Source organism: Novosphingobium sp. (genome assembly GCF_039595395.1).
GTDB lineage: Bacteria > Pseudomonadota > Alphaproteobacteria > Sphingomonadales > Sphingomonadaceae > Novosphingobium.
In genome coordinates this window covers 677,681-1,586,437 of record NZ_JBCNLP010000001.1, presented here as the reverse complement: position 1 = coordinate 1,586,437, position 908,757 = coordinate 677,681, and the positions used below count along the sequence as shown (strand labels likewise).

The window sequence follows — 908,757 nt, the reverse complement described above, 5'->3', positions numbered from 1 at the left end:
GCGCATCATGGTGGGATAGGCCAGATCGGGCTTGCCCAGATCGGGCGCCAGCATCACGGCGGCGATGCCCGGCAGCACGATGATGACCGGCATGATCAGCTTGAGGAAACCGGCCAGCACCATGCCGCGCTGCGCTTCCTGCAAGCTCTTGGCGGCCAGACCACGCTGGATGATGTACTGGTTGCAGCCCCAATAGGCGATGTTGGCAATCCACATGCCACCGATGATCACCGACAGGCCCGGCAGATCCTTGTAATGCGGATCGCCCGATTTCAGGATCATATGGAAGTGATCGGGCACCTTGTTCACCAGCGTGTGCCAGCCATGGAACACATCGCCGCCGCCGATCTTGCCCAGCGTCAGCCAGGCGATGATCAGCCCGCCCGTCACCAGCAGCGCGACCTGCACGATGTCGGTCAGCGCCACGGCCTTGAGACCGCCACGGATCTGATAGAGCAGCGCGAAAATGCCCAGCCCGGCCAGAGCCAGATCCTGATTGACGCCCGCCACCTGCACCACGGCAATCGAACCCAGCCAGATGATCGAGGTCAGGTTCACGAAGACATAGAGCACCAGCCAGAACACCGCCATCACCGCGCGCAGGCGGGGCCCGAAGCGCTGCTCCAGAAACTGGGGCATGGTGGTGATGTCGTGCTTGAGGAAGATCGGCAGGAAGAATTTGGCCACGATCAGCAGGGTCGCCGCCGCCATCCATTCATAGCTGGCGATGGCCAAACCGATGGCATAGCCGGAGCCCGCCATGCCCACGATCTGCTCAGCGGAAATGTTGGCCGCGATCAGCGAGGCGCCGATGGCCCACCATGGCAGGGCCTTACTGGCCAGAAAATAGTCGGTGGTGTCGGTTTCATGCCCGGCCTTGCGCCGCGACACCACTTGAGCCAGCACGAAGATGAAGACGGCATAGGCCCCCACCATCGCCAGATCCAGGCTTGAGAGTTGCATCCCCTTTTCCCTTCGATCGACGCGGGGGCACTGGCGCGTGCCGTGCCTCCCTGCGCATTATGGTGTTTTCAGGCAGCGAAAGTGTGAGGCGGCAGGCCAGTAAAGCCGGTCTCCACCTCGAACAGGCAGCCGGCGTGAGGTTCGTTCTCCACGCCATCGGCGGCGCTGGTTACGAACATGCGGTCCAGATTGTCGCCCGCGAAGACGCATTTGGTGATCTGGCTGGCGGGCAGTTCGATAAAGCGCTCGCGCGTGCCATCGGGCAGGAAGCGGCTGATGCAGGCCGCGCCCCAATGCGCGATCCAGATGCCGCCCGCGCTGTCGCAGCACATGCCGTCGGGCGAGCCCCATTCTTCCGGGAATTGCAGAAAGGTCTCGCGCGGGCCGAGTTCGCCATCAGCGCCGATGGCAAAGCGATAGACGCGGCCCAGCAGGCTGTCGGTGTGATAGAGCGTGGCGCCATCGCCGCTGATCGTGGGACCATTGGCGATATGATAGCCTGCATCCACCTGCCGCACCGAAAGATCGGCATCAAGGCGGTAAAGGTGACCACCCGCCCCCTGCCCGTCCATCTGCATCGTGCCCGCCCAGATGCGCCCGCGCGCATCGACGCAGGCATCGTTCATGCGGTTGCCGGGCCGGTCGGGCTCGGGCGCATGGATGCGCTCCAGCGCGAAGGGTTCGAGGGTCAGCGTATGAAAGCCGCTCTTGAGCCCGGCGATAAAGCCGCCTTGCGCGCGGGGCAGCAGCCAGCCGATCATCTCGGGGCAATCCCAATCGACCAAGCCCCCATCATCGAGCCCAAGGCGATTGACCTTCTGCCCGATGATATCGACCCAATAGAGCGCCCGATCCTGCGGGCACCACACCGGCCCCTCGCCGAGGCTATCCCGGCGAGAGCGCTCGACGATGCGCAGCTTTGCTGGTGTGGGCTCCATATCAGTGGCTGTCGCGCGGCACGCCGTGGACCTGGGCCACGCGCTGATATTTGACCGCGCTTTCCAGCACGGCGCCTGTCGCGAACTGCCCGGTCTCGCGGCGGTGGATGTCCTGCCATGGCGTCTGGCTTTCGGGGAAAGCGTAAGGCGCATCGACCAGAGCGGCGCGGCGCTCGGCCAGTTCGGCATCGCTGACCAGCAGATTGGCGCTGCGGTCCTTCAGGCTGATACGGATGCGGTCGCCCGTCTTCAGCAGCGCCAGACCGCCGCCCACCGCCGCCTCGGGGCTGGCGTTGAGGATCGAGGGGCTGCCTGACGTGCCCGACTGACGCCCGTCACCGATGCAGGGCAAGGCATCCACCCCGGCGCGGATCAGCGCGGCAGGCGGGCGCATGTTCACGACTTCTGCACCGCCCGGATAGCCGATGGGCCCGGCGCCGCGGATCACCAGAATGGTGTTGGCGTCGATCTCCAGCGCGGGATCGTCGATGCGGTGATGGTAATCCTCGGGGCCCTCGAAGACCACGACCTTACCCTCGAAGGCCTCGGGATCGTCGGGGTTGGAGAGGTAACGCTTGCGGAAGTCTTCGCCGATCACGCTGGTTTTCATCACCGCCGCATCGAAGAGATTGCCGGACAGCACGGTCAGGCCTGCGGCAGGCTTCAGCGGGCGATCGAGCGGACGGATCACATCCTCATCCTTGATGCGCGCTTCGGCCACATTTTCAGCCACGCTGCGGCCATTCACCGTCAGCGCATCGCCATGGAGGAGCCCCGCGCGCTGCAGCTCGCCCATCACGGCGGGGACGCCACCGGCGCGGAAGTAATCCTCGCCCAGATATTCGCCCGCCGGTTGCAGATTGACCAGCAGCGGCACATCGGCGCCATGCTCTTCCCAGTCGGAGAGGCTCAGCTCGACGCCGATATGGCGGGCGATGGCGTTCAAATGGATCGGGGCATTGGTGCTGCCACCAATCGCCGAATTGACGCGGATCGCGTTGAGGAAGGCCTCACGCGTCAGCACATCGCTGGGCTTGCGGTCGGCGCGGACCATTTCGACGATCTGCTTGCCGGTGTAATAGGCGCATTCCTGACGGTCGCGATGCGGCGCGGGGATCGCCGCCGAGCCGGGCAGGCTCATGCCCAGCGCCTCGGTCAGGCTGTTCATCGTGGTCGCGGTGCCCATCGTGTTGCAGAAACCGGTCGAGGGCGCGGAGGAAGCCACCAGCTCGATAAAGCCCTTATAGTCGATCTCGCCGGCGGCCAGCATCTGGCGCGCCTGCCATACGATGGTGCCGCTGCCGGTGCGCTTGCCCTGATGCCAGCCGTTGAGCATCGGCCCGACCGACAGCGCGATGGCAGGCAGATTGACCGTGGCCGCCGCCATCAGGCAGGCGGGCGTGGTCTTGTCGCAGCCGATGGTCAGCACCACGCCGTCGATGGGATAGCCAAACAGCACTTCGGAAAGGCTGAGATAAGCCAGATTGCGGTCGATACCCGCCGTGGGGCGCTTGCCGGTTTCCTGGATCGGATGGATCGGGAATTCGATGGGGATGCCGCCAGCCTCACGGATGCCGTCCTTCACGCGGTCGGCCAGCACGAGGTGGTGGCGGTTGCACGGCGACAGGTCACTGCCGGTCTGGGCGATGCCGATGATCGGGCGATCGGACTGCAACTCCTCGATCGAAAGACCGTAATTGAGGTAGCGCTCCAGATAGAGCGCCGTCATGTCGGGCGATTCAGGGTTGTTGAACCAGGCGCGTGAACGCAATTCTTTGGGGCCCTTACCTTCAGTCACAATCATCCTCGATCCGCTACATGCCTGGCGCCTTGCTGATCCGGTCGAGCGGCGCACCAAGCTCATTGACCTGATTGAGCGCATATATCATATAAAACGGACATGGAAGAGGAACATCATGTGAACGGCACCCCAATCCGCTTGGCACTCGTTGGAATCGGCAAGATCGCCCGCGATCAGCACATCCCCGCCATCGCCGCCAACCCCGCTTTCGATCTGGTCGCCACGGTCAGCCCCTCCAGCCGTGTGGAGGGCATCACGGCCTTTCACGACCTGCCCTCCCTGCTGGCGGCGGGGCTCGACGTGCAGGCGGTCAGCCTCTGCACCCCGCCCGAGGTGCGCACCACCATCGCCCGCGAGGCGCTGGCCGCCGGTCTGCATGTGATGCTGGAAAAGCCTCCGGCAGTGGCGCTGTCGCAGGCGCAGGTGCTGGTGGCGGATGCCGGAAAAGCACAGCGCGCGCTGTTCGCAACCTGGCATTCGCGTGAGGCCGGGCATGTCGATGCGGCGCGCGACTGGCTTTCCGGACGCAGCCTCAAGAGCGTGCGAATCGCCTGGCGCGAGGATGTGCGGCGCTGGCATCCGGGGCAGGAATGGATTTTCGCGGCTGGTGGATTCGGGGTTTTCGATCCGGGAATCAACGCTCTGTCGATCCTGACGCGAATCATGCCCGGCGCGGTCGCCATGGACGCGGCGTCGCTCGATATCCCGGAGAATCGCGAATCTCCCATCGCCGCCAGCCTGTCCATGCGCCATGCCTGCGGCGCGCCGATCTCGGCCGAGTTCGACTTCCTCCAGACCGGGCCGCAGACCTGGGAAATCGCCATCGAGACCAGCGACGGCACCCTGCTGCTGCGCGATGGCGGCAGCAAGATGCTGATCGACGGCGAAGCCCAGCCCGATCATCCCGATGCGGAATATCCGCGCCTTTACGCCCGCTTTGCCGAATTGGTGCGCAGCGCCGCCGTCGATGTCGATCTGGCGCCGCTCACGCTGGTGGCCGATGCCTTTATGGTCGGGCAGCAACAGCGGGTCGCGCCTTTTGAATTTTAAACGCAGCGCAACCGGGGAAAATCGCGATTTTCCCATATGGTGAGATCACTTGCGAGTGCCTCGCAGCATTCCCCGGTTGCATCCGAAGCCAAACTGCTATTTATCGTACAATATGACATGGGCAGAGGCCTGCACCGATGGAGAGGAAAGCCGACATGCGAAAGACAATGGGGTCGGGCATTGCCCTGGCCGTCCTGATGGCCGGGCCCGCCCTGGCAGGTGACGTGCAGCGCAAGCCTTTCGGCACCATGCCCGACGGCAGCGCGGTCGAGGCGATCACGCTGGACAATGGCAAGGGCATCAGCGCCACGATCCTGACCCTTGGCGCCAGCGTGCAGGCGTTGATCGTGCCCGACCGCAATGGCAAGAAGGCCGATGTGGTGCTGGGCTATGACGATCTGGCCGGCTATCTTGCCAAGCCGAACTATTTCGGCGCCACGGTCGGCCGTGTCGCCAATCGCATCGCCAAGGGCCAGTTCACGCTCAACGGCAAGCGGTACCAGACCCCGGTCAACGATGGCCCCAATGCGCTGCATGGCGGCACCAAGGGCTTTGACAAGGTCGTGTGGTCGGTGGTCTCGACCAAGGGCGGCGCCACCCCCAGCGTGACGCTGCGCTATGTCAGCCCCGACGGCGATCAGGGCTATCCCGGCACGCTGACTGCCACGGCCACCTACAGCCTTGACGACAAGGGCAATTTCGCTGTCGATTACGGCGCCACCACCGATGCGCCGACCGTGGTCAACCTCTCCAACCACACCTATTGGAACCTCAATGGCGAGGGCTCGGCGGCGGGCGCGATGGGGCATCTCATGATGATCCCGGCCACCACCTATTCCCCCACCGACGCCACCGCCATCCCCACCGGCGAGTTCCGCCCGGTGGCCGGCACGCCCTTCGATTTCCGCACCCCCACCGCCATCGGCCTGCGCGTGCGCGATGGGCGCGACGAGCAGATCCGCTTCGGGCGCGGTTACGATCACAATTGGGTGGTCAGCCGCACCAAGCCGGGCGCCATGCAGACCATGGCGCGGGTCGAAGATCCGCTTTCGGGCCGGGTGATGGAGGTGCTCTCCGATCAGCCGGGTATCCAGTTCTATTCGGGCAATTTCCTCGACGGCACGATCACCGGCAAGGCAGGCCATATCTATCGCGAGGGCGATACCGTCGTGCTGGAGCCGCAGATGTTCCCCGACACGCCCAACCGTCCGGAGTTCGGTTCGGTGCGGCTCGATCCGGGCCAGACCTATGCCAATCACATCATCTATCGCTTCTCCACAAAGCGCTGACAGCAAGACATAATCACGGAGTGATGCAATGAAGAAACTGATCCTCGCCGTGCTTGCGGGCACGGTGGCCTTTGCCACGCCCGCCGCCGCCCGCGACCGCTGGACGCCCGAGCAGGCCAAGAGCTGGTACGGCCCGCAGCGCTGGCTGGTGGGCGCCAATTACCTGCCCGCCAACGCCATCAACCAGTTCGAGATGTGGCAGCCCGAAACCTTCGATCCGGCGCGCATCGATCTGGAGCTGGGCTGGGCGCAGAAGATGGGCATGAACACCATGCGCGTCTTCCTGCATGACCAGCTTTGGGAAAAGGACCCCAAGGGCTTTGCCAAGCGCATCGACACCTTCCTGACCATCGCGCACAAGCATGGCATCAAGCCGCTCTTCGTGCTGTTCGACAGCTGCTGGGATCCCGATCCCAAGATGGGCCCGCAGCATCCGCCGATCCCCGGCGTGCACAATTCGGGCTGGGTGCAGGCGCCCGGCACGACCGCCCTGCAGGACCCCAAGCAATATCCGCGCCTTGAGGCCTATGTGAAGGGCGTCGTCGGCGCCTTCGCCAAGGATGACCGCATTCTGGGCTGGGATGTGTGGAACGAGCCCGACAATGGCGCCGATCAATACCCCGGCCAGCCCGCCAACAAGACCCAGCTCGTCACCCAACTGCTGCCCAGCGTGTTCCAGTGGGCGCGTTCGGCCAACCCCACCCAGCCGCTGACCAGCGGCGTATGGCTGGGCACCGACTGGGCGCCGAATGAGAAGCATCGCCCGATCGAGGACGTGCAGCTCAACGAATCCGACGTCATCACCTTCCACGACTACAGCTGGCCCGAGACCATGGAGCTGCGGATGACCAAGCTGGAGGCCTATGGCCGCCCGATCATCTGCACCGAATATATGGCGCGCGGCGCGGGATCGACCTTCGACGGATCGCTGCCGCTGGGCAAGAAGCACAAGATCGGCATGATCAACTGGGGCTTTGTCGACGGCAAGGAGCAGACCCGCATGCCCTGGGACAGCTGGCAGCGCCCCTATGTCGGCGGCGTGACGCCAACCCTGTGGTTCCACGATGTGCTGCACACCGATGGCACGCCCTACCGTCAGGCCGAGGTCGATCTGATCACCAAGCTGACGTCCAATTAAATGATTATTGACCCCGGCTTTTTACGAAAAGCCGGGGTTTTTCAGACTTCCTGCCGCTCCGCATCGGCGATCAGCAGCATCACCTCGCGGATGATCAGGCTCATCGCCGTATGAGCGCCCGCGCTGTCGCGCGCCTCGATGGCCACTTTCACCGCGCGATGCGCCGGAAGGCTGGCGGTGCGCCCCTTGAAGCGGTTGGTGAAGCGGATCGAGGTGCGCAGCGCCGTCTCCACCACATCGCGGAACTGGGCGTAGAACGGATTGTTCGAGGCCGCGAGAATGGCAACATGGAAGGCGATATCCGCATCGAGCGGATCGTCATGCCCGGCCTCGGCCGCGACCATGCGCTGATAGCCCGCCTCGATCATCGCCAGCCCTTCGGGCGTGGCCTTGCGGGCGGCAAGTTCTGCGGCGGCAGGCTCGATCGAGACGCGCAATTCGCTGAAATGACGCAGGAGGTTGATCGAGAACTTCCGCTCCAGCAACCAGCGCAACACATCGGGGTCGAACAGATTCCATCCGGCCTCGGGCTGGATGATCGTGCCCTGCCGAGGGCGGGCGCTGAGCAGGCCCTTGGTGGTCAGCATCTTGACCGCCTCACGCGTGACCGAACGGCTGACGGCATAGGACTGGGCCAGCTCGGCCTCTGTCGGGAAGCTTTTGCCGGCGAACTCGCCCGTGACAATCGCCCGGCCCAAGGCGTCGAGCATGCTATATGTCAGATTTTTGCCCAAATGAGATTGTTCCACAATCACCCCACCAGTATCCACAGTATCGGGCTAGCAACCATATCGACCAATGCAATCCTTTGCGTTGCCTATTCGGGTATCAGTCAAGGCCAGCAGCCATACAGCAAAGTGACACTTAAAAACCACCATAAGCAAATTTTATCTGTTCAATGCCTTTTTATCGTACAAATGGCTTGCGCCTGCCGCGCTCCATGCTATGCCCATTATATAAGATAAATGCAATGGCGAGATCGTGGCGGGCCAACCCGCACGATGATGCAGGGACAGAATAAAAACACATAAAAATCAATTTATTGAATCAAAATATCACCACATCGGTGCATGGCGACACGCGTCGCCCAGGGCCTTTCCGTGCCCAATGATCAGCTAAAAACAAAGAAAATCCGAGGAGAAGGCGTGTGATCTTGAAGCGTGAATTCCTGTTGGCCGCATCCACCACCGTGCTGGCCCTGGCATCGCCGGGCCTGGCACTGGCGCAAACGGCCCAGCCCGTCAGCCCCGCAGCGGCTGCCCCCACCGCACCCGACAGCCAACCGGCCGCCGCCGACATCATCGTGACCGGCCAGCGCGCCGCCCTGGCCTCGGCGCAGAACATCAAGCGCCTTGCCCCGCAGGTCGTCGACTCGATCGTCGCGCAGGACATCGGCAAGTTCCCCGACAATGCCGTGTCGGACTCGCTGCAGCGCATCACCGGCGTGCAGGTGTTCCGCGATTCCGGCGAAACCAACCGCGTCGTGATCCGCGGCCTGCCCAATGTGGTCACCACGCTCAACGGCCGCGAGATCTTCACCGGTTCGGGGCGCGGTTTCGCCTTTCAGGATCTGCCCGCCGAAGCGGTGTCGGAACTCAATGTCTACAAAACCAGCAGCGCCGATCTGATCGAGGGCGGCATCGCCGGGCTGGTCAACATCAACCTGCACAAGCCCTTTGACTTCAAGGGCTTTTCGCTCGGCCTGACGGCGCGCGGCGAATACAGTGAATATGCCAAGAAGGTGAACCCGATTGTCGGCCTGCTGGTCAGCAACCGCTGGGACACGGATATTGGCGAGATCGGCGTGCTGGTCGATGTCTCCTACCGCAAGCAGTATTACAACCAGCCCGCCAGCTTCTCCGATCCGCGTTACGAGCAGAACATCAGCGGCAACAACTTCCTCGTTTCGAACGCGGTCGGCGGCTTCTACACGCGCGGCCATCGCGAACGCCCGCAGGCGAACTTCGCCCTGCAGTGGAAGCCCTCGCCCAATGTCGAGATCTATGTCGACGGCATGTATGCGCATTACAAGGAACAGCGCGAGATCGACTATTACTTCGGCGTGCCGGGCTCGGCCTCGTCGGTCAGCAATCTGCAGCTTTACTCGCCCTCTCAGGCCGGCGGCTGCGAGAACATTCCCGCCAGCGGCACGGTTGCCGCGCATCAGTCCTGCGAACTGGCCTCGGGCACGTTCAACAACCCTTATGTCGCCACCAGCACGCAGGCCTTCCGTCAAAGCTCGCATGACGCGCAGATCGCCACCGGCGCCAAGGTCACCAGCGGCAATCTGAAGCTGACGACCGATGTGGCCTACACCGACTCGGCGTTCAACGAAAACATCTTCATCATCGACACCTCGCTGCCCAACCAGACCTTCGATCTTGTCAGCAACACCGGCGGCCACATCAACTGGAACCTGCGCGGCAATGACAAGATGAACGCCAATCTGTTCCAGCTTCAGGGCCTGTTCCAGACGGGTGACAGCAATTACGGCAATTCGATCGCCTGGCGCACCGATGCCACCTATGATATCGACCATGGCTTCCTGAAGAAGATCGCGGGCGGCTTCCGCTACGTCAACCGCAATGCGGGCGCGACGGGCGAGACGCAGATCTCCACCCCCTATTCGAAGAATGGCGCGCCGCTGGTTTCGGCCACCAGCGTCTTTGGCCAGAACTTCTTCGAAACGCTGCCCAACCAGTTGGGCTTTGCCGGGATCAGCCCCGCCGTCACGCCCGACATCAACTATCTGTTCAACAATCAGGCGCAGATCCGCTCGGCCTATGGCCTCTCGACGGGTGATGCGGCGCAGGATCCCTCGCGCTTCTATCGCGCCGTGGAGAACAGCTTTGCCGGTTACGTCCAGGCTGGCTACGGCTTCGATATCGGCAACATTGCCTTCGACGGTCAGGCTGGCGTGCGCGTGGTGCAGAACAACCGCACGATCAACGCTTTCGCCACCACGGTGAACCCGGACAACACCACCTCGATCGCTCCGGTCACGGCGCGCAGCACCGATACGGATGTGCTGCCCAACGCCAGCGTCCGCGCTCATTTGACCAACAAGCTGCAGGCGCGCTTCTCCTATGCCAAGACGGCGAGCCGTCCTGACTTCGGCAGCCTCAACCCCTCGCTGACGCTCAATCCGCCGACGCTCAACCGCCTTGGCTTCGGCTCCTCGGGCAATCCGCAGTTGAAGGAAATCAAGTCCGACAACATCGATGCCACTCTGGAATGGTATTTCAACAAGTCGGGCTCGCTGACGGCGGCCTATTTCCACCGCAAGATCGACGGTTACATCCAGACCTATGGCGTGCAAACGACCATCGGCGGCGTGCCCTACACCATCAGCCAGCCGCAGAGCGCGGGCAATGGCACGCTGCAGGGCGTCGAAGTGGGCTATCAGCAGTTCTATGACTTCCTGCCGGGCGCGCTGAGCGGTCTGGGCCTGCAGATGAACTACACCTACATCACCGGCAGCACGCAGGCACCGCTGGTGTTCGGCGGCGCGGCGGTGAACACGCCGCTGGGCAATGTGTCCAAGCATAATGGCAATGCCGTGCTGATGTATGAAAAATACGGCGTCTCGGCCCGCCTTGCCTACAACTATCGCGGCAAGTTCATCGACTCCTTCAACCCCGGCGGTCTGCAGCTCCCCGCCTACAACGTCATCAAGGCGCAGAGCCATCTGGACCTCTCGGTCTCCTATGATGTGAAGAAGTATCTGACGCTGACGGTCGATGCCACCAACCTGACCAAGGCCAAGGCCTATGAATATCTGGGCACGCCGCTGCTGCCGCAGAATGTCCGGCTGGAGGATCGCACCTTCTCGATCGGCGCGCGGATGAAGTTCTGATGCGCTTTGCTCTGACGCTCATCGCCCCCGCGATGATGCTGGGAGGGGTGGCTCACGCCGCCCCTCCTTCGCCGCCCGCCGGGCAGATCCTGTTCCAGCCGGATCACACCACCAATCCGGAGGAAACCGGCGGCTATCCCCGCGTGATCCGCCTCGCCCATGCAGGGGCGGCGAATGGCACGCTGCTGGCCACTTTTGCCCATGCCGGGGTGAAGGGCGAAAAGGGCAGTCTGCCGATCTACCGCTCGACGGACAATGGCAAGAGCTGGTCCCCCCAGCCCATCGGCGTGGTGCGCGACACCGTGCATGGCTGGGATATCGAGGCCCCCGCCCTCTTCGAGCTGCCCGAGGCGCAGGGCGACCTGCCCGCAGGCACGCTGCTGGCGGCAGGCACCGCATGGAACCGCCCCGATTTCCGCCAGCAGGCGATGGAAGTCTTCATCAGCCGCGACGGCGGTGCCAACTGGACCTATCGCAGCAGTTGCGCCTCCGAAGCCCTGCAGGTCAACAATGAGGGCCACGGCATCTGGGAGCCCTTCTTCGCCATCACGGCGGATCACAGCCTCAATTGCTTCTATTCCGACGAACGCCCCTCGGCGGACGGGCTGGCACAGGTCATCGCCCATGTGCGCAGCACCGATGGCGGCGCGACCTGGGGCCCGGAGATCTTCGATGTCGGCATCCGCGATGGCCTCGCCCGTCCCGGCATGCCCACCGTGCTGCGCCTGCCCGACGGGCGCTACGCCATGAGCTTCGAGAACTGTCAGGCCGGGGCGGATGCCGATCATGTCTGCTCGGTCTATCTCAAGACCTCGCCCGATGGGCAGGACTGGACGCCGATTGCCAGCCTCGGCACGCAAATCGCCAGCGCCGATGGCCATCGCCTGCTCCACACGCCGACCATCGCCTGGACGCCCTATGGCGGGCGCAATGGCACGCTTGTTGCGGTGGGCCAGCGCGTCGTTTCGGGCCCTGAGAGCCATGTCACTGTGGAACCGGAATCCGGCCGCGTGCTGATGATCAACACCCAGCTTGGCGCCGGCCCGTGGAAGCAGCTCCCCGCCCCCCTGCTGGTCGACCCGACCGGCAGCTATGCCCCCAAGGCCCCGGCCTGCCCCGGCTACAGCTCACCCTTGCTGGTCTCGGACAATGCCAAAGACCCGACCATTGTGATGCTGGCGGGTACGCTGGCCTCTGGCACCACCTGTGCCGTCCGCGCGGCGCGCGGCACCCTTGGAGAGAAATGATGATACGCCCCCCGTTTCGCACCATCATGGCCACGCTGGCCCTCTCGCTGTCGGCGGCGGCTGTCGCCGCGCCAGCGCCTTTCACCAATCCCCTGCTCCCCTCCGGCCCCGATCCGTGGATCGCGCGTGAGGGGCAGGATTTCTATTTTATGAGCACCGAGGGCAACCGCCTCGTCATCCGCAAGACGCGCAATCCCGGCGAGATGCATGCCGCCACGCCGGTGACGGTCTGGACCCCGCCCGCGCACGGGCCCAATGCCATCTCGGTCTGGGCGCCGGAGCTGCATCGCATTCACGGGCGCTGGTTCATCTATTACACCGCCGCTCAGGACGGCCATGACGATGACGATCATCGCGGCATCTTCGTGCTGGAAAACGACAGCCCCGATCCGACCAAGGGCGCGTGGACCGATCGTGGCCAGTTGAAAACCGCCCATCACGGCATCGACGGCACCGTCTTCGAACATGGCGGGAAGCTCTATTTCGTCTACTCGCCCTATGTCGGGCCCGAGAGCGATCTGGCCATCGCCCCCATGGACAATCCGTGGACCCTGGGCGCGCCCGAGGTGATCATCGCCCGGCCCGATCAGCCCTTCGAACAGCAGGGCGGGCGGCAGATTCTGGAAGGGCCGGAGTTCCTCCAGGGGCCCAAGGGCGATCTGTTCCTCACCTATTCGGCCAGCGCCTGCTGGTCGGACGATTATGCGCTGGGCATGCTGCATGCCGCGCCGGGCAGCAATCCGCTCGACCCCAAGGTGTGGCAGAAGTCGCCGAACTCGGTGTTCCACAAGGATGCCGCCAACAGCGTCTATGCGCCGGGGCATAACGGCTTCTTCACCTCGCCCGACGGGAAGGAGAACTGGATCGTCTATCATGCCAATCCGGCGGCGAATATGAAATGCACCGCGGCGCGCTCGCCGCGCATGCAGCGCTTTACCTTCGATGCCGCCGGGCGCCCGGTCTTTGGCCGCCCCGTTGCCTCCACAACCAAACTCGCCCCGCCGAGCGGCACGCGCTGAAGCAGGAGACCCAGATGACAAAGCCACGCATCATGGCCGCAGCAGTGCTGTCGGCCCTTCTTCTGCCCGGCGCCCTGTCAGCGCGGGAAGTCGGCCCCGGCAACGTCCCGGCAGGCGCGCATGAGGCGCCCTATGTCGACCCGGCCAAGGCCTATCTCTTCGCCCATATGAACCGCGAGCATTACGGCACGCTCTATTATTCAGTCAGCCTCGACGGGCTGCACTGGCGCCAGATCAACCATGGCCAGCCGATCTCCGCCGATTACCACGGCCATGCCTCCATCGCTCAGGGGCCGGACGGGCGCTATTATCTGGTCGGCAACAAGGGTGATGACGATCCGCTGATCCGCTTCTGGGTTTCCGACGATCTGATCAGTTGGAAGCCCTTCGGCACCTATCAGCCCGATCTGAAGAACATCGCGGGCATGCCCCATGCCCTGCAGCGCATCGGCGCGCCCAAGCTGTTCTTTGACAAACCCTCGGGCCAGTTCCTGCTGACGTGGCATACCCCCACCGTCGAGGGCGTTCCGGAAGACCCCGAACGCTATTGGGGAAGCCAGCGCACGCTCTATGTGCAGTCGAAGGATCTGAAAAGCTTCGCCGAAAAGCCCAAACGCCTCTTCCCCTGGGAGATGGCCACGATCGACACCATCCTGCGCCCCAATGATTCCGCGCCGGGCTATTGCGCGATCCTGAAGGACGAGCGCTACCCCTCCTATGCCTGGACCACCGGCAAGACGGTGCGCATCACCTGCGCGCCCACGCTGCTGGGCCCTTATCCGCTGCCCGGCCCCTCGCTCAGCCCCAATTTCCGCGAGGCGCCCACCATCATCCGTGCGCCCAATGGCAAGGACTGGCTGCTGTGGTATGAACAGTATGCCGGGGCCGGCTATGGCCTCTCGATGGCGCCGCGCCTGACGGGGCCGTGGTTCCAGGTGTCCGGCAACAGCAATGTGGCTGAATGGGATCGCTATTCGATGCCCGCCGGGCTGCGCCATGGCTCGATGATCGAGATCAGCCGCAAGGAATATGACAAGATTGTCGCGGCCTTTCCTGAATAAAAGAATGGGGGGCGGATCGCTCCGCCCCCCGGTATTTTCATCAGAAGTGGACGCCCACGCCCGTCATCAGCTGATTGCGCGAGAAGTTGTCCTGATAGCTGGTGTAGCGATACTCAGCCAGAACATAGATGCGCGGAGCAATCGTCTGCTGCACGCCCACGCCGAAGCGCACGCCATCGCCATTGGTGCTGGCGCTGTAGACCGGCAGATTGGCGTTGATGCGGCCATTGGCGTAACCAACCTTGGCGTAGACATGCGTCAGCGGCGACACCGACAGGGTGGCGCGGCCGCCGAAGTAGAAGTCACGACCGGCGCTCAGGGTCGAGTTGCCACCGCGATAGCGGGCGGTCGAACCGGTCAGTTCGGCATCGGCGCCGATGCTCACCAGCGGGGCGATCTGATAGTCGTAACCCACGGCGCCGCCATAGGTGAAGCCGCTCTTGTGGTAGGTGCCCAGACCATACTGGCCCTCGTCGAGCGAGATGCGGTCCCAGCCCACCAGTGCTTCGGCGCGGGGGCCGGTTTCGGCCTGCGCGGGCGCGGCGGCCAGCAGCGAGGCACCCAGAACGGCACCGGCCAGCGCGGCGGGGATCAAGGAATGACGCATAGGTAATCTCCAGAATTGGGGGGAGGCGCCGGTTAGGCAGACACCCCTCCCCGCGCAACAGCGCCTCTGGCATCACGACAAGAATGTAACAAAACTGTTACATTTACACAACATCACCATGCCCCAGATGATGCGCCGCACCATGCCTTGGCCCCGCCCCGCCCTCAAGCCGGTGCGACACTATCTGTCCCGTTCTGGCAACGTACTGTCTGGCGCGGAGTTTCATCGACCATCAATGTGAACACATCGGGCCGCGCATAATGGCCCGAGACATCCAGATCGTAGCGCGCCCGCACGATATCGTCGGTGTCGATCCGCGCCGAAACGATCGCCTCCTCGCCATAGACCGGCCCGGCCAGCACATCGCCCATGGGACCGATGATGACACTGCCGCCACGGATCAGCGGCTGATCGGTCACGGTGGTGGCATAGCTTTCCGGCAGATCGGCGGGCGTCAGATATTGGCAGGCGCCGACCACGAACATCCGCCCCTCATAGGCGATATGGCGCAGCGAGGACTGCCAGATCTCGCGCTCATCGACGGTGGGGGCGCACCAGATCTCCACCCCCTTGGCATACATCGCCTGACGCAGCGCGGGCATGTAATTCTCCCAGCAGATCGCGCCGCCCAGCACACCCATCGGCGTCTGCACCACGCCGAGACCCGCCCCATCGCCCTGCGCCCAGACCAGCCTTTCGGTGGCGGTGGGCATCAGCTTGCGATGATGGTTCACAATCTCGCCCTGCGGGTTGAACGTCAGCGAGGCGCAATAGAGCGTGGCGCCCACCTTCTCGATCACCCCGGTCACCAGCCATGCGCCCATCGCGGCGGCCATGACGCCGATGCGCGCGGTCTCCTCGCCCGGCACCACGATGGCCGAGCGCCAGTAGCGCAGATAATCCTCCCGCCCCTCCGCCGTGCGCGAGCCCAGCCGAGCCCCGAAATCCAGCCCCTTGGGATAGCCCCCGACAAAGGCCTCGGGAAAAACCACCAGATCGAGGCCCTGCCCTGACGCGCGCTGGCACAAAGCCTCCATGCGGTCGAGCGTGGCGGGCGTGTCGAACAGGATCGAACCGGCCTGAATGGCGGCGATATGGAACTGGGGCATGGGATGGTCTCCGCAGGGATACGGTGCCAGCTTGATCGCCAGGCCTTCATCGGGCAAACCGCATTTCATGATGCCCACTATTGGTTTGAACGATATTGCCCGGCTCGACCTGTCGCTGGCTGTCGCCTTTCTGGCGATCTTTCAGGAAGGCAGCGTGTCGCGCGCCGCGCAGCGCCTCTCGCTCAGCCAGTCCGCGCTGAGCGGATCGCTGGCACGCCTGCGCGCCATCACGCAGGACCCGCTGTTCATCCGCCGCAACGGCGGCATGGAGCCCACCCCACGCGCCATCGCCATGGCAGGCGATCTGGAGGGCGTGGGCCTGATCGCGCAGGCCCTGCGCCCGCAGCCCGCCTTCGACCCCGCCACCAGCAGCGCCCGCTTCGCCATCGGCATGTCCGACGATTTCGAGCTGGCCATGGGCCCGGCCATCATGCGCCGCGTGATGGCGCAGGCCCCCGGCGTCACCATTGCCTTCCGCCAGACCAACCGCCACCTTGTCGAGCAGGCCTTCACCGCAGGCGAAATCGACCTCGCGGTGGTCGCCGATCCCCCCGCGCGCTCATGGCTGGCCGCGCAGGAGTTGGGCCGCTCTGCCTATGCCTGCCTCTACGATCCGCAGGTGATCGAGGGGCCGCTGACGCTGGAGATGTTCCTCGCCCTACCCCACGTGCTGGTCGCCTTCAGCGCGCACCAGGGCGCGGTGGACCAGGCCCTGCGCCGCATCGGCCACCAGCGCCGCGCGGTGACGGCCCTGACGCATTTCTCGGCGCTGCCCGGTTTTCTGCGCGGCACACGGGCGATTTCGACGATCCCGACCCATGCGGCGCGGGCTTTGGCTCGGGATCACGGGCTGGTGTGCAACCCGGTGCCGGTGGAGATGGGGGATTATGGCGTCTCGCTGCTGTGGAAGCGGGAGGCGGGACATGAGTGGATCAGGGGTGTGGTTGAAGACGCGTTCAAGGGGTAAAAAGAAGATGCGAGGGGGTTACCCCCTCGCGCTCCCGTGACGTCTTCCGACGAACCGGCAGAGTAGACCGCAGCTTCACGCCACGGTTCACCGTCGGAGGCAATTAATCCCTGCGGGGCGGAGAGGTCGGGCGCCACGCCGCAACCAAACACCCCCTGGCGCCGGGAGACGTAACCGGGGGTGCAGGGGGCGCGGGCGTCCCCTGCTTTATTCTTTCTGCCTGCTTCCCTGATCCGCCCACCAAACCACCAGCCACCCGCAGACCATCGCGGCGAAAGGCATCACCGGATAGTGGAACCGTGACTGCCCGGAAAACACCACGGCAATCGCGCTGACATAAGCGGCGATGCCATAGGGCAGCATCCACCAGTCGATCAGGCGCGCCTTTTCCCGCAGCCGGCGGCGCAGTTCCACGAAGGCAAATGCCACCATGCCCAGCAGCAGCGCGGTGTAGAAACATTCCGTCATGGCCAGAGGCACATAGAAGGCATTGTTGGGATAGAGTGCGATCAGCAGCAGCGCGATCCGCCCGGCCAGCACGCTATGCCCGATGCGCCGCGCCAGATCCTGCATCACCCAGGCCGACACGGCATTGCACAGCAGGTTGAACAGCGCCACCACCAGCGTCGAAACGCCAAAGATGCGGAACAGCACCGTCATCGTCAGCGGCCAGCCGGGCGGCCAATAGGCGGTGGGGCCGCCATGGTCGCGATAGCCCAGCCCCTCGGACATTTCGCGCGCACGGTCGAAATACCATGCCGCGTCGGAGGACGGGATCACCGTGCTGAAAGCCAGCAGCAAGCGCGGCGCCAGCCAGATCAGCCACAACAGCACCAGGCTCCCGCGCGCCGTGCCAAACCATGCGATAAACCGCGTCAAGGAATGCCCCTTCCCCTTTGGTGATCGCCGCTGCCTAGCCGACAAAGTTTAAGATATGGCGCAAAGCCTTACGCAGGCAGTCTCAGAAAGAAATCATCCACCCGCGCATCGCATTTGCGGGCGAACCATGCGCCACTCTGGCGGATGGCGCCTTCGTCCTGCGCGCGCAGCAGCTTGGGGTGGGAGGCGTTGCCGCTCCAGTCGATGTAGCGGCGCGCCGGTTCGATGCGATCAGCAAAATTCCGGGCGAAGACGGAAGGCGCGACATGCTCGTCGGCGCATTGCGTGAAGCGCAGCCGCCCCTCGCCCATCAGCCGGTCATACTCCGCCAGCAGCACGCGGGCCGCATCCTGAGGCACCGAATACCACGAACTGCCCTTCATCCAGGGCTGCCCTTCATAGGTCGAGCGCTTCAGCCCCAGCTTCTTGCCCCAGCGGGTCAGTGCCCAGCTTGCCCGCACCTGAGCCCGCGCGATGTTCTCATTCAGCCGCAGCACATCGGTGAGATTGATCTTGGGATGCTCGAACCACCAGTCATCCATGCGGTTCAACTGCAACTCGCCCCACAGATCGGTGAAAACCGGGCGGCGCTCGCCATAGGCGGCGATATCGCGCGCGATCTGCGGCAGGGGGCAGGCAGGCCAGTCGGCGCCGCTGATCAGATGGACATAATCGAAAGGCTCGGCCAGCGCCGCGCGCAGCAGAGGGCGCTGGCAATCGACCTGACTGTAATGGCCCCACAGCACCTTCAGCGGCTGCTCGATCAGGGTCAGCCGCCCGCTGGGATGGCTGGCAAAGCGTTCGCGCTGATGGCGCCACAAGGTGCTGCGCGCATCGAGATGCAGCACCACCCGGTCCGCGCTGCCGGGGGGCAGCAGGCGGTCGATCAGTGCGGCCAGTTGCTCTGGCATGGCATGGGCCATCACGGCATAGACATTGATCATGCCGCGCGCACCATGCGGTTCATCACCGGGCCCACCACCGGCACGCGCGCGAAAATCCCGGCGAACTCCCTGAGGATGGGGTGGCGCACCAGCACCAGCGCGCCCAGCCACAGCACCCCGCCCAGCGCCACCGCGCCCAGCAGCACCGGCATGGCGATCTGCGAGGGCCCCTGCCAGAACAGATAGGTCGCGCTCAGCGGCGCCAGAGCGGCCAGCGTCGCGACAAAGCTGCGGGCATAGACCTTCGCCATCTCGCCCCAGTCGAACTGGGTGATATCATGCAGGAAACGCGCATAGAGCAGCACATAACCGGCTGCATAGGCCATGCGCGAGATCGCCGCCCCCTGCACGCCCCAGCGCGCGCCCGCCGCCAGCAGCGCCAGCGACATCACCGTGTCCACCACGCAAACGACCATCAGCTTGTTCATCCGCCCCATCAGGATCGGCAGATCGGTGTTGAGCGGGAAGAGGATGAACAGCAATTCGCTCAGCGCGATCCATTGCAGCAGCGGCACGACGCCATTCCACGCCGGGCCATAGAGCAGATGCACCACAGGCTCCGCCGCCAGCGCAAGGCCCGCCATGCCCGGCCAGATGATCGCGCTGTATCCGCCGCAGACGCGCAGATAGGCGGGCCCAAGCGGCTCGCCCCGATCGCGGATGCGGGCAAAGGCGGGGAAGAACACGCTGCCGATGGCGCCCGCGATCAGCATGCGGAACTGGTCCGAAAGGCTGACCGCACGGCTGTAGAGCCCCACCGCCGTCAGGCTGAGCAGCTTGCCGACGATCAGATCGGGCGAGCGCGTGCCCAGCGCGCCGGTCAGATACAGCAGGCTGGAGCGCGAGCCGAAAGCCAGCACCGGCTTCACCCCGTCGACGCGCAGCGGCCATGGCGGCGCGCGGCGCAGGCTCTGCGCGATGAGGCCTCGGGCGATGGCCGAGCCCACCGTGCCCCAGGCCAGCGCCAGCGAGGAATAGCCCGCCCATGCCAGCGACACCGCCACCGCCGCCTGCACCGCCGCCCCGCCGACATTGACCGCGAAATGGCTGTGAAACTGCATCGAGCGCGCCATCAGCGCCATCGGCACCACGGCCAGCGGCAGAAAGAGATAGCTGCTGGAGATGATCAGCAGGATCTTGGTCAGCGCCGGTTGATGATAGATCTGCGCCAGCGGCCATGCCGTCAAGGCGATCACCGAGGCGACCACCAGCGAGAAGAGAAAGGCCACGCTGCTGCAGCGGGCGATTTCCTCGCGGCTGAGCGTGGGCTGCGCCGAAAGATAGCGCGACAGGCCGAAATCCTGCAAAATCGAGACCAGCAGCGCGGCGGCCAGACCGACCGAGAACAGCCCCACCTCGGCGGGCGAGAGGAAGAAGCGGGAGATCACCACCGAACTGACGAACTGGATGGCAAAGGACATATATTGCCCCACCATCGCCCAGGCGGCGGCGCCGCGCACGCTCATGGCGGCGGGTTCGCGACCACCTTCGGTTTTGGCTTCGGGCTCCGGCGTGGGTGCGGTGTCGCTCACGCGCGGCATCCAAGGGGCTGTGATGTAAGGCAGATCATCGGTGAAGGCGGTCCCGCTTGCATGCCCGGCTTATGCCGCAAGGTTTCGCAAAGGACCATAGACACAGGGCGTAAACAAATGCTTGGGGCAGGCGTTTGCGCAGGCCTGCCCCAGGCGCAGGATCAATGCGCCACTTGCGCGATCACCGCCTTGCCTTGACGGATCGCCTCGTCGGCCTTGATCTTTCCAGCCTGAATATCCTGCGCCAGATCCATCAGCCTTTCGGCGCCTGCCGAGCCGGTGTCGGCCACTTCGGCCACGGTCACACCCTTGTTGCGGGCGATGGTCTCATCCCATGCCGAGCGGATCGCGGCCCAGTAATCCCTGGTGGCGCTCCAATAGGCATCGGCGGCATTCACCGCATAATTGCTGTCGCGCTGATAGGTGTTGAGCACAGATTCCTGCACATAGGGCACTTCCTTGCCATTCGCATCGGGCCCCATCTTGATGTTGTCCTGCCAGTGGATCCACCCCGTCGGCGTGGGCGAATGGCGGTTGATGCCGAGGTAACGGTCATAGGGCGGATGGCGCGTGGCATCGCGGCGGGCGAGCGGACGCCAGGTCCAACTGCTGCGCCAGCGACGCACGCCACCCTCATCGGTCCACTGGCCCCAGCCGCCATAGCGCGGGGAATCGTCGGTCTGCCACACCGTCTGCGACCAGCGTCCGGCGCGGAATTTCTCCGGCACCGGCTCCAGCTTCCAACTACCCTTGCCGGCATAGGTGAGGACGCTTTCGGGCTCATAGGTCCAGTCCTGCCGCCAGTGCTTGATGACCATTGTCTTGCCGCCCTTGTCCTTCGGCATCGTAACAACCAGCAGATGCTGAAGCACGATATGGCGGCCCGTGTCCTCGACCACGCGGACGCTTTCATGGCCGCCGCTCAGCGCTGCCGGGATGGGCGTGTAATCGGCGCGCCAGCTTGTCGTCTCGCGCATGTCGAAGGTGACCTTGTAGTCGCCTGCCATATTGAGAATATCCGCCCGGTCGGCCTTGAAGGAGGCGTCCTGCTCGGCGGCGCTGCGCGGGGCGACCGGCGCGTCGGCCAGAACAGGCGTCGCGAAGAGCAGCATGGTGGAGGCCAGCAAGGGCCGGATCAAGGTTTTCATGATGATACGTCCTTCAAAACTGGAAACTGGCGGTGACTTTGGCGTTGCGCCCCGGCTGGGTGTAATAGGCCTTGGCCATGGTCGAGCTGTCGGGGATATTCAGCGCATCGTAATAGGTCTTGTTCAGCAGGTTGAAGACGCCCGCCTGTATCTTCACGCCATGCAGGAAAGCAGGCTCCCACCAGCCCGACAGGTCGAGCAGCGCATAGGGCGGCGCCTTGTTGAGGTCCGAGGTCGGCGTCGCCACGCGGCGGCGCGGCCCGGCGATGGTGCTGGTCAGATCCGCGCCATAGCTGCCCGCGCTATAGCCCACGCCCAGCACCGCCTTGAAGGGCGGGGTCGAGTTGAGCCAGCCTGGCATCGACGTATCCTGCGCATGGACATAGGCCAGCGAGCCCCATGCCCGCCAGTGATCGTCCAGCGCATATTGCGCGCTCGCTTCGATGCCATAGATCCGCACACGGGTGCGGTTCACATACTGGAACACGCCGAGCGGATAGTTCCCGCTGATCCCCGCTGCTGCTGCCGTGGTGGTGATGGTGTCGATGAAGTTGTGATAGATGTTGTCGTAATAGCTCAGCTTGAAACCGCGCTTGGCCGTGCCGCTCTTCACGCCCAGCTCGTAACCCTTGCTGGTTTCCGGCTTCAGGCTGGGTGTGCCGATGTTGGCATAGCTGCCCGAGCCGCCATAGAGCAGGTAAAGCTCGGTGGCGGAAGGCGCGCGGAAGGCCTGAGCATATTGGCCATAGAGCGTCATGCCGGGCACCACATCGGCCTCCACCAGCACCTTGGGCGACCAGCGGCTGCCATGCGAGCCCGTCAGCGGGCCGGTGTAGGCATCATTGGCCTGAAAACCGGGGGTGTTGATCGGAGTGCGGCGGAAATAGTCATAGCGGATGGCAGGCGTGATCCTCACGCGGTTGTCGGCCAGCGCGATGCGGTCCTGCAGCGTGATGCCCAGATCGGTGCCATGCACATTGGGCATATCGGCCTGATTGGTATGGTAAAAGGCGCAGGCGAAGATGGCGGGCGTGCAATTGTCGATGCCGACCGTATATTCCTTGGTCCGCGTGCCATAGAGTTCGCCCGAGAGGGTGAAGGTGTTGAGCAGACCACCCGCGCGCAGCCCATAGCTTATGTTGCCCGTACCACCGAACTGATCTGAGGTCAGGGTGCTGATACGATTGTAGGTGCCCGCAGGCGTGGTCGCGCGGTTGGCATAGGTCGCCAGCCCCAGAATGGTGCGCTGCCAGTAACCGATCAGATGCGCCTGAGTAACGCCGGTCTCCCCCTGCCCGGCATAGTCATAGCTGGCCGAGACACGGCGACGGCGGTTCTGCGTCTCGGTAAGGTAGGAGGTGTAGGTGGAGGACAGGCTGGTCAGTGTGTTCTCGGTGTAGTCGCGGTTGAAGATTTCGCCCGCCAGACCGATGCGATGGCCATTGCCCAGATTCTGGTACAGCTTCACCAGCAGGCTCTTCTGATCGTAATCGGCGGGGTTCTTTTGGGTGCGGGCGGTTCCGGTGCCGCCGATCTCGCCCTTGTTGCGGGTTTCGTGGCCCACACGCAGGCCGCCCTGCACCAGCAATTCGGTGTTGTTGTGCCGGAAGGCCAGCGCCTGATTGACATAGGTGCTGTGGCTCAGGCTGTCATAGGTGGCCTTGGACAGGCCGCCGAAATTCTTGCCGTCCTTCAGCAGATCGGCGGGGTCGAGCGTGCGAAGCGCCACCACGCCGCCCATCGCACCCGTGCCGAAAAAGCTGGAGTCGCCTGACTTCACGATGTCAATCGCCGATAGCCCGTTGAAATCATAGGATGATACCCCGCCCTGCGCATTCCACACACCATCGGTCAACCAGGGCTGGCGAATGCCATCGACGGTGGTGAGCAGGCGGTTGGCATCCAGACCGCGCATGGCGATGCTGTCATTGCTGGACCGCACATTGACCGAGGCATCGATGCGGCGCGCCACATCGGAGAGGTCGTCGGCCATCACCCGGCGCAGGGTTCCGGCGTCGATGGTGGTGGTCAGCACGCGGGGCTTGCCCTGTTCACTGCGGTCGGCCTCATCACCCAGAGCGGTGCTGGTCACCGTGACCGAGCCCAGATTGGCAGCGTGCTCATCCTGAGACGCGGGGGCCGTCTGGGCGCTGGCAAGCTGCGACAGCGTCAGGCCGACAAGCAGGGCGGCAGAAGAGACAGCAGGCCGAAGAGGCGGACGGGATGACATGTGCGATCCTTTTCAAGAGCATGGCCCGCATGGACGGGCCCTGCGGTTGGCATGGCTTTGTGAGCCGGACGATGCCCCCCGCACCCCGGCCTTGCCGCTCCATCCATTTATTGCTCTTGCGAGTCAATTGCATTTATAGTGATTTTGCACAGCAGGCCCACCTGAGCGCCGCAAGTCCCCCATCACGGATCACCAAAAGAACCGCGCTCGAAACATGTTGAATGCAAAAAAAGGCGCAGAGCCAGCCCTTTTGAGGCCAGCCCTGCGCCGGATCACATCACACCTGCTCTGCTCAGGGCTTGGCGGGTTCCGCGTCGATCTGCGCGCCCAGCGGATCGCGCCCGGCCTTCGCCTTGCCGTCTGCCGCAAAGTCCATCAGCACATCCTGCGCCTTGGCATAGCGCGGCCAGGCGGGCAGACCCGCAGCATCGGGGCGGCCCGTCCTGGCGAAATTCACCAGATAGGCACTGATCGCCTTGCCCATCCCATTGTCGCGCGGCGTGGTCGCGGCGCCATATTTGATCGCCTGCGTGTCGAAGAAGAAGGGAATGTCGGTGGCATGCCCTGCCCCCGGCTTGCCGATGGAATCCGCCACATAGGAGAAGCGATACTCCCACACCGGCACGCCCTGCCCCGCCAGCGTGCCCGCGATCTGACGCGCGCCGCTGACCATATAGCCGGTCGGCCCGCCAATATCGGCACTGGTCGCGCCGATCAGCACCGGCACCTTGGCATAGCGGCCCGCCGCAAAGGCAGCGGCCGGCTCCACCGCCACCGTGCCATCGGCAAAGGGGCTGGCAAAGGTGCGTGGCGCGGGGCCGAACAGCGCCATCATGTTCAGCCCGTCGGTCACGGTGTCCGCCGAAAGGGCCCGCAGCTTTTCCAGCGCCTGCGGATCATCGGGCGACACGCCCTTGGACTGGCCGAAATCGGCGCCGATCTTCTCCACGCTCTGCAGGGTGGAGGCGGTCAAATTCTTGCCATTGCCGCCCGACATCACCACCGCGCGCTGAAACAGCCCCTGCGCCAGCGGGGAGGTCAGCAGCATGTTCACCGACATGCCGCCCGCGCTCTCACCCAGCAGCGTGATGTTGGCCGGGTCGCCGCCGAAACGCGCGATGTTGCGCTTCACCCATTCCAGCGCGGCGATCTGGTCCATCGTGCCGTAATTGCCCAGCTTGCCGCCATCCTCATGCGCCCTGGTCAGCGCGGGATGCGCAAAGGTGCCAAAGCGCCCGACGCGGTAATTGAAGCTGAAGAACAGCACGCCCTTCTTCGCCAGCTCCGCGCCCGAATAGGTCGGCGGCGAGGCGCCACCATTCACAAAGCCGCCGCCATAGATCCACACCATCACCGGCAGCTTGCCGCCCGCTTTGGCCGGGCGCCAGACATTGGCGTAAAGGCAATCCTCGGCCGGCGGCGTGCCCAAGGGCGCGGCATCGCTGGGGAACGGCACCTGCATGCAGTCATGGCCATAGGCGGTGGCATCGCGCTCGCCCTGCCAGGCGGCGGCGGGCTGAGGCGCGCGCCAGCGCAAGGCCCCGACCGGCGGCGCGGCGAAGGGAATGCCCTTCCAACTGGCCACCCCATCCTCGATGCTGCCCTTGAGCGCGCCGGTCTCGACGGTGACGCTGACCGGCGTGTCCTGAGCGCTTGCCGACAGGGGCACGGAGGTCAGAATGAGGCTGGACAGAATGAGGCTCAGGCGCATGGATGTTCTCTCCCCTATCGGTATCGTTGATAGCGATCCTATCGAGGGCTTGGCAGCGCCGCAAGCGCCTGCGATTCATACCTATTCAGGCAGATTCTTAAGGAAATTATCGATCTGGTCGACCACCGTCGGCAGCCATGGCTCGAACAGCCAGACATCGTGCGGAGCCTTTTCGAAAGCATACCAGCGCACAGGGATATGGCTGGCCTGCAGCGTGGCGATCACCTGATCCTTGCCCGCCGTGAAATGGGCATTGCCGCTGCTGATGATCAGCGTGGGCGGCGATGTCGGCCCGACATAGGTGGCGGCGGAGGCCTCCTTCCAGCGGGCGGGCACCTGCTCATAGGCGCCGCCCAGCCATTTGGCCGCCGAGGATGCGGCGCCACTGGCGTTCTCGAACTGCAAGGCCTGAGGCGTGGTGAAATCGAGCACGCCGTCAATGTCGATCAGCGCATTGGCGCGGCGATCGTCATCAGGCTTCGAGCGAAACAGGCCAGCAGCTTGGGAATAAGCCACCAGAGAGGCCATTTGCCCGCCCGAGGACGCGCCCCCCAGCGCGATCCTGCCGGGCGAGAGGCCAAACTCGGCGGCATGGCTTTTCACCCAGACCATGGCGTCGTTCACATCGATCAGCCCAGCGGGAAAAGGCGCCTCGGGCGAGAGGCGGTATTCGGGCAGAAACACCGTATAGCCGCGCTGCGCAAGACGATCCGCCAGAACATAGAAATGCGCCTTGCTGCCTGAGCGCCACGCTCCGCCATGCACCAGCACCAGCCCCTGATGCCGGGCGTGATCGGGCGCGGGGCGAAAGATATCGAGATGCAAGGCGCGGTCGGGCAGGGTTTTATAGGCACGATCAAACAGCATGGTCTCGCCGGGGACAGGCGCCACCGCTGGCCAGGCGATGCCGGGGTAGAGGCTGCGATAGCGCTCGAAACGGCTGGCGATGGTGTAGCTGTCGTCCACCGTCCTTGCCATCAGGGGGCAGGCAAGGAGCAGGCCGATCAAAGCCGCACAGCGCAACACAGTCTTCATGGCTCTCCTCCCCTTTGATCTTGCTCTGCTACCGGCGCGGCGGCCATGGCTTCAAGCCGTTCCGCGCATGCGGTCCATGCTGATTGCGCAAGGATCGAAAGCAAAACGGACTTGGACTTGAGCGACGGCGCGCCGATGATCTGCGCCATAACAATCACAATCATCGGAGCGAGGATCATGGCATTGCATAGGATGCGTTACGCCCTGCTGGGCGCGGTCTGTCTGGGTGTGGCCGGGATTGCCGCCGCGCAGGAAAAGGCCCCCATCGCCTATCCCTCGCAAGCCAGCTTCCCGCATGAAAACCGCGAGGCCGTCGCCCGCCATCTGGCCGAGGGGCGCAAAATCGCCGGTTCCGATCTGGAGGCCGATTTCAACTGGCGCTGCCTGATCAGCCCGCTCGACAAGAAGATCGTCGCGGGCGTGCAGCATGACGGGCTGGTGCCCGCCACGAAGGTTTTCGACAATCTCTATTCCATTGGCCAGAATGCGGTGTCCGCCTGGGCGATTGACACCAGCGACGGGATCATCGTGATCGATGCGCTCAACAGCCCGGAAGAGGCGCGCGATATTCTGGTGCCCAACATGCGTGCACTGGGGCTGGACCCGGCGCGCATCAAATATGTGCTGCTGACCCACGGCCATGGCGACCATTGGGGCGGCGCGAAATATCTGCAGGACACCTTCGGGGCGAAAGTCGCCCTCTCCGAAACCGACTGGGGCATGATCGAGAGCCCCGGTCGCGGCGGCGGGCCCTTCGCCAATCTGGTGCCGCCGCGCCGCGATCTGGTGCTCAAGGATGGCGATGTGGTGACGCTCGGCAAGACCAGCGTGAAGATCTATGTCACGCCGGGGCACACGCCGGGCGCGCTCTCGATGATTTTCCCTGTATTCGATCATGGTCAGCGGCACCTTGCCGGGCTGATGGGCGGCACGGGCGGCGGGCAGGATTCGGTTTCGGCGCATAAGCAGATCGTGTCGCTGGCGCGCTGGCAGCAGATCACCAGGGCGGCGGGGGTCGATGTGCTGGTCACCAACCATCCGGTGCATATGGCTGCCACCGAGAAGGAAGCGCTAATCCGTTACGGCGCGCCCGGCCCCAATCCCTTCATCTACGGTGTCGATAAATATCAACGCTATATGGGGGTGATGAGCGCCTGCTCGCGCGTGCAACTCGCGCGGTTGGGCGAAACCGGTGACTGATCCCGATCTTCGCGCCATCCATGCCGCTTTGGCATGGATGGCGTCTCCATACGGCTTGGAATGACACCGGTTTCCGCGCTAGTCTCTGCCCAAAGCCGCCCAAGCGGAACCTTTTGGGGAGAGATCACCATGCCGATGCCACGCAGGCAATTCCTGACGCAATCCACCTCGCTGGCGACAGCCCTGTCGGCCACGCTGATGGCCGCGCCCCGCGCCATGGCTGCACCGGTGGCACCCGCCGCCGCGCCAAAACTCGCCATCACCACCCCGATGGCCCCGCCCGAATGGGCCCTGCTGCAGCGCGCCGTGCTCTCCGCCCATACCGACGCCTGCGAGGCCTTCTTCCGCCGCTATTACGACGCCAACGGCTTCCTGCTCGCCCGCGAGCGCTGGGGCGGCGACGATGGCCCGGACGATGCCATCGAGAACGTCAACGACTGGCCCCAGCTCTATGCTCTGGGCGCCGATGAGCGCATCCGTACCATGTATGAACATGCCTATGAAGGCCATGTCCGCCAATACACGCTGGCGAAAACGACGCAGGTGCCCTTCGCCCGCGAAGGCATGTATTTCCGCGAATTTCCCGTGATGATGGACTGGCAGCACAATGGCGAAGGCCTGACCGTCTTCAACAACATGGGCCTCGGCAATCCCTATTCGCAGGCCTATCGCAACCGCGTGCGCCGCTTTGCCGGTTTCTACACCGGGGAAGACCCCAGCGCCCCCAATTACGACAAGCAGCACAAGATCATCAAATCGATGTTCAACGGCAGCCGTGGCCCGCTGATGCGCAAGGCCAACGCTCTGGACTGGGCGGGCGATCCGGTGGAGCTGGCGGGCGTCGACCAGAACGCCCTGCTCCATGGCGAGCATGATTACGACCAGATGCTGGCCCACTTCAAGGACTACACCGACACCACCGGCGACACGCCGCTCAACCTTGAATCGACCAGCCTCGCCTTCAACGCCTATATGCTGGCGGGCGAGGAAAAATACCGCAGCTGGATGCTGGAATATGTCGACGCATGGGTCGAGCGCGCCCGCGCCAACAACGACATCATCCCCACCAACATCGGCTATGACGGCAAGATCGGCGGCGAGGCGGGCGGCAAATGGTATGGCGGCGTCTATGGCTGGGCCTTCAGCCCCGTGGTGCCCCAGACCGGCCAGCGGCAGGATCGCAACCGCATCGGCTTCACCCTTTCGGCCTTTATGAACGCCTATGTCATCAGCGGCGGCAACGACAAATATCTCGACGTCTGGCGCAAGATGACCGACCGCATCAACGCTCAGGCCAAGACGGTGAACGGCAAGCTGTCCGCCCCGCGCATGTATGGCGACAATGGCTGGTACTCCTTCCAGCCGGGCAAATGGCTGCTGGGTGCGCAGGATATCTATTACCTCACCATGAAGCCCGCCGACCGCGCGCGCATGCCCGATCACCCCTGGATCAGCTACCTTGAGGGCAAGAACCCCTCCTACCCCGTGCAGGCCCTGCGCCTTGCGCTGGAGCGTATCCGCAACGCCCATGCCGCGCTGCTGTCGGACCAGTCCACGCCGGATACGCGCTTTGCCGATACGGTGATGGACCAGAACCCGGCCAACATCGCCGCGCTGGTCGAGCTGATGCAGGGCGGGATCTATGTCGGTCGGCCGGGCTGGTCGCGCTATTCGCCCAATGTCGGTGGGGCCTTCCAGTTCGTGCGTCTGCGCTACTTCGATCCGCTGAACCGCCGTCCCGGCCTGCCAGAGGGCGTGAGCGCTCTGGTCGAGGGCATCACGGCGGATGAAACGGTGGTCACGCTGGTCAACACCAACCAGAGCGCCAACCGCAGCGTCATCCTGCAAGGCGGCGCCTATGGCGAGCACCAGATCCTGAGCGCAAGCACCGATGGCAAAGCGGTTCCGGTCAATGGCCGCATCGTCGAGGTGCAGCTTGCTCCGGGCGCCGGGGCCAAGCTGGTGCTGAAGATGCAGCGCTTCGCCAACCCGCCCCGGCTGGATTTCCCCTGGGCCGCCCCTATCATGGACAGCACCGAAGGCATGCGCACCATGAGCGCGGAAGAGCGCGACGCCATGTTGTGATGGAGGTAGGGATTTAGGGAAAGGGGCGTCCTTTGGGGCGCCTCTTTTTTAGGAGAAGTGTGCCTCCGGCGGGCAAAGGGCCATCGCCCTTTGCAATCCCTTTATTGTCTGCCTTATGCTTGATGGGCAAAGTTCAATGCAGTACGCAATGTGTCAGCTATTGAAGGCTGCTTCGCAGCGGTGGAATGGTGAAAAGTTGGGGGGAGCGGACATTAACTCAAGTGAGATTGATCTGTTCTAGGGCACGTAAACGAAGTGAACCTTGTACTCGAAACTGTCACCTTTCTCGAACACGTTCACGTGCAGAACCAAGTCACTCTGGCCTTCTTCGACTGAGAACAGGTCCACCAGCACCTTCCAGTATTCATACTGCCACTGGCAAACTGACGTCTTCCAGCTGTCGTCCGGCAGCGCCGCCAATGTGCAGCCGTAAGCACTGATATTTCGTGCTATCCCAACTGAGGTATCCTCGTCCAATGGCTCGACACATTCAAGGTCGCGCAGATTGAAGTTCCCGGTTTTGAACGCGTCAACAATCTCGCGAAGTTTGGGCCTCCATGCGGACGGAACAGGATGCTCCTGAACTTCATCCTTCAGAATAGGCAATGTCACGCTCACGAAGCGAAGCTCCTCGACGGGTTTTTGGACGCATGAAAGCAGACAGGTGACACCGTTTCGGATTGGCAGCAATGTTGTCGGCACCGGAAAGGCGGATTTTTCCCGCAAGTTAGGGTTTGCGGACATGCGGCGTGACCACTGGACGAAGAGGTCTAGTGGAAAGCGGATCTATGGGGTGGTTTGAACCCAAATGACAGGAACGCTGTATTTGGCGGCCCATTGATCCGCCGCTGCCAAGGCATCGGCAAGCGCACCGTCATTTTCCGGCAACGAGCAATAGCCGACCCATTCACCGCTCGGCTTCCAAGTCGCACCGGTCCCGAAGAACCGGCCATCTTCCGTTGCCTCCACGATGAGCCACGGTTCGTCGTCCCCGCGATCCGGCATATGCTCGCCGGGTGATAGATAGATGATCTCTGCCATAGGTACTATTATGCCGCGACTGTAGAATGTCGGCCAGGTTGTCGGTCCGGGAAGGCCGCTTTTCCCACGGGAATGCCGATAGCTGACCTCCGCTACAAATCTGATCTACGGGCAGCTTTCAGCGCATCCGCCCGGCGGGGCCAATGGCGGCAAGGTTGGAGAAAGCTGCCGTCGCAGATGACGTGGAATTCTTAAGCAATTCCGAGAGTCTCTGGAAGGTCTGACACAAATTCGACGCGGTCAGGATAAGACCCAACCAAGGATCGGATACCCTGCGTGAGTTCGGCGCGAGTTTCCGGTGTCGCCATCTGTAAATTGGCTGCCAAATCTTCCAATGCCGATACCGCAGCGTCAGGGTCGATGATCCGATCGTCCGAAAATTCCAAGAAAATCGCGATGTCGATTAGCGCCTTCATCACCTGCGGATCGAACATATGCAAACTCCTGCTCATGAGCCGTCACAAGGCGCTGGCAGAGGATTTCAATGACGGCAACGTTGTCGTATCCGGAAAGACTGCTTCCGGTTTGAAAATCGGCTTAACGGTCGTCGATGGCCCACGCGCAACCACCAAAGCGCCGCAAGCAAAACCTCATCGCAACACAGCAAACCGCACCCAACGCCGAACCTGTTGCGCAAGGCAGACAGTAACGGGAGCGCGAGGGTGTAACACCCTCGCACCTTCCCTTCCTTCTTAACCTTCGGCTTCCCCGATCCGCTCGATCTTGCCCACCAGCAGCAGGAAGCACAGCGCGGCGGCCAGAGCACACCCCGCCACCACCAACAGCACCAGATTGAAGGAATGCGTCTCTTTCAAAATATAGCCGATCACGATGGGCGTCAGGATCGAGGAGATGTTCCCGAACATGTTGAAGATGCCCGCCGACAGCCCCGCGCTGTCACGCGGAGCAACGTCGGCCATCACCGCCCAGCCCATCGCGCCCACGCCCTTGCCGAAGAAGGCCAGGCTCATGAACAGCAGCACCATCGTATCGCTGGTGGCATAGTTGCAGGCCACGATGATCAGCGCCATCAGCATGCCCGAGACGATCGGCACCTTGCGCGCCACGGTCAGCGAGACGCCCCGGCGCAGCAGCCAGTCCGACCAGATGCCGCCCAGCACGCCCCCGGCAAAGCCGCAGATCGCGGGCAGCGTGGCGAAGATGCCCGCCTTCATCACGGAAAGCCCCCGCTCCTGCACGAGATAAACCGGGAACCAGGTGATGAAGAAAAAGGTCAGCGCGTTCACGAAAAACTGGCCCAGATACATGCCCCACAGCGTCGGCGTGCAGAGCAGCACGCGCATCTTGCGGCGGGTTTCATTCTGGTCCTCGCGCGGCTTGTCGGCGGGGGGATCGACCAGCGCTCCACCCTCGACGATCAGCGCCATTTCGGCCTCGCCAAGTCGCGGGTGATCGCGGGGCGCGCGCACCACCGAAGGCCAGATTCCGGCGGCGAGCAGGCCAAAGCCACCCATCGCCACAAAAACCCAGGGCCAGCCAAAATCGGCGACGATCCAGCCCATCAGCGGCGCGAAGAGCACCGTGGCGAAATATTGCGCGGCGTTGAAGATGGCGCTGGCCGTGCCGCGTTCGCGCGCGGGGAACCAGCTCGCCACGATGCGGGCGTTGCCGGGGAAGGACGGCCCTTCGGCAAAGCCCACCAGAAAGCGCAGGGCAAACAGCACCGTCACCGCCGTCGCGCCGCTCATCCAGACCACCGCGCCATGCGCGGCGGTGATCAGCGACCAGATGACGATGGCCCAGAAATAGACCCTCGGCGCTCCGAAACGATCGAGCAGCCAGCCGCCGGGAAGCTGCGCCACCACATAGGCCCAGCCGAAAGCGGAGAAGATCCAGCCCAGTTGCAGGGCGTCGATCCCCAGCTCCCTGGACAAAGAAGGCGCTGCCAGAGACAGCGCCGCCCTCACCGCGTAATTGATGACCGTGACGGCAAACAGCATCGCCAGAACCGTCCAGCGTACCTTGCCTATCTGCTGTTTCGTCAAAGCCACCCAAACACCTCTTATCGTTTTGACCCATCATGCAGAGGCAAGCGAGGCAGGGAAAGGGCCTTTCCCTGCCTCGCCGTCATTCATCAGTAGCGAAAGCGCACGCCCACGCGGAAATTGCGGCCCAGCGTATCGTAAAGCACCGGGTTGGTCTGAAGCGTGGAGGAGGCGATACCCGCCGCGATCGGCGGGTCCTTGTCGAGCAGGTTCTCGATCTTGAAATAGAGTTCCGCCTTGCGCTGGCGGTCGCCCCAGACGGTCAGATTGCCCGCCAGATCGAAATAGGTCGCCCCGGCGATGTAATTGTTGTCGATATCGACGCCCGACTTCCAGGTGTTGTCATAGACGCCCGAGGAAATGCTGCGCATCGTGGCCTGCAGCGAACCGCGATCATTGTCGTAACCCAGCGTGGTGTAGGTGCGCCATTTGGGGATGGGATAGGTGGCGTTCGGCCCGCCGTTCTCGCCCACATATTCGGTGGTGTTGCCCGCATTGGTGTAGGCATAGTTGAGCGCGCGCGTCGCCAGGAAATGCAGCGAGAAAGCGCCGCTCATGCCATGGATCAGCTTGCCCGCCTCGACGCGGTAGGAAGCATCGAAGTCGATGCCGCGCACCCGCACCGTCGCCAGATTGACCGGGATACGCAGGATCGAGGTGATGTTCTGATTGGCATCGCGCGTCACATAGGAGCAGATCGCCGTCTCGCCCGCCGCGCAGCGGTTGACGATATCAGCCACCGCCAGCGTGGTGATCGCATCCTTCAGGCGGATGTTGTAATAATCGACCGAGGCCGAGAAGCCGGGAATGAAGCGCGGACGGAACACGCCGCCAAGGCTGAGCGTATCGGCCTTTTCGGGGCGCAGATTGGTGTTGCCGTTGCTGACGGCGGTGGTGCGCACCGTCACGCCCTTGACCGGATCGGCGACGTCGGTCGCCTGCGTGGCGCCGGCGATATACATCTCGCTGATGGAAGGCGCGCGAATGTCGCGGCTCAGCACGGCGCGCAGCTTGATGTCGCTGATCGGCTCATAGGTCAGGCCCGCCTTCCACGTGGTGACCATGCCCGAGGTGGAATAGCTGGTGACGCGCACCGCGCCGTTGAAATCGGCCGACTTGCCCAGCTTGCTGTTCTTCAGCAGCGGCACCACCGTTTCGGCAAAGCCCTCGGTGACGTTGTAGCTGCCCGCATTGGTCTTGTAATTGCCGGTGTACCAGCCATTGGTCTGCGAGAGCGGATCGCCCACAGCCGTGGCGCTTTCGCTGCGATGTTCGGCACCGGCGGCCAGCGAGACGGGCCCGGCCCAGTTGTTGAACAGCGTGCCACTGACCGAGGCGGCGCTCACCTGTTCGGTGATGCCCTGAGACTGCCAGGCGGTGCCCTTCACATAGTTGATCGCGGCCTGCGACGCCACGCCATAGCCGAAGATGTTGAGCGGCACACAGCCATTCGAAGGATTGGCAATGCTGGAGCGGCAGACGATCTGGCCGCCGCTGCTGACGGCATCGATGGCATTGGCGAAATTGGCGACATTGGTGGTGTTGAGCAGCTTGATGCTCAAATCGGTGTGGCCGTACTGGTAATAGGCGTTCCACGTCCAGTTGCTGCCGAACTTGCCTTCCAGCGAGCCGACGATGCGGTAATTGGTGCGCGAAATATCGCTGACCGGGCGCCCCAGATCATAGGTCGAATAGCCATAGCCAAAGGAAGTGACCCCGGCGGCCGCAGCCTGCTGGCGCACGGCGGCAGGCAGGAAGGCATTGCTGGCCGACATGGTCAGATTGCCCGCATAGCGCTGATAGGCGGCGCTGTTGCGCGCACCGCTGGAACCATAGGAGCCTTCCAGCGAGGCGGTGATGTTGTCCGCCACCTCATAGCTCAGGCGGCCCCAGGCGTTGTCACGGTCGATGCGCGGCGACAGGGCGATGGTGTTGCCCTCGTTCCAGGTGTTGCCGCCCAGCATGAAATTGCCCGCGATGGTGCCATACTGGAAGGGCGACACCGCCCCGCCCGCGAGGAAATTCGTGCCCTTCAGCGCCGTGTTGGTGATCACGCCGCCCTGCGAGACATTGTTGTAATTCACGTTCGAGGCCACGATCTGGCGCGGCTTGCCATTGCCCGCCACATAGGCCGGATTGGGCACCAGATAGGTCGCGGTGTACCAGGGACGGTTCAGCGCATCGACGCCGTCCTGATGCTCATGCTCATAGCTGAAGAGGACATGACCCTTGCCGCCCGCGAAGCTCTTGCCCGCGGCGATGCTGGCGTCATAGCTCTTGTTGTCGCCGCTCTGGGTGACGCCGCCGTTGATGTTGCCCTTGATGCCGGTGAAGGTGCGATCGATGATGAAGTTGACCACGCCCGCAACCGCGTCCGAACCATAGGCCGCCGAGGCGCCGCCGGTCACGATATCGACGCGCTTGATCAGCGCGGTGGGGATGTTGTTGACGTCCACCGCGCCGGTCTGGGTGGAGGGCGCGACGCGCTGATTGTCCACCAGCACCAGCGTGCGGTTGGGGCCAAGCCCGCGCAAATCGAGCAAGTTCAACCCGTTAACGCCGGTCGAGGTGTTGCCATTGCCCGTGCGCGAGGTCTGACTGGGCGTGAGCTGAGGCATCTGGTTGACGTAATCGGCCAGATTGGCGGGCGCGGCCTTGTTGATGGCATCGGCACTCACCACGGTCAGCGGCGTGGGCGCGTCATAGCCGTCGCGCTTCACGCGCGAGCCGGTGACGATGATGTCCTTGTCGCTGACGGCATGGGGCGCTTCGGCGGCCGGCGTGTCGGCGGCGGGCGCAGCGGCCTGATCCTGGGCCTGTGCCGCCGAGGTTGTCACGGCCAGCATCGTCATACCGGTGGTGGCCAGAGCGGCAAGCCGCAGTCGCTTGAATGTGTAAGCCATATCTTCCCTCCCAAGAGCCGTTCCCGCTGCGGGGTGTTCTTCGGCACTTCTTTCACCATCCGGTGTCGGTCATTCGGCTGGCCCCGTCCAATGCCCAGCGGCGATTGACCTATTCGCAGCCGGTATTGATGCCACCGGTGTCAAAACTTGCTTTATGGATCTTTTGAACGCGCATGCTGCCGGGAGGACCGGCATTCCGGCCCTCCCGATCCTCTCGATCAATGAGTGTGGTCGACGCAGCCCCTGGCATCGACGCGGCACGAGGCCTCGGTCCAGGCGCGGGCCTGATCGGACAGGGTAACGCCCAGACCGGGGCGCTCCGAGAGCATCATCAGGCCCTTGTCGAGAATCTGCCGCTCGTTGAACAGCGGGTCGAGCCAGTCGAAATGCTCGACCCAGGCGTTGTGCGGATAGGCCGCCGAGACATGGACATGGATTTCCATGGCGAAATGCGGCGCCATCATCAGCCCGGCCTGCTCGGCCCGCGCCGTCACGCGCTGGAACTGGGTGATGCCGCCCACGCGCGCGGCGTCAGGCTGGATAAAGTCCACGGCGCGCGCGTCGATCATCGCGAAATGTTCAGGCGCGGAGACCAGCATCTCGCCCGAGGCGATCGGCGTGTCGATGGCGGCAGCCAGCGCGGCATGGCCCTCGATATCATAGGCGTCGAGAGGCTCCTCGATCCAGACCAGACCATATTGCTCCATGGCGCGGCTCATGCGCAGGGCGGTGGGACGGTCCCACTGCTGATTGGCGTCGACCATTAGCGCCACGCGGCCATTGATCTGCTTGGCCACCGCATCCAGACGCGTCAGATCGACCTTGGGATCGGGGTGGCCGACCTTGATCTTGATGCCGCCAATGCCGCTCTCGATGCTCTTTTCGACATTCTCCAGCACCTCTTCGAGCGGCGAGGACAGAAAGCCGCCCGAGGTGTTGTAGCTGGGCACGCCATCGCGCCAGGCCCCCAGCAGGCGGCCCAGAGGCAGGCCGGCGCGCTTGGCCTTCAGATCCCACAGCGCGATATCAATGGCGGCAATGGCCTGCGTCGACAACCCCGAACGGCCAACGGAAGCGCCAGCCCAGACCAGCTTGTTCCAGATGCGGCCGATGTCGGCGGGGTTCTCGCCAATGATGCTGTCGGCCACCTCGCGGGCATGGGCATACATGCCGGGGCCGCCCGCGCGCTTGGAATAGGAGAAGCCGAGGCCAGAATGACCCTCTTCCGTTTCGATCTCAGCGAACAGCATCGCCACGCGGGTCAAAGGCTTCTGGCGCCCGGTGAGCACCTTGGCATCGGAAATCGGCGTGGCCAGCGGCACCCACGCCAGGCTGAGCGTGATGGCGGAGATACGATCGTTGGGCATGCTGATCCTCGTCTCGATTCTGACTTTGTCGGCTGCACCAATGCGGGGGGCGGCAAAAGGGATCAACGCCCAAGGCGGCATCGGTCGATAGTGGATGGGCATTGGTCTTGCGCGGCCCGCCGATCCATGCCCCGATCAAAGCCATACGGGGGAGAGCCCAGACCATGACCATCAAGATCACCGGTGTCCGCGTGACGCCCATCGCCTTTCGCGACCCGCCCTTGCTGAATGCTGCGGGCATTCATGAGCCTTATGCGCTGCGCTCAATCATCGAGGTCGAAGCCGGAGAGTTGCTGGGCCTTGGCGAAAGCTATGGCGATGCACCCGTGCTGGCGGCGCTGACGGCCATTGCCCCGGCGCTGGCGGGGCTGGAGATCCACGATCTCAATGGGCTGGAGCGCGTTATCAAGGAAGAACTGGCCAAGCTGCCCGCCGCGAAAGCCGGGGCGGAGCTGGCGCCGGGCTCGCAACCCTCGCGCTTGCTGGCCAATTGCTTTTCCGCTTTCGAAGTGGCGTTTCTGGACCTGCAGGCCAAGGCCGCAGGCCTGCCTTTGCATGCCCTGCTGGGCGGCGCGGTGCGGCGCGAGGTGCCCTTCAGCGCCTATCTCTTCTTCAAATACGAACGCCACATCGAGCCAGAAGAAGCCCCCGACGAGTGGGGCGAAGCCATCACCCCCGAGCAAATCGTGGCGCAGGCCAAACGCATGATCGACATGTATGGCTTCGGCTCGATCAAGCTGAAAGCAGGCACCCTGCCCCCCGAGGTGGAAATCGCCAGCATCGAAGCCCTGTCCAAAGCCTTCCCCGGCTTGCCGCTGCGCATCGACCCCAATGGCGCCTGGTCGATGCAAACCGCGCTGGATGCCGCGCAAAAGCTGGGGCCGCTGATCGAATATTACGAAGACCCAGTGGCCGGGCTGGACGGCATGGCGCAGCTTCATCGCGAAACCGGCCTGCCGCTGGCGACCAATATGGTGGTCATCAGCTTCGACGGCTTCCGTGAGAGCATCAAACGCAATTCGGTGCAGATCGTCCTGTCCGACCACCATTATTGGGGCGGGCTGCGCGCCACGCAGCATCTGGCAACGATGTGCAACACCTTCAATCTGGGCCTGTCGATGCATTCCAACTCGCATCTGGGGATCAGCCTGATGGCCATGGCGCATCTGGCCGCCGCCACACCCAACCTCTCCTATGCCTGCGACACGCATTATCCATGGGTTGAGGATGCCGATGAGGTCGTGGTGGGCGGCAAGGTGGCAATCAGCGGCGGCTGCGTGCGTGTCGGCGATACGCCGGGCCTTGGCGTGGAACTGGACCGCGCAAGGCTCGCCCGCGCCCATGCCACTTTCAACCGCATCTCCATCCGCACCCGCGACGATCTGGGCCAGATGCGCAAATACGATCCCGATTTTTCCGGCAAACAGCCCAGATATTGAGACATATGCCCCTTCCCCATACCGGCAATACCATCCGAAAGGCTTGTATCCTGCCCGCGCTTGGCCGATGGTGTTCCAAAGGGTGAGGAAGGGGCGCATGTGTTTGAACTGATCCAGCTCCGCTGCTTTGTGGCAGTGGCGGAAGAATTGCATTTCGGGCGCGCCTCGCAGCGGCTCAACATGACCCAGCCGCCGCTCTCGCGCCATATTCAGGTGCTGGAGCGGATCATGAAGGTGGAGCTGTTCCACCGCTCCAGCCGTTCGGTGAAGCTGACGGCGGCGGGCATGGCCTTTCTGCCCGAAGCGCGCCGCGTGGTCCATCTGGCCGACAGCGCCATCGCCACCGCCCGCGCCGCCGCGGAGGGCAAGCAGGGGCTGGTCAGCCTGGGCTTCACCGCCGCTTCGGGCTACAGCTTCCTGCCGCGCTTTATCGCCAATGCCCAGCAGGCAGCGCCCGATGTGCGCTTTGTGCTGAAGGAAATGGTCTCGGGCGAGCAGCTTGACAGCCTGCTGGCCGGGCGCATCGACCTGGGCTTCCTGCGCCCGCCCGTGCGCCACCCCGATCTGCAATCGCTGCCGGTGCTGCGTGAGCGCTTTATCGTCTGCTCCCCCGCCAGCGTGCCCGAGGCCGACCGCCCCCGCCGCCTCGCCGATTTCGACAATCTGCCCTTCATCATGTATGCGCCCGACAAGGCGCGCTATTTCCACGATCTGCTGGTGGGCCTGTTCACCGGCGCAAGGGCCGAGCCGCGCCATGTGCAATATCTGGCGCAAATCCACACGATCCTGATGCTGGTGGGCGCGGGCCATGGCTATGCGCTGGTGCCCGAAAGCTCTCGCCGCCTGCATCCCGATGGCGTGGTCTTCTCCGAGATGGAGGAGGCCGAGCCGGTGGTGGAACTCCACGCCGCCTGGACCCGCGATGCCGACAATCCCGCCCTACTGGCGCTGGTGCCCAGGCTGGAGGAACTTTGCTCCTCTGACTGATCGATAGCGCAGCCGCATCGCTTCATGCCCAGTCGCGATTGTTGGCGCGCGCCGCGTCGACCTAAAGTCCTCCCATCAAAACAGGAGAGGACTGATGGATCGACGCGACTTTCTGGCCGGCATCGGCGCGGGAGCAGCCGCCGGCAGCGCCGTGGGCGCGGGCCTGCCCGCTTATGCGGCCACCGCTGTAAAGCATGCCCCCCCCGGCGCCCGCCCCAAACTGCTGATGAAGCTGGGCTGCCAGAGCAGCCCTTCCACCGACGAGCACTTCGCCTTTCTCGCCCGCTATGGCGTCACCCATATCGCGGCGGAAGGGGAACGCTCGCAAGGCCGCCTCTATTCCACCGCCGATGAGGTGAAAGCGGTACGCGAGATGGCCGAAAAGCACAGGCTGACCCTGGCCATCTTCCACCCGCTGCTGCTGCCATCCAGCCATATCGACAAGGAGGCCCATGGCGGCATCATGCTGGCCAGCAGCCCCGAGCGCGAGCGCGAGGTGGAAGCCTTCCAGAACCAGATCCGCGCCTGCGCCGCAGCGGGCGTGCCCTGCATCAAATACAACATGAGCCTGCTGGGCGTGCTGCGTAACCACCACGAGCAGGGGCGGGGCGACGCCATGTTTTCCGCCTGGGACGAGGCCAGCGCCAAGCCCCAGCCGCCCCTCACCCGCGCCGGCCCCGTCAATGCCGAGCAGTTCTGGGAGCGGATCACCTGGTTCCTCGACCACGTCGTGCCCGTCGCCAATGAGTACAAGGTGCGCATCGCCTGCCACCCGCAAGACCCCGGCGTGGGACCCCAAGGCTACCAGAGCATCAACCGCGTGCTGGGCACGGTGGAAGGCCTCAAGCATTTCATCTCGATCCGCGAAAGCGCCTATCACGGCCTCAACTTCTGCCAGGGCACCGTCAGCGAGGATCTGGAACGCCCCGCCGAGCAGATCTTCGACGTGATCCGCTATTTCGGCACCCGCAAGAAGATCTTCAACGTCCACTTCCGCAACATCGTGGGCCATCGCGGCCACTTCCGCGAGGCCTTCCCCGACGAGGGCGATGTCGATCTCTACAAGGCGCTGATGACCTATGCCGAAGTGGGCTACGACGGCATGCTGATGCCCGATCACGTCCCCGAAGTCCCCGGCCACCCCGAGGCCGCGCTGCAAAGCTTCGCCTTTGCCTATGGTCATATTCGCGGGTTGATGCAGGCCGCGCAGCACGCGTAAAAAGACGGGCTGGAGGCCGGGAAGGCTTCCAGCCCGAAGGCAGGGTTTGGAACTTGTTAGAAGAAGGGAAGGTGCGAGGGGGTTACCCCCTCGCGCTCCCATGACGTCTTCCGACGAAGCGGCAGTGGCGCCCGTTCGTTGCGCCCCGCCTCTCCACCTGCGCCACCTAAGGCGCCGCAGGCTCTCAATCCGCCAGCACTGCGCGGGGAATACTGCCTGCGGCGCCGCAACCTTAGCGCTTTGGCCGAACCCTGTACGCAACGTAGACATTAATGGGAGCGCGAGGGTGTAACACCCTCGCACTTTCCCTTCCTAAAACCTTCAACGCACCAAAGCCGGCTTCTTGTTATCGAAGGTCCAGCCCGGAATCAGATATTGCATCGCCGCCGCATCGTCGCGCGCGCCGAGGCCATGGCGCTGATACAGCTCATGCGCTGCTTCCAATCGATCTTCATCCAGCACCAGACCGAGGCCCGGCTTCGCAGACAGATCGACATGACCATCGACGATCTTCGGCGGCTCCTGCGTCAGGGCCGCGCCATCCTGCCAGATCCAGTGCGTATCGATGGCGGTCACCTTGCTGGGCGCGGCCGCCGCGCAATGGGTGAACATCGCCAGCGAAATGTCGAAGTGATTGTTCGAGTGGCTGCCCCAGGTCAGGCCGAAGGCATCGCAGATATGGGCGACGCGCACCGCGCCTTCCATCGTCCAGAAATGCGGATCGGCCAGCGGGATGTCCACCGATTGCAGAGACAGCGAATGCGCCATTTGCCGCCAGTCCGTGGCGATCATGTTGGTCGCGGTGGGCAGGCCGGTGGCGCGGCGGAACTCGGCCATCACCTCGCGGCCGGAGAAGCCGTTCTCCGCGCCGCAGGGGTCTTCGGCATAGGCCAGCACATCGCCCAGCGGCTTCATCAGCCGCACAGCCTCGGCCAGAGACCATGCGCCATTGGGGTCCAGCGTGATGCGTGCCTCAGGGAAGGCCTCTTTCAGGGCCCGCACCGCCAGCACTTCCTCATCGCCGGGCAGAGCGCCGCCCTTCAGCTTGAAATCCCGGAAGCCATAGCGCGCCTGAGCCGCCTTGGCCAAAGCCACCACGCCCTCGGGCGTCACGGCCTCGCGGTTGCGCAGGCGGTCCCACGCATCGGCGCTGCCGCTTTCGTCGCGATAGGCCAGATCGGTCTTCTTGGGGTCCGCAACGTAGAACAGATAGCCCAGCATCTCGACGCGATCACGATGGCGTCCAGTGCCCAGCAGATCGGCCACCGCCACGCCCACATGCTGACCCAGCAGGTCGAGCATCGCCGCCTCGATGGCGGTCTGGGCGTGGATCGTCGTGCGCAGATCGAAGGTCTGAAGGCCGCGCCCGCCCGCATCACGGCTGGCGAAGGTTTTGCCCACCTGCGCCACCACGCTGGCATGGGTGCCCAGCGGCCTGCCCACCACCAGCGGGCGCGCGTCTTCCAGCGTCTGGCGGATCGCCTCGCCGCCGGGGACTTCGCCAAGGCCGGTGCGCCCGTCGCTGTCGGTCAGGATCACGATGTTGCGCGTGAAGAAAGGCCCGTGAGCCCCCGACAGGTTGAGCAACATCGAATCCTGCCCCGCCACGGGCACGACACGCATGGCAGCAATAACGGGCGCAGTACCCATCAGACCGAAGCCCGCGCCTTGCTGACCAGTTCGGCCAACTGATCCATTTCCTCGGGCAGCAGCCCGGTCAGCGGCGGACGCAGCGGACCGGCGGGGCGACCCACCACATCCATACCCGCCTTCACGATGGAGACGGCATAGCCACGGCCCTTGTCGCGCAGGGCGATGTAGGGCAGCACGAAATTGCGCAGCATGTCATGCACCAGCGCGTGATCGCGGGCGCGCACCGCCTTGTAGAACTTCACCGCCCATTCCGGCATGAAGTTGTAGATCGCCGAGGAATAGGTCGTCACGCCCATTTCCAGATAAGGCAGAGCAAAGGTCTCTGCCGTGGGCAGGCCGCCGACATAGGTCAGGCGATCACCCAGCTTGTTGTAGATCCGCATCATCAATTCCACGTCACCGACGCCATCCTTGTAGCCGATGAGGTTGGGATTGCGATCGCAAAGACCGGCCAGCGTATCCTCGTTCACCGTGGCGGTGCCACGGTTGTAGACGATCACACCCAGATTGGTCGCCTTGCAGACGGACTCGATATGCGCGGCCAGGCCTTCCTGCTTGCCGCCCACCAGATAGGGCGGCAGCAGCAGCAGGCCATCGGCGCCGGCCTTCTCTGCCCCGCGCGCGATCTCCAGAGCGATGGCCGAACCATAGCCGCAACCGGCGATCACCGGCACGCGGCCAGCGGTTTCCTCGGCCGCCGCGCGGGTGACATCGAGGATCTCCTGAGGGCTCAGGGCAAAGATCTCGCCCGTGCCGCCCGCCGCGAACAGCGCCACAACCTCATGCTCAAGCATATAGGCGCAATGATCGCGATAGGGCGCTTCCTGAAACTGCAGTTCGGAATCGAAATGCGTGACGGGGAAAGACAACAGCCCCGAACCGATTTTTGCGGCCAATTCCTCCAGGCCCACTTTACCTGCCGAAGTCATCGCTTCTTCCCATTCCTGTGATGTAATCCTGATCCTGTAGCTAGTCGTCCGGTTCGCCCCGGTCCAAGTCCGTTCCGGTTTCAAGTCATGTCAGTTCAGCATCGCCGGGATGAATGAGAGGTATAAGAAGGAAGATGCGAGGGGGTTACCCCCTCGCGCTCCCATTCCATCTCCCGACGATGCGGCAGTGGCGCCGCAGGCAGCTCCATTTATGTTGCAGCCTGCGGCGCAGCAAATCTAGCGCTTCGGCTGAACCCTGAGCACAACGTAGACAGTAAAGGGAGCGCGAGGGTGATAACCCTCGCATTAACCTTCTTCCCCTTTCCCGAACCCACGTCCAGCCGCACACAAACCACAAAGGTTCCCTCCCCGGCGACGGAATGCCCGAACAACAAGACGAGCCGCGACGGCTGATCGCAATCGATTTGCACATTGCCCCGATGCCTTGATAATCGGCCCTCAGATCTGCATGGGGGTTTCTTAACGTGAAAAAGGCTTTTCTGCTGGGCATGGTTCTGGCCACGGTGGCGCTGCCCGGCGTGGCTCTGGCCGATGACCCCAACGATCCGGCGATGCGCAGCTCGGCCGCCCGCGCGCGGGACCGGGAGGCGATCCGCCAGCTCAATCTGCGCGAGGCCGCAAGGGTGCGCGAGCGCGACGCCCGCTACGCCCAGGGCTGGGCCGACACGCGGGCCTATGGTGCCGGATCGCGCGGCGGCTATGACGATGACGGCGGCGCCAATGCCAGCTACGCCCGCAGCCGCGCACAATATGAGCGCGAACTGGCAAGCTGGCGCCATGCCGTGGCCGCCTGCCAGGCCGGTAATTACGACTATTGCGCGCGCTGATCCCCACTTCGGGCTGACATCATCATCGACGCCCCGATCGCCCTGCGGTCGGGGCGTTGTGCTGCCCCCTCACTCCATTTAGCAACATTACATCCATCCATAGGCCACCCCTATGGATAGCCCAAATATGGCGATTTGACCGCCCCGCCCCCCTGCCTATCCTGCCCGCCAAGCCGCGCGACAAGCCAAGCGGCATCGGTCGAGAGGCAAGCATGCAAGCCTATATCCTTCGCGAAACCATCATCAGCATGGTGATCAACAGCGGCTTTTCGCTGGCATTTTTCCTGCTGGTCTTCGGCCATGCCTCGGCGGTGCCGGTGTGGGGCATCGGCGCCTATGCCTTTGACGCCCTGCCGCAAAGCATCGCCATCGCCGTGATGAGCACGCTGGTGCCCGGCGCCATCACCATCAAGCGCCTGCGCAGCGGCAGCATTGCCGCCCCCGCGCAGGTCGCCCTGCTCTCGGGCCCCATTCTGCCGCGCAACATCTGGCTCAGGGCTGTGGTCATGGCGATGCTGGCGGCCGTTCTGGGCGGTCTTTTCAGCAGCACCATCCTGCTGGTGCTGGGGCAGGAGAGCCTGCCCTGGTGGCCCGCGCTGCTGGGCAAGCTGGCCTATGGCGCGGCGCTGGCGGGCCTTGTCACCCCGCCTGCCCTGAGGGCCGCCCTGCGCGGCTGACCGCCTCGACACCCCATATGCTGAGACGATAGAATATTATCTGAAAAACAGATGCCTATTGCGGCATCAACCCATGTATGACCGCTTCACAATCGCTTTCCGGGAGACCCTGATCCATGTCCCTCCGCTCTTCGGCTCGCCTGCTGCGCTGGGCCCTGTGCGGCGCCAGCGCCCTCACCGCACTGCCCGCCCTCGCCCAGACCGCGACCGATACGTCCGCGGCGCCCGCCTCCCCCTCCAGCCTTGAGCAGCAGTTCCGCGATCCACCGCAATCGGCCCGCCCGCGCGTGTGGTGGCACTGGATGAACGGCAACATCACCAAGGACGGCATCGCCAAGGATCTGGCCTGGATGAAGTCGGTGGGCATCGGCGGCGCGCAGACCTTCGACGTCAATCTGATGACGCCGACCATCGTGCAAAAGCGCCTCGCCTATATGACGCCCGAATGGAAGGACGCCTTCCGCTTCGCCGCCAGCGAGGCGGACAGGCTGGGGCTGGAGCTGGGCATCGCCTCCTCGCCGGGCTGGTCGGAGACGGGCGGGCCATGGGTCAAGCCCGAGGATGGCCTGAAAAAGCTGGTGTGGAGCGAGACGCGCATCGCGGGAGGCAAGCCCTTCACCGGCAAGATCGCCGCGCCGCCCTCGATCACCGGGCCGTTCCAGTCGCTGGCCAAGCCCATGGGGCTGGACGATGTGGTCACCACCGGAAAGAAGGCCGGGGAAGGCCCGCATCTCTATGGCGATATCGCCGTGCTGGCGGTGCCCGATCAGGCCCCGGCCGATGCGATGCCCAAGGCCTCTGTCACCGGCGGCGCGGCGGTGGATGCCGCCCCCTTCCTCGACGAGGATCTGATGAGCGGCGGCGCCGTGCCGCGCGGCTCGGCGGAGGCGCCCGGCGCGCTGATCTACAGCTATGACCAGCCGCAGACCATCCGCAGCGCCAGCCTCTTCCTGCCCGGCGCCAAGGTGATGTTCCGTGGCCCCAGCGTGGCCCCGGTGCTGGAATCCAGCAGCGATGGCACCAACTGGCAGCGCGTGGCCGATATTCCGGCCTCCGACACGCTTTCCACCGTCAGCTTCGCGCCCGTCACGGCGCGCTGGTTCCGCGTGGTGCTGCATCCGCTGCCGCCCACCGCCAGCAATATGGGTGAGCCCGGCGCGGGCACGGTGATCCCCGATCTCTTCGGCAAGATGGAGGCCGATCCCAGCAAGCCGTGGCAGGTCAACAGCTTCCGCCTCTCCGGCGAGGCGATGGTCGACAAGTTCGAGACCAAGGCCGGTTTCAATCTGGCGCTCGACTATTTCAAGCTGGCCGCGCCCGAGGATGGCGCCAAGGGCCCCGCGCCCGCGCAGGTCATCAATCTGACGGACAAGCTGCGCCCCGATGGCTCGCTGGACTGGACGCCTCCGAAGGGCAACTGGCGCGTCATCCGTCTGGGCTATTCGCTGCTGGGCACCACCAACCACCCCGCCCCCGCCGAAGCGACCGGGCTTGAGGTCGACAAGTTCGACGGCGATGCGGTGCGCCGCTATCTCGACCATTATCTGGCGATGTATGACGATGCCGCCGGGCCCGGCATGATCGGCAAGAAGGGCGTGCGCGCGCTGTTGACCGATTCCATCGAGGTCGGTGCCGCCAACTGGACGCCAAGGCTGATCGAGCAGTTCAAATCCTTGCGCGGTTACGATCCCACGCCTTGGCTGCCTACGCTGGCGGGCGTGCTGGTGGGCAGCCGCGCCGATGCCGACAGGTTCCTCTTCGACTGGCGCCGCACGCTGGGTGATCTGATGGCCTCGCAGCATTACGGCACGGTGGCCAAGGTGGCGCATGAGCGCGGACTGACGCTCTATGGCGAGGCGCTGGAGGATCATCGCCCCTCGCTGGGTGACGATATGGCGATGCGCAGCCACACCGATATCCCGATGTCGGCGATGTGGACCTTCGGGCAGAAGGCGGGGCCCAATCCCTCCTACATCGCCGATATCAAGGGCGCGGCCTCGGTGGCGCATATCTATGGGCAGAACCTCGTGGCGGCCGAGAGCATGACTTCGGCATTGAATTATTGGGGGGATTCGCCGCGCACCCTCAAGCATGTGATCGATCTGGAGTTCGTCACCGGCGTCAACCGCCCGGTGGTGCACACCAGCGTGCATCAGCCGGTGGACGACAAGGTGCCCGGCCTGTCACTGATGATCTTCGGCCAGTTCTTCAACCGGCATGAGGCATGGGCGCCGCTGGCCAAGGCCTGGGTCGATTATCTGGCGCGCAATGCGCTGATGCTGCAGCAGGGCCGCAACATCGCCGATGTCGGCTATGTCTATGGCGAGGAAGCGCCGCTGACGGGCCTCTATGGCGACAAGCCGGTGTCCGATGCCCCCCGCACCCACGCCTATGATTTCGTGAACAATGCCGCTCTGACCGGCGCCTTGAGCAACGATGGCGCCGAGGTGGTGACGCCGGGCGGCGCGCGTTATCAGGCGCTCTATCTGGGCGGATCGAGCCGACATATGACCCTGCCCACCTTGCGCAAGCTGGCCGCTCTGGTCGAGGGCGGTGCCAATGTGGTGGGTCTGCCCCCGCTGGCAGACCCCGGCCTTGGCGACAATGCGGGCGAATATCGCGCGCTGGTCGCGAAACTGTGGCCGGGCAGTGGCGATGCTCGCGTGGGCAAGGGCCGCGTGATCGCTTCGGACAAAATTGAAAGCGCGCTGGAAACGCTGGGGCTGGCCTCTGACTTCCGGATGGTCGATGGCGCGGCGGATGCCGAGGTGCCGTTTATCCATCGGCGCTGGGCGGAAGGCGATGACTATTTCCTCGTCAACCGCAAGACCCGGCCCGAGCGTTTCGAGGCGCATTTCCGCGTCACTGGCAAGCTGCCCGAACTGTGGCATGCTGAAACCGGTACCTTCGAGCGCGTCAGCTATCGCATCGTGAACGGCGAAACCGTGGTGCAGATGGCGATGGAGCCGGAGGACGCGGTGCATGTCGTCTTCCGCCAGCCTGCCCCGGCCGATGCGATGATGCTCAAGAAACTCGTCCCCACCCCCATCGCCACCGTCGATGGCGCATGGCAGGTCGCCTTCCAGAGCGGACGCGGGGCGCCGGCCAGCACGACCCTGCCCAGCCTCCAGCCGCTGAACGAAAATGCCAACCCCGGCATCCGCTATTTCTCGGGCCTGGCGACCTACACCAAGGATATCGCCGTGCCCAAGACCTGGCGCGCCGGGCAGAAGCTGTGGATCGATCTGGGGCAGGTCAATGAAGTGGCGCAGGTCACCGTCAACGGCAAGGTCGTGGGCACGGCATGGCATGCGCCTTACCGCGTGGACGTGTCGGATGCCGTGCATGCCGGGACCAACCGCGTCGAGATCAAGGTGGCCAATCTGTGGATCAACCGCCTGATCGGCGATGCCCAACCGGATATGCAAAAACCGGGGGCCCAGAAGGTGACCTTCACCGCCCTGCCCACCTATCGCGCCGATGCGCCTTTGCGCCCCTCGGGCCTGATCGGTCCGGTGGTGCTGGAAGGAGCGGGCAAATAAGGCTAAACTCTTGACGATGATCGATCCGCGCGCCCTCCGCACCTTCCATCAGGTCTGCCAGACAGGCTCGATCAGCGGGGCGGCGCGCAGTCTCAACATTTCCCAACCCTCCGTATCCGCCGCCATCGCGCAGCTCGAAACCAGGCTGGGGGCCAAGCTGTTCGAGCGCACCCGCGCCGGCATCGTGCTGACCCCGGCCGGCGAGGCGCTGGAAGCGCGCGCGCGCATGCTCGACCATCTGCTGCGCGATGCCGAGCATGAGGTGATCGCCGCGCAAAAGGGCCTTGGCGCGCCCCTGCGCGTGGGCGGCACACCGGGCGCGCTGGTCAGCCTTTTGCCGCGCGCGCTGAGCGTGATGGAGATGCATCAGCCGCATCTCACCCTCAATGTGGTGGAGAGGCCCGACCGCGAGCTGATCGCCATGCTGCGCGATGGAGAAATCGATCTGGCCTTCGTCACCACCGCCATCGAGGCACCGCCCGCCGATATCGATGAGCAGACGCTGGGTCGCGACCCCTTCGCGCTGATCGTGGGGCGGGCCAACAACAGCCTGCCCGATCATTTTTCCCTGAAGGATGCCGCCCGCCTGCGCTGGGTTCTGCCCGAAGCGCAGGGAGCGTTTCGCCGTCAGGTCGATGCGCTGTTTCTGGCGGCTGGCGCGGCGGTACCGTCCGATGCGATCCGCTGCGACTCCCTGCTGACCACCAAGGCCATTGTGCGCGGCGGCACGCGCGTCACCATTCTGCCGATGCAGGTGGCGGCGGCGGAACTGTCGATCGGGGTGCTGCGCGCGATCCCGCTGCGGGAAGCGAGCTTTGAACGCTCGATCGGCGCGCGCTGGGTGAAGGGGCGCCCGCTGCATCCGCTGGCCTCCATGCTGCTGGAGCAATTGGCTCCCTGATCCATAGGCCTGCCCTATGCATACCCCAAAAACGCATATTTTACCTGATGCAAAAAAGGCGTCAGAACCGTCTTCAAGACAGAGCGCCGCCGATCAGGGTCGCGCCGCAAACCAGTCCTTGGGAGAGGCTTCGTGAGCACGCTTTTTCACAACATCCGCGTCTTTGACGGCACCCCCAATCCGGCCCGCGAAGGCAGCGTGCTGGTCGACGGCAACACCATCGCCAAAGTCGCCTATGCGCCCGAAACCATCAACGCCAGCGAAGCCGACACCGTCATCGACGGTCAGGGCGGCACGCTGATGCCCGGCATGGTCGAGGCGCATACCCATCTCACCTGGGCCTCCAGCGTCGAGAAGATCTATCACCAGTTCATCCTGCCGCCCGAGGAACTGGAAGTGGCCGCCACGCGCAATGCCCGCGTGCTGCTCGATCACGGTTTCACCAGCGCCTATTCCGCTGGCGCATTGGGCGACGGCATCGAGGCCCGCCTCAACCCCAAGATCCTGGCTGGCGAAGTGCCCGGCCCCCGCCTGATCCCCTCCACGCTGGAGCGCAGCCCCGATGGCGACGACACCGGCGATGTCTTCAACGGCCGCGGGCCGGAGGCGATGCGCGCCTTCGTGACATATTGCGCCGATCAGGGTCTGGGCTCGATCAAGCTGGTGATTTCGGGCGAAAGCGCGCTCAAGCCCGGCAGCCATGGCGAAGTCCTCTACACCGAAGAGGAAATGGACGCCGCGCGCGAGGCCACCCGCGAACACGGCCTGTGGATCGCCTGCCACGCCTACACCGATGCGGCGGTGGATCTGGCTCTGCGCGCTGGGGCCCGCATCATCTACCACGGCAGCTACATCAGCGACGCCATGGTTGAAAAGCTGGCCGCCCATAAGGACGAGATCTTTTACGGCCCCGGCTGCGGTGTGTCTGTCGCCGCGCTGGAGGCCACCCCGCCCCCGCATATCGACATGAGTTCGATGAAGAACTCCGCTGCCGAGCGCATGGAGCTGGAAACCGTGCTGGTCCCCAAGATGAAGGCTGCGGGTCTGCGCATCCTGATCGGTGGCGACTATGGCTTCCCCTTCAACCCCAATGGCCGCAACGCCCGCGATCTTTCGCATTTTGTGCAGTATTTCGGCTTCTCTCCGGTGGAGGCGCTGAACGCCGCCACCGCGCTGGGCGGCGAATTGATGGGCCTGAAGGTGGGCCAGGTGAAGGAAGGCTATCTGGCCGACCTGCTGCTGGTCTCCGGCGATCCCACGCAGGATGTCGCCATCCTTCAGGACAAGGACCGGCTGACCGCAATCATGAAGGATGGCCAGTTCCACAAGGCGCCTGCCGAGGCCGCCGTGGCGTAAAACAAACCGCATACAGGCCGGGCGCCGGGGACAGGCGCCCGCCAACAGGGATAGAAACATGTTTGACGTGGCAATCATTGGCTGCGGGCCTGTCGGCGCGCTGGCGGCGAACCTGCTTGGCCGCGAGGGGCTGAGCGTGGTGGCGCTGGAAAAGGAGCTGGCGCATTACCCGCTGCCGCGCGCGGTGCATCTCGATCACGAGATGATGCGGCTGTTCCAGTCGGCGGGCGTGATCGACCGGGTGCTGGGCGATATGGCCGATACCGACGGGCATCTGCATGTCGGTGCCTCGGCTCAGGTCATCCGCTATATGGGCACGGTGGGCATGGCCCGGCCCTTCGGCTGGTCCAACGATTACTTCTTCTATCAGCCCGAGCTGGAAGCCCATCTGCGCGCGGGCTTTGCGGGCATGCGCCATGTCGAGCTGAAGCTGGGCGCGGAATTTACCGGCCTGACTCAGGAGGATGGCGTCGTCCACATCGCCTACACGCAGGGCGGCAAGCCCCAGACCTTGTCGGCCCGCTGGGTGATCGCCTGCGACGGTTCGCGCAGCCCGGTGCGCAAAGCCTTGGGCGTGGCGCTCGACGATCTCGATTTCGAGGAACCCTGGCTGGTGGTCGATGCCGAGGTCGAGGGGCCGGTCAGCTTCCCCGCGATCAGCGGCGTGCCTGCCGCTGCCGATCTCCAGCGCCTGTCGGTGATGATGTGCGATCCCAAACGCCCCGCCACGGTGGTGCCCGGTCGCGGCAATCACCGCCGCTGGGAATTCATGCTGCTGCCCGGCGAGGATGACAGTGCCATGATGCAGCCCGAGGCTGTCTCCGCGCTGGTCGAGCCCTGGATGCAGGGCGTGCCGCACAAGGTGGTGCGCGCCGCCACCTATCGCTTCCACGGGCTGGTGGCGCATCAGTGGCAGGTCGGGAATGTCTTCCTGGCGGGCGATGCCGCGCATCAGACCCCGCCCTTCTTCGGGCAGGGCATGTGCCATGGGCTGCGCGATGTCGCCAATCTGGCGTGGAAGATGGCCGCCATCGCCAGGCAGGGCGCGGACGCCGCGATCCTCGACACCTATCAGCCCGAGCGTGACCCGCATGTGCGCGGCGTGATCGGCGCGGCGGTGAATGTGGGGCGCTATATCTGCCAGCTCGATCCCGCTCTGGCGGCGCAGCGCGATGCGGAGATGGCCCTCCGCGCGGCTTCTGCAACCAAGGAAACCGCCGCCGATCTGATCCCGGCGATCAGCACCGGCCTCATCGCAGAAGGCACCCAAGGCGCGGGCGAGCGCTTTATCCAGCCCGTGCTGGCCGATGGCAGCAAGCTGGACGATGTGACCGGCGATGGCTGGCGGCTCTTCGCACAGGGCGCGGAGCCGGTGGCGGGCGTCAATGTCGTGGATCTCGCCACGCTCGGGGACAAGGGCGCCATTGCCGCATGGCTGACCGCTCGCGATGCCCCCGCCGTGCTGGTCCGCCCCGATCACTATGTCTTCGGCACCGGTTCGGCGGAAAGCCTGATTGCCCGGCGCGCCCAACTGCTGGGCCTCACCATGGAGAAAGCCGCATGAGCGCCCTCACTCTTGCCCAGGCTCAGGCGATCCTCGCCGGGGCGCTGGCCGATGCCCGCGCGCAAAGTCTCAAACCGCTGGCCGTCATCGTGCTGGACAAGGGCGGCCACCCCATCGCCTTCGCGCGGGAGGATGGCGCCAGCTTCGCCCGGCTCGACATCGCCCGCGCGAAAGCCGCCGGCGCTCTGGCCATGGATGCCGACACCTCGGTTCTGGCCGAGCGCGCCAAGGGCAATCCCGTATTCTTCCAGAGTGTTAGCGTTGTGCTGGATGGGCGTATCGCCTTCTCGCCGGGCGGCGTGCTGGTGAAGACCGGTGGAGAGATCGTGGGCGCCGTGGGGATCAGCGGCGACACGGGTGAACATGACGACGTGGCGGCCAAGGCGGGCATCGCCGCCGCCGGTTTTTGAGGGACACAGTGATGATGAAACTTCGCAGCATCGAACTGGCCCTGCCTGACGCGGCACATGCCCATCAGTGGATGATCGACATCTGGGGTTGCGCCGATGGTGGCCAGCAGGATGGTACCTACTATCTGCGCGGCAGCGGGACCTTCCCCTATCTGGTCTCCTTCAGCGAAAACGCAGAACGTTTTGTGCGCTCCACCACCTTCGTCTGCTCGCAGGACCGGCTCGAGCAGATCGCGCATGTCGCCGCAGAAAAGGGCCTGAACGCCGCCCCCACCATCAGCCGCGATCCGGGCGGCGGCGCGGGTCTGGTGGTCGAACTGGCCGAGGGCGAATTGCTGCGCTTCCTCGTCGGCGCCACCGAGGTCGAGCCGCTGGCCAGCCACCCCGCCTATGCCCTGCGCGATGTGCCGGTGAAACTGACCCATGTGGTCTTCAACGCCGCCGATGCCGAGGCCAGCGGCCATCTGGTGGAGGATGTGCTGGGCTTCCGCGTTTCGGACCGCACCAAGGGCATGGTCTTCGTGCGCTGCAACGATGCGCATCACTCCACCGCCTTTGCCCGCGCCGGTTTCTCCAGCCTCAACCATATCGCCTTCGAGATGGAGGATCTGGATGCGGTGATGCGCGGCATCGGCCGCATGCGCGACCACAAGTTCGCCCCGGCATGGGGCCCCGGTCGCCATGGTCCGGGCGACAATGTCTATGCCTATTACATCGCGCCCTTTGGCCCGGTGATCGAATACTCCACCCCGGTCAACAAGGTGGACGAGACCTATCCCACCGGCGCGCCCGACGACTGGACCTGGCCGGAGAACCGCATCGACCAGTGGGGCATCTCCGACAAGGATTTTGCAGGCCTGCGCACCGCCGAGGAGGCCTTCCGCTTCCGCCGCGAATGGGAACCGGCCCCGATCCTCTCCGCCTGATCGCCAGCTTCGAACGAAAGAACAGACCCATGCGTTACATCAGCTTCCGCCGCCCCGATGGCACTCCCTCCTACGGTCGTCTTGAAGGCGAGACCGTGGTCGATCTGGCCAGCGCCGCCACGCCTGATCTGAGGGCAGCCCTCGCCCAGAACGCGCTCGCCTCGCTCAAGGATGGCGCCAGTTATCCGCTCAAGGATGTGGTGCTGCTGCCCGTCATCCCCAATCCCGACAAGGTTCTGTGCGTCGGCCTCAACTACGCCAGCCATGTCAAGGAAACCGGGCGCGAACAGAAGGAGCATCCCGCGATCTTCCACCGCTGGAATGACTCGCTGATCGCCGATGGCCAGCCGATGGTCCGCCCGCCCGAAAGCATCCGCTTCGACTATGAGGGCGAACTGGCCGTCATCATCGGCAAGCCGGGCCGCCGCATCGCCAAGGAAAACGCGTGGGATCATGTCGCGGGCTATGCCGCCTTCAACGATGGCAGCGTGCGCGACTGGCAGCGCCACAACATCCAGTTCCTGCCCGGCAAGACCTGGCCCGGCACCGGCGCTTTCGGCCCCGCGCTGGTCACCCCCGACGAGATCGAGGATCTGGGCGCGATCCGCGTGCAGACCCGCCTCAATGGCGAGCTGGTGCAGGACCAGCCGGTCTCCGACATGATCTGGGATATCCCCACGGTCATCGCCTATTGCTCCACCTTCACCCAGCTCAACCCCGGTGACGTGATCGCCACCGGGACGCCGGGCGGTGTCGGCGATAAGCGCAATCCCCCCCTCTACATGAAGGCGGGCGACATCGTGGACATCTCCTGCGGTGTCATCGGCACCATCACCAACCGCGTCATCGACGAAATCTGAGACCTGCGCGGAGGCGCTCTTCCGCAGCGCCTCCACCTGCCCAACGACAAAAATTCAAGGGAGAGACCTATGATCACCATCAAGCATGCCGCCATGCTGTCGAGCGTCGCACTGAGCGCGTTTGCCCTGCCCGCCATGGCCCAGAACGCTGCCGCCCCTCAGGCCGCCGACACCCCCAGCCTGGGCGAGATCGTCGTGACCGCCCAGCGCCGCTCGGAAAGCGTGACCAAGGTGCCGATCTCGATCACCGTGGCCGATTCCAAGCAGTTGGAGCGCCAGCAGGTCAACACCATCACCGATCTCAGCCGCATCGCCCCCAGCCTCGAAATTCAGGCCGCGCCCGGCCAGAACACCGGCGGCGGCGGCTCGATCCGCGGCATCGGCACCCAGACCTTCTCGGCGGGCGCGGTGGCCTCGGTGGGCGTCGTGGTCGATCAGGTCAGCCAGGGCAATGCCAACATCTCCAACCTGTTCGACGTGGCGCGGGTGGAAGTGCTCAAGGGGCCGCAGGGCACGCTCTTCGGTCTGACGACCTCGGCGGGCGTCATCAACATCACCACCAACAAGCCCGAGTTCGACAAGGTGAGCGTGCGCGTCCGCACCGAACTGTCGAACGCCGGAACCGCCGGATCGAAGTCGGGCAATCAGGTGATGCAGGGCGTGGTCAACCTGCCGCTGGCCAGCAATGCCGCGATCCGCATCGCCGGTTTCGGCAATCTGCGTCAGGGGCCGGACTACAACCTCACCAGCGCCAAATACACCGCCAATGACACCTGGGGCACGCGCGGCCACCTGCTGTGGCAGCCCACCGAACGGCTGACCGTCAATCTGATCGGCGACTACACCCAGAGCCGCGTCACCAATGGCGGCGACTTCTTCACCTTCGTGAAAGCCAGCGGCGCGGCACCATTCCCGCTGGCGGCGGGCGTGCCCGACAATGTCTCGGCCAATCTGGCGAGCTGCGGCATCACCGCGGCGGAAGGCAACCGCAACTTCTGCACCAGCGCCAACTATGTCGATCACACCTACAGCGGCGGCGCCTCGCTGCAGGTCGACTATCAGGCCGATCCCTTCACGATCACCTCGATCAGCGCCTATCGCAAGAGCCTGGAATCGGGCAGCGCGGCAGCCACCAGCGTGTTCCGCGCCGACCCGCTGCTGCTGCAGGTGGCCAATGGCGACGTGCACCGCCCGATCGACCTGTTCACGCAGGAACTGCGCATCTCCTCGCCCTCGGGCCAGACGGTGGAATACACCGGCGGCCTGTTCTACTCGAACCAGATCCAGAGCCGCACGCCCGAGCCGCTGACCGTCTCGATCCATCCGGCGCCCGGCGTGTTCATTCCCGTGGCTTCGGGTGGCACGGGGGCCTTCCGCGTCACCGACACTTCGATGGCGATCTATGGCCAGACCACGATCCATGCCAGCGACAAGCTGCGCCTGATCGCGGGCGGCCGCTTCACCTGGGACGGGCTGAAGCTGGACACCTGGGCGGGCAATGTGGCCGGTTCGCTCAACAGCCACACCGGGCTCGATGTGAACCGCTTCTCGTGGAAGGCGGGCGCGCAATATGATCTGGCCCGCAAGACGATGGTCTATGCCACCGCTTCGCAAGGCTTCAAGGGTGGCCAGATCGCCACGCCGACCGGCGCCGCGCCCTATGTGGTGCAGCCCGAAATCCCCACCTCCTACGAGTTGGGCCTCAAGAGCACGCTGCTGGGCGGCTGGGTGCTGGACACCAGCCTGTTCTACTCCACCATCAAGAACTTCCAGGCGCAGCAGTGCACCACCTCCAACCTGGGCTCGATCTCCTGCGTGCAGACCAACATCGACGGCGTGAAATCGCGCGGCGCGGAAATCAACCTGTTCGGCAAGGTGACGCAGAACCTGTCGCTCAACACCGGTTTCATCTGGGCCAAGGCGACCTATCCCAAGGGCTATCTCGGCACCGACGGCACCAACATCGGCGGCACGCAGTTGGCCTATGCGCCCGAATACAAGTTCACTTTGTCGGGCGAATACACCCAGAAGCTGACCGAGAACGTCAACGGCTTCTTCGCTCTGGATACGGTGTGGAAGTCGCGTCTGCGCTATGAGGCGAACTCGTTCACCGAAAGCACCTTCCGTCCGCACTGGACGGTGGGTGGCCGCGTGGGCGTGCGCACCGCCGACGATCGCTTCACCGTGGCCGTCTTCGCGCGCAACCTGTTCAACGTGCATGAGCCCGCGCTGATGCAGACCAGCTTCCCCTACAGCAACGGCGCCAATGTCGGCGCGATCTATGGGCCGCAGTCCTTCCGCTCGGTGGGTCTGTCGCTCGACGGCAAATTCTGATGAAACGGGGCGGAGTGCGGCAAGCGCTCCGCCCTTTTGCCGAATGACAGGATGCCAAGCCATGAGCCAGCGTGACATTGCCCAAGCCATCACCGCCATGGGGACGGGACTGGGCCCCGATGTGCTGACCGCCTGCCGCGCGCTGTTCGATGCGGAGCAGCGCGCGGGGGCGGTGGCGCCCAGTGCCGGCGATATCGCCTATGGCCCGCATGAAAGGCACAGGCTGGATATCTATGGGGCGCAGGACGGGGCTTTGAAGCCCGTGCTGCTGTTCGTCCATGGCGGCGGCTTTGTCTTGGGTGACAAGGGCTGGAAGGAGCCCGGTGACTGGCCCAATGCCGCTGTCGGCATGATGGCCGCGAAGCTGGGTATGGTGGGCGCGGTGATGAACTATCGCCTCGCCCCCGATCATCCCTGGCCTGCGGGCAGCGAGGACGTGGGGGCCGCCGTCGATTGGCTGCGCGCCCATGCTGCGCAGCATGGCGGCGATCCGCAGCGGATCGTGCTGCTCGGCACCTCGGCGGGAGCGGTGCATGTCGCGGGCTTTTTGCGGCTGAGGCCCGATCATGGCGAGCTGGTTCGCGGGGCTGTGCTGCTCTCGGGACTCTATGGCTATACATCGCTCGATCCCAGGGATGAGCGCTATTATGGCAGCCCCGAGGATTACGCCGACAGAATGCCGCGCGAGGCCGTTGCCGGCACCGCCCTGCCCCTGCTGCTGGCCTGCGCTCAGTTCGACCCACCGCGTTTTCAGGCCGAATTTCTGGGCCTGATGGGGGAAAGGCTGAAGCGCCATGGCGCGATGCCGCGCTCGGTTACGCTTTCGGGCCATAATCATTACACCATGGCGATGCATCTGGGCACGGCGGACCGCCGTCTGGCCGATGAGATCGCCGGTTTCGTCGAGGATATCACATGATTGACCGCCGTACCTTGATCGCCAGCGCTGCCGCTCTGGCCGCCACGCCTGCCTTTGCCGCCACCACCAAACTGCCCGGCAAGGCTTTTCCCAAAGGCTTTCTGTGGGGCGCCGCTACCGCCGGTCACCAGATCGAGGGCAACAACACCAACTCGGATCAATGGCTGCTGGAGAATGTCCAGCCCACCATCACCGGAGCGCCCTCGGGTGATGCGGTGAACAGCTTCGATCTGTGGCGCGACGATCTCGATCTGGTGAAGAGCATCGGCCTCAACGCCTTCCGCTTCAGCCTTGAGTGGGCGCGGATCGAGCCCGAGCCCGGCATGTTCTCCCGCGCGATGCTGGACCACTACAAGGCGATCATCGATGGCTGCCATGCGCGCGGCATCGCGCCGGTTGTCACCTTCAACCATTACACCACGCCGCGCTGGTTCGCCGCGCAGGGCGGCTGGCTGCATCCTCAGGCCGCCGACCTCTTCACCCGCTTTTGCGACCATGCCGCCAAGCATCTGGCGGGCGGCATGGCCATTGCCCTGACACTGAACGAGCCCAATCTGCCGCGCCTGCTGCCCTTTGTGCTGCCGCCGCAGTTCATCGGCGGGCTGCGCGCCAATCTGGCGGCGGCGGCCAAGGCGGCGGGCGTGCCTCGCTATGTGGTGGCCAACACCGTGCTGCCGGAAGACGTACCGGCCCTCACCGCCGCGATGATCAAGGGCCACCATGCCGCGCGCGCGGCCATCAAGGCGGTGCGTCCCGATCTGCCGGTGGGCTTCAGCCTGTCGATCGCCGACGATCAGGCGGTGGGCGAAGGCTCGATCCGCGACAAGATGCGCGGTGAACTCTACGGCGAATGGCTGGAGGTTGCGCGCGGCGACGATTTCGTGGCCATCCAGAACTATGAGCGCATCCTGTGGGGCAAGGATGGCCGCCTGCCCGCGCCCGAGGGATCGGTGCGCAATTTCCGGGGCGCGGAGGTCTATGCTCCCTCGCTGGCGGGCGCGGCGCGCTACGCGCATCAGGTGACGGGCAAGCCGGTGCTCATCACCGAACATGGCGTTGGCACCGACGATGACACCATCCGCGCCAACCTCATCCGCGATGGGCTGCGCGATCTGCGTCAGGCCATGGCCGAGGGTCTGCCGGTGCAGGGTTATATCCACTGGTCGCTGATGGACAATTATGAGTGGGGCGCCGGTGTCGGCCATGCCAACTTCGGTCTGGCCAGCGTCGATCCGGTGACCTTCAAGCGCAGCCCCAAGCCCAGCGCCGCCGTGCTGGGCGCCATTGCTCGCAACAATTCGCTGTAAGCTGCAGACCAAGATGGATCAGGGGGCGGAGGAGATGATCCTTCCGCCCCCTTTTTCTTCCGGCGGCGCGCAGGTTCTCCGAGGAAAGCTGCGCCGACTCGATGCGCCACATTGTCATATGATGAACATATATTTCACCATGAGACCTTTTCATAAAAGGTCAGCATAGGCCTTTCGTCGCCTTTGCGCTGCGCTTGACCCCATCCGCAACAACATCACAAAGACCTGAAAATATACACTTAAGTCAGGCGCGATGCATCACCCATGCGCGCCCTTTCGCGTGTCATCTCCCGGTCGCCACCGCTTGGCGCGCGCAACACCCAGTGCTCTTGCCAATCTCCATCCGGCTTGATAGAAGTTCACAAATAGAATGTTGGTCTCATATATTGATACATCAAGATGAGACATGTCAGGGGATGGGACTGAAAGAATGAGACTGGGAACCTTTGTCCGCAGCGCCGGCGCATCGACGATGGCCATGGGGGTCGCGCTGCTTTGCCACGCCCCCGCTTTCGCGCAATCGGCCCCGGCCGCTCAGCCCCAGACCAATGTGTCCGACAAGGACATCATGGTCACCGGCATCCGCCAGAGCCTGGCCAATGCGCTCAACGCCAAGCGCAGCTCCGATCAGGTGATCGACGCCATTTCGGCTGAAGATGTCGGCAAATTCCCCGACAAGAACGTCGGCGAAGCGCTGCAGCGCGTGACGGGCGTGCAGATCGGCCGCGCGGGCGGCGAAGGTTCGTCGGTCTCGATCCGCGGCGTCGATCCGGGTCTGGTGCGCGTCGAGGTCAACGGGCAGTCGATGCTCTCGACCTTCGCTGCCGCCGCCAATGGCGCGGCGACCAATCCGGCGGTCGAATTCCGCGACATTCCGGCCGAATTCATCAGCCGCCTCGAGGTCGTCAAATCCGCTACCGCCGACATGACCGAGGGCGGCCTGGGCGGCACGGTGCGCATCATCACCCGCCGGCCTTTCGACAGCAAGAAGGACTATCTGGCCGGCTCGATCCAGGGCGTTTACGGCACCACGGCGGGCAAGGTGGACCCCAAGGCCTCGCTGATCGCCAGCCATCTTTTCGCGGATGGCACGCTGGGCGTGCTGGTGTCTGGCACCTATGAAAAGCGCAGCATGTGGTACGATCAGGCCAAGACCACCGGCTGGCGCCAGATCAAGAAAAGTGCCACCTCCACCTGCACCAACCTCGTGCAGAGCGGCTGCGTCGATCTGAACGGCGATGGCGTGGGCGATTTCTATCCCGACATTCCGCGCTATGCGATGTATCGCGAAACCACCCAGCGCTATGCGGTGAACAGCATCATCGAATGGCGCCCCTCCAGCACGTTCAAGCTCTATCTGGACACGACCTACACCCGTGGCCGCCAGACCGAGAACGACCAGTTCATGCAGATCACCACGTCATCTGCCCTGAGCCCGACGTCTTCGCTCGGCAGTGACACCGCTATCAATGCCGGCAATGCGGCCAGCAACGTCACCTTTCTGCAGCCCGCCACCACCAACCCCACCAGCGCCAGCGGCCTCGGCGTCACCTATCGCAACGTGCTGGGCACCATTGACCGCCAGACCTTCACCGGCGTCTTCGGCGGCGAGTGGCAGGCCAGCAGCCGCCTGAACATCAAGGCGCGCGCGGGCTATTCTTGGGCCAAGGCCTACAATGACGAAATCGATGCGGTGGCCAACCAGTATGGCCTCACCTCGGTCGGCGTGAATTACAACAACTCCTCGGGCGCGCCCAACATCACCATCTCGGGCGACCCGACCAACCCTGCGGGCATCAACAACTTCCAGATCCAGCACAAGCCGCTGGTCAACACCCAGACCGAGAAGAACTTCCAGCTCGACGGCCAGTATGACGTCGGCGGCATCCTGCAATTCATCAAATTCGGCGTGCAGCGCCGCCTGCAACGCCAGAGCTCGATCTTCCACGACGCCACCATCACCTATGACGGCTATGGCACCACGCCGGGCATCGGCGACATCAAGACCCGCAGCTATGTGACCGGCACCGGGGTCGACAACATCACCTCGACCGCCAGCAATGCCGCGATCCTCTCGCAGATCCAGTCGATCGTCAGCCATTACGACATGGGTGACCACAACTTCTTCAGCACCGGTAATCTTGGCTTCACCGCCTATCCGCGCTGGATGAACATGGGCATGGCCGTGGCGCAGGCGGCGGGCATTCCCGATGCCACCACCGCATCGAGCTGGTCGCCGGGCAACACCTATGATGTGCGGCTGAAGAACTGGGCCGGTTACGTGTCTACCAAGTGGCAGCTCCACCCCTTCAGCCATGATCTGGACATTGTGGCAGGCGTGCGCGTGGTGCAGATGAAGACCGTTTCCTCGGGCTACAGCATCAACACGGCGGCGGGCACCTTCTCGCCCGTCACCTATTACGGCAGCAACACCTTCGCCCTGCCAACGGCCAACCTGCGCTACGATCTGGTGCACAACAAGGTGCTGCTGCGCGCCACGGCCACCAAGGTCGCCGCCCAGCCCGATCTGTCGAAGGTGGCGCCCTATATGTCGCTCAACTCGACCTCGCTGACCGGCTCGGTGGGCAACCCCAACCTCAAGCCCTACACCGGCCAGCAGTATGACCTTGGCGCAGAATGGTATCTCTCCAAGATCAACTATCTGTCGGCCACGCTGTGGCGCAAGGATATCACCGGCTTCCCGCAGAAGATCGCCACCACGCAGAACTTCTTCGGGCAGGACTATGTGATGACGACCTATGTCAACAGCCCCGCCCCGGTGCATATCACCGGCTTCGAGGCCGGTTCGCAGTTCGGCTTCAGCTTCCTGCCGGGCAAGCTGAAGAATCTGGGCATGCTGGCCAACTACACCTACGCCAAGGACAGCGGCTATTCGGTGACGGGCTATTTCTCGGGCGCCAAGCTGGGCTTCCCGGGCCTGTCGCGCCACAGCGTCAATGGCTCGCTCTACTATGAGGACAGCAAGCTTTCGGCGCGCATTTCGTACAACTGGCGCTCGCGCTACAACATCGGGCCGGATCGCGACAACCTCAACGCCTTTGGCGAGGCCTTCGGCCAATGGGATGGATCGTTCAGCTACAAGTTCAACGACCATGTCAGCGTGTTCCTGGAGGGCGTGAACCTGTTCAACGCCCAGCGCAAGGAGGACGAGGAAAGCCTCTATCGCGTCAGCACGGTGGAAACCTATGGCCGCCGCATCTACTTCGGCGTGCGCGGCAAGATGTGATTGCGGTTACGGGAGGACGGGGCATGTCACCGTGGCGACTGATGCTGATGGCCCCCGTCCTGCTGGTGGCTTTGCCCGCCAGCGCCGCCCCGCCCAAAGGCTGGGTGGTCGAAGCGGAAGACCCAAACGCCACAGTCAGCGTAACCCACGGCGTGATCGATATCGACAGCGCCAAGGGCATCACTCTGTGGTCGCCCCAAAAACTGTCAGGCCCCACCACCATCCGTTTCGAGACGATGGCGGTGGCGGCAGGCGGGCCCAACGACAATGTCAGCGATCTCAATGCTTTCTGGATGGCACATGAGAAGGACGGCATGTCCCCTCTCGCGCACCGCTCGGGCAAGTTCGAGGATTATGACACGCTGGCGATGTATTATGTCGGCATCGGCGGCAACCGCAACACCACCACCCGCCTGCGCCGCTATGTCGGGCAGCCGGGCGTGCGCCCCCTGCTCCCCCAGCACGACCGCGCCGACGCCCCCGCCATGCTGCGCCCCAACATCTGGACAAGCATCACCCTGACCGCCGATGGCCAGCACATCACCGTACTGCGCGACGGCCAGATGCTCTTCACGCTCGACGATCCGGCGCCCTACACCAGCGGCTGGTTCGGCCTGCGCACCACCTTCAGCCATCTGCGCATCCGCAGGCTCACCATCTCAACCGGGACCCCTCGCCCATGATCCTTTCCCGCCGCGATACGCTGAAACTCTCCAGCCTGCTGCCCGCCGCCGCAGCCGCGCCTTCCGTCGCATGGAGCGCCCCCGCCAAAACCCCCGCCCCCGTCGCGCTGCACTGGCTGGAGGGCACACCGCACATGGATCTGGGCCAGACCCTGGGCGTGGCTTGGCCGCGCGGCGCACTGCCCCGCAACACCGGCTTTGCGGTGCAGGCCAACGGCACGCCCATCCCCGCGCAAAGCTGGGTGACGGCGACATGGCCCGATGGCTCGGTCAAATGGACCGCCCATGCCCTGCCGATCCCACAAGGCCCCACACCCGATGGCCTGCAAGTGGTCCCCGCTGCCCGCCCGGCAGCGCCGGTCGAGCGCGTGGTGGTCGAACAGCATGCGCAAGGCGCCCGCGTCACCTGCGGCGGCGTGGTCTGGGACTTCGCCACCAGTGGACAGGCGCTGATCCGCTCGGCCAGCATCGGCGGCAAGCAGGTTCTGGGCCCGCTGACACTGGTCGGCGCCATGGCGGAGGGCCCGGATGGCCCACGCACGCCCTTCACCGGCACCGTCACCCGGCTGACCGTGGAACAGAGCGGCCCCATCCGCGCAGTGATCAAAGTCGAGGGCCTGCACCGCCCGGATGCCAAGGCCACCCTGCCCTTCACCCTGCGCTTCTACGCCTATGCCGGGGCGCAGCATCTGCGCATCGTCCATAGCTTCATCTACGACGGCCTGCCCGCGTCCGACGCCATCGCGGGCCTTGGCCTCTCTGCCGCCGTGCCGATGCATGACGCGCCGCATGACCGCCATATCCGCATTGCAACAGATGGGGCCACCGATGGCGCGCTGTTCGCCGAAGCCGTCCGCCCGCTGACGGGCCTGCGCCGCGACCCCGGCGCCGCATTCCGCCATGCGCAGACCCATGGCCAACCCGTCCCGCCGCTCGCCCAGATGAGCGCCGCCGTGCGCGACAAGCTGCAGTACATCCCGACATGGTCGGACTTCCGCCTCGAACAGGCGAGCGCCCATGGCTACACCATCGAAAAGCGCACCGAGCCGGGCCATGCCTGGGTCGGCTCGCAGGAAGGTGGCCGCGCGCCCGGCCTTGCCTATGTCGGGGGAGCCAGCGGAGGCGCCGCCATCGCAAGGCGCTGGTTCTGGGAAACCTATCCCTCGGCCTTAGCCGTCGAGCATGCCGCCAGCGACACCGCTACCCTCACCGCATGGCTGTGGAGCCCGCAGGCCGCCCCCATGGACCTGCGCCCCTGGCGCGGCGTCAACGGCATGGAGGGCTATGACGCGCAAAACGCCGGGCTCGATATCACCTATGAGGATTACGAACCGGGCTGGGACAGCGCCACCGGCATCGCCCGCACTGCCGAGCTGACGCTTTGGGCCTGCGCCGCCACGCCTGCGAGCGACACCATTGTGGCGATGGCGCAAGCCAACGCCGCCTCGCCTCGGCTGATGGCCGATCCGGCGGCTCTGCACGCGGCGCAGGTCTTTGGCGACTGGTCGCTGCCCGACCGTTCCGGCCCCAACCGCACCGCCATCGAAAACCAGCTCGCCAATCTGGTCGATTTCTACAGCGGAGAGGTCGATCGCCGCTCGTGGTATGGGTTCTGGAACTTCGGCGATGTGATGCACACCTATGACAGCGACCGGCATGTCTGGCGCTATGACATCGGCGGCTTTGCCTGGGACAATTCGGAACTCTCGCCGGACCTGTGGCTGTGGACGCAGGCTTTGCGCACCGGCGCCGCGCAACCATGGCGCCTGGCCGAGGCGATGACCCGCCACACCAGCGAGGTCGATACCTATCATCTGGGCCGCTTCGTGGGCCTTGGCACCCGCCACGGTGTGCAGCATTGGGGCGACAGTTCGAAACAGCCGCGCGTTTCCAACGCCATCTATCGCCGGATCTATTACTACCTCACCGCCGATGAGCGCGTGGGCGATCTGATCGCCGATATGGCCGATTCAGACCACACGCTCGATCATGTCGATATCGGTCGCAAGGTGCCCGGCGCCAAGGCCTACAGCGGCCCGGCAGGCACCTTCGACATGGGCTTCGGCCCCAGCTGGACGGCGGTGGCCGGAAGCTGGCTCACCATGTGGGAGCGCACCGGGGACAAGCAGTGGCGCGACCGTCTGGTGGCGGGCATGAGCAGCATCGCCGCGCTGAAATTCGGCTGGATGGCGGGCGGCGCGCCCTATGATCCGAAAACGCATAAGTTTTCCGGCCCCGGCGACCATATCGCGCTCCAGCATCTGTCCGCCGTCTTCGGCGCGGTGGAGGTCAATGCCGAGCTGATCCAGCTCATCGACCTGCCCGCCTACAAACAGGCCTGGGTCGATTTCTGCCAGTGGTACAATGCGCCCAAGGAAGAGTTTCTCGCCAAATTCGGGCCTCCGTTTGGCGCCCGCAACCTGCGTGAGGCCTATGCCCGCATGACGGCCTATGCCGCGCGCGCCAGCGGTAGCAAGGCGCTGATGCAGCGCGCGGTGGCAGAGTTCTACTCCGGCGATCAGGGGCTGGGCACATGGGATCACGATCCGCGCCATATGGTGGACGGCGTGCTGGAATGGCCGCAGGTGTCCACCAATGCCTCGGCGCAATGGGGGCTGGCGGCGATCCAGATGCTCGCCATCGCCCCGCAGGAGCTGGAGGCGATGGCCATCCCGCCGCATCATTCCAGCGCTCAGGAACCGCGCCACTGATGGCAAGCCCTGTCGGCCTCGCACTGGCCGGCAGGGCCTCACGCTTAACGCAGCAGGTTGAGCGGCACGGCCTTGGCCATGGCGGTAAAGCCCACATCATTGGGATGCAGATGGTCGCCCGAGTCATAGGCCGGGGCAAAGGCCTGCGGGTCAGCCGGATTGCGCACCGCCGCATCGAAATCGACCACGCCATCCGCCTCCTTCTGGCTGCGGATCCAGGCATTGACCTTGGCGCGCTGCTCCTCGCCCCAGGCCGACCAGTAACCCGCGCCCTTGTAGGGCAGGATGGTGGCCAGCAGCACTTTCACCCCATGGTCATGCGCGCGCAGCACCATCTGGCGATAGGCGTTGATCAGCCCCACCGTGTCGAAACTGGCCTGCTGGTTATCGCGCGAGGCGCCGCCGATATCGTTGACCCCCTCCAGCACGATCACATGGCTGACGCCCGGCACGCCCAGCACATCGCGGTCGAACCGCGCCAGAGCGCTGATCCCCACGCCATCCTGAAGCACCTTGTTGGCCGAGATGCCCTGATTGGTCACGCCGACCTGAACCATCCCCGCCTGCTGCAGCCGACCGGCGAGCTGGTCGGGCCAGCGGCGATCCGAGTCCACCGTGGCGCGCACACCATCGGTGATCGAGTCGCCCAGCGTCACCACGCTGCGCAGCGGCCGGGCCGAGGTGACATCGATGCCCGAGACCAGAAAGCGCCGCTGCATCGCGTTCACGCTGGTCATGTCCGGCGCGGTGGTCTGGTCGCCGGGGGCCAGCAGCGTGTTGGCGGCGGCATAGCCATGGAAGGACCAGGGCTGCTGCCCGGCCGCCAGATGGATCGAGATCGCCACGCGCGCCAGCGGCGCCACCACCATCTTCACAGGGTCGCTGACCATCGGCGCATGGGCCGGGATCACCACCGCCGGGCGGTCGCCCACGGTCACGCGCTGGCTGGTGCCCGGCAGGATGCGCCCGGCGGCATCGACCTGCGCCACCTCAATATGGTCGATCAGCAGCGGACCCGGCGAATCGCTGTTGTCGAAGGTGAGGCGCAGGCTGTCGCCACCAATGGACAGGCGCATGATCTGGCGGATGGTCGTATCGCCCAGCGGCGGCAGCGACGAAGCCCCGTTCACGGCGGGAACTGCCTGCATGGCCGCGCCCCAGCTGCGCGCGGTCCCGGCCAGCGCGGGATTGGCGACAGCCAAAAGAGCCATTGTTGTCAGAGTGGTGGTGATGCTGCGCATGGGTTTTCGTCTCTCCTGTGCGGGGGCACTTGCGTGGCCTCTTGTGCCGCATCGGGCCTTTACCCGCAAAGCATATCCCGCAAGATGTTGACGGAACCCGATGTATCATATATCGCAACAACGTATCACATATAACAATAACGATCCAACCCCACCGGCGGATCGCGCATCGATCATACCAGGCCAGGAGCTTCCCTCATCGTGACGCAAGAGAGTTTGAACCGCCCCCATCTGGTCGGCCTGATCGACCGGTTGATGGACAATCTGGTGTCGATCGAGGACACGACCGGAGAGTTCCTGCTGCGGCTGGAAGACGGGCGGATCATCGATACCAAGGGCTGGAACGGCTGGGAATGGACCCATGGTATCGGCCTGTTCGGCATGTGGCGCTATGTGGAACAGACAGGCGATGAAAAGGCGCTGGGCATCATCCATCAGTGGTTCGCCGACCAGCTTCCGCGCGGCACCACCAAGAACATCAACACCGTCTCGCCCTTCCTGACGCTGGCCTATCTCTACGAGCGCGATCCCCGCCCGGAATGGCGCGCGCATCTGGAGGAATGGGCCGCCTGGCTGATGGCGCCCGACGGCCTGCCCAAGACCGAGGATGGCGGCTTCCAACACATCGTCTACAATGACGAGAACCCCGGCGAGCTGTGGGACGACACGCTGATGATGAGCGTGCTGCCGCTGGCCCGCATCGGCCTGCTGCTCAACAAGCCCGACTATGTGGAAGAGGCGCGCCGCCAGTTCCTCGTGCACATCAAGTATCTCTTCGACACCAGGACCGGCATGTGGTTCCACGGCTGGGACTTTGGCGGGCGGCACAATTTCGCCCGCGCGCTGTGGGCGCGCGGCAATTGCTGGATCACGGTGGCCATCCCCGAGATCATCGAGATGCTGGCCCTGCCCGAGGGCGATGCGTTCCGCACGTTCCTCGTCGATACGCTGGCGGCGCAGGTGCGCACGCTGGCCGCCACGCAGGATGAGGCAAGCGGGCTGTGGCACACGCTGGTCGACGACCCGACCTCCTATCTGGAGGCCTCGGCCACGGCGGGCTTTGCCTATGGTATCCTGAAGGCGGTGCGTCTGGGACTGCTGCCGGGCTCGTATGAGGCTGTCGGGCTAAAGGCCGTGCAGGGCGTGATCGACCATATCAACGAGGCGGGGGAGCTGACCCAGGTCAGCTTCGGCACAGCGATGGGGGATAGTCTGCAGTTCTACAAGGATATCGCTTTGACCTCGATGCCTTATGGGCAGTCGCTGGCGATTTGCGCCTTGGCCGAGGCGCTGCATCGGGTTTGAGGAAAGAAGAGCAGGTGCGAGGGGGTTACCCCCTCGCGCTCCCATGAATGTCGGCGTTGCGCTGCGGCTTGCGGCGTCAGAACACTGGCTCGGGAAAGCCTGAAAAAGGCTGTTTGGCGCAACCGGCGCCGGTGAAGGCCGAAAAAGCGGCATTCTGCTGCTTGAAACCATAGGATCCGTTGACCCGGTTGATGAAGCGATAGCGCTTGTTGTCCTTCTCGTTAAAGCGATCATTTTGCTTCTCGAGCACAATGAAATAAGGCGAAACGTGCTTGATATGGGCGACATACCGGCACGCCTGCCCCTTCTCATACAAGCACCATTGTTTGTGCTTGAGATCGAGAATGATGGTTGCTTCGAAAGCTGCCCGGCCAGGCTTCGCCCCGGACAAAGTGTCGGCGTAACCGGAACAGACCAGATTGAACATAAGCGCCGCTGAAACTGCCGCCGACATCAGAACATCCCAAGACAATGCCTCCCGGCAGCCTATCACGTTGCTGACTTTTCCGCGAAGCGGCTTTCAACAATTTTACAGGCCAAAGCCCTCTCCAGCACAAGACAAAAAAAAGGATTGCAAAGGGTGATGACCCTTTGCCCGCCGGAGGCAAAACCTCCTTCGCTTGACCACCTTCCCTTTCACACGTTACGGCTCATGCCCCCTTCCTTGCGAGCCGACATGCCATGGGCCAAGCCGATACGATCGTTGCCATCATCGCCATGCTTGGCTCGCTGTTTCTGGTGACGCGCGGCACGCGGTTTCGCGGCATTTCGCTCGACAGGCGGATCAAGCTCGCGCTGGTCTGGGGGGTGATCTTTCTCGCGGTGATCCTGCTGGTGCGTGTCATCGGCCTGCATGACCCCAGGCCGTAAAGGACAGACCGTGCCCCGCCAGAGCCCCGAGCTGCTGACCCTCGACCGGATGGAGACGCCCATCGGCACCGCTTTGCTGGCGGTGGATGCCGGGGGCTATCTGCGCGCTTTCGACTGGGCCGATTATGCCGATCGCCAGCTTGCCCTGCTGAAGCGCTTCACCGGCGCATTCGAACTGGTCCCCGGCACCGCGCCCGAGGCGATGCGACGCGCGGTCGACGCCTATTTCGCGGGCGATCTGGCGGCGATTGACACGATCCCCTGGCGGACGGGCGGCACGGCGTTTCAGCTCGAATGCTGGCATGCCCTTTGCGCCATTCCCGCCGGCGGCACCTCGACCTATGCGCGGCAGGCGATCGCCATCGAGCGGCCCAAGGCGGTGCGCGCGGTGGGGCTGGCCAATGGCGCCAATCCGGTGGGCGTGATCGTGCCCTGCCATCGGGTGATCGGGGCGGATGGGTCGCTCACCGGCTATGGCGGCGGGCTGTGGCGCAAGCGCTGGTTGCTGCGTCATGAGGGGGTGACCGGTTTTCAGGACCATGGCGACCTGTTCGATTTCGCCGAAGATCTGGAGCGCGCCCGCGCTGCGGGATAGGCCGGTCACGGCATGCCCGGTTGACAGCAAATCTTTCGGAAAACCACGCATGTATTACGGCAAAACCCGCAGCCGCCGCTGATTTGGCAGGCATTTTTTGTGAAAATATCCTTAAATATAACCGCTTTGGCGTTACTTTCGATCAAGCAATAAACTTGAGACGAGATGCCCGCATGCTACGATAAGGCGCATAACATAAGAGGATTTCGAAAGGTACCGATCTCGACGCCGTCATGTCCGTTTCAGGAGCAAAACCATGCGCATTCGCCGGATCATCGAATCTCTGCTTGCCATCGCCCTGTCCTTTCCTCTTGTCGCCGCATCCGCCGCGGGTGAAGACCTTCCCAAGCTTGGTGCCGATGCGAAACGGGTCTCTATTTCGGGACTGTCGTCCGGGGCCTTTATGGCGGTCCAGTATGATGTCGCCTTTTCCGCCAGCACCATCGGGGTGGGCGTGGTGGCGGGCGGCCCCTACAATTGCAGCTATGTCAATATGGGCGGCATCACCACCTGCATGCAGGGCAGCCCGCTGGGCGCGGCATCCTACAATGCGGCCATCGGTTTTCAGACTTTGGGCAAGATCGACCCGATTGCCCATGTCGCGAAACAGAAGGTCTATCTCTTCAGCGGCACCAGCGACAGTGTGGTGAAGCAGAGCGTGATGGATGCGGTGCGCGACTTCTATCAGATGCTCAAGGTGCCTGCCGCCAGCCTGATCTATGTGAACACCACCGATGCCGGGCATGCCTTTATCTCGCAGGATTTCGGCAATGGCTGCAACACCAATCAGGCGCCCTATGTGAATGAGTGCTCGGTGGGAGGGGCGCTTTACGATCAGCCCGCGGCGATCCTCGGCCATATTTACGGCACGCTGAAACCCAAGGCCAATGCGCTGTCAGCCCAACCCATCGCCTTCGATCAGACGCCCTATGCGGGGCCGACGAGCAGCATGGCATCGACGGGTTATCTCTATGTCCCCGCCGCCTGCCGGGGTGCGGGCGCGAAATGCGCGGTGCATGTGGTGTTCCACGGCTGCCTGCAGAGCGCGGAAAGCGTGGGCGATGCGGTCTATGCCAAGCTGGGCTACAATGAATGGGCCGACACCAACGGGATCATCGTGCTCTATCCGCAGGTGAACAAGAATGTGGTGCCGGTGAACCCCAATGGCTGCTGGGACTGGTGGGGCTATAGCGGGCTGGATTTCCAGACACGCAGCGGCACGCAGATTGCCGCCATCCACGCGATGGTAAAGACACTGACCAGCCAGTAATCACGCAACGTTCCGGCACAAGCTGCCTTACCGCCGGGAGACGTCATGGGAGCGCGAGGGTGTAACACCCTCGCACTTTCCTTGCTTTTTAATGACAGGCGTAAGTCCCCAAAGCCGCCTTCCGCTCCAGATCCGGCCTCTGAGCCATGACCAGAGAGGCCGCCGGAACACTGAGCCCAGCCAGTTGCTCGGCCACCAGATTGGCCATGGCGCGGGCGCCCAACTCGTTGAAATGGGTGTCGTCATGCTGGCCCTGCGGGAAGGCGGGATAGGCGCCGACGGCAAGGTTCATGTAGAACTTGCGCGCACCCTCAGGGCCCATGCGATCGATCATGTTGCGGGATGCGCCTTCCAGATCGATCAGCGGCGTGTTGGTGCTGGCGGCCAGTTCGCGCATCACGGCGGAATAGTCGGCGAAATCGGCTTTCGACTTGCCTGCCTCGTCGAAATTGCGGCGGGCGACGGGGGTCACCAGCACCGGGTTTGCCCCGGCCCCGCGTGACTGCCAGATCATGCGCAGCAGATTGTCGCGGAACATCGCCGGGTCGGCAAAGCGCTCGGGCTTGGCCTTGGTGGCGTCATTGTGGCCGAACTGGATCAGCACTGTGTCGCCGGGCTTGATCTCGGCCATCAGGCGGTCCCAGCGGCCCTCGGCGATAAAGCTCTTGGTCGAGCGCCCGCCGATGGCACGGTTGAGCACCACGGCGCCCGGCTTCATCCCGCAGGCGAGGAACTGGCCCCATCCCGCTTGCGGATAATGCACCACATCATAGGTCTGCACCGTGGAATCGCCCGCGACCAGAATGCGCGGGGGCGCGGCCTCCTGAGGTGTTGTTTGTGCTTGCGCAGTACTTGCCAACAGCGCCAGAGCGCCAAGCCAGATCCTCATACTTTCACCTCATTTTTGCCCCATAGCTGGTCATAGGACCAGCCGGAGAGATCCTCGACGATATCCCGGCTTTCCGGGCTGATCGGTTCGCGATGACCACTGCGCAGATGTTCGATTTCCTCCATCAGCACGGCATGGGTCGCGCGGCTGAGGCGGAAGCGGCGCGAGATCACCACCCCCAGCACCAGCATCGCCCATGTGCCCAGCGCCATCACCAGCACCACGGTGAGGACGGCGCCCGGCGTCTGCACATCGGCCTTGGGTGCAAAGCCGCCCCAGTCCATCAGCAGGCCGACAAAGGCGACGGCGGCGGCTTGGGTGGCCTTGCGGATAAAGGTCATCACACCGGCAAAGGCGCCCTCGCGGCGGCGGCCCGTGACGATTTCATCGACATCCGCCATATAGTTGTAAGTGGCCCATGGGATGTAATTGAGCGCCCCGCGCCCCAGCCCGACCAGCCCCATGCCAATCCAGATCCAGCCCGAGGTGGCGGGCAGTCCGGCGCGCCACAGCAGCACCAATGCGCCCACGCCCAAAGCAAAGCTGAGCGCGGCGATCCGGTAAGCTCCGGCAGGTGTGGCGCGCAGGGCCATGCGGATCGCCATCAGCACCGCCACAAGCTGCACGATATACATCGTGCCCAGCAGCGCCGAGGCCGTCTGCGTGCTGCCCGCCAGAGCGAAGATCACAAAGAAGGTGAAGGCCGCGTTGAAGATGTCCTGGCTGATATAGCCGCCCAGATACATGCCCAGATGCAGGCGAAAGGCGCGGATGCGCAAAGTAGAGGTGAGGTTCTTCCACAAGCTGGGGCGGGCCGTCACCACGCGGGCGCTTTCGGGGCGATGCCGCTCCCAACTGAAGGCATAGAGGAATCCCGCCGCCGCCATAAACAGCAGGGAGAACAGCCCCCCCATGGCAAAGAAGGTCATCGGGCTGTCGCGCCCCAGCCAGTTGATCAGCCACAGCGGGAGAAATCCCGCTAAAATCGCAGATCCCTGCGCGAACAGGATGCGGATGCCCGCGAATTTGGCCTTGGTGGCAAAGTCGCTCGACATTTCGGCGGCCAGCGTCTCGTAAGGGATCACCTCCAGCGCATAGGTCAGCTCGAAGAGCACATAGGAGACGAGGTAGAACCAGAAATTCTGCCCCGGCCACCACATCAGCGCAAAGGAGGGCAGCAGCGGAATCGCCGCCAGAATGAAGAAGCGCCGCCGCCCGAATTTCTGCCCCAGCCAGAAGCGGTCGAAGCTGTCCGACAGATGGCCGATGGTGGGCGAGGCAAAGGCATCCAGCACCCGCGCCACGGCGAAGATCAGCGCCGCCTCGCCCGCGCTCAAGCCGCAGAATTTGGTGTAGAAGATCAGCACCCAGGCGGAGATCACCGCCATCGATCCCGCGCCCAGCACGTCATTGGCACCATAGGCCAGATAGTTGACGGTCTTCACCTGTCTGGGGGTGGGTCCACCCATGCTGCTCGATCCTCTTGCCCGTGGCTTGGTCTGCGACAGCATTGCGTCGCAGGTCTGTGACATTTTTCACATTGAGGGATCAATACATACTATGTAAAACAAAACCGACAAGCGGCAAATGACGTGCGAACCGCTTTCTAAGGGAGATGACCGAATGCGTTTCAGTTCCTTGGGTAAATCTCTGATGGTCAGGGCCCTTCTTGCGGGCAGCGTCCTGCTGGCCACCCCTGCCCTCGCCAAGCCCCAGCGCGAATGGATCGATCCGCTGACGCATCACCGCGTGCTGCGCATCAGCGATATGCCCGGCACCTCCAGCCTCTATTTCACCCAGAGCGCCTTCACGCCGCAAGGCGACAAGATGGTGATGAAAACCCCGCAAGGCATCGCGGTCGTCACGCTGAAGGACTGGAGCGTCAAGCTGCTGGTGCCCGGCCCGCAGCTCAACCTGCTGTTTACCGGCCACAAAAGCCGCAACGTCTATTACGCCAGCCGCGCGCGCGACGATGCCGGGCAGACGTTCCAGGTCTATGCCGCCGATGTCGACACCGGCAAGGTGAAGAAGGTGGCCGATGTGGCGGGCGGCTCGATCGGCTCGATCAACGCCGATGAGACGATGCTGCTGGGCCAATACACGCTGCCCCCCGCCAATGTGAACCCGGATGGCACGCTGAAACACCCCGCGCAAAAGGGCGGCAATGAGACCCCCGGCGGCTACACCTATGCCGAAAACCGCCCGGACGGCACCCCCTACACCTATGCCGACGCCAAGACGCGCGCCCTGCACCGCCGCCTGATCGCCAACATCCCGATGGAGATCTTCACCCACAATCTGGTCACCGGCGAGCGCAAGGTGATCGTGGCGTCGAGCGACTGGCTCAACCATGTGCAGTTCTCGCCCACAGATCCGGGGCTGATCATGTATTGCCACGAAGGCCCGTGGCATGAGGTCGATCGCATCTGGACCATCCGCACCGATGGCACCGGCAAGAAGCTGGTCCACACCCGCACCATGAACAACGAGATCGCGGGCCATGAGTTCTTCTCGCCCGATGGCCACACCATCTGGTACGATCTGCAAACCCCGCGCGGCGAGGTCTTCTGGCTGGCCGGTTACGATATCAACAGCGGCAAGCGCACATGGTACAAGGTCGATCGCAACCAGTGGTCGGTGCATTACAACCAGTCGAACGATCTGAAGCTGTTCACCGGCGATGGCGGTGACAGCGAGATGGTCGCCCATGCGCCGGATGGCAAATATCTCTACCTCTTCACGCCCAAGCCCATCCCCGACGATGCCGAAATTCCCACGGCGGATGCGGAGAAGCTGATCGTGCCGGGCACCTTTGCGCAAGAGAAGCTGGTCGATATGCGCAAGCACAATTACAAGACCGAGCCGAACATGACTTTCACGCCCGATGGCAAATGGATCATCTTCCGCGGCCATTTCGAGAATGACCCGGATGAACACGGCACGCATGTCTATGCCGTGGAGGTGGCCAAGGCGCAGTAACAACAAAGGGGCGGCTCGGCAGGCCGCCCCTTTTCACATCAAGGCGTTGGAGGCAGGCTGGCCGGAGCCTCGACCATCCGCACCGGCAAACCGCCCAGCCGGTTCTGCATCGTCACCAGCCTGACCGGCTCGGGCGCATTAGCCGCCTGCCCATCACTGGTCACCGCCAGAGCGATCACATTCGCCCCATGGTGATTGAGAATGCCTTCCGGGATAGGGAAGGTGCGCTGCGGGCCGACATGGGCGATAAACTGCCCCATATTCCAGCCATTGACGAAGATCAGCGCGCGATAATGCTGCGCGGAACGCGGCGTGGACGGATCGCCCATCTGCACCCCGATGGTGGCGTCCTGCCCCCTGGGCACATTCAGGGTAAAGCTGCTGCGATACCAGTTGGTGCCCGCCGGGCCCTGAGCCAGACCCTGCACGCTCTTCCATGCCGCATCGTTGAAGGCAGGCAAATGCCAGCCCATCCTCTCGCCATATTGCCCACCATTGTTGGCAACGCCGCGCGCGCGATCGACGAAATCCTCGCCCCCGGCGCGGCCCTGAATGCGCCATGTGATCGGCACCGAGAAAGACGGCCCGGTCAAAGGCTCGACCGAAGCGGCGATCAGCCCGCGCGCCTCCTTATGCTCATCCGAGGCGGTCAGGTCCCAATTGTGCCCATTGTTGCGCACCATTACCGCCAGCACATGATCACCCGGCGTGCGGGCGCTGTCAGGCAGGTTCAGCGTCAGGCTGCCGGTGGTGATCGGGCGCGGCATGCCCGCAGGCAATTCGCCCTGCCCGATCAGCGCCCCATCGAGGAAGACCTGAGCCATCCCCGCCCCGCCCGCGCCATAGGCCAGCGTGATCTTCTGCGCTTTCGCATCGCCTGCAAAACGCCCGCGATACCAGACATCGCCCTCATGGAAGCCATAGGGGTCCATGGTCATGGTGGGCTGGCCATCGGGCTTTTGCGACTGGGTAGCGTCGCGGCGGTGGTCGATGGTCTGCCAGTGGCTGTCGTCGAAACTGGGCGAGGCCTCGGGAGAACCCGCCATGCTGCGCCATGCCAGTTGCGGCAAAGCCACCGGCGCCGGGCCCGGCAGGCTCCCGACCAGCGCCCCATCCTGCACCTTCATCGCCACCGGGGCGCCATTCCATGTCACCCGCGAGGCCTCGCCCCAGACCCGCAAAGGCCCAGCCGCAATGGTATCGCCCGTCAGCGCCAAAGTGCCGCCCTTCGCCGCCGCATGGCGCACGAGGTTCGGCCCGCAGGCCAGCACGCCATCGGCGTTCCAGCAGGAAGCCCCCACCGCGTCATCGCCCAGCAGCAGGGTCAGCGGCGGGCGGCCGCCTCCGCTGATCTCCACGCTGGCCAGAGCGCCATGGGTGTAATCCAGCACCAGATCGCCACGCGCGGCATCGAAATGGCTCTCCGCACTGCCGTTTACCTTCACCTGAGGCGCGCTGGCATAGCGCAGCACGGTGCGCCCGGTCTCGCCCTTGCGGCCCACCATCAGCAGCAAATCACGCGCGCCTTGATGGATATGGCTCTGGATTTCACTGGTGGCATAGACCAGCCGTTGACCGCCAAGATTCACCCCCGCCACCAGCCATTTGGCATCGTAACCGTTCAACCGCATCTGCGGGACCTGATAGTGCCCATCGGGCAGATCGGCGCTGAAGGTGAAAGGCGTGTCCTCGGTGAGATGACCCTCGGCATGGGCCACCAGCAGGAAGCGCGCATCGCTCTTGGGATTGCGGTTGTGATAGAGGCGGATCGCCTCGGAACTGGTCTTGATCGGCGTGGCCGGAACCATCCCCGCCAGATCTGGCACAGCGGCAATCGTGCCGCCGATCAGCTTCAGCTCGGAAGCCTTGTCGCGCAGAGACCGATCCTCGGCAATGGCCGCGCCATAGTCATAGCTGGTGAAGACCACCGGCGCGGGCAGCCAGCCCCAGCTCGTGCCGCCATAGCCCATATAGATGCTCTGCAGGCTGATGCCGTTGGCCAGATTGGTGCCGTAGAACAGCTTCTGATAGCCAAGCCCACGCTGCACCGCATTGCAGGCATAGTTCCCGTTCGAGCCCCAGTAATCGAACCAGCCCCCGCCGATCTCGGCCAGAAAGCCCGGCGTGTCCGGAGAGGCCGAGGCGCCGCCTTTCGCCCCGCCCTCGCCATAAAAGCCCCAGTCGGGCGCGGGACTGCTGCGCACCACATGGCCATCCGCGGTGCAGGCGCCGCCCGGATAGGCATCGAAGGCATACATATCGTTGGGGCCATGCACCACGCCCGGCACGGGGCTGGCATCGGGCACCCAGCGGCCCTGCCGGCCCGGATCATTGTGAAAGATCGGCACATTGATGCCATCGGCCCGCGTCTTGGCGTAAAGGTGATCCATATAGCGCCGATGCACCGCCGAGGTCTGCGACAGCTCATTCTCGATCTGGTGCAGGATGACGTTGCCCTTGTGGCCCTTCCCATCGCCATTGATCTGATGGCGCGCGACGATGGCATCGATGGCGGTCAGCCACTCATCAGCGGCGGCCATATACTCCCGGTCATCGGTGCGGGCCTGGGCGCGCTGGTTCTGCAACCATCCCGGAAAGCCCCCGCGCGCCAATTCGGCGTTCACATAGGGTCCGACGCGGGTGATGACATAGAGCCCCTCCTCATCGGCCATGGTCAGCAGACGGTCCATATCGCGGATGCCGCTGAAATCCTCCACGCCCTGCTTGGGGCTGTGGTAATTCCAGTCGAAATAGAAGGTGACGGTGTTGAAGCCGCTGGCCTTCATCTTCTGCAGGATATCGCGCCAGAGATCGGGGCTCGGCAGGCGGAAGGGATGGAATTCGGAGGCCCAGATCAGCTTGCGCTGCCCGTCGATCATCAACGAATGGCCATCGAAGGAGACGCGGCCAAAGGTCTTGACCGGAGCCTTGTCATTGACGGTCGGCCTGGCCTGTTGAGCAGCGGCGGGCGAGGCGATCAGGGCCAGAGCGGCGGCTGTCGTCATCAGAATGTTGCGCAAGGTTTTGCCTCCTAGCGAGGGTCAAAAAGAGGGGAAGCAGCGATGGAGAGGCCTTCAACATCGCTTTGGATCAAAGCCGGGCGGGCGTCTGGCGTGGCGTGGCCGGCGTGGAAGCTCTCGATGGTCAGGCCGCGCACATGCCGCAGCCACAGCGCCCATGCGGGTAGCGTGCCGAACATGCTGGGTTCGGGATAGGCATCGGGCACCTCGGGGGGCTGGCGCCGGGCATCTTCAGTGGTGCCGCCGCCCTGATAGGTGAGATGGATGTTGCGCATCGTCACCTCTTCCACCGGATGGCCGGGCAAGCCGGCGATGGCGGCGGGAAAATGGTGATTGATCCCGCTCGCGGTGATCCCGTCCAGCAGGATGCGCCGCATCGCGCCCACTTTGGTGCCCGCAGGCCCGCGCAGCCTTGCCCCCAGCCGCAGGAAGATCGGCGCGGTGGTGACCTCTTCCATGGTCAGGCGGCGGGCGGCGATGTCCTCCACCACGGCGCCGTCGACGCTTTCGATGGCGAGGCCCCGGCTACGCTGGAAGTGGCAGTCCTCGATGCGCACGCGCCGGATATCGCCGTTGGTTTCGGTGCCGATCTTGATGCGGCCTGTCACATGGTCCTGATCGGGTGCCAGTTCCTGCGTGCGCCCATGCGAGCCATCCAGCATCGTGCCCGGATCGAAGCCGGACACCGTGCAATGGCGCACCGCAATATCCTCGCTGGGCATGATCCGCCCAAGGCCAAGGCTGGTCTTGATGACGATGGCATCGTCATTGGGGCTGTTGACGCGGCAATGCTCCACCACGCAGCGCTGCACGCAGTCCAGATCGATGCCGTCGCGCTGGGTGTCGATGGTCAGGTCGCGCAGCACCATATCACTGCAGCCGGTGGCCAGAATGGCGAAATGGCCGCCCCGGTCGATGGTGAAATCCGAGAGCGTCACCTGTCGACATGCGCGCAGAGCGATCGCCTTGTTGCCCAGCCCGACCATCCCGGCGTGGTCCGTTTCCAGAGCGGCGACCTGCGTATCGCTCATGCCCTGCATCGAGAGGGGCCGCTCACCCGACTGCGCCCGCCAGCGCGATCCGGGGCCGTTGCGGGTCAGCCCCTTGCCCTCGATACGACCCGGCCCGGTGATGGCGATCTGAGTGAGGTTGTCGCCCCAGATCAGGCTGTTGTGCCAATGGCTGTGGCCAAAGTCCTGATAGAGCTGCTCCCCATTGTCCTCGGGCCGATCGTAAGCGCCGCCATGCTGCGCGGGATCGGCAGCCTCGATCACCGCGCCCGCCTCCAGATGCAGCGTCACCCCGCTGGCCAGCCGGATCGAGAAGCAGAGGTAGCGCCCCGCAGGCACCACCACCACGCCCCCGCCCGCCTCATGCGCGGCGCGGATCGCGGTGTTGATACCCTGATGCGCCAGGCTCTGCCCATGGTTGGCAGCGCCATAAGCGGTGACATCGAAGCGCTTCATCAGCGCAGATCCAGCACCACCAGCGCCTTGGACGGAACATCCAGCGAGAGCTTGCCATCGCGGATCGTCGCCCCAGTGAAGGCGGCGGGCGCAACACGCGCAGGGGTGCTGAAATCATTCACATCCTGCACCCGCCCGGCGGTAAGAATGCGCCCGGAAACCTGCGCGGCATTCACGCCGGTCAGCGCGATCTCAAGATGGTGCGGCTGGCTGGGATCGATGTTGACCAGCGCCACATGCACCGCGCCATCCTTGCCGCGCACCGCAGAGCCCGTCACGGCGGGCGCCGTCCATTCCTCGCGGTTGTACCATGTCTTGGGCAGGTCGAGCGGCAGGGCCGTGCCATCCTGCCATGGGCGGTAGAGGTCGAAGGCGTGATAGGTTGGGGTCAGCACCATCTTGCCCCCATCGGTCAGGATCATCGACTGGAGGACGTTCACCATCTGGGCGATGTTGGTAATCCGCACGCGCTCGGCATGGTGGACGAAGATGTTGATGTTCACCGCCGCCAGCAGGGCATCGCGCAAGGAGTTCTGCTGATAGAGGAAACCGGGATTGGTGCCGGGCTCCACATCAGTCCAGATGCCCCATTCGTCCACCGCCAGATTGACGCGGCGGGCCGGATCATACTTGTCCATGACGGCGGAATGCGTGGTGAGCAGTTCCTCCATCTTCCATGTCTTGGCCATGGTGGCGGCATAGTCAGTCTCGGTAAAGGCCGTGGCCGAGCGCGAGCCCTTGGGCCCCGCCGGCACGGTGTAGTAATGCAGGCCGATGCCGTCGATCTGCTTGCCGGCCTCGCGCATCATCACTTCGGTCCAGTTGGTGTCGGGGCCGTTGGCGCCGCTGGCCACCTTCTGGATCTTCACCCCATAGGGCGCCTTCACAAAGGTGGCATAGCGCCGCGTGATCCCGGCGGCATCGTCGGGCCGCATATTGCCGCCGCAGCCCCACAGCTCATTGCCGATGCCAAAATAGGGCAGCTTCCATGGCTCCTTGCGGCCATTCTTCGCCCGCTCCTGCGCCAGAGCGCCTTCGGGAGCCGTGATGTATTGCACCCACTCCTCCATGGCCGAGGGTGCATCGCTGCCGACATTGCCCGAGACATAGGCGTCGGCCCCGATCAGCTCGGCAAAGTCCATGAATTCATGGGTGCCGAAGCTGTTGGGCTCGGTCACGCCGCCCCAATGGGTGTTGATGCGGACCGGGCGGTTGGCACGCGGGCCGATGCCGTCGCGCCAGTGATATTCGTCGGCAAAGCAGCCGCCCGGCCAGCGCACCAGCGGCACATGCAGCGCGCGCAAGGCCTCGACCACATCCTTGCGGTAGCCTTTGATGTTGGGGATCTTCGAATTGGGGCCGACCCAGATGCCGCCATAGATGCCATAGCCCAGATGCTCGGCAAACTGGCTGAAGATATGGCGGTCCACCACCGGGCCCGGCGTATCGGCGTGGAGCGTGGCGGTGGTCTCGCTCTGCGCCTGGGCCGTGGAGGCCAGAGCGCTGCCACCCAGCATCAAGGCCATGGCAAGGCGCGCCATCCAGCGTGAGGCAGGACGAATCATGGGGTTCCCCTCTCCAGGATTTATTTTCATATATAGGTATGCTGTCACGTATATTGAAAATCAAGTGTATGTATTGCATAGTCATCGCATGACCTTGACCCGCAAGCTCGCCACAGGAATGATGACGGCCATGCTGTCGATCACTGCCACATCGCTGCATGCCCAGACGCCGCCGCGCCTCTGGCGACTGGACGGCCCGGCCAAGCCCGGCGAGCAGGCGATTGCGCCCGCCGCGCCATGGAACGCGGCGACCGGAGGGTACGAAAGCGATGGCGCGCTCTCCCTGCCGGTGGCGGAGGGCAATTGGCTGGTCACGGTGGATATCGGCAGCGATGCCCATGCGGGCACCACCACCATCAAGGCCGAAAACCGCCGCCTGATGCTCGACCGCATTGCCAGCACCAAGGGCCAGCATGTGGTGAGGCGCTTTGTGGTGCATGTGCATAATGCCACGCTCGGCGCGGTGCCGCTTAATGCGCCGGGCGGGGATCATGTGCGGCTCACCCCGGCGCAGGCCGCGCAGCGCAATTGGGACGACAGGTTGACGCTTGAAGTGCTGGGTCCCGGCGCGGCGGTCCGCTCGGTGAAGGTGGAACCGGCGCAGGTGCCCACCATCTTCACCGTAGGCGACTCCATGGTGGCCGACCATCCCACCGAGCCCACCGGCAGTTGGGCGCAGTTCCTGCCCGCCATGCTGGATGACGGGATCGCCGTCGCCAACTATGCCGAGAGCGGGGCGACGCTCAAATCCTTCCTTGCCGATCTGCGGCTGGACAAAGCGCTCAGCCTGATGAAGCCGGGCGATGTGCTGATGATCCAGTTCGGCCATAACGATCAGAAGGCCAACTGGCCCCAGACCTATGCCGAGGCGGGCACCACCTATCGCGCTTACCTCGCCGCCTATATCGCCGAGGCGCGACGGCGCGGCGTGTCGCCTGTGCTTGTCACCAGCCCGGAGCGGCGCAATTTCGATGCGCAGGGCCATATCGTGCCCTCGCTGGGCGATTACCCCAGGATGATGCGCGAGTTGGCGAAAGAGCAGAACATTCCGCTGGTCGATCTCAACCGCGCCAGCGTCATTTTGTACGAGGCTCTGGGGCCGGAACACGCGCCCGCCATGTTCAACGACGAAGGCCGCGACAAGACCCATTACGACAATTGGGGCGCATGGATGGCCGCGCGCATCGTGGCCGATCAGTTGCGCGGTGCCCTGCCCGCTCTGGCGCGGCATATCACTTCGGCGCCTTTCGATCCGGCGCATCCCGAACAGGCCGATATCGCGCCCAGCGCCGCGCATTCCAGCCAACGCCCTCTCGGCAACTGACGACAAAAAACCGCCGGGAGTTGCCTCCCGGCGGCATAGTTCCACGCAGGGAGCGTGATCTTAGAACTTGGCGTTCACACCAAAGGTAATGGTGCGACCGGTGCGCGTGTCGAACAGCGGGTCCTGACGGCCGCTGTCGATGTAGAGCACGTTATGCGTGTCGGTGATGTTCTGGACATCGACCGTCAGCTTCACGATCTTGTTGAGATTAAAGCTGGCCGAGGCGTCGATATAGGTCGTGCCATGGTTGCCCAGAATGTCGCTGTCATTGGCGCCCGAGGGGATCTGGCGAATGAAGGGCCCACGATAGCTGACCGTGCCGCGAATGCTGAACAGCTTGTTTTCATAGAACAAGGTGCCGCTGGCCGTATCGGGCGACATGTTGACCAGATTGGCGGTGGTCGAGAGCGTCGATGTGGCGCTGCTCTGCAGCACGTAATTCACCCGCGAGGCGACATGGGTGTAATTGGCCAGCAGGCCGAAGTTCCTCGCAAAGCCCTTCAGGAAGGTGAAGGGCAGTTGCAGATTGGCCTCGACACCGTTCAGCGGCCCGCCCGGCGTGTTGACCGAACGCGTCACGGTGAACAGATCGGTCGGCAGCGTGTTGGAATTGAGCAGCAGCGTGTTGGGCAGACCCAGTTGGGTATAGGGCACCAGCGTGTTGACCGACTGGATATAGGTGCTGATCTGCTTGTGGAAATAGGCCACCGACAGCAGCGATCCGGGGCGGAAATACCATTCCAGCGCGGCATCGAAGGTCGTCGCACGGATCGGATCGAGATAGGGGTTGCCGATGCTCGCCGTGCGCGTCGTGGCATTGACCGAACCGCCCGAGGGCAGCACCGCCAGTTCGGGGCGGCTCATCACCTTGGCGGCCGACAGGCGCATCAGCAGGCTGGGGCGCAGCTCCAGCACGATGTTGGCCGAGGGCAGCCAGTCGGAGTACTGCCGGTCGACGATCGCCGGGATCGCCACGGTGGGATAGGCCCCGCCGGTGGTGGCGGTGGGAATATAGCCCACCGTATGCTGGCGCGTGTTGACGAAGCGCACGCCCACATCGCCGCGGATGGGAATGGGCAGACTGTCAGGCAGGTCGAACTGCTGCATCACGAAGGCGCCCAGCTCCTGCTCGCGCACCTCGGGCGAGCCATTGCCGCATTCGATGCCGCAGAAGGTGAAACTGTTGTAGCCGACCGCCTGCTTCCACTTCTCGATATCGGTGGCGGTGAAGCTGGAGAGCGCGCCGGGATTGAGCAGCGTGTTGAGCCCGGTGATCTGATAGGTGAAGGCCGAGGTGCTGACGCCCGCCGGCAGCGCCGTGGTCGCCTGATTGGCGGGCGCAATGCCCAGCACGCGGTTCTTGAAGGCGCTTTCGCGGAACTGGCCGCCGAACTTCAGCTTGAAATGGTCGCTCCAGGCCCAGGTGAAGCTGGTGTCATAGGTCAGGTTTCGGGTGGTGACGTACCAGTTGCGGGTGTTGAAATTGCCCAGCACCGTGCCGTCGGCCTTGCCCGGCGCATAGGAGAAATTGGCCGGGTTCGAGACATCGATGCCGTACTTCAGCACCGGGATGGAGCCACCGCCCCGGAAATCGATCGAGAAGGGCGCGTCGATGGCGTCGAGGTTCACCGTCAGTCGCTCGGGATTGTCGAAGATCGACTTGGACCAGCCGCCCATCACATCGACGGTCAGCCTGTCGCTCAACTGATGATGCAGCGTGATGTTGGCCTGACCGAAGGTGGTGGTGAAGCGGTCCACCAGACTCTCGGAACGCAGATCGACGCCATTGAACGCGCCATAGAGCAGCGAGCCGTTCGACTTGAGCTGAATGTCCGTCACCGAGGTCATCGGCTGGCCATTGTTGCTGCCGTTGCGCGCGAAGGAGAGCGCATCGATGTAATTGTCGTGCCGCGTGACCTTGTAGCGGCTGAACAGACCGTCGATGACGATCTCGGTGCGGTCATCGGGTTTCCACTGCAGCGAGAGCGATCCGCCCATGCGCGTGGCATCCTGCACCGAGTTCAGATAGCGCGGAATGCGCGGCAAGAACACGCCGCCGCCCGGCAAGCCCGAAGGCCCCGTCAGCGACTGGATCTGATTGTAGGCCGAAACGCTGCCAGTGCGCGGATTGCCGGTGGAGCAATTGGCGGCATCGGTGCCCTTGAGCGCGCTGGTCGCCGGGTTCTGCGGGGTGACGCCGATGGGCGAGCAGAAGCCGCCGTTCACATAGGTCGGCAGGATGTTCACCGCCGAATAGCCGACCTCGCGGATGTTGCGGTGGCTGTAGGAGAAGGTGCCCAGAATGCCCAGCGTGCCATCGCTGTTCTGCTTGGAGATCAGCAGCGAGACGCGCGGATCGACCTTGCGGCTCACCTCGTTCCACACGCCCTTGGCCGAGATGGTGGCGACGAAGCTCTTGTGGAAGTCGAGCGGATGCGGGGCCTTCAGATCGACCGTGGCACCCAGCGAGCCTTCTTCCACGTCGGCCGAGGGCGTCTTGCGCACCGCCAGTTCGGAGAAGATTTCGGTGGGGAAGACGTTGAAGTCGAAGCTGCGCCCGGTGTTGCCCGCGCCGTAAATGTCCGAGGAGCCGGTCTGCGCCGTGCCCTCCATGCCGTTGAGGCGCACGCGGGTGAAGGCGGCGCCAAGACCGCGCACGGCGATGTTCTTGCCCTCGCCGCCGTCGCCGCGGGCCAGAGCGATGCCCGGCACGCGCTGCATCGATTCAGCAAGGTTGGAATCGGGGAACTTGCCGACATCCTCGGCCTTGATCGCATCGATGGCGGCGGCCGACGCGCGCTTTTCCTGAAGCGCGGCGGTCAGCGAGGAGCGGAAGCCGGTGACGACGATATCACGGTCGCTCACCGTGGAGGGCGCCGTGGCCGGAGCCTGCGCTTCGGCCTTGTCCTGCGCCATGGCCGGTGCGGCCAGCACGGTGCTGCCGGCCAGCCCGGCGATCACCAGTGCGATGCGTGAAATGGGCGCCATACGGGAAATCGTCAGGCCTGTCATGGCCCGGCGGCCGGTGGATGGACGGAATCCCCCCTGTGTCGATTGCCCCAAAACATCCTCCATTTTTATGGCCTCTTTTATGGCCTTGCCCCCGGCGCGTACCCCCCTGTTGAGTCGCGTCCGGCAGTCCGGCATCACCATGAATAGGTATGAAAATCTGGCGATGTCAACGCATATGTTGCAACATGATTTCACATTGAGGAACGCAAATGTGAAACTGTTGACGTTGCAGGAGATATTTTTTGCCTCCTTTGCGTGACAGCATTTCACATAGCGCGCACCGCCGCATTTTCAGCCCGATTGCCGTCCCCGCAGAAACGCCCTATATCCGCCACCATGAGCGACAAAGACATCTCCCCCCAGTCTGAGGCCGGGGACAGCAGCGAAACCACCATCAAGGGCGCCCAGACGCTGATGCGCGCCCTCGACATTCTCGACGAGGTGATCGACAAGCCGATCCGCGCCGCCGATCTGGCGCGCAAGCTGAACATGAACCGCACCACCGCGCATCGCCTGGCCCATGCGCTGCGCATGCGCGATTACCTGTCTGTCACGCCCGAGGGCTTCACGCTGGGGCCCAAGCTGCTGCAACTGGGCGCCTCGGCCAGCGAGCAGACCGATTATGTCCGCATCGCCCGCCCCCGCATGGAGGCGCTGTCGAACAGCACCGGCTTCTGCGTCTTCATCGGCAACCGCGAGGGCAACTGGTCGCGCCATCTCGACCGCATCACCGGGCGCCAGCGATTGCGCGTGGCAACGGCGCCGGGCGACCGCCGCCCCATCGCGGAAACGGGTCTGGGCAAGGCGCTGCTGCTCGACGACACCGAGGCGAGTTGGAAGAAGCTGTGGAAGCAGGCCCATGCCGATGCCGTCAGCGACGAGCAGATCGCCGATTTTCTGGAGCGCATGCGCCGCTACAAGGCCGACGAACTGGTCCGCCATGACAGCGAGCTGGGCGATGGCGTGCGCTCGATCGCGGCGCCGGTGCGCAATGCGCGCGGGGCGATCGTGGTGGCGATCAGCATCGCCAGCGCCGCGACCTATCTCACCGACGACATTGCCGAGGATCTGGCCGAAGGCGTGCGGCAATGCGCTCAGGAGGTGAGTGCGGCGATCGGCTGGCGCCCCGACCGCTGAACCGGGCCCTGCCCTGTTTCGAACGGTTTTTGAATATCTTGCGGGGTGGATCGATGATCTCCCCGCTTGCCTCGCGCCGATAAGGGGCGCACACCTCTGCGCATCAAGCGTTGCCAGACCGGGGGAATCACCCGGCCACCCATGGCAACGCGATAAAACACATATGTGAAACGACGCGAGCGGAGAGGAGCCACATGCGTTTCATCGATCATCTGATCGCCGGGGGTACACCCGGCGAGGGCGCCGTGCATGGCGCCAACGACAAAGCCGCCGTGCATGGCGCAAACACCACGGCCACGCGCAAGGGCCCGGTCTTCAACCCCTCGACCGGGGCGCTGCAAGCGCAGGTCGCGCTGGGCGATGCCAAGCTGCTGGACCATGCCGTCAAGCAGGCTTTGGCGGCGCAACCCGCCTGGGCCGCCACCAACCCGCAACGCCGCGCCCGCGTGATGTTCGCCTTCAAGCAACTCATCGAGCGCGACATGCAGTCGCTCGCCGAATTGCTGGCCAGCGAGCATGGCAAGGTCGTCGCCGACGCCAAGGGCGACATCCAGCGCGGCCTTGAGGTGGTGGAGTTCGCCTGCGGCATCCCCCATGCGCTGAAGGGCGAATACACGCAGGGAGCCGGGCCGGGCATCGATGTCTATTCCATGCGCCAGCCCGTCGGCATCGGCGCTGGGATCACGCCCTTCAACTTCCCCGCGATGATCCCGATGTGGATGTTCGCCCCCGCCATCGCCTGCGGCAATGCCTTTATCCTCAAACCCAGCGAGCGCGATCCCTCGGTCCCCGTGCGCCTCGCCGAGCTGATGCTGGAGGCCGGCTTGCCCGAGGGCATCCTGCAGGTGGTGCATGGCGACAAGGAGATGGTCGATGCCATCCTCGACCATCCCGCCATCGGCGCGGTCAGCTTCGTGGGCTCCTCCGATATCGCGCATTACGTCTACGAACGCGGCGCGCATAATGGCAAGCGCGTGCAGGCGATGGGCGGCGCCAAGAACCACGGCATCATCATGCCCGACGCCGATCTGCCCCGCGCGGTGGACGATATCGTCGGCGCGGCTTTCGGCTCGGCGGGCGAGCGCTGCATGGCGCTGCCCGTGGTGGTGCCGGTGGGCGCAGGCACCGCCGAAAGGTTGATCGACACGCTGCTGCCCGCCATCGAGGGGCTGAAGATCGGCACCAGCCTCGACCCTGCCGCCCATTACGGTCCGGTGGTCTCCGCCCAGCACAAGGGCAAGATCGAGGACTGGATCGAGCGCAGCGCGGCAGAAGGCGCGAAGATCATCGTCGATGGGCGCGGCTTTACCCTGCAGGGGCATGAGGAAGGCTTCTACCTCGGCCCGACGCTGATCGACCATGTGACGCCCGACATGGACTCCTATCACAATGAGATCTTCGGCCCCGTGCTGCAGATCGTGCGTGCGCCCGATTTCGAGAGCGCTCTGGCCCTGCCCAGCCGCCACCAATATGGCAATGGCGTGGCGATCTTCACCCGCAACGGCCATGCCGCGCGCGAATTCGCCGCCAGGGTGAATGTCGGCATGGTGGGCATCAACGTCCCGATCCCGGTGCCGGTGGCCTATCACACCTTCGGCGGCTGGAAGCGCAGCGCCTTTGGCGACACCAACCAGCACGGCATGGAAGGCGTGCGCTTCTGGACGAAAATCAAGACCGTCACCGCGCGCTGGCCCGACAGCACGCCCGAGGGCGGCAACGCCTTCATCATCCCCACCATGAGCTAAGGAGAACCATCATGCGGATCGGTTTTATCGGCCTTGGCAATATGGGCGGAGGGATGGCGGCCAATCTGGTGAAGGCAGGGCATGAGGTTCATGCCTTCGACCTTTCGCAGGCGGCGCTGGATCATGCGCATCAATCGGGCTGCATTGTCGCGGCCAGCACGCGCGAGGCGGTGGCTCAGGCCGATGCGGTGGTCACCATGCTGACCAATGGCGCGACGGTCAGCGCGGTCTATGGCGCCGACATCATCGGCCATGCGCCGACCAGCGCGCTGCTGATCGACTGCTCGACCATCGATGTCGCCGCCGCGCGCGAGGTGGCCAGGCAGGCGCGGGAGACCGGCTATGCCATGATCGACGCGCCGGTTTCGGGCGGGATCGCCGGGGCTCAGGCAGGCACGCTGACCTTTATGGTCGGCGGGGATGAAGAGGCTTTCGCCGTCGCCTCCCCCCTGCTGAACGCCATGGGCAAGACGGTGATCCATGCTGGAGACAGCGGCACCGGCCAGGCCGCGAAGATCTGCAACAACCTGTTGCTGGGCGCCAGCATGGCCGCCACCTGCGAGACTCTGGCGCTGGCCGCAAAGCTGGGGCTGGATCTGCAGACCTTCTTCGACATTGCCTCGAAGGCGTCTGGCCAGTGCTGGTCGCTCACCACCTATTGCCCGGTGCCGGGCGTGGGGCCGGTGACGCCTGCGGACCGGGACTATCAGGGCGGCTTTGCCAGCGCGCTGATGCTCAAGGATCTGCGGCTGGCCCTGGCGGCGGCGCAGGATGCGGGCTCCAGCGTCCCCATGGGACAAAAGGCCGAGGCGCTTTACGCCGCCTTTGCCGAAGGCGGCCATGGCGGCGAGGATTTTTCGGCGCTGATCAAGACCTTCTGAGAAGGTAGCGCCGAAAACCATCGCTTTCCCTTGCTCGATACCCCGAGTCATGCAACACAATGTGAGATAGTATTTCACATTGTGTTGCATTCGGCACATATGCCGGAGCGGGGAGAACAAGGCGATGCCGACATTCGACAAGCGCTCCCTGCTGCTGGGCTCCGCCGCGACGGGGCTGTCGCTGGCCCTGCCGGGACGGGCATGGCCTGCCGTCTTTAAACCCCACACCTATGGCCTCGGCAAGGATGGCGCGCCTGCGCTCAATCTGATCAGCCCTCCCGCCGCCCAGACTGCCGACAGCATCGCCCTGCTGTGGGACAAGCCTGCCGGGCTGTCGGTCGAGAGCTATGAGGTCCATCTGGGCCCAAGGCTGGTGGCGACCACACCCCATACCGATCACACGCTGCATGGGCTGGAGCCGGGCAAGCTCCATGATTTCCAGATCCGCGCCCGCCTTGCCTCGGGCAGCGTGCTGCGCAGCGATGTGCTGCAACTGGCAACGAAACCCAAGCCCATCACGCTCGACATCACCCGCTTCGGCGCCATCGGCGATGGCAAGACCCTCAACACCAAGGCCATCCAGCAGGCGATCGATGCCTGCCCGCAAGGTGGCGTGGTGAGGATCCCCGCTGGCACCTTCCTCTCCGGCGCGCTCTTCCTCAAAAGCGCGATGACGCTGCATCTCGACAAGGGCGCCCTGCTGCTGGGCAGCCCGGAGGCGAGCCATTATCCGATCATCACCTACCGCTATGAAGGCATCGAGAGACCCTGCCACGCCAGCCTGATCGGCACGCCCGAGGCCAAGGGGCAGCGCTGGCACGACATCGCAATCACCGGCGAAGGCACCATCGACGGCAACGGCATCGCCCTGAGGCAAAGCCAGAACGCAGCCCAGCAAGGCGGGAAAGGCCGCGTCATCTCCATCCGCGACACCGATGGCGTCTATCTGCAAGGCGTCACCGTGAGGCAGTCGCCCTTCTGGTGCGTCCATCCGGTCTATTGCACCGGCCTCACCGTCAACGGTGTGAGCATCCATACCAAATATGACGCCTCGGGCACGCCCTACCCCGGCATGGTCAATGGCGACGGGCTGGACCCGGATTCCTGCCGCGACGTGTTCATTGTCAATTGCCATATCGCCAGTCAGGACGATGGCATCGCGCTCAAATCGGGCCGTGATGCGCCGGGGCGCGCAGTGGGCATCCCCACGCAGAACGTCCGCATCAGCCATTGCCGCTTCACCAGCGGCTTCGGCGTGGCGATGGGCAGCGAGATGGCGGGCGGCCTGCGCGACGTGCTGGTCGAGGATTGCCAATTCGAGAACACCTTCAGCATCGCCAGCGTGAAGGCCCCTCGCCCGCGCGGCAATGTGATCGAGAACATCACCTATCGCGACTGCACCCTGGTCAACCACAGCACCGAGCATCACGATGGCCGCTATTTCCGCGGCGCGCTCTATGTCGACCAGTTCTACGGCGTGGCCGAGCCCGACCTCCACACGCCCCAGCCCATCGACGAGGGCACGGCACTGATCCGCAATGTGCTGTTCCAGAACATCACGCTGGAGACGGTGGGCGGCCATGCCATCTATCTGGCGGGCCTGCCCGAACGCCCGCTGGAGGGCATCAGGCTGGAGAATGTCACCGCCAAGGGGGTCTATGGCCTCTTCGCCTGCAACATCCGTGGGCTGAAGCTGGACAAGGTCTCGGTCGAACCGCGCTTTGGTCAGGCGATGCAGATGATCAATGTGGAAAGCTGACCTTCACGCATCTCTCAGCCGGATCGTGTTGCGCCCCCCGCTCTTGGCTTCATACAGCGCGATATCCGCGCTGCCGAGCAACTGGGTCCAGCCTTCCGGTTCGGGGATGGCGGTCCAGCTTGCCCCGATGCTGACGGTCACCCGCCCGCTCGGAGCAGGGGATGGCAGGTCGAGGTTGAAGACGGCGGTGCGCATGATCTCGGCCAGACGCCCGGCCTGAGCAGCATCGCTGGCGGGCAGGATCGCCACGAACTCCTCGCCGCCATAACGCGCCACCAGATCGGAGGCACGGGTCGCGCAGCCCGCCAGGGCACGCGCCACCTCGCGCAGGCGACGGTCGCCTTCGGGATGGCCCAGCGTGTCGTTGAGCAGCTTGAAATGGTCGATGTCGATCATCAGCAGCGCCAGACCATAATTCATGCGCCGCGCCCGCGCCCATTCGCGCTGCAGTGTCTCGTCGAACAGGCGACGGTTGGGCAGACCGGTCAGCGCGTCGATCTGCGCCAGATTTTCCAGCCGGTCGCGCTCCTCCAGATTGCGCAGATGGGCCAGCACATTGCGCAGGCCATAAACCAGCGTGGCCATGGCAAAGCCCGCCACCGCCCAGTCCGAATGCCGCCGCAGCAGCGCCGAGGCCACCGCCAGCAGCATCGCGGGCAGCATCAGCGGGCTGAGCGCATGGACGATCCGCTCCAGCCGCAGCGGCACTTCGGCGTTGCGGCCCGGACGCCGCCGGATATGCGCCACGGTCAGCATCAGCCCCACGAAGGGCAGATCAATCACCAGATCGGCCAGCCCGCCATATTCGGCGCTTTCCTGCGTGTGATTGATAAAGCCCGCCGCCGCCATATAGAGGAAGGCAAAGAGGGTCAGCGCCCCGAAAATCTCGCGCTCGGCAGCGCGGCGGCTGGCACAGAAACGGGCCAGAGCAAAGAGCGCGATAAACAGATTTTCCAGATCGAGGATCAGCAGCAGGCTGGCCAGCCCTTCCGGATTGGTGCCCGCCATGGTGGCGACATTGAAGATATAGGCAAAGAACAGCAGCCCCAGCGACAGCGCCAGCGCCGCATCGACCAGCCGCACCGGCCAGCTTTCATCGGCGGGGCTGGCGGTGACGAAGATCAGCGGCACGCCATACAGCACGAAGCACAGCAGGCTCAGGCTGGATTCGTCATTGGCATGGCCCAGCATCAGGCGAACCAGCAGATTGCTGAGCATGCCGCAAGACCACAGCATCAGCCCCGCTGCGAAGATCATCCAGCGCCGCGTGCCGCTCTCCCGCGCGCGCTTCACGCAGACAAGGGCTGTCACCAGAGGGATCAACATCAGAAAGGCCAGCGAGATCGTCTCGCCGCGTGACGGGAAGAGCTGCGACAGCAGGCCATGGCCCAGCAGCAGCAACGCCGGAAGGCACCATTCGGCCGATCGGCTTCGGAGCACCGATCCGGCACCGTCATGGATCAGCGGTGAAGATACATCCATGCCTGCAGCCTATCCCGTCCCCTGTCTGCCTCGACTAGCAGCAAGGGGTAACGAAAAGGTGCATGGGCCATGGGGCCTTTGCCCGCCCCTGCGCCGCTCAGGGCTTGAATCGCATGGCTTTGAGCGCGGCGGGGTCCTCCGGCAGAGGGCGCGGCCCGGCAGGCTCGCCATTGGCCTGAAGGAGATAGGCGACGATAGCGATATTGTCCGCCGCGCTCAGCGAACCGGGCGCGAAAGCGGGCATGGCGCGATGGAGGTAACCGGCAAGGCTGGCCAGATCGCCCCCAGCCCAGTTGCGTGCAAAGCGCCCCACCAGCGCGGGCGTATCGAAATCCCCCGCCAGATCAGCCTTGTGGCACATGGCACAGGCCTGAGCATAGACCTGAGCGCCATGCGCGGCCTGCTCGGCAGTATAGCGCCCCGGTTGCGTGTCCGGCCCCGCCATCACCGCCCCTGCCCCCATCAGTCCGGCCAAGGCGGCCACGATCATCATGCCCTGTCGCATCGCGCTCACCCTTGCCTGAAGCCTGCGAAGGCCTTGCGGATCACCTCGACGGCGGCCTCGCTTTCGGCGCGATCGGGCAGTTCGGAGCTGTTGCCCAGCCCTTCCATATCGCCCAGCCCGTGGAAGGCCTGGATCATCAGCCCATCACTCTTCGAGAGCGCCGAGACATTGTTGGTGTAGAGGCCGTAATGCACCTCGGCCTGAGGGATCAGCCATGCCGTCTGGCCGCGCACCGGGATCAGCGTGGCATCGCGCCACCAGTCGCGCGCGGCATAGCCGGGGCAGTTGATCACCACCTTTTCCTTCAACTGCGCCAGTTCGCCGGGCTCGTGGAATTCGCGGATTTCGATCCTGCCGCCGTTCTCCAGAAACTCCTGCATCAGATAATGGCCATAGCTGGCGAAGTTGAAGAACATGTTCGAGCCCCGCCGCACATAGGGCGCGGCAAAGGGCGTGCTGCCCGGCTCCATGGTTTCGACGGCGGGGGTGATGTCCTCGATCCGATCAGAGTAGCTGGCGAACTCGCTGCTGTCCTGAGGCATGCCGGTGGAGGCGTAATCGCCCTTGCCCGGTGGCGGCGCTTCCTCCTCATGGGCGACATGCGGCCTGTCTGACAGGCGGTAATTGTCGGAAAAATCGACCGGATTGCCCGGCAGGCCGAGATAGGAGCGGAAGCTCTTCCAGGAAAAACGCGCCATCCGCTCCCACAGCGGGCCGAAATTCTCTCCGGCAGGCTTGGTCAGCGCGATGCGCGAATCCGGCGTCCAGCTGCCATTGGCCCGCACCGAGCGGGTGCGCGAGAAGACCTCCTTGGTGTAGATCGTCACCTGCATGCCCGCGCGTTGCGCCATCACCGCGCTGGTGAGGCCGATGATACCGCAGCCCACCACCGCGACACGATCCGGCAAAGCCGCAGCCGCCTTGGCCACGGCCACCTCCGCCGATCCCCAAGACAGCGACCAGCCGCTGCCGCCATGGCCGTAATTGTGGATGACCAAAGTGTCGCCCAGCCGCTCGGCATCCAGACGCGGCCCCTGCGGGCGGAAGGGGCGCAGGCAGACCTTGATGTCGGTGATGCGGTCGACGCTGGCGCGCATCGGCATCAGCACCTCGCGCCCGCCGATGACTCTGGCCGTGGCGAGACCCGGCCCCGCCCCGGCACAGCCCGACAGCGACATCAGCCCTCCCGCCGCCAGAGAATGCCCCAGAAGGCGGCGGCGATCGAAGGGCCTGTCGAAGGGCATCGGCATCCTGCTTTTCATGAGCGTCCCCTGTGGCCGCTCCGCCGGTATAGTGCCCATTTGCATGATGGGCAGCAAGGGACGGAATACTTATAATTATTCCGCCGCCTCGACCTCCAGCAACATCGAAAGCTGCGCCTCATCCATATGCTGCGGATTGGCGCCGCGCATGCGCTGGCGGGCCAGCGGCTTGATGGTGACGCTTTCGGCGCTGGCGCTGTCGCCATAGCGGAAGACGTCGATCACACTGTCGAGATTCTCATAGACCACCGCCCGCTTTTCCGATGGCGCGGCAATCACCACCTGCAGGCCGATGTCCTCATAGAATTTGAGCAAGGTGCGCTGGTTGGGCCCGTCCATCTTGCTGAAGGCCTCGTCGAAGACGGCAAGGCCCAGACCCAGTTCCTCGGGCTCATACTGGCGGCGCGCGCCGTGATAGATGCTGGCCAGCGCCGCGCCGATGATGACGTAATAGGGCACCTGCCGCTCGGCGCCGCTGGCCGTGCCCTTGCGCCGGTCATAGCTGGTCTGGCGGCCCGAGGTCTGATCCTCCATCCGCAGATCGAAGGTGAAATAGTTGCGGTAATCCTGCCATGCGCTGAAATCGAGCGTCTCGTCGCTCAGCAGCCTTTCGACCTCGGCCAGGGCGCTGGCATGCTCGGCATCGCGCGGGGCGGCGCGGCCGAAGAGCGCGCCCAGCAGCGTGTCATCCTCCTCGCTCTCGCGCGCCAGACGGTGGAGCGCGGCGAACTCCTCGCGCGGGGAGGCCTTGAGCGTGTAGATCTCATTGTGCAGCGGGCGGTTGCGCAGGGCCAGAGACAGCGTCTCAAGTTCGGCGCGCAAGCTGTTGAAACGCGCGTTGAGTTCATGGATGAAGGCGGTGCGGAACAGGCGCCCGATCTGGTCCGCCGCCTCATCGGCCTGACGGCGGTACTGGATCAGCTCATTGTCCTCCAGCGCGGCGACATTGGCCTCGACCCAGGGCTGCACCTCGCTGAGGATGGTGCTTTGCGTGCCCAGCGGGGCGGTGCCGTCGAAGCTCACGCGATAATGGCCCAGCGCCTCGCGGATCTCGCCCTCGCGGCCGCGCCAGGCGTCGCGGGTTTCGTCGGCCTGCGCGGCCATATCCTGCATGATGCGGCCCGGCGCGCGGCCCTTCTGAGTGCGATAGGCGGCGCGCAGCTTGGGCAGCGATGCGGCAAGACCCACCCTCTCGCGGAAGGCGCGGCGGCGGAAGGACAGGCAGGCCCATGATCCGGGCGCGCCCTCGGCGGCGGCCAGGCGACGGTCGATTTCCAGCGCGACGCGGCGCAGATCGCCTTCGCTCTTGGCCAGATCGATGCGGCTTTCCTGAATCTCGCGCAGTTGCAGCCGCACCGCATCGAGCCGCTTGCCGATCGCCGGATCGACGGTGGCGGCGATGCGCTCCAGACCGGCGCGCAGATCGGCGCGCTGCTGGTCGAGCCGGTCGAGGGCATCGACCAGCAGATCGAGCCGCACCTCCGGCGCGGGTTCCTCGGCCAGCAGCGGCTCAAGCTGGCGCAGCATGGTCTGGTGGAAGGTCTGATGGTCGGCCTGCGCATCGCGCCATTGGCGCAGCTCGGCGATGCGCGCTTCCAGCTCGGCCTGCATCAAGGGGGCGGCGGCGCGGCCGATCTTCATATCGCGGCTGCGCAGCACCTCGACGATGAGGCCGCTGTTGTAGGCGCCGTCGCGCATGATGGCGCGCCCGCCCTCCAGCAATTGCGCCTGCGTGTCGGCCAGCCGCACCTGCCCGGTGCGGAACTGGATGAAGGCCAGCGCCAGATCGTCGCTGCTGGCAAAGACGCTGGCGAGCGTATCCGCCGCGCCCCCCTGCCCCTGAGTGCCAAGACGGCGGGTGTTGACCACACGGCAGCCACGATAGGCATCGCGTTCGCGCCGCAGGATCTCCACCGCGCGGGCGGCGTGCTGCGGATCGACCAGAATCGCCTCGCGGTCGCGGCCCAGCAGCGCCTCGGCGGCCTCGCGCCAGTCGGGTTGGGTGATTTCGGCGACCTGACAGAGGGCGCGCGGGTTCATGCCTTCGGCGCGCAGCACCTCCATCAGGGCGGCCACCCGCGTATCGAGCCTCACCTGCCCGGCGCGGGCCTGTTGCAGCCTGTCGCTTTCGGCGGCGATCTCGCCTTCCAGCCGGATACGCTCGGCGATGGCGGTTTCCAGGCGGGCGCGGATCTTGTCGGCGGCGGGCGTGGCGGCCTTGCGCGCCGATGCGATCAGCCCTTCCATGGCGACGGGGTCGCGCGGCCATTCCGGTGGGGTTGCGCCATTGCTGGCGTCGGCGATCTCGTCGAGCGCATGGAAGAAGACGCCCAGCTTCAGGGGCGCCAGCCGCTCGCGGTGATCGAGCAGCCCGGCGGCCAGAGCGATGGTGGAAAAGCGCCCCTCAAGCTGGCGCACCACGCGCTGGCGGTCCTGCTCGGTGCCCTTGAGCTGGCCTTCGACCACGGCGCGACGGCTGGCGGCATCCTGCGCCGCGAGTTGCGCCAGAAGGTTGCCCTCTTCCTCGCGCAGGGTCAGGCTTTCGGCATCGTGGCGGGCGATATCGGCCTTCACATCCTCCAAAGCCTGCGCCGTCTCGCGCTTTTCGCGCAGATTGGCGAAGAGCGCCCCGCCCGCCTCGACCAGCGCGGCCAGACGCGAGACACCGCGCGCGGTCTCCTCGCGCTCCAGCAGGGCAACGAAATCCTGCACCAGCAGGGCCAGAGCGCGCAGCATCTCCAGCCGCTTTTCCAGCTCGTGAATGTCCTTCTGCACATCGCGGTAGCGCTGGATCGAATCGCGCAATTCGCCGATGTCGATGTCGTTCTTCGCCAGCAGGAAGTTGTGCACGAAGCCCTCGACCGAGCGCATATCCTCGAAGGACAGCGCCATGACGAAGGCGCGGATAAAGCGCTCCGGATCGCTGAAGCGCCGCCCGGTGAAGAGATGCCGCATATAGTCGCGGATATGGTTGCGCGGGCCATCGGGGCGCAGCACTTCGCTGCCCTCCGCCGCGCAGGCCTCTTCCAGCCGCTGACGCACCAGCGACCATGGCGCCGAACGACGGGCGCCTTCACCCAGTTCCTCCACCAGCATCTGCGTGGTGACGCGGATGCCCGGCGCGACATAGCGCCCCACGACCTGCGCATCTTCGCCGACCGAAGCCTCGATGCACAGGCCCACGCTGACGGGTGGACGGGCGCCGGTGGGGTCCTCGAAGGTCAGGGCGATATGGGTGACGGCCTCGCGGCGCAGATACTCATCCTCGCTGAGCTGGCCGAGGCAATAGCCGCGCAGGGTGCGCTCCGACTTGCTGCCGCCCGTCTCGCCCGCCGAACGGTTAAAGCGATACCAGCGGCTGGAACCGCCCGCCATCACCGCCTGAACAAGGTCGATCAGCGTCGACTTGCCCGAGCGATTCTGCCCCAGCACCGCCGTATCGCCATGGATCGCCAGATCCTCCGCGGCGAAAAGATGCCATTGCACCAGCGCGATATGGGCCAGCTGCATCATGCGGCGATCTCCTCGTCCTGCGTTTCGTCCTCGGCTTCGGCGCCATCCTGCTGGCTGAGCAACTGTTCCAGATGGGCCAGCACATCGTCGCCCGTCACCGTGACGATCAGCGCGCGGATGGTGAGCGGAATGTCCTCCAGCTCCTCATCGGGTTCGCCCAGACGGACCAGCGCGCGGCGCTGCATGGTCAGCAGCAGCGCACGGAACTCGGCGATGGACAGCGCGGGGCGCCGGGCGCGGGCCACCATCTCCTGATAGGCATCATAGGCCGCGTTGAGCGAGAGCAGCACGCTGCCATAGCGCTCGACATGGCCTTCCTGCACCATCTCCTCCCACAGGCGGCGCAGCAGGAGCAGCATCAACGTTTCATCGAGGCGCATGCGCGGCAGGCGGATTTCCTCCAGATCGGGCAGGATGCCCGCCCAGCCCTCGGCCTCGCGCACAACCAGATGGTATCCGGCGACCGCGAAATAGTCGGAGAGCAGCTTTTCGATTGGCCCCTGGGCCAGCAGCTCGAACAGATTGGCCGAGCCGCGATCCTCGACATGCAGGAATTGATGGCGCAGCAGATGGTTGATGATCTGCGTCACGCGCTGGCGATGGCGCGGGTTGCGCGCTTCGAGCGCCTCGAATTCAGCGAGCATGGGTCTCTCCGCCGGAGGTCCGGCCAGTTTTGCGGGTCACCTGAAAATCGCTGCAGGTGAGCCAGTCATTGTCGATCCGCCGCCCAGGCAGCGCCGCAAAGGCGAAGTCCGGGGCCAGATGGCGGGATAGGGGGTTCTGGCGCTGGGCTGGCGTGATGCCGGAAAACACCGCGAGGCGCAGCGCCTCGAAGGCAAGGAAATCCTCGACCGTCGCGATGGTAAAGTCGCGGGCATCGGCCTGCGCGCCGGGCGCGATGCGCGCTTCGAGAAAGGCGCGCACCTGCTCGGGCTTGACCGCCAGCAGGTCGAGATAGCCCTTCTCCAGCCGCTTGCGCAGCTCCCGCAGGGGATCGGGCGGGGGCAGCACCAGCACATCGCCCGCCACGATGGGGCGGCGGTGGCGCGGGCGGGTCAGCAGAGCCGCGCAGATCGGCGCGGGGCGATCCTCCAGCAGGCCGTCCACCTCAAGCGGTTGCAACAGCAGCTTGTCCAGCTTCAGCAGCAAAGGCGCGCTGCGCTGAAGGAAGCCGCCGCTGCGCCGCCCGGCATAGCGCACCGTGTTGCGCAGCCGCGTCTCCAGCCGCGAGCGGTGCTGCTGGATACGCTCGAAAGCGTCCTCGATCTGGTCGAAGACACGGCGGATCTTGGAGAGATCATCGTAAACACTATCGCGCGCGCCGTGTGCATCCGCTGCCAGATGCGCCTCGACATAGGCCTCGGCGATCGCCTCGACGTCGCTCAGCGATTCCTCGATGGCGCCGATCGTGCCCAGAATGCGGTGGCGGAAGCGATAGGGATGCGAAGTGGTCGTAATCGCCACATAGTCCTGAAGCAGCAAGCGCTCGACGAAATCCTCGAAATAATGGCGCAGCCGCTCGCCCACGCTTGCGGCATCGACGACCTGCTTGTCGATCTCGCGCAGGGCGCTCAGCACGCTGCGCAAGTATCGCCCGAAGGTCGCGGCATCACGCGCCGCCTTGTGCAGCCCCAGCGCATTGTCGCGCGCATCGCGCTGCAGCGCCTCCAGCCCGTTCTTGATCTGGATGACGATGCCGCCGATCTGCTCGGAGACGCCCTCACGCAGGCCGCACAGGAACTCCACCAGCCGCATCGCGCCCGACGGCATATCGACGGTGACCTTCAGCCCGTAATGGCTTTCCTCCAGCCAGCCGGTGGCGTTGAGCCGGTTGTAGATATGGCGTGCACGGGCCATCGCCTCACCGGTGGCCTGGCTGTCGGCGGCCTCATGCCCCTTGCGGCGGATGCGGCGCCCACGGCGGGTGGAGAGTTCGTCCAGCACCACCGCGCTTTCATCCTCGCGCCACAGATCGGGGTGGTTGGCCAGTTCCTCATAGATGCGCCCGACGACATCGTTCTCGCCCGGAAAATGCAGGTCGGAGCGGAAGAAACCCTCATAGATGCCTACCAGCACCCGCTCGTAGAGAAAGCGGTTGGAGCCGGAAAACAGCGTGAAAGCATCGGGATGGAGCTGGCCGAACAGCATCAGGCCATAACCTGCGCCCGGCGGGATTTTCGCTTTACGACATGCACCTGAATAACGACCTTGACCGAGCCTTCCAGACCAACCCACGCACCGGGGTCAGCGGGGGCGGCGCCTTAGGCCCGCTGCATTTGGCCCCGCAAGCACGCCCTGGTTTTGATCCACAGGATTGATGCGCGCCTGCCCGCCCGGCACGACGAGCCGATGGTTGCGCCGGTCCGGCAGCGATCTATACCGTCCCGTATGAAGCCTTTGCTCCTTGCGCTCGCCATGCTCGCCGCCGACCCCGCGCCGGAGCCCGATCCCGCCGCCATCGATGTGGCCGATGCCATCGCCTGCAAACTGGATGCGCCGACCTACACCGGCTTTGCGCTGGCGCTGGCCAGCGGCGGGCCGGATGCGCCCGACGCGAAAAAGGGATGGCACAAGGTGGACTCGCACAATCCCTATATGAATGAATATGCCCTGCCCGCGCCGATCACCGTGGCGGGGCATTACAGCACCTCCCATATCGGCTTTACCGCCTCGGGGGTGGTGGCCATCCTCGATCTGCCCGACCCTGCGGTGATCGCGCAAGAGGAAGGCATCGCCAATTCCATGGACGCCGAGCCGCTGATCGACAGCCTGGTCGCCGCCGGCAAGGGCACCCGCGCCGAGATCGAGAAAAAGCTGACCTTCCGCAAATTCCTCGGCAACAAGGTGGTGGCCGAGCACCGCATCCCGCCCGCCGCCGGGGAAAGCTTCGGCCTGCACACCACCATCACGCGCGAGATTTCCAACGTCAGCACCGCGCCGGGCAAGACGCTCTATGGCTGTTCCTACAGTCAGGAGATCACCGACAAGGACGGCAAGCCGCTCTAAAACCGGCTGAGCCTTCGATCGGCCATGGCCGCGCGCAAAATGGCCTTTGCCAACGTTAGCAGCTTGTGCCAATCGCCCGAAGATTGTATATGACACCGCATGACAGAAACGGCTCAGGCGGCGATCCCGCAGTTTTTCAGAGTGGCTCAAGAAGATGACGTGGCCGTCGCGCTGACCGCGCTGGACAGCGGCCAGAGCGTCGAAATCGACGGGCAGGCCATCACCCTGCGCGATGCAATTCCGCGCGGACACAAATTCGCGCTCCACCCCATCGCCGCCGGGGAGCGGGTGCATCGCTATCGCGCGCCCATCGGCCTTGCCACCGCCCCCATCGCCACGGGCGAGCATGTGCACAGCCACAATCTGCGCACCGGCCTCTCGGGCGAGGTCACCTACACCGCCAGCGACCACCCCGCCGCCCGCCATGCGACTGCCCCTGTGGTGAAGCGCACATTCGAAGGCTATCTGCGCCCGGATGGCCGCGTGGGCACCCGCAACGAGATCTGGATTCTCCCCACCGTCGGCTGCGTCGGTCGCCTGGGCGAGCGGCTGGCCAGCAAGGGCGAGGCGCTGTTCGCGGGCCGCATCGATGGCATCAACGCCTTCAACCACCCCTTCGGCTGCTCGCAGCTTGGCGCGGATCTCGACGGGACGGCGGCCATTCTGGCGGCTCTGGCGCAGAACCCCAATGCGGGCGGCGTGCTGCTGCTGGGGCTGGGCTGCGAGTCGAACCAGCTCGACGGCATGCTGGCACGCATCCCCCCCGAGCGCCGCGAGCGCCTGCGGGTCTTGCGCGCCCAGAGCGAGAGCGACGAGTTCACCGCTGGCATGGCGCTGCTGTCTGAACTGGTCGATCTGGCTGCTAACGACAAACGCCAGAGCGTGCCCCTGTCCGCCCTGCGCCTCGGCGTGAAATGCGGCGGATCGGATGCGATGAGCGGCCTCACCGCCAATGCGCTGATCGGGCGGATGGCCGATGCCGTCACCAATGCCGGCGGCACCGCGATCCTCACCGAAATCCCGGAAATCTTCGGCGCCGAGCAATTCCTGATGGAACGCGCCGACAATGCGGAGGTGTTCAACCGCCTCGCTGAAGTCACCAACCGCTTCAAACGCTACTTCCTCGAACATGGCGAGCCGGTCTCGGAAAACCCCAGCCCCGGCAACATCGCGGGCGGCATCACCACGCTAGAGGAAAAGTCGCTCGGCGCGATCCAGAAGGGCGGCCTCGCCACGGTGATGGATGTCATCGACTATGGCGAGCAGACCCGCGTGAACGGCCTCACCGTGCTGGAGGCGCCGGGCAATGATGCCGTCTCGACCACCGCTCTGGCGGCGGCGGGGGCGACGATCACGCTGTTCTCCACCGGGCGCGGCACACCGCTGGGCAGCCCGGTGCCCACACTCAAGATTGCCTCCAATTCGGCGCTGGCCACCAACAAGCCGGGCTGGATCGATTACGATGCGGGCCAGGTCTTCGAAACGGGCATGGAGGCCTGCGCGGATGACCTGCTCGACCTCATCATCGCCACCGCCAGCGGCAAACAGGCCCGCAATGAGGTGAATGAGGAACGCGCCATCGGCATCTGGAAACGCGGCGTGACGCTTTAATCCCCCTCACCCAAGATCCCAACCTTCCACAGCAGGTATCCACGATGCGCAAACTTGCCCTGAATCCTGACCGTCTGTTCTCCAGCGACCCCACGCAGCGCGCCATCGCGCGCGAGCTTTACGGCAGCATCGCCGACCTGCCGATCATCAGCCCGCACGGCCATACCGATCCGCTGTGGTTTGCCGACAACCACAATTGGACCAACGCCACCGAGCTGTTCCTGGCGCCCGACCATTACGTCTACCGCATGCTCTACAGCCAGGGCATCGCGTTGGACGATCTGGCCATTCCGCACCGCCAGGGCGTGCCCGCCACCGATCCGCGCAAGGCGTGGAACCTGTTCGCCGCCAATTATCACCTGTTTCGCGGCACGCCCTCGCGCCTGTGGCTCGACCATGTCTTCGCTTCGGTCTTCGGGATCGAGGTGGCGCTGGAGGCCGCTTCCGCCGACCTTTATTTCGACACGATCAACGAGGCGCTGGCGACCGAGGCCTTCCGCCCCCGCGCCCTGTTCGACCGCTTCAAGATCGACTTCCTCGCCACCACCGAGGGCCCTCAGGACGACCTTTCGGCGCATCATCGCATCCATCAGTCGGGCTGGAAGGGCCGCGTGGTCACCACCTATCGCCCCGATGCGGTGATCGATGTCGAGCATGAGAAATTCGCCAAATCGATGGCCCGTTTCGCCGACCTCACCGGCGAGGATGTCTGGAGCTGGAAGGGTTATCTGGCCGCCCATCGCAAGCGCCGCGCCGATTTCCGCGCGGCGGGCGCCACCGCCACCGACCACGGCCACCCCACCGCGCTGACCGCCAACCTCTCCCCCGCCGAAGCCGAGGCGCTGTTCGCCAAGGTGACCAAGGGCGACTGGACGCCAGCCGATGCCGAACTCTTCCGCGCCCAGATGCTCACCGAAATGGCGGGCATGTCGGCGGAGGACGGCATGGTGATGCAGATCCACCCCGGCGCCTGCCGCAACCACAATGACGGCCTGTTCCACAGCCATGGCCGCGACAAGGGCGCCGACATTCCCACCCGCACCGATTACGTCCATGCGTTGAAGCCCCTGCTCGACCGGCATGGCAACAATCCGGACCTGTCGATCATCCTCTTCACGCTGGATGAAAGCGTCTATGCCCGCGAACTGGCGCCGTTGGCCGGGCATTACCCCTGCCTCAAGCTGGGCCCGGCATGGTGGTTCCATGACAGCCCGGAAGGCATGCGCCGCTTCCGCGAAACAACCACCGAGACGGCGGGCTTCTACAACACCGTAGGCTTCAACGATGACACGCGGGCGTTCCTGTCGATCCCCTCGCGCCATGATGTCGCGCGGCGGGTCGATTGCGCCTTCCTCGCCCGTCTGGTGGCCGAGCACCGCCTTGAGGACTGGGAAGCCGCCGAGCTGGCCCATGACATGACCAACGGGCTGGTCAAGCAGGCCTATCGCATCGAGGAGCCGCTGAGCGACAGCAAGGCCGCCTGAGCGTCTGTTTGAAAATCCGGCAGAAGAGCCGGATTTTGCGGCACCAGCCCTCTTCCCCGCCCGGCCACCCACAGGATACTGCCGATGAGTGGCCGGGCGGGGAAATGGGCAGGCACCGCCAAGACAATGCCTCCCTTCTCAGTCACCCGAAAGCACGACCATGACGGCCATCTTCCAGTTCGGCACCAGCCGCTTCCTGCAGGCGCATGTGGACCTCTTCGCATCGCAGGCGCGCGAGGCGGGGCAGAGCGTGCCCCCCATCACCGTCGTGCAGACCACGATGGACCCGCAGCGCGCGCGCCGCGTGGCCGCTTTCGGCGCGCCCGAGGGCTATCCCGTCATCCTGCGCGGCCTTGCCGAGGATCACACCCCCGTCGAGCAGACGGTCACCGTGCGCAGCGTGGCGGCAGGTCTCGCGGCCTCCACGCAATGGGAGGCTTTGAAGGCCCGTTTCGGGCAGGAGGCGACCTATGTCATCTCCAACACCGGCGATCAGGGCTACAGGCTGGCCGACGAGGACCGCCAGCTTGACCTGAACAGCGACACCCGCCCGCACAGCTTCCCCGCCATGCTGCTGGCGCTGCTGCATCACCGCTGGCAAGATGGCGGCTCGCCGGTCACGATCCTTCCCTGCGAGCTGGTGCGCCGCAATGGTGAGGTGCTGCGCGGCATCATCGGCGATCTGGCCAGGCAGGCCGGAGCCGAACAGGCCTTCCTGACGTGGCTGCTGGAGGATTGCCTCTGGATCAACACGCTGGTCGACCGCATTGTCTCGGAACCCATCGAACCGATCGGCGCCATTGCCGAACCCTATGCGCTCTGGGCGGTGGAGCGCCAACCGGGGCTGGCCATGCCCTTCACCCACCCCGATGTCGTGCTGACCGACGATCTTGAGCCTTACGAGAGGCTCAAGCTGCATATCCTCAATCTGGGCCACACATGGATGGCGCAGCGCTGGCTCGATGCGGGCAGCCCAGCCGGGCAGACAGTGCGCGAGGTGATGCAGGACCCGCAAACGCTCGCCGCACTCAAAGCCCTTTACGCGCAGGAAGTCGTGCCCGGCTTTACCGCCCATGGTCTGGGCGATCAGGCGGCAGCCTATGTCGAGACGACGCTGGCGCGTTTTGCCAATCCCACGCTCGATCACCGCCTTGCCGACATTGCCTCAGGCCATGCGGCCAAGCTGGACAAGCGCGTCGCGGGGTTCATCGACTGGGTCAGCGAACGCGACCCCGCCCTCGCCCTGCCCCGATTGCGCCATCTGAGCGGGGAGAATATTTCCGCCTGAAAAGGCTTGCTCCTGACGCCGCCCTCATCTAGTTAAGAATCAATCGCAACAAGCGACATTCACACAGCATGAGGGCTGCTCAGGAAGGACCATCCATGACCCGTCACGTCTCGCCGCCGATCCACCAGACCACCGCGCCCACCCCCATGCTGGTCGACGCGATCCGCTGCTGGAGCGAGGCGCGGCTGACCGGTCAGGCGGTGCAGCCCAGCCTGACACGCGTGCTGGGCGACCATGACTGCATCATGCTGACCCCGGTGCTGGACAGCCTGATCCATCTCTATGAGATCGGCCTTGGCCGCCCGCTGCGCGCCGGGGACGGCCCGGATATCTCCGAGGACGAGCATCTGCTGCTCGACCTGATCGATGGACGCTTTTCGCGCAAGGCCTGCCTCTCCTGCGACAAGGAGATCGCCAGCGCGCTGGATTGCGCGATCTGCTCGACACGGATCATGATGGCGCTGAGCATTCCGGCGCATCGGCCTGCGCCGTCGCTGCTGCTGCAGTAGCGCTGCCCGGCACCAGTCCGCTTCCTCGCCCGGTCACGCATCGGTCGTATCCTGTGGGTGGCCGGGCGGGGGAGCGGGCTGGTGCCGCAAAATCCGGCTCTTCCGCCGGATTTTCAAACAGACTCGCCCTAACGCGCCCGCGCCGACGTTGCCCATTGCATAATCGCGGCGCTCAGCGCATCGGCCAGCGGATGGTGCCCGCCCGGCCCGATCATCACGAACTCCACCATCGGCAGGGCGGGCAGCCCGGCCAGCACCACCGCCAGCCCCGGCGGCATCAGCCGCGCCGAATGCGGCATCACCCCGATCCCGGCGCGCGCCGCCGCCGTCAGCCCGGCCAGGCTCGCGCTGGTGAGCGCGATATGCCAGGGTTGTCCGATGCGCTCCAGCACCTCCAGCGCGCGGGCGCGGGTCACGCTGGGCGGCGGATAGAGCAGCAGCGGCAGAGGTTCGCCAACCGGCGGGCGGTAATCGGGGCGGCCCACCCAGACGATGGGCTCGCTCCACACAGTGGTGCCGCGCGTATCGCCCCGGCTGCGTTTGACCAGCAGCACATCGAGCAGCCCAGCATCGAACTGCTCATAAAGCGTCTCGCTCAAACCGGCGGTCAGCTCCAGCGTGACCTCGGGCGAGCGCCGCACGAAATCGGCCAGCACATCGGGCAAAGCTGAGAGCACGAAATCCTCCGAAGCGCCGATCCGCAGCCGCCCGCGCAGCCGTGTTCCCGACAGGTAACGCCCCATCCGCTCATGCGCATCGAGCACACGGCGGGCATGGTCGAGCATCGCCTCGCCCTGCGCCGTCACGCTGACACGATGGGTATCGCGGTCGAAAAGGCGGCGGCCGGTCAGTTCCTCCAACCGCTTGATCTGCTGGCTGATCGTCGACTGGCGCAAGCCCAACGCGCGCGCGGCACCGGTAAAGGTGCCCGCCTGAGCTACGGCGACGAGCGCACGCAGCAGGTCGGGCGGGATCATTCCGCTCTGGTTATCATAATCCATGATGACTGTTACCACGGTCACCAGAATTGTGCATCACCCTTTGCAGGCCTAATTTCCGAAGCAACCAACAGGGAGTTTCGCCATGATATCCACCCTCCGCAACATGATCGCCCGCCTGCCGATCGATCCCTATCTGCTGCTGCTCATCGGCACGGTGGGTCTGGCCGCACTGCTGCCCGCGCAAGGCTCCGGCAAGGTGATTGCCGATGCGGCGGTCAACGTGGCGGTGGCGCTGCTGTTCTTCCTCTATGGCGCGCGGCTTTCGCCTCAGGCGGTGTGGTCGGGGCTGGCGAACTGGCGGCTGCAGGGGCTGACCTTTGCCAGCACCTTTATCCTCTTCCCGCTGATCGGCCTTGCGCTGCAAGGCACGCTGCGCCCCTTCCTGCCGCATGATCTGCTGGTGGGGATGCTCTATCTCTGCCTGCTGCCCTCCACGGTGCAAAGCTCGATCGCCTTCACCTCGATCGCGCGCGGCAATGTGCCCGCCGCTTTGTGCAGCGCCTCTGTGTCCAACCTGCTGGGGGTGGTGATCACCCCGCTGCTGGTCTCGCTGCTGCTGCCCGGATCGAGCGTGGGCTTTTCCACCAAGGCGCTGGAGGACATCGGCATGCAGATCCTGCTGCCCTTCGTGGTGGGTCAGGCCGCGCGCCCGCTGATCGGCGACTGGCTGCTGCGCCATCGCACACTGACCTCGGTTGTGGATCGCGGATCGGTGCTGCTGGTGGTCTATGCCGCCTTCAGCGCGGGCATGGTGGCGGGCGTGTGGTCACAGCTTTCGGCCTGGGATCTGGCGGTGGTGCTGGGGCTGTGCCTGCTGGTGCTGGCGCTGGTGATCGGCGCCACGACATGGGCCAGCCGCCGCTTCGGCTTCGACATTCCCGACGAGATCGCCATCGTCTTCTGCGGTTCGAAGAAGAGCATGGCGGGCGGCCTGCCGATGGCGACCATCCTGTTCCCCGGCCATGCGGTGGGCATGATCGTGCTGCCGCTGATGCTGTTCCATCAGGCCCAGCTTTTCGTCTGCGCCACGCTGGCCCGGCGCTATGGCGCCCGCGACCAGCAAGCCGCCGCCATGCCCGGCAACGCCCTGAACGCCTAAATAACCCCGCCTTCCGCCACGCAGCGATAGAGTTCTGCGGGGCGGAAGGCGGTTTCGACCTCGCGCTCACCGGTGGGTGCGATCCAGCCGCTGTCCAGCATGCGGCGGCGGAAAGCGGGCTTGTTGAGCGAGGTGCCCAGAATGGCCTCATGCACCGCCTGCAGATCGCGCAGGGTGAAAAGCGCGGGCAGCAGGGCGAAGGCCAGCGGCGTATAGTCCAGCTTGCCCTTCAACCTTTCATGGGCCAGCGCGACGATCCCAACGTGGTCGAAGGCAAGCGCCTCCTCCATCGCGGCCAGCGGCATCTGCACCAGCCCCTGCCCCGCCGCCACGGCCTCCGCCAGTTCTCCCGCAGGCAGAAGCGCGAAATAGGCCACGCTGACGATACGCATGCGCGGATCGCGCGCGGGGGCGCCAAAGGTGTAGAGCTGCTCCAGCCATGCCTGCTTCCCGCCGAAACCGGCCTTGCTGGAAAGCACCCGCGCGGCGGCCTCACCCAGCCCTTCCGCCGGGCCGACGAAGCCGCCCGGCAGCGCCAGAACGCCCGCGAAAGGCGGCTGGTCGCGCCGCTGGAGCAGCACCGTCAACTGCCCTTCCACCACGCTCATCAGCACCAGATCGACGGTGACGGCCATGGGCGGATAGGCTGAAGGATCATAGGCTTGAAGGTCATGCTGGGTCATAGGCAAAACTTATGTCTTGACTGGATATATGTCAAATGGATATAAGGTCCCTACAGCGAGTCGGGGAGTCCGCCTCGCATCAGCTTTCGAGGGAGCCTCGGATATGAACGACACCATCGATTTCGGCGTCTTTATCGGCCGCTTTCAGCCGCTGCACATCGGCCATGAACATGTCATCACCCATGCGCTGGAGCGGGTCAATCGCCTGATCGTGCTGGTGGGCTCGGCCAATATGGCGCGCGATCCCCGCAACCCCTTCACCTATGCCGAGCGCGAGACCATGCTGCGCGCCGCCTTCCGCCATGAAGTGGCCGAGGGCCGCCTGATCATCGCCCCGCTCGACGATCACCTCTATTCCGACACCGCCTGGGTGACGCAGGTGCAGCGCACCGTGCGGGCCATCGTGCTGGATCACGGCAACCACCATGGGTTCCAGAGCCACGGCCTCAGCGATTTCCGTGTGGCGCTGGCGGGCTATGGCAAGGATGCCTCGTCCTATTATCTCAAGCTCTTCCCGGAATGGGAGAATCTGCAGATCGACAGCCAATACGGCACCTTTTCCTCCAGCGATGTGCGCCAGCGCTATTTTCAGCGCATTCCCGATGTCGCAGGCTCGATCCTCTCGACCGGCGTGGCGGAGTTCCTGCGCCATTTCATGCTGGGCGACACCTTCCGCGCCCTGCTGGAAGAGGCCGAGTTCCTCGCCGCCTATCCCGCGCAATGGGGCAAGGGGCCTTTCGTCACGGCGGATGCGGTGGTGGTGCAATCGGGCCATATCCTGCTGGTCGAGCGGGGCCGCGCCCCCGGCAAGGGCCTGCTCGCCCTGCCCGGCGGCTTCGTGAACCCGGCCGAGCGCATCCGTGACGCCGCGATCCGCGAATTGCGCGAGGAAACCTCGATCAGCGACGGCAAGGGGCAGATCCCCCCCGCCATGCTGGCCAGCTTTATCGAGGACTCGCGCAGCCGCGTTTTCGATGCGCCGAACCGGTCCTTGCGTGGGCGGATCATTACGCACGCCTTCCTCTTCCGCCTGCCCGAACGGCGCAAGCTGTTCAGCGTGAAGGGCGGCGACGATGCCGCCCATGCCCGCTGGTATCGCTTCGGCGACCTCAGCCCCGAGATGCTCTTCGAGGACCACTGGTCGATCATCGAGGAGATGGCGGACCTTTAACCCGCCCCTGACTGCCCAAAACTGAAAGAGGTCTGCCGCGCAGGGGAGCCCTGCGTCCGGCGTCACTGTGAGGAGTTCACATCATGACCAATCTCATCCTGGCCACCGACAGCTACAAGCACAGCCACTTCCTGCAATATCCGCCCGAGGCCCGCGCGATCAGCGCCTATGTCGAGGCGCGGCCCAATGACTTCGCCGATGAGGTGCTGTTCATGGGCCTGCAGCCCTTCCTGATCGACCTGCTGGCCCGCCCGATCACCAACGCGGACATCGACGAGGCCGAGGCCATCTGCACCGCCCATGGCGTGCCCTTCAATCGCGCGGGCTGGCAGATGATCGTGGATGACCACAAGGGCTTCCTCCCTATCGAGATCCGCGCTCTGCCCGAGGGGATGATGGTGCCCACCGGCGTCCCTCTGCTGCAGGTCGAGACCACCGATCCGCGCCTGCCCTGGCTGGCCACCTTTGTCGAAACCGCCCTGCTGCGCGCCATCTGGTACCCGACCACGGTCGCCACGCTGAGCTGGCAGTGCCGCCAGATCATCCGCGCCGGGCTGGAACGCACCAGCGACGATGTCGCGGGCCAACTGCCTTTCAAGCTGCACGACTTCGGCGCGCGCGGCGTCAGCAGCGGGGAAAGCGCCGCGCTGGGCGGCATGGCCCATCTGGTGAATTTCATGGGCACCGACACGATGGAGGCCCTGCTTGCCGCCCGCCGCTATTATGGCGCGGATATGGCGGGCTTCTCGATCCCCGCTGCCGAGCACAGCACGATCACAAGCTGGGGCCGGGCCCGCGAACAGGACGCCTATGCCAATATGCTCGACGCCTTCGAGGGCGAAGGGCGTCTGGTGGCAGTCGTCTCGGACAGCTACGATCTGGATGCGGCCATCACCGGCATCTGGGGCGGCGCGCTGCGCGAGAAGGTGCTGACGCGCAAGGGCACGCTGGTCGTCCGCCCCGACAGCGGCGATCCGGTCGAAACCCCGATCCGCGCGATCAAAACGCTGTGGGAGGCCTTTGGCGGCACGATCAATGGCAAGGGCTTTCGGGTGCTCGATCCGCATGTCCGGGTGATCCAGGGCGACGGCATGACCATCAAAAGCATCGCCCGCCTGATCGACCGTCTGGGGGAGGAAGGTTTTGCCATCGACAACATCGCTTTCGGCATGGGTGGCGGACTGCTTCAGCAGGTCAACCGCGACACGCTGCGCTTTGCGATGAAGGCCAATGCCATGCGCGATGCCGATGGCCTGTGGCGCGATGTGAACAAGCAGCCCGCCACCGATCTCGCCAAAGCCAGCAAGGCGGGCCGTCAGGCCGTGGTGAGGCGCGATGGCAGACTGGTCGCCGCGCGGCTCGATACGGTGGAAGCGCAGGAGGATCTGCTGGTGCCGGTGTGGCGCGACGGGCAGATGCTGGTGCGCCACAGCTTTGCCGATCTGCGCGCCAGAGCGGCGGGTGAAGCGGTTCTGCCCGCCACGCTGGAAACGGCTGCGGCCTGACGAAAGGATGATCCCATGATCGATCTGCAAACACAGGACCGTGCGCTGGGCGCCTTGCTCGGCCTTGCCACCGGCGATGCTCTGGGCACCACGCTGGAGTTTTCCACCCGCGACAGCCTGCCGCCGCTCACCGATATCGTCGGCGGCGGCCCGTTCCAGCTTGAGGCCGGGGTCTGGACGGATGACACCTCCATGGCGCTGGCTCTGGCCGAAAGTCTGGCGCAGCGCGGCTCGCTCGATCCGGGCGACCTGATGCGGCGCTTCGTCAACTGGTGGCGTTGGGGCGTCTACAGCGCCACGGGTGAATGCTTCGATATCGGCACGGCCACGCGGCAGGCCCTCGCCCGCTTCGAGGCGGATGGGAACCCCATCGCCGGTTCGACCGATCCCTTCAGCGCGGGCAATGGCTCGCTGATGCGCCTCGCGCCCGTCGCCATCTGGGGCGTGAAGCATGGCGAACAGGCGATGCGTGACGCCGCCCGCCTGCAAAGCGCAACCACCCATGGCGCAGAGGCCTGTCTGGATGCCTGCGAAGGCTATGCGCTGATCCTGCATGCCGCCATTCTTGGCGCTGATTTCGAAACAGCGGTCAAGGCAGTCGAGGGCATCGGCGGCGATCCTATCGCCGCCATTCTCGCCGGAGGATGGCGCGGCAAGGATCGGGTCGCGATCCGGTCCTCAGGCTATGTCGCGCATAGTCTGGAGGCGGCCCTGTGGTGCGTCGACCAGACCGGAAGCTACCGCGATGCCGTGCTGCTGGCCGCCAATCTGGGCGACGATGCCGACACCACGGCCGCCATCACCGGCCAACTGGCCGGAGCGCTTTACGGCATGAGCGGCATTCCGGCAGAATGGCTGGCCACACTGGCCTGGCGGGACCGCATCGCCGAGATGGCGCAAGCTTTGCTCACCCCGTAACTTTGACGGCGCTATCGCGGCTAGATATCCCCCAGCCCCTCCAGCTCGCGATCATGCGCGCCCAGTTGCACGAACTGGTCAAGCAGCCATGAGGCAGCGGGGCCCGGCGGCGTATCGCGCCGCCACACACCCGCGAAGCGATAGGTGCCGCCCGGATGATCGGGCATATGCAGCTTGACCAGAGTGCCCGCCGCCAGATCGCCCTCGATCATATGCTGCGGCATATTGCCCCAGCCGATCCCCTCGCGCAGCAGGGCATGCTTGGCGCCCAGATCGGCCAGACGCCAGGTGCGCGGGCTCATCACCGAGAAATCCTGCCCTTCGGTAAAGCGTGAACGGTCAGTCAGCACAAGCTGCACATAGTCACGCCCCGCCCCCGGAGTGATCCGCTCCATGCAGCCGAGCGGATGATCGGGCGCGGCCACCGGCACCATCGGCACCGATCCGGCGCTCAAGGCCTCGATGCCCTTGACCCCTGCCGCCAGAGGCCCGGAAATCCCCACCACCGCGATGCGGTCCAGCACCATCGAGGGCACCGCCCCCAGCGCCTCGGTATGCAGGCGCAACTGCACGGTGGGATAGGTCTGGCGGAACTCGCGCAGCACGCGTCCCAGCCTTTCGGCGGGCAGCATCACGTCCACGGCCAGATCGACCTCGGCCTCCAGCCCATCGAGCAGGCCCTTCACCTTGGCGCGCAGCCCGTCCATGCCCTGATGGATGGCGCGGGCCTCGGCCAGCAGGGCGCGGCCTGCCGTGGTCAGCACCGGCTTGCGCGATCCCTCGCGCTCGAAGAGCATCACGCCGAGCTGGGTTTCCAGATTGACCACGCCATAGCTGATCACCGAGACCGCCCGGCCCAGTTGACGCCCGGCGGCGGCAAAGCTGCCCGTATCGACCACAGCCAGAAAGATGCGCAACTGATCGAAGGTGGGGGTGCCGGGATTGCTCATGCGTATCGGCCTATCCAGCGGGTTGGAAAGGGTCAATCCGCTTTCGGGCCAGCTTTCGGGTCAGAGCCATCCCCGCCCAGCATCCAGGCGCGGGGCATGCGCTTGCCCTTGATGCGCCCGGTCAGGTGAAAGCACCGGCAACGGTCGCAAAGGTAGGGGCGCAGGGGAAAGGGCGCGCCAAGAGCGGCCTGCAGGGCCTCCTCCTGCGTGGCATAGCGGATTTTTCTGAGGCAGATGCTCAGGCGGGTTCTCATGAAGACGGTTCTGGCGGCAAGGCCCTGCGCGGGCAAGAGATTTGGGATCGCAGGCCCGGAAATCTGGTGTATCAGCCGGGGGATTTTCCGCCGCAACCTCGGGATAATTTGGGTCTGTCATGGCAAGAACCGCATTGATCGCCGCCGCCGTTCTGGCCCTGACAGCATCACCGGGGCAGGCACAGACCGCCGCGCCCACCCCTATATCCACTATCGCCAACCGGGTGCTCATGCAGCTTGAGGAAGCGCTGTTCCCCACGCTCCGCACCCGGCCGGTGCAAAACGCCCTGCGCCCGGTGATCGAGACGCGCAACGCCCGCTATGACGCCTGCGGCAATGCTGCCCCCTGCCGGATCGAGAGCGCGCTCTGGACGCCCGAGGAGCTGGCACAGGCCACATCGGGGGCCAGTCATGGCGATGCCCTGACGCGCGAGCTGGCCGGGCTCAACGGCATCATCCATGTCTATGGGCAGGGTCAGCCGCCCGCCTCTCCCGCCATCGACGGGCCCGATCCCAAGGCCACATTGAGCAATCAGGACACCATCAGCGCCGCACTGGAACGGGTCGATCTGCTCAAACAGCAGGCGCCCGCCGCCGATCGCGGCCTGTTGCTGGCCCTCACCCTGCTCGATGGCGCCGACCGGCTCGATGCCATCCGCTTCGGCCCCTTGGCGCGCACCGAGAATGCCGCCGCCTTTGCCCGCGCCCGCCGCATGAACTGGGCGCGCTATCGCTACACCGCGCTGATCGTGCCGGGCATCGGGCCGGAGGATCTGGTCACCCCGCTCAGCGCCAGCGGCAAGGCCAATGTCGATCTGGCGGCGGCGCGCTATCGCGCGGGGCTGGCGCCCTTCATCATCCTGAGCGGAGCCTCGGTCCATCCGCGCGGCACGCGCCGCGTCGAGGCCATCGAAATGCGGCAGGCGCTGATCGAGCGCTATGGCATTCCTGCCGACGCTCTGGTGATCGATCCCTATGCGCGGCACACCACCACCAATCTGCGCAATGCTTCGCGCCTGCTGATCGCGATGAAGGCGCCGGTGACGCGGCCCGCGCTGATCGTGACGCATGACTATCAGTCGACCTATGTCGTCACCGAAGCCTTTGCCAGGCGCAATCAGGCCCAGCTCGGCTATCAGCCCATGGTGCTGGAGAAGGCGACGGTCCGCAACGAAATCCCCGCCCGGCCCGACCGCCAGTCGCTGCAGGTCGATCCGCGCGACCCACTGGACCCTTAACCGACCAAACCGGCACCGGCCCACTCCTCCGCCCGGCTACCCTGCGGTGGTATCCTCTGGGTGGCCGGGCGGGGGAGCGGGCCGGTGCCGCAAAATCCGGCTCTTTCGCCGGATTTTCCTAGAGCGCACCCTCGGGCACATGGTCGACGATGGCGGCGTTGCGATAGCGCCGGTCGCCGGTCACCTCGCGCCCGATCCAGTCGGGCAGATCCACGCGCTGGCCCACCTCGGTCAGCTCGACCTCGGCCATGATCAGCCCTTGCGCATGGCCCGCAAAGACATCGACCTCCCACACCAGCCCGCGATAGGGCACGCGGTAACGGGTCTTGTCCAGCACCGGCCGGGCGCAGAGCCGGTCGAGCAGATCCTGTGCTTCCTCGACAGGGATGGCATATTCGAACTCGAGCCGCGCCGGGCCGGCATCGCCGCCCTTCACCGTCAGCCACGCGCGGTCGCTGGCCAGTCGCACGCGCACGCTGCTGTCGTCACTGCGCGAGATATAGCCCTGGCAGAAACGCTGCCCCGGCTCCGCATCGTGGCGCCACCGGTCATCCGCGACCAGAAATTTCCGCTCGATCTCGATGGGCATAAAAGCTCTGGATGGCGTGCTCCGGGGAGTGAAGCGCCTGCCGATAATCCCACAGCTCAGCGAGGCTGTCAAAGCACGATCCGACGAAGCGCCGCTTTTGCCTGACCGAAACATGCATAATGGCTGGAGCATCGTGCGAAAAAGCGGGAACCGGCTTTTGCATAAAACGATGCGACAACAAAAAGTTAGAGCATGCGGCGTGATTTCTGAATCACGCCGCATGCTCTAGGTAATCGCGTGTAAGCTGACATCAGCGTTTTTTGACCCGGCTGCTCTATCACAGGCCCGCAAACGGCATGAGGGACCCGAGACCATGTTCTGGAGACGGCGCAAGGAGGAAGCATGGCAAGAGGATCCGTCGCCATCCTTCGGCGCATCGCCCGAGGACGAGTTCCCCTCCGCCGCCAAAGCCGAACCGGCCACCATGCGGGTGATCCGCAGCGACGCCTCGCTGGGCAATCTTTCGCCCGAAAGCTTCCGCTTTGCCGGGGCTCCGGCGATGCTGGTGATCGCCTATGTCTCGCCCCATGTCGATTTCCGACAGGTGGTCGCCCGGCTGCGGCTGCTGAGCGCACCGGCAAGGCTGATCGCGGTCACCACCGCGGGCGAGCTGTGTGATCCGGGCGACAGCAGCGGCCATGCGCCATCCCAGCTCTATTGCTCCGCCGATGGCGACTGGAACAATCTGGTCGTGCAGATCTTCGGCGCCGATCTGCTCAGCGCCGTCAGCGTCCACAGCGTGCCGCTGGCCAATGAGGACATTCGCGCGGGCCATCCCCAAAAATCGATCCACCAGCGACTGGAGGAAATCTCCGCCCATCTGGCGAGGGTGACCCCGCCCTTCCCCATTCATCACGAGGATACGCTGGCGCTCACGCTAATCGATGGCCTGTCAGCCTCGGAAAACTTCTTCATGGAAGCGGTGTATCAGAGTCAGCGCTTCCCCTGCATCTTCATCGGCGGCTCCTCGGCGACCGAGACCGGTGCGAAATTCCGGCGGCAGGACGGCACGTGGCTGTTCGACGGCAGCGATTTTGTGCAGCATTGCGCGCTGGTCGCCTTTGTGAAGATGCAGGAAGGCGCCCGCTTCGGCATCTTCAAGACCCAGAATGTCGCGCCGGTCGGCAAAAGCCTGGTGGTGATGGAAGGCACGGTGGAAACCAGGCAGGTCACCTCCGTGGCGCAGGAGGGCACGGTGGACATCGTGCCGGTGATCGATGCCATGTGCGAGATGATGCAATGCCGCCCTCACGAGCTGAAGGCGCGCATGAAACACCATGATTTCGCGATCATCATGAATGGCGAGCTGTTCGTCCGCTCGGCCTCGAACATCGATGTCGAGCGCGGGGTCGTCACCTTCTATTGCGAGGTCAATGCCGGCGACGTGCTGCATCTGGTGCGCACCACGGATTTCCTCCGCCAGACGCGGCAGGATCTGACCGCCTTCCTGCAGGGCAAACCCGATCCGGTGGGCGTGGTGCTCAACGATTGCGTGCAACGCCGCACCAAGAACCCGGAGCGGCTGCGCGACCTCGACGGGCTGTGGGGCGACGCGCCGGCGGCGGGCTTTTCCACCTTCGGCGAATTGCTGGGCATCAACCTCAATCTGACGCTGACGGCGGCGGTGTTCTTCCGTGTGGCGCCGGGCGAGGCCTTCCACGATCCCTATATCGACCACTTCCCGATCTATTACGCCGGTTTCGCGCGTTATTTCGTGGAGACGCGGCTCAACCAGCAGCGGCTGGTCAATGCGCTGCGCCAGAAGCTGATCGGCGGCCTCATCGATTTCGTCACCCGCGCCAGCCGCCTGACGCTGGAGCTGGATCAGGCCGTCAGCGGCACCGATGAGGCGCGCCGCAATGTCGAGAGCATGCGGGTGCAGGCGCAGGCGCAGATCCATGAGATGGCGCAGAACGACCGCACCGGCTTGCTCGATGCCGAGTTCCGCAAGGTTTCGGCCACCACGCGGCGCCTGCGCGAGATCGTCGAGGTGATCGACAACATCAACATGCAGACCAATCTTCTGTCCCTGAACGCGGGGATCGAGGCGGCGCGCGCGGGCGAAGCGGGCCGCGCCTTTGCCGTGGTGGCCAATGAGGTGCGCAATCTGGCCAATGTCACCAGCACCACGCTGGACCAGAGCAAGGGCTCATTGGGCGAGGTCGAGGAGTCGATGCGGCGGCTGGGCGACCATGTCGCGGAATCGGAGAGCAAGCTGCTGGGCGCGCGCGACGGGCTGAGCGTGATCGCCGGTTCGCTCGACGAGATGTTCGGATCGTTCCAGAGCATCACGGCCCTGCTGGGCATGGTGGAGCAGATGGCGCAGCAGCAAAGGACGATGATGAACCGCATCGAGCAGGACACCGAAAGGCTGCGGCATATCGAAAGGTAAAGGGTTCAGCGCCCCGCTGTCGGCAGGTTCCAGCCGTAATGCACCGAAACCATGCGCAGGGTGAAACAGGCCAGCCCGCCCGCCAGCGCCACCAGACGCGGATCGAGCTTCATCGCCCGCCCGGCCACCACCACCAGCGCGCCCAGCAGTGCCGCCACGGCATAGATATCGGTGCGCAGCACGCGCGGCACCTCATTGAGCACCAGATCGCGCATCGCTCCGCCGCCCACGCCGCTCAGCGTGCCGAGGAAGATCGCGGGGACGGCATGGACGCGGTGCTCCAGCGCCTTTTGCGTGCCCGCCACCGCCGCCAGCGCCAGACCCGCGGCGTCCAGCGCCACCACCAGCGGCATCGCGCCCTGCCTGAGGGCGGTATGCAGGAACCATGCCGCCAGCGCCGCCGCGATCACCACAAAGCTGTAATGGCCGTCGCTGACCGCCGCCGGTCGGCCCGAAGCAAGCAGCAGATCGCGCAGCAGGCCTCCGCCAAGGCCCGTGAGGAAGGCCACCACCAGCAGGCCGACCGGATCGAGCCCCGCCGCGACACCGGCCAGCGCGCCTTCAGCGGCGAACACAAAGGTCGCGCCAAGATCGGCGCTGCGGACGACGCCGCGAATAAGTGTCGATTGCTTGGTCATGGGCGTGGCCGATCCGGAGTTTGCGCCAACCTTCTAAAGCAGTTGCGCCAGCAGGTTAAGCCTGTGCCCCACACAGCACAAAGGCCGGACCCGAAGGCCCGGCCTTTTCCGATCACCCAGCCGGTTCTTACCAGCAACCGTGCCAGCGGCACCATTCGTGGCGGCGCCATTCGTGGTCGCGACGCCAGTCCTGCTCGCGGCGCCATTCCCAATAGCGGTGGCGCTGCCAGTCATCGTCGTAACGCGGCGGCGGCGGCGGGGGATAATCCCGGCCCCAACCCGGCGGCGGAGGCGGCGGCGGGCCGCCCCACTCCTGAGCGCTGGCGGGCGTTGCCGCCAGCGATGCGAAAACGGTGCCAATCCCCATGGCTGCAATCCAGAACCTGCGCATGATGAACCTCCAATTCCATCAAACTGTGCAGTGGGATGTGCCATGGCGGGACTGAATGCATGGTGGCTTTGCCGATGCCCAAGGTTCAGCTTGGTTGGGCATCGGCAAGGTTACGCAGGTCAGAATTTGGTGCGCAGGGTTACGCCATAGGTGCGCGGATCACCCAGAGTGGCGCGCTGCGCACCGAAATTATCGGCCGATAGCGTGAGAAAATAGGTCTTGTTGGTGATGTTGCGCCCCCAGAACTGGATATCATAGCGCCCATCCCCCGCCCGGATGCCGAAGCGCAGATTGAGCAGGCCGTAAGCCGGGATCAGCGAATAGATCGAATCATTGGCCGTGGTGTAAATGGACGAACGATACGAATAATCCGCCCCCAGATAGCCTTCCGTATCATGGCCGAAGTTGCGGCCCAGCGGGGCATGCGCCTCGCCGCCGACAGAGCCGGCCCATTTCGACACGCCGGGCAATTGGCGCCCGCTCATGTTGCACAGCGTCTGGCCGGTCACCTCGATGGGGCACGGCGAATTGGCGTAGGAGACATATTTGGCATCGTCATAGGTGCCCGAGGCATAGAGCGAGAGCCAGTCGCCCACCGTCCCGCGCAGATCGGCCTCGACCCCGCGCGAGCGCACCTTGCCGACATTGGTGAAATAGCTCTGATTGTTGCGCGTCACATCGACGATGGTGGTCTGGAAATTGCTGTCGTCGGTCCAGAAGCCGTCGATGTTGGCGACCAGATGGCCGCGCAGCCAACTCGTTTTCAGCCCCACCTCATAGCTGTTGATCGTCTCGGGCCCGATCACCGGATTGGCGGCATAGGCCCCGGTGGTGACGATGTTGGCCAGATTGAGCCCGCCAAACTTGTTGCCGCGCGAATAGGTGGCATAGGTCAGCACATCGGGCGTGATCTTCCACGAGAGCGTCGCCTGTCCCGACAGGCGCCCGGCGCTGGTGCGCGCCGTGAAAGAATTGGCCACACCATAACGCGCGCGCAGGGTCTGGGCGATGGTCTGCTGCGCGAGGGTGAGGCCCGAGAGATCGGCGCCGCTGGCGGTCTGGTCGAACCAGCCGGTCTTGGTCTCATAGGTGTAGCGCAGGCCGGTGGTCAGATCGACATTGGGCACCACATGCCACACCGTCTGGGCGAAAGCCGCGTAAGAGTTGGTGACCGGCGAGGAATGGCTCAAGATGGTGTAATTGTTCAGCCCCGCCGCTGCGGCTTGTTGATCGCTGGTCGGCGCATACCATGCACCCGCCTGCGCGCCATAGGCGTTCAGCGCCTCGGCCTTGATCTGCTGATAGAGGTAATAGACCCCCGCGACATAATCCAAGCGATGCGCGCCTGCAGAAGCAATGCGCAGTTCCTGACTGAACTGCTTCTGGTTGTTGCTCTGGTGGAAATCGCGCCCGGCATCGAGGCTGGTGTTGTCGCCATCATTGTGCGGATACCAGTTCCACGCGCGATAGGCGGTGACCGAGGTGATGGTCGCATTGTTCAGGCTGAGATCGGCGGTGGCCGACACGCCATGCTGGTTCATCCGGTAATTCTGTAGCCCGTCATTGTCGACCAGCCGCGCGGAAGGGTCTGCGGTGATCGGGCTGTAGCCCACCGCCTTCGCCCGGTCGGTGAAGTTGTTCGCGAAATTGGTGCCGTTGGTGTAGCTGCGGATCACCCCGGTCAGCACGCTGGCGGCGGTGTTGCTGTGCTGGTTGCCATAGTCGCCGATGATGCGCAGCTTGAAGTTATCGCTCGGCGTGAAGAGCAACTGCCCGCGCAGGCTGAAATCGTGATAATCCTGCCCATGGCTGCCGTCATGAATGTTGGTCGTGTAGCCATCACGGTCGGTCTTCGACACGAACAGCCGCGCGGCCAACTTATCGGCAATCAGCGGCCCGCTCAGATAGGCATGGACCTGCGTGTAATCGTAATTGCCCCGGCTGACATCGCCGCCCGCCTCGGTTTTGAACGTCGGCGCCTTGGTGTTGATCACCACCGCCCCCGCCGAGGTGTTCTTGCCGAACAGCGTTCCCTGCGGCCCGCGCAGCACCTCGATATGGTCGAGGTCGGCCATATCGAACACCGCCTGCCCCGGGCGCGCCAGATAGACGCCATCCTGATAGACGCCGACGGCCGGCTCCAGCCCGTCATTGTAGACCGAGACATTGTTGCCCAGCCCGCGAATGTTGATGCTGGTGTTGCGCGGATTGGTGACGGTGACCACCAGGCTGGGGGTCAGCGATTGCAGATCGCGCAGATTGTAGGTGCGGGTCGCCTCGATCTGCTTGTTGGAAAAGGCGCTGATCGCGACGGGCACGTCCTGGCTCTTTTCGTTGCGGCGGCGCGCGGTGACCAGAATGTCATCCACCGGCGCGGCGGCATCGGCCTCAGCGGGCGCAACAGGCGCGGTGTCCGCATGGGTCAGCACCGGCACCAGCAGCGCGGGCAGCACACAGGCGGCCAGCGCCAGACGCGACAGATCGCCCCGGCAGCGGGCGTGAAAAGCATTCTTGGCCATGATCCCTCATTCTCGGCTTTGTCTCTATGGCCAAATGCCTATGGATTTTATGAGGCATGGAACAACATATAAAATCTACCAATATGGTGGAGTTTTCCTGTCTTGCCCCTTGACCGGGCGACAACGCATACGGGCGCATCCCTGAACGGAGCGAACGGAGCATCCGGTGACATCACGCAGATCCCTCAAATCCCTGGCGCTGACCCTGCTGGCCGCCTCCAGCCTGAGCGTTGCTGTCGGCGCCGCCCCCGCGCTGGCCCAGGCGCCGGTCAGCCCCGCCGCGCCAGCGCCCGCACCGCAGGCGCAGGCCCGACCCAACTTTCTGGTGATCGTCGCCGACGATATCGGCTGGTCGGACCTTGGCGCTTTCGGGGGCGAGATCCGCACCCCCAATCTCGATGCGCTGGCCAATGCGGGCGTGCGCTTCACCGGCTTCCACACCGCGCCGACCTGCTCGCCCACGCGTTCTGAACTGCTCTCGGGGGTGGACAATCACGAGGCCGGGCTCGGCTCGATGGCCGAGTTGCTCGACGAGCATCAACGCGGGCATGACGGCTATGAGGGCGTGCTCAACACCCGCGTCGCCTCGATCGCCGAGCTGCTGAAAGCGGGCGGCTATCACACGCTGATGGCGGGCAAATGGCATCTGGGCCTGACCGAGGCGACCAGCCCGGCGGCGCGCGGTTTCGAGCAGTCCTATGCGCTGCTTCAGGGGCTGAGCAACCATTTCGGCAAGGACCAGACCGAGGCCTGGGGCAAGGCGGGCGAACGCTCGACCTGGCGCGAAGGGCTCAAGGAAGTCCATTATCCCGAGGGCAAATATGTCGACGACCAGTTCGGCGACCGGCTGATCGACTTCCTCGGCCAGAGCGCCAAGGCGGGCGACACGCGCCCCTTCTTCGCCTATCTCACCTTCACCGGCCCGCACTGGCCGATGCAGGCCCCGCCCGAGGATATCGCGCGCTACAAGGGCCGCTATGACGCGGGCTACGATGTGCTGCGCGCCGAGCGCCTCGCCCGGCAGAAGGTGCTGGGTCTGGTCCCGCAGGACGCCATCGCCCATGCCCATGAGCTGGCCAAGCCGTGGGACCAGCTGACGCCGGAAGAAAAGGCCCTCGAATCCCGCAAGATGGAGGTCTATGCCGCGATGGTCGACCGGCTCGACCAGAATGTCGGCCGCGTGGTGGCCGAGCTGAAGCGCACGGGCCGCTATGACAACACCGTCATCATCTTCCTGGGCGACAATGGCCCCGAGGGCAACACGATCAACGGGCCCAAGGGCGGCAGCTTCAATGCCTCGCTGAAGATCGACAACTCGCTCGGCAACATCGGCAAGGCCAATTCCTATGTCGGCTACGGCCCCGGCTGGGCCGAGGCCAATGCCACCCCCTCGCGTCTGGTGAAGTCCTATCCCACCGAGGGCGGCATCCGCACCACCGCTTTCGCCACGGGCTTCGGCGTGAAGGGCGGACGCATTTCGGGGGCCAATCTCAGTGTCACCGACATCGCCCCCACCCTGCTGCAACTGGCCGGCGTGACCCAGCCCGCCAGCTTCAACGGCCACCCCATCCTGCCCCATGAGGGCCATAGCTGGAGCGCGCTGCTGGCCGGCACCGCGCAGACCGTGCGTTCGCCCGAGGAGCCGCTGGGCTATGAGCTGTTCTACCGCCGGGGCCTGCGCAAGGGCGACTGGAAGCTGGTCTATCTGCCCGCCATCAAGCCCGAGGGCGCGGCCTATCTCAAGGCCGGTGTGGGCGACAATCAGTGGCGCCTCTACAATCTGGCGCGCGATCCGGGCGAGACCACCGATCTGGCCGCCAGCGAGCCCGCCAAACTGAAGGAGCTGCTGGCCGATTGGGATGTCTACGCCAAGCAGAAGGGCGTGATCCCGCTGGCCCAGAAGTAAGGCGAACCATGCCGCATCGCGCCCCGGCGGGGTGCGGCATGGTTTTCGTCAGGCGCGGCTCAGCAGCTTTGTCGCCTGCACGAGATGCGGGCGATCGACCATCCGCCCATCCAGCGACAACACCCCCGCATCGGGCTGCGCGGCAAAGGCATCGACGATGCGCTGTGCCTCGTCGATTTCTTCGCCGGTGGGCGTAAATCCGGCATTGATGATAGCGATCTGCGCAGGATGCAGCGCCAGCATGCCGGTAAAGCCATCCCGCCGCGCCCGCGCCACATAGGCCGCCAGCCCCGCCTCATCACGGATCGCCGGAAACACCGTTTCGATGGCAGCGGTTTCGGCGGCATGCGCGGCAAACAAAGTGAGCCCGCGCAGCATCTCGTAAGGCGGGGTGTAGCGACCATCTTCCTCGCGCGAGGTGGCGGCCCCGATGGCGGCGGGCAGATCCTCCGCTCCCCATGTCAGCCCCAGCAGATGCTTGGCGACCGCACCATAGGTCCCAAGCTGGAACACCGCAGCCGGGGTTTCCGTGGCGATGGGCAGCACGGGCACGGCGCCCTCCCCCATGGCCTCGATCAGAGCCGCAAGGCTGGCCGCGCCTTCTGCCTTGGGCAGTACAATGCCATCGGGGCGGGCGGACAACACCGCTGCCAGATCGGCCGCAGCCATGGCCGTCGCCAGCGGATTGATCCGCACCAGCACCGGCAGATTGCGCGGCCCGGCCAGATAGTCCGCCACCGCCGCGCGTGCCCTTGCCTTGGCGCTTAACCCCACCGAATCCTCCAGATCGAGGATCACCGCATCGGCCCCGCTCGCCGCCGCCTTGGCGAAGCGTTCGGGCTGGTCGCCGGGGACGAAGAGCAGCGAGCGCAACCTCATGCCGCGCGCCTCTGGATCAGCGCGCTGCGCTGGCAGGAGAGCACCGTCTCGCCGCGCTGGTTGGTCAGCCAGTGGCGGAAGATGACGATCCCGGCCTGCGGGCGCGATTTCGATTCACGCAGTTCCAGAATTTCGCTGTGGCAGGTCAGCGTGTCGCCGATAAAGGTCGGCAGCGGGGTGACCACCTTGTCGAAACCCAGATTGGCGACCAGCGTGCCCACCGTGGTATCCCCCACCGACAGCCCGACGCACAGGCTGAAGGTGAAGGTGGAGTTGACCAGAATCCGCCCGAACTCGCTGGCCCTGGCCGCCTCGGCATCGAGATGCAGCGGCTGGGTGTTATGCGTCATGGCCGAGAAGAGCAGATTGTCGGTCTCGGTCACGGTGCGGCTGGGCTGGTGAGTCAGCGTGTCGCCCACCTGCCAATCCTCGAAACAGCGTCCACCCATCAGGCTTCTCCCTCGGCTTTGACCTCGATGCGCGCCAGCAAGGCATCGGCGGCGACCTGCTGCCCCACGCGGGCGGACAGGGCCGTCACCACGCCATCGAAGGGCGCCAGCAGAGCCTGTTCCATCTTCATCGCCTCCAGCGTCAAGAGCTTCTGCCCCTTGCGCACCGTTTCGCCGGGGCTGACAAACACACCGATCACCAGACCGGGCATCGGCGCCTCGATCGCGCCGGAGCCTGCCGCCCCCTCGCCCGCTGCCGGGCGCCATGGGGTGAGATGAAACGTCTCGCCCCCCTCGCTGACCAGCCAACCACTGCCCTGTTTCAGCACCGGCATGGCAGGCTGCCGCGACGACAGCGTCACCGGATAAAGCCGGTCCCCCTGCGCCAGACGGACCACGGTGGGCGCTGGCTCTGCATTGGCGCGCAGCCCCCGCACCTGCCAGGCCCCCGGCAACAGCGGCCCCGTCAGTGTCATGCGGGCCACGGCCTGCAGCGCCGCCTCGGAAGGTTCGCCCGAGGGCATCCATGCCTCCCCCTTGCGCGCGATGAGGCCGGTATCGACCTGCCCTGCGGCGAAATCCTCATCCGCCAGCGCCCTGGTCAGGAAGGCGGCATTGGTCTTCACCGGCCAGCATTCGACCTTGGCCACCATATCCTCCAGCCTTGTCCGCGCAGCATTGCGCGTCGGAGCATGGGCGATCAGCTTGGCGATCATCGGATCGTAATGCGGGCTGACCGCCAGCCCCTGCGCCACGCCAGTGTCCACCCGCCCCTGATTGTCAGGCAGGGCAAGCCGCGTCAAAGGCCCGGTGCTGCGGCAGGAAGCCGCGCGACGGATCCTCGGCGTAGAGGCGCGCCTCGATCGCATGGCCGGTGATGGCCAGTTCATCCTGCCGCAGCGGCAGCGGCTCGCCGCTCGGCGACGCGCAGCTGCCATTCGACCAGGTCCTGGCCGGTGATCACCTCGGTGACCGGGTGTTCGACCTGCAGGCGGGTGTTCATCTCCATGAAGTAGAAGCGGTCATGCCCTCGCCGGGATGAACTCGACGGTGCCGGCGCCCACGTAGTTGACCGAAGCCGCGGCCTTCACCGCCGCCTCGCCCATGGCGCGGCGCAGGTCGCCATCCAGCACCGGCGCGGGGGCTTCCTCGATGACCTTCTGGTGGCGGCGCTGCACCGAGCAGTCGCGTTCGAAGAGGTAGAGCGAGGTTGCCGTGGCGGTCGCCGAACACCTGGATCTCGACATGGCGCGGGCGCGCAACGTATTTCTCGATCAGCACGTGGTCGTTGCCGAAGGACTTTTCCGCCTCGCGCTGGCAGGATGGCCAGGGCATCGGCGAAATCTTCCGGCTTTTCGACCAGGCGCATGCCCTTGCCGCCGCCGCCCGCCCCCGCCTTGATCAGCACCGGGTAGCCGATGGCCTCCGCCTGCTGGGCGCAGGAAAGCCGCATCCTGCTGGTCGCCCTGATAGCCGGGGGTGACGGGCACGCCGGCCTTGGCCATCAGCGCCTTGGCGGCATCTTTCAGCCCCATGGCGGCGATGCTGGCGGGATCGGGGCCAATCCAGACCAGCCCCGCCTCGGTCACGGCCTCGGCGAAGTCCGCATTCTCCGAAAGGAAGCCGTAGCCGGGATGGATCGCCTGCGCGCCGGTGGCCAGCGCCGCCGCGATGATGCGGTCGCCGCGCAGATAGGAATCACGCGCGGGCGCCGGGCCGATGGCGACGGCTTCGTCGGCCTGACGGACATGCAGCGCCTGAGCGGTCGGCCTCGGAATAGACCGCCACGGTGGCGATGCCCAGGCGGCGCGCAGGTGCGGATGACGCGGCAGGCGATTTCGCCGCGGTTGGCGATCAGGATCTTGCTGAACATGGCCATCACATCCTGAACACGCCAAAGCGGGTGGCTTCGGGCGCAGGCCCTTCCATGCAGACGCCCAGCGCCAGGCCGAGCACGTCGCGGGTCTGCGCCGGGTCGATCACGCCGTCGTCCCACAGGCGGGCGCTGGCGTAGTAGGGATGGCCCTGGCGCTCGTACTGCTCGCGGATCGGCGCCTTGAAGGCCTCGGCTTCTTCCGCCGCGGCTGGCCAGCTCCTCGGGGCCGCCGCCTGCTCGCGCTTGACCGTGGCCAGCACGCCGGCGGCCTGCTCGCCGCCCATCACGCCGATGCGCGCGTTCGGCCACATCCACAGGAAGCGCGGGTGAGTAGGCGCGGCCGCACATGCCGTAGTTGCCGGCGCCGAAGCTGCCGCCGATCAGCACGGTGAACTTGGGCACCTTGGCGCGCAGGCCACCGCGGTCACCAGCTTGGCGCCGTGCTTGGCGATGCCACCGGCCTCGTACTTGCGGCCGACCATGAAGCCGGTGATGTTCTGCAGGAACAGCAGCGGGATGCCGCGCTGGCAGGCCAGTTCGATGAAGTGCGCGCCCTTCTGCGCGGCCTCGGCGAAGAGGATGCCGTTGTTGGCCAGGATGGCCACCGGATAGCCGTGCAGGTGGGCGAAGCCGCAGACCAGGGTGGTGCCGAACAGCGCCTTGAACTCGTCGAACTCGCAGCCGTCGACCAGGCGGGCGATCACCTCGCGCACGTCGTAGGGCTGCTTGCTGTCGGCGGGAATCACCCCGTACAGCTCCTCGGCGGGGTAGAGCGGTTCGGCCACATCCTGCGGCGGGGTGTGGGGCTTTTGCTGCGGCCCCAGTTGAGGTTGGCGATGCAGCGGCGGGCGATGGCCAGGGCATGGTCGTCGTCCTCGGCATAGATGGTCGGCCACGCCCGAGCGGCGGGCAGTGCACGTCGGCGCCGCCCAGTTCCTCGGCGCTGACCACCTCGCCGGTGGCGGCCTTCACCAGCGGCGGGCCGGCGAGGAAGATGGTGGCCTGTTCGCGCACGATCACGGTCTCGTCGCTCATCGCCGGCACGTAGGCCCCGCCGGCGGTGCAGGAGCCCATCACCACGGCGATCTGCGGGATGCCCTGGGCCGACATGTTGGCCTGGTTGAAGAAGATGCGGCCGAAGTGCTCGCGGTCGGGGAACACCTCGTCCTGGTGCGGCAGGTTGGCGCCGCCCGAGTCCACCAGGTAGATGCAGGGCAGGCGGTTTTCCTCGGCGATGTCCTGGGCGCGCAGGTGCTTCTTCACGGTCAGCGGGAAAGTAGGTGCCGCCCTTCACCGTGGCATCGTTGCCCAGGACCATCGCCAGACGGCCAGAAACGCGGCCGATGCCGGCGATGACGCCGGCGCCGGGCACGGCATCGTCGTACATGCCGTCGGCGGCCAGTTGGCGGAAAGCTCCAGGAAGGGCGAGCCGGGGTCGAGCAGGCGCTCGATGCGGTCGCGCGGCAGCAGCTTGCCGCGCGCGCTGTGCTTGTCGCGGGCCTTCTCGCCGCCGCCCAGCGCGGCCTTGGCGACGCGGTCGCGTAGATCCTGCGCCAGAGCACGGTTGTGCGCCTCACGCGCCTGTGTCTGCGGATCGTTGCGATCGAGCAGCGTCGGGAGGATGGGGCCGGTCATGCGCCCAGCGAACAGTTCGCGGCCGATCAGCATGCGGCGGATCTCGCTGGTGCCGGCGCCGATCTCGTAGCAGCTTGGCGTCGCGCAGACAGCGGCCGGCCGGGAACTCGTTGATGTAGCCGTTGCCGCCGAGGATCTGGATCGCCTCCCCGGCCACGCGGGTGGCGTTCTCGCTGGCCAGCAGGATCGCGCCCGCCGCATCGAAACGCGTGGTCTGCCCGGCATCGCAAGCCCGCGCCACAGCGTAGACATAGGCCCGCGCCGATTGCAGAGCGACGTACATGTCGGCCACCTTGCCCTGGATCAGCTGGAATTCGCCGATGGTCTGGCCGAACTGCTGGCGGTCGTGGATGTAGGGCACCACCACGTCCATGCAGGCCTGCATGATGCCCAGTGGGCCGCCCGGCGAGCACCACGCGCTCGTAGTCGAGGCCGCTCATCAGCACCTTCACCCCGCCGTTGACCGCGCCCAGGACGTTCTCCTCGGGCACCTCGACGTCCTGGAACACCAGTTCGCAGGTTGGGTTCGAGCCGCGCATGCCCAGCTTGTCGAGCTTCTGGCCGATGGAGAAACCGGGGAAGCCCTTCTCGATCAGATGAAGGCGGTGATGCCCTTGCGCCCGGCCGTCCGGGTCGGTCTTGGCATAGACCACCAGCGTGTCGGCATCCGGGGGCCGTTGGTGATCCACATCTTGCTGCCGTTGAGCACGTAAGCGGTCGCCGACCCGCTTGTCGGCGCGCAGCTTCATCGAGACCACGTCGGAGCCGGCGTCCGGCTCGCTCATCGCCAGCGCGCCGATGTGCTCGCCGCTGATCCAGGGCCGGCAGGTAGCGGGCCTTCTGTTCGGCGTTGCCGTTGCGCTTGATCTGGTTGACGCACAGGTTGGAATGCGCGCCATAGGACAGGCCCACCGAGGCCGAGGCGCGCCCCACCTCCTCCACCGCGATCACATGCTCCAGATAGCCGAGGCCAAGCCCGCCATCTTCTTCCTCAACCGTGATGCCATGCAGGCCAAGCTCGCCCATCTGCGGCCAGAGCTCGCTGGGGAAGCGGTCCTCGGCATCGATGGCGGCGGCCAGCGGCGCGATTTTCTGGTCGGCGAAACGCGCCACGCTTTCGCGGATCATCAGCGCGCTCTCGCTCAGGGCGAAGTCGAAATCGGGGGTCGCCTTCATGCTGTCCTCTCATCTTTTGCCGGGAGGATAAGCCAGAGACGTTAATATGAAAAATTGAAAACTATCGCCTTTCAGGATAGATTTTTTCTATGATCAAGCGCAACCATATCCGCCACTTTCTGGCGCTGGCCGATGCGGGGAGCTTTGCTCAGGCCGCAGCCCGGCTGCATATCACCCAGCCCACGCTTTCCTCAGGCATCGCCGAGTTGGAGCGGCTGGTGGGCACGCGCCTGTTCCTGCGCGACCGGCGCCATGTCCGCCTGACCGAGACCGGGGGCGCCTTCCTGCCCATCGCCCGCGATCTGGAGCGCGGCTTTCGCGTCGCCGACAGTTTCGGCGCGGCGCCCGCCGTCGAATGGCCAACCCTGCGCCTTGGCGTGCTGCGCACCGTGGCGAACCGCGATCTGGGGCGGATCGTGGCGGCGCTGGGCGCCCATTACGGCATCGAAGTGATCGAGGGCACGGACTATGACCTGCGCGCCGCGCTGACGGGCGGGCGCATCCATCTGGCGCTCACCCTGCTGCGCGAGGCCGAGCATGATCTGGTCGCCCATCCGCTCTGGGAGGAGGCCTATACGATGCTGGTGCCGCAAAACCACCCGCTGGCCGGTCGCGACCATGTGGCGCCCGAGGATCTGGCCGGAGAGATCATGATCGCCCGCCGTTCCTGCGAAATTCTGGAGGACACCAGCCGCTTCTTCACCGGCGCCGGGGTCCGCCCGCGCTTCGCCCTGCGGTCGGAGAGCGATGAGCGCTGTCTGGCGATGGTCGCGGCGGGGCTGGGCATCACCACCGCCCCCGCCTCGCTGGCAATTGATGGAACCGTGCCGCTGGCGGTCGATGGCTATGCGTTCCGGCGCAGGATCGGCCTGCTGCATGATCGCCAATGGTCGCCGGGTGGCGGCATGACGCTGGATCAACTGATCGACCCCGCCCGTCTCAGCAGCGCCACGCCTTAACCTTTCGACAACGGCCTGCCGCAAACGCCCCTTAACCCCTTGCTCCCGCCACCGTCCTGCCTGTGTGGACGGGTATTACGTCGCATTGGAGAGCAGTGATGAGCATTCAGATTGGCGCCGTTGGTTCCAGCACCGCCGCCGCCTGGCAGGCACAGTTGCAGGCCTCGCCTCCCGCCGCCCCCGCGATTGCCGCAAATGCCGCCGCGGAACAGCAAGTCGCCACCGCCTCGGCCGCGATGGCCACGGGTAGCACCTTTTCCATCATGGCCTGACCCAAAGGCTACGAGTTTCGGCTCGCCGGTCTTGCGTGTCCTGCCCGACTGGGGTCCGGCAGGAGCATCTTGCGCCCTAACCCTGCCGGTCTTTGCTCTCACGCAAAGGCCGGCATCCCTGCGTCTGCGTCAGTCCTCGCCGCCATGGTCGGGCCCGGCATAGCCCGGCAGATAGGCGGCCTCGGGGATGCGCGCCAGTTCCACGCCCTTCACCAGCGCCTTGTCGAACTTGTCCGCGATCTGGCCGCGCTTGATGCGGCTGCGGAAGTAATCGGCCCAGAGGAACTCGGTGTAGGGCGTCACGCTTTTGGCATAGCCGCCCGCGCGCCTCACTTCGCCTGCCAGCGAGCGATAGGGGTCATCCTCCAGCTTGCCGACGTGGCGGGGCAGGTCCTTCCAGTCGCGGCGCTCACCCTCGCCATCATAGGGATGCAGCCAGTTGTGGCTGTCCATAAAGGCGAAGAAGCGCTTCTTGGGCAGATGCTGCAGCTTGGCGATCACCGAAACCAGCACCTTTTCCTCCCCTGCCTCATGCAGCGCGAGCGCCAGATGATGGTGGTCGACCAGCCAGTGCAGCCCGTCCGGCCCCAGCACCGTGGGGATCATATGGGTGCCCAGAAAGGCGCCGCCCTTGCCTTCCGCATTGGCTTTCAGCTTCTCCCACGCGTCGCGCTTGCGGCGCACCTCATGCATGCCCACCGTCATTTGCGTCGGGCGCAGATCCTTGATCGGCACGGCGTGAAGGACGGGTTCGATCGGATGAGACAAGGCCATTGGGTCATTCCCCCTCAGTTTTGACGAGCTTGCAGCACGGCATCGGCCACGCTGTGCGTTGAATGCACCGCCAGATCGCCCATACCGGCGGCGACCAGCACATCGCGCACCCGGTCATGCGCGCGGGCCAGCACCAACTGCTTGCCGATAGCGGTCAGCCCTTGCGCGAACTCGGCCAGCGCATCGATGGCGGTGCTGTCGAGGTCATTGCTTTCCTCAAGGCTGAGCACCACCAGCGGCGCGGCACTGGCGCGGGCCAGCGTATCGATGGCGCGCAGGGCGGTTTCGGCATTGGCGAAGATCAGCGGCGCATTGGGGCGGAAGATGGCGACCTGCGGCAACGCCTGCGCATCGGGATGCCGGGCGATATCGACGAAATCATGGCTCTGCCCGATGCGCCCCAGCGCGCTGATCGAGGGATGCGCCAGCACATAGAGCAGATGCGCCACCGACAGGGCAATCGCCGCCAGCATGCCATTGAGCACCCCCAGCCCCAGCACCCCCAGAGCGGCGACCAGAGCAATCCAGCCATCGCGCTGAATATGGAAAAGGCGCAGCAGCGGCGCGGGCGACAGCGCATGGGTCAGCGCCGCAATCACCACGGCGGCCAGCACAGGCTCGGGTATGCGCGCGATCCAACCCGCCGCAAACAGCGCCAGCAGCAGCACCGCAAGCGCGGCCATGGCGGCGGCGGCGCGACTGGTGGCGCCCGCCGCCTCATTGGCGGAGCCTGCTGAAAAGCCCGCCCCCACCGGCATGCCCTGCGCCACGGCGGCGGCAATGTTGGCCACGCCCAGTGCGCCCAGCTCGCGGTTGGCATCGATCGCATCGCCATGCTTGAGCGCCAGCGAGCGCATCGTCCCCCAGCTTTCGGCAAAGAGGATCAGCGCAATCGGCGCGGCCAGCTGGAACAGGCGCGGCAACAGCGCCAGCGGCGGCAGATCGAGCCTGGGCATGCCGAGCGTCACCGGCCCGGCCAGCGCCACATGCCACAATTCCGGCGCGGCGGTGGAGCCCAGCGCAATCCCCCCCACGATCACCAACAGAGCTCCCGGCACCTGAGGCATGCGCCGTAACGCAAGAATGGCGCCCAGCGCGATCAGGCCGATGGCGGCGCTGGGCCAATTGGCGCGCGGCAGAGCCTCGACCAGATGCGGCAAAGCGGTCCAGATCGGGCCGCTGATGCCAGAGATGCCGAGCAGCGGCGGGATCTGTTTCAGGATGATGGTGATCGCCAGCCCGAAAGCAAAGCCATGCAGCACCGGGCGCGAGATAAAGGCCGAAAGGCTGCCCAGCCGGAACGCCGACAGCCCCAGAAAAATCACCCCGACCAGCGCCACCAGCATGGTCGCCAGCGCATCGCGATCGACGCCGCTGGCCAGCTCATTGGTGGCAAGGCCGCCGATGGCCGCCGCCAGAATCGCCGCCGAGGAGGAAGTGGGCGAGACCACGGCAAACCGGCTGCGCCCGGCCAGAGCATAGGCGAGGCCTCCCGCGATCCCCGCCTCCAGAGCGCGGCCCGGCGGCAATCCGGCAAGCCCGGCATAGGCCACGCCTTCCGGCAACATCAGCCCGGCCACCGCCAGAGCGGTCAGCAGATTGCGCGGATCGAAGCGGATAGCCCCCTCCCCCTTTTGCCCTGACGCGCCCTAATCGCGCCGAGCCCGCCACTGTGGCGCCAAACCGCCGCCAAGCCAAGCCCTGATCAGGCGGCGATAAAGCGGCGCCCCAGCAGGGTCGTCAGGCCGGTGATGGTCAGGCCGGCGGCCAGATGCATCACGAAATCCATCGGATGCAGCGTGCCGGGATGGCAAAAGCCCAGCAGCCCGGCGACGGAAAAGGCAATGCCTCCCCCCGCCAGCGCCAGCACCCGTCCGGGGCGCAGCGCGCGCGTGCGGCGCAGCGCCAGAATGACCATCGGCATGATCGGCGCACTGGCCAGCATCATGAAGGTGTAGCAATACATCCCCGCTCCGGGCCGGATGGGATGCGGCGGCGACTGCGCGATTTTGGCAAGGCTGATCGCCAACCAGACCAGCGCCAGAGCCGCAGGCAGGCGCAACCCGCGTGTATCGCGCCCCGGAATGCTGCCCGCAAAGGCCTGCACCATCACCGTCAGCCCCACGCCCAGCGCCAGTGCGATCTCCACCATGGGCCAGACCATGCCGGGCGCGCTCCAGTCGGGCTGGTAATGCGGGATCAGGCGGGTCATCAGAAAGCCGCAGGGCAGCGCCAGCGCCATCCAGCCCAGCGCGCGCAAACCCGCAGGCCGGGGCCGCTGCACCGGCGCCAGCGAGGCGCTAAGCTGGTCGATCAGCAGGTCGTGATCAGCCATTGTCGCCCACCCCCTTCTCCTGACGCAGCCGGGCAAAGGCCCGATGCAGCAAGGCTTTCAAGGCAGGCACCGACTGGCTAGTGGCCTGAGCGGCGGAATCGAGACTCATCTGTTGCAGCTTGACCATCTCCACGGCCTGACGTTGCCGGGCAGGCAGGCAGGCGAGCAACTGGCTCACCTCGCCCTCCACGGCGAAATCCTCCATGCGGTGGGTGGCATCGGGGTCCAGCTCCATCGCCAGCACGGTTTCATCCCATATTTCACGGCGCTGGATGCGCCCTTGCCGACGTAGGCCATCGATGGCGCGGGTGGCGGCAATCGCCGCGATCCACGGCATGATCGGCCGCGCCGGATCATAGGTGTGGCGCACGCGGTGCAGCGTCATCAGCGTATCCTGCACCACATCCTCGGCCAGCGCCTCGTCGAAGACGCGGCGGCGCACCAGCGACTGGATCGCGGGCGTGATGCTGCCCAGCAGCAGGCGATAGGCCTGCCCGTCGCCATCCTGCGCCTTTTGCATCAGAGCGGGCCACAGGGCAGGTTCGACCCTTGCGGTGCGCGGCGGTGCGGCCCTGCCATGTCCTGCGTCATTTCGTGCCGACACTTTGCCCATCCTGCCCAGCCGCCCGGTCGGAGCATCTGCGGCAAGTCGCAGGGCTGATGCAAGCGCCATCTGAACTCACGCCTTTCCGGAGGCCTTGTCCAGCGCCTCGACCAGCAAGCCCTTGCTCAGGACCTGAGGCAGGATCACCGGCTCCTTGCCATCGGCGGGATAGATCACCGTCAGCGGCAGGCTGTCGCGGCCATAGGCGGCCATGGCATCCTGAATTTTCGCGTCGAATTTGGTGGAATCGGCCACCAGAAAGGTCGTGCCGGTGCGGGCCAGAGCGGTCTTCACCTCCTGCGTGGACAGGGTGGTCTTTTCATTGACCTGACAGGTGATGCACCAGCTTGCGGAAAAATCGATCAGGATCGGCTTGCCCTGCTTGCGCAGCGCCGCGACCTTTTCGGGCGACCATGCGCTGGGCGCGGCATCGGCCAGCGAAGGCGCCGCCTCGGCATGGACGGGAATGCCGCCCGCCGGGCGCAGGATGGCCACGGCGATCAGCGCAGCGACCGCGCCCGCAGCGCCATAGAAGCCGCCAAAGCCCTGCCCCATCATGCGGCGCTTCTGCCCCAGCCCATAGAGCCAGGCCGCAAAGCCCAGCGCCACAAAGCTGGCCAGCAGCACCGCCAGCCCGCCATTGCCAGCCTGCTGGGCCAGCACCCAGGTCAGCCAGGCCGCCGCGCCGAACATCGGGAAAGCCATCACGGTCTTGACCGTGCCCATCCACGCGCCGGGCTTGGGCAGGCGCCTGGCCAGAGCGGGAACGAAGGAAATCAGCGTGAAAGGCGCGGCAAAGCCCAGCCCCAGCGCGGCAAAGATCGCCAAAGCAACCAGCGGCGGCTGCACCAGCGCATAGCCCAGCGCGCCCGCCATAAAGGGCCCGGAACAGGGCGTGGCGACCACGATCGCCAGCACGCCGGTCAGCGCCGCGCCCAGCGGGCCGGACGCCTTGCCGCCGCTCTGGCCAATGCGCTGGATTGCGAGGCCAAACTCGAACAGGCCCGCCAGATTGAGACCCGCTCCCAGCATCACCAAAGCCAGCACCGCGATGACCAGCGGCGACTGGAGCTGAAAGCCCCAGCCCACCGCAGCGCCGCCCGCACGCGCCGCGATCAGCGCGCCCGACAGCGCCAGCATGGCCACCATCACGCCTGCAAAAAAGGCAAGCCCCTCGGCCCGCAACTGTCCGGGATGCTCGTCACCATGGCGCACCAGCCCCATGATCTTGAGCGAAATCACCGGAAACACGCAGGGCATCAGATTGAGGATCAATCCGCCCAGAAACGCGGACAACAGAGCGATAAGCATAGGGGCCTGCCTTCTTTACCAACCGGGCCTGGAGTCTGATTGGACATGCGCAAAGCGCATGTCCTGGGCGGCGCCAGCCCTCTCCCCCACCCGGCCACCCATATGATACTGCCGTTGGGTGGCCGGGTGGGGGAGAGGGCTGGCGCCGCAAATCCGGCTTCGCCGGATTTGCAAACGAACTCTTACGAGTGCTTCGCGCGCCAGGCCTTCACGGCTTCGAGCGACTTGGTGATGTGCTGCTCGGGATTGCGGTCGGAGTAGGCCATCAGGATCTTGCCATCGGGCGCGATCACGTAAGAGGTGCGGTCCGACAGGGTCTTGCCCATCGCCTGCATCTGGTTCTTGTATTCACCGGCGATCTTGGCGTCGGGATCGGCGGCCACGGCAAACTTGTTGCGGCATTCCACCTTGGAGAATTCGGCCACGCGGTCGATGTTGCCCGAGGTGACGCCGATCACCGTGGCATGCAGCTTGTTGAAGCTGTCGGTCGCCTCGGCGAAGGAATGAGCCTCGATGGTGCAGCCGGGGGTGAAGGCGGCCGGGAAGAAATAGAGCACCACAGGGCCCTTCTTGAGCGCCTGCTTGAGCGAGAAAGGCATTTCCTTGCCGCCCAGCGCGGCCTTCAGCGTGAAATCGGGGGCCTTTTCGCCAACCTGCAGCGCGGCCGAGGCAGGCATGGCAGCCAGCAGCGCCAGCGAACCACCCAGAGCCAGAGCGAAACCACGGGCCATTTTGGCGCGATTGAAACCTGTCATCACGTGTGCTCCCATCAAGCGGATGGGGCCGGCATCGCGCCGGCCCCCATTTCCGTTTTCGATGGCAGCGCGGGAAAAGTTGCGCGCCCGATGGAATTTTTTCGCGCGCGGCGCGCTTTTATCCCTGAGCCGCCTTGATGGCGTGGAAAGCACCGCCCATCAGGCGGGTCACTTCCTCGCTGCTCAGCACATAATGCGGCTCATAGTTGAGGCCGAGGCGCGCGGCATGCTTCCACAGATCGACGAACAGCGCCTTGCCGGGGCCGAACGCCAGATCGACATGGCGCGACAGCACGGCAGGCCCCTCCGCCGAATAGGCGAGGCGGAACAGCGCGATATCGATGATGATATCACCCACCATCAGCCAGACATGGCCGTTGAAACGCGGTGCCTCCCCGGCAAAGGCAATGGCCGGGTCGAAAGCCCTGCGATCCCCCAGCACCGGCGTGCCCTCCACCGCCAGCGTCCCGGCCACGACATAGGCAGGTGCAGAAAGCGCACCTTCCAGACGCACCGCCAGAGCCGCGCTCATCAGCGGCGCCTCATCGGGCGAGGCCGGGAAGACGCGCAGCAGGTCAAGGCCCGCTTTCGACACCGCCACCCCGTCATCATGGGTCATGGTCGAGGATTTGAAGGCTTTGGCGGCGGCCCAGCCGTGGTTCTGGGCGACAAGTTTGCCCATTTGGGCGAGGTCTCGGGCGATCGGGGCTTTGTTCATGGCGCGGGGCTCTAGCGTCCCTCCCCGCATGACGCCAGAGCCTCTCTGCCCGGCCCGGCCCCTTGTTCCGATTTGCGCATCGACTGTTTCGTTTTTCGCATTTGCAACATCCATGCTGCGCTGCAATAAGAAACTCGCCTTTCAGGCATCCTCTCCCAAACTTTCCAAGGCCCGGTCTCACGATCGGGCTTTTTTTTGGCCATCGACAGAGGCGAAGGCCTGAGGCATGCGGCCCGCTCGCTCTCAAAGAAAAGGCCCGGCTCATGAGTTTCTGCGACACCATCTGGCAAGAGCTGGCCCCGCTGCGCCGCGCCATCCTCGCCCAGCCGTTCCTGAGCGAACTGGCCGATGGCACGCTCAGCCCCGACAGCTTCCGCCATTACATCCTGCAGGACAGCCTCTATCTGGCCGAATATGCCCGTGTGCTGGCCATCGCCGCGGCCCGCGCGCCCTCATCCGCCGGGCGGCTGGAGTTTTCCGACGGCGCCAAGGTGGCCGTGCAGGTCGAGGAAATCCTCCATCAGGGCTTTTTCGCGCAATTCGGTGTCACCCCTGCCATGGTTCAGGTCGCAGAGCCCTCGCCCGCTTGTCTGGGCTACACCGGTTATCTGGCGGGTCTGGCCGCCACACGCAGCTATGAGGAGCTGATCGCGGGCATCCTGCCCTGCTTCTGGGTCTATTGGGAGGTCGGTTGCGCGATCAAGCCGCAGGCTGTCTCGCCCAATCCCTATGCGGCATGGATCGACACCTATGCCGCCCCCGACTTTGGCGCGGCCACGGATCGCGTGCGGGCTCTGGTCGATGAAGCCGCCGCGCAGGCCTCGCCCGCGATTCGGCAAGGCATGGCCACCGCCTTCCGCAATGCGACGCGCTTTGAATGGATGTTCTGGGATTCGGCCTATCGCCAGGCAGAGTGGCCGGTAGGGTTTAATTGAAGAAAGACAGGTGCGAGGGGGTTACCCCCTCGCGCTCCCATAACGTCTCCCGACGATAACACATTGTTTCCCGAAGGTTGTGCCGGAACTCTCCAACTGCGCTTAAATCAGGCGACTCGCTTGCTCTCGCCATCATCCACAGCGTAGAGCCGGAAGAACAGATCCGCGATCTTCTCGGGCGGCGGCGGCTGCATCATGCCCTGCGGGCAATTGAGCCCCAGCAGCACCCGCTGATGCGAAATGCCAGTGCACAGCGAGATCAGCACCTGCGCCATTTCCAGCGCCGTGCCGCCGCTCAACCGCCCGGCCTCGACATGGCTGCCCAGAAAACCCACCAGCAGCGCCTGCACCACGCCGGGGCCGCGCTCATAGAAGATGCGACTCGCCTCTGGAGCCCGCGTGCCCTCGCCGCACAGCAGTTGATAGAGCGCCACCGATTGAGGCTCGCGGATCTTGGCCATGAAGCGGCGGCAGAACCCCTCGATCGCGGTGCGCAAGGGCGCGCCTGAATTGAGCACCTGCACCAGTTCGGTGCGGAACAGCTCGGTCTTTTCCTCGACACAGGCCGCAAACAGCTCTTCTTTCGAGGAAAAATAGCTCCACAGCGTGCCCTTGGAACCGCCCAGACGGGCCGCCACGGCAGACATGGTGGTGCCCGCATAGCCGTGTTCAAAGAAGCACTTGCCCGCGATCTCCAGAATGGTGGCGCGCCGTTCACCCCGGCGCTCTTCTCTCTTGCTCATGCCATTATCCATACACTCAATATGTCGTACTGTACAGTATGGTAATGGGTTGACAAGACCCTTCTACAAGGCGATATGCAGCGTACCCAACAGTACGGTAAAAATTATGAAGCACCCCCCACTTCGCACCACGACCATCCTAGCCGCCCTGCTGCCCGTGCTGCTGGCCGGCTGTGTCAGCCCCCCGCCGCTCGGCCCCAAGCCCACCCCGACCGCCGTATCCGACTATGCCTCTCAGCAAACGCTGGGCGCCGCCACGCGTTCCGATGCGGCATGGCCCACGCAGGACTGGTGGCATGCCTATGGCGACCCCCAGCTCGACGCGCTGATTGCGGAAGGGCTGTCCGGCTCCCCCGATGTCGCGACCGCCGTTGCCCGCCTGCATCAGGCGCAAGGCTATCAGCAGCAGCAGCACGCCCCCCTGCTGCCCAAGCTGGACGGCCGCATCATCGGTCAGGAAACCTATGCCAAGGACTTCCCCGGCGGGATCCTGTCCGACGGCTGGAGCGGCGTTGGCGCCGATGTGCTCCAGCTCAGCTTCGATCTTGACCTCTGGGGCAAGAACCGCGCCGCCCTGCGCGCCGCCAAGCTGGAAAGCACCGCGGCCGAGCTGGATGTGGCGCAGGCCCGCCTGACGCTTTCGACCGCCATCGCCAGCTCCTACGCCGATCTCGCCCGTCTCTATGCCGAGCGCGATGTGCAGGAGGCCTCGATCAGGCTGAAGGAAACGCAGGCCCAGCTCACCAGCGAGCGCGTCACCAACGGCCTCGATACGCAGGCGGAGCTGAAGCAGGCGCAGGCCGCCGTGCCCGCCGCCCGCGAGCAAATGCTGCAGATCGACGAGAACATTGCCCTCACCCGCAATGCTCTGGCCGCGCTGCTCGGCAAGGGTCCGGATCGTGGCCTGTCCATCGCCCGCCCCACGGTGCAGATCGCCGCGCGCGGCCTGCCCGAGGGCGTCACCACCGATCTGATCGCCCATCGCCCCGATGTCGCGGCCGCTCTGGCCCGCGTGAAGGCCGATGACGAGCAGATCAAGGTCGCCCGCGCCGGTTTCTATCCGGCCGTATCGATCTCGGCACTGGCGGCGCATCCCGCGATCGGGCTGGAGAACCTCGTGCAGGGCAGCACCGTGCTGGCCGGCATCGGCCCGTCGATCTCCATGCCGATCTTCCATGCCGGAGAGATCAAGGGCAAGTACCGCTCGGCCCGCTCGACCTTCGACGAGGCGGTCGCCGCCTATGACAAGACTGTCGCGGGCGCCTTCCATGACGTGGCCGACGCCGCCGCCAGCCAGTCGATGCTGACCCAGCGGCTGGAACAGAGCGGCCAGGCCCTCACCCAGTCCGAGGCGGCCTATGAGATCGCCAACATGCGCTACAAGGGCGGGCTCTCCACCTATCTCAATGTGCTTTCGGCGCAGGAGGCCGTGCTGACCGCGCGGCGCACCCATGCCGATCTTCAGGCGCGTGCCTTCACGCTGGATGTCGCGCTGGTGCGCGCTCTGGGCGGCGGGCTGAGTGCCTCTGTCGCCAACAACACCCCCCCTTCAGCGGCCGCAGCCGCAAATGCCCCCAAGGATGCAACCCATGGCTGAAGCCGATCTCAACTCCGTTTCGCAGTCGCAGGAAGACGCGACCCGCTCGAACCGCCGCAAGAAGCTGCTCACCGGCATCGCCATTGCCGTCGTCGCGGCAGGCGTGGTGGCCGGGGGCTGGTATGTGCTGATCGGCAGCCGCCATGTCACCACCGACAACGCCTATGTCGGCGCTGACACCGCCACCATCACGCCGATGGTCGCCGGGCAGATCGCCGAGGTCGATGTGCAGGATACGCAGGTCGTCCACAAGGGCGACGTGCTGGTCCGCATCGACCCGCGCGACGCCCAGATCGCCCTCAACCAGGCCGAGGCGGATCTGGCCAAGGCCAAGCGCCAGTATGGCCAGACCACCTTTGCCGGCAAGGCGCTGGCCACGCAGATCAAGGCCCGTCAGGCCATGATCGTCAGCGCTCAGGCCCAGCTCTCTTCGGCGCAGGCCGCCTATGACAAGGCCAAGATCGATCTGGATCGCCGCCGCACGCTGGCCCCGCATGGCGCCGTCTCGGGCGACGAGCTGACCTCCGCGACCAACGCCTTCGCCGCCGCGCGCGCCAGCCTCGAACAGGCCCGCGCCTCGGTCATGCAGGCCGGATCGGACAAGGGCGTGGCTCAGGGCAACTTCTCGGCCACCGATGCGCTGATCGCGGGCACCACCGTCACCAACAACCCCGATGTGCTGGCCGCGCAGGCCAGGGTCGATCAGGCGAAGCTGGATCTGGAACGCACCGTCATCCGCGCGCCGGTCGATGGCGTGGTCTCGGGCCGCAGCGTGCAGGTCGGTCAGCGCGTGGCCGCGGGCAACACGCTGATGCGCGTGGTGCCGGTGGGCGCGCTCTATGTCGATGCCAATTACAAGGAAAGCCAGCTCCAGAAGGTCAAGGTCGGCCAGAGCGTGGAACTGACCTCCGATCTCTACGGCAGCGGCGTGGTGTTCCATGGCAAGGTCGCCGGTTTCTCGGGCGGCACCGGCAGCGCCTTCGCGCTGATCCCGGCGCAGAACGCCACCGGCAACTGGATCAAGATCGTGCAGCGCCTGCCCGTGCGCGTGAAACTCGATCCCAAGGAGCTGGCCGATCACCCGCTGCGCGTCGGCCTGTCGATGGATGCTGACATCAACCTCTCCAGCGGGGACTGACCATGGCTGAACCGGCTTCCAAGAAGCCGGCGCTGCCGCCCGATCAGGTTCTACAGGGCACATCCCTGCTGATCGCGGCCTTCGCGCTGGCCCTGAGCAACTTCATGGTGGTGCTCGACACCACCATCGCCAACGTCTCGGTGGAGCATATCGCGGGTGGCCTCGCGATTTCCGCAAGCCAGGGCACCTGGATCATCACCTCCTATTCGGTGGCCGAGGCGGTCTGCGTGCCGCTGACGGGCTTCCTGTCGCTGCGCTATGGCGCGGTGAAGACCTTCATCATGGGCATGGCGGGCTTTGCCATCTTTTCCGCGCTGTGCGGCATGTCCACCAACCTGCCCATGCTGGTGATCTGCCGCCTTGGCCAAGGCTTCTGCGGCGGCCCGCTGATGCCGCTGACCCAGACCCTGCTGCTGCGCATCTTCCCCAAGGAGAAGCACGGCGCGGCCATGGGCATGTGGGCGATGACCACGGTGACGGCGCCGATTCTGGGCCCGATCCTTGGCGGCACCATCTCCGACAACTGGTCATGGCACTGGATCTTCTTCATCAACCTGCCCGTGGCGGCGGTCTGCCTGTTCATTTCCATGCGCTATCTGCGTGCGGCCGAAACGCCCACCAGCCAGCCGCGCATCGATGTGGTGGGTCTGGGCCTGCTGGTGGGCTGGGTGGCCTGCCTGCAGCTCATGCTCGACCTTGGGCATGACCGCGACTGGTTCAACAACAACTTCATCCTCGCCCTGGGCATTCTGGCGGCGATCGGCTTTCTGGTCTTCTGCGCCTGGGAGTTCACCGACGCCCATCCGGTGGTCGATCTGCGGGTGCTGCGCCATCGCGGCTTCACCGTGGCGACGCTGGCCATGGCGGCCTGTTTCGGCACCTACTTCACCTCGGCGGTGATCATTCCGCAGTGGCTGCAATCCTCTCAGGGCTACACCGCGACCTATGCCGGTTACGTAACTGCCTTCTCGGGCATGTCGGCAGTGGTGATGTCACCCTTCGTGGCGCGCTGGGTGACGCGGGTCGATCCGCGCCTGCTGGTGTTCCTGGGCATCACCTGGCTGGGCGTCACCACGCTGATGCGCGCCCATTGGAACAGCGGCGGCGATTTCTGGACCTTCGCCTTCCCGCAATTGCTGCAGGGCATCGGTCTGCCGCTGTTCTTCGTGCCGGTGACGACCATTGCGCTGGGCGCGGTGAGCCCGGAGGAAACCGCCTCGGCCGCCGGTGTGATGAGCTTCCTGCGCACGCTGTCGGGCGCGGTGGCGACCTCCATCGTCACCACGGCATGGGACAGTGACTCGCGCATTTCGCGCAACGAGCTGGTCTCCCAGATGAACACCGGCCCGACGCGTGACGCGCTGGATACGGCAGGCTTCTCGCTCGGCCAGATCCGCGGCGTGATCGAGCAGCAGATCGCGACGCAAAGCACGGCGGTGGCCACGACGCATATCTTCCTGGCCTCCTCCTTCCTGTTCTTCGCCTCGGCGCTGATCATCTGGCTGGCCCCGCGTCCGCGCGGCAAGGTGGACACCAGCGCGGCGCATTAACCCAAACAAACAGCCCCCCCGCGTCAGGCCCGGTTCCGCATCTGCGGTGCCGGGCCTGATTGCGTTAAGCTGTGCGGAACTTCTCCCCGCCTCCGTTCGTACTTGAAGGAGCAAGCGGACCACCGCAGCCACCGGGATGCCTCGGCCTCCCCAAGCAGAAAGCGCATGGCATGCCCGATCTGATCGACGTCCTCTCCCAAGACACCGCTCTCCAGATCCGGCCTGACCATCCTGCCCCCCCGCCCGCCCCCTTCCTCGAAGCGCTGCTCGCTGGCCTGTCCCGCCCGGACAAGGCGATCCCCTGCCGTTTCCTCTATGACGCGGCCGGATCGAAGCTGTTCGACGCGATCTGCGAGCTGCCCGAATATTACCCCACCCGCACCGAGATGGCGCTGCTGCGCGCGCATGCCCCGCAGATGGCGCGGCGCATCGGCGCCAATGCCCGCTTTATCGAGCTGGGCGCGGGGTCTGGCGGCAAGGCGGAGTTCCTGCTCGACGCGCTGATGGCGCAGGGCCTGCCGCCGGCGGGCTATGTCTGTCTCGATATCTCGCCGGTGCCGCTGGCGGCGACCGCCGAGGCGATCGAGCAGCGCTATCCGCACCTTGCCGTCACGGCGGTCTGCGGCAATTATCTGGGCGATGTCGATCTGCCGCCCTCAACCGCCCGCGATGTCTGCTTCTTCCCCGGATCAACCATCGGCAATTTCGAGCGGCATGAGGCGCGTGCTTTCCTCGCCCAGTGGCGGCAACGCCTCTCGCATTTTGACGAAAGGGGCGCCATGATGCTGATCGGCGTCGATCTGAAGAAGGACGTCCCCACGCTGGAGCGCGCCTATGACGATGCGCAAGGCGTCACCGCGCAATTCAGCCTGAATGTGCTGACCCGCGCCAACCGCGAGCTGGGCGCCGACTTCAACATCGACCAGTTCCGTCACCGCGCCCGCTTCGTGCATGACCCCGGCCATATCGAAATCTCGCTGGTCAGCCAGAGCGACCAGACCGTCACCGTCGATGGCCAGCGCTTCCACTTCGCGGCGGGCGAGGCGCTGCATATCGAAAACTCGCACAAATACAGCCTGAGCGAATTTGCCGCTCTGGCCGCCGATGCGGGCTTCAGCGTGGATACGGTGTGGACCGATCCGCGCCGCTGGTTCAGCCTGAACCTGCTGCGGGCGGAACGCTGACCCCATGGCCTCGACCCTGCCGCGCCCGGCAACGGCCCCGCTCCACACGGCGGAACTCTATGCGCAGGTCCGCACCCTGACCGAGGCGCTGGCCGCGCCTTTGTCGGATGCCGATGCCACGATCCAGTCGATGGAGGATGCCTCCCCCGCCAAATGGCATCTGGCGCATACGACATGGTTCTTCGAAACCTTCGTGCTGCGCGACCATGTGGCCGACTATCGCCTGCATCACCCCGACTGGCCCTTCCTGTTCAACAGCTATTACGAAGCCGAAGGGGTGCGCCTGTCGCGCGCGGCGCGCGGCATGCTCTCACGCCCCTCGCTGGCGGAGGTGCTGACCTATCGCGCGGCGGTGGATGAGGCGCTGCTGACCGCCCTGCCCACGCTGTCCCCTGCCGCGCTCGATCTGGTGCGGCTGGGCTGCCATCATGAGCAGCAGCATCAGGAACTGCTGCTGACCGACATCCTCCACGCCTTCTCCACCCATCCGCTCGAGCCTGCCTTGTGGCCGCAGGATGCCCCCGCCCCCGGCACCGCCAGACCGCAAGGCTGGATCGCCGGGCGCAGCGGTCTGATCGAGATCGGCCATCTCCCCGCCCCCGAAAGCTTCGCCTTCGACTGCGAGGGGCCGAGCCACACCGCCTTTCTCGCACCCCATGCCCTGGCCGACCGCACCGTCACCAATGGCGAATGGATCGCCTTTATCGAAAGCGGCGGCTATGACGACCCGCGCCTGTGGCTCTCGGACGGCTGGGGCTGGCGCCAGACGCAGGCGATCACCGCCCCCCTCTATTGGCGGCGCGGGGAGGACGGCTGGAGCCAGTTCACGCTGGCGGGACGCAAGTTGCTCGATCCGGCGGCGCCGGTGTGTCATATCAGCTTCTATGAAGCCGACGCCTTCGCCAGTTGGGCCGGAGCCCGCCTGCCCACCGAAGTGGAATGGGAGGCCACAGCCATGGGTGACGATCCGATGAGCGGCCACCAGCTCGACGCGCCCGGCGCGGTACGGCCCGTCGCAGAGCCTAGCCCGGCCTTCTTCGGAAACGTGTGGGAATGGACCGGCAGCGCCTATCGCCCCTATCCCGGTTTTCGGACCGCTCCGGGCGCCGTGGGCGAATACAATGGCAAGTTCATGAGCGGCCAGTTCGTGCTGCGCGGCGGCAGTTGCGCCACACCGCGCGGCCATCTGCGCGCCTCCTACCGCAATTTCTTCCACCCCGAGCAGCGCTGGCAATTCATGGGCCTGCGGCTGGCACGGGATTTGGCGTGAACCCAAAACCTCCGGCCTTATCCCGGCGATCCATGGCGGTGGCGGCGCTCTCCACCGTGGTGGAGTGGTATGATTTCACGCTCTATCTCTATTTCGCGACGATCCTGTCGCGCAGCTTTTTCGGCTCCGGCGCACAGGCCTTGGGCGAGGTGCTGGCGGGCTTTGCCATCGCCTATCTGATGCGGCCTTTGGGCGCGATGGTCTTTGGCCATATGGGCGACCGGCATGGGCGGCGGCAAACCCTGCTGCTTTCGATGGCGATGATGACGCTGGCCATGCTGCTGACGGCCTGCCTGCCCACCCGCGCGCAGGCCGGGCCGCTGGCGGGCGGGCTGCTGCTGGGGCTGCGCTGCGTGATGGGCTTTAGCGTGGGCGGCGAATACACCGGCGTGGTCGCCTATCTGCTGGAGGGCGCGCCCGAACACCGCCGGGGCCTTGTCGCTTCACTGGCGGCGGCGGCCAGCGAGGTCGGCGGCCTGCTGGCGGTGGCGGTCTGCGCAGTGACGGCAGGCGCGATGGATCAGCCCAGCCTCGACGCATGGGGTTGGCGCATCCCCTTCCTGATCGGCGCGCTGCTGGCGGGCGGGGTCTGGCTGGCGCGCTCATCCCTGCCCGAGCCGCCGCTGTTCGAGGAAGCGCGCCGCAAGGGGCAATCCGCAACCTCGCCCCTGCGCCACGCCTTGCGCCATGAGCGGGCCGGGATCGCGCGGGGCTTTGCCATTTCAGCGCTCGGCTCGATCACCTATTACGTGGGCATCACCTATGTCCCGGCCTATCTGGGCAGCGTGGGCTGGCGCCAGGACAGCAGCGCGCTGGGCCTCTCCACCCTCGCCGCCGTGGTGGTGATCGCGGTAACACCGCTGATCGGCCTGCTATCAGACCACTGGGGGCGCAAGCCGGTGCTGCTGACGCTTTGCGCGGGCAGCGTGGTGCTGCCCGCCGCCATGTTCACCCTGATGGCCTCGGGCGACCCGCTTCCCGCCGCTGCCGGCGCCTGCGTGCTGGCGGCGCTGGCAGGCGGGGTCAGCGCGGTGGGCGCCGTCGCCACCGCCGAGCAATTCTCCACCTCAACACGGCTGAGCGGGCTGGCGCTGGGCGCCACCAGCGCCACGGCCCTGTTCGGCGGCGCCGCGCCCTATGCCGCCCATGCGCTGCTGGCCGCCACGCATTGGCCCGCCGTGCCGGGAGCGCTGATCGCTCTGGTCGCGCTGGGGGTGGCGCCGGTGCTGCTGCATGCCCCCGAAACCGCCCGCCGCGCGTCTGGCGGCATGATGAGGACATCGCATGGCTGAGTATGACCTCTATTACTGGCCCGTGCCCTTTCGCGGCCAGTTTATCCGGGCGATCCTGTCCTTTGCGGGCAAGGATTGGCGCGAGCATGACCCCGAAGAGATTGTCACGCTGATGGAACAGGCCCCCGGCGAGCAACCCTGCCCTTTCGTGGGGCCGCCTCTGCTGATTAACCATGTGCATGATGTCGCCCTGGCCCAGATGCCCGCGATCGCGCTCTATCTGGGTGAGACGCTGGGCCTGCTGCCTGCCTCGCCCGCTGGCCGGGCGCTGACGGCCAAGGTGGTCAATGACGCCAATGATGTGCTCGATGAGATGACCCGCGACGGCGGCAGCCAGATGTGGGACCGGGCCTCATGGGATGCCTTTGTGCCGCGCCTGCAGCGCTGGATGGCGATCTTTGCCGCGATCGGTGAGCGCCATGGGCTGAAGAACGATGCAGGCTTCCTGCTGGGCACGCCCGAGGCAGGCGTCGCCGATATCGTCACCGCCACACTCTGGGCGACGATGGGCGAGCGTTTTCCCACGCTGGCCACGATGCTGGAGCAGAGCGCACCGCAGATCGCGGGCCTGACTCGCCGCATGCAGGCCCTGCCCGCGCTGGAGCGCCTCGGCCGGACCAGCCGCGCGCTTTACGGCGATGCCTGGTGCGGCGGCCAGATCGAGGCTTCATTGCGCAAGGTGGTGGGTTAGAGCATCGTGCGAAAAAGTGGGGACCGGAGGCGGGAACAATCTTCGCCGCGATGCGTCTCTTCCCCGGATGCTCTGCATCCATGCGACCCGATCAAGCGAAACCCTGCGTGCCGGGATCTGGCTCAGCGCCACCTCCGGGCACGCTTTTTCCGGTTTTCTTCCGCTTTCGGCTCGGTGCCTCACTCCATCGCGATTCTCCGCTGGCTCTTGCGCAGGCGGCCAAGACCGCACAAAACCGGGCTTGAGCCTGTCAAGCACGGGTTTGGCTTGCATCGCCCCGAGCTGGGCGCATATCGGCAACCGACATCGCCGCGCTGAATCTGCGTGGAACGGGCGATGCGAAGGGAAGAAGCATGTTTGGTTTTCTGAAGCGACTGTTTGCAGGCTGGGCAAAAAGCGACCCCACGCCGCAGGTTCCAGAGCCGACACCGCAGGCCCCCGAGGCCCTGCAACCCCATGACGAGCCGCTGGCCTTCGAGCAGCCCGCTTTCGAGCAGCCTGTCATCGTGCAGCCGGAGCCGGTTCAGCCCGAGCCCATCGCGCCTGCCCCGGTCTTCACCCCGGCGCCGCCCCCGCCCGAAGCAGCGATGCCCGAGGCCGAGTTCCCCGCGCCGCCGGTCTTCACGCCCGCCCCGGCTGCGGCACCCGCGCCCGAACCCCAGCCCGCGATGCTGCTGGGCGCCGACGAACCGCTGCTGCCCGGCGATTCGGAAAGCTTCGGCATGGTGCAGAGCATCGGCAACCCCAACGCCTTCATGATCGGGCTGACCGGCGAGCAGGATCACCAATGGGCCATCAATGCCTTGCGCGAAGGCATCCCCGTCACCCTTGAGCTGGAAGCCGACAATCCGCACGACAATGCGGCCATCGCCGCCGTCGACCTGCATGGCCGCGTGATCGGCTATATCGGGCACGATAGCTGGCTGCGCGAGGCGATCTATGGCTCGGGCGTGGGCTTTACCGCGCGCGTGCTGGCCACCGAAATGGGCTCGCAGGGCTATCGCGAGGTGGTGCTGGAGGTCGAACCCAGCGAGGAGCCGCTGCGCGAAAGGCGTTACCAGCGCCCGCCCCAGCCCTGAGGCGCCGGAGCCCCTTTAGACCGGGGCAACCCCTTCGCGCAGCCATGTCCGCGCCGCGCTGTCCTGCCCTTCGGGGAAATGGCGCAGCTCCATCTTGAGCAGCGGATTGGCGCGTGTCGCCAGCCGCCCCATCCAGTCCGGCCCGCCCACCAGCGCATAACGCGCCACATGGCTGAGCAGCGACAGTTTCAGATCCAGCGTGCGCGGATCGACCAGCAGCGCCGGATCGAAACCGTCGTAACGGCGGATGCGCGCCAGCACCCGCAGCGAGCGATCCGCCAGCGCCAGCCCGGCGATATGGGCGGCAAAGGCCTCGACCGCTTCCGAGGTGATCCGCCCGTCGACCTCGAAGGTGAGGATGCCGTCCGGCTCAGGGCCCGTGATGGTCAGCACCGGCGGGGTGGGCTCGGGCACCTCACCCTTGGCCCAGGCGAGCGCATGGTCGCGCTGCTCGGGCATGTAGACCTGATAGGTGACGAAAGGCAGCAGCATGCTTTCCAGGCGCGAGGTGGCCCTGATCCAGTTCTGGTCGCTGACGATCGCCACCCGCCCGAACTGTTTCAGCCGCGTCAGATAACGAAACCCATGCCCCAGATCGGCGAGCCACGCATCCAGCGGCATGCCGGTAAAGCCCTTCACCTCGACAAAGAGATGGACCTTCCCCCCACGCTCCAGAGCGGCGTCGAGCAGGGCCATCGCCCGCTCGACATCCGCTTTGTCCAGCCCGCCCTCGATCGAGAGGGCAATCAGATCATCCGTTCCGGGCAATTGGGTCAACATGACACGCACCTTTCCTCCACTCCCGAGATGGAGGTCATGCCGGGGCGGGAAGTTCCATAGACCGGCAGCTTTCCCGCCCGGCGCCTACCAGCGCAGACCGAAGCTGGCATAGAGTTGGTCGATCGCCGGGTTGAGCAACCGGGCCGAGGCCAGATCGCGTTTGGCCGCCTCGCCATCGCCCGCCTCACGCCGGGCCAGCGCCCGCATGAAATAATCGACCGCATTGCCGGGCCGCTGGTCAAGCGCCTCGGTGAAATCGGCCACCGCCTCCTTGGCGTGATGCTGGCGCAACTGGATCAGCCCCCGGCTGTTGAGCGGCGCGGCAGTGTTGTTCACGCCAATCTGGATCGCACGGTTGCAATCACCCAGCGCATTGTCGAGATCGACATTGAGCAGCGCCTTCACCCAGCAGCGATCCGCCAGCAGCACCGCATTGCCCGAGCGCCGCTCCAGCGCGCTATCCATCGCCGCCACCGCGCCCGTGGCATCGCCGCGCCGCGCCAGCACCTCGGCCTTGCGGGCGAGATAGAAGGGCTCCTTCTCGCCGCCATTGACCAGCAGGCCGTCGAGCCGCGCCAGCGCCTCATCGGCGCCGCCCGCCCAGGCCTGAATGTAGGACAGGCGGCTGACGGTCACCAGATCCGAAGGGTCGAGATCATAGGCCGATTTCAGGTCGGCGACCGCATGCTGCTTGTCGTCAAGCTGTTCATGAAGAATGGCGCGCTGCAGATAGAACTGCCGGTCGCCTTTCAGCGTCAGCGCCTTGTCGAGATCGGCGATAGCCTTCTGCCGCTCGAAAATCTCGCTGTAGAAAGCGGCGCGCAGGCGATAGCGCTCGGCCTCATCGGGTTTTTCCGCGATCCAGCGGGTCAGCAGCCCCTCGGCGGTGTCGAAGAGATGGTCACGCTTGCCCGACTCGACCGCCTGCCATGGCGCCGGATAGCCCGCATCGGTGCGCAGGCGCGGCAGGCGGGCGATGAAATCGGCATCCTGACGGCGCATGGCGGGAATGTCGGCGGCAGGCATCTCGCCTCCGCCGCGTTGATGCTCCATCGCCAGATGCCATACCCCGTCGCGCAATTCGGCATGGACCCGGCTGCTGCCTCCCGAGGGGAAAGGCCGCTTCACATCGGCCTCGCCCTGCATGACGATGCCCTTGCCCTGGCCGGGCAGCACGAAAGTCTCCTCGGTCAGGCCATATTGCGGCTTGCCCAGCGAGACGGGGATCGCCTGCCAGATGGTGCGCGAGCGGTCGGGAAAGCTGTCGGGCTGCACCAGCCGCGGATCGAAGCTGTAGCGGCTGTCGGCGCGGGTCCAGTTCGAGAGCACCACGCCGCTGGCGGTGATCGTGCCGGTTCCGGCAGCCGCGTCATAGCTGAACTGCGGCTCGACAAAGATACGGCGGCTCTGCGTGTTGCCCTGCACGCCGGTCAGGATGGTGCGCAGGATCTGCGCCCTGCCCTCCTGATCCAGATTGGCCAGCGCCGTGCTGATGACGCCGATCCCGCCGCCGCGCATCACCAGGCTGACCTTGAAGGTTGAAAGCATGCCGATGCCGGAGCGCATGTCGACATCGTAATGCACCTGCGCCGTGGGCCGCGCGGGCGGCCGCGCCGGGGCCTGAAGCAGATCGGCACCCTTGGCGCGCACCGGCAGCACCCAGCCATAGGCGGGCACATCGTCGAGATCGGCCTCGCGGCTGCCCAGCCCGGTGCCGTCGAGCCACAAGGTCGCGCCGCCGACATGGGCCAGCACCATCACATGGTCGAACGCCGTCACGGTGGGCAGGCTGCCCTGGATGCGGTCGCCATTCTGCAGACCGGCCAGGGCCGCCTCCGCCTCGATGCCCAGCTTGTGGAGCACCGCCAGCAGCAACAGCGTCTTGGCCTTGCAGTCGCCATAGCGCAGCGCCCAGCTCTGCTCGGGGGTCTGGGGCACCAGATTGCCGCCATTCATCGAGACCGCGAAATAGCGCACCTTGTCCTGCACCAGTTGCAGCGCCAGAGCCGTGCGGCGGCGCGGATCGGTGCTGGCCGCCGCGATGCGGGCGATTTCCTGATCCAGATCGCCGCCCGGCTTGATCGCGGCGGAGGGCGTGTCGATCCGGTAGAGCGGCGCCATGGTGCGGCTGATGTCCGCCCAATCGGCGAAATCGGTGAAATCGGCGGCGGTCTGGATCTTGTAGCGGTCGGGCGCCTGCGGGGCGGCATCGGGCTGTTTGGCGACGGGCAACGACACCTGCCATTCGTGCCAGCCGGCCCCGTTGTTTTTGATCTCGCTTTCGGTCGGCGTGACGCCTTCCAGATAGGTCTTCCAGCGGACCTTGTCGCCATCCCTCCACAGCACCCGCGCCCGCCCGAAGCCAAGTTGCATCGGCTGAGGCAGCAGTTGCGTCGCCGTGCTGACATGGCCCTGCAGCGCGGCATCCTTCTGGGTGGTGGAGAAGCGGGTCTCGACGATATCGCCCACCTGCAGCCCCTCGATCGAGAGCGTCGCGGTCAGCGTGCCGTCAAGCTGCAGCGATTCCAGCTTCGCCTCACGTCGCAGCACGGTGTAGCGCGCGCCCGAGGCCATCACATCGATCCGCTTGCCCCCGCGCAGGATGGTAACGCCATGGATGATGAGATCGCCATGATCAGGCGACCATTGCAGCTTGGAGGTGCCCATCGAGGCCAGTCCCTCGGGCGTGTCGACATGGAAAGCGGTGACGACATAGGTCCAGACCTCGCCATGATCGATGCGCTTCTGCACATCGAAGGTGCGCAGCGTGGGCTGGCCCGGCGCGGTGCCCGCGGCATCGGCCTGAGGCGTGGGCACCACCCAGTCGGGCGCAGGCTGGTAAAGCGGCTGGTCTCCCGCCCATGCCGCCCCCGCGCCGGACGCCAGCAGCATCGGCAGCAGCGCCATGCGGAAAGCGGATCGTCTGGATCGGGGTGTGGTCTTGGGGAAAGCGGAGGCAGTCGAGGGACGCAAAACCGGCAGGCTCATCGCAAACTCTCCGGGACAAGGCGATGACGGGCCGCACAGCGCCCCACCTATCCCGCGCCGGAGATCATATCATTTCAGAATGTTTTTCAAGTCGTTTCAGAGAATATCATCGAGGTGTGCGGCATCTGTTCATGGTATTAACCAACCGCCGCGCACCGTTTCAGGTCGATAGGCGGGGGACGCCGCATGACGCCCCCGTTTCTGTCAGACCGGCAGGCCCACGTAATTTTCCGCAATCGAGGTCTGCGCCGCCTTGCTGGTGGAGATATAGTCCAACTCGGCCACCTGCATGGCGCGCTCGAAGGGGCCATCCTCGGGGAAGCGGTGCATCAGCTTGGTAAGCGACCAGCTGAACCGCTCCGCCTTCCACACGCGGGCCAGCGCCTTGTCGGAATAGCGCGCCACACCCTCGCCATCCTGCTTGCGGAAGAAGGCGGTCAAGGCCTCGGCGGCGTAATGCACATCGCTGGCGGCCAGATTGAGGCCCTTGGCTCCTGTGGGCGGCACGATATGCGCGGCGTCTCCGCAGAGCAGCAGGCTGCCATGGCGCATCAGCCCGAAGACATAGGAGCGCAACGGGGCGATCGACTTCTCGATGCTCGGGCCGCGCGTCATGCCCGCAGCGGCCTGAGGGCCAAGGCGGGTGGCCAGTTCGTCCCAGAGGCGGTCGTCGGTCCAGTCCTCGACCTTTTCGGTCAGCGGCACATCGACGTAATAGCGGCTGCGCGTCGGGCTGCGCATGCTGGCCAGAGCAAAACCGCGCTCGTGGTTGGCATAGATCAGCTCATGATAGCAGGGCTTCACATCGGCCAGAATGCCCAGCCAGCCGAAGGGATAGACCCGCTCGAACTCCTGCGCGGCGCCGGCCGGAATGGCCTTGCGGCTGGGGCCGTGATAGCCGTCGCAGCCCACGATAAAGCGTGCATCAAGGCGCTTTTCGACGCCGTCTGCCGTGAAAGTGACATAGGGCGCATCGCTGTCGATCCCGTGCAGCGCGACATCGCCGGCCTGATAGATCACCTCCAGCCCGCGCGAGGGGGCCGCTTCCATCAGGTCGCGGGTGATCTCGGTCTGGCCATAGACGGTGACGTGCTTGCCGGTCAGATTGGCAATATCGATGCGGATTAGCCGCTCGCCATCGGCAAGGTTGAAGCCGTCCTCCACCAGACCTTCGGCCTTCAGCCGCTGGTCCAGCCCCAGCCGCTGCATCAGGCTGACGGTGATCTCTTCCAGCACGCCCGCGCGGATGCGCCCCAGCACGTAATCGCCGGTCTGACGCTCCAGCACGACGCAATCGACACCCTCCGCCTTGAGCAGATGGCCCAGCAACATACCGGCGGGCCCCGCGCCAATGATGGCGACCTGGGTCTTCATATCCTCTCTCCTGCCATGCCGCCGTATCGAGGCAGCGCTTGCCCAAAACTTGACACCGCGCAGCCACAGGCAGAAGGGATGAGACAGACATTGTATTGGTACTTTCCGGACATGCGACCAACGTCTCCTCCCATCCCCACCTATGGCCTCTACAGCGACGCGGAAGCGCAAAGCAGCGCCGGTTTCGTGCATATCGAAACGATTGCGATCCGCTCCAGCCTGCATGACTGGGAGATCAAGCCGCACCGCCACGACCATGGAATTCAGGTGCTTATTGTCACAGAGGGCCATGCCGATGTGACGCTGGATGGCGAAGGTTTCGCCCTCTCCCCGCCCGGTTTCGTCACCCTGCCGGTGGGCAGCGTGCATGGCTTCCGCTTCCGCCCCGATACGGTGGGCCATATCATGACGCTCTCGCAGGACTTCCTGGCACGCGCGCATGGCCCGGAGGACCCGCTGCGCCGCTGGCTGACCTCGGGGGGGCATGGCGCCCTGCCCCCCGCCGCCATGGCCCGCATCGCGATGCTGGCGGGCGAGATGCTGGCGCTGATGCAGGACTGGCAGACCCAGCCAGCGCTAATCCACGCCCTGGCCGAGGCGCTGGTGCGCAGCCTCCCCGCCCCCGAGCACGCCGATCCACACAGCCGGGACGACCGCCGTCTGACGCAATTCCGCCATATGATCGAGACCCATCTGCGCGACCATCGCCCGCTGGAGTTCTACACCACCAGCATCGGCTGCACCCCGCGCACCCTCAGCCGCTTGTGCCGGGCGCGGCTGGATTGCAGCCCGCTCGATCTGATCAACCGGCGACTGACGCTGGAGGCCCAGCGCCTGCTGCGCTACACCAGCGCCAGCGTGGAGCAGGTGGCGCAGGAGCTGGGCTTTGGCGACCCCTCCTATTTCTCGCGTTTCTATCTGCGCATGACCGGCCATCGTCCCCGCATGGAGCGCGACAAGCCCGCAGCCGACAGTTCATCGCAAGGCTGAAACAACCCTCGCAAAAAGGGGCTAGGCGCGGCCTTAAATTAAGCTATCAATCATAGCTAAATGAACTCTGGGAGAGTCGAGATGGAATTCACGCGCCTTGATCCGCTGACGGGGGCCGTTGCCTCCACCGCCACGGCGATGACTGCGGCCGATGCCGCCGCCATTGCCGCCAAGGCTGGGGCCGCGCAGCCCGCTTGGGGCGCCATGGGGCCCAACGCCCGCCGCGCCGTGCTGGCCAAGGCCGCCGATGCGCTGCTGGCCCGCAAGGATGCCTTCGTCGAGGCGATGATGGGCGAGATCGGCGCCACCGCCGGTTGGGCCATGTTCAACCTGACCTTGGCCGCCAGCATGGTGCGCGAGGCTGCGGCCCTCACCACTCAGATCCGCGGCGAGGTGATCCCCAGCGACAAGCCCGGCTGTCTCGCCATGGCGCTGAAGGAGCCGGTGGGCGTGATCCTGGGCATCGCGCCGTGGAATGCGCCGATCATCCTTGGCGTGCGCGCCATCGCCACGCCGCTGGCCTGCGGCAATGCGGTGATCCTGAAGGCCAGCGAGATCTGCCCGCGCACCCACGCCCTGATCATCGAGGCCTTTGCCGAAGCCGGTTTCCCCGAGGGCGTGGTCAATGTCGTCACCAATGCGCCTGCTGACGCCGGAGAGATCGTCGGCGCGCTGATCGACGCGCCTGCAGTGAAACGCATCAACTTCACCGGCTCCACCACCGTGGGCCGCATCATCGCCAAGCGCGCCGCCGAGCAGTTGAAGCCTTGCCTGCTCGAACTGGGCGGCAAGGCGCCGCTGCTGGTGCTGGATGACGCCGATCTGGATGAGGCGGTGAAGGCCGCCGCCTTCGGCGCCTTCATGAACCAGGGCCAGATCTGCATGTCCACCGAGCGGATCATCGTGGTGGACGCCATCGCCGATGCCTTTGCCGAGAAATTCGCCACCAAGGTCGCTTCCATGACCACCGGCGATCCGCGCGAGGGCACCACGCCGCTGGGCGCCGTGGTGGACATCAAGACCGTCAACCACGTCAACGCGCTGATCGGGGACGCCACCGCCAAGGGCGCCAAGCTCCTCACCGGCGGCCAGGCCGAGAGCGTGCTGATGCCCGCCACCGTGGTCGATGGCGTGACCGAGGCAATGAACCTCTACCGCGACGAAAGCTTCGGCCCGGTGGTCGCGATGATCCGCGCCCGCGACGAAGCCCATGCCATCGAGATCGCCAATGACAGCGCCTATGGCCTCTCCAGCGCGGTCTTCACCGGAGACGGCGCGCGCGGGCTTCGCGTGGCGCGCCAGATCAAGGCAGGCATCTGCCATATCAACGGCCCCACCGTGCATGACGAGGCGCAGATGCCCTTTGGCGGCGTGGGCGACAGCGGCTATGGCAAGTTCGGCGGCATGCAGGGCATCGACAGCTTCACCGAGACCCGCTGGATCACCATGGAAACCCAGCCCGGCCACTTCCCGATCTGATCCGCGAAAGGACAGCCCCATGAGCAACAGCCTTTCGATGGCCGCCGCCCTGCTGGCCTCATCCGCTGCGGCGGGGGAGCCTGCCCCGCCCCCCGCCCCTCAGCTTGAGTATGCCTTCAGCGCCCAGATCACCCTCGATCCGCCGCTGGAGATGGGCTCGGTCGATGGTGCGCGGCGGCGCTATATCGGCATCACCGGGGGCACGATCACCGGCCCGATGCTGCAGGGCACCGTCCTGCCCGGCGGCGGCGACTGGCAGAGCATCGAGCCCGATGGCCTCACCCATGTCGAGGCGCATTATGCGCTCAAGGCTGCGGACGGCACGGTGATCGAGATCAGCAATCCGGGCGTGCGCGTCGCCAGCCCTGAGGTCAGCGAGAAGCTGGCGCGGGGTGTGGAGGTCGATCCTTCGGCCTATTATTTCCGCACCACGCCGCGCTTTACCGTCAAGCCGGGCCCGCATGACTGGCTGACCCGCCATGCCTTTGTCGCACGCGGCATCCGCCTGCCGCATGAGGTGCGGATCGACGTGTTCGTGGTGCGGTAAGCGGCAAATATCGCTATTGACTATAACATCATGATTGATATCAATCATAGCATTCATAAGCATTCCGGAGAGTCCCCATGACTGAACGCACCGAAGAAGAGACCGTCTCGCTGGTGGTTGAAAACCGCATCGCCTGGGTCTCTTACAACCGCCCCGAAAAGCGCAACTGCATGAGCCCCAAGCTCAACCGCCAGATGATGCGCGTTCTGGAAAGCGTCGAGTTCCGCGAGGATGTCGGCGTGGTGGTGCTGACGGGCGAAGGCAGCGCGTTCAGCGCGGGCATGGATCTGAAGGAATATTTCCGCGAGAACGAGGAAAAGGGCCTGGGCGCCACCCGCGCCGCCCAGCGTGAGGCCTATGGCTGGTGGGAGCGCCTGCGCTGGCTGGAAAAGCCCACCATCGCCATGGTCAATGGCTGGTGCTTTGGCGGCGCCTATGGTCCGCTCTTCGCCTGCGATCTGGCGGTGGCTGCGGAAGACGCCCAGTTCGGCCTGTCGGAAATCAACTGGGGCATTCTGCCCGGCGGCGGCGCCAGCAAGGTGATTGCCGAGCTGACCGGTTTCCGCAACGCCATGTATCACGCCATGATGGGCGAGAATGTCGACGGCAAGAAGGCCGCCGAATGGGGTCTGGTCAATGAGGCCGTGCCCGGCGACAGGCTGAAGGCCCGCGTCACCGAGATGGCCAATGTGCTGCTGGGCAAGAACCCGCATGCCCTGCGCGCCACCAAGTGGGCCGTGCGCCGCGTGCGCGAGATGACCTATGACAATGCCGAGGACTATCTGATCCGCACGCAGGAAGCGGCCAATTACTTCGACAGCGAAGGCCGCAAGGAAGCCACCCGCCAGTTCATCGACGACAAGACCTTCAAGCCGGGCCTTGGCGCTTACGATCTGAACAAGACGCGCGACTGATAGAGACCCTGAGCGCATCCGCCGAAACAGGGATGCGCTCAGGCCCAGGAAACTTGCGCCGCCTCGCCAGAGCGACACAGGCTTCACCGTGCCCAAGAATGCTCGGGAAGGCGGCCATGGGAGAGTTTGGATGAGCACGACCTATCCCGATCGGGAGCATATCGCCCGCCTTCTGCGCCCGGCCAGCGTCGCCGTGGTGGGGGCCAGCGACAAGCCCGGAGCGCTGGGCGCCAGCGTGCTGGGCAATCTGCTGCGCAATGGTTTCGCGGGCAGGATTTACCCGGTGAACCCCAATCGCGAGACGATCGGCGACCTGCCCTGCCTCCCCTCTGTCGATGCCTTGCCCGAGGGCGTGGATGTGGCCGTGCTGGCCATCCCTCAGGCCTTTGTGCTGGATACGGTGCGTGGCCTTGCCGCGCGCAAGGTCGGCGCGGCGATCATCTTTTCGGCGGGCTTTGCCGAGGGCGGCCCCGAGGGTCTGGCCCAGCAGGCCGAGATCGCCCGCATCGGCCGTGAAAGCGGCATGGTGATCGAGGGACCCAACTGCCTTGGTCTGGTCAACCATGTGAACAATGCCGCGCTGACCTTTGTGGAAACCGCGATCACGCCGCCTGCGGGCAAAGCGCTGGCGGTGGTGTCGCAATCGGGCGCGATGGCGGCGGTGCTGTGCACCACCATGCTGGCGCGGCAGGTGCCGGTGTCCTATTCGGTCTCGACCGGCAATGAGGCCGCCAGCGGGGTCGAGCATTACATCGACTGGCTGGTGGAGGACCCGCACACGCAGGTCGTAGCGATGATCGTCGAGCAGTTCCGCGCGCCCGCCGCCTTTCTTGCCGCTGCCCGCGCGCTGCATGCGGTGGGCAAGCGTATCGTGCTGCTTCACCCCGGCAAGTCCAGCGCGGCGCGGGAATCCGCCGCGACGCATACCGGCGCCATGGCGGGCGATTACGCCCTGATGCGTGCCAAGGTGGAGCGCGCCGGTGTGATTTTTGCCGAAACGCTGGAAGAACTGGGCGATATTTCCGAAATCCTGCTGCGCAGCCCCGTACTGGCCTCCCGCGAGGTCGCGGTGCTGGGCGAGAGCGGCGCCTTCAAGGCCCTCACCCTCGATCTGGCCGAGGAACTGGGCCTGCCGCTGGCGCAGTTGCATGATGAGGACAGCCCGGCCCTGCGCGCGGCCTTGCCGGTCTTCGTACCTGTGTCCAATCCGCTGGACATCACCGCGCAGGGCCTGTCGCAGCCCTCGATCTATACCAACACGCTGGGCGCTTTGTTGAACGATGACCGCATCGGCGCCGTGGTCGCCGGGATCATTCAGGGCGATCCGGTCACCGCGAAGATCAAGGTGCCCGCCATCCTCCCCGCGCTGGAAGGTGCCACCAAGCCGGTGATCTTCGCCGGGCTGGACGAAGGCGCCGAGATCCCCGCGCAGTATATTGCCGATCTGCGCGCCGCCGGGGCCACCTATTTCCCCAGCACCGAGCGGGCCCTGCGCGCCCTCACCCGCATCGGCCTTGCCGCCATGCGCGATCTGGCCGACCATACGCCCGCGCCTTTCGCCATCCCCGCGCTGGAGGATGAGGCGGGCGTCATCCCGGAATATCGCTCCAAGGCGCTGCTGGCGCCCTTGGGCCTTGCCTTCCCGCGCGGCGGTTTTGCCGCCAGCGCCGAGGAGGCGGTCAGCGCCGCTCAGGCCGCCGGTTATCCGGTCGCCATGAAGGCGCAGGCCGCCGCGCTCAGCCACAAGAGCGATGCGGGCGGCGTGATCCTCAACCTGCCCGACGATGCCGCCGTGCGCGCCGCATGGGAGCGCATTCATGCCAATGTCGCGGCCTATGACGCGGGCATCGCGCTGGATGGCGTGCTGATCGAGACCATGGGCGCGCGCGGTCTGGAAATGATCGTGGGCGCCAAAAACGATCCCGACTGGGGCCCGGTGGTGCTGGCCGGTTTCGGCGGGGTGACGGCGGAAATCCTGAAGGATGTCGCCCTCATCACCCCCGATCTTGGCGAGGAGCAGATCGTCGCCGCGCTGATGGGGCTGAAGAATGCGCCGCTGCTGGCCGGATGGCGCGGCGCTCCGGCGCTCGATGTGCAGGCTCTGGCCGGTTTGATCCGGCAGGTGGCGGCTGTGATGGTCGCCAATCCGCGCCTGCTTGAACTGGACCTCAATCCTGTCATTCTGGGTCCGAAGGGTCATGGCCTGCTGGCGCTCGACGCGCTGATGCTGGTTGGTTGATACACGATAAAACACGATAGGGTTGAGAGAGTATGATCGACACACAGACCGGCGCCGACCCACGGCGCCTGATGGCCATGGCCTCCATGCGGTGGCAGCAGGTGATGGCTATCGCGGTCTGTGTCGCGCTCAATGCTCTGGACGGTTTCGATGTGCTCTCGATCAGCTTTGCCTCGCCGGGCATCGCCGCCGAATGGGCCATCGACCGCAAAGCGCTGGGCTTTGTGCTCTCGTTCGAGCTGATGGGCATGGCGCTCGGCTCGATCCTGCTGGGCCAGGTGGCCGACAGGATCGGGCGGCGCGCCACGGTGCTGGGCTGTCTGGCGATGATGCTGGCGGGCATGGGCGCCACATCTTTCGTCCATTCCCTGCCAGAGCTGGCGATCACCCGCGTGCTGACGGGCCTTGGCATCGGCGGCATGCTGGCGGTCACCAATGCGCTGGTTGCCGAATATGCCAATGACCGCTGGCGCAGCGCCGCCGTCACGGTGATGGCGGCGGGTTACCCCATGGGCGCCATCGCGGGCGGCTCGATCGCCAGCGCCATGCTGGCCACCCATGGCTGGCGCGATGTGTTCCTGCTGGGCTGCGGCATGACGCTGCTGCTGCTGCCCTTCGTGGCGATCTTCCTGCCCGAGCCCGTCAGCGCCGTGTTGCTGCGACGCGATGCAGGCACGCTGGGGCGCCTCAACCAGTCGCTGCGCAAGCTGGGGCATGACACTGTCTCGGCCCTACCCCCGCAGAGCGAAGCACCGCGCAAGACCACGCTGGCCGATCTGTTCTCGCCCGATCTGCGCCGCCTGACCGTGATGCTGACCATCGCCTATTTCATGCATATCCTCACCTTCTACTTCATCCTGAAATGGGTGCCCAAGGTGGTCAGCGATATGGGCTTCACCCCCTCGGCGGCGGGCGGCGTGCTGGTCTGGGCCAATGTCGGCGGGCTGATCGGCGGACTGGTGTTTGCCGCGCTCAGCAGCGTGCTGCCGCTGCGCAAGCTGATCGTCGGCGCCATGCTGGCCTCGGTGGTGACGGTGACCTGGTTCGGCCAGCCGCACGCGGGCCTGCATGCGCTGGCATGGGCGGCGGCCATCGGCGGCTTCTGCACCAATGCGGGTGTGGTGGGGCTCTATGCGCTGGTCGCCTCTTCCTTCCCCACCGCGACTCGCGCGGGGGGCACGGGCTTTGTGATCGGCGTGGGGCGTGGCGGCGCGGCGCTGGGCCCGGTGATCGGCGGCTTCCTGTTTCAGGCGGGCTTTACCCTGCCGCTGGTCGCCGCGATCATGGCATGCGGGGCGCTGATCGCCGCTCTCGCGCTGACGGTCGGGCCGCGCGGTTTGGCCGATCCGCTGCCGGCCTAAATCTCTTCCAGCCGCCGCGCGTCATAGCGCTGCTGATTGGCACTGACATGGCCCATGCGCGTTTCAGCCCAGTCGATCAGGAACCCAAGCGCATCGAGCAATTCGCGCCCGAGCGGCGTGAGCGTATAGGTCACGCTGACCGGCACGGTGGGCTCGGCATGGCGGGTGACCAGCCCGTCGCGCTCCAGCGAGCGCAGAGTCTGGCTCAGCATCTTTTGCGAAATGCCGTCCACCGCGCGTTTCAACGCGCTGAAACGCTGCGGCCCGTCGCCCAGCAGGCGCAGCAGCAGCACGCTCCATGTGTCGCCGATGCGGTCGAGCAGCTTGCGGGTGGGGCAGTCGCGCGCAAAGGCATTGCCGCGCGGAAAGGCCGACCCGGTTTCATCAGGGTAACCTGGTGAGAAAAAAGTGCCGTCTTGCATGGATCGTTTCCATAGCACACCTGGTTACCAGAAGAAACCACAGGAGGTCTTTATGAAGGTAGCAGTTCTGGGCGCCAGCGGCCGCGCCGGTTCCGAAATCACCAGGGAGCTGGCCAGCCGGGGCCATCAGGTCACCGCCATCGCCCGCAAGCCCGAGGCGATTCCCTCGGCCGAGGGTGTCACCGCCGTGCAGGGCGATGCCAGCGATCCCGCCGCTCTGCCGGGACTGATCGCGGGCAGCGATGCGGTGATCAGCGCTCTGCATTTCGATGTCGGCGCCGCCACCCTGCTCGACGCGCTCAAGCAGGCCGGTGTGCCCCGTCTGCTGGTGACAGGCGGCGCGGCCAGCCTGACCCTGCCCGACGGCAGCCGGGTGATCGACTCGCCCGATTTCCCCGAAGAATGGAAAGGCCCCGCGCAGGGCGGCATCGCCTTTCTCGACGCACTGAAGGGCGAGAGCGAGATCGACTGGACCTTCTTCTCCCCCGCCGCGCTGATTTTCGAAGGGCCGCGCACCGGCCATTACCGCGCGGGCGGCGATGCCCTGGTGCTGGATGACAAGGGCGACAGCAAGATCAGCTTCGCCGATTACGCCATCGCCATGGTCGACGAACTGGAGCAGCACAAGCACAGCCGCGCCCGCTTCACCGCCGCCTATTGAGCTTGAACGCGAAAGCGCCGCCGGGCCTGCCCCGACGGCGCTTTCGCAGGTCCTGCCAAACTCAGGCCCCGACGCGCAGTGCCGCCGCCAGCGCCGTCCAGCGCGCCTGAGAGGCGATCTGGGCGTGAATGACCGGCAGCACTCCGGCCTTGCGCAGTTCCAGAAACACATCGTCACTCAGCGCCTCGACCCTTTCAGGCGAGACGGAGAAGAACTCGAGCGCCAGATGAGGCGTGCTCGCGCCCGGCGAGGTGTGCTGGACGCTCTTGGCTTCGAGCAGGCCATGCGCCTGCAACAGGGTAAGCACCAGAGTGGTGCGCGCCTCCGCCGCCTGATAGCTGCGGCAGAAGCCCACCGCATGGCGCGTCAGATCGGTGACATCGCGGTTCTGGAACAGCGGCACCGCGCCTCCTGCCCCCACCGGCGCCACCCGGCGCGAGGCATGGTCGAGGTAAAGCGCGGGCCCCTCGCGCCCCTGCGCCGGGCCGAAAGCGAAAGGATAGCGCCGCAGATAGCCGGGCACATAGGCATCCACACGATAAACACCGTTGTGGATGAACTGGTTATGCCCCGCCTCCAGCCCGGCCACGGCATAGGGCTGACGTCCGTCACCCAGAAAGACGATGGGATAATCCAGCGAGGCGCGCGGAAATTCATCCGCCGTGAGCGGGATCAGCGGCGCCTTTTCGGCAAAGCTGTAATCCGTCACATGAGCCAGCACCCCCACCCCGCCATGCGAGGCCAGAGCGATGAGATGTGGATTCTGATAAAGGGGAAGGCCGAGCCTGGCGCGCGCAGCCTGTGCTGCCTGCTCGGCCGCGATCCGCGCTGCCACCTGCGACGCGACGACTCCTGCTGGAACGCCGCCCGCGCTTGCCACGCGCTGCTGATTGCTGCCGTACTGGTTGTTATCCGCCATCGTGTCCCTGCCAACTGACATGAAAATGCCGCGCCATGACCGCCATGGGCACGGACGCGGGAAGATCAGACAGCAGAAGGATAACACAGCGAATCTGTACCGATGAAAGCAGAGCCCCCTCCGCAAATCACCGTAATCAGCGCGCGCGGGACAAGGCGCGCGCCGTCATGACGAAGTGCCGATCAGTCGGCTTCGTCCTTGACCAGGGCATCGACGATCATCGCGGTCAGGCTTTCTTCGGCACGCAGGCGCGTGTTGTCATCCTTGGCCGCCAGATCATGACGAATCCATTGCGGCGCGCGCTGAAGCACCGCGAGAATAAGCGCACCATGTTCACTGTTCATTCCGCTTATATGATCCATCCATCGCGCCTGTGCAACCGGTCTGCGACGAATGGCCTATATTGATTGCGTCGGCCTTATGAAGATGTGGATCAATCAAGAGGTTGAAGGAATAATCGCAGGGGGGTTACCCCCCTGCACCCCATTTCGTCTCCCGACACTGAGGGCGGACATGAGATCACCTGCAGCGCCAACGTCCCGCCGGGAGACGTTATGGGAGCGCGAGGGCCCGGAGCATTCCTCTTGAGGAATGCGACCAACCAAAAACGCCCCCTCGCATTGTCTTTTGACTGCCAATCAGCCCTTCCGTCCGCGCAACAGATGAATCGCCCCGCCAAGCAGGTTCCAGCACAGGCAGGCGATCAGCGTCTTGGTCGGCAGGTTGAGGAACAGATAGAGGCACCCCGCCACGGCGCCGCTCGCCACCAGCATGCCAGCGGGAACGCGGAACGGGCGAGGCATATCGGGCGCGCGACGCCTCAACACGATCAGGCACAGACCCACGGCGGCAAAGGCGATCAGCGTCCCGGCATTGGCCAGCGCGGCGATCTCGGAGATCGGCAGCACGCCAGCCAGAACGGCGACGATCACCGCCGTCATCGTCGTCACCCGCAGCGGCGTCCCGCGTGAGGACAGCTTTGCCAGCGAAGCGGGCAGGAAGCCGTCACGCGCCATGGCAAGGAAGATGCGGCTCTGGCCATAGAGAAAGCCCAGCAGCACCGTGGGCAGAGCGATAACGGCGGCAATCGCCACGATCCGCGCGATGGAGGCCTGCCCCATTTCGCGCAGGATCAGCGCTAGCGGCTCGGGGCTCTGCGCGAAATGGGTGAAGGGCATGGCGCCGATCGCCGCCGCGGCCACCAGCACATAGACCAGCGTGCAGATCGCCAGCGAGCCGATGATGCCGATCACCAGATCGCGCCCCGGATTGCGCGTCTCCTCGGCGGCGGTGGAAATGGCGTCAAAGCCATAGAAGGCGAAGAAGATGATCGCGGCGGCGGCCATCACCCCGCGCTCGATGCCATCGGGGCTCATATGCTTGCCGAAGCCATAGGGCATGAAGGGCGAGAGGTGCGACGCATCGAAGGCGGGCAGCGCCACCGCCACGAACAGGCTGAGCGTCAGGATCTTGATCAACACCAGAATCGTGTTGATCCGCGCGCTTTCCCGCGTGCCGAAGCTGAGCAGCCCCGCAATCACCGCGATGATGAAGATGGCCGGCAGATTGATGATGCCGCCCAGTTCGGGCCCGTTGGTCAGCGCCTTGGGGAAGCCCACCGCCTGCAGCAGCGGCGTGGCATAGCCCGACCAGCCCACCGCCACGGTAGAGACCACCAGCGAATATTCCAGAATCAGGCTCCAGCCCACGATCCAGCCCACGGTCCGCCCCAGCACCTTGTGGCTGTAGCTGTAGGCGCTGCCCGCCGTTGGCATCATCGCGGAAAGCTCGGCATAGGCCAGAGCGGCGCAGGCGCAGATCGCCCCGGCGATCGCGAAGGACAGCAGCACGGCGGGCCCGGCGCGATCCGCGCCGACGCCGATCAGCGTGAGAATGCCCGTCCCCACGATCGAGCCCACCCCAAGGGCCAGCAAATGAGGCCAGGACAGCGTCCGGGGCAGCGCCGCCGGAGCGGAATTTTCAACAGATGACATGGCCGCTTACTCACTCAACATCATGGTCAGAGGCCTCGCCGAAGCCAGGGATTTCCCGGCGGCAAAGGCTCTGGATCGCCCCGCATAGCGGCAAAGCGGCGCGTGGAACAGAGCCGCGAATGCGCCATGATTCTTGTCCTTTCCGCCGCCCGATCGAGACTGGAGGCAACAGCTCACCGATTACACTGCACTGCACAACGAGACGCTGCGCTGCAGAAATTCTTTGTTACGAAAGCAGAATTTTTCCGAAACGTCCTGTCTCCACAATGGGGTCGAAAGCGCGCCTCCCCCTGCGCATCGATCACAGGAGTTCATTATGGTCCGCCCCCGCACCTTTCAGGCCCGCCGCACGGCGCCCCAGAACCATGCCTCGCAGGAGGCCAGCCACCGGCTGAAAGGCACGATGGCATTGCTCGGCGTGGGTCTGGCCATCCTGGCCTTTCTGGTCGCAATCGACCGCCCGCAATGGTTCCATATCCGCCCGGCCACCGGCACCTCGCTGGCGATGTCGCATGCGATGGGCGGCAAGGCCGCGGACAAGAACCATCAGCCGACAAAACCCGCCACGCCGCGCTGATCCGAAAGCGCGCCAACTCTCCCTTGCTTTCAGGCCCTTTGCAGGACAGTCTGCCGCCCCATGATCGTGATTTCCAAATCGAGCTACCAGACCATCGTCGGCGGCATCAAAGGCCCTTTGCTGCTGCTGTTCGTGTGGGATGTGATCGTCACCGTCACCTATTACCACTTTCCCTTTCAGGCGCCCGGCCTGCCGCTGACCTTGTTCGGCAGCGTGCTGGCGCTGATTCTGGGTTTCCGCAGCACATCGGCCTATCAGCGCTGGTGGGAAGGGCGCGGGCTGTGGGGGTTGATGATCAACGCCAACCGCAATCTGGCACGCGCCGCAGCCAATTTCCTGCCCGAGGGGGCTGATGCTACCGGCCAGAGCCAGGGACTGCGCCGCGCCATCGTGCTGCGCCAGATCGCCTATGTGAATGCGCTGCGCAGCCAATTGCGCCGCACCCCCATCGACACGGCGCTGCTGCCCGATCTGTCACCGGGCGAGGCGGAAACGGCGATGGCCCGCGCCAATGTCGCCAATGCCATTCTGGACGGCACCGGGCGGCTGATTGCCGAGGCGAAGCAGCAGGGGCTGATCGACACCATCCAGCAGACCCATATGGAAGGCATTCTGGTCGATATGGCCAATGCCCAGGGCGGGATGGAGCGGTTGAAGAACACGCCCCTGCCCGCTCAGTTCCGGGTGTTTCCCAAGCTGTTCACCCATCTGTTCTGCCTGCTGCTGCCCTTCGGGCTGGTCGAGGCGCTGGGCGTGGCGACGCCGCTGGGCTCGACGGTGGCGGGCACGATGTTTCTGGCCGTTCTGGCGATCGGTGACGATCTGGTCGATCCCTTCGCCAACACGATCCACGATCTGCCGCTGGAGGCCATGTGCCGCACCATCGAGATCGATCTGACCCAAGGCCTTGGCGATGTCGCCCCGGCCCCGATCACGCCCGACGATGCGGGTGTGCTGTGGTGATTGCCAAAAGGTGAAGGCGGGGGATAGGCCCCCGCCGACTTTTCAAGGGCGCCGCGTGATCCGTCCATGATGCGCGGTGCGGGCATGCAAGGGACGCGGACGAAGCCGCCGCGCCGGACGCGCTGAAACATCCTCGTCCGGCGCCTCGCTCCGATCCAGCACGGTGACCGAGAGCAGCAAGCCACCCACCACCAGAAACACCGAGACCATCCGGACGAACAGGCTCTGCTCCAGCGGGCTGACCAGCAGGCCAGCGACCACCACGCCCAACAGAACCAGCGAAACCCAGCGCCGATGCAATTTGTCGGCGGCCACCCAGGCCGCGATCGTCAGCAGGACCGCGACCAGCAAACTGCCGATCATCAGTGCCGCGCCATCGGCGAAAAGCGAAATCATACCCATCGCAACCCCTTTCAAGCATCCTCTCCGGCGTGCCGATCTATGGTGTCGGTCTTCGCCTGATGCTGATGAAAGACATATCGCAATACGATGTTCCTTGCGAGTCCTTCTTTCTACCCCGCGCAAGGCCCGGTTGATGGAGACATGCCCGCTGCCTGCGGTCAGGCCCCGCCGCGCCGCCTGGCGCGTGTGACCCAGGCCCAGAGGCTGGCTCCCGCCACCAGCACCGCGCCCGGCACGGCCTTGCCCCGCTGGCGCAGGAAGGTCAGGCCCGTCATCGCCATCGCAAAGGGAATGATTCCCGTCTTGCGCAGCGCCTGCGTGCCCACCTGCCCTGTCACCAGTTCGGCCAGTTGTTCAGGAGCACTGTTCTTGGGGTCCTGCGACGCAACGATGGGCTCAGCGACGGCAGGCGGCGGGGCAATCGGGGCGGGAGGCTGCTCCATGGTCCGCCGGGCGCGCAGGTCGAGGGCGGAATTCAGCTCGGCCCCCAGCAGCAGGACATAGCTCGAAAGATAGAGCCAGGTCAGCACCGCCACCATCGCCCCCAGCGAGCCATAGGTGGCGTTATAATGCCCGAAATGAGAGATATAGAGGTCGAAGCCGAGAGACAGCACGAGCCACCCCAGCGCCGTCAGCGTCGATCCGGGGCTGATCCACGCCTCATGCGGGGTGGAGCGCGCCGGGGCATAGCGATAGAGCGTGGCCGCCACCCCCGCCCCGCCCAGCCCGATAAAGAGATAGGACAGAGCCTTGCCCAGAAAGCTCAACCCGGCGGGCATCTGGGGCAGCCAGTGCCCCCAGCTCCCGACAAAGGCCATCGCCGCCAGCGCGACGATCACCACCACCACGCCGCCGCCGGTGACCCCCAGCGCCATGCCATAGACGGCGAAAAATCCTCGCCTTTCCTTCACTTCATAGGCGATGTTGAGAGCCACGATCAGCGATTGCGCACTGTTGCGCGCGCTGAACAGCGCCAGCAGCAGGGCGCCCACCGCGCCAAGCCCCTTCTTGCCGCTGGAGGTGCTCACCACCTCCATCAACTGCTTGCCGACCAGCCTTGCGGCATCCTCGGGCATCACCTCGGCCAGCACGCGGGCGTGATGCAGCACGGTCTCGGGATCGGCCAGCAGGCCATAGCCCAGCACGATCGCACCCAGCAGCGGCACCAGCGCCAGAAAGGCATAGAAGGCCACACCCGCGGCGATCAGCCCGACATTGTCCTCATCGGCCTCACGCCAGGCATAGAGCGCCGCATCCTTGCCATGCGCGCGCAGCATGCCCCAGCGCGAGGGTCCCCAAAGCGAGGATATCTTGCCCGCTCCAGCCGATTTGCTGCCTGTACTCATCCGTGAGGCCCCCGCCGCGCCAGCAACGCATGTCTGGCCTTGTGAAACGGAACGTCGCTGGGCCGGGATAGGTCCGATCAAAGGAGCCGCCACCACCAAATCGCGGATCAACAACGTAAAAACCCGGAGTCACATTTCCCCTAGTCCCACGTCGATTTTTCGGGAACCATCCCGAATGAAGGCCGTTAGTTGGGCAAGACGCTGCGGCTAGCCCGAAGATGTATACATCCTACGGTTGCTTGTGCCGAGCATCATTTTGAGCGCCTGGGCCTGGTAACGCAGCCCAGGCGCTCAATTTGTTTTCAGAACCCTTTATTCATTCTGCATTCAGAATTCTTGACCGCCCGTTAACTTTTGATTTGTTTGATTCACAAAAAAATAAAGCAAGACTCTGATGAATCGAAAAATCTTTTCGGCACTACTCTTAAATTCGTATCCTTAACGCCGTTCTTATCCGAAAATTTACGGAGTTATGGGAAAAACCGTAAAGGCGCTTCGGCTGTTCCGAATGGTCCTTCCGCTACGGATGTGCCGAGCGCCACCCTTCCCCTTACCGGGGACGAGGGGAAACACCTCAGGGCTGGCGCATCAGGCGCGGCGGCTTCTCGGCCAGATCGGCCAGCGGCGTATCCACGCTGACATGCAGCCCTTGCGGCGCATAATCGACGAACAGCCGCCCCGTCACATGCGCCAGCAGCACCCGCTCGATCATCCGGCTGCCAAAACCGCGATGCTGCGGCGGGTGGACCAGCGGCCCGCCCTGCTCCTGCCAGTCGAACAGGAAATGGCGTTGTCCCTCGCGCTCCTCCACCGCCCAGCGCAGGGTGATCGATCCGGCATCATTGCTCAGCGCGCCATATTTGGTGGCATTGGTCGCCAGCTCATGCACCGTCAGCGTCATCGCCAGCGCGGCCTGCGCCCCGATCCGCACCTCGGGCCCTTCCAGCGCGATGCGGTCGCCATAGCCCAGCACGCAGGAGAGGCCCGCCTTGACGATATCGCTCAGGCTCCCTTCTTTCCACGCACCGCCGGTCAGCCCGTCAGTGGCCTGAGCCAGCGCCAGCAGCCGCGAGGCGATCTTGGCCGAGGCATCGCCCAGATCATCGGCATGGCGCAAGGTCTGGCTGACGATCGACTGCGCCAGCGAGAGCAGATTCTTCAACCGGTGGCTCAGTTCGCCATTGAGCATCCGCTGATGCTCCTGCGCGTCGCGGATCTCGGTGTGATCGCGCGAGACCACCAGCACCCGGCTGACCGCCCCGCTCTCGTCATGCAGCGGCGAGGCGGTGACATGCCACCATTTGGTCTGCCCCAACCATGTTCGCCCCTCGCCCTCGAAATGCGACGTCTGCCCCAGCGCCGCCGCCACCAGCGCCGCGCGGGCCAGCTCGCGGCTTTCCGGCGTGGTCATATAGTCGGGCCAGTAACTGCCCTTCACCTGCGCCAGATCGGCGATCTCGGCGGTGCGCATGCCACCCTCGTTGATGTAGGTGAGCGTGCCGTCCAGCTCGATCAGCTTGATGCAATCGCTCGATGCCGCGAGGATCTTCGAGAGCAGCGCCTCGCGCCGGGCCAGCCGCGCCCGTGCCGCCTCGGCCTCGCGCTGGGCCAGCACGCGGGCAGTGACATCGCTGGCCATGCCGAACCATTCGACGATGGCGCCATCGGCATCGAATTGCGGAATGGCGCGGGATGACACCCACCCCTCGCTGCCATCGGCCCGGCGCACGCGATGCTCCAGCGCGAAGGTGCCGCCGCGACGGATCGCGTCCTCGATAGCAGCGCGGATTTGCGGCTGATCCTCGGGGAAGATATAGTCCTCCAGCCAGCGGATGCTGGCGGCGGCGGTGTCGACCAGCATGTCGCGGCCATGGAGCTGGCGCATCTCGCTCCAGTCCGCGCTCATGCTGTAGATGATGTCCGAGCTGGCGCGCAGCAGCGCATGCATCTGCGCCTCGCTGCGGCTGAGCGCTTCCTCGGCCCGGCGGCGCTGGGTGACATCCCGTGTCACGATCAGCACCTGCCCCGGCGCATCCTTCAGCGGCGAGATCGCCATCGCCAGCATCATGCCGTGCGGCGAAACCTCGCGCTCGCAGCGGAAGGGTTTGCCGCTGGCCAGCACGCTGTCGCAATCGGCCTGCCAGTCCTCGCTGGCGCCGGGGAAGGCATCGCGCAGGATCTGGCCGGTCAGATCGCCCAGGCCGAACATCACGCACATGGCCGGGTTCATCGCCAGACAGCGATAGGTGCCTTCAGGCAGTCGCTCGATGATGCAGGCGCCTTCCTCGATCGCGTCGAAAGCGGCGCGCAAACCTGCCGCCGCATCGAGCCCATCGCTGATCCCGGCCGGAACCGGCCGCTTTCCCTCCATCATGCCCGCACTTGTCCCCACAGATCCGATGCAAGCGCGCGGAGTCCATCCCCCCGAGCGCCCCGTTTTACCACTTCGCGTCGGGTGAAGGAAGGTCGAGCCTTGCCAGGGCGCCTCCAAGCAGGATGCGGGCCACGAAACTTGGCGCTTTCCGTCAGCATGCCCAAAACATGCCGGTCACGATGCCTTGGCCCCCGCCCCGGCCTCGCCTATAGCCCTGCCATGAGGAGCGAGGAGCAACGCCGCCTGCTGGGCCAATTCATCCGCTCGCATCGTGAAAGCATGGCGCCCGACATGCCCACGGCGCGCCGCCGCACCCCCGGCCTGCGCCGCGAGGAGCTGGCCGCCCGCGCCGGGATCGGCGCCACATGGTGCGCCTGGATCGAGCAGGGCCGCGACGTCAGCGTCTCGCCCGAGGCGCTGCGCCGCCTCGCCATGGCCCTCGCCCTGACCCCGGCGGAGCGCGCCTATCTCTTCGAACTGGCCGGGCGCCGCGACCCTGACGCGCCAGCGCCAGTGCCCGTGTCGGACGCGCCCGATGCGCTGCAGGCGATGGTCGGCCTGCTGGAACACCCCGCCTATGGGCTCGACCGCCTGTGGAACGCCTGCTGCTGGAACGAGGCCGCGCAAGGGCTCTTCGCCCATTGGCTGGGCGCGAAGGGCCCGAAGAACCTGCTGCGCTACGTCTTCACGGCGGACACCGCCCGCGAGCTGATCCCCGATTGGGAAAACCGAGCCACCCGTCTGCTGGCCGAGTTCCGCGCCGATTACGGTCGCACGCTGGATGATCCGCGCGCTCAGGCGCTGGTGGAAGAGCTGAAAGCGCAAAGCCCCTTTTTCGCGCAAGTGTGGGACCGGCAGGCGGTGACGGCGCGCGAAGGTGGTCTGCGCGGGTTTGTGCATCCTGTGGAGGGGTTGATCGCCTATCGGCAGCACACGCTCCATCCGGCGGAGCGGGGCGATTACAAGCTGGTGGTTTTGGTGCCTTCAGAAGGGGAAGAATAAAAGCAGGGGACGCCCGCGCCCCCTGCACCCCCGGTTACGTCTTCCGACGATCAGGCAGTGGCACCCGATCCTTGTGCCCGGACTATCCACCTGCGCGACGTAAGGCGCCGCAGGTAGAAAAATACAACAAGCATTTAAAGCCTGCGGCGCGGCGAACTCACGCCAAGGCCGAACCCTTTGCGCAAGGCCGACAAAAAATGGGAGCGCGAGGGGGTAACCCCCTCGCACTTTCCCTTTTCCCCTTAATCCTTCCAACGCGCAGCCTTGACCTTCACGGTCACGACCTGCCCCAGAGCCTCGGCGTTCTCGCCCAGAGCAAAGCCATACTCACCGGCAGGCAGCGACCAACCGCCATCCTTCCAGTCAGCCAGCAGACGCTGATCGATCGACACCGCCACCGGAGCCGAAGCCCCCGCCGCCAGATCCACCCGCTTGAACCCGACAAGGCGGCGCAGCGGCTGGCCGTTGCGGCTCACCAGATAGACCTGCCCCACTGTGGCGCCCGCGCGCTGGCCGGTGTTGGCAAGGGTGAAGCTGGCTTTGTGGCCATCGGTCTTCAGGCCGCTGCCGGTAAAGCTGGTGTAGCTCAGGCCGAAGCCGAAGGGGAACAGCGGCGTGGCCTTCTGGCGGGCGAACCAGCGATAGCCGACGTCGGAACCCTCGATGTCGTAATCGACGTGGAGTTGGGCGTCCTTGCTGGGTGCATCGCCGGAGAAGTTCGGGTCATACTTGTCGTAGCCGTCGACCTTGGCGCGGGGGAGCTGGCTCTCGCTGGCCGGGAAGGTGATCGGCAGGCGGCCCGAGGGGTTGGTGTCACCGAAGAGCACGCTGGCGATGGCCTCGCCGCCACGCGCGCCGGGGAACCATGCCTCGACCACGGCGGCGGTCTTGTCGAGCCAGGGCATCAGCACGGGGTTGCCGGTTTCCAGCACGACGATGGTGTGCGGATTGGCGGCGGCGACAGCCTCGATCAGCGCATCCTGACCGCGCGGCAGGGTGAGGTCGGCCTGATCGAGGCCTTCGGACGCCCATTTGGTGGCGAAGACGATGGCGACGTCAGCCTTCTTGGCGGCGGCGACAGCGTCGGAAATGTAGGTGCCGGTGCGGAAGTTCACCTCGGCCTGAGGGGCCAGCGCCTTGATCGCATCGACCGGGGCCGAGCGGTGATACTGCTCGGCGATGAAGGACGCCCATGGGCCGGTGCCGCCCAGCGGGATGACCGCTGCGGGGCCATCCTTGCCCTGCACCTGGCTGGAACCGGCGCCCGACAGCACGCCGGTATCGGCATAGCCGCCGATCACCGCGATATGCTGCGCCGTCTTGGCCAGCGGCAGGGCATTGCCCGTGTTGCGCAGCAGGACGATGCCCTGCTTGGCGGTTTCCAGCGAGACGGCGCTGTTGGCCTTGAAGTCGATCGCGCCGCCGGGGGTGGCCGGGTTCTTGTCGAGGCCGTTGTCGTAGATCGCCCAGAGGATGCGCTTGTTCATGTCGTCGAGGCGGGCGGCATAGGCCGGATCGCTTTTCGCGGCGGCGGCCAGCTTGTCGGCAAAGAAGACGCCCGGATCGAGCTGCTCGCCCGACTGCTGGTCGAGGCCCTTGATCGCCGCATCCAGCCCCGGCACCGCGCCCCAGTCGGACATGACGAAGCCCTTGTAGCGCCAGTCCTTCTTCAGCACGGTGTTCAGCAGATAGTCGCTGGCGCAGGCCTGCTCGCCGCGCACGCGGTTGTAGGAGCACATCACCGAGCCCGGATTGCCGGTCTCAATGCCGATCTTGAAGGCCAGCAGCTCGCTTTCGCGCGCGGCGGCCTCACCGATCTTCACATCGGCGAATTTGCGGCCGGTTTCCTGACCATTCAGCGCGAAGTGCTTGATGGTGGAGATGATGTGGTTCGACTGGATGCCCGCGATGGCATTGCCCACCAGCACGCCCGAGAGCAGCGGATCTTCCGAGAGATATTCGAAGGTGCGGCCATTGCGCGGATCGCGCGTCAGATTGGTGCCGCCCGCCAGCAGCACGTTGAAGCCCTTGGCGCGGGCCTCGCCGCCGATCATCGCGCCGCCTGCGCGCAGCAATTCGGGGTTCCAGCTTGCGGCCATGGCCACGCCGCTGGGCAGAGCGGTCGCCCCATCCTTGCGCAGGCCCATCACATAGGCAACGCCCAGCGAGGCGTCGCTTTCCTTCAGCGCGGGCACAGACAGGCGATCAATGCCGGGCACAAAGCCCGCGCCGATGATCGCGCCCGGAGGTGGCGGCGGCGCATTGGGCACGATGGGCAGCGGCATGATGCCGTGAGTCAGCACGGTCTTTTCTTCAGGCGTCATCGCCTTGACCGTCGCGGCGGCGCGCTGCTCGGCATCACTGGCGGCGGCCATGGCCACGCCCGCGCTGGCCAGGGCGATCAGCGCCACACCGAAACGCGCGGCGTGAGACACATGCTTTTTCATCATGCTGCAATCCTTATGTCGAGACGTGACAGCGCGGAAAAGGGACGGCCCGGCCGCGCCGCATGGGCGCGGAGAAGCCCGCCGATCTCTCCCTTGTTATGTCTTGCCGACAGAAATCATCCAGTCGGATGATTTTGTCAACCGGCCTTGCTCAGCCTTCGTTCGGTCGCAGCAAAATCGCCAGAATGGCATCGGCATGGCGGTTGATCGCCTGCTCGTCGGTGAAGTCATAGCCAAAGGCGCCCTGCGCCTCATGCGCCAGCACAAAGGGCAACTGCGCCATGCCGACAATGGCGTAATGCAGCGATTCCGGCTGCACCTTGGGCAGCACTCCGGCCTCCATCAGCGCATGAAGCTGAGGGGTGAAACCGGCGTGGTTCTGCTTCACGAAAGTCTCGATCATCCATTGCAGGCGCGGCCCGCCCCGGATGGTTTCGGCGATGGTGATGCGCGCATGCTCGGGATGCTGCGCGCAATAACGCGTGTAGCGGCGCATCTGGCGGCGGAAGCGCTCCACCGGATCAAGGTCCGCCTCATAGATGTCCTCGGCGGTCACCTGCTGCTCGATCAGGGCGAACATGTCGCGCACCGCCTCGCGCCACAGCTCGTCCTTGGTGCCGAAATGATAGGTGATCATCGAATGGGTCACCCCCGCCTCGCGCGCGATGTCGCGGATGCTGGCGCCCTCGAAGCCCAGCTCGGCAAAGGCATCGCGTGCCTTTTGCAGGATGCGCGCGCGGGTCTCCTCGGCGCGCAATTGCACGGGCTGGCGCCGGCGAGGCGCGGTCTGCTCCGGCTTGGCGGGCTTGGCTTGGGTCATGCCGCGAACTGTGGCGCTTTGCGGCGCGCGGCGCAAGATCATCACGCATCTGCGCCGCATGCCTATTCATATGCCGGGCAGCTTGCGAGAGCCAGGCCCGGCCCTTATCGCCCACACCATCACCATCAAGGATGCCGTCACCATGAGCCTGCTGCCCCCGCCCCCCGCCTCGCGTCCGCTGGGTGACAGCGGCCTTGCCATCTCCCCCATCGCCTGGGGCATGTGGCGGCTGACCGAGGGCGGCACCACCGCAGAGCAGGCCGCGCGCCGCGTGCATGCCGCGCTGGATGCCGGGATCACCCTGCTCGACACGGCGGACATCTATGGCTTCAACGGCCAGAGCGGCTTTGGCGACGCCGAAAGCCTGCTGGGCGAAGTCCTGCGCGCCGAGCCCGCGCTGCGTCAGCGCATGGTGCTGGCCAGCAAGGGCGGCATCCGCCCGCCGCTGCCCTATGACCAGAGCCCGGCCTATCTGGCCGAGGCGATCGATACCTCGCTGACGCGGCTGGGCGTTGAGACCATCGACCTGTGGCAGGTCCACCGCCCCGATATCCTTGCCCATCCGCAGGAGGTGGCACGCGCGCTCGACGATGCGGTGGCCGCGGGCAAGATCCGGGCGCTGGGCGTGTCGAACTTCACCGTGGCGCAGACGGCGGCGCTCAACCATTTCCTCGGCACCAAACTGGTCGCCACCCAGCCCGAGATCAGCCCGCTGCGCCTCACCTGCATCGAGAATGGCGAGCTGGATCAGGCCATGATGCTGGGGCTGACCCCGCTGGCCTGGTCGCCGCTGGGCGGCGGGCGCCTCGCCGATCCGCAAACCCCGCGCGAACAGGCCGTGGCCGCCGCGCTGGATGTCGTGGCGCGGGATCAGGGCGTGTCGCGCATGGCGGCGGCCTATGGCTGGCTGATGGCGCATCCTTCGGGGATCGTGCCCATCGTCGGCTCGCAGAACCCCGCGCGCATCGCTGAAGGCATCGATGCGCTGAAGGTCCGCTGGACCCGGCAGGACTGGTACGCCGTGCTGGTGGCGGCGCGTGGCGAGGCTTTGCCCTGAACAGCACGCGCCCTGCCTGCTTCGATTTTACCGCAAGGAAACTCTGGGGCGTCTCAGGCGTAACCGACATGGAACCTGTCGGGAGGCATGTGAGGAGACGTCCCATGCAAGGCGACGACAATCAAATCCATATCGAGACCGATAAGGCACGTGGCGGCTCAACGCCGGGTGTCGTGCGATGGATGCTGCTGGTCGGGCTGAGCGCGACCATTGTCGGCATGGCACTGATCTGGGCGCTGGGCAGCGGCGGACACTGACCACCCGCGGCCCGGCCCGGAAAGCGCCACAGGCCGGTTGAAAAACACCGGGACCAATTGGCCCTCACGTCCATTGAACCATCATGCCTTCGGGACCTGCATCGAGCCCATCACCCTGCAGCATGCCACGCAGCAGGGGTGCAGCATTGCGCCCTGCCCCGACGCCCGACAACGATAGGAGAGAGTGATGAACAAGTCCCTGATCCGGTTCACCCTGCCCGCCATTCTGCCCGCGCTGGCTCTGGCAGCCTGCCAGAAGGCGCCCTCCACCGCCGATGCGGTGAGCAGCGGCGTGGTGCTCGACAATCCTGCCGCCGTCTCCAGCAGCGATAGCGGCAGCGACACGGCCCCGGTGACGGACGCCAAAACCTATCTGGAGAAGGCGGGCGCGGGCGACAAGTTCGAGATCGATTCCTCGCGCGCGATCCTCAAGACCACCAAAAACGCCGAGATCGAGAATTTCGCCAAGATGATGATCTCAGCACACACCGAATCGACGGAAAAGGTGAAGAAGGCGGCCATGGCGGCGGACATCAAGGCGCCGGCCCCCGTGCTGCCGCCCGAACTTCAACAGAAGCTCGACGCGATCAAGGCCGCCAAGGGCGAGGATGCCGACAAGCTCTATCTCGAAGCTCAGAAGGAAGGCCATCAGGCCGCGCTGGCCCTGCACAAGAGCTATGGCGCCGGTGGCGATACCCCCCAGTTGAAGGTCGTGGCCGACAACATCGTGCCGGTGGTGCGCGACCACATCACCATGCTCAACAAGATGACGAGCTGACGTGGTTATGGCCGGGCATCGCGCCCGGCCATCCTTCCCGGGCCAGACGTTCAGGCAACCCTGGGCGCCAGATGCCATTGCGGCGGGGCTTCCTGCCCGATCAGCCGCTGCATTTCGGTGGCGATGTAATCGCGGGTCATCGGCAGCACATCCTGACGCTTCACGCTCTGGATATGGAAATTGACCATCTGGTCGTTGCGGAAGGCCTGCTCGGCCCCGGCCAGATAGAACTGCCACATGCGCAGCAATTCCTCATCATACAGTTCGATGATCTCCTTGGAATGCAGCGTGGTGCGGCGATACCATTCGGCCAGCGTATGGCCGTAATGATAGCGCAGGATCTCCACATCGGCCAATTGCCAGCCGCTGCGCTCGATGGCTTTCACCAACTCGCTCATCGCCGGGATATAGCCGCCGGGGAAGATGTAGTTGCGCGTCCAGGCATCGGTGAAGCCCGGCCCGCCCGTGCGCCCGATGGTATGGGTCAGCATCACCCCGTCGTCCTTCAGCCGGTCGAAGGTATGGCCGAAATATTCGCCGAAATGGCGCGCGCCGACATGCTCGATCATGCCAACGCTGGTGATGCGGTCGAACTGGTCCTTCAGATCGCGGTAATCGATCAGCTCGAAACGCACCTTGTCGGCCACGCCCGCCGCCTCGGCGCGTTCCTGTGCGAATTTCACCTGATCGGGCGCCAAAGAGATGCCCAGCACCTCGCAGCCGTAATGGCGGTTGAGATAGAGCCCCAGCCCGCCCCAGCCGCAACCGATGTCCAGCACCCGCATGCCCTGCGCGCTGCCGTCGGTGGGCAGATTCAGCTTGGCGGCGATCAGTGCCTTTTTCTCAAGCTGGGCGCGTTCCAGCGTGGCTTTGTCATCGGCGAAATAGGCCATGGTGTATTGCCGGTCCTCATCGAGGAACAGCTCATAGAACTGGCGATTGAGGTCGTAGTGATGGCGCACATTGCTGCTGGCGCGCTTGCGATAGTTGAACTGGTCAGCCCACCAGCCGATCTTGTCGACCAGACTGCGCAGCTTGCCCGGCGCTTCCATATGGGTCTTGGCGGCGCGCGCCTCGGCGCTGAACATCAGCACCAGATCGCGGATGTCATGCGGGCATTCGACGACCATCCAGCCGCGCATATAGGCCTCACCCGCGCCCAGCGAGGGATAGCGGGCGATGTGGTTAGCGGTGCGCTTGTCGGTGAAGGTCAGGCGGATAGGGTTCTGACTGGGTTGCCCGTAATCGTAAACGCGGCCGTCCGCATTGGTGATCTGCAGCGATCCATTACGGATCAGACGGCGCAACAAACGATCAAGCAACCACATGCCTGTTCCCTTCCTTTCCAAAACCCCCAGTGAACAACGATGAAAAAGATGATCCGTTCCCGGTGAACGTCAACGCCTACCTAAGTATCACCCACGTATTTTACGGGCAAAGATCAACTGCACCGCCGCCGCTCCACCCGAAGCGGCCAGCCCGATCAGCGCAACCCCCGCCCAGCCGGCATGCTCCCAGCCCCAGGCGGCTCCCGCCGAGCCCAGAGCACCGCCCAGAAACATCACCGACATGAAGACCGTGTTGAGCCGCGAGCGCGCCTCGGGCCGCAGCGCATAGACGATATGCTGGTTCGAGATCAGCGCGATCTGCACCCCGAAATCGAGCAGGATCACCCCCACGACCATCCCCGCCAGCGTGTCCCACAGGCGCAGGATAAGCCAGCCACCCAGCACTGTCAGCGCGCCCGCCACGATCATCGGGCGGGGCCCGTGCCTGTCCGCCACGCGCCCGGCCAGAGGCGCGGCGCCCACGCCGACCAGCCCTATCACCCCGAACAGCCCCGCCGTGGCTGCGCCCAGCCCATAGCGCGGCTCCTGCAGATGCAGCGCCAGCATCGACCAGAAGGCCGAAAAGGCACCGAAAATCAGCGCCTGCGTGATGGCGCTGATGCGCAGATCGGCAAATTCGCGCCACAGCTTCTCCATCGAGATCAGCAGCGCGCCATAACCCAGCCCGGCCTCGGGCTGGCTGCGCGGCAGGCGCCAGCGCATCAGCCCGCCAGCCAGCAGCGCCACCGGCACCGCCAGCACGAACATCGCCCGCCACCCCGCATGCGCCGAGATCACCCCGGCCAGCGTGCGGCTGAGCAGAATGCCCGCCAGCAGGCCCGACATCACCGTGCCCACCACCGCGCCGCGCTTCTCCGGGCTGGCCAGATGCGCCGCGAAAGGCACGATCTGCTGCGCCACGGTCGAGAGCGCCCCGACCGCCGCGGCCGCCACCAGCAGCAGCCCAGCATCAGGCGCCGCCGCGAGCAGGCCCAGCGCCACAGCCAGCGCCAGAAACTGCACGACGATCAGCCGCCGCCGCTCCAGCAGATCGCCCAGCGGCACCAGCAGCACCAGCCCCAGCGCATAGCCCAACTGGGTCACCATCGGCAGCATGGCCGACAGCGGACCGGGCATATCGCGCTCGATCAGGCCCAGCATCGGCTGGTTGTAATAGATGTTCGCCACCCCCATGCCGGTGGCCGCCGCCATCGCCAGCGTGGGAAGCGCCGAGGCGGCAGACGAACGGACGGCGGGGGGACCGACCAGAGTTTCGGACATGAAAGACATTTCCTGACAGACTTTTTGTTTAGCCGCCCCATAGGCCCCCTACCCCGCCCAAGGCAATGGCGCCAGGGCAGCCCCTTGGCCGCCGCCCGGCCCGCCAGCCGCACAACCGGGCTTATGCAGGCGGGGCGCGGCGCGGAACACCGCCGGGTTTCAGTCATTTTCCCTCCATGAACGAGCTTTCGCCCTCATCCCCGCTGATCCCCATCCTGCCTCGGGAGGCGCCCCCGGCCGATCTGGTCAACATCGGCGCGCCCGGCGGACTGGACGCCGCGATCAATCTGCAGGGCGCGGAACTGTGGTTCCTGCGCGACCGCAACGGCGGCCATCTGCTGTGGCACGGCACCCCGGACATCTGGCCGCATCGCGCGCCGATCCTGTTTCCCATCGTCGGACGGTTGCGTGACGACACCTATCGGCTCGACGGCCACACCCACCGCCTGCCGCGCGACGGCTTTGCCCGCAACGCACGCTTCACGCTGGCCGCGCATGGGGATGACCATGCCCTGCTGCGGCTGGAGGACGATGCCGCCACCCGCGCGGTCTGGCCCTTTGCCTTCGCGCTGACGCTCAGCTTCGCGATCTCGGGCAACACGCTCACCATCGGCGCCGAAGTGGCCAATCGCGGCGAGCAGACCATGCCGGTGAGCTTCGGCTTCCATCCCGCGCTGCGCTGGCCCCTGCCGCAAGGAGGCCTGCGCGCCGCGCACCATATCGCCTTCGACAAGCCCGAGGCCGCCACGATCACGCGCCTCGACGGCAATGACCTGATCGCGGGAACGGCGCCCTCTCCGCTGGAGGGACAAGACCTTCCCCTGCGCGATGCCTTGTTCGAGCAGGGCGCGCTGGTCTTCCCGCAGGTGAGCAGCCGCGCGCTCACCTACACCTCGCCCGGCGGCCCCTCGATCCGCGTGCAGACCGAGAACCTGCCCGACCTGATGCTGTGGACCAAGCCCGATGCCGACTTTATCGCCATCGTCCCGTCACAGGGGCTGGCCGATGCCGGGGATTACGCCGGCGATATCGGCCAAAAGCCCGGCATGGTGGCGCTGGCGCCCGGTGAGGTCTGGAAGGCCAGCATCAGCTTGACGCATGAGCGGGCTGTTTGAAGGGGTTTAAAAAGGAAGATGCGAGGGGGTTACCCGCTCGCGCTCCCAATACGTCTTCCGACGAAACGGTAGTGGCGCCCGATCCGAGTGCCCCACCTCTCCACCAGCGCCACTTAAAGCGCCGCAGGCATCAAATTCCCTGCCTGCGGCGCAGCGACGTTGCTCTTTGGTCGAACCCGAAGCGCCAACGCAGACAATAAAGGGATTGCAAAGGGCGATGGCCCTTTGCCCGCCGGAGGCCCCCCTTCATTTCCCCGGAACGTAAGAAATGCTCGCCTGCCCCCGCAACCATACCGGCATATAGAGCCCGTTGGCATAGGGCACCATGCGCCCGTTCTTTGCCTCATCCAGCCGTGCCTTGATGCGGAAATCGCCTTGCTGGCGCTCATCGATGGCGCGCTGGATCTTGGCGAGCAGCTTGTCGTAGTCGTGGGTGAAGTTCTGCTGCAGTGCCTCGGCCACCGCGCCGGAAAAGCCGGGCGAGTTGGCGATGGCGAGCAGCAGGTCTCCCCCGGCATTGTCGGTGCCCCCGCTGACGGAGAGGTCGCTGAAATGGACAAGCTGGCTACCGTCGGCATTGTCGGGCCTTGCGGCGAACCAGATGCGGCCGTGGGTGGAGCCCGCCGTACCGGAACCGGCAAAGGCCGTGACATCGGCGCCCACCGCGATGCGGCCATGGGTGGCGCCGAAGACATCGATGTTGCTGAAGCGCGCCGTGACCGGGCCGATGCCGGGCAGCACGAAAGGCTTGGCCGAGCGTTTCGCCAGCGCCTTGTCCAGCACCGGCACCAGTTGCGCGTAATCGGCGATGACAGGGGCGAAGATCTTCACCTGCTGGTCCTGCCCCTTTGGCTTGCCCATGGGCGGCAGCGGGGTGGGCGTGGGGTTCTCCGGGCGGTTGCCGACCACGGCCTGGGTCAGCGCCACCATGCCCAGCTTCAGCGTCAGCCGGTTGCCTGCGATCGTGTAGCCGCCGTATTCGATCTGCTGCGGCACGATGCGCATCCACACCGGCGGATTGTCCTGATTGAGGTTGAGCACGGCAAAGCCCTTGGCCCAGAGGCCCTGCACCTGAGCGCGCAGGTTCAGCTTGTCGAGTTGCGCGGGCAGCTTGGCCTGCAATTTGGCGATCAGCGGCTTGAGCTTTTCATCGGCCTTGTCGGTGAAGGTCACGCGCTGGCCCAGCAGGTCGATGCCGGGCGGCGTGGACCAGTCATAGGCCAGAGCGATCGTGCCGCGCGCCCGCCAGTCCGGCGTGAGGGAGAGGCTGATACGCGCATGGGCCATGGCCTTGCCGGTGGCATGGGCATTGACCAGCCCGCCGACATTCTCCGCGCGCACATCGGCGGTGATCGGCAGATCGGCGACGATCACCTGCCCCTGCCCGTGCAGCGCGATGGCGCCGCGCCGCGCAACGCCCACGATATGGCATTTCAGCTTGGGCGTAACGCCGATCTGCGCACCGAACAGCTTGACCTTCTGCGGCCCGGCGCAGGTGGCATCGGGCTGGTCGATGGTCCAGAGATCGCGCGGAATTTCCTGCTCCAGTAGCCTTTGCAACACGCCAAGATCGCTGGAAAGCGGCACGGCGATGGTCGAGCTGATCGCCGGGGGGACCGCCATCTCGGTTGCGCGCGTCGGCGGGGCGGAAGGGGCGCGGTGTTGCCACAAGGCATACCACAGCCCGCCGCCGCCAGCGACCAGCGCCGCGCCGAACAGCAGCAGCGCGCGCTTGCCCGTCAGGATGCGTCGGGGCGGTTGCTCCCCGGCGTCAGATGCCATCGCTCAATTCTCGAGCAGGTCACGCAGCTCGTCGGCGTGTTCCTCTTCCTGCGCCAGTATGCCCTCCAGCAGCACGCGGGTCGTGGGATCGCGGTCACCGATAAAGCGGATCAGCTCGCGATAGGATTCCACCGCGATGCGTTCGGCGATCAGGTTCTCGCGGATCATCTCCTCGATGGAATCGCCGGTCTTGTATTCGGCATGCGAGCGCTGGGTCAGCGTGGCCGGGTTGAGGTCGGGCTCACCGCCAAGCTGGACGATGCGTTCGGCCAGTTTGTCGGCATGGGCCTGCTCCTCGCGGGCATGCTCAAGGAAATGGGCCTTGATCGGCTCGGCGATGACCCCGGTGATGCAATAGGCATGGCGCAGATAGCGCAGCACGCAGACCCATTCGGTCGCCAGAGCGCGGTTGAGCTGCTCGATGATGACCGGGCGATCCTCGGGATAGCTTTCGGTGATCGGCCCCTGCTCGACATGCTGGCGGGCCTGGGCACGCAGCGTTTCGGTGGGGGTGAAGGTATCGTTGAGAAGCGTGGCCATCCTCGGCTCCTTTACGGTGTGCCCTGATGCAATGCGCGGGACAGCACTGTGTTCCCCGGCAAGAAAAGGGGGCGGGCCGCCTTGGGAAACGACCCGCCCGGCCACGCCTTAAAGCGTGGGCGCGACGACCATATTGGCGGTGGCCTCGTCGAGCAGTTCCTGCCGTGTCGGGCCTTCGTTGAGCACGATGCCGCTGCCTTCCAGAAAGGCGATCAGATCGTTGGAGAGGCGCCGCGCCTGCGTGGCGAAGACACCGTGAGGCTCCCCATCATACTCCACCAGCACCGCGCGCGGCAGGCGGCGGGCCACCTCATGCGCGGTGGCGGCAATGGGAACGGTCTTGTCCGCCGTGCCATGGACGATAAGCGTGGGCACATGGATGCTGGGCAGATCGCCGCGGAAATCGGTGGTGGCAAAGGCGCGCGCGGCCTGAAGCGTGGGGCGCAGACCGGCCTGCATCGCCATGCTCCAGGCATGGTCCAGCATCTCCTGGCTGACCGGCTTTTCCAGCAGGCCGACGCCGAAGAACTGCTTAAAGAAGCCGGTGAAGAAATGCGCCCGGTCGGCCAGCAGGCCCTTCTCGATCTCGTCGAAGACCTCCAGCGGCACGCCATCGGGATTGTCCGAGGTCTTGGGCATATAGGGCACCACCGAGCTGATCAGCGCCACCTGGCTGACACCCTTGCCCTGATGGCGCGACATGTAGCGCGCCACCTCGCCCCCGCCCATCGAGAAGCCGACCAGCGCCACATCGCGGCTGGCGCCGACATGGGCCATCACATCGGCCAGATCGTCGGCGAAAGTGTCGTAATGATAGCCGCCCGAAGGCTGGTCGGAACGGCCAAAGCCGCGCCGGTCATAGGAAATCGCCTGAAACCCCGCATCGGCGAGGCGGTTGGCGATGGGGTCCCAGCTGTCGGAGGAGAGCGGCCAGCCGTGGATCAGCACCACCGGGCGGCCCTGCCCCCAGACCTTGACGAAAAGATGCGTGCCATCGCGCGTTTCGACCCTGTTCATCGGCGTGTCTCCCATCGGCGCGCCGGTTGGGGCGCGGCATCTGCAACCATGCCTGTTCAACCCGTCGCGGGGCGATTGGGTCCATCAAACGGGCCGGGTTACGGCGGGTGACAGCGACCAAGCGGCGGGGCGTGTTATCGCAAAGCCCATATGGACAACGCCGCCGCTCCGCCTTGATGCGGAACGGCGGCGCTGCTGCGCTCTCGATGGCCTAAATCAATCGCGCAGTTTCGAGGAGGCCTTGGAAGCGGCGGTGCTGGCATCGCTGGCGGCATCGGCGGCAGCCGCCTTGCCCTGCTTGGCCAGTTCCTTGCCGGAAGCCTCGATGCCATCAGCCGTGTGGCTGGCGGCATCACCGATCTTGCCGAGGCCCGCCTTGAGATCCTTGCCCGCACTGTCCAGCGCGGCATCGGCGCGTGCCGAATCCGCCGCCTGGGACTCCGTGTCAGGCTTGGAACAGGCCGAGGCCGCAGCGATCAGCGTGCCGGCCGCCAGCAGTGTGATCAGCTTTTTCATACGCCCGCTCCCTTACGTCAAAGAGCCGCGACGCAGCAGATTGACCACCGCCAGCAGCACGATCGCACCCAGCAGCGACACCGCGAAAGTGGTCACCGTCAGCGGACTGTTGTTGATGTCGCCGCGCGCGAAGATCATGCCGCCGATCGCCGAACCGACGATGCCGACCACGATGTTGCCGATCAGGCCGAAGCTTTCACGCATGATCATCCCGGCCAGCGAGCCGACCACGGCACCGATCAAAAGCCAGATAAGGATACCCATCGCCCGTCTCCTGAAATTGGCGTTTCCTGAAAGTTGCGCCAAACCTTGCCATGCCCGATGGAACAGGTGATCGTGAGCAATGTTCCATCCATCGATTAGGGGATAATAAGGATGAACCTGTGACGATCGGCCAGCAGCCAGCCCGGCAACAGGCAGGGCGCGTGACGCGCGAAAAGCGGTGGCAACTGTTGCCGCTGCCTGCCCTGCTGTTGGCCATGGCGGGCTGCTCTTCGTCCGACGCGCAGGACTGGCGTGGCTATGCCTATCCCGATCTGATGGGCGGCACGCAGGTGCAGGTCAGCGGGCCCTATGCCAGCGGTCCGCAATGTCTCGCCTTCATGCGCGCCGCTCAGCAGGGCAAGCCGAGAACCGCCGGTTTCGCCTGCGCGCGCGGGTGCAAGCTTTCCAAGCTGGATGAAGCCTCGGGCGAGCGTCTGCTGGCCGATTGCGACGAGGTGCTGCGCTGATGCCGCAAAGTCAGTCCGAACAGCGCCGGTTTCGCCGCTCGATCATGCTGTTCATGGCGCTGGGCTTTGCCGCGCTGCTGGGGGTGGTGGTCTCGGCCGGGCTGCTGATGGTGATGAACCAGCGCGAAAGCCGCCTCATCACCCATACCTACCGCGTGCAGCGTGAGATCGCCGCGCTGCGTTTCGCCTCGACCCGGCTGGTGGCCGCCAATCTGCGCCACAATCAGGAGCTGACCATCGAGAGCGAGGTGCCCCTGAGCAATGCCCGCGCCCAACTCGACAAGAGCATCGCCCAGCTTTCCGCGCTGACCCGCGACAACCCGCGCCAGCAGGCCCGCTTTCCCCTGCTGATCGCCATCGCCGCGCAGATCGAGCTGCAGGCCGGGCTGCCTGCCCAGGGCGCGCTCGGCCCGCCCGCGCAGGGCGCGACCAGCGGCGACCTGCTGATCGAGCGGCCCAACGATCTGGTGATGCGCCTGACCGGGGCGATGCAGGCCGATGAGGAACGCCTGCTCGCCGCCCGCACCGGCCAGCAGCGCAGCATCGAGCGCGGCTTCTATGTTGCGCTGGGGCTGACCGGCCTGTTGCTGGTGCTGGTGGGCACGCTGACCTTTGTGACGATCTATGCCTATACGCGCGAACTCAATGCTTCGCGGCAGGCGCTGCGGCAGGCCAACACCGGGCTGGAGGCCGCCGTGCAGGAACGCACCGCCGAGCTGAAACGCGCCAACAGCGAGATTCAGCGCTTCGCCTATATCGTCAGCCATGATCTGCGCTCGCCGCTGGTCAATGTGATGGGCTTCACCGCCGAAATGGAGACCGCGACGCAGACGCTGACCGGCCTGCTGGACAAGGCGCAGGAGGAACGCCCCGACACCATCGCCCCGGCCACCGACACCATCATCCGCGAGGACCTGCCCGAGGCGATCCGCTTCATCCGCTCCTCGACCGAGAAGATGGACCGGCTGATCAATGCCATCCTTCGCCTCTCACGCCTCGGCCGGCGGGACATCACGCCGGAATGGCTGGATATGGACAAGGTGGTGCAGGGCGTGGTCGACACGATGCATATGCGCATCGAGGAGGCGCGGGCGACGGTCGAGATCGCCTCCCCCCTGCCCCGCGTCTTCAGCGACCGCATGGGTCTGGAGCAGATGCTGGCCAATCTGATCGAGAATGCGCTAAAATATGGCGCCGGAAGCGAGCCGCCCGACATTCGCATCTCTGGCCGGAGCATCGGCGACCGCATCGAGATCAGCGTGGCCGACAAGGGGCGCGGCATCGATCCGCGCGATCATGAGCGGGTGTTCGACCTCTTCCGCCGCTCCGGCCAGCAGGATCGGCCCGGCGAGGGCATCGGTCTGGCCCATGTGCGCGCGCTGGCCTATCGGCTGGACGGCACGGTCACGCTTGATTCCGCGCTTGGCAAGGGCGCCACATTCACCATAAACGTGCCGCGTCAGTATTCAGCAGCGCAGAGCCAGTCATGACCCAGCCCCATCAAAGCGTCACCATCATCATGATCGAGGACGATGAGGGCCATGCGCTGCTCATCGAGAAGAACATCCGCCGCGCCGGTATCTCCAATGAGATCATCCATTTCACCGATGGCCATTCGGCGCTGGAGTTCATCTTCCACGCCGAGCGTGGCCCGGTGCGCAACGGCCCGGCGCTGATCCTGCTCGATCTCAACCTGCCCGATATGAGCGGGATCGACATTCTCGCGCAGATCAAGTCGGACGAGCATGCGCGCCGCACCCCCGTGGTGGTGCTGACCACCACCGACGACAAGCATGAGATCGAGCGTTGCTATGATCTGGGCTGTAATGTCTACATCACCAAGCCGCTGAATTACGAGAATTTCGCCGCCGCCATTCGCCAGCTGGGCCTGTTCCTGTCGGTGATCCAGGTGCCGGACGCCGGGGCCTGATGACGCAGCCAGCCCCGCGCCTGCTGTACATCGACGATGACGAGGGGCTGTGCCTGCTCGCCAAGCGCCGGCTGACGCGCGAGGGCTTTGACGTCACCACCTGCGACAGCGGACAAAAAGGCGTGGAACTGGTCCGCGACGAGACCTTCGATGTCGTCGCGCTCGACCATTATATGCCGGGGCAGAACGGGCTGGAAACGCTCGACCAGTTGATGGCGCTGCCCAATCCGCCCGCCGTGATCTATGTGACCGGTTCGGAGGAGACCAGCATCGCGGTGGCGGCGCTGAAAGCGGGCGCGGTCGATTACGTCATCAAGACCGTCAGCGAGGATTTCTTCGATCTGCTCACCCGCACCATCGGGCAGGCTTTGGCCGCACGGCAGACGCTGATCGAGAAGGAGTTGGCCGAACAGCGCCTGCGCGAGACCAACACCAAGCTGGAAGCCATGCTGGGCGAGATGAACCATCGCGTCGCCAACAGCCTGCAGATGGTCTCCGCCGTGGTGACCCTGCAGTCACGCATCGCGCAGGGGGACGAGGCCAAGGCCATGCTGCGCGACATCCGCCAGCGCATTCATGCCGTGGGGCGCGTGCATCGCCAGCTTTACGTGGGCGGCGCCTCGACCTCGATCGTGATGGACAGCTATGTGCTGGGTCTGGCCGAGGATCTGGCGGGCAGCTTTTCCAGCGAAGCCTCGCCGCGCGTGATGCGGGTCTTTGTCGATCCGCTGGTGCTGCCGGCCTCGGTGGCGGTGACTTTGGGTATTCTGATCAACGAGCTGGTCAGCAATGCCTGCAAATACGCCTATGACGAGCATGAGCCGGGCGAAGTGCGCATCCATCTGCAGGCGCATGGCGAAGACGCCTATCGTCTGGCGGTGGAGGATGACGGGCGCGGTTACGATCCCGACGAACCGGCCAAGGGCACGGGGCTTGGCTCGCAACTGATCCGCACCATGAGCGAAGCGCTGGGCAGCAAGCTGGCCATCACCAACACCGCACCCGGCCTGCGCGCCGAGTTGATCGCGCCGCTGCGCTGACAGTTTGCTCTGGCCACTCCCCCGCCCGGCCACCCATCGGCAGCATCCTATGGGTGCCCGGCGGGGGAGAGGGCCGGTGACGTAAAAATCCGGCTCTTTCGCCGGATTTTCAAACAGATGCCTTTAAACAAACGCAAAACCGGCGGCACACCGTAAGGCATGCCGCCGGTTGCGCTGGCAGGGAGGGTCAGGCTGCCAGTCGTGCGATGATATGGGGCGGAGCAACCTTGCGCAGCTCTTCAAGGAAGGCATCGAGCACTTCGCCCTTCAGGACGAAGCTGCTGCGCGCATCGGGCAGCACGCCGCTGTCGATGGCCGCCGAAAGCGCGGCACGGGCGCGGGCGATGCGGCTCTTCACCGTGCCGAGGGCGACGCCGCAGATTTCGGCGATCTCTTCATAGCTGACGCTGCCGATCGAAACCAGCACCAGCACCTCGCGCTGGGCGGCAGGCAGGGTGGCCAGAGCGCGCAGCACGTCGGCAGCCTCAAGGCGGCCTTCCTGCGAGCCCTGAATGTTCAGGATGCGCTCGGCCTCGGTCTCGTCATATTCGCCCACGAAGCGCTCGCGGCGGACCTGACCGAAATAGTGGTGGCGCAGAATGGTGTAAGTCCAGGCGCGGAAGCTGCTGCCCGCGACATAGCGGTCACGCGCGGCCCAGGCCTTCATCAGCGTTTCCTGCGCCAGATCGTCGGCGCGGTCGCGGTCGCCGCAGAGCATGCGGGCGAAAGCGCGCAGGTGAGGAATGGCCGCCGTCAGTTCCTTGTGGAAGTCGGCATCCGAAAGCGGGTCGCCTTCGATCTTGCCCTGAATTTTCGGCGTGCCGCTCGGGGCCGAGGTGCTCTGCTGCGCAGCAATCACGCCGTTGTGCTGGGGAGCAAGCTTCTGATTCTGTTCGATCGACTGTCCGATCATGGGGCATCTCCCGTCATCTGTGTTACCCAATCAATGGCCGGGATCGAGGAAGGTTCCGCCGCCCATCCAGCCTGTTGCACAGTCCATCGCCATGCCCTCTGCCGCCGAAAGCCTGAAAAACCGGGGCTCCACAGCACGCGCACCCCGCAACAAAAAATAATTTTTCAGCCCGCCTTTCGCCGATGACGGAACAAGCACGCAGCGGAAGCGTAAAGCATCAGGACAGCGCCCAGGCGCGCAGGGGGAATCCCGCTGGTCGGCAGGCACACACAGGCACTGAACGATCCGCAGACACCTGATGCGCCCATTCGGTGCGTGGCTGTCTGCCTGGACCAAGGATCGTTTGATGCCGCTTACTTCGGATCGCCCCCACCTCAAAGACCAGCCATCCAAAACCCAGGCCCTGGCATCCTCGCTGCCCTATCTGCGCCGCTACGCCCGCGCCGCCACCGGCTCGCAGTCGATGGGCGACAATCTGGTGCGCATGACGCTGAACGCCGCGCTGGAGGATGCCGATCTGCTGGAACGCATTTCGGAAAGCCGCGTCGGACTTTATCATGCCTTTACCGGCGTCTGGACCTCGGTCGACCCCGATGTGGGCCGCGATGGCGCCGGGCCGGAGGATGGCAGCCCCTCGCAGCTTGGCCGCGTTTCCACGCTGCGGCGTCAGGCGCTGCTGCTCAGCCAGCTTGAGGATTTCCCGATTTCCCAAACCGCGCAGATCCTCAGCGTCTCCGACGAGGAGGCCGAGGAGCTGGTGAAGGAAGCGCTGGCCGATATCGCGCGCGACAATGTCGCCGATGTGCTGATCATCGAGGATGAACCGCTGATCTCCACCCATCTGGCCGATATCGTCAGCAGCGCGGGCCACCGCATCGTCGCCAGCGCCACCACCGCCCAGCAGGCGCGCGAGGCCTATGCGCTGCACCGCCCCACGCTGGTGCTCAGCGACATTCAGCTCGCCGATGGCAGCTCGGGCATCGATGCCATTGAGGACATTCTGAAAATCGGCCCCGTGCCGGTGATCTTCATCACCGCCTTCCCCGAAAAGCTGCTGACCGGCGAGGGGCTTGAGCCCACCCTGCTGATCAGCAAGCCCTTCCGCGAGGAAACCGTGCTGACCACCATCAGCCAGGCGCTGTTCTTCGGCTCCAATCTGAATGCCTGAACCCATGTCGTCCCGGCATGTTTCAGCCCGGCCCGATGGAGGCGCAAGTGGAGCCTCTCATCGAGGCGGAGGGCGGAACATTCACCGGGCGACACCATTACGAATTCAGACCATGACATCATGGGGGCGCCCCGGATTTTCGTCGCCTTACCGCACTGCGGCATTCGCCCGGCGGCCCCGCCATGACACGTTTTCGACTGGAAGCTGACCGTGCCCGATACCAGCCCTTCCCTGTTTGGCGACAAGCCTCCTGAAAGCTCCGACAAGCTGCTCGAACAGACCGGCTGGGGCAAGGATATCCGCGACTTCTACAATGCCGCGGTGGATGAGGGCGTGCCGCCCGAATTCGAAAATCTGATGGCCAGGATCGCCAGGAAGATCAAATGAGCCCGCAGCGCTGACCGGACCCTGACCTCCTTCCACCGCGCGCGGCAAGGCATCGCTTGTGCCGCTTTCCCCATCGCTTTCCGGCTGGTCGCACAGGCCGGACATCACCCCAAAACCGCGTCGAAGTGATGCACTAAACGGCTCATCTGAAAGGTTACAATTTTGGGTCGATCCGGCGCCAGACAGGTGGAACTCCTGTCAAGCTGACCCATTGTTCAGGTGAGCCCCGGATGAACCGGACAGTGCCGCCCTGAGGGAAGCCCCCCGCCATGACCACCTTCTTCCCTGACGCGAGCAACACGCCCGGCATAAGCGGCCCTGCGGATGTGGTCGATCTCTTCGCGCATGAGCCGCATACCCGCCGGCTGCGCGTCGCGCTGATCGGCACCTACACCCCGCGCCGCTGCGGCATCGCCACCTTCACCTGCGACATCAGCGAGAAGCTGGCCGCCTATGTCCCCGACATCGACGTCGACGTCTATGCGCTGGACCAGCAGGACTCCGGTCTCACCTATGAGCCCCACGTCCACACCATCGAGGCCGACAATGCCGAGGCCTATGCCCGCGCCGCGCGGCTGATCAACGAAAGCGGCGCCGATGTGGTCTGGCTGCAGCATGAGTTCGGCATCTTCGGCGGCCCCGACGGCGATATGGTGCGCGCGCTGGTCGATGGCGTCGCCGCCCCGCTGCTGGTCACCTTCCACACCGTGCTGGCAAAGCCCTCCGCAGGGCAGCGCGCGGTGACCGAGCATCTCGTCAGCCGCGCCAGCAAGGTGATGGTGATGTCGCGCCATGGCGCCGATCTGCTGACCTCCAGCTACCATGCCCGCCCGGAGACCATCGAGATCATCGAGCATGGCGCCCCCGACCGCCCCTTCGGCGGCGAGGAAGGCGCCAAGGTCCGCATGGGTCTGGAAGGCAGGCAGGTGCTGACCACCTTCGGCCTGCTGGGCCCCGGCAAGGGGCTGGAGCAGGTGATCGAGGCGCTGCCCGCCATCATCGCGCGCCATCCCGATGTGATCTATCGCATTCTGGGCGCCACCCATCCGGTGTTGCTGGCCCGCGATGGCGAAACCTATCGTGAAGGGCTGATCGCTCGCGCTCAGGAGTTGGGCGTGGCGGATCATATCGTCTGGGAAAACCGCTTCCTCGACACCGATGAGCTGCTCGACCAGCTTGAGGCCTGCGACATCTACATCACGCCCTATCCCAATCTGGGCCAGTCCACTTCGGGCACGCTCAGCTATGCGGTGGCGCTGGGCAAGGCGGTGGTGTCCACCAGCTATGTCCATGCCAGCGAGCTGCTGGCCGATGGCGTGGGCCGCCTGATCCCCAGCAATGCGCCCGAGGCGATCGCCCAGGCCGTCAATGCCCTGCTCGACGATCCCAAGGCGCTGATGGCCACCAAGCTGCGCGCCTATCAGCGCGGCCGCCAGACCATCTGGCCGCTGTTTGCGCAGGCAGGGGCCAAGCTGGTGCGCGAGACGATGGCGCCCTCGCCCCGCCCCGTCTCGCCGCAGATGGTGCCGGGCCTCTCCGCCGTCTTTGCCATGAGCGACGCCACCGGCATGCTGCAGCATTCGGTCGGCATCGTGCCCGATCGGCACCATGGCTATTGCCTCGACGACAACGCGCGCGCGCTGATGCTGATGAATGTCTCGACCTCGCTGAGCGAAGCGGAACGCCTGCGCTGGAGCATCTGCTACGCCGCCTTCGTGCAATATGCCTGGAATCCGGAAAAGGGCCGCTTCCGCAACTTCATGAATTTCGACCGGACATGGTGCGAAACCGAGGGCTCGGAGGATTCCAACGGTCGCGCGCTCTGGGCTTTGGGCCATACGGTGGAGCATTCGCCCCTGCCCGACATTCGCGCCTGGGCACTCGACCTGTTCGACCGCGTGCTCGACAGCATGGAGCCGCTGCAGAGCCCGCGCGCCATGGGCTTTGCCGCGCTGGGCGCGCTGGCGCTGATGCGCGCGGGCAAGCAGCACGACGGCGCGCGCGACATGGTGATCGACAGCTGCAACATGCTGGCTCATCTGCTCGACAAGACGCGCCGCCCCGACTGGGCCTGGTTCGAGGCGGTGCTGGGCTATGACAATCCGCGCCTGTGTCAGGTGCTCATCGAGGCTGGGCACCGGCTCGGCGAAAAAACCTGGCTGGCAATCGGCCTGGAAACGCTCGACTGGATCAGCCGCTGCCAGACCGGCATTCAGGGCCATTTCCGCCCCATCGGCTCGGAAAGCTTTGGCCGTCAGGGCACATGGCAACCCTTTGATCAACAACCGCTTGAGGCTCAGGCCGCCATCGAGGCTTTCCATAGCGCCTTCGTCGCAACCGCTGACAAGGGGTGGACCGATCAGGCCCAGCAGGTGTATCAATGGTTCTTCGGCGCCAATGACCGCGGCGTCGTGCTGGCCGATATCGCCACCGGACGGTGCCGTGACGGTGTAACGCCGCGAGGGCGTAACGAAAATTCGGGTGCGGAATCGATTTTGGCCTTCCAGCTTGGCCATCACAGCTTGTGCCAACTGCTGCGTCGCCTTGCGCCGCCCCAGTTTCAGCAGAGCACGCATCTCTCACAAGCCGTTGCCACGGCCAGCCAGACGCCCATCAAGGGGATCCAACTTGGACAAACAGTTGCACGTCCTGTCGCGCAATCCGCTGCATATTCTTGATGAGAGACTTCATGCCGACCCCACACGGGTCGTTCTGCGCCCCTTCCACCTGGGGTGGCAGGGAGCAGGCGCGCCCGAGGGGCGCGCCTTGCGGCTTGTGCGCGATGTCGTCTCGCTGGACGAGGCACAGGTGGAGCGCGAATATGCGCTGGTCCTGCACGACTTCCTCGACCGCCACTGGCAGACCGAACACATGTTCGAGGCCCGCTTCGAAGAGGTGGCCAATGCGCTGGAACTGGGCCGCCGCGATGTCGGCGTGGCCAATTTCTCGCCGACGCGGCGCAAGCTGATCGGCGCCTATTTCTGCCATGAATACACCTATGCCGCCGCCGCCTTGATGAACCCCTCCATCGTCCCTCACCCGGACCAGAGCGGGATGAAAGAGGGCACGGTGCGCTTCATCCTCTCGCTGCGGGCGGTGGGCGAAGGGCATATCAGCTCGGTCGCCTTCCGCGAGGGGATCGCCAGCGATGATGGCAGCTTCTCCCTGTGGCCGGAATCCGCCTTTGCCACCGCCGTGCAGCGCTGCGACCATGGGCTGGGTGTGCAGGATGACGAGGCCCCCGTGCAGGTGGAGCGCCACCCCGAAAGCAGCCTGTCGAACACGGTGATCTTCCCCATCACCGAACAGCAGGCCAATGGGCTGGAGGATCTGCGCCTCGTCCGGCTCGACCATGGCGACGGCGACATCGAATGGGTCGGCACCTACACCGCCTATTCGGGCCGCTCGATCCGCAGCGAATTGCTGCGCACCCGCGACTTCCACCGCTTCACGCTGGAGCCGGTGCAGGGCCGCGCCGGTCGCAACAAGGGCATGGCGCTGTTCCCGCAAAAGATCGGCGGGCAATATCTGATGGTGGGCCGTCAGGACGGCAAGAACCTCTACCTCCTCAAATCGGACCGGCTTGATCGCTGGGACGATGAGGGCGTGCTGCTGATGGAGCCCGAATATCCCTGGGAGTTCATCCAAATCGGCAATTGCGGCAGCCCGATCCTGACCGATGCGGGCTGGCTGCTGTTCACCCATGGCGTGGGGGCGATGCGCAAATATGCGCTGGGCTGCGTGCTGCTCGACCGCGACGATCCCTCGCGCGTCATTGGCCGCGTGCGCGAGCCGGTGCTCACCGCCGAGAATGCCGACCGCGCGGGCTATGTGCCCAATGTGGTCTACACCTGCGGCGCGCTGCTGCTGGGCAAGGACCAGTTGCTGATCCCCTATGGCATCTCGGACATTTCGGTGGGCTTTGCCAAGGCGCGGCTGGAGGATCTGCTGGCGCTGATGATCTAAGCCCTCACTGCTTTTCCGGCAGTTTGTCCTTCACCTCCTCGATCACCTTTGCCGCAGTTTCGATCGCTTCCTCGACACCCTCGACATCGCATTCCTGCTCGATGGCGTCGCGGATGGCCTCGATCTCGGCATCGCTCTTGTGCTCCAGCCCGACAAGCTGGTTGCGCGCCTTGTCGGCGGAGCGCAGGATCTCGTCGATCTTGGAATGCAGCGCCACAATGTCGCGGTTCTGCGAATTCTGGATCACAAAGACCATCAGGAAGGTGATGATCGTGGTGCCGGTGTTGATCACCAACTGCCATGTGTCGGAATAATGGAACAACGGCCCGCTGGCGGCCCAGATCACCACCACCGCCACGGCAAGCGCAAAGGTAACCGGCCGCCCCGTCCAGACGGAGACTCGTTCGGCGAAGCGGGAAAAGGCGCTGGGCATGGGTGGCGATAGCTCCGGAAAAGGGGCGATGGCCTGTCTTCCTGCGAGACAGCAGCGCTCTGATCTCCTAAGCCGTCGGCCCCGACGATGTTCCCTCTCCGGAAATTTGCGCAGATTGCAGCGAAGGAGGGAGCCTTGGGGCTCCTGATGCATTTAGCATCAGATACGGTACCGAAAGCGAAGGTTGCAATGCCCGAAAACCCGATGCCCACCATGGCGCCAGAGGATTTGCGCCATGTCCTAAGGCAGGGCACGCGTGAAGATCATGAGCGGCTGGACGCCCTGCTGGGCGCCTGCGACCTGTCGACCCACGCAGGACTGACGCGCTTTCTGCAAGCCCATGCCATCGGCCTTCAGGCGGTGGCCCCCTTGGCAGCACGCTTTGTTCAGGATGAACTGGGGCTGGCCATGCCCGATGTCGAGGCCATGGTCGCGCGCGATCTGGCCGATCTGGGCTGCAATGCGCCTCTGCCCGCTGTCCCCGCCCTGCCGACCGAAGGTCCTGCCGGGGCTGCCTATGTGCTGATCGGCTCGCGGCTGGGCACGGCGGTGCTGCGCTCACGCGGCTATTGGTCGCCCGGCACGCCCGGTTTCAGCCATTATATGGAAGACAACAGCCTGCGCGCGCTGTGGCAACCTTTGGTCAAGGCCCTGCGCGACCTGCCCGAAGCCCGGCACGCGGCCGCCCTCGACACCGCCCGCGCCAGCTTCGCCGCTTTCGAGCAGGGCCTGCATCTGGCCGAAACCATGCCTTTGCCCGACCATGCGAGCGCGCTTCCCTCATGACCCTCACCTATCCCGACCAGGGCGTCGATCTCAACAGTTGCGATCTCGAACCGATCCACATCATCGGGGGCATTCAGCCTTTCGGCTATCTGGTGGCGCTGTCGAGTGACTGGATCGTGGCGCGCGCCTCGGCCAATTGCGGGGCTCTGCTGGGCCGCCCCGCCGATGAGGCGCTGGGCCATCCCGCTTCCACCTTCTTCACACCCGCCGCCGTCGAGCAGATCCGCCAAAGGCTGGCCGAACTGCCCGCGGGCCAGGTCGAGCGGCTGTTCAACCTGCCGCTGACGCCCGACTGGCGCCCCTTCGATGTCGCCGTCTATCGCGCCGGGCGGCAATTCGTGCTGGAGATCGAGCCCTCGCATCCCGGCACGCCGCGCGACTATCTCTCGCTGGTGCGCCCGATGTTCGATGCCGCGCGTCAGGCCTCCAGTCTGGAGGATCTGTGCGACATTGCCGCGCGCCAGATGCGCCGCCTCACCGGCTTCGACCGGGTGAAGGTCTATCGCTTCGACGAGACCGGCGCGGGCGAGGTCGTGGCCGAAGCGCGCGGCGACCAGATCGACAGCTTTCTGGGCCTGCATTTCCCCGCCTCGGACATTCCGAAACAGGCGCGCAAGCTCTACACCCAGAATTTGCTGCGCATCATCGCGGACATCGACGCCGTACCAGTGCCGATCCATCCCGCTCTGGATGCCGATGGCGTGCCGCTGGACCTGAGCCCAAGCGGGCTGCGCGCGGTCTCTCCGGTGCATATCGAATATCTGCGCAACATGGGGGTGAAAGCCTCCATGTCGGTGTCGATCCTGCGCGGCGGACAATTGTGGGGCCTGTTCGCCTGCCACCATTACGCGCCGCTGAGCCTGCCCTATGCCACGCGCACGGCGGCCGAACTGTTTGGCGAGTTCTTTTCCGGCCTGCTCGAGCAGATGGAAATCCGCACCACGCTGGCCCAGCACGAAACCGCCACGCGGCTGCATGACGATCTGACGGCGCAGGTCGCCCATGGCGGATCGCTGCTGGCGAATTTCGACCGTTTCGCCGATCTGATCCGGCAGGTGATCCCCTTCGACGGCATCGTCGGCTATGTCGCGGGCGATTATGTCTCGCTGGGTCAGACACCCAGCCAGGCGCAGTTCCTCGATCTGGCGCGCTTTCTCAACACCACGGGCAATGGCGCCTGCTGGTCGACGCATCATCTGGCACGGGTCTATCCCCCCGCGCAGGCCTTTGGCGACAAGGTCTGCGGGCTGCTGGCCGTGCCGGTGTCGCGCGTGCCCCGCGATTTCCTCGTGCTGTTCCGCCGCGAATATGCCCATGAGGTGCTGTGGGCCGGTGACCCCGGCGCGCCCAAACAGGCGCCCGGTCCTTTGGGCGACCGCCTGACCCCGCGCAAAAGCTTCGCCCTGTGGAAGGAAGAGCGCCGCCGCCAGTCGAAACCATGGTCGGGCGATGAAAAGGCGATTGCCGAAAAGCTGCGCGTCACGCTGATCGAGGTGATCCTGCAACTGCTCGACGCCTCCAATGCCGAGCGTGAGGCCTCCGCCCGCCGCCAGCAGGATCTGATCGCCGAGCTGAACCACCGCGTGCGCAATTCGCTCAACATGATCGGGGCGATGGTCAGCCAGGGCCAGCGCAGCGCCACTTCGCTCGCCGATTTCTGCAGCCGGGTCAGCGCGCGCATCGCCACGCTGGCCCGGGCGCACGATCAGGTCAATGCCACAAGCTGGGCGCCCTTTCCGCTCGGCCCGCTGGTGCATGAAACGGTGCGCGCCGCCTTCCCCGAAAGCCATGGCGCGCTGACGATCAGCGGCCCGCAAGTGCTGATCCGCCCTTCGGCCTTCACCACGCTGGCGGTGGTGATCCACGAGCTGGTCGCGCACAGCACCGCGCTCGCCACGCCCGAGGGGCAGGTGCAGATCACCCTGGCCCAGACCGCGACGGGCGCGCTCACCCTCTCATGGCGCGAGAGCGGCGGCGCGGCGACCAGCCCCTGGCAGGACCGGATGGCGCTGGCGATCGTCGAACGCTCGATCCCGCATGAGCTTTCGGGCGAGGCCCGTGTTACCTTTCACACCGAGGGCCTCGAGGCCTTTTTCTCCATTCCCGCCGAAAGGGTGCAGTTCATGAATGATACGCCTCCCCCCTCGCCTGCGGGATCGCAGGCCGGTTCCGGCCCTGCCGCCGCCAGCCTGCTCTCACAGCGCGCGCTGGTGGTGGAGGACAACATCATCATCGGCATGGAGGCCGAGGATCAGCTTCTGGCGCTGGGCGCGCATACGGTGGATCTGGCCAACAATGTGGCGCAGGCCCTCAGCCTGATCGCGGCGAATGTCTATGAATTTGCCCTGCTCGACGTCAATCTAGGCAATGAGAGCAGCCAGCCCATCGCCGAAGTGCTGCAGGGCAATGGCACGCCCTACGCCTTTTCCACCGGCTATGGCGAGGTGCCATGGGCGCATGGCCCCAAGGTGCCGGTGGTGACCAAGCCGCTCGATTCCATCGCGCTGGAACGGGCGATCGTGGCCTCACGCCTGCCCTGAAGGGTTCGGACCTGCGCTCGGCGCGAGGGACCTGCTCCCCATGCAATCAGGCCCCGCCATGGTGATGGCGAGGCCTGTCGAGACCTTACGGTCCGTTGCTGATGCCTGCCGAAGCCGGGCGGGCGTGAAGGGGGCACACGCCCAACGCCCGGCCTGTCGGCCAACCGTTACCGGTCGACGGCATCCTTGATGGCATCCTTCGCCTTGCCCGTGGCGCTCTGCACCTTGCCCTTGGCGTCCTGAGCGGCGCCCTTGGCGGCCAGGCTGGCGTCACCGGTTTCCTTGCCGATGGCTTCCTTCACCTTGCCGATGGCGGAATTGGCAGCACCCGAAATACGGTCGGTGGTCGAACTCATAGTCTGTCTCCTCATGGACTTGCGGATCGGACGAAGGCTCATCCTTCGGGTTAGGAAAGAGCCCGGCGGCAGCCATGTTCCATCGTTCCGCTCAACTGGTCGCAAACCGGCCGCCATCAAGCGACGGCCTCTAAGCCAACCACCTCTTGCCAGCCGAAAGCCGATGCCCCACGGTGCGCCCGGATCATCACAGGGGGCATCGATGCGCTTGGTTCTTCTTCCTTTTCTGCTGGCCACATCGGTCATGGCCCCAATCCCGGCAATCTGCGCGCCAGTGCCCGCCGCCATCGACACCGATCCGCCGCGCGATGCCGCCCATCCCGCCGCCATGTCCGCCTTTGTCATTCCCGTGCCCGAAGGCGCGCTCAATGCCGTGATGTACACCGCCGCCGGAACCGGGCCGCATCCCACGCTGCTGCTGTTCCACGGCTTTCCGGGCAATGAGCAGAACCTCGATCTGGCGCAGGCCGCGCGCCGCGCCGGATGGAATGTGCTGACGCTGCATTATCGCGGATCATGGGGCAGCCCCGGCAGCTTCTCCTTCGCCCATTGCGAGGAGGATGGCGCCCATGCGCTCGCCTTCGTTCGCCAGCGGGACACGATCATCAAATTCCGCATCGATCCCTCGCGCATCGCGGTGGCCGGGCACAGCATGGGCGGCATCGTGGCCGCACGCGTGGCGGCGGACGACCCGCAGGTGCTGGGCGCATTCCTGATCGACCCCGCCGATTTCGCCGCCATCGGGCGCAGCTTCTCCAAGCCCAGCGCGCGCGAGGAGTTCCTCACCAGCGAGGTGCGCGGCGATATGCCCCCGCTGGCCGGCACCAGCGAGCAGGCGATCATGGATGAGGTCGAGCATGCCGGGGCCAACCTCGATCTGGTGGCGACCGTGCCCGCTCTGGCCGGACGCCCGCTGGCGCTGATCGGGGCGCAGCGCGGGATCGGCTTTATGGCAGCGGCGGCGGCTCAGGCCGCGCGCAAGGCAGGGGCCAAACAGATGGACGCCGAAACCCTGCCCACCGATCACAGCTTTTCGGATATGCGCATCGCGCTGGCGACACGGCTGGTGACCTGGCTCGACAGGTTCCAGCACTGATGCGGACCATCGGCCTGATCGGCGGTATGAGCTGGGAAAGCTCGGCCGAATATTACCGCATCCTCAATGAGGGCGTGCGCGACGCGCTGGGGCCGACCGCCTCGGCGCGCTGCCTGCTGTGGTCCTTCGATTTTTCCGAGATCGAAAAGCTGCAGCACGACGGCCACTGGGCTGCGCTGGGCGAGAAGCTGGCCGATGCGGCGACACGCCTTGAAGCAGCAGGCGCCGACCTGCTGCTGATCTGCACCAACACCATGCATAAGCTGGCGGGCGCGGTGGAAGCGGCGGTGAGCATCCCCCTGCTCCATATCGCCGACCCCACGGCAGAGGCGATCAAGGCTCAGGGGCTGACCAAAGTCGGCCTGCTGGGCACCGCCTTCACCATGGAGCAGGATTTTTACAAAGGCCGCCTGACAGACCGTCACGCCCTCGACGTGATCGTGCCCGAGGAGGATGACCGCGCCACCGTTCACCGCATCATCTATCAGGAACTGGTGGCGGGTCAGGTGCTGGAGGAATCGCGTCAGGCCTATCGCGCGGTGATCGCCAGACTGGTGGAGCGCGGCGCCCAGGCCATCATCCTTGGCTGCACCGAGATCATGCTGCTGGTCGGCCCCGAAGACAGCGCGGTGCCGGTGTTCGACACCACCGCGCTGCATGCCGGGGCCGCCGTGCAGGCCGCACTGGGTTAGTCCAGCCAGCCCTCCAGCACCAGCTTGCCGCGCATCCGGTTGCTTTCCAGCAGGGCATGGGCCTGCTTGAGGTTGGCCGCGCTGATGGGGCGCATCACCTCGGTCAGCGTGCTGCGGATTTTCCCGCTATCGGCCAGATCGGCCACCGCATCGAGCAATTTGCCCTGCTCATCGATGTCGGCGGTTTCGAAGAGGGGCCGGGTGAACATGAACTCCCAATGCACCGAGACCGCCTTGCGCTCGAAAGGCGCAATGTCGAGCACATCCGGATCGTCGATCAGCGCGAAACGACCCTGAGGCGCGATCAGTTCAACCACCTCGGCCAGATGCTGGGCGGTATGGGTGGTGGAAAAGACCAGCCCCGGCGCCCCCAGACCCAGCGCCGCAACCTGGCTGGCCAGCGGCTGGCTGTGATCGAGCACATGATGCGCGCCCAACTCCTTCACCCACTCGCCCGTTTCCGGGCGCGAAGCGGTGGCGATGACGGTGAGATCGGTCAAAGCCCGCAGCAACTGGATCGCAATCGAGCCCACCCCGCCCGCGCCGCCAATCACCAGCACCGCAGGCGCCGCGCCGGGCACGGCATCGCGCACACGCAGCCTGTCGAACAGGGCCTCCCATGCGGTGATCGCCGTCAAAGGCAGAGCGGCGGCCTGTGCCCAATCCAGACTGGCAGGCTTGCGCCCGACGATCCGCTCATCGACCAGTTGATATTCGGCATTGCTGCCATCGCGTGAGAGGCTGCCCGCGTAATAGACCACATCGCCAATCGCGAAGCGCGTCGCCAGCGGCCCCGCCGCCTCGACCACACCGGACGCATCCCAGCCCAGCACACGCCAGTCCGCATCGCCGAGCGGCCCGGCGCCACCGCGCACCTTCGTATCGACCGGATTGACCGACACCGCCTTCACCCTGACCAGAATGTCGCGCCCCTGCGGCGCCGGCCTTGGCAGGTCGATATCGATCAGGGCATCCGCTCGATCGAGGGAACCGGGTTGGGCATAACCGATGGCACGCATGGGAACGACTCCTTCATCTGACTGTGAAAGGATCTTACCGACGGCATCGGATCATGTCATAAGCACAAAAAACGCTTATAGTGTCGAAAAGGATACTGTCAGATGGTCGCCGCAAAATGGTAAAAGCCCGCCATTCCCGCCTCGATTGCACGCCCGGCTGCTCGGTGGAGGCCGCGGTCAGCCTGATCGACGGCAAGTGGAAGGCGGTGATTCTCTATCACCTGCTCGACGGCCCGATCCGCTTCAACGCGCTGCGCCGCATGGTGGGCGATGTCACCCAGCGCATGCTGACCAACCAGTTGCGTGAACTGGAGGCCGACGGGCTGATCCTGCGCGAGGTTTTCGCTCAGGTGCCGCCGCGCGTGGATTACTCGCTGTCGGATCGGGGACGGACGCTCTCGCCCATCATTCTGGCGCTGAAGGATTGGGGCGATGCCAATATGGACCTGTTCGGGCGACGACTGGTCGCCTGATTACAGGTGATGCATCAAAGATGATGCAGGGCGGCGATGGCAATGCCCGCACCAAGGGCCCACAGGCCACCGCTGATCGCAATGGCCAGCGGCAGGGCACGCCACAAACCGCTCTCAGGCCGGTTGGCACCGTGACGCAGCACCATCACCTTGGCACCAGCGGCATGGAAAGGGCGGGCTTGCATGGTCATGCCAGAAGGAAGGCGGTTCATGGTCTGAAGTTCCATCATATGTGTGATGAAACCTCTCTACCGCCCGCCCACTGATCTGCAAAATTGCCTAAAGTGCACTCTGTGAGCACTTTTACCGATCAACAGGCCACCACATTCACCGCCAGACCGCCCAGCGAAGTTTCCTTGTAGCGGTCCGACATATCGGCCCCGGTGCGGCGCATCGTCTCGATCACCTCATCGAGCGAAACGCGGTGCGTGCCATCGCCCAGCAGCGCCAGCCGCGCCGCCTCGATGGCTTTCACCGCACCCATCGCATTGCGCTCGATGCAGGGCACCTGCACCAACCCGCCGACCGGATCGCAGGTGAGGCCAAGATTGTGCTCCATGCCGATTTCGGCGGCATTCTCGATCTGGGCATTGCTGCCGCCCAGCACGGCGGCGAGCCCTGCGGCAGCCATCGAGCAGGCCACGCCGACTTCGCCCTGACAGCCCACTTCCGCGCCCGAGATCGAGGCGTTTTCCTTGAACAGCGAGCCAATCAGCGCCGCCACCAGCAGAAAGCGCCGCGTACCGCGATCATCAGCACCGGGCACGAAACGGCGATAGTAACGCAGCACCGCCGGAACGATCCCCGCCGCGCCATTGGTCGGCGCGGTGACGACGCGGCCACCCGCCGCATTCTCCTCATTGACCGCCAGCGCCCAGAGGTTCACCCAGTCCAGCACCGACAGCGGATCGGCCAGCGCTCGCTCTTGCCGCGCCACCAGCGTGGCATGCACCGTGCCCGCGCGGCGCTTCACCTTGAGGCCGCCGGGCAGAATGCCGCCGCCCTGCATGCCGCGCTCGACGCAATCCATCATCGCCGCCGCGATGGTGTCGAGCCGCTGGTCGACCTCGCCCTGCGTGTGCATCGCCAGTTCGTTCGCCATCGCCAGACCGCACAGGCTGAGCCCCGCCGCCTCGGCTTTCTCCAGCAGATCGGCGCCCGAGCGGAAGGGATAGGGCAGCTCCACCCCATCACCGACCGGGCCGTTGGGACCATTGGCACCGACCTCGCCCTCCTCGACGATGATGCCGCCGCCGGTGGAGAAGAAGGTCGCCTGAGCGACCGGCACGCCTTCTGCGTCAAAGGCCGTGAAGCGCAAGCCATTGGTGTGATAGGCCAGCCGGTCACGCTGATGCCACTGGATATCGGCGTAATCGCGAAAGGCGATCTCCGCCCCGCCGTTCAGCGGCAGGCTTTCCTGCGCCGCGATGCGCCCCAGCACCGCCTCGGCCGCATGGGCATCGAGCGTTTCGGGCACCATGCCCGCCAGCCCCAGCATCACCGCGCGGTCGGTGGCGTGGCCCTTGCCCGTCAGCGCCAGCGAGCCATAGAGATCGACCACTACCCGCGCCGGCTCCAGCGGCGCGACCCGCTCGGCAAAGCGCGCGGCGGCCAGCATGGGGCCCATGGTGTGGCTGCTCGAAGGGCCGACACCGATCTTGAAGATCTCGAAAACGCTGGCGGTCATGCCCTCTGCCCTCCGCCGCTCAGAGCGGCACGAAGGCGTTGGCGGCACGGTCCTTGCGGACCTTTGCGGCGTCGAACACCGTGCCATTCATCGCGATGTAGATGCCCGGCGGCGCCACCTGCACCGTGGCCAGCGCCATGCCCAGATTCATCGTGGCATCGCTCTCGGCGAAGCGCGCGGGGCTGAGCGCCCCGAACATGCAGACGGTCTTGCCCGCGATGTCCTTCAGCACGGCGGCGGTGTTGGTCATCGTATCCGTGCCATGGGTGATGACGATGCGGCTTTCCTCGGCGGTCTCGATGGCATGGCGGATCGCGGCACGGTCGGCGTCATCCAGCTCCAGACTGTCCTTGCGGCAGATTTCCTGCACGCGGACGTCCTGCTTCACCAGGCCGATCTCCATCAGGCGCGTGACCATCGTGTCGCCCACCTGAAACTCCGACAGAGCATCGAAATAGACCTTGTCGATCGTGCCGCCGGTGGTGAGGATCAGGATGTCTGCCATGGTTGCGCCTGTTTTGTGGGTTTTCAGGCGGCTGAGGTAGCTTGAGGTTGGGGAGAAAAAAAGGGGTTGAAGGGAGGAAAATGCGAGGGGGTTACCCCCTCGCGCTCCCATGAATGTCGGCGTTTGTGCATCAGCTATGCCTTGCGCATGGCTTGCCGCGCCGCAGGCAAGCAATCCTGCGAGAGCGGCACGACATTCGTAATTTTATTGCCTACGGCGTTTTTGCGATGCCTGCAGAAAGTTCGCGCAAACTCGCCCCAAACTCGCCCTATCGTCGGGAGACGTAACGGGGGTGCAGGGGGCGTAACGCCCCCTGCTTTCAACCTTACTTACTTCTCGATCTGAGTCACATCCCGCACCGCGCCCTTGTCGGCGCTGGTGGCCATCGCGGCGTAGGCGCGCAGGGCGAGGGACACCTCACGCTCGCGGCCCACCGGCTTCCATGCCTTGGCCCCGCGCGCTTCCATCTCGGCGCGGCGCTCGGCCAGCTCCTTGTCGGGCAGGTCCAGGTTGATGCCGCGGTTGGGGATGTCGATCACGATCATGTCGCCGTCCTGCACCAGGGCGATCGGGCCGCCTTCGGCCGCTTCCGGCGAGGCGTGGCCGATGGACAGGCCCGAGGTGCCGCCGGAGAAGCGCCCGTCGGTGAGCAGCGCGCAGGCCTTGCCCAGGCCCTTCGACTTCAGGTAGCTGGTCGGGTAGAGCATTTCCTGCATGCCCGGCCCGCCCTTCGGGCCTTCGTAGCGGATGATCACCACGTCGCCCGCCTTCACCTCGTCGCCGAGGATGCCTTCGACCGCGGCGTCCTGGCTTTCGAAGATCTGCGCGGTGCCTTCGAACACGTGGATCGACTCGTCCACGCCGGCGGTCTTCACCACGCAGCCGTCGAGAGCGATGTTGCCGTACAGCACGGCCAGCCCGCCTTCCTTGGAGTAGGCGTGCTCGACGCTGCGGATGCAGCCCTCGGCGCGGTCGTCGTCCAGGCTCGGCCAGCGGGTGTTCTGGCTGAACGCGGTCTGGGTCGGGATGCCCGCCGGGGGCCGCGCGTTGAAGAAGGTGCGCGACGGCTCTCGTCGTGGCTGCGGCATGATGTCCCAGCGGTCGAGCGCCTCGGCCATGCGTCGCGCGCTGCACGGTGGGGACGTCGGTGTGCAGCAGGCCGGCGCGGGCCAGTTCGCCGAGGATGGCGAAGATGCCGCCGGCGCGGTGCACGTCTTCCATGTGGTACTTCTGCGATGTTCGGCGCCACCTTGCACAGCTGCGGCACCTTGCGCGACAGGCGATCGATGTCGCCCAGGTCGAAGTCCACCTCGGCCTCCTGGGCGGCGGCCAGCAGGTGCAGGATGGTGTTGGTCGAGCCGCCCATGGCGATGTCCAGGGTCATGGCGTTCTCGAACGCCTTGAAGCTGGCGATGTTGCGCGGCAGCACGCTGTCGTCGCCTTCGCCGTAATAGCGCTGGCAGAGTTCCACGGCCAGGCGGCCGGCGCGCAGGAACAGTTGCTCGCGGTCGGCGTGGGTGGCCAGGATCGAGCCGTTGCCCGGCAGCGACAGGCCCAGCGCCTCGGTCAGGCAGTTCATCGAGTTGGCGGTGAACATGCCGGAGCAGGAGCCGCAGGTCGGGCAGGCGCTGCGCTCGAACTCGGCGACCTTCTCGTCGGAGCAGCTGTCGTCGGCGGCGACCACCATGGCATCGACCAGGTCCAGGCCGCGGCTGGCCAGCGTGGCCTTGCCGGCTTCCATCGGGCCGCCGGAGACGAAGACCACCGGGATGTTCAGGCGCAGCGCGGCCATCAGCATGCCGGGGGTGATCTTGTCGCAGTTGGAGATGCAGACCATGGCGTCGGCGCAGTGGGCGTTGACCATGTATTCCACGGAGTCGGCGATGAGCTCGCGGCTCGGCAGCGAATAGAGCATGCCGTCGTGGCCCATGGCGATGCCGTCGTCGACGGCGATGGTGTTGAATTCCTTGGCCACGCCGCCGGCCGCCTCGATCTCGCGCGCGACCAGTTGGCCCAGGTCCTTCAGGTGCACGTGGCCGGGCACGAACTGGGTGAAGGAGTTGGCGACGGCGATGATCGGCTTGCCGAAGTCGTCGTCCTTCATGCCGGTGGCGCGCCACAGGGCGCGGGCGCCCGCCATGTTGCGGCCGTGGGTGGAGGTGGCGCGAACGGTAATCGGGCATGGGATCAAAGACTCGTCTGGCTGAATGTGGGTTGGGCGCGCCTTTACCAGCTTGCCTCGGCAGGGGGAACCGCCTGCATGCGGGGCAAATGGCCAATGCGCGAAATCTTGTTACTTCACCGCAAGATCAAAAGCAACATTCAATCAAACAGGAGGCTTCAACAGATGCGCCTGTGCCGCAAACTCCGCGTCGAGCGCTTCGATCACCGCGCGGATGCGGGGCATGTGGCGCAGGTCCGGATGGACCCCCAGCCAGATGTCGCGGGGCGGCGATCCTTCGGCGAGCACCTTCTCCAATCCGCCATGCCAGTCGCCCAGATAGCAGGGCAGCACGGTCAGCCCCAGCCCTCCCATGGCCGCGCCCAACAGCGCCTCGAAGCTGTTGCAGCGCATCGCCACCCGCGCCTGAGGCGCCACCCCGGCCAGCCAGCGCGCCTCGGGCATATGGCCCTGATCGTCCAGCACGGTGACCACGCTGTGATCGGGAGAAGCAAGGTCGCGCCCATGGCGGGCCAGATAGTCTGCGCTGGCATAGATTGCGGAGGATGACCCGGTGATGCGGCGGCTGACCAGCTCGCGCCCTTCGAAGGGCACCATGCGGATCGCCAGATCGGCCTCGCGGCGCGACAGCGAAAGCGAGCGCCGCTCGGACATCACATCGACGCTGATCCCCGGATAGCGAGCCTGCAGCCGCGCGACAGCGGCGGGCATAAAGCGGCTGGCGATCACATCCACCGTCGTCACCCGCACCACGCCCGAGAGCGCCACATCGCGCCCCTGCACCGCACGCTCCACCGCGATGGCCTCGGCCTCCATGCGCTCGGCATTGCCCAGCACCGCCTCGCCCAGCGCGGTGAGTTCGTAACCGGCGGGGGTGCGTTGCAGCAGGCGGGCCCCGGCGCGGCTTTCCAGTGCCTCCAGGCGGCGGCTCATCGTCGATTGCCTCACCCCCAGCGAGCGCGCCGCGCCCGACAGCGTGCGCATCCGCGCGATGGCCAGAAAGCTGCGCACATCATCCCAATCCATCAGACTATCCGTTTTCGCATATCCACAATCACGATTTAGCAGATTTCCATGCGAAGATCATTACCCTATCTCACATCTCAAGGCGGCGCGCCTCTCCCCCCATCCCCCCAGCGCGCCGCCACCCCTTTTCGCCGGAGCCTGTCTCATGCAGCCCACCTTGTTCCTTTCGCATGGCTCGCCGATGATGCCCTTCGAGGACATTCCGGCGCGCAGCTTCATCGCCTCGCTGGGCCAGACGCTTGAGCGCCCGAAAGCCATCCTGCTGGTCTCGGCCCATTGGGACAATGACGTGCCCACGCTGAGCGCCGCGGACAATCTGGACACGATCCATGATTTCTACGGCTTCCCGCAGCAGCTCTACGCCCTGAGCTACCCCGCCCATGGCGACCCGGCGCTGGCCGAAAGCATTGCCGACACGCTGGGCGATGCGGGTCTGCGCGCCTACACCGATGCCGCACGCGGCCTCGATCATGGCGCCTGGATCCCGCTGATGCTGATGTATCCGCAGGCGGATATTCCGGTCATCCAGCTCTCGATCCAGAGCGCGCTGGGGCCGGGCCATCACCTGCAACTGGGCCGGGCGCTGGCAAGCCTGCGCGAGCAGAACATTCTGGTGATCGCCAGCGGCGGTTTCACGCATAATCTGCGCAGTCTGGACCGGCGTCCTTCGATTCTGGGAGGCGGCAATGACGAGCCCGCCTGGGCCACCGAATTTGCCGACTGGATGCACAATGCGCTGATGGCGAACCGCACCTGCGATCTGGTGTCCTATCGCCGCCTCGCCCCGCATGCCGCCATGGCGCATCCCACCGACGAGCATCTGCTGCCGCTTTTCGTGGCACTGGGCGCCGCCGGGCCCGATGCGCAACCGCAACGCCTGCATGTCAGCACCACTTTGGGCGCATTGCGCCTCGACGCTTACGCTTTCAACTAAACCCTATCCTTACAGGAGCCTTCACATGACCAAAGTTCTTGTTATCCGTTCTTCCGCCAATGGTGCCAATTCGGTCAGCAACAAGCTGATCGACAGCTACCTCGCTGCCCTCCCCGCCGGTTCGACCGTGGTGCAGCGCGACCTCGACAAGCACCCCGTGCCCCACGTCACCCATCAGAGCCTCGCCGGCATCGGCCGCCAGGCCCCCGAGGGCGGCGCCTTCGCCGAGGCCCGCGCGCTTCAGGACGAGATCATCGGTGAAGTCTTCGACGCCGACGTGCTGGTGATCGGCCTGCCGCTCTACAACTTCGGCATGCCCTCGACGCTGAAGGCCTGGTTCGATTACGTCGGCCGCGCCGGCACCACCTTCCAGTACACCGCCGAGGGGCCCGAGGGTCTGGTCAAGGGCAAGAAGGCGATCATCGCTCACGCCCGCGCCGGCAAGTATGACGATGCCAGCGGCTTCCCCTTCGCCGTGCCGCATCTCAAGTCGCTGCTCAGCTTTGTCGGCATCAATGACGTGGACGTGGTGACCGCCGAGGGCATGGCCTTCGGTCCCGAAGTCGCCGAGGCCGCTGTCAGCGGCGCCACCGCAACCATCGCCGCCCTCGCCCATTAATATCTTCAGGCGGGGCTCTGTCTTCCCCTTCGGGGCCCCGCCACCCCATCCCCCCACATCCCCTGATCCCTTCGAAAGGCCCTGCCATGCGCCCGATCCATGCCCTGCTGCTTGCCGCCGCCGCTCTTTCCGTCACGCCTGCCACGCTGCAGGCCCAGGCCCCCGTCGCCAACCCCAACCCCGCCGCCGTTCAGGCCGGCACTTACGGCGTCGAGCCTGCCCACACCCGCGTGCAGTTCACCGTCAGCCACATGGGCTTCACCGAGTGGTATGGCGATTTCACCGGCGCCTCGGGCGAGCTGACGATCAACCCCAAGACCCCCGCCGCCGCCAAGGTGGACATCACCATCCCCACCGCCAGCGTCGTGACCACCAACGCCAAGCTGGATGAGGAGCTGCGCTCCGACCAGTGGTTCGATGCCGCCAAGTACCCGCAGATCCACTTCACCTCGACCAAGGTGACGCCGACGGGTCCGCGCACCGCGCTCATCACCGGCGATCTGACGTTTCATGGCGTGACCAAGCCCGTCGTGCTGAAGACCAGCTTCAACGCCAGCGGCGTGAACCCGCTCGACAAGGGCAACACCGTGGGCTTCAACGCCACCACCACGATCAAGCGCAGCGACTTCGGCGTGAAGACCTATGTGCCGCTGATCGGCGACGAAGTGACCCTGCGCATCAGCGCCGCCTTCGAGCGCAAGAACTGATCGTAGCGCCCAAGGCGAATACGTAACGAGCCCCCGGCGCCCAGCGTCGGGGGCTTTGCCGTGTCTTGGCAGGCTCCTAGAAGGCATTGCTGAAGGAGACATCAGCCATGACGAGCACCGCACCCATCCGCACCGGCATCATCGGCTTCGGCCTTGCCGGACGGGTCTTTCATGCCGGACTGATCCGCGCGGTGCCGGACCTCGCGCTGACCGCCATCGCCACCTCGCGCAAGGATGAGGTCGCCGCGCTCGATCCCGCGATCCGCGCGATTCCCGACCCGCAGGCCCTGATCAACGACCCCGAAATCGATCTGGTGGTCATCGCCTCGCCCACCGCCACCCATGCGCAGTGGGCCCGCGCCGCGCTGCTGGCGGGCAAGCATGTGGTGGTAGACAAGCCCTTCGCCCTCTCGCTGGCCGAAGCGCGCGATCTGGCCGATCTGGCGCGCGAGACCGGGCGGCATCTGGTGGTCTTCCACAACCGCCGCTGGGACAGCTGCTTCCTCACCGTGCGGCAGGCCATCGAGGACGGCGCCATCGGGCGCGTCACCCGCCTGTGGTCCTGCTTCAACCGCTTCCGCCCGGAAGTGCGCGACCGCTGGCGCGAGGATGGCTCGGCGGGCTCGGGGCTGCTTTACGATCTGGCGCCGCATCTGATCGATCAGGCGCTGGTGCTTTTCGGCAAGCCCGAAGCCGTCAGCGCCGATATCGCCATTCTGCGCGAGGGCGGCGCCTCCGACGATGAGGTGGCGATCACCCTGCGCTACCCCGGCCTGCGGGTGCAGTTGGGCGCCAGCATGAACACGCCCGATGCCACCGCCGGTGGCCTGCCGCGCTTTGCAGTGGACGGCACGCAAGGCCGTCTGGTGAAACGCCTGCTCGACCAGCAGGAGGCGCAACTCGTGGCGGACCTGCACCCCGGCGCGCCGGGCTGGGGCGAGGACAGCGATCCGCTGGAGGTCTATGACGCGCAAGGCGCGCTCTCCACCCGTCCCGCCATCACCGGGCGGCAGGAAAGCTTCTATGCCGGGCTCGCCGCTTTCCTGAACGGCACAGGCCCGACGCCGGTGCCGCTGGAGGAAGCCGTCGCGGTGCAGGAGGTGATCGAGGCCGCGCAAATCGCCGCGCGCGAGGGGCGGGTGGTGGCCCTGCCCCTGCCCTGAAACGCGGCAAGGCGGTTGGCGGCAAAGCCGCAGGGCGGGGCGGTCAAAACGTCCAAAATCGGCACAAGCATCACATTTCTTGCGTGAAATCGATGGTCGGTCGCAGGATGACTCGCTTTTTCCTGCCATTTCGGGCAATCCTTGTTCACATATGTATCGCCCCGCCTTTCCCCCTCACCCCGCCGCCATGGCGAGGAGTTGATAGTGTCATCCGACCAGACCGCCGATCATACTGTCGATCCCGCTGCCGAGACCGCGCAACTGCGCGCCCGTATCGCCCAGCTTGAAGCACAGGCCGCCCAGCAGGCGCTCGACCTTGAGGACATGGCCCGCGCCCGCGAAACCGCCGAGGCCGCCAGCGCCGCCAAGAGCCGCTATCTCGCCAGCGTCAGCCACGAAATCCGCTCGCCGCTCAACTCGATCTACGGCTATGCGCAATTGCTGGAGCGCGGGCACCATATCGCCCCTGCCGAAGCCGCGCGCATCATCCGCCGCAGCGCCGAACATCTCACCAATCTGGTGGAAGGCCTGCTGGACATCAGCCATGTCGAAAGCGGGGTGCTGCGCATCTCCAACGACACGGTGCGCATCGCGCCCTTCCTCGACCAGATCGCCAACATGTTCCGCCCGCAGGCCAGCGCGCGCGGCATCGAATTCATCTATGACAGCCAGGGCACGCTGCCCGAATTCGTGCGCACCGATCAGAAGCGCCTGCGCCAGATCCTGATCAACCTGCTGTCGAACGCGGTGAAGTTCACCCGCGCGGGCCATGTCGCCTTCAAGGTGCATTTCCGCGCCTCGCTCGTCACCATCTCCATCGAGGACAGCGGCATCGGCATCGCACCTGAAGACCGCGAGCGCATCTTCGCCCCCTTCGAACGCGGCAACCAGCCCGAGGTCAACGCGCAGCGCGGCATCGGCCTGGGTCTGGCGATCACCCAGGCGCTGGTGCGCATCATGGGCGGCGACCTCTCGATGGAGTCGGTGCAGGGCAAAGGCACCACCTTCACCCTCAAGCTGATGCTGGGGCAGGTCAATGTGCCCACGCAGGATGGGCCGCGCACCGAAACCATCACCGGTTACGAAGGCCGCGCCCGCTCGATCCTGTGCATCGACGATGATGCCAACCAGTTGGCGCTGCTGCGCGGGCTGCTGGGGCCGCTGGGCTTTGTGATCCATTCCGCGCTGGATGGCACCTCCGGCCTCGCGCTGGCCGATATCTATCGCCCCGAGCTGGTGCTGCTCGACATCACCATGCCCGGCATGAAGGGCTGGGAAGTCGCCCGCCGCCTGCGCGAGAAATTCGGCGCCGACATCCGCATCGTCATGGTCTCGGCCGACGCGCATGAGTTCCAGCGCGCCGGATCGGGCTTTGTCGCCCATGACCAGTTCCTGCTGAAGCCCATCGAGCTGAACGCGTTGGTCGATGCCGTGGGCGGCTTGCTGCGCCTGCGCTGGCAGGGCCCCAATGTGGAGCCCGCCGAACCGCCCGCCCCCGCGCCCGATGCCATCAGCCTGCCCGCCGAGGCCTCACCGCTGCTCGCCCAGCTTGAGCGCGACATCCGCATCGGCCATCTGCGCGCGGTCGAAAAGTCAATACGCGACTTGTCCGAGCAATTTCCGCAATCCGCACCTATTATTCCACGATTGCACGCCTGCCTCGACCGGGTCGATCTTTCGGGGCTGGCCGCAGCCGTCAGACAGGCACAACAGGGGACAACATGAACACAGCCACTTCCGCACCTGTCTCCACCGCCAATACGGCCGACGTCGACACCGTTCTGGTCGTCGACGATACGCCTGAATCGCTGCGCTTTCTGGCCGATACGCTGGAGGCCGAGGGCATGCGCGTCCTGATCGCCACCAGCGGCGAGGCGGCGATTGCCCTGCTCGATCACGTCACGCCCGACCTGATCCTGATGGACGCCATCATGCCCGGCATGGGCGGCTTCGAGGCGACTCGCCTGATCAAGCGCGCACCGCGCACCACCCATATCCCCATCGTCTTCATGACCGGCCTGACCGAGAGCGAACACGTCCTGGCCGCGCTGGAAGCCGGCGGCGTGGACTATGTACGCAAGCCGCTGATCGTCAACGAACTGGTCGCCCGCGTGCGCGTCCATATGGCCAATGCCCGCAAGGCGGTGGGATCGCAGGCCGCGCTGGATGCGTCCGGCCGCCATCTGATCTCCGTCGCCCGCGACGAGACGCTGGTGTGGTGGACCCCGCAGGCCGGCGAACTGATCTCCCAGTCCATCCCCGACTGGAGCCGCACCCCCGGCCCCTCGCCCGCCGCGCTGCGCCCCGCGCTGATCCGCGTGCTGCAGAGCGAGGAAAGCGGCACCTCCGCCCGCGTCGAAGTGGGCGGCGCCACGCTGGAGCTGGTGATGGTGGCCAAGCTGCGCGGCGAGGAAACGCTCATCCGCGTCAATGACGTGAACCCCGCCGCCACCATCGCCCGCCTGCAAAGCCGCCATGCGCTGACCACGCGTGAGGCCGAGGTGCTGCTGTGGGTCAGCTATGGCAAGCCCAACCGGGTGATTTCGGATATCCTCGCGATCTCTCCACGCACCGTGAACAAGCATCTGGAGCAGATCTTCGAGAAGCTGGGCGTGGAAACGCGGGCTGCCGCTGCAGCCCTAGCCGTGCGGAGTATGGAAGGGTAATAAGAAAAAAGGCAGATGCGAGGGTGTTACACCCTCGCGCTCCCATGACGTCTTCCGGCGATAGGGCTGGAATGATCCTTCTGCCGCTTTCGCCTTCCTGCGTCGCCTGCTGTTTTTGCAGCCTTACGAATAGAACGGGATGCGGGCCAGTTTCCAGGTTCCACCAACCGGCACGAAGACGCGCTGGTCGCCGGCTTCTTCCGCGTTCAGCAGATATTCGCCCTTGCTGATGGGGCCGCCTATCTCGCCGTCATCATCGCCATGCTTGAAGCCGCGCACCTTGCCCGCACGGATCGCGGCCACGACCGCAGGGGTGAAGATGCGGTCATATCGGGCCAGAAACTGGGCACGATTGCGGCTCGCCGCCGTATCGGGGCTGACAGTGCAGTCCTTGAGCCCCGGCTCGCAGTAATGCCCCGATCTGAAATCCTTGAAGGGGAACAGTGTCATCTCCGCCACGGCATTCCGATCGCCCGCCAGCACGGCCTTGCGGAAGGTTTCAAAGAAGGCATGAAAACGCGCCGCCTGCGAAGGGGCGGCACTGGCCGGTGCCGCAGCCTGCGCCGGCGTGACCGCCACCTGCAGCGATGCCGTCATCAGAAGCGTAACCGTCACGGTTTGAATGAAGCGTCGCATGAAACCGGGATCCTTGACCGAACAACAACGGCAAGGATTGCTAATGCACAACAACAAGCCACGCAAGCTCTTCACCCACGTCGCTCTGAATCCGCGCCCAACCGATAGAACTGGCCATGACGTGGACATTCATGGGAGCGCGAGGGTGTAACACCCTCGCACTTTCCCTTCCTTCTTTACTTCACCACCGGCAACCACACCGCGCTGGCATCCTTACCGCCCCAGTGAATGGTCTCGGTCGCCTTCACGTAATCCTCCGGCTTGGCATCCATGATCGAGGGCACCCAGCTCTGCGGGTTGCGATCATAGACCGGGAACAGCGAGGACTGCACCTGCACCATGATCCGGTGCCCCGGCAGGAACACATGATCCACCGTGGGCAGCAGCCACTGGAAGGCATAGGTCTTGCCCGGCACCAGCGGCGCGGGCGTGGCGTAACCATGGACATAGCGGCCACGGAAGATCTCGATCCCCACGCCCAGCTCATAGCCGGCCATCACCGGATTGGCGGTGTTCTGCGAGGGGTAAACGTCGATCAGCTTGACCACATAGTCGCTGTCCTTGCCGCTGGTGGCGGCGCGCAGGTCGACCTTGGGGGCGCCCCGGATATGGACGGGCGCACTCAAAACGCCGGTCTTGAAGGAGAGCACATCGGTGCGGCCATCGGCAAAGCGCTGGTCCTGCACCAGCCAGGTGCGCCATTCCTCGCCGCCCAGCGAGACGGGGCGCGGCACGCTGGGCACCGGCTTGGCGGGGTCGGAGACGTAGCTTTCCACGCCCTCGCCGGCAGGCTTGTCGAAGCTCGCCTCGCCATGGCCGCCCAGATAGAGCGGGGTGGTCGAGGGAGAGAGATCATCCGCCTCCTCCCAGGTGTTGGTGCCCGTGGCGTAGGTGATCACGCGGGGCGTGTGGCAGGGCGCGGGGTTGGTCTTGAGGTGGCAGTCGAAGAAGGGCTTCATGTAGTTGAGGCGCCATTGCAGCGCGGTGTCGCCCTCGAACTTCAGATTGCCCAGCGAGGAACCCTCGTAATTCACCCCCGAGTGGCGCCACGGGCCGACCACGATGCTGACGTTCGCGCGCTTGGCCGGATCTGCGGACAGGGCGCGGTAAACCGCTGGCGTGCCCCAGGAATCCTCCTGATCCCACTCGCCGACGACCAGCATGGTCGGCACGGTCAGCGGGCGCTTGGCCAGCAGCTTGTCGAGCGCCTGCTCCTGCCAGAACTGGTCATAGCTGGGGTGCTCCAGCATCTTGCGCACGCCGGGCAGTTGGTCGACGCCCCATTTGCGCGCGTAATCGCCCGCCGAGCCCGCCGAGAGATAGGTGTCGTATTCGTCTTCCTTGCCGGTGGGCAACCCGCCCTTGCCGCCCTTCTTCACCGTCTGGCCCAGCACGTAATTGTAGCCGAAGACGCGGAAGGCGCCATTGTGGAACCAGTCGTCGCCCATCCAGCCATCGACCATCGGCGACTGCGGGATCGCGGCTTTCAGCGCCGGATGCGGATCGATCAGCGCCATCAGCGAGGTGAAGCCCAGATAGGACGACCCCGTGATGCCGACCTTGCCGTTGGAATTCTTGAGGTTCTTCACCAGCCAGTCGATGGTGTCATAGGCATCGGTCGCGTGGTCGACCTCGGTATGGTTGAGCGGCCCGCGCAGGGGTCGCGTCATCACATAGTCGCCCTCCGAGCCATGCAGGCCGCGCACGTCCTGATAGACGCGGATATAGCCATCGTTGACGAAGGGCTTGTCGACGATGGGCAGCAGCTCCTCGATCTTCTGGCTGCGGTTGCGGCTGGTCGAGGCATCGGCATCGTAAGGCGTGCGCGACAGGATGATCGGTGCGTCGGTGACGCCCTTGCGATAGACGATGAAGGTGTGCAGCTTCACCCCGTCACGCATGGGGATCATCACCTCCTGACGGACATAATCGGCCTCGGGGCGGACCCAGTCGTAAGAGGCGACCTTGTCGGACGTCATGGCGTCAAGCGGCGCCTCCTTGGCGACAGCCGTGGTCGCCATCAAACCCAGAGCCAGAACCAGCCCCGAAACCCCTGTCATACTGCGCATCGATGATCTCCCTGCCTGCTTTCAGGCCTTTGCTGACAGGTGTGTTAGCAGCTTTCGCCGCGCTGAAAAGACCCGCCGCATCGCTCCACACCCGACCAAGAGGTGCTTGTAAGCTTATGTAAATTCCGCCAAGCCATCATGCACCCCCCTACCCCCGAAGCGAAGGCCCCAATACCCCTATGAAAGCCCGCCAAGCCTATATCGCCGCCCACGGCGGTCCGGATGCGATCCAGTGGAAAGAGGTCGATCTGCCCGCCCCCGGTCCGGGCCAAGTGCTGGTGGAAAACCGCGCGGTGGGGCTCAACTTCATCGACACCTATCACCGCAGCGGCCTCTATGCCCTGCCCCTGCCCGCCGATCTGGGCAGTGAATCCGCAGGCGTCGTGCTGGCGGTGGGCGAAGGCGTCACCGCCCTGAAGCCCGGCGACCGCGTGGGCCACAGCGGCGGCACGCGCGGCGACTATGCCACCGCGCGCATCCTGCCCGCCGCCGAGCTGTTCGACCTGCCCCCCGATGTCGATTTCACCACCGCCGCCGCCGTGATGCTCAAAGGCGCCACCACCGAATTCCTGGCCGAGCGCGCCGCCACGCTGATCCCCGGCGACCATGCGCTGGTGCATGCGGCGGCAGGTGGCGTGGGCCAGTTGCTGGTGCAATGGCTGACCGCCAAGGGCGTCCATGTCATTGCCACCGCCAGCAGCAATGCCAAGCTGGCCATCGCCCGCCAGTGCGGCGCGGCGCACACGCTGCTGACACAAGACCCCGAGCTGCCCGCCAAGGTCCGCGCGCTGACCGAAGGCGCGGGCGTGCCCGTGGTCTATGACGGCGTGGGCGCGGCCACCTGGGAGGTCTCGCTGAAATGCGCGGCGCGGCGCGGGCTGATCGTCAGCTATGGCAATGCCTCGGGCGCTGTTACGGGGGTTGCGCTGGGGCAGTTGACGGCGAACGGTTCTCTGTTCGTGACCCGGCCGACCATGGGCGATTACTATGCCACGCCGGAAGAGCGCGCGGCGGGCATGGGCCGCGTGTGGTCGATGCTGCGCAGCGGGCAGGTGAAGCTGACCATCGGGCAGACATTCCCTCTGGAGCAGGTGGCCGAGGCGCATCGGGCTCTGGAAGCGCGGGAGACGGTGGGGTCGACGGTTTTGACGGTTTAAGGGGATTTAAAAGGAAGATGCGAGGGGGTTACCCCCTCGCGCTCCCATAACGTCTTCCGGCGAGCGGGCAGCGGCGCCGCATCATTGCGCCCCGGCTCTCCACCTGCGCAAGGAAAAGGCGCCGCAGGCAGGGAAGCCCCGGCGCCTTTCGCTGGTCTGTGATTTAAAGCCTGCGGCGCGGCAAGCTGAGCGCAACACCGAACCCTTGGCGCAACGTAGACACTAATGGGAGCGCGAGGGTGTAACACCCTCGCATGTCTCTTTTCTTCTTAAGCCGGCTTGCTCTTCAACAGGATCGCCCCAAACCCGACGAACACCGCGCCGGTAAAGCGATTGAACAGCCGCTGCATCGACGGCTTTTTCAGATGCGCCGCCAGCCCGCGCCCGCCCAGCGCATAGGTGAAGTACCAGATCACATCGATCGCCCCGAAGGTGGCCAGCAGGATGGCGAACTGCGGCGGCTTGGGCGCGGCGGGATTGATGAACTGGGGCAGGAAGGCGGCGGCGAACAGCATCGCCTTGGGGTTCGACACCGAGACGCCATAGGCCACGCGCCACACCTTCCAGGGCGACAGCACCGCGACGATCATTTCTTCATGGTGATCGCCGGTATCGACGGGCGCTCGCCAGGCTTTGATGCCAAGGTAGAAGAGGTAGGCGGTGCCCGCGTAGCGCAGCACGTCGAAAGCGCCGGGCAGCGCCATCAGCAGTGCGGTCAGGCCCACGGCGGAAGCGGTCAGCAGGGTGAGCAATCCGCACAGGCATCCGGCCATGGCGGGGAAGGAGCCGCGCAGGCCCAGCTCCACGCTGCGCGAGAGAATGTGCAGCATGTTGGGTCCCGGCGTGGCAGAAACCAGAAACGCCGCGATGAAAAACATGCTCCAGAGATGAAATGTCATGGCCTGCCTCCTGTCAGGGACATGCCCTGCACAGAGATGCAGAGCAATGTCAGAACAACGCAATGCCGATCCCGGCGAGGGCGGCCAGCACCACGCCCAGCGCGGCCACGACGCCAGCGCCATACATGATGCGGCGCGACTGGCCCGCCATGGCGGCGGCCATCAGCAGGATGGCGAGTTCCAGCGCGACTTCGGCCAGCTCGATGACGCGAGCGCGGGCTTGCTCATGCGCGGCGGCCTCGCGCAGCTTTTCGAGATCCTCCGCCAGCGCGCCGATGCCCCGGCCCTGCCCCATGGCGGCGGCTTCGGCCATTTCATTGGCGCGCACGTCGCGGTCGAGCCCCGGCTGGTTAGCGTGGGCGAAGAGCACCGACTGGCGCAGCTTCTGGGCTTCCAGCGCGATCTGGGCATCGCTGGCGGCGATGGTCGCGGCCAGAGCGCCCTGCTGGACATGACCCAAGGTGAAATGCACCAGCAGCAAGGCCAGTGCAATCACACCCGTCATCAGCGGGCCCATCGGTGCATCTTCGGAACGGCTCATCATCAACTCCAGCGTGGCAGGGACGGCGTTGCCGTCCCTGCCCGCTTTAATCAAGCCGCTTTTGGATCACGCCGCTTCGCGCGCGTTCAAGATTACGCGGCTTCGCGCGCTGTGCGATCCTGCGCCTCACGATTCAGCTCTTCCGCGATCAGGAAGGCCAGCTCGATCGACTGCGAACCGTTCAGGCGCGGGTCGCAATGCGTGTGGTAACGGTCGGCCAGATCGCCATCGGTGATGTCGATCAGACCGCCGGTGCACTCGGTCACATTCTTGCCGGTCATCTCGATATGGATGCCGCCGGCATGCGTGCCCTCGGCGCGGTGGACGGCGAAGAAGCCGCGCACCTCGCCCAGAATCCGCTCGAACGGACGGGTCTTGTAGCCGCTGTCGGCCTTGATGACATTGCCGTGCATCGGGTCGCAGCTCCACACCACCGGATGGCCCGAAGCCTTCACGGCGCGCACCAGCTTGGGCAGGCCGGCCTCGACCTTGTCATAGCCGTAACGCGCGATCAGCGTGATGCGGCCCGGCTCGCGGGCGGGGTTCAGCTCATCGAGCAGGCGGATCAGCATATCGGGTTCAAGCGAAGGCCCGCACTTCACGCCGATGGGGTTCTTCACGCCCTTCAGGAATTCGACATGGGCCGAATTGTCGAAGCGGGTGCGGTCGCCAATCCACAGCATATGCGCCGAGCAATCGAACCAGTCGCCGGTCAGCGAATCCTGACGGGTCAGCGCCTGCTCATACTGCAGCAGCAGCGCCTCGTGGCTGGTGTAGAAGGCCGTGCCCTGAAGCTGCGGCACCGTCTGCGGATCGACCCCGCAGGCGGCCATGAAGTCCAGCGCCTCGCCGATCTTGTCGGCGGTTTCGCTGAAGCGGTCACCCCAGGGATTGCGCGAGATATGGTCCAGCGTCCACTTGTGGACCTGACGCAGATTCGCGTAACCGCCGCTGGCGAAGGCGCGCAGCAGGTTCAGCGTCGCGGCCGACTGCGTGTAGGCCTTGAGCATCCGCTCGGGATCGTTGCGGCGCGCGGCGGCGTCGAATTCGATGCCGTTGATGATGTCACCCAGATAGCTGGGCAGCTCGACACCGCCCTGCGTTTCGGTCGGCGCGCTGCGCGGCTTGGCGAACTGGCCCGCCATGCGGCCCACCTTCACCACCGGCTGCTTCGACGCGAAGGTCATCACCACCGCCATCTGCAGCAGCACACGGAAGCTGTCGCGGATGTTGTCGGCGTGGAATTCCTGGAAGCTTTCGGCGCAATCGCCGCCCTGCAGCAGGAAGCCCTTGCCCGCCGCCACATTGGCCAGTTCGGCTTTCAGCGCGCGGGCCTCGCCCGCAAAGACCAGGGGAGGAAACTTGGCCAGGGTCTCTTCCACCCGGCCGAGTTCCTCGGCGTCAGCATAGACGGGAAGGTGCCGCGCTTCGGCCTGCTTCCAGCTATCGGGGGTCCAGATCCTGCTCACTTTAGTTTGCTCCTTTCGTGGAAGGAGCGCCCATAGCCTTAACCCTCGCAAAAATCAAAGCATGCGCAAGCGATCAGACTGATCGCAATTGCGCATGCTTCAAACCCCTTGAAACTTTCGGTCTTTTTACCGCTTCTTTTTGGCTGCGGCGGCCAGCGCGGGCGGCACCTGCGCCTTGTCGCCGATCACCGCCACGCGCAGCGCGCCTTCGGGCGTCAGATATTTGGCGGCAAGCTGCTGGATCGCCTGAGGGCTGACCCCGGTGTAATCCACCAGCAGGCTGCGGATCGCCTTGTAGCGTTCCGGGTCCTGCGTCGCGCCCTCGGTCTGCTGCATGAAGAAGGCGGTGCTGGAACCGGCGCGCTGGATCTGCTGGCGCAGCGGCTCGACCACACGCTCCAGCTCGTCGGCGCTCACCGGCTTGGCGGCCAGATCGGCGGCGATCTCGCGCGCGGTGGTGAAGAAGGTGGGCACCACCTCGGGCTGGACGATCGCCGTGGCGGTGATCGTGCCGCCATTGGTCAGATCGAGCGGCCAGTCGCTGCTGACCTGCGGGGCATAGCTGGCCCCCGCCTTCTCGCGCATCGCCTGCATCATGCGCAGGGCAAACACCTGCCCCAGCACATCGAGCTGGCGCGATTCGCGCAGCAGCGTGGTGCCGCCGCCCGTGGGCCAACTGATGACGGCGGCCGCCTGACCGGGATCGCCCTCATGACGCAGCACGGTCACGCCGGGGTTGGGGGCGGCCTGCTGCACCGTGGGCGGCAGCGTGCCGGCGGGCAGATCGCCGCGCGTTGGCAGAGCGCCGAAGGTGCGGCGCAGCGCATCGAGCGCCTTGTCACGGTTGAAATCGCCAAACACCTGCACCTCGACCGGGCCCTGCTTCAGGACCGGCTCCCACACGGCGCGGAAGCCCTCGGGGGTGGCAGCGGTGATCTGCTCGGGCGTGGGCGCGGCGAAACGCGGATCACCCCCGCGCTGGAGCGACTTGAGGTCACGCTCCAGCACACCCTGCGGGCTGGCGGCGAAGGTGCCATATTGCACCTTGGCGGCGGCCTGAGCGCGCTTGAAGGGCGCATGATCCCAGCGCGGATCGGCCAGCTTGTCGGCAAAGAGATAGAGTTGGTCGGCCAGATCCTCCGCGCGCGTGTCGGCGGAGAACTGGAAGAAGCTCTCGTCCGACTTCAGCTCGAAGCCCATCTTGCGGCCGGTGGAGATGCGGTCCAGCTCCTCCTGCCCCAGATTGCCCTCGCCCGAGCCGACCAGCGCCATGCTGCCCAGCGTGGCATAGACATCGTTCTTGGCATCGAAGGCGCGGGCACCGGCGCCGAAGCGCACCTTCACCGTCACGCGGCCCGGATCGTCCTGCGTGGGCCAGAGTTGCACCTTCACACCATTGGCGAAGTCCACCTGCTCAATGCCGCGCAGCACGGTCTGGCTGTCGGCGACCTCCTGCTGGGGCGTGCCGATGGGAGGCAGATCCTTGAAGGAGACCGCCTTTTCGGCCAGCCGCGCATGGGAATCGGGGGCCACCTTCTGCATCAGGGCCAGCTTCAGATCGTCGCTGGTGCCGTCCTTGGCGTCGGGCGTGACGTAAAGCGCGCGGATGGCGCGGCCCTGGAACAGCTTGCGGCCATGCTCCAGCACGGCGTCAGGCGTGAAGAGCGGGATCGACTGCTTGAAGATGTCGAGCACCACCTCGGGGCTGGCGACGGTCTCGTGAATGTCGAGCGCATTGATCAGATCGTCGGCCAGACGCCCGCCGGGCTGCAACGCGCGCTGCTGCACCGCGCTTTCGAAGGCGACATTGATTTCGGCCACCTCGCGGGCGATTTCCTCAGGTGTCGGCGGCGTGGCCAGCGCGTCAGCGATCACCGCGCGCACATCGCGCAAGGCGGCCTGCCAGTCGCCATCGATCGGCTGGATCGAGACGAAGGTGCCATCCACGCTGCGGCTCTGGTTCTGCTGATTGACCGAGGCGGTGAGATAGCTCGCCCCAGCCCGCGCCCGCGCCTCAAGGCGACGGTTGATGATGGCCTGCGCCACCTGATCGATCATCAGCCCTTCATTGTAAACGATGGTGTCCTGCTTCTCATGCCAGGGGCGCAGCACCGCCATCTGCAGCGCGCGGGGCGCCGTGGGCTCGACCAGCACGCGGGCATAAGTGACCGGATTGGCCGGATCGCCACCGATGGGCGCGGCGGGCTCACCGAAATCGGGGGCGGGCGTGTGCTTGCCTTCAGGATGCCAGTCGCCGAACCACTTCTGGATCAGCGCGGCCATCAGGCGCGGATCGGCATCGCCCGAGACGATGATCGCGGCATTCTCCGGCCGATACCAGCGGGCATGGAAGGCGCGCACGCTGTCCTGATGCGCGGCCTGAAGCGTCGCGGCACTGCCAATGGTCGCGTGATCGGCCAGGGGTTGGCCATAGGCGATCATCTCGCGCAGGGCGTTGGAGACATGCTCCTGCGTGCCGCCGCGCTCGCGCTTTTCGGCCAGCACGATGGGCACTTCGGTGCGGATGTCACTTTCCGACAGATTGGGCTCGGCCATCATGCCCGAGAGCAGCTTGAAGCTCTCATCCATGGTCTGGGGCGTGGCATTGGGCAGGTCGATCTTGAACACCGTGGCGGTGCTGCTGGTTTCGGCATTGGTGTCGCTGCCCAACGTGGCGCCAAGGCGCTGCCAGGTCGGGATCGCCTCGTTCTGGCCGAGATACTTTGATTGGCGGAAGACCAGATGCTCGATCAGATGGGCGTAACCGGCTTCCTCGGGCTTTTCGTAAAGGCTGCCCACATCCATGCGGATGCGGATGGAAACCTGCCCCGGCGGCACCGAATTGGCACGCACGGCCCAGCGCAGACCATTCTCCAGCGTGCCGAAAGCCCATTCCTTGTCATGGGGCACATCGCTGCCCGAATAGAGCCACGGATCGTCCTGAGGCGGCAGCGGCGGCAGGGCCGAGGCGGCGAGGCCACCTGCAGCAGCCTCCGGCGCGGGGCCTGCGGCGGCGGGCTTCGCGGCGTGTCGCACCGGCTTTGCAGGCGCGCCCTGAGGCAGGGCGACCAGAACAGCCAGCGGAAACAAAAGGAAAAGCGGACGGCGGGCGATGCGGGAAGCACGGTTCATGGCGCAAGGTATAGGGTCGTCAAAGCTTAAGGGCCAGTGAATAGCGCGCGCTGTTCGCGCAGAGAAATTCGGACAGAACGAAGGGGATTGCGCGATGAAACACCCCCTCCCGTTCATGCTGTGGCCAGAATAGACCCAGCATAGGACAAGCCTTGCTTGACTATGGTGACATTGATGCTGCCAACGCCCCTTGACCCTGATGCCCCGCGCCCTACATGCGCAGCAGCAGGAAAGGCGTCCCATGTTCATTGAAACCGAAACCACCCCCAACCCCGCGAGCCTGAAGTTTCTTCCCGGTCAGCAGGTGATGCCCGCCGGTTCGCGCGAATTCACCAATGACGAGGAAGCCGCCGCTTCGCCGCTGGCCGAGGCGCTGTTCGCGCTGGGCGATGTGGTGAACGTCTTCTTCGGGCGCGACTTTATCGCGGTGACCGCCGGCGAAGGCGTCGACTGGTCGGCCCTGAAGCCGCAGGTGGTGGCGATCCTGCTCGACCATTTCATTTCGGGCGCGCCGCTGTTCGCCGCCGCCAGCGCCGATTTCAAGGTGCCCGGCGAGGAGGACGAGGATCTGGGCGACAGCCCCGAGGACGCCGACATCATCGACCAGATCAAGGATCTGCTGGAAACCCGTATCCGCCCCGCCGTCGCCAATGATGGCGGCGACGTGCTCTATCGCGGCTATCGCGAGGGTGTGGTGTTCCTCAAGATGCAGGGCGCCTGCTCGGGCTGCCCCTCCTCCAGCGCGACGCTCAAGAACGGCATCGAAAGCCTGATCAAGTATTACGTGCCGGAGGTGACCGAGGTTCGTGCTGCCTGATACCTCCTTTTCCCTGAACAGAGGCCGCCTGCTGGCCATTGAATGCGCGACCGAAGCCTGCTCTGTCGCGCTGTTTCAGGATGGCGCGCTGATCGCAGGCGAGTTCCGGCAATTGGGGCGCGGCCATGCCGAGGCGCTGGTGCCGATGATCGCCGCCCTGCCGGATCGCGGCCAGGCCGATGCCATCGTCACCGGCCTTGGCCCCGGCAGCTTTACCGGCGTGCGCATTGCTCTGGCTGCCGCGCGGGCGCTGGCGCTGGCATGGGGCGTCAAGGCTTTCGGCTACCCCACCCTCGCCCTGATCGCCGCCATGGCGCGCGATGGCGAGGCTTGCGAGGTGTTGGCCGCCACCACCGGCGGCCATGGCGAATGGTTCGTGCAAGGCTTCGGGCCCCATGGCGTAGCGCTTGCCCCGCTGGCCTCCCTGACACCGCAAGCCGCCACCGAGCAAGTGATCGCCCGCGTGGCCGGCAGCCAGGCACAGGCGCTGGTCGACCGGCGCGGTTCGGGCGAAGCACACGCAATCTGGCCTGATGCCAGAGCCCTGATGAAGCTGGACGATACCGCCATCACCACCGACCTCTCCCCGCTTTACGGACGGGCGCCCGATGCGCGCCTGCCCGGTGGCCGACTGCCAGACGCAGCCTGATTACGCGCCATGGTCCAACTGACGCCCAGCGACGACATCGACCGGATCATGGCCGTGATGCAGACCGCCTTCGATCCGGCCTATGGCGAGGCATGGACCCGCGCCCAGCTCGACAACACGCTGGTGCTTGGCCATTGCTCCTATCGGTTGATCGGCGCGGACGGAGAGCTTCCGGGCGAGGCCCCGGCGGCGGGCTTTACCCTGTGCCGCACCATTCTCGATGAAGAAGAACTGCTGCTTTTCGCCGTCGCGCCCGAATGGCGCGGGCGCGGATTGGGCAAAATGTTGCTGCGACAATTAATCGACAGCGCGCCCTCACGCGGAGTGAAGCGTATCTTTCTGGAAATGCGCGACAACAATCCCGCCGAATCGTTGTATCGACGCTCCGGCTTTGCGCCGATCGGTCGCCGGCCCAACTATTATCGCATCCGCGGTGGCAAAGCGATTGACGCCATCACCTTCGCGATTGACATGAATTAACACCAAAATTGTATTCGGTTGGCTTTTATTGCCCAAAAGTCGGACATTTCAGTTCTTATATTGAGACTTGAAGAAATCCGCCAAAAGCGTATAACAGTTTGCGTCGAGCAGGAAGTCGTCTCACAAAAGCTCCGCGAAGACGCCAAGAACAATCGGGTCGAAAAAAGATTAAAGGGTCGAAAAAATGGATAATATCAACGACATCAAGGAAACGCTGATCACCCTGGCCTCCGACATCGTCGCGGCCCATGTCAGCAACAACAACGTCGCGGTCGAGGAACTCCCCGCGTTGATCACCAATGTTTACGGTGCGCTGGCCTCGCTGGGTCAGGAAGCGCCTGCCGCTGAAGCGCCGCCCGAGCCGGCCGTGTCGATCCGCGCTTCGGTAAAGCCCGATCACATCGTCTGCCTGGAAGACGGCAAGAAGCTCAAGATGCTCAAGCGTCACCTCGCCACCCATTACAATCTGACGCCGGAACAGTATCGCGCGCGCTGGAACCTGCCCGCCGACTATCCCATGGTCGCCCCCAACTATGCCGAAAAGCGCCGCGAACTGGCCAAGCAGATCGGTCTGGGCCGCAAGCCCGGCGCCAAGCGCCCCCGCAAGACCAAGGCCACTGCCGCAGCGTGATCTTTATCGCCGTGACTGAAATGCATTATCATTAAGAGCATCGTGCGAAAAAGTGGGAACCGGTTTTTCGCGAATACGATGCGACATCCAGATCTTTGCATTTCTGTCATGGGGAAAATCACTTTTCGCATGCTTGCAGATTCGCCCCGCCGGGTTCATATCCGGCGGGGTCAATTATATCCGGATACACCGTGCACCAACCGATCGACATTGAAGCCCTGTGCCAACAACGCGGCCTGCGCATCACCGAGCAGCGGCGCGTGATCGCCAAGGTGCTGTCCGAAAGCAGCGACCACCCCGATGTGGACAAGCTGCACGAACGCGCCTCCGCGATCGATCCCGGCATCTCGATCGCCACGGTCTACCGCACCGTGCGCCTGTTCGAGGAAGCCGGCATCCTCGACCGCCACGATTTCGGCGACGGCCGCGCGCGCTATGAAGCCGCGCCCGAAGCGCACCACGATCACCTGATCGATGTGGAATCCGGGCAGGTCATCGAATTTGTGGATCCGGAACTGGAAACGCTGCAGCGGTTGATTTCGGAGCGACTGGGTTACCGCCTGGTCGACCACCGGCTTGAACTCTACGGCGTGAAGCTGGACAGCAACAAGAAGTAAGCATCTTTTACAGCATGCTTTAAAAAACGGCGGGGCTTCGGCTTCGCCGTTTTTGTTTGGGGTTTAAGATTAAAGGGAAGATGCGAGGGTGGCGTTTTTGATGGTCGCATTCCTCAAGAGGAATGCTCCGGGCCCTCGCGCTCCCATGAATGTCTACGTTGCACTTCGGGCTCGGCGTTGCGCCAAACTGGCGGCGCCGCAGGCAAAAATTCCTCGGGCAGCCTATGATCATGATTTACTGCCTGCGGCGCTTTCCGTCGCACAGGTGGATAGGCTGAGCGCGACGATCGGGCACCGCTGCCGCTTCGTCGGAAGACGTAACCGGGGGTGCAGGGGGCGCGGGCGTCCCCTGCTTTATCCTTCCTGACTTCAAATCCCTTCAAATCCGCCCCCATTTCGCGTAAGGGCGCGCGATCATGACCACCACCACCGCCCCCAAAACCTATCGCGTCAAGAGCTTCGGCTGCCAGATGAACGTCTATGACGGCGACCGCATGGGCGAATTGCTCACCGAGCAGGGCCTGACCGCCGCCGCAGAGGGTGACGATGCCGATCTGGTGGTGCTCAACACCTGCCACATCCGCGAGAAGGCGGCGGAGAAGGTCTATTCCGACATCGGCCGCCTGAAGCGCGAGGATGGCTCGGCGCCGCTGATCGCCGTGGCGGGCTGCGTCGCCCAGGCCGAGGGCGAGGAAATCATGAAGCGCGCGCCCAGCGTCAAGATGGTCGTGGGCCCGCAGGCCTATCACCGCCTGCCCGACATGCTGGCCCGCGCCAACAACGGCGAGCGCGTCACCGACACCGACATGCCCGCCGAGACCAAGTTCGACGCCCTGCCCAAGCGCCGCCGCTCGGGCACCAGCGCGTTCCTGACGGTGCAGGAAGGCTGCGACAAGTTCTGCACCTATTGCGTGGTGCCCTATACGCGCGGCGCGGAAATCAGCCGTCCCTATGGCGATCTGATCGAGGAGGCCAAGCGCCTCGTCGATGCCGGCGCGCGTGAGATCACGCTGCTGGGCCAGAACGTCAACGCCTGGACGGGCGAGAACGCCAAGGGCCAGACCGTAGGGCTGGAAGGCCTGATCCGCGAGATGGACGCCCTCCCCGATCTGGCGCGCATCCGCTACACCACCAGCCATCCCAACGACATGGCGCAGGGGCTGATCGACGCCCATGGCGATGTCGGCAAGCTGATGCCCTATCTGCACCTGCCCGTGCAGTCGGGCAGCGACCGCATCCTGCGCCTGATGAACCGCAGCCATTCGGTGGAAAGCTACCTCGCCGTGCTGGACCGCGTGCGCGCGGTGCGGCCCGATATCGCCATTTCGGGCGATTTCATCGTCGGCTTCCCCGGCGAGAGCGAGCAGGATTTTGCCGATACGCTGAAGATCATTGATCAGGTCGGCTATGCGGCGGCCTTCAGCTTCAAATACTCGCCCCGCCCCGGCACCCCCGCCGCGACCATGGACGAGCAGATCAGCGCCGAGGTGATGGACGAGCGCCTGAAGCGCCTGCAGGCTCTGATGATCGAGAAGCAGGTGGCGTTCAACGCCGCCTCGGTCGGCAAGGTGACGGACGTGCTGGTCGAGAAGCGCGGGCGCCAGCCAGGTCAATGGCTGGGCAAGTCGCCATGGCTGCAATCGGTGCATTTCGAGGGTGACTTTGCTGTCGGCGATCTGGTGCGGGTTGAACTGGTGCAGGCTGGGCCGAATTCTTTGGCTGGGAAGTTGATTTAAGGAAGAGACATGCGAGGGGGGTTACCCCCTCGCGCTCCCATAACGTCTTCCGGCGATAGGGTGATTGTAGCCCTGCCTATGCGCCGAGGCTAGGGCAACGGCAGTGCGAGCCCCGCGTACAAAGCGTTCACTGTGTCGGGGCTCTTGTTGACACTGTTGCGCCAGCACGGACGCACAGCCACCAAGGTCTCCCTAAGCCAATACTCTGCATACGCCCGCCCCGGCGAGCTTTTCAGATCAAAAAAGTCATTCGCATACGTAAAAACAAAGGGGCCAGCACGCCCTGCCGACTGCCCCATGTCAGCCCCCCTAGCCGCTCCGGGATGCCTGTCATGCTCTTCGGACAATTCTTCCATCTGCACCAGAAATTTGGGGCAAGTCTTAGCCGAAATAGCCCAATGGCCTTCTTGACCTTCAGCCCTCAGGGACAGTTCGGTGTCCTGCAATGATGGGCCGCACCAGCCACCTCTCGTCATATCAAGATACTTTTTTTCTTCCCCATCACCAATCACAATCGTTTCATCGATCAGCATCATACCAATGCACGGAGGAAGATTTGTTCTCGAAGCATTACGAGGCAACCTATTCGGATATGCCGCAGATGAAGAGGCTGGCGAAACGCCACTCACCAAACTGACAAGCATCAGCATGGCAATCATCATGCTTCGCATGCCCAATCCCCTCAAAACCAAAGTGCCGCAACCATACAATCCCATAAAGCCAGGCCACACCATCGAATTCTTAGCTGGTGCACTCTGGACACGCTCCTACCGCCTAGCCGAAGCGCAACGCAGACACTCATGGGAGCGCGAGGGTGTAACACCCTCGCATGTCACTTTCCTTCTCCCCTCTCCTTCCGAAACCGAAAAACTTTTCCACCGCCGCAACACCGCCCCCCGCTTGCACCCAGCCCAAGGCACCATATCTTGTAGGTGCATCCGGCTCACGCAACGACTCCGGGTGCAGACAAGGAGCGCATGGCCCGCAAGCATATCCGCGCCTACGAAGCATCGGCAGATGTGGCGCAACTCCGCCCTGAGACCTCTCGCCCCACCCGCCGCGCGCGATCGGAGATGGAGTTTGAGGAAGCCACCATTCTTGGCATGCTCTTCGGGCAGTTCGATTCCAATCTGGTGCTGATCGAGAACCGGCTTGGCGTCTATATCGCGGCCCGCGGCACCAAGGTGCAGATCGAGGGTACCGAGGACGCGGTGGCCCGCGCCCGCGACGTTCTCAACGGCCTCCACAAACGCCTGCTCGCCGGTCAGGATATCGACGCAGGCGCGGTCGAATCGCTGATCGCCATGTCCACCGAGCCCACGCTGGAGGGCATCATCACCGGCGATGCGCATCATCCGCCGATCATGATCCGCACCCGCCTGAAAACCATCGTTCCGCGCAGCCCGACACAGATCGAGTACATGCGCGCGCTGGCCAGCCGCGACATCATCTTCGGCTGGGCCCGGCAGGCACCGGCAAGACCTATGTCGCGGTGGCGCAGGCGGTCAGCATGCTGATCAGCGGCGCGGTGCAGCGGCTGATCCTCTCGCGCCCGGCGGTGGAAGCGGGCGAGAAGCTGGGCTTCCTGCCCGGCGACATGAAGGACAAGGTCGATCCCTATCTGCGCCCGCTGTACGACGCGCTCTACGACTGCATGCCCCCCGAGCAGGTGGAGCGCCGTCTGGCCAGCGGCGAGATCGAGGTCGCGCCCATCGCCTTCATGCGTGGGCGTACGCTGGCCGATGCCTTCGTCATTCTGGACGAGGCGCAAAACACCACCCCCGCGCAGATGAAGATGTTCCTCACCCGCTTCGGCCAGAACAGCCGCATGGTGGTGTGCGGCGACCCCAATCAGGTCGATATCCCCGGCGGCACGGCCATGTCCGGTCTGGCCGACGCGGTCTCGCGCCTGAGCGGGGTCGATGGGATCGCTACGGTGCGCTTCAATGCCTCCGATGTGGTGCGTCACCCGATCGTGGGGCGGATTGTCGAGGCTTATGAAGGGCCTCAGGCTTAAGAAGGAAGGGATAAGTGCGGGGGGGTTACCCCCTCGCGCTCCCATGACGTCTTCCGACGAAGCAGCAGTGGCACACGACCATCGCGCCCAACCAAACCCAAGGCGCCGCAGGCATTAAAACCGATAGCACTGTGTCATCAAACTTTACGGCCTGCGGCGCTATGAACCCGAGCGCCCATTCATGGGTGAGACACAACCTCGACAATAATGGGAGCGCGAGGGGGTAACCCCCTCGCATTTCACCTTCTTCCTCCTTAAGGCCCCTTCGATGCTCACCCTTGAAATCGACATCGAATCCCCCTGGCCCGAAACGCAGGACTGGGAAACGCTCGCGGAAAAAGCCGCTGCGGCCATTGCGCAGGTTGCGCCCGAACTCGCGCATGATCGCCTGATCGTCAGCCTGATCTTCACCAGCGACGAGGAGGTTCACGCCCTCAACAAGGAGTGGCGTGAGAAGGACAAGCCGACCAACGTCCTCTCCTTCCCCATGCTGGAGCGCGAGGATCTGCTCGATCTGGATGAGGACGGCCCTCCCGAAATGCTGGGCGACATCGCCATGGCTTACGAGACCTGCGCGCGGGAAGCCGAGGAAAAGGGCGCAAGCCTTGAAGATCACGCCAGCCATCTGTTGATTCACGGATTGCTTCATCTGGCCGGGCTGGACCATGAAATTTCCGAGGACGACGCCGTTGCCATGGAAGCGCTGGAAATAAAGGCGCTTGCGCTGCTCGGCATCGCGGACCCATATGGCGACAGAGTTTAAACGAAGAAGGAGTGCATAAAGTGGGGGCCGATCTGGGCCGGGCCGGCGACGGCGGCAATGGAGACGCGGACAGTAAAAGTTCGCTGTGGCGTGCTGTGAAGCGCTTTTTCGATAGCGGCGAAGTCGATCAGTCGCTGCGCGCTCATCTCGAAGAGGTCATCGACGAGCATGAGGACGCCGACACCGCGCAAGGCACCGCGCAGGGCGACCTTCAGCAGTCCGAGCGCGAGATGCTCCGCAATCTGCTCCATTTCAGTGAAATGGACGCCGCCGACATCTGCATTCCGCGTGGCGAGATCATCGCCGTACCCAACACCGCAAGCTGGGACGAGGTGGTCGCCGCCTTTGCCACCCATGGCCATTCGCGCATGCCCGTCTATCGCGAGACGCTGGATGAGGTGATCGGCATGGTGCTGATCAAGGATGTGTTTCCTTTCCTCGCCAGCGGTAACACGCCCACCGATTGGCTGACCCTGCTGCGCCAGCCTCTGTTCGTGCCCTGCCCGCGCCCGGCGCTCGATGTGCTGGCCGATATGCGCCGGGGCCGGGTGCATCTGGCGGTGGTGCTGGATGAATATTCGGGCACCGAGGGCATCGTCACCTTCGAGGATCTGGTCGAGGAAATCGTCGGCGACGTCGAGGACGAGCATGATGACGCCCCCGTCGCCCTGCTGGTGCCGCTGGAAGGCGGCCTGTGGGATGCCGATGCCCGCGCCCTGCTGGAGGATGTGGGCGAGGAAATCGACCCGCGCCTGGCCGAGGTGGAAGAAGACATCGACACGCTGGGCGGCCTGGCCTTCCTGCTGGCCGAGCAGGTGCCCGCCGTGGGCACCATCCTGCCGCATGACAGCGGCTGGCGCATCGAGGTGACGGCGGGCGATGAGCGCCATGTCACCCGCCTGCGCCTGCACCCCCCCCATCACTCACGACGAACCGACGGACGAGGACTGAGACATGCCGGCTTCACGCCGCCTCCCCCCCCTGCGCGCTCTGGAAGCCTTTGTACGGATTGTTCGGCTCGGCTCGGCCAAGGCTGCGGCCAATGAGCTGGGCCTGAGCCCTTCGGCCCTGTCGCGCCGCGTCGGCGCGCTGGAAGATTTCGTGGGCAAGCGCCTGTTCACCCGCCAGCATCAGGCGATGAAGCTGACCGAGGATGGCCAGTCCTTCTACAATGCTGTCTCGCCGAAACTGGAAGAGCTGGCCGAATCCGTCGAATCGCAGATGGAAACCAGCAATGTGATGCGCCTGCATCTGGGCGTTCCGGCGCTCTATGCCGGTGAGCGGCTGTTCCCGCATCTGCCCGAGCTGCGCAAGCTGCATCCGCGTCTGCATATCGACATCGACACCGGACCCCAGCTTGAGACGCGGCTGGGCAATTCGCTCGATGCGGCGATTGTGTTGTCGAAGGGGCCGGATGCTCTGTTGCATGCGGTGCGGCTCGACCACAATCAGGTGCATGCCTTCGCCACGCCCAAGCTGGCCGCCGAGATCGGCATGAACCCCGATCCGGCCAAGCTGGCGCGCCAGACCTTCCTGATCTCCAGCTCGCTGCCCGAAAGCTATGATGCTTGGAAGACCGCGCTGGGCATGGAGGATCTGGAGCCCGCCGCGATCGACCATTACGATTCGGCGCAGCTCATCCTGGAGGCGGCGGCTCAGGGTCTGGGCATCGCCATCCTGAACGACGACCACCCCGAACGCAGCGGCGACGAGCGCGTGGTGCGCCTGTTCGATGTGACGGTGGAGAGCCCCTACAGCTATTGGTTCGTCTGCCGCCCGCGCGAGCTGGAAAGCCGCCCGGTGCGCCTGTTCCACGACTGGCTGATCAAGACGATGCTGTAAGGTTAGGCCCGGCTGGGCAGTTTACGAGGCGGGTTCTTGTGACTGCTAGGTAGAAATTTCGGCCAAAAGCAGTCTTTCCGGATGCGATAACATTGCGGTCATAGCGAGCCTGCTTCTACCTCAGACTTTTGGGCTTCCACCATGCTAAACAAAGCAAGAGCAATCCGAATATGAAACTCGCAATTCCAATCCATCCAGCCACGAACGGCAAATCGGGAGCGCAGTAATCGAAACAGAACTTGCTTGGGCCAAAGGAAGGAGTGGCAACGTGAAATTTGCTGCCAAACCACGACCAGTTTCCCATGATGGCTGCATCAAGATAAAGCCGGACGACCCATGCTTGGACAAGTAAAGCGCAGAGGGCGACAAGAAAGAACAGCATTGCAGCGAGGAGGCGGCGATCTCTGTTCACTTATTAACTCCGTGATCGAAAGCAGCATAGGGCAGGCCAGTGGAGTCCGCTACCCAACTTTCCCGCCATTGGCTTCCCCGGGTTCATGCCCTGAAAGTTGCCGGGAGGTCAGATTTGTCGCGGAGGGCAGCTATCGGCCTTTGTGTGGGAAAAGCGGTCTAACCGGACTCGACAACTTAGCGGTCGTTCGCTACTTCGCCTTCTTCCGCAAAGCGATTGGCCACATTATTGAAATGCTCTTCGTTGGCCAAGCCACGCCCTTCATCGTAAAGGAAGAGGGTAACAGGACAGCGTTGACCACTTGCCCAGACAACGGCTTCCTGAACTGATACCGCTTCAAGGCACGCGCAATCCACGGTGAGCATTGGGTCGCTTTCAGGGGCTTGATCGGCATCAGCACAGCTATTGTCATGCTCTACGGCTTCCACAATAGCATTGACTTTCTGCCAGCGGTAAGGCCGCTCTCGCTTATCGATGATGTTCCAGATCATGGCTTTTCATACGAGTTGCTCACGGCTTTGCAATGTCCGCTCCCCCTAACTTCCCTGCCGTTCAACGCTTGCCCTCAACTCCCTTAAAGCCGCCCATTGTTCAGATTGAATCTGTCCACACGACCTAAAACTCCGACCAATCCTCTTCCGCCTCGCTGGCCAAAGCGGTGCTGCCGCTTGCAGCGGAGGGCGGGCGCCGCACGGCGCGCGCCGGGATCGCCGTGACCCGTTCGAAAGGCCTGACCTGCATCGGGGGGGGCCTGCACCGGGGCGGGAAGCACCTCCGGGGGCGGCGTCCGGCGGGCGCGAGGGTGGTCTGCACCACGCCGCTCAGGCTAAAGCGGCCGACGACCTGAGCAAGCCGTTCCGATTCATTGGCCAAGCTGGTGGCAGCGGCGGTGGTTTCCTCGACCAAAGCGGCATTCTGCTGGGTGGCCTTGTCCAGATCGGCGATCACGCCATTGACCTGGGCGATGGCATCGGCCTGCCGTCCCGACCCCTCGGCCAGACCGCCGATCATGCCTGACAGGTCGCTGGCCTGCCTCACGATGCGCAGCAATGCGGCCTGCGTCTGGCTGACCATCTCCACCCCATGCTGCACCTCGCGGCCCGAGGTGACGATCAACGCCCCGATCTCGCGCGCGGCCTGAGCGCTGCGCTCAGCCAGACTGCGCACCTCGCTGGCCACCACCGCAAAGCCCCGCCCGGCATCTCCGGCGCGCGCGGCTTCCACCCCGGCGTTCAACGCCAGCAGATTGGTCTGGAAGGAAATGCCGTCGATGATCTCGACGATGCCGCGCATCCGCTCCGAGGAGGCGGCGATCGAAGTCATCGCCGCGACCGCCTCGCCCATCTGCAAGCCGCTGGCGGTGGCCTCCTTTTCGGCATCCTGAGCGGCATGGGCAGCGCTGGCAGCGGCGCTGCGGGCCTCGGTGACCGAGGCGGTCAGCCCCTTGACCGTCAGCGCGGTCTCGCCAAGGCTGGCGGCCTGCTTCTCGGTGCGCAGCGCCAGATCCTGAGCGGCGGCCGAAATCTCGCCCGATCCCCCGCGCACCGCGCCGGAGGCATGGGCAACCTCGTCCATCTGCTCGCCCAGCGTTTCCATCATCACGTTGAAATCGATGCGCAATTGTTCATATTCGCTGGGGAAGGCCTCGCGGATGCGATGCTCCAGCCGCCCTTCCTTGAGCGCGCTGAGCGCATCCTCCAGCGCGCCGGTCACCTGCCGCTGCACCGCGACCTGCGCATCGGCCTCGGCGCGGGCACGCTGGGCGATGCTCAGCTTGATCGCATCGAGCGCGCGGGCGATCTCGCCCAGTTCATCCTGCTGATCCGCGCCGGGCACCACGATATCGAGCTGCCCCGAAGCCATGGTGCGCATCGCCTTGCGCAGCTTGTCCAGCGGCTTGATGACCCGCCGCGAGAACAGCAACAGGATCAGCCAGCCCAGCGCCACCCCGATGATGCCGGAAATCAGGCAGCGCCAGCTTGCCGCCTTCGCTTCCAGCATGTTTGTCCTGGAATAACGGTATGATTCCTCGACATTATAGCGGCTGCTGGCGTCCAGTGCCGCCTGCAGCGCAAAGGCATTGTGGATGAACTCGCCGCGGTAGAGCAGGATGGCGCCCTTCCGGTCTCCGCTGGCGCCGACATCGTGGACACGCAGCAAATCCACCTTGAAGGCGGCCCACAGTTTCACGGCTTTCTCGTAAAGCACTCCGTCCATGCGGTCGGAGATCAGCGGTTTATAGTCCTGCAGATCCTTGTCGACACGGGCCATGCTGGCGCGCAGGTTGGTTTCCGCCCAGTCGGCCTCCTGCTTGTCCAGCGCCATGAGATAGCGCGTGAGATAGACCCGCGAGAGTTCGAAATCCACCGTCGTGCGTCCCAGAACATCGACGCTGGGCACAAGATTCTCACTGCTGTAGGTCAGAACGGTAACGCCCGTGCGCGCGCCCATCACGGCCGTGAAAGCCCCCAGACCGATGATCACCGACAAGGCCAGAACCCCAGTCGTGATGACGGTACTGATCCTGAAACGGCCCAACATGACATACCCCCCAAGGGCAAGACGCGCGCAGGCGCGTGATCGCAGCCTTGCTGTAGGGCTTAAGTTTCAACCTCCCCCTGCCTGCGCCCAAGTGTCGGCGCGTGTCTTGCGGTTAAGATATGCTTTACGCTTGGCTCTGGGCAGCGGGATAACCGCCCGCCCCCAAAGGAAAAGGCCGGGCCACGGGGACTTCCCCCATGACCCGGCCCTTAAGCGTTGCGATTCGAGCCTTTGGGATCGAACGCAGGATGCTTGCGCGATCAGCCTTCCGAAACGGTGGCCTTCACGATGCTGCCGGGGTTACGCGGCGGCTCACCCTTGGGCAGCGCGTCGACATGCTCCATGCCCGATTCCACGCGGCCCCAGACAGTGTACTGCTTGTCGAGGAAGGTGGCGTCGTCGAAGACGATGAAGAACTGGCTGTTGGCCGAATGCGGATAGCTGGTGCGTGCCATCGACACCGCGCCGCGGGTGTGCGGCTCGGCGTTGAATTCGGCCTGCAGGTCGGGCTTGTCGCTGCCGCCGGTGCCGGTGCCGTTGGGGCAACCGCCCTGCGCCATGAAGCCGGGGATCACGCGGTGGAACTTGATGCCGTCGTAGAAGCCTTCGCTGGCCAGTTCCTTGATGCGCGCGACATGGCCGGGGGCCAGATCGGGGCGCAGCTTGATCACGACATCGCCGGTACCATTGCCGGTGTCCACGGTCAGGGTCAGAAATTCGTCGGCCATGTTCACTCCTTGAAAATCGCGGCATTTCCCGCTTGCCGGTCCTGCCCCGCCGCCGCGTGCCGCTCCCCGGCATCGGGGAGCAAAAAACGCACGGCAGGGCCTTTGCCCGGTTGCTTTTGCCGGTGGCATGCCTAGACCTCCTCGCGATGACTGTCGAGCCCAGCGCGCCCCTTGCCGAGCCCCATGATGGCCCTGATCACGCCGATCTGGACGTGACGCAGGATCACACGCCGCATAGTGAGCCCGAAAGCGACAGTCTGGACGAGGACAATCGCCTGAAAAGCGACTTCATCCACCGTGTGCGCGACGCGCTGGAGGCGGGCGAAGTCGATCAGGTCTACGATCTCGTCGAACCGCTGCACCCCGCCGACATCGCCGACCTTTTCGAGCTGGTCGATGCCGATGAACGCGGCGCGCTGGCTCACGCCATTTCCGACCTGATGAGCGGCGAGGTCTTCGCCGAAATGAACGACCACGTCCGCGAGGCGCTGGTCGACGAACTGCCTGCCGAAGACATCGCCGAAATCGCCGAGAACATGGACACGGATGACGCCGTGGCCCTGATCGAGGACCTCGACATCGAGGACCAGCAGGCGGTTCTGGCCGAGATGGAGCCGGAAGACCGCGCCGCCATCGAATCGGCGCTGGCCTATCCCGACGAATCCGCCGGCCGCCTGATGAGCCGCGACGTCATCGCCGTGCGCGAGGCGATGTCTGTCGGCGATCTGATCGATTACCTCAGCAGCAATGGCAACGGCCATCTTCCCACCGAATTCTGGGAAATCTTCATCGTCGATGCGCGGCATCATCCGCTGGGCACCTGCGCGCTGTCATGGCTGCTGCGCTCGCCGCGCGATGTTGCCCTTGCAGACGTGATGAAGCGCGACCAGACGCTGATCCCGGTGACGATGGATCAGGAAGAGGTCGCCCTCCGCTTCCAGAAATACGCGCTGATTTCCGCCGCCGTTGTCGATGAAAGCGGGCGCCTCGTCGGCCAGATCACGGTAGACGACGTGGTGCACATCATTCAGGAAGAGGCGGGCGAGGACGCTCTGGCCCTGTCCGGCGCGGGCGACGGCGACATCAACGAGCCGCTGCACCTGACGATCAAATCGCGCCTGTGGTGGCTGTTCATCAACCTTGGCACCGCCATGCTGGCCTCATCGGTAGTCGCGGCCTTTCAAGGCACGATCGAGAAGCTGGTGACGCTGGCCGTGATCATGCCGATCATCTCGGGCATGGGCGGCAATGCCGCGACGCAAACCATGGCGGTGACGGTGCGAGCCCTCGCCACCAACCAGCTCACCAACCACAACACCTGGCGCATGATCATGCGCGAATGGTGGATCGCCAACGCCAATGGCTGGGGCCTTGGCGCGCTGATGGCGCTGGGCTGCCAGCTTATCTACCACGATATGTGGCTTTCCGTGGTGGTGGTGCTGGCGATGATCCTGAACTCGATCAACGCGGGCCTGTCGGGCGTGCTGATCCCCATCGGTCTGGAAAAGCTGAAGATCGACCCCGCCGTGGTCTCCACCGTTTTCGTCACCACCATGACCGACACGCTGGGCTTCTTCTTCTTCCTTGGCCTGGCGGCGGCTTTCCACCTGCACTGAGCTTGACCGGGGGCCTTCGCGCCCCCACCTAGGCGCCATGGCCGACCTTCCCCTCAACATGACCAAGATCGCTTTCGGCGCCGAAAGCGCCGCCAGTCTGCGCGCATGGCTGGAAAGCCACGCCCCCGGCGAGGCGCGCATCACCACCCGCTACCTGCCGACCCGCGTGAAAGAGATGGAGGGCGGCTCGCTCTTCTGGATCCACGCGCATATGATCGTGGGCCGCTCGCCTATTTTGGGCTTCGAGCAGAAAGAGGATGGCCGCTTCTGGGTGCGCCTGTCGCCCGAGCTGATCCCCGTGGCGCCGATGCCGCGCCGGGCGCATCAGGGGTGGCGCTATCTGGCGGGCAAGGATGCGCCTGCGGATCTGGGCTCCGGCGGGGATGGATCGGAGGCCCTGCCGGGGCATCTGGTCAGTGAACTGGCCAAGTTGGGGTTGGTTTAAGGTTTCAGAAAAAGAGAGACATGCGAGGGTGTTACACCCTCGCGCTCCCATTCATTGTCAACTTTGCGCTTCGGGTTCAGCCACAGAGCAAGGCCGCCGCGCCGCAGGCAGAGGAATTTGATGCCTGCGACGCATTGGGTGGTGCAGGTGGAGAGTTCGGGCGCTTCGATGCGGCAACCTGCCTTTTCGTCGGAAGACGTTATGGGAGCGCGAGGGGGTACCCCCCCTCGCATCTTTCTTCTTACCCCTTCAACCAATGATCCATCAGATGCCAAGCCACCGCATGCTTGCCCGGAGCATCGAAAGCCACACCTGCCTCGCCCCTCTCCCGCGCCTCCATCGCCTCGGCGACTTCGGCGCGCGAGAACCAGCGCACATCCTCCAATTCGGACTCATCCATCGTCAACTCGCGCGACAGGGCGCGGGCGTGGCAGCCCAGCATCAGCGATGAAGGGAAAGGCCAAGGCTGGCTGGCGATGAAGCGCACATCCTCCACCGCGATCCCGGCTTCCTCAAAGATCTCGCGGGCGACAGCTTCTTCCAGCGATTCGCCCGGCTCGACGAAACCGGCCAGCGTGGAATAGCGATGCACGGGAAAGCGCGGCTGGCGGCCCAGCAGCAGATCGCCGTCATGCTCGACCGACATGATAACCACCGGATCGGTGCGGGGGAAATGATCGGCGCCGCAAACCTCATTCACGCAGCCGCGCTGCCAGCCGCCCTTGCCCAGCAGCGTGGGCGAACCGCAGCGCGGGCAGAAGCGATGGCGGGCGTGCCAGCCGACAAGGCTGCGCGCCAGCCCATAGATCGCCAGATCGGAGGGCCCGATGCTGGCCATCGCCGCCCACAGCGCAGGCGATGCCGGGCCGATATGGCTCTGCTCGGGGCGCGGCACGGCGGCGAAGGAGCCGACACCTTCGGCATCGACACCGAGGAAGACCAGTTCGGCGTCCCCTGCCTGCGCCACCTTGCCCCAGACCAGCGCGCCATCCCCGGTCAGTTGCGGGTCGATGCCGTCGAGCAGCAGCAGGCGGGCTTCGGGCGCCGAGGCCAGAGCTTGCAGCGCAGCTTCATCGCGACGCAGAGCGTCGGCGCGGTCGAGAAGGCTGCCGGTGAAGGCGACGGGGGGGGCGGCCGCTCCTCAGGATCGTGTCGAGGGTCATGGGGTCTCCAGTTCAAGTCCCGCCATGGCGCGGGCTGCGGCGCGGGCGAACACAGTGGGCAGGCCCGCCTCATCCAGACGGGCCAGCGGCCACCATTCGCCCTCGCCTGCGGGGGGTGTGGTGACTGTAGCGCCCTGCACCGTCATGGTCAGCGAAAAATGTGTGAATACATGGGTTACGGCACCCAGATCACGCCATGCCGCGGCAAAGGGAGGCTGGCGGGAACCATCGACCCGCGCCGTCCAGCCATCCTCGGGCAGAGCGCGCATGCCGCCCAGCAGGCCCTTGCCCTCGCGACGCACCAGCCAGACTTCGGGGCCTTGCGCGCCTTGTCGGGTGATCCAGAAAGCGGTGCCGGTGCGCGCGGGCTTGGCAAGCTTGGGCGGCTTGACCGGATAGGCCTCGGGCCGGCCTTCCGCGCGCGCCTCACACCAGTTCGCCACCGGGCAGATCAGGCATTTGGGCGAGCGAGGGGTGCAAATGGTCGCCCCAAGGTCCATCATCGCCTGGGCGAAATCGCCGGGGTGATCCTCAGGCGTCAGCCGGTCGGCGCCTTCACGGATCAACCCCTTGGCGGCAGGCAAAGGCGTGTCGATGGCAAACAGCCGCGAGACCACCCGCTCGACATTGCCGTCCACCACCACCGCGCGCTGCCCAAAGGCAATCGAGGCCACCGCCGCTGCCGTATAGGCCCCCAATCCCGGCAAAGCCCGCAGCCCCGCCTCATCCTGCGGAAAGGCGCCCAGTTCAGCCACCACGCGGGCGCATTCCACCAGACGCCTGGCGCGGGAATAGTAGCCCAGCCCGGCCCATGCGGCCATCACGTCCTCCTCGGGCGCGGCGGCCAGCGCGGCCACATCGGCCCAGCGCCGGGTGAAGGTCTCGAAATAGGGGATCACCGCCGCCACGGTGGTCTGCTGCAGCATCACCTCCGACAGCCAGACGCGATAGGCCGCCATCCTCGGCGCACCGGGCGGGGCGCGCCACGGCAGCACGCGGGCATGGTCACGGTACCATGCCAGCAGCGCCTGGGTGACGGCTGAAACTTCGGTGAGTAGCGGGGTCTGGCCTCTGGCATCCATGGCGCGCCTATGGCATGGCCCGGCCTTCAAGGAAACGCCGTGGAGGTGCAGGGCCATGGACGAACAGCAGAAAACGGGCCGCCCTGCCCCAAAGGGCAAGCTGCCCAAGGCCAAAGCTGCCGACAGCAAGGCAAACAAGGCAAAAGAGCCCAAACGCTTCGAACGCGCGCGCGGCGGGCAGGCGCGGGTCATCTCCGATCTGATGCCCGATGTGGGCCGCAGCGCCTTCCGCCGATTCGGCTTTGTGCAATCCAGCGTGGTCACCCGCTGGCCCGAAATCGTGGGCCCCGCGCGGGCGAAAATCTGCGCGCCCGAATCCATCCGCTTCGCGCCGGGCGAAAAGGGCGACGGCATCCTGCAACTGGTGGTGGTGCCCGCCCATGCCCCGATCGTCAGCATGATGCTGCCCGAGATCGTCGAGCGGGTGAACCGCTTCTTCGGCTATAACGCCGTGGAGCGCGTGAAGATCAGGCAGGGCGAGGTCAAACCGCGCCCCTATGCCCCCGATGGCGCCAGCCAGCCCCCCGTGCTGCGCCCCATTCCGGTCGAACTGGGCGACTCGCTGCGCGACATCGGCGACCCGGAGTTGAAGGCGGTTCTGGAATCGCTCGCGCGCAGCCTTGCAGGACGCGACGAGGAAGGCCAATAATGCGCGCCATGCTTTGCTCCACAACGCTTGTTCGCCCGCTCCGTTCGTTTGCCGCCCGCGCCATGATCGCGTTGATGGCCATGCTCGGCGCCTTCACCCTCAGCCCGGCGCAATCGGCGCCCACCAAGGCCCCTGCCCACGCCTCTGCGCCAAAGGCCGCGACCAATGCCTCGGGCCATAATTTCGGCAACACCATGACGGTCACGCCCGATGGCGGCCATATGCTGGGCGACCCCAAGGCTCCGCTGCACCTGGTGGAGTATATGAGCTACACCTGCCCGCATTGCGCCCATTTCGAGGCCGAGGGTGTGCCCACCTTGCGCCTGACGATGGTCTCGAGCGGCAAGGGAACGCTGGAAATCCGCCACTTCCTGCGCGATCCGGTCGATATGGCCGTGGCGCTGCTGACCAATTGCGTGCCCGCCAACAAGTTCTTTTTCCTGCATGATTCCTTCCTGTCGCAGCAGAGCAAATGGCTGGCCCCGGCCTCCAGCCTGTCGAAGGAACAGCAGCAGCGCTGGTTCGAGGGCAATGTCCCCACCCGCATGCGCGCCATCGCCAACGACCTGAAGCTCTATGATTTCGTCGAGGCGCGCGGCCTTTCGCGCAGCGATGCCGACCGCTGCCTCACCAATGAGGCGATGGCCAAGCGCATCTCGGCCCAGACCGCCGACGCCCAGGCCAAGGGCGTGAACGGTACGCCGGGCTTTGCCATCAACGGCGTGCTGCTGGCCGGCACCTATGACTGGGCCACGCTGCGCCCCCAGCTTGAAGCACGCATGTAACCAGACTTCCCCCGCCTCCGCTGCCCCCCGCGGAGGTTCCTCCACCGGCCTTGCGGCCACAAGCAAACCGTCACCCAAGAGGACAGGCCTGATCATGACCACCTTTTCGCCGCGCCTTCGCCAGCGCGCTTTTGCCGCCGCCGCCATCCTGCCTCTCGCGCTGGGCCTTGCGGCCTGCAAGAAGGCCGACAACGCCACCTCCAGCACGCCCACCGTGGCCGCGCCCACCACGCCGCCCGCCGGCAAGCAGTGGTCCGACGTGATCGTGCCGACGGCCGAGGGCGGTCTGGTGATGGGCAACCCCGCTGCTCCGGTGAAGCTGGTGGAATATGGCTCGCTGTCCTGCCCGCACTGCGCCAAGCTGGCTCAGGAAGGCATGGAGAAGATCGTCAACACCTATGTGAAGAGCGGCAAGGTTTCCTATGAATTCCGCAGCTTCGCCATCCACCCGCAGGATGTGCCGCTGACCGTGCTGGTGCGCTGCGCGCCCACCGAGGCCTCCTTCGGCCTGATCGAGCAGCTCTTCATGAACTACGATGCGGTGGAAAAGCGTTCGGAAGCCGGTTTCCCGCAGGCTCAGGCCTCGCAGAACCAGCCCCCCGCGCAGCGCCTGATCACCGTCTCCGACGCGCTGGGCTACACCGAGTTCTTCTCGGCGCGCGGCCTTTCGGTCGACCAGCAGCACAAGTGCCTGGCCGACACCGCCGCCGCCGCCAAGGTGGCCAAGGAAGCCGAGAACATCAGCAACAAGGGCATCGAATCCACCCCCACCGTTTTCGTCAACGGCAACAAGGTCGGCTCCAGCGAATGGAGCGATGTGGACAAGGCCCTGCAGGCCGCCGGCGCGGTCTGATCCTGCATGCGTATCAGCCGGCTCAAACTGTCGGGCTTCAAAAGCTTCGTCGAGCCGGCTGAACTGCGTATCGAGCCGGGGCTGACCGGCGTTGTCGGCCCCAATGGCTGCGGCAAATCGAATTTGCTGGAGGCCATCCGCTGGGTGATGGGCGAAAGCAGCGCCAAATCGATGCGCGGCGGCGGCATGGAAGATGTGATCTTCGCGGGCACGGCCAGCCGCCCGCCGCGCGATTTCGCCGAAGTGGTGCTGGGCGCTCAGGATGCCGAGGGCGAGCCTCTGGAGGTCGTGCGCCGCATCGAGCGCGGCGCGGGCAGCGCCTATCGCCTGAACGGACGCGACTGCCGGGCCAAGGATGTGGCGCTGGTCTTTGCCGATGCCGCGACAGGCGCGCATTCGCCCGCTCTGGTCAGCCAGGGCCGCATCGCCGCCGTGATTGCCGCCAAGCCCGCCGACCGCCGCGCGATGCTGGAAGAAGCCGCAGGCATCGCCGGGCTTCACGTCCGCCGCCGCGACGCCGAGCAGAAACTGCGCGCGACCGAGGCCAATCTGATGCGCCTCGACGACATTATGGCCGGGCTGGACAGCCAGATCGTCACCCTGCGCCGTCAGGCCCGCGCCGCCGAGAAATATCGCGGCCTCTCCGAGATGATCCGCACCGCCGAGGCGCGCGTGCTCTTCGCCCGCTGGCGCGAGGCGGCAGAGGCCGCCAAGGCGGCGCGCGCTCAGGCCAGCGCCGCCGAGGAGCAGGTGGCCAAGGCGCAGACACTCTCCGCCATCGCCCAGAACCGTCAGGCCGCTGCCGTGCAGAGCATGGCGAAAGTCCGCGATGTGCTGACCGACCGGCGCGACGATGCCCATGCGCAAGGCAATCTTCTGGCGCAGTTGACGACGAAGCTGGAAGGCGTCGAGCGGCAGTTGAAAGACCTCACCCGCCAGCACGCAAGGCTGGAGGAAGATCAGGGCGAGGCCGACCGCCTGACCCGCGATGCCGCCGCCGCCATCGAGCAGCTGGAGCGCGACCACGACACCGCCCGCACCGCTCTGGCTCAGGAAGAGGCGCGCCGCCCCGCCCTCGCCACCGCGCTGGAACAGGCCGACCGCGCCGCGCGTGAGGCCGAGGTCGCCTCGGCGCAGGCCACCGCCAAGCAGGCGGGGATCGAGGCGGAATGGCGCGTGGCCGATGCGCAGGTCAGTGCCGCGGCCAGCCGGTTGGCGCGGGCTCAGGGTGAAATCGAGCGGTCGGCAGCAACCATGCGCGCGCTGGAAGCCGCAGGCGATGTGGAGGCGGAACTGGTTGCCGCTCAGGCCGCCAATGCCGCTGCCGCGCAGGATCTGGCGCAGGCGCGTGCCGCTTTGGACGAGACCCAGAGCGCCAAGACATCCCTGCAAGCTTTGCGCGATGCGGGCGCGGCAGCGGTGGCATCGGCCCGCGCCGATCTGGCAGGCATCGAACGCGAACACGGCGCCCTGCTGCGCGACCGCGAGGCGCGTGCCAAGGCCGCCAAGGGCGCGGCGGGGCAGCGACTCGCCCTCGACCATCTGCGCGCCGAGCCGGGCTATGAGCGCGCTCTGGCGGCCGTGCTGGGCCGCGATGCCCGCGCGCCGCTAGGGCCGGCGCCGGCTCAGGCCGAGGGCCGCTTCTGGACCGGCGCCAAGGCGCCAGCAGCTCTGCCCGATGCTCTGGCCGATCATGTGCCCGGCGCGCCGCCCGAATTGGCCGCCCGTCTGGCACTGGTGCAAGTGGTGGAGACCGACGATGGCCGCGCCCTGCCCCCCGGCGCATGGCTGGTGACCCGCGCCGGCCATCTGCGCCGCTGGGACGGTTTTGTCGCGCGCGGCGAAGGCGCGGCGGAAGCGGCGCGGCTGGAGGCGGACAACCGCTTTGCCACGCTGGATGCACAACTGCCGCCGCTGCGCGAGACCTTGGCTCAGGCCGAGGCGGCGCAAACCAGGGCGGCTGCCGATCTGGCCGCCACATCGCAGGCCGCCGTGGCTGCCGAGCGTGCCGTAACTCAGGCCTCCGAGGCCGAACGGCAAGCGCTGCGCCGCGTGGACCGCGCCGAGTCCGAGAAGGAACGCCTCGCCCGCCGCCGCGCCGAACTGGCCAGCGCCGCTCAGGATCTGGAGCAGCAGTTGGAGGCTGCGCGAGCCGAACATCAGACCGCTCTGGATACGCGCGCCGCTTTGCCCGCGCCCGATGCGGGCCGCGCCGAACTGGCCGAGGCTCAGGCCCGCCATCAGGCCGCGCGCGTCGCGCATCAGAACGCTACGGCGGCGCTCTCCGCGCAGGACCAGATGCTGGCCGTGGCGCGCGAACGCGTGATCGCCCAGGCCGCCGATATGGCCAGTTGGCAGGCGCGCGCGGGCGACGCCGCGAGGCGCCTCGCCGAAATGGGCCGCCGCTTTGCCGAGATCGAGGAAGAGCGCGCCGTGGTCGCCGCCGAGCCGCCTGCGCTGCAAGCCCGCATCGCCGAGGCCGAAGCGATCCGCAACCGCATCGCGGGCGAACTGGCGCAGGCCGAAAGCGAACTGGCCGCCGCCGCCGCCGAAGCCCAATCCGCCGAGGCCGCTTTCGCCGCAGCCCAGAACGTGCTCGCAGATGCCCGCGAGGCCCGCGCCGGCGCCTCCGCCCGCGCCGAGAATGAGGAAGAGCGCCGCACCGAAACCAACCGGCTTTCCGGTGAGCGGTTCCAGTGCCCGCCCCCGCTGCTGCCCGAGCGCTTCGCCTTCGACGAAAACGACAGCGTCTCGGCCGCTGACGAGCATGCCGCGATGGACCGCCTGTCCTCGGAGCGCGAGCGCATCGGGCCGGTCAATCTGGTGGCCGCCGAGGAGCTTGCCATCGCCGAAACCCGCGCCAGCGATTCGCAGCGCGAGCGGGCCGAACTCACCGAGGCCGTCGCCCGCCTTCGCGGCTCGATCGGAAGCCTGAACCGCGAGGGCCGCGAACGCCTGCGCGCCGCTTTCGAGGCCGTCGATGGGCATTTCCGCCGCCTGTTCACCCGCCTGTTTCAGGGCGGCGCGGCGCATCTGGCGCTGGTCGATTCGGATGATCCGCTGGAGGCCGGGCTGGAAATCTTCGCCCAGCCGCCGGGGAAGCGTTTGCAGTCGCTGACGCTGCTGTCGGGCGGCGAGCAGGCTTTGACCGCCGTGGCGTTGATCTTCGCGCTGTTTCTCACCAACCCCTCGCCGATCTGCGTGCTGGACGAGGTGGACGCACCGCTGGATGACGCGAACATCGAGCGGTTTTGCGATCTGCTGGAAGCCATGGTGGGGGAAACCGACACGCGCTACCTGATCGTCACCCACAACGCCGTTACCATGAGCCGGATGCATCGACTGTTCGGGGTGACGATGGTGGAAAAGGGCGTGTCGCGACTGGTCAGCGTGGATCTGGAGGCGGCTGAGGCCTTGTTGGCTGAGGCTGTTTAAGAAGGAAGAGAGAATGCGAGGGTGTTACACCCTCGCGCTCCCATTATTTGTCAGCCTTGGCGCTTCGGGTTCGGCCTTGGAGTAAGGTCGCCGCGCGGCAGGCAGGGAAAACTGATGCCTGCGGCGCTTCAGGTGGTGCAGGTGGAGAGCCGTGGCGCTTCGATGCGGCGCCACTGCCATGTCGTCGGAAGACGTTCTGGGAGCGCGAGGGGGTAACCCCCTCGCATCTTTCCTCCCTTCAAACCCCTTCAGGCATTCCCCACCACCCAACAGGCCAAAGCCATCAACAACCCCGCAAACCGGTTCGAGCGGAAGCGAGCCAAGGCGCCGCCGCCATCCTCGGGGTTCAAACTCAGCGCCTGCCACAGCAGATGCGCCGCCGCCGGGGCCAGCGCCGCCAACACCAGCGCATCCGGGCGCAAGCGCCAGAAGGCCAGTCCCCAGCTGACAAACGCTACGGCGTAGAACCCCAGCACGCCCTCGCGAATACGCCCGCCCAGCGACAGGGCGGAGGAGCCGATGCCGACCAGTACGTCGTCCTCGCGGTCCTGACAGGCGTAGATCGTGTCGTAACCCACGCACCAGCCCCAGCAGCCGAGGTAGAGCAGGCCGAGGACGTCGAGGCGTTCGAAGCCCATCACTTCCACCCAGCCGACAGGGGCTCCCCATGTGAAGACCAGCCCCAGCCAGGCCTGAGGCCAGCCAGTGATGCGCTTCATAAAAGGATAGGCCGCGACCAGCACCAGCGAGCCCAGCGCCACAAGCTGCGCCTGCCAGTGAAGTTGCAGCAGCACGATCAGGCCGATCAGGCACAGGGCCAGCAGCCAGATCCATGCGGCTTTTTTGCTCACGCGGCCGCTGGCGATGGGGCGGGCGCGGGTGCGGGCGACCTGCTGGTCGATGTCGACATCGACGATATCGTTGTAGACGCAGCCCGCGCCGCGCATCGCCACCGATCCCAGCAGCAGCCACGCCAGCAGGCCCCAGCGCCCGGTCATCAGCGAGGGCATGCCCCCGCCCAGCAGCACGCCCCAGGCGCAGGGCCAGAACAGCAGCCACCAGCCGATCGGGCGGTCCAGCCGGGCCAGCGCCGCGTAATCGCGCGCGACCGGGGGCAGGATCGCCATCAGGCCGCGATGTTCGCTGTCGGGCACGGTTTGGGGCTGGATGGGCTGGGTCATCTGCGCGGCATATCGCTGCGGCTGCGCGCTCACAAGGCCTGCTCTGGTCTTGGGTTCACAGCGGCGCTAGGGAGGGCCCATGAGTGACCATCTGCCCGCCACCCCCGCCTGGCCGCCGCGCAGCGCGCCGCGTCTTTTTGTGCCCGGACCGCTGGTTCAGGATGCTCAGGTGGTGATCGAGGGCGCTCAGGCGCATTATCTGGTCCGGGTGATGCGCATGAACGTCGGCGATGCCGTGATCCTGTGCGATGACGCCTGCGGCGAATGGGCTGCGCGCGCCACGCATGTCGGCAAGCGCGATCTGGCCGTCACCTGCGAGATCCTGCTGCGCCCGCGTGAGGATGTGCCCGATTTCACGCTGTGCGCGGCGCTGCTCAAGAAGGACCGCTTCGATCTGGTGCTGGAAAAGGCCTGCGAGCTGGGCGTGGCGCGCATCCAGCCGGTGCTGACCCGCCGCTGCGTGGCCGACAAGCTCAATCTGGACCGCGCCCGCGCTCTGCTCACCGAAGCCGCCGAGCAATGCGCCCGCACTGCCCTGCCCGTGCTGGCCGAGCCGGTGAAGCTGGATGCCTTGCTGAAAGCTTGGGAACCCGCACGCGCCCTGTTCTTCGCCGATGAGACCGGAGGCGCCCCCGCCGCCGCGACCTTCATCGCCAACACAGGCCCCGCCGCCCTGCTCACCGGCCCCGAGGGCGGCTTCGACGAGGGCGAGCGCGCCGCCATCCGCGCCCTCTCCAGCGCCCATCCCATCACCCTGGGCCCGCGCATTTTGCGTGGCGAAACAGCCACAATCGCCGCCACCGCATTATGGATGGGGGTAATTGGAGACTGGTCGGTACAAAATTCTTGATTTTCTCCCGCAAATGCTCAAACGCGCTGGCTGCGGGGGGCATCCTCCTCATTTAGCGCTGGCTTGGGTTGGGGCTGTGCCCTAACACTCGGCGGCATTCAGCGGTGGACGAATTAGGCATGAGCACCAAGGAAGTTTCGGATCGCGTCGATCCGGTCATCACCACGCGCGAGCAGTTGATCGCGCCGATGGCGGGCGGCGAAAAGCCGCGCGAGCGCTGGCGCATCGGCACCGAGCACGAGAAATTCGTCTATCGCACCGCCGACCACCGCGCCCCTTCCTATGATGAGCCCGATGGCATCCGCGACATGCTGGTCTCGCTGGGCCAGTTCGGCTGGGAACCGATTCTTGAGGGCGGAAACATCATTGCCCTGAAGGGCAAGGATGGCAATGTCAGCCTTGAGCCGGCCGGTCAGCTTGAGCTGTCGGGCGCGCCTTTGGTTAATCTGCATGAAACCTGCGCCGAAAGCGCGCGCCATGTCCGCCAGGTCAAGGCCATCGGCGAGGCGACCGGCACCGGCTTTCTGGGTCTCGGCCTCTGGCCCGACAAGACCCGCGAAGAGCTGCCGATCATGCCCAAGGGCCGCTACGAGATCATGCTGCGCCATATGCCGCGCGTGGGCTCGATGGGGCTGGACATGATGCTGCGCACCTGCACCATCCAGACCAATCTGGACTATTCCAGCGAAGCCGACATGGTGCAGAAGTTCCGCGTGTCGCTGGCGCTGCAACCGCTGGCCACCGCGCTGTTCGCCAACTCGCCCTTCCCTGAGGGCAAGCCCAACGGCTATCTCTCCTATCGCAGCCACATCTGGTCGGACACCGATCCGGCGCGCACCGGCATGCTGCCCTTCGTCTTCGAGGATGGCTTCGGTTACGAGCGCTATGTCGACTATATGCTCGATGTGCCGATGTACTTCGTTTACCGCGACGGCAAGTATATCGATGCGGCGGGCCTGTCCTTCCGCGATTTCCTTGCGGGCAAATTGTCTGTCCTGCCCGGCGAGCTGCCGCGTGAGAGCGACTGGGTCGATCACCTCTCCACCGCCTTCCCCGAGGTTCGCCTGAAAAGCTTCCTCGAAATGCGCGGCGCCGATGGCGGCCCGACCGACCGGATCTGCGCCCTGCCCGCTTTGTGGGTGGGCCTGCTTTACGATCAGTCGGCGCTGGATGCGGCATGGGATCTGGTCAAGGGTTGGGATATGGAAGGCCGCGAGGCGCTGCGCTCCGGCGTGCCCAAGCTGGCTTTGGACGCCCCTCTGCCCGGCGGCGGCAAGCTCAAGGATATCGCGCGCGAGGTACTGGATATCGCCCGCTCGGGCCTGCGTGCCCGTGCCCAGAAGAACTCGATCGGTGACGATGAGACCGGCTTCCTCGCCCCGCTCGACGAGGTGGTGGCCACCGGCAAGGTTCCGGCCCAGCGCCTGCTCGACCTCTACCATGGCGAGTGGAACGGCGACCTGTCGCGCATCTATGATGTAAAGAGCTTCTGATCCCCATGCGTAAAGGCATCATCCTCGCATCCTTCATGCTGGTGGCTTGCGGGCCGTCCTCATGCCACCTGTTCGGCCCCTCCCCCGAGGATATCGCCAAGCAGAAGGCCGCCGCGCGCGCGCAGGCCGACAAGGATGCGATCCGCTCCTGCGAAACACGCAGCACGCAGGCCACGCAGGGCAATGCCGATCAGATCACCCAGCAGCAGACCATCATCAAGACCACGCTGGACAAGGTGACGGAAGGCAACAACGATCCCCAGAACCCGCGCGCGCTGGACTGGAGCATCGAGATCGCCGCGCTGGACGCCACCGGCTGGCGCTGGACCGAAACCACCAGCATCACCAGCCAGCAGCCCGCTTTCCTGGGCACCGACACGCATCAGAGTGGCAGCACGCTGACTTACAGCGTGGCGCCCGCCGACCTGCAACCCACGCTGACCATCGTGCCGCATGACGATGGCACGGCGGCGCTGCGCTTCTATTGCAAGACGAGCGGCTGCGTGCATCTGGTGGGCGCGACCAAGCAGGACAATTCCAGCACCGCGCCCTTCAGCGGCACCTCCAGCAAGTCCGGCACGATGTCGCAGAGCGTCAATTCCAACGACTGGCTGCTGTCCACCCGCACCCGCGCCGAGGGGCTGAAGGTGGCGGTGGAGAAGCTGCTGAGCCTCTATGACGCCAAGCCGCTGGTCTGCCGCAACCCCGATGGTACGCCGGGGCCCGATGCGCCGCTGCTGCCCCAAAGCTCAACAGGGCCGGCTGCGGCGTCCTCCGCCGAATAGTCAGTCGAAGAGCCAACGCTGGAACCAGCGCAGCGCGCGCGTGATCGGCGCGTGCTGCAGCGCCCATTGCGCATAGGCGCGATATTTCGGGTCCTCCTGCGCCAGATGCCGCGCCTCGGTCACGCCGCGCCACCAATAGACACCGCTCACCCCCGCCAGAATGACGGTGTTGCGGATGGCATCGGACCACTGATGGCTGGTGGCAAAAAAGGGCAGCGTGGCCGACCACCAGAACAGGTTCTTCGAGACATAGGCCGGATGGCGCGTCAGCCGGTAGGGGCCATGGGTCAGCACGCCGCGATAGGTCAGGTTGGAAAAGCGCAGCCCGAAGGCCATCGTCGCCCAGGCATAGATCGCCACCAGCAGCACCAGCCAGGCGCCCCACACCCACAGCAGCACCGGGTAATCGGCCAGCCAGTGGCTCCAGTCTGCGGTGGCGGGGTGATAGTCGAGCACGCCGCCATCGCCCATCAGCGTAAAGGGCGGATAGCAGATCAACGCCGCCAACCAGCCCTCGAGGAAAGGATTGGCACTGCGGATCTGCGCATCGAGAGGCCGCATCGTGAGCAGATAGCCCACCGTGCCAATCTGCGCATCGATCACGAACAGCCCCACGGTCAGCCCATTGGTCAGCGCCACGGGCCCGCTCCACGCCTGCCAGTTGACCAGATCGGAAAAGCCGCCCGGTAGGATGGAAAACATGAAGGCCGTGAAAAAGCCCTTCACCGCCCAGCTTCGCAGATAGCGCAGGACATGCGGGCCATCCCAGCCATCCCGCCCCAGCAGCATGGCACCGAAATGCCAGGCGCCGTCATGGCGCTGGACCAGCACGCGCTCCAGCCACAGCACATAGGGGATGGAGAGCAGCACCAGCGGCACCACCGCCACGCCCATCAACCGGATCGCGAAGAGATAGCTGCCCTGCCAGTAATAGCGTTCCAGCACGTAGAACGCCCCGATCATCGCCCAGGTCGCCCACAGGCCCAACAGCTTGACCGCCGCCGTCGACAGCCCATCGCGCCATGCACGCGGCGCAGACCAGTCGAGGCCCGTCGAAGCCCGGCGATGCACCTTGTCCACCAGCAGCGACCACAAGACCATAGGCAGACCGCAGGCCAGCACGCCCACCAGCGCGGCATAGGGCCCCGCCAAGGGCAGGCGCGGCCCCGGAATGTTGAACGCATCGGCCACCTGCGCCCAATGGCGGCAGATCAGCACCCAGCAGGCCAGCCCCGCCAGCCCCACCCAACCGACAGCGCCCGACACATCGCTGGTCGGGCGCCCGGTTGTTTCATGCTGTGCTGTCTCGCTCATCCCGCCGTCCTAGGGGCACCACGGTTAAAAGCGAGATAAGCTTACTTCAGCGCCGTGATCTTGCCGCTGTCCTCGATCACATAGAGCGTCGAGCCAGCCACCACCGGCGCCAGCGAGATCGGCGTCTTGAAGCCCATATAGCGCTTGGCCATGCCGTCCATCACCGAAACGGTGAAGAGCGCGCCCTCCGAATTGGCGACCCAAAGCTGGTCGCCGGCCAGCACCGGGCCGGTCCAGAAGATCTCGCCCTGCTTCTTGGCGGCATTGTGATAGCGGCTGAGCTGCGAAATCCAGCGCACCTTGCCGTTGCTGCGCGCGATGCACAGCAGGCGGTCGTCGTCGGTCAGCGTGAAGATCCAGTCGCCCGAGATCGCCGGGGTGGAAATGCCCGCGACATTGAGCTCCCACACGCGCTGCCCGGTGAGCAGGTCGTAGGAGGCCATGCGCCCGCCCTGACCCAGCGCAAAGACGCGGCCACGGTCGATGATCGGCGCGGCGTCGATGTCGGTCAGCACGCCCACGCTGGTCGAGAGCGAGGTGCGCGACAGGGCGTCGGACCACAGCTGGCGCCCGTTCTCATAGCGATAGGCCACCAGCTCGCCGGTGGAGAAGCCCGCCACCACCGAGCCCTGACCCGCCGCCGGAGCGCCCACGCCGAACACGCCGGTCTGGCCCAGCGAGGCGGCTTCCTGCCACAGCTCGGTGCCATCATCGGCGTTCAGAGCGTGAATCTCGTTGTTCTGGGTCATCACGAAGACGGTGCCGAAGGCCACCGTCGGGCTGCCGCGCAGGGGCCCCGCTGGCTTCACCTTCCAGATCTGCTTGCCGGTGGCCGCTTCGAGCGCCGCCACCTCGCCAAGGCCGGTGGTCACATAGACGCGCCCGCCGTCAACGCTGGCGCCGCCGCCGAACACGGCCTGGCCCAGCATGCCGGCAACCTCGAAGCTGGCGGTCCATTTGTGCTCGCCGCTCTTGGCGTCGAAGGCATGCAGCACGCCATTGGTGTCGAGCATGAACAGCATGCCGCCCGAGACGACCGGCGCGGCGGCCAGACGCTGGCGCGGGTTGCTGCCCGCCACTTCGGCGGTCCAGACGCGCTGGGGCGCCTTGGCCAGCGCCAGATTGCCCGAGGCCTTGTTGGCCGAGCCGCCCGGCTGGGCCCAATCGGCATTTTCCTCGGCCGTGGGCACGACGACCGCCATATTGGCGATGTCGGAATCGACGCGATTGGCCGATTCGATACGGCTGAGGATCGGGATACGGTTGCCGTTGGTCGGCGTGGCACGCTTGCCGCGCTTCTTCTTGGCAGGCTTGGCGGCATCGGTGTTGGAGACCGAGTTCACATCATGCTTGCCCGCATGGCCGCATGCGGCAAGCGCCACGGCCAGCGTCAGACCCAGGGCACCGCGCAACAATGAAACCGGATTACGACGGGAAACGGAAGGCGTCATGCGCGGGAAATCCTCTTTCAAATCCGATATCACGGCTGAGCCGGAGCAGGTGCGGCAGGCGCGAGCGCAGCAGGCGCCGCAGTGATGGGCGCCGCAAGACCAGGCGCCAGCGTCGCCTTGACGGGGGCAGGCTTGGCCGCCGGAAGCGGCGCCGCCGGCACATGGGCCACAGGAACCTTGGGCGCAGGAACCTTGGCCGCAGGCACACGCGCGGCAGGCGCTTCGGCGCCCGGCGCGGGCGCCTGAGTGACCACCGCCCCGGCAGGCGCGGCGCCAGCAGGGGCAGCCTCGGCAGCGGCAGGCCCGGCGGGAGCCGGTGCGCTTTCCTCGGGCGCGCGGGCGATGTCATCGATGGAGTCGAAGCCCAGCAGGCCCGCCAGCTGACGCGCGCGCGCCTTCAGCGTGTCGGGCGTATCCTTGTCCTTGGCGATCTCGCGCAGCAGCGTGCCTGCCTGGTCGCTCTTGCCCTGCTTGAGATAGGCCAGCGCCGCCAGCTCGCCCGCCGGGCCGAACCACGGGTTGCCCGGAACGGCCAGCGGCTTGAGGCGCTCAAGCGCCTTGTCCGGCCCCAGCGTGTCGAAAGCGGCGGCCACGCCGCGCACCGTCGCCAGATCGCGCAAGGGCTGAGGCGCGGCGGCATCGGCGGCAACCGCGTCATAAAGCTTCACCGCATCGCCGGTCTTGCTCTGCTGCATGGCGATGCCCGCCTGAATCAGCTTGGCCAGCGCGGCGCTGCCCGCCGCATCGCCCTTGGCGACGGCATCGAGGCTGGCGGTGGCCAGATCGATGCGTCCGCCCTCGATCTGGTCGATGGCGCGGGTGATGGCGATGCCGCGATCCTCGGCCAGCGTCTGCTGGTGATGGCGATACCACAGGCCACCGCCCAGCCCGCCCAGCGCGACCACCACGGCGATCCCGGCCGGCAGGCCCCAGCGCTTGAGCGCGGACTTCATCTGGTCCTCGCGCAGCGCCTCATCCACCTCACGCATGAAGGCATCGGTCTGGGCCGCGTCGCGCGCGGCCAACTGATCGGCTCTCGACTGGGGAGTGGTGGGACGCAGGGCCAAGGCAATTCGCTTTCTTTACGATTGATACGCAGTTGACGAGTGTAACGCAGGGCCGGCCAGTCTCGCATGCCGGACATCAGCGGGGGTGTTTAGCGGATGAGCCGCGCTTTTCAATGTCTATGCTTGGATTCCCCCGAACCCTTTGCGGCTTATGCCCCCTTCAAGCTCATCGCGCCTGAAGAGCGCCTGAACACTTGAGGGGCACATTTAAGGGAAAGCCATGCCCCCCAGCGCCGAACCATAGGTGGCGCGATAGGCCTCCACCATGGTCGCCTGATCGTACTCGGCCCGTGCCCGCGCGCGATTGGCCGCGCCGATGCGATTGCGCAGCGCCTCATCCTGCGCCAGCCTGACAAGAGCGTCGCCAAGAGCCTCATCGCTGGCCGGAACGATAAAGGGCTGGTTTTCCAGAGAAACCATCGCCCGCACGTCACCAACATCGGTGGCCGCCACCGCCAGCCCCGCCGCCATGGCCTCCACCACGCTGATCGGAAACTGCTCGCTGTCGGAGGAGAGCGCGAACAGATCGAACAGCCCCACCACCCTGGCCGGATCGGCGGCATGGCCGGGCAGATGGAAGCGGTGCCCCACCTTGGCCGCCATGGCTTCGGCGCGGATCGCGTCGCGCTCGGGCCCCTCGCCCAGAATCACCAGATGCCAATTGTCGGGCAGAGCAGCGAAAGCACGCACCAGACGCGGCAGATTCTTCACCGCGCGCAGACCGGCCAGCGTGCCCAGCCACTTCTCGCCGGGGCGCTTGATCAGGCGCGGCAGAGCGTCGGCTTTCGGCTTGCGACCATAGGCGCCGGTGTCGATGCCATTGACGATACGCCGCAATTTGCCATGCGGCTGGTGCCATTCGGTGACGGCAATCGCCTCCAGCCGCTGCGAGGGCACCACCAGCGCCTTGGCCCGGCCCAGCGCGATGCGGCGATACCAGTTGCGGCCCGGCTTGCGCTTCTCGACCTCATCCTGGTTGAAGCCATCCTCATGATGGACCAGCGGCGGCAGGCGCAGCACATCGCCGAACAGCGTATGCGCCATCACCGCATCCATCGCGCCGAAATTATAGGTCAACACCAGATCGTAGGGCGCCATCGCCTTGGCCAGCGCCATCAGCCTGCCCGGCGTCGGCTTGCCCTGCAGCGAGGGATAATCCACCGCCAGATCGACATGAAGCCCCGGCTGCAGCCGCTGGGCCGCGCCCATCGCCCCGGCCACGGCGGACACCACGCTGTGATGCAGATCGGGCCCGAAGGCATTCATCAACTGGACGCAGCGCAGCTCCTTCCCGCCCGGATCGAAGCTGGAATGGAGATGCAGAACTTTCAAACCACTCATGCTTTCAGGCTACCGACGTTGCTACTCTGGCCAGCAGGCGCTCGATCGCCTCGGCGGCCTCGGGCTCGTCCAGCGTGGGGGCATGGCCGATATGCGGCACGGTGACGGCCTCGGCCCTGGGCAGACGGCGCGTCATCTGCCCCAGCGTTTCGGGCGAGAGAATGTCCGACAGGGCGCCACGGATCAGCAGCACCGGCACCTGGGCGAGCCCTTCCAGCCCCGGCCACAGATCGACGCCCGCCTCGCCACCCGGCTTTTCGAAGGGCTCGGCGATCTTCATGTCATAGTCGTAGACGATGCGGCCATTGGCGTTGAGCACCATCACCCGCTTGGCCATCGCCAGCCAGTCCGCGGCCTGATAATCGGGGAAAGCGCCGCTCTGGTCTTCCTCCAGCGCGCGGGCCGCATGCATCCATGTCGGGAAGGTGCCGCCCTGCCCCACATAGTCGCGGATACGGGCCAGACCTTCAGGCTCGATCACCGGGCCGATGTCATTGAGCACGGCGCCGGCGATTCGCGCCGGCTCCACCATCGCCAGCAGCATGGTCATCAACCCGCCCAGCGAGGTGCCCACCGCGATAAAGCGGGTGATTCCCTCCTGCTCCAGCAAGGCGTTGATGTCGGCTACATATTGCAGCGGATTGTAGGTGGAGGAATTCTTGGCATAGGCGCTGTCGCCCCGCCCGCGCATATCGGGGCAGATCACGCGCCAACGGCCCATCAGCCTTTCGGCCAGCCCCTCGAAATCGCGGGCGTTGCGGGTCAGTCCCGGCAGGCAGAGGATGGGCAACCCGCCCTCTGGCCCAGCATAATCGCGGAAATGCAGGGTGAGTCCGTCGCCGCTTTGCCAGTGGCGATCGGTATAGCTGTGTTCGGCGCTGGGCCGGTCGGTGAAAGAGGTCATCAGTCCTGTGCTTCACGAAGCCGCATGACGGTGCGGCACCCTCTCGCCCTTTCCCGCTTGCGCCGGACCGGACACGGCCCCACTTATGCGGCCATGCGCCAAGAACCGCAAGCATCGCCCTACAGGCCTGATCCACAGATCAACACCATCGCCGACTGGCTGGGGGACAAGGTGCCCCCCGCCAGCTTCCCCCAACATATCCTGCGCTGGCGCGATAACGCCCATGCCGCCACCATTGGCCTCTCGGGGCTGAGTGACGAGGACTGGATCGCCCATTTCGGGCGGTTCGAGGCCCTTGAGGGCAACCTGCCGCAGCCTTTGGCACTGCGCTATCACGGCCACCAGTTCCGCCACTACAACCCCGATCTGGGTGATGGGCGCGGCTTCCTCTTCGCCCAGATGCGCGACGGCGCCGGGCGGCTGATGGACCTTGGCACCAAGGGATCGGGCGTCACGCCATGGAGCCGACAGGGCGACGGGCGACTCACGCTCAAAGGCGCGATGCGCGAGATTCTGGCCACCACCATGCTGGAAGCGCTGGGCGCCAACACCTCGAAAACCTTCTCCGTGATCGAAACCGGCGAGCATCTCCATCGCGGCGACGAGCCCAGCCCGACTCGCTCCGCCGTGCTGGTGCGGCTGTCGCATGGGCATATCCGCATCGGCAGCTTCCAGCGCTTGATGGCGCTGGAAGAGGATGCGCATCTTGCCGCGCTGGTCGATTATGCCTTGGCGCAATATCCCGGCCCCAGGGCGCCCGATGGCGCCCCCGACGCGGGTAATCCCGCCGTCATCCTGCTGCATCAGGCGGTCGAGCGACTGGCCGATATGGCCGCCAGCTATGTGGCGAGCGGCTTCGTCCATGGCGTGCTCAACACCGACAATATGAACATCACCGGCGAGAGCTTCGATTACGGACCATGGCGCTGGCTGCCCGCATGGGACGCCAGCTTCACCGCCGCCTATTTCGACCATAGCGGACTCTATGCCTTCGGCCGCCAGAGCGAGGCGATTCGCTGGAACTGCGGTCAATTGGCGGTGGCGCTGCGTCCTCTGGCGGAAACCGCGCCCCTGGTGGCGGCTTTGGAAAGGTTCGAGCCGATCTTCCAGCGCCGCCTCGCCCAGCGCGTGCTGTGGCGCCTTGGCGTGCAGGAGGTTGCGCCGGAGGAAGATGCCGCCGCGCTCAACGTCATCGGCAGGGCCCTGGCCGCCAGCGGGGTGAGCCCCGATGCCTTCTTCCACCAGCATCGCGGCGGGCGCGGGCTGGAGGGCCTGCCTGCCGCAGTGCCCGGCGCTCTGGATCATGCGCTGTGGCATGAGGATGCCGCGCCCACGAATCACATCGACGAGGTCGAGCGGATCTGGGCCGCCATCGATGCCGGGGATGACTGGCAGCCCCTGCACGACCACACCGCCGCCATCGGCAGGCTGGGGGAGGCTTTGGGAGAGGTTTTGAAGCCTGTGGGGCATGAAGAAGGGTAAAAGGGAAGGTGCGAGGGGGTTACCCCCTCACGCTCCCATGAATGTCTGCGTTGCGCTTCGGGTTCGGCCATGGAGCAACGTCGCCGCGCCGCAGGCATGACAACGCCAGCGCACCCTATCAGATCATGATCCCACTGCCTGCGGCGCCTTTTCGCGCGCCGGTTGATGAAGCGCTGCCGCTTCGTCAGGAGACGTATCCGGGGGTGCAGGGGGCGCGGGCGTCCCCTGCTTTTCCTCTTTCCCCCAGCCTTATGGAAACCTCCTGATAACCATGCATCGTGCAATAAAGGGACAATCGCACGAACTGTACCTCAACGAAGGCCGCCTCTTGATACACGCATCTGTCTCGCCCGCTCAGATCACCTCGCTGGAACCCGCGACGGGTGAGGTTCTGTGGCAGGGGGCGGTCAGCGACATCGACAGCGCCGTGGAGCAGTCCCGCATCGCCTGGCCGCGCTGGGCGATGCTGCCGCAGTCCGACCGTGTGGAATTCTGCCGCCGCCTGACGCGCGACCTGCGCCGCATGGGCGAGGAACTGGTCCATCTGCTGGCGCGTGAAACCGGCCTGCCCCTGTGGGAGGCCCATGCCGAAACCGACGCCGCCATCGCCCGCATCGAAATCGTGGTGCGCAATCATGCCGAGCGCTGTGCTCAGCGCAAGCTGGATGCCGGGCGCAACGGCATGGTCGCCACGCGCCACAAGCCGCATGGCGTGTTGGGGGTGATCAGCCCGTTCAGCCAGCCCTTGCTGACGCCTCTGACCCAGATTTTCCCCGCTCTGATCGCGGGCAACACCGTGCTGTTCAAGCCCTCCGACAAGGCCGTCGCCGTGGGCGAGGCCATCGTGCAGGCCGCCGCGCGCATGGGGCTGCCCGATGGCGTGCTGCAACTCGTCGTCGGTGGCGCCGAGCAGGGGCAGGCTCTGGCGCTGCACGAAGGCATCGACGGTTTGATCTTCGCCGGCTCCGCCCCCGTGGGGATGGCGCTGGCCCGCAAATATGCCGCCCGGCCCGACCGCATGCTGCGGCTGGAAATGGGCGGCAACAACCCGCTGGTGGTCTGGGACACGCCGCTGATCGGCGACGCTGCCGCTCTGGTGGTGCAGTCCGCGTTCCAGAGCAGCGGGCAGCGCTGCACCAGCGCGCGCCGCCTGATCGTCAGGGACTCGATGGCCGAGCCCCTGCTCGCCGCCGTCAAGCAACTGGCCGACCGGGCCATCTGCGGCGCGCCTTTCGACGATCCCGTGCCCTATATGGGCCCGCTGAGCGACATCGCCGCCGCCGATGGGCTGACCCAGAGCTTCATCTGGCTGATGTCGCACGGCGGGCGCCCTATCCGCCACCCCACCCGCCCCTTCACCGACCTGCCCTTCCTCACCCCCGGCATCATCGATGTGACCACGCTGGCCCAGCGCCCGGATGTCGAGCTGTTCGGCCCGCTGCTGCAGGTGGTGCGTGTCAGCGAGTTCGATGAGGCCATCGCGGTGGCCAATGAGACGCAATACGGCCTCTGCGCGGCGCTGGTGGGCGGCACGCCCGATCACTACAGCCAGTTCTGGGCGCATAGCCGCGCCGGGATGGTGCACTGGAACCGGCCCACCACGGTCGATCTGCCAGCCGCGCCGATGGGAGGCGTGGGGTTGTCAGGCAATCTGCGGCCCGGTGGAGCCTATGCTTCGGATAGCTGCGCCTTCCCGGTGACCTCGGCGGAGGTCGAGCAGCCTCGGGCTGTGCTGGGCGCCGGGTTTATGATGGAAGAAGTGGAAGGGATTTAAAGCAGGGGGCCATCGCCCCCTGCACCCCCGTTACGTCTCCCGACGAAGCGACAGCGCTTTATCGACCAGCGCGCGAAAAGGCGCCGCAGGCAGTCAGATTTTCATCCGATAGGCTGCGCTGGCATATTCATGCCTGCGGCGCGACGACGTTGCTCTACGGCCGAACCCGATGCGCAACGTAGACATTCATGGGAGCGCGAGGGGGTAACCCCCTCGCATTTTCCCTTCTTCAAACCCTTGAAAAGAAAAAGGCAGCGAAGCCGAAGCCCCGCCGCCCTTTCAAATTCCCGAAAGAAAGCGCCCGATCAGGCGGCTTCTTCTTCCTTGCCCTTCAGCACGCGGACGGGTTCCTTGCGGCCCTCGACCACGTCCTTGTCGACCACGACTTCGGCGATGTCGTTCTCGGTCGGCAGGTCGAACATGGTGTCGAGCAGCATGCCTTCCACGATCGAGCGCAGGCCGCGCGCGCCGGTCTTGCGCTCGATGGCGCGCTTGGCGATGGCTTCCAGAGCATCGTCGGTGAAGGTCAGCGCCACGTCCTCAAGGTCGAACAGCTTGGCATACTGCTTGATGAGGGCGTTCTTGGGCTCCTTCAGGATGCGCACCAGCGCGGGGATGTCGAGATCTTCCAGCGTGGCGATCACCGGCAGACGACCGACAAATTCGGGAATCAAGCCGAACTTCAGCAGATCTTCCGGCTCGGCCTTCTGCAGCAGTTCGCCGACCTTGCGCTTGTCGGGATCGGCCACATGCGCACCGAAACCGATCGAGCGCTTCTGCAGACGATCCGCGATGATCTTTTCCAGGCCCGCGAAGGCGCCGCCGCAGATGAACAGGATATTGGTCGTGTCCACCTGCAGGAATTCCTGCTGCGGATGCTTGCGGCCACCCTGCGGCGGAACGGAGGCAGTGGTGCCTTCCATCAGCTTCAGAAGCGCCTGCTGCACGCCCTCGCCCGAGACGTCGCGCGTGATCGAGGGGTTCTCGGCCTTGCGGCTGATCTTGTCGATCTCGTCGATGTAGACGATGCCGTGCTGGGCCTTCTCGACATTGTAGTCGCTGGCCTGAAGCAGCTTGAGGATGATGTTTTCCACATCCTCACCCACGTAACCGGCTTCGGTCAGCGTGGTGGCATCGGCCATGGTGAAGGGCACGTCGAAGGTCTTGGCCAGCGTCTGGGCCAGCAGCGTCTTGCCCGAGCCGGTGGGGCCCACGAGCAGGATGTTCGACTTCGACAGCTCGACATCGCCGCCCTTGCCGCTGTGCTTCAACCGCTTGTAGTGGTTGTGCACCGCGACCGAGAGCACGCGCTTGGCGCGGTCCTGGCCGATGACATAGTCGTTCAGCGTCTCGAAGATGTCCTTCGGGCTGGGAACGCCGCCGTCCTTCTTGCCTGCGATGCCAGCCTTGGTTTCCTCGCGGATGATGTCGTTGCACAGTTCAACGCATTCATCGCAGATGAACACGGTGGGGCCAGCGATCAGCTTCCTCACCTCATGCTGGCTCTTCCCGCAGAAGCTGCAGTAGAGGGTGCTCTTGGCATCGGATCCGCTCAGTTTCGTCATAGGCTTTCCTGCTTCATCCGGGTGGGGAAGGTTTCCCCGGCCCGGACTTTCTTATCATCCCCGCCGCTGTCTATCAGGGCGGGCCTTGCCGGTGCATGAAGCACCGGCCCCGATCATTCCTTAACCGGCCGCGGGGGTATCGCCATCCGGGCGGGTTTCGAAGACCTTGTCGATCAGACCGAACTTGAGCGCCTCATCGGCTTCAAGGAAGGTGTCACGGTCCATGGCGGCCTCGATCTCTTCAAGGCTCTTACCGGTAAACTTCACGTAAAGATCATTCATGCGCTTGCGAATGCGCAGGATCTCACGCGCCTGAATCTCGATGTCCGAAGCCATGCCCTGGGCGCCGCCGCTGGGCTGGTGGATCATGATGCGCGCATTGGGCAGAGCCACGCGCATGCCGGGCTCACCAGCGGCCAGCAGGAAGCTGCCCATCGAGCAGGCCTGGCCGATGCACACGGTCGAGACCTTGGGCTTGATGTACTGCATCGTGTCGTAGATCGACAGGCCAGCCGTCACCACGCCGCCGGGCGAGTTGATGTACATGCTGATGTCCTTGGTCGGGTTCTCCGACTCGAGGAACAGCAGCTGGGCGACGATGACGCTGGCCATGTGATCTTCGATCTGGCCGGTCACGAAGATGATTCGCTCGCGCAGCAGGCGCGAATAGATGTCGAAGCTGCGCTCACCGCGGCTCGACTGTTCCACCACGACGGGGATCAGGCTGCCGGTGACCGGGTCGCGCGTGAACTGACCCTGGGTGCTGTGGCTGCCATGTCCGAACAGGTCGATCATCAAAAATTCCTCTTGCCTTGGCTGACCTATGTCGCGTGACTTCCCGCGATGTTCAAGGGGATTAACCCAAGAAATCTGCCCACACAGCCCAGAGTGCCCCGATATCCCCAAGGCAGAACGCCGGAAGGAACCATGCGACGCATCGGGGCTGGCTCGCGCCAAATCGCTGATGCTGCATGGCTATCCCCGGCGGTTCGCCCGGAACGGAAAAGCCCGGCACAAGGAATCTCCTCGCGCCGGGCCAATCACATGTGCCCTTTCGGGCCACCATGGAGGGAACTCAGTTCTCCTCGGCGGCCTTCTTCTTGGGGGCAGCCTTCTTCTTGGGAGCGGCCTCCGCAGCAGCTTCACCCTCGGCAGGGGCCTCGGCGGCAGCTTCAACCTCGGCAGGGGCCTTCTTCTTGGGAGCAGCCTTCTTCTTCGGCGCTTCCTCGGTCACTTCCGCGTCGGCGTCAGCAGCGGCAGCCTTCTTCGCCGTCTTCTTGGCGGGCTTGGCTTCAGCGTGATCGTGGCCACAGTCGGGACCGTGAACGTGACCGGCCTCGCCTTCGTCAGCCTCGATGGCCGCTTCCAGCTCTTCCTTGGTCACTTCGCGCTCGGTCACTTCGGCCTGCTCGAAGAGGAAGTCGACGACCTTCTCTTCGTACAGCGGGGCGCGCAGCTGAGCGGCAGCCAGCGGCTCGCTCTGGATGTATTCGGCGAAGCGCTGACGGTCCTCGGGGCGGTACTGCTGGGCAGCCTGCTGCACCAGCATCTGCATTTCCTGCTGCGACACCTCGACGCCGTTCTTCTGGCCGATCTCGCTCAGCAGCAGGCCCAGGCGCACGCGGCGCACGGCGATGTTGCGGTAGTCGTCCTTCTCGGCCTCGATCTCGGCCAGAGCGGCCTCGGGGTCGGCTTCGTTCGACGCTTCCTGGGTCAGCTGCTGCCAGATCTGGTTGAATTCGGCTTCCACCATGCTGGGGGGAACGTCGAAGTCATGGCCCTCGGCCAGGATGTCGAGCAGCTGGCGCTTCATCTGGGTGCGGGTCAGCTGGGCGGTCTCGCCCTCGAGCTGGCCCTTGAGCAGGCCCTTGAGCTGCTCCAGATCGGTCAGGCCCAGGCTCTTGGCGAACTCGTCGTCGATGACGGTTTCGGCGGCAACCTTGATGCCCTTGACCTTGATGTCGAAGGTGGTTTCCTTGCCCTTCAGGTTCTCGGCGGGGTAGTCCTCGGGGAAGGTCACGGTGATGACCTTCTCGTCACCGACCTTGGCGCCGACGAGCTGTTCCTCGAAACCGGGGATGAAGCGGCCCGAACCGATTTCCAGAGCGGCGTCTTCAGCCTGACCGCCGTCGAAGGGCACGCCGTCCAGCTTGCCCAGGAAGTCGATGGTGAGCTGGTCGCCGGTCTCGGCAGCCTTGCCCTCTTCGGCGTCGGCGAAGCGCTTGGCGCTGCTGGCGACGCGCAGAACGGCCTCGTCCACGGCCTCGTCCTTGACGGGCACGACCAGCTTTTCCAGCTTCAGGCCGGTCAGCTCGGGAGCCGAAATGGTGGGCAGCACTTCGAGGGCGACAGTCAGCTCGGCATCCTTGCCCAGCTCATAGCCTTCGGTCAGCGCCACGTCGGGCTGGGTGGCGGGGCGCAGCTGCTGGTCGATGATGACCTTGTCGAGCGCCTCACGGATGGAGCCCTGCAGGGCGTCCTGATGGATCTGGTCGCCAAAGCGCTTGCGCACCAGATTCGCGGGCACCTTGCCGGGGCGGAAGCCGGGGAGCTGGACCTGCGGGGCGACGCGAGCGATCTCGCCATCGACCTTCTCGGCGATCAGCGCGGCGGGGATGGTGACCGTAAAGCCGCGCTTGAGGCCTTCGTTCGTGGTTTCGACGATCTGCATGATTTGAAAGCCTTCCCAAAGCGAGATGGCCCCATGTGTCCGCCTTGGGCCGGGGCGAAAATTGGTGCGGGCGAAGGGACTCGAACCCCCACATCTTTCGATACTGGTACCTAAAACCAGCGCGTCTACCAATTCCGCCACGCCCGCTTGACACACGAAGCCGCGAAAATTCAAGGGAGGCCCCATAAAGCGCGGAGTCGCAAAGGGCAAGGGCGGAGATTTGGCGGTTTTCCCCAAGCGCGGCCCGGGCCGCCGCGAATGGAGCGCCCGATATCCGCCGCTTTCCCGCTCCAACGCACCCGTCAAAGCGATGTTAACCATCCTGTGGGATTTACAACCCTTGTTCGTGATGCGGGAAAGCGGGACCAAAGGTGAGACGTGAAACAACCCCCTGCCCGGAGTCCGAACAAGGGGGACGGCAGGATGGCTGGCATCTGGCGCTGCTGGCCGCCGCGCTGATTGTCGGACTGGGCGGACGGCTGCTCTACAGCCTGAACACGACACTGTGGTTCGACGAGACCTTCACCGGTGTCATCGCCAGCCAGCGCAGCCTGCCCGCGCTGATCGACTGGTGCCTGCATGAGCTGACCGGCCCGGCCTTCTACATGCCGATGTGGCTGTGGGAAAAGCTGGCGGGCAACAGCGATCTGGCGCTGCGCCTGCCCAATCTGCTGCTCTCGCTCGCCACGCCGCTGGCGGTGCTGCGCTGGGGGCATCGCGATGCGCGGCTGCGCCGGTGGTGGGCGGTGTTCCTGCTGCTCTGGCCGCCGATCCTGCCCTTTGCCGGAGAGGCTCGCTCCTATCCGGAAATCTTCGCGCTGGGCGTGGCTCAGGCGGCGCTGTTCCTGCGGCTGCTCGAACGCCCCACGACCGGGCGCGCCAGCGCATGGGTTATCGTCTCCGTGCTGGCCATCCTGTGCCACTATTGGAACGCCATGCCCACGCTGGTGCAGGGGCTGAGCTTCCTTGCGCTGCACCGGATGCGCGCGCTCAAGACATGGCCCGCGCTGATCTTTCTGCTGCCCCTGCCGGTCTGGGCCCGGCTGCATCTGCCCTTCGTGCTGGGGCTGACCATCGGTGGCAGCAGCGGCATCAGCGGCCTGCCGCTCGCGGCCTTGCTGCGCGACATGCCGATGTATGTGCTGGGCACCACGGCCAATGGCGTGCTGGTCTTCGCCATCGTGGCGGCATCGATGGCCATGGCGATCAGGCGCGATGGCTGGCCCCGCCTGCGCCGCCCCTCGCCCGAAACCGCATTGGGCCTGTGCGGGATCGGCAGCATCGCGATGATTCTGGTGATCGCCTGTCTGCGCCCCGGCTTTTCCCCGCGCTACATGATGGGGTCGATGCCCTCCTTCCTGTTCGGACTGGCGCTGTGGGCCCGCCATAGCGCGCCGCGCGACGCGAAATTGCCCTTCTTGGCCGCAGCGATCCTGCTCGCCAGCGAGGTGGGGGTGATGGGCTCGATTTTACGCCACCCCGAAAGCGATGCGCGCCACAGTTTCGAACTCGAACGCCCCTCCGCCTGGATCGGCGAAAGGCCGGTCGAGCATCTGGTGATGTTCTGGGACAATCCGGTGGGTGAGAGCAGCGATGCCCTCAGGCTGGCCGAGGTCGGCGGCTTCTTCCTGCGCCGTGCGGGACATCGGGTGGATGTCAGCGTGGCCCGCGCGCCGGCGGGCACCGATCCCAACCGCGCCGTGCTGGCCCTGACCGACCCGCGACGCAAAAGCGCGATCCTGTGGTTCTCCAACGACGATCTCCCGCCCGGCCGCACCCCACGGATCGAAACCCTTGACCCTCGCTATGAATGCCGCGCCTTCAGCCGGGGGATGATCGCCGTAACGGCCTGTCGCTGGCGGCGTTAACGCCCCCTCAAGGGTGAGGCGCAATCCCCACCCATTGCGCCAGCCGCATCAGCGTCAGGCTGCTCCAGCCGCCCTGCCCAAGCACGCCGCCCGCAGGGGCCGCACCGGCGCCAAGCGACACCGAACATTCCAGACACCGCGCCTGAGCGCCCTGTGCCCCCATCATCATCCGCGCCTGAGCCACCATGCGGGCAAGCCCCGTCTGCTGACGCGCCGCGATCAGACCGCTCAGATCGCCGGGCAGAGCGCGGGCATCGTCATCGTCGCTGGTCTGGTTGCCGCTGCTGTCATCGTCACCGCTGCCGCGCAGGCTCTGCGCCAGTTGCGCCAGCGCCGAAGGCCGGTTGGCGAGAAATTCGGGATGCCACTCGCCGGTCTTCAGCTTGGCCTGATCGGCGGCATAGGCCAGCGCATCGTCCAGCCCGCCGAAAGCATCGACCAGCCCCTTCTGCCGCGCCGTGCCGCCATCCCAGACGCGGCCCTGCGCCATGGCATCGACCTCCTCAGGCGTCTTGTGACGAGACGTCGCCACCAGCTTGATAAAGCGGCCATAACCGCCCTCGATATCGGCCTGAAGCAGCGCTTCGACCTCCGGCGTCAGGCCGGTGATGATGTCGGGCTGACCCGAGAGCGGCGTGGTGCGCACGCCATCGCCGCTCACGCCCCAGGCGGCCAGGGCCTTCTCGAAGCTGGGCACCACGGCGAAAATGCCGATGGACCCGGTGATCGTGCCGGGCTGCGCAAAGATGCGCGTGGCGGGCGTGGACACCCAATAGCCCCCGCTCGCGGCGTAATTGGCCATGGAAACCACCACGGGCAGGCCCAGCTTCTTCTGCCGCTCGATGGCCGCGCGGATCGCCTCGGCGCCCACCACCGAACCGCCGGGGGAATCGACCCGCACCACCAGCGCCGAAAGCTTGCGCTGCTGCGCCGAATCGATCAGCCGCGCGATGCGCTCGCCGCCAGCCGTGCCGGGTCCTTCCTTGCCGTCGGTGATGTCACCGGCAATGGTGATGACGCCAATGGCCTTGCCCGTGGTGCTTTCCGGATTGGCCGCGATCCATGTGTCGAGCGTGGTATGGGCAAAGGCGCCGGGGCGCTTGTCCTTGCGGTCCTCGCCCGCGACATCGGCGACGCGCTGGCCGAAATCGGTGCGGTTGCCGATGCGGTCGACCAGTTTTGCGCGCAACGCGGCCTGCGCCGGATCGTTGCCCGCGGCCTTCAGCAGCGCCAGCGGATCTTTCACCACGGCGGCGATATCGGCCTGCGGGCGCGCCTTGGCGACATTGGCCTGCCATTCGCTCCAGATCGTGCCGATCAGCGCCTGGCTGGCCTCCTTGGAAGGCTGCGACTGGTCGTTGCGGATATAGGGCTCGACGAAATCCTTGTAGGTGCCGACGCGGAAGACATGGACGTTGATCTTCAGCTTTTCCAGCAACTGGCCGTAATAGGGACGATAGCCCCCCGGCCCCGGCACAAAGGCACCGCCCAGCGGGTCGAGCCACACCTCGCTGCCATGGGCGGCCAGCAGCATGCCCGCATCATCGAGCATCATGCCATAGACCAGCACCGGCTTTTTCGCCGCGCGCACCGCATCCATCGCCGCGCCGATCTCTTCCAGATGGACCAGACCGCCGCCGCTGAAATCGGCCATATCGATCGCCACGGCGCGGATCTTGTCATCGCCGACAGCGCCGCGCAGCGCCCGCACCACATCGCGTTCGCGCACCACATTGGAGGGCGAACCGCCACCGGTCAGCAGTGTTGCGGGGTCGAGCCGGGGCAGTTCTTCCACCACCTGGCCCTTCAGGCGGATCAGCAGGGCGCCTTTACGCACCTCAGGCGAAGGACCGCGCGCGGTCAGCGCGGCAAACAGCAGGAAAAAGAACAGCAGCGCCATCACCAGCACCAGCGCGTCCTTGATCGCGACCAGCAGGTTCCAAACCTTGCGCGCGAAGATCATGCCGTTTTCCGTCCTTATTCCATGATGATGCCGCAGGGCGAAAACCCAAGGTGGAGCCGCTTGTTCCGTCCTGCAAGAGCCCCTCCCCTTAAACACAAGTGGAGAAAGGGGCAAACGGGCTTGAGGAAAGGCCCCGCGCGCTCTAGGGCATCGTCTTCGATGACATCCTTCGAACTCCCCCCCCTGCCGGCCTCCAGTGCCGGGCAGGCGTCGCGCTTCCCTGCGGGTTCGCTCGCTTTCCCCCATCGCGGATTGCTCGGCATCGCCGGCCTTGCCCCGCATGAGATCCTGTTCCTGCTCGATGAGGCGGAACGCTGGGTCGAGCTGAACCGCCAGCCCAACAAGCGCGTCGAAGCGCTGCGGGGCCTCACCATCATCAACGCCTTTTTCGAGAACTCCACCCGCACGCTGCTCAGCTTCGAGATCGCGGGCAAGCGCCTGGGCGCCGATGTGGTGAACATGCATGCCGCCACCAGCAGCGTGAAAAAGGGCGAGACGCTGATCGATACGGCGATGACGCTCAACGCCATGCGGGCGGACGCCATCGTGATCCGCCATGCCTCGTCCGGCGCGGTGCGGCTGATCGCCGACAAGGTGGACTGCCCGGTGCTGAACGCGGGCGATGGCCAGCATGAGCACCCCACGCAGGCGCTGCTCGATGCGCTGACCATCCGCCAGTCGCTGAACTTCACCGGCGGCGAGGGTTTCGTGGGCCTGAAGGTGGTGATCTGCGGCGATATTCTGCACAGCCGCGTGGCGCGCTCGAACATTCTGTCACTGACGGCGCTGGGTGCCGATGTGCGCGTCTGCGCGCCGCCCGCCCTGATGCCCGAGGGGATCGAGCAGATGCGCGTCACCCCCTACCATGATTTCGACAAGGCGCTTGAGGGCGCGGAAGTGGTGATGATGCTGCGCCTGCAGAACGAACGCATGACCGGCCAGTTCATCCCCTCGCCCCGCGAATACCGCCACCTTTACGGTTTGAGCCCCGCCCGGCTCGCCAAGGCCCATCCCGATGCGGTGGTGATGCATCCGGGTCCGATGAATCGCGGCATCGAGATCGACTCGACCGTGGCCGATCTGCCCGAGCGCAGCCTCATCACCCGTCAGGTCGAAATGGGCGTCGCCGTCCGCATGGCCGCGCTGGAAATCCTCACCAGACGCGCGCGCGGCATGGAGGGCTGGGCATGAAGCACGCTCCCCTCACCATCGTGAACGGCCTGCTGGTCACGCCGGGCAAGGTGCCGTTCAAGGGCACATTGCGCGCCGTGGATGATCGCATCGTGGCCTTGGGCGATGTGACTGCTGAACCCGGCGACACCGTGGTCGACGCCAAGGGCGCGCTGGTCACGCCCGGTCTGGTGGACCTTGGCGTCTTCGCCATCGACAAGCCCGCCTTCCATTTCGGCGGCATCACCCGCGCCGCGCTGATGCCCGACCAGAGCCCGGTGATCGACCGCCCCAGCAACACCCGCTACGCCGCGCAGAGCGGCAAGCCTGACCTGTGGGTCCATCCCCTCGCCGCCGCCACGCGCGGGCTTGAGGGCAAGGAACTGGCCGAGATCGCCATGATGCGCGATGCGGGCGCCAAGGCCGTCGCCACGGGCCGGGCATGGATCGGCGACTCGGGCGTGATGCTGCGCCTGCTGCGCTATGCCGCGATGCTGGGCATGACCGTCATCACCCATGCCGAGGATGCCGGGATCACCGGCGGCGCGGTCGCCACCGCGGGCGAGATGGCCACCCGCCTGGGCCTGCCCAGCGCCCCGCGTGAGGCCGAGGCCGTCGCCGTCGCCCGCGATATCGCTCTGGCCGAGATGGCGGGTGCCGCGCTGCATTTCCGCCAGATCACCACCAAGGCGGCGCTCGATCTGGTGCGCGTGGCCAAGGCGAAGGGTCTGCGCATCACGGCGGGCGTTACCCCGGCGCATTTCATGCTGTCCGACACGGCGCTGGCTGATTTCCGCACCTTCTGCCGCCTCTCGCCGCCGCTGCGTCAGGAGGATGACCGCAAGGCCGTGATCGCCGCCATCGGCGACGGCACGATCGACGTCATCGCCAGCGGCCACGATCCGCGCGGCCCCGAGGACAAGCGCCTGCCCTTCGCCGATGCCGAGCCCGGCATGGCGGGCGCCGAAACGCTGCTGCCGCTCACCATGACTCTGGTGCGCGATGGCGTGATCGATATGGGCCGGGCTTTCGAACTGCTCGCCACCAACCCCGCGCGTCTGCTGGGCGTGGATGCGGGCATGCTGACGGTGGGCGCTCAGGCCGATATCGCGCTGATCGATGCCGACCGGCCCTGGATCGTCGATTCGAACAAGATGGCCGCCGCTGCGGGCAACACGCCCTTCGACCGCCAGCCCGTGCAGGGTCGCGTGCTGGGCCTGTTCAAGGGCGGCGCCAAGGTCGACTGAAAACGCGTCGACTGAGGGCACAAAAAAGGGGCACCTCCCGCAGGAGGCGCCCCTTTTTCTCTTTTCGATAAAAACTTAGCGCTTGTGACCCGGAGCAACCGGCGCATTGGCCATGGCCAGAGCCTGACCATTGTTGGCGACGCTCTTGCCCGACATGGCCATGCACACACCGCCCGACTTCTTCACGCGGCCACAGGCACCCTGCGCCGACCCCGAGTCGAAGCCCAGCGCGGCAACGCGCCAGAACTCGCGGCCATTGACGGTCGCCTTGGTGACGGTCACCTCATGGCTGCGCAGATCGCCGCGTGCCATCGCCATCTTGCGGGCCTTTTCGGCATTGGCCGCATTGCTGAAAGCGCCGAGCTGCACCAGATGCGAACCCGTGGCCGAACGCGGAGCAACCTCCGCCTTCACCTTTGCCACGCGCATCTTCATGGGGCGGGCCTTGGGCGCTGGCGCCTCATAAATCTTCGTGGGGGCCTCATAGGCCACGCGCTGCACCACCGGGCGAGCGGCAGGCTGAACCACCGGCGCCGGAGTCGTCGGCACCGCCGACCAGGCCATCACGCCGCCCACGGCACGCCGCGAGGGCTGCTCGGGAGCGGGAGCCGGTTCCGGCGCGGCTTCGCGCACAGGCTCGACCACCGGCACCGAAACGGCGGCGGGGGTCGCCACAAGCGCGGCAGGAGCCGGAGTCGGGGCCGCTTCATGCGCGGCCAGAGCGGGCAATTCCTTCTCGGGCGCGGGGACCGCCACAGGCTGGGCAAGCTGCGGCCTGGCCGCCAACTGGGCAGGTGTCACATCGTCACGCAGCGCCAGCGCCGTCGGCAGGCCCGAGTCGCTCACCACCGGAGCGCCCAGCAGCGAGGCCACGCGCTGACGCGAACCATCGGGGCGCGCGGTGGCGGCCCATTGCGTCAGGCGCTCATCCAGCTTGTCGGGCGACAGGTCCATCGCCGCGACGTTGCGCGCCTCGGCCCAGCGGCCGTCCAGCGCATAGGCATAGGCCAGATTCTGGCGCAGCTTTTCCGTGGCGTCACCCGCGCGGGCCGCTTCGGCCAGCACGCTCACGCCGCGATTCGTGTCACCGGCCAGCGCCAGCGCCAGACCGTAATCGGCAGGCGGCAGAGCACCCTGCACCGTCTGCAGCAACGCCAGCGCCTCGCGCCCATGGCCCAGCGCCGTCTGTGCCAGAGCGAGACTCAATGTCGTGCGCGGCGAGGCATCACCCAGCACCACCGCATCGCCCAGCACCGCCACCGCCGATTCGAACCGCCCGGCGCGCAGATAGGCGCGGCCCAGCGCGGCGCGAGTCGCGGCATCGCGCGGCGCCTTGCGCAGTGCGGCTTCGCCTGCGGCAACGGTCTGGATCGACGCGCTGGCAGACGCGGCCTCGGCAGGCTTGCCCGCCATGGCCTGAGCCCCCCAACCGGCGCCCAGCAGGGCCAGAGCGACGGCTCCACCCAGCTTCACATGTCGGCGCCCCCAGACGTGAGCCTTGCGGGCCCCGATACGGCGGTTTTGATCAGGCTTGGACAACATCGATCTTTCCCCATGGCCACCTGTCCGTAACAAGACGGGTGCAGACGGTTTCTTGGGCGCAAAGATTGCAGATCGTTCCTAACGAACCCTTAAAAGCCTCTAGGGCATCGTGGACAAAAGCCCGAAATCCGTATGAACACGGCGGATCGGCAAGTTTTTGTTTACCACATTTGCTTATGCGCAAAGGCCAAGATGGTCGGCAGCGATTGCCACAAGAAGGGAATGAAGATGAGTCGCAACCACGGGCGCCGTTACGCGCCGGGCCTGAAGAGCGGGGCCCTCAAAAGCGTAACCGTGCTGGGCGCGCTGGCCGCCTGCACCCTGCTGGCCCAGACCGCTCTGGCCGATGCCAAGGCCGGCGTCGATGCCTGGAGCCGCGCCGAAGCCGCCAACAACGCGGGCGACAAGACCACGGCGCATCGCGAATATCTGGCCGCCATCCACGAATGGCAGGCGCAGGCCGACAAGGGCGACCCCGACTCGCAGTTCAACCTCGCCCAGGCCTACAAATGGGGCAAGGGCGTCCCTCAGGACCTGACCCGCGCCGAAGTGCTCTTTGCCAAGGCCGCCGCCAAGGGCCACACCCAGGCGGCCGACAATTACGGCCTGCTGCTGTTCCAGCGCGGCCAGCACGCCCAGGCCATGCCCTATCTGCAGGCCGCCGCCGATCGCGGTGAGAAGGGCGCGCTCTATCTGATGGGCATCGCTCATTTCAACGGCGAGAACGTGCCCAAGGACTGGATCCGCGCCTATGCGCTGGAAACCATCGCCAACCAGTCCGTTGACGGCCAGCCCCCCCTGCCCCAGGCCCGCGCGGCGCTGGCGCAGATGGACCAGTTCATCTCGCTCGAAGACCGCCAGCGCGGGGCCTCGCTGGCCACCGAGCTGAGCGCGAAAATCGACGCCAACCGCCAGCGTCAGATCGCCAGCAACGATCTGGGTAATACGGTTGCGCCCTCTGGCGCCGATGCCGCGCCGCCTGTCGCCGCGCCGCCGGCCAAGGTCAAGCCGACACCGGCACCCGGCGATACGCCGAGCCCGGCGGCGGCCCATACGCCGCCCCCCGCGCCCAAGCACGCTGACCCCAAGCCGGTGCCTGCCGCAACGAAACCTACTGCGCCCAAGCCTGCTCCAGCCAAGCCCGCGCCTGCCAAGCCGGTGCCCGTCGGCGGGAACTGGAGGATCCAGCTCGGCGCTTTCGGTGTGCCCGCCAATGTCGATGCGCAATGGGCCAAGGCCAGCAAACTGCCCGACGTCGCCGGGCATCCGCGCATGAACGTGCCCACCGGCAAGGTGACTCGCCTGATGGCCGGGGGTTACTCGGAAGACAGCGCCAAGGCCGTCTGCCGCAAGCTGGTGGCTGCGGGGATTACCTGTATTCCGGCGCAGAATTAAGGGCTTGAAGAAAAGTGAAGTGCGAGGGTGTTACACCCTCGCGCTCCCATTACTGTCTGCGTGGCGCATCGGGTTCGGCCTCAGGGCAACGTCGCGGCGCCGCAGGCAAAAACGCCGACACAGCCCATCGTTCAAAGACTGACCTGCCTGCGGCGCTTTACGTCGCGCAGGTGGAGAGCCCGGGCGCAACAATGCGGCGCCACTGCCCTATCGTCGGAAGACGTCCTGGGAGCGCGAGGGGGTAACCCCCTCGCTTTTTCCTTAACTTACTTCTTATCCGCAAACGGATTCTTGGGCATCCGCAAGGTCATCCGCACCGGCACGGCATCAAAGCCCAGCTCGCGGCGGATGCCGTTGATCAGGTAACGCTGATAGCTCATCGGCAGATCGTCGAGACGCGTGCCGAACAGGATGAAGCCCGGCGGGCGGGTCTTGGCCTGCGTGATGTAGCGCAGCTTGATGCGCTTGCCGCCCGGCGCCGGGGGCGGATTGGCGGCCAGCGCCTTGTCGAACCAGCGGTTGAGCAGTGCGGTCGGCACGCGCTTCGACCAGGCCGCGCGCAGCTCGAAGGCGGCGGTCAGCAGCGTGTCCAGCCCCTTGCCGGTGCGCGCCGACACGGTGATCAGCGGCAGGCCCTTCACCTGCGCCAGACCATCGTCGAGCGCCCCGCGAATGCCGTTGAACAGGGCCGAGGCATCCTCCGCGATGTCCCACTTGTTGATGGCGATCATCAGCGCGCGGCCTTCCTCCAGCACCATGGAGGCGATCTTGAGATCCTGATGCTCCAGCCCGCGCGTGGCGTCGAGCAGCAGCACGACGACCTCGGCGAAATCGATAGCCCGGCGCGCGTCGGCGACCGAGAGGCGTTCCAGCTTCTCGACCACATTGGCCTTCTTGCGCATGCCCGCGGTGTCGATCAGGCGGACGGGGCGGGTTTCGCCATTGGCCGGATCGGTCCATTCCCAGTCGATGGAGATCGAGTCGCGGGTGATCCCGGCCTCAGGCCCGGTCAGCAGGCGGTCGTCCTTAAGGATCGAGTTGATCAGCGTGGACTTGCCCGCATTGGGGCGCCCCACGATCGCCAGCTTCAGAGGCGCGCGGTTGAGCGCTTCCTCATCCTCGGGGTCGATCTCGTCCTCTTCCTCATATTCCTCGCCCTCGCGCTCGATATGCGGCAGCAGGGCGGTGAAGAGGTCGGCCATGCCCTCGCCATGCTCGGCGCTGATCGCCAGCGGCTCGCCCATGCCCAGCGCGAAGGCTTCATAGAAACCGCCGTCGCCGCTGCGGCCTTCCGCCTTGTTGGCCACCAGGATCACCGGCACGGTCTGCTCGCGCAGCCAGCGGGCAATTTCCTCGTCCAGCGGGGTCAGGCCCGCGCGCGCGTCGATGCAGAACAGCGCCACATCGGCGCCCACCAGCGCCGCCTCGGTCTGGGCGCGCATGCGGCCCGGCAGGGTGTGGGCGTCTTCGTCTTCCCAACCGGCGGTGTCCACGATGGTGAACTCCAGACCCAGTAGATTTGCTTCCCCAAAGCGGCGGTCGCGCGTCACCCCCGGCTGATCGTCGACCAGCGCCAGCTTCTTGCCGACGAGTCGGTTGAACAGCGTGGACTTGCCGACATTGGGTCGGCCGATGATGATAACTTGAGGCAGCATGATGTTGATGATCCAGAAGGCAAACATTTGCCGGGTCAGCACATTTTTGCCGGGCAGGCGCCACCGGTCCGGGCGCCCCCTGCATGTGGTGCTGCACACGGGAAGCGACGCCCCTTGCCTTTACCCCGCCCGAAAAGCAAGAAAAACCGCGATTCCGCGCCCCGGCGCCGGGTTACGGCTGCCAAATCGCTTCCCCGCGGCCATGACGGCCATCGCCAAAATCGTTCAGTCTGGTTGAGGGCTTGGTAACCATACAAGGCGACCACCCCCTAAGAGTCGGCAAGTTATTGCCGCATTCATGACGGGACAGATTCTCCATCTTGCACGCAGGGTCGCCTTGCCCTGCGCGGCATCGGTTTTGCTCGCCGCGACGCTCGGCGTGGAGCCGCTGCAGGCACGCTCCACGCTGCAATTCGTGGATGTGACCAGCGGCGGCCGCAACGCCTATCGCGTGACGGGCGTGACCACGGTGAGCAATTATCGCATCGGCGTGGCCGGTCCGGTCGACTTGCTGCCGCTCTCCACCGGGCCGGCGCGGCGCAAGGCTTCCACGCGCGCCACCTCCCACTATGCCGCGGTCAAAACGCCGCGCATGGTCGGCGCGGGCGTGGATGAGGTCCTGCCCGGCTATCTGCAATGCGTGCCCTATGCCCGCCAGGCCTCGGGCATTCAGCTTTACGGCGACGCGCGCACGTGGTGGGGCCAGGCCGCCGGGCGCTATGGCCGGGGCAACACCCCGCGCGTGGGCGCCGTGATGGCCTTCCGCCCCTATGGCAAGATGGTGCTGGGCCATGTCGCCATGGTCAGCCGCGTGGTCGATTCGCGCCGCGTGCTGCTGCGCCATGCCAACTGGTCGCCCATCAACGGACGGCGCGGTCAGGTCGAGCAGGACGTGATGGCCGTCGATGTCTCCCCGGCCGGGGACTGGAGCGCGGTGCGCGTGTGGTTCGATCCCATCCAGAAGCTGGGCAGCACGCATTGGCCGGTGTCGGGCTTTATCTATCCGCGTGGCGCCGTGGCCCCCGTGCACGGATTGGTCGCCAGCCGCTGGACCACCGATCCGATCGGGGCGATTATCGCGGCGTTTTCAAGGCGGTAAAGGTGTTGGACGTGAGGAAGATGCGAGGGGGGAGTCTTTGTTGGTCGCATTCCTCAAGAGGAATGCTCCGGGCCCTCGCGCTCCCATAACGTCTTCCGACGATAGGTAAGTGGCACCGAAATGGTGCGCCCAAACTCTCCACCAGCAGAAGAAAAGGCGCCGCAGGCAGGAATGCTTTGGCGCCTTTTCTCGTGTGAAGGCCTGCGGCGCGGCAATCTGGGCGCAGAGCCGAACCCGATGCGCAAGGCAGACATTAAAGGGAGCGCGAGGGGATAATCCCCTCGCACCTTACTTTTTCTTGATCCTCAGGCCTTCGCCACCGGAGCGTTCTCGCCCAGATCCTCGAACCATGCCTCGACGGGCCCGCTCAGCTTGATGGTCAGCGGATTGCCCTTGCGGTCCATGGACTTGCCGGCCTGCACGCGCACCCAGCCTTCGGAGATCGAGTATTCCTCGACATTGTTGCGCACCACGCCCTTGAAGCGGATGCCGATGCCGCGCTGGAGCAGGTCTGCATTGAAATGCGGGCTGGCGGGGTTGATCGCCAGGCGGTCGGGCGGCGTGTCGGCACCGGAGGCGGCGGCGGGCGAGCTGGTTTCTGGCGTATCAGTCATGGCATTGCTCAATAATTTTCGCGGGCCACTTGTCAACGGCGCGCGGTGCGTCTAGTGGCGCCTCTCCGCAAGTGACAGCGGGCGCGTAGCTCAGCGGTAGAGCACACCCTTCACACGGGTGGGGTCACAGGTTCAATCCCTGTCGCGCCCACCATCCTTTCAAGAGGATGGCCAAAGTCACTTGAACCCGCCCGATTTATGTCGGGGCGCGGGCGCGTAGCTCAGCGGTAGAGCACACCCTTCACACGGGTGGGGTCACAGGTTCAATCCCTGTCGCGCCCACCATGAACATCCTGCTTCATGGTGCCGGTTCCCTCGGGCATGCCCGATGTCCACTTTTGCCTATTGTCCATGACCATCTTGCCCTTTGGCTGGCAATCGCGCGATTTTGCGCCGGATTGACGCGATGCGAGCGCATCCCGGACCATGGTCGTACAATTCGCGACAAGTATTGGATGCATTTCCTCTCGAACAGACCGCGCTTTCTGTTTACACAGCTTTACACCAAGCCCCCCGAGGAGAAACATGCCATGATCAATGAAACGCTCCTTACGCTCGCCGCGGATATCGTTTCAGCTCATGTCGGCCACAACACCGTTGCCGGTGAGGATCTGCCGCGCCTGATCCAGTCGGTGTATGGTTCGCTGGAGCGCCTTGGCGAAGAGGTCGCCGAAGAACACAAGCCTGCCCCCGCCGTCTCGATTCGCGCCTCGCTGAAGGCCGATACGCTGACCTGCCTCGATTGCGGCACGCGGATGAAGATGCTCAAGCGCCATCTGGCGACCGACCATCAGCTTTCGCCCGCCGAGTATCGCACCCGCTGGAACCTGCCTGCCGATTATCCGATGGTCGCGCCCGATTATGCCGCGCGCCGCAAGGAGCTGGCGGTGAAGATCGGTCTGGGCCGCAAGCCTATCAAGTCCGCTGCCGAGCCCAAGCCTGCACGCGTGCCCCGCAAGAAGGCCGTCGCGGCCGAGGCCTGATCCGGCTTTTGTTACCGCATCGCTTTTTCGCGAAAAATCGGCCCCCACTTTTTCGCGCGATGCTCTGATGGATGAGGCCTGTCGCCGGGCCTCATCCTTCTGACGAATCGGCGTTTTCGCGATTCGGCCTGATCGCACCGCGCATCAGCACAAGACCGGGCAGCAGCGGCAGCCACAAGGTCAGCACCCGCAGCAGCATGGTGGCGGCAAAACCGCCCTCGAAAGGCACGCCCAGCAGGCGCAGCATGGCGGTGCAGGTCGCCTCGAAACTGCCAAGCCCCAGCGGCACCGGCCCCAGCGTGATGACGATCGAGGCCATCATGAAGGCGATATAGGCCGCGCCAAACCCGCCCCCCTGCCCCAGCGCGCGCAGGCAGGCCAGCAGCGTGGCCGCGTCAGCCAGAAAGATCAGCGCGTTCCAGACCGTGACCTGAGCGATCAGCGCGCGGTTGCGCAGCAGCTCGCCCGGCGCCTCGCCCACCGCTTCGAGCAGGCCGCGCACAAAGCTCAGCCGCGCGATCCAGCGCGGCATGGGGCCCTGCCCGCGCCGCCGCAGCCACAGCGCCACGCCGGGAATGGCCATGGCCACCAGCAGGAACATGCTGACCAGCCCGGCGATCCAGGGCGCGGCATGGCCCAGCAGCCACAGCATGGCCAGCATCGCCACGGCAAAAACCATATAGGCCGCATAGAAACCGATCATCGAGAGGATCAGCGCCGCCACCGCCGCGCCGCGCGGCACGCCGGTCATCATCAACTGGTCCACCAGCACCACATTGCCGCCCAGCCCGGCGCTGGGCAGGGCCTGATCGGCAAACAGCTTGGTAAAGGCGATGCGGATCAGGCGCGGCATGGGCTGGGGGTGCCCGGCATGACGCAGCACCGCCTGCCAGCCAAGCGCCAGGCTGAGATAAGTCGAGAGCTGAAGCACCACCGCCAGCACCAGCCAGCCGGGCCGCGCCTTGCCCGCCAGCAGCACCAGCCGGGCGATCTCATGGCGATGCAGCACCGAAACCACCAGCGCGGCCACCAGCATCAGCGCGAAGAACCAGTTGCGCCAACGAGCCGAGGCGCGAGCGGAGCCCGGTTTCCCGCCATATCCAGGCAAGCGGGCTGTGGCGTCATCGCCCGGCGCGTGTGTCTCAGACCCTTGGGCGGCGGCGCGTTCCATGGCGATGAAATGCGGGCGCCCTCATTGCGGTTCCGCCAACCCTTTTTAAGGCGCCGCCTTCCAGCAAGGCGCCAGCGCCTCCAGCGAGCGATCGACCCATGCGGCCAGCGACGAACCGGCGCTCGAGCTGATCGTCATCTCCCCCACCGGGTCGGATGAGGGCACGTTCAGCCGGTAGGTCGCGCCATCCAGCACGATCATCGTCTGCTCCCCCGGCACGCCATGGGGCGCGGGTCGGGGCATGGTGATGCCGACCATGGCCTCCATCACCGGGCGGATCGCGGGGCATGTTGCGCTGTCCGCCCATCGCACCTGCGTCTTGTAAGCGCGGCCATGGTCGGTGGGCACCTGCCGGGTGAAGCGCAAGTGATAGGCAAAGGCCCCGCCCCGAGCCCCCTCGCCGGTGCCGATATCCACCGTCTCATGCACCCGATTGAGCGACCTCACCCGGCTGAACTGAGCCCATTGCCGCGGCAAGGGATCCAGAACAGGCGCTTGCGCGGCTATCAGCAGCAAAGGCAGCATCACACCTCCCTATTACGCCCGGCCCCGCGAGGCAGGCGTTACAGTCCCTCGCCGCCCACCCAATGACTCTGGGTCATCATGCGGGCAGTGGTCCAGACCTGACGGCGGATATCGGGCACCGCCACGCTTTCCCAGAAGGCACCTCGCGTCAGGGGCCCCACCGCCAGCAGCCGGTCATCCGCCGCGCCATCGGCGTCGAGCAGCCGCCCGGCATGATCGACATCCAGCCCCAGCCGGTGCCGGTCCGAACGGATCAGCCCGCGCGCCGCCAGCCGGTCCAGCAAGGGATCGCCGCAAAGCGCGATGTCGCTTTCAGGGCCGGTGCAGAGCAGGATGCGGTCCACCGCCATCGCCCGCGGCTCATCCTGCCCGCGCGGGCGCCAGACAAGTTGCGCCTGATCGCCCTGATGCTCCACCGACAGGATGCGTCCAGCTACCACACTCAACCGCCCCTCGCCCCGCATCTGCGCCACCCGCTCCGCCACAGGCGGAGCCAGACGATGGCGATGCACATCCCACCATGGCCGCAGATGGCGCAGCAGCCGCGCCTGTTGCTCGCGATCATGCAGCCGCCACAGCGCCTGTGTGTGGGGCCGCAGCTCATCGACGGCCTCGCGCCAGTCCACCTGCCGGGCCCGTTCCCGCAAGCGGTGCAGCAAGGCCGCGCCGCGTTCCGCCGGGCGCTCCACGGGTTTCACCGCAGGCCCCTCCAGCGCATGCGCGCGCGGCAGCAGCCCCCGGCGCGACAGAGCGGTGATCCGCCCGGCAAAGCCCGCGCGATCCAGGCTGATCGCCATATCCACCGCAGTCAGCCCGGCCCCCACCAGCAACACATGCGCGTCTGGGCCCAGCCCTTCCAAAGCATCGGGCGCCCATGGGTCGGCCTGCAGCAGAGGCGCGGGCAGATCGGCCAGCACGCGCAGCATGGCGGGCGGGAAATTGCCCGAGGCCATCACCAGCGCCCGCGCCTCCAGCAACTCGCCATCGGCCATATGCAGGGTGATGCCATCCGCGCTGCGCTCGGCATCGCGCGCCTCGCCCTGACGGATGGTCAGCAGCTCGGGCGAAGCCGAGAGCGCCGCCATGAGTTGTTCATGCAGATAATGGCCATAGGTCGGGCGGGGCACGAAACGGCTGGCCTTCTCGCCGCGCTCGGGCCCGCTGTCGCAGCCCAGCCAGCGCAGGAAGTGATCGGGGTCTTCGGGAAAGGCGCTCATATTGGACGCGCGCACATTGAGCAAATGGCCCACCTGCCGCGTGCCATAGGCCACGCCTTTGGCGAAATGGCCGCCATCGCGCTCCACCAGCACCACGCGCGCGCCCTGCCTCACCAGATTGATGGCCAGCAAGGTGCCCGAAAAGCCGGCACCGACGACGACGACGGGCTTGTCCTGCGCCGCCTCGCTCACAGATCCAGACCCCGGATGCGGAAAAGCACGAAACTGTTCATGGCCCGTGTCTTAGAGCCGGGGGCGGCCTCTGGTAAAGCCCGAAGGGTCCGATCCGGCGCGCCGTTCGTCGCTTCAGAACGAGACCGCCCGCTGCGGCGTTTCCTCCACCGCCTGAAGCGGCAGGCTGGCGCGGCGGCGCGGCGGCTCGGGGTCGTGATGGCGCGCGCAGCGCAGCACACCGTTCTCATCCTCTTCCTCGGCATGGTCGCGCAGCATGGCGGCAATCGCCTCGCGGTCGATGGCGCGCGAATAGGCGAAACCCTGCCCGAACTTGCAGCCCATGGTCCAGAGCTGCCGGGCCTGAGCCCCGGTCTCGATCCCTTCCGCGATCACCTCCATGCCCAGCCGCCGCACGATGTCGATCAGCCCGTCGACGATCACCAGACTGGGATCGCCGGGGCGCAGCCGGGCGACAAAGGCCTGATCGATCTTGATGATGTCCACCGGCACCTGAAGCAGATGCGTCAGCGAGGCATAGCCGGTGCCGAAATCGTCGAGCGCCACCTTCACCCCGGCCTTGCGCAGGGCGGCAATCTCACGCGGGACGACCTGATCGCGACGCCCCAGATAGACGTCCTCGGTCACCTCCAGCACCAGATGGTCGAGCGGCGCGCCCGCACGCTCGAAAGCCTCGGTCAGCTTGGTCGCCAGACTGCCGGTGTAGAAATCGGCGGTGGTGACATTGATCCCCACATGCTGGAACGGCAGGCCCAGAGCGCGCCACCAGACCATATCGCGCGCCACGCTGTCGACCATCTGGCGGGTCAGTTCGGCGGCGACGCGGGCGTCGGCGGTGGCATCCTGAAAGGCATGGGCCGACACGATCCCGCCGTCGGGGGTGCGCATGCGGCACAGGGCTTCCAGCCCGATGATCTCCCCGGTGTCGAGCCGGACGACGGGCTGGTAATGCGCCTCGATCCGGTCTTCGGCCAAAGCCTCCGCCACGTCGCGGATGGCGTCGCGACGATGCGCGATGCGCGTGCCGATGCCCGGCCAATAGCGCACGAAACCGCCCCGCCCGGTCTCCTTGGCGTGGTAGAGCGCGAAATCGGCCGCCTCATTCACCGCGATGGCGCTGGCCTGCGCATGGCTGAGCACCGCCGCGCCGATGGTGGCCTGCGGCACCAACGAATGGCCGTGGCAGATGGCGGGCGAATCGAGCAGGCGGAAGATGTTCTGCGCCGTGTCGTCGAGATCGGCCAGAAAGCTGGCGGACTGGATGATGACGGCAAATTCGTCGCCCCCCAGCCGGAAGGCGAGGTCGGGCGCCATGGCCTGCGACAGGCGGCGGGCCGCGGCGCGGATCAGATCGTCGCCCGCCAGATGGCCGAAGGTGTCGTTCACCACTTTCAGATTGTCGAGATCGAGCACGAAGAGTGCCCATGAGCCCGGCTCATCGCAGGCGATGTTGGCGAGAGCAGCGTTGAAGGCCAGCCGGTTGGGCAGGCCGGTCAGCGCATCGATGGTGGCGCGCCTCTCGCGGTCGATGATGCGTTCCTGACGGCGTAGCGCGGTGCCGCACAGATCGACGCAAGCCAATGCCAGTTCGCGCTCTTCCTGCGAGGGGCCGCGCGCCTGCGGGGCATAGACCGCCAGCACCGCCATCACCCGTCCGGTCGCATCGATCACGGGGAAGGACCAGCAGGCCTGCAGGTCCAGCCCGTCGAGCAGATGGATGAAGCGGGCAAAGCGCGGATCATGCACGATGTCGTCGATCACCACAGGTTCGCGGCGATAGGCCGCCGTGCCGCAGGAGCCGACCTCGGGCCCGATCATCAGCCCCTCGATGGCCGCGCTGTAGCTGGCAGGCAGGCTGGGCCCGGCCAGCGGATGCATCAGCCCGGCGCGATCCACCGTAAGGATCGAGCTGGCCACGCCCGGCAGCGTCTCTTCCAGATTGACGCAGATCTGCCGGGCTGTCTGTTCCAGCGGCTCGCCATCGGCGATCATCCCAAGAATTTTGTTCTGAATAAGCAGCAAGGCCAGCTTCCTGAAGGGGGTACAAGAAGGGATCGGGCCAAGCTATAAGCCAAACGTAAATGCCACCGCACCACGCATGATGAGTGGAGAGCTAAATCGTAATAAGTATTATAGCGGAATCATTGTGGGACAGTGGCTGGATTCTGCGTTTTTCACAGAAAAACGCGCGCGATTTTGATGACTATCCCAGCATCAGCGCCGCGATCACCAACAACAATCCGGCCAGAGACACCATCCAGACCAGCGTGCGCGCCACCGGCACACCGCCCGCGTAAAGCGGCAGATAGACCGCCCGCCCGGCAACATAGAGCACGCTGCCCATCTGCGTCTTCCACCCCAGATGGCCGCTGGCCGCCGCCCCCAGCACCGCGCCGATAAACAGCGGCAAGGTCTCGTAAAGATTGGCCTGCGCCCTTTGCAGCCGCTCCGCCACCGGGCCGGGCGACGGCATGGGCTTGTCGCGCGCACTCAGGTTCCAGGCCAGCCCATAGCGGCTGCTGCGCAACTGCGCCGCCCAGAGAATGTTGACCAGCGCCAGCAGCAAAGCCGCGCCCAGCATCAGGAATTCGAGCCGCATGGACAGTCTCCCTTGTCGCGCCCCCTCCCGCTCAGGGCGGATATCGTCAGAGCGGCGGGCCTATGCCCTCCACATCGGCGACGGGTGCCTCTGTCATAACGATCTTGCCGTCCTTCAGGGTCCAGCCCTCATGCGCGACCAGCGTGCCTTCGACATCGCGGTAATCGATGCGCAGATCGGGCCCGTCGAAACCCAGCATCGCATAGCCATTGGGCCACAGCACCACCTGAGCGCCGGTATCGAGGATGCGGTGATCCTCCAGCAGGATGGGATAGGCCGGATCGCGCGTCTCGCCCGGCGGTTCGCAGGGCATGCCGCCATGGCCGATGCAGCGCCCGTGGATCTCCAGCCCGGCGCGCTCGACGGGGGCATAGACGCTCATCCAATGCTCATGCCCCCAGAACCACAGCACCGGCCCGCCCAGCACCGCGCCGATCTGCTCCATCAGCCGGGGAAAGCCCGCCTCATAGAAGGAGAAAGGCTGGTGATGGGTGAGGATGATGGTGCCGCGTGGCTCCTTGGGATCACCCGGACGCGGGGTGGTGACCAGATCTTTCAGCCAGTTCACCGCCGCATCGGGCAGATGGCAATCGGGCCGGAACAGCAGTTCCCAGAAGGGCCAGGTGATCGAGTGATAGCCGCTGTCGAGCCCGATGATGCGCCAATGCTGGTTCTGCAACGCGAAAAAGCTGGCCTGCTGGTCGAGCGCGGGCAGGATGCGGCGAAAATAGCCCTTTCCGCGCGCATACATCTCGTGATTGCCGTTCAGCGCGAAGGAACGCTGCGTGCCGCGCGGGAAGGCCACCGCCTGCCATGGACTGCCCGGCACCTCCTCGCCCAGAAAGTTTTCGCGGGCCTCATCCTCGTCGCCTACGAAATAGACGTCGCCCATATGGATGGTGTGCTGCGCCTTATGCTCGCGGATGCGGGTGGCGACCTGCGCGGCGGCCAGCGTGCCGCTCGCCCAGTCGCCATAAAGCGCCACATTGCCCATGTCGGCCATGGTGTGGATGCCGCTCTGCCCGGTGCCCTCATAGCTGGGCAGCTTGTCGCGCGGACCGAAGCGGTGGGCCAGATAGGTCAGGATCCAGGCCAGCTTGTTGGTCTTTTCCAGACTGGTGACAGGGATGTTGGGCGCCAGTTCGGCCAGCAGGCTGGGCTGGATATCCCCTTTGCTGGCCCCTTTTGTGAGGATCAGCGCTTCGCGACGCTTGGCGAAGGCGTGGGCAAGCGACTCCCTCGCCATATGCACATCGGCGCGCGTCTTGTAAGGCTTGCCGTCCGGTCCCAGAGCCATGGCCCATTCTCTCCCCTGTCGGCAGGATGATGCCGTTTTACGCGGCAAAGACAAGAGGATGGCGAGAGAGATGGCGGGATAAAACGTAAGGCCTGCGCCCTGTCGTCGATCCCGGCTCGGCAGAAGGGTTAAGGGGAAAGAGGAAATGCGAGGGCCATCGCCCTCGCGCTCCCTTTATTGTCTTCGTTGTGTCCGGCTCTCCGCGTGGCGTTCGGGTTCGCGGGTTTGCAAGCAAGCTGCCTGCGGCGCGTTTACTGGTTGGGGGTCAGGAAGAACACGTTGCATTCGCTCAGCCTGACCTTGCGGGGAGAGGTCGAGACCAGTTTCCCGTAAGGTGCGGCGTCCACCGTCACATCCACCACCTTGATGCGCCCCGCCTTCAACGCCTCGAACTTGTCGAACAGGCGCTTTTTCGCGGCGATCGCAGCCTTGGCGCCGGGTTCGTCGGAATCGCTCCACGGCATGCGCGCAATGATCTGGGTCCGGCACATCGGCGCCTGAACGGGAACGGAGGCAGGCTTAAGCAGGATCTCGAATTGCCCACCATCGGAGAAGTCCTGCATGTTGCTGCGCCCATGCAGAACCAGATCCGCCTGCCTGACATGCAGATCGACAAGGATCTTTCCAGCGGCAAAGACAGGCTGAGCGCCGACAAGACCCATGGTCGACATTGCGACCATAGCCCAAAGCGCAACTTTTCCCCGCCCGCTGCTCATTTGACGTACTTCTGCCAGTTGGCGACGAACTGCTCGGGCTTTCCGCCACCATGCGGCGTGTTGTAGTAATGCTTCCAATATTTGGCCAAGGCTTCGACATTGCCCGCCGGCGGCAGCGGCGCGGGCACGCGCATATAGCGGATGCGCGCCATGGCGGCGGCATAGTAATCATTCGTCACCAGCGTCTCGGCCGTGGCGCTCTCGCCGGGCTTCAGGGTGGCCTTCACCTTCTCCCCCAAAGCGTGCTTGTATTTCAGATAGTTGGTCCAGATGTCATTGTGCGTTGCAATTTCCATCTGGAAATAACCACGGGCAGGGCCATGACCGAGCTGCCTGTTCCACCGGAAACCGCCGCTTTCCTGCACCGCCGTGCCCAGCAGAAGATCCGAGGCGGCCTCGCTGTAGAGGCCTATTGAATGCAGGGCGACATCAATAACATTCCTGCGAAATACGCTTGCCGTATACATAAGATGCCTTCCAAGCTGAACATCCCCCCGAATGTATTGCGCCTCCCGATTGGGTGGAGATCTATACCGTTCCAAAGAACTAATCCAGCCTTGTCATCCGCATAGGTCGAGATTTTGCCGAGATCATCAGCTCCAGCACCATATGCCAGCCCATGGTCATCACATTGCCCTGCCCGCCATGATGGCACGACAGGCCCGGTTTCGAGAAAGCGCCGTAACTGATGGACGAGAAATCATGCCGCGCCGGATGGACCATGGCGCATCTCCTGTTCGGCCGGTTTCAGGCGGAACGGATGCGGCGGCGGACGGGTTCTGTGGGGAAGGCAGGCTGACGGATCAGGTCCCTCACCTGATCCGGGCGCTTAATGCACCGTGGTGGCGACCGCCGCCTCATGCGGCATGGCCGCGTAATTGGTCAGGGCGTGAAGCAGGCGGCGATAACGGCGCGCCAATTCGAGGTGAGCCTCGCGCTTTTCCGGCTTCTTGGTGCCCGCCGCGATCAGATAGCAGCGATCAATGCGTCGCGTGAGGAAATCACGACTCCAGAACCAGCTCATGCCCATCTCCACATAGTTCTACTTTTTGGGTAGACTATGAAGATGCGCCTTAACATCCATTCAGAAAAGTCCACATGCGCCAGAGAGTCCATTTCATGCGCCAAAGTGAGGCTGCAATCGACTGTTGTTGCGCACGCATGCTAAGTCATCCACCCCATGGCGCCTCGCGATCCTTTCGAGACGCCCGCCAGAACGACTCACCGCATGGATGCATGCACAGGTCGCGGATCCGCCCCGCCCGATGAAACAACTAGGGGGTTTCGCGCATTCCCTTTCAGGTTGCACGCAAACAGGAGTCGCATCGTGGTCATGTCAGGGCGGGTACCAAACCCCGCGAAGAGGGCGATCGCCCGATCGCTTGCCACCGCCGTGACTGTCGTTGCCATGACCATGCTGTCGCTGCCCCCCGCCCTTGCCGCCCCCGCCTGCTCCATCCCCGCCTCCGCGCAGGACACCTCCTTCGATTACATGGGCACGCGCATCGACCAGCACACCGGCCTGCCCGGCAGCCAGAGCGCCTACTCCTATGTCACGGCGGTCAAGATCGTCGATGCCGACGGCGCCCCCAACGCCTATCACCCCAAGGATATGGCGGATGAATGCCCGGACAGCGGCCTCGGGCTCGATTGCCTCGATGCGGCGGGCTATCCGCATGGCTCATGGTGGCAGAATGTGCTGGCCGCCGACCCGCGCGCGCCCGACCGCCCGGCAATCCAGCGCAAGGGCCCATTCAAGGGCTATTTCGTCTCGATGACCTCGCTGCAGAATGTCGAATGGGGCGGCCCGGCCAATCCGGCCAGCTATGTCGATGCCTCGGCCACGCCCTATATCGTGCTGCCCGCCCCGATCTACCGCACGCACGGCATGGGGGGCATGGGTGACATCGGCTATGCCATCAACCTCGACAATGGCCGGGCCACGCCCTTCGTCATTGCCGACGAGGGCCCGGTCGAGCCGCTGGGCGAAGCCTCGATGGCCTTCTGGGCGGCGCTGGGCGAAGGAGCCCCCAATGCCCGCAATGGCGAGGGCCTGCCGCCCGGCCGCATCGCCTATATGGTCTTCCCCCATAGTCGCGAAACCACCGACATCGGCTGGCCCATCGCGCCTGACCGCCTGAAGGCCGAAGCGCTGCGCCTGCTGTCGGCAGCGGGCGGCGAGGATGCCCTGCGCGGCTGCGCAGCGCAGATGGCGGCCCCCACCATGGCCCAGATCGATGCCGGGAAGATCGCCGGATGAGCGGCGCGATGATGCTGCTGGCGCTGCTGGCCTCTCCGCCTGATCCGATGACCGAGCGCGATGAAAGCGACTGGACGCCGCACAGCGCCGCCGCCCTGCTCGATGCCAGCTTCGGCAGCGCGGCGGAGTGCCAGCAGCAGCTCGATCAGGCACGGGCGCGGGTCAGCCATGCGCCGCCGGTCCACGGGCTCAGCTATGCCCGGCTGTTCGCGCAGGGCCGCTGCGAGGCGGAGCATCCGCAGGGCGACATCTGGCGGATCCGTATGCACTGGACCAAGGTTCGGCGCGGGGTCCATGACGGCGGCGTTGAAGGGGCTGGAAAGAAGAAGGTTTGAAGGGGAAGATGCGAGGGCCATCGCCCTCGCGCTCCCTTTAATTGTCAGCCTGGGCGCTTCGGGTTCGGCCATGGAGCAACGTCGCGGCGCCGCAGGCATATACTCCATGCGCGGCGCCATCGGGTTGAAAGCCTGCGGCGCCTGACGTGACACAGGTGGAGAGCCGAGGCGCACCATTTCGGCGTAACCGGTCTCTCGTCGGGAGACGTCATGGGAGCGCGAGGGGGTAACCCCCTCGCATTTTCTCTTTTCCCCTTAACTCCCCTCAATCCGCCAGCACATGCTGACGCAGCGGGATACGCGCCTCGGGCTTGCTCTTGTCCACCACCAGATTGATCTGGGTGGGGTAGGCAAAGCTGATCTCATGCTCGCGCAGGCGGCGCAGCACGGCGGCGGCCACCTTGTCGCGCGCGTCGGCGGGGAAATCGCGCTCGGTCGAGGCGAATTCCACATCATAGCTCAGCCCCGTGGCCGAAAAGCCATTGAGGCCGCCATGCTTCAGCACAAAGCCTTCGCTTTCCACCGCCTCGCGGAAAATGGCGGGCAGTTGGGGGATGAGGTCGGGCGAGGTCGCGTGATCGAGCACGAACTCGAACTTGAAGGTGTTGAGCGTGCGCCGCGTGGTGTTCAGGATCTCGAAGTTGAGCAAATTCTTGTTGGCGATCACCCGCTGCTCGCCGCTGCCCGCGCGGATGCGGGTGGATTTAAGTCCGATCGACTCGACCGTGCCCGAGCCCGAACCCTTGTCATAGGAGATCGAATCACCGATGCCGAAAGGCCGGTCGATCAGGATCGCCAGCGCGGCGAACAGATCGGCAAAGATGCCCTGCGCGGCCAGACCGATGGCGATACCGCCCACGCCCAGACCCGCCACCAGACCCGTCACATTGATCCCCAGATTGCCCAGCACCACCACCGAAGCGACGGCAAACAGCACAATGGAAATCAGCAGCCGGATCACGCTGAGCGCGCTGACCAGCGCCTGCCCGTCGGCGGGATCGCCCGGAGCGCGGCTCTGGGTGCGATGTTCGATGATGCCGAAGACGATCTCGCGCAGCCATACCGCGCCCTGAAACACTGCCGCGATGGTAAACAGGCCCAGCACCAGCGCGTTGAGGAAAGGCGGCGGCGTGGCATAGCCCACCACCAGCCGGGCCGCCGTGGTCAGGATAAAGAACTGCCCGGTCTTGCTGATCGCCTGCCCGAGGATGCCAAACCAGTTGGCCGAGCCATGGCCCCGCCGGCACAGCACCACACCCCAGCCGCGCAGCAGGTTGAGCAGCAGATAGACCGCCACCGCCATGCCTGCGGCAATCACGATCTGGAGCCAGTGCGCCTGCCCCCAGTCCAGCGCCTGATCGGACATGGCGGCAAATTGCTGGCGAAGATCAATCGCCGGTCTGGCACCCGGAGAGGCGGCGGCGGCGGCGGTGGGTTGCCAGAGGGAGAAAGGCATAGGCGCTCCAGAATCCATCCTGCGATGACGGGCGCGGCGGGCACGGCAGGGCCGGCCTCGACCGCCCCGTCATCCTGAGATGGAATGGAACAGGGCGCCGGAGCGAAGGTTCCATGTTCCCGCCCCAGCCGGGGCCGGTGTGAGATGGATGGCCGTGCCGCCCCCGTCCCATCTCGCTTCACCGCGTTTGATGGACCTATCGCCCTGGCCGGGGCTTAGGTCAGCGTGCCCGCGTGTCGCGTGGGACCAGCGTCAACTCAGCGTTGAAAGGATGAGGTTATGACAGTTCATCGCAGTCTCGCCGCCACGGCCCTAGGGTGTGGGGTCGCGCTTGGGGTCACTATGGGCCTTTCGCTGGCCGCCGTGCCCGCCTCGGCGCAGGTCAGCAATGAAACCAAGGTCAGCCACGACACCAGCATGCATGACGGCGTGGCCACCCGCACCACCAAGGTCGAGCATGTCCGCAAGGTGAAGACCCATCGTCCCAAGAAGATCCTGGGCGTGAAGGTGGGCCACAAGACCATCACGCACAAGCGCATCGAAACCCGTTCGGTCAGTTCGAACGGCGACCATAGCGCCTCGACCGAGATCAAGCACTAAAGGATGACGGGGCGGGCCTCCCCCGCCCCCTCACAACCAGCCGGTGCGTTTGAAGCGCAGCCAGAGCCCGCCGCAGAGCATGGCCATCGCGCTCAGCACCACGAAATAGCCGTTATGGGTTTTCAGCTCCGGCATGTTCTCGAAATTCATGCCATAGATGCCCGCGATCGCCGTGGGCACCGCCAGAATCGCCGCCCATGAGGCAAGCTGGCGGGTGATCACCCCCTGCCGCTGCGATTCGAGCAGATTGCTCACCTCCAGCACCGATCCCAGAATGTCGCGCAGCGCCTCGGTGCGGGTTTCGACGCGGCGCACATGGTCCAGCACATCGCGGAAATAGGGGCGCACCTCGGGGTCGAGGCAGGGCAGATCCTGATGCTCCAGCTTGCTGGCGACCTCCGACATCGGCCCCAGCATGCGCAGAAAGCGCATCAGCGTGCGGCGCAAGGTGAAAATGCGGGTGATCTCCGCCCGGCTGAGGAAGGCGTCGAGCGCGCGGGCCTCCATCGCCTCCACCTCATCCTCGATGGCCTCGATCACCGGGAAGAAGCCGTCGACGATAAAGTCCAGAATGGCGTGAAGCACATAGTCGGTGCCATGCATCAGCAGCGAGGGCGCGGCCTCCAACTGGGCACGCAAACTCGTGTGAGCGCGGGCCGAGCCGTGGCGGACGGTGATGATATGGTTGCGCCCGGTGAAGATCGCGGTCTCGCCATAGCAGATCTCGTCACCCGAGAGATGGGCGGTGCGGGCCACGGTGAAAAGCTGGTCGCCATAGACATCGACCTTGGGCATCTGATGGGCCTTGAGCGCATCCTCCACCGCCAGCGGGTGCAGACCGTAATGCTGCTGGAGCAGGCGCAGTTCGTCCTCGGTGGGTTCAAGCAGGCCGATCCAGACGAAGTCGTCCGGCGCTGTCAGCACCGGCGGGCAATCGAGTGTGGCGATCTTCTGAGGCTTGCCCTGATGGTAGAGTGAAGCGGAAACGACGCTCATGACAACTCCGTGACAGCGTCTGTGCCGACTAAACCCTTTTGGCGGGCGCGCAAAACACCCAGGCGCCGACAGCCGCGTTTTCAGGGCCTTTGATCGTAAAGCGGGGCCCTGAACGCAAAACCGCCCCGGACCGGAAAGGTCCGAGGCGGCTCTGATGATCAGATTGATCTAAAGCTGAAAAATCAGCCCTGATCGGCGCGCGAGGCGCCCTGACCGTCGAGGTTGGCCTCGACGAAATCCCAGTCGATGTGGTCGAGCAGCGCGTCGAGATAGTTCGGGCGCGCATTGCGATAATCGATGTAGTAGGCGTGCTCCCAGACGTCGAGCGTGAAGAGCGGAGCAACGCCCTCGTAAGCGACGGGGGTGTCGGCGTCGTGGTAGGAGGTCACCTTCAGCTTGCCGCCTTCCAGCACCAGCCAGCCCCAGCCGCTGGCGAAGTGGCCGGCGCTCTCGGCCTTGATGGCGGCCTTGAAAGCGTCCAGACCGCCCAGATCGGCGTCGATCCTGGCGAGCAGGGCAGCCGAGGGCTGCTTCTTTTCGGGGCTCAGGCCCAGCCAGTAGAAGCTGTGATTCCAGATCTGGGCGCTGGCGTTGAACAGCTTCTTGTTGCCGGCGGCCTTGGCGGCGGCGATCACCGTCAGCAGGCTGGCATTCTCAAGGTCGGTGCCCTTGGTCTGGTCATTGGCCTGGGTGATGTAGGCCTGATGATGCTTGCCATAGTGATAGTCGAAGGTCTCGGCCGAGAGAACGTCGCCAAAGGCATCCTTGCCGTAGGGCAGTTCGGGAAGAGCGAAAGCCATGTGCAAACTCCACTGCTGTCAGGGGGTGGTTGATGGGTGGGTGGAAGAGGCCCGGTGGGTAACGGACCTCACGCTTGATGGTCAGGGATAGGCCAGCCGAAGCCGCGCCGCTCCAAAGATTTTGTTGGTCATGCCAAAGACGTAAGGAGCGGGCAAGGCAAAGAGTTCCGCCTTTCAAGGAACGCCTTCACCCCGTTTAAATCTCGACCTGACTGCCCAGTTCCACCACGCGGTTCACCGGCAGACGGAAGAACTCCATCGCGCTGGCCGCATTGCGCAGCATCCAGGCAAACAGCTTCTCGCGCCAGATCGCCATGCCCGGCTTGGACGAGGCGATCAGCGTCTGACGGCTGAGGAAGAAGCTGGTCTTCATCATGTCGAAGGGCTCGCCGCACATGCTGACGGGGCGCAGCGCCTCGGGCACGTTGGTTTCCTCAAGGAAGCCGAAGCGCAGGATGATCTTGTAGAAGCCCTGCCCGATCTCGCTGACGGCCACCCGCTTGATCTCGGGCACATAGGGCACTTCCTCGATCAGCACGGTCAGCACCACCACACGCTCGTGGAGCACCTTGTTGTGCTTGATGTTGTGAAGCAGCGCCGAGGGCACGCCATTGCGCGCGGTCGACATGAAGACGGCGGTGCCCGGCACGCGGGTCGCGCTGGAATGGGCGGAGCGGGCGAAGACCTCGATCGGCAGCGAATCCTCGGCCATGTTCTGGCGCATCAGCATCCGGCCCTTCGACCAGGTGGTCAGCAGCAGGAAGATGACCATGCCGACGACGACCGGGAACCAGGCACCCTCGAAGAATTTCGACGCGCCCGCCGCCAGATAGGCCCAGTCGATGGCGAACAGCACGGCAAAAGCAGGGGCTGCAACCCACCAGCGCACCTTCCACATGCGGAAGACCACGACCACGGCCATGCCGGTGGTGATGCTCATCGTGCCCACCACGGCCAGACCATAGGCGGGCAGCATCGCCGCGCTGCTCTCGAAGGTCAGCACCAGAGCGGCCACCATGCAGGCCAGAAACCAGTTGATCGCCGGAATGTAGATCTGCCCGGCCATCGAATGCGAGGTGTGCTTGATCTGCACACGCGGCAGATAGCCGAGCTGGATCGCCTGATGCGTCACCGAATAGGCGCCCGAAATCACCGCCTGGCTGGCAATCACGGTAGCCAGCGTCGCCAGCACCACCAGCGGCAGCTGCAGGCTGTCGGGCACCATGTTGAAAAAGGGGTTCGAGGCCGAGGCCGGATCGGTGATCAGCAGCGCCGCCTGCCCCATGTAATTGAGCACCAGCGAGGGGAACACGATCACCCAGGCCCAGCTGATCGCCTTGCGCCCGAAATGGCCCATATCGGCATAGAGCGCCTCGACGCCGGTGATCGAATAGACCACCGCGGAGAGCGACACGAAGGACAGGAAGGGATGCGCCTTGAAGAAATAGAAGATGTAGAGCGGGTTCAGCGGCTCCCACAGCACCTGCGGGTGCATGCGGATGTTGGCCACGCCCATCGCCGCGATCGACAGGAAATAGATCAGCATCACAGGCCCGAACATCTGGCCCATCCGCTCGGTCCCGTGGCTCTGGATCACGAAGAGGCCGACCAGAATCGCCAGCGAGATCGGCAGGATGAAGGGATGGAACGCATGGCTGACCACGCCCAGACCTTCCACCGCCGACAGCACCGAGATCGCCGGGGTCAGCATCGAATCAGCATAGAACAGCGCAGTGGCCAGCAGACCGCCCGCCACCAGCAGGCGCGTGCCGCGCAATTGCGGCAGCTTGCGGTTGATCAGCGCCAGCAGGGCCAGCGAGCCGCCCTCGCCATTGTTGTCCATCCGAAGCACCAGCAGGACGTATTTCAACGTCACCACCGTCACCATGGTCCAGAAGATCAGGCTGATCACGCCATAGATGTTGAGCAGATCGATCGGCAGCGGATGCTCGCCGGTCATGATCGCCTGAATCGCGTATAGCGGACTGGTACCGATATCACCAAAGACCACGCCCAAGGCGCCAAGCGCCAGCTTGGGCAATGCGCCGTGGTGACCGTGATGCCCGTGGGCTGTCGCCGGTTCGACCGCATCCTGCGATGCGGGAACGGCAGGCGACTGCGCCGAGCTTGCCGAAACATTCATGCGGCCCGACCCCCTACTGGCCATAACACACTCTCCGCCGTTGCGGAGCGCCGCCGATTAGCGCGCTCCTTGACCCGCAACAAGGACAATCAACGCAAGCCCGTTGCGGTTCCCTGCATGTTGGCAGAAGAATTGGCGGAAATCGGGGGATTACGCGATGTTGGCGGCAGTGATTGGGACATTGGCATCCCCTGCGCGGCACGGGTCATGGCGATGATCTGGTCCAGCCGCTGCAGCCGCGCGACCAGATCGGGCCGCCAGGGCGCATCGGCCGGAGCTTTCTGCAGCAGATCGACCCACAGCGCGCGGGCATCGTCGAACTGCCCCGAGCCGGCCAGCGCCAGCCCCAGAAACAGCGGCGGCCCCGGCGCGGCAGGATCGGCCGCCGAAGCCTTGCGGAAGGCATAGAGCGCCGCCGGCGACAGCGAGCCGTCGGCATGCCCCACCAGCGCGCTGGCCATCGCCAGCCAGGCGGCGCTGTTCTTGGGGTCTTTCTCCACCGCGCCCTTCAGCATGGTGGCGGCGTCCGCATAATCGCCATGGCGCATCAGCGCATCGGCAACCATTTCCCAGCTCGACACCTGCACGGTAGCGCCCACCACCTTCTGCCGCTCATCGACCAGCGTGGTGGCGAAGATGTTCGATTTGGCCACCTCGTCATGCGGCTGCCCCGCCTGCCCCGGATGGCCCTGAAGCGCATAGCCCGCCAGCCCCAGCACCAGCGCGGAGGCAATCGCCTCCCAGCCCTTGCGCGGCGTGCGGAAAATGAAGGTGAGCACCAGCAGAACCACCAGCGCCAGAGCGGCGATCAACAGCCAGGTCATGCCGCCTTCCCCTTCACGAAACGGCGGCGCATCACGACCGCGGCCACCACGATCAGCCCCAATGGCACGGCAAACAACGGCCATGTCGCGGCGGTGACTCGCGGCGCATAGCTGACGTAATCGCCATAGCGCTGGATCAGCCAGGTGCGAATCGCCTCGGGATCTTCCCCGGCGTCGATGCGCAGGCGAACCTGATTGCGCATGTCGCCAGCGATGGGCGCATCCGAATCGGCAATCGACTGGCTCTGGCAGACCAGGCAGCGCAAGGTTTCCATCAGGGCCTTGGCCTTGGCCTCCTTGGCCGGATCGCTGAGCTGACGATAGGCGAAAGGCGCGGGCGGCATGGTGTCATCGGCCAGAGCGACAATCGGCGCCAGCAGCAGGGCGGCAGGAAGCAGGAGGCGCGCGATCACGACTCGGCCTCCTTCAGCTTGGCCAGCATCAGCGGCACCTCTTCGGGGCGAATCTCGCCGATATGCTGATAGCGGATGATGCCCTTGCCATCGATCACGAAGGTCTCGGGCACGCCCGAGGAGCCGATGGCCAGTTGCACCGCTGAAACGTCATCGGCGCCGATCCGCTGATAGGGATTGCCGTTTTTCGCCAGAAAGGCGTTCAGATCAGCCGTGTGATCGCGGATGGCGATGCCGTCGATGGGCGCGCCCTGCCGCTGCAATTCGGCCAGCACCGGCGATTCGACGCCGCAGGGAATGCACCAGCTCGCAAAGATGTTGAGCAGGCGCGGCTTGCCCTGCGCGAAATCGCTGGTGGAGAGCCCGGGGCGCCCATCGGCGGCGGCGCGCAGCGAGAAGGCAGGCAGCGGCTTGCCGATCATCTGGCTGTTGATGTCGGTGCTCTTGGGCAGCATCAGCGAGATCGCCACGCCGCCCACAAACAGCACGAACAGCGCCAGCGGCAGCCACAAGGTCCAGCTTGGTGGGCGGAATGCGCGAGGTGTGTCCTGTGTCATGCCGCTTCCCTTTCCTCACGATCGCCCCGGCGGACATCGCCGCGCGCGCGGACGGTGCGGCGCTTCAGGTCCTGCCTCACCCGGCTCAGCAGCGCCAGCAAGCCACCCAAGGCCACCAGCACACCGCCCAGCCAGATCATCGGCACAAAGGGCTTCCACCACAGGCGGAGCTGCCAGCGCCCGGTGGGCATGGCCTTGCTGGAGGCGTCATGCGTCTCCTCGCCCAGCACGGTGTAGAGCTGCCCGTTCCAGCGCGTATGCAGCGCCGAGACCGAGGTGGTCTGCGGCGGCGCCCAGAAGGTGCGCGACTGGGGCGTCAGATGATCGGGCGCGGCGCCATCATAGCTGGCGACCAGATCGGCTTCCAGCGCGGTCCAGTTGGGCCCGGCCACGGGCTGGATCGCGCCCAGCCTCACCTTCCACGGGCCGACATCAACGCTTTCACCGACACGGGCGGCGATCAGGCGCTCGGTGGTGAAGGCGGCATCCGCCCCCATGCCGAACAGCGATACCGCCAGCCCCAGATGCGCGATCACCATGCCCCACAGCGAGAGCGGCGCGCGGCGCAGATTGCGCCCCCTGAGCGGCAGCAGGCTGGCCACCGCCAGACCGGGCGCCAGCGACAGGGCAATCAGCGACATGATGCTGGTGACGCCGCTGATGGCAAAAGCAATGGCGGCAATCACGGTGACGGCCAGAGGCGCGGCCAGAACCATGCTCACCCGCTTGAAGCGGTCATGGCGCCAGCGCAGCAGCGGCCCGATGGCCAGCACCACCAGCATCGGCACGGCAAAGACCGCGCTCATCGGCGTGAAATAGGGCGGGCCGACCGAGACCTTCACCCCCATCGCCTCGGTCACCAGCGGGTAGAGCGTGCCCAGCAGCACGATGCCCAGAATCGAGGTCAGCATGATGTTGTTGAACACCAGCGACGCCTCGCGGCTGGTCACCTCGAAGCGCTCGCCCTCGGTGACGGTGCCCGCGCGCAGGGCAAACAGCACCAGCGCCGCGCCGATGTTGATCGCCAGCAGCGCCAGAATAAAGCCGCCGCGCTTCGGATCGACCGCAAAGGCATGCACGCTGGTAAGAATGCCGGAACGCACCAGAAAGGTGCCGATCATCGACATCGAGAAGGCCACCACGCCCAGCATCACCGTCCAGGCCCGCAACGCATTGCGCGCCGCCAGCACGCTGGCCGAATGGAGCAGCGCGGTCGCCGCCAGCCAGGGCATCAGGCTGGCGTTCTCGACCGGGTCCCAGAACCACCAGCCACCCCAGCCCAGCATGTAATAGGCCCAATAGCTGCCCGCCGTGATACCCAGCGTGAGAAAGATCCACGCGCCCAGCACCCATGGCCGCATCGCGCGAGCAAAGGCCGGGCCGACCTCCCGCGTCACCAGCGCGCCAATGGCAAAGCTGAAGGCAATCGAAAGCCCGACATAGCCGAGATAGAGCGTGGGCGGATGGAAGGCGAGGCCCGGATCCTGCAGCAGCGGGTTGAGGCCATTGCCCTCCATGGGCGCCGGGTTCAGACGCTGGAACGGATTCGAGGCAAACAGCAGAAAGGCATAGAAGCCAAGGCTGACAAAGGCCTGCCCGGCCAGCGTCGCCAGCATGGTCCGCTCGGGCAAACGGCGCTCGACCGCGGCGACAAAGCCGCCCGCAAGGCCCATCACCGTCACCCACAGCAGCATCGAGCCTTCATGGTTCCCCCATGTGCCCGCGATCTTGTAGATCAGCGGCTTGGCCGAATGGCTGTTCTCGGCCACCAGCTTCACCGACGTGTCGGTCTGCACAAAGAGCCAGATCAGGGCGAGGAAAGCCGCCGCCGCCAGCACACCCTGCACCACCGCGACAGGGCGCACGATGCCGGCCATCCCCTCGCCGTTCTTGGTCAGGGCGAGGCTGCCCGCCACCAGTTGCAGCCCGGCAAGGGCGGCGGCCAGCCACAGCATGGCAAGGCCCAGTTCAGCGAGCACGCGCGTCTCCCGTCATCATTTTACTTGGTTTCCGCGTTCATTTGGTTTCCGCGATGGTCTTGTGGGCCTGATCGGTGGTCATGCCCTGCATCTCGCGGGGGGTGTATTTTTCGTCATGCTTGGCGAGCAGATTGTCGGCGGTGAACAGGCCATGGGTCCAGTGCCCCTCGGCCACCACGCCCGATCCTTCGACGAAGAGCGCGGGGCGGATGCCCGCAAAGCGCACCGGCACCTGTTGCTTGCCGTCGGTGACGAGGAAATTGACCGTCACGCCGTCGGGCGCGTCCTTCATGCTGCCGCGCACCACCATGCCGCCCAGACGCACCGAGCGATCAGCCTCGGGCGGCTTGGCGAGGATCTCGCTCGGCACATAGAAATAGCTGGCCTGATTGCGCAGCGCCCATGCCGCCAGCAGCCCGGCCACCAGCAGCACCGCCAGCGCCACGCCCAGCAGCACCAGCCTTTGATGCTTGGCCCGCAGTCCCGTTACCGTCATGTTTTGTCACGCACCTTATCGCGTCGTTTTTCGGCACGGCGCATCGAAAGCCAGCTTCCGGCCACCATCGCCAGAGTCGTGATCGCCCCTATCGCATAAGCGGCGGCGACGAATTGCCACGGATCAAGCGCCTCGCGCATCACCAGCCCACCGCCGGATCGATGGCGCCTGTCCGCGCCTGAGCCGCCATGGCTTTGCGGCGCAGACGGGCCTCGGCCTGCGAATCGGCCAGAATCATGCGCATGCGGGCCAGAACCACCCCGGTGAAGATCAGCGTGAAACCCACAGTGCTGGTCAGCAGCGGCACCACGAAAGACGTCGCCATCGGGCCCGTGCCCGTCACCACGCCGCTCACCGAAAGGCTGGGCGGCTGATGCAGGCTGTTCCACCACAGCACCGAATAATGAATGATCGGAATGTTCACCGCACCAATCAGGCCGAAAATGGCCGCCATCCTGCCCTGCCCTTGCCCCGGCTCCTCATTGTTCTGGGTGGCGCCTGCCAGCGCCATATAGCCGAAATAGAGGAACAGGAGAACCAGCATGCTGGTCAGCCGCCCATCCCACACCCACCAAGTGCCCCAGGCCGGGCGCCCCCAGATCGAGCCGGTGAGCAGGCACAGCGCCGTGAACACCGCGCCGGGCAGCGCGGTGGCCCGCGCGGCGATGCCGGCCAGCGGATGGCGCCAGACGATCTCGACAAAGCTGGCGATGGCGATCGAGGACCAGCCCATCATCCCCAGCCATGCCGTGGGCACATGCAGATAGATGATCCGCACCACATCGCCCTGAAGCACGTCAGCCGGGCCAAAGCCCACGCCCCAGACCAGCGCGGCAGCCGCGATCAGCAGGCCCGCGATCAGGCAGAGCGGCGTCGCCCATGTGGCGATGCGCAGAAAACGTGCAGGATTGGCAAAGCCATGCATGAACAAGCGAACCGAAAGCTGGCGGCGAAGCCCTCAGGCCTTTGCCGCGAAAAACAGGCTTGATGCTTTGGCAGGGGGCGGCCCCATCGGCAAGGGCCATAAAGGTCATCGACCGCCATCAGCGCCGGTTATACCGGCTTCATGCAAGGGTGCAGAAATTCTCATAAGAGAAATGGGGCGACTGAAGGGGTTCGAACCCTCGACCTCCGGTACCACAAACCGGCGCTCTAACCAACTGAGCTACAGTCGCCACACAGGCTGCCTTCAGCGGCAGCGGGCTATGTTTCCGTCAGGCCTTGCCTGCCGGGAGGCGCGCCTTTGCATGAGATCAGACGCTTTGAAAAGCGAAAAATGCATGGGCGAGGAAATTAATCGCCCCGCCCACCCGATCGCCAGACCCCATACAGAAAAAGGGCCCGGTTTCCCGAGCCCTTTCCCTTAATCCTGCAAGCGCGAGGATCAGCCCTTCTTGAGGCTGAGGCCACCGAAGCGCTTGTTGAACTGGGCCACACGACCACCGGAATCGAGCATGCGGCTCACACCGGTCCAGGCCGGGTGCGAGGTGGGATCGATGTCCAGAGCGAGCACGTCGCCTTCCTTGCCCCAGGTCGAGCGGGTCTGGAAAGTGGTGCCGTCGGTCATCTGGACGGTGATGAAGTGGTAATCGGGGTGGGTGTTGGCCTTCATGGCAATATCTTTCGTTTGAAGTGCCGGTTCCGACCGGCCCGAAATTGGAAGCGCCGCCCCTAGCGAGGAGCGGCGCTTTTGTCCAGCTTTAGGTTTAGGGAGAAGGAAGAAGAGAAGATGCGAGGGTGTTACACCCTCGCGCTCCCATTCCGTCTTCCGGCGCGAGGGTAGCGTTGCCGCATCCTTGCGCCTCAACTCTCCACCAGTTTAAGCGGGCTGGTCCGCGATCATGGCGGTGAAGCTCACTTCCGTGGCCAGCTTGTCGCCCAGCATGGCCTTGCCCCAGAACTTGCAGACCCGCGCCCGCTTCTGGATAAAGCCCACATGCAGGTCGAGCAGCACGCCCGGCTCCACAGGAGCGCGGAACTTCGCATCTTCGATCGCCATGAAATAGACCAGCTTGCCCGAACCGGCCAGACCGAGCGATTCGATCGCGAGGATACCGGCGGCCTGCGCCAGCGCCTCGACGATCAGCACGCCCGGCATGATCGGACGGCCAGGGAAATGGCCCTGAAAGAAGCCCTCGTTGAAGCTGACCGCCTTCACGGCATGCAGCGACTCGTCAGGCTCGAGCGAGACCACCCGGTCGACCAGCAACATCGGATAACGATGCGGCAGGGCGGCTAGAATCTTGCGGATATCGTAATCCACAGCGGTCGGAGTCTTCACGCCCAGCGGGGCGCCGACGGTCTCGTTGGTCTCGCTCATCAAGCTTTTCCTGTCCGCGCCTTAGCGACCACCGCCATTGTCGGGACGGCCGGCGGCAGGAGCAGCGGCGCCACCAGCGGCGGCCTGCTGCTGAGCCTGCTGCTCACGCACTTCGCGCGGCAGCCAGCCGGCGGGCGGCACGAGCTGGGCGTTGGGGATCGTGGCATCGACTTCGGCCAGAATCGCGCGGCTCAGGTCATAGGCGTTGCTGGAGGCCAGCTTGGCGCGGGGGTCGAGCAGCAGCGTCACGCCGTTCTTCGACATCGCCGACTGGATGGCGGCGTCCAGCTTCTCCAGGATCTGCTCACGCACATAGGCGCGCGACAGGTTCACCGGCTCCAGGATCTTCTGCAGTTCCTGCTGGCCAGCTTCCTGCAGCTTCTGGATGGCTTCACCCTGCTGCTGGATGGCGGCGGCGTTCGCGCCGGGAGCCGCGGCATCCTTATTGTACTTGTCGACCATGGGCTGGATCTGGGCGACGAGCTGCTTGCGGCGGGCTTCGGCCTGGTCGATCTGCGCCTTGTAGGTGGTGGGGCGCTGAGCATCGGCGGCGCGGTTGGCAGCCGAATTCTCGATCACGGCGTCGAGATAGGCAAAGGCAATGCCATTCACGCCGGCGCGGGCCGCACCAGCGGCCGGAGCGGCAGCAGCCGCGGGAGCGGCCTTGGCGGGGGCAGCCAGGGCCACATGAGCCGAACCGGCCAGCAGGGCCACGGCGACGAAGGATTTCACGAGCATTTTCATCAGAACTGGGTTCCCACGTTGAAAGTGAAGACTTTGGTATCGTCGCCAGTGGCGTGCAAAAGCGATTTGGCAATGTCGATGCGGAACGGCCCGAAGGGCGAGTTCCAGTTGAAGCCAACGCCGATCGCGATACGCGGCTTGGGCGTGTCGCCGTAGTAGAACTCCTGGAACGGGGCCACCGTGGTGCCCAGCGCGGTGTTGGCCGCATTGGTCGCCGGGTTGACCGAGTTCGTCGTGGTGACGACCGAACCGTCCAGATTGGTCTGGGTGTACAGCGCATTGCCCTTCGAATCGCGGGTCGGGATCAGCGTGTTGGTGGTGAAATACTGGGTCTGCGGCTTGGTCAGGCCCCAGACAGCACCCGCATCAAGGAAGATCGAGGGACGGATGCCCATTTCCTTGGCACCGGCACCCAGCGGAATTTCCAGCTCGGCGCGGGCGAGATAGTAATACTTGCCGCCCAGCGCGTCCTCGGTCCAGTCGTTGCGGTCGGCCGAATAGGTCGGGTTGCCGCTGGCATCGGTGCCGGTCTGCGACTTGCGGGTAATGCGCGGGCCAACGCCGCGAATGTCGAAACCGCGAATCTGGGGCGAACCCAGATAGAAACGGTCGGTCAACTGGATGGCATCCACATTGGCGGCACGCGTGCTGCTGCCAAGCGCATGGATCGCGCCGCCCTCGGCGGTGATCGAGCCGATGAAGCCCTTGCCCACCGGCCAGTAACGCGCAAGGTTGGCGCGCAGACGGGCATAACGCACCGAACCGCCCAGACCCGAGACATCGACACCGATCGATCCGCTCTTGCCCTTGGTGGGGTGAACGCGGTTGTCGAGGTTCTCGTAGATCAGCGAGGCGCCGATGATCGAGCTGGTGCGGTTGCCCTGCGATTCGCAGAGATAGCGGCCTGCCAGCAGCGGGTTACAGGTCAGGTTGCCGCTGGCGTCCTGCGAGTAGAACTGCGTCTTGTCGAGCGAGACCTTGTCGTAGTTCAGCGTGTAGCGCGTCACCAGCGAGGTGTATTCGGTCAGCGGGAAGCCCAGGCGCGCCTGAAAACCGGTGGTCGAGCTCTGATACAGCGAGGTCGAGTTGCTGCTGTAGTAATTGTAGTTGTTGTAGTCGCGGCGATAGACATCGACGCCCAGCGACACGCTCTTGTCCATCAGATAGGGTTCGGCGAAGGACAGCACGATGCTCTTGGAATAGCGCGAGATCGAGCCCGACAGGCCGACCGTCTGGCCGCGTCCACGGAAGTTGTTCTGCTTGATCGCGGCCGAGAAAATGAAGCTTTCAAGGCTGGAATAACCCGCCGAAAGCTGCAGTTCGCCGGTGGGCTTCTCTTCCAGATTGGCTTCCAGAATCACGCGGTCGGCGGCCGAGCCCGTGGTCTGCTTGACCTCGAACTTCTCCTGGAAATAGCCCAGGCCCTTGATGCGGTTGGTCGAACGCTTGACCTGCAGCGAGTTGAAGGCGTCGCCCTCGGCCAGACGGAACTCGCGGCGGACCACCTTGTCCTGCGTCAGCGTGTTGCCGTTGACGTCGATGCGCTCCACGTAAACGCGCGGCACTTCGGTCATGTTGAAGGTGACGCCCATGGTCAGCGTCTTGGGGTCGCGGTTGTACTGCGGGCGCACGTCGGCGATGTAGCCGAAGGCACCGGCGGTGTCGTTCAGCTGGTCGATCGTGTCCTCGACCTGCTTGGCGTTGTACCAGGCGCCCTTCTTTTCGGGCAGGGCCTTGGCCAGCGTGGCGCCGTCGAAGTCGCGAAGCTGGCTTTCCACCTTCACATCGCCGAACTTGTAGCGCTTGCCTTCCTCGACCACATACGTGACGATGAAGTCCTTCTTGTCCGGCGTCAGCTCGGCCACGGCCGAGACGACGCGGAAGTCGGCATAGCCGTTGGTCAGGTAGAACTGACGCAGCTTCTGCTGGTCATAGGCCAGCTTGTCCGGATCGTAGGAGGTGCCACTGCGGAAGATGTGCAGCGGGCGCGCCTGCTTGGTCATCATGACCGCGGCGATTTCCTTGTCGGTGAAGGCCTGATTGCCGATCACGTTGATCTGGCGGACCTTCGACTTGGGCCCCTCGGTGATCTCGAAGACGATATCCACGCGATTCTGGTCGAGCTTGACCATCTTGGGCTCGACGCTGGCGCCGAAACGGCCCTGGCGCTTGTAAAGCTCGATGATGCGCGCGACGTCGGCGCGGACCTTGGAACGCGTGAAGATCTGGCGCGGGGCCAGCTTGATCTCGGGGTTGATCTTGTCTTCCTTGAGGTGCTTGTTGCCCTCAAGAACGATGCGGTTGATGACCGGGTTTTCCTGAACGGTGATGATGACATGACCGTTCTCGTTGCGGACCTGCAGGTCGGAGAACAGCTCGGTGGCGTTCAGATCCTTGAGCGCCTGGTCAGCGGCGACCTGCGAATAGACCTGGCCGACACGCAGCTTCACATAGGACAGCACCGTGTCCTGCTCGAGGCGCTGCACGCCCTCGACCGTCAGCGACTGGATGACCTGACCGGTGCCTGCGGCAGGCGCGGCGGCAGGGGCCTTGTCCTCACCCAGGGGCTGGGCCGCGCCGGCAGGAACAGGCGCGCCCTTCTTGGCTGGCGCTGCCTTGGGGGCAGGCGCGGCCAGGGCAATTTGCGGCACCCCCGCGAGAATCGAGCTGCCCAGCAGGGCAACCACCAGATGCGAGGTGCTGCAAATCCCAGCGCGTTGACCCATATTTCGTCCCATCTTCGACACGGCAGTTCCCATTTCCCCGAAGTCGGCGGCACGCCGCCAACCGAACTACCCCTGTTTGCCTTCCACGCAGTCCACCCGCCCGAAAGCGCGGCCAGACCTTTCGGCACCAGCCGCCCTCTGCCCGATGCTTGATCCACGATCAAGGCATCTTGGCATATTGCAGGGCAGACGCCCTGCTTATTCCCCCAACATTGTCAGAAAAGGCCTCACGATCCGAAAAATCTGGCCGGCACCACATCATTGACAGTCACAAACACAATCAGCGCCAGCAGAAAAGCCAGCCCGGTGCGGAAAGCCCATTCCTGCGTGCGGGCCGTCATCGCCCTGCGGCGAACAGCTTCCACCAGGTAGAAGGCCAGATGCCCACCATCCAGCCCCGGAATTGGCAGCAGATTGATGAATGCCAAATTAATTGAAATGAAAGCCGCCATCGAGACGAAAGGCAGCCAGCCCATGCTCAGCGCCTCACCCGCGACGCCCGCGATCTTCACCGGGCCACCCAGCTCGCGCACGCTGCGCTGGCCGAAAATGATCTGACGCAGGCCGGTCACCGTCAGCTCGACGATCTGGCTGCACTGCTCGAAAGCATGGCCCACGCCGTCGATGGGGCCGTAACGCAGGCGATAGAGATCGCCGCGCTGGATGCCCATCAGCCCGTAATTGCTGGAATGGCCCTTGCCGTCGTTCTGAACCATGCTGCCCAGCTTCACCGGCACGGTGATCTGCGCCGCGCCGCGCTGCACGCTCACCTGCACGGTCTCGCCGGGGAAGGGCGCGACATGCATCGCCACATCATCGAAATAGGGAGTCTTGGCGCCATCGATGGCGACGATGCGGTCCCCCAACTGCAGGCCAGCGGCCTGAGCCGCCGAATGCTGCGGAAAGGCCTTGATCACCGGATCGGCGACATAGCGCCCGAAAGCGATGTTGAAGGCGGCAAAGATCGTCAGCGCGATCAGCAGATTGGTCACCGGCCCCGCCGCGACGATGGCGGCACGCTGCCACAAGGGCTTGAACTGGAAGCAACGCTCGCGCTCGGCCAGGCTGAGCGGGATGTCGTCGATCGGCATGGAGGCGGCGTTCATATCGCCCGCGAACTTCACATAGCCGCCCAGCGGCAGCCATGAGACCTTCCAGCGCGTGCCGCGCTTGTCCGTCCAGCCGAAAATCTCGCTGCCAAAGCCGATCGAGAAAGCATCGGCATGCACACCGCACCAGCGGCCCACCAGATAATGGCCCAGCTCATGCAGCAGCACCAGCGGCCCGAGCATCAGGATATAGCCGAGCACCCCGTTGAAGATCGATGCGATCATGGCTTACGCGACCTCCATCACCGCTTGCGCCTCGATACGGGCGCGGGCGTCCACGGCGTGAACATCCTCCAGCGTGGCGGGCGGCGGCGGAGCGTAACGCCCCAGCACATCCTCGACCATCGCGGCAATGCGGGTGAAGCCGATGCGCCCGTCGAGGAAAGCGGCCACGGCCACCTCATTGGCGGCATTGAGCACGGCGGGGATGCCCCCCCCTGCCCGCGCGGCTTCACGCGCCAGACGGGTGGCGGGGAAGCGTTCCTCATCGGGCGCGCGGAAGGTCAACTGGCCAATGGTCGCCAGATCGAGCTGATCCGAGAGCGGCGTATCCATGCGCGCGGGCCATGCGAGGCAGCTCGCGATGGGCACGCGCATATCGCTGGGCCCAAGCTGCGCCAGCGTCGAGCCGTCGCGGTATTCCACCATGGAGTGAATGATCGACTGTGGGTGAACGATGATCCGCAGCTTGTCCAAGCCCACCGGGAAGAGGTGATAGGCCTCGATAAACTCCAGACCCTTGTTCATCATCGTGGCCGAATCGACGCTGATCTTGGCGCCCATCGACCAGTTGGGATGCTTGATCGCCTGAGCGGGCGTCGCATGGCGCAACTGCTCGATATCCCAGTCGCGGAACGGACCTCCACTGGCCGTCAATGTGATCCAGCGCACATCCTTGTGGCTGTTGCCCGACAGGCACTGGAAAATGGCGTTATGCTCGGAATCGACAGGCAGCAGCGTGGTCCCGTGCTTTGTCACAGCGGCGGTCATCACCTCACCGGCGGAAACCAGCGCTTCCTTGTTGGCCAGCGCCACGGTGCGGCCCTGCTCGATGGCGGCCATGGTGGGCGCCAGACCCGCGCAGCCGACGATGGCGGCCATCACGATATCGGCGGGACGGCTCGCGGCCTCGACCAGAGCCGCCTCGCCGCCCGTGGCCTCGATGCCGCTGCCGGCCAGCGCCTCGCGCAGGGCGGGTAGCTGGGACTCATCGGCAACAACGGCGACTTCGGCCTTGAATTCACGAGCCAGTTCGGCAAGCGCTTTGGCATTGCCATTGGCGGTCAGCGCCACCACGCGCCATGCCTCGGGCTGGCGCCGCACCAGATCCAGTGTCGAGGCCCCGATCGAACCCGTGGCGCCCAGAACGGACAGACTGCGCATCATACTCACATAAACCTTCTAATCGCGGACAGCAGGCCCGCCACGAACAGCACCGCCAGCAAGCCGTCCACCCGGTCGAACATACCGCCATGGCCGGGGATCAGCGATCCACTGTCCTTCACGCCTGCCCGGCGCTTCATCCAGCTTTCGAAGAAGTCACCGGCCTGGGCGATCACCGCCACAGCAACACCAGCCAAGGTGAACTGAGCCAGAACCTGCACCTCATCGAAGAAAATACGCCCGGTCGCCAGCAGCAGCAACCCCAGCGAGGCCAGCGCCGACAGCACCGCCGCGCCCGCCAGGCCAGACCATGTCTTGGAGGGGCTGATCGCGGGCGCAATCTTGGGCCCGCCAAAGGTGCGGCCCGAGAAATAGGCGCCGACATCGGTCGCGATCACCAGCACCACCGGGATCAGCGGCCCCAGCGCGCCGAACATCACGGGAATATCGGCCAGAACCTCGGCCGCCGTGCCGACATAGACCACGCCAGCCACCAGCCAGACGAGGCGCGCCCAACGGCTGGCGGCGATGCGGCGCACCAGCTTGTTCCATTCCCACAGCACGCCGACCGCCACGGCCAGCACGAAAAGCTGCCAGACGATCCCGCCCAGCACCAGCGCCAGCCCCGCCACCGCCACCATCACGATGGCCGACAGGGTGCGGACCTTCAGATCGGCGCCCACGCGGGCCGTCAAACCTTTCTCAGCGGCCACCGAAACGGCGCTCCCGCTGGCCGAAGGCGGCCATGGCCTCTTTCAGATGCTCAGGCGTGAAATCGGGCCACAGCACATCGGTGAACCACATTTCCGCATAAGCCGCCTGCCACAGCAGGAAGTTCGACAGGCGCACCTCACCGCTGGTGCGGATCAGCAGGTCGAGCGGGGGCAGGTCGCTGGTGTAGAGTTCAGCCTCGATGCTCTCGGGCGTGATCTCGCCCTTGGCAGCCGCTGCGGTGGCAGCGCGGGCGATTTCCTGCTGGCTGCCATAGTTCAGCGCCACGGCCAGCGTCATCACCCGGTTGTTCGCGGTCTTCTCGATCGCATTGTCGAGCAGCGCCACCACATCGGGGGCGAAAGCCTTGTAATCCCCGATGATGCGGATGCGCACGCCATGGGCGGCGATCTCATCCAGATCGTTGAGGATAAAACGCTTCATCAGGCTCATCAGATCGGAGATTTCCTCCGCCGAGCGCCGCCAGTTTTCCGAGGAAAAGGCATAGAGGGTCAGTGCCTCCAGCCCCATATCCTTCACGCCGCGGATCAGGCGGCGCACCGCCTCCCCGCCGCGCTGATGGCCCATGGCGCGCGGCAGAAACCGCTGCTTGGCCCAGCGCCCATTGCCATCCATGATGATGGCGACATGGCGCACGCCGGGCCCGGCATCGCCGCTGCTGAGAGCCAAGGCGCTCACTTGCCCAGGATTTCCTTTTCCTTGGCAGCGGCAACCTCGTCAGCGGCCTTGATCTGATCGTCGGTCAGCTTCTGGATCTCGGTCTCGTAGCGCTTGCGCTCGTCCTCGCCGATCAGCTTCTTGTTTTCGTCGGCCTTGGCCGCTTCCATGCCGTCGCGGCGCACGTTGCGGATGGCGATGCGGGCGTTCTCGGCATATTTGCCCGCCAGCTTGGCCAGCTCCTTGCGGCGCTCCTCGGTCAGATCGGGGATCGGCAGGCGCAGCGTCTGGCCGTCGGTGACGGGGTTCAGGCCCAGACCCGCCGAACGGATCGCCTTCTCCACCGAGCTGACGGTGCCCTTGTCCCACACCTGCACGGCCAGCATGCGCGGCTCGGGAGCGGAAACGCTGGCAACGCCGTTGAGCGGCATCTTGCTGCCATAGACCTCGACCACGATGGGATCGAGCAGCGCGACATTGGCGCGGCCGGTGCGCAGACCCGCCAGATCGCTCGCCAGCGCCTCGACGGCGCCCTTCATGCGGCGTTCCAGATCGGCCTTGTCATATTTCGGGGTGGCCATGGGTGTTCTCCTTCAATCTCTTGCGGACCGGAACTTATGCCTGAGCCGCCTTGGCGGCTTTCGGCTTCTTCACAGCCTTGGTCTTGTCAACTTTCGGTGCCTTCACGGCTTTTGCCTTGGGAGCAGCCTTGGCAGGCGGCGTGCCCACGATCGTCTGGGTTCCCTTGCCGACGAGAACGCGGGCCAGATTGCCCCGCTCACGGATCGAGAAGACGACGATCGGAATCTTGTTGTCACGGCACAGCGCCACCGCGCTGGCATCCATCACCTTCAGGTTCTGGGCCAGCACCGTATCATAATCGATGGTGTCATAACGAACCGCTGACGGATCGGTCTTGGGATCGGCGCTGTAAATGCCATCGACGCTGGTGCCCTTGATCAGCGCGTCGCACTTCATTTCGGCGGCACGCAGCGCGGCGCCGGAATCGGTGGTGAAATAAGGCGCGCCCACACCGGCGGCAAAAATCACCACGCGGCCCTTTTCCAGATGGCGCTCGGCGCGGCGGCGGATCACCGGCTCGCAGACCTTGTCCATCTCGATGGCGGACTGCACGCGGGTCGGCACGCCGAGCTGCTCCAGCGCGTTCTGCATCGCCAGAGCATTCATCACCGTGGCCAGCATGCCCATATAATCGGCCTGCGCCCGGTCCATGCCCTTGGCGGCCCCTGCCATGCCGCGGAAGATGTTGCCGCCGCCGATGACGAGGCAAATCTCGAGCCCGGTCTCTTTCGCAGCCTTCACCTCGCGCGCCAGTTCCGTCACGAAACCGGGATCGATGCCGAAGGCTTGCTCGCCCATCAGGACCTCGCCTGACAATTTGAGGAGAACACGCTTGTAGTTGGGATCGGTCATGGTGAAAATATCCGCGCGAAAACTGGACTGGCGGGCTCTTAGCCGCCAGAGGCACGGGCCGTAAAGGGAGCGTATCGGAAAAATGGGTGAACTGCGCAAGTCCTGGCGGCGTGGAATAGCGCTGGCGCTGGGGCTAACGGCTCTGGCTGGCATGGGAATCACGGTCGCAATCAAGGCCCATCATGACACGATGGACGATCCGCTGGTGCGTCAGGCGCAGGTCCCCCTGCCCGGCCTGAACGCGCCCCTGAAGGTGCTGCTGGTCTCCGACATCCACGTCGCGGGGCCCGATATGCCGCCCGAGCGGCTGGCGCATATCGTGGGGGAGTTGAATCGGCTGAACCCCGATATGGTGCTGATCGCGGGCGACTTCACCAGCGACAAGCTGATCTCCAACCGCCACTATGGCAATGAGGAGGCGCTGGCTCCGCTGGCCGGCCTGCATGCCCGGCTGGGCACGGTGGCGGTGCTAGGCAATCACGATTATTATCGCGGCGCCAAGGAAGTGCGCGCCACGCTGGAGCATCTGGGCATCCGCGTGCTGGTCAATGAGGCCGCGCACGTCGGCCCGCTGACCATCGGCGGGATGACCGATCTCTCAAGCAAGCAGGCCCGGCGCGCCGAGACTCAGGATGCGATGCGCAAGCTGGGCCCGCCCTATGTCTTTTTGACGCATGAGCCCGATTCCTTTCCCAAGCTGCCTGCCGATCTGCATCTGATGCTGGCCGGGCATACGCATTGCGGGCAAATCTCGCTGCCACTGATCGGCCCGATCCTCACCGGGTCGGAATATGGGCGGCGCTATGCCTGCGGGCTGGTGCATGAGCGCGATGCCACGCTGATCGTGGGCGCAGGCCTTGGCACCAGCGACCTGCCCTTCCGCTTTGGCGCACATAGCGATGTGTGGCTGGTGACGTTGACGCCAGCGCCGCTGAAAGTTGAAAACGCCAGACCCTGACACGAAAAAGGGCCCGCCATCGCTGGCGAGCCCTCTTCGTCTCGACGCAGGGCAAACCCTGCGTGGAAGATCTTACTTCAGGCCAGCGGCGGCAGCCACTTCGGCGGCGAAGTCCGACTCTTCCTTTTCGATGCCTTCGCCCAGCTGGAAGCGGACATAGTCCACCAGAGCGATCTTGGCGCCGGCAGCCTTGGCGGCAGCGTCCACAACCTGCTGAACGGTGTTCTTGTTGTCCATGACGAAGAGCTGCGACAGGAGAGCGTTCTCCTTGGCATACTTGGCCACGGCGCCATCGACCATCTTGGCCTGCACTTCGGCGGGCTTGCCCGATTCGGCGGCCTTTTCGGCGGCGATCTTGCGCTCGCGGCTGATCAGCTCGGCGTCCAGATCGTCAGCGTTCAGGGCCAGCGGGAAGGCAGCGGCGATGTGCATCGCGATCTGCTTGCCCAGGGGCTCCAGCACGTCGGCGGCAGCGTCCGATTCCAGAGCGACCAGCACGCCGATCTTGCCCAGGTTGGGAGCCGCGGCGTTGTGCATGTAGGGCACGACCAGACCGGCACCGACCTTGACCAGCTTGATGCGACGCAGCTGCTGGTTCTCACCGATGGTGGCCACGTTGCTGGTCAGCTTGTCGCCAACGGTCTCGCCGTCGGGATAGGCAGCAGCCTTCAGGGCCTCGACCTCGGTGATCGAACCGTCCAGAGCGACCTGGGTGGCCTTGCGCACGAAGTCCTGGAACTGCTCGTTCTTGGCAACGAAGTCGGTTTCCGAGTTCACTTCGACGGCGATGCCGGCGGTGCCGTTCACGGCCACGCCCACCAGACCTTCAGCGGCGGTGCGGCTCGACTTCTTGGCGGCGGCGGCCAGACCCTTGGCGCGCAGCGCGTCGACAGCGGCTTCGAAATCGCCAGCGGCCTCATCCAGGGCCTTCTTGCAATCCATCATGCCGGCGCCGGTGCGCTCGCGCAGGTTCTTCACGTCGGCGGCAGTGTAAGCCATGTCCGATATCCTTTGTGGTGATGCGACGGGCCGGCAAAAATCCCGACACGCCTGAAATGGTAAGGCGCCGGGCCCGTGAGGCCCGCAAAGGGCGTCACATGGACCCGGCGCACTGCAATTTCATGACGCCGAAGCGTGAAGCCCCAGCATCGGCCGAAATCAGGCCTGGATGACTTCCTCAGCCACCGGCACGTCCAGCGCGCCCAGGTCCACGCCCGAGTCGACCACGGCAGCGCGGTTGCCCTTGGTGGCGGCAGCGGCCACGGCGTCGCAGTACAGGCGGATGGCGCGGCTGGCGTCATCGTTGGCGGGCACGGGGAACGCGATGCCATCGGGCGAAACGTTCGAGTCGAGGATGGCGACGACCGGGATACCCAGAACGTTGGCTTCCTTGATCGCCAGCTCTTCCTTGTTGGCGTCGATCACGAACATCACGTCGGGGATGCCGCCCATGTCGCGGATGCCGCCCAGCGACAGTTCCAGCTTGTCGCGCTCGCGCGTCATCTGGAGGACTTCCTTCTTGGTCAGGCCGGTGGTGTCGCCCGACAGCTTCTCTTCGAGCGCCTTGAAGCGCTTGATCGAGCCCGAGATGGTCTTCCAGTTGGTGAGCATGCCGCCCAGCCAGCGGTGGTTCACATAGTGCTGACCGCAAGCGCGGGCGGCCTGGGCGATCTGCTCCTGAGCCTGGCGCTTGGTGCCCACGAACAGCACCTTGCCGCCCGACTGAACGGTGGCCGAGATGAAGTCCAGAGCGCGCGAGAACAGCGGAACGGTCTGCGACAGGTCGAGGATGTGAACGCCGTTGCGAGCCCCGAAGATGTAGGGCTTCATGCGGGGGTTCCAGCGGTGGGTCTGGTGGCCGAAGTGGGCGCCAGCTTCCATGAGCTGATGAAGGGTAACGGTCGGAGCCGCCATAAATAAGTCCTTTTCCGGTTTGTCCTCTGGGAAGCTGGAACCGTGCGGAACAACCCGCTGCGGCACCGGTGTGAATGCTTCCCATGTGGGATTGACGCCATGGCCTGTGCCATGCCGGTCGATGCGCTTTTTTCGCGTGTGAATCACGCAAAAGAGGCCCGACGCGGCGCCTTTAGCCCCGGTTCGGGAGAAAATCCAGAGGGAATTGTGGGGCAGCAGCCATGGGCTGATCGCAAGCATGGATCGCCCTGACGCAGATTCCGCTTGACGGAACGGAACAAAACGTGAATATCTCGGTCATTGCTTAGATCCACTACGGATCAGGACGATTACTCAAGCGTTTATCCACAAGCTATAAACAGGTGGAACGCATTGGCAACAGTATTCTGGGGCAACAGCTTTGGTCGGCGCGTGATGCAAGCCATCGGCGCCATGTGGAGGGTTCAGTGATGACGATGTCTGCACTTCTGATCGATGGCGCCATGATCGGTACGCCCCTGCTGGCCGGGCGCTCGATCGCCGGAAGCTGGAAGCAGTTCAAGCAACTGTTCGCCCAGCTTCGCGAAGAGATGGCCGCCACGGACCCGATCCGCACGATCAGCGCGATCACCCTCTCCACCTCGGCCGATCCGGCGCCGGCAATGGTCTATCGCCCCGAGTTCGGCGTGGTAAGCAACCAGACCGCAACGCTGGGCGGCGGCATCAAGCCACGGTCGCTTCGTCGTCCTGCTGCCGCAATGCGCGCTGCCGCTTGACCCGCGCGTAAGACACCAGCCCCACGGGCACCAAAGCCAGATAGACGATGCAGATGCCGGCCAGCGTCAGCCAGGGCTCGCTCAGCAGGGCGGCAAAGACCAAGCCGAACAGGGCGAGAAGTTCCAGCCGGATGCTGCGACGCGGGCGCAAAGATTGCCAGCTCAGCGTGGCAAGGCTGGAAATCATCAGGAAAGCTGTCGCGGCCATCCAGCAACCGACCAGCACGGGCTGGCGGAACAGATCATTGCCGCTGGCCAGCCACAGATACATCGGCAGGAACGCCAGCCCCGCCCCCACCGGCGCAGGCACGCCGGTGATGAAGCCCGCCGATTTGTGAGGCAGGTCAGGCGTGTCGATCTGGGCGTTGAAGCGCGCCAGACGCAGCACGCAGCAGATGGCGAAAGCCAGCGCGGCGAACCAGCCCAGGCGCGGCACATCCTGAAGCGACCACAGGAAGACGATCAGCGCAGGCGCCACGCCGAAGGAAATCGAATCCGACAGGCTGTCAAGCTCGGCGCCGAAACGCGACTGGGCCTTGAGCATGCGGGCAACCCGGCCATCGATGCCATCGAGCATCCCGGCCAGAATCACCGCCAGCACCGACTTCTGCCAATCGCCCTGAATGGCGAAGCGAATGCCGGTCAGACCGCAGCACAGCGCGCCCGAGGTGATGGCATTGGGAATCACCGCACGCAAAGGCAAGCCGCCGGGCAGACGTGCTCTGCGATCAAAACGGCGGCGTGGCTTCACTGGCTGACGCCCTCGATCAGCGATCCATGGCCGATCTGGGCCAGAACGGTTTCACCCGCCACAATGCGCTGGCCGAGCAGCACCAGCGGCTCGGTGCCCTCGGGCAGATAGACATCCACGCGGCTACCGAAGCGGATCAGGCCAACCCGCTGGCCCGCGGCGATGATGTCGCCGGGTTTGACGAAAGGCACGATGCGGCGCGCGACAAGGCCCGCGATCTGCGTGAAGCCGATCAGCGTGCCATTGCCCTGATCGACGAGGATGTGCTGGCGCTCATTCTCTTCGCTGGCCTTGTCGAGGTCGGCGTTGAGGAATTTGCCCGGAATATAGACCACGCGGCGCACCGTACCGCCGATCGGCGAGCGGTTGATGTGAACATCGAACACGCTCATGAAGATCGAGATGCGCGTCACCGGCGCGGTGCCCAGGCTGGGCGAACCCGTGCCATCGTCCATCGCCAGCTCGCGCGGGGGCGGCACCTTCTGGATCAGCGTCACCAGACCGTCGGCGGGCGCCACGATCAGCCGGTCGCCCTTGGGCGTCACGCGCAGCGGATCGCGGAAGAAGGCGCAGATGCAATAGGTCAGGATGCCGAGCGGCCAGGCCAGCCACTGCCCCACCAGGAACAGCGCCGCCAGAGCGGCAACCGCGGCAACAGCGGCAAATTTGCGCGCTTCGGGATGGACTGCCGGCCAGTGCCAGCTGGCCGCGCCGCGGCCCTGATTGTCGAGAAGTTCACCAGGCATGCGCGTCCTCTAGGGCTTGGCGGGCGCGGCGACAAGCGACTTGCCATCCTGCGCCGGGGAAAGAGCACCCTGCGAAAAAGTAGGAACCGGTTTTTCGCCAAAGTGATGCGACAACAAAAGCTGACCGCGTGTATTACACATTTAACACACAAGCCAGAGCCAGTTGCGCGATGCAGCCAGAAAGGGAGAGTGATCCGGAAAGCCATTCCGGCGCCGAACCCGAAGGTTCCGGCTGCCTCAAGCACATCGGAAGACCGTGAGGACCAAGCCCCGCCGGGGCTTGGAGAAACGGTGGTGGACAGAGCTAGATTCGAACTAGCGTACGCTCACGCGGGCAGATTTACAGTCTGCTGCCTTTAACCACTCGGCCATCTGTCCACACCGTATAATCGCAGTCAAATGACTGAGATTGCTGTGTTTGGGGTCTCCCCCTAAGGACCCGTTTGAGTGGGTCCGTTCAGCCGAGGACCGGCCCTATGAGGACATGAGCCTTGCCTGTCAACACCAGTCTTGGCATGGGCGGAAAAATTTTTGAAAAAAGGATCATCCGATGGCCAGACATGGCGACAATAACCAAGACGGCGAGAAGCGCGGCAAGGCCATGCGCGGCCGCGCGGGTCGCATGCAGGGCGGACGCGGCAGCGGGCGCAGCAACAAGGGCCCCGTCCGCCTGTGGGGCCGCCATGCGGTCGAGGCCGCGCTCAAGAACCCGAATCGCATGCATCGCAAGCTCTGGGCCACGCGCGAGGGCATCGCCAGCCTCGATGGCGAACTGCCCGAGGGCTTCAACGTCGATTACTGCCAGCCGGTCGATCTGGGCCGCCTGGTGGCCAAGGATGCGCCGCATCAGGGTCTGGTGCTGGAATGCGAGCCGCTGGAGGACATTTTCCTCGACGATGTGCTCGATGAAGATCCCTCGCGCCCGATCGTGGTGCTCGATCAGGTGACCGATCCGCATAATGTCGGGGCGATTCTCCGTTCGGCGGCGGCCTTCAATGCGGCGGCCATCATCACGCAGGACCGGCATGCCCCACCCGAATCGGGTGTGGTCGCCAAATCGGCCAGCGGCGCGCTGGAAATCGTGCCCTGGGTGCGCGTCGTCAATCTGGCCCGCGCGCTGGAGGAAATCGCCGAGGCCGGTTACTGGCGCATCGGTCTGGCCGGTGAAGCCGAGGGCACGCTGGCCGAGGCCCTGCCCGCCGGACCGGTCGCGCTGGTGCTGGGCGCCGAGGGTGAAGGCATGCGCCACAACATCACCCAACATTGCGATGCCCTCGCCCGCCTGCCGATCAGCGAGGCGATGGAGAGCCTGAACGTCTCCAACGCGGCGGCCATCGCACTTTATGCCGCTGCCACGCGTGAGATCGTTTCTGACGATTGAAGGTAAAAAGGGCAATGCGAGGGGGTTACCCCCTCGCGCTCCCATGGATGTCTGCGTTGCGCTTCGGGTTCGGCCTTGGGGCAAGGGCGCGGCGGTGCGGGCTTTAGCATCGCCTGCGCAGCACGGCATTTCATGATTTGATGGCCTGCGGCGCTGCACGCCAAAACAAAACCCCGCGCCGGTCGATTCCGGCGCGGGGTTTTTCAAGTCTGGCAGACTTTCAGATCAGGCGGGCCTCCGAGGCGAAGAAGGCCCTGCCCGGCGCGATCAGTTGACCGCGTCCTTCAGGCCCTTGCCGGCCTTGAACTTGGGCTGCGACGAGGCCTTGATCGGCATCGGCTCACCGGTGCGGGGGTTGCGGCCGGTCGAGGCCTTGCGCTTGGCCACCGAGAAAGTGCCAAAACCCACCAGACGCACTTCGTCACCAGCCTTCAGCGCACCGGTGATCGAATCGAAAACACCCTCGACCGCCTTGGTGGCGTCGTTGCGCGTCAGACCGCTGGCCTCGGCAACCGCGCCGATGAGATCGTTCTTGTTCATTATGGGAACCCCCTAGGAGTGTTTAAAAGTTGAAATCTTGAATCGCCTCGCAAAGCGCGGGGAATTGAGCGGCTTTCAAAGCCTCTGTCAAAGCCAAAAAAGCCCGAAAAGCGCCGATTATCCCCTGTTTTGAGGCCATCAGGGGCCCTGCGTGCGACCAAAGACAACATTTGCACGGAACAAATCAATGCCGCGACTCACGAGGATACGAGTCGCGGCATGGAGATATGGTTAATGGCCGCAAGTCGGGACGGCGCAGGTGGAGAGTTCGCACACGCCGGTCAGGAAACCACCGCCATCTCGCCGGGAGACGTCACGGGAGCGCGAGGGGGTAACCCCCTCGCACCTTCCCTTACGTCCTCAATGCGCCGTGGCAGCAGGCCCTGCAGGCGCAATCGGCGCCGCTCCCGGCTGGCTGGCCAGATCGTCCGCCTCGGTCCACTCGATGGGCTCGGGACGGCTGGTGAGAGCACGCGCCAGCACCTCATCGACATGGGCCACCGGCACGATCTCCATCCCCTCCAGAATGTTGGTGGGGATTTCGGCCAGATCCTTGCGGTTCTCCTCGGGGATCAGCACGGTCTTGATGCCGCCGCGCAGCGCGGCCAGCAGCTTTTCCTTGAGACCACCGATGGCCAGCACGCGGCCACGCAGCGTCACCTCGCCGGTCATCGCCACATCGGCGCGCACCGGAATGCCCGTCAGCGTGGAAACCATGGCCGTGACCATGCCGATGCCCGCCGAAGGGCCATCCTTGGGCACCGCGCCCTCGGGCAAGTGGATGTGCAGATCCTTGCGGTTGAACAGCGAGGGCTTGATGCCATAGGCGGGCGCCCGCGCCTTCACGAAGCTGAAGGCCATCTGCACGCTTTCGCTCATCACCTCGCCCAGCTTGCCGGTGGTCTTCACCGCGCCCTTGCCAGGCACCGTCACGCTTTCGATGGTGAGCAGCTCGCCGCCGACCTCGGTCCAGGCCAGACCCGTCACCGCGCCCACCTGATTCTCATCATCGGACTCGCCGTGACGGAATTTGCGGACACCGGCGTAATCGGCCAGATTCTCCGGCGTGATGGTGACCTTGGCTTCCTTGCCCTCAAGGATGCGACGCAGGCTCTTGCGGGCCAGACGCGCCACTTCGCGCTCAAGGGTACGCACGCCCGCCTCGCGGGTGTAGTAGCGGATGAGGTCGCGCAGCGCGGGCTCGGTCAGCTCGAACTCGCCCTTCTTGAGGCCATGGGCTTCGACCTGCTTGGCCACCAGATGGCGCTCGGCGATCTCGACCTTCTCATCCTCGGTGTAACCTTCGAGGCGGATGATCTCCATACGGTCGAGCAGCGGCTGAGGCAGGTTCAGGCTGTTGGCGGTGCAGACGAACATGATGTCAGACAGATCCACGTCCAGCTCCAGATAATGGTCCTGGAACTTGGCGTTCTGTTCGGGATCGAGCACTTCGAGCAGCGCGGAGGCCGGATCGCCACGGAAATCCTGGCCCAGCTTGTCGATCTCATCGAGCAGGAACAGCGGATTGGCCGTGCCAGCCTTCTTCAGGTTGGACACGATCTTGCCCGGCATCGAGCCGATGTAGGTGCGGCGGTGGCCACGAATCTCGGCCTCGTCGCGCACGCCGCCCAGCGACTGGCGGATGAACTCACGCCCGCAAGCCTTGGCGATCGACTTGCCCAGCGAGGTCTTGCCCACGCCCGGCGGGCCGACGAGGCACAGGATGGGCCCCTTCAGCTTGTTGGTGCGCGCCTGAACCGCGAGATACTCGATGATCCGGTCCTTGACCTTGTCGAGCGCATAGTGATCGGCATCGAGAATGGCCTGGGCCGCGCCGATGTCCTTCTTCAGCTTGCTCTTCTTGCCCCAGGGCAGGCCCAGCAGCACGTCGAGATAGTTGCGCACGACGGTCGCCTCGGCGCTCATCGGCTGCATGGTTTTCAGCTTCTTGACCTCGGCCTCGGCCTTGGCGCGCGCTTCCTTGGAGAGCTTGAGCTTGGCGATCTTCTCGACCAGCTCGGCGATTTCATTGGCCTCGCCATCGTCGCCGCCGCCCAGCTCGCTCTGGATCGCCTTCAACTGCTCGTTGAGGTAATATTCGCGCTGGGTCTTTTCCATCTGGCGCTTCACGCGGCCACGGATGCGGCGCTCCACCTGGAGCACGCCCAGCTCGCCTTCCATAAAGCCGAAGACCATCTCCAGCCGCTTGAGCGGATCGGTCTGCGAGAGCAGCGCCTGCTTGTCGGCCACCTTGGCGCTGATATGCGCGGCGACCGAATCGGCCAGCTTGCTGGCATCCTCGATATCGCCGAGCTGATCGCCCGCGTCCTGAGACAGCTTCTTGTTCAGCTTGGTGTATTCGCCGAACTGGTCGACGACGCTGCGCATCATGGCGGCGACTTCGGCGCCCTCGGCCTCGACAGGCTCGATCGGCTCGACCTGCGCCATCAGCAGATCGGCCTCTTCCTTCAGCTCGCCCAGCTTGGCGCGCGACTGGCCCTCGACCAGCACGCGCACCGTGCCGTCGGGGAGCTTCAGAAGCTGTAGCACGCTGGCGACCACGCCCACATCGTAGAGATCGTCGGCATGCGGATCGTCGCAGGCCGGGTCGAGCTGGGCCAGCAGGAAGATGTCCTTGTCACCGGCCATGGCGGCTTCCAGCGCGGCCACGGATTTTTCGCGGCCCACGAACAGGGGAACCACCATGCCGGGGAACACCACGATGTCTCGCAGGGGCAGAAGGGGAAGAAGCGTTTCGGTCATATCCATCCAATCGCGCGTCATCATCACGCTGCACGGGCCTTATGCCTTACAACGGCAACCCGGCTTTCGATTGAAGATATGGGGAGCCTTGGCAAACAGCGCAATGGGCGGAAAGTTCAGGAATGTGGATGGCGCGTTGCGGGCGGTTGACAGCCCTGCCCGCGCCATCCGGTAAAACTTAATCAGAACGGCAGCTTGAAGCCCGGCGGCAGGCCCATGCCCTGCTGCGCCTTGGCCAGTTCGGCGCTGGCCACGGCATCGGCCTTGGCGCGCGCATCGTTGAAGGCGGCCGCGATCAGATCCTCCAGAATGCCCTTTTCGGAAGGCGCCAGCAGGCTGTCATCCACCGAAACGCCGATCACACGGCCCTTGGCGCTGGCGCGGATCTTGACCAGACCACCGCCTGCCGCGCCCTCGACCTCAAGCTGGTCGAGCTTGCCCTGGGTTTCGTTCATCTGCTTCTGGATCGTTTCGGCAGCGGCTTGCGCGGCCTGGATCATCTCTTCCATCGACTTCATTTCAGCGACTCCAATTGCCCTGCCGGCGCGCGGGCGCGGCAGAAGGATCATCCTCGACCTGTTCGGCCTTGGGGAAAGCGGCCATCGCGGCCTGCATCAGGGGAGAGGAGCGCACCTCGGCCAGCTTGGCGGCGCGCTCTGCGGTTTGCACCTCGATCAGCGTGGGCTGGCCGCCTTCCGAACGGCGCTCAACCTCCCAGTTGAGGCCCGTGGCGCGGTTCAGGCCATGGCGCAGATCGCCCGAGATATCGTCCGGGAAGCCCGGCGCCTGCTCATAGACCAGACGCCCCGGTTTCAGATCGATCACTCGCACCTGAATGCGCATCATGCTGCCAAGGGGAATCGAGCCATGCTCCACCTGCTCGACCAAAGCCTCCCAGCCCAGATCGGCGGGGGCCTGAGCGACGGGCGCGGCAGCGGGCGCTTCACCACCCGCCATGGCAGGCGCGGCCAGAGCACCGCTGGCGACAGCAGCCTCGATGCGCTTCACCAACTGGCCCGGATCAGGCATATCGGCGGCATGGACGCAGCGCAGCAGCGCCATTTCGGCGGCCACCAGCGGATCGGGCGCCGTCTTGACCTCCTCGAAGCCCTTGAGCAGCAATTGCCACAGGCGATGCAACTGGCCGGGCGTCAGACGCTCGGACCAATCGCGCAGGGCGGCACGTTCATCCTCGGAGATGGCGGTGGCCTGCCCCTTGCCGAGCTGCGCCACGGTGACGCGATGGGTCAATTCCATCGCGCTGCGCATCAGCGAGAGCGGCTCGACGCCCAAAGCAAACTGCGCCGCCACCACATCGAGCAAAGCCGCGCCATCCCCGCCCAGCAGAGCGGTGAACAACCGGCGCTGCACCGTCTTGTCGGCAAGGCCCAGCATCTCCTGAACCTGCTCGGCGGTGACCAGCGTGCGGCCAGCCTCGGCGTCGCCTGCCAGATCGGCATGGGCAATCGCCTGATCGAGGATCGAGAGACCGTCGCGCACCGAACCCTCGGCGGCTTCCGCCACCATGGCCAGAGCCTCGGGCTCGGCCTCGACGCCTTCCTTCTTGCAGATGCCTGCGAAGTGATCGGCCAGCAGCGGCGCCGGGATGCGCTTCAGGTCGAAACGCTGGCAGCGCGACAGCACCGTGACCGGCAGTTTGTCGACCTCGGTGGTGGCGAAAAGGAACTTCACATGCGCCGGCGGTTCCTCAAGTGTCTTGAGCAACGCGTTGAAAGCATTGCGCGACAGCATGTGAACTTCGTCGACGATATAGATCTTGTAGCGCGCCGAAACCGCCGCATAGCGCACCGCCTCGATGATCTCGCGCACGTCGTCCACGCCGGTGTTGCTGGCGGCGTCCATCTCGATCACGTCGATATGGCGGCCTTCGGCAATGGCAACGCAAGGCTCGCAGACGCCGCAAGGGTCGATCGTCGGCCCGCCCTTGCCATCCGGCCCGACGCAGTTGAGCGCCTTGGCGATGAGACGCGCGGTGGAGGTCTTGCCCACCCCGCGAATGCCGGTCATCAGAAAGGCATGGGCCAGCCGCTCGCGCCGGATGGCGTTGGCCAGCGTCTGCACCATGGCGTCCTGACCGATCAGCTCCGCAAAGGTCTGGGAACGATATTTGCGCGCCAGCACGCGATAGGGCTGCGCCGGGGCGGCGGCCACGGCAGGCGGAGCAGCAGGCTTGGGCGCAGGTTCGGGGTCACCGAACATCGCCGATTGCCCGGCAGCCTCCAACTCGGCGGCGGAGGGGGCTTCGTCATCGGCGAAATCGCCGGAGATGTCGGATGAATCGACCATATGGCCTTATGTTAGGCGCGCGGCGCCGGTTTGTCGAATGGCGCCCCGGCGTCATCCCCGCATAACGGCAACAAAAAAGGCCGGTGTTTCCACCAGCCTCTTTGCTTCGATAGGAGCCGGCCGACCCGCCGCAACCCGTTGTGGCTGCTTCCTTCCGGACCTGACCAGGTTGGCGAGCGCAAACGTCCGACCGACTCCCGGAGCGCCCTATGGCGAGGTCGGATCGATTAGGCAAGGCGGTTTTGTGACAAAAACAACGCAAAAGGCCCGCGCTCCATTGCGAAGCGCGGGCCTTTTAAGTGCCGTAACGGCGGATCGATCAGCGGAAGTTGTCGGCGTAGGCCTGGATCTTCAGGCGGCGCGGCGGCGTGGCGTGCACCGTGGCGGCAATGCCATAAAGATCGGCATAGGCCTGAGCCTCTGCCTGCGAGCCGAACTTCAGCGTCACCTGCGCCTGCGTGTCGCTCGACCCGGCCCAGCCCATCAGCGGGTCAGGACGACGCGCCTCGGCGGGCGCGAATTCGAGGAGCCACTCACCAAGCAGGGCCTTGCCCGACTGCATGGCGTTCTTGGGGCGCTGATAGATGCGTGCGGTCATGGGCGTTTCCTTGACCGCGAATCACGCCAAAATCAAGCCGGAGTTAAGGCCTATGGAGGAAAGAACGACGTAGAAGAAAAAAGGAAATGCGAGGGTCATCACCCTCGCGCTCCCTTGTGTTGTCAGCATCGCGCCACGGGTTCGGCCTTGAGGTCGGTCGCAGCCCCGGATTCAAGGCCTGCGTTGCGCCTCGAAGGCGTTCTTGGTTTTCAGGCTCGGGTCCTCGTCCCATGGCGCATCGGGCCAGCGGTGTTTGGGGTAACGGCCCTTCATATCCTTCACCACATCGCGCCAGCTTCCGCGCCAGAAACCCGGGAGATCGCGCGTCGTCTGGATCGGCTTGCCGCCCGGAGAAGTCAGCTTCAGCAGCAAGGGCTGGCTGGGCTGACCGAAGCCGGGATGGCGATCCAGCCCGAACAGCGCCTGCACGCGAATCTCCACCGAGGGGCCGCCCGGATCGTCATAATCGATGGCATGGGTGGTGCGTGCGGGGCTGCGGAACTCCTGAGGGGCAAGCTTGTCCAGAGCCTGCTTGCCATCCCAGCCCAGCCGATCCAGCAAGGCCTGATGCAGCGCGCCAAGGTTTGCATTCTCCAGCCGGCGCACCAGATGCGGTGCGGCCCATTCCTCCAGATCGGCCAGCAGGCTTTCATCGGACAGCGCCTCAATCCCCGCATAGCGCGCCCGGCGCAGCAGCGACTGGCTGGCCTTGCCCAGAGGCAGCAGATCCAGCCCATCGGCCCGGATGCGCACACAGAGGAAGGCCGCAATCGCCTTGGGATCGGGCGAAGGGTCGCTGCCCCGCGCAAAGGTAATCGCCCCCAGACGCTGCTCCAGCAGAGCCTCGACGCGGCGTTCATCCGCCACCCAGCGCAGGGTGGGCTTGCGCTCGATACGATGACGCAGGTGCTGCAGCACCTCGGCTTCGGTCAATGCGATGGCGCCGGTGATGCGCGCGCCCTTGGCCTGCCCCTGCGCCTCGCCCACGGCAAGATACTCCGCGCGGGCCAGAGGGCTAAGCGGATCGAGAATCAGCCCCCTGCCCCCGGCGGCGATCCATTCCTCACCCTTCGCGTCCCGACGCTTGGCCAGATTGTCGGGGAAGCCTTCAGCCAACAGCACGCCAGGCGGCGGGGCATCGTCGGTTTGCTGTTTCACCAGGCTGCGTGCCCGCTTGGCCCAATTGCGCGCCATTTGCCGCGCGGTTTCGGCCTTGGCGCCGCGATCATGGCGCCAACGGTCGGCGCGGGCAGCCAGATCCTCGCCCCGCCCGCCCAGAGCGCGTTCCTGAAGCAGCAGGGCCAAGACTGCGGCTTCCTCACTCGCCCCATGCGCGGCGGCGTAGAGCAGCATATGCGCCTGCTCTGGCCCCATAGGCAAAGCCGCCATGGCGCGCCCGTGATCGGTGATGCGGCCCTCCTCATCCAGCGCATTCAGCGAGGTCAGCTTGGCCCGCGCCGCACCCATGGCGGCAGCGGGCGGCGAATCGATCCACGCCATCGCCTGCGCATCACCCGCCCCCCATTGCGCCAGCGACAAAGCCAAAGGTGCCAGATCGCTGGTCAGGATTTCCGGCGGATCATAGGCGGCGCGACCGGCATGGGCCGCCTCTTCCCACAGCCGATAGGCCACGCCCGGCCCCTGACGCGCCGCACGCCCCGCACGTTGCGCCGCCGAGGCCTGAGAGGCCCGCGTGGTGATCAGCCGTGTCACGCCCGCCGCTTTGTCGAACTCCGGGCGGCGCGAGAGGCCACTGTCCACCACCACACTCACCCCATCGAGGGTCAGCGAGGTTTCCGCGATGCTGGTCGCCAGCACGATGCGGCGGCGGCCCTCGGGATCGCGGCGGATCGCAGCGCGCTGGGCGGCGGGCTCACATTGGCCATGCAGTGGCAGGATCGGGACATCGCGCAGGCGCTCGGTCAGGCGATCCCGCGTGCGCTCTATCTCGCCGACGCCGGGCAGGAAGGCCAGCAGATCGCCATCCGTTTCGCGCCACGCCGTCAGGATCGCCGTGGCCATCGCCTCATCGGTGCGCTTGTCCGGCGCGGCGCCAAGCCAGCGGTGTTCGAGCGGATAAGCCTTGCCCTCGCTCTCGATCACCGGGACATTGGCGCCCAGCAGGCCGGCAAAACGCTCGCCATCGATGGTGGCGGACATGGGCACGATGCGCAGATCCTCGCGCAGCACCTGCTGGCACTCCACCGCCAGCGCCAGACCCAGATCGGAATCGAGATGCCGCTCATGCGCCTCGTCGAACAGCACGGCGGAGATGCCAGACAGCTCGGGATCGGACAGGATCGTGGAGACGAAAATCGCCTCGGTCACGATCAGGATGCGCGTGGCGGCGCTCTGCTTGCTGTCCATGCGGGTGAGGTAGCCGACCGTCTGCCCCGGCTTCTCGCCCATGATTTCAGCCATGCGCTCGGCAGCGGCGCGCGCGGCGACACGGCGTGGGCTGAGCAGGATGACCTTGCCCGTGCACCAAGGCTGATCAAGCAAGGCGGGCGCCACGCTGGTCGTCTTGCCCGCGCCGGGCGGGGCAATCAGCACGGCATTAGGGCCAGCGCGCAAGGCCGCGAGCAGGTCAGGGAGGACGGCGTGGATGGGCAGAGTGGTCACGCTGCGGGCTTTGGGGGAATTAAAGGAGAAAGTGAAGATGCGAGGGCCATCGCCCTCGCGCTCCCTTTAATGTCCACGTTGCGCCAAGGGTTCGGCCAAGGCGCACAGCTTGCAGCGCCGCAGGCAGGAACGATAGGACAGCGCGGGATCAGGGATTGGAAAGCCTGCGGCGCCCCAAGCTGCGCAGGTGGAGAGCCGAGGCGCACCAGTTCGGCGCCACCGCCCTCTCGCCGGAAGACGTTATGGGAGCGCGAGGGGGTAACCCCCTCGCATTTTCCTTTAACTTAATACCTGCGAGAAACCGCGAACAAAGCCGCCTCGCCCATAGCGGCGCGAGCCTCGCTGGCGGGGAACCCGGCAATCGCATCAATCGCCCGCTGGGCGAAATGCCGCGCCCGCTCACGCGTCGCCGATACCGTGTCATATTTCGCGATCAGCTTCACCGCGTGGGCCAGATCTTCGTCGCTGGTGCAGAAGCCCGCGATGGCGTCGCGCCAGAACTGGCGCTCCTCGTCATTGCCGCGCGCGTAGGCCAGGATCACCGGCAGGGTCATCTTGCCGTCGCGGAAGTCGTCGCCCTTGGCCTTGCCCATCTCGTGAGCATCCGAGTCGTAATCGATGGCGTCGTCGGCCAGCTGGAAGGCGATGCCCAGATTGCGACCGTAGTCGTCCAGAGCGCGTTCTTCGGCCTCGCCGCGCTCGGCCACGACGGCGGCGATGCGGCAGGCGGCGCAGAACAGCGCGGCGGTCTTGGCGCCGATGATCGAGAGGTAGCGCTCCTCGCTGGTCTCGATCTGGCGCTGGGCGGTGAGCTGGTCGACCTCGCCCTCGGCGATGATCGCGCTGGCGCCGGCGAGAATCTTCAGCACCTTCAGGCTGCCGTCTTCCACCATCAGCTCGAAAGCGCGGCTGAAGAGGAAATCGCCCACCAGCACCGTGGCGGGATTGCCGAAGACGATGTTGGCGGTTTCCTTGCCCCGGCGCAGATCCGAGCCATCGACCACATCGTCATGCAGCAGCGTGGCGGTGTGGATGAACTCCACGGCGGCGGCCAGCTTGTGGTGGCGGTTGCCCTGATAGCCGATCAGCTCGGCGCAGGCGATCGTCAGCATAGGGCGCATGCGCTTGCCCCCGCCCGAGATCAGATGCCCGGCCAGCGCGGGAATCAGCGGAATCTCGCTCTGCATCCGGTCGAGAATCACCGCGTTCACGGCGTTCATGCCCGGCGCGGTCAGCGCCAGGATGGGGTCGAGCGAGGGCTTGGCGGGCGTGTCGCCCTTCTGGCCGCGGAGGGGGATAATCTGGGCAGTCATCACCGCAGAGCCATTGCTCGCCTGAGGGCACAATGGCAAGTCCTATCGGGCTGGCCGAAGGTCGAATGAGGCGAATATCGTGGGCGGCGCGGCGGATATGTTTTCGGCACGGCGCAACAATGCGGGCATCGCTGCATCATATCTTGGAATTTACAGGCAGGCCGTGCTAGCGGGCAGAGCATGTCCGATCTCTCCGCCACGTCCGACCCGGTGCTTGCCGGTTTCCGCAACAGCATCGACAACATCGATGCCGCGCTGATTCACATGCTGGCCGAGCGATTTCGCATCACCAAGGCCGTGGGCGCCTACAAGGCCGAGCACGAACTGCCCGCCAGCGACCCCGGCCGCGAGGAGCGCCAGATCGAGCGCCTGCGCAAGCTGGCCGAGGATGCGCATCTCGATCCGGATTTCGGGGAAAAGTTCCTGCGCTTCATCATCGATGAAGTGATCCGCCATCATGAGCAGGCCAAGCAGGTTGGTTGATTAGGTTTAAAGTGGAAGATGCGAGGGTGTTACACCCTCGCGCTCCCTTTACTGTCTGCCTTGCGCCTCGGGTTCGGCGTTGGGTGCGGTTTGCTGCGTTGTGATAAGGTTTGCCTGCGGCGCTTTCGTGGTTGCACGTGGGCCATCCTCCACCGTTAAATCCGATTTTTAGATCGAAAACTGACCTACCGGACACGACAACATTGCGGTCGCTTCAAGGAGTGCTATACTTTATGCCATGATGCGTTTTCTACTTCGATTAGCTGCGCTTTGCGCACTGTCAGGTACTGCACACGCCTCGATCATTCCGCCGGTTTCAGAAGGTGTTTGGCACGCCGAGAAAGTGCTACCTGCTGCAATTGAGAGCGGTGACTTCTCACAAATTGACGAGCTTTTAACGCCAGAGGCGGTTGTCCTGTCGGACGACGGCAAGATCTTGGCGCAAGGCCCTAAGGAAATAATCGAATACCTTCATCGTTGGTATGCGAAGGGCAATCACGTCTCTGAAATATACCCGGGCTATGCGTCGGTCATTGTTTTCGTCACGCGAGAGACTGATCACCCTTGGGATAAAGATTACGCCATGGTGGTCACCTGTAGTGCTACGAAGATCGCCCGGATCATGATAGTCAACCGCAATCCAAACTTGCGGTAACGACGACACTTGCGGGACTGGCTTTAAACAATTGTCCGCTCCCCCTAACTTCGCGGTCATTCCTCTTCCGCGAAGCGGCTTACAATAGTTGCCGCATCGCGTCCGACATCCAACGCCGAACCCGTCGCGCAAACGCCGACAATAAAGGGATTGCAAAGGGCGATGGCCCTTTGCCCGCCGGAGGCGAACCTCCAAAAACCGGAAATCTTACCCCTGCGTCCGGGGCAGTTTCATCTTCACCAGCAGCCCGCCCATATCCTCGCTCTCGCCGAGTTCGACGGTGCCGCCATAGATTTCCACCACATCGCGCACGATGGCCAGCCCCAGCCCGGTCCCCGGCTTGCCGGTATCCAGCCGCGCGCCGCGGTCGAAGATACGGGTGCGTTCGGCCTCGGGAATACCGAGCCCATCATCTTCCACCCAGATCTCGCAGAAGTCCGCGTCGCCCGGCGCCGCGTCCACGGTGACGAACACGCTGCCCCCGCCATATTTCGCGGCATTCTCGATAAGGTTGCCCATCAGATCGTCCAGATCCTGCCGCTCGATGGCGACGCTGGCCTCATGATTGCCGTCGAGGTCGAAGCGCGCCTGCTCATAGAGCCGCGTCACCGCGCGCACCACCGCCTCGGCGCTGCCCCACACACCCGCGCGCGCCTGCCCGGCGCCGCGCCGGCCCACGGCGCGCGCGCGGGCCAGATGGTGGTCCACCTGACGGCGCATCGCCGCCGCCTCACGCAGCACGGTTTCGGCCAGATCGGGAGCCTGGGCGCTGGCCGCCGTGGTCACCACCGCCAGCGGCGTCTTCAGCGCATGGGCCAGATTGCCGGCGTGAGTACGCGCTTCCTCGGCCTGCCGCTCATTATGGGCGAGCAGCGTGTTCAGCTCTTCCACCAGCGGCTGCACTTCCAGCGGCAGCGGCGCCTCCACCCGGCTGGAGCCCTTCGAGCGCATCTCCTGCAGCGCCAGGCGCACGCGGCGCAGCGGCGAAAGGCCATAGAGGCTCTGCACCGCCGCCATCAGCAGCAGGCCCAGGCCCAGCACGGCAAAGCTCTCGATCAGGATGGTGCGGATGCGGTGGATCTGGCCGTCCAGCTCACTGCGGCGCTGGGCCACGGTGAAACGCCAGACGGTGTTGCTGCCCGGCAGGATGATCGAGCGCTCCATCACCCGCAGCGGCTCGCCCTCGAACTGGGTCGAATCGTAGATGTGGGGCGTGTTGTCGAAATGGTCGCTGGTGACCTTCAGGCTGCGGTCCCACAGCGAGCGGCTGGGGTAATCCTCATGCCCCTTGCCGGTGATCTGCCAATAGAGGCCCGAATTGGGCTCCATAAAGCGCTGATCGCCCAGCGGGCGGTTGAAGAAGATCTCGCCGTCCGGGCCGATCTCGGTGCTGCCGACCATGGCGGTCAGCGTGTTGCCGAGCTGTTCGTCGAAGCTGTGCGTGACGAAGGATTTCAGCGCCGAATCGAGCGCGAAACCACCGGTCAGCAGCAGGATCGAGATCCATACCGCCGCGATCATCATCATGCGCTGGGCCAGCGAGCCCGTATGCGAGGTCGCCGAAGCCCGCCGGAACAGCGACCAGCCAGAGGGGGCAGCAGGCGCGGATGAACGCTGATCGATCGGCGCCTCCCCGCTCACCGCCACCTCCATACGTTAGACTCCGCGCCTTATCCGCGCTGGCCGACAGGCTCGTCCAGGCTGTAGCCCAGACCGCGAATCGTGGTGATCACATCCGAACCCAGCTTCTTGCGGATACGGGTGACGAACACCTCGATCGTGTTCGAATCGCGGTCGAAATCCTGATCGTAGATATGCTCGATCAGCTCGGTGCGGCTGACCACCTTGCCCTTGTGATGCAGCAGATAGGACAGCAGCTTATACTCCTGCGCGGTCAGCTTCACCGGCTCGCCATCCAGCGTGACGCGGCCCGAACGCGTGTCGAGGCGCACCGGCCCGGCGATCAGCTCGCTGGAGGAATTGCCCGAGGCGCGGCGGATCAGCGCGCGCAGGCGGGCGATCAGCTCTTCGGTCTGGAAGGGCTTGGCGAGGTAATCGTCAGCGCCGCCATCGAGGCCCGCCACCTTGTCCGACCAGCCATCGCGCGCGGTCAGCACCAGCACCGGGAAGGTGCGGCCTTCCTTGCGCCACATGCCCAGCACGGTCAGCCCATCGATCTCGGGCAGGCCAAGGTCGAGCACCACGGCATCGTAATCCTCGGTGGCGCCCAGGAAATGGCCATCCTCGCCATCGGTCGACAGATCGACGGCATAGCCGTTCTGTTCCAGCGTGTTCTTCAGCTGGGGGCCCAGCGTCGGTTCGTCCTCGACGATCAGAATGCGCATGGAGGTAAGTTCCTTGATGAGAGACCCGCCATGGCGGGACTGATGGACATGGGGTTGAGCAAGGATGACGTCAAGCGGCCCGAAAAGGTCAGGCCGCCGGCCGCCCCTCAGCGGCCATGCGGCGGGGCATGGATGATCTGCCCGGTGCGCGCGTCGACATCGACGAACACCACCCGGCCCTGACGGATGAATTTGAGGCGATAGGCCATGGCGGCCGGATCATATTCGGGGCCCAGATACTGCATGTTGCTCATGCCGGGCAGCACTTCCTGCTCGATCTGGCGCAGCGAGCGCACCGCGCCCGAACGCGCGGCCTGCCTTGCCTGCGTCTGCGGATCGGGTGGCCCCGCATGCGCCGCATCGCCATAGGCGAGCCCGCCGGCGATCACACCGCCCGCCAGCACCAGCGCCACCATCATGCGAGAAAGCGAAACTCTGCTCATGCTCAAAGCATTATGGAGTGGCATTTGAACCCTGTGTGAATATTGGCACCGTAAAGCTCCAAGAGCCATGCGCAATCATCGTCCTTGCCTCTTAAAGCCGGGTTTACGGTCCCGGTTCCCCTTGCCATGGCATGGCGCGGGGCGCTAGGGCGCGCGTCTATGGCAGCAGCACCTATTCTCAGCTGGGAAGGGCTTGGTCTCATTCAGGGATCGGGTTGGCTTTTTCAGGGTCTCGACATCAACATCGCCCCGCGTGACCGGCTGGCGCTGATTGGCCGCAATGGCGCGGGCAAATCCACGATCCTGAAGCTGATCGCGGGCACGGTGGAGGGTGACAAGGGCAAGCGCTCGGTCCAGCCCGGCACGCGTGTGATCACGCTGGAGCAGGCGCCCGATTTCACCGGCTGCGAAACGCTGATGGATTATTGTCTGCGCGCGCCCGACGCCCCGCCCCGCCATGAGGTGGAATCGATCGCGGGCCAGCTTGGCATCGACCTGTCGCGCAACGCCGCCAGCGCCAGCGGCGGTGAGCAGCGCCGCGCCGCGATCTGCCGGGCTCTGGCCAGCGAGCCCGATCTGCTGCTGCTCGACGAGCCGACCAACCATCTCGACCTCGACGCCATCGACTGGCTGGAAAGCTGGCTGCAGCGTTATAACGGCGCATTTGTGGTCATCAGCCACGACCGTACCTTCCTCACCCGCCTGACCAAGGCGACCTTGTGGCTGGATCGCGGTTCGCTGCGCCGCCGCGAGATCGGCTTTGGTGGCTACGAGGCCTGGGAAGATCAGGTCTATGCCGAGGAGGCCCGCGCCGCCGAGCGGATGGACGCCAAGCTCAAGATCGAGGAGCACTGGAAGGAGCGCGGCGTGACCGCGCGCCGCAAGCGCAACATGGGCCGCCTCGAAAAGCTCTATGAAATGCGCGAGGCGCGCGCGGCGATGATGACGCCGCAGGGCGTGGCCAAGATGCAGATCACCGGCGATGGCTCGAAAACCAAATCGGTGATCGTGGCCGACAAGATCGTGAAGCGATTCGGGGATCGCACCGTCATCAAGGACTTTTCCCTGCGCATTCAGCGCGGTGACCGCATCGGTCTGGTCGGCGGCAATGGCGCTGGCAAATCCACGTTGTTGAAGATGCTGATCGGCGAGTTGGAGCCCGATGAGGGCACGGTGACGCTGGCGCAATCGCTCTCCGCCGTGGTGATCGACCAGCAGCGCAGCCTGCTCAGCCCCGACAAGCGCGTGCGCGATATCGTGGCCGAGGGCAGCGATTGGGTCGACGTGCGCGGCACCCGCAAGCATATCCACGGCTATCTGAAAGACTTCCTCTTCGACCCCGGTCTGGTCGAGGCGCGGGTCGGCACGCTGTCGGGCGGCGAGCGTTCGCGCCTGTTGCTGGCACGTGAATTCGCGCGCTTTTCCAACCTGCTGGTGCTGGACGAGCCGACCAACGATCTCGATCTGGAAACGCTCGACCTGCTGCAGGAGGTGATTTCCGATTACGACGGCACCGTGCTGATCGTCAGCCATGACCGCGATTTCCTCGACCGCACCGTGACCGTCACGCTGGGGCTGGACGGCAGCGGCAAGGTGGACATCGTGGCGGGCGGCTATGCCGATTGGCAGAAGCAGCGCACCCAGCGCAATGCGGTCAAGCCCAAGGCCGATACGGGTGAAAAGGCCCCGCCCCCGCCGCCGATGCCGGTGAAGAAGGGCAAGCTGAGCTACAAGGATCAGCGCGATTACGATCTGCTGCCCGCGCGCATCGAGCAGCTTGAGGGCGATATGGTGAAGCTGGAGACGGCTCTGGCCGATCCGGCGCTTTACACCAGCGATCCAAAGCGGTTTGCCCAACTCACCGCCGGGCTGGACAAGGCGCGCGCCGAAAAGGATGCCGCCGAGGAACGCTGGCTGGAACTGGCGGAAATGGTGGAAGGCTGAAACGGCGCTGGATCAGGGCAGGCAAGTTCAGGCTTGGCCTGCCTCATGGCAGGCGGTGATAATCCGCCACCCTTTCCAGCGCCAGTTTCAGCACCAGCTTGCCGCTGCGCGCGGGCCAGGCCAGCGCCTTTTCGGCATCGACCAGCGCCTCCCCCGCGCAGACCACGCGCCACAGCACATCGCCCAGCCCCTTGCCCGCGGCCTCCAGCGCGCCATCGAAGCGAGCTTTTGCCGCGATCTGGCGCTCGCTGGCGTGCAAGCCGCTGTTAGCGCCACCTTTTACCCGCACCCCATCCCACCGCATCGAGATGCTGGGCGCCAGTTGCGCGGCCTCGAAATCGCGGCGCAATTGCTCACCCGCCGCAAACTCGCGGTCGCTGAGATGGCCGCGCGCATGCAGCCAACTCACCGGCGATTCGGCCAGATTAACCGTCACCGCCCGCGCCCCGCGCCCGCTGCCCGCCTGTTTCGCGGATGCAGCGCTGCCCTGCCCTGCTGCAACGATCCCTTCTGCCGCAATTTCGCGCTCTTCCAGCAGGCGCCTCATTCATTTTCTCCTTATTGCAGTGCAACAATTGCGAGACAACATGCCAGAAGCAAGCTAGTGTAGGACACAGTTAAACCATATCGGTTAGAGGCCCGACCGCTCATGATTAACCGCATCCGCGATATCCGTAAGCAGAAGGGCCTGACCCTGGCCGATGTGGCCGCGCGCTGCGTGCCCGCCACCACGGCGCAGACGATCGGCCGACTCGAGACCGGCACGCGCAACCTCTCGCTGGTGTGGATGAACCGCATCGCCGCCGCGCTGGAGGTCGAGCCCGAGGTGCTGGTGCGCTCGGAAACCGACAGCCAGACGCGCATCGTCGCCCGCCTCGTCGAAAGCGGCGCAGAGGCGCTGACCGCCCCGCGCGACGCGATCCTGCCCACAGCCCTGTCGGGCGATGCCACGCTGGTCGCCATGACCGTGGAGGTCAGCGCGGGCGAATATCGCGCCGGGGACCAGATCTGGCTGCGGCATATCTCGGCGGAGGATTATTCGCGCCTCGTCAACCGCGACGTGCTGGCGCCCCGCCCCGGTGGCCGCTTCGCCTTCGGTCGCCTGATCGACCGCGACGACCACCGCGTCGCCCTGCTGCCGCCCGGCGTGGGGCAGCGCCAGATGGTGATCGACAATCCGCCATGGCTGGCCGTGGCCGAAATGCTGGTGCGCAGGCTCTGATCCGAGCTTAACCGCTGATCCATAAAGCTTGCGTAGGAACAGCGGCATGACCAACCCGCCCTTGCGCATCCTCTCGATCAGCACGCTGTTTCCCGCCCCGGTGCGCCCGGCGTTCGGCGGCTTTGTTGCCAATCAGATGAAGGCGGTGGCGGCTGGCGGGCAGGCCGATGTGACGGTCATCAACCCCATCGGCCTGCCGCCCTTCCCGCTCGCGCGGCGGGAGCCCTATGCCACGCTGGCGCAGTGCCCGGCGCAGTCCGAGCTTGGCGGGCTGACGGTTTACCATCCCCGTTTCACGCTGATCCCGCTGATCGGCGGCGACAGCAATCCGGGACGGATCGCCCGCGCCATCCTGCCTCTGGTCCGGCGCCTGCATGCGGAGGCGCCTTTCGATGTGGTGGATGCGCAGTTCTTCTTCCCCGATGGCCCGGCAGCGGCCATCGTCGCCAGGGCGCTGGGTCTGCCGCTGACGATCAAGGCGCGTGGGTCGGATATTCACTACTGGGCCACGCGCCCCAAGGCTCTGGCGCAGATTCGCGCGGCGGGGACCCAAGCTGCCGGGATGCTGGCGGTGTCGGGGGCGCTCAAGGCCGATATGGCCGCTTTCGGCCTGCCCGAGGACAAGATCACCGTCCATTACACCGGGCTGGATCATCAGCGCTTCAAGGTGACCCCGCGCGCGCAGGCTCGCGCCTCGTTCAGCGAGATCGCCCTGCCCGAAGGCGCGCCGCTTTTCGTAACCCCCGGTGCACTGATCGCCATCAAGGGTCAGGGGCTGGCGCTTTCGGCTCTGGCGCAGATCCCGCAAGCCCATCTCGCGCTGGCCGGGAAAGGCGCGGATGAGGCCGCCCTGCGCGATCAAGCGCAACAGTTGGGCATCGCCGAACGCGTCCATGTCCTTGGGCAAGTCAGCCATGACCGCCTGCCCCTGCTGATGAGCGCCGCCGACGCCGTGGTGCTCCCCAGCGAGCGCGAAGGCCTCGCCAATGTCTGGATCGAGGCGCTGGCCTGCGGCACGCCTCTGGTGATCCCGCCCATCGGCGGCGCGGCGGAGGTGGTGAAGGCCCCCAGCGCGGGCCGTCTGGCCGAGCGTACGCCGGACGCCATTGCTCAGGCTCTGCGGGCGCTTCTGGCCGATCCTCCGGCCCAGCAGGATGTTGCCGCCAATGCCGCCTCTTTCAGTTGGCAGGCCAACGCTCAGGCCATCACCAGCTTCTGGAACGCCATCGCCCGCTGACAGCAAAACGCCGGGCCAGTCCAAAGGCCGCCCGGCGCTTCAAAGCTCGTAAAAGCGCTGAAACAGATCAGCGCTGTTCGCGCGCCAGCCTTTCCTGACGGTCCAGCTTGCTCTCGGTGTCGACGAAGCTGGAGGGCGTCACCTTCAGCCAGATCAGCATCGGGGCCGCGGCATAGATCGAGGAATAGGTGCAGACGAAAATGCCCAGGATGAGCGCGGCCGAGAAGCCGAAGATCACCTTGGGGCCCAGCAGCGCCAGCGCCAGCAGCGTGATCAGCATCGTGCCCGAGGTTACCACGGTGCGCGCCAGAGTCTCGTTGACCGAGAGGTCCAGCAGCTCGGGCAGAGGCATCTTGCGGAATTTCTTCAGATTCTCGCGGATGCGGTCATAGACCACGATGGTGTCGTTGAGTGAATAGCCGATCACCGTCAGGATCGCGGCCACGGTGGTCAGGTCGAATTCCATCTGGGTGATGGCAAACAGGCCCAGCACCAGCGTCACGTCGTGAATAAGGCTGATCAGTGCGCCAACGCCGAACTGCCATTCAAAGCGATACCAGATGAAGATCGAGATCGCGAGGGCCGCCGCGCCCAGCGCCTTGATGGCAACGGTGCCCAGCTCGCCCGAGACCTTGCCCGAGACCGAATCGATGCCATCGATGCGCGCGTCGGCATGGGCAGACTTCACCTTGGCGGTGACGGTCTTGGCCATGGCCTCGGCGGCGGCGGGGTTCTTGTCGGAGCCTTCGGGCAGGCGCAGGCGGATCGAGATCTCGTTGGGGGCGCCAAAGGTCTGGATGATCGGCTCACCGAAACCCAGCGCTTCCACCTCGCTGCGCAATTGCGCGGTCGGGGCCGAAGCGCTCTGGGTGAAGGTGACGCGGATCATCTGGCCACCCACGAAGTCCACGCCCAGATTGAGGCCATGCGTGAAAATCAGCACCCAGCTCAGCACCATCAGCGCGACGCTGATGATGGTGGTGGGCCACTGCCACTTCAGAAAGTGGATGTTGGTGTGATCGGGAACGAGTTTGAGCAGGCGCATGGCAACGGCCCCTTAGATCGTAATGTCGTTGGGGCGCGCCTTGCGCAGCCACAGCGCCACCCACATGCGGGTGAGATAGACGGAGGTGAACACCGAGGTGACGATGCCGATCATCAGCACCACGGCAAAGCCCTTGATCGGGCCCGACCCCAGCACGAACATCAGCACGGCCGAGATGATATGGGTGATGTTGGCGTCGAAGATGGTGCGGCTGGCTTCCTTGTAACCCAGCTCCACCGCCTGGAAGACCTTGCGGCCCCGGTGGCGTTCCTCGCGGATGCGTTCGTTGATCAGCACGTTGGCGTCGACCGCCGCGCCGATGGTCAGCACGAAACCGGCGATGCCCGGCAGGGTCAGCGTGGTGCTGAACACCGCCATGATGCCAAGGATCATGATGACGTTGATGATGACAGCCGCATTGGCATACATGCCGAAGCGGCCATAGGTCACGGCCATGAACACCACCACCGCCAGCGTGCCCACGCCCATGGCGATGGCACCCTTCTGGATCGAATCGGCGCCAAGGTCGGGCCCGACGGTGCGCTCTTCCACGACCTTGAGGTCCACCGGCAACGCGCCCGAATTGAGCGCGATCGCCAGCTGGGTGGCGCTCTGCACCGTGAAGCTGCCCGAGATAACGGCAGTGCCGCCCAGGATCGCCTGGTTGATGTTGGGCGCGGAAAGCACCTTGCCGTCCAGAATGATGGCGAAGGGCTTGTTGACGTTCGCGCTGGTCAGGGCGGCGAATTTCTCGCCGCCGGCCTGGTTGAAGTTGATCTGCACCTGCGCTTCACCGGTCTGCTGTTCGAAGACCTGCTTGGCGCTGGCGAGCTGATCGCCCTTGATGCCGCCCAGACGCTTGACCGCCATGGCCCCGGCGCCGCTGGCATAGGGCACGATCTCGTCACCGGGAGGGGCGATGCCCGACTGCACATCGGTGGGCGAGGCGGTGGTGTCGACCAGCTTGAACTCCAGCTTGGCGGTCTTGCCCAGCAGTTCCTTCAAAGCGGTCGGGTCCTTCAGGCCCGGCACCTGCACCACGATGCGGTCGGCGCCCTGACGGATGATGGTCGGCTCACGGGTGCCCAGCGCGTCGATACGCTTGCGGATCACCTCGGTGGCCACGCTCATCGCGTCCGAAACGGCCTGATCGATGCCCGCCTTGGTGGGCGTCAGCACGATGCGGGTGGTGTCCACCACCTTGATGTCCCAGTCGCGCTGGCCCGAAAGCCCGGCGCCATTGGTCAGCGGCAGCACGGCTTCGCGCGCGGCATCGACATCGGCCGGGTTGCTCACCATGAAGCTGAGCGAACCGTCCTTGTTCGAGATGTCACCGATCTGGACGGGGTGGCTCGCCTTTTTCAGGGCGTTGCGGACCTCTTCCTCTTTGGATTCGAGGCGCAGCGCCGTCACCTGATCGGGGTTGGCCTCCAGCAGCAAGTGGCTGCCGCCGGCAAGGTCGAGCCCCAGATTGATCTTGGGGTTGGGCAGAGCGGCAGGCCATGCGTAACCGGCAAAGGACACGAAGGACGGCACAGCCGCCGCCATCGCCGCCAGCGCGATGAACCATAACCAGAGCTGTTTCCAGCGGGGAAAATCGAGCATGTGTTTGCGGCTCTGTCAGCGGTCCCGGCAGAACGCGCGGGAAGATTGAGGAAAGCGGGAGATGGGCATCGGCCCCTGCGGCGTCAACCGCGGGGCCAGATCCGATCAGTCGTTGGCAGGGGCGCTGCCGGCGGGCGGGATCACATCGCCGATCGTCGACTTGAGCGCCTTGACCTTCAGGCCCGGCGCCAGTTCGACATCGACGTAATCGGCATCGACCTTCACCACCTTGCCGATGAAACCACCACCGGTCAGCACCTGATCGCCCTTCTTGAGCGCTTCCAGCTTGGCCTTCTGCTGCTTCTGCTGCTGCATCTGCGGACGAAGCAGGAAGAACCACATGACCAGACCCATGCCGATAAAGGGCAGGAACTGCAGCCAGGCAGGCGGGCTGTCGGCAGAGGCGGCGGCCAGCACGGGCAAGAGGGAAACGGTCATAAGACGAATCTTTCGTGATGGAATCGATACAATCGCACGCGCCAGGGATCATGCGCGATGCGCGCAAGGCTCGCAAAAACCCGCGCGAGGCACACCCCCGGCCAGCGGCGGCGCCTAGCAGGCTTTCACGCGCAAGGCAACGAAACGCCCCGGCGCGCATCGGCCACCGCTAAACCACGGCACTTGAGGATTTTTCCACAGGCATGAACGCCTGCCGGATCACTTTTTGCAAAACAGGTGCTTGCCATCCTGAAAAGCCCCGCATATAGGGCGCCCTCCGGTCGGGACGTAGCGCAGCCTGGTAGCGCATCACACTGGGGGTGTGGGGGTCGGAGGTTCGAATCCTCTCGTCCCGACCAATTGAAAAAGCCGTTTCCTGCTTCGCGCAGGAAGCGGCTTTTTCGTTATGGCCTATCCACTCTCGCGATTGACGGCGCGTTTTTTTCCGCCAACGTGGCGCCATGAGCCAAAAAGACATCGTGATCGTCGGCGGGGGCCATGCAGGCGCGCAATGCGCCATTGCCCTGCGTCAGGGGGGATTTACCGGCAGCATCGCGCTGATCGGGCGCGAGCATGAGCCGCCCTATGAGCGCCCGCCGCTCTCCAAGGAATATTTCGCCCGCGAGAAAACCTTCGAGCGACTCTATATCCGCCCGCCCCAGTTCTGGACCGAGAAGGAGATCGAGCTGCTGCTGGGCGTGGAAGTCACCAGGGTCGATCCGCAAGCGCACACTGTTACCCTCTCCACCGGCGAAGATGTCACCTATGGCCAGTTGGTCTGGGCGGCAGGCGGCGATCCGCGCCGCCTCTCGGGCGAAGGCGCCGATCTGGCGGGCGTCCATGCCGTGCGTACCCGCGAGGATTGCGATCGCCTGATGGGCGAAGTCGATGGCGGCGTGAAAAACATCGCGGTGATCGGCGGCGGCTATATCGGCCTTGAGGCGGCCGCCGTGCTCACCAAACTGGGCTGCCATGTCACCCTGCTGGAGGCCGCGCCGCGCGTGCTGGCCCGCGTGGCCGGCGAGGAACTCTCCGCCTTTTATGAAGCCGAGCATCGCGCTCATGGCGTCGATCTGCGCACCGATGTCAGCGTGGCCGGGCTGATCGGCCAAGGCCGCGTGCGCGGTGTCAAGCTCGCCGATGGCAGCGAAATCCCCGCCGATGCGGTGATCGTGGGCATCGGCATCATCGCCGCCGTGGCGCCGCTGATCGAGGCGGGCGCGGCGGGCGCCAATGGCGTGGATGTGGATGAGTTGTGCCGCACCTCCCTGCCCGACATCTATGCCATCGGCGACTGCGCCAGCTTCGCCTGCGAATATGCGGGCGGCGCGGTGATGCGCGTCGAATCGGTGCAGAACGCCAATGATCAGGCCACCTGCGTCGCCAAGGCGATTCTGGGCAATCCGGCGCCTTACAAGGCGTTCCCGTGGTTCTGGTCGAACCAGTATGATCTGAAACTGCAGACGGCGGGGCTCTCGGTGGGCCATGATCGCACCGTGCTGCGCGGATCGCCCGAATCGCGCAGCTTCTCGGTGATTTACCTCAAGGGTGGCCGGATGATCGCCATCGACAGCGTCAATGTGGTCAAGGACTATGTCCAGGGCCGCAAGCTGATCGAGGCAAGCGCCAGCCCCGATCCCGAAAAGCTGGCCGATACCGGGATTCCGCTCAAGGAACTGCTGTAATTCTTTGTGGTCGCATCGTTTTAAGCGAAAAACCGGTTCTCACTTTTTCGCACGATGCTCCAAAGCCGCGCCGGACATCACGCCCGGCGCGGCATTTTCCTAATCACGCCCATTTGGTTATTTTCCGAGATCCTTCCCACCCAAAAGGATCTTGAACCATGCCTCTGCTCGACACGCTGATCTCGCCGGTGTCCGCCCTGCTCGACCGGATCATCCCCGACAAGGCCCAGCGCGACGCCGCCAAGCTGCAACTGCTGCAACTGCAAGGCACGCAGGAACTCCAGACGCTGCAGACCCAGCTCTCCGCCATCGTGGCCGAGGCCAATGCCGCCGATCCCTGGACCAGCCGGGCGCGGCCCAGCTTCCTCTATGTGATGTATGTCATCATCCTCTGCGCCATTCCGATGGGCGTGCTGTCCGCCTTTCGGCCCGATATGGCCAAGGCCATCGCCACGGGGATGAACACCTATCTCGAGGGCATTCCCTCCTCGCTCTACACGCTCTTCGGCACCGGCTATCTGGGTTACACCGCCGCGCGCCAATGGGGCAAAGCCAACGGAACCGACAAGTAAACGCTGACGCAAGGGCGCGCCCGCCCGCCCCTTGGGGCGCCTTTGCACCCTGCCCCTGGGGCGCCCTTGCACCCCCGCCCCTGCCCTGTATGAGAAGGAAAACTCCCTAAACAGGTAGGTAACAATGACCGACTCCAGCCCCCTCCCCGGCACCGTCTATGTTTTGAACGGCCCCAACATCAATCTGCTGGGCATCCGCGAGCCGCATATCTACGGCCATGAAACGCTGGCGGACATCAATGCGCGGCTGGTCACGCAGGGCGAAAAGCTGGGCCTGACGGTCAAAACCTTCCAATCCAACCACGAAGGCGCGCTGATCGACTGGCTGCACGAAGCCAATGCCACCGGCGCCAAGGCCGTCATCCTGAACGGCGGCGCCTACACCCACACCAGCGTCGCCCTTCACGACGCCATCAAGGGCATCACCGTGCCGGTGATCGAGGTTCACCTCTCAAACCCCCACAAGCGCGAGGAATTCCGCCACAAGAGCTATATCGGCATGGCCGCCATGGCTACGATTGCGGGTTTCGGCGCAAGGTCCTATACGCTGGCGATCGAAGCCGTGGCAGCGCTGTAAGGCGCAGGCCCGGCAAAAACCATGCGCCTGCCCCTTGCCCGCCGGTTTCCACGGGCCTAGGGGCACGCGCTGATCTATTTTTCGCCAAGGGGACCCCATGAGCGACGACAACAACACGGGCCGCGACGGCAAGACCGGCGACCTGGGCATGAATATCGACGGCACGCTGGTGCGCGAACTGGCTGAACTGCTGGCCGAAACCAACCTGACCGAGATCGAGGTCGCCGATGGCGATCGCAAGATCCGCGTCGTGCGTGGCGCTCCCCAGATGGTGGCTGCTGCCCCCGTGGCCTATGCGCCCGCACCGGCCGCCGCCGCACCCGTGGCTGCGGCCCCCGCCGCTGCCGCCGAGCCCGCCATCGACGGCAAGGCCGTGAAGTCGCCCATGGTCGGCACCGCCTATCTGGCCGCCGAGCCCGGCGCTCCCGACTTCGTCAGCGTGGGCAAGACCGTCAAGGCCGGCGACACGCTGCTGATCGTGGAAGCCATGAAGGTGATGAACCCCATCACCGCTCCTGCCGCCGGCACGGTCAAGGCCATTCTGATCGACAACGGCCAGCCGGTCGAATTCGACCAGCCTCTGGTGGTGATCGGCTAAGCCGACCATGGCCATCAAACGCATCCTGATCGCCAACCGGGGCGAAATCGCTCTGCGCATCCTGCGGGCCGCGCATGAAATGGGCATCGAGACGGTGGCGGTCCATTCCACCGCCGACGCCGATGCCATGCATGTGCGCCTGGCCACCAATGCCGTGTGCATCGGGCCGCCCGCCGCCAAGGACAGCTATCTCAACGTCGCCGCCATCATCAGCGCGGCCGAGATCACCGGCGCGGATGCGATCCACCCCGGCTATGGCTTCCTGTCGGAAAATGCCCGCTTCGCCGAGATCGTCGAAGCGCACGGCATCACCTGGATCGGCCCCAAGCCCGAGCATATCCGCACCATGGGTGACAAGGTCACCGCCAAGAAGACGGCGGGCGATCTGGGCATGCCTCTGGTGCCCGGTTCGGCTGGCGCGGTCTCGGATGTGGAAGAGGCTCAGCAGATCGCCGAGGAGATCGGCTATCCCGTGATCATCAAGGCCGCCAGCGGCGGCGGCGGTCGCGGCATGAAGGTGTGTGAGCGCCCCGAAGACCTCGAAACGCTGATGCAGCAGGCCGGGTCCGAGGCGAAGGCCGCTTTCGGCGATGCCACGGTCTATATCGAGAAGTATCTCGGCAATCCGCGCCATATCGAATTCCAGATCTTCGGCGACGGCAAGGGTGAAGCCATTCACCTGGGCGAGCGCGACTGTTCGCTGCAGCGCCGCCACCAGAAGGTGCTGGAAGAGGCCCCCTCGCCCGTCATCACGCCGGAAGAGCGCGCGCGCATGGGCGGCATCGTGGCCAAGGCCATGGCCGACATGGGCTATCGCGGCGCGGGCACCATCGAGTTCCTGTGGGAAAAGGGCGAGTTCTACTTCATCGAGATGAACACCCGTCTGCAGGTGGAGCATCCGGTCACCGAAGCCATCACCGGCCTCGATCTGGTGCGCGAGCAGATCCGCATCGCCGACGGCCAGCCGCTCTCGGTGAAGCAGGAGGATGTGGAATTCCGCGGCCATGCCATCGAATGCCGCATCAACGCCGAGGATCCCTGGACCTTTGCGCCCTCGCCCGGCAAGGTGGAGAACTACCACGCCTCGGGCGGCCTGCATGTGCGTGTGGATAGCGGCCTGTATGCGGGTTATCGCATTCCGCCCTACTACGATTCGATGATCGCCAAGCTGATCGTCTATGGCCGCACGCGCGAGGGCTGCATCATGCGCCTGAAGCGCGCTTTGGAAGAGATGGTGATCGAGGGGCCGAAGACCTCGATTCCGTTGCATCAGGCCCTGTTGCAGGAGCCCGATTTCCGCAGCGGCGACTACACCATCAAGTGGCTGGAAGAGTGGTTGGCCAAGAAGGCCCATTAAGGGAAGAAAAGTGCGAGGGGGTTACCCCCTCGCGCTCCCATGACGTCTTCCGACGATAAGGCAGTGGCGCCGAATTGGTACGCCCAGCCTCTCCACCAGCACAGAAAAGGCGCCGCAGGCAGTTTTGCCCCGGCGCCTTTTCTCGTTTGAAAGCCTGCGGCGCGGCAAGCTGGGCGCAACGTCGAACCCTGTGCGCAACGTAGACATTCATGGGAGCGCGAGGGTGTAACACCCTCGCATTTCCCTTTTCAACCTTCTGAAAACCCGATCAAACCTCCAACGGCACACCCGGAATATGCTTCGAGGTGCGGATCGTCAGCGAAGTCTTAACGCTCGCCACGTTAGGCGCGGGTGTCAGCTTGCTGGTCAGGAACTCCTGGAAGCTCTGCAGGTCGCGGCTGACGATTTTCAGGATGAAGTCGATTTCGCCATTGAGCATATGGCATTCGCGCACTTCGGGAAGCTGGCGAACGTGATCTTCGAACTGCCTCAGCGAGTCCTCGGCCTGGCTTTTCAGCGAAACCATGGCGAAGACGGTGATCGCAAAGCCCAGCTTGGCAGCGTCGAGTTCGGCATGGTAACCGCGAATCACGCCCATTTCTTCCAGCGCGCGCACGCGGCGCAGGCAGGGCGGCGCCGTGAGGCCGACGCGCTGCGCCAGTTCGACGTTGGTTACGCGCCCTTCGTCCTGCAATTCGGCGAGCAGCCGACGATCAATCTGGTCAAGATTGGCCATAACCTTTTTGAAAACCCCACCCTATACAAAATGCAGGATTAGCCCACATTGGAGGAAACAAACACTGCCTGCGTTGCGGCAGCCGATAATATTATTGTCTATGCCCGCAATCGTCCCGCTTTGCAACGCGCTGCGACATGGGTCTTTCACCTTATGGCCAAGCTGCTAGGCCAGAGGGCGGAGGATCATGATGCCTCCTTCGCTGATTGTCTTGTTTTGGGCGGGGCGTAAGCAGATGCATAACCAAATGCGTTGTAATCACACCTTCTACCCTCACGGGCGCATTGCCCCAACAGGTGCTTCGAATCGCTTTTGATGCTGTATGATGATCGCCTTGCCACGGTGCTGCGCCTAGTCCCCATGGGGGCCAGTGTTGCGCGCATCCAGCTTCGCCAGTTGATCGATCTGCTGGGCACCATGCCCGCGGAGGCGCGCGGCGATCTGGTGGATGCCGCCTATCGCCGGCTGGGCGAACTGGCGGGGCATATCCCTGTGGCCGATCGCGCGCGCATGCTGGGCCAGCCGGGGCAGCGCCTGCGCTCGCCGCGTTTGATGGCGGCGCTCTGCGCGATGGAGCCTGCGGTGGCGGGCGCCGCGATCCGCTCGGCCGATCTGGGCGAGGAGCAATGGCTCGATCTGATTCCCGCGCTGCCGCTGCATGCGCGGGGGCTTCTGCGTGAGCGGACCGATCTGCCGCCCCGCGCCCGCGCGCTGCTGACGCGTCTGGGCATTGCCGAAAGAGGCCTGCCCGCACCGGAAGCGCCCGTCGCTGCCGAAACCACGCCACCGGTGAAGTTTGCTTCCGTCGAGCCCATCGTACCGCAACCCGCCGCCCCGGCAGAGCCCGAACTCACCCTCACCGCCGAGCTTGAGGCCCCGCCTCCGCCCCCATCGGGCGTCGACAGCATCGGCGCCATCGTCCGCCGCATCGAGGCCTTCCGCCGCGCCCGTGTCGCCGCCCCGGTCAGCGACGCGCCCCAGCTTCCGCTCGATGGCGATGTCACCCCCTTCAACCCGATCCGCGCCTTCGATTTCACCAGCGACACCGAAGGACGCATCACCTGGGCCGAAGGCGGCATGGCGCCGATGGTGGTCGGCCATCTGCTGGCGCATCATCCCGCTCTGGCGCTGGCCGTGCGCCAGCATCAGCCGTTCCGCGCGATCTCTGTCGCGCTGGAGGGCGCCCAGGGCGTCACCGGCGAATGGCAGGTCGATGCCGTGCCCCGCTTCGATCCGCTGAGCGGGCGCTTCGTCGGCCATATCGGCCGCATGCGCCGCCCCCCGGTCAGCGAGGTCCACAAGGCCCCGGCCTCCGCCGATGGCGACCGGCTGCGTCAGGTGCTTCATGAATTGCGCACGCCGGTCAACGCCATCCAGGGCTTTGCCGAGATCATCCAGCAGCAGCTTTTCGGCCCCACGCCGCATGAATATCGCGCTCTGGCCGCCGTCATCGCAGCCGACAGCGCGCGCATGCTGGCAGGGTTTGAGGAGCTGGAGCGCTTCGCCCGCCTCGACAGCGGCGCGATGGAACTGGCCAGCGGCGCCTGCGACATGGCCGAATGTCTGAAGGCCGCGCTGGCCCGCCTGACCCCGCAAGCACAGGCGCGCGGGCTGCATATGGTGCTCTCGGGCGCGGACAGCACCATGCCCGTCGCCCTGCCCGCGCTGGAGGCCGAAAGGCTGATCTGGCGCCTGCTCGCCGCGCTCTCCAGCCATGCGGTGGCGGACGAGCAATTGACGATTTCGCTCACTCAGGCGCCGGAACAGGCCGGTGGCCAGATCGCCATCACCATGTCGCTGCCCGCCGCTCTGGCCGGGCTCGGCAATGTCGGGCTGTTCCACGCTGGCGCCGGTGACGGCCATGGCCAGGGCGGCGCGCCATGGGCCGGCATGTTCGGCACCGGCTTCGCCCTGCGCCTCGCCGCCGCCGAAGCACGCGCGGCCGGCGGGCGGCTGCTGCGGGAGAATGCCATGCTGTCCATACATTTGCCGGGGTTGACCCGCATGCCGCTGGAACCTAGCGAAGGGCATCCCGGCGACAAGGGACAGTCCGCAAGCTCTGCGGCCTGAGCGCGCCGAATGGGGCATAGTTTGGCAAGCCTTCGATTGAGCGACGCACCCGGCGAGAACGCTCTGGTGCGTTTCAAGGACGGCATGGGCCAGCGCTTTCTGCTGACCGTGGACACCGAGGAAGAGTTCGACTGGACCAAGCCGCTGCGCGCCAGCGGCCACACGGTCGACACGGTGGGCTGGATCACCAAGTTTCAGGAATTTTGCGGTGGCTTCGGCGTGGTGCCGGTCTATCTGATCGACTACCCGATCGCCACCTCGCCTCTGGCCGCCGAGGTGCTGCGCGAGCCGCTGGCGCAGGGCAAGGCCGAGATCGGGGTGCAGCTTCACCCCTGGGTCAACCCGCCGCATGAGGAAGAGGTCAACCAGCACAACAGCTTCGCGGGCAATCTTCCCTACGAACTTGAACGCGCCAAGTTCATGGAGCTGCACGACACGATCGAGCGCAATTTCGGCGTCAAGCCGCTGATCTATCGCGCCGGGCGCTATGGCACCGGCCCCAACACCGCCGCCATCCTGAAGGAGGCGGGGATTGCCATCGACACATCGGTGCGCTCGCGCTTCGACTATTCGGGCTGGGGCGGGCCGGATTACAGCCATCTGGGCCTGCGCCCCTGGTGGGTGGACGAAGCGCGCACGCTGATGGAATTGCCGCTGACCTCGGTCTTCGCCGGGGGCATGCGGCAATGGGGGCAGAAGCTGTTCCCGAAAATGTCGCGCATGGGGCGGATGCAGGGGCTGATGGCCCGCCTGCGCCTGCTCGACCGCATTCCGCTGACCCCAGAGGGCGTAACCATCGCCGAGGCCTTGCGCGCGGTCGATCTGGCGGTGGCGGCGCAATTGCCGGTGGTGGTGCTGTCGTTCCACAGCCCGTCGCTGAGCCCCGGCTACACGCCCTATGTCCGCACGCCTCAGGATCTGGACCGCATGTATGACTGGTGGCGCGCGGTGTTCAGCCGCCTGATCGCGGCGCGGGTCAAGCCGACATCGGTGAAAGAGATCATGGCATCGGTGGTGCTTGCCTGATGGGATTTGCCCGGCTAACGGGCATGAGACCGGTGGGGCCTGTAGCTCAGCGGTTAGAGCTGGCCGCTCATAACGGCTAGGTCGCGGGTTCGAATCCTGCCGGGCCCACCAATTTTCCTGCCGATCCAAAGCTTTAGCCAAGGTTTCACGGCTATTCCTCACGCACAGCATGCGCGCTGATCGTCCCTCCTGGGGCGATTTCACGGCGGCGCCGATGGTGCGCTGATCGCAAGCGAATCTGCAACATTCTACAACATGCTAACAAGGTCCTGCGCCGAACCCTGATGCCCTTGCTCACCGGATTTTCGCATAAAATCGGCATTCAAGGCGGCAGGAGACTGCCCCATGCCCGGCCCGCAACGGCTCAAGACCCTATCCTCGAAGCTGAGTTTCCGGGCCGCCGTGGTGATTGCGGTGATCGTCTCGGTGTCGCTGCTCATCACCTCGGTCATCTTCGAGGCCTCTGCCCGCCGTCAGGCGCGCCAGATCAGCCAGGTCGTCGCCGTGCAGGCCGCCGCCGAGGTGCGCGCCGAATTCCGCGAGACCATCGGCGTGATCTCGGGCGAGCAGGCCGCCTTCAAGGCCGCCCGCGCGGCAGGCCTGCGCGACCGCGCCTATTACCGCGAGATCATGCGCAACACGTTGGCCGACAACCCCGATCTGCTGGGCACATGGACGATCTGGAAGCCCGATGCCTTCGACGGTCATGACAAGGATTTCGTGCATGAGGTGGCCCATGACAAGACCGGCCGCTTCATCCCCTATTGGCATCATGATGCCCAGGGCAGGCTGGCCCTCGATCCGGTCAAGGATTACCTGCAAGGCCCCTCCTCCGATTTCTACTATCAGTCGCTGCGCAGCCCCGGCCCGATCCTGATCGAGCCCTATCCCTATATGGTCGGCAACCGGCCGGTGCTGATGACCTCGGTCGAATGGCCGATCATCGAAGGTGGCCACGCCGTCGCGGTGATCGGCGGCGACCGCGCGCTCGATGATCTGCAGACGCTGGTCGGCCGCATCCGGGTGCCGTTCGGCGGGCGGATCACCCTGCTCTCGGCCACGCGCCTTTATGTCTACAATGCGGACAGGAAGCTGCTCGGCAAGCAGGGGCCCAAGAGCAGCGGCGACTTCGCCATCGTCAATGATCCGGTGCTGGGCCCGGTGATGCGGGTCGAGACGCCGGTGCGCTTCCCCGGCTTCAAGGAGCAATGGGCCGCGCAGGTCGACCTGCCGATGTCCGCCGTGATGGCTCCGGCCCGCCGCACCCAGATGATGTTGCTGCTGACCGCCGTGGTGTTGATCGGCTTGCTGATCTGGCAGTTCGACCGCACGGCGCGGCGTGTCGTCGGCCTGCCGCTGGAGGCGGTGCGCGGCGATATGGCGGCGCTGGCCGGAGGCGATCTGGCCGCGCCTGCGCAGGCTTCGAGCGACACGCGCGAAATCGCCCAGATGCAGGCCGCGCTGGAGGTCTTCCGGGACAATGCCATCGCCAAGCGCCACGTCGAGGATGAGCAGGCCCGCGCCGTCGCCGCGCTGGCGCAGTGCCTCTCCCGCATCGCACAGGGCGATCTGACCGCCACGCTGGAAGGCCGCTTCGATGGCATGTTCGCGCAGTTGCAGGCCGATTTCAACCGGGCGATGCAGCGGGTCGGCACCGCTTTCGCCGCCGTGTCGGAGAGCACCGGCGCGGTCAATGTCGGCTCCGAGGAAATCCGCTCCGCCTCGCGCGATCTGGCCGAGCGGACCGAGCGGCAGGCCCTTGGCCTCGCGCAGATGACGCAGGCGGTGAAGGACATCAACGCGCAGGCACAGCAGACGACGCGCTCCGCCCGGCAGGCCACCGCCGTGATCGACCAGTTCCGCGGCGAGGTCGATGCGGGCGGCACGGTGATCCGTCAGGCCATGGAATCCATGCATGCCATGCAGCGCTCCTCCTCCGAAATCGCCGAGATCATCTGGGTGATCGAGGGCATCGCCTTCCAGACCAACCTTCTGGCGCTCAACGCCGGGGTCGAGGCGGCCCGCGCGGGCGAGGCAGGCCGGGGCTTTGCGGTGGTGGCCAGCGAGGTCCGCGCGCTGGCGGTGCGCTCATCCCAGGCCGCCGCCGACATCAAGACGAAGATCGGTGCCGGCATCCGTCAGGTCGAGACCGGCGTGGGGCTGGTCGACCATATGGAGCAGGCGCTCGACCGCATCACCGCGCGCATGGGCGAGATCAGCGATCTGGCGCAGAGCATCTCGGCCGCCAGCGAGGTGCAGCTCAGCAGCGTCAGTGCCGCCAACGCCAATATGGAGCATATGGGCGGCTTCACCCGGCAAAACGCCGCCATGGTGGAAGAATGCGCCGCCGCCGCCGACAATCTGTCGCAATTGGCCGGGGACCTGGCCGAGCAGATGAAGCAGTTCAGAATCGCACATCGGCATGGGATGGCGATGACTTTGGCGGCTTGAGGGAAGAAAGACAGATGCGAGGGTGTTACACCCTCGCGCTCCCATGAATGTCGACCTTGTGCATCGCTTTCGGCGTTGCGCCAGACTTGCCGCGCCGCAGGCAAGAAATCCATGCGCAGCCCATCACTGGACGATCGACTGCCTGCGGCGCAGGGAGGTTACACGCAAGGATCGTGTGCCACTGCCGCTTCGTCGGGAGACGTAACGGGGGTGCAGGGGGCGATGGCCCCCTGCGTTTATCCTTCCCCCCTCTTGCCATCCCCTTGATCCCCCGACAAAGCGAGCCAACGGGCATAACGAGGGTTTCGAATGAGCAGGCAGGCGGCACGGCGACCATGGATCGTCGGCAATTGGAAAATGCACGGGATGCGTTCCTCGCTCGCCACCGTTCGTGAGATCGACGCGGCCGCGCAGGCTTGTGATGGAGTCGATGTCGCGCTGGCGCTGCCGTTTACGCTGATCCATGCCGGGGCGCAGGCGGCGGGGCACATCGCGATCGGCGGCCAGACCTGCAACGCCCTGCCCGATGGCCCCTACACCGGCGAGATTTCAGCCCCGATGCTGCTCGACGCCGGTGCCGGCTTCGTCATTCTGGGCCATTCGGAGCGCCGCACCGGCTTTGGCGAAACCGACGAGATCGTGCGCGACAAGCTGGGCGCCGCGCTGGGCAGCGGGCTGCGGGCGCTGCTCTGCGTGGGCGAAAGCCGGGACGAGCGCGAGACCGGGCTGGCCGGGGAGACGGTGCGGCGGCAGGTGTCTCATGCTCTGGCCGCCATCGCGGGCGATCCCGAAGCCAGCGCGCGGCTGGCCATCGCCTATGAGCCGGTCTGGGCGATCGGCACCGGCCTGCTGCCCGATGCGGACGCCATCGCCGCCATGCATGCCCTTATTCGCGAAACGCTGCGGGCGGTGCCGGGCGTGGCGGCGGATCGCGTGCCCATCCTTTACGGCGGCTCGGTTCATGAGGGCAATGCGGGCGAGATCCTGCGCATTCCCGATGTCGACGGCGCTCTGGTCGGCCATGCCAGCCTCGAGGCCGGGCGCTTCGCCGCCATCATCCGCGCGGCACAGCGGGGATGATGGCAGGCTGATCGGACCGCCGATCAGATATAGCGCACCAGCCGCGAAGTCTGCTGGTTCTGCCCCGCCGAAGCATCACCGGACAGCGCATAGGCCTGCTGGGCCCAGATCTGCCCGGCGGACAGGGTTGCGGCCTGCTCCGTATCCTTTTCCAGCGGCGAGCGACCGGCAACCGCATAGGCCTGCTTTTCGGCAGGGGTAAACACGCTCGACTGGACGTTGGCCGGATTGGCGCTGGCCCCAGCCTGCCCCTGCGAGGGTGCCGTGCCGGAGGTGGCGGGTGACGCGCTGGATGACGATGCGACAGCCGTTACAGTCGCCTGATTGCCGGACGCACTGCTCCCGGTCGTATCGGGCGCGCTCGTCGTGGTCGGAGCAGGACTGGCCGCCTGCTGGGCAGCGACCTGCTGCGCGGCAGCGGACGCCGCCGGTGACGGGGTCGAGGCGGTGTCATTATCATCCTCGGCCCTGGTCGCGGGCGATGCGGATGCATTCTCCCCTGCGCTTGAGGTGCTGCCCGATCCTGACGCGGCGCCCGCTTGGGATGGAGCGGGCGTGGCCGTGCTGCTTGCGGCGGGCGATGGACTGGCTGATGCCGATGCAGGGCTGGACGCGCTGGCCTGATCGCTGCTGCCGGATGAAGCGCTGCTCGACGCCGCGGGCGTGCCTTGGGAGGAGGAAGCCGGGGCCGTATAGGTCGGGGATTCGCTCGGGGCTGGCGCGGGCTGATACACCACCGCCGAGGAGTTGGAACCGGAACTGCTGCCGCTGCTCGCCGCCGGGGTCGAGTTGTCTTTCGTGTCCGTGGTGGTGGATGACGGGCTGCTGGCCGGGCTCGCGGATGCCGCACCGGTGCCCGAGGAACTGGCCGGTTTCGACTGCGCGGGGACCAGGACGGAGGTGATACTACTCAATGACATGATAGGCTCCGGACGAGAACTTCATGTCAGGGGATAGAGACGCGCCTTTGCAGGGAGGTCAATCGACCTGGTTTCCCGCGCCTGACACTTTACGCTGAAGATCGGCTTAATCGCGGGCCGGGTGAAGCGACCTTGCTCCACCCGGCCTGCCGCGCGCTCGGACCCCTAGGGTTTCAGTGCCAGCGTGGCGAGGAATGTCGGCAGATAGCGGTCGATCGTGAAGCGTGGCGTGGGCGCCGGGTCTTCCTGAAAGCCTGCGATCAGAAAGCCCGCCGCGATCTGTCCCGCGATCAGATCGGTGAGGCTGTGGCCGAAGACCAGCGCCTCTCCGGCCTCCATTTTGGCCTGCAACCTGTCGGGCGCCAGATCGCGCGTGTCGGCATAGGGGATGGTGTGGGCCGGGCGGATCAGGCCCTGTGCGGCCAGCGCTGGATCGCGATCCTCCACGAAGATCACCGGATTGTAGAAGCTGGCCAGCAGTCTGCCGCCGGGGCGCAGGATGCGGAAAGCTTCGCGCCAGACCGGGCGCACATCAGGCACGTAATGGTTCGAGATCGGGTGGAAGATGATGTCGAAGGCGGCGTCTTCGAAGGCCGAGAGGTCGCGCATATCGCCCTGCACCGTGGCGAGGGACAGGCCGTCGCGCGCCGCCACCATGCGGTCCTGCTCAAGCTGGCCTTGCGAGGCGTCGAAGACCGTCACCTGCGCGCCCGCCGCCGCAAGCACCGGCCCCTGCTGCCCTCCCGCCGAGGCAAGGCAGAGGATGCGCTGGCCCTGCACATCGCCGAGCCAGTGCGCGGGCAAGGTGCCGGACGTCAGGGGCACCGACCATAGCCCCGCGCGGGCCTCTGCGATGGTCCGAGCGGAAACGGGTTGCGACCATGCGCAGTTGCTGGCGGCCTGTTTGTCCCAGGCGGATTGATTATGGGCGAGGATATCGTGGGTTTGATCTTGCATCATGCATCTCGGATCTGTGTCCGACAGACGCAGTGTCGCGCGCCATGATGCGGCGAGGGTCTGTTCTGCCGGATTGTAAGGATCGGGCCTCAAGCGGGCCGGGCATGCGCGATGTCTGCCAGAATACAGGCGACAGTCGCGCGAATGCTTTTACTTCAGGATCACAGCACCGAACTCCGACATGCACGGCCACGATTATCAGCTTGTTTCCGCGATGACAACATAACGCTCATGACGACTTGCTCCGCCCCAGCAGCAGACTGCCCGCCGCGCAAAGCAGCATGCAGCCCCCAGCCACCAGAAAGGCATCGCTATAGGCCAGCAGCAGTGCCTCATGATGAAGGTTGCGATCGATCAGCGCGAGGATCTGCTGACGCACCGGCTCGGCAGCCTTGCCCTGCAGCGCGGCATGGCTGTCGACAGGATGGCCGATCAGCACATCCGCCGCCTCCACCATGCGGCGCTGCAGGGCTTGCGAGAAGGGCGTCACCGCCTCGCCGATGCGGGCGGCATGCAGCTTCTCGCGCTCGACCACGAACTGGCTGGCCAGAGCGATGCCGATCGCCCCGCCCACATTGCGCACCGTGGAAAACAGCCCCGATGCCGAGCCCAGTTCGGCTTTCGCCATGCCCTGCATCGCCATCACGCCCAGTGCCACCACGATAAAGCTCTGCCCCACCCCGCGCACCACCAGCGAGGGCACGATCACATTGGCCGCCGCATCGCCGTCGAGATGGATGTTCATCAAACAGCCCGCCGCCATGATGACGAAGCCCGCGATGATGATGGTGCGCGTGCTGGTCCAGCGCATCAGACGCGGCGTGGCAAAGGACATGACGAACTGGATCAGGCCGTAAGGGATCATCGTCATGCCGATGTCCTGCGCATTGTAACCCTGCGTCTCGGCGAAATAATTGGGCACCAGAAAGACCACGCCAAAGACGATGGCGCCGAAGATGAACTGCATCAGGCTGGCGAGCCCGAAATTCCCCTGCGCCAGCAGCCGCAGATTGATCAACGGGTTCTTGCGCCTCAACTCGATCACCATAAAGACCAGCAGGCAGATCACAGCAACCATGCCGGCCTCGACAATAAAGCTGGACGAGAACCAGTCCTTGCGCCCGCCCTCTTCCAGCATGATCTGCAAGGCCGAAAGCCCCAGTGCCATGGCGGCGATCCCGGCCCAATCGCCCTCGCGCAGCTTTTCGATGCGCGCCTCCCCGCGCGGCATGGCCCAGCCGATGGCGGCCAGCAGCAACAGGCCGGGCGGCACCTGAAGATAGAAGATCCAGCGCCAGCTATAGGCCTGGGTCAGCCAGCCCCCCAGCGAGGGCCCCGCCGCCTGCGCCACATTGTTTGACACCGCAAACAACGCCATGCCGAAAGGATGCTTCGAGGCGGGCAGTTCCGTCACGATGATCTGCAAGGACAGCGGGATCAGCACGCCGCCGAACGCGCCCTGCAAGGCGCGCGCCGCGATCATCGTGGTGATATCGGGCGCGGTGGAACAGAGGATCGAGAAAACCACAAAGCCCCCCGTTCCCACCATCAGCACCCGCCGCATCGAAAACACGCTGACCAGCCAGCCGGTCATGGGGATGACGATGATCTCGGCCACCAGATAGGCGGTGGTGATCCACGATCCTTCCTCGAAGGACGCCCCCAGAGACCCGCGCACATCGGGCAGCGAGGCATTGGTGACATGCACATTCATCCCCGCCATAAAGCAGCCCACCACGCCCCCCAGCACCGCCACCCAGCCGCGCAGGGAGACGTGATCGGCCTGCGGCGCCACGCTCATGGCCGCGTATCCACGCTGGTTTCCACCGACATGCCGGGGCGCAGATCGTCCAACCTTGCCTGCCCCCCATCGAAACGAATCCGCAGCGGAATACGCTGGACGATCTTGGTAAAATTGCCCGTGGCATTGTCCGGCGGCAGCAGCGCGAATTGCGCGCCGGAGGCGGGCGCGAGACTGTCCACCCGCCCCTTCAGCACCGCGCCGCCCAGAGCATCCACCGAAACCTCAACCCTCTGGCCGGGGCGGATACGGTCGGTCTGGGTCTCCTTGTAATTTGCCACCACATAGGGCGCCATCGGCACCACGGCCATCAGCGGCGTGCCGACATCGGCATAATGCCCCACCCGCAGGGCCCGTTGCCCCACCGTGCCATCGACCGGCGCGCGGATCACCGTGCGCTCCAGATCGAGCCTTGCCGCAGCCAATGCTGCATGCGCCTGCTGCAGCATGCCCCGCGCCTTGGCGAGATCGGCGATGGCGGCCTCGCGCTCGGTGGCCAGCACCTGTACCTGTGCGCGGGAGGCAGCCAGCGTGGCCCGCGCCTGCGCCACCCCGGCAACACTTTTGCTGCGCTCAGCCTGAGCGCTTTGCTGCAACTGGTCGCTGGTGACATGCTGCCGGGCCAGAGTATCCTGACGCTGGGCTTGCAATGCGGCCAGATGCGCCTCGACCTCGCGCGCGGTCGTGGCGGCGGCATCCCGCGCGATCAGGCTGCGTTGCTGCACCGCGCGCGCATCCAGATTGGCGATCCGCGCCTGCCCCTCCGCAACGCCTGCCTCGGCCTCGGTCAAAGCGCCCTGGGCCTGTTCCACCTTCATGCGGTAATCGCGATCATCGATGCGCGCCAGAATATCCCCGGCCCTCACCCGCTGATTGTCCGCCACTGCAACCGCGACGATCATGCCCGCCACGCGCGGCGCGATGGTCACCACATCGGCGCGGACATAGGCATTGTCGGTCTCGATCAGAAAGCGGCCCTGCGTCCACCAATGGACGCCAAAAGCGAGGGCCCCCACAGCAACAGCGCCCGAGGCGGCCAGCACCAGCAGACGGCGTCTGGCCGAGGAGGAGGATGGGGTGGTTTCAGTCATGGCGGGGATCACCTGCGGAAGGGGTTCGGGAAAGATCGGGCTGGCTGACGGGGGGGAGCCTGCTCCCACCCGCCGCCCAGCGCCTTGAACAGGCGGAGCTGCGCCGCTGCGACATCCAGATCGGCGGACGCCAAAGCAGCGGCAGCCTCACTGGCGCCGCGCTGTGTCGATAGAGCTTCCAGCGCCGTCGCTCCGCCCGCCGCGCGCTGGCGGCGCATCAGATCATCGGCCAAGGCACTGCGCCGCGCCGCATGGGCCAAGGCCGCCTGCCGCTCCAGCGCCGCGCCGTAATCGCGCGCGGCCTGATTGACCTCCTTGAAGGCCATGAGGATCGCGCCATCATAAGCGGCCAGCGCCGCGACCTCTCCGGCACGCGCCTGACGGACCCGCGCCCGCGCCACGCCGATGTTCGGGAAACTCCAGTCGAGCAGCGGCCCGATCCGCCAGACCATATTGCTGCGCGCAACCAACCCGCCCGGCGTGGGCGAGGACACCGCCTGCTGAGCGCTCAGCGCGATATGCGGATAGAGATCGCCCACCGCCACACCGATGCGCGCCGTGCTGGCGGCCAGCCGGTGCTCGGCGGCGCGCAGATCGGGGCGGCGGCGCAGCAGGGCATAACCATCGCCCACCGGCACGTCGGCAGCCAGCATGGGCAGGCGCGCGCAGGCAGCGGCGGCTGGAGGCACCTCCTGCGGCAGATGACCGGACAGCACCGCCAGTTCGGCCAGCGCATCATGGCGCGCGGCCTCCAGCATCGGGATGGTGGCGGCGATGGCGTCCGCCTCGGCATCGGCGCGCAGCACATCGGCGGGCACAGCCGCACCCGATGCGCGCAAGGCTTCGGCCAGATCACGGCCCTGCCTCGCCTGTGCCAGCCGATCGCGCGCCACCGCCGCCTGATGCGCCGACCCGCAGGCGCGCAGCCACGCGCCGGTCACATCCGCCGCCACCGCAATCCGCACGCCATCGAGCAAAGCCGCCGAAACCTGAGCATCGGCTTGGGCGGCGCGCTGCTGCGCCTTCAGCCGCCCGGACAGATCCAGCTCCCAGGACACATCGCCGCCCAGATCGTAGCGCGGGCCGGTGCGGATCGTGCTGGTGCCCAGCCATGCGGTGGTGATCTGGTCCTGAAGCGTGCTGCCCTCGCCCACGCCAGCGGACAGGGTGGTGATGGGCAGACGCTCGGCCTTCGCCTTGCCGAGCAGGGCGCGCGCCTCCTGCCAATGGGCCGAGGCCGCGCGCAGATCGCGGTTGTTGGCCAGCGCCTCGTCCACCAGCGCATCGAGCGCCGGATCGCGATAGAGCCGCCACCATGCCGAAACGGGCGCCCCGGAAAAAGGCTGGTCGGTCAAGCGCTCCGGCACGGGGATGGTCGAGGCAGGCGGCGCCTTGGGCGCGGAGACGCATCCGGCCAGCAAGGTGGAAGACAGGGCAGCACAGATCGCGCGGCGGAAAGAAGGGTCGGGCACAGCGTTTCACTCGATGGCTGGGAGCCCCTGTCCGTAACCGCAACAGGCTTGCCCTTCTCGCGCGGGAATGACATCTGTCGTCGCGGTATGGACAGATTGTCTCTCCACCGGCCGCGCACCCATGAGGATTGCGACCGCGCGCCCACGCCCGTCACGGCGCTGGCCAGCGATCACCCCCATGGCGAGCATATCGCCCCCCATCGCCACGCCCGCGCGCAACTGATCCACACGCTGAGCGGGGTGATGACCGTCAGCGGCGGGGACGGAAGCTGGGTCGTGCCGCCGGGCCGCGCGGTGTGGATGCCCGGCGGGCAGGACCATGCCATCCGCATCGCGGGCGACGTCTCGATGCGCACTGTTTTCGTGCGTGAGGATGCGCGCACCGACCTGCCTCGGGCCTGCGAGGTGATCGCGGTCTCGCCCTTTCTGCGCGAGGCGATTGTGGCCGCCACGCGCATCCCGCTCGATTACCCCTCAGGCGGGCGGGACGAGCGGGTGATGCAACTGATCCTCGACGAGATCGGGGCCGCCCCCCGCCTCGACCTGCATATCCACCTGCCGCGCGATCCCCGGCTGATGCGCCTGTGTGACAGGATCATTGCCGATCCCGCGGCGACCGTCACGCTGGAGGGGCTGGCGCAGGAGATCCATGTCAGCGCCCGCACGCTGGCCCGCCTGTTTCACCGCGAACTGGGCATGAGTTTCGGCGCCTGGCTGCGCCGCACCCGCCTGCTGCTCAGCCTGCCCCGGCTGGCTTCGGGCGCCTCGGTGCTGGAGGTCGCGCTGGAGCATGGCTATGACAGCCCCAGCGCCTTTGCCGCCATGTTCCGGCGCCTGCTGGGCGTTTCGCCCACCGCCTATCTGCAGCAGCGCGAGGATTGATCCCACGCCCCCTTGCCGCGGGCAGGATCACGCATCATTCTGATATCAGGCCCATTCCTGATTCCCTGAAGGTGACCCCCATGTTGCATCTCGACCTGATCCAGATGGCGAGCATCGCCGGCAAGGTCGAGGTCGCCAATGACGACCGCCTCGGCTGCGGCGACCGCCACGCATGGGTGATCGACGGCGCCACCGATCTGGGCGAACCCGGCCTGCTGGGATCGCGCGGCGGGGCGGCATGGCTGGCCGCGACGGCGGACCGGGCCTTCACGCAGGCCTTTGGCCCGCTGGAGACGATCTGCGACAGCGTATTCGAGCTCGTGGAAGCCACCTATCACCGGGAGAAGCAGCGCGACCCCCTCGCCTTGTGGGAAATCCCCAGCGCCGCCTTCGCGGTGGTGTCGCTGGAGGGCGATGTGCTGCGCTGCGCCTATGCCAGCGATTGCCCCGTACTGCATCGTCGTGGGGGCGAAGTTTCCTTCGTCACGCCCGAACCTGACCGGCGGCGCGAGCAGGCGGCGGCTCTGGCCCTGGGCGCGGGGGCGACGGCAGGCGGCGTGCGCTCGCCCGAGGTGCTGGCGGACCGGCGCGCGGCGCGCAACCGCCCGAAGCGGCGGGTGCTGGGGGTCGACGCGCAGGAGTCGCGAGAGGCGACCAGCTATCGCGAGATGCCGGTGCGCAAGGGTGACGAATTGCTGCTGATGTCCGACGGCTTTTCCGCGCTGTTCGATGCTTACGGCCTCTATGACCCGGCCAGCCTGTTCGAGGCGCTGCCCCGGCGCGGCCTGACCGCGCTGATCGAGGAGTTGCGCGCCATCGAGCGTGACGATGCGCAATCGCATCTCTACCCCCGCTTCAAGCCGAGCGACGATGCCTCCGCCATCTGGGTCAGGGTGGGCTAAGCCCCTCCGGTCACTTGCGCGATGGCATCGATCACGGCGGCGTGGAACGGTGCGGGCAGATCATGCCCCATCCCCTCGACCGGCATGAAGCGGGCCCCGGGAATGGCCGAGGCCGTGTCCTGCCCGTGAGGCAGCGGAAACAGCGGGTCGGCACTGCCATGGATCACCAGCGCGGGCGCGGTGACGTGGGCCAGCCTGTCACGACGGTCGCCATCGACCGCGATGGCGGCGATCTGGCGGGCGGTGGCGCCCTGCTGCCAGCCCCGGCGCAGTTCCGCCAGAGCCAGCGCGCGATGCTCCGCCTCGTCGAAAGGCAGGCCGGGGGCGGCGATGCACCGGGCAAACGCCAGACGGTGCCGCAGGAAGGCCGCCGCATCGCTTATGGGATCGGGCGTGGGGCCCAGCAGCATCGCCATGATCTCCGGCGCGGGAGGCGGCAGGGCCGGATTGCCGGTCGTGGCCATGATCGAGGTCAGCGAGAGCGTCCGCTCCGGGTTTGAGGCGGCGATGATCTGCGCGATCATGCCACCCATCGAGCGGCCGACCAGATGGGCGCGCTCGATCGCCAGCGCATCGAGCAGGCCAAGGGCATCCTGCGCCATATCAGCCAGCGCATAGGGGACCACGGGGCGTCCGCCCGCCATCAGCGCCGCGAAATCGGGCGCGGGCGCATCGCTGATATGCGTTGAGAGACCTGAATCGCGGTTGTCGAAACGGATCACCCGAAAGCCACGCCCAGCCAGTCTGGTACAGAAATCCTCGCTCCAGCGGATCATCTGCGTGCCCAGCCCCGCGATCAGCAGCAAGGCTGGAGCCGCCTCATCGCCGAAACTCTCATAGGCCAGATCGATGCCATGGGCGCTCACAACAGGCATGAAGATGGTTCCTTGATGGCAATGGGCATTATTATGCCCGGATGAATGATTGCCACTTGCGAGTCAATATACCCGGATAATATAAGCCCCCTCTTTCCGGATGGATGGAGACGATATGACCACGCAAGACAGGCGCGCCGCGCTGACCGCCTATAAGGAACGCAAGGTGGAGGCGGGTATCTACGCCCTGCGCTGCACCGCCACGGACCAGCTGTGGATCGGCAGGGCGCCCGATCTGGCCACGATCCAGAACCGCCTGTGGTTCACGCTGCGTCAGGGCGCCAACCCGCATCGCGCCTTGCAGGAGGCGTGGCATCAGCATGGCGCGCAGGCCTTCACCTTCGAGGTGGTGGAGCGCCTGAAGCAGGATGATCTGCGCTTCGGACGCGATCACGCGCTGAAAAAGCGTCTCGCCCATTGGGTGGAGGCATGGGGCGGCATGGCGATCTGAACCTTACCCTTCGCCCCCATGGACCCTTTGCCCAACTCCCCGCGCGCGCATTGTGTGTTATGCGCCCGTAACCATCGCGCCTTACGCCCGGTGCGATGATCTTCGAAGCTGTTTCCCAATCCGATGCGAGGTTGCACAGACATCATGCGTGAAGGGACCGATCCGGCCGTCTCCACCACCCCGTTCCCCTTCATAGAGCCCGAGCGGAACCACCCGCTGCGCGCCTCGCTTTCCACCGAAATGCATGTGCGCAAGATGCCCCATGTCGTCGCCCCGGCGCGCATGCTGCAGATCGTGATGCTGGCCAGCCCGCAGGACGCGCGCGAGGGTCTGGCGCTGCTCAGCCGGCATTTCGCCCCCGACGGGCCGCCGCTGGCCGAGGATATCCGCTTCCTCACCCGGCCATTCGGGGCGCTCGGCTTTGCCTGGGAACGCCATGCGGAGTTCATGACCTACACCTTCATCGCCCCCGGCCATGAGGGCGAGCTGTTCGATCTGGCCCCCTTCGCGGAGGTGTCCGACTGGATCGCGGCGCTGCCGGGCAGCATCATCCGCTCCAGCCATATCAGCCTCGTGCGCCATGAGCCCTCCGAAGCGACGGTCCATGCCCATTTCGCCTTCGACGATCTGATCATCTCGGACGCGGCGCATGGCAAGGCCCGGCTGTGGAGCGATTTCCGCCTCCACCCCGATGGCTGCGGCCGCCTGCTGATCCATGATCGCGGCATGACCGGCATCGAGGCCTCGCAATTGCTGCAGCGCGTGCTGGAACTGGGCAATTACCGCAAGATGGCGCTGCTGGGCCTGCCCGAGGCGCAGGCGGCCACGCCCGCCATCACCGCGCTGGAAAAGGAACTGACCGCCATCACCATACAGGTGGCGCAGGCCGATACGGATGATGGCGACATCCTCGAACAGCTCACGGCGCTGAGCGCCTCGCTGGCCCAGATCGCCGCCTCGACCCGCTATCGCATGAGCGCGACGCGCGCCTATTCGGAGATCTGCATCGACCGCATCCGGCGCCTCGCGGTGTCACCGGTGGAGGGCTATCGCTCCTTCGACGATTTCACCGAAAGGCGCCTGCTGCCCGCCATGCGCAGTTGCGAGGCCTTCAGCCGCCGCATCGACGACCTGTCGCGTCAGGCGGCATGGACCAGCGACCTGTTGCGCACCCGCGTCGATACGGCGCTGGCGCGGCGCAACCGCGACCTGCTCGCCTCGATGGACCGGCGCACCGAGCTGCAACTGCGGCTGCAGCATACGGTGGAAGGCCTCTCGGTCTTCGCGATCAGCTATTACGCGCTGAATTTGCTGCATCATCTGGAGGAAGCGCTGGGCCATGCCGGGCTGCATCTGCCGGAGATGACCGACGCCCTGCTGATCCCGGTGCTGATCTTCGTGGTGTGGCGCAGCGTGCATCACCTGAAGACCAAGGCGACGGGGGCTGCCGGGGGCCATTAAAGGTCCTGCTTCACCTCACCGACCGTGCCCTGGGTCATGGCGATCAACTGCTCTGCCGTGGTGCGGAAGACATGCATCGGCGAACCCGCCGCCGCCCACAGCGGGTCGAGCGCCAGCAGTTCGCGGTCGATGACCGTGACGACGCGGCAGGCATGGCCCACCGGGGCGACACCGCCCACGGCAAAGCCGGTCTTTTCCTGCACCCAGGCCGGATCGGCGGGTTTGACGGGCAGGCCGATCAGCGCGGCGACCTTGCCCCGGTCGATCCGGTGAGCGCCCGAAGCGATCACCAGCACGACCTCCTCACCGGCGCGAAAGACGATGGATTTGGCGATCTGCGCCACCGAGCAATCGATGGACCGCGCCGCATCCTGAGCGCTGCGCGTGCCCTCGGCAAAGGCGAGGATGGTGTCACCATGCCCCGCATCGCGCAGGGCCTGTCGGACGGTCTCGATCATCTTGCGCGGTTTCCCCTGACCCTCCGGCGCATCATGCCGCCGGAGACAGGGCGCAGCCTAACACGAAACAGCCTCGGTCATGCCATGCGATTGACCATCGTCCCCTTGGCGCCGGACAGCAAGGAGGATGCCGATGCCAGCCCCGGCACGAAGGCGGGCGCCAGAATGGCAGCCGCGGCATAGGGAGCCAGGGTGCCCGAAGGGGGGTAGATCACCTTGCCCTCTTTCGACATGGTCACCAGCGCGTAAATCGTGCGGCCATCCTTCAACTGGGTGACGATGCTGCCGCTCTGCACCGCGTCGAGCTGCCGCTTGGCATCGATCATCCCGGCCAGCGAAGTGGTGCGGACCCCGGCCAGATCGATGGGGCGGCCCTGCGTGTCGGTATAGGTCGCATCGCGGTCCCAGCCGGTCTTGCTCGCCTCATAGGCCACGCTCTGCATCAGGCTGAGAAAATGGACCGTGCCATCAATCTTGGCCTTCGCCTGGGCCGCGCTGGCCTGCTGGCTCGAGGGGTCTTTCGCGGCATCGACGGCGGCATTGGCCTTGAGCAGCGTGCCCAGATCGGTGTTGAAGCCGTTCACCGCATCGACCAGCCCCTGATTGGCATTGAGCTGATCTTCAAGCCATTGCTTGTCGGCGCGGCTCATGGTGCTGGAAACGACCTTGATCCCGCCCTGATCGGAGACGAAATCGAACTGCGCATTGGCCAGATCGGGCCGCGCCGCCATGATCGACTGGAAGGCTTCGGTCACGGTGTCGGCCAGCGCTTGCGTGTCGTGGGTGATCGCGGCCTGGGCCAGTTGCTGGCGATAGAGAATGTTGGTGATGTCCGGGCTTTGCGCCGGGGCCACCTGAAGCGAGGTGGCGGAGGTATCGCCCGGCGCAGAGGCCAAAGTGCTGGCCGTGCCTTGCGTGGCAAACGCCGCCAGCCGGTCGGTAAAGCTGGGCACGGCAAGGAGGGAAACGCTGCTGATCGCGGTCATGGTCGCATCCTTTCCCTGTGAGAACGGCGCGCATGCCGGGCTTTTCTAGCCTATGGAATCTTTATATCACAAGGCCATCGCGCCGGATTTGACGGCACGCGCCCTGCGCCATCATGGCGCATCGCTCAGAATAGCCATCTCCCATTCCTGATCGTAATCGACCTCGCCGCTGACGGCATGGCCCGCCGAATCGCGTGCGGGGCGAAAACGGAAACGCCGCATGACCAGATCGCAGGTGGCGGCATCGAGATCGCGGTTGCGGCTGGAATGAACGATGCGGCAACCACTGACCCGCCCCTGCGCGGTGACCGCGATGGTCACCGAGGTCGTGCCCTGCGCGCCTGCGGCCCGCGCCGCCTCCGGATAGTCGGAAGATTTGATCTTGCCGCCGACCCATTCGGGATCGCTGCCGCCGTCCCCCTCGCCATTCCCGCTGGCGCCCGAGCCCGTGCCATTGCCCTGACCGCCAGCTCCGGTGCCGGGGCCCGGCACGGGCGCCGCGCCGCTATGGCTGTCCGCACCAGCGGCGACCTGCGGCGCCACGGGGATCGGCACCGGCTTGGGCAAGGGCATCCTGACCGCCAGAACCGGCGCCGCCTTGGCCCGCAGATTGGCCGGAGCCGCCCGCCCCGACGGCGTATGATGATGCCGGGGCGGTGGAGGCTTGACCGGCGCGGGCGGCGGCGGGGGCGGTGCCAGCGTGACGGCAGCGATGCTGCTTTGCACCGCCTGGCGCAAAGCGGGCGGCGGCGCCAGACCAAACCACAGCAGCAGCACCAGCCCAACCTCCAGCCCGGCCGCGAGACTGGCGGAGCGGGCACGGGTGTTCCCCTGCGCCTCGATGAAGTGGCCCGGCATCAGCATCTGCTCCGCGACAGAGCCAGCCGCGATGGCTTAGCGGCAGCGGCGATGCGCGGTCATGCTGCGGTCGATGGCCCGGCCACCGAAGGCACCGCCCACAGCGCCCGCCACGATGCCGACCGGGCCACCGATCAGCGCATGGCCGATCAGCGCGCCACCGGCGCCACCGGCAACCAGACCGGCCGTGCCGCTCGAATGACGGCAGACGCGATAGTGCGCGCGCGAACGGTAGTGATGGCGGGCAAAGGCGGGCGAAGCGTCGAGCGCGCCCAGGGTCAGCATGGCAACGAAGGCCGACGCAAAGCCAACTTTTCTGGTGAACGGGCGCATGATCGTCTCCTCTGCGTGTTTATACCGGCTGCGATACTATCAGCTCAACGCAGCAGACACCGCTTTGTTCTCCGCTTGATGTACAGGATGTGAAGGCGGGACTTCGTCCACCGGCACCATGCCCGGCACGCTTCATCCTTTTGAGGATGTTTTGAGGTGCCCTCCCCGCCCTGTCAGGCGTTGAGCAAAGGCTCCGCCACCGCATCGATCGCCTGCGCGCGTGCCAACAGGCTTAGCGCGGGGCGATTGTTCGGGGTTGCTCAGAGGAAATGGTCGGGGAGACAGGATTCGAACCTGCGACATCTTGCTCCCAAAGCAAGCGCGCTACCGGGCTGCGCCACTCCCCGACGCACGGCAGCCCTTAGGTTCGCCGCGCAGGCAGCGCAAGCGTAAAAGCGACATGCCCGTGACACCACACCTCCGTGGGGCCTCTCAACCGCGCCCCTGCGCCGCCAGACATTTGCCCGTCACACAATTACGGTTACACCGGGGAGACGAAAGGATTATCCCCAAATCATGATTCATCATTCGCTGCTTCACGACGGTTTTCTGCTGCTTGGTTTCGCCATGGTCTTTGTGCTGGTGTTCCGCCGGCTCGGTCTGGGTGCCACGCTGGGCTATCTGGTCGCGGGCGCGGTGATCGGACCTCAGGCTCTCAATCTGGTGGGTGAGGCCGAGCAGAAGATGGGTCTGGCCGAGTTGGGCATCACTTTGCTGCTGTTCCTTGTCGGGCTGGAGCTGAACCCCGCGCGCCTGTGGCGGATGAAGCGCGACATTCTGGGCCTCGGCCTGCTTCAGGTGACGCTGTGCGGGCTGGCACTGGCCGGGATGATCGCGCTGGGCACCGGCTTTTCGCCCACCGCCGCGCTGGCGCTGGGCCTGCCGCTGGCGCTGTCCTCGACCGCGCAGGTGCTGCCGATGCTTCAGGCCTCGGGCCGGATGCGCACGCCTTTTGGTGAGCGGACCTTCGCCATCCTGCTGTTTCAGGATCTCTCGATCATCCCGCTGATCACCATCATCGCCACGCTCAGCCGCAATCCGGCCGATGCCAATGGCCCTCCGGGCTGGCAGTTGGCGCTGTTTACGCTGCTGGCGGTGGCGGGCCTCATTCTGGCGGGGCGCTATCTGATCCGTCCGCTGTTCCGCCTGATCGGCAATCTGGGCGAGCGCGAGATGTTCATCGTCGCCGCCCTCTTCACCGTGATGGCCAGCGCCGCCGTGATGGAGGTGCTGGGGCTGTCCACCGCGCTGGGCGCCTTCGTCGCGGGCGTGATGCTGGCCGATTCCCCCTATCGCCATGAGCTGGAGGCCGATGTCGAGCCTTTCCGCTCGATCCTGCTCGGCCTGTTCTTCCTGACGGTGGGCATGCTGCTCAACCTGCATGCCATTGCCGAGCGGCCGCTGTTCGTCATCGCCATGGCGCTCTCGCTGGTGCTGGTGAAGACCCTGGTGATCTTCCTGATCGGTCTGGCCTTCCGGATGACATGGCGCGGCGCGCTGGCGCTGGGCCTGCTGCTGAGCCAGGGCGGCGAATTCGGTTTCGTGCTGTTCGCACAGGCGCAGAATGCCTATCTGATCGCCCCGGATGCGGCCAGCCTGTTCGGCGCGATCGTTACCGTCTCCATGGCCACCACGCCCTTCCTGATGGCGCTGACCAAGCCCCTGCGCAAGGAACCGCCCAAGCCTCAGGGCGAGCGCGAGGGGCCGCAGGATGCCGATCAGGCCGCCGCGATCATCGTGGGCTATGGCCGTTTCGGCCAGACGGTGGCGCAGATGCTGATCGCCAGCGAGATCACCGTCACGCTGGTCGACCGCGATATCGAAATGATCGACATCGCCGAAAGCTTTGGCGCCAAGGTCTATTTCGGCGACGGTACGCGGATCGACCTGCTGCGTCAGGCCGGGGCCGAGGAGGCCCAGCTCATCCTCTTCTGTCTCGATGGCGACCAGATCTCGCCCGATATGGTCGAGGCGGTGCATCAGGCCTTCCCTCAGGCGGGGATCTATGTGCGCGCCTATGACCGCCGCTCGCTGATCCGCCTTAAGAAGTCGCCGGTTAGCCGCGTGGTGCGCGAGCTGATGGAATCGGCGATCAAGATGGCCCGCCTCGCGCTGGCGGACAGCGGCGTGAGCATCGATGCCATCAACCGCGCCGAGGACATGTACCGCACCCGCGACCGCGAGCGGCTGAAGATCCAGATCGAAACGGGCGATATCCGCGCCTCGCGGGAAAAGATCATCACCGGGCCGATCAACGACACGCCCTCGGTGCCGATCGAGACCGAGAGCTGAGAGGCTGTTTGGAAATTCGGCGAAGCCGAATTTGCGGTGCCAGCTCGCTCCCCCGCCCGGCCCCCCACAGGATACGACCGATGGGTGACCGGGCGGGGGAGCGAGCTCTGAAGCTTAGCGGATCAGGCTGAGGTAGAGCGTCACCGTCACCAGCGACAGCACGGTGGAGACCAGCACGGCGCGCGCGGTGATGCCTGCCTCGCGCCGGTAGAATTCCGCGACCATAAAGGGCCCGGTACCGGTGGGCAGAGCGGCCAGCAAGGTGGCCATCTCCACCAGAGCCGGCGCCAGATGGAAAACATAGGTGGCCAGCGCCCAGGTGACGGCAGGCTGCGCCAGCAACTTCAGCGCCACCAGCAGGCCGGTCGCACCCTGCCCTGCCGCGTCGCCCTCACGCTTCTCGGCCAGAAACAGCCCCAGCGCCACCAGCGCGCAGGGCGAGGCCGACGCCGCCAGCAGCTTGAGAAAGGCATCGACCGGCCCCGGTATCGCCAGCCCGAAGGCCATCGGCACCCCACCCAGCACCGGCGCGACCAGCAGCGGATTGCGCGCCAGCGAGCTGGCCACCTTGCGCGCCATATGCAGCGGATGCGCCTCGGCCTGCAGCCCGATCTCGATCAGGATCAGCGCCGCGGCGAAGAGCACACAAACCGTCAGGATCGCCGAGATCAGCGTGGGCGCCAGCGCCGTTGGGCCAAACACCGCCAGCAACAGGGGAAAGCCGATAAAGCCGGTGTTGGCATAGGCCGCGTTCAGCGCGTCGATCGCGGCATCGGCCAGCGGGCGCTGCCTGCGCCAGCGCAAGGCAAGGGTCAGGGCGAAGACCACCCCCATCCCCAGCCCGCAAACCGCCACGAAGCCGGGTTGCCAGATCTCGCTCCAATGCGCCTTGGCCACGATGTCGAACAGCAAGGCGGGCAGTGCCAGCCAGACCACGAAGCGGTTCAGCTCTCCGGTGGCATGCGGCCCCAGCACGCCCGTGCGCCTTGCGCCCCATCCGGCAAGGATCAGGGCAAAGATGGGCATGACAATGCCCACAACCGACAGCATGGCACTCTCCTCTGGCGAGCGGATCGCTTAAACGGGGCGCTTCCCGCTTGCCAGTGGTTCCATGGCCCTACTTTGGTCGATAGGCATCGATGGTGCGGCACCGGTCCGGACGGGGGGTGAACCGGTGCCGCTCTGGTCACTGCGTGGGGTCACAGCGACCAGAAAAATTAGTGCCCGCCGCTCATATCGATCGGCCCCTTCGGCTTGGGCGCCATCCAGATCAGGCAGGCGGAGAAGACGAACCCTGCCGCCACCACCGCGAAGATGTTGAGCGTGGCCAGCATCACACTCTGCCCACTCACAAGCTGGGTCAGCAGGCCGGTGGCTGTCTCATGCGAGACGCCGCCGCTGGTCATGCTGTCGATCACAGCGTTGCCATGAGTCATCGCCCCGGCCAGTTCGGTCTGGTTGCGGCGGGTGGCATCCTCCCAGCCGGTCTGCACCAGCGAGGTGGCGAAAGCCCCCGCTAGCGTGCGCAGGAAGTTCGACAGGCCCGCCGCATTGGCCTCCTCGCCGGGCGAGACGCTCGACATGGCAAGGCCAATGGTGGGCAGGAAGAACATCACCATGAAGGGCCCGGTCAGCAGCGTGGGCCACGCCATCTGCCCGAAGGTCACCTCGGAGTTGAAGGACATGCGCCACATGGAGATCGCCCCCAGCCCCAGCAGGCCGATAAAGACGATGGCGCGCGGGTCGAACTTTTCCGAAGCCATGCCGACAGGCGGCGCCGACAGGATCGCCAGCAGGCCCATGATGCCCGTCGCCATGCCCGCCCATGTCGCGGTGTAACCCATGTTCTGCTGCAGCCAGAGCGGCAGGATCACGATGTTGGCGAAGAAGGCGGCAAAGCCCACCGAATAGGTGATCGTCGCCGCGGTGAAGCCGGGATGGCGGAACACGCGCAGATCGACAATGGGCTCCTTCTCGGTCAGCTCCCAGATCAGGAAGGCGAGGAAACCGATCACCGCGATGATGCCCAGCCAGCGGATCATGGGGTCGGCGAACCAGTCGCGGTTGCGGCCCTCGTCCAGCATGATCTGCAGTGAGCCGACCCACAGCACCAGCAGGCCAAGGCCCACGCCGTCGAGCCGGGCCGGTTCGGTGGGATCGGGCTGGCCGCGCAGCAGAAGCATCAGCAGCGTGCCGCCCGCAAAGGCCACCGGCACCGAGATGAAGAAGATCCACGACCACCCGGCATTGTCGCACAGATAACCGCCCAGCACCGGGCCCACGACCGGCCCGATCAGCGTGGTCATCGCCCACATGATCGTGCCCAGCATCTGCTTGTCGGGCGGCAGGATGCGCAGCAGCATGGTCTGCGCCAGCGGCATGATCGGCCCGCCGCACAGGCCCAGCAGCACGCGGCAGCCGATCAGCATCCCCAGCGAGGAGGACAGGCCGCACAGCGCCGAGAGCACCGCAAAGCCGAAATAGCAGGAGAGAAACACCCGCGAGACGCCGAATTTGCGCGACAGCCAGCCGGTCAGCGGCACGGTGATCGCCTCGGCCACGGCGTAGGAGGTGATGACCCATGTGCCCTCGGTCGAGGACACGCCCAGCGATCCGGCGATGGTCGGCACCGAGACATTGGCGATGGTGGTGTCGAGCACCACCAGAAAATTGCCCATGCCGATGGCCAGCGCCGCCAGCAGCAGCGGCGTGCCATGCAGCGGGGGTTTGGGGGGATGTAGCGTCGCCATGGCTTCGCGCCCTTTAGTTGGAAACGTCGATATCGGCGATCATCGACAGGCCGACGCGCAGCGGATGCTCGACCAGCTCCTTGGGGTCGAGCGCGATGCGCACCGGCAGGCGCTGCACCACCTTGATCCAGTTGCCCGTGGCATTCTGCGCGGGCACCACCGCAAAGGCCGAACCCGTTCCGCCCGAGAAGCCCACCACCGTGCCGTGATAGGTGACCTTGCCGCCATAAAGATCCGCCGTGAGATGCACATTCTGACCGGGGTGCACCCTGGTGAGCTGCACCTCCTTGAAGTTGGCATCGACATAGGCCGCGCTGACCGGCACCACGCGCATCAGCACCTGCCCGGCCTTCACCCGCTCACCCACCTGCGCCTGACGGCCCGATATCACCCCATCGACCGGCGCGCGGATCACCATGCGCGCCAGATTGACGCGGGCCTGATCGCGGTTGGCGCGTGCGGCGACGACCTCGGGGTTGGTTTCGACGGTGGTGTGCTCGATCAGCACCTTGTTGGCGCTCTGCGTGCCGATGGCGGCCTGACGGCTGGCCCCGGCCTGAGCGATCGCCGCCTGCGCCGCGCGCAGATTGGCGCCAGCCGAGGCAAAGGCGTTGCGCGCCGAACTCAGCTCCTCGCCCGAGACCGAGCCCGAGGCGGCCAAAGCTTCGCGGCGTTTCAAATCGATGGCAGCCCGGTCCAGATCGGCTTTGGCCGAGACAAGCTGCGCCTGCGCCCGCGCCTCATCGGCGGCGCGCGCGGCGACCTGAGCGCCCAGCCCCAGATCGGTGGCCGACAGGCCCTTCACCCGGCGTTCGGTCAGCGCCAGTTGCGCCTCGGCGCCTTCCAGCGCGATGCGCGCGTCGGTGTCGTCGAGCTTCACCAGAATATCGCCCTGCTTCACCGTCTGCGAATCCGACACCAGCACCTGAGTCACCGTGGCATCGAGCAAAGGCGTCACCTGCGCCACATCGGCGCCGACATAGGCATTGTCGGTCTCGGCATGGCGCGAGGCGACCAGCACGTCATAGGCCTTGTAGCCCCCGCCGAGCACCAGCACGCCCAGCGCGAGGCCCGCGAACAGCCGCTTGCGGTTGCCACCCTTCTCCGGCGCCTGCTCCTGCGGCAGATCCGCGACGGCGATATCCTTGTCCTCATGGCTGAGGGCTTGCGTGGTCATGGGCTTGTCCTTCACGAATGATAGCCGCCGCCCAGTGCGCGCGTCAGCGCGACATCCAGGGCGAAGGCACGGGTCTGGAGAGCGGCGACCGAACGCCGGGCGGAAATCAGCGCATCCTCGGCGGTCAGCACATCGAGGTTGGTGGCCAGACCGCCGCGATAACGGTTGCCCGCCACCTGCCATGCCGCCTGAGCGGCCTTTTCGGCATCCTGTGCATGGGTCAGGCGGGTGGAGAGGGCGCGCTGGCTGGTGGCGGCATCGGCCACCTCGCGCAGGGCCTGGGTGATGGCGCCGTCATATTGCGCGACGGCGACATCGTAATCGGCGCGGTTCTGGCGATATTGCCCCTGAAGCCGCCCGCCCTGAAACAGCGGCAGGCTGATCGCCGGGCCGACCGAACCATACTCGGCGCCCGACTTGAACAGATTGCCCACGCCCAGCACCTGTTGCCCGATCAGCCCCATCAGATTGACATTGGGATAGAAGGCGGCGCGCGCCTGCTTCACCCGCGAAGCGGCGGCCTGAGCGCGGTCGCGCGCGGCGATGATGTCTGGGCGGCGCGCGATCAGTTGGGCGGGGATGTTGTCGGGCAGGTTCGCATCGGCGTGACCAAAGGCGGTGGGGCGCGCCAGATCGCGGGTGCGGTCGGGCCCGGCGCCCATCAGAGCGGCAAGGCGATGGCGTCCCAGATCGATCTCTTCATCCAGCGTGGCCAGTTCGCCCTCGGATGTGGCCAGCCCCGAACGCGCGCGTTCCACCGCGCCGCTGTTCTCCAGACCCTGATCGCGGCGCTGGCCGGTCAGCGCCAGAGTCTGGCGGCGGATATCGACGGCGCTGGCGGCCGCATCGCGCTCCGCATGCAGGGCAGCGAGGTCGGCATAGGCCGAAGCGATCCCCGCAGACACCGACAGGCGCGCGGCGGCTGCCTCGGCCCCGGCAGCGGCGGCGTCCTGCTTGGCGGCGTTCAGCCCGGCGCGGTTCTTGCCCCAGAAGTCCAGCTCCCAGTTCAGATTGACCCCGCCCTGCGCGTAATCTGGCCAGCCCTTGGGCGCGAAGCTTTCGGGGAAGAGGTAACGATAGCTCTGCTTGGTCACCCCGCCCTGCGCATCGAGCGAGAGTTGCGGCAGCAGATTGGCCCGCGCCTGCTTGATCACCGCATCGGCGGCATCCTGCCGCGCCACGGCAACGCGCAGATCGGTGGCGCCCTGCAAGCCCTCGGCGATCAGCGCATCGAGTTGCTTGTCGCCATAGGCCTGCCACCAGCCGTCCGAGGGCCATTCGCCCTGAGCGGCGGGCGCGAGGGTCTGGGCAGCGGGAAAGCGCTCCGCCGAGGCGAGCGGCTGAAGATGGCTGGAGGTCGGCGGCAGGGCGCAGGCGCCGGTCAGCAGGGCCAGCGCCAGAGCACCCCCGATTCGCCTGATCCGGGGACCGCCCCGAAACGCTGCATAACTCACGATGCACTCCCCTCATGACCGAATGGCATAACCGTACTGTACGGTTCAGCTATCGATTCGTTCTTGCATCGTCAATGCAAAACTGTACAGGTGAGTTCAGGAAAGGAAGTCGCATGCGCACCAAGAGCGACGAACGTCGCCAGGCCATCCTCGATGTCGCCACCCAGATCTTCAAGGATATCGGCTATGAGCGGGCCAGCATGGCCGCCATCGCCGCGCGCGTGGGCGGGTCAAAAGCCACGCTTTACAGCTACTTCCCCTCGAAAGAGGAACTCTATGCCACCGCCATGACCGACGCCGTCTGCGAACATGGCGAGGCCGTCTGCGAGATGCTCGACACGCAGAACCCCGATGTCGCCGCCGTGCTGAAGTGCTTCGGCGTGGCCTATATCGGCCTGCTCGTGCACAGCGACGTGCTGGCGCTGGTGCGCGCCGGGGTTGCGGCGGGCGCTCAGGGCAAGCTTGGCGCCGCGCTCTATGCGATGGGCCCGCGCCGGGGCTATGAGGAAATGACCGCCTATTTCGCCGGTCTCTCCCCCGATTGCGGGCTGCACCTGCCCGATCCGGCCCAGGCCGCGCGCCACTTCAAGGGCCTGCTCGAATCCGGGCTGGTCGAACCCAGCCTTTATGGCGCGCCCATGGAGGCTGACGTGGAAACCGCCGTCCACGCCGCCGTCGATGTCTTCATGCGCGCCTACGCCGCCTGAGCCCCCTTGCGGCGGCACCACCTCTGCCGCAAAAGCCTGCCATGAAACCGACCCGCCCCCTGCACGAAGGCCCGCCGATTACCCCCGCCGGCTTTGCCGTGCTGCGCGCCCGCTATGACCACCTCCTCGGCACCGAGCGGCCCCAGATCGTCGAGGTCGTCAGCTGGGCCGCGGGCAATGGCGACCGCTCCGAAAACGGCGACTACCTCTATGGCCGCAAGCGCATGCGCGAGATCGACCGCGAACTGGCCCACCTCGCCCGCCGCATGAAGGCCCTGCGCGTCGTCGACCCCGCCGGGCAGCAGGACCAGTCGCGCTGCTGGTTCGGCGCCACCGTGACCATCGCGGATGAGGACGACAACCATCGCACCGTCACACTGGTCGGCGATGACGAGCAGGATGCGGGCAAAGGCATGATCGGCTGGTCCGCCCCCATGACGCGGGCCTTGCGCGGGGCGGCTGTGGGGGATCTGCGCCGGGTTGTGTTGCCGGGGGGCGACAAGGAGTGGGAAGTGATCTCGATCGAGTATCCCGTTAAGGGGTGAAGAAGAGAAGATGCGAGGGTGTTACACCCTCGCGCTCCCATGACGTCTTCCGACGAAACGGCAGTGGCGCCGAAATGATGCGCCTCGGCTCTCCATCTGCGCCACCTAAGGCGCCGCAGGCTTTAAAGCCAAGAGCACTGCGTTGAGAATCATGGCCTGCGGCGCAGCAAACTTTGCGCAAGGCTGAACCCGATGCGCAACGCAGACATTAAAGGGAGCGCGAGGGCGATGGCCCTCGCATTCCACCCTTCTAATCCCTTGAAAACAAAGCGGGGCCCAAGGAGCTTCCCTTCTCCTTGCGCCCCGCTCGCTTGAGACTTGGCGCGGACAGGCTTGACTGCCCGCGCCTCTCGCTGAACCGTTATCGCTTGAGATACGGTGGACATCATTTGTCTACGCCGGTTCTGCCGCCTTGGATGCCCTTTTGAGACGAACTGCGTAACTTTGGCGCCACAGCGTATCTTTTGAGCAACAGGGCGCAAATCCCACAAGGGCACAAAATTCAGAATATGGTGCTTTCCGTCACAAATTGGCCATTGCACGATCTTTTCCAACGTCACAAAGGCGCTCCAGGATGAAAAACGTCTCGCCCGCTGGGGCGGCGCGAATCTGGAGGGATTTCGATGCAACTTCGCGCGGTCTGCCGGCCGGGTCTTGTGGTGCCCTTGGCCGGGGCTCTGGCGCTGTCGTCGCCTGCTCAGGCCGCAGCCACAACGGGGCCCAGCGGGTCGGATACGGTTTGGATCATGACCGCATCGGCCTTGGTGCTGCTGATGTGCCTGCCGGGGCTCAGCCTGTTTTACGGCGGCCTGGTCCGGGGCAAGAATTTTCTCTCGGTGCTGGTGCAGGTGGGCGCGATTGCGGCGGCGGCCTCGCTGCTGTGGGTGCTGGTCGGCTATTCGCTGACGTTCAACGGCGACATCGGCGGCTGGATCGGCGGGCTTGGCCAGTTCGGTCTCGCGCATCTGGCACCGGTGCGCAGTGACACCAACCTGCCCGAGAACAGCTTTGCCCTGTTCCAGCTCTGCTTTGCCGCGATTACCCCGGCGCTGATGGCGGGCGCCTGGGTGGACCGCGCGCGCTTCGGCTGGGTCGTGGGCTTTTGCGCGCTGTGGGGGCTGGTGGTCTATGTGCCTGTCGCCCACTGGATCTGGGGCGGCGGCTGGATGGCCAGCCGCTTTGGCACGCTGGATTTCGCGGGCGGCATCGTGGTGCACACCACGGCGGGCGTTTCGGCGCTGGTCGCGGCATGGCTGCTGGGGCCGCGCATGGGCTGGCCGCGCACGCTGATGCTGCCGCATAGCCCCTCGCTGACGATGATCGGCGCGGGCCTGCTGTGGGTCGGCTGGTTCGGCTTCAACGGCGGATCGACCTTCACCGGCAATGGCGCCGCCGCCAGCGCGATCCTCGCCACGCATACCGCCGCCGCCACCGCCGCGCTGACATGGCTGGCGCTGGAGCGCGTCGTCGTCGGCAAGCCCACCAGCATCGGTTTCGCCACCGGCGCGGTCGCGGGTCTCGCCACGGTGACCCCGGCGGCGGGCTTTATCGCGCCGGGTGCCGCGGTGGTGTTCGGGGCACTGTCGGTCGCGATCTGCTTTCCGATGATCCATCTGGTGAAGAACCGCTGGCGCATCGACGATTCGCTCGACGTCTTTGCCGTGCATGGCGTGGGCGGCATGACCGGATCGATCCTGCTGGCGGTGTTTATCGCCCCCTCGCTGGGCGGCGCGGGCTATGCGCCCGGCATGGATTTTGGTCGCCAGCTTGAGGGTCAGGTGCTGGGCGTGGTCGTCACCGCCTTGTGGTCGGCGCTGGCCAGCGTGGCGCTGGGCTGGGCCGTGAGCAAGGTGCTGCCGATGCGCGCCAGCGAGGATGAAGAGCGCGAAGGCCTCGACATCACCGCCCATGGCGAGCGCGCCTGGGAGATGGATTGAAATAATACACTAAAACGCCATGAAGCTGCTAAAGGGGCGGTCGATGCGACTGCCCCTTTTTCTTGCGCCGATTCTGGCATGTTTCGCCGCTCCCCTGTTGGCGGCCACCCCCGCCAAGGATGTGGTGCGCGAGGAAAAGCAGGTCGTCATCCACGGCGTGAAGGAAACATGGCGCCTGATCTGGCGCGGCAAGCCGCAAGAGGGCGCCTGCAGCCCCAAGGACCTCGACACCGCCATCGCCTGCCCCTGCAACAGCTTCGCCTATGCGCAGGAAGGCATCTTGATCCTCGAACGCCACCGCCCGCACGCCAAGCCCGAGCGCCTGCCGCTGGCTCCCTTCTTCGCCCAAACCGATATGGCACCGGGCGAGGACGGCACTGCCCTGCTGCAACGCTGGCCCTTCGACGTGTCCGATATCGGCGCGCAAGGCACCGATGATGACGCCCTGCGCGCCCGCATCCACGCCCGCCCCGCCGCCACCGCGATGCGCTTTGTCGATTACAACCACGATGGGCTGGCGAGCGAGTTCCTGCTGCCCATGGGCAACGCTGGTTGCGGCCATCGCTATGCCATCGTGGTGGGCGTGACGCGTGACAATCCCCACCTCCATGCCTTCACCAGCGTCGACCATCCCCACCGCCCGCTGCTGCTGCAATTCCACGAGTGGCAGGCGCTGGCCGCCTCCGCCCACCCCGCCCCCATCATCGACTGGCAGTGCAACGACCATGGCACCGACCGCCGCTCGATGCTGACCATCGCCGCCGACCATGGCCGCATCCACGGCACGATGGATGACTATGCCTGCAAGGCGCCCGCCGCCGCGCATGGAGCCAAGCCTCCGTTGAAGGGCAAGCTGCCGGCCAAGCCGCATCCCCGCCATCTGTCGCGCAAGCGCATCTGAGGCATCCTGCGAAAAAGTGGGCACCGGTTTTTCGCCAAAAGGATGCGACAACACGATCTAGCCCCGCCCCCTCGCTTCTGCCATGAGGACGCGATGAAGCGCCTGCTCCTGCTGCTCCCTGTTCTGGCCATGGCCACCCCCGCGCTCGCCCGTGACAGTCTGGGCATGTTCGGCGCCTGGGGCGCCTTCCGCGACGCCGCCGTCCCCCGCTGCTACGCCATCGCCATGGCCGAGCCCGGACGCGGCACCCGCGCCTTCACGCCCTACGCCGACGTCGGATCATGGCCCAAACGCGGCATGCGCGGGCAGTTCCATATGCGCCTCTCACGCCACCTCGAGCCTGGCCGGCCCGTGGTCCTGTCGATCAACGGGCAGAAATGGCGCCTCGCCTCGGGCGGGGGCGACGCATGGGCACCCTCCCCGCGCGAGGACGCCGCCATCACCGCCGCGATGCGCTCGGCCAGCGGGATGGTGGTGAGCGCGCATGGGGCCGATGGCCGCGTGTTCAGCGATTCCTATGTGCTGGATGGGGCGGCGACGGCGATGGATGCGGCCTTGTTGGGGTGTGCGGGGGATCGGTAAGAAGGAAAGGAAGATGCGAGGGGGTTACCCCCTCGCGCTCCCATGACGTCTTCCGACGAAATCACAGTGGCGCCGAAATGATGCGCCTCGGCTCTCCACCTGCACCAGCTAAAGCGCCGCAGGCTTTTAAGTTCCTGCCTGCGGCGCGGCAAGCTGGGCGCAAGGCCGAACCCGACGCGCGACGTAGACATTAACGGGAGCGCGAGGGTGTAACACCCTCGCATCTTACCCTTCTCCTCCCCACCTATCTTTTCACCCGAAAAAGGCGTAAGGGCCCGCGCCATGGCAGACATCGACCCCCAGCTTCCCACTTCCATGCCGATCGCCGGTCACTTCGACCCGGTGGTGACGCCGCGTGCCGTCACGGCGCGCGCCGATGGCAAGATCGACCTGCTCGGCCTGCCGCGCACCGAGATCACGCGCCTGTTCACCGAGGCCGGCCTGGATGCGAAGGCGGCGAAGCTGCGCGGCAAGCAGGTGTTCCACTGGATCTACCATCGCGGCATCAGCGACTTTGACTCGATGACCGACATTGCCAAGGCCATGCGCCCCTGGCTGGACGCGCGCTTTGTGGTGGGCCGCCCGGAGATCGTGGTCTCGCAGCACAGTGAGGACGGCACCCGCAAGTGGCTGCTGCGCACGGCGGACGATCATGAGTTCGAGATGGTGTTCATTCCCGACGCCGATCGCGGCACGCTGTGCGTGTCCTCGCAGGTGGGCTGCACGCTGAACTGCCGTTTCTGCCATACGGGCACGATGCGTCTGGTGCGCAATCTGACGCCGGGCGAGATCGTGGGTCAGGTCATGCTGGCGCGCGACGCGCTGGGCGAGTGGCCCAAGGGCGCGATGGACGGGCTCGACGATGAAGAGGCCGAGGGCGATTACTCGGCGGACGGTCGCCTGCTGACCAACATCGTGATGATGGGCATGGGCGAGCCGCTGTATAATTACGACAATGTGCGCGATGCGCTGAAAATCGTCATGGATGGCGATGGCCTCGCCCTGTCGAAGCGCCGCATCACGCTCTCCACCAGCGGCGTGGTGCCGATGATGGAGAAGTGCGGCGAGGAAATCGGCGTCAATCTGGCCGTCTCGCTGCATGCCGTCACCAAGGAAGTGCGCGACGAGATCGTGCCGATCAACCGCAAGTACGGCATCGAGCAACTGCTGCAGGCCTGCGCGGATTACCCCAGCGCGTCCAACGCCCGCCGCATCACCTTCGAATATGTGATGCTGAAGGACAAGAACGACAGCGACGATGACGCGCGCGAGCTGGTGCGCCTGATCAAGCAGTACAAGCTGCCCGCCAAGGTCAATCTGATCCCCTTCAACCCCTGGCCCGGCGCGATCTACGAATGCTCGACGCCCGAGCGGATTCGCCGTTTCTCGGAAATCGTGTTCGATGCGGGGATCAGCGCCCCGGTGCGCACGCCGCGCGGGCGCGACATCGATGCCGCCTGCGGCCAGTTGAAGACCGCGGCGCAGAAGATGAGCCGCGCCGATCAGGACCGTCTGGCCGAGGAAAAGCAGGTCGCGCTGGGCTGATCGCACTTGCCCGATGCGGGTGTGAGGCTAGTCTCATACCCGCATGGACACGATCGCCTATGACCACTGGTTCACGCCCGCCGATCTGATCGCGCTGACCGATCGCGTCGGCGCGCAACTGGCCGAGACCTGCGACATCCGCTCCCAGATCGGCAAGCCTTATCGCGAGGCGTGGATTGCCGCGCGTTTCGCCGCCACGCGCGGCGCTCAGGCGGTGCGGCTGATCAGCGAGAAGCGCTGGCAAACGCCCGATTTCGCGATCCATCTCGATAACCGCTATCTGCTGTTCGAAAGCACCGAGGCCGACGACCCGACCCGCCAGCGCAACCAGGATTATCTGGACGCCTGCCACCTCTTCCTCTCGCAGGCCGACTATGCGGTGCTGGGCCCCGGCCCCGTCGCGCCCGATCTCTACGCGGAGGAGATTGCCCGGCTGGTGGCGAAGAAATGCGCCAAGCATTATGCGCGCTGTGACGGGCTGGTGCTGATCTCTCACGCAGGCTGGGTCGCGGGGCTCACCCCGCCGCCGCGCGCTTGGTGGGAAGCGGCCTGCGCCGAGGCGCAGGGCCACTTCCCCGAAGTTTGGGTCTTCCACGACCGCGCCTTTCAGCGCCTTTTCGCGGCGGCTCAGACGCCCGTCAGCGTGCCCCCCAGCGACACCGCCGCCACCTTGCCGCCAACCCAGACGTCATCGCCCTCGCGGCTGACATAGGCGCGGCCATCGGCGCCCACGCAGCGCCCCTGCGCCGCGACATAGGCCTCTTTCGCCAAACCGGTTTCGAACAGATACTGCCCCAGGCTGGCATTCAGGCTGCCCGTCACCGGGTCCTCGAGGATGGCGCCGGTCGCCCCGGCGAAGAAGGTACGCACCTCCCAGTCGATGCCCGGTTCCTGCGACGGCCCGACAATCGCCAGATCGGTTGGCACCGGCCCGCGCGCGGGAGCAGGCACCGCGAGCACCGCCTCGGCGCTGGCCAGCCGCAGCAACTGCCAGCCGGGGCCATTGTCGGCCCAGACGGCATCGAGCACCGCCTCACGCGGAAGATCGAGCAATTTCAGCGCCTCGGCCAGTTCCTCTTCACCCAGGGGGCCCGAGCGGATCAGCGGCGGGGCGCGGAAGGCCAGCGTGTCATCCGTGATCCGCACCTCGACCAGGCCCACGCCGCATTGCTGCATCACCACGCCCTCGCGCTGGGGCTTCCCGCCAGCGTTGAGCCAGGCCCAAGCCGTGCCCAGCGTGGGGTGGCCAGCAAAGGGCAGCTCCCCGCGCGGGCAGAAAATGCGGACGTGATAGTCGGCGCCGGGCTCGGTCGGGGGCAGCAGGAAGGTCGTTTCCGAAAAGCCCAGCCAGCGGGTGAGCCTCTCCATCTGCTGTGCGCTCAGGGCATCGCCGTGGTGCACCACCGCCAAGGGGTTGCCGGTCAGCGGGTTGTCGCTGGCGAAGACATCTACGAGGTCGAGTTTCATTGCAGTTCCCTTTCAGGAGATGAGCTTAAAGGGAAAATAGAAAGATGCGAGGGGGTTACCCCCTCGCGCTCCCATGACGTCTTCCGACGCATGGGCAGTGGCGCCGAAACGGAGCGCCTTAGCTCTCCACCTGCGCCACCTAAAGCGCCGCAGGCTTTCAAGTTCTTGCCTGCGGCGCGGCAAACTGGGCGCAATGCCGAACCCTAAGCACGACGTAGACATTAACGGGAGCGCGAGGGTGTAACACCCTCGCATTTCTCTTTTTTCCTTCTTGCCCCCTTCCTCCCCTGCCCTTACCCCAACCGGAATGACCAACCCAACCGTCCTCATCACCGGCGGCGCCAAGCGCATCGGAGCGCAGATGGCGCGGGCTTTCGCGAAGGCGGGCTGGCATGTCATCATCCACTACGGCCACTCGCGCGAGGATGCCGAAAAGCTGGCCGCAACGCTGCCCAGCGCCGAGACCGCGCAATGCGATCTGGCCGATGGCGATGCGGCGGTGGCCATGGTGCAGCGCCTGTCGGATACGCATGAGAGCCTGCGCCTGCTCATCAATTCGGCGGCGGTCTTCCGCTATGACGGGGCCGATGCCATCGATCCGGCGATCTTTGCCGAGGCGATGCAGGTGAACGCCCAAACGCCCGCGCGCATGGCTCAGGCATTTCTGAAAGGCACGGCGGGGCGGGCGGTCATCAACATGCTGGACATGAAGCTGGCCAATCCCAATCCGGATTTCTTCAGCTACACCATGGCCAAGCATGCGCTGTCCTCCACGGTGCGGATGTTGGCGATGGCTTATCCCTCGCAACGCATTTATGGTTTGGCGCCCGGCGCGATGATGCCGAGCTGGGACCAGCAGCCGGATGAGCATCTCACCAGCGGGCGGATGAACTTGCTGCAGCGCCTGACCGATCCGGTCGAGCTGGCCGATGCCGCGCTGTTTCTGGCCGATGGCGTGCTGGCGAGCGGCGAGACGCTGTTTATCGATTCGGGCCAGTTCCTGCTTTCCCAGCCGCGCGACGTGCTTTACCTCGCCAGAGCATGAGTCCGCTTTTCATCCTGCCCGGTCTGCTGTGCAATCTGTCGATGTTCTCGGCCACGCTGGAGGCGTTTCCGGGCGCCACCGGAATCGACGATTTCTACGGGCGCGAAACCTCGCTGAACGCCATGGCGGAGTATGCTCTGGCCCGCGCGCCGGAGCGGTTCGTGCTGCTGGGCCATTCGATGGGCGCGCGTATCGCTCTGGAGATCATGCGCCGCGCGCCGCAGCGCGTCGAGGCATTGGTGCTTGCCGATACCGGCATCCACCCGATCCGGCCCAAGGAGCGCGAGAAGCGCTATGCATTGCGCGATATCGGGCGCGAACAGGGCTTTGCCGCGCTGGTCGATGCGTGGTTGCCGCCGATGCTGACGCCTGCCGCCCTGCAGGATGCCTCTTTGGTGGCCGATCTACGCGCCATGTGCATCAGCGCAGGCCAGACCCGTTTCGAGGAGCAGATCGAAGCCCTGCTGGCCCGCCCCGAGGTCGAGGATTTGCTCCCCTCGATCACCTGCCCCACCCTCTCAATCGTCGGCGAGCTGGATCGCTGGAGTCCAGTGGTTCAGCATGAGCAGATCGCGGCGCTGATCCCGGGCGCGGGATTGTCGGTGATCGCTGGCGCGGGCCATATGCTGCCCGCCGAGGACCCGGCGGCCTTTATCGCCGCCATCCGCCACTGGCTGGCCTGATCCCACCGGTGAGTTCCGGGCACAAGGCTGCGGCCCAGCACGAATCTCTCGCCGGAAGACGTTATGGGAGCGCGAGGGTGTAACACCCTCGCATCTACCTTTTCCTTCTTCCTCCCCGCCCCCTTCCTCCTTGCCCCTGCCCCCCCCGCCTGCTAGTCGCCCGCGCTGATCCTATCCCTCCCAGCGGAGCGCCTGCCTCATGTCTGACATCAAGCGCGTCGTTCTCGCCTATTCCGGCGGCCTGGATACCTCGGTAATTCTGAAGTGGCTGCAAGATACCTATAACTGCGAAGTGGTGACCTTCACCGCCGACCTCGGCCAGGGCGAGGAGGTCGAACCGGCTCGCGCCAAGGCCCGCGCGATGGGCGTCAAGGAAATCTACATCGACGACCTGCGCGAAGAATTCGTCCGCGACTTCGTCTACCCGATGTTCCGCGCCAACACCGTCTACGAAGGCGAGTACCTGCTGGGCACTTCCATCGCTCGTCCGCTGATCGCCAAGCGCCTGATCGAGATCGCCAACGAGACCGGCGCCGACGCCATCTCCCACGGCGCCACCGGCAAGGGCAACGACCAGGTCCGCTTCGAGCTGGGCGCCTACGCGCTGAAGCCCGGCGTCAAGGTGATCGCGCCCTGGCGCGAGTGGGACCTGCTGTCCCGCGAGAAGCTGATGGACTATGCCGAGAAGCACGGCATCCCGATCGAGCGCCACGGCAAGAAGAAGTCGCCGTACTCGATGGACGCCAACCTGCTGCACATCTCCTACGAAGGCGGCGTGCTGGAAGATACCTGGACCGAGCACGAAGAAGACATGTGGAAGTGGACCGCTTCCCCGGAAAACGCGCCGGACACCCCGACCTACATCGAGCTGACCTACCGCAAGGGCGACATCGTCGCCATCGACGGCAAGGACATGACCCCGGCCGAGGTGCTCACCGAGCTGAACCGCGTCGGCGGGATCAAGCACGGCATCGGCCGCCTCGACATCGTCGAGAACCGCTACGTCGGCATGAAGTCCCGCGGCTGCTACGAGACCCCCGGCGGCACCATCATGCTCAAGGCCCACCGCGCCATCGAGTCGATCACCCTGGACCGCGAAGTGGCCCACCTGAAAGACGAGCTGATGCCCAAGTACGCCAGCCTGATCTACACCGGCTACTGGTGGAGCCCGGAGCGCCTGATGCTGCAGCAGATGATCGACGCCTCGCAGGTCAACGTGAACGGCGTAGTGCGCCTGAAGCTGTACAAGGGCAACGTCGTGGTGGTGGGCCGCAAGTCCGACGACTCGCTGTTCGACGCCAACATCGCGACCTTCGAGGAAGACGGCGGCGCCTACAACCAGGCCGATGCCGCGGGCTTCATCAAGCTCAACGCGCTGCGTTTGAAGCTGCTGGCGAACCAGAAGTAAGGTTTGAAGGGATCAAGTGCGAGGGGGTTACCCCCTCGCGCTCCCATAACGTCTTCCGGCGAGAGGTTTGCTCTGGGCCGAAGCCGATTGCCCCGCCCTCACCGGCGGGGTTTTTGGTTTCGACGCCTAGTAGATGTCCTTAAAGCTCCAGCCAGTCAATTTGAGCATCGCGAGACCGGCTTCCCGCACTGGGCCCTTCTCTGGACTTTGTCGTCTGACAAGATGATAGCCAATCGTATCGGCACCTTCAAACAACCACTCCGCGCCGTCCAGGCCCGCGTCGCATATGGCGGTGGGCTGACTCCACAAGCCGACCCGGGCAAACAGGCGGTTCATCCCTTCGGCTTCCGCAGGGCTCAGATCGCGGTCCATACGCTGCTTGATCTTGCCCGGCCCATAGCCACCTTTGCCCGATAGCATGCGCGCGGTCAGATGCATCCTGCCAGAGGCCGCCCATTCCAACCGCACCGTCACGGGCTCGTCAAAGCTACGCAGCCATGTAAGGCGCACAGCCGAACCTCTGCTTTTTGCTATGTCCTGCGCGTATTTGGCCAGCGAAGGCTCCCGCGCTGCCGCCAGAAACTCAGAGGTGATGCCCTCGCGCCATTCGTCCATGACCGTCATTGGAGGAACGTCCGCGCGAAACCTTGGACAGTTCAGGACCTGATGCCTCAGGCTTTCCGGGAAATACCGTTGCCCGTCGGGCGAAAGAGGCATCGGCGGCAATGCTGCCTTAGGCTCCGCCGCAGCAACATGGTTTGCGCTCGACCACACCATCGCCGCCACGACGACCCAAACCCTGCTGCGCATCACGCTTCCCCCGGTTTTCTGCCCGGCGAGGCCATACCCGCGCCGCCGGGCGGCTGGTTTACCCCCCGCTTCAACAGCGGCTTGAGATAATGCCCGGTGAAGCTGGCCTTGTTCTTCGCCACCTGCTCGGGCGTGCCTTCTGCCACAATCGTGCCGCCGCGCACGCCACCTTCCGGGCCCATATCGATCAGCCAGTCGGCGGTCTTGATGACGTCGAGATTGTGCTCGATCACCACCACGCTGTTGCCCTGATCGACCAACCGGTGCAGCACCTCCAGCAGCTTGCGCACATCCTCGAAATGCAGGCCGGTGGTGGGTTCATCCAGCACATAGAGCGTCTTGCCCGTGGACCTGCGCGCCAGCTCCTTGGCCAGCTTGACGCGCTGCGCCTCGCCGCCTGACAGCGTCGTCGCCTGCTGGCCCACCTTCACATAGCCCAGCCCGACTTCGTTGAGCATATGCATACGCTCACGGATCGGCGGCACATTGGCGAAGAAGCTTTCGGCGTCCTCGATAGTCATATCCAGCACATCGGCGATGGAATGGCCCTTGAACTTCACCTCCAGCGTCTCGCGGTTGTAGCGCTTGCCGTTGCACTCCTCGCAGGTGACGTAAACGTCGGGCAGGAAGTGCATCTCGATCTTGATCAACCCGTCGCCCTGACAAGCCTCACACCGCCCGCCCTTGACGTTGAAGCTGAAGCGCCCGGCCTTATAGCCCCGCGCCTGAGCCTCAGGCAGACCCGCAAACCAGTCACGGATCAGCGTGAAGGCGCCGGTGTAGGTCGCCGGATTGGACCGCGGCGTGCGCCCGATCGGCGACTGATCAATCTCGATCACCTTGTCGCAGTTTTCCAGGCCCACGATCTTGTCATGCGCCCCAGCGATCACCCGCGCACCATTGAGCGTGCGCGAAGCCCCCGCCTGCAGCGTATCCAGCGTCAGCGTCGACTTGCCCGAACCCGACACGCCGGTCACACAGCAGAAGGTCCCCAGCGGGAACTTCGCCGTCACGCCCTTCAGATTGTTGGCCCGCGCATTCTCGACCGTGATGCTCTTGCCATTGCCCTTGCGGCGCTCGGCAGGCACCTCGATCTTGCGCGCGCCGGTCAGATATTGCCCGGTCAGGCTGTTTGGGTTCGCCAGAATATCGGCCAACGTACCCTCGGCGACCACCTCGCCGCCATGCACGCCCGCGCCCGGCCCCAGATCGACGACATGATCGGCGGCGCGAATCGCATCCTCATCATGCTCGACCACGATCACCGTATTGCCCAGATCGCGCAGCCGCTTGAGCGTCGCCAGCAGCATATCATTGTCGCGCTGATGCAGGCCGATGCTCGGCTCATCCAGCACGTAAAGCACGCCCGACAGCCCGCTGCCGATCTGGCTGGCCAGACGGATCCGCTGCGATTCACCGCCCGACAGAGTGCCACTGGTACGGTCCAGATTGAGGTAATCCAGCCCCACATTGTTCAGAAAACCAAGCCTTTCGTTGATTTCCTTCAGAATGGCCTTGGCGATCTGCTTCTGCTGATCGGTCAGCTTCTCCTCCAGCGTGGAGAACCACGCCAGCGCGTCCTGCACACTCAAGCGCACGCCATCGGCGATGTCGCTGCCCGCCACCTTCACGGCCAGAGCTTCAGGCTTCAGGCGCTTGCCCTCGCAGACCTCGCAAGGCTGGGCGGTCTGATATTTGCTCAGTTCCTCGCGCATAAAGGCGCTTTCGGTCTGAAGCATGCGGCGGTTGAGGTTGCCGATCACGCCCTCGAAGGGCTTGGTCACGGTGTAGAGCTTCTTGCCGTCCATAAAGGTCAGCGGCACCGGCGTCTTGCCCGTGCCATAGAGGATCACGATCTTCGCCTCGGCGGGCAGATCATGCCACTGGGTTTCCAGCGCAAAACCGTAATGCTTGGCCAGCGAGGCCAGCACCTGCATATAATAAGGTGATGGCGGGTTCGACTTGGCCCAGGGCACCACCGCCCCCGCCTTGATCGACAGCCCCTCATTGGGCACCACCAGTTGCGGATCGAACAGCAGCTTCTCGCCCAGACCGTCGCAAGCCGGGCAGGCACCCTGAGGCGCGTTGAACGAAAACAGACGCGGCTCGATCGATTCAATCGTGAAGCCACTGACAGGGCAGGCAAACTTCTCGCTGAACACGATGCGGTTCAGCGGCACGCCCGCGCCCTTCAAATTCTTCGACTTGGCCTCGCCCTCACGCCCCGGCACCACGCCATCGGCCAGATCGATATAGGCCAGCCCGTCGGCCAGCTTCAAAGCCTGCTCGAAACTGTCGGCCAGACGGCTCTGGATGCCATCCTTCACCGCCACGCGGTCGACCACCACCTCGATGTCATGCTTGTACTTCTTGTCGAGCGCGGGCGCGTCCTCAATCGCATACATCTCGCCATCGATGCGCAGACGGGTGTAGCCCGCCTTCTGCCACTCGGCGATTTCCTTGCGATATTCGCCCTTGCGGCCGCGCACGGCCGGGGCCAGCAGATAGGCGCGCGTGCCCTCGGGCAAGGCCATCACTCGGTCCACCATCTGGCTGACCGTCTGCGCCGCAATCGGCAGACCCGTGGCGGGCGAATAGGGCACCCCCACCCGCGCCCACAGCAGACGCATGTAATCGTAAATCTCGGTCACCGTCGCCACGGTGGAGCGCGGATTGCGGCTGGTGGTCTTCTGCTCGATGGAGATCGCGGGCGACAGCCCGTCGATATGCTCGACATCGGGCTTCTGCATCATTTCCAGAAACTGGCGCGCATAGGCCGACAGGCTCTCGACATAGCGCCGCTGCCCCTCGGCATAGATCGTGTCAAACGCCAGCGACGATTTCCCCGAGCCCGAAAGCCCGGTGATGACGATCAGACTGTCTCGCGGCAGCGTGATGTCCACGCCCTTGAGATTGTGCTCACGCGCGCCGCGCACGGTAATATGGGAGAGACTCATGAAGGCCCGTGTTCCAGATTTGTTCGATTGTGGCAAGTGCGAAGCGCTTACCCGAAAGGGCAAAGGGCACTGGGCCACGCGCGTCCCGCATAATGTGGTAACGAGATCCTGTGACGACAAGCCCATCTTAACCATGCAAGTCGGGCCAGCGTTAAGCGATTAACAGTTAAGGCCCCTGTCCGTGCCGCTTTGGAACGGTGGCAAATCGACAGATGCGACGGATGGTTGAACCGTCTAGCGACAGGCTGTCCAATTTCTGCAAAGGTCCTGCGGATGCAACCGCGCCAGAATGCCATGGCTGACATCCCGACCCGCTCGCTGGCAGATCTGCCGCGCGCGGCGGATTTCCATGCCCGCTTCTCGCGCCGCAAGCCGCTGACCATCGCCCGCGCCCGCCGCCAGCATATGCATCACGCCGTGGGACTGCGCGCCGCCGCTTTGTCGATCGCCGCCGTGGTGGTGGCCGCAAGCTGGCAGGTGCAGGCCCAGCAGCACAGCAACACCTTCGCCGCCCTGACCGGCGATGACAGCGCCCAGCAGATCACCCCCATGCCCTTCGAGCGCCCCGGCGAAAGCTTCCCCGGCTCGGCCTGGTATTATCTGGCCGCGTGGGACCAACTGCCCGGCGACGGCGCGCAGACGCTGACGCCCGATGCCCACAATGAAGGTGAGCCCCCGGCCACCCTCACCGGCCCCGCCGGTTCGGCCCGCGCGCTGATCGCGGCGGCGGCAGGGCAGGATCACGACCGCGCCCTGCAATGCCTGACCAGCGCCATCTATTACGAAGCCGCCAGCGAGCCCGATGACGGCCAGCGCGCTGTGGCTCAGGTGGTGCTCAACCGCGTAGCGCATCCCAGCTTTCCCAAGACGGTCTGCGGCGTGGTCTTCCAGGGCTCGGAGAAGAGCACCGGCTGCCAGTTCACCTTCACCTGCGATGGCGCCCTTGCCCGCCTGCCCAACCGCTATTTCTGGGACCGCGCCCAGGCCGTGGCGCGCGCGGCGCTGGCCGGTTACGTCTTCCAGCCCGTGGGTCTCGCGACACATTACCATACCTTTGCCGTCCACCCTTATTGGGATGCGGCGATGAACTTTATCGGCCAGATCGGCGCGCATCGCTTCTATCGCCTGCCCGGACCTGCCGGCGAAGGCACCGCCTTCCGCTTCGCCTATGCCGGTGGCGAGCCGATGGCCGCCCCTCACGCCCGCAATGGCCAGAGCGCCGATATGCTGGCCACCGCCGATCCGCTGGCGGTGGAGCGCGCCTATGACGCCAGCCTGAAACAGGCCGGCGGCAGCCCGGCGCAGGTGCAGCTCGCGGCAGCCAGCACGCCTGCCGAACCGGCCCCGGCCTACACCGATGACGTCATCCGCCGCGGCGGCGATAAAAACTATCGCGCCTCGGGCCTGCCGGGCGGTGCTCCCGGCAGCGGGGGCGTGCGCGATGACTATCGCAACAGCGGCCAGTGGATCGCCTCTCCGCAGTAACTGGCCGCAATAAGGCCTCGCCTCACCCCGGCCCGCGCGCAGTTTACACGGCGCAACATTTCGATAACCACGCCGCAACACAAAGGTTTAGGTCCTTGGGGGCTAGAGCTGTTCGCGTCGCCAGAGCGTTTTCAGGCCGGGTGGAAACATCCGGCGCCCCATGAAAACGCTGAAAAACAAAAACGCACGAACAGTCAAAACAAGGAAGCATCTCCCCATGTCGATCCGTTTCGCAGCTGCTGGAAGTGGGGAATACAAGGCCGTCAGACGCGTGCTGACCACCCCTGCCCTGACAGCCGCCGCCAATGACGTCGAAGCACCGATCCTTGAGGACGCCCTGCTGGTCAGCACCCTGCGCCATTTCGCCATCCATGGCCTCAACGCCGCAGGCGAAGCGCTGCGCCTGACCCTGCTCGCCCAGCAGCGCGGCGACCATGAGCAATCGCATCACTGGCGCGCCATCTGCCGCCAGCTCGACCGCCGGATGGCCGACGGGATCGGTTCGCCCCGCCGCCGCCGGCGCTAAGAGCCCGTTTGGAACATGCGCTTTCGCGCATGTTCAACGCGGCACCAGCCCTCTCCCCCTCCCGGCCACCCATCGGTAGTATCCTGTGGGTGGCCGGGAGGGGGAGAGGGCTGGTGCCGCAAATCCGGCTTACGCCGGATTTCCAAACAGACTCTAAGGCGGTTCGCCCCATGATGCGGGCGAGCCCACCACACCACCACTCATCGACGGGGCCCAGTCGCCAGACTCGGGCCCCTTGTCGCAAGCGACTCGGCCTGCATGGCTGGGCCGCGCGCGGCGATCGATGCGTTTCCTGCATCAAGCCATGCAGCGAACGCACAGCCTCACCCCGGTTCACGTACCAGACAGGTTCATTCCCTCAAGAAAACGTGCATTTTTCCCGAGTTATAGATATTGCGAATTATTTGCACAAACTCTTTGCATGCCTATGTGTTTCGTGCCTTGCAATGGTCAGCGCAGAGGAATAGGGCACCCTCCAAATCCAACCAAGGGCCCCCGCGCGCTTGCGGGACTGCGTGGGAAGCCCGGATCGATCCAGCTCCGTCATCGCCTCACTCCCGAGGTTCTGGCGGAAGCCCGCAGAAGCGTAGAGGACTGGAAGTTCATGGCACGCAAGAAGATCGCTCTCATCGGCGCCGGCAACATCGGTGGCACGCTGGCTCACCTGGCCGCGCAGAAGGAACTGGGCGACATCGTCCTCTTCGACATCACCGAAGGCATCCCCCAGGGCAAGGCGCTCGATCTGTCGCAGTGCGGCCCGGTCGAAGGCTTTGACGCCAAGATCACCGGCTCGAACGACTATGCCGACATCGCCGGCGCCGACGTCATCATCGTGACCGCCGGTGTGCCCCGCAAGGCCGGCATGAGCCGCGACGACCTGCTGTCGATCAACCTGAAGGTCATGAAGGCCGTGGGCGAAGGCATCAAGACCCACGCCCCCGACGCTTTCGTGATCTGCATCACCAACCCGCTGGATGCCATGGTCTGGGCTCTGCGCGAGTTCTCGGGCCTGCCCGCCAACAAGGTTGTCGGCATGGCCGGCGTGCTGGACTCGGCCCGCTTCTCGACCTTCCTGGCCTGGGAATTCGGCGTCTCGATCCGCGACGTGAACACCTTCGTGCTGGGCGGCCACGGCGACACCATGGTGCCCGTGACGCAGTATTCGACCGTCAACGGCATCCCCGTGCCCGACCTGATCAAGATGGGCCTGTCGACCAAGGAAAAGATCGACGCCATCGTCGCGCGCACCCGTTCGGGCGGCGGCGAGATCGTCGGCCTGCTCAAGACCGGTTCGGCCTTCTATGCCCCGGCCGCTTCGGCGATCGCCATGGCCGAGGCCTATCTGTTCGACCAGAAGCGCATCCTGCCGATCGCCGCTTACGTTGACGGCGCTTACGGCGTTGACGGCCTCTATGTCGGCGTGCCGGCCATGATCGGCGCCGATGGCGTTGAAAAGATCGTCGAGATCGAGCTGGACGAGGAAGCCAAGGGCAACCTCCAGATCTCGGTCGACGCGGTCAAGGAACTGCTGGTCGCCTGCAAGGGCATCGATCCTTCGCTGGCCTGATCCCAATCGCAAAGGTGTCCGTCGGGAGGCGGACACCTTTTTGACTGTCTGCCTCCCCCGTTTTCTCGGAGACACCCATGTCGATCCTCATTGACAAGAATACCAAGGTCATCACCCAGGGCATCACCGGCAAGACCGGTACCTTCCACTCCGAACAGGCCATCGCCTATGGCACCAAGATGGTCGGCGGCGTGACCCCCGGCAAGGGCGGCACCACCCACCTCGGCCTGCCGGTGTTCAACACCGTCAAGGAAGCCGTGGAAGCCACCGGCGCCGACGCCTCGGTCATCTACGTTCCGGCTCCGTTCTGCAAGGACTCGATCCTGGAAGCGGCATTCGGCGGCATCAAGCTGATCGTCTGCATCACCGAAGGCATCCCGAGCCTCGACATGCTGGACGCCAAGGTCAAGTGCGACGAGCTGGGCGTACGCCTGATCGGCCCGAACTGCCCGGGCGTGATCACTCCCGGCGAGTGCAAGATCGGCATCATGCCGGGTCACATCCACCTGCCGGGCAAGGTAGGCATCGTGTCGCGTTCCGGCACCCTGACCTACGAAGCCGTGAAGCAGACCACCGACGCCGGCCTCGGCCAGTCCACCTGCGTGGGCATCGGCGGCGACCCGATCCCGGGCTCCAACTTCATCGACATCCTGAAGCTGTTCCAGGAAGATCCGCAGACCGAAGCCGATCGTCATGATCGGCGAGATCGGCGGTTCCGCCGAAGAAGAAGCCGCGGCCAGTTCCTGCGCGACAAGGCCAAGAAGGGACGCAAGAAGCCGGTGGTCGGCTTCATCGCTGGTGTGACGGCCCCTCCGGGCAAGCGCATGGGCCACGCCGGCGCCATCATCTCCGGCGGCAAGGGCGGCGCCGAGGACAAGATCGCGGCCATGGAAGCGGCCGGGATCAAGGTCTCGGCCAGCCCCTCGCTGCTGGGTGAGACCCTGGTCGAAGCGATCAAGGGCTAAGTAACCGCATCGGGCATGGTGGGCCTGTGGAGGCCAGCCTGGGTTCACCATGCCCGTTGTTTGATTGAAGACATGTCTCGCGCCTGCCCCATCCGGGGGCCCGCCGCGACAGATGAATGAATGAAAGTGCCGGAGCGGACCGGCGCGTGGAAGGTGATTCCCATGGGTAACGAAAGCCACGATTTTCTTCCCGATATGGCGCAGGAGCCCCCTCAGGCGGGGCCGAGCTGGCAGCGCAAGGGCTGGCCTCTGGTCGGCGGCGATGCCGAGGATGAGCTGACCCGCGCTCTGGACCCCACCACTCTGAAAGCCGCGATCAAGGAAGCCGCCAAGAAGGCCGGCACCCAGGTCAGCGAAGCTTCGGTGGAAGAAGCCGCCAGCGACGCGCTGCGCGCCGCCATGCTGATCCGCACCTATCGTGTGCGTGGCCATCTGGCCGCCGATCTCGATCCGCTGGGTCTGAACCGCCGCAACCTGCCTGCCGACCTGACGCCGGAGTATCACGGCTTCTCGGGCGCCGCGCTCGACAAGAAGGTCTATCTGGGCGGCGCGCTGGGCGTGCAATGGGCCACGGTCAATGAGATCGTCGCGATCCTGCGCCAGAACTACTGCGGCAAGGTCGGCCTGGAGTACATGCACATCGCCGACACGCAGGAGCGCAAGTTCCTGCAGGAGCGCATGGAAGGCGCCGACAAGAGCATCGACTTCACCCCCGAAGGCAAGAAGGCCATTCTGGGCGCGGTGGTGCGCGGTGAGCAGTACGAGAAGTTCTGCGGCAAGAAGTGGGTCGGCACCAAGCGCTTCGGCCTGGATGGTGGCGAGTCCATGATCCCTGCCCTCGAAGCCGTGATCAAGTATGGCGGCCAGCTCGGCGTCAAGGAGATCGTCTACGGCATGGCCCACCGTGGCCGCCTGAACGTTCTGGCGAATGTGATGGCCAAGCCCTACAAGGTGATCTTCCACGAATTCTCGGGCGGCACCGCCAACCCCGAGGATGTCGGCGGTTCGGGTGACGTCAAGTATCACCTCGGCACCAGCACCGACCGCGAGTTCGACGGCACCAAGGTTCACATGAGCCTGATGCCCAACCCCTCGCATCTCGAAACCGTCGATCCCGTCGTGCTCGGCAAGACGCGCGCCTATCAGGTGCTGCGTGACGACATCGGCACCGATGTGGGCGCCGGCGCCAAGCACAAGCAGGTGCTGCCCGTGCTGATCCACGGCGACGCGGCCTTCGCGGGTCAGGGCATCGTGTGGGAATGCTTCGGCCTGTCGGGCGTGAAGGGTTACGACACCGGCGGTTGCATCCACTTCATCATCAACAACCAGATCGGCTTCACCACCAGCCCGCAGTTCTCGCGCGGCTCTCCGTATCCTTCGGACGTCGCCAAGGGCGTGCAGGCCCCGATCATCCATGTGAACGGCGACGATCCCGAAGCCGTGACCTTCGCCTGCAAGCTGGGCATGGACTATCGCCAGACCTTCGGTCGCGACATCGTGATCGACATGTGGTGCTATCGCCGCTTCGGCCACAATGAAGGCGACGAGCCTTCGTTCACGCAGCCCCTGATGTATGCCAAGATCCGCCAGCATCAGCCGGTCAGCGAGATCTACGCTGCCCGTCTGCAGCAGGAAGGCGTGATCGACGCGGGCTTCCTGGGTGAGCAGGTTTCGGCCTTCAACGCCCATCTCGAAGAGCATTTCGAGGCCTCCAAGACCTACAAGTCGAATGAGGCGGACTGGTTCGGCGGCCGCTGGTCGGGCTTCACCAAGCCTGCCGACGCCGAAAGCGCGCGCCGCAACGTGCCCACCGGCATCGAGACCAAACTGTTCGACAGCCTGGGCCGCACGCTGACCACCGTCCCCGAAGGCCTGACCATCCACAAGACGCTGGGCCGCGTGCTGGATGCCAAGCGCGAGATGTTCACCAAGGGCGAAGGCTTCGACTGGGCAACCGCCGAGGCGCTGGCTTTCGGTTCGCTGGTCTCGGAAGGCTATTCGGTGCGTCTCTCGGGTCAGGACTCGGGTCGCGGCACCTTCTCGCACCGCCATGCGGTGTGGGTCGACCAGAACGATGAGCACAAGTATGTGCCCCTCACCACGGTGCCCCATGGTCACTTCGAGGTGCATGACTCGACGCTGTCGGAATATGGCGTGTTGGGCTTCGAATATGGCTATGCCAGCGCCGATCCCAAGACGCTGGTGCTGTGGGAAGGCCAGTTCGGCGATTTCGCCAATGGCGCCCAGATCGTCATCGACCAGTACATCGCCTCGTCGGAATCGAAGTGGCTGCGCGCCAACGGTCTGGTGATGCTGCTGCCCCATGGCTATGAAGGCCAGGGTCCGGAGCATAGCTCGGCCCGTCTGGAGCGCTATCTGCAGCTCTGCGCGGAAGACAACATGCAGGTCTGCAACATCACCAGCCCTGCGAATTACTTCCACGTGCTGCGTCGCCAGATGCACCGCCAGTTCCGCAAGCCGCTGATCATCATGGCCCCCAAGAGCCTGCTGCGCCACCCGCTGGCCAAGTCGCAGGCCGAGGAGTTCCAGGACGGTCACTTCAAGCGCATCCTGTCGGACCCCAAGGCCCCGGCGGACGCCGACACCAAGCGTGTCGTGCTCTGCTCGGGCAAGGTGGCCTTCGATCTGATGGAAGCGCGCGACGCTGCCGGCATCACCGACACGCAGATCGTCCGCATCGAGCAGATCTATCCCTTCCCCGGCGAGCCTCTCGCCGCGCGTCTGGCCAAGATGCCTGCGCTGGAAGAGATCGTCTGGTGCCAGGAAGAGCCCAAGAACAACGGTTCCTGGTTCTTCGTGGAGCCGCTGATCGAGGAAGCGGTGGAAGCCGCCGGCGCCAGGACGGGCCGCGCCCGTTACGCCGGTCGCCATGCTTCGGCCTCGCCCGCCACGGGTTCGGCCAAGCGCCACACGCTCGAACAGGGCGCGCTGGTTGCCGATGCGCTGGGCCTGTCGGTCCGTTCGGAAATCCGCCGTCAGCAGAAGGGCTGAGCCTTCGGGCTCAGCTCCTCTCACCGGCTTATCTAATTTTCCCGTCTGAAAGATCGGAAGCACATCATGTCCACGGAAGTCAAAGTCCCCACGCTCGGCGAATCGGTCAGTGAAGCCACCATCGGCCAGTGGCTCAAGAAGCCCGGCGAAACCGTCGCCCTAGACGAGCCCATTGCCAGCCTCGAAACCGACAAGGTTGCCGTCGACGTGCCCTCGCCCGTCGCGGGCGTGCTGGGCGCCCAGCTGTTCCCCGAGGGTGAGACCGTCACCGTCGGCACCGTGATCGCCACGATCGAGGCCGGTGGCGCCGCTGCCGCGCCTGCCGCTGCTCCCGCTGCCGCGGCTCCCGCCCCGGCTGCTGCCGCTCCCGTCACCCCGGTGGCCCCCGCCGAGCCCGCCGCCGCCGAAAGCAGCGATCCGGCCGTGCTGAGCCCCGCCGTGCGCCGCGCGGTGCTGGAATACGGCATCGATCCGGCCACCATCAAGGGTTCGGGCAAGGACGGCCGCATCACCAAGGAAGACGTGGTTGCCGCAGCGCAGGCCAAGGCCGCCTCGCCTGCCGCCGCCGCCGTGTCGGCCCCGGTCGCCGCGCCCAGCAATGAGCGCCGCGAAGAGCGCGTCAAGATGACCCGCCTGCGCCAGACCATCGCCAAGCGTCTGAAGAGCGCGCAGGACACTGCCGCCCTGCTGACCACCTTCAACGATGTCGACATGTCGGCGGTGATGGAAGCGCGCAACAAGTACAAGGACAGCTTCGAGAAGAAGCATGGCGTGAAGCTGGGCTTCATGTCCTTCTTCGCCAAGGCCTCGTGCCTGGCGCTCAAGGACATTCCGGGCGTCAACGCGCAGATCGTCGGCGATGAGATCGTGTACTTCGATTACGTCGATCTGTCGGTCGCCGTCTCGGCGCCTTCGGGCCTGATGGTGCCGGTGGTGCGCAATGTCGACAAGATGTCCTTCGCCGACATCGAGAAGGCGATCGCCAACTACGGCAAGGCTGCCAAGGAAGGCAAGCTGACCATGGAAGACATGAAGGGCGGTACCTTCACGATTTCCAACGGCGGCGTCTTCGGCGGCCTGATGTCGACCCCGATCATCAACCCGCCCCAGTCGGCCGTGCTCGGCCTGCACCGTATCGAGGACCGCCCGGTGGTCCGCAACGGCCAGATCGTGATCCGCCCGATGATGTACATCGCCCTCTCCTACGATCACCGCCTGATCGACGGTCGCGAGGCCGTGACCGCGCTCAAGACCATCAAGGAAGCGATCGAAGACCCCAACCGTCTGCTGATCGACCTCTGAGCGCTGGAAGGATAGAAGAATGGCTGATTATCAGTACGACGTTCTCGTCATCGGCGCGGGCCCCGGCGGTTATGTGGCCGCTATCCGTGCGGCGCAGCTCGGTCTGAAGACCGCCTGCGCCGAGGGCCCGCCACGCTGGGCGGCACCTGCCTCAACGTGGGCTGCATTCCGTCCAAGGCGCTGCTGCATGGCTCGGAAATGTTCGAGGAGGTGGCGCATGGCGCTGCCGCCAAGTTCGGCGTGAAGACCACCGGCGTCGAGATCGACCTGCCCGTCCTGATGGGCGAGAAGGCCACCGCCGTGAAGGAACTGACCGGCGGCATCGAGTTCCTCTTCAAGAAGAACAAGATCGACTGGCTCAAGGGCTATGCGCAGTTCAAGGACGCGCATACCGTCGAAGTCGCCGGCACGACCTACACCGCCAAGCATATCGTCATCGCCACGGGTTCCTCGGTGATGCCGCTGCCGGGCGTGGAAGTCGACAATGACGCCGGGATCATCGTGGATTCGACCGGCGCTCTGGCGCTGGAGAGCATCCCCGAGCATCTGGTCGTCATCGGCGGCGGCGTGATCGGTCTGGAGCTGGGTTCGGTGTGGCGCCGTCTGGGTGCCAAGGTGACCGTGGTCGAGTTCCTCGACCAGCTCTTCCCCGGCATGGACGGCGATGTCCGCAAGGAAGCCGCCAAGATCTTCAAGAAGCAGGGTTTTGAACTCAAGCTGTCGACCAAGGTCACCGGCGCTCAGGTCGAGGGCAAGACCGTCACGCTCGACATCGAGCCTGCCGCTGGCGGCGCTGCCGAGCAGCTGAAGGCCGACGCCGTGCTGGTGGCCATCGGCCGTCGCGCCAACACCGCCGGTCTGGGTCTGGAGAACATCGGTCTGGAGCTGAACGCGCGCGGTCAGATCGAAACCGATCATGACTTCCGCACCAAGGTCGATGGCGTCTGGGCGATCGGCGACGTGATCCCCGGCCCGATGCTGGCTCACAAGGCCGAGGACGAGGGCATTGCCGTTGCCGAGAACATCGCGGGCCTGACCGGCATCGTGAACCATGACGTGATCCCCGGCGTGGTCTACACCACCCCCGAGTTCGCGGGCGTGGGCCTGACCGAGGAAGCCGCCAAGGCTGCCGGTCACACGGTGAAGGTCGGCAAGTTCCCGATGCTGGCCAACAGCCGCGCCAAGACCAACCGCGAGCCCGAGGGCTTCGTGAAGATCATCGCCGACGCCACCACCGACCGCGTGCTGGGCGTGTGGTGCATCGCCAGCGTGGCGGGCACGATGATCGCCCAGGCCGCTCAGGCCATGGAGTTCGGCGCGACCAGCGAAGACATCGCCTACACCTGCCACGCTCACCCGACGCATTCGGAAGCGATCAAGGAAGCGGCGATGGCCGTGCGCGGCAAGCCGATCCACATCTGATCGGCCTGTCCGGCAAGCAACGAAAGGGCGTTTCCGCATCGCGCGGAAACGCCCTTTTCTTTTGGCCGGTTGCACGAAGTCAGGGCGCGCGCATCTCGCCCTTGGCGATCTTGTCGGCATCGCTGCCGGGCGGCGCTTCGGGGATTTTCGACAGGTCGATGTAATAGACCGGCGGCGGAGCATAGCCGCCACGGATGCAACCCCGGTCGCAGGATGCCCCGCCATAGACATCGGGCGGACTCAGCGATCCGCCGCGCGTTCCGGCGCGGCTCTTCGCGTCGTCGCTGGCGGGCGGCACGCGATAGCGCTGGCTGGTGTCGGGCGCGCAGACCACGATCGCCTTGTTGAGCGGATCCTCCGCCGGGCAATCGTCGCGATGCTGGCTGGGGTGAACCAGATGGCGCTCCTCCTCCATCATCTCCTGCACATGCGAGGGCGGCGCGGTCTGGCCATAAGCGGCCCCGGCGGCGCTGAGAACGGTGATGGCGGCTATCCAGAGCGAAAAATATGACCGGCGCATCCACGCAGGCTAGCCGCCGATTGTGGCGGAATCCGGACGGCAGGTCTTCCTGTCGCGGCTTCTTCTGCGCGCTTTGTTAACCCCCGGCGGCTAGAAGCGGGCCCTATGGATCTGCTCCTCGCCTTTGTCCCGCAACTGGTTGTGCTGCTGCTTCTGCTGCGGGCCGAGCAAAGGCGTGGGCAAGGGCCGCATGACGGCTGGCGCAACCTTCAGATCTGGGCCTTGCAACTGGGCTCGGTGATGGTGCTGGTGCCATTGCTGCGCGGCTGGACGGGCCCGGCGCTGCTCGATGGCGCGCATCTGCCCTTCTGGGCGGGGTTCCTGATCTTCCTTTTCCTGCGCGACGGGCTGGAGTTCCTGTTCCACGTCGCGCAGCATCGCATTCCCTTTCTCTGGGCGATGCATTCGCTGCACCACTCCGACCCCAACATGAATGTGCTGACCACCCAGCGTCATTACTGGGCCGACCCGCTGATCAAGCAGGTGACGATCTGGGCCGCGACGCTGATGGTGATCACCCCCACCCCGGCGATCTATGCCGCCTATGGGTTGGCCAGCCTGTGGAACATCTTTGCCCATGCCGACCTGCCGGTGAATTTCGGGCGCTGGTCATGGCTGCTCAACAGCCCGGCCTATCACCGGCGCCATCACTCGAGCCGCCCGGAGCATTACGACCAGAATTTCGCGGCAATCTTCCCGATCTTCGACGTGCTCTGCGGCAGCTATCGCCGCCCCGAGGGGCGCCCGCCCACGGGGCTGGACCGGCACCCGCAATCCTTGGGCGAAGTGCTGATCTGGCCGCTGATCTGGAACCGCCCCGAGGCGCCGGAGGCAGAGCGGGAAGCCCCCGCCTCAGCCCCCCACCTTCAGGCCTGACACATTCAACCCAGACCATGCCGCCAGAAACGCCAGAACATCGGCGCTTTCGGCAATCGCCTTGTCGGTGGGCTTGCCCGCGCCATGGCCGGCGCGGGTCTCGATGCGGATCAAATGCGGTTTCGGCCCCAGAGGCGCCGCCTGCAAGGCTGCCGTATATTTGAAGCTGTGGCCGGGGACCACGCGATCGTCGGTGTCCGCCGTGGTGACAAGGATAGCGGGGTAATCCGCTCCGGCATGGATGTTGTGATAGGGTGAATAGGCGCGCAGCACGCGGAAATCGGCCTCCTTGTCGGGATAGCCGTAATCGTCGACCCAATAGCGCCCGGCGGTGAACTGGTCGAAGCGCAGCATGTCCATCACGCCGACCGCTGGATTGGCCGCGGCGAACAGATCGGGCCGCTGATTGACCACCGCGCCCACCAGCAGGCCGCCATTCGACCCGCCCTGAATGGCAAGGCCATGTTTGGCGGTGATGCCCTCACGGATCAGGAACTCGCCCGCCGCGATAAAGTCGTCGAAGACATTCTGCTTGCGCGCCAGACGGCCCGCATCATGCCACGCCGCGCCATATTCGCCACCGCCGCGCAGATTGGCCATGGCAAAGGCCCCGCCTGCCCGCAGCCACGCCATGCGCGCCGCCGAGAAGCCCGGTGTGAGCGCAATGTCGAAACCGCCATAGCCATAGAGCAGCGTCGGCACCGCCTTGCCCACCACCGCCTTGCTGCGCACGATGAACATCGGCACCTTGGTGCCATCCTTCGAGGCGTAGAAGCGCTGCTCGATGGTGAAGTCATCGGGGTTGAAGCCCAGCTTGGGCTCGGCGAAGATCTCGCTGTTGCCGGTCTTCAGATTGAGGCGGTAGACCGTGGCGGGGCGGTTGAAGCTGGAGAAGCTGTAGAAGGTCTCGTCATCGCCCGGCTTGCCGCTGAAGCCGCTGGCCGTGCCGATGCCGTTGAGCGCCAGCCCACGCATCGGCTTGCCCTTGAGGTCGATGATCGCGGCCTGCGTCGCGGCATCCTTGAGCATCGAGACGATCAGGCGATGGCCCACGATGCTGGCCTGCTGCAGCGTGGCGGTCCCCTGCCCCAGCACCTCCTGCCATTGCGGATCGGGGTCGGCCAGATCGATCGAGACGATGCGATAGCGCGGCGCCTGCCAGTTGGTGAGGAACCACAGCCGCGTGCCCATGCTGTCCACCAGCTTCCACGCATGGTCGAAGCCGGTGACCAGCGGGCGCGTCGCCCAGCCCTTGGCGCCGCGCTGTTTCAGATCGATCACATGGACCTGAAAACGCGCATCGGTGCCGATGGCGGTGGTGATGACCGCATAGCGCCCGTCGGAGGTGACCTGAGCGCTGTGGTTCCAGTCGCGATGATCGGGCGAGTTGTAGACCAGCTCATCGGTGCTCTGGGGCGTGCCCAGACGGTGGAAATAAAGAGCGTGATTGTAGTTGATCGCCGCGAAATCCTGCCCCTTGGGCGGCTCGGGGAAGCGCGAATAGAGGAAGCCCTCATGCCCGACCCAGGCGATGCCGGATTCCTTCACCCAATGGATTTCGTCGGGCAGCAGCTTGCCGGTGGCGACATCGACCACCTTCAGGCTGCGCCAGTCGCTGCCGCCGTCCTGAATGGAATAGGCCAGATGGCGCCCATCGGGCGATGGCACCCATTGATCGAGCGCGGTGGCGCCATCCTTGGCCCAGGTGTTGGGGTCGAGCAGCAGGCGCGGCTCGCCATGCAGGCCGTCGCGCACGAAAAGCTGCGCCTGATTTTGCAGCCCGGCGTTGCGAAGGTAGAAGTAGCGGTGCCCGGCCTTATGCGGCAGGCCGAAGCGTTCGAAATCGGTCAGTTCGCGGATGTTGCTGGCGAACCAGTCGCGCGCCGGAAGCTGGGCGAGATAGGTCTGGGTAACGGCATTCTCGCGCTCGACCCAATCGGCGACCTCCTTGTCGGAGCGCACATTGTTTTCCAGCCAGCGATAGGGATCGTGGATGGTTTCGCCAAATTTCTGCTCAACGACATCGCCTTGGCGGGTTTGCGGATAGGCTGGCGCAGCAGGCTGGGCAAAGGTGTTGGTGGCCATGGTCAGCGCCAGAAGAGGCAGGAGGGTGAGCCCGCGCCGCATCGATGCCCTTTCAAAACGTCCTGCCCCATTCGATCCGCCAAGCAACAATGCCGCCCCCAATAGTTTCTGAATTGATCGCGACACTAACACGCTTGTCAGCAGGTGCAACGCGAGCGGAGGTTTGCCCACAGGAAGCGCCGCAGGCAATCTCCTTTGGACCAGAGCGCAACGATGCGGAACAGGCGCAAAGCAGACAATAAAGGGAGCGCGAGGGCGATGGCCCTCGCATCATCTCTTAGCCTTCTTGCCCAAAAGAAAAGCGGCCCCGAACCGAAGTCCGGAGCCGCCCTTTTTGTTTCAGCGTGAAGCTGGAACCGAAAGGCTTACGCCTCTTCGCCCTCAGCGACCAGCACCGGGCCCGAGTCCTGGCCCTTGGCCGAGACGTCGCGGTCCACCAGCTCGATGATCGCGATCGGAGCAGCGTCCGAAGCGCGGAAACCGGCCTTCACGATGCGGGTGTAACCACCGGCGCGCGAAGCGTAACGCTCGGCGAGGGTGTCGAACAGCTTCACCAGCTGGGCATCGTCCTGCAGACGGGCGTGAGCCAGACGGCGGTTCGAAAGGCCGCCATGCTTGCCCAGCGTGATCAGCTTTTCGATGTAGGGACGCAGCTCGCGGGCCTTGGCCAGCGTGGTGGTGATCTGCTCGTGCTTGATGAGCGAAGCCGAGAGGTTGCGCAGGAGGGCGGCGCGGTGACCGCTGGTGCGCTGCAGCTTACGCTGACCGTGCTTATGACGCATAAATAAGTCCTTCCGTTCGTAGGGGGCCCGTATCAGGTAGCCCGATCCTGGTGGCATTCACGGCAGCCACCCATCGCCGTTTTTGCAGGCCTTCCGATAAAAGAAGCCCTCACTTAAAGGCAGAAGGCGCCCCTTTCGAGGCGCCTTCCCAATTCCTTAACCCAGCAGCTCTTGTTCGAGCTTCTTGGCCATTTCCTCGATGTTCTCGGGCGGCCAGCCCGGAATGTCCATGCCGAGGCGCAGACCCATCGAAGAGAGAACTTCCTTGATCTCGTTGAGCGACTTGCGGCCGAAGTTCGGCGTGCGCAGCATCTCGGCTTCGGTCTTCTGGACCAGATCGCCGATGTAGATGATGTTGTCGTTCTTGAGGCAGTTGGCGGAACGGACCGACAGCTCCAGCTCGTCCACCTTCTTGAGGAGGTAGCGGTTGAGCTGGTTGGTGTCGCCCTCTTCCGGAGCGGCGCTGGCAGCACCGCCCATGCCGGCGAGCGAAGGCGCACCGATGGGAGCAACGTCCTCGAAGTGGACGAACAGCGCCAGCTGGTCCTGAAGGATGCGCGCGGCATAGGCCACGGCGTCTTCCGGGGTGATGGTGCCGTCGGTTTCCACCGAGAGGTTCAGCTTGTCGTAGTCCAGCTCCTGGCCGATACGGGCGTTGTCAACCTTGTAGCTGACCTGACGCACCGGCGAGTAGAGCGAGTCGACGGGGATCAGACCGATCGGCGCATCGACGGGGCGGTTCTGAACGGCCGGAACGTAACCCTTGCCGGTGTCGGCGGTCAGTTCCATGTTCAGGGTGGCGCCTTCGTCGAGATGACAGATCACCAGATCCTTGTTCATCACCTCGATATCGCCGGTGACGGCGATGTCGCCCGCCTTGACCTCAGCCGGGCCGGTGGCCGACAGCTGGAGGCGCTTGGGGCCCTCACCCTGCATGCGCAGGGCGATCTGCTTCACGTTCAGCACGATGTCGGTCACGTCCTCGCGGACGCCAGCCAGGCTGGAGAACTCATGCAGGACATTCTCGATCTTGATCGAGGTGATCGCCGCGCCCTGAAGCGAGGAGAGCAGCACGCGACGCAGCGCGTTGCCGAGCGTCAGGCCGAAACCACGCTCGAGCGGCTCGGCGACGAAGGTCGCGCGGCGCTTCCCATCGGCACCCGGCTTGATCTCGAGGGCGTTGGGCTTCTTCAGTTCCTGCCAGTTCTTGATGTTGACAGTCATGGACTTCCCCTGGGGTTATTCTGGCGGGAAAGGCCGCGCATCACGCGCGTGATGCGGCGGCCTTGCAGAAAAGCGACAGGCGCCGAAACAGGCGCCCGTCACCGATGCATCGTCAGACGCGACGACGCTTGGAGGGGCGAACGCCGTTGTGCGGGATCGGCGTCACGTCGCGGATCGACGTGATGGTGAAACCGACCGCCTGGAGGGCGCGCAGGGCGCTCTCACGACCCGAACCCGGGCCCTTCACTTCCACTTCCAGCGTGCGCACGCCGTGTTCGGCGGCCTTCTTGCCGGCGTCGTCAGCGGCCACCTGGGCAGCATAAGGGGTCGACTTGCGCGAGCCCTTGAAGCCCATCATGCCGGCAGACGACCAGCTGATCGCATTGCCCTGGGCATCGGTGATGGTGACCATGGTGTTGTTGAAGCTGGCATTGACGTGTGCAATGCCGCTGGTGATGTTCTTGCGCTCCCGCTTACGAAGGCGCTGGGGTTCACGTGCCATTGGATAAAATCCTGTATTCTGTACAAAAAGAGAGGGTGAGCCGGGTTAAGGCTTACTTCTTCTTGCCAGCGATGGGCTTGGCCTTGCCCTTGCGGGTGCGGGCGTTGGTGTGCGTGCGCTGACCGCGGACCGGCAGGCCCTTACGGTGACGCAGGCCGCGGTAGCAGCCCAGGTCCATCAGACGCTTGATGTTCATCGCGGTTTCGCGACGCAGGTCGCCTTCCACGGTGTGCTCCGCGTCGATCGTCTCGCGGATGTGGAGCACTTCCTGGTCGGAAAGGTCCTGCACGCGGCGGGTATGGTCGATACCCAGCTTGTCGGCGATCTGCTTGGCCTTGAACGCACCAATGCCGTGAATGTAGGTCAGCGCGATGATCACGCGCTTGTTGGTGGGGATGTTCACCCCGGCAATACGAGCCACTTACTTCTCCATGCTCCACAGAAGCCCATGGCAACCGCCCGGTGCATCCCAGATAGGGATGCCGGATGGTGCTTCAAGGCCTCCATCTCAACGCTCATGCACCCGAAAACCCAAACAAAACCATTCGGCTGGCCCCACCATGGCAATTCCAATGGCGAATCCCTAACCGAACTGTCCTATTTTTGTCGAGTGAAGGGCGCGACTAAACCGATTCGCGCCGAGTGTCAACGCCGACCGGATAAGTCAACGTGACTTCGGCCCTTAAAGCCGAAAGCGGAGCCGATCCGTGGATCAGCTCCGCCCGATTGTTACACCAAAGCAGGAAGCAGGTCAAAGGTGCCGCTTGGCCCCGCCCTGCCCCATGCCGAGACGTCAGCCGATGATGGCCGCGATGGCGGCGGTCACATCATCCATCGGCGCCATGCCGTCGACACGGTGCACGATGCCGCGCGCCTCATAGACCGGCAGAATCGGCGCGGTCTTGGCGCGATATTCAGCCATGCGGGTGCGCACGGTGGCCTCATTGTCGTCGGGACGGCGCTTGAACTCGGTGCCGCCACATTTGTCGCAAACGCCCTCGACCTTGGGCTTCTCGAAATGATCGTGATAGCCCTTGCCGCAGGTCGCGCAGGTGTAGCGGCCGGTGATGCGCTCAACCAGAGCGTCCTCGTCGACATTCAGCTCGACCACATGATCCAGCTTGCGACCGCGCGAGGACAGAATGCCGTCGAGCGATTCGGCCTGCGCCTCGGTACGGGGATAGCCGTCGAAGATCGCGCCCGTGCCGGCGCCCATGGCGTCCAGCTCTTCACCGATCAGCGCCGAGACGATCTCGTCGGAGACCAGCTCGCCGCGCTCCATCACAGCCTTGGCCTGAAGGCCCACAGCGGTCTGCGCCTTCACGGCGGCACGCAGCATGTCACCGGTGGAAAGCTGCTTCATGCCGAAACGCTCAACCAGACGTTGCGCCTGGGTTCCCTTGCCCGCCCCCGGCGGCCCAAGCAGAATGATGTTCACGTCCTAATTCCCCCACTGAATCGGCGGTGAAAAGAATAGCCTTGGGGCATGCGCCTTAGCGCATGCGACCCTTCAGCTTCGCCTTCTTGATGAGATCGCCGTACTGATGCGCCAGCAGATGCGACTGGATCTGCGTGATCGTATCGACGGTCACGTTCACCACGATCAGCAGGCTGGTGCCACCGGCCACCACCAGACGCAGGCCAGTCTGTTCCATGAAGAACTCAGGCACAATGCAGACTATAGTAATATAGGCAGCGCCCAAAACCGTGATTCGCGTCAGCACGTAATCAAGGTAGGTCGCCGTGTTCTTGCCCGGACGGATGCCGGGGATGAAGCCGCCGTTGCGCTTCAGATTGTCCGCCGTCTCCTCCGGGTTGAAGACAACCGCGGTGTAGAAGAAGCAGAAGAACACGATGCCCAGGGCATAGAGCAGCATATAAAGCGGCTTGCCATGACCCAGATACTGGTTGAGCGCGACGATCACGCCGCCCAGCTTGCTGTCGGGCGAAACCGACTTGCCGGCGAACTGCGTGATGGTCAGCGGCAGCAGCAGCAGCGAGCTGGCGAAGATCGGCGGGATCACGCCCGCGGTGTTGATCTTCAGCGGCAGATGGCTGCGGTCGGCATGCATCATGCCGTTCTGCGTTGGCCTTTTGGGATACTGGATCAGCAGGCGGCGCGTGGCGCGCTCCATAAAGCTGATGAACAGGATCATGCCGATGACCAGCGCCAGCATGCCGATGATGACGATCGGGCTGACCGAGCCCGAGCTGCCGCCCTCGAAGAGCTGCGTGAAGAACTGCGGCATCTGGGCGACGATGCCGGCCATGATGATCAGCGACGTGCCGTTGCCGATCCCGCGCGAGGTGATCTGCTCACCCAGCCACAGCAGGAACATCGTGCCGCCGATCAGGCTGATGACAGCCGAGACGCGGAAGATCATGCTGGGCAGCACCACCGCCTGCAGGCCGCTCGACGCGCCATAGGCTTCGAGGCCGTTGGCGACGAAATAGCCCTGGATGGCGGTCAGCAGCACCGCGCCATAGCGGGTGTACTGGTTCATCTTCTTGCGACCGCTCTCGCCTTCCTTCTTCAGGGAGGCCAGCGCGGGATGCAGCGAGGCGGCAAGCTGAACCACGATCGAGGCGGTGATGTAAGGCATCACGCCCAGAGCGATCAGGCTCATGCGCTGCAGCGAGCCACCCGAGAAGGTGTTGAAAATGTCGAGGATGCCGCCCTGCGTGCGCGAATAGAGCTTGTCGAGGATCAACGGATTGATGCCCGGCAGCGGCACGAAGCTGAGGAAGCGGAAAACGATCAAAGCGCCAACCGTGAACCAGATGCGGTTCTTCAGTTCGGTCGCCTTGGAAAAATTGGCGAGACTGAGCGTGCTCGCGATATTGTCGGCGCGTGAAGCCATGAGATGGTCAAGCCTTGGATGGGGCCGCACACATCCGTGTCGCATGAGCGGCGGTAGTCTCTCCGGTTTCGGAAGACCCCATATAAGAGACGGGCGGGGTCTCTGGAACCCCGCCCGTCAATTCATTGCGAATTATTCCGCAGCAGCCTTGGGGGCGGGCAGTTCGATCGAACCACCAGCGGCCTCGACAGCAGCGCGGGCGCCCTTCGACACGCCGGTCACCTTGAAGGACACCTTCGAGGAGAACTCACCCTTGGCCAGCAGACGCACGCCATCCTTGCCGCCACGGGCCAGGCCAGCGGCCTTCAGAGCGGCGTGATCGACAACGCCCGAGATGTCCAGCTTGCCGGCTTCGATGAACTTCTGGATCATGCCCAGATTCACCTCGGCATAGTCCTTGCCGAAGGGGTTGTTGAAGCCGCGCTTCGGCAGACGCATGTGGAGCGGCATCTGGCCGCCTTCGAAGCCGTTGATCGAGACGCCCGAACGCGCCTTGGCACCCTTCTGACCACGACCGGCAGTCTTGCCCTTGCCCGAGCCGATGCCGCGGCCAACGCGCATGCGACGGTGACGGGCGCCGTAGTTGTCGAAGAGTTCGTTCAGTTTAACCATGATATGCACTCGCTTTCGCTCTAGTCGCGCTAAGAAAAGCGCGTAAGCCGCAGGCCCACGCGCCGAATGGAAGCGGCGCCCATAGGACAAGAGTCGCGCCTTGTCACCCACTTTGTGGAATCCCTGGCCCCTGCCCCGCCGCACAAAGAAAAAGGCCCCGGCGTTTCCGCCGAGGCCCTGTTCTTGCACATCAAGGCAGTGATCAGTCGACCACGGCCACCAGATGCGGCAGCTTGGCGATCGTGCCGCGCACTTCAGCGGTATCCTGAAGCTCGACGACGCGATTCATCTTGTTGAGGCCCAGACCGATCAGCATCTTGCGCTGATGCTCGGGACGGCGGATCGGCGAACCGATCTGCTTGAGCTTGATGGTTGCCATTGCGCTTACTCCGTAATCGCAGCGGCAGCAGCTTCAAGCTGCGCCTCGCTGTGGTGATGACCATCGCGCGACAGCAGGTCGGTGACCTTCTTGCCGCGACGCTGCGCCACCGACTTGGGCGAGGTCTGCTCACCCAGAGCCGCGAAGGTGGCGCGGATCATGTTGTAGGGGTTCGAGGTGCCGACCGACTTGGTCACCACGTCATGAACGCCCAGGCTCTCGAAGACAGCGCGCATCGGGCCGCCCGCGATGATCCCGGTACCGGCCGGAGCCGAACGCAGGTTCACCTTGCCGGCGCCGAAGTGGCCCTTGCCGTCGTGATGAAGGGTACGACCCTCCTTCAGAGCGACGCGGATCATCTTCTTCTTGGCCGAAGCGGTGGCCTTGGTGATGGCTTCAGGCACTTCGCGCGCCTTGCCATGACCGAAGCCCACGCGGCCCTTGCCGTCGCCCACGACGACCAGAGCAGCAAAACCGAAGCGCTTACCGCCCTTGACGGTCTTCGAGACGCGGTTGATGTGAACCAGCTTCTCGATCAGCTCTTCGCCCTGCTCTTCCTCGGGCTTGCCACGACGATCGTCGCGACGACCGCGGCGTTCGCCACGCTCGCCACCACGCTCACCGCCGCGACCGCGACCACGACGACCTTCGCGCTCACCACCCTCGGGGGCGGCAGCTGCGACGGTTTCGACTTCCTGGTTGGTTTCGTCAGCCATGATCAGAACTCCAGCCCGCCTTCACGGGCGGCATCGGCCAGCGCCTTGACGCGGCCATGGAACAGGAAACCGCCGCGATCGAACACGACAGCCGTAACGCCGGCAGCCTTGGCAGCCTCGGCCAGCTCCTTGCCCACGACCGTGGCCGAAGCAACGTTCGCGCCGATCTCCTTGGAACCCTTCTTGAGCGAAGAGGCCGAAGCGACCGTGCGACCCGAAGCATCGTCGATGATCTGGGCGTAGATGTGGCGGCCGGTGCGATGCACGGACAGGCGAGGACGCCCACCGGCACGCGCCTTGAGCGCGGTGCGAACGCGCCGACGACGGCGCGCAAAAAGTGACAGCTTGGCCATTACTTCTTCTTCCCTTCCTTGCGGAAGATGAACTCGCCGCGATACTTGATACCCTTGCCCTTGTAGGGTTCGGGCTTGCGCCAGCGACGGATCTCCGCGGCCACCTGGCCAACCTTCTGCTTGTCGATGCCCGAGATTTCGACCGTGGTGTTATCCGGGGTCTTGATCTCGATGCCCTCGGGCACAGGGAAGTTGACGTCGTGGCTGTAGCCCAGCTGCAGCTTCAGAGTCTTGCCCTGGGCGGTGGCACGATAGCCAACGCCGGTGATGAGCAAGGTCTTGCTGTAGCCTTCGGTCACGCCGGTCACCAGATTGGCGACCAGAGTGCGCTGCAGACCCCAGAACGCGCGAGCGCGCTTGGTGTCGTTGGCGGGCTGCACCGAAATCGCGCCGTCCTCGACAGCGTAGGTGATCTCGTCAGCCAGACCCAGCGTGAGCGTGCCCTTGGCACCCTTCACGGTGAGCACACCATCATTGATGGTGGCGGTGACGCCGGCCGGAATAGCGACCGGCTTTTTGCCGATGCGGCTCATTAGAACACCTCCGCCAGCACTTCGCCACCGACGTTGGCAGCGCGCGCTTCGGCATCCGAAAGCACGCCACGCGGCGTCGAGACGATGGTGATGCCAAGGCCGTTGCGCACCACGGGAAGCTCCTTGCTACCCGAGTACACCCGGCGACCGGGCTTGGAGACGCGAGCGACGTGCTTGATGGCGGCTTCGCCTTCGAAGTACTTCAGCTCGATGCGCAGCTGCGGATGGGCGCCGGTGGCGTCCTCCGAGAAACCGCGGATGTAGCCCTCGCGCTGGAGAACTTCCAGAACGCGGGCGCGCAGCTTGGAAGCGGGCGAAAGGACGGAATCCTTCTTCGCCTGCTGCCCGTTGCGGATGCGGGTGAGCATATCACCCAGGGGATCGGTCAAAGCCATCGAAGTATCCTTACCAGCTCGACTTGGTCACGCCGGGGATCAGGCCCTTGTTGGCCAGATCACGCAGCTCAACACGGCACAGGCCGAACTTGCGATAATAGCCGCGCGGGCGGCCGGTGGTGGCGCAGCGGTTGCGAACGCGCGTAGGATTCGCGTTGCGCGGGATTTCCGCCAGCTTCAGACGGGCGATGAGACGCTCGGTATCATCAGCCGACTGGTCAGCCGCCACAGCCTTCAGCTTGGCATACTTCGCGGCATACTTCTTAACGAGCTGCTTGCGACGCTCGTTCTTGTTGATCGAACTCAGTTTCGCCATGGACTTAAGCTCTCTTTCTAGAACCTTGCAAGGACGCGCTTACGCGGCCTGCTGGGCTTCTTCTTCCTGAGGGAAGGGGAAGCCGAAAAGACGCAGCAGCTCACGAGCTTCTTCGTCGGTCTTCGCGGTGGTGGTGACGATGATGTCCATACCACGCACCTTGTCGATCTGATCGTAGCTGATTTCCGGGAAGATGATCTGCTCCTTCAGACCCATGGCATAGTTGCCACGGCCATCGAAGCTCTTCGGGTTCAGGCCACGGAAGTCGCGGATGCGGGGCATCGCGACCGTGATCAGACGGTCGAGGAACTCATACATGCGCTCACGGCGCAGCGTGACCTTGCAACCGATCGCCATGCCTTCGCGCAGCTTGAACTGGGCGACGGACTTCTTGGCGCGGGTGACGACCGGCTTCTGACCGGCAATCAGCTCCATTTCGGCAGCGGCAGTCGTGACCTTCTTACGGTCCTGAGTGCCCTCGCCCACGCCCATATTGAGCGTGATCTTGTCGATCTTGGGGACTTCCAGAGCGTTCTTGTAACCGAACTTCTCGGTCATCGCCTTGGCGATCTCGGCGTCGAACTTGGTCTTCAGACGCGGCGTGTACTTATCAGCCATCGATCGTCTCCCCGGACTTGACCGCAACGCGGACCTTCTTGCCGTCCTTGACCTCGAAGCGCACGCGGGTGGCGGCGCCGGTCTTCGGATCGGCCAGGCCGACCTTGCTGATCGCCATGGGAGCTTCACGACGGTCGATGCCGCCCTGAGGGTTCGCCTGGCTGGGCTTGCGGTGACGCGCGGCGATGTTCACGCCGGCAACCACGATCTTGTCCTCCTTGGGGAGAACCTGCAGGACGGTGCCGGTGCGGCCCTTGTCCTTGCCCGAGCGCACAACAACGTTGTCGCCCTTCTTGATCTTAGCAGCGGACATTACAGCACCTCCGGAGCCAGCGAGATGATCTTCATGTAGCCCTTGGCGCGCAGTTCGCGCACGACGGGGCCAAAGATACGCGTGCCGATGGGCTCCGCGTTCTTGTTGATCAGCACAGCTGCGTTACCGTCGAAACGGATAACCGAACCGTCGGGACGACGGACGTCCTTACGGGTGCGCACGATCACCGCACGGTGAACGTCGCCCTTCTTGACCTTGGCGCGCGGTTGGGCTTCCTTGATCGACACCACGATGATGTCGCCAACGCCCGCAACGCGACGCTTCGATCCGCCCAGCACCTTAATGCACTGGACACGCTTGGCGCCGCTGTTGTCAGCAACGTCAAGCTGGGATTGCATCTGGATCATTGATCCGGTTCCTTACGCTAGGCTTGCCGGAACCAGTCCGGCAGTTCCAAAAAACGAGCCGGCGCCCTAGCCGCAAAACGGCTAGAGCACCAGCGATTTTTTCAACGCGCTGTTGAGGCTTAAACGTCGGCTTCGACAGCCGCCGTCTTGCCCGCCTGAACCCGGTCGATCACCTTCCAGGTCTTCAGCTTCGAGATGGGCGCCGTCTCCTCGATGCGGACGACTTCGCCAACCTTCACAGCATTGTCTTCGTCGTGAGCGTGATACTTCTTCGAACGACGGATGATCTTCCCGTACATGGGATGCTTCACCTTACGCTCGACCTTCACGACCACGGTCTTGTCGGTCTTGTCGGAAACAACCGTCCCGATCAGAATACGCTTGGGCATGGTTGTCTCCTTACGCCTTCGCCGCAGCCGAACGCTCACTCTGGAGCGTCTTGATGCGGGCGATATCGCGGCGCACTTCCTTGATGCGGGCCGGACGCTCCAGCTGGTTCGTGGCGGCCTGGAAGCGCAGGTTGAAGGCCTCGCGCTTCAGGTTGCCCAGATCCTCGGTGAGCTGGTCGTCGCTCTTGGCGCGCAGATCAGTAGCCTTGGTCATTCTTCACCTCCCAGATGCGAGGTGTCGCCCAGACGAGCAACAACCTTGGTCTTGATCGGCAGCTTCATCGCGGCGCGGCTGAAAGCCTCCGCAGCGAGCTGGCCGGCAACGCCGTCGACCTCGAACAGGATGCGGCCCGGCTTCACGCGAGCTGCCCAATATTCGATCGAACCCTTGCCCTTGCCCTGACGGACTTCGGCAGGCTTCTTCGACACGGGCACGTCGGGGAACACGCGGATCCACAGACGGCCCTGACGACGCAGGTGGCGGGTGATGGCGCGACGCGCGGCTTCGATCTGGCGAGCGGTGATACGCTCGGGTTCCAGGGCCTTGAGGCCGTAGGAACCGAAGTTCAGATCGGTGCCACCCTTGGCGTCACCCTTGATGCGGCCCTTGAAGGCCTTACGGAACTTGGTTTTCTTCGGTTGCAACATGATCTGTTACCTCAAGCCCTCAGCGCGACGGACGCACGCCGGAGGTCTGAGCCTCCATGTTGAGACGATCCTGCGCCATCGGGTCGTGACCAAGGATTTCACCCTTGAAGATCCAGACCTTGATACCGATGATGCCATAGGCGGTCAGCGCCTCGGCGTCGGCATAGTCGATGTCGGCACGCAGGGTGTGCAGCGGCACGCGACCTTCGCGATACCACTCCACACGCGCGATTTCGGCGCCGCCCAGACGACCCGAGCAGGTGATCTTGATGCCTTCGGCACCAAGACGCAGAGCCGACTGCACCGCACGCTTCATGGCGCGACGGAAGGCGATACGACGGATCAGCTGATCCGCGATACCCTGAGCGACGAGCTTCGAGTCGACTTCCGGCTTGCGGATTTCGACGATGTTCAGCTTGACGTCGCTGCCGGTCATCTTGGCGAGCTGCGAACGCAGCTTCTCGATGTCGGCGCCCTTCTTGCCGATGATGACGCCCGGACGGGCGGCATAGATCGACACGCGGCACAGCTTGGCAGGACGCTCGATCACCACCTTGGAGATCGCGGCCTGCGGCAGCGTCTTCATGATGAACTTGCGGATCTTGAGGTCTTCCTCAAGAAGCTTGCCGTAGCTGCGACCTTCCGCATACCAGCGGCTGTCCCAGGTGCGGTTGATCTGCAGACGCAGACCGATGGGGTTGGACTTATGACCCATGGATCAAGCCTCCTGCTGAACTTCGCGCACCACGATGCGCAGACGGCTGAAGGGCTTCAGGATGCGGGTGGACTTGCCACGGCCGCGGGTATGAAAGCGCTTCATCGTGATCGACTTGCCGACCGACGCCTCGACGACGACGAGGTTGTCGACGTCCAGGTTGTGGTTGTTCTCGGCGTTGGCGATGGCCGAAGCCAGCACCTTCTTCGCTTCAACAGCCATGGCCTTCTTCGAGAAGGTCAGGACGTTGAGCGCGTCTTCCGCCTTGCGGTTGCGGATCAGCGCCGCCACCAGGTTCAGCTTCTGGGCCGAGCCGCGGATCTGCGTGCCGACCGACAGGGCTTCGTTGTCGCCAACGCGACGGGGAGCTTTAGGCTTGCTCATCAGCGCTTGCCCTTCTTGTCAGCGGCATGGCCGGGGAACGAGCGCGTGGGCGCGAATTCACCAAGCTTGTGGCCGACCATGTCCTCGTTGACGGACACGGGGATGAACTTGTGCCCGTTGTAGACGTTGAACGTCAGACCAACGAACTGCGGCAGGATCGTCGAACGGCGCGACCAGGTTTTCACCGGGCCACCGCGGTTGCCAGCATCCTGCGCGGCTTCCGCCTTCTTCAGCAGGTGCAGGTCGACGAAAGGACCTTTCCAAACGGAACGAGCCATTGTCGATTACCTCTTCTTCTTGGCGTGGCGCGAGCGGATGATCATATTGTCCGTCCGCTTGTTGTGGCGCGTGCGAGCACCCTTGGTCGGCTTGCCCCAAGGCGTAACCGGGTGACGACCACCCGAAGTACGGCCTTCGCCACCACCGTGCGGGTGGTCGACGGGGTTCTTGGCCACACCGCGGGTCAGCGGGCGCTTGCCCAGCCAGCGGTTGCGACCGGCCTTCGCCAGGTTCTGGTTGGCGTTGTCGGGGTTCGACACGGCGCCAACGGTGCCCATGCAATCGCCACGCAGGTAACGCTGCTCGCCCGAGTTCAGGCGAACAATCACCATGCCACGGTCACGACCCACGACCTGCACATAGGTGCCGGCCGAACGCGCGATCTGACCACCCTTGCCCGGCTTCATCTCCACGTTGTGGATGATGGTGCCGACCGGGATCTGCGACAGGAGCATGGCATTGCCAGGCTTCACGTCGGTCTTCTCGCCAGCGACGATGACATCGCCCACGGCCAGACGCTGAGGCGCCAGGATGTAGGTCTGCTCGCCGTCCTCGTACTTCACCAGAGCGATGAAGGCCGTGCGGTTGGGATCGTATTCCAGACGCTCCACGGTCGCGGGGGCATCCCAGCGACGACGCTTGAAGTCGATGAAACGATACTTCTGCTTGTGACCGCCGGCGATACCGCGCGAGGTCACATGGCCCTTGTTGTTGCGGCCACCGGTCTTGCTCTTACCTTCGGTAAGCGCCTTGACCGGCTTGCCCTTCCACAAGGACGACTTGTCGACCAGAACGAGGCCACGACGGGCCGGGCTGGTCGGGTTATAGCTCTTCAGTGCCATGGTCCGACCCCTTAGATCCCGCTCGTGACGTCGATCGACTGGCCGGGAGCCAGCGTCACGACCGCCTTCTTGACGTCGCTGCGCTTGTAGGGCTTGCCCTTCCAGCGCTTGGTCTTGCCCTTCTGGGTCAGCGTGTTCACGCCAACGACCTTGACGTCGAAGAGCGCTTCCACAGCTGCCTTGATTTCGGGCTTGGTCGCCTTGTCAGCCACCTTGAACACCACGGCGTTATGCTCGGAGAGCAGCGTGGTCTTCTCGGTGATGTGGGGCGCCACGATCACGTCGTAGTGACGCGTGTCGATACCGTTAGCCATTGAAACGGGCCTCCAGCTTTTCGACAGCGGCGCGGGTCAGCACCAGCGTGTCATGCTTCAGGATGTCGTAAACGTTCGCGCCCACGGCGGGGAGCACGTTCACGCCAACGATGTTGCCAGCAGCCTGGGCGAAACCGGCGTTGACGGCTTCACCGTCGATCACCAGCACCTTGCCGGCAATGCCAGCCTGGGCGAAGGTGGCGACCAGCGACTTGGTCTTGGCCTCGGCCAGTTCCAGGCTGTCGACCACGATCAGGCCATTGTCGACCTTCGACGACAGGGCCAGCTTCAGGCCGAGTGCGCGGATCTTCTTGTTCAGCGAGATGTTGAACTCGCGAACGCGCGGACCCATCGCCTTACCACCGCCGATGAAGACGGGAGCCTTGCGATCGCCGTGACGGGCGGTGCCGCCACCCTTCTGGTTGCCGAACTTCTTGCCGGTACGGGCAACGTCCGAACGCTCGCGGGCGCCACGGGCGATGCCGCGGCGGTTCTCGAGCTGCCAGGTGACAACGCGGTGCAGGATGTCGGCGCGGGGCTCAAGCCCGAACACGTCATCGTTGAGTTCGATTTCGCCGGCAGCGGCAGCCGAACCGTCGAGATTCTTGATCTGGACCTTCATGGCTTAACCCTCCTGACCAGCTTCGGCTTCGACAGCCGGAGCAGCCGTATCGTTGGCCGACTTGATGCCAGCGGGATACGGAGCGTCGGCGTGACGCGAAACCTTGACCGCATCGCGAACCAGCAACCAGCCGTTCTTGGCGCCGGGCACGGAACCCTTCACGAAGATCAGGCCGCGATCGCTGTCGGTGCGAACGACTTCGAGATTCTGCTGGGTGCGCTGACGGTCACCCATGTGGCCGGCCATCTTCTTGTTCTTGAAGACCTTGCCGGGATCCTGACGGTTGCCCGTCGAACCATGCGCACGGTGAGAGATCGACACACCATGGGTGGCGCGCATACCGCCGAAGCCCCAGCGCTTCATGGCGCCGGCAAAGCCCTTACCCTGGGTGTGACCCGTGATGTCCACCAGCTGGCCATCGACGAAGTGCGAGGCGGCGATCGTTGCACCCACATCGAGCAGGGCATCGTCGGCGACGCGGAATTCGGCGACTTCCATCTTCAGCGGCACTTCAGCCTTGGCGAAATGCTCACGCTGCGGCTTGGCGACATTCTTCTGCTTGGCGGCGCCCGCACCCAGCTGGACCGCGACGTAACCGTCACGCTCAGCAGTGCGAACCGAAACCACCTGGCAATCTTCCAGCGACAGAACCGTCACGGGGACGTGCCGACCGTCTTCCTGGAAAAGGCGGGTCATCCCCACCTTCTTAGCGATCACGCCGGTGCGCATGATCCATACTCCTCAAATGCACAGAGGCCTGCGGAGGCCCATCCCCCACAGGCATGTTTTGCAGCCCTGTTTGTAACGAGCCCCGTCCGGGCTACGCGCCACCACGCAAAAAGCGTTGTGGCAAGACGGGGGACGCTTGCCCGGCTTTGCCCGAAGGCCCCTGCCGGAGGTATCCCTTGATCATCGCGTTCGAAGGGGCCGGAAAACCCCGCCTGACTCAGCCGAAAGACGAATCAGGCAACGCGAGAGGGGCCCTTAGCAGGGCCCCGCGGCTTACGCCAGCTTGATTTCAACGTTAACGCCAGCGGCCAGATCGAGCTTCATCAGAGCATCGACGGTGGCGGCGTTGGGCTGCACGATGTCCAGGAGGCGCTTGTAGGTGCGCACTTCAAACTGTTCACGCGACTTCTTGTCGATGTGAGGTCCACGGTTCACCGTGAACTTCTCGATCTTGGTCGGCAGAGGAATGGGGCCGCGAATAAGGGCGCCGGTGCGACGGGCGGTGTCGGCGATTTCGCCGGTGGCCTGATCCAGCACGCGGTGGTCGAACGCCTTGAGGCGAATGCGGATGTTCTGAGCTTCCATGTCCTGCTACCGATGAGAAAGAGCTAAAAAATCATTTCCCCCGGCCTTCGTCCCTTTTGGGGAACCGGGGGAAACGAGAAAAAACCGTCAGCCCGAGTGGAGCGAATCACACTCGGGCTGCGCGGCCTATATTACTCGATGATCTTGGCGACGACGCCGGCGCCGACGGTACGGCCGCCTTCGCGGATGGCGAAGCGCAGACCTTCTTCCATGGCGATCGGAGCGATCAGCTTGACGGTGATCTGCACGTTGTCGCCCGGCATGACCATTTCCTTGTCCTCCGGCAGCTCGACCGAACCGGTCACGTCGGTCGTGCGGAAGTAGAACTGCGGACGGTAGCTTGTTGAAGAACGGGGTGTGACGGCCGCCTTCTTCCTTGGACAGCACGTAGACTTCGCACTCGAACTTGGTGTGCGGCTTGATGGTGCCCGGCTTGGCCAGAACCTGGCCACGCTCGACGTCTTCACGCTTGGTGCCGCGCAGCAGGATGCCAACGTTGTCGCCAGCCTGACCTTGGTCCAGCAGCTTGCGGAACATTTCCACGCCGGTGCACGGTGGTCTTGGCGGTGGCCTTGATACCGACGATTTCGATTTCCTCGCCGACCTTGATGATGCCGCGCTCGACACGACCGGTCACCACGGTGCCGCGGCCCGAGATCGAGAACACGTCTTCCACCGGCATCAGGAACGGCTGGTCGATCGGACGGGCGGGCTGCGGGATGTAGCTGTCGACAGCGGCCATCAGAGCCTGGATCGACTCCTTGCCGATCTTGTCGTCGCGCGCCTTCCAGCGCCAGCTTGGCCGAACCCTTGACGATCGGGGTGTCGTCGCCCGGGAAGTCGTACGTGGACAGCAGCTCGCGAACTTCCATCTCGACCAGCTCCAGCAGCTCGGCGTCGTCCACCATGTCGCCCTTGTTCAGGAACACGATGATGTACGGCACGCCAACCTGACGGGCCAGCAGGATGTGCTCGCGGGTCTGCGGCATCGGGCCGTCAGCGGCCGAGCACACCAGGATCGCGCCGTCCATCTGGGCGGCACCGGTGATCATGTTCTTCACGTAGTCGGCGTGGCCCGGGCAGTCAACGTGCGCGTAGTGACGGTTCGCGGTCTCGTACTCGACGTGCGCGGTGTTGATCGTGATGCCGCGCGCCTTTTCTTCCGGCGCCGCGTCGATCTGGTCGTAGTCGGTGAACGTGGCGCCACCGGTTTCGGCCAGCACCTTGGTGATGGCAGCGGTCAGCGTGGTCTTGCCGTGGTCAACGTGACCGATGGTGCCGACGTTGACGTGCGGCTTGGTCCGTTCAAACTTTGCCTTTGCCATGTTTCAAACCTTCTTTTCGTTCGAATGTGAATTTTCAACGGGACGGCACCTGCCAGACTCACGCCTGAAAATCAGGCGCCGCCCCTAGCCTGATCTGAACGATCAAGCAAGCGTGTCGTTATGTCTGATCCGACAGGCCCGATTTCAAGGGGGACGAAACCGCCCTCACCCCTCCATCGGGCCTGAATTGGATCAGGCCATCTTCGCCTTCAGTTCGGTCGCCACGTTCGAGGGAACCTCGTCGTAATGCGAGAACTGCATGCTGTACTGTGCGCGGCCCTGGGTGAACGAGCGCAGGCTGTTCACATAGCCGAACATGTTGGCCAGCGGGGTCATGGCCTCGACAACCTGTGCGTTGCCGCGGCTGTCGTCCATGCCCTGGATCAGACCACGACGGCGGTTCAGGTCGCCCATCACGTCGCCCATGTAGTCCTCAGGGGTCACGACCTCGACCTTCATGATCGGCTCGAGCAGCTTGACGCCGGCCTTCTGGGCGACTTCACGCATGGCGCCACGGGCGCAGATTTCGAAGGCCAGGGCCGTCGAGTCGACGTCGTGGTAGGAACCGTCGAAAACAGCAGCACTTCGACGTCGACGACCGGGAAGCCGGCCAGCGAACCCGTCATGGCGGTTTCACGGATGCCCTTTTCGACCGCGGGGATGTATTCCTTCGGAATCACACCGCCCTTGATCTCGTCCTTGAAGACGAAGCCCGAACCGCGCTCGCCCGGCGTGACCTTGACCTTCACGCGACCGAACTGACCGCGACCACCCGACTGCTTCTTGTGGGTGTAGTCGATGTCCACCGGCTTGCCGAGATCGTTTCGCGGTAGGCCACCTGCGGCTTGCCGACGTTGGCTTCGACGCCGAACTCGCGCTTCATGCGGTCGACGATGATGTCCAGGTGCAGCTCGCCCATGCCGGAGATGATGGTCTGGCCCGATTCCTCGTCGGTCTTGACGCGGAACGACGGGTCTTCCTGCGCCAGGCGGCTCAGGGCGAGGCCCATCTTCTCCTGGTCGGCCTTGGTCTTCGGCTCCACCGCCAGCGAGATCACCGGCTCGGGGAAGTCCATGCGCTCCAGGATGATCGGCTTGTCGCTCGGTCGCACAGGGTGTCGCCGGTGGTGCACGTCCTTCATGCCGATCAGGGCGGCGATGTCGCCGCGCGCACTTCCTTGATCTCTTCGCGCTGGTTGGCGTGCATCTGCAGGATCCGGCCGACCCGCTCCTTCTTGCCCTTCACCGAGTTCAGGACCGCGTCGCCGGAAGTCAGCACCCCCGAATACACGCGGAAGAAGGTCAGGGTGCCGACGAAGGGGTCGGTCATGATCTTGAACGCCAGCGCCGAGAACGGCTCGTCGTCGGTGGCGGGACGGCTGTCCTTCTCGTCGCTGTCCATCTTGACGCCCTGGACGTCAGGAATGTCGAGCGGCGACGGCAGGTAGTCGATCACGGCGTCGAGCATCGGCTGCACGCCCTTGTTCTTGAACGCGGAGCCGCAGCACACGGGGACGAACGACTGGTTCAGCGTGCCCTTGCGGATCAGCTTCTTCAGCGCCTCGGCGTCGGGCTCGGTGCCTTCGAGGTACTTGTTCATCAGCGTCATCGTCCTGCTCGGCGGCGGGCTCGACCAGCTTCGCGCGGTACTCGGCGGCTTCGTCAGCCATGTGAGCCGGGATCTCTTCATAGAAGAACTCGGCGCCCAGCGACTCGTCCTTCCAGATGATCGCGCTGTTCTGCACCAGGTCGACCACGCCCTTGAGATCGGCTTCGAGGCCGATCGGAATGTAGAGCACGGCAGGCTTGGCGCCCAGACGGTCGATGATCGACTGCACGCAATACTTGAAGTTGGCGCCGGTGCGGTCCATCTTGTTGACGAAGGCCAGGCGCGGCACCTTGTACTTGTTGGCCTGGCGCCAGACGGTTTCCGACTGCGGCTGCACGCCGCCGACGCCGTCGAAGCACGCACCACCGCGCCGTCGAGCACGCGCATCGAGCGCTCCACCTCGATGGTGAAGTCGACGTGGCCGGGGGTGTCGATGATGTTGATGCGGTGTGTCGGCCGCCCATGCCCTTCCAGAAGCAGGTGGTCGCGGCCGAGGTGATGGTGATGCCGCGCTCCTGCTCCTGCTCCATCCAGTCCATGGTGGCGGCGCCGTCGTGCACTTCGCCGATCTTGTGGACTTCGCCCGGTGTAGAACAGGATGCGCTCGGTCGTCGTGGTCTTGCCGGCGTCGATGTGGGCCATGATGCCGATGTTGCGGTACAGCTCGATGAGCGGAGTGGCTGCGAGCCATGGTTGCTTCCTTGGGGTTCGGGTTGGAGCCGATGAGGCTCCTGCCCTTAGGTTCAGTACTGTGACATCCGTGTGACGGACCCGCGAAACAGGCCCGTCACAAGAAAGATTACCAGCGGTAGTGGGCGAACGCCTTGTTGGCTTCGGCCATACGGTGGACGTCTTCGCGCTTCTTCACAGCGTTGCCGCGGTTGTTGGCAGCATCCAGCAGCTCGGCCGAGAGGCGAGCCGACATGGTGGTCTCGCTGCGGTTACGGGCAGCGGTGATCAGCCAGCGCATGGCCAGGGCCTGGGCGCGCTCGGGGCGCACTTCGACCGGGACCTGATAGGTCGCACCACCGACGCGGCGGCTGCGCACTTCGATCTGGGGCTTCACATTGTTCAGAGCATCGTGGAACAGCTGAACGGGGTCAGCCTTCGCACGGGTCTGCATGGTGTCGAGAGCGCCATAAACGATGCTTTCAGCGACGGACTTCTTGCCGTCCAGCATCAGGTTGTTCATGAACTTCGACAGAACCTGATCACCATGCATGGGATCGGGCAGGATTTCCCGCTTCTCGGGACGACGACGACGTGACATCGTATGAATTCCTTATCTTAATACGGCCTGCTACAAGCGGCCTGAAGGGCGGCAGGGCTTATTGAGCCCCTCGCCTTCTTACTTGGGACGCTTGGCGCCGTACTTCGAACGGCTCTGCTTACGGTTCTTCACGCCCTGGGTATCCAGAACGCCGCGCAGCACGTGGTAACGCACGCCGGGCAAGATCCCGCACACGACCGCCGCGGATCAGCACAACCGAGTGCTCCTGCAGGTTGTGGCCTTCACCGCCGATGTACGAAATGACTTCGAAGCCGTTGGTCAGACGGACCTTGGCGACCTTGCGGAGAGCCGAGTTCGGCTTCTTCGGGGTGGTCGTGTACACGCGGGTGCAGACACCGCGCTTCTGCGGGTTCTGCTCCATCGCCGGGACCTTGGACTTGGTCTTCTGCGGCTCGCGACCCTTGCGGATCAGCTGGTTGATTGTAGGCATGAAGGGACTTCACCTTGTTAGATGATACCATCGACAAAGATGAAGACGAAAAGCCGCACAGCGAATCGCGCAAGGCCAAAGCCTGCCGATAAAACCGATGCGAACCGAAACGCTCCACCCCTGCCAGCGGCACCGGGTTACTTTGACGGATAACGCTGGGCATTCAGCAGATTAGATCCGCAAATGCCCGGCACGCACCGGCAATGTTCAGCTCATTGACGACAGGGCCAGCGGCATGCCGTCCCATCGCGAACCGGCGCGCCTTAGGCCTGTTGGCGCCTCAGGTCAAGCATGGCCACGAAGCGCATGCGTTGCGCATTGCCTTGAGAGCGCACGGCGGTTAAGGGAAACGCCATTCGCATGGACCCGGTGAAATTCCGGGTGGCTCTTCCGGCCGCCGATCCGCCGGACAACGCCCAAGCCTTTTGGGCCTCGCCGCAGACATCCCCCTTCGCCGTGCTGGCGAGGCCTGCGGCCCAATCACACGCGGATTTTGCATGACTGCCCTTACCCTTGCCCGTTACCGCGCCGAATGGTTCGGCGGGGCCGGCGCCATGTCTCAAGGCATGCGGCGCGACATCCTTGCCGGCATGGTCGGCACCTTTGCGCTCATCCCCGAGGTGATCGCCTTTTCCTTCGTGGCCGGTGTCGATCCACAAGTGGGGCTGTTCGCCTCCTTCGTGATCGGCATCGTCATCGCCTTTGCGGGAGGGCGCCCGGCGATGATCTCGGGCGCGGCAGGCTCGGTGGCGCTGGTGGCCGCCGCGCTGGTCCATGCCCATGGCCTGCCCTATCTGCTGGCCGCCACGGTGATGGCCGGCGCTTTCCAGATTGTCTTCGGCCTGCTGGGGCTGGATGTGCTGCTGCGCTTCGTGTCGCGCTCGGTGCGGACGGGCTTCGTCAATGCGCTGGCGATCCTGATCTTCTCCGCGCAGGTGCCCCAGATGCTGGGCGTCGACTGGCACACCTACGCGATGATCGCGCTGGGACTCGCCATTATCTACCTGCTGCCGCGCCTTTCCACCGCCATCCCCTCGCCCCTGATCTGCATCGTGGTACTGACGGCGATCAGCATTACCATCCCCATGCCGATCCGCACCGTGGCCGATCTGGGCCGCCTGCCCTCATCGCTGCCCGGCTTCGCCCTGCCCGCCATCCCGCTGACGCTGGAAACGCTGAAAATCGTCACCCCCTACGCCTTCGCCATGGCGGCGGTGGGCCTGCTGGAATCGATGATGACCGCCAGCGTCGTCGACGACCTGACCGAAACCACCAGCTCCAAGGCCCGCGAATGCACCGGCCTGGGCCTGGCCAATGTCGCGGTCGGCCTGTTCGGCGGCATCGCGGGCTGCGGCATGATCGGCCAGACCGTGGGCAACATCCGCTATGGCGGACGCGGCAGGCTCTCCACGCTGGTCGCGGGTGTGTTCCTGCTGCTGGTGATGGTGCCGCTGCGCCCATGGGCCGAAAAGGTGCCCGTCGCCGCGCTGGTGGCGATCATGATCATGGTCTCGATCAGCACCTTCTCCTGGAGCTCGATCAGCGATCTGGCCCGGCATCCCAAGGTTTCCGGCATCGTGATGCTGGCGACCGTGGCGGTGACGGTGGCCACGCATGACCTCTCCGCAGGCGTGGGCGTGGGCGTGCTGCTCTCGGGCGTGTTCTTCGCCTTCAAAGTGACGCGCCTGATGGCGGTGCAGGTGGAGTACGATGCCGCCAGCGACACCCGCATCTACAAAGTCTCCGGCCAGATCTTCTTTGCCAGCGCCGACATCTTCGCCGATCACTTCGACCTGCGCGATACCGCAGCAAACGTCCGCATCGATCTGACGCAAGCGCATCTGTGGGACATCACCGCCGTGGGCGCGCTGGAAGATATCGTCACCCGCATGCGCCGCCATGGCATCGCGGTGGAATTGATCGGTCTGAACGAGGCGAGCGCGATTCTGGTGGATCGCCATGCGCCTCTGGTGCGGGATGTGCAGGGAGTTTGAAAGAAGATATGCGAGGGCCATCGCCCTCGCGCTCCCTTTAATGTCTGCCTTGCGCATCGGGTTCGGCCTTGCGCCCAGCTTGCCGCGCCGCAGGCTTTAAAAATCACTGCCTGCGGCGCTTAAGGTGGCGCAGGTGGAGAGCCGGGGCACCAGATCCAGACCACCACCCTCGCGTCGGAAGACGTTATGGGAGCGCGAGGGGGTAACCCCCTCGCATCTTCCTTACTTGCTTACCTTAAATCCACCACCTGCACCGCAGGCAACACCTCAGCCCCCGGCTGCTTCGCCCAATCCCGCGCGGGCAGCACCCCGCCATTCGCGCGCAGAGCCTCCACCCGCGCCAGATCGACCTCGGCAAAGACCCATTGCGACGCATCCATCGCACCGATCGCAATCACACCGTCGGGCGGAAAGCGCCAATCACCGCCCTTTGGTCCATCGGGCGGACCATACAGCCCGGCCGCGCCATGGTTCACATCCAGCGCGGGGGACCAGGGCGCCAGACCCACGGTCGGCGATTGGGCGACATACATCTGCCCCTCCAGAGCGCGGGCCTGAGAACCGATCCGCACCCGCCAATAGCCCTGCGGCGTGTCGGTGCAGCTTGGCACCAGCAAGAGCTGCGCCCCGGCCTCCACCGCCGCGCGGGCAATCAGGGGGAACTCGCTGTCATAGCAGATGGCGATGGCGATGCGGCCCAGCGCTGTCTCGAAGAGATGCAGCGGCGCGCCCACGGCGCTGGCAGGGAAGACGCCCCATTCCTCGGCCTCGAAGCGGGTCATCATCAGCTTGTCCTGATGGCCGACCTTGCCCCCCGGCGTGAACAGCCGCGCGCGGTTGAGATAATGCCCCTCCACCTGCACCGGGCCACTAGCGGCCAGAATGTGCAGACCATGGCGCGCGGCCAGATCGGCATGCAGGGCATCCGCCCGTTCCATCAGCCCGGCGACCGTGGCCAGCGAGCCGTGGAGGTCGCTCTGCGTCGCGACATCGAGGCTGGCCAGTTCCATCGCGCCATATTCCGGAAACACCGCCAGAGCAGCGCCCCCGGCGGCGGCCTGCTCCACCCAGCTTGTCAGCTTGGCTTCATAGGCGGCCCAATCGGGGAACTGGTCGATGGGGTATTGGGCCAGAGCGATGGTGTAGGCGGTCATCAGAGCGTCTTGATCCAATATTGCATCGGCTTTTCGCTGGGCTCTGCCTCGCCATGGTCCTTCCAGGCGAAGTTGGTGATGAGGCCCTCGACGGGCTCATAGCCGCGCTTGCGCCAGAAGGGATCGAGCGGCTGGAAATCGACGGGGCGCGCCGGATGGTCCAGCGGGCGGATCACGCCGCAGAAAGTGGCGGCTTTGGCACCGAGGCGCTTGGCCTGCTCCTCGCGATGGTCGAAGAAGGCATGGCCGATGCCGCGCCCGCGGTACTCGGGCAGCAGCACGCTTTCGCCAAAATAGAACAGGCTGGCGGTGTCGATCCCGCGCTCCTCGAAGGCCTGACGATAGGCCTCCTTCTGCTCCATCATCGGCGAGGCCGTGGCGACGCCCACGATCCGGTCCCCATCATAGGCCCCGATCAGCACGGCTTTCTCGGAAGCGCCAAAATCGCGCAGATAGTCCGATTCCGCATTGGGATCGCCGTGGTAGAGGTACGGCCATTCGGCAAAGACCGCGCAGCGCAGCCGGGCAAGGTCGGGAATGGCGGCGCGCAGGGCATCGCCCGCAAGGGGGTGGATCGCGATCTGGGTCATGTCGCTTCCCTAACCCGAGGCTGCAATGATGGCGAGCCCCCTTCCTCCTCCGCCGCGCGCAGGTTTTTGTTGCCGCATCGCTTCATGCGAAAAACCGGTTCCCACTTTTTCGCGCGATGCTTTTGTTGCCGCATCGTTTGATACGAAAAACCGGTTCCCACTTTTTCGCGCGATGCTTTATGATCGCGCCATGGCCGAGATCATCAATCTGCGCCTGGCCCGCAAGGCCAAGGCTCGCGACACTGCCGAGAAAACCGCTCAAGCCAACCGCGCCAAATTCGGCGTCACCAAGGGCGAGCGCCAGATCCGCGCGGCAGAAGGCGCCCGCCTGACGCGCATCGTGGACAGCGCGAAACTCGACAAGGATCAGAACTGATGCGCACCACCAACGACGGCGCCACGGTGCGGCTCTATCACCTTGATGGTGACAGCGAGGGCGGCGCGGCCTCCACCCTGTTTTACGGCCCGCTGTCTCAGGCGCTGATCGTGGCCGACCAGCAGCCGCAGGAGGTGCAGGAAGGCCTGTACCTTGCCACCGACAATGATGTGATTGCCTATCTCGACCTTGTCGGCGAAGATTTCCGCGACTGAGAGTCTGTTTGAAAATCCGGTGGAAGAGCCGGATTTTGCGTCACCGGCCCACTCCCTCGCCCGGCCACCCACAGGATGCTGCCGATGCGTGGCCGGGCGGGAGAATGGGCCGGAAAAGCTTCGACGATGCGCATTGCCCCGCAAAAACAAGCGGGCGGACCGGGGAGGGATTGCGGTCCGCCCGCCAGGGACGACGTTCAAGGTCATGCGCAGGGCGGTCCGGGAATGATTGGTGCCGCCTGCAAGAGCCTTCTAACCGAGTCGCGGTTTGATTCAGCCTAAGCGCCTCTAAGGGCTTGCCACGGGGGATCAGCCTTCATCCAGCCCCAGAGGCGTGGCCGAACGGCTGGTATCATCGGGCATCAGGTCGCGCCCGATGGGCGGCAAAGCGCGGGCAATGCAATCAGGGCGATGGCACAAGCGGCAGGTGATGCCGATCGGCGTTGCCGGCACACTGCGCGGATTGAGCCCCTGCGCATAAGCCAGACGCGGCGCATGCTCGGCCGCGCAGGCCAGCGCCACGGCCCGGATCGCACGCGGCCGGTTGTAGCCGCCCCCGCCCGCCTCCACCGTGCGCGCGATGGAAAAGAAGCGCTGCCCGTCAGGCAATTCCAGCCATTGCGTCACCACCTGCAAGGGCGTGGCAAAGACCTGATGCACGCTCCACAGCGGACAGCCGCCGCCATGCGCGGCAAAGGGGAAACCTGCCCCATCGAGCCGCTTGGACACATTACCCGCCCCATCGACGCGGATGAAGAAGAAGGGCACATGACCGCTAGCGTTCTGGCCATTGGGCCGCCCCAGGGTGGTGAAGCGATGCGCGGTCTGCTCGAAGCTGGTGCCAAAGACACGCGCCACAGCCTCGATGTCATAGGCCCTTTCCTCCACCACGCGGGCAAAGCGATCATACGGCATCAGGATCGCGCCCGCCGTATAGCTGGCCAGCGCCCGCTTCACGAGATGGACTGCGGTGCGCGCCGGGCCCTCGGCATGCTCGTCGCCCCCCAATTCGTCGCCCATGGCGCGGGCGATCTCGGTGATCTGGGCGCGGCACTCATGCCAGACGATCTGCAGTGCGATCTGGAACGCGCGGGTCGCGGGATAAAGCCCCTCATCGAGCAGCAACTGCCGGTTGTGCCGGTCGAAGCGCCGCATCGATCCCATCATCACATAAGGGGGCAGAAAGCGCGTGCGAATGCCATGATGCCGCGCCAGCCATGCTGCCCCGTCACCCTCGCGCGCGATGGCGGCGGCCAGCGTTTCCGCGCTCGCCTCCAGCGCGGGGAAATGGTTGCGATGGGCCGCCAGAAAGCGCCGTGCCTCGGCCACCGGATCGGGCAGGCCGGCGCCCAACTCCGCCTGCCGGTCGGCCAGCGCCGCCTGCTCACGCGTGTAGGCGCCATAGAGCCGCAGCAGCGCCTCCGACATACCGGGGAAGCTTGTGGCCAGATCGGCCACCTCCAGCGCGGGCATGTCGATCCCCGCGAAGATCGGATCGCGCAGGATTTCGGTCAGGCGGCGGTTGTAATCGGCGCTGTCGTCAGCCGCCAGTTCGGACATATCGAGCTGATAGGTCCGCGCCAGGCGCAGCAGCAGATCGGCGGTGACCGGGCGCTGGTTGCGCTCCATCAGCGCGACGTAAGAGGGCGAGATCTCCAGATCGCTGGCCATCGCCTGCTGGGTCAGGCCCAGTTCGCGGCGCAGGCGCTTGATGCGCGGGCCCATGTAAAGTGGGCGGGCAGTTCGTCCGGCAAGTGACAGGGAAGCTGGCGGGGTCGTCATGGCGCCATGGTGGGCAAGAGAGGCCGCTTGGCAAGAGGAAAACCGTTGAAGGGAAGCAAGGAGAAGATGCGAGGGGGTTACCCCCTCGCGCTCCCAGAACGTCTTCCGACGACAGGGCAATGGCACCGAATTGTAGTGCCCAGACTCTCCACCTGCACCACCTCAAGCGCCGCAGGCTTGGTATTCTTGGCAAGCTGGGCGCAAGGCCGAACCCGAAGCGCAACGCAGACATTAACGGGAGCGCGAGGGTGTAACACCCTCGCATTCTCTACTTTAAAACTTTCAAACCAACCCGACAGACTTCACCCAGTTCAGCCACAACTGAGGCCAGATCGCAACCGGCTTGCCAACCGTTCCACGCAACCCGAACCCATGGCCGCCCTGCTCGAACAGGTGCGTTTCCACCCGTGCGCCCTTGGCCTTTAGAGCATCGCGCAGCATCAATGTGTTGAGCGGATTAACGGTCTTATCGTCCTCGGCATGCAGCAGGAAATGCGGCGGCGGGTCAGCGGGCAGGTTGTGCGAGGGCGTGTGAGCATCCTCAAAAGCCTTGCTGGTGTCGGGCCCGAGCAACTGCTTGCGTGATTGCGAATGCCCCTCGGGCAGATGCATCGACATCACCGGATAGCAGGGCGCCGCGCAAAAGGGCCGCGCCGAATGGCTGTCCGCATCATCCACCGGCGCATAGACACGAGCATCGAAACGCGCCGCCAGATCGGAGCAGACATGCCCCCCGGCGGAAAAGCCTATGGCGGCCACGCGGCGTGGCTCGATGCCGAAGGCGGGGGCGTGATGGCGGATCAGCCGCATGGCGCGCTGCGCATCGCAAAGCGGGGTGTCGGCGCCGCTGGCCCAGTCCCAGCCCTTGTCGTCGCCACCGGGCAGGCGGTAGAACAGCACGAAGGTGGTGAAACCCTGATCGGCCAGCCAGCGGGCCAGTTCATAACCCTCCTTGTCCACCACCACGCGGACATAGCCGCCGCCCGGCGTGATCATCACCGCCGCGCCATTGGGCTGTTTGGGGCGGAACACCGCCATGCGCGGGCGGCTCTGGCCGGTCATATAGCGGTCGTGGGGTTCGCCCGGCTTCATGCGGTCGGGGATTTCTTCGGTCAGCGGGCGCAGCAGGCCGGGACCGACCCCGCCGGGCCACAGATCGATCACCTCGGTCACATCAGGCAGAGCCGACGCCGGAGATGAGGGCGGGAAGGAAGCCCCCTTCCCTCCCGCCGGGAGGCCCGGCCCCGGCGCGTTCAACGCCAGAGCCTGCGCGGGCATGGCCCCCGCCGCCGCGCCCGCCACCAACAGCGTTCGGCGATCGAGTTGCATGCCCTTCCTCCTTCTCGTTTACGTTACAGCTTGTAGCGCGCGCCAAAGACGATGGTGCGGCCCGTGTGCTGGCTCTCGTAATTGCGCTGCGCTGTCGCATCGGTCCAGTGGTAGGTGTAGCGATCGAGCAGATTGACCGCATCCACCGACACTTCCAACTGCTTGGTCAGCGAATAACGCAGCGATCCATCGAGGCTGGCATAGGCGCCATAACCCTCGAAGACATTGCCGGTGGCGCTGTTCTGATCGTTGTAAGGCCCGCGATAGGAGTAGCTGATGCGGCCCTGGATCGGCCCCTTCTCGTAATAGAGCGTGGCGTTCCACGTGGTCTTCGACAGGCCGAAGAAGGTGGAGGTGACGGTCGAGGCCGGCAGGGTAATCGTGCCGGTGGAGCTGACCGCCGTGCCCGCGCCGCTGACATTGTAGGTGGCGTTCGAACTGGTCAGCGTGACGTTGCCGATCACACCGAAGTTCTTGAGCATGCCGGGCAGGAAGCGGAACGGCGCCTGAATGCCCAGTTCCACACCCTTCAGCTTGGCGCCCGTGCCATTGCCGATCGAGCTGATCGTCCAGACCTGACCTTCGGGATTCTGAGCGGCGGGCGAGCCGGGCGACAGGATCGAGGTCGGCAGGCCCGTCGAGGCGAAGGTGCCCTGCGTGACGGTGCTCGACGGGAAGCTGGCCACATCCTTGTAGAAGAAGGCCACCGAGATCAGCGACTGCGGCGCGAAATACCACTCGACCGCCGCGTCATAATTGGTGGCGCGGTAGGGATCGAGCTGCGGGTTGCCGTAGCTGACCTTGTAGTTGAACGAGTCGACCGAGCCGCCCGGCGTCAGATTGCCCAGCGCGGGGCGTGTCATCACCTTGGCGATGGCGAAGCGGACGATCACATCCTTATGCGGGAACAGGTTGAGGTTGGCCGAGGGCAGCCAGTCGTCATAGCCGCGCCGCACCGTCACCACGGTGGTGCCGTTCTGCAGACCGGTCGAGCTTTGGCCGGTGTGGGCATAGCGGATACCAGCATCCAGCGTGACATCCATGCCCACGGCGCGGGTCTTCCAGTCGCCCTGCAGGAAGAAGCCGCTGTCCTCTTCCTTCACCGAACGGGTGTTGGAGGTGTCGGCCACCAGCGGGCGGTTGTAGAGGTTGGTGAAGGCCGTGGTCGCCGGCAGGTTGGCGACGATGAAGGTGCTGGTGGTGCCAGCGGGCTGGCCCGCGTTCCCCAGATTGACCGTATCGACCATGCTGGAATTGATGGGGAAGCCGTTGTTGGTCACCGAATTCGACGAGCAGGTGATGGTGCCCAGCACCAGATCCTTGCCCAGCGTCGAGGGGCAGACCAGCGTGTTGCGGTTGGCGCCCCAGGTATCAAAGCCGAACAGGCGATAGAAGCCGCCCGTCTTCAGCGTCAGCGCATCGGTCGTCTTCCACTCGAAGTCCATCTTGTAGGTGCGGAAGGTGTTGTTGGTGTGCGTGGGCGCATCGCGGATTTCGGCGAGCTGATAGTTCGCCGGATCGGTCACCGACGAGCCGAAGCTGATCACCGGATGGGCCATATTGGTGTAATCGTAGGAGAAGCCCTGCGCCGTGCGATTGTCCAGCATGATGGTGGTGGCCAGCGGCACCGAGAGGATCGACTTGGACGCGCCCGCCAGCACATCGACCTTCAGGCGGTCGGTCAGATCATGCGTCAGATGGCCGTTGATCTGGTAGAAGGTCGAGTTCTGGATCTGGCGGTAATGCTCGTTACGGTTGTAGGCATTGTTGAACGTGCCAGAGACCATGTTGCCATTGCTGTCATAGGTCGGGTTGACGACGCTGATGCCCTTCTCGTTCGAGCGGAACAGCACCTCGGCCCATTCCTCCTGGCGCTCTTCGTGATAGCGCGAGAAGAGGCCGTCGATCTCCAGATGGGTGGCGTCATCGGGCTGCCACTCGACCGAGCCGGTCAGGCCCAGGCGCTGGCGGTCATGGGTGATCACGCCATAGCGCGGGATGCGCGGGTGGAAGGAGAGCGCCGCCTTGTTGCACGCCGCCGACTGGATATAGGTGTTGCCCGAGAAGCACTGGGTCGTCACACCATTGCTGGTGACCGAGGCGAAAGGCGCCTGCGCCCAGCGCGTGGTGTTGTTGCCCAGTTCCAGCGTGTAGCCCTGCGAATAGGCGGCCGAGGCATTGATGCCGAAGGTGCCGTCCTCATTCTTCCAGTTGAGCAGCCCCGCCAGGCGCGGCCCGACATTGCCCGAGAGCGTGTTGTAGGAACCCGAGGCCGACACCAGTCCGGTCACCCCCGATTTGGCGCCCAGCGGATGGCCGGTGTTGAGATCCACCACCGCACCCAGCGAGCCTTCGTCGAGATTGGCCTCGGCGGTCTTGTGGACGACGAGCGACTTGAACAGCTCGGACGCGAAGACGTTGAAATCGAAGGAGCGGTCGCGGTTCGGAGCACCGCCCGAACCCGCCAGCATCGAGGTCGACTGCGCGGGCAGCCCATTGACGCGGGTGACGGTGAACTGGCTGCCAAGACCGCGCACGGTGATCTGGCGCCCTTCGCCGCCGTCGCGGGTGATGGCGACGCCGGTGATGCGCTGGAGCGATTCGGCCAGATTCTGATCGGGGAACTTGGCGATGTCTTCGGCGACGATGGCGTCGACCGCGCTGACCGAGGACTTCTTCAGATTGAGCGCCGCCTGAAGCGACTGACGGAAGCCGGTGACGACGATGTCCGAAGCGGGCGGCGCGCTATCCGCCGCGGCAGGCGCATCGGATTGAGGTGCGGTCTGCGCATGCAGCGCGGGTGATGCCAGCGCCGTGCCGGCGATCAGAGCCAGACGGATGAAAGAAACGCGCTTTGCGGCGACAGACCGCACATGTGCCTTATGCATGAACACTCCCCCTATGCCTTCCAGTGTGCCCGTGGTCCGGGCGATCCGCCAGAGAAAGGGAATGGCACCGGTGTCAAAACCGATGAAGCCTTCAGCATCCGGATCGCCGCTTTTCGGCCATCTCAGGATGCTTCGCACTCACTCCCCCGCCTGAGCGGTCAATTCTGCCTTACTCCCCTCATCAGTCGGGCTTTTCACCCGCACCGTGAAGGCTGTTCTGTCCGATTTGGTAACCGGTGTCATAAGTCCTCGCATGAGCCGAGGGTGCTGTCAAGAAGCGGAACGTGTGAATGATGGTGGGTGATGCAAGGGAGGCACAGTGGGAGGGGTGGAAAGAGATGACGCAGGGGGCCAACCCATCCGCCCCGCAGGGAATGATTGCCTCCGGCGGCGGGACGTTTGCGCAAGATCAGTCCTGACGCCTGCTATCGTCGGGAGACGTTCCGGGGGTGCAGGGGGTGTAACACCCCCTGCTTATTCCCTTTTAAACCCCCGGCTGAACGTAAGGCGCGACGCCCCACATCTCCCGCTCCCACCCGCGCGGATCGTTTTCCACGCGCGGCGCTTCACTGGCCAGCAGGGTCGCGCGAGTCGGCAGGCGATAGGGTTCCCAGCCCGCCTCGCCTGTTTTGGCCAGTTTCACGAAAGCGCCTTGCAACAATTTGCGCGTCTGCTGCGCCCCGGCATCGGTGCCGGAATAGCTGCGCCCCCATTCGCTGTGCTGTACATCCAGCGTGCCGAAAACATAGGGAATGTCATCGGTATGCGCCGTACCGCGCAGGGGATCGATCGGCGAAGGGCGGGTAAGACAATAGACCCAGGTCTTATCGGCATGGGCGGCGGCGCGCGCATCGGCCTCGATCACCTGCCCCGGCCAGCTTCGCCCGGCGGTGGTCGCGGCGTAGAAGACTTGCGTGGGCGTCCAGTCCGGGTGACGTGCACGGTATTGGGCGACCACATAGTTCGGTTCGAGGTCGATCTTCACCTCGGCATTCATGCGGGCGGGCAGGTTTTCCCAGGTGATCCCCTGCCCCTTGGGCCCATGGGGATCGAGGAAGGCGCGAGTCTCCTGCAACATATTGCCGAGAATCATGGGGATACCCAGCGATTGAGGCGCGGCATCGGGCCAGAAGGGATGGCGCGGCAGGTTGGTCATATCCAGCACCGGCCCGAAATAGGCCGAGCCGCCCATGATCGGGTCGCGCGCGTGGAGACCCGCCACGAAACGGTCGAGCGGGAGTTGGCGCAGGCTTTCGACATCGCCGGAGGCCAGTTTCAGCTCGGCCATAAAGGCCTTGGTGCGCTGCCATGCATGGTCCGGACCGCTGGCCTGCACCTGCTGACCGCTCATGGTGGCGGCGCTGTGGAACAAGCCCCCGGCAGCGGGCATGGCCATCAGCGTGGCGATCTTGGCCCCGCCGCCCGACTGGCCGAAGACCATCACGCGCGAGGGATCGCCGCCGAAACGGGCGATGTTTTGCTGCACCCATTGCAGCGCCGCAATCAGGTCAAGCTGGCCCAGATTGCCGCTGTCGGCATAGCGCGCGCCGAAGGGCTGCAGCCACAGATAACCCAACGCATTCAGGCGATGATTGACGGTGACGACCACCACATCACCCTGCTCGGCCAGCGCGCCGCCGCGAGTCAGGGGATCGGTGACGCTGCCATTGTTGTAGGCACCACCATGGAAATAGACCATCACCGCACGCTTGGCGGCGGGGTTGGTTTCAGGCGTCCAAATGTTGAGGTAGAGGCAGTCCTCGGCCTGCGCCTCGCCCGCCAGGCCGGTTTGCGGGGCGATGGGGGCGAAATCTGCCTTGCCGAAGTAAGGCTGCTCGATGGTGGCGGCGATGACGGGCCGCTCGAAGCGTACAGCGCTGGCGTAACGAATGCCGGGAAAGGCCCAGACCGCGCCTTCGCGCTTGCCCTTGGCGGGCGGTTTGGAGGAATTTGCGCCATGCAGCAGGCCGGGAGCCGCCAGAGCGGCAGCTCCCAAAACCTTGGTCATGGCGCGGCGGGTGAGGTCACCGCCGCTCATGGTTTAACGAGCCAACCAGCCGCCATCGACGGCAAGCACATGGCCCTGAATGTAATCGGCGGCCCCACTGGAGAGGAACACCGCCGCGCCCCCCATATCCGCCGGGCTACCCCAGCGGTTTTCGGGAATGCGCTCCAAAATCTGGCGGTTGCGGGTTTCATCCGCCTGCAGCGCCGCCGTGTTGTTGGTGGCGATATAGCCCGGCGCGATGGCGTTGACGTTGACGCCCTTGCTCGCCCATTCGCAGGCCAGCAGCTTGGTCAGCCCCGCCACGCCCGATTTGGACGCCGTATAGCTGGGCACGCGGATGCCGCCCTGAAACGACAGCATCGAAGCGATGTTGACGATCTTGCCGCGCTGGCCGGTTGCCTCATGGTTCGCGATCATGTGGCGACCCGCAGCCTGACTCAGGAAGAAGACCGACTTCAGATTGGTGTCGACCACCGCATCCCAGTCTTCCTCAGTGAAATCAACGGCATCGGCGCGGCGGATGATCCCGGCATTGTTGACCAGAATATGCAGCCCGCCCAGTGTCTCGACCACCTGAGCCACCACATCGCCCACAGGCGCAATGGAGGACAGATCGGCCTGCACCAGCTCGCATTTGCGGCCCAGCGCGCGGATCTGTGCCGCCGTCTCCTCCGCTGGCGAACGCCCCACGGCGGCAACATCGGCCCCCGCCTGCGCCAGCGCCAGTGCAATCCCCTGACCGATGCCCGTATTGGCACCGGTCACCACGGCCACGCGGCCCGTCAAGTCGAACATCGTCGCGCTCACTTCAGCTGGCAGATGTCGAGGACGTTCATATCGGTGTAGTCGAGGTTTTCCCCGCCCATCGCCCAGATAAAGGCGTATTTCTTGGTGCCGCTGCCCATATGGATCGACCAGGGCGGGCTGATCACCGCCTCCTCATTGGCGATAACGATATGGCGCATGTCTTCAGGCTCGCCCATGTAGTGGAAGATGCGGTCATTCTTTTCGGGCAGGTCGAAGTAGAGGTAGATCTCGCTGCGGCGGTCATGCAGGTGGGGCGGCATGGTGTTCCACACGCTGCCCTCTTCCAGCACGGTGAGGCCGAGCAGGAGCTGCGCGCTCTCGCAGACGCCGGGAATGACGAGCTGATAGATGGTGCGCTGGTTCGAATTGGCCAGATCGCCACGCGCCAGCGGATTGGCCTGATCCAGCGTGATATGCTTGATCGGCAAGGTTTTGTGCGCGGGAACGCTGGCGATGTAGAAGCGCGCGCCCTCGCCCTCGAAGATCACCTCTTTGCTGCCCATGGGCACATAGAGGCATTCCTTGTTGCCCATCTCGAAACGCTGACCGTCGACGGTGATCGCGCCCGCAGTACCGATGTTGACGATGCCCGCCTCGCGACGCTCCAGAAAGGGGTGGCCGGCAGCGCTGGCCGGAACGGTTTGGTCGGGAAGCTTGATCGGGCTGGCGCCGGGCACCGCGCCGCCGATCACGAAACGCTCATTGTGCGAATAGTTGAGCGTCACCTGACCATCGACGAACATGCCGCCGACCAGATAGCGGTCGCGCAGATCGTCGTTCGAGACGTTGTCCATCATGTCGGGATGGGTGGCGTGATAGGTCTTGGCAAACATGTGTCTCTCCCTGCCCGCAGGCGATGGCTGCCATCCTGCCGAGCTTTGCTTGCAGCAGGTCTAGCGAGGTTTGGTAACCGGTGTCAACAATCGGATCGCAAATCGAAACCTGTCCACCATATGCACCAATGGATCACATTTTGAAAGGAGCAACTGACTCGCGGTGGATCGTTTCGGACTCGAAAAAGGCCACTTCCTGAGCGGCACGATCCGGATAAATCAGCTTGATAGCCGCCGAATAGGCCATCGCCTTGATCGGCCAGCGCACCGTCGTCAGCGGCGGCCACATATGCGCGGCAATCGGCGTATCGTCGAAACCGATTAGCGAGACATCCTCCGGCACGCGCAGCCCGGCCTGATGCGCGGCATGGACAATGCCCGCCGCCATCTCGTCATTGCTGGAGAAGATCGCGCTGGGCCGCACATCGCGCGAAAACAGCGCGCGCCCGGCCTCCAGCCCGGTTTCGAAAGTATAATTGCCGCCCGCCATCAGCGCCGGATCGACGGCAATACCATGGGCGGAGAGCGCATCGCGATAGCCCTGCTCGCGCTCATAGGCCGAGCGGAAGCCCTGAGGCCCGGCCACGAAACCGATTCGCCGGTGCCCTTGCGCGATCAGGTGATTCACCGCCGCCGCCACCGCCTGCCGGTCGTTCGATTCGACCAGATGGCGAGGATCGTCGAGTCGCGCCGAGCCCATGCGCACATAGTTGCAGCCCAGCTCGCGACACATGGCGGGCAGCGCATCATTTTCCGAGATCGGCGGCAGGATGAAGATGCCGAACAGCCGCTGCTGCTGGATGAAATAGCGGATATCGTCGAGCAAGGTCGGGCTGCGCCGGTTGATCGGGCGCACCACCAGCGCGAATTCGGTGTCGCGAATCGCTTCGAGAATGCCTTGCTGGACGGTCAGCACCGTCTGCGCATTGGGGTTGTCGTGCACCAGGCCGATCAGGAAATTGCGCCGCAAGGCCAAAGCACGCGCCTGCGGATTGGGCACATAGCCCAGCTCGGCGATCACCTTCTCGACCTTCTCTCGCGTCGCATCGTTGAGCAAAGGCGAGCGGTTGATGACCCGGCTGACCGTCTTTTTCGACACGCCCGCCTTGTCTGCCACATCGTTGATCGTGGGTTTCACTTCGCGCTTTTCCACGACATCTCCTCCACAAGAGCCTTGCGATACGCCTTTGCACGCGGCCGAAAGACCAGCCTTGCCCGCAGCAAAGAGCGCTGGCAACCGGATTGACACCGGGACAATGGAACCCCGCACCGCAAGGCATGCCCGAAAACCCTATCTGACACCGGTTACCAGTTCTGACCAGCCCTTCTCCATGCCCAAAATTGACACCGAGCACCCAACTCGTCCCGACACACCCTCGGCCAAAACCCCGAAAATGCGGCACGATCATTCCTTTTTTGACATAAAACCGTCAGCCCGTTGTCAATGACACCGGTTTCCGATAGTCATCCCCTCACACGACAGGAAGGTTAGGGAAGAGAGTGTCCGTAGAGATCGACAGGCTTGAGATCGACAAGGTGGCCGGCGCTTTTGTGCAGGCGCGTCGCGATGCCAAAGGGCTGACCGCCTATCCCGGCAACCGGCCACAGGACATGGCGCAGGCCTATGCCATCCAGAACCATGCACTGACGCTGGAGGATCGCAGCGCGGTCGGCTGGAAGGTGGGCCGCGTGCCCCCGCCCCATGTCGAGCGACTGGGCACCGACCGGCTGGCCGGGCCGATCTTTGCCAATACGGTGGTCTGGGCCGCCCCCGGCACCGCGCCCGACATGCCCGTCTTTGCCGAGGGTTTTGCCGCTGTGGAGGCCGAATTCATGGCCCATGTCGCCCCCGGTTTTACCGGCCCGGTGCCCACCGATGATGCTGGAACGCTGGCCATCCTCGACGATCTGCGCATCGGCATCGAGATCGCCTCCTCGCCCTATCCCGGCATCAATGAGGACGGGCCGACGGTGACCGTCTCGGACTTCGGCAACAATCACGGGCTCATTCTGGGCGCGGTGCTGGAAGGGTGGCGCGAGGTCGATCTGCGCAGCATCCCCCTCGCCCTCACCATCGACGGCGCGGTTGCGGGCGAGGCCACGGCGGCCACCATGCTCGACGGTCCGCTGGGCGCGGTGCGTTTTCTGCTGGCCAATCTGATCGAACGCGGGCTCGACACCTCGAAGGGCCTCTGGGTCTCGACCGGGGCGGTAACCGGTGTGCATGCCATCGCCGTGGGACAGAGCGCGACCGCCAGCTTCGGCCCCTATGGTCAGGTGTCCTGCCGCATCGTGGCGGCCACGCCACGTTGAGAGTCTGCGCCGAGGCTTCGTGCTGAAACACCTCGCTATAATTCAGGCGGACAGCGCGCGTAATCCGGGTTAGGACGTCACGATCAAGAGCCCGGAAAGGGTCATGATGGAGAGAGATCAATGAACAGCGCAACGTCCGACCCGCATGCCGTCCAGAGGGAGGCTGCCACCGATTCGTCGGTGCAGGCCGCCTCTGGCCGGGCCGATGCGGCGCCCGAAGCGCCCGCTGCTGCCCCGTCGGGCAAGGCCGGGCGCTATCGCTGGGTGGTCTGCGGATTGCTGTTCGCGGCCACCGCTGTCAATTACATCGACCGGCAGATGATCGGCGTGCTCAAGCCCACGCTGCAGACCGAATTCGGCTGGGACGAGAACGCTTATTCCACCATCATTCTCTGGTTCCAGCTGGCCTATGCGCTGGGCTATCTCAGCTTCGGGCGCATCGTCGACAAACTCGGCGCGCGGGCAGGTTACGCCATCGCCATCGTGATCTGGACCATCGGCCATATGGCGCATGGCTTTGCCAGCGGCGTCGCCTCCTTCGCGGCGGCGCGTTTTGGCCTCGGCGTCGGCGAATCGGGCAACTTCCCCGCGGGCATCCGCGCCGTGGCCGACTGGTTCCCCCAGCGCGAGCGTGCTCTGGCCATCGGCATTTTCAACGCGGGTGCCAACGTTGGCGCGATCATCACCCCCTTGCTGGTGCCTGCCCTGGTGCTGTGGTTCGGCTGGCGCACCGCCTTCTTCGTCACCGGCATCTTTGGCCTGGCGTGGCTGGCGGCATGGTGGACGCTTTATCGCCATCCTTCGGTCCACCCGCATGTTACGCAGGGCGAGCTTGACTGGATCCGTCAGGACAAGGCTGACACCAGCGAGAAGATCGGCTGGGGCCCGCTGCTCTCCAAGCGCGAGACCTGGTGCTATGCCGTTGCCAAATTCCTGATCGACCCGATCTGGTGGTTCTTCCTGTTCTGGCTGCCGGGCTATCTGTTCGACCGCTATCACCTTGATCTCAAAAGCTTCGGCCTGCCGCTGGCGGCGATCTACATCATCTCCGATGTGGGCAGCGTGGCGGGCGGCTGGCTGTCCTCCACCATGCTGCGGCGCGGCTACAGCGTGAATGCCGCGCGCAAGATCGCCATGCTGATCTGCGCCATCTTCGTCACCCCGATCTGGTTCGCCCAGAGCATCGACAGCGTGTGGGGCGCCGTGCTGGTGATCGGCCTGGCCACCGCCGCGCATCAGGCTTTCTCGGCCAATGTCTACACCCTGCCCTCGGACCTGTTCCCCCGCGCGGCGGTGGGCAGCGTGGTGGGCATCGGCGGCACCATCGGCGCGCTGGGCGGCATGGGGATGGCCAAGTTCACCGGCTATATTCTGGATGCCACGCACAGCTATTCGGTGCTCTTCGCCATCTGCGCCAGCGCCTATGTGCTGGCCCTGCTGGCGATCCATCTGCTGAGCCCGCGTCTGGAACCGGCCAAACTGGACTGATCCGGCTTTATCGCCTGCGATCAGGAGCATATCCCCTGATCGCACGTCGCATCGGGCGCGCTTGCATCGACGGCTCCTTCGGATAGTGTGGGACCACCCCCCATGCTCTTGAAGGAGCCGCCATGTCCTCTTCGCCTCGATTGCGTCCATGGAAAGCCCCCTCCACTCATAATCGCGGCGACAACGGCACGCCTTTCAGTTGTGTGGCCCTCTTGTTTCAGGGCGGAGGCGCGCTGGGCGCCTATCAGGCGGGAGTCTACGAAGCTCTGGCCGAGCGCGAGATCGAGCCCAACTGGATCGCGGGCATCTCGATCGGCGCGATCAACAGCGCGATCGTCGCTGGCAATCCGCGCGGCAGCCGCGTCGGCAAATTGCGCCAGTTCTGGGAAGGCGTCAGCGCCCATAGCGCGAGCTGGGCCGAATGGCTGCCCCATCTGGCACGCGACGCCACAGTGCGCGGCGCCATCAACCAGATCGCGGCGGGCCATGTGCTGGTCGGCGGCGTGCCCGGCTTCTTCACCCCCCGCATGCTGCCCCCCGGCCTCTACCCCAGCGGCAGCGACGGCGCGACAAGCTGGTACGACACCACGCCGCTGAAGAGCACGCTGGAATCGCTGGTCGATTTCGACCGCATCAACGCGCGCGAGACCCGTTTCAGCGTCGGGGCGGTCAACATCCGCACCGGCAATTTCGCCTATTTCGACAATGCCACCGACAAGATCCGCGCCGAGCACATCATGGCCAGCGGCGCCCTGCCCCCCGGCTTCCCCGCCGTGGAGGTCGATGGCGAGCATTACTGGGACGGCGGTCTGGTGTCGAACACGCCGCTCGACTGGGTGCTGTCCTCCCGCTCGGAGCTGGATACGCTGGTGTTTCAGGTCGATCTGTGGAGCGCGCGCGGCCCTCTGCCCGCCGACCTTTCCAGCGTGGCGGTGCGCGCCAAGGAGATCCAGTTCTCCAGCCGCACCCGCACCGCGACGGACACCTTTCGTGAACGCCAGCTTCTGCGCGCCGCTTTCCGCAAGCTGGCCGCGCAAGTGCCGCCCGAGCTGCTGGAAACGCCCGAGGCCAGAACGCTGATCGAGGCGACCGACCCGGCGCTCTTCAACATCGTCCAGCTCGTCTACCGGTCGCAGACCTATGAAGGCGAATCGAAGGATTACGAATTCTCGCGCCAGACCATGGAGGACCATTGGACTGCCGGTTACGAGGACGCCCAGCATACGCTGACCCATCCCGAAGTGCTGCGCCTGCCGCATGATCCTTCCGGCGTGGCAGTCTATGATTTCACCGGGGCCGAGCATGATACGCATCGGCATGCCAAGCGGCGGGGGAAGTAGTTAGTGGCCTCCGGCGGGCAAAGGGCCATCGCCCTTTGCAATCCCTTTAATTTGGCACATGACCTTTCCGCGCCGCAGGCAACAATCTTTCTGCCTGCGGCGCGGCGACGTTGCACTATGGCCGAACTGGTTACGTAACCTAGACAATAACGGGATTGCAAAGGGCGATGGCCCTTTTGCCCGCCGGAGGCACCCTTCCGCGCCTAACCCGGCAAAGCCAGCCCCAGAAAATGCTGTACCAATAGGTTGCGGCGCCCTCGCAGACTGGCCAGCGCAAGCCGCGTGCGGGCTTGAACATCACCAATGGCCCGATAGCTCACCCCCTCCAGCGCCAGTTGCCGCATCGACACCGGCACCACCGACACCCCCTGCCCCGCTGCCACCAATGACAACACCGAGGACAATTGAGGCGCCGCCTGCCCCAGTTGCGGGGTGAAACCGGCCAGTTCGCAAGCCTCCAGCGCGGCATCGAACCAGGCTGTGCCGATGGGGCGCGGGGTGAGGATAAAGGGATCGTCGCGCAGATCGGCCAGCACCAGCGGCGCGGCAGGGTCTTCGGGCAAGGCCGGATGGCCCAGAGGCACGGCGGCGATCATCTCCTCGTCGGGAAACAGGCTGAGATGCAGATCCGCCTCGGTGGGCGAGGGCCGCAGAAACGCCAGATCGAGGCTGCCGTCGCGCACGCCCTGCCCCAGCGCCGTGCTGTTGTGCTCCGACAGCGTCAGCTCCACCTGCGGGCGCGAGCGCTGAAAGGCCCGGATGGCCGCCGGAACGATGGGGTTGAGCGCCGCCGCCCCGGTAAAGCCGATGCGCAGCGCCCCGGTCTCGCCACGCCCGGCGCGCTGGGCTTGCCGCACCGCTCCCGCCACCTGATCGGGCAGCGCCGACACGCCCTCCAGAAACGCCCGCCCCGCCTCGGTCAGTTCGGCGCCATGGGGCACGCGGTGGAACAGGCGGGTGCCGATTTCTTCCTCCAGATCCCGGATCTGCTGGCTGAGCGGCGGCTGGCCGATGCCCATGCGCGCGGCGGCGCGGGTGAAATTGCCCTCCTCGGCCACGGCGAGGAAATAGCGGATATGGCGCAGTTCCATCGGGCGCTCCTCTCGCTATCATCATATACAAAACAGATCACAATCGCCAGTGCCATAGATTGGACTGGCAGTCTGCGCAGGCCTATATCGGGGCCCATGAACGCCATCACATCCTTCCCCGATTTGCCCCTGCCCGAAGGCATGGCGCGCGGTGCGCCCGCCTACGCCCGCGCCAGTCTGGCGCTGTTTCTGGCCGGGTTTTCGACCTTCTCGCTGCTCTATTGCGTGCAGCCGCTGCTGCCGGAGTTCTCGCGCAGCTTTCACATCGGCCCGGCGGAGAGTTCGCTGGCCCTCTCACTGACCACCGGCGCGCTGGCACTGGCGATCTTTGCGATGGGCGCGCTGTCTCAGGCTCTGCCCCGGCGCCCGCTGATGTTCGCCTCCATGGCCTCGGCGGCGCTGTTCAACCTGCTGGCGGGCATCGCGCCATGGTGGCCCGCGATGCTGGGCTTCCGCCTGCTGGAGGGTCTGGCGCTGGGCGGCGTGCCCGCCGTGGCGATGGCCTATCTGGCCGAAGAGATCCACAGCCGCGATCTGGGCCGGGCCATGGGGCTCTATGTGGCGGGCACGGCTTTTGGCGGCATGGCCGGGCGCGTGGGCATGGGCGTTCTGACCGACCTCACCTCATGGCGCGGGGCGATGATCGCCATCAGCATCGCCGATCTGGCGGCGGCGGCGGGCTTTGCTCTGCTGCTGCCCGCCTCCAGGCGCTTTATCCCGCATGAGCGGTTCCAATTGCGCGGCCACCCCGCAATCTGGCTGGGCCATCTGCGCAATCCGGCGATGCTGCGCCTGTTCGGCGTGGGCTTCGTGCTGACCAGCGTCTTCGTCACCATCTTCAACTACGCCGGTTTCCGCCTGTCCGCCGCGCCTTACAATCTGGGGCAGACGGCGATCAGCATGATCTTCCTGACCTATATCTCGGGCATGTTCACCAGCTCGGCAGCCGGGCAACTGGCCGACCGCATCGGGCGCCGCCTGCCTGCCGCCGCCGCTCTGGCGCTGATGGGGCTGGGCGTGGCGGCCACCATGGCCAGCGCGCTGTGGATCGTCATTCTGGGCATCCTGCTGGTGACGATCGGCTTTTTCGCCGCCCATGCCATCGCCAGCGGCTGGGTCGGGCGGCTGGCGGGGCTGGCCAAGGGGCATGCCGCCTCGCTCTATCTGCTGTTCTACTATCTGGGCTCCAGCGTGACGGGCTCGGTGGGCGGCTGGTTCTGGCAGCATCTGGGCTGGAATGGTGTGGCGGGCCTGTCTGGCGCGCTGGCGCTGGCCGGCGTGGTGCTGACGCTGACCATCCGCGAGGATCGCGCCCATGGCTGAAACGCTTGTCCTTCTCCCCGGCCTGCTCTGCGATGCGCGGTTGTGGCAAAGGCAGGCCGATGATCTGGCCGATATCGCCAGCCCGTGGATCGCCGACCTGACCCTGGACGACAGCATCCCCGCCATGGCCGCCCGCGTACTGGCTCGGGCGCCGGAGCGCTTCGCTTTGGCCGGCCTGTCGATGGGCGGCTATGTCGCGCTGGAGATCATGCGGCACGCGCCCGAGCGCGTCACCCGCCTCGCCCTGCTCGACACCAGCGCCGCGCCCGACAGCGAGGCCCGGCAGGCCGAACGCCAGCGCGCCATCACCACGCTGGGTCTGGGCCGCTTTATGGGCGTGACCGAAGCGATGCTGCCGCAACTGGTGCATGCAAGCCATGTGCGCGGGCCCATCGGCGCCACCGTGCGCGCCATGGCGAAAGAGGTCGGCCAGCAGGCCTTTGTCCGCCAGCAGCAGGCGATCCTGACCCGCGCCGACAGTCGCCCTCTGCTGCCGCTGATCACTGTGCCCACGCTGATCGCTGTGGGTGAAGACGACAGGCTGACCCCGCCCCCTCTGGCCGAGGCCATGCAGGCAGCCATCCCCGGCGCGCGGTTGCACCGTTTCGCGCAATGCGGCCATCTGCCGCCGCTGGAACAACCCGAGGCCACCAGCGCTCTTCTGCGTGACTGGCTGAGTTGGGAGCAAACCGCATGATCCGCGCCACCGCCATCGACCATATCGTGCTGAATGTGCGCGATCCCGAAACCAGCGCCACGTGGTACACAAGCATCCTCGGGATGAGTCGCGAGGAGCATATCCCCGCCCCCGGTCAAACTCCGCGCATCAGCCTGCATTTCGGCGCTCAGAAGATCAATCTGCGCCCCATCACCGCCACTCAGGCGGAATGGTTTACCGGCCATCATCCCGCCACGGGCAGCGACGATCTCTGCTTTCTGGTCGACGCCACGCCGGAAGCAGTGGTGGAGCATCTGGCGCAGCAAGGCGTGGCGGTGGAAGTCGGCCCGGTGGACAAGCGCGGCGCGCGCGGGACAATCCGCTCGGTCTATTGCCGCGACCCCGATGGCAATCTGGTCGAACTCGCCAGCTATCCTCCGGCCTGACGAGAGTCCTTGCTGCACCACAGGGCCAGCCAGATCAGCACAGGTTGGGCCACCATGCGGGGCAGATGATAGCCATAGCCCAACCCATGATCGGGCCTCGCCAGATCCATCATCATATGGTGGATGTTGGCCGGAAAGACGCAGAACGCATAAAGCGCCAGAGCCACGCCCGCCGCGCGCCTCAGCCCCGGCCAGCGCCCTTGGGCCAGAGCGACAGCCCCCAACATCTCGCACAGCCCCGTCACCGCGATCACCTGCGCCGGATAGGGCACCCAGCCGGGCGTGATGCCGATGAAGGGCGCGGGCAGCGCCAAATGCAGCACCCCAGCCAGCCCATAGAGCATCACCAGAAACCAACGCGCTATCGCCTTGCGCAAACCATATCCCTTCATGCTTGCCAACGGCCCAACAGATTGGTCGTATGGACTTCCATCCATGCCGTGCGCGCCTATCTTGTCAATCGACCCCCCCCTATCCCCCCGGAGGACAGCATGACCCAGGAATTCCGCACCGAAACCGACAGTCTGGGCGGCGTGCCCGTCCCTGCCGAGGCCTATTGGGGCGCGCAAACCCAGCGCAGCCTGCAGAACTTTCCCTTCGGCCCGCAGGAACGCATGCCGATCGAGATCATCCATGCCCTCGCCCGCATCAAGCAGGCCGCCGCGCGGGTGAATGCCCGCCATGGCCTGCCCGCAGACATTGCCGAGGCGATCGAGGCCGCCGCCAGCGAGGTCGCCACCGGGCAGCTCGACGACCAGTTCCCGCTGGTGATCTGGCAGACGGGCTCCGGCACGCAGACCAACATGAACGTCAATGAGGTGGTCGCCGGCCGTGCCAACGAATTGCTGACCGGCAAGCGCGGCGGCAAGAGCCCGGTTCACCCCAACGACCACGTCAACCGCGCGCAATCCTCCAACGACAGCTTTCCCAGCGCGCTGCATATCGCCGCCGCCGTGGCGGTGATCGGGCAGCTCGATCCGGCGTTGGCGGCCATGCATCTGGTGCTGGAGCACAAGGCGGAGGAATGGCAGTCGATCATCAAGATCGGCCGTACCCATCTGCAGGATGCCACGCCGATCACGCTGGGCCAGGAATTTTCGGGCTATGCCGAGCAGATCGGCAAGGCCCGCCTGCGCATCATGCAGGCGCTGACCGAGGTGCTGGAGCTGGCACAGGGCGGCACGGCGGTCGGCACCGGACTGAACGCGCCGGAGGGCTTTGCCAGGGACATTGCGGCGGAGCTGGCCGAAATCACCGGTGTCGCCTTCCGCCCGGCGGGCAATCTGTTTGCCGCTCTGGCCGGGCATGATGCGCTGGTGGCCTTGTCGGGCGCGCTGTCCACGCTGGCGACGGCGCTGACCAAGATCGCCAACGATATCCGCCTGCTCGGTTCCGGCCCGCGCGCCGGGATCGGCGAATTGCTGCTGCCTGAAAATGAGCCGGGCAGCTCGATCATGCCGGGCAAGGTCAACCCCACCCAATGCGAGATGCTGACCATGGTGGCGGCGCAGGTGATCGGGCTGAACAGCGCGATCACCATCGGCGGGCTGCAGGGCCATCTGGAGCTGAATGTCTTCAAGCCGATGATCGGCGCCAATGTGCTGCGCCAGATCCATCTGCTGGCCCATGGTGTCGCCAGCTTTACCGAGCGCACCTTGCAGGGCCTTGCCCCCAACCGCGAAAGGCTGGCCGAATTGCTCGACCGGTCGCTGATGCTGGTGACCGCGCTGGCCCCGGCCATCGGTTACGAGAATGCCGCGAAGATCGCCAAGCATGCCCAGCATAACGGGCTGACCCTGAAGCAGTCCGCGCTGGAAACCGGGCTGGTGGATGAGGCGACGTTTGACTCGCTGGTGCGGCCTGAAACGATGATCGGGCCCGGAGCATGGATCCGGCCCTGAAACCCATCCGAACCGGCGTCCTCATAACCCCGGTCTCGCGACTCCAGCGGGGCCGGGGTTGGCTTTTATGCGCCCGCGACAAGCCAGCCGCAAGCGCTCCACCCCAAGGCCAAGGCTTTTATCCGCAAGGTGATTTTATACGGAACAAGCCCCCTGTCTGGCCCGTTACCTCCTTGACGCAATGCGTGGCGCCGCCCTTCCCCAAGGAGATTTCGCCATGGACAGTGATATCCGCAATGCCTTCTGGAACGCGCTGGACGACAGCCCTTTCGTGATGATGCGGCTGAGCGAGGCAGGCTCTCACAGCCAGCCGATGACCGTCATGCTGGACCGCAACGCCCATCACACCGTCTGGTTCTTCATGCACCAGTCCAGCACCCTGGCGGTCGAGGCACAGGCCGAGGTCGATTTCTCCAGCAGCGGGCACAAGCTGTTCGCCGCCCTTTCGGGGCAATTGCATCGCGAGCAGGATCGCGCCGTGCTTGAGCGCCTGTGGTCAAACAAGGTCGAGGCCTGGTTCCCCGGCGGCAAGACCGACCCCACGCTGGCGCTGATGCGCTTCGAGATCACCAAGGCCGAGGTCTGGACTGCCGACATCACGCTGGCGGGCCTGTTCGATCTGTTCACCGGCATCGCCATCAAGCCCGATCAGGCCGGCAAACACGCCGTCGGCCTGTTGTGAGCCCCTACCCGCCCCAGCCGGGGCGGAACCCCTTATTCCATGATGAGGCAGGCCCAGCGCCTGCCTCTTTCGTGCCTATCCGTCCCCGCTGAAGGAGCATCCGATGTCATCCACTGTCGCGCAGGCCATCGTCGATACCTTGTTCGAAGCGGGCGCGCGCCGCGTCTATGGCATTCCGGGCGACACGCTCAACCACATCACCGATGCGATCCGGCTGAAGGAGGATCTGCGCTGGGTCCATGTGCGGCATGAGGAAGCCGGAGCCTTCGCCGCCGGGGCCGATGCACTGCTGACGGGCGATCTGGCGGTCTGCGCGGGCTCCTGCGGGCCGGGCAGCCTGCATTTCATCAACGGCGTGTTCGAGAGCCACCGCAACCGCGCGCCGATGGTGCTGATCGCCAGCCAGATCGTGCGCGACGAGCTGGGCTTTGACTTCCCGCAGGAGGTCGATTTCAAATCGGTCTATGCGTCGTGCAGCGTGTGGTGCGATGAAATCCGCACGCCGGCGCAGGCAAGGCGCAAGGCGGCGATGGCGGCTCAGGCGGCGCTGTCGAAGCGGGGCGTGGCGGTGCTGATCGTGCCTGCCGATATCTCCGCCGCCAAGCTGACCGACGACGACCATTTCGCCGTCCATCGCGCGCAATCGCGCACCATCCCCGCCCCGCATGAACTCGACCGCATCGCCAAGGCGCTGAACGGCGGCGGCAAGGTGGCGATCTATGGCGGTTCGGGCTGCGAGGGCGCGCATGACGCCGTTCTGGCGCTGGCCGCCAGGCTGAAGGCGCCCGTCGCCCATACCTCGCGCGCCAAGGATTTTCTGGAGTATGACAATCCCCATGATGTCGGCATGACCGGGATCTTCGGCGGCAAGGCGGGTTATCACGCGCTGATGGGCTGTGACACGCTGCTGCTGCTGGGTTGCGATTTCGCCTGGCGGCAGTTCTATCCCGAGAAAGCCAAGATCATCCAGATCGATATCGACCCTACCCATCTGGGCCGCCGCCATCCGGTGCAGATTGGCGCGGTGGGCGATATCGGCCCGACGCTCGACGCGCTGCTGCCGCTGATCCGTGAGCGGGAGGATCGCAAGTTCCTCGACGCCTCGCTGGAGGTGCAGACCCAGACCCGCGAAAACCAGCAGAGCCGCGCCGTGGTCGGCAAAAGCGGCGCGATCCATCCGCAATATCTCACCAGCCTGATCGCCTCGCAGGCCAGTCCCGATGCGGTCTACACCGCCGATGGTGGCTCGCCGATGGTGTGGTGCCTGCGCCATGTGCCCGCCACGGGGCAGAACCGCACGGTGATCTCGCTGACTCACGGCACCATGGCCAATGCCATGCCTCAGGCGCTGGGGGCTCAGGCGGCTTATCCGGAGCGGCAGGTGATTGCGCTGTGCGGCGATGGCGGGCTGTCCATGCTGCTGGGCGACCTGCTGACCGCCATTCAGGAGGAGCTGCCGATCAAGGTCTGCGTCTTCAACAATGCCTCGCTGGGCTTTGTCGAGCTGGAGCAGAAGGTGGAGGGCATGCTGCATGCCTTCACCGATCTGAAGAACCCCGATTTCGCGCAGGTGGCCCGCGCCATCGGCTTCTGGGGCCAGCGGGTGGAGAAGCCCGAAAGCCTTGAGGGTGCCGTGGCGCAATGGCTGGCCGAGCCCGGCCCGGCGCTGCTGGACGTGGTGACCGACCGCTATGAGCTGGTGATGCCGCCCAAGGTCAACGCTTCGCAGGTGCTGGGCACGGCGCTCTATTCGGCCAAGGCGGTGCTGGACGGGCAGTCCGAAGAGGTGACCAAGCTGCTCAGCCACGCGCTGGTGCCTTGAGCCATGATGCGCTCTCCTCATCAAACCGCCGCTCAGATGGGCAGACTGTGGCTCGACTGGAGCATGCTGTCCTATGAGGCGGCGCAGGTCATCGCCCTGCGCATGATGATGATCTCCACCGGAGCGCCCGGCGCCGCGCGCGAGAGCGAGCGCATGGTCAGCGAGAAGCTGAGCGCCATGGGCGATGTCGGCTGGAAGCTGGCGCTGGGGCAATGGGGCATGCAGCCTCAGGATCAGGCGAGCGGGGCGACGCGGCTCTATCGCGGGCGGGTGCGGGCCAATCTGCGACGGCTGAAGAAAGCCAGATAGGAACAAAGTTTCACTGGCCATGCTTTCCTCAGCATGGCCAGTGAAGCACGTCCCCTCACCTTCTCCGACCAGCCTTTGGGCATCACACGCAGGCGGCGCGGAAAGGTCTGGCACTATTTCGCGCCCGACGGTGCCCGCATCACCGAGGCGGAGCATGTCGCAAGGCTCAACCGCATCGCCTTGCCGCCTGCCTATACGCAGGCATGGTTCTCGCCCGATCCGCAGGCCGATATTCTGGCCACCGGCATCGACGCCAAGGGGCGGCGCCAATACCGCTATCACCCCGATTTCCGCGCCGCACGCGAGGCCGAGAAATTCGCCGGATGTGCAGCATTCGGCGCAGCATTGCCGTTGATCCGCGCGCGCGTCGAAGCGGATCTGGCCAAACGCCACCTCAGCCGGGAACGCGCCATCGCCTCGCTGGTACGGCTGCTCGACACCACGCATATAAGGGTGGGGAACGAATGCTATGCGCGGGAGAACGGCAGCTTCGGCGCCTCAACCCTGCGGATGCGGCATGTGAAGCTGAAGGCAGGCAGACTGGCGCTGAGTTTCCGCGCCAAATCGGGCAAGCAATGCCGGATGGCCGTCTCGGACAAGGGGCTCGCGCGTTTTGTGAGGGCCATGCAGGATGTGCCGGGCCAGCATCTGTTCCAGTGGCTGGACGAGGAGGGGCAACCCCACCCCATCCACTCGCATGACGTGAACGACTATCTGCGCGAGATCACCGGGGAAGCCATCACCGCCAAGCATTTCCGCACCTTCGCCGCATCGGTGCTGGGCTTCGAATGGCTGATGGAACAGCCGGGCGGCGGGTTGAAGGCGATGCTGGCGCATGTCTGCGCCGATCTGGGCAACACGCCGGCGGTGGCGCGCAAATCCTATGTGCATCCCAGCCTGATCGCCGTGGCACTGGGGCAAAGCGCGCTTTCCGCGGCACCGCTGCCGCGCGCCACCCGCTGGCTGACCCGCAGCGAGCGTGGATTGCTGCGCCATCTGGAAAGCATCCACGCGGCATAGAAGGTTAGCAGGCCGGTGCCGCACATCCGGCCACGCCGGATTTCAAGAAAAGGGCGAGGCGCTCCAGACGCCTCGCCCTTTCCACAGGGTCAGTCCCGACGGGGGGAAGGACTTAACCCTGCAAGCTGTGCTTGATGTCGCGCATTTCGTCATGGCCCTCGCGCACGGCCTGATAGGCCTGCTCGATCACCGCCTTGACCTGCGCCGACAGGTCGCGGTCGCGCACGGCGTCCTCGTATTTGGCCTTGATATGGTCCTCGCCGGCCTCGACCTCGTTGACGATCATCTTCTCGTCATGCGAGGTGACCACCGATTTGAGGTTGAAGAACAGGCGTTCCGCGCTGGCCAGCACCGTGCCGCTGCTCTCGGCCTCGCCGCCCAGCAGGCCGACCTGACGCTGCAGCGTGTTGGCCAGATTGCGGCGCTCCCCGGCGCGGGCGTTGAAGAGGGTTTCGAAGCGGCTGCCGCGCGCTTCCTTGGCCGCTTCGGCATAGCCGTCGGCGCTGTCGATGGTGGTGGCGATCAGGCCGTTCAACGTCGAGATATCGTGTTCAAGCTGTGACATCGCTCATTCCCTTGGTTGAGGGCAACATGCCCTGTCTGCCTTGGAGGAAAGGCCCGGCCCCGGCGAAAGTGGCACTGCGACGAACCGCCCGCCCCGCCTGCGCGGCCACTCATCGCAGGAGTTTGCCTGGGCTATGCAGGGCCTGTTTTCAGCGCGGCACCGGCACGCTCGGCCGTCCGGACACCCCGCAGGATCATGCCGATGGGTGGCCGGGCGGGGGAGCGGGCCGGTGCCGCAAATCCGGCCACGCCGGATTTCAAAAAGCCCTTCAACCCAACAGTGGAATGGTCGCCCGCGCATGGATCAGGCGATGGATATAGCCCATCTTCTCGACCACGCGCGGCGGGATCACGAAGGGATAGAGGTCACTCTGCCCCATCGAACGGTTGAGGCAATTGACCGCATAGGTCAGCGGCAACCACGCATCGATCAGCCGCTCGATCGGCACATCCTGATGCGGATCGAAGGCGATCTCGGTCTCCAGTTCGGGATCGTGGTCGATGCGCGGCTCGATCCGGATGCCGAAGGCCCCGGCCATCTCCAGCGTGTCGATGATGTGCAGGTAATGCGCCCAGGTTTCGGCCCAGTCCTCCCACGGATGCATCGTGGCATAGGCGCTGACGAAATCCTGCTGCCAGCCTGCCGGAGCGCCCTGGTCGTAATGGCGCTGCAGAGCTTCGCCGTAATCGAGCGTTTCATCGCCGAACAAAGCACGGAAGCTGTCAGTCTCACCACCATCACGCACCAGACGGTCCCAGTAATAATGGCCGACCTCATGCCGGAAATGGCCCAGCAAGGTGCGATAGAGTTCGCCCAGCGAAGCGCGGGTCCTTTCGCGCGCCACATCATCGGCCTCTTCCAGCGCAATGGTGATCACGCCATTGTCATGGCCGGTCATCACCTTCTCGCCATTGCCAGAGGCGGGGAAATCAAAGACCAGAGGCTCCGGATCGCCGCTGGCAATGCTGGGCATCGGCAGGCGCAGCTTGATCAGCGTGTAGAACAGGCGGCGCTTGGCCTCCTCGATCTTCTGCCAGTTGGCGCGGTTCTCGGGCAGCGACAGGTCGGGAATGGTGCGGTTGTGCTGGCAGGCGATGCAGAAAGGCTGGTCCTGCGCGGCATCGACCATCCAGTTGCAGGCATACTCCTCCCAATTGGCGCAAAAGCGATAGCGCGTTTCAGGGTTGGCCAGAGCGATCCATTCCGCCCCATCGGGCTCCACCGCGCTCATGCGGCCGCGGTCGGGCAGATAGCCAAGGCGGTGGCCGCATTTCATGCAAGCGGTGTTCTCGAAGTAAAGCACCTGACCACAGGACTGACACTGGAAAAGCTGCATGGAACATCCCCCTGCCTCGCGCGACCATAGCCCCTGCCGCGCGGGCTCTCAATTGATGTGAATACGCAGAGAGTAAGCCGCGTTTTTTATTGTCGCATCGTTGTCGCGAAAAACCGGTTCCCACTTTTTCGCACGATGCTCTAGCTGCCCACAATGGTCCCGCCATTGGGGTGAAGCACCTGACCGCTCATGTAACTGGAATCGTCGCTGGCCAGGAACAGGAAGCTGGGCGCCACCTCATTGGGCTGGCCGGGTCGGCCCATCGGCGTGTCCTCGCCGAAATGCGCGACCTTTTCCGGGTTGGCCCCGCCCATCGGGTTGAGCGGCGTCCAGATCGGGCCCGGCGCCACGCCGTTCACGCGAATGCCCTTCTCCACCAGATTTTCGCTCAGCGAGCGGGTGAAGGCGGTGATCGCCCCCTTGGTGCTGGCGTAATCGAGCAGCGCGGGCGACCCCTGATACATCGTCACCGACGCACAGGTGACGATCGAGGCGCCCTTCTTCAGATAGGGCATCGCCGCCTGCACCAGAAAGAACATGGCAAAGACATTGGTCTGAAAGGTACGGCGAAGCTGGTCTTCGGAGATATCGGTGATCTCCTTGTCCTCATGCTGCTCCCCGGCATTGCTGACCACGATGTCGATGCTGCCGAAGGTGGCGATCACCTGCTCGATGAAGCGCTCGCAATTGCGCTTCTCGCCCAGATCGCCCGCGAAGGAGAAGACGCGCCGCCCCTCGGCATGGACGATTTTCTCGGTCTCGCGCGCATCGTCATGCTCGCACAGATAGGCAATGGCGATATCGGCCCCCTCTCGCGCGAAGAGCGCCGCCACCGCGCGGCCGATGCCGCTGTCGCCTCCGGTGATGATCGCCACCTTCCCCGCCAGCCGCCCCGAACCGGGGTGGCGCGGCTGCCATGCGGGCTTGGGCTCCAGATCCATCTCGTGACCGGGCAGCGTGTCTTCATGGATCATGCCGATCGTTTCATCGCTCATTCCATAGCTCCTTCCGCACAAGAGACGCGGGCCGGCAGCAACCAGCCCGCGTCCTGTCATTCCGGGCGCATCGCTCAATAGGTCGAGGGCGGATCGCTGGCCGGGAAGCTCTCATCCGAGGCCTGGTCGACATGATCCCACTTCCTGGGCTTGTCGCGCATATGGGCGGGCCCGGCATCGCGCACCTGGCTGGCCGAATCCTTGTGCGCGCCCTGCCCGGCAAAAGCGGGAGCGGGATGATGCGTGCCATCATTCTCCTTGGCCACCGGCGCATATTTGTTGCGATTGAGATAGAGCCAGCTCCCCACGGCGCTCAGCAGTCCGAAGAACAGGCCTTTTTTCAGGGTCATAGTGGTCATGACGACATCCTCTTGCAGGAGTTGCGGGATCAGGCTGCGTGGCTGTGAGCCGACTGGTTTTTACGCCGCGTCACCCAACCCTTGCGGGCAGCCGCGCTGCGCTGTTCGGGGGAGCCGGACTTGTTCGCCCGCCCCCCGCGTGACGAGGAGACATGCGTGTCAGGCTTGCCGCGCCCCGAGCCGGACTTGTTGCCGCCACCTGACTCCTTGTTCACCGTCGCCCAAGCGCGCTTTTCGGCCTCAGCTTCGGGCACGCCACGGCTTTCGTAGCTGTCCTCGATGTGCTGGGCCTTGCGCTTCTGCTTGTCGGTGTAGGCGCTCTTGTCACCGCGTGGCATCATGGCTCTCCTGGGCATGACATTCTCTGGCTGATGGGCCTTGGAATGCGCCGCCCGCGCCTTTGATCCGCCCTTTTTTCGCCGACAGACGACGAAACGGGCCCGCCCTGCGGTCAGTGTGAATTCTGTGCGGCACCTTGCGCGCCACGGGGCGTTCCATGGTTCGACGGCGGGTTTTGCAACCGCCGCGACGGGGACCCCACACGGCCGGAAGGGCCACCCAGAACAAGACGCCCTCACCAGAAACCAGACTGGAAGGATGCCTATCATGAACGCACCCCTGCCCATTCACGAGACCTCGCGTCTCATCGCTTCGGACCTTGTCAATGGCACGCCGGTCTACAGCAACAATGGCGAGCATCTGGGTTCGATCCGCAATTTCATGGTCGACAAGAAAACGGGCCAGACCGACTATGCCGTGCTGCAATTCGGCGGCTTTCTTGGGATCGGCAGCGATTTCTACCCGATCCCCTGGCAGAAACTGTCCTACGAACCCATTCGTGGCGGCTATGTCGTCGATATTACACCCAGCCAGATTCAGGACGCCCCGCGTTACGGCGCGGAAACGCCGGTCTATGACCGCGATTACGATCAAAGGCTGACCGAATATTACCAGTCTCCCGCCCCGATCATCTGACCCCCGGCATGGCGTGGCCGGGCCTGCTCCCTGCCGCGCCATCGCCCTTTTTGCGAAAGGCCATGCCATGGCGACCCGTCACCAGCTTCCGCCGCGCGAAAGCCAGCACACCGACGCGCTTGATGAGCATCACCACCCCAAGCGCCCCCATAACCGCGAGGTGGAGGATGAAATGATCCGCGCGCCGGTGGAGAGCAATGAACCGCCACGCCCTGCCACCCAGCCACACGACCTGCAGAAGGAGCAGGCCAACAAGGGCGGGCAACAAAAGCAGGACCAGCGACAGGACCAGCGGCCATGAGCGACCCTCTCGCCCATTTCCCGCAGATCAGCCTGCGCATCGCCGACGCCCTGCATGAGCGACTGGTGGAGGCCGCACAGGCCAACCACCAGTCGCTCAATGCGGAGATCATCGCCCGGCTGGAAAGCTCTTTCGTAGAAGGCGCGGATCGGTCGGCCATGTCGCTCGACCGGCGCGCGCTGATCGAGCGCATGCACCGGCTGGAGGATCTGGCCGATGAAGCCAGCCGCAGTGCGGATGCCTGATAAACGCCCCTGATCCGGCGCCGCCCTGTGCCGGCAGGCCGTGTTAGCGGTATGACGGTTGCGTGGTTTCGGCAAAGCGCGTAACGCGGCTTAACACGCTGTGAGTCTTCGGGCCCGGCTGCCCGAAAGGGCGGCGCTATTGTGGCACAGCAGATGCTCGCAGGAGAATCATGTGTTGCTTGCCGGGCGCTCCGAAGACATGACTCAGGCCACGCCGACCATCCTTCCCCACACGCAGATCCCGGCGCTAGACCCTGCTGCCTGGTTGGCCTCCATCGTCGAGAATTCCGAGGATGCGATCCTGAGCAAGACGCTCGACGGCATCATCCTGAGCTGGAACGAGGGCGCGCAGACCCTGTTCGGCTACACGCCCGAAGAGGCGATCGGCAAGTCGATCACCATCATCATCCCCGAAGAGCGCCTGCACGAGGAAGATGCGATCATCGAGAGCATCAAGGCCGGGCGCCGCGTCGATCATTTCGAAACCGTGCGCCGCCGCAAGGACGGCACGATGGTCGATGTCTCGCTGACCATTTCCCCGGTGCGCGACCGCGACGGCAAGCTGCTGGGCGCCTCGAAGGTGGCGCGCAACATCACCCAGGCCCGCCGCTTTGCCGAAGAGCAGAATCTGATCCTGCATGAGATGAATCATCGGATCAAAAACCTCTTCTCGCTGGCAACCAGCCTTGTCTCGCTGAGCGCGCGCGAAGCCGAGACGAAGGAAGCGCTGGCCAGCGACCTGCAGGCCCGGCTGGTGGCGCTGGCCAAGGCGCATGAGATCACCCTGTCCGGCCCGCATCGCCCGCAGATGCTGACCTCCACCGCGCTGCGCGATCTGCTCACCACCATTCTGCGCCCCTATCAGGGCCAGCATGGCGCGCAGATCGAGGCCAGCGGCCACGACGCCCCGATCGGCGCGCGCAGCCTGCCCTCGGTCGCGCTGCTGCTGCATGAGCTGACGACCAATGCCGCCAAATATGGCGCGCTGAGCAAGGCCCAGGGGGCACTGCGGGTCACGCTGGAAAGCGACGGGCAGAACGTCCATATGGTCTGGACCGAAAGCGGCATCCCGCGCGCGGAAGGCACCATGACCGAAGGCTTCGGCAGCCGGCTGGAAAGCCTGTCGGTGCGAGGCCTTGGCGGCGCCATCACCCGCACATGGAAGCCCGACGGGCTGGTGATCGAACTGACGATCCCGCTCGACACGCTGGCCCAGTAAGGCCCTCCCGGCAAAGCGTTGTTCCCTCGCCCATCCGCCACTGGCGGAGGGTTGCTGATGGCTGCTGCGGCAGGCCGCCCTTAAACTTTGACAGCCCTTTTCATACAAAAGGGTGAGCAACGCACACCCTTGTGGGGCATGCGTCATCCGGGTGCCCGCGCCATAAGGCTGCTGCGCCCTGCGGGGGGAGCCCTTCGCCAAAACATTCCACTTTATCGAACATTTTGATCATTTTTATCCCACTCCTCCGCAGGATCATCCTCGCCTATTCCGCTCTCAACGCGGCAATAACGCGGTGCCAACACCAACCCTGACGGAGACATCGACATGACCCAGACCACCCCCAAAGCCACCCCGACCCCCGGCAAGACCCTCCTCTCCCCCACCGATCACGCTCTGGTGCTGATCGATTTCCAGTCGCAGATGACCTTCGCCACCAAGTCGATCGACACCACTTTGCTGCGCAACAATGCCGCCCTGATCTCGCGCGCCGCCGCCGGTTTCAACGTCCCCACCATCCTGACCACCGTGGCCGAGAAGAGCTTCTCGGGCCCCATGTTCAGCGAGATCACCGATGCCTTCCCCGGCCAGAAGCTGCTCGACCGCACCAGCATGAACACCTGGGAAGACGCGGGCGTGATCGAGGAAATCAACCGCATCGCCAAGCCGCGCATCGTCTTTGCAGGTCTGTGGACCTCGGTGTGCATCGTCGGCCCGGTCGCCTCGGCCATCGATCAGGGCTTTGAGGCCTATGTCATCGCCGATGCCTGCGGCGACATCTCGGACGAGGCCCATGAGCGCGCCATGCAGCGCATGATCCAGCTCGGCGCCCGCCCGATCACCTCGCTCCAGTATCTGCTCGAACTGCAGCGCGACTGGGCCCGCGGCGAAACCTATGACTTCACCACCGGCGTCGCCAAGCAGTGGGGCGGTGCCTACGGCATCGGCGTCACCTACGCCAAGACGATGTTCGGCGCTTCCGAAGGCGCGCACTGATCTCCGGGGCGCCGGGTCCCCCCGCCCGGCGCCAACCTGCTGAAAGGTGCAAACCCCATGAAACCCTATCTTCTTTCCCTTGGCGTCGGCGTGCTGGTCGGCGGCATCTATGCCCTGCTGGGGGTCAAGTCTCCGGCTCCCCCCACCATCGCGCTGATCGGCCTGCTGGGCATGCTGCTGGGCGAACAGGCTGTGCCGATTGTGCAAAAAATGCTGCGCAAGGAACCGGTGCTGGCCTTCGTCAAGACCCATGCCGCCCACCGCGTGCTGGGCGACCACATCAAGATCCCCACCGACAACGCTTGATCTTTTGGGCCTGACCTTTTGGGCCTGATCTGACCTTCCGGAGCCTCCCATGACCGATCTCATCATCATCAACGCCAAGGTCACCACGCTGGACCGCAGCAATCCCACTGCTGAAGCCGTGGCCATCCGTGACGGCAAGATCCTTGTGGCAGGTTCGGAAGGCGAAGCCCGCGCCGCCGCCCCGCAGGCGCAGATCATCGACGCCGGTGGCCGCCGCCTGATCCCCGGCCTGATCGACAGCCATATCCATGTCATCCGCGGCGGGTTGAACTACAATATGGAGCTGCGCTGGGAAGGCGTGCCCTCGCTGGCCGACGCCATGGCGATGCTGAAGCGCCAAGCCCAGAACACCCCCGCCCCGCAATGGGTGCGCGTGGTCGGCGGCTTCACCGAACACCAGTTCGCCGAAAAGCGCCTGCCCACCATTCAGGAAATCAACGAGGCAGCCCCCGACACGCCGGTCTTCATCCTGCACCTCTATGACCGCGCCCTGCTCAACGCCGCAGCGCTGCGCGCCGTGGGCTACACCAAAGACACGCCCAACCCGCCCGGCGGCGAGATCGTGCGCGATGCCCAAGGCAACCCCACGGGCTTGCTGCTGGCCCAGCCCAACGCCACGATCCTTTACGCCACGCTGGCCAAAGGCCCCAAGCTTCCGCAGGAGTATCAGCTCAACTCCACCCGCCAGTTCATGCGTGAACTGAATTCGCTGGGTGTCACCTCAGTCATCGATGCCGGTGGCGGCTCGCAAAACTATCCCGACGATTACGAAGTCATCGAAAAGCTGCACAAGGACGGCGAGATGACCTTGCGCGTCGCCTACAACCTCTTCACGCAGAAGCCGAAAGAGGAATTGGCCGACTTCACCAACTGGTCCAAGCAGGTCAAGCCCGGCGACGGCGACGACACCTATCGCCACAATGGCGCGGGCGAGATGCTGGTCTATTCCGCCGCCGATTTCGAGGATTTCCGCGTCGCCCGCCCCGATATGCCGCCCGAGATGGAAGGCGATCTGGAACCCGTCATCCGCCTGCTGGCCGAGCGCCGCTGGCCCTGGCGCATGCACGCCACCTATGACCAGACGATCAGCCGCGCGCTGGACGTGTTCGAGAAGGTGAACCGCGACATTCCGCTCCACGGCCTCAACTGGTTCTTCGACCATGCCGAGACCATCAGCGAGCGCAACATCGACCGGATTGCTGCACTGGGCGGAGGCATCGCGGTGCAGCATCGCATGGCCTTCCAGGGCGAATATTTCGTCGAACGCTATGGCGCCAAGGCCGCCGAGGCCACCCCGCCGATCAAGCGCATGATGGAGGCGGGCATCCCGGTGGGCGCCGGCACCGATGCCACCCGCGTCGCCAGCTACAACCCCTGGGTCTCGCTGTCGTGGCTGGTGACCAGCCGCACCGTGGGCGGCCTTGCCCTCTATCCGGTGCGCAACCGGCTGGACCGGGAAACCGCGCTGCGTCTGTGGACCCAGGCCAACACCTGGTTCTCCAACGAGCAGGGCAAGAAGGGCCAGATCGTCGCCGGACAACTGGCCGATCTCGCGCTGCTCTCGGACGATTTCTTCACCGTGCCCGATCACGAGATCACCAACATCCGCTCGGTGATGACCATCCTCGGCGGCAAGGTCGTCCATGGCAATGGCAGCTACGCCAAGCATGCGCCCGACCTGCCCAAGCCCATGCCCGACTGGTCGCCGGTGGGCACCTTCGGTTCGTGGACCTCGCCCGAAACCAAGCAGAAGCTCGCCTCGGCCTGTGGTTGTGCCTCCTCCTGCGGCGTCCATGGCCATGACCATGCTGCGGCTCTTGGCGCGCAGGCCCCCACCGCCGATCCCCAGAGCTTCTGGGGCGCCCTCGGCTGCGGCTGCTGGGCCGTCTGACACCAATCCTGCGTTCTTTGCTCCACAAGGAAATTCCCCATGAAACTGTTCAAAACTCTGCTCGCCGCCTCGGCCCTCACGCTGGCCGCACCCACCGTGATGGCCGCCCCCGCAGCTTCGGCCGACTATGCCGTGGGCCCGCAGTATGACACCACCCATGTCTATGTGCCCGCCGATCAGTTCGACGCCTTCGTCACCAGCTTCTCGGCGACCTTTGGCGGCACCACCAGCAAGCAGGGCGAGTTTCAGGTCACCCCCACCCCCAGCCTGACCAAGTCACAACTGGTGCTGACGCCCGCAGGCACCGTTTCGGTCTTCGGCTTCAAGACGCCGATCCCCACCCCCTTCGGCGATGAGCGCACCGGCTATCTGGTCACCGATCTCGACGCCGCCGTGGCCGACGCGCGCAAGCATGGCGCCACGCGCCTGATCACCACCTTCCCCGATCCCATCGGCCGCGATGTGGTTGTGCAATGGCCGGGCGGCGTGAACATGCAGCTCTACTGGCACACCGCCAAGCCCAACTACACGCCGCTCGCCAGCGTGCCGGAGAACCGCGTCTACCTCACTCCCGATGCCGCCGACGCTTTCGTCAAAAGCTGGACCGGCTATGCCCATGGCAAGATCACCGCTGACCAGCGCAATGCGCCGGGCGATGAAGTCGGCCAGCCGGGCAAGACCATCCGCCGCATCGCCATCGAGAGCGGCTATGGCAAGATGCTGGTGATCGTCTCGGACGGCCAACTGCCCTGGCCCTATGGCCGCGATATGGCTGGCTACAACGTTGCCGACCTGACCGCCACGCTGGCCAAGGCCACCGCCGCCGGTGCTGAAACGCTGGTCGCCGCCCATGCCGGAGCCGACCGCCAGAGCGCCATCGTCCGCTTCCCCGGCGGCTACATCGCCGAGATCCATCAGGCGAAAGCACCGTGAGCACCACCTCCCTCCCGCGTGCCGCATCCCCCCGCGCAGGCACGCCCCGTTTCGCCTCAGCCATTCTTGGCTGGGGCGGAACGGGCTTCCTCGCCCGGCTGGCGCTGTCCGGCGCCTATCTGCTGGGCGGTCTGGTCAAGCTGACCGACTTCCCCGGCGCCGTGGCCGAGCAGGCCCATTTCGGCATGCCCTACCCTGCCCTCTTCGCGATCCTGACCATCGCGGTGGAGCTGATCGGCCCGGCGCTGATCCTCTCGGGCCGCCTTGTCTGGCTGGGCGCCGGCATGCTGGGCGTGTTCACCGTGCTGGCGGCGATCACCGCCAATGCCTTCTGGACCATGCCGCCCGGCCCGGAGCGCTTCGGCGCCACCAATGCCTTCTTCGAGCATCTCGGCCTTGTCGGCGGCTTTGTCCTCACCGCCATCCTCGCCGAGCGCCGGGACTGACCCATGCGCCGCCTCTTCGCCCCCACCCTGTTGCTGGCTCTGCTGCTGCCCGCTACCGCGCGGGCAGACGCCCCCACCGAGGCCTGGCAGCCCCCCGTGCTGACCACCGAGCGCTACAATGAGGACTGGTCCGATCTGGCCGATCCCGCCAAGCGCAGCGGCCACTGGACGGACAAGTTCAAATATATCCCGCTGGACGACACGGGCCGCGATTACCTCGCCACCGGCCTCGAACTGCGGCTGCGCAATGAGGATTATGAAAACAACGCGCTGGGCAATGCTGCCGCGCCCAATAATGGCTATCTCTGGACGCGCCTGCTGCCCTATGCCGATCTGCATCTGGGTCTGGGCAAGGTGGAGGTCCGCGCCTTTGCCCAGCCGATCATCGCCTATGCGGCGGGCGTCGCGCCCTCGGCCAGCGCCATCGACCAGACGCGTGTCGATACGCTTCAGGCCTTTGCCGATGTGGTGATCCCTTTGGACGGCAAGACCACGCTGCGCCTGCGCGGCGGACGCGAGATGGTGGGCCTTGGCACAGAGCGGCTGGTCGGCACGCGCTATGGCCCCAATGTGCCGCTGGCCTTCGATGGCGGGCGGGCGATCCTCCATCGCGGCAGGCTGACGCTCAACACCTTCTATCTGCGCCCCGTCGAGCCGGGCACAGGCACCTTCGATGATCATACCTCGCAGGCCAAGGCTCTGTGGGGTGCCTATGCCACGCAGATGATCGGGCCTGCGGGGGTGGACCTCTACTGGCTGGGTTATCGCAATGATCTGGCCCGCTTCCAGAATGCCAGCGGGCGCGAGATCCGCCATACGCTGGGCCTGCGCCTGTTCGGCAAGGCGCCCGCCAGTACCGCCACCACCGTTCACTGGAACATGGAGGCCATGCTGCAGACGGGCCATCTGGCCGACCAGACCATCCATGCATGGTCCATCGGCAGCGAGGCCGGGGTCAGCCTCACCAAGGCGCCCTTGAAACCCGACCTCACGCTGCGCTTCAATGTGACCAGCGGCGACAAGGGCGCGGGCGATCATCGCCTGAGCACCTTCAACGCCCTGTTCCCCAAGGGCAAATATTTCGGCGAGCTGTCCCCCATCGGGCCCTACAATCTGGTCAACATCCAGCCGCTGCTCAGCTTCGACCTGGGCAAGGGCGTGGGGCTCAGCTTGGCCGCCGGGGCCTATTGGCGCCAGAGCAAGGCTGATGGCGTGTATGATATTCCCGGCCATCTGCTGGTCGCCAGCGAGAGGGGCAACTCGCGCTTCCTCGGCAATCAGGCCGAAACCTCTGTGGAATGGCGCGCCACGCAGGAGCTGACGCTGTCGGCCTCGCTCTCGCTGTTCCGCACCGGCGGCTTCCTGCGTGAGGCCGGTTATGCCCGCACCATCCATATGCTCGGCCTTGAGGCCAATTACCGCCTGTAACGCGAAGAGGACCTGCCATGACCCCACCTCCCGCACCCAAACCGCTGATGCTGCCGGGACTGTTGCTGCTGCTTTCGGTCACCACCGGGCTGATCGATGCGATCAGCGTACTGGGTCTGGGCAAGGTCTTCACCGCCAACATGACCGGCAACATCGTCTTCCTCGGCTTTGCCGCCGTGGGCACGCCGGGGTTTCATCCGCTCTCCTATGTGGTGGCCATCGGCGCCTTTCTGGGCGGCGCCCTGCTGGCCGGACGCATCGGCAAGGCCATGACCAACCGGCCCTTACGCCGCTGGCTAATCGGCGCGGCCCTGCTCGAGACCGCCGCCCTGTGGGTCGCCGCCGCTCTGGCACTGCACTTCGATATGGCGGCGCAGAGCCCCACCCATGCGCTTTATGGCATCATCGCGCTGACGGCGCTGGCGATGGGCTTTCGCAACGCCACGATCCGCCAGTTGAAAGTGCCGGACCTCACCACCACGGTGCTGACGCTGACGCTCACGGGCCTTGCCGCCGATTCAGCGCTGGCGGGTGGCTCCAATCCCAATGCCGGGCGGCGCATCGCCAGCGTGCTGGCCATTCTGCTGGGCGCCGCGCTGGGCGCATGGATGGTGACACAGGGCGGGCTGGTGCCCCCGCTGCTGCTGGCCGGAGCGCTGATCCTTGCGGGCACCATCGCCTGCTCGCTGCATCCCGTCGCCGACAGGCCGCATGAAGGCTGAGCAATCAGATTTCGATGATGCCCCGCTTGACCGCAAGGGTCACGGCATGGGTGCGGTCCCGCGCGCCCAGCTTGGAAAAGATCGCCTTCATATAGCCCTTCACCGTCTCCTCGGCCACCACCACCTTTTGCGCGATCTGGCGGTTGGAATGGCCCGAGGCGGCCAGCGACAGCACGCGGATCTCACGCTCGGTCAGGGCGTCCTGCACGATATGGATGGCGATGCCGGTGGCGACCTGCGCATCGACATGCCGCCCGCCCCGTCGCACCGAGCGGATCGTGTCGAGCAGCTCCTGCCGCAAGGCGCTTTTCAGCAGATAGCCCGCAGCCCCGGCCTTGAGCGCCCGCAAGGCCTGAGCATCCCCGGCATAGGTGGTGAGCACCAGAATGCGCGCATCGCCGTCCAGCGCCATGATCGCCTCGATCGCCTCGACGCCGCCCATGCGCGGCATCTGCAGATCCATCAGCACGACATCGGGGCGCAAAGCCTGAAACTGCGCGACCGCCTGCTCGCCATCCTCGGCCTCGCCCACCACGGCGAGGTCGGTCTGCGACTGGATGATGGCGCGGATGCCGTCGCGCAGAAACACATGATCGTCGACGACCAGCACGCGGATCGCGGCGGCAGAGGGTGCGGAAGAAGGCGCGAAAACAGGCAAGATGGGGCGGCTCCGCAAGCGTCGGGATGGGGCCCCTTCCGCCTAGCACCACCATCGCCAAGCTGTCGACGCCCTGAGGGGTCGGATATGTCAAGCAACGTAAACTCATCCACTGGCGCGCGCAAAAGCCCTGCCTATAAGGGCGCCATGCTGCGCCCCCGCTTTTCCCACTCACGCCGATGGCGCGTTGCCATCGCGCTGGGCATCACTCTGATCGCGGGCGCGGGCACCGCCGAAGAACAATCCCCCGCCAACCTCTCACGCTTCGCCCACGTCACGCTGACCACCCAGCAAGGCGCCCCGCCCGGCATCCGCGCCATGGCTCAAGGGCCGGACGGCATGATCTGGCTGGGCGCGCGCGACGGGCTGTGGCGCTTCGACGGCACCACCTTCGACCATATCCCCGCGCCGCATGGCGCCCGCTTTGCCGAGGCGCCCGTCAGCAGCCTGCTGGTCTCGCGCCGGGGCGAGCTATGGGTCGGCTTTGGCGCCAGCGGCGGGGTGGCGGTCTATCGCCACGGACATCTGGTGGATGCCGGACTGAGCGACCCTCCGCCCCAGATCGTCTATCTGACGCAAGGCCCGGATGACGCGATCTGGGCGCAATGGGGCGGCATCGACAAGCGGCTGTGGCGTTTCGCGGCGGGCCGCTGGGCGCTGATGGACAAGGCGCTGGGCCTGCCGCCCGGCTATGGCCTGCAGATGCGCCGCCGCCGCGACGGCTCGCTCTGGCTGCCGGTGATGAGCCCCGAGCAGGATGGCGCGGGTCTGGCCGAACTGCGCCCCGGCACCAACCGCTTCCGCTGGCACCCCGGACATTTCGACTATCCCGCCCTCGCCGAGGACCGGCAGGGCCGCCTGTGGGTCTCCGACCGCAAGGCGATCCGCCCGGTGGACGGGGATGGCAAACCCCTGGCACCGTCGTGGCAGGCGGTACCGGGCACCGGCCTGCCGACCCTCACCTTCGACAGCCATGGCGGCCTGTGGAGCACCACCAGAACCAAGGGCCTGCTGCATATCGCGGCCAGCGCCGATCCGGCCAGCCGCGCCGAGCGTCTCGATGCGCAGAGCGGGCTCAGCTCCGACCAGACCCATGTCACGCTGGAGGATCGCCACGGCACCATCTGGATCGCCACCGAGGAGGGGCTGGACCGCTTCTCGCTGCCCGCTGTCGCCTTCGATCCCGTCATCCGCACCAGCCCGATCGACGGCATCGCTTTCTCCCGCACGGGGGACGGCGCGGTGCATATCATCAATCACGGCGATCTCTACGATATCCCCCTGAACGCCCCGCCCCGCCTGCGCATGCATCTGGCCCGCGAGACGACCTTGTGCGAGGCGGGCGATGGCGCGCTCTGGCTGGCGGACACCAACGCCATGTTCCGGCTGGAGGGGCGCGGCAAACGCGATATCGCGCGCCTGCCGGTGCATATGCCCTTTGGCTGCCTGCGCGATTCCTCGGGCCGGTCATGGGTGCTGGGCGAGGATCACAAGGTCTGGTGGCAGGACAGAGCGGGCTGGCATCCGGCGGGGCAAGGGCAGAATCTGCTGCTGCCCGGCGCCGGGCTGCGCAGCGATGCGCGGGGCGCGGTCGCCTTCGCCGATGGGCTGGATGCGGTGACTTTGGTGACGGGCGATGCCTTTCGCCGGATCGCTCTGGCACCGCTCAAGCTGGGGCGGTTGCGCGGCATCGACACGGCTGGCGATGGCTTTTTGCTGACGATGGAAATGGGGCTGGTGCGGCTGCGCGGCGGGCGGATGACGGTGCTGCGGGTGAAGGATCAACCCTGGCTTCAGGGCCTGCGTACCGTGGTGCAAGGCAGCCGGGGCGAGAGCTGGTTCTACAGCCCCGGTCGGCTGGTGCTGGTGCAGCCCGGCGATCTGGCGGCGGGCTTCGACCATCCGCAGCGTCCCGTGCCGCATCGCCTGCTGGGCGCCGCCGACGGCATTCCCGGCGCGATGCAGCATCCCGGCTTTATCGGCCCTCAGGCGCTGGCGGGGGGCGACGGGCGGCTGTGGCTGGCCACGGCCAGCGGCATGGCCGTGCTCGACCCGCGCGCCCTGCCCGCGCCCGAGCCTGCGCCATCGGTGCAGGTCAGCGCTCTGGAAGCGGGCAATGTCATGCTGCGCGATCCCGAGGCGCCCGTCCTGCCGCCGGGCAGTTCGACGATCCGCCTCGCCTATGCCAGCCCCGGCGATGCGGCCCCCGAAACCCTGCGCTTCCGTTTCCGGCTGGAGGGCGTCGAGGACGACTGGGTGCAGGCCGAAAACCGCCGCGCCACCACCTACACCAATCTGGCGCCGGGCGATTACCGCTTCCATGTGCAGGCGGCGCGGGGCGACACCGGCTGGGGGCCGGAAAGCGTGCTGCATGTCTCCATCCGCCCCAGCTTCGTGCAGGACTGGCCGTTCAAGCTGCTTTGCGCGGCTTGCGTGCTGCTGGTGCTGTGGCTGGCCTATCATGCGCGGATGCGCGCGGTGGCGGCCCATATCCGTCTGCGGCTGGAGGAACGGCACGACGAGCGCGAGCGCATCGCGCGGGAACTGCATGATACGCTGCTGCAATCCATTCAGGGCCTGATCCTGCATGTCGAGGCGGCCACGCAGGATCTGCCGCCGCGCGAAAAGGCCCGCGCCGCGCTGGAGCATGCGCTGGACAATGCGCAGGACGCCGTGGTCGATCTGCGCGAGAAGGTCGAAAGCTTGCGGGAGCCGGAAACCTCCGGCGATCTGGAAAGCCGCTTGCAGCAGATCGCGCGCGAGGTGCTGCGCGACACCCTGCCCTGCCGGATCATGGTGGTGGGGACGCCCTGCGACCTCTCGCCGCTGGCCGCGCATGAACTGTCACGCATCGCGCGGGAGGTGTTGTTCAATGCGCTGCGCCATGCGCGGGCCTCGCAGATGCTGGTAGCGATCGGTTACCGGTGGGACCGGCTGGACCTGCGCTTTGCTGACAATGGCGTGGGCGCCGACCCCGCCATGCTGAGCGCGGGGGGCCGGGAAGGCCATTTCGGCCTGCTGGGCCTGCATGAGCGGGTCAGGACGATGCAGGGGCGCATCACCATGGCCAATGGCGCCGAGGGCGGTCTGGCCACGACGATCATCATCCCCGCGCGCACCGCCTATGCCGAGCCGCAGGGGCTGTTGCGGCGCCTGCTGTCGTGGCTGCGGGAGGATTAGAGCATCGTGCGAAACAGTGGGAACCGGTTTTTCGTATAAAACGATGCTCTAGGCCGCCAGCGGTTCTCTTTCGGCCTTGCGCCAGTCGACATAACCCAGCGCCGCCAGCCCGACCATCGCGGCATAGAGCACCGCCGTCGGATAGAGCCCCTTGAAGACGAACATGCCGACATAGATCACATCCACCACGATCCACAGCAGCCAGTTGGCGCGGTGGCGCCGCGCCGTCCACCACTGCGCCACAAGGCTGAAGCTGGTGAGCATGGAATCGACCCAGGGCAGCGCGGCGTCGGTGTAATGGCTGGTGAACCAGCCGATGGCAAAACCGCCCAAAGCTCCGGCGAGCAGGCCGGTCAGCCCCTCGACGGGCGGCAGGGGGCGCACGATGACCTCGCCGCTGGCGTCGCGGTCGCCGCGCCAGGCGATCCAGCCATAGGCGATGCCGAGGCCGAAGAGCAGTTGCAGCGCCATATCGGCATAGAGCTTCTCGTCGCGGAACAGCTTGAAATAGAGCGCGCAGGCCGCAAGGCAGACCGGCCAGCACAGCATATGGCGCCGCGCCGTCAGCCAGATGCCGACAAAGCTGACCACCACGGCGACAATCTCGAACAGGGACATGCCAAACAGCGTCATCTTCGGGCCTTTCGGGGGATCAGTCTTGCGGCAAAGCGGCGCTGCGGACAAGCGCCAGCAGGTCCTGACCCTCTGCCGTCAGGAACCATTCGGCGTGGCCGATCAGAAAGCCGTGCCATGCCAGATCGGCATCCTGCGCCTTGCCCAGCACACCGTGGAAATAATCGGCTTCGGAGAGGGCGAACTCGACATGCACCAGCGGCAGGAGGCGGGCGAGAAGGTCGCGATCCCGCAAGGTGAGCGGGGTGACGCTGTGGTAGCCTGCGAGCAGGGCCAGCGCATCCTCGGCCTCGGTGATGGCCGTTTGATCCGGCCCCAGTTCCAGCCAGCGCACCGCCACGCGTTCCAGCGCCGTGGCCAGATCGTGGAGGGCGCAGGTGCGGTCTGACAAACCGAAATCGAGGACAGTCGCCACCTCTCCCTGTGTATTCCACAGCAGGTTGGAGGGGTGCCAGTCGTTATGGGTCCACAGCCTGGGCTGTGCGGCCAGAAGGGGTTGCAGCGCGGGCAGGTCGAGCGCGGCGAAGAGACGCGAAAGCTCCAGCTGCCAAGGCTTGTCGGCCAGATAGGCCGCCAGCGCCGGGCGGGCGGCAATATAGGTCTGCGCCGCCGCCAGAGGGTCTGCCGCGGGCAGGATGCTCAGGCTGGTGACCAGCGGCTGCACGGGCCTTGCGGGCGCGGCAAAGCCCTCCGCCGCGCGGTGCAGCCGGGCCAGAGCGGCGCCTGCGGCAAAGGCATGGCCGGGCTCGATAAACGGCGTCCATGACTGGCGGTCCCGGTAGAGATCGAGGCCCTGCGCCTTGCGGTGGATTTCCCAAGTCCACTCGCCCTGCGCCAGAGCGGTGGCGCCGTTGTCCGCCTCCAGCAGATCGGCCACCGGCTGGCCCTTGCTTGCCAGATGGGCGATAAAGGCATGTTCCTGCGCCAAACCCTGCGGACTGCGCAGACGGCGGCTGGGGCGTTTGAGGAACAGCTCGCCGCGATCCGTCCTCGCCAGTGCCGCCGAGGAGAAGGGGCGCGGCGAATGCCACTCCAGCGCCGCCAGCCGCCCGGCCTGCGGAAAGCGGGCCATGACCGCTTCCGCTTCCTCGGACGTGATGGCGGGCCAGCTTGGCGCTTCCAGCCCCGTGCCCATGCCATGGATCAGATGCGGGTCTCCGCTCATTCAGAAGGCGCGGGCCAGAGTCACCGAAAAGGCGCGGCCGCTGCCGATGTAATAGGTCGGCGCGGAACCGGTGATCACTGTGCCATTGGTGCCCAGCGTATCCTGCGCATTGGTGCCGATGCCCGACACGCCCGAGAGCACATGCGGATTGGTCAAATTGATCAGGTTCACGCGCAGATCGGTGCGCTTGCCGTCGATCCAGTCGGCCAGATGCACGCCCAGCGACAGGTCCAGCGTGGCATAGGCCTTGATGCTCTCGTCATTCATGAAGGTGCTGTACTGCTTGCCGACATATTTGAGCGCAAAGCTGCCGAACAGGCGCTTGTCGTCATAGGTGCCGCCAAGGCCAAGCTGCACCGCTGGCGCCTGCACCGCCTGCTTGCCGCGCGTGGGGAGGAAGTCGTCGCCCACCGGCAGATTGTCGCCCAGCCGCGCATGTAGCCACTCGCCCGAGGCGTAGAAGCTGACGCCCTCCACCGGGCGCCAGTCGATCTCGGCATCGACGCCGTAAGAGGTCTGATGTCCGGCGTTGATCGTGGTGTAGACCTGCGCGCCATTGATGTTGGCCAGGGTCGCAAGCTGCCGGTTGCGGAAGTTGTAATGGAACGCCGTGACCGAGGCCGACAGGTTGCGCCCCTGCCAGCGATAGCCCAGCTCCTCGCTGATCGAATATTCGTTCTTCAGCGCGGTGTTGCCCTGACTGGCGATGCCGCCAAGCCCGTCATAGGTGTCATACATGGTGTATTGATCGGGGGCGCGGAAGTTGGTCGTCACATTGGCGAAGACCTGTTGACGGTCATCCAGCTGATAATGCACCGAGGCGCGCGGCAAAGCGGCAAAGCTGTCGGTGCGCACGGCGCTCTGGTTGCCGGGCAGCCAGTTATGGCCATTGTGAAGCAGATCGACGCCCTTGAAGCCGACATCCACCTTCAGCCGGGGCGTGACGGCAAAGCTGTCGGCCAGAAAGAAGCCCTTGGTGACGGTGATGGTGGTGATGTTCTCGATCGCCAGCAGGCGCCCGTCGGCGGTGTGGATGGCGTTGCTGTCATAGCCCCACTGGTCCAGAGGCGTGCCATTGTCGCTCAGGCTGGTGAAGCTCTGCGTGTCATGGTCGCTGCCATAGTCGAACCACAGGCCGGCCGTCAGCGTATGGCGGCCCGCGCTGTAGGTCAGCTTGGCGACGTCGCCGGTGCGGAACTGGCTGCCGATGTAATTGCCCAGCACCGTGGCCGTGCCATCCACCGCGCCGGACAGGCTGATGGGCTGCGCCAGCGCCTGCGTGCCGAGGTAATTGCCGGTGGTGGACAATGCCGTGCCATAGGGCGCGTTGCCATAGCCATATTGCAGGTAGAAGGTGCTGTCGAAGCGCAGATTGTCGGCCAGCTTCAGATGCACCGGGGCCGAGACATATTCATTGCGGAAGGGCTGGCGATAGAGACGCCAATAGTTCGCCCCGCCCGCCGCATAAGTGGCATCGAAGCCATAGGACCGGCCATAGGTCTGCCAGTCGGCCAGCGTGGGGTTGGCATAGGTCGAGTTGCGGGCATCGTTGAAGGAGAAAGCGATGCTGGCGTGGTTTTCCTCGCCCCATTCTTTCAGCAGCTTGGCGTCGATGTGCTGGCGGCGCTCGTAACCGGGGTTGCGCCAGTTGTCGGCATAGGTGTTCGAATAGGAAATGAACGCGCGCAGGCCGGAATTGCCGATCTGCCCGGTGTCGAAACGCCCGAAGAAGCGCCGCAAATTGTACGAACCCAGCGTGCCATCCACCAGCGCCCCCATCTTCTGATGCGGATCATCGAGGCTGAGCGACAGCAACCCGCCCGCGCCATTCACGATCGGCGAATCAAGATCGACCGAACCCTGCCCCAGCGCCACCTGCTTCACATTCTCGGCGTCAGCAAATTGCGAGGGATAGGCGTAATAATAGCCGATGTCGTTCTGGGGCGCGCCCTCCATCAGCACGCCGATCTCATCCTGACCCAGCCCGCGCAGGGTGAGGCTGGAGCTGGTCGACAGGCCGAAAGGATCGCTCATCGAAACATTGGCGCCCGGCAGCAGGTTCACCAATTGGAAGGCGTTGAAGGTGGGCGCCTGCTTCTCGATAAAGGCGCTGGAAACGGCGCTGATCGCCTTGGGGGCGCTCTGGTCGGGCAGCAGGCCCTCGGGATCGGGATGGCCGACGACGCGGATGGTGCCCCTGTCAGCCACCGCCTCATGCGCCTGCTCGGCGGCATCGGGCGAGGCCTCCGCCGCGCTGGCCGTCTGGGCGACCAGCGTCAGCGCCGTACCGGCTGCCAGCAGGGCCAGCGCGCGGCGCTTTGAAGCAAGGCGGGAAACTGTAGTCGAAACCATCATCACATCTTTCTATCGGCGCGGCCGTGCGTCTGATGGGGCCTCCCGCCCCTTTGTCGAGTGCCCCGGTAGGGATATGACGCCAAGTTGACAAACAAGAACCTGCATATCGACCTTGCGGACAATGGTATAAGCGCCCGACCTGTTGTAGAGACGCCACCAGCATGCAGCTCTTACGCGCCTTTTTCCTCCATCACCGCCGCATGGCCGCGCTGTTGATCGCGCTGGCTTTGGCGATGAAGGCGCTGGTGCCTGCCGGTTTTATGCTGGGCCATGACAGCCGCGTGATCACGGTACAGATCTGCGCCGACGCGCTGGGCCAGCAGATCACCCAGAAGATCGTCCTGCCCTCAAGCCATTCCGGCGATGATAAGGCGAAGTCAGACAGCCCCTGCCACTTCACGGCCCTTGGCCATGCCATGCTGGGCGGTGCCGATCCGCTGCTGCTGGCTCTGGCGCTGGTGTTTATTCTGGCGCTGGGCTTTGCCCCGGCGCTGGCGCCTGCGCCGCGCCGCATCGCTTTCCTGCGCCCGCCCCTGCGCGGACCGCCCGTCCTTTCCTGACCCAGTGCCCCGCTGCGCTTGCGGCGGGATTTCGCATCCAGCGCGGCCCGCCCAAGGGTCGTGAGGATGCGCCTTGCTCAGGACAGGATGTTTCATGAAGACCGTTTGTTTTTCGCTGCCAGCCCTGCTGGCTGGCGCGCTGCCCGCCATGCTGACCGGCGCCCTCCCCGCCATGGCTGACGATGCCGAAAACCCCGGCATTGTCGTCACCGCCGCGCGCGGCACCGCCCTGCAAGACATGGACGTTTCCGCCAGCGTGCTGTCGGCCAAGGATGTTCAGGCCGCCCCCGCCATCGCCACCGACCAGATCATCAACCATATCCCCGGCATCTTCACGCTGAACCAGCCCGCCGCCGCGCTGCACCCCACCGGAGACACCTTCAGCATCCGCGGCTTTGGCACCACCACCAATGTCAACACGCTGGTCATGCTCGACGGCATGCCGATGAACGATCCCTATTTCCGCGTGGTCGACTGGAATCAGGTCGCCAAGGGCCAGATCGAGAGCATCGAGGTGATCCGCGGCGGCGGCGCCACCAGCCTGTGGGGCAATATGGCGATGGGCGGCATCGTCAACATCGTGTCGAAAGCGCCTCAGGCCGGCCATATGGATCTGGATATCAGCGCTGGCAGCTACAAGACTTATTCGGCCACCGCCAATGCCGGGATCGGCATCGCGCCGGGCGTGGTGGCGGGGATCACCGCCTCGGACACCACCACCGACGGCTACAACAAGACGCCCGAGGCCTATCGCAACCCCTATATGACCCCGACCAGTTCACGGAACCTCAACCTGGGCGGCAGCCTGCATGCCGATGTGGCGCCCGATGCGCATCTCTATGTCGCGGCGCTGTGGCACAGCCTGCGCCAGAGCGGTCTGGTCTGGCAAGGCACCAGCAACCGCTGGAACACCTTCCGCCTCAGCTTTGGCGGCGATAAAGGCGTCGGCCCCGGCAAGCTGTCGCTCAATGGCTGGTTCGGCACCGGCGCGATGGACACCACCAATGTCAGCCAGACGCCCAGCTTCAGCATCTTCAACCCCTCCGCAGGCGTGCCTTACGTGTCGCAGACCGAGCATGCCACCTACAGCAATCTGGGCGGATCGCTGATGTGGCAGGCCAACCTTGGCGCGCTGCATGATATCAGGCTGGGCGTCGATGGCCGCACCATCACCGCCAATGATCCGGTCAATTTCTTCGGCACCGGCGGGGCGACCGGCAATCTGCTGTCCCACGCGCGGCACCAGTTCGAGGGTGTCTTCGCCCAGGCCAGCCTCGTGCCCGGCGATGGGCCGCTTTCCATCACCTTGGGCCTGCGCGGAGACTTCTGGCAGACGGCCAACGGCAGCCTCAACGGCTTCTATCAGGGCTCCCCGGTGGCGCAGAACATCGCCAACCAGAGCTATGCCCGCTTCGACCCGCGCCTCGGCGCCAAGCTGAAGCTGGGGGCGCTCAGCCTGCGCGCGGCGGGCTACAGCAATTTCGCCGCGCCGGGGATGAACCAGATGTACCGCTCCTTCATTGGCGGCTCCAGCTACACCACAGTGAGCCCCGATCTGAAGCCACAGACCAATCTGGGCGCGGAGGCAGGCTTCGATCTCAATGGTTCGAAACTGCTGGCGGGGCTGACGCTTTCGGCCACGGCCTACACCAACAAGCTGAAGAACTTTATCGACTATGCCACGGTGCAATCGGGCTGCGCCTCGGCCAACAATTACTGCAACACCGGAATCGCGGGGATCAACGGCGGCTCGGTCAGCCAATATGTCAACGCGGGCGATGCCGTGCTGCGCGGTTTCGAGGTTCTGGGGTCATGGAGCCAAGGCCCCGTCTCGCTGACCGGCGGTTTCACCTACACCGACGCGCATCTCACCGCCTCGCGCTACACCACGCCCTCGGCGGGCGTGATCCCCGATCCGACCTATCAGCAACTGGGGCAGGTGCCCGAATGGACGGCCAATGCCGCGTTGCAATGGCGGGTGACGCGCCGGTTCAGCCTGAACGCCACGGTGAAAAGCTTCCCCTCCTATTGGAACAGCACCTCGCACACGCAGCGCAACGATGGCGCGACAACGCTGGATCTGGGCGCATCGTGGCAGGTGATGAAGGGGCTGGAACTCTACGCCTCGGCGCAGAACCTGACCAATGTGCGCTACCTCGATCAAGGTTACGGCGTCACCACCACCAATGGCAGCACGGTGCGGGGCAGCACCATCCCCGCGCTGGCCATGCCGCTGTGGGCCACCTTCGGCCTGCGCGCGCATATCTGAGGAACAGAGCCATGACCTCGAGCTTCTACCGCACCGTCTGGCGCTGGCATTTCTATGCCGGGCTGCTGGTGGTGCCGCTGGTGATCCTGCTCTCGCTCTCAGGCGCCTTGTTCCTGTTCAAACCGCAGGTGGAGCGCTGGGAGGAACGCGCCTTCCAGAACCTGCCCACGCAGAATGCCGCGCCGCCCTCAACGCAGGTCGCCGCAGCCTTGGCCGCCTTCCCCGGCGCCCATCTGGCCTCTTACCGCCTGCCCGAGCGCGAGGGCGATGCCGCCATGCTGCACCTTGCCCTGCCCGACGGCAGCATGACCGACGCCTTCGTCAGCCCGCAAGGCCGCCTGCTGGGCAGTATCCGCCCCGACAGCCGCATCATCGCCATCGACCGCAGCATCCACGGCCAGCTTCTGCTGGGCCGACGCGGAAGCTGGGTGGTCGAACTGGCGGCAAGCTGGGCCATCGTGCTGATCGTCACGGGCCTTTATCTGTGGTGGCCGCGCGGGCGGGGCCTTGCAGGGACGCTCTGGCCGCGCCTCACCGCGAAAGGCCGCGTGTTCTGGCGCGACCTGCATGCGGTGACCGGCGTGTGGGTGTCCGGGCTGGCGCTGGCGCTGCTTTTCACCGGCCTGCCCTGGGCGGACGCCTGGGGCAGCGCCTTCCTCGCCGTCCGCAAGGAGATGGGCTGGACGCAAGGCGCCCCCGACTGGACCATCGGCGGGCGCCCCGCGCAAGCACCCCATGCCGAGCACGACCACGCCGCCATGATGGCAGGCATGGATATGGGTGGCATGGACATGCAAGGAATGGACATGCCGATGGGTGACGACGCCCTGCTCGACACGATGGTCGGCCATGCCAACGCCGCCCATCTCGCCTTCCCGGTGCTGGTCGTGCCCCCCGGCATGCCCTCGGGCGAGGGCGGCAGCGGCAAGGCCGCGCAAGGCTGGTCGGTGCGCTCCGATGCGCAAAACCGCCCCCTGCGCGTCACGCTGCATTATGATGCCCATGGCACGCTAACCTCACGTGAGGACATCGCCACCCGCCATCCCCTTGACCGGCTGGTGGCCTATGGCGTCGCCTGGCATGAGGGGCAGCTTTTCGGCTGGATCAACCAGTTGATCGGGCTGGCCACGGCGGCGATGCTGATCACGCTGGCGGTCAGCGGCACGGTCATGTGGTGGCGACGCAGGCCTCGGGGCGAATTGGGCGCGCCCCGCCCCGCGGCCCATCCGGCATGGCCGGGCGGCAGGGCTGGTTTTGCAGGCGGAGCGCTGATGCTCTTCCTGCTGGTCTGGCTGCCGCTCTTCACCCTGTCGCTGCTGGTTCTTTTGCCTGTCGAGCGCTGGGTGCTGCCCCGCCTGCCCGCCGTGGCGCGTTGGCTGGGCACGGCGCGCAAGGTCAGCGTCTAACCCTCCTCCGCCAGCGTCTGGGCCACCATCACCCGCGTCGAGCACAGGGCGCAATCCAGCGCGCTGGCGGCCGCCTCATTGCAATGGATGCAAGCCCGCCGCTTGAGCGAGCCATTGACCAGACCCAGCACCATATCCTCATCCGCCGAGAGGGCAGCGCTGGCGCCCACCCGCAAGGGACGCGCCAGCGCCACCTCGCACAGATCCATCAGGCTGGCGAAGACCGGGGCGAGCAGCTCGCTCTGCGGATGGCGCAACTGGCTGGTGAGGCAGGGCTGAACCGCCTCGCCCCGGTCGCGGGCGTGGCGCCAGCAGCGCAAGGCACCCACCAGCAGCGGGGGCGGCACCTTGGGCGATCCCAGCCTTTGCGGCGAAAAAGAAACGGGCGAAAAAGTCCGGGCCATGATGGCGTCTCCTCTTGAGCTTGAGGCGGTGACCGACATCAGAAACGCGCCGATATCGGATCATCCGAATGGTGCGGTGCGACACTTCCAACAGAGATGTCCGCCCGGCGCAAGACCATGCGCCCCGCCCTGTCCCGCCTGCCCCTCGCCCGGCCCGGAGCCGTGCATCATTCCTGCCCGGTCGAAATTCCAGCCGAAGGCCGCCGCACAATCCAGCCTGCGCAGGAGAGCAAAAGCCCCGCCACAACCAGCAACACCCAGCCACGCGGATGCACCGGCCACCAGAACAGCGCAAAACCCAGCGCCATGCCCCCGCAAGCCGCCATCTTGGCATGGCGTGGTATCGCGCGATGGCGCTGCCAGGCACGGATCGGCGGTCCGAAGACCTTATGCTCGACCAGCCAGCGCTCCAGCCGGGGGGAGGATCGCGCGAAACAGGGCAAGGCCAGCAGCATGAAATCGGTGGTGGGCAGCAGGGGCACGAAGATGCCGATGATGCCGATCCCCACCAGCACCAGACCCAGCACCAGCCAGCCCACGCGCGGCGCGCCCGTCGCTTGGGGCCGATTCGGGACGCCGACAGCCTGGGCAGAACCGGTATGCTGATCTGTGGTCTGGGCGATCTCTTCCACGTGGTCCTCCGGGGGCATGGCGATGATAGGCGGAAAGATCGGGCCGAGCCAGATACTTGCCACGCATGGCCGCCATTCGCTTGCTGCATGCTGGCAGAGCGGTTCAGGGAACCGACAGGCCTCATCGGCTATTTACCTACAGGTTATTTTCTTTCCGCTTTCGGGCGCAAAAACAAAGCCGGCCTCCCCCCTGCCGGCAAGAAAGGGACAATCCCGTGAAAAAATCTCTCTTCGCGCTGGTGCTGTCCGCCACGGTGATGACCGGTGGCCTGCCTCTGGTCACGCCGCTGGCCACGACCCAGGCGCAGGCGCAGCCCATCGCCATCGGTGTCGGCATCGATCCCTTCATATGGAGCGGTCGCCGCTATTGCTGGTATGATTCGGCCTGGAGCGGGCCGGGCTGGTACTGGTGCGGCTATAACTGGCGCCGTGGCTATGGCTGGGGCGGCGGCTGGGGCTGGCACGGCCATGGCGGCCCGCGCGGCTGGCATGGCGGTTATCGCGGCGGTCCCGGTTGGCACGGTGGCGGCGGTTGGCATGGTGACCGTGGCTGGCACGGCGGCGGTGGCTGGCATGGTGGCGGCGGCTGGCATGGCGGAGGCGGCTATCATGGCGGTGGCGGTTTCCACGGTGGGGGCGGCGGCTTCCATGGCGGTGGTGGTGGTTTCCATGGCGGCGGTGGCGGCCATGGTGGTGGTGGCCACGGCGGCCATCACTGATCCATCCCGGCCAAACGCTCCGTTTCGGGGCGGATTGGCTGGCGGTATCGGGTTCTTGTTCAGCGCGGCGGTGCTTTTGCCCGCCGCGCTTTTTCGTGGGACCAGTCATGGGTCGCTGCCTGTGTCGGATCGGCGCCATACGGCATGCTTCCGGCACGGGTGATCCCGCATCCAAGTATTAACCCTGATTTTTCAGGAACACTTAAACCCGCCCGTCATTTTTGTTGCATTGCAATAATAAGGGCGAGGTTTCCGGTGAATTTCTATCTCGCGACGTCCTTTATCTTTCCGCGTTCGCTGCGCATGCGGCTTTTCGCACTGTGCTTTGTGTCCACCCATGTGCCGCTGCTGGCCTATTGCGGCTGGGGCTTTGCCACCGGGCGCATCACGCTGAGCGAATTCCTGCTGCTGACGCTGGCGACGGTGGTGGGCATGGTGCTGGCGCTGGTGGGCATCGGCGCGCTGCTCAGCCCGATACAGGTGCTGGCCGAGGCGCTGCACCGCGACGCCACCCCCGCCCCGCTGGTGCCCGAGGTGGGCGACATCATCCACTCCCTTTACGCCGGGGTGCAGCGCTCCGCCGCCCATGCGCGCGCCCGGATCGACGAGCTGGACTCCGCCGCGCATGAGGACCCGCTGACCGGCATTCCCAACCGCCGCGGCTTCCTCGCCCAGCTTGAAACCATGCCCGAGGAGCAGCGCCGGGGCTGCGTCGCCATCGTCGACATCGACCATTTCAAGAGCGTCAACGACAAGCTCGGCCACGATGAGGGCGACCGCGTGCTCTGCGCCTTTGCCGCGCGGCTGGCGGGGCAGTTGCGCCGCGCCGATCTGGTGGCGCGCTGGGGCGGCGAGGAATTCGCCATCTTCTTCGACAGTTGCTCGGAAGAAGAGGCCTGCACCGCGCTGGAACGCATTGCGGCGCATATGCGCAGCCACCCCATCGGCGATGTCGAGGGCCGCATCATCAGCTTTTCGGCGGGCCTGTGCGGCTGGACTGCGGGCAATCTGGACGACCACTTCCAGCGCGCCGATGAAGCGCTCTATGCCGCCAAGCGGAACGGGCGCGACCGTGTGTGCCGCGCGATATCGCCCGGACAGCAAGCCCTGCCCTCAAACTGACAAAAAGGGCGGCCCGTCCTGCGCCGGGCCGCCCTTTCCGTCCACGCCTGTCAGCGTTCCTGAATTTACTTCACGTCCGGCACGCTGCCGCCAATCGCCTTGACCAGCGCAATGCTGGCCTGACGGCGTTGGGTTTCCACCTGAATGCGGCTGCGCTCGGCGGTCAGCGCGTCGGTCTGGGCGGTCACCACCTCCAGATAGTCGGTGGCGCCGTCGCGATAGCGGATAAAGGCCAGATCGTTGGTGCGATTGGCCGCCTGAGCCGCCTCGGTCTGGTCATGCGCCTGCGTGGCATAGTCACGCTCGGCCGCCAGAGCGTCCTCGACCTGCTGGAAGGCATTCACCACCGCGCCGCGATAGCCGGCCGCCGCTTCCTCGAACTGCGCGCGCGCCTGCCTGACCTGAGCCAGACGCTTGCCCGCATCGAAGATCGGCAGGCTGGCGGCCAGGGGCCCCAGCGCCCAGACGGTGTTGGGCGCGGCCAGCAGATCATGCCCGCCCGTCGCCTGCCAGCCGGCATTGCCGCCCAGCGTGACGGTGGGGAAGCGCGCGGCCTTGGCGATGCCGATCCCGGCATTGGCCTCGAACATGCGACGCTCGGCAGCGGCAATGTCGGGGCGGCGCTGCACCAATTGGCCCGGCGTGCCCGAGGGGATGTCCGGCATGGTGAGTTGCGTGGCATCGGGCGCCAGATGGAAGCTGGAGGCGACCGCGCCCACGGCGGCGGCGATCTCATGCTCGGTGGTGGCGCGCTGCACCGAAATGGCCGAGACCTGCGCCTTGGCACTGGCGAGCTGTGACAAAGCACGGTTCTCGTCGACGCCCGAGGCGTCGCCGCCCTCATGGCGGTCATGGTTGAGCTGCCAGGCGCGCTGATAGGCGGTGACGGTATGGCGCAGCAGCTCGGCCTGAGCGTCCAGCCCGCGCAGCCGCACATAGGCATCGGCAACCTCGGCCTGAAGGCTGAGGCGCGCGCTGGCCAGATCGCCCGCGCTGGCCTGTGCCTCGGCACGGGCGGCCTTCACGCTGTTGCGCACACGGCCCCAGAAATCGACCTCATAGCTCAGCGAGGCGCCGACATTGTAGAGATCATAGGTCGAGGACCGCCCCGTCGAGGAGGGCCGGTCCCGCGCGACACGGGTGCGCTCCGCCGATCCACCGGCGTCCACCTCGGGCAGCAGCGCGGCGGCGCTGACCCGCGCGGCGGCGGTGGCCGCGTCATAGCGGGCGAGCGCGGCGGCCAACGTCGGGCTGGCCTTGTCCGCCTGCTCCTCCAGCGCGTTGAGCTGCGGGTCGCCAAAGGCTTCCCACCACTTGCCGCGCGGCAGGGCATCCATCGGCTCGGCCGCCTGCCAGCCGGGCAATTCGGCGAATTGCTGAGGCACGGCAGGCGTCTGCGGATGATAGGCAGGCGCCATGTCGCAACCGGCCAGCGCCGTGCCCGCCAGCGCCAGAGCCGCGAATGTCCGGCCCAGCTTAACCGCCCCCATGTCAACCGCCATGAGCAGCTTCCTTGGCAGGCGCCTGATTGGTGGTGGGCCCGGCAACCGGAGCGGGCTTGACGGGCTCTTCCGGCTTGGGCGCGGGCATCGGCGTGGTCTGTGCCACGCGGACATGGTCGCCGTTGCGCACCGCATCGGGCGGGCTGTCGATGACGTGATCGCTGGCGCTCACCCCGGCGGAGAGCAGCACGACGCTGCCCTTGTCGCGGCCGATGGTCACATTGTGCATCGTCACCACGCCCTGCGCATTGACCACCGCAACCTGCGGGCCGTTGGCGCCATAGAGGATCGCGCTGCCCGGCACGGCCACTTCGGGCAGGCCGCTGCTCTTGCCGCCAAGGTTGAAATGGACCTGCGCATAGGCGCCCGGCTTGAGCGCGCGATCGGGGTTGTCGGCCTCAAGCTGCACCTGCACCGCGCCAGAGGTCTGATCGACGGCATTGGCCGAGCGGGTCACCGTCGCATTGAACTTGCGGCCGGGATATTCGGGCAGCGACAGCGTGGCGGTCAGCCCGTTGTGAAGCATCGCCGAATAGGCCTGCGGCACGCGCACATCGATGCGCATGCGATGCATGTCGGAGACGGTGAAAAGCGGCTGGGTGGCGATGTTGCCCGCCACCACCAGCGCGCCGATCTGCGCGGCGCGGCTGGTGACCACGCCGTCGAAGGGCGCATAGAGCGTCTTGAAGCCCTGCGTCGCCGACAGGCGGTTCACATTGGCGCGCGCGGAATGGGCCAGCGCCACCTTGGCGGCCAGATCGCCCGATTTCTCGTCGGCATCCTGCTGCGAAACGGCATCCTTGGCCAGCAGCGCCTTCCAGCGGGTGTTGGTGGTCTCGGACAGATGCTGATTGGCCAGCGCCGAATTGTAATCGGCCTGGGCCTGAATCAACTGCTGGTCGAGATCGGGCGCGTCCAGCACGGCCAGCGCCTGCCCCTGATGCACGATGTCGCCGATATCGGCCAGCCAGCGCTTCACATAGCCGCTGGTGCGCGCATTGATCGCCGCCGAGTTGAAGGCCTGAAGGTTACCCGGCAGCACCAGTTCGTCGTCGCCATCGGCGGTGCGGGGGATCACCACCGAGACATTGGGGATGGCCGCCTCGGCCGAAACGCCGTGCAGGCCGCTGTTGGCATGCAGGCGCAGGGCCACACCGACGCCGGCAACCACCAGGGCCACCACCGCCACACCCACACCCAGCCGCTTCAGGCCGCCGGTGTCGGGCTGTTGATCGTCATCGGGAAGAAGGGACTGTTCATGCATGATGGGGTGCCTGATCGATGGAAGGGTCGTTATCGTGGTTGTGGCCCTGCTCGGCCTCGCGCGCGGCGCGGCCGCGCTCGTCGCCCGGCTTGTAGTTGCGATGGGCGATGGCAAACAGCGTGGGCACGAAGAACAGCGTGGCCAGCGTCGCGAAGGACAGGCCGCCGATCACCGCGCGGCCCAGCGGAGCGTTCTGCTCGCCGCCGTCGCCAAGGCCCAGCGCCATGGGCAGCATGCCGATCACCATGGCCAGCGCCGTCATCAGCACCGGGCGGAAGCGCACGAAGCCTGCTTCCAGCGCCGCCTTGGTGGCATCGCCCAGCACATGCAGGCGTTCGCGCGCAAAGCTGATGACAAGGATCGAGTTGGCCGTGGCGATGCCCATGCACATGATCGCGCCTGTCAGAGCCGGAACCGACAGGGTGGTGCCGGTGACGAAGAGCATCCACACGATGCCGGCCAGAGCGGCGGGCAGCGCGCTGATGATCACCAGCGGGTCGGTCCAGCTCTGGAAGTTCACCACGATCAGCAGATAGATCAGCACGATCGCCGCCAGCAGGCCGAAGCCAAGGCCCGAGAAGGCGGTGTTCATCGTGGCGTACTGGCCGCGAATGACCACCGTCACCGTCTTGGGCTGCTCCTTGGCGAGCTGGTGGATGGCATGCTGCACATCGCCGGCCACCGCGCCAAGGTCACGGCCCTGGGTGGCGGCATAGATGTCGATGGTGGGCTGCACGTCATAATGGCTGATCAGCGGTTCGGTGTCGCCGCGCGCCAGCTTGGCCACGCCGCCCAGCAACTGGCTGGGCACGCCCTGCGCGCCGCCGGTGACGGTGACATTGCCCAGATCGTTCATGCTGGAGACGCGATACTCGGGCGTCTGCGCCACCACCGCATAGGACACATGGTTCTCGGGGTTCACCGTATAGAGCGGCGCCACCTGAGACGTGCCGGCCAGCGAGGTGCCCAGACTGTCGGTCACGTTCTTTTCGGTGAGGCCATACTGCCCGATCAGCGTGCGGTTGACATCCACCTTCAGCTCGGGGGCATGGGCGGGTTGCTGGATGCGCAGATCGGCCACGCCGGGGATGCTGCTCATCTTCGCCATCAGCTTGCCGGCATAGGCGCGCGTATCCTCGGGATTCTTGCCGATCACCTGCACGTCGATGGGTGCGGGCGAGCCGAAGTTGAGGATCTGGCTGGTGATGTCGGCGGGCAGGAAGGAGAAGGTCACGCCGGGGAAGCGGCGCGGCAGTTCGCGGCGCAGCATGGCGATGATCTTCGCGGTGGGCTGGTGATCCTCGGTCAGGGTGATCAGCATGTCGCCATCGCCCGACCCCAGCGTGCCGCTGTTGTTGTAGACGGTGTTGATCGCGCTGACCGGCAGGCCGATGTTGTCGGTGATCGAGGCGAGCTGCTCGGCGGGCACCATTTCGCGGATGGCCTTGTCGACAAGCTGGACCTGCGCCGCCGAGCTTTCGATGCGGGTGCCCGAAGGCAGGCGCACATGCATGGCGATCTGCCCGGAATCGACATCGGGGAAGAAGTTGCTGCCCAGGAACGGCAGCAGCGCGAAGGAGACCAGCACGCCGCCCATGAAGATGATGATGAAGGGCTTGCGCACCGACAGCACGCTGCGCAGCAGGCCGATGTAGCGCTTGCGGAAGGCCTCGAAACGCTCCTCGAAAGCGCGCTGGAAGCGGACGAACACATTGCGCGAGTTTTCCGCGCCCGCTTCATGGCCGACCCCGCCCACGGCATGGGGTTTCAGCAGATACATCGCCATGGTGGGCACCAGCGTCCGGCTCAGCAGGAAGCTGGCGATCATCGCGAAGACCACCGACAGCGCCATCGGCACGAAGAGATAGCCCGCCACGCCCGGCAGGAAGAACATCGGCACGAAGACGATGCAGATGCACAGCAGCGAGACGAAAGCGGGCACCACGATCTGCGAGGCGCCGTCGATGATCGCGGGGATCACCGGCTTGCCCTGTTCCAGATGCCAGTTGATGTTCTCGATGGTCACTGTCGCTTCGTCGACCAGAATGCCGACCGCCAGCGCCAGTCCGCCCAGCGTCATGGTGTTAAGCGTCTGCCCGAAGATCGACAGCGTGCCGATGGCCGCCAGCACCGAGAGGGGAATCGAGGTCGAAACGATGATCGTCGAGCGCCATGAGCCCAGGAACAGCAGGATCATCAGGCTGGTCAGACCCGCCGCGATCAGGCCTTCGCGGATCACGCCCGTCACCGCCGCCTTCACGAAGATCGACTGGTCGCCCACCAGCATGACCTTGAGGTCGCTGGGCAGGCCGGGGCGGATCTTGTCCAGCGTGCGCTTCACGCCGTCGATGATCGCCAGGGTCGAAACGCCGCCGTTCTTGAACACCGTCAGCAGCACGGAGCGCTGCCCTTCCACATGCACGACATTCTGCTGCGGCGGATAGCCGTCGCGCACATGGGCGACGTCGCGCATATAGACGGTGGCGCCGTTCACCACCTTGATCGGCAGATTGTTGAACTGCTCGATGCGGTCAGGCGCATTGTTCAGCTTCACGCTGTATTGCAGATCGCCGATCTTGATGAAGCCGCCCGGCGTCAACTGATCCTGCGCGGCGATGGCATTGCCGACATCGGTGGCCGACAGGCCCTTGGACTGCATGGCCGAGGGATCGAGATCGATCTGCACCTCGCGCTGCTTGCCGCCCGCCGGATAGGGCATGGCCAGACCCGGCACGGTGATCATGCGGATGCGCATCTGGTTCATGCCGACGTCGAACAATTGCTGTTCGTTGAGCCCCTTGCCCGACAGCGCCAACTGCACGATCGGCACGGTGGAGGCATTGTAATTCAGGATCAGCGGCGGCGTGATGCCGGTGGGCAACTGCCGGAGCACCGTCTGCGACACCGCCGTCACCTGCGCATTGGCGATGCGGATGTCGGCGCCCGGCTGGAAGAAGATCTTCACCACCGAAATGCCCTGCATCGACTGGCTTTCGATATGCTCGATATCGTTGACCGTGGTGGTCAGCACGCGCTCATACTGGGTGGTGATGCGGTCCGACATGTCCTTGGCGGGCATGCCCGAAAACTGCCAGGCGACGGCGATCACCGGGATGCGGATCTCGGGGAAAATGTCGACGGCGGTGTTCATGGCCGCCAGCGTACCGCCCATGGCGATCAGAATGGCCATGACGATGAAGGTCAGCGGACGGTGCAGCGCAACCTTGACGATATCCAGCATCAACAACTCCAACATCCCGCCCGCGCGCATGCGGTCAAGTGGGCCAGAAGCCCGCCGAAGCATCTCTACCGGATTCGGCCCGTCCCAATAAGGGGGACAGGGGCAGGACAGGCAGTTATTGACCGGCTCTCAGCGACGGAGGGTACCAAAGGGGAGCGACAGGACGCCATCCTGGCGCTGTGAAACCGGCAGAAGACCGCAAGTGGGGGGGGAAACCTGCGATGGAGGCTGATTGCGCCAGCATCCCGGTCCTGTCCAATATGGAATGCGGATTGATTGATTTGAAATTCGTCTTAATACATTCTCATGGATCTCAAACAGCTTCGCTCTTTTTTGTGCCTGACCGAGGAGCTGCATTTCGGTCGCGCCGCCGAGAGGCTGGGCATGTCGCAGCCGCCGCTCAGCCAGCAGATCCGCGCGCTGGAGGATGAGCTGGGGGTGCGGCTGTTCGAACGCTCCAGCCGCCGGGTGCAGATCACCGAGGCAGGCCGCCTGTTCGAGCCCGAGGCGCGCCGCACGCTGGCCCAGGCCGACCATGCCCGCATGGTGGCGCGCATGGCGCTGCATGGCCAGCGCGGGCGGCTGCGGATCAGCTTCACCTCATCGGGCCCTTACGTGGCGCGGCTGTCCGAAACGCTGCATGACTATCGCCGCCATTATCCCGAGGTCGAACTGACGGTGCGCGAGCTGGGCACCTTCGATCAGGTCGAGATGCTGCGGCGCGAGGACATCGACATCGGCATGGTGCGGGCCGCCACCGCCCCCACCCTGCCCGCGGGCCTGTGCACGCGCTGTCTGGTCGAGGAGGAGATGATGGTCGCGGTGCGCGCCGATCATCCGCTGGCCACGCAGATCAACCCGCCCAGCCTGCTGGAATGTGCCGAGCATCCTTTGGTGATCACCACGGCGGCGGGCGCCTCCAGCTATTACGAGGATGTCTTTGCCCGCACCCGCGCGGCGGGCGTTCCGCTGCGCATCGCCAGTGAGGCCGCGGGGCTGGCCACACTGCTGGGGCTGGTGGCGGCGGGCTTTGGTGCCACCTTGCTGCCGCGCTCGCTGATGCGACTGCGGGTGGACAATGTGGTGTATCGCCCACTCAGCGAGCCGGTGATGACGCGGCTGTGGATCATCCACCCCGAACACCCGCGCCCCACAGCTCAGGCCTTTCTGGACATTCTGCTGGGGCGGCTTCCCGGCGACGCATCGCCAGAGTTGCAGGTTCCGGCCGGTTAAGCCTCCACCGGATTGCCTTCCGCCCCCCGCATGGCGGTGAGCGGGATCACGCCGCCCGCCTCGTCGAACGCCACGGGGGTCAGGAACTCGACCCCGGTGCGCCCTTCCCGGCTCCAGCGCACGATGCCGGGCAGCACCAGATCGTCGCCCAGCTCCAGCAGCAGCTCCACCCCCAGCGGCACGTCGAGCACGCCCTCGATCATCACCCCGCGCGCCGACATGTTGCGGATGGTCACCGGATAGCGGGCGCCCAGCGCCTCCATCGTCACCCGGCGCAGCATGGTGCGGCGCGGCGCGCGCGAGGAACGCGGGCCCTTGGCCTCCATCGACAGATCGCCCGAGACCCGCTCATTGGCCTGATCCAGCTCCAGCGGCTTGGCATAGATATAGCCCTGCACATGGCTGCAGCCCAGATCGCGGATCAGATCCAGCTCGTCGAGCGTCTCGACGCCCTCGGCCGTGGTTTCCATGTTCAGCGCCTCGGCGAGACTCACGATCGAGGCGATGATCGCGCCATTGCGGCTGTCGGGCTCGGTGGCGCCGCGCACGAAGCCCTGGTCGATCTTGATCTTGTCGAAGGGCGCCTTCTTCAGATAGCCTAGCGAGGAATAGCCGGTGCCGAAATCGTCGAGCGCCAGACGCACGCCAACGCGCTTGAGCGATGCGAACATCGTCTCGGTGCTCTCGCTGTCGTTGAGGAAGACGCTTTCGGTGATCTCCAGCTCCAGCCGCGCGGGCGCGACCTGCGCCGAGGCGAGCGCGCTGGTGACGATGCCGGGCAGCGCCGGATTGGCGAATTGCAGCGGAGACACGTTCACCGCCACGCGCACGCTATCGGGCCATTGGGCCAGATCCATGCAGGCGGTGCGCAGCGCCCATTCGCCGATCTGGGCGATCAGCCCGGCTTCCTCGGCAATGGGGATGAAGAGCGCGGGCGAGAGATCGCCGCGCGTCGGGTGGTTCCAGCGCAGCAGCGCCTCGAACCCCGTGATGCGTTCCGAATTGGTGTGGACCACCGGCTGGTAGGCCAGACGCAGCCCGCCATGGACCAGCGCATCGCGCAGATCGGCTTCGAGCTGGCGGCGCTCCTCGGCATCGGAATGCAGGTCGGCGGCATAGAAGTGATAGACCCCGCGCCCGCGATCCTTGGCCGCGTAAAGCGCAAGGTCGGCGTTGCGGATGATCGCCTCGCTGGTCACGCCATCGTCGGGCGAGAGGGCGATGCCAAGGCTCGCGCCGATCACCACCCGCGCGCCCTCGATGGTGTAGGGCTGCGACAGATTGTCGATCACGCGCTGGGCCAGACCGGCCAGACTGCCCCGGTCGATGCGGCCCGGCAGGATCACCTTGAACTCGTCGCCGCCCAGACGGCCCACGCGGCCCAGATCGCCCACCGTGCCCGCCAGACGCTGCGCCACCTGTTTCAGCAGCGCGTCGCCCGCCGGATGGCCCATCGTGTCATTGACCTGCTTGAAGCGGTCGAGATCGAGCAGGAAGACCGCGCAGATGCGATGCGCCGGCTGCGGCGCGTTGAGGATCTTCTCCAGCGTCTGGCTCATCTGGAAGCGGTTGGCCAGACCCGTCAGCGAGTCGAAATGCGCCAGGCGCGTGGCATGCTGCTCGGTGCGGCGCTTTTCGGTCAGATCGCTGCCCGAGCCGCGAAAGCCGAGGAAATTGTTGAAGCCATCATAGATCGGGCGGCCATTGATCGACCACCAGCGCTCTTCCCGGCGCGTAGCAGCCCGCACCGGCAGCTCCTGAAAGGAGGAGCGCGCGTTCATATGGAAGGCCAGCGTGCGCTCGCCCTCACGGCTGGCATCGTCGAGGATGAAGAGATCCGACAGATTGTGGCCCAGCAACTGATCGGCCTCCACCCCCAGAACGCGGCCGATGGGGGCCGAGACATAGGTGATGATGCCCTTGCGGTCGGTTTCCCAGAACCAGCCCTGCCCGGTCTGTTCGTAATCGTGAAGGATGTCCTCGGCGCGCTTCTGCAGCCGCAGCAGCGCATGCGCCTCGGCCTGAGAGCCACGGTCAAGCGAGATCTGGCGGATCGCGGCGACAATGCCGATCAGCCCACCCAGCACAAGGATCGCCGTGGCGCCAAAGCTGTGGATCTCCAGCGCGGGCGCGGCCCACAGCGCCAGATAGCCCGCCACCAGCGAGGGCGCCCGGCCCGACAGCGCCACCGATGCCACCAGCGACACGGTCGCCAGCGCGCCGACAATCGCCAGCGTGGAGTGCAAGGGCTCGACATGGTGCCACAGCGCCATGGCCAGCCCGAACAGCCCCATCGGCAGCGGGATCGCCAGCGCCATCACGCCATAGCGCATCGCCAGCGAGCGCCCCTGCGTGCGCTCCACCCGGATGAACAGGCCGGCGCAGGCGCAGATCACCGCCGCCACCGTGGCGGGCATCACCGTGCGCTGGATCGGCAGCGAAAACTGGTCGAGCACCAGCAGCAGGCAGGCGATCGCCATGGCCGGGGCCATCATCGCCCAGCCCTGCGGCACCAGAAAATAGCCGGGATAGGGTTCGGCCATGCGGTCGATGGATTTCACCGCCACCTTGCGGCGCAGGCCCGATACGTCGACATCCTCCCCCGGCAGGTCACCCATCGGGCGCGCGGTGGGTGGCAGCATGGTCGAGGGTGCGCTGGGGTTCATCACCGGAGCCGAAGGAGAGGTCTGTAAAGGCGTGACGCGCCCGGCCCCACGCGAGGCGGCAGGCGCAGGCTGAAATGGCACAGCCGCGGGCGGAGGGGAAGGCTGAGCGGCAGGAGGTGGCGAAGATTGCGGTACCGGCTGGGCCTGCGAAGGCGGTTCCTGCGCGCCGCGCACGGCCCCCTCATCGCCCGCCGCATCGGCAGCGCCCTGCGCGGCGGCGCGCGCGGCCGCCATAAATCTTTCCCTACGCCCGGTCTGCATGGCCCGACTATCCGCCGGGCGCACTTTCCAATCAGTTAAGCCAGCCCGCAGAGCACTGTAAAATCATTGCAGCCGGGCCCCATGAAAATACCACATCATGGCGATTGCCTCTTGCCAAGTCGCGGCAGGAGGGCTGTTCTGGACATCAGCGCAAGCCTGCTCTTGCGGGCATGCGCGCCAATGGCCGCCCCTTCGCGGGGCGAGCCCTTCAGGGAGAGCGAGCAGCATGCCTCAAACCACCCCTCAGATCGCCATCATCGGATCGGGCCCGGCAGGCTATTACACCGCCGAAGCCGCGCAGAAGCAGTGGGGGCAGGACGTCCGGATCGACATTTTCGACCGGATGCCGGTGCCTTATGGGCTAATCCGCAGCGGCGTCGCCCCCGATCACCAGTCGGTCAAGGGCGTCTCGCGCCGCTATGAGACGGTGTCGCTGTCGGGCCATGTGCGCTTTATCGGCCATGTCGCGGTGGGCAGCGATGTCAGCGTGGAGGAGCTGCTGGAGCTTTATGACGCCGTGGTGCTGGCCACCGGCGCGCCGGGGGACAGGAAGCTCGACCTGCCCGGCGCGACGCTTGGCAATGTCTTCGGCTCGGCCGCGCTGGTGGGCTGGTACAATGGCCATCCCGAATTCGCATCGCTCGCGCCCGACCTGTCGGGCAAGCATGCGGTGGTGATCGGCAATGGCAATGTCGCGCTGGATGTGGCGCGCATTCTGGCCAAGACCCAGGACGAATTCACCGGATCGGACATTGTCGGCCACGCGCTGGAGGCACTGACCGCCTCCCGCCTTGAAAGCGTGACGATTCTGGGGCGGCGCGGCCCGCATCAGATCGCCATGACCCCCAAGGAACTGGGCGAGCTGGCCCATCTGGAGCGCGCCGTGCCGCATGTCGATCCGGCCCATCTGCCGCCGGTTGAGGAGGATGCCGCGCTTGACCCCGGCCTGCGCAAATCGGTGCAATTGCTGCGCAAATATGCCAGCGAGACGCCGGAAGAAGGCGTTGGCTTTCCCGTGAACTTCGCCTTTTACACCGCGCCGCGCGCGCTGGTGGGCGATGCCTCGGGCAAGGTTCACGCCATCGAGGTGGAGCGCACGACGCTGGTCGATGGCAAGGCGGTCGGCACCGGAGAGCTGCGTCGCCTGCCCGCCGATCTGGTGGTGAGCTGCATCGGCTATCAGACCAGCCCGATCGCAGGCGTCCCCTATAACGAGATGCGCGGGCGCTTTGCCAATGAGGAAGGCCGGATCCTGCCGGGCCTTTATTGCGTGGGCTGGGCGCGGCGCGGGCCTTCGGGCACCATCGGCACCAACCGGCCCGATGGTTTCGCCATCGTGGATCGCATCGCGCAGGATCTGGCAGGCGCTGCGCTGACCAAACCCGGCGGCGACGGCTTCGATGCCCTGGTGGCGGAGCGGGGGCTGGATGTCATCACCTTCCGCGACTGGCAGAAGATCGATGCCGCCGAAGTGGCCCGTGCGCGCAGCAATGCCCCGCGCGAGAAAATCATCGACGTCGACGGGATGATCGGCATCGCCCACACCTGAGAGGCTGTTTGGAAATCCGGCAAAGCCGGATTTGCGGCACCGGCCTTTCGCCTACCCGGCCACCCAACGAAAGGATGATATGGGTGGCCGGGTGGGGGAGAGGGCCAGTGCCGCGCTGACAATGCGCTTTTGCGCATTTTCCAAACGGGCTCTGAAACACGAAAAAGGGCGCCCACCTTGCGGTGGGCGCCCTCCCCCGTTTGTCAGTGTGACCTGAGCTTACTTCAGAAGCGTCAGCACGTTCTGCTGGCTCTGGTTGGCCTGGGCGATCATCGCGGTCGAAGCCTGCGAGAGGATCTGGGCCTTGGCCATCGCGGTCGATTCTGCCGAATAGTCGGTGTCCTCGATGCGCGAGCGGGCGGCCGACAGGTTGGTCACATTGTTGGTCATGTTGTTCACGGCCGACTGGAGCTGGCTCTGGCCGGCGCCGAAGTTCGCGTTCACCGTGGCAACCTGCTTGAGCACCGAGTCAACGTTGTCGATGGTGGTGTTGGCGTTGGCCGCACCCGTACCGGCCGAACCGGTGGTGTCATTGACCTGGAAGCCGTTGCCGCCAGCAGCGGTCAGCGTGCTGACGAGCTGCGTGCCGTCGATGCCGACCGAGGAGATCGAGACGACGTCGGCGGTAGCGTGGTTCGCACCGGCCTGGATCGAGAAGGTCAGGTTGGTGCCCGAGGTCGTCGAGAACAGCGCCACGCCGTTGAAGGTGGTCGAGGACAGAACGTTCTTGATCTGGCCGGTCAGCGAGCTGACTTCAGCCTGCATCTGATCGCGGTCAGAGCTGGAGTAGGTGCCCGAAGCCGACTGCACGGCCAGTTCGCGGACGCGCTGCAGCATGTTGGTGACTTCGGTCAGCGAACCTTCAGCGGTCTGGGCCAGCGAGATGCCGTCGTTGGCGTTCTTGATGCCCTGGTTCATGCCGTTGATCTGGCTGGTCATCGAGGTGGCGATGGCGAGGCCGGCGGCGTCGTCCGAAGCCGAGTTGATGCGCTTACCGGTCGACAGACGGGTCATCGCCTGGCTGGTCATGGTGGCCGCGGCGTTCGAAGCAGCAGTGGCCTGGAGAGCATTCACGTTGGTGTTGATAACGGTCATCGTAAGGTTCCCTGTGTTCCCGAAAGTCGAAGCGCCGCAGTCTCCGAGGCGTTCATCGACAAGAACGTCAAAGCCCGGAGTTCTTTAAGCCCCGAGGGTAAACGGCGTGGAAAGGCTGTTATCGATGCGTCCGAAATGGCGGATTCAATAGGGATGGAGCAGGCTGGATTGACCGCTGATGGGGTCACGCCAGGCCGCTTGCCAGCAGGGTGCCGGATCGACTGTTTTGCGCACTGCAGGATGAGCCGGACGGATCACGGCAGACATGCGGTCGCGGGGTGCCTGATAGGTTTGCATCCCCGAGGGCACCACGCCCGGATAGCCGCAGGACACCTCCGGCGAGGCAGGCCAGGTCAGGGCGCGCCAGATCTCTCCGCCCGGTGTCGCCAGTCCGATAAGCCAGGCGGCCAGAATCCATCCGCGCGCCTGTTGCCCGCGCGGCCAGCGGCGCGACGCGATCACGATGCGCACCATGCCCAGGCACAGGATCAACAAGGCCGGAATGCTGGCCCGCATGGTGAAGTCAACGCTGTCTCCGATCTGGCCGAACGGCACCAGCAGCAGAAGCGCCACCGTCATCAGCATCGTCATGCGACCGAAGGGCGGATCGGGCCGCGTGAACCACAGCGCCAGCAGATAGGCGCCGACTTCCAGCACGATGAAGAGCGGATAGCCGGTCAGATGGACATGATGCGGCACCCCTGACACCAGCGCTCCACTCGAGGTGGTCAGATAGAGCAATGTCGGCAGGCTGATGAGCCCCGCCAGCATTGCCACCGCCCCATGGCGCCACAGGCTGCGCATATCCTTGAACATCGCATAGACGCCAAAGGGAACACCGCCCAGCAAGGCCAGAGGCGAGAGCAGCGCCGTGAGCGGCAGCGCGGACAGCAAGACCGCAAGCGGCAACCGCCCTTCCCGCCACAGCAGGTAGAACAGACCCAGCAACCATCCGGCCAGCGCGTGCTGCGGCGCCCAGAAGGCCTGCGTGACATGGCTGGAGAATTGCATCCCCGCCCATGATTCCAGATGCAGCCGCAGCGATCCTCCGGCGAACCATTGCCCCAGCACATCCATGCCGGAAAAACCCCAGAAGAAACCCAGCGCGATCCAGCGCTGCCGCGCGGTTTCGAACAGATCCCCCCCAAGCGCCAGCAGCATGCCCAGCAGCAGCGTGTTCTGAAGCAGCAAAGCCTGCTCGGCGGCATGAAAGCCCCATAGCTTGCCCAGCAGCGCCGGGCCCAGATAGATGCCCAGCGGCGCGCGCAGCATCTCGCCATGCTGATAGACAAAGGGCCATGGCTGCTCGGTCAGGTCGCGCAACACCGCATAGCGCACCTGCCAATCGGGCGTGGCGTAGAACCATCGTCCCTCGCCGCCCAACAGCAGGATCGCGAAAGCGACGAGCGTGGCGATCAGCCATGAGGTCAGGCTGATCCTGCCATGCCAGCCGGGCAGAACCGCCAGCGACCAGATCAGCCCCGCCAGCGCTGCCGTTCCCGTCAGCAGCAGGGCGACAGGCAGGCCCAGAAAAGCCCAGAGGCCGATCTGCATGGCGCCGAGCATGGCCAGCAGCGCCAATGCAAGGCTGCGCGGGGCGATCGCCTTACCCCTGCCTTGTGCCATAATCCGCCCGGTGTCGCTCATCCGACACCCATCGCAAAATATGGTTAAGGCCTGCCTACCGGGGTTCTCCGGTGGGCAGGCCTGACCTTAGTTTCAGTGCGTGAAACTTAGAAGTGGATCGCGCGACCGTAAGCCGAGAGCACGCTCTCATGCATCATTTCGCTCAGCGTCGGGTGGGCGAACACCGTCTGCATCAGCTCCTGCTCGGTGGTCTCCAGCGTCTTGCCGACCACATAGCCCTGGATCAACTCGGTCACTTCCGCGCCGATCATGTGAGCGCCCAGCAGCTCGCCGGTCTTGGCGTCGAACACGGTCTTGATGAAGCCCTCGGGCTCACCCAGAGCGATGGCCTTGCCATTGCCGATGAAGGGGAAATTGCCGACCTTGACGGTGTAACCGGCTTCCTTGGCCTTGGCCTCGGTCATGCCGACGCTGGCAATCTGCGGGTGGCAATAGGTGCAACCGGGGATGTTGTTGCGGTCCAGACCATGGGGATGGACTTCCTTGTTGCCCAGCTCCTTGGCGATGGCCTCGGCGGCGGTCACGCCCTCATGGCTGGCCTTGTGGGCGAGCCACGGACCGGGGGTCACGTCGCCAATCGCCCAGATACCCTTCACGGCGGTACGGCCATGATCGTCGATGGCGATGATGCCGCGCTCGGTCTTGATGCCAACCTCTTCCAGACCGATGTTCTCGGTGTTGGCGACCACGCCAACCGCCACGATCACATGGCTGAAGTCCTCTTCGGTGACCTTGCCGTCCTTGCCCTTGATCTTGGCCTTGATGCCCGTCGCGGTGGTGGTGATGCCATCGACGCCCGTGCCGGTCAGGATCGTCATGCCCTGCTTGACCAGTGCCTTTTCGAGGAAGGTCGACACGTCCTTGTCCTCGACAGGCACGATGCGGTCCATCATCTCGACCACGGTCACCTTGGCGCCCAGATCGTTGTAGAAGCTGGCAAATTCGATGCCGATCGCGCCCGAGCCGATCACCAGCAGCTTCGAAGGCATTTCCTTCGGCGTCATGGCGTGGCGGTAGGTCCAGATCTTGTCACCATCCGCCTTGGCAAAGGGCAGATCGCGGGCACGGGCGCCAGTGGCGACGATGATGTGCTTGGCGGTCAGGGTCTCCTTGCCCTTCTCGCCGGTCACTTCCAGCGTGCCGGGCTTCAGGATCTTGCCAACGCCCATATGGACGGTGACCTTGTTCTTCTTCATCAGATGCGTGACGCCCTGATTGAGCTGCTTGGCCACGCCGCGCGAACGGGCAACCACAGCGGCCAGATCAGCCGTCACACCCGTTGCCGAAAGGCCGTAAGCCTTGGCATGCTGCATCTGGTGAAACACCTCGGCCGAGCGCAGCAGCGCCTTGGTCGGGATGCAGCCCCAGTTGAGGCAGATACCGCCCAGATTCTCGCGCTCGACAATGGCGGTCTTCAGGCCCAGCTGCGCCGCGCGGATCGCCGCGACATAGCCACCGGGGCCCGAACCCAGAACGATCACATCATACTGTTCAGCCACGAGATTACTTCTCCTGCGTAACGGGGCGCGGACGCCCGTTCTCATCTACGGCCACAAAGGTGAAGACCGCTTCGGTCACCTTCACGGCGTCAAGCTCATGCCGGTGGCGGCCCCAGGCCTCCACCGCGATCGTCATCGAAGTCCGCCCGACCTTGGTGATCTCGCCATAGACAGAGACTTCGTCACCGATCTTCACCGGTTGCAGAAACTGCATGCCATCCATGGCGATGGTCACCGCGCGGCCGCGAGAATGGCGCGAGGCAATAAAGCCGGCGCCATTGTCCATCAGGCTCATCAACCAGCCGCCGAAGATGTCGCCATAGGCGTTGGCATCGCGCGGCATGGCGGTGACGCGGATCACCGGTTCGGTGGCGGGGCGGGGAACGAGCGGTTCGATCATCGGGGGTCTTCCTTGCAAGGCGGAGCGTTTCAAGGCGCGCCCGCCGGGTGGGTAGGCACTCAAGCCCTGGCCCTTCCCGCGTCCGGTCCCTGTCACGATGCCGCCTCGCGGTCTTTTATCCTGCCCCTCTGCCGGATGGCATCGAGGCGATGCCGGGGAACCGCGCCTCCACAGCGCGGCGCCCCGGCTTTATCGTCAGGCCAGCAGGCTCAGCGGGTTCTCGATGAGATCCTTGAGAGCCGCCATCAGCTTGGCGCCATCGGCACCATCGATGGCGCGGTGGTCGAAGCTGCCGGTGATGGTCATCGCCGTGGCGACGCCCAGCGAGCCGTCTTCCAGCACCCAGGGGCGCTTCTCGCCCGCGCCGATCGCCAGGATCATGGCCTGGGGCGGGTTAATGATCGCCTGGAAGGTCTTGATGCCCATCATGCCCATGTTCGACAGGCTGGCCGTGCCGCCGACATATTCGGTCGGGGCCAGCTTGCCCTCCTTGGCGCGCTTGGCCAGATCCGACATTTCGGTGCTGATCTTGGCCAGACCCTTGCCCGCGGCATCCTTGATGATCGGGGTAATGAGGCCATTGGGGATCGAGACCGCCACCGACACGTCGGCGCGGTTGTACTGGCGGATCGTGTCACCCGCGAAGGCGACATTGCACACCGGCACCTGCTCCAGAGCAACGCCCAGCGCCTTGATCAGGATATCGTTGACCGACACCTTCACGCCGCGCCCGGCCAGCGAGGCGTTCACATCGCCGCGCAGCTTGAGCAGCGCGTCCAGACGCACGTCGAGCGACAGGTAGATATGCGGCACCTGCTGCTTCGACTCGGTCAGGCGGCGCGCGATGGTCTTGCGCATGCCCGAGAGCGGCTGGTCCTCATGCGGGATGCCGAAGTCAGGCAGGGCAGAAGGCGCGGCCGGGGTCGGCGCGGCGGGAGCAGCAGCGACAGGCGCCGAAGCGGCGGCAGCGGCAGGCGCGGCGGCGCCGGGCTTGGCGCCCTCGACGTCGGCCTTGACGATGCGGCCGTTGGGGCCCGAACCGGTGACGCCAGCCAGATCGACGCCCTTCTGGGCGGCAATGCGGCGGGCCAGCGGCGAGGCGACCACGCGGTCACCCGCAGCCTTGGCGGCAACGGGGGCCGGGGCAGCAGCCGGGGCCGGAGCGGCGGCAGCCGGAGCAGCAGCGGGCTTTTCGGCAGCGGCAGGCGCGGCGGCAGCAGGCTTGGCGGAGGCGTCTTCGCCCTCGCCGGCAAGCTGGGCGATCACGGTGCCGACCTTCACATCGTCGGTGCCTTCGGCGATGTCGATCGAGACGATCACGCCTTCATCGACAGCCTCGAATTCCATGGTGGCCTTGTCGGTCTCGATCTCGGCCATAATGTCGCCGGAGGAGACGGTGTCGCCAACCTTCACCAGCCACCGGGCCAGCTTGCCCTGCTCCATCGTGGGCGAGAGCGCGGGCATCTTGATCGCAATCGGCATGGGGCAATCAGTCCTCAATCCAAGGTGAAATGTTGTTCACGCGGGCTTCTGGCCAAAAGTATGAGCCTCGGCAAGGTGGCTTGCGTGAAATAGGTTTGTGGCGGATAGGTGATGGCGCAAAATGCGCGGTACGGGAACCGGGAAAAGAGGGGCCATGCGGATCTATCTCGTCATCATCGACGAAACCGAAGAGGCCCGCGTGGCCTTGCGTTTCGCGAGCAGGCGTGCCGCCAAAACCGGGGGCGCGGTGCATCTGCTCAGCGTGATCGAACCCGAGCCCTTCGTCGCTTTCGGCGGCATTGCGGCCACCATCGAGCAGGAAGCGCGGGATCGTGCGGAAGTGCTGTTGACAAGCCTGGCCAGCGCCATTGTGGCCGAGGGCGGGCGCATGCCCGAGATCTCGGTCCAGCAGGGCGAGGCGGTGAAGGTCGTGCGCGATCACCTCACCGCGCATACCGAGGTCGCCGCGCTGGTGCTGGGCGCCGCGCGCGATGGCGAGCCGGGCGCGCTGGTGACTCACTTCACCGGTCCGGGTCTGGGCAGCCTGCCCTGCCCGCTGATGATCATCCCCGGCGGCCTTGCCGAGGATGAGATCGACCGATTGAGCTGAGAGTCTTTTGGCAAAATGCGCAAAAGCGCATTTTGCGTGCGGCGCCAGCCCGCTCCCCCGCCCGGCCACCCACAGGATACGACCGATGGGTGACCGGGCGGGGGAGCGGGCCGGTGCCGCGCATTCGGCCTCGCCGAATTTCCAGAAGACTCCCCCCTGCATCATCAGCGGCGTTTCCCCTGATGGCGGATGTTGGCCGGGCGGCCGCGCTGGCCCACCAGATGGCTGCCGCGCTTCTTCAGCCCGACAGGCGCCGGGGCGCCGCGCTTCTCGATGCGGCCATCGCTGTCTTCGGGCTCGAATTTCAGCGCGCCGGTCAAGGGATTGGCCTCCGCCAGCCGCAGGGGCAGCCGGTCGCCGATGGCATAGGTGATGCCGCTCTGCTCGCCGCGCAGCACCTGTGCCTTTTCATCGTGGAAGAACCGCTCATCACCCAGCACGGATACGGGGACCAGCCCGTCGCCGCCTAGTCCGACGATGGTCGCAAACAGACCGAAACGCTGCACGCCGGTGATGCGGCACTGGAAGATCTCACCCACGCGGGTCGAGAGCCATGCCGCGACGTAGCGGTCGATGGTTTCGCGCTCGGCCTCCATGGCGCGGCGTTCGGTGCGCGAGATGGCATCGGTGATGCGGGCCATGTCCTGACGGTCGCGCGGGGCAAGGCCGGAATGCTCGGGGATGTCGCCCTTGGGCGCGGGCTGCTCCAGCCCGAAGGCGTCGACCAGCGAGCGATGCACCAGCAGATCCGAATAGCGGCGGATCGGCGAGGTGAAATGCGCATAGCTGCCCAGCGCCAGACCGAAGTGCCCGGCGTTCTTGGGGCCATAATAGGCCTGGGTCTGGCTGCGCAGCACGGCTTCCATGATCAGCGCCTTTTCCGCCTCATCCTCGATGCTTTTCAGCATGCGGTTGAACAGCGCCGGGGTGATCACCTGCCCCAGCGCCAGCTTGCGCTCGAAGGTGGCGAGATAATCCTTCAGGGCCACAAGCTTTTCGCGGTTGGGCGGCTCGTGGATGCGATAGACCACGGGGGCGACCTTGCTTTCCAGCGCCTTGGCCGCCGCGACATTGGCCGCGATCATGAAATCCTCGACCACGCGGTGGGCATCGAGTCTTTCGCGCAGGGCGATGCCCGCGATGCGGCCCTTTTCGTCGAGCTGCACCCGGCGCTCGGGCAGTTCGAGGTTGAGCGGGTCGCGCTTGTTGCGCGCGGCTTCCAGAACTTTCCATGCCTCCCACAGATCGGTGAGATGCTTTTCGGCGCGGCCTTCGTCGATGCGGGCCTGCGCTTCCTCGTAAGCGATCACCTCGGCGATGCGGACGATGGCGCGGGTGAAACGAAAGGCGGTCATCTTGCCTTCGGCGTCGAAATTCATATGGCAAGCCATGGCCGCGCGCGGCGCCCCGGCTTTCAGCGAACAGACATCGGCCGACAGCACCTCGGGCAGCATCGGCACCACGCGGTCGGGGAAATAGACCGAATTGCCGCGCTTGCGGGCCTCCTTGTCAATGGCGCTGCCGGGGCGGACGTAGAAGCTGACGTCGGCAATGGCCACCACCGTACGCCAGCCGCCCTGCCCGTCGGGCTCGGCCCAGATGGCGTCGTCATGGTCGCGCGCGTCGCTGGGATCGATAGCGACGATGGGCAGATGGGTGAGGTCCTCGCGCTTTTCGCTGCTTAGGGCTTCGCGCGCCGCGACCTCAGCCTCCTGCAAGGCGTCCTGCGGGAAGATATGCGGAATGCCATGCTTGTGGATGGCGATCAGGCTGAAGGCGCGCGGTGCCAGCGGGTCGCCCAGCACCACCGTCACCCGCATGCCCGCGCGCGGCGAGCGGCTGACGGGTTCGGCCAGAACCAGTTGGCCCTCTTCCGCGCCACCCAGATCGGCGATGGGGGTAGAGTGGCGCTCACGCTTGTCGATGGGGGCCAGCCAGCCCTTGCCCGCGCCGTCGATCTCGACAACGCCCATGGTCTGGTCGGCCTGAGCGGGCAGCTTCTTCATGGGATGGGCCTGCCAGCCGCGCTCGGTCTCTTCGGTGCGGGCCAGCACGCGGTCGCCCGCGCGCAGCGGACCGACACCCCTGACCGCCGGGCCACGCTTGCCGCCGCCGCGCGGCTCGATGACGCGCAGGCGGGGCGCGGGGGTGTTGTCCTCGGGCTCCCAGGTGTCGGGGACGGCGACGGGTTCACCATCCTCGATCTCGATCACGCGCAGCACGGTGACCTTGGGCACGCCGCCCATGCGGTGATAGGCGGTGCGCTTGCCGTCGATCAGCCCTTCCTCGGCCATATCCTTGAGGAGCGCCTTGAGCTGGATCTTTTCCTGACCCTGCAGGCCGAAATGCTTGGCGATCTCACGCTTGCCGACCTCTCCGGTGGCCGAGGCGATAAAGTCCAGCACCTGCTGGGCGTTGGGCATGCCCGGCGCGGGGCGCGGGGTAAAGTGAGCGTGAGACTTGAAGGGGCGTTTGGGCGGGCGCGGATTGTTCATCGCCCGTCTTTAGCCGGGGTGGCGGGGAAAGGCCAGTTGGTTGGGGTGGAGGGGCAGGATGCGCAGATCACGGCCTCTATGCCGATCTCCTATATACTCCTAAAACCCGCCTATGCAGAAAGCCGAAACAAGCCATTGGGCCACAGACGCAGACACCTTCATGGCGCTCGATGGGGCCAAGGAGGTTGTCGCGTGGTTTGGGATCATCCCATCCTTTCACGATGCCACGCTCGGCAGGCTGGAAATCGGCCAAGGCACGGCCATCATGTCCCTCGAAACCTTTCGCATGACCAGCGAGGTGGATTCGCAAGGCTTCTTCGTTCTGGACAAGCACGCGACAGTGACCTTGAATGCGAAAGGCGTAACCGGCCTCGCGTTGACGGGAGAGGCCAGCGCGACCATCGCCCGCCTCATCATCCGGCGTGTGTCAGCCAAACCCATGGGATGGGACAACGCTGTTGGCCCCGAGGTGGGCGACATCGAGATAGGCTGGGAAAGCAGTTGGGGCATGGACGGGACGATTTACGCCCGCGAGGTCAGCCTGTCGCTGCAACCACTGCCGTAAAACTCCCGATTTGGGGAGCCACTCAACAAAAAGGCGCGGAAAGGTTTCCCCTTCCGCGCCTCTTTAAACTCTCAATTCCGGCGGATCACACCCGCATCGGCATCAGCACATAGAGCGCCGGGCTCTTCTCATCCTGACGGATCAGCGTGGGGGCGCCGGCATCGGCCAGATGCAGCTCCACCGTATCGCCCTCGATCTGGCCGAGGATGTCTTTCAGATAATTGGCGTTGAAGCCGATCTCGAACCCTTCCGAACCGTAATCGGCGGGCAGCTCTTCCGCAGCCGTGCCATTGTCGGGCGAGGTCACCGACAGCGTCACGCGGTCCTTGTCCAGCGCCATCTTCACGGCGCGGGTCTTCTCGGTGGCGATGGTCGCCACGCGGTCCACACCCTGCCAGAAGCTCTTGGGGTCCAGACGCAGCAGCTTGTCGTTGCCGGTCGGGATCACGCGGCTGTAATCGGGGAAGGTGCCGTCGATCAGCTTGCTGGTCAGCACCACGCCGTTCTCGCCGCCCAGCGTGAAGCGGATCTTGCTGGCCGAGAGGTCCACCAGCACCACCGCATCCAGCGCCTCTTCGAGCAGCTTGCGCAGCTCGGCCACGCACTTGCGCGGCACAATCACGTCCGGCATGCCATCCGAGCCTTCGGGCTTGGCGATGGTGAAGCGGGCCAGACGATGGCCGTCCGTCGCCGCCGCCTTCAGCTCTTCCTCGGTCACATGCAGGAAGATGCCGTTGAGGTAATAGCGCGTCTCCTCGGTGGAGATCGCGAAACGCGTGCGGTCGATCAACTGGGCCAGCGTCGCCGCCGGAAGCTCAAAGCTGGTGGGCAGATCGCCCTCGACAATCACGGGGAAGTCATCGCGCGGCAGCGTGGGAAGCTGGAAGCGGCTGCGACCAGCCTTCACAACCATGCGGTTGTCGGCGGTCTGCAGGCTCACCTGGCTGCCATCGGGCAGCTTGCGGGCGATGTCGAACAGAAGATGGGCGGACACGGTGATGGCGCCCGGCGCCTCCACGCTGACGGCCTGCATATGCTCGACCACCTGAAGGTCAAGGTCGGTCGCCATGACGCGCAAGGTGCCGTCCTGCCCGGCCTCGATCAGCACGTTCGAGAGAATGGGGATCGTGTTGCGCCGCTCGACCACCGACTGCACATGGCTGAGGCAGCGCAGCAGCGTCGCGCGTTCGATGGTGGCTTTCATGCTCGATCCGATCCCGTGCCTGATACCCCTGGGTGTAGCTTCCACCCGCACAGGAACCCCAAGGCACCCCTGCGCGGCCAATTCGGACTATCTTCATTAGCGCGCCCTTGGCTTGCGGCAAGTGCGAAGCACGCGCCTGAACGCGATTCTGGGGATAATTCGATGCGTTTCGATTAGGCGGACGTGCCTAACGGGAGGTTAATGCCTCCGCGAAGGCTGTGGGTAAGTGAATTCAGGGAGAAAAAGGAAGGTGCGAGGGGGAGTCCTTGTTGGTCGCATTCCTCAAGAGGAATGCTCCGGCCCCTCGCGCTCCCGGAACGTCTTCCGACGAAATGGCAGTGGCGCACGGACGTTGCCCCCCACCTCTCCACCTGCGCGACCCATGGCGCCGCAGGCCTCAAACTTCTGCCTGCGGCGCAGCGACCTTAACCCAAGGCCGAACCCGAAGCACCCACGCAGACATTCATGGGAGCGCGAGGGTGTAACACCCTCGCACTTACCCTTTTCAGTTCTTAGGCAAACATCGCCATGCCGCCATTCACATGAATGGTCTGGCCGGTGACATAACCCGCTTCCTTCGAGGCCAGGAACGCCACCGCAGCGCCGATATCCTCGCCCTCGCCCATGCGGCCCATCGGGATGCGGCCGTTCAGCGCTTCCTTCTGGGCGTCGGGCAGCACGTCAGTCATGGCGGTGCGGATGAAACCGGGCGCCACGCAGTTCACCGTGACGTTGCGGCTCGCCAGTTCCTGCGCCAGCGACTTGCTCATGCCCACAAGGCCAGCCTTGGCCGCTGCATAGTTCACCTGGCCAGGGTTGCCCGTCGCGCCCACCACGCTGGTCACCGAGACGATGCGGCCGAAGCGGGCCTTCATCATCGGCTTGGTCGCGGCGCGCATCAGGCGGAAGGCGGCTTCGAGGTTGATGCGGATCACCGCATCCCATTCCTCATCCTTCATACGCATGGCGAGGTTGTCGCGCGTGATGCCGGCGTTGTTCACCAGAATATCCAGCTTGCCCAGAGCGGCCAGCGCCTCTGGCACCAGCTTCTCGACCGAAGCGGGGTCGGAGAGGTTGCAGGTGATGGCAACATGGTCGCCGCCCAGCTCGGCCTTGAAGGCCTCCAGCTTCTCGGCATTGCTGCCCGACAGCACCAGACGCGCGCCCTGCGAAGCCAGAGCCTTGGCCACGCTGCTGCCGATGCCACCGCTGGCGCCCGTCACGAGCGCGGTCATTCCTTCAAGCGAAAACATCATGCGATCTCCTTCAGCAGCGCCTCGATGTCGGCCATGGAGATGACGCTGGTCACCTTCACATCCGTCACGCTGCGCGAAATCATGGGGCCAAGCACCTTGCCGCCCAATTCGACGAATTCCTCGACGCCCGCCGCCTTCATGGCGATGATGCTCTCGCGCCAGCGCACGCGGCCCGTCACCTGCTCGACCAGCAGGGCCTGCACGGTGGCCGGATCGGTGACGACATCGGCGGTGACATTGGCGAAGAGCGGCACCGACAGCGCGCCCGGCGAGACCTTGGCCAGCGCCTCGGCCATGGCATCGGCGGCAGGCTGCATCAGCGGGCAGTGGAAGGGCGCGGAAACCGGCAGCGCCACGCCGCGCTTGATCCCATGCTCCTTGACCAGAGCGATGGCCCGCTCGATCGCGCCCTTGTGGCCCGAAAGCACGACCTGACCCGGATCGTTGTCGTTGGCAACGGTGCAGACCTCACCTTCGGCAGCCGCAGCGGCCAGAGCAGTCGCCTTGTCGATATCGGCGCCCAGCAGAGCAGCCATCGCGCCAACGCCAACGGGCACTGCAGCCTGCATCGACTGCCCGCGCAGCTTGAGCAGACGCGCCGTATCGGCCAGGCTGAACGCCCCGGCAGCGCACAGCGCGGTGTATTCGCCCAGCGAGTGACCGGCCACGAAATCGGCCTTGTCGGACAGGCGGAAGCCGCCTTCCTTCTCCAGCACGCGCAGCGTGGCGATGGCATTGGCCATGATCGCGGGCTGGGCGTTTTCGGTCAGGGTCAGCTGGTCCTCGGGGCCCTGCGCCATGATCTCCCACAGCTTCTGGCCCAGCGCCTCGTCAACCTCCTCGAACACCTCGCGGGCGATGGGGCTGGCAGCGGCCAGATCGACACCCATGCCGACCTTCTGGCTGCCCTGCCCCGGAAAAACAAATGCACGCATTTCGCATATCCCTTGAAATCTGGGGCCGCGAGTTATTGCGGTTGAAGGTTTGGTGCAAGGGGGATGGGGTGAAAGGGGTTTAAGAAGGAAGATGCAAGGGGGTTACCCCCTCGCGCTCCCATAACGTCTTCCGACGCTTGGGCAGTGGCGCCCGATCGTTGCGCACCACCTCGCCGCGCCGCAGGCTTTAAGGCCGCTGCGCGGCGGAGCGTTTCCACGCAAGGCTTCGGCCAGACCGCCCTATCGCCGGGAGACGTAACGGGGGTGCAGGGGGCGTAACGCCCCCTGCTTTCATGCCTTTACCTGCTTCCCAAACGGCACAATCCGGTTCGCGGCGTCATGCCCGATATCCGCCCCTCCCAGAAACGGGATCGAGTGCCGATGACACCAGTCCTGAGCGATCTGCACAGGCGTCGCCCCGAAGTCGCGGTCGTTCTCCGGCACGGCGGAAACCCGGCCCAACCGCAACCCCGCGATCCCGCCCAGATGCGCCGTGGCGTGGAAGAACAGGCGGTCCACAGCGTAGAGATGCTCGCTGACCTCCTCCACCATCACCACATGCCCTGCAAGGCCCGGCATCAGCGGCGTGCCCGCCAGCATCGCCAGCGTGGTGAGGTTCAGCGCAACGACGGGATGCTTTTCCTCGGCGAGACCGGGCTCCAGCCCATCCGTCGCGCCGGTCAGCCAGCCCAGAGCCCGGCGCAGTGCTTCCTCGCCTCCAGAGCGGCGGCCATCGCCAACCATCGGCCCATGCGTGGGGCGACCGATCTTCTCGCGGTAAAGCCCGGCCAGCAGATAGCCCAGATCCGAATAGCCAAGGTACGCCTTGTGCCGCGCCGCCAGCGAGAGCTGCCCCAGCGCCTCCCCCGCGATGCGATTCGAACCATAGCCGCCGCGCGCGAACCACACCGCATCGAAGGCGGGATCGTTGGCGCAATCCAGAAAAGCAGCGAGGCGCACCGCATCCGGCCCGGCGAAATGACCGTCCACCGCGAAGCATTGTGGGTGGAAATGCAGTTCGGCGTCGGGAAACGCGGCGGCGATGGCCTGAGTGCGCGCCACATCCTCGGGCGTGATCGGCGTGGCGGGGGCGCAGATGGCGATGCGTGTGGGCATGGCAGGGGGATAGCGCTTGAGGGCCGGGAAAGGCAACGCTCTTGCCCTTTGGCGCCGCGCCGCATAGGCCCGCCCTCATGACCGAGAACAGCACGCTCACCTCTCACCCATGGTTTTTCTGCGGCATCGGCGGATCGGGCATGCTGCCTCTGGCGCTGATCCTGCGCGGGCTGGGCGCTGAAGTGGCAGGTTCGGACCGGGGCCGCGATCAGGGGCGTACGCCAGAGAAATTCGGCTGGCTGGAGAGCCTTGGCTTCACGCTGTTCCCGCAGGATGGCAGCGGCATCAGCAGTGCTGAACAAGTACTGGTCGCCTCCGCCGCCGTGGAAGACACCGTGCCGGAAATGGTGCGCGCCAAGGAACTGGGTTGCCCCCGGATGAGCCGGGCACAGTTGCTCTCCGAACTGTTCAACGCCGCGCCACAGCGGATCGCGGTGGGCGGTACCAGCGGCAAGAGCACCGTCACCGGCATGATTGGCTGGATCATGACCGCTCTGGGCCGCGACCCCACGATCATGAATGGCGCGGTGATGAAGAACTTCCGCGCTCCGGATGCGCCTTTCGCCAGCGCGCGGGTGGGCGGCGGCGGGTTGTTCGTCTCCGAGGTGGATGAGAGCGATGGCTCCATCGCGCTCTATCGCCCCAGCGTGGCGGTGCTGAACAATGTCAGCCTCGATCACAAGAGTCTGGAGGAACTGCGCACGCTGTTTGGCGATTTTCTGGCGCGCGCCGATGTGGGCGTGATCAATCTGGACGATGCCGAAACGGCGGCACTGGCCGGGCATGCAAAGAGGCTGGTGACCTTCGGGATTGACAGCGCCGAGGCCGAGATCAGCGTGGTACCCGGCAGCATCGTTGAAGGGCCGACCAGCATTTCGGCGCAACTGCGCGACACCGTGGGTTCGAATCCCACCCTGTCCGCCATGCATGACCTCACCCTGAAAGTCCCCGGCCGCCACAACCTCGCCAATGCTCTGGCCGCCATCGCCGCCGCCAAAGCAGCGGGCATCCCCGTCAGCGAGGCGGTTCAGGCGCTCGGCAGTTTCGAGGGTCTCGCCCGGCGCTTCGATATCGTCGGCACCTCGCCCTCCGGCATCACGGTGATCGACGATTTCGGCCATAACCCGGACAAGGTTTCAGCCACGCTCAAGACGCTCAAGAGCCATCCGGGCCGCGTGATCGCCTTCTTCCAACCCCACGGCTATGGCCCGCTGCGCCAGATGGGCGCCGAACTCGCGCGGGTCTTCGCCGATCTGCTCGATCCCGCAGACCACGTCTTCCTCTGCGACCCGGTCTATTTCGGGGGCACGGTGGACCGCTCGGAAGGCTCCGAACGCATCATCCGCCTCATTGCCGAGGGCAGTACTTCCGCGCCTCAGGCCCAACATGTCCCGACTCGCGATGCCTGCGGTGAGGCCATGTCCGCCCTCGCCCGGCCCGGAGATCGAATCGTGGTGATGGGGGCGCGGGACGATACGCTCAGCCTGTTTGCCGCCGATCTGTTGAAGGGGTTGAAGTAAAAGAATGCGAGGGTCATCACCCTCGCGCTCCCTTTAGTTGTCGGCGTGGGCGCTTCGGGTTCGGCCACAGAGTAACGACGCCGCGCCGCAGGCATGAACGCCAGGCACGGCGTTGGAATGATGCACTTTAAAGCCTGCGGCGCCCCAGGTAACACAGGTGGAGAGGTCGGGCGCAAGGATCGGGCGCCCCTACCCCATCGTCGGAAGACGTCATGGGAGCGCGAGGGGGTAACCCCCTCGCACCTACCCTTGGATCCCCTTTCCTCCCCCGATTTTCCTTGCTTTCACCCCGCAATCCACTATGCGCCACCCCTTCTGAAAGCGCGGATTCGCAGATCGCGCATATGGACATGCGAAGAAAGCCGGAGGGGCCCCGCAATCCCGCGGATCAGCCAGCGATCGGTTATGATGTTTAAAGGAAGCTGGCATGGCTCTTTATGAGCACGTGTTCCTGGCTCGCCAGGACCTCAGCCAGGCGCAAGTTGACGCCCTGGCCGCCACCGCCACCGAGATCGTCGAGAGCAACGAGGGCAAGGTCACCAAGACCGAGACCTGGGGCCTCAAGAGCCTGGCGTACAAGATCAAGCGCAACCGCAAGGCGCACTTCGTGCTGCTGAACATTGAAGCCCCCGCCGGCGTCGTCGCCGAGCTGGAGCGTCAGACCAGCATCAACGAAGACGTCATCCGTTTCATCACCGTCCGTGTTGACGAGCATGAAACCGGTCCCAGCGTGCAGATGCGCAAGAACGATCGCGAGCGCAGCCGTCGCCGCGACCGCGAGGAGGCTTGATCCATGGCTCGTGCATTTTTCCGTCGCCGCAAGTCCTGCCCGTTCTCGGGCAAGAATGCTCCCAAGATCGACTTCAAGGACGTGCGCCTGCTTCAGGGCTTCATGTCCGAGCGTGGCAAGATCGTGCCCAGCCGCATCACCGCCGTTTCTGCCAAGAAGCAGCGTGAGCTGAGCCAGGCCATCAAGCGCGCCCGCCACGTGGGCCTGCTGCCCTACCTCGTCAAGTAAGGGAGAAGACCCATGCAGATCATTCTCCTCGAACGCATCGAGAAGCTGGGCACCATCGGCGACGTCGTGAACGTCAAGGACGGTTACGCCCGTAACTTCCTGCTGCCCAACAAGAAGGCGCTGCGCGCCAACGAAGCCAACCGCAAGGTCTTCGAAGCCAACCGCGCCCGCATCGAAGCCGAAAACGCTTCGCGTCGCGACGACGCCGTTGCCCAGTCGGGCGACGTCGAAGGCAAGACCGTGGTCCTGATCCGTCAGGCCTCGAACGCCGGCCAGCTCTATGGTTCGGTTTCGGTGCGCGACATCGCCGAGGCTCTGAACGAGCAGGGCGCCAAGGTCACCAAGGGCATGGTTGTCCTGGAGCACCCGATCAAGGCCATCGGCATCGTCGACGTGCGCATCGCGCTGCACCCCGAAGTGTCGGTTCTCGTCAAGGTGAACGTTGCTCGCTCGGCTGACGAAGCCGAGCTGCAGACCCAGGGCGTGAACGTGATCGACGCCATGTTCGACAACGAGGTCGGCGGCTTCACCGAAGCCTATGACCCCAATGCCGAACCCGGCGAGATCGCCAGCGACCTGCTGGACGAGCCGACCGAAGGCGAAGAGGCGTAAGCCTTTTACCCCTAGCGGTTATGAGAAGGGCGCCTTTCGGGGCGCCCTTTTTCGTTTGGGTTGAAGGTTTGAAGAAGGAAATGCGAGGGGGTTACCCCCTCGCGCTCCCATGACGTCTCCCGACGCCAGAGCAGTGGCACCCGACCGTTGCGCCCCACCTCACCGCGCCGCAGGCATCACATTCCTGCCTGCGGCGCCGCGACCTTACTCCAAGGCCGAACCCCAAGCGCCCCGCCGACAACTAAAGGGAGCGCGAGGGCGATGGCCCTCGCATTTTCCCTTTAACCCCTTCCATTCACCCTCTTAAAAACACTCTTCACCCGGTCCTTGCGCCGTCACACGTCTGCGTTACACTCACGCGCATGCAGAACATCGAACATGTCATTTCCGAACTGAGCCGCATTTATGACGCGGCTGTTTCCACGCTGCGCGCCGACATTCTGGCCTATGCCGAAAACGGCACCCCGCCCCCGGCCGAGCGCGTGATCGAGCGCGCCTGGTGCTATCCCGAGCTGCGCATCCATTACGCGGGCCGGGAGACCCATCCCGACGCCAGCCGCGCCTTTGGTCGCCTGCCTTACACGGGCACCTATTCGACCACGGTGACGCGCCCGCAGCTCTACGCCCAGTATCTGACCGAGCAGCTTGACCTGCTGGCCGCCGATTACGCCATCGAGATCGAGGTGGGCCGCTCCACGCAGCAGATCCCCTTCCCTTATGTGCTGGATGCCTCGGCCCCGGTCAGCACCAAGCCTTCCGAACTGGCCCTGCACTTCCCCGCCACCGAGCTGGCGCTGATCGGTGACGAGATCGCCGATGGCATCGATCTGGGCCGGGTGGACGATTCGATCCCGCTGGCCCTGTTCGACGGGTTGCGCACCGATTTTTCGCTCGCGCGTCTGGCGCATTACACCGGCACGGATACCGATCACTTCCAGCGCTTTATCCTGTTCACCAACTATCACCGCTACGTCGATGAGTTCGTGGACTGGGCCGGCACCCAACTGGGGAAAAACGGGTATACAGCCCTGTCGGGAGCCGGTGGTTTGTATGTGGATCAGCCTGTGGAAAACGCCCGCGCGCGTTTGTCGGACACCGCATGGCGCCGCCACCAGATGCCCGCCTACCACCTGATCGGCCCGAACCGCAGCGGCATCACGCTGGTCAACATCGGCGTCGGGCCCTCCAACGCCAAGACGATCTGCGACCACCTCGCCGTGCTGCGGCCCGAGGCATGGCTGATGATCGGCCACTGCGGCGGCCTGCGCGACACGCAGCGCATCGGTGACTATGTGCTGGCCCATGCCTATCTGCGCGACGACCATGTGCTGGACCCCGTCCTGCCGCCCGAGATCCCCATCCCCGCCATCGCCGAGGTGCAGCTCGCCCTCGCCCAGGCGGCGGAGATCATCAGCGGCGAGACCGGCGCGAACCTCAAAAAGCGCATGCGCACCGGCACCGTCGTCACCACCGACGACCGCAACTGGGAACTGCGTTACGCGCTTTCGGCGCAGCGCTTCAGCCTGTCGCGCGCGATCGCCATCGATATGGAGAGCGCGACGATTGCCGCGCAGGGCTATCGTTTCCGCGTGCCCTATGGGACGCTACTTTGCGTCTCGGACAAGCCGCTGCATGGCGAGATCAAGATGCCCGGTCAGGCCAACCGCTTCTATGAGGAAGCCATCGCCTCGCATCTGAAGATCGGCACCATGGCCTGCGAACTGCTGCGCGCCGAGGGGCAGAAGCTCCATTCGCGCAAGCTGCGGGCGTTCAATGAACCGCCGTTCCGGTAAGAAGGAAGGGAGTAAGTGCGAGGGGGTTACCCCCTCGCGCTCCCATAACGTCTTCCGACGCCTAGGCAGTGGCACACGATCCTTGCGCCAGACCTCACCGCGCCGCAGGCATCACATTTCTGCCTGCGGCGCTGCGACGTTGCTCCAACGTCGAACCCGAAGCGCAACGTAGACATTAATGGGAGCGCGAGGGTGTAACACCCTCGCATCTTTCCCTTCAACCTTCTGTCAAAAACGCCAGAATCGCCTGCCCCATGGCCTTCTGCGTCACCGAGCCCATATGCGTGCCGGGCACCTCGACATAGCGCGCATCGGCCAGCACCTCGGCCAGCTTCGGCGCCGAGCCATTGTCCTGATCGTCATCCCCGCACACCACCAGCACGGGCTGGGTGATGTGCGCCAGAGCCTCGGGCGGAGTGTCGTCCACGCTGCCCAGCAGCAGGCGGGCGGCGATCTGGTCCACCTTCTGCGCCTTCATGAACTGCTGGGCGATGTAGGCGGGGTCGCCGTGCTTGATGGTGCCGAAGCGGTCGATCACATCGATGAAGAAGGCGCTGCGCCGGGCCCAGCCAGCCAGCCCTTCCAGACCCATGCCGCCCAGCACGAGGCGGCGCGGCGACAGGCCGGAAATCACGCCGCGCGTCACCGTGCGCGCGCCCAGCGAGAAGCCGCCGAGGTCGTAATCAGTCAGGCCGAGGTGCTCGATCAGGATCAGCAGGTCTTTCACCAGCACGTCCTCGGGGTAGCTGGCGGGGTCATGCGGGGCGGCCGACTCTCCATGGGCGCGCAGGTCGGGCATGATCACGCGGAAGCCCGCATCGGCCAGCAAAGCTGCATGGCCGAACTTCACCCAGTTGATCTGGGCGGAGGAAAACAGGCCATGGACCAGCACGACGGGGCGGCCATCCTCGGGGCCGGCCATGTGGAGGGCCAGTTGATCGCCGTTGAAGCCTGCAAAAAAGCCAGTCGTTACGTCCATTTGCCCAGTTACTCCGCTGTTTTGTGGCCCCGAAATGCCCCGATACATGAACCTAAGAAAACAACAAGCACGGTGAAATGTTCATGGAACAGGGCGGGCTGCGATCTGTTCTGCCTACTAGTTTCAACTGGTAGCTCCGAAAGGACAGGACATGTTGACCGTTAAGTCGAAGATTATCGCTCTGAGCGCGACCGCCCTTGCTCTGGGTCTGGCCACTCCGGCCATGGCGGGCAAGGCCGACCGCGCCCGTGAAGCCATTTCCGCCGCAGAGGCCAAGCTGCAGTCCGCCGATCAGGCGGGTGCCGCCCAGATGCTGACAGCAGAACAGGCCAGCGCACGTGAGGAACTCAACCATGCCAAGGAAGCTCTGGCCAGCGGCCACAAGGATGACGCCATTGCCACGGCCAACCACGCCTCGGCCATGGCGGAGGCCAATCTGGGCGAGGTGCAGCATCGCAAGCAGGCAATGAACAACGCCCGCGTGCAGGCCGCGCATGAACAGGCCGCTGCGGCAAATGCTCAGGCGGCGGATGCTCAGGCTCAGGTGGCAGACGCCAATGCCCGCGCCGAGCAGGCCAACAATGCGGCAACCACCGCCGCGGCTGATGCCAATGCTGCCCGTCAGGCTGCTGCCGCCACGGCCGCCGCCGCCGCTGACCAGCAGGCCAAGCAGCAGGAAGTGGCCGTGACCACGACCACCTCGACCCCGCGCCGCAAGGTGGTGCACACCAAGGTGGTCCGCAAGGCTCCGGCGCATAACAGCGCCAATGTGGCCACCAGCACCACAACCACGACTGTCCGCACTCAGTAAACTTGAGCGCTGACGTAAAAAGCCCCTGCCGGTACGAAACCGGCAGGGGCTTTTTCATGCCTTCAAAGACAGGGCTTGCGATCAGCCCTTCTTGAGGTGGCGGCGGCCCAGCAGTTCGGCGATCTGCACCGCATTCAAGGCAGCGCCCTTGCGCAGATTGTCCGACACGCACCACAGGGCCAGACCGTTCTCCACGGTCGGGTCCTCGCGCACGCGGCTGACATAGGTGGCGCTGTCGCCCGCCGCCTCGACGGGGGTGACGTATCCACCGTCCTCGCGCTTGTCGACCAGCATGATGCCGGGGGCCTCGCGCAGGATGTTCTGGGCTTCCTCGGCGCTGATCTCGTTCTCGAACTCGATGTTCACCGCCTCGGAATGGCCGACGAAGACCGGCACGCGCACGCAGGTCGCGGTCAGCTTGATCTTGGGGTCGAGGATCTTCTTGGTCTCGACCACCATCTTCCACTCTTCCTTGGTGAAGCCATCATCCAGGAAAACGTCGATATGCGGGATCACGTTGAAGGCGATCTGCTTGGTGAACTTCTTGGCATCGGCCTGATCGCCCACGAAGATGCCACGGCTCTGCTCGAACAGCTCGTCCATGCCTTCCTTGCCCGCGCCCGACACCGACTGATAAGTGGCGACGACGACGCGCTTGATGGTGGCGGCATCGTGCAGCGGCTTGAGCGTCACCACCAGCTGCGCGGTCGAGCAGTTGGGGTTGGCGATGATGTTCTTCTTGGCATAGCCGTCGATGGCGTCCGGGTTCACCTCGGGCACGATCAGCGGCACGTCCGGGTCCATGCGGTAGAGCGACGAATTGTCGATCACCACGCAGCCCTGCGAGGCGGCCTTGGGGGCGTAGATGCGGGTGGGTTCGCTGCCCGCCGCGAAGAGGGCGATGTCCCAGCCGGTGAAGTCGAAATGCTCGATGTTCTTGACCTTGAGCATCTTGCCGGTTTCGCCGAACTCGACCTCGGTGCCGGTCGAACGCGAGGAGGCGACAGCGGCGACCTCGTCGATGGGGAATTCCCGCTCGGACAGGATGTTGAGCATTTCGCGGCCCACATTGCCCGTGGCACCGACGACAACAACACGATAACCCATTTCACTCACTCCTTGGCCGGTCGAGGGGCGTGAAGCCCCTCAGGCCTGTTCCATCGCGACCAGAGACGCATGGTCGCTTGGCTCAATAGCTGGCGTATATTACGGCGGCGTCACTCCGTGCCGTGCCAGGAAGGCGAAAATCGTATTCCACACATGGACGCTGATCTTGGGACCACTCACGCGGTGGGTGTAGCCGGGATACAGCATCATCTCGAAGGGCTTGGCCTCGGCCTGGAACTTGGCGATCAGCGCCGAAGAGTTCTCGAACACCACATTGTCATCCGACAGCCCATGGATCAGCAGCAGCGGATCGCTGATGTTGCTGGCCTTGCCCAGCACGCCAGCGGCATCATAGGCCGCCTTGTCCTTGCGGGGATCGCCCATATAGCGTTCGGTGTAATAGGTGTCGTAGAGCTTCCAGTCCGTCACCGGGGCGCCCGCGATGCCTGCCGCATAGAGCCCCTGATCGGCCGAGAGCATCTTCAGCGTCATATAGCCGCCATAGGACCAGCCATAGGTGGCGATCTTCTTGCCATCGACATAGGGCAGCGTCTTCAGGAAATTGGCACCATCGCGCTGGTCGGAGACCTCGATGCTGCCCATGGCGTGCCAGATCGCGCTTTCAAAATCGACGCCGCGATTGGGTGAGCCGCGATTGTCCAGCTCGAAATAGATGTAGCCCTTGGCGACGATGGCTTCGGCCAGCGGGCTGGTCCAGCCCTTGCTGACCACCTGCGAATGCGGGCCGCCGTAATGCTCGAAGAACACGGGGTAGACCTTGCCCGGCTGCATCACCGGCGTGATCATCTTGTAATGCAGATCGGTGCCGTCGGCTGCCTTGATGGTGCCGAAGGTCGGCGCACGATGAGCGGCCAGATAGGGCGCGTAGGGGTGGTCGCCCGAAACGCGGTTCTCTTCCACCCAGGTCAGGCGCTTGCCGGTGGTGTCGGCCAGATAGACCTGCGGCGGCTGGGCCGGCCCGCTGCGGGTGACCAGCAGCATCTGCGCGCTGCGGTCGATGCTGGCGCTGTTAGCAAAGCCGAGTTCGGTCAGGCGCTGCGGTTCGCCGCCATGGGCGTAGTTCAGCGCATAGACCTGCGGGGCCAGCACATCGTCCTTTGTGCCGGTGAAATAGAGCTTGCCGCCCTTCTCATCCACGCCATCCAGCGAGGTGACCACCCACGGGCCCTTGGTCAGTTGGGTCCACGTCCCTGCCTTGGGATCGAAGCGATAGAGATGGCCGAACCCATCACGCTCCGACCGCCAGATCAGCGTGCCGTCCTTGAGGAAGCGGTAATCGTCGGTGACGTTGAGCCACATCTTGGGGCGTGCGGTTTCGCTGAACAGCACGGTGGTCTGGCCGGTGGCCGGATCGGCCTTCAGCACATCCAGCTTCGTCTGGTCGCGGTTCTGGCGCTGCACATAGAGCGCCTTGCCATCGGGCGCCCAGTCGACGCGGGTGACATAGATGTCCTTGTCCGCCCCCAGATCGACCTCGACCTTACCCGAGCCATCGGCCTTCACAATCCAGATGCTGACCTCTGCATTGGGCGTGCCCGCCGCCGGATAGCGCTGGTCGAAGGTCTTGGTGCCGGTGGCGCCGATCGAGGTGCGCGTCACCACGCCGACATGGGCCTCATCGAAGCGCTCGATGGCGACCAGCTTGTCGCCGGGCGACCACCATGCGCCCTTGAAGCGCGCCATTTCTTCCTGAGCGACAAACTCCGCCTCGCCCCAATGGACGGTTTCGGAGGCCTCGGCGGGCGTGATCGCCTGCGCCTGACCGCCTGCCACGGGCACGACCCAGAAGCGGCGATCGCGCACGAAGGACACATATTTGCCCGAAGTGCTGAGCGCCGGGTTCAAAGGATCGGCCCCGGTCTCCAACTTCTGCACATGCCCATCAAGGCTGGCGAGATAGAGCGCGCCATCCAGCGGCACCAGAACGGCCTTGCTGTCCGCCGCCCAGCTATAGCTGATGATGCCCTTGAGATCGCCGACCCGAAGACGCTCACGCTGCATCTTCTCCGCTTCCGACAGCGCCGCGCCGCTGGACAGCGTCTTGCTGTCGATCAGCATCTTCCACTGGCCGCTCTTGCGGTCGAAGCCCCAGAGGTCATAGCGCTCGCGCTCATCGGCACGGGGGCGCAGCATGGTCAGCCAATGGCCATCGGGCGACAGCTTCACCCCGCGCGGCGTCGGGCCCGAAAGGCTGGGGCTGGCGAAAACGCGGTCCAGAGTCAGCACGCCGCTTTCCTGAGTCTGCGCCTTACTCACGCCCGCATCTCGCGCGGCAACGGGAACCGAGGCAACAAGACAGGTCGCTGCAAGCAGGGCAGCGGAAAAGCGGGCAAAATGCATGGCAAGGAGGCGTCCTCGGCAGAAATGGCGAAAGAAAAACAAAAAGGCGCCCTGGCTGGTGTAGCCGGGGCGCCTTCCTAGAACAGTCCGTTCTGTACCGCTAGCGGTAAGGCGATCAGCCTTCCTGGCGGGTGTCGCGACGCTCGGCGATACGAGCGCGCTTGCCGGTGCGGCCACGCAGATAGTACAGCTTGGCGCGACGCACGACACCGCGACGCACGACGGTGATCGAGTCGAGGTTGGGCGAGTAGAGCGGGAACACACGCTCCACGCCTTCACCGAACGACATCTTGCGCACGGTGAAGTTCGAGTTGATGCCGCGGTTCGAGCGGGCGATCACAACGCCTTCATAGGCCTGGACGCGGGTACGCTCGCCTTCAACAACGCGCACGCCGACGCGCACGGTGTCACCGGGACGGAATTCGGGAATGGTCTTGCCGGCCTTGGCAATTTCCTCGGCCTCGATCTGCTGAATCAGGTTCATCGACCTGTGTCCTTCTTTTCGCGCCGCGCGCCAGAGGCAGACTGACCCGGAACGCCACCATGGCGCTCCCATAGATCGGGCCTGCGTGACCGAGTATCATCCTCCGCCTGTTGTTTCCGCCAGGCAGCGATTTTTCCATGATCCCCCGATCGCAGCACTTCAGGGATCAATCGCCCTTCCCACTCAGGGGGTCGGGTGTAGTGGGGGTATTCAAGAAGGCCGCTTTCAAACGATTCTTCTTCCCCACTCAAGGCCGCGCCCATTACGCCGGGAAGCAGCCGAATGCAAGCATCAAGCAGCATCAAGGCCGCCGGTTCACCGCCCGAGAGGATGATGTCGCCCACGGAGACCTCTTCCACCTCGCGTCCGGCGAAAATTCTTTCGTCGAAACCCTCGAAACGGCCACACAGCACGATGACGCCGGGGCCCTGCGCCAGTTCGCGCACGCGGGCCTGAGTCAGCGGCTTGCCGCGCGGCGTCATGGCGATGACCGGGCGATTCGCCGGGCCGTTGTCGCGCGCATGATCCACGGCACGGGCCAGCACATCGACTTTCAGCACCATCCCTGCTCCACCGCCTGCGGGCGTATCGTCGACGGTGCGGTGCTTGTCCTGCGCGAAGTCGCGGATCTGCACGGCGTCGATGTCCCACTTGCCCTCTTCACGCGCGCGGCCAGCCAGGCTGACGCCCAGCGGTCCGGGGAACATGTCAGGGTAAAGGGTGAGGACGGTGGCGGAGAAGGTCATCAGCGTCTCCGCAAGGTGCCGATAAAGGAAAGCAGGAAAGCCGAGAGCAGCAGCGTACCGATCATCATCAAGGCAAACATCACGCTGCCATATGCCTGCGGGCACCCATCGGGATTGGCAGCTGAACAAAGCGAAGGATCAAACCGCATCCACACCGCCATCAGCGCCACCGCTACCGGCAGGGTGAAGGACGCCACCAGACGCTGCTTCAACGGCGACCAGCGCTTGTAGAACACGCGCACGCCCAGCAGCATGCCGCCTTGCAGCAGCAGGGACCACAGGAAGGTCATCACCAATGCGGGCATCATTCGGCCTTCCATACAGCGAGGAACATCATGCCCGACGAAACTGCCTCGCGACATGCCAGGCGAAAGGCATACCGATGGGAAAGCTGAGAAGCCCCGCCCACAAGAACGCCCCGATCGTGGCCATTTCGCCCTCAAATCCGCCGTGACCACCACCCCACAGATGCAGGTAAAGCAGCACTTCGATCAGAAAGGTCAGGGCTGTGGCCAGAAAGGCCGTCAGACCAAGGCTCAATTGCCCGCACAGGCAACCCATCACCGCTCCCCAGAACCCCGCCAGCACGAAAGTGCCCAGCACAGACTGGAGAATGCCAGCGATCATCTACCCCTCGGCGTAAGCCGCAGAGACGATCAGCCGTTCGTCATCCCATTCGGGCACGGCTTCCACGCGCATCGGCACCATAAAGCGGACGGGCTTGGCGCCATCCTCACCCTTGGGCTTCTCGATTTCCAGCACGTCACCCGCGCCGTAATTCTCGATGGCGATGACGGTACCCAAAGGCTCGCCCTCGCTGGAGACGGCAGGCAGGCCGAGCAGATCGGCGTGGTAATATTCGCCCTCGCCCAAGGGCGGCAGGGCATCGCGGGGCACGGTCAGCACCGTTCCGCGCAGGCGTTCAGCAGCAGTGCGGTCCGCGATCTCGGCGAAGCGGGCAATCGCCCCGCCCTTGCCGTCATCGCGCAGCACCTTAACCGTGAAGGCCCCTTCGTTGAAGGCGCGGTAGCGCTTGAGCCCCGCCACGCCTTCCCCGAACAGCTTGAGACGCACCTCGCCCGTGATGCCATGGGCGGCGGTTATGGCCGCCATGGTCACGGGCTTGGCACGCATGTCCGATTACTCGGAAGCAGCTTCGGCTTCAGCAGCCGGAGCGGCAGCAGCCTCAGCGGCGGCGGCAGCAGCGGCAGCAGCCTTCTCAGCCTTGTCCTCGGCGCGCTCGGTGGCCTTCTTGCCGGGAACAGCCTTGTTGGGGTTGTTGGTGGCAGCGCGTTCCTTGATGCCGGCCTTGTCCAGGATGCGGGCAACGCGGTCGGTCGGCTGGGCGCCAACGCCGAGCCAGTAACGCACGCGGTCCTCGATCAGGCGCACGCGGTTCTCGTCATCCTTGGCGAGGATCGGGTTGTAGGTGCCGACCTGCTCGAGGAACTTGCCGTCGCGGGGCGAGCGGCTGTTGGAGACGACGACCTTGTAGTAGGGGCGCTTCTTGGAACCGCCGCGCGACAGACGCATGGAAACCGACATTGCTGTTACCTTTCGATTTTAAACTGTTGAATAGACTGAATTAACGAAACTTATTTCTTGAAGAGCTTGGAGAGATCGGGCGCGCCACCGGCACCCAGACCCGGCAGGCCGCCAGCGCCGCCGAGACCACCAAGGCCCCCTGCACCGCCGCCGCCAAGACCGCCCATGCCGCCGCCACCCATGCCGCCAAGGCCACCCCCAAGGCCACCCTTGCCGAACAGCGCGGCGAGCCCGGACAGGCCGCCCATCTTCTTGATCTGCTTCATCGCGCGCTCCATTTCCTGGTGCATCTTGATGAGCTTGTTCACATCCTGAACCTGCACGCCGCTGCCCTTGGCAATGCGGATCTTGCGCTTGGCGTTCAGCAAATCGGGCTTGGCGCGCTCCTTGGGCGTCATCGAACCGATGACGGCATCCATGCGCAGCAGCACCTTGTCGTCCATGCCGCTCTGCTGCATCGCCGCCTTGGCCTTCTTCATGCCGGGCAGCATGCCAGCAAGCATGCCGAGGCCGCCCATCTTCTGCATCTGGCGCAGCTGGGTGCGCAGGTCGTTCATGTCGAACTGACCCTTGGCCATGCGCTGGGCCAGCTTTTCGGCGTCCTCGGCCTCAACCGCCTGCGCCGCCTTCTCGACCAGCGAGACAACGTCGCCCATGCCCAGGATGCGACCGGCGACGCGGCCCGGCTGGAACACCTCGAGGGCATCCAGCTTTTCGCCGGTGCCCGCAAACTTGATCGGCTTGCCGGTGACGGCGCGCATCGAGAGCGCCGCACCGCCGCGCGCATCGCCATCCATACGGGTGAGGATCACACCCGTCAGATCGACCTGGCCCGAGAAGGCCTGCGCCACGTTCACCGCATCCTGACCGGTCAGCGAATCGACGACCAGCAGGGTTTCCTTGGGGGTCGAGATGGCGGCAACCGCCTTCATCTCGTCCATCAACTGATCGTCGACATGCAGGCGGCCCGCGGTGTCGAGCATCAGCACGTCGATGGCCTGCAGCTTGGCGCTATGCAGCGCGCGCTCGGCAATGGCGGTCGGGGTCTGGCCGGCGATGATCGGCAGGGTGGCCACGCCCACCTGCTCGCCCAGCACCTTGAGCTGTTCCTGAGCGGCGGGGCGGTTGACGTCGAGCGACGCCATCAACACCTTCTTGCCCTGCTTTTCCTTCAGCAGCTTGGCCAGCTTGGCCGTGGTGGTGGTCTTGCCCGAGCCCTGCAGACCGACCATCAGGATGACGACCGGCGGCGCGGCGTTCAGATCAAGACCGGGGACATCCTGCCCACCCAGCATCTCGACCAGCGCGTCGTTGACGATCTTGATGACCTGCTGGCCCGGCGTCACCGAGCGCAGCACGTTGGAGCCGATGGCGGCTTCCGTCACGCCATCGATAAAGCGGCGCACCACCGGCAGGGCAACGTCGGCCTCCAGCAGGGCCATGCGCACTTCGCGCATGGCCTCGCGCACGTCAGCCTCGGTGAGCGCACCACGCCCACGCAGCTTGTCGAACACACCGCCAAGGCGATCGGACAGATTGTCGAACATGTCCTTGCCACTCCTGCCGGGCCGTTCCGGCGGGAAGCCGGATCACAAAGCCCATAACACGCCAAAAACGCCGGCGGGCGAAACCTCGCCGGCCAGCGTTCGCCGCATCATACGGAAAAACGCCGGCGGACGAAACCTCGTCAGCCAGCGTAACGCCCGGATGCAAGCGATACTCACTTCGCTGTCGCGATGGTGGAGCCAAGCGGGATCGAACCGCTGACCTCCTGCATGCCATGCAGGCGCTCTCCCAGCTGAGCTAAGGCCCCATATCCATCGGGATCAATATGTTAGGTTCAAAGTTTGGTGGAGCTAAGCGGGATCGAACCGCTGACCTCCTGCATGCCATGCAGGCGCTCTCCCAGCTGAGCTATAGCCCCGTAACCATTTGAACCGAAACGCCCCTGGGTGGTTCGTTCCGTCCCTGCCTTCCGGCCGGGCCGCCCCACTAGGAGGCAGGCCCGACCTTGGCAAGAAGTTTTTTCGCGGCGCTGTCAGAAAAATGAAAACTCCGCGAAAAACTCTTAAACTTCGTCCGGCTCGTCGTCGTGGCTGGCCACGCCCAGATCGTCGTCGCCGCCCAGATCGACGTCATTGTCCGGCGAATCGCCGTCATCGTCGATGTCCAGATCGTCCTCATCCGCCAGATCGCCATCGGGCGTTGCGGATTCCTTCTTCTGGATTTCCTCATAGGGGATGGGCTGCTTGCTCTTGAGCACCGGCTCGGGCGTCCAGGCATAGCCGCATTCGATGCAGGTAACCGGGTCGCTGTTGCCCAGGTCATAAAAGCGGGTGCCGCATTTCGGGCAACCGTGCTTGGCGCCCCATTCTGGCTTGACCATGCTGTTCCTCACTGATGCCGCCGGATGTGGCGGGCCCGCGCCTTCCGGCGCGGAAAAATAGCGTCATGATGCATTACGACGAAGGCGCAAAGCCCCCCGAAGCGCGACGCGCCTTGCCATAGCTGGTTCGCGCTGTCAAAAGCCGCGCGATTGGCGGTCTTGCAGCAGATATCTGGTGACGGGGCCGCACCCTGTCAACGTCCCACCAGAAAGATCGCCCGTGAGCCATTCCAGCCAGCCCCGCCCCCATACATTCACCCCCGGCGGGGCGCTGAAGGGGACGATCCGCGTCCCCGGCGACAAGTCGATCAGCCACCGCTCGATCATGCTGGGCGCGCTGGCCATCGGTGAAACCCGCGTGACCGGCCTGCTGGAGGGCGAGGATGTGATGTCCACCGCCGCCGCGATGCGCGCCATGGGCGCCACCATCGAAAAGCAGCCCGATGGCGAATGGGTGATCAATGGCGTGGGCGTGGGCGGGCTGCTCCAGCCTGAAACCGCTCTGGACATGGGCAACTCGGGCACCTCGACCCGCCTGCTGATGGGTCTGGTCTCCAGCCATGCCATCACCGCCACCTTCGTGGGTGACGCCAGCCTCTCCAAGCGCCCGATGGGCCGGGTGATCGATCCGCTCTCGACGATGGGCGCGCAGTTCACGGCGTCCGAGGGTGGCCGCCTGCCGCTGACCATGCAGGGCGCCCAGCCCGCCGTGCCGATCACCTATCGCCTGCCGGTGGCCAGCGCTCAGGTGAAGAGCGCGATTCTGCTGGCGGGGCTCAACACGCCGGGCATCACCACGGTGATCGAGCCCGTCCCCACCCGCGACCATTCCGAACGCATGCTCAAAGGCTTCGGCGCCAATCTGACCGTGGACACCAACGAGGATGGCGAGCGTGTGATTCGCATCCACGGCGAGGCGAACCTGACCGGCCAGACCATCGTCGTCCCCGGCGACCCTTCCTCCGCCGCTTTCTTCATCGTCGCCGCGCTGATCGTGCCGGGCAGCGACGTTTTGATCGAGAACGTCGGCCTCAACCCCACCCGCGCGGGGATCGTCGCCGTGCTGCGCCAGATGGGCGGCAGCATCGAGGAGGTGAACCCGCGCATCGTCGGCGGCGAGCCCGTGGCCGATCTGCGCGTGCGCCATTCCGCGCTGACGGGCATCGAGGTCGATCCCGCCGTCGTGCCCAGCATGGTCGATGAATTCCCCGTGCTCTTCGTGGCCGCCGCTCTGGCGCAAGGCCGCACGGTCTGCACCGGGCTGGAAGAGCTGCGCGTCAAGGAGTCGGACCGCATCACCGTGATGCGCGAGGCGCTCGAACTGGCCGGCGCCACGCTGCATGAAACCGAGGACGGCATGGTGATCGACGGCACGAATGGCGCGCCCCTGCCCGGCGGCAATGCCAGCCCGGTCGTCACCCATCTCGACCATCGAATCGCCATGAGCATGGCCATCGCGGGTGTTGCCAGCACGAAGGGCGTCACCATCGACGATGTCAGCCCCATCGCCACCAGCTTCCCCAATTTCATGCCGCTGCTCGCCGGGCTGGTTGCGGCCTGAGAAGGACGAAGAGATGATCATCGCCGTCGACGGCCCCACCGCTTCGGGCAAGGGCACCATCGCCAAGGCTCTGGCCGCGCATTTCAACCTGCCGCATCTCGACACCGGCCTGCTCTATCGCGCGGTCGGGCGGCAGGTGGCGCTGATCGGCGGCAATCCGGACGATGCGGGCGAAGCTCTGGCCGCCTGCGCCTTCCCCGATTCGCTGCTGGACGACCCGGAATTGCGCAGCGAGGCCAGCGGCGGCCTCGCCAGCCGCGTCTCGGTGCATCCGGCGGTGCGTCAGGCGCTCTATAACCGCCAGCGCGCCTTTGCCACGCAGGTTGGCGGCGCCGTGCTGGACGGGCGCGACATCGGCACGGTGATCGCACCGGAGGCTCCGGCCAAGCTGTTCATCATCGCCAGCCTCGAAGCGCGCGCCCAGCGCCGTTTTCTGGAGATGCGGACCCAGGGCCGCGCCATCACGCTGGAGGAGATCGCCGCCGATCTGGAAGCCCGCGACCGCCGCGACCGTGAGCGCACCGAGGCGCCCTTGCGCGCGGCTGACGATGCGGTCACGCTCGATACGTCCGATCTGGGCAAGGATGCCGCCATCGCCGCGGCCATCGCCCTGGTGGAGACCAAGGCCGACAAGGGCTTTGCCACCCCGCTGGCCTGAACCTCTCTGGCCTGAAAACAGAAATGGCGGGGTTTTACACCCCGCCATTCCGCGTCGATCAAGCTTGTCAGCCCGGCTTACTGATGGAAGCGGGCCTGGCCCTCGCTGGTCTGCACCGGGGGCTTCTTGGGGTGATGCTTGTGGTGCGCCTTCTTGGGGTGCTTGCGGCGCCATTCGGCCGCTTCCAGACGGTGCAGGCGCGTGCTGAGCGCGGTGATCTGCTCGCCATTGGCCGCAGCGGCATTCGCCGTGGCCTGCGCCTGCTGAGCCGCAGCGCCCGCACCCTGAGCCGCGCTGCCTGCCGCATCGGCGGTGCCCTGCGCGTGCTGGGCGGCCGTGCCGGCAGCCTCAGCCGTACCCTGAGCCCGCGCTGCGTCGGCCTGGCCCTTCTGGCCTTCGACGAAAGCCTGATCGGCGCGTGCCTGCGCCCGCTTCACCGAACCCGTGGTGGCACAACCGCCCAGAGCCAGCGAACCAGCCACCACGATCAACGCGAACTTGCCAAAATGTGCCTTCATAAGGTCGTATCCTCTTGTGACAGAATGTCGCGATCCGTCGCGAGAAAGGCACCCGCCAGCCTAGCCCGGAGATGAACGAGCAACAAAACGCGGGATCAGGTGCCCCGTTACAAAGATGAACCGAGATTTCCGGGGGCGAATCATCGAGAATCGCTCAATCGACCCTCCGAAACCCGCCAATTTCCTTGCATTTCGTACAGGATTGGCTTAGTGCGCCGCCCGTTCGTACCGGCATCTGCCTGTGCGAATACCCATGACGGCATACGGCCCCATGGGTGGTTCGGCCCTTTTTGGCCCATTTGCCGCATGGTGTGGCAGGTGGAGGAAAGACCGGCGGATACAACCGCCTGGCCGGAAACATCGACACCAAGGACTCTTTTATGAGCACCCCCTCGCGCGACGATTTTGCCGCGCTTCTTGATGAAACCCTGGGCGGCGCCGCCGCCGGCGGCTTTGAAGGCCGCGTGGTCAAGGGCACCATCACCGCCATCGAAAACGACAAGGCCGTCATCGACGTGGGCCTGAAGAGCGAGGGCCGCGTTGCCCTGCGCGAATTCGCCGCCCCCGGTCAGCCGCACGGCCTGAAGGTCGGTGACGAAGTCGAAGTCTACGTTGACCGCGTCGAGAACGCCGAAGGCGAAGCCATGCTGTCGCGCGACCGCGCGCGCCGCGAAGCCGCCTGGGACAAGCTCGAGAACGAGTTCGGCGAAGGCAAGCGCGTTGAAGGCGTGATCTTCGGCCGCGTGAAGGGTGGCTTCACCGTCGATCTCGACGGCGCCGTGGCCTTCCTGCCCGGTTCGCAGGTCGACATCCGCCCCGTGCGCGACGTCACCCCGCTGATGGACGTGCCGCAGCCCTTCCAGATCCTGAAGATGGACCGCCGCCGCGGCAACATCGTCGTGTCGCGCCGCGCCGTGCTCGAAGAGACCCGCGCCGAGCAGCGTTCGGGCCTGATCCAGAACCTGGCCGAAGGCCAGATCATCGATGGCGTCGTCAAGAACATCACCGACTACGGTGCGTTCGTCGACCTGGGCGGCATCGACGGCCTGCTGCATGTCACCGACATGAGCTACAAGCGCGTCAACCACCCGAGCGAAGTGATCGCCATCGGCGACACCGTCCGCGTGCAGATCGTCCGCATCAACCACGACACGCAGCGCATCAGCCTCGGCATGAAGCAGCTTGAGTCGGATCCGTGGGATGGCGTGGCCGCCAAGTACCCCGTCGGCGCCAAGCTGCGCGGCACCGTCACCAACATCACCGAATACGGCGCCTTCGTGGAGCTGGAGCCCGGCATCGAAGGCCTGGTGCACGTTTCGGAAATGTCCTGGACCAAGAAGAACGTCCACCCCGGCAAGATCGTCTCGACCTCGCAGGAAGTCGACGTGCTGGTGCTGGAAGTCGATTCGGACAAGCGCCGCATCTCGCTCGGCCTCAAGCAGGCCCAGCAGAACCCCTGGGAAGCTTTCGCCGAGCGTCACCCCGTTGGTTCGAACGTCGAGGGCGAAGTCAAGAACGCCACCGAATTCGGCCTGTTCATCGGTCTGGATGGCGACGTGGACGGCATGGTCCACATGTCGGACATCGCCTGGGGCATCTCGGGTGAAGACGCGCTGGCCCTGCACCGCAAGGGTGAGCAGGTTTCGGCCGTGGTTCTCGATGTCGACGTCGAGAAGGAGCGCATCTCGCTCGGCATGAAGCAGCTCGAGAAGGGTGCTCCCGCCGCTGGCGTCACCGCCGCCGGCTCGAACCTGAAGCGCAACGAAGTCGTCACCGTGACGGTTCTGGAAGTGCGCGACGGCGGTCTGGAAGTCCAGGCTGGCGAAGATGGTGCCACCGGCTTCATCAAGCGTTCGGATCTGGGCCGCGACCGCGACGAGCAGCGCCCCGACCGCTTCCAGGTCGGCCAGAAGATCGACGCCATGGTCACCGGTTTCGACCGTTCGAAGAAGCCCAGCTTCTCGATCAAGGCGCGTCAGCTGCACGAAGAGAAGGAAGCTGTGGAACAGTACGGTTCCTCGGATGCCGGCGCTTCGCTGGGCGACATCCTGGGCGCCGCTCTGAAGGGCGCCAAGTAAGCTTTAACGCTTACCGGCACCTTCAGGCTGCAGCCTGAAAAGAAGACCCGCCCGGACATGCTCCGGGCGGGTTTTTCTTTGGCCGGCCCATGCCTATATTGGCTGCCATGCAAGCCAGTTGCCAATGCGGCGCCCTCGCCGCCACCCTCCCCGGCCCCAGTGACCAGATCGTCGCCTGCCATTGCCGCGCCTGCCAGAGGCGCAGCGGATCGCCCTTCGGCGTGGTGGCCTATTATCCGGCGGATCGGTTGGTTCTGACCGGGGAGCCCTCCACCTATGTCAGGATCGCCGACAGCGGGGGCAGCTTCACCACCTTCTTCTGCCCTACCTGCGGCACGACCCTGTGGTGCACCATCGACCTCAAGCCCGGCATGATCGGCATCCCGGTGGGCGCCATCGAGGACAAGACCGCCTTCGCCCCCGTTCGTTCGGTGTGGGAGGAGACCATGCACCCATGGGTCGCCATGCCCACCGACATTCCCCATTATCTCAAAGGACGCGCGTCATGACCCACACCCTGACAGTCCACCAGTTCCCCTGCCTCTCCGACAATTACGGCTTCCTGCTGCACGATGAGGCCAGCGGCGAAACCGTCGCCATCGATACACCTGATGGCGAGGAATACCTCCGCCAGGCCGAAGCCAAGGGCTGGCGCATCACCCAGATCTGGAACACCCACTGGCACAAGGACCACGCCGGCGGGAACCTGACCATCAAGCAGGCCACCGGCGCCACCATCACCGCCCCCGCCGGAGACGCCGCCAAGATCGAGGGCGTGGACCGCACGGTCGATCAGGGCGATACGGTAACGCTGGGGGCGTATCAGGCGCAGGTCATCAATGTGGGCGGCCATACGCTGGGCCATATCGCCTATCACCTGCCCGAAGCGGGAATCGCCTTCGTGGGCGATTCGCTGTTCGCTCTGGGCTGCGGGCGGATGTTCGAGGGCACGCCTCAGCAGTTCTGGGACAGCCTCTCGCGCCTGAAAGCCTTGCCCGCGCGGACGCAGCTCTATTGCGCGCATGAATATACTCAGTCGAACGCGCGTTTCGCGGTGCATGCCGATCCGGAGAATGACGCTCTGGCGGATTACGCGGCGGCGGTGGACGCGGCACGTTCGGCAGGCCGGGCCACGGTGCCCTTCGTGCTGGAGCGCGAGCTGGAGACCAATCCGTTCCTCAGGGCCGACGACAGCGCTCTGGCGGAGCGTTGGGGGGGCGGAGATGCCGTGGCGGTGTTCGCTGCGCTCAGAGAGGCCAAGAATTCGTTTTAAGAAGGAAGGAAGATGCGAGGGGGTTACCCCCTCGCGCTCCCGGAACGTCTTCCGACGATAGGATAACGGTTCCCGGTCGTTGTGCCACACCTATCCACCTGCACCACCTAGGGCGCCGCAGGCATGAAAGCCGATGGGACTGCGCTGTGGTTTCCTGCCTGCGGCGCTGCAAGCTTTGCGCAAGGCCGAACCCGATGCGCAACGTAGACATTCATGGGAGCGCGAGGGGATAATCCCCTCGCATTTCCTCTTCCGACTTTCTGACCCCTGAAACGAAAAAACCCCCGCCAAACGGCGAGGGCTTTTCACGTTCGCAAACCGAGCGACAAATCAGATCGAAGCGATCGCGCTATCGACCTGAGCCTTGTCGTTGGCAGCGCTATAGCCACCGGCGATCAGGCCACGAGCGGCGCTGGTCGCGGCCTCGGCGGCCTTGACGCGCAGCTGGGCGACGGCACCGCGCTCGGCGGCCTCGATCTTGTCGGAGGCCATCTTCTCGCGGCGGGCGATCACGTCGGTCGTGTCGCTTTCCGCCTTGGCGACGATGGCTTCCGCCTCCGCCTTGGCGTGGGCGAGCATGGCGGCCGCGTCCTTCTCGGCGTTGGCGATGCGCGCGGCGTATTCAGCCTTCAGCGCCTCGGCGTCGGCGCGCAGCGCCTTGGCTTCGTCGAGCTGCTTGCGGATCTCGGCAATCGAGTTGTCGAGGCCCTTGGTCAGCACGCCCGGCACCTTGAGCACCAGCATGACGACGATCAGCACGGCCATCGAGAGCGCCACCCACATCGGCGGGGTCAGGCCCAGCGCGGTGGGTTCGGCGGCTTCGCTGGCGGCTTCGGCCAGAACGATCAGGCTCAGGTCAGCCATGGAGAGCTTCCTTCACAGCGGCGCGGGCGGTGTCTTCGCCCACGGTGATACCGGCCAGACGCTGGGCGATGTCGCCAGCGGCCTGAGCGGCCACGGTTTCGATTTCGGCCATGGCGCTGGTCACGGCGGCACCGATGCGCGCTTCGGCATCGGCGACGCGGGCGTCGATGACGCTGGCGGCGGCGTGCAGGCGGGCTTCGGAGGCCTGAGCGGCATCGTGCTTGGCGGCGGCGATCAGGGCGTGAGCCTTGGCGCGCTGCTGGGCGGCGGTGGCCTGCCAACCGGCATCGGCACCTTCGGCGGCGCGGCGGGCAGCCTCGGCGTGAGCGAGATCGGCGGCGATCTGGCTGTCACGGGCGGCCATGGTTTCCATCACCTTGGGCACCATGCCCTTGCCGATGACGAAAAACACGAAGCCGAAGAAAATCAGCACCCAGAAGATCTGGCTGGCATAGGTTTCGGCGAGCTGGGATATCTGGGGCATCGTCAGTGTCCGGTGTCGTAGGCGCCTTGCCCGTTAAGGACGTCAGCGCAGGCGTAAGCCGGGGAAGCTGGATAGAAAGGAGCCGGGGCGTGCAGGGTGAACCCGCATGCCCCGGCCCTTTTCGAACCTGCTTAGGCGACGAAGATCAGGATCATCGCGACGACGAACGACAGCAGACCCAGAAGTTCGGCGGCGGCGAAGCCGATGAACAGGCGGCCCTGCTGGCCGTCGGCAGCGCCGGGGTTGCGCAGAGCGCTTTCCAGGAACGAACCGAAGACGTTACCCACGCCGATGGCGGCGATACCGGCACCGATGGCGGCCAGACCGGCACCGACGAGCTTGGCGGCAGTTGCGTCCATTTCAGTAACTCCTTGTTTCGTAAATTCTTGCAGGTTGAACAGTAACTTAGTGAAGATTCTCGGCGTCGTTGAGATACAGCGAGGTCAACAGCGCGAAAACATAGGCCTGAATGCCGGCGACCAGGATTTCCAGGGCGCAGATGGCAATCATCAGAAGGAAGCTGGGCAGACCCACCACGCCGCCCCACAGCAGGCCCGAATTGGCCGAGCTGATGACGAAGCTGGAGAGCACCTCAAGCAGAACGTGGCCGGCCATCATCGCGACGAAAAGACGCAGCGCGAGAGAGAAAGGACGCACGAGGAAGGAGATCAGCTCGATGATCGGGATCAGCCACAGCAGCCACACCGGCGTGCCATGCGGCACGAAGAGGCTGAAGAAATGCAGCTTGTGCTTGGCGAAGCCGACGATCAGCACGATCGAGAAAGACAGGATCGCCAGCACGCCCGTGACCGAGAAGTGGCTGGTGAAGGTGAAGGGATGCACGCCAAGCAGGCTCAGCGGCAGCAGGCCCAGAATGTTGGCGAACAGGATGAACATGAACAGCGAGAAGATGTAAGGCACATACTTCTTGCCATTGGGGCCGATGTTGGCGGCCAGCAGGCCATCGATGAAGCCGGTCATGGTTTCGACCGCCATCTGCCAGCGGCCGGGAACCAGCGCGCGCTTCATGCCGCCTGCCACGAAAATCCACAGCGCCACGGTGGTGATCGCCATCCACAGCGCGGAATTGGTGAAGGCAATGTTGTGACCGGCGATGGCCCAATGATCGGTGCCGAAAAGCGGCTCGATCTTGAACTGCGCCATGGGATCGACACGACCGTGTTCCGCCACGTTTTACGCCCTCATACCTATGTGGGCCCTGCCCGAGGGTGGCCGGGAATGCCGCTTGCGAGGCATTGTCCTGCCGCCGATCGCCCGCTCCTTTGCGAGAGATCAGCCCTGGGAAGAGCCGGAAATCCGGAAGATGTTTCTGAAAGCGACAAAAGCGCCGAGCGCCATCACCACCAGCAGACCCCAGTGCGACTTCCTCCCAATGGCCTGGTCGATGACCCAGCCAATGAAAGCTCCGCCGCCGATCCCCCCGATCAGCTCGGCCAGAACACGGCTTCCCATGCGGTAATTCGCATCGGCCTCCGCGCCCGCCGTTGGCTTGGTCCGCGCTTCCTCGCGCTCGCGCACGGCTTTGATCCGTTCGTCGAGCGCTGTCATGCGCTGGTCTTCGCCAACAGGGTTCCGTGCGTTTGTATCGTCTTCCATGTCTTTCGTCCCGGCCACTAAGGCCCTGAGGGGTCTAACACATGGGCAACGCTCGCCCGCCCGGGGCGCTGTGGCCCTTAAGCGGGGGGTGCATCCAAGTCAACCGCCCGTGGCGGTCGGTGATGGGTCGAAAGTGGGAAGCGATGCCGGCGTTGCAAGGGGCCGAGCCGGAGCCGGGGCAAAAAATTCCCTTGAAAGCGACTGATTTCCGGCCCTTCGCGCCGCTTTGTCGCGGGAAAAGCGGGAGAAAGGGTTTGTAAACGCTTTGCACAGCTCATGACAATTTCACGGCAAAGCTGTCACACCGTCCCACGCGCAAAAGGCCCGATGCAAGCCTCGGACATCTAGGACAGCTTTGCCCGCAGCCCCATACGCGAATCGCCCGATTGCCCTTGATCGGGGCAACCGGGCGATGCGTTGCTTTCCAAAAGCTGAAGGTCAGCCGGGGCAACGCGCATCGCGCAGCGGCTTCTCGCCGCCGCGCGTGTGCCACTGGCCGTCGGTGCCCATGTACTTCTCGCCGGGGCTGGTCTTCTCGATCAGATTGCAGCCGGTGGTGAAGGCATAGGCCTCGATCGTCACGCCCTGCTCCTTGGCGTGCTGGGCATAGACCGACTTGCGCTTGATGTTGAGGTCCTCGACCATGCGGGCCACCGGCGCGGGCGCCGAGCCCACCGCCCCCAGATAGCCGGTGGGCAGCTCACCCACCTGCCCGGCCGAGCGCGCGGCGGCATAGGCCGGGTCGCGGTCCTGCGCATAGGCGGGCCCGGAAGCCATAGCACTCAGGGTGACTGCAGCCAGAGCGGCAGCGATAACGAAACCCTTGGCCATCAGAAGATATCCTTGTTCTTGTCCACCGTCTGCTGGACGTCGGGTGCCAGCTTGTAGACGACATCCTGTTCGATCTTGATGTTCAGCTCGATGACGATCGCCTTGTCGGGCGCGTTGAGCGTGATGCACCCTGCCGTCATCACCGAGCCTGCCATCACAGCCGCCAGTGCGCAAGCGCGTCGCCCGAGAGCGGGTTTCCTAAAGGCCCGACGGGTCGCGTCGCGCGTGGCGAAGCTAATGCTCTTCATGGACGATGCTCGCTGACTGGAGGCTGAATGCCGGTGGATTGAGGGGATTGTGCCGGATTTGCGGCAGGCTGAGAAGGTGTCGTGGCAGGGGCGGCGACAGGCTTGCCGTCCTTGTCCACCAGCCCCACGCTGCGCGGATCGGCGACCGCCTTGGGATCATACAGGCTGCGCACCGAGCCGATCAGGCTGTAGAAGGGCGCGCGCAGATTGACGTTGAACTGGATCGGCAGCTTGGCGATCTGCCGCGTAAGGATGTTGCGCGAGGCCTTCTTGCCCTGCGTCAGCCCGCGCAGCTCGACCCGGCTGACGAGCTCGCCCGCCAGATCGCCGTTCATGTCGATGCGCATATGCTCATATTTGAGATCGCGCAGCGTGCGGAAGGCGAAATTCGCGCTGGGCGACAGGTTCTTGTAGGTCAGCGCGCCGATATAGGCCACCGTGCCGCCCGGTTCGCGCGCGGTGAGATAGCCGCCCACCACATGGCCGCCCTTGTCGTCGAAGACCAGCGGCAGATGGCCATCGAACAGGCCCGTCGCGTTCAGATTCGACATATCCATGTGGGTGAGGAATTCCGCCGCATCGATCCCCTCGACATCGAGCGAGAACCTGCGCGCCTCCACCTCGCCGAAGCGCAGCACGAAGGGCTCCATCCACATGCGCCCGTTGAGGAAGGGCCATTCCGCGCGGCTGACGCGCAACTGATGGTTGGGCTCGATGGCGAAGATCACATCGCCATTGTCGGCCTCGATGCCAGGGTTGATCGACCCCACGGTCAGATGCTGGTTGGGCGCGGTGACGGTGTTCAGCAGATCGGTGAAGGTCACACTGCCCTTCACGCCGCGCACCGGGCCCGCCGCGCTGGCGAAATCGAAGCCCTCGCTGGAGACATGGCCGCCGGAGGTGATGCGCCCATTGCGCCAGGCGATATGCGCGTCGGCGGTCAGCACGCCCGAGGCGTCGGCGATCACGCCCTTGCTCAGCTTGCTGACATCCTCGGGTTGGAAGCCCTTGCCGAAGGTCAGCGCAGGCGCCTTGGCATCCAGTGTGCCGCGCGTGGCCGAAAGGTCATGCGTCAGGCTGACCTGCGCCAGCACCCGGTCGCTGCCCGCCGAGCGCACCTCGCCCTGAGCGGTCAGCACATTGTTGACCAGCCGCCCCGTCACACCGCGCGCCACCAGCGGCTCGAAACGCGCATCAGGCGCGGTGCCGCCAGCCGGAGCGGCAGGCGTGCGGTCGCTGATCGCCAGCGAGGCGCCATCCATCACCAGCGCGCCATCGCTCCAGCGCCAGGGGCTGTTGAAAGCGGTGAGGTTCATGGGCAGCGCGGCCAAAGCCAGCGATCCGCCCTCCACCGTGCCGCGCAAGCCTTCCGAATCGCCCAGATCGGCGCTCAGGCGGTCGAGATGCGCGCGGGTGGCATCCGATCCGGCGCCCAGCACCAGCGCGATGTCCTGCGCCTGCGCATGGCGCTCGCCCAGCGCGAGCGGCCCGCTGGCGACATGCAGCGCCTCGCCCGAGAGCGTGCCCGACAAGGACAGGCTGGGCACATTGGCGCCCCAATGCAGCGCGCTGCTGCCCACCGCCAGCACGGCATGCGGCGCGCCCGGCGCTGCATCGCCCGGACACAGATCGAGCGAACCCGCCGCAAGATCGAGCGAACCGAAGGTGGCCCCGGCGAAATGCACCGGAGCGCAGGTCCGGCCCAGCACCAGACCTTCGCGCGCGGTCCAGTCACCCGCGACCGGCAGGTCGAGATCACGCACCACGCCGCCCGGCACCGCGCCCGAGACCAGCACCTGACCCGCCATCGCCACGCGCCCGCCGCGCTCTTCGATATGCAGCGCGGGCACGGTGATCGCCGCGCCATCGGCGGCCCAGGGCGCGATGGCGAGCTGAGCGCTCTGCCCACCACGCACCGGAGCAACGCGCAGATTCATCGTCGGCAGATCGCCGCCGCTCAGCGCCAGATTGCCCGTCAGCCCACCGCCCGTCACCATCAGGCGCGAACCTTCCAGATGCGCGCGCGGGCCCGACCAGCGCGCGGTGGGGATCACCAGGCTGAAGCCGCGATCGCCCCGGCGCATCGTCCATGTGCCCTTCAGCTTGCTGCCCAGACCTTCACGCTCCAGCCCCGCCGACAGCCGCGCCAGCAGCGGCGCCACCAGTGTGCCCTGTGCCGAGCGGCGCCACCCGGCCAGCGTGGCCATCACATGCGAATCGGGCGTGACACCCTCGCCGGAGAAATTGCCCTCGGCCGTGGCATGGCTGAGATTGGCGCCGCCGCTGATGCGGCCATCGACGCCGATCCTGCGCGCCGCGATGCCCGGCAGGGTCACTCCCTGCCCGGTCAGATCCCAGCCCGCCGCCATGCGGCCATTGCGCAGCGTCATCTGGGCATGGCCCGCCAGAGCGCCCGCGCCGCCCATGCCGGTGGCCAGACGCACCGGCGCCAGATCGAGGATCGCCTCGCCGCCCGACAGATCGGCGTCGCCCCTGGCATCGATGGCGACGCGCGCCGGATCGAGATGCAGGTTCTTCAGATTGCAATGCAGCCCGGTGAGATCGAGCGGCCCGGTCAGCCTCGGCCTGCCCTGCGCCACGGAAAGCCGCCCGTCGAGGCTGGCTCCGCCCTCGCAGCCCTGCCCTTCCAGATGCGGCGCGCGCAGCGCCAGCGTTCCGGCAAAGCCATTGCGCAGATGGCCCGCACCCGCTGCCGTCAATGAAACAGCGCCTGCGGGCGTCTCCAGCCGCCCTTGGGCATCGCGCAGCACCAGCTCGACATTGGGCAGGCCCGACGGGCCCGAGGAGGAGGACATCAGCCGGTCCAGCTCGCCCAGAGACAGCTTGCCGTCCCGCCAGCGCCCGGCCAGCCGCACATGCTCCAGCGTGACGCGGCCCAGCCCCTTGATCGCGCCGCCGGTCGAAACCTCGATCAGCAGCCGGCCGGCGGTAAAATCGGGATGAGCGGGATTGCCGACACTGACATCGGCCAGCTCGATGTGAGTCGCGCCCACCTCGGCCACGCGATAGCGCGCGGGCAGCTTCCACGCCTCAAGCTGGTGATCGATCAGCTTTTTGGCGATGGCATCGCGCCAGATCCAGCCCGCGCCCAGCGCGAGCACCAGAACGGCGCTGACCCCGCCCGCGCTGACCAGCGCACGGCGCTTCCAGCTTGAGCGCGCACGAAGAGGCACGGCGGGCTCACCCACCATGCTATCCTGCTCATCAGTCTGGGTATTGCCCCCGAGATCGATCATTCCCGCCCTCTTGCGCGAGAGGCCGCCGAAAGGCAATGCTTGTCCTTCCGGCATAGCTATGGGGCGGGCGGCAGCGGCGATGGATGATAAGGACAGGCTTCGCGATTCCCGGCCGCATCCCGAATTGTTCGAGGAGGCCTTCGCCGCGATAGGCTCGTCGCCCCCCGAAGTGCCCGCAACCAAAGCGGAAAAGCCCACACCTGCGCCAGAAACCGAAGGCCACCGCGCCCGCCTGCGCAAGCGGCTTCTTGAGGGCGGAGCCGAGGCCCTGGCCGATTACGAGATCCTCGAATATCTCCTCGCCACCGCCATCCCGCGCCGGGATACGAAGCCATTGGCCAAGGCGCTGATTGCCCGCTTTGGCTCTCTGGCAGGCGTGTTCAACGCCGATCCCGGAGCCTTGGCAGGCCACCCCGGCATGGGCGAGACCAGCGCGGCGGCGGTGCGGATCGTGTCGCTGGCCACACGGCGTTTGGCGCGCACGCAGGCGTCCGAAAAGCCGCTGCTCGATACGTGGAGCAAGCTGATCGAGTATCTCACCATCGATATGGCGCATCTCTCGGTGGAGCGGGTGCGGGTGCTGTATCTCGATCTGAAAAACCGCCTGATCCGCGACGAGCATGTCGCGGACGGCAGCATCGACGAAGCCGCCATCCACCCGCGCGAGGTCATCCGCCGGGCGCTGGATCTGGGGGCTTCGGCGCTGATCCTTGTCCACAACCACCCCTCCGGCAACCCCGAGCCCAGCCGCGCCGATATCCAGATGACCAACCGTATCGCCGAGGCGGGGCGGTTGCTGTCGATCACGGTGCATGACCACATCATCATCGGGCGCGAGGGGCATGTTTCGCTCCGGGCGAAGGGGTTGATTTAAGGGAGTTGAAGTTTTGAAGAAGGAAGTGAAGATGCGAGGGCCATCGCCCTCGCGCTCCCTTTAATTGTCGGCGTGGTGCATCGGCCGCTACCAAGGCGCCGGGCCTGCGACAAAGAAGTCATGCTTTTATGAATTATTTCATCGTTGGACTGGGCCTTTCTTACGCTTTCCTGGCCGTAAAGGACCTGCGAAAGCATGGCTGGCAGCCTCTCGAACGGCCTCGAGGAATGACGGCCCCCTCGCTCATAGCATGGGTGACGGACAGGACTTATTTGCTTTACGCCATGCTGGCGATAGCAGCGGTTCCCGCCGCGCTGATCGTCAAGCCCTAACGCCGAACCCAAAGCGCAAACGCTGGCAATAAAGGGATTGCAAAGGGCGATGGCCCTTTGCCCGCCGGAGGCACAAACCCAAAAACCCGACTCCAACCTTGCCTTTCGGCCCATCTCCCCCTAGCGCCCGGCGCAATTCCTTGCCCATTCGGAGAGCGCCCATGGTCCCTCGTTATGCCCGGCCCCAGATGACCGCCATCTGGGAAGCAGAAGCCCGCTACAAGATCTGGTTCGAGATCGAGGCGCATGCCACGCAGAAGCTGGGCGAACTGGGCGTCGTGCCCGCCAGTGGCCCCAAGGCCCTGTGGGACTGGTGGGCGACCAACCCCTCCATCGACGTTGCCGCCATCGACGCCAAGGAAGCCATCCTCAAGCATGACGTGATCGCCTTCCTCGACTGGGTGGCCGAGCAGGTCGGCCCCGAGGCGCGCTTCATGCATCAGGGCATGACCAGCTCTGACGTGCTGGACACCACGCTGGCCGTGCAGCTCGCGCGCGCCGCCGACATTCTGATCGCCGACGTCGATCTGCTGCTCGAAGCCATCAAGCGCCGCGCTTTCGAGCACAAGTACACGCCGACCATCGGCCGCAGCCACGGCATCCATGCCGAGCCCACCACCTTCGGCAAGAAGCTGGCCGAGGCCTATGCCGAATTCACCCGCAACCGCGCCCGTCTGGTCGCGGCGCGTGAGGACATCGCCACCTGTGCGATTTCGGGCGCTGTCGGCACTTTCGCCAACATCGATCCCTCGGTCGAGGTCTATGTGGCCGAGCAGATGGGCCTGTCGGTCGAGCCCGTCTCCACACAGGTGATCCCGCGTGACCGCCATGCCATGTTCTTCGCCACGCTGGGCGTGGTCGCCAGCAGCATCGAGCGTCTGGCCGTGGAAATCCGCCATCTGCAGCGCACCGAGGTGCTGGAGGCCGAGGAGTATTTCTCGCCCGGCCAGAAGGGCTCGTCGGCCATGCCGCACAAGCGCAACCCGGTGCTGACCGAGAACCTCACGGGTCTGGCCCGCGTGGTGCGCGGCGCGGTCACCCCGGCGCTGGAGAATGTGGCGCTGTGGCATGAGCGCGATATCTCGCACTCATCCGTGGAGCGTTTCATCGGCCCCGATGCCACCATCACGCTGGACTTTGCGCTGGCTCGCCTCACCTCGGTGGTCGACAAGCTGGTCGTGTATCCGGAGCGCATGCAGAAGAACCTCGACCGCATGGGTGGCCTCGTCCACTCGCAGCGCGTGCTGCTGGCGCTGACGCAGGCAGGGCTTGAGCGCGACGCTTCCTACCGCCTCGTGCAGCGCAATGCGATGAAGGTGTGGGAGAGCGATGGCCAGCTCTCGCTGCTCGAACTGCTCAAGGCCGATCCCGAAGTCTCGGCCAAGATGACCGACGCCGAGCTGGAAGAGCGCTTCAACCTCGATTACCACTTCAAGGCGGTGGACGTGATCTTCGATCGCGTCTTCGGCAAGTAAGCTGAAACAGGGCGGGGTCTGGCCGTGTGCCACCCTGCCCTTTTCTTTACAGGCAATCGCGCCTAGCATCCATGCTCGGGCGCCAACCGCCACGGGTCGCACCCGGAACAGACTGGTTTTTGGAAGGATTACCGATGCAGTTCATCCGCACCGCTCTGGCGGTTATCGCCGGGATCGTCCTGCTGATCTTTTCGGTCAACAACTGGAAGCCGGTCGAGGTGCGGATCTGGGATACGCTGGTGCTCGACACCAAGCTGCCCGCGGTGGTGGTGGTCTCTTTCCTGCTGGGTCTGGTGCCGATGTGGCTGATTTCCAAGGCCGGGCGCTGGCGCCTGAAGCGCCGCATCCAGACGCTGGAAAACGCCGTGCTGGCCGCCAGCCAGACGGTGATCACACCTTCCGCGCCTGCCCTTGCTCCCGAACCCGTCCCTGCCGCCGACAACGGCCAATAAGCTTCAACATCGGATCACCATCATGCACAGCAACCCGCTCTATCTCGCCCTTGACCTGCCCCGCCTCGATGCCGCCGAAGCCTTGGCGCGCAAGGTGAAGGCGCATATCGGCGGGATCAAGCTGGGGCTGGAGTTCTTCTGCGCCCATGGCCATCACGGCGTGCATGAGCTGGCCAAGATCGGCCTGCCGATCTTCCTCGACCTGAAGCTGCATGACATCCCCAACACGGTGGCGGGCGCGATGCAGGCGATCCATGTGCTGCAGCCCAGCATCGTGACGATCCACGCCGCCGGTGGCCGTGCCATGATGGAAGACGCCAAGGCCGCCGCCGGCGAGCATACCAAGGTGGTGGCCGTCACCGTGCTGACCAGCCTCGACGATGGCGATCTGACCAACATCGGCGTCAACAGCAATGCCCATGATCAGGCGCTGCGTCTGGCCGATCTGGCCCAGAGCGCGGGGATCGACGGCATCGTCTGTTCGGGCCATGAGGTGGGCGCCGTGAAGCAGCGCTGGAAGGACGGCTTCCTGGTGGTGCCCGGCCTGCGCCCCGCCGATGGCGTGCTGGGCGACCAGAAGCGTTCCGTCACGCCGCGTGCCGCACGTGATGCCGGGGCCAGCGTGCTGGTCGTCGGCCGCCCCATTTCCCGCGCCGAAGATCCGCTGGCCGCCGCCCGCGCCATCGAAGGCACGCTGTGAGCAGCGAAGCCGTGACAGAGGTTCGCCGCGCCACCACTGCCGATCTGCCCGCGCTCAAGGCGCTGGTGGAAAGCGCCTATCGCGGCGATTCGGCGCGCGGCGGCTGGACTCACGAGGCCGATCTGCTTGAAGGCGAGCGCATCACGGCGGACGATCTGGTGGCCCAGCTCGCCAATCCGGCGATGCGCGTGCTGGTGCTGCCCGGTGAGGGCACCGCCCTGCCCGCCACCATCAGCATCACCGATCTGGGAGAGGGCGTCGCCTATCTGGGGATGTTCGCCGTCGATCCCGCGCTTCAGGCGGGCGGCATTGGACGCCGGATGATCGAAGCCGCCGAAGACTGGGCGGTGCGTGCGTTTTCCGCCCACACCATGCGGATGACGGTGATCTCCACCCGCGCCGAGCTGATCGCCTGGTACATCCGTCGCGGCTATGTCGACACGGGGCGCACCAGCCCCTTCCCCATCCCCTCGATCACCGATCTTTCCATGGTGGTGCTGGAAAAGCCCATCGGTTAAGGGAGCACCATGAGTGCTCCCCTGATCAAGATCTGCGGTCTTTCGACCACCGAAAGCATCGATGCCGCTCTGGCCGCGCAGGCCACCCATATCGGGCTAGTGTTCTTCCCCAAAAGCCCGCGCAATGTGAGCATCGAGCAAGCTGCCGCTCTGGCACTGCATGCGCGCGGGCGGGCCAGGGTGGTGGGGCTTTTCGTCGATCCCGAGGATGCGCTGCTCTCCAGCGTGCGGGCCAGCGTGCCGCTCGATGTGCTGCAACTGCATGGCAAGGAGGCTCCGGCCCGCGTTGCTGACATCCGCGCCGCGCATGGGCTGGAAGTCTGGAAGGCCATCGGCGTGCGCAAGACTCAGGATCTGGAAGCCGCCCAACCCTTCGTCGGCGCGGCGGACAGCATCCTTTACGATGCCAAGCCGCCTGAAGGATCTCTGCTGCCCGGCGGCACCGGGCTGCGCATCGACTGGGGGCTGATGCAGGGCTGGCGCCATCCGCTGCCGTGGTTGCTGGCAGGCGGGCTCGATCCGGCCAATGTCGCCGAGGCGATGAGCATCACCGGCGCGACCGGCGTCGATGTGTCCTCGGGCGTGGAAAGCGCTCCGGGGATGAAGGACATGGCCAAAATCGCTGCCTTCTGCCGCGCAGCTCTAGGCTAAAACGGCAAGAGGCGGCCGGATGAAACCGACCGCCTCCCTTGCGACCCGCCCGTACATGACGGGGGGCTAGCTCAGTTCAAGCTCAGAACTTGATACCGGCGCCGACCAGCACCTGGTTGTTCTGGATGCTGTCATCGCCATTGAAGATGTGGCGATATTCAACCTTGCCGTAATAGGGGCCGAAGCTGTGCTCCACGCCGCCGCCCAGATGGGCGCCATCGTGGTAGCTGCTGCCATAGCTGTAACCGCTGATGACATAGAGCTTGTCCTTGGGCGTGGCATGGATACCGAAGCGCGCGCTGGTCGAACCCACCGCATTGGCGCGGCCAACCAGGGTCTTGTCGATAGCCTGCTCGACACCGATGAACGCGCCGCCCGGCAGGTTGTAGTCATAGCCGATGGCGCCACCGATGGTGCCCTTTGCGGCCTGACCGTCCTGCCAGTTGACGCCGGAACGGATTTCAGCGCGGACGTCGCCTGCCTCGCCAGCGAAGGCGGGGGCAACGAAGGCACCCACGGAGAGCGCTGCCGCTGCTGCGATGAGGACCTGACGCATAATTGTAACTCCCTGATAGTAGAGGCATTCTGTGCCTGACCATCGTTTGCGTCCCGCCGCCTGACATACCGCTGAATGCGATTTTCATATTCCAGTCATATTTGTCGCATTGCAGCATAAAAGGCCCACAATTCCGCCATTGAGGCAGGCGCTGCCCTAAATGTCGCAGATTGTTCAGGTGGTTCGCATCGATTTTACCGTTGCGCAGCTGCAACAGGTCTTTGGCGGCTGGACAGACTCGCGCGCGCATGGCAGGCGCTGGTTCCACTATGAACGCCACCACGCCCAACTCCTTTCGCAATCAGCCTGACGAGCGCGGCCATTTCGGCCAGTTCGGCGGGCGGTATGTCGCCGAAACGCTGATGCCGCTGATCCTTGATCTGGAAGCGGAATATAAGCGCGCCAAAAGCGATCCCGCTTTTCAGGCCGAATTCGACGATCTGCTCGAACACTATGTCGGTCGGCCCAGCCCGCTATACTTTGCGCCGCGGCTGACCGAGGAGCTGGCCAAGAATGCCCCGCAGGGGAAAGGGGCGAAGATCTACCTCAAGCGCGAGGAGCTGAACCATACCGGCGCGCACAAGATCAACAACTGCATCGGCCAGATCCTCCTGGCCCGGCGCATGGGCAAGAAACGCATCATCGCCGAGACCGGCGCCGGCCAGCACGGCGTGGCCACCGCCACCGTCGCCGCGCGCTTCGGCCTGCAGTGCGTGATCTACATGGGCACTACCGACATCGACCGGCAGCAGGCCAACGTCTTCCGCATGAAGCTGCTGGGCGCCGAGGTGATCCCGGTCGACCCGCCGGCACCGGTACCCTGAAGGACGCCATGAACGAGGCGCTGCGCGACTGGGTGACCAACGTCGACAGCACCTTCTACCTGATCGGCACGGTCGCCGGCCCGCATCCGTACCCGGCGATGGTCCGCGACTTCCAGGCGGTGATCGGCAAGGAAACCCGCGAGCAACTGGCCGAGAAGGAAGGGCGCCTGCCCGATTCGCTGGTCGCCTGCATCGGCGGCGGCTCCAACGCCATGGGCCTGTTCCACCCGTTCCTCGACGACGCCGGGGTGCAGATCGTCGGCGTGGAAGCCGCCGGCCACGGCATCGACACCGGCAAGCACGCGGCCAGCCTGAACGGCGGGGTTCCCGGCGTGCTGCACGGCAACCGCACCTTCCTGCTGCAGGACGCGGATGGCCAGATCATCGACGCACACTCCATCTCCGCCGGCCTCGACTATCCCGGCATCGGCCCGGAACACGCCTGGCTGCACGACACCGGCCGCGTCGAGTACACCTCGATCACCGACGACGAAGCCCTGGAGGCCTTCCACAACTGCTGCCGCCTCGAAGGCATCATCCCGGCGCTGGAAAGCTCCCATGCCCTGGCCGCCCTGCCCAAGCTGGCGAAGCAGTATGGCAAGGATCAGATCATTCTGGTCAATGTCTCGGGCCGGGGTGACAAGGACATCTTCACCGTCGCTGACAAGCTGGGCACCACGATCTGATGCTCAGCCGGCGCACATTGGCCATTCTGGCAGTGCTGTGCCTGGCTGTTTCGCTGGTCGCGCGCATGCTCGACCAGCGGCTGATCGACGCCCATGCCGTGGCGCTGGCCGCTGCCAGCACCGTGCCTGACCCGGCCTCGCCCGCCATCAAGGTGGCGCTGTCCGGCAGCACGCATGCCAATTGCACCACGGCCTGCACCATGGCCTACAATGTGGCGCTGCTCGACATGATGAGCATCACCACTCTGGTGCTGGGCCTTGGTTTTGCGCTGACCGCTTTATGGAAGCACCTCAAATGACACGCCTTTCCGAAGCCTTTGCCAAGGGGCGCCCCGCGCTCGTCACCTTCATCACCGGGGGCGATCCCACGCCTGACGTCACCGACGCCCTGCTGGATGCGCTGGTTGAAGGCGGCGCCGATGTGATCGAACTGGGCATGCCCTTCACCGATCCCATGGCCGATGGTCCGGCGATTCAGGCGGCCAATCTGCGCGCGCTGGGCGCGGGCACGCGCACGGCGGACATTTTCCGCATCGCCAGCGACTTCCGCACCCGCCACCCCGACACCCCGCTGGTGCTGATGGGCTATGCCAATCCGATGGTCGCGCGCGGCTCGGCATGGTTCGCCCAGGCTTGCGCCGATGCGGGCGTCGACGGCATCATCTGCGTCGATATTCCGGCCGAGGAAGATGCCGAGCTGGGCCCGGCCCTGCGTGAGCACGGCATCTCCTTCATCCGCCTCGCGACTCCGACCACCGATGCGGCGCGTCTGCCCGCCGTGCTGGAAGGGTCGAGCGGCTTTCTCTATTACGTCTCGGTCGCGGGGATCACCGGCAAGCAGCAGGCGCAACTGACCAGCATCGAGCAGGCCGTGGCGCATCTCAAGGCTGGCACCGATCTGCCCGTCGTGGTCGGCTTTGGCGTCCGCACGCCCGAGCAAGCCGCTGATATTGCTCAGCATGGCGATGGCGTGGTGGTCGGCTCGGCGATCGTCGATCTGATCGCCCAGCATGGTTCACAGGCCGCCGGACCGGTGCGCGATCTGGTCTCCAGCCTCGCTGCGGCGGTGCATGGGGCCCGCACCATTTCCAATCTGGCCTGACGCGGAAAAATCCTCTAGGGGGCGCCCATGAGCTGGCTCAATCGTGTTCGCAATTCGCTCTCCTCGCTCGGCGCGGCGAAGGAGCAGATCCCCGATAATCTCTGGATCAAGTGCCCCAATTGCGGGGAGATGCTGTTCACCAAGGATTACGAGGCCAACCTTTCCGTCTGCCCGCGTTGCGACCACCACGGTCGCATCGGCACTGACGCACGCCTGTCGCAGATCCTCGACGCCGGTTTCGAGGTGCTGCCCAGCCCGCGCGTCAAGGACGACCCGCTGAAGTTCCGCGATTCGAAGAAGTACACCGATCGCCTCAAGGCCGCCCGCGCCGCCAATCCGCATCATGATGCGCTGACCAATGCGCTGGGCACCATCGACGGCCATCGCGCCGTTGTCGGCGTGCAGGACTTCTTCTTCATGGCCGGTTCGATGGGTGTGGCCGTGGGCGCCGCCTTCGTCTCGGGCGTGGAGCGCGCGATCAAGGAACGCGCGCCCTACATCATCTGCACCGCCGCCGGCGGCGCGCGCATGCAGGAAGGCATCCTCAGCCTGATGCAGATGCCCAAGGCCACGGTGGCGCTGCGCCGCCTGAAGGCTGCGGGTCTGCCCTATATCGTGGTGCTGACCGATCCCACCACCGGCGGCGTGACCGCCAGCTATGCCATGCTGGGCGACATCCATATCGCCGAGCCGGGCTGCCTGATCGGCTTTGCCGGCCAGCGCGTGATCCAGGACACGATCCGCGAAAAGCTGCCCGAGGGCTTCCAGCGCGCCGAATATCTCCACGCCCATGGCATGGTCGATATGGTGGTGCGCCGCCCCGAGCTGAAGGCCACGCTGGCCATGCTGCTCTCCTACATGTGCAACAAGGCGGCCTGATCCGCCTGCCCCAAAACCTGCTGAAAGCCTGACCAGATGCGCGATTTCGCCACCTCCGATCATCCCGGCGTGGCCGCGCAACTGGCCCGGCTGGGCGCTCTCACCCTGCCTCAGGGGCGACTCGGGCTTGAAGTGATCGAGGGCCTGCTGGCGGCGCTTGGCGATCCGCAGCATCGCCTGCCGCCGGTGTTCCATGTCGCGGGCACCAATGGCAAGGGCAGCACCTGCGCCTATCTGCGCGCCATGCTGGAAGCGCAGGGCCTGCGCGTCCACAGCGCCACCAAGCCGCATCTGGTGCGCTACAACGAACGCATCCGCATCGCGGGTGAGCTGATCTCGGACGAGGCTCTGGCCGATCTGCTGGCGCGCGTGCTGGATGCCGCCGAGGGTCTGGGCGAGGACCTCTCCCCCAGCTTCTTCGAGGTGACCACCGCCGCGCTGCTGCTGGCTTTCTCCGAAACGCCGGCGGACGCCTGCGTGATCGAGGTCGGCCTTGGCGGGCGTCTGGACGCCACCAATGTTTTCGCCAAGCCCGCCGCCTGCGGCATCGCCACGCTGGGCATCGACCATGAGGCCTTCCTGCTGCGCCCCGAGGCAGGCGCGCCCGAAGACCCCCTCACCCGCATCGCCTTCGAAAAATCGGGAATCGCCCGCAAGGATGCGCCGCTGGTCACCCAGCCTTACCCCTATCGCGCGGAAACCGAGGTACGCCGCATCGCCGCCGCTGTCGGCGCCCCGCTGTTCATGCGCGGCGAGGCATGGGATGCCGCCATCGGCGAGACCATCGCCTATCGCGACGAACACGGCGACCTGACCCTGCCTTTGCCCACGCTGGTCGGGCTGCATCAGGCGGAGAATGCCGCGCTGGCCGTCGCCATGCTGCGCCATCAAAGCGAAGTCCACGTCACCCCCGAGGCCATGGCGCGCGGCATCCGCGACGCGCGCTGGCCCGCGCGTCTGCAACGCCTCGGCAAGGGACCGCTGACCGAACTGGCGGGGCCGCGCGATGTCTGGCTCGATGGCGGGCATAATCCCGATGCGGGGCTGGCGATTGCCCGCCATTTCACCGGCCATCCGCCGCTGCATCTGGTGCTGGGCATGCTGGCCAACAAGGACCCCGCCGCGCTGCTCAAACCGCTGGCGCCCTCGCTGCTCAGCGTGTCGGTGGTGCCCGCGCCGGGCCATGACGCGCACAGCCCCGAGGATTTCGCGGGCCATACCGAGCTGCCCGTTGCCGCCTTCCCCGATGTGGCGCAGGCCATTGCCGCCTTGCCGCCCGAGGGCGATGTGCTGATCGCGGGCTCGCTCTATCTGGCGGGCGAGGTGCTGCGCCTCAACCGCGAGTTCCCCGATTAAGCCTGTTTGGCGGCGCGTTCCTTGCGCGCCGCATGGGCCCATTCGGTCAGCACGAAAACGGTGGTGATCACACCCGTCAGCGCGGTGATACGGAACACCGGACCATAGCCGTAATGGTCGAAAGCCTCACCCGCCACGCCGCGCCCCAGCGTGCCCACCAGCGACACCATGGATGACAGCAGCGCATACTGGATCGCCGTATAACGCCGGTCCACCTGCGAGGAGAGATAGGCAACGAAGGCCGTCAGCGCCATGCCGGTGCTGATGTTCTCATAGCAGATGGTGATCAGCAGGCGCAGCATCGGCGCATCGGCGCCCATGGAGGCCGCAAACACATCCAGCCGGGTGACATGGGCGAAAGCATCGAGGCCCCGCGCCCCATCGGCCAGATCGGCATAGAGCAGATTGCCCAAAGGCGGCAGGATCGCGCCCAGAAACACCGTCGGGAAACGGCCAACCTTGGTGAAGAGATAACCGCCCAGCGAAATGCCCGTCATCGTCATGATGATGCCGAAGATCTTGGAGGCGAAAGCCACCTGATCCTTGGTGTAATGCATCTGCTCCAGATAGAAGGGGTAAGCAAAGCTGGCCCAGATGTTGTAACACAGCGCATAGGTCAGAATGAAACCCAGCAGGCTGAGTACCCACCAGCCGCGCCGCGACACCAGCTCCTCCAGCGGAGAGATCAGCGCCGAAAAGGCATGGTCACCCACTGCACGCATCAGCCCGGTGCGCTCCACGGGCACCGAAACGCCCTGCCGCCGCAGCCGATGCGCCACAGCCGCGACGATCATCGGCATCACCACCGTCGCCGCCACGATCAGCGGCCCCTGGGTGCGGGTGAAATCGCCCACGGACAGCGGCTTGGCGCCCGGTGCTAATGGGGAAAGCATCTTCACCATAAAGCTGACGATGGTCACCACCGCCCAGCCCCAGCACAGCAGCACCACGCCCAGCAGCGCCGCGCGCAGCTTCGGCGCCAGCCAGCCATCGCCCGCAATATCGGCGGCGACCGCGCCCTCGGGCCTTTCGGTGCTGTCCGGCGCGACGCTGCACAGGGCCGAGATCAGCGCCAGCAAGGCTGCCATCACCATAAACACCTGAGGCCAGCTCATCCGCGCCGCCATAAACAGCGCAAAGGCGCCGCCCACGATGGAGGAGGTGCGAAAGCCGAACTGATAGAGCGCCGTCAGCAGCTCCAGCGGGCTGTCCTCATCCGCCGCCTCGATCCGCCAGCCGTTGATGGCGATATCCTGCGTGGCCGAAGCAAAGGCGCACACAAAGGCGACCAGGGCAAAGGGCCCGATGGCCGCCGCCGGATTCATCAGCGACAGCGCGAAGATCCCCGCCACCAGCACCGCCTGACACGGCAGGATCCAGCCCTTGCGCCGCCCCAGCCGATGCAGGCCCGGCAGGCGCACGCGGTCCACCACCGGCGCCCAGAGGAAGGTGAAGGAATAGCACAGGCCGATCCATGACAGCACACCGATGGTGGTCAGCTTCACCCCCACCTCACCCAGCCAGGCGTTGAGCGTGCCGATCAGCAGCGCAAACGGCAGGCCGCTGGCAAAGCCCAGCCCCAGCATGCAGGCCGCCTTGCGGGTGGAAAGCGCCGCGCGCAGCAGCGCCAGCCCCTTGGGGCGAGCAGGCTTTGGGGTGGTGTCTGAGGCAGTGCTGGCCATGAAATGTCCCTGATTGAGCCATCAGACTAGGCAGGCTTGGCGCTCAAGGCCAGAGGTGATGCCATCATGGCACACGCAAAGGTGTGCATGGTTTTGACGTTCGGCCTGAAGCGGCGTAAGGGGCGCCTCATGGCATTTAACCCCAAACCTCCTCGCGGCCCAGGCCGCCCGTCTCGTCCTGCCCGCCCCGCTGGTAAAAGCGGCGCCCAGCGCTATGGCGCCCCCCGTGCGCGTGATGAAGGCGCAGACCCCGAAAAACGCCAGCGCGGCACGTTGAAGCCCGTCGCCAAGGGCGAAGGCTGGAGCCCGGACACCACGCCCGAAACCCGCCTCGACGATCGTCGGGGCCGTGGCGGACGTGACGAGCGCGGCGGCGACCGTGGCGGCCAGAAGAAGGCTGCCTGGGGCGACCGCACCCGCGAGCGCCACAGCGCGCAGCGCGAGGGTGGCCGTGGTGGCTATGGCCAGCGCGATGAGCGCGCCGGTGGCGATAAGCCGCGCGGCGCGTTTGGCGATAAGCCGCGTGGCAGCTTTGGGGACAAACCCCGTGGCGACTTCGGTGATCGTCCCCGTGGCAATTTCGGCGACAAACCGCGCGGCGGTTTCGGCGACAAACCGCGCGGCGGTTTCGGCGACAAGCCGCGCGGTAGCTTTGGGGACAAGCCCCGTGGCGACTTCGGCGACCGTCCTCGCGGCAACTTCGGCGACAAGCCCCGTGGCGATTTCGGCGACCGTCCTCGCGGCAACTTCGGCGACAAGCCGCGCGGTGGCTTTGGGGACAAGCCCCATGGCGATGACCGCCGTGGCGCTTTCGGCGACAAGCCCAAGGGCTCCTTCGGCGACAAGTCGCGCGCCCGCCGCGCCGACCAGCGCGAAGAGCGTGGCGAACGCAGCTTCAGCACCCCGCGCAGCGGCTTCGGCGGCGAACGCTCCGGCGGTTTCGAGCGTCGCGACGAGCGTCCCCGTGGTGGCTTCGGCGACCGCAACCGTTCCGACCGTGGCCGCGGCGACCGCGCCCCCCCAGCGCGAAGAGCCCACCCCCTATCAGCGCATCGCCAGCCTCCAGGATTTCGCCATCGATCCCGAGGGTGAGCGCATCGCCAAGCTGCTGGCCCGCGCCGGCATCGCCAGCCGCCGCGAGGTGGAGCGCATGATCGTCGACGGGCGCGTGGCGCTGGATGGCGAACTGGTGCTGACGCCCGTCACCATCCTGACCTCGCTGAAGGGTCTGACGGTCGACGGCAAGCCGGTGGATGAGCCCGAAGTGGGCCGCCTCTGGGCCTTCCACAAGCCCGATGGCCTGATCACCGCCGAGCGGGATCCTGCCGGTCGCCCGACCATCTACAATGCGCTGCGCAATGCGCTGCCGCCCGGCACGCCGCGCCTGATGCCGGTGGGCCGCCTCGACATGAACACCGAGGGGCTGCTGCTGCTCACCAATGATGGCGAGCTGAAGCGCGCCATGGAACTGCCGTCGAGCGGCGTGCCGCGCACCTATCGCGCCCGCACCTTCGGCGACATCAGCCAGCCGCAGCTCGAGGAGCTGATGCAGGGCATCGAGATCGACGGTTTCCAGTACGGCCCGATCAACGCCAATATGGAGCGCCGCACCGGCCGCAACCAGTGGATCGAGGTGACGCTGACCGAAGGCAAGAACCGCGAAGTGCGCCGCGTGCTGGAGCATCTGGGGCTGCAGGTCAGCCGCCTGCTGCGCATCGCTTACGGCCCGTTCCTGCTCGGCGATCTGCCGCGCGGCGCGGCTGTGGCGCTGCCGCAGAATGTGGTCGAGCAGTTCCGCAAGGGGCTCAAGGCCTGATGCGGATCGTTGCCGGGCAATGGCGCGGGCGCAAGCTGCTCGCGCCGGAGGGCGATACCACCCGCCCCACCGCCGACCGCACGCGCGAGACGCTGTTTTCTATGCTGACCTCGCGCCTCGGCAGCTTTGAAGGGCTGCGCGTGGCCGATCTGTTTGCCGGCTCGGGCGCGCTGGGGCTGGAGGCTCTGTCGCGCGGGGCGGCGCATGCGATGTTCGCCGAGCAGGATCCGGCGGCGATCCGCGCGATTCGCGGCAACATCGCCAATTTGCACGCGCAGAAGGAATGTGACGTGCGCGTGGGTTCGGTGATGGCGCTGGGCGTGGCCAAGCAGCCCTACGATCTGATCCTGCTCGATCCGCCCTACAAGACCAGCGCGGGCGTCGTCGCCATCGACAAGCTGCGCCGTCTGGGCTGGATGCATGACGGCACCTGGGTCTGCATCGAGACCGAGGCGCGCGAGGCCCCGCGTGTGCGCGGCTTCGAGGTGATGGTCGAGCGCGTGGTGGGCAAGGCTTGCCTTACCCTGATGCGCCCGGAACCGAGTGAGGCCCCGAAGAGCGAAGCTGCTCCCGAGGCTTAAGCCAAAGCTAGCCGGGCGCGCTGGCCGCGCGCCCAGCCGATACCGATCAGCGTGACCACCCCCGCCACGGCGGGCAGCAGGCCGATGAAATTGCCCATATGGCGGTCCACCAGGCTCTGGGCCAGGCCGGGGGTGAAGGCGCCGCCGATGATGCCGCCCGCGTTGAACGCCATCGAAATCCCCGAATAGCGCACCGACACCGGGAACAGCTCGGTCAGCCAGCCGGTGAGCGGGCCATAGGACATGCCCATCACGAACAGCGTCACCGACAGGGTGACGAAGGTCACGGCCAGATGCCCCGAGGACAGGCCCGCCCAGAAAAACAGGCCGATCACCGCGCCCAGCCCGGCGCCCCAGGCCAGCACCTTGCCTTCTGAATAGCGGTCCGACCAGATGGCGGCGGCGATGATCCCGGCGGTCAGGAACAGATTGGCGGCAAGCTGCACCGCCAGAAAATTCTGCCGCCCATAACCCAGAGGCCCCGCCCCCTGCGCCAGCGCAAAGGCGGTGGAGAGGTAGAACAGTGCAAAGCAGGCCACCACGCCCGCGCTGCCCGCCAGCAAGCCGCGCCAGTGATCCTTCAGCAGCACGCCCAGCGGCACGGCGGGGGGCGCCTCATGCTTGAGCGCCTCCTGAAACTCGGGCGTTTCCGCAATCTTCAGGCGCACCCACAGGCCAATCGCCACCAGCAGCGCCGAGAGCAGGAACGGCACGCGCCAGCCCCATGCCTTGAAATCGGCATCGCTCATGGTCAGGCCAAGGATCAGGAACAGGCCATTGGCGCACAGGAACCCGACCGGCGCTCCCAATTGCGGCGCGCAGCCAAAGCGCGCCTTCCAGCCCGGCGGAGCATATTCCACCGCCAGCAAGGCCGCGCCGCCCCACTCGCCGCCAAGGCCGAAGCCCTGACCGAAACGGCAGATACACAGCAGCACCGGCGCCAGCAGCCCGGCCTGTTCATAGGAAGGCAGGAAGGCCACCGCCACCGTCGAGGCCCCCATCAGCATCAGCGAGGCCACCAGCGTCGATTTCCGCCCGATCCTGTCGCCGAAATGGCCGAAAGCGATGGCCCCCACGGGCCGCGCGATAAAGGCGCCGCCGAACACCATAAAGGCCGCGATCTGCTGCACGGAGGGCGCAACCTTGGGAAAGAACATCGGCCCGAAGACCAGCGCCGTCGCCGTGGCGAAGACGTAATAGTCGTAAAATTCCACCGATGTGCCGACAAGGGCAGCAAGCAGAATGCGGGCGTTCTGGCGCAAGGGGTGCGGCTGGGGCTTCAGGGGGGTGTGCATGCGCCTTCGCTCCATCCAAGGCGCGGCTTTGTCAATGCGAAAAGGGCACCGCAAGCGCGATGCCCTTTTCATTTGTTACCGATTGCAGGGCTTATCGACCTCCGGGATTGCGGCAGGAATCATGCACGCGGGCCGAGCAGACCGGATAGGTCTTGTTCATCGCATCAGCCGGAGGAGGGCTGAGCGCGCCGGCATAAGGCCCGGCGTGATAGCCCGGATCGCTGGGCTGGGTGGCCGGAACGGGGTCATTGGCGGCGGCAGGGTCGGCGCTGGCCGCCACCGGTTCGTCGCCGCGCGGATTGGCCTGAACCTGAACAGTGCCCTGCGCGTGAGCGGCACCAGAAAGCGCCGAACCCATCAGCAGCAAAGGCAGGGCTGCATAAGACATGATACGCATCGGGGTTTCTCCATCTCAAATCTGTGCGACTCGATTCCCTTCGGCGGTCCCGAGCCTGTTTTGTCGCACGGCCGCCATGATCCGGCCCTGAATGCACCGTTCATCGGGCGTTATCGGTTGCCAGACTCGCCCCTGTTCCCTAGGCGTTCCCGTGTGACTGATACCATGCCCTCCCCCTACGCCACCGAGCCCGACTGGCTCGCCCGCCTCAATCCGCCCCAGCGTGAGGCGGTGCTGACCACCGAAGGCCCCGTGCTGATGCTGGCGGGCGCGGGCACCGGCAAGACGGCGGCGCTGACGGCGCGTCTGGCCAATCTGGTGGCCTTGAAGCTGGCGTGGCCGAGCGAGATCCTCTGCGTCACCTTCACCAACAAGGCCGCGCGGGAAATGCGCGAGCGCGTGGGCCATCTGATCGGCCCGGCGGTGGAGGGCATGCCCTGGCTGGGCACCTTCCACGCCATCGCGGCGAAAATGTTGCGCCGTCACGCCGAACTGGTGGGGCTGCAGTCCAACTTCACGATTCTGGACACCGACGACCAGCTTCGCCTGCTCAAGCAGCTCATTCAGGCCGAGGGCGTGGATGACAAGCGCTGGCCCGCCAAGCTGCTGGCCGGTTGCATCGATCGCTGGAAGAACAAGGGCCTGGCCCCCGCCGATGTCGACGCCTTCGAGAGCGAGGCCTATGCCAACGGCAAGGGCCAGCATTTCTACCGCCTCTATCAGGCACGACTGCTGGCGCTCAACACCTGCGATTTCGGCGATCTTCTGCTGCATATGCTGACGATCTTCCGCCAGCACCGCGATGTGCTGGAGGAGTATCAGCGCCGTTTCAAATACATCATGGTGGACGAATATCAGGACACCAATTCGGTGCAGTATCTCTGGCTGCGCCTGCTGGCCATGGCGCGCCACAACATCTGCGTGGTGGGTGACGATGACCAGTCGATCTATTCATGGCGCGGCGCGGAAGTGGCCAACATCCTGAAGTTCGAGCAGGATTTCCCCGGCGCCAAGGTCATCAAGCTGGAGCAGAACTATCGCTCCACGCCGCATATTCTGGCCGCCGCCTCGGGCCTGATCCGCGAGAACAGCGAGCGCCTCGGCAAGACGCTGTGGACCGAGGCCACCGGCGGCGACAAATTGCGCGTGATCGGCGTGTGGGACGCGCCCGAGGAAGCACGCCGCGTCGGCGAGGAGATCGAGCGCCTGCAGCGCGAGGGGCTGCCCCTCACCAAGGTGGCCATCCTCGTGCGTGCGCAGTTCCAGACGCGCGAGTTCGAAGACCGCTTTATCTCCATCGGCCTGCCCTATCGCATCGTCGGCGGCTTCCGCTTCTATGAGCGCGCCGAAATCCGCGATGCGCTGGCCTATCTGCGCCTGATCGCCCAGCCCAACGACGATCTCGCCTTCGAGCGCATCTACAACACCCCCAAGCGCGGCCTTGGCGACAAGACGCTGGAGAAGCTGCACCGCTTCGCCCGCGCCGCCAACATCCCCCTCGCCCTCGCCGCGATCCAGATCTGCGACACCGATGAAATCCCCGCCCGCGCGCGCGGCACCATTCTGGCGCTGATGCGCAACTTCGCCCGCTGGCGCGATGAGGAGAAGGTCAACAGCCCGGCCAATCTGGCGCGCATGATGCTCGACGAATCGGGCTACACCGGCGCGCTTCAGGCCGAAAAAAGCGCCGAGGCAGCGGGGCGTCTGGAAAACCTCTCCGAACTGGTGCGCGCCATGGAGGATTACGAAGACCTTGGCGCCTTCCTCGAGCATGTCTCGCTGGTGATGGACAATGACGCCAATGAGGATGCGGAAAAGGTCACCATCATGACCATCCACGCCGCCAAGGGTCTGGAATTCGACCATGTTTTCCTGCCCGGCTGGGAGGAAGGCGTGTTCCCCTCGCAGCGCTCGCTCGACGAAGGCGGGCTGGCATCGCTGGAGGAAGAGCGCCGCCTCGCCTATGTGGCGATCACCCGCGCGCGGCGGCTCTGCACCATCATGCATGCCGCCAACCGCCGGATCTATGGCCAGTGGACGTCATCGATCCCCAGCCGCTTTGTGGCCGAGCTGCCCAAGGATCACATCAACGAAGAATCGAGCCTGTCCGGCGGCGCCAGCATGTGGCGCGCCCAATGGAGCGAGCGCGACGATCCCTTCGCCCACCTCGCCCGCGACAAGCCCGAGCGCAGCCAGAGCCGCGGCCCCGGTTGGCAGCGCGCCGCAACGCAGACCTTCGATGCCACCCCGCGTCGTATTCCCGAGAGCACTCGCAGCGCGGCCAGCTTCGCGGCCAAGCCCCGGCTCGATATCCGCTCGGGTGACCGGGTCACGCATGACAAGTTCGGGGATGGCACCGTCGCCGTGCAGGAGGGCAACCGGCTGGAGATCGATTTCGATACCGTCGGGCGCAAGCGCGTGTTGGACAGTTTTGTGCGGAAAGTCGGTTAAGGGGTAACAGGTGGATGCGAGGGGGTTACCCCCTCGCGCTCCCATAACGTCTTCCGGCAATAGGGCCGTGGCGCCCGATCCTTGAGGCAGGAACTCTAAGTCAGGTCCGTCCCATCGTCTTCCGGCGCGAGGGCAGCTTCACGCCACCCTCGCGCCCAAAATCAATCCAGCGCCGAAATGCCCAGGAACTCCGGAATCGGGCCGTTCCATTCACCCGGCTTGCTCGGCGGCTCGTCATTCTGCCAGCGCGAGCGGCGGTCATCCTGACGACCACGGCTGCGATCATCCCGACGGGCATCCTCACGACGCGGAGCCTCGCGGCGCGGCTCGTCACGATACCGGTCCTGACGCTCCGAACGGCGCGGCGCCTCACGAACGGACTCTTCGGCGCGGATCTCTTCACGCGGCGCTTCAGCCTTGCCACCACGCGGCTTGCGCTCGCGGGTCTTCTTTTCGGCAGCGGGCTTCTCGGCAGAGGGCTTGCTCTCGCGCTTCTCGCGCACCGGCTTGTCCTCTTCGGTCGCGCCGCCCAGATCGACCTTGATCTCGGGGATCGCGCCGCCGGTCAGCTTCTCGACATTCGCGATCGCCTCGGCATCCTCGCTCGAATAGAGCGTGAAGGCCCGGCCCGTCGCCCCGCCGCGACCGGTGCGGCCGATGCGGTGCACATAATCATCCGGATGCCACGGCGTGTCGAAGTTGAAGACGTGCGAAACGCCCTTCACGTCGATGCCACGCGCCGCCACATCGCTGGCGACCAGAATGTTGATCGCGCCCGCCTTGAAACGGTCCAGCTCGGCGATGCGGCTCGACTGGTCCATGTCGCCATGGATTTCGCCTGCCGAAAAGCCGTGGCGCTTCAGGCTCTTGGCCAGTTCGCGCACGGTGGTCTTGCGGTTGGCGAAGATGATCGCGGTGGAGACATTGTCCGTGCGCAGCAGATGACGCAGCACTTCGCGCTTCTGGCGCGAAACGCATTTCACCTTGTGCTGGACGATGTTGATGTTGGTCGAGGCGGGGCGGGCCACCTCGATGTATTTGGGATTGCTCAGGAACTTGTCGGCCAGCTTCTTGATCGGCGGCGGCATGGTCGCGCTGAACAGCAGGGTCTGGCGCTGCGCGGGCAGCTTCGAGCAGATCTCTTCAATGTCGGGGATGAAGCCCATGTCGAGCATGCGGTCGGCTTCGTCGATCACCAGCATGCTGCAACCCGTCAGCAGGATCTTGCCGCGCTGGAACAGGTCCATCAACCGGCCCGGCGTGGCGATCAGCACGTCCACACCGTCCGAAAGGGCCTTCACCTGATCGCCCATCTGCACGCCGCCGATCAGCAGCGCCATCTTCAGATCATGGTTCTTGCCGTATTTCTCGAAATTCTCGGCAACCTGAGCGGCCAGCTCGCGCGTCGGCTCCAGGATCAGGCTGCGCGGCATCAGCGCGCGGCGACGGCCATGCGCGAGAATGTCGATCATCGGCAGCACGAAACCGGCCGTCTTGCCAGTGCCCGTCTGGGCGATGGCGATCAGGTCGCGCATCATCAGCACGGTGGGGATGGCCTGGGCCTGGATCGGCGTGGGCGTGTCATAACCGGAAGCCGCGACCGAGCGCAGCAATTCATCCGACAGGCCGAGATCGGCAAAACTCATGGGTTGGTCATGTTCCGATAGAGAAGGATTGGGACAATCATGCTTGGGATAGCCGCCCCCCGTTGGGCCGTCCCTGCTTCGCCAAAGCCATGCATCAACATGATACGCCCGGCGCGGGTGCCGAGGCCTAATCGCAATGAACCATAAAAGTCAAGAAAATCGCCCGATCAGCGTGCCATTGGGGCGAAATACACCCTAACGCCGCCAGGGCAGAGCGATCAGCGCGCGCAGGCGGGCAATATGGCAACTGGCGCCGCTGCGCGCCTGCAGCCGGTCGCGATCGACGCAGACCTGCCCGTCCGGGCTGCGCTCGACATAAAAGCCGGAGTAGAAATCACGCGCGCGACAGGCCTTTTCCAGCACCGCCGAGATGATGTGCTGATCGCGCATGAACAGCAGCAGGCGGTTGCCCTCCGCGCTCTGCACCCCCAGCACCGCGCCCGAGGCGAAGCATTTGCCCATCGCCTTTTCCTCGAAGCGCTCGGGCCGCTCATCCATCAGATCGTCCATCATGTCGGGCGGCATCACCGGCCCGCCGGGCGCGATGCGGATGGAGAAATGCTGTTCGATACGAACCTGTTCGGGGTTGCTGCCACCAATCGGCCCAAAGCTTCTGCCCCCGACGGGCGGCAGCATGTCAGCCTGTGCCGCTCCCGCCAGCACCAGCCCCGCAAGGGCAAGAAGAGCATAACCGCATTTCATGGTTCAATGGACGACCGTGACCCGAAACAGGCAATGCTGAAACGGGTGATGGTCAAAAGGCCTCACATATGTCCCTGACTGTATGTCGAGCGCTATGGCCTGCAATGTTTGAACCATCGCTTAACCTGCCCCCAAGGATGGTTCAAACCGCGCCATTCCGGTCCGTCGCACTTAACCTCGCCCTCCGACTGTGGCATAGGGGTCGGATGACCGATACCCTGCATTCTTTTTCGCGTTCCCTCGCCGAGGCTAACAGCGAAATCTCCGCTCCGGAAGGGTTTTTAGGGCAGCTTGCCACGCTGCTGGGCGAGGCCGGACTGACCCGCGATCCCGATGCCATGGCCCCCTGGCTGACCGATTGGCGCGGGCGTTACACCGGCCGCGCGCTGGCGCTGGCCTCCCCCCGCCGACACCGCGCAATTGAGCGCGCTGGTCAGGCTGGCGGCCGCCGCCGGCGTGACGATCGTGCCTCAGGGCGGCAACAGCGGCATGGTGGGCGGCGCCACGCCGGATGACAGCGGGCACAGCCTGCTCGTCTCGCTGCGGCGGATGAATGCCATCGGCGTGATCGACAAGGATGCGCTGAAGGTCACCTGCGGCGCGGGCGTGATTCTGCAGACCTTGCATGAAGCCGCCGAGGCGCAGGGCCTGCGCTTTCCCCTCACCCTGGGCGGCAAGGGATCGGCCACGGTCGGCGGTCTGGTCTCGACCAATGCGGGCGGTACGCAAGTGTTGCGCCATGGCAATATGCGCGACCAGGTGCTGGGGCTGGAGGTGGTGCTGGCCGATGGCACGATCTGGTCGGCGCTCACCCCGCTCAAGAAGGACAATCGCGGCTTTGACCTGAAGCAGCTTTTCATCGGCTCCGAAGGCACGCTGGGCATGGTGACGGCGGCGACGCTCGCGCTCTCCCCCGGCATTGCCGAGCGCCGCGTGGTCTGGGCCGGGGTGGAAAGCATCCACGCCGCCCGCGCACTGTTGATCCATTGTCAGCGCCGTCTGGGCGCCTCGCTGGAAGGCTTCGAGGTCGTGCCTCAGGCCAGCCTTGAGGCCGTGCTGGAGCATACCGCCAAGGCCCGCAAGCCGCTGGAGGGCGACCATGCCTGGCATGCGCTGATCGAGATCGTGGCCGATGCCGAAGGCGCCGATTCGCTGGCCGAGCGGGTGGAAAACACTCTGGCCGAGGCCTTTGAAACCGGTCTGGTGCAGGATGCCGCCATCGCCTCCAGCGAAGCCCAGGCCGACGCCTTCTGGCTGATTCGCGAGGAAGTTCCCTTCGCCGAGCGCGCCAAGGGCCCCGCCGTGCAGCATGACATTTCCGTCGCGGTCGAACGCATGCCCGATTTCATCGAGCAGGTCTCGCCGCAGATCGAAGTGAAGTTCCCCGGCACGCATGTCGTGGCTTTCGGTCATCTGGGCGACGGCAACATCCATTACCATGTGCTCGCCGCCCCCGGCACCGCGCCGGGCTGGGACCTGACCGAGGGCAAGACCATCAGCGCCTTCGTCTATGACGAGGTGACCCGCTGGGGCGGCTCGATCAGCGCCGAGCATGGCATCGGCCAGAACAAGATCAAGGAGTTGGCCCATACCGCCGATCCCGCCGCCTTAACCTTGCTGCGCGCGGTGAAAGCGGCCCTCGATCCGCAGGGATTGCTCAATCCGGGTAAACTCGTACCGCCAAACGCCTAGAGCATTTTCAAGTTGACCGTTCACGGTCAACGGCTCGGAAAATGCGGCAAACAAAGACGAGAGCGTTTTCGCAAATAGCGAAAACGCTCTAACCTCTCACCCGCTTGCAAGCATCGGCGCCACCTTCTAAGACCCGCCCTTTAAATGGGGGGCCAAGGCGCCCGCTTTGCTTACGGAGACACCTGACATGGCCAGCGCGCCGCAAAATCCCGGTCTGCCGATCTTCTACAAGGACCTGGTTCCGCTCAACAGCCGCGACCACGCGACCTGGAAGAGCCGCAGCGTCGACAAGGCCGACTGGCTGGTGGGCCAGCACGCCATCCCGCTGACGGTGGAAGAATTTCCGCAGGCCGGTCGCTTCTTCCCGATCGTCTTTTCGTCGGGTGACGATTCGGTGCCTCTGGCGCTGATGGGCCTGAACGAGGGCGTGAACGTCTTCGTCGACGCCGAGGGCACGGTCGCCGAGAACGTCTACATCCCGGCCTATGCGCGCCGCTATCCCTTCATGCTGGCCCGCCTGAACCCGCAGGCCGAAGAGCTGAGCCTGTGCTTCGACCCGACCAGCGGCCTGATCGGTGAGTTCGAGGAAGGCGCCGCCCTGTTCGACGGCGACCAGCCGAGCGAGACCACCACGGGCATGCTCGGCTTCTGCGAGCAGTTCGAGCAGGCCGGCCTGCGCACCGGCGCCTTCGTCAAGGAGCTGGAAAAGCACGGCCTGCTGATCGAGGGCGAAGTCGCCATCCAGCAGGACGGCAGCGAGCAGCCCTTCGTCTATCGCGGCTTCAAGATGGTCGATCAGGCCAAGCTGCAGGAAGTGCGCGGCGACGTGCTGCGCGGCTGGAACCAGTCGGGCCTGCTGCCGCTGGTCTTCGCTCACCTGTTCAGCCTGGACCTGATGCGCGAGATCTTCGGCCGTCAGGTTGCGCTGGGCGTGCTGCCTCAGCCGAATGTGACGCTGCCTGCTTGATCAAGGCAGAAAGGTGACGTGCGAGGGTGTTACACCCTCGCGCTCCCTTTAATGTCTGCGTTGCGCTTCGGGTTCGGCCTTAGGGCCAAGCCGCAGCGTCGCAGGTTTTCGAACGACGAAAAGGCGCCGGGGCTTTTTGCCTGCGGCGCCTTTTTGCTGCGCTGGTGGAGAGTTGGTGCGCGAGGATGCGGCGCCGCTGCCATACAGTCGGGAGACGTTATGGGAGCGCGAGGGGGTAACCCCCTCGCTTTTCCCTTTCCCCCTCAAAACAGCCCGCAAATACCTATTCAGTCCAACTATTGCCGATACACCCCAAGCCCGCATCGCGCCGGGAACGCCTGTCTGCCAAGGCCTTGGCGAACCAGCACGGTACGTCGCAAACCAGTACCGCCATAGTGTAGCCCAACGAATTTACCGGCCCGGCCCCCTTGCATGGTCTGGCTCGGGAGCATATGATGCAATCGTTCTGCCGTGCTTCCCTCATGGCATGGCAGGATTGGTGCACGCCGTGCACCTCCTCCCTGAACCTTGGCCACCTCGTGCCCTCTGGCGCGAGGTGGTTTTTTATCCGGTTCATGATTCGTGAGGAAGATAGCGCTCCCCCAAGGGCTTATTCCGCCGCTTCGGCCCAGTCGGAGGGCCGCATATCGAGCAGCATGCTGCCCATCGCGGCCACATCACCGGCCAGACGCCGCACCATCGTCACCAGCCGCTCGACCACGCCATCGGCGCCCGGCCCCAGATCGACCAGCCGCGAATCGAGATAGGCCGCCCGGTCGATTTCCAGTTGGAACGCATGGATGCCGTCACGCGGAGCAGCATGGCGGTCCAGCACATAGCCCCCGGCATAGGGGCGATTATGCGCCACCAGCCAACCCGATTCGTCCAGCGCGCCAAAGGCCTTGGCCATCAGCGCCGTGCCGCAGCTCGACCCGAAACGGTCGCCCAGCACACAGGTCACCGGCGTGTCCCCCGGCGCGCAGGGCAGCGGCGGCATGGAGTGCAGGTCGATCAGCAGGGCTGTCCCCCAGCGGGCGCGCAACACAGCCAACTGCTCGCTGACGCAGGCATGATAGGGCACATGCAGCCCCGCGATTCGCCGCGCCAGCACGTTGCCCGCCAAGGGCCGCCGCCACAGCTCGCCCAGCCCCGGCACCCGGCGCGGCACCAGCCCCAGCCCGGCCCGCACCCGCTGGCTGGGATAGGATTGCGCCCGCACCGTGCCGCCCGCCTGAAGCGTGGCCGCCAGCGCCTCGGCGCGCTCGGCCTCGGGAATCATGCCCCAGTCGACATCGTCGGGCGCGCGGTTGAGATCGAGCACGGCCCTGGGCGCGCGCGCCACCATCAGCCCGGCGCGAGTCTCCTGCGCCACGCGGGTGGCGATGATGTCGATCAGCCGGTCCTCCAGCCGGAGCGCGGCCCTGTCCCCTTCCCGCAACGCGGCCAGCAGCGCGGGCGTATAGGCCCGGCCGCCATGCGGCGCGCAGATCAGCACCGGCATCTGGCTCGGGTCGGGCATGGTCAGCACAAAGGGCGGCCCCGCGCAGCCGGGCACGTCAGGCACATCAAAACCGCTCGAATCGCCGGAGGCTGGGGAGATTTCGCGCATGACATTTATGTGGCATGCGCAAGGCGCGCCTGTCAAAAATCCAGCCATTCGACAGACATATTTCCGTCATGCGTTTTCCGGCAGCCGATCCGGGCCGGTTGCGACGAACATCCCCCGATCTGCGGCGCGCAGCCTTTCTTGCCCTCACAAGGAAGAGCATGATGGGAGAAATTCTTTACTCCCACCGCTGTATGGTGGTGAGCGAAACGCACAAAAGGCGCCCGAGACCCATGATCCGTATTCTGCTTGCCGAAGATGAACCCGCCATGCGCACCTATCTGGCCCGTGCTCTGGAAAATGCGGGCTATGAGGTGGTGGCTGTGGATCGCGGCACCGCCGCCCTGCCCTGGCTCCAGGGCGAGCGATTCGACCTGCTGCTCTCCGACATCGTGATGCCCGAGATGGACGGCATCGAACTGGCCCAGCGCTGCGCCGAGATCAGCCCGCACACCAAGGTGATGTTCATCACCGGCTTTGCCGCCGTCACGCTCAAGGCCAGTCGCGAGGCCCCGCAGGCCCGCGTGCTGTCCAAACCCTTTCACCTGCGCGATCTGGTGATGGAGGTGCAGCGCGTCTTCGGTCAGCCCACCCAGGCAAGCATCTGAGACCGATATTTGAGTTTTTTCCAAAATTTTTCACATTGAGGCTTGCGCGAAAAAAAAGCCGCGTCTAAAGGCCAGCCCCTGCCCGGCGCGGTTCTTCAAACAACCGCAAACGGCAGGGACGAATGAGTGTGGGCGTATAGCTCAGTGGTAGAGCACTGTGTTGACATCGCAGGGGTCGGAAGTTCAATCCTTCCTACGCCCACCATTCGAAAAGCCCGCCAATCCAATGGATTGCGCGGGCTTTTTCGTATCTGCGCGCAGCGCCCCTTCCCGAGCCGCAGCTTCACGCAGCACGCCAGGCCGCACAAGCGCGCATCGTGTCGCGCAGATCGGCCCCATCCTTTTACCCGACAACACGAGGGGCTCACGCGCTCAACCGTTTGGCGCGCCATGCCTGATAAATGCTCTCTATTCTCATTAGCATCTATCGACCAAAGCCTAGGCGCTTCCCGCTGTTTCCATGCCTTGCGAAGCGCCGCGCGTCTGCTAAAGGCCGATGCTATTCTTCATCGCACATCCGTTCAGAGCGCGCCGCGCATCCCCATCCGGCGTCGCCCAATCCGCCATAACCCAATCCATAAGGGAAAGTGAGAGAACATGGCCAAGATCAAGGTTGCCAACCCCGTCGTCGAGATCGATGGCGATGAAATGACGAAGATCATCTGGCAGTGGATCCGCGAGCGTCTGATCCTGCCCTATCTCGACATCGATCTGAAGTATTTCGACCTCTCGGTCGAAAAGCGCGACGAGACGAACGACCAGATCACCATCGATTCGGCCAACGCCATCAAGCAGTATGGCGTGGGCGTGAAGTGCGCCACCATCACCCCCGATGAGGCCCGCGTCGAGGAATTCAACCTCAAGGAAATGTGGAAGTCGCCCAACGGCACCATCCGCAACATCCTGGGCGGCGTGGTCTTCCGCGAACCCATCGTGATCAGCAACGTGCCCCGTCTGGTCCCCGGCTGGACCGACCCCATCGTGGTCGGCCGTCACGCTTTCGGTGACCAGTACCGCGCGACCGACTTCAAGGTGCCCGGCCCCGGCAAGCTGCGCCTCGTCTGGGAAGGCGACAATGGCGAAGTGATCGACCGCGAGGTCTTCAAGTTCCCCGACGCCGGCGTGGCCATGGCCATGTACAACCTCGACGAATCGATCCGCGACTTCGCGCGCGCCTCGTTCAACTATGGCCTGGCGCTGGGCTGGCCGGTGTACCTCTCCACCAAGAACACCATCCTGAAGGCCTATGACGGCCGCTTCAAGGATCTGTTCGCTGAGGTCTTCGAGACCGAAGGCTTCAAGGAGAAGTTCGAAACCGCCAAGATCTGGTACGAGCACCGTCTGATCGACGACATGGTCGCCTCGGCCCTGAAGTGGTCGGGCAAGTTCGTCTGGGCCTGCAAGAACTACGACGGCGACGTGCAGTCGGACATCGTGGCGCAGGGCTTCGGCTCGCTGGGCCTGATGACCTCGGTGCTGATGAGCCCCGATGGCAAGACCGTGGAGGCCGAGGCCGCCCATGGCACCGTGACCCGCCACTATCGCCAGCACCAGCAGGGCAAGGCGACCTCGACCAACCCGATCGCCTCGATCTTCGCCTGGACGCGCGGCCTGATCTATCGCGGCAAGTTCGACAACACGCCCGACGTGGTGAAGTTCGCCGAGACGCTGGAAGCCGTCTGCATCAAGACCGTCGAAAGCGGCAAGATGACCAAGGATCTGGCGCTGCTGATCGGCCCCGATCAGAACTGGATGACCACCGAGCAGTTCTTCGAGGAAATCGTGAAGAACCTCGAATCCGAAATGGCCGCCTGGGCGTAAGCCTTCGCGCCATCGGTGAAACAAGAAAGGGGCTCGGGAAACCGGGCCCCTTTTTTTTATAACAGAAGATGCGAGGGGGTTACCCCCTCGCGCTCCCGGAACGTCTTCCGACGCCGGGGCAATGGCACCCGGTCGTTGCGCCCGAACGATCCACCTGCGGCGCGGCGACCTTGCGCCCAGGCCGAACCCGAAGCGCCCACGCAGACATTCATGGGAGCGCGAGGGTGTAACACCCTCGCATTTCCCCTTTTCCTGCCTGAAACCATTCCGGACACGGTTTGTCACACAGTGAGCCCCCTCACGCCGTGACATCCCCCTCCCCATGCCATACCCTGCCCGGCATGACTGATGCGAATGTGTTCTCCCCTTCTTCTCCTCTTGGCGATGCGTTGGTGATTCTGGGCGCGGCGGGGATCGTTATCCCGCTGTTTGCCCGTTTCCGTGTCACGCCGGTGATTGGCTTTATTCTGGTGGGCCTGCTGGTCGGCCCTTATGGGCTGGGCCGTCAGGTGTTTGATTATCCGTGGCTGGCCTATGTCACCATCACCGATCCTGATTCGCTCAAGCCCTTCGCCGAATTTGGCATCATCCTGCTGCTGTTCAACGTCGGGCTGGAGCTGAGCTTCGACCGCTTATGGGCCATGCGACGGCAGGTTTTCGGCCTCGGCGCGCTGGAGCTGACCGGGTCTGCCGCGATCATCGGCTTCGCATTGGCCTTTGTGGGTGAGAGCAGCGCGGGCGCGCTGGGCCTCGGCCTTGCCCTCGCCATGAGCTCCACCGCGCTGGTGCTGCCCATCGCGGGCACGGTGACGCCGGTGGGCCGCGCGGCGCTGTCGATGCTGCTGTTCGAGGATCTGGCGCTGGTCCCCACGATCTTCCTGCTGGGTGCGCTGGCCCCGCACAATGGCGGAGGCTGGGGCACCCTGCTCCACACGCTGGGCCTTGGCGTGGCGCTGGTGACGGTGCTGCTGGTGGGCGGGCGCTATCTGCTGCCCCCGCTGTTCGCTCAGGCGGCGCGTACCAAGAGCCCCGAGCTGTTTCTGGCCACCAGCCTGATCGTGGTCATCACTGCGGCTCTGGCGACCGCCAGCGTGGGCCTGTCGCCCATCGTCGGCGCGCTGATCGCCGGCCTGCTGATCGGCGAAACACCCTATCACGGCGAGGTCGAAGGCATGACCGCGCCCTTCAAGGGGCTTGCTCTGGGCGTCTTCCTGATCACCATCGGCATGAGCATCGACCTGTCCATGGTCGCGCGCCACTGGCCGATGATCGTGGGCGCCACCATCGGCGTGGTGGTGGTGAAGGCGGTGGTCACCGGCACGATGCTGCGGGTGATGGGCGCGCGCGCGGGCATGGCGGCGGAAACCGGCATCCTGATGTCGAGCCCTTCGGAATCGACGCTGATCGTGCTGACGGCGGCGAGCGGCGCGGCGCTGATCCAGCCGAGCACCGCGCAATTCTGGCAGATCGTCACCGCTCTGGGGCTGACCATCACGCCCGGTCTGGCCTGGGCCGGACGGCGTCTGGCCCGCAAGGTCGATGCCGGGGGCGCCGTGCTGCCGCCCGAAGCAGGAGACAGCGATGAGCCCCGCGCCATCATCATCGGTTTCGGTCGCGTCGGGCGGCTGGTGGCCGATATGCTGCGCCATCACGGCAAGCCCTATATCGCGGTCGACTCCAATCCCGACCTGATCAACAGCGCGCTGCGGGCGGGCTATCACGCCACCTTCGGCGATGCGGCGAGTGGCCATACGCTGGAGCGGCTGGGGCTGGCGCAGGCCCGCACGGTGATCCTGACCATGGACGAGCCGGTGATCGCGCAAAGGCTGGTGCGCAAGATGCGCGCGGCCTACCCCGACCTGCCGCTGATCGCCCGCGCGCGTGACGCCACCCATGCCGCCGCTTTGTACAAGGCAGGCGCCAGCCTGGCCGTGCCAGAGACGCTGGAATCCTCGCTGCAGCTTTCCGAGGCGGTGCTGGTCGATCTGGGCGTGCCGATGGGCTTCGTCATCGCCTCGATCCACGAAAAGCGCGACGAATTCCGCGAGCAGATCATGGCCGAGGGCGGCCTCACCGAAAAGCCAAGCCTGAAAAGCGCCACTCTGCGCGAGAAAGGCGCCGCGGTCTAAGCGTTCAATAGATGTCGTGCGCGGCGGTCAGCAGCCGCAGGATGTTGGGGCGGTGGACATAGCGGCGACGCAACGCCGCCTCATCGGCATCGAGGCGGTCGCAACGCAGCTTGGCCGAGGCGCGTTCGATCTGGCGAGCGCGCGCCTTGTCGTAAGGCTCCTCGCCGCCCCAATGGTTGCACATCTCCCAGCGGTCCACCACCGCGCGCACATCGGCGGGAGCGGCTTTGCGCGCCGTGGCGATCTGAGCGTCACTCATCGCGGCCAGGGCCATCCATGCCAGCAGGATCATATTGCTTTTCCCTGGTTCTTGCGCTTTTTGTCACGCCTGTGTGGTCAATTTTGCGGCGTTGCGGTTCTTCCATCGCATGCGCCACAACCAACCCATAGCGCGCGCTTGCGGGTGAAGCAGAGCATCCTCTTTCAGCAAGGGCAGCGACTGACCATTCTTCCATAAAGACAGCTTCAGACACCGCCCGGCCCAAGTCAAACGCAGCAATGTCCCGGCAGGATCATCCCGCTCCCCGGCATCGCGGTAGATCAGTTCAAAGCCATGCCCATGGCGCGACCGTCACGCTGGAAGATGCACAGTCCATAGCCGAGAAGGTCGCCCGCCTCCTCAACATACCGCAGATTGCCGAAAACGCCCTTTGGCCAAGGTGCAAGCTTTGCCGGGGCAGGCAATGGCGCGGATCACAAAACCTGGGAGCAAGCGCGATTCGCCACGAGGGGCGAGAGCGAAACCAGCACCGCCGCCACGATGGGAACAGCGCGCAGGCCATATGCACCTCTCTTCCCGTGGCATTTCGGGTCATCACCACGCTCATCCATAACGGAAGAGGCCGCCACAGCTTTCGCCATGGCGGCCTCATCGGATAGCAACGCAATCAACGCCGGAGCTGTCGCAGGGTTCAGCCCGCGATCACGGCCTTGGCCGCGGCGATAGCCGCCGCGCCCTTCTCGCCATCCGGGCCGCCGCCCTGGGCCATATCCGGACGACCACCGCCGCCCTTGCCGCCTAGCGCCTCGACGCCCGCACGTACCAGATCGACCGCGCTGACCTTGCCGGTCAGATCCTCGGTCACGGCAGCGGCGATGCTCGCCTTGCCCTCATTGACCGCGACGATCACAGCGACGCCGCTGCCCAAACGCTGCTTGGCCTGATCGAGCAGCCCGCGCAGTTCCTTGGGATCAAGTCCTTCGAGCACCTGCCCGGAGAACTTTACCCCGCCGACATCCTCGTCCGCAGCCTGAGCCGCACCCGAACCGCCGCCCAGCGCCAGAGCCTTCTTGGCCTCGGCCAGCTCACGCTCCAGCTTACGGCGCTCATCGAGCAAAGCCACGACACGCGCCTCGACCTCGTCGGGCGTGGTGCGCAGCGCGGCAGCCGCCCCCTTCAACTGATCCTCGCGATGCACCAGCCACTGGCGAGCGCCCTCACCGGTCAGCGCCTCGATACGACGCACGCCCGAGGACACAGCACTTTCGCCCACAATGCGCAGCACGCCGATATCGCCCAGCGCACGGACATGAGTTCCGCCGCAAAGCTCGACCGAATAATTGCGACCACCGCTGAGCGCCCCCATCGAGAGCACGCGCACCTCCTCGCCGTACTTCTCGCCGAACAGCGCCATGGCGCCCTTGGCCTTGGCGATGGCATCCTCCGGGCTCATCAGGCGAGTCGTGACCGCCTCATTGCCACGGATTTCAGCATTCACCTCGGCCTCGATGGCGGTGATGTCTTCGGGCGTCAGCGCCGTGGGCTGCGAGAAGTCGAAACGCAGGCGCTCCGGCTGTCCACCAGCGAGCCCTTCTGCTGTACGTGGTCGCCCAGTACCTGGCGCAGCGCGGCATGCAGCAGGTGGGTCGCGGAGTGGTTGAGCGCGGTGGCCTCGCATCCCGGCGCGCCACATCGATGGCCAGCGCCACGGCGTCGCCCACCTTCACCGTGCCGCTCTCCACCGTGCCGCTATGCGCATGCAAACGACCCAGCGGCTTGGAGGTGTCCGCAATGATAATCTTCAGACCATCGGCGCCGGTGATCGTACCGGCACTGTCGCCGACCTGGCCGCCCGACTCGGCGTAGAACGGCGTCTGGTTGGTCAGGATGGTGACAGTGTCACCCGCCCTGGCGCTCGACGGCCTGGCCATCCTTCAGGATGGCGGCGATCTGCGCCTCGCCGGTCGTGCTGGTGTAGCCGGTGAATTCGGTCGCGCCGATGCGTTCGGCAATGTCGAACCACACTTCGCCCGCTGCCGCCTCGCCGCTGCCCTTCCAGGCCGCGCGTGCAGCAGCCTTCTGCTGGGCCATGGCGGAATCAAAGCCGTCCTTGTCGACCGCGATGCCACGCGAACGCAGCGCATCCTCGGTCAGGTCGACCGGGAAGCCATAGGTGTCGTACAGCTTGAACGCGACGTTTCGCCGGGCAGCGTGCCGCCTTCGACCAGATTTTCAGTGGCTTCTGTTCGAGGATCTTCAGGCCTTGCTCCAGGGTCTTGGCGAACTGTTCTTCCTCGCGCTTCAGCACGTCCTGGATCAGCGGCTGAGCGCGGCCTCAGCTCGGGATAGGCATCGCCCATCTCGGCGACCAGCGCGGGCACCAGACGGTGGATGAACGGCTGCTTGGCGCCCAGCTTGTTGGCATGGCGCATCGCGCGGCGCATGATGCGGCGCAGCACGTAGCCGCGACCTTCGTTGGACGGCAGCACGCCGTCGGCGATCAGGAAGCTGGAGGAGCGCAGATGGTCGGCGATCACCTTCAGCGATGGCTGGTCGTCGTTGGTCGCCTTGAGCCTTGACGCCCGTCAGCGACTCGCTGGCAGCGATCAGCGCCTGGAACAGGTCGATCTCGTAGTTGGCATGCACGCCCTGCAGGACCGCGGCGATGCGCTCCAGGCCCATGCCGGTGTCGATGCTGGGGCGCGGCAGCGCGATGCGCGACGCCATCGGCCTGGCGGCTCGAACTGCATGAAGACGAGGTTCCAGATCTCGATGAAGCGGTCGCCGTCCTCTTCCGGCGAACCGGGCGGGCCGCCCCAGATATCCGGCCCATGGTCGAAGAAGATCTCGGTGCAGGGGCCGCAGGGACCGGTGTCGCCCATCGCCCAGAAGTTGTCGGACGCATAGGGCGCGCCCTTGTTGTCGCCGATGCGGATGATACGGTCGTCCGACAGGCCTGCGATCTTCTTCCAGATGTCGTAGGCCTCGTCGTCGGTGGCGTAGACGGTGACCCAGAGCTTGTCCTTGGGCAGGCCCCATTCCTTGGTCAGCAGGGTCCAGGCATGGGTGATCGCCTGCTCCTTGAAATAGTCGCCGAAGGAGAAGTTGCCCAGCATTTCGAAGAAGGTGTGGTGCCGCGCGGTGTAGCCGACGTTGTCCAGGTCGTTGTGCTTGCCGCCGGCGCGCACGCACTTCTGGCTGGTGGTGGCACGCGGGATGGCGCGCGTTTCCAGCCCCGTGAAGACGTTCTTGAACTGGACCATGCCCGCGTTGGTGAACATCAGGGTCGGGTCGTTATACGGCACCAGCGGCGCGGAGGGCACCACATCGTGGCCCTGCGAACCGAAGTATTCGAGAAACGAGCGGCGAATGTCGTTGGTCGAGATCATGGCCAGCGCGATAAGACACGACGCGCCGCCAAACAAGCGCCAAAGCCGTATCTTTTCCCAAAGCCGATCAGTCTGACCGGCAAAATCACCTTAAAGGCACCCAAAGAGAAAGGGGAGCATCGCCAGATGCTCCCCTCTTGATCTCTCAACCCTCGTCTTCGGCGTCGGGCCCGGCCATCATGCCATCGGACAACCCTTCCGTCTGGCCGCGGATCGCGGCCTCCAGCTTGTCGGCCATTTCGGGGTGTTCGCGCAGGAAGGTCTTGGAGTTTTCACGTCCCTGCCCGATGCGCACCGAATCATAGCTGAACCAGGCGCCCGACTTCTCGACCAGGCCCGCCTTCACGCCCAGATCGATGATCTCGCCGATCTTGGAGATGCCCTCGCCATACATGATGTCGAACTCGACCTGCTTGAAGGGCGGCGCCACCTTGTTCTTGACGACCTTCACGCGGGTCTCGTTGCCGACGACCTCGTCGCCCTCCTTGATCGCGCCGATGCGGCGGATGTCCAGACGCACCGAGGCGTAGAACTTCAGCGCGTTGCCGCCCGTGGTGGTTTCCGGGTTGCCGAACATCACGCCGATCTTCATGCGGATCTGGTTGATGAAGATCACCATGCAGTGCGAACGGCTTGATCGTGCCGGTCAGCTTGCGCAGCGCCTGGCTCATCAGGCGGGCCTGCAGGCCCGGCAGCTGAATCGCCCATCTCGCCTTCGATTTCGGCCCGGGGCACCAGCGCCGCGACCGAGTCGACGACGAGCACGTCGATCGCGCCCGAGCGCACCAGCGTGTCGGCGATTTCCAGCGCCTGCTCGCCGGTGTCCGGCTGCGAGACCAGCAGGTCGTCGCACGTTGACGCCCAGCTTGCCGGCATAGACCGGGTCCAGCGCGTGCTCGGCGTCGACGAAGGCCGCCGGTGCCGCCCATCTTCTGCGCCTCGGCGATGACCTGCAGCGTCAGCGTGGTCTTGCCCGAGGATTCCGGGCCGTAGATTTCGATGATGCGGCCGCGCGGCAGGCCGCCGACGCCCAGCGCGATGTCCAGGCCCAGCGAGCCCGTGGAGATCGCCTCCACCTGCATCGTCGTCTTCGAGCCCAGCTTCATCGCCGAGCCCTTGCCGAACGCACGGTCAATCTGCGCGAGCGCTGCTTCCAGCGCCTTTTGACGATCCATGTCTTTGTCTTTGCCTTCCTGAATCAGTTTCAGCTGAGCCGCCATGTTCGCCTCCATGCGATAAGAGCTTGACCGTGTACGTCAACACAGGCGCACTTGTATCGCATTTGTTCTTATCGAACAAGAAGAGAACAAAAAATTTCCGTCATCCCACTTTCGCCGTCACCGCCAGGATCGAGGCGACCTTTTCGCCGATCTGACTCACCGAAAAAGGTTTGGGAATGAAATACATATTGTCGATATCGATCTCGCGCCGCAGCTGTTCCTCGGCATAGCCTGACATGAACAGCACCGGCACCAAAGGCGCGATCTTGCGCGCCGCACGCGCCATGGCGGGCCCGTCCATGATCGGCATCACCACATCGGAGAGCACCAGATCGAACATCGCCTGCCCCGATTCGAGACGCTTTTCGACCTGCTCCAGCCCCTCCTCGCCATCGCTGGCGCTGGTGACGCTGTAGCCCGCGCGGGTCAGGGCACGCTCGGCGACCACGCGCACGGCATCCTCATCCTCGACCAGCAGAATGTCGCCGCCGCCCGCCCAGGCCGTCACCACCGGGGCATCCTTCAGGCGCGGCGGGGCACTCTGCCCCGGCAGTTCGTGATGCACCGGCAGATAGATGCTGAAGCGCGTGCCCACCCCCGCCTCACTCTCGGCGAAGATGAAACCGCCCGATTGCTTGACGATGCCATAGACCGTTGAAAGGCCCAGACCCGTGCCCTTGCCCTGCTCCTTGGTGGTGAAGAAGGGTTCCCAGATCTTGCCGATGATCTCCTGCGGAATGCCGCCGCCGGTGTCTTCGACCACCAGAGCGGTGTAATCGGCAATGGGCAGAATCTCGCTGCGCATCGCCCGCACTTGGGCGGCGGGCACGCGGCGGGTGGAAAGCGCCAGACGCCCCGCGCCATCGCCGCCAACCTTGCCCGCATGGTCGTGGATGGCATCGCGCGCATTGACCGCCAGATTGACAATCACCTGCTCCAACTGGGTCGGGTCGGCGCGCACCGCGCCCAGATCGCGGTCATGGGTAACGACAAGCTGGATCTTCTCGCCGATCAGGCGGCGCAGCATCTGGCTGATTTCGCTCACGATATCGGGCAGTTGCAACACTTCGGGGCGCAAGGTCTGCTGGCGGCTGAAGGCCAGCAACTGGCGCGTCAAAGACGCCGCACGGTTCGAATTGGCGCGGATCTGCTGAATATCGTCATAGTCCGAATCGCCGGGCGTATGGCGCAACAGCATCAGGTCGCAGGTGCCGATGATGGCGGTGAGCACATTGTTGAAGTCATGCGCCACGCCGCCCGCCAGCTGGCCCACGGCCTGCATCTTGGTGGCCTGCGCCACCTGACGCTTGAGGCGGATTTCCTCGCTGGTGTCGGTGAGGCCCAGCAGCACCGCGGCCTCGCCCAGCCCCCTCACCCCGGCAAGGCTGAGCGAAACCGGCTCATCGGGCTGGGCGGAAAGCCTGACCGCAACATCGCCGCTGGTCGCCGGGCCATGGCCGAAGCGGCGCAAGGCATCGGAGAGGGCAGCCTTATCCTCTTGCACCACCAGATCGGTGGGATAGGTCGGCGCATCCTCGCCCTCGCGGCCCGCTGCGCGCATAAAGGCCGGGTTGGCGAAGAGCACCCGCCCGTCGCGATCGGCCATGGCGAGGCCCAGCGGCAGGCCTGCCAGCAAAGCCTCCAGATGAGGCGCGGCGCCCGTGGCATCGCCGCCCCCGCCGCCCAGACCCACTCCATGATCGACCAGCAGCATCAGCGAAGTGCCGCGCGCGGGATCGGGGTCTTCGGGATGGTCGGGGTCCGACAAAGGCAGATAGAACAGCGTCAGCGGCGCGACGCGGCGGGCATCACGCTGCCAGTAGATGCGATCATGCTCGTCCTGCGCCAGATAATCGACGAAAGCGCTGCCCGCCAGCGCCGCTCCGGCATCGCCCAGCGCGCGGGTGGCAAAGCCATCGTTGGCGACGCGGATGGTGCCGTCGGCCTCGATCATGGCGGCGGCGAAACCGGCCTGCGACAGCGCCCGGCCCGGCTTGCCGCGCAGAGCGGCGGCCAGTTCGGCGCCGGTCTCGACCCGCTCCTGCGGGGCAAAGCGCCAGATCTGCCAGGATTCGCCACGACCGGCGCAGGTCACGCTGACCAGCCAACTCCGGCCATCCTCATGGTCGGCAGCCAGAGGTCCGGCCTTGCCGTCGCGCCAGCCTGCTCGGGTGAGGTCCTCGCCCTCGGCGAAGGTCAGCGGCAGCGTGGTGGGCACGGCGCCCGCGCCGAAATTCCGTTCATAGCTGGCATTGGCCGCCACCAGACGTCCGGCGCGGTCAATCACCGCCACACCAGCCTCATCGCCGTCGATGGCAGCGGTCGTGACCGACCAGTCGGGCTCGGCCGGATCGCCGGCCCCGTCCTCGGGCCTGCTGTGGACCAGCAACCAGCCCAAAGCGCCCAGCGCCACCAGACCGCCAGCAAAGGAAAGGCAAACCACCGCGCTGCCCGTTGCCAGCCACAGGCCCAGCAGGGTCACCACCAGGGCGCCCGTCAGCACCAGGCCGGCGCGGCTCAGCGGGGCCTTCATCGCGCCAGGGCCTTCTGCTGTCGCATCGTTTTAAGCGAAAAACCGGTTCCCACTTTTTCGCACGATGCTCGATCCCGGTTCAAGCCGTTCTCCCCGCCTTTCGATCTCACCTGCACACCGGGTCTGGACCGCCGGGGCGCAGCATTCAAGCCCGCGCGCATCCTCACCTTTTATGGTGACGACGCTTGCGCTTCTGCCCGATCCAGGTGCGCCAGCCCAGCGCCGCCGCGCCATAGCCGATGCTGGCGACAATCGTCGCCTCCACCAGCAGCCCCAGCATGAGGGCGGGCGCCGCCTTCGACAAGAGCCACCCGGCCCATTGCCCCAACGATGCGTCGGAATGCAGCAGAGCGCGGAAGGCCGTCATGTCCACATGGAAGCCCAGCGTGTTGCTGATGGCGATGGCGGCGGGGAAAATCAGCGCCCAGGTCAGCGGATTGCTGGTCCAGGTGGTGGCGATGGCGACGGGCACATTGGCGCGCACCACCACCGCCGTCAGCGCCGCGACGGGCGAATGGGCGAAGGGAATGGCGATGCCCGTGAACAGGCCCAGCGCGATGCCGCGCGGCACGCTGCGGCGGTTGAAGCGCCACAGATCGGGCTTGAGCACCAGATGGGCGAAGGGCCGGATCCAGCGGTTCTTCTCCAGCTTTTCGCGGGTGGGGAAGTGTTTGCTGGCCCAGTTCGAGATCAGGAGCGAGGCCACTCCTAATTATGCTCCCGCATGATGCGGGCCTGATCGCGTTTCCAGTCGCGCTCTTTCACCGTGGCGCGCTTGTCGGCATTGTTCTTGCCCTTGGCCAGAGCCAGTTCGACCTTGGCGCGGCCCTTGCCGTTGAAATAGATCGAGAGCGGGACAAGGGTCATGCCCTTGCGCTCCACCGCGCCGGTCAGCTTGGCGATCTCGCGCTCATGCAGCAGCAACTTGCGCGGGCGCTTGGGCACATGGTTGAAGCGGTTGCCGAAGTTGTATTCGGGCACATTTGCATTGACCAGCCAGACCTGCGAATCCTTCACCTCGGCATAGGCCTCGGCAATCGAGCCCTCGCCGAAGCGGAGCGATTTGACCTCGGTGCCGGTCAGGGCGATGCCCGCCTCATAGACGTCATCGATGAAATATTCGAAGCGCGCGCGCCGGTTCTCGGCAACGGTCTTGGTCTTTTCGAAAGCGGTGGGTTTGGGGCGTGCCATGGTGAGAGGCGATGTAGGGATGTAAGACGGATCGGGGAAGAGGCTCTAGCGCCTTTTTAGCCCGCAAAACGCAAGAAGTGGGCAAATGGCCCCAACATCGCGACCAGATGCCATCGCCCGGAAGCGTGAGACAAGAAAAAGGGCGGCAGGATCGCTCCGGCCGCCCGTTTTTTGAAAAATGTGCGGAAGAGCACATTTTTTGGTTCGGCACCGCGAAATCCGGCTTTCGCCGGATTTCCAAACAGACTCTTAGCGCAGCGACACCACATTGTCCGACGTGCGCGGATCGCGACGCTTGCCGGCATACTGGCTGGCCATGGGCTCGTCGGTGGCAATCACCGTCTCGCCCGCGCCGAAGCCGTTGAAGCGGGTGCGCATGGCAGCGCCATAGGCGCCCAGCATGCCCACTTCGATGTAGTCGCCCGGCTTGATCCCGGCGGGAAGGACGAAGGGCCCTTCCATATAGTCGGCATCGTCGCAGGTCGGGCCATAGAAGGCGAACTCTTCCATGGCGTTCTCATCGTCGATGTCCTGGCCGGTCAGGCTGATGCGCTTGACCGGGAAACGCCAGTCGACATGGGCGGCATCGTAGAGCGCGCCGTAAGCGCCTTCATTGATGAACAGCTCATTGCCGCGACGCTTCTCGACCTGCACGATCATCGAGTTGAACTCGGCCGAGAGGGCACGGCCCGGCTCGCACCACAGTTCCGACGAATAGGACACCGGCAGCGATTCGAAGGCGCGGTGGATCGAGGCGAAATAATCCTCCAGCGGCGGCGGCACCATGCCCGGATAGATCGAGGGGAAGCCGCCGCCGACATCGATGATGTCCACGGTGACCGACGCATCGACGATGGCCACGCGGGCCCGCTCCAGCGCGGTGACATAGGCGAAGGGGGTCATCGCCTGCGAACCGACGTGGAAGCAGATGCCCAGGCAATCGGCAACCTGACGGGTGGCCTGCAGCAGCGGCGCGGCATCGACCAGATCAACACCGAACTTCGACGCCAGGCTCAGCTCGGAATATTCCGAGGAGACGCGCAGGCGCACGCAGAGCGACAGATCCTCGGCGGCCTTGCCGTCGGGCGAACGGGTCGCCTCGACGATCTTCTCCAGCTCCTCGACGGTGTCGAGGCTGAAGGTGCGCACGCCATGGACATGATAGGCCTCGGCAATCGCGGCAGCGGGCTTCACCGGGTGCATGAAGCACAGCACGGCATCGGGGCCCAGCGTTTCGCGCACCAGACGCACCTCGACGATCGAGGCGGTGTCGTAATGCGTGATGCCGGCGCTCCACAGCACGCGGAGCAGGTCCGGGCTGGGGTTGGCCTTGACCGCATAGAGCGACTTGCCCGGAAACTTCTCGGCAAAGAAGCGGGCAGCGCGCGCAGCGGCCTGCGGGCGATTCAGGATGACCGGTTCGGTAGGCGCGAGGGCGCGAGCTACAGACGGTGCGTCAGGATAAATGGACAACGCAAGGGACCCCCAATAGGCCATCAGGCCAGAGCTACAACAGGTGAAAGCCGCCTTGCGGTTTGGAAGTCCCCATGGGGCGGCGAGGGGGTGCATATAGGTCGGTGCACATGAACTGCAAGTGAAAAAACGCCCCCTGATGACCCCGCAAAAGGTCAAAAGGAGGCGCTGTGGTCCATCATTGCACTTATGCGTCTTTTGTGACGGGATTATGACAGAAATCCCGCGAAACCCCGGCGTTTATGACAGGGAATCAGGACAGTCGGTCGCGGAAGGTCTCCCAACCGAATCGCTTCACGCATTCCAGCGAATCATCCGCCGAATCCCAGAGCCAGATCGAGGGCAAGGGAACGCCGTTGAAGGTGGTGGTCTTCACCATCGAATAATGCGCCTGATCGAGGAAGGCGAAACGCGCGCCCGGCTCGACGGCGACCGGCAGGCGGTAATCGCCGATCACATCGCCCGCCAGACAGGAGGGGCCGCCCAGACGGGTTGCGGTGCCCTCGGCCAGTTCACCCAGCATGGCGGGGCGATAGGGCGCCTCGATCACATCGGGCATATGGCAGGTGGCCGAGACATCGACGATCGCCACCGGCACACCATTGGTGTGCGAATCGAGCACCGTGCCGATCAGGATGCCCGCGTCCAGCGCCACGGCCTCGCCCGGCTCCAGATAGAGTTGGCAGCCGGTCTGGGCCTTCACCGCCTGCAGGAAGGCGACCAGATCGTCGCGCTGGTAATCGGCGCGGGTGATGTGATGCCCGCCGCCGAAGTTCAGCCAGTGGATGGGGCCGCCATTCGCCGCCAAATAGGGCGCGATACGCGGATAGAGCGCATCCCAGGTGCGCTGCAGCGGCTCGAAATCCTGCTCGCAGAGCGTGTGGAAATGCAGGCCGGTGACGCCTTCCAGATGCTCGGACATCAGTTGGTCCACCGGGAAGCCCAGACGCGAGCCGATCGCGCAGGGATCGTATTTCTCCACCTCACCCTCGCGGTGGAGCGGGTTGATGCGCAGGCCCAGATCGAAGGCGCTGGGCTGCTCGGCCAGCACCGGGCGGAAACGCGCGATCTGCATCGGCGAGTTGAAGATCACATGGTCCGAAATCGCGCAGATCTCGGGCAGGTCTTCGGCCTTATAGGCCGCGCAATAGGTGGCAATCTCGCCCTCGTAATGCTCGTCGGCCAGACGCGCTTCCCACAGGCCGCTGGTGCAGACGCCGTCGAGATACTCGCCGATCAGCGGGGCCATGCGCCACATGGAAAAGGCTTTCATCGCCGACAGCAGCTTGATCCCCGCGCGGTCGCGCACATCGGCCAGCACCGCCAGATTGGCGCGCAGCTTGGCGGCATCGACCACGAAGGCCGGGCTCTCGACACGGTTCAGATCGAAATGGGCAAAAGCGCCCGGATCACCCGCACGGGTTTCCATCAGTTCAATTCCCTTTGAAAATCAGCGCCGCACCCGCGACGATCAGCACGAAACCAGCCAATTGCGCCAACCCCGGCTTCTGCCCGAACAGCGCCCATGCCACCAGCACGAAGCCAGCGAGGGAGAACACCTCCTGCATGGTCTTCAACTGCGCCAGCGAATAGGCTTTCGAGCCGATGCGGTTGGCCGGCACCGCCAGACAGTACTCGCAAAAGGCCAAAGCCCAGCTGCCCAGCACGGCCACCCAAAGCGCCTTGTTCGGCTCTTTCAGGTGACCATACCATGCCAGATTCATAAAGATGTTTGATCCTGCCAACATCAAAGGTGGCAGGATCAAAGCCCAATTCATCAAAACTCGACCGGACCGGCCAGTTCCTCAACCGTCCAGGGCAGGCCCTGCGTGTTGAGCATCTCCATGAAGGGATCGGGATCGAGCTGCTCGATGTTGAACACGCCCTCGCCCTTCCAGGCGCCGGTCAGCATCAGCGCGGCGCCGATCATCGCGGGCACGCCGGTGGTGTAGCTGACGGCCTGGTTGCCGGTTTCCTCGAAGCAGGCTTCGTGGTCGCAGATGTTCTTGATGTAGAAGGTCTTCTCGCCGCTGCCGTCCAGAGCTTCACCGGTGGCGATGTCGCCGATGTTGGTCTTGCCCTTGGTGGTGGCGCCCAGCGTGCTCGGCTCGGGCAGCACGGCCTTGAGGAACTGCAGGGGGATGATCTCCACGCCATTGTAGATCACCGGATCGATGCGGGTCATGCCCACATTCTGCAGCACGGTCAGATGCTTGATGTACTCATCGCCGAAGGTCATCCAGAAGCGGGCGCGGTCCAGTTCGGGGATGAACTTGGCCAGGCTCTCCAGCTCCTCGTGATACATCATATACATGTTCTTGGGGCCGACGCCCTCGAAGTCGAACGACACCTTCTTGCCCATGGCAGGCGTCTCGACGAACGCGCCACCTTCCCAGTGACGCGCCGGGGCGGTCACTTCGCGGATGTTGATCTCGGGGTTGAAGTTGGTGGCAAAGGCCTGACCATGGTCGCCGCCGTTGCAGTCCAGAATATCGAGCTGGCGGATGGTCTTGAGCTTGTGCTTCTTGAGCCACATGGCGAACACGCTGGTCACGCCCGGATCGAAACCGCTGCCCAGCACGGCCATGATGCCCTTTTCCTTGAAGCGGTCCTGATAGGCCCACTGCCAGTGATACTCGAACTTGGCCACATCCTTGGGCTCATAGTTGGCGGTATCGAGGTAGGACACGCCCGTCGCCAGACAGGCATCCATGATCGTCAGATCCTGATAGGGCAGCGCCAGATTGACCACCAGCTTGGCACCGATCTGCTCGATCAGCGTGGAAAGCGCCGGAACATCCTCGGCATCGATGGCATAGGTCGAAATCTCGACGCCCGTGCGCTGCTTCACCGATTCGGCGATGGCATCGCACTTGCTCTTGGTGCGGCTGGCCAGATGGATGTCGGTGAAAATCCCGGCGTTCATCGCCATCTTGTGGACCGCCACGCTGCTGACGCCGCCGGCGCCAATCACCAGAACCTTGCTCAAAACCTGTCTCCTTGCTCGCGGCTGCATCGGGCAACCGGGCATTCCAACGCGAAACGCGCTTCAAAAACCGATGGGGCCATATAAGGTTGTTCCATGACAACTCAACATATGCGCAGCCCCTCCCTGGCCGGCATCCACGCCGCCGCCGAAAAAATCGCCAGCATCCTGCCTGAAACGCCGCTCCTCCCGCTTGAGGTCCACGGGGTCACGGTCTGGTGCAAGGCCGAAGTGTTGCAGCCCGTCGGCGCCTTCAAGATTCGCGGCGCCTGGCACCGCCTGAGCGACCTCTCCCCCGAGGAAGCCGCCAAGGGCGTGGTCGGCGTCTCCAGCGGCAACCATGCGCAGGGCGTGGCCTGGGCGGCGCGACGCCTTGGCATTCCCGCGATCATCGTCATGCCCAACGACGCCCCGAAGGTGAAGCTGGAGGCCACCGCGGCCATGGGCGCAACCATCGTCACCTATGACCGCCCCGGCGGCGAGGACCGCGACGAAGCCGCCGCCAGGGTTCTGGCGCAGACCGGCGGCACCCTCGTCCACGCCTATGCCGACCCCTGGGTGATCGAGGGTCAGGGCACCGCAGGCCTCGCCCTCTCGGCGCAGATGGAGCAATGGGCGGGCGGCGCCCCCACCCGCATCGTCACGCCCTGCGGCGGCGGCGGGCTGGCCGCCGGTCTGGCGCTGGCCTGCCCCGAGGCCGAGATCGTCCCCGTCGAACCCGAAGGCTGGGACGATGTGGCCCGCTCGCTGGCCAGCGGCACGATCCAGAAGGTCGGCGCCGACGCCCCCGCCACCCTCTGCGACGCCCTGCAAACCCCCGCCACGCGCGAGATCAACTTCGCCGTGCTGAAAGAGCGCTGCCAGAGCGGCCTCTGGGTCAGCCCTTCGGAGGTGGCCGAGGCCCAGCGCCTCGCCTTCCGCCAGTTGCGGCTGGTGGTCGAGCCGGGCGGCGCGGCGGCGCTGGCAGCCGTGCTGGCGGGCAAGGCCCCCGTGGATGGCCGCACCGCCGTCATGCTGACCGGCGGCAACACCGATGCCGAGGCTTTCGCCAAGGTGCTGGCAGGCTGAAGTCACGGCCAGCCCGCTCCCCCGCCCGGCCATCCATCGCCGATATGCTGTGGGTGGCCGGGCGGGGGAGCGGGCTGGTTCCGGTCTGACCATGTGCTCTTACGCACATGGTCCAAACAACGCATTCCACCGGGATAAATGCACAGTTGACGCCAAAATGTCGCATGAAACGGCAGGGTGAAACCAAACCGTCACCGTGCCGTCATGCAGAGGAAACAGCCATGGCCTAGCCGCCGGAGACCCACTCACCGGACAGGCCAGCGCCATGCCAAATGCTCCAACGCCCCATATCATCGAAGGCGCAGTCGTGCGCAGCCATGTCCCCATGACCGAAAGGTTGCTGGACCGGGCCTTTGCACTTGCCTTTCGCGGCCTGGTCTATGCCCAGATCTGGGAAGACCCCGTGGTGGATATGGAGGCGCTGGACATTCAGCCCGACAGCCGCATCGTCACCATCGCGAGCGGAAGTTGCAATGCCCTGTCCTACCTCACCGCCGATCCGGCGCAGGTAACAGCGGTCGATCTCAACACCGCGCATATCGCGCTGGGCCGCCTCAAGATCGCCGCGCTGCGCCATCTGCCCGACCATGACGCGCTGCGCCGCTTCTTCGTCGAGGCCGACAACCGCCGCAATCTGGCCGATTACCGCAGCCTGATCGCGCCGCATCTCGACGAGACCAGCCGCCGCTATTGGGAAGGCCGCGATCTCGCTGGCCGCCGCCGCATCCACGGTTTCGCGCGCGGCATCTACAAGCGCGGGCTGCTCGGCAATTTCATCGGCATGGCCCACCTGATCGCCCGCCTCTACCGCGTCGATCTGAAGGTCATCCTCGAAGCCACCTCGCTGGAAGACCAGCGCCGCCTCTTTGACGAGCGCATCGCCCCGGTCTTCGACAAGCGCTTTATCCGCTGGCTGACCAAGCAGCCCGCCTCGCTCTTCGGCCTCGGCATCCCCCCGGCCCAGTATGAAGCCCTCGCCGGTGACCAGCGCATGGCCACCGTGCTGCGCGCGCGCCTCGAACGCCTCGCCTGCGGCTTCTCGGTGCAGGACAATTACTTCGCCTGGCAGGCGTTCAACCGTGGCTATGGCCGCGCCCCCAACGCCCCCGTGCCGCCATGGCTGCAGGCCGACAACCATCAGGCCGTGCGCGACCGCATCGACCGCATGACCCTGTCGCACACCAATTTCACCGACCACCTCGCGCTGCAGGCCGATGCCAGCCTCGACCGCTACGTACTGCTCGACGCGCAGGACTGGATGAGCGACGCCCAGCTCACCGCCCTGTGGAGCCAGATCACCCGCACCGCCCGCAGCGGCGCCCGCGTGCTGTTCCGCACCGCTGGCGAGCCCACCATCCTGCCCGGCCGCGTGCCCGACGAGATCCTCTCGCGCTGGTCCTATTCGGAAGAGGAAGCCCGCGAGCTGATCGCCCGCGACCGCTCCTCGATCTATGGCGGGCTGCACCTCTATCGGTTCAAGGGCTGATGGCCAGCCTGCCACAAGACCACGCCGCGCTGATGGACCGCGTCTATCGCGGCCAGCGGCATATCTATGACGCCACGCGCAAATATTTCCTGTTCGGGCGCGACCGGTTGATCGAGGGCCTGAACATCGCGCCGGGCCAGACCCTGCTGGAAGTGGGCTGCGGCACCGGACGCAACCTGTCGCTGGCGGCCAAGCGATGGAAGGGCGCCGAGCTGTTCGGGCTGGACATCTCCGAGCAAATGCTGGCTTCGGCCCGCAAGACCCTCGGGCCCAAGGCCGTGCTGAAGCAGGGCGATGCCTGCGCCTTCAACCCGCAAGCGCTGTTCGGGCACAATGGCTTCGACCATGTGATGATCTCCTTCGCGCTCTCGATGATCCCCGACTGGCAAGGCGCGCTGGCCATGGCCTGCGACACGCTGGCCCCCGGCGGCACGCTGCACATCGTCGATTTCGGGGACGCGCAGGGGCTGCCCGGTCTGGCCCGACAGGCGCTGAATGGCTGGCTGACGCGCTTCCACGTTTCGCCCCGGCTGGATCTGGTGGCGCGCGCCGGGGCTTTGGCTGCGGCGCGGGGGATGTCGGTGGAGCCTTTGCGTGGGCCTTGGGGATATTACCAGATCGTCGTGGTGCGGCGCTCGGCAGTTTAAGGGAAAAAGAGAATGCGAGGGCCATCGCCCTCGCGCTCCCTTTAATGTCTACGTTGCGCTTCGGGTTCGGCCTAGCGCTCGGTTTGCAGCGCCGCAGGCTTTAAAGCCCCAGCCATTTCACTGCCTGCGGCGCTTACCGCTGCGCAGGTGGAGAGTTTGGGCGCATCATTTCGGCCACCCTGCCCTCTCGCCGGAAGACGTCATGGGAGCGCGAGGGGGTAACCCCCTCGCATCTTCCTTCATCCCTTGATGAACAAACTCGCCAATTCCACATGCGAGGACCAGCGGAACTGCCCCACGGGCCGCAGCTCGACCAGCCGATAGCCGCCCTCGATCAGCGTCACCGCATCACGCGCCCAGCTTGAGGGATTGCAACTGATATAGGCCACGCGCTGCACGGTGGAGCCGGCGATGCGCCCCACCTGCTCCTTGGCCCCGGCGCGCGGCGGATCGAGCACCACGGCGGGGAAGCGGTTCAGTTCGTCGGCCAGCAGCGGGTTGCGGAACAGGTCGCGGTGCATGCTCAGCACGGGAAGCTGGGTTCCGGCGGCGCCCGCCTTGCAGGCGAGATGGGCGGCGCGCTCGGCCTCGACGGCCAGCACCTTGCTGCCCTGTTTGGCCAGCGCGAAAGCGAAGGTGCCAAGGCCCGAGAACAGATCCACCACCGCGCCCGCGCCCTTCAGCCAGCGAGTCACGGCGGCGGTCAGCGCCTGCTCGCCATCAACGGTGGCCTGAAGGAAGGCGCCCGGCGGCAGCGGCACGGACACGCCCGAGAGCGACACCGTCACCGGCTCGGGCTCCCACAACGCTTCGGGGCCATAACCCTGGTCGAGCGACAGGCGGGCCAGCTTGTGCTCGCGGGCGAAGTCCAGCGCGGCCTCGGTCTCGGCCAGACCTTCGACCTTGAAACCCTTGATGCCGACATCGACGCCCTGCTCGGTCAGCGTCAGGTCGATGTCCACCGCCAGCTTGCCCTCGCGGCGCTGAAGCATGCGGCGCAGCGGATCGACGATGGCTTCCAGTTCAGGCGCCAGCACGGGGCACTGCTTCTGATCGACGATGGTGTGGGCATGGGCCTCACGGAAGCCCAGCGCGATGCCGCCCACCCGCTGGCCATGCAGCGAGGCGCGGCGGCGCGCGCCCGAGGGCGAGAGATGCACCGGCGTCACATGCTCGGGCTCCAGCTTCTGGCCCTTGGCGGCGTTGACCACGCGCTCCATCACGAAATTGGCGAGCGCCACATCGTCCACATGCTGAAGCTGGCAGCCACCGCAGACGCCGTAATGCTGGCAGACGGGATCCACATGGTGAGGGCCGTGGCGCAGGCTGCCATCGTCGAGCACGTAATCGCCCGGCGCGGCCATGGCCACATGGCGACCGCCCGCGGTCACGCCATCGCCGCGCGCGGCCAGCCGCTCGATCAGTTCTTCATGCAGGTCTTCGGACACTCGGTATTCCTTACAGGCAAGCCCGCACCGCGCTCGGCACCGCTTCGGCCAGCGCCATGGCCGTGAAAGGCCCGCCAAGCAAGCCCGCCGCGCGCCCGTGCAGCCATACGCCCTGGCAGGCTGCCTCAAAAGCGGACACTCCGGCGGCCAGCCGACTGGCGATCAGCCCGGCCAGCACATCGCCCGATCCGGCCACGCTCAGCCAGCTTGAGGCACGCGGGGCGATGGTCCATGTGCCGTCGGGCGTGGCGATCACCGTGTCCGGGCCCTTAGCCACCACCACCATGCCGCTGGCCTCGGCCAAAGCCTTGGCGCGCTTGACCTTGCTGCCATTGACATGGAGCGCGAAGGCGCTTTCCAGCGCGGCCAGCTCGCCCTCATGCGGGGTGAGGATCGCCTGTTGTCCCTTGGCCATGGCGGGGGTCAACAGCATCAGCGCATCGCCATCCAGCACCAGCCTCTTGCCCGTGGCCAGCACAGATTTCAGCACCAACTCGGCAGCCTTGTCGCGCCCCAGTCCGGGGCCGACCAGCAGGGCGGACAAGCGCTTGTCGTCCAAGCCATCCAGCCCTTGCACCACCAGATCGGCGGGCGCAGGCAGAGCATCCTCGGTCAGCAGGCGCACATAGCCCGCGCCCGCTCCACCGGCAGCGCGCGCAGCCATCAGCGCCGCGCCCGGCATGGCCCCCGCCACCACGCCCAGCAACCCGCGCGTATATTTATGCGCCCCCGGCAAGGGCGGTTCAAGCGTGATCCCCTCCAGCATGCGCCCCACCCCCGCAACGGGATCGCAACCGATATCGACCAGTTTCAGCACGCCCATCCGCCCCGCCGCGGGCATCAGCCCATGCGCGCGCTTCCACGCCCCCAGCGCGATGGTGAGATCATACTGCGGCAGATCATGCCCGAAATCATCGCCCCGATCCGCCTCCACGCCCGAGGGCAGATCGAGCGCAACGCGGCGCCGATGCCCCGCCGCCAGACCGGTCAGCAAATCCAGATCAAGGTCCCCCAGAGGCCGCGACAGGCCGGTGCCGTAAAGGCAGTCGACCAGAATATCGCCATGCAGATCGCCATGATCGGGGCAATCGACCACATGCCCCTCAAAGGCCGCGCGGGCCAGCCGCGAGGCCTCGCTGGCGGGAGCATGGGCCATCACCACCTGCACCCTTGCGCCGCGCTCGTGCAGATGGCGGGCGATCACCCAGCCGTCGCCGCCATTGTGCCCCGGCCCCACCAGCACGCTGATGATCCGCAGCGGCCCGGCCATGCGCCAGATATACTCCGCCGCGCCGCGCCCGGCGCGCGCCATCAGCACCTCGACCCCGAAACCGGCATCGATCAGCAGTTGTTCGGCCTGCTTCATCTGGGCGGCTGTCAGAATATCCGCCCCGAAATGAAGAGGTTCGGGGCTGGGCAAAGGATTCTTGGGCAAGGGATTTTGTAAGGACGTCGGCACGCGGGGCCTCCATCGCCGGCGCGGCAGGCAGGGCCGCAGGGTCGGGCGGGATTGTGCGCTTCACCCGCGCCACGTCAAGTCCGCCCGACCTGCGTAAAGGGTGGTTAATCCGATTTCAGGACTTAGGGCTTATACGTGCGAGCCTCTGCTCTCTTCTGCCGGAAACCGACGTCCATGATTCGCATGTCTCAGCCGATCCTGCAGCGCCTGTGGCGCGACCAGCGCGGCGCCACCGCGATCGAATATGGGCTGATCGCCGCCCTGATCGCGATCGGTATCATCGCCGGCGTCAGGGGTCTGGGCAATCAGATCAACAGCGGTTTTGTCGCCGCGTCCAGCGGGATGTCCGCGCCCTCCGCCTGATCGGCCTTCAGCCCGCCACCTCCAGAATATGGCGGCACAGGCCCGAAAGACGCCCGGCCCATAGCGCCTGCCCGGCGGCATCGCCGATAAGGTCCTGCCGCACCTCCACCCCCAGATAGAGCCGCCCGCGTGCCTCGGCGTGGCGGTTCATCGTGTAATTGAGCTGACGCCCCGAATAGGGCTTCTGGTCGCCGACACACAGGCCCTCGATCGCCTCCAGCCATGGCAGGGCCAGGCGCGGCGCGCGGGCATCATCATTGTAGAGCACGCCGATATGCCAGGGCCGCGCCTCTTCCGGCCGGGTCGAGAGCGAGGGCGTGAAGCTGTGCAGCGACAGGATCAGGCCGGGCTCATGCGCCGCCAGCGTTTGCGCCAGAGCGGTGTGATAGGGGCGGTGATACAGCGCCAGCCTTTGCCCGCGCCCATGCTCATCCAGCGCATTGCCGGGGATCAGGATACCGTCACTGGTTTCGGGGATGGCACCGGGCGCATCCTCCTCGCGGTTCACATCGCAGACCAGCCGGCTGACATCCGCCAGCCATGCCGCATCCGCCCCGCCCTGCTCGACCATATGCGCGGCAACGCCTGCCACGCCGATGTCGATCGCCACATGCTGGGTCATGCAGAAGGGATCGATGCCCAGAGTCACCCCATCGGGCACACGGTTGCTGGCATGGTCGGAGATCACCAGCACCCCGCCCGAGCGCGGCGTGCCCAGCAGGCGCCAGGGTTGGTTTGCGCTCACCGCAGAAGCCCCGCCAACTGCCACCAGCCGGGCTGCTCCGCCGCGATGGCCTCGCGGGCGGCATCGCGCGCCGCCACATCGTCGAACAGCGCAAAGCAGGTCGCGCCCGAACCCGACATGCGCGACAGGAAAGCCCCCGTCCGCCCCAGCGCCGCCAGCACATCGGCCACCGGCGGGCAGATCGAGATCGCCGGCGCCTCCAGATCGTTGCGGCCCTGCAAGGCCACCTCACGCGCGCTGCCCTCCGGCATCGCCCCGCGATCGACGCGGTCCCAGGCCTTGAACACCGGCCCCGTCGGCAGCGGCACGCGCGGATTGACCAGCAGCACCGGGCAGCCCTGCAGATCGCTCGGCGCCGGGGCCAGATCGGTGCCGGTGCCCCGCCCGATCATCGCCACGCTCTCCACACAGGCGGGCACATCGGCGCCCAGCTTGGCGGCGGCCTGCTGCCAGCCATCGGGCAGGCCATGCGTGCGCTGAGCCAGACGGAACACCGCCCCCACATCCGCCGAGCCCCCGCCCAGCCCCGCCGCCACCGGCAGCGCCTTGTCCAGCGAGACATGCCAACCCTGCGCGCGCGGCAGCAGCGCCAGCGCATCGAGCACCAGATTGCCGTCCTCACCCGCCAGCAGCGGCGCGAACTCGCCCGTGATCGTCAGCGAATCGCTGTCCGCTTGGGTGACCGCGATCTCGTCTCCGGCATCGACGAAGGCGAAGAAGGTCTCCAGCTCGTGATAGCCATCCTCACGGCGCGCACGCACATGCAGGGCAAGGTTGATCTTGGCATAGGCGGTTTCGGTCAGTGTCGTCATGGGCGCAGCCATGGCTTCGAGGAACAAGGGGTGCAAGGGGGAAAGAAAGATGCGAGGGGATTATCCCCTCGCGCTCCCATGACGTCTCCCGGCGCCAGGGCAGTGGTTCACCATCGCTGCGCTCCGGCTGACCGTTGCGATTTGCTCATGCCTGCGGCGCCTGTTCCATCGCTCTCTCCCGTTTGAGGCGCTGTCCAGCGCGTTGAGGCGTTTGCCGGGTTGAGTTTTGCGCCGCGCCCCGTCAAGGCTCTGCGACAGAATCATGACGATGCAAACCGCCCCCCTTTCCGCCACCCCGCCGCTCGGTGCCCAGATCTTTGGCGCGCTCGACTGGTGGCGCGAATCCGGAGTGGACACGCTCTTCACCGATGAGCCCGTCACCTGGCTCGCCGAAAAGCGCGATCCCGCAGCCGAGCCCCTGCGCCCCGCCACCCCCCTGCCCGCCGCTTTTGCCGAAGCCATCGCCGCCGCCAAGGCGCCCGAAGCCCAGGCCGTCGAGCAGGAAGCGCGCATCGGCGGCGCCCCCAACACCTTCCCTCAGGATCTCGCCACCTTCGACGCATGGTGGCTGGCCGAACCCTCGCTGGACGGCGGCCATGTCGAAGGACGCATCGCCGCCCAGGGGCCCGCGCAGGCGCCGCTGATGGTGATCGTGCCGCAACCCGAGGCTGGCGATGCCGCCGCCGGATCGCTGCTCTCGGGCCAGCAAGGCGCGCTGCTGCGCGCCATGCTGGGCGTGATGGGGCTGGAACTGGATCAATTACGCCTCGCCGCAGCCCTGCCGCGCCATATGCCGCATCCCGACTGGAGCGCGCTGAACGCCCAGGGACTCGGGGCCGTGCTGCGCCACCATGTCGCTCTGGCTCAGCCGCAGCGGATTATTGCGTTTGGCGGCAACATTCTGCCGCTGCTGGGCCACAACTTGCCGCAAAGCCCTGCCGTTTTACCTTTGGTTAACCAAAAAGAGGCAGGGATTTCCTCAGAGACGCCCGAATCCGGCCAGCCCGGTTCAGCCAGTATGGCCCAGATCATGGCCATGCCGGATCTGACCACCTTGCTGGAACGGCCACGCGCCAAGGCGGTGTTCTGGCACCACTGGCTCGGCTGGCTCGGGCAGGCATGATATTCACACCGGTCGCGCGGGTCCATGGGATCACGCTCGCATGGCCGTTGCTAAGGACAGGCATCGTCGGGATGAAGCGGGGTTCAATGACCGGAAATACTGGCTTGCGCGCCTGCTTGCGCAAACATGCGGGCACGGCCCTGGTCCGAACCTGCATGGCCCTGACCTGCGCGGCCCTGCCCGCTCTGGCGCCCGATGCGGCGCTCGCCAATTCCGCCGCCGCCGAATATTTCATGGGCCGCAACGCGCATTCCGCCGTGCCCAAGCTGCTCTCCGAGGATGAGCGTAGCTGGTACAAGGACGCTTTCGCCACCCTCAAGCGTCAGGACTGGGCCACCCTGCGCCAGATGCTGGCGACCCGCCCCGATGGCCCGCTCCATAATTTGCTGCGCGCCGAATATTACATCGCCCCCGGCAGCCCGCGCATCGAACTCGACGCGCTGAACCAGTGGCTGGCCACCGGCACCTCGCTGCCCGAGGCCGAACAGATCGAGGCTCTGGCCGCCAAGCGCGGCGGCACCGCGCTGCCCGCGCTGCCTTCCGCGCAGCAACTGGTGGCATGGCCCAGCGCCCCGCGTCGCACCCGTCCCCGCTCGGTGGCGGACAATTCGATGCCCGCCAATGTTGCCGGCAGCATCAACGATCGCATCAAGATCAACGATACGGCGGGCGCCAAGCAGCTTCTTGATGGCGTCGATGCCACGCTGAGCCCCGAGGCGCGGGCCGAATGGCGCGACAAGGTCGCCTGGGCCTATTACATCAACAATCAGGACAATGAGGCCTATGCGCAGGCGATCGCCGCCGCGCAGGATGCCAACTTCCCCACCACCGGCGCCTGGGTGGGCGAGGCATGGTGGACCGCAGGGCTGGCCGCATGGCGTCAGGGCGCCTGCCAGCAGGCCATCCCCGCCTTTGCCGAGGCCGCCAAGTCGGGCAGCAATCAGGAAATGGTCTCCGCCGCCTATTACTGGCAGTCGCGCGCTTTCGTGCGCTGCCGCCAGCCCGAGCAGGCCGCCGCAGCGCTGCGCTCCGCCGCGCGCGCTGACGAGACGCTCTATGGCATGCTGGCGGCCGAGCAGCTCGGGCTGAAGATGCCCGGCACGCATGCCCAGCCTGATTTCACCGCCGCCGACTGGCAGAACCTGCGCGACAACGCCAATGTGCGCGTCGCCGTGGGCCTGGCAGAGGTCGGCGAGGATGGTCTGGCCGACGATGTGCTGCGCTATCAGGCCCGCATCGGCGCGCCCGGCCAGTATCAGCAACTCTCGCGTCTGGCGCGTGACCTTGGCCTGCCCGGCACCCAGCTCTGGATGGCCTATAACGCGCCGGGCAACAGCAGCCCCGCGCCTGCCAGCCGCTATCCCACGCCCAAATGGACTCCGGCCACCGGCTGGAAGGTCGATCCGGCGCTGCTGTTTGCGCATACCCTTCAGGAATCGGCCTTCCGCACCAATGTCGTCAGCGGTGCTGGTGCGCGCGGCCTGATGCAGATCATGCCCGCCGCCGCGCGCGACCACGCCGCCTATCTGGGCGTCTCGGGCAATGTCACCGACCTCACCCGTCCCGAGATCAATCTCGCCTTCGGGCAGGAGCATCTCGAGGCACTGAAGTCGAACGCGGCCACGCAGGGCCTGCTGCCCAAGGTGATCGCCGCCTACAACGCCGGGCCGCTGCCTGTCTCGCGCTGGAACACCCAGATCCATGACAATGGCGACCCGCTGCTGTGGATGGAATCGGTGCCCTATTGGGAAACGCGCGGCTATGTCGCCACCGTGCTGCGCAACTACTGGATGTATGAGCGTCAGGCCGGAGCGGGCTCGGAAAGCCGCGTGGTGATGGCGCAGGGCATGTGGCCGACCTTCCCCGAACTGTCGGGCAGCAAGGGCGTCCGCGTCGCCGCCAAGGACTGGCCGACTGCCGCGCCCGTGACTCAGGTTGCGGACAGGAACTGAGCGCGTGGCCATTGACGAGACGCGGGTCTTCAAGCCGATCAACATCGCTCTGCTGACCATGTCCGACACGCGCACGGCGGAGAATGACACCTCCGGCGATATCCTTGCCGAGCGGATCACCAGCAAGGGCCACAAGCTGGCCTCCCGCGCGATCCTGCGCGAGGATGCGATCCTGCTGGCAGGCACGCTGGCGGATCTGGTGCGCGATCCCGACGTGGATTGCGTGATCTCCACCGGCGGGACAGGCCTGACCGGGCGCGACGTGACTCCCGAGGCGCTGGCCCATGTGATCGCCACCTTCGCGGGGCGCGAGATCCCCGGCTTCGGCGAGCTGTTCCGCTGGATCAGCTACACCACCATCGGCACCTCCACCGTGCAGTCGCGCGCCATGGCCGTGGTGGCGGAGGGGACCTATATCTTCGCCCTGCCCGGATCGAACGGCGCGGTGAAGGACGGCTGGGACCGTATCCTCGACGAGCAGTTGGACAGTCGGAACCGGCCCTGCAACTTTATCGAGCTGATGCCTCGGTTGAAGGAAGTTTGAAGAAGGTTTGAAAGGTAGAATGCGAGGGTGTTACACCCTCGCGCTCCCGTTAATGTCTGCGTTGCGCATCGGGTTCGCCCTTGCGCTTATTTGCCGCGCCGCAGGCTTGAAAGATTACAGCATAACATTCACTGCCTGCGGCGCCTTGCTTTGTGCAGGTGGAGAGCTTGGGCGCCCGGCTTCGGCGCCACTGCCCTTGCGTCGGAAGACGTTATGGGAGCGCGAGGGCCCGGAGCATGTCTCTTGAGACATGCGACCCACAAAGACTCCCCCCTCGCATCTTCTCCTTACCCCCTTTGATCGAAAAGCCTTTCCGCCTCTTCCTGGCTGATCTGAACCCTGAACAGATCCCCCAGCACCTCCCGCCACGCAGCGGCAGAAGCAACCTCACTGACGTCCCCCTGCCCGGAGTGGTGCACACTCAACCGCCGCCCATTGAGCGAGGCAAAACCATCCGGCAACACGATGGACACCAGACAGCCACTGGTGAACCGCGTCCCCGCGCGGGTGAAAGTCCAGTGGTTGGACAGCTCCAGATCAACCGGCACGACCTCGGCCAGAGAGAAGCTGTATTGCGGCTGGAAAGCGTCGTGGGCCTGCGCCCTGCCGTCGGTGGCGCTGGCGGGTCCGGCACGCTCCAGCAGCCATTCGCCGGTGGCCGCGCCCTCGGCGCCGACGCGGCGCAGGCGGTGCAGCGCACCATCGGGCGTGGCGGCCTGAGCGCCGTCGGACAGCGGCAACGGTGGCACATAGGCGCCGCCGAAACCGGCATCAGCAATCCATGGCGCGCCCGCGATGGTGGTCAGACGCAGCGTGTGGGTCTGGGGCGGGGTGGTCGCGGGCTCGCCGGGCCAGTCGCTGCCCAGCCAGACGCGGCCGAGCAGAGGCCGGTTGGCGAAACCCAGTTCGGCCAGCATGGCACCGAAAAGGGCATTGTGTTCGAAGCAATAGCCGCCGCGCTGACGGCTGATCAGCTTGTCGGCGATGCTGTCGAGATCGATGCGGATGGGGTGGCTCAGCATCACGTCGAGATTCGCAAAGCCGATCGACAGGCGATGCGCGCGCTGCAGGGCATCGAGACCGGCAACATCGAGGTCAGGCGTTTTGCCGAGGCCGAGGCGGGCGAGATAGCTCTTGAGAATTGCCTCATTTTGCATGGAAACGCCGCCTTTCCGCCCTGACCCAAGCATGGATCTATCCGATCCGGATGCGTTTCTGTCAATCGTGGCCCTGGGCTGACCTTGACATTTGTTCTCATTTTGTTCACATTGAGTCCATGGCCGTTTCTCCTCCCGCTCCGCGTGGACGTGGCGCCGTTTCGGGCGCAACCAGCACACGCTTTGCCCTGCCCCAGCGCGAGGTGGACCGCGACTGGCTGGACGAGCGCGCCGCGCTGGAGGAAGAGGTTCCGCGCCTGGCCACCACGGTCACAGAAGAGGCGGCGCGAACGATCCTCTCGTTCAACAAGTCGCCCGATATCGGCTTTGACCGGTCGGTGAATGTGTTTCGGGGGTGTGAGCATGGCTGCATCTATTGTTACGCGCGGCCCACCCATGCCTATCTCGACCTTTCACCGGGACTGGATTTCGAGACAAAGCTTTTCGTCAAACCGCAGGCCGCCAAGCTGCTGCGCCGCACGCTGGCCGCGCGCGGATACAGCCCCGCCCCCATCGCCATGGGCACCAACACCGATCCCTATCAGCCCATCGAGAGCCGCTATCGCCTGACCCGCCAGATTCTGGAGCTGTGCCTTGAGGTGCGCCACCCCGTCACCATCACCACCAAATCCGACCGCGTGCTAGCCGATCTGGATGTGCTGCGCGAACTGGCCGCGCGCCAACTGACCGCTGTGGCAATCTCGGTCACCAGCCTCGACGCCGCGCTCTCCCGCAAGCTGGAGCCGCGCGCCGCCACGCCGATGAAGCGGCTGGCAGCACTCGGCGCGCTGGTCGAGGCGGGGGTGCCGGCCTATGTCAACGTCTCGCCCATCATCCCCGCCATCACCGAGGACTGGATCGAGCGTATCCTCGAGCAGGCCGCAGAGCGCGGCGCGCACGGCGCAAGCTGGATCATGCTGCGCCTGCCTCACGAGGTCGCCCCGCTGTTCCGCGAGTGGCTGGACACGCATTTTCCGGAGCGCGCGGCCAAGGTGATGTCGATCCTCAACCAGATCCGGGGCGGGCGGGATAATGATCCGAACTTTCACACGCGCATGAAGCCGCAAGGCGTGTGGGCGGATCTGACCCGCGCGCGGTTTCGCAAGGCGGTGGCGCGGCTGGGGTTGCAGCGGGGGCGCGTGGTGCTGGATTGCTCGCAGTTCGTGGCGCCGGAAAGGGATGGGCAGATGAGGTTGTTTTGAAAGCAAGATTTGAAGGTTGAAGAGAAGATGCGAGGGCCATCGCCCTCGCGCTCCCTTTAATGTCTTCGTTGCGCATCCGGTTCGGCCAAGGCGCTTCGGTCGCTGCGCCGCAGGCTTTAAATTTCATAGACCAGCTTGTTATGCTGCGAGTTTCTGCCTGCGGCGCCTTGATTTACCCAGGTAGAGAGTTCTGGCACTCGGTCGCGGAACCACTGCCCTATCGTCGGAAGACGTCATGGGAGCGCGAGGGCCCGGAGCATGTCTCTTGAGACATGCGACCAACTAGGAATCCCCCCTCGCATCTTCTCCCTTCAAATCTTCTTCAAGCCACCAACCGCAACTGCGCCCTACCCCGCTGAGGCGCAAACGACAGAACCGTCACGCCCTCGATCGCCGCAATCACCTCGACCAGATCGCCATCCAGCGCAAAATCCTGACCCAGTCGCAACTGCGGCGGCACCGGATCGCCGGTTTTCAGCGTCGCGACCACCTCGCCCTTGGCGCTGGCGCCGGAGCCTTCACCAGCCCCCACGCGCGGCAGAATGGTGGCCAGTTGCACAAAGGCCTCGGGCTGGGACACCTCGATGCGCAGCATCATGCGCGCGGCATTGCGCACTTCGGACAAAGGCTGGCCGCCGCGGATGGTGACGCGGGGCGGCTCTTCCGGGCTGGGGCTGTCGAGTTCGACCGTCAGCAGGATGCAGGTGCTTTCCTTGGCCCAGTTCAGGAAAGGCTCGACCAGCGTTTCCTCGAAACAGGAGGCGGAGAACTGGCCGGAGGAGTCGGAGAACTCCGCCATGATAAAATCCTTGCCGCGCTTGGTTTTGCGCTTCTGGACGCTTTCGACCATGCAGGCCATCACCGCATTGGCCCGCCCGCCCGGAGGGGCGCCCTGCGACATCAGTGCGCCATAGGAACGCGCGCCATTGGCCGAGGCGATGGCGTGCCATTGCGCCACGGGGTGAGCCGCGAAATAGAAGCCGAAGTTCTCGCGCTCCTTGCCCATCTGATCCATCCGGCTCCAGGCGGGGGTTTCGGTGAGGCGCAGCGCGGCGGTGTCCCCATCGCTGCCGAACAACCCGCCCTGCCCGCTGGTGCGGGTGCGCTCGGCCTCATCGGCGCAGGCCAGCAGCATGTCGGCATTGGCCATGACCTTGGCGCGGTTGGGCTCCAGCATGTCAAAGGCCCCGCTGCTGGCGAGGCCTTCCAACGCGCGTCGGTTCAAAGACCCGTAAGGCACGCGGGTGAACAGGTCTTCTAGGTCCTTGAACAACCCGTTGGCCTCGCGCTCGGCCACCACCTGCTCCATGGCCTTTTCGCCCACGTTGCGGATGCCCGCCAGCGCGTAGCGCACCGCATAGCCGTCGCTGGTTTCCTCGACGGTGAATTCGGCCTCGGAGTGGTTCATGCAGGGCCCGGCGATGGCGAAGCCGTTGCGGCGCATATCGTCCACGAAAATCGCCAGCTTTTCAGATTGATGCATATCGAAGCACATGGCGGCAGCGTAGAATTCGTGGGGGTAATGCGCCTTGAACCACGCCGTCTGATACGCCAGCAAAGCGTAGGCGGCGGCGTGCGATTTGTTGAAGCCATAGCCCGCGAATTTGTCGATCAAGTCGAACAGCTCGTTGGCCTTGGCCGCCGGAATGTCTGAATTGACCTTGCAGCCTTCCACGAAGCGCAGGCGCTGGGCGTCCATTTCCGCCTGCACCTTCTTGCCCATCGCGCGGCGCAGCAAATCTGCGTCGCCCAGCGAGTAGCCGGCAAGGATCTGCGCGGCCTGCATCACCTGTTCCTGATAGACGAAGATGCCATAGGTTTCGGCGAGAATGACGCTCAGCTTGTCATGCGGATATTCGATGCTCTCCAGCCCGTTCTTGCGGCGGCCGAAGAGCGGAATGTTGTCCATCGGCCCCGGACGGTACAGTGACACCAGAGCGATAATATCACCGAAATTGGTGGGCTTCACCGCCGCCAGCGTGCGCCGCATGCCTTCGGATTCGAGCTGGAACACGCCGACCGTGTCGCCCCGCTGCAGCAGCGTGTAGACATCTGCATCGTCCCAGGCCAGCGCGCCCAGATCGATGCTGATCCCGCGCTTGCCGAGCAAATCCACCGCCTTGCGCAGCACGGACAGCGTTTTCAGGCCCAGAAAGTCGAATTTGATCAGGCCCGTGTCCTCGACATATTTCATGTCGAACTGGGTCACCGGCATGTCGGAGCGCGGATCGCGGTACAGCGGCACCAGTTGCGCCAGCGGCCTGTCGCCGATCACCACGCCCGCCGCGTGAGTGGACGAGTTGCGCGGCATGCCCTCAAGCTGCATCGCCAGATCGATCAGGCGCTTCACCTCGGGGTCATTGGTGTATTCACGGTGCAGTTCGGGCACGCCATTCAGAGCGCGCTCCAGCGACCACGGATCGGTGGGATGGTTGGGCACCATCTTGGTCAGGCGGTCGACCTGGCCATAGCTCATCTGCAAAATACGGCCCGTATCGCGCAGCACGGCGCGGGCCTTCAGCTTACCGAAGGTGATGATCTGCGCCACATGATCCGCGCCATATTTGGCCTGCACATAGCGGATCACCTCGCCGCGACGGGTTTCGCAGAAGTCGATGTCGAAGTCGGGCATCGAGACGCGTTCCGGGTTCAGGAAGCGTTCGAACAGCAGGCCGAGTTTCAGCGGATCGAGATCGGTGATGGTCAGCGCCCAGGCCACCAGCGAACCGGCGCCCGAACCACGCCCCGGCCCCACCGGAATGTCGTTCTGCTTACCCCACTGGATAAAGTCGGCCACAATCAGGAAGTAGCCGGCAAAGCCCATGCGGTTGATGATGCCCGTCTCGAAATCGAGGCGGTCGGCATATTCGAAGAAGTCTTCGGTGACGCCCAGCGGGCGCAGGGCCTCATAGGCGGCGACGCGCTCCTCGCCCTGTTTGGCCAAGGCCGCATCGAGCGTCGGTTCGTCTACGCCGGGCCAGTAAGGCGCCAGACGCTTGGCCAGACCGGCGCGCGACAGATCGACCATCATCCGCGCCTCGCCTTCCTTGTCGCCCGCGAGGCTCGGCAGCAGGGGTTTGCGCTTGGGCGGCACATAGGCGCAGCGCTGCGCCACCACCAGCGAGTTGGCCACAGCCTCGGGCAGATCGGCGAAGGCGTGTTCCATCACGGGGGCGGGCTTGACCCAGGCCTCCTTGCTGGAACGCGGGCGGTCCACCGCATCGACATGGGTGGAGTTGGCGATGCAGAGCATGGAATCATGCGCGGCAAAGCCGCCCGGCTCGGCGAAATGCGCGGGGTTGGTGGCGATCAGCGGCAGATCGCGGGCATAGGCCAGATCGACCACCGCATCCTCGGCGCCATCCTCGGCCTCATTCCCGCGCCGCGCGATCTCGACGTAGAGCCGCTCGGGGAAATAGGTTTCAAGCGTGGAGAGGTAACGCTCCGCCGCGCCCTGCTGGCCTTCCGCGATCAGGCGGGTGACGGCGCCGTCGCCTGCCCCGGTCAGGCAGATCAGGCCATCGGTGTGGCCCTCCATCGCGGCGAGCGGCACATGTGGCTCATACTCCAGCGGGCGCTCCAGATGCGCCTGGCTGACCAGATGGCACAGGTTCAGCCACCCGGCCTCGTTCTGCGCCAGCAGCACCAGCCAGTCGAGCGTGGGCGCGGCAGGGCCAAAGGCGCCGGAGACATTGCTCCCCTCGGGCCGGGCGATCGCCAGCGCCGTGCCGACGATCGGCTGAATGCCCGCGTCCTTGCAGGCGCTGGAAAAGGCAGGCGCTGCGTAAAGTCCGTTCTTGTCGGTGATCGCAATGGCGGGGAAACCGCGCGTCTTGGCCAGCTTGGCAATCGCCTTGGGATCGATCGCGCCGTCCAGCATCGTGAAGCTGGAATAGATGCGCAAGGGCACGAAGGGGGAATAAGACGCCATGGTTTCAGCCTATGGCCGCGTGGGCGGAGGGATCAATTCCGGGCGCTCGCGGGGTGTGGGGAAGGTTGGGGATAAGATGGGGATTGGTGGAGGAGAAAGGAAGGATAAGTGAGAGGGGGGAGTCTTTGTTGGTCGCATGTCTCAAGAGACATGCTCCGGGCCCTCGCGCTCCCATTCCGTCTCCCGACGGCAGGGCAATGGCTCCAAAATGGAGCGCCCCACCTCTCCACCTGCGCAAGGCAAGGCGCCGCAGGCAACCAAGTCTCGGATCGATAACGTTGCACGAGGAATAACTGCCTGCGCCGCAGCGTCCAAAGCGCCAAGGCCGAACCCAATGCGCAACGCAGACAGTAACGGGAGCGCGAGGGTGTAACACCCTCGCATCTTCCCTTAATCCTTAAAGCAACTCTTCAATGGCCGAGGTCAAGGCCTCCGGCTTCACCCGAGGCCCAAAGCGGCGCACCACCCTGCCCTCGCGGTCCACGAGGAACTTGGTGAAATTCCACTTCACCTTCCGCGTCCCGAAGATGCCGCGCGCGGTGGAGGTCAGCCACTGCCACAGAGGCGGCGCGCCCGGCCCGTTCACCTCGACCTTGTCCATCAGCGGGAACGACAGGCCGAAGTTCACCTGACAGAACTGCGCAATCTCATCCGCGCTGCCCGGCTCCTGCCCACCGAACTGGTTGCAGGGGAAGGCCAGCACCTCGAAACCGCGCGGGCCATAGTCCTGCCACAGCTTTTCCAGCCCGGCATATTGAGGCGTGAAGCCGCATTGGCTGGCGGTGTTGACGATCAGCACCACCTTGCCCGCCTTATCGGCAAGCGGAACCGCGCGCCCGTCCGGCAGGCGCGCGGAAAAGTCGCTGAGGCGTTGCGGCGCCATCAGGCGTCGGCGTGGGGGAAGCCGGGGTGGTTGTAGAGTTCCATGGCCTCTTCCGACTTGATGCGGTGGTGGCCGGTGCGCTCGATCTCATACTGGTCGCGCTGAGCGGCGGGCAGCAGGGCGATGTAGCGGATCAGATCAGCAAGGTTGCCGTGGCGGAGCACCTTCAGCTCGGCCAGAACGCCCGCGTCGCCCGCGTGATGCAGCGTGGCGTCCTGATCCCACTCGATGCCGTGGGGCAGTTGCGATTCGCCGCGAAAGGTGCTGGGCTGGGACATGGCATGATCCTTCTGTTCGTATGTTCTTTATATGCGATGTGGCGTGTCACCACCCACTTGGCAAGAGCGCTGCTTTAGTCGTAGGCGGCGATCAGCCCATCAAGATGACGCCTGATGGCTTTCCATTCGCTGACCAGGATCGAATAGACCGCCGTATCGCGCGGGCGGGTGCCGCCTTCGCCGTCGCCCACCACCATATGGCCGCGCAAAATGCCGTCGAGCCTTGCACCGATCCGCTCGATGGCGCGGCGACTGGCGAGGTTGAAAACATCCGTGCGGATCTGCACGCAGGCGACCTCCATCACGTCAAACGCATGGCCCAGCAGCAGGCGCTTGGCCTGCGTGTTGAGCCCCGTGCGGCGCACGGAGGGCGCATAGAGCGTGCCGCCGATTTCCACGCGGCGATGCTTCTCGTTCATCCGCATGTAGCGCGTGGTGCCCACCACCTGCCCGCGTGCATCGAGCACGGTGAAGACCTGAGCGCGGCCATGACCGGTGTCGGCCTCGATCTGGTCGAGCCAGCCATCGATGGTGTCGGGCCCCGGCGCCATGGTGGCCATGGTCAGCTCGAAGCCCTGCGCGAAGGCGCCCAGCAGCGCCGCACGGTCGGCGCGGACCAAAGGGCGCAGCGTAACATGCTTGCCGCTCAGCGTGGGGATGGCGGGCCAGCTCACAGGTGAGCCTGTGCGGGAGGCTGCTCGACCAGATGGCCTTCGACCAGCCGCACCACACGGTCCATTTTTGCCGCGAGGCGTTCGTTATGCGTGGCGATCAGGGCGGCGGCGCCGCTGCCGCGCACCAGCTTGAGGAACTCCTCAAGCACGCGGTCGCTGGTGGCCTCGTCGAGATTGCCGGTGGGCTCGTCGGCCAGCACCAGCGCCGGGGCATTGGCCAGAGCACGGGCCACCGCCACGCGCTGCTGCTCGCCGCCCGAAAGCTGGCTGGGGCGATGATCGAGCCGCTGGGAGAGGCCCAGCGCGCTCAGCAATTCGCTGGCACGGGCTTCGGCCTCTTCGCGGGCCTTGCCCGAGACCAGTTGCGGCAGCACCACATTCTCCAGCGCCGAGAAGTCGGGCAGCAGATGGTGGAACTGATAGACAAAGCCCAGATGGTCGCGGCGCAGCACGGTGCGCGCGTCGCCATCCATCGCGCTGGCATCCTTGCCGGCGATCTCGATCTTGCCGCCGAAGCCGCCCTCCAGCAGGCCGACCGCCTGAAGCATCGTCGACTTGCCCGAGCCCGAGGGGCCCAGCAACGCCACGATCTGCCCCGGCGCGATGGTCAGATCCACGCCGCGCAGCACCTCGATCGTCACGCCGCCCTGGGTGAAGCTGCGGGTCAGGCCCGTCAAACGTACAACAGAAGAATGGGCAACATCACTCATAACGCAGCACCTGAACAGGGTCCGTGCTCGCCGCCTTCAGCGCGGGGAACAGGGTGAAGGCAAAGGACAGGCCCAGCGCCAGAATGACGATCGCGCCGATCTCGAAAGGCGAGGTCTTGGCGGGCAATTGCGTGAGGAAGCGGATTTTCGGGTCCCAGAGATTCTGGCCGGTGATCATCTGGATCAGATTCACCACATTCTGGCGGAAGGTGAGGAACAGCGCGGCCAGAATGCAGCCCAGCCCCGTCCCCAGCCCGCCGATGGTGCAACCCACCGTCATGAAGATCTTCATCACGCTGGTGCGGCTGGCGCCCATGGTGCGCATGATGGCGATATCGCGCGTCTTGGCGCGCACCAGCATGATCAGGCTGGACAGGATGTTGAAGGCCGCCACCAGCACGATCAGCGAGCAGACCACGAACATCACCACCTGCTCCACCGCCAGCGCCTGGAACAGCGCGCCATTGATCGCCTTCCAGTCGCTGACCGCCGCGCGGCCCTCCCATTTGGCGGAGAGCGGCGCCAGAATCTCGGTCACACGGTCGGGGTCATCAACCTTGATCTCGACCCCGCTGATGACATCGCCCATCAGCAGCAGGGTCTGCGCGTCATGCATGGGCATGATGACGAAGGCCTTGTCGAAGTCATAGACGCCGATCTCGAAGATCGCGGCCACGGTGTAGCTGATTTCGCGCGGCGTCGTGCCGAAAGGCGTCGAGCGCCCCGCCGGATTGATGATGGTGATCGAATCGCCCACCTGAACGCCCAGATCCTCGGCAAGCTGCTTACCGATGGCGACATTGTTCGCATCGGGGCGCACATCCTTCAGGCTGCCCGCCACCACCTTGGCCGACAGCTTGGCGATATCCTCATCGGTCTGCCCGCGCACCACCATGGCCGAAACGCGGCCGTTGAAGCTGCCCACCAGGGGCTGCTCGATCAGCGGGCTGGCCTGCACCACGCCGGGGGTGGCCTTGGCGGATTTCAGAATGTCCTGCCAATTGTCGAGGCGGCCGCCATAGCCCTGAATCACCGCATGGCCGTTGAGGCCGGAGATCTTGTCGAAAAGCTCGGCGCGAAAGCCGGCCATCACGCTCATCACGATGATCAGCGCCGCCACGCCCAGCGCCACGGCAGCCAGGCTGATGCCCGCCACCATGGCGATAAAGGCCTCGCCGCGCCCAGGGCGCAGATAGCGCCGGGCGACAGTCCATTCGAAGGTAGAGAGGATCACGCCGAAAGGGTCCGATCGGTTCAAAACATCATCCGCGAGGGGGGCTCTGCCCCTTCGCAACGGAGCCCATGCCTTAGAGCATCGCGGGAAAAAGTGGGAACCGGTTTTTCGCAAAAGTGACGCGGCAGCAAAAAACCGGGGCGGAAGGTGGCTGCCATGCGCTGACACTTCCGGTCCGGGACGCCAAGCCGTGCCCGGCTCGGGCTGACTGGCGGAGATCGATGCATGCGCCGCAGCAATCATTTACCATTCGAAAAGTTCGGAAGGCGGCGCGTTTTCCGCATTTATTTACGCAATTCGGCCGCTCCCGCTTACCGCACGTTAACGCTGCCACCGTAGCATCCCGGATCAATGGCGTTCAAATCCCTTCCCCTTCAGGCAATCAATCTCGCGCTGGCCTATGTGGCCCTGGCGTGGGTGGCCATGCGCCTGACCCCGATGGGGAGCGGCTTCTGCTTTATCTGGCCCAGTTCCGCCGTGCTGGTCACCGTCATCGCCTCGCGGCGGCGGCGGTTCTGGGCGCCGACCATCGCGCTGTCGATGGCTTCGCTGGCGCTGCTCTTCGTCTGGCACGGGCTGAAATGGACCACCTGCGCCGGCATGGTGCTGGCCGATACGGTCGAGGCGCTGGTCGCCGCCCTGCTGATGCATCGCCTGCTGGGCCCCAACGGCCGACGCGCCCCGCGCAGCGACGAGCCCGGCTGGCTGATGCGGCTGGTCTTTCTGGTCAGCCTGATCCCGCCGATCCTGAGCGGGCTGCTGCTGTGGGGCACGCTCAAACAGTTCTCGCCCGAAAGCTGGCATCTGGCGCGCGACTGGATGCTGGGCCACGCGCTGGGGCTGATGCTGTTCCTGCCCTGCCTGACGCGGCTGCAGCGCCTGCTGGGCCGCCACCGCCAGAGCTGGCGCGCGCGCCGCATCGGCTGGTCCCTGCGCAGCGTACTGTCTCTGGGCTTCCCCGCGCTGATGACCGCCACGGCGGTGCTCTCCTTCGGCCTGTCGGACCGCCCGCTGCTGTTCCTCCCTGTGCTGGTGCTGGTGGCCGCCATGCTGTGGATCGATCTGGTGACGCTGAGCGCCATGTATCTGCTGCTGGCGGGGAGCGCGGTGCTGGTGGCCACGCATGGTCATGGGCCGCTCACCCTGCTGCATGTCCCGCTGGCCGAACAGCTCACCTCGGTGCAGGTCTATCTGCTGCTCACCATGGCCTGCATCACGCCGGTCAGCGGGCTGGTCAACCAGTTGCGCCGCAGCCTTGGCGAGCTGCGCGAGAGCGAGGCGCGCTATCGCCTGCTGGCCGACAATTCCACCGACATCATCATGAGCACCGGGCTGGAGGGCTGCGTGCGCTTCGTCTCGCCCTCGATCCTGTCGCTGATCCAGCGCCAGCCCGCCGATGTCATCGGCCACCGCGCGCTGCTGCTGGTCAACACGCCGCACCGCCGCCGCGTGATCGAGGCCCATGCCCGCGCCCTTGCGAAACCGGGCGAGACCGTGCTGGTCGATTTTGAGAGCCAACCGCTGATCGGCGCGCCCCGCTGGTTCGAGGCGCATATGCGCGCCGTGGCCGACCGGCGCGGCAAGCCCGAATGCGTCGTCACCGTGATCCGCGACATGTCCGAGCGCAAGCGGATGGAAAGCGCGCTGGCGGAGGCCGCCTTCACCGATGCGCTGACCGGCCTGCCCAACCGCCGCGCGCTGATGGATGCGATGGATGCCTGCATCGCCCAGGGCAATCCGGCCTCGCTGGCGGTGATCGATCTCGACCATTTCAAGCAGGTCAACGATCGCTTCGGCCATGCCGCGGGCGACGAGGTGCTGCGCAGCTTCGCCCGCGTGGCACAGCAGGGTCTGCGGACAAGCGACATGCTGGCCCGCATCGGCGGCGAGGAGTTCGCCCTGCTGCTGCCCGGCGCCGATCTGGCCATCGCCCAGGGCATCTGCAAGCGCATCGGCGCCACGCTGGCCCATACGGTCACGCATCACAATGACATGGCGATTTCGATCACCTCCTCCATCGGGCTGGCGACGCTGACCGACGATGCGATGCTGGCCTTCGATCAGGCCGACAAGGCGCTCTATGTCGCCAAGGCGCGCGGGCGGGCACGGTTGCAGGTGGCGGCCTAGCCCGAAGGAATTTACGGCACCGGCCCGCTCCCCCGGGCCGGCCACCCACAGCATATCACCGATGCGTGTCCGGGCTGGGGGAGCGGGCCGATGCCGCGCTGGAAATGCGCGCAAGCCATGGGCTCGACACACCTCACACCCTTGCCAAAAGCCCACACCGTTCCCATTTAGCGAGCGGCGCAAGAGCGCGCCCCCTTGCCAAATGTCATAAATCTCGTAAAGGCGCGCTCGAACCCAGGGCCCGCCCGAAGGGATGCACCCATCGTGGTACAGGGCCCGTTATTCCCGCCGCTGATCCGGCGCAAAAAGGCACCCACGCCCGGCATGACCGACCATACGCACACCGCTGTCTCGCCCTTGTCCGATCGCGACTCGGCCCCCTGGGATCTCGAGGACGATAATCTGCATGAGGAATGCGGCGTCTTCGGTGTGATCGGGCTCAAGAGCGCTTCGGCCTCCGTCGCGCTCGGCCTGCATGCCCTGCAGCATCGCGGTCAGGAAGCGGTCGGCATCACCAGCTTCGATGGCGACGAGTTCTTCTCGCGTCGCGGCATCGGCCATGTCGCTCAGGTCTTCAAGAATCAGGACATCTTTGCCGAACTGCCCGGCAAGATGGCCTCGGGCCATGTGCGCTATGCCACCACCGGCGGTTCGGGCCTGCGCAACATCCAGCCGCTGTTCGCGGATCTGGCCAGCGGCGGTTTCTCGATCGCCCATAACGGCAACATTTCCAACGCCATGACGCTCAAGCGCGATCTGGTGCAGAAGGGCTCGATCTTCCAGTCGACCAGCGACACCGAGGTCATCATCCACCTCGTCGCCACCAGCCGCTATCCCACGCTGCTCGACCGTTTCGTCGATGCGCTGCGCCTGGTCGAGGGCGCCTATTCGCTGATCTGCATGACCCCCGAGGGCATGATTGCCTGCCGCGACCCGCTGGGCATCCGCCCGCTGGTGATCGGCCGCATCGGTGACGGCATCATCTTCGCCAGCGAGACCGTGGCGCTCGACGTGATCGGCGCCGAATTCGTCCGCGAGGTCGAGCCGGGCGAGATGATCCAGGTCAGCCACGACGGCAAGATGGTCTCGCAGCGTCCGTTTGGCGAGACCCCGGCCCGCCCCTGCATCTTCGAGCATGTCTATTTCAGCCGTCCCGACTCGGTGATGGGCGGACAGTCTGTCTATGAAGTGCGCAAGGCCATCGGCAAGGAACTGGCCAAGGAATCGCTGGCCGATGCCGATCTGGTGATCCCCGTGCCCGATTCGGGCGTGCCCGCCGCCATCGGCTATGCGCAGGAAAGCGGCATCCCGTTTGAGCTCGGCATCATCCGCAGCCACTATGTCGGCCGCACCTTCATCCAGCCCGGCGACGGCGCCCGCCATGCCGATGTGAAGCGCAAGCACAATGCCAACCGCGCGCTGGTCGAGGGCAAGCGCATCGTGCTGATCGACGATTCGATCGTGCGCGGCACCACCTCGCTCAAGATCGTGCAGATGATGCGCGATGCGGGCGCCAGCGAAGTGCACATGCGCATCGCCAGCCCGCCGACCGAGCATTCGTGCTTCTACGGCGTCGACACGCCCGAGCGGAACAAGCTGCTGGCCGCCCGCATGGATCTGCAGGCGATGACCGACTTCATCCAGGCCGACAGCCTGGCCTTCGTCTCCATCGACGGCCTCTACCGCGCCGTGGGTGAGCAGCAGCGCAACAATGGCTGCCCGCAGTTCTGCGACGCCTGCTTCTCCGGCGATTACCCGACCCGCCTCACCGACCTGATCGAGGCCGGCAAGGGCGATGGCGTGAAAATCCCAGCATAAAACAAGGATACCCCGGCATGTCTGACGCCCGCCCCTTCGAGGGCCAACTCGCTTTGGTCACGGGCGCCAGCCGGGGGATCGGCGCGGCCACGGCGCAATCGCTGGCCGCGCGCGGCGCCCATGTCATCCTGACCGGGCGCGACACCAAGGCGCTCGAGGGCGTCGAGGATGCGATCCATCAGGCGGGCGGCTCGGCCAGCATCGCCCCGCTCGAACTGACCGAACCCGATGCCATCGCCCGCCTCGCCACGGCCATCTCCGGCCGCTGGGAGGCGCTGGACATTCTGGTCATCAATGCTGCGCAGCTACCGCAGCTGACCTCGGTTCAGGATATCGACCTTAAGGCGTTCAACCGCGCCATCGGCACCAATGTTCTGGCGACTCAGGCGCTGCTCACCTGCTTCACCCCCATGCTGAAAAAAGCCAAGCGGGCCAGCGTGGTCGGCCTCACCACCTCGGTCGCCACCAAGCCCCGCGCCTATTGGAGCGCCTATGGCGCCACCAAAGCCGCGCAGGAGGTGCTGCTCGATTGCTATGCTCAGGAAATGAAGAATATTTCCGCCATCCGCGTGGCAATCGTTAACCCTGGCGCCACCCGCACGGCCATGCGCGCCAAGGCCTATCCGGGCGAAAATCCCGCCTCCGTCAAGGCTCCCGAGGTGGTGGCCGAAGCGATTGCCGAAGCGCTCTTAGGGGATTTCCCCAGCCCAAATCACTTCGACGTTAACCCGTCCTGATAAGCGCCCGTCAAGGGCGCAGCGCCCACTGTGAAGGGGCACGGTCCGCACCCGCACAGTGGGCCGCTGCCGAAGGGTATGAGGGTTCAAGAGACCTCCGCCCGTGACGGCCACGGCGCGCAAAGGCACGCCAAGCCAATCTGGCGCGACCGGCTTTTCCGCAGCCCCATATGCCGGTCGCGCCTTTCTGGTATTTTAGAGTCGGTTTGGAACATGCGCTTTCGCGCCTGTTCAGCGCGGCACCAGCCCTCTCCCCCTCCCGGCCACCCACAGGATACTTGTCGCGGGTGGCCGGGAGGGGGAGAGGGCTGGTGCCGCAAAATCCGGCTCTTCCGCCGGATTTTCAAACAGCCTCTTAAAACCGTGCTGCCAGCCAGCGCCGCACCGGCTCGTCATAGAGCTTGAGGCAGGCCCAGCCCAAAGCCACCGCCGCCACGAACACACCCGCGCCCACCAGCGCGCCCTGCAGCGGTGGCACATGGCCATCCACCACCCAGCCGGTGTAGATGTAGATCAGCGGATAATGGGTGATGTAGATCGGATAGGACAGATCGCCGAAGAAGCGCGCAATCCGTACCGAGCGCCCGTCGACAGCCATGTCGCCCGCGCCGATCATCACGATCAGCGGGAAGACCAGAATGATGCAGGCCGCGTCATAGGCGCCGTTGATCCACAATTGCTGGCCACCAGAAACGGCTGAGGCACACGGATGGTCTTGCCCAGCCGCATCAGCAGAATGCCCGCGAAGAACGGAAACAGCACCCGCGCAAAACCGATATGCAGCCCCGGCGCATCGAGCGACCAGCCACCGATCACATCACCGCGCGGGCCGCGCACCGCCAGATCGATCAGGAACAGCCCCGAGAGCGCCACAAAGACCCCCAGCCAGCGGTTCGACAGCTTGCGCAGCCCCACGGCGTAGAGGATGTTGGCGCAATATTCATAGAACAGCGACCAGCCCGGACCGTTGAGCGGATAGGTCTCATCCCAGCCGCGAATGTCCAGCGACTTGGGCAGCGGGATCATCGTGAAGCCCACCAGCATCACCGCCACCACCTGCCATGTCGTGGCCGACGCCAGCTTGGGATAGATGGAATAATGCTGGAACCCGAGCAACACTGCGCCGACGATGCTGCCCATCACCACCATTGGCTGCAGGCGGATCAGGCGGCGCTTGTAGAAGCTCCACTGGCTCATCCGTCCCCAGCGGTCGTCATAGGCATAGGCGATCACAAAGCCCGACAGCACGAAGAAGAAATCCACCGCCAGATAGCCGTGGTTGATGATCTGTTTCTGAGCGTCGCCGCCCGTATAGGCTTCGAACAGGTGGAAGATAATCACCATCAACGAGGCGACACCGCGCAGGCCGTCCAGGATGAGGTAATGGCGTTTTTCAGTTATGCTCTCCATGCGGCGCAGACTGGCTTGCCGGTTCGCGAGAGGCAAGCCGGTTAAGGGATGGATAGGTTTGCAGGTTTGAAGAAAAGAGAGAATGCGAGGGTGGAGTCTTTGTGGGTCGCATTCCTCAAGAGGAATGCTCCGGGCCCTCGCGCTCCCATTTTTTGTCAGCCTTGGCGCTTCGGGTTCGGCCATGGAGCAACGTCGCCGCGCCGCAGGCCTTCAACATTCAATGTCTGCTGCGCTACAGGGAGCGCAGGTGGAGAGCCGAGGCGCACCATTTCGACGCCCCTGCCCTGTCGCCGGAAGACGTCATGGGAGCGCGAGGGGGTAACCCCCTCGCATCTTCCCTTCTACCCTGCTGCTGTCTTCATCACCCTATACGCCCCCAGAGCCCTCTCCCGCCCTTCCACATGGGCGACGATCATCTCGGGATAGCCCGTCTTGTGGCGCACCAAGGCCGAGGGATTGTGGATCTCATCCCCCTCAACCGATGCCAGCTCGGGCACCCATTGCCGGATGTAATCCCCGGCGTTGAACTTCTCCGACTGCGTTAAAGGCGCCATGATCCGCGTGAACTGGTTGGCATCCACGCCCGATCCCGCCGACCACTGCCAGTTGACGCTGTTCTGCGCGTAATCGGCATCGACCAGCGTGTCCCAGAACCAGCACTCGCCCGCGCGCCAGTCGATGCCCAGGTGCTTGATGAGCAGGCTGGCGACGATCATGCGGACGCGGTTGTGCATCCAGCCGGTGTGCCAGAGCTGGCGCATCCCGGCATCGACGATGGGGTAACCGGTGCGGCCATGCTCCCAGGCCTCCAGCGCGTCGAGGTCGTCGCGCCATGGGAAATGCTCGAAGGCGGGGTTGGCGGGGCGGGCGCCGTAGTCGGGCATGGAGACGATCTGGTTCTGGGCATAGTCACGCCAGCCCAGTTCGGAGCGGAAGATCTGCGCGCCCTCGCTGTCGTCATCCTCAAGGGCGTGCCAGCATTGGGCGGGGCTGATCTCGCCAAAGGCCAGATGCGGCGAGAGGCGGCTGGTGCCTTCCTGAGAGGGGAGATTGCGCGCCTCGCCATAGTGACGGGCCTCGTCGATAAAATCGTTCAGGCGCTCATGCGCGCCCTTTTCGCCGGGGGTCCATTCGGCACGGAAGCCACCGGCCCAGTCGGGCTTGGTGGGCAGCAAATGCCAGTCGGCCAGATCATCGCTCCTGGGCCAATGGCTGGGCGCCGGAATATGGCGCGGCTTGGCGACCGGCGGCGGGGGCGGCATATGCTGCTGCAGCGCCCGCCAGAAGGGCGTGTAGATACGATAGGGCGTCCCTGCCCCGCTGGTCACACTGCCCGGAGGGGCAAGGTAATTGCCGTGGTGCAACTGCAGATCCAGCCCGGCCTTGGCCACCGCCTTCTCGGCATTGAGCCACCATGGCTCGTGGTGATGCAGGGCATGGATGGTCTCGGCCCCGGTCTCCTCGGCCAGGTCCGCCAGCACCTCTTCGCTGCGCCCGCGTCGCAGGATCAGGCGGCTGTCATGCTGCAGCAAATCCTGCGACAGGCTCTGCAGCGAAAGATGCAGCCACCAGCGGCTGGCCCCGCCCATCTTGCGGTGGCGCGGGGTTTCGTCATCCAGCACATAGACCGGGATCACCGGCGATCCGCTGTCCACGGCGGCGCGCAGGGCGGGCTGGTCGGCAAGGCGCAGATCGCGGCGCAGCCAGAGGAGGACGGGTTTGCTCATCCTTTCGAGCTAGGGACATGAACGGAGATTGGCAGATGCCCTTTAGGGCAGGTCAGCCATGTTGCACGGTGCCCGTCACCACGATGGTGCCGCCATGGTTGACCAGATCGCCGCGCACCATGCCCAGAATGGCGACATGCGCGCCCTGCTCGACGATGATGTCCCCCTTCACCAGCCCGTGCATGCGCAGCCGCGCGCCGGGGGCCAGCGTGGCATCGCCGCGGATCATGCCGCCGAAATCGCTGTCGCCTTCGAACAGGTGATCCTCATCGATCATGGGATTCATCAGCCAAATCCTTACCGCGTCATCGATATGGTGACTTATATCACCAATACACTTGATGGCAAGAAAAAGGCCGCCCCATCCTGACGACGGGGCGGCCTGTTCTTTCGGATCCCGAACAGGATCACACGTTGGAGAGCGGACCCTGATCCTCGGCCTGGCCTTCCACCGTCCACGTCTGGCCCTTGCTCAGCAGCTTGCGCAGGTCGGCGGCCTTGCCGCTGCGCGCGCGCGTGTCCTGAGCGAGCATCTCATCCTCATAGGTCGGGCGCGGATCGTCATAGATCACGCCCAGCGCCACGGGGAACAGATCCATCGGCAGCTCAACCAGCATATGGGCGACGCTGCGGTTGGTCACATCATGGACGATCACGCCCGCCGCCTGCCAATCGCCATCGACGACATCGACGATCTTGAGATGCAGCTTCTCGGTGTCCAGCGCGATGCCCTGCGTGCCCTTGTTGAACAGCATGGGCTCGCCGTTCTTCAGCCAGAGCTGCTTCTCGTTGGCCACCGCCTTCTCGGTGAAGTCGGCGAAGCGGTCCTTGTTGTAGACGATGCAGTTCTGGAAGATTTCCACAAAGGCCGCGCCGCGATGGGCATGCGCCGCCTTCAGCGTGTTGCCCAGTTCCTTCGACGTATCGAAGCCGCGCGCGATGAAACGCGCGCCCGCACCCAGCGCAAAGGCGCAAGGCAGAGCCGGCCGGTCGATCGAGCCGAGCGGCGTCGTCGGGCTGTTGGTGCCGGGGCGGCTGGTGGGCGAATACTGCCCCTTGGTCAGGCCGTAGATCTCGTTGTTGAACAGCATGATCTGCGAATTGATGTTGCGGCGCAGGAAATGCATCGTGTGGTTGCCGCCGATCGACATGCCGTCGCCGTCGCCGGTCACCAGCCAGATGTCGAGTTCGGGGTTGGCCAGCTTGATGCCGGTGGCCACAGCCGGCGCGCGCCCATGGATCGTGTGGAAGCCATACGAAGCCATGTAGTAGGGGAAGCGGCTGGAGCAGCCGATGCCGCTAACGAACACGGTCTTGGCCGGGTCGCAGCCCAGTTCGGGCAGAGTGCGCTGCACCGCCTTCAGGATCGCATAGTCGCCGCAACCGGGGCACCAGCGGACTTCCTGATCCGATTCCCAGTCCTTGAGGGTGGTCTTCACCGCGATGGAGGTCATCTCGTTCATCGTTCTTGTCCTCAGGCCAGAGCGGCTTCGATGGCGGCTTCGATTTCCGCAATGGTGAAGGGCTGGCCCGACACCTTGTTGAGCGGCTTGGCATCGACCAGATATTGGTCGCGCAGCACGGTCTTGAACTGGCCGGTGTTCATCTCGGGCACCAGCACCTTGTCATAGCTGTGCAGCAGCTCACCCAGATTGGTGGGCAGCGGCCAGACATGGCGGACATGGATGTGGCTGACGTCCAGCCCCTTGGCACGGGCGCGGCGCACGGCCTGACGGATCGGGCCATAGGTGCTGCCCCAGCCGACGATCGCCAGCTTGCCGCCCTGCGTGCCCTGATCGATGTCCTGCTCCGGAACGTGGCGGGCGATGCCGTCGACCTTGTCCTTGCGGGCGTCGGTCTGGAGCTGGTGGGTGGCGGGCGAGTAATCGAGATCGCCGGTGTCCACCGCCTTCTCGATGCCGCCGATGCGGTGCATCAGGCCGGGGGTACCGGGCTTGATCCAGGGGCGCACGCCGTTCTCGTCGCGCTTGTAGGGCAGGACCTTGCCGCCTTCATTGTTGCTCTCTTCCAGGAATTTCACCGGGAAGGGCTTGAAGCTGTCGGGGTCAGGCACATGCCAGGGCTCGGCGGCATTGCCGATGTAGCCGTCGGTCAGCAGCATGACCGGGGTCATAAACTGGGTGGCGATGCGGCAGGCCTCGATGGCGCATTCGAAGGCGTCGGCGGGCGAGCGGGCGGCGATCACCGGCATCGGCGTGTCGCCGTTGCGGCCATAGATCGCCTGATAGAGGTCGCTCTGCTCGGTCTTGGTGGGAAGACCCGTCGAGGGGCCGCCACGCTGCGAGTTGACGATCACCAGCGGCAGCTCGGTCATCACGGCAAGGCCCATGGCCTCACCCTTGAGCGCGATGCCGGGCCCCGAGGAGGAGGTCACGCCCAGCGAACCGGCATAGGCCGCGCCGACCGCCGAAGCGATGGCCGCGATCTCGTCTTCCGCCTGGAAGGTGGTGACGCCGAACTCCTTCATCTTGGTGAGATAGTGAAGGATCGCCGAGGCAGGCGTGATGGGATAGCCGCCGAAGAACATCGGCAGGTCGGCCATCTGGGCGCCCGCAACCAGACCGAGGCTGATCGCTTCCGCACCGGTGATGGTGCGGTAGAGACCGGGGGCCGAGGGCACCGGATCGATGTGCAGCTTCTTGACCTGGCCGCCGATCTCGGCGGTCTCGCCATAGGCATGGCCGGCGTTCAGCGCGGCGATGTTGGCATCAGCCAGCACCGGGGCCTTGGCGAACTTGTCCTTCAGCCACTGGATCAGCGGCTCACGGTCGCGGTCGAACATCCACAGCGCGAGGCCGAGGGTCCACATGTTCTTGCAGCGCAGCGCTTCCTTGTTGCCAAGGCCGAAGGGCTTCACCGCCTCGAGGGTCAGCGCGCTGATGTCGAAGGCCAGCAGGTTCCACTTGGCGAGACTGCCGTCCTCCAGCGGATTGACCTCATACTTGGCCTTTTCCAGGTTGCGCTTGTTGAACTCGCCGGAGTCGGCGATGATCAGGCCGCCCAGCTTCAGGCTCGGCACATTGGTCTTGAGCGCGGCGGGGTTCATCGCCACCAGCACGTCGGGCTGGTCGCCCGCGGTGGTGATCTCGGTGCTGCCGAAGTTGATCTGGAAGGCGGACACACCGAAGAGCGTGCCCTGAGGCGCGCGAATCTCGGCCGGGAAATCCGGGAAGGTCGCCAGATCGTTGCCCGATAATGCGGTGGAGAGCGTGAACTGTCCGCCCGTCAACTGCATGCCATCGCCCGAATCGCCGGCGAAGCGCACAACCACAGCCTCGGGAACATTATCGGTCGAGCGCGCGGTGGGGGCGCCCTCGTCGGCCAGAATCGTTGCCATGAATACCCTTTTCGTCATCGCATGGCGGGGGATATCTCCACATCCCGCGCCTTGAGCGGCCTGCGCGCCCAGCCCTTGCCGGATTCGCCGCCTGTCGCGTCACGCCGCCCCTTGGGCGCCAGCGCAAGCCCGCGCAATCCAGTTTTTCTGTCAGCCATCAAACCACAGGTGCCCCAAAAACCTTTGCCCCCGCCTAGTCAAGCGGCAATCGCCTGTTTATGGGCCGTCTCCCGCGATTTTTCAGCAAGACAAAACCGCATTCTCAGGATTATCAAGGGGGTCACTCAGGGGCCCCAAGGCAGCGAAAGCATGAATGATTTTACCCACCTTCCCTATCGCCCTTGCGTCGGGGTGATGCTGGTCAACGCCGCCGGTCAGGTGTTCGTCGGCCAGCGCATCGACCAGCGCGAGAACAGCGGTGGCCATGAAGGCGATTTCTGGCAGATGCCGCAAGGCGGCGTCGACGATGGCGAGGATCTGCGCGCCGCCGTCTGGCGCGAACTGGCCGAGGAAACCGGCGTGCGCGAGGATCAGGGCGTGATCCTGGCCCAGACCCGCGACGAACTGCTCTATGACCTGCCCGAGGAACTGATCGGCAAGCTGTGGAAGGGCAAGTATCGCGGCCAGCGCCAGCACTGGTTCCTGATCCGCTTCACCGGCCATGACGAGGACATCGATCTGGAAGCCCATGATCCGGCAGAGTTCTGCGACTGGAAATGGGTCAATCCCGAGACGCTGCCCGACCTGATCGTGCCCTTCAAGAAGCGCGTCTACCGCTCGGTTCTCGAAGAGTTCAAGGCGCTGATCTGATCGGCCTTTGACCTGCAAAAAAGCCGGGGCCGCCATCAGGCACCCCGGCTTTTTTCATGCCTGCCTTTTGCGTGACAGGCTCAGTTGTTCACCACACCCGAACCCGGCGTATCCGCGCTGACGACATGCGCCGCCGCAGGGGTCACACTGGCCTGAACCCCCGAAGCCTGTGCCGTGGTGATGACCGAAGCCAGACTGCGCGCGGGCGGGCAGCCATCGCCGCAGATCGCCTCCAGCCGGGCCAGATTGCGCTTCGCCTTGTCGAAGGCCCCCTTCTGCGCCAGCGCCTGACCCTCGCCCGAGAGCGCCTCCAGATTGGCCGGATCGCGGGCCAGCACCGCGCGGTAATAATGCAGCGCCTTGCCCGGCATCGCCTGATGGCGCGCCACATCGGCCAGATCCATCACCAGCACCGCGCTGCCCGGCGAGATCGCCAGAGCGGCCTCGAAACCATCCGTCGCCCGATCCAGATCGCCATTGGCCAGAGCAATCTTGCCCTGAGCCTCCAGCGCGGCGGCGCGCGGATCAAGCACCTCGGGCGTCGCGCTTTGTCCCGCACTGGCCGTCAGAGCGGCAAGGGCCGAGAGGACCAGCGCAACCGGGGCATAACGCATGACTTTTTCCTTGAACGTACTGGGGCTTTCGCGCCTGTGTATGGACATCGTCTCCGACATGGAACCTGATGCTATCACACGCGTTTAAGGCGCGCGACGAAAAATCCGTCCGTGCCATCGCGTGCGGGCGTCATCCGGACGCCTGCCCCGCGCGGCTGACCTGCGGGCAAGTCCAGCACATCGGCCTGCCAACGCGAATCGCGCCTTAGGAAGGCCTGCACCTGATCGGCCCCCTCGGCATCCAGCAGCGAGCAGGTGACGAAGATGATCCGTCCGCCCGGCTTCACCAGAGTAGCGGCAATATCCAGCAAGCGACTCTGGATGCCGGTCACGCGGGCCAGTTCCTTTTCAGACAGCCGCCAGCGCGCCTCGGGATTGCGCCGCCATGTGCCCGTGCCGCTGCAGGGCGCATCGATCAACACCGCCTCGGCCTTGCCCACCAGATCGGCCAGAGCCTCAAGCTCACGGTTGGGGTTCATCAGCAAGGTCTCGATCAGCGGCGCCCCGGCGCGTTCAGCGCGAGGTGCCAGACGCTGCAGCCGCGCGCGATCCACATCGCAGGCCACCAGCCGACCCTTGCCCGCCATGCTCGCCGCCAGCGCCAGAGTCTTGCCCCCCGCCCCGGCGCACAGATCGATCACGGTTTCACCCGGCAGAGCCGCCACCGCCTCACAGGTCAGCTGAGAGCCGCCATCCTGCACCTCGACCAAGCCCTGCTCGTAAGCATCCCAGCTTTCGACCGGCGTGTTGGCGGGAAAGCGCAAGCCATAGCGCGCAGGTAAAGGCTCACCCTCCACCGGCAGCACCAGCCCATCACGCTCCGCCTTCAACGCATTGACCCGCACATCGAGCGGCGCCCGATCCAGCAGCGCCAGAGCCTCCTCGCCAGAAACCCCGCTGCTTTCCAAAGCCCGCTCCAGCCACGCCGGAGCCACGCCGCCCAACGCCACAGGCTCCGCCGGATCGATGGGCTCGGGCGCATGCCGCCCGCCGTCGAACAGGCTCGCCAGCGCCTCATCGCCCTGCACCAGCCGCAGCATCGCCGCGCGCCCGCTCTCGGGGATCGGTCCACAGGCGCGAATGGCGTTGTAGACCAGATCCCGTACCGCGCGCCGGTCCTTCGACCCGGCAAAGCGCCGCATGCGGAACCACTCGCTGAACACCCGATCCGCCGGAGCACCGCCCGCCTTCGCCGCAGCAATCACCGCGTCGAGAATCTCAATGGCGGCTTGGACGCGGGCAGCAGGAGTCATGAAGGTGGATTACCAGATAGAAGGAAAAAGAAAAATGCGAGGGGATTATCCCCTCGCGCTCCCATAACGTCTTCCGACGAAACGGTAATGGCACCCGATCCGAGTGCCCAGCCTCTCCACCTGAGCAAGGCAAAGCGCCGCAGGCAGATCAACCGTGATGCTTAGGCTGCGCCAAGGAATTATTGCCTGCGGCGCTGCAAACTTAGCGCCTTGGCCGAACCCTATGCACAACGCAGACACTAATGGGAGCGCGAGGGGGGTAACCCCCTCGCACCTTCCCCTTCAAATCCTTGAATCAACGCGTCGGGTAATTCGGCGCTTCACGCGTGATCGTCACGTCGTGAACGTGGCTTTCCTTGAGCCCCGCGTTGGTGATCTGGATGAACTTCGACTTCGTGCGCAGATCCTCGATCGTCGCCGAACCGGTGTAGCCCATCGCCGCCTTCACGCCGCCGACCAGCTGATGGACCACATCCTTGGCGGGCCCCTTATAGGGCACCTGACCCTCGATGCCTTCGGGGACCAGCTTCATCTGGTCCTTGATGTCCTGCTGGAAGTAGCGATCCGCAGACCCACGCGCCATCGCGCCCACCGAGCCCATGCCGCGATAGGCCTTATAGGCGCGGCCCTGATAGATGAAGGTCTCGCCGGGGGCTTCCTCGGTGCCGGCCAGCAGCGAGCCGACCATGATCGAGCTGGCGCCAGCGGCCAGAGCCTTGGCCGCGTCGCCGCTGGTGCGCAGGCCGCCGTCGCCGATCACGGGCACGCCGTGCTTGGATGCCTCCTCGGCGCTTTCCATGATGGCGGTCAGCTGGGGCACGCCCACGCCCGCCACGATGCGCGTGGTGCAGATCGAGCCCGGGCCGATGCCCACCTTCACGCCATCCGCGCCCGCGCCGATCAGCGCCTTGGTGGCCTCGGCCGTCGCGACGTTGCCGGCGATGACCTGAGCGTTGGGGTTGAGCTTCTTAACGCGCTCGACGGCGCGGGCCACGTCGCGGTTGTGGCCGTGGGCGGTGTCGATGATGACCACGTCGCACTCGGCATCCAGCAGCGCCTCGGTGCGGGCGAAGCCCTTGTCGCCCACGGTGGTGGCGGCGGCGACGCGCAGGCGACCGGCGGCATCCTTGGTGGCGGCGGGGTAGTTCACCGCCTTCTCGATGTCCTTCACGGTGATGAGGCCGACGCACTTATAGGCATCGTCCACCACCAGCAGCTTCTCGATGCGGCGGGCATGCAGCAGGCGGCGAGCCTCTTCCTGCGAGACGCCGGCGCGCACGGTGGCCAGATTGTCATGCGTCATCAGTTCACGCACGGGTTGGGCCTGATTGTCGGCAAAGCGCACATCGCGGTGCGTCAGGATGCCGACCAGCTTGCCACTGCCCTCGACCACGGGGATGCCGTTGATCTTGTGCGCGTTCATCAGCGCCTGCGCCTCACCCAGCGTGGCATCCGGCCCGATGGTGATCGGGTTGACGACCATGCCGCTCTCGAAGCGCTTCACGGCGCGGACGGCGGCGGCCTGCTCCTCGATGGTGAGGTTGCGGTGCAGCACGCCAATGCCGCCCAGCTGCGCCATGACGATGGCCATATCGGCCTCGGTCACGGTGTCCATCGCGGCGGAAAGCACCGGAATGTTGAGCGCAATGCCCTTGGTGAGGAAGGTGCGCGTGTCGGCCATGGACGGCACGATGTCCGATTCCGCCGGACGCAGCAGCACGTCGTCGAAAGTAAGGCCGAGGGCGATGTCGATGCTAGCCACTATGCGTTGTCCCGCTTTGCGTGGGGCCTGCATGGGGCTGCAAGCCCGTGTCGATTCGTGGCGGCCCATGTAATCAAGCAAATGCCAAAGCGCCAGAGGGCTTTTTGCGGCAGTTTGGTGACAAGGGGTTTTGGAGGGAGGTTAAGAAGGGAAAAGCGAGGGGGTTACCCCCTCGCGCTCCCATAACGTCTTCCGACGAAAGGTGGTGGTGCCGAATTGTGGCGCACCACCTCTCCACCAGCGCCACCTAAGGCGCCGCAGGCTGTTATCCCTGCCTGCGGCGCGGCAAACCAGGCGCAAGGCCGAACCCGAGGCGCTGAGGCAGACAGTAAAGGGAGCGCGAGGGCGATGGCCCTCGCATTTCCTCTTTACCTTCTTCAGCTCCACGCCGCTTCCGGCGGCAGGCTCATCAGGATCGCCTCGACATTCCCGCCGGTTTTCAAACCGAAGGTCGTGCCCCGGTCATAGACCAGATTGAATTCCGCATAGCGCCCGCGCCATTCAAGCTGGGTCTGCTTCTCGGCGGGCGTGTAGGCCGCCGCCATGCGACGGCGCACGATCTGCGGGAAGATGTCGAGGAAGGTCTCGCCCACGGCCTTGGTGAAAGCGAAGTTCGCATCCCACCCAGCCTGATCGGCGCAATCGAGGTGATCGTAGAAGATACCGCCCACGCCGCGATGCACGCCGCGATGGGGGATGTAGAAATAGTCGTCGGCCCAAGCCTTGAAGCGGTCGTAATCGCCGGGTTCATGGGCGTCGCAGGCGGCCTTGAAGGCCTCGTGGAAGTCCCGCGTATCGTCCTCATAGGGGATCGGTGGATTGAGGTCCGCGCCGCCGCCGAACCATGCCTTGGTGGTCGTGAGGAAGCGGGTGTTCATATGCACGGCAGGCACATGGGGGTTGGCCATATGGGCGACAAGGCTGATGCCGGTGGCGGTAAAGCCGGGGTTCTCGACGCTGGCGCCGTTGATGCTGGAGGCAAAATTGGGCGCGAAGGTGCCATGGACGGTGGAGACGTTCACCCCCACCTTCTCGAAAATCCTGCCCTTCATCAGGCCGCGCATGCCGCCGCCGGTGTCGCCATCCTCGCCATTGTGAGCGGCGCGCTGCCATGGGGTATACTCGAAAGAGGCGTCCGATCCGGCCTCGCGCTCGATGGCCTCGAAGGCGCCGCAGATCGCGTCGCGCAGGCTTTCGAACCAGGCGCGGGCTTGCTGTGTGTGGGCGGTCCAGTCGGTCATCGTGCTATCCCATGGCCATGGTGTTTCAACTCGGCGACAGTCGCTTGCCATCCCCCGCGCCGCGCGGCAAGGGTGAGCCATGCTTTCCCCTTCTGTTCCCACCGATCCTTCGTGTGACGCGAGCGATTTCGGCGCGCCTTTCGGCTTTGCCGGGGGCGAGTGGCGCTTCTCGCCCTGCCGCGCGCTGTGGTGGGGTGAGGAGCAGGCGCTGGTGGTGGCGGACCTCCATCTGGAAAAGGCGAGCTGGTATGCCCAGCGCGGCCAGTTCCTGCCCCCTTACGACAGCCGCGAAACGCTGGAGCGCCTGAGCGCCGCGCAGGCCGCGACAGGCGCGCGGCGGATCTATGCGCTGGGCGACAGCTTCCACGACTCGGCAGGACCGATGCGGCTCGAATCGGGGGCGGCGGATCTGCTGGATGCTCTGGCGCGGCGGGCCGAGATCGTCTGGATCACCGGCAATCACGATGAGGGTCTGGCCGACTCACCCCTGCCCGGCACCGTGGCCGAGGAGCTGACTGTGCGCGGCATCGCCCTGCGCCATATCGCCGAGCCCGGTGTGCAGGGCGCTGAACTTTCCGGCCATTTCCACCCCAAGCTGCGGTTGCGCCTGCAGGGGCGTTTCATCTCACGCCCCTGCGCCGTGCGCGCGGGGGACCGCATGATCCTGCCCGCCCATGGCACGCTGACCGGCGGGCTGGATGCCTCCGCCCCGCCGATCCGCGCGGCTCTGGCACCCCAGATCGAGCTTGAGGCGCTGGTGACGGCAGGCGGCAAGGTACTGCGTTTCCCCCTGCCCTGAAACAGCCCCTTTTTCAGGGCCGATTTTCCGCCGAATAAGCGGAAAATATCGCTTTGCCGCCTGCGGGAATCGCTTTAAGAGGGCTATCAGTTCGCGCGGCACCAGAGCGCACTCCCGATACGGCTTTTTATCAAGGCCCAAACGGGGGTGCGCTCTGGTGCCGCCCGTTCTCGTACAGGCAACCACAGGAGAGAAGACTATAGCTCCCCCACCCCGGCGCAGTATGGCGCCCCCCGTGAAGAGCGGGCCACGCTACAACGAATTTATCCAGTCGCCCAAGGTGCGCGTGATCGACGGCGAAGGTGAAAACCTTGGCGTGCTGAACACCCGTGACGCGATTGCACAGGCCTTCGAGGCCGGGCTCGACCTTGTCGAAGTGTCGCCCAACGCCGATCCGCCGGTCTGCAAATTCCTCGATGTCGGCAAGTTCCGCTACGAGGCGCAGAAGAAGGCGAACCTCGCCCGCAAGTCGCAGAAGACGCAGGAGATCAAGGAGATCAAGATGCGTCCGAACATCGACGACCATGACTACGACACCAAGATGAAGGCGATGCACCGCTTCATCGAGGAAGGCGACAAGGTCAAGGTGACGCTGCGCTTCCGTGGCCGTGAGCTTTCGCACCAGCAGCTGGGCATGAACCTGCTGCGCCGCGTGCAGGAAGACATCGCCGAGATCGCCAAGGTGGAGGCCTATCCGCGCATGGAGGGCCGCCAGATGCTGATGGTGGTTTCGCCCAAGTAAGACCCGAACCGCCCTCGCCGATCGGCGAACGGTTCAAGTCTATGAAAAAGCGCCGCTCCCTTGGGGGTGCGGCGCTTTTTTGTTGGGATAGACGGATCGCCCCCTACCACTTGCCATTGAGCAGATCGCCCAGCCCCAGCAGACCCGGCGCATGATGCAAGGCATCGAACATCGCCTTGTAACGGGCCGGATCGCAACCATAATCGACACGCAGTTGCCGATATCCGCGGGCATCGTTCCAGATCATGGTGAGCCCTCCTGCTTCGGTAACGAACATCGAGCAGGCTGAAAGCAAGGGAATCGTCGCCTTCTCCTCGCTCGGGCGGTAAGGCGCCAAGGCCTGGAGGAAACGACGGATGCGCGCGCGGGACACCTGCTCCCGACTCAAGGATGGGTCACCCTGATCAGAGGCCCTCGGCCCGACCCGCCAGCGCGTGATCGCCACCCCGCCATCGGACAAGACCGCGATCCTGACCCTGAAGCAGTGATAGCACAGCCCCAGCGCGGCATTTTCATAGACAAAGGTTTCTTCAGGCGATGCCGGGGCAGCCTGATCATCAGCATGCGCAACCGATGTAACCGCCATGCTCATCGCCATCGCAGTGATGGCGATGAGGCGCCTCACACGCCCGCGCCCTTCCAGCTACGCTGCTCCTCGGCCACGCGCAGCACCTCATAGGCGGCCTGAAGGCCCATAAAGGCCTTGGCGGCCTCAGCATCGTTGGGGCGCACATCGGGATGCACGGCCTTGGCCTTGGTGCGCCACGCCTTGCGCACCGCGTCGAAATCGGCGTCGGGATCGAGGCCCAAGACCTCCAGCGCCTTCAGTTCATCACGGCTGCGGGTGCCATCGCCCGATCCGGCCCAGCCATAATAGGCGCTCTCGCGATAGCCGCCGTTCGTCTGCTGCTCCGAACGCTCCCGGCTGGCGGCTTCCTCGGCATCCAGACCGGCGAAATAGTCCCAGCCCGAATTGTACTCGGCGGCATGCTGCTGGCAGAAATACCAGCGGTCGGGGTTGTTGGGCGACTTGGGTGCCGGGCAATTGCCGGGCTCATTGCAGCCCGCACGGTCGCACAGGCGGATCTGCGCCGCCTCGCGCCCAGCCTCATAGCCCCGCCAGCGCGGAAAGCCCCAGTCATTTGATCGACGTGCGCGGTTCATAGTCTGCCATTGTGGGGGGATTCGCGGGTTGGCGCAAGGATTCGGGGGTCGAAGGGGGGAAAAGAAAGATGCGAGGGGATTATCCCCTCGCGCTCCCGTTAATGTCGACCTCAGTGCCACGGGTTCAGCCTTGCGCCCAGCTTGCCGCGCCGCAGGCAGGAACATCAAGCCTGCGGCGCAGGTAAGGTGGCGCAGGTGGAAAGTTCCCACACAACGATCCAAACACCCCTGCCCCCTCGCCGGAAGACGTCATGGGAGCGCGAGGGGGTAACCCCCTCGCATCTTCCTCCCTTAACCCCATAAAAAGAAAACCCCGCCGACCACACAGGCCAGCGGGGTGTTCTTCCAACCAGATCGCGTAGCAGGATCAGTCGATAGCGACCGTCACCGCGCGGCGGTTATGGGCGTAGGCTTCCTCGGTGGAGGCCGGGTCAACCGGGCGTTCCTTGCCGTAGGAGATCGTCGTCAGGCGCGAGGCATCGACGCCCAGCGAGACGAGGTAGTTCTTGGCCGCGGTGGCGCGACGCTCACCCAGAGCCAGGTTGTATTCGCGGGTGCCGCGCTCGTCGCAGTGGCCCTCGATGGTGGCCTTCTTGGCGGGATAGCGCATCAGCCACTGGGCCTGGGCCTGCAGGGCGGGCGTCTCGCTGGGGTCGACGCTGTACTTGTCGAGCGCGAAGTGGATGGTGTCCTTGCCCATCATCTGCGCGACGAAGTCGGCGGCGCTGCCGGGAACCGGGCCCTGGTTGGTGGGCGGCGGCGGCGTGGCCTGCGAGACGGCGGGGGCCGGCTCGGGCGGCAGGGTCTTGGGCGGCTTGTGGCCGCAGGCGGCGAGCGCCAGACCCAGCGTCAAAACCATCGCGCCGGGGGCAAAGCCCCGAACGGTGGTGGAGAGCTTGGAGAACATGGGGAAGACTCCTCTGCTTGGAAGAAGGGGGGCCGATTCCCCCCGGAAAATTCAGGATTACTGGCGGATGGGGCCCCAGCTCGGGTCCGACCCGTCGACGGGCGTGGGCAGGCGGCGCTCATGGCGACCGGTCAGATCGACCTGCCACAGGCTGGAGCGGCCCGAACCGCGCTCGGTGCGGAAGAACTGAATGATGCGACCGTTGGGCGCCCAGGTGGGCGATTCGTCCTGCCAGCTATGGGTCAGCGTGTGCGCCGAGGACCCGGCCGGATTGGTCACCGCAATGGCAAACTCGCCGCCGCCGATGCGGGTGAAGGCAATCTGGTCGCCGCGCGGGCTCCATTCGGGGGTGGCTGCCTTGCCGCCGAAGAAGCTGATGCGATGCTGGTTGCTGCCATCGGCATTCATCACATAGATCTGCTGGCTGCCGCCGCGATCGCTTTCGAAGACGATGCGGCTGCCATCGGGCGAGTAGCTGCCGCCGACATTGATGCCGGGCGTGTCGGTCAGACGCTGGCTGGCCCCACCCTGCGCCGAGACGCGGTAGATGTTCGTGTTGCCCGCGATCGCCATCGAATAGAGGATCCACTTGCCATCGGGCGACCAGCGCGGCGCAAAGGTGGGATTGCCGGTCTCCGCCACCAGCCGCTGGCTGGAGGAGGCGATGTCATAGATGTAGATGCGCGGCCGTCCGTTGAGATAGGACAGATACACGATCTTCTTGTAATCGGGCGAGAAACGCGGCGTCAGCGCCATCGCCTGGCCGGTGGTGATGAAGCGGTGGTTGGCACCATCGCTGTCCATGATCGCCAGACGCTTCATGCGGTGGTTCTTGGGGCCGGTCTCGGCGATATAGGCGATGCGGCTGTCGAAGAAGGGGCTCTCGCCCGACAGGCGCGAATAGATCACGTCCGAGCACTTGTGCGCCGCGCGGCGCCAGTCGCCCGCCGAAAAGGTCCATGCCGCCTTGGTGAGCTGCTGCTGCAGGCGCACGTCATAGAGATAGCACGACACCAGCAGCGAGCCATCGCCCCCGGCGCGCACGCTGCCATGCACCAGCATCTCGGCCCCGCGCGAGCTCCAGCCGGGGAAGTCGGGCTGGGTAACGTCGCCAATGCCGATGCCGGGCAGCTTTTCCGGGCCGATGGGCTTGAACAGGCCGTTGTTCTTCAGATCCGCCGTGATGACATCGGCGATGGCGCGCCCCAGAGCCGCCGTGCCGCCGGCGCTGGCCTGCGTTGGCACATCGGCGGGGGTGGCAAAGCTGGGAATGTCGATGCCCAGATCGACCCAGGCCGAATCGTCGGAGACCGAACCGGTCAGGCCGCCGGCATCGGCAGGCTTCTGCTGCTGGATCTGCGGCGGCGGCAGGATCGAGGTGGGGGCAATCTGCTGGGCGTCAACCGCCGTGCCAACCAGCACCGCGCTCATGCCTGCGGCCATCAACAGGGCCTTCATCGAAGTCTTCATTGTGCCAGATTCCTGTCGAAGCGGAAGGATGCCACATGCTTCCATGCATCATAATACTCCGGCGGCAAAGCAAAGGGTGCAGCCAGCTTCACCGCGCGAACGGCATTTTCTGCATGGATATGGGCCTGGGTCTTGTTGCTGTCGGTGATGCCGGTCTGGCTCACCACCCGCACCGGCCCGGCCAGCGAGCCGTCCCGGTTGAGATCGAAGGAGAGGATCGTCACCAGCTCATCGGTGTCAACGCCCTGAGGCACGCGCCAATTGGGCTTGAGCGCCCGCGAGATCGCGCTGGCCAAGCCGGCACGCACGCCCGGCCCGATGTTGGCCGCCGGCGGCGTCTGCGCCTTGCCGCTGCCCTGCGGGGCGAGGCCCTTCAGGAAGTCCGCGCCAAGGCGGCTGCCACCTGCTGGCTTCTCGCTGGGCTTGGCGTCCTTGCTGCCCTTGGTGTTGGCCTTGCCCTCACGCGCGGCGATGGCGCGGCCCACCGGATCGTCCTGAGGCTTGCTCTTGCTGGGCGCCTGCTTGACCGGCTCGGGCTTGTGCGGCGCGGGCTTGGGCTCCGGCTTGCGCGGTTCGGGTTTGGGCACCGGCTTGGGTTCGGGCTTCGGCTGAGGCTTCACCGGCTCCGGGCGTGGCTGAGGCTTCGGCTCGGGCTTGGGTTGCGGCTTGGGAACCGGCACGGGCACCGGCTTCACCGGCTCGGGCGCGGGCGGCACGGGGGCGGCCTGCTCCTCGGGCTGGGCCTGACCCAGCGTGGGCGCCACATCGGCGGCGGCCTGCTCATGGCTGGGCGCCTCCGATTGAAGGCCGACGTTATCGCTCAAGGTCACCGTCATGCGCGGGGGCGGCGGAGGCGTCCTGCCATGCCACGACATCGCCAGCACCCACACAAGCGCAACATGGCCGACCAGCGCAATCGCCAGCCCCCCCATCTCGCTCTTGCGCATCGTATTCGCCATCGGCCGTCAGTTCCCGCGCTTGGCAGGCGCGCCGGGATCGCCCGCCGACACCGTCACCAGCGAGATCGAGGTGACCCCGGCATGGTTGAGATCACCCATCAGGCCGATCACCCGGCCATAATCGAGCCCCTTGTCCGCACGCAGCACCACCAGCGGCTCCTTGCCGTCAGCGTCCTTGGGCAGATTGGCCAGACGGTCCGACAGTTCGCCCGGAGACACCTCGGCATCGTCGATGAACACGGTGCCCTCACGGTCCATGCTGATCGTCACCTGCTTGGGCGTCTGATCGAGCGGCTTGGCGTGGCTGTCAGGCAACTGGATCGGGATGCCCGCCTTGAGCAGAGGCGCCGTGACCATGAAGATGATCAGCAGCACCAGCATCACGTCGACCAGCGGCGTGACGTTGATCTCCGCCATCGGCGAGCGCGAACCGCGACTGCGGCGGCCTCCGCGCGAGAATTTGTGGATGCCCATCGCCATGAGTCAGGCTCCCAGGAAGGAAGGATGAACGCAGGGGGCCATCGCCCCCTGCACCCCCGTTACGTCTTCCGACGCAAGGGCACGGGTGGCCGAAAGGTTGCGTGCAACCTCGCCGCACCGCAGGGAATAACTGCCTCCGGCGGTGGGACGTTGGCGCTCCGTTCGAATGCCACCGCCCATGCGTCGGAAGACGTTATGGGAGTTTGAGGAGGTAACCCCCTCAAGCCTGTTCTTCTTCTGAATCACAGCTGATCCAGCTCCCGGCTCAGGCTCCCGTGGAAACGGTCGGCGAAACGCTGCAACCGCGACTCAAACCCGTTCACCTTATGGGAAAACCGGTTGTAGGCGATCACCGCCGGAATGGCCGCGAACAGGCCGACCGCCGTGGCGAACAGCGCTTCCGAAATGCCCGGCGCCACCACCGCCAGCGAGGAATTCTGCTGCTGGCCGATCTGGAAGAAGCTGTTCATGATGCCCCACACCGTGCCGAACAGGCCGACGAAGGGCGCCACCGAACCGACCGTGGCGAGGAAGTTCAGGCGGTCGGCCAGATCCTCGGTCTCGGCGGCGACGACGCTGTCCATCGCGCTGGCGAGGCGGCCGCGCGCGGCCTCGCGGTCCACCTTGCCGGTGACCGAGCGGCGCCATTCGGAGAGAGCCGCAGCCACCACCTTGGCGGCGGGCAGGTCGGCCTTCTGGCCCTGGGCGCCCTTCTGGAAGGCTTCCAGATCACGGGCTTTCCAGAACTCGGCTTCGTAAGCTTCGGTCTTGCGGGCGATGCCCAGGATGCGCGCCGAGAAGGTGATGATGATCGTCCAGACCCACAGGCTGGCCAGCGCCAGCGCGCCCAGCACGCCCTTCACCACCGGATCGGCGTCCATGAACAGGCGCACCGGGTCCAGATGGTCGGGGGCGCCATCAAGACCGGCGGCGCCCATCACGAGCAACGTCATCACACTCATTGTTCAAGCCTCATCCTTGATGCCCGACGGCGGAACGCGCCCCGCCAGAAAGTCCTCGAAAGCGGCACGCCATGCCGCCGGTTGACGCCGTGGCCGCCCGCTGGGGCTGACAAAGCCCACCCGCAATTGCGCCCTGGCCAGTAGATCACCATTTCTGAACGCTGACTGACACATTCGACAGGAAGCGGCGCCAAGCTCCTCCACGCGGGTCTCGATCAGCACATCGTCGTCGAGCCGCGCGGGGCTGGCGTAGCGGATGGCGATCTCGGTCACGGCATAGGCGCCCTCGCCCGCCTCCACCGCCGCGCGCTGGTCGATGCCCAGCAGGCGCAGCAGGTCGGAGCGGGCGCGTTCGAACCAGCGCAGATAGTTGGCGTGATAGACCACGCCCGACAGGTCCGTATCCTCGTAATAGGCACGCACGGCGAAATAATGCACGGCGCCCGTCATCAGCCCCGTGGAGGGCTGAGGCAGGGGATGTGGGAAGACAGGGGGGGCTGCCTGAGACGTCATCCTTCGGGCTCTAGCCCGGCGCGGGGCGGCAGGGCAAGGCCGAGCCGCCTTCTCGGTTCATTTACCTTAATTTTACCGCTATTTTTAGCATTTGGGGCTGCGTTTTACGCCAACATCGGCCCCAAAGGCGCGCCGCCGAACAGATGCACATGCAGATGCGGCACTTCCTGTCCGCCATCATGGCCGATGTTGGCCAGCAGGCGATAACCCGGCTCGACCAGATCGAACTGGCGCGCCACCGTGCCGACCGCGCGGATGAAACCCGCAATCAGCGCATCGGGCGCGTTTGCCGAGAAATCGTCCCAACTGACGTAAGGCCCCTTGGGCACCACCAGCACATGGATCGGCGCCTTGGGGGCGATATCATGGAAGGCCAGCGCGAAATCGTCTTCGTAAACCTTCTTGCAGGGGATCTCCCCGCGCAGGATTTTCGCGAAGATGTTGGCTTCGTCATAGGGCAGCCGGGCGTCGATGGGCATGCTTGGGCTCCTTACTTGGTGCGGGCAGCTTTTTCGGCCAGACCGCCGATGCCTTCGCGCTGATCGAGCACGGCGCAGACATCGGCCAGTCCCAGCCCGCGCGCCTGAAGCAGCACGATCAGGTGGAAGATCAGATCGGCGGCCTCTCCGGTCAGGGCTTCATCGTCTTCGGCCAGAGCCGCGATGACGGTTTCCACGCCCTCCTCGCCCAGCTTCTGCGCGATCTTCTTCAAGCCCTTGGCGTTGAGCTTCGCGACATAGCTGGTCTCGGGATCGGCGCTGCGGCGCGCGGCGATGGTCGCCTCAAGGCGTTCCAGCGTGGCGCCGATGTTGGGTGTCTGTTCCATAGGGCCCTGCGATGCGTTGATGGCGGGCTAAGGTCAAGCCCGCGCGGGCAGACCGGCGGCGCGAAGAGCTTCGTGTGCCTCGGCAATGGTGTGCTTGCCGAAGTGGAAGATGCTGGCCGCCAGCACCGCGCTGGCATGGCCCTGCGTGACGCCTGCCACCAGATGATCCAGATTGCCCACGCCGCCGCTGGCAATCACCGGCACGCTGACGGCATCGGCAATCGCGCGGGTCAGCGCCAGATCGTAGCCGTTCTGCGTGCCGTCGCCATCCATGCTGGTAACGAGCAACTCGCCCGCGCCCAGCTCGGCCAGCTTGATGGCATGCTCCAGAGCATCGATACCGGTGGCCTTGCGCCCACCATGGGTGAAGATTTCCCAACGGCCCGGCTCGACCTGACGCGCGTCAACGCTGGCCACGATGCACTGGCTGCCGAACTTCTCGGCAATATCGCTCACCACCTCGGGTCGGCTGACGGCAGCGGAGTTCACCGCCACCTTGTCCGCGCCCGCCAGCAGCAGAGCGCGCGCATCCTCGGCGCTGCGCACGCCGCCGCCGACCGTCAGCGGCATAAAGCACACCTCCGCCGTGCGGCGCACCACATCGAGCAACGTCCCGCGCCCCTCATGGCTGGCGCTGATGTCGAGGAAGCACAGCTCATCCGCGCCCGCCGCGTCATAAGCGCGGGCCTGCTCCACCGGATCGCCCGCATCGCGCAGATCGACGAAGTTCACGCCCTTCACCACGCGGCCATCGCGGACATCAAGGCAGGGAATGACACGGATGCGAACAGACATGCGGTTTTCCAAAGTTAGAAAGAGGCAAGCAGGGGGCCATCGCCCCCTGCACCCCCGTTACGTCTTCCGGCGAGAGGGCGGTTTTAAAGCCACCCTTCCGCATAAACTCCCCGCCGCGCAGCGGCCTTAAAGCCTGCGGCGCTGAGGCGTTCGGTAAGGCCGAAACCTAGGCGCTACGCCGACAAATAAAGGGAGCGCGAGGGCCATGGCCCTCGCATCTATCCCTTCCTTACCTCAACATCGCTACACCACAACCGGCCATCACCAGTCCACCCAGACCATGGCAAACAACCCAGATCCAATAAGCCAAAGGCTGCTCTCGGCGCCCATAGCGACGGTAACGCTGGAAGAACAAACTCACATGCTCGGCCTTCTGACTCACCAGCTCATGCCCAGCGATCCACAACAAGGTCAATCCCATGCATAGCGCCATCAGACCCCATGCCATGGAATGCACAACCATTACCCTTCCTTGGCCGCCATCGCGATAGCCGCCGCCAGATCCAGCCGCCCCTCGAACAAGGCACGCCCGGTGATCACACCTTCGATCCCCTCATGCGCGTGGAGCGAGAGCATGCGGATATCGTCCAGCCCCTTCACCCCGCCGCTGGCGATCACGGGAATGTCCACGCGGCGCGCCAGATCGACGGTCGCCTCGATGTTGGCGCCCTTCAGCAGGCCATCGCGGCCGATGTCGGTGAACAGCAGGCTGGCCACGCCCGCATCCTCGAAGCGGCGGGCGAGGTCCACCACGGAAACGTCCGAGACTTCCGCCCAGCCCTCGGTGGCCACGAAGCCGTCGCGGGCGTCCACGGCCACCACGATACCGCCGGGGAACTCCTTGGCCATGTCCTTGACGAACTGCGGGTCCTTCAGCGCGGCGGTGCCCATCACCACGCGGCTGACGCCCAGATCGAACCAGCCTGCCACCGCCTCGCGCGTGCGGATGCCGCCGCCCAGCTGCACATGGCCCTCGAAGCTCTGCAGGATGCCTTCCACGGCCTCGCGGTTCTCGGCGCGGCCAGCGAAGGAGCCGTCGAGGTCCACCACATGGAGGAACTGGCTGCCGGCATTCGCGAAAATCTGCGCCTGAGCGGCGGGGTTGTCGCCATAGACGGTGGCGCGGGCCATATCACCTTCTGCCAGGCGGACGACCTGGCCGGCTTTCAGGTCGATGGCGGGGAAAACGATCATTGGCTGCACAACCCTTGAAGAAAAGAAATTACGAAGGGGCGTTACGCCCCTTCACCCCATTACGTCTCCCGACGCGAGGCCGGGTAAACCGCCACCTCTCGCCAGAACTCCCCGCCGCGCAGCGGCCTTAAAGCCTGCGGCGCCGCAACCTTAACTCAAGGCCGAACTCGTAGCGCCCACGCAGACATTAATGGGAGCGCGAGGGTGTAACACCCTCGCATCTTCCCTTTTACCCCTGCCAGTCCAGAAACCGGGCCAACACATCCAGCCCGAACTTCTGGCTCTTCTCAGGGTGAAACTGCGCCCCCACGATGTTGTCGCGACCGACAGCAGCCACCACCGGCACGCCATGCGTGGTGCGCGCCAGCACATGGGCCTCATCCTCGGGCACGAAGTGGTAGGAATGCAGGAAATAGCCCTCGCCGCTCACCACCAGCGGCGCGTTAGGCGCCACGATCACATCGTTCCAGCCCATATGGGGGATCTTGATGCTGGCATCAGCGGGTTCCAGCAGACGCACCTCGCCGGGAATCCAGCCCAGGCCCTGCGTGATGCCATGCTCGACACCGCGCGTGGCCAGCAATTGCATGCCCACGCAAATGCCGAGGAACGGCACCTTGTCGGTCAGCACGCGGGCCTCGATCGCCTCGACCAGCCCGTCGATGGCGTTCAGCCCCTCGGCGCAGGCCTTGAACGAGCCCACGCCCGGCAGCACCACGCGGTCGGCCTTGGCCACCACATCCGGGTCGGCGGTGATGGCAACATCCGTCGCCCCCGCCGCCTTCAGCGCATTGGCCACCGAGTGCAGGTTGCCCGCGCCATAATCGATCAGCGCAAGCGTCATGCAGTCACATCGCTCACAAAGTCGGGCGAGAGGAAGCCGACGTTCATCTCGATCACCTCGACCGAGGCGACATTGCCCTTGATATAGGGATCGGTGGCGGCCACGGCCTCGATCACCGCGCGGTCATCGCCCTTGGCGAAAACGACGCCGCCATTGCCCGACGCCTGACGGCCCCAGCCAATGTAGTGCCCGGCCTCATGCTGCGCTTTCAGGAAATCCATATGCGCGGGGCGCAGGGCGGCCACATCCTCGGGCGATGCGGTGTAGGTCAGAACGCAGATGAACATGCCTTACGCCTCCAGAGATCCATCACCGAGCAGCCCCTTGGTGCTGGGCACCGCGCCGCCCTTGCGGGGGTCCAGCTCGACCGCCTGACGCAGCGCGCGGGCCAGGCCCTTGAACAGGCCCTCGATGATGTGGTGGTTGTTCTGCCCATAGAGCAGCTCGCAATGCAGCGTGATGCCCGCGGCCTGCGCGAAGGAGTGGAACCAGTGCTCGAACAGCTCGGTGTCCATCTCGCCAAGGCGGGTCTGGGTGAAGGCGGCCTTCCACACCAGCCAGGGGCGGCCGGAAATGTCCAGCGCCACGCGGGCCAGCGCCTCATCCATCGGCGAATAGACCTGGCCATAGCGCGCGATGCCCGCCTTGTCGGCCAGCGCCTTGCTCACGGCCTGGCCGATGGCGATGGCGCAATCTTCCGTGGTGTGATGCTGGTCGACATGCAGGTCGCCCTTGATCTTCACGGTCATGTCGATCAGCGAATGGCGCGAGAGCTGCTCGACCATATGATCGAGGAAGCCGATCCCGGTCGAGACATCAAACTGCCCCGTACCATCGAGGTTAATCTCGACGAAAATGTCGGTTTCATGGGTCTTGCGGGCGATGGTGGCTGTACGCATGGCGCTCCCTATACGCGCGAGCGCCGCAATGTCCAGAAAGTCCGCAGGCAGGAAAATGAACATATGGGGCGGAACAGGGCCGTTCCCAAAGCGTTTCCAATTGCCGCGTCATCGCAAGAGGCGTAATCTGTCAGTTGGACGTCAAGACCCCCCTTGACCCGATCCGCCCCACAGGCCAACGAAAGCGCATGACCGACCATACCCCCGACAGCCTGATCCCCTATGACGAGATCGTGCAGGAGGCGCTGCGTGCCGTTGTTGGCCGCGTGCTGGGCCAGGTGGCCGACAGCGGCGGCTATCTGCCGGGCAGCCATCACTTCTACATCACCTTCAAGACGGGCGCGCCCGGTGTGGATATTCCCCAGCACCTGCACGCCCGCTTCCCCGATGAGATGACGATCGTGCTCCAGAACAAGTTCTGGGACCTGACGGTGGCGCATGACCATTTCTCGGTGGGGCTCAGCTTCAACCAGATCCCTTCGAAACTGACGATTCCCTTCTCGGCGATCACCGCTTTTGTCGATCCGGCGGTGGATTTCGGCCTGCAGTTCCAGGCCAGCGTGCCCGACCTCGACCCCGAACCGCATGACGAAGCGGAAAACGATTCGCCCGATGGCGCGCACAGCGCCACCAGCGAGGATGGATCAAACGTCGTCACCGTGGATTTCGGTCGCAAGAAGTAAGGATCTTGCACTGATGCCCAAGCTGCCCTCTTTCTCGAAACTTCCGCTTTCCGCGCTTCCCGCGGCAGCGGCGGCGCTGACCCACAATCCGATCGCCACGCGCGCCGCCGACCAGTTGCGCAAGGGCCATCGCCGCATTGCCGAGGAAGCCATCGAAACCGTGCTGCTGGAAAGCCGCGCGGGCAAGCAGGGCCGCCTGTCGCTGCCACGCAAGCTGGTGGGCGTCGCGCTCACCCGCATCGCGACGCGCTCGGTGCCCGGCGCCATCATGGTGGGCGGGGCCCTGCTGGCCAAGCACCTCTACGACAAGAAGAAAGAGCACGAGGCGGAAGCCGCCGCCAAGCTGCGCGAGAAGGAGTTCGACAGCGAACTCCTCTCGCCCCTGCCGGGCAAAACCACGAAGTAACCGCTGACGGAGGGCTTGTTTTTGCCCTCTTGATCCGCGCGCGCGGCTTTGCCATCAGCGTGCATGGCCGAAACACATCCCCATACCGGCGACCGCCTGCACCGGCGCGGTCTGATGTTCATCCTCTCCAGCCCCTCGGGCGCGGGCAAGACCAGCATCGCGCGCGCCATCCTGGAAAGCGACGACGAGATCAGCCCCTCGATCTCCGCCACCACCCGCGCGCCGCGCCCTGGTGAGGTCGATGGCAAGGATTACTACTTCGTCTCCCAGCCCGAATTCGACCGCATGGCGGAAGAAAACGAGTTCTACGAATGGGCGCATGTCTTCGGCAAGAGCTACGGCACGCCCAAGGCCGCCATCCGCGAGGCGCTGAAGCAGGGTCGCGACTTCCTCTTCGACATCGACTGGCAGGGTACGCAGCAGCTTTCGCAGAAGGCCGGCACCGATGTGGTGCGCGTCTTCATCCTGCCGCCCAGCCTCGACGAACTGCAGCGCCGCCTGATCGGTCGCGGCACCGACAGCGAGAAGATTATCGCCAGCCGCATGGCGCGGGCTCAGGCGGAGATCTCGCACTGGGATTCCTACGACTACGTGGTGGTGAACGAGGATTTCGACGCCTGCCTGCAGGAGGTGCGGCAGATTTTGTGCGCAGAACGTCTGAAACGGGTGCGGCAGACGGGGCTGATTCCGTTTGTGCGTGAATTGCTGAAGGAAGAAGACGAGGAATAAAGAGAAGATGCGAGGGGGTTACCCCCTCGCGCTCCCATGCCGTCTTCCGGCGACAGGGCAGTGGTGCCGAAATGAAGCGCCACGGCTCTCCACCTGCGCAATCCAAGGCGCCACAGGCTTTCATCGCTTTTCCTGCCTGCGGCGCGGCAAACTGAGCGCCTTGGCCGAACCCGATGCGCAACGCAGACATTAAAGGGAGCGCGAGGGTTATGACCCTCGCATATTTCCCTTTCCCTTCTGCCTCTTCCTTTTCTGAAACACACCCCGCAAAGCGCCCCCTTCCCGCGCGGCGCATCTGTCGCTAAAGCCTGCCAATGCAGAGCCAGTCGACCTCCTCCTCCAACATCCCCCTGTCCCTTTTTGCCGGAGCCCTGCTCTACGGCGGCCTTTGCGTGCTTGCAGGCGTGCTCGGCACAAAGATCGCCAGCCTTGGCCATTGGCCGGTGCTGGGCGATCTTGCGGTGGAATCGGGGATTTTCGCCTTCCTGCTGCTGGTGGTGCTGGGCTCGGCCACGGCAGAGCTGCACGGGCCGCAAACCGCCAACCGGCTGGTGCGCTTTGGCTTCGTGCCGCTGATCGTCTCGATGATCCTGCTGGTGACGGTGATCAACGTCGTGCCGCCCGCGCCCTTCTGGCACGATCAGGACGCTTTTGCCCGCCTGCTGGGCCAGGGCGCGCGGATGCAGCTTGCCGGGCTGGTGTCCTACGGCACCTCGCAGACGCTGAACGTTGCCGTGTTTTCGCGGCTGGCGGCGGGCGGGCGCACTTCGCAGTTGCTGTGGCTGCGGGCATGGATCGCCTCGATGCTCAGCCAGGTTGTGGACACGGTGATCTTCATCACCATCAGCTTTTATGGCGTGCTGGACAGCGCCACGGGCCATCCGCTGCCGCTGGGCGCGTTGATGACCGGGCAGATCATTTCCAAGCTGACGCTCTCCACCATCATGGTTCCGCCGCTGATCTATGTCTTCGTCGCACTGGGCCGCTGGCTGGACCGACGTTGAAGGCCCCAACTCTTTCAATCGTCACAAAACCGATCTAAGGCCCCGCCCATGTCTGACACGCCCGCCACCCCGCTGCCGCTCGATACATTGCTGGCCAAGGCCGAAACGCTGATCGAGGCGCTGCCTTACCTCAAGCGCTACGAAGGCCGCACCTTCGTGGTGAAATACGGCGGCCACGCCATGGGCGACCCGGCGCTGGCGCAGGACTTCGCCGAGGACATCGTGCTGCTGAAAGCCGTGGGCATCAACCCGGTGGTCGTCCACGGCGGCGGCCCGCAGATCGGGCGGATGCTCAAGGCGCTCGGCATCGAATCGCAGTTCGTGAACGGCCTGCGCGTGACCGACAAGGCCACCGCCGAAGTGGCCGAGATGGTCCTGTCGGGCGCGATCAACAAGGAACTGGTGAGCTGGATCGGCAAGGCGGGCGGCAAGGCCGTCGGCATTTCCGGCAAGGACGGCGCCATGGTCACCGCGCGCAAGGTCGTCGCCCAGAAGATGGGCAAGGCCATCGAGGACCCCGAGGGCGGCGAAGCCCTCGTCGTCGACCTCGGCTTCGTGGGTGAGCCCGAGACGATCGACACCTCGGTGCTGGAAACCCTCTCGCGCGCCGGGCTGATCCCGGTGATCGCGCCCATCGCCGTGGGGCCCGATGGCGAGACCTACAATATCAACGCCGACACCATGGCGGGCAGCATCGCCGCCGCCATCGGGGCTGCGCGCCTGTTCCTGCTGACCGACGTGCCCGGCGTGCTCGACAAGGACAAGAACCTCCTCACCGACCTGACCCCCAGCGACATCCTCGCGCTGGAGCAGGAAGGCACCATCAGCGGCGGCATGATCCCCAAGCTGCAGACCTGCACCCACGCCGTGGAAGCGGGCTGCGAGGCGGCGGTCGTGCTCGATGGCCGCGTGCCGCATGCTATGCTGCTGGAGTTCTTCACCTCGCGCGGGGCGGGAACGCTGATTCGCAAGGGTTGAGGGATTAAGGTTTAAGGCAGGAATGCGAGGGCCATCGCCCTCGCGCTCCCTTTAATGTCGGCGTTGCGCATCGGGTTCATCCTTGCGCTTGGTTTGCAGCGCCGCTGGCCGTGTTTCTCCACGGCGTGCTATCATCAACGGATTTACTGCCTGCGGCGCTCTGGCTCGCGCAGGTGGAGAGCCGGGGCCCCAGGCTTCGGCACGGCTGCCCTCGCGCCGGAAGACGCTATGGGAGCGCGAGGGGCATTTTCTTCATTTTTACCCTTTATTCTCCCCCTGTCCCATTCACCTAAACCACTTCCCCTTTCCGGGCCCTTGAGCTAATCAACCGGGGCTTCTCACGGCACAGGACTCTCCATGTTGCTTACCCTGCTCGATATCGTCGCCTATGTTCTGGATCTGATGAGCACATTGCTGATCGTCTATCTGGTGCTGGGGCTGCTGATCAGCTTCAACGTGGTGAATTTGCACAATCAGTTCGTCGCCGCTGTGTGGCGCGGTCTCTCCGCCCTGTTCGAGCCGCTGCTGGCCCCCATCCGCCGCATTCTGCCCGATACCCGCCCGCTGGACCTGTCGCCCATGGCGCTGATCGTGCTGATCAACATCGCGGGCATCGTGCTGAGCCACACGGCGCGCGCCATTCAGTGAGGGCCGGCCCGCTCCGGCTGTCAGCCGCTTTCGCCATTTCGGCGCTGCTGGTCGCTCCGGCCATCGCCAAACCCAAGCCGAAGGGCCCGCAGCAAGTGTCCGCCTTGGGCGGCTATGCGCAGGTCAGCGAGATCGTCGCCGTCTCCATCGCATGGGCCCGCCGCGCGGCGGATAAGGGCTGGGCCGATGCCGTCCATAATTATGGCACCCCAGACGGCCAGATCCTGATCGATGGCAGCGCCCAGCGTGCCCAGGGCTTTATCAAGAGCAAGGGCGCCCAGCCCCCCGCCAGCTTCGGCCCTGCCGCCCATCGCCGCACGCATCACGTCTGGATGAGCTGCGATGGCTCCATCGCCGCCGAGGAAGGCCTGTTCGAGAACGGCGCCGCCCATGGCTGGTTCCTCACCCTGTGGCAGCGCCAGCCCAAAGGCGAATACAAATGGGTGCTCGACCAGAGCGCCCCCGACGCCGCCGCGCCCGACTTCGACTTTATCGAGGGCAAGGTCGCCGATTGCGTTCCCCGCCCGCGCGGCCAGGCCCCCTCGCCCGAAGTCACCGTGGGGCCCGCCCTCACCCCGGACAGCAGCGCTCCCGGCCCGATCGAGGTCAAGCCCATCGAGCCCGGCACCCGCCCCGCCCGCATCGACGTGAAGGGCGAAACCAACCGCATGCCCGACTATCTGATCGGCCTCGCGCGGGACCGCACGCTGAGCTGGGCGACAAAGTTCGATGCCGACGGCACCCGCCACCTGACGATCCATCTGCTGCTCGACGGCAAGCGCAGCGAAGTGCTCAACCGCACCGTTGCGCCCGGAGCCGCAAACGGGCAGTAACGCCCGCATGCTCGATCTGTTTATCTCCACCTTCGCCACGCTTTTCGTGGTGATCGACCCCGTGGGCTGCGCGCCCATTTTCGCGGGCCTCACCGCCGGCTACACGCCGGCCCACGCCCGCGCCACCGCCCTGCGCGCCAGCCTGATCGCCACGGTGATCCTCATCGTCTTCGCCCTGTTCGGCAAAGCGCTGCTGGCGGCGCTGCACATCGAACTCAACGCCTTCCGCATCGCGGGCGGGCTGATGCTGTTCCTCATCGCGCTGGAGATGGTCTTCGAAAAGCGTACCCAGCGCCGCGAAGAACGCGTCGAAAAGGTGAAGCACACCCCCGAACCGCATGAGGACATCTCCGTCTTCCCCATGGCTATGCCCATGCTGGCCGGGCCGGGCTCGATCGCCACCGTCATGCTGATGATGGGCCACGCGACGGACCGCGCCAGTTCGCTGGTGGTGCTGGCGGCGCTGGCAAGCGTGCTGGTGCTGTCGTTGCTCGCCCTGCTGGCGGCGCATCCCCTGATGAACCTGCTCGGCAGCCGGGTGGAGGCTGTGGTGACGCGTGTTCTCGGCGTACTGCTGGGGGCGCTGGCGGTGCAGTATGTGATCGACGGGGTGCGTGGGTCGATTTTGGGGATTTAAGGGAGTTAGAAGAGGACAATGCGAGGGTGTTACACCCTCGCGCTCCCTTTAATGTCTGCGTGGGCGCTTCCGGTTCAGCCTTGCGCTCAGTTTGCCGCGCCGCAGGCAGGTTTTCCCAGGGCGGCGCCAATCAGCATCAGATTGATTGCCTGCGGCGCCTTAAGCAGCACAGGTGGAGAGCCGGGGCGCACCAATGCGGCCCCCCTGCCTTATCGTCGGAAGACGTCATGGGAGCGCGAGGGGGTAACCCCCTCGCATCTTTCTTCCCTTAACACTTACTGCAAGGTCGCCCGATGGTCGTCCCCATCACGGCGCCCATAGAACTGCATCAACTGCACCAGCAGAGCACACCGCTCCGGCACATCCGCAGCCTCCAGCAGCGCCTGCTTCGACGCCGCATCGAAGGGCGCGATCTGCGCGACGCCGTTGATCAAAGACGTGTCATCCAGCCGCGACACCTGCTCCCAATCCACGCGATAGCCATGCGCGCGGGCGAAATCGCGCGCCTCCCGCTCGAACAGCGCGCGTTCGACGGGGGCCAGCGCGCGGCATTCCACCTCTTCGAGCAAGTCGGCCTCGATCTGGCGGAAGGGTGTTTTCACCTCCAGTTCGTGCAGCATGCGGAAGCGCGAGACGCCTTCCAGCACGATGTTGAAGCGCCCGCCCTCCAGCGTCTCGACATCGCCGATATGGCCCACGCAGCCCATCTCGAACAGCGCGGGGTGGGTCTGCGATTCGGGGCCATCCTCGCGCGGCTGGATCATGCCGATGCGGCGATCGCGGGCGAGGCAGTCGCTGACCAGCGCGCAATAGCGCGGCTCGAAGATGTGGAGCGGCAGGGTCAGGCCCGGGTAGAGGATCGCCCCGGCCAGAGGAAAGATGGAGAGTCGCGCCATCGGCCCTGCCGGATCAGCCGAACAGAACCGTGGAGAGGCGGCGGCGCGTGGCCGAGACCCAGGGATCTTCCAGACCGATCGCCTCGAAGATCTGGAGCAGCTTGGCGCGGGCGGCGCCCTCGTTCCAGCCACGGTCGGCGGCGATCATCGCCAGCAGCGTGTCGGCGGCGGCATCGCGCTGCCCGGCGGCAAAGGCGCCATTGGCATAGGCCAGCGCGGCTTCGGGCTGCGCGGGATCGGCTTCATGGGCGGCGCGCAGGGCAGCCAGCTCGCCATCCTCGGGCTTGTCCTTGGCCAGCGCCAGAGCGGCGCGGGCGCGTTCGATGACGGGGTCCTTGTCGATGCCTTCAGGAAGGTCGGCCAGAATGTTTTCGGCTTCCTCAACCTGCCCCATGGCGATCAGCGAGCGGATCAGGCCCGCATGAGCCGGGGCACTTTCAGGCACCATCTCCAGAATCTGGATGAAGATCGAGCCGGCGCGTTCGGCATCGCCCCCGTCCAGCGCCTCGTCACCCATGGCCAGCAGCGGGGTGATATCGGGCACGGCCTGACCACCGGGCTGGATCGGCAATTGTGCCAGCAGCTTGTCGAGCATCGCCTTCAATTGCGATTCGCCGCGCACCTGCGTCAGGTCCGCCACCGGCTGGCCCTGGAACATGGCATAGACCGTGGGGATCGACTGGATGCGGAACTGGTCGGCGATGAAGCGTTCCTCATCGACATTGACCTTGGCCAGAATCACGCCCTTGTCGGCATAATCGGCAGCGACCTTTTCCAGCACCGGGGTCAGCTGCTTGCAGGGGCCGCACCATTCGGCCCAGAAATCCAGAATGACGAGGTTGGTCATCGACGGTTCGACGACAGCGGTGCGGAAGCGTTCGACCGCCTTGGTTTCCTCGATGTTCAGGCCCAGACTTGCCACATGCTGCTCCATATTCCTGTCGGGCGGGGCTTTTGCCCGCGCGCCCTTTTGTACGTGTCGCGCCCTTATGCCGGGCTTTGATCGAAGATGGGAAGCGAATAAGTGTGCGCAAGGGGGCATCGCGGGCATGCGAGCAGGCAGGGCGGCAGGCGGGCTGGAGATGTGCACAGCCTTTCCACAGGCGCAAACATTTTCCTGTCATTTTTCTCTTGCCGAGTCAGAACATGCCGGTTAGAGGGCCGCCTCACCCCGCGACGGTGTCTTAAAAAACACAGTCGCTGAAACGTTCGAGCGGGCGTAGCTCAGGGGTAGAGCACAACCTTGCCAAGGTTGGGGTCGAGGGTTCGAATCCCTTCGCCCGCTCCAGTTTCACCCGATGGTGCGTCAGCATCATCAAAGCCCGAGCGGGCGTAGCTCAGGGGTAGAGCACAACCTTGCCAAGGTTGGGGTCGAGGGTTCGAATCCCTTCGCCCGCTCCAGTTTTTCCAGACATTGATGTTTGCAGGTTGGGTCGCTTCAGGCGGCCACGCGAACCATCTCGCGTCTTTTGATGCGCTTCGCCGCAAGCGGCCCCGCCGGGCGGCTCGAATCCCTTTGCCCGCGGGAAATCCTTTTCCCGCCCCGGCGCTTTCCCGGACATTGATCCTCGCGCGATGGCCCGCTTCAGGCGGCTATTCCTAGAGCTGCGTTGCAGCCTCGCCACGAAACAGCTCCGGCCCACCCCATGTCAGCAGCGAGCCGACATGGAACAGCACCACCGCCAGCAGGCAGCCCGCGAACATGGCGGGATGCCCCGCAACCTGTGGCCTGGTTTTCTGCAGCTCGCACAGCTCCCACAGAAACCACGCGAAGCCGCCATAGGCCATCAGCCCGCCGCAGCGCAGCAGGATCTGGTCCGCCCAGCTCGCCCGCCCCTCGCGCAGCCGCCGGGCCATGCCAGCCGCTCTGTGATTCATGGGGTGATCTGTCATGGCATCCTCCTCTCACGCCCTGTCACCGCCCTGATGCAAGCCGCCCGATGCGCCGCGCAGCCGCGATGACATGGCCCGCGCCTTACATCCGCCGCGCATTGGATCTCGAGAGAGGTGAAAGGCGCCTGCCGTTGAATCTGCATAGGGCCGCCGCCCAGCGCGAAAAAAAGCCGGAGCCCCAAGGCTCCGGCCCAGTCGGTGTTCGCAGGAGGAACATCGTGAATGCGTAAAAAAATCTGCATGGAACATGCCCGGACAGCCGCCACCCCGGCCTCAGGGCGCATGCAGGGGAAGCCCCGGCACAGGTCGAGCAGTCATGTCCGGGCACATGGCGCGGGCGAGGCGATCCCCGCGCGCTGAACATCGTGTCCTTTGGATCAGCCCCCTTGCGGCGGCCCGCTCCATCTAGGCCTCACGACATAGGATTTCGAGATCACAAAGCCGCGATCCACATTGAAATCACATTGAAAAAAGCCGCTCAGCCCTGCGCGTCCTGAGGCGCCACAGGATGATGATCGGCGGGCACGCGCAGCCGGTAACCGATGCCCAGCTCATTGCTGATGATCTGCGGGCGCTGCGGATCGGCCTCCAGCTTCTGGCGCAGGGTGCGCACCAGCACGCGCAGATATTCGACGTGGCGCTCATTCTCATAGGGCCAGACATGGCTCATGATCTGCTGATGGGTGATCACCCGCCCCGGCGCCGCCGCGAGCTGCGCCAGCACGGCATATTCCTTGGGCGCCAGATGGATCTCCTCCCCCGCCTTGGTGACGATCCGCGCCAGCAGATCGATTGTCACATCGCCCAGCACCAGCACCGGCGATCCGCCCCCGCGCGTGGTGCGGTTGCGCAGGGCGACGCGCACGCGGGCCAACAATTCATCGGTGTCGAAAGGCTTCGTCAGATAATCATCGGCCCCCAGATCGAGCGCGGCGACCTTCTCGTCGGTGGCATCGCGCGCGGAGACCACGATCAGCGTGGTCTCGGCCTGCTGCTTGATCAGCGGCACCAGCTCCAGCCCGTCACGGTCGGGCAGGCCCAGATCGAGCAGCACCACATCGGGCCGCTCCACCCGCAGCCGGTCGAGCGCCTCGCGCGCATTGGCCGCCTCTATGGTGGCGTAATCGGCGCGGGTCAGCGCGGTGAGGATCAGGCGACGGATATGGGGCTCGTCATCGATGATCAGCACCTTGTGGCGGTTCTTCATGCCAGATCCTTGGGCGATAGCGGCGCGATGATCTGCGCCTGGGGAATACGGATGGTGAAGCAGGCGCCGCGTGGGTCATCGTTGTTGCTGGCCTCGACGGTCAGCCCCATGGCCTCGGCAAAGCCCTTCACGATGGCGAGGCCCAGCCCGGTGCCATGGCGCACCCGGTCGGAGCCTTCCAGCCGGGTGAAAGTCTCGAACACGCGCTTTTCCTGCCCCGGCGCGATGCCCGGCCCCTGATCCACGATCGAGAGCAGCAGCGCATCATGGCGCCTTTGGCAGCGGATGATGATCGGCGTGCCGGGGTCGGCATAGCGCCCGGCATTGTCGAGCAGGTTGATGAGGCAGTGATGCAGCAGCACCGGATCGAGCCGCACCAGCGGAATATCGGGCACGATATCCACCTCGACGGCATGGCCCTGCAACGAGGTGCGCGTGTCATGCACCGCCGAGGCGACGGCATCGAACAGATCGGTCGCCTCCATTTTCAGCGGCAAAGCGCCAGCTTCCACACGCGCCATATCGAGCAGATTGGCGACGAAGCGGTTGAGGCGCTGCGCCTCGGTCTCGATGGTTTCGGCCAGATCGGGACGGGGGTGGTGCTTCATCTCCTGCGCCGCCGTCACGATGGTGGTGAGCGGCGTGCGCAGATCATGGCTGACCGAGGAGAGCAGCGCGCTGCGCAGCCGGTCGCGCTCGCCCACGGCCTGCGCCTTCATGTTCTCCTCCTCCAGCGTCATGCGGTCGAAGGCGATGGCGGCCTGATCGAGCAGGCTCATCAGCAAAGGCAATTGATCGGAGCGCACTGGCTCGCCTGCATCCTCCCGGGCCAAACCCAGCACGCCCAGCACCCCGCGACTGGTGCGCAGGGGATGGAACAGCCAGTCCGAAGCCGTCAGCGTGGAGGAACCGCGCCCGGCGGGCTGGTCATTGTCGACGGCCCATTGCGCGGCGGCCAGCTCGATCTGGCCGAGGCGGTCCTCGGGCGGGAAAGCGGCGCGCAGATCGGGGCCGCTGGCGCCGGGCAGCAGCAGCGCGGTGCGGACCTCCAGCAGGCGGGCGATGTCGGCGCAGATCGCCTGCATCAGCTCCTCCTTGGTGGCCGAGGCCGTCAACTGGCGGGAAAAGCTGGCCAGCGCGGCGTTCTGGCGGGCGCTCGATGCGGCCAGATCGGCCTGTACGCGGACCCGCGCGGCAAACTGGCTGGTGACGATGGCCACGCCGAGCAGCACGAAGATCGAGACGACATTTTCCGGATTGCTGACCGTCAGCGTGCCCGTCGGCGGCAGAAAGAAGAAATTGTAGGCAAGGCTGGACATAAAGCCCGCAAACAGCCCTGCCCTGAGGCCAAAGGTGGCGGCGGCAAACATCACCGGCACCAGATAGAGCAGCGCGATATTGCCCAGCGTGATGGCTTGGGAGAGCATCAGGCTCAGGCCGGTCATCAGCCCCACCGCGCCCAGCGACCAGAGATAATCCACCGGGCGGCCCCAGAGGCTGCGCCTGCTCTGCCTCGGGCGCGTGGTGGCGGTGCTGACCGCCTCGCCCGAGGGAAGCACATGCACCGCCACATCGCCGATCACCCGCACCAGCCGGTCCACCACCGAGCCGTGGCGCATCTCGAACCACCAGCTGCGCGGCGATTTGCCGATGATGATCTGCGTCGCCCGCGCATCGCGGACGAAGCTGTTCAGCCCCTCCACCACATTGACCGCCGGGATGCTGGCGGTGGAGGCACCGAGGCGCGAGGCCAGTGCCAGCGTTTCGGCCAATTGGCTGCGGCTGCTTTCGGTAAAATACTGGTCGCGCTGGGTTTCGATATGCACTACGGTCCATGGCGCGCGCAGCGCGTCGGCCATGCGCTTGCCCGCGCGGACGAGGCCTGCGGCATGGGGATGCTCGCTGATGGCGACCAGAATGCGCTCTCCGGCGGCAAAGCTGCCTGCCAGTGCATTGGCGCGCAGATGCTCCAGCATCTGGGCATCGACGGCCTGAGCCGCGCGGCGCAGCGCCATTTCACGCAGGGCCGTCAAATTCGATTTGGAAAAGAAATGGCTGAGCGCGCGGGTCGCTTCCTGCGGGATATAGACCTTGCCGTCGCGCAGGCGCTCGATCAGCTCGTCGGGCGGAATGTCCACCACCTCGATCTCGGCCTGTTCGAGGATGGAATCGGGCACCGTCTCGCGCACCCGCACGCGGGTGAACGAGGCCACCACATCGTTGAGGCTTTCCACATGCTGGATGTTCAGCGTGGAATAGACATCGATCCCGGCGTCGAGCAATTCCTCGACATCCTGATAGCGTTTCGGATGGCGACTGCCCGGCGCATTGGTGTGGGCCAGCTCATCGACCAGCACCAGTGCGGGGTGACGCTCCAGAATGGCGTCGATGTCCATCTCGCCAAGGCTGTGGCCCATATGGTCGATGGTGCGGCGGGCGATCAGCTCGGCGCCATGGACCATGGCCTCGGTGTCGCGGCGGCCATGGGTTTCCACCACGCCCACCACCACATCCACGCCGGTCTCGCGCCGCCGCGCGCCCTGGGAAAGCATTTCCCATGTCTTGCCAACGCCCGGCGCCGCCCCAAGGAAGATCTTGAGGCGGCCACGACCCTCCCGCGCCGCCTGGCGCAGGAGGGCTTCGGGGGAGGGTCTGTCGTCAGTCACGATTTAACGTTTAGCCTGAAGTGCATCGAGCCGTCGATTGAGTTCAAACACATTCACATGCGGCTCGCCCAGAAAGCCGAGCAGCGGATGGTCGATGCTCTGCTCCACCAGACCATGCAGCGTGGCGGGGTCGAGATGGCGCAGGGCGGCGATGCGATCCACCTGATAGAAAGCCGCCTCGGGCGAGAGATCGGGGTCGAGGCCCGAGCCCGAGGCCGTCACCAGATCGCCGGGGATGGCCTTGCCGGGCTGGACCTTGTTCATGGCATCGACCTGCTGCTTGATGCGGTCGTGAAGCACCTGCGAGGTCGGGCCATAGTTCGAACCCGAGGAGTTCATCCCGTCATAGCCCTTGCCCGCCGCCGAGGGGCGGGTCTGGAAATAGCGATCAGACACGAAGGCCTGACCGATCACGGTCGAGCCGACCACCTTGCCGCCCTCCTCCACCAGACTGCCATTGGCCTGACGGGGGAACAGCAACTGCCCGATCCCGGTCATGGCCAGCGGATAGGCCAGCCCCAACAGCAGGGCAAAAAGCAGCGTCATCACCACGGCGGGGCGCAGCGAGCTTGTGATATCCTTGTTCATGGCAGCGGCCTCCTCAGGCCAGACCCAGGCCGCCAACGGCCAGGTCGATCAGTTTGATGCCGATAAAGGGAGCGATCAGCCCGCCCAGCCCATAGATGGCCAGATTGCGCGCCAGCAGCGGCCCGGCACCCATGGGGGTGTATTTCACGCCCTTCAGCGCCAGCGGCACCAGCATGGGGATGATGATGGCGTTGAAGATGATGGCCGAAAGGATGGCGCTTTGCGGCGTGGCCAGCCCCATCACATTGAGCACGCCCAGCCCCGGATAGAGCGCCACGAACATCGCGGGAATGATGGCGAAATATTTGGCCACATCATTCGCCACGCTGAAGGTGGTGAGCGCGCCGCGCGTCATCAGCAACTGCTTGCCCAGACCCACGACCTCGATCAGCTTGGTCGGATCGCTGTCGAGATCGACCATATTGCCCGCCTCGCGCGCGGCCTGCGTGCCGGTGTTCATCGCCACGCCCACGTCCGCCTGTGCAAGGGCGGGCGCGTCATTGGTGCCATCGCCGCACATGGCGACCAGACGGCCCCCCTGCTGCTCCTTGCGGATGAGGGCCAGCTTGTCCTCGGGCGTGGCTTCGGCGAGGAAATCGTCGACGCCCGATTCAGCCGCGATGGAGGCGGCGGTCAGCGGGTTGTCGCCGGTGATCATTACCGTGCGGATGCCCATGGCGCGCAGTTCCCCGAAACGCTCGCGGATGCCGGCTTTCACGATGTCCTTGAGGAAGATCGCGCCCAGCAGCTTGCCATCCACCGCCACGGCCAGCGGCGTGCCACCCACGCGGGCGATCTCATCGGTGATGCGGCGCAGTTCGGTGGCAGCGGCGGTGTTGCCCGCGCCGGGGTTGGCCTTCAGGATCGCCTGCACGGCCCCCTTCTGGATGACGCGTCCGCCGGTATCGACACCGGAAATACGGGTCTGGGCGGTAAAGGGAATGATCTGCGCGTCGTGAGGCAAGGTCACCTCGCGCATGCCGAACATCTCGCGCGCCAGCACCACGATCGAGCGGCCCTCGGGCGTTTCATCGGCAAGGCTGGCGAGCAGAGCCGCTTCGCCCAGCCGCGCCTCATCCACGCCGCCAACAGGGCGGAATTCGGTGGCCTGACGGTCGCCCACGGTGATGGTGCCGGTCTTGTCGAGCAGCAGCACGTCGATGTCGCCCGCCGCCTCCACCGCGCGGCCCGACTTGGCCAGCACGTTGAAGCGCACCAGACGGTCCATCCCGGCGATGCCGATGGCCGAAAGCAGCGCGGCAATGGTGGTGGGGATCAGCGTGATCAGCAGCGCGGCCAGAATGGCCACCGGCACACTGCCGCCCGCATAGGAGGCAAAGCCCGGAATGGTGCCCACGGCGATCAGGAAGATGATCGTCAGGCCCACCAGCAGCAGGGTCAGGGCGATTTCATTGGGGGTCTTCTGGCGCTCGGCGCCCTCGACCAGAGCGATCATGCGATCAAGGAAGCCCTGGCCGGGGTTGACCGTGACCTGCACCCGGATCTCATCCGAGATCACCCGCGTGCCTGCCGTGACGGCGGAACGGTCGCCGCCCGCCTCGCGGATGACGGGCGCGCTTTCGCCGGTGATGGCGGCCTCGTTCACCGAGGCCACACCGGCGATCACCTCGCCATCGGAGGGGATGAGGTCGCCGGTCTGCACCAGAACCACATCGCCCTTGCGCAGCGCGCTGGCGGGCACGCTTTCCAGAGCATTGCCCTTGATGCGCTTGGCGGTCAGCTCCGCCTTGGTGGCACGCAGGCTTGCGGCCTGCGCCTTGCCGCGCCCTTCGGCCAGCGCCTCGGCAAAGGTGCCGAACAGCACCGTCAGCCACAGCCAGATCACCAGTTGCAGCTTGAAGCCGATGGACAGCCCATCATGCCCCACCACCAGCAGCACGGTGAGCAGGGTGGCGACGACCGCCGTGGTGAACATCACCGGGTTGCGGATCAGCTCTTTGGGATTGAGTTTGCGGAACGCATCGCCAATCGCCGGAACGATCAGGTCAGCGGTAAACAGCGATTTGGTTTCGGAACGGGCCATCTGCCGCACTCCTTAAAAGAGCTGACCACGGATCATCGCGAGATGATCGGCGATAGGACCAAGCGCGAGGCCGGGCAGGAAGGTCAGCCCGCCGACGATCACGATGATGCCGACCAGCAGGCCCGTCCACAGCAGGCCGGTGGTGGGGAAGCTGCCGGCGGATTCAGGCGTGTGCTTCTTGGCGGCCAGACTGCCCGCCACGGCCAGCATGGGCACGATGATGAAGAAGCGCCCGATCCACATCGCCACGCCCAGCATGCCATTGTAGAAAGGCGTGTTGGCCGAAAGCCCCGCGAAGGCTGAGCCATTGTTGGCCACCGCGCTGGTGAAGGCATAGAGGATCTCGCTGAAGCCATGTGGCCCCTTGTTGAGCGGCCCGGCAAGGCCCGCAGGCAGCACCGAGGCAATCGCCGTCATGCCAAGGATCACCAGCGGCAGCACGGCAATCGCCAGCACGGAGAGTTTGACCTCGCGGCTCTCGATCTTCTTGCCGACATATTCGGGGGTGCGGCCCACCATCAGGCCCGCGACAAACACCGCGAGAATGGCGAACAGCAGGAAGCCATAGATGCCCGCGCCCACGCCGCCGACCACGACCTCACCCAACTGCATGTTGAAGATGGGGATCATGCCGCCCAGCGCGGTAAAGCTGTCATGCATGGCATTGACCGCGCCGCAGCTCGCCGCCGTCGTCACCACGGCGAAGAGGGAGGATGCGGCGATGCCGAAGCGCACCTCCTTGCCCTCCATATTGCCGCCTGCCACGCCCAGATTGTGCAGCATCGGCGTGCCGGCGGCCTCCTGCCAATAGGCCACGGTGGTGCCCGCCAGAAAGATCGCCATCATCGCGGCCAGAATGGCCCAGCCCTGGCGGGTGTTGCCCACCGCCTTGCCGAAGGTGTAGGTCAGCCCCATGCCGATCGCGAAGATCGAGAGCATCTGCACGAGATCGGTCAGCGCCGTGGGGTTCTCGAAAGGATGGGCCGAGTTGGCGTTGAAGAAGCCGCCACCATTGGTGCCCAGCATCTTGATCGCTTCCTGCGATGCCACCGGGCCCAGCGCCAAAGTCTGCTTCACGCCTTCCAGCGTATGCACGTCGACCGAACCGGCGAGCGTCTGCGGCACGCCGCTGGCGATCAGGAACAGCGTGTAGAGCACGCAGGCAGGCAGCAGCAGATAGAGCGTGATGCGCGTCATATCGGCCCAGAAATTGCCGATGCCGGTGGCCTCACGCCGCGCAAAGCCGCGAAACAGCGCGAAGGCCAGCGCGATGCCCGTGGCCGCCGAGAGGAAGTTGTGAATGGTCAGCCCCAGCATCTGCGAGAGGTTCGACATGGTCGATTCCCCCGCATAGCTCTGCCAGTTGGTGTTGGTGGTGAAGCTGACCGCCGTGTTGAAGGCGAGGTTCTCGTTCACCGCGCCCAGCCCCAGCGGGTTGAACGGCAGCAGCGCCTGAGCGCGCAGCAGCACATAGGTCAGCAGACCCAGCGCCGCGTTGAAGATCAGCATATGCACCGCGTAACGGCGCCAGCTCTGGTCCTCCTGCGGGTCGATGCCCGACAGGCGGTAGAAGCCGCGCTCCACCGGGCCCAGCAGGGTGTGAAGGGGTGTGCGTCGCCCCTCATACAGCGCGAAAAGCCACAGGCCGATCGGCTTGGTCAGCGTCAGAAGAATGCCGAGGAACACGGCAATCAGCAGCCATCCCTGGAATGTCATGGCCGCCTCCCTAGAACCGCTCGGGCCGTGCAAGCACGGCAACGAGATAGACGAGAAGCCCGATGGCGGTGATGCCCGCCAGCCAGAGGTCGAGTGTCATGTGTGGGGTCTCCCTCAAGCCCGGTTGCAGAGGGCGGTGTAGCCAAGGCTGGCCGCCAAAAGGGCGAGGAAGAGGCCGATCCAGAGGATGTCCTGCATAAGTGTGCTCCTGCCTGGATCACCCGCGCAAAAGGCGCGGGCGAGTCCGGTGCAGCTGCCCCACTAGACCCATGCGGCGTTGAAATTCGAGACGAGTGGAGGCCCGATCACATTGAATCCGCATAGGATCGACATGAGATCGGCAGGGGATCGATCCCCCTTCCCGCGCGATGAAATCGTGGGCATGCCGGAACCTGCCGCGCCGCAGCATCGTTGAAGGGGCATGATCACCCTGCTCGAACATCTGCTCTCCGGCTTTCCGGACTGGGCGCGTCAGGCCATTGTCGCTCTGGCCGCGGGCACGCTGGGGGCCATCCTCGCCCTGCTGGTCCACAGGCTGGTGTTCCGGGTGATGCATCGCCTGGCCAGCCGCACCAGCAGCCTGTCGGACGATATCGTCGTCAAACATATCCTGCGCCCCACGCGCTGGGCCTTTGTGGCGCTGGGCATCGTGCTGGCCGCACGGCAGGCCCCGGCGCTCAAAGATTTCTGGGACAGCATTTCGGGCTTCGTGATGCCGCTGCTGGTCGGCTGGATCGCCATCGCCATCCTCAACGCGCTGGTCGAGGCGATGACGCTGCATGCCGACATCTCCGTGGAGGACAACCGCAGGGCGCGGCGGCGGCGCACGCGGCTGGCGATCTTCGGGCGCATCCTCACCTTCGTCATCATTTTCATGGTGGTGGCGCTGATGCTGTTCTCGGTGCCGGGCGTGGCCAAGGTGGGGGCCACGCTGATGGCCTCGGCGGGTCTGGCCGCGCTGGCGGTGGGCGCGGCGGCGCAGCCAGCGCTCAAGGCGCTGATCGCGGGCTTCCAGATGGCGCTGACCGAGCCGATCTCGATCGACGATGTGGTGATCCTGGATGGCGAATGGGGGCGGATCGAGGACATTCGCACCACCTATGTCGTGGTCGTGCTGTGGGACCAGCGGCGCCTTGTGGTGCCCACCAACCGCTTTCTGGAGGAGACCTTCCAGAACTGGACCAAGACGACATCGCAACTGCTGGGCACGGTGATGCTCTACCTCGACCATACGGTCGATGTTGCCCGCCTGCGCGAGGAGTATACCAGACAGATCGAGGCGCATCGCCTGTGGGACCGGCGCGCCCAGGTGCTGCAGGTGACCGACTGCCGCGAGATGGTGCTGGAAATCCGCCTGCTGATGAGCGCCAAGGACGGCCCCACCCTGTTCGACCTGCGCTGCGCCCTGCGCGAATCGATGATGGACTTCATCCGCCGCGACATGCCCGAGGCGCTGAGCCGCCGCCGCCAGCAGGCCATCGCGTCGCTCGATGCGCCTGCGGTGACGATCAGCCCGACGCCCGAACTGGTGGAGATGATGGCGCGGCGGCCGGAGTGATCAAGTCAGCACCCGCTCCTGCAGCCACAGGATGGACGGGTAAGCGCAGATCCAGATCCAGAAAAAGCGGTTGAGCCCGAACAGGCAGGCATTGGCCCCATGGAACAGCGCGGCCACCACCAGCCCCGCCACCAATGCCGGGCGCGACAGCACGGTGAGCGGAAAGGCCAGTTCAAAGCCCATCACCGCCCAGCCCATGGTGGTGAGCAAGCGCGGGCGGCTGGCCCACTGCCGGATGTTCTCCCCCACCGGATAGGCGGAAAACAGGAAGACATCGCGCAGCGCCCGGCCCTGTCGCCAGTCCCTGTTCACCACCTTGACCCAGCCCGACATAACGTAGGAGAGCAGCAGTTGCATCCCCAGATAGCCGAAGGCCAGCTCGCGCCAGGCAGGCTCGGGCAGCAGATGGGCCAGGGTGAGGCAGAGCAGGATCAGCAGACTCATGCGATCAGCCCCGCCATTGTAGGGGCCGTTGAAAAAGGGCAGGATCGCCAGATGGTTGACCACCAGCGCCGCCAGCAAAACCGGCGCATGCAGCCCCGGCGTATAGAGAACCGGCAGGGCCCACCCCGCGCTGTCGGCCAGCAGCAGCAGCGACAGGATCAGGCGCGGCGCGAACAGCAGCCTTTCGCGCAGGCGCACAGCGGGGCGCAGATGCTCGAGGCTCTGCTGGATGAAGGCCAGTGCCATCATCGCATCGGTCAGACGCAGGGCGCTTTCCAGCGTCATGGCGTGATCAGGGCCTCCATCGCGCAAGGGGCGGAGAGATAGACCACGACGCTGTCCATCTGCTCCCCCTCACGCCCGACCAGACGCAGGCGGATCTGCAAAAAGGCGTCCGGCGCGGCCAGCCCCCTGCGGTGCAGATCGCGCGCCACGCGCAGCAGCAATTCGCGCTGGCTGTGAAGCGCGGTTTGCGCCGTGGCGGCGTGGATCAAGCGCTCGGCCAGACTGACCAGAAACAGGCTCTCGTTCCACTGCGGGTTCCACAGCAGGCGGCGCAGCATGGTGGCCGGGGTGACGATCTCAGGCCGGGGGCGGAACTCCCGCCACGCCGGATCACCCTCATCGGGGCCCGGTTCGAAAGGCTCCAGCACCACATAATCGACGCGCGGGCTGGCCGTCACCGCATCGAAAAAGCGCCATGACGGCACAAGGGCGGGCAACAGCAGGCGCAAACCGGTCAAAGGAAACATGTTGTGCGATGCCCCCCTGATGATCGCCGCATTTTTGCCGATTATCGCGCCGGCTCCAAGCGATCAACCACAGGATCGTACCGATGCAATCGTTAAATGTGACGCGGACGTAAGGATTTGATGAGGAAAGCCTGCCATGCTCGCCATGGTTAACCCCATCGCTGGTGAAAGTGCAGATGAGACGCTGGTTGCTTGCCCTGATGGCCGTGCTGTCGGCCCTAGGCCTTGGCGCCGCGCCCGTAACGGCCACGTCGCAGGTGCTGGGGCATGATCTGTGCCATGCCGTCACCCCTGCCGATGCGCAAAGCGTCCCCCTTCCCGCCTTCCAGTGCCGGGGCCAGCCCGATAACTACCAGCAGGCCAGCCTGTGGTTGCGGGCTGATCTCACCACGCCGGGCATCGACCGCCATGATCTGACGCTGATGATGCACAATTCGCGCTTCGACCATCTGCGCGTGGGCTTCCTCTACACCGACGGGCAGTTGCACTGGCAGCAGATCGCCACCGGCCGGTTCGGCGCGCATTGGCGCGCGGGCGGCCAGATCGTCTTCAGCGCCCCGCATCGCGATGCTCCGCTGCAGGCTATGGTGCTGCGCTTCGACCGGCTGACCCATTACGAATACCTCCGCCTGCGCCTGCTGGGCGGTGACGAGGCCAGCCAGCAGGCCACCGTGCTGGCAACAGCCGTGGGCGGCGCGCTGCTGCTGCTGTTGCTTGGCGCGCTCTACAATGCCTCGCTGGCTGTGGCGGTGCGGCGTCAGTTCCCGGCGTGGCAGGCTGCCTGGGCCGCCTGCATGGTGGTGTGGGGCCTGTTCTGGTCGCAGCTTGTCCTGCTGGTCACGCCCGAGGTGGCCGGGGCGCCCTCGGCACAGATCTGCACCGCGCTGGCCTGTCTGGCGATCACGCTGGCGACGCAGAGCGCGCTCACCACCCTGTCGCGCGATCATCTGCCCCAACTGCCGCGCCGGATCACCATGGCGCTGGGGCTGGGCGTCGGTTTGATCGGCGTGCCGCTCAGCCTGATGCGCAGCGGGGCGATCGCGCAATGGGCGGTGGTGCTCGACGTACTGACGCTCTCCACCCTGCTGGCGGTGGCGGTCTGCCTGACGCTGGCATGGCGCCGGGGCAGCGGCGAGGCCCGCGCCTTTGCAGGGGCATGGATCGTGCCGATGGCGGCACTGGCCAGCACGCAATTCCTCGATATGGACACGCTGCTGTGGGGCGGCGGGGCGCAGCTTCTGGTGCTGCTGGCGGCGGCCTGGCAGACGCTGTGGCTCTCGGTGGCGGCCACCCACCGCTTCGCCCGCATCAGGCTGGAGCGCGACCGGGCGCGGCAGGCGGCGGCCAGCGCGCAGGATCTGGCGCGGCGCGATCCGCTGACCGCCCTGCGCAACCGCCGCGGCTTTATCGAGAAGGCCGAGGCCATGCTGGACATCTCGCGCCGCGACGGCAGCCCGCTGGCGCTGCTGCTGCTCGATGTCGATAAGTTCAAGGCGATCAACGACACGCATGGGCATGAGGCGGGCGATCAGGTGCTCTGCACGCTGGCGGCGCGACTGGCGCGCTGGGATGGAGCAGTCTGCACCGTGGCGCGTTTCGGCGGCGAGGAATTTGCCGCGATGGTCTCGGGCCTGTCGGGCAATCCGCTGCTGCATTTTGCCGAGAACATGCGCGAGGGGCTGGCGCAATGCGACCATGGCAAGGCGGTGGGAACGGTGACCGTTAGCGTCGGTCTGGCGCAAGCCGAAAGGCCCGAGACCTTTCAGAGCCTCTATCGCCGGGCCGATGAGGCGCTTTATCAGGCCAAGCGGCAGGGCAGGAACCGGGTGATGGTGGCCCATATCGAGCCCCCCACGATGGAATCGCAACTCATCCTGCCCGAAGGTCTGACGGCGGTCTGATTACCGCGCGCGCTCGCGGCGTTCCACGCCCTGCGCGGTGCCCAGAAACAGCGCATCGATCTCCTCGAGAAACAGCCCATGGCCCATCAGGCCGGGGATGGCATCCATATGCCCGGCCAGTTCCGCCCAGTCGACCGGGCCCGCCATATGGCAATCGAGGATGATGTTGTCCTGATCGGTCAGCACCGGGGCGCCCGCCCCATCGAGCCGCAGCACCGCCTTGCAGCCGATCTCGCGCAATTTGCGGGTGACGAAGGCCTGCGCATGCGGCAGCACCTCGGCGGGCACGGGGTGAGTGCCCAGATGCCCGACCGCCTTGCTGTCATCGGCGATGGCGATGCGGCGCGCGGCCATGCCCGCCACGATCTTCTCGCGCAGCATCGCTCCGCCCGCGCCCTTGATGGCGCGGAATTCGGGGTCAATCTCATCCACCCCATCGATGCACAGGTCGATCCGCGCCACTTTCGCGGGCTTGAGCAGCACGATCCCCAGCGCAATGGCCTGAGTCGCCGTCTGGCGCGAGGTGGCCACCGCGCGCACGTCCAGCCCCCGCGCCACCGCCTGCCCCAGCGCTTCAACGGCGAAATGAGCGGTGCTGCCGGTGCCCAGCCCGACCAGCATGCCATCGCGAATTTCGGCCACGGCGGCGATGGCGGCGGCGCGCTTGCGCTCATCGATGGAGGAGGTCGCGATTGCGGGGCTGGGCTGGGTCATCGCTTTCCTTGCCATGGCGAAGAGGACTGTCGGGGCTTGTGCCCGCCTCGCATGATACAGGCGATGGCCTTCCGCTGGAACGCGCGAATTTTCAGCCGAAGCTGTCAGCGACTGCCCCCGGCTCGCTTCCCCGCCCGAACACCCTACGGTGGTATCCTCTGGGTGGTCGGGCGGGGGAGCGGGCCGGTACCGCAAAATCCGGCTTTTCCGCCGGATTTTCAAACCGACTCTCAAGCCTGCGCGGTCTGCCGATAGCGCGGGGCAACCTCGCGGCGCGACAGGCCGGGGCCCATCGCCAGACGGGCCTGCTGCAGCGCCTCCCACTGGCTCTCATCGGCCAGCGGCGGGATGGTCACCACTTCGCCGCGATCCAGACCGACCAGCGCGGCATCGACCAGATCGGCGACCTCCATCACCATCTCGGCGGGGAAAGCGTCGATGTCCTTGCCCGAACGCTCCCATATCTCGGTGCGGGTGGCGCCGGGCAGCACGGCCTGCACATGCACGCCCTTGTCGCTCAACTGCTGGGCCATCGACTGGCTGAGGTTGAGGATATAGGCCTTGGTGCCGCTGTAGACGCCGTCGAACATCTCGGGCGCCAGCGCCAGCACCGAGGCGATGTTGACGATCGCGCCCTTGCCGCGCGCGGCGAAAGCCTTGCCCGCCACGGATGCCAGACGGGTCGGGGCGGTGATGTTGAGGGTGATGATCCGCTCAAGCTGGGGCGCATCATTGTCGAGGATGCCGCCGTTGAGCGACATGCCCGCATTGTTGACCAGCAGGGTGATGTCATTGCCGCCCAGCCGCTGCTCGACCGCCGCCAGATCGTCCTGCGCGGTCAGGTCGGCGCGCAGCACCTCGACGGTGACACCATGCTCCGCGCGCAACTCGCCGGCCAGCGCCTGCAGGCGGGCCTCGTCGCGGGCGACCAGCACCAGATCGTGGCCGCGCGCCGCCAGACGGCGGGCATAGGTGGCGCCAATCCCTGTGGAAGCGCCGGTAATCAGGGCTGTGCCGAAAATCTTGCTCATGATCGTTCTCCTGTCGGACCCGATGCCCGAGTCACTTGCAAAATGATAGTAACGTCACTATCGTTCTGCAATGGACAACGAGAAATTTTCGCAAGGCCCCTGCCCCGTCGGTCGCGCGCTGACCCGGGTGGGTGATGCCTGGAGCATGATGATCCTGCGCGATGCGGGGCTTAGCATCACACGGTTCGACCAGTTTCGCGCCAGTCTGGGGATCGCGCCCAACATCCTGACGCGCCGTCTGGCCGCGATGGTGGAGCACGGCCTGCTGGAAAAGCGCCGCTATTGCGAGCAGCCCCCGCGCGACGAATATGTGCTGACCGCCAAGGGCCGCGACTTCCTGCCGATCCTGCTGGCCATCGGCGCCTGGGGCCGCAAGCATTGCGAGGCCCCCGCCACCAGCAGCATGATCGACACGGACACGCAAAAGCCGGTCGAACCGCTGGTGATCGACCGGCTTTCAGGGCGCCCGCTGGCGGAGATGTCGCTGAAGCTGGTGCCTCCGCCCGCAGAGTGACGATCAGTCAGCTTTCAGCCGGGCCGCATGCCAGTCGATATGGTCGTCCATAAAGCTGGAGATGAAGTAGTAGGAATGGTCGTAACCGGGCTGCATGCGGATGGTGGCCGGGATCCCCGCCGCCGCGCAGGCCTGTTCCAGCAGATGGGTCTTGAGCTGGCTTTCGAGAAAATTGTCCGCCTCGCCCTGATCGACCAGCAGGGCGGGCAGGCGCGCGCCATCCTCGATCAGCGCCACCGCGTCATAGGGGCGCCATGCGGCGCGATCCGGGCCCAGATAGGCGGTCAGCGCCTTGTCACCCCAGGGACACTGCAAAGGCGCGACGATCGGCGCAAAGGCGCTAACGCTGCGGAAGGTTTCGGGATTGCGCAGGCCGATGGTCAGCGCACCATGGCCGCCCATCGAATGGCCGGTGATGCCTTGCCGCGAGAGATCCACGGGGAAGTTCTCGGCCAGAATCGCGGGCAGTTCCTGCTCGATATAGGCGCGCATGCGGAAGTGCGGGGCCCATGGCGCCTGCGTGGCATCGACATAGAAGCCCGCGCCCTGCCCCAAATCATAGGCCTCATCATCCGCCACCCCTTCGCCGCGCGGAGACGTATCGGGCGCGACGAAGATGATGCCATGGCGCGCGCAGGCCCGGCGATACTCGCCCTTCTCCGTGACATTGGCATGGGTGCAGGTCAGCCCCGAGAGATACCACAGCACCGGCAGCCTCTCGCCGGGCTTATGCTCCGGAACGAAAACGGAAAAACGCATCGTGGTGCCCGTTTCCCGAGAAGCATGCTGCCACACGCCCTGCTCGCCGCCGAAGGCCTTGTTCAGACTCACCTGCTCCAGCGTCATCGCTCCATCCGCCTTTCATCATGGGTTCACCCGGCAGCCCATAGGCCAAAGCCGCGAGAGGGGCCAGCTTGCCCGGCAACCCTGCCCAACCCATCGCAAACAGCGCGCTTTTCCCCAAGGGGCGCGGCCTGACGCGGTTTTTGCCATTGCCTTTATGCGCCTTTCAGTGCAGCGGATGGCGCCATATGTTCATTCACTCGGGGTTCACGCTCCGGGCGCCACTCGGCGGGATGCCGGGATGGCGACACAATAAGACAAGGGACACGACGGGCAATGGTAAGGTCCACCTCTCGCATGCGCGCGGCTCGCCGCGTTGCCGCGACCACGATCACGTCTACGGCGCTTCTGCTGCCCGCCGCCGCATGGGCACAATGCTCGGCCAGCGGTTCGAACGTGACCTGCTCGGGCACGTCCACGTCCTACACCTATACCGGCACCACGGCTGCCAACATCACCGTGAATTCGGGCGCCACCGTCACCGCGCCGATCACCGCCACGGTTTCGGGTTCGACCCTGACCAACGCCGGCACCATCAGCAACACCGCTGCCGCCGGCGGCGTGGTGCTGGGTGACAGCGCCAGCGTCACCAACAATGGCACGATCACCTCGACGGGCACCACCAGCGGCGCCACGGCGATCACGGTCGGCGCGAACAGCACCGTGACCAACAACGGCACGCTGACCGCCACCTCGGGAACGCCCGCCGTGAACTTCACCGGCGTGAACGGCACCTTCATCAACAATGCTGCTTCGGCGGCGGCGATCACCGGGACGATCCAGTTCGGCACGAATTCGGGCACCAACACCGCCAATTTCACCAACAACAACACCACCTACGGCATCACCGGTTCGGTCACCGCCTCGGGTAACATCACCGCCAACAACAACGGCATCTTCACCGGCAACTTCCAGCAGTCGGCCGTTGCCAACACCGCGGTCACCTTCACCAACGGCACCGCCGGCACCTTCGCGGGCATCATCAACACCGGCAACGTCACCCAGTTGACGAACAACGGCACGATGAGCCTCTATGGCACCACGGGTCTCGCCAGCGCGCTCGGCACGCTGCAGGATGGTGTTTCGACGCTGACCAACAATGGCGCGCTCTACATCGGCACCCAGGCCGCACCGACGCAGGTGACCGTCAACGGCAATGTCGTGCTCAACAGCGGCAGCACGCTGAACATCGCCATCGCCTCGGCCGGGGCCTCGCTGCCCGTCGCCGGCACCAGCTACAGCCAGCTCTATGCCTCCAACGCCAGCGGCGCGCTGGCCAATGGCGGCAACATCACGCTGGGCGGCACGCTCAACGTCAATGTCGCGGCGGGCTTCTACTCCAGCGGCTCCAAGTACAATCTGCTGGTGGCCGACAAGGCCATCACCGGCAGCTTCTCGACGGTGAACGCCACCACCACGGTGACCACCAGCACCACCGACAGCTCGGGCGTGACCACCACGACCACCTCGTCGAACCCGCTGGCCTTCGTGACCTTCACCACCGGCAGCGTCGTGACCGTGGGCACCCAGCAGGCCTATCAGGTCGTCGCCAATCACCTCAACTATTCCGACGTGATGAAGGCTGCGGGCGCCACGGCCAACCAGTACGCCGTCGCCAAGGGCCTGGACCCGATGATCACGACCGCCACCAATGCGGTCAACAGCTCGACCTCGGATCCGTCGATCAGCCTGCTCTCGATGGTGGACGTGATGGACACCACCCAGGCCAAGGTGTTCTTCGACACCGTGTCGCCTGAGGGCTACTATGGCTATGCCACCGCGCTGCGCGATCAGGCCAACTCCTTCGCGCGCACCGTCGATCTGCGCATGAACGACCAGAACTCCAACCATCCCGAAGATGGCTGGTGGCTGACCGCTCAGGGCCAGTTCCAGGTGGGCGGCATCGCCGACACCTCGAAGGGCTTCAAGACCAAGGACAATCTGTTCGGCTTTGCCGCCGGTTACGATCTGTCGGGCCCCAACCATGTGATCGGTCTGGCCTTCAACGCCAGCTTCGATTCGCTCAAGTTCGGCGCCAACAATCTGACGGGCACCAACCGCGATCTGGGTCTGGCGCTCTATGCCGCCCAGAACTTCGGCAAGCTGCGCCTGTCGGGTCAGCTCGCCTATAACTACGGCCATCTGAGCGCGACCCATATCGCGACCATCGGCTCCTATTCGACGACCGCCAATGCCCGCGCCAACGAGGGTCTGTTCAAGGCCACCGCCAATCTGGGCTACAACATCGAGGCTGGCGGCTACAAGCTGACGCCCTTCGTCGGCATCGACTTCAACAAGGGCCAGGTGAACAGCTTCACCGAGCAGAACGCGGGCGCCGCCGACCTCACCGTGGGCAAGATCAAGGCCGACCGCACCGACGCGCTGGCCGGCGTCAACCTGACGCGCAACAAGGGCATCATGCGCCCCTATGCGCGCTTCGCCTATCGCCACAAGGTGGGCGGCGGTGACAACAATGTCATCAACGCCTATTTCGACAGCGATCCCAACACCGCCTTCCAGGTCACCGCCCTGCCCACCGGCAAGAGCGAATATGACGCCAACGTCGGCGTCAACTGGGTGTTCGACGACGCCGGCGCCCTGTTCGTCGGCTATCAGGGCACGCTGCGCGAGAATGGTTACAGCGCGCACGGCATCAATCTGGGCATCCGCCTGGAGTTCTGATCCCGCGAAAACAGCGCCTTCCAAGGCAAACGAGGGGGCGGTGCCGCAAGGCGCCGCCCCTTTCGCGTCAACTGCTGTCATCGGCGCGTCACGCCCCTGTCGCTTTGCGGGGCGGGGCTGTCACACAGGCTTCACGCGATGGACGCTGCCCTGTCACATCGCCCTGCTATCCCATGCGGATCAGGAGGAGCCCGATGGCCGAACCGCAGACTTCGCTTCAGTCCGCACCCAATACCCGTGGCACCCGCCGCCTGACCGTTCGGTTGGCCCGCGACGCACAGGATCTGGCCGCCGTGCAGCGCCTGCGCTGGCAGGTGTTCTTCGCCGAAATGGGCGCCGCCCAAATCCTGTGCTCCGAGCATGACGCCCCCACCCCCGGCCTCGACAGCGACGCCTATGATGCCGTCTGCGACCACCTGCTGGTGATCGACGAGGGCGCGCCCGAGGACATTCAGGTCGTGGGCACCTATCGCCTGCTGCGCGAGAGCGTGGCACGCGGCGCGGGCGGCTTCTACTCGGCGGGCGAGTTCGACCTCTCCCCTCTCATCGCCAGCGCCCAGCCGGGCCGCGAGCTGCTCGAACTGGGCCGCTCCTGCGTGCTGCCCGCCTATCGCACCAGCGCGACGATCCAGCTGCTGTGGCGCGGCATCGCCGATTACATCGGCCAGCATTCGATCGGCGCGCTGTTCGGTTGCGCCTCCTTCCCCGGTATCGACCCCGATGCCCATGCCGAGGCGCTGTCGTGCCTCGCCCACCATCACCTGGCCCCGGTCGAATGCCGCCCGGTGGTGAAGGATGGCGTCGCGCTGGAGCGCCTGCCGCGCGGCAGCTATGACGAGCGTCGCGCGCTGTTCCTGCTGCCGCCGCTGGTGAAGGGCTATATGCGGGTGGGCGCTCAGTTCGGTGATGGCGCCTACATCGATCATGCCTTCAACACGGTGGATGTCTGCGTGCTGATGCCTGTGGAGGCCATCGCCGGGCGGTATGCCAGCCGGTTCAGCGTGGCGGCTTGAAGGTTTGGAAGGGTTGATGCGAGGGGGTTACCCCCTCGTGCTCCCATTTTTTGTCAGCCTTGGCGCTTCGGGTTCGGCCACGGGGCGAGTTCGCCGCGCCGCAGGCTTTCAACCGCATAGCGCATTCAATGAAATAGCTGCCTGCGGCGCCTTTAGGCAGCGCAGATGGAGAGGTTAGGCGCACCATTACGGCACCCCTGCCCTTGCGTCGGAAGACGTTATGGGAGCGCGAGGGTGTAACACCCTCGCATTTCCTTTCTTACTGACTGCTCTCTACCAACCTACCTTCAATCACCTCGAAACAGGCTCGCGTCAAAGCCTTGCGCTCCCCGGCAGGGATGGGTTCATCGAACCACAGCCGCGCCACCAGCCCATCCCCTCGGGCCAGAGCCAGCGCGTGGGGCGCCAGTTCATCGTCCCCGATCCAGCACACCTCGCGCCGCTCCGAGGCGTCCAGCGACGAACCATCGCGCCGGAAATAACGCAAGGTCACCGGCTGCACGGGCGTACCGGGCGGGATCAGCGCAAAGAGGCTGGAGCGGAAGGGCAGGCAACGGTCGCCCTCGCCGGTGGTCCCCTCGGGGAAGAGGATCATGCTGCGGCCGTCCCCCAGCTTTTCCGCCAGCGCGCCGGCCTGCTCGCCGACCTTGCCGCGCGCCTCGCGCGAGACGAAGAGGCAGCCATAGGCGGCGGTGAGGCGCCCGATCACCGGCCAGCCCGCGACATCATCCTTCGCGACAAAACCAGCGTTCACCGCGAGGCCGAACACGGGGATGTCGCTCCATGAGACGTGGTTGGCGACGATCAGCGCGCCGGGCACAGGCTTGCCGTGCACCTCGATGCTGATGTTGAAGCCCCACAGCAGCCAGCGCCAGGCCAGCAGCGCGGGCCACCGCAGGACGCGCGTGCCAACCGGCAGCAGCAGCCATGGCGAGGCGATGACAAGCAACCCCGTCAGCCCCAGCGCGGCGCGCGCCAGCTTCAATCGATCCTTCAATGCTGCCACCGGCCTCTCATCACCCCATCGAACCGCCGCCCAAGCAGCATCAGCATGACATGCGTATGACAGCCGCGATCAGTGATCAACCTGAGGTCTTCCCGCGTGCGCCCAGCCGGGGGATGGCCTGGGCATGGGCGGAGCGCATGTTCAACCCGGCCTCGATCTCGCGCAGGGCGGCCCAGGCGTCGGCGCCCTCGCCGCAGACGAAGATGTCGATGGCGGCCACGCCTTCCTCGGGCCAGCTGTGGATCGAGATATGCGATTCCGCCAGCAGGGCCACGCCGGTCACGCCCTGCTCCGGCCCGAAATGGTGGAGCTTGACGCCGATCACATGCACCTTCGCCGCCTCTGCCGCCGCGCGCAGCACGCGCTCGATCAGGGCCGGGTCGGAGAGGGCCGCGTGGGCGCCGCCGTCCAGATCGGCGATCAGATGGATGCCTCTGGCAGGATGCTCGGTCACAGCAGGCTCTCGTAAGGCGTATCGAGGAAGGACAGCGCGGCCTCGGCGGCGACCACGCCGCGATAATGCGCTTCCTCGAACAGCGACAGGCCCGACAGGTCCGAATGGGCGTGGAACACCGGGCCGGACAACGCCTCTCCCGCCAGCCTTGCGGGGTTGGTGAGGAAGCCGGGCGTGGGGCGGATCATGGCATGGCCCCAGCGCCAGACGTCGATGCTCTGGATCGCGCCCTCCAGATCGGGGTTCATGGCGAGCAGGTCGGCGGCGATCAGCCTTTGCCATTCCCCCAGCGGGCGGGTGAGCATCATGCGGCGCTGGTCTTCCGGCTTGCCCTGCGACAGCGCCGTGTACCATGTCAGCACCGTGGGGCCATCGGCGCCCGAGGCGGTCTGATGCGTGGCCACCACATAGCCCAGATGGTCCGAGGCGGCGGACACATTGTCCCACGCCAGCGGCACGCCCTCCCCCTCGGGACGGCGCGCGGTGGTGATGTTGGCCACCACCCATGGGGCATAGGTCAGGCCCTGCGCGCCGATCCCCGCCACCAGATGGCGCGCCACGAACTGCGGCATGGCCAGCACCAAGGCATCGGCGTGGTAACGACGCAGGGCTTTCGCGCGATGATCATAGGCCAGCGCAAGCACGCCGCCGCCCTCCTGAGGCGCGGCATGAACGAGGCTCTGGCCGCTGCGGATATGCGGGGCGATGCGTTTGGCCATCTCATGCGAGAGGCGGGTGTTGCCCTCGGGCCAGACCAGTTCGCGCTCGCCGACGCCGCGCGCGGCCCAGCCCCGGCGGCAGGCGAAATAGCGGATGCCCGCCCAGGCCGAAACATGCTCCAGCTCGGCGCCGTAATCGTCGCGGCAGCAGTAGCGGATATAGGCCCTCAAAGGCCCGCTGGTGAAATGCTGCTGGTCCAGCCATGCGGCGAAATGGGTCTTGTCCAGCGCGGTATAGGCCTCGTCCTGGTTGGAAAGCGCCATGGGGCTGGCGAAGGCCGGGCGACCGTCCTTGCCTGTCGCCTTGGAGAACGCCGCCATCGCCGCGCTGAAACGGTCGCGCTGGGCGGTATCGTCGACGGAGAGGCCGGTGGTGGGATAGAGGCCCTCCTGCCACGCGCCCTGCCAGAACAGGCGTTCTTCCAGATCGGCGCAGATCTGATAGGGGTCGTAGACGGGGGCGCCGCCTTCCTCACCGATGATCATGCCGAATTGCTTCAGCATATGGATCAGCGCCTTGGCCTCGCGGTTGGGGATCGGCAGGTAATGCGCGCCCCATGGAAAGGCGCTGACCTTGTTCGCCCCGCCGCGCGCATTGCCGCCGATGTCATCTTCCAGTTCCAGCAGGGTGAAGCTGTTAAAACCGGCCTCGGCCAGACGCCAGCCGGTCGCCAGCCCCGCCACGCCACCACCCGCGATCAGCACGCCGACATGCTCTTCCGGGCCGGTTTCCGCCATGGCTCGCGCCGGATCAAGATCACGCAGCGCATGCCCGCGATCAAAATCCGCGCCCAGAAGCTTGCCCGGCCATCTGCCTTCGCTTTCGCCAGAGCATCCGGCAAGGCTGGCTGCCAATCCCCCGGCCAATACGCCGCGACGCCCAACCTCGATGGTCATCCTTCAACCTTCATAATGCGACCATTCTTCCGAGAAGCTGCGCACCAGAGCCTGATTGTCCAGCCGGTTCACCGGCGTCGCGCGGCGGGCCATATCGGGAGGAAAATCGAACATCAGCCTTTCGGCGGCGGGGGTCAGGAACTTGAGGCCCGCAGGCAGCACCGCCGCGCTGGCGACCCGCGCCGGATCATGCGCCGCCAACGTATAGCCCCACTCGCCAAAGCTGGGGACGTAAACATGATAGCCGCGCGCGGACAGGCCCGAGGCCTCCAGCGTGCTGGCCACCGTCCAGTAGGAGCGCGGCGCCACCAGCGGGCTGGTCGACTGCACCACCATCACCCCATCGGGGGCCAGCAGGCGCGACACCTCGCGATAGAAGCTTTCGGTGTAGAGCTTGCCCAGCGAATATTCGGTGGGATCGGGAAAATCCACGATCACCGCATCGTAAGGCCCGCGCGCCTGCCTCACCCAGCGGAAGGCATCGGCATTGGTCACGGTGAGGCGCGGGTTGGTCAGCGATCCCTGATTGAGCGCCACCAGTTGCGGCGTGCGGCGGAACATGCGGGTCATCTCGGGATCGAGATCGACCAGATCGATATGTTCGACCGCCTTGTCCTTCAGCACCTCGCGCGCGGCAAGGCCGTCGCCGCCGCCAAGGATCAGCACATGGCGTGGCGTGGCGACACGGCCCAGCACCGGCCAGACCAGCGCCTCATGATAGCGATATTCGTCGCGCGAGGAGAATTGCAGATTGCCGTTGAGGTAGAGCCGCAACTCGCCCCCGCGCCGCGTCAGCACGATGCGCTGATAGGGGGTGGAGCGGGCATGGATCACCCCCTCGCCATAATAGGCGACCTCGGAATAGCGCTGGATGCGCTCGGCCACGAACAGGCCGACGATCAGGCTGATCGCCACCAAAGCGGAAGCCAGCAGATCGCCCGCCACGCGCCGCTGTTCGCGCAGCACCAGCAGCAGAGCGATGGCCACCGCCACATTGGCAAGGCCGAAGACCATCCCCGTGCGGATCATCCCCAGATGCGGCACCAGAAACAGCGGAAAGGCCAGCGAGGCAATCAGCGCGCCGACATAATCATAGGTCAGCACATTCGAGACCAGCTCTCGAAAGGCGAAACGCCCGCGCAAAATGCGGATCAGCAGCGGAATTTCCAGCCCCACCAGCAGGCCGATCAACAGCACCAACGCATAGAGCAACAGCCGGAAATCATCCGCCAGCGGATAGGCGAGGAACAGCCCCGCCGCGCTCCACCCGCCCAGCATGGCGATCATCACCTCGACACGGATAAAGGCGCCCAATTCGTCGCCGCGCACAAAGCGCGACAGGTAACTGCCCACCCCCATGGCGAAGAGATAGGTGCCGATCACCGTCGAGAACTGGGTCACGCTGTCGCCCAGCAGATAGCTGGCCAGCGTGCTCGCCAGCAATTCGTAGATCAGCCCGCAGGTCGCCACCACCAGCACGGACAGCAGCAGGATCGCGGCATGGGTGCGCGACCAGCCCTCGGCAGGAGCAGCATCGCCGCTCGCATCGGCAGGCGGCACATCATCGAAAATATCGCTCATGGGGTCACTTGTGCATCGGGCCGTACCAGTGGCCGCCATAGTAACCACCATGGCTGCCCCCACCATGCGGACCGCTGCGCGCCCCGCCATCGTCGTCACCATAGGGCGACCAGCCCGTCCAGGCCGCCGCGCCGGAGCCCAGCACCAGCAACGCGCACCACAGGAAGAACAGGATCATGCGCTTGCTCATCGCCGCCCTCCCCCGCTGACGCGATAGATCAGGATGACGCAAGGCACGCCCATGATCAGCACGGCAAAGGTCCAGAACAGCGGCCAGTCCATCCCGCCATCCTCGACAAGAAAGGTCAGAGCCTCGGTCCGGAGCGGCGGCTTTTCCACCAGCCCCCAAGGATTGGTGGCATCCGTCGTGGGCAGCCCTGCGGCGATCTGCGCATCATGGACCAGAGATGCCGTGGTGGGGGCATTGGGATCATGCCAGCTATGCCCCTGCCCCTCGATCAGCAGATTGTAGCTGCCGCGCGGCACATCATAGAGATGAAGCGTGGCATCGTGATCGCCGCTGGTCCAATTGCCATCCGAATCCGATCCGTTGTAATTCTCCAGCGTGGCGACGGCGGGAATGGCCTGATGGGTGACGCGGTTGACCAGCGTCAGCTTCACATCCACCCATTCATTGCTCAGCGCGGGCCCATCCAGATGGACCGTCAGCATCTGTTTGGCGCGGCCAACCTCGACCGGGCCAAATTCACCATGTGTGGCGGCACCGTCGACCACCACCTGCATCGAGCCCTTCATGCCGGCGCGATCGCCCGAAAGGCTGGCCATCACCACCAGCATGACGACCAGCGCCGCCAGCCCCCAGCCGACCATCCGCCGCACATCGCCGTCGGCTGAGAAAGGCCGGTCCGACCAGCCGCCGCGGGCCGTTTGCGGACCAGCGGCAGGTTTTTCGGGCTTGCCCTTGGGGCCGGGCTTATCCTGGGGCCCGAACGCCCCGCCAACCTTGCGCCGGTCGAGCGGGACCATCTGGGTCCACTGGGTTTCATCGGCGTTCCATTCGCAGGAGAGCTGCTCACGCCCGCGCGCGAAGGTGGCGGCATCGACCTGATCGCCCGCCCGCACCCGCCAGTAGAACTCGCCCAGCACCCGCCGCGTGGCGATGCGATAGGGCTCATCCTCCAGCTCATAGAGATTGCCGCGCCAGCGCACCGCCTCGCCCGAGAGGGTTTCGGGGCGGTCGGTCAGCATGGTGCCGAACTGCCATTCGCCCTCGCTCAGCACCAGCCAGCGGTAACCGGCATAGGGGTTGAAGAGCAGATATTCCTGCCAGGCGCCGTCGATGCTGGAGCGTTCCAGCCAGCCGATCGCCTCCCACTCGACGCCGAACAGGCTGCCGCGCGTGCCCAGCGGGATGTCGAGCTGCGCCACCGCCTGATGGTATTCGGCGATGACGCGCACATCGTCATTGGCGACATCGAGCACCGTGCCGCAATAGAGGCAGGCGACCGACACCGTATAACCCGCCGCCTTGATGCCGATGCTGCCCCCGCAGGAGGGGCAGGTGATGGCGCGTGCCGACTGGCTTGCGGCCTGCTGTTTTTGCGGGTCGGTCACCGTAGGGCCTCCGGCAGGGTCCAGCCCTCGATCCGGCGCAGACCCTTGGGTTTGAGCACGCTCAAGTCGATATAGGCCCCGGCATAGGCCGAGACGCCATCGGGATCGCGCTGCACCGACAACGCCGCGCCCGAGGGCTCACGAAAGTCGATGCTGTCGATGGCGAGGCCGATGGGGGTGGCGAAAGGCAGGTCACCCTCGCTGCCAAGGCAGGTGGCGCGTTTCACATCGGCGGCGGTGAAGATCCGCCCGTCCAGATCGATTGTCGCGCCCAGCGGCAAGGCACCGCCTTGGGCAAACTCACGCAGCAGCGGGTGATCGAGCAGATTGGCGCGCTCGGTCAGATATTGGAACTGCCCCATCGCCTCACCCAGCCAGGCATAGCCGCCATTGGGCAGCGCCAGCAGCCATTCGTTCCACGCGCCATCGCCCCAGCCCCAGCGCACCCGCCCGGCCACGGTGAAGGGCGCGCCATCGGGCGCCGTGCCGCGCATGCCCAGTTCGATGGGCGAAACGTCAAAGGGCAGACTGGCCGCCTCGCCGATGCGCGTGGCGGTATCGCCTTCGCGCCTGATCACGCTCTGGCAATGGCCGCAGACGGCATAGGGCATGGCGGCGCTGCGCAGCGGCACCGGGGCACCGCATTGCGGGCAGAGAAGCTCGGACATGGCCTGTGGTTACTTTACGCGCGCCAGAATTTCAGCCTTCTTGCCGTCGAACTCTTCCTGACTGATCGCGCCGATGGTCAGCAGCTTGTGCAGCTTTTCGAGCAGGGCAAAGGGGTCTTCCGCGGGCGCGGCAGGCGCCGCCGCTGCGGCAGCTTGCCCCAGCCCGGCGCTCATCGCCCCACCCAGCGCGGCAGCGGCTGCCGCCCCGGCGCCGATCCCGGCCACGCCGCCATCGCTGCCGGCGGCGGCCTCGATGGCCTCGGCCGCCTGAAAGCGGGTGTAGCTGCCCATATCGCCCAGCACGCGCATCGAGGAGCCCTTGTCGAGATGCGCCTGCACCTCATCGGGCAAGGACACGCTCTCGACATAGAAGGTCAGGCAGACCAGCCCCCATTGCGCGAAAGCCTTGTCGACCTCGGCCTTGATCGTGTCCGACAGCTTCTGCTGATTGGCCGCCAGATCGAGGAAGGGAATGCCCCCGCCGCCCAGCGCCGTGGCAATCGCCGTCACGATGGCCGAGCGCAATTGCGCCTCCAGCCCCTGTGCCCAGACCTCGGTGGTGGTGCCCAGCACGCGGTCGAGGAACAGCTTGAGATCGCCGACCTTGAAGGAATAGCTGCCAAAGGCCCGCAAACGGATCGCGCCAAACTCGGCATCGCGCACCGTCACCGGCTGGGGCGTGCCCCATTTCAGCCCGGCCTGCTCCTTCAGGCTGACGAACACCACATCGGACTTGAAGGGCGAGTTGAAGCCCTTGTCCCAGTTCATCAGGCTGGTCAGCACCGGCAGATTGCCGGTTTCCAGCGTGTGCAGGCCGGGGCCGAAATAGTCGCCCAACTGGCCTTCGTTCATGAAGGCCGCGATCTGCCCGTCACGCACCGTCAACTGAGCGCCATTCTTGATCTCATGCCCCTCGAACGGCACACGCCAGGCCACCTGGCCCGGACTTTCATGCCATTCGATGACGTCAATGAACTGTTTGCGCAGGAAATCGAACATGGTCGCATCCTTGGATCGGTGTCTGCCCCAACGAGGTGTCATCCTAGGGCAACACACCCCACCCGCCAAGCAAATTGCGACAGGACGGACAGGGGATGCCATGCTAGGCAGCGCTCCATGTCCACTCTCCCCGATTTCGAAGGCTGGGCCATCTTCGCCAAGGTCGCCCAGCGCGGCAGCTTCTCGCGCGCCGCAGAGGAACTGGGGCTGGCCAAGACCACCGTCTCCAAGGCCGTGGCAAGGCTGGAGGCGCGGATGCGCACCAACCTGTTCCAGCGCACCACCCGCAAGCTGACACTGACCGAAAGCGGGCGCCAGTCGCTGGCCCGCGCCACCCGCATCCTCTCCGACGGCGCCGCCATCGAGGCCGATATCATCGAGGAGACCGTCTCCCCGCGCGGCCTTGTCCGGCTGGCGGCGCTCAGCGCGATGGGCATCGAGATCATCGCCCCGGCCCTGCCCGAGTTCCTCGAACGCTTTCCCGATATCGAGGTCGATCTGGTGCTGACCGACAATCAGGTCGATATCGTCGCCGAGGGCTTCGATGCCGCCGTGCAACTCGAAGGGAGCGGCGCCTCCACCCTGCGCTCGACCCGGCTGTGGACGTTGCGCCGCCCGCTGGTGGCCGCGCCCAGCCTGATCGAGCGGCTGGGCATGCCGCAGGGGCCCGAGGATCTCACCCGCTATCCCGCCGTGGTGGCCAGCCATATTCCCGACGCCATGGAATGGACCTTCGCCCACCAGAACGATGCTGGCGGAGCCCCCCACCATGCCGAGCCGATCAGCGTGCGCGTGCAGCCGCGCTATCGCGCCAACCACGCCGACGCCATGATCCCCGCGCTGGTCAACGGCGTGGGCATTGGCGTGATCGCGGAATATTTCATCACGCCTCACCTGAAAGACGGGCGCCTGATCGAGCTGCTGCCCGAATGGAGCGTGCCGCCCCGGCCGATCTATCTGGTGACGCCGCCGGGGCGGGCGCGACCGGCGCGGGTGCGGGTGCTGCTGGACTTCCTGCAGGAGAAGCTGGCGCATGAAGTGTTGGTCAATCAGGAGCGGCGGCAGGGATAAGGAAGAGTAGATGCGAGGGTGTTACACCCTCGCGCTCCCTTTAATGTCTACGTTGCGCTTCGGGTTCGGCGTTGCGCTTTGTTTGCCGCGCCGCAGGCAGTTTTCCCAAGGCAGCGCTATCGTCATCAGATTGATTGCCTGCGGCGCTCTGGCTCGCGCTGGTGGAGAGCCGGGGCGCTTCATTTCGGCGCCACTGCCCCATCGTCGGAAGACGTCATGGGAGCGCGAGGGGGTAACCCCCTCGCATCTTCTCTTTCAATCCCTTCCTCACCCCTGATTGGTCAATAATCGTCATTTCTATTATGACGCGATGGGGGATAATCAACCTGCCGCTCACCCCCTATACCCGAGACTGCGCCCTCCCCCTCTCCACGGCGCGCGCGGCTGAGCGTCCTGCCAGTATGCGTTTCGACAGCCTGTCGCCTGAAAACGGAAACCCGTGTTGATGACCGATCCACATTCGCGCCGGGCCGGCGTCCCCCCCGTGGCCCGCGCAACGCCCGCCAGCCTGCCCAGACCTTGTTTGAGTGGTCTTGCCGCGCTGGCGGGCGTCATCCTGCTCTCCGCCTGCGCGGCGGTGCCGCATGACCAGCCGAAGCTGAAGGTCGCCGATGCCCCCGCCATGGGCCTGACCGGGCCCGAGGCCATGGCCATTTCGCCCGAGTGGTGGACCGCGCTGGATGACCCGCAGCTGAACCGGATCATGGGTGATGCTCTGGCGGGCAGCCCGACGCTGGAACAGGCGATGGCGCGCATCGATCTGGCGCAAAGCGCGATCCGCTACACCAAAGCCGGGCTGCTGCCGCATGTCAGCGCGCAGGGCTCGTTTACCGAGGAGCGCTTTTCGAACCGCTCGATCTATCCGGCGCCGCTGGGGGGATCGTGGAATTCGATGAACAGCCTCGAGGCGGATCTCTCCTGGTCGCTCGATCTGGCGGGCAAGCAGAAGGCGCTGATCGGCATCGCCAGGACTTACGCGCGCAGCACGGCGCTCGATGTGGCGGCGGCGCGTGTGTCGCTGTCGGGGGCGGTGGCGCAGGCCTATGTCAATCTGGCGCGGGCCGAGGCGCTGACCAAGCTGTCGGTCGATTTTGTCGGCGCGCGGCAGAAGCAGCTCGATCTGACGCAGGCGCGGGTGAACGCGAAACTCGCCAGCGAGCTGGACATGGCCGCCGCCCGCACCCTGCTGGCCGAGGCGCAGCAGGCCCAGACCCGCGCCGAGGGGCAGCGGCTGATGGCCGTGCATGCGCTGGCGTCTCTGGCCGGGCGCGGGGCGGATTATTACGCCACGATCCAGCCGACGACGCTGCGTTTCGACAGCGCCCTACCCGTGCCCGACGCCCTGCCCATCGACCTGCTGGCGCGCCGTGCCGACATCGCCTCGGCGCTGACCCATGTGGAGATGGCACAGGGCGGCGTGAAATATTCGCGCGCCTCCTTCTATCCCGATGTGAATTTGCAGGCCTTTATCGGCACCAGCGCCTTGGGCCTTGCCCATCTGCTCACGCCCGAGGCGATGACCGGCGGCGGCGGCCCGGCGATCCATCTGCCCATTTTCGAGGGCGGCGCGCTCCGCGCCAACTATCGCGCCTCGGTGACGGGCGTCGATATCTCCATCGCGCAGTACAATGATGCGGTGGTCAAAGCGGTGAAGGAAGCGGCTGACGCGCTCTCCACCGTGGCCACCAACAAGGCCGATCTGGAGGAGCAGGGCCGCGTGGTTGAGGGGCTGGAGCAGACCCAGCGGCTCGATCAGGTGCGGCTGCGCAGTGGCCTTGGCACGCGGTTCGACACGCTGTCTTCGGCCCAGCGCCTGCTGACCGCGCGTCAGGCCCAGACGGGTCTGGCCGCCGATGGCCTCTCCGCACGCGTGCAACTGGTGGTGGCCATGGGTGGCGGATTTACGCCGATCCCCGACACGCCCGCCAAAGCCAATCCATAACAGGGCGCCCGCCCGTCCAACCCGCGTTCAGACCAAATCCATAAAGGGGCCAACCCTGTGAGTGACGAAACCACGCTGTCTTCCGCCAAAACCACCCGCAAGCGCGGCCTTCTGCTGCTGGGCGCCGCCGTGGTGATCGCCGGGCTGGGCTGGGGCGGCTACACGCTGTTCTTCGCCCCCGCCAGCGAAGAGACCGACGACGCCTATGTCGCGGGCGATATTGTGCAGGTGACCGCGCGCGAGCAGGGCACCGTCATCGCCCTCCACGCCGACAACACCCAGAGCGTGAAGGCGGGCGAACCGCTGGTCGATTTCGACCCGGCGCTGGTCAATGCGCAAATGGCGGCGGCAGAGGCCGATCTGGCGAAAGCCGTGCGCGGCGTGCGCGGCGGCTTTACGCAGGTCGATGAGGCCGATGCCGAGATCGCCCGCGCTCAGGCCGCGCTGGCCACTGCCAAAAGCGACCTTGCCCGCCGCCAGGAAGCGGTGAAGCAGGGCGCCGTCTCGGGCGAAGAGGCTGCCCACGCCGCCGACGCCATCCGCACCGCGCAGGCCGGGCTGGCACTGGCGCAGAGCCACAAGGCCAATGCGCTCTCCGCCGTGCAGGGCGCCGATGTGGCGCATAACCCGCAGGTGCTGGCCGCCATCGCTCAGGTGCGCCGCATGGCGATTGCCGAGGGCCATTTGCGGCTCTCCGCGCCGGTCGATGGCGTGGTGGCGCAGCGCTCGGTGCAGCTTGGCCAGCAGGTCGGGGCAGGCACGCCGCTGATGGCGGTGGTGCCGCTGAACAAGGTCTGGGTCGACGCCAATTTCCGCGAGACCCAGCTTGCCGATATCCGCGTCGGCCAGCGCGTGACCCTGCATTCGGACGCCTATGGCAAGAAGGTCAAATTCCACGGCAAGGTGATCGGGCTGTCCGCCGGTTCGGGCAGCGCCTTTGCCCTGCTGCCCGCGCAGAACGCCAGCGGCAACTGGATCAAGATCGTGCAGCGCCTGCCCGTCCGCATCGGCCTTGACCCCAATGAGCTGACCAAGACCCCGCTGCGCATCGGCCTGTCCGTCACGGTGGATGTCGACACACGCGACACCTCCGGCACGCCGGTCGCCGCCGCTGTCGCCAACAAGCTGTCGGTGCAGCAGACCGATCAGGAAAACCCCGAGGTCGAAGCCCGCATCCGCCAGATCATCGCGGCCAACGGCGGCGCGGCCAAATGAGCGAACCAGCCGCTCCGCCGCCCCTCCACGGGCTGGAGCTGACCATGGTGGCGCTGGCGCTGGCGCTGGGCACCTTTATGCAGGTGCTCGATTCGACCATCGCCAACGTGTCCCTGCAGACCATCGCCGGCAACCTTGGCGAGAGCAGCGACACCGCCACCTGGGTCATCACCGCCTTTGCCATGGCCAATGGCGTCACCGTGCCGTTGACCGGCTGGTTCATGCGCCGCTTCGGCGTGGTGACCACCTTCACCACCAGTGTCGCGCTGTTCACCGTGGCTTCGGCGCTGTGCGGTCTGGCTTGGTCGCTGCCCTCGCTGGTGATCTTCCGCCTGTTGCAGGGGGCTGTTTCGGGCCCGATGATTCCGGGCAGTCAGGCGCTGCTGATGGCGGTGTTCCCGCCGGAAAAGCGCGGCCTCGCCCTCTCGATCTGGTCGATGACGGCGCTGATCGGCCCGGTGATGGGGCCGATTCTGGGCGGCTATATCTCCGACCACTACCAGTGGGGCTGGATCTTCCTGATCAACGTGCCGATCGGTTTCCTCACCGTGGGCGCCCTGATCACCAAGCTGCGCCCCTATAACACGCCGCCCATGAAGCTGCCCATCGATGTGGTCGGGCTGGTGCTGCTGATCACCTGGGTCGGCACGCTGCAGGTGGTGCTGGACCTTGGCAACAATCGCGACTGGTTCAACAACTCGACCATCGTGACCATGGCGATCATCTCGGGCATCGCCTTCATCGCCTGGATCATCTGGGAGCTGACCGAGGAAAACCCCGCGGTCGACCTCTCCCTGTTCAAGGGTCGCAACTTCGCGCTGGGGACGATCTGCTTCACGCTGGGCTATGCCTGCTTCTTCGCGAACAACCTGCTGATGCCGCTGTGGCTGCAGACCCAGCAGGGCTACACCGCGACATGGGCGGGGCTGGTCGCCGCGCCCGCCGGTGTGGTCTCGATCATGATCTCGCCGCTCAACGCGCGCCTCTCGAACAAGATCGACATCCGCTGGCTGGCCAGCTTCTCGCTGGGCGCCTTTGGCGTCTCCTTCCTGATGCGCACCGGCTTCACCTCCGACACCGACCTCTGGCACTATATTCTGCCCATCCTGGTGCAGGGGCTGGCGATGGGCGTGTTCTTCATCTCGCTGACCACCATCTGCCTCGACAAGCTGCCCCCTCACCGCATCCCGGCCGCCACGGGCCTGACCAACTTCGCCCGCATCACCGGCGGCGGCTTTGCGGCCAGCGCGACCACCACCTTCTGGGATCACCGCGAGATCCTGCACCAAAGCCGCCTGGCCGAGGCAGCAAATCTGGGGAACCCCGCCTACAACGCCTCGGTTTCGCAGATGCAGGGGATGGGAATCGACAAGGCCCATGGGCTGGGCGTGATGACCCAGGAGCTGATCCATCAGGCCTATACCCTGTCGTCGATCGATATCTTCTACGTCAGCGGGATCGGCTCGCTGGTGATGATGGGGCTGGTGTGGTTCACCCGTCGCCCCGCGCCGCCCTCGGGGCCGATCGCGGCGGATTGATTTTAGGGGATTGAAGGGAGGATAATGCGAGGGTGTTACACCCTCGCGCTCCCTTTAATGTCTGCGTTGCGCATCGGGTTCGGCGTTACGCTCAGTTTGCTGCGCCGCAGGCAGGTTCTGATGGCGCAGCGTTGATGTTCCGGGATTCGATAGCCTGCGGCGCTTTGGCGCGGGTGGAGAGGCTGGGTGCTATGATCGGGCGCCACTACCGCTTCGTCGGAAGACGTCATGGGAGCGCGAGGGGGTAACCCCCTCGCACATCTTTTGCCTTCAAACCTTACTCGACAAACTTCGCTGACGTCTTCTCGCGCACCTCTTCCACGCTCACCCCCGGCGCCAGCTCCACCAGCTTGAAGGGCGAGGCATGATCCGCCCGCTGGAACACCGCCAGATCCGTCACAATCATGTCCACCACGCCCAGCCCCGTCAGCGGCAGGGTGCAGGCGGGGATGAACTTGGGCGAGCCGTCCTTGGCGTTATGCTCCATCACCACGATGATCTTCTTCACGCCCGCAACGAGGTCCATCGCCCCGCCCATGCCCTTGATCATCTTGCCGGGGATCATCCAGTTGGCGATGTCGCCGTTCTCGGACACTTCCATCGCGCCCAGCACGGTCAGGTCGATATGCCCGCCGCGGATCATGCCGAAGCTGGTGGCGCTGTCGAAATAGGCCGATTGGGGCAGTTCGCTGATGGTCTGCTTGCCGGCGTTGATAAGGTCGGCATCTTCCTCGCCTTCGTAGGGAAAGGGGCCGATGCCGAGCATGCCGTTTTCGCTCTGCAGCGTGACGGTCACGCCCTCGGGCACATGGTTGGCGACCAGCGTGGGGATGCCGATGCCAAGGTTCACATAGAAGCCGTCCTGCAGTTCGCGGGCGGCGCGGGCGGCCATTTCATCACGATTCCAGGGCATTATGCGTCCTCCCGCTTGCGCGTGGTGCGGAATTCGATCTTCTTGTCATAGGGCGCGCCCAGCACGAGGCGCTGCACGAAGACACCGGGCAGATGGATCGCATCCGGATCGAGTTGCCCCGGTTCGACGATCTCTTCCACTTCAACGACAGTGATTTTGCCACAGGTGGCGGCGGGGACGTTGAAGTTGCGGGCGGTCTTGCGGAAGATGACATTGCCGGTGGTGTCGGCCTTCCAGCCCTTCACGATGGCGAGGTCGGCAAAGATGCCTTCCTCGAGGATATAGTCCTGCCCGTTGAAGGTTTTGACTTCCTTGCCCTCGGCCACCAGCGTGCCGACGCCGGTCTTGGTGTAGAAGCCGGGGATGCCCGCTCCGCCAGCGCGCATGCGTTCGGCCAGCGTGCCTTGGGGGGTGAACTCGACCTCCAGTTCGCCCGCCAGATATTGCCGTTCGAATTCCTTGTTCTCGCCCACATAGGAGGAGATCATCTTCTTGACCTGCCTTGTGCGCAGCAGCTTGCCGATGCCCTCATTGTCGATGCCGGCATTGTTGCTGGCGAAAGTGAGATCCTTCGTGCCGGCGGCCTGAATGGCATCGATCAGGCGCTCGGGCAGGCCGCTGAGGCCAAAGCCTCCGCTTGCGATCAGCATGCCGTCGAACAGCACGCCTTCCAAAGCGGCAGCGGCATCGGGGTATATCTTGCCGGGCATAGGCTCTCCCTTCCGGACATGCGCCAGGCCACCCGGCGCCTTGCCCACAATCTAGCCTTCGCCCGCCGCCTTTCAACCCGCGATTGTGCAGGGCAGCATGACAAAAATGTAAAATGCGTCAGACGGATGGCGCGCCCGGCTTAACCGGGGAAGACCACCGTGCGCTTGCCGTTCAGGAACACCCGGTCCTCCAGATGCGCCGCAACGGCATGGGCCAGCACGCGCCGCTCGATATCGCGGCCCTTGCTGACCAGATCCTCGGGCGTGTCGGCGTGGCTGATGGCCACCACCTCCTGCGCGATGATCGGGCCCTCATCCAGATCGGCGGTGACATAATGCGCCGTCGCGCCGATCATCTTCACCCCGCGATCATGCGCCTGATGATAGGGCTTGGCGCCCTTGAAGCCCGGCAGGAACGAGTGATGGATGTTGATGCAGCGGCCCGAAAGCCACCCCGCCATCTCATCGGAAAGAATCTGCATATAGCGCGCCAGCACCACCAGATCGGCCCCGGTGTCCTCGGCCAGAGCGCGGATGCGCGCCTCCTGCTCGGGCTTGGTGCCCTTGGTGATCGGCAGGTGGTGGAAGGGCACCTCGCCAATCGCGGCGGTGGTGAGATGCGAGGCTTCATGGTTGGAGACGATCCCGACCACATCCATCGCCAGCTCGCCAATGCGCCAGCGATAGAGCAGATCGGCAAGGCAATGGTCGAACTTGCTGACCAGCAGCAGCACCTTCTTGCGCTCACCGGGACCGCGCAGGCGCCAGTCCATGCCGTCCTGCGCGGCGGGCACGGCAAAGCCCGCGCGCCAGTCGACCGGCGAATCGCCCTCGCCCAGCGTGAAATCCACCCGCATGAAAAAGCGCTGGTTCATCTGGTCGTTGAACTGCTGCGCGTCGACGATGTTGCCGCCACGCCCCGCGACATAACCGGCCACCCGCGCCACCAGACCGGGTTTGTCATCGCAGGCGAGGCTCAGCGTGCAGAAATCTTTCATCATCGTCCCTGAAGTCGTCATATTCTGTCCCATGCGTCAGCTTGGGCGCAGGCGCAAGGCGGCGTGTCGCAGGGGGCCGCAATATGCGCGTTAACCCTCAAACAGCGCTTGCGGGCCGTGAAATATAATTGCATACTTGTGTAATCATCAGTCGCCCATGTGAGGCGCCGGTGAGGAGCAGGATGATGGCGACAACGCCCGAAAACCCCGTCTGGACTGGCGCAAACCGCCCGCCGCTACGCTTGCATGTGCCCCAGCCGCCCGCCCGCCCCGGCGAGGCGCCGGACTTTTCCGCACAGGCCATTCCCCCCGTGGGCGAGACCCCGCGCCCCGATCCCGACACCCCCGCCGCGCAGATGCAGGGCCATGCCTTCGGGCTGGTTCGCGTGCTCGATCTGGACGGCACCGCCAGCGGCCCATGGGACCCGCAAGTCTCGCCGGAGGTCGCTCTGGCCATGCTGCGCGCCATGGCGCTGACCCGCGCCTTCGACGACCGCATGTTCCGCGCCCAGCGCCAGGGCAAGACCAGCTTCTATATGAAATCACTGGGGGAAGAGGCCGTCTCCATCGCCGCCGCCTTTGCGCTGGACGATGAGGACATGCTCTTCCCCTCCTATCGCCAGCAGGGCCTGCTGATCGCGCGCAACCACGATCTGGTCGATATGATGAACCAGATCTACTCCAACCGCGCCGACCGCATGAAGGGCCGCCAGTTGCCGATCATGTATTCGGTGAAGGCCAAGGGCTTCTTCTCGATCTCGGGCAATCTGGCCACGCAGCTTCCCCAGGCGGTGGGCTGGGCCATGGCCAGCGCGGCGCGCGGCGACACGCGCATTGCCGCGGCATGGCTGGGCGAAGGCTCGACCGCGGAGGGCGATTTCCATTCGGCCTGCACCTTTGCCAGCGTCTATCGCGCGCCGGTGATCCTCAATGTGGTCAACAACCAGTGGGCGATCTCCAGCTTCTCCGGCATGGCGGGCGGTGATGAGACCACCTTTGCTGCACGCGGTCTGGGCTATGGCATCGCCACCTTGCGCGTCGACGGCAATGACGTGCTGGCGGTTCTGGCCGCCACGCGCTGGGCCGCCGAACGCGCACGCGGCAACCACGGCCCGACCATGATCGAGCATGTCACCTACCGCACCGAGGGTCACTCCACCAGCGACGACCCCTCGGCCTATCGCAGCGCCGGGGAAGCCGCCGCCTGGCCGCTGGGCGATCCGCTGCTGCGCCTGAAGGACCATCTCATCAAGCAGGGCCATTGGGACGAGGAACGCCATGCCGCCATGGAAGCGGAGCTGATGGAACAGGTCCGCACCGCGCAAAAGGCATCGGAACGCCACGGCATTCTGGGCCATGGCCTCAACCAGCCGCTCGACACCATGTTCGAGGGCGTCTTCGAACATATGCCCTGGCATCTGGCCGAGCAGGAGGCCCAGATGCTGGCCGAATGGCAGGCCGCCGGCCTTCCGGACATCAAGCGCGAGGAGCCCGGCGCATGACCGACACCCGCGACATGACCATGATCCAGGCGATCAACGACGCGCTCGATGTCACCATGCAGCGCGACGACACCGTCACCGTGATGGGCGAGGATGTCGGCTTTTTCGGCGGCGTGTTCCGCGCCACGGCGGGCCTGCAGGCCAAATACGGCACCAGCCGCGTCTTCGACACGCCGATCAGCGAATGCGGTATCATCGGCGTGGCCATCGGGATGGGCGCCTATGGCCTGCGCCCGGTGCCCGAAATCCAGTTCGCCGACTACATTTACCCCGCGCTCGACCAGTTGGTCAGCGAGGCGGCGCGGCTGCGCTACCGCTCGGCGGGCGAGTTCACCGCGCCGATCACCGTGCGCTCGCCCTTTGGCGGCGGCATCTTCGGCGGCCAGACTCACAGCCAGAGCCCCGAGGGCATCTTCACCCATTGCTCGGGCCTGAAGACGGTGATCCCCTCGACGCCTTACGACGCCAAGGGGCTGCTGATCGCCTCGATCGAGGACAATGACCCCGTCCTCTTCTTCGAGCCCAAGCGTCTGTATAACGGCCCCTTCCACGGCCATTACGACCGCCCCGCCAAGGGCTGGGCCGGTCACCCCGACGCACAGGTGCCCGAGGGCCATTATCGCGTGGAGATCGGCAAGGCCCGCGTGGTGCGTGAAGGCTCCGACCTCACCATCCTTACCTATGGCACGATGGTGCATGTGGTGGCCTCGACGCTCGATGAGCTGCCCGATGCCCCCAAGGCCGACCTCATCGATCTGCGCAGCCTGATTCCGCTCGACATCGAGACCATCGAAGCCAGCGTGAAAAAGACGGGCCGCTGCCTGATCGTCCATGAGGCGACGCGCACCTCCGGCTTCGGCGCGGAACTCTCGGCTTTGGTGCAGGAGCGCTGCTTCCACCATCTGGAGGCGCCCGTGCAGCGCGTCACCGGCTTCGACACGCCTTACCCTCATGCGCTGGAATGGGCCTATTTTCCGGGACCCGTAAGGCTGGCTCAGGCGTTTAAACAGATCATGAAGGACTGACACAGATGGCAACCTTCACCTTCACCCTGCCCGACATCGGCGAAGGCATCGCAAGCGCGGAAATCACCCGCTGGCATGTGGCCGAGGGCGACACCATCAGCGAAGACCAGCCGCTGGCCGATATGATGACCGACAAGGCCACGGTGGAAATCGAAAGCCCGGTCTCGGGCCGCATCGTGCAACTGGCGGGCAAGCTGGGCGACGCCGTCGCCATCGGCGCCATGCTGGCGGTGATCGAGACCGAAGGCGAAGCAGAGGTTCATCCCATCCCTTCCGCATCTGCGTCCCCCACCCGGACAGCCGATGCGGCGTCCGCGCCCACAGAAGAAGCGGCAGCGGTGGCACCGGAGCCCGTGGTCGCGGCAGCTCCGGCCCCGGCGCCCGTGGCGGCGACACCAGAAACGTCGCCCCACAAGGTGCTTGCCTCGCCAGCCGTCCGGGCGCGGGCGAAGGCTCTGGGGGTCGATCTGGCGCAGGTGAAGGGCGATGGCCCGCATATCCGCCACGGCGATCTGGATGCGTTTCTGCGTTATGGTTCGGCTCAGGGCTATCGTCCTCAGGCCAGCGGCGCATGGGCCGATGAGGAGGTGCCGGTGATCGGCATGCGCCGCCGCATCGCCCAGAACATGGCCGAATCAAAGCGCCATATCCCGCACTTCACCTATGTCGAGGAAGTCGAGGTCACCGCGCTGGAGGAGATGCGCGGCCAGCTCAACAGCGGCCCCCCGGGCGAGGGACGCAAGCGCCTGACCCTGCTGCCTTTCCTCATCACCGCCCTGTGCCGCGCCTTGCCGCATCACCCGATGCTCAACGCGCGCTATGACGATGAGGCGGGCGTGGTCACGCGCCATGGCCGCGTCCATCTCGGCCTGGCCACCCAGACCCCGCAGGGCCTGATGGTACCGGTGATCCGCGACGCGCAGGATATGAACATCTGGCAGCTGGCGCAGGCCATCGCCGATCTGGCGCAGGCCGCGCGCGATGGCTCGATCCGCCGCGAGGATCTGTCGGGCTCGACCTTCACCCTCTCCTCGCTGGGGCCGCTGGCGGGGGTGGCCTCCACCCCGGTGGTCAACCGGCCCGAGGTGGCGATCCTGGCCCCCAACCGCATCGTCGAACGCCCGGTCTTCGTGGGCGACACCGACCGCATCCGCCGCGCCAAGATGATGAATCTGTCGATCAGTTGCGATCATCGCGTAGTCGACGGCCATGATGCCGCTAGCTTCGTCGCCCAGTTGAAGCGGCTGATCGAGGCCCCGGCGCATCTGCTGGCCTGAGGCACCGGACGGCTCCGCCCCCGCCCGAACGCCACCGCAGGGTGGCCGGGCGGGGAACCGGGCGATAAGCCACGGAAAAGCTTAAACTTCACAAGAATTTTCGTTTCACTTCGGCACAGAATGTGATTCCTGGGGTTAACGTCCTTTCAACCATCATCAAAAGCAGGGATAATTGGGGAAGCTACGGAGTCCCCTATGTCTATCCCGCCGCCTGCCCCCCGGCTGAAGGAAAAGGCCATTACGTTCGAGGCCTTGCTGTTGATCGTGATGGTCACCCGCATTGCCGCCCATTTCGCCCTGCCCCAGACCCTGACCGGTGAGGAGCTGACCAGCTTCACCGCCGCGCGGGAACTGGCCAATGGGCAATGGCCGAGCTGGAGCCTTGGCGCCCAGGCCCTTCACACGCTGGGCTATCCGCTGTTGCTGGCGCCGGTGATGGCGCTGGCGGGCGCGACGACCGAGGTGGCGTTCTCCGTCAATCTGGCGCTGGCGATGATCTCGGCCCTGCTGGTCTGGCAGGTGGCGCGCCAGTTGGGGCTGCGCGACACCGGGCAGAAGCTGTCCCTTCTGGGCTATGCGCTTTGGCTGCCCGGCATCTGGAACTGCACGCTGGTGACGCGCGAGAATCTGGGCACCGCGCTGCTGCTGCTCTCGGCCTGGCTGGCGCTGCGCCTGCTGCGCGAGGGGCCGCGCCTGACGCTGGCGCTGGCCGCCGGTGCCGCATGGGCCGCCGGGCTGTTGACCGAACCCTCGCTGTTCCCCGCGATCAGCGCGCCGGTGCTGGCGCTGGTGCTGGCCGGGCAAGGCTGGCGTCTGCCCGCCAGCGCTCTGGCCCTGGCGGCGGGTGCCGCGCTGATGCTGGGTCCATGGAGCTGGATCAGCGGCGCCATGGTCGAAACCCCCGGCACCGTGCTGGCCACGCTGGCCGCCGGCGCCAATGCGGCGGTGGCCGATACGCCGCATGCCGTGTTCGGGCTGCAGCCATGGGATGTTGCCGTGGGCCATCTCGCACAATTCTGGATGCCGCATATGCCCGATGCCGGGCATGCCACATCGCGCGCCATCACCCTGATGCGCATGGGCGAGGTGACGCAATATGTGCTGATCTTCACGCTGGGTCTGGCGGGGCTCGTCGCGGCGCATACGATGAAGCGCCAGCGCGCGGTGCTGGCCATGCTGATCGCCGCCTGCTGGGTGGTGAACGGATCGCTGAGCGTCGACAGCAGCTATCGCGACCCGCTGATGCCGCTGCTGATCGTGCTCGCCGCCGCCGTGGTGGCCGAGCTGGCCTATCACCGCCCTGCCCGCCGCACGCCGATGACGGCGCTGACGCCGCGCTGATCGCGCGCTGAAACAGGCCCCTTTTCCCGACCGTCCGTGCGGGCTAAAGAGAGCCGATGCGCATCCTGCCCCGGCTCGGCCCTCAACACTCGCTTCCCTTTCGTCTGGCCTGGTGGGTGGCGATGGCGGTGATCTGGTTTGTGCTGATCAGCTTCGGCTGGGCGCTGCTCTATCGCGTGGTGCCCGCGCCCATCACCGCCACCATGGTGATGGACCCCAACGGCTTCAGCAAATCATGGACCCCGCTCAATCGCATCGACCGCTCTATGGTCGACGCGGTGATCGCCGGGGAAGACGCCCGCTTCTGCCAGCACCACGGCTTTGACGGCGACGGCATCGCCTATGCCCTGCGCCGCGACATGAGCGGCGGCAAGCTGCGCGGCGGCTCGACCATCAGCCAGCAGACGGCCAAGAACGTCTTCTTGTGGCAGGGCATCGGCTGGACACGCTATCTGCGCAAGGTGCTGGAGACCTGGTTCACCATCGTGATCGAGACCGTCTGGCCCAAGCGCCGGATCATGGAAATGTACCTCAACGTCGCGGAGACGGGCATCGGCACCTATGGCGTGGAGGCGGCATCGCAGCGCTATTTCGGGCATGGGGCGACGCATCTCTCCTCGATCGAGGCGGGCCGCATCGCCGCCGCCCTGCCCAGCCCCAAGAAACGCGCTGTGATCGACCCGAGCGGGTTCACGCGCCGCCATGGCAACGCAATCGCCAAGCGGAGCGGGGTTGTGCGGCGGGGTGAGCTGGATGGTTGCGTTTATCCCTGAAGGGGTTTGAAGGAAGGCAAGATGCGAGGGCCATCGCCCTCGCGCTCCCTTTAGTGTCTGCGTTGCGCTTCGGGTTCGGCCTTGCGCCTAGCTTGCCGCGCCGCAGGCAGAAGTTGCCGGCACAGCTCATCAAGGATCGACTGCCTGCGGCGCTGTAGGCCGCGCAGGTGGAGAGCCTGTGGCACCATTTCTGCCCCCCCACTGCCCTATCGCCGGGAGACGTCATGGGAGCGCGAGGGGGTAACCTCCTCGCATCTTCCTTCCCCCTTTTAACCCCAAAACGAAAAAGGGCGCCCCTTGCGGAGCGCCCCCTTCCTTGAACCGAATGATCGCGAAGGATCAATAGGCCACCGAGATCGAACCCATGAAGGTACGCGGGATCGGCAGGTAGGCGTTGTTCGTGGGATAGCTGGTCGCGGCGTAGGACGAAGCCGTCGAGCCATCGAAGCCACCGACGTAGAACTTGTTGAACAGGTTCACGACGTTGAGCTGCAGGAAGGTGTCCTTGGGGGCACCGATCTTTTCCAGGTTGGCGCGCACGGTCAGGTCGACCGTGGCATAGGACGGAGCGTTGGCTTCAGCGATCTTGGTCGTGCCGATGAAGACCGGCAGGTTCTGATCGTTGAAGTAACGGCGACCGGTGCGCTTCACCGTGGCGGCGATGTCGAACATGCTCACGTGACCTTCGACGCGCGCGCCCATGGTGTTGGCGGGAGCACCCGATTCACGCTTGCCGGCGGTGCTGAAGTAAGCCTCGGTGCCCGAGCAGATCGCGCCGCCGACGCTGATCGCCAGAGCGTTGCCCGCGCAGGTGCCGGCATCGACGTTGGCGACGATGCGCGACTTCATGAACGAAGCAAAGCCGTAGAAGCCGATATACTTGTTGGGCATATAGGCCAGGGTGGCGTCGATGCCGTACTTCTCGACCTTACCGAGGTTACGATAGACGGTGACCGAGTTCTCGGGATCGTAGGCCGAGGCCAGACGGTTCTGGAACAGCGTGTACCAGCCCGAGATATCAGCCATGATCTTGCTGGAGCGATAGCGCACACCGGCATCGAAGTTGTCGGTGGTTTCAGCCGCCGGACGTGCCTGGCTCGAATTGGCCGCGAAGTAGAAGGAGTTATACAGATTGTCCGTACCGGGGATCTGCATGCCCTTCGAGTAGTTGGCGAAGAACGAAGCCTGCTGCGTGATGTTGAAGGTGAAGCCAACGTTCGGCAGCACGCGGTTGTAGTCCAGAATGCGCGTCTGCGGAGCTGCATAGGTGGGGTGCGCGGTGGCGTAGGCAGCGTTCATGCTGCTGTTGCCGAGGCAGTCCACAAAGCCCGAAGCCGAGGTCGTGAAGCAGTTGTTGGTCAGGTCACGACGCATGAAGGGCGCGCGCAGACCGAGCGACACGTTCAGGCGGTTGTCGATGAACTTGCCCGAATACTCACCCGAGACCTGATGCAGGATCGCATAGGACATGCGGTTGCGCTTCTCGAGGATGTTGCCGCTGGCATCGGTGATCGGGCGATCGACCGGGAAGTACTGGGCGGCAAAACCGTTCTGGTTCAGGTAGCCGAGTTCGCCCGTCTGATGGTGGCGACCACGGTCATAGGTGTAGTTGATACGCACGGTGTTGTGCGAGTCGATCTGGTAGCGCAGCGAGGTGTTCAGGCCCAGACGCCAGGTCTGGGTGTGGCTGGGCGCCGACAGCGTGACCGTGTCGAGACGGTCGCCGTCGCCGTTCAGGTCGACACCCGTGTAATAGGTGCCGCCGATGAAGCCGGTGGTGGCGCCGCTGCAGGTCACCGCGGTGCAGTTCGCTTCCGAACCGGTGACCGTGCCGCCGCCGTTGGCCTTGGTGTACTGGACGCTGGGGTCAACGGTCAGCACCAGCTTGTCAGACAGGGTGAAGCGCATGTTGGCGCGCAGGTTGCCCGTGTCCGAAGGGTTGTAGCGATATTCCCAGGCGGTGCCGCAGGCGCTCGACGAGGTCGAGCTGGCAACGCCGGGGCTGCCACCGGCGATGGTGCAGCGCGGGGTGACATAGTTCGCTTCGGCCCAGTTGTTGGGATAGCGGTTGACGGTGCCAAGGCCGCTGCCGACCGTGCGCGAACCGTAGTTCTCGAAGATCGGGTAGATCGACGGCGCGAAGTTGTTGCGGTTGCTGTTCCAGTGCGCGGCAACCGAGATGAAGTCGCCATTGTCGCCCAGCGGCTGGTAGACCTTGCCGTTGAACTGGGTCTTGCGGACCTTGCCGATGCCGCCCTGCCAGATGTCGTTGCCTTCGGCGCTGGCCGAGAACCAGGCGCGCAGGCCACCCTTGGTCAGGTTGCCGGTGTCGACGACCGCGAAGATGCGCTGGAAGTTGAACGAACCGACCGAACCCAGCATGCGGGCATGGAAGTCCTCGGTGGGGTTGCGGGTGCGATAGTTGATCGTCGAACCGGTGGCCGAAGCGGTCGGGCTGTCGACGTCGGTGGTGCCGAGGTTGACGTTGACGTTGTCGAGCAGTTCGGGATCGACGATCTGGTTCGAATAGAGCGCGTAGTTGCCGGTGTCATTCGTCGGCATGCCGTCGAAGGTTTCCGAGATACGCGAGTTGTCGAAGCCGCGGATGTACAGCTTGCCGCCCGACGAACCGAAGGGGTCGGCGTTGAAGCTGGCGACACCCGGAATCATGTTGATCGTGTCGTTGATCGACTGGCCAGGCGTGGCCATCGAGATGTACGACTGATCGAGAACCTGCTTGGCCTTGGGGGTGTCGGGCAGATTGATGCCGTTGACAGCCTTGACCTTGGCGCCGGTGACCACAATGTCCTTTTCGAACTCGACCGAACCGGTCGACTGAGCGAAAACGGGCGTGGCGATGGCCGCGACGGCCACGGCAATGGTGCTGGCCGCGAAGGCCATCTTGGAAATAGGACGCATGCTTGTTTGCCCCTGCATGACGAAATTATGTGTACTGCGACACGTCGAAGTCAGCGCTGACTCGGTTTCTCGCGAATCCGGCCCCCGCACTGGCTGGCGGCACTCATACCGCCGCTGGGGCCGCTTCTAAACCGCGAGATGTGACAAGTATTTGACAGCACCCTCATAAAAAACATGTATAAATTGCACTGTTTTGGAATATTGTTACCAGCCAGCATTCGACGCTGTAAGCATCTTGCAAAAATGAGAGCCCATGCCACCCAAGTCACCCAAATTGCCTGATTTTACCGCTCGCGAATCTTGCTGCGGTGCGACATTTGTGCAACGCAGCAGCGTCGAAAGGATCCCTCATGGCTCATGATGCCCCCCACGGCCATCACTCCGACTCCGCAAAAACCCATGCCCAGCATGACCATGACCACGATCACGGCGGTCATGATCACGGGCATCATGGCCATCACCACGGACATGGGCACGGCCACAGTCATGGGCATGGCCACGGACATGGGCACCACCATCATCAGGTCGGCCATGGCACAGCCTTTGCCATCGCGGTGGGCCTGAACACCGTCTTCGTGGTGGTGGAAGGCGTAGCAGGCTTCATCGGCCACTCGGTGGCGCTGATGGCCGATGCCGGGCACAATCTGTCCGACGTGCTCTCGCTGCTGCTGGCATGGGGCGCCAGCCGCCTCGCCCAGCGGCCGCCATCGGCGCGCTTTACCTATGGCATGAAAAGCTCCTCCATCCTCGCCGCGCTGACCAATGCCGCGCTGCTGTGGGTGGCCCTGGGCGCGATCCTGATCGAGACGCTGCGCAGCCTCTTCACCCCCGAAGCCGTCGAGGCGCCGCTGATGATGATCGTGGCTGCCGCCGGCATCGCGGTGAACGGCCTCTCCGCCATTCTCTTCGCTAAGGGCAGCAAGGAAGACATCAATGTCCGCGCCGCCTTCCAGCATCTGATGGCCGATGCCATGGTCTCGGCAGGCGTGGTCGTGGCCGGGGCGGTGGTCGCCTTCACCGGCTGGCGCTGGGTCGATCCGGCCGCCAGCCTGATCATCACCGTGATGATCGGCCTGGGCAGTTGGTCTCTGCTGCGCGAATCCGTGCATATGGGCCTGCTCGCCGTGCCCGAGGGCATCAATGAGGAGAAGGTCCGCACTTTCCTCGCTGAGCAGACCGGCGTGACCGCCGTTCACGACCTCCACATCTGGCCCATGAGCACCACCGAAACCGCCCTGACCGCGCATCTGGTGATCCCCGGCGGGCATCCGGGGGACGCGTTCCTGCATGGGCTGGCGGGGGCGCTGGAGAAGAAATTCCGCATCGGCCACTCGACGATCCAGGTGGAATGCGAGGCGGAGGTGTGTTCGCTGCATCCGGATGGGGTGGTTTGAACGGCGTTTGTGAAGAAAGATAAATGCGAGGGTGTTACACCCTCGCGCTCCCTTTCATGTCTGCGTTGGCGCACAGGGTTCGGCCAAAGAGCTAAGGTCGCTGCGCCGCAGGCAGTAAAAATAGCTGCCTGCGGCGCTTTTCCTTGCACAGGTGGAGAGTTCGAGCACCACCGATCGGCCATCCCTGCGTTCTCGTCGGAAGACGTTCTGGGAGCGCGAGGGGGTAACCCCCTCGCTTTTCCTCTTCCCTTTCCCCTCTTCCGTCCCCACCTTGCCCCCTATGTCCACCTTAACCACCCGCGCCCTCATCCGCCTGACCCCGCAAGACGAGCAGGAGAACCTGCGCAGCTTCCTGCAGGGCCTGATCACCAGCGATGTGCTGACGACACCTCTGCCCGTCTGGGCCGGCCTGCTGAGTCCCCAGGGCAAGGCGCTGTTCGATTTCTTCGTCTGGGCCGATGGCGAGGATCTGCTGATCGACTGCGAGGCGGAGCATGCCGAAGCGCTGGCCAAGCGCCTCTCGATGTACCGCCTGCGCCGCAAGATCACGATCCATCGCGACGACACGCTGGCCGTACACTGGAACGCGCGCGAACCCAGCCACGCCGCCACGCAGGACCCGCGCCTGCCCGCGCTGGGCTGGCGCTGGCTGGCGCCCGCGGATGAAACGCCGGTCGATGCCGATTATCTGGCCCACCGCCTGCTGCTGGGCGTGACCGAGGGCTCGGCCGAACTGGGCGATCTGCTGTGGCTGGAGACCAATGCGGCGGAGTTGAACGGCGTCAGCTTCACCAAGGGCTGCTATGTCGGGCAGGAGAACACCGCGCGGATGAACTGGCGGCAGAAGGTCAATCGGCGGCTGGTGGTGGTGCCGCTGGAGCAGTCGCGTGAGGAGCGCCGCCGCGCGGCCTATCCGCAGCTTGAGCTGGCAGTGGACCATCGCCGCGTCGAGGATATCGAGCCGGTCGATGTACCATCATGGCTCGCCCCGGCACTGCAGGCCGAGGAAGAGGTTACCCCAGCACCGGAGTCATGACGATGCCCGCGCGTTGGCGCTCCGCCACCAGCATGCGTGTGGCAAGGTCGCGCCCGCAATCGCGGGGCAGGTCCAGCGCCCGGCTCATCGTTGCGCCGAGCAACCCGTCGCCCAGCGCCAGCAGCACCAGCGTATGAGAAACATGCCGCATCGCCCCGGTGCCCAGATCGTCCAGCTCCTCCAGCATGCCCTGCACCGCGTCGATGATCGGGTCGAGCGCACGCTCATCCCCGTTCAGTTGCAGCCAGGCGGCCAGCGAGGCGGCGCCCTGAAACTCGAACCCGTCGAAGATCTGGTCCACCAGCTCGCGCGGGGTCAGCGCGCCGAGGCGGCTGGCCACCACGGCCTTGCCCAGCACCGCGCACAGATTGCTGGCCATGTGATGCGCCAGCGCGCGCCAGAGGTCGGCGGCGCTGCCGAAATGATGCAGCAGATTGGCATGGGTACGACCGATGCGCGCCGCCACCGCCTTGAGCGTGACGGCCTGCGGGCCCTGCTCGATCAGCAGCAGGCGCGCCGCTTCAACGGCGGCGGCCCGGCTCTCCTGTGGCGAAAGACGCTTTTTCATCGACATCGGTTCGGCTAATCCCACCCTTAGATCATGACCACCGCGACCCACCGATTTTTCGCCCGCGTAAAGACGGGATTAACCGCTGACAAGGGGGGTTTTCTATCACCCCGCGCAATAAATGTACGCAATAGCCGATTCTTGCGAAATTCTGGAATTAAACGCTGGTGGTTGGGCAACAATCCTGTCGCGACGGCTTGGCATAATGCGCTGTCATCGACCTTCCCGCGCGGCGAGGCCTTCTTTATCGACGCCCTGCGCCAGTTTCGTGACGGCACCAGCCCCGAACTGGCCGCACAGATTCGCGCCTTTATCGCTCAGGAAGCCCATCACAGCCGCGAGCATCTGCTGTTCAACCGCCATGTCGAAGCGGCCGGATACGACCTGTCCGCCATTGACGAGCGACTGGCCACCTTCATCGCCAAGACCCGCGTCAAATCGGACATGGTCAATCTGATCGTCACCGCCGTGCTGGAGCATATGACGGCGATCATCGCGCGCGATCTGCTGGGCAAGCCTCATCTTTATGAGGATGCCGATCCCCAGATCATCGCCCTGTGGCGCTGGCATGCGGTGGAGGAGATCGAGCACAAGGCGGTGGCCTATGACACCTTCCTGCACGCCACCCGCCGCTGGAGCGGCTGGCGGCGCTGGCGGGTGCGCTGTATCCTCGCCATTCTGGTGACGCGCAATTTTCTGGAGCACCGCTGGCGTGACACGCTGGAACTGCTGGCTCAGGACGGGATCACCGGCTGGAAGGCTCGCACCGGCCTGCTGAGCTATCTGCTGCTGAAACCGGGCATCTTGCGCCGGATCCTGCCCGACTGGCTGGAGTTTCTGAAGCCGGGCTTTCATCCGCTCGATCGCGATGACAGCCATTTGCTGGCAGCCTATGAAGCCAGCCAGCCATGTGCGGCGGAAACCATACCGGTCGAAGCGGAGACTTAAGCCCCAACCGGCATGGTTTTAACCGATATCGACAATCTTTAGGCGTTGTCGCATCGTTTTTCGCACGATGCTTCAGGCAGCCCGACGTCGGGCCGCCCCTCCGTTCAGATCATCGTCGCAATTGCTCGGCGCGCCCAGATCGATGGCATAGGTCATCGAGGCGGTCAGCACCGGCAGCACGCCGCAGCCATCGCTACGCGCACCATCGACCGAGACGGGCGAAAAGCCCAGCTTGCGCAACACGCGGCCCGAGGCCGGATTGTCCAGCATATGGCGCGCAACGACATGGGCATGGCCCAGCGTGCGGGCCAGCGCCAGCACCGCGCGGCCAGCCTCGGTGGCATAGCCCTGCCCGCGATGCTCACGCGCGATCCAATAGCCCAGATGGGCCTGGCCATCGATCAGCACCATGCCGATCATGCCCAGCACATCCACGCCATGGTTGCCGCGCGGCAGGGTGATCATGAAGTGCGGCATGCGAGGATCGAGGCCGTCGCCCTTGCGTAGCCCTTCAGGCGAATAGGGCCAGCCCATGCGCAGGAAGTTACGTTCAACCTCCTGATCGCTGAGTCCGGCGTGCAGGTCCTGCCAGTCCTCGGCCCAGATGGGGCGCAAGAACAGCCTTTCGCTGCGAATGAACATCGTAGTCTCTCCATTCCTCGGCCCTGCGGCGCCTAGCGCTACAGGGTGACAGCATGGTGACGATTCGGTTCAATGCGGATTCTTCTCGCAAAACCAAGCCGATCCATGCCTTTAGTCCGGGCTCCACAACCCCCTGTCATCTGGCTTAACGCCGAAGGCGGGGTTTGGTTTCCGAGGATTGCGACGGAACGTTCTGGTTCATGGCCAGAAACATTCCGATCCAAATCGGAACATGAAGTGAAACGCGGACGCGGGTCAGGGAGACACGAAAAAAGGGAGACGGGTTGGCCCCTCTCCCTTTGTTGGCCGCTGATTTCAGGGGTTTAACCTGAGACCTGCGGCGGGGGCCATCCTGGTGGATGGCCCTTTATCGACCATCCGATTTATTCGGCGGCAAGTGCCGGTACGTCGACCGACACATATTTGCGGCCGAGCTTGCCGGCGTGGAAGCGCACCTTGCCCTCGACCAGCGAGAACAGGGTATGATCCTTGCCGATGCCGACGTTCACGCCGGGGTACACGCGGGTGCCGCGCTGACGGATAATGATGTTGCCACCAATCACGTCCTGACCGCCGAACTTCTTCACGCCGAGGCGCTTGGACTGCGAATCGCGACCGTTGCGCGAAGAGCCGCCAGCTTTCTTATGTGCCATCTGTCAAACTCCTCGAAATTCTCAGGCCGCAGCGACCGAGGTGATGCGCAGCAGGGTCAGCTGCTGGCGGTGGCCGTTCTTGCGGCGATAGTTGTGACGACGACGCTTCTTGAAGACCGTCACCTTCTCGCTCTTGGCCTGAGCGATGATCTCGGCCGAGACCACAACACCCTTGGCGTCGGCGATCTGGCCGTCATTGCCGGCCAGCAGAACGTCAGCCAGCGTGATCGTCTCACCAGCTTCACCAGCCAGCTTTTCGACCGCGATCTTGTCTCCGGCGGCGACCCGATACTGCTTGCCGCCTGTGCGCACCACTGCGAACATGATATCCATCCAATAAATCTAGTGCCTGTCGCCCCGCCGAAGGTCTGCCGAAGTCCTGCCAAAGCAGGGCATCCAATCAGGCCGCGGGCGACGCGCCGAGGCCCCATCGTCTCCGACAGGGTCTCGAATGAAGCGACGCCGTTAGTGGAAGCGGGCCACCCTGTCAATCCGCTGGCGTCCCGCAGCTTGCGAAAAGCGCCATGCCCCCTCCCCCGCAAAGCCCCGAGAAAGCCGGCAAAGCGCGCGCGCCAAGCCAATCGATACACTGGCGCTGGTGGTATGACGTGCTATGGCCCGCATATGGTCAGCATGCAAGACTCCCCGGCCCGCCCCCCGCGCCGAATCGCCCCTGCCGCCCGGATGACTCGATTCGCTCGGGCGCGAAGCGCGCCTGGCGCCCCGGCGCGACTCGTTCTGGTTGCAGCGCTGCTCGCGCTGGCGGGCTGTTCGTCGGGCCCCTATCCCTCGCTCAGCCGCTGGTCGGCGGATCATGCGGGCAATCAGCCGCCCCCCGCTCCCCTGCCCCCGCCACCCACCACGCCCGTGCCCATGACATGCGATGCCGCCGCCGCCGACCGCATCGATGCCGAGTTCCAGAAGGCCCTGCCCGGCGCGGAAAGCGTGCTGCGCGGCGTGGGCAATGCGGCGACCGGCAGCCCCGCCTGGTCGAAGGGCAATCTGGCGCTGGCCGATCTGCAGAACATCCGTGGGCGGCTGGCTCAGGTGCTGGCCCCGGCGGAGCAGGCCTATGTCACCGACACGCAGAACCATGCGCAGATCGATGCCCGCGACGGCGTGGCGAACCGCCCCGAAGGTGAGCGTCTGGCCAGTTGCTATGCCCATATCGATTCGCTGGCGAGCGCCGAGGATGAGCAGATCAACCGGCTCCACACGATGTTGCCGGACTAAACAGGATCAATCGGCCCAGCGCGCCAGATCGGCATGATCCTGCGCGCGGGGCTCGATCCAGTGCCAGAGGCCGCCACGCTTTTCGCGCTTCCAGAACCAGCTCTCGCTCTTGAGGTGGTCCATGGCGAAATCCGCCGCCTCAAAGGCATCGCGCCTGTGGCGGGCGGCGGCGGCGACCAGCACGATGGGGTCGCCGGGCAGCATCTCCCCCACGCGGTGCCAGATCAGCAGGCCGTCAAGCGTCCAGCGCGCCAGCACTGTCGCGGCCAGATGCCGCATGCCGGGCAGGGTCAGCGGTGCGTAATGCTGGAGGTCAAGCGCCTCGACATCATCGCCGCCGCGCACCTGCCCCAGAAAGCTGACCACGCCGCCAGCATGGGCATGCGCCGTGGCGAAATGGGTCACAGCCGCGCCGGGATCGAAGGTCTGCTCCAGCAGGCGGATATCGCTGGCCATCTCAGCCGCCACTGATGTCGGTTGTCATGTCAGCCTCCGCTGACGGGAGGCAGGAAGGCCAGCTCATCGCCTTCCGCCAGCATCAGCCCCTCGGCGCCGACCAGCATGCCGTTCAGCGCCAGCTTGACGCGAGGCCCCAGCAATCCATCAGGCAGACCGCCCAACACCGCCGGCAAGGCACCCGGAGCAACCTCCCTGCTATCAGCGCCGACCAGATCGGCCAGCCGCCCCAGAAACACCAGACGCACGCCCATGCGCTACCCGCCCGTCATCGACATATGCCGCGCCAGAGCAGGCGGCGCGCCGGGGCGGTCGATGGTGAAATGATGCTTCTCGGGCTTGATCGCCATGGCCTGATCCAGCGCTTCATGAAGCGCCGTATCGGGCTGCGCACCCCGCAGCGCCGCCCGTAGATCGACCTGCTCACGCCCGCCGAGGCAAGCGTAAAGTTGCCCCGTCGCCGTCACCCGCACCCGGTTGCAGCCGTCGCAGAAATTGCCCGTCAGCGGCGTGATCAGGCCCAGTCGCCCACCGGTTTCCGCCACACGCATATAGCGCGCCGGGCCGCCGCTGCGATGGGCATCGGGCAGCAGCGTCCAGCGGCGCTCCAGATCGGCACGGACCTGCGAGAGCGGGAGGTAATGATCAAAGCGGTCACCATCGACCACGCCCAGCGGCATCACCTCGATCAGCGTGATCTCGAAACCCTGACCATGCGCCCAGGCGATCAGATCGGGAAGTTCATCCTCATTCTGGCCCTTCAACGCCACGGTGTTGACCTTCACCGCCAGCCCGGCCTCGCGCGCGGCGGCGATCCCCTCCAGCACGGAAGGCAGAGCATCGCGCCGGGCGATCTGCGCAAAACGCGCGCGGTCCAGCGTATCGAGCGAGATGTTCACCCGCCTCACCCCCGCCGCCGCAAGGGCGGCGGCATGCTGGGCAAGCTGCGTGGCGTTGGTGGTGAGCGTCAACTCATCAAGCGCTTCACCGATATGGCGCCCCAGGGCGCGAACCAGATCGACCATGTCCCGCCGCACCAGAGGCTCCCCCCCGGTCAGGCGGATCTTGCGCACGCCCCTTGCCATAAAGCCCAGCGACAGGCGATGGAGTTCCTCAAGGCTCAGCACCTCGGATTTGGGGAGGAAGGTCTGCCGCTCGGGCATGCAATAGGTGCAGCGCAGATCGCAGCGGTCGATCACACTCAGCCGCAGATAGGTGATCGCGCGTTGGAAACGATCGACCAGTGGCACGGGAGCAAGGGGTGACGGTGACGCCATCGCTCCTTTTACCACCTAACCCGCATGGGCGCCATCCAGCGGCAGCACCTGCCCCGTCAGCCCCGGCGCCCCGGCGACAAAGGCCAAAGCCCTCTGTCGCTCCGCTTCATCCCCCCCGGCCAGAGCATTGATCCGCGCCGGCGCCAAAGCCCGCGCCAAAGCCCCCAGCGCCGCCGCGCGCCACGCGCGATGCGTGTCATCGGCGGCAGGCAGCAGCAGGGTTACGCCGCCAGCGCCCTGCGCGCGCGTTTCGATCAGAGGAACGATCTGGCCATGAAAATACGCCGCCGCCGCCAGAGGCGCAGCAGGCAGGTCATCCACAAGGATCACCTGCATGGCATCGCTCACGCCTGACTTTTTGGGTCGCATCGTTGTTGCGAAAAACCGGTTCCCACTTTTTCGCACGATGCTCTAGGGCCGCTCGCGGGTCAGGGTCATGCCGATCTGCTCGCTGCCCTCGGCGATGGCCAGCTTGACGATCTTGACCGTCACCTGCTCGATGCGGTCGTCCTGAAGGAACAAAGTCTCGGCAATATGGTCGCCCACCGCCTCGATCAGCGTGAAATGCACACCCTGCGGCAAAGCCCCGCTCGCCGCGAACTTCAGATCCATATAGTTCTTCGACGCCGACAGCGGCGTATCGGGCAGATAGCGCGCCGCCGGCTTGAGCCGCACCTGAATGCTGATGCGCAACGGCTGCGGCTTGCCCGTCTCCTCCGAGTAGATGCCCGTCAGGACATCAACTTCAAAATCGGCGACTTCAAGGATCAGGCTGTCGGCCACGGGGTATATTCCAGTCGATTGGGAGAGAGGTTGCGCTTGGCAAATTGTGGGGGGTGAGTCCAGTGGTTGCAAGGGGTGCCAAGGCAGGAAGGAAGAAGATGCGAGGGGGTTACCCCCTCGCGCTCCCATGACGTCTTCCGACGAGAAGACAGTGGCGCCGCGATGATGCTCCCCGGCTCTCCACCTGCGCCACCTAAGGCGCCGCAGGCTTGAAATCCGAAAGAGCCGCCTTGGAAACATTGCCTGCGGCGCGGCGACTTTGCTCTGAGGCCGAACCCGGAAGCGCAACGCAGACATTAAAGGGAGCGCGAGGGCGATGGCCCTCGCATTTCATCCTTCAATTCTTAATCCCGCCGCCACCGCGCGAAGATCGCCGTCGGCAGCACCCGGCCAGCGTTATCCTCACGCACCGCCAGATCGCCATGCTCGACGAAGCCGGGAAGCTCCGCGAAGACCTCGTCCAGCAGCCCGGCCAGAGCCAACGACGACATGCGCACGGCATAGACTGTCAGGAAGAGGAAACGGCTGTCGGCGTCCAGCAGCGCACGGGCGTCCTTCACCAGACCGGGGAGATGCTCTTCCAGACGCCAGACCTCGCCATCGGGGCCGCGGCCGAACTTGGGCGGGTCCATGATGATGCCGTCATAGCGCTTGCCGCGACGGACTTCGCGCGCGGTGAATTTGGCGGCGTCGTCGATGATCCAGCGGACGGGGCGTGCATCCATGCCCGAAAGTGCCGCATTGGCACGCGCCTGCGCCACGGACTTCTTGCTGGCATCGACATGGGTGACCGAACCGAAACGGCTCAAGGCCAGCGAACCAACGCCGGTATAGCCGAACAAGTTCAGGCAGGAGGCGTCAGCCTTGCCGCCCAGCATGCTGCCCATCCAGTCCCACACGGGGGCCATGTCCGGGAAGAAACCGAGATGGCGAAAGGGCGTGCACTGCGCGGTGAATCGCACCTTTTCATCGCCATTCGGCCAGGCCAGCGGCCAGCCGTCGCGGGGGACCTGCTTGGTGTAAGACCAGCGACCACCGCCATCCTCATCCGCGCCGGGCACGAATTCGCCGTGGGCGTCCCACTCTTCCGAGCGCGGCTGCCACAGGGCCTGCGGTTCGGGGCGGATGAAGCGCTGGGCACCATAGCGCTCCAGCTTGCGTCCGTTGCCCGAATCGACAAGCCCATAGTCGCCCCAGCCCTCGCCGAGGAGGAGCTGCGGCTGGAGGATCAGCTCAGCCATTATGCCTTGGGGGTGGCGTGCTGGGCCACATAGGCGGCCACGGCGTCATAGTCGCCGGGCAGGTCGGTCAGGCGCTCCTCGCGCTCGAACAGGTCGCCGACGCGTGCCGGGAGGCCGGGGCGGCGGCCCGTGGCGCGCTCGACGGCGTCGGGGAACTTGGCGGGGTGAGCGGTGGCCAGCGTCACCACCGGCACGTCCGCCGCGATGCCCGAGGTGCGGGCGGCGTGCAGCGCGATGGCGGTGTGCGGATCGACCAGCTCGCCGGTCGCTTCCCAGCCCCAGCGGATAGCTTCGGCCATCTGGTCGGGGTCGACGCGGGCGCTGGAGAACAGCTCGGCGGCGCCTTCGCGCTGGGCGTTGGTGAGCTGCATCGCCTTGGTCGATTCAAAACCAGCCATTTGCTCGGCCAGGGCGATGCCATCGCGGCCACCCAGATCGAAGAGCAGGCGCTCGAAGTTCGACGACACCTGAATGTCCATCGAGGGCGCGGCAGTGGGCGTGACGGTGCCCGCCGAATAGTCACCGTTGGAGAGTGCGCGGTGCAGAATGTCGTTCACATTGGTGGCGACGATCAGCTTCTCGATGGGCAGGCCCATCTTGGCGGCGACGTAACCGGCGAACACATCGCCGAAATTGCCGGTCGGTACGCTGAAGGCCACCTTGCGGTGCGGCGCGCCCAGCTGAAGCGCGGCGGCAAAGTAATAGACCACCTGCGCCATCAGGCGCGCCCAGTTGATCGAGTTCACCGCGCCGATGTTGAACTGCTCGGTCACGGCCTTGTCGTTGAACATGCGCTTCACCATGGCCTGCGCATCGTCGAAGCTGCCGGTGATGGCGATGTTATGGACGTTGGGCGCCAGCACCGTGGTCATCTGGCGGCGCTGGACGTCCGACACGCGGCCCTTGGGGTGCAGCATGAAGATGTCGACCTTGGCGCGGCCCGCCACGGCGTCGATCGCCGCGCTGCCGGTGTCGCCGCTGGTGGCGCCGACGATGGTGAGGTTCTGCGGCGTGCGGCCCAGAAATTCCTCGAAGAGCAGGCCCAGAAGCTGCAGCGCCACATCTTTGAAGGCCAGCGTGGGGCCGTGGAACAGCTCCAGCAGCCACTGCTGCTCGTCAAACTGCTTGAGCGGCGTGACGGCCTTGTGCGCGAAACGGCCATAGGCGGCGGTGGTGAGTTCCAGCAGGCGTTCGGGCGTCAGGCAGTCGCCCACGAAGGGCTGCATGATGCGCTGCGCCAGCTCGGCATAGGGCAGCCCAGCCATCGCGGCGATCTCGGCCTGGCTGAATTCGGGCCAGACGCGTGGCACATAAAGCCCGCCGTCGCTCGCCAGACCCGCCAGCGTGGCGCCCATGAAATCCAGCGCCGGAGCGCGACCGCGAGTGGAAATATAGTCCATAGCTTTACAGATTCCTGCCCTCTTTGGCGTGGGCGGTTAGCGTTCTGGGGCTTCGGACGCAAGGAAGAAGGGGTTGCAGGGGGTAGAAGGGAAATAATGCGAGGGTGGAGAGACGGAGCACAAGGATCGGGCGCCCCTGCCCTATCGCCGGAAGACGTAACGGGGGTGCAGGGGGCGTAACGCCCCCTGCTTAGTCCTTCTTCCCCCTCTTCCACACCGCGATCCCGTAAATCACCAGAGCCGTCGCCGCGAAGAGGAACCACTGCACCGCATAGGAGAAGTGATTGTTCGGCAGATCCCGCGGATCGGGGGTGGCATTGGCCTCCAGCCCTCCAAGCGGCGGATCGGCGACGATGCGCATGTCCTCGCCATTGTCGCCGCCCAGCGCGTGGCCCGTTACGATAGTGGGCGACAAAGCACGCGGCGTCAGATCGCGCGACCAGCCCGCCACCACCGTCACGCTGCCGCTGGGCGCCGAGCAGGTGGCCCAATGCGCCCAGCCTGATTGGCTCGATGCATTGCGACCGCCGACCAATTTCTCGTCATCGAAGCGGGTGCAGGCGAGGCGAACGCGGCGATAGTCACCTTTCGCGCCCAGCGGGACACCATCGTGCCAGTCGAGGACAGGTTGGTTCATCGCCGCCTGATAGCGAGCGATCAGGCCTTCCTTCCAGCTCAGGCGGTGGAGTTGCCAGACGCCCAGAGCGATCATCAGCGCCACCGCCGCCAGCACGACCAGTGTCGCCACGATAGGAATGCGCTTCATGGCTCGATCCTGTGCTCGGCGGCTTTACGGTGGAATTCGGCGCAGATCAGCGCTGCCTTGCCCGCACGCAGCCCCCAGACGATCAGCGCCAGCGTGGTCGGGCCCAGCGTCACCACATAGACCCACCATGGCGGGTCGATGCTCAGCGCCATCCAGCCCGCGATCACGCAGGCCAGCGTGCCGATCAGCAGGGTGAGGAAAGCGGCTGGGCCATCGCCGATGTTGAAGCCGGCGAAATCCAGCTCGCAGGCGGAGCAGCGCGGGGCGAAGCTGGCCAGACCGTCAAACAATGTGCGTTTGCCGCAGCGGGGGCACAGACCCAGCGCTGCGGCTGACAGGAGCGAAGGCTGGGTCAATCGACCGGGAAGCCCCAATTGCCCCACACATAGATGCAGACGAAGAGGAACAGCCACACCACGTCCACGAAGTGCCAATACCACGCCGCCGCCTCGAAGCCGAAGTGCTGGCGGGGGGTGAAGTCGCCATTGTAGGCGCGTTTCAGGCAGACGGCGAGGAAGATGGTGCCCACGATCACATGGAAGCCGTGGAAGCCCGTCGCCATATAGAACGCCGAGCCATAGGTGTTCTTGCCGAAGGCGAAGGGCGCATGCATGTATTCATAGCCCTGCAGGCTGGAGAACAGCAGGCCCAGCGCGATGGTGATCCACAGGCCCTTCTTCAGCCCGTCGCGGTCGCCATGGATCAGGCAGTGATGCGCCCAGGTGACGGTCGTGCCCGAGCACAGCAGGATCAGCGTGTTGAGCAGCGGCAGATCGAAGGGATCCATCACCGCTTCCATGGTCTTGAGCGGCCAGTGCCCGCCGACAACCTTGGAAATCTCGGACGGAAACAGCGAGAAATCGAAGAAGGCCCAGAACCAGCCGACGAAGAACATCACCTCCGAGGCGATGAACAGGATCATGCCATAGCGCTGGTGAAGCTGCACGACCGGCGTGTGATCGCCCGCCTTGGCCTCGTTCACGATCTTGGAGAACCAGGCGAACATCGCGGCCAGCAGAATCGCCAGCCCGGCCCAGGGCACGAATTTGCCGCCGGGCAGCTCGTGCATGAAGAGCACCATGCCGCTGGTGAAGGTGAAAGCGCCGATGGTCGTGGCCAGGGGCACGATATCGGGCGGCAGGATATGATAGTCGTGCGTCTTGCCACTGGCCATGATGCATCCCACTCCTTTGGCGGGCGAGGCGTCTTTGGCCCCTTCCCGCTTGCATTGTTCGAACTCTATCGCGCCCTTGCCTTGTATTCAACGGCAATAGTGGCCGCTGGTTTCATGCCTTGAGTCAAGTTGGCGGAGCGATATGAAAGGTGTAGCTCAACGTGATCTGGCGCACATCACTCACGTCCTTGTCGTCGAGAATCTTGGGATCGACGAAGAAGGTCACCGGCATGCGCACCTTTTCATGCGGGCGCAGCGTCTGGCGGGTGAAGCAGAAGCACTGGATCTTGTTGAAATAACGCGCCGTTTCATCGGGCGAGATGTTGTAGCTGGCCGCCCCGGTGATGGTCTGGTCGGTCAGGTTCTCGGCCTCGAAGAAGGCCATGCTGCGCTCGCCGATGGTGACGGTCTGCGTCGTTTTTTCGGGGCGGAAGCGCCATTTCATGCCGGGGTCGATGTTGGCATCGAAGCGGATCGACATGGTCTGCCCCACCAGTGCCTTCATGCCGCTGGCTTCCAGCTCGCTGGCGCGGCGCGGGGTACCGCCATAGCCGGTCGCCTGACAGAACATGCGGTAGAGCGGCACGGCGGCATAGCCGAGCATCAGCATGCCCGCCGCAAAAGCGAGCGCCGCCAGCCCCGTTTTCAGCTTGCCATTGGCGGCGGAAGCGGGGGCGGTGCTCATAGGGTCAGAGCTTCATCTTGACGATGGTGATGGCGAAAAACAGCACCACGCAGGCCAACAAGGTCAGCCCTAAAGCCCGGTTGCGCCCGGCGATGATGCGGCGGCGTTCCTCGGCGGGGTCGAAAGGTTCATGGCCAGAAGGATCAAGACTCTCGTTCAATGCACGATCCCCGGCATGACCAGCCAGCGGTCGGCCACCAGCGCGCCGAACAGCGCGAAGAGATAGAAGACCGAAAAGGCGAACATCTGCTTTTCGGGGACCATGCGGTCCTCTTCGCCCTGCCGCTCCCGCAGCCAGACGCGAATCGCGAAGATCAGGAAGGCGCCCGAAAGCAGCGCGGCAGAGATGCCATAAAGCGCCCCCGTATCGCCCACCCACCAGGGCAGCAGCGTGATCGGCAGCAGCAGGATCGAATAGACCAGCATCTGCCGCCGGGTGGAACGCTCACCCGCCACCACCGGCATCATGGGGATGCCGACCTTGGCGTAATCGGTCTTCACGAAGAGGGCCAGCGCCCAGAAATGCGGCGGCGTCCACATGAAGATGATGGTGAAAAGCAGCACCGGCATCAGGCTGATATGCCCCGTCGCCGCGACCCAGCCGATCAACGGCGGAAAGGCGCCCGCGCCCCCGCCGATCACGATGTTCTGCGGCGTGCGCGGTTTCAGCCACACGGTGTAAATCACGGAATAATAAAAGATCGAGCCCAGCAGAATGGCGGCGCAAAGCCAGTTCACCCCCAGCCCCATCACCATCACCGAGGCGGCCGACAGCATCACGCCGAAGTCGCGCGCGCTCTCCCGCTCCATCTTGCCCGAGGGCAAGGGGCGGTTGCGGGTCCGCTTCATGCCCGCGTCGATGTCGGCTTCCCACCACTGGTTGAGCGCGGCAGCACCCCCAGCGCCCACCGCGATGCACAGAATGGCCACGAAACCGACGACGGGATTGATTCGCACCGGCGCCGCCAACAGGCCCACAGCCCGGTGAAGATCACCAAAGTCATGACTCGCGGCTTGGTCAGCGCGAAAAAATCGCGCCAACTGGCAGGCAAAGCGGCAGCGTGAGAGTGGGGGATGCTCATGCCGAGCCCCATTCCCTCAAGCGCGCGGGCTTGTAAAGCACCTGTAGAGGAGGAGCCTAGGGCAAATTGACCCATGGGGGCACGCCTTCCCGTCAAAAATTCGCCTTAAGGGAGGGAGCCCCGCGCCCGAGACGCGGGGCTCCTCTGACAATCAATGGTGATGCCAGATCAATGGTGATGGCTGTCCTCGATCCTGGGCAGAGTCTCGAACTGGTGGAAGGGCGGCGGGCTGGACAGGGTCCATTCCAGCGTCGTGGCGCCCTCACCCCAGTAATTGCCTGCGGCTTTCTTGCCCGCGATGAAGGCATAGGCGATGTTGACCAGGAAGATCACGATCGACACGCTCATCACCATATAGCCCACGGTGGAGAGGTGATTCCACTTCTCGAAGGCCGGGGCATAGTCGGGATAGCGGCGCGGCATGCCCTGCATCCCCAGGAAGTGCATGGGGAAGAACACCATGTTCACGCCCGCGAAGAACACCCAGAAGTGCAGATGCGCCAGGAATTCCGAATGCCAGCGCCCGCTCATCTTGGGGAACCAGTAGTAGAAACCGGCGAACAGCGAGGTCACCGCGCCCAGCGAGAGCACATAGTGGAAGTGGCCCACCACATAATAGGTGTCCTGCAGATTGTCGTCGATGCCGCCATTGGCCAGCACCACGCCGGTGACGCCGCCCACGGTGAAGAGGAAGATGAAGCCCATCGCCCAGACCATCGGTGAGCGGAAGCTGATCGACCCACCCCACATGGTGGCGATCCAACTGAAGATCTTGATGCCGGTGGGCACTGCGATCACCATGGTGGCCGTGGTGAAGTACATCTTCACGTCTTCCGACAGGCCCGTGGTGTACATATGGTGCGCCCAGACCACAAAGCCCACCACGCCGATCGCCACCATGGCATAGGCCATGCCCAGATAGCCGAAGACCGGCTTCTTGGAGAAGGTGGAGATGATCTGGCTGATCATGCCGAAGCCGGGCAGGATCATGATGTAGACCTCGGGGTGGCCGAAGAACCAGAACAGGTGCTGGAACAGGATCGGATCACCGCCGCCGGCGGGGTCGAAGAAGGTGGTGTGGAAGTTGCGGTCGGTGATCAGCATGGTGATCGCCGCAGCCAGCACCGGCAGCGCCAGCAGCAGCAGAAAGGCCGTCACCAGCACCGACCACACGAAGAGCGGCATCTTGTGCAGCGTCATGCCCGGTGCGCGCATGTTGAAGATGGTGGTGATGAAGTTGATCGCCCCCATGATCGAGCCCGCACCCGCTAGATGCAGCGAGAAGATCGCGAAATCGACCGCCGGGCCTTGCGAACCGGTGGTGGAGAGCGGCGCATAGGCCGTCCAGCCGATGCCCGCGCCATTCCCTGTGCCCCCCGGCACGAAGGGCGAGATCATCAAGGAGCAGAACCCCGCCACCGTTAGCCAGAAGCTGATGTTGTTCATGCGCGGGAAGGCCATGTCGGGCGCGCCGATCATCAGCGGCACGAACCAGTTGCCAAAGCCGCCAATCATCGCGGGCATCACCATGAAGAACACCATGATCAGGCCATGCGCCGTGATCAGCACGTTCCACAGATGCAGCGTCTGGTCGAAGCTGGGGTTGGTCTCGCCAAAGATATGCGTGGCGAACCAGCCGAGATACTGGATGCCGGGATGCGCCAGTTCCGCGCGCATCATGCCGGAAATCGCGCCACCGATGATCCCCGCGCAGACCGCGAAGATCAGATAGAGCGTGCCGATGTCCTTATGGTTGGTCGACATGAACCAGCGGGCAAAAAAGCCCGGCTTGTGGTCATGATGCGCGTGATCCTCATGCTCATGGGCAAGGAAATCATCGTGAGGGATCGTGGCCATGGTGATCCGTCCTTGAATAAAATCAGGCAGCGGAGCCCGAGGAAGAGGCGGCATCCGCAGCCGAATCGGCGGCGGGAGCGGTCGCGGCAGCGGGCGTCACGTCAGCGGCAGGAGCCGCCACAGGCGCGCCATCCACCTTGGCGCCCGCATGGGTCATCACCCAGGCGTTGTAATGCGGGCGGTCCAGCGCTTCGACCACGATGGGCATATAGCCATGGCGCGCGCCGCACAGTTCGGAGCACTGGCCGTAATAGACGCCCGGCTCCTTCACGAAGAGCACCTTTTCATTGATGCGCCCCGGCACCGCGTCCAGCTTGAACCACAGCGAGGGCACCGCGAAGGAGTGGATCACATCCGCGCCGATGGTCTGCAGATGGATCGGCTCTCCGGCGGGGACGACCATGCGGTTGTCGGCGGCAAGCTGCGGCGGTTCGCCGCGCTTCTTGGCTTCCTCGTCGGGCAGCATGTTGCTGATCACCTCGAAGCCGCCATTGTCGGGATAGGAATAGGACCAGTACCACTGGTTGCCGGTCGCCTTGATGGTCAGCGCATTGGCGGGCGGCGCCTTGTACTGGCGGGCCAGCAGCTTCATCGAGGGGACGAAGACCACCAGCAGGATCAGGATCGGCACGCCGGTCCACACCACTTCGAGCAAGGTGTTGTGGCTGGTCTTCGAGGGCACCGGATTGGCGCGGCGGTTGTAGCGGATCACCACCCAGACCAGCAGCGCCAGCACGAAGACGCTCACCGCGATGACGATGGGCAGCAGGAAGCTGTCATGCATCCACAGGGCATAGTCGCCATTGGGCGAATATTGCTGCTGGAAGGTGATGCCGCCGTCGACCGGCATGCCCTTGCCCGGCGTGGGCTTCATCGGCGTGTAGCCGCCAGGCGCAACGGCGAGTCGCCCCGCGCCTTCGGCATGGGCGATTGCGGCAAACGATAAGAGCGTCAGGCCAGATACAGCCCGGCGCATTCCACGCCGCGTGGCGTGGAGGAAGTCTCCCAATGTCATGGCCTCTGGTCTTCCGTTTTTCCGAGTGAGACGAAAAAAACGCCCCCTCTCCACATTCTTACACTGGCCTGGGGCTTTTGCCCCTTGGCCACAGGTCTACACACGCTTGCCCCCGACCTCAAGCACCTCTAGGGGCATTTTTTGATGGGACGTATGTTCCCGGAGTCTGAAAAGGCTCGAAAAGCCCCGTCTGCGGGGCTCCTGTTTGAGAAAAAGGCTTGATCGCGATGACCGAAGACGAGGTGCTGGCAGAATTCAGGGCAAGCAACGCCCTGCTGGAAGGGCATTTTCTCCTCTCATCCGGGCGCCACAGCGCCCATTATCTGCAATGCGCCCGCGTGCTGATGGACCCGATGCGCGCCAGCCGTCTGGCCATGGCCATCGCCCAGAAGATCCCGCGCGAACTGCGCAAGGATATCAATTGCGTGGTCAGCCCCGCGATGGGCGGCGTGATCATCGGTCATGAGATGGGCCGCGCGCTGGGCGTCGAGGCGATGTTCGTCGAACGCCCGACCGGTACTTTCGAACTACGCCGCGGCTTTGCCCTCAATCCGGGCGACAAGGTGCTGATCGTGGAAGACGTGGTCACCACCGGCCTCTCCAGCCGCGAAGCCATCAAGGCCATCGAGGAAGCCGGCGGTCAGGTGATCGCCGGTGCCGCTCTGGTCGACCGCAGCGCGGGTCAGGCGGATCTGGGCGTGCCCTTCTTCCCGCTGATCGAGTTGAACTTCCCGACCTGGGCGCCCGATGAGATCCCGCCCGAACTGGCCACCATCCCCGCCATCAAGCCGGGCAGCCGCGCCAAGCCGTAATCCGCGCCGCACAGCGTAAAGGGAAACGCCATGAACCAGCCAGCCCACCCCCTCGCTCCCCATCGCCTGCGCCTGGGGGTGAACATCGATCATGTCGCCACCATCCGCAACGCGCGCGGTGGCGAGCATCCCGATCCCGTCCGTGCGGCGCAGATCGTGGCGGCGGTGGGCGGCGATGGCATCACGGCCCATCTGCGCGAGGACCGGCGCCATATCCGCGACGAGGATCTCTCGCGCATTCAGGCGGCGACCAATCTGCCGCTGAACCTCGAAATGGCCGCGACGGACGAGATGCTGGCCATCGCCCTGCGCCACAAGCCGCATGCCGCCTGCATCGTGCCCGAACGCCGCGAAGAGCGCACCACCGAGGGCGGTCTGGATGCAGCCGGACAGCACAACCGCCTCGCCCCCATCGTCGGGCGCTTGCTCGATGCGGGGATTCGCGTCAGCCTGTTCATCGCGCCCGAGGCGCGGCAGATCGAGGCGGCGATGCGTCTGGGCGCTCCGGTGGTGGAACTGCACACCGGCGAATATGCCCATGCCGAGGGCGAGGCCGTCGCGGTGGAGCTGCGCCGCCTGGCCGATATGGCCGCTCTGGCCGCGCGCAACGGCATCGAGCCGCATGCCGGGCACGGCCTGACCTATGACAATGTGCAGCCCATTGCCGCCATCCCGCAGATCGCCGAACTCAACATCGGCCATTATCTGATCGGCGAGGCGATCTTCACCGGGCTCGACCCGGCGGTGCGCCGCATGCGCGAGCTGATGGACGAGGCACGGGGCTGAGACACATGGGGGGAGCAAGAGCATGATCATCGCCATCGGGTCCGACCTGTGCAGCATCGAGCGGATCGAGGCGGCGCTCTCGCGCCATGGCGACCGTTTCGAGGCGCGCGTCTTCACCGAGACCGAGCGTGCCCATGCCAACACCCGCCCCTTCACCCGCACCGGCACGCTGGCCAAGCGATTCGCGGCCAAGGAAGCCTGCGCCAAGGCGCTGGGCACCGGCTTTGCCGAGGGCGTGTTCATGAAGGACATCGGCGTGGTCAATGCGCCGAGCGGCGCGCCCACGCTGCGCCTCATCGGCGGCGCGGCGGAACGTCTGGCGGCGATCACGCCCGAGGGGCATGAAGCCTTCATCCATCTGACGCTAACCGACGACGCCCCCTTCGCCCAGGCCTTTGTGGTGATCGAGGCCCGTCCGCTGGCAACACCCCAATCCCCTCCCGTCACGTCGTGACGATCCCGCCCGAAGAGCCCATGACCACCACAACGCCCCTGATCGAGACCCCCACGATCACCGAAACCCGGCCCGATGCCCCGCAGCAGCCCGAACAGGCGCGTGAAAAATTCAACTGGCTGGCCGAGATTCGCGGGCTGGCGGCGATGCTGCTGGCGGTGCTGGCCTTCCACAGCTTCGTGGCCAAACCTTTCTACATTCCTTCGGGCTCGATGCTGCCCGGCCTGTGGGTGGGTGACCATCTGGTGGTCAACAAATTCGCCTATGGCTGGAACTGGTCCTCGCCCAGCTTCCATATCCTGCCGCGTGGGGACTGGCGCATTCTGGGCCGCACGCCCGAATATGGCGATGTGGTGATCGTGGTGCCGCGTGGCCGCACCGAGGATTACATCAAGCGCGTGGTCGCCCTGCCCGGCGACCGCATCGCCATCGTCAACGGCCAGATCGTGCTGAACGGCAAGCCGGTGCCTCAGGCCGTGCAGCCCCCGGTGGAGCTGCCCATCGACGCCATGCGCTCGGCCGAGGATCCCTTCCCCTGCGACGGCTGGGGGCTGGTGCGCAAGCCTTCTGGTCAGGAGGTCTGCGAGATCCCCGCCCTGCGTGAAACCATGCCCAATGGCGCCAGCTACACCGTGCTGGATTACACCGACAAGGCCACCGACCATGTCGCGGAAATCAAGGTGCCCGAAGGCCATGTCTTCCTGATGGGCGACAACCGCGACAATTCCGCCGACAGCCGCGTGCCGCTGGAAGAAAACGGCCTTGGCGGGCCGGTGCCGCTCTCCGACGTGGGCGGGCGCGCCGAATTCATCACCCATTCCTTCAACGGCACGGGCTCGTGGAATCCGCTGAGCTGGATCAGGGGTCTGCGCAAGGGCCGTGCCTGGCACAGCCTGCGCCCTCCCATCGAGCCTGCCGCCAACAAGGTGGCCGCAGTGAACAAAGTCGCCGCTCGCTGATTCCTGCTTCTGACCATCTTTCCGCCGACGCCTGCCCACGCCCCTGCCCGCGCCCCTGCCCCCAAGGAACCGACGCCCCGTGACTGACCCAGCCCCCAGCGCCGAGACCCCGATGCAGGAAGAGGTCCTCATCGAAGAGGCGCAGACCCGCAAGCATGATCGCAAGCCGGGGCCGACCGACATCGCCGACCCGCAGGTCCGCGCCGAGGCCCGCCGCGCCTTCATCTGGCTGGGCATTGCCGCGCTGATGGCCTTGAGCGTGGTGCTGGCGCAGCCGCTGATCGTGGTGTTCGGCGGCATCGTCTTCGGCGCGATGATCGATGGTGGCGCGCGCCTGCTGGGCAAGGTGCTGCCCATCCCGCGCATCTGGCGCGTGGTGCTGGTGCTGCTGTTTGCCGTGGCCTTCCTGCTTTCCGTTATCGCCTATGCCGGCAGCCAGATCGCCGCGCAGGCGGCCGCCCTGCCCGCCACGCTGACGGCGCAAACTTTCAAGATCCTGCACTGGGCCGATCAGCACGGCATCCAGATCAACACCCGCATGCGCCAGACGCTGACCGAGCGCGCGCTGGGCGGCATCAACGAGCTGCCCGGCCTGCTGGGCGGCTTTATCGGCGGGGCAACCACCCTGTTCCTGATTTTGGTGCTGGGCATCTATTTCGCGGTCGATCCCGCGCCCTATCAGCGGGGCCTGGCCTGGATGCTGCCGCGCGAAAGCCGCCCGGCCTTCAACGCCATGTTTCAGGCTATGGGCCATACGCTGCGCCGCCTGCTGTTCGGCCGCCTGATCGGCATGACGGTGGAAGGCGTGACCATCGGCCTGGCCCTGCAACTGGGGGGCGTGCCGATGGCCACCCTGCTCGGCCTGCTGTCGGGCATGCTCGCCTTCCTGCCCAACATCGGCGCGCCGATCTCCGGCCTGCTGATGGTGCTGGTGGGCTTTTCGGGCGGGCCTTCCATGGGGCTTTACTGCATCGCGGTCTATGTCGTGGTGCAGGGCATCGACGGCAATGTCATCGTGCCGATGGTGGCCAAGAAAACCGCCGATCTGGCGCCCGCTCTGGTGCTGGGCATGCAGTTGGTGATGGGGGCGCTCTTCGGCATCATCGGTTTGGCACTGGCCGATCCGATGCTGGCGATGATCAAGGTGCTGCTGGAAAGGCTGGCGGCGCGCCGCGAAGCCGTGCAGGATGAACCCGCAACCACCTGAACCCAGAACCACCTGAGCATGGTGCAGGCAGGCGCAGGCAGGCCGAATTTGAGCAGGAAGCTTATCTATGTCGCGATCTTTGCAGGTCTGCTGGTGATCGCAGGGCTTTTCGGCATGCGCTATTGGGCGCAGGAGCTGTCGCAATTCGCCTTCGTGCCCCCGGTGCCCTTCACCCCGCCCGCCCCGGCCCGTGCCGACGACTATCACGACCCCGCCCGCTGGATCTCCCATGGCGATGGCACGCCCGGCGACCCTGCACACTGGCTGCCCGCTGGCGTGGCACCTGCTCCCAACCGCCTGCCGGTGCTGGTGTTCTTCGTCCCCCCCACCAGCGAGTTCGACAAATTACGCTGGAACGCCGCCCCCGACGACACGCTGGCCAATGCCCGCGCCGACCTCTTCACGCGCGGCCTCGCCAGCCCTTTCAACGATGCGGCGCAGCTCTGGGCGCCGCGCTATCGGCAGGCCACCTTCGGCGCCTTCCTCACCGAAAAGCCCGAGGGCAAGCGCTCGCTGAACGCCGCCTATGGCGATGTGCTGGCCGCCTTCGATTCCTTCATCGCCCAGAGCAACCCCAACCTGCCCATCGTGCTGGTCGGCCACAGTCAGGGCTCCTTCCACCTGATGCGCCTGATGAAGGAGCGCGTCGCGGGCCGCCCGCTGGCCGCCCGCATCGCCGCCGCCTATATCGCCGGCTGGCCCGTCAGCCTGCAGCACGACCTGCCGCTGATGGGCCTGCCCGCCTGCACCGCCCCCGGCCAGTCCGGCTGCATCCTGAGCTGGCAGAGCTTTGCCGACCCCGCCGACACCACCATGGTCCGCCACGCCTATGCCCGCTTTCCGGGGCTCGACGGGCAGAACCGGGGCGGCACACCCTTCCTTTGCACCAATCCGCTAACCGGCCGCCAGAGCACCGATCCCGCCCCGCCCACCGCCAACCTCGGCACGCTGGTGCCCGACGCCACCATGACCGGCGCGCGGCTGGTGCCCGGCCTGGTGCCCGCGCGCTGTGGCCCCGATGGCTTTCTGATGATCGGTCCCGGACCGAAAATGGGCCCCTTCGTGGCGCCCGGCAACAATTACCACGTCTATGACATCCCCCTGTTCTGGGCCAATCTGCGCGCCGATTTCATCGCCCGCACCAGCGCATGGCACGGCCTGCGCGCCCGTCAGGCCCCCACCGGAGGCTCCCACCCGTGACTGCCCTTATTACCACCGGCGCGCTCGACATGCGCGACTGGCTGCCCGACGGCGGTGGCCTGATTGGCCTCGACCTGGGCACCCAGACCATCGGCACCGCCTTCTGCGACCCCGACTGGCGCATCGCCTCCCCCGGCAAGACCATCGCGCGGGGCAAGTTCTCCGTCGACAAGGCGCTGATCACCGCGCTGATCACCGAGCGCTCGATCAAGGGCATCGTCATCGGCCTGCCGCTGAATATGGACGGCTCCGAAGGCCCCCGCGCGCAGTCGGCCCGCGCCTATGCCCGCAATCTGGCGGTGCTGGAACTGCCCATCCTGCTGTGGGACGAGCGCTGGTCCACCACCAGCGCCGAACGCGGGCTGATCGAACAGGACTTCAGCCGCGCCAAGCGCAAGGAACGCATCGATTCGGCAGCAGCGGCGGTGATTCTTCAGGCAGCGTGTGATGCGCTGGCTGGCGGGATGCGGTGGTGATCGGCGAGGTCGTTGAATTTTTCGCGGATACCCTGCCCGACTTGTTTAAGGCCCTGAACAACATTGTGAATGGAAGGGGCAAAGCATTCTGGGGCGGGTGCCTGACCATCGTGTTTTTGGCGATTGGTCTGGCTGTCATCGTTTTTCTCAGCAGATAAGGGAAAAGCGAGGGGGTTACCCCCTCGCGCTCCCATAACGCCTCCCGACGATAGGGCGGGAGTGCCGAAATGATGCGCTCAAACTCTCCACCTGCGCGACCTCTGGCGCCGCAGGCCCCAGACTTCCTGCCTGCGGCGCGGCGAACTGGGCGCAAAGCCGAACCCGTAGCGCAACGCAGACAATCACGGGAGCGCGAGGGCGATGGCCCTCGCATCTTCCCTTAGCTTCTTAAAACCAGCCACAACCCGGCACTGCCTTGAGGCACCTCGCCCGGCGCGATCGCCTGTCGCAACGCATCCGCCCGCGCGCGATCCAGCACAGCCACGGGAACATCCGGCTCGTGGCAGACCACATCCGCGCTGCCCAGCAGACGTGCCTCACGCAGGGTCAGATCATCCGGATCGTCCGAGCGCAGGCGGATTTCCACGACACCAGCGACCGCCCCCGCCGCCGGATCGGCAAGCCAGCCCGCCACCGCCGAAGCATCGGCGCTGAGCGGATCAAGCACACCACCTGCCGCCAGAGCACCATCCAGCGCCCGGCGTCTTTCACCCACATCGGGGAAGCGGTTGCGCAAGGCCCCGCGAGCCTCGCCCAGCGCCCGCGCCAGAGCCCCCAGCCCCGGCGGCAGGATCTGCTCGAGCCGCAAGCGCAGCGCCTTGGCAAGCCCTGCTGAGGCCCCACCCGTGCCCACGGCCACGAGAACCGGAGAACGGTCGAGAATCGAGGGGACGGTGAAATCACAAAGGTCGGGCTGGTCCACCACATTGACCAGCACACCGGCCTGACGGAGCTTTTCAGCGTCATCCTCGGCTTTTGAGCGGTCGGTATGGGCGATGAAGGCGAGGCGCGCGCCTGCGGAAAGACCCTGTGCGATGTCGTCATGGATGATGCCGCCCGCGCGCTCGACAAGGCGGCGTTTGGGTTCGGCAGCGTCGCCCTCGCCCAGAACGATGACGGGTTGGCCGGTCAGGCGGTGGAACAGCGGGAGGGTCTCGATCATGGGATCGGGGTTTAAGGGAGAGAAGTGGACAATGCGAGGGCCATCGCCCTCGCGCTCCCTTTACTTGTCAGCGTTAGCGCTTCGGGAGCAAGGCCGCCGCGCCGCAGGCAAGATCCTTAGAGGGCACTGGTGGAGAGCCAAGGCGCTCGGATTCGGCACCACTACACTGTCGTCGGAAGACGTTATGGGAGCGCGAGGGGGTAACCCCCTCGCATCTTCCCTTAAATTCTTAATCCAAAGGCGACCAGGGCTTGTCCTCAGCCTCTTCCCGCTCACCGGTCGGACGCTCGGTCACGGTCGCGGCGGGCAGATAGGAGATCACCGCATCCAGCAGAGCATCGAACCCCGCCCCGGTCGCGCCCGAAATCGGGAACACGCGGTCGGCACCGGCTTCGATCAGCTCGGCGGCATAGGCCTGAGCCAGCTCGCTGTCGGCCTGATCGATCTTGTTCAGCGCAACCAGACGGGGCTTTTCATCCAGGCCTTCGCCGTAAGCGGCCAGCTCTTCCTCGACGATCCGCATCGCCTCGACAGGCTCCTTGCCGGCGATGTCGATCAGATGGACCAGCACGCGGCAGCGCTCGATATGGCCCAGGAAGCGGTCGCCCACGCCCGCGCCTTCAGCGGCACCGGCGATCAGGCCGGGGATGTCGGCCACGACGAATTCGCGGGCCTTGTGGCGCACCACGCCGAGCTGCGGGCGCAGCGTGGTGAAGGCGTAATCGCCGACCTTGGCCTTGGTGTTCGAGATCTGGTTGATGAAGGTCGACTTGCCCGCATTGGGCAGGCCGACAAGGCCGACGTCCGCCAGCAGCTTGAGGCGCAGCCACACCCACATCTCCTCGCCGGGCCAACCGGGGCCGTGCTGGCGCGGGGCGCGGTTGGTGGAGGACTTGAAGCTGGCGTTGCCGCGGCCGCCATCGCCGCCGCGCAGCAGCATGACCTGCTGGCCCGCCTCGGTCAGGTCGAGCAGCACCGTCTCGCGGTCGTCATCGAGCACCTGCGTGCCGATGGGAACCTTGATCACCAGATCCTGCCCGCCCGCGCCGGTGCGGTTGGTGCCCTGCCCGCCCATGCCGCGCTGGGCCTTGAAATGCTGGGTGTAGCGGAAGTCGATCAGCGTGTTGAGGCCAGCAATGGCCTCGAAAATGATGTCGCCGCCCTTGCCGCCGTCACCGCCGTTGGGGCCGCCGTATTCGACGTATTTCTCGCGCCGGAAGGCCACCGCACCGGGGCCACCGCTGCCTGAGCGGATGTAAATCTTGGCCTGGTCGAGAAAATGCATATCAACTTCCGGACGATGGCGCGTTCAAAACGCGACGATAGCACACAAACGCGCCAGCCCACAGCTTCAGCCGGAGAGTGCCGTAAGACACATCCCGGATGCAGCTGTGGGCTGGTGCGGATCGGCCCTGATCGACCGAAATCCTGTTGGTACACTGGTGGAGCCGAGGGGGATCGAACCCCTGACCTCGTCATTGCGAACGACGCGCTCTCCCAGCTGAGCTACGGCCCCGTTCCAGTGTCGCCTTATCGGGAAGATCAGACACTTGCGCATCCGGTTCCCGAGGGAGGCGACCCATTAGCGAATGGGCCGCCTCCTGCAAAGCGAAAAATGCAGCCCTGTTAAAGCTCAGGGCCAAAAAGCTCGGGACCCTGGATCAGGGCTTGGCCGTGGGGGCCGGGGCCGCCGCGACCGGCGCGGGCCCGGCAGCAGCCGGAGCGGGCGCCGGGCTGCCATACTTGGCCTGCCACTCGGCCAGATCGTTGCGGTACTTCTCGTAGGAAACGTAGAAGTCCTCATAGACCTTGGCGAAGCCGGTGAAGGCCGTCGCGGCAAAAGCGGGCAGCTCCTTATCCGTCACCGTGCCGCTCTCATGCGCCACGGTCAGCGCGGCGGCGCAGAAGTTGGGCAGCGTGGGCGGATAGGCGAAGTAGTTGTAAAGGCTGGTGAGATAGGTCTCACGCTCCTTCAGCCAGGGCTTGCCGAACTTCTTGCGGAACAGCGTGTCGACGCTGCGGTTGGCCAGCGTCAGCGCCTTGGCGTGCTTCTTGAGGAAGGCGCTGTAGCTGGTGGTGATCTCGGCATATTGCGGATCGGTGCAGGTCAGCGCCGCCACGTTCCAGGCCGAACGGAAGTTCCACACGCGCTGCGCTTCCACCGTATCGACAAGGATGGTGTGGCGCACGCCATCGGGGCCGATCACGGGGATCACGGCATTGGGCGTGGCACCGCCCGGAGGGGTCGGCTTGGGCGGAATGATGATCACCGGCGGGGGCGGCGGGGGCGGCGGCGGAGGCGGCGCCGGGGGCGGCGGCGACGAACAAGCGGCGAGCAGCGACAGCCCCGCGATAACCAAACCCTTACGCAACCAACGCGCCATGCCGAAGCCTTTCAATCCTTGAACGCACGATAACCGGGAGTATTCCCCCTTGAGTTGCGAGCCCTAGCCCAAGGCGCGCCACAAGCAAATGCCCCGGAGCGCCATCGCGTTCCGGGGCATGCAATTTTTAGGTCTGGCCGAGTCAGATTTGCGGTGACCGGCAGGCCTCTGTCAGCCTTCGTGCAGGATCAGCGCCAAGGATTAACGACGGTCGCCCATGAAGCTGAGCAGGAACTGGAACATGTTGATGAAGTCGAGGTAGAGCGTCAGCGCGCCCATCACCGCGATCTTCTCTTCATATTCGGTGCCCGCGACCTGGACGTACATCGTCTTGAGACGCTGCGTGTCATAGGCGGTCAGGCCAGCGAAGATCAGCACGCCCAGCACCGAGATGGCCATGGCCAGACCCGGAACGTGGAAGAACATGCCTACCAGCGAAGCGATGATCAGGCCGAACAGACCCATGATCAGGAAGCTGCCGAAGCCCGACAGATCCTTCTTGGTGGTGTAACCCACCAGGCTCAGGCCGGCAAAGGCGCCCGCCGTGGCAAAGAAGGTCAGCGCCACCGAGGTGCCGGTGTAGACCAGCAGGATCGAGGCCAACGACAGGCCCATGGCAAAGGCAAAGGCCCAAAACAGCATCTTCAGCGTCGAGGCCTTCATCCGGCCCAGACCGAAGTTCATCGCCATCACGAAGCCCAGCGGGGCCAGCATGACGACATAGCGCAGCGGCGTACCCAGCAGCGCGAAGGCGATGGGGTTACGCGCCAGCACCAGCTGCGAGAGCACCAGCGCCACGATGCCCGACAGGATCACCGCCGAGGTCATGTAATTGTAGATCGAGAGCATATGCTTACGCAGGCCGACGTCGAGCGTCTGCGAGCGCGCCGAAAACCCGGCATTCATCCTCGAAGACGCGCCAAAGCCCGTCTGCGAGGGCTGGGGGTCATTCCAGATGGCCATTGTCCAAACTCCTCAAGTCAGCCGGAGCGACATCGCCCGGCTGGCACTCTTTAATATCATGCCGATCACGCAAGGTTTCAAGCGAATCCGGCAGAACATCTTTGTGCCAAAATGTTTCTGGCACGATATCCATGGATAAACGCTGAATAAACTGTCGCGTTCCCGCTTTTATCGAGCGGCTTCAGCCATTTCGACACTGCGCTTTTCGGCGGCGTCCAGCGTGGCCTGCATCAGCGCCAGCGCGGCGCCATCGGCATCGAGCACATCGAGCCCGGCCTGGGTCACGCCGCCGGGGCTGGCAACGCGGCGCGCCAGCTCGCCCGGATCATAGGGCGAGACCATCGCCAGATCGGCCGCGCCCTGCACCATCGACTTGGCCAGACGCAGCGCCTGATCGGGATCGAGCCCCAGCGCCACGCCGCCCGTCGCCAGCGCATCGATGATGCGATAGACAAAGGCCGGGCCGGAACCGGCCAGCGCGGTCACGGCATGGAACAGATCCTCGCCCACCCATTCCGGCGTGCCGAGATGGGTGAGGAAGCTGGTGATCCCGGCCTTCTCATCCTCCGACAGGCCCTGGGCGGCCACGCCCATCGGGCTCTTGCCCAGAGCGGCGGCCAGATTGGGCATCACCCGCACAATGCCCCTGGCATCGGGGAAACGCGTCGACAGGCTGGCCAGTTCGGCACCCGCCAGAATCGAGAGCACCACGGTCCCTGCCCCGGCCAGCGCGGTCAGTTGCCCAGCGACATCGTCGAGCATCTGCGGCTTCACGCCCAGCAGCATCAGGTCGAAAACCTCGCCCTCGGGCAGGGTGCGCAGCAGGCGCACGCCCTCGGGCGCGGCCTCCAGCTTGGGATCGACCACGGTAAAGCTGCCTGCCGCCACGCCGCCGCGCAGCCATCCGGCCAGCATGGCGCCGCCCATATTGCCGCAGCCGATGATCAGGATCTTTTCAGGAAAACTCATGAAATCAGGCCTCTCCGGCAGCATCGACCAAGGCGCTGGCCAGCGCGTCGGCGGGGGTCTTGTCGCCCCAGAGAATGAACTGGAAGGCGGGATAGAAGCGGTCGCATTCCTCCACCGCCACTTCCACCAGCATCTGCGCCTGCCCCAGGCTGATCATGCCATCATCGCCCAGCATCAGCCCATGGCGATAGAGCAGCACGGCATTGTTCGACCACACATCGAAATGCCCCAGCCACAGCTGCTCGTTGATCAGGCTGACCACCTCGAACATGGCGGGTTTCTTGTCATCGGGCACGCGGATGTCTGGCAGGCACAGCATCTGGAGGACATTGTCCTCGCTGCGCCAGATCCCGCGCAACTGATAGGTGGCCCAGCTGCCCTGCACCTCGCCCGTGATCTCGTCATCGCTGACGAAATCATAGGTCCAGCCGCGCGCCTCGAACAGCGCCGCCAGCATCTCCACCGGCGCGCTATCTTCGTGGCGTGGCAAGTCGTCCTGCACAGTTCTTGTCACCATTCACCCGCATCCTGGTGGTTAAGCAGCTCTTGCACCATGGATGCTTGGCTCGTAGCCGATTGTAAAACCAAGCACCCTTCAGGCCTGAGCATAACAGAACAAGTCTGTGCACAGACTGTGGATAAGGGCAATCCCCTTTAACATTACGCCGAATCAGCCACTTCGTTTCAAAGCGGGGCAATCGGATGATTTAGAGCGGATCGACCGCCTGACCTTCGGCGGACAGCCACATGAAGGCGCCTTCGCGGCCCGCCTTCTTCAGCTTGGCCTCGAACGCCTTGGCATCGGCCTGATCGTCAAAGGGCCCGACCAGCACGCGGTTGGTGCGCCCCCAATCGGCCGTCCAGGCGGGCATACCCTTGAGAATCTTGGCATAATCCCGGCTCATCTGACGCCAGTCATAGGCGATGCGCGTGAAATCGCGGCCCACGCCCACCTGCACCCAGACGCGGCTGGGATATTTGGGCGCCGGCGGCTCCTTGGGAGGCTTGGGCGCCGGGCGAGGCGCCTTGATCTTGCGGATATCGACCGCGCCCGAAGCCGGCGCCTCGCTGTTGACCTTGCGCCCCGATGGATCGCCCCATTCGGAGAAGGCCTCGGCAAAGCTGGCCTTGCGCGTCGATTTCGCGGCGACCTTCGCGCCGGAAGGCCGGGGCGCAACCGGCGCGGGCTGCGCCGCGACAAAGGTGACCGGCGGCGGCGGCGGCGCGGTCACACCCGGCGCGGGCGGCACCGGGCCGGGCTTGGCGGGCGCCGTGCTTTCGCCGGGCGGCAAACGGCCCAGATCGAAGTTGCTGGCGGCCTGATGCGGCTTCTCGATCGCGGCCAGCTCCGGCGCCGGCGTTGCCAGAGTGGTCGTGGGCGCGGGCGTGGTTGCGGGCACGGCGGCAGGCGTGCCGGAAATCGGCGGCAGCTCGGCCTGAGTCGCGGGCGCCGAGACTGGAGCCGCTGATGCGACTGCGGCAGGACGGCGCGCGGGCGTCGTTCCAGCGAACGCAGGCGGCGGCGAGACCTCGCGCGAGGGATTGGGCTCGGGCGGCAGGGGATTGGTGGCGGCAACAGGCAGCGGCGGCGCGGCATCCACCGGCGCCCCACCCTTCCAGCGGCGCGGCTTGTTGGCAGCGGCCACCCTGGTCGGCGCGGGCGTCGCCGTGCCCGTCGCGGCACCCAGCGGCGCTCCGGCAGGCGCCAGCGGCGCATCGGCAGCGGCCAGATGGCGAATGCCATGCTGCGAGGCGTAAGCGGTGATGCGCGGATCGTCCTTGCCAATCTGCGAGGCATGGGGGAAGCGCCCCAGATTGGCCGCCGCCGCCTGCTGCGCGGGGGTCAGCTTGCGCATGAAGCGCAGATAGGGCGCCATGCCATTGGCCAGTTCGGTGGGCATGGTCGAGCGGGCGATCGCCTCGGCCTCATCCTCGCGCCCCAGAATGGCGAAAGCGAAGGCGCGGGTGCGCCAAGCCGCGCGGTCCTGCTTCTGCAGCAGCGGGGCCAGCGTGGTTTCCATCGATTTGCGGTCGCCCGCGATGGCCTGACTCAGCGCCAGACGGCGCACCGTCTCGTCATTGGCGCCATTGGCCAGCGCCTCGCGGTAGTAACGCTGCGCCGAGGCATTGTCGCCGACAAGATCATAGGCCAGACCGCGATCGGCCAGCAGATCGCCGCTTAGCACCGTCCCCTGCGAGGCCTGCTCGAACAGGGGGATGGCATCGACGGGATCTTCCCCGCGCAGCTTTACCGAGGCCAGCGCGGCCGCGACATGCGGATTGCCCGGAGAGGCTTGCTGCGCGCGGCTGTAAAAACCTTCCGCCGCGCTGGTATCGCCCAGCGCCATGGCGGCATTGCCCGCATCGACCAGCGCCTCGGGATCGGCGGGATTGTTCGCCAGACGGGCCAGCGCATTGCTGAGCTGGCGCGCGGGATCATTGGCCGCATGCTGCGCCGTGCTGCCCGGCGTGGGCAGCGGCTGCACCACCGGATGCGACACCACCGGCAGGCTCTGCGCCGAGGCGAAACCGGCGCCCCCCATCAGGCAGCACAGCGGCGCCCCCCAGAGAGCGGCCCGCATCTTCGCACGCATGCTGAGTCCTTGCATCAGGCCCAGCCCTGCTGCGCCTGTGCCTGGCGATCACCGATCATCGTGCTGCATCCCTGCCGTCTTAAAACCGGAGCCGGATCTCGAAAGATCCGGCTCCATTCGCTTTACTGGTTGTTCTGGCGACCGAGGAAGCGCGGGATGTTGATCGCCCCGCCCTCATCGCCGTCATGATCGTCATCGTCGCTGTGGCGGCGACCGGCCAGATTGGCCATGCGCTCGAACAGCGTACCGCCCGAGGTGCCAGCGGGCCGCACCGACTGCTCCGGCGCGGGGGTGAAGCGCTGCGTGGGCTCCAGCGGCGCATAGGGCTGCTGCTGGGGATTGTGCTGAGGCGCGTAGGATTGCGGCTCCTGCTCCGACAGCAGCGGACGGCGGCGACCAGCGGCCGGACCATCGAAATCGGCCAGGCTGCTGGCGTCGAGGAGCAGCTCATCGGGATTGCCGGGCGCTTCCTGGCCCATGCCCAGCTCCAGCGGCTCATCGACCTGAGGCGCGGAAAGCGGGGTGAACACCGGCTGCGGCTCGGGCGCCGGAGAGAAGCTGGCGGGAGCGAAATTGACCTGCGGCGCGGGCGGCACGGTCAGCGTCGGACCGGCAGGCGGCACGATCGGCTGACCACCGGGCACGGCGATCGAGGGGCGAGCCGGACCGCGCGTGGCGTTCAGGCTGAAGGGGCGGCTGGCTTCCTCAGCCATCTGCGGGGTCTGCTCGATGCCGGTGGCGACCACCGACACGCGGATCTTGCCCTGCAGATCGGGGTTGAAGGCGCTGCCCCAGATGATGTTGGCGTTGGGATCGACCAGCTCGCGGATGTGGTTGGCGGCCTCGTCGACCTCCAGCAGCTTCATGTCGTCGCCGCCGATGATCGAGATGATGACGCCCTTGGCACCCTGCATCGACACGCCGTCGAGCAGCGGGTTGGCGATGGCACGCTCGGCGGCTTCGAGCGCGCGATGCTCGCCGCTGCCCTCGCCGGTGCCCATCATGGCCTTGCCCATCTCGGCCATCACCGAACGCACGTCGGCAAAGTCGAGGTTGATGAGGCCCGGCATCACCATCAGATCGGTGATCGAACGGACGCCCTGCTGCAGCACCTCATCGGCCAGACCGAAGGCTTCCTTGAAGGTCGTCTCGGCCTTGGCGATCAGGAACAGGTTCTGGTTGGGGATGACGATCAGCGTGTCGACGTGCTTCTGCAGCTCCTCGATGCCCGAATCGGCGCTGCGCATGCGGCGCGTACCCTCGAACAGGAAGGGCTTGGTCACCACGCCCACGGTCAGCACGCCCTTGTCGCGCGCCACCTTGGCGATGACGGGAGCCGCGCCAGTACCCGTGCCGCCGCCCATGCCGGCAGCGATAAAGCACATGTGTACGCCTTCGAGCGCACGCTCGATCTCGGCGATGGTCTCTTCCGCTGCGGCGCGACCGACCTCGGGACGGGCGCCGGCGCCCAGACCCTTGGTGATCTCAAGCCCGAGCTGGATGCGGTTCTTGGCGATGGAGTTGTTCAGCGCCTGGGCATCGGTGTTGGCGACGACGAAGTCGACACCCTCGATCTCGGCGTTGATCATGTTGGCGATGGCGTTGCCTCCGGCTCCACCGACACCGATCACAGTGATGCGCGGGCGCAGCTCCTCGACGGCGGGCGGACCGATATTGATGCTCATTGCCATACTCCTTCAGTCTGCTTCCCGCCGCCCTGATTTCGGTACCCCAGATTCAGGCAGGGAAGTCGCGTCAGACTATCTCTCTAAAATGCACGCTTCGACTCGGCTGTGCAAAGCGCATTTGCCATTTGTCCACAGTCGTTGTTGGCGATGGCGCGCTTTTAACGCCACCTCAAAAATATTCCTTCAGCGCATGCAGCACACGGTTCATCAGGCCAGAGCCCGAAAAGCGCGTCGTGCGGCGCTGGGCGCGGCTCAATCTGCGTATATCAACGGGGTCGGCGGCGGCATAAAGCACCAGACCGGCCAGCGTTGAAAAGCCCGGCGTGGCATGGGCTTCGGCCAGCCCCTTGATGGCCATGGGGCGCCCGATGCGCACCGGACGGCCCAAAGCGCCTTGCGCGAAATCGGCCAGACCCGCCAGTTCGGCCCCCCCGCCGGTGAAGACCACCTGCCCGGCCCCCGCCCCGGCAAAGCCCATGGCTTTCAGGACGCGGTTGACCTCATCCATCAGCCGCCCGAGCTGGGTGGTGATGACGGTGATGAGTTCGGCGCGGGGAATACGGTTCTTGTCATCGGCATGGCGGGCGAGCTGGCCGCCCGTGCCTTCCTCGCCCGGCCCGTTGATGGGGATCATCTCGCGATGGTCCGCCGGGCTGGCGATGGCCGAACCGTTGACGCATTTCAAACGCTCGGCCTGAAAACGGCGGATGCCAAAGGACGAGGCAATGGCATCGGTGATGTCGCCCGAGCCCATCGGAATGGTCGTCAGCCCCACCAGCATACCAGCGGCAAACAGCGACACGGTGGTCACTTCCGCGCCGAATTCCACCAGCGCCACGCCCAGCTCGCGCTCTTCCGGCGCCAGGCAGGCGTAACCGGCGGCAATCGGCGAGGCCACCACCGAGGTCACCTGCAGATGCGCGTTCTGCACCGCCTCGGTCAGGTTGCGCACCGGGCCGCCGTCGCCCAGCATCACATGGATATCGACGCCCAGACGCCCGGCATGCAGCCCCTTGGGATTGGCCACGCCATGCGCGCCATCCAGCGTGTAATGCGCGGGCTGGGCATGCAGCACCACCCGCCCATCGGGCTGGATCACGCCGCAGGCGCCCGCGAGCAGATGCTCGATATCGTCGTCCTCGATCCGGCGGCCGCCGATATCGGCCTCGACCTGGGTGATCTGGCTGGCCATGCCCGCCCCGCTGCAGCCGATCGAGACCGCCTGCACGCTGGTGCCCGCCATCTTCTCGGCACGTTCGATGGCATCGCGCACGGCATAGGTGGCGGCATGCATATCCACCACGTAGCCGCGCTTCACGCCCTGCGCCGCGCGGTGGCCGCTGCCCAGCACCAGCAATTCGCCGGTTTCGGTACGCCCGGCAATGATCGCCGAAATACGAAAGGAACCGATGTTGACCGCGCCAAAGGCACTGACGATCCGGGGTGCGACCATCAATGGGCGTCCTTGTGGTGAGGCGCCTTATGGTCCGGCTTATGCGCGGTGGCGGGTTTATGAGCGGCCGGCTTGTGAGCAGGCGCCTTATGCGCAGGCTCGGCCTTGTGCTTTTCCGGCTTGTGGGCCGGGGTCGGCTTATGCTCGGGCTTGTGCGCCGGGGCGGGCTTGTGTTCTGGTTTGTGAACGGGCGCGGGTTTATGCGCCTCATGCTTCACCGCATGCTCGGCCCCGCCGACATGAGCCAGCGCATTGCGGATCACGCCCACATGCTCGGCGGTTTCGTGATGCGGCGTGGCGGCGGATTTCGGCTTGGCGGCGGGCTTGGGCGCCTCCGGCTTGGCCTCGCCGGGCGTCGAGGTCGCATCCGCCTCGGGCGTCACCGCTGCCACCGCCAGCGGGCTGTCGGGCATGCCATTGGTCGAGCTGCCCGGCACGCGCATATAGATCCGGTCGGGGGAGCGCATATCGAAGGCCACCACGCGGCCCCCAAGCAAGCGGTTGGTGCCGTCGAGCCGCGCAAAGGCCATCAGCGCATCGGCGCCGACCTTGTCACCCTCGGGCAGAGCCAGCACCTGATTGGTCTTGAAGGTAAGATTCCAGCGGCGATTGCCCACCCACTCAGCCTCGGCCACCTGCGGACGCAGCGCGGGCGCGGCATCGAGCAGCGAGGTGAGATCGCCCACCTTATCGGCCACACCCTCGCCAGACAGCACCAGCTTGCCCTTGGCGCGCGCGGGACCAATGGGCTCCAACCGGTGGCCGCCAGCATCGATCAGGGTCAGCTTCTGCCCCTCGCGCAGCACGGGGCCCGGCTTGCGTTCGACGATATCGACCACCAGCGTATCGGGCAATTCGCGCGAAACGCGGGCATCCTCGACCCAGCTCAATTGCAGCAGATCGTCACGCACCGCCTCCAGATCGACCAGCGGCATGGCGCGGTCGCGCTGGGCCAGCACCCGCTCATAGACCTTCAGCTCGTTGAGATGCTTGACGCCATGCACCTCGACCCGGCGCACCTGAAACCCGGCCTGCGAGGCGATGGAGGCCACCTGCTGCGTGGCCATGGCGGGCACGCCGGCCAGCACCATCACCAGCCAGGCCAGACCCAGCGCGCAGCCCAGAATGGTCACCAGAAAGATGCGATGAAGCTGAGCCTCGCTGAAGGGCAGCAGCGCCAGCACACGGTCCATCGCCGTGCCGGTGCGCGCGCGCGCCACCGCCACCTTGCGGGCGTTGCTGGCCTTGCTGGCCTGCTTGCGGGCGCTGGCGCCGCCGCGTTTCAGCTTCTGGCTCATCGGCTGTGTTATGCCCCCTTCTTGGCCTTGGCGTCGGCCAGAGCCTCGGCAACGATGGCCTCGACCAGATCGGCGTAATCCATGCCCAGATGCCGCGCCTGTTCGGGCACCAGCGACAGAGGCGTCATGCCCGGCTGCGTGTTGACCTCCAGCAGGAACAGGCCTTCCACGCCCTGCTCGTCGTCCCAGCGGAAATCGCTGCGGCTGGTGCCCTTGCAGCCCAGCAACTGATGCGCGCGCAGGGCGATGTCCTTGCAGGCCTGCGCCACATCCTCGGGGATCTCGGCGGGGCAGACATGGCGGGTGAGGCCATCGGTGTATTTCGCGTCGAAATCGTAGAATTCGGTGGTGGGGATCAGTTCCGTCACCATCAGAGCCTTGTCGCCCAGCACGGCGGTGGTCAGTTCCTTGCCGCGAATGAAGGGCTCGGCCATCAGCTCGGGGAAATGGTGCCAGGGGCCTTCCACGTCGCGCCCGATGGGATTGCCGTAATTGCCATTGGCCGTCACGATGGCGACGCCTACGCTGGACCCCTCGCAGGCCGGTTTCAGCACATAGGGGCGCGGCAGCGGGTCTTTGTCGAACAGCTCGGCGCTCTGCACGATGCGGCCGCCCGGCATGGGGATGCCATGCGGGATCAGCGCCTGCTTGGTCAGTTCCTTGTCGATGGCGATCACGCTGCTGGTCAGGCCCGAATGGGTGTAGGTGAGGCCCATCAGATCCATCATGCCCTGCACGCTGCCATCCTCACCCGGCGCGCCATGCAGGGCGTTGAAGACCACATCGGGCTTGGCCTCAGCCAGCTTGAGGGCGACATCGCGGCCCATATCGATGCGGGTGACCTTGTGGCCCCGGCTTTCCAGAGCATCGGCCACGCCATTGCCGCTCATCAGCGAGACGGGGCGTTCCGAAGACCAGCCGCCCATCAGCACGGCGATATGAAGGTGGGGCAACTTGCTCACAATGTCTTGCCTACTCGCTTGATTTCCCATTCCAGCTCGACGCCGGATTGCGCTTTGACCCGGCGGCGCACTTCATCGCCCAGCGTCTCGATGTCGGCGCTGGTGGCATTGCCGGTGTTGATGAGGAAATTGGTGTGTTTCTCGCTGACCTGCGCGCCGCCGATGGTCAGCCCCCGGCATCCGGCACGGTCCACCAGCTCCCAGGCACGCTCGCCCGGAGGGTTCTTGAAGGTCGAGCCGCCGGTCTTGCTGCGCAGGGGCTGGCTGGCCTCGCGGCTGGCGGAGATGCGGTCCATCTCGGCCTGAATGGCCTCGGCCTCGCCGGGCTGGCCACGGAAGCGGGCTGATACGACAATCGCGCCTTCGGCCAGATCAGAATGGCGGTAGGTGTAACCCAGATCGGACAGCGGCAGCGTTGCCAACTGGCCATCGCGCGTCACCACATCGCAATCGACCAGAATATTCTTCACCTCACGCCCATAGGCGCCGCCATTCATGCGCACGAAACCACCCACTGTGCCGGGGATCGAGCGCAGGAACTCCAGCCCCGCAATCCCGGCATCGCGCGCGGTGGAGGAGACCAGAATGCCACTCGCACCGCCGCCGCAATTCAGCGTCAGATCGTCCAGTCTCTCGACCTTGGCGAAGGCCTTACCCAGACGGACCACCACGCCCGGCACACCGCCATCGCGCACGATCAGATTGCTGCCCAGCCCCAGCGCCATCACCGGCACGTCGGCGGGAAGCTGCGCCAGAAAACCGCGCAGATCGTCCACGTCTTTCGGCTCGAACAGCCATTGCGCCACGCCACCGCTCTTGAACCACACCAGCGGGGCCAGTGGAGCATCAGCCGTCAAGCGCCCGGCAACAGGAGGCGGGGTCCAGCTCACAGGCCCTTGCGCTCCGCAATGGCAGGTGCCAGCCCGGCGGCCCATTTGGTGATATCGCCCGCGCCAAGGCACACGACCATATCGCCCGGCTGAATCACATCAGCCAGCGTGCCCGCCAGATCGTCGGCACCCGCGATGAGATGCGCGCTGCGATGGCCCCTCGCCTTGATGCCCTGCACCATGGCGGCGGAGTCCACGCCCTCGATGGGCTGCTCGCCAGCGGCATAGACCGGGGCGGCATAGACGATATCGGCATCGTTGAAGGCGGCGGCGAAATCATCGAGATGATCGCGCAGACGGGTAAAGCGATGTGGCTGCACCACGGCGATCACGCGGTTCTGCATGCTTTCGCGCGCGGCGGCCAGCACGGCGCGGATCTCGACAGGGTGGTGGCCGTAATCGTCGATGATGGTGGCGCCATCCACCTCGCCCACCTTGGTAAAGCGACGCTTCACGCCCCCGAATTTGGCGAAACCGCCCCGGATCAGCTCATCGGCGACGCCCATCTCCACCGCGACGGCCACAGCGGCCAGCGCATTCTGGACATTGTGGCGGCCCGGCATCGGCAGCTCGATACCCTCGATGCGGCGGAAGCTGCCATCGCGCTGGCGCAGCACGGCGGTAAAGCGGTTGCCGCCGGGATAGGGCGTCACATTCTCGCCGCGCACATCGGCCTGCGCCGAGAAACCATAGGTGATGACCCGGCGATCCCGCACCTTGGGGATGATCGCCTGCACTTCGGGATGGTCGATGCAGAGCACCGCCGCGCCATAGAAGGGCACGTTCTCGATAAATTCGACGAAGCACTGCTTCACCCGGTCAAACGACCCGTAATGGTCGAGATGCTCGGGATCGATGTTGGTCACCACCGCGATGGTGCCGTCCAGACGCAGGAAGCTACCGTCGCTTTCGTCGGCTTCCACCACCATCCAGTCGCTGGCGCCAAGGCGCGCGTTGGAGCCGTAGCTGTTGATGATGCCGCCGTTGATGACGGTCGGGTCCACCCCGCCAGCATCGAGCAGCGCGGCGACCATGCTGGTGGTCGTCGTCTTGCCATGCGTACCGGCCACGGCGACGGTGTTCTTCAGCCGCATCAGCTCGGCCAGCATTTCGGCGCGGCGCACCACGGGGACGCGATGCTCCAGAGCGGCGGCGACCTCAGGATTGTCACGCTTCACGGCGGTGGAGGTGACGACCACGGCGGCATCGCCCAGATTCTCGGCGGCATGGCCGATCATCACCTTGATGCCGCGCTGGCGCAGGCCTTCCACCACATAGCCCTCGGCAATGTCGCTGCCCTGCACCGTGTAGCCAAGGTTCGCCATCACCTCGGCAATGCCCGACATGCCGATCCCGCCGATGCCGACGAAATGGATGGTGCCGATGTCCGTTGCAACGCCCTTCATGCCAGTTGCCCCTTCGCGCCCGCAGGCAGGGCGGCACTGTCCACCTTGATAACGTCCATCAAAGGCTCCGCGCCAAAGCTCTCCACCAGATCGGCCAGATCGGCGGCGGCGTTGGGATGGCCGCAATTCCACGCGGCATGGGCGGCATTGGCCAGCGTCTCGGGGCGCTGGGCCAGGGCCTGAATCTGCTTGGCCAGTTCCACGGCGGTAAATTTCTCCTGTCGGATCGAGCGCGCGCCGCCCGCCACCACCATCTCGCGCGCATTGGCGGCCTGATGATCGTCGGTGGCGATGGGCAAGGGCACGAGGATGGCGGGGCGGCCCACGGCGGTCAGCTCGGCAATGGTGCTGGCGCCCGAACGGCCGATAAACAGGTGAGCATCGGCCAGACGGGTGGCCATATCCTCGAAATAGGTCGCCAGCTCGGCGGGGATGTCATGCGAGGCATAGCGGGTGCGCACGGCGTCGATGTCCTCGGCGCGGCACTGCTGGATCACCTGCAGTCGGGTGCGCAGCGACGGCGGCAGCATGGCCAGCCCATCGGGCACCACTTCGGAAAGGACGCGAGCCCCCTGCGAGCCGCCGGTCACCAACACGCGCAGCAGACCATCCTCGGTGAAGGGCGGGAAAGGCTGGTCGCGCAGGCGCAGCACCTCCTCACGCACCGGATTGCCGATGACATGGGTCTTTTCGGCATATTTAGCGTCGAGCCGGTCGGTTTCGGCACTGGCGGTGGCGATGGCGTTGACGCCCTTGGCGAGGAAGCGGTTCACCCGGCCCAGCACGGCGTTCTGCTCATGGATCAGGCTAGGGATGCCCGCGCTTTTGGCCGCCAGCAGCGCCGGAAGCGCCGGATAGCCGCCAAAGCCGATCACCGCGCTGGGCTGGAAGCTTTCATAAAGGCGCAGCGCCATGCGCCGCCCTTCCATGATCGCCATCAACCCCTTCACCCAGTTAATGGGGTTCTTGCCCTGCAGACGACCGGCGGGAAGCACATGCGCCGTCAGCCCCTCGGGCCGACCGGGGATGGCGGCGCCGCGCACATCGGTCACCAGCGCGACATGATGCCCGCGCCGCTCCAGCTCCACCGCCAGAGCGAAGGCGGGGATCAGATGGCCGCCGGTGCCGCCCGCGGCCAGCACATAATGGCGGGAGACCTGGGTCATGTCGGCGAGGCTCACTTCTTAAGGTTGTCGGGCTTGGACGGATAGGCGGTGGAAAAGGGCGAGACAAGATGCAGCGGCAGCCCCCTGCCCCCTAAAGCGCCCTCACTCTGGAACGGATCATGCGTCAGATAGGGGTTGCGCCTTGTGATCGCGAGCAAAAAGCCCACCCCGATGCACAGGGCGATGGTGGAGGAACCGCCATAGGAAATCAGCGGCAGCGTCATGCCTTTCGACGGGAAAAGCTGCAGATTGACCAGAATGTTGATGAAGGCCTGCCCACCGATCTGCACCACAAGGCCCGTGCCCGCCAGCACGGTGAAGAGGTCTTCCTCCTGCGCCAGACGGATCAGCACGCGCGCCACAATGGCGAAATAGAGCACCACCACCACGGCGCACATCAGCAGGCCAAACTCCTCGCCGATCACCGAGAAGATATAGTCGGTATGCGGTTCGGGCAGCGACTTCTTCTGGGTGCCCAGCCACAGGCCGGTGCCGGTCCAGCCGCCCGCCACCAGCGTGCGGAAGGCCAGATGGACCTGATCGTACTGGTCCCCGCCGCCCGAAAGGTTGAGCAGGAAGTCGTCGATACGGTTGCGGGCATTGCCGTAGAACATATAGGCCAGCGCCACCACGCCCGCGCCAAGCCCGGCGAACAGACCGATACGCGCCGGGCTGAGCGGCAGGCCCGCCACCAACAGCATGGTGAAGCCCACCAGCAGAAACAGCACCGTCGATCCGAAATCGGGCTGAAGCATCAGCAGCATCGCCACCAGGCCCGTCAGCCCGACGCAGATCATCATCACCGGCAGCTTGCCGTCGCGCAGCTTCCACGAGAGCACCCAGGCGAGGCAGATCGCGAAGGCCGGTTTCAGGAACTCGGAGGGCTGGATGGTGATGCCCAGCTTGAGCCAGCGCTTGGCGCCGTTGATGTTGGCGCCGATCACCGGCACCAGCATCAGCGCCACCAGCATGGCCGCGCCAAGCATGATCCCCACCCGCCGCGCCTGTTCGCGATTCAGACGCGAGCAGACCAGCATGGCGATCAGGCCGACGCTCTGAAAGCCGATGTGCAGATAGAAGAAATGCAGGTCGCCAAAGCCCTTGCGCGCCATGGCCGGGGCATGGACGGCAGCCGGCGATCCCGCCGCCACGGCCAGTGCGCCAATGCCCATCAGGGCAAAGATCAGCACCAGCAGCACGCGGTCGATCTCGCGCCACCATGTGGCCCATTCTCCGCGACCGGCGCGCTTGGCCCAGCTTCCGTTGTCCTCGCCGGCACCGGCGCCCGGTACGTAAGGGGCGGGCGTCAACGTTGGCCCGGCAGGAGAGCTGCCCGGCGGCGGTGGGGTGGACGGTCCGGGCGGCGTGGCGGGCATGGGGTCAGCCTTCCTCGCCGTGGGTGTGATCACCCTGCCCCGTCAAAACCTCGACAATCTGACGGAAGGTTTCGCCCCGCGCCTCGAAATCGCGGAACTGGTCGAAGCTGGCGCAGGCCGGAGACAGCAGCACCACATCGCCGGGGTTCGCGGCCTCGATGGCGCGGCGGATGGCCTCGCTCATCATTTCGGCGCGGACGACCGGCATATGGGGCGCAAGGATTTCGGCGAACAGCGGCCCGGCATCGCCAATGGTGTAGGCGGCGGCCACATTGGGGAAGCCCCCGGCGCAATCGTCGAGATCCACACCCTTGGGCAGGCCCCCGACGATCCAGTGCAGGCGCTTGTGCCCCTCGACCGGCGGAAAGGCGGCCAGAGCGGGCGCCGTGGAGGCCGGATTGGTCGCCTTGGAATCGTTGATGAAGATGACGCCGTTCGATTCCGCCACCCGCTCCATGCGATGCGGCAGGCCGTTGAAGCTTTTCAGGCCCTGCTCGATGGTGGCCTCATCCAACCCCAGCTCGCGCACGGCGGCAACGGCAGCCTGCGCATTGGCGCGGTTGTGGGGCCCGGCAAGGCTGGGCCATTCGGCCTGATCGCCGGGGAGGTCGACGCTTTCGATAAAGGTGAAGCGCTGGCCATCGGGCGCGTCACGCAGCACATCCAGCGCCATTTCGGCCTTCATCTCGACCAGCGCCAGGCGGCCCAGCGCCTGCATGCCGAAGAGCCGCGCCTTGCTGGCGACATAGCCCTCAAAACCGTCATAGCGGTCCAGATGATCGGGCGTGAGGTTGAGCAGCACCGCCACCTCGCAATCGAGCCTTTGCGTCAGATCGATCTGATAGGACGACAGCTCCAGCACATAGACGCCCCCGGCCGGCAGCGGTTCCTGACCCAGAATGGGCAGGCCGATGTTGCCGCCCATGATGGCGGGAATGCCCGCTACATCGAGCAGATGCTTGGTCAGCGCGGTGGTGGTGGATTTGCCATTGGTGCCGGTGATGCCCACGACCTTGTGCGGCGGCAGGGAATCGCGGCTCTGGGCGAAAAGCTCGATATCGCAGATCAGCGGCACACCGGCGGCGCGCGCGGCATCGGCAATCGGATGGCGGTTGATCGGCACGCCGGGCGAGACGACCATGCCCGCAAAACCGATGAGATCGATCGCCAGCGGATCGGCCAGCACCACCTTGTCGCCATGCAACTCAGCCACGGCATGGCGCGGCTCTTCCTTGGCGTCCCAGGCGGTGACCTGCGCCCCACCCGCCACCAGCGCGGCCACTGCCGTCTGGCCGGAGCGGGCCAGACCCAGCACCGCGTAACGTTTTCCGGCAAAGGCGGGGGAGGAGATCATCGGCTCACCGCAGCTTCAGCGTGGAGAGGCCGATCAGCGCCAGCACGATCGACACGATCCAGAAGCGGATCACCACGGTGGATTCGGCCCAGCCCTTCTGCTCGAAGTGGTGGTGGATCGGCGCCATGCGGAAGATGCGGCGCCCGGTGCGCTTGTAGAAGAACACCTGAATGATGACGCTGGCCGCCTCCATCACGAAGAGCCCGCCGATGATCGCCAGCACGATCTCGTGATGCGCGGCCACCGCGATGGCACCCAAGGCTCCGCCCAGCGCCAGCGAACCGGTGTCGCCCATAAAGACGGCGGCGGGCGGCGCGTTGAACCACAGGAACCCAAGGCCAGCGCCCATGATCCCGGCGCAGAGGATCGCCAGCTCACCGGCGCGCGGCACATGGGGAATGCCCAGATAATGGGTGTAGTCCACGCGGCCCGTCAGATAGGCGATGATCGCGAAGGCGCCCGCCGCGATGATGACCGGCATGGTGGCCAGACCATCCAGACCGTCGGTCAGATTCACCGCATTGCCCGCCCCCACGATCACAAAGGCCGCGAAGGGGTAATAGGCATAGCTGAGCGGAATATAGGTGTTGGGCAGGAAGGGCACATAGAGGTTGGTGCCGGTGTGCTGCACGATGATCCATGTCGCCACGCCCGCCACGGCGAATTCCGCGATCAGGCGCACCTTACTGGAGACGCCCTTGGTGCTGCGCTTGGTCACCTTGTCGTAATCGTCGAGGAAGCCGATCACGCCGAAACCGATGGTCACGGCAAGGCAGGCCCAGACGAAGGGATCGGTCAGGTCCATCCACAGCAGCATCGAGGCCACCAGCGAGATCAGGATCATCAACCCGCCCATGGTCGGCGTGCCACGCTTGGCCAGATGGCTCTGCGGGCCGTCTTCACGGATGGGCTGGCCCTTGCCCTGCTTGGCGCGCAGCATGGTGATGAAGCGCGGGCCGATGATCAGGCCGATGATCAGCGCGGTCATCAGTGCGGCACCGGCGCGGAACGTCTGGTAACGCACCAGATTGGCAAGGCCCGCAAAATGGAACCACTGGGCGATGAAGTAGAGCATGGGCGTTCAGTATCGTCCGTTAAGCAGAAGGCGCGAGCAAGCTGGAAACCAGCTTGCCCAGACCGACAGAATTGGATCCCTTGACCAGCAGGGCGTCGCCATCGGCCAGCCCGAAGGCGGCCAGACGGGCAATCGCCTCATCGGCGGTCTGGCAATGGGTGAAGGGGATGGGCTTGCCAAGCGCGCCCTGGCCGGATGTCCCCAGTTCCTCGGCCAGCGCCGCCATTTCCGGGCCGACCAGCAAAGCGAAATCCACCTTGGCCTCGGCAATCGGCGCCAGAAGCTGGGCATGGAGCGCCGGGCCGAAATCGCCCAGCTCCTTCATGGCGCCCAGCACGGCGATGCGGCGCTTGGCCTTCTCCGCGCCCAGCACCGCCAGCGTCGAGCGCATCGAGGCCGGATTGGCGTTGTAGCTTTCATCCATCAGCAGCGCAGTGCCGCCGTCCTTGGTGGTGATCTCCACACGCGCGCCGCGCCCGGCCAGCCCTTCCAGCTCGGCCATGGCCAGACCTGCCGCACCGAAATCGGCGCCCACGGCGCGGACCACCGCCATCACCGCCAGCGAGTTGATGACCCAATGCTCACCGGGCGAGGCCACGGTGTAGCACAGGCGAATGTCGCCCAGATCGGCGGTGACCAGCGAGCCACCGCTGCGCCCGCCCAGCCCCGGCGAGGCCAACGCATCGAGCAGCCGCACATCGGCGTGCGCCGCGCGACCAAACGAAAGCACCTTCGCGCCCTTGGCCAGAGCCGCTGCCTTCAAACGTTCGAAATAGGGGCTGTCGGCGGGGATGACGGCGGTGCCGCCCTCGACCAGACCCTCGAAAATTTCCGCCTTGGCGTCGGCAATCGCCTCTTCCGAGCCCAGATTCTCGATATGGGCGGGGGCGATGTTGGTGATGACCGCGACATGCGGCTTCACCTGCGCCGTCAGATCCGAGATTTCCCCGGCATGGTTCATCCCCATCTCGAAGATACCATAGAGCGTGCGCGCGGGCATCCGCGACAGGCTGAGCGGCACGCCGACATGGTTGTTGTAGCTTTTCACCGAGCGATGCGCCCCGCCCCGGCTGGTGCGATCCAGAGCGGCGTAGATCGCCTCCTTCACGCTGGTCTTGCCGACCGAGCCGGTGACGCCGATGATGCGCGCCTCGGGCAGGACGCGGGCACGCGCGGCGGCGCCCAAAGCCTGAAGCGCGGCAAAGCTGTCCTTCACCAGCACATGGGGAGCATCGACGGGATGCTCAGCCACGACCAGGCTGGCGCCGCGCGTCATGGCGGTGGGGATGAAACGGTGGCCATCCATCGCCTCGCCGCGCATGGCGAAGAACAGACCGCCCTCGCCGATCTCACGCGAGTCGGTCGCCACATTGGCGATGAAGCAGTCTTCCTGCGTGGTGCCGCCGATGGCCTTCGCGACGCTGGCGGCATCCCACAGGGCGGTCGGCAGAGCGTCCACCGGGTCTTCGGGCCAGTCCATGATGCGGGCCTTTTTCGTCATCATCTTACTCCTGCGCCCCCGCTGCCTGTCCAACCCCGGCCTGTCCGGTCCCGGCCTGTCCAGCATATTCGCGCGCCACACTCACATCGTCGAAAGGCAGCACACGCATTGCATCGCCGCGCCCCACGATCTGGCCTTGCTCATGTCCCTTGCCCGCAATCAAGACGATATCCCCTGCCTCGGCCAGAGATATCCCCCGCGCAATGGCCTCACGCCGGTCACCGATCTCATACACCTCAGCGAGCGGCGCATCCATGCCCGCCAGCACGGCGGCGCGGATCGCGGCAGGATCTTCGCCGCGCGGGTTGTCGTCGGTGACGATGGCAATGTCGGCGTGATCGGCGGCGATGCGGCCCATGGCGGGGCGCTTGCCCTCATCGCGGTCGCCGCCAGCGCCGAAGATCACGATCAACTGGCCATGCACATGCGGACGCAGCGCGGCAATCGCGGCTTCCAGCGCATCGGGCGTATGGGCATAATCGACATAGACGGGCGCCCCGGCGCGGTTGAGCCCGGCGCGCTCCAGCCGCCCGCGCACCGGCTGCAGGCGCGAGAGGCCATCGAAGACCTGCGCCGCGCCAATGCCGCTGGCCAGCGCCAAGCCGGCGGAGACCAGCGCATTGGCGGCCTGATAGGCGCCGATCAGCGGCAGGTTGACGGTTTTGGTGGCGCCGTCATGCTCGATCACAAGCTGCTGGCCCAGCAGGCCCGGCGTGCGGCTGACAAGGCGCAGCGTCTCACCCTGCTGGCCCACGGTGACGGGGCGCAGGCCGCGCTGCTTCGCCACGACGATGGCCCGGTCCGACCATTCGTCATCCGCCCAGATCACCGCCGCGCCGCCATCCTCGACCACTTGCGTGAAGAGGCGCATCTTGGCGGCGAAATAATCCTCCATATCGGCGTGATAATCGAGATGGTCGCGGCTGAGATTGGTGAAACCGCCAGCGACAACGCGCGGCCCTTCATTGCGATATTGCGAGAGGCCGTGGCTGGAGGCCTCATAGGCGACATGGGTCACGCCCTCACGGGCCAGCCCGGCCAGATTGGCAAGGAAGGTGACGATGTCCGGCGTGGTCAGCCCGGTATAGGTCGTTTCCTGAGGCGTGGTGACGCCCAGCGTGCCGATGCTGGCCGCCGGATGCCCCGCCATGCGCCAAAGCTGCCGCGTCATCTCCACGCAGGAGGTCTTGCCGTTGGTGCCCGTCACCGCCACCAGCGTCTCGGGCACCGGCTGATAGAAGCCCGCGGCGAGTTGGGCGAAAGCCAGGCGCGGTTCATCGGCAGCGATATGGATCGCGCCTTCCACCTTCGCCTCGGGGCGCGCCACCACAGCGACGGCACCGGCCGCGACGGCGGCGGGGATAAAGTCCTCGCCATTGACGCGCAGGCCAGGAAAAGCCCCGAACACATTCCCCGGCGCAACCTTCCGGTTATCGATGGCAAAGCCGGTGATGTTCACATCACCGGAAGCGGCAAAACCGGTGACGTTCGCGTCACCGGTTTCCCGCAAGCCATCAAGTCCCGCCAGCGCGGCCAGGGCAGCCAGCTTCATTCGCCTTCTCCATTCGCGATCAGCGGGGCGATGTCGGAAATATCGATATCGCGGGTCTCGTCAGGCATCACCCCCAGCAGGGGCCCGATCTTGGGGATCAGGCGGCCCACGATCGGCGCGGCGTTCCATGCCGCCGTGCGCTGATAGGAGGTGGCGGCATTGCGCTGCGGCTCGTCCAGCGTGGAGATCACCACATAGCGCGGCTTGTCCATCGGGAAGGCCGCGGCGAAGGTCGTCACCACCTTGTCCTTGTGATAGCCATGGGCGTCCGAACGCTCGGCGGTGCCGGTCTTGCCGCCGATGCGATAGCCCGCGGCATTGGCGCTGCGCCCCGTGCCGTTCGACACGATGGCGCGCAGCAACTGGCGGATGCGCGCACTGGTGCTGGCCTTCCAGATGCGGCGGCCTTCGGGGATGTGGTTGGGATCCAGCTTGAAGAGCGTGGCCGGGCGCCACACGCCGCCATTGACCAGCGCGGCATAGGCGCAGGCCAGATGCAGTTCGGTGATCGAGATGCCATGGCCATAGGCAACGGTGGTGTTGCTGACCCGCGTCCACAGCCCGTGCGAATCCGGGCGCGGCCAGATGGGGGCACCGCGCGCGGGCAGCTCGATATGCGGACGCTCGCCAAAGCCCAGGCGATGGAAGGTATCCATCATGCGCTGCGGGCCGATTTGGTCGCCCAACTGCGCCAGCACGATGTTCGAGGAATGGATCAGCGCCTCGGGAATGTTCAGCGAAGCGCCGAAATTCGCGTCGTCATGCACAAGGTGGCCGCCCACCTCGCGCTGGCCGCCCGCCGGATAGCGCGTGGCCATATCGCGCAGCACGCCATTGTCGATGGCGACGGCCACGGTGATCGGCTTGATCACGCTGCCCAGCTCGAAGGGCTGGCTGGAGATCAGGTTGAAGGTATGCTTGGCGCCCTCGGCGTCGATGGCATTGGGGTTGAAGGCGGGCAGCGAGGCCAGAGCCACCACCTCGCCCGTGTCCACATCCATCACGATGCCCGCCGCGCTGCGGGCCTGAGCGCGCGCCAGACCCCATGCAAGGTCTGCCTCCAGAGCGCCCTGCACGCGCGCATCGATGGAGAGCTGCATCGGCGTGCCGCGCTGCGCCGGATCGGTCAGGCGCTGGTCATAGACCTTCTCCAGCCCGACCTGGCCGTGGCCATTGTTGTCAACGAAACCAAGGATATGGGCGCCCATCGATCCTTGCGGATAGTAACGCTCATTCTCGCGCGGGAATTCCAGCGCGGGTTCGCCCAGCGCGTGGACGCGGTTCGCCTCATCCGGCAGGATGCGGCGGCGCAGATAGCCGGGCTCGCCGCTGGAGAGGCGCTTGGTCAGCGCATCGACATCCTCATCGGGGAAGATGCGGACCAGCGCCTGCGCCACTTCCTTCGGGCTGCGCACCAGAGCGCTTTCGCCATTCTTGCCCTCACCCGTGCCCAGCGCCTTGGGGTTGAACCACAGGGCATAGGCGGGGAAAGCCCGCGCCAGCGACATGCCGTTGCGGTCGATGATCTCGGCCCGGCGCGACGTGTAGGCGCTGCTCGGCACATCGCTGCGCCCGGTCTTGGTCAGGCCCAGATGGGCGATGCGGATTTCCGCGATCAGCGCGATCAGCGCAAAGCCGATCAGCACCAGCAGCGTGCGCCAGCGCGCCACCGTCAAGGCGCGCGAGCGCTGGTTGACCAGATCGACCCGGCTGGCCGAAATCACCGTATTGTGGCGCTGGCCGATGCCGATCACCGTGGCGCCGGGGCCATGGCGCATCGAGACGTTGCTGTTGACCGGAACGCCCAACGGCACATGCCCCAATGCGCGAACATTGGGGCGTGCCTTGGCCCGGCCTTCAGCGGCCTTCAGCTCGTCGAGAGGCCGTGTGGCCACCGCCCCTTACTCCGCGCGCTCGGCGCTGCGGGAGCCGACCTGCGAGAGACGATCCTCAAGCTGGCTGGCCCGCAAAGGCTTGCGCACCCCGTCGCGGGGTACCTCCCCCGCCACCGCCGAGCCGATGATCCGCCCGGCCAGCGGCCCCGCCGCCGAGACGATGCCGGGGCGCCCATCCGTATCGGCGCTGGCCACGCGGATCTGCGGCGGAGCGTCGGGCGAAGCGGCCTTGCCCAGCACGGCGAGCTGGCGCTCGTTTTCCAGATATTGCGCGGGCTTGGGCGCTTCGAGGCCGAAGTCCACATCGTTGAAGGCGGTGAGCTGCTGCTGGCTGGCGCGGGTCTGGAACTCGGTGTCGAGCAGCATCTTCTCGCGGTTCAGCTCGTTGATCTGGCGGTCGGCCAGACGCACTTCGCTCTTCACGGCATTTACCCGCACGGTCAGTGCCATCATCAGGGCAAAACAGATGGTCAGCGCCATACCCCAGCCGATGGTGTGCAGGCGGTCACGGGTCATGATCATGCGGACCTCCGAAGTCGCGCGGGAGTGGTGGTGCGGGTGGCGTGGCGCAGAGTGGCGGAGCGGGCACGCGGATTGCGGTCCAGCTCCTCCTGCGAGGGACGAATGGCCTTGGAAACCTTGGTGAAGACGGCGGGCGGTGCCTCGGCAGCGATGGGCACATAGCGCGAGGTGGCGGGCACATCGCCGCTGGCCGCCTTGAGGTACTGCTTGACCATGCGGTCTTCCAGACTGTGGAAGCTGACGATGGCCAGCTTGCCCTCGGGCGCCAGCAGGGCCTCGGCGGCGGAAAGAGCCGCTTCCAGCTCGCCCAGTTCGTCGTTCACATGGATGCGGATCGCCTGAAAGCTGCGCGTCGCCGGGTCCTTGGGCATATGCGGCTTGTGGCCCAGCGCGCGGCGGATCACGTTCGCCAGTTGCCCGGTCGTCTCGATGGGGCGCGCGCCGACGATAAAGCGCGCGACGCGGCGCGACTGGCGCTCCTCGCCATAGCGGAACAGCACGTCGGCGATTTCGCTTTCCTCGGCCGTGTTGACGAAATCGGCAGCGCTGGGGCCGTCCTGCTCCATGCGCATGTCGAGCGCGGCATCCATCGAGAAGCTGAAGCCACGCTCCGCCTGATCGAGCTGCATTGAGGAGACGCCGATGTCCAGCGTGACGCCATCGACCTGTTCCACGCCCGCCTCGCTCAGCGCTTCGGCCATTTCGGAGAAACGGCGCGGATGCAGGATCAGGCGCGGGTTCTCGCCCTGCGCCTCGGGCCACAGGCGGCCATTGCGGATCGCATCGGGGTCGCGATCGAAGGCATGCACCGTCGCGCCCGCCGCCAGCAGGGCGCGGGTGTAGCCGCCGGCGCCAAAGGTGCCATCGACCACCACGGCGCCGGGACGCGGCGCGAGGGCGGCAATCACCTCGGCGATCAGCACGGGAATATGCGGGGCGTCGGCGGGGGTGAGGGCGACAGGATCAAGGCTCATTTGCGTGCCCCCTCGGTCAGGCTGGCGCAGGCGGCCTGGGCGCTGGCCCATTGCGGGCCGTCCTGGCGGGCGAGCACTTCGGGCGACCACAGGGTGAAGAAGGGACCGGCACCCTGATAGTAGATGGCATCGCCAATCCCGCCCAGCGCGCGCAGGTGAGCGGGGATGATGAAGCGGCCCGAACCGTCGAAGCTGATTTCCGCACAGTCGAAGAGCTGGAAATAGCGCATGTCGCGGTCGAAGGGCTGGCTGGCGCGGGCGGCCATTTCTTCCTCGCGGTCGATCTGGGCCATCAACCCCTCGCGGCGCGAGAGACCATAGCCGATCAGGCAGTCCCATTTGTCATGCTTGGAGACCAGCAGCAGGCCCTTGCCCTCGCTCGATTCGGTGACCGTCTTGCGGAATGCGGCGGGCAGCACGAAGCGATCCTTGTCACCCTTCGGCGAGAAGCCCTGACCACTGTATATGACCGGCTTGCCAGTCACCCCGTCTCTTCCCCGTCGCTGAAACAGCCCCATGAGCGAAGGACAAGAAGCCACGATCCGGTGCGGCGCCCGATACGCCACCACCGACTGCCTTTCAGCAAAACGCCGTGAATCCCTGTCCCGATGATGGATACTTACCGTTTCGCGGGCGGGCAGGGAAGCCACATTGCGGGAATTTATGCCACCTTATACCCACGATATATCTATATAGTTGTTTTAGAAGGTATTTTTTTAGATTCGCACCCCAAGCATGCTAACCAAGAACTTACCGCTGGCCCGCGTAAACCAACCATCCTGACCCGATAACGTCCGAAAAACGCCATTTTACAAGGATGAACGCCATCATACCCGCATCTTCCCCTAAGCATATCGGGTCTTTCCCCAAGACTTCCCGCATTTTCCCGCGAAACGCCAAGCCATGTGATTCGCCTCCATGCGCATGCGATTCGCGCGCATGAAAAAGCGCCCCCGAGTCGTCTCAGGAGCGCCTGCGCGAAAACACGAAAGCCAGAGGCCCTCAGCCCCCGGCCAGTGAAAACATCAACAATCTGTCGGAGAAAACCGCGCCTGCGGTCAATGCCCGGCGGGATGAACCGCGCTATGAGCCTTGGCCGCGTCGGGCATCATGCTGATATCGGCCAGCGGATCGGTGTTGCCAGCAGCCCCGCCGCTGTTGGTCATCATCACCTTGTTGGAGGCAGCCATCGCCGCCTCGTTCGCCTTGGCGTGATCCATGATGATGTTGGCCAGCCCCACCAGCAGCAGCATCAGCGCCAGACCGAACAGGCCGACCTGCAGCCGCTGCATCGCCTGAGACCGCAATTCGCGTGGAGAAGAGGTCAGACCGAGCTGCGGTGTCACACCGTCCAGCGGGCCACCGGCCAGCGGAGTCCCCGCCAGAGCAGAGCCCGGAATGCCAGCGCCCGAAGCGATGGAGATGTGCGAACCGATGGTCATTAAACCTCTTTTACACCATCATGTCAGCCAGGGAAAGACCGGGAGTCCTTTCGCCTCCAGCCAGGCACGATTGAACAGAGTGGAGAGATAACGGAAACCGGTATCACACAGGATGGTTCCCACCCGCACGTCCTTGCGCCCCTGCGCCACCAACTGGCGACCAAGCGCCACAGCGCCCGCCACATTGATCCCGCTCGACAGGCCCAGCGCCAGACCTTCATCGGCCAGCAGCTTTTCGACCCAGACCAGACCCTCGGCATCCGAGATGCGGAACTGCGTGTCGATCGGCGCGCCATCCAGATTGGCGGTGATGCGGGCCTGACCGATGCCCTCGGCCACGGAGTTGCCCTCGGCCTTCAGCTCTCCGCAGGCGAAGTAATTGTACAGCGCCGCGCCATGCGGATCGGTGAGCGCGATGGTGATGTTCTCATCGAAGGCCTTCAGCCCCATGCCCGTACCCGCCAGCGTGCCGCCTGTGCCCGCCGCGCAGGTGAAGCCGTCGATGCGGCCTTCCATCTGCGCCCAGATTTCCGGCGCGGTCGATTCGATATGCGCCTTACGGTTGGCGATGTTGTCGAACTGGTTGGCCCAGATCGCGCCCTCCGTCTCCTCGGCCAGACGGCGCGAGGTGTGCACGAAATGACCCGGATTGCTGAAAGGCGCGGCCGGCACCAGCACCAGCTCGGCCCGCAATGCGCGCAGCGTGTCCATCTTCTCGCGCGATTGCGTCTCGGGCATGACGATGATCGTCTTGTAGCCCAGCGCATTGGCCACCAGCGCCAGACCGATGCCGGTGTTGCCCGCCGTGCCCTCGACAATCGTGCCGCCCGGCTTCAGCACGCCGCGCGCCTCGGCATCGCGCACGATCCACAAAGCGGCGCGATCCTTCACGCTCTGCCCCGGATTGGCGAATTCGCACTTGCCCCAGATCTCGCAGCCCGCCGCCTCGCTGGGGCCCTTCAGGAGCACCAGCGGCGTGTTGCCGATCAGATCGAGCGTGGAACGTTGAACGGGCGGAACGGGAGGCGTTGCAGTCATGGTGGCCATGGCTAGAAGCCCGCGCGGGCCAGCGCAAACGAATTGCGCTTTGCCCGGCTAAAGCATGACTGGGCCCCGGCGCTGATCAACCGTCCTGAGCGATGGTGACGCGCAGGCCGTCCAGAGCATCGGTAACAGGCACCTGGCACGACAGGCGCGAGGTGGCGTCGCGATGGTCGCTGCTGTCGAGCAGATCGTCCTCATCGGCGCTGATCGGCGGCAGCTTGTCGGCAAAGGTGGCATCGACATGCACATGGCAGGTCGCGCAGGAGCAGCAACCGCCGCACAGCGCCAGCAGCTCATCAAAGCCATTGTCGCGAATCGCCTCCATCAGCGTGGTGCCGACCTGGGCCTCCACGTCGCGCGCGTCCCCGCTCTGACTGACGATCGTGATCTTGGGCATGGTTGCAGACTTCCTCATGATAACGCTGCCGTCCTTGCGCAGGAAACAGCGCCGATATGGCATCGTGTTTCCCCGGCTGCTAAAGGCTGCCCCGTTCATTTGCAATGGCGGGCGCTATCGATCCCGTTATATGCCGTATAAGGAAAGATCATGGGGCTCAGCGCCGACGCCATACGCACCGGGCTGGACGCCATCGCCGCACAGGAACCCGGCATCGCCCGCGCCCTGACGCTTGTCGGCTATCCCGAGCCGCGCATCCGCAACCGGGGCTATGCCACCATGCTGCGCACCATCGTGGGCCAGCAGGTGAGCGTGGCCGCCGCCGCCTCGATGTGGAGCAAGCTGACGGGCACGCTGGGCGAGGATATCCCGCCCGACCTGCTGCTGGCCGCCGATTTCGACGCCTTGCGCGCCTGCGGACTGTCGCGCCAGAAGCAGTCCTACGCCCGGTCCCTGTGCGAGCTGGTGATCGCGGGCGAGGTCGATTTCGACGCCCTGCCCTCGGACGATGAAGAGGCTATCGCCCGCCTCACCCAGATCAAGGGCATCGGCCGCTGGTCCGCCGAGATCTACCTGCTGTTCGCCGAAGGCCGCGCGGATATCTGGCCCGCTGGCGATCTTGCGGTGCAGGTCGGGCTGGGGAAGTTGCTGGGTATGGACGAGCGCCCCAGCGAGAAGCTGACTCGCGAATTGGCGGAAGGCTGGCGGCCTTATCGCGGGGCGGCGGCGATTTTTACGTGGCATTGCTACAACAACGCTGCCTTGTAAGCAGGGTTGAAGAAGTGAATGCGAGGGCCATCGCCCTCGCGCTCCCTTTATTGTCTGCGTTGCGCTTCGGGTTCGGCCTTGCGCCCAGTTTGCTGCGCCGCAGGCAGTGAAGGATGGCACTGTGCTACAAATTTAAAGCCTGCGGCGCCTCAGGTGGAGAGTTCAGGCGCCACATTTCGGCCTCCCCTGCCCGCTCGCCGGAAGACGTCATGGGAGCGCGAGGGGGTAACCCCCTCGCATCTTTTCTTTTCTCTCCCCCTTCATGAACCGATTTCAATCCCCTATCGCCAGACGATGCAAACCGCCGCCCTTACCGCTTGGGACCTATGCTGCCGCCGAGGCGACCGCTGGCTGTTCCACGGCCTCGACCTGCGGCTGGAGCAAGGCGAGGCGCTGCATCTCACAGGCCCGAACGGCGCAGGCAAGACCTCGCTGATGCGCATGCTGGCGGGACTGCTACGCCCCTCCCCCAGCCTGCAACCGCGCGATGCGGCCAAGGCGGGGACTATCGCGTGGGAAGGCACGATCGCCCTGGCCGATGAACGCCCCGCGCTCGACCCCGCTCTGCCGCTGGGCAAGGCGCTGGACTTCTGGCGCGGTATTGATCGCGCCCGCGACCTGCCACTGGAAAGGCTGGGGCTGGACGGACTGCTGGATGTCCCGGTGCGCTACCTCTCGACCGGGCAGAAGAAGCGCGCCGCTCTGGCCCGCCTGATCGGCCAGAACGCCCAAAACTGGCTGCTGGACGAGCCGCTCAACGGGCTGGATGTCGCAGGCGTCGCCCTGATCGAGGAGCTGGTGACCCAGCATTGTGCCCAAGGCGGCAGCGCCATCGTCACCTCGCATCAGCCGATCCGCCTGCCCGGCGAAAAGCGGCTCGATATCGCGAATTACGCCCTGTGACCGGCGCCCTCCTCGCCATCCTGCGTCGTGACCTCGCCCGCCTGCTGCGCGGCGCCCAGGGCGGAGCACTGGGCAGCGGCATCGCTCTGCCGATCCTGTTCTTCCTCGCCGTCGCGATCATCTTCCCCTTCGCCGTCGGGCCGGACCCGCGCCTGCTCGCCCGCGTGGGCGGCGGGGTGATCTGGGTCGCCGCGCTGCTCGCCGCCATCCTCCCGCTCGACCGCCTTGTCGAGCCCGACATCGAGATGGGCTTCTTCGACCAATGGGCCCTGCGGGGCATCGCCGAGGAAGGCGTGATCGCCATGCGCGTCATCGCTCACTGGCTCAGCTTCGCCCCCGCGCTGATGCTGGCCGCCCTGCCCGCCGGAGCGCTGCTGGGGCTGGATGGAACGCAGCTTGGCATGGTCGAGCTGGGCCTGCTGGCGGGCACGCCGGGTCTGGCCGCGCTGGGCGTGATGGTCGCGGCGATCACGGCTGGGCTGAAGGGCGGCGCCGCGCTGGCCGGGCTACTGGTGATCCCTCTGGCCGTGCCGATCCTGATCTTCGGCGCGGGCGCTCTGGCCAGCGGCGGGGCGAGCGGGGTGGCCCTGTGCGGGGCGGTCAGTCTGGTGCTGGTGGCTTTGGCGCCTTTTGCCGGAGCCGGGGCGATCAGGGCTGGAAGGTAAGAAAAGAGAAATGCGAGGGCCATCGCCCTCGCGCTCCCTTTAGTGTCTGCGTAGGCGCTAAGGGTTCGGCCTTGCGCCCAGCTTGCCGCGCCGCAGGCAAGAATTTGATGCCTGCGGCGCCTTAGGTCACGCAGGTGGATAGTCTTGGCGCTCCGATGCGGCACCCCTGCCCTTTCGTCGGAAGACGTCATGGGAGCGCGAGGGGGTAACCCCCTCGCATCTTCCTAACCTTCAATAAGGCGGCTTATGCAACCCCTTGGGCGAGGTTGTGAAAATCTCGCACCCATCCGCCGTAATCCCCAGCGAATGCTCGAACTGCGCCGACAGCGACCGATCCCGCGTCACCGCCGTCCAGCCATCGTCCATCATCTTCACAGCGGGTTTGCCGAGGTTGATCATCGGCTCGATGGTGAAGAACATGCCCTCGCGCAGTTCGACGCCGGTGCCGGGGGTGCCCAGGTGCACCACCTCGGGCGCGTCATGGAACAGGCGGCCCAGGCCATGGCCGCAGAAGTCGCGCACCACGCCATAGCGGTGGCTCTCGGCGTGGCGCTGGATGGCGTGGCCGATGTCGCCCAGCGTCACGCCGGGGCGCGCCATCTCGACGCCGATCATCAGGCATTCGTAGGTCACCTCGACCAGGCGGCGCGCCTTGAGCGGCACGTCGCCGACGAGATACATGCGGCTGGTGTCGCCGTGCCAGCCGTCCTTGAGCAGGGTGACGTCGATGTTGATGATGTCGCCGTCTTTCAGCACGCGGTCGCCGGGGATGCCGTGGCAGATCACATTGTTGATCGAGGTGCAGCAGCTGTGCGCGTAACCGCGATAGCCCAGGGTTGCGGGCACCGCGCCGGCGTCCAGCGTCATCCGGCGCACGATGTCGTCGATCTGCCCGGTGGTGATGCCGGGCACCACGACGGGGGCCAGCGCATCGAGGATCTCGGCAGCGAGGCGACCGGCCTTGCGCATGCCTTCGAAGCCTTCGGGTCCGTGCAGCTTGATGGTGCCATCGCGCAGCGGAGTCGTGGCGGCATCGACATATTGGTAGCGGTTCATAATCCTGTCATAGCAAAGCCCGTCCCGGAACGCGAGCGCTACAAAAGCCTAACGCGACAGCGCAAACGCCCCGCGCCATGCCGGTTTCACGGCGGCCAGCACCTCGGGCGTCACCGGCAGGGTGATGTCGTAATCCCCCTCGGCATAGGGCCCGGCCTCATAGGGCGCGATGAGGATCCCGATGCGGGTGAAATGGGCGTGGTCGGCGCTGCCGAGAATGACCACCTCCTTCACCGGATCGATGCATTCGTCGAAGGGGTCGGTGCTGTCGGGGGCGACGGGTTCGCCGCGCCGCTCGGCGCGCTGCTTGTTCAGCGCCTCGCAGAAGGGCGCCTGAATGGCCTCCGAGAGGGCCGCCGTGTCGAACAGGTCGAGCGCCTTGACCCTGCGCCCGGTCTTCTTGTTCCACAGCAGCGCGGTGGGGCCGTGGTTGGGGTGAGCCCCGCCCGTAAACTCCTCCTCCATGCCCGACAGGCTGAGCCAGCCGGGCAAATCGGTCACCACCTGCCAGCCGGTGCTGGAATCATAGCTGATGTAGGTGGACTTGTCCTTGCGGGCTTCCTCGCGCGCGTCTCTGGCCTGCCCGGCGATGCTGCTGAGGTGATCGGCGGCATCCTTGTCCAGCCAGGCCTTGAGCGCGGGGATGCGTCCGGCGGCGGCGGGATATTCGTAATCGAAGCTGTAGAGCGGATTGGCGATGCTGATCGAGCGCCCCGGAGGCACGATTTTCGCCGGCGCTGCAACAGCCGCCGATGCAGCCAGACAGGCCAGAAGTCCGCCCATCGCCAGTGCCTGCCAGACCCGCATCATGCTTCTCCTGATCGCCGGATGGATGTGGCGGCTGGACTTGGCCACCCTCGCCCGGATAGAATGCGATACATGAGCAAACATGCCCCCGCCAGCCCCGCCGAGTCCGCCACGCCCGAACTGGTCCAGCCGGACCGTGGGCAGGCCGCGATCACGATCCATCTGATTGATAAGGCCGGGTTCGACGGCTGGCAGAAAAGCCTGACCGCCGCCCAGCGCGCAAGCCTGACCGGCGCGAAATTCAGGGGCGAGGCCGGTGCGCAGGCGATCATCCCCGATGGCGATGGCTGGGCCGTGGCGGCGGGCGTCGCCGATCTGAAGCTGCTCAAAAGCTGGTGCCTGGCAAAGCTGGCCGAAACGCTGCCCGCCGGGGCGTATCGGCTGGCGCTTCCCAAGGGCGCTGAAACCCGCGCGGCGCCTGCCTTTATCGGCTGGGCGCTGGGGCAATATCGCTTCGAGCGTTACCGCGCCGAGGCCAAGGCGGAAGGCCCGCGCATCCTGCTGACCGCCGAGGTGAAGCCCATCGCCGCCGCTCTGGCGCAGGCCGATGCGGTGTCGCTGGTGCGCGATCTGGTCAACACCGGCCCCGAGCATATGGGCCCCGCCGAGTTGGAGCATCAGGTGGAGCATCTGGCCCACCAGTTCCGCGCTCAGGTCCGGGTGACGCGCGGGGAGGTGCTGGAGCATGAGTACCCCTGCGTCCATATGGTGGGCCGCGCCGCCGCGCGCAGCCATGCCCCGCGCCTGATCGAGCTGGAATGGGGCGACGAAAAGGCCCCGCGTCTGGCGATCGTCGGCAAGGGCGTGTGCTTCGATTCGGGCGGTCTGGACATCAAGCCCGCCTCGGGCATGCTGCTGATGAAGAAGGATATGGGCGGCGCGGCCCATGCCATCGCCCTGGCGCGGCTGGTGATGCAGGCGGGGCTGAAGGTGCGGCTGCATCTGCTGATCCCGGCGGTGGAGAACGCCATCGCCGGCAATGCCTTCCGCCCCGGCGACGTGCTGAAAAGCCGCAAGGGCCTGACCATCGAGATCGGCAACACCGATGCCGAAGGGCGCCTGATCCTGGCCGATGCCCTCCACCGCGCCAGCGAGTTCAAGCCCGAGCTGATCCTCGATTTCGCCACGCTGACCGGCGCGGCGCGCGTGGCGCTCGGCCCCGACCTGCCCGCGTTGATGACGCGGCGGGACGAAACCGCTCAGGCGCTGATCGATGGCGGTCTGGCCAGCGATGACCACGTCTGGCGCCTGCCCCTGCCCGATGCCTATCGCGAATGGCTGAAGTCGGACATTGCCGATCTCAACAATTCGCCGTCGAACGGCTTTGCCGGAGCCAGCGTGGCCGGACTGTTCCTCGACCGCTTTGTGGGGGATGGTATCGACTGGGCCCATTTCGACACCTTCGCCTGGCGTCCCGCCGCCAAGCCCGGTCGTCCCAAGGGCGGCGAGGCGCTGGGCCTGCGCGCGGCATGGGCGATGCTGCAAAAGCGTTTTGGGTAGGGTAGGAGTCTCTTTGAAAATCCGGCGGAAGAGCCGGATTTTGCGGCACCGGCCCTCTCCCCCGCCCGGCCAGCCAGAGGATACCACCGTTGGGTAACCGGGTGGGGAAGAAGGCCGATGCCGCCATCAAACTTGCGAAAATCGCATCTTGCCGCTATGCGCCCCCGCTTTGACGGATCGGGGTTGGGCTCAGGCGTGTTGATGAAGACAGATGGCATTTATCTGGGCGCTAGCTTCGCCCTCTCGGGTCCGGTGGACAAGCTCGACGCGACGCGCCTGCCGGTGCGCGGCGATCTGGCGCATATCCGCCTGGCCGGAAAAGTCTTCGTGCCGCATTATGTCGCCCCCGTGCAGCATCGCGCCGGATCGCAAGGCGCCACGCTGATGAAGGCACCGGGCGGCGAGACGCTGGCCACGCTGGAGCCGGACGCCGGTTTCGACGTGCTCGACATCGCGGGCGGCCATGCCTGGGGTGAGGTGACAGGCGGTGGCGTCGTGGGCTATATCGCCCTGACCCAGTTGGAGAATCTTGCGTGACGCAGACTGTTTTCATCGACGGTGCCGCCGGCACCACTGGCCTGGAAATCGCCGACCGGCTGGGCGGACGCAGCGAGTTTTCGCTGATCATCCTCGATGATGCACGACGCAAGGATTCCGCAGCCCGCAAGGACGCGCTGCATGCCGCCGATTTCGCGGTGCTCTGCCTGCATGACGATGCCGCGATCGAGGCCGTCGCCATGGCGGAAGGCAGCAAGGTGCGGATCATCGATGCCTCCACCGCGCATCGCGTGGCCGCTGGCTGGACCTATGGCTTCCCAGAGATCGTCGGGCGCGAGGCCGTGGCCAATGCCACCCGCGTCGCCAATCCCGGCTGCTATCCCACGGGCTTTATCGCTCTGATCGCGCCGCTGGTGCGCGCCGGTCTGCTGCCCGCCGACTTCCCCTACACCGTCAATGCGGTTTCGGGCTATTCGGGCGGCGGCAAGGGGCTGATCGAGCGCTTCGAAGACGACACCGACATTGCCTTCCGCACCTATGGTCTGGCGCTGGGCCACAAGCATGTGCCCGAGATGACGCGCTATGCCGGGCTGGTGCATCCGCCTGTGTTCGCGCCCAGCGTGATCCCGGCGCATCGCGGCATGGTGGTCGAGGTGCCTTTGCCGCTCTACGCGATGCAGGGCGCGGGCTCGCCCGAGGCCTTGCGCGCCGCGCTGGTCGATTTCTATGCCGGCAGCCCGGTTGTGTCGGTCAACACCGATGACACGCCCGCCGAACTGCTGCTGCGCCGCTCGACCGCGCCCAGCGACAAGCTGGAGCTGTTCGTCTTCGGCGGCATGGAGGGTTCGCAGGCGCGTCTGGTCGCCGTGCTCGACAATCTGGGCAAGGGTGCCAGCGGTGCCGCCGTGCAGAGCCTGAACCTGATGGCCGGTCTGGATGAGGGCGCCGGTCTGGCGCTGTAAGTTTGGGCCATGTGCTGCCGCACATGGCCAGTGCGGCACCAGCCCTCTCCCCCGCCCGGCCACCCATATGATACTGCCGTTGGGTGGCCGGGCGGGGGAGAGGGCTGGTGCCGTGAAATCCGGCCTCGCCGGATTTCCAGACCGATGTAACCGGATTTACCATCTTCATGCATCATAAGGGGCCGGCGAAGTGATTCGCCGGCCTTTTGCATGCGGAAGGTGCAATAAGGCATGTGTTCACCCCCTCATGACGCCCAAAAAGCGGCCATGCACAAATTTGCGGCACACCCTGCCCGAAATTTGAACAGACCTGCCCAAACAGTGTCACCCCCCGGCCCCACCATCCCCAGCAATTCGCGATGAAGGGGCGATAAAGCCCGATTATCCGGTTTTCCTCAGCGCCGCTTTGCCCTATCCATTTGTTACCGGCCTTGGCACGAAACTTGATAGATCGTTACCGACATATCAGGTGCCAGGGTGAAGAGAGGCGCGGACTTCCGTCCTCTCGCCCGAGCCCGGAAATGCGAACCGGGTAAGGGTCGCTACCCATGCGGAGAGGCGGCGGGGCCGATGCCCTGCTGTCGCTGTGCTGAACAAAGGATGTTTCAGGCGTGAAAAAGATCGAGGCGATCATCAAGCCCTTCAAGCTCGACGAAGTGAAGGAAGCGCTTCACGAGGTCGGCGTTTCGGGCATCACCGTGACCGAGGCCAAGGGCTTTGGCCGCCAGAAGGGCCACACCGAGCTGTATCGCGGCGCCGAATATGTCGTGGACTTCCTGCCCAAGGTGAAGCTGGAAGTCGTCGTGGCCGACGCGCTGGCCGAACGCGTGGTCGAAGCCATCGCGGGCGCCGCGCAGACCGGCCGCATCGGCGACGGCAAGATCTTCGTCATGACCGTGGACAGCGCCCTGCGCATCCGCACCGGTGAGCGCGACGACGCCGCCATCTAACGGTTTCGCCGCCTCCGCGCCCGGCTAGGGGGCGCGGGGTCGGCTCTCCCGGCGCAGCAACCCGTCCTGGGGTCCGGGCTGATGCGCCACGCACTATGATTACCCCTTCATCCGCCGAGCCCTGCGCCGGCGGATCATCTTCGGAGAACAACGGTAATGGCTACTGCATCGGACATCCTTCAGCAGATCAAGGATGAGGAAATCGAGTGGGTCGATCTTCGCTTCACCGACCCCAAGGGCAAGTGGCAGCACCTGACCATGGTCGCCTCGGTCCTGGGTGAGGACGAGCTGGAAGATGGCCTGATGTTCGACGGTTCGTCGATCGAGGGCTGGAAGGCCATCAACGAGTCGGACATGATCCTCAAGCCCGACCTCAACGCGGTCTATGTCGATCCCTTCTCGGCCACCCCGATGCTGATCGTGGTCTGCGACATCGTCGAGCCCTCGACCGGTGAGCTCTACGCCCGCGATCCCCGCTCGACCGCCAAGCGCGCCGAAGCCTTCGTGCAGACCACCGGCATCGGCGACACCGTCTATGTCGGCCCCGAGGCCGAATTCTTCGTCTTCGACGACGTGCGCTTCTACGACGGCTACAACGGCAACGGCTTCTCGCTGGACGACATCGAGCTGCCCACCAACTCGAACAAGGCCTATGAAGGCGGCAACATGGCGCACCGTCCGCGCGCCAAGGGCGGCTATTTCCCCGTCGCCCCCGTCGACAGCCTGGTCGACATCCGCGGCGAAATGGTCTCGACCATGCTGGCCATGGGCCTGCCCTGCGACAAGCACCACCACGAAGTGGCCTCGGCTCAGCACGAGCTGGGTCTGACCTTCGGCACGCTGACGCAGACCGCCGACCGCATGCAGGTCTACAAGTATGTCGTGCATCAGGTTGCCCATGCCTATGGCAAGACGGCCACCTTCATGCCCAAGCCCATCAAGGCCGACAACGGCAGCGGCATGCACACCCACATCTCGATCTGGGACAAGGGCAACCCGCTGTTCGCCGGCAACGGCTATGCCGGTCTGTCGGACATGTGCCTGTACTTCATCGGCGGCGTCATCAAGCACGCCAAGGCCCTGAACGCCTTCACCAACCCCACCACCAACAGCTACAAGCGTCTGGTGCCGGGTTATGAAGCCCCCGTGCTGCTGGCCTATTCGGCCCGCAACCGTTCGGCCTCGTGCCGCATCCCTTACGGTGCCGGCACCAAGGCCAAGCGCGTGGAATTCCGCTTCCCCGACGCGATGGCCAACCCCTACCTGTGCTACTCGGCTCTGCTGATGGCCGGTCTGGACGGCATCAAGAACAAGATCCACCCCGGCGACGCCATGGACAAGAACCTGTACGACCTGCCCCCCGAGGAGCTGGCCGAGGTTCCCACCGTCTGCGGTTCGCTGCGTGAGGCTCTCGACGCCCTGAACGCCGACCACGACTTCCTGCTGGAAGGCGGCGTGTTCACCAAGGACCAGATCGAGTCCTACATCGAACTGAAGTGGCCCGAAGTGTTCCGTTGGGAAACGACCCCTTCGGCCGTCGAATTCGACATGTACTACAGCGCCTGATGAAACGTGCCGGGCGGCCTTCGCGCCGCCCGGTGCCTCATCGCTGCAGGATCAGCCCGGTGGGAGCCATGCTTCCGCCGGGCTTTTCTGTGCCCGCCGTTCCCGCCAAACATGCCGCGAAACACATGCGTGAAACATTCACCGCCCCTGCGCATTCCTGATCTCACAGGTTTCAAACAGGAGCACGCTCATGTTTCTCGGTCTTTTCGGTATCCTCGTCCTGGCGTGGCTGATCTCCTTCGTGGTGCTGCACGTCTCCAGCGCTCTTATTCACCTGCTGCTGCTTTTCGCGGTGGCGTCCTTCGTGATCCACCTCTTCACCGGCAACAAGCGCGACGCCTCAGCCTGACGCATCGCACGCGGGGCTGTCCTACGCCCCGCGTCCTGCGATAGATGGTGCTCTCCCCATCCCTCAGGGAGACACCCCATGGCTTCGTACCCCACTTCTTCGGCCCGCACGCTTGGCGCTGCGGGCCTTGCCCTGATCAAGCGCTTCGAAGGCTGCGCCCGCCGCCGCCCCGACGGCACCTTCGCCGCCTATCCCGACCCGGCCAGCGGCGGCGCGCCCTGGACCATCGGCTGGGGCTCGACCGGACCGGACATCACCCCCACCACCATCTGGACCCAGGCGCAATGCGACGCCCGCCTCCTGCGTGACGCCTCCGGTTTCGCCACACGCATCGACGGACTGCTGGGCCATGCCGCCACAGGGCAGAACCAGTTCGATGCGCTGGTGACGCTGGGCTACAACATCGGCATCCGCAATCTGGCCGGCTCGACGCTGCTGGCGAAGCATATCGCCGGGGATCATGCTGCGGCTCAGGCGCAGTTCGGGCGATGGAACCGGGCTGCAGGGCAGGTGATGTCCGGTTTGACCAAGCGGCGGGCGGCTGAGGCTGCGTTGTATGGGCAGAAGGAATAAGGGATAAAGCAGGGGGTGTTACACCCCCTGCACCCCCATGACGTCTTCCGACGAAACGACAGTTTTAAAACCACCCTCGCGCATAAAGGACCCGCCGCGCAGCGGCCTTAAAGCCTGCGGCGCCGCGACCTTGCTCCAGGGCCGAACCCAAAGCGCCACGTAGACAATAATGGGAGCGCGAGGGGGTAACCCCCTCGCATCTTCCCTTCTTAATAATCCTTACTCGCCCGAGCATTCACACTCTGCCGCCCGATGGTCGAAGCACTCCCCAACAGTGCCAGCCAGTTCGTCAAACGGAACTCCAGATTGGTCGCGGAGTAGCCCTTCCCGTCCGACACCAGCTCGGCATAGACGTGATGCGTCAGATACTTGCCCGCCGCCACGCCGGTCTGCTGCCCCGTGGTCACATCCGCCGAGACGATCCGCAGCCGGTCCAGCCCGATCGCCCGGCGCAGCTTGTTGATCGGGTCCACCCCGCCCCCGCCGTGCAAGGCCGCCAGCGCCGCCCCCAATTGCACCGCCTCGGGCGCGGAGATCTGCGTGATCGAATTGCCGAACAGCAGGCGCGAGAGCACCTCCTCCTCAGGCAGCGCGGGAATCGAGGAGAAGACGATATCGGGATGGTTTGCCGTCCCGCGCACATTCACGCTGGCGGTGATGCCCGAAACCGAGGAGCTGGCCATCATGTCCAGCCGTGGGTCGGGCGGGGCCGAGCCGTCGAAGGTAATCAGCCCGCGCGTCAGGTCGAAACGCTTGCCCGCGAACTCATAGATGCCCTCCACCATCCGCGCCTCGCCCGCGATGGCCGGGTTGTCCAGCGTGCCGCGCAGGCGGATCTTCGCGCCCCAGCGGCTGTCGAGCCCCATGCCGACGAGGCGGATGTTGCCCGGCCCCTCGGCATCGACCAGCAGGCGCCAGGGCATGTCCCGGCTGGTGTCGGGGGCGACGTCAGCGCGGCGATTGACCTCCTTGGTGGTGATCTGCGGCAGGCCCGCGGCGGCGGCGGCCTGCCCCAGCCGCCAGCGCGCGCCATCGATGGCGAGCCGCCCGGCCAGCGTCCCGCTCAGCCCGTCGGACATGATGCGCAAGGGGCCCGTGGCGACCAGCGCCAGATCGGTGCGGTTGATGAACTGCGCCTTGTTCCCCGCCAGCTTGAGGTCGAGCGACACGCCGCGATTCCCCCCGCCCGCCACCGGCCCCATGGAGGCGAAATCGACCGCCCCGCTGCCGACCACGCTGCCGCCATTGGCGGTCTGGCCCGAGAGGTTGGTCAGCGTCAGGCGCGAGCCGGAAAAGCTGCCGCGCGCGACGATCTGGCGGATATCGGTGCCGGTCACCGCGCTTTGCAGGCGCAGATTGTTGCCCGCCAGCGAGCCGCGAATATGCGGATCATAGAGGCTGCCGTCGATGTCGGCGGCAATGTCGATCGGCCCGGTGAGGTCGAAAGCGTCGAGCGCCATCAGCCGCCACAGCGCATCGGCGGGCCCGCCATAGCGCATCTGGCCCACCAGCCGCCCATGCGACAGCCTTGTTTCCAGCCCGCCATCGCCGCCCAACTGGTCGATGCGCGCCTGCAGGCGGCCGCGCACCTGCCCGTCCTCGCTGGCGATGGCGCGGGCTTCCAGAGTCTGTTCGCACAGCGCGCCGACCACCGCCAGATCGATCGGGCGCGAGGTGAGCGACAGGCCCGAGCGGGTCAGGCCCTTGATGGCCAGCGATCCTTCCGCGCTGGGCAGCCCTTCGCGGGCGCGATGCCACGCCAGATTGCCCGACACCTTGCCGCCCAGCCCAAGGTCGGAGAACACCACATCGCCCAGTGACAGCGGCATATCGGCGATACCGATCTTCATCTCGGTGGCGCCATTGCCGAAGCTGCCCTGCGCCACCACGCGGCCTCCGGCATAATCCACCTGAGCGGGCGCCAGTTGCCAGCCATTGCCGGTGCCGTCAGCGCGGCTCTGCGCGGTGAAGATCGCCCGGCGCGGCATGGCGATGCGCTGCCCGGCAAAGGTGCCGCCCGCGATCAGCGCCACCTTCCCCGGCCCGACATCGGCCAGCACATTGAGGTCGAAACGGCTGCCGCGCCGCCCGCCGATGCTGGCGGTGACCCGGCCCGAACCATCGGTCAGTTTCGCATGGGCATCCAGCTTGCCGACGAAGAGCCGTCCCTTGCCGATGCCCTGCGCCGCCACATCGACGCCGATGGTGGTATGCCCCTTGAGCACCAGCCCATTGGCGGTGACCCTGCCATTGGCGATGGAGAGCGGTTGATCCTGCCCGAAGCGCGCATTCTTCAGGTTCAGCACCAGATCGACGCCCTGTCCATTGGCCTGCGCATTCCGGGGTGCCAGCTTCAACGTGCCGCTCACCCCGCCGCCGCTCAGCGCGATATCGCCCTGCGCGCCCGCATCGCCCAGCGCCAGATCGCCGCTCAGCGTGGTCTGCGAGACCGTCATCCGCCGCAGCGAGAGGCGCGCGCCCTGCCCCCGCGCATCGAGCGCCAGCAGGCCGGAGAAGGGCCCCAGCGCCGACTGGCCCTGCACATCCACGCTGTACTGATCCTCGTCCTGCTGATGCAGCGCCAGTTGCACATCCTTCACCCCGGCATCGGGATAGGGATCGGCCAGATGAACCTGCACCGCCAGACCGGTTTCAGTCGCCACGCCCGGCTTGCCGCCCATCTGCACCTGCGCGGTGAAGGAACCATATTGCTCATGACGGCCCTGCCCGGTCAGCGCCAGCCGCCCGTCATCCCCGCGCTGGCCGGTGAAGCTCGCCGTGGCCAGCGGTGCGGTCAGCGTGCCGCGCGCCAGCACCAGATGACGATGCGGCCCGGCCTCCACCTGACCCGAGAAAGTCGCGCTTTCGCCAAAGATCCTGCTCAGCGCGCCCCCGTTCAGATGCGGCACGGCGCCCTTCACCGGCCCGGTCAGCCGCCATGGCGGGGCGCCCGGCGGGATCACCAGCTTCATGTTTCCAGTGGCATCCGCCGCGCCGATGCCCTGCACCGGCCAGCCATGCAGCCGCGCCTGACCCGTCAGCGTGATGCCCTCGACAGGCCGCCGGTCCAGCGCAAAGCGCAAGGCGGCATGGGCAAAGCGCATCTCCAGATCCTGCCCCTTCAGCACCTTGCCCTGAAGCGTCAGCACGCCTGCCGCCTTGCCGCGCACAAGCTGAGCATTGAGATCGGCATCATCGGTGACAATGCGCGAGGCCGCCAGCTCGACCGGACTGCGCCAGCCCCTGGCCCCCTCGCGCTTCGCCTTGCCCTGAGCGGCCAGCCCGGCGATCAGCACATCGTCGATCGTCAGCCCCTGCGTGACCAGCTTCCAGTCGGCCGCCAGCGTCGGCGCCTCGCCATCGAGCAACAGGTCGAGATGGGCGCCTTTCAGCCCGACATCCTTGTCCAGTTGCAAGGGCGCGCGGCCCGTCACCTCGATGGCCATATGGCGGAAGGCGCGCCCGGCGATATCCGCGCCGCCCTTGGCATTGATGGCCAGCTTGGCGCTCTGGGCCGAGGCGGTGCCGGTCAGCATGCGCTCGTCCAGACGAGCCTGCACCTTGAGCGCCACCTCGGGGCCGATCAGCGCGCGGTCCTCGACCGAAAGCAGCGGATCGGTCCACAGCCTGCCGCCCAGCGTATAGAGCCCCTGCCGCGCGGAGAGGTTGAGCGCCGCGATACGCTTGGCGCCTTGCGTGGCGGTCAGGTCACCGTCCCATGTGCTCCATGTGCCGCGCCCGCGGATATGCGCGCTGCGGTCCATCGTCGAATCGGTGAGCGCGGCCAGCAGCCCTCCGCGCGGCGCGGCATAATCCAGCGCCAGATCGAGACGGTTGCGGTTCTTGTCGATATCGACCAGCGCATCAAGCCGGTCGCCGCCACCCAGCCGCCCCTTGATGGCCAGATAGGCCGAAGCCCGCGACAGGCGCGCAGAGGCACGCAGATCGACGCGTCTTTCGCTGCCCAGCACCTCTTTCGCCACGGTCAGCCGCTCGATGGAGAGCGTGTCGATGCGCAGATCGCGGTCGGGCCAGCGCGGATTGCTGGGGCCGGTGTCGATGAAATGGGGCACACGGCTGAGCGTGCCGCGCCGGATCGCCAGCTTGCGGATATCCAGCCCGCGCTTCCAGAAATCGAGCGGGCGCCAGTCCAGCTCCACGGAGGGAATGCGCAGGAACACGCCGCGCGGATCGCGCAGCACCACGCCCGACAGCCGCGCATTGCCATAGACCGAGCCCTCGATCCGGGCGATTTCCACCTTCAGCCCATTGTCGAAGGTGATCTGGGCCAGCAGATCGGCCAGCAGGCGATGGCCGATTGACGAATCCAGCACCAGCACCGCCAGCCCCAGCGCCGCCACAAAGCCCAGCGGCAGACCCAGCAGATATTTCAGCCAGATGCGCAGCGGGATCGGCCACCACTTGCGGCGCGGCGCCGCCACAGGCGCGCCTTCCTCCACCGGAACCTCTGGCGTTTCATCCGCCATCAGAAGGCCTGACCCAGCGCCACGGCAATCGCCACCGGCCCATCGCCATGACGCGGGTTGAGCGGCGTGCCGATATCAAGCCGGATCGGGCCGAAGCTGGTCTTGTAACGCACACCCATGCCCGCGCCGTAACGCATATCGCGGAAACCGGGCAAGACCTGCGGATCAACACCGCCGCCATCGATAAAGGGCACAAGCTGGAAGCCGCCGCCGAACCACGGCGTGTCGACGCGCGCCTCCAGCGAGACCTCGTAAAGGCCGCGCCCGCCCTTGGGCTCGCCCAGATCGTTGCGCGGGCCGACCAGCTCATAGCCATAGCCGCGGATCGAGGCGCCGCCACCCGCGTAGAAACGCCGCGAGGGCGCCACATCGTTGAGATCGCCCGCCGTGATCGAGCCCAGACGGATGCGCCCGGCCAGTTCCACGCCCTTGCTCACCTTGTGATAGGCACTGGCATCGGCCTGAATCACCGCATAGGTCGCCCGGTCGCCGCGTGCGAAGGCGATTTCCGGCGAGACCCGCAGCGAGGCGCGCCAGCCCCTTTGCGGATCGAGCAGGCTGTCGGTCGCGTCGAAGGCGGCGCGCAGCGGCAAAGCGGTGGTGATGTATTGCGTGCGCCCGGTGGTGATGCCGCTGGGCACACCCTCGCGCTCGTCGGAGATTTCCGATTGCAGCCCCAGCGACCACACCCATGGCTTCTGGAACAGCAGCGTCGTCTGCCGCTCATAGGTCGCGGCGAAGGCCACCTTGCGCGCGGCGTAAGCGGTCAGCGTGGCATTGTCGCCATAGACATCGACCGTCAGCACGCGGTCGCGCCCGAGGAAGTTCGAGCGGCGGAAGGTGACCCCCGCCATCTGCTCATGCGTGCCCGCGATGCCGCGCAGGCGCAGCAGACCCTCGGGCGGGAAGAGGTTGCGATGCTCCCAGCTCGCGGCGAGGCGGAAGCCCTCGGCGGTATCATAGCCGATCTCGCCCGCGATGGTGTGCAAGGGGGCGGGCGTCATCGTCACATCGGTGGCGACGATACCCGGCACATCGGGTTGAGGCGCGGTTTCGACGCGCGGGGTGACCGTAACGCTGGAGACCAGCCCGGTGGCCAGCACGGCACGGCGGAAATCCTCGATCTCGCTGCGGCGCCAGAGCTGGCCCGGCTTGAAGCGGGCGATGTCCTGCAGGTGCCCGGCGGAGAGGAAATGCGGGCTGCCGCTGGTCACCTTGCCGAAGCGGTATTTGCCCTCGGGCGTGACCTCCAGCGCGAGGTCGCCTTCCTCGCGCGTGTGGTCGACGGTCAGTTCGGGGGCGCCGATCTTGGCGAAGGGATAGCCCGCCTCGCCAAGCGCGGCCTGCAGGCTGGTGATCCCCTCGGGAATGGCGTCGGCATGCAGCGCATCGCCGGTCTTGATCCCCAGCGAGTCGCGAAGCGCCGGAGCATCGGGCCCGGCATCGGCGAGATGGCCGGTCGAGATCTCGCCAAAGCGATAGCGCCGCCCTGGAATCAGATCAAAAGCCACCATCGGCGTGACGCCCGCCGCCGCCTCGGCCGGGGTGATGGAGCCGATGCTCTGCAGCACCTCGCCATCGTAATAGCCATAGACATGCAGCAGCCGCTCCAGCAGGGCGCGGTCGGTGGTGGCGCGCACCGCGATCTGCGGCAGCTCCTGATCGGGGGATTTGGGGTCGGCCTTCTGGCCCTTGAGCGGCTTGGGTTCGGGGGCGGCCAGAGCCGAAAGCTCATGGAAACGCGCCTCGAGCGCCACCCTTTCGGGAATCGCGACCGCCCATTCCAGCGTGTAATGGGCCTGCTCGGCGCGGCGCAGGCTGCGGGCATCGCGGTCGACCGGCACGGGGGGCGGGGTGACCTCCTCCTGCTTGTCGAGCGCGGCCAGTGCCGCCACGGCATCGCTCTCCTGCGAGAGGCTTTCGAGCGGGGGCAGTTGCAGATCGGGCCGGGGCCAGTCGAGCGAGAAGCCCGGCAGATCGGCCAAGGGCGAGGTGGCGCTGAGCGGCGGGCCATCCTGAGCTTGCGGCATGCCCTCCCCCGCGCCCGCGACGGGTTCGGGCGTGGCCGGGGGCGTATTTGTGGCCGGGGGCAGTTGGCGGGCCCAGTCCTCGGGTTTGGTGCGGGCGCTGTCGGGGATCAGGCTGCGCAGCTCGGCGTCGTCCTTGTCCTCCTCGTGCGGGGCGGAGGCGGTTGCCGGTTGGGCCGGCGTGTTCGCGGCAGGTGTGGCCTTCGCGGGCTCTCCGGTGGGAGCCATATCCTGAGCCCATGCCGGATGCGCCCCGCACGCCAGCATCATCAGCAGCAGACCACCGGTCAGCACGCCTTGCAGCAGCAGCGCATGCCGCCTGCCGCGCGCGCTCACGAAAAGCTCAGAAGGATCCGAAGGATGAAAAGCCGGACTGGTCGAGCGCAGGCATGGCTTCGGCCTGCAGAGCCTGAGCCGTCCCTGGCTCGACGCTGCCGTCCTTGGCGGGCAATCCGCTGTCACGCTGTCCGCCGCCACGTTGTCCACCTTGGCCAGCGGTGGCGGAGATAAGGCGGTCCTGCTCATCGGCGGACATGCGGCGCCAGCCGTCGCGCCCCAGCCGTTCGAGCGGGCGATAACGCACCTTGTACTGCATCCGCTCAGACCCTTCGACCCAATAGCCCAGATACACGAAGGGCAGGTCGTCCTGGGCGGCGCGGCGGATGTGATCGAGGATGATGTAATTGCCAAGCCCGGTCCGTGTTGCATGCTCCGGGTCGTAGAAGGAGTAAATCATCGACAACCCGTCGCCCTGTCGATCCGTAAGACACGCGCCGACCAGCCGACCCGTCCCCCCGTCCTCGCAAGGCTCCCTATATTCGATCACATAGCTGGTGACCGGCGTATGTTCCACCATATCGGCAAAATCGACTTCATCCATCGTCGCCATGCCGCCGCCGGGGTGGCGCGCGGCAAGATAACGCTGGAGCAAGCCGAACTGCTCTGCAGTGGACCAGGGATGGCAGACGGTGGCAACCAGATCGCTGTTGCGCTTGAGATTGCGCTTCTGCGTCGAGGACGGCTGAAACTCCGCCGCGGCGACTCGCACCGAGACACAGGCGGTGCAATCGGCACAGCTCGGCCGGTAAGCGACGGTCTGGCTGCGGCGGAAACCGATGCGGCCCAGCGCATCGTTCAAGGCATCGGCATTCGGGCCCTTCAGCTCGGTGAAGACCTTGCGTTCCTGACGGCCGGCCAGATACGGACACGGCGCCGGGCTCGTCACGAAGAAACGGGGAAAACGAACTTGTGCCGTCACGGTTGCCTGCTCGCGATCCTGTTGTTTCGGGGCCATGCTCCCCGCCAAGCAACGAGTATGCCCAATCGCGCAGATCTGTAAAAGACCCTTAACCACGCTTTCGGAAAGAACGCCCGCAAATCGGACATATCGCCTCGTTGCAGGACGGTTATGACACGAAAAAGTTAACGATGAGCGGAGGGGAGTTGCGGGGAAAATTTTGCAAGAAGAGACAATGCGAGGGCCATCGCCCTCGCGCTCCCTTTAATGTCGGCGTTGCGCATCGGGTTCGGCCTTGCGCAAAACTTGCCGCGCCGCAGGCTTTCAACGCGAGAAAGGCGCCGGAGCATTCCTGCCTGCGGCGCCCTTCTTGGTGCAGTTGGAGAGGCGGGGCGCACCCGATCGCGCCACCCCTACCCTATCGTCGGAAGACGTCATGGGAGCGCGAGGGGGTAACCCCCTCGCACTTATCTTCCTGACTTAATTCGGCTCCGCCTGATTCACCTCATACCCCTTGGCCCGCAGCGCCGCGATCAGAGCCGCGATCTGCCCGCCATCGCGTGCCTCGCATTCGATATCGGCGGTCAAACCCTTCGCTGGCAAATGGGTGAAGATGCGCTGGTGATAGACTTCGAGGATGTTGACCTGATGGCGGTCGAACTCCTCCATCACCTTGAACAGCGCGCCGGGGCGGTCCTGCAGCACCAGACGCAGACGCGCCAGACGGCCCGAACGCGCCAGATCGCGCAGCAGCACATTGGCCAGCAGACGCTGGTCGATGTTGCCGCCCGACAGGACGATGCCGACATTGCGCCCGGCAAACATCTCGCGGTTTTCCAGCACGGCGGCGAGGCCGGCGGCACCGGCGCCCTCCACCACGGTCTTCTCGATCTGGAGAAGGAGCGCGAGAGCATGCTCCATCGCCGATTCGTTCACCAGCACGAAGTCATCGAGCAGCCCGGCCAGCACCTTCTGGGTGAACTTGCCCGGCTCCTTGACGGCAATGCCCTCGGCCAACGTGTCGCCGCCGGTGGGCAGGCTGGCGCCCTTCAGCACATTGTACATGGAGGGGAACAGCTCCGCCTCGACGCCGATCAGGCCGATGTCGGGCTTGATGGCGCGGGCTGCCGTGCCCATGCCGCTGGCAAGGCCGCCGCCGCCGACGGGGATCACCAGCATGTCCAGCTCGGGCACGTCTTCCAGCATTTCCAGCGCGACGGTGCCTTGGCCAGCGGCCACGTTGGGCTCGTCGAAGGGATGGACGAAGGTCAGGCCAAGCTGCTTTTCCATGCTGCGCGCGAAAGCATAGGCCTCATCGAAGGTCTCGCCTTCCAGCACCACCTTGCCGCCCACGCTCTCGGTCTGCATCACCTTCACCGTGGGGGTGGTGCGCGGCATCACGATGGTCACGGGCACGCCAAGGCGCGTGCCGTGATACGACAGGCCTTGCGCATGGTTACCGGCGCTGGCGGCGATCACGCCGCGCTCGCGCTGTTCCTGGGTGAGAAGCAGAAGGGCATTGAGGGCGCCACGTTCCTTATAGGCGGCGGTGAATTGCAGGTTTTCAAACTTCAGCCACACATTGCAGCCGCAGATTTCCGACAGGGTGCGCGAATGGTCCATGTCGGTGCGCACGACATGCCCGCTAATTCGCCTGGCCGCCGCGCGGATGTCCTCGATCGTCAGGCGCATGTCCTGATGAACGTCGGTGCGAGAAGCCTCGGGCGATTGCGTAGCGGTGTCGTTCATAACCGCCGGGCCCTACGCCTCTGCGCGACATGCTTCAAGCACTTCCGCATGTGCAAAACATGCAAGAAAGGCCGCATTTTCCCAAGGGCGATGGTTCCCATTCCGGCAAAAGCCGCTATCAGATCGCCGACCCCCGAGTGTTTAGAAGGGACTTTGCCATGAGCGGGATCGAGGACACCACCTCCCAGCAGCAACAGCCCGCCGCTCCGCCGCGCCGTATCTCGGTGGTGGGGCTGGGTGTGATGGGATCGCCCATCGCGCGCCATCTGGCGCAGGCCGGCCATACGCTGACGATCTACAACCGCTCGCCCGACAAGGTGGCGGCATGGCGTGAGAAAAATCCCGAGCTTCAGGTGATCACCGCCCGCAGCCCCGGACAGGCCGCCGTGGGCGCCGATGTGGTCATAACCTGCGTGGGCAATGACGACGATCTGGCCGATGTGGTGCTGGGACCTCAGGGCCTGCTGCGCTCGATGCGGCCGGGCGCGCTGTTTATCGACCACACCACCGCCTCGGCGCGCATCGCCCGCCAGATCGCGGTGGAAGCGCGCGATCGCGAGGTGCACTGCGTCGACGCGCCCATGACCGGCGCCCAGCCCGGCGCCGAGGCAGGCACGCTCACGCTGATGTGCGGCGGCAAGCCCGCCGCCGTGGAGGAAGCCCGCGCCGTGATGCGCGCCTACGCGCGACGCATCGTGCATGTGGGCAAGCCGGGCACGGGTCAGGTCACCAAGATGATCAACCAGATCTGCATGACTGGCGTGCTGGCGGGGCTTTCCGAAGCCCTGCGTCTGGCGCAGGCCGAGCATCTCGACCTCGACCGCGTGCTCGAAGCGATCAGCGGCGGCGCGGCGCAGAGCTGGCAGATGGACAATCACTGGACCTCCATGGCGCGGGACGAGTTCGATTTCGGCCTGACGGTCGATCTGATGCGCAAGGATCTGGGGCTGGCGCTGGATGAGGGGCGCGGGCTTGGGCTCTCGCTGCCGATCACCGCGCTGATCGACCAGTTCTACGCCGATCTTCAGGCGATGGGCGCCGGCCGTCAGGACATCACCGCGCTGGTGCGCCGCCTGCCCCGCCGGGGCGTGCAGAAGGGATAATATGCGTTTTCGGGTTCTGACTGCCGCCTTGCTTGCCACGGTTCTGCCGGTTCAGGCCCATGCCGATGCGCTGATCGACCATGTGCGCGGCTTCACGCTGGATGAAAAGGGCGAGATCCAGCACTTCACCGGTCTGGTCATCGACAAGGAGGGCCGCGTCAAGCAACTGCTGCGCGATGGCGACAAACGCCCCGACAAGCTCGATTTCCTCACCGACGGCCATGATGCGGTGATGATGCCCGGCCTGATCGACGCCCATGCCCATGTGATGGGCATCGGCTTCAACGCGCTGACGCTGGACCTGTCGGACACGCATACGCTGGCCGAGGCCCAGGCGAAGATCGCCGCCTATGCCGCCAAATATCCGGGCCGCCCCTGGATCATCGGCGGCGGCTGGAATCAGGAAACCTGGGGCCTGGGCCGCTTCCCCACCGCCGCCGAACTGGACGCCGCCGTCAGCGACCGCCCCGTCTGGCTGGAGCGCGTCGATGGCCATGCTGGTTGGGCCAACTCCCGCGCGCTGGCGCTGGCAGGCATCACGGCAGCCTCCAAAGACCCCGCGGGCGGCCATATCGAGCGCCTTGCCGCGCCCTCCCCTGCCCCCACCCACCCAGCCCGGCCCGGCGTGAAGGGCGCAACCAGAGCCGCCCCCAAGGCGAGCCTTGGCGCCCCCGCCGGTGTGCTGGTCGATGCCGCCACCGCGCTGATGGCCAAGGCCGTGCCCCCGCCCCGCCCCGAGGACCGCGATCTGGCGCTCTCCACCGCCCAGACCATCCTGCTGCGCCACGGCGTCACCGCCGCCGCCGATATGGGCACCTCCATCGAGGACTGGCAGACGTTTCGACGCGCGGGCGATCTCGGCCGCCTGCGCGTCCGTATCATGTCCTATGCGCTGGGCACCGAGGCCATGGCGCTGATCGGCGGCCCCGGCCCCACACCATGGCTCTATGACGACCGCCTGCGCATGAATGGCGTGAAGCTGTTCCTCGACGGCGCGCTGGGCTCGCGCGGGGCATGGCTGAAGGCACCCTACGCCGACGCCCCCGGCACCACCGGCCTGCCGCAATTGAACGACGCCGCGCTCAAAAACCTGATGAGCCGCGCCGCGATGGATCACTTTCAGGTGGCCGTCCACGCCATCGGCGACGCCGCCAACAGCGAAGTCCTCGACGCCATCACCGAGATGGCCGATACCTACAAGGGCGACCGCCGCTGGCGCATCGAACACGCCCAGATCATCGCCCCGGAAGACTTCCCCCGCATCACGGATCTGAACAACCGCGCCGGGCATATCATCCTGAGCATGCAACCCACCCACGAAACCAGCGACCGCCTGATGGCCGAGGCCCGGCTGGGCCCGACGCGTCTGGCAGGCGCCTATGCGTGGAAGAGCGCCGCGGCGACGGGGGCCACCCTGGCCTTCGGGTCGGACGCTCCGGTGGAAGTGAGCGATCCCTTCGCCGGCATGGCCGCCGCGATCAGCCGTGTTGGCGCCGATGGGCAGCCCGCTGGCGGGTGGCAGCCCCAGGAAGTGGTGTCACGCACGCAGGCTCTGGCCGGATACACGACGAAAGCCGCCTATGCCGGGTTTGCCGAGGAGCATTTCGGGCGCTTGACCCCCGGTCAGCGCGCCGACTTCCTGTTGGTGGATCGGGATGTGATGACCGTGGCCCCCGCCGAGATTCGCGGGACGAAGATACTGCAGGTCTGGGTTGGCGGGTTGCCGGTGTTCAAGGTGGATGAGGATAAGAAATAAGGGGAAGATGCGAGGGCCATCGCCCTCGCGCTCCCTTTAATGTCTGCGTGGGCGCTACGGATTCGGCCTTGCGCCCAGCTTGCCGCGCCGCAGGCTTTAAACGCAAGAAAGGCGCCGAGGCTTTACTGCCTGCGGCGCCCTTACTTGGTGCAGGTGGAGAGCCGGGGCGCACCCGATCGGCCACCCCTGCCCATGCGTCGGAAGACGTTATGGGAGCGCGAGGGGGTAACCCCCTCGCTTTTCAACTTTCCTGAACTTCCACCACAGCTTCTGCAGCCTTAACTTTCGCATCCCGCTTCTCGGTGAACCACATAAAGATCATGGTCCCTTCGAAGAGGATCAGCAGCGGCACCGCCAGCATCAGCTGAGACGCCACGTCAGGCGGGGTCAGCAAAGCCGCCGCCGCCACGATCGCCACGATCACATAGCGGCGCGCGCCTGAAAGCTGGTCGCGTGTCACCAGCCCGGCGCGGTTCAGCAGCATCAGCAGCACGGGCAGCAGAAAGCTGATGCCGAAGGCGAAGATGAACTGCATCACCAGCGACAGGTAATCGCCGGTCGAGGGCAGCGCCTCCAGCTTCAGCCCGCCCATCTGGCCGCCAAAGCCAAGCAACCAGCGGAAGGCCTGCGGCATGACCACATAATAGGCCAGCGCGGCGCCCATCAGGAACAAGATCGGCGTGGCGATCAGGAAAGGCAGGAAAGCTTTCTTTTCCTTGGCGTAAAGGCCCGGAGCCACGAAGGCCCAGAGCTGGTTGGCCAGCACGGGGAAGGAGACGATGAACCCCGCGAACAGCGCCACTTTCAGCTCCACGAAGAAGGCTTCGTAAAGCTTGGTGTAGACCAGCCTGCCCTGTCCGTTGGGGAAAGCATTGGCCAGCGGGGCCACGAGAAAGGCGAAAATCTGCTTCACGAAATAGAAGCAGACGCCAAAGGAAATCGCCAGCGCGGCGATGCAGCGCATCAGCCGCGAGCGCAATTCTATCAGATGTTCGAGCAGCGGCGCCTGCGACTCGTCGATATCCTTGATTTCAAAGGCCATGCTGCTGGGAACTCACCGAGGATATTTGGAGCGGGATCAGGACAGGATTTCAGGCTGAGACGGGTTTTTGACCTCGCTGTGAGGCGCCTGGGTATGGGCCACCTCAGCATGCGCGACATCATGATGAGTCACGCTCGGCGCCACATCCTGATGCGCGGCGCCATGGCCTTCATGGCCCACCTCGCCCACGGAGAGCGGCTCGGTGGGAGCATGGGCGGTGACTTCGGACGGAAGGGCGGCCACGGGGGCCTGCGCTTTCATGATCGCCTCATTCTGCTCACGCCATTTCTTTTCCATGTCCTCCAGCTCGGCTTCGCGGATCATGGTTTCGATGCCGGAGCGGAAATGGCCGGAGATGCGGCGCATCTTGGCCATCCATTTGCCGGCCGCACGCATGGCGCGCGGCAAGTCCTTGGGGCCGATGACCACAACGGCCACCACCGCCGTCAGCAGAAATTCCGAAGGGTCGATGTCAAGAAACATGAAGCGGCGCGGCTCAGTTCTGGGTTGTGCCGGTTTCGCTCTGGTTCTTGACAGGCTCCGGGTTGGCGGGCGCCTGCGTGATCTGGGCAGGAGGCGCGGTGGGCGTGGGGGCGGCACGCGGCGTGCCGTCCTCGTTCATACCTTCCTTGAAGCTTTTGATTCCCTTGCCGAAATCACCCATCATTTCGGAAATGCGGCCCTTGCCGAACAGCACCAGCACCACAAGTGCCAGCACGATCAGATGCGGAAGCGACAGACCCATCATTGTTCTTGCTCCAAATAACTCGCCGGGCACCATGAGTTACACCGGCGCCTCTCACCATCCCTATCTAGGGACTTTCTTGTCCTTCCGCCAGTGGTCTGCGCGTATAGGATGTTCAGGATGGGTCAGATGCCCCATCGTCAGGCTCAACCGCATGATCGGCTGTGGGCGTTTTTCCCGCCATGGCCTCCTCGAAAGCGTCCTCCACCGGATCGAGCAGGCCCGCCGCGCGCAGATCGTCGATGCCCGGCAGATCGCGGCGGCTGGCAAGGCCGAAATGGGCGAGGAAGGCCGGGGTGGTGGCATAGATCACCGGTCGCCCCGGCACTTCACGGCGCCCGGCGGCGCGCACCCAGCCTGCCTCCATCAGCACGTCGAGCGTGCCGCGCGCGGTCTGCACCCCGCGGATCGATTCGATTTCCGCGCGGCTGACCGGCTCGTGATAGGCAATCACCGCCAGACATTCGGTGGCGGCGCGCGAGAGCTTGCGCGGCTCCTCATGCTCGCGCCGCAGGATATGGGCCAGATCGGGCGCGGTCTGGAAATGCCAGCGCCCGCCGCGCTCCACGAGGTTGATGCCCCGCGTGGCGTAATGCTCGGCCAGCGCCGCCAAGGCTGGCTTCACCGCCACGCCGCCGAGGTGATTGGCCAGAGCCTCGGGCGTCACCGGATCGGTGGCGGCGAAAAGGGCGGCCTCGACGGCGCGCATCACCTCATCCATGACCGGCGATCCGGCGCATCTGCAGGGGGCCGAAACATTCTTCCTGCACCAGTTCCACCTTGCCCTGCTTGGCCAGTTCCAGCGCGGCCAGAAAGCTGGAAGCCAGCGCCGAGCGCCTTAGCCTCCGGTCCTCCCATTCGCCGCTGCTGGCGGGCAGGAAATCCTCCAACACCATCCAGTCGAGCGTTACGCCCAGCATCGCGCTGACCCGCGCCAGTGCCGCATCCAGCGTCATCACCTTGCGGTCGCGCACCATATGGACCACCGGCGCGCTGCGCGCCTTGATCTGGCCGTAAGCCTGCACCAGCGAGAACCAGTCGCATTGCCACAGCGCCTTGCGGTCCACCCGCCAGCCCTCGGGCGCGCCGCGCTGGAACGTGTCGCGGCCCAGACGGTCGCGCCCCATCAGCCGCGCGGCGGCCTCGCGCATGGCGGCCAGCCGTTGCAGGCGCAGATGGAGGCGCAGGGCCAGTTCCTCGGGGCTGGGGTCTTCCTGCTCCTCCTTGGGCAGCAGCATCGCCGATTTGAGATAGGCCAGCCACGCCGCCATCACCAGATAATCGGCGGCAACCTCCAGCTTGAGCGCCTCGGCCTGCTCGATAAAGGCCAGATACTGGTCGACCAGATCGAGGATCGGGATGGTCTTGAGATCGACCTTCTGCCGCCGGGCCAGATCGAGCAGCAGATCGAGCGGCCCCTCCCAACTGTCAAAGGCGAGATAAAGCGCACCCTCCTGAGGCGTCCCCGCCAACTCCGGCCCATCGAGCCCGTCAAGCAAGGTTGCCTCGTTCATACCCTGTAGGCCGTGGGATCGGCGCCCGAGGCCAGATCCGCGCCCGCCAGCGCCAGCAGCGCATCGCGCTTGGCCCACAGCTCCGCCTGAAGCGCGCCATCCAGCGCCTGAGGCACCCGCGTTTCCGCCAGAGCCCGCTCCAGCCGCGCCGCGCCCTGCGCTGTGATCCCCGGCACCGCTGCGGCGATGGACTGCATATCGGCAATCGTGCCCCAGCAGTTGAGCACCACATCGCAGCCCGCCGCCAGCGACGCGCTGGCCTTTTCGGCAATCGTTCCGCTCAGCGCCTTCATATCCAGATCGTCGGTCATCAGCAGGCCGTCGAAGCCGATGTTGTCGCGGATGATGGTCTGGATGATGGTGGGCGACACCGTCGCCGGGCGCTCCGCATCCCACACCGGGAAGAGGATATGCCCCGTCATCGCCGCCGGAGCGCCCTTCAGCGCGCGAAACGGCGCCAGATCCTGCGCAAGCGCGGCCTCGTCGGCATCGACGCGCGGCAGGGCCTTGTGGCTGTCCGCCCCGGCGCGGCCATGGCCCGGCATATGCTTGACGCAGCCCGCCACGCCCGCCAGCGCCAGCCCCTCCAGAATGGCGCGGCCAAGGGCGGCGACCTGCCTGGGCTCCTCGCCCAGCGCCCGGTCCCCGATCACATCATGCGCGCCCGGCACCCGCACATCGACGCAGGGCCAGCAATCCATGCTGATGCCAACCTCGGCCAGATCCATGCCCAAAGCCTGAGCATGCACCCGCGCCGCCTCGATCGCGCTGGCCGGAGCGAGCTGCCACAGGCGCGCAAACGCCTCCCCCGCCGGATAGCGCGACCACTCAGGCGGCTTCATCCGCGCAACGCGCCCGCCCTCCTGATCAATCGAGATCAGCAGGCGGTCCCGGCCATGAATGGAGCGCAGATCATCGGTCAGCGCGCGCAGTTGCTCGCGGTCCGCCACGTTGCGAGCGAACAGAATATAGCCCGCCGGATCCGCATCGCGGAAAAAAGCGCGCTCGTCAGCGGTCATGGTGTGGCCCGAAAGGCCGAAAATCGCGGGAAGCATGAGGGATTTTTCGCAAACTTGAAGGTTTTGCGCAAGTTTTCAGGGGTGGGAAGAAGGGGATTAAACAAGGAAGAATAAATGCGAGGGTCATAACCCTCGCGCTCCCTTTAATGTCTGCGTAGCGCCAAGGGTTCAGCGACAGAGCAACGTCGCAGCGCCGCAGGCAGTTTTGCCCGCCCAGCGCTATCGGATTGAAAGCCTGCGGCGCCATATGCTGCGCAGGTAGAGAGCCGGAGCGCACCAATTCGGCTCCCCTGCCCGTGTGTCGGAAGACGTTATGGGAGCGCGAGGGGGTAACCCCCTCGCATCTTCCCTTTTAACTCAATGCTTAACCTGACAGGGAATCCCTTCAGCCTTCAGCTTCCCGCACAGCGCACTGCCACCGCCAGCCGAGGCCAGCAACTGCAGACGGAACACCGTACCGATATCCGACTGACCCTGAACGATCCGATGGTTCATGCCCTTGAGCATCTCATGCTGCTGCACAAGGTGATCCCAGCCCGAGCGTGCCTGAGTCTCGTTCGAATAGGCGGCAATCTGCACCACCCCGCCAGCGGGCCCCGCATCCTCGGCCGCGGCGGCAGGCGCGGCGGCGGACGGCTTGGCCTCGGGTTTGGCGTCAGCCTTGGGCGCTTCGATCGGCGCGGCGGGCTTGGGCGCGCCATCGCCGGCGGCGAGCTGGGCGGGATGGTCCTTGCCCTGCGCCGCGGCGAAGCTGGAATCGCCGGTGCCTTCGAACTGCTTGCCGCCGGGATTGGCGGGAGCCTGCTTGTAGGGCTGGTCGGAGGCGCCGATCAGGCCGCCGTCGGCCACGGGGGCCGCGCCATCCTTGCGGTGGGTGAAGGCGAAGACGCCGCCCACCACCACGGCCAGCAGCAGGATGCCGCCCACCACGGCGGCGATCACGCGGCGGTGATCGACGGCATAGTAATCCTCCTCATCCCCGGCATTGTCGAGCCAGGGCAGACGGTCGCGGTCCTGCAGGTTGAGCGTGTCCGCAGGCGTGGCGGCCCCGGCATGAGCGCCGCCCAGCGCGGCAACCGCCTCGCCATGGTCGTCCCAATTGTGCTTGTCCCAGGCCTGCTCGGCCCAGTTGTCACCCGCCTGATGGAGCTGATCCGGAGTCTGGGCAGCCCATTCCTGTCCGTGCTCGCCAGCCTTTTTGGCCAGCGCGTCGCGGGCATCGTTCAGCCAGTGTTCGCCCTGAGGCTGCGCCGATGCGGAAGGATTGCTCTCATTCTCACCCGACATGGATTACATCTCCTCCACGGCCTCGACGCCCAGCAGAGCCAGGCCATTGCGCACAACCTGCCCGATTTGCGTGCCGAGGAAAAGCCGTGCTGTCGTCAATGCACCATTCTGGGGCAGGATGAAGCGCTTATCGGGCCGATCGTTGCCGACATTCCAGTAGGAATGGAAGGCCGAGGCCACATCGGCCAGGAAGAAGGCGATGCGATGCGGCTCGCGCGCGACGGCGGCGGCTTCCACGATGCGGGGGAACTGCGCGATCAGCTTGACCAGGGCCAGCTCTTCCTCGCCCAGATCGGCAATGGCGTCGGGCGCGGGGGCGAAGCCCTCGGCCGCCGCCTTGCGCAGCGTGGAGCGGATGCGGGCATGGGCATATTGCAGATAGAAGACGGGGTTATCCTTGGAGGCTTCAACCACCTTGGCGAAGTCGAAGTCCATCTGGGCCTCGGGCTTGCGGGTGAGCATGGTGAAGCGCACGACATCCTTACCGACCTCCTTCACCACATCGGCCAGCGTCACGAAGGTGCCCGAACGCTTGGACATTTTGACGGGTTCGCCATTGCGGAGAAGCGCAACCATCTGGACCAGCTTGACCTCGAACGGCGTGGCCTTGCCCTTGGCACCCGTCATGGCGGCGACGGCGGCCTTGATGCGCTTGACCGTACCCGCGTGATCGGCGCCCCAGATGTCCACCAGCGCGTCGGCGGTCTGGGCCTTCTGGAAGTGATAGGCCAGATCGGCGCCGAAATAGGTCCATGTGCCGTCGGACTTCTTGATCGGGCGGTCCTGATCGTCGCCGAATTTGGTGCTGCGGAACAGCGGCAGGGCGACGGGCTCCCAATCGTCGGGCAGCTTGCCCTTGGGGGCTTCCAGCTCGCCATCATAGACCAGATCCTGCGAGCGCAGCCAGGCCTCGGCCTCCTCGGGCTTGCCTGCGGCCTGAAGTTCGGCCTCCGACGAGAAGAGGTCGTGCTTGATGCCCAGCAGCGCCAGATCCTCGCGGATCATGTCCATCATCGTGGCCACGGCCTTGACGCGGAAGATCGCCAGCCATTCCGATTCCGGTGCATCGACATACTTGTCGCCAAACTCGGCGGCCAGCGCCTGACCCACGGGGATCAGATAATCGCCGGGATAGAGCCCCTCGGGGATCGCGCCGACCTCGATGCCCAGCGCCTCGCGGTAACGGATGTGGGCCGAGCGGGCCAACACCTGCACCTGAGCGCCCGCATCGTTCACGTAATACTCGCGGATCACCTTGTGCCCGGCATATTCCAGCAGGCTGGCCAGAGCATCGCCCACCACCGCGCCGCGACAATGGCCCATATGCATGGGGCCGGTCGGGTTGGCCGAGACATATTCCACATTGACCGTGGTGCCCTGCCCCATGGCGCTGCGCCCGTAATCGTCGCCCAGCGCGGCGATGGCGCGCAGCTCATCGAGCCATGCCGAGTCAGCGAGGCGCAGGTTGATAAAGCCGGGCCCGGCGATCTCGGCGCTCTTCACCAGATCGAGCTTTTCCAGCTCCGCCACCAGCGCCGTTGCCAGCGCGCGCGGATTGGTGCCCGCAGGCTTGGCCAGCACCATGGCGGCATTGGTCGCCAGATCGCCATGCGTGACATCGCGCGGCGGCTCCACCGTCACGGCGGCGCGGTTGAGGCCGGCAGGCAGCGTGCCCGCCGCCTCCAGAGCATCGAGCGCGGCGGCGACATGGCTCGCAAAGGCGGCATGCAGGGTCTGGGTGGTCATAGCGGAAGCCTGTTCATGAACAATCGGGCGTGAAAGCCCCAAAAACGATCAGCCCCAGCGCCTAAACGGACGCCGGGGCCAATGGCAAGGATTAAGCGGAACGAGACCCGTCCCGCGAAGATCATCGGGTTACGTTGTAGCCAAGCTGGGCGTCCGACAACTGGAAGCCCACCAGCACCTCGAAGGTGGCCTTGTTGACCGCCGCCAGCACGGCGGGATCGGCCAGCGGATCGATCGCGGCATCGGCCTCGCCCGACTTGCGGGGGCGCACGATGCGGTCGTGGATCGCGCGGTCCAGCGTAGCTTCCTTCTTGTCGATGGTGGCGGTGCCGTCGGCGGTGGTTTCCGCGCGGTCCTGGCCATCGGCGAAATGGACGGTGGCGCTGCCCAGGCTCTTGGCGATCACCACGCGGCCGCCGCGCATCACGGTGAAGAAATAGGGCAGCGTCACATCGCGGGCGCCATGCGCGTCGGCGCGGCGCACCTGCACCTTGAAGGTGACATGCGACTGCACCGGGCTGGCCTTTTCGTCGCAGGAGGGGCGCACTTCGGTGATGGCCGCGACCAGATCGATGTCCTTCGCGTCGGACGAGCCGGGCACGCGGAAGGTGGTCATGTCGCCGGTGCCATTGGCGATGCCCACGGCCGGGCAGGTCGAGCGCACGGCGGTGATGCCCACGCCCTCGTCCACCACCAGCTCACCCTTGCCGGAGCAGCCCGCCAGCAGGGCACAGGCCGTTCCAGCAGCAAGAACGGGCATCAAACGGGGACGAAAATGCATTCTCACATTCCTTGGAAGTCTCCGGCATCTTCGATCCGGCGTGTTATCTTGCAGCCTGCCCTAGCGGCCCGCGCCGCAAAGCGCTAGAGGCGGCAGCATGAACGCTTCCTTTCCGGCTACCGCCCCTGTCGCTGCAGATGTCGCGCCCAGCGCTGATCTGGCCCCGCTCCGCCTGCTGATCGCCGCGCCGCGCGGCTTTTGCGCCGGTGTCGATCGCGCGATCGAGATCGTGGAACGCGCGATTCGCAAATTCGGCGCCCCGGTCTATGTCCGGCACGAGATCGTCCATAACCGTTTCGTGGTCGACGGGCTGAAGGAAAAGGGCGCGATCTTCGTCGAGGAACTGGACGAGGTGCCCGATGGCGCGCCCGTCATCTTCTCGGCCCACGGCGTGCCCAAGTCGATTCCCGCCCTGGCCGATGATCGCGGGCTGGACTGGCTGGACGCCACCTGCCCGCTGGTCAGCAAGGTGCACCGCCAGGCCGAGCGCCAGATCGAGGCCGGGCGCCACATCATCTTCATCGGCCACAAGGGCCACCCCGAGGTGATCGGCACGCTGGGCCAGGTGCCCGAGGGCACGATCACGCTGGTGGAAACCGTGCAGGACGTGCTGGACCTGCCCTTCACCACCGAGGATGCGCTGGGCTTCCTGACCCAGACCACCCTCTCGGTCGACGATACGGCGGAAATCGTGCGCGCCCTGCGCAACCGCTATCCGCAGATCAACGGCCCCCGCGCGGAAGACATCTGCTACGCCACCTCGAACCGTCAGGCGGCGGTCAAGGCGATCGCGCCGCAATGCGACCTGCTGTTCGTGATCGGTGCGCCCAATTCCTCGAACTCGATGCGTCTGGTCGAAGTGTCCACGCGCGGCGGCACGCCCGCCCGTCTGGTGCAGCGCGCCTCCGAGATCGATCCGGCATGGCTGGACGGCGTCGACACGCTGGGCCTGACCGCCGGCGCGAGCGCGCCCGAGACGCTGGTGCGCGAGGTCATCGATCTGCTCTCCACCTTCCGCTCCGTCACCGAGGAAACCGTGGTGACGACGGAAGAGAAGATGATCTTCAAGCTGCCGCGCCAACTGGCCGACTGATTCAGGAGCGGCTGATCCGAATGCCGGATCAGCCGCTTCATGCATGTGCTGACCGCGTTTTCGCAAGGCGCAGGGTGGAACCACCCGGCTTGAAAACGCTGATTGTTTGGTTGCCGCGTTTTCACAAGGCGCCGGGTGAAACCACCCGGCTTGAAAACGCTTCAGGGACTTCGGGGGAATCATGGCCGTCTACACCCATCTTGGTGCCGAGGCGCTGGGCGAGCTGATCTGCGCCTTCAATGTGGGCGACCTCGTATCGGCCAAGGGCATTGCCGAGGGCGTCTCGAACAGCAACTGGCTGATCGAGACGACAGGTTACGGGGGCGGCAAAACCGGGCATTATTCGGAAAACGGGGGCGCACGCTTCATCCTGACGATGTTCGAGGGCCGCACCGAAATCGCGGACCTGCCCTTCTTCCTCGGCCTGCTCGACCATCTGGCCGACAAGGGCTGCCCCGTCCCCCGCACCATCCATGACCGCGATGGCGCCTCCTTCCGCAGCCTGACCGGGCCGGATGGCGAGGAAAAGGTCGTCGCGCTGATCGAATTTCTGCCCGGTGTCTCGGTCAGCCTGCCCACACCGGCACAGGCCCATGCGGTGGGCATCGCGCTGGCGCAGATGCACAAGGCCGTCGAAGGCTATGACCAGAACCGCCGCAACACGCTGGCCCTGCCCGAATGGCGCGACCTGCTCGAAGCCTGCAAACCCGAAGAGCTTGCCACCATCGACCCCGCGCTGGGCGAGACCGTCACGCGGGAACTGGCCTTCCTCGACGCCAACTGGCCGCGCCATCTGCCCACCGGCGTCGTCCATGCCGACCTCTTCCCGGACAATGTGCTGATGCTGGGCGAAACCGTCACCGGCCTGATCGACTTCTACTTCTCCTGCACCGACATCATCGCCTATGACGTGGCCGTTACCCACGCCGCATGGTGCTTCGACAATGCCGGGCGCAACTTCAACCCAGCCATCTCGGCCGCGCTGCTGAAGGGCTACGAATCGGTCCGGCCCTTGAGCGTGGAAGAACGCGAAGCCCTGCCGGTGCTGGCCCGCGGCGCGGCGATGCGCTTCCTCTCCACCCGCGCCTATGACTGGATCAACACGCCGCAGGACGCGCTGGTGGTCCGCAAGGACCCGCTGGCCTTCGCCCGCCGCCTCGCCTTCTATGCCGATCCCGCCCATGCGGATGTCTTCGCATGAAGGACGTCGAAATCTTCACCGACGGCGCCTGCAAGGGCAACCCCGGCCCCGGCGGCTGGGCCGCCTTCCTGCGCATGGGAAGCCATGAAAAAGAACTCGTTGGCGCGGAAAAGGAAACCACCAACAACCGCATGGAAATGACGGCGGTGATCCGCGCTCTGGCGGCGCTGAACCAGCCCTGCGCGGTGACGCTCAGCACCGATTCGCGCTATGTGATCGACGGCATCACCAAATGGGTCTTCGGCTGGCAGAAAAAGGGCTGGGTCAACGCCAAGAAGGAACCCGTCGCCAACGAGGACCTGTGGCGCGAGATGCTGATCGTCGCCAAGCCGCACAAGATCGACTGGCAATGGGTGAAGGGCCACGCCGGCCACGCTGAAAACGAGCGCGTGGACAAGCTGGCCAGCGATGCGGCGGTTTCGGTGGGGAAGAAGTAGGTTTAGGAAGATGCGAGGGCCATCGCCCTCGCGCTCCCTTTAATGTCTGCGTTGCGCCACGGGTTCGGCCTTGCGCTCAGCTTGCCGCGCCGCAGGCAAAAAACTCCAAGCGCAGCCCATCGAAGACCGACTGCCTGCGGCGCCCAAGGTGGCGCAGGTGGATAGTCTGTGCACCACGATGCGGCGCCGCTGCCCATGCGTCGGGAGACGTCATGGGAGCGCGAGGGGGTAACCCCCTCGCATTGTCCTTAAAATCTTCCCGGCCCGTAAGCCTCAGGTGAGACCACCCCCGGCTCCAGCCCCAACAGCAACCGCGCCGCCAGATCACTGCCTTCCGGTGCGGTCTGGATGCCAAACCCACCCTGCCCCGCGCACCAGAAGAACCCCGGCACCTCGGGATCGAACCCATAGACCGGCAGCCGATCGGGCGCGAAGCTGCGCAACCCCGCCCAGCGGTGCTCGATCCGCTCGACGCGCCAGTCGGTGATCTGCTGCAGGCGGTCCACCGCCACGGCAACATCGATCTCCTCGGGGGCGGCGTCGCAAGGCGGGGTCGGGGTTTCATCGTGAGGCGTCAGCCAGAGGCGGCCGGATTCGGGCTTGAAATAGAAGCTTTCGTCCAGATCCAGCACCAGCGGCAGGTTGTTGGTGGGCGCCGGATCGACGCGGGCCTGCACCATCGTGCGTCGGTAGGGCGTGATGCCCAGCGGCGCAGCCCCGGCCATGGCGGCCAGCTCGTCGGCCCATGCTCCGGCGGCGTTGACGATCAGCCCGGCCTGAATGCTGCGCCCATCGGCAAAGGTCAGGGCCCAGCCATCGCCGTCGCGCGCCACGCCAGCGACGCGGGCATCGCACAGCAGTTCCACACCGCCCTGCCGGGCCTCGGCAAGGTAATGCTGGTGGAGCGCGGCCACGTCGATGTCGCAGCAATCCTCCTCCAGCGCGCCCAGCACGTAATCGGCGCTCAGGCCGGGGACGTAATGGGTAAGGATCGCGCGATCGACGATGGAGATGCGCACGCCCAGCGCGGCGAAGCGGGCGACGAAGGCCTCCAGCTCGGCCTCCTGCCCCTTGCGGGCCAGTGTCAGGCCACGCCTTTGGTGAAGCACGCCCAGCGCATGCAGTGCCGGGCCCGAAGCCTGGCTCAAGGGCTGCACGCCGGGACCGCCATAGGTTTCGTGCCAGAAGGCGGCGGAGCGGCCGGTGGCGTGATAGCCGGGCCGCGCCTCGCCCTCGATCAGCAGGATGCGCCCGCGCGCGCCATGGCCAAGCAGCGCGGCGGCCAGCGAGGCCCCGGCCATGCCAGCGCCGACAATGGCGATATCGCAAGAGAAGCTCATGCGGGCTCCCTTGGCCCGCAGGCGCCGCGCGTCAAGACTTTGCATTAACGCTTTTGGGTGCCCGCTCATCGAGGAAGCCATGGATTGCGGCGATCAGCGGCGCGCGCACCGCATCGACCTCACGCAGCACCTCGTGGCGGGCCTCCTTGCCCAGTGCGATCAGTGTCGCATCGGGCAGGCGCCTTGCGGCCTCCACCACGGCGCCATGGCTGACGAGCCGGTCCGAGCTGGTGGAGATCAGCAGCACCGGCACATGAACGCCTTCCAGCACACCGGGCGCGAAGAGCGCGCGGCGCGAGGCCACGGCGCGCTCCATCCAGCGCCAGCTTGCCGCGCCGGTGCCCAGATCGGGGCGCCGGTCGCGCCACCACATCTCGTCGTCGTGGCGGCGCTCGTCATGGGTGAGCAGATGCATGCGCAGCGCGGTGGTGGAGCCGGGCTTCTCGCCGCCCTTCCACGCCGGGCGCCGCGAATCGCCCAGAGCGGCCATGGTGCGCGCGTAAAGATGCTGTAACCAGACGGGCAGGCCGGGGGCGAAGAATCCCAGCATCGGGGCGGAGAGAATCACCGCATCGGGGTTAACCTTGCGCTCGGCCACGGCGCGCAGGGCCAGATGACCGCCCATCGAATGGCCCACCAGCACATGGGGGCCCTCACCGGGGCGAAACCAGTCCTGCCAGAAGGCCGAAAGGTCATCGAGCCAGACCGAGAAGTCCTCGATATGACCGGTGGTGGTGTCGAGCCCCAGACGCCCGGAACCGCCCTGCCCGCGCCAGTCGAAACTGGTGACATGCCAGCCGCGCTGCTGCAATTCCTCGAAGAATTCCAGATGCTTTTCGAAGATGTCGCCACGCCCCGGCAGGAACAGCAACCGGCCCCGCGCGGGGGTGCCCGGCAGGGGCGGAACGGTCAGCCGGCGCAGCCTCCAGCCATCGGGTGTGAGCCACGCATCCTCATGCGATCCTGCTGGCAGACGGCGCCCCGAAGGAGCCAGATCGACTTGCTCATACTCCGGCATGTGCCTGATTTCTGACCTTCTCGTTGGTTACCGTTTGGTAAGTGATTCCGAGCTAAAACTTCCCCACGTTTTACTAGGGGGTTCCATGGGGGTTTCGCTGTCCTACGGTCTGCTTGGAGGCTTGGCAATCGCCCTGCTGGTGGCGGCCGTGACCGACACGCGCCGTCGACAGATCGACAATGGCCTCAATCTGGCCATTGCGCTGTGCGCCCCGCTGTTCTGGTGGGCGCAGGGCCTCGGACTGGTGGACATCGGCTGGCAGCTTGGAGTCGCGGTCGGTGCCTTTGCCGTGCTGACCGGGCTTTTCGCCGTGGGCGCGATGGGCGGTGGCGACGTGAAGCTGCTGACCGCGCTGGCGCTGTGGATCAAGCCGCTGTGGTTTGCCCATCTGCTGATCGTGATGGCGCTGGCGGGCGGGATTCTCACCGTGGTTCTCGCCTTTTGGCACATCGCCCGCCGCCAGCGCGAGAAGCTGGCCATCCCTTACGGCATCGCCATCGCCATTGCCGGGCTGTGGATCCTGGCCGCGGACTACCTGCCCCAGCTCAGCGCGGGCGGGGCGGCAGGATGAACAGGCGAGTGACTCGATATTAACCATTTTCGCGCATCAGCGCGGTTTACGCAGTGATTTGTGTGTGAGGGGCTGACAGAGCCATGGACAAGAAGAAGGTCATGATCATGCTGGGGCTGCTGGTGGTGGCTGTTGCCACCGCCCTTGCCGCCCGCAGCATGTTGGGCGGCAGCCCCGCCCCGCAGGTCCAGGCCGCTCTGCCCGTGATCGTGCTGCCCAAGGGCCCCCGCGTGCTGGTGGCCCAGCGCTCGCTGCAGCCCGGCACGATCATCACCAATGATGCGGTCAATTTCCAGGAATGGCCCCGCAACATGGTCAACGGCGCCTATTTCGTGGACGGCAAGACCGACATGAACAAGCTGCTGGGCACCGTGGTGCGCTTCCCGATCACCGCCGGCCAGCCCCTGACCACCGGCGCGCTGGTGGCACCGGGCGACCGCGGCTTCCTTGCCGCCGCGCTGGGGCCGGGCATGCGCGCGGTGACGATCACCGTGTCGGAAAAGTCGGGCGTGGCCGGTTTCGTCTTTCCGGGCGACCATGTCGACCTGATGCTGACGACCTCGGTCAAGGTCACCCAGACCCAGACCCCTCCGGGCGGTGTCACCGACAACCGTGACCTCTACGCCACCGAAACCATCCTGAAGAACCTGCGCGTGCTGGCCACCGACCAGTCGACCGAGCAGGAAACCAACAATGGCAAGACCATCGTTCACACCTTCCACACCGCCACGCTGGAAGTGACCCCCAAGATCGCCGAAAAGATCGAGGTGGCGCAGCAGGGCGGTTCGCTCAGCCTGGTGCTCCGCTCGCTGGCGGACAATCAGAGCGATCTGGATCACGCCATCGCCAATGGTTCGGTCAAGCTGACCGATGGCGCAACCAAGGCCGACGAGGCCCGCGCCATGGCCAATGCCAAGGGCAATCTGGCCAGCCCCGTGGCGGGCTCGCGCACCACGCTGGTGGGCGGCCGCTTCGAGGACGGCAGCGCCATCCAGCGCGGATCGAGCTTTGCCACCGCCGGTGACGTGTCGCGCTTCCAGCGCCGCAACCTGCCGGTGGGGGCGGTCGGTCCTTCGCGGACGGGCCAGGTCCGTGTGATGCGCGGCAGCGATACGAAGGACGTCGATCTGAGCGGCATGCGGCCGACGGACGGCGGCGGCAACATGAGAACCGCCAGCCAGCCCGTGGCCAGCTTCGGCGGCACCGGCGGCTCATCGTCCGCCCCGGTGAATTGAGAAGGCTGGATCATCCCATGAAGAACCGTTTCCTCTCCCTTCTCCTTTCGGCGGGCGCCCCCGGACTTCTGGCGGTGACGCTGTCGGTCGGCATGGCTGCCCCGGCTCAGGCCGCGCCGCGCAAGGCCCATCATCCGGCGCGCCCCGCCGTGCATGCCGGCAGCAACTATCGCGCGCCCGCGCCCGATTACACCGCCGCGCCCAATGGCACGATCAGCAGCCCGACCGGCCAGATCGTGCTGTCGGTGGGCCGTGGCCAGCTCGTCAATCTGCCCGGCACGATGAAGGACGTCTTCATCGCCGACGACAAGATCGCCGACCTTCAGGTCAAGTCGAACCACCAGCTCTACCTCTATGGCAAGGGCAGCGGCGAGACCACCGTCTATGCCAGCAATGCCGAGGGCCGCGTGGTGTGGTCCGCCAACATCCGCGTGGGCAACAACATCGACAGCGTCGACCAGATGCTGCGCGTTGCCATGCCCGAGGCGCATGTCACCGTCTCCACGCTGGGCGCCACCACCCTGTTGCTGACCGGCACCGTCGCCGCGCCCGAGGATGCCGCCGAGGCCACCCGCCTGGTGCAGGCCTATATGGGCGACAAGACCGGCGACAAGACCACGGTCATCAGCCGCCTGCGCACGGCAACGCCCCTGCAGGTCAGCCTGCATGTGCGCATCGCCGAGGTCAGCCGCACGCTGAGCCGCACCATCGGCAGCAATCTGACCGGCCAGTCGACCAGCACCAACGGCATGCAGTTCGGCATTTCGCGTGGCGACAATCCGGGCACGATCACCAATCCGCAGGGTGTGGTCCTGCAGGGCAACACGCTCGTCCCCGCTCCCACCACCTACAATTTCCCCAGCAATCTCACCGGCTCGACCGCCCTGTCGCTGGGCACGAAATTTCTGGGGCTGACGCTGCTCGGTTCGCTCGATCTGGGCGAATCGATCGGTCTGGTCACCACGCTGGCCGAACCGAACCTGACCGCGCTCTCGGGCGAGACCAGCACCTTCCTGGCGGGCGGCGAATATCCCATCCCCATGTCGAGCGGGCTTGGCACCGTCTCGGTGGAGTTCAAGAATTACGGCGTCTCGCTGGCCTATACGCCCACGGTGCTCTCCGATGGCCGCATCTCGCTGCGCGTGCGCCCGGAAGTGTCGGAGCTGTCCTCGCAGGGGGCGGTTTCGCTCAACGGCTTCAGCGTGCCTGCCCTCACCATCCGCCGCGCCGAAACCACGGTGGAGCTTGGGTCGGGGCAGAGCATGATGATCGCCGGGCTGCTGTCGAACAACGCCCAGCACACCATCTCCAAGCTGCCGGGCGCGGGGGACATTCCGCTGCTGGGCTCGCTGTTCAAATCCACCAACTTCCAGCGCGGCGAGAGCGAGCTGGTGATCGTGGTCACCCCCTATCTGGTGCGCCCGGTCAATGCCGCGGACATCAAGCTGCCCACTGACGGGTTGCAGAACCCCTCGACCATGCAGGAGGTGGTCGGCAACATGCTGACCGACGGCAAGTCGGGCGCGGTGCGCCCCGGCCCGGTGTCGGGTGACAATGCCGCCCCGCCCCGCGTCGGGCTGAGCGATCCCGCCGCCGCGGCGCCTGCTCCGCTGTCCAAGCGCGAGGCCAAGGCCCTGGCGAAGGCCAAGGCGTCTGCTCCGGCCGACACATCCCCACCGGCACCTGCCAGCCCCAAGGGCGATGCGCAGGCCCCCGGCTTCTCCCTGAATTGAGCGAGGCGATGATGCGTTTCACACCTCAGGCCCCGATCGCCACAACCCCGTCCAACACGGCCAAGGCAGCGCCGCGCAAGGCCCTTACCTCCATGGCGCTGGCCGCCGCCACGCTGGCGCTGGCCGGTTGCGGCGGCGTGGCCCAGAACCGCCTGATGACGCCGCAGCACCAGCCGGTCGTCACCCATGCCACCTTCACGCTGGATCTGGCCGGTGGGCCCGATGGCATTTCGGCGGCTGAAAAGGCTCGCCTGTCCGGCTGGTTCGATGCCATGGGCCTGCGCTATGGCGACCAGATCGCCATCGACGACCCGGCCGCCAGCGAAAAGACCCGCGCCGCCGTGGCCGATCTGGCCGCCGCCAAGGGCCTGATCGTCTCGAAGCAACCCCCGCTGGCTCAGGCCGCGCTGGAGCCGGGCACGGTGCGCATCGCGCTGACCCGCGCCAGCGCCACCGTGCCGCATTGCCCGGACTGGTCGGCCAATTCGGAAACCAACTCGCTCAACGCGCTGCATCCCAATTTCGGCTGCGCGGTGAACAGCAATCTGGCCGCCATGATCGCCAACCCCGACGATCTGCTGCATGGCGCCCGGTCGGACAGCAACCCGGTGGCCACCAGCAACAAGGCGATCTCGACCTATCGCGACGTCAAGCCCAGCGGCGGCGGCGGCGGCACGCTGCCCACCACCAGCTCCAAGGGGAACTGATCGATGAACGCCCCCTGGAAACATCAGGCCCGCGAACCCTTCGCCGCCTATCTGTGCGACGATGCCAGCCTGGACGTGCTGCGCCCGCTGGTTGCCGACATGGGCTGGGCGCCGGAAAAATGCCAGCGCGGCGGCCTGCGCAATGCGGTGCAGGCGCTGTCGGTGGCCTCCAGCCCGCACATTCTGATGGTCGATCTGTCGGAAAGCGGCGATCCGCTCTCAGACATCAATGCGCTGGCCGAAGTCTGCGAGCCCGGCACGGTGGTGCTCGCCACCGGTCAGCTCAACGATGTGCGCCTGTATCGCGACCTGCTGGCCAGCGGCATTCACGACTATATTCTGAAGCCCCTGCAGCCCCATGTGCTGCATGACGCGCTGGCCGGTGCCCATGCCTTCTTCTCGCAGCCGCGTCACGAGGAAGGCAGCGAGGCGCGCCATATCTCCACCGCGATCATCGGTACGCGCGGCGGCGTGGGTGCCTCGACTCTGGCGACCTCGCTGGCCTGGCTGTTCGCCACCGAGCATCAGCATCCCACCGCCCTGCTCGATCTGGACATCCATTTCGGCACCGGCGCGCTCAGCCTCGATCTCGAGCCGGGCCGGGGTCTGACCGACGCCATCGAGAACCCCAGCCGCATCGACGGCCTGTTCATCGAGCGCGCGATGATCCGCGCCAATGACAATCTGGCCATCCTTTCGGCCGAGGCGCCGATCAACCAGCCGCTGCTGACCGACGGCAGCGCCTTCATGCAGCTGGAGCAGGAGTTCCGCGCCGCCTTCCAGATGACGGTGGTCGATCTGCCGCGCAACATGCTGATCAACTTTCCGCAACTGCTGGCCGACACCAATGTCGCGGTGATCGCCACCGAGCTGACTCTGGCGGGCGCGCGCGATTCGATCCGCATCCTCTCGTGGCTGAAGGGCAATGCGCCGCATATCCACGTGCTGATGGTGGCCAACAAGGTGCAGACCGGCACGATCGAGATCAGCAAGGCCGATTTCGAAGCCAGCATCGAGCGCAAGATCGACTTCCAGATTCCCTATGATTTCAAGGCCGCCACCCATGCGGCCAAGCTGGGCCAGACCTTTTCCGAAGCCAACCGCGCCACCAAGGCGGGCGGCGCCCTGCGCGATCTGGCGCAGGCGGTGCGCTCCATCGGCTTTGTCACCGAGACGGCGCCTGCTGCCAAGGACGAGAAGAAGTCCCTGCTGGGCAAGTTCGACCTCAAGTCGATCCTGCCCAAGAAGGATAAATCCGGCAACGGGGCCAAGGACGGGACCAAGGGCAAGGCTCCGGCCTGATCGCGGTTCCGGCGGGGCAACGCCCATGCGCCGGGCCATAGGAAAGTGATGCGTCGCGATGGATAGTCTGCAGATCGTTCTGATCGGCCTGATCGTGGTCCTCCTTGGGGGGATCGCGATGCTGGCGCTGGGCGGTCCCAATCCGGCCAAGGAAAGCACGCGCCGCCTGCAGGCCCTGCGCCTGCGCCATTCCGACAGCGCCAACGCCCGCATGGAAGCGCAGATGCGCCGCGCCGTCGCCGCGCGCAAGCCAAACATGCCGCGCATCGCGGGCTCGGCCAGCCGCAGCGAGGCGCTGGCGCTGCGCCTGCACCGCACCGGGCGCGAATGGACGATCCAGCAGTATCTCTACACCTGCGGCGGCATCATGGCGGTGGTGACGCTGCTGCTGTGGCTCAAGAGCGGCAGTCTGGTGCTGGGTCTGGCCGTCGGCGTCATCATGGGCGCGGGCCTGCCGCATATGGCCGTGGGCTTCCTGATCAACAAGCGCCTCGGCCAGTTCGTCTCCAAATTCCCCGATGCCATCGAACTGCTGGTGCGCGGCCTGCGTTCGGGCCTGCCGGTGACCGAAACGCTGACCATCGTGTCGAGCGAAGTGCCCGGCCCGGTGGGTCAGGAGTTCAAGCTGGTGACCGAGCGCATCAAGATCGGCCGCAGCATGGAAGACGCGCTGCAGGTCACCGCCGACCGGCTCAACATGCCCGAATTCAGCTTCTTCTGCATTACGCTGGCGATCCAGCGGGAAACCGGCGGCAACCTTGCCGAGACCCTCGCCAATCTGGCCGACGTGCTGCGCAAGCGCGCCCAGATGAAGCTGAAGATCAAGGCTATGAGCTCTGAATCCAAGGCCTCGGCCTATATCGTGGGCTCGCTGCCCTTCATCGTCTTCGTCTTGGTCTATTGGGTGAACCCCGGCTATCTGGCGGGCTTCTTCTCCGACCAGCGCCTGATCATCACCGGCCTTGGCGGGCTGGTGTGGATGGGCCTGGGTGCCTTCATCATGGCCAAGATGGTCAATTTCGAGATCTGAGGGGCACATGGACCATCAAATCCATAATGGCATGCTCTTCGGCGTGGACGTGGTCTGGGTCGGCACCCTGCTGGCCGTGGTGGCCGCCGGGCTGATGATCGGCGTCATCTATATGGCGCTGACCATCCGCGACCCCATGGCCAAGCGCGTGAAAGCGCTCAATGAAAGGCGCGAGGAGCTGAAGGCGGGCATCGTCGCCATCAACCCCAAGAAGCGCGCCCAGCTTGTCCGCCGGTCGGAAGCCACCGACCGCATCCGCACCATCCTCAACCGGATCAACGGCCTGCAGGACAGCCAGATCCAGGCCGCCCAGCAGAAGCTGGCGCAGGCCGGCATCCGCAAGAAGGAAATGGCCGTTGCGGTGATTTTCGGACGGCTGGTCGCCCCCATCGTGCTGGGCGGGCTGGCCGCCATCGTGATCTACTGGGCCAATTATTTCCCCGAATGGTCGTCCTTCAAGAAGCTGATGGGCTTCGCCGCCGCGCTGGGTCTGGGCTATAAGGGCCCCGACCTCTATCTCGACAACATCATCTCCAAGCGCACCGCCGCCATCCGCAAGGGCCTGCCAGACGCGCTGGACCTGCTGGTGATCTGCGCCGAAGCAGGCCTGACCGTTGACGCCGCCTTCAACCGCGTGGCGCGCGAACTGGGCCGCGCCTATGCCGAACTGGGCGATGAGTTCGCGCTGACCGCCATCGAGCTGTCGTTCCTGTCCGAGCGTCGACAGGCGTTTGAAAACCTTGCCTATCGCGTCAATCTGGACGCCGTGCGCGGCGTGGTCACCACCATGATCCAGACCGAGCGCTATGGTACGCCGCTGGCCTCCGCGCTGCGCGTGCTCTCCGCCGAATTCCGCAACGAGCGCATGATGCGCGCCGAGGAAAAAGCCGCCCGCCTGCCCGCGATCATGACCGTGCCGCTGATCCTGTTCATCCTGCCCGTGCTGTTCGTGGTGATTCTCGGCCCGGCGGCGTGCTCGATCGCGGATGCGTTTTCGAATGGGTCGACTCAGGCGCATTAAAGGCTTCAAGTTTGAAGGAAGGATAGGTGCGAGGGTGTTACACCCTCGCGCTCCCATGACTGTCTGCGTTGCGCTTCGGGTTCGGCCATAGGGCAAGGTCGCCGCGCCGCAGGCTGTATTCACCACACAGCTCTTTCAGGATTTGACTGCCTGCGGCACGGGGGCTGGCGCGAAGTTTGCGCTTCGATGGTTGACCGGTTTTGCGGTATGGTCAGAGCGATAGCCTCCTTTCGGAGATGGCGATGCTGCTGATCGACTTCATGGCGTGGTTCTGTCTGGCCACGCTGCTCTTCGCCCGCGAAACGCCTTTGGGACAATGGCTTCATGCAAGGCTGATCGAGCCCATTGCTGTCAGTCTTGCCCGCATCACGGCAGGGCACTGGATCTGCGTCGGAGCGGTGCTGTTGGCGATTGGCTTGCTCTATTGGCTGGCGAAGGCCGATGGATTGCTGCTGGCCTCGATGAGCGCGCCGGATGTTGCGGTCTGGTTCTCGACCTTCGAGATATCGACTTACGCCGAGGCGCTGATCACCGTGGCGATGGCGTCTTCCGCTTTTCGCATAAGGGCGCTGCGGCTGCCACGTATGGTTTCAAGGCCGCGCAGGCGCCGAAAGCGTCACATCAAGGCCCGCAACAGCCCAGCCAACGATGACGAGGATGAAAGACAGGTGGGGAGCCAAGGCACCACGATGCGGCACCCCCACCCTATCGCCGGAAGACGTCATGGGAGCGCGAGGGGGTAACCCCCTCGCATCTTCCCTTTCTTGTCATCCCTTCTTCAAGACCCGCCCGGCGACAGCATCCAGCTTCGCCACCAACACGGCATCGCGCGCGGAAGGCGCCGTCGCGAAGGCGAACTCCAGCGCCGTATCGATCGGGCTGGCCTCGCGGATCTCTGGCAGGATTTTCGCCAGATGGCCCACCGTGGCGCGGGCGCGCTCGGCATTCGCTTTCATCACCGCGAAGACCTCGGCGGCTTCCACGCCCGCTTCGCTGTCGCGCCATGCGTCATAGTCGGTGACCATGCCGAGGATGGCATAGGGCAGCTCGGCCTCGCGGGCGAGGCGCGCTTCGGGCATGGCGGTCATGCCGATCACGTCGGCACCCCAGGCGCGGTACATGCGGCTTTCGGCGCGGGTGGAGAACTGCGGCCCCTCGATGGCAACGTAGCAGCCCGCGTCATGCACGGTGGAACCGGCAACACGCGCGGCGGTGCCCAGCAGGCCCGAGAGGCGCGGGCAGACCGGATCGGCAAGGCTGACATGGGCGACCAAGCCGGTGCCGAAGAAGCTGCCCGCGCGGCCATGAGTGCGGTCGATCAACTGGTCCACGGCGACGACATGGCCGGGCGCCATCTCCTCACGCAGCGAACCGATGGCCGAGAGCGAGATGAGATCGGTGACGCCGCAGCGCTTCATCACATCGATGTTGGCGCGGAAATTGATGTCCGAGGGCGGAATGGCATGGCCAGCGCCGTGGCGGGCTAGGAAGGTGAAGCGCACATCGCCGATGCGTCCCTGCACCACCGGGCCGGAGGGGGCGCCAAAGGGGCTCTGCACACGGATTTCCTGAGCGTCTTCAAGCCCCAGACCCTCGGCCAGACCCGATCCGCCCATCACGCCGATGTGCCACTGCGCGCTGCTCATGCGATCCATTCCTTCCGCTTATCGGCGTGTCAAAAATCCATCCTTGGCGGCGGATTATGACAATCTGTCGCACTGTCCGTCATGGGGCACCAGAATGCCCGCCACGACGAAGTCGTTGAGATGGGCGCGGTATCCGTCGCGCAGGCTTTCGTCCAGCACATCGCGGCCCGAGCAATAGCGCAGCACCAGCCGCGCCGAGAAAAACCGGTCCGCCGCGCCAATCACCGTGAAATAGAAGAACTGCGGATCGACCGGGCGGAAGACCCCCGCCTGCACCCCTTCGCCAATCAGCCGTGCATAGGCATCCAGCATCGGCTGCAGGCAGGTGTCGGCCAGATGCTGCGCGACCTCGGGCGGCTCCTGGCGGATCAGGCGCATCAGCAGGCGGTGGATATAGGGCGTGCGGAAGAAGGTGTTGACCACCGCCGTCATATGCAGCCGCAGCTTGGTTTCGGGATCGGCCTCCTTGGCCAGCAGCGTGTCGACGGCTTTGAGAATGCCCGCGAAATCGCGTTCCAGCAGGGCCTTCATCAGCCCCGCCTTGTTGCCGAAGTAATATTTCACCAGCGCCGAATTCAGCCCCGAACGCGCCGCCAGCTCCGACAGCGAGACATCCACCGTATCCTCGTCGCGCATGATCCGGCTGGCGGTTTCCAGCAATTGCTCACGCGCGGCGGGCGGGGCCGAGGCAGGCGCTGCCACCATCAACGCGGGCCCATGCGGATCGCGCCATCCATGCGGATGCACTCACCGTTCATGTAATCGTGGCCGATCAGGAACAGAGCGGTCTGAGCATACTCCGCCGCCTTGCCCAGACGCTTGGGGAAAGGCACATTGGCGGCCAACGCCTGCTGCGCCTTTTCAGGCAGGCTGGCCATCATCGGCGTCTCGAAGATGCCCGGCAGGATGGTGTTGACGCGGATGCCATCGCCCATCAAATCGCGCGCGATGGGCAGGGTCATCCCCACCACGCCCGCCTTGCTGGCGGCATAGGCGACCTGCCCCATCTGCCCATCCTGCGCCGCGATGCTGGCCGTGTTGACGATCACCCCGCGCTGTCCATGCGCATCGATGGGGTTCAAGGCCACCATCCCCGCCGCACTGGCCGCGATGCAGCGGAAGGTGCCCGCCAGATTGACCGCCAGCACACGTTCGAAGTCAGCAATGGGATAGGGCAGGATCGAGCCCGTCTCCTTATCCTTCCCCACCGTTTTGCGCGCGGTGACAATGCCCGCGCAATTGACCAGCACCCGCTCCTGCCCATGCGCTGCGCGGGCCTGCGCGAAGCCTGCTTGAACGCTTTCGTCGCTGGTGACATCGACATGGGCGAAGATCGCGCCGATCTCCTGCGCGGCCTTGTGCCCGGCATCGGCGTCGCGGTCGAAGATGGTGACTTGCACGCCCTGCTGCGCTAGAGCCGTCGCCGTCGCCAGCCCAAGGCCCGAGGCCCCGCCCGTGACCACCGCCGCGATCGATGAGTTCAGTTCCATAGCCGGCATCGTCCTCTCATTATTTAAGCGAACGATTAAAGAGGGTTTGGGAAAGAAGGAAGAGGAAATGCGAGGGTGTTACACCCTCGCGCTCCCATTCTTTGTCAGCGTCGCGCATCGGGTTCGGCGACAGAGCAACGTCGCCACGCCGCAGGCAGGCATTCCCCGCAAAGCGCCAAGGCCATAAGATTGATTGCCTGCGGCGCCTTAGCTCGCACAGGTGGAGAGCCGGGGCGCCACCATTCGGCATCCCCCGCCCTATCGCCGGAAGACATTCTGGGAGCGCGAGGGGGTAACCCCCTCGCACCTTCCTTTTAGCCTTCTTACTCGACTTCCATCACCAAGGCCCCATCCCCATCATCGATGCGGACGGTCGAACCATCGGGCACTTCGCCAGCCAACAGCTTCTCGGCCAGAGGGTCTTGCAGATAGCGCTGCACCGCCCGCTTCAAAGGCCGCGCGCCATACACGGGATCATAGCCCACCCGGCCCAGCCAGCGCTTGGCGCCGATCGTCAGGTCCAGCGTGATCTTGCGATCCTTCAGCAGCTTCTGCACGCGTGCCACCTGAATCTCCACGATCGGCGCCATATGGTCCTGACCGAGGCGGTGGAACAGGATGATCTCGTCCAGACGGTTGAGGAATTCGGGGCGGAAGTGCCCGCGCACCACATCCATCACCTGCGGCTCCACGCTGGACACATCCTGATCGTCATCCAGATTGGCGAGATACTGGCTGCCAAGGTTGCTGGTCAGGATGATCAGCGTGTTGGTGAAGTCCACCACACGGCCTTGCCCGTCGGTGAGGCGCCCATCGTCGAGCACCTGCAGCAGCACGTTGAAGACATCGCTGTGTGCCTTTTCCACCTCGTCGAACAGCACCACCTGATAGGGGCGGCGGCGCACGGCCTCGGTCAGCACGCCGCCCTCGTCGTAACCGACATAGCCCGGAGGGGCGCCGATCAGGCGGGAGACCGCGTGCTTTTCCATGAACTCGCTCATGTCGATGCGGACCATGGCGTTGTCATCGTCGAAGAGGAAGCCGGCCAGCGCCTTGGTCAGCTCGGTCTTGCCGACGCCCGTGGGGCCGAGGAAGAGGAAGCTGCCCAGAGGCCGGTTGGGGTCCTGCAGGCCTGCGCGGGCACGGCGCACGGCTTTCGACACGGCGGTGACCGCATCCTTCTGGCCGATGACGCGGGCGCCGATCACCTCTTCCATCTTGAGCAGCTTCTCGCGCTCGCCTTCCAGCATGCGGTCGACGGGCACGCCGGTCCAGCGGCTGACCACGGCGGCGATGTCGTCGGCGGTCACCTCCTCGCGCAGCATGGCGTTGCTGCTGGTGGCCTGGGCCTCGGCCAGCTGCTTTTCCAGCTCGGGGATGCGGCCATAGGTCAGCTGCCCCGCCTTGGCGAGGTCGCCCTGACGCTGGGCCTGCTCCAGTTCGAGGCGCGCGGCGTCGAGCGCTTCCTTGATCTTGCCCTCGGCGGCGATCTTGTCGCGCTCATTCTGCCAGCGGGTGGTGAGTTCCACGCTGCGCTGCTCCAGATTGGCCAGCTCCTCGCGCAGGGTGGTGAGCCGGTCGCGGGAGGCGGTGTCGCTCTCCTTGGCCAGCGCCATCTCCTCGATCTTGAGCTGGATGATCCGGCGGTCGAGAGTCTCGATCTCCTCGGGCTTGCTCTCCACCTCCATGCGGATGCGGCTGGCGGCCTCGTCCATCAGGTCGATGGCCTTGTCCGGCAGGAAGCGGTCCGCGATGTAGCGGTTGGAGAGGGTCGCGGCGGCCACGATGGCATTGTCCGCGATGCGCACGCCATGGTGAAGCTCGTACTTCTCCTTCAAGCCGCGCAGGATGCTGATCGTGTCCTCCACGGTCGGTTCGCCCACGAAGACGGGTTGGAACCGGCGCTGCAGGGCCGGGTCCTTCTCGACATACTTCTGGTATTCATCCAGCGTGGTCGCGCCGATGCAGTGCAGCTCGCCGCGCGCCAGAGCGGGTTTCAGCAGATTGCCGGCATCCATCGCGCCTTCGCTTTTGCCCGCGCCGATCAGCGTGTGCATCTCGTCGATGAAGAGGATGATCTCGCCCTCGGCCTGACGCACCTCGTCCAGCACGGATTTGAGGCGTTCCTCGAACTCGCCGCGATATTTGGCGCCCGCGATCAACGCGCCCATGTCGAGCGACATCAGGCGGCGGTCCTTCAGGCTGTCGGGCACGTCACCATTGGCGATGCGCAGGGCGAGGCCCTCGGCGATGGCGGTCTTGCCCACGCCGGGTTCGCCGATCAGCGCCGGATTGTTCTTGGTGCGGCGGGCCAGGATCTGGATGGTGCGGCGGATTTCCTCGTCGCGGCCGATCACCGGGTCCAGCTTGCCGTCGCGCGCGGCTTGCGTGAGATCGCGGGCGAATTTCTTCATCGCCTCATAGGCGTTTTCGGCCCCTGCGCTATCGGCGCTGCGCCCGCCCGTCAGGTCCTGAATGGCTTTTTCCAGCGTGGCGGGGGTAACGTTGGCCAGCTTCAGCGCCTGCCCGGCAGCACCGCCGGACATCGCCAGCGCCTGCAGAATGCGCTGCACGGCGACAAAGCTGTCGCCCGCCTTGGCCGAAAGCTGCTCGGCGCTGTCCAGCACGCGCACGGCGTCATTGTCCAGTCCGGGGGGCTGCTGGGCGCCACCGCCCGAAACGGCGGGGATCTTGGCCAACGCCTTGTCCACCTCGGCGGTGACCAGCGCGGTGGTGCCACCGGCGCGCTGGATCAGGCCGGCGGCCATGCCCTCATCGTCTTCCAGCAGGGCTTTCAGGATATGTTCGGGGGTGATGCGCTGGTGAGACAGACGGATCGCCAGCGTCTGGCTGGCTTGCAGGAAACCCTTGGCGCGGTCGGTAAACTTTTCGAGATTCATGGGGATCAAACCTCCTGTTGCCCCAAGAGATAGTGTTGCCGTTTTAACACACAAGAGGCTCTAGGGGGTCTGGATCAAATTTCCGCTTTTCATAACAAGACCCACCATCGGTGGCTTGGCGTTTTAACCCTGCGCTCATACACTTCGGATCATTCAGGGGTTTAACGCCCGTCTCAGAGGATCGTTCATGCGTCCTGTCAAAGCCTTGCTTCTTGCCTCCTGCCTGCTGCCTTTGAGCCTCCCCGCTCAGGCCCAAACAGCGCCGGAGCCCGCCCCGCTGGCCGATCTGGTGAAGGCGGTGGATATCCCTTACGAGACCTTCAAGCTGAAGAATGGCCTCACCGTCATCATCCACACCGACCGCAAGGCGCCGATCGTGGGCGTCACCACCTATTACCGCGTCGGCTCCAAGAACGAGCCCAAGGGCAAGACCGGCTTTGCCCATCTCTATGAGCATCTCTTCTTCGGCGGCAGCGAGAATGTGCCGAATTTCGACGTGCCGCTGGAGGCGGCGGGCTCTGATTCCACCAATGGCTCAACCTATTACGACCGCACCAATTACGTCGAGACCGTGCCCAAGGGCGCCCTGCCCCTCGCCCTGTTTCAGGAAAGCGACCGCATGGGGCACCTGCTGGGCGCCGTCACGCAGGACAAGCTCGACAAGCAGCGCGGCGTGGTCGAGAACGAGAAGCGCCAGGGCGACAACCAGCCCTATGGCCTGATCCAATACGCCGTGTCCGACGGGCTGTTCCCGGTGGGCCATCCCTATCGCCACACCACGATTGGCTCGATGGGTGATCTCGATTCGGCCAATCTCACCGATGTGCGCGGCTGGTTCACCGACCATTACGCCCCCAACAATGCCGTGCTGGTGCTGAGCGGCGACGTGGATGTCGCCACTGCCCGCCCGCTGGTCGAGAAATATTACGGCGACATTCCCAGCGGCCCTTCGGTGAAGCCGGTGGTGGCCGGGCCCGTCACCCTGCCCGCCACCCTGCGCCGCGAGATGACCGATCAGGTCGCCACCACACGGCTGCTGCGCGTCTGGTCCGGCCCCAATATGAACGATCCGGAAAGTTCGGCGCTCGATGTCGGCATGTCGGTGCTGGGGGGCCTTGCCTCCTCGCGGCTGGACAATGCGCTGGTGCGCGGGCAGCAACTGGCCGTCTCGGTCAGCGCCGGGGTCGAGCAGCATGAGCAGCTTTCGGTCATCACCGTCAGCATGGATGTGAAGCCCGGCGTCGACCGCAAGACCGCCGAGGAAGCGCTGGACGCCCAGATCGCCAGCTTCCTCAAGGAAGGCCCCAGCGCCGATGAGGTGAAGCGCGCCGCCACCAAGGAGGTCTCGCAGGAGATCGGCGCGCTCGAAGTCGTCGGCGGCTTTGGCGGCAAGGGCGCGCAACTGGCCGAGGGGCAGCTCTATTCGGGCGACCCGGCGCATTACCGCAAGGAACTGGCCGAGATCGCCGCGCAGACCCCCGCCACCATCAAAGCCTCCATCGACAAATGGCTGAGCCGCCCCGCGCTGATGCTGGCCATCACGCCGGGCGAGCGCACCATGAGCGGCGACCAGCTCGGCGGCTGGGATGATGGCGCGAACGAGCCCGCGCCCAAGCCCGATGCCAAGGCGCCGGTGCCGCCGGTGAAGCAGTCGCCGCCGCGCAAGGCCCCGCCCGTCGCCCCGGTCAGCAGCCTGACCTTCCCGACGCTGGAGCATGCCACGCTGTCCAACGGCATCGAGGTGGTGCTGGCGCGTCGCACCGCCGTGCCCAAGCTGCTGGTCAATGTGGAATTCGATGCCGGCGTCTCGGGCGATTCGCTCGATGCGCCGGGCACGCAGGGCATGCTGATGGCGATGCTCGACGAGGGCACCGCTCAGGACGCCACCGGCGGCCACACCCGCAACCCCACGCAGATCCGCGAAGAGCAGGAGAGGCTGGGCGCCGAACTGCAGGCCGGGGCCGCGATGGACACCAGCAATGTGATGCTCTCGGCGCTGTCGGCCAATCTGGCGCCCTCGCTCGATCTGCTGGCCGATGTGGTGCGCCGCCCCGCCTTCGCCCCCGCCGAGCTGGAGCGGGTGAAGCAGCAGCGCCTCGCCTCGCTGGCCCAGACCATGGCGAGCCCGCAGGGTCTGGCCTTCCATGTCTTCAACCCGATCCTGTTCGGGCCCAATCATCCCTATGGCCATGCCGGCGATGGGCTGGGCACGCAGGCCAGCATCAAGGGCTTCACCAGCCAGAGCCTGCGCGCCGCGCAGAGCCAGTGGCTGCGGCCCGATCTGGCGCGAATCACCGTGGTGGGCGACATCACCATGGCGACGTTGAAGCCGCAGTTGGAGAAGGCTTTCGGCACCTGGAAGGCGCCCGCCACGCCGAAGCCCGTGAAGGCCATCGACGCCCCCGGCCTGCCCGCCCGCCCGCGCATCGTGCTGATCGACCGGCCCAACTCGCCGCAGTCGATGATCGTGGCCGGACGTCTGCTGCCCTTAAAGGGCACGCAGCAGGGGCAGGAAGCCCTGAACCTTGGCAATGAGGTGCTGGGCGCCGATTTCCTCTCGCGCCTCAACACCGATCTGCGGGAGGAAAAGAGCTGGACCTATGGCGTGCAGTCGCTGGTGCGCCAACCGGTGGGGCAGCGCAGCCTGCTGGTGGTCGCCCCGGTGCAGACCGACCGCACCGGCGATTCGATTCTGGCCATGGTCGCCGATATGAAGGCGCTGGCCAGCGACAAGCCCGTCACGCCCGAGGAGGTGCAGCGCGTCACCGATGGCAACATCCGCGGGCTGGCCAACAGCTATCAGACCAATGGCCAGGTGCTGGGCGCGATCAACAGCAACCGCCTGCTGGGCCGCCCGGAGGATTATGACGCCCGCCTGCCCGGCCTCTATCGCCAGATCGACGCGGCAGCGCTGAACACGGCGATCCGCGCGCAGTTGCAGCCCGATGGTCTGGTCTTCGCGGTGGTGGGCGACCGCAAGCTGGTCGAGCCCCAGTTGCAGAAGGTTGGCCTGCCGGTGGAGGTGACCACCGTTACGCCTTAAGCGTCTATGGCCTGCCGGGGTGCCTTAATGCGCCCCGGCAGCAGCTCCCGTGATGGTGAAATCATAGACGCGATAGACGCTCTGCTTCGAGCGCTGGGATTCGCCGATCAGCACAAAGCCATATTCGCCCGGCGGCAGATCGCCCGGCAATTCGACGCTGAAGATGCCGTCGCCAAGGTCGGTCATGCCGAAGGGCAGCGTATTTTTGGGATCGATGCCGGTCACGCTGACATAGGGCGCCACCCGCCCGATGGTCATCTGCCGCGTGGCGCCATCCTGCCGAAAATGGACCAGGCTGAACTCATTGGGCGATTGCGCCGCCGTGCCGCCCACGCCGCCAAATTCGCTGACGCGATTGTCCTGCGGGTTGAAATAGAAGCGAAAGGCGGGGCGCGGGGCGGCAATCACCATCTGCGCGGTCGCGCGCGGCACGATCAGCTTGGCCATATGCGGGAAAAGAATCGAGCCATTGCCCACCAGTTTCACCGCCGTCTGCCCGGTGGGGCGCAGCAGGGTCAGACCATGAACCTCATCGCCGGACCAATAGATGCCCTCGGGCTGGCGCGAGGGCGCCGTTGTGGGACGGGTGGAGGCGAACATGCCCCCGGCGGCAGGGCGTGCTTGCGGGGCAGCGGTGGTGCGGACAGCGGGGCCTTCTGAAAAATACTCCCCTGCCGAGCGGCTCCCGGCACAGCTTTCCACCATGGCAACGATCACATCGTCGGAGAGCCCAGCCTTTTTCAGACCGACCATGGCTGCTGTCGATGTGTCGTAATGGCAGGGCAGCGCATGGATCTTGGCGATCACCGGCCCGTCGCCCAGTCCGGCGCGGTGCAGGGCAATCACGGCGTCATTGTCGAAAGTTTGCGCGGAAGCGGCGGCGGGCAGCACAGCCGCCATCATCGCAAGACGCCACGACAACCCCCGCCCAACCCGCTTTGACACAGCCTGCCCCCCGTATCGCTACGGCAGGCAGGCTATCGCGGTTAAGTGGTTCAGGCCAGAGCCTTCTTCACCAGTTCATTGACGATCTGCGGATTGGCCTTGCCCGCCATCGCCTTCATCGTCTGGCCCACGAAGAAGCCGAAAAGCGCTTCCTTGCCGGCCTTGTACTGCTCCACCTTGTCGGCATTGTTGGCCATGATGGTGGCCACAGCCGCCTCGATGGCGCCGGTGTCGCTGGTCTGCTTGAGGCCCTCGCGCTCGACGATGGTGGCGGCATCGTCGCCGGTCTCCAGCATCTTTTCGAGCACCTGCTTGGCGATCGAGCCCGAAATCGTGCCATTGCCGACCAGCGCCAGCAGTTGGCCCGCCTTTTCGGCATCGATCGGGCTGGAGGCCAGATCCTTGCCCAGCTTGTTCAGCGCCCCGAAGAACTCCGAGAGCAGCCAGTTGGAGGCCTGTTTGGCCACCTCGCCCTCGGGCTTGTTCTGGGCGGTGGCGGTGGCGGCCAGCAGCGCCTCGAACCAGCGGGCGGTGTCGACCTCGGCGGTCAGCACGCCGGCGGCATAGGCCGTCAGGCCCAGAGCGCCTTCGTAACGCGCGCGCTTGGCGTCGGGCAGTTCGGGGAGCGAGGCGCGGGCCTCCTCCACGAAGGCATCGTCCAGCACCAGCGGCAGCAGATCGGGATCGGGGAAATAGCGGTAATCATGCGCGTCTTCCTTGCTGCGCATGCTCCGCGTTTCATTGCGGTCCGGGTCGTAGAGGCGCGTTTCCTGCACCACCTTGCCGCCGTCCTCGATGAGGGCGACCTGACGCTTGGCTTCCGATTCCACCACGGCCATCACGAAGCGCACCGAATTGACGTTCTTCGTCTCGGTGCGCGTGCCGAACTCATCGCCGGGGCGGCGCACCGAGACGTTGACGTCGGCACGCATCGAGCCCTGATCCATATTGCCATCGCACGAGCCGACATAGCGCAGGATCGAACGCAGCTTGCTCAGGTAAGCGCCAGCCTCGGCGGGCGAACGCATATCGGGGCGGCTGACGATCTCCATCAGCGCCACGCCCGAGCGATTCAAATCGACATAGGACATCGTCGGGTGCTGATCATGCATCAGCTTGCCCGCATCCTGCTCGACATGGATGCGCTCGACGCCGATCACCTTCTTCGAGGTCTCGGGGTTCTTCTCATCCAGCGTGATCTCGATCTCGCCCTCGCCCACGATGGGGTGGTAGAGCTGGCTGATCTGATAGCCCTGCGGCAGATCGGCGTAGAAGTAGTTCTTGCGGTCGAACCGGCTCCACTTGTTGATCTGCGCGCCGATGGCGATGCCGGTGCGCACCGCCTGGCGGATGCACTCCATATTGGGCACGGGCAGCATGCCGGGCATGGCCGCATCGATCAGCGAGACCTGCGAGTTGGGCTCGGCACCGAAAGCCGTGGCCGAGCCGGAGAACAGCTTGGCGTTGGAGGTGACCTGCGCATGGACCTCAAGGCCGATCACGACCTCCCATTCGCCCGTTGCGCCCTGAATACGATAGTCGCTCATCTTACCACCACTTTTCCGGCTTGGCGCTGAAACCAGCGCGCTGCTCGATCGCCAGACCGGCGTTCAGCACGCCCTGCTCATCGAAGGGACGCCCGATGATCTGCAGCCCCAGCGGCAGCCCCTGAGAATCCAGCCCGGCAGGCACGCTCATCGCGGGCAGCCCAGCCAGCGAGGCCGGCACCGAGAACACATCGCCCAGATACATATCGAGCGGATTGGTCTTCTCACCCAGCGCGAAGGCCGAGGTCGGCGCGGTGGGGGCCAGGATCACATCGACCTGCTTGAAGGCTTCCTCGAAATCGCGCGCGATCAGCGTGCGGACCTTCTGCGCCTGCGTGTAATAGGCATCGTAAAAGCCCGCCGAGAGCACATAGGTGCCGATCAGGATGCGGCGCTTGACCTCGTCACCGAAACCGGCGGCGCGGGTGGCGGCGTACATCTCCTGAAGGTTGGCACCATCGGGCAGGTCGCGCAGGCCGTAACGCACGCCATCATAGCGCGCGAGGTTCGACGAGGCCTCGGCAGGCGCGATGATGTAATAGGTCGCCAGAGCGTATTTGGAATGCGGCAGCGAGATGTCCACCACCTCGGCCCCGGCATCCTTCAGCCAGGCGATGCCTTCGTCCCAGCTCTTGGCGACTTCGGCATTCAGGCCTTCCAGACGATATTCGCGCGGAATACCAACCTTCTTGCCCTTCAGATCGCCCGACAGAGCCGCTTCCCAGTTCGGAACCGGCAGATCGAGGCTGGTGGCATCCTTGGCGTCGAAACCAGCCATGGCTTCGAGCATCACGGCGCAATCCTGCACCGTATGCGCCATCGGCCCGGCCTGATCGAGCGAGGAGGCAAAGGCCACGATGCCCCAGCGCGAGCAACGACCATAGGTCGGCTTGATGCCCGAAATGCCGGTGAAGGCCGCAGGCTGACGGATCGAACCCCCGGTGTCAGTGCCGGTCGCGGCAGGCACGATGCGCGCCGCCACAGCCGCCGAAGACCCGCCCGAGGAACCACCGGGGGCCAGAGCCGAAGTGTCATTCGGGCGGCGCCAGGGCGAGGTCACCTTGCCATAGGCGCTGCTCTCGTTGGACGAGCCCATCGCGAACTGGTCGAGGTTCAGCTTGCCCAGCAGGCCCGCGCCCGCATCCCACAGCTTCTGCGAGACGGTCGATTCATACTCGGGCTTGAAGCCTTCGAGGATCTTCGAGGCGGCGGTCGTCTGCACGCCCTTGGTGGCGAACAGATCCTTCATGCCGATGGGCACGCCCGCCAGCTTGCCCAGCGGCTTGCCAGCGGCGCGGTCGGCATCGACCTTGGCGGCGGCATCCAGCGCCGCCTGCGGCGTGGTGACGATAAAGGCGTTCAAAGCCTCCTGCGCCTCGGCCACGGCACCGTTGAAGGCCGTGGCGACTTCGGTCGCGGTGAAATCGCCACCGGCCACGCCATCGCGGATGCCGGTGAGCGTCAGATCGGTCAGATTGGTCATTATTCGATCACCTTGGGCACGCCAAAGAAGCCATGTTCGGCAGCCGGCGCATTGGCCAGCACCGCATCGCGAATCCCGCCGCCGGTCAGCGGATCGGCGTTCACAATGTCTTCGCGCAGGCGCAGATGGTTGGGGATGACGGCGGTCATCGGCTCGACGCCGGTGACATCGACCTCGCCCAATTGCTCGACCCAATCGAGGATGCCGTTCAGTTCGGGCACCATGGCCTCCAGATCGCCCGGAGTCACCTTGATGCGGGCCAGCGAGGCGATTTTCGCCACGGTCGCGGTATCAACCGACATAGATCAAACCTTTAACAAACAGAAGGCCGGGCCATGGACCCGGCCTTCGCAAATCTGCATCGTGGCTAGCACCCCGCAAGCGCCTCTTCAAGCGAAGCGCGGAAACCGCGCCTCAATCAAACAATGCGCAGCGGATATAGCCCGGCAAAACTTACTGCGGAGCGCCGTCCGGACCGGCAGGGGCGCCAGCGTCAGGACCTTGCGGCGCGCCTTGGGGAGCGCCCTGCGCGCCCTTGCCCGCCGCCTGCTGGCGCATGATCTGCTCCATCATGCGCTGCTGGGCTTCCAGCTCGGCACGGTTGGCGAATTGCAGCACCTCGATCTCGAAGGTCAGGTCGCTGTTCGCCGGGATCGGGCCCTGCGCATGGTCGCCGTAAGCCAGCTTGGCAGGGATATGGACGAGATACTTGCCGCCCGCCTGAGTCTGGGCCAGCGCCTTGGCGAAGCCGGGAATCACGCCCTGCATCTGGGCTGGCACGCGCTGCGCTTGATCGAAGACCGTGCCGTTCGACAGCTTGCCGACATAGTTGATGAGGATGACGTCAGCCGGAGTCGGGTTGGTACCCGCACCCGCGCGCAGCGTCTGCACATCGACCAGTTGGGGGCGCACCGCCGCCGCCACGCCGCCGCCCAGCGCGACAGCCACGAAAGCGGCCAGCCACAGCTTGGTCTTCGATCCCTTGGCCAGCGGCTGGAGGGGAACGCGGGTGATCTCGGTCATCGTGCCATCCTGATCTGGTGCGCGGGCAGCAAAGCGCCACGCGCGAGAAATTTCGCCGCTCCTCATGGCTCAAGCCGCCCGAAGGAGCAAGCCCCGCAGGCTGCCTATGGCACCAAAGAATCGGGACCAGCTTTTGTGATCGCCACTATGGTCGATACGGGGCGCAGATACGCCAAAGGCCCGTCAGCTTCATCGCTTTTCCGGAAAGATCTTCCGAATCGGCAAGGAAGCCACGGGCCCCTGATGTCGCAAAAGCGAAGATGGATCAGGCAGGCTGCTTCCAGCCTGCCAACCCAGTCTTACTTGACGCCGTCACGCTCCTGGCGCTTGCGCTCCAGCTTGCGGGCGCGGCGCACGGCAGCGGCCTTTTCGCGGGCGCGCTTTTCCGAGGGCTTCTCAAAGTGACGACGCAGCTTCATCTCGCGATACACGCCTTCGCGCTGCAGCTTCTTCTTGAGCGCGCGGAGGGCTTGATCGACATTGTTATCGCGGACGAGAATCTGCATAAAAAGAACAACCTCACGATCATCATGGCGAGAACCCCACCGATCCGCAGATCAAAAAAGCGGGGGAGCACCTGAAGGATTTCAAAACACACGGACAGGCCGATTCCCGAGGGGAACGACCGGAATTGCGGCGCCGCTACCAGAGTCGCACTCAGAAGGCAAGCCTTGGCAGCCATTCCCTCGTGCGAAATGCCACTTCTGCACCCCGGCAGTGACAGTTTCACGACCAGCAGCCCGCATCCCGCACACAGACAACACCCCGCGCGCCCTGTGCGAGCTTGTGCGGGCTGTTCCTCGGGCGCTCCTTAGGCTAACGGGGCCAACATGACCAAGGATAATACGAAAACGCCCCGCCAGCACCAGAGCGCCGACACCGTGCGCCAATTCACCGTGGGGCCCGATGACAATGACATTCGCCTGGACCGCTGGTTCAAGCGCCATCTGCCGCAGGTGGGCTTTGCCACCATCAGCCGCTGGGCGCGCACCGGGCAGATCCGCGTGGACGGCAAGCGCAGCGCGCCCGAAGACCGCCTGACCACCGGGCAGGTGCTGCGCGTGCCGCCGGGCGACACCCATGCCCCCGGCGCAGGCACCGGCAAGGGCGCGAAAGCCCGCAAGCCGCTGACCGATGCCCAGCTCGAGATGGCCGACCGCATCGTGCTGCATCGCGATCCCAGCGCCATCGTCATCAACAAGCCGCCGGGTCTGGCCACGCAGGGCGGCAGCGGCACCTTCGAGCATGTCGATGGGCTGCTCGATGCCTATGCTGGGGGCGGGTATGGGGACAACAAAAACGCCCCGCGTCCGCGTCTGGTCCATCGTCTCGACAAGGACACCAGCGGCGCGCTGCTGGTCGCCGCCACGCCGGGCAGCGCGGCCTATTTCTCGCGGCGCTTTTCCTCGCGTCAGGCCACCAAGATCTATTGGGCGCTGGTGATCGGCGTGCCCAGCATCGACGAGGGCCTGATCGACCTGCCGCTCGCCAAGCAGCCGGGCACCGGCGGCGAGAAGATGATGGTCGACCATTCCGAACAGGGTCAGCCCTCCAAGAGCCGCTACCGCGTGATCGACCGCGCGGGCAACAGCGCCTGCTGGATGGAACTGCAACCGCTGACGGGGCGCACCCATCAGCTTCGCGTGCATCTGGCCGCCATCGGCCACCCCATCGTGGGCGACGGCAAATATGGCGGTAAGGATGCGTTCCTCTCGGGCAGCATCAGCCGCAAGATGCATCTGCACGCCCGCCGCATCATCATCGACCACCCGGACGGCACCCCGCTGGATGTGACGGCCCCCCTGCCCGAGCATTTCGCGGCCAGCCTGGCCCAGCTTGGCTTCAACGAGGACGATGGCGAGTTCATCCCCGATCCAACCGGTGAGCTGACGCGCGACGAGGAAAAGTCGATCGCCAAGGCCCATGCCAAGCAATACCGCAAGGAACGCCGCGGCGAACGCCGGGGACGCGCCGAGACCGGTCGCGCCCGCACCGATGCCAAGCCGCGCAAGGCGGTTCCCGGCAAGGCACGCCCCGGCGGGGTGAAAATCGCCAAGGGCAAAGGCGTTACCGGCCCCAAGGCGGCTGCCGCCAAGCCGGCCTCCGCCCCCCGCAGCGGCCCCTCCCGTCCGGCGGGCGGCAAGCCTGCCGCGCCGCGCAAGCCCTCCGCCCCGCGTGGTGGCCCCAAGAGCCGCTGATGCATCCCAACCCCGCCTTCCGCCTGCACGGGAGCCCCAAGGACGATCGCGCGCTGATGGAGCGCCTGATCACCGAAGTGGGCTTCGGCATGATCTTCGCCGCTACGCCCGATGGTCCGCGCGTCGCGCATGTGCCGCTGCGCTCGACGGGCGATGGGGCGGTGCAGTTCCATCTGGCGCGCGGCAATGCGCTGACGGGCCATCTGGGCGGGGTGAATGCTCTGGCGGTGATCAATGGGCCTGACGCCTATGTCTCGCCGCGCTGGTATGGCGACGACCCCTCTCAGGTGCCGACATGGAACTATGTCGCGCTGGAGCTGGAAGGCCCCGTGCGGCGCATGCAGGAGGACGGGCTGGTCGATCTGCTCGAAGCGCTGTCGGCGCGGGAAGAAGCGCGCCTGCCCGAACCGGCATGGACGATGGACAAGCTGGAGGGCGATCTGCGCCGCCGCATGCTCTCGGCCATTGTCGGTTTCGAGATGGAGGTGCGGGCCTGGCGCCCCACCTTCAAGCTCTCGCAGAACAAGAATGAGGCGCAGCGCGCGGGCGTGATCGCGGGGCTCGAAGAGAGTGGCGCGCGCGCCATGGCGGAAATGATGCGGGGTTTGGGATGAGTGGGGCAGTACGCTTGGCCGTCTTCGATTGCGACGGCACGCTGGTCGATGGCCAGCACGAGATCTGCGCGGCGATGGATGAGGCTTTCCTCGCCCTCGGCCTGCGCCCGCCCGCCCATGGCGCGGTGCGCCGCGCGGTGGGGCTCAGCCTGCCGCAGACGATGCGCCACCTCGCCAGCGAGGAAGGCATCGAGATCCAGGCCGCTTTGGTCGAGGCCTATAAATCCGCCTATCGCACCGCCCGCGCCGAAGGCCGGGTGAGCGAGCCGATCTTCGCGGGCATCCGCCCGCTGCTCGATCAATTGCGCGCGGATGGCTGGGATCTGGGCGTGGCCACCGGCAAGAGCATGCGCGGGCTGCTGCATTGCCTGGCGGTCAATGCACTCTCCGATCATTTCGTCACCTTGCAGACCGCCGACAATCACCCCTCCAAGCCGCATCCCGCCATGTTGCAGGCCGCGCTGGATCAGGCCATGGCTCTGCCTGCCGATGCGGTGATGATCGGCGACACCACCTATGACATCGCCATGGCCCGGTCGGCGGGCGTGCGCGCGGTGGGCGTGGCCTGGGGCTATCACCCCGCCAGCGAGCTGATCGCCGCCGGGGCCGAGGCGGTCGCCATGACCCCCGCCGAGCTGAAGGATATTCTGGTTTGAGCAAGACCTACACACCCGAGGAGATCGCCAAGGCCCGCTTCAAGCGCCTGACCTATGTGCGCTTTGGCGGCGTGGTGGTGGCGATGGTCGGCGCGGCCATTGCGGCGGATAAGGTGGCACTGCCGCATTGGCTGGGGCTGCTGCTGATCGTGATCGGCCTGTTCGATGTGCTGGTCTTCCCCCGCATGCTGGTGCGCCGCTGGAAGAAAGAGGCAAAGTGAAGCGTTTCTACAAGACTGTTTCCGTCGAAGCCGCAGAGGGCGGTTTCGGCGTGCGGCTCGATGGCCGCGCGGTGAAGACCGTGGGCGGCCGCCCGCAGGTGGTGCCCGGCGAGGCTCTGGCCCGCGCCATGGCGGCGGAATGGGACGGCCAGGGCGAGGAGATCGACACCAAGGTCTTCCTGCTGCGCGATATGGCCGATTATGCGCTGGATGTGGTCGCTTCCGATCCCGCCGAGGCGATGCGCGCTCTGGTGCCTTATGCCGAGACGGATACGCTGTGCTATCGCGCCGATCCCGATGAGGCGGTGTGGCAGCGCCAGCAGACCGTATGGGAGCCGATCCTGAAGGATGCCGAGGCCCGCTATGGCCTGCGTTTCGAGCGTGTCTCGGGCATCATCGCCAGGCCTCAGCCTGCCGAGACCATGGCGCGTGTGGAAGATCTGCTGGCCGCCAAGGATGCCTTTGCTCTGGCCGCCTTGCGCAATCTGGCGGGCCTTGCCGCCTCGCTGGTGACAGGCCTGCTGGCGCTGGAAGAGGATGCCGATCTGGCGGCTCTGTGGGACGCGGCCCATCTGGAGGAAATCTGGCAGGCCGAGCTGTGGGGCAGCGACGAAGAGGCCGAGCTGCGCCAGAAGAACCGCCGCGCCGCCTTCATGGCCGCTGCGCAGTTTGCCAGGCTGGCAAGGGGCTAGAGCGTTTTCAAGCCGGGCTTGCATGTTGAACGGCCGGAGGAAGGTCAAGGATGCCTCCGGCGGGCAAAGGGCCATCGCCCTTTGCAATCCCTTATATGCCTGCCTCGCGTTGCGGGTTTGCCCTCAGATCACGGGCGCGATGGGCTGCCGTGATAAACCGCTTCGCGGCGCGGAACCGAAGCGAAATTCAGCTTACCCCACCCACTCCGCCACCTGGCCGGCCAGCGTGTTGGCCGCGCGGTTCAGCGCCTGAGCCAGATCGCCGCCATTGGGCGAGACATCGGGCTCGGTGACCTCGAAGCGGTGCATGGTCACCTCGCCATTGGCATGGTGCAGCACCGCATCGTAGCGGATCACGGCAGAATGGCTCTTGGCGTCGTAACCCATCGCCAGCAGGCGCCCGTCGAGACGGGTGGCGCCAATGCCATCCTCATCCAGCGTGACCGGACGCTTGCCCGTGGCGCGCAGATCCTCGGCCAGCAGGTTGCGCAGCAGGCGCGCCGGGCGCTCGACCCAGAAGGCCTCCTTCATATAGGCGATCGCCGTGGGGCTGACCTGCACCGCCATGCGCGCGGTCGCCAGACCGCGATCGGTGTCAGGCTCGGCCACGACCAGCGTGTCGGCGGGCTTGAAGGCCGCCTGCGTGCCCGAGGGCGCCTTGGCGTCGGCGGTCAGCGTGTAAAGCTGCGCGGGCGCCTTGCCGCCGCCGATGCTGACGCAGGCCCCCAGCGCCGTCATCAACACCACCGGCACAGCCCACCGCAGCAGTTTCGCCTTGCTCATCTGTGGCCCCTTCATGGCTTATAGACCGGCACCTTGGGCGCGGCGAGCAGCGCCGCTCCGCCCTGGGAGTCGAGTTTTTCGGTGATGGCGCGCAGCGCCTTGGTGGTGGCGCGCAGATCGCGGATCGCAGCTTCGGCCTGAGGCAGCGTGTCGCTCGACAGGCGCGCGGTGGCCGGGCGGGCGGCATCCAGTTCGGCCTGCAGGGATTCGGCGGCATGCTGCGCGGCGTTCAGCGTATCGTTCACATGATGCACGATCGACGGGCCGTTGGGATCAAGCTGCTTGTTGGCGTTGGCCGCCACCGACTGAAACTCGGCAACGGCATCCTTGGCCCCGGCCAGCGTGGCGTTGAGGTTGGTCAGCGTCTGGCGCAATTGCGGCGAGGCATCGGCCAGATTGCCGGTCAGCCGGTCGGTGTTCTTGAGGATGCCTGCCAGATGCTTCTGGTTCTCATCGGTCAGCATGTTGCCCAGCTTTTCGGTCAGCGTGGCCAGACGCTCCATCAGCAGCGGCGCGTTGGTGAGCAGCTCGCCCAGTCCCGAACGCTTGGTGGGGATGACGGGAACGCCATCGGGGCCGATCTCGGTGATCGCCGGGCGGCCCTTCACGCCGCCGGCAAGCTGGATGTTCGACACGCCGGTGAAGCTGCCCTGGATGGTGGCGGTGGTGCCTTCCAGAATGGGGATATGATCATCCACCTCGATGCGCACGCGGACATAGGAGGGATCGCGCTTCCACAGCTCGATCTGCTTGATCTGGCCAGCCGGCACACCCGCGTAGGAGACCGCCGAGCCCTTGGCCAGACCGTCCACCGATTGCGGGAAATAGATGTCGTAGGAGTCCTGCTTTTCCTTGGCGAGATGCGCCATCCAGATGAAGGCACCGGCGACAAGGGCCAGCAGCGCCAGCGTGACGGCCCCTACCCAGACATGATTGGCGCGCGTTTCCATACTCGTCCCTATGCCTTGCTGCCGGGGTTGCTGTCCATCGGGCGTTTGCTGTCGCCTGACTCGCGGCTGGCGAGAGCGGCCCGCCCGCGTGGCCCGGCGAAATATTCCTGAATCCAGGGGTGGTCGCTTTTCATCAGCTCCGGGATCGTGCCCACGGCGATGACCTTCTTGTCGGCCAGCACCGCGACGCGGTCACAGATCTCATGCAGCGTGTCGAGATCGTGGGTGATGAGGAAGACCCCCAGCCCCAGCGTCTCGTGCAATTCCTTGATCAGGCTGTCGAAACCCGCAGCGCTGATCGGATCGAGGCCAGCGGTGGGCTCGTCGAGAAACAGCAGCTCCGGATCGAGCGCCAGAGCGCGGGCCAGACCCGCGCGCTTGCGCATGCCGCCCGAAAGCTCGGAAGGGTATTTGGCCGCCGCCTCGGCCGGAAGGCCCGAGAGCATCACCTTGAGGCAGGCGATCTCATGGAACAGCTCTTCCGACATTTTGGGGTAGAATTCGCGCAGCGGCACCAGCACATTTTCCGCCACCGTCAGCGTGGAAAACAGCGCGCCACCCTGAAACAGCACGCCCCAGCGGCTGCGGATATCGACCTCTTCGTTGCAGGCCTCGCCCATCTTCTGGCCCAGCACCTCGATGGTGCCCTCGGAGAATTGCTGCAGGCCGATGATCGAGCGCATCAGCACCGACTTGCCCGTGCCCGAGCCGCCCACCACGCCCAGAATCTCGCCCCGGCGCATGGTCAGCGACAGGCCGTCATGCACGGCATGATCGCCGAAGCGGTTGACCAGCCCCTCGATGCGGATGATCGCGTCATCGTCGTGGTGCGTATCAGGCTGCGGCGCGCCCCCAGCCTCGGAAATCGCCGTCTCCTCGCTCATAGCCAGCCGATCTTCGAGAAGAACACCGCGAAGAAAGCGTCGAGCACGATGACCATGAAGATGCCCTCGACCACCGCCTTGGTGGTGCGCAGGCCGACCTCTTCCGAATTGCCCTCGACCTTCATGCCCTGATAGCAGCCGGTCATGCCGATGATGAGGCCGAAGACCGGCCCCTTGATCAGCCCGACCCACAGGTCGAGCACCGGCACCACCTCCTTGATGCGCGAGAGGAAGGTGACGAAGGGAATGCCCAGCGCCAATTGCCCCAGCACCGCGCCGCCGATGATCGAGATCACCGAGGAATAGAAGCCCAGCAAGGTCAGCATCACCACGCAGGCGATGACGCGCGGCAGCACCAGCGCCTCGATCGGATCGACGCCGATGGTGCGCATGGCATCGACCTCCTCGGTCAGCTTCATCGTGCCGATCTGCGCGGCAAAGGCGCTGCCCGAACGGCCCGCGACCATGATCGCGGTCATCAGCACGCCCAGTTCGCGCAGGGCGAGGCGGCCGGTCAGGTTGATGGTGTAGATTTCGGCGCCGAACTGCTGAAGCTGCACCGCGCCCTGCTGGGCGATCACGATGCCGACCAGAAAGCTCATCATGCCGATGATGAACAGCGCATCGACGCCCACAAGCTGCAACTGGCGCACCAGCGCGGTCATCCGCAGCCGCGAGGGATGACGGATCACCTTGAAGATCGCCATCACCACCGCACCCAGAAAGCCGAGCGCCTGCTTGGTGCCGCTGATCCCGCCCAGCACCGCCGTCCCGACATCGCCGGGCACCTTGGTGAGCAAGGGCTCCTCGGGCGGGACGGTCTGCGTGTCGTCGGGCGTGTCCTTCACCGCCTCGATCAGGCGCTCGGCCTCGGGGCTGGCGCCCTCGATGGCGGCGTCCAGATCGCGCGACAGGCGATAGATCACCCAGGCGCCGACCGTATCGACTTCCTCCAGACCGGAAATGTCGATGACCTTCGCCGCATCCACCGCGCGCAGCTTCGCCTCGACCGGGCTCAGCGTCGAGACGACCAACTGCCCGCTCAGCACCAGGCGTGGTCCGCCATCGGCCTGATCTTCAAGAGTGAATTGCGCGGAGGCGGTCATGCTGGGGCGGTTGTGACTTTATAAGGGGATAGCAGGGGCGGTCATGCGGGAAAAGCGGGGTGGGAGCAAGCAGATACGCGCGAATGACGCCCGAAGGGATGAACGCGCAAGCGCGAGAACCGATACGCATGAAGGCCCCCACTTGTTCCCCCAGTTCGAAACGGGCCTTGCACGGGGTTGTGGCCACTGGCAAAGGCGCCAGCATGACCGAGGAATCCAGCCAGACTCAAGACGCGCTCGCGCTCGACAAGACCTTCGACCCCACCGGGATCGAGGCCAAGTGGTATGCCCATTGGGAACAGGGCGGTCTGTTCCGCCCCGCGCGCCCCGATGCGGCGCCCTTCACCATCGTCAACCCGCCGCCCAACGTCACGGGCAGCCTGCATATCGGCCATGCGCTGGACAACACGCTGCAGGACATCGTGATCCGTTACGAGCGTCTGCGCGGCAAGGACGCGCTGTGGGTGGTGGGCACCGACCATGCGGGCATCGCCACGCAGATGGTGGTCGAGCGCCAGATGGAGGCCCGTCAGGACAAGCGCACCAACTACACGCGCGAGGCCTTTATCGAGAAGGTCTGGGAGTGGAAGGCGGAGAGCGGCGGCACGATCACCGGCCAGTTGCGTCGCCTCGGCTGCTCGATGGACTGGAGCCGCGAGCAGTTCACCATGGACCCGCATTTCACCGGCGCGGTGGTGAAGGTCTTCGTGGACCTGTATAATCAGGGGCTGATCTATCGCGACAAGCGTCTGGTCAACTGGGACCCCAAGCTGAAGACCGCGATTTCCGATCTTGAGGTGGAAACGCAGGAAATTCAGGGCCATTTCTGGCACTTCCGCTATCCGCTGGCCGATGGCGTCACGCTGGCCGATGGCCGCGATCATATCGTGGTGGCCACCACGCGCCCCGAAACCATGCTGGCCGATATGGCCGTGGCGGTGAATGGCGAGGACCCGCGCTATCAGTCGGTGGTCGGCAAGTTCGTCAAGCTGCCGATCACGGGCCGTCTGGTGCCCATCGTGGCCGACGACCATGCCGACCCCGAACTGGGCAGCGGCGCGGTGAAGATTACGCCGGGGCATGATTTCAACGACTTCGAGGTGGGCCGCCGCGCAGGGATCGCCGCTGGCGACATGCTCAACATGTTCGACGCCGATGCCAATGTGGTGCAGGTGACGGACGGGCTGATCCCCGCCGAATATCTCGGCCTGCACCGCTTCAAGCGCGATGGCGTGGATGGCGCGCGCGAGGCTGTTGTCGCCGCGATGAAGGCGCTGGGCCTGCTGGTGCAGCACCCCGGCAAGGCGGATGCCGAGGGCAATGTGCCCATGCTGGATGCCGAGGCCCGCGTGATCCAGACGCCCTTCGGCGACCGTGGCGGCGTGGTGATCGAGCCCTGGCTGACCGATCAGTGGTATGTGAATGCCGCCGAGCTGGCCAAGGCCCCGATCGAAGCCGTGAAGACCGGCGCCATCGAAATCGTGCCCAAGAGCTGGGAAAAGACCTATTTCAACTGGATGGACAACATCCAGCCATGGTGCGTCAGCCGCCAGCTGTGGTGGGGCCATCAGATTCCCGCGTGGTATGGCGATGATGGCCAGTGCTATGTGGCGGAATCCGAAGAAGCCGCTCAGGCCAAGGCTGGCCCCGGCGTGGTGCTGACGCGCGATTCCGATGTGCTGGATACGTGGTTCTCCAGCGCCCTGTGGCCCTTTGCCACGCTGGGCTGGCCGGACCAGACGCCCGAGATGGTGGCGCGCCACTATCCCAACGATCTGCTGATCTCGGGCTTTGATATTCTGTTCTTCTGGTGCGCCCGCATGGCGATGCAGGGGATGCATTTCATGGGCGATGTGCCGTGGAAGCGTCTGTACCTGCATGGTCTGGTGCGCGCTTCGGACGGGCAGAAGATGTCCAAGTCCAAGGGCAATGTCGTCGATCCGCTGGGGCTGATCGACAAGTATGGCGCCGACGCTCTGCGTTTCTTCATGGCCGCGATGGAATCGCAGGGCCGCGATGTGAAGATGGATGAAAAGCGCGTCGAGGGTTACCGCAACTTCGCCACCAAGCTGTGGAATGCCGCGCGCTTCTGCCAGTCGAACGGCATCACCGGCAGCAATTCGGTGGCCGCGCCTGCTGCCACTTCGGCGGTGAACAAGTGGATCATCGGCGAGGTGGTGGAAACCGTCGCGGCGCTGGACAAGGCGATGGAGGACATGCGTTTCGACGCCGCCGCCGCCGCCATCTACCGCTTCGTGTGGAACGACTTCTGCGACTGGTACATCGAATTGATCAAGGGTCAGTTCGACGCGGAGACCAAGGCTGTCGCGGGCTGGGTGCTCGACCAGATTCTGGTGATGCTGCATCCCTTCATGCCCTTCGTCACCGAAGAGCTTTGGGACAAGCTGGGCACCCGCGATACGGCGCTGATCGTCTCGCAGTGGCCCAAGCCGGATGCCACGGTGGACGCAGATGCCAAGCGCGAGGTCGAATGGCTGATCGCGCTGATCGGCAATCTGCGCGGCGCCAAGGTGGAGCTGGGTCTGGCCCCCGGCGCCCGCCTCGAAGCCTATCTGCCCGAGCCGAGCCCCGCCACGCGCGGCATCATCGAGCGCAACCCCGGCGCCATCGACCGTCTGGCCCGCCTCTCGGCCATCCACTTCTCGCCCGCCCCTGCCGGCGCGGCGATGCAGGTGGGTGCCGGTGACGCCAGCCTGATCGTGCCGCTGGAGGGCCTGATCGACGTGGCCGCCGAAAAGGCGCGCCTCGCCAAGGCCATGGCCGTTTCGCAGAAGGAGCGGGATTCGCTCGACAAGCGCCTGTCGAACCCCGCCTTCGTCGAAAAAGCCAAGCCCGAGGCCATCGACAAGGCCCGCGCCGACCATGCCCATCATTCGGCAGAGGCCGAACGCTTGGCAGCGGCGCTGGCACGGCTGGGGTGATATGCTGGCTCTGGCAACCATAACTCCGGGAAAACCGGAGATTTTTGCCGCGTTGCAAGGTGAAGGGGCGTCCATCGGGCGCCCCTGCGTCTTCCTGCGCCTGTCGCGCTGCAACCTGGCCTGCCAGTGGTGCGACACCGCCTACACCTGGCATTTCGAGGGCGACAACCGCCCGCACAAGGACGGCATCGCCTTCTCCCGCACCGACAATCAGGTGACATGGAGCGAGGAAGAGACCGCTAACCGCATCAAGGAACTGGGCGGCCATCTGCCCTTCCCGCGCCTGGTCATCACCGGCGGCGAGCCGCTGCTGCAAGGCCCCGCGCTGGTCAAGCTGCTGGCCCATCTGCCCGGCTGGCGCATCGAGGTGGAGAGCAACGGCACCGTCGCGCCCACCGCCAAGCTCGATCCGCTGATCGCCCAGTTCAACATCAGCCCCAAGCTGGCCCATTCCGGCAACCCCGCCGATCTGGCCCTGCCGCCTGCGCGCCTCGACGCATGGGCGGCGGAACCGCGCGCATGGTTCAAATTCGTGGTCGCCACGCCCGATGATGTGGAACAGGTCCGCGCCCTGGCCGCCGTCCACGCCATTCCCGCCGAGCGCATCTTCCTGATGGCCGAGGGCCGCGACAGCGCCACCCTGCGCGCGCGCCAGATCTGGCTGGCCGACCTCTGCATGCAATTCGGATACAGCCTGACCGACCGGCTGCACATCCACCTCTCGGGCGATACGAGAGGGACATGAGCGACGCGCCCGCCGATACAGCCCCGCCGATGGCCCGCCTGCGCGGCGATCTGACTCAGGGTCCGATCCTGAAGACCCTGCTGGCCTTCTCGATCCCCACGCTGATCTCGAACCTGCTGCAGACGCTCAACGGCACGATCAACTCGATCTGGGTCGGGCGGCTGATCGGCAATTCGGCGCTGGCCGCCACGGCCAATGTCAACATCGTGATGTTCCTGACGATGGCGGCGGTCTTCGGCTTCGGCATGGCCACCACCGTGCGCGTGGGCCAGCATTTCGGCGCGCGCGACATCCCCGCCGCCCGCGCCACCTTCGGCACCGGCGTCGGCTTCTGCCTGATGATCTCGGTGGTCGTGGGCCTGCTGGGCTGGCTGCTGGCCGCGCCCTTGCTCGATGCACTGGGCACGCCGGGCGAAAGCCGGAACGAGGCGCTGGATTACCTCACCGTCACCTTCCTGACGCTGCCGCTGGGCACGCTCTCGATCATGGTGGCGATGGGGCTGCGCGGGATCGGCAACTCCCGCCTGCCGCTCTATGCCATGATCCTGACCGTGGCGATCGACGTCGCGATGAACCCGCTGCTGATCCGGGGCATCGGCCCCATCCCGGCGCTGGGCATCACCGGCAGCGCGCTCTCCACCGCCGCCGCCAACTTTGCCGGATGCGTGGCGATGCTCGGCTGGATCTACTGGAAAGACCTGCCACTGCGCCTGCGCGGCGCCGAATGGGGCTGGCTCTGGCCGCGCCGTGCCGAACTGGCCTATGTCATCACCAAGGGCCTGCCCATGGGCGCACAAATGCTGGTGGTCTCCTCCGCCGGCGTGGTGATGGTGCGCCTGGTCAACCACGAGGGCGCCGCCACCGCCGCCGCCTATGGCGCCGCGCTGCAGCTCTGGAACTACCTCCAGATGCCTGCCTTCGCCATCGCCAGCGGAGTGAGCGCCATGGTCGCCCAGAACATCGGCGCCGGGCTGCACGATCGCGTAAAAGCCATCACCTTTCAGGGGCTGGCCTCCACCACGGTCTTCACCGTCTCGATGGCGACGCTGATGGTGGTCTTCGCCCGCGCGCCGCTGGTGCTGTTCCTGGGCAGCCACAGCCCCGCCCTGCCCATCGCCACCCATATGCAGGCCATCGCCACATGGTCCTATGCGCTGACCGGGATCATGATGATCCTGTCAGGCACGATGCGCGCCTATGGGGCGGTTATCACGCCCCTGGTGGTGATCTTTATCTCGCTCTACCCGGTGCGGCTGGGGTTCTATTACGCCGCCTATCACACCATCGGATCGGAAGCGCTGTGGTGGGCCTATCCTGTTGGGTCCGCAGTGTCGGTGATGCTGATGATCGCGGCCTATGCGCGGCCGGGGTGGCGGGAGCAGGTTATGCTAAAGGGCAAGAAGTAAGAAAGATGCGAGGGGGTTACCCCCTCGCGCTCCCATGACGTTTTCCGGCGATAGGGCAGCGGCGCCCGGTCGTTGTGTGGGAACTCTCCACCTGCGCAACCTAAGGCGCCGCAGGCTTTAAAAGTCCTGCCTGCGGCGCAGCAAGCTAGGCGCAAGGCCGAACCCTTGGCGCAACGTGGACAATAATGGGAGCGCGAGGGTGTAACACCCTCGCATCAACCCTTTTCTTGAAAACCCGGCTTACCGCCCCTGAGCCCGCCACCGATGCACGGTACGGACGACCATATCGTCCTCGCCCCCGGTCTGGCGCCACAGCTCGCTGAACGACGGGTCTGCCGAGGCGGGCCGCTTTTCCGGTTCCAAATCATCGAAGGCGATCCGCATCGGCACGGAAACCCCCTCGCCCACCACGATGCATTCGCGGTTGCGCAGGGCGGGGATCGAATCGAGGAAGGCCTTGCCGCCTTCGGGCATGGCCGCTTTCACGAAGGCCTGGTCGCGATCGTTGTTGAGGCGCATCGCGATGATCGTGCCGACCTGGGAGAGCACGCCCTCGGCCAAATCCGACGGGCGCTGAGTCACCAGCCCCAGCGCGACGCCATATTTGCGCCCTTCCTTGGCGATGCGCGACAGGATGCGGCCCACCGAGCTGGTGTCGATGTTCTTCTCGCTGGGGATGTAGCGGTGCGCTTCCTCGCAGACGAGCAGGATGGGGTTGGTCTGCTCGCGCCGCGACCAGATGGCGAAATCGAAGACGAGGCGCGAGAGCAGCGCCACCACGGTCGAGGTGATCTCGGATGGCACGCCCGACACATCGATGATCGAGATCGGACGCCCGCGCGCGGGCAGGCGGAACATGCGGCCCAGCACCTCGACCATCGTGTCGCCCACCAGCATGCCGGAGAAGAGGAACTGATAGCGCCGGTCGCCCTTCAGCTCTTCCAGACGGGTGCGGATGCGCATGTAGGGCGCCGAATTGGTCGCCTTGTCCAGCTTGCCCATCTCGTTCTGCAGGATCGCGCCAAGGTCAGAGAGCAGATAGGGGGTCGGCGAATCCACCGTGATGCGGCCCACATCGTCGGCAAGGCGGTTCTTCTGGCGCGCCTGAAGCAGACAGCGGCCGAGGATCTCGGCATCGATCTGCCGCATGTCGCCCCGGCTGGAGAGGAGAATTTCGCAATGCTCCTCGAAATTCATCAGCCAATAGGGAAGCTGCAGGTTGGAAACGTCCAGCGTCATGCCCTCGTTGCGGAAGGCGCTGGCATATTCGCCATGCGGGTCGATCATCAGCACATGGCCCTGAGGGGCGCTCTGGCAGATGCGGTGGAGGATCAGCGCGAGGCTGGTCGATTTGCCGGTGCCGGTCGAGCCGAGCAGCGCGAAATGCTTGCCCAGCAGGGCATCGATGTAGAGGCTGCCGCGAATGTCGCTGGTGGGGAAGACAGTGCCCACCTCGATGGTGTTGCGCCCGTCCCCGGCATAGACCGCCAGCAGATCGCGCGTGGAGGCCGGATAGACGAAGGCGCCGGGCAGCGGATAATTGGTGACGCCGCGACGGAAGGCCTGGATCGCGCCATCGGCCTCGTCAGCCATCCCCTCGCCGAGGAAGTCGACGGTGGCCAGCACGCCCTCACCGGCGCGGCGGCCCTGCTTCTGGTCGCGCACGCTGGCCAGCAGCCAGCGGTTGCCATGGCGGATGCGGATCTGGCTGCCGACCTGGCCGGAAAGCGCAATTGCCGGATCGCCGTCACGCGCGCATTCACCCAGCCGGTCGAGGTCCAGCGCGACCACCGAGCCGCCACCGGCGATCTCGATCAGCACGCCGATGGGCAGGGACGCATTGCCCTGCGGCGTCGCGAGGGCGCCTTGCGCCGCGTCGAGCCCGGCAGCGCTCATGGGTGAAGGGGAGCCTTGCGGGGCTCCGTCCGAATGGTCGCCGGGGAGGCCGAAGGCCTGAGGTTGGTTCGCCAGCATATGCGGTACCCGTTGTCTTGTGCCGAATCCATATTGGAGACAGCCTTAGGTCCGCGTGGTTAATTTCGCTCTAACGCCGGTTCGTTTTACCATGGAAAGTTCCTTAGGTGGCGCACGATGCTCTAGGCGTCCGTTTGGAAAATGCGCAAAAGCGCATTTTCAGCGCGGCACCAGCCCTCTCCCCCGCCCGGCCACCCACAGGATACGATCGATGGGTGACCGGGCGGGGGAGAGGGCTGGTGCCGCAAATTCGGCTTCGCCGAATGTCCAAACGACCTCTAACGCTTCACGAAAAGCCGCCCCGCCAGCCAGCCCATCAGCACCGACAGGCTGACCGCCAGCAGGCCATAGGAAAAGGCGCTGTGGCTGGAAAAATCGGCCACGGCCTTCTCCATGCCCTCCTTGCGCACCTCCACCCGCGACACGGCGGAGGCCAGCACGCGGCCCTGGCTGATGGCGAAGGTTTCCGCCGTATAGGTGCCGGTCTGCACGCTGGACGGCAAAGTGATGCGCGCGCGATAGAGCACCTGATCGGTGATCGTCACGCCATGGTCGTTCTGCGCATAGAGCCCGCGCCGCGCCATCAGCTCGGCCAGACCGGCGGCAAAACGCTTCTGCAGGGCCGGGTCCACCGCCCCGCCCGGCGAGAGCTGCAGCGAATCGAGCCCCATTTCATAGATGGCGGCGGTGCGCTCATCGACGATCTTGTTGATGGGCCGGGTCGAGGCCATGGCATAGAAGCTGGGCACCGAGCGCAGCGTGGTGCTGTCGGCATTGACCCACATGCCCGCCATCTTGCGCTTCTCGCGCAGCACCATCGGGCTGGTCGGCCCTTCCAGCACCACGACGATGTCGTAATCGCGCCCGGCGCGATGGCCCTCGGGCGTCATGATCGCGCCATAGAGCAGCAGGTCGGCGCCGGTGAAACCCTGGCGCAGCAGCACCTCATGCTGGGAAACGTCGGGCACGAGGATCGGGCGCGGCGCGGGTGCCCTCGCCCCCGTCAGGGTGATCAGCGCAAGTGCCAGCAGCCCGAAACGCCGCATCACAGCGGGCTCACGGTAAAGATTTCATCGGGATGCCATGTCAGCCCCAGCACCATCCGCGCCGCCACCATCAGCACGATCACCGCCAGCGCCAGCCGCAGCTTCACCGGAGAGGCCTTGGCCGCGAACAGCGTGCCCAATTGCGCCCCCGTCACCGACCCCAGCAGCAGCAGCGCGGCCAGCACCACATCCACCGCATGGGTGGTCAGCGCATGGATCATGGTGGTGGCCATGGTCACGAACAGGATCTGGAACAGGCTGGTGCCCACCACCACGCCCGCGCTCATGCCCAGAATGTAGAGCATCGCGGGCACCAGCACGAAGCCGCCGCCGATGCCCATCAACATGGTGAGAATGCCGGTAAAAATCCCCAGCAGCAGCGGCGCCAGCGGCGAAATATACAGGCCCGAGCGATAGAAGCGCCAGCGCAGCGGCAGCGTCGAGACCAGCGGATGGTGGCGGCGCTTGGCTGCCTCGCTGCTGGCGCCGCGCATCGTCTGGATGCTTTCCTTCGCCATCAGCCCGCCGATCGAGCCCAGCATCACGACATAGAGGATGTTGATGACCGTATCGATCTGCCCCAGCCGCTGCAGCAGATTGAACAGCGCCGATCCCAGCCCCGCGCCGATGATGCCGCCGGCCACCAGCACACCGCCCATCTGGTAATCCACCCCGCCGCGCTTGCCATGGGCGATCACGCCCGAAACGCTGGCGCCGGTGACCTGAGTCGCGGCGCTGGCGGCGGCCACCGTGGGGGGAATGCCGTAGAAGATCAGCAGCGGCGTGGTCAGAAAGCCGCCGCCCACGCCGAACATGCCCGACAGCAGGCCGGTCAGCATGCCCAGCCCGACAATAACGAGCCCGTTGACCGAAAGATTGGCGATAGGAAGGTAAACATCCATGAGTGCGGGCAAACTAGCGCATCGTGCGAAAAAGTGGGAACCGGTTTTTCGCAAAAAACGATGCGCCAGCAAAAACCCGTGGCGCGCTGGAAAGGCCGGATCGCCCTCCGATCCTTTGAACATGTTTCAGGGCATATTCTCAAAAAACGTTCAGAAGCCAGCCGCCAGTGTCATGGTCGGGCCCGAGCCCGGCATGGCCTGCCCCGCCACACGAAAGCGCCAGTCGAGCGAGAGATGCGCCCCGGCCCGCCCCGTGGCGAAGGCGACCGTCGCCCCCGGCCCCACATCCAGCCGCCCGGCGCCGCGCTGCGCCCCGCCCCAGATGCCGCCGCCCAGCCGCAGCTCGCCGCGCGCATGGTGGCTGGCGACATGCTCCAGCCGGAACTGGCCGTCGACAAAGGGCGTGGCGGCCAGACCACCGACATAACCGGCCTGCACATAGGTTTCGGCCCGCAGCGCCAGCGGCAGCATCACCGGCGGCATTTCGGTCACCAGAGTCACCGCCGGGCGCAGGCGGGTGATGCCGCTGCTGAAGCGGCTCATCCGCCCCTCCACCAGCGCCGCCAGAGGCAGCGCAGGCACGGGCCGGGCCGAGAAGCCCAGCGCCACCTCACGCTCGCCCGTGCCGTTGAGCGCGCCATAGGCCCGGCCATAGACCGTCGGGCCAAAGCCACTGGCAGGCGCCAGCCGATAGCGCAGCACGGCGCCAAGCTGGTTCGCGCCATAGCTTGGGAGCAGCAGCGTGCCGCCCGGCGCCCCGCTCCGCCCGCCGCCCTGCCGCAGGAGCAGCCAGCCATCGGCGGACCAGTGAGGCAGACCTGCCCGATGGTCGGAAGGCGGAGCGGAAGGGGCTTGCAGCATGGGCGCGGCGCGGGGCGGTGCCAGCGCGACGGTGGAAGGGTTCGGCGGCGATGGGACCAGTTCAGTGTGAGATCGAACAGTAACAACTGCGGCCATGACCGAAGCCGGATTATCCGGTCTTGCAGCGCCCGCCATGGCCAAGGTCGCAAAAAGAGCCATATGTTTGCCCCGTGCAGCCCCTCGCATGCCGAGCATCACCTGTCGCCCCGACCTGCCGGGCAGTGCGGCGCCGGACGGGGCGAGGATCAGCGGCGTCGCGCCCTGCCCTATGCCTCCCACAGGGCGCGAAGGATCAGTGTGTCGATCAGCTAGGCCGAAACTCGTCTGCCCCACCGTCTCGCCATGCCGCCAGACGGAGAAATCCGCATCGCCACCATCCCATGTGGCCGCCCGCACGCCAACCCAGCCGCCCAGAATCGCCAGCAGCACAAGGATCGGCTGCCCCTTGCGCCGCGCCGCCGGAGGGCGAGGCTCTGGGGGCACAGCGCTCATGCGGGGAGACCTGCGCCAACGATCGGCCCCACTTCGGGAGCCTCCGCGACAGCCGCTTGCCTTCGCGCCAGCACAGGATGATCGTGATGCGGCGTCTTGTCCCACACCACGGCAATGCCGCGCAGGGTCCGGCCATAGGCCACCAGCGCCCGCCGCCCGGCCATGATGGTGATGATGTTGGCCACCGGAATGCGCGCCATGGCCCGCAGCCCCTCGGCCAGACCATATTCGCGCGCCGAAAAGCCGAAGCGCATCGCCATGCGCCACAGCAGCCCCAGAAAGCCCAGCCAGACCAGATGATGCACCGCCTGCGGCACCAGATCGCCCTCGATCCAGTGCAGCGCGCGCAGGGGCGCCATTGCCGCCTGAAGCAGCAGCAGCGCATAGGCCATGCTGAGCACCAGCGCCACCAGCGGCCCGCGCCGGTCACGCAGCGCCATCCACACATCGACCGGCCGCCCGATCCAGCCCAGCCGGTCCCAGCTCTGCAGCGCGATGCCGTGAATCCAGCGGGTCTTCTGCCGCACCGCCCCCGCCACCGTGTCGGGGAAATAGCTGCGGGTGGCGATCAGCTCGCCCGTCTCGTCACGCAAGCGCAGAAAGCGCGCCTTGCCGCCCAGATGGGTGACCAGCAGGCCGATCTCATAATCCTCGGTCAGGCATTCGGCGACGAAAGGCCCGCGCTCGCCCTGCTCGCGGCGGATCGTGCCGATGCGCGAGAGCATGCTGCGGGCAAAGCCACAGCCCACCCCCGCCGCGGGCAGCGCCGCCCCCAGCGCATCGCGCACGGTCAGCACGCGCGTATGGCTCTCGACGAACTCATCGGCATAGTGCCCGCCCACCCAATGCGGCCCCGGCTGCAGATCTGGGCGCACCGGAAGCTGCACGAAGTCCACCTGCTCCAGCGCCTCGGCGATCAGCCCCAGCGCGCGCGGATGGACCATATCCTCGGCATCATGGAGCACCACGCCCTGAAAGCGCCGCCCCAGCCGCTGCTCGTCATCGAGCAGCGCGCCATAGAGCCGGTTGAGGCAATCGGCCTTGGTGGTGGGTCCGGGCCGGTCGTTGATGACGATGCGCACCCGCCCGTCATGCCCCGCGGCCGCCATCGCCGCCGCAACGGTCGCCCCATCATTGCCATAGCAGCCGACATAGAGCCGCAAGGCCTCGCCGCGCCAGGCGCTCAGCATATGGGTGATGGTGGCGCCGATCACCTCGGCCTCCTGCCAGGCGGCGATGAAGACGGCGATGGGCGGTGTGGCCGGGCCCGGCGGAGTGCGGGTGGAAGGCGAGACCGCACTCTCCAGCCCTCCACAGCGTAAACGCAAGGAAAACCAGATTAAATCGATAAGAACCTCGTCGATCATGCCGACGACAAACCAGAACAGCGAAAAGAACAGCAGCTCCCGCTCCAGAAGCTGGAGCCAGTGAAAGCCTTGCCAGACATGGGCTCCGCCGCCCGTTACAAGACCGCCGCCAACCATGAGCCCCTCGCCATGGACCGCCAGACCATGCCGGCAACCAAAGCATGCAGGGATTTCACGCGATTCTCAAATATAAAGCAGGGCCGTTAGGATAAAATTAGTCTTAATTAAAAAGGAGAATGGGCGGCGTTTCATACCGCCGCCCACGCCATGCTTCAGATCACCAGCTTCCGGTGTTGGGCATCGAGGCCCAGGGCTCGGCCGGTTCGAGATGGCCGTCCTGAAGCAGCTCGATCGAAATGCCGTCGGGCGTCTTCACAAAGGCCATATGGCCGTCGCGCGGCGGGCGATTGATGGTGACGCCCGCATCGGCCAGCGTCTGGCAGGTGGCGTAGATATCCTGCACCTGAAACGCCAGATGGCCGAAGTTGCGCCCGCCGCTGTAGCTTTCGGCGCTGCCATCCTCGGCAGGCCAGTTGTAGGTCAGCTCGACCTCGGCGTCCTGCCCCGGCGCGGCCAGATAGATCAGGGTGAAACGGCCCTGCTCGCTGGAAAAGCGGCGGGTTTCCTTCACGCCGATCAGCTCGAAAAAGCGGATCGTGGCCTCCGGGTCGGTCACGCGGACCATGCTGTGCAGATATTTTGTCATGTGGGGGGATCTCCATTGGGGGGCGGCGCTTCCTCCTAGCGCGGGAAAGCACCGGCACACCAGAGGGCTTGAGCCCACGCGCCCCGCCTAGACCCTCAACGCCTTGACCCTCCTCAGGCGGCTACCTATGTGCGAGCCATCTCAACCATGTTGAAAGCCCTGCGTTCCCTTATGCGGCCCGGCGCCGCCACACCCCCGGCCCGCGTGCCGCCGGGGCAGCGCGTCTATGCCGTGGGCGACATCCATGGGCGGGCCGACCTCTTCGCCCGGCTGATCGACGCGATCGAGGGCGATATCCGCCGCCGCGACCGTAACGGCACAGGCGTGGAAACCATCATCGTGCTGCTGGGCGACCTGATCGACCGCGGCCCCGACAGCCGGGGCGTGCTCGATCTGGCGATGCGCTGGGGGCAGCAGCGCCCCATGCATATCCTGCTGGGCAATCACGAGGAAATGCTGCTCGACGCCGCCGAGAAGCTGGAGGTGCTGCGCCACTTCCTGCGCTATGGCGGGCGCGAGACCCTGCTCAGCTTCGGCATCGACGAAGACACCTATGAAGCCGCCAGCTTCGAGGAGGTGCAGGCCCTGCTTCACGCCCATATCCCGCCCGCCACGCTGGATTACATCCGCGATTTCAAGAATATGGTGCGGATCGGCGACTATCTTTTCGTGCATGCCGGCATCCGCCCCGGCGTGGCGCTGGAAGGGCAGACCACCGGCGACCTGCGCTGGATCCGCGAGCCCTTCCTCTCCAGCACGCAGAACCATGGCGCGGTGGTCGTGCATGGCCATACCATCTCCGACGCGGTGGAACTGCGCCCCAACCGCCTGGGGATCGACACCGGCGCCTATGAATCCGGCCACCTCACCGCCATCGGGCTGGAGGGCGAGGCCCGCTGGCTGATCCAGACGGAAGAAGGCGCCAACGGGATTAGCGTGGATTTTCAGGGCCTGCCTTGATCCGCGCCGCGCAGGCCCCTAAACCGGCAACGGATTTCCCGACGATCATTGCAGTGACCGGCGCGGCCCACACCATACCGGACCCGAAAGGCGCAAGACGGCGATGATCCTCCCCCTTCTGCTCGCCGCGCTGCTGGCCGCCGTTCAGGCCGAGCCTGCGCCAAGCACCTCTGCCATGGACGTGCCCGACCCCGAGCACCTGATCGAGTCCGAGGATTACCCCCAGTTCGCCCTGATCCACGACCTGTCCGCCGCCAGCGTGGTGGAGGTCTTCGTCTCTCCCCAGGGCCGGGTGATCGACTGCAAGGCGGGCAAGAGCTGGGGCGACAACCAGCTTGCCGACGGCATGTGCGATATCCTGAAATACAAGCACCAGCCCCCCGCCCATGACGCGCAGGGCAAGCCGACCTACGGGCTGGTGCGCGGCCTTGCCCGCCTGTTCATCCCCGGCACCGGCGACGGCGACCGCATCCGCCCGCTCGAAGCGCCCGCCGATGTCGAGATGTCCACGCCGCATCTGCCGGGCGGGCTCGACCGGACCGAGGTAAAGCTGCTGCTCTGGGTCTCGCCCGAGGGCGTGGTGGAGGACTGCCGGGCGGGCAAGGGTGAAAGCCAGCTCGATCTGGTCGCGGCGGTGTGCCCCACAGCGCGCAAGCTGGCGCCGGGGCAGCATGTGGGGATCGAAGGGACCAGTGTGGCGTTTGTGATGGGCGTGAAGGCTGCGTTGGTGGCGCAGGATGCGCGGCCCGTGGCGCGTGAGCCGGAATTGGCGCCTTGAGGTTTTCTTCAGAAGAGAAGTGAAGATGCGAGGGCCATCGCCCTCGCGCTCCCTTTAATGTCTGCGTTGCGCTTCGGGTTCGGCCTTGAGCAAGGTCGCCGCGCCGCAGGCTTTAAACGATAGATAAGGCGCGGGGCTTTCTGCCTGCGGCGCCTTTTCGTTGTGCAGGTGGAGAGTTCCCACGCAACGACCCGGCGCCACAGCCTTTTCGTCGGAAGACGGAATGGGAGCGCGAGGGGGTAACCCCCTCGCATCTTCTTACTTTCAAATCTTAAAACGTCAGGCGGCCTGTAAGCCGGGTTCTGTGGAGGCCCCTCGTATCCCGAAAGACGCGGAGGCCAACGGCAGCCATTCCTCTTGGCGGCATGTTGCCATGCTGCTCCAGCAACCAACCCGGACGACTGGCGTGAAACCCGCCTGCTCGTAAAGAGCGCGCCGTCCCTATTCGGTCTTGCTCCGGGTGGGGTTTGCCGTGCCGCTTGTGTTACCACTCGCGCGGTGCGCTCTTACCGCACCGTTTCACCCTTACCGTGCCCGAGAGGCTTTGGCGGTCTGTTTTCTGTGGCACTGTCCCTCGACTTCGGACCAAGATCCTCGCCGGGCGGGCGTTACCCGCCACCCTGTTTCGTGGAGCCCGGACTTTCCTCGGCAGGCATTCGCGCGAACGCAAACCCTGACGCGGCTGCCCGGCCGCCTGACGCCGGGGCGACTAGCAGGCTTTGTTACAGCTTACCACGGGAAATCGTCGCCGCCGCAATCGTCGTCTTCGGCGGCGTCGCGGGCGAGCAGCAGTTCGAAGAGGAGCGCCCCCACCTCGCCGTCCAGCTCGCCATCCACGATACGCGGGCGGAAGCGGCGCTGGAAGGCGGTGATGGCAGCGCGGCCATCAGCCACATCATAGCCGAAGCGCTCCAGCGAGAGGAAGAAGGCGCCGGGGTTCTCGTGGAGCAGGCGGATGCGCGGCTTGGGGGTGGCAAGGGCGAGGCCATAGCGCGCCAGAACCTCCCATTCGAACAGCTCGCCCGGATCGATCTTGCGGACGGGGGCGACATCGGAATGGCCCACCACATTGGCCGGGGCGATGTTGTGCCGCGCCATGATCCCGGCCAGCAGCGGGATCAGCGCCTCCATCTGGGCCTCGGGGAAAGGGCGATAGCCCAACGTATGGCCGGGGTTGACCAGCTCGATGCCAATGCTGGCCGAATTGACGTCGGTGATGCCGCGCCAATAGCTGCGCCCGGCGTGCCACGCCCGCTTGTCCTCGGCGACGAGGCGGTGGACGGTGCCATCCTCCTCGATCAGGTAATGGGCGGAAACCTCGGCGGCGGGGTCGCACAGGCGGTCGAGCGCATCCTGCGCGCTCTTCATGCCGGTGTAGTGCAACACCACCATGCTGACGGGCAGCTTGCGCTCGTTCCAATTGGGCGAAGGCGTGTCGCGGTGGATCAGTTCGTCCATGTTGCGCCTCGCCCCCTATCAGCCAACCGGCAGCACCGCGCCCATCACCAGCGCATCGTCACTGCGCGCATATTGCAACTGGCCACCCAGACGCGCGGCGATCGCGGCCAGCATGGCGGCGGGCGCCGTGCGGCTGGACAGTTCGGAGGTCGGCAGGCGGGCTTCCAGCGCCTGACCGATGGTGTCGTCGAAAGCAATGCGCGGACCAGCGGCGCGCACCACGATCTCGGCCAGATGGCGGCCGCCATCGGCGCGGACCTCGGCGGCGATGTCCACCGTGCCGCCGCGCACCAGCGCCTCGATGGCGATCAGCGACAGGTTCAGCAGCGTCTTGACCGCGGGCTTGGGCAGCGCATCGGCGCCGACCTGCCAGTGGATGGTCAGGCGGTCCTTGCCCGCCACCAGCGCGTCGATCAGCGCCTTGGGCTCGGCGGTGGGGATGCTTTCGCCAAAGCCGCCGGCAGCGCCGAAGGCCAGGCGGAAGAACTTCAGCTTGTCGGCGCTGGTGCGGGCGGATTGCTCCAGCAGCTCGAAGCAGCGCTGGCGCATCGCGGGGTCTTTCTCCTCGGTCAGCAGTTCCAGACCGTTGGAGAGCGCGCCCACCGGGCTCAGCAAATCATGGCACAGGCGCGAGCAGAGCAGGCTGGCCAGTTCCAGTGCCGCGTCGGTGTCGATCGTTTGATTGGACATTGAGGCAATTTCCCGAGGGGCGTTAAGAGAATCCGGCTGGCCACCCCTATGCCTGCCCCTTAACCCTGTTGAACGGGCGAGGAAAGCGCTTCGAAGCCATCCGGCCCATCCCGCCACCATGTGATCGTGTCGGCGGCGACAATTGCCCACAGTTTTCCGTCATGCGCGGCCATGGCGGCATCGGTGGCCGAGGGCGCCGCCACGCCGGAGGGATGGGAGTGATAGCAGCCCAGCACCTGAGGGCCGCCCAGCCGCGCGGCGCGGGTGGCGGCGATCAGCACGGCAGGGTCGATCTCGAAAAATCGTTGCGGTTCAGCATCTACGTTGGCGGCGGGCAGCAGGGCCGCGACTCGCGCGATCCCGCCTTCTTGCGCCTCGCCCAGCAGCAGGCCGCAGGCTTCGCGGGGGGCTTCGCGCGCCGCCAAAGCCAGCAGCTGCGCGTGAAGGCCCCTTGTCAGGATGATTTGCATGCCCATTTTAAGAGTAATGGATCAGGGGGCAACAACACTTCAAGGGCGCATTCGCACTGCGGGCCGACTCGACCGCGCGCTGGCGGAGGCCTGCACGGGCACGCTGCCGGGCGGCGGCGACCTCAGTCGTGAGCGGGTGAAAGCGCTGATCGCGGAAGGCCGCGTGACGCTGGACGGCAAGCCTGTCAGCTCGGGCGCGGCCAAGGCGGCAGCAGGCATGGCTTTCGCCATCAGCATTCCCGAAACCGTGCCTCTGGAGGCGGTGGCGCAGGACATTCCCCTCACCATCGTGCATGAGGACGAGTATCTGATCGTGGTGGACAAGCCCGCCGGGCTGGTCGTTCATCCGGCGGCGGGCAATCTGGACGGTACGCTGGTCAACGCCCTGCTGCATCATTGCGCCGGGCGACTCTCCGGCATTGGCGGCGTAGCGCGGCCCGGCATCGTCCATCGCATCGACAAGGATACCTCCGGCCTGCTGGTGGTCGCCAAGAGCGATGCCGCGCATGAAGGGCTGGCCAAGCAGTTCGCCGATCACTCGATCGAGCGCGCCTATCTCTGCCTCACCCATGGCACGCCGATGCCGCCCCAAGGCACGCTGCGCGGGACGATCGCCCGCCATCCCACCGACCGCAAGCGCATGGCCCTGCTGCCGCCGGGCGACGAAACCGGGCGCGGCAAGCATGCCGTCACCCATTTCCGCCTGCGCGAGGGGATGGACAGGGCCGCCCTTGTCGAGTGCCGTCTGGAGACCGGCCGCACCCATCAGGTGCGCGTTCACATGGCGTCCATCGGCCATCCGCTAATAGGCGATCCTGTGTATTGCCGATCACAGAAATCGCTAAAACCCCTCCTTTCCGAGCTCGGTTTTGCCCGGCAGGCATTGCACGCCGCCGTTCTGGGGTTTATCCATCCGGTCACCAGCAAGACCTTGCGGTTTGCTAGCGACCTCCCCGCAGATATGCGGGACCTTTTAGCCCGGTTGGGCAGTTACCATGCCGACCAGCCGGGTTATTTCCTGCCGGAACCACGCGGTTCCGGTGCGTGGCCGCCACCGAGGGATGCCTCTTAAGGGTCCAGCAAGGGCGAGCTGACAGTTAAAGGACGATGAGACCGATGAGCACCGAATCGAACCTGCCCGCTGTACCAGCCCCCGCCACGGGGGAAGCCGGGCTCAACCGATATATGTCGGAAATCAAGAAATTCCCGGTGCTGACCGCCGAGCAGGAATATATGCTCGCGAAGCGCTATGCCGAACATGAAGACCCCGATGCCGCGCGTCAGCTCGTCACCAGCCATCTGCGTCTCGTGGCCAAGATCGCCATGGGCTATCGCGGCTATGGCCTGCCGATGACCGAGCTGATCTCCGAAGGCAACATCGGCCTGATGCAGGGCGTCAAGAAGTTCGAGCCCGAACGCGGCTTCCGTCTGGCCACCTATGCCATGTGGTGGATCAAGGCCAGCATGCAGGAGTTCATCCTGCGTAGCTGGAGCCTGGTAAAGATGGGCACCACGGCGGCGCAGAAGAAACTGTTCTTCAACCTGCGCCGCATGAAGAAGAACATCGACGCCTTCGAGGACACCGACCTGCACCCCGATCAGGTCAAGAAGATCGCCACCGATCTGGGCGTGTCCGAGCAGGACGTGGTCAACATGAACCGCCGCATGATGATGGGCGGCGATGCCTCGCTCAACATCAGCCTCAATGAGGAAGGCGAAGGCCAGTGGCAGGACATGCTGGCCGACCACGGCCCGCTGCAGGATGAAACGGTCGCCGAGGCTCAGGAAGCCGGCTGGCGCCACGCCATGCTGACCGAGGCCATGGGCGATCTGAACGACCGCGAGCGCGCGATCCTGACCGAACGCCGCCTGACCGATGACCCCAAGACTCTGGAAGAGCTGAGCCAGACCTACAGCGTCAGCCGCGAACGCGTCCGCCAGATCGAGGTGCGCGCTTTCGAGAAGCTGCAAAAGGCGATGCAGAAGATCGCGACGGATCGGCGTTTGCTGCCCGCGCATTGAGGTCTGCGATTGCGGAGTGTGAAAGAGCCGGGGTTTGCGCCCCGGCTTTTTTGTTTCCGGTTAAGAGGGAAGGGAAGATGCGAGGGGGTTACCCCCTCGCGCTCCCATGAATGTCTGCGTTGCGCATAACCTGTCGGTTCGGTGCGCCGCAGGCTTTGAAAGCCCCGGCACTGCTCCCGTTGGCAAGGATTTCCTGCCTGCGGCGCCATAGGGGCCGTCTGAAATCTGCGCCTATGCAAACATATTGGAAATCAATACCATGGCACTTCATTTGAAAGTGGAAGCGCCATGCCCGCCCAGCCACCGCCGATCCCACCCGTCAGCGAACAAAATTTCGACCTCGCCCATATCCCCAATGAGGATGACAGGGTGGATTTTCACGTGCGGCCGAAGAGTTGCGCGCCGGGGCAGATGGGCGAAATCGTGGTCTGCGTGCAGCGTCGCGAGAAGAACCGTCTGGACACCCCCAACGGCAATTTTCCAGAGAAAACAGGCCTGCCAAAAGCTCAGCTCAATCTTGGCGAAGGCAAGACCCTAGGCGCCACAATGGAATCAGGATCGATGGGGCCCGGTGTGGTCAGCAATCGGCTTATGGTGAAAGGCACCATCAAATTCTGATGCCTTTCAAACCAGCCCACCCCCACGAAGCGGCGTGAAAAACGCCAACGTCGCACCCAAAGCGCGACGCAGCCATTAAAGGGATTGCAAAGGGCGATGGCCCTTTGCCCGCCGGAGGCATGTTAACTCCCCCGAACCTCCCTTAAACATCAATGATGCGGCGGAGCCTGATGCTGCTGCGCCTGCTGCGCCGCCTTGTGCTTGTAGTAAGCCCGCGCCGCCACACAGCCGCCCACCGCGCCCACCACGGCGTGATGCCCGGCGTAGTGCCCAGCCACTGCCCCGGCGACGGCGCCGCGCACGCAGCCCTTGGCCTGCGCCTGAGCCGGGCTCAGGCTGACCAGCGTGCCGAGGGCGAGGATCGAGAGAATCTTGCGCATCACGAAGGCCTCCTTCTTACCAGTCATCATTGCCGCCGCCCGAGGAGCTGTCGTCCCACGAGCCGCTGTCGGAAATGCCGAAGTCATTGCCGCCCATATCCTGATTGTACTTGCGATCGTCGTCATCGTCGCGGCTGGACGACACATCGCGCTCCACCACGCGCTCGCGGTCATGGTGGTCGCCGAACATGCGGTCGATCACGGCCTCACCGGCTGCGAAACCGGCACCGGCCGCCGCGCCACCGGCCAGCGAGCTCATGATGCCGCCGCCCATGCCGCCCTGCTGCTGGGGCGGATAGCCCTGCTGCGGATAACCGCCACCCTGATAGCCGCCGGGCCAGGGGCCGCCCTGGGGACCAGCGCCATAGCCCGGACCGCCAAAGCCCTGCTGGCCGCCATAGGGGTTGGCGGGCTGGGGCTCGTAATAGCTCTGCTGCGCCTCGCTGCGGCGGCGCAGGAAGGCCACCACCAGAAAGACCAGACCCAGCACCACGATCACCGGAACCCAGGGGAAGCCGTGATGCTGGCTCGGCGCAACCGCCGGGCGGTCAGGGACGAGCGTGCCGCCCTTTCCCCCCGCGCTCAACTGCTGCTTCAGCTCGGCGACGGCCCCGGCCTTGGCGAAAGGCAGGCCGGGCTTGAGCTGCTCGGCCTTGGCCAGTTCGGTGCGGGCCTCGTCGAGGCGGCCAGCCTTGGCCAGCAGTTCGGCCTCGACATAGTGGGCCCGCGGGGCATTGGGGTGATCCTTCAGGACCGGCTGCATCATCTCCAGAGCCTTGTCGATCTGACCGGCCTTGGCGGTGGTGTAGACCTCATCGATCGTGGCATCGGCGGCCATGGCGGGCGCGCTCAGCACCAGGGCCAAAGGCAGGGCGGATGCCAGAGCCAGCTTGCGGATCGAAAGCGTCATCATACGTCTCCACACACGCACCATTGCCACATCGAAGAGATGCCGGAAACAAAGGCGCAACGGGCGCGATCTGGGAAAGCTTATCGCAACTTCAAGATGAACGCGCGGTGATCCTGAATAAAATACGCTCACCGGCCTGCCCCAAGGGCCCGATTGTGGGGCCGGACCGGTCCCAAAGGCTTACGGACAACGCCGTAAGCCCCGCCCCATGCAGGGGCAACCATTCATGCCTTACAAGGTTTTGTATCCCTGACGCCTGCGCAAGGACCGTGCATGCCTGATCCCGACACCGTCTCCGCTTTTCATCAGCCGCTGGTGGAGCTGGACGAGACGGATTACCGCAGCTTCCGCCGGATCAAATCCGCGCTGCTGCGCCATGGGCGCCGCGCGCTGGCGAAACTGTACGAAAAGATCGCGGATCATCCGGTGGCCTCGGCGCGACTGCCCGATGCCGACTGGCGTGACAGGGCCGCCGACCTGCAGTTCAGCCATTGGGAAAACCTGTTCTCCGACGGCTTCGACAGCGAAGCGCTGGCCCGCTCCGAGCAGCTCGGCACCTTTCACGCCAAGGGGGGGGCTGACGCCGGACCTCTACATCAGCAGCTATGCCTCGGTGCTGGCCGATCTGGTGACCCAGATGGCGCAGGGCCCCATCCCCCTGCCCGGCAATCGCGCCAGGGCGCAGGCGGTGGGCACGCTGGTCAAGGCCGCGCTGCTCGACATGCAGGCCGCGCTGGGCGCCTATTTCAAGGCCGAGGAGCAGGCCCGCCACGATGTCATCGCCTCGCTGGGGCGGGGCCTGTCGGACATGGCCACCGGCGATCTGCGCAGCCAGCTCGACTGCCTGCCCGAAACCTATGCCCGCATCGCCGAGGACTTCCACAACATGCGCTTCAACGTCAGCACCATGGTGCTGCGCATGACCGAAGCCTCCGAGCATATCGAGACCGGCGCGCGCGAGATCGACATGGCCGCGCATGATCTGGCCATCCGCACCGAGCGCCAGTCGCTCACCGTGACCCGCACCGCCGAGGTGATGGCCAGCGTGGCCGAGGGCATCGCCGTCACCGCCGCCACCGCCGCGCAGGTCAACCAGCGGGTGATCGAGATCGACCATGAAGCCAAGCATGGCGGCAAGGTGGTGGAATCCGCCGTGCAGGCGATGGGCAAGATCAAGGCATCGAGCGAGGAAATTGCCCAGATCACCGATGTGATCGAGGCCATCGCCTTCCAGACCAACCTTCTTGCCATCAACGCCGGGGTCGAGGCGGCGCGCGCGGGCGATGCCGGGCGCGGCTTTGCCGTGGTGGCCACCGAGGTGCGCGCGCTGGCGCATCGCACCGGCCAGTCGGCCAAGGACATCAAGGCGCTGATCGGCAAATCCACGGTCGATGTGCGGCAGGGCGTCGATCTGGTGGCGCAGACCGGCACCTCGCTCGACCGCATCATCCACCAGCTCGGCGAGACCACCGTGCAGGCCGAGGAGATCGCCCAGGCCGCGCAGCGCCAGGCGGGCAACATCCATGAGGTGACCGAGGACATCCGCCGGATGGACCTCAACACCCAGCAGAACGCCGCCATGGTCGAGCAATCCAATGCGGCGGCGCGCGCGCTGCGCGATCAGGCCAACACGATGGGGCGGATCGTCGGCCAGTTCCAGCTCGAGCGGCGCGAGGAGCTGCGCAAGGAGGACAGGAGCAGCCAGCGCAAGATCCATCGCACGCGCCCCTCCACGGTGCTGCCCGATCTGTCGCTTCCCGAATCCGCGCTGGTGGTCAATCTGCGGTAAGCTCCGGGTCGGGAGGAGTCTGTTTGAAAATCAGGCGGAAGAGCCGGATTTTGCGGCACCAGACCACTCCCCTCCCCGGCCACCCGGAGGATACCACCGTAGGGTCACCGGGCGGGGGAGAGGGCTGGTGCCGTGCCGCACACGCAGATTTGCTCATGCTTCAAACGAGCGCCATTATGGTGCAACTTGTCGCGCGACGAATCCTTGACGACGCGCGCGCGCAAATCTAGCGGGGCTGTTTTACATTTCGGAGACAGACCGTTCGCCAGATTGCCGCCTTGCCCTATCGTAAATCCGGCCCGGCGCCCGATGCGCCTTTCGAGGTGATGCTGGTCACCTCGCGCGGGACCGGACGATGGGTGCTGCCCAAAGGCAATGTCTCGCGCAATCTCTCCGACCACGCCGCCGCCGAGCGCGAGGCGCTGGAAGAAGCCGGCGTGCTGGGCGCGATCTGCCCCGTGCCGATCGGCAATTACCGCTATCGCAAGCTGCTCACTTCGGGCGCATCGCTGCAGACCGATGTCGCCGTCTTCCCCCTCGCCGTCACCCATGCGCTGGAAGACTGGAAGGAAGCCGGGCAGCGCACGCGCCAGTGGTTCAACCTGACCCAGGCCGCCAATCTGGTGGATGAGGATGGTTTGAAAGATATTCTCCAGGGCTTCGGCCCCGACCCGGATTCGTCTCAAGGCACCGCGGGTGGTACTCCTGCCATCCTCAAGGAAGGTTTTAAAATGTTTCAGTGGTTTCAGGGCCTGCTGCCGCGTCAGCACGACTTCTTCGAGAAGTTCGAGGCGCATGCCGGCCTGCTGGCCTCGGGCAGCGATGCGCTGGCCCGCCTGCTTCAGGGCACCAAGACCGCCGAGCACGCCCGCGAAATCGCCGAGCGCGAGGAAGAGGCCGACCAGATCACCCGCGACGTGCTGCAGACCGTGCGCCGCACCTTCCTGACCCCCTTCGACCGTGGCGCGATCACCAGCCTGATCACCGCCATGGACGATGCGCTGGACCAGATGAAGAAGACCGCCGGTGCGATCGTCCTCTACGACATCCAGATTTTCGAGCCGGAAATGCGCGACATGGCGGCGATCATCGTCGATGCCACGCGCCTGCTGGTCGAGGCGCTGCCGCTGCTGCGCTCGATCAACGCCAATGCCGCGCGCCTGCATGAGCTGACCGAACGCCTGGTGCGCATGGAGGATCAGGCCGACGAGATCCACGACCGGGGCCTGAAACGCCTCTATCAGGAAATCGGCGCCAGCGAGCCCGTGCGCTTCCTGATCGAGCGCGAAATCTACAGCCATCTGGAAAAGGTGGTCGACCGCTTCGAGGATGTCGCCAACGAGATCGACGGTCTCGTGATCGACCACGCCTGAGGGCCGGCGCGATGAGTATTCTCGCAAGCGTCACGCCGCTGGTGCTGATCCTGGTGGCGATGGCGCTGGCCTTCGACTTTTTGAACGGCCTTCACGATGCCGCCAATTCCATCGCCACGGTGGTCACCACCCGCCTGCTGACACCGGTGCAGGCGGTGATCTTTGCCGCCTTCTTCAACTTCTCGGCCTATTGGCTCTTCGGCCTCAAGGTCGCCGAAACGGTGGGCAAGGGCATCGTCAACAAGGATGTCATCACCCCGCAGGTAATCTTCGGCGCGCTGGTGGGCGCGATGACCTGGAACGTGATTACGTGGTGGAAGGGCATTCCCTCCTCCTCCTCGCATGCGCTGATCGGCGGGTTGCTGGGCGCGGGCGTGGCGCATGGCGGCATGGGCGTGATCGTGTGGAAGGGTGTGAACACCACCACCACCTGGATCGTGCTGTCGCCGATGGTGGGCATGTTCATGTCGATGGCGCTGGTGCTGCTGACGAGCTGGCTGTTCATGAAGGCCACGGCGAAAGCCGCCGAGGGCATCTTCAAGAAGCTGCATCTGGTCTCGGCGGCCGCCTATTCGATGGGCCATGGCGCGAACGACGCGCAGAAGACCATGGGCATCATCGCGGTGCTGCTCTACTCGCAAGGGTTGCTGGGGCCGACTTTCCATGTGCCGACATGGGTGGTGATCAGTTGCTACACGGCGATCGGCCTTGGCACGCTGTCGGGTGGCTGGAAGATCATCGAGACGATGGGCTCCAAGATCACCAAGCTGTCGCATCATCAGGGGTTCTGCGCCTCGGCGGGCGGATCGATCACCATGTTTCTGGCCAGCAGCCTGGGCATTCCGGTCTCCACCACCCACACGATCACCGGCTGCGTGGTGGGCGTGGGCGCGGCGCGCCGGGCCTCCGCCGTGCGCTGGAGCGTGGCGCAGCGCGTGGTGATCGCCTGGCTGATCACCATCCCCGCCTCGGCGGCGGTGGGCGCGACCTTCTACTTTATCGCGACCAAGTTCTGATCGGGAGGTGGGGCTAAAGCCCCATCTCCACCACCTGATCGGCCAGCCGGGCGACCTCCGCCCGGTCATGGCTGACATAGAGGATCGGCAGGGCGAGTTCATCGCGAATACGCTCGATCAGCGCCATGATCTGGCCGCTGCGCGCCTCATCCAGCGCCGAGAGGGGCTCGTCCATCAGCAGAAAGCGCGGGGCGGAGAGCAAGGCCCTTCCCAGCGCCACCCTCTGCGCCTCGCCGCCCGAAAGACTGCGCGGCATGCGCTTGAGCAAGGCTTCGATGCCAAGGAAGCTGGCCATCTCCGGCAGGTCCATCGCCGCCTGCCCGCGCCTCATCCCATAGCGCAGATTGGCCTGAACGCTCAGATGCGGGAACAGGCGATGGTCCTGAAACACCATGCCGCAGGCGCGCCGCTCGGGCGGCAGATGCAGGCCCTGCACGGTATCGCACAGCACCTCTCCGCCAACAGCGACCCTGCCCTCATCGGGGCGCACCAACCCGGCCACCATCATCAACACGCTGGTCTTGCCCACGCCCGAGGGGCCGACCAGCGCGGTGATCCCGCCACCGCTCCGCACCCGCGCAGTGATGGTCCGCTCGCCCCGGCGCAGGGTCAGATCGAGATCAAAGCCCACCGAAACGCTCCCGCCGCATGCCGCCCGCCAGCGCCATGCGCCGCGCCAGCACCTCGGCCACCACCAGAGCGCCCAAAGACAGCGCCACCGCCAGCACCGCCAACCGCGTCACAACAGCATCGCCATCGGGCAATTGCAGCGCGGAATAGATCGCCAGCGGCAGGGTCTGCGTCTCCCCCGGAATGTTCGAGACAAAGGTGATCGTCGCCCCGAACTCCCCCAAAGAGCGCGCAAAGCCCAGCACCAGCCCCGCCAGCACACCGGGCATCGCCAGCGGCAAAGTGATGGTGGCAAAACTGCGCCAGGGCCCGGCGCCCAGCGTGCGCGCGGCCTGCTCCAGCCGAGGGTCCACCGCCTCCAGCGAGAGCCGCATCGAGCGCACCATCAGCGGCACCGCCATAACGCCAGCGGCAATCGCCGCCCCGGTCCAGCGGAACATCACGCTGATCCCCCAGCCCGCCAGCCAGCGCCCCACCGGCCCCTGAGACCCGAACGCCAGCAGCAGCAGCCAGCCCGTCACCACCGGCGGCAACACCAGCGGCAGATGCACCAAGGCATCGAGCACCACCAGCGCCAGCCCGGCCACACCGCCCCGCGCACCGCGCGCCAGAACCCATGCGACCGCCAGACAGAAAGGCGCCGCGATCACCACGCCGACCACGCTGACCTTCAGCGACAGCCAGAGGATCGCGGTCTCCTCAGCGCTCAGCACGCGGCCGTCACCGGCTGCCGAAGCCATAGGGCCGGAACAGGCCGCGCCCCTCCGGCGAGAGCAGGAAGCGGCGAAAACCCTCGGCATCGGGATTGCGCGAAGCACTCAGCACCGCAACCGGATAGCGGATCGGCGCATGGCTGCTCTCGGGGAAGGTGGCAACCACCCGCACCCGCTTGTCGGCCTGCGCATCGGTGGCATAGACCACGCCCAGCGGCGCCTCGCCCCGCGCCACCAGCGCAAGGGCCGCGCGCACGCTCTCCGCCGGGGCCAGCTTGCCCGCCACCTGCGGCCAGACGCCCAGCTTCGTCAGCGCCTCTTTGGCGTAAAGCCCGGCCGGAACGCTGTCGACCGCCCCGGTCGCCAGCCGCCCCTGCCCCAGCGCCGCGCCCAGCGCAAAGCCGGGCTGGATCGTGATCTGAATGCGCGAGCCAGCCGGCGCCACCAGCACCAGCCGGTTGCTCAGCAGATCGACCCGCGTTCCCGCGCGCAGCAATTGCTTCTTCTGCAGGGCATCCATCCAGTCCTCATCGGCACTGATGAACAGATCGGCGGGAGCGCCAGACTGCACCTGCCGCGCCAGCGTGGACGAGGCCGCGAAAGACAGCACCGGGCGCGGATGCCCCCGTGCCGCCCAGCTATCCGCCGCCGCATTGAGCGATTCCTGCAAACTGGCCGCCGCCAGCACGACCGGACCGCGCGAAGGCGCCGCCTGCAGGCCACCTGCCACCAGAAGGGAAAAACAGGCCAGAGCGGAGCGCGGCAGGGAAAAGCGTTTCATCCCCACACCATATCGCAAAGCCCCTGCCCTCCACAGCCCCAAAAGCAATCGGCAAAGCCTGCATTGAAATTCCCCCCAGAATATCCTACCTGTCGGTACAGATTTCATGGAGACCCCCCACGTGACATCCTCCCCCGATGTGCTCTTCCGCCCCTTCAGCCTCAAATCGCTCGATCTGAAGAACCGTATCGTCATGGCGCCGATGACGCGCAACATGGCGCCCGACGGCGTGCCCGGCCAGCCCAATGCCGATTACTACCGCGCCCGCGCGGCAGGCGGCGTCGGGCTGATCCTGTCGGAAGGCACCGTGATCAACCGCCCCGTCTCGCGCAATGAGCCGGGCATTCCCTTCTTCCACGGCGAGCAGGCGCTGGCCGGCTGGAAAGGCGTGATCGACAGCGTCCACACCGCCGGCGGCCGCATGGGCCCCCAGCTCTGGCACACCGGATCGACCAAGGGCATGAGCGGCTGGCAGCCCGAGGGCGATGTTGAAAGCCCCTCCGGCCTCGTGGCCCCCGGCCAGCCGCGCGGCGCGGCGATGAGCGAGGAAGACATCGCCGACACCGCCGCCGCCTTCGCCAAGGCCGCCGCCGACGCCAAGAAGCTGGGCTTCGACACCATCGAGATCCACGGCGCCCACGGCTACCTGATCGACCAGTTCTTCTGGAGCGGCACCAACACCCGCGAGGACCGCTATGGCGGCGCCTCCATCAAGCAGCGCGCCCGCATGGCCGGTGAAGTGGTGGCCGCAACCCGCGCCGCCGTCGGCCCGGACTTCCCCATCATCCTGCGCGTCAGCCAGTGGAAGCAGCAGGACTATGCCGCCCGCCTCGCCCCCACCCCCGGCGAGATGACCGACTGGCTAGGCCCGCTGGTCGAGGCCGGGGTGGACATCCTCCATTGCTCGCAGCGCCGCTTCTGGGAACCCGAATTCCCCGAGATCGACGGCGAGGACGGTCTCAATTTCGCGGGCTGGGCCAAGAAGCTGACCGGCGCGGCAACCATCAGCGTCGGCTCGGTGGGCCTGTCGGGCGAATTTATCGCGGCTTTCGGCGGAGAGGCCTCCAAGCCCTCGGGCCTCGAAGCGCTGATCGCCCGGATGGAGCGCGAGGAGTTCGACCTGATCGCCGTGGGTCGCGCGCTGATCAGCAATCCCGATTGGGCGGCGCAAGTGCTGCACGGCAAGTCGGATGCGCTGAAGGGGTTCCAGGCGGCGGATCTGGCGGCTTTGGTCTGATCTGAAGAAAAGGGGTAAGTGCGAGGGTGTTACACCCTCGCGCTCCCATTATTTGTCGGCGTTGCGCTTCGGGTTCGGCCTTAGGATAAGGTCGCGGCGCCGCAGGCTGGAAGGTTTGATTGCCTGCGGCGCTTTGCGTGGCGCAGGTGGAGAGTTGCGGCGCTCCGTTTCGGAGCCACTGCCTTATCGCCGGAAGACGTTATGGGAGCGCGAGGGGGTAACCCCCTCGCATCTTTCTCCTTAAACCCCTTCCCGCTCCAACAGAGCCGCCTTGCGCTCCACCCCCCAGGCATAGCCCGACAGGCTGCCATCCGAACGCACAACCCGGTGGCAGGGAATCGCCACCGCCAGAGCATTCGCCGCGCAAGCCCCCGCAACGGCGCGCACGGCTTTGGGGGCCTCGATGGCTTCGGCAATCTGCGCATAGCTGCGCGTCTCGCCCGAGGGGATACCGCGCAACGCTGCCCAGACCCGCTGCTGAAACGCCGTTCCGCGTATGTCGAGCGGCAGGTCCAGCCCCTGCTCCGGCGCCTGAACGAAGCCGACGACCTGCGCCACCAGCGCCTCATAAGCGGCATCCCCGCCGATCAGTTCGGCCTTGGGAAAGCGGTCTTGCAGGGCGTGGAGCAACTCTTCGGCATCATCGCCAAGCAGGATCGCGGCCACGCCTTTGGCGCTGCTGGCGACCAGCACCGCGCCGAGGTCGGATTGGCCGATGGCGAAATGCAGGCGCTCACCCACACCGCCCGCGCGATAGCGGCGGGGGGCCATGCCCAGCGCATCCTCGGCGTAGAAACGGCTGGAAGAGCCATAGCCCGCACCGTGGAGCGCATGGGTGACGGTGGCGCCTTCACTCAGCGCCTCGCGGGCGCGGCGGGTGCGCACGGCCTGGCCATAGGCGCGCGGGGTGAGGCCGGTATGGGCCTTGAACAGGCGGTGGAAATGGGCAGGGCTGATCTCCACCGCATCGGCCAGAGTGGCGAGTGACGGGAGTTCCTCTGCCGCTTCGATCAGGCGACAGGCCTGCTCGACAAGGGCGGCGTGTTGCTGGGCCAGCGCCAGCCCATCGGGGTTGCAGCGGCGGCAGGGGCGGAAACCGGCGTGACGGGCCTGCTCCGACGTGTCGAAGAAGGTGACGTTGGCGGGTTTCGCGGCGCGGGACGGGCAGGAGGGGCGACAATAGACGCCGGTGCTGCTCACCCCATACCAGAACTGGCCATCGGCGGCGGGATCGCGCGCGGCCAGCAGCGCCCAGCGTGGGTCGGCATTGGGGCTGGCGTTGTGGGGCAAGTCGGGGCTCCGGCGCGGAAGGGGCGCCATCATAGGGTGAGCAGTGGCGAGAGTCATGGGGCATCTCCTGCGAAGGCATGCCGGGGTTATGGCTGTGACGGGGGCCGGGTGCGTGTCGGTTCTTGCGATCAAATCACGCTATCGGAGCCCGCAACACGGGGCGCTGCTATGAGATTTCCGAGGATGATCGGGGCGCAAGTCTATGCCATAACGTGAAGAATACCCCCGAAGGAGAGTGACATGCACAGCGACAGCCGCCGAGGTTTCATCCAGTCTGTAGGCGTGACCGGGGGCCTGGCCCTGATGGCGGGAGCGACCACCGCCCGCGCGGCCGACAGCAAGCAAGCGCCGCGCCTGATCGACAAATCGCCCCAGACGCTGCCCGCCCTGCCCTTCGCGCCTGACGCGCTGGCTCCGGTGATTTCGGCGCGCACGGTGGACTTCCACTACAACAAGCATCACGCCGGTTATTTCACCAATCTGGGCAAGCTGGTGGCAGGCACGCCGCTGGCCACCGCCAGCCTTGAGGAGGTGGTGCTGGCCAGCGCCGGCAATCCGGAGCGCCGCGCCATCTTCAACAATGCCGCGCAGGCGTGGAACCACAATCTCTATTGGCAGAGCCTGAGCCCCAAGGTTTCGGCGCCTTCGGCGGCGCTGGCCGCCGCGATTGCGCGGGATTTCCAGACCCAGGCCGCGCTGGAGAGCGAGTTGGCCAAGGCGGCGGTGGGCCAGTTCGGCAGCGGCTGGGCCTGGCTGGTGCTGGATGGCGGCAAGCTGAAGGTGGTGGCGACGTCGAATGCGGACAATCCGCTGGCTTCGGGCGCGGTGCCGCTGCTGGTGATCGACGTCTGGGAGCACGCCTATTACCTCGACGAGCAGAACCGCCGCGTCGATTATGTGGACGGGGTGATCCACAAGCTCCTGAATTGGGAGAATGCTTCGCGCCGGTTTGCTGCTGCGGCGTGATGAGATGCAGCGTCTGCGGTAGGGATGATCCTTACCGCAGATGTGGCACGATAGAGCAGCCAGGCGAGGCAATGCTCTCACCCCCACATAATTAATAAAAATCAAGGGATTGGAGCGGGTAGCGGGAATCGAAAATAAACATTATGTATCTGATTTAAAATCAATAATAATCTAAAGTTCTTTTGAAAGAACCCCACATAAAGCCCCACCCCCTTTTCCATGGCTTGGTTCGAAGCGTAAACACGGAATCTTGAATGTGGATCTCTCGCTAAAATGTGTAGCACCTTGAGCGATGGGCGACAACAGCCGCTTCAGAAACCAACTTCACGGCGCACCTCAGACCCAATATATTAAATTTTCCTGTATCGGCACTAACACGCGTATCCATAAATAGATCCTTACGGAGGCTTATTTCATGGCGCCATTGAATATAAAAAGCAGATCAATCAAACAATAAAACCAATAAATCTAAGCCGTATTAGGATCTTCCGTTAATGCATCACCGGAAATAATAGACGGAACAAGGGAAAAATCATGAACAACATGATCTGCCGCACTAGCAGGCAGCGATAGCGACCAACGCGGCTGAAAATTGCCAGGAAAATGAATCGTTTCCAATCCCGCAGCTTTGGCCGGAAGGACGTCCCGATCGAGTTGATCACCTATCATGAATGCCCGGCCAACGGCTCGACTGGCGGACAAAATCCGTCGATATAACTCTGGCCGCTTACGTCCTTCAATGACTCGCTCAAACTGCGACAAAAGGCCGTGACGGGCGGCTGTTTCCTCGACTCGGCGCTTGGAGCCCTCGCTAATTATCAATAAACGCACCCCCGCTTCATTCAACGCGCGCAGACCCTCGCACACCCCTTTCCTAAGATCCGGTAGCGCCCGGAGCGCTCGATAATAGGTTTCAAGAATAAACTCAGCTCTGCTATCAACTATGCGAAAACGGTGATGGCCGCGACAAACCGCTCGCGCGGCCGTATCGGCGGGTTCCCCGGCGATTGCTCTCTCAAGTCCACGCACGAGCAAGCGTGCTGGGTATCGCAATCCGTCTTGATGGCGTTCGGCTATAGCTTGATCGACGGATCGAAGAAAAGCGAGCGGATCGACATCGGGAACGTCAACGCGCAACTCGTGTTTAACCTCCTCCCAAAGGAGCAACTGCGCTGCTGCAAATACGCCATCAGTATCCCAAAGCGTGTTATCAGCGTCCAAAAAAGCCGTCTTCCTGTCATCCAGCCGGTCTAGCACTAGATTCTCCTTCAAGGAGAATCTAGTGCCTGCAACGCCCGCCCGCTAGCCCACACAGAAAGAAGGTTGGCAGCTTAGTTTGAGGTGCTAGAACATTCCGCTGAATTGGGCGCCTTGATTGGGGTTATAGATACCCCCGAAAAGGCAAACAATATTACAAATGCAAGCAGAGCGCTGAAAGACCACGCCAGCAGTCGCTGCGCTGGCTCAAGAAACCGCAATTTGTCTGCTGTCTTCGCAGCTACTAGGTAGGTTTCGCTTACGTAGTTCTTGAGATAGGCCATTCTAAGGTCTTGTACCACCGCACCAGAAGGCGGTGTCTGGATAAAGCTTTCCGCCCAATCCTTTGGAGGAACGCTTATGATTCCATCATAAAACAGAAATGATCTCGGCACTCCGCCTGCCAACATTTGCATCTTTGGATATTTGAAACGTGTGCGAGTTGCGTGAAATGTAACAAGCGCACCACTAAGCGCAAAAAGTCCAAACAAAAAGAACGATAGATACGTCGATGAAATTAAAAAATACCCCCAACTTGAAAGAATATTCATCCTTTCAACTGGATAATTTGCAATAAATGCATTAAAAAGAACGCCACCAAGCGCGCCTATAAACGAGGTTACAGTAAGAAGTCGAGACGCCTTCCCGTCCTGATACTCTGTTAGAGCCTTCACTTCAGCTAGAGAGTTTTTCGCTAAATTAATCGCATCATCAATCTCGTAGCCCTTGGGTAAGGAAGCACCTGCCCACTTTTCAGTGGACAGTTTGATTTGCGAGATAATCGTTCCTGGGCTCGCCACATCAGGGTCTCCGCCCTTTTCAGGCAGCGGGAAACAATCGAGAGTCCTCCCAACCAGTGAAAGCCAGAATGCTTTCAAGACGCCCAATTCTCTCTTTTCAGTCATCTTACTTAAGTTCCACGCTTTGCATTAAATTTCGTCTAGGACATCGTCCTCATTTCCAACAATATTTCCATTCCTCTGATAGCCATCACAGAAGTAACGAAAATCACATGCCGCACATGTTTTCTGATCAATGCAATTATCGCTCCAGGTGCTGAGAATACTTACCGCCTGCTCCTCCTGGCGAACGCACATTTCAATACTTGAAACAGTCTGGTCAAATGCCCCGGTTGCCTCATCTATGCTTGCATCATCTACTCGAATGACACGCACAGCTCGACTGAATAGAAAATCATCACTAAAATCGGGACGAGCGCCGGGACGCCAGTTCTCAAGCATGCGCTTGTCGCTGTCCAGAAAGGGCAAGACGTCTGTTCGATTTTGCCGCATAGCAGTTTTCAGCGCGAGAACATCGCCATCACCAGGTGACAGTTCGTTCACGTAAATTAGGATTCCCGCTGCGACACGCCGGCTCCGTCGTTGCTCATGACGTAGCCAAGCATAAGTTTGAACCTGCCACTCCCCTTCTCTCCACTCAGCGGTGGTGGTATCAGGCCTACGAGTGCCCTTATAGTCAACGATAACCTCGAACTCTCCAGCCAAGTCAGGGCACACCGACTGTACGGCTTGACGGATCAAGTTGCCCGTCTCGGCGGTCCCCAGTTCAATCTCTGTTAGCACATCGATGACTCCAGTTAGTGCATAGCGCTCAGCCCGGTTCTCGACTGAGGCTGTGCCTGGAATCATCCGCGTTCCGATAACGCGTTCTTCGGCTTCCGCGATAAGAGGAAAGAGATGCGGCGCGAGCATGTTGACCGTCGCCTCAGCCCGCCTGTAGGCAGCCAGCCTTGCCTTACGGCTGCGCGCCCGCTTGTTCTGGTTGAGGAGAGATTCTTCAACTGGCCAACCCAGATAGCGCAGGTCAAAATCGGCAAGCCCGGGCGGAGGAGCATCGACTGGGTCTTCAAGCGTTAAACGCGTATAGGGCACCGGGAATGGCAACCCACCCCTGCTACGCCAGAGACGATATACGTTTTCAAGCAACCCATGGATAAACTCGCCATACCAAAGCTGAACAGGCCTGGATGGTGGGAGTGAACTTCCATTTTGGTAGCGATACTGGCGTGCGCACCGTCTAAACGAGAGCAGATCACCGGTTAGAGAATATTCTGGGACAATACGATCTGGATGTTTCCGGGCAAGCCGCATGTCAGATCCTCACAAATGGGATTTGGTCTGCATCGATGGGCGGGCGCTTGAGAGTGGGATCGCTAACCCAAGGCCAAGATTCATCGCTGCGCCAGAATTTAGCCACGTTTTTAATCTTGGTGCGATACTGGAGACCTTGCTGACATCCCACCAGCATTAAAAGGCTCTGAGGTCGACTATAAGCTACGTAGTAAAGCCGGATCAGATCTTCGAAGGTGCGCTGCATGCCGGTCCGTTTGCGTCTGGCCGGCCCAACAGGTGTGACATCTGCGAGATCGTTCTCTAGCCTCGCAACCGTGCTCTCCTGCACCGGGAAGCGCTTAAATCTCTGGGCAGCATGAGCTTTGTCGAAGTCCGAAGAGACATCTACAATGACCAGGGGAAACTCGAGCCCCTTCGCCTGGTGAATAGTCATTATGTTGAGCCGATCACGCGGAACACTCGGCATGATCTCCTCATCTACGGCAACGAGGTCCTCTGCGATGGGAACGAGCACATCTCGAATCGCTCCGTCAATGGACCTCTCGCGGTGCGGCGAATCCCGCTGTACTGCGGCCTTATATCCGGAAAAAGTAGAGGCAGCAGCTACTGTGCGAGTGATAGCCTCAAGATAGACTTGAGCCTCAGGATCATCTTGGAACGCAGGAAACCATGGCAGAAAGCTATAAAAAATGTCGAGCAACGGCCATTCTGACTCGCGGTCCTGCCCCTGGACGGCGAGGCGGCGCCATCGGGCAACCTTGTCGGAAAGCAGTTCACCCCGTGCACTTCGCTCATTAAGGGCCAGCTTTGATCCTGCTGCGGCGCGCCAAGCATCCAGGAATTCGTTCGCCTCATTTGTAAGATAAATAGCGCCCTGCCGTGGCCCTCTCACACCCGGCTCCGGTGAAGGATCTAAACACTCCAAAACCAAGCCCAAGAAAATTTTGACAATTTCAACATCACGTAGGGCTAACCCGCGAGGATTAAAAACGTGCAGCCCTCTTGCCTCGAGTTCGTTACGGAGGTGGAACGGGAAACGCAGCTTGCCTGGCTTACCCCAACTAGGGCGCCCTCTCTCTGCAACAGTAGACCCGAGCATCACAGCGTCACCCAGATCGCCTCCAGCCTCGGAGGGCAGGATAGATTCTGCAAGTGTGTTTTCATGGGGAAGTGGTACACGGCCACCTTGGCGGAACACCCGGTGGAGAAAGTCCGCCAGATCATGCGCAAGCGTAGCGGGATCATCGCGGAACATTCCCAAAACACCGATCGGCGCTGCTCCCATGGTCGGTATGACTTGGCGAAGGAAAGGTGCGGGGAGGGGAACGCGCGACTGCTCAAAATCAGAATCGTTGTTGATATGATTAGAGAAAAAATCGATAATCTGTTGGGAAGAACGATAGTTCTCTTCAAGGCACACTAGCCCGGGTTCGCTGCAGCCCAATTGCGCGGCGGCCCGCTCACGAAAATCACGAAAGAGTTCGATCGTAGCGCCACGGAAGCGATAGAGTGCCTGATCGTCATCACCTACTACCGTGAGTGAGGCGCCCGTTCGGCGTACCAACTCAAAGTATATCGCTTCCTGTAACGGATTAGTATCCTGATATTCGTCAACTAGAACCATCTGCAAATTCTGCATGCTTCGCGGAAGGCGTCCTTCCGCAAGCCGCTGCAGGAAACGAGCCTCAAGAAGCGCGAAATCCATCTGGTTGGTATTTGAGAGGTGAGCTTCGTAACGCTGCTTGATTCGCAAGATCGCCTGACGATAGACTTGGTCCGGGTGCGGTCCTCCGTAGGCTTCAATATCTACCCGATCCTGGACCAGTCGGTCGACAATAGTGCGAACCACCTCGGTCGCTTGTCCATTATTCCTTACCGGCTCGCCGGAGAACCCAAACCGCCCCAAATAATCTTTGAAGCCGTCTCCAAGTGCGCGAAGCTCGCTGAAGATTTCACCTTTACGAAAGAGCACAGCACGCGACGCAGACTGCTCGAGAACAACCGGTGGCGCTTCGCTGGGCGTACGTGTTGATTGCCACTGAGATGTGACCCGGGGAGCTGATAAGTTTCCACTGAGAATTGACCCATGTTTCCCTCCCCTCCGGCTGTCAGTCGGAGGGTCTCGGAGTGATCGACATGGACTTACTCAGTGTGATCCGCCGATGGCATTTTCGGCAGGATATCCCCATTCGGGAGATCAAGCGACGGACCGGCCTGTCGCGCAACACCATCCGCAAATATCTGCGTTCCGATACGGTGGAGCCCAGTTTCAAGGTGCCGGTGCGCCCCAGCAAGCTCGATCCCTTCGCCGAGAAGCTGACGGCGTGGCTGCGGGTGGAATCCAAGAAATCCCGCAAGCAGAAGCGGACCGCCAAGCAGTTGTATGTCGACCTTGTGAAGCTGGGGTACGAAGGCTCGTATAACCGGGTGGCTGCCTTTGCCCGGCGATGGCGGAGCGATCTTCAGTATGAACAGCAAACCAGCGGGCGCGGGACATTCGTGCCGTTGGTTTTCCAACCCGGCGAGGCCTTCCAGTTCGACTGGAGCGAGGATTATGCCGTGCTGGACGGCAAGGTGACCAAGCTGCAGGTTGCCCATACCAAGCTGGCCCACAGCCGCGCCTTTATCGTGCGGGCCTACTTGCTCCAAACCCATGAGATGCTGTTTGACGCGCTGACGCAGGCCTTTCGGGTGCTGGGCGGCGTGCCCCAGCGCGGGATCTTCGACAATATGAGGACCGCCGTCGACAAGATCGGGACGGGCAAGGCGCGACAGGTCAACGCCAGGTTCGCCGCCATGGCCAGCCATTACCTGTTCGAGACTGATTTCTGCAATCCAGCGTCAGGCTGGGAGAAGGGGCAGGTCGAGAAGAACGTGCAGGATGCCCGGCGGCGGTTGTGGCAGCCGATGCCCAGCTTTGGGGATTTGGCGGCGCTGAACGCCTGGCTGGAAGAACGATGTATCGCGCAATGGGGCGAGATCCAGCACGGCCTTATGCCCGGCACCGTGGCTGATGTGCATGCTGAGGAAGCCTCCTGTCTGATGCCGCTGGGCAGGCCCTTCGATGGCTTTGTCGAACAGACCAAGCGCGTGTCGCCCACTTGCCTGATCGCCTTCGAGCGCAACCGTTACAGCGTGCCCGCTTCCTTTGCGAACCGGCCAGTCAGCCTGCGGGTCTATCCCGATCGCCTGGTCATCGCCGCCGAGGGCCAGATCGTGTGCGAGCACGTCCGGCTCATCGACCGTTCCCACCACAAACCCGGTCGCACGATCTATGACTGGCGGCATTATCTGGCGGTGGTCCAGCGCAAACCCGGTGCCCTGCGCAATGGTGCGCCCTTCCTGGACATGCCTGAAGCCTTCCGGCACTTGCAGAGCCACCTCCTCAAGCGCTCCGGCGGAGACAGGGAAATGGTGGAGATCCTGTCCCTGGTGCTGCACCACGACGAGCAGGCGGTCCTGAGTGCGGTCGAGCTGGCCTTGGAAGCTGGTGTCGCCACCAAGACCCACATTCTCAACGTGTTGCACCGACTGATTGACGGCAAGGCACCTCCGGCATCGCCCATTGATGCGCCTCAGGCCTTGCGCCTGACGCAGGAGCCCAAGGCCAATGTCGATCGCTATGATATGCTCAGGGAGATCCGCCATGCGTCATGACCCCGCCAGCGCCGCAGTCGTCGTCATGCTGCGCGGCCTCAAGATGTTCGGCATGGCTCAGGCCGCAGGCGAACTGATCGAGCAGGGCGCGCCTGCCTTCGATACTGCCGTGCCGATGCTGGCCCAATTGCTCAAGGCAGAGATGGCTGAGCGGGAGGTCAGGTCCATCTCCTATCAGATCAAGGCCGCCCGCTTCCCGGCTTACAAGGATCTGGCCGGCTACGACTTTGCTGCCAGCGAGATCAACGAGGCACTCGTGCGCCAGCTTCACCAGGGCGACTTCATGGAAAACGCCGACAATGTCGTGCTGATCGGCGGCCCGGGCACGGGTAAAAGCCATATCGCCACGGCGCTGGGCGTTCAGGCTGTCGAGCATCACCGCAAGAAGGTGCGCTTCTACTCCACGGTCGATCTGGTCAACGCGCTGGAGCAGGAGAAGACAGCCAACCGGACCGGCCAACTGGCGGAACGCCTGCTGCGCCTCGATCTGCTTATCCTCGACGAGTTGGGCTATCTGCCCTTCAGCCCATCAGGAGGGGCCATGCTCTTCCATCTGCTGAGCAAGTTATACGAGCGCACCAGTGTCGTGATCACCACCAACCTGAGCTTCAGCGAATGGTCCGGCGTGTTCGGCGACGCCAAGATGACCACCGCGCTGCTCGACCGGCTCACTCATCACTGCCACATCCTGGAAACTGGAAACGACAGCTTCCGCTTCCGCGCCAGCACCGCTGCGCCCAAAGCCAAAAAGGAGAAGCCGGCATCTTGAACCTGCCCGCCAGAGGCAGCACATAACCCACACCCACCCGGGTCAATTCTCAATGGAAACCCCGGGTCACATCTCAGTGGCAATCAACAGCCTGGTTCGATTAAGGCCAAGAACATGCCTTTTGCGGAAGGGTCGGGCACAACCTGGGCCACCTTTGCTACCGCGAAATAACCCCGTGTACCGCGAATTTTTCTAGGCTCGTAATAGATGATCCAATCACCAATGCATGCGCTCACGCGGCCCAGATATTGGGATGGGAATTGGTAGCGCTCAGCGGGGCTATCATCATAAATGGAATCAGATCGATGGATGAACACGCCCTTGGTCATGCCATCTCGATAGCCGGTTCCAATCTCCTTTGGAATCAGCAAACTCGTCGCTTAGTCCGCCAAGTGCTTCCGGCAAATTTCTTCGACCAGACGCTGCAACTCAGCCACGCGCCCGGCGGCATAGTTCAGTTCCTCCTCGCTGATCATATAATGCGGCGAGTAGCGCGCATTCACATAGGCCTGCCGCAACAGCTCATAGCAGCGGCGGCTCATTCGATCATCGCGCGGCCAGACCGGCATCAGCTCGGGCGCAACCTCCTCGGCATGAGATCGCAAGAAGTTCAGCTTGTGCGATTTAGGGCTGTAGAGAGTCAGCACCAACAGCGTGCAATGGTAGAAACGCTCGATGGTTTGATGCAGCAGAAAGGCGGCCTCCTTAGGGCGGTTCCTGTCGATATTATCAATGGCATTTTGAAAGAAGGCCTCCGCGCTCGGAAACCATTCGTCAAAGTGGTTCTGCGCCTCAACCTTGGCCTCTGCTTCAGGCAGATGGCGCGGCTGGGCAAAACAGAAACCCTCCTCGTCATAGAGGGCGATGCCATCGCGCACGATGTCGATGAAGAAGGGCCGCCCCAGCTCAAGCTGCCTGTTCACATCCTTCAGGGAATGCACGATCAGATTGACCGGCGCCGAGAGGGTGTTGAAGATCGTCATGTCACGCATCAGCCGCGATTCCGCTGCCGACCAGAACTCGAAATCGGCAAGCTTGTCCTCGCTGACCACGATCAGAATATCATAGTCGGATTTGTAGCCACCGACCGGATCATCCACCCAGCCCCCGCGCGCGTAGCTGCCGTAGAGCACGATCTTGAAAAGGCGCCCCTGCTTGTTCCATTTCTGGTTGCCCCGCGCATGGGCCGCCTCGAATTCCTCGAAGAGCACGCGCACGATATGGGCCAGCTCGCGCTGCTTTTTGGCCGGGAGATGATCGAGATCGGTGCGCATAAGGTGAATCCTAGCAATTCAACGGTTTTGCGCAACCTTGCCCGACATAAAGCCAGGCAAGGCCGCATCCGATCACCACAGCCAGCGGCGCCACCAGTGCCGGTGCGGATCGCGAAGGTTGCGGTCCAGATTGTAGAATGCCCGACCGAACAGCTTCATCACCTTCTCGTCGGACATGCCGATCTTCTCCCCGATCTCGGCATAGGACAGATAATCCACCCTGACAGAGAGGAACACGTCCCGTTCGAGCCTCGACAGACGCAACAGTGCGTCATTCACTCGCGCAATTGTTGCAGCATCAGGCGGGGCCCCTTTATCAGGCCGCTTCCTGGGTACGCAGCTTGCCCTGACCTGTTCATAAGCGCGCTTTGACCGCACGCTCATGCGCAGACTGGCCCTGATCGTTTCCGGATCGGCGAGAGGGAACGCAGCGACATGCTCGCGCCATTGCTCCATGCCCGAATGTGTGTGGTGCAAATGCTCGAGAGCCTTGGTGAACTGCCGTCTTACCTGCTTGCGGGACAGGCCGGTCTGTCGGCACATGTCCTCCATGGAGAGCCGATGGAAACGCCAGGCAATGAAGATGTCTCGAGCCAGATTTGGCATGGCCGCGAAGATCGCATCCCATTCCTCACGGCTCGGTGTTCCGTCATCGGATGCCGCTTCAACGGAGCCGCCCTCCACACCGACGGCTTGATCCAAAGGCGCGCCACCAGAAGGCACGACGGGATCGGGCCTATCGCCCATGCCCGCCCCGCTCATGCCACCTCTCCCGCGTCAGCCGCAGCATCGGCAATAGGTCGGAAAGCCAGCAGGAAATCAGCCGCTTTGCTCGCCTGACTGGCCGCCCGAAAGATCGCCCGATTGTCGCCCTTCAGCACCTCCAGCCAGCACGCGATGTAATCAGCATGCCTCACGGTTGGCACGATGCCCAAAGCTGCACAGGTGAAGGCGCTGCACATCTCTGCGACCAGTTCCTCCCGGCCATAGGAGACGGTGCCGAAACGCCCGGTCTGATCGCGGTCCAGCCGTGAGCCATGGCCCGTCCAATGGCCAAGCTCATGCAGTACGGTGCGGTAGTAATTGATGGGCTCGATGAAAGCGGCCTGCGTCGGCACCTCGATCCGATCAGCACGGGGCATATAGCAGGCGTGCGGCGCCCCGATGGAAATGCTGGCTCCGCTTGCCGCGATCAGTGCTTCTGCCTCAGGGATGGTCACCAGATCGGCCCGCTGTTCGCTGCCCTCCGCCTCATAGAGATGGCCGGGCAGATCATCACATTGCGCAACATTGAAAACCGTGAAGCGCTTGAGGAAAGCAACCTGCCGGACTTCATCACCCCCGCCAGATGGAGCGCTGACATCCCCGCTACCGGCCCCCGATGCCCCGCCATCACCGCCCCGCGCATCCTTGGGGGTAAAGCGATCCGCATAGCAAACCGTCACCCCGCGCTCGCCTTTGCGAACATGCCCGCCCAGCGCCTCGGCCTGCTTGAACGTCAGCCAGCGCTGCGCGGTAAACTCGCCCTCGAACAGCGCATGCCAGAGGATCAGAATATTGATCCCCGAATAGGCCCGCCCGCTGCTCGCATTGCGGGGAAGCCCTGCCAGCACAGCAGAACTGTCCCAAGGCTGCACCCAAGGGAGCCGCCCCTCCTCCAACTGCGCAACGATGCGCGCCGTCACCTGCGAATAGAGGTCCTCCATAGGCCGAGGCCGGGAAGCCTCCGCCTGCGAATGGCCTGAACGTTCCGACTGTCTGCGCGAGGTATGATTGAAAGCCATAATCCTTCACTCCTGCCTAAACCGCCGCAAACCGGCGCCGGTCTGGCGGGTGGGCGGCAGGAGCGGACCAACAGGCCCGTCGATGAAGGCGCGGCGCACCCTTGGGCCGGAATGGAATGGAGGACCCCGGCTCCGCCGGGGTTGCGCCGCGCCGCGACGGGCCTACAGGGCAGCGACGCCCACCCGCCAGACTGGGGCCGGAGGCCTACGCCAGCGCGCATCGCGCGCTGTCCGCCAGGACGGGCAACGCCCGGCCACCGCGCCACGGGTGCGGCCCTTCCCCCTTCCGCGTCAGCGATCGTAAGCAGCTATGCTGGCGAGACGCCGCAGGCGACTCGAGTGGAGCGCAGCGGAACCAGAGCGCGATCCGGCGCCCCGAACAGGGGAGCCGGAGACGCCCTGACTGGTTTGGCGCCAATCAAGCCCGATCCTTTGTATGGGCATATATGGACATAGAGGGTCACGAAGGGTCAGGCGGTTTCCCTCACCGTCTCAACCTCTTGCACCTGCCGACGACCTTACGAACTCTACCTGCACAGCGGGTCGGATCATCGGCCTGGCTCTGTAGGAGACACTGCGATGGCCAATGAGTCCGACAGATACCTTCGCCTTGACGAAGTGCTCATGCGCACCAGTCTGAGCCGCGCGACCCTCTATCGAAAAATTCAGGAAGGCAGCTTCCCAGCACAGGCCAAACTTTCCCATCGCCGGTGCGGTTGGAAGGAATCCGTCATCCGGAATTGGTGCGACAATCCCATGTTCTGGAGCGCGGACAACCTGTGATCTCCAGAGGCTCTGTGCCGCTGATCGGAATGCGAGAAGCGGCATGGAGGACCAATTTGGGCGCTTTTGACCACATTTGCACCGTTCAGGCTTCCGGCGCTCTGAACAACATTACGGGCATAACCTCTCATGAAAGGACTGCCCATGACAGCCGAACGTGATCGCTTTCTCCGCATCAATGAGGTCCTGCGGTGCACCGGCTTGAGCCGCGCGACCCTCTATCGCAAAATCCAGGAAGGCAGCTTCCCAGCTCAAACCAAACTTTCCCACCGCTGCTGCGGTTGGCGGGAGTCCGCAGTCGATCACTGGTGCAAAAACCCCATGTTCTGGAGCCCGGACAGTCTATGATCTCTATCACCGCAACATCTGACATCCGCCCCCACACCTGGGCGTCAGCGGGGCCAGCGTGTTCCGGGATGTGAGCGGACGCCGGGCGTGCCATGGTTCTTTATAAGACCTTGCAGCAGAACACTGATTCAACGTCTGCAGGCAATCGCACGCTAGGCCAGCAAACTCATCTCCGCATTTGCTTGATTTTCGGCTAGGTGCAAGAGATGGCATTAGCACCGGTACATGATCGCGCAGCGCTTGAACGTTCGATGCCACTCGATCCGCTTCGAACGATGAGGGACGTGCAAGGGGCAGCAGCTATCGAGCAGATAGAGAGCATGCTCGCCCCTAGCGCAGGGCGTCAGCGGGCTTTCCGTGCAGCTGATCAACTTCGTTGGCGCAATTGCCTAGATATGTTGCTCGCGAATCTGGCTCTCGCAGCGTTCAATCGGATTGACCCTGAACGGTTCGTCGCGGTTTCATTCAATGCCAACGATTATACCGGAACTCCCTACAGCAGTGTTGTTCTCAAGCGCATCCGCGATGGTCTTGCATCTTTGGGATTAGTCGAGGGACAACGAGGTTATCGCCACACTCGCGACGGGGTTGTAAAACATGCGAGGCGGACACGCCTACGAGCAACCGACAAGCTTCGCACTTTCTTCGCAGATTGCGGAATCACCAGAGCGAGCATCGGGTGGCATGAGCGGCGCGATATCATCATTTTGCGCCAGGCAAATTCGCAGGCTGGCGGAGAGCCCAAAGAGATTACTGCCAGCCGCGCGACATTGCTTGAACAAAATGCTTGGCTATCCAGAGCAGAAATCTCTTTGCCTGCCGACGGTTGGTCGCGTGTTTCCGCGCGATATTTTGCGAACGATAAAGATCCCGAAGAACGGCTGGTAGCTGGCGAGGAATCAACTCAGCTCTACCGGATTTTTAAGGGTGACTGGCAAAGCGGGGGACGCCTTTATGGCGGCTGGTGGATCAACCTACCCAAAGTTGAACGCCAGTCGTTAACGATCGACGGTGAACCAGTCGTCGAACGTGACTATGCGCGCCTCCATCCTACCCTGCTCTTTGCCCGATGCGGTCAAACACTGGACTGGGATATCTATACCGTTCCCGGGATCGTGGGGCCGGAGGTGCGCGAACTCGGCAAAAGAACCTTCAACCGCCTTATCAATCGGACATCAGCTTCACCGCTACGTCTCACGGCTACCGGCCTTGATAGGACACAACTACCCGAAGGTATACGTTTCTCGGACTATGTCGCTGCTTTCACAACGCAGTTGGGCCCTGTGGCCAAATGGTTTGGCAGTGGAGAAGGGCTTCGCTTGCAACGCGAAGATAGCGATCTAGCCCTGGCCGTCCTCGCACGCCTGCTATCGGCAAACATACTTGCCTTGCCAGTACATGATAGCTTCCTCGTGGCGCGACACCACGAGGATCAGCTAGTCGATGCCATGCGCCAAGCATTCAAGGCCAGATACGGTTTTGTGCCAGAAATCCGCTGAACGCTGACGTCCCATAACTAAGAGCCGTAAGCCACTGATCAACGCTTTTGCGGCGCAACTCGAACAAACAAGAACAAGCGCGGGCGATCTGCTCGCCCATTCAAGCGATCGACTGCCGCCTCAATCCGACCCTGGGCGGCCCATTCTCGAAAGGTCTCGACTTGCAAGCGGTTGATGTTGCCAATTTTTTGCCCCCGAAACGTGACAGCAACCGCGCGTGGGTCGAAGGCGTTATCATCTTCAGCAACAATCTCGACCTTGTCACCTACCGACGGCAACGGGCCTTCAACCTTGCTGGAATAATAGCGATACCCAGCCAATTCCACGACCAGCTGTCTTTGATCCTCAGTGAGATCAAGTGGATCGACAACCGAGAAACCATCACTGGGCAAATAAGCTTCGGACAAACCAAGCAGAGCAAAATCACTCAACTCAGTGCCGGGGCGCACGCGCAAATGCTGCTCATAGGCGGCAAAGTCAGGACGCGACCGGGGGGGCAGTCGGCGCATAAATGCTTCGATTACTCCTGTACTATGCTCAACGCTATCTGAGGCAAACCCAGGATAGCCGCTATAGCCATACGTCACCATTTGCGCGTAGGACTTTCCAGGGTTGAAACGACGGAATTCTTCACTGTCGCCAAAGTATCTTAGGCGCACGACTCCCTCGACGCAGGTAAGCATACCCACGGCGAATCTCGTCCTATCCCTGAACTCATCCGGAGCCTGCCACGCCAGGATGAGATGGTCGGGATCGCTTGCCTCGGTAATCCAGTTTTCGGTCACAGCTCCAACGCCTCTTTGAGCGCATCTCGACGCGCGCCAATTTGTTTCAATATAAACCTTGCACGATCAGATGTGAACATAATGGGAACAAAAAATTCTGTCGCCCATTGAACAATCTCTTCGACCTGCTGATCGGTGAAGGAGAGCATCGTTGCCGCAGTGCCCTTCAATTCCGGATGCGCTGTGAAAAAGCGAACGCAGAACGGAAGATGCTGCGTTGGACCATCTTCATTCTTCGACCAGCCGATATCATGGTGCCCTCTGGCGAGGTAAGCCGCCATCCGCCGCGCGTCCCAAGGGTTAGCCAACTTGGCATCGGTCGTGCCGTACCCAAGGCTGGTGCCGTTGTCATATAGGGGAGCCAAAGTGAACTGGCGAGCATCCTGCGTTCCTTCAACCAAGAAACCCCAATTTTCGGAATGCCTGTCGGTGTTGCCGATCAGGGTATCAAAAAGAATCGCCTTCGCCCACCACTCCAATGGATTGGGCGCATTAAGTGCGCGGCAAATTGCAAGGTTTTCCCGCAGGGCATGTGGTCGGCCCTTTTTCCCATCAGCGAAATTCTTATGCATATAATCAGCGGCGTGGGCCAATCGGACCGTCCGCATTGCTGCGGGATAGGGGTAAAATAATTCAATCAATGCACCAGGCTCTCCCGATGATGAATCGAGCGCGACAAATGCAGGTGGTACGGAAACTCCCACAACAAGGGAAAGTTCATAGGCAATGACCTCGCACCAAAGCTGCTGAGCCTGCCAACCGGACGCCACCTTGAAAAGATAGCCTTGGTTAGGGCGGAGAAAGTCTGGAGTCCCTTCACCGGGGCAAATAACCAATCGCTTTGGCTTGGAGCCGATCGGGTAAATCGGGAAATCCTCGTCCGCCGCCCAGCCCGCGATATCAATTACCTCGGTAGCCTCCTGTCGACAGATGTTACGAATCGCCTTGCCCCCTATGCTTCATTTGCCTCTTAGTACCGGCCAACCCTCAACGGAAGCACCGCTCTATTGGGGCGAACAAGCAGCCTTTCCACCCTCCTTAACCCGCCTCCTCACGCCATATCAAATTATTGTAAATAATGAGAAAAATATGCCAATCGCTTCACACAATGGAAAGCGCTCTATTTCAGTCCGCCTGTCTGACGCGGACATTGCCCTAATTGATCGTGCCTGCTCAACAAGTGGCCACTCACGGTCTGAATATATCAGAGCCGCGGCGATACAGGCCGCAGAGAGAACGCTGCTCGACCTCCCGCTCATCCGCTTGAGCCAGATCGGGTTCGCCGAATTCATCGATGTCCTGGCACAACCTACTGAAGCCATCTCGCAGATTGTGGAGGTCATGCACCGCCCTGATCCTTGGGGAGGATGATACCCGCAGCGCACTCAATAAACCCTGCGGGTATCTTCAGCAGACTGGCTCACTCCACTCTCACCCGCGACCGTCGATAGAGTGGTCCGACAAAACCTATTTCAAAATCAACCCTGGCCCTGGCCCCACGGAGGCTCCACTCCGCAACGCATCAAGTAAATCAGACCACCATTGAGCCATCTCTACGCGCTCTTTCCAATGGGTGCCGCGATGGTAAGCGGCGCGGACTTTATCGCTATCGCCATGGGCCAACGCCCTCTCAATGGCATCAGCAGACCATTTCCCGGATTCGTTTAGGAGTGTGCTTGCCATGGCCCGAAAGCCATGCGCGGTCATCTCGTCAGTTGAGTAGCCCAAGCGTCGTAATGCAGCATTGAGGGTGTTCTCCGACATGGGGCGGATGCTGGTCCTTATCGACGGAAACACATATCCATATGGCCCGGACATCTCATGCATCTCCTCCAGCAGATAAATCGACTGACGAGACAAAGGCACATGATGCGGCTTACGCATTTTCATCTTTTCCGCAGGGAGGGTCCAAAGCGCAGCTTCCAGATTGATCTCCTCCCATCGCGCATGCCGAAGCTCGCCGGGACGGACAAAGACATGCGGGGCTAATTTTAAGGCCCATTTCGTCGTAACATGTCCCTCAAAACCGTCGATAGCCCTCAGCAGCTCTCCTACCAAATTCGCATCCGTCACGGCCCCGTAGTGCGTAACCTTTGGGGTAAGGAGCGCCCCGCGCAGGTCTCTCGTCGGGTCGGATTTTAGCCGAGCTGTTGCGACAGCATATCGAAAGACCGCGCTGGAGAGTTGCAAGGTCCGGCGCGCGCTCTCCAAGTTTCCGCGCTTCTCTATTTTCCGGACAGCAGCCAAAATATCGATTGGCTCGATCTCATGAATCGCGAGCCGACCGATCGAGTTGTCCAGAAGGCTCAAGAGATATTCAGAGCGCGTTGCGGTGGCAGGAGCCCAGGCCCGGTCACCATCACGCCGTCGTTTCAGACAGTACTCCCGGGCGATACTGATAAAGGTGTTTTCCGCCAGAAGGTGGGATCGCAGCTTCTCCAGCTTTTTCTCGCGTGCCGGGTCCTTGCCGTCGATAAGCTGGTCGCGGGCCTCGTCCCGTCGCTTCCGCGCATCTCGCAGACTGAGCTGAGGATAGGGACCGAAGCTCAGCTTCTTTTCCACCCCGCCCAATTTGTACTTCATGTTCCACAGCTTCCCCCCAGACGGGGAGACGGTCAAGAACAGCCCCAGCATATCGTGCAGCTTGTAGGCCTTTTCTCGGGGTTTAGCGTTACGAATTGCTATATCTGTCAATGGCATAGGCCGGACCTTTCTTGCCAAAGGCCCCTACCCTGGGGGCCTTGAGCTCTAAAGTGGCCCGCGATTCTCCAAAATAGCCCCACTGTTGCTTGCGCTGGGGCGGAACAAAATGAGATTTTACGAGCCTGGAAACCCGAAAAATACTCTTCTTTTCCGCGACTTACAAAGCTCTATGGGATGATCTGAGATCAAATGTTGGAGCGGGTAGCGGGAATCGAACCCGCATAGCCAGCTTGGAAGGCTGGAGCTTTACCACTAAGCTATACCCGCATTATCAATGACTTAGATGGCCATTGACGGTGCTGTTTTACAGGTTCCCCTGCAATGCGCCTGCCGATTGCCACGACGATGACCGTTTCGTCAATGGCAATCCGTCAATCCATACAGGGATTGGCGATCAATGCCCCGGAAAATCCATCAGCGCATCGACAGTAATCCCCTCGGCGCGCAGCTTCTCCGCGCCACCCAGATCGGGCAGATCGATGGCAAACAGCGCATGCGTGACCTCAGCCCCCGCGCGGCGCAGCAGTTGCGTCGCGGCCAGAGCCGTGCCGCCCGTGGCGATCAGATCGTCGAGGATTACCACGCGCTGGCCCTGGCTGATGGCCTCCGGGTCGATCTCCAGACGGTCGGTGCCATATTCCAGCGCATAGTCGATCGAGATCACCGGCACCGGCAGCTTGCCCGGCTTGCGCACCGGCACGAAAGGCACGCCCAGCCGCGCCGCCACCGCCGCGCCGAAGATGAAGCCACGCGCCTCCATGCCCGCGATGGCCTGCGCCTCCGCCGCCTCGGCGCGGTCGGCCAGCAGGCGGACGCTGGCGGCAAAGCCCGCGCCGTGCCCGATCAGCGTGGTGATGTCGCGGAACAGAATGCCCGGCTTGGGGAAATCGGGCACGCTGCGCACCAGCGCCTTCAGGTCTTCGGCCTCAAGCAGATCGGCTTTCACGATTACGTCGGCAGTCATGCCCGCGTCCTTTCATCACGCCAGAGGCCCCCTGCATCCTTCGATGCAAGGGGCCCCCTGTTGCGTCAGCCTTTAGCGGGCTCAGTGCTTCTTGTCAGCCCAGACGTTGCGGTAAGCCATATAGGCCAGCACCGTGGCGAACAGCAGGAAGCCCAGCACCGGCCAGCCCGTCTGGTGGCGCTTTTCCAGCTTGGGTTCGGCGGTCCACACCAGGAAAGCCGCGACATCGGTGGCCATCTGGTCAACCGTGGCCTTGGTGCCATCCTTGTAGGAAACCTGGCCCTCGCTCGCCAGCGGCGGCGGCATGGCGATGTTGAGATTGGCGAAATAGGGGTTGTAGAAGAGGCCCTCGGGCGTCTTGCTCTCGGGATACTTCTTGAGCAGTTCGGCGGGCTGTTCGGCATAGCCGGTCAGCAGCGCATGGACATAGGATGCCCCGCCATGACGCGCCTTGGTGATCAGCGACAGGTCAGGCGGCGTGCCCGAACCGCCATAGACCACGGGCGGGAAGTGATCGGTCGGCACGCCGTCGCGCGTCTTCAGTTCGCCGGTCTGGGGATTGTAGACGGGCACCTTGAAGCCAGCGGCAATCGCCTTCACTTCGGGATCGTTGTAGCCGATCTCCTTCAGGTCGCGGAACGCCACATATTTGATCGCGTGGCAGGCCGAGCAGACCTCCTTGTAGACCTGGAAGCCGCGCTGCAGCTGCTGGCGGTTGAAGGTGCCGAAAGCGCCATCGCTTTGCAGCGCCAGTTCGCCGGGATGCTTGTGGAAGGCGGCCTCCACCGTCTTGGCGGGCGGCTCCGTGATATAGCTGACAAGCCCCGTGCCAAACGCGATCAGCAAACAGAGGGTGAAGAAAGCCCCGATCAGGGCGGAAATCAGGCGGACCATGGATTTGCCTCCCTTCGCTTATTCGGCCGGGGCCGGGGTGGTTTCAACATCCTTGCCGAGCACGCTTTCGGTGATCGAGAAAGGCAGCGGCTGCGGGGTTTCGATCAGCGAGACCACTGGCAGAATGATGAAGAAATGCAGGAAATAGTAAGCCGCCGCGATCTGGCTGATCATCACGAAGGGCTCCTCGGCGGGCGAGCCGCCGCAATAGCCCAGGATCACCACGTCGATCACCAGCAGCCAGTAGATCTTGCGGAAGGTGGGACGGAAATGGCCCGAACGCACCGGCGAGGTGTCCAGCCAGGGCAGCGCGAACCACACCAGGATCGAACTGAACATCGCCAGCACACCCAGCAGCTTGGCGGGCACCAGCACCACATGGGTGAAGGGGATGGTCAGATCGGCGGTAAAGGCGCGCAGGATCGCGTAGAAGGGCCAGAAATACCATTCGGGCACGATATGCGCAGGCGTCTGCATCGGGTTGGCCGGAATGTAATTGTCCGGATGGCCCAGCGCGTTGGGGAAGAAGAACAGCATCGCGCAATAGAGGAACAGGAACACCAGCAGCCCCACCCCATCCTTGGCCGTATAGTAAGGATGGAAAGGCACGGTGTCGCTCTCGCTCTTCACCTCGACGCCGGTGGGGTTCGAGGAGCCGGGGATATGCAGCGCCCAGATATGCAGGATCACCACGCCCAGAATGACGAAGGGCAGCAGGAAGTGCAGCGAGAAGAAGCGGTTGAGCGCCGCCTGATCGGGCGCGAACCCGCCCAGCAGCCAGGTGTGCAGCGCATCGCCCACCAGCGGAATGGCGCTGAACAGGCCGGTGATCACCTGCGCCCCCCAAAAGCTCATCTGGCCCCAGGGCAGCACGTAACCCATGAAGGCGGTGGCCATCATCAGCAGGAAGATCACCACGCCCAGCAGCCAGATCATCTCGCGCGGGGCCTTGTAGCTGCCGAAGTAGAAGCCCCGGAAGATATGGGCATAGACCACCACGAAGAAGGCGCTGGCGCCATTGGCATGCGCGTAACGCAGCATCCAGCCCCAGTTGACGTCGCGCATGATATGCTCGGTGGAGTTGAAGGCGACATCGGTGTTGGCGGCATAATGCATCGCCAGGATCACACCCGTCACGATCTGCAGCATCAGGCAGAAGCCGGCCAGCACGCCGAAATTCCACATATAGTTCAGATTGCGCGGCACCGGATAGCCCGCGCCCACCGCATTGAAGACGAAGCGCGGCAGCGGCAGCTTTTCGTCCAGCCACACCATCGCCGGATGGCTCGGCTTGTATTCATTGGCCCATGGAAAACTCATGGCAGAAATCCTCGCGTCTTGGCTCGCGTGGGAAGCGGCAATCAGCCGATCTTGACGACGGTGGGCGATGTGAAGGCGTATTCGGGCACCAGCAGGTTCTTGGGCGCGGGGCCCTTCCTGATGCGCGCGGCCGTGTCATACTGCGACCCGTGGCAGGGGCAGAAATAGCCGCCGAACTCGCCCTTGGGCTCACCCTGGGCGGTGCCCAGCGGCACGCAGCCCAGATGGGTGCAGACGCCCATGGTGATCAGCCACTGGGTCTTGCCCGGCTTGGTGCGCTGTTCCAGCGTTTCAGGATCGCGCAGGTCCGAGAGCGGCACCTTCTCGGCCTCGGCGATTTCCGCCGGGGTCAGGTGGCGCACGAAGACGGGCTGCTTGCGGAACACCGCCTTGATCGCCTGCCCCACCGCGATGGCCGAAATATCCACCTCGGTCGAGGCTTCGGCCAGCACGTCGGCGGACGGGCTCATCTGGCTGATCAGCGGCACCAGCGCCGCCAGAGCCCCGACACCGGCCGCGCTGACGGCGGCCACCTCAATAAAATCGCGGCGGCGCACGCCCGATGCCTCACTGTCCAGCCCCGTTGCGGTGGCTTCACTTTGCGTCATGATCGAGCCTTGCCTCAATCGCCCCCGCGAAGCTGACCCACCGGATCCGGCCCACGAGAACGCCCTGCACCACTGGCCCCCTGCCACCGGCAAAGAACCGAACGAAACACTTCATCAGAACGCGTAACGGCGCGTGTTCAGGAATCCCCTGCCTGACGTCTCGTCAGCTTTGTCACTGACGGATGCAGGCTTTTTTGAGTTTGATAAACATCAAAACTCACGATCTCAACCGCATTTTTATCGACAGGTGCGCGATCAGGGCCGGGCGATCAGCGAAAACTGCCGCCCATAGGTCGCTTCCCCCCGGTGCGTGGCGCGCCGGAAGGAGAAAAATCCTTCTTCATCAGCATAGGTGTCGCGGGACAGCGACTCGACATGTTCCACCCCCGCCAGCGCAAGGCGATGCGCCACATAGGGTTCCAGAGCGAACTGCCAGTGCCCTTCCCGCCCCGTCGCGAAGAAACGACCAAGCGTTTCATCCTGCGCGATAAAGCGGGCACGGAAGCCCTCATCGACCTCATAGCTGGATTGCGCGATGCAAGGGCCGATGGCGGCCACGATGCGGTTGCGGCTGGCACCCAGCGCGACCATGGCCTCGACCGTCGCCTCGGCCACGCCGCCAAAGGCGCCCTTCCATCCGGCATGCGCCGCGCCGACCACCCCAGCCGCGCTATCTGCCAGCAAAATCGGCGCGCAATCGGCGGTGACGATGCCCAGCACCACGCCGGGCTTGTCTGTGACCAGCGCATCGGCATGGGGGCGATGGGCGTCGTCCCAGTCGCCCGCCACCACGCAATCGCCGGAATGGACCTGATAGACCGTGGTGAGCCGCGCGCCCGGCGCCACCGCCGCCACGGCGCGCGCGCGGTTTTCCCGTACCGCCTCTGCCGCGTCATCGGCGCCCAGCCCCACGTTCAGCCCGGCGACGGCGCCGGTGGAAACACCCCCGCGCCGCCCGAGGAAACCATGCGGCACGCCTGCCAGCACATCTGCGCGAATTGCGGGAACATCAACCAAGGCTCTTGCTCGCCTGCTCGAAGACATCCTTGGAGAGGCCCGGCTGGGCGACGATGCGCTCCAGTTGCTCGCGCATCATCGCGCCGCGCACCGGCTCGACCCGGCGCCAGCGGCCCAAGGGCGGCACGAAACGCGCCGCCGTCTGGGCGTTGATCGGGTCGAGCGCCAGGATCAGATCGCCGATCATGCGATAGCCCTCGCCGCTGGCATCGTGGAAGCCGGGCGGGTTGATCGCCAGCGACATGAACAACGCGCGTACCCGGTTGGGGTTGTTCATGGTGAAGTCGGGGTGCTGCGCCAGCGCCTTCACATGATCCAGAACGCGCGGATGCAGCGAGCCCGCCTGAAGCGAGAACCACTTGTCGATCACCAGCGGATTGCCCTGATAGCGGGCGTGGAAATCGGCCAGCTTCTCCTCGCGCAGCGGACTGTCGAGGCTGCACAGCACGGTGAGCGCGCCCTGCCGGTCGGTCATATTGTCCGCCGCGTCATATTGCGCGGCGGCGCGGGTGGCGGCGGCTTCGGGCTCGCTGGCGGCGAGATAGACCAGCACCTGATTCTTGACCTTGCGCGCGCCCTTGGCCGCCGCGTCATGGCCGAAAGGCACCTGGCTGGCGCGATCGTGATGCGCGCGCAGCAGGTCGCCCAGTTGCGCGCCGAGCCAGGCCTTCAGCCCCTCGCGCTCCTCATGGACCACGCCGGGGTCGCTGACCGGCAGGCGCTCGAACAGATAGCCATGGGTGGGCAGGATCAGCAATTCGCCCAGCATCAGATCGTCGAGCGAGGCATCCTCCAGAATCGCGCGCAGGGCGGCGGCGATGCCCTCGCGCCCGGCAGCACGCGCCTCATCCGACAGAGCGCCCGAGGAAGCGGCCACCAGATGGCGCACGATCAGGCTCTGCATCGCCTCGTAACGGGCGAAGGGATCGTCATCATGCGCCGCAAGGAAGACCAGATCCTCCTCGCTTTCGTCGCTCTCCACCACCACCGGGGCGGAAAAGCCGCGGTTGATCGAGAGCACCGGGCGCGTGGCATGGCCCGCGAAATGGAAGCTGGCGCCTTCCTTGTCCAGCACCACCAGTTGCTCGCCATGATGCTTGCCGGTGGCGCGGTCGAACAGGGCGATGCGCAGCGGGATCGGCATGGGTGCCTTCTCGCTCTGGCCGGGGGTGGCGGGGACGCTCTGGCTCAGATGCAGCGTCGCCACATCGCCCTCATGGCTGAGGCGCGCGGTGACGGTCGGCGTGCCGGCCTGCGCATACCACAGGCGGAACTGCGTCAGGTCGAGCCCGGCACCATCCTCGATGGACTTGACGAAATCCTCGCAGGTCGCCGCTTCGCCATCATGGCGCTCGAAATAGAGATCAGTGCCTTTACGGAAGCGCTCGACGCCCGCCATCGTCCGCATCATGCGGATCACCTCGGCGCCCTTGTTGTAGACGGTCGCGGTGTAGAAATTGCTGATTTCCTGATAGGAATCCGGGCGGATCGGATGCGCCAGCGGGCCTGAATCCTCAGGGAACTGGCTGCCGCGCAGCACCCGCACATCCTCAATGCGCTTGACCGGTTCAGAACCCATATCCGCGCTGAAGAGCTGATCGCGCAGAACGGTGAAGCCCTCCTTCAGCGAGAGCTGGAACCAGTCACGGCAGGTGATGCGGTTGCCCGACCAATTGTGGAAATACTCATGGCCGATCACACCTTCCACGGCGTCGAAATCGCCATCGGTGGCGGTGTCCTGCTCGGCCAGAACATAGCGGGTGTTGAAGATGTTGAGCCCCTTGTTCTCCATCGCCCCCATGTTGAAATCGGACACGGCCACGATGTTGAACAGGTCGAGATCGTACTCGCGCCCGAAGGCTTCCTCGTCCCAGCGCATCGAGTTGATCAGGCTGCGCATGGCATGGGCGGTGCGCGTCTCATCCCCGGCGCGGGTCCAGATGTTGAGTGCCACCTCGCGGCCCGACATGGTGGTGAAGCTGTCGCTGGTCGCCACCAGATCGCCCGCCACCAGCGCGAAGAGATACGAAGGCTTGGGCCAGGGATCGTGCCATTCGGCCCAATGCGTACCCTCACCACATTCTCCGCTGGCAAGGCAGTTGCCATTGGCCAGCAGCACCGGGAAGAGCGCCTTGTCGCCCTCCATCCGCACGCGATAGACGCTCAGCACATCGGGGCGGTCCGGGAAGAAGGTGATGCGGCGGAATCCCTCGGCCTCGCACTGCGTGCACAGCATCCCGCCCGAGGCATAAAGCCCCATCAACTGACTGTTGGCCGAAGGATGAATCTGGGTGACGATGGAAATCTCATGGCTGTCGTCGGGCAGGTCGATCAGCAGATCCTCGCCCTCCAGCCGCCAGTCATTGCGGACCACCTCATCCACCTTGACCACCAGCGGCGTCAGCCCGTCGCCATTGAGGCGGATCGTCCCCTCCCGACTGCCATCGGGATTGCGCTGCACGCGCAGCAGGCTGGTCACCCGCGTCGCCTCCAGCCCCAGATGGAAGTCGAGGTCAACCTCGCTCACCAGCCACACCGGAGGCTGATAGTCCTCCCGGCGGATCACGGTAGGGGCCTGAAGGGCGGCGGGGGCGCTAGGGCTCGTCTGGGCATCCATCATGCCTCCTTCTGACGCAAAGGGTTTCGGTTTTCCAGCCCGTACCTTATGGTTTTAGGCGATGAGAGTGATGATGATCTTCGGCATGGGCTACACCGGCTCTGCCATCGCAACCGCATTGCGCGCCCAGGGCTGGCTGGTCGACGGCACCGGCACCCATGGCACGATGCATTTCGACGATACCTACCGCGTCCACCGCGCGCTGGCGCAGGCCACCGCCGTGATCTCCACCGCGCCCCCCGCCCAGGGCGAGGACCCGGTGCTCAGCCGCTATGGCGCCGTGCTGCACTCGCCATGGCTGGGCTATATCTCCTCCACCGGCGTCTACGGCGATGCGGGCGGGGCATGGGTGGATGAAAGCGCCCCCGTCGGCACCGGACGCCGCGCCGCCCGCGTCTCCGCAGAAGCGCAATGGTTGGAGCGCGGGGCCCACGCCTTCCGCCTGCCCGGCATCTATGGGCCCGGCCGCAGCGCCTTCGACCGCCTGCGCGAGGGGCGTGCCCATCGGCTGGACCTGCCGGGGCAGGTGTTCAGCCGGGTGCATGTGGCCGATATCGTCAGCGCCGTGCTGCTGGCCATGGAAACCGAGGCCGCGCCGGGGCCGTGGAACATCGCCGACGATCTGCCCTGCCACCAGAACGATGTGATCGAGGAAGCCGCTCGGCTGATGGGGGTGGAAGCGCCGCCCGTCGTTGCGCTGGACGATCCTTCCTTGTCCGAGGCCAGCCGGGGTTTCTATCGCGAGAACCGGCGGGTAGCGAATGGCAAGGCGCAGCGGGAGTTGGGATGGAGGCCTGCGTTTCCCAGCTATCGGGAAGGGTTGAGAAGTGTTTGGGAAGCAGAAGGCAGAAAGTGAAGATGCGAGGGCCATCGCCCTCGCGCTCCCTTTAATGTCTGCGTTGCGTACAGGGTTCGGTGTTGCGCTAAGTTTGCCGCGCCGCAGGCTTTAAAATCACTGCCTGCGGCGCCTTAGGTTGCGCAGGTGGAGAGACCGGGCACCCCAATTCGGCGCCGCTGCCCCATCGTCGGAAGACGTTATGGGAGCGCGAGGGGGTAACCCCCTCGCATCTTCCCTTTCACCCCTTCCGCCCTGAAAGCGCAATCAACACCCCGCTCAGCGTCACGACCGCCCCGACCACCGCCAGCATCGTCCAGTGATAGCCCTCGAACAGCGTCGACAGAGCCATGGCCACAATCGGCACGACGGCGTTGGAATAGGCCGCCCGCCCCGGCCCGATCGAGCGGATCAGGCTGAAATAGACCGGGAAGGTCACCACCGAGCCCATCACGGCCAGCCACCCCACCCCGCCCCAGAAGCGCGGCGAGGTGGGCAGCACGGGGGCTCCGTAAAGGCCAAAAGCCATCACCGCATCGATCACCGCACCCAGCAGCATGGACCATGCGATCATCGGCACCACCGCCTGCTGACGGCCGATGGAACTGGCCTGAAGCACATTGGCGCCCGAGGCGCAGAGCGTGCCCGCGATGGCGAAGCCCACCCCCAGCGCCACATCCATGGCGCCCGAGGGCGGTGCATGGCGGTATTCCTGGATCATCAGCAGGGCGATGCCCAGCGCCGCCACAAAGGTTCCCGCCATAAAGCGCCCGGTGATCCGCGCGCCCAGGAAGATACGCGCCAGAATGGCGTTGGGCAGCATCAGCAGCGCATACATCACCGCCACAAGCCCTGAGGTGACGTAATGCTCGGCGCGATAGACCAGCTGGAAATTGCCGCAGAACTGCAGCAGGCCTACCGCCAGCGCGAGGAGAAAGCGCTGCCGGTTGAGGCTCAGATCCTCGCCGCGAAAGCGGGCGAGCAGGAACATGCCCAGCGCCGCCACGGTGAAACGGATGGTCACCGTCCAGCCGATGGGCAGGAAGCCGATCTGATCCCGGATCACCAGCCAGGTCGAACCCCAGATCAGGCTGACCGTGGCGAAACCGGCGATATCCTGCGTGGTAAAGCCACTTTTGGAGGCGGTGTCCCCGCTCACAGCGCGGCCAGAGCGCGGGATAGCGCGGTCACATGCTCGTCCTGCGCGTTCCAGGCGGTGACGAAGCGCGCGCCATCCGCCCCCCAGTCGTAGAAGCCGAAACCCTGCGCGCGCAGAGTGTCGCGCTCGGCGGCGCTCAGGCGCAGGAAGACCTCATTGGCCTCGACCGGATAGAGCAGGCGGTCCGCAACGCCGCTGGCGATTTGCGCGGCGGCGGCGTTGGCGGCGCGGCCATTGGCCAGCCACAGGTCGCCCTTCAGCATCGCCAGAATCTGCGCGGCCAGAAAGCGGCCCTTGCTCTGCAGATGGCCCGCGCGCTTGCGGCGGAACTTCACGTCGGCGGCCAGATCGAGGTCGAAATAGACCAGCGCCTCGGCGCTCATCCCGCCGTTCTTCACAAAGCCGAAGGACAGCGCATCCACGCCCCCCTCGCAGCTCGCCGCCGCCGGGGTGCAGCCCAGATAGGCCACGGCATTGGCGAAGCGCGCGCCATCCATATGCAGCTTCAGCCCCTGCGCCCGCGCCAGAGCGCCGATCGCGGCGACCTCCTGCGGTTGATAGACGCAGCCAGCTTCGGTCGCCTGTGTGATCGAGATCGCATGCGGCCAGACCTGATGCACGTCGCGGCGGATCGGGCCGGTGACGGCGCTGATGCTGTCCGGCGTCAGCTTGGCGTTCTCGCCATCGGCCAGCAGCAGCTTGGCGCCATGAGTGAAAAAGCCCGGCGCGCCGCCCTCGTCATTCTCGATATGCGCGTCGCGGTGGCACACCACGGCGCCATAGGGCTGCACCATCGTCGCCAGCGCAAGGCAGTTGGCCGCCGTACCGCTGGCCACCCAGATCGCGCTGACCGAGCGGCCGAACAGCGCCGAAAAGGCTTCGTCCAGCGCCTGGGACAGGCTGTCATTGTCATAGGGCGGCTGAGGCGCGTCGGCGTCCTTCATCGCCTCCCAAACGGCGGGGTGAACGGCGGCGGCGTTGTCGGAGAGGAACTGCATGGGGGTGAGCGATAAGGGGAATAAGGCAGGGAAGAAAGAGAGAATGCGAGGGTGTTACACCCTCGCGCTCCCATTAATGTCTACGTTGCGCATCCGGTTCGGCCTTGGGCTTAGTTTGCCGCGCCGCAGGCAGAATGTCTTAAAGCCTGCGGCGCCTTAGGTTGAGCAGGTGGATAGTCCGGGTGCGACGGTCGGGCGCCACCATCTTATCGTCGGAAGACGTTCTGGGAGCGCGAGGGCCCGGAGCATGTCTCTTGAGACATGCGACCCACCAAAGACTCCCCCCTCGCATCTTCTTTTCCTTAAACCCCTTCCTACATCCCTGACATGACCGACGAAGCCCTCACCATCACCCGCCACCTCACCCCCAACGGGGGCGAGTACCGCGCTCATCTCGATGGCCACGAGGCCACCGGACTGCTGACATGGCAAAACGCCCCCTCACAGGAAGGCCCGATCTGGATCGCCGACCATACACTGGTCCCCTCCGCCATCGGCAACCGCGGCATCGCGGCCCGGCTGGTCGAGGCGCTGATCGCTGATGCCAGAGACGAAAGCGCGCGGATCGTTCCGGCCTGCTCCTATGTGGCGGTGGCCTTCGCGCGGCATCCGGAGTGGGCCGATCTGAGGGCCTGATCCCCTCTGTATCAATTTCTTAGGGCTTGCCCCCTATCGCGCCTTGCAGGATGGTCGTGCCGGTCGGCATGGCATGAGGCGAAGGGTTGGGCATGAAGGTTCTGGTCACGGGCGCGGCGGGTTTCATCGGCTACAGCCTGATCGCGCGGCTGCTGGCGCGCGGCGACACGGTGATCGGCGTCGACATGGTGAACACCTATTACGATGTGAGGCTGAAAGAGGCGCGCATCGGGCGGCTGAAAGAGGCGGGCGGCAACCGCTTCACCTTTCTGCGGCAGGATTTCTCGGACTATGCCGGGCTGGTGGAAAGCCTGAAGGGGCTGGAGTTCGACCGGATCGTGCATCTGGGCGCCCAGGCGGGCGTGCGTTATTCCATCGAAAATCCGCATGCCTATCTGTCTTCCAATCTGGCGGGGCATTTGAACCTGCTGGAAATCGGGCGGCATCGCGGGGTGGAGAACATGGTCTATGCCTCCTCCTCCTCGGTCTATGGCGGCAACACCAAGCTGCCCTTCAGCGTGGATGATCGCGTCGATCAGCCGATCAGCCTCTATGCGGCCACCAAGAAGGCCGACGAACTGATGAGCGAGACCTATGCCCATCTCTATCGCCTGCCGCTGACGGGGCTGCGCTTTTTCACGGTCTATGGCCCGTGGGGGCGGCCGGACATGATGATGTGGATCTTCACGAAGAAGATTCTGGCGGGCGATCCGATCCCCGTGTTCAACCACGGCGATATGTACCGCGACTTCACCTATATCGACGATATCATCAGCGGCGTGATGGCCACGCTGGACAATCCCGCGCCCGACGATGGGCTGGAAAAGGCGGGTGGATCGACCAAGCCGCATCGCCTTTACAACATTGGCAACCACAAGTCGGAACATCTGATGAAGGTGGTCGAGATTCTGGAGCACGAGCTGGGCAAGAAGGCCGAGGTCGAACTGCTGCCGATGCAGCCCGGCGACGCGCGCCAGAGCTTTGCCGATATCGAGGCGATCTCGGGCGATCTGGGGTACAAGCCGACCACCAGCATCGATGTGGGCGTGCCCAATTTCGTGCGGTGGTATCGGGAGTATCACGCGAGGTAAGACCGCCCGATCTGAGGGGCTCCATGGACTCCGTCACTCTTCGCCTTTTCGCCCGCATCGATCTGCTCCCTTCCCGCGAAGGGGGCCGCCAGAACGCGCTACGTGGGCCAATCAGCTATCGCCCCAATCACAATTTTTCCGATGCTGCCAATCCGGAGATGTGCATCGGCAAGATTGATCTGGTGGAAGGCCAGACGTTGGAACCGGGCGCTTCCATGGATCTGGAGCTTATCCTGATCGCAAGGCCCGAGCTGGCTCAAGAGCTTCGGGTCGGTCGCAAGTGGCGGTTGCAGGAAGGCATGCACCTTGTTGGCTGGGGGACAATCCTGTCTATGCCCGGCACCGAAGACTGACCCCTTGCCCCGCCCGCATCAATCCGCCATGAACGCGCCATGTCTATTCTTTCCGACCGCTGGATCCGCACGCAGGCCCTCGAAAACGGCATGATCGAGCCTTTTGTTGAACGTCAGACCCGTGATGGCGATGGCGGCGGCATCATCTCCTATGGCCTGTCCTCCTATGGCTATGACGCGCGCGTGGCCGATGAGTTCAAGATCTTCACCAATGTCGATTCCGCCGTGGTGGACCCCAAGAATTTCGCGGCCAACTCCTTCGTGGACCGCAAGACGCCGGTCTGCGTCATCCCGCCCAACAGCTTTGCCCTGGCCCGCACCGTGGAATATTTCCGCGTGCCGCGCGACGTGCTGGTGATCTGCCTCGGCAAGAGCACCTATGCCCGCTGCGGCATCATCGTGAACGTGACGCCTCTGGAGCCGGGCTGGGAGGGCCATGTCACGCTGGAGTTCTCCAACACCACGCCGCTGCCCGCGAAAATCTACGCCAATGAGGGCGCCTGCCAGTTCCTGTTCCTGAAGGGCAACGAGCCTTGCGAGGTCAGCTATGCCGACCGCGCGGGCAAATATATGGGCCAGCGCGGGGTGACGCTGCCGCGTCTGTAAGCAAATCCGACTTTGCCGAATTTGGCGGCACCAGCCCTCTCCCCCGCGATCATATCCATACTTGGCCCCGGCGCCCGAGTGTGACTATGATCGCGGCGCCCGTTCCTTCCCCCTGACGGGCGCCGCAGGATGCAGCGCGTGACCAATCCTATTCTTTCGACTGACAGCTACAAGCACAGCCACTTCCTGCAGTACCCGCCCGAAACCCGCACGCTTTCGGCCTATGTCGAGGCGCGGCCCGGCGGTTTCAGTGACCAGATCCTGTTTCTTGGCCTGCAGCCCTTCCTGATCGATTTTCTGGGCCACACCATCACGCGCCATGATGTGGAAGAGGCTCAGGCCCTCACCCGAGCGCACGGCCTGCCCTTCAACCGCGCGGGCTGGGACCGCGTGGTCAGCGTGCATCGTGGCCATTTGCCACTCGCGATCAGCGCCCTGCCCGAGGGGATGATCGTCCCCACCGGCGTGCCCCTGCTTCAGGTCGAGAACACCGATCCGCAACTGCCCTGGCTGGCGACCTTTGTGGAAACCGCCCTGCTGCGCGCCATCTGGTACCCCACCACCGTCGCGACGATCAGTTGGCACTGCCGCGCGATCATCCGCGCCGGGCTGCTGACCACCAGCGACGACCCCGAAGGCCAGATCCCCTTCAAGCTGCATGATTTCGGCGCGCGCGGCGTCTCGAGCGGGGAGAGCGCGGGCCTCGGCGGCATGGCACATCTGGTCAACTTCATGGGCACCGACACGATGGAAGCCCTGCTGGCCGCACGGCGCTATTACGACGCCGACATGGCCGGTTTCTCGATCCCCGCCGCCGAGCATTCCACCATCACGGCCTGGGGCCGCGAGCGTGAGCGTGAGGCCTATGCCAACATCCTCAAGCATTTCGCCGGGGAAGGCAGTATGGTCGCGGTGGTCTCGGACAGCTATGATCTGGATGCCGCCGTGGGCCACCTCTGGGGCGAGGATCTGCATGATGCCGTGCTGGCCCACAAGGGCACGCTGGTGATCCGCCCCGACAGCGGCGATCCGGTGGAGACGCCCTTGCGGGTGCTGAACACCTTGTGGGACCACTTTGGCGGCACGACCAACAGCAAGCGCTATCGCCTGCTCGATCCGCGTCTGCGCGTCATTCAGGGCGACGGCATGACCCCCGTCACCATCGAGCGGCTGATCACACGCCTGATCGAGGAAGGCTTTGCGGTGGACAACATCGCTTTCGGCATGGGCGGCGGGCTGCTTCAGCAGGTCAACCGCGACACGCTGCGCTTTGCCATGAAGGCCAATGCGCTGCGCGACGATGCGGGCGTGTGGCACGACATCGCCAAGGACCCCGCCACCGATCCTGGCAAGCGCAGCAAGGCCGGGCAGCAGGCGGTGGTGCTGGAGGAGGGCAGGCTGCGCGCCGTGCGGCTCGATGCGCTGGAGGGGCGGCACAATTTGCTGACCGAAGTGTGGCGCGACGGGCGCCTGCTGGTCCACCATGATTTCGACACGGTGCGCCAGCGCGCCCGCCAGCATGAGGGCCGGGAGACGCTCCCGGCCTGAGAGGGGGAATGGGCTGGTGCCGCAAAAATCCGGCTCTTTCGCCGGATTTTCAAATGGCCTCAAAGACCCGCGCTGTAACCCTCGGGCGCCGGAGGCATCTGGGCCAGATGGCCCGGCAGACGGCAGTCGCGCACCACCAGCGGGCTGCCGGGCTCGCCGATATGGTAATCGTCGCAAAGCCGGTCGAGCAGCGAGGCCAGCGCCACATCGGACTGGTCGCGGATCAGGAAGCGGGCGATCACCCGCTCCTGCTCCTCATCGACCACGGCGAAGCAGGGCTGAACCCGCGGCGCGCCCCAGGCCTCCATGTTGAAGCCCCCGGCAATGTGCCAGCGGCGCAGATCGGTGCTGAAGATCGGGCGATGGCAATCGCGGCAGCGGTCATGCGCCACCTCGCCCGCCTGCAGCTCGTGAGGGGGATGCATCGGGGCATGGTCGCGCGCATACCAGCACGGGGTCAGCGTCACGACCGTGGGAGGCATGGACGTCGCAGGCAAGGGCGTCAGCGTGGACGGCACGGGGGGCATTGCAGTCGCCATCGTCATCGCCTCCTTTCAGGCCAGACAAGTTCCCGTTAACCATGCATGGTCAGAGTTCATAAACTGCCAGCCTCCTTCCCCGTGGAATCACTTAGGGCCTGCACAAAACGCGTATTGAGCGCAGCCCTCGCTGATGTCCTTCTGTTTTCGAGCGGCTGTAACGCACCGCGCGATGGATTTCATCAACAGGGGGGCTTTGTTGGTGACCGACAAGACCGATATCGACTTTGACACGACCGATTTCCGCATCATGCGGGCGCTGACGCATGATGGCCGCATGTCGGATGTGATGCTGGGTGAGCAGGTCAATCTGTCCAGCACCGCTGCGGCGCGCCGCCGCAAGATCCTGGAGGATCGCGGCGCCATCGCGGGCTATACCGCCGCGCTCGACATGCCGATGCTGGGGCTGGGCATCATGGTGATGGTGGCGATCGAGCTGAAGTCGCAGAGCGATCAGGTGCTCGACGAATTCGAGGCGGCGGTGGTGCGCTGCCCCTCGGTCACCCATTGCAGCTTCATTTCGGGCGACATGGATTTCATGATGATGGTCCATGTCCGCTCCTTCGACGATTACGACAAGGTCTATCGCCGCGAGCTGGCGATGCTGCCGCATGTGGCCCGCATCCGCTCCAGCTTCGTGATGCGCAGCGTGACGACTCGCAACGTGCCTCCGGCCATTTTCGAGCGCCCCTCCCCCTCGCCTGTCTAGCGCAGCCACAGCGCATCATCCTGCCCCCATTTCTTTCGACGGCCAGGGCGGAACCCCACAGGGTTTCCGCCTTTTGTCGTGTGATGCGCCACCCCAAGAAAAATATCACGCGATTAGATCGCGCGCTATTGACATGGGCGCGCCACTCATCCATATAGGTCGCACACGATCTAAACACCTTCTACCCCCCGAACGAAAGGACAGTCATCATGGCCAGCAAGATCCTCTATTCCACCACCGCCACCGCCAACGGAGGCCGCGACGGCCGCAGCCGCACCGAGGATGGCGCACTCGATGTCACGCTGGCTGTCCCCGTCGAAATGGGCGGCAACGGTCAGGGCAACAATCCTGAGCAGCTCTTCGCCGCCGGCTATGCCGCATGCTTCCTGGGCGCGATGAAGTTCGCCGCCAGCCAGGACAAGGAGCTGCCCCGCGTTCCCAACGACACCACGGTTTCGGCCACCGTCAGCATCGGCCCCCGCGCCGACAAGGGCTTTGGTCTGGCTGTCAAGCTGTCGATCAACCTGCCCGGCGTGGAGCGCGCCGCCGCCGAGGCGCTGGTCGCCGAAGCCGACACCATCTGCCCCTACAGCCACGCCACGCGCGGCAACATCACGGTCGAGCTGTCGGTCGCCTGACCGCTTCGCCCCTGCCGGCAGGGCCGGAAGAGGTTAACCCTCTTCCGGCCTTTGCCATGTCTGCTTCACCCTCACGAAAACATGGTTTCCGCGAGGCCCAGCGTTAACCAATATGGCATTTTACGCAAAGCACTGAAACCACCGGCTCTTTACCGCCGCAACCGGGCCATGAAAGCCCCGCCAAACCCGGCTTCCTGCGTAGAATCTACAGGGCTATCACTTAATCAAATAACCATGCCCCCCGTGTAGAAAGGCCCCAATTCGCGATAAAAGGGGCGCGCTTCATTGATCGGCAGATCCATCCCTCGGGAGAATGTGGCCAAAGGCGTGTCCACTCGCCCATGGACGGGCGTGTTCGCTGACGAAACCGGCGGCCCGATCATGGAATTCGCGATGGTCGCCCCCGCCTTTATCGCGCTGCTTCTGGCCATTCTGCACATCGCCTTGATCTATCTGGCGCAGGAAGGGCTCGAAACCGCCGTCGAGGCCTCGAGCCGCCTGATCCTGACCGGTTCGGCCCAGACATTGCAACTGGGCAGCGGCTCCACCGCCTACACCGGCATGAGCGCCACCGACTTCAAGAATGCCATCTGCAACGGCATCACCGGCAAGGATTCCAGCGGCAACAGCGTGACCTATCCCGGCTCGCTGCCGCCCTTTCTGGTCTGCAACCGTCTCTATGTGAATGTGCAGATCATGCCGGCGGGATGCTCCAATCCCACCATCTCCACCCCCAATTTCACCTACACCAATGGCGTGCTGACCGGCACGGGCACCGGCTATGGCAATTCCAACTGCACCGGCACCACCAACAGCAACAGCGGGCTGAGCAGCAGCCAGAACGATCTGGTGATCGTGCAGTTGATCTATCTGTGGCCCACGGTCTCGGCGCCTTTCGGGCTCAATTTCATCAATCAGGCCAATGGCAACCGCTTGCTGGTCGCCACCTCGGTCGTCACGGTCGAGGGTTACAACTGTCCCTCGGGGACCTCGACATGCTGAGCGGCCTGTCACGCCATCTCCTCCGCGACCGGTCGGGCACCGCGCTGATCGAATTCGCGATCGTGCTGCCCCTGCTGCTCACGCTGTTCATCGGCGGCTATGTCTGCGCCGACATGATCGCCTCGGCACGCAAGGTCACGGTGGCGACGCGCGCTCTGGCCGATCTGGTCAGCCGCAATGTCTCGCCCTCCTCGCCGGTCACCTCCGCGACGCTGACGACCTATCTCAATTCGGCGCAATTGGTGATGACCCCGATGCCCGCCTCGCTCACCACGCTGCAGATCACCGAGCTGCGCGTCTGCGACGCCACCCATGCCTATGTGGTGTGGAGCCAGGCGCAGAGCGCGGGCACCGCCAGCACCGCCTCCATGACGGCGGGCAGCGTGGTGTCGATCCCCGCCAACATGATCACCTCACCGATGGTGCCCACCTCGCCCGACGGCTCGAACGTCTGCGGCAACACCACCAGCTCTGCCACCAAGGTGCAGGTCGGCACCGCCGGGGGCTATCTGTTCTACAGCCAGATCAGCTTTGTCTACACGCCCGCAATCGGTCTTGGTAACGTCGTGACCACGACGCTTGGCGACCAGGACTATATGATCCCACGCCTGCCATAGGTCGCGCGCCATGAGCTTTCCACCCTTCCCGCCCCTTGCGCTGATGGCCCGGCTGCGCCGCCTGCTCGGCGCGCTGCGCGCCGACCGCAAAGGTAATGTGATGATGATCACCGCGCTGATCATCGTGCCGCTGATCTTCGCCACGGGCTTCGGGATCGATTACAGCCGCGCGCAAAAGCTGCAGACCAAGCTGAACACCGCCGCCGATGCCGCCGTGCTGGCCGCCGTGGTGCCCCAGATGCTGAACCAGACCGACGCTACCGCGAAACTCGCCGCGCAGGCCATGTTCGACCAACAGATCGCGGGCCTCTCGGGCCTTGGCAATGTCAGCCGCACCGTCACCATCACCAGCACCCAGACCGGCAGCCTGGGCACGCTGCGCACCGCCAAGCTGGTCTACACCGCCACCTCCACCAATGTGTTCAGCGGCATTCTGCGCGTGCCCACCCTGCCCATCGGCGGCAATGCCAGCGCCAGCGCCTCCCAGCCGCCCAGCATCAATTTCTACATCGCGCTCGACACCTCGCCCTCGATGCTGCTGCCCACCACCACCACGGGCATCAACAATCTGATCGGCGGCGCCATCTGGAAGGGCGAGCAGACCTATTACGGCCGCGTCGATGGTTGCGATTTCGCCTGCCATTCCAACAATATGCAGCAATGGAACGCTGGCACCTATGTGGTCGATGCCAGTTCACGCGCCATCTATCTGAACAACAACACCTCGGCCGCCATCCCCTTCTACCGCGTGGGCTGCGACGGCACCGTCTATGATAACAACGGCGTCAAGCTGGGCACCAGCGGCTATATCGTCGGCACGGCGACCTATTGCTCGGGCTACAGCCCGCTGGTCAATCCGGTGGTGCTCTCCTACGTGCCCACCAACAAGACGCTGCCCGTCACCGTCACCGTGAATTTCCCCGACACCTGGTGGCTGGCGCGCAATTACAGCACGGTCAACCCCGGCCAGTCCAACATCACCCTGCGCACCGATGAGGAAGGCAATGCCGCAGCGGGCGTCATCCAATATGCCTATGGCGTGCAGCAGCAATATGCCACGGCCAGTGTGCCCCCGGTCTACAAGATGCAGTTCTTCACCTTCAACGTCGGCAATCCGGCGCCGCTGGCGACATCGCCCTTCGGCACCATGACCAACGTCTCCACGCTGCAGAGCCTGAGCTTCCCGGACCTTGGCGCGCAGGCCCCGCTGCTGGCCGCCAACGGCTTCTGGACCAGCCTCACCATCCCCACAAGCAACAAGGACAGCGATTTCACGTCCATGTTCAACTGGATGCAGTCGACCATGCCGTCGACCTCCGGGACCGGAACGCCCGCCTCGCCGCAAAGCGTCCTGATGCTGGTCACCGATGGCGCGCAGAGCAACGCCACGGACGGGCTGGGGCAGCTCAACTCCGGCAATCTGGCACAATGCACCGCCATCAAGGCCACCGGCACGCGCATCGCCATCCTCTATACGCAATACCTGCCCGCTACGATCAACTACACCGCCAACCCCACCTTCAACAATTTCGCGGCCAACAATGTGCCCTATATCCAGCAGCAGTTGCAGTCCTGCGCGAGCCAGAACTCGGACGGGACCTATCTGTTCCAGACCGTGTCCACCGATGGCAGCGTGACGACAGCGCTGAACACGCTGTTCGCGATGGTTGTGCAGTCGGCGAAGCTGATCAAGTAAGGGAAGGAAGCGAGGGGGTTACCCCCTCGCGCTCCCATTTTGTCTTCCGGCGATGGGGTGGTGATGCCCGATCGTGGTGCGGGAACTCTCCACCTGCGCAAGGGTAAGCGCCGCAGGCAGGGAATTGTCAGGATGATGCCTGCGGCGCGGCAAATTGAGCGCCTTGGCCGAACCCTTGGCGCAAGGCCGACAGTCAAGGGAGCGCGAGGGCGATGGCCCTCGCATTCTCTCTTCCTTCATCCCGGTTGAACCCACAGCGCAGCATAAGGCGGCAGGCCGGCATCGGTCGCACCGCTCACCGCCAGCACAGTGCTGCCCTTGGGCGCCTTGTATGCGATGGCCTCGCCCGAAAGATTGAAGGCGCAGGCGATGCTCTGCCCCTCATGACTGCGGGTGAAGGTCAGCAGCGCGCCATCGGCCTGCGCATCCTCCAGAACCCCCAGCTTCAGTGCAGGATATTGCTCACGCAGAGCCAGCATGGCCCGCGTCCAGTGCAACTGGCTGTCGGGATCGACCTCCTGCCCCGCCACCGATTTGGCGATGTTGGTGGGCGAGAGCGGCAACCACGGCTCACCTTGCGTGAAGCCGGCGTGAAAATGCTCGCCATCCCAGGGCATGGGAGTGCGCACGCCGTCTCGGCTGAGCGTCAGGGGCCAGTTGGCGATGGCCTCGGGGTCCTTGAGGAGGTGGAAGGGGATGTCATCCTGCTCCAGCCCCAGTTCCTGCCCCTGATAGAGGAAGATGTTGCCCCGCAGGCTCGCCAGCAAAGCGGCGGTCAGGCGGGCGAAGGCGGGGCGGTGCTCCTCGCCGACCCAGCGCGAGATATGGCGGGGGGCATCGTGGTTCTCGAAGGCCCAGCTTGGCCAGCCTTCGGGCAGGCTGTCTGCCGGGGGCGCCTCGCCCCATTGTGCCAGAGCATCGACCACCAGTTCGGCCGTCAGCGCCGGGGCATAGAGGAAATCGAAGCTGTAGGCGGAGGACAGGCGCTTTTCGCCTGCGGTGTAGGCTTTCATCAGCGGCACAGCTTCGTCGCCGCCGACTTCGGCGACGGTGAAGGTGGCGCCATAGTCCGCGCAGAGTGCCGCGATCTTCTCGACGAACAGCACCACATCGGGGTGGTTCTGGCTGTTGACCTTCTGCTGGAAGTCGAAGGGGCGGGTGCGCGGGCGTCCATCCTCGGGCGCGGGAGGGTTGTCGGTGAAGGCCGGATCGAACATCGAGTGGTTGAGCGCGTCGAGCCGGAAGCCGTCCACGCCCCGGTCCAGCCAGAAGCGCAGGGCATCGAGCAGGGCAGCCTGCACCTCGGGATTGTGGGCGTTGAGCTGGGGCTGCTCTTTCAGGAACTGATGCATGTAATACTGCTGGCGGCGCGCATCCCAGGTCCAGGCCGGGCCGCCGAAGACGGACTGCCAGTTGTTGGGCGGGGTGCCATCGGGGTTGGCATCTTTCCAGACGTACCAGTCGACCTTGTCGCCCGTCTTGTCGGCCCGACTTTGAGCAAACCAGTCGTGCTTGTCGCTGGTGTGGGCGAAGACCATGTCGATGGTGACCTTCAGCCCTAGATCATGCGCCTTTTCGACCAGAGCATCGAAATCCGCCAGCGTGCCGAAGATGGGATCGACATCGCGGTAATCGGCGACGTCATAGCCGTAGTCGGCCATCGGGCTGGTGAAGAAAGGGCTGATCCAGATCGCATCCACGCCCAGAGAGGCCACATAGTCCAGCCGCGCCGTGATCCCCGAAAGATCGCCCACGCCATCCCCGTTGCTGTCCAGAAAACTGCGCGGATAGATTTGATAGATCGCCGCCCCGCGCCACCACGGGGTCCGGCGTGCATCCGAAGAGGAAGACGAAACGGTCTGGGAGATCATGCTGGCATCTCGCGATCGATGGTCATGGAGTTACTCTATGGCAAGGCGTCTGGCCTGCCCAGCGGCATACGAATGTATGCGCCTGCCCCAAGGGTTGCTGGCGGTCCCAGTGATGCGGTTCATCAAACGCCAATCTTGCGGAAATTATGGCGCAGCGCAAAGCGAGCCTTGCATCTGGAGCACAGATGCGGGATCGGGAACATTCGACCTTTGTTTTCAGGCAAGGGCACAGGCAGGAGCATTCGGCATGAGCATCACTGGCGGGGCACGTCCCCCATATCCATCGCGGGCAGATATCGCGCCTGCGAAGGAGGCCTGTGACAACCATGGCTCCCGTCCCGGCCGGGCCGCCCTGCCTCACCGCTGGCTGAAGGGGGCCGCGCTGGCCTCGGTCGGCATGCTGGGCGCATGGGCCGCGCCTGCTCTCGCCGCCGCTCCCGGCGCCGCGAGCGACGGGCCAGGCACAACTCTGACCTATGCTCCGCTCGGCGCCCTTCAGGCCATCGACAGCACGACACCGGCCTTCGGACAGCCAGCGACCCCTGCACCATCAGCCAGCCCGGCGACCGCCGCCACGCTGCCCCCGCTGATGATGCCGCCGATCATTCAGGACCCGGCGACCGCCCACGCGACCCATCCGGCCAGCAGCGGCCAGCAGGACATCGTGGTGTCCGGCGAGCGCAAGGCTCCGGCGGGCGATCCGCTGGAGGGCGTCAACATGAAGTCCTATGCCGTGGTTCAGGCGACGGACAAGGCCGTGGTGGGCCCGGCGGCCATGGCTTACAAGAAGACGCTGCCCTCGCCGCTGCGGCAGGGCTTCCACAATGTGCTCTACAACATGCGCGAGCCCTCGGTGGCTGTGGGCTTTCTGCTGGAGCACAAATTCGGCAAGATGTTCGAGACCATCGGGCGCTTCGGGCTGAACAGCACCGTCGGCCTCGCGGGCATTTTCGACGTGGCCAAGCGCAAGCCCTTCCATCTGCCCTGGCGCCCCAATGGCATCGCCGATGCCATGGCGTTCTATGGCATTCCCAACGGGCCCTATTTCTTCCTGCCGCTGATCGGCCCCACCACGCTGCGCGACCTGATCGGCACCACCATCGACCGCGTGGGCTTCCCCGCGCTCTATGCCGATGAGCTGCGCGGGCCTGCCTATGGTCTGGCGGTGACGATCATTGGCGGTCTGGACGACCGTGTGATGATCGATCCGCAACTGCGCGTCTTCCACGATGCGCCCGATCCCTATGCCGCGATGCGCCGCTTCTATCTCCAGCGCCGTCAGGCCGAGATCGACGGGCTGCACGGCATCGACACCCGCCCGATCACGGCGGAAGAGGCAGCCTATGGCCCCTCGGCGGCGCCTGACACCCCGGCCACGACAACGCCCCCGGCCGACCTGCCCCCGCTGATGATCCCGCCGATCATTCAGGAGCCTGCCCCTCCGCCGCCTCCCGCGCCGGTGATGGTCTCCAATCCCGTCGTTCAGCCGATTCCGCCCGGCCATCACCGCTGATGCGTGGCCGCAGGCTGGTCTGTCAGCGGATCAGCCGGCGAAAAAAGGCAGGATTGCGCGCGATTCGCTCGCGCAGATGCGGCGGCACCTCGGCCAGCGGGCGACGCAGGATCGTCGGGCTGCCGAGCGCCGGGCCGATCGACACCAGAATCGCCAGCATCGCCTGACGCCGCAACACGGGCGTCAGGCGATGCAGGGCAAAACCCTTCAGAAACGCCACATCGCCCATCCGCCCCATCATCGCATGCGGCGGATGCTGGCGTGACAGCTCCTCGACCTCATCCTCGGCATAGAGGCGCGGCTCGAGGCATTCGGGCCATTGCGCGCTGCCCGGCAGCACCTGCATCGGCCCATCCTCCGCCCCGAGGACATCGCCTAGCGGCACCAGCACCTGCACGGCGTTGAAGGGCTCGTCATTGTTGCGATGCCATTTCCATTTGGGCGACTCGAGATAGCCCGGATTGCCGATCCACGCCTGCCCCCAGCTTACCGCCGCGCGCGGCCCCATCACCTCGCGACAAAAATCCACGATCGCGCTGCTGGTGCAGATTTCCAGAAAAAGATCGCTGCCCAACAGCGCATGCGGCAGCATATGCAGCTCGCTATAGGGCGCCGCCTCGACCAGCCCGCGATAGGTCCAGCCGGGAATCGTCGGGTCATGATAGGCGTGCTGACGCATCAGCGCCTCGCGCATCGCGCCCAGCAAAGGGATGGGCAGAACCGCCGTCTCCTCATGATAATCGCGGGCCGCGAAACGCCGCGCCCGCGGCGAAAGCGCCGCCCGGTACCCCAGCGGATCGGACAGGCGCCGTTCGAGCCGCGCCATACGCAGCAACCACGAGGGCTCGTTGGAGTATTTCCTTAAACCGTTGATATAGTTATAGGCCATGTTCAGCCTTAACCAATATGACAGGCGCGCGAAGAGGCCATCGGCAGGGTTATGCCCTGCGTCCCGATGATCCAGCCAGCTGTCGGCTCCCGCTTCGGGTCGATACCCGAAGCCGACGAGCCCGCCGTGCCCGAAGCGCATTCAACTCCCCTTGAAACCGGCGTTCACCGGATGGGTTGCACCGTGACGGCTGCCGTCGCGTCCTTGTCGCGGGCCGCAGCACCCGCCCTGACAAGGTCCATGAGAAGCCCCGCACAAGACTGTCTCATAAAACGGATCGATGACCATAACGTTCACAGGCATGGCGCAGGATCGCGCCCGCTTAACACCGGCCTTGCCCCGCCACCCTAACAACCACGGTTAAGAGAGTTTTACCGAATCCTGTTTAAGCACGGCACTGCAAACCGGTCTGATCCGATTCTCAGGACACCAGATTGGCGTGCGAAAGGGACACCCGAATGATCGCTCTGACGGCAAAAAGCCGGCAAAAATCGAGTCGCGCCACGCCAACCAGCATCCTGCTCTGGGCGCTTCTGCTCGCCGTGTGCTGCGGCGCGATCGCCCTGGCCGAACCGCTGGAGGATCTCTTCCGCGGCGGGCGTAACATGATTCGCGCCCGGCCTGCCGACGGCAGGATTGTCGTCGTGGGTCTGGACGAAAAGACGTATCAGCATTTCGGCACTTTCAAATTCTCGCGCAAGATCGATGCGAGGCTTATCGACAATCTTGTCGCCATGGGCGCGCGCCACATCTATTTCGACCGTACCTATTCGGATGTCTCGACCCCCGCCGACGATCAGGCGATGATCGATGCCCTGCGCCGCAGCGAGGGCAAGGTGTCGCTGGGGACGATGGCCGCCATCGGCAGCAAGAACAGCGTGACCGGCATGACCACCGCGATCACGCCCTGGCCCGGTTTTCGCAAATTTTCACAAGTTGCCCTGCTCAACGGCAGCATCAAGCCCTTTTCGCTCTCCGTCGAATTCCCTTACTCCAGCCGGGTAAGCGGTCAGATCGTCACCTCTGCTTCCGCCCAGATCGCGGGGCGCAGCGGAAAGCCCGACGTCTATTATCGCCCCGACTGGTCGATCCAGATGCGCACGATTCCCACCGTCAGCTTCGCCGATGTGGCCGAGGGCCGCGTTGCCGCCGATCAGATTCGCGGCAAGGACGTGCTTGTCGGATGGACTTCTCCACGACAGCCCGACATGCATGGTATGGCCGGTCAGGGCTGGTATCCGGGCGTCTATTTCCACGCGGTGGGTGCCCAGACCCTGCGTGAGGGCAATCCGCAAAATTGGGGCTGGATCCTTGCCGTCGCCATTGCCACGGCCTTCTCCATCCTGTTGCTGCGTTGTCGCGAGCGCATAACGGTGGGCGCTGTGTCCTCGGGGGCGGCCATTGTCCTGCTCGCCCTGCCCTTTATCTTCGACGCGCATTTCATCACCGCAGATTTTCTGCCGGCCTATCTGCTGTTCGGCATCGTCGCCTATCGCTCGATGATGCTGCGCGAGATCAGCCGGGCCCAGCGCCTGCATGCCGGAACGCTGCTGCCCAATCTGTCAGCGCTGCGCGAGGCACCTCAGGCCAATGAAAAGCCGCTGGTGGCGATGCGTATCCGCAATTACGCCGCGATCTGCTCCAGCTTCTCCGAAGCGATCGAGACCGATCTGGTCAATGAGCTGGTGCGCCGCCTGTCGCTGCCGGGCCAGAGCAATATCTTCTATCAGGCCGAGGATGTCCTCTATTGGCTGGCCCCGCGCCTGCCCGCCGACGAGCTGGCCGACCATATCGAGGGTCTGGCCCGCCTGATCGAGACCCAGATGATTCTGGGCACGCGCAAGATCGACGTGCAGGTCTCCTTCGGCCTCGACGACGAGTATGAGCGCACCGTCAGCAACCGCATCGCCAGCGCCCTGCTGGCCGCCGACCGCGCCGCCAGCCGCAACCAGCTCTGGCGCTTCCACCAGTCGGACAGCGAGGGCGACACCAGCTGGCAGCTCAGCCTGGTGGGCGAAATGGACAATGCGCTCGACCAGGGCGACATCTGGGTGGCCTATCAGCCGCAGTTCACCATCGACAATCTGCGCATCATCGGCGCCGAGGCCCTGGTGCGCTGGCAGCATCCCGAGCGCGGCTCGATTTCGCCCGAGACCTTCGTGGGCGCCGCCGAAGCGCATAACCGCATCCTGCGCCTGACGCTCTATGTGCTGGAGCGGGCCACCAGCGACATGCTGCGCATCGTCGACAAGCAGGTCGGTTTCCGCCTGAGCGTCAATCTGTCGGCCACGCTGCTCGACAACCCCGATCTTCCGGCGCGAATCGCCGGCGTGCTGGCCACCACCGGCTTCCCGGCGGCCAGCCTGACTCTGGAAATCACCGAAACCGCCCAGATCACCGAGAACAACAAGGCCAATGTCACGCTGGCCCAATTGGCCGAGACCGGTATCCAGATTTCCATCGACGATTATGGTACCGGCAATGCCACCCTCGATTATCTCAAGAGCTTCCCCTGCGACGAGGTGAAGATCGACCGCAAATTCGTCACCCATCTGACCACCGATGACGATGACCGGCTGATGGTGGAATCGACGATCGCCCTGGCCCATCGCCTTAACCGCAGGGTGATCGCCGAGGGTATCGAAGATCGCGCCACTCTGGATCTGTTGCGCCAGCTCGGCTGCGACATCGCCCAGGGCTATCATCTTGGGCGGCCGATGAAATTTAAAGATTTGGTCACCGTGGTGTTCCCTTCCAGGACACCACGCGCCGCCTAAAGGTTAACATACGTTTACCACTTGCGTTTGGTTTACAACCAGTTAACGTTGCCCTTGCCGGAACCGTCTCCGGTAGGTCATGTTTTCTGGGAGCGTTACCATGACGAACAAGAAGCCCGTCTCGCGCAATATCTGGGACAGCTGGAATGGTTTCCTCGGCGGCGGCGACTAATCGCAACCTGCTGAAATCATTCAGTTAAAAGACGGCCTTGGACAAGCTCCAAGGCCGTTTTCATATGTACGAAGAAGATGAAACGAAACGCGGTGCCGCCCGCCACTCCTTACAGAGGCAACACAATATTAAGGACGAATCCGGAGGAATCTCGCCAACGTCGCCCGCGCTCAAAATAAGTACTAAAACTTATATCGAAGCTTGAATTCGATCAGATACTCCCCGCACGGGCCTTCTGGCGGCGCATTCTTTCTTGCTCCCCCACGAGCGCGCGGCACGAGCCACAAGACGGACAGGTCGCCCCCTGCGATCAAACCCCCGCACCACTCCTGCGGCACCGGAACAAAAAGCGCGAATTTCCGCTTCATAGCTATCGCTGACCGCCTGGCTTCCCGGTTCGATGGCACAAGCGCTCCATGGCCCTGCCCCACCGACGGCGGCTGGCGCCAGGACGCCGATACGCCACCGCGCCCGTTGCACTGGCCGGAACGCTCCCTCCCAGCGCGGACAAGGGCAGCCCATGACTGACAGTATCCTCACCATGATCGACGTCACCACGCCTGACGGGGTGATGCCCACCTATGTCCACACACCCCATGGCGAGGGGCCCTGGCCCACTGTCATCATGATGATGGATGCGGGGGGCATCCGGCCGGCGATGCAGGATCTGGCGGCGCGGCTGGCCTCGCACAGTTTCGCGGTGTTTCTGCCCGATCTCTTCTATCGCTCCGGCCCCTATGAGCCGGTCGATGTGAAAAAGACCCTGGGCACCCCCGAACTGTGGGAGGCGCATCGCGCCAAATTCATGACCTCCGTGCCCCCCAAGGCAACGGTCAGCGATCTCGGCGCCCTGCTGGAGGCGATCGTGCTCCATGATGCCGCGCAGGGCGGGCCGGTGGGCATCGTGGGCTATTGCATGGGCGGGCGGCTGGCGCTGCTGGCGGCGGGCAGCTTTGGCGACCGGATCGACATCGCCGCCTCCTATCACGGCGGCGGGCTGGCCACGCAGGATGCGGACAGCCCGCACCATCTGGCCCCGCGCATCAGCGCGAAGGTCTATGTCGCCGGCGCCAGCGAGGACAAGAGCTTCGACGAAGCGCAAAAGGCTCGGCTGATCGCCGCGCTGGATGAGGCCAAGGTCGACAGTACGGTCGAGACCTATCCGGCCCATCATGGCTGGGTGCCCGCCGACATGCCCGCTCATGATCCTGCCGAGGCCGAGCATCACTGGCAGACACTGGTCCCGCTGATGGAAGAGCTGCGGCAACCTGCCTGATCAGTCCGCCTGATCGGGCCGCCCGGTCAGATCCCGCCAGTACCAGCCCGGCAGGTAAGGCCGCGCCAGCGCCTTATCGATGGCATAGGCCCACCAGCCCGGCCCGGTCGGCAGATAAAGCCGCAAGGGCACGCCCCTCGCCCGCGCCGCGGCAACGCTGCGCCGCCGGGGCAGGCCGCGCAACTGCTCCAGCAGGCATGGCGTGCCCGCCGCGATCAGCAGATCGAGCGCCTGGGCGGCCAGCAGCGGGTCATGGGTGGCAATCGCGACCGGCGCCTGGCGACCGGCGAGCACCCGCACCAGATCGAGATAGGCCCCGCTGCCATCCGCCGGATCGCCCAGACAATCCGCCCATTCTCCCTTCACGATACGCAAGGTCAGCGCGGTCTCACGCAGCGCTTCGACATCCGCCACGCTGCGCCGCCACCGCGCGGGGAGAGCACAACCGACCGAGGGATTCAGCAAAGCCGCCCCTTTGGCCAGATCCAGCGTGGCATCGGCCAGATGCGAACCATGGGCATCGAAGACGAGCCCTACCCCCGCCTCGGCTGCGGCCCTGGCCAGATGTTCGACCCGCGCGGCGCTCAACCCCAGCATCGGCGCCTTGACCGCCAGCACGGCATCCCGCCCCGCCAGCACCGCGATCAGCGCCAGATTGGCCGCCAGCACGCCATCGGCATCCTCATCGCCGGCAAACCAGCCGAAACTCGTGGCCCAGCCGCGCGCCTGCCACGACCGCGCCTGCCGCCCCGCCCATGCCGCGTCGGGCAGGGGCAGATGGCGCCCCATCAGCGCCGGCAGGGCGTAGCGGGCATCTCGCAAGTGGCTCCACAGCGTCACGCCTGCTTCCGCCCCAGCCTTTCCTTCAGCCAGCCCAGACCATCCTGCGCCAGCGCGGCAGCCCCGCGCCAGTTTCGGGGATAGGTCCGCAGATGCAGGCATTCATGGCTGTCGCGCGTCCAGAAATCGGCGATCCAGGGCTCAGCCTCGCCCATCAACTCATAGGCCTCCAGCCCGGTGCGGGCGGCATGGCGCAGCGTATGCAGCATCAGCAGATTGCCCGGCGAGCAGGCGCGATAGGCCTCGTCATAACCAATCTTGAAGAGCCAGTAGCGGTTGAGGCTGACCACCGCCAATTGCATCGCCACCGGCTTGTGCCCGATGCGCAGGAAGGCGATGCGCAGCTTCCCCTGGTCGCAGGCATGGCGGAACCAGGCGCGGGCGAAGGCCTCCTTGTCCGGGTCGCAGCCGATGGCGCTGCCCGCCGCATGCTTCCAGCTTTTCATCTCCACGCCGATGGCCTCGTCGAACAGCATGTCGAATTCGGCCGGGTCCGGCGCGATGATCTCATGGAACACCGCCCCCATCGCCGCCGCGCGCCTTTCGGCCCGGCGAAAATCGGAGCGGCGCCCGGCGTTGAGAAAGCTGTCGCCCTGCCCCCAACTCGCATCGAGCGCGATGGTCGGGCAAGGCCGCGCCGGACGCAGCGAGAGCATCCCGCGCCCCCGCATCGCCTCACGCAGGGCCGGGATCAGCAGCGAGGAGGCCGGAATACGATCCAGATCGAGCGGACGGCCATCGCGCACCAGCGCCTGCGCCAGCAGGGCCGCGCCCTCCTCGCCGTCACACAGCGCGTCGCCCGGCTCGAACACTTCGCGCGCCCCGGCCAGCCGCCAGCGCGCGGTTCCCTTCGGCTCCCGGCAAAGCGGGATCAGCGCCGCGATGCCCTGCGGCCCGCGCCCGACAAAGACGGCGATGTCTTCGGGCTCCAGCAAGGTTCCGGCCAGCGCCTCGACAAAGCCCAGGGTCTGGGTCGGCAGGTGCGCATAACGCTCCAGCCGCAGCCAGTTATCGGCCAGCAGATGCCCGGCCTCAAACCGTGCGAAGTCAAGCATCAGCCCCGTCTCGCTGTCACTGCGGGGCGCGTCGCCCGGTGATGGAAAGCTAAAGATCTGATGTTCCACGCCCTGCCCTTTCCCTATGCGATTTATACAGCAAACCCTAAAGATTGCCTGATGAAATCGTGCCGGGGAAAGGTCCGGAACGGCGATTGTCGCGACCTTCACCGCGCCAGAGGCAGGCTCAGCAATTGCGCGCGACTATGGCAGCCGGTTTTTCGGAAGATGCCGCTCAGATGATATTTGACGGTATGTTCGCTGATCCCCAGCTCATAGGCGATCTGCTTGTTGAGCAAGCCGCGCCGCACGCCATCGAGAATGCGCATCTGCGTCGCGCTGAAAGCATCGGCGGGCAGGACATGTTCAGGCAGAAAGTCGCGCATCGCTCCTCTCCAGCGTCGGCTTGCGCTTTTGCAGCGTCCCCTTCTCTGCCAACGCGGAATGAGCCCCCCGGTTCCGCAAGCGGGCGCGACCGTTATGCTGCAGCCATGCTGCACATGCCAAATCCCCTTGAGGCCCGCCCGTGCCCGCGCAGCACGGGCGATCACCGGCTATTTCGTGATAATCATCGAGCCCGCGAAATCGGGCAAGGGCACAGCGCAAGCCCCACGCGCCTTCACGAATTCATCCACCGCGCTACGCACCCCCCGATAGCGGCGGTTGTTGTAATCATGGACGAAGATATAGCCGCCCCGGCTCAGCCGGTCATAGAACCACTCCAGCCCGGCGCTGATCGGCTGATAGAGATCGACATCCAGACTGACGAAGGCGAAGGTATCGTCGAGATCTTGCAGGGACTCCGGAAAATAGCCCTGCACGATCCGCACCTTCGCGGGATGCGCCATCTTCTTCATCACAAGATCGACGCTGGTGTTGACGAAATCACCCACCTGCGCGGAAGAGAAGCCATTGCCCTGCTCCGTTTCCAGATCCTTTTCCGAAAAGCCGGTGAAGGTGTCGAACAGATAGAGCTTGCGGTCGGGAAACAGCGTGTTGAGCAGGCTGGCCTGATCGCCCTGATAAACCCCCAGCTCGCCAATGGCTCCCTTGATCCCCAGGTCGGTGATGCGCCGTGCCGCCAGCCGAAAGGCATGGTTGCGCACGAAATCGCGCGGCAAGGAATCGAAACCTTCCTCGCTGTCGGCCAGATCGACATACATCGTCGCCAGCCCAAGCGGGGGGATCGTCATCCCCAACTGCTCGTTCAGCACGCGGATGTCGCGGTTGGCACGCTCATGCAGCTCACGACTGTAGCTGGGGCAATAGGCCACGATCTTTTCTTCGGGCACACCGCGCTCCATCAAACCCGCGCGAATGGAATCGACTGCCCTGGCGGTGACCACGATGTAATCATAATCGAGCCGCGCCAACTGCTCGGGCGACACCACCTTATAGCCTTCCACGGTGGTGCCATGCTTGGTCTGGTCGTTGTCCATCAGAGCGACGACGACGAGATGATCGGGAGCCGCGCTCAGAAAATCCTTGGATGCACTGCCGACACCAAAAACAATGATATGCTTCAACATCGTCTCCATCATCCGGGTCATTATCGATGAATGTCCCGCGCAGGACGAATGGATAAAATGAGATCGCGCTCAGGCCTCACCCGTCAGTGAATATTTTATTTCACGACAAGAAAGGTCAAGATGAAAATTTTATCACTGATCAGGAACAAAAACCAATTTCGAAAATTGTTCATGTTTACAATGGCGCAATGCATGACATAAGCCTGCACTTTAGAACCAGCCGCAAATTACTACACAACAATGACAGTTGTGAATGCCTAGGCAACATACACCCGGCCAAATCGATCTGCCTTGCCAGCCTCAGGACTGCGCGCGCCCATCACCCAGATAGGGCGCGCGGCGCGGCAGGGCCCAGCTCACGGCCACAACCACCACCATCATCGCGGTGACATACCAGTAGAACACGCCTTCATGCCCCACCGACTTGGCCCAGAGCGCGACATATTCCGCCGAGCCCCCGAAGACCGCATTGGCCAGCGCATAGGCAAAGCCCACGCCCAAGGCACGCACCTGCGTGGGGAACAGCTCGGCCTTGATGATGCCCGAGATCGAGGTGTAGAAACTCACCAGCGCCAGCGCGGCGGTGATCAGCACGCCTGCCTCCAGCGGGCTTTTCGCGCCATGCAGCAAAGTGATGATCGGCACCGTCAGCAGCGCCGCGCCGATGCTGAAGATCAGCATGTTGCTGCGCCGCCCGATCCTGTCCGACAGGGCGCCCATCACCGGCTGCAGGCACATGTAGATGAACAGGCACACCGTCATGATCCGGCTGGAGGTGGCGATGCTCATCCCCGAGGAGTTGACGAGGAACTTCTGCATATAGGTGGTGAAGGTGTAGAAGATCAGCGAGCCGCCCGCCGTAAAGCCCAGCACCGACAGGAACGCTTTGGGATAGCGCTGCAGCAGAGCGATCAGGCTGCCAGCCTCCTTGTCCTCGCGCGCTTCATGCCCGGCGGTTTCCTGCAGCCTCAGCCGCGCCACCAGAGCGCATAGAGCCGCCAGCGCGCCGATGGCGAAGGGAATGCGCCAGGCCCAGGCCTTCATCTCGGCCTCGGGGAAGAACTGCTGGAGCACCACCACCACCAGCGAGGCCAGCAACTGCCCGCCGATCAGCGTGACATACTGGAACGACGACAGGAACCCGCGCCGCCCCTCGATCGAGACCTCGCTCATATAGGTGGCCGCCGTGCCATATTCTCCGCCCAGGGCAAAACCCTGCACCAGCCGCGCCACCATCAGCAGCGCGGGTGCCCAGACGCCGATCTGCGCATAGGTGGGCAGGCTGGCAATCCCCAGCGAGCCCGCGCACATCGTCAGCACCGAAGCGATCAGCGCGCCGCGCCGCCCATGCCGGTCCGCCATGCGCCCGAAGAACCAGCCGCCGACCGGGCGCGCCAGAAAGCCCGCCGCGAACAGCCCGGCGGTGTTCAGCAATTGCGTGGTGCGATCCGCCGAGGGGAAGAAGGCCCCGGCGAAATAGATCGAGCAAAAGGAATAGACATAGAAATCGAACCACTCGACCAGATTGCCGCTGGAAGCCGCGATGATCGCGCCGATCTTGCCCCGCGTGCTGTGATGATCGGAGGCAGAATGGCCGGTGTTGGCAACCATGGTGGTGTCGTTTCCTCACGCTGGCGCCCGGCACCTTGCCCTTTGCCATCCGGCCGCCCTTGTGCGTCAGGCGGGCGGCCAGCACAACCGGCACCTTACCCCCTTGCCATATCCGCTCCCCGACCAAAGCCGTCTTCGTTCGGAGTAAAAAACGGTGTATGACAAGCCGATGACCGGCCAGATTCACGAGTCACCAGCACCCACCGCTCCGGCACGCCCGCGCCCTGCGCGCGGCGGCGCCGTGGCGGCGCTGCGTCCCGCTCCCCAGCCGCGGCGCCGCGATGCGGTGCAGCGGCGCGAGGCGCTGCTCAATGCGGCCGCCACCTGTTTCGAGACGCGCGGCTATTCGGTGCCGCTGGAAGAGATCGCCGATCTGGCGGGTGTGGGGCGTGGCACGCTCTATCGCAATTTCCGTGACCGCGTGGCGCTGGCGCTGGCCATTTTCGAGCGCGAGATCGATAATCTCGCCCCCGATCATGAGCGGCATCTGCCGCTGGATCAGGCCTTGCGCTCGATGGTGTTTCGCGGGGCGCGCATGTCCTCGCTCTTCACCCGCATGGCCGCCGAGGTGGAGTTGACCGATGCCCAGATCTCCGATTTCAAGGCGCTGGGCCAGCGGGCGCAGGTCGCGATGGAACCGCTGGTGCACCGCGCCCATGCCGCCGGGCAATTGCGCAAGGACATCGGCCCGGCCGAGGTGCTGACCGCCGTGCGCATGCTGGGCACGCTGTGCAAGGCGCCCAAATCCAGCGAGGAGGTCGAGGCCCATATCGATATGGGCCTCTCGCTGCTGATGAACGGGCTGGCGCCGCGCTGAAGGCTTACTCCTTCCAGCCCAGCCCCAGCGCCTTGTTCACCGCGATAAAGTCCAGCGTCAGATCGGCATTGGCCTGAGCCAGCGACAGGCTGGCCTGAAGCCGCGCATTCTCACGCCCGATCTGCTCCAGCCCGGAAGCCGTGCCCGCCGCGAAACGCTGGGCGCCCAACGCCTCGTCACGCTGCGCCGCCGCCTCGCCCTGCGCCAGATGCGCCAGACGGGTGCGCGCCGCGCCAAAGCGCGACAGGCTGCTCTCGGCATCCTCCAAGGCCTTCAGCACCGCGCTGCGGTATTGCGCCTCGGCGGTGTCGCGCTGGGCTTCGCTCTGGCGGACCAGCGCGTGGCCCTTGCCCCAATCGAGCCCCGCCCATTTGAGCTGAGGCAGAACACCCCAAGCCCCCATCGAGGGATCGACCAGATCGCCCATTTTGGCGCCGCCCAGCCCCAGAATGCCGGTGAAGCTGATGGTCGGCAGCAGCTTGGCCTTGTTGACGCCGATCTGCGCCGTGCTGGCGGCCAGCGCCCTTTCAGCGACGCGCACATCGGGGCGCTGGGCGATCAATTGCGCCGGATCGCCCACCGCCACCTGAGCGGGCAGCGTGGGGATCGGCTGCGCATTGCCAAGCTGGGCATCCAGAGCGCCTGGGGCCTGCCCCGTCAACACGGCAAGCTGGTTCATCGCCACCTCCGCCTGTGCCTGCAAAGGCGCGCCTTGTGCCAGCGTCGATTGCAGATCGGCCTGAGCGCGCTCCACATCCTGCTGGGTGGCGGTGCCCGCGCCCTGCCGCTGCTTCGTCAGGTCCAGAGCATGGCTCTGGCGCTCGGCCAGGGTCGTCAGCAGCGCCTTGCGGCTCTGGGCATCGCGCAAGTTGACATAGGCCTGCGCCACCTGCGCCGAAAGGCTCACCTGCGTATCGGCAAGGCTGGCCTGACGCTGGCCGATGGTGGCGCGCGCGGCCTCATTGTTGCGACGGTCGGCGCCCCACAGATCGGGCTCCCACGAGGCGGTGCCGCCCAGATTGTAGAAGGTGAAATTGGTGCGGTCGCCATTGCCGCTGATCGGCGGAATGTCGAGATGCGCCGCCATAAAGCTGGGCGCCAGAGTGGGCAGACCCGCCGCCTGACGCTGGCGCAGAATGGCGCTGGCCTCGCGGATGCGGGCCTGCGCCTCGTCGATGGAGGGGTTATGCGCCAGCGCGGCATCGATCAGCGCGGAGAGCTGGGCGTCGTTCAGTGGCTCCCACCAGCGGGCCAGAGCGGGGCCTGCAACAACCGCATCTGCGCCGCGCGCAAAGGCGGGGCCCGCCAGAGCAGCAGAGGATTTGGGCGGCCCGGCATAGTTGGGCCCCACGGTGCAGGCGGCCAGCCCCAGCGGCAGGACCAGAATGAAAGGAAGGGAACGCATCGTCATAAAGGCCTCAATGCATCGGCGCGCTGGGCGCGGCATCGCTGGGGAAAGGGCGAAGGAACAGGACCAGCGGCAGCACGATCAGCGTACCCATGCCCATGATCCAGAAGATATCGTTGAAGGTCATCACCAGAGCCTGCGCCTGGATCTGCTGCTCAAGCTGAGGCGCCGCGCTGGCGATCCCGCCGAGCGAGGCAACCTTGGCCTGCACCAGATGGCCATTGGCGTTCAGCGTTTCCTCGATGCGGCGGGCATGGAACCACGAGCGCTGATCCTGCACGATGGCGATGCCCGCCAGCGCGAAGCTGCCCCCCAGATTACGGAAGGCGTTGAACAGGCCCGAGGCATCGCCCGAATCCTCGCGAGACACCGAACGCACACAGGCCTGGCTGAGGAACAGCATGCCAAGAATCTGCCCGACCCCGCGCAACAACTGCGAGGCCACGAAATTGCTGCCGTCCGAAACGATGCTCAGATCGGTGTCGAACAGCGCCGATGTGCCCATGATCAGCAGCCCCGAGGCCACCGCGATCCGCACGTCGATGCGTTTCAGCAGGATCGGCACGATGGCCATCATAAACAGGCTGGGAATGCCCGAAAGCAGCACGATCTTGCCCGACTGCAGGGCGTTATAGCCCGAAATCAGCGCCAGAAACTGCGGGATCGCATAGGACGTGCCATAGAGCACGATCCCCAGCACGATGCCCATCATCGCCACCGCACCGAACTGCCGGTCCGCCAGCAGTCGCAGCTTGATGACGGGGCGTTTCGCGGTGAACTGGCCGATGGCGATGCTGACAAAACCCAGCCCCGACACCAGCGCCATATAGCGGATCAGGTCCGAGGCGAACCATTGCTCGCGCTGGCCTTCTTCCAGCAGCACGGTCAGCCCGCCCAGCCCCAGCGCCAGGCCGACGATGCCGAACCAGTCGGCCTGTTTGAACTGGTCGAGATGGCTCTTTTCATGCGGCAGGCCGATGATCAGCAGCGCCAGCAGCGCGATGCAAACCGGCAGATTGAGGAAGAAGGCATAGTGCCAGCTTACATTCTCGGTCAGCCAGCCGCCGATCAAGGGCCCCATCACCGGGCCCATCACGGCGGTCACCCCGAAGGCGGCGATGCCGATGGGTTGCTGGCTGCGCGGCAGGCGCATGGCGATGATGGTCTGGGCGGTGGGGATCAGCGCGCCGCCGGTAAAGCCCTGCCCCACGCGGCCGATGATCATCTGCGGCAGCGTGCCCGCCATGCCGCACATCATCGAGAACAGCGTGAACAGGCTGGCCGCGATCAGCAGGAAGGTGCGCAGCCCCAGCACCCGCTGAAACCATGCGGCCAGCGGAATGATGACGATTTCGGCCACCAGATAGCTGGTGGCGACCCAGGTGCCCTCGGTGCCCGATGCGCCGATCTCGCCCTGAATGGTGGGCAGGGCGGAGTTGACGATGGAGATGTCGAGCGTCGCCATCAGCGCGCCCAGCGTGCCCGCCGCCACGGCGAGCCATGCGGTCAGATCCGCCTTTTCGGGCGGCGGCGGAGGATGAGGCAGATCGCCGGCCATGGCTTAGCGCGCCTCATCCTTGGCGGCTTTCGTGTTCACAATCGTGGTCACCGACAGCCCCGGCACCAGCAGGCGGCGGGTGGCAGCATCGGCATCGATGCGGATGCGCACCGGCACGCGCTGCACGATCTTGGTGAAATTGCCCGTGGCGTTGCTGGGCGGGATCAGCGAGAATTGCGCCCCCGTGCCCGGCGCCATGCTCTCCACCGTGCCGTTGACGGCACGTCCACCCAGGGCATCGACCTTGATCTTCACCGGCTGACCGGGGCGCATCAGCTCAAGCTGCGTTTCCTTGAAATTGGCGGTGACGTAGATTTTAGACAGCGGCACCAGCGTCATCAGGCGGGTGCCCGCCTGCACATACTGGCCCGGGGTGACGGTCTTGTCGCCGATGCGGCCATCCTCGCTGGCGCGGATCAGCGTGGCATCGACATCGACGTTTGCGGCGGCCAGCTGCGCCTTGCCGCCCGCGCCCTGCGCCTTGGCCTGCTCGATCTGGGCCTGAAGCGAGGTGATGCGGCGCTGTTGGCCAAGGATCGCGGCCTGCTGCGCGCGGACCTGCGCCGCCGACTGCTGGGCATTGCTGCGAAGCTGCGCCAGTTGCTGGCCCTGCTCGGCCCCGCTGGCCACCAGCGGCGTGTAGCGGCGCACCTGCTCGGCATCATAGGCCGCCTTGGCCTGCGCCACCACCAACTGCGCGCGCGATTGCTCGATGGCGGCTTCCTGCTCGCCGATCCCGGCCTTGGCATTGGCGACCAGCGCATCGGCCACCTCGATCTGCGCCGAGGCCTGCGAGGACTTCGCCTGGAAATCGCGGGCATCGATGCGCACCAGCGGCGTGCCGGCCTTCACATCCTGATTGTCCGTCACCAGCACCTGCGCGACATATCCCGCGATACGCGGCGAGACGACCACCGAATCGACCTGAATCGTCGCGTCATTGGTGTCTTCGAGATATTTTCCGGTGGTCTCGTAATTGACCAGCCAGATGCCGCCGCTGACCAGCGCCGTCACCCCCAGAACCGTGAGAATCAGCCGCGCGCGGCGCTTTTTGGCGGGGCTGTCGGCCTCCTCGGACGTGGCTTCTGGGGCGGGGGAGGAAGGCTCGCTCATCGCTCTCTCTCATGTCTTGGCAGCATTTGGACAGGCCGTCTTCTTCGGCCACGGGCATCCGCAGGAGCGGTTGGCTGGATGCAGCCATAAACGGACACTTTGTCCGCTTCCACCAAAAAATGCATAAGCGCGCGAAAAGAAAGCGCGCAGACACAAGGGTTCGGCAGGGAAAGGCTGCTCCCTGCTCAAACATTCATGCTGTTGTTTTGATCCCGCGAGAGGCGGTGTCAGCCCTGCGCCTGCGCCAGTTCGCGCGCCAGCAGCACCACCAGTTCGGCGGCGGGCCAGGCACGCGCCAGTGGAGCGCCCTGCCCCGCCCATTGCGCGGCAAAGCCGCTCTCGCCTTGCGCCTTGGCGGCGGCGTTAAGCGCCTTTCCGGCATCATAGGTGCGGGGGTAGTCGGGCGGCTGCAACCCACCCAGCGCGGATTCCAGGGCGGTAAAGCGGTTGGGCAGGCTGCGCGCGATACGGCCCGAGATCAGCTTGGTAAACACCGTATGCCCCGCCCCCGGCCCCGCCAGAGCAGCCCGGAACGCGGCATCGGCGGCGCTTTCCGGGCAAGGCACAAAGGCGGTGCCCAATTGCGCGGCGACGGCACCCAGCTTCAACGCGGCGGCGATTCCCGCGCCATCCATGATCCCGCCCGCCGCGACAACCGGCAGGCGACCTTGCTTCACCAGCAGGCGGGTAAGCGCCAGCGTGCCCAGCCGGTCGTCCTGTCCTTCGGGATCGAAAATGCCGCGATGGCCACCTGCCTCGATGCCCTGGGCCACCACCGCATCGACGCCCGTAGCGGCCACCGCCAGCGCCTCGGCGGGGCTGGTGGCGCAGGCCAGCAGCACGATGCCAGCCGCCTTCAACGCCGCGATCGCTTCCGCCGAGGGCAGGCCGAAATGGAAGCTGACCACCGCCGGGCGCGCCTCCAGCAGAAGGGCCAGCATGGCGGGATCGTCGGCAAAGCTGGTGTAGATGGTGGAGAGCTGCGCAGGCGGCTGCGCGCCAAATTCCGCGAAACTGGGCGCCAAAGCCTCCAGCCATGCCGCTTCTCGCACAGGATCGGCCTGAGGCTTGGCATGGACGAAGAAATTGACGTTGAAAGGCCGGTCGGTCAGCGCGCGGGTCTTCGCGATCATCACCCCGGCGCCCGCCGCATCGGTGGCGCCCACCGCGATGGAGCCCAGAGCGCCCGCATCGCTGACCGCCGCCGCCATCTCCGGCGTGGAAACACCCGCCATCGGCGCCTGCACAAGGGGGATCGTCACACCCAGTTGATCGAGGAAACTCATGGCCATCCTTTCCCGCAACCGTCTTGCCGCCTGTCTAGCCCGGCCTGCGCACACCAGCAATTGGACAGAGGTCGATCCCCCTGCTTCAAGAAAGCCGCATTTCGGTCTATGGGCGCGCCATGACCGAGACCCCGTTGACCCCAAACCCTCTCACAGTTGCCGCGCTTTATCAGTTCGCGCCCTTTGCCGATTGCGCCGCCCTGCGCGCGCCCTTGCAGGCTTTGTGCGACGAGCAAGGCATCAAGGGCACGCTGCTGCTGGCGCCCGAGGGGATCAACGGCACCGTTGCGGGCACCGATGATGCCATCGCGCGCCTGCTGGAGCATATCCGCGCCCTGCCCGGATGCGCCGGGCTGGATGTGAAATTCTCGACCGCGCCTGCCATGCCCTTTCACCGCATGAAGGTGCGCATCAAGCGCGAGATCGTCACCATGGGCCAGCCCGACATCGACCCGCTGGCGAGCGTGGGCACCTATGTCGAGCCGCAGGACTGGAACGCGCTGATCGCCGATCCCGACACCATTGTCATCGACACCCGCAACGATTACGAGGTGGCCGTGGGCACTTTCGCGGGCGCCATCGATCCCCACACCCGCAGCTTCAGTGAATTTCCCGCATGGTTCCGGGAGCAGCGCGAGGCTCTGCTGAGTGCTGGCAAGCCGCCCAGGGTGGCGATGTTCTGCACCGGCGGCATCCGCTGCGAGAAATCCACCGCCTTTCTAAAGGCCGAAGGCGTGGAGGAGGTCTATCACCTCAAGGGCGGCATCCTCAACTATCTGGAACAGGTGCCCGAGGCCGACAGCCTGTGGCAGGGCGAATGCTTCGTCTTCGACCAGCGCGTCACCATCGGCCATGGGCTGGCGCAGGGCAGCCATCTGCTCTGCCACGCCTGCCGCCGCCCGATCACGCAGGCCGACACCGCCTCGCCGCTCTATGAGGAAGGCGTGAGCTGCCCCGCCTGCCATGGCGAACGCACCGATGCCCAGCGCGCCTCCTATCGCGAAAGGCACCGGCAGGAGGCGCTGGCCCTGGCGCGCGGCGAAGCCCATCTCGGCGCGCGGCACGATCTGCGTCACGATGCCGACACCTCCTCCTGATAGACCTCGCGCCTGAGAGCTCGTTTGGAAAATGCGCGAAAGCGCATTTTCAGTGCGGCATCGGCCCTCTCCCCCACCCGGCCACCCATAGAATACTACCGTTGGGTGGCCGGGTGGGGGAGAGGGGCCGGTGCCGCAAATCCGGCTTCGCCGGATTTGCAAACAGCTTCTGAACCCGCAAAAAGTGGATGGCCGGATCGCGCTCTGGAGCGTTCTTCTCTCGTTGGTCCACGGCAAGGAGGAACAGGCATGAGCGTTGAACACGTCACAGGCATCGAACATAGGGTCGCGGTTCTGGTCGGCAGCCTGCGCAAGGAGTCAATCAACCGCAAGCTGGCCCACGCCTTTATCGAACTGGCACCCGCCGAACTGAAGCTGTCCATCGTCGAGATCGGCGACCTGCCGCTCTACAATCAGGACCTCGATGAGACACCGCCCGCGCAGTGGGTGCGTTTCCGCGAGGAGATCGCGCAAGCCCGCGCCGTGCTTTTCGTGACGCCCGAATACAACCGCTCTGTGCCCGGCGTGCTGAAGAACGCCATCGATGTCGGCTCTCGCCCCTATGGCCACAGCGTGTGGAACGGCAAGCCCGGCGCGGTGATCAGCGCCTCGCCCGGTGGCATCGGCGGTTTTGGCGCCAACCACCATCTGCGCCAGTCGCTGGTCTTCCTCAATGTGCCCACCATGCAGCAGCCCGAGGCCTATCTGGGCCATGCCGAAAAGCTGCTGGATGCGGATGGCAAGCCTGGCAGCGAGGACAATCGCAAGTTCCTCGCCAGCATCATCGATGCCTTCGCACACTGGGTCGATATTCACCATTACTGACCGGAACAAGCGAGGCCGATGGCTCGTTGTCTTGGCATGAAGCGCGGCCCTCACGACCGCAATGCAAAGGGAACGAGCCATGCCCCGCCAGATCGATCCGACCGAAGAAGACAACAGCGAACAACGCGATGAAGGCCAGGCACAGGACGTGGCCGGGGACGCTCTCGACCGCCAGACCGGCCTCTATGAAGAGAGCAATCGCGGCGGCGGCAGCGACCGCACCGACATCCTGCCCGACGATGTGCCCGACCTGATCGATACGATGAACCAGATGATCCGCAGCGGTCAGATCGACAATGGCGCCTATGCCGGTGAACCCGTCCACGACGATGAGGAAGGCTTTCTGGGCGATACCGACAGCGATGAGGATGATGAGTAGAGGTTGAAGGAAGAGAAAATGCGAGGGTGGAGTCTTTGTCGGTCGCATTTCTCAAGAGAAATGCTCCGGGCCCTCGCGCTCCCATGAATGTCTGCGTGGCGCATCGGGTTCGGCCTTGCGCCCAGCTTGCCGCGCCGCAGGCAGAAGCCACGATTATCACTGCCTGCGGCGCATCAGCGTCTTCAAAATAAAGGGATTGCAAAGGGCGATGGCCCTTTGCCCGCCGGAGGCCTCTTGCCTTACTGGGCTTCTACCGCCCCATCCGAAGGCAACCCTTCGATCTGCTCCGGCTCGTCATGCTGCCGACAAGCCGCCAGCGCGGCGGTAAACTCCTTCAGCCACCACATCACGTCGCGGCGCTGAACGTCTTCCATCATCGTGGTCCAGCGGCGCTTGCGCTCTTCCAGCGGCATGACCAGTGCCTGCAACATGGCGTCGGACAGTTCCTCGGCGCTGTGCGGGTTGACGAGGATCGCCTCCTTCATCTGCGAGGCGGCCCCGGCAAAGCGCGAGAGGATCAGCACGCCGGGGTCGTTCGGGTCCTGCGCCGCGACATACTCCTTGGCGACCAGATTCATGCCGTCCATCAGCGGCGTCACCAGCCCGATACGGCTGGCGCGATAGACGCCCGCCAGCGCATCGCGCGCATAGGCCTGATTCACATAGCGGATCGGCACCCAGTCGAGCCCGGCGTAAGCCCCGTTGATGCGCCCCGCCAGCCCTTCCAGCGTGGTGCGGATGCGCTGATAGCTTTCCACCGCCCCGCGCGAAGGTGGCGCGATCTGCAGCAGCACCACCTCCTTGCGCTCCTCGGGATGCTCGGTGAGGAAGCGCTCGTAGCCGAGGAACCGCTCCTCCAGCCCTTTGGAATAGTCGAGGCGGTCGACGCCCACCATCAGGGCGCGGCCCACGGCGCTGTCCTTCACCCGCTGGCAGGTTTCATGCGCGGTCGTGCTGCTGGCCAGCTCGGCAAATTCGCGCGCATCGATGCCGACGGGGCAGGCGATCAATTTGAGGCTGCGGTCGCCCAAAGTGGCGACATAATCCTCGCTGATGGTGCCACCCAGCTCCTCGCGCACGAAATCGCAGAAGCTCTCCAGCCATTCCTGCGTGTGAAAGCCCATCAGATCATAGGCGAAGAGCATCTCCACCATTTCCCGCGCCTCGGGCAGTGTCATCAGCAGCTTGCGCGGCGGCCAGGGGATATGGAGGAAGAAGCCGATGCGGTTGGTCACGCCATGCCCGCGCAGATCGGCGCCCAGCGGCAGCATATGGTAATCCTGCACCCAGACATGATCCTCCGCCTCGATCAGCGGGAGAACGGTCTCGGCAAAGCGCTCATTCACACGGCGATAACCCCCGGCAAAGCTGCGCTCGTACTCGGCCAGATCGATGCGGTAATGGAACAACGGCCACAGCGTGCGGTTGGCGTAGCCGTTGTAATATTCCTCGATGTCCTGGTCTTCCAGATCGATGGTGGCGGTGCGGACGTCATCCTCGATATGAAAGTTGATATGGCCGGTGAAATGGTCGGTGCGCCCGCCCGACCAGCCGAACCAGATGCCTCCATTTTCACGCAGCGCGGCCATCAACGCCACGGCGAGGCCGCCGGCGGCGCCTCCGCCTGCACTGACACGATTGGAAATGACGATCAGACGACTCAACGGATGGAACTCCAGGGTTTGCTGAGCAAAACAGCGCAGTTGATGATGCCGACCAGCGAATAGGTCTGAGGGTAATTGCCCCACAGCTCGCCGGTGACGGGATCGATGTCTTCGGACAACAGCCCGGCGGCGGTGCGGCGCGAGAGCATTTCCTCGAACAGGGCGCGCGCCTCGGCCTCGCGCCCGGTGTAATAGAGCGCCTCGATCAACCAGAAGGTGCAGACGTTAAAGGCGGTCTGCGGCAGGCCGAAATCGTCCTCCGTGGCATAGCGCAGCATATGCGAGCCGCGCCGCAGGCCTTCCTCGACAGCAGCCAGCGTATCCTGAAAACGTTCGTCGTCAGGCGCCAGAAAGCGCAGTTCGAGAAGCTGCAGCACGCTGGCATCCAGATCGTCGCCCGAGAAGGTGGCCGACAGGCGCCGCGTGTCGGGGCGCCATGCCGCCGTCTCGATGCGGGTGCGGATGGTGTCGGCGCGCTCCTGCCAGAGGGTCGAGCGTTCCTCCAGCCCCAGCACATGGGCGGCATTGGCCAGACGGTCGCAGGCCGCCCAGCACATGGCGGCGGAATAGGTGTGCACCGATTGCCGCGTGCGCAGCTCCCACAGACCCGCGTCGGGCTGGTCGTAATGGTGCCAGGCGCGTTCGCCCACCCGTTCCAGCGACTGGAAATCGTCGATCCCCGCCTTGCGGAACAGGCGCTCGTCGAAAAAGGCCTGCGTGTTCGACAGCACGATCTGGCCATAGGCGTCATGCTGGACCTGCTCATAGGCCAGATTGCCGACACGCACCGGCCCCATACCGCGATAGCCCGAAAGCAGCTCTTCCTCGCGCTCATGCAAGGTGGCCTCGCCCAGCACACCATAGAGCGGCTGGATATGCCCGCCCCGCGCCGAATCCACGATGTTGCGCAGATAGACCAGATAGCCTTCCAGCACATCGAGCGCGCCCAGCCGGTTCAGCGCCTGCACTGTGTAATAGGCGTCGCGGATCCAGCAGTAACGGTAATCCCAATTGCGCTGCGAGCCCTTGTGCTCGGGGATCGAGGTGGTCAGCGCGGCGACGATCGCCCCGCTTTCCTCATGCTGGCACAGCTTGAGCGTGATGGCCGAGCGGATCACCGCCCCTTGCCACTCCAGCGGAATGGCCAGCCCGCGCACCCATTCGCGCCATTCGTCAGCGGTGTTCTTCAGCATCTCGTCGAGCGTCGAACTCATATCCGCCGAGAAGCTCTCATCGGGCCCGAGGAAGAAATGCATCGTCCCTTCGAGGCGGAACAGCCGCTCCTCATGGATATAGCCGACCGGCGCGGTGGTGGTCAGCCGCATCACCATCGCCTCGGTGGGGTAGCGGATATGGTTGGTCCCCCCCACCACGCCGCGCGCCGGATGACCCCAGTTGCGCGTGGGGCGCAGCCGCATGCGGATGCGCGGATTGCCCGAGACGGGGCGCACGATGCGCGCAAAGGCCACCGGGCGATAGGTGCGGCCATGGCGGCGGAAATAGGGGCAGAAATCGAGGATCTCGATGGTATTGCCCGCCCCGTCGCTCTGGCGGGTCACCAGAACAGAGGTGTTGGTGAGATAGGATTGCGTGGTTTCGGCCACATCCTCCAGCTCCACCGACCAGAAGCCGTGTTCAGGCTCTTCTCCGCCGATCAGCGCGGAAAACAACGGATCGCCATCGACGCGCGGCACACAGCCCCACACCATCCGGCCGGCGCGATCGATCAGCGCGCTGACATGGCAATTGCCGATCACCCAGAGATCAAGACCGCTCATGCCACCGCCTCCGCCAGCCAGTCATGCACATGGGCCACATCGGGCAGACGCCACAGCGCCGCCGTCACCCGCACCGGGCCGACCAGAATGCCCGCCCCGCCCAGCGCCCGCGCGGCACGGAAGGCGGTTTCATCGGTGTCGTCATCGCCCAGAAACACCGGCCTGGTGCCACGCATGGCGGTCTGGCCCATCAGCCGGTTGAGCGCGATGCCCTTGTCGGCCCCGCCCATGCGCAGCTCCACCATCATCTTGCCGGTCTGGAGATAGAGCCCAGTCCGGCGCGCCAGATCCTGAGCGAAAGCGTCACACTCATCCTGACGCGCGGGGGAGAGGCGATAGTGAAGGGCCACGCCCTGCGGCTTGTCTTCCACCAGCAGCCCCTGCTTGCCATCGGCAAAGGCGCGGACCGCCAGCACGGCCTCTTCCAGCGTGGGCGAGCGCGGCGGGGCGGTGATCCGCCCGGTGGCATCGCGAAATTCGGCGCCATGGCTGCCCACGATCAGGCAGGGCGGCTGCCCCAGTTGATCGGCGACATCGCGCGCGCCGCGCCCGCTGACAATGGCCAGCCGCCCGGCAAGGCGTCGGCCCAGCGCGCCGAGCAGATCATGAAGTCCGGGCGGCACATGCACAGCGTCCGGCCGGTCCGCCAGATCGACCAGCGTGCCGTCGAAATCGAGAAAGAGGCTGGCATTTTCAAGCAGTTGCGGGGGAGGCATCTGCAGATCAAGGCAGGCGATCGAGCCCTCTTCGGGCGATGGAGAAAAATCCGTCATCCCTTGGCGAACGTTTCGCCAAGGGCTTCGGTTCCCAAGCTGTCTCTGGGATGAACGGCTTATTCACACGGTTCATCTCATGTGGGTCCCCGCCGGGCACCCTCAAGCAAGCTATTGATGCGACGCCTTTTCACGGCGGCGCCCACGCACCACATACTCGCGCCAGGCGGTGCCCAGCAGCACCGCGCCCAGCGCGCCCTCGACCATCAGGCGGCTCTGGCCAAGGCCCAGCGGCAGGCCCAGCACCAGCACCGCCAGCCCCACCAGATGCGAGAGCGGCCAGTGCCCATAGACCACCCTTTTGTAGAGCGTGCTGCCCAGCAGATAGAGCCCCGGCCCGGCCCCCAGCGCCAGCAGATCGCGCCACTGCGTGTGCTCCAGCGGATGCTCGATCACCAGATCGTGCCCCACCGCCGCCGCCACGATGCCGCCCACCAGCAGGGCATGGACATAATGGAACTGCGCCCCGATCGCGCCGGGGTCTTCCGCATGTTCGATCTTGGCCGTCGCCGCCCGGCTGGAGGTGCCGAAATAGAGCCACCACAGGGTCAGCGTGGTCATGAAGGTGACCGCCAGCGCGCCCACCAGCACCCATGGCCAATGCTCGGCCTCGGCAAAGCCGCCGCCGGTGGCCAGCACCGCCTCGCCCAGCGCGACGATGACGAAGCACTGGCAACGCTCGGCCAGATGGCCGCCGTCGATGGTCCAGTCGCTGGTCACCGAGCGCCCCAGCCCCGGCAGCCAGAAGCCCAGCATCGGCGAGATGTAGATGCAGGCCACGCCGCCCACCCACAAGGCGCGTCGCATCATGGGCTCGGCCAGACCGCCCGCGATCCAGAAACAGGCCGCGATCACCATCCAGAGGAAGATGCGCAGATAGTTCATCCGCAAGGGGTGGCCGCCGCGCAGATCCCACAGGCTCCAGCCCGCGCAGCCCACCTGCATCGCCCCGTAGGCCAGGGCAAAGATCAGCCCGCGCTCGCCAAAGGCCTCGGGCAGAGCGGCGGCGATCACCAGCGTCAGTGGCATCACCGCGAAGAGCATGCCCCGCACCTTGGGCGTTTCGGGGTCGAACCAGTTGGTGATCCAGCAGACATACTGCCAGCCCAGCCACATGGCGAACCACAGGATCAGCGTGTCGAGTGCGCCCAGCCAATCGAGCCGGTGCAGCAGCAGATGCGAAAGCTGGGTGACGGCAAAGGCATAGACCAGATCGAAGAACAGCTCCTCGCTGGTGACGCGCGCGCCATGGCCGTCGCGGCGGCGCAGCAGGGGTTGGTGGCGGCCTTTCATGCTTTGCCTCCCTTCAGCAGGGCAGGCAGGCCATGCGTCGCCCCCACCACCACAAAGCCCGCAACCAGCCCGCACACGCCCGCCAGAGCCGCCGAGACCAGCCAGCCCAGCGCCGCGCCGGGAAAGCCCGCCAGCGCCGCTTCGACATGATGCGCCATGCCATGCTGCCAGTCGGCCAGCAGCGGCCAGCCTAATTCCGCCGTGCCGTGCAGCAGAATACCGCCGCCCACCCAAAGCATCGCGGCCGTGCCAATGCCCGCCAGCGCCTTGAGCAAGGTCGGCGTGCCCGTCACCAGCACACGGCCGATCGCTTGCAGCGCCGGACCGCCCTTGCGCGCCAGATGCAGGCCGATATCGTCCAGCTTCACGATCAGCCCCACCGTGCCATAGACCAGCGCCGTCATCGCCACGCCCACCAGCGCCAGCACGATGGCCCGCTCGACCAGCGGCTCGGCAGTGACTTCGGCCAGAGCGATCGCCATGATCTCGGCCGAGAGGATCAGATCGGTGCGCACCGCGCCCGACACACGCGCCTGCTCGAAAGCGGCGGCGCTGGTGGGGCGGGCCTCCTCATCCTCCTCGTGATGGCCTGTCAGTTTTTCGACCAGCTTCTCGGCGCCCTCATAGCTCAGATACAGCCCGCCCAGCATCAGCAGCGGCGTGATCGCGCCGGGCAGCAGGGCCGAAAGCAGTAGCGCCAGCGGCAGCAGGATCACCAGCTTGTTGATCAGGCTGCCCTTGGCGATCCGCGCGATCACCGGCAGTTCGCGGTCCGGGGTGAAATCGCTGACATAGGTGGGGGTGACCGCCGCATCGTCGATCACCACCCCGGCGGCCTTGGCCCCGGCCTGCGCGGCCCCGGCGGCGATATCATCGAGCGAGGCGGCGGCCCCGCGCGCGATCATCGCCACATCGTCAAGCAAGGCGAGCAATCCCACCGACATAAAAGCACAATTCCCCGGCTGTTTAGCAGGGCATGGCGCCTCCCGCCGGGCAGATCAAGCTGCGCGACCCCACACTATGGCGTTTTAAGGGGGCGTTTTGAGGGGGCTTTTGACCGGCCTTCTACGCCTCGGCGTGGCGGTCGCGCCCCTGATGCTTGGCTTCATAGAGCGCCTTGTCCGCCACCTCGACCAGCGCATAGGGCTCGCCATCCTTGTCGGGCACGCAGCTCGCCGCGCCCACGCTGATCGTCACATGACCGGCCACGGGCGAGGATTTATGCGGCTCATCCAGCCCCCGTACCGCCTGCACCGCACGCTGGGCCAGCATCGCCAGTTGGTCGTGCGGGGTCGCGGGCAGCACGACAAGGAACTCCTCGCCGCCCAGCCGCACAGTCAGGTCGCGCGGGCGGCGGAAGGTGTCCTGCACCGCGCGGGCCACCTTGCGCAGCACCTCATCGCCGGCAAGATGGCCATAGGTGTCGTTATACTGCTTGAAATGGTCGATATCGATCATCAGCACGGAGAGCGGCTCCTTCATGCGCGCCGCCTGCCGCCATTCGGTTTCGAGATAATCCTCGAAATAGCGGCGGTTCGACAGGCCCGTCAGCCCATCGACATTGGTCAGGCGCTGCAGGGCGAAATTGGCCTCCATCAGCTCCTGCTGGCTCTTGCGCAGCGCGCGATAGGCCTCGTCGCGCTGGATCTGCGAGAGATAGGCCGCCGAATGATAGCGGATGCGCGCGATCAGCTCGATCCGGTCGGGCAGTTTCACCAGATAGTCGTTGGCGCCGGCCATGAAGGCGTCGCTCTTGATCGTGGCCTCTTCCTTGGTGGAGAGCACGATGATCGGAATGCCCCGCGTGACAGGATCGGCGCGATAGGCCTTCACCAGATCGAGGCCGCTCACCTGAGGCATCACCAGATCCTGCAGGATCACCGTGGGCGCCACCTTGCGGGCGATATCCACCGCCTCGAGCGGGTTGGAGCAATAATGGAACTCGATGGTCGGGTCGCTGAGCAGCGCGCGGCGCACCGCCTCGCCGATCACGATCTGGTCATCGACCAGCAGCACCATCACCGAGCGCGGCGCCACCCCATGATTGACACCAAGGGGGCTCGCGACATCGGCCTCGATGCGGGCCAGATCGTTCATATCTTCAATCCTTCACTTCCGCGCCCCGGTTGTAACAGCTTCACCTTGAAGATTTCGACAAGGCGGGGTGCGATTCTCTCCAGAGGGAGAATTTGGGTGGCGGCATCCAGCGCGGCGGCGGCCTTGGGCATGCCATAGACCGCGCTGGAGGCTTTATCCTGAGCAATGGTGTGATGGCCCCGCTGGCGCAGATCCTTCAGGCCACGCGCGCCATCGGCGCCCATGCCCGTCAGCAGAACGCCGACCAGAGCACCGTTCCACATCTGTCCGGCACTGCCGAAGAAGACATCGATCGAGGGGCGATAGGGATGGTCGGCGGGGTCGGGCACATAACCGAGCCTGTCGCGGCCCTTCATCACCAGATGCTCGTCGGTGCCCGCCACCAGCACATGGCCGGGGCGCAGTGTATCGCCCTCGGCAGCCAGCTTGACCGGCAGGACGCATTGCTGCCGCAGCCAGTCGGCCAGTCCGGCTGCGAAACGCGCATCGACATGCTGGACGATCACCGTCGCAGCGGGAAAATCCCTGGGCAGCCCGCCCAGCACGCTGGCCAGCGCGGCAGGCCCGCCCGCCGAGGCGCCGATCGCCAGCAGACCACCCGCCACCGGAGCATGCGCACCAGCAGGCACCGGGCGATGCGGCGGCTCACCCTCGGTGATGAGGCGCGCCAGCGTATCGATCTTGCCCAGCAGGGCTCTGGCCCCCGGCCAGTCCTGACCGGAGCCCGGCAGCGGCGTATCGACCGCATCGATCGCCCCCTGCCCCATGGCGGCGAAGACATGAGCGGCATTGTCCTCCACCCCGGCGGTGACGATCAGGATCGCGCAGGGGTTTTGCGCCATGATGCGGCGCGTGGCCTCCACCCCGTTCATGCGGGGCATGATCAGGTCCATCAGGATCAGGTCGGGCCGGTCGCGGGCGCACATGGCCACCGCCTCCACGCCGTCGGCCGCCGTCCAGGCGATCTGATGCGGCGAGGCGGAGAGGGCCCGGCGCATCGCCTCCACCGCCATGGGCAGATCGTTGACGATAGCGATCCTCACACCACCGCCTCCCCGATCAGATCGACCACCGCATCGATCAGCGCATTGTTCTGGAAGCTGCCCTTGGTGAGGTAGTAATCGGCTCCCACCTCCAGCCCGCGCTGGCGGTCCTCCTCGCGGTCCTTGTAGCTGAGGATCATCACCGGCATGGCGTGCAGCGCGGCATCGGCGCGGATGCGGCGCACCAGCTCGATGCCATCCATGCGCGGCATGTCGATATCGCTGATGACCAGATCGAAATGCCCGCCTTTCAGCATGTTCCAGCCATCCATGCCGTCCACCGCGACCTCGACCGCATAGCCGTGATGGTCGAGCAATTTGCGCTCCAGCTCGCGCACGGTGAAGCTGTCGTCCACCACCAGCACGCGCTTGCGCTGGCTGGCGCCCTGCACATGGGCCTGTCCGCCCACCGCCCCCAGCCGGTCCGAGGCCGAGAGCTTTTCCAGCGAGCGCAGCATATCGTCCACATCGACAATCAGCAGCGGCGCGCCATCCTCGGTCAGCGCCGCCGCGCCGATGTCCTTGATCTTGCCCAGTCGCGGATCGAGCGGGCGCACCACCAGCTCGGCCCCGCCGACAAAGCGATCCACCACCACGCCATAAAGCTGGCCCGGCGTGCCCAGCAGCACGACGCTGAGATCCTGCCCGGCATCATCGACAGACGCGGGCGCGCAGCCCAGCACCTGATGCGCCGTGACCAGACCCACCGCCTGCCCGTCGAGATCGAGATACTGCCGCCCCTCCATCACCTTCACGCTGGCGAGCGGCACCTTCATCGCCCGCGCGATATGGGCGAAGGGGAAGGCATAAGGCTCGCCCCCGATGCTAACGAGCAGCGAGCGCACCACCGACAGCGTCAGCGGCAGCTCCAGCTTAAAGCGCGTACCCTCGCCCGGTTTCGCGGTGATGCGCACCAGCCCGCGCACCTGGCGGATCATCTCCTGCACCACATCGAGCCCGACGCCGCGCCCGGAGAGCTGGGTGACGCCCTCCTTCATCGTGAAACCGGGCAGGAACAGGAACTCCAGCAATTCGCTTTCGCTCAGCTTCGCCGCCGTCTCTTCGGACGACAGCCCCCGCGCGATCACCGTGGCACGCAGCTTGTCGAGGTCGATGCCGCGCCCGTCATCCTCCACCACCACCTGCAGCGCCCCGGCGTGATGCCCGGCAGAGAGGCGGATCACCCCTTCGGGCAGCTTTCCGGCGGCAAGGCGCTCCGGCGGGCTTTCCAGCCCGTGGTCCAGCGCATTGCGCAGCACATGGCCGAGCGGCGCCTCCAGCCTTTCGAGGATATCGCGGTCGACCTGCGTGCGCTCGCCACTGATCTCCAGCCGCACCTGCTTGCCCAGCTCATGCGCGATATCACGCACCATGCGGGGGAAGCCGCCCAGCCCGTCAGCCAGCGGGCGCATCCGCACCCGCAGCGCCTGATGATAGAGGCGATGCGCCAGATCGCTGCTGCGATGGTTGCGGCTTTCCAGATGGCTCAGCCGGTCGCCCAGATGCTGGCGGCAGGCGGCAAGCTGTTCGTGAAGTTTGGACAGCGCGGCGCGGGCGCGATCATCGAGATCGGGCGGCAGTGCCGCCTCCAGCGTGTCGAGCGACACCGCCGCCTCGCGCTGCATGCGCTTGAGGCGCAGCAGCGATTGCTCGAAGGGGCGCAACTGATGCGTCTCGACCAGCGTTTCTCCCGCCAGATCGAGCATGCGGTTGAGATTCTCCGCACTGACCCGCAACGAGCGGTCATGCGGGTCCTCCGCAACAGGCACCGCAATCGGCGCGGCGACGGGCGGCGCGGCGACCGGCGCATGGGCGATATGGTCGGCCAGACCCGTCGCGAAACGGTCGGCATCGGCCTGCCACGCCGCCTGCTCGGGCGCGCTTTCCTCATCGGGCGCGCGGGCCAGCGCCGAGAGCAGATCGACCCCGCCCAGCAGCAGGTCGATCCGCGCGCGGTCGAGATGCTGCTCGCCCTTTTGCGCCGCGACGAACAGATCCTCCATCGCATGGGCCACCGTCACCGCCGCGCGCAGATCGACGATCCGCGCCGCGCCTTTGAGCGAATGGGCCGCGCGCATGCAGTCTTCCAGCAGGTCGGGGCGGGTCGGCGTCCGCTCCAGCTCCAGCAGGGCGGCGGTGAGCGACTGGGTCAGCTCCCCGGCCTCCATGCGGAAGAGGTCGCGCATCGAAAACTGGCTGAGATCATGCGCGCCCATCAGAGCAGGCACCGGTTGAGCGCGGCAAACAGGGCCTCGGCATCGAGCAGCCCGACATGACGGTCCCGCCACGCCAGCATGCCTGTGCTCAGCCCCGTAGCGGCATGGGCCAGCGTGGCGGGCAGCGGCTGCACGGCGGCGGGCGTGTGGTGGAAGGTCTGCGCCACCTCATCGACCGGGAATGCGAAACGCCCGCTGTCATGCCGCGCCACGATGATCCAGCCCTGAGGCGCGGCGGTGGCGGCATCGCCCAGCACGGCGCGCGCGATGGAGACACAGACCACCAGCTCGCCGCGCACATTGACCAGCCCCAACAGGCCGGGATCGCGACGATGCGGCAGCGAATGAACGGCACGCGGCGTGACGATCTCATCGAGCATCAGCGTGGGCAGAGCGAACCATTCCGCGCCCAGCCGGAAGATCGTGACCGAGGTCCCGCGTTCCGCCGCTTCGGGAATTGCGGACAAGGCGGCAAAAGGCGCGCCTGCGGGTGCCTCGCGGTCGAGCAGCAAGGTGGCTTGGCGGGAAAACTCCGGGCAGTTGCGGCAATGCGAATGGTGCACCAGCTCGCGGCAGGACTGGTCGCCCTGCACGCCGATGCGCTTCCAGCAGGCGTCGAGGGCCAGAGCGGTTTGCGCCATCACCCGTTGCTCCCGTTCTGGCGGGCAAGGCGGCGGGTCAGCAGATCGGCGCGGGCGTGGTTGCCCTGTTTGCGCAGCAGCAGCGCCAGATGGCCGATGGCCTCGCCATGGTCGGGATCGAGGTAAAGCACCTTGCGATAGGACGCGGCCGCAGCCGTGGCATCTCCGCGCGCATCGGCGATCAGGCCTTGGATCAGCAGCGCGTCGGCGCTGGCGCCATGGGTGCGGATATAGGTCTGGCAGGCGCGCTCGGCCTCATCCAGCCGACCGCTGTCGAGCAGGGTCCACAGCCCGTCCATGCCGGGCGGCGGGGGAGAAACGGGCGCGGGCTGGCTGGGCTTGAACGCAGGGCGCGGCGTGACCGGGTGCGGCGCGGGTTTCACCGGTCTGGCCGGTGTCCTGGGAGCCTGTTTCGGCGCCACCACCGCTTCGGCCTTGCGGAAAGCGAAGGCCATCGGGATCTGCGCCGAGGCAAAGCCATGCGCCGAGACCACCCCCGATTCCGAATGCCCCGCCAGCAGCAGCCCCTGCGGCGCCAGCAAACGGCGCAGCACCGCCACGGCGCGCCCTTGCGTCGCCGCATCGAAATAGATCAGCAGATTGCGGCAGAAGATCACATCGTAAGGCGCCGCCCCGGCCAGAAAGGCGGCATCGAGCATATTGCCCTGCTGCCATTGCACGCAGCCGCGCACACGCTCCTTCAGATGCCATTCGCGTTCGACTGCCTCGAAATGGCGGTCGCGAAAGCCCAGATCCAGCGCGCGGAAGGAATTGCGCCCATAGACCGCGCGCCGCGCCAACCCCAGCGCTTGATGGCTGATGTCCACCCCATCGACCCGGAAACGCGCGGACGGCCATCCGGCATCGAGCAGCGCCATGGCGATGGAATAAGGCTCCTCCCCGGTCGAGCAGGGCAGGCTGAGGATGCGCAATGGCGCGGATCCATCGGCCAGACGCGGAGCACACAGACGCACCATCGCATCAAATGCGGCAGGGTCGCGGAAGAACCATGTCTCCGGGATCACCACGGTCTCGATCAGCGCCTGCACCTCGTCGGGCGCCTGTTGCAGCAGGGCCCAATAGGCGTCGGTGCCGGGCAGATTGTTGGCGCGGATGCGGGCGTCCACCGCGCGGTCGACCGCCGAGGTGCCGATCAGCGCGGCATCGAGCCCCATCACCCGGTCCAGCAAATCGGCAAAACGCGGCTGGATCATGCGCCCACCTCCTGCGGGACCAGATCGCGCGGCTCCACCCGCTGGACCAGCCCGTCGGGGCCATGGGCGAAGGGCGCGAAATCAGCCGGATCGAAGCGCAGCATGGCGCTGGCCCCTTCCGCGATCAGCCCGACAAGCTGCGCCTCGTCCCATGGCGAGCGGATCACCACGATGCGGGTGCTCATGCGGCGGCGGGCGGGATGGCCGGTGTCGCGCAGGGACAGGTCGATGGCGGGGATATACTGGCCCCGATACTGGAACACGCCCTGTGTGCCCTGACGCGGCTGCTCCAGATCGACCAGCGGCACGATCTCGACGATATGCTCGGCCGCCAGCGCCATGGCCTCGCCGCCGATACGGAAAGCAAGGAAGAGCATCGAGGCCCGGCTCAGCCGACCAGCCGGAAGCGCGTGATGCTGCCGTGCAGGCTGCCCGAGACATGGTTCAGCTCCTCGATCGCCGCGCTCGACTGGCGCAGCGATTCGACGGTCTGCTGGGTGGCCTCGGTGAGCTGGACCAGCGCCTCGCTGATCTGCTCGGCGCCGGTGGCCTGCGCCTGCATGCCCTCGGTCACGGTCTCGAAGCGGGGGGCCAGAGCCTGCACCTGGCCGATGATCTCGGCGAAGCGGTTGCCGATGTCATGCACGTCGCTCATGCCGCGCCGCACTTCCTCGGAGAATTTGTCCATCCCCATCACGCTGGCCGAGACCGCCGACTGGATCTCTTTCACCATCTGCTCGATGTCATAGGTGGCCACAGCGGTCTGGTCGGCCAGACGGCGGATTTCGGTGGAAACGACGGCAAAGCCTCGCCCATATTCGCCCGCCTTCTCGGCCTCGATGGCGGCATTCAGCGACAGCAGATTGGTCTGATCCGCCACTTTGGTGATGGTGGTGACGACCTGATTGATGTCGCCCGCCTTCTCGTTGAGGATCGCCAGCTTGGCATTGATGGTGTTGGCGGCCTCCATCACCTGCTCCATCGTCTCGCCCATATGGGCCAGACCCTGCTGGCCACCGCTGGCCAGCGTGGCGGCATGGTCGGAGACGGCGGCGACATCGCTCATGGTGCGCACCAGCTCTTTGGAGGTCACCGAAATCTCGCGCGAGGTGGCGCCGATCTGGGTGGTGGTGGCGGCGACCTCGGCGGCGGTGGCCTGCTGCTGCTTCGAGGTGGCGGCGATCTCGGTCATCGAGGTCGAGACGCGGATGCCCGAGCGCTGCACCTGCCCGACCAGCGCCATCACCTCCTCGGCCATGCGGTTGAAGCCTTCGGCCAGCTCGCCCAGCTCATCCTGCCGGACGACCTGCGCGCGATGGGTGAAATCGCCCTGCCGCATCACATCCATCGCCGCCATCAGCTCGCGCAGCGGGCCCTGAATGACGCGCAACAGCATCGTCCCGGCGGTCAGCGCCACCAGCAGCGCCAGCAGAAAGCCCAGCGAGAGCGAGACCAGCAGCGAGCGGATCTGGCCGTCGATGTCCTCGATCCGCGCCAGCGCGTTGCGCTGGTTAAGCGTGGTGACCGCGGCGATATCGGCAAAGGCCGCGTTGAAACGGGCCCTCACCTCGGGCGCGGCGGCGCCCTGATGCGCTCTGGCGGACTGATACAGCGCCAGATCGCTCTTGAAGCGGGTGAAGGCCTGACGGTCATCCTCGGTGAAGATGGTCTTTTCGTAATCGGCGATCAGCCGCGTCAGCGTGGCGGCATCCTCGGCCTGTTGCCCGGCGGCTTCGTCCGAACCCATTCTATCCGAGCCCTGGCCGATCACCTTGCCGGTCAGCGCATGAAGGTCATCGGCACCCAGCGCATCCTTGATCAGGCTGCTCTGGTAAAGCCCGGCCACGGCATCGCCACGGATCGAGAGCGCATGCTCCTCGATCACCGAAAGTTTGCCATGGATGAAAAGGCCCACCGCCAGCATGGCCGCCAGGATGATACCGAAGCTGGCCAGAATTCTGGTCGAAATTCTGATCTTTACCATAGACGTTTGCCCGCCATCCTGTCCTTTACCGAAAGGCCGAAATTTATCCCAAATTAATCAGGATCTTTGCCATTCCGGAGAGGAACACCATTGTATAAGTTTACGCCTAAAAGATCATTAACAGGCCCCCTTTGGGCCCGCCCATTTGTCATGGTTGCGCCGGGATCCGGCCATGGCGATGCAGCGCAGAAATCCGCCTCATTGGCCCGAAAACGATACAAACACGGGCTTGATGACAAAAAAAGACGCAAAAGCAGTCAGAGCGGTCGCATGCAGCCCATGGTTTTAACCACTCACTGTCGAGCTATGTAAATTAATTTAACACAATATCCACAATTCCAACGGTAGCTCGTCGATGAGTTTACATTGAGGAACCCCCGCCACAATGCCGCCCGCCGTTCTCCCCCCCGACGAAGCTGAGCGCGTGGCCACCCTGCGAGGCTATCGCATTCTCGACAGCCTGCCGGATGAGCGCTTCGATCGCTTGACCGCCCTTGCCGCGCAGCATTTCGATGTGCCGGTGGCACTGGTCTCGCTGGTCGATGCCAACCGCCAGTGGTTCAAATCCGCAGTCGGCATGACCCAGCCCGAAACCGGGCGCGAGGAGGCCTTTTGCGCTCACGCCATCCTGACCCCCGATCAGGTGATGGTGGTCCCCGATGCCCCGCGCGATCCGCGCTTTGCCGACAATCCGCTGGTGACGGGCGACACGCACATCCGCTTCTATGCCGGGGCGCCGATTCTCGCGACCAACGGCCAGCCGCTCGGCACGCTGTGCGTGATGGACCGGGAGCCCCGTGAGTTCGATCGGGCCGACCGCCAGTTTCTGGCGCAACTGGCCGCCAGCGCCAGCGACCTGCTCGACCTGCATCTGAGCCATCTGACCTTGGCCGAGGCCGAAACCCGCGATCCGCTGACGCGCCTGGCCAACCGCCGCCAGTTGGAAACCGCGATGGATGCGGCGATGGAATCGGCCTTTGCCGGACGCCCCTTCGCCCTGCTCTCGATCGACCTCGACGGCTTTCGCGCCATCAACAAGCAGTATGGCTATGAGGTGGGCGACCATGTGCTCAACCAGATCGGCCAGCGCCTGTCCTCCAGCATCCGCGCCAGCGACGTGCCCGCGCGGATCGGCGGCGACGAATTTGCCATCATCCTCTCCGACCCGGCCTCGCATGATATCGCGCGGCGCGTCGCCCAGCGGCTGATCGCCGACATCAACGCCCCCATCGAGATCGACGGCACTTCAGACGGCAGGCAGATCGTGATGTCGGCGTCAGTGGGCTGCGCCCTGGCGCTGCGCCACGGCACCACCGCCGCCGAGGTGCGCCGCTCCGCCAAGGAGGCCATGTATATGGCCAAGCGCGAGGGCCGCGACCGGCTTGTCATCGCCGACGAGGTGGTGCCGCTGCTGGCCAATGCCTCCTACAACACCATCGAGCACCGGCTCGAAGAGGCCATTGCTCAGGACCAGTTGAAGCTGCAATGGCAGCCCTATTTCCTGACCGGCGACGGGCGGCTGACCGGTTACGAGGCGCTGGTGCGCTGGACCTGCCCCGGCCATGGCCCCATCGTGCCCTCCACCTTCATCCCGGTGGCCGAGGCTTCGGGGCTGATCGGCGCGCTCGACGAATGGGTGCTGCGCGCCTCGTGCCGGGCCGCGCTGGAGATCCCCGAGGATCTGACCATCTCGGTCAATCTCTCGGCCTATTGGTTCAGCCGCGAGGAGCTGGTGCCGCTGGTGCAGCGCGTGCTGGGCGAAACCGGCCTGCCGCCCCAGCGCCTGATCCTGGAGCTGACCGAGCGCACCATCATCACCCATACCGACAGCGCGCGCCATTCGATGGAAAGCCTGCGCGATCTGGGGGTGGGCTTTGCGCTGGACGATTTCGGCACCTCCTATTCCTCGCTCAACTATCTGCGCAAGCTGCCTTTCGACCGGCTGAAGCTGGACCGCAGCTTCGTCGACGATCTGGGCGCGGACCGGCAGGCCGAGGCGGTGGCCTGCGCCATCATGCAACTGGGCCACGCGCTGGGCATGAGCGTCTGCGCCGAGGGGGTGGAAACGCCGCTGCAGCTCGGTTTCCTTGAGGGCGCGCGCTGCGATCTGGTGCAAGGCTATCTGCTGGGCCGCCCGGCGTGGGAGCCGATGGAGGCATCGACCCCGGTACAGGCGTTCATCAGGGCTTGAGGGTTTGAACCTGCGGCACCAGCCCGCTCGCCCGCCCGGTTACCCTATGGTGGTATCCTCTGGGTGGCCGGGCGGGGGAGTGGGCTGGTGCCGCAAAATCCGGCTCTTTCGCCGGATTTTCAAACCGAAGTATGCGCAATCGCCTCGGCGATATGGCCGCGCCAGAGGGCGCCCAGCAATTCGGTCTGGGTGATCAGCCCCGCATAGCGCCCCTGCGCATCGACCACGATCGCCTCGTGATAGCGCCCGCCTGACAGGATCGGCAGCACCTCATCGATGGGCGTATCGCCCGAGGCGAGGCAGGGAGAGGTCTCCATCGCCGCCGCCACGCTGCGCGCGCCGGCAAGCTGGGCCAGACCCAGCAGCCCCTCGACATGGCCATCTTGCGCCACCACCGGAATGGCGCGCAGGTCCTGCCGGGCCAGCGCCTGCGCGGCCTCATCCAGCGATGCCTCAAGCGCCAGCGGCTCGGCGGCGCGCATGATCTGCTCGCAGCGGATCACCCCATGCAGGCGGCGCCAGGCGCGGCTCTCCACCTGACGGAACAGCGTGTCGAGATCCTCGCTGCTGACATCGAGCAGATCGTCGTAATGCGCCAGCACATCATCGACATCGGCCATCGTGTAGCCAACACTGCTGCCCGGAGGCGCCACGTAAGCGGCGGCACGATGCGGATAATTGCCGCGCACCGCCGCATGGTAAAGCCAGCCGATGCCCACCAGCAGCAGGCAGTTCACCGCCACCGGCAAGAACGCAAAACCCCAACCGGCGCCGACCACCGCAGGCCCGCCGATCACCGTGGTCAGCGCCACCGCCCCGCCCGGCGGGTGGAGGCAGCGCGCAAGGCTCATCATGGCGATGGCCGTCGCCACCGCGAGCCCCGCCGCCCAGGCCGGGTCACCGATCAGCTTCATCCATAGAATGCCCGACAGCGCCGACATCGTGTTGCCGCCGATGATCGCCCAGGGTTGCGCCAGCGGACTGGCCGGCACCGCGAAAAGCAGCACCGCCGAGGCCCCCATCGGCGCCACCAGCAGCGGCAAATTACCGACCTTGCCCAGCCACAGATGCATCACCATGCCGGTGAACAGAATCCCCAGCGCCGAGCCGATGAAGGCCTGCACGATGCGCGTGGGGGTGCTGGCGGGCTGGATGCCGATCCAATGCGCAAGGCTGTGAAACCGGGAGGCCGGGGTGGTCATGCAAGATCCTGGAGCGCGGGCTAAGAGGCCCCCGCCCCTAACGGCTTTTGGCGATCAGCGACAAGGCTCTCTTCTTGGCGGGGGCCTATTTTCTGTTGTCGGTCCGATGGGGTCACAGCCCCATCTGGTGAAGCACATCGGTCAGCAGCGGGCGCAGGCGCAGGATTTCCTCGCGATGGGTGGCGGTCAGCCGGGCGAGTTGCTCGCGCGCCTTGTCGGTCAGCACCAGCAGGGCGCGGCGGCGGTCTCCGGGCGCGGCATGACGCTCGACAAGGCCCAGAGCCTCCAGACGGTCGATCAGGCCGGTGGCGCTGTGAGGCTTGAGGATCAGCCGCTCGGCAACATAGCCCACGGTGACGGCGCGGTCGCCCGCCCCGCGAATCGCCAGCAGCGCCTGATGCTGCTGCGGGGTGAGCCCGCAACCGGTCGCGGCCTGCTCGCTGAAGGCCAGAAACTGGCGCAGCGCATGGCGGAAATCCGCCAATGCGGTGTAATCCTCATCGGCCAGATCGCCGATGCTGTTCTCATTCGTCATCGCGGTCTCTCATGACTTGAACAATATCGTGTTACGATATAAATGACCCATCCCTTTCGCAAGCAGTCCCGGAAAAGATCCCCATGGTCCCCCCACCTGACACCATCGCGCGGCCCGATGCCAGCCCCAAACCGCTGGGCGATCACAGCGCCGACTGGCGCATGGCGATGCTGGCGCTGGCCGCCACGGTCGCGGGCGCGGGCGGCGCGCTGGGCGCATGGGTTCTGCTGCGGCTGATCGCGCTGGCGACCAACCTGTTCTGGTTCGGCAGCGTCTCGACCGGCGCCTCCCAAATCGCGGACAGTCATGTCGGCCTGTGGGTGCTGGCGATCCCGGCGATCGGCAGCCTGATCGTAGGGCTGATGGCGCGCTTCGGCTCGGAGAAAATCCGCGGCCACGGCATTCCCGAGGCCATCGAGGCGATCCTCTATGGCGAGAGCCGCCTGTCCCTGAAGGTAGCGATCCTGAAGCCTTTGTCCTCGGCGATCTCGATCGGCAGCGGCGGGCCTTTCGGCGCCGAGGGACCGATCATCATGACCGGCGGGGCGATCGGCTCGCTCTTCGCGCAATGCTTCCGGCTGAGCGCGGCGGAACGCAAGACGCTGCTGGTGGCGGGCGCGGCGGCGGGCATGACCGGCATCTTCGGTACGCCGCTCGCCGCGATCCTGCTGGCGGTGGAGGTGCTGCTGTTCGAATGGAAGCCGCGCAGCTTTGTGCCGGTGGCCGTCGCCGTGCTGGTCAGCTTTGCCCTGCGCCAACTGCTGCTGGACCATGGCCCGCTGTTTCCCATGAGCACCAGCCTGCCCTTCGGCGGCGGCGTGGCGGGCATGGCGCTGGCGTTGGGCGGACTGATCGGGCTGGAGGCGGCGCTGCTTTCCTCCTGCCTCTATCGCATCGAGGATCTGTTCCACCGCCTGCCCATCCACTGGATGTGGTGGCCCGCGCTGGGCGGCGTGGCTGTGGGCATCGGCGGCTGGATCGATATGCGCGTGCTGGGCGCGGGTTATGGCAACATCCAGCTGCTGCTCGATGGAGCGTTTACGCTCAAGATGATCGCGTTGCTGCTGGTGGTGAAGGCGGCGGTGTGGCTGGTGGCGCTGGGTTCGGGCACATCGGGCGGCGTGCTGGCGCCGCTGCTGATTCTGGGCGGAGCGACGGGGGCCTTGCTTGGCCACTTTCTTCCCGGTCCGATGGGCTTCTGGGCCATGGCGGGCATGGGCGCGATGATGAGCGGCGCCATGCGCGCGCCGCTGACCGGTGCCCTGTTCGCCGCCGAACTGACCGGGCAGTTCAACGCGACGCCCACGCTGATGGCCGCCTCCATCGGTGCTTATGGCATCAGCGTGCTGGTGATGCGCCGCTCGATCCTGACCGAGAAGATCGCCCGGCGCGGGCGGCATATCCTTCAGGAATACACCGTCGATCCGCTGGATTTCATGCAGGCCGGGCAGATCATGACTCACAATCCGCAGACCCTGTCGGGCGCCATGCAGATCCGCGAGGCCGCCGCCTTCTTCGCCCAGAGCGCCCGGCACCGCTCCTATCCGGTGGTGGATGGCGAGCAGCATCTGCTGGGGCTGGTCTCGCGCTCGGACGCGCTGCGCTGGCGGGTGGAGGGCACGCCGGGCGAGCAGACGCTGGCCGAGGTCGTGTCCGATGCCTCGCAGCCCTTTGCACGGCGGCGCGACCCCATCGGCGCGGTGGCCGATCTGATGGTGGAGACCGGCATCGGGCGCATTCCCATCCTGGAGGATGACAGCGCGCGGGTGATCGGCATTCTGTCGCGTCACGATCTGCTCAAGGCGCGCAGCACGACGCGGGGAGCGGAGAAGCACTAGATTCGCTTTTTGGCGCGGGCCTGTGCTAGGGGCCGCGCCGATGAAGCAGCCAGCAGGAAACAAGTCATGATCGAGCCCGAATTGCTGGGCACCGCGCAGGTGCCCGATGGCGTGGAGCTGCGCCTGATGCGTCGCGGCGCGGATTTCATGATTACCCTCGCGGGCAATGAGCTGATGACCACCCGCATGCATCACTCCGAGGACAGCCTCGCGGTGATGACTCACGAGCGGCTGGGTGAGCGCGGGCCCCAGCGCTGGCTGATCGGCGGCTATGGCATGGGCTTTACCCTGCGCGCGGCCTTGAACGTGCTGGGGCAGGATTCCGCCATCACCGTGGTCGAGCTGGTGCCCGAGATCATCCAATGGGCACGAGGTCCCATGGCCGAGGTGGCGGCGGGCTGCCTTGACGATCCGCGCGTGATGCTGGTTGAGGACGATGTGTCCAATGCCATCAGGGCGGCGCATGGCATCTATGACGCGATCCTGCTCGATGTCGACAATGGGCCCGATGGTCTGGTGCGCGAGGGCAACAACGGGCTCTACACCGGGCGCGGCCTGCGCGCGGCCAAGCATGCGCTGAGCCCCGGCGGCATGCTGGCGATCTGGTCGGCGCATCAGGACAATGCCTTTGTGAAGCGCCTGAAAGACACCGGCTTCGAGGTGGAGGAGCGCTTTGTGCGCGCCCGGCCCAACAACAAGGGGCCGCGCCATTTCATCTGGTTCTGCCGGAAGCCCGGTGAAGCTGAGGATTGATGAAGCTGTGGCCCGATGAAACTATGGTTTGACGGCGGCTGCCGCCCCAACCCCGGCGTTCTGGAAACGTCGGTGGTGACGGGCGGTAAGGCGCATATCCGCACGGATTGCGGCACGGGCGACAACAATGATGCCGAATGGCTGGCGCTGATCCATGCCCTGGAGCTGGCGCGGGATCTGGGCGCGAAGGATGTGGCGCTGCTGGGCGATGCCGCGATGATCGTGCATCAGGCACGGGGTGACTGGCCCTGCAAGACGGAGCGCTTCAAGGCCTATCATGCGCAGTTCACGGCTTTGGCGGCGGGCTTTGATCGAGTCCGGGTGCGCCATATCAAGCGCGCGCAAAATCTGGCGGGAATTGCGCTGGAACGCCATCACGGCAGGCTATAGGTTCATCCGATGCCCCGTCTGATCCTGCTCAACAAGCCGTTCGATGTGCTCTCGCAATTCACCGATGCGGGGACGGAAGGC

The 908,757-nt window shown here is 65.3% G+C and carries 821 protein-coding genes, 15 tRNA genes, 2 other RNA genes, 17 pseudogenes and 1 other annotated feature (2 of these 856 only partly in view); of the genes and pseudogenes, 358 read left to right on the top strand and 497 right to left on the bottom strand.

Annotated elements, in window-relative coordinates; translation table 11 throughout:
- From ABDW49_RS07460 to ABDW49_RS07450, 3 genes are all read right to left on the bottom strand, one after another.
- Positions 1-963, bottom strand: the 5' portion of a protein-coding gene (locus ABDW49_RS07460; RefSeq protein WP_343610853.1) for a sodium/sugar symporter. It extends 633 nt beyond the left edge of the window; only the first 963 of its 1,596 coding nucleotides appear in the window; the start codon lies at positions 961-963; its stop codon lies off the left edge, out of view.
- A gap of 68 nt (positions 964-1,031) precedes the next feature.
- Positions 1,032-1,901 carry an SMP-30/gluconolactonase/LRE family protein gene (locus tag ABDW49_RS07455; RefSeq protein WP_343610852.1) on the bottom strand — a complete coding sequence of 290 codons (870 nt, stop codon included), beginning with the start codon at positions 1,899-1,901 and terminating at the stop codon, positions 1,032-1,034.
- 1 nt (position 1,902) lies between these two features.
- On the bottom strand, positions 1,903-3,705 hold the full coding sequence (locus ABDW49_RS07450; RefSeq protein WP_343610851.1) for an IlvD/Edd family dehydratase: 1,803 nt from the start codon (positions 3,703-3,705) through the stop codon (positions 1,903-1,905).
- A 114-nt stretch (positions 3,706-3,819) separates the two neighbouring features.
- On the opposite strand from ABDW49_RS07450, the gene ABDW49_RS07445 reads away from it, so the two are divergent.
- The 3 genes from ABDW49_RS07445 (at position 3,820) to ABDW49_RS07435 (ending at position 7,179) form a co-directional block, all read left to right on the top strand.
- Positions 3,820-4,752 carry a Gfo/Idh/MocA family oxidoreductase gene (locus tag ABDW49_RS07445; RefSeq protein ID WP_343610849.1) on the top strand — a complete coding sequence of 311 codons (933 nt, stop codon included), beginning with the start codon at positions 3,820-3,822 and terminating at the stop codon, positions 4,750-4,752.
- Positions 4,753-4,907: 155 nt separating this feature from the next.
- A complete protein-coding gene (locus ABDW49_RS07440) occupies positions 4,908-6,041 on the top strand; it encodes an aldose epimerase family protein (protein WP_343610847.1) in 1,134 nt (377 codons plus the stop codon).
- A 28-nt stretch (positions 6,042-6,069) separates the two neighbouring features.
- A complete protein-coding gene (locus tag ABDW49_RS07435; RefSeq protein WP_343610845.1) occupies positions 6,070-7,179 on the top strand; it encodes a cellulase family glycosylhydrolase in 1,110 nt (369 codons plus the stop codon).
- 41 nt (positions 7,180-7,220) lie between these two features.
- Here the strand turns inward: ABDW49_RS07435 and ABDW49_RS07430 are convergent, their stop codons facing one another.
- Complete coding sequence (locus ABDW49_RS07430) at positions 7,221-7,889, bottom strand: FadR/GntR family transcriptional regulator (RefSeq protein WP_343610843.1); 669 nt, start codon at positions 7,887-7,889, stop codon at positions 7,221-7,223.
- Positions 7,890-8,332: 443 nt separating this feature from the next.
- Here ABDW49_RS07430 and ABDW49_RS07425 point away from each other — a divergent pair, with 443 nt between their 5' ends.
- Genes ABDW49_RS07425 through ABDW49_RS07410 form a run of 4 tightly spaced genes read left to right on the top strand, consistent with a single transcriptional unit; the run spans position 8,333 to position 14,362 of the window.
- Positions 8,333-11,035 carry a TonB-dependent receptor gene (locus tag ABDW49_RS07425; protein ID WP_343610841.1) on the top strand — a complete coding sequence of 901 codons (2,703 nt, stop codon included), beginning with the start codon at positions 8,333-8,335 and terminating at the stop codon, positions 11,033-11,035.
- Complete coding sequence (locus tag ABDW49_RS07420) at positions 11,035-12,282, top strand: sialidase family protein (protein ID WP_343610839.1); 1,248 nt, start codon at positions 11,035-11,037, stop codon at positions 12,280-12,282. Before ABDW49_RS07425 ends, ABDW49_RS07420 begins: the two co-directional genes overlap by 1 nt.
- Before the next feature lie 26 nt (positions 12,283-12,308).
- The gene (locus tag ABDW49_RS07415; RefSeq protein WP_343614201.1) at positions 12,309-13,301 is read left to right on the top strand and encodes a glycoside hydrolase family 43 protein; all 993 of its coding nucleotides are present in this window, start codon (positions 12,309-12,311) and stop codon (positions 13,299-13,301) included.
- A gap of 14 nt (positions 13,302-13,315) precedes the next feature.
- Positions 13,316-14,362 (top strand): glycosyl hydrolase family 43, encoded by a 1,047-nt coding sequence (locus ABDW49_RS07410; protein ID WP_343610838.1) that lies wholly within the window; start codon positions 13,316-13,318, stop codon positions 14,360-14,362.
- Between the two features lie 40 nt (positions 14,363-14,402).
- Here ABDW49_RS07410 and ABDW49_RS07405 read toward each other — a convergent pair whose 3' ends face one another.
- Together ABDW49_RS07405 and ABDW49_RS07400 are read right to left on the bottom strand one after the other, a co-directional pair.
- Positions 14,403-14,969 (bottom strand): porin family protein, encoded by a 567-nt coding sequence (locus ABDW49_RS07405; protein ID WP_343610836.1) that lies wholly within the window; start codon positions 14,967-14,969, stop codon positions 14,403-14,405.
- Between the two features lie 164 nt (positions 14,970-15,133).
- Positions 15,134-16,135, bottom strand: coding sequence for a carbon-nitrogen hydrolase family protein (locus tag ABDW49_RS07400; RefSeq protein WP_343610834.1), 1,002 nt, complete (start codon positions 16,133-16,135; stop codon positions 15,134-15,136).
- Between the two features lie 10 nt (positions 16,136-16,145).
- Here ABDW49_RS07400 and ABDW49_RS07395 point away from each other — a divergent pair, with 10 nt between their 5' ends.
- Positions 16,146-17,045: a LysR family transcriptional regulator gene (locus ABDW49_RS07395; RefSeq protein WP_343610832.1), complete on the top strand. Its 900-nt coding sequence runs from the start codon at positions 16,146-16,148 to the stop codon at positions 17,043-17,045.
- Positions 17,046-17,252: 207 nt separating this feature from the next.
- Here the strand turns inward: ABDW49_RS07395 and ABDW49_RS07390 are convergent, their stop codons facing one another.
- The 8 genes from ABDW49_RS07390 to ABDW49_RS07355 all read right to left on the bottom strand — a co-directional run bounded on the left by ABDW49_RS07390 (position 17,253) and on the right by ABDW49_RS07355 (position 26,703).
- On the bottom strand, positions 17,253-17,924 hold the full coding sequence (locus tag ABDW49_RS07390; protein WP_343610831.1) for a hypothetical protein: 672 nt from the start codon (positions 17,922-17,924) through the stop codon (positions 17,253-17,255).
- A 68-nt stretch (positions 17,925-17,992) separates the two neighbouring features.
- Positions 17,993-18,868, bottom strand: coding sequence for a glycosyl transferase (locus ABDW49_RS07385; RefSeq protein WP_343610829.1), 876 nt, complete (start codon positions 18,866-18,868; stop codon positions 17,993-17,995).
- Positions 18,865-20,400 (bottom strand): oligosaccharide flippase family protein, encoded by a 1,536-nt coding sequence (locus tag ABDW49_RS07380; protein ID WP_343610827.1) that lies wholly within the window; start codon positions 20,398-20,400, stop codon positions 18,865-18,867. Before ABDW49_RS07380 ends, ABDW49_RS07385 begins: the two co-directional genes overlap by 4 nt.
- Before the next feature lie 161 nt (positions 20,401-20,561).
- Positions 20,562-21,548 carry a DUF6607 family protein gene (locus ABDW49_RS07375; RefSeq protein ID WP_343610825.1) on the bottom strand — a complete coding sequence of 329 codons (987 nt, stop codon included), beginning with the start codon at positions 21,546-21,548 and terminating at the stop codon, positions 20,562-20,564.
- A gap of 13 nt (positions 21,549-21,561) precedes the next feature.
- Positions 21,562-23,778, bottom strand: coding sequence for a TonB-dependent hemoglobin/transferrin/lactoferrin family receptor (locus tag ABDW49_RS07370; RefSeq protein ID WP_343610823.1), 2,217 nt, complete (start codon positions 23,776-23,778; stop codon positions 21,562-21,564).
- A 292-nt stretch (positions 23,779-24,070) separates the two neighbouring features.
- On the bottom strand, positions 24,071-25,489 hold the full coding sequence (locus ABDW49_RS07365) for a carboxylesterase family protein (protein ID WP_343610822.1): 1,419 nt from the start codon (positions 25,487-25,489) through the stop codon (positions 24,071-24,073).
- A gap of 81 nt (positions 25,490-25,570) precedes the next feature.
- A complete protein-coding gene (locus ABDW49_RS07360) occupies positions 25,571-26,524 on the bottom strand; it encodes an alpha/beta hydrolase (protein WP_343610821.1) in 954 nt (317 codons plus the stop codon).
- Complete coding sequence (locus ABDW49_RS07355) at positions 26,521-26,703, bottom strand: hypothetical protein (RefSeq protein ID WP_343610820.1); 183 nt, start codon at positions 26,701-26,703, stop codon at positions 26,521-26,523. The genes ABDW49_RS07360 and ABDW49_RS07355 overlap by 4 nt, the downstream gene beginning before the upstream one ends.
- Here ABDW49_RS07355 and ABDW49_RS07350 point away from each other — a divergent pair.
- Both ABDW49_RS07350 and ABDW49_RS07345 read left to right on the top strand, forming a co-directional pair.
- On the top strand, positions 26,702-27,724 hold the full coding sequence (locus ABDW49_RS07350; RefSeq protein WP_343610819.1) for an MBL fold metallo-hydrolase: 1,023 nt from the start codon (positions 26,702-26,704) through the stop codon (positions 27,722-27,724). The genes ABDW49_RS07355 and ABDW49_RS07350 overlap by 2 nt on opposite strands.
- A 129-nt stretch (positions 27,725-27,853) precedes the next feature.
- Positions 27,854-29,809 carry a hypothetical protein gene (locus tag ABDW49_RS07345; RefSeq protein ID WP_343610818.1) on the top strand — a complete coding sequence of 652 codons (1,956 nt, stop codon included), beginning with the start codon at positions 27,854-27,856 and terminating at the stop codon, positions 29,807-29,809.
- Between the two features lie 237 nt (positions 29,810-30,046).
- Here the strand turns inward: ABDW49_RS07345 and ABDW49_RS07340 are convergent, their stop codons facing one another.
- From ABDW49_RS07340 to ABDW49_RS07315, 6 genes are all read right to left on the bottom strand, one after another.
- On the bottom strand, positions 30,047-30,427 hold the full coding sequence (locus ABDW49_RS07340) for a hypothetical protein (RefSeq protein WP_343610816.1): 381 nt from the start codon (positions 30,425-30,427) through the stop codon (positions 30,047-30,049).
- 168 nt (positions 30,428-30,595) lie between these two features.
- Positions 30,596-30,850: a hypothetical protein gene (locus ABDW49_RS07335; protein WP_343610814.1), complete on the bottom strand. Its 255-nt coding sequence runs from the start codon at positions 30,848-30,850 to the stop codon at positions 30,596-30,598.
- A gap of 191 nt (positions 30,851-31,041) precedes the next feature.
- Entirely contained in the window at positions 31,042-31,284 is a 243-nt protein-coding gene (locus ABDW49_RS07330; RefSeq protein WP_343610810.1) for a hypothetical protein, read from the bottom strand.
- A 258-nt stretch (positions 31,285-31,542) separates the two neighbouring features.
- Positions 31,543-32,862: an MFS transporter gene (locus ABDW49_RS07325; protein WP_343610808.1), complete on the bottom strand. Its 1,320-nt coding sequence runs from the start codon at positions 32,860-32,862 to the stop codon at positions 31,543-31,545.
- Between the two features lie 83 nt (positions 32,863-32,945).
- Complete coding sequence (locus ABDW49_RS07320; RefSeq protein ID WP_343610807.1) at positions 32,946-35,759, bottom strand: TonB-dependent receptor; 2,814 nt, start codon at positions 35,757-35,759, stop codon at positions 32,946-32,948.
- 218 nt (positions 35,760-35,977) lie between these two features.
- Positions 35,978-37,126 (bottom strand): mandelate racemase/muconate lactonizing enzyme family protein, encoded by a 1,149-nt coding sequence (locus ABDW49_RS07315; RefSeq protein WP_343610806.1) that lies wholly within the window; start codon positions 37,124-37,126, stop codon positions 35,978-35,980.
- A 164-nt stretch (positions 37,127-37,290) separates the two neighbouring features.
- Between ABDW49_RS07315 and ABDW49_RS07310 the strand changes: the two genes are divergently transcribed.
- The 3 genes from ABDW49_RS07310 to ABDW49_RS07300 all read left to right on the top strand — a co-directional run bounded on the left by ABDW49_RS07310 (position 37,291) and on the right by ABDW49_RS07300 (position 40,771).
- Positions 37,291-38,565, top strand: coding sequence for an enolase C-terminal domain-like protein (locus ABDW49_RS07310; RefSeq protein WP_343610804.1), 1,275 nt, complete (start codon positions 37,291-37,293; stop codon positions 38,563-38,565).
- Positions 38,566-38,664: 99 nt separating this feature from the next.
- Entirely contained in the window at positions 38,665-39,552 is an 888-nt protein-coding gene (locus tag ABDW49_RS07305) for a LysR family transcriptional regulator (RefSeq protein ID WP_343610802.1), read from the top strand.
- Positions 39,553-39,646: 94 nt separating this feature from the next.
- Positions 39,647-40,771 (top strand): mannonate dehydratase, encoded by a 1,125-nt coding sequence (locus ABDW49_RS07300; RefSeq protein ID WP_343610800.1) that lies wholly within the window; start codon positions 39,647-39,649, stop codon positions 40,769-40,771.
- Positions 40,772-41,092: 321 nt separating this feature from the next.
- On the opposite strand, the gene ABDW49_RS07295 is transcribed toward ABDW49_RS07300, so the two are convergent.
- Both ABDW49_RS07295 and kdgD read right to left on the bottom strand, forming a co-directional pair.
- Positions 41,093-42,421 (bottom strand): enolase C-terminal domain-like protein, encoded by a 1,329-nt coding sequence (locus tag ABDW49_RS07295; RefSeq protein ID WP_343610799.1) that lies wholly within the window; start codon positions 42,419-42,421, stop codon positions 41,093-41,095.
- Positions 42,421-43,353 (bottom strand): 5-dehydro-4-deoxyglucarate dehydratase, encoded by a 933-nt coding sequence (gene kdgD, locus ABDW49_RS07290; RefSeq protein ID WP_343610797.1) that lies wholly within the window; start codon positions 43,351-43,353, stop codon positions 42,421-42,423. Before kdgD ends, ABDW49_RS07295 begins: the two co-directional genes overlap by 1 nt.
- Positions 43,354-43,838: 485 nt before the next feature.
- On the opposite strand from kdgD, the gene ABDW49_RS07285 reads away from it, so the two are divergent.
- From ABDW49_RS07285 to ABDW49_RS07215, 15 genes are all read left to right on the top strand, one after another.
- Positions 43,839-44,201 (top strand): hypothetical protein, encoded by a 363-nt coding sequence (locus ABDW49_RS07285; protein ID WP_343610795.1) that lies wholly within the window; start codon positions 43,839-43,841, stop codon positions 44,199-44,201.
- A gap of 212 nt (positions 44,202-44,413) precedes the next feature.
- Complete coding sequence (locus tag ABDW49_RS07280; RefSeq protein ID WP_343610793.1) at positions 44,414-44,878, top strand: hypothetical protein; 465 nt, start codon at positions 44,414-44,416, stop codon at positions 44,876-44,878.
- A gap of 116 nt (positions 44,879-44,994) precedes the next feature.
- Positions 44,995-48,420, top strand: coding sequence for a glycosyl hydrolase (locus ABDW49_RS07275; protein ID WP_343610791.1), 3,426 nt, complete (start codon positions 44,995-44,997; stop codon positions 48,418-48,420).
- Between the two features lie 16 nt (positions 48,421-48,436).
- The gene (locus tag ABDW49_RS07270; RefSeq protein WP_343614199.1) at positions 48,437-49,321 is read left to right on the top strand and encodes a LysR family transcriptional regulator; all 885 of its coding nucleotides are present in this window, start codon (positions 48,437-48,439) and stop codon (positions 49,319-49,321) included.
- Between the two features lie 132 nt (positions 49,322-49,453).
- Positions 49,454-50,677 (top strand): amidohydrolase family protein, encoded by a 1,224-nt coding sequence (locus ABDW49_RS07265; RefSeq protein WP_343610789.1) that lies wholly within the window; start codon positions 49,454-49,456, stop codon positions 50,675-50,677.
- Positions 50,678-50,735: 58 nt separating this feature from the next.
- Positions 50,736-52,241 (top strand): bifunctional 3-(3-hydroxy-phenyl)propionate/3-hydroxycinnamic acid hydroxylase, encoded by a 1,506-nt coding sequence (locus ABDW49_RS07260; RefSeq protein WP_343610788.1) that lies wholly within the window; start codon positions 50,736-50,738, stop codon positions 52,239-52,241.
- Positions 52,238-52,651, top strand: a complete 414-nt coding sequence (locus ABDW49_RS07255) for a heme-binding protein (protein WP_343610786.1) — start codon at positions 52,238-52,240, stop codon at positions 52,649-52,651. Before ABDW49_RS07260 ends, ABDW49_RS07255 begins: the two co-directional genes overlap by 4 nt.
- Before the next feature lie 14 nt (positions 52,652-52,665).
- Positions 52,666-53,577 (top strand): VOC family protein, encoded by a 912-nt coding sequence (locus tag ABDW49_RS07250; RefSeq protein ID WP_343614197.1) that lies wholly within the window; start codon positions 52,666-52,668, stop codon positions 53,575-53,577.
- A 29-nt stretch (positions 53,578-53,606) separates the two neighbouring features.
- Positions 53,607-54,437 (top strand): fumarylacetoacetate hydrolase family protein, encoded by an 831-nt coding sequence (locus ABDW49_RS07245; protein WP_343610784.1) that lies wholly within the window; start codon positions 53,607-53,609, stop codon positions 54,435-54,437.
- A gap of 69 nt (positions 54,438-54,506) precedes the next feature.
- Entirely contained in the window at positions 54,507-56,771 is a 2,265-nt protein-coding gene (locus tag ABDW49_RS07240; RefSeq protein WP_343610783.1) for a TonB-dependent receptor, read from the top strand.
- Positions 56,772-56,832: 61 nt separating this feature from the next.
- Positions 56,833-57,690 carry an alpha/beta hydrolase gene (locus ABDW49_RS07235; RefSeq protein WP_343610782.1) on the top strand — a complete coding sequence of 286 codons (858 nt, stop codon included), beginning with the start codon at positions 56,833-56,835 and terminating at the stop codon, positions 57,688-57,690.
- Positions 57,687-58,997, top strand: coding sequence for a family 1 glycosylhydrolase (locus ABDW49_RS07230; protein ID WP_343610781.1), 1,311 nt, complete (start codon positions 57,687-57,689; stop codon positions 58,995-58,997). Before ABDW49_RS07235 ends, ABDW49_RS07230 begins: the two co-directional genes overlap by 4 nt.
- Positions 58,998-59,427: 430 nt before the next feature.
- Positions 59,428-62,244 carry a TonB-dependent receptor gene (locus ABDW49_RS07225; RefSeq protein WP_343610780.1) on the top strand — a complete coding sequence of 939 codons (2,817 nt, stop codon included), beginning with the start codon at positions 59,428-59,430 and terminating at the stop codon, positions 62,242-62,244.
- Positions 62,245-62,267: 23 nt separating this feature from the next.
- Positions 62,268-62,927, top strand: coding sequence for a DUF6250 domain-containing protein (locus ABDW49_RS07220; RefSeq protein WP_343610779.1), 660 nt, complete (start codon positions 62,268-62,270; stop codon positions 62,925-62,927).
- Positions 62,924-65,638: a Tat pathway signal sequence domain protein gene (locus ABDW49_RS07215; protein ID WP_343610777.1), complete on the top strand. Its 2,715-nt coding sequence runs from the start codon at positions 62,924-62,926 to the stop codon at positions 65,636-65,638. The genes ABDW49_RS07220 and ABDW49_RS07215 overlap by 4 nt, the downstream gene beginning before the upstream one ends.
- 44 nt (positions 65,639-65,682) lie before the next feature.
- Here ABDW49_RS07215 and ABDW49_RS07210 read toward each other — a convergent pair whose 3' ends face one another.
- Complete coding sequence (locus tag ABDW49_RS07210; RefSeq protein ID WP_343610775.1) at positions 65,683-66,879, bottom strand: SGNH/GDSL hydrolase family protein; 1,197 nt, start codon at positions 66,877-66,879, stop codon at positions 65,683-65,685.
- A gap of 255 nt (positions 66,880-67,134) precedes the next feature.
- Here ABDW49_RS07210 and ABDW49_RS07205 point away from each other — a divergent pair, with 255 nt between their 5' ends.
- Positions 67,135-68,184 (top strand): glycoside hydrolase family 88 protein, encoded by a 1,050-nt coding sequence (locus ABDW49_RS07205; protein ID WP_343614196.1) that lies wholly within the window; start codon positions 67,135-67,137, stop codon positions 68,182-68,184.
- Between the two features lie 76 nt (positions 68,185-68,260).
- Here the strand turns inward: ABDW49_RS07205 and ABDW49_RS07200 are convergent, their stop codons facing one another.
- The gene (locus tag ABDW49_RS07200; RefSeq protein ID WP_343610774.1) at positions 68,261-68,638 is read right to left on the bottom strand and encodes a hypothetical protein; all 378 of its coding nucleotides are present in this window, start codon (positions 68,636-68,638) and stop codon (positions 68,261-68,263) included.
- A 227-nt stretch (positions 68,639-68,865) separates the two neighbouring features.
- Here ABDW49_RS07200 and ABDW49_RS07195 point away from each other — a divergent pair, with 227 nt between their 5' ends.
- From ABDW49_RS07195 to ABDW49_RS07185, 3 genes are all read left to right on the top strand, one after another.
- Positions 68,866-69,054, top strand: coding sequence for a hypothetical protein (locus ABDW49_RS07195; protein WP_343610772.1), 189 nt, complete (start codon positions 68,866-68,868; stop codon positions 69,052-69,054).
- Between the two features lie 10 nt (positions 69,055-69,064).
- The gene (locus ABDW49_RS07190) at positions 69,065-69,649 is read left to right on the top strand and encodes a methylated-DNA--[protein]-cysteine S-methyltransferase (protein ID WP_343610770.1); all 585 of its coding nucleotides are present in this window, start codon (positions 69,065-69,067) and stop codon (positions 69,647-69,649) included.
- A gap of 256 nt (positions 69,650-69,905) precedes the next feature.
- A complete protein-coding gene (locus ABDW49_RS07185) occupies positions 69,906-70,919 on the top strand; it encodes a PHB depolymerase family esterase (protein WP_343610768.1) in 1,014 nt (337 codons plus the stop codon).
- A gap of 88 nt (positions 70,920-71,007) precedes the next feature.
- Here ABDW49_RS07185 and ABDW49_RS07180 read toward each other — a convergent pair whose 3' ends face one another.
- On the bottom strand, positions 71,008-71,808 hold the full coding sequence (locus ABDW49_RS07180) for a rhamnogalacturonan acetylesterase (protein ID WP_343610766.1): 801 nt from the start codon (positions 71,806-71,808) through the stop codon (positions 71,008-71,010).
- Complete coding sequence (locus ABDW49_RS07175; RefSeq protein ID WP_343610764.1) at positions 71,805-73,277, bottom strand: MFS transporter; 1,473 nt, start codon at positions 73,275-73,277, stop codon at positions 71,805-71,807. The genes ABDW49_RS07180 and ABDW49_RS07175 overlap by 4 nt, the downstream gene beginning before the upstream one ends.
- Before the next feature lie 154 nt (positions 73,278-73,431).
- Between ABDW49_RS07175 and ABDW49_RS07170 the strand changes: the two genes are divergently transcribed.
- Positions 73,432-74,787: an oligogalacturonate lyase family protein gene (locus ABDW49_RS07170; RefSeq protein WP_343610762.1), complete on the top strand. Its 1,356-nt coding sequence runs from the start codon at positions 73,432-73,434 to the stop codon at positions 74,785-74,787.
- A 38-nt stretch (positions 74,788-74,825) separates the two neighbouring features.
- Here the strand turns inward: ABDW49_RS07170 and ABDW49_RS07165 are convergent, their stop codons facing one another.
- From ABDW49_RS07165 to ABDW49_RS07155, 3 genes are read right to left on the bottom strand one after another with little or no spacing between them, the layout of a single operon-like run.
- Entirely contained in the window at positions 74,826-77,807 is a 2,982-nt protein-coding gene (locus ABDW49_RS07165; RefSeq protein WP_343610760.1) for a beta-galactosidase, read from the bottom strand.
- A gap of 11 nt (positions 77,808-77,818) precedes the next feature.
- Complete coding sequence (locus ABDW49_RS07160) at positions 77,819-79,273, bottom strand: glycosyl hydrolase family 28-related protein (RefSeq protein ID WP_343610758.1); 1,455 nt, start codon at positions 79,271-79,273, stop codon at positions 77,819-77,821.
- Positions 79,273-80,838, bottom strand: a complete 1,566-nt coding sequence (locus ABDW49_RS07155) for an alpha-L-arabinofuranosidase C-terminal domain-containing protein (protein ID WP_343610756.1) — start codon at positions 80,836-80,838, stop codon at positions 79,273-79,275. The genes ABDW49_RS07160 and ABDW49_RS07155 overlap by 1 nt, the downstream gene beginning before the upstream one ends.
- A 130-nt stretch (positions 80,839-80,968) precedes the next feature.
- Between ABDW49_RS07155 and ABDW49_RS07150 the strand changes: the two genes are divergently transcribed.
- Positions 80,969-82,162 carry a rhamnogalacturonan acetylesterase gene (locus ABDW49_RS07150; RefSeq protein ID WP_343610754.1) on the top strand — a complete coding sequence of 398 codons (1,194 nt, stop codon included), beginning with the start codon at positions 80,969-80,971 and terminating at the stop codon, positions 82,160-82,162.
- A 60-nt stretch (positions 82,163-82,222) separates the two neighbouring features.
- Here ABDW49_RS07150 and ABDW49_RS07145 read toward each other — a convergent pair whose 3' ends face one another.
- Positions 82,223-85,150 (bottom strand): TonB-dependent receptor, encoded by a 2,928-nt coding sequence (locus ABDW49_RS07145; protein WP_343610753.1) that lies wholly within the window; start codon positions 85,148-85,150, stop codon positions 82,223-82,225.
- Positions 85,151-85,510: 360 nt separating this feature from the next.
- Here ABDW49_RS07145 and ABDW49_RS07140 point away from each other — a divergent pair, with 360 nt between their 5' ends.
- The 4 genes from ABDW49_RS07140 to ABDW49_RS07125 all read left to right on the top strand — a co-directional run bounded on the left by ABDW49_RS07140 (position 85,511) and on the right by ABDW49_RS07125 (position 90,696).
- Positions 85,511-86,311 carry an IclR family transcriptional regulator gene (locus tag ABDW49_RS07140; RefSeq protein ID WP_343610751.1) on the top strand — a complete coding sequence of 267 codons (801 nt, stop codon included), beginning with the start codon at positions 85,511-85,513 and terminating at the stop codon, positions 86,309-86,311.
- A 194-nt stretch (positions 86,312-86,505) separates the two neighbouring features.
- Entirely contained in the window at positions 86,506-88,056 is a 1,551-nt protein-coding gene (locus ABDW49_RS07135; RefSeq protein ID WP_343610749.1) for a CoA-acylating methylmalonate-semialdehyde dehydrogenase, read from the top strand.
- A gap of 11 nt (positions 88,057-88,067) precedes the next feature.
- On the top strand, positions 88,068-88,937 hold the full coding sequence (gene mmsB, locus ABDW49_RS07130) for a 3-hydroxyisobutyrate dehydrogenase (protein ID WP_343610747.1): 870 nt from the start codon (positions 88,068-88,070) through the stop codon (positions 88,935-88,937).
- A 124-nt stretch (positions 88,938-89,061) separates the two neighbouring features.
- Positions 89,062-90,696 (top strand): glycoside hydrolase family 28 protein, encoded by a 1,635-nt coding sequence (locus ABDW49_RS07125; RefSeq protein WP_343610745.1) that lies wholly within the window; start codon positions 89,062-89,064, stop codon positions 90,694-90,696.
- Positions 90,697-90,699: 3 nt separating this feature from the next.
- Here the strand turns inward: ABDW49_RS07125 and ABDW49_RS07120 are convergent, their stop codons facing one another.
- The 6 genes from ABDW49_RS07120 to ABDW49_RS07095 form a co-directional block, all read right to left on the bottom strand.
- Entirely contained in the window at positions 90,700-92,178 is a 1,479-nt protein-coding gene (locus ABDW49_RS07120) for a GGDEF domain-containing protein (RefSeq protein WP_343610743.1), read from the bottom strand.
- A gap of 97 nt (positions 92,179-92,275) precedes the next feature.
- Positions 92,276-92,683, bottom strand: coding sequence for a cytochrome c (locus ABDW49_RS07115; RefSeq protein WP_343610740.1), 408 nt, complete (start codon positions 92,681-92,683; stop codon positions 92,276-92,278).
- Between the two features lie 5 nt (positions 92,684-92,688).
- Positions 92,689-93,945, bottom strand: a complete 1,257-nt coding sequence (locus ABDW49_RS07110) for an FAD-dependent oxidoreductase (RefSeq protein ID WP_343610738.1) — start codon at positions 93,943-93,945, stop codon at positions 92,689-92,691.
- A 75-nt stretch (positions 93,946-94,020) separates the two neighbouring features.
- Positions 94,021-97,458 (bottom strand): SbcC/MukB-like Walker B domain-containing protein, encoded by a 3,438-nt coding sequence (locus ABDW49_RS07105; protein ID WP_343610736.1) that lies wholly within the window; start codon positions 97,456-97,458, stop codon positions 94,021-94,023.
- Positions 97,455-98,102 carry a DUF4194 domain-containing protein gene (locus tag ABDW49_RS07100; RefSeq protein ID WP_343610734.1) on the bottom strand — a complete coding sequence of 216 codons (648 nt, stop codon included), beginning with the start codon at positions 98,100-98,102 and terminating at the stop codon, positions 97,455-97,457. The genes ABDW49_RS07105 and ABDW49_RS07100 overlap by 4 nt, the downstream gene beginning before the upstream one ends.
- Complete coding sequence (locus ABDW49_RS07095; protein ID WP_343610732.1) at positions 98,092-99,606, bottom strand: Wadjet anti-phage system protein JetA family protein; 1,515 nt, start codon at positions 99,604-99,606, stop codon at positions 98,092-98,094. Before ABDW49_RS07095 ends, ABDW49_RS07100 begins: the two co-directional genes overlap by 11 nt.
- Before the next feature lie 240 nt (positions 99,607-99,846).
- Here ABDW49_RS07095 and ABDW49_RS07090 point away from each other — a divergent pair, with 240 nt between their 5' ends.
- From ABDW49_RS07090 to ABDW49_RS07070, 5 genes are all read left to right on the top strand, one after another.
- Entirely contained in the window at positions 99,847-100,464 is a 618-nt protein-coding gene (locus tag ABDW49_RS07090) for a hypothetical protein (RefSeq protein WP_343610730.1), read from the top strand.
- 99 nt (positions 100,465-100,563) lie between these two features.
- Complete coding sequence (locus ABDW49_RS07085; protein ID WP_343610729.1) at positions 100,564-102,075, top strand: altronate dehydratase family protein; 1,512 nt, start codon at positions 100,564-100,566, stop codon at positions 102,073-102,075.
- 44 nt (positions 102,076-102,119) lie between these two features.
- Positions 102,120-103,559, top strand: coding sequence for a glucuronate isomerase (gene uxaC / locus ABDW49_RS07080; RefSeq protein ID WP_343610728.1), 1,440 nt, complete (start codon positions 102,120-102,122; stop codon positions 103,557-103,559).
- Positions 103,560-103,719: 160 nt separating this feature from the next.
- Positions 103,720-104,847 carry a mannitol dehydrogenase family protein gene (locus ABDW49_RS07075; protein ID WP_343610727.1) on the top strand — a complete coding sequence of 376 codons (1,128 nt, stop codon included), beginning with the start codon at positions 103,720-103,722 and terminating at the stop codon, positions 104,845-104,847.
- A gap of 95 nt (positions 104,848-104,942) precedes the next feature.
- The gene (locus ABDW49_RS07070) at positions 104,943-105,356 is read left to right on the top strand and encodes a hypothetical protein (RefSeq protein WP_343610726.1); all 414 of its coding nucleotides are present in this window, start codon (positions 104,943-104,945) and stop codon (positions 105,354-105,356) included.
- 128 nt (positions 105,357-105,484) lie between these two features.
- Here the strand turns inward: ABDW49_RS07070 and ABDW49_RS07065 are convergent, their stop codons facing one another.
- Complete coding sequence (locus ABDW49_RS07065) at positions 105,485-106,357, bottom strand: LysR substrate-binding domain-containing protein (RefSeq protein ID WP_343610725.1); 873 nt, start codon at positions 106,355-106,357, stop codon at positions 105,485-105,487.
- A gap of 82 nt (positions 106,358-106,439) precedes the next feature.
- On the opposite strand from ABDW49_RS07065, the gene ABDW49_RS07060 reads away from it, so the two are divergent.
- Complete coding sequence (locus ABDW49_RS07060) at positions 106,440-107,456, top strand: bile acid:sodium symporter family protein (protein ID WP_343610723.1); 1,017 nt, start codon at positions 106,440-106,442, stop codon at positions 107,454-107,456.
- Here the strand turns inward: ABDW49_RS07060 and ABDW49_RS07055 are convergent.
- Entirely contained in the window at positions 107,453-108,139 is a 687-nt protein-coding gene (locus tag ABDW49_RS07055; protein ID WP_343610721.1) for an NUDIX domain-containing protein, read from the bottom strand. The genes ABDW49_RS07060 and ABDW49_RS07055 overlap by 4 nt on opposite strands.
- A gap of 103 nt (positions 108,140-108,242) precedes the next feature.
- On the opposite strand from ABDW49_RS07055, the gene ABDW49_RS07050 reads away from it, so the two are divergent.
- The 3 genes from ABDW49_RS07050 to ABDW49_RS07040 all read left to right on the top strand — a co-directional run bounded on the left by ABDW49_RS07050 (position 108,243) and on the right by ABDW49_RS07040 (position 111,733).
- Complete coding sequence (locus ABDW49_RS07050) at positions 108,243-109,310, top strand: bifunctional nicotinamide-nucleotide adenylyltransferase/Nudix hydroxylase (protein WP_343610720.1); 1,068 nt, start codon at positions 108,243-108,245, stop codon at positions 109,308-109,310.
- Positions 109,311-109,393: 83 nt separating this feature from the next.
- Positions 109,394-110,815: a nicotinate phosphoribosyltransferase gene (locus tag ABDW49_RS07045; protein ID WP_343610719.1), complete on the top strand. Its 1,422-nt coding sequence runs from the start codon at positions 109,394-109,396 to the stop codon at positions 110,813-110,815.
- 15 nt (positions 110,816-110,830) lie between these two features.
- Complete coding sequence (locus tag ABDW49_RS07040; protein WP_343610718.1) at positions 110,831-111,733, top strand: ADP-ribosylglycohydrolase family protein; 903 nt, start codon at positions 110,831-110,833, stop codon at positions 111,731-111,733.
- Positions 111,734-111,753: 20 nt separating this feature from the next.
- Here ABDW49_RS07040 and ABDW49_RS07035 read toward each other — a convergent pair whose 3' ends face one another.
- Together ABDW49_RS07035 and ABDW49_RS07030 are read right to left on the bottom strand one after the other, a co-directional pair.
- Positions 111,754-112,683, bottom strand: coding sequence for a LysR family transcriptional regulator (locus ABDW49_RS07035; RefSeq protein WP_343610716.1), 930 nt, complete (start codon positions 112,681-112,683; stop codon positions 111,754-111,756).
- A 32-nt stretch (positions 112,684-112,715) separates the two neighbouring features.
- Positions 112,716-112,937 carry a hypothetical protein gene (locus ABDW49_RS07030; protein ID WP_343610715.1) on the bottom strand — a complete coding sequence of 74 codons (222 nt, stop codon included), beginning with the start codon at positions 112,935-112,937 and terminating at the stop codon, positions 112,716-112,718.
- A gap of 119 nt (positions 112,938-113,056) precedes the next feature.
- Here ABDW49_RS07030 and ABDW49_RS07025 point away from each other — a divergent pair, with 119 nt between their 5' ends.
- Positions 113,057-114,175 (top strand): YdcF family protein, encoded by a 1,119-nt coding sequence (locus ABDW49_RS07025; protein WP_343610713.1) that lies wholly within the window; start codon positions 113,057-113,059, stop codon positions 114,173-114,175.
- A 118-nt stretch (positions 114,176-114,293) separates the two neighbouring features.
- Here the strand turns inward: ABDW49_RS07025 and ABDW49_RS07020 are convergent, their stop codons facing one another.
- Entirely contained in the window at positions 114,294-114,764 is a 471-nt protein-coding gene (locus tag ABDW49_RS07020; RefSeq protein WP_343610711.1) for a CYTH domain-containing protein, read from the bottom strand.
- A gap of 313 nt (positions 114,765-115,077) precedes the next feature.
- Between ABDW49_RS07020 and ABDW49_RS07015 the strand changes: the two genes are divergently transcribed.
- Positions 115,078-117,156 carry a methyl-accepting chemotaxis protein gene (locus tag ABDW49_RS07015; RefSeq protein ID WP_343610709.1) on the top strand — a complete coding sequence of 693 codons (2,079 nt, stop codon included), beginning with the start codon at positions 115,078-115,080 and terminating at the stop codon, positions 117,154-117,156.
- A gap of 5 nt (positions 117,157-117,161) precedes the next feature.
- Here the strand turns inward: ABDW49_RS07015 and ABDW49_RS07010 are convergent, their stop codons facing one another.
- The 3 genes from ABDW49_RS07010 to ABDW49_RS07000 all read right to left on the bottom strand — a co-directional run bounded on the left by ABDW49_RS07010 (position 117,162) and on the right by ABDW49_RS07000 (position 120,704).
- On the bottom strand, positions 117,162-117,794 hold the full coding sequence (locus tag ABDW49_RS07010; protein WP_343610707.1) for a TRIC cation channel family protein: 633 nt from the start codon (positions 117,792-117,794) through the stop codon (positions 117,162-117,164).
- Positions 117,795-117,921: 127 nt separating this feature from the next.
- Positions 117,922-118,185 carry a hypothetical protein gene (locus ABDW49_RS07005; RefSeq protein WP_343610705.1) on the bottom strand — a complete coding sequence of 88 codons (264 nt, stop codon included), beginning with the start codon at positions 118,183-118,185 and terminating at the stop codon, positions 117,922-117,924.
- Positions 118,186-118,304: 119 nt separating this feature from the next.
- A complete protein-coding gene (locus tag ABDW49_RS07000; RefSeq protein WP_343610704.1) occupies positions 118,305-120,704 on the bottom strand; it encodes a TonB-dependent receptor in 2,400 nt (799 codons plus the stop codon).
- A 253-nt stretch (positions 120,705-120,957) separates the two neighbouring features.
- Between ABDW49_RS07000 and ABDW49_RS06995 the strand changes: the two genes are divergently transcribed.
- A complete protein-coding gene (locus tag ABDW49_RS06995) occupies positions 120,958-122,610 on the top strand; it encodes an arylsulfatase (protein WP_343614194.1) in 1,653 nt (550 codons plus the stop codon).
- A 48-nt stretch (positions 122,611-122,658) separates the two neighbouring features.
- Here the strand turns inward: ABDW49_RS06995 and ABDW49_RS06990 are convergent, their stop codons facing one another.
- From ABDW49_RS06990 to ABDW49_RS06975, 4 genes and pseudogenes are all read right to left on the bottom strand, one after another.
- Positions 122,659-123,489, bottom strand: a complete 831-nt coding sequence (locus tag ABDW49_RS06990; RefSeq protein ID WP_343610702.1) for a CoA ester lyase — start codon at positions 123,487-123,489, stop codon at positions 122,659-122,661.
- Positions 123,486-123,938 (bottom strand): MaoC family dehydratase, encoded by a 453-nt coding sequence (locus tag ABDW49_RS06985; protein ID WP_343610700.1) that lies wholly within the window; start codon positions 123,936-123,938, stop codon positions 123,486-123,488. The genes ABDW49_RS06990 and ABDW49_RS06985 overlap by 4 nt, the downstream gene beginning before the upstream one ends.
- A pseudogene (locus ABDW49_RS06980) lies at positions 123,938-125,811 on the bottom strand (acetyl/propionyl/methylcrotonyl-CoA carboxylase subunit alpha). The gene ABDW49_RS06985 and the pseudogene ABDW49_RS06980 overlap by 1 nt, the downstream one beginning before the upstream one ends.
- A 5-nt stretch (positions 125,812-125,816) precedes the next feature.
- A pseudogene (locus ABDW49_RS06975) lies at positions 125,817-126,599 on the bottom strand (carboxyl transferase domain-containing protein).
- Between the two features lie 77 nt (positions 126,600-126,676).
- Here ABDW49_RS06975 and ABDW49_RS06970 point away from each other — a divergent pair.
- Complete coding sequence (locus ABDW49_RS06970; RefSeq protein ID WP_343614394.1) at positions 126,677-126,862, top strand: hypothetical protein; 186 nt, start codon at positions 126,677-126,679, stop codon at positions 126,860-126,862.
- On the opposite strand, the pseudogene ABDW49_RS06965 reads toward ABDW49_RS06970, so the two are convergent.
- From ABDW49_RS06965 to ABDW49_RS06955, 3 pseudogenes are all read right to left on the bottom strand, one after another.
- A pseudogene (locus ABDW49_RS06965) lies at positions 126,781-127,077 on the bottom strand (carboxyl transferase domain-containing protein); the annotation flags it as partial. The gene ABDW49_RS06970 and the pseudogene ABDW49_RS06965 overlap by 82 nt on opposite strands.
- Positions 127,078-127,153: 76 nt before the next feature.
- Positions 127,154-127,201: pseudogene (locus tag ABDW49_RS06960) on the bottom strand (hypothetical protein); the annotation flags it as partial.
- A gap of 257 nt (positions 127,202-127,458) precedes the next feature.
- Positions 127,459-128,625 (bottom strand): annotated as a pseudogene (locus ABDW49_RS06955) (isovaleryl-CoA dehydrogenase); the annotation flags it as partial.
- A gap of 89 nt (positions 128,626-128,714) precedes the next feature.
- On the opposite strand from ABDW49_RS06955, the gene ABDW49_RS06950 reads away from it, so the two are divergent.
- Entirely contained in the window at positions 128,715-129,584 is an 870-nt protein-coding gene (locus ABDW49_RS06950; protein ID WP_343610698.1) for a LysR family transcriptional regulator, read from the top strand.
- 98 nt (positions 129,585-129,682) lie between these two features.
- Positions 129,683-129,856: a hypothetical protein gene (locus ABDW49_RS06945; protein WP_343610696.1), complete on the top strand. Its 174-nt coding sequence runs from the start codon at positions 129,683-129,685 to the stop codon at positions 129,854-129,856.
- A gap of 129 nt (positions 129,857-129,985) precedes the next feature.
- Here ABDW49_RS06945 and ABDW49_RS06940 read toward each other — a convergent pair whose 3' ends face one another.
- The 7 genes from ABDW49_RS06940 to ABDW49_RS06910 form a co-directional block, all read right to left on the bottom strand.
- The gene (locus tag ABDW49_RS06940; protein ID WP_343610694.1) at positions 129,986-130,630 is read right to left on the bottom strand and encodes a ParB-like protein; all 645 of its coding nucleotides are present in this window, start codon (positions 130,628-130,630) and stop codon (positions 129,986-129,988) included.
- Between the two features lie 14 nt (positions 130,631-130,644).
- On the bottom strand, positions 130,645-132,225 hold the full coding sequence (locus ABDW49_RS06935) for a SulP family inorganic anion transporter (RefSeq protein WP_343614192.1): 1,581 nt from the start codon (positions 132,223-132,225) through the stop codon (positions 130,645-130,647).
- A 110-nt stretch (positions 132,226-132,335) separates the two neighbouring features.
- Positions 132,336-132,965, bottom strand: a complete 630-nt coding sequence (locus ABDW49_RS06930) for an NrsF family protein (protein WP_343610692.1) — start codon at positions 132,963-132,965, stop codon at positions 132,336-132,338.
- A complete protein-coding gene (locus ABDW49_RS06925; RefSeq protein ID WP_343610691.1) occupies positions 132,958-133,638 on the bottom strand; it encodes a sigma-70 family RNA polymerase sigma factor in 681 nt (226 codons plus the stop codon). Before ABDW49_RS06925 ends, ABDW49_RS06930 begins: the two co-directional genes overlap by 8 nt.
- Positions 133,639-133,644: 6 nt before the next feature.
- A complete protein-coding gene (locus tag ABDW49_RS06920) occupies positions 133,645-134,880 on the bottom strand; it encodes a thioredoxin family protein (RefSeq protein WP_343610690.1) in 1,236 nt (411 codons plus the stop codon).
- Positions 134,881-135,062: 182 nt separating this feature from the next.
- On the bottom strand, positions 135,063-135,635 hold the full coding sequence (locus tag ABDW49_RS06915; RefSeq protein WP_343610688.1) for a peroxiredoxin: 573 nt from the start codon (positions 135,633-135,635) through the stop codon (positions 135,063-135,065).
- A 118-nt stretch (positions 135,636-135,753) separates the two neighbouring features.
- On the bottom strand, positions 135,754-136,353 hold the full coding sequence (locus tag ABDW49_RS06910) for a hypothetical protein (RefSeq protein WP_343610686.1): 600 nt from the start codon (positions 136,351-136,353) through the stop codon (positions 135,754-135,756).
- Between the two features lie 263 nt (positions 136,354-136,616).
- Here ABDW49_RS06910 and tenA point away from each other — a divergent pair, with 263 nt between their 5' ends.
- Complete coding sequence (tenA, locus tag ABDW49_RS06905) at positions 136,617-137,288, top strand: thiaminase II (RefSeq protein ID WP_343610685.1); 672 nt, start codon at positions 136,617-136,619, stop codon at positions 137,286-137,288.
- A gap of 107 nt (positions 137,289-137,395) precedes the next feature.
- Here the strand turns inward: tenA and ABDW49_RS06900 are convergent, their stop codons facing one another.
- Positions 137,396-138,031, bottom strand: a complete 636-nt coding sequence (locus tag ABDW49_RS06900; RefSeq protein ID WP_343610684.1) for a TetR/AcrR family transcriptional regulator — start codon at positions 138,029-138,031, stop codon at positions 137,396-137,398.
- A gap of 106 nt (positions 138,032-138,137) precedes the next feature.
- Here ABDW49_RS06900 and ABDW49_RS06895 point away from each other — a divergent pair, with 106 nt between their 5' ends.
- From ABDW49_RS06895 to ABDW49_RS06860, 8 genes are all read left to right on the top strand, one after another.
- On the top strand, positions 138,138-139,628 hold the full coding sequence (locus ABDW49_RS06895; RefSeq protein ID WP_343610683.1) for an efflux transporter outer membrane subunit: 1,491 nt from the start codon (positions 138,138-138,140) through the stop codon (positions 139,626-139,628).
- Positions 139,621-140,766 carry an HlyD family efflux transporter periplasmic adaptor subunit gene (locus ABDW49_RS06890; RefSeq protein WP_343610682.1) on the top strand — a complete coding sequence of 382 codons (1,146 nt, stop codon included), beginning with the start codon at positions 139,621-139,623 and terminating at the stop codon, positions 140,764-140,766. The genes ABDW49_RS06895 and ABDW49_RS06890 overlap by 8 nt, the downstream gene beginning before the upstream one ends.
- Positions 140,767-140,768: 2 nt before the next feature.
- On the top strand, positions 140,769-142,316 hold the full coding sequence (locus ABDW49_RS06885) for a DHA2 family efflux MFS transporter permease subunit (RefSeq protein WP_343610680.1): 1,548 nt from the start codon (positions 140,769-140,771) through the stop codon (positions 142,314-142,316).
- Positions 142,317-142,486: 170 nt separating this feature from the next.
- On the top strand, positions 142,487-143,500 hold the full coding sequence (gene egtD, locus ABDW49_RS06880) for an L-histidine N(alpha)-methyltransferase (RefSeq protein ID WP_343610679.1): 1,014 nt from the start codon (positions 142,487-142,489) through the stop codon (positions 143,498-143,500).
- Positions 143,501-143,504: 4 nt separating this feature from the next.
- A complete protein-coding gene (egtB, locus tag ABDW49_RS06875) occupies positions 143,505-144,770 on the top strand; it encodes an ergothioneine biosynthesis protein EgtB (RefSeq protein WP_343610677.1) in 1,266 nt (421 codons plus the stop codon).
- Positions 144,771-144,802: 32 nt separating this feature from the next.
- Entirely contained in the window at positions 144,803-146,062 is a 1,260-nt protein-coding gene (locus tag ABDW49_RS06870) for an MFS transporter (RefSeq protein WP_343614190.1), read from the top strand.
- Positions 146,055-146,753, top strand: coding sequence for a glutathione S-transferase (locus tag ABDW49_RS06865; RefSeq protein ID WP_343610675.1), 699 nt, complete (start codon positions 146,055-146,057; stop codon positions 146,751-146,753). Before ABDW49_RS06870 ends, ABDW49_RS06865 begins: the two co-directional genes overlap by 8 nt.
- A 353-nt stretch (positions 146,754-147,106) precedes the next feature.
- Positions 147,107-147,832 carry a hypothetical protein gene (locus ABDW49_RS06860; protein WP_343610674.1) on the top strand — a complete coding sequence of 242 codons (726 nt, stop codon included), beginning with the start codon at positions 147,107-147,109 and terminating at the stop codon, positions 147,830-147,832.
- Between the two features lie 15 nt (positions 147,833-147,847).
- Here ABDW49_RS06860 and ABDW49_RS06855 read toward each other — a convergent pair whose 3' ends face one another.
- The 3 genes from ABDW49_RS06855 to pobA form a co-directional block, all read right to left on the bottom strand.
- Positions 147,848-148,612 (bottom strand): STAS/SEC14 domain-containing protein, encoded by a 765-nt coding sequence (locus ABDW49_RS06855; protein ID WP_343610672.1) that lies wholly within the window; start codon positions 148,610-148,612, stop codon positions 147,848-147,850.
- A gap of 84 nt (positions 148,613-148,696) precedes the next feature.
- A complete protein-coding gene (locus ABDW49_RS06850; RefSeq protein ID WP_343610671.1) occupies positions 148,697-151,600 on the bottom strand; it encodes a DUF3857 domain-containing protein in 2,904 nt (967 codons plus the stop codon).
- A gap of 204 nt (positions 151,601-151,804) precedes the next feature.
- A complete protein-coding gene (gene pobA / locus ABDW49_RS06845; RefSeq protein WP_343610670.1) occupies positions 151,805-152,974 on the bottom strand; it encodes a 4-hydroxybenzoate 3-monooxygenase in 1,170 nt (389 codons plus the stop codon).
- 78 nt (positions 152,975-153,052) lie between these two features.
- On the opposite strand from pobA, the gene ABDW49_RS06840 reads away from it, so the two are divergent.
- The 6 genes from ABDW49_RS06840 to ABDW49_RS06815 all read left to right on the top strand — a co-directional run bounded on the left by ABDW49_RS06840 (position 153,053) and on the right by ABDW49_RS06815 (position 160,504).
- Complete coding sequence (locus tag ABDW49_RS06840; RefSeq protein WP_343610668.1) at positions 153,053-153,964, top strand: helix-turn-helix domain-containing protein; 912 nt, start codon at positions 153,053-153,055, stop codon at positions 153,962-153,964.
- Between the two features lie 81 nt (positions 153,965-154,045).
- The gene (locus ABDW49_RS06835; protein WP_343610667.1) at positions 154,046-155,443 is read left to right on the top strand and encodes an aldehyde dehydrogenase; all 1,398 of its coding nucleotides are present in this window, start codon (positions 154,046-154,048) and stop codon (positions 155,441-155,443) included.
- Positions 155,444-155,462: 19 nt separating this feature from the next.
- Positions 155,463-155,990: a DUF3237 domain-containing protein gene (locus ABDW49_RS06830; protein WP_343610666.1), complete on the top strand. Its 528-nt coding sequence runs from the start codon at positions 155,463-155,465 to the stop codon at positions 155,988-155,990.
- 77 nt (positions 155,991-156,067) lie between these two features.
- A complete protein-coding gene (locus tag ABDW49_RS06825; RefSeq protein WP_343610665.1) occupies positions 156,068-156,904 on the top strand; it encodes a p-hydroxycinnamoyl CoA hydratase/lyase in 837 nt (278 codons plus the stop codon).
- Between the two features lie 130 nt (positions 156,905-157,034).
- The gene (locus ABDW49_RS06820; protein ID WP_343610664.1) at positions 157,035-159,143 is read left to right on the top strand and encodes an acetate--CoA ligase family protein; all 2,109 of its coding nucleotides are present in this window, start codon (positions 157,035-157,037) and stop codon (positions 159,141-159,143) included.
- 32 nt (positions 159,144-159,175) lie between these two features.
- The gene (locus tag ABDW49_RS06815) at positions 159,176-160,504 is read left to right on the top strand and encodes an MFS transporter (protein WP_343610663.1); all 1,329 of its coding nucleotides are present in this window, start codon (positions 159,176-159,178) and stop codon (positions 160,502-160,504) included.
- Here the strand turns inward: ABDW49_RS06815 and ABDW49_RS06810 are convergent.
- Positions 160,501-160,926, bottom strand: a complete 426-nt coding sequence (locus ABDW49_RS06810) for a helix-turn-helix domain-containing protein (RefSeq protein WP_343610662.1) — start codon at positions 160,924-160,926, stop codon at positions 160,501-160,503. The genes ABDW49_RS06815 and ABDW49_RS06810 overlap by 4 nt on opposite strands.
- A 52-nt stretch (positions 160,927-160,978) precedes the next feature.
- On the opposite strand from ABDW49_RS06810, the gene ABDW49_RS06805 reads away from it, so the two are divergent.
- On the top strand, positions 160,979-161,587 hold the full coding sequence (locus ABDW49_RS06805) for an NAD(P)-dependent oxidoreductase (protein ID WP_343610661.1): 609 nt from the start codon (positions 160,979-160,981) through the stop codon (positions 161,585-161,587).
- A 61-nt stretch (positions 161,588-161,648) separates the two neighbouring features.
- Here ABDW49_RS06805 and ABDW49_RS06800 read toward each other — a convergent pair whose 3' ends face one another.
- The 3 genes from ABDW49_RS06800 to ABDW49_RS06790 all read right to left on the bottom strand — a co-directional run bounded on the left by ABDW49_RS06800 (position 161,649) and on the right by ABDW49_RS06790 (position 164,500).
- Complete coding sequence (locus ABDW49_RS06800) at positions 161,649-162,506, bottom strand: SapC family protein (RefSeq protein ID WP_343610660.1); 858 nt, start codon at positions 162,504-162,506, stop codon at positions 161,649-161,651.
- A 182-nt stretch (positions 162,507-162,688) separates the two neighbouring features.
- A complete protein-coding gene (locus tag ABDW49_RS06795) occupies positions 162,689-162,868 on the bottom strand; it encodes a hypothetical protein (RefSeq protein ID WP_343610659.1) in 180 nt (59 codons plus the stop codon).
- A 276-nt stretch (positions 162,869-163,144) separates the two neighbouring features.
- Positions 163,145-164,500: an amino acid permease gene (locus ABDW49_RS06790; protein WP_343610658.1), complete on the bottom strand. Its 1,356-nt coding sequence runs from the start codon at positions 164,498-164,500 to the stop codon at positions 163,145-163,147.
- Between the two features lie 316 nt (positions 164,501-164,816).
- On the opposite strand from ABDW49_RS06790, the gene ABDW49_RS06785 reads away from it, so the two are divergent.
- Together ABDW49_RS06785 and ABDW49_RS06780 are read left to right on the top strand one after the other, a co-directional pair.
- Positions 164,817-165,077: a hypothetical protein gene (locus tag ABDW49_RS06785; RefSeq protein WP_343610657.1), complete on the top strand. Its 261-nt coding sequence runs from the start codon at positions 164,817-164,819 to the stop codon at positions 165,075-165,077.
- A 60-nt stretch (positions 165,078-165,137) separates the two neighbouring features.
- Entirely contained in the window at positions 165,138-166,040 is a 903-nt protein-coding gene (locus ABDW49_RS06780) for a bestrophin family ion channel (RefSeq protein ID WP_343610655.1), read from the top strand.
- 42 nt (positions 166,041-166,082) lie between these two features.
- Here the strand turns inward: ABDW49_RS06780 and ABDW49_RS06775 are convergent, their stop codons facing one another.
- The 3 genes from ABDW49_RS06775 to ABDW49_RS06765 form a co-directional block, all read right to left on the bottom strand.
- On the bottom strand, positions 166,083-166,442 hold the full coding sequence (locus ABDW49_RS06775) for a hypothetical protein (protein ID WP_343610653.1): 360 nt from the start codon (positions 166,440-166,442) through the stop codon (positions 166,083-166,085).
- Between the two features lie 158 nt (positions 166,443-166,600).
- Positions 166,601-167,788 carry a YihY/virulence factor BrkB family protein gene (locus ABDW49_RS06770; RefSeq protein WP_343610651.1) on the bottom strand — a complete coding sequence of 396 codons (1,188 nt, stop codon included), beginning with the start codon at positions 167,786-167,788 and terminating at the stop codon, positions 166,601-166,603.
- A 574-nt stretch (positions 167,789-168,362) separates the two neighbouring features.
- Complete coding sequence (locus ABDW49_RS06765) at positions 168,363-170,162, bottom strand: PAS domain-containing protein (protein ID WP_343610650.1); 1,800 nt, start codon at positions 170,160-170,162, stop codon at positions 168,363-168,365.
- Between the two features lie 219 nt (positions 170,163-170,381).
- Here ABDW49_RS06765 and ABDW49_RS06760 point away from each other — a divergent pair, with 219 nt between their 5' ends.
- Positions 170,382-171,164 (top strand): helix-turn-helix transcriptional regulator, encoded by a 783-nt coding sequence (locus ABDW49_RS06760; protein ID WP_343610649.1) that lies wholly within the window; start codon positions 170,382-170,384, stop codon positions 171,162-171,164.
- A gap of 242 nt (positions 171,165-171,406) precedes the next feature.
- Here the strand turns inward: ABDW49_RS06760 and ABDW49_RS06755 are convergent, their stop codons facing one another.
- Both ABDW49_RS06755 and ABDW49_RS06750 read right to left on the bottom strand, forming a co-directional pair.
- Entirely contained in the window at positions 171,407-173,614 is a 2,208-nt protein-coding gene (locus tag ABDW49_RS06755) for a glycoside hydrolase family 3 C-terminal domain-containing protein (protein ID WP_343610648.1), read from the bottom strand.
- A 148-nt stretch (positions 173,615-173,762) separates the two neighbouring features.
- Positions 173,763-174,431: a TetR/AcrR family transcriptional regulator gene (locus ABDW49_RS06750; protein ID WP_343610647.1), complete on the bottom strand. Its 669-nt coding sequence runs from the start codon at positions 174,429-174,431 to the stop codon at positions 173,763-173,765.
- 142 nt (positions 174,432-174,573) lie between these two features.
- Between ABDW49_RS06750 and ABDW49_RS06745 the strand changes: the two genes are divergently transcribed.
- From ABDW49_RS06745 to ABDW49_RS06735, 3 genes are all read left to right on the top strand, one after another.
- The gene (locus tag ABDW49_RS06745; protein ID WP_343614187.1) at positions 174,574-175,488 is read left to right on the top strand and encodes an aldo/keto reductase; all 915 of its coding nucleotides are present in this window, start codon (positions 174,574-174,576) and stop codon (positions 175,486-175,488) included.
- A 104-nt stretch (positions 175,489-175,592) separates the two neighbouring features.
- Positions 175,593-175,745, top strand: coding sequence for a hypothetical protein (locus ABDW49_RS06740; protein WP_343610646.1), 153 nt, complete (start codon positions 175,593-175,595; stop codon positions 175,743-175,745).
- 187 nt (positions 175,746-175,932) lie between these two features.
- Complete coding sequence (locus tag ABDW49_RS06735; protein ID WP_343610644.1) at positions 175,933-176,523, top strand: DUF4142 domain-containing protein; 591 nt, start codon at positions 175,933-175,935, stop codon at positions 176,521-176,523.
- A gap of 50 nt (positions 176,524-176,573) precedes the next feature.
- Here the strand turns inward: ABDW49_RS06735 and ABDW49_RS06730 are convergent, their stop codons facing one another.
- Positions 176,574-177,851, bottom strand: a complete 1,278-nt coding sequence (locus ABDW49_RS06730) for a cyclopropane-fatty-acyl-phospholipid synthase family protein (protein ID WP_343610642.1) — start codon at positions 177,849-177,851, stop codon at positions 176,574-176,576.
- An 87-nt stretch (positions 177,852-177,938) separates the two neighbouring features.
- On the bottom strand, positions 177,939-179,132 hold the full coding sequence (locus ABDW49_RS06725) for an MFS transporter (protein ID WP_343610640.1): 1,194 nt from the start codon (positions 179,130-179,132) through the stop codon (positions 177,939-177,941).
- A 176-nt stretch (positions 179,133-179,308) separates the two neighbouring features.
- Between ABDW49_RS06725 and ABDW49_RS06720 the strand changes: the two genes are divergently transcribed.
- Positions 179,309-180,247: an aldose 1-epimerase family protein gene (locus ABDW49_RS06720; protein WP_343610638.1), complete on the top strand. Its 939-nt coding sequence runs from the start codon at positions 179,309-179,311 to the stop codon at positions 180,245-180,247.
- A gap of 246 nt (positions 180,248-180,493) precedes the next feature.
- Here the strand turns inward: ABDW49_RS06720 and ABDW49_RS06715 are convergent, their stop codons facing one another.
- From ABDW49_RS06715 to ABDW49_RS06695, 5 genes are all read right to left on the bottom strand, one after another.
- On the bottom strand, positions 180,494-182,029 hold the full coding sequence (locus tag ABDW49_RS06715) for a DUF4403 family protein (protein ID WP_343610636.1): 1,536 nt from the start codon (positions 182,027-182,029) through the stop codon (positions 180,494-180,496).
- A gap of 3 nt (positions 182,030-182,032) precedes the next feature.
- Complete coding sequence (locus tag ABDW49_RS06710; protein WP_343610635.1) at positions 182,033-182,569, bottom strand: ferritin-like domain-containing protein; 537 nt, start codon at positions 182,567-182,569, stop codon at positions 182,033-182,035.
- A gap of 108 nt (positions 182,570-182,677) precedes the next feature.
- Positions 182,678-183,586 (bottom strand): alpha/beta hydrolase, encoded by a 909-nt coding sequence (locus tag ABDW49_RS06705; RefSeq protein WP_343610634.1) that lies wholly within the window; start codon positions 183,584-183,586, stop codon positions 182,678-182,680.
- 216 nt (positions 183,587-183,802) lie between these two features.
- Positions 183,803-184,102, bottom strand: coding sequence for a hypothetical protein (locus tag ABDW49_RS06700; protein ID WP_343610633.1), 300 nt, complete (start codon positions 184,100-184,102; stop codon positions 183,803-183,805).
- A gap of 12 nt (positions 184,103-184,114) precedes the next feature.
- Positions 184,115-184,366, bottom strand: a complete 252-nt coding sequence (locus ABDW49_RS06695; RefSeq protein WP_343610631.1) for a GlsB/YeaQ/YmgE family stress response membrane protein — start codon at positions 184,364-184,366, stop codon at positions 184,115-184,117.
- Between the two features lie 119 nt (positions 184,367-184,485).
- Between ABDW49_RS06695 and ABDW49_RS06690 the strand changes: the two genes are divergently transcribed.
- The 4 genes from ABDW49_RS06690 to ABDW49_RS06675 are packed head-to-tail and all read left to right on the top strand — an operon-like array spanning position 184,486 to position 187,803.
- Positions 184,486-184,833: a hypothetical protein gene (locus tag ABDW49_RS06690; RefSeq protein WP_343610629.1), complete on the top strand. Its 348-nt coding sequence runs from the start codon at positions 184,486-184,488 to the stop codon at positions 184,831-184,833.
- Positions 184,833-186,323: an ATP-binding protein gene (locus tag ABDW49_RS06685; RefSeq protein WP_343610627.1), complete on the top strand. Its 1,491-nt coding sequence runs from the start codon at positions 184,833-184,835 to the stop codon at positions 186,321-186,323. Before ABDW49_RS06690 ends, ABDW49_RS06685 begins: the two co-directional genes overlap by 1 nt.
- On the top strand, positions 186,320-186,763 hold the full coding sequence (locus ABDW49_RS06680; protein ID WP_343610625.1) for a response regulator: 444 nt from the start codon (positions 186,320-186,322) through the stop codon (positions 186,761-186,763). The genes ABDW49_RS06685 and ABDW49_RS06680 overlap by 4 nt, the downstream gene beginning before the upstream one ends.
- Positions 186,763-187,803: a response regulator gene (locus ABDW49_RS06675; protein WP_343610623.1), complete on the top strand. Its 1,041-nt coding sequence runs from the start codon at positions 186,763-186,765 to the stop codon at positions 187,801-187,803. The genes ABDW49_RS06680 and ABDW49_RS06675 overlap by 1 nt, the downstream gene beginning before the upstream one ends.
- Positions 187,804-187,990: 187 nt before the next feature.
- Here the strand turns inward: ABDW49_RS06675 and ABDW49_RS06670 are convergent, their stop codons facing one another.
- Entirely contained in the window at positions 187,991-188,716 is a 726-nt protein-coding gene (locus tag ABDW49_RS06670; RefSeq protein ID WP_343610621.1) for a sigma-70 family RNA polymerase sigma factor, read from the bottom strand.
- Positions 188,717-189,062: 346 nt separating this feature from the next.
- On the opposite strand from ABDW49_RS06670, the gene ABDW49_RS06665 reads away from it, so the two are divergent.
- From ABDW49_RS06665 to ABDW49_RS06650, 4 genes are all read left to right on the top strand, one after another.
- The gene (locus ABDW49_RS06665) at positions 189,063-189,884 is read left to right on the top strand and encodes a response regulator (protein WP_343610619.1); all 822 of its coding nucleotides are present in this window, start codon (positions 189,063-189,065) and stop codon (positions 189,882-189,884) included.
- A gap of 210 nt (positions 189,885-190,094) precedes the next feature.
- Entirely contained in the window at positions 190,095-190,271 is a 177-nt protein-coding gene (locus ABDW49_RS06660) for a hypothetical protein (RefSeq protein ID WP_343610618.1), read from the top strand.
- Positions 190,272-190,540: 269 nt separating this feature from the next.
- Positions 190,541-192,949 carry a glycosyltransferase family 4 protein gene (locus ABDW49_RS06655; RefSeq protein ID WP_343610617.1) on the top strand — a complete coding sequence of 803 codons (2,409 nt, stop codon included), beginning with the start codon at positions 190,541-190,543 and terminating at the stop codon, positions 192,947-192,949.
- Entirely contained in the window at positions 192,900-194,237 is a 1,338-nt protein-coding gene (locus tag ABDW49_RS06650; protein ID WP_343610616.1) for a glycoside hydrolase family 130 protein, read from the top strand. Before ABDW49_RS06655 ends, ABDW49_RS06650 begins: the two co-directional genes overlap by 50 nt.
- A 4-nt stretch (positions 194,238-194,241) precedes the next feature.
- Here ABDW49_RS06650 and ABDW49_RS06645 read toward each other — a convergent pair whose 3' ends face one another.
- Positions 194,242-194,670: a low affinity iron permease family protein gene (locus tag ABDW49_RS06645; protein ID WP_343610615.1), complete on the bottom strand. Its 429-nt coding sequence runs from the start codon at positions 194,668-194,670 to the stop codon at positions 194,242-194,244.
- Positions 194,671-194,859: 189 nt separating this feature from the next.
- Here ABDW49_RS06645 and ABDW49_RS06640 point away from each other — a divergent pair, with 189 nt between their 5' ends.
- The gene (locus ABDW49_RS06640; RefSeq protein WP_343610614.1) at positions 194,860-195,456 is read left to right on the top strand and encodes a biliverdin-producing heme oxygenase; all 597 of its coding nucleotides are present in this window, start codon (positions 194,860-194,862) and stop codon (positions 195,454-195,456) included.
- Complete coding sequence (locus tag ABDW49_RS06635; RefSeq protein WP_343610613.1) at positions 195,453-197,996, top strand: HWE histidine kinase domain-containing protein; 2,544 nt, start codon at positions 195,453-195,455, stop codon at positions 197,994-197,996. The genes ABDW49_RS06640 and ABDW49_RS06635 overlap by 4 nt, the downstream gene beginning before the upstream one ends.
- A gap of 167 nt (positions 197,997-198,163) precedes the next feature.
- Here the strand turns inward: ABDW49_RS06635 and ABDW49_RS06630 are convergent, their stop codons facing one another.
- Positions 198,164-198,352, bottom strand: coding sequence for a CsbD family protein (locus ABDW49_RS06630; RefSeq protein ID WP_206239107.1), 189 nt, complete (start codon positions 198,350-198,352; stop codon positions 198,164-198,166).
- Between the two features lie 202 nt (positions 198,353-198,554).
- Between ABDW49_RS06630 and ABDW49_RS06625 the strand changes: the two genes are divergently transcribed.
- Positions 198,555-199,448 (top strand): alpha/beta fold hydrolase, encoded by an 894-nt coding sequence (locus ABDW49_RS06625; protein ID WP_343610612.1) that lies wholly within the window; start codon positions 198,555-198,557, stop codon positions 199,446-199,448.
- Positions 199,448-200,140: an aspartate/glutamate racemase family protein gene (locus ABDW49_RS06620; RefSeq protein WP_343610611.1), complete on the top strand. Its 693-nt coding sequence runs from the start codon at positions 199,448-199,450 to the stop codon at positions 200,138-200,140. The genes ABDW49_RS06625 and ABDW49_RS06620 overlap by 1 nt, the downstream gene beginning before the upstream one ends.
- Here ABDW49_RS06620 and ABDW49_RS06615 read toward each other — a convergent pair.
- On the bottom strand, positions 200,137-201,159 hold the full coding sequence (locus tag ABDW49_RS06615) for a zinc-binding alcohol dehydrogenase family protein (RefSeq protein WP_343610609.1): 1,023 nt from the start codon (positions 201,157-201,159) through the stop codon (positions 200,137-200,139). The genes ABDW49_RS06620 and ABDW49_RS06615 overlap by 4 nt on opposite strands.
- Positions 201,160-201,275: 116 nt before the next feature.
- Between ABDW49_RS06615 and ABDW49_RS06610 the strand changes: the two genes are divergently transcribed.
- A complete protein-coding gene (locus ABDW49_RS06610) occupies positions 201,276-201,632 on the top strand; it encodes a helix-turn-helix domain-containing protein (protein ID WP_343610607.1) in 357 nt (118 codons plus the stop codon).
- A 14-nt stretch (positions 201,633-201,646) separates the two neighbouring features.
- Here ABDW49_RS06610 and ABDW49_RS06605 read toward each other — a convergent pair whose 3' ends face one another.
- The 5 genes and pseudogenes from ABDW49_RS06605 to ABDW49_RS06585 all read right to left on the bottom strand — a co-directional run bounded on the left by ABDW49_RS06605 (position 201,647) and on the right by ABDW49_RS06585 (position 207,032).
- Positions 201,647-201,844, bottom strand: a complete 198-nt coding sequence (locus ABDW49_RS06605) for a hypothetical protein (RefSeq protein WP_343610605.1) — start codon at positions 201,842-201,844, stop codon at positions 201,647-201,649.
- Between the two features lie 98 nt (positions 201,845-201,942).
- Entirely contained in the window at positions 201,943-203,319 is a 1,377-nt protein-coding gene (locus ABDW49_RS06600) for an L-serine ammonia-lyase (protein WP_343610604.1), read from the bottom strand.
- A gap of 19 nt (positions 203,320-203,338) precedes the next feature.
- A complete protein-coding gene (locus tag ABDW49_RS06595) occupies positions 203,339-203,824 on the bottom strand; it encodes an asparaginase domain-containing protein (protein ID WP_343610603.1) in 486 nt (161 codons plus the stop codon).
- Between the two features lie 329 nt (positions 203,825-204,153).
- A pseudogene (gene ilvD, locus ABDW49_RS06590) lies at positions 204,154-206,007 on the bottom strand (dihydroxy-acid dehydratase).
- A 143-nt stretch (positions 206,008-206,150) separates the two neighbouring features.
- Complete coding sequence (locus ABDW49_RS06585) at positions 206,151-207,032, bottom strand: LysR family transcriptional regulator (RefSeq protein ID WP_343610601.1); 882 nt, start codon at positions 207,030-207,032, stop codon at positions 206,151-206,153.
- A gap of 145 nt (positions 207,033-207,177) precedes the next feature.
- Here ABDW49_RS06585 and ABDW49_RS06580 point away from each other — a divergent pair, with 145 nt between their 5' ends.
- The 6 genes from ABDW49_RS06580 to ABDW49_RS06555 all read left to right on the top strand — a co-directional run bounded on the left by ABDW49_RS06580 (position 207,178) and on the right by ABDW49_RS06555 (position 213,121).
- Positions 207,178-207,966, top strand: coding sequence for a class III extradiol ring-cleavage dioxygenase (locus tag ABDW49_RS06580; protein WP_343610599.1), 789 nt, complete (start codon positions 207,178-207,180; stop codon positions 207,964-207,966).
- A 25-nt stretch (positions 207,967-207,991) separates the two neighbouring features.
- Entirely contained in the window at positions 207,992-208,585 is a 594-nt protein-coding gene (locus ABDW49_RS06575; RefSeq protein WP_343610597.1) for an NAD(P)H-dependent oxidoreductase, read from the top strand.
- Between the two features lie 86 nt (positions 208,586-208,671).
- Entirely contained in the window at positions 208,672-209,292 is a 621-nt protein-coding gene (locus tag ABDW49_RS06570) for a YceI family protein (RefSeq protein ID WP_343610596.1), read from the top strand.
- 107 nt (positions 209,293-209,399) lie between these two features.
- Positions 209,400-210,455, top strand: coding sequence for an oxidoreductase (locus ABDW49_RS06565; RefSeq protein WP_343610595.1), 1,056 nt, complete (start codon positions 209,400-209,402; stop codon positions 210,453-210,455).
- 204 nt (positions 210,456-210,659) lie between these two features.
- The gene (locus ABDW49_RS06560) at positions 210,660-212,180 is read left to right on the top strand and encodes an ATP-binding protein (protein ID WP_343610594.1); all 1,521 of its coding nucleotides are present in this window, start codon (positions 210,660-210,662) and stop codon (positions 212,178-212,180) included.
- Entirely contained in the window at positions 212,177-213,121 is a 945-nt protein-coding gene (locus ABDW49_RS06555; protein ID WP_343610593.1) for a DNA-binding response regulator, read from the top strand. The genes ABDW49_RS06560 and ABDW49_RS06555 overlap by 4 nt, the downstream gene beginning before the upstream one ends.
- 123 nt (positions 213,122-213,244) lie before the next feature.
- Here ABDW49_RS06555 and ABDW49_RS06550 read toward each other — a convergent pair whose 3' ends face one another.
- Both ABDW49_RS06550 and ABDW49_RS06545 read right to left on the bottom strand, forming a co-directional pair.
- Positions 213,245-213,832, bottom strand: a complete 588-nt coding sequence (locus ABDW49_RS06550; protein ID WP_343610592.1) for a hypothetical protein — start codon at positions 213,830-213,832, stop codon at positions 213,245-213,247.
- Positions 213,833-213,933: 101 nt separating this feature from the next.
- A complete protein-coding gene (locus ABDW49_RS06545; RefSeq protein WP_343614185.1) occupies positions 213,934-215,778 on the bottom strand; it encodes a CocE/NonD family hydrolase in 1,845 nt (614 codons plus the stop codon).
- Between the two features lie 227 nt (positions 215,779-216,005).
- Here ABDW49_RS06545 and ABDW49_RS06540 point away from each other — a divergent pair, with 227 nt between their 5' ends.
- On the top strand, positions 216,006-216,983 hold the full coding sequence (locus tag ABDW49_RS06540) for a quinone oxidoreductase (protein ID WP_343610591.1): 978 nt from the start codon (positions 216,006-216,008) through the stop codon (positions 216,981-216,983).
- A 269-nt stretch (positions 216,984-217,252) separates the two neighbouring features.
- On the opposite strand, the gene ABDW49_RS06535 is transcribed toward ABDW49_RS06540, so the two are convergent.
- The 4 genes from ABDW49_RS06535 to ABDW49_RS06520 all read right to left on the bottom strand — a co-directional run bounded on the left by ABDW49_RS06535 (position 217,253) and on the right by ABDW49_RS06520 (position 223,024).
- Positions 217,253-217,882 carry a LysE family translocator gene (locus ABDW49_RS06535; protein ID WP_343610589.1) on the bottom strand — a complete coding sequence of 210 codons (630 nt, stop codon included), beginning with the start codon at positions 217,880-217,882 and terminating at the stop codon, positions 217,253-217,255.
- 49 nt (positions 217,883-217,931) lie between these two features.
- On the bottom strand, positions 217,932-218,426 hold the full coding sequence (locus ABDW49_RS06530; RefSeq protein WP_343610587.1) for a DUF4337 family protein: 495 nt from the start codon (positions 218,424-218,426) through the stop codon (positions 217,932-217,934).
- An 89-nt stretch (positions 218,427-218,515) separates the two neighbouring features.
- Positions 218,516-219,892: a 3-deoxy-7-phosphoheptulonate synthase class II gene (locus tag ABDW49_RS06525; protein WP_343610585.1), complete on the bottom strand. Its 1,377-nt coding sequence runs from the start codon at positions 219,890-219,892 to the stop codon at positions 218,516-218,518.
- Between the two features lie 126 nt (positions 219,893-220,018).
- Positions 220,019-223,024 (bottom strand): insulinase family protein, encoded by a 3,006-nt coding sequence (locus tag ABDW49_RS06520; RefSeq protein ID WP_343610583.1) that lies wholly within the window; start codon positions 223,022-223,024, stop codon positions 220,019-220,021.
- 241 nt (positions 223,025-223,265) lie between these two features.
- Here ABDW49_RS06520 and ABDW49_RS06515 point away from each other — a divergent pair, with 241 nt between their 5' ends.
- From ABDW49_RS06515 to miaB, 6 genes are all read left to right on the top strand, one after another.
- Entirely contained in the window at positions 223,266-223,841 is a 576-nt protein-coding gene (locus ABDW49_RS06515) for a NifU family protein (protein ID WP_343610582.1), read from the top strand.
- Entirely contained in the window at positions 223,831-224,490 is a 660-nt protein-coding gene (tsaB, locus tag ABDW49_RS06510) for a tRNA (adenosine(37)-N6)-threonylcarbamoyltransferase complex dimerization subunit type 1 TsaB (RefSeq protein ID WP_343610581.1), read from the top strand. Before ABDW49_RS06515 ends, tsaB begins: the two co-directional genes overlap by 11 nt.
- A gap of 9 nt (positions 224,491-224,499) precedes the next feature.
- On the top strand, positions 224,500-224,970 hold the full coding sequence (rimI, locus tag ABDW49_RS06505; protein ID WP_343610580.1) for a ribosomal protein S18-alanine N-acetyltransferase: 471 nt from the start codon (positions 224,500-224,502) through the stop codon (positions 224,968-224,970).
- Positions 224,971-225,154: 184 nt separating this feature from the next.
- Positions 225,155-225,601 (top strand): MucR family transcriptional regulator, encoded by a 447-nt coding sequence (locus tag ABDW49_RS06500; protein ID WP_343610578.1) that lies wholly within the window; start codon positions 225,155-225,157, stop codon positions 225,599-225,601.
- A 191-nt stretch (positions 225,602-225,792) separates the two neighbouring features.
- Positions 225,793-226,218 (top strand): Fur family transcriptional regulator, encoded by a 426-nt coding sequence (locus ABDW49_RS06495; protein WP_343610577.1) that lies wholly within the window; start codon positions 225,793-225,795, stop codon positions 226,216-226,218.
- A gap of 416 nt (positions 226,219-226,634) precedes the next feature.
- Positions 226,635-227,954 carry a tRNA (N6-isopentenyl adenosine(37)-C2)-methylthiotransferase MiaB gene (gene miaB, locus ABDW49_RS06490; protein ID WP_343610575.1) on the top strand — a complete coding sequence of 440 codons (1,320 nt, stop codon included), beginning with the start codon at positions 226,635-226,637 and terminating at the stop codon, positions 227,952-227,954.
- An 89-nt stretch (positions 227,955-228,043) separates the two neighbouring features.
- Here the strand turns inward: miaB and ABDW49_RS06485 are convergent, their stop codons facing one another.
- Positions 228,044-228,616, bottom strand: coding sequence for a hypothetical protein (locus tag ABDW49_RS06485; RefSeq protein WP_343610573.1), 573 nt, complete (start codon positions 228,614-228,616; stop codon positions 228,044-228,046).
- A gap of 411 nt (positions 228,617-229,027) precedes the next feature.
- On the opposite strand from ABDW49_RS06485, the pseudogene ABDW49_RS06480 reads away from it, so the two are divergent.
- From ABDW49_RS06480 to ABDW49_RS06465, 4 genes and pseudogenes are all read left to right on the top strand, one after another.
- Positions 229,028-229,971 (top strand): annotated as a pseudogene (locus ABDW49_RS06480) (PhoH family protein).
- Between the two features lie 268 nt (positions 229,972-230,239).
- On the top strand, positions 230,240-230,734 hold the full coding sequence (gene ybeY, locus ABDW49_RS06475; RefSeq protein WP_343610572.1) for an rRNA maturation RNase YbeY: 495 nt from the start codon (positions 230,240-230,242) through the stop codon (positions 230,732-230,734).
- 20 nt (positions 230,735-230,754) lie between these two features.
- Complete coding sequence (locus ABDW49_RS06470) at positions 230,755-231,780, top strand: hemolysin family protein (RefSeq protein WP_343610571.1); 1,026 nt, start codon at positions 230,755-230,757, stop codon at positions 231,778-231,780.
- Positions 231,689-232,576 carry a LysR substrate-binding domain-containing protein gene (locus ABDW49_RS06465; protein ID WP_343610570.1) on the top strand — a complete coding sequence of 296 codons (888 nt, stop codon included), beginning with the start codon at positions 231,689-231,691 and terminating at the stop codon, positions 232,574-232,576. The genes ABDW49_RS06470 and ABDW49_RS06465 overlap by 92 nt, the downstream gene beginning before the upstream one ends.
- A 588-nt stretch (positions 232,577-233,164) precedes the next feature.
- Here the strand turns inward: ABDW49_RS06465 and ABDW49_RS06460 are convergent.
- The 3 genes from ABDW49_RS06460 to ABDW49_RS06450 form a co-directional block, all read right to left on the bottom strand.
- Positions 233,165-233,479 (bottom strand): hypothetical protein, encoded by a 315-nt coding sequence (locus ABDW49_RS06460; RefSeq protein ID WP_343610568.1) that lies wholly within the window; start codon positions 233,477-233,479, stop codon positions 233,165-233,167.
- Positions 233,480-233,603: 124 nt separating this feature from the next.
- A complete protein-coding gene (locus ABDW49_RS06455) occupies positions 233,604-235,529 on the bottom strand; it encodes a methyl-accepting chemotaxis protein (RefSeq protein WP_343610566.1) in 1,926 nt (641 codons plus the stop codon).
- Between the two features lie 260 nt (positions 235,530-235,789).
- Positions 235,790-236,257, bottom strand: coding sequence for a peptidylprolyl isomerase (locus ABDW49_RS06450; protein ID WP_343610564.1), 468 nt, complete (start codon positions 236,255-236,257; stop codon positions 235,790-235,792).
- A 146-nt stretch (positions 236,258-236,403) separates the two neighbouring features.
- Between ABDW49_RS06450 and mgtE the strand changes: the two genes are divergently transcribed.
- Together mgtE and ABDW49_RS06440 are read left to right on the top strand one after the other, a co-directional pair.
- Entirely contained in the window at positions 236,404-237,873 is a 1,470-nt protein-coding gene (mgtE, locus tag ABDW49_RS06445; RefSeq protein WP_343610563.1) for a magnesium transporter, read from the top strand.
- Between the two features lie 37 nt (positions 237,874-237,910).
- Positions 237,911-238,318: a DUF1489 domain-containing protein gene (locus tag ABDW49_RS06440; RefSeq protein WP_343610562.1), complete on the top strand. Its 408-nt coding sequence runs from the start codon at positions 237,911-237,913 to the stop codon at positions 238,316-238,318.
- Between the two features lie 241 nt (positions 238,319-238,559).
- Here the strand turns inward: ABDW49_RS06440 and nudC are convergent, their stop codons facing one another.
- Both nudC and ABDW49_RS06430 read right to left on the bottom strand, forming a co-directional pair.
- Positions 238,560-239,402, bottom strand: a complete 843-nt coding sequence (nudC, locus tag ABDW49_RS06435) for an NAD(+) diphosphatase (protein WP_343614183.1) — start codon at positions 239,400-239,402, stop codon at positions 238,560-238,562.
- Positions 239,403-239,477: 75 nt separating this feature from the next.
- Positions 239,478-240,563 (bottom strand): A/G-specific adenine glycosylase, encoded by a 1,086-nt coding sequence (locus ABDW49_RS06430; protein ID WP_343610560.1) that lies wholly within the window; start codon positions 240,561-240,563, stop codon positions 239,478-239,480.
- A 55-nt stretch (positions 240,564-240,618) separates the two neighbouring features.
- On the opposite strand from ABDW49_RS06430, the gene ABDW49_RS06425 reads away from it, so the two are divergent.
- The 4 genes from ABDW49_RS06425 to smc all read left to right on the top strand — a co-directional run bounded on the left by ABDW49_RS06425 (position 240,619) and on the right by smc (position 246,285).
- Positions 240,619-241,212 carry a DUF721 domain-containing protein gene (locus ABDW49_RS06425; protein WP_343610559.1) on the top strand — a complete coding sequence of 198 codons (594 nt, stop codon included), beginning with the start codon at positions 240,619-240,621 and terminating at the stop codon, positions 241,210-241,212.
- Between the two features lie 74 nt (positions 241,213-241,286).
- Positions 241,287-241,997: a thioredoxin domain-containing protein gene (locus ABDW49_RS06420; RefSeq protein WP_343610557.1), complete on the top strand. Its 711-nt coding sequence runs from the start codon at positions 241,287-241,289 to the stop codon at positions 241,995-241,997.
- Positions 241,998-242,091: 94 nt separating this feature from the next.
- Positions 242,092-242,850, top strand: coding sequence for a thioredoxin domain-containing protein (locus ABDW49_RS06415; RefSeq protein WP_343610555.1), 759 nt, complete (start codon positions 242,092-242,094; stop codon positions 242,848-242,850).
- Between the two features lie 6 nt (positions 242,851-242,856).
- The gene (gene smc, locus ABDW49_RS06410) at positions 242,857-246,285 is read left to right on the top strand and encodes a chromosome segregation protein SMC (RefSeq protein ID WP_343610554.1); all 3,429 of its coding nucleotides are present in this window, start codon (positions 242,857-242,859) and stop codon (positions 246,283-246,285) included.
- Between the two features lie 248 nt (positions 246,286-246,533).
- On the opposite strand, the gene ubiA is transcribed toward smc, so the two are convergent.
- Positions 246,534-247,466 carry a 4-hydroxybenzoate octaprenyltransferase gene (gene ubiA / locus ABDW49_RS06405; protein ID WP_343614182.1) on the bottom strand — a complete coding sequence of 311 codons (933 nt, stop codon included), beginning with the start codon at positions 247,464-247,466 and terminating at the stop codon, positions 246,534-246,536.
- 91 nt (positions 247,467-247,557) lie between these two features.
- On the opposite strand from ubiA, the gene ABDW49_RS06400 reads away from it, so the two are divergent.
- The 3 genes from ABDW49_RS06400 (at position 247,558) to ABDW49_RS06390 (ending at position 250,594) form a co-directional block, all read left to right on the top strand.
- On the top strand, positions 247,558-248,316 hold the full coding sequence (locus ABDW49_RS06400) for a 16S rRNA (uracil(1498)-N(3))-methyltransferase (RefSeq protein ID WP_343614180.1): 759 nt from the start codon (positions 247,558-247,560) through the stop codon (positions 248,314-248,316).
- A 119-nt stretch (positions 248,317-248,435) separates the two neighbouring features.
- Positions 248,436-249,809: a glutamate--cysteine ligase gene (locus ABDW49_RS06395; RefSeq protein WP_343610553.1), complete on the top strand. Its 1,374-nt coding sequence runs from the start codon at positions 248,436-248,438 to the stop codon at positions 249,807-249,809.
- A 5-nt stretch (positions 249,810-249,814) separates the two neighbouring features.
- Positions 249,815-250,594 (top strand): hypothetical protein, encoded by a 780-nt coding sequence (locus ABDW49_RS06390; RefSeq protein WP_343610552.1) that lies wholly within the window; start codon positions 249,815-249,817, stop codon positions 250,592-250,594.
- Here ABDW49_RS06390 and ABDW49_RS06385 read toward each other — a convergent pair whose 3' ends face one another.
- The 5 genes from ABDW49_RS06385 to ABDW49_RS06365 form a co-directional block, all read right to left on the bottom strand.
- Complete coding sequence (locus ABDW49_RS06385; RefSeq protein ID WP_343610550.1) at positions 250,595-251,908, bottom strand: DUF1295 domain-containing protein; 1,314 nt, start codon at positions 251,906-251,908, stop codon at positions 250,595-250,597.
- A gap of 41 nt (positions 251,909-251,949) precedes the next feature.
- Entirely contained in the window at positions 251,950-253,359 is a 1,410-nt protein-coding gene (locus ABDW49_RS06380) for a PQQ-binding-like beta-propeller repeat protein (RefSeq protein ID WP_343610548.1), read from the bottom strand.
- A 29-nt stretch (positions 253,360-253,388) separates the two neighbouring features.
- A complete protein-coding gene (locus ABDW49_RS06375; RefSeq protein WP_343610547.1) occupies positions 253,389-254,426 on the bottom strand; it encodes a tetratricopeptide repeat protein in 1,038 nt (345 codons plus the stop codon).
- A gap of 207 nt (positions 254,427-254,633) precedes the next feature.
- Complete coding sequence (locus ABDW49_RS06370; protein WP_343610545.1) at positions 254,634-255,767, bottom strand: glycosyltransferase; 1,134 nt, start codon at positions 255,765-255,767, stop codon at positions 254,634-254,636.
- Positions 255,768-255,771: 4 nt separating this feature from the next.
- Positions 255,772-256,671: an alpha/beta hydrolase gene (locus tag ABDW49_RS06365; protein WP_343610543.1), complete on the bottom strand. Its 900-nt coding sequence runs from the start codon at positions 256,669-256,671 to the stop codon at positions 255,772-255,774.
- Between the two features lie 93 nt (positions 256,672-256,764).
- On the opposite strand from ABDW49_RS06365, the gene ABDW49_RS06360 reads away from it, so the two are divergent.
- Positions 256,765-258,153: a YdiU family protein gene (locus ABDW49_RS06360; protein ID WP_343610542.1), complete on the top strand. Its 1,389-nt coding sequence runs from the start codon at positions 256,765-256,767 to the stop codon at positions 258,151-258,153.
- 331 nt (positions 258,154-258,484) lie between these two features.
- On the top strand, positions 258,485-259,927 hold the full coding sequence (locus tag ABDW49_RS06355) for a succinylglutamate-semialdehyde dehydrogenase (protein ID WP_343614178.1): 1,443 nt from the start codon (positions 258,485-258,487) through the stop codon (positions 259,925-259,927).
- Between the two features lie 305 nt (positions 259,928-260,232).
- Here the strand turns inward: ABDW49_RS06355 and clpX are convergent, their stop codons facing one another.
- The 4 genes from clpX to ABDW49_RS06335 form a co-directional block, all read right to left on the bottom strand.
- Complete coding sequence (clpX, locus tag ABDW49_RS06350) at positions 260,233-261,492, bottom strand: ATP-dependent Clp protease ATP-binding subunit ClpX (protein WP_343610540.1); 1,260 nt, start codon at positions 261,490-261,492, stop codon at positions 260,233-260,235.
- 120 nt (positions 261,493-261,612) lie between these two features.
- Complete coding sequence (gene clpP / locus ABDW49_RS06345; protein ID WP_068080532.1) at positions 261,613-262,287, bottom strand: ATP-dependent Clp endopeptidase proteolytic subunit ClpP; 675 nt, start codon at positions 262,285-262,287, stop codon at positions 261,613-261,615.
- 280 nt (positions 262,288-262,567) lie between these two features.
- Positions 262,568-264,163: a trigger factor gene (gene tig, locus ABDW49_RS06340; RefSeq protein ID WP_343610535.1), complete on the bottom strand. Its 1,596-nt coding sequence runs from the start codon at positions 264,161-264,163 to the stop codon at positions 262,568-262,570.
- Positions 264,164-264,225: 62 nt separating this feature from the next.
- Positions 264,226-264,310: transfer RNA gene (locus ABDW49_RS06335), tRNA-Leu, on the bottom strand.
- Positions 264,311-264,534: 224 nt separating this feature from the next.
- On the opposite strand from ABDW49_RS06335, the gene ABDW49_RS06330 reads away from it, so the two are divergent.
- Entirely contained in the window at positions 264,535-266,031 is a 1,497-nt protein-coding gene (locus ABDW49_RS06330; protein WP_343610533.1) for a hypothetical protein, read from the top strand.
- A gap of 7 nt (positions 266,032-266,038) precedes the next feature.
- On the opposite strand, the gene sppA is transcribed toward ABDW49_RS06330, so the two are convergent.
- Positions 266,039-267,994 carry a signal peptide peptidase SppA gene (sppA, locus tag ABDW49_RS06325; RefSeq protein WP_343610531.1) on the bottom strand — a complete coding sequence of 652 codons (1,956 nt, stop codon included), beginning with the start codon at positions 267,992-267,994 and terminating at the stop codon, positions 266,039-266,041.
- Between the two features lie 159 nt (positions 267,995-268,153).
- Here sppA and ABDW49_RS06320 point away from each other — a divergent pair, with 159 nt between their 5' ends.
- Together ABDW49_RS06320 and ABDW49_RS06315 are read left to right on the top strand one after the other, a co-directional pair.
- A complete protein-coding gene (locus tag ABDW49_RS06320) occupies positions 268,154-269,185 on the top strand; it encodes an aspartate carbamoyltransferase catalytic subunit (protein ID WP_343610529.1) in 1,032 nt (343 codons plus the stop codon).
- Positions 269,182-270,411 (top strand): amidohydrolase family protein, encoded by a 1,230-nt coding sequence (locus ABDW49_RS06315; protein WP_343610527.1) that lies wholly within the window; start codon positions 269,182-269,184, stop codon positions 270,409-270,411. Before ABDW49_RS06320 ends, ABDW49_RS06315 begins: the two co-directional genes overlap by 4 nt.
- A gap of 75 nt (positions 270,412-270,486) precedes the next feature.
- On the opposite strand, the gene ABDW49_RS06310 is transcribed toward ABDW49_RS06315, so the two are convergent.
- Positions 270,487-271,953, bottom strand: coding sequence for an SPOR domain-containing protein (locus tag ABDW49_RS06310; protein WP_343610525.1), 1,467 nt, complete (start codon positions 271,951-271,953; stop codon positions 270,487-270,489).
- Between the two features lie 228 nt (positions 271,954-272,181).
- On the opposite strand from ABDW49_RS06310, the gene ABDW49_RS06305 reads away from it, so the two are divergent.
- Entirely contained in the window at positions 272,182-273,348 is a 1,167-nt protein-coding gene (locus ABDW49_RS06305; protein WP_343610524.1) for an SPOR domain-containing protein, read from the top strand.
- 266 nt (positions 273,349-273,614) lie between these two features.
- On the opposite strand, the gene der is transcribed toward ABDW49_RS06305, so the two are convergent.
- Complete coding sequence (gene der / locus ABDW49_RS06300) at positions 273,615-275,003, bottom strand: ribosome biogenesis GTPase Der (protein WP_343610523.1); 1,389 nt, start codon at positions 275,001-275,003, stop codon at positions 273,615-273,617.
- Positions 275,004-275,595: 592 nt separating this feature from the next.
- Here der and ABDW49_RS06295 point away from each other — a divergent pair.
- Positions 275,596-276,009 (top strand): annotated as a pseudogene (locus tag ABDW49_RS06295) (CHAP domain-containing protein); the annotation flags it as partial.
- Positions 276,010-276,407: 398 nt separating this feature from the next.
- On the opposite strand, the gene ABDW49_RS06290 reads toward ABDW49_RS06295, so the two are convergent.
- Positions 276,408-276,716, bottom strand: coding sequence for a DUF3297 family protein (locus ABDW49_RS06290; RefSeq protein ID WP_343610522.1), 309 nt, complete (start codon positions 276,714-276,716; stop codon positions 276,408-276,410).
- A gap of 79 nt (positions 276,717-276,795) precedes the next feature.
- Here ABDW49_RS06290 and ABDW49_RS06285 point away from each other — a divergent pair.
- From ABDW49_RS06285 to ABDW49_RS06275, 3 genes are all read left to right on the top strand, one after another.
- Positions 276,796-276,870, top strand: a tRNA-Val gene (locus ABDW49_RS06285).
- Between the two features lie 56 nt (positions 276,871-276,926).
- A tRNA-Val gene (locus tag ABDW49_RS06280) sits at positions 276,927-277,001 on the top strand.
- Between the two features lie 245 nt (positions 277,002-277,246).
- Positions 277,247-277,699, top strand: coding sequence for a MucR family transcriptional regulator (locus ABDW49_RS06275; protein WP_343610521.1), 453 nt, complete (start codon positions 277,247-277,249; stop codon positions 277,697-277,699).
- A gap of 91 nt (positions 277,700-277,790) precedes the next feature.
- Here ABDW49_RS06275 and ABDW49_RS06270 read toward each other — a convergent pair whose 3' ends face one another.
- The 10 genes from ABDW49_RS06270 to ABDW49_RS06225 form a co-directional block, all read right to left on the bottom strand.
- Positions 277,791-278,870: a lysylphosphatidylglycerol synthase transmembrane domain-containing protein gene (locus tag ABDW49_RS06270; RefSeq protein WP_343610518.1), complete on the bottom strand. Its 1,080-nt coding sequence runs from the start codon at positions 278,868-278,870 to the stop codon at positions 277,791-277,793.
- Positions 278,871-278,915: 45 nt separating this feature from the next.
- Positions 278,916-279,395, bottom strand: coding sequence for a hypothetical protein (locus ABDW49_RS06265; RefSeq protein WP_343610516.1), 480 nt, complete (start codon positions 279,393-279,395; stop codon positions 278,916-278,918).
- Positions 279,396-279,433: 38 nt separating this feature from the next.
- Positions 279,434-280,804 (bottom strand): FAD/NAD(P)-binding protein, encoded by a 1,371-nt coding sequence (locus ABDW49_RS06260; protein ID WP_343610514.1) that lies wholly within the window; start codon positions 280,802-280,804, stop codon positions 279,434-279,436.
- A gap of 114 nt (positions 280,805-280,918) precedes the next feature.
- Positions 280,919-282,826: an EAL domain-containing protein gene (locus ABDW49_RS06255; protein ID WP_343610512.1), complete on the bottom strand. Its 1,908-nt coding sequence runs from the start codon at positions 282,824-282,826 to the stop codon at positions 280,919-280,921.
- Positions 282,827-283,007: 181 nt separating this feature from the next.
- Positions 283,008-283,403 carry an MAPEG family protein gene (locus tag ABDW49_RS06250; RefSeq protein WP_343610511.1) on the bottom strand — a complete coding sequence of 132 codons (396 nt, stop codon included), beginning with the start codon at positions 283,401-283,403 and terminating at the stop codon, positions 283,008-283,010.
- 46 nt (positions 283,404-283,449) lie between these two features.
- Complete coding sequence (locus ABDW49_RS06245; protein ID WP_343610509.1) at positions 283,450-284,700, bottom strand: metallophosphoesterase; 1,251 nt, start codon at positions 284,698-284,700, stop codon at positions 283,450-283,452.
- Positions 284,701-284,951: 251 nt separating this feature from the next.
- Positions 284,952-285,371, bottom strand: coding sequence for a hypothetical protein (locus ABDW49_RS06240; RefSeq protein WP_343610507.1), 420 nt, complete (start codon positions 285,369-285,371; stop codon positions 284,952-284,954).
- A 41-nt stretch (positions 285,372-285,412) separates the two neighbouring features.
- Positions 285,413-285,712, bottom strand: coding sequence for a hypothetical protein (locus ABDW49_RS06235; protein WP_343610505.1), 300 nt, complete (start codon positions 285,710-285,712; stop codon positions 285,413-285,415).
- A 250-nt stretch (positions 285,713-285,962) separates the two neighbouring features.
- Entirely contained in the window at positions 285,963-286,139 is a 177-nt protein-coding gene (locus tag ABDW49_RS06230; RefSeq protein WP_343610503.1) for a hypothetical protein, read from the bottom strand.
- 106 nt (positions 286,140-286,245) lie between these two features.
- A complete protein-coding gene (locus ABDW49_RS06225) occupies positions 286,246-286,440 on the bottom strand; it encodes a hypothetical protein (RefSeq protein ID WP_343610502.1) in 195 nt (64 codons plus the stop codon).
- 369 nt (positions 286,441-286,809) lie between these two features.
- Here ABDW49_RS06225 and ABDW49_RS06220 point away from each other — a divergent pair, with 369 nt between their 5' ends.
- Positions 286,810-287,676 (top strand): hypothetical protein, encoded by an 867-nt coding sequence (locus ABDW49_RS06220; RefSeq protein ID WP_343610501.1) that lies wholly within the window; start codon positions 286,810-286,812, stop codon positions 287,674-287,676.
- Entirely contained in the window at positions 287,673-288,011 is a 339-nt protein-coding gene (locus tag ABDW49_RS06215) for a hypothetical protein (RefSeq protein WP_343610500.1), read from the top strand. The genes ABDW49_RS06220 and ABDW49_RS06215 overlap by 4 nt, the downstream gene beginning before the upstream one ends.
- 265 nt (positions 288,012-288,276) lie before the next feature.
- Here ABDW49_RS06215 and ABDW49_RS06210 read toward each other — a convergent pair whose 3' ends face one another.
- Positions 288,277-289,467 carry a mechanosensitive ion channel domain-containing protein gene (locus tag ABDW49_RS06210; RefSeq protein ID WP_343610498.1) on the bottom strand — a complete coding sequence of 397 codons (1,191 nt, stop codon included), beginning with the start codon at positions 289,465-289,467 and terminating at the stop codon, positions 288,277-288,279.
- A 279-nt stretch (positions 289,468-289,746) separates the two neighbouring features.
- On the opposite strand from ABDW49_RS06210, the gene ABDW49_RS06205 reads away from it, so the two are divergent.
- Entirely contained in the window at positions 289,747-290,067 is a 321-nt protein-coding gene (locus ABDW49_RS06205; RefSeq protein ID WP_343610496.1) for a hypothetical protein, read from the top strand.
- A gap of 30 nt (positions 290,068-290,097) precedes the next feature.
- On the opposite strand, the gene ABDW49_RS06200 is transcribed toward ABDW49_RS06205, so the two are convergent.
- The 21 genes from ABDW49_RS06200 to pyrH form a co-directional block, all read right to left on the bottom strand.
- Positions 290,098-291,063 (bottom strand): magnesium and cobalt transport protein CorA, encoded by a 966-nt coding sequence (locus ABDW49_RS06200; RefSeq protein ID WP_343610494.1) that lies wholly within the window; start codon positions 291,061-291,063, stop codon positions 290,098-290,100.
- A gap of 182 nt (positions 291,064-291,245) precedes the next feature.
- Entirely contained in the window at positions 291,246-291,863 is a 618-nt protein-coding gene (locus ABDW49_RS06195) for a superoxide dismutase (protein WP_343610493.1), read from the bottom strand.
- A 196-nt stretch (positions 291,864-292,059) separates the two neighbouring features.
- A complete protein-coding gene (locus ABDW49_RS06190; RefSeq protein ID WP_343610492.1) occupies positions 292,060-294,006 on the bottom strand; it encodes a potassium transporter Kup in 1,947 nt (648 codons plus the stop codon).
- An 89-nt stretch (positions 294,007-294,095) separates the two neighbouring features.
- The gene (locus ABDW49_RS06185; protein WP_343610491.1) at positions 294,096-294,830 is read right to left on the bottom strand and encodes a tetratricopeptide repeat protein; all 735 of its coding nucleotides are present in this window, start codon (positions 294,828-294,830) and stop codon (positions 294,096-294,098) included.
- Positions 294,827-295,174 (bottom strand): cytochrome c-type biogenesis protein, encoded by a 348-nt coding sequence (locus ABDW49_RS06180; protein WP_343614176.1) that lies wholly within the window; start codon positions 295,172-295,174, stop codon positions 294,827-294,829. Before ABDW49_RS06180 ends, ABDW49_RS06185 begins: the two co-directional genes overlap by 4 nt.
- Before the next feature lie 65 nt (positions 295,175-295,239).
- Complete coding sequence (locus tag ABDW49_RS06175; protein WP_343610489.1) at positions 295,240-295,800, bottom strand: DsbE family thiol:disulfide interchange protein; 561 nt, start codon at positions 295,798-295,800, stop codon at positions 295,240-295,242.
- Positions 295,797-297,779, bottom strand: a complete 1,983-nt coding sequence (locus ABDW49_RS06170) for a heme lyase CcmF/NrfE family subunit (protein WP_343610487.1) — start codon at positions 297,777-297,779, stop codon at positions 295,797-295,799. Before ABDW49_RS06170 ends, ABDW49_RS06175 begins: the two co-directional genes overlap by 4 nt.
- A 37-nt stretch (positions 297,780-297,816) precedes the next feature.
- Positions 297,817-298,275 (bottom strand): cytochrome c maturation protein CcmE, encoded by a 459-nt coding sequence (ccmE, locus tag ABDW49_RS06165; protein WP_343610485.1) that lies wholly within the window; start codon positions 298,273-298,275, stop codon positions 297,817-297,819.
- On the bottom strand, positions 298,272-298,415 hold the full coding sequence (locus ABDW49_RS06160; RefSeq protein ID WP_343610483.1) for a hypothetical protein: 144 nt from the start codon (positions 298,413-298,415) through the stop codon (positions 298,272-298,274). Before ABDW49_RS06160 ends, ccmE begins: the two co-directional genes overlap by 4 nt.
- Positions 298,415-299,200 carry a heme ABC transporter permease CcmC gene (gene ccmC, locus ABDW49_RS06155; protein ID WP_343610481.1) on the bottom strand — a complete coding sequence of 262 codons (786 nt, stop codon included), beginning with the start codon at positions 299,198-299,200 and terminating at the stop codon, positions 298,415-298,417. Before ccmC ends, ABDW49_RS06160 begins: the two co-directional genes overlap by 1 nt.
- Before the next feature lie 173 nt (positions 299,201-299,373).
- Positions 299,374-299,450 (bottom strand) — tRNA-His (locus ABDW49_RS06150).
- Between the two features lie 209 nt (positions 299,451-299,659).
- The gene (gene rpmE, locus ABDW49_RS06145) at positions 299,660-299,887 is read right to left on the bottom strand and encodes a 50S ribosomal protein L31 (protein WP_343610480.1); all 228 of its coding nucleotides are present in this window, start codon (positions 299,885-299,887) and stop codon (positions 299,660-299,662) included.
- 207 nt (positions 299,888-300,094) lie between these two features.
- On the bottom strand, positions 300,095-300,595 hold the full coding sequence (gene fabZ, locus ABDW49_RS06140) for a 3-hydroxyacyl-ACP dehydratase FabZ (RefSeq protein WP_343610479.1): 501 nt from the start codon (positions 300,593-300,595) through the stop codon (positions 300,095-300,097).
- Positions 300,596-300,616: 21 nt separating this feature from the next.
- Positions 300,617-301,339 (bottom strand): OmpH family outer membrane protein, encoded by a 723-nt coding sequence (locus tag ABDW49_RS06135; RefSeq protein WP_343610477.1) that lies wholly within the window; start codon positions 301,337-301,339, stop codon positions 300,617-300,619.
- Positions 301,339-304,065, bottom strand: a complete 2,727-nt coding sequence (gene bamA / locus ABDW49_RS06130; protein ID WP_343610475.1) for an outer membrane protein assembly factor BamA — start codon at positions 304,063-304,065, stop codon at positions 301,339-301,341. Before bamA ends, ABDW49_RS06135 begins: the two co-directional genes overlap by 1 nt.
- Positions 304,066-304,292: 227 nt before the next feature.
- Positions 304,293-305,399: an RIP metalloprotease RseP gene (rseP, locus tag ABDW49_RS06125; protein WP_343610473.1), complete on the bottom strand. Its 1,107-nt coding sequence runs from the start codon at positions 305,397-305,399 to the stop codon at positions 304,293-304,295.
- A 3-nt stretch (positions 305,400-305,402) separates the two neighbouring features.
- Entirely contained in the window at positions 305,403-306,557 is a 1,155-nt protein-coding gene (locus ABDW49_RS06120) for a 1-deoxy-D-xylulose-5-phosphate reductoisomerase (RefSeq protein ID WP_343614174.1), read from the bottom strand.
- 5 nt (positions 306,558-306,562) lie between these two features.
- Positions 306,563-307,270: a phosphatidate cytidylyltransferase gene (locus ABDW49_RS06115; RefSeq protein WP_343610472.1), complete on the bottom strand. Its 708-nt coding sequence runs from the start codon at positions 307,268-307,270 to the stop codon at positions 306,563-306,565.
- Positions 307,260-307,904: a polyprenyl diphosphate synthase gene (uppS, locus tag ABDW49_RS06110; RefSeq protein ID WP_343614173.1), complete on the bottom strand. Its 645-nt coding sequence runs from the start codon at positions 307,902-307,904 to the stop codon at positions 307,260-307,262. Before uppS ends, ABDW49_RS06115 begins: the two co-directional genes overlap by 11 nt.
- Before the next feature lie 59 nt (positions 307,905-307,963).
- Complete coding sequence (frr, locus tag ABDW49_RS06105; protein WP_343610470.1) at positions 307,964-308,527, bottom strand: ribosome recycling factor; 564 nt, start codon at positions 308,525-308,527, stop codon at positions 307,964-307,966.
- A 34-nt stretch (positions 308,528-308,561) separates the two neighbouring features.
- Entirely contained in the window at positions 308,562-309,380 is an 819-nt protein-coding gene (gene pyrH / locus ABDW49_RS06100) for a UMP kinase (protein ID WP_343610469.1), read from the bottom strand.
- An 82-nt stretch (positions 309,381-309,462) separates the two neighbouring features.
- Between pyrH and ABDW49_RS06095 the strand changes: the two genes are divergently transcribed.
- On the top strand, positions 309,463-310,338 hold the full coding sequence (locus ABDW49_RS06095; protein ID WP_343610468.1) for a metallophosphoesterase: 876 nt from the start codon (positions 309,463-309,465) through the stop codon (positions 310,336-310,338).
- Positions 310,339-310,410: 72 nt separating this feature from the next.
- Here the strand turns inward: ABDW49_RS06095 and tsf are convergent, their stop codons facing one another.
- Both tsf and rpsB read right to left on the bottom strand, forming a co-directional pair.
- A complete protein-coding gene (gene tsf, locus ABDW49_RS06090) occupies positions 310,411-311,337 on the bottom strand; it encodes a translation elongation factor Ts (RefSeq protein ID WP_343610466.1) in 927 nt (308 codons plus the stop codon).
- Between the two features lie 159 nt (positions 311,338-311,496).
- Positions 311,497-312,252 carry a 30S ribosomal protein S2 gene (gene rpsB, locus ABDW49_RS06085; RefSeq protein ID WP_343614172.1) on the bottom strand — a complete coding sequence of 252 codons (756 nt, stop codon included), beginning with the start codon at positions 312,250-312,252 and terminating at the stop codon, positions 311,497-311,499.
- A 449-nt stretch (positions 312,253-312,701) separates the two neighbouring features.
- Here rpsB and ABDW49_RS06080 point away from each other — a divergent pair, with 449 nt between their 5' ends.
- Entirely contained in the window at positions 312,702-313,007 is a 306-nt protein-coding gene (locus tag ABDW49_RS06080) for a hypothetical protein (RefSeq protein WP_343610464.1), read from the top strand.
- Here the strand turns inward: ABDW49_RS06080 and ABDW49_RS06075 are convergent.
- The 3 genes from ABDW49_RS06075 to ABDW49_RS06065 all read right to left on the bottom strand — a co-directional run bounded on the left by ABDW49_RS06075 (position 312,955) and on the right by ABDW49_RS06065 (position 314,882).
- Entirely contained in the window at positions 312,955-313,758 is an 804-nt protein-coding gene (locus tag ABDW49_RS06075; RefSeq protein ID WP_343610461.1) for a phosphatidylcholine/phosphatidylserine synthase, read from the bottom strand. The genes ABDW49_RS06080 and ABDW49_RS06075 overlap by 53 nt on opposite strands.
- On the bottom strand, positions 313,755-314,504 hold the full coding sequence (locus tag ABDW49_RS06070) for a phosphatidylserine decarboxylase (protein ID WP_343610460.1): 750 nt from the start codon (positions 314,502-314,504) through the stop codon (positions 313,755-313,757). The genes ABDW49_RS06075 and ABDW49_RS06070 overlap by 4 nt, the downstream gene beginning before the upstream one ends.
- A gap of 292 nt (positions 314,505-314,796) precedes the next feature.
- Positions 314,797-314,882 (bottom strand) — tRNA-Tyr (locus tag ABDW49_RS06065).
- Positions 314,883-315,054: 172 nt separating this feature from the next.
- Here ABDW49_RS06065 and rlmB point away from each other — a divergent pair.
- Positions 315,055-315,885: a 23S rRNA (guanosine(2251)-2'-O)-methyltransferase RlmB gene (gene rlmB / locus ABDW49_RS06060; protein ID WP_343610458.1), complete on the top strand. Its 831-nt coding sequence runs from the start codon at positions 315,055-315,057 to the stop codon at positions 315,883-315,885.
- Between the two features lie 267 nt (positions 315,886-316,152).
- Here rlmB and ABDW49_RS06055 read toward each other — a convergent pair whose 3' ends face one another.
- The 8 genes from ABDW49_RS06055 to ABDW49_RS06020 all read right to left on the bottom strand — a co-directional run bounded on the left by ABDW49_RS06055 (position 316,153) and on the right by ABDW49_RS06020 (position 326,028).
- Complete coding sequence (locus ABDW49_RS06055) at positions 316,153-316,425, bottom strand: HU family DNA-binding protein (protein WP_343610456.1); 273 nt, start codon at positions 316,423-316,425, stop codon at positions 316,153-316,155.
- A 360-nt stretch (positions 316,426-316,785) separates the two neighbouring features.
- A complete protein-coding gene (lon, locus tag ABDW49_RS06050) occupies positions 316,786-319,188 on the bottom strand; it encodes an endopeptidase La (protein WP_343614170.1) in 2,403 nt (800 codons plus the stop codon).
- 182 nt (positions 319,189-319,370) lie between these two features.
- The gene (locus ABDW49_RS06045; protein WP_343610455.1) at positions 319,371-319,706 is read right to left on the bottom strand and encodes a YbaB/EbfC family nucleoid-associated protein; all 336 of its coding nucleotides are present in this window, start codon (positions 319,704-319,706) and stop codon (positions 319,371-319,373) included.
- A gap of 1 nt (position 319,707) precedes the next feature.
- On the bottom strand, positions 319,708-321,495 hold the full coding sequence (locus ABDW49_RS06040) for a DNA polymerase III subunit gamma/tau (RefSeq protein ID WP_343610454.1): 1,788 nt from the start codon (positions 321,493-321,495) through the stop codon (positions 319,708-319,710).
- 106 nt (positions 321,496-321,601) lie between these two features.
- Positions 321,602-321,696, bottom strand: an RNA gene (ffs, locus tag ABDW49_RS06035) — signal recognition particle sRNA small type.
- 118 nt (positions 321,697-321,814) lie between these two features.
- Positions 321,815-322,093, bottom strand: a complete 279-nt coding sequence (locus ABDW49_RS06030; protein ID WP_343610453.1) for an ETC complex I subunit — start codon at positions 322,091-322,093, stop codon at positions 321,815-321,817.
- 171 nt (positions 322,094-322,264) lie between these two features.
- On the bottom strand, positions 322,265-324,715 hold the full coding sequence (gene hrpB / locus ABDW49_RS06025) for an ATP-dependent helicase HrpB (RefSeq protein ID WP_343610452.1): 2,451 nt from the start codon (positions 324,713-324,715) through the stop codon (positions 322,265-322,267).
- A 284-nt stretch (positions 324,716-324,999) separates the two neighbouring features.
- Positions 325,000-326,028, bottom strand: a complete 1,029-nt coding sequence (locus tag ABDW49_RS06020; RefSeq protein WP_068080727.1) for a polyprenyl synthetase family protein — start codon at positions 326,026-326,028, stop codon at positions 325,000-325,002.
- Positions 326,029-326,208: 180 nt separating this feature from the next.
- Here ABDW49_RS06020 and ABDW49_RS06015 point away from each other — a divergent pair, with 180 nt between their 5' ends.
- Entirely contained in the window at positions 326,209-326,511 is a 303-nt protein-coding gene (locus ABDW49_RS06015; RefSeq protein WP_068080730.1) for a chorismate mutase, read from the top strand.
- 238 nt (positions 326,512-326,749) lie between these two features.
- Positions 326,750-327,166 (top strand): hypothetical protein, encoded by a 417-nt coding sequence (locus tag ABDW49_RS06010; protein WP_343610449.1) that lies wholly within the window; start codon positions 326,750-326,752, stop codon positions 327,164-327,166.
- Positions 327,167-327,373: 207 nt separating this feature from the next.
- On the opposite strand, the gene ABDW49_RS06005 is transcribed toward ABDW49_RS06010, so the two are convergent.
- The 3 genes from ABDW49_RS06005 to ABDW49_RS05995 all read right to left on the bottom strand — a co-directional run bounded on the left by ABDW49_RS06005 (position 327,374) and on the right by ABDW49_RS05995 (position 329,954).
- Positions 327,374-328,693, bottom strand: coding sequence for a HAMP domain-containing sensor histidine kinase (locus ABDW49_RS06005; RefSeq protein WP_343614168.1), 1,320 nt, complete (start codon positions 328,691-328,693; stop codon positions 327,374-327,376).
- Positions 328,694-328,836: 143 nt separating this feature from the next.
- Positions 328,837-329,511 (bottom strand): response regulator transcription factor, encoded by a 675-nt coding sequence (locus ABDW49_RS06000; RefSeq protein WP_068080732.1) that lies wholly within the window; start codon positions 329,509-329,511, stop codon positions 328,837-328,839.
- 107 nt (positions 329,512-329,618) lie between these two features.
- Entirely contained in the window at positions 329,619-329,954 is a 336-nt protein-coding gene (locus ABDW49_RS05995; protein WP_343610447.1) for a PepSY domain-containing protein, read from the bottom strand.
- Positions 329,955-330,113: 159 nt separating this feature from the next.
- Between ABDW49_RS05995 and ABDW49_RS05990 the strand changes: the two genes are divergently transcribed.
- The gene (locus ABDW49_RS05990; RefSeq protein ID WP_343610445.1) at positions 330,114-331,898 is read left to right on the top strand and encodes an ATP-binding cassette domain-containing protein; all 1,785 of its coding nucleotides are present in this window, start codon (positions 330,114-330,116) and stop codon (positions 331,896-331,898) included.
- Between the two features lie 43 nt (positions 331,899-331,941).
- On the opposite strand, the gene ABDW49_RS05985 is transcribed toward ABDW49_RS05990, so the two are convergent.
- Positions 331,942-332,445 (bottom strand): DUF6456 domain-containing protein, encoded by a 504-nt coding sequence (locus tag ABDW49_RS05985; protein WP_343610443.1) that lies wholly within the window; start codon positions 332,443-332,445, stop codon positions 331,942-331,944.
- Between the two features lie 102 nt (positions 332,446-332,547).
- On the opposite strand from ABDW49_RS05985, the gene ABDW49_RS05980 reads away from it, so the two are divergent.
- Together ABDW49_RS05980 and ABDW49_RS05975 are read left to right on the top strand one after the other, a co-directional pair.
- Positions 332,548-333,120 carry a helix-turn-helix transcriptional regulator gene (locus ABDW49_RS05980; RefSeq protein ID WP_343610441.1) on the top strand — a complete coding sequence of 191 codons (573 nt, stop codon included), beginning with the start codon at positions 332,548-332,550 and terminating at the stop codon, positions 333,118-333,120.
- Positions 333,121-333,166: 46 nt separating this feature from the next.
- Positions 333,167-334,357, top strand: coding sequence for a glycosyltransferase (locus ABDW49_RS05975; RefSeq protein WP_343610439.1), 1,191 nt, complete (start codon positions 333,167-333,169; stop codon positions 334,355-334,357).
- A 67-nt stretch (positions 334,358-334,424) separates the two neighbouring features.
- Here ABDW49_RS05975 and secF read toward each other — a convergent pair whose 3' ends face one another.
- From secF to yajC, 3 genes are all read right to left on the bottom strand, one after another.
- A complete protein-coding gene (secF, locus tag ABDW49_RS05970) occupies positions 334,425-335,402 on the bottom strand; it encodes a protein translocase subunit SecF (protein WP_343610437.1) in 978 nt (325 codons plus the stop codon).
- Positions 335,403-335,414: 12 nt separating this feature from the next.
- Complete coding sequence (secD, locus tag ABDW49_RS05965) at positions 335,415-337,007, bottom strand: protein translocase subunit SecD (protein WP_343610435.1); 1,593 nt, start codon at positions 337,005-337,007, stop codon at positions 335,415-335,417.
- A gap of 105 nt (positions 337,008-337,112) precedes the next feature.
- Complete coding sequence (gene yajC, locus ABDW49_RS05960; protein WP_206238905.1) at positions 337,113-337,445, bottom strand: preprotein translocase subunit YajC; 333 nt, start codon at positions 337,443-337,445, stop codon at positions 337,113-337,115.
- 282 nt (positions 337,446-337,727) lie between these two features.
- Between yajC and ABDW49_RS05955 the strand changes: the two genes are divergently transcribed.
- The 6 genes from ABDW49_RS05955 to accC all read left to right on the top strand — a co-directional run bounded on the left by ABDW49_RS05955 (position 337,728) and on the right by accC (position 342,234).
- Positions 337,728-337,804 (top strand) — tRNA-Pro (locus tag ABDW49_RS05955).
- Positions 337,805-337,906: 102 nt separating this feature from the next.
- Positions 337,907-339,130, top strand: coding sequence for an FAD-dependent oxidoreductase (locus ABDW49_RS05950; protein WP_343610434.1), 1,224 nt, complete (start codon positions 337,907-337,909; stop codon positions 339,128-339,130).
- Between the two features lie 158 nt (positions 339,131-339,288).
- Positions 339,289-339,702 (top strand): holin family protein, encoded by a 414-nt coding sequence (locus tag ABDW49_RS05945; RefSeq protein WP_343610433.1) that lies wholly within the window; start codon positions 339,289-339,291, stop codon positions 339,700-339,702.
- 124 nt (positions 339,703-339,826) lie between these two features.
- On the top strand, positions 339,827-340,279 hold the full coding sequence (gene aroQ, locus ABDW49_RS05940) for a type II 3-dehydroquinate dehydratase (RefSeq protein WP_343610432.1): 453 nt from the start codon (positions 339,827-339,829) through the stop codon (positions 340,277-340,279).
- A gap of 97 nt (positions 340,280-340,376) precedes the next feature.
- Entirely contained in the window at positions 340,377-340,877 is a 501-nt protein-coding gene (accB, locus tag ABDW49_RS05935; protein WP_343610431.1) for an acetyl-CoA carboxylase biotin carboxyl carrier protein, read from the top strand.
- Positions 340,878-340,884: 7 nt separating this feature from the next.
- A complete protein-coding gene (accC, locus tag ABDW49_RS05930) occupies positions 340,885-342,234 on the top strand; it encodes an acetyl-CoA carboxylase biotin carboxylase subunit (RefSeq protein WP_343610429.1) in 1,350 nt (449 codons plus the stop codon).
- Between the two features lie 268 nt (positions 342,235-342,502).
- Here the strand turns inward: accC and ABDW49_RS05925 are convergent, their stop codons facing one another.
- Positions 342,503-342,970: an Lrp/AsnC family transcriptional regulator gene (locus ABDW49_RS05925; RefSeq protein WP_068080770.1), complete on the bottom strand. Its 468-nt coding sequence runs from the start codon at positions 342,968-342,970 to the stop codon at positions 342,503-342,505.
- A gap of 315 nt (positions 342,971-343,285) precedes the next feature.
- Here ABDW49_RS05925 and ABDW49_RS05920 point away from each other — a divergent pair, with 315 nt between their 5' ends.
- The 5 genes from ABDW49_RS05920 (at position 343,286) to tpiA (ending at position 349,597) form a co-directional block, all read left to right on the top strand.
- The gene (locus ABDW49_RS05920; protein WP_343610426.1) at positions 343,286-345,040 is read left to right on the top strand and encodes a histidine kinase dimerization/phospho-acceptor domain-containing protein; all 1,755 of its coding nucleotides are present in this window, start codon (positions 343,286-343,288) and stop codon (positions 345,038-345,040) included.
- A gap of 84 nt (positions 345,041-345,124) precedes the next feature.
- The gene (locus ABDW49_RS05915) at positions 345,125-346,066 is read left to right on the top strand and encodes a polysaccharide deacetylase family protein (RefSeq protein WP_343614167.1); all 942 of its coding nucleotides are present in this window, start codon (positions 345,125-345,127) and stop codon (positions 346,064-346,066) included.
- Between the two features lie 35 nt (positions 346,067-346,101).
- A tRNA-Ile gene (locus ABDW49_RS05910) sits at positions 346,102-346,177 on the top strand.
- A gap of 234 nt (positions 346,178-346,411) precedes the next feature.
- Positions 346,412-348,517 carry a methyl-accepting chemotaxis protein gene (locus tag ABDW49_RS05905; protein ID WP_343610425.1) on the top strand — a complete coding sequence of 702 codons (2,106 nt, stop codon included), beginning with the start codon at positions 346,412-346,414 and terminating at the stop codon, positions 348,515-348,517.
- A 309-nt stretch (positions 348,518-348,826) separates the two neighbouring features.
- Positions 348,827-349,597 (top strand): triose-phosphate isomerase, encoded by a 771-nt coding sequence (gene tpiA / locus ABDW49_RS05900; RefSeq protein WP_343610424.1) that lies wholly within the window; start codon positions 348,827-348,829, stop codon positions 349,595-349,597.
- 23 nt (positions 349,598-349,620) lie between these two features.
- Here the strand turns inward: tpiA and ABDW49_RS05895 are convergent, their stop codons facing one another.
- The 5 genes from ABDW49_RS05895 to ABDW49_RS05875 form a co-directional block, all read right to left on the bottom strand.
- Positions 349,621-350,517 (bottom strand): hypothetical protein, encoded by an 897-nt coding sequence (locus ABDW49_RS05895; protein WP_343610423.1) that lies wholly within the window; start codon positions 350,515-350,517, stop codon positions 349,621-349,623.
- Between the two features lie 165 nt (positions 350,518-350,682).
- Entirely contained in the window at positions 350,683-351,477 is a 795-nt protein-coding gene (locus tag ABDW49_RS05890) for a class I SAM-dependent methyltransferase (protein ID WP_343610422.1), read from the bottom strand.
- Positions 351,478-351,703: 226 nt separating this feature from the next.
- On the bottom strand, positions 351,704-353,275 hold the full coding sequence (locus ABDW49_RS05885; protein WP_343610420.1) for a DHA2 family efflux MFS transporter permease subunit: 1,572 nt from the start codon (positions 353,273-353,275) through the stop codon (positions 351,704-351,706).
- Positions 353,272-354,366, bottom strand: coding sequence for an HlyD family secretion protein (locus ABDW49_RS05880; RefSeq protein ID WP_343610419.1), 1,095 nt, complete (start codon positions 354,364-354,366; stop codon positions 353,272-353,274). The genes ABDW49_RS05885 and ABDW49_RS05880 overlap by 4 nt, the downstream gene beginning before the upstream one ends.
- An 8-nt stretch (positions 354,367-354,374) precedes the next feature.
- On the bottom strand, positions 354,375-355,838 hold the full coding sequence (locus ABDW49_RS05875; RefSeq protein ID WP_343610418.1) for a TolC family protein: 1,464 nt from the start codon (positions 355,836-355,838) through the stop codon (positions 354,375-354,377).
- Between the two features lie 96 nt (positions 355,839-355,934).
- Here ABDW49_RS05875 and ABDW49_RS05870 point away from each other — a divergent pair, with 96 nt between their 5' ends.
- On the top strand, positions 355,935-356,720 hold the full coding sequence (locus tag ABDW49_RS05870) for a helix-turn-helix transcriptional regulator (protein WP_343610417.1): 786 nt from the start codon (positions 355,935-355,937) through the stop codon (positions 356,718-356,720).
- Positions 356,721-356,800: 80 nt separating this feature from the next.
- The gene (locus ABDW49_RS05865) at positions 356,801-357,622 is read left to right on the top strand and encodes a hypothetical protein (protein WP_343610415.1); all 822 of its coding nucleotides are present in this window, start codon (positions 356,801-356,803) and stop codon (positions 357,620-357,622) included.
- On the opposite strand, the gene ABDW49_RS05860 is transcribed toward ABDW49_RS05865, so the two are convergent.
- Positions 357,619-358,497 carry an alpha/beta hydrolase gene (locus ABDW49_RS05860; RefSeq protein ID WP_343610414.1) on the bottom strand — a complete coding sequence of 293 codons (879 nt, stop codon included), beginning with the start codon at positions 358,495-358,497 and terminating at the stop codon, positions 357,619-357,621. The genes ABDW49_RS05865 and ABDW49_RS05860 overlap by 4 nt on opposite strands.
- Before the next feature lie 115 nt (positions 358,498-358,612).
- Between ABDW49_RS05860 and ABDW49_RS05855 the strand changes: the two genes are divergently transcribed.
- Entirely contained in the window at positions 358,613-358,948 is a 336-nt protein-coding gene (locus ABDW49_RS05855) for a GIY-YIG nuclease family protein (protein ID WP_343610413.1), read from the top strand.
- 144 nt (positions 358,949-359,092) lie between these two features.
- On the top strand, positions 359,093-360,409 hold the full coding sequence (locus ABDW49_RS05850) for a DUF3422 domain-containing protein (protein ID WP_343610412.1): 1,317 nt from the start codon (positions 359,093-359,095) through the stop codon (positions 360,407-360,409).
- Here the strand turns inward: ABDW49_RS05850 and ABDW49_RS05845 are convergent.
- From ABDW49_RS05845 to ABDW49_RS05825, 5 genes are all read right to left on the bottom strand, one after another.
- Complete coding sequence (locus ABDW49_RS05845) at positions 360,406-360,867, bottom strand: YbaK/EbsC family protein (RefSeq protein ID WP_343610411.1); 462 nt, start codon at positions 360,865-360,867, stop codon at positions 360,406-360,408. The genes ABDW49_RS05850 and ABDW49_RS05845 overlap by 4 nt on opposite strands.
- Before the next feature lie 77 nt (positions 360,868-360,944).
- Positions 360,945-361,853, bottom strand: a complete 909-nt coding sequence (locus ABDW49_RS05840; RefSeq protein ID WP_343610409.1) for a hypothetical protein — start codon at positions 361,851-361,853, stop codon at positions 360,945-360,947.
- Between the two features lie 111 nt (positions 361,854-361,964).
- Entirely contained in the window at positions 361,965-362,711 is a 747-nt protein-coding gene (locus ABDW49_RS05835) for a TonB family protein (protein WP_343610407.1), read from the bottom strand.
- A 36-nt stretch (positions 362,712-362,747) separates the two neighbouring features.
- Positions 362,748-363,044, bottom strand: a complete 297-nt coding sequence (locus ABDW49_RS05830; protein ID WP_343610406.1) for a hypothetical protein — start codon at positions 363,042-363,044, stop codon at positions 362,748-362,750.
- 270 nt (positions 363,045-363,314) lie between these two features.
- A tRNA-Pro gene (locus tag ABDW49_RS05825) sits at positions 363,315-363,391 on the bottom strand.
- Between the two features lie 169 nt (positions 363,392-363,560).
- Here ABDW49_RS05825 and ABDW49_RS05820 point away from each other — a divergent pair.
- Positions 363,561-365,336, top strand: a complete 1,776-nt coding sequence (locus tag ABDW49_RS05820; protein WP_343610404.1) for a cation:proton antiporter — start codon at positions 363,561-363,563, stop codon at positions 365,334-365,336.
- Between the two features lie 114 nt (positions 365,337-365,450).
- Here ABDW49_RS05820 and ABDW49_RS05815 read toward each other — a convergent pair whose 3' ends face one another.
- The 4 genes from ABDW49_RS05815 to ABDW49_RS05800 form a co-directional block, all read right to left on the bottom strand.
- Positions 365,451-366,386, bottom strand: coding sequence for an AEC family transporter (locus tag ABDW49_RS05815; protein ID WP_343610402.1), 936 nt, complete (start codon positions 366,384-366,386; stop codon positions 365,451-365,453).
- Positions 366,387-366,553: 167 nt separating this feature from the next.
- Positions 366,554-368,086 (bottom strand): DHA2 family efflux MFS transporter permease subunit, encoded by a 1,533-nt coding sequence (locus ABDW49_RS05810; protein WP_343610400.1) that lies wholly within the window; start codon positions 368,084-368,086, stop codon positions 366,554-366,556.
- A 13-nt stretch (positions 368,087-368,099) separates the two neighbouring features.
- Positions 368,100-369,263 (bottom strand): HlyD family efflux transporter periplasmic adaptor subunit, encoded by a 1,164-nt coding sequence (locus ABDW49_RS05805; RefSeq protein ID WP_343610398.1) that lies wholly within the window; start codon positions 369,261-369,263, stop codon positions 368,100-368,102.
- Between the two features lie 11 nt (positions 369,264-369,274).
- Positions 369,275-370,717 (bottom strand): efflux transporter outer membrane subunit, encoded by a 1,443-nt coding sequence (locus ABDW49_RS05800; protein ID WP_343610396.1) that lies wholly within the window; start codon positions 370,715-370,717, stop codon positions 369,275-369,277.
- Between the two features lie 113 nt (positions 370,718-370,830).
- Here ABDW49_RS05800 and ABDW49_RS05795 point away from each other — a divergent pair, with 113 nt between their 5' ends.
- The 7 genes from ABDW49_RS05795 (at position 370,831) to ABDW49_RS05765 (ending at position 377,646) form a co-directional block, all read left to right on the top strand.
- Entirely contained in the window at positions 370,831-371,424 is a 594-nt protein-coding gene (locus tag ABDW49_RS05795) for a TetR/AcrR family transcriptional regulator (protein WP_343610394.1), read from the top strand.
- Between the two features lie 41 nt (positions 371,425-371,465).
- Positions 371,466-371,969 carry a GreA/GreB family elongation factor gene (locus ABDW49_RS05790; RefSeq protein WP_343610392.1) on the top strand — a complete coding sequence of 168 codons (504 nt, stop codon included), beginning with the start codon at positions 371,466-371,468 and terminating at the stop codon, positions 371,967-371,969.
- A gap of 623 nt (positions 371,970-372,592) precedes the next feature.
- A complete protein-coding gene (locus ABDW49_RS05785; RefSeq protein ID WP_343610390.1) occupies positions 372,593-373,906 on the top strand; it encodes an ammonium transporter in 1,314 nt (437 codons plus the stop codon).
- Positions 373,907-373,949: 43 nt separating this feature from the next.
- Positions 373,950-374,807 (top strand): hypothetical protein, encoded by an 858-nt coding sequence (locus ABDW49_RS05780; protein WP_343610388.1) that lies wholly within the window; start codon positions 373,950-373,952, stop codon positions 374,805-374,807.
- 93 nt (positions 374,808-374,900) lie between these two features.
- The gene (locus ABDW49_RS05775) at positions 374,901-375,389 is read left to right on the top strand and encodes a hypothetical protein (protein ID WP_343610386.1); all 489 of its coding nucleotides are present in this window, start codon (positions 374,901-374,903) and stop codon (positions 375,387-375,389) included.
- A gap of 282 nt (positions 375,390-375,671) precedes the next feature.
- Positions 375,672-376,934, top strand: a complete 1,263-nt coding sequence (gene rlmN, locus ABDW49_RS05770) for a 23S rRNA (adenine(2503)-C(2))-methyltransferase RlmN (RefSeq protein WP_343610384.1) — start codon at positions 375,672-375,674, stop codon at positions 376,932-376,934.
- A gap of 43 nt (positions 376,935-376,977) precedes the next feature.
- Entirely contained in the window at positions 376,978-377,646 is a 669-nt protein-coding gene (locus ABDW49_RS05765) for a hypothetical protein (protein WP_343610382.1), read from the top strand.
- On the opposite strand, the gene ABDW49_RS05760 is transcribed toward ABDW49_RS05765, so the two are convergent.
- Positions 377,562-378,401 (bottom strand): PhzF family phenazine biosynthesis protein, encoded by an 840-nt coding sequence (locus tag ABDW49_RS05760; protein WP_343610380.1) that lies wholly within the window; start codon positions 378,399-378,401, stop codon positions 377,562-377,564. The genes ABDW49_RS05765 and ABDW49_RS05760 overlap by 85 nt on opposite strands.
- Positions 378,402-378,708: 307 nt before the next feature.
- Here ABDW49_RS05760 and ABDW49_RS05755 point away from each other — a divergent pair, with 307 nt between their 5' ends.
- The 3 genes from ABDW49_RS05755 to ABDW49_RS05745 all read left to right on the top strand — a co-directional run bounded on the left by ABDW49_RS05755 (position 378,709) and on the right by ABDW49_RS05745 (position 381,537).
- On the top strand, positions 378,709-379,446 hold the full coding sequence (locus ABDW49_RS05755) for an SDR family oxidoreductase (RefSeq protein WP_343610379.1): 738 nt from the start codon (positions 378,709-378,711) through the stop codon (positions 379,444-379,446).
- Positions 379,443-380,129, top strand: coding sequence for an alpha/beta hydrolase (locus tag ABDW49_RS05750; protein WP_343610378.1), 687 nt, complete (start codon positions 379,443-379,445; stop codon positions 380,127-380,129). The genes ABDW49_RS05755 and ABDW49_RS05750 overlap by 4 nt, the downstream gene beginning before the upstream one ends.
- 199 nt (positions 380,130-380,328) lie before the next feature.
- Entirely contained in the window at positions 380,329-381,537 is a 1,209-nt protein-coding gene (locus ABDW49_RS05745) for an argininosuccinate synthase (protein ID WP_343610377.1), read from the top strand.
- Between the two features lie 126 nt (positions 381,538-381,663).
- Here ABDW49_RS05745 and ABDW49_RS05740 read toward each other — a convergent pair whose 3' ends face one another.
- The gene (locus ABDW49_RS05740; protein WP_343610375.1) at positions 381,664-382,347 is read right to left on the bottom strand and encodes a hypothetical protein; all 684 of its coding nucleotides are present in this window, start codon (positions 382,345-382,347) and stop codon (positions 381,664-381,666) included.
- Positions 382,347-385,304 carry an excinuclease ABC subunit UvrA gene (gene uvrA, locus ABDW49_RS05735; RefSeq protein WP_343610373.1) on the bottom strand — a complete coding sequence of 986 codons (2,958 nt, stop codon included), beginning with the start codon at positions 385,302-385,304 and terminating at the stop codon, positions 382,347-382,349. The genes ABDW49_RS05740 and uvrA overlap by 1 nt, the downstream gene beginning before the upstream one ends.
- Positions 385,305-385,598: 294 nt before the next feature.
- Here uvrA and ABDW49_RS05730 point away from each other — a divergent pair, with 294 nt between their 5' ends.
- From ABDW49_RS05730 to lpdA (ABDW49_RS05700), 7 genes and pseudogenes are all read left to right on the top strand, one after another.
- A complete protein-coding gene (locus ABDW49_RS05730; RefSeq protein WP_343610371.1) occupies positions 385,599-386,789 on the top strand; it encodes a cell wall hydrolase in 1,191 nt (396 codons plus the stop codon).
- Between the two features lie 217 nt (positions 386,790-387,006).
- Positions 387,007-387,315: a hypothetical protein gene (locus ABDW49_RS05725; protein ID WP_343610370.1), complete on the top strand. Its 309-nt coding sequence runs from the start codon at positions 387,007-387,009 to the stop codon at positions 387,313-387,315.
- Positions 387,316-387,919: 604 nt separating this feature from the next.
- On the top strand, positions 387,920-388,882 hold the full coding sequence (gene mdh / locus ABDW49_RS05720) for a malate dehydrogenase (protein ID WP_343610369.1): 963 nt from the start codon (positions 387,920-387,922) through the stop codon (positions 388,880-388,882).
- A 77-nt stretch (positions 388,883-388,959) separates the two neighbouring features.
- Entirely contained in the window at positions 388,960-389,847 is an 888-nt protein-coding gene (sucD, locus tag ABDW49_RS05715) for a succinate--CoA ligase subunit alpha (RefSeq protein ID WP_343610367.1), read from the top strand.
- A 162-nt stretch (positions 389,848-390,009) separates the two neighbouring features.
- Positions 390,010-392,859, top strand: a complete 2,850-nt coding sequence (locus tag ABDW49_RS05710) for a 2-oxoglutarate dehydrogenase E1 component (protein WP_343610365.1) — start codon at positions 390,010-390,012, stop codon at positions 392,857-392,859.
- A 66-nt stretch (positions 392,860-392,925) separates the two neighbouring features.
- The gene (gene odhB, locus ABDW49_RS05705) at positions 392,926-394,161 is read left to right on the top strand and encodes a 2-oxoglutarate dehydrogenase complex dihydrolipoyllysine-residue succinyltransferase (protein ID WP_343610363.1); all 1,236 of its coding nucleotides are present in this window, start codon (positions 392,926-392,928) and stop codon (positions 394,159-394,161) included.
- Positions 394,162-394,180: 19 nt separating this feature from the next.
- Positions 394,181-395,583 (top strand): annotated as a pseudogene (gene lpdA, locus ABDW49_RS05700) (dihydrolipoyl dehydrogenase).
- A 79-nt stretch (positions 395,584-395,662) separates the two neighbouring features.
- Here the strand turns inward: lpdA (ABDW49_RS05700) and ABDW49_RS05695 are convergent.
- On the bottom strand, positions 395,663-396,103 hold the full coding sequence (locus tag ABDW49_RS05695) for a hypothetical protein (protein ID WP_343610361.1): 441 nt from the start codon (positions 396,101-396,103) through the stop codon (positions 395,663-395,665).
- 105 nt (positions 396,104-396,208) lie between these two features.
- Between ABDW49_RS05695 and ABDW49_RS05690 the strand changes: the two genes are divergently transcribed.
- Complete coding sequence (locus ABDW49_RS05690) at positions 396,209-396,979, top strand: sterol desaturase family protein (RefSeq protein WP_343610359.1); 771 nt, start codon at positions 396,209-396,211, stop codon at positions 396,977-396,979.
- On the opposite strand, the gene ABDW49_RS05685 is transcribed toward ABDW49_RS05690, so the two are convergent.
- The 32 genes and pseudogenes from ABDW49_RS05685 to rpsL form a co-directional block, all read right to left on the bottom strand.
- On the bottom strand, positions 396,956-399,064 hold the full coding sequence (locus tag ABDW49_RS05685; protein WP_343614166.1) for a prolyl oligopeptidase family serine peptidase: 2,109 nt from the start codon (positions 399,062-399,064) through the stop codon (positions 396,956-396,958). The genes ABDW49_RS05690 and ABDW49_RS05685 overlap by 24 nt on opposite strands.
- A 365-nt stretch (positions 399,065-399,429) precedes the next feature.
- On the bottom strand, positions 399,430-399,846 hold the full coding sequence (gene rplQ / locus ABDW49_RS05680) for a 50S ribosomal protein L17 (protein WP_206238818.1): 417 nt from the start codon (positions 399,844-399,846) through the stop codon (positions 399,430-399,432).
- A gap of 156 nt (positions 399,847-400,002) precedes the next feature.
- Complete coding sequence (locus ABDW49_RS05675) at positions 400,003-401,070, bottom strand: DNA-directed RNA polymerase subunit alpha (RefSeq protein ID WP_343610357.1); 1,068 nt, start codon at positions 401,068-401,070, stop codon at positions 400,003-400,005.
- A gap of 112 nt (positions 401,071-401,182) precedes the next feature.
- On the bottom strand, positions 401,183-401,572 hold the full coding sequence (gene rpsK, locus ABDW49_RS05670) for a 30S ribosomal protein S11 (protein ID WP_068091513.1): 390 nt from the start codon (positions 401,570-401,572) through the stop codon (positions 401,183-401,185).
- A 52-nt stretch (positions 401,573-401,624) separates the two neighbouring features.
- Entirely contained in the window at positions 401,625-401,993 is a 369-nt protein-coding gene (gene rpsM / locus ABDW49_RS05665) for a 30S ribosomal protein S13 (RefSeq protein ID WP_343610355.1), read from the bottom strand.
- Between the two features lie 372 nt (positions 401,994-402,365).
- Positions 402,366-403,010, bottom strand: a complete 645-nt coding sequence (locus ABDW49_RS05660; protein WP_343610354.1) for an adenylate kinase — start codon at positions 403,008-403,010, stop codon at positions 402,366-402,368.
- A 55-nt stretch (positions 403,011-403,065) separates the two neighbouring features.
- Complete coding sequence (gene secY, locus ABDW49_RS05655) at positions 403,066-404,433, bottom strand: preprotein translocase subunit SecY (RefSeq protein ID WP_343610353.1); 1,368 nt, start codon at positions 404,431-404,433, stop codon at positions 403,066-403,068.
- Positions 404,434-404,565: 132 nt separating this feature from the next.
- A complete protein-coding gene (gene rplO / locus ABDW49_RS05650; RefSeq protein WP_343610351.1) occupies positions 404,566-405,045 on the bottom strand; it encodes a 50S ribosomal protein L15 in 480 nt (159 codons plus the stop codon).
- Between the two features lie 202 nt (positions 405,046-405,247).
- A complete protein-coding gene (rpmD, locus tag ABDW49_RS05645; protein ID WP_343610350.1) occupies positions 405,248-405,424 on the bottom strand; it encodes a 50S ribosomal protein L30 in 177 nt (58 codons plus the stop codon).
- Between the two features lie 5 nt (positions 405,425-405,429).
- Positions 405,430-406,140, bottom strand: a complete 711-nt coding sequence (gene rpsE, locus ABDW49_RS05640) for a 30S ribosomal protein S5 (protein WP_343610349.1) — start codon at positions 406,138-406,140, stop codon at positions 405,430-405,432.
- A gap of 2 nt (positions 406,141-406,142) precedes the next feature.
- Positions 406,143-406,493, bottom strand: a complete 351-nt coding sequence (gene rplR, locus ABDW49_RS05635; protein ID WP_343610347.1) for a 50S ribosomal protein L18 — start codon at positions 406,491-406,493, stop codon at positions 406,143-406,145.
- Positions 406,493-407,026 carry a 50S ribosomal protein L6 gene (rplF, locus tag ABDW49_RS05630; RefSeq protein WP_343610345.1) on the bottom strand — a complete coding sequence of 178 codons (534 nt, stop codon included), beginning with the start codon at positions 407,024-407,026 and terminating at the stop codon, positions 406,493-406,495. The genes rplR and rplF overlap by 1 nt, the downstream gene beginning before the upstream one ends.
- On the bottom strand, positions 407,026-407,421 hold the full coding sequence (rpsH, locus tag ABDW49_RS05625; protein ID WP_343610343.1) for a 30S ribosomal protein S8: 396 nt from the start codon (positions 407,419-407,421) through the stop codon (positions 407,026-407,028). Before rpsH ends, rplF begins: the two co-directional genes overlap by 1 nt.
- Positions 407,422-407,431: 10 nt before the next feature.
- Positions 407,432-407,737 (bottom strand): 30S ribosomal protein S14, encoded by a 306-nt coding sequence (rpsN, locus tag ABDW49_RS05620; protein WP_343610341.1) that lies wholly within the window; start codon positions 407,735-407,737, stop codon positions 407,432-407,434.
- Between the two features lie 39 nt (positions 407,738-407,776).
- Positions 407,777-408,355, bottom strand: coding sequence for a 50S ribosomal protein L5 (gene rplE, locus ABDW49_RS05615; protein ID WP_343610339.1), 579 nt, complete (start codon positions 408,353-408,355; stop codon positions 407,777-407,779).
- Positions 408,348-408,668 carry a 50S ribosomal protein L24 gene (rplX, locus tag ABDW49_RS05610; protein ID WP_343610337.1) on the bottom strand — a complete coding sequence of 107 codons (321 nt, stop codon included), beginning with the start codon at positions 408,666-408,668 and terminating at the stop codon, positions 408,348-408,350. Before rplX ends, rplE begins: the two co-directional genes overlap by 8 nt.
- A complete protein-coding gene (rplN, locus tag ABDW49_RS05605; protein WP_068091552.1) occupies positions 408,668-409,036 on the bottom strand; it encodes a 50S ribosomal protein L14 in 369 nt (122 codons plus the stop codon). The genes rplX and rplN overlap by 1 nt, the downstream gene beginning before the upstream one ends.
- 119 nt (positions 409,037-409,155) lie before the next feature.
- The gene (gene rpsQ / locus ABDW49_RS05600) at positions 409,156-409,425 is read right to left on the bottom strand and encodes a 30S ribosomal protein S17 (RefSeq protein WP_206238800.1); all 270 of its coding nucleotides are present in this window, start codon (positions 409,423-409,425) and stop codon (positions 409,156-409,158) included.
- A 10-nt stretch (positions 409,426-409,435) separates the two neighbouring features.
- On the bottom strand, positions 409,436-409,639 hold the full coding sequence (rpmC, locus tag ABDW49_RS05595) for a 50S ribosomal protein L29 (protein ID WP_206238798.1): 204 nt from the start codon (positions 409,637-409,639) through the stop codon (positions 409,436-409,438).
- Positions 409,636-410,073, bottom strand: a complete 438-nt coding sequence (rplP, locus tag ABDW49_RS05590) for a 50S ribosomal protein L16 (RefSeq protein WP_343610332.1) — start codon at positions 410,071-410,073, stop codon at positions 409,636-409,638. Before rplP ends, rpmC begins: the two co-directional genes overlap by 4 nt.
- Before the next feature lie 19 nt (positions 410,074-410,092).
- Positions 410,093-410,788 carry a 30S ribosomal protein S3 gene (gene rpsC / locus ABDW49_RS05585; protein ID WP_343610331.1) on the bottom strand — a complete coding sequence of 232 codons (696 nt, stop codon included), beginning with the start codon at positions 410,786-410,788 and terminating at the stop codon, positions 410,093-410,095.
- Between the two features lie 3 nt (positions 410,789-410,791).
- Entirely contained in the window at positions 410,792-411,172 is a 381-nt protein-coding gene (gene rplV / locus ABDW49_RS05580) for a 50S ribosomal protein L22 (protein WP_068091568.1), read from the bottom strand.
- The gene (gene rpsS, locus ABDW49_RS05575; RefSeq protein WP_343610330.1) at positions 411,172-411,450 is read right to left on the bottom strand and encodes a 30S ribosomal protein S19; all 279 of its coding nucleotides are present in this window, start codon (positions 411,448-411,450) and stop codon (positions 411,172-411,174) included. The genes rplV and rpsS overlap by 1 nt, the downstream gene beginning before the upstream one ends.
- A gap of 6 nt (positions 411,451-411,456) precedes the next feature.
- On the bottom strand, positions 411,457-412,293 hold the full coding sequence (gene rplB / locus ABDW49_RS05570; RefSeq protein WP_343610328.1) for a 50S ribosomal protein L2: 837 nt from the start codon (positions 412,291-412,293) through the stop codon (positions 411,457-411,459).
- Positions 412,294-412,304: 11 nt separating this feature from the next.
- Positions 412,305-412,607 (bottom strand): 50S ribosomal protein L23, encoded by a 303-nt coding sequence (locus ABDW49_RS05565; protein WP_068091579.1) that lies wholly within the window; start codon positions 412,605-412,607, stop codon positions 412,305-412,307.
- A complete protein-coding gene (rplD, locus tag ABDW49_RS05560) occupies positions 412,600-413,229 on the bottom strand; it encodes a 50S ribosomal protein L4 (RefSeq protein ID WP_343610326.1) in 630 nt (209 codons plus the stop codon). The genes ABDW49_RS05565 and rplD overlap by 8 nt, the downstream gene beginning before the upstream one ends.
- 3 nt (positions 413,230-413,232) lie before the next feature.
- Positions 413,233-413,958 (bottom strand): 50S ribosomal protein L3, encoded by a 726-nt coding sequence (rplC, locus tag ABDW49_RS05555; RefSeq protein WP_343610324.1) that lies wholly within the window; start codon positions 413,956-413,958, stop codon positions 413,233-413,235.
- Positions 413,959-414,231: 273 nt separating this feature from the next.
- Positions 414,232-414,543 (bottom strand): 30S ribosomal protein S10, encoded by a 312-nt coding sequence (gene rpsJ / locus ABDW49_RS05550; RefSeq protein WP_007011873.1) that lies wholly within the window; start codon positions 414,541-414,543, stop codon positions 414,232-414,234.
- A gap of 131 nt (positions 414,544-414,674) precedes the next feature.
- Positions 414,675-415,868: pseudogene (tuf, locus tag ABDW49_RS05545) on the bottom strand (elongation factor Tu).
- Between the two features lie 192 nt (positions 415,869-416,060).
- Positions 416,061-418,118, bottom strand: a pseudogene (fusA, locus tag ABDW49_RS05540) (elongation factor G).
- 157 nt (positions 418,119-418,275) lie between these two features.
- Complete coding sequence (rpsG, locus tag ABDW49_RS05535; protein ID WP_343610322.1) at positions 418,276-418,746, bottom strand: 30S ribosomal protein S7; 471 nt, start codon at positions 418,744-418,746, stop codon at positions 418,276-418,278.
- Positions 418,747-418,824: 78 nt separating this feature from the next.
- Positions 418,825-419,197, bottom strand: a pseudogene (gene rpsL / locus ABDW49_RS05530) (30S ribosomal protein S12).
- A 359-nt stretch (positions 419,198-419,556) separates the two neighbouring features.
- Positions 419,557-419,612 (top strand) — a sequence feature (sul1 is cis-regulatory element that is thought to sense ions involved in sulfur or methionine metabolism; They are found in Alphaproteobacteria).
- An 82-nt stretch (positions 419,613-419,694) separates the two neighbouring features.
- Here rpsL and ABDW49_RS05525 point away from each other — a divergent pair.
- Positions 419,695-421,191: a SulP family inorganic anion transporter gene (locus tag ABDW49_RS05525; RefSeq protein ID WP_343610321.1), complete on the top strand. Its 1,497-nt coding sequence runs from the start codon at positions 419,695-419,697 to the stop codon at positions 421,189-421,191.
- A 230-nt stretch (positions 421,192-421,421) separates the two neighbouring features.
- On the opposite strand, the gene ABDW49_RS05520 is transcribed toward ABDW49_RS05525, so the two are convergent.
- Both ABDW49_RS05520 and ABDW49_RS05515 read right to left on the bottom strand, forming a co-directional pair.
- Positions 421,422-422,345, bottom strand: a complete 924-nt coding sequence (locus tag ABDW49_RS05520) for a carbon-nitrogen hydrolase family protein (protein ID WP_343610319.1) — start codon at positions 422,343-422,345, stop codon at positions 421,422-421,424.
- Positions 422,345-422,935: a GNAT family N-acetyltransferase gene (locus ABDW49_RS05515; RefSeq protein WP_343610317.1), complete on the bottom strand. Its 591-nt coding sequence runs from the start codon at positions 422,933-422,935 to the stop codon at positions 422,345-422,347. Before ABDW49_RS05515 ends, ABDW49_RS05520 begins: the two co-directional genes overlap by 1 nt.
- Positions 422,936-422,960: 25 nt before the next feature.
- Between ABDW49_RS05515 and ABDW49_RS05510 the strand changes: the two genes are divergently transcribed.
- The gene (locus ABDW49_RS05510) at positions 422,961-423,311 is read left to right on the top strand and encodes a DUF4169 family protein (RefSeq protein ID WP_343610315.1); all 351 of its coding nucleotides are present in this window, start codon (positions 422,961-422,963) and stop codon (positions 423,309-423,311) included.
- Positions 423,311-423,526 (top strand): hypothetical protein, encoded by a 216-nt coding sequence (locus ABDW49_RS05505; protein WP_068091618.1) that lies wholly within the window; start codon positions 423,311-423,313, stop codon positions 423,524-423,526. The genes ABDW49_RS05510 and ABDW49_RS05505 overlap by 1 nt, the downstream gene beginning before the upstream one ends.
- Positions 423,527-423,835: 309 nt before the next feature.
- Here ABDW49_RS05505 and ABDW49_RS05500 read toward each other — a convergent pair whose 3' ends face one another.
- The 7 genes from ABDW49_RS05500 to ABDW49_RS05470 all read right to left on the bottom strand — a co-directional run bounded on the left by ABDW49_RS05500 (position 423,836) and on the right by ABDW49_RS05470 (position 434,326).
- Complete coding sequence (locus ABDW49_RS05500; RefSeq protein WP_343610313.1) at positions 423,836-425,308, bottom strand: short-chain fatty acyl-CoA regulator family protein; 1,473 nt, start codon at positions 425,306-425,308, stop codon at positions 423,836-423,838.
- 282 nt (positions 425,309-425,590) lie between these two features.
- Entirely contained in the window at positions 425,591-426,637 is a 1,047-nt protein-coding gene (locus ABDW49_RS05495) for an alpha/beta hydrolase (protein WP_343610312.1), read from the bottom strand.
- 23 nt (positions 426,638-426,660) lie between these two features.
- Entirely contained in the window at positions 426,661-429,525 is a 2,865-nt protein-coding gene (locus ABDW49_RS05490; protein ID WP_343610310.1) for a TonB-dependent receptor, read from the bottom strand.
- A gap of 484 nt (positions 429,526-430,009) precedes the next feature.
- Complete coding sequence (locus ABDW49_RS05485; RefSeq protein ID WP_343610308.1) at positions 430,010-431,563, bottom strand: carboxylesterase family protein; 1,554 nt, start codon at positions 431,561-431,563, stop codon at positions 430,010-430,012.
- 3 nt (positions 431,564-431,566) lie between these two features.
- Positions 431,567-432,328 carry a 2-dehydro-3-deoxy-D-gluconate 5-dehydrogenase KduD gene (gene kduD / locus ABDW49_RS05480; protein ID WP_343610306.1) on the bottom strand — a complete coding sequence of 254 codons (762 nt, stop codon included), beginning with the start codon at positions 432,326-432,328 and terminating at the stop codon, positions 431,567-431,569.
- An 8-nt stretch (positions 432,329-432,336) separates the two neighbouring features.
- On the bottom strand, positions 432,337-433,173 hold the full coding sequence (kduI, locus tag ABDW49_RS05475) for a 5-dehydro-4-deoxy-D-glucuronate isomerase (protein ID WP_343610304.1): 837 nt from the start codon (positions 433,171-433,173) through the stop codon (positions 432,337-432,339).
- Positions 433,174-433,306: 133 nt separating this feature from the next.
- The gene (locus ABDW49_RS05470; RefSeq protein WP_343610303.1) at positions 433,307-434,326 is read right to left on the bottom strand and encodes a LacI family DNA-binding transcriptional regulator; all 1,020 of its coding nucleotides are present in this window, start codon (positions 434,324-434,326) and stop codon (positions 433,307-433,309) included.
- A gap of 347 nt (positions 434,327-434,673) precedes the next feature.
- On the opposite strand from ABDW49_RS05470, the gene ABDW49_RS05465 reads away from it, so the two are divergent.
- The 3 genes from ABDW49_RS05465 to ABDW49_RS05455 all read left to right on the top strand — a co-directional run bounded on the left by ABDW49_RS05465 (position 434,674) and on the right by ABDW49_RS05455 (position 438,314).
- A complete protein-coding gene (locus ABDW49_RS05465) occupies positions 434,674-435,486 on the top strand; it encodes a 2-keto-4-pentenoate hydratase (RefSeq protein ID WP_343610301.1) in 813 nt (270 codons plus the stop codon).
- Positions 435,487-435,606: 120 nt separating this feature from the next.
- Positions 435,607-436,974, top strand: a complete 1,368-nt coding sequence (locus ABDW49_RS05460; protein ID WP_343610299.1) for an MFS transporter — start codon at positions 435,607-435,609, stop codon at positions 436,972-436,974.
- 122 nt (positions 436,975-437,096) lie between these two features.
- Positions 437,097-438,314 carry a patatin-like phospholipase family protein gene (locus ABDW49_RS05455; protein ID WP_343610297.1) on the top strand — a complete coding sequence of 406 codons (1,218 nt, stop codon included), beginning with the start codon at positions 437,097-437,099 and terminating at the stop codon, positions 438,312-438,314.
- A gap of 203 nt (positions 438,315-438,517) precedes the next feature.
- On the opposite strand, the gene ABDW49_RS05450 is transcribed toward ABDW49_RS05455, so the two are convergent.
- Positions 438,518-439,405, bottom strand: coding sequence for a LysR family transcriptional regulator (locus ABDW49_RS05450; RefSeq protein ID WP_343610295.1), 888 nt, complete (start codon positions 439,403-439,405; stop codon positions 438,518-438,520).
- A 96-nt stretch (positions 439,406-439,501) separates the two neighbouring features.
- Between ABDW49_RS05450 and ABDW49_RS05445 the strand changes: the two genes are divergently transcribed.
- Genes ABDW49_RS05445 through ABDW49_RS05435 form a run of 3 tightly spaced genes read left to right on the top strand, consistent with a single transcriptional unit; the run spans position 439,502 to position 441,832 of the window.
- On the top strand, positions 439,502-440,728 hold the full coding sequence (locus tag ABDW49_RS05445) for an MFS transporter (protein ID WP_343610294.1): 1,227 nt from the start codon (positions 439,502-439,504) through the stop codon (positions 440,726-440,728).
- Positions 440,721-441,425, top strand: coding sequence for an alpha/beta fold hydrolase (locus tag ABDW49_RS05440; RefSeq protein WP_343610293.1), 705 nt, complete (start codon positions 440,721-440,723; stop codon positions 441,423-441,425). Before ABDW49_RS05445 ends, ABDW49_RS05440 begins: the two co-directional genes overlap by 8 nt.
- Positions 441,422-441,832: a VOC family protein gene (locus ABDW49_RS05435; protein WP_343610292.1), complete on the top strand. Its 411-nt coding sequence runs from the start codon at positions 441,422-441,424 to the stop codon at positions 441,830-441,832. The genes ABDW49_RS05440 and ABDW49_RS05435 overlap by 4 nt, the downstream gene beginning before the upstream one ends.
- On the opposite strand, the gene ABDW49_RS05430 is transcribed toward ABDW49_RS05435, so the two are convergent.
- Positions 441,817-442,209 (bottom strand): hypothetical protein, encoded by a 393-nt coding sequence (locus ABDW49_RS05430; RefSeq protein ID WP_343610291.1) that lies wholly within the window; start codon positions 442,207-442,209, stop codon positions 441,817-441,819. The genes ABDW49_RS05435 and ABDW49_RS05430 overlap by 16 nt on opposite strands.
- Before the next feature lie 114 nt (positions 442,210-442,323).
- Between ABDW49_RS05430 and fumC the strand changes: the two genes are divergently transcribed.
- The 5 genes from fumC to ABDW49_RS05405 all read left to right on the top strand — a co-directional run bounded on the left by fumC (position 442,324) and on the right by ABDW49_RS05405 (position 447,566).
- Positions 442,324-443,733, top strand: coding sequence for a class II fumarate hydratase (fumC, locus tag ABDW49_RS05425; protein WP_343610290.1), 1,410 nt, complete (start codon positions 442,324-442,326; stop codon positions 443,731-443,733).
- A gap of 217 nt (positions 443,734-443,950) precedes the next feature.
- Positions 443,951-444,415: a pyridoxamine 5'-phosphate oxidase family protein gene (locus tag ABDW49_RS05420; protein WP_343610289.1), complete on the top strand. Its 465-nt coding sequence runs from the start codon at positions 443,951-443,953 to the stop codon at positions 444,413-444,415.
- 103 nt (positions 444,416-444,518) lie between these two features.
- A complete protein-coding gene (locus ABDW49_RS05415) occupies positions 444,519-446,237 on the top strand; it encodes a thiamine pyrophosphate-dependent enzyme (RefSeq protein WP_343610288.1) in 1,719 nt (572 codons plus the stop codon).
- Positions 446,238-446,240: 3 nt separating this feature from the next.
- Positions 446,241-446,546 (top strand): hypothetical protein, encoded by a 306-nt coding sequence (locus tag ABDW49_RS05410; RefSeq protein WP_343610287.1) that lies wholly within the window; start codon positions 446,241-446,243, stop codon positions 446,544-446,546.
- Between the two features lie 33 nt (positions 446,547-446,579).
- Positions 446,580-447,566 (top strand): DNA topoisomerase IB, encoded by a 987-nt coding sequence (locus ABDW49_RS05405; RefSeq protein ID WP_343610285.1) that lies wholly within the window; start codon positions 446,580-446,582, stop codon positions 447,564-447,566.
- 112 nt (positions 447,567-447,678) lie between these two features.
- On the opposite strand, the gene ABDW49_RS05400 is transcribed toward ABDW49_RS05405, so the two are convergent.
- The 5 genes from ABDW49_RS05400 to ABDW49_RS05380 all read right to left on the bottom strand — a co-directional run bounded on the left by ABDW49_RS05400 (position 447,679) and on the right by ABDW49_RS05380 (position 451,159).
- Entirely contained in the window at positions 447,679-448,131 is a 453-nt protein-coding gene (locus ABDW49_RS05400) for a PA2169 family four-helix-bundle protein (protein WP_343610284.1), read from the bottom strand.
- Between the two features lie 268 nt (positions 448,132-448,399).
- Complete coding sequence (locus ABDW49_RS05395; RefSeq protein WP_343610283.1) at positions 448,400-449,467, bottom strand: putative zinc-binding peptidase; 1,068 nt, start codon at positions 449,465-449,467, stop codon at positions 448,400-448,402.
- Positions 449,468-449,607: 140 nt separating this feature from the next.
- Positions 449,608-450,462 carry an SDR family oxidoreductase gene (locus tag ABDW49_RS05390; RefSeq protein ID WP_343610281.1) on the bottom strand — a complete coding sequence of 285 codons (855 nt, stop codon included), beginning with the start codon at positions 450,460-450,462 and terminating at the stop codon, positions 449,608-449,610.
- A 74-nt stretch (positions 450,463-450,536) separates the two neighbouring features.
- Positions 450,537-450,821 (bottom strand): hypothetical protein, encoded by a 285-nt coding sequence (locus tag ABDW49_RS05385; RefSeq protein WP_343610280.1) that lies wholly within the window; start codon positions 450,819-450,821, stop codon positions 450,537-450,539.
- Between the two features lie 29 nt (positions 450,822-450,850).
- Complete coding sequence (locus ABDW49_RS05380; RefSeq protein WP_343614165.1) at positions 450,851-451,159, bottom strand: plasmid stabilization protein; 309 nt, start codon at positions 451,157-451,159, stop codon at positions 450,851-450,853.
- Between the two features lie 268 nt (positions 451,160-451,427).
- Between ABDW49_RS05380 and ABDW49_RS05375 the strand changes: the two genes are divergently transcribed.
- The 11 genes from ABDW49_RS05375 to ABDW49_RS05325 all read left to right on the top strand — a co-directional run bounded on the left by ABDW49_RS05375 (position 451,428) and on the right by ABDW49_RS05325 (position 460,283).
- Positions 451,428-451,796, top strand: a complete 369-nt coding sequence (locus ABDW49_RS05375; protein ID WP_343610279.1) for a PRC-barrel domain-containing protein — start codon at positions 451,428-451,430, stop codon at positions 451,794-451,796.
- A 67-nt stretch (positions 451,797-451,863) separates the two neighbouring features.
- Positions 451,864-452,097: a hypothetical protein gene (locus ABDW49_RS05370; RefSeq protein ID WP_343610278.1), complete on the top strand. Its 234-nt coding sequence runs from the start codon at positions 451,864-451,866 to the stop codon at positions 452,095-452,097.
- A complete protein-coding gene (locus ABDW49_RS05365) occupies positions 452,094-452,342 on the top strand; it encodes an Arc family DNA-binding protein (RefSeq protein ID WP_343610277.1) in 249 nt (82 codons plus the stop codon). Before ABDW49_RS05370 ends, ABDW49_RS05365 begins: the two co-directional genes overlap by 4 nt.
- 172 nt (positions 452,343-452,514) lie before the next feature.
- Positions 452,515-453,561: a PAS domain S-box protein gene (locus ABDW49_RS05360; protein WP_343610275.1), complete on the top strand. Its 1,047-nt coding sequence runs from the start codon at positions 452,515-452,517 to the stop codon at positions 453,559-453,561.
- A 327-nt stretch (positions 453,562-453,888) separates the two neighbouring features.
- Positions 453,889-454,557 carry a hydrolase gene (locus ABDW49_RS05355; RefSeq protein ID WP_343610272.1) on the top strand — a complete coding sequence of 223 codons (669 nt, stop codon included), beginning with the start codon at positions 453,889-453,891 and terminating at the stop codon, positions 454,555-454,557.
- Positions 454,558-454,614: 57 nt separating this feature from the next.
- A complete protein-coding gene (locus ABDW49_RS05350) occupies positions 454,615-454,863 on the top strand; it encodes a DUF1427 family protein (protein ID WP_343610270.1) in 249 nt (82 codons plus the stop codon).
- A gap of 49 nt (positions 454,864-454,912) precedes the next feature.
- Positions 454,913-456,754, top strand: a complete 1,842-nt coding sequence (locus ABDW49_RS05345) for an amidohydrolase (protein ID WP_343610268.1) — start codon at positions 454,913-454,915, stop codon at positions 456,752-456,754.
- A 39-nt stretch (positions 456,755-456,793) separates the two neighbouring features.
- The gene (locus ABDW49_RS05340; protein ID WP_343610266.1) at positions 456,794-457,687 is read left to right on the top strand and encodes a glyoxalase; all 894 of its coding nucleotides are present in this window, start codon (positions 456,794-456,796) and stop codon (positions 457,685-457,687) included.
- The gene (locus ABDW49_RS05335) at positions 457,684-458,133 is read left to right on the top strand and encodes a DoxX family protein (protein ID WP_343610265.1); all 450 of its coding nucleotides are present in this window, start codon (positions 457,684-457,686) and stop codon (positions 458,131-458,133) included. Before ABDW49_RS05340 ends, ABDW49_RS05335 begins: the two co-directional genes overlap by 4 nt.
- Before the next feature lie 3 nt (positions 458,134-458,136).
- A complete protein-coding gene (locus tag ABDW49_RS05330) occupies positions 458,137-459,561 on the top strand; it encodes an alginate export family protein (RefSeq protein WP_343610263.1) in 1,425 nt (474 codons plus the stop codon).
- A 17-nt stretch (positions 459,562-459,578) separates the two neighbouring features.
- On the top strand, positions 459,579-460,283 hold the full coding sequence (locus tag ABDW49_RS05325; protein WP_343610261.1) for a YoaK family protein: 705 nt from the start codon (positions 459,579-459,581) through the stop codon (positions 460,281-460,283).
- 4 nt (positions 460,284-460,287) lie between these two features.
- On the opposite strand, the gene ABDW49_RS05320 is transcribed toward ABDW49_RS05325, so the two are convergent.
- Positions 460,288-460,941, bottom strand: coding sequence for a response regulator transcription factor (locus ABDW49_RS05320; RefSeq protein ID WP_343610260.1), 654 nt, complete (start codon positions 460,939-460,941; stop codon positions 460,288-460,290).
- Between the two features lie 87 nt (positions 460,942-461,028).
- On the opposite strand from ABDW49_RS05320, the gene ABDW49_RS05315 reads away from it, so the two are divergent.
- The gene (locus tag ABDW49_RS05315) at positions 461,029-464,121 is read left to right on the top strand and encodes a triple tyrosine motif-containing protein (protein WP_343610259.1); all 3,093 of its coding nucleotides are present in this window, start codon (positions 461,029-461,031) and stop codon (positions 464,119-464,121) included.
- 48 nt (positions 464,122-464,169) lie between these two features.
- Here ABDW49_RS05315 and pnuC read toward each other — a convergent pair whose 3' ends face one another.
- Genes pnuC through ABDW49_RS05300 form a run of 3 tightly spaced genes read right to left on the bottom strand, consistent with a single transcriptional unit; the run spans position 464,170 to position 468,274 of the window.
- Positions 464,170-464,739, bottom strand: coding sequence for a nicotinamide riboside transporter PnuC (gene pnuC / locus ABDW49_RS05310; RefSeq protein WP_343614163.1), 570 nt, complete (start codon positions 464,737-464,739; stop codon positions 464,170-464,172).
- A gap of 34 nt (positions 464,740-464,773) precedes the next feature.
- The gene (locus ABDW49_RS05305; RefSeq protein ID WP_343610258.1) at positions 464,774-465,919 is read right to left on the bottom strand and encodes a phosphotransferase; all 1,146 of its coding nucleotides are present in this window, start codon (positions 465,917-465,919) and stop codon (positions 464,774-464,776) included.
- The gene (locus ABDW49_RS05300) at positions 465,920-468,274 is read right to left on the bottom strand and encodes a TonB-dependent receptor (protein WP_343610257.1); all 2,355 of its coding nucleotides are present in this window, start codon (positions 468,272-468,274) and stop codon (positions 465,920-465,922) included.
- A gap of 161 nt (positions 468,275-468,435) precedes the next feature.
- Here ABDW49_RS05300 and ABDW49_RS05295 point away from each other — a divergent pair, with 161 nt between their 5' ends.
- The 3 genes from ABDW49_RS05295 to ABDW49_RS05285 all read left to right on the top strand — a co-directional run bounded on the left by ABDW49_RS05295 (position 468,436) and on the right by ABDW49_RS05285 (position 472,509).
- Positions 468,436-468,834: a hypothetical protein gene (locus tag ABDW49_RS05295; RefSeq protein ID WP_343610255.1), complete on the top strand. Its 399-nt coding sequence runs from the start codon at positions 468,436-468,438 to the stop codon at positions 468,832-468,834.
- A gap of 94 nt (positions 468,835-468,928) precedes the next feature.
- Complete coding sequence (locus ABDW49_RS05290; RefSeq protein WP_343610253.1) at positions 468,929-471,103, top strand: TonB-dependent receptor; 2,175 nt, start codon at positions 468,929-468,931, stop codon at positions 471,101-471,103.
- 11 nt (positions 471,104-471,114) lie between these two features.
- Positions 471,115-472,509 (top strand): PepSY domain-containing protein, encoded by a 1,395-nt coding sequence (locus ABDW49_RS05285; protein ID WP_343610251.1) that lies wholly within the window; start codon positions 471,115-471,117, stop codon positions 472,507-472,509.
- Here the strand turns inward: ABDW49_RS05285 and ABDW49_RS05280 are convergent.
- Together ABDW49_RS05280 and ABDW49_RS05275 are read right to left on the bottom strand one after the other, a co-directional pair.
- Positions 472,506-472,913 (bottom strand): hypothetical protein, encoded by a 408-nt coding sequence (locus ABDW49_RS05280; RefSeq protein ID WP_343610249.1) that lies wholly within the window; start codon positions 472,911-472,913, stop codon positions 472,506-472,508. The genes ABDW49_RS05285 and ABDW49_RS05280 overlap by 4 nt on opposite strands.
- A 167-nt stretch (positions 472,914-473,080) precedes the next feature.
- The gene (locus tag ABDW49_RS05275) at positions 473,081-473,608 is read right to left on the bottom strand and encodes a YbaN family protein (protein WP_343610247.1); all 528 of its coding nucleotides are present in this window, start codon (positions 473,606-473,608) and stop codon (positions 473,081-473,083) included.
- A 152-nt stretch (positions 473,609-473,760) separates the two neighbouring features.
- On the opposite strand from ABDW49_RS05275, the gene ABDW49_RS05270 reads away from it, so the two are divergent.
- Together ABDW49_RS05270 and ABDW49_RS05265 are read left to right on the top strand one after the other, a co-directional pair.
- Positions 473,761-474,264 (top strand): hypothetical protein, encoded by a 504-nt coding sequence (locus ABDW49_RS05270; RefSeq protein ID WP_343610244.1) that lies wholly within the window; start codon positions 473,761-473,763, stop codon positions 474,262-474,264.
- A 255-nt stretch (positions 474,265-474,519) separates the two neighbouring features.
- Entirely contained in the window at positions 474,520-475,386 is an 867-nt protein-coding gene (locus tag ABDW49_RS05265) for a GGDEF domain-containing protein (RefSeq protein ID WP_343610242.1), read from the top strand.
- A gap of 65 nt (positions 475,387-475,451) precedes the next feature.
- Here ABDW49_RS05265 and ABDW49_RS05260 read toward each other — a convergent pair whose 3' ends face one another.
- Genes ABDW49_RS05260 through ABDW49_RS05250 form a run of 3 tightly spaced genes read right to left on the bottom strand, consistent with a single transcriptional unit; the run spans position 475,452 to position 481,393 of the window.
- Positions 475,452-476,876, bottom strand: a complete 1,425-nt coding sequence (locus tag ABDW49_RS05260) for an efflux transporter outer membrane subunit (protein WP_343614161.1) — start codon at positions 476,874-476,876, stop codon at positions 475,452-475,454.
- A 1-nt stretch (position 476,877) separates the two neighbouring features.
- Positions 476,878-478,152, bottom strand: a complete 1,275-nt coding sequence (locus ABDW49_RS05255; protein ID WP_343610240.1) for an efflux RND transporter periplasmic adaptor subunit — start codon at positions 478,150-478,152, stop codon at positions 476,878-476,880.
- Entirely contained in the window at positions 478,145-481,393 is a 3,249-nt protein-coding gene (locus ABDW49_RS05250; protein ID WP_343610238.1) for an efflux RND transporter permease subunit, read from the bottom strand. Before ABDW49_RS05250 ends, ABDW49_RS05255 begins: the two co-directional genes overlap by 8 nt.
- 306 nt (positions 481,394-481,699) lie before the next feature.
- Between ABDW49_RS05250 and ABDW49_RS05245 the strand changes: the two genes are divergently transcribed.
- Positions 481,700-482,626, top strand: coding sequence for a LysR substrate-binding domain-containing protein (locus tag ABDW49_RS05245; protein WP_343610236.1), 927 nt, complete (start codon positions 481,700-481,702; stop codon positions 482,624-482,626).
- On the opposite strand, the gene ABDW49_RS05240 is transcribed toward ABDW49_RS05245, so the two are convergent.
- Positions 482,623-485,526 carry an EAL domain-containing protein gene (locus tag ABDW49_RS05240; protein ID WP_343610234.1) on the bottom strand — a complete coding sequence of 968 codons (2,904 nt, stop codon included), beginning with the start codon at positions 485,524-485,526 and terminating at the stop codon, positions 482,623-482,625. The genes ABDW49_RS05245 and ABDW49_RS05240 overlap by 4 nt on opposite strands.
- A 253-nt stretch (positions 485,527-485,779) precedes the next feature.
- On the opposite strand from ABDW49_RS05240, the gene ABDW49_RS05235 reads away from it, so the two are divergent.
- Entirely contained in the window at positions 485,780-487,102 is a 1,323-nt protein-coding gene (locus ABDW49_RS05235; RefSeq protein ID WP_343610232.1) for an FAD-dependent oxidoreductase, read from the top strand.
- A 219-nt stretch (positions 487,103-487,321) separates the two neighbouring features.
- Here the strand turns inward: ABDW49_RS05235 and ABDW49_RS05230 are convergent, their stop codons facing one another.
- The 5 genes from ABDW49_RS05230 to ABDW49_RS05210 all read right to left on the bottom strand — a co-directional run bounded on the left by ABDW49_RS05230 (position 487,322) and on the right by ABDW49_RS05210 (position 493,225).
- Entirely contained in the window at positions 487,322-488,197 is an 876-nt protein-coding gene (locus tag ABDW49_RS05230; RefSeq protein WP_343610231.1) for a flagellin, read from the bottom strand.
- A gap of 144 nt (positions 488,198-488,341) precedes the next feature.
- Entirely contained in the window at positions 488,342-489,844 is a 1,503-nt protein-coding gene (locus ABDW49_RS05225; protein WP_343610230.1) for a hypothetical protein, read from the bottom strand.
- Between the two features lie 86 nt (positions 489,845-489,930).
- Positions 489,931-491,343 (bottom strand): dihydrolipoyl dehydrogenase, encoded by a 1,413-nt coding sequence (gene lpdA, locus ABDW49_RS05220; RefSeq protein WP_343610228.1) that lies wholly within the window; start codon positions 491,341-491,343, stop codon positions 489,931-489,933.
- A gap of 4 nt (positions 491,344-491,347) precedes the next feature.
- Positions 491,348-491,743 (bottom strand): acyl-CoA thioesterase, encoded by a 396-nt coding sequence (locus tag ABDW49_RS05215; RefSeq protein ID WP_343610226.1) that lies wholly within the window; start codon positions 491,741-491,743, stop codon positions 491,348-491,350.
- Positions 491,744-491,938: 195 nt separating this feature from the next.
- A complete protein-coding gene (locus ABDW49_RS05210) occupies positions 491,939-493,225 on the bottom strand; it encodes a pyruvate dehydrogenase complex dihydrolipoamide acetyltransferase (protein ID WP_343610224.1) in 1,287 nt (428 codons plus the stop codon).
- Positions 493,226-493,379: 154 nt separating this feature from the next.
- Between ABDW49_RS05210 and ABDW49_RS05205 the strand changes: the two genes are divergently transcribed.
- Positions 493,380-493,835 carry a universal stress protein gene (locus tag ABDW49_RS05205; RefSeq protein WP_343610223.1) on the top strand — a complete coding sequence of 152 codons (456 nt, stop codon included), beginning with the start codon at positions 493,380-493,382 and terminating at the stop codon, positions 493,833-493,835.
- Positions 493,836-493,999: 164 nt separating this feature from the next.
- On the opposite strand, the gene ABDW49_RS05200 is transcribed toward ABDW49_RS05205, so the two are convergent.
- The gene (locus ABDW49_RS05200; protein WP_343614160.1) at positions 494,000-496,258 is read right to left on the bottom strand and encodes a VacB/RNase II family 3'-5' exoribonuclease; all 2,259 of its coding nucleotides are present in this window, start codon (positions 496,256-496,258) and stop codon (positions 494,000-494,002) included.
- 184 nt (positions 496,259-496,442) lie between these two features.
- Between ABDW49_RS05200 and ABDW49_RS05195 the strand changes: the two genes are divergently transcribed.
- Positions 496,443-496,895 (top strand): hypothetical protein, encoded by a 453-nt coding sequence (locus ABDW49_RS05195; RefSeq protein WP_343610221.1) that lies wholly within the window; start codon positions 496,443-496,445, stop codon positions 496,893-496,895.
- An 85-nt stretch (positions 496,896-496,980) separates the two neighbouring features.
- Here the strand turns inward: ABDW49_RS05195 and dnaN are convergent, their stop codons facing one another.
- The 4 genes from dnaN to ABDW49_RS05175 form a co-directional block, all read right to left on the bottom strand.
- A complete protein-coding gene (gene dnaN, locus ABDW49_RS05190; RefSeq protein WP_343610219.1) occupies positions 496,981-498,099 on the bottom strand; it encodes a DNA polymerase III subunit beta in 1,119 nt (372 codons plus the stop codon).
- 512 nt (positions 498,100-498,611) lie between these two features.
- A complete protein-coding gene (fabG, locus tag ABDW49_RS05185) occupies positions 498,612-499,352 on the bottom strand; it encodes a 3-oxoacyl-[acyl-carrier-protein] reductase (protein ID WP_343614158.1) in 741 nt (246 codons plus the stop codon).
- Positions 499,352-500,290 (bottom strand): ACP S-malonyltransferase, encoded by a 939-nt coding sequence (fabD, locus tag ABDW49_RS05180; RefSeq protein ID WP_068094202.1) that lies wholly within the window; start codon positions 500,288-500,290, stop codon positions 499,352-499,354. Before fabD ends, fabG begins: the two co-directional genes overlap by 1 nt.
- 291 nt (positions 500,291-500,581) lie before the next feature.
- Positions 500,582-501,406 (bottom strand): LD-carboxypeptidase, encoded by an 825-nt coding sequence (locus tag ABDW49_RS05175; protein WP_343614156.1) that lies wholly within the window; start codon positions 501,404-501,406, stop codon positions 500,582-500,584.
- A 77-nt stretch (positions 501,407-501,483) separates the two neighbouring features.
- On the opposite strand from ABDW49_RS05175, the gene ABDW49_RS05170 reads away from it, so the two are divergent.
- The 5 genes from ABDW49_RS05170 to ABDW49_RS05150 all read left to right on the top strand — a co-directional run bounded on the left by ABDW49_RS05170 (position 501,484) and on the right by ABDW49_RS05150 (position 506,349).
- Positions 501,484-502,926, top strand: a complete 1,443-nt coding sequence (locus ABDW49_RS05170; RefSeq protein WP_343610216.1) for a Mur ligase family protein — start codon at positions 501,484-501,486, stop codon at positions 502,924-502,926.
- 427 nt (positions 502,927-503,353) lie between these two features.
- Positions 503,354-503,716: a 30S ribosomal protein S6 gene (gene rpsF, locus ABDW49_RS05165; protein WP_343610214.1), complete on the top strand. Its 363-nt coding sequence runs from the start codon at positions 503,354-503,356 to the stop codon at positions 503,714-503,716.
- 3 nt (positions 503,717-503,719) lie between these two features.
- The gene (gene rpsR, locus ABDW49_RS05160) at positions 503,720-503,944 is read left to right on the top strand and encodes a 30S ribosomal protein S18 (RefSeq protein WP_068094520.1); all 225 of its coding nucleotides are present in this window, start codon (positions 503,720-503,722) and stop codon (positions 503,942-503,944) included.
- 12 nt (positions 503,945-503,956) lie between these two features.
- Positions 503,957-504,556 (top strand): 50S ribosomal protein L9, encoded by a 600-nt coding sequence (rplI, locus tag ABDW49_RS05155; RefSeq protein ID WP_343610211.1) that lies wholly within the window; start codon positions 503,957-503,959, stop codon positions 504,554-504,556.
- Between the two features lie 362 nt (positions 504,557-504,918).
- Positions 504,919-506,349, top strand: a complete 1,431-nt coding sequence (locus ABDW49_RS05150) for an AMP nucleosidase (RefSeq protein ID WP_343610209.1) — start codon at positions 504,919-504,921, stop codon at positions 506,347-506,349.
- Between the two features lie 217 nt (positions 506,350-506,566).
- Here ABDW49_RS05150 and ABDW49_RS05145 read toward each other — a convergent pair whose 3' ends face one another.
- A complete protein-coding gene (locus tag ABDW49_RS05145) occupies positions 506,567-507,328 on the bottom strand; it encodes an alpha/beta fold hydrolase (protein ID WP_343610208.1) in 762 nt (253 codons plus the stop codon).
- Positions 507,329-507,479: 151 nt separating this feature from the next.
- On the opposite strand from ABDW49_RS05145, the gene ABDW49_RS05140 reads away from it, so the two are divergent.
- On the top strand, positions 507,480-508,139 hold the full coding sequence (locus ABDW49_RS05140) for a hypothetical protein (RefSeq protein WP_343610205.1): 660 nt from the start codon (positions 507,480-507,482) through the stop codon (positions 508,137-508,139).
- An 81-nt stretch (positions 508,140-508,220) separates the two neighbouring features.
- Here the strand turns inward: ABDW49_RS05140 and ABDW49_RS05135 are convergent, their stop codons facing one another.
- From ABDW49_RS05135 to ABDW49_RS05080, 12 genes are all read right to left on the bottom strand, one after another.
- Positions 508,221-509,246, bottom strand: coding sequence for an aspartate-semialdehyde dehydrogenase (locus tag ABDW49_RS05135; protein ID WP_343610203.1), 1,026 nt, complete (start codon positions 509,244-509,246; stop codon positions 508,221-508,223).
- Between the two features lie 99 nt (positions 509,247-509,345).
- Positions 509,346-511,607: a DPP IV N-terminal domain-containing protein gene (locus ABDW49_RS05130; protein ID WP_343610201.1), complete on the bottom strand. Its 2,262-nt coding sequence runs from the start codon at positions 511,605-511,607 to the stop codon at positions 509,346-509,348.
- Positions 511,608-511,722: 115 nt separating this feature from the next.
- Positions 511,723-512,091, bottom strand: a complete 369-nt coding sequence (gene rplS / locus ABDW49_RS05125; protein WP_206238658.1) for a 50S ribosomal protein L19 — start codon at positions 512,089-512,091, stop codon at positions 511,723-511,725.
- Positions 512,088-512,837, bottom strand: a complete 750-nt coding sequence (trmD, locus tag ABDW49_RS05120; RefSeq protein WP_343610200.1) for a tRNA (guanosine(37)-N1)-methyltransferase TrmD — start codon at positions 512,835-512,837, stop codon at positions 512,088-512,090. The genes rplS and trmD overlap by 4 nt, the downstream gene beginning before the upstream one ends.
- On the bottom strand, positions 512,837-513,145 hold the full coding sequence (locus ABDW49_RS05115; protein ID WP_343610199.1) for a hypothetical protein: 309 nt from the start codon (positions 513,143-513,145) through the stop codon (positions 512,837-512,839). The genes trmD and ABDW49_RS05115 overlap by 1 nt, the downstream gene beginning before the upstream one ends.
- Positions 513,146-513,170: 25 nt before the next feature.
- Entirely contained in the window at positions 513,171-513,464 is a 294-nt protein-coding gene (locus tag ABDW49_RS05110; protein WP_343610198.1) for a hypothetical protein, read from the bottom strand.
- Positions 513,465-513,971, bottom strand: coding sequence for a ribosome maturation factor RimM (gene rimM / locus ABDW49_RS05105; protein ID WP_343610197.1), 507 nt, complete (start codon positions 513,969-513,971; stop codon positions 513,465-513,467).
- Positions 513,972-513,977: 6 nt separating this feature from the next.
- Positions 513,978-514,382: a 30S ribosomal protein S16 gene (gene rpsP, locus ABDW49_RS05100; RefSeq protein WP_343610196.1), complete on the bottom strand. Its 405-nt coding sequence runs from the start codon at positions 514,380-514,382 to the stop codon at positions 513,978-513,980.
- A gap of 50 nt (positions 514,383-514,432) precedes the next feature.
- On the bottom strand, positions 514,433-515,929 hold the full coding sequence (gene ffh, locus ABDW49_RS05095; protein WP_343610195.1) for a signal recognition particle protein: 1,497 nt from the start codon (positions 515,927-515,929) through the stop codon (positions 514,433-514,435).
- A 190-nt stretch (positions 515,930-516,119) separates the two neighbouring features.
- A tRNA-Ala gene (locus tag ABDW49_RS05090) sits at positions 516,120-516,195 on the bottom strand.
- Positions 516,196-516,230: 35 nt separating this feature from the next.
- Positions 516,231-516,306, bottom strand: a tRNA-Ala gene (locus tag ABDW49_RS05085).
- 144 nt (positions 516,307-516,450) lie between these two features.
- The gene (locus ABDW49_RS05080) at positions 516,451-516,768 is read right to left on the bottom strand and encodes a TIGR02300 family protein (protein ID WP_343610194.1); all 318 of its coding nucleotides are present in this window, start codon (positions 516,766-516,768) and stop codon (positions 516,451-516,453) included.
- 220 nt (positions 516,769-516,988) lie between these two features.
- On the opposite strand from ABDW49_RS05080, the gene aroA reads away from it, so the two are divergent.
- Together aroA and ABDW49_RS05070 are read left to right on the top strand one after the other, a co-directional pair.
- Entirely contained in the window at positions 516,989-518,329 is a 1,341-nt protein-coding gene (aroA, locus tag ABDW49_RS05075) for a 3-phosphoshikimate 1-carboxyvinyltransferase (protein WP_343610193.1), read from the top strand.
- 13 nt (positions 518,330-518,342) lie between these two features.
- On the top strand, positions 518,343-518,987 hold the full coding sequence (locus ABDW49_RS05070) for a (d)CMP kinase (protein ID WP_343610192.1): 645 nt from the start codon (positions 518,343-518,345) through the stop codon (positions 518,985-518,987).
- Between the two features lie 77 nt (positions 518,988-519,064).
- Here ABDW49_RS05070 and ABDW49_RS05065 read toward each other — a convergent pair whose 3' ends face one another.
- Positions 519,065-519,505, bottom strand: coding sequence for a hypothetical protein (locus ABDW49_RS05065; protein ID WP_343610190.1), 441 nt, complete (start codon positions 519,503-519,505; stop codon positions 519,065-519,067).
- Between the two features lie 380 nt (positions 519,506-519,885).
- Here ABDW49_RS05065 and rpsA point away from each other — a divergent pair, with 380 nt between their 5' ends.
- The 3 genes from rpsA (at position 519,886) to gloB (ending at position 522,856) form a co-directional block, all read left to right on the top strand.
- Complete coding sequence (gene rpsA, locus ABDW49_RS05060) at positions 519,886-521,583, top strand: 30S ribosomal protein S1 (RefSeq protein WP_343610189.1); 1,698 nt, start codon at positions 519,886-519,888, stop codon at positions 521,581-521,583.
- A 107-nt stretch (positions 521,584-521,690) separates the two neighbouring features.
- Positions 521,691-522,092: a GFA family protein gene (locus tag ABDW49_RS05055; RefSeq protein ID WP_343610188.1), complete on the top strand. Its 402-nt coding sequence runs from the start codon at positions 521,691-521,693 to the stop codon at positions 522,090-522,092.
- Complete coding sequence (gene gloB, locus ABDW49_RS05050) at positions 522,089-522,856, top strand: hydroxyacylglutathione hydrolase (RefSeq protein WP_343610187.1); 768 nt, start codon at positions 522,089-522,091, stop codon at positions 522,854-522,856. The genes ABDW49_RS05055 and gloB overlap by 4 nt, the downstream gene beginning before the upstream one ends.
- A 330-nt stretch (positions 522,857-523,186) precedes the next feature.
- Here gloB and ABDW49_RS05045 read toward each other — a convergent pair whose 3' ends face one another.
- The 8 genes from ABDW49_RS05045 to ABDW49_RS05010 form a co-directional block, all read right to left on the bottom strand.
- Positions 523,187-523,720: a hypothetical protein gene (locus tag ABDW49_RS05045; RefSeq protein ID WP_343610186.1), complete on the bottom strand. Its 534-nt coding sequence runs from the start codon at positions 523,718-523,720 to the stop codon at positions 523,187-523,189.
- Positions 523,713-524,204: an ATPase gene (locus ABDW49_RS05040; protein ID WP_343610184.1), complete on the bottom strand. Its 492-nt coding sequence runs from the start codon at positions 524,202-524,204 to the stop codon at positions 523,713-523,715. The genes ABDW49_RS05045 and ABDW49_RS05040 overlap by 8 nt, the downstream gene beginning before the upstream one ends.
- Positions 524,205-524,335: 131 nt before the next feature.
- Entirely contained in the window at positions 524,336-524,563 is a 228-nt protein-coding gene (locus ABDW49_RS05035; RefSeq protein WP_068091796.1) for a F0F1 ATP synthase subunit C, read from the bottom strand.
- Positions 524,564-524,609: 46 nt separating this feature from the next.
- A complete protein-coding gene (locus tag ABDW49_RS05030) occupies positions 524,610-525,395 on the bottom strand; it encodes a F0F1 ATP synthase subunit A (protein ID WP_343610181.1) in 786 nt (261 codons plus the stop codon).
- A gap of 102 nt (positions 525,396-525,497) precedes the next feature.
- A complete protein-coding gene (locus tag ABDW49_RS05025; RefSeq protein ID WP_343610179.1) occupies positions 525,498-525,821 on the bottom strand; it encodes an AtpZ/AtpI family protein in 324 nt (107 codons plus the stop codon).
- A 438-nt stretch (positions 525,822-526,259) separates the two neighbouring features.
- The gene (locus ABDW49_RS05020; protein ID WP_343610177.1) at positions 526,260-526,652 is read right to left on the bottom strand and encodes a YdbL family protein; all 393 of its coding nucleotides are present in this window, start codon (positions 526,650-526,652) and stop codon (positions 526,260-526,262) included.
- Entirely contained in the window at positions 526,652-526,807 is a 156-nt protein-coding gene (locus ABDW49_RS05015) for a YnbE family lipoprotein (RefSeq protein WP_206242759.1), read from the bottom strand. The genes ABDW49_RS05020 and ABDW49_RS05015 overlap by 1 nt, the downstream gene beginning before the upstream one ends.
- 89 nt (positions 526,808-526,896) lie before the next feature.
- On the bottom strand, positions 526,897-530,157 hold the full coding sequence (locus ABDW49_RS05010; protein WP_343610174.1) for a YdbH domain-containing protein: 3,261 nt from the start codon (positions 530,155-530,157) through the stop codon (positions 526,897-526,899).
- A gap of 79 nt (positions 530,158-530,236) precedes the next feature.
- On the opposite strand from ABDW49_RS05010, the gene radC reads away from it, so the two are divergent.
- The 7 genes from radC to ABDW49_RS04975 all read left to right on the top strand — a co-directional run bounded on the left by radC (position 530,237) and on the right by ABDW49_RS04975 (position 535,159).
- On the top strand, positions 530,237-531,031 hold the full coding sequence (gene radC, locus ABDW49_RS05005) for a DNA repair protein RadC (protein ID WP_343610173.1): 795 nt from the start codon (positions 530,237-530,239) through the stop codon (positions 531,029-531,031).
- A gap of 128 nt (positions 531,032-531,159) precedes the next feature.
- Entirely contained in the window at positions 531,160-531,363 is a 204-nt protein-coding gene (locus ABDW49_RS05000; protein WP_343610172.1) for a hypothetical protein, read from the top strand.
- Between the two features lie 161 nt (positions 531,364-531,524).
- Positions 531,525-532,838 carry an adenylosuccinate lyase gene (gene purB, locus ABDW49_RS04995; protein ID WP_068091821.1) on the top strand — a complete coding sequence of 438 codons (1,314 nt, stop codon included), beginning with the start codon at positions 531,525-531,527 and terminating at the stop codon, positions 532,836-532,838.
- 134 nt (positions 532,839-532,972) lie between these two features.
- Entirely contained in the window at positions 532,973-533,290 is a 318-nt protein-coding gene (locus ABDW49_RS04990; RefSeq protein WP_343610168.1) for a LapA family protein, read from the top strand.
- 22 nt (positions 533,291-533,312) lie between these two features.
- Entirely contained in the window at positions 533,313-533,990 is a 678-nt protein-coding gene (gene pyrF, locus ABDW49_RS04985; RefSeq protein ID WP_343610166.1) for an orotidine-5'-phosphate decarboxylase, read from the top strand.
- A gap of 11 nt (positions 533,991-534,001) precedes the next feature.
- The gene (locus ABDW49_RS04980) at positions 534,002-534,508 is read left to right on the top strand and encodes a GNAT family N-acetyltransferase (protein WP_343610164.1); all 507 of its coding nucleotides are present in this window, start codon (positions 534,002-534,004) and stop codon (positions 534,506-534,508) included.
- 9 nt (positions 534,509-534,517) lie between these two features.
- Positions 534,518-535,159, top strand: coding sequence for a phosphoribosylanthranilate isomerase (locus ABDW49_RS04975; protein ID WP_343610162.1), 642 nt, complete (start codon positions 534,518-534,520; stop codon positions 535,157-535,159).
- 82 nt (positions 535,160-535,241) lie between these two features.
- Here the strand turns inward: ABDW49_RS04975 and ABDW49_RS04970 are convergent, their stop codons facing one another.
- The gene (locus ABDW49_RS04970; protein WP_343610160.1) at positions 535,242-535,715 is read right to left on the bottom strand and encodes a hypothetical protein; all 474 of its coding nucleotides are present in this window, start codon (positions 535,713-535,715) and stop codon (positions 535,242-535,244) included.
- 269 nt (positions 535,716-535,984) lie between these two features.
- On the opposite strand from ABDW49_RS04970, the pseudogene trpB reads away from it, so the two are divergent.
- The 5 genes and pseudogenes from trpB to ABDW49_RS04945 all read left to right on the top strand — a co-directional run bounded on the left by trpB (position 535,985) and on the right by ABDW49_RS04945 (position 540,562).
- Positions 535,985-537,225 (top strand): annotated as a pseudogene (gene trpB, locus ABDW49_RS04965) (tryptophan synthase subunit beta).
- 17 nt (positions 537,226-537,242) lie between these two features.
- Positions 537,243-537,524, top strand: a complete 282-nt coding sequence (locus tag ABDW49_RS04960; protein ID WP_343610158.1) for a hypothetical protein — start codon at positions 537,243-537,245, stop codon at positions 537,522-537,524.
- Positions 537,521-538,327 carry a tryptophan synthase subunit alpha gene (gene trpA, locus ABDW49_RS04955; RefSeq protein ID WP_343610156.1) on the top strand — a complete coding sequence of 269 codons (807 nt, stop codon included), beginning with the start codon at positions 537,521-537,523 and terminating at the stop codon, positions 538,325-538,327. The genes ABDW49_RS04960 and trpA overlap by 4 nt, the downstream gene beginning before the upstream one ends.
- A 27-nt stretch (positions 538,328-538,354) precedes the next feature.
- Entirely contained in the window at positions 538,355-539,206 is an 852-nt protein-coding gene (gene accD, locus ABDW49_RS04950; protein WP_343610154.1) for an acetyl-CoA carboxylase, carboxyltransferase subunit beta, read from the top strand.
- A gap of 36 nt (positions 539,207-539,242) precedes the next feature.
- Positions 539,243-540,562, top strand: a complete 1,320-nt coding sequence (locus tag ABDW49_RS04945; protein WP_343610152.1) for a folylpolyglutamate synthase/dihydrofolate synthase family protein — start codon at positions 539,243-539,245, stop codon at positions 540,560-540,562.
- On the opposite strand, the gene ABDW49_RS04940 is transcribed toward ABDW49_RS04945, so the two are convergent.
- The gene (locus ABDW49_RS04940) at positions 540,559-542,244 is read right to left on the bottom strand and encodes an MFS transporter (protein WP_343610150.1); all 1,686 of its coding nucleotides are present in this window, start codon (positions 542,242-542,244) and stop codon (positions 540,559-540,561) included. The genes ABDW49_RS04945 and ABDW49_RS04940 overlap by 4 nt on opposite strands.
- A gap of 21 nt (positions 542,245-542,265) precedes the next feature.
- Positions 542,266-543,282, bottom strand: a complete 1,017-nt coding sequence (locus tag ABDW49_RS04935; protein WP_343610148.1) for a hypothetical protein — start codon at positions 543,280-543,282, stop codon at positions 542,266-542,268.
- A gap of 13 nt (positions 543,283-543,295) precedes the next feature.
- Between ABDW49_RS04935 and ABDW49_RS04930 the strand changes: the two genes are divergently transcribed.
- Together ABDW49_RS04930 and rsmD are read left to right on the top strand one after the other, a co-directional pair.
- Complete coding sequence (locus ABDW49_RS04930; RefSeq protein ID WP_068091891.1) at positions 543,296-544,060, top strand: pseudouridine synthase; 765 nt, start codon at positions 543,296-543,298, stop codon at positions 544,058-544,060.
- The gene (gene rsmD, locus ABDW49_RS04925; RefSeq protein WP_343610146.1) at positions 544,060-544,641 is read left to right on the top strand and encodes a 16S rRNA (guanine(966)-N(2))-methyltransferase RsmD; all 582 of its coding nucleotides are present in this window, start codon (positions 544,060-544,062) and stop codon (positions 544,639-544,641) included. The genes ABDW49_RS04930 and rsmD overlap by 1 nt, the downstream gene beginning before the upstream one ends.
- Here rsmD and ABDW49_RS04920 read toward each other — a convergent pair.
- Entirely contained in the window at positions 544,638-545,936 is a 1,299-nt protein-coding gene (locus ABDW49_RS04920) for an MFS transporter (RefSeq protein WP_343610144.1), read from the bottom strand. The two genes, rsmD and ABDW49_RS04920, sit on opposite strands and share 4 nt — an antisense overlap.
- A 91-nt stretch (positions 545,937-546,027) precedes the next feature.
- A complete protein-coding gene (locus ABDW49_RS04915) occupies positions 546,028-546,333 on the bottom strand; it encodes a hypothetical protein (protein ID WP_343610142.1) in 306 nt (101 codons plus the stop codon).
- A 165-nt stretch (positions 546,334-546,498) separates the two neighbouring features.
- Here ABDW49_RS04915 and ABDW49_RS04910 point away from each other — a divergent pair, with 165 nt between their 5' ends.
- Positions 546,499-548,784 carry a UvrD-helicase domain-containing protein gene (locus ABDW49_RS04910; protein WP_343614154.1) on the top strand — a complete coding sequence of 762 codons (2,286 nt, stop codon included), beginning with the start codon at positions 546,499-546,501 and terminating at the stop codon, positions 548,782-548,784.
- Between the two features lie 161 nt (positions 548,785-548,945).
- On the opposite strand, the gene ABDW49_RS04905 is transcribed toward ABDW49_RS04910, so the two are convergent.
- Together ABDW49_RS04905 and ABDW49_RS04900 are read right to left on the bottom strand one after the other, a co-directional pair.
- The gene (locus ABDW49_RS04905) at positions 548,946-550,430 is read right to left on the bottom strand and encodes a DEAD/DEAH box helicase (protein ID WP_343610140.1); all 1,485 of its coding nucleotides are present in this window, start codon (positions 550,428-550,430) and stop codon (positions 548,946-548,948) included.
- A 195-nt stretch (positions 550,431-550,625) separates the two neighbouring features.
- Positions 550,626-551,132: a hypothetical protein gene (locus ABDW49_RS04900; RefSeq protein ID WP_343610138.1), complete on the bottom strand. Its 507-nt coding sequence runs from the start codon at positions 551,130-551,132 to the stop codon at positions 550,626-550,628.
- A 206-nt stretch (positions 551,133-551,338) separates the two neighbouring features.
- Between ABDW49_RS04900 and ABDW49_RS04895 the strand changes: the two are divergent.
- A pseudogene (locus ABDW49_RS04895) lies at positions 551,339-552,824 on the top strand (FAD-binding oxidoreductase).
- Positions 552,825-553,011: 187 nt separating this feature from the next.
- The gene (locus ABDW49_RS04890) at positions 553,012-553,791 is read left to right on the top strand and encodes a SapC family protein (RefSeq protein ID WP_343610136.1); all 780 of its coding nucleotides are present in this window, start codon (positions 553,012-553,014) and stop codon (positions 553,789-553,791) included.
- A 610-nt stretch (positions 553,792-554,401) separates the two neighbouring features.
- Here ABDW49_RS04890 and ABDW49_RS04885 read toward each other — a convergent pair.
- Positions 554,402-555,400 carry an N-formylglutamate amidohydrolase gene (locus tag ABDW49_RS04885; RefSeq protein ID WP_343610134.1) on the bottom strand — a complete coding sequence of 333 codons (999 nt, stop codon included), beginning with the start codon at positions 555,398-555,400 and terminating at the stop codon, positions 554,402-554,404.
- Positions 555,401-555,630: 230 nt separating this feature from the next.
- Between ABDW49_RS04885 and ABDW49_RS04880 the strand changes: the two genes are divergently transcribed.
- The 4 genes from ABDW49_RS04880 (at position 555,631) to ABDW49_RS04865 (ending at position 559,955) form a co-directional block, all read left to right on the top strand.
- Entirely contained in the window at positions 555,631-556,005 is a 375-nt protein-coding gene (locus ABDW49_RS04880) for a response regulator (protein ID WP_343610132.1), read from the top strand.
- Between the two features lie 130 nt (positions 556,006-556,135).
- A tRNA-Val gene (locus tag ABDW49_RS04875) sits at positions 556,136-556,210 on the top strand.
- A 392-nt stretch (positions 556,211-556,602) separates the two neighbouring features.
- Positions 556,603-557,826 (top strand): NADP-dependent isocitrate dehydrogenase, encoded by a 1,224-nt coding sequence (locus ABDW49_RS04870; protein WP_343610130.1) that lies wholly within the window; start codon positions 556,603-556,605, stop codon positions 557,824-557,826.
- A 341-nt stretch (positions 557,827-558,167) separates the two neighbouring features.
- Positions 558,168-559,955 (top strand): cation:proton antiporter, encoded by a 1,788-nt coding sequence (locus ABDW49_RS04865; RefSeq protein ID WP_343610128.1) that lies wholly within the window; start codon positions 558,168-558,170, stop codon positions 559,953-559,955.
- 4 nt (positions 559,956-559,959) lie between these two features.
- Here the strand turns inward: ABDW49_RS04865 and ABDW49_RS04860 are convergent, their stop codons facing one another.
- The 10 genes and pseudogenes from ABDW49_RS04860 to ABDW49_RS04815 form a co-directional block, all read right to left on the bottom strand.
- Complete coding sequence (locus tag ABDW49_RS04860) at positions 559,960-560,247, bottom strand: hypothetical protein (protein WP_343610126.1); 288 nt, start codon at positions 560,245-560,247, stop codon at positions 559,960-559,962.
- Between the two features lie 619 nt (positions 560,248-560,866).
- A pseudogene (alaS, locus tag ABDW49_RS04855) lies at positions 560,867-563,564 on the bottom strand (alanine--tRNA ligase).
- Between the two features lie 145 nt (positions 563,565-563,709).
- Positions 563,710-564,784 (bottom strand): annotated as a pseudogene (recA, locus tag ABDW49_RS04850) (recombinase RecA).
- Positions 564,785-564,884: 100 nt separating this feature from the next.
- A complete protein-coding gene (locus ABDW49_RS04845; RefSeq protein ID WP_343610124.1) occupies positions 564,885-567,317 on the bottom strand; it encodes an ATP-binding protein in 2,433 nt (810 codons plus the stop codon).
- Positions 567,318-567,480: 163 nt separating this feature from the next.
- Positions 567,481-568,023, bottom strand: a complete 543-nt coding sequence (locus ABDW49_RS04840) for a DUF2062 domain-containing protein (RefSeq protein ID WP_343610122.1) — start codon at positions 568,021-568,023, stop codon at positions 567,481-567,483.
- Positions 568,024-568,025: 2 nt separating this feature from the next.
- Entirely contained in the window at positions 568,026-568,508 is a 483-nt protein-coding gene (smpB, locus tag ABDW49_RS04835) for an SsrA-binding protein SmpB (RefSeq protein WP_343610120.1), read from the bottom strand.
- A 249-nt stretch (positions 568,509-568,757) separates the two neighbouring features.
- On the bottom strand, positions 568,758-569,981 hold the full coding sequence (locus tag ABDW49_RS04830; protein ID WP_343610119.1) for a type III PLP-dependent enzyme: 1,224 nt from the start codon (positions 569,979-569,981) through the stop codon (positions 568,758-568,760).
- Positions 569,982-570,234: 253 nt separating this feature from the next.
- Positions 570,235-571,410, bottom strand: a complete 1,176-nt coding sequence (locus tag ABDW49_RS04825; protein WP_343610118.1) for a carboxynorspermidine decarboxylase — start codon at positions 571,408-571,410, stop codon at positions 570,235-570,237.
- Between the two features lie 4 nt (positions 571,411-571,414).
- Positions 571,415-571,729, bottom strand: coding sequence for a DMT family protein (locus ABDW49_RS04820; protein WP_343610117.1), 315 nt, complete (start codon positions 571,727-571,729; stop codon positions 571,415-571,417).
- A gap of 29 nt (positions 571,730-571,758) precedes the next feature.
- A complete protein-coding gene (locus tag ABDW49_RS04815) occupies positions 571,759-572,970 on the bottom strand; it encodes a saccharopine dehydrogenase family protein (RefSeq protein WP_343610116.1) in 1,212 nt (403 codons plus the stop codon).
- Between the two features lie 108 nt (positions 572,971-573,078).
- Here ABDW49_RS04815 and ABDW49_RS04810 point away from each other — a divergent pair, with 108 nt between their 5' ends.
- From ABDW49_RS04810 to ABDW49_RS04800, 3 genes are all read left to right on the top strand, one after another.
- Positions 573,079-574,035 carry a pyridoxal-phosphate dependent enzyme gene (locus ABDW49_RS04810; protein WP_343610114.1) on the top strand — a complete coding sequence of 319 codons (957 nt, stop codon included), beginning with the start codon at positions 573,079-573,081 and terminating at the stop codon, positions 574,033-574,035.
- Positions 574,036-574,300: 265 nt separating this feature from the next.
- Positions 574,301-575,521 (top strand): DUF3419 family protein, encoded by a 1,221-nt coding sequence (locus ABDW49_RS04805; protein ID WP_343610112.1) that lies wholly within the window; start codon positions 574,301-574,303, stop codon positions 575,519-575,521.
- Positions 575,521-576,168: a class I SAM-dependent methyltransferase gene (locus ABDW49_RS04800; protein WP_343610110.1), complete on the top strand. Its 648-nt coding sequence runs from the start codon at positions 575,521-575,523 to the stop codon at positions 576,166-576,168. The genes ABDW49_RS04805 and ABDW49_RS04800 overlap by 1 nt, the downstream gene beginning before the upstream one ends.
- Before the next feature lie 239 nt (positions 576,169-576,407).
- On the opposite strand, the gene ABDW49_RS04795 is transcribed toward ABDW49_RS04800, so the two are convergent.
- Positions 576,408-577,616 (bottom strand): class I SAM-dependent RNA methyltransferase, encoded by a 1,209-nt coding sequence (locus ABDW49_RS04795; RefSeq protein ID WP_343610109.1) that lies wholly within the window; start codon positions 577,614-577,616, stop codon positions 576,408-576,410.
- 10 nt (positions 577,617-577,626) lie between these two features.
- Positions 577,627-579,036 carry an NAD(P)H-hydrate dehydratase gene (locus tag ABDW49_RS04790; protein WP_343614152.1) on the bottom strand — a complete coding sequence of 470 codons (1,410 nt, stop codon included), beginning with the start codon at positions 579,034-579,036 and terminating at the stop codon, positions 577,627-577,629.
- Between the two features lie 213 nt (positions 579,037-579,249).
- Here ABDW49_RS04790 and ABDW49_RS04785 point away from each other — a divergent pair, with 213 nt between their 5' ends.
- Positions 579,250-579,438 carry a Flp family type IVb pilin gene (locus tag ABDW49_RS04785; protein ID WP_343610107.1) on the top strand — a complete coding sequence of 63 codons (189 nt, stop codon included), beginning with the start codon at positions 579,250-579,252 and terminating at the stop codon, positions 579,436-579,438.
- A 7-nt stretch (positions 579,439-579,445) separates the two neighbouring features.
- Here the strand turns inward: ABDW49_RS04785 and ABDW49_RS04780 are convergent, their stop codons facing one another.
- Together ABDW49_RS04780 and ABDW49_RS04775 are read right to left on the bottom strand one after the other, a co-directional pair.
- Positions 579,446-580,183: an N-formylglutamate amidohydrolase gene (locus ABDW49_RS04780; protein WP_343610105.1), complete on the bottom strand. Its 738-nt coding sequence runs from the start codon at positions 580,181-580,183 to the stop codon at positions 579,446-579,448.
- Positions 580,180-580,995, bottom strand: a complete 816-nt coding sequence (locus tag ABDW49_RS04775) for a 4-(cytidine 5'-diphospho)-2-C-methyl-D-erythritol kinase (protein ID WP_343610104.1) — start codon at positions 580,993-580,995, stop codon at positions 580,180-580,182. The genes ABDW49_RS04780 and ABDW49_RS04775 overlap by 4 nt, the downstream gene beginning before the upstream one ends.
- A 262-nt stretch (positions 580,996-581,257) precedes the next feature.
- Here ABDW49_RS04775 and ABDW49_RS04770 point away from each other — a divergent pair, with 262 nt between their 5' ends.
- The 3 genes from ABDW49_RS04770 (at position 581,258) to ABDW49_RS04760 (ending at position 584,614) form a co-directional block, all read left to right on the top strand.
- Complete coding sequence (locus ABDW49_RS04770) at positions 581,258-582,118, top strand: hypothetical protein (protein ID WP_343610103.1); 861 nt, start codon at positions 581,258-581,260, stop codon at positions 582,116-582,118.
- Positions 582,119-582,273: 155 nt separating this feature from the next.
- A complete protein-coding gene (locus ABDW49_RS04765) occupies positions 582,274-584,070 on the top strand; it encodes a lytic transglycosylase domain-containing protein (RefSeq protein ID WP_343610102.1) in 1,797 nt (598 codons plus the stop codon).
- A gap of 4 nt (positions 584,071-584,074) precedes the next feature.
- Positions 584,075-584,614 carry a molybdenum cofactor synthesis domain-containing protein gene (locus tag ABDW49_RS04760; protein WP_343610101.1) on the top strand — a complete coding sequence of 180 codons (540 nt, stop codon included), beginning with the start codon at positions 584,075-584,077 and terminating at the stop codon, positions 584,612-584,614.
- A gap of 287 nt (positions 584,615-584,901) precedes the next feature.
- Here ABDW49_RS04760 and ABDW49_RS04755 read toward each other — a convergent pair whose 3' ends face one another.
- Positions 584,902-585,771: an arylamine N-acetyltransferase gene (locus tag ABDW49_RS04755; protein WP_343610099.1), complete on the bottom strand. Its 870-nt coding sequence runs from the start codon at positions 585,769-585,771 to the stop codon at positions 584,902-584,904.
- A 119-nt stretch (positions 585,772-585,890) separates the two neighbouring features.
- Between ABDW49_RS04755 and ABDW49_RS04750 the strand changes: the two genes are divergently transcribed.
- Positions 585,891-586,973 carry a PA0069 family radical SAM protein gene (locus ABDW49_RS04750; protein ID WP_343610097.1) on the top strand — a complete coding sequence of 361 codons (1,083 nt, stop codon included), beginning with the start codon at positions 585,891-585,893 and terminating at the stop codon, positions 586,971-586,973.
- Between the two features lie 322 nt (positions 586,974-587,295).
- On the opposite strand, the gene dnaE is transcribed toward ABDW49_RS04750, so the two are convergent.
- From dnaE to ABDW49_RS04720, 6 genes are all read right to left on the bottom strand, one after another.
- A complete protein-coding gene (gene dnaE, locus ABDW49_RS04745) occupies positions 587,296-590,904 on the bottom strand; it encodes a DNA polymerase III subunit alpha (RefSeq protein WP_343610096.1) in 3,609 nt (1,202 codons plus the stop codon).
- 397 nt (positions 590,905-591,301) lie between these two features.
- Entirely contained in the window at positions 591,302-591,790 is a 489-nt protein-coding gene (locus ABDW49_RS04740; RefSeq protein ID WP_343614150.1) for a glutathione peroxidase, read from the bottom strand.
- Positions 591,787-592,065 carry a hypothetical protein gene (locus ABDW49_RS04735; protein WP_068088001.1) on the bottom strand — a complete coding sequence of 93 codons (279 nt, stop codon included), beginning with the start codon at positions 592,063-592,065 and terminating at the stop codon, positions 591,787-591,789. The genes ABDW49_RS04740 and ABDW49_RS04735 overlap by 4 nt, the downstream gene beginning before the upstream one ends.
- Positions 592,066-592,139: 74 nt before the next feature.
- Entirely contained in the window at positions 592,140-592,739 is a 600-nt protein-coding gene (locus tag ABDW49_RS04730; protein WP_343610094.1) for a GNAT family protein, read from the bottom strand.
- Positions 592,736-593,449, bottom strand: coding sequence for an ABC transporter ATP-binding protein (locus ABDW49_RS04725; protein WP_343610093.1), 714 nt, complete (start codon positions 593,447-593,449; stop codon positions 592,736-592,738). The genes ABDW49_RS04730 and ABDW49_RS04725 overlap by 4 nt, the downstream gene beginning before the upstream one ends.
- The gene (locus tag ABDW49_RS04720) at positions 593,442-594,683 is read right to left on the bottom strand and encodes a lipoprotein-releasing ABC transporter permease subunit (RefSeq protein WP_343614148.1); all 1,242 of its coding nucleotides are present in this window, start codon (positions 594,681-594,683) and stop codon (positions 593,442-593,444) included. Before ABDW49_RS04720 ends, ABDW49_RS04725 begins: the two co-directional genes overlap by 8 nt.
- Positions 594,684-595,034: 351 nt before the next feature.
- On the opposite strand from ABDW49_RS04720, the gene ABDW49_RS04715 reads away from it, so the two are divergent.
- The 3 genes from ABDW49_RS04715 (at position 595,035) to ABDW49_RS04705 (ending at position 599,365) form a co-directional block, all read left to right on the top strand.
- Complete coding sequence (locus ABDW49_RS04715) at positions 595,035-596,810, top strand: diguanylate cyclase (RefSeq protein WP_343610092.1); 1,776 nt, start codon at positions 595,035-595,037, stop codon at positions 596,808-596,810.
- A 324-nt stretch (positions 596,811-597,134) separates the two neighbouring features.
- Entirely contained in the window at positions 597,135-598,628 is a 1,494-nt protein-coding gene (gene purF / locus ABDW49_RS04710) for an amidophosphoribosyltransferase (protein WP_343610091.1), read from the top strand.
- 17 nt (positions 598,629-598,645) lie between these two features.
- Positions 598,646-599,365: an SDR family NAD(P)-dependent oxidoreductase gene (locus ABDW49_RS04705; protein ID WP_343610090.1), complete on the top strand. Its 720-nt coding sequence runs from the start codon at positions 598,646-598,648 to the stop codon at positions 599,363-599,365.
- A 355-nt stretch (positions 599,366-599,720) separates the two neighbouring features.
- Here ABDW49_RS04705 and ABDW49_RS04700 read toward each other — a convergent pair whose 3' ends face one another.
- The 6 genes from ABDW49_RS04700 to ABDW49_RS04675 all read right to left on the bottom strand — a co-directional run bounded on the left by ABDW49_RS04700 (position 599,721) and on the right by ABDW49_RS04675 (position 605,860).
- On the bottom strand, positions 599,721-600,041 hold the full coding sequence (locus ABDW49_RS04700) for an acyltransferase family protein (protein ID WP_343610088.1): 321 nt from the start codon (positions 600,039-600,041) through the stop codon (positions 599,721-599,723).
- Positions 599,987-600,775, bottom strand: a complete 789-nt coding sequence (locus ABDW49_RS04695; RefSeq protein WP_343610086.1) for an acyltransferase — start codon at positions 600,773-600,775, stop codon at positions 599,987-599,989. The genes ABDW49_RS04700 and ABDW49_RS04695 overlap by 55 nt, the downstream gene beginning before the upstream one ends.
- Before the next feature lie 341 nt (positions 600,776-601,116).
- Entirely contained in the window at positions 601,117-602,502 is a 1,386-nt protein-coding gene (locus tag ABDW49_RS04690; RefSeq protein ID WP_343610084.1) for a deoxyribodipyrimidine photo-lyase, read from the bottom strand.
- 52 nt (positions 602,503-602,554) lie between these two features.
- Positions 602,555-602,788 (bottom strand): hypothetical protein, encoded by a 234-nt coding sequence (locus ABDW49_RS04685; RefSeq protein WP_343610082.1) that lies wholly within the window; start codon positions 602,786-602,788, stop codon positions 602,555-602,557.
- 121 nt (positions 602,789-602,909) lie between these two features.
- Complete coding sequence (locus ABDW49_RS04680) at positions 602,910-603,965, bottom strand: 2-oxoacid:ferredoxin oxidoreductase subunit beta (protein WP_343610080.1); 1,056 nt, start codon at positions 603,963-603,965, stop codon at positions 602,910-602,912.
- A gap of 11 nt (positions 603,966-603,976) precedes the next feature.
- Entirely contained in the window at positions 603,977-605,860 is a 1,884-nt protein-coding gene (locus tag ABDW49_RS04675) for a 2-oxoacid:acceptor oxidoreductase subunit alpha (RefSeq protein ID WP_343610078.1), read from the bottom strand.
- Positions 605,861-606,169: 309 nt separating this feature from the next.
- Between ABDW49_RS04675 and ABDW49_RS04670 the strand changes: the two genes are divergently transcribed.
- On the top strand, positions 606,170-606,670 hold the full coding sequence (locus tag ABDW49_RS04670; RefSeq protein ID WP_343610076.1) for an RNA pyrophosphohydrolase: 501 nt from the start codon (positions 606,170-606,172) through the stop codon (positions 606,668-606,670).
- A gap of 80 nt (positions 606,671-606,750) precedes the next feature.
- Here ABDW49_RS04670 and ABDW49_RS04665 read toward each other — a convergent pair whose 3' ends face one another.
- The 4 genes from ABDW49_RS04665 to hemF all read right to left on the bottom strand — a co-directional run bounded on the left by ABDW49_RS04665 (position 606,751) and on the right by hemF (position 611,540).
- The gene (locus ABDW49_RS04665) at positions 606,751-607,284 is read right to left on the bottom strand and encodes a tetratricopeptide repeat protein (protein ID WP_343610075.1); all 534 of its coding nucleotides are present in this window, start codon (positions 607,282-607,284) and stop codon (positions 606,751-606,753) included.
- A 74-nt stretch (positions 607,285-607,358) separates the two neighbouring features.
- The gene (locus ABDW49_RS04660) at positions 607,359-608,537 is read right to left on the bottom strand and encodes an RsmB/NOP family class I SAM-dependent RNA methyltransferase (protein ID WP_343610074.1); all 1,179 of its coding nucleotides are present in this window, start codon (positions 608,535-608,537) and stop codon (positions 607,359-607,361) included.
- Between the two features lie 295 nt (positions 608,538-608,832).
- Entirely contained in the window at positions 608,833-610,290 is a 1,458-nt protein-coding gene (guaB, locus tag ABDW49_RS04655; protein ID WP_343614145.1) for an IMP dehydrogenase, read from the bottom strand.
- A gap of 386 nt (positions 610,291-610,676) precedes the next feature.
- Positions 610,677-611,540 (bottom strand): oxygen-dependent coproporphyrinogen oxidase, encoded by an 864-nt coding sequence (gene hemF / locus ABDW49_RS04650; protein ID WP_343610073.1) that lies wholly within the window; start codon positions 611,538-611,540, stop codon positions 610,677-610,679.
- A gap of 79 nt (positions 611,541-611,619) precedes the next feature.
- Between hemF and pdeM the strand changes: the two genes are divergently transcribed.
- Together pdeM and infC are read left to right on the top strand one after the other, a co-directional pair.
- Positions 611,620-612,339 carry a ligase-associated DNA damage response endonuclease PdeM gene (gene pdeM, locus ABDW49_RS04645; protein ID WP_343610072.1) on the top strand — a complete coding sequence of 240 codons (720 nt, stop codon included), beginning with the start codon at positions 611,620-611,622 and terminating at the stop codon, positions 612,337-612,339.
- Positions 612,340-612,562: 223 nt separating this feature from the next.
- Positions 612,563-613,081 (top strand): translation initiation factor IF-3, encoded by a 519-nt coding sequence (infC, locus tag ABDW49_RS04640; protein WP_343610070.1) that lies wholly within the window; start codon positions 612,563-612,565, stop codon positions 613,079-613,081.
- Between the two features lie 103 nt (positions 613,082-613,184).
- Here the strand turns inward: infC and ABDW49_RS04635 are convergent, their stop codons facing one another.
- From ABDW49_RS04635 to hisB, 16 genes are all read right to left on the bottom strand, one after another.
- On the bottom strand, positions 613,185-613,667 hold the full coding sequence (locus ABDW49_RS04635; protein ID WP_343610068.1) for a hypothetical protein: 483 nt from the start codon (positions 613,665-613,667) through the stop codon (positions 613,185-613,187).
- 35 nt (positions 613,668-613,702) lie between these two features.
- Entirely contained in the window at positions 613,703-614,245 is a 543-nt protein-coding gene (locus ABDW49_RS04630) for a J domain-containing protein (RefSeq protein WP_343610066.1), read from the bottom strand.
- Positions 614,246-614,612: 367 nt separating this feature from the next.
- The gene (gene pal, locus ABDW49_RS04625) at positions 614,613-615,104 is read right to left on the bottom strand and encodes a peptidoglycan-associated lipoprotein Pal (protein ID WP_343614143.1); all 492 of its coding nucleotides are present in this window, start codon (positions 615,102-615,104) and stop codon (positions 614,613-614,615) included.
- A gap of 105 nt (positions 615,105-615,209) precedes the next feature.
- Complete coding sequence (gene tolB, locus ABDW49_RS04620; protein WP_343610064.1) at positions 615,210-616,622, bottom strand: Tol-Pal system beta propeller repeat protein TolB; 1,413 nt, start codon at positions 616,620-616,622, stop codon at positions 615,210-615,212.
- Positions 616,619-617,581: a hypothetical protein gene (locus tag ABDW49_RS04615; protein ID WP_343610062.1), complete on the bottom strand. Its 963-nt coding sequence runs from the start codon at positions 617,579-617,581 to the stop codon at positions 616,619-616,621. Before ABDW49_RS04615 ends, tolB begins: the two co-directional genes overlap by 4 nt.
- Positions 617,582-617,587: 6 nt before the next feature.
- Positions 617,588-618,055 carry a biopolymer transporter ExbD gene (locus tag ABDW49_RS04610; RefSeq protein ID WP_241127320.1) on the bottom strand — a complete coding sequence of 156 codons (468 nt, stop codon included), beginning with the start codon at positions 618,053-618,055 and terminating at the stop codon, positions 617,588-617,590.
- A 248-nt stretch (positions 618,056-618,303) separates the two neighbouring features.
- Positions 618,304-619,014 (bottom strand): protein TolQ, encoded by a 711-nt coding sequence (gene tolQ, locus ABDW49_RS04605; protein WP_343610061.1) that lies wholly within the window; start codon positions 619,012-619,014, stop codon positions 618,304-618,306.
- A gap of 12 nt (positions 619,015-619,026) precedes the next feature.
- Positions 619,027-619,473 carry a YbgC/FadM family acyl-CoA thioesterase gene (locus ABDW49_RS04600; protein WP_343614140.1) on the bottom strand — a complete coding sequence of 149 codons (447 nt, stop codon included), beginning with the start codon at positions 619,471-619,473 and terminating at the stop codon, positions 619,027-619,029.
- A 167-nt stretch (positions 619,474-619,640) separates the two neighbouring features.
- The gene (locus tag ABDW49_RS04595; protein WP_343610059.1) at positions 619,641-620,015 is read right to left on the bottom strand and encodes a histidine triad nucleotide-binding protein; all 375 of its coding nucleotides are present in this window, start codon (positions 620,013-620,015) and stop codon (positions 619,641-619,643) included.
- A gap of 11 nt (positions 620,016-620,026) precedes the next feature.
- Complete coding sequence (locus ABDW49_RS04590) at positions 620,027-620,344, bottom strand: phosphoribosyl-ATP diphosphatase (RefSeq protein WP_343614138.1); 318 nt, start codon at positions 620,342-620,344, stop codon at positions 620,027-620,029.
- 51 nt (positions 620,345-620,395) lie between these two features.
- Positions 620,396-621,157, bottom strand: a complete 762-nt coding sequence (hisF, locus tag ABDW49_RS04585) for an imidazole glycerol phosphate synthase subunit HisF (protein WP_343610057.1) — start codon at positions 621,155-621,157, stop codon at positions 620,396-620,398.
- 229 nt (positions 621,158-621,386) lie between these two features.
- Positions 621,387-621,620 carry a hypothetical protein gene (locus tag ABDW49_RS04580; RefSeq protein ID WP_343610055.1) on the bottom strand — a complete coding sequence of 78 codons (234 nt, stop codon included), beginning with the start codon at positions 621,618-621,620 and terminating at the stop codon, positions 621,387-621,389.
- On the bottom strand, positions 621,620-622,351 hold the full coding sequence (hisA, locus tag ABDW49_RS04575; RefSeq protein WP_206238497.1) for a 1-(5-phosphoribosyl)-5-[(5-phosphoribosylamino)methylideneamino]imidazole-4-carboxamide isomerase: 732 nt from the start codon (positions 622,349-622,351) through the stop codon (positions 621,620-621,622). The genes ABDW49_RS04580 and hisA overlap by 1 nt, the downstream gene beginning before the upstream one ends.
- Positions 622,352-622,580: 229 nt before the next feature.
- Positions 622,581-623,195, bottom strand: coding sequence for an imidazole glycerol phosphate synthase subunit HisH (gene hisH / locus ABDW49_RS04570; RefSeq protein WP_343610052.1), 615 nt, complete (start codon positions 623,193-623,195; stop codon positions 622,581-622,583).
- Entirely contained in the window at positions 623,192-623,482 is a 291-nt protein-coding gene (locus ABDW49_RS04565) for a YciI family protein (protein ID WP_343610050.1), read from the bottom strand. The genes hisH and ABDW49_RS04565 overlap by 4 nt, the downstream gene beginning before the upstream one ends.
- A gap of 3 nt (positions 623,483-623,485) precedes the next feature.
- On the bottom strand, positions 623,486-624,094 hold the full coding sequence (hisB, locus tag ABDW49_RS04560) for an imidazoleglycerol-phosphate dehydratase HisB (protein ID WP_068087915.1): 609 nt from the start codon (positions 624,092-624,094) through the stop codon (positions 623,486-623,488).
- A gap of 188 nt (positions 624,095-624,282) precedes the next feature.
- Here hisB and ABDW49_RS04555 point away from each other — a divergent pair, with 188 nt between their 5' ends.
- The 8 genes from ABDW49_RS04555 (at position 624,283) to ABDW49_RS04520 (ending at position 630,012) form a co-directional block, all read left to right on the top strand.
- A complete protein-coding gene (locus ABDW49_RS04555; protein ID WP_343610045.1) occupies positions 624,283-624,777 on the top strand; it encodes a ClpXP protease specificity-enhancing factor SspB in 495 nt (164 codons plus the stop codon).
- 13 nt (positions 624,778-624,790) lie between these two features.
- Positions 624,791-625,183: a hypothetical protein gene (locus tag ABDW49_RS04550; RefSeq protein ID WP_343610043.1), complete on the top strand. Its 393-nt coding sequence runs from the start codon at positions 624,791-624,793 to the stop codon at positions 625,181-625,183.
- A 63-nt stretch (positions 625,184-625,246) separates the two neighbouring features.
- The gene (gene gmk / locus ABDW49_RS04545; RefSeq protein ID WP_343610041.1) at positions 625,247-625,912 is read left to right on the top strand and encodes a guanylate kinase; all 666 of its coding nucleotides are present in this window, start codon (positions 625,247-625,249) and stop codon (positions 625,910-625,912) included.
- Positions 625,913-626,226: 314 nt separating this feature from the next.
- A complete protein-coding gene (locus ABDW49_RS04540; RefSeq protein WP_343610039.1) occupies positions 626,227-626,916 on the top strand; it encodes a queuosine precursor transporter in 690 nt (229 codons plus the stop codon).
- Positions 626,917-626,964: 48 nt separating this feature from the next.
- Complete coding sequence (gene argB, locus ABDW49_RS04535; protein WP_343610038.1) at positions 626,965-627,894, top strand: acetylglutamate kinase; 930 nt, start codon at positions 626,965-626,967, stop codon at positions 627,892-627,894.
- Between the two features lie 357 nt (positions 627,895-628,251).
- Positions 628,252-628,542 carry a YggT family protein gene (locus ABDW49_RS04530; RefSeq protein ID WP_343610036.1) on the top strand — a complete coding sequence of 97 codons (291 nt, stop codon included), beginning with the start codon at positions 628,252-628,254 and terminating at the stop codon, positions 628,540-628,542.
- A complete protein-coding gene (locus ABDW49_RS04525) occupies positions 628,539-629,375 on the top strand; it encodes a hypothetical protein (RefSeq protein ID WP_343610034.1) in 837 nt (278 codons plus the stop codon). The genes ABDW49_RS04530 and ABDW49_RS04525 overlap by 4 nt, the downstream gene beginning before the upstream one ends.
- 7 nt (positions 629,376-629,382) lie before the next feature.
- Positions 629,383-630,012, top strand: a complete 630-nt coding sequence (locus ABDW49_RS04520; protein WP_343610032.1) for a MarC family protein — start codon at positions 629,383-629,385, stop codon at positions 630,010-630,012.
- Positions 630,013-630,287: 275 nt separating this feature from the next.
- Here ABDW49_RS04520 and ABDW49_RS04515 read toward each other — a convergent pair whose 3' ends face one another.
- Both ABDW49_RS04515 and ABDW49_RS04510 read right to left on the bottom strand, forming a co-directional pair.
- Positions 630,288-630,908, bottom strand: a complete 621-nt coding sequence (locus ABDW49_RS04515; protein ID WP_343610030.1) for an LON peptidase substrate-binding domain-containing protein — start codon at positions 630,906-630,908, stop codon at positions 630,288-630,290.
- Between the two features lie 13 nt (positions 630,909-630,921).
- A complete protein-coding gene (locus ABDW49_RS04510; RefSeq protein WP_343614136.1) occupies positions 630,922-631,821 on the bottom strand; it encodes a tetratricopeptide repeat protein in 900 nt (299 codons plus the stop codon).
- A 300-nt stretch (positions 631,822-632,121) separates the two neighbouring features.
- Between ABDW49_RS04510 and ABDW49_RS04505 the strand changes: the two genes are divergently transcribed.
- Positions 632,122-632,196, top strand: a tRNA-Gly gene (locus ABDW49_RS04505).
- Positions 632,197-632,234: 38 nt separating this feature from the next.
- A tRNA-Gly gene (locus ABDW49_RS04500) sits at positions 632,235-632,309 on the top strand.
- Between the two features lie 198 nt (positions 632,310-632,507).
- Here ABDW49_RS04500 and ABDW49_RS04495 read toward each other — a convergent pair.
- The 7 genes from ABDW49_RS04495 to kdpF form a co-directional block, all read right to left on the bottom strand.
- On the bottom strand, positions 632,508-632,801 hold the full coding sequence (locus ABDW49_RS04495) for a hypothetical protein (RefSeq protein WP_343610029.1): 294 nt from the start codon (positions 632,799-632,801) through the stop codon (positions 632,508-632,510).
- 478 nt (positions 632,802-633,279) lie between these two features.
- Entirely contained in the window at positions 633,280-634,008 is a 729-nt protein-coding gene (locus ABDW49_RS04490; RefSeq protein ID WP_343610028.1) for a response regulator transcription factor, read from the bottom strand.
- On the bottom strand, positions 634,005-636,677 hold the full coding sequence (locus tag ABDW49_RS04485) for a sensor histidine kinase KdpD (RefSeq protein ID WP_343614134.1): 2,673 nt from the start codon (positions 636,675-636,677) through the stop codon (positions 634,005-634,007). Before ABDW49_RS04485 ends, ABDW49_RS04490 begins: the two co-directional genes overlap by 4 nt.
- Positions 636,678-637,262 (bottom strand): potassium-transporting ATPase subunit KdpC, encoded by a 585-nt coding sequence (gene kdpC / locus ABDW49_RS04480; protein WP_343610026.1) that lies wholly within the window; start codon positions 637,260-637,262, stop codon positions 636,678-636,680.
- A gap of 13 nt (positions 637,263-637,275) precedes the next feature.
- Positions 637,276-639,306, bottom strand: coding sequence for a potassium-transporting ATPase subunit KdpB (kdpB, locus tag ABDW49_RS04475; RefSeq protein ID WP_343610024.1), 2,031 nt, complete (start codon positions 639,304-639,306; stop codon positions 637,276-637,278).
- Between the two features lie 12 nt (positions 639,307-639,318).
- Positions 639,319-641,022: a potassium-transporting ATPase subunit KdpA gene (gene kdpA, locus ABDW49_RS04470; RefSeq protein WP_343610022.1), complete on the bottom strand. Its 1,704-nt coding sequence runs from the start codon at positions 641,020-641,022 to the stop codon at positions 639,319-639,321.
- Between the two features lie 10 nt (positions 641,023-641,032).
- Positions 641,033-641,122 (bottom strand): K(+)-transporting ATPase subunit F, encoded by a 90-nt coding sequence (kdpF, locus tag ABDW49_RS04465; RefSeq protein WP_343610020.1) that lies wholly within the window; start codon positions 641,120-641,122, stop codon positions 641,033-641,035.
- Positions 641,123-641,443: 321 nt separating this feature from the next.
- On the opposite strand from kdpF, the gene ABDW49_RS04460 reads away from it, so the two are divergent.
- A complete protein-coding gene (locus ABDW49_RS04460) occupies positions 641,444-642,580 on the top strand; it encodes a mechanosensitive ion channel domain-containing protein (protein ID WP_343610019.1) in 1,137 nt (378 codons plus the stop codon).
- Here ABDW49_RS04460 and ABDW49_RS04455 read toward each other — a convergent pair whose 3' ends face one another.
- Both ABDW49_RS04455 and ABDW49_RS04450 read right to left on the bottom strand, forming a co-directional pair.
- On the bottom strand, positions 642,581-643,309 hold the full coding sequence (locus tag ABDW49_RS04455; RefSeq protein ID WP_343610018.1) for a hypothetical protein: 729 nt from the start codon (positions 643,307-643,309) through the stop codon (positions 642,581-642,583).
- Positions 643,306-643,776, bottom strand: a complete 471-nt coding sequence (locus tag ABDW49_RS04450) for a hypothetical protein (RefSeq protein ID WP_343610017.1) — start codon at positions 643,774-643,776, stop codon at positions 643,306-643,308. The genes ABDW49_RS04455 and ABDW49_RS04450 overlap by 4 nt, the downstream gene beginning before the upstream one ends.
- 176 nt (positions 643,777-643,952) lie before the next feature.
- On the opposite strand from ABDW49_RS04450, the gene ABDW49_RS04445 reads away from it, so the two are divergent.
- The gene (locus ABDW49_RS04445) at positions 643,953-645,677 is read left to right on the top strand and encodes a GGDEF domain-containing protein (RefSeq protein WP_343610016.1); all 1,725 of its coding nucleotides are present in this window, start codon (positions 643,953-643,955) and stop codon (positions 645,675-645,677) included.
- Here ABDW49_RS04445 and rpiA read toward each other — a convergent pair whose 3' ends face one another.
- Together rpiA and ABDW49_RS04435 are read right to left on the bottom strand one after the other, a co-directional pair.
- Positions 645,678-646,391: a ribose-5-phosphate isomerase RpiA gene (gene rpiA / locus ABDW49_RS04440; protein ID WP_343610015.1), complete on the bottom strand. Its 714-nt coding sequence runs from the start codon at positions 646,389-646,391 to the stop codon at positions 645,678-645,680.
- A 230-nt stretch (positions 646,392-646,621) separates the two neighbouring features.
- A complete protein-coding gene (locus tag ABDW49_RS04435; RefSeq protein ID WP_343610014.1) occupies positions 646,622-647,422 on the bottom strand; it encodes an SDR family oxidoreductase in 801 nt (266 codons plus the stop codon).
- Between the two features lie 70 nt (positions 647,423-647,492).
- On the opposite strand from ABDW49_RS04435, the gene ABDW49_RS04430 reads away from it, so the two are divergent.
- On the top strand, positions 647,493-647,936 hold the full coding sequence (locus ABDW49_RS04430) for a helix-turn-helix domain-containing protein (protein WP_343610013.1): 444 nt from the start codon (positions 647,493-647,495) through the stop codon (positions 647,934-647,936).
- Positions 647,937-647,939: 3 nt separating this feature from the next.
- Here the strand turns inward: ABDW49_RS04430 and fghA are convergent, their stop codons facing one another.
- Entirely contained in the window at positions 647,940-648,782 is an 843-nt protein-coding gene (gene fghA, locus ABDW49_RS04425) for an S-formylglutathione hydrolase (RefSeq protein WP_343610011.1), read from the bottom strand.
- Positions 648,783-649,076: 294 nt separating this feature from the next.
- Between fghA and ABDW49_RS04420 the strand changes: the two genes are divergently transcribed.
- Positions 649,077-651,461: an autotransporter domain-containing protein gene (locus ABDW49_RS04420; protein ID WP_343610010.1), complete on the top strand. Its 2,385-nt coding sequence runs from the start codon at positions 649,077-649,079 to the stop codon at positions 651,459-651,461.
- A gap of 194 nt (positions 651,462-651,655) precedes the next feature.
- Positions 651,656-652,474 (top strand): GNAT family N-acyltransferase, encoded by an 819-nt coding sequence (locus ABDW49_RS04415; protein ID WP_343610009.1) that lies wholly within the window; start codon positions 651,656-651,658, stop codon positions 652,472-652,474.
- Between the two features lie 259 nt (positions 652,475-652,733).
- Here ABDW49_RS04415 and ABDW49_RS04410 read toward each other — a convergent pair whose 3' ends face one another.
- From ABDW49_RS04410 to ABDW49_RS04375, 8 genes are all read right to left on the bottom strand, one after another.
- On the bottom strand, positions 652,734-653,480 hold the full coding sequence (locus tag ABDW49_RS04410) for a lysophospholipid acyltransferase family protein (RefSeq protein ID WP_343610008.1): 747 nt from the start codon (positions 653,478-653,480) through the stop codon (positions 652,734-652,736).
- A 76-nt stretch (positions 653,481-653,556) separates the two neighbouring features.
- A complete protein-coding gene (gene speD / locus ABDW49_RS04405) occupies positions 653,557-653,934 on the bottom strand; it encodes an adenosylmethionine decarboxylase (protein ID WP_343610006.1) in 378 nt (125 codons plus the stop codon).
- Positions 653,931-655,550 (bottom strand): NAD(P)-binding protein, encoded by a 1,620-nt coding sequence (locus ABDW49_RS04400; RefSeq protein ID WP_343610003.1) that lies wholly within the window; start codon positions 655,548-655,550, stop codon positions 653,931-653,933. Before ABDW49_RS04400 ends, speD begins: the two co-directional genes overlap by 4 nt.
- A 3-nt stretch (positions 655,551-655,553) precedes the next feature.
- The gene (locus ABDW49_RS04395) at positions 655,554-657,131 is read right to left on the bottom strand and encodes a polyamine aminopropyltransferase (RefSeq protein WP_343610002.1); all 1,578 of its coding nucleotides are present in this window, start codon (positions 657,129-657,131) and stop codon (positions 655,554-655,556) included.
- 4 nt (positions 657,132-657,135) lie between these two features.
- Entirely contained in the window at positions 657,136-657,321 is a 186-nt protein-coding gene (locus ABDW49_RS04390) for a hypothetical protein (protein ID WP_343610000.1), read from the bottom strand.
- On the bottom strand, positions 657,318-658,706 hold the full coding sequence (locus ABDW49_RS04385; protein ID WP_343609998.1) for a DUF4178 domain-containing protein: 1,389 nt from the start codon (positions 658,704-658,706) through the stop codon (positions 657,318-657,320). Before ABDW49_RS04385 ends, ABDW49_RS04390 begins: the two co-directional genes overlap by 4 nt.
- Positions 658,703-659,374, bottom strand: a complete 672-nt coding sequence (locus ABDW49_RS04380) for a DUF4178 domain-containing protein (protein ID WP_343609996.1) — start codon at positions 659,372-659,374, stop codon at positions 658,703-658,705. Before ABDW49_RS04380 ends, ABDW49_RS04385 begins: the two co-directional genes overlap by 4 nt.
- A 9-nt stretch (positions 659,375-659,383) precedes the next feature.
- Positions 659,384-660,373 carry an SPFH domain-containing protein gene (locus ABDW49_RS04375; RefSeq protein WP_343609994.1) on the bottom strand — a complete coding sequence of 330 codons (990 nt, stop codon included), beginning with the start codon at positions 660,371-660,373 and terminating at the stop codon, positions 659,384-659,386.
- A gap of 117 nt (positions 660,374-660,490) precedes the next feature.
- Here ABDW49_RS04375 and ABDW49_RS04370 point away from each other — a divergent pair, with 117 nt between their 5' ends.
- The 4 genes from ABDW49_RS04370 (at position 660,491) to ABDW49_RS04355 (ending at position 666,139) form a co-directional block, all read left to right on the top strand.
- Positions 660,491-661,444, top strand: coding sequence for a LysR family transcriptional regulator (locus ABDW49_RS04370; RefSeq protein WP_343609993.1), 954 nt, complete (start codon positions 660,491-660,493; stop codon positions 661,442-661,444).
- Between the two features lie 445 nt (positions 661,445-661,889).
- Positions 661,890-663,386 carry an efflux transporter outer membrane subunit gene (locus tag ABDW49_RS04365; RefSeq protein ID WP_343609992.1) on the top strand — a complete coding sequence of 499 codons (1,497 nt, stop codon included), beginning with the start codon at positions 661,890-661,892 and terminating at the stop codon, positions 663,384-663,386.
- 57 nt (positions 663,387-663,443) lie between these two features.
- A complete protein-coding gene (locus tag ABDW49_RS04360; RefSeq protein WP_343609991.1) occupies positions 663,444-664,601 on the top strand; it encodes an efflux RND transporter periplasmic adaptor subunit in 1,158 nt (385 codons plus the stop codon).
- Positions 664,598-666,139: a DHA2 family efflux MFS transporter permease subunit gene (locus ABDW49_RS04355; RefSeq protein WP_343609989.1), complete on the top strand. Its 1,542-nt coding sequence runs from the start codon at positions 664,598-664,600 to the stop codon at positions 666,137-666,139. The genes ABDW49_RS04360 and ABDW49_RS04355 overlap by 4 nt, the downstream gene beginning before the upstream one ends.
- A 277-nt stretch (positions 666,140-666,416) precedes the next feature.
- On the opposite strand, the gene ABDW49_RS04350 is transcribed toward ABDW49_RS04355, so the two are convergent.
- The 3 genes from ABDW49_RS04350 to purU form a co-directional block, all read right to left on the bottom strand.
- Positions 666,417-667,052, bottom strand: coding sequence for a CoA transferase subunit B (locus tag ABDW49_RS04350; RefSeq protein ID WP_343609987.1), 636 nt, complete (start codon positions 667,050-667,052; stop codon positions 666,417-666,419).
- Entirely contained in the window at positions 667,052-667,762 is a 711-nt protein-coding gene (locus ABDW49_RS04345) for a CoA transferase subunit A (protein ID WP_343609985.1), read from the bottom strand. Before ABDW49_RS04345 ends, ABDW49_RS04350 begins: the two co-directional genes overlap by 1 nt.
- 140 nt (positions 667,763-667,902) lie before the next feature.
- Positions 667,903-668,760 carry a formyltetrahydrofolate deformylase gene (gene purU / locus ABDW49_RS04340; protein WP_343614132.1) on the bottom strand — a complete coding sequence of 286 codons (858 nt, stop codon included), beginning with the start codon at positions 668,758-668,760 and terminating at the stop codon, positions 667,903-667,905.
- Between the two features lie 182 nt (positions 668,761-668,942).
- Between purU and ABDW49_RS04335 the strand changes: the two genes are divergently transcribed.
- The 5 genes from ABDW49_RS04335 (at position 668,943) to mtgA (ending at position 674,678) form a co-directional block, all read left to right on the top strand.
- Entirely contained in the window at positions 668,943-670,262 is a 1,320-nt protein-coding gene (locus ABDW49_RS04335; protein ID WP_343609984.1) for a thiamine pyrophosphate-dependent enzyme, read from the top strand.
- A 14-nt stretch (positions 670,263-670,276) separates the two neighbouring features.
- A complete protein-coding gene (locus ABDW49_RS04330) occupies positions 670,277-671,287 on the top strand; it encodes an alpha-ketoacid dehydrogenase subunit beta (protein ID WP_343614130.1) in 1,011 nt (336 codons plus the stop codon).
- Positions 671,288-671,292: 5 nt separating this feature from the next.
- Complete coding sequence (locus ABDW49_RS04325; RefSeq protein ID WP_343609983.1) at positions 671,293-672,564, top strand: dihydrolipoamide acetyltransferase family protein; 1,272 nt, start codon at positions 671,293-671,295, stop codon at positions 672,562-672,564.
- A gap of 195 nt (positions 672,565-672,759) precedes the next feature.
- Entirely contained in the window at positions 672,760-673,905 is a 1,146-nt protein-coding gene (locus ABDW49_RS04320) for a hypothetical protein (protein WP_343609982.1), read from the top strand.
- A gap of 56 nt (positions 673,906-673,961) precedes the next feature.
- The gene (mtgA, locus tag ABDW49_RS04315; protein ID WP_343609981.1) at positions 673,962-674,678 is read left to right on the top strand and encodes a monofunctional biosynthetic peptidoglycan transglycosylase; all 717 of its coding nucleotides are present in this window, start codon (positions 673,962-673,964) and stop codon (positions 674,676-674,678) included.
- A gap of 339 nt (positions 674,679-675,017) precedes the next feature.
- Here the strand turns inward: mtgA and ABDW49_RS04310 are convergent, their stop codons facing one another.
- Positions 675,018-677,597, bottom strand: a complete 2,580-nt coding sequence (locus tag ABDW49_RS04310; protein ID WP_343609980.1) for a TonB-dependent receptor — start codon at positions 677,595-677,597, stop codon at positions 675,018-675,020.
- 350 nt (positions 677,598-677,947) lie between these two features.
- On the opposite strand from ABDW49_RS04310, the gene ABDW49_RS04305 reads away from it, so the two are divergent.
- Together ABDW49_RS04305 and ABDW49_RS04300 are read left to right on the top strand one after the other, a co-directional pair.
- Positions 677,948-678,991, top strand: a complete 1,044-nt coding sequence (locus ABDW49_RS04305) for a cation diffusion facilitator family transporter (RefSeq protein WP_343609978.1) — start codon at positions 677,948-677,950, stop codon at positions 678,989-678,991.
- A 280-nt stretch (positions 678,992-679,271) separates the two neighbouring features.
- Positions 679,272-680,027, top strand: a complete 756-nt coding sequence (locus ABDW49_RS04300) for a folate-binding protein (protein WP_343609977.1) — start codon at positions 679,272-679,274, stop codon at positions 680,025-680,027.
- Here ABDW49_RS04300 and ABDW49_RS04295 read toward each other — a convergent pair.
- A complete protein-coding gene (locus ABDW49_RS04295) occupies positions 680,005-680,595 on the bottom strand; it encodes a helix-turn-helix domain-containing protein (protein ID WP_343609976.1) in 591 nt (196 codons plus the stop codon). The genes ABDW49_RS04300 and ABDW49_RS04295 overlap by 23 nt on opposite strands.
- 117 nt (positions 680,596-680,712) lie before the next feature.
- On the opposite strand from ABDW49_RS04295, the gene ABDW49_RS04290 reads away from it, so the two are divergent.
- Positions 680,713-681,543: a metal-dependent hydrolase gene (locus ABDW49_RS04290; protein ID WP_343614128.1), complete on the top strand. Its 831-nt coding sequence runs from the start codon at positions 680,713-680,715 to the stop codon at positions 681,541-681,543.
- 72 nt (positions 681,544-681,615) lie between these two features.
- Here ABDW49_RS04290 and ABDW49_RS04285 read toward each other — a convergent pair whose 3' ends face one another.
- From ABDW49_RS04285 to rplU, 3 genes are all read right to left on the bottom strand, one after another.
- Entirely contained in the window at positions 681,616-682,185 is a 570-nt protein-coding gene (locus ABDW49_RS04285) for a GNAT family N-acetyltransferase (protein ID WP_343609975.1), read from the bottom strand.
- 383 nt (positions 682,186-682,568) lie between these two features.
- Positions 682,569-682,838: a 50S ribosomal protein L27 gene (gene rpmA / locus ABDW49_RS04280; protein ID WP_068092463.1), complete on the bottom strand. Its 270-nt coding sequence runs from the start codon at positions 682,836-682,838 to the stop codon at positions 682,569-682,571.
- Positions 682,839-682,859: 21 nt separating this feature from the next.
- A complete protein-coding gene (gene rplU, locus ABDW49_RS04275; RefSeq protein ID WP_343609972.1) occupies positions 682,860-683,171 on the bottom strand; it encodes a 50S ribosomal protein L21 in 312 nt (103 codons plus the stop codon).
- Between the two features lie 351 nt (positions 683,172-683,522).
- On the opposite strand from rplU, the gene ABDW49_RS04270 reads away from it, so the two are divergent.
- On the top strand, positions 683,523-684,071 hold the full coding sequence (locus tag ABDW49_RS04270) for a hypothetical protein (RefSeq protein WP_343609970.1): 549 nt from the start codon (positions 683,523-683,525) through the stop codon (positions 684,069-684,071).
- Positions 684,072-684,077: 6 nt separating this feature from the next.
- On the opposite strand, the gene ABDW49_RS04265 is transcribed toward ABDW49_RS04270, so the two are convergent.
- The 15 genes and pseudogenes from ABDW49_RS04265 to coxB form a co-directional block, all read right to left on the bottom strand.
- On the bottom strand, positions 684,078-684,527 hold the full coding sequence (locus tag ABDW49_RS04265) for a molybdenum cofactor biosynthesis protein MoaE (RefSeq protein WP_343609969.1): 450 nt from the start codon (positions 684,525-684,527) through the stop codon (positions 684,078-684,080).
- 29 nt (positions 684,528-684,556) lie between these two features.
- Positions 684,557-684,781, bottom strand: a complete 225-nt coding sequence (locus tag ABDW49_RS04260; RefSeq protein ID WP_343609968.1) for a MoaD/ThiS family protein — start codon at positions 684,779-684,781, stop codon at positions 684,557-684,559.
- Between the two features lie 3 nt (positions 684,782-684,784).
- Complete coding sequence (gene moaA, locus ABDW49_RS04255; protein WP_343609967.1) at positions 684,785-685,804, bottom strand: GTP 3',8-cyclase MoaA; 1,020 nt, start codon at positions 685,802-685,804, stop codon at positions 684,785-684,787.
- A 15-nt stretch (positions 685,805-685,819) separates the two neighbouring features.
- Positions 685,820-686,152 (bottom strand): Rossmann fold domain-containing protein, encoded by a 333-nt coding sequence (locus tag ABDW49_RS04250; RefSeq protein WP_343609965.1) that lies wholly within the window; start codon positions 686,150-686,152, stop codon positions 685,820-685,822.
- Positions 686,153-686,215: 63 nt separating this feature from the next.
- A complete protein-coding gene (locus ABDW49_RS04245) occupies positions 686,216-686,587 on the bottom strand; it encodes a dihydroneopterin aldolase (protein WP_343609963.1) in 372 nt (123 codons plus the stop codon).
- Between the two features lie 344 nt (positions 686,588-686,931).
- On the bottom strand, positions 686,932-687,828 hold the full coding sequence (locus ABDW49_RS04240) for a class I SAM-dependent methyltransferase (protein WP_343609962.1): 897 nt from the start codon (positions 687,826-687,828) through the stop codon (positions 686,932-686,934).
- Positions 687,828-689,228, bottom strand: a complete 1,401-nt coding sequence (gene thrC / locus ABDW49_RS04235) for a threonine synthase (protein WP_343609961.1) — start codon at positions 689,226-689,228, stop codon at positions 687,828-687,830. Before thrC ends, ABDW49_RS04240 begins: the two co-directional genes overlap by 1 nt.
- A 190-nt stretch (positions 689,229-689,418) precedes the next feature.
- Positions 689,419-689,994: an SURF1 family cytochrome oxidase biogenesis protein gene (locus ABDW49_RS04230; protein WP_343609959.1), complete on the bottom strand. Its 576-nt coding sequence runs from the start codon at positions 689,992-689,994 to the stop codon at positions 689,419-689,421.
- Entirely contained in the window at positions 689,991-690,350 is a 360-nt protein-coding gene (locus ABDW49_RS04225; protein WP_343609957.1) for a DUF983 domain-containing protein, read from the bottom strand. The genes ABDW49_RS04230 and ABDW49_RS04225 overlap by 4 nt, the downstream gene beginning before the upstream one ends.
- Positions 690,347-691,168 (bottom strand): cytochrome c oxidase subunit 3, encoded by an 822-nt coding sequence (locus ABDW49_RS04220; protein WP_343609955.1) that lies wholly within the window; start codon positions 691,166-691,168, stop codon positions 690,347-690,349. Before ABDW49_RS04220 ends, ABDW49_RS04225 begins: the two co-directional genes overlap by 4 nt.
- A 124-nt stretch (positions 691,169-691,292) precedes the next feature.
- A complete protein-coding gene (locus tag ABDW49_RS04215) occupies positions 691,293-691,853 on the bottom strand; it encodes a cytochrome c oxidase assembly protein (protein ID WP_343609954.1) in 561 nt (186 codons plus the stop codon).
- Positions 691,854-691,857: 4 nt separating this feature from the next.
- Positions 691,858-692,013 (bottom strand): hypothetical protein, encoded by a 156-nt coding sequence (locus ABDW49_RS04210; RefSeq protein ID WP_343609953.1) that lies wholly within the window; start codon positions 692,011-692,013, stop codon positions 691,858-691,860.
- Positions 692,010-692,935, bottom strand: a pseudogene (locus ABDW49_RS04205) (heme o synthase). The gene ABDW49_RS04210 and the pseudogene ABDW49_RS04205 overlap by 4 nt, the downstream one beginning before the upstream one ends.
- Positions 692,936-693,103: 168 nt before the next feature.
- Positions 693,104-694,792: a cytochrome c oxidase subunit I gene (gene ctaD, locus ABDW49_RS04200; protein ID WP_343609952.1), complete on the bottom strand. Its 1,689-nt coding sequence runs from the start codon at positions 694,790-694,792 to the stop codon at positions 693,104-693,106.
- Positions 694,793-694,814: 22 nt separating this feature from the next.
- Positions 694,815-695,807: a cytochrome c oxidase subunit II gene (coxB, locus tag ABDW49_RS04195; RefSeq protein ID WP_343609950.1), complete on the bottom strand. Its 993-nt coding sequence runs from the start codon at positions 695,805-695,807 to the stop codon at positions 694,815-694,817.
- Positions 695,808-696,034: 227 nt separating this feature from the next.
- On the opposite strand from coxB, the gene pyrE reads away from it, so the two are divergent.
- The 8 genes from pyrE (at position 696,035) to ABDW49_RS04155 (ending at position 701,859) form a co-directional block, all read left to right on the top strand.
- Complete coding sequence (pyrE, locus tag ABDW49_RS04190) at positions 696,035-696,619, top strand: orotate phosphoribosyltransferase (RefSeq protein WP_343609948.1); 585 nt, start codon at positions 696,035-696,037, stop codon at positions 696,617-696,619.
- A 30-nt stretch (positions 696,620-696,649) separates the two neighbouring features.
- The gene (locus tag ABDW49_RS04185; protein ID WP_068092509.1) at positions 696,650-697,405 is read left to right on the top strand and encodes a pyridoxine 5'-phosphate synthase; all 756 of its coding nucleotides are present in this window, start codon (positions 696,650-696,652) and stop codon (positions 697,403-697,405) included.
- Between the two features lie 22 nt (positions 697,406-697,427).
- Complete coding sequence (gene acpS, locus ABDW49_RS04180) at positions 697,428-697,859, top strand: holo-ACP synthase (RefSeq protein ID WP_343609946.1); 432 nt, start codon at positions 697,428-697,430, stop codon at positions 697,857-697,859.
- A 20-nt stretch (positions 697,860-697,879) separates the two neighbouring features.
- Positions 697,880-698,818 carry a signal peptidase I gene (gene lepB, locus ABDW49_RS04175; RefSeq protein WP_343609945.1) on the top strand — a complete coding sequence of 313 codons (939 nt, stop codon included), beginning with the start codon at positions 697,880-697,882 and terminating at the stop codon, positions 698,816-698,818.
- A gap of 79 nt (positions 698,819-698,897) precedes the next feature.
- A complete protein-coding gene (locus ABDW49_RS04170; RefSeq protein ID WP_343609944.1) occupies positions 698,898-700,025 on the top strand; it encodes an AI-2E family transporter in 1,128 nt (375 codons plus the stop codon).
- 48 nt (positions 700,026-700,073) lie between these two features.
- Complete coding sequence (locus ABDW49_RS04165) at positions 700,074-701,225, top strand: DUF3089 domain-containing protein (RefSeq protein WP_343609942.1); 1,152 nt, start codon at positions 700,074-700,076, stop codon at positions 701,223-701,225.
- A 29-nt stretch (positions 701,226-701,254) separates the two neighbouring features.
- Positions 701,255-701,701, top strand: a complete 447-nt coding sequence (gene ruvX / locus ABDW49_RS04160) for a Holliday junction resolvase RuvX (protein WP_343614126.1) — start codon at positions 701,255-701,257, stop codon at positions 701,699-701,701.
- A complete protein-coding gene (locus ABDW49_RS04155; protein WP_343609941.1) occupies positions 701,698-701,859 on the top strand; it encodes a hypothetical protein in 162 nt (53 codons plus the stop codon). The genes ruvX and ABDW49_RS04155 overlap by 4 nt, the downstream gene beginning before the upstream one ends.
- 221 nt (positions 701,860-702,080) lie before the next feature.
- Here the strand turns inward: ABDW49_RS04155 and ABDW49_RS04150 are convergent, their stop codons facing one another.
- The 28 genes from ABDW49_RS04150 to ABDW49_RS04015 all read right to left on the bottom strand — a co-directional run bounded on the left by ABDW49_RS04150 (position 702,081) and on the right by ABDW49_RS04015 (position 731,768).
- Entirely contained in the window at positions 702,081-702,863 is a 783-nt protein-coding gene (locus tag ABDW49_RS04150; protein WP_343609940.1) for an NAD(P)-dependent oxidoreductase, read from the bottom strand.
- Positions 702,864-703,092: 229 nt separating this feature from the next.
- The gene (gene obgE, locus ABDW49_RS04145) at positions 703,093-704,148 is read right to left on the bottom strand and encodes a GTPase ObgE (protein ID WP_343609938.1); all 1,056 of its coding nucleotides are present in this window, start codon (positions 704,146-704,148) and stop codon (positions 703,093-703,095) included.
- Between the two features lie 155 nt (positions 704,149-704,303).
- A tRNA-Ala gene (locus ABDW49_RS04140) sits at positions 704,304-704,379 on the bottom strand.
- Between the two features lie 145 nt (positions 704,380-704,524).
- On the bottom strand, positions 704,525-705,235 hold the full coding sequence (locus ABDW49_RS04135; RefSeq protein WP_343609937.1) for a hypothetical protein: 711 nt from the start codon (positions 705,233-705,235) through the stop codon (positions 704,525-704,527).
- A 213-nt stretch (positions 705,236-705,448) separates the two neighbouring features.
- Complete coding sequence (locus ABDW49_RS04130; protein WP_343609936.1) at positions 705,449-706,210, bottom strand: Bax inhibitor-1/YccA family protein; 762 nt, start codon at positions 706,208-706,210, stop codon at positions 705,449-705,451.
- The gene (locus ABDW49_RS04125) at positions 706,194-706,343 is read right to left on the bottom strand and encodes a hypothetical protein (RefSeq protein WP_343609934.1); all 150 of its coding nucleotides are present in this window, start codon (positions 706,341-706,343) and stop codon (positions 706,194-706,196) included. The genes ABDW49_RS04130 and ABDW49_RS04125 overlap by 17 nt, the downstream gene beginning before the upstream one ends.
- 35 nt (positions 706,344-706,378) lie before the next feature.
- Positions 706,379-707,179, bottom strand: coding sequence for a pyrroline-5-carboxylate reductase (gene proC / locus ABDW49_RS04120; protein WP_343609932.1), 801 nt, complete (start codon positions 707,177-707,179; stop codon positions 706,379-706,381).
- A 4-nt stretch (positions 707,180-707,183) separates the two neighbouring features.
- Entirely contained in the window at positions 707,184-707,696 is a 513-nt protein-coding gene (locus ABDW49_RS04115; RefSeq protein ID WP_343609931.1) for a YbjN domain-containing protein, read from the bottom strand.
- Between the two features lie 190 nt (positions 707,697-707,886).
- Complete coding sequence (locus ABDW49_RS04110; protein ID WP_343609930.1) at positions 707,887-709,773, bottom strand: SPOR domain-containing protein; 1,887 nt, start codon at positions 709,771-709,773, stop codon at positions 707,887-707,889.
- Between the two features lie 122 nt (positions 709,774-709,895).
- Positions 709,896-711,458: a cell division protein FtsZ gene (ftsZ, locus tag ABDW49_RS04105; protein WP_343609928.1), complete on the bottom strand. Its 1,563-nt coding sequence runs from the start codon at positions 711,456-711,458 to the stop codon at positions 709,896-709,898.
- Positions 711,459-711,630: 172 nt separating this feature from the next.
- Positions 711,631-712,914: a cell division protein FtsA gene (gene ftsA, locus ABDW49_RS04100; protein ID WP_343609926.1), complete on the bottom strand. Its 1,284-nt coding sequence runs from the start codon at positions 712,912-712,914 to the stop codon at positions 711,631-711,633.
- Positions 712,914-714,212, bottom strand: a complete 1,299-nt coding sequence (locus ABDW49_RS04095) for an FtsQ-type POTRA domain-containing protein (RefSeq protein ID WP_343609925.1) — start codon at positions 714,210-714,212, stop codon at positions 712,914-712,916. The genes ftsA and ABDW49_RS04095 overlap by 1 nt, the downstream gene beginning before the upstream one ends.
- A gap of 8 nt (positions 714,213-714,220) precedes the next feature.
- Positions 714,221-715,174, bottom strand: a complete 954-nt coding sequence (locus ABDW49_RS04090) for a D-alanine--D-alanine ligase (protein ID WP_343609924.1) — start codon at positions 715,172-715,174, stop codon at positions 714,221-714,223.
- Complete coding sequence (gene murB / locus ABDW49_RS04085; protein ID WP_343609923.1) at positions 715,171-716,064, bottom strand: UDP-N-acetylmuramate dehydrogenase; 894 nt, start codon at positions 716,062-716,064, stop codon at positions 715,171-715,173. Before murB ends, ABDW49_RS04090 begins: the two co-directional genes overlap by 4 nt.
- Positions 716,061-717,470 carry a UDP-N-acetylmuramate--L-alanine ligase gene (gene murC, locus ABDW49_RS04080; protein ID WP_343609922.1) on the bottom strand — a complete coding sequence of 470 codons (1,410 nt, stop codon included), beginning with the start codon at positions 717,468-717,470 and terminating at the stop codon, positions 716,061-716,063. The genes murB and murC overlap by 4 nt, the downstream gene beginning before the upstream one ends.
- Positions 717,467-718,636, bottom strand: a complete 1,170-nt coding sequence (gene murG / locus ABDW49_RS04075) for an undecaprenyldiphospho-muramoylpentapeptide beta-N-acetylglucosaminyltransferase (RefSeq protein ID WP_343609921.1) — start codon at positions 718,634-718,636, stop codon at positions 717,467-717,469. The genes murC and murG overlap by 4 nt, the downstream gene beginning before the upstream one ends.
- Before the next feature lie 11 nt (positions 718,637-718,647).
- On the bottom strand, positions 718,648-720,012 hold the full coding sequence (locus tag ABDW49_RS04070; RefSeq protein ID WP_343609920.1) for a putative peptidoglycan glycosyltransferase FtsW: 1,365 nt from the start codon (positions 720,010-720,012) through the stop codon (positions 718,648-718,650).
- Positions 720,013-720,016: 4 nt separating this feature from the next.
- The gene (murD, locus tag ABDW49_RS04065) at positions 720,017-721,366 is read right to left on the bottom strand and encodes a UDP-N-acetylmuramoyl-L-alanine--D-glutamate ligase (RefSeq protein ID WP_343609919.1); all 1,350 of its coding nucleotides are present in this window, start codon (positions 721,364-721,366) and stop codon (positions 720,017-720,019) included.
- A 4-nt stretch (positions 721,367-721,370) separates the two neighbouring features.
- The gene (gene mraY / locus ABDW49_RS04060; RefSeq protein ID WP_343609918.1) at positions 721,371-722,441 is read right to left on the bottom strand and encodes a phospho-N-acetylmuramoyl-pentapeptide-transferase; all 1,071 of its coding nucleotides are present in this window, start codon (positions 722,439-722,441) and stop codon (positions 721,371-721,373) included.
- Positions 722,442-722,460: 19 nt separating this feature from the next.
- Positions 722,461-723,942, bottom strand: coding sequence for a UDP-N-acetylmuramoyl-tripeptide--D-alanyl-D-alanine ligase (gene murF / locus ABDW49_RS04055; protein ID WP_343614124.1), 1,482 nt, complete (start codon positions 723,940-723,942; stop codon positions 722,461-722,463).
- Positions 723,943-723,946: 4 nt separating this feature from the next.
- Positions 723,947-725,494, bottom strand: a complete 1,548-nt coding sequence (locus tag ABDW49_RS04050; RefSeq protein ID WP_343609917.1) for a UDP-N-acetylmuramoyl-L-alanyl-D-glutamate--2,6-diaminopimelate ligase — start codon at positions 725,492-725,494, stop codon at positions 723,947-723,949.
- The gene (locus ABDW49_RS04045) at positions 725,491-727,389 is read right to left on the bottom strand and encodes a penicillin-binding protein 2 (RefSeq protein WP_343609915.1); all 1,899 of its coding nucleotides are present in this window, start codon (positions 727,387-727,389) and stop codon (positions 725,491-725,493) included. The genes ABDW49_RS04050 and ABDW49_RS04045 overlap by 4 nt, the downstream gene beginning before the upstream one ends.
- Before the next feature lie 6 nt (positions 727,390-727,395).
- Positions 727,396-727,911, bottom strand: coding sequence for a hypothetical protein (locus ABDW49_RS04040; protein ID WP_343609913.1), 516 nt, complete (start codon positions 727,909-727,911; stop codon positions 727,396-727,398).
- Positions 727,908-728,885, bottom strand: coding sequence for a 16S rRNA (cytosine(1402)-N(4))-methyltransferase RsmH (gene rsmH / locus ABDW49_RS04035; RefSeq protein WP_343609911.1), 978 nt, complete (start codon positions 728,883-728,885; stop codon positions 727,908-727,910). The genes ABDW49_RS04040 and rsmH overlap by 4 nt, the downstream gene beginning before the upstream one ends.
- Positions 728,882-729,370, bottom strand: coding sequence for a division/cell wall cluster transcriptional repressor MraZ (locus ABDW49_RS04030; protein ID WP_343609910.1), 489 nt, complete (start codon positions 729,368-729,370; stop codon positions 728,882-728,884). Before ABDW49_RS04030 ends, rsmH begins: the two co-directional genes overlap by 4 nt.
- Before the next feature lie 573 nt (positions 729,371-729,943).
- A complete protein-coding gene (locus ABDW49_RS04025) occupies positions 729,944-730,327 on the bottom strand; it encodes a hypothetical protein (protein WP_343609908.1) in 384 nt (127 codons plus the stop codon).
- 18 nt (positions 730,328-730,345) lie between these two features.
- Positions 730,346-731,365 carry a cysteine synthase A gene (locus tag ABDW49_RS04020; RefSeq protein ID WP_343614122.1) on the bottom strand — a complete coding sequence of 340 codons (1,020 nt, stop codon included), beginning with the start codon at positions 731,363-731,365 and terminating at the stop codon, positions 730,346-730,348.
- Positions 731,366-731,450: 85 nt separating this feature from the next.
- Positions 731,451-731,768, bottom strand: a complete 318-nt coding sequence (locus ABDW49_RS04015) for a 2Fe-2S iron-sulfur cluster-binding protein (RefSeq protein ID WP_343609907.1) — start codon at positions 731,766-731,768, stop codon at positions 731,451-731,453.
- A 150-nt stretch (positions 731,769-731,918) separates the two neighbouring features.
- On the opposite strand from ABDW49_RS04015, the gene ABDW49_RS04010 reads away from it, so the two are divergent.
- The 3 genes from ABDW49_RS04010 to ABDW49_RS04000 all read left to right on the top strand — a co-directional run bounded on the left by ABDW49_RS04010 (position 731,919) and on the right by ABDW49_RS04000 (position 734,104).
- Positions 731,919-732,536: a DNA-3-methyladenine glycosylase 2 family protein gene (locus ABDW49_RS04010; protein ID WP_343609905.1), complete on the top strand. Its 618-nt coding sequence runs from the start codon at positions 731,919-731,921 to the stop codon at positions 732,534-732,536.
- Between the two features lie 294 nt (positions 732,537-732,830).
- The gene (gene ccmA, locus ABDW49_RS04005) at positions 732,831-733,439 is read left to right on the top strand and encodes a heme ABC exporter ATP-binding protein CcmA (protein WP_343609903.1); all 609 of its coding nucleotides are present in this window, start codon (positions 732,831-732,833) and stop codon (positions 733,437-733,439) included.
- Positions 733,436-734,104 carry a heme exporter protein CcmB gene (locus ABDW49_RS04000; RefSeq protein ID WP_343609902.1) on the top strand — a complete coding sequence of 223 codons (669 nt, stop codon included), beginning with the start codon at positions 733,436-733,438 and terminating at the stop codon, positions 734,102-734,104. The genes ccmA and ABDW49_RS04000 overlap by 4 nt, the downstream gene beginning before the upstream one ends.
- A 231-nt stretch (positions 734,105-734,335) precedes the next feature.
- Here the strand turns inward: ABDW49_RS04000 and map are convergent, their stop codons facing one another.
- Positions 734,336-735,160 carry a type I methionyl aminopeptidase gene (gene map, locus ABDW49_RS03995; protein WP_343609901.1) on the bottom strand — a complete coding sequence of 275 codons (825 nt, stop codon included), beginning with the start codon at positions 735,158-735,160 and terminating at the stop codon, positions 734,336-734,338.
- 48 nt (positions 735,161-735,208) lie between these two features.
- The gene (locus tag ABDW49_RS03990) at positions 735,209-735,970 is read right to left on the bottom strand and encodes a DUF4163 domain-containing protein (protein ID WP_343609900.1); all 762 of its coding nucleotides are present in this window, start codon (positions 735,968-735,970) and stop codon (positions 735,209-735,211) included.
- Between the two features lie 69 nt (positions 735,971-736,039).
- On the opposite strand from ABDW49_RS03990, the gene ABDW49_RS03985 reads away from it, so the two are divergent.
- The 7 genes from ABDW49_RS03985 to ABDW49_RS03955 all read left to right on the top strand — a co-directional run bounded on the left by ABDW49_RS03985 (position 736,040) and on the right by ABDW49_RS03955 (position 742,365).
- Positions 736,040-737,467: a leucyl aminopeptidase family protein gene (locus ABDW49_RS03985; protein ID WP_343609899.1), complete on the top strand. Its 1,428-nt coding sequence runs from the start codon at positions 736,040-736,042 to the stop codon at positions 737,465-737,467.
- A 201-nt stretch (positions 737,468-737,668) separates the two neighbouring features.
- Positions 737,669-738,004 carry an SH3 domain-containing protein gene (locus ABDW49_RS03980; RefSeq protein ID WP_343609898.1) on the top strand — a complete coding sequence of 112 codons (336 nt, stop codon included), beginning with the start codon at positions 737,669-737,671 and terminating at the stop codon, positions 738,002-738,004.
- A complete protein-coding gene (argC, locus tag ABDW49_RS03975) occupies positions 738,001-738,927 on the top strand; it encodes an N-acetyl-gamma-glutamyl-phosphate reductase (protein ID WP_343609897.1) in 927 nt (308 codons plus the stop codon). The genes ABDW49_RS03980 and argC overlap by 4 nt, the downstream gene beginning before the upstream one ends.
- 611 nt (positions 738,928-739,538) lie before the next feature.
- Positions 739,539-739,877 carry a P-II family nitrogen regulator gene (locus tag ABDW49_RS03970; protein ID WP_068090633.1) on the top strand — a complete coding sequence of 113 codons (339 nt, stop codon included), beginning with the start codon at positions 739,539-739,541 and terminating at the stop codon, positions 739,875-739,877.
- Positions 739,878-740,033: 156 nt separating this feature from the next.
- Positions 740,034-741,443, top strand: coding sequence for a type I glutamate--ammonia ligase (gene glnA / locus ABDW49_RS03965; protein WP_343609895.1), 1,410 nt, complete (start codon positions 740,034-740,036; stop codon positions 741,441-741,443).
- Positions 741,444-741,633: 190 nt separating this feature from the next.
- Positions 741,634-741,792, top strand: a complete 159-nt coding sequence (locus ABDW49_RS03960; protein WP_343609894.1) for a DUF5670 family protein — start codon at positions 741,634-741,636, stop codon at positions 741,790-741,792.
- A 78-nt stretch (positions 741,793-741,870) separates the two neighbouring features.
- A complete protein-coding gene (locus ABDW49_RS03955; RefSeq protein WP_343609892.1) occupies positions 741,871-742,365 on the top strand; it encodes a lysozyme in 495 nt (164 codons plus the stop codon).
- A 209-nt stretch (positions 742,366-742,574) separates the two neighbouring features.
- On the opposite strand, the gene ABDW49_RS03950 is transcribed toward ABDW49_RS03955, so the two are convergent.
- The 4 genes from ABDW49_RS03950 to ABDW49_RS03935 all read right to left on the bottom strand — a co-directional run bounded on the left by ABDW49_RS03950 (position 742,575) and on the right by ABDW49_RS03935 (position 751,808).
- A complete protein-coding gene (locus ABDW49_RS03950; protein ID WP_343609890.1) occupies positions 742,575-746,852 on the bottom strand; it encodes a translocation/assembly module TamB domain-containing protein in 4,278 nt (1,425 codons plus the stop codon).
- Positions 746,852-749,215 carry a BamA/TamA family outer membrane protein gene (locus tag ABDW49_RS03945; protein ID WP_343609889.1) on the bottom strand — a complete coding sequence of 788 codons (2,364 nt, stop codon included), beginning with the start codon at positions 749,213-749,215 and terminating at the stop codon, positions 746,852-746,854. The genes ABDW49_RS03950 and ABDW49_RS03945 overlap by 1 nt, the downstream gene beginning before the upstream one ends.
- A gap of 7 nt (positions 749,216-749,222) precedes the next feature.
- Entirely contained in the window at positions 749,223-750,137 is a 915-nt protein-coding gene (locus tag ABDW49_RS03940; RefSeq protein WP_343614120.1) for an arginyltransferase, read from the bottom strand.
- Between the two features lie 459 nt (positions 750,138-750,596).
- Positions 750,597-751,808: a threonine ammonia-lyase gene (locus ABDW49_RS03935; RefSeq protein ID WP_343614118.1), complete on the bottom strand. Its 1,212-nt coding sequence runs from the start codon at positions 751,806-751,808 to the stop codon at positions 750,597-750,599.
- 215 nt (positions 751,809-752,023) lie between these two features.
- Here ABDW49_RS03935 and ABDW49_RS03930 point away from each other — a divergent pair, with 215 nt between their 5' ends.
- Both ABDW49_RS03930 and ABDW49_RS03925 read left to right on the top strand, forming a co-directional pair.
- A complete protein-coding gene (locus ABDW49_RS03930) occupies positions 752,024-752,968 on the top strand; it encodes an NAD(P)-dependent oxidoreductase (RefSeq protein WP_343609888.1) in 945 nt (314 codons plus the stop codon).
- A 1-nt stretch (position 752,969) separates the two neighbouring features.
- A complete protein-coding gene (locus ABDW49_RS03925) occupies positions 752,970-754,724 on the top strand; it encodes an amidohydrolase family protein (protein ID WP_343609886.1) in 1,755 nt (584 codons plus the stop codon).
- 241 nt (positions 754,725-754,965) lie between these two features.
- On the opposite strand, the gene tatC is transcribed toward ABDW49_RS03925, so the two are convergent.
- The 9 genes from tatC to ABDW49_RS03880 form a co-directional block, all read right to left on the bottom strand.
- On the bottom strand, positions 754,966-755,766 hold the full coding sequence (gene tatC / locus ABDW49_RS03920; protein WP_343609884.1) for a twin-arginine translocase subunit TatC: 801 nt from the start codon (positions 755,764-755,766) through the stop codon (positions 754,966-754,968).
- 36 nt (positions 755,767-755,802) lie between these two features.
- Positions 755,803-756,249, bottom strand: a complete 447-nt coding sequence (tatB, locus tag ABDW49_RS03915) for a Sec-independent protein translocase protein TatB (protein ID WP_343609883.1) — start codon at positions 756,247-756,249, stop codon at positions 755,803-755,805.
- 13 nt (positions 756,250-756,262) lie between these two features.
- Entirely contained in the window at positions 756,263-756,514 is a 252-nt protein-coding gene (gene tatA / locus ABDW49_RS03910) for a twin-arginine translocase TatA/TatE family subunit (protein WP_343609882.1), read from the bottom strand.
- Between the two features lie 112 nt (positions 756,515-756,626).
- Positions 756,627-757,232: an SMC-Scp complex subunit ScpB gene (scpB, locus tag ABDW49_RS03905; RefSeq protein WP_343609881.1), complete on the bottom strand. Its 606-nt coding sequence runs from the start codon at positions 757,230-757,232 to the stop codon at positions 756,627-756,629.
- Positions 757,225-758,025, bottom strand: a complete 801-nt coding sequence (locus ABDW49_RS03900) for a ScpA family protein (protein ID WP_343609880.1) — start codon at positions 758,023-758,025, stop codon at positions 757,225-757,227. The genes scpB and ABDW49_RS03900 overlap by 8 nt, the downstream gene beginning before the upstream one ends.
- Entirely contained in the window at positions 758,022-759,080 is a 1,059-nt protein-coding gene (gene nagZ / locus ABDW49_RS03895) for a beta-N-acetylhexosaminidase (protein WP_343609879.1), read from the bottom strand. Before nagZ ends, ABDW49_RS03900 begins: the two co-directional genes overlap by 4 nt.
- A 321-nt stretch (positions 759,081-759,401) precedes the next feature.
- On the bottom strand, positions 759,402-760,331 hold the full coding sequence (locus tag ABDW49_RS03890) for an SPOR domain-containing protein (protein ID WP_343609877.1): 930 nt from the start codon (positions 760,329-760,331) through the stop codon (positions 759,402-759,404).
- Positions 760,332-760,334: 3 nt separating this feature from the next.
- A complete protein-coding gene (gene argS / locus ABDW49_RS03885) occupies positions 760,335-762,077 on the bottom strand; it encodes an arginine--tRNA ligase (protein ID WP_343609876.1) in 1,743 nt (580 codons plus the stop codon).
- Positions 762,078-762,198: 121 nt separating this feature from the next.
- Positions 762,199-762,858 (bottom strand): hypothetical protein, encoded by a 660-nt coding sequence (locus ABDW49_RS03880; RefSeq protein WP_343609875.1) that lies wholly within the window; start codon positions 762,856-762,858, stop codon positions 762,199-762,201.
- A gap of 97 nt (positions 762,859-762,955) precedes the next feature.
- On the opposite strand from ABDW49_RS03880, the gene ispH reads away from it, so the two are divergent.
- The 3 genes from ispH to rnhA all read left to right on the top strand — a co-directional run bounded on the left by ispH (position 762,956) and on the right by rnhA (position 765,589).
- Positions 762,956-763,951, top strand: a complete 996-nt coding sequence (gene ispH / locus ABDW49_RS03875; RefSeq protein ID WP_343609873.1) for a 4-hydroxy-3-methylbut-2-enyl diphosphate reductase — start codon at positions 762,956-762,958, stop codon at positions 763,949-763,951.
- A gap of 181 nt (positions 763,952-764,132) precedes the next feature.
- Entirely contained in the window at positions 764,133-765,152 is a 1,020-nt protein-coding gene (thrB, locus tag ABDW49_RS03870) for a homoserine kinase (RefSeq protein ID WP_343609871.1), read from the top strand.
- Positions 765,149-765,589 (top strand): ribonuclease HI, encoded by a 441-nt coding sequence (rnhA, locus tag ABDW49_RS03865; RefSeq protein ID WP_343609870.1) that lies wholly within the window; start codon positions 765,149-765,151, stop codon positions 765,587-765,589. Before thrB ends, rnhA begins: the two co-directional genes overlap by 4 nt.
- Before the next feature lie 248 nt (positions 765,590-765,837).
- Here the strand turns inward: rnhA and ABDW49_RS03860 are convergent, their stop codons facing one another.
- Together ABDW49_RS03860 and ABDW49_RS03855 are read right to left on the bottom strand one after the other, a co-directional pair.
- Positions 765,838-766,929, bottom strand: a complete 1,092-nt coding sequence (locus tag ABDW49_RS03860) for an FAD-dependent oxidoreductase (protein WP_343609869.1) — start codon at positions 766,927-766,929, stop codon at positions 765,838-765,840.
- A gap of 31 nt (positions 766,930-766,960) precedes the next feature.
- Complete coding sequence (locus ABDW49_RS03855) at positions 766,961-767,947, bottom strand: alpha/beta hydrolase (protein WP_343609868.1); 987 nt, start codon at positions 767,945-767,947, stop codon at positions 766,961-766,963.
- Positions 767,948-768,032: 85 nt separating this feature from the next.
- Here ABDW49_RS03855 and ABDW49_RS03850 point away from each other — a divergent pair, with 85 nt between their 5' ends.
- The 8 genes from ABDW49_RS03850 (at position 768,033) to ABDW49_RS03815 (ending at position 776,289) form a co-directional block, all read left to right on the top strand.
- Entirely contained in the window at positions 768,033-768,518 is a 486-nt protein-coding gene (locus tag ABDW49_RS03850; RefSeq protein ID WP_343609866.1) for a prepilin peptidase, read from the top strand.
- 83 nt (positions 768,519-768,601) lie between these two features.
- Positions 768,602-769,753, top strand: coding sequence for a Flp pilus assembly protein CpaB (cpaB, locus tag ABDW49_RS03845; RefSeq protein WP_343609865.1), 1,152 nt, complete (start codon positions 768,602-768,604; stop codon positions 769,751-769,753).
- A gap of 17 nt (positions 769,754-769,770) precedes the next feature.
- Positions 769,771-771,486: a type II and III secretion system protein family protein gene (locus ABDW49_RS03840; protein ID WP_343609863.1), complete on the top strand. Its 1,716-nt coding sequence runs from the start codon at positions 769,771-769,773 to the stop codon at positions 771,484-771,486.
- An 8-nt stretch (positions 771,487-771,494) separates the two neighbouring features.
- Positions 771,495-772,193: a CpaD family pilus assembly lipoprotein gene (locus ABDW49_RS03835; protein WP_343609862.1), complete on the top strand. Its 699-nt coding sequence runs from the start codon at positions 771,495-771,497 to the stop codon at positions 772,191-772,193.
- 3 nt (positions 772,194-772,196) lie between these two features.
- On the top strand, positions 772,197-773,495 hold the full coding sequence (locus tag ABDW49_RS03830; RefSeq protein ID WP_343609861.1) for a pilus assembly protein CpaE: 1,299 nt from the start codon (positions 772,197-772,199) through the stop codon (positions 773,493-773,495).
- Between the two features lie 58 nt (positions 773,496-773,553).
- On the top strand, positions 773,554-774,525 hold the full coding sequence (locus tag ABDW49_RS03825) for a type II secretion system F family protein (RefSeq protein ID WP_343609860.1): 972 nt from the start codon (positions 773,554-773,556) through the stop codon (positions 774,523-774,525).
- 7 nt (positions 774,526-774,532) lie between these two features.
- On the top strand, positions 774,533-775,546 hold the full coding sequence (locus tag ABDW49_RS03820; RefSeq protein WP_343609859.1) for a type II secretion system F family protein: 1,014 nt from the start codon (positions 774,533-774,535) through the stop codon (positions 775,544-775,546).
- A 236-nt stretch (positions 775,547-775,782) separates the two neighbouring features.
- Positions 775,783-776,289, top strand: a complete 507-nt coding sequence (locus ABDW49_RS03815; RefSeq protein WP_343609857.1) for a hypothetical protein — start codon at positions 775,783-775,785, stop codon at positions 776,287-776,289.
- A gap of 24 nt (positions 776,290-776,313) precedes the next feature.
- Here ABDW49_RS03815 and mtnP read toward each other — a convergent pair whose 3' ends face one another.
- The 4 genes from mtnP to clpB form a co-directional block, all read right to left on the bottom strand.
- Positions 776,314-777,192, bottom strand: a complete 879-nt coding sequence (mtnP, locus tag ABDW49_RS03810) for an S-methyl-5'-thioadenosine phosphorylase (protein WP_343609855.1) — start codon at positions 777,190-777,192, stop codon at positions 776,314-776,316.
- A 54-nt stretch (positions 777,193-777,246) separates the two neighbouring features.
- Positions 777,247-777,897 carry a TetR family transcriptional regulator gene (locus ABDW49_RS03805; protein WP_343609853.1) on the bottom strand — a complete coding sequence of 217 codons (651 nt, stop codon included), beginning with the start codon at positions 777,895-777,897 and terminating at the stop codon, positions 777,247-777,249.
- Entirely contained in the window at positions 777,897-778,682 is a 786-nt protein-coding gene (locus tag ABDW49_RS03800; RefSeq protein WP_343614116.1) for an SDR family NAD(P)-dependent oxidoreductase, read from the bottom strand. Before ABDW49_RS03800 ends, ABDW49_RS03805 begins: the two co-directional genes overlap by 1 nt.
- Before the next feature lie 323 nt (positions 778,683-779,005).
- Positions 779,006-781,582 (bottom strand): ATP-dependent chaperone ClpB, encoded by a 2,577-nt coding sequence (gene clpB, locus ABDW49_RS03795; protein WP_343609852.1) that lies wholly within the window; start codon positions 781,580-781,582, stop codon positions 779,006-779,008.
- A gap of 187 nt (positions 781,583-781,769) precedes the next feature.
- Between clpB and ABDW49_RS03790 the strand changes: the two genes are divergently transcribed.
- Positions 781,770-784,625 (top strand): pitrilysin family protein, encoded by a 2,856-nt coding sequence (locus tag ABDW49_RS03790; RefSeq protein WP_343609851.1) that lies wholly within the window; start codon positions 781,770-781,772, stop codon positions 784,623-784,625.
- A gap of 24 nt (positions 784,626-784,649) precedes the next feature.
- On the opposite strand, the gene ABDW49_RS03785 is transcribed toward ABDW49_RS03790, so the two are convergent.
- The 6 genes from ABDW49_RS03785 to rpsU form a co-directional block, all read right to left on the bottom strand.
- On the bottom strand, positions 784,650-785,528 hold the full coding sequence (locus ABDW49_RS03785; protein WP_343609850.1) for a hypothetical protein: 879 nt from the start codon (positions 785,526-785,528) through the stop codon (positions 784,650-784,652).
- 92 nt (positions 785,529-785,620) lie between these two features.
- Positions 785,621-787,117, bottom strand: a complete 1,497-nt coding sequence (gene gatB, locus ABDW49_RS03780) for an Asp-tRNA(Asn)/Glu-tRNA(Gln) amidotransferase subunit GatB (protein WP_343609849.1) — start codon at positions 787,115-787,117, stop codon at positions 785,621-785,623.
- A 1-nt stretch (position 787,118) separates the two neighbouring features.
- Positions 787,119-788,600, bottom strand: a complete 1,482-nt coding sequence (gene gatA, locus ABDW49_RS03775) for an Asp-tRNA(Asn)/Glu-tRNA(Gln) amidotransferase subunit GatA (RefSeq protein ID WP_343609847.1) — start codon at positions 788,598-788,600, stop codon at positions 787,119-787,121.
- Positions 788,600-788,902: an Asp-tRNA(Asn)/Glu-tRNA(Gln) amidotransferase subunit GatC gene (gene gatC, locus ABDW49_RS03770; RefSeq protein ID WP_206241572.1), complete on the bottom strand. Its 303-nt coding sequence runs from the start codon at positions 788,900-788,902 to the stop codon at positions 788,600-788,602. The genes gatA and gatC overlap by 1 nt, the downstream gene beginning before the upstream one ends.
- Positions 788,903-789,053: 151 nt before the next feature.
- Positions 789,054-789,623, bottom strand: a complete 570-nt coding sequence (locus ABDW49_RS03765; protein WP_343609843.1) for an FKBP-type peptidyl-prolyl cis-trans isomerase — start codon at positions 789,621-789,623, stop codon at positions 789,054-789,056.
- Between the two features lie 299 nt (positions 789,624-789,922).
- On the bottom strand, positions 789,923-790,129 hold the full coding sequence (gene rpsU, locus ABDW49_RS03760; RefSeq protein WP_039331685.1) for a 30S ribosomal protein S21: 207 nt from the start codon (positions 790,127-790,129) through the stop codon (positions 789,923-789,925).
- A 324-nt stretch (positions 790,130-790,453) separates the two neighbouring features.
- Between rpsU and ABDW49_RS03755 the strand changes: the two genes are divergently transcribed.
- The 5 genes from ABDW49_RS03755 to ABDW49_RS03735 are packed head-to-tail and all read left to right on the top strand — an operon-like array spanning position 790,454 to position 794,004.
- Positions 790,454-791,821, top strand: coding sequence for an RluA family pseudouridine synthase (locus ABDW49_RS03755; RefSeq protein WP_343609833.1), 1,368 nt, complete (start codon positions 790,454-790,456; stop codon positions 791,819-791,821).
- Positions 791,821-792,435, top strand: a complete 615-nt coding sequence (locus tag ABDW49_RS03750; protein WP_343609832.1) for an FMN-binding negative transcriptional regulator — start codon at positions 791,821-791,823, stop codon at positions 792,433-792,435. The genes ABDW49_RS03755 and ABDW49_RS03750 overlap by 1 nt, the downstream gene beginning before the upstream one ends.
- A complete protein-coding gene (locus tag ABDW49_RS03745; RefSeq protein ID WP_343609831.1) occupies positions 792,432-793,091 on the top strand; it encodes an HAD-IA family hydrolase in 660 nt (219 codons plus the stop codon). The genes ABDW49_RS03750 and ABDW49_RS03745 overlap by 4 nt, the downstream gene beginning before the upstream one ends.
- A complete protein-coding gene (locus tag ABDW49_RS03740) occupies positions 793,088-793,312 on the top strand; it encodes a hypothetical protein (RefSeq protein WP_343609830.1) in 225 nt (74 codons plus the stop codon). The genes ABDW49_RS03745 and ABDW49_RS03740 overlap by 4 nt, the downstream gene beginning before the upstream one ends.
- A complete protein-coding gene (locus ABDW49_RS03735; protein ID WP_343609829.1) occupies positions 793,309-794,004 on the top strand; it encodes an ATP12 family protein in 696 nt (231 codons plus the stop codon). Before ABDW49_RS03740 ends, ABDW49_RS03735 begins: the two co-directional genes overlap by 4 nt.
- Before the next feature lie 192 nt (positions 794,005-794,196).
- Here ABDW49_RS03735 and ABDW49_RS03730 read toward each other — a convergent pair whose 3' ends face one another.
- From ABDW49_RS03730 to ABDW49_RS03715, 4 genes are read right to left on the bottom strand one after another with little or no spacing between them, the layout of a single operon-like run.
- Positions 794,197-794,787 carry an ABC-type transport auxiliary lipoprotein family protein gene (locus ABDW49_RS03730; RefSeq protein WP_343609828.1) on the bottom strand — a complete coding sequence of 197 codons (591 nt, stop codon included), beginning with the start codon at positions 794,785-794,787 and terminating at the stop codon, positions 794,197-794,199.
- Positions 794,788-794,798: 11 nt separating this feature from the next.
- Positions 794,799-795,737 carry an MlaD family protein gene (locus ABDW49_RS03725; RefSeq protein WP_343609827.1) on the bottom strand — a complete coding sequence of 313 codons (939 nt, stop codon included), beginning with the start codon at positions 795,735-795,737 and terminating at the stop codon, positions 794,799-794,801.
- Positions 795,738-795,745: 8 nt separating this feature from the next.
- On the bottom strand, positions 795,746-796,621 hold the full coding sequence (locus ABDW49_RS03720) for an ABC transporter ATP-binding protein (protein WP_343609826.1): 876 nt from the start codon (positions 796,619-796,621) through the stop codon (positions 795,746-795,748).
- On the bottom strand, positions 796,618-797,727 hold the full coding sequence (locus ABDW49_RS03715; protein ID WP_343609825.1) for an ABC transporter permease: 1,110 nt from the start codon (positions 797,725-797,727) through the stop codon (positions 796,618-796,620). The genes ABDW49_RS03720 and ABDW49_RS03715 overlap by 4 nt, the downstream gene beginning before the upstream one ends.
- A gap of 203 nt (positions 797,728-797,930) precedes the next feature.
- On the opposite strand from ABDW49_RS03715, the gene ABDW49_RS03710 reads away from it, so the two are divergent.
- Genes ABDW49_RS03710 through ABDW49_RS03700 form a run of 3 tightly spaced genes read left to right on the top strand, consistent with a single transcriptional unit; the run spans position 797,931 to position 802,820 of the window.
- The gene (locus ABDW49_RS03710) at positions 797,931-800,669 is read left to right on the top strand and encodes a valine--tRNA ligase (RefSeq protein ID WP_343609821.1); all 2,739 of its coding nucleotides are present in this window, start codon (positions 797,931-797,933) and stop codon (positions 800,667-800,669) included.
- A 1-nt stretch (position 800,670) separates the two neighbouring features.
- On the top strand, positions 800,671-801,414 hold the full coding sequence (locus tag ABDW49_RS03705; RefSeq protein ID WP_343609819.1) for a 7-carboxy-7-deazaguanine synthase QueE: 744 nt from the start codon (positions 800,671-800,673) through the stop codon (positions 801,412-801,414).
- On the top strand, positions 801,411-802,820 hold the full coding sequence (locus ABDW49_RS03700) for an MATE family efflux transporter (RefSeq protein ID WP_343609817.1): 1,410 nt from the start codon (positions 801,411-801,413) through the stop codon (positions 802,818-802,820). Before ABDW49_RS03705 ends, ABDW49_RS03700 begins: the two co-directional genes overlap by 4 nt.
- 240 nt (positions 802,821-803,060) lie before the next feature.
- Here ABDW49_RS03700 and ABDW49_RS03695 read toward each other — a convergent pair whose 3' ends face one another.
- The 6 genes from ABDW49_RS03695 to ABDW49_RS03670 form a co-directional block, all read right to left on the bottom strand.
- Positions 803,061-804,716 carry a DUF87 domain-containing protein gene (locus ABDW49_RS03695; RefSeq protein WP_343609815.1) on the bottom strand — a complete coding sequence of 552 codons (1,656 nt, stop codon included), beginning with the start codon at positions 804,714-804,716 and terminating at the stop codon, positions 803,061-803,063.
- A gap of 356 nt (positions 804,717-805,072) precedes the next feature.
- Positions 805,073-805,840: a TIGR02186 family protein gene (locus tag ABDW49_RS03690; protein WP_343614114.1), complete on the bottom strand. Its 768-nt coding sequence runs from the start codon at positions 805,838-805,840 to the stop codon at positions 805,073-805,075.
- The gene (locus ABDW49_RS03685) at positions 805,840-806,742 is read right to left on the bottom strand and encodes a sulfite exporter TauE/SafE family protein (RefSeq protein WP_343609813.1); all 903 of its coding nucleotides are present in this window, start codon (positions 806,740-806,742) and stop codon (positions 805,840-805,842) included. The genes ABDW49_RS03690 and ABDW49_RS03685 overlap by 1 nt, the downstream gene beginning before the upstream one ends.
- A gap of 150 nt (positions 806,743-806,892) precedes the next feature.
- Positions 806,893-808,095: a hypothetical protein gene (locus ABDW49_RS03680; protein WP_343609811.1), complete on the bottom strand. Its 1,203-nt coding sequence runs from the start codon at positions 808,093-808,095 to the stop codon at positions 806,893-806,895.
- A complete protein-coding gene (locus ABDW49_RS03675; RefSeq protein WP_343609809.1) occupies positions 808,092-809,579 on the bottom strand; it encodes a glycosyl transferase family protein in 1,488 nt (495 codons plus the stop codon). Before ABDW49_RS03675 ends, ABDW49_RS03680 begins: the two co-directional genes overlap by 4 nt.
- Positions 809,580-809,739: 160 nt before the next feature.
- On the bottom strand, positions 809,740-810,168 hold the full coding sequence (locus ABDW49_RS03670; protein ID WP_343609808.1) for a VOC family protein: 429 nt from the start codon (positions 810,166-810,168) through the stop codon (positions 809,740-809,742).
- A gap of 129 nt (positions 810,169-810,297) precedes the next feature.
- Between ABDW49_RS03670 and ABDW49_RS03665 the strand changes: the two genes are divergently transcribed.
- Entirely contained in the window at positions 810,298-811,128 is an 831-nt protein-coding gene (locus ABDW49_RS03665; RefSeq protein WP_343609807.1) for a metallophosphoesterase family protein, read from the top strand.
- A gap of 103 nt (positions 811,129-811,231) precedes the next feature.
- The gene (locus ABDW49_RS03660) at positions 811,232-811,906 is read left to right on the top strand and encodes a hypothetical protein (RefSeq protein WP_343609805.1); all 675 of its coding nucleotides are present in this window, start codon (positions 811,232-811,234) and stop codon (positions 811,904-811,906) included.
- 275 nt (positions 811,907-812,181) lie between these two features.
- Here ABDW49_RS03660 and rnpB read toward each other — a convergent pair.
- From rnpB to ABDW49_RS03640, 4 genes are all read right to left on the bottom strand, one after another.
- Positions 812,182-812,604, bottom strand: an RNA gene (gene rnpB / locus ABDW49_RS03655) — RNase P RNA component class A.
- A gap of 31 nt (positions 812,605-812,635) precedes the next feature.
- Complete coding sequence (locus tag ABDW49_RS03650; RefSeq protein WP_343609803.1) at positions 812,636-813,364, bottom strand: N-acetylmuramoyl-L-alanine amidase; 729 nt, start codon at positions 813,362-813,364, stop codon at positions 812,636-812,638.
- A gap of 18 nt (positions 813,365-813,382) precedes the next feature.
- Positions 813,383-814,054, bottom strand: coding sequence for a histidine phosphotransferase family protein (locus tag ABDW49_RS03645; protein ID WP_343609801.1), 672 nt, complete (start codon positions 814,052-814,054; stop codon positions 813,383-813,385).
- Between the two features lie 59 nt (positions 814,055-814,113).
- Positions 814,114-814,524 (bottom strand): M67 family metallopeptidase, encoded by a 411-nt coding sequence (locus ABDW49_RS03640; RefSeq protein ID WP_343609799.1) that lies wholly within the window; start codon positions 814,522-814,524, stop codon positions 814,114-814,116.
- Between the two features lie 16 nt (positions 814,525-814,540).
- Between ABDW49_RS03640 and ABDW49_RS03635 the strand changes: the two genes are divergently transcribed.
- The 3 genes from ABDW49_RS03635 to ABDW49_RS03625 all read left to right on the top strand — a co-directional run bounded on the left by ABDW49_RS03635 (position 814,541) and on the right by ABDW49_RS03625 (position 817,164).
- The gene (locus tag ABDW49_RS03635; protein WP_343614112.1) at positions 814,541-815,596 is read left to right on the top strand and encodes an RluA family pseudouridine synthase; all 1,056 of its coding nucleotides are present in this window, start codon (positions 814,541-814,543) and stop codon (positions 815,594-815,596) included.
- A gap of 44 nt (positions 815,597-815,640) precedes the next feature.
- A complete protein-coding gene (gene rpoH, locus ABDW49_RS03630) occupies positions 815,641-816,546 on the top strand; it encodes an RNA polymerase sigma factor RpoH (protein ID WP_343609797.1) in 906 nt (301 codons plus the stop codon).
- A 288-nt stretch (positions 816,547-816,834) separates the two neighbouring features.
- Entirely contained in the window at positions 816,835-817,164 is a 330-nt protein-coding gene (locus ABDW49_RS03625) for a hypothetical protein (protein WP_343609795.1), read from the top strand.
- Between the two features lie 149 nt (positions 817,165-817,313).
- Here the strand turns inward: ABDW49_RS03625 and ABDW49_RS03620 are convergent, their stop codons facing one another.
- The 3 genes from ABDW49_RS03620 to ABDW49_RS03610 form a co-directional block, all read right to left on the bottom strand.
- Positions 817,314-817,544, bottom strand: a complete 231-nt coding sequence (locus ABDW49_RS03620) for a hypothetical protein (protein WP_343614110.1) — start codon at positions 817,542-817,544, stop codon at positions 817,314-817,316.
- 16 nt (positions 817,545-817,560) lie between these two features.
- Positions 817,561-818,457, bottom strand: coding sequence for a tetratricopeptide repeat protein (locus ABDW49_RS03615; protein ID WP_343609793.1), 897 nt, complete (start codon positions 818,455-818,457; stop codon positions 817,561-817,563).
- 228 nt (positions 818,458-818,685) lie between these two features.
- Entirely contained in the window at positions 818,686-818,946 is a 261-nt protein-coding gene (locus ABDW49_RS03610; protein WP_343609791.1) for a hypothetical protein, read from the bottom strand.
- 121 nt (positions 818,947-819,067) lie between these two features.
- Between ABDW49_RS03610 and ABDW49_RS03605 the strand changes: the two genes are divergently transcribed.
- From ABDW49_RS03605 to ABDW49_RS03595, 3 genes are all read left to right on the top strand, one after another.
- Positions 819,068-820,243, top strand: coding sequence for a methyl-accepting chemotaxis protein (locus tag ABDW49_RS03605; RefSeq protein ID WP_343609789.1), 1,176 nt, complete (start codon positions 819,068-819,070; stop codon positions 820,241-820,243).
- Positions 820,244-820,521: 278 nt separating this feature from the next.
- Positions 820,522-821,616 carry a DUF47 family protein gene (locus ABDW49_RS03600; protein ID WP_343609787.1) on the top strand — a complete coding sequence of 365 codons (1,095 nt, stop codon included), beginning with the start codon at positions 820,522-820,524 and terminating at the stop codon, positions 821,614-821,616.
- A gap of 11 nt (positions 821,617-821,627) precedes the next feature.
- Positions 821,628-822,632 (top strand): inorganic phosphate transporter, encoded by a 1,005-nt coding sequence (locus ABDW49_RS03595; RefSeq protein WP_343609785.1) that lies wholly within the window; start codon positions 821,628-821,630, stop codon positions 822,630-822,632.
- A gap of 13 nt (positions 822,633-822,645) precedes the next feature.
- Here ABDW49_RS03595 and ABDW49_RS03590 read toward each other — a convergent pair whose 3' ends face one another.
- The 3 genes from ABDW49_RS03590 to modA are packed head-to-tail and all read right to left on the bottom strand — an operon-like array spanning position 822,646 to position 824,756.
- Positions 822,646-823,263 (bottom strand): ATP-binding cassette domain-containing protein, encoded by a 618-nt coding sequence (locus tag ABDW49_RS03590; protein ID WP_343609783.1) that lies wholly within the window; start codon positions 823,261-823,263, stop codon positions 822,646-822,648.
- On the bottom strand, positions 823,253-824,002 hold the full coding sequence (gene modB, locus ABDW49_RS03585; protein WP_343609781.1) for a molybdate ABC transporter permease subunit: 750 nt from the start codon (positions 824,000-824,002) through the stop codon (positions 823,253-823,255). Before modB ends, ABDW49_RS03590 begins: the two co-directional genes overlap by 11 nt.
- Positions 823,983-824,756, bottom strand: coding sequence for a molybdate ABC transporter substrate-binding protein (gene modA / locus ABDW49_RS03580; RefSeq protein ID WP_343609779.1), 774 nt, complete (start codon positions 824,754-824,756; stop codon positions 823,983-823,985). Before modA ends, modB begins: the two co-directional genes overlap by 20 nt.
- A 121-nt stretch (positions 824,757-824,877) precedes the next feature.
- Between modA and ABDW49_RS03575 the strand changes: the two genes are divergently transcribed.
- Positions 824,878-825,993, top strand: a complete 1,116-nt coding sequence (locus tag ABDW49_RS03575) for an NADH:flavin oxidoreductase (protein WP_343609777.1) — start codon at positions 824,878-824,880, stop codon at positions 825,991-825,993.
- Between the two features lie 240 nt (positions 825,994-826,233).
- Here ABDW49_RS03575 and ada read toward each other — a convergent pair whose 3' ends face one another.
- Positions 826,234-827,340, bottom strand: coding sequence for a bifunctional DNA-binding transcriptional regulator/O6-methylguanine-DNA methyltransferase Ada (ada, locus tag ABDW49_RS03570; RefSeq protein ID WP_343609775.1), 1,107 nt, complete (start codon positions 827,338-827,340; stop codon positions 826,234-826,236).
- 183 nt (positions 827,341-827,523) lie between these two features.
- Here ada and ABDW49_RS03565 point away from each other — a divergent pair, with 183 nt between their 5' ends.
- Positions 827,524-828,249, top strand: a complete 726-nt coding sequence (locus ABDW49_RS03565) for a superoxide dismutase (RefSeq protein WP_343609773.1) — start codon at positions 827,524-827,526, stop codon at positions 828,247-828,249.
- 468 nt (positions 828,250-828,717) lie between these two features.
- On the opposite strand, the gene ABDW49_RS03560 is transcribed toward ABDW49_RS03565, so the two are convergent.
- The 4 genes from ABDW49_RS03560 to ABDW49_RS03545 all read right to left on the bottom strand — a co-directional run bounded on the left by ABDW49_RS03560 (position 828,718) and on the right by ABDW49_RS03545 (position 833,571).
- Positions 828,718-829,506 (bottom strand): HAD family hydrolase, encoded by a 789-nt coding sequence (locus ABDW49_RS03560; protein WP_343609771.1) that lies wholly within the window; start codon positions 829,504-829,506, stop codon positions 828,718-828,720.
- A 74-nt stretch (positions 829,507-829,580) separates the two neighbouring features.
- A complete protein-coding gene (locus tag ABDW49_RS03555) occupies positions 829,581-830,411 on the bottom strand; it encodes a hypothetical protein (protein ID WP_343609769.1) in 831 nt (276 codons plus the stop codon).
- 24 nt (positions 830,412-830,435) lie between these two features.
- Complete coding sequence (locus ABDW49_RS03550) at positions 830,436-831,617, bottom strand: PD-(D/E)XK nuclease family protein (RefSeq protein ID WP_343609767.1); 1,182 nt, start codon at positions 831,615-831,617, stop codon at positions 830,436-830,438.
- A gap of 1 nt (position 831,618) precedes the next feature.
- Positions 831,619-833,571, bottom strand: coding sequence for an ATP-dependent helicase (locus ABDW49_RS03545; RefSeq protein ID WP_343609766.1), 1,953 nt, complete (start codon positions 833,569-833,571; stop codon positions 831,619-831,621).
- Positions 833,572-833,735: 164 nt separating this feature from the next.
- Here ABDW49_RS03545 and istA point away from each other — a divergent pair, with 164 nt between their 5' ends.
- Positions 833,736-835,256: an IS21 family transposase gene (gene istA / locus ABDW49_RS03540; RefSeq protein WP_343608774.1), complete on the top strand. Its 1,521-nt coding sequence runs from the start codon at positions 833,736-833,738 to the stop codon at positions 835,254-835,256.
- Positions 835,246-836,025, top strand: a complete 780-nt coding sequence (gene istB / locus ABDW49_RS03535; RefSeq protein ID WP_343608772.1) for an IS21-like element helper ATPase IstB — start codon at positions 835,246-835,248, stop codon at positions 836,023-836,025. Before istA ends, istB begins: the two co-directional genes overlap by 11 nt.
- Before the next feature lie 83 nt (positions 836,026-836,108).
- Here the strand turns inward: istB and ABDW49_RS03530 are convergent, their stop codons facing one another.
- From ABDW49_RS03530 to ABDW49_RS03515, 4 genes are all read right to left on the bottom strand, one after another.
- Positions 836,109-836,354: a hypothetical protein gene (locus tag ABDW49_RS03530; RefSeq protein WP_343609765.1), complete on the bottom strand. Its 246-nt coding sequence runs from the start codon at positions 836,352-836,354 to the stop codon at positions 836,109-836,111.
- Positions 836,355-836,405: 51 nt separating this feature from the next.
- A complete protein-coding gene (locus tag ABDW49_RS03525; RefSeq protein WP_343609763.1) occupies positions 836,406-837,299 on the bottom strand; it encodes a HEPN domain-containing protein in 894 nt (297 codons plus the stop codon).
- Positions 837,300-837,371: 72 nt separating this feature from the next.
- Positions 837,372-838,061 carry a sigma factor-like helix-turn-helix DNA-binding protein gene (locus ABDW49_RS03520; protein WP_343609761.1) on the bottom strand — a complete coding sequence of 230 codons (690 nt, stop codon included), beginning with the start codon at positions 838,059-838,061 and terminating at the stop codon, positions 837,372-837,374.
- Positions 838,058-839,005, bottom strand: coding sequence for a zincin-like metallopeptidase domain-containing protein (locus tag ABDW49_RS03515; protein WP_343609759.1), 948 nt, complete (start codon positions 839,003-839,005; stop codon positions 838,058-838,060). The genes ABDW49_RS03520 and ABDW49_RS03515 overlap by 4 nt, the downstream gene beginning before the upstream one ends.
- 657 nt (positions 839,006-839,662) lie before the next feature.
- Between ABDW49_RS03515 and ABDW49_RS03510 the strand changes: the two genes are divergently transcribed.
- The 3 genes from ABDW49_RS03510 to ABDW49_RS03500 all read left to right on the top strand — a co-directional run bounded on the left by ABDW49_RS03510 (position 839,663) and on the right by ABDW49_RS03500 (position 841,713).
- On the top strand, positions 839,663-839,866 hold the full coding sequence (locus ABDW49_RS03510; RefSeq protein ID WP_343609757.1) for an AlpA family phage regulatory protein: 204 nt from the start codon (positions 839,663-839,665) through the stop codon (positions 839,864-839,866).
- 144 nt (positions 839,867-840,010) lie between these two features.
- Positions 840,011-840,214, top strand: coding sequence for an AlpA family phage regulatory protein (locus tag ABDW49_RS03505; RefSeq protein ID WP_343609755.1), 204 nt, complete (start codon positions 840,011-840,013; stop codon positions 840,212-840,214).
- 284 nt (positions 840,215-840,498) lie between these two features.
- Positions 840,499-841,713, top strand: coding sequence for a hypothetical protein (locus ABDW49_RS03500; protein ID WP_343609754.1), 1,215 nt, complete (start codon positions 840,499-840,501; stop codon positions 841,711-841,713).
- 38 nt (positions 841,714-841,751) lie between these two features.
- Here ABDW49_RS03500 and ABDW49_RS03495 read toward each other — a convergent pair whose 3' ends face one another.
- Both ABDW49_RS03495 and ABDW49_RS03490 read right to left on the bottom strand, forming a co-directional pair.
- Positions 841,752-842,498 (bottom strand): hypothetical protein, encoded by a 747-nt coding sequence (locus ABDW49_RS03495; RefSeq protein ID WP_343609752.1) that lies wholly within the window; start codon positions 842,496-842,498, stop codon positions 841,752-841,754.
- On the bottom strand, positions 842,495-843,334 hold the full coding sequence (locus tag ABDW49_RS03490; RefSeq protein ID WP_343609750.1) for a HipA domain-containing protein: 840 nt from the start codon (positions 843,332-843,334) through the stop codon (positions 842,495-842,497). Before ABDW49_RS03490 ends, ABDW49_RS03495 begins: the two co-directional genes overlap by 4 nt.
- A gap of 94 nt (positions 843,335-843,428) precedes the next feature.
- On the opposite strand from ABDW49_RS03490, the gene ABDW49_RS03485 reads away from it, so the two are divergent.
- Complete coding sequence (locus ABDW49_RS03485) at positions 843,429-843,869, top strand: DUF1778 domain-containing protein (RefSeq protein ID WP_343609748.1); 441 nt, start codon at positions 843,429-843,431, stop codon at positions 843,867-843,869.
- 96 nt (positions 843,870-843,965) lie between these two features.
- Here ABDW49_RS03485 and ABDW49_RS03480 read toward each other — a convergent pair whose 3' ends face one another.
- The 8 genes from ABDW49_RS03480 to pepN all read right to left on the bottom strand — a co-directional run bounded on the left by ABDW49_RS03480 (position 843,966) and on the right by pepN (position 852,621).
- Entirely contained in the window at positions 843,966-845,198 is a 1,233-nt protein-coding gene (locus ABDW49_RS03480) for an integrase arm-type DNA-binding domain-containing protein (protein WP_343609746.1), read from the bottom strand.
- A gap of 196 nt (positions 845,199-845,394) precedes the next feature.
- A tRNA-Gly gene (locus tag ABDW49_RS03475) sits at positions 845,395-845,468 on the bottom strand.
- Between the two features lie 127 nt (positions 845,469-845,595).
- Positions 845,596-846,165, bottom strand: a complete 570-nt coding sequence (locus tag ABDW49_RS03470) for an adenine phosphoribosyltransferase (RefSeq protein ID WP_343609744.1) — start codon at positions 846,163-846,165, stop codon at positions 845,596-845,598.
- An 81-nt stretch (positions 846,166-846,246) separates the two neighbouring features.
- Positions 846,247-847,059: a cytochrome c1 gene (locus tag ABDW49_RS03465; protein WP_343609743.1), complete on the bottom strand. Its 813-nt coding sequence runs from the start codon at positions 847,057-847,059 to the stop codon at positions 846,247-846,249.
- An 18-nt stretch (positions 847,060-847,077) separates the two neighbouring features.
- Positions 847,078-848,379: a cytochrome b/b6 gene (locus ABDW49_RS03460; RefSeq protein WP_343609741.1), complete on the bottom strand. Its 1,302-nt coding sequence runs from the start codon at positions 848,377-848,379 to the stop codon at positions 847,078-847,080.
- Between the two features lie 41 nt (positions 848,380-848,420).
- Positions 848,421-848,987 carry a ubiquinol-cytochrome c reductase iron-sulfur subunit gene (gene petA / locus ABDW49_RS03455; protein WP_343609740.1) on the bottom strand — a complete coding sequence of 189 codons (567 nt, stop codon included), beginning with the start codon at positions 848,985-848,987 and terminating at the stop codon, positions 848,421-848,423.
- A gap of 255 nt (positions 848,988-849,242) precedes the next feature.
- Positions 849,243-850,031 carry a peptidoglycan editing factor PgeF gene (pgeF, locus tag ABDW49_RS03450; RefSeq protein ID WP_343609739.1) on the bottom strand — a complete coding sequence of 263 codons (789 nt, stop codon included), beginning with the start codon at positions 850,029-850,031 and terminating at the stop codon, positions 849,243-849,245.
- Positions 849,997-852,621 carry an aminopeptidase N gene (gene pepN / locus ABDW49_RS03445; protein WP_343614108.1) on the bottom strand — a complete coding sequence of 875 codons (2,625 nt, stop codon included), beginning with the start codon at positions 852,619-852,621 and terminating at the stop codon, positions 849,997-849,999. The genes pgeF and pepN overlap by 35 nt, the downstream gene beginning before the upstream one ends.
- 61 nt (positions 852,622-852,682) lie before the next feature.
- Between pepN and ABDW49_RS03440 the strand changes: the two genes are divergently transcribed.
- Positions 852,683-853,477: an SDR family NAD(P)-dependent oxidoreductase gene (locus ABDW49_RS03440; RefSeq protein WP_343609738.1), complete on the top strand. Its 795-nt coding sequence runs from the start codon at positions 852,683-852,685 to the stop codon at positions 853,475-853,477.
- 220 nt (positions 853,478-853,697) lie between these two features.
- Here the strand turns inward: ABDW49_RS03440 and ABDW49_RS03435 are convergent, their stop codons facing one another.
- Together ABDW49_RS03435 and ABDW49_RS03430 are read right to left on the bottom strand one after the other, a co-directional pair.
- On the bottom strand, positions 853,698-854,615 hold the full coding sequence (locus ABDW49_RS03435; RefSeq protein ID WP_343609737.1) for an EamA family transporter: 918 nt from the start codon (positions 854,613-854,615) through the stop codon (positions 853,698-853,700).
- Positions 854,612-855,613, bottom strand: a complete 1,002-nt coding sequence (locus ABDW49_RS03430; protein ID WP_343609735.1) for a beta-eliminating lyase-related protein — start codon at positions 855,611-855,613, stop codon at positions 854,612-854,614. Before ABDW49_RS03430 ends, ABDW49_RS03435 begins: the two co-directional genes overlap by 4 nt.
- A 327-nt stretch (positions 855,614-855,940) precedes the next feature.
- Here ABDW49_RS03430 and ABDW49_RS03425 point away from each other — a divergent pair, with 327 nt between their 5' ends.
- The 5 genes from ABDW49_RS03425 (at position 855,941) to ABDW49_RS03405 (ending at position 859,847) form a co-directional block, all read left to right on the top strand.
- Positions 855,941-856,249 carry a GNAT family N-acetyltransferase gene (locus ABDW49_RS03425; RefSeq protein ID WP_343609733.1) on the top strand — a complete coding sequence of 103 codons (309 nt, stop codon included), beginning with the start codon at positions 855,941-855,943 and terminating at the stop codon, positions 856,247-856,249.
- Between the two features lie 92 nt (positions 856,250-856,341).
- On the top strand, positions 856,342-857,340 hold the full coding sequence (locus tag ABDW49_RS03420) for an NAD-dependent epimerase/dehydratase family protein (protein WP_343609732.1): 999 nt from the start codon (positions 856,342-856,344) through the stop codon (positions 857,338-857,340).
- Positions 857,341-857,363: 23 nt separating this feature from the next.
- Entirely contained in the window at positions 857,364-857,693 is a 330-nt protein-coding gene (locus ABDW49_RS03415) for a hypothetical protein (protein ID WP_343609731.1), read from the top strand.
- Positions 857,694-857,732: 39 nt separating this feature from the next.
- Positions 857,733-858,299 carry a dCTP deaminase gene (dcd, locus tag ABDW49_RS03410; protein WP_343609730.1) on the top strand — a complete coding sequence of 189 codons (567 nt, stop codon included), beginning with the start codon at positions 857,733-857,735 and terminating at the stop codon, positions 858,297-858,299.
- 138 nt (positions 858,300-858,437) lie between these two features.
- On the top strand, positions 858,438-859,847 hold the full coding sequence (locus ABDW49_RS03405) for a nicotinate phosphoribosyltransferase (RefSeq protein ID WP_343609729.1): 1,410 nt from the start codon (positions 858,438-858,440) through the stop codon (positions 859,845-859,847).
- A gap of 59 nt (positions 859,848-859,906) precedes the next feature.
- Here the strand turns inward: ABDW49_RS03405 and ABDW49_RS03400 are convergent, their stop codons facing one another.
- Positions 859,907-860,386 (bottom strand): hypothetical protein, encoded by a 480-nt coding sequence (locus ABDW49_RS03400; protein WP_343609728.1) that lies wholly within the window; start codon positions 860,384-860,386, stop codon positions 859,907-859,909.
- 202 nt (positions 860,387-860,588) lie between these two features.
- On the opposite strand from ABDW49_RS03400, the gene ABDW49_RS03395 reads away from it, so the two are divergent.
- The 5 genes from ABDW49_RS03395 (at position 860,589) to ABDW49_RS03375 (ending at position 865,048) form a co-directional block, all read left to right on the top strand.
- Complete coding sequence (locus ABDW49_RS03395) at positions 860,589-861,095, top strand: Lrp/AsnC family transcriptional regulator (protein WP_343609726.1); 507 nt, start codon at positions 860,589-860,591, stop codon at positions 861,093-861,095.
- A 209-nt stretch (positions 861,096-861,304) separates the two neighbouring features.
- Positions 861,305-861,733: an organic hydroperoxide resistance protein gene (locus tag ABDW49_RS03390; RefSeq protein ID WP_343609724.1), complete on the top strand. Its 429-nt coding sequence runs from the start codon at positions 861,305-861,307 to the stop codon at positions 861,731-861,733.
- 327 nt (positions 861,734-862,060) lie between these two features.
- The gene (locus ABDW49_RS03385) at positions 862,061-862,735 is read left to right on the top strand and encodes a TadE/TadG family type IV pilus assembly protein (RefSeq protein WP_343609722.1); all 675 of its coding nucleotides are present in this window, start codon (positions 862,061-862,063) and stop codon (positions 862,733-862,735) included.
- Positions 862,729-863,352 carry a TadE/TadG family type IV pilus assembly protein gene (locus ABDW49_RS03380; RefSeq protein ID WP_343609720.1) on the top strand — a complete coding sequence of 208 codons (624 nt, stop codon included), beginning with the start codon at positions 862,729-862,731 and terminating at the stop codon, positions 863,350-863,352. Before ABDW49_RS03385 ends, ABDW49_RS03380 begins: the two co-directional genes overlap by 7 nt.
- A 10-nt stretch (positions 863,353-863,362) precedes the next feature.
- Entirely contained in the window at positions 863,363-865,048 is a 1,686-nt protein-coding gene (locus tag ABDW49_RS03375; RefSeq protein ID WP_343609718.1) for a pilus assembly protein TadG-related protein, read from the top strand.
- Between the two features lie 236 nt (positions 865,049-865,284).
- On the opposite strand, the gene ABDW49_RS03370 is transcribed toward ABDW49_RS03375, so the two are convergent.
- Complete coding sequence (locus ABDW49_RS03370) at positions 865,285-866,919, bottom strand: alpha-amylase family glycosyl hydrolase (protein WP_343609717.1); 1,635 nt, start codon at positions 866,917-866,919, stop codon at positions 865,285-865,287.
- Between the two features lie 247 nt (positions 866,920-867,166).
- Between ABDW49_RS03370 and ABDW49_RS03365 the strand changes: the two genes are divergently transcribed.
- Entirely contained in the window at positions 867,167-868,432 is a 1,266-nt protein-coding gene (locus ABDW49_RS03365) for a VacJ family lipoprotein (protein WP_343609716.1), read from the top strand.
- A 22-nt stretch (positions 868,433-868,454) separates the two neighbouring features.
- Here ABDW49_RS03365 and ABDW49_RS03360 read toward each other — a convergent pair whose 3' ends face one another.
- Positions 868,455-869,321, bottom strand: a complete 867-nt coding sequence (locus ABDW49_RS03360) for a hypothetical protein (RefSeq protein ID WP_343609715.1) — start codon at positions 869,319-869,321, stop codon at positions 868,455-868,457.
- A 458-nt stretch (positions 869,322-869,779) separates the two neighbouring features.
- Here ABDW49_RS03360 and ABDW49_RS03355 point away from each other — a divergent pair, with 458 nt between their 5' ends.
- On the top strand, positions 869,780-872,098 hold the full coding sequence (locus ABDW49_RS03355) for an EAL domain-containing protein (protein ID WP_343609714.1): 2,319 nt from the start codon (positions 869,780-869,782) through the stop codon (positions 872,096-872,098).
- A gap of 692 nt (positions 872,099-872,790) precedes the next feature.
- Entirely contained in the window at positions 872,791-873,546 is a 756-nt protein-coding gene (locus tag ABDW49_RS03350) for a dienelactone hydrolase family protein (protein WP_343609713.1), read from the top strand.
- Here ABDW49_RS03350 and ABDW49_RS03345 read toward each other — a convergent pair whose 3' ends face one another.
- The 5 genes from ABDW49_RS03345 to ABDW49_RS03325 form a co-directional block, all read right to left on the bottom strand.
- Positions 873,547-874,386, bottom strand: a complete 840-nt coding sequence (locus ABDW49_RS03345; RefSeq protein WP_343609712.1) for a proline dehydrogenase — start codon at positions 874,384-874,386, stop codon at positions 873,547-873,549.
- Positions 874,383-875,441 carry a GNAT family N-acetyltransferase gene (locus ABDW49_RS03340; RefSeq protein WP_343609710.1) on the bottom strand — a complete coding sequence of 353 codons (1,059 nt, stop codon included), beginning with the start codon at positions 875,439-875,441 and terminating at the stop codon, positions 874,383-874,385. Before ABDW49_RS03340 ends, ABDW49_RS03345 begins: the two co-directional genes overlap by 4 nt.
- A gap of 167 nt (positions 875,442-875,608) precedes the next feature.
- Positions 875,609-875,827 carry a helix-turn-helix transcriptional regulator gene (locus ABDW49_RS03335; protein ID WP_343609709.1) on the bottom strand — a complete coding sequence of 73 codons (219 nt, stop codon included), beginning with the start codon at positions 875,825-875,827 and terminating at the stop codon, positions 875,609-875,611.
- A 168-nt stretch (positions 875,828-875,995) separates the two neighbouring features.
- Entirely contained in the window at positions 875,996-876,970 is a 975-nt protein-coding gene (locus tag ABDW49_RS03330) for a TylF/MycF/NovP-related O-methyltransferase (protein ID WP_343609708.1), read from the bottom strand.
- Positions 876,971-877,270: 300 nt separating this feature from the next.
- The gene (locus ABDW49_RS03325) at positions 877,271-878,581 is read right to left on the bottom strand and encodes an MFS family transporter (protein ID WP_343609707.1); all 1,311 of its coding nucleotides are present in this window, start codon (positions 878,579-878,581) and stop codon (positions 877,271-877,273) included.
- A gap of 169 nt (positions 878,582-878,750) precedes the next feature.
- Here ABDW49_RS03325 and ABDW49_RS03320 point away from each other — a divergent pair, with 169 nt between their 5' ends.
- Positions 878,751-879,398 carry a helix-turn-helix domain-containing protein gene (locus ABDW49_RS03320; protein WP_343609706.1) on the top strand — a complete coding sequence of 216 codons (648 nt, stop codon included), beginning with the start codon at positions 878,751-878,753 and terminating at the stop codon, positions 879,396-879,398.
- 4 nt (positions 879,399-879,402) lie between these two features.
- On the opposite strand, the gene ABDW49_RS03315 is transcribed toward ABDW49_RS03320, so the two are convergent.
- The 4 genes from ABDW49_RS03315 to ABDW49_RS03300 form a co-directional block, all read right to left on the bottom strand.
- Complete coding sequence (locus ABDW49_RS03315; RefSeq protein ID WP_343609705.1) at positions 879,403-880,809, bottom strand: TolC family protein; 1,407 nt, start codon at positions 880,807-880,809, stop codon at positions 879,403-879,405.
- Between the two features lie 7 nt (positions 880,810-880,816).
- A complete protein-coding gene (locus tag ABDW49_RS03310; RefSeq protein ID WP_343609704.1) occupies positions 880,817-882,364 on the bottom strand; it encodes an MDR family MFS transporter in 1,548 nt (515 codons plus the stop codon).
- Positions 882,365-882,367: 3 nt separating this feature from the next.
- Positions 882,368-883,477: an HlyD family secretion protein gene (locus tag ABDW49_RS03305; RefSeq protein WP_343609702.1), complete on the bottom strand. Its 1,110-nt coding sequence runs from the start codon at positions 883,475-883,477 to the stop codon at positions 882,368-882,370.
- 227 nt (positions 883,478-883,704) lie between these two features.
- Positions 883,705-884,763 (bottom strand): nitronate monooxygenase, encoded by a 1,059-nt coding sequence (locus ABDW49_RS03300; protein WP_343609701.1) that lies wholly within the window; start codon positions 884,761-884,763, stop codon positions 883,705-883,707.
- Positions 884,764-884,882: 119 nt separating this feature from the next.
- Between ABDW49_RS03300 and ABDW49_RS03295 the strand changes: the two genes are divergently transcribed.
- The 3 genes from ABDW49_RS03295 to ABDW49_RS03285 all read left to right on the top strand — a co-directional run bounded on the left by ABDW49_RS03295 (position 884,883) and on the right by ABDW49_RS03285 (position 887,064).
- Positions 884,883-885,860, top strand: coding sequence for a rhodanese-related sulfurtransferase (locus ABDW49_RS03295; RefSeq protein WP_343609700.1), 978 nt, complete (start codon positions 884,883-884,885; stop codon positions 885,858-885,860).
- Positions 885,861-886,109: 249 nt separating this feature from the next.
- Positions 886,110-886,685: an NAD(P)H-dependent oxidoreductase gene (locus tag ABDW49_RS03290; RefSeq protein WP_343609699.1), complete on the top strand. Its 576-nt coding sequence runs from the start codon at positions 886,110-886,112 to the stop codon at positions 886,683-886,685.
- Between the two features lie 79 nt (positions 886,686-886,764).
- Positions 886,765-887,064, top strand: coding sequence for a hypothetical protein (locus ABDW49_RS03285; RefSeq protein WP_343609698.1), 300 nt, complete (start codon positions 886,765-886,767; stop codon positions 887,062-887,064).
- Between the two features lie 239 nt (positions 887,065-887,303).
- On the opposite strand, the gene ABDW49_RS03280 is transcribed toward ABDW49_RS03285, so the two are convergent.
- The 12 genes from ABDW49_RS03280 to ABDW49_RS03225 all read right to left on the bottom strand — a co-directional run bounded on the left by ABDW49_RS03280 (position 887,304) and on the right by ABDW49_RS03225 (position 901,767).
- Positions 887,304-888,728, bottom strand: coding sequence for a trehalose-6-phosphate synthase (locus ABDW49_RS03280; protein ID WP_343609697.1), 1,425 nt, complete (start codon positions 888,726-888,728; stop codon positions 887,304-887,306).
- The gene (locus ABDW49_RS03275; RefSeq protein WP_343609696.1) at positions 888,725-890,506 is read right to left on the bottom strand and encodes a glycoside hydrolase family 15 protein; all 1,782 of its coding nucleotides are present in this window, start codon (positions 890,504-890,506) and stop codon (positions 888,725-888,727) included. Before ABDW49_RS03275 ends, ABDW49_RS03280 begins: the two co-directional genes overlap by 4 nt.
- The gene (otsB, locus tag ABDW49_RS03270; RefSeq protein WP_343609695.1) at positions 890,503-891,279 is read right to left on the bottom strand and encodes a trehalose-phosphatase; all 777 of its coding nucleotides are present in this window, start codon (positions 891,277-891,279) and stop codon (positions 890,503-890,505) included. Before otsB ends, ABDW49_RS03275 begins: the two co-directional genes overlap by 4 nt.
- Before the next feature lie 111 nt (positions 891,280-891,390).
- On the bottom strand, positions 891,391-892,572 hold the full coding sequence (locus ABDW49_RS03265) for a low temperature requirement protein A (protein WP_343609694.1): 1,182 nt from the start codon (positions 892,570-892,572) through the stop codon (positions 891,391-891,393).
- Positions 892,569-893,516 (bottom strand): DUF808 domain-containing protein, encoded by a 948-nt coding sequence (locus ABDW49_RS03260; protein WP_343609693.1) that lies wholly within the window; start codon positions 893,514-893,516, stop codon positions 892,569-892,571. Before ABDW49_RS03260 ends, ABDW49_RS03265 begins: the two co-directional genes overlap by 4 nt.
- Before the next feature lie 121 nt (positions 893,517-893,637).
- Entirely contained in the window at positions 893,638-894,669 is a 1,032-nt protein-coding gene (locus tag ABDW49_RS03255) for a diguanylate cyclase (RefSeq protein WP_343609691.1), read from the bottom strand.
- Positions 894,666-895,712, bottom strand: a complete 1,047-nt coding sequence (locus ABDW49_RS03250) for a chemotaxis response regulator protein-glutamate methylesterase (RefSeq protein WP_343609690.1) — start codon at positions 895,710-895,712, stop codon at positions 894,666-894,668. Before ABDW49_RS03250 ends, ABDW49_RS03255 begins: the two co-directional genes overlap by 4 nt.
- Complete coding sequence (locus ABDW49_RS03245) at positions 895,709-897,928, bottom strand: hybrid sensor histidine kinase/response regulator (RefSeq protein WP_343609688.1); 2,220 nt, start codon at positions 897,926-897,928, stop codon at positions 895,709-895,711. Before ABDW49_RS03245 ends, ABDW49_RS03250 begins: the two co-directional genes overlap by 4 nt.
- Positions 897,928-898,569, bottom strand: a complete 642-nt coding sequence (locus ABDW49_RS03240; protein WP_343609686.1) for a chemotaxis protein CheW — start codon at positions 898,567-898,569, stop codon at positions 897,928-897,930. The genes ABDW49_RS03245 and ABDW49_RS03240 overlap by 1 nt, the downstream gene beginning before the upstream one ends.
- A complete protein-coding gene (locus ABDW49_RS03235; protein ID WP_343609685.1) occupies positions 898,569-899,783 on the bottom strand; it encodes a protein-glutamate O-methyltransferase CheR in 1,215 nt (404 codons plus the stop codon). The genes ABDW49_RS03240 and ABDW49_RS03235 overlap by 1 nt, the downstream gene beginning before the upstream one ends.
- The gene (locus ABDW49_RS03230; protein WP_343609683.1) at positions 899,780-900,160 is read right to left on the bottom strand and encodes a chemotaxis protein CheW; all 381 of its coding nucleotides are present in this window, start codon (positions 900,158-900,160) and stop codon (positions 899,780-899,782) included. The genes ABDW49_RS03235 and ABDW49_RS03230 overlap by 4 nt, the downstream gene beginning before the upstream one ends.
- A gap of 11 nt (positions 900,161-900,171) precedes the next feature.
- The gene (locus ABDW49_RS03225) at positions 900,172-901,767 is read right to left on the bottom strand and encodes a methyl-accepting chemotaxis protein (protein WP_343609682.1); all 1,596 of its coding nucleotides are present in this window, start codon (positions 901,765-901,767) and stop codon (positions 900,172-900,174) included.
- Positions 901,768-902,191: 424 nt separating this feature from the next.
- On the opposite strand from ABDW49_RS03225, the gene ABDW49_RS03220 reads away from it, so the two are divergent.
- The gene (locus tag ABDW49_RS03220; RefSeq protein ID WP_343609681.1) at positions 902,192-903,958 is read left to right on the top strand and encodes an EAL domain-containing protein; all 1,767 of its coding nucleotides are present in this window, start codon (positions 902,192-902,194) and stop codon (positions 903,956-903,958) included.
- Positions 903,959-904,077: 119 nt separating this feature from the next.
- Here the strand turns inward: ABDW49_RS03220 and ABDW49_RS03215 are convergent, their stop codons facing one another.
- Together ABDW49_RS03215 and ABDW49_RS03210 are read right to left on the bottom strand one after the other, a co-directional pair.
- A complete protein-coding gene (locus ABDW49_RS03215) occupies positions 904,078-905,160 on the bottom strand; it encodes an HPP family protein (RefSeq protein ID WP_343609679.1) in 1,083 nt (360 codons plus the stop codon).
- 112 nt (positions 905,161-905,272) lie between these two features.
- Positions 905,273-905,695: a MarR family transcriptional regulator gene (locus tag ABDW49_RS03210; RefSeq protein WP_343609677.1), complete on the bottom strand. Its 423-nt coding sequence runs from the start codon at positions 905,693-905,695 to the stop codon at positions 905,273-905,275.
- A gap of 83 nt (positions 905,696-905,778) precedes the next feature.
- Between ABDW49_RS03210 and ABDW49_RS03205 the strand changes: the two genes are divergently transcribed.
- The 4 genes from ABDW49_RS03205 to ABDW49_RS03190 all read left to right on the top strand — a co-directional run.
- Positions 905,779-907,533: a chloride channel protein gene (locus ABDW49_RS03205; RefSeq protein WP_343609676.1), complete on the top strand. Its 1,755-nt coding sequence runs from the start codon at positions 905,779-905,781 to the stop codon at positions 907,531-907,533.
- A gap of 66 nt (positions 907,534-907,599) precedes the next feature.
- A complete protein-coding gene (locus ABDW49_RS03200) occupies positions 907,600-908,286 on the top strand; it encodes a spermidine synthase (RefSeq protein WP_343609675.1) in 687 nt (228 codons plus the stop codon).
- Positions 908,287-908,301: 15 nt separating this feature from the next.
- A complete protein-coding gene (locus ABDW49_RS03195) occupies positions 908,302-908,676 on the top strand; it encodes a ribonuclease HI family protein (RefSeq protein ID WP_343609674.1) in 375 nt (124 codons plus the stop codon).
- A 9-nt stretch (positions 908,677-908,685) separates the two neighbouring features.
- Positions 908,686-908,757, top strand: the 5' portion of a protein-coding gene (locus ABDW49_RS03190) for a pseudouridine synthase (RefSeq protein ID WP_343609673.1). Its footprint extends 495 nt past the window's final position; 72 of the gene's 567 nt are visible here — the first part of the coding sequence; the start codon lies at positions 908,686-908,688; its stop codon lies beyond the right edge, outside the window.

Coding starts and splice junctions, on each gene's coding strand:
- ABDW49_RS06865 (WP_343610675.1), top strand. CDS start 146,055: ATGGCTGAGTATGACCTCTATTACTGGCCCGTGCCCTTTCGCGGCCAG.
- ABDW49_RS06235 (WP_343610505.1), bottom strand. CDS start 285,712: ATGGAAATTGCAACGCACAATGACATCTGGACCAACTATCTGAAATAC.
- ABDW49_RS05170 (WP_343610216.1), top strand. CDS start 501,484: ATGACCGAGAACAGCACGCTCACCTCTCACCCATGGTTTTTCTGCGGC.
- ABDW49_RS06310 (WP_343610525.1), bottom strand. CDS start 271,953: ATGTTGTCCAAGCCTGATCAAAACCGCCGTATCGGGGCCCGCAAGGCT.
- ABDW49_RS03245 (WP_343609688.1), bottom strand. CDS start 897,928: ATGGGCGCGCATGATCTCAGCCAGTTTTCGATGCGCGACCTCTTCCGC.
- ABDW49_RS07405 (WP_343610836.1), bottom strand. CDS start 14,969: ATGCGTCATTCCTTGATCCCCGCCGCGCTGGCCGGTGCCGTTCTGGGT.
- ABDW49_RS04630 (WP_343610066.1), bottom strand. CDS start 614,245: ATGAACCGCGCACGTCGATCAAATGACTGGGGCTTTCCGCGCTGGCGG.
- ABDW49_RS05945 (WP_343610433.1), top strand. CDS start 339,289: ATGCCTCTGCTCGACACGCTGATCTCGCCGGTGTCCGCCCTGCTCGAC.
- ABDW49_RS05315 (WP_343610259.1), top strand. CDS start 461,029: ATGTCAAGCAACGTAAACTCATCCACTGGCGCGCGCAAAAGCCCTGCC.
- ABDW49_RS07050 (WP_343610720.1), top strand. CDS start 108,243: ATGAACGACACCATCGATTTCGGCGTCTTTATCGGCCGCTTTCAGCCG.
- ABDW49_RS03625 (WP_343609795.1), top strand. CDS start 816,835: ATGCCCGCCCAGCCACCGCCGATCCCACCCGTCAGCGAACAAAATTTC.
- ABDW49_RS07385 (WP_343610829.1), bottom strand. CDS start 18,868: ATGATCAATGTCTATGCCGTGATGGCCCATGCCATGCCAGAGCAACTG.
- ABDW49_RS04150 (WP_343609940.1), bottom strand. CDS start 702,863: ATGATCGAGACCCTCCCGCTGTTCCACCGCCTGACCGGCCAACCCGTC.
- ABDW49_RS05065 (WP_343610190.1), bottom strand. CDS start 519,505: ATGAAGGCACATTTTGGCAAGTTCGCGTTGATCGTGGTGGCTGGTTCG.
- ABDW49_RS03670 (WP_343609808.1), bottom strand. CDS start 810,168: ATGACAAAATATCTGCACAGCATGGTCCGCGTGACCGACCCGGAGGCC.
- ABDW49_RS03690 (WP_343614114.1), bottom strand. CDS start 805,840: ATGCGGCGTTTCGGGCTGCTGGCACTTGCGCTGATCACCCTGACGGGG.
- uppS (WP_343614173.1), bottom strand. CDS start 307,904: ATGGATGGCAATGGGCGCTGGGCCAAGCAGCGGTTTCTGCCGCGCGCC.
- ABDW49_RS04595 (WP_343610059.1), bottom strand. CDS start 620,015: ATGCCCATCGACGCCCGGCTGCCCTATGACGAAGCCAACATCTTCGCG.
- ABDW49_RS07435 (WP_343610845.1), top strand. CDS start 6,070: ATGAAGAAACTGATCCTCGCCGTGCTTGCGGGCACGGTGGCCTTTGCC.
- ABDW49_RS04825 (WP_343610118.1), bottom strand. CDS start 571,410: ATGGAAACCCGTGCGGGTGATCCGGGCGCTTTTGCCCATTTCGATCTG.
- mdh (WP_343610369.1), top strand. CDS start 387,920: ATGGCACGCAAGAAGATCGCTCTCATCGGCGCCGGCAACATCGGTGGC.
- ABDW49_RS05485 (WP_343610308.1), bottom strand. CDS start 431,563: ATGAGCGGCGGTGACCTCACCCGCCGCGCCATGACCAAGGTTTTGGGA.
- rsmD (WP_343610146.1), top strand. CDS start 544,060: ATGCGGATCGTTGCCGGGCAATGGCGCGGGCGCAAGCTGCTCGCGCCG.
- secD (WP_343610435.1), bottom strand. CDS start 337,007: ATGCTCGATTTTCCCCGCTGGAAACAGCTCTGGTTATGGTTCATCGCG.
- ABDW49_RS05415 (WP_343610288.1), top strand. CDS start 444,519: ATGTCATCCACTGTCGCGCAGGCCATCGTCGATACCTTGTTCGAAGCG.
- ABDW49_RS07120 (WP_343610743.1), bottom strand. CDS start 92,178: ATGGATGTATCTTCACCGCTGATCCATGACGGTGCCGGATCGGTGCTC.
- ABDW49_RS05810 (WP_343610400.1), bottom strand. CDS start 368,086: ATGGCGACGCTACATCCCCCCAAACCCCCGCTGCATGGCACGCCGCTG.
- fabG (WP_343614158.1), bottom strand. CDS start 499,352: ATGTTTTCGCTTGAAGGAATGACCGCGCTCGTGACGGGCGCCAGCGGT.
- ABDW49_RS04910 (WP_343614154.1), top strand. CDS start 546,499: ATGCCCTCCCCCTACGCCACCGAGCCCGACTGGCTCGCCCGCCTCAAT.
- rplV (WP_068091568.1), bottom strand. CDS start 411,172: ATGAGCAAGCCTAAAGCTCCCCGTCGCGTTGGCGACAACGAAGCCCTG.
- ABDW49_RS06360 (WP_343610542.1), top strand. CDS start 256,765: ATGCGCCAAGAACCGCAAGCATCGCCCTACAGGCCTGATCCACAGATC.
- rplF (WP_343610345.1), bottom strand. CDS start 407,026: ATGAGCCGCATCGGCAAAAAGCCGGTCGCTATTCCGGCCGGCGTCACC.
- ABDW49_RS03620 (WP_343614110.1), bottom strand. CDS start 817,544: ATGCGCAAGATTCTCTCGATCCTCGCCCTCGGCACGCTGGTCAGCCTG.
- smc (WP_343610554.1), top strand. CDS start 242,857: ATGCGTATCAGCCGGCTCAAACTGTCGGGCTTCAAAAGCTTCGTCGAG.
- ABDW49_RS06825 (WP_343610665.1), top strand. CDS start 156,068: ATGACTGAACGCACCGAAGAAGAGACCGTCTCGCTGGTGGTTGAAAAC.
- ABDW49_RS05905 (WP_343610425.1), top strand. CDS start 346,412: ATGCCCGGCCCGCAACGGCTCAAGACCCTATCCTCGAAGCTGAGTTTC.
- ABDW49_RS05420 (WP_343610289.1), top strand. CDS start 443,951: ATGGACAGTGATATCCGCAATGCCTTCTGGAACGCGCTGGACGACAGC.
- murG (WP_343609921.1), bottom strand. CDS start 718,636: ATGACCCAGGTCTCCCGCCATTATGTGCTGGCCGCGGGCGGCACCGGC.
- rplU (WP_343609972.1), bottom strand. CDS start 683,171: ATGGATATCATGTTCGCAGTGGTGCGCACAGGCGGCAAGCAGTATCGG.
- ABDW49_RS05435 (WP_343610292.1), top strand. CDS start 441,422: ATGATCCGCGCCACCGCCATCGACCATATCGTGCTGAATGTGCGCGAT.
- ABDW49_RS06765 (WP_343610650.1), bottom strand. CDS start 170,162: ATGATGGAGGGAAAGCGGCCGGTTCCGGCCGGGATCAGCGATGGGCTC.
- ABDW49_RS05250 (WP_343610238.1), bottom strand. CDS start 481,393: ATGCTGGATATCGTCAAGGTTGCGCTGCACCGTCCGCTGACCTTCATC.
- murF (WP_343614124.1), bottom strand. CDS start 723,942: ATGACGAAAAAGGCCCGCATCATGGACTGGCCCGAAGACCCGGTGGAC.
- kduI (WP_343610304.1), bottom strand. CDS start 433,173: ATGTTTGCCAAGACCTATCACGCCACCCATCCCGACATGATGGACAAC.
- ABDW49_RS03725 (WP_343609827.1), bottom strand. CDS start 795,737: ATGGAAACGCGCGCCAATCATGTCTGGGTAGGGGCCGTCACGCTGGCG.
- ABDW49_RS04050 (WP_343609917.1), bottom strand. CDS start 725,494: ATGAAGCTGGCTGCCCTGGCCGCGCTGGCGGGACTTGATGGCTTGCGG.
- egtB (WP_343610677.1), top strand. CDS start 143,505: ATGGCCTCGACCCTGCCGCGCCCGGCAACGGCCCCGCTCCACACGGCG.
- dnaE (WP_343610096.1), bottom strand. CDS start 590,904: ATGGCGTCTTATTCCCCCTTCGTGCCCTTGCGCATCTATTCCAGCTTC.
- ABDW49_RS05675 (WP_343610357.1), bottom strand. CDS start 401,070: ATGACTGTCAACATCAAGAACTGGCAGGAACTGAAGAAGCCCAACGCC.
- ABDW49_RS06835 (WP_343610667.1), top strand. CDS start 154,046: ATGGAATTCACGCGCCTTGATCCGCTGACGGGGGCCGTTGCCTCCACC.
- tatC (WP_343609884.1), bottom strand. CDS start 755,766: ATGGCCTTTGAAATCAAGGATATCGACGAGTCGCAGGCGCCGCTGCTC.
- ABDW49_RS06265 (WP_343610516.1), bottom strand. CDS start 279,395: ATGCTGCCTTTGCTGCTGATAGCCGCGCAAGCGCCTGTTCTGGATCCC.
- ABDW49_RS05440 (WP_343610293.1), top strand. CDS start 440,721: ATGGCTGAAACGCTTGTCCTTCTCCCCGGCCTGCTCTGCGATGCGCGG.
- ABDW49_RS03380 (WP_343609720.1), top strand. CDS start 862,729: ATGCTGAGCGGCCTGTCACGCCATCTCCTCCGCGACCGGTCGGGCACC.
- uxaC (WP_343610728.1), top strand. CDS start 102,120: ATGCGCAAACTTGCCCTGAATCCTGACCGTCTGTTCTCCAGCGACCCC.
- rseP (WP_343610473.1), bottom strand. CDS start 305,399: ATGATCGCATCGATCTTCAACGGGGTGCTCGGCTATATCCTGATGCTC.
- ubiA (WP_343614182.1), bottom strand. CDS start 247,466: ATGACCCAGCCCATCCAGCCCCAAACCGTGCCCGACAGCGAACATCGC.
- otsB (WP_343609695.1), bottom strand. CDS start 891,279: ATGACGGATTTTTCTCCATCGCCCGAAGAGGGCTCGATCGCCTGCCTT.
- fumC (WP_343610290.1), top strand. CDS start 442,324: ATGACCCAGGAATTCCGCACCGAAACCGACAGTCTGGGCGGCGTGCCC.
- ABDW49_RS05710 (WP_343610365.1), top strand. CDS start 390,010: ATGGGTAACGAAAGCCACGATTTTCTTCCCGATATGGCGCAGGAGCCC.
- ABDW49_RS07055 (WP_343610721.1), bottom strand. CDS start 108,139: ATGACCCAGCATGACCTTCAAGCCTATGATCCTTCAGCCTATCCGCCC.
- ABDW49_RS05305 (WP_343610258.1), bottom strand. CDS start 465,919: ATGAGCGGAGACCCGCATCTGATCCATGGCATGGGCACGGGGCTGGAA.
- ABDW49_RS04970 (WP_343610160.1), bottom strand. CDS start 535,715: ATGCGTCAGGTCCTCATCGCAGCAGCGGCAGCGCTCTCCGTGGGTGCC.
- ABDW49_RS04905 (WP_343610140.1), bottom strand. CDS start 550,430: ATGAGTTTTGCCGATCTCGGCCTGTCGGATGAATTGCTGCGCTCGGTC.
- rplC (WP_343610324.1), bottom strand. CDS start 413,958: ATGCGCACCGGCGTGATCGCTAAGAAGGTGGGGATGACCCGCCTTTTC.
- ABDW49_RS05115 (WP_343610199.1), bottom strand. CDS start 513,145: ATGATGCCCGCATTGGTGATGACCTTCCTGTGGTCCCTGCTGCTGCAA.
- ABDW49_RS05380 (WP_343614165.1), bottom strand. CDS start 451,159: ATGCCACGCGGTGACAAGAGCGCCTACACCGACAAGCAGAAGCGCAAG.
- ABDW49_RS03615 (WP_343609793.1), bottom strand. CDS start 818,457: ATGATGACGCTTTCGATCCGCAAGCTGGCTCTGGCATCCGCCCTGCCT.
- ABDW49_RS05390 (WP_343610281.1), bottom strand. CDS start 450,462: ATGAGCGATGAAACGATCGGCATGATCCATGAAGACACGCTGCCCGGT.
- ABDW49_RS03510 (WP_343609757.1), top strand. CDS start 839,663: ATGGCCAATGAGTCCGACAGATACCTTCGCCTTGACGAAGTGCTCATG.
- ABDW49_RS04920 (WP_343610144.1), bottom strand. CDS start 545,936: ATGCACACCCCCCTGAAGCCCCAGCCGCACCCCTTGCGCCAGAACGCC.
- ABDW49_RS03825 (WP_343609860.1), top strand. CDS start 773,554: ATGGATAGTCTGCAGATCGTTCTGATCGGCCTGATCGTGGTCCTCCTT.
- ABDW49_RS06010 (WP_343610449.1), top strand. CDS start 326,750: ATGATGCGTTTTCTACTTCGATTAGCTGCGCTTTGCGCACTGTCAGGT.
- istA (WP_343608774.1), top strand. CDS start 833,736: ATGGACTTACTCAGTGTGATCCGCCGATGGCATTTTCGGCAGGATATC.
- rpsQ (WP_206238800.1), bottom strand. CDS start 409,425: ATGCCCAAGCGTATTCTGATCGGGACGGTTGTTTCCGACAAGACCGAC.
- ABDW49_RS06320 (WP_343610529.1), top strand. CDS start 268,154: ATGACATCCTTCGAACTCCCCCCCCTGCCGGCCTCCAGTGCCGGGCAG.
- ABDW49_RS07185 (WP_343610768.1), top strand. CDS start 69,906: ATGCGCATTCGCCGGATCATCGAATCTCTGCTTGCCATCGCCCTGTCC.
- purF (WP_343610091.1), top strand. CDS start 597,135: ATGACCGACCATACGCACACCGCTGTCTCGCCCTTGTCCGATCGCGAC.
- ada (WP_343609775.1), bottom strand. CDS start 827,340: ATGACTCTCGCCACTGCTCACCCTATGATGGCGCCCCTTCCGCGCCGG.
- ABDW49_RS06545 (WP_343614185.1), bottom strand. CDS start 215,778: ATGGCGACCACGGCTGTCGCCAAGGAGGCGCCGCTTGACGCCATGACG.
- ABDW49_RS04115 (WP_343609931.1), bottom strand. CDS start 707,696: ATGGTGACAAGAACTGTGCAGGACGACTTGCCACGCCACGAAGATAGC.
- rpsN (WP_343610341.1), bottom strand. CDS start 407,737: ATGGCGAAACTGAGTTCGATCAACAAGAACGAGCGTCGCAAGCAGCTC.
- ABDW49_RS07235 (WP_343610782.1), top strand. CDS start 56,833: ATGAGCCAGCGTGACATTGCCCAAGCCATCACCGCCATGGGGACGGGA.
- ABDW49_RS06415 (WP_343610555.1), top strand. CDS start 242,092: ATGACCACCTTTTCGCCGCGCCTTCGCCAGCGCGCTTTTGCCGCCGCC.
- ABDW49_RS03900 (WP_343609880.1), bottom strand. CDS start 758,025: ATGAACGAGGCAACCTTGCTTGACGGGCTCGATGGGCCGGAGTTGGCG.
- ABDW49_RS06950 (WP_343610698.1), top strand. CDS start 128,715: ATGATCAAGCGCAACCATATCCGCCACTTTCTGGCGCTGGCCGATGCG.
- ABDW49_RS04365 (WP_343609992.1), top strand. CDS start 661,890: ATGACCGATCCACATTCGCGCCGGGCCGGCGTCCCCCCCGTGGCCCGC.
- ABDW49_RS06515 (WP_343610582.1), top strand. CDS start 223,266: ATGTTCATTGAAACCGAAACCACCCCCAACCCCGCGAGCCTGAAGTTT.
- ABDW49_RS06850 (WP_343610671.1), bottom strand. CDS start 151,600: ATGAGCCTGCCGGTTTTGCGTCCCTCGACTGCCTCCGCTTTCCCCAAG.
- ABDW49_RS03305 (WP_343609702.1), bottom strand. CDS start 883,477: ATGAGCGAGCCTTCCTCCCCCGCCCCAGAAGCCACGTCCGAGGAGGCC.
- ABDW49_RS05490 (WP_343610310.1), bottom strand. CDS start 429,525: ATGCATAAGGCACATGTGCGGTCTGTCGCCGCAAAGCGCGTTTCTTTC.
- ABDW49_RS03485 (WP_343609748.1), top strand. CDS start 843,429: ATGTTACGAATCGCCTTGCCCCCTATGCTTCATTTGCCTCTTAGTACC.
- ABDW49_RS05445 (WP_343610294.1), top strand. CDS start 439,502: ATGAACGCCATCACATCCTTCCCCGATTTGCCCCTGCCCGAAGGCATG.
- ABDW49_RS04680 (WP_343610080.1), bottom strand. CDS start 603,965: ATGAACGAGATGACCTCCATCGCGGTGAAGACCACCCTCAAGGACTGG.
- ABDW49_RS03640 (WP_343609799.1), bottom strand. CDS start 814,524: ATGCAAATCATCCTGACAAGGGGCCTTCACGCGCAGCTGCTGGCTTTG.
- ABDW49_RS06005 (WP_343614168.1), bottom strand. CDS start 328,693: ATGATGATGATCGCGGCGGTATGGATCTCGATCCTGCTGCTGACCGGT.
- ABDW49_RS04420 (WP_343610010.1), top strand. CDS start 649,077: ATGCGCGCGGCTCGCCGCGTTGCCGCGACCACGATCACGTCTACGGCG.
- ABDW49_RS07020 (WP_343610711.1), bottom strand. CDS start 114,764: ATGCCCATCGAGATCGAGCGGAAATTTCTGGTCGCGGATGACCGGTGG.
- ABDW49_RS04685 (WP_343610082.1), bottom strand. CDS start 602,788: ATGAATCCCATGATCGATGAGGATCACCTGTTCGAAGGCGACAGCGAT.
- ABDW49_RS07450 (WP_343610851.1), bottom strand. CDS start 3,705: ATGATTGTGACTGAAGGTAAGGGCCCCAAAGAATTGCGTTCACGCGCC.
- ABDW49_RS06700 (WP_343610633.1), bottom strand. CDS start 184,102: ATGAAAAAGCTGATCACACTGCTGGCGGCCGGCACGCTGATCGCTGCG.
- gatB (WP_343609849.1), bottom strand. CDS start 787,117: ATGAGCGACTATCGTATTCAGGGCGCAACGGGCGAATGGGAGGTCGTG.
- ABDW49_RS06910 (WP_343610686.1), bottom strand. CDS start 136,353: ATGAACAAAGCCCCGATCGCCCGAGACCTCGCCCAAATGGGCAAACTT.
- ABDW49_RS03835 (WP_343609862.1), top strand. CDS start 771,495: ATGATGCGTTTCACACCTCAGGCCCCGATCGCCACAACCCCGTCCAAC.
- ABDW49_RS03790 (WP_343609851.1), top strand. CDS start 781,770: ATGCGTCCTGTCAAAGCCTTGCTTCTTGCCTCCTGCCTGCTGCCTTTG.
- kdpC (WP_343610026.1), bottom strand. CDS start 637,262: ATGAACAAGGATATCACAAGCTCGCTGCGCCCCGCCGTGGTGATGACG.
- ABDW49_RS06570 (WP_343610596.1), top strand. CDS start 208,672: ATGCGCCCGATCCATGCCCTGCTGCTTGCCGCCGCCGCTCTTTCCGTC.
- ABDW49_RS05855 (WP_343610413.1), top strand. CDS start 358,613: ATGACCACGCAAGACAGGCGCGCCGCGCTGACCGCCTATAAGGAACGC.
- ABDW49_RS07280 (WP_343610793.1), top strand. CDS start 44,414: ATGCAAGCCTATATCCTTCGCGAAACCATCATCAGCATGGTGATCAAC.
- ABDW49_RS04460 (WP_343610019.1), top strand. CDS start 641,444: ATGATCACCCTGCTCGAACATCTGCTCTCCGGCTTTCCGGACTGGGCG.
- ABDW49_RS06895 (WP_343610683.1), top strand. CDS start 138,138: ATGAAGCACCCCCCACTTCGCACCACGACCATCCTAGCCGCCCTGCTG.
- ABDW49_RS06735 (WP_343610644.1), top strand. CDS start 175,933: ATGAACAAGTCCCTGATCCGGTTCACCCTGCCCGCCATTCTGCCCGCG.
- ABDW49_RS07035 (WP_343610716.1), bottom strand. CDS start 112,683: ATGAGCAATCCCGGCACCCCCACCTTCGATCAGTTGCGCATCTTTCTG.
- gloB (WP_343610187.1), top strand. CDS start 522,089: ATGACCCACACCCTGACAGTCCACCAGTTCCCCTGCCTCTCCGACAAT.
- ABDW49_RS05070 (WP_343610192.1), top strand. CDS start 518,343: ATGATCATCGCCGTCGACGGCCCCACCGCTTCGGGCAAGGGCACCATC.
- ABDW49_RS03325 (WP_343609707.1), bottom strand. CDS start 878,581: ATGGTTGCCAACACCGGCCATTCTGCCTCCGATCATCACAGCACGCGG.
- ABDW49_RS06870 (WP_343614190.1), top strand. CDS start 144,803: ATGGCGGTGGCGGCGCTCTCCACCGTGGTGGAGTGGTATGATTTCACG.
- rplE (WP_343610339.1), bottom strand. CDS start 408,355: ATGGCTGATAAGTACACGCCGCGTCTGAAGACCAAGTTCGACGCCGAG.
- rpsU (WP_039331685.1), bottom strand. CDS start 790,129: ATGCAGATTCTCGTCCGCGATAACAATGTCGATCAAGCCCTCCGCGCG.
- ABDW49_RS04540 (WP_343610039.1), top strand. CDS start 626,227: ATGCAGAGCCAGTCGACCTCCTCCTCCAACATCCCCCTGTCCCTTTTT.
- ABDW49_RS06465 (WP_343610570.1), top strand. CDS start 231,689: ATGCCGGCTTCACGCCGCCTCCCCCCCCTGCGCGCTCTGGAAGCCTTT.
- acpS (WP_343609946.1), top strand. CDS start 697,428: ATGATCATCGCCATCGGGTCCGACCTGTGCAGCATCGAGCGGATCGAG.
- ABDW49_RS07315 (WP_343610806.1), bottom strand. CDS start 37,126: ATGCCCAACGATCGTATCTCCGCCATCACGCTCAGCCTGGCGTGGGTG.
- ABDW49_RS05145 (WP_343610208.1), bottom strand. CDS start 507,328: ATGGACGTAACGACTGGCTTTTTTGCAGGCTTCAACGGCGATCAACTG.
- ABDW49_RS05495 (WP_343610312.1), bottom strand. CDS start 426,637: ATGCAACTCGATCGCCGAACGCTGTTGGTGGCGGGCGCGGCGGCGGGG.
- rlmB (WP_343610458.1), top strand. CDS start 315,055: ATGGCCAGACATGGCGACAATAACCAAGACGGCGAGAAGCGCGGCAAG.
- ABDW49_RS06225 (WP_343610502.1), bottom strand. CDS start 286,440: ATGAGCTGGTTCTGGAGTCGTGATTTCCTCACGCGACGCATTGATCGC.
- ABDW49_RS04880 (WP_343610132.1), top strand. CDS start 555,631: ATGATCCGTATTCTGCTTGCCGAAGATGAACCCGCCATGCGCACCTAT.
- ABDW49_RS03505 (WP_343609755.1), top strand. CDS start 840,011: ATGACAGCCGAACGTGATCGCTTTCTCCGCATCAATGAGGTCCTGCGG.
- ABDW49_RS03855 (WP_343609868.1), bottom strand. CDS start 767,947: ATGCCGGAGTATGAGCAAGTCGATCTGGCTCCTTCGGGGCGCCGTCTG.
- ABDW49_RS03290 (WP_343609699.1), top strand. CDS start 886,110: ATGAGCGTTGAACACGTCACAGGCATCGAACATAGGGTCGCGGTTCTG.
- ABDW49_RS06795 (WP_343610659.1), bottom strand. CDS start 162,868: ATGGATCATATAAGCGGAATGAACAGTGAACATGGTGCGCTTATTCTC.
- rpsH (WP_343610343.1), bottom strand. CDS start 407,421: ATGGCTTTGACCGATCCCCTGGGTGATATGCTCACCCGCATCCGCAAC.
- ABDW49_RS05890 (WP_343610422.1), bottom strand. CDS start 351,477: ATGATGCAAGATCAAACCCACGATATCCTCGCCCATAATCAATCCGCC.
- ABDW49_RS04355 (WP_343609989.1), top strand. CDS start 664,598: ATGAGCGAACCAGCCGCTCCGCCGCCCCTCCACGGGCTGGAGCTGACC.
- pal (WP_343614143.1), bottom strand. CDS start 615,104: ATGGTTTTGACGCTGGGTCTGGCGCTCGCCGCCTGCGGCCACAAGCCG.
- ccmA (WP_343609903.1), top strand. CDS start 732,831: ATGCAAACCGCCGCCCTTACCGCTTGGGACCTATGCTGCCGCCGAGGC.
- sucD (WP_343610367.1), top strand. CDS start 388,960: ATGTCGATCCTCATTGACAAGAATACCAAGGTCATCACCCAGGGCATC.
- ABDW49_RS07200 (WP_343610774.1), bottom strand. CDS start 68,638: ATGTCGGCGGCAGTTTCAGCGGCGCTTATGTTCAATCTGGTCTGTTCC.
- ABDW49_RS07005 (WP_343610705.1), bottom strand. CDS start 118,185: ATGCGCAGGTTCTGGATTGCAGCCATGGGGATTGGCACCGTTTTCGCA.
- gmk (WP_343610041.1), top strand. CDS start 625,247: ATGGCCGAAACACATCCCCATACCGGCGACCGCCTGCACCGGCGCGGT.
- ABDW49_RS07215 (WP_343610777.1), top strand. CDS start 62,924: ATGATCCTTTCCCGCCGCGATACGCTGAAACTCTCCAGCCTGCTGCCC.
- ABDW49_RS05130 (WP_343610201.1), bottom strand. CDS start 511,607: ATGCATTTTGCCCGCTTTTCCGCTGCCCTGCTTGCAGCGACCTGTCTT.
- ABDW49_RS07095 (WP_343610732.1), bottom strand. CDS start 99,606: ATGCTGTTCGGCCAGCTCCATCCCGATGCTTTCACGCTGTTTTCCGGC.
- ABDW49_RS04330 (WP_343614130.1), top strand. CDS start 670,277: ATGACCATGATCCAGGCGATCAACGACGCGCTCGATGTCACCATGCAG.
- ABDW49_RS03315 (WP_343609705.1), bottom strand. CDS start 880,809: ATGACGATGCGTTCCCTTCCTTTCATTCTGGTCCTGCCGCTGGGGCTG.
- ABDW49_RS04860 (WP_343610126.1), bottom strand. CDS start 560,247: ATGATCCTGCTGGCATGGATGGCCCTGGCCGCGATGAGTGACGCTCAG.
- ABDW49_RS03950 (WP_343609890.1), bottom strand. CDS start 746,852: ATGGCGGATGAAACGCCAGAGGTTCCGGTGGAGGAAGGCGCGCCTGTG.
- ABDW49_RS05565 (WP_068091579.1), bottom strand. CDS start 412,607: ATGGCTAACGGTATCGACACGCGTCACTACGACGTGATCGTGGCGCCC.
- ABDW49_RS06095 (WP_343610468.1), top strand. CDS start 309,463: ATGGGTGAACTGCGCAAGTCCTGGCGGCGTGGAATAGCGCTGGCGCTG.
- ABDW49_RS04865 (WP_343610128.1), top strand. CDS start 558,168: ATGACTGATGCGAATGTGTTCTCCCCTTCTTCTCCTCTTGGCGATGCG.
- ABDW49_RS03645 (WP_343609801.1), bottom strand. CDS start 814,054: ATGTCCAATCAAACGATCGACACCGACGCGGCACTGGAACTGGCCAGC.
- clpB (WP_343609852.1), bottom strand. CDS start 781,582: ATGAATCTCGAAAAGTTTACCGACCGCGCCAAGGGTTTCCTGCAAGCC.
- ABDW49_RS03320 (WP_343609706.1), top strand. CDS start 878,751: ATGACCGGCCAGATTCACGAGTCACCAGCACCCACCGCTCCGGCACGC.
- ABDW49_RS03745 (WP_343609831.1), top strand. CDS start 792,432: ATGAGTGGGGCAGTACGCTTGGCCGTCTTCGATTGCGACGGCACGCTG.
- ABDW49_RS05200 (WP_343614160.1), bottom strand. CDS start 496,258: ATGCCCAACGCCCAGCAGGTGCTGGACTTTATCGCCTCGGCCACCGGA.
- kduD (WP_343610306.1), bottom strand. CDS start 432,328: ATGTTCGACTTGACGGGCCGCGTGGCCGTGGTGACCGGTGCCAATACG.
- ABDW49_RS03440 (WP_343609738.1), top strand. CDS start 852,683: ATGAGAGTGATGATGATCTTCGGCATGGGCTACACCGGCTCTGCCATC.
- mmsB (WP_343610747.1), top strand. CDS start 88,068: ATGCGGATCGGTTTTATCGGCCTTGGCAATATGGGCGGAGGGATGGCG.
- ABDW49_RS07085 (WP_343610729.1), top strand. CDS start 100,564: ATGACAGAAACGGCTCAGGCGGCGATCCCGCAGTTTTTCAGAGTGGCT.
- ABDW49_RS03515 (WP_343609759.1), bottom strand. CDS start 839,005: ATGGAGGACCTCTATTCGCAGGTGACGGCGCGCATCGTTGCGCAGTTG.
- ABDW49_RS05760 (WP_343610380.1), bottom strand. CDS start 378,401: ATGAAACTCGACCTCGTAGATGTCTTCGCCAGCGACAACCCGCTGACC.
- ABDW49_RS06790 (WP_343610658.1), bottom strand. CDS start 164,500: ATGTCATCTGTTGAAAATTCCGCTCCGGCGGCGCTGCCCCGGACGCTG.
- ABDW49_RS05245 (WP_343610236.1), top strand. CDS start 481,700: ATGGATCTCAAACAGCTTCGCTCTTTTTTGTGCCTGACCGAGGAGCTG.
- ABDW49_RS06250 (WP_343610511.1), bottom strand. CDS start 283,403: ATGCGGCTCGAATTCCTGATGCTGGGCGCGGCTTTGCTGCTGGCGCTG.
- ABDW49_RS06900 (WP_343610684.1), bottom strand. CDS start 138,031: ATGAGCAAGAGAGAAGAGCGCCGGGGTGAACGGCGCGCCACCATTCTG.
- ABDW49_RS03355 (WP_343609714.1), top strand. CDS start 869,780: ATGATCGCTCTGACGGCAAAAAGCCGGCAAAAATCGAGTCGCGCCACG.
- ABDW49_RS04370 (WP_343609993.1), top strand. CDS start 660,491: ATGTCCACTCTCCCCGATTTCGAAGGCTGGGCCATCTTCGCCAAGGTC.
- ABDW49_RS06670 (WP_343610621.1), bottom strand. CDS start 188,716: ATGATCGGACAGTCGATCGAACAGAATCAGAAGCTTGCTCCCCAGCAC.
- ABDW49_RS05515 (WP_343610317.1), bottom strand. CDS start 422,935: ATGACCCAGATCGCGATCCACCCCCTTGCGGGCGATGCCCTGCGCGCC.
- bamA (WP_343610475.1), bottom strand. CDS start 304,065: ATGGGTCAACGCGCTGGGATTTGCAGCACCTCGCATCTGGTGGTTGCC.
- ABDW49_RS05240 (WP_343610234.1), bottom strand. CDS start 485,526: ATGGCGGCCGCGCGCGCCGCCGCGCAGGGCGCTGCCGATGCGGCGGGC.
- ABDW49_RS07150 (WP_343610754.1), top strand. CDS start 80,969: ATGCTGTCGATCACTGCCACATCGCTGCATGCCCAGACGCCGCCGCGC.
- dnaN (WP_343610219.1), bottom strand. CDS start 498,099: ATGAAAGCCACCATCGAACGCGCGACGCTGCTGCGCTGCCTCAGCCAT.
- ABDW49_RS05215 (WP_343610226.1), bottom strand. CDS start 491,743: ATGATCGAACCGCTCGTTCCCCGCCCCGCCACCGAACCGGTGATCCGC.
- ABDW49_RS03300 (WP_343609701.1), bottom strand. CDS start 884,763: ATGAGTTTCCTCGATCAACTGGGTGTGACGATCCCCCTTGTGCAGGCG.
- ABDW49_RS07010 (WP_343610707.1), bottom strand. CDS start 117,794: ATGACCAAGCAATCGACACTTATTCGCGGCGTCGTCCGCAGCGCCGAT.
- ABDW49_RS06810 (WP_343610662.1), bottom strand. CDS start 160,926: ATGCAAGACGGCACTTTTTTCTCACCAGGTTACCCTGATGAAACCGGG.
- ABDW49_RS04765 (WP_343610102.1), top strand. CDS start 582,274: ATGGCCCTGACCTGCGCGGCCCTGCCCGCTCTGGCGCCCGATGCGGCG.
- ABDW49_RS04395 (WP_343610002.1), bottom strand. CDS start 657,131: ATGAGCGATATTTTCGATGATGTGCCGCCTGCCGATGCGAGCGGCGAT.
- ABDW49_RS03595 (WP_343609785.1), top strand. CDS start 821,628: ATGAGTATTCTCGCAAGCGTCACGCCGCTGGTGCTGATCCTGGTGGCG.
- sppA (WP_343610531.1), bottom strand. CDS start 267,994: ATGATCTTCGCGCGCAAGGTTTGGAACCTGCTGGTCGCGATCAAGGAC.
- miaB (WP_343610575.1), top strand. CDS start 226,635: ATGACCACCACCACCGCCCCCAAAACCTATCGCGTCAAGAGCTTCGGC.
- ABDW49_RS04775 (WP_343610104.1), bottom strand. CDS start 580,995: ATGACGACACTGACCGAAACCGCCTATGCCAAGATCAACCTTGCCCTG.
- ABDW49_RS05460 (WP_343610299.1), top strand. CDS start 435,607: ATGAACAGCGCAACGTCCGACCCGCATGCCGTCCAGAGGGAGGCTGCC.
- ABDW49_RS06610 (WP_343610607.1), top strand. CDS start 201,276: ATGGTAAAAGCCCGCCATTCCCGCCTCGATTGCACGCCCGGCTGCTCG.
- ABDW49_RS06585 (WP_343610601.1), bottom strand. CDS start 207,032: ATGGATTGGGATGATGTGCGCAGCTTTCTGGCCATCGCGCGGATGCGC.
- ABDW49_RS03390 (WP_343609724.1), top strand. CDS start 861,305: ATGGCCAGCAAGATCCTCTATTCCACCACCGCCACCGCCAACGGAGGC.
- ABDW49_RS04320 (WP_343609982.1), top strand. CDS start 672,760: ATGTCTATCCCGCCGCCTGCCCCCCGGCTGAAGGAAAAGGCCATTACG.
- ABDW49_RS04705 (WP_343610090.1), top strand. CDS start 598,646: ATGTCTGACGCCCGCCCCTTCGAGGGCCAACTCGCTTTGGTCACGGGC.
- radC (WP_343610173.1), top strand. CDS start 530,237: ATGGATGATAAGGACAGGCTTCGCGATTCCCGGCCGCATCCCGAATTG.
- ABDW49_RS04390 (WP_343610000.1), bottom strand. CDS start 657,321: ATGAGCAAGCGCATGATCCTGTTCTTCCTGTGGTGCGCGTTGCTGGTG.
- ABDW49_RS06290 (WP_343610522.1), bottom strand. CDS start 276,716: ATGACTGATACGCCAGAAACCAGCTCGCCCGCCGCCGCCTCCGGTGCC.
- argS (WP_343609876.1), bottom strand. CDS start 762,077: ATGACCACCCAGACCCTGCATGCCGCCTTTGCGAGCCATGTCGCCGCC.
- ABDW49_RS07045 (WP_343610719.1), top strand. CDS start 109,394: ATGACCAATCTCATCCTGGCCACCGACAGCTACAAGCACAGCCACTTC.
- ABDW49_RS04660 (WP_343610074.1), bottom strand. CDS start 608,537: ATGACTCCTGCTGCCCGCGTCCAAGCCGCCATTGAGATTCTCGACGCG.
- ABDW49_RS04040 (WP_343609913.1), bottom strand. CDS start 727,911: ATGATCATGACCCGTGACCGCCTGCACACCATCGGCTGGGGTATGGCG.
- ABDW49_RS07230 (WP_343610781.1), top strand. CDS start 57,687: ATGATTGACCGCCGTACCTTGATCGCCAGCGCTGCCGCTCTGGCCGCC.
- ABDW49_RS05925 (WP_068080770.1), bottom strand. CDS start 342,970: ATGGCCAATCTTGACCAGATTGATCGTCGGCTGCTCGCCGAATTGCAG.
- ABDW49_RS06815 (WP_343610663.1), top strand. CDS start 159,176: ATGATCGACACACAGACCGGCGCCGACCCACGGCGCCTGATGGCCATG.
- ABDW49_RS07395 (WP_343610832.1), top strand. CDS start 16,146: ATGATGCCCACTATTGGTTTGAACGATATTGCCCGGCTCGACCTGTCG.
- ABDW49_RS06855 (WP_343610672.1), bottom strand. CDS start 148,612: ATGTTGACCCAATTGCCCGGAACGGATGATCTGATTGCCCTCTCGATC.
- modB (WP_343609781.1), bottom strand. CDS start 824,002: ATGGCTTCGGCAGCCGGTGACGGCCGCGTGCTGAGCGCTGAGGAGACC.
- mraY (WP_343609918.1), bottom strand. CDS start 722,441: ATGCTCTACTTCATCGCCCAGTGGTTCCATTTTGCGGGCCTTGCCAAT.
- ABDW49_RS06240 (WP_343610507.1), bottom strand. CDS start 285,371: ATGTCGACCATGGGTCTTGTCGGCGCTCAGCCTGTCTTTGCCGCTGGA.
- ABDW49_RS04670 (WP_343610076.1), top strand. CDS start 606,170: ATGAATGATTTTACCCACCTTCCCTATCGCCCTTGCGTCGGGGTGATG.
- ABDW49_RS06685 (WP_343610627.1), top strand. CDS start 184,833: ATGCCGCAAAGTCAGTCCGAACAGCGCCGGTTTCGCCGCTCGATCATG.
- ABDW49_RS07430 (WP_343610843.1), bottom strand. CDS start 7,889: ATGCTCGACGCCTTGGGCCGGGCGATTGTCACGGGCGAGTTCGCCGGC.
- ABDW49_RS07320 (WP_343610807.1), bottom strand. CDS start 35,759: ATGGCTTACACATTCAAGCGACTGCGGCTTGCCGCTCTGGCCACCACC.
- accD (WP_343610154.1), top strand. CDS start 538,355: ATGAGCTGGCTCAATCGTGTTCGCAATTCGCTCTCCTCGCTCGGCGCG.
- nagZ (WP_343609879.1), bottom strand. CDS start 759,080: ATGCTTCCCGCGATTTTCGGCCTTTCGGGCCACACCATGACCGCTGAC.
- ABDW49_RS04185 (WP_068092509.1), top strand. CDS start 696,650: ATGAACCAGCCAGCCCACCCCCTCGCTCCCCATCGCCTGCGCCTGGGG.
- ccmE (WP_343610485.1), bottom strand. CDS start 298,275: ATGACGGTAACGGGACTGCGGGCCAAGCATCAAAGGCTGGTGCTGCTG.
- rpoH (WP_343609797.1), top strand. CDS start 815,641: ATGAGCACCGAATCGAACCTGCCCGCTGTACCAGCCCCCGCCACGGGG.
- ftsA (WP_343609926.1), bottom strand. CDS start 712,914: ATGGTCGCACCCCGGATCGTCAGTGCCTTTGGCGCGGTCAACATCGGT.
- kdpA (WP_343610022.1), bottom strand. CDS start 641,022: ATGACATTCCAGGGATGGCTGCTGATTGCCGTGTTCCTCGGCATTCTT.
- ABDW49_RS04940 (WP_343610150.1), bottom strand. CDS start 542,244: ATGGCCAGCACTGCCTCAGACACCACCCCAAAGCCTGCTCGCCCCAAG.
- ABDW49_RS05745 (WP_343610377.1), top strand. CDS start 380,329: ATGTCTGACATCAAGCGCGTCGTTCTCGCCTATTCCGGCGGCCTGGAT.
- ABDW49_RS07365 (WP_343610822.1), bottom strand. CDS start 25,489: ATGCGCCTGAGCCTCATTCTGTCCAGCCTCATTCTGACCTCCGTGCCC.
- ABDW49_RS03850 (WP_343609866.1), top strand. CDS start 768,033: ATGGGGGTTTCGCTGTCCTACGGTCTGCTTGGAGGCTTGGCAATCGCC.
- ABDW49_RS03815 (WP_343609857.1), top strand. CDS start 775,783: ATGGCGATGCTGCTGATCGACTTCATGGCGTGGTTCTGTCTGGCCACG.
- ABDW49_RS05045 (WP_343610186.1), bottom strand. CDS start 523,720: ATGGCTGACCTGAGCCTGATCGTTCTGGCCGAAGCCGCCAGCGAAGCC.
- ABDW49_RS04265 (WP_343609969.1), bottom strand. CDS start 684,527: ATGGCCAGCGATATCCGCCTGCTGGAGCAGACCTTCGATCCCGGCGCG.
- rpsJ (WP_007011873.1), bottom strand. CDS start 414,543: ATGGAAGCTCAGAACATCCGCATTCGCCTCAAGGCGTTCGACCACCGC.
- ABDW49_RS06565 (WP_343610595.1), top strand. CDS start 209,400: ATGACGAGCACCGCACCCATCCGCACCGGCATCATCGGCTTCGGCCTT.
- ABDW49_RS03375 (WP_343609718.1), top strand. CDS start 863,363: ATGAGCTTTCCACCCTTCCCGCCCCTTGCGCTGATGGCCCGGCTGCGC.
- ABDW49_RS03365 (WP_343609716.1), top strand. CDS start 867,167: ATGAGCATCACTGGCGGGGCACGTCCCCCATATCCATCGCGGGCAGAT.
- ABDW49_RS03265 (WP_343609694.1), bottom strand. CDS start 892,572: ATGAAAGGCCGCCACCAACCCCTGCTGCGCCGCCGCGACGGCCATGGC.
- dcd (WP_343609730.1), top strand. CDS start 857,733: ATGTCTATTCTTTCCGACCGCTGGATCCGCACGCAGGCCCTCGAAAAC.
- ABDW49_RS05820 (WP_343610404.1), top strand. CDS start 363,561: ATGATTCATCATTCGCTGCTTCACGACGGTTTTCTGCTGCTTGGTTTC.
- ABDW49_RS05280 (WP_343610249.1), bottom strand. CDS start 472,913: ATGGCCCGGACTTTTTCGCCCGTTTCTTTTTCGCCGCAAAGGCTGGGA.
- hisB (WP_068087915.1), bottom strand. CDS start 624,094: ATGCGTACAGCCACCATCGCCCGCAAGACCCATGAAACCGACATTTTC.
- ABDW49_RS03530 (WP_343609765.1), bottom strand. CDS start 836,354: ATGACCAAGGGCGTGTTCATCCATCGATCTGATTCCATTTATGATGAT.
- ABDW49_RS03800 (WP_343614116.1), bottom strand. CDS start 778,682: ATGGAACTGAACTCATCGATCGCGGCGGTGGTCACGGGCGGGGCCTCG.
- ABDW49_RS06270 (WP_343610518.1), bottom strand. CDS start 278,870: ATGGAACGCGCCGCCGCCCAAGGGTCTGAGACACACGCGCCGGGCGAT.
- ABDW49_RS07040 (WP_343610718.1), top strand. CDS start 110,831: ATGATCGATCTGCAAACACAGGACCGTGCGCTGGGCGCCTTGCTCGGC.
- ABDW49_RS04610 (WP_241127320.1), bottom strand. CDS start 618,055: ATGGGCATCCACAAATTCTCGCGCGGAGGCCGCCGCAGTCGCGGTTCG.
- ABDW49_RS07090 (WP_343610730.1), top strand. CDS start 99,847: ATGAAGCCTTTGCTCCTTGCGCTCGCCATGCTCGCCGCCGACCCCGCG.
- ABDW49_RS04220 (WP_343609955.1), bottom strand. CDS start 691,168: ATGGCCAGTGGCAAGACGCACGACTATCATATCCTGCCGCCCGATATC.
- ABDW49_RS03925 (WP_343609886.1), top strand. CDS start 752,970: ATGCGTTTTCGGGTTCTGACTGCCGCCTTGCTTGCCACGGTTCTGCCG.
- ABDW49_RS04890 (WP_343610136.1), top strand. CDS start 553,012: ATGGCCAGCGCGCCGCAAAATCCCGGTCTGCCGATCTTCTACAAGGAC.
- ABDW49_RS05345 (WP_343610268.1), top strand. CDS start 454,913: ATGACCGATCTCATCATCATCAACGCCAAGGTCACCACGCTGGACCGC.
- ABDW49_RS05405 (WP_343610285.1), top strand. CDS start 446,580: ATGGCCAGTGAAGCACGTCCCCTCACCTTCTCCGACCAGCCTTTGGGC.
- murD (WP_343609919.1), bottom strand. CDS start 721,366: ATGATCTCCTCCCCCGCCTTTGCCGGAAAACGTTACGCGGTGCTGGGT.
- ABDW49_RS06785 (WP_343610657.1), top strand. CDS start 164,817: ATGGTCCGCCCCCGCACCTTTCAGGCCCGCCGCACGGCGCCCCAGAAC.
- ABDW49_RS06175 (WP_343610489.1), bottom strand. CDS start 295,800: ATGACACAGGACACACCTCGCGCATTCCGCCCACCAAGCTGGACCTTG.
- mtgA (WP_343609981.1), top strand. CDS start 673,962: ATGCGCATCCTGCCCCGGCTCGGCCCTCAACACTCGCTTCCCTTTCGT.
- ABDW49_RS05775 (WP_343610386.1), top strand. CDS start 374,901: ATGAAGCGCCTGCTCCTGCTGCTCCCTGTTCTGGCCATGGCCACCCCC.
- ABDW49_RS06800 (WP_343610660.1), bottom strand. CDS start 162,506: ATGGCGGATAACAACCAGTACGGCAGCAATCAGCAGCGCGTGGCAAGC.
- ABDW49_RS07295 (WP_343610799.1), bottom strand. CDS start 42,421: ATGGGTACTGCGCCCGTTATTGCTGCCATGCGTGTCGTGCCCGTGGCG.
- ABDW49_RS06665 (WP_343610619.1), top strand. CDS start 189,063: ATGCCGCTTACTTCGGATCGCCCCCACCTCAAAGACCAGCCATCCAAA.
- ABDW49_RS06715 (WP_343610636.1), bottom strand. CDS start 182,029: ATGGCATCTGACGCCGGGGAGCAACCGCCCCGACGCATCCTGACGGGC.
- ABDW49_RS03555 (WP_343609769.1), bottom strand. CDS start 830,411: ATGACTGAAAAGAGAGAATTGGGCGTCTTGAAAGCATTCTGGCTTTCA.
- ABDW49_RS04455 (WP_343610018.1), bottom strand. CDS start 643,309: ATGACGCTGGAAAGCGCCCTGCGTCTGACCGATGCGATGATGGCACTG.
- ABDW49_RS05500 (WP_343610313.1), bottom strand. CDS start 425,308: ATGACGACCCCGCCAGCTTCCCTGTCACTTGCCGGACGAACTGCCCGC.
- ABDW49_RS05920 (WP_343610426.1), top strand. CDS start 343,286: ATGCTGTATGATGATCGCCTTGCCACGGTGCTGCGCCTAGTCCCCATG.
- ctaD (WP_343609952.1), bottom strand. CDS start 694,792: ATGGCCACGATCCCTCACGATGATTTCCTTGCCCATGAGCATGAGGAT.
- ABDW49_RS05110 (WP_343610198.1), bottom strand. CDS start 513,464: ATGATCGCTGGCATTCTCCAGTCTGTGCTGGGCACTTTCGTGCTGGCG.
- ABDW49_RS07375 (WP_343610825.1), bottom strand. CDS start 21,548: ATGAAAACCTTGATCCGGCCCTTGCTGGCCTCCACCATGCTGCTCTTC.
- ABDW49_RS04095 (WP_343609925.1), bottom strand. CDS start 714,212: ATGAGCCAGAAGCTGAAACGCGGCGGCGCCAGCGCCCGCAAGCAGGCC.
- ABDW49_RS06160 (WP_343610483.1), bottom strand. CDS start 298,415: ATGCGCGAGGCGCTTGATCCGTGGCAATTCGTCGCCGCCGCTTATGCG.
- rpsK (WP_068091513.1), bottom strand. CDS start 401,572: ATGGCACGTGAACCCCAGCGCCTTCGTAAGCGGGAGCGCAAGAACATC.
- gatC (WP_206241572.1), bottom strand. CDS start 788,902: ATGTCGGTTGATACCGCGACCGTGGCGAAAATCGCCTCGCTGGCCCGC.
- coxB (WP_343609950.1), bottom strand. CDS start 695,807: ATGACATTGGGAGACTTCCTCCACGCCACGCGGCGTGGAATGCGCCGG.
- rpsR (WP_068094520.1), top strand. CDS start 503,720: ATGGCTCGTGCATTTTTCCGTCGCCGCAAGTCCTGCCCGTTCTCGGGC.
- accB (WP_343610431.1), top strand. CDS start 340,377: ATGAGCGACGACAACAACACGGGCCGCGACGGCAAGACCGGCGACCTG.
- ABDW49_RS05400 (WP_343610284.1), bottom strand. CDS start 448,131: ATGTCACAGCTTGAACACGATATCTCGACGTTGAACGGCCTGATCGCC.
- ABDW49_RS06780 (WP_343610655.1), top strand. CDS start 165,138: ATGATCGTGATTTCCAAATCGAGCTACCAGACCATCGTCGGCGGCATC.
- ABDW49_RS03230 (WP_343609683.1), bottom strand. CDS start 900,160: ATGCTCTTCCTTGCTTTCCGTATCGGCGGCGAGGCCATGGCGCTGGCG.
- ABDW49_RS07060 (WP_343610723.1), top strand. CDS start 106,440: ATGATATCCACCCTCCGCAACATGATCGCCCGCCTGCCGATCGATCCC.
- ABDW49_RS03695 (WP_343609815.1), bottom strand. CDS start 804,716: ATGAGCGCTGCCGGGCTCGACGCGGCGCAAGGCGCCCTCGCGACGCCG.
- ABDW49_RS06860 (WP_343610674.1), top strand. CDS start 147,107: ATGTTTGGTTTTCTGAAGCGACTGTTTGCAGGCTGGGCAAAAAGCGAC.
- ABDW49_RS07225 (WP_343610780.1), top strand. CDS start 59,428: ATGAGACTGGGAACCTTTGTCCGCAGCGCCGGCGCATCGACGATGGCC.
- ABDW49_RS07170 (WP_343610762.1), top strand. CDS start 73,432: ATGCGTTTCAGTTCCTTGGGTAAATCTCTGATGGTCAGGGCCCTTCTT.
- ABDW49_RS07270 (WP_343614199.1), top strand. CDS start 48,437: ATGATCGATCCGCGCGCCCTCCGCACCTTCCATCAGGTCTGCCAGACA.
- ABDW49_RS05835 (WP_343610407.1), bottom strand. CDS start 362,711: ATGCCGGGCCACTTCATCGAGGCGCAGGGGAACACCCGTGCCCGCTCC.
- ABDW49_RS04820 (WP_343610117.1), bottom strand. CDS start 571,729: ATGTTGGCAGGATCAAACATCTTTATGAATCTGGCATGGTATGGTCAC.
- ABDW49_RS04530 (WP_343610036.1), top strand. CDS start 628,252: ATGTTGCTTACCCTGCTCGATATCGTCGCCTATGTTCTGGATCTGATG.
- ABDW49_RS05195 (WP_343610221.1), top strand. CDS start 496,443: ATGCAGAAAGCCGAAACAAGCCATTGGGCCACAGACGCAGACACCTTC.
- ABDW49_RS04785 (WP_343610107.1), top strand. CDS start 579,250: ATGATTCGCATGTCTCAGCCGATCCTGCAGCGCCTGTGGCGCGACCAG.
- ABDW49_RS06380 (WP_343610548.1), bottom strand. CDS start 253,359: ATGACGCCTTCCGTTTCCCGTCGTAATCCGGTTTCATTGTTGCGCGGT.
- ABDW49_RS06390 (WP_343610552.1), top strand. CDS start 249,815: ATGCGTAAAGGCATCATCCTCGCATCCTTCATGCTGGTGGCTTGCGGG.
- ABDW49_RS06425 (WP_343610559.1), top strand. CDS start 240,619: ATGGACGAACAGCAGAAAACGGGCCGCCCTGCCCCAAAGGGCAAGCTG.
- ABDW49_RS07205 (WP_343614196.1), top strand. CDS start 67,135: ATGGACAATCTGGTGTCGATCGAGGACACGACCGGAGAGTTCCTGCTG.
- pdeM (WP_343610072.1), top strand. CDS start 611,620: ATGCTTTCCCCTTCTGTTCCCACCGATCCTTCGTGTGACGCGAGCGAT.
- ABDW49_RS06455 (WP_343610566.1), bottom strand. CDS start 235,529: ATGTTGGGCCGTTTCAGGATCAGTACCGTCATCACGACTGGGGTTCTG.
- ABDW49_RS04805 (WP_343610112.1), top strand. CDS start 574,301: ATGCCAAATGCTCCAACGCCCCATATCATCGAAGGCGCAGTCGTGCGC.
- aroQ (WP_343610432.1), top strand. CDS start 339,827: ATGACCGACTCCAGCCCCCTCCCCGGCACCGTCTATGTTTTGAACGGC.
- ABDW49_RS05850 (WP_343610412.1), top strand. CDS start 359,093: ATGCGTGAAGGGACCGATCCGGCCGTCTCCACCACCCCGTTCCCCTTC.
- ABDW49_RS05010 (WP_343610174.1), bottom strand. CDS start 530,157: ATGATCGATCTCGGGGGCAATACCCAGACTGATGAGCAGGATAGCATG.
- ABDW49_RS03935 (WP_343614118.1), bottom strand. CDS start 751,808: ATGCGCCTGACGATCGAGGACATCCGCGCGGCGGCCAGGCGAATTAGC.
- ABDW49_RS05135 (WP_343610203.1), bottom strand. CDS start 509,246: ATGGGTTATCGTGTTGTTGTCGTCGGTGCCACGGGCAATGTGGGCCGC.
- ABDW49_RS04335 (WP_343609984.1), top strand. CDS start 668,943: ATGATGGCGACAACGCCCGAAAACCCCGTCTGGACTGGCGCAAACCGC.
- ABDW49_RS05205 (WP_343610223.1), top strand. CDS start 493,380: ATGCGGATCTATCTCGTCATCATCGACGAAACCGAAGAGGCCCGCGTG.
- ABDW49_RS05285 (WP_343610251.1), top strand. CDS start 471,115: ATGACCTCGAGCTTCTACCGCACCGTCTGGCGCTGGCATTTCTATGCC.
- rpsA (WP_343610189.1), top strand. CDS start 519,886: ATGAGCACCCCCTCGCGCGACGATTTTGCCGCGCTTCTTGATGAAACC.
- ABDW49_RS05260 (WP_343614161.1), bottom strand. CDS start 476,876: ATGGGGGCGGTTAAGCTGGGCCGGACATTCGCGGCTCTGGCGCTGGCG.
- ABDW49_RS05730 (WP_343610371.1), top strand. CDS start 385,599: ATGGCTGACATCCCGACCCGCTCGCTGGCAGATCTGCCGCGCGCGGCG.
- ABDW49_RS04675 (WP_343610078.1), bottom strand. CDS start 605,860: ATGGCAACGATTCTGGCCGACGAGGGCGCCCCCACCGCGCGCTCGACC.
- tatA (WP_343609882.1), bottom strand. CDS start 756,514: ATGATGGGTCTGTCGCTTCCGCATCTGATCGTGCTGGCACTTGTGGTG.
- ABDW49_RS05740 (WP_343610375.1), bottom strand. CDS start 382,347: ATGCGCAGCAGGGTTTGGGTCGTCGTGGCGGCGATGGTGTGGTCGAGC.
- ABDW49_RS07145 (WP_343610753.1), bottom strand. CDS start 85,150: ATGGCGCCCATTTCACGCATCGCACTGGTGATCGCCGGGCTGGCCGGC.
- ABDW49_RS03285 (WP_343609698.1), top strand. CDS start 886,765: ATGCCCCGCCAGATCGATCCGACCGAAGAAGACAACAGCGAACAACGC.
- ABDW49_RS07300 (WP_343610800.1), top strand. CDS start 39,647: ATGGATCGACGCGACTTTCTGGCCGGCATCGGCGCGGGAGCAGCCGCC.
- ABDW49_RS03890 (WP_343609877.1), bottom strand. CDS start 760,331: ATGTCGGGTGAGAATGAGAGCAATCCTTCCGCATCGGCGCAGCCTCAG.
- hisA (WP_206238497.1), bottom strand. CDS start 622,351: ATGATCGTTTTCCCCGCCATCGACCTGAAAGCCGGCCAGGTCGTCCGC.
- ABDW49_RS07210 (WP_343610775.1), bottom strand. CDS start 66,879: ATGCGCAGCATCACCACCACTCTGACAACAATGGCTCTTTTGGCTGTC.
- ybeY (WP_343610572.1), top strand. CDS start 230,240: ATGCTCACCCTTGAAATCGACATCGAATCCCCCTGGCCCGAAACGCAG.
- pyrE (WP_343609948.1), top strand. CDS start 696,035: ATGACCGAAGACGAGGTGCTGGCAGAATTCAGGGCAAGCAACGCCCTG.
- rpmD (WP_343610350.1), bottom strand. CDS start 405,424: ATGGCAACCATCAAGCTCAAGCAGATCGGTTCGCCGATCCGCCGTCCC.
- rpsF (WP_343610214.1), top strand. CDS start 503,354: ATGGCTCTTTATGAGCACGTGTTCCTGGCTCGCCAGGACCTCAGCCAG.
- ABDW49_RS03420 (WP_343609732.1), top strand. CDS start 856,342: ATGAAGGTTCTGGTCACGGGCGCGGCGGGTTTCATCGGCTACAGCCTG.
- ABDW49_RS06740 (WP_343610646.1), top strand. CDS start 175,593: ATGCAAGGCGACGACAATCAAATCCATATCGAGACCGATAAGGCACGT.
- rplQ (WP_206238818.1), bottom strand. CDS start 399,846: ATGCGTCATAAGCACGGTCAGCGTAAGCTGCAGCGCACCAGCGGTCAC.
- ABDW49_RS06625 (WP_343610612.1), top strand. CDS start 198,555: ATGCGCTTGGTTCTTCTTCCTTTTCTGCTGGCCACATCGGTCATGGCC.
- ABDW49_RS06615 (WP_343610609.1), bottom strand. CDS start 201,159: ATGCGTGCCATCGGTTATGCCCAACCCGGTTCCCTCGATCGAGCGGAT.
- ABDW49_RS04415 (WP_343610009.1), top strand. CDS start 651,656: ATGGCCGAACCGCAGACTTCGCTTCAGTCCGCACCCAATACCCGTGGC.
- fabD (WP_068094202.1), bottom strand. CDS start 500,290: ATGCGTGCATTTGTTTTTCCGGGGCAGGGCAGCCAGAAGGTCGGCATG.
- ABDW49_RS07335 (WP_343610814.1), bottom strand. CDS start 30,850: ATGGCAGAGATCATCTATCTATCACCCGGCGAGCATATGCCGGATCGC.
- ABDW49_RS05015 (WP_206242759.1), bottom strand. CDS start 526,807: ATGGCAGGCTCGGTGATGACGGCAGGGTGCATCACGCTCAACGCGCCC.
- ABDW49_RS04915 (WP_343610142.1), bottom strand. CDS start 546,333: ATGCGTATCATGTCTTATGCAGCCCTGCCTTTGCTGCTGATGGGTTCG.
- ABDW49_RS03360 (WP_343609715.1), bottom strand. CDS start 869,321: ATGGCCTATAACTATATCAACGGTTTAAGGAAATACTCCAACGAGCCC.
- ABDW49_RS06385 (WP_343610550.1), bottom strand. CDS start 251,908: ATGAGCGAGACAGCACAGCATGAAACAACCGGGCGCCCGACCAGCGAT.
- ABDW49_RS03260 (WP_343609693.1), bottom strand. CDS start 893,516: ATGTCGGTGGGATTGCTCGCCTTGCTTGACGATGTGGCGATGATCGCG.
- ABDW49_RS05025 (WP_343610179.1), bottom strand. CDS start 525,821: ATGGAAGACGATACAAACGCACGGAACCCTGTTGGCGAAGACCAGCGC.
- ABDW49_RS04445 (WP_343610016.1), top strand. CDS start 643,953: ATGAGACGCTGGTTGCTTGCCCTGATGGCCGTGCTGTCGGCCCTAGGC.
- ABDW49_RS05725 (WP_343610370.1), top strand. CDS start 387,007: ATGTCGATCCGTTTCGCAGCTGCTGGAAGTGGGGAATACAAGGCCGTC.
- ABDW49_RS05340 (WP_343610266.1), top strand. CDS start 456,794: ATGAAACTGTTCAAAACTCTGCTCGCCGCCTCGGCCCTCACGCTGGCC.
- ABDW49_RS03565 (WP_343609773.1), top strand. CDS start 827,524: ATGCACAGCGACAGCCGCCGAGGTTTCATCCAGTCTGTAGGCGTGACC.
- ABDW49_RS07350 (WP_343610819.1), top strand. CDS start 26,702: ATGGCATTGCATAGGATGCGTTACGCCCTGCTGGGCGCGGTCTGTCTG.
- purU (WP_343614132.1), bottom strand. CDS start 668,760: ATGAAAGATTTCTGCACGCTGAGCCTCGCCTGCGATGACAAACCCGGT.
- ABDW49_RS03955 (WP_343609892.1), top strand. CDS start 741,871: ATGGCTTCGTACCCCACTTCTTCGGCCCGCACGCTTGGCGCTGCGGGC.
- ABDW49_RS05325 (WP_343610261.1), top strand. CDS start 459,579: ATGACCCCACCTCCCGCACCCAAACCGCTGATGCTGCCGGGACTGTTG.
- rpsS (WP_343610330.1), bottom strand. CDS start 411,450: ATGGCTCGTTCCGTTTGGAAAGGTCCTTTCGTCGACCTGCACCTGCTG.
- odhB (WP_343610363.1), top strand. CDS start 392,926: ATGTCCACGGAAGTCAAAGTCCCCACGCTCGGCGAATCGGTCAGTGAA.
- ABDW49_RS05040 (WP_343610184.1), bottom strand. CDS start 524,204: ATGCCCCAGATATCCCAGCTCGCCGAAACCTATGCCAGCCAGATCTTC.
- accC (WP_343610429.1), top strand. CDS start 340,885: ATGGCCATCAAACGCATCCTGATCGCCAACCGGGGCGAAATCGCTCTG.
- ABDW49_RS07250 (WP_343614197.1), top strand. CDS start 52,666: ATGAAACTTCGCAGCATCGAACTGGCCCTGCCTGACGCGGCACATGCC.
- pnuC (WP_343614163.1), bottom strand. CDS start 464,739: ATGTCCCTGTTCGAGATTGTCGCCGTGGTGGTCAGCTTTGTCGGCATC.
- ABDW49_RS04800 (WP_343610110.1), top strand. CDS start 575,521: ATGGCCAGCCTGCCACAAGACCACGCCGCGCTGATGGACCGCGTCTAT.
- ABDW49_RS04310 (WP_343609980.1), bottom strand. CDS start 677,597: ATGCGTCCTATTTCCAAGATGGCCTTCGCGGCCAGCACCATTGCCGTG.
- ABDW49_RS07135 (WP_343610749.1), top strand. CDS start 86,506: ATGCGTTTCATCGATCATCTGATCGCCGGGGGTACACCCGGCGAGGGC.
- ABDW49_RS03715 (WP_343609825.1), bottom strand. CDS start 797,727: ATGACCGCCTCCGCGCAATTCACTCTTGAAGATCAGGCCGATGGCGGA.
- ABDW49_RS05055 (WP_343610188.1), top strand. CDS start 521,691: ATGCAAGCCAGTTGCCAATGCGGCGCCCTCGCCGCCACCCTCCCCGGC.
- ABDW49_RS04375 (WP_343609994.1), bottom strand. CDS start 660,373: ATGTTCGATTTCCTGCGCAAACAGTTCATTGACGTCATCGAATGGCAT.
- ABDW49_RS06805 (WP_343610661.1), top strand. CDS start 160,979: ATGAAGGTAGCAGTTCTGGGCGCCAGCGGCCGCGCCGGTTCCGAAATC.
- ABDW49_RS03225 (WP_343609682.1), bottom strand. CDS start 901,767: ATGGTAAAGATCAGAATTTCGACCAGAATTCTGGCCAGCTTCGGTATC.
- ABDW49_RS06430 (WP_343610560.1), bottom strand. CDS start 240,563: ATGGATGCCAGAGGCCAGACCCCGCTACTCACCGAAGTTTCAGCCGTC.
- ABDW49_RS04125 (WP_343609934.1), bottom strand. CDS start 706,343: ATGGATATCGTGCCAGAAACATTTTGGCACAAAGATGTTCTGCCGGAT.
- ABDW49_RS05080 (WP_343610194.1), bottom strand. CDS start 516,768: ATGGTCAAGCCAGAATGGGGCGCCAAGCACGGTTGCCCGAAATGCGGC.
- ABDW49_RS03295 (WP_343609700.1), top strand. CDS start 884,883: ATGACCGAGACCCCGTTGACCCCAAACCCTCTCACAGTTGCCGCGCTT.
- smpB (WP_343610120.1), bottom strand. CDS start 568,508: ATGGCACGCCCCAAACCCACCGCTTTCGAAAAGACCAAGACCGTTGCC.
- ABDW49_RS05150 (WP_343610209.1), top strand. CDS start 504,919: ATGCAGAACATCGAACATGTCATTTCCGAACTGAGCCGCATTTATGAC.
- ABDW49_RS06945 (WP_343610696.1), top strand. CDS start 129,683: ATGAGCATTCAGATTGGCGCCGTTGGTTCCAGCACCGCCGCCGCCTGG.
- rpsG (WP_343610322.1), bottom strand. CDS start 418,746: ATGTCACGTCGTCGTCGTCCCGAGAAGCGGGAAATCCTGCCCGATCCC.
- ABDW49_RS03330 (WP_343609708.1), bottom strand. CDS start 876,970: ATGTTGAAGCATATCATTGTTTTTGGTGTCGGCAGTGCATCCAAGGAT.
- ABDW49_RS04755 (WP_343610099.1), bottom strand. CDS start 585,771: ATGCAAAATGAGGCAATTCTCAAGAGCTATCTCGCCCGCCTCGGCCTC.
- ABDW49_RS05685 (WP_343614166.1), bottom strand. CDS start 399,064: ATGGCCACCAACACCTTTGCCCAGCCTGCTGCGCCAGCCTATCCGCAA.
- ABDW49_RS06020 (WP_068080727.1), bottom strand. CDS start 326,028: ATGACTGCCCAGATTATCCCCCTCCGCGGCCAGAAGGGCGACACGCCC.
- moaA (WP_343609967.1), bottom strand. CDS start 685,804: ATGGCGTCACCGTCACCCCTTGCTCCCGTGCCACTGGTCGATCGTTTC.
- ABDW49_RS04270 (WP_343609970.1), top strand. CDS start 683,523: ATGACTCGATTCGCTCGGGCGCGAAGCGCGCCTGGCGCCCCGGCGCGA.
- ABDW49_RS03705 (WP_343609819.1), top strand. CDS start 800,671: ATGCTGGCTCTGGCAACCATAACTCCGGGAAAACCGGAGATTTTTGCC.
- secF (WP_343610437.1), bottom strand. CDS start 335,402: ATGCGCCTGCTCAAACTCGTTCCCGATCACACCAACATCCACTTTCTG.
- ABDW49_RS04975 (WP_343610162.1), top strand. CDS start 534,518: ATGAGTGCTCCCCTGATCAAGATCTGCGGTCTTTCGACCACCGAAAGC.
- ABDW49_RS04240 (WP_343609962.1), bottom strand. CDS start 687,828: ATGGCTGAGCTGATCCTCCAGCCGCAGCTCCTCCTCGGCGAGGGCTGG.
- ABDW49_RS04845 (WP_343610124.1), bottom strand. CDS start 567,317: ATGAAGGCCCCGCTGAGCCGCGCCGGCCTGGTGCTGACGGGCGCCCTG.
- ABDW49_RS04110 (WP_343609930.1), bottom strand. CDS start 709,773: ATGCGTGCGAAGATGCGGGCCGCTCTCTGGGGGGCGCCGCTGTGCTGC.
- ABDW49_RS06940 (WP_343610694.1), bottom strand. CDS start 130,630: ATGGCCTTGTCTCATCCGATCGAACCCGTCCTTCACGCCGTGCCGATC.
- clpX (WP_343610540.1), bottom strand. CDS start 261,492: ATGACGAAACTGAGCGGATCCGATGCCAAGAGCACCCTCTACTGCAGC.
- ABDW49_RS03930 (WP_343609888.1), top strand. CDS start 752,024: ATGAGCGGGATCGAGGACACCACCTCCCAGCAGCAACAGCCCGCCGCT.
- ABDW49_RS06830 (WP_343610666.1), top strand. CDS start 155,463: ATGAGCAACAGCCTTTCGATGGCCGCCGCCCTGCTGGCCTCATCCGCT.
- ABDW49_RS06730 (WP_343610642.1), bottom strand. CDS start 177,851: ATGTGGTTGCTTGATCGTTTGTTGCGCCGTCTGATCCGTAATGGATCG.
- kdpF (WP_343610020.1), bottom strand. CDS start 641,122: ATGACACTCGACCTCTGGCTGGCGGGCATCACCGCCATCGGGCTTCTC.
- ABDW49_RS06710 (WP_343610635.1), bottom strand. CDS start 182,569: ATGGCCACGCTTCTCAACGATACCTTCACCCCCACCGAAACGCTGCGT.
- rplP (WP_343610332.1), bottom strand. CDS start 410,073: ATGTTGCAACCGAAGAAAACCAAGTTCCGTAAGGCCTTCAAGGGCCGC.
- ABDW49_RS06705 (WP_343610634.1), bottom strand. CDS start 183,586: ATGAACAGGGTCGAAACGCGCGATGGCACGCATCTTTTCGTCAAGGTC.
- ispH (WP_343609873.1), top strand. CDS start 762,956: ATGAACGCTTCCTTTCCGGCTACCGCCCCTGTCGCTGCAGATGTCGCG.
- ABDW49_RS04520 (WP_343610032.1), top strand. CDS start 629,383: ATGCTCGATCTGTTTATCTCCACCTTCGCCACGCTTTTCGTGGTGATC.
- ABDW49_RS05790 (WP_343610392.1), top strand. CDS start 371,466: ATGAAACCGACCCGCCCCCTGCACGAAGGCCCGCCGATTACCCCCGCC.
- ABDW49_RS05450 (WP_343610295.1), bottom strand. CDS start 439,405: ATGGAACTGCGCCATATCCGCTATTTCCTCGCCGTGGCCGAGGAGGGC.
- ABDW49_RS06575 (WP_343610597.1), top strand. CDS start 207,992: ATGACCAAAGTTCTTGTTATCCGTTCTTCCGCCAATGGTGCCAATTCG.
- ABDW49_RS07260 (WP_343610788.1), top strand. CDS start 50,736: ATGTTTGACGTGGCAATCATTGGCTGCGGGCCTGTCGGCGCGCTGGCG.
- ABDW49_RS03860 (WP_343609869.1), bottom strand. CDS start 766,929: ATGAGCTTCTCTTGCGATATCGCCATTGTCGGCGCTGGCATGGCCGGG.
- ABDW49_RS03755 (WP_343609833.1), top strand. CDS start 790,454: ATGACCAAGGATAATACGAAAACGCCCCGCCAGCACCAGAGCGCCGAC.
- ABDW49_RS06840 (WP_343610668.1), top strand. CDS start 153,053: ATGAGACAGACATTGTATTGGTACTTTCCGGACATGCGACCAACGTCT.
- trpA (WP_343610156.1), top strand. CDS start 537,521: ATGACACGCCTTTCCGAAGCCTTTGCCAAGGGGCGCCCCGCGCTCGTC.
- ABDW49_RS06630 (WP_206239107.1), bottom strand. CDS start 198,352: ATGAGTTCGACCACCGACCGTATTTCGGGTGCTGCCAATTCCGCCATC.
- ABDW49_RS05230 (WP_343610231.1), bottom strand. CDS start 488,197: ATGACCGTTATCAACACCAACGTGAATGCTCTCCAGGCCACTGCTGCT.
- rpmA (WP_068092463.1), bottom strand. CDS start 682,838: ATGGCACATAAGAAAGCTGGCGGCTCTTCGCGCAACGGTCGCGATTCG.
- ABDW49_RS06990 (WP_343610702.1), bottom strand. CDS start 123,489: ATGAGGTTGCGCTCGCTGCTCTTCGTCCCCGGCGACCAGCCCGAACGC.
- ABDW49_RS04435 (WP_343610014.1), bottom strand. CDS start 647,422: ATGAGCAAGATTTTCGGCACAGCCCTGATTACCGGCGCTTCCACAGGG.
- ABDW49_RS03635 (WP_343614112.1), top strand. CDS start 814,541: ATGGATCAGGGGGCAACAACACTTCAAGGGCGCATTCGCACTGCGGGC.
- ABDW49_RS05950 (WP_343610434.1), top strand. CDS start 337,907: ATGAGCCAAAAAGACATCGTGATCGTCGGCGGGGGCCATGCAGGCGCG.
- ABDW49_RS06680 (WP_343610625.1), top strand. CDS start 186,320: ATGACCCAGCCCCATCAAAGCGTCACCATCATCATGATCGAGGACGAT.
- ABDW49_RS05355 (WP_343610272.1), top strand. CDS start 453,889: ATGACCCAGACCACCCCCAAAGCCACCCCGACCCCCGGCAAGACCCTC.
- ccmC (WP_343610481.1), bottom strand. CDS start 299,200: ATGCATGGCTTTGCCAATCCTGCACGTTTTCTGCGCATCGCCACATGG.
- ABDW49_RS06580 (WP_343610599.1), top strand. CDS start 207,178: ATGCAGCCCACCTTGTTCCTTTCGCATGGCTCGCCGATGATGCCCTTC.
- tig (WP_343610535.1), bottom strand. CDS start 264,163: ATGCAGATCGTCGAAACCACGAACGAAGGCCTCAAGCGCGGCTTTACG.
- egtD (WP_343610679.1), top strand. CDS start 142,487: ATGCCCGATCTGATCGACGTCCTCTCCCAAGACACCGCTCTCCAGATC.
- ABDW49_RS06655 (WP_343610617.1), top strand. CDS start 190,541: ATGACCACCTTCTTCCCTGACGCGAGCAACACGCCCGGCATAAGCGGC.
- ABDW49_RS04580 (WP_343610055.1), bottom strand. CDS start 621,620: ATGGTTGTGCATTCCATGGCATGGGGTCTGATGGCGCTATGCATGGGA.
- rsmH (WP_343609911.1), bottom strand. CDS start 728,885: ATGAGCCTTGATCCTGTCGCCCTCACCCCCGCCGACGCCCCGCATATT.
- ABDW49_RS04945 (WP_343610152.1), top strand. CDS start 539,243: ATGCGCGATTTCGCCACCTCCGATCATCCCGGCGTGGCCGCGCAACTG.
- ABDW49_RS06720 (WP_343610638.1), top strand. CDS start 179,309: ATGAACGAGCTTTCGCCCTCATCCCCGCTGATCCCCATCCTGCCTCGG.
- ABDW49_RS04015 (WP_343609907.1), bottom strand. CDS start 731,768: ATGCCCAAGATCACGATCGTCAGTCAGAGCGGGGACGCGCGCGACGTG.
- ABDW49_RS06440 (WP_343610562.1), top strand. CDS start 237,911: ATGGCCGACCTTCCCCTCAACATGACCAAGATCGCTTTCGGCGCCGAA.
- ABDW49_RS07140 (WP_343610751.1), top strand. CDS start 85,511: ATGAGCGACAAAGACATCTCCCCCCAGTCTGAGGCCGGGGACAGCAGC.
- ABDW49_RS05350 (WP_343610270.1), top strand. CDS start 454,615: ATGAAACCCTATCTTCTTTCCCTTGGCGTCGGCGTGCTGGTCGGCGGC.
- ABDW49_RS04690 (WP_343610084.1), bottom strand. CDS start 602,502: ATGAGCAAACCCGTCCTCCTCTGGCTGCGCCGCGATCTGCGCCTTGCC.
- ABDW49_RS03215 (WP_343609679.1), bottom strand. CDS start 905,160: ATGACCACCCCGGCCTCCCGGTTTCACAGCCTTGCGCATTGGATCGGC.
- ABDW49_RS06530 (WP_343610587.1), bottom strand. CDS start 218,426: ATGATGAGCCGTTCCGAAGATGCACCGATGGGCCCGCTGATGACGGGT.
- ABDW49_RS03400 (WP_343609728.1), bottom strand. CDS start 860,386: ATGGCGACTGCAATGCCCCCCGTGCCGTCCACGCTGACGCCCTTGCCT.
- der (WP_343610523.1), bottom strand. CDS start 275,003: ATGCTGCCTCAAGTTATCATCATCGGCCGACCCAATGTCGGCAAGTCC.
- ABDW49_RS07175 (WP_343610764.1), bottom strand. CDS start 73,277: ATGGGTGGACCCACCCCCAGACAGGTGAAGACCGTCAACTATCTGGCC.
- ABDW49_RS03465 (WP_343609743.1), bottom strand. CDS start 847,059: ATGGTCCGCCTGATTTCCGCCCTGATCGGGGCTTTCTTCACCCTCTGT.
- rplB (WP_343610328.1), bottom strand. CDS start 412,293: ATGGCACTGAAGAGCTATAACCCGACCAGCCCGGCCCGTCGTGGCCTC.
- ABDW49_RS06000 (WP_068080732.1), bottom strand. CDS start 329,511: ATGCGCATTCTGATCGTCGAGGACGAACCGACGCTGGGCCCCCAGCTG.
- tolQ (WP_343610061.1), bottom strand. CDS start 619,014: ATGACGTTGCTCGTGATGGGCGCCGCCGGTCTTGATGGCGCCCCCGAC.
- ABDW49_RS06460 (WP_343610568.1), bottom strand. CDS start 233,479: ATGATCTGGAACATCATCGATAAGCGAGAGCGGCCTTACCGCTGGCAG.
- rnhA (WP_343609870.1), top strand. CDS start 765,149: ATGAAGGACGTCGAAATCTTCACCGACGGCGCCTGCAAGGGCAACCCC.
- ABDW49_RS05885 (WP_343610420.1), bottom strand. CDS start 353,275: ATGAGCGTGGCGCCGCAGGCCGATCACGTCTCCCTGCGCGGCTGGGTG.
- cpaB (WP_343609865.1), top strand. CDS start 768,602: ATGGACAAGAAGAAGGTCATGATCATGCTGGGGCTGCTGGTGGTGGCT.
- tsf (WP_343610466.1), bottom strand. CDS start 311,337: ATGGCTTACACTGCCGCCGACGTGAAGAACCTGCGCGAGCGCACCGGC.
- ABDW49_RS07195 (WP_343610772.1), top strand. CDS start 68,866: ATGGGCCAAGCCGATACGATCGTTGCCATCATCGCCATGCTTGGCTCG.
- trmD (WP_343610200.1), bottom strand. CDS start 512,837: ATGACCTTCTCCGCCACCGTCCTCACCCTTTACCCTGACATGTTCCCC.
- ABDW49_RS06275 (WP_343610521.1), top strand. CDS start 277,247: ATGATCAATGAAACGCTCCTTACGCTCGCCGCGGATATCGTTTCAGCT.
- ABDW49_RS06180 (WP_343614176.1), bottom strand. CDS start 295,174: ATGCCGCCCGCGCCTTTCGCCTATCGTCAGCTCAGCGATCCGGCCAAG.
- ABDW49_RS05225 (WP_343610230.1), bottom strand. CDS start 489,844: ATGAGCGACACCGGGCGGATTATGGCACAAGGCAGGGGTAAGGCGATC.
- rimM (WP_343610197.1), bottom strand. CDS start 513,971: ATGCGTGCCAAGCCCGTGACCATGGCGGCCATAACCGCCGCCCATGGC.
- petA (WP_343609740.1), bottom strand. CDS start 848,987: ATGACGCAAAGTGAAGCCACCGCAACGGGGCTGGACAGTGAGGCATCG.
- ABDW49_RS06620 (WP_343610611.1), top strand. CDS start 199,448: ATGCGGACCATCGGCCTGATCGGCGGTATGAGCTGGGAAAGCTCGGCC.
- ABDW49_RS03235 (WP_343609685.1), bottom strand. CDS start 899,783: ATGATCCAGCCGCGTTTTGCCGATTTGCTGGACCGGGTGATGGGGCTC.
- ABDW49_RS05840 (WP_343610409.1), bottom strand. CDS start 361,853: ATGACCGCGATCAGCAGCGTTTCCCTCCTTGCCGTGCCCAGCTTTACC.
- ABDW49_RS06725 (WP_343610640.1), bottom strand. CDS start 179,132: ATGTCCGAAACTCTGGTCGGTCCCCCCGCCGTCCGTTCGTCTGCCGCC.
- ABDW49_RS05980 (WP_343610441.1), top strand. CDS start 332,548: ATGATTAACCGCATCCGCGATATCCGTAAGCAGAAGGGCCTGACCCTG.
- ABDW49_RS05865 (WP_343610415.1), top strand. CDS start 356,801: ATGTTGCATCTCGACCTGATCCAGATGGCGAGCATCGCCGGCAAGGTC.
- ABDW49_RS03210 (WP_343609677.1), bottom strand. CDS start 905,695: ATGACGAATGAGAACAGCATCGGCGATCTGGCCGATGAGGATTACACC.
- lon (WP_343614170.1), bottom strand. CDS start 319,188: ATGACCGAAACGCTTCTTCCCCTTCTGCCCCTGCGAGACATCGTGGTG.
- ABDW49_RS07065 (WP_343610725.1), bottom strand. CDS start 106,357: ATGGATTATGATAACCAGAGCGGAATGATCCCGCCCGACCTGCTGCGT.
- rplN (WP_068091552.1), bottom strand. CDS start 409,036: ATGATCCAGATGCAATCCCAGCTTGACGTTGCTGACAACAGCGGCGCC.
- ABDW49_RS05755 (WP_343610379.1), top strand. CDS start 378,709: ATGACCAACCCAACCGTCCTCATCACCGGCGGCGCCAAGCGCATCGGA.
- ABDW49_RS04635 (WP_343610068.1), bottom strand. CDS start 613,667: ATGGCGGTTACATCGGTTGCGCATGCTGATGATCAGGCTGCCCCGGCA.
- ABDW49_RS06915 (WP_343610688.1), bottom strand. CDS start 135,635: ATGACAGGTTTCAATCGCGCCAAAATGGCCCGTGGTTTCGCTCTGGCT.
- ABDW49_RS04230 (WP_343609959.1), bottom strand. CDS start 689,994: ATGAAGCGCATTCCTATCGTGGCGACACTGGTCGTGCTGGCGGCGGTG.
- ABDW49_RS05990 (WP_343610445.1), top strand. CDS start 330,114: ATGGCAGCAGCACCTATTCTCAGCTGGGAAGGGCTTGGTCTCATTCAG.
- ABDW49_RS06305 (WP_343610524.1), top strand. CDS start 272,182: ATGAGTCGCAACCACGGGCGCCGTTACGCGCCGGGCCTGAAGAGCGGG.
- ABDW49_RS04715 (WP_343610092.1), top strand. CDS start 595,035: ATGGCGTTCAAATCCCTTCCCCTTCAGGCAATCAATCTCGCGCTGGCC.
- ABDW49_RS06695 (WP_343610631.1), bottom strand. CDS start 184,366: ATGGGTATCCTTATCTGGCTTTTGATCGGTGCCGTGGTCGGCTCGCTG.
- glnA (WP_343609895.1), top strand. CDS start 740,034: ATGGCTACTGCATCGGACATCCTTCAGCAGATCAAGGATGAGGAAATC.
- ABDW49_RS06890 (WP_343610682.1), top strand. CDS start 139,621: ATGGCTGAAGCCGATCTCAACTCCGTTTCGCAGTCGCAGGAAGACGCG.
- ABDW49_RS03520 (WP_343609761.1), bottom strand. CDS start 838,061: ATGAGCGGGGCGGGCATGGGCGATAGGCCCGATCCCGTCGTGCCTTCT.
- ABDW49_RS03785 (WP_343609850.1), bottom strand. CDS start 785,528: ATGATGGCGGCTGTGCTGCCCGCCGCCGCTTCCGCGCAAACTTTCGAC.
- ABDW49_RS05455 (WP_343610297.1), top strand. CDS start 437,097: ATGTCCTCTTCGCCTCGATTGCGTCCATGGAAAGCCCCCTCCACTCAT.
- kdpB (WP_343610024.1), bottom strand. CDS start 639,306: ATGGCCCGTTCCGAAACCAAATCGCTGTTTACCGCTGACCTGATCGTT.
- purB (WP_068091821.1), top strand. CDS start 531,525: ATGGTCCCTCGTTATGCCCGGCCCCAGATGACCGCCATCTGGGAAGCA.
- ABDW49_RS07155 (WP_343610756.1), bottom strand. CDS start 80,838: ATGATTCGTCCTGCCTCACGCTGGATGGCGCGCCTTGCCATGGCCTTG.
- ABDW49_RS05975 (WP_343610439.1), top strand. CDS start 333,167: ATGACCAACCCGCCCTTGCGCATCCTCTCGATCAGCACGCTGTTTCCC.
- ABDW49_RS06015 (WP_068080730.1), top strand. CDS start 326,209: ATGTCCGATCTCTCCGCCACGTCCGACCCGGTGCTTGCCGGTTTCCGC.
- ABDW49_RS03685 (WP_343609813.1), bottom strand. CDS start 806,742: ATGGATGTTTACCTTCCTATCGCCAATCTTTCGGTCAACGGGCTCGTT.
- ABDW49_RS07160 (WP_343610758.1), bottom strand. CDS start 79,273: ATGAAGCGCTTCGATGTCACCGCTTATGGCGCTGCCAACCATGGGCAG.
- ABDW49_RS07330 (WP_343610810.1), bottom strand. CDS start 31,284: ATGTTCGATCCGCAGGTGATGAAGGCGCTAATCGACATCGCGATTTTC.
- ABDW49_RS05830 (WP_343610406.1), bottom strand. CDS start 363,044: ATGCGCCCGTTCACCAGAAAAGTTGGCTTTGCGTCGGCCTTCGTTGCC.
- ABDW49_RS07255 (WP_343610786.1), top strand. CDS start 52,238: ATGAGCGCCCTCACTCTTGCCCAGGCTCAGGCGATCCTCGCCGGGGCG.
- rpsP (WP_343610196.1), bottom strand. CDS start 514,382: ATGTCGGTTTCCATGCGTCTGTCGCGCGGCGGTTCCAAGAAGCGCCCC.
- ABDW49_RS04495 (WP_343610029.1), bottom strand. CDS start 632,801: ATGACAGATCACCCCATGAATCACAGAGCGGCTGGCATGGCCCGGCGG.
- ABDW49_RS07440 (WP_343610847.1), top strand. CDS start 4,908: ATGCGAAAGACAATGGGGTCGGGCATTGCCCTGGCCGTCCTGATGGCC.
- ABDW49_RS06485 (WP_343610573.1), bottom strand. CDS start 228,616: ATGATGATTGCCATGCTGATGCTTGTCAGTTTGGTGAGTGGCGTTTCG.
- ABDW49_RS05140 (WP_343610205.1), top strand. CDS start 507,480: ATGTTGACCGTTAAGTCGAAGATTATCGCTCTGAGCGCGACCGCCCTT.
- ABDW49_RS05000 (WP_343610172.1), top strand. CDS start 531,160: ATGAATTATTTCATCGTTGGACTGGGCCTTTCTTACGCTTTCCTGGCC.
- ABDW49_RS05330 (WP_343610263.1), top strand. CDS start 458,137: ATGCGCCGCCTCTTCGCCCCCACCCTGTTGCTGGCTCTGCTGCTGCCC.
- ABDW49_RS04735 (WP_068088001.1), bottom strand. CDS start 592,065: ATGTCCCAGCCCAGCACCTTTCGCGGCGAATCGCAACTGCCCCACGGC.
- rplD (WP_343610326.1), bottom strand. CDS start 413,229: ATGAAGGTCCAGATCAAGAATCTCGACGGTTCGGCTGCCGCTGCCGGC.
- ABDW49_RS03700 (WP_343609817.1), top strand. CDS start 801,411: ATGAGCGACGCGCCCGCCGATACAGCCCCGCCGATGGCCCGCCTGCGC.
- pobA (WP_343610670.1), bottom strand. CDS start 152,974: ATGAAGACCCAGGTCGCCATCATTGGCGCGGGGCCCGCCGGTATGTTG.
- ABDW49_RS06595 (WP_343610603.1), bottom strand. CDS start 203,824: ATGGCAGACATCCTGATCCTCACCACCGGCGGCACGATCGACAAGGTC.
- ABDW49_RS06040 (WP_343610454.1), bottom strand. CDS start 321,495: ATGGTCGATTCATCCGACATCTCCGGCGATTTCGCCGATGACGAAGCC.
- ABDW49_RS03310 (WP_343609704.1), bottom strand. CDS start 882,364: ATGGCCGGCGATCTGCCTCATCCTCCGCCGCCGCCCGAAAAGGCGGAT.
- ABDW49_RS05395 (WP_343610283.1), bottom strand. CDS start 449,467: ATGCAGCTTTTCCAGTGTCAGTCCTGTGGTCAGGTGCTTTACTTCGAG.
- modA (WP_343609779.1), bottom strand. CDS start 824,756: ATGAAACGCTTTTCCCTGCCGCGCTCCGCTCTGGCCTGTTTTTCCCTT.
- ABDW49_RS04295 (WP_343609976.1), bottom strand. CDS start 680,595: ATGAAAAAGCGTCTTTCGCCACAGGAGAGCCGGGCCGCCGCCGTTGAA.
- ABDW49_RS04325 (WP_343609983.1), top strand. CDS start 671,293: ATGGCAACCTTCACCTTCACCCTGCCCGACATCGGCGAAGGCATCGCA.
- yajC (WP_206238905.1), bottom strand. CDS start 337,445: ATGACCGTTTCCCTCTTGCCCGTGCTGGCCGCCGCCTCTGCCGACAGC.
- ABDW49_RS05410 (WP_343610287.1), top strand. CDS start 446,241: ATGATGCGCTCTCCTCATCAAACCGCCGCTCAGATGGGCAGACTGTGG.
- ABDW49_RS05505 (WP_068091618.1), top strand. CDS start 423,311: ATGCGCACCACCAACGACGGCGCCACGGTGCGGCTCTATCACCTTGAT.
- ABDW49_RS07345 (WP_343610818.1), top strand. CDS start 27,854: ATGCCGATGCCACGCAGGCAATTCCTGACGCAATCCACCTCGCTGGCG.
- ABDW49_RS05175 (WP_343614156.1), bottom strand. CDS start 501,406: ATGCCCACACGCATCGCCATCTGCGCCCCCGCCACGCCGATCACGCCC.
- ABDW49_RS06820 (WP_343610664.1), top strand. CDS start 157,035: ATGAGCACGACCTATCCCGATCGGGAGCATATCGCCCGCCTTCTGCGC.
- ABDW49_RS04010 (WP_343609905.1), top strand. CDS start 731,919: ATGGGGCTCAGCGCCGACGCCATACGCACCGGGCTGGACGCCATCGCC.
- uvrA (WP_343610373.1), bottom strand. CDS start 385,304: ATGAGTCTCTCCCATATTACCGTGCGCGGCGCGCGTGAGCACAATCTC.
- secY (WP_343610353.1), bottom strand. CDS start 404,433: ATGGCTTCACGCGCCGACAATATCGCGAGCACGCTCAGTCTCGCCAAT.
- ABDW49_RS04555 (WP_343610045.1), top strand. CDS start 624,283: ATGACCGACCATACCCCCGACAGCCTGATCCCCTATGACGAGATCGTG.
- ABDW49_RS03470 (WP_343609744.1), bottom strand. CDS start 846,165: ATGACTGCCGACGTAATCGTGAAAGCCGATCTGCTTGAGGCCGAAGAC.
- ABDW49_RS05915 (WP_343614167.1), top strand. CDS start 345,125: ATGGGCCAGCGCTTTCTGCTGACCGTGGACACCGAGGAAGAGTTCGAC.
- map (WP_343609901.1), bottom strand. CDS start 735,160: ATGAACCGCTACCAATATGTCGATGCCGCCACGACTCCGCTGCGCGAT.
- istB (WP_343608772.1), top strand. CDS start 835,246: ATGCGTCATGACCCCGCCAGCGCCGCAGTCGTCGTCATGCTGCGCGGC.
- ABDW49_RS05860 (WP_343610414.1), bottom strand. CDS start 358,497: ATGCCTGTTGTGAGCGCCCATGGCATCGATCTGGCCTATGAGAGTTTC.
- scpB (WP_343609881.1), bottom strand. CDS start 757,232: ATGGATGAGGTGATGCGCGCCGTCGAGGCCGCCCTTTTCGCCGCCACC.
- ABDW49_RS07310 (WP_343610804.1), top strand. CDS start 37,291: ATGACCATCAAGATCACCGGTGTCCGCGTGACGCCCATCGCCTTTCGC.
- ABDW49_RS04430 (WP_343610013.1), top strand. CDS start 647,493: ATGGACAACGAGAAATTTTCGCAAGGCCCCTGCCCCGTCGGTCGCGCG.
- ABDW49_RS03425 (WP_343609733.1), top strand. CDS start 855,941: ATGACCGACGAAGCCCTCACCATCACCCGCCACCTCACCCCCAACGGG.
- ABDW49_RS03675 (WP_343609809.1), bottom strand. CDS start 809,579: ATGGTTGGCGGCGGTCTTGTAACGGGCGGCGGAGCCCATGTCTGGCAA.
- ABDW49_RS06190 (WP_343610492.1), bottom strand. CDS start 294,006: ATGAATGTTTCGGCAAGCTCGGCGCAGTCGCCTGCCGTTCCCGCATCG.
- mgtE (WP_343610563.1), top strand. CDS start 236,404: ATGACTGTCGAGCCCAGCGCGCCCCTTGCCGAGCCCCATGATGGCCCT.
- ABDW49_RS05365 (WP_343610277.1), top strand. CDS start 452,094: ATGAGCGACCCTCTCGCCCATTTCCCGCAGATCAGCCTGCGCATCGCC.
- hemF (WP_343610073.1), bottom strand. CDS start 611,540: ATGACCGACTGGACCGCCCACACACAGCAAGCCCGCGCCTGGTTCGAA.
- mtnP (WP_343609855.1), bottom strand. CDS start 777,192: ATGAGCAGCGCGCAGTGGCACATCGGCGTGATGGGCGGATCGGGTCTG.
- ABDW49_RS05235 (WP_343610232.1), top strand. CDS start 485,780: ATGCCTCAAACCACCCCTCAGATCGCCATCATCGGATCGGGCCCGGCA.
- tpiA (WP_343610424.1), top strand. CDS start 348,827: ATGAGCAGGCAGGCGGCACGGCGACCATGGATCGTCGGCAATTGGAAA.
- ABDW49_RS05880 (WP_343610419.1), bottom strand. CDS start 354,366: ATGACTGAAACCACCCCATCCTCCTCCTCGGCCAGACGCCGTCTGCTG.
- pgeF (WP_343609739.1), bottom strand. CDS start 850,031: ATGTCTTCGAGCAGGCGAGCAAGAGCCTTGGTTGATGTTCCCGCAATT.
- rpiA (WP_343610015.1), bottom strand. CDS start 646,391: ATGACCCAGCCCAGCCCCGCAATCGCGACCTCCTCCATCGATGAGCGC.
- ruvX (WP_343614126.1), top strand. CDS start 701,255: ATGCGCGACTGGCTGCCCGACGGCGGTGGCCTGATTGGCCTCGACCTG.
- frr (WP_343610470.1), bottom strand. CDS start 308,527: ATGGCCACCCCGAAATATGACAAGGCCGATCTGGAACGCCGCATGAAG.
- ABDW49_RS03275 (WP_343609696.1), bottom strand. CDS start 890,506: ATGAGCGGTCTTGATCTCTGGGTGATCGGCAATTGCCATGTCAGCGCG.
- ABDW49_RS05370 (WP_343610278.1), top strand. CDS start 451,864: ATGGCGACCCGTCACCAGCTTCCGCCGCGCGAAAGCCAGCACACCGAC.
- ABDW49_RS06450 (WP_343610564.1), bottom strand. CDS start 236,257: ATGGCCGACGAATTTCTGACCCTGACCGTGGACACCGGCAATGGTACC.
- ABDW49_RS05765 (WP_343610382.1), top strand. CDS start 376,978: ATGGACACGATCGCCTATGACCACTGGTTCACGCCCGCCGATCTGATC.
- ABDW49_RS04025 (WP_343609908.1), bottom strand. CDS start 730,327: ATGACCATCGGTTCGCACATCTCCATCGCTTCGGGCGCTGGCATTCCG.
- rpmE (WP_343610480.1), bottom strand. CDS start 299,887: ATGAAGGCCAACACCCACCCCGATTACCACTTCATCACCGTCCAGATG.
- ABDW49_RS03730 (WP_343609828.1), bottom strand. CDS start 794,787: ATGAGCAAGGCGAAACTGCTGCGGTGGGCTGTGCCGGTGGTGTTGATG.
- proC (WP_343609932.1), bottom strand. CDS start 707,179: ATGAGTTTTCCTGAAAAGATCCTGATCATCGGCTGCGGCAATATGGGC.
- ABDW49_RS03820 (WP_343609859.1), top strand. CDS start 774,533: ATGGACCATCAAATCCATAATGGCATGCTCTTCGGCGTGGACGTGGTC.
- ABDW49_RS04305 (WP_343609978.1), top strand. CDS start 677,948: ATGGCTCATGATGCCCCCCACGGCCATCACTCCGACTCCGCAAAAACC.
- ABDW49_RS03525 (WP_343609763.1), bottom strand. CDS start 837,299: ATGCGCACCGATCTCGATCATCTCCCGGCCAAAAAGCAGCGCGAGCTG.
- argB (WP_343610038.1), top strand. CDS start 626,965: ATGTCTGACACGCCCGCCACCCCGCTGCCGCTCGATACATTGCTGGCC.
- fabZ (WP_343610479.1), bottom strand. CDS start 300,595: ATGAGCGAGACCAACGAGACCGTCGGCGCCCCGCTGGGCGTGAAGACT.
- ABDW49_RS03990 (WP_343609900.1), bottom strand. CDS start 735,970: ATGATGCGGGTCTGGCAGGCACTGGCGATGGGCGGACTTCTGGCCTGT.
- ABDW49_RS04990 (WP_343610168.1), top strand. CDS start 532,973: ATGCAGTTCATCCGCACCGCTCTGGCGGTTATCGCCGGGATCGTCCTG.
- ABDW49_RS03460 (WP_343609741.1), bottom strand. CDS start 848,379: ATGAGTTTTCCATGGGCCAATGAATACAAGCCGAGCCATCCGGCGATG.
- ABDW49_RS03960 (WP_343609894.1), top strand. CDS start 741,634: ATGTTTCTCGGTCTTTTCGGTATCCTCGTCCTGGCGTGGCTGATCTCC.
- ABDW49_RS04380 (WP_343609996.1), bottom strand. CDS start 659,374: ATGTCCGAGCTTCTCTGCCCGCAATGCGGTGCCCCGGTGCCGCTGCGC.
- fghA (WP_343610011.1), bottom strand. CDS start 648,782: ATGACGCTGGAGCAGGTGAGTCTGAACAAGGCCTTCGGCGGCGAGCAG.
- ABDW49_RS06080 (WP_343610464.1), top strand. CDS start 312,702: ATGACGATGTCTGCACTTCTGATCGATGGCGCCATGATCGGTACGCCC.
- ABDW49_RS03195 (WP_343609674.1), top strand. CDS start 908,302: ATGAAACTATGGTTTGACGGCGGCTGCCGCCCCAACCCCGGCGTTCTG.
- ABDW49_RS06245 (WP_343610509.1), bottom strand. CDS start 284,700: ATGGCTCTGGGACCGGACGGCAAGCCTTACAAGACGCGCGCCGATGTG.
- ABDW49_RS06185 (WP_343610491.1), bottom strand. CDS start 294,830: ATGACCTGGCTGTTGATCGCCGCTCTGGCGCTGGTGGTTCTGCTGGTG.
- clpP (WP_068080532.1), bottom strand. CDS start 262,287: ATGATCGACCTGTTCGGACATGGCAGCCACAGCACCCAGGGTCAGTTC.
- murC (WP_343609922.1), bottom strand. CDS start 717,470: ATGAAGGGCGTTGCAACGGACATCGGCACCATCCATTTCGTCGGCATC.
- ABDW49_RS06675 (WP_343610623.1), top strand. CDS start 186,763: ATGACGCAGCCAGCCCCGCGCCTGCTGTACATCGACGATGACGAGGGG.
- ABDW49_RS06215 (WP_343610500.1), top strand. CDS start 287,673: ATGAGCGGCGCGATGATGCTGCTGGCGCTGCTGGCCTCTCCGCCTGAT.
- ABDW49_RS06925 (WP_343610691.1), bottom strand. CDS start 133,638: ATGGCGCTTGCATCAGCCCTGCGACTTGCCGCAGATGCTCCGACCGGG.
- tolB (WP_343610064.1), bottom strand. CDS start 616,622: ATGAAGACTTCGATGAAGGCCCTGTTGATGGCCGCAGGCATGAGCGCG.
- ABDW49_RS04665 (WP_343610075.1), bottom strand. CDS start 607,284: ATGCGTTATGCCCCGGTTGCGCTGGTCCTCTCGGCCCTTGCCGCTCTG.
- ABDW49_RS03765 (WP_343609843.1), bottom strand. CDS start 789,623: ATGACCGAGATCACCCGCGTTCCCCTCCAGCCGCTGGCCAAGGGATCG.
- pyrF (WP_343610166.1), top strand. CDS start 533,313: ATGCACAGCAACCCGCTCTATCTCGCCCTTGACCTGCCCCGCCTCGAT.
- ABDW49_RS07105 (WP_343610736.1), bottom strand. CDS start 97,458: ATGATGCAGCTGGCCCATATCGCGCTGGTGCAATGGCATCTTTTCGCC.
- ABDW49_RS06070 (WP_343610460.1), bottom strand. CDS start 314,504: ATGCCTGGTGAACTTCTCGACAATCAGGGCCGCGGCGCGGCCAGCTGG.
- ABDW49_RS04130 (WP_343609936.1), bottom strand. CDS start 706,210: ATGGCCATCTGGAATGACCCCCAGCCCTCGCAGACGGGCTTTGGCGCG.
- ABDW49_RS03350 (WP_343609713.1), top strand. CDS start 872,791: ATGACTGACAGTATCCTCACCATGATCGACGTCACCACGCCTGACGGG.
- lepB (WP_343609945.1), top strand. CDS start 697,880: ATGACCACCACAACGCCCCTGATCGAGACCCCCACGATCACCGAAACC.
- ABDW49_RS04600 (WP_343614140.1), bottom strand. CDS start 619,473: ATGACGGGCGCCGTGCATTATTTCGCCGTGCGTGCCTATTACGAGGAT.
- ABDW49_RS06635 (WP_343610613.1), top strand. CDS start 195,453: ATGACCCTCACCTATCCCGACCAGGGCGTCGATCTCAACAGTTGCGAT.
- ABDW49_RS05295 (WP_343610255.1), top strand. CDS start 468,436: ATGCAGCTCTTACGCGCCTTTTTCCTCCATCACCGCCGCATGGCCGCG.
- ABDW49_RS04810 (WP_343610114.1), top strand. CDS start 573,079: ATGCGCAGCCCCTCCCTGGCCGGCATCCACGCCGCCGCCGAAAAAATC.
- ABDW49_RS03240 (WP_343609686.1), bottom strand. CDS start 898,569: ATGGCGCAAACCGCTCTGGCCCTCGACGCCTGCTGGAAGCGCATCGGC.
- ABDW49_RS04885 (WP_343610134.1), bottom strand. CDS start 555,400: ATGCGCGAAATCTCCCCAGCCTCCGGCGATTCGAGCGGTTTTGATGTG.
- rpmC (WP_206238798.1), bottom strand. CDS start 409,639: ATGACCAAGGCTACTGATCTGCGCGCCAAGAGCGACGACCAGCTCACC.
- ABDW49_RS05690 (WP_343610359.1), top strand. CDS start 396,209: ATGGATCTGCTCCTCGCCTTTGTCCCGCAACTGGTTGTGCTGCTGCTT.
- ABDW49_RS03255 (WP_343609691.1), bottom strand. CDS start 894,669: ATGAACGATCTGGCCCGCATCGAGGCCGATGTCGCGAGCCCCCTTGGT.
- ABDW49_RS06030 (WP_343610453.1), bottom strand. CDS start 322,093: ATGACCGCACGCATCTATCAGCGCCCCAAGAACGCCATGCAGTCGGGC.
- ABDW49_RS04400 (WP_343610003.1), bottom strand. CDS start 655,550: ATGACCATCGAGGTTGGGCGTCGCGGCGTATTGGCCGGGGGATTGGCA.
- ABDW49_RS03335 (WP_343609709.1), bottom strand. CDS start 875,827: ATGCGCGACTTTCTGCCTGAACATGTCCTGCCCGCCGATGCTTTCAGC.
- ABDW49_RS03340 (WP_343609710.1), bottom strand. CDS start 875,441: ATGCTTGACTTCGCACGGTTTGAGGCCGGGCATCTGCTGGCCGATAAC.
- rplS (WP_206238658.1), bottom strand. CDS start 512,091: ATGAACCTGATTCAGCAGATCGAGGCCGAGGAAATTGCCAAGGCCGGC.
- ABDW49_RS06045 (WP_343610455.1), bottom strand. CDS start 319,706: ATGAAGTCGATGGAAGAGATGATCCAGGCCGCGCAAGCCGCTGCCGAA.
- ABDW49_RS05385 (WP_343610280.1), bottom strand. CDS start 450,821: ATGACCACTATGACCCTGAAAAAAGGCCTGTTCTTCGGACTGCTGAGC.
- ABDW49_RS07000 (WP_343610704.1), bottom strand. CDS start 120,704: ATGGCCAAGAATGCTTTTCACGCCCGCTGCCGGGGCGATCTGTCGCGT.
- ABDW49_RS03880 (WP_343609875.1), bottom strand. CDS start 762,858: ATGCATTTTCGTCCCCGTTTGATGCCCGTTCTTGCTGCTGGAACGGCC.
- ABDW49_RS04550 (WP_343610043.1), top strand. CDS start 624,791: ATGCCCAAGCTGCCCTCTTTCTCGAAACTTCCGCTTTCCGCGCTTCCC.
- ABDW49_RS07355 (WP_343610820.1), bottom strand. CDS start 26,703: ATGATCCTCGCTCCGATGATTGTGATTGTTATGGCGCAGATCATCGGC.
- ABDW49_RS07245 (WP_343610784.1), top strand. CDS start 53,607: ATGCGTTACATCAGCTTCCGCCGCCCCGATGGCACTCCCTCCTACGGT.
- rlmN (WP_343610384.1), top strand. CDS start 375,672: ATGGCAGACATCGACCCCCAGCTTCCCACTTCCATGCCGATCGCCGGT.
- ABDW49_RS03415 (WP_343609731.1), top strand. CDS start 857,364: ATGGACTCCGTCACTCTTCGCCTTTTCGCCCGCATCGATCTGCTCCCT.
- ABDW49_RS06605 (WP_343610605.1), bottom strand. CDS start 201,844: ATGAACCGCCTTCCTTCTGGCATGACCATGCAAGCCCGCCCTTTCCAT.
- ABDW49_RS03720 (WP_343609826.1), bottom strand. CDS start 796,621: ATGAGCGAGGAGACGGCGATTTCCGAGGCTGGGGGCGCGCCGCAGCCT.
- ABDW49_RS06395 (WP_343610553.1), top strand. CDS start 248,436: ATGAGCACCAAGGAAGTTTCGGATCGCGTCGATCCGGTCATCACCACG.
- ABDW49_RS07110 (WP_343610738.1), bottom strand. CDS start 93,945: ATGAAAAGCAGGATGCCGATGCCCTTCGACAGGCCCTTCGATCGCCGC.
- ABDW49_RS07240 (WP_343610783.1), top strand. CDS start 54,507: ATGATCACCATCAAGCATGCCGCCATGCTGTCGAGCGTCGCACTGAGC.
- ABDW49_RS07100 (WP_343610734.1), bottom strand. CDS start 98,102: ATGCTCGCTGAATTCGAGGCGCTCGAAGCGCGCAACCCGCGCCATCGC.
- ABDW49_RS04615 (WP_343610062.1), bottom strand. CDS start 617,581: ATGGCGAATACGATGCGCAAGAGCGAGATGGGGGGGCTGGCGATTGCG.
- ABDW49_RS05035 (WP_068091796.1), bottom strand. CDS start 524,563: ATGGACGCAACTGCCGCCAAGCTCGTCGGTGCCGGTCTGGCCGCCATC.
- ABDW49_RS03805 (WP_343609853.1), bottom strand. CDS start 777,897: ATGGTGGCAGCGCCTGCCTCGGCCCCGCCCGCCGCGCGTGAGCAATTG.
- ABDW49_RS04900 (WP_343610138.1), bottom strand. CDS start 551,132: ATGAAATGCGGTTATGCTCTTCTTGCCCTTGCGGGGCTGGTGCTGGCG.
- ABDW49_RS06770 (WP_343610651.1), bottom strand. CDS start 167,788: ATGAGTACAGGCAGCAAATCGGCTGGAGCGGGCAAGATATCCTCGCTT.
- ABDW49_RS07075 (WP_343610727.1), top strand. CDS start 103,720: ATGACGGCCATCTTCCAGTTCGGCACCAGCCGCTTCCTGCAGGCGCAT.
- ABDW49_RS06195 (WP_343610493.1), bottom strand. CDS start 291,863: ATGGCTTTCGCTCTTCCCGAACTGCCCTACGGCAAGGATGCCTTTGGC.
- ABDW49_RS05695 (WP_343610361.1), bottom strand. CDS start 396,103: ATGCGCCGGTCATATTTTTCGCTCTGGATAGCCGCCATCACCGTTCTC.
- rplI (WP_343610211.1), top strand. CDS start 503,957: ATGCAGATCATTCTCCTCGAACGCATCGAGAAGCTGGGCACCATCGGC.
- ABDW49_RS05815 (WP_343610402.1), bottom strand. CDS start 366,386: ATGCTGTCGGTTGTGGGCATTGTCATGCCCATCTTTGCCCTGATCCTT.
- ABDW49_RS07415 (WP_343614201.1), top strand. CDS start 12,309: ATGGCCACGCTGGCCCTCTCGCTGTCGGCGGCGGCTGTCGCCGCGCCA.
- ABDW49_RS05255 (WP_343610240.1), bottom strand. CDS start 478,152: ATGCATGAACAGTCCCTTCTTCCCGATGACGATCAACAGCCCGACACC.
- ABDW49_RS06985 (WP_343610700.1), bottom strand. CDS start 123,938: ATGGGTGGACGCTGTTTCGAGGATTGGCAGGTGGGCGACACGCTGACT.
- rpsB (WP_343614172.1), bottom strand. CDS start 312,252: ATGGCGGCTCCGACCGTTACCCTTCATCAGCTCATGGAAGCTGGCGCC.
- ABDW49_RS05210 (WP_343610224.1), bottom strand. CDS start 493,225: ATGCCGATTGCGATCAAGATGCCCGCGCTCTCGCCCACGATGGAGCAG.
- ABDW49_RS05995 (WP_343610447.1), bottom strand. CDS start 329,954: ATGAGCAGAGTTTCGCTTTCTCGCATGATGGTGGCGCTGGTGCTGGCG.
- ABDW49_RS07275 (WP_343610791.1), top strand. CDS start 44,995: ATGTCCCTCCGCTCTTCGGCTCGCCTGCTGCGCTGGGCCCTGTGCGGC.
- hisH (WP_343610052.1), bottom strand. CDS start 623,195: ATGACGCTTGCGCTGATCGATTATGGCGCGGGCAACCTGCACTCGGTG.
- ABDW49_RS06135 (WP_343610477.1), bottom strand. CDS start 301,339: ATGAAAATGCTCGTGAAATCCTTCGTCGCCGTGGCCCTGCTGGCCGGT.
- ABDW49_RS05520 (WP_343610319.1), bottom strand. CDS start 422,345: ATGACCGCCTACACCATCGCTCTGGCCCAATACCCCATCGACCAGTTC.
- ABDW49_RS04070 (WP_343609920.1), bottom strand. CDS start 720,012: ATGCCCGCCACGCCGCCCGGACCGTCCACCCCACCGCCGCCGGGCAGC.
- ABDW49_RS06555 (WP_343610593.1), top strand. CDS start 212,177: ATGAACACAGCCACTTCCGCACCTGTCTCCACCGCCAATACGGCCGAC.
- ABDW49_RS06230 (WP_343610503.1), bottom strand. CDS start 286,139: ATGGTCCATCCGGCGCGGCATGATTTCTCGTCCATCAGTTACGGCGCT.
- ABDW49_RS03680 (WP_343609811.1), bottom strand. CDS start 808,095: ATGAGCGCTGTGCCCCCAGAGCCTCGCCCTCCGGCGGCGCGGCGCAAG.
- ABDW49_RS05795 (WP_343610394.1), top strand. CDS start 370,831: ATGCGCACCAAGAGCGACGAACGTCGCCAGGCCATCCTCGATGTCGCC.
- ffh (WP_343610195.1), bottom strand. CDS start 515,929: ATGTTCGACAATCTGTCCGATCGCCTTGGCGGTGTGTTCGACAAGCTG.
- ABDW49_RS07180 (WP_343610766.1), bottom strand. CDS start 71,808: ATGAGGATCTGGCTTGGCGCTCTGGCGCTGTTGGCAAGTACTGCGCAA.
- rplO (WP_343610351.1), bottom strand. CDS start 405,045: ATGGTTAAACTGAACGAACTCTTCGACAACTACGGCGCCCGTCACCGT.
- ABDW49_RS03430 (WP_343609735.1), bottom strand. CDS start 855,613: ATGCAGTTCCTCTCCGACAACGCCGCCGCCGTTCACCCCGCCGTTTGG.
- ABDW49_RS07115 (WP_343610740.1), bottom strand. CDS start 92,683: ATGCGACAGGGCATGATGATCGTGGCCGCCTTGGCCGGACTGATGGGG.
- ABDW49_RS06760 (WP_343610649.1), top strand. CDS start 170,382: ATGAGGAGCGAGGAGCAACGCCGCCTGCTGGGCCAATTCATCCGCTCG.
- ABDW49_RS05845 (WP_343610411.1), bottom strand. CDS start 360,867: ATGATCGAGACCGTCCGACAGGCCCTGCGCGATGCGGGGCATGGTGAC.
- rpsC (WP_343610331.1), bottom strand. CDS start 410,788: ATGGGTCATAAGTCCAACCCCATCGGTCTGCGTCTGCAGATCAACCGC.
- ABDW49_RS03370 (WP_343609717.1), bottom strand. CDS start 866,919: ATGATCTCCCAGACCGTTTCGTCTTCCTCTTCGGATGCACGCCGGACC.
- ABDW49_RS07125 (WP_343610745.1), top strand. CDS start 89,062: ATGCCGACATTCGACAAGCGCTCCCTGCTGCTGGGCTCCGCCGCGACG.
- ABDW49_RS06055 (WP_343610456.1), bottom strand. CDS start 316,425: ATGAACAAGAACGATCTCATCGGCGCGGTTGCCGAGGCCAGCGGTCTG.
- ABDW49_RS07025 (WP_343610713.1), top strand. CDS start 113,057: ATGGCAAGAACCGCATTGATCGCCGCCGCCGTTCTGGCCCTGACAGCA.
- ABDW49_RS05895 (WP_343610423.1), bottom strand. CDS start 350,517: ATGTCATTGAGTAGTATCACCTCCGTCCTGGTCCCCGCGCAGTCGAAA.
- ABDW49_RS06535 (WP_343610589.1), bottom strand. CDS start 217,882: ATGACATTTCATCTCTGGAGCATGTTTTTCATCGCGGCGTTTCTGGTT.
- ABDW49_RS04565 (WP_343610050.1), bottom strand. CDS start 623,482: ATGTTCATCTGCGTTCTGACCTACACCGCATCGCCCGAGGATGTGGCC.
- tenA (WP_343610685.1), top strand. CDS start 136,617: ATGAGTTTCTGCGACACCATCTGGCAAGAGCTGGCCCCGCTGCGCCGC.
- rplR (WP_343610347.1), bottom strand. CDS start 406,493: ATGGCCAAGCTGTCACTTTTTGCGCGCCGTCGTCGGCGCGTTCGCACC.
- gatA (WP_343609847.1), bottom strand. CDS start 788,600: ATGACCAATCTGACCGATCTGACGCTCACCGGCATCCGCGATGGCGTG.
- ABDW49_RS04260 (WP_343609968.1), bottom strand. CDS start 684,781: ATGGGCGTGCGTCTGGTGTTTCTGGGGCGGCTGGCCGATCTGGTCGGC.
- ABDW49_RS06500 (WP_343610578.1), top strand. CDS start 225,155: ATGGATAATATCAACGACATCAAGGAAACGCTGATCACCCTGGCCTCC.
- ABDW49_RS06750 (WP_343610647.1), bottom strand. CDS start 174,431: ATGACCCAAGCCAAGCCCGCCAAGCCGGAGCAGACCGCGCCTCGCCGG.
- ABDW49_RS03480 (WP_343609746.1), bottom strand. CDS start 845,198: ATGCCATTGACAGATATAGCAATTCGTAACGCTAAACCCCGAGAAAAG.
- ABDW49_RS04770 (WP_343610103.1), top strand. CDS start 581,258: ATGACGATGCAAACCGCCCCCCTTTCCGCCACCCCGCCGCTCGGTGCC.
- ABDW49_RS07370 (WP_343610823.1), bottom strand. CDS start 23,778: ATGTCATCCCGTCCGCCTCTTCGGCCTGCTGTCTCTTCTGCCGCCCTG.
- ABDW49_RS04695 (WP_343610086.1), bottom strand. CDS start 600,775: ATGGAGAGCATAACTGAAAAACGCCATTACCTCATCCTGGACGGCCTG.
- ABDW49_RS03830 (WP_343609861.1), top strand. CDS start 772,197: ATGAACGCCCCCTGGAAACATCAGGCCCGCGAACCCTTCGCCGCCTAT.
- ABDW49_RS05020 (WP_343610177.1), bottom strand. CDS start 526,652: ATGGCCAAGGGTTTCGTTATCGCTGCCGCTCTGGCTGCAGTCACCCTG.
- thrC (WP_343609961.1), bottom strand. CDS start 689,228: ATGGACTATATTTCCACTCGCGGTCGCGCTCCGGCGCTGGATTTCATG.
- ABDW49_RS06365 (WP_343610543.1), bottom strand. CDS start 256,671: ATGACCTCTTTCACCGACCGGCCCAGCGCCGAACACAGCTATACCGAT.
- ABDW49_RS04750 (WP_343610097.1), top strand. CDS start 585,891: ATGGCCGTTTCTCCTCCCGCTCCGCGTGGACGTGGCGCCGTTTCGGGC.
- ABDW49_RS03840 (WP_343609863.1), top strand. CDS start 769,771: ATGAAGAACCGTTTCCTCTCCCTTCTCCTTTCGGCGGGCGCCCCCGGA.
- ABDW49_RS05780 (WP_343610388.1), top strand. CDS start 373,950: ATGCGACTGCCCCTTTTTCTTGCGCCGATTCTGGCATGTTTCGCCGCT.
- rplX (WP_343610337.1), bottom strand. CDS start 408,668: ATGTCCGCTGCTAAGATCAAGAAGGGCGACAACGTTGTTGTGCGCTCG.
- ABDW49_RS03610 (WP_343609791.1), bottom strand. CDS start 818,946: ATGGCTGAACTGCAGGTCGGCGGCCCTGTCACGCCAGTCGGCATCGGG.
- ABDW49_RS04870 (WP_343610130.1), top strand. CDS start 556,603: ATGGCCAAGATCAAGGTTGCCAACCCCGTCGTCGAGATCGATGGCGAT.
- ABDW49_RS06640 (WP_343610614.1), top strand. CDS start 194,860: ATGCCCGAAAACCCGATGCCCACCATGGCGCCAGAGGATTTGCGCCAT.
- ABDW49_RS03550 (WP_343609767.1), bottom strand. CDS start 831,617: ATGCGGCTTGCCCGGAAACATCCAGATCGTATTGTCCCAGAATATTCT.
- ABDW49_RS05510 (WP_343610315.1), top strand. CDS start 422,961: ATGATGGCGAGCCCCCTTCCTCCTCCGCCGCGCGCAGGTTTTTGTTGC.
- ABDW49_RS03650 (WP_343609803.1), bottom strand. CDS start 813,364: ATGGACGAACTGATCCACCGCGACACGCCTTCGCCCAATTGGAACGAG.
- ABDW49_RS07070 (WP_343610726.1), top strand. CDS start 104,943: ATGACCCGTCACGTCTCGCCGCCGATCCACCAGACCACCGCGCCCACC.
- ABDW49_RS04350 (WP_343609987.1), bottom strand. CDS start 667,052: ATGCCCTGGAATCGTGATGAAATGGCCGCCCGCGCCGCCCGCGAACTG.
- tatB (WP_343609883.1), bottom strand. CDS start 756,249: ATGTTTCTTGACATCGACCCTTCGGAATTTCTGCTGACGGCGGTGGTG.
- ABDW49_RS05750 (WP_343610378.1), top strand. CDS start 379,443: ATGAGTCCGCTTTTCATCCTGCCCGGTCTGCTGTGCAATCTGTCGATG.
- ABDW49_RS06775 (WP_343610653.1), bottom strand. CDS start 166,442: ATGGGTATGATTTCGCTTTTCGCCGATGGCGCGGCACTGATGATCGGC.
- ABDW49_RS04285 (WP_343609975.1), bottom strand. CDS start 682,185: ATGTTCATTCGCAGCGAAAGGCTGTTCTTGCGCCCCATCTGGGCCGAG.
- ABDW49_RS07220 (WP_343610779.1), top strand. CDS start 62,268: ATGTCACCGTGGCGACTGATGCTGATGGCCCCCGTCCTGCTGGTGGCT.
- ABDW49_RS03985 (WP_343609899.1), top strand. CDS start 736,040: ATGAGCAAACATGCCCCCGCCAGCCCCGCCGAGTCCGCCACGCCCGAA.
- ABDW49_RS06200 (WP_343610494.1), bottom strand. CDS start 291,063: ATGAGCGTCGTTTCCGCTTCACTCTACCATCAGGGCAAGCCTCAGAAG.
- ABDW49_RS06970 (WP_343614394.1), top strand. CDS start 126,677: ATGGTCGTCGTCCTCGGCATAGATGGTCGGCCACGCCCGAGCGGCGGG.
- ABDW49_RS06370 (WP_343610545.1), bottom strand. CDS start 255,767: ATGAGTGGTTTGAAAGTTCTGCATCTCCATTCCAGCTTCGATCCGGGC.
- ABDW49_RS07420 (WP_343610839.1), top strand. CDS start 11,035: ATGCGCTTTGCTCTGACGCTCATCGCCCCCGCGATGATGCTGGGAGGG.
- ABDW49_RS05525 (WP_343610321.1), top strand. CDS start 419,695: ATGACTGCCCTTACCCTTGCCCGTTACCGCGCCGAATGGTTCGGCGGG.
- ABDW49_RS06745 (WP_343614187.1), top strand. CDS start 174,574: ATGAGCCTGCTGCCCCCGCCCCCCGCCTCGCGTCCGCTGGGTGACAGC.
- ABDW49_RS03710 (WP_343609821.1), top strand. CDS start 797,931: ATGACCGAGGAATCCAGCCAGACTCAAGACGCGCTCGCGCTCGACAAG.
- ABDW49_RS05375 (WP_343610279.1), top strand. CDS start 451,428: ATGAACGCACCCCTGCCCATTCACGAGACCTCGCGTCTCATCGCTTCG.
- ABDW49_RS05785 (WP_343610390.1), top strand. CDS start 372,593: ATGCAACTTCGCGCGGTCTGCCGGCCGGGTCTTGTGGTGCCCTTGGCC.
- ABDW49_RS07410 (WP_343610838.1), top strand. CDS start 13,316: ATGACAAAGCCACGCATCATGGCCGCAGCAGTGCTGTCGGCCCTTCTT.
- ABDW49_RS06210 (WP_343610498.1), bottom strand. CDS start 289,467: ATGCCTTTCTCCCTCTGGCAACCCACCGCCGCCGCCGCCGCCTCTCCG.
- ABDW49_RS06205 (WP_343610496.1), top strand. CDS start 289,747: ATGACAGTTCATCGCAGTCTCGCCGCCACGGCCCTAGGGTGTGGGGTC.
- ABDW49_RS06920 (WP_343610690.1), bottom strand. CDS start 134,880: ATGCTTATCGCTCTGTTGTCCGCGTTTCTGGGCGGATTGATCCTCAAT.
- ABDW49_RS03200 (WP_343609675.1), top strand. CDS start 907,600: ATGATCGAGCCCGAATTGCTGGGCACCGCGCAGGTGCCCGATGGCGTG.
- ABDW49_RS04215 (WP_343609954.1), bottom strand. CDS start 691,853: ATGAGCACCGCCCCCGCTTCCGCCGCCAATGGCAAGCTGAAAACGGGG.
- ftsZ (WP_343609928.1), bottom strand. CDS start 711,458: ATGAGCATCAATATCGGTCCGCCCGCCGTCGAGGAGCTGCGCCCGCGC.
- ABDW49_RS03980 (WP_343609898.1), top strand. CDS start 737,669: ATGAAGACAGATGGCATTTATCTGGGCGCTAGCTTCGCCCTCTCGGGT.
- ABDW49_RS03205 (WP_343609676.1), top strand. CDS start 905,779: ATGGTCCCCCCACCTGACACCATCGCGCGGCCCGATGCCAGCCCCAAA.
- rpsE (WP_343610349.1), bottom strand. CDS start 406,140: ATGGCTGACGAAACCAACCAGGAAGTCGAAACCGTCGCAGCTGCCGCC.
- ABDW49_RS05805 (WP_343610398.1), bottom strand. CDS start 369,263: ATGACCACGCAAGCCCTCAGCCATGAGGACAAGGATATCGCCGTCGCG.
- ABDW49_RS04450 (WP_343610017.1), bottom strand. CDS start 643,776: ATGTTTCCTTTGACCGGTTTGCGCCTGCTGTTGCCCGCCCTTGTGCCG.
- ABDW49_RS06540 (WP_343610591.1), top strand. CDS start 216,006: ATGAAAGCCCGCCAAGCCTATATCGCCGCCCACGGCGGTCCGGATGCG.
- rimI (WP_343610580.1), top strand. CDS start 224,500: ATGGTCCAACTGACGCCCAGCGACGACATCGACCGGATCATGGCCGTG.
- ABDW49_RS03750 (WP_343609832.1), top strand. CDS start 791,821: ATGCATCCCAACCCCGCCTTCCGCCTGCACGGGAGCCCCAAGGACGAT.
- ABDW49_RS06645 (WP_343610615.1), bottom strand. CDS start 194,670: ATGCCCAGCGCCTTTTCCCGCTTCGCCGAACGAGTCTCCGTCTGGACG.
- ABDW49_RS06600 (WP_343610604.1), bottom strand. CDS start 203,319: ATGACCGCCAGCGTTTTCGAGATCTTCAAGATCGGTGTCGGCCCTTCG.
- ABDW49_RS06755 (WP_343610648.1), bottom strand. CDS start 173,614: ATGATGAAAAAGCATGTGTCTCACGCCGCGCGTTTCGGTGTGGCGCTG.
- ABDW49_RS06930 (WP_343610692.1), bottom strand. CDS start 132,965: ATGGCTGATCACGACCTGCTGATCGACCAGCTTAGCGCCTCGCTGGCG.
- ABDW49_RS06120 (WP_343614174.1), bottom strand. CDS start 306,557: ATGCGCAGTCTGTCCGTTCTGGGCGCCACGGGTTCGATCGGGGCCTCG.
- ABDW49_RS05985 (WP_343610443.1), bottom strand. CDS start 332,445: ATGAGGCGCCTGCTGGAAGAGCGCGAAATTGCGGCAGAAGGGATCGTT.
- obgE (WP_343609938.1), bottom strand. CDS start 704,148: ATGCATTTTCTCGACCAGGCCAAGATTTACATCCGCTCAGGCAGCGGT.
- pyrH (WP_343610469.1), bottom strand. CDS start 309,380: ATGACCGATCCCAACTACAAGCGTGTTCTCCTCAAATTGTCAGGCGAG.
- ABDW49_RS04515 (WP_343610030.1), bottom strand. CDS start 630,908: ATGGCGCGACTCTCCATCTTTCCTCTGGCCGGGGCGATCCTCTACCCG.
- ABDW49_RS07360 (WP_343610821.1), bottom strand. CDS start 26,524: ATGAAGACTGTGTTGCGCTGTGCGGCTTTGATCGGCCTGCTCCTTGCC.
- kdgD (WP_343610797.1), bottom strand. CDS start 43,353: ATGACTTCGGCAGGTAAAGTGGGCCTGGAGGAATTGGCCGCAAAAATC.
- ABDW49_RS04300 (WP_343609977.1), top strand. CDS start 679,272: ATGTCCACCTTAACCACCCGCGCCCTCATCCGCCTGACCCCGCAAGAC.
- infC (WP_343610070.1), top strand. CDS start 612,563: ATGGCGCCCCCCGTGAAGAGCGGGCCACGCTACAACGAATTTATCCAG.
- ABDW49_RS07015 (WP_343610709.1), top strand. CDS start 115,078: ATGTTCTGGAGACGGCGCAAGGAGGAAGCATGGCAAGAGGATCCGTCG.
- ABDW49_RS06420 (WP_343610557.1), top strand. CDS start 241,287: ATGGCCATGCTCGGCGCCTTCACCCTCAGCCCGGCGCAATCGGCGCCC.
- hisF (WP_343610057.1), bottom strand. CDS start 621,157: ATGTCTGTTCGCATCCGTGTCATTCCCTGCCTTGATGTCCGCGATGGC.
- ABDW49_RS06885 (WP_343610680.1), top strand. CDS start 140,769: ATGGCTGAACCGGCTTCCAAGAAGCCGGCGCTGCCGCCCGATCAGGTT.
- ABDW49_RS05290 (WP_343610253.1), top strand. CDS start 468,929: ATGAAGACCGTTTGTTTTTCGCTGCCAGCCCTGCTGGCTGGCGCGCTG.
- ABDW49_RS07030 (WP_343610715.1), bottom strand. CDS start 112,937: ATGAGAACCCGCCTGAGCATCTGCCTCAGAAAAATCCGCTATGCCACG.
- ABDW49_RS04490 (WP_343610028.1), bottom strand. CDS start 634,008: ATGAAGAACCGCCACAAGGTGCTGATCATCGATGACGAGCCCCATATC.
- pepN (WP_343614108.1), bottom strand. CDS start 852,621: ATGGATGCCCAGACGAGCCCTAGCGCCCCCGCCGCCCTTCAGGCCCCT.
- ABDW49_RS05300 (WP_343610257.1), bottom strand. CDS start 468,274: ATGATGGTTTCGACTACAGTTTCCCGCCTTGCTTCAAAGCGCCGCGCG.
- ABDW49_RS06315 (WP_343610527.1), top strand. CDS start 269,182: ATGAAGCACGCTCCCCTCACCATCGTGAACGGCCTGCTGGTCACGCCG.
- ABDW49_RS07455 (WP_343610852.1), bottom strand. CDS start 1,901: ATGGAGCCCACACCAGCAAAGCTGCGCATCGTCGAGCGCTCTCGCCGG.
- thrB (WP_343609871.1), top strand. CDS start 764,133: ATGGCCGTCTACACCCATCTTGGTGCCGAGGCGCTGGGCGAGCTGATC.
- ABDW49_RS04020 (WP_343614122.1), bottom strand. CDS start 731,365: ATGACTGCAACGCCTCCCGTTCCGCCCGTTCAACGTTCCACGCTCGAT.
- ABDW49_RS04725 (WP_343610093.1), bottom strand. CDS start 593,449: ATGAGTGATGTTGCCCATTCTTCTGTTGTACGTTTGACGGGCCTGACC.
- ABDW49_RS03660 (WP_343609805.1), top strand. CDS start 811,232: ATGATCCTCCCCCTTCTGCTCGCCGCGCTGCTGGCCGCCGTTCAGGCC.
- ABDW49_RS06520 (WP_343610583.1), bottom strand. CDS start 223,024: ATGAACCGTGCTTCCCGCATCGCCCGCCGTCCGCTTTTCCTTTTGTTT.
- ABDW49_RS04345 (WP_343609985.1), bottom strand. CDS start 667,762: ATGCCCGGCAAGATATACCCCGATGCCGCTGCCGCTTTGGAAGGCGTG.